788 protein-coding genes, 3 tRNA genes, 3 rRNA genes and 24 pseudogenes (1 of these 818 cut by a window edge) are annotated in these 910,720 nt (G+C 60.2%); 414 read left to right on the top strand and 404 right to left on the bottom strand.

The annotated features are described in order from the left end of the window. Positions 1–153 precede the first annotated feature (153 nt). Positions 154–1,062 (top strand): carbohydrate kinase family protein, encoded by a 909-nt coding sequence (locus AC3IT9_RS10745; RefSeq protein WP_489272976.1) that lies wholly within the window; start codon positions 154–156, stop codon positions 1,060–1,062. Between the two features lie 384 nt (positions 1,063–1,446). Here AC3IT9_RS10745 and AC3IT9_RS10750 read toward each other — a convergent pair whose 3' ends face one another. From AC3IT9_RS10750 to AC3IT9_RS10765, 4 genes are all read right to left on the bottom strand, one after another. Continuing rightward, positions 1,447–2,115 (bottom strand): MFS transporter, encoded by a 669-nt coding sequence (locus AC3IT9_RS10750; RefSeq protein ID WP_489272978.1) that lies wholly within the window; start codon positions 2,113–2,115, stop codon positions 1,447–1,449. Positions 2,116–2,213: 98 nt separating this feature from the next. Beyond that, positions 2,214–2,756: a histidine phosphatase family protein gene (locus AC3IT9_RS10755; RefSeq protein ID WP_489273501.1), complete on the bottom strand. Its 543-nt coding sequence runs from the start codon at positions 2,754–2,756 to the stop codon at positions 2,214–2,216. A 170-nt stretch (positions 2,757–2,926) separates the two neighbouring features. Next, positions 2,927–3,994 carry an SDR family oxidoreductase gene (locus tag AC3IT9_RS10760; protein WP_489272980.1) on the bottom strand — a complete coding sequence of 356 codons (1,068 nt, stop codon included), beginning with the start codon at positions 3,992–3,994 and terminating at the stop codon, positions 2,927–2,929. Between the two features lie 3 nt (positions 3,995–3,997). After that, positions 3,998–4,417, bottom strand: coding sequence for an ester cyclase (locus AC3IT9_RS10765; protein WP_489272981.1), 420 nt, complete (start codon positions 4,415–4,417; stop codon positions 3,998–4,000). A gap of 116 nt (positions 4,418–4,533) precedes the next feature. Between AC3IT9_RS10765 and AC3IT9_RS10770 the strand changes: the two genes are divergently transcribed. The 5 genes and pseudogenes from AC3IT9_RS10770 (at position 4,534) to AC3IT9_RS10790 (ending at position 7,962) form a co-directional block, all read left to right on the top strand. Next, a complete protein-coding gene (locus tag AC3IT9_RS10770; protein WP_151213064.1) occupies positions 4,534–5,421 on the top strand; it encodes a LysR family transcriptional regulator in 888 nt (295 codons plus the stop codon). Positions 5,422–5,484: 63 nt separating this feature from the next. Next, positions 5,485–5,819: pseudogene (locus tag AC3IT9_RS10775) on the top strand (metallophosphoesterase family protein); the annotation flags it as partial. An 83-nt stretch (positions 5,820–5,902) separates the two neighbouring features. Further along, complete coding sequence (locus AC3IT9_RS10780) at positions 5,903–6,103, top strand: hypothetical protein (RefSeq protein ID WP_223455710.1); 201 nt, start codon at positions 5,903–5,905, stop codon at positions 6,101–6,103. Between the two features lie 327 nt (positions 6,104–6,430). Next, positions 6,431–7,180: a hydroxypyruvate isomerase family protein gene (locus tag AC3IT9_RS10785; RefSeq protein WP_489272983.1), complete on the top strand. Its 750-nt coding sequence runs from the start codon at positions 6,431–6,433 to the stop codon at positions 7,178–7,180. A 239-nt stretch (positions 7,181–7,419) separates the two neighbouring features. Continuing rightward, positions 7,420–7,962 carry a DinB family protein gene (locus tag AC3IT9_RS10790; RefSeq protein WP_489272985.1) on the top strand — a complete coding sequence of 181 codons (543 nt, stop codon included), beginning with the start codon at positions 7,420–7,422 and terminating at the stop codon, positions 7,960–7,962. A gap of 209 nt (positions 7,963–8,171) precedes the next feature. Here AC3IT9_RS10790 and AC3IT9_RS10795 read toward each other — a convergent pair whose 3' ends face one another. From AC3IT9_RS10795 to AC3IT9_RS10810, 4 genes are all read right to left on the bottom strand, one after another. Continuing rightward, the gene (locus AC3IT9_RS10795) at positions 8,172–9,170 is read right to left on the bottom strand and encodes an NADP-dependent oxidoreductase (protein WP_489272986.1); all 999 of its coding nucleotides are present in this window, start codon (positions 9,168–9,170) and stop codon (positions 8,172–8,174) included. Between the two features lie 45 nt (positions 9,171–9,215). Continuing rightward, the gene (locus tag AC3IT9_RS10800) at positions 9,216–10,085 is read right to left on the bottom strand and encodes an alpha/beta fold hydrolase (RefSeq protein ID WP_489272988.1); all 870 of its coding nucleotides are present in this window, start codon (positions 10,083–10,085) and stop codon (positions 9,216–9,218) included. A gap of 85 nt (positions 10,086–10,170) precedes the next feature. Continuing rightward, positions 10,171–10,959 carry an SDR family NAD(P)-dependent oxidoreductase gene (locus AC3IT9_RS10805; RefSeq protein ID WP_489272990.1) on the bottom strand — a complete coding sequence of 263 codons (789 nt, stop codon included), beginning with the start codon at positions 10,957–10,959 and terminating at the stop codon, positions 10,171–10,173. Between the two features lie 74 nt (positions 10,960–11,033). Next, complete coding sequence (locus AC3IT9_RS10810) at positions 11,034–12,134, bottom strand: alkene reductase (protein ID WP_489272992.1); 1,101 nt, start codon at positions 12,132–12,134, stop codon at positions 11,034–11,036. Positions 12,135–12,301: 167 nt separating this feature from the next. Here AC3IT9_RS10810 and AC3IT9_RS10815 point away from each other — a divergent pair, with 167 nt between their 5' ends. Further along, the gene (locus tag AC3IT9_RS10815) at positions 12,302–12,892 is read left to right on the top strand and encodes a TetR/AcrR family transcriptional regulator (protein WP_489272994.1); all 591 of its coding nucleotides are present in this window, start codon (positions 12,302–12,304) and stop codon (positions 12,890–12,892) included. Positions 12,893–12,915: 23 nt separating this feature from the next. On the opposite strand, the gene AC3IT9_RS10820 is transcribed toward AC3IT9_RS10815, so the two are convergent. Then, positions 12,916–13,794 (bottom strand): LysR family transcriptional regulator, encoded by an 879-nt coding sequence (locus tag AC3IT9_RS10820; RefSeq protein WP_159389630.1) that lies wholly within the window; start codon positions 13,792–13,794, stop codon positions 12,916–12,918. A gap of 99 nt (positions 13,795–13,893) precedes the next feature. Between AC3IT9_RS10820 and AC3IT9_RS10825 the strand changes: the two genes are divergently transcribed. The 4 genes from AC3IT9_RS10825 to AC3IT9_RS10840 all read left to right on the top strand — a co-directional run bounded on the left by AC3IT9_RS10825 (position 13,894) and on the right by AC3IT9_RS10840 (position 18,475). Then, positions 13,894–15,063 (top strand): mandelate racemase/muconate lactonizing enzyme family protein, encoded by a 1,170-nt coding sequence (locus AC3IT9_RS10825; protein WP_159389631.1) that lies wholly within the window; start codon positions 13,894–13,896, stop codon positions 15,061–15,063. A gap of 102 nt (positions 15,064–15,165) precedes the next feature. Next, positions 15,166–16,473 (top strand): C4-dicarboxylate transporter DctA, encoded by a 1,308-nt coding sequence (gene dctA, locus AC3IT9_RS10830; RefSeq protein ID WP_150755461.1) that lies wholly within the window; start codon positions 15,166–15,168, stop codon positions 16,471–16,473. Between the two features lie 122 nt (positions 16,474–16,595). After that, the gene (locus AC3IT9_RS10835; protein ID WP_489272996.1) at positions 16,596–17,468 is read left to right on the top strand and encodes an isocitrate lyase/PEP mutase family protein; all 873 of its coding nucleotides are present in this window, start codon (positions 16,596–16,598) and stop codon (positions 17,466–17,468) included. Between the two features lie 26 nt (positions 17,469–17,494). Continuing rightward, positions 17,495–18,475: a 2-hydroxyacid dehydrogenase gene (locus tag AC3IT9_RS10840; protein ID WP_489272997.1), complete on the top strand. Its 981-nt coding sequence runs from the start codon at positions 17,495–17,497 to the stop codon at positions 18,473–18,475. Between the two features lie 176 nt (positions 18,476–18,651). On the opposite strand, the gene cuyB is transcribed toward AC3IT9_RS10840, so the two are convergent. Continuing rightward, positions 18,652–20,142 carry a cysteate racemase gene (gene cuyB, locus AC3IT9_RS10845; protein ID WP_489272998.1) on the bottom strand — a complete coding sequence of 497 codons (1,491 nt, stop codon included), beginning with the start codon at positions 20,140–20,142 and terminating at the stop codon, positions 18,652–18,654. 10 nt (positions 20,143–20,152) lie between these two features. After that, entirely contained in the window at positions 20,153–21,439 is a 1,287-nt protein-coding gene (locus AC3IT9_RS10850) for a dicarboxylate/amino acid:cation symporter (protein WP_489273000.1), read from the bottom strand. Between the two features lie 229 nt (positions 21,440–21,668). Here AC3IT9_RS10850 and AC3IT9_RS10855 point away from each other — a divergent pair, with 229 nt between their 5' ends. Together AC3IT9_RS10855 and AC3IT9_RS10860 are read left to right on the top strand one after the other, a co-directional pair. After that, the gene (locus AC3IT9_RS10855; protein WP_489273001.1) at positions 21,669–22,598 is read left to right on the top strand and encodes a LysR substrate-binding domain-containing protein; all 930 of its coding nucleotides are present in this window, start codon (positions 21,669–21,671) and stop codon (positions 22,596–22,598) included. Positions 22,599–22,764: 166 nt separating this feature from the next. Further along, positions 22,765–23,634 carry an isocitrate lyase/PEP mutase family protein gene (locus tag AC3IT9_RS10860; protein ID WP_489273003.1) on the top strand — a complete coding sequence of 290 codons (870 nt, stop codon included), beginning with the start codon at positions 22,765–22,767 and terminating at the stop codon, positions 23,632–23,634. 442 nt (positions 23,635–24,076) lie between these two features. Here AC3IT9_RS10860 and AC3IT9_RS10865 read toward each other — a convergent pair whose 3' ends face one another. Continuing rightward, positions 24,077–24,967, bottom strand: a complete 891-nt coding sequence (locus tag AC3IT9_RS10865) for a LysR family transcriptional regulator (protein ID WP_015095835.1) — start codon at positions 24,965–24,967, stop codon at positions 24,077–24,079. 166 nt (positions 24,968–25,133) lie between these two features. Between AC3IT9_RS10865 and AC3IT9_RS10870 the strand changes: the two genes are divergently transcribed. From AC3IT9_RS10870 to AC3IT9_RS10885, 4 genes are all read left to right on the top strand, one after another. Further along, the gene (locus AC3IT9_RS10870) at positions 25,134–26,216 is read left to right on the top strand and encodes a 4-oxalomesaconate tautomerase (RefSeq protein ID WP_102668720.1); all 1,083 of its coding nucleotides are present in this window, start codon (positions 25,134–25,136) and stop codon (positions 26,214–26,216) included. Between the two features lie 44 nt (positions 26,217–26,260). Then, on the top strand, positions 26,261–27,586 hold the full coding sequence (dctA, locus tag AC3IT9_RS10875; protein ID WP_429382069.1) for a C4-dicarboxylate transporter DctA: 1,326 nt from the start codon (positions 26,261–26,263) through the stop codon (positions 27,584–27,586). Between the two features lie 136 nt (positions 27,587–27,722). Then, entirely contained in the window at positions 27,723–29,027 is a 1,305-nt protein-coding gene (locus tag AC3IT9_RS10880; RefSeq protein ID WP_102668718.1) for a CitMHS family transporter, read from the top strand. A 92-nt stretch (positions 29,028–29,119) separates the two neighbouring features. Beyond that, entirely contained in the window at positions 29,120–30,373 is a 1,254-nt protein-coding gene (locus AC3IT9_RS10885) for an OprD family porin (RefSeq protein WP_489273006.1), read from the top strand. A gap of 169 nt (positions 30,374–30,542) precedes the next feature. On the opposite strand, the gene AC3IT9_RS10890 is transcribed toward AC3IT9_RS10885, so the two are convergent. The 3 genes from AC3IT9_RS10890 to AC3IT9_RS10900 all read right to left on the bottom strand — a co-directional run bounded on the left by AC3IT9_RS10890 (position 30,543) and on the right by AC3IT9_RS10900 (position 33,958). Next, positions 30,543–31,745 (bottom strand): MFS transporter, encoded by a 1,203-nt coding sequence (locus AC3IT9_RS10890; RefSeq protein WP_489273008.1) that lies wholly within the window; start codon positions 31,743–31,745, stop codon positions 30,543–30,545. A gap of 87 nt (positions 31,746–31,832) precedes the next feature. Next, positions 31,833–32,855 (bottom strand): alpha/beta hydrolase, encoded by a 1,023-nt coding sequence (locus AC3IT9_RS10895; RefSeq protein ID WP_489273010.1) that lies wholly within the window; start codon positions 32,853–32,855, stop codon positions 31,833–31,835. A gap of 53 nt (positions 32,856–32,908) precedes the next feature. Then, positions 32,909–33,958 carry an NAD(P)-dependent alcohol dehydrogenase gene (locus AC3IT9_RS10900; protein WP_489273011.1) on the bottom strand — a complete coding sequence of 350 codons (1,050 nt, stop codon included), beginning with the start codon at positions 33,956–33,958 and terminating at the stop codon, positions 32,909–32,911. Positions 33,959–34,123: 165 nt separating this feature from the next. Here AC3IT9_RS10900 and AC3IT9_RS10905 point away from each other — a divergent pair, with 165 nt between their 5' ends. Then, positions 34,124–35,041 carry an AraC family transcriptional regulator gene (locus AC3IT9_RS10905; protein ID WP_489273013.1) on the top strand — a complete coding sequence of 306 codons (918 nt, stop codon included), beginning with the start codon at positions 34,124–34,126 and terminating at the stop codon, positions 35,039–35,041. Positions 35,042–35,656: 615 nt separating this feature from the next. Here the strand turns inward: AC3IT9_RS10905 and AC3IT9_RS10910 are convergent. Beyond that, complete coding sequence (locus tag AC3IT9_RS10910; RefSeq protein ID WP_489273015.1) at positions 35,657–36,406, bottom strand: NADPH-dependent F420 reductase; 750 nt, start codon at positions 36,404–36,406, stop codon at positions 35,657–35,659. A 101-nt stretch (positions 36,407–36,507) separates the two neighbouring features. Here AC3IT9_RS10910 and AC3IT9_RS10915 point away from each other — a divergent pair, with 101 nt between their 5' ends. From AC3IT9_RS10915 to AC3IT9_RS10930, 4 genes and pseudogenes are all read left to right on the top strand, one after another. Next, positions 36,508–36,915, top strand: a complete 408-nt coding sequence (locus AC3IT9_RS10915; RefSeq protein ID WP_489273016.1) for a winged helix-turn-helix transcriptional regulator — start codon at positions 36,508–36,510, stop codon at positions 36,913–36,915. Positions 36,916–37,051: 136 nt separating this feature from the next. Then, positions 37,052–37,672 carry a TetR/AcrR family transcriptional regulator gene (locus tag AC3IT9_RS10920; RefSeq protein ID WP_489273018.1) on the top strand — a complete coding sequence of 207 codons (621 nt, stop codon included), beginning with the start codon at positions 37,052–37,054 and terminating at the stop codon, positions 37,670–37,672. Positions 37,673–37,872: 200 nt separating this feature from the next. Continuing rightward, positions 37,873–38,360 (top strand): annotated as a pseudogene (locus AC3IT9_RS10925) (OmpP1/FadL family transporter); the annotation flags it as partial. After that, positions 38,341–38,637 carry an outer membrane protein transport protein gene (locus AC3IT9_RS10930; RefSeq protein ID WP_489273502.1) on the top strand — a complete coding sequence of 99 codons (297 nt, stop codon included), beginning with the start codon at positions 38,341–38,343 and terminating at the stop codon, positions 38,635–38,637. The pseudogene AC3IT9_RS10925 and the gene AC3IT9_RS10930, both read left to right, overlap by 20 nt. 113 nt (positions 38,638–38,750) lie before the next feature. On the opposite strand, the gene AC3IT9_RS10935 is transcribed toward AC3IT9_RS10930, so the two are convergent. Beyond that, on the bottom strand, positions 38,751–39,536 hold the full coding sequence (locus AC3IT9_RS10935) for an SDR family NAD(P)-dependent oxidoreductase (RefSeq protein WP_489273020.1): 786 nt from the start codon (positions 39,534–39,536) through the stop codon (positions 38,751–38,753). 172 nt (positions 39,537–39,708) lie between these two features. Beyond that, positions 39,709–41,169 (bottom strand): efflux transporter outer membrane subunit, encoded by a 1,461-nt coding sequence (locus AC3IT9_RS10940; RefSeq protein WP_489273021.1) that lies wholly within the window; start codon positions 41,167–41,169, stop codon positions 39,709–39,711. A 214-nt stretch (positions 41,170–41,383) separates the two neighbouring features. On the opposite strand from AC3IT9_RS10940, the gene AC3IT9_RS10945 reads away from it, so the two are divergent. The 3 genes and pseudogenes from AC3IT9_RS10945 to AC3IT9_RS10955 form a co-directional block, all read left to right on the top strand. After that, complete coding sequence (locus AC3IT9_RS10945; RefSeq protein ID WP_489273022.1) at positions 41,384–42,493, top strand: efflux RND transporter periplasmic adaptor subunit; 1,110 nt, start codon at positions 41,384–41,386, stop codon at positions 42,491–42,493. Then, on the top strand, positions 42,490–45,639 hold the full coding sequence (locus AC3IT9_RS10950) for an efflux RND transporter permease subunit (protein WP_489273023.1): 3,150 nt from the start codon (positions 42,490–42,492) through the stop codon (positions 45,637–45,639). Before AC3IT9_RS10945 ends, AC3IT9_RS10950 begins: the two co-directional genes overlap by 4 nt. 58 nt (positions 45,640–45,697) lie before the next feature. Further along, a pseudogene (locus AC3IT9_RS10955) lies at positions 45,698–45,877 on the top strand (beta-ketoacyl synthase N-terminal-like domain-containing protein); the annotation flags it as partial. Here AC3IT9_RS10955 and AC3IT9_RS10960 read toward each other — a convergent pair. Further along, a pseudogene (locus AC3IT9_RS10960) lies at positions 45,875–46,390 on the bottom strand (DNA cytosine methyltransferase); the annotation flags it as partial. The pseudogenes AC3IT9_RS10955 and AC3IT9_RS10960 sit on opposite strands and share 3 nt — an antisense overlap. A gap of 55 nt (positions 46,391–46,445) precedes the next feature. Between AC3IT9_RS10960 and AC3IT9_RS10965 the strand changes: the two are divergent. Both AC3IT9_RS10965 and AC3IT9_RS10970 read left to right on the top strand, forming a co-directional pair. Then, the gene (locus AC3IT9_RS10965; protein ID WP_489273024.1) at positions 46,446–46,805 is read left to right on the top strand and encodes a hypothetical protein; all 360 of its coding nucleotides are present in this window, start codon (positions 46,446–46,448) and stop codon (positions 46,803–46,805) included. A gap of 87 nt (positions 46,806–46,892) precedes the next feature. After that, positions 46,893–47,471, top strand: a complete 579-nt coding sequence (locus AC3IT9_RS10970) for a hypothetical protein (RefSeq protein ID WP_489273025.1) — start codon at positions 46,893–46,895, stop codon at positions 47,469–47,471. 27 nt (positions 47,472–47,498) lie between these two features. Here the strand turns inward: AC3IT9_RS10970 and AC3IT9_RS10975 are convergent, their stop codons facing one another. Next, positions 47,499–47,729, bottom strand: a complete 231-nt coding sequence (locus AC3IT9_RS10975) for a hypothetical protein (protein WP_489273026.1) — start codon at positions 47,727–47,729, stop codon at positions 47,499–47,501. 166 nt (positions 47,730–47,895) lie between these two features. On the opposite strand from AC3IT9_RS10975, the gene AC3IT9_RS10980 reads away from it, so the two are divergent. Next, positions 47,896–48,024 (top strand): DUF2514 family protein, encoded by a 129-nt coding sequence (locus AC3IT9_RS10980; RefSeq protein ID WP_489273503.1) that lies wholly within the window; start codon positions 47,896–47,898, stop codon positions 48,022–48,024. 32 nt (positions 48,025–48,056) lie between these two features. Here AC3IT9_RS10980 and AC3IT9_RS10985 read toward each other — a convergent pair whose 3' ends face one another. Both AC3IT9_RS10985 and AC3IT9_RS10990 read right to left on the bottom strand, forming a co-directional pair. Further along, on the bottom strand, positions 48,057–50,114 hold the full coding sequence (locus AC3IT9_RS10985) for an acyltransferase family protein (protein ID WP_489273027.1): 2,058 nt from the start codon (positions 50,112–50,114) through the stop codon (positions 48,057–48,059). A gap of 19 nt (positions 50,115–50,133) precedes the next feature. After that, positions 50,134–50,313 carry a hypothetical protein gene (locus tag AC3IT9_RS10990; RefSeq protein WP_489273028.1) on the bottom strand — a complete coding sequence of 60 codons (180 nt, stop codon included), beginning with the start codon at positions 50,311–50,313 and terminating at the stop codon, positions 50,134–50,136. A 173-nt stretch (positions 50,314–50,486) separates the two neighbouring features. On the opposite strand from AC3IT9_RS10990, the gene AC3IT9_RS10995 reads away from it, so the two are divergent. Further along, positions 50,487–50,693, top strand: a complete 207-nt coding sequence (locus tag AC3IT9_RS10995; RefSeq protein ID WP_489273030.1) for an excalibur calcium-binding domain-containing protein — start codon at positions 50,487–50,489, stop codon at positions 50,691–50,693. A 209-nt stretch (positions 50,694–50,902) separates the two neighbouring features. Here AC3IT9_RS10995 and AC3IT9_RS11000 read toward each other — a convergent pair whose 3' ends face one another. The 3 genes from AC3IT9_RS11000 to AC3IT9_RS11010 all read right to left on the bottom strand — a co-directional run bounded on the left by AC3IT9_RS11000 (position 50,903) and on the right by AC3IT9_RS11010 (position 51,850). Next, on the bottom strand, positions 50,903–51,145 hold the full coding sequence (locus tag AC3IT9_RS11000; RefSeq protein WP_151213052.1) for a hypothetical protein: 243 nt from the start codon (positions 51,143–51,145) through the stop codon (positions 50,903–50,905). A 109-nt stretch (positions 51,146–51,254) separates the two neighbouring features. Further along, a complete protein-coding gene (locus AC3IT9_RS11005; protein ID WP_489273031.1) occupies positions 51,255–51,596 on the bottom strand; it encodes a hypothetical protein in 342 nt (113 codons plus the stop codon). 20 nt (positions 51,597–51,616) lie between these two features. Beyond that, a complete protein-coding gene (locus AC3IT9_RS11010) occupies positions 51,617–51,850 on the bottom strand; it encodes a hypothetical protein (RefSeq protein WP_489273033.1) in 234 nt (77 codons plus the stop codon). Between the two features lie 356 nt (positions 51,851–52,206). Between AC3IT9_RS11010 and nirB the strand changes: the two genes are divergently transcribed. The 3 genes from nirB (at position 52,207) to AC3IT9_RS11025 (ending at position 55,696) form a co-directional block, all read left to right on the top strand. After that, positions 52,207–54,768, top strand: coding sequence for a nitrite reductase large subunit NirB (gene nirB, locus AC3IT9_RS11015; protein ID WP_489273034.1), 2,562 nt, complete (start codon positions 52,207–52,209; stop codon positions 54,766–54,768). Next, on the top strand, positions 54,768–55,154 hold the full coding sequence (nirD, locus tag AC3IT9_RS11020; protein ID WP_489273035.1) for a nitrite reductase small subunit NirD: 387 nt from the start codon (positions 54,768–54,770) through the stop codon (positions 55,152–55,154). Before nirB ends, nirD begins: the two co-directional genes overlap by 1 nt. Positions 55,155–55,255: 101 nt before the next feature. Continuing rightward, complete coding sequence (locus tag AC3IT9_RS11025; RefSeq protein ID WP_150727255.1) at positions 55,256–55,696, top strand: CBS domain-containing protein; 441 nt, start codon at positions 55,256–55,258, stop codon at positions 55,694–55,696. A 331-nt stretch (positions 55,697–56,027) separates the two neighbouring features. Here the strand turns inward: AC3IT9_RS11025 and AC3IT9_RS11030 are convergent, their stop codons facing one another. Further along, on the bottom strand, positions 56,028–57,641 hold the full coding sequence (locus tag AC3IT9_RS11030) for a DUF1254 domain-containing protein (protein WP_489273037.1): 1,614 nt from the start codon (positions 57,639–57,641) through the stop codon (positions 56,028–56,030). A gap of 39 nt (positions 57,642–57,680) precedes the next feature. Next, positions 57,681–59,330: a DUF1254 domain-containing protein gene (locus tag AC3IT9_RS11035; RefSeq protein ID WP_489273038.1), complete on the bottom strand. Its 1,650-nt coding sequence runs from the start codon at positions 59,328–59,330 to the stop codon at positions 57,681–57,683. Positions 59,331–59,619: 289 nt separating this feature from the next. Here AC3IT9_RS11035 and AC3IT9_RS11040 point away from each other — a divergent pair, with 289 nt between their 5' ends. After that, a complete protein-coding gene (locus AC3IT9_RS11040) occupies positions 59,620–60,993 on the top strand; it encodes a transposase (protein WP_489271786.1) in 1,374 nt (457 codons plus the stop codon). 268 nt (positions 60,994–61,261) lie between these two features. On the opposite strand, the gene AC3IT9_RS11045 is transcribed toward AC3IT9_RS11040, so the two are convergent. From AC3IT9_RS11045 to treR, 3 genes are all read right to left on the bottom strand, one after another. Continuing rightward, positions 61,262–61,993, bottom strand: a complete 732-nt coding sequence (locus AC3IT9_RS11045; protein WP_489273039.1) for a CPBP family intramembrane glutamic endopeptidase — start codon at positions 61,991–61,993, stop codon at positions 61,262–61,264. Then, positions 61,990–62,178 carry a hypothetical protein gene (locus AC3IT9_RS11050; protein ID WP_150752352.1) on the bottom strand — a complete coding sequence of 63 codons (189 nt, stop codon included), beginning with the start codon at positions 62,176–62,178 and terminating at the stop codon, positions 61,990–61,992. Before AC3IT9_RS11050 ends, AC3IT9_RS11045 begins: the two co-directional genes overlap by 4 nt. 537 nt (positions 62,179–62,715) lie before the next feature. Further along, positions 62,716–63,420 (bottom strand): trehalose operon repressor, encoded by a 705-nt coding sequence (gene treR, locus AC3IT9_RS11055; RefSeq protein WP_151213045.1) that lies wholly within the window; start codon positions 63,418–63,420, stop codon positions 62,716–62,718. A gap of 228 nt (positions 63,421–63,648) precedes the next feature. Here treR and treP point away from each other — a divergent pair, with 228 nt between their 5' ends. The 5 genes from treP to AC3IT9_RS11080 all read left to right on the top strand — a co-directional run bounded on the left by treP (position 63,649) and on the right by AC3IT9_RS11080 (position 71,071). After that, positions 63,649–65,091: a PTS system trehalose-specific EIIBC component gene (gene treP / locus AC3IT9_RS11060; protein WP_489273040.1), complete on the top strand. Its 1,443-nt coding sequence runs from the start codon at positions 63,649–63,651 to the stop codon at positions 65,089–65,091. Between the two features lie 116 nt (positions 65,092–65,207). Continuing rightward, the gene (gene treC / locus AC3IT9_RS11065) at positions 65,208–66,857 is read left to right on the top strand and encodes an alpha,alpha-phosphotrehalase (protein WP_489273041.1); all 1,650 of its coding nucleotides are present in this window, start codon (positions 65,208–65,210) and stop codon (positions 66,855–66,857) included. 95 nt (positions 66,858–66,952) lie between these two features. Next, entirely contained in the window at positions 66,953–68,176 is a 1,224-nt protein-coding gene (locus AC3IT9_RS11070) for a maltoporin (RefSeq protein ID WP_489273043.1), read from the top strand. Positions 68,177–68,237: 61 nt separating this feature from the next. After that, entirely contained in the window at positions 68,238–70,772 is a 2,535-nt protein-coding gene (gene ptsP, locus AC3IT9_RS11075; RefSeq protein ID WP_489273045.1) for a phosphoenolpyruvate--protein phosphotransferase, read from the top strand. Between the two features lie 2 nt (positions 70,773–70,774). After that, on the top strand, positions 70,775–71,071 hold the full coding sequence (locus tag AC3IT9_RS11080; protein WP_489273047.1) for a PTS sugar transporter subunit IIB: 297 nt from the start codon (positions 70,775–70,777) through the stop codon (positions 71,069–71,071). 85 nt (positions 71,072–71,156) lie between these two features. Here AC3IT9_RS11080 and AC3IT9_RS11085 read toward each other — a convergent pair whose 3' ends face one another. The 8 genes from AC3IT9_RS11085 to argH form a co-directional block, all read right to left on the bottom strand. After that, positions 71,157–72,335, bottom strand: coding sequence for an MFS transporter (locus tag AC3IT9_RS11085; protein ID WP_150752348.1), 1,179 nt, complete (start codon positions 72,333–72,335; stop codon positions 71,157–71,159). A gap of 151 nt (positions 72,336–72,486) precedes the next feature. After that, a complete protein-coding gene (locus AC3IT9_RS11090; protein WP_489273048.1) occupies positions 72,487–73,836 on the bottom strand; it encodes an MmgE/PrpD family protein in 1,350 nt (449 codons plus the stop codon). Beyond that, complete coding sequence (locus tag AC3IT9_RS11095) at positions 73,833–74,720, bottom strand: polysaccharide deacetylase family protein (RefSeq protein ID WP_489273049.1); 888 nt, start codon at positions 74,718–74,720, stop codon at positions 73,833–73,835. Before AC3IT9_RS11095 ends, AC3IT9_RS11090 begins: the two co-directional genes overlap by 4 nt. Further along, a complete protein-coding gene (locus AC3IT9_RS11100; RefSeq protein ID WP_150727265.1) occupies positions 74,713–75,561 on the bottom strand; it encodes a polysaccharide deacetylase family protein in 849 nt (282 codons plus the stop codon). Before AC3IT9_RS11100 ends, AC3IT9_RS11095 begins: the two co-directional genes overlap by 8 nt. A gap of 152 nt (positions 75,562–75,713) precedes the next feature. Then, complete coding sequence (locus AC3IT9_RS11105) at positions 75,714–76,538, bottom strand: ABC transporter substrate-binding protein (RefSeq protein ID WP_150727266.1); 825 nt, start codon at positions 76,536–76,538, stop codon at positions 75,714–75,716. 53 nt (positions 76,539–76,591) lie between these two features. Then, entirely contained in the window at positions 76,592–77,356 is a 765-nt protein-coding gene (locus AC3IT9_RS11110) for an amino acid ABC transporter ATP-binding protein (protein ID WP_150727267.1), read from the bottom strand. A gap of 10 nt (positions 77,357–77,366) precedes the next feature. Further along, on the bottom strand, positions 77,367–78,245 hold the full coding sequence (locus tag AC3IT9_RS11115; RefSeq protein WP_150727268.1) for an amino acid ABC transporter permease: 879 nt from the start codon (positions 78,243–78,245) through the stop codon (positions 77,367–77,369). A gap of 140 nt (positions 78,246–78,385) precedes the next feature. Further along, positions 78,386–79,813, bottom strand: coding sequence for an argininosuccinate lyase (gene argH / locus AC3IT9_RS11120; RefSeq protein WP_489273051.1), 1,428 nt, complete (start codon positions 79,811–79,813; stop codon positions 78,386–78,388). Positions 79,814–80,108: 295 nt separating this feature from the next. Here argH and AC3IT9_RS11125 point away from each other — a divergent pair, with 295 nt between their 5' ends. Continuing rightward, positions 80,109–81,074 (top strand): LysR family transcriptional regulator, encoded by a 966-nt coding sequence (locus AC3IT9_RS11125; protein WP_150727270.1) that lies wholly within the window; start codon positions 80,109–80,111, stop codon positions 81,072–81,074. Positions 81,075–81,548: 474 nt separating this feature from the next. Here AC3IT9_RS11125 and AC3IT9_RS11130 read toward each other — a convergent pair whose 3' ends face one another. Further along, complete coding sequence (locus tag AC3IT9_RS11130) at positions 81,549–82,664, bottom strand: Gfo/Idh/MocA family protein (protein WP_489273053.1); 1,116 nt, start codon at positions 82,662–82,664, stop codon at positions 81,549–81,551. Positions 82,665–82,823: 159 nt separating this feature from the next. Beyond that, positions 82,824–83,744, bottom strand: a complete 921-nt coding sequence (locus AC3IT9_RS11135; protein ID WP_150727272.1) for a MurR/RpiR family transcriptional regulator — start codon at positions 83,742–83,744, stop codon at positions 82,824–82,826. 311 nt (positions 83,745–84,055) lie between these two features. On the opposite strand from AC3IT9_RS11135, the gene AC3IT9_RS11140 reads away from it, so the two are divergent. The 12 genes from AC3IT9_RS11140 (at position 84,056) to AC3IT9_RS11195 (ending at position 99,397) form a co-directional block, all read left to right on the top strand. Then, positions 84,056–85,993, top strand: a complete 1,938-nt coding sequence (locus AC3IT9_RS11140) for a bifunctional 5-dehydro-2-deoxygluconokinase/5-dehydro-2-deoxyphosphogluconate aldolase (RefSeq protein WP_489273055.1) — start codon at positions 84,056–84,058, stop codon at positions 85,991–85,993. 101 nt (positions 85,994–86,094) lie between these two features. Next, entirely contained in the window at positions 86,095–86,988 is an 894-nt protein-coding gene (gene iolE / locus AC3IT9_RS11145; protein WP_150727274.1) for a myo-inosose-2 dehydratase, read from the top strand. Continuing rightward, positions 86,985–87,827: a 5-deoxy-glucuronate isomerase gene (gene iolB / locus AC3IT9_RS11150; RefSeq protein ID WP_151213032.1), complete on the top strand. Its 843-nt coding sequence runs from the start codon at positions 86,985–86,987 to the stop codon at positions 87,825–87,827. Before iolE ends, iolB begins: the two co-directional genes overlap by 4 nt. A 58-nt stretch (positions 87,828–87,885) precedes the next feature. Then, complete coding sequence (locus AC3IT9_RS11155; RefSeq protein ID WP_489273057.1) at positions 87,886–89,388, top strand: CoA-acylating methylmalonate-semialdehyde dehydrogenase; 1,503 nt, start codon at positions 87,886–87,888, stop codon at positions 89,386–89,388. Between the two features lie 25 nt (positions 89,389–89,413). Next, complete coding sequence (locus AC3IT9_RS11160) at positions 89,414–90,235, top strand: TIM barrel protein (protein ID WP_150752339.1); 822 nt, start codon at positions 89,414–89,416, stop codon at positions 90,233–90,235. Between the two features lie 172 nt (positions 90,236–90,407). Then, positions 90,408–92,339: a 3D-(3,5/4)-trihydroxycyclohexane-1,2-dione acylhydrolase (decyclizing) gene (gene iolD, locus AC3IT9_RS11165; protein WP_489273058.1), complete on the top strand. Its 1,932-nt coding sequence runs from the start codon at positions 90,408–90,410 to the stop codon at positions 92,337–92,339. Positions 92,340–92,371: 32 nt separating this feature from the next. Beyond that, positions 92,372–93,397, top strand: coding sequence for a bifunctional inositol 2-dehydrogenase/D-chiro-inositol 1-dehydrogenase (gene iolG / locus AC3IT9_RS11170; RefSeq protein ID WP_150752337.1), 1,026 nt, complete (start codon positions 92,372–92,374; stop codon positions 93,395–93,397). A gap of 139 nt (positions 93,398–93,536) precedes the next feature. Further along, positions 93,537–94,397 (top strand): sugar phosphate isomerase/epimerase family protein, encoded by an 861-nt coding sequence (locus tag AC3IT9_RS11175; protein ID WP_150727280.1) that lies wholly within the window; start codon positions 93,537–93,539, stop codon positions 94,395–94,397. Between the two features lie 149 nt (positions 94,398–94,546). Then, positions 94,547–95,599, top strand: coding sequence for a Gfo/Idh/MocA family protein (locus AC3IT9_RS11180; protein WP_489273060.1), 1,053 nt, complete (start codon positions 94,547–94,549; stop codon positions 95,597–95,599). Between the two features lie 156 nt (positions 95,600–95,755). Further along, on the top strand, positions 95,756–96,682 hold the full coding sequence (locus AC3IT9_RS11185; RefSeq protein WP_423503601.1) for a sugar ABC transporter substrate-binding protein: 927 nt from the start codon (positions 95,756–95,758) through the stop codon (positions 96,680–96,682). Positions 96,683–96,752: 70 nt separating this feature from the next. Then, a complete protein-coding gene (locus AC3IT9_RS11190; RefSeq protein WP_489273062.1) occupies positions 96,753–98,318 on the top strand; it encodes a sugar ABC transporter ATP-binding protein in 1,566 nt (521 codons plus the stop codon). A gap of 56 nt (positions 98,319–98,374) precedes the next feature. Then, the gene (locus AC3IT9_RS11195; RefSeq protein ID WP_007986627.1) at positions 98,375–99,397 is read left to right on the top strand and encodes an ABC transporter permease; all 1,023 of its coding nucleotides are present in this window, start codon (positions 98,375–98,377) and stop codon (positions 99,395–99,397) included. A gap of 80 nt (positions 99,398–99,477) precedes the next feature. Here the strand turns inward: AC3IT9_RS11195 and AC3IT9_RS11200 are convergent. Further along, positions 99,478–100,094 (bottom strand): annotated as a pseudogene (locus tag AC3IT9_RS11200) (LysE family translocator). Between the two features lie 184 nt (positions 100,095–100,278). Here AC3IT9_RS11200 and AC3IT9_RS11205 point away from each other — a divergent pair. Then, complete coding sequence (locus tag AC3IT9_RS11205) at positions 100,279–100,731, top strand: Lrp/AsnC family transcriptional regulator (protein WP_151213024.1); 453 nt, start codon at positions 100,279–100,281, stop codon at positions 100,729–100,731. 114 nt (positions 100,732–100,845) lie between these two features. On the opposite strand, the gene AC3IT9_RS11210 is transcribed toward AC3IT9_RS11205, so the two are convergent. From AC3IT9_RS11210 to AC3IT9_RS11220, 3 genes are all read right to left on the bottom strand, one after another. Beyond that, positions 100,846–101,772: a sugar ABC transporter substrate-binding protein gene (locus AC3IT9_RS11210; protein ID WP_150727285.1), complete on the bottom strand. Its 927-nt coding sequence runs from the start codon at positions 101,770–101,772 to the stop codon at positions 100,846–100,848. A 100-nt stretch (positions 101,773–101,872) separates the two neighbouring features. Continuing rightward, positions 101,873–102,661 carry a TIM barrel protein gene (locus tag AC3IT9_RS11215; RefSeq protein WP_489273063.1) on the bottom strand — a complete coding sequence of 263 codons (789 nt, stop codon included), beginning with the start codon at positions 102,659–102,661 and terminating at the stop codon, positions 101,873–101,875. Further along, on the bottom strand, positions 102,658–103,680 hold the full coding sequence (locus AC3IT9_RS11220) for a Gfo/Idh/MocA family oxidoreductase (RefSeq protein ID WP_489273065.1): 1,023 nt from the start codon (positions 103,678–103,680) through the stop codon (positions 102,658–102,660). The genes AC3IT9_RS11215 and AC3IT9_RS11220 overlap by 4 nt, the downstream gene beginning before the upstream one ends. A gap of 211 nt (positions 103,681–103,891) precedes the next feature. On the opposite strand from AC3IT9_RS11220, the gene AC3IT9_RS11225 reads away from it, so the two are divergent. Continuing rightward, positions 103,892–105,895 (top strand): sigma-54 interaction domain-containing protein, encoded by a 2,004-nt coding sequence (locus AC3IT9_RS11225; protein ID WP_489273504.1) that lies wholly within the window; start codon positions 103,892–103,894, stop codon positions 105,893–105,895. A gap of 31 nt (positions 105,896–105,926) precedes the next feature. Here the strand turns inward: AC3IT9_RS11225 and AC3IT9_RS11230 are convergent, their stop codons facing one another. Continuing rightward, a complete protein-coding gene (locus AC3IT9_RS11230; RefSeq protein WP_150727289.1) occupies positions 105,927–106,976 on the bottom strand; it encodes a substrate-binding domain-containing protein in 1,050 nt (349 codons plus the stop codon). Positions 106,977–107,157: 181 nt separating this feature from the next. Between AC3IT9_RS11230 and AC3IT9_RS11235 the strand changes: the two genes are divergently transcribed. From AC3IT9_RS11235 to AC3IT9_RS11250, 4 genes are read left to right on the top strand one after another with little or no spacing between them, the layout of a single operon-like run. Then, positions 107,158–108,270, top strand: a complete 1,113-nt coding sequence (locus tag AC3IT9_RS11235; protein ID WP_489273067.1) for a fatty acid desaturase family protein — start codon at positions 107,158–107,160, stop codon at positions 108,268–108,270. Positions 108,271–108,306: 36 nt separating this feature from the next. After that, positions 108,307–108,627 (top strand): MocE family 2Fe-2S type ferredoxin, encoded by a 321-nt coding sequence (locus AC3IT9_RS11240; protein ID WP_007991153.1) that lies wholly within the window; start codon positions 108,307–108,309, stop codon positions 108,625–108,627. An 18-nt stretch (positions 108,628–108,645) separates the two neighbouring features. Further along, complete coding sequence (locus AC3IT9_RS11245) at positions 108,646–109,887, top strand: NAD(P)/FAD-dependent oxidoreductase (protein ID WP_489273069.1); 1,242 nt, start codon at positions 108,646–108,648, stop codon at positions 109,885–109,887. Between the two features lies 1 nt (position 109,888). Continuing rightward, on the top strand, positions 109,889–110,728 hold the full coding sequence (locus tag AC3IT9_RS11250) for a sugar phosphate isomerase/epimerase family protein (protein ID WP_489273070.1): 840 nt from the start codon (positions 109,889–109,891) through the stop codon (positions 110,726–110,728). On the opposite strand, the gene AC3IT9_RS11255 is transcribed toward AC3IT9_RS11250, so the two are convergent. The 10 genes from AC3IT9_RS11255 to AC3IT9_RS11300 all read right to left on the bottom strand — a co-directional run bounded on the left by AC3IT9_RS11255 (position 110,725) and on the right by AC3IT9_RS11300 (position 127,540). After that, complete coding sequence (locus AC3IT9_RS11255; RefSeq protein ID WP_489273072.1) at positions 110,725–111,879, bottom strand: alginate O-acetyltransferase AlgX-related protein; 1,155 nt, start codon at positions 111,877–111,879, stop codon at positions 110,725–110,727. The two genes, AC3IT9_RS11250 and AC3IT9_RS11255, sit on opposite strands and share 4 nt — an antisense overlap. Then, entirely contained in the window at positions 111,879–113,288 is a 1,410-nt protein-coding gene (locus tag AC3IT9_RS11260) for an MBOAT family O-acyltransferase (protein ID WP_151213014.1), read from the bottom strand. Before AC3IT9_RS11260 ends, AC3IT9_RS11255 begins: the two co-directional genes overlap by 1 nt. 18 nt (positions 113,289–113,306) lie before the next feature. Next, positions 113,307–113,981, bottom strand: a complete 675-nt coding sequence (locus tag AC3IT9_RS11265) for an alginate O-acetyltransferase AlgF (protein WP_150727296.1) — start codon at positions 113,979–113,981, stop codon at positions 113,307–113,309. After that, on the bottom strand, positions 113,978–114,646 hold the full coding sequence (locus AC3IT9_RS11270; RefSeq protein WP_150727297.1) for an SGNH/GDSL hydrolase family protein: 669 nt from the start codon (positions 114,644–114,646) through the stop codon (positions 113,978–113,980). The genes AC3IT9_RS11265 and AC3IT9_RS11270 overlap by 4 nt, the downstream gene beginning before the upstream one ends. 17 nt (positions 114,647–114,663) lie before the next feature. Further along, positions 114,664–118,527, bottom strand: a complete 3,864-nt coding sequence (locus AC3IT9_RS11275) for a cellulose synthase subunit BcsC-related outer membrane protein (RefSeq protein WP_489273073.1) — start codon at positions 118,525–118,527, stop codon at positions 114,664–114,666. Further along, positions 118,503–119,729, bottom strand: a complete 1,227-nt coding sequence (bcsZ, locus tag AC3IT9_RS11280) for a cellulose synthase complex periplasmic endoglucanase BcsZ (protein ID WP_489273075.1) — start codon at positions 119,727–119,729, stop codon at positions 118,503–118,505. The genes AC3IT9_RS11275 and bcsZ overlap by 25 nt, the downstream gene beginning before the upstream one ends. A gap of 22 nt (positions 119,730–119,751) precedes the next feature. Continuing rightward, on the bottom strand, positions 119,752–122,055 hold the full coding sequence (gene bcsB, locus AC3IT9_RS11285; RefSeq protein WP_489273076.1) for a cellulose biosynthesis cyclic di-GMP-binding regulatory protein BcsB: 2,304 nt from the start codon (positions 122,053–122,055) through the stop codon (positions 119,752–119,754). Then, positions 122,052–124,283, bottom strand: a complete 2,232-nt coding sequence (gene bcsA, locus AC3IT9_RS11290; RefSeq protein WP_489273078.1) for a UDP-forming cellulose synthase catalytic subunit — start codon at positions 124,281–124,283, stop codon at positions 122,052–122,054. Before bcsA ends, bcsB begins: the two co-directional genes overlap by 4 nt. Further along, positions 124,280–125,446: a cellulose biosynthesis protein BcsQ gene (bcsQ, locus tag AC3IT9_RS11295; RefSeq protein WP_489273080.1), complete on the bottom strand. Its 1,167-nt coding sequence runs from the start codon at positions 125,444–125,446 to the stop codon at positions 124,280–124,282. Before bcsQ ends, bcsA begins: the two co-directional genes overlap by 4 nt. 702 nt (positions 125,447–126,148) lie before the next feature. Next, positions 126,149–127,540: an aldehyde dehydrogenase family protein gene (locus AC3IT9_RS11300; RefSeq protein ID WP_489273081.1), complete on the bottom strand. Its 1,392-nt coding sequence runs from the start codon at positions 127,538–127,540 to the stop codon at positions 126,149–126,151. Between the two features lie 100 nt (positions 127,541–127,640). Here AC3IT9_RS11300 and ptrR point away from each other — a divergent pair, with 100 nt between their 5' ends. The 7 genes from ptrR (at position 127,641) to rrf (ending at position 136,712) form a co-directional block, all read left to right on the top strand. Then, entirely contained in the window at positions 127,641–128,519 is an 879-nt protein-coding gene (gene ptrR / locus AC3IT9_RS11305) for a putrescine utilization regulator PtrR (protein ID WP_489273083.1), read from the top strand. A 77-nt stretch (positions 128,520–128,596) separates the two neighbouring features. Further along, entirely contained in the window at positions 128,597–130,801 is a 2,205-nt protein-coding gene (locus AC3IT9_RS11310; RefSeq protein WP_489273084.1) for an OsmC domain/YcaO domain-containing protein, read from the top strand. 697 nt (positions 130,802–131,498) lie between these two features. After that, positions 131,499–133,035 (top strand): 16S ribosomal RNA (locus AC3IT9_RS11315). 81 nt (positions 133,036–133,116) lie between these two features. After that, positions 133,117–133,193 (top strand) — tRNA-Ile (locus tag AC3IT9_RS11320). A 30-nt stretch (positions 133,194–133,223) separates the two neighbouring features. After that, positions 133,224–133,299, top strand: a tRNA-Ala gene (locus AC3IT9_RS11325). 247 nt (positions 133,300–133,546) lie between these two features. Beyond that, positions 133,547–136,440, top strand: a 23S ribosomal RNA gene (locus tag AC3IT9_RS11330). Positions 136,441–136,596: 156 nt separating this feature from the next. Beyond that, a 5S ribosomal RNA gene (gene rrf / locus AC3IT9_RS11335) occupies positions 136,597–136,712 on the top strand. The 16S, 23S and 5S rRNA genes sit together here with 2 tRNA genes alongside, the layout of an rRNA operon. A gap of 65 nt (positions 136,713–136,777) precedes the next feature. On the opposite strand, the gene AC3IT9_RS11340 is transcribed toward rrf, so the two are convergent. The 5 genes from AC3IT9_RS11340 to AC3IT9_RS11360 all read right to left on the bottom strand — a co-directional run bounded on the left by AC3IT9_RS11340 (position 136,778) and on the right by AC3IT9_RS11360 (position 140,144). Beyond that, complete coding sequence (locus tag AC3IT9_RS11340) at positions 136,778–137,530, bottom strand: bestrophin-like domain (protein WP_224789658.1); 753 nt, start codon at positions 137,528–137,530, stop codon at positions 136,778–136,780. Positions 137,531–137,576: 46 nt separating this feature from the next. Continuing rightward, positions 137,577–138,005: a hypothetical protein gene (locus AC3IT9_RS11345; RefSeq protein WP_151215005.1), complete on the bottom strand. Its 429-nt coding sequence runs from the start codon at positions 138,003–138,005 to the stop codon at positions 137,577–137,579. Positions 138,006–138,143: 138 nt separating this feature from the next. Beyond that, positions 138,144–138,557, bottom strand: coding sequence for a VOC family protein (locus AC3IT9_RS11350; protein WP_150724289.1), 414 nt, complete (start codon positions 138,555–138,557; stop codon positions 138,144–138,146). An 89-nt stretch (positions 138,558–138,646) separates the two neighbouring features. Beyond that, positions 138,647–139,306 carry a TetR/AcrR family transcriptional regulator gene (locus AC3IT9_RS11355; RefSeq protein ID WP_489273086.1) on the bottom strand — a complete coding sequence of 220 codons (660 nt, stop codon included), beginning with the start codon at positions 139,304–139,306 and terminating at the stop codon, positions 138,647–138,649. Beyond that, positions 139,293–140,144: a 3-hydroxybutyryl-CoA dehydrogenase gene (locus AC3IT9_RS11360; protein ID WP_150756685.1), complete on the bottom strand. Its 852-nt coding sequence runs from the start codon at positions 140,142–140,144 to the stop codon at positions 139,293–139,295. The genes AC3IT9_RS11355 and AC3IT9_RS11360 overlap by 14 nt, the downstream gene beginning before the upstream one ends. 163 nt (positions 140,145–140,307) lie before the next feature. On the opposite strand from AC3IT9_RS11360, the gene AC3IT9_RS11365 reads away from it, so the two are divergent. Beyond that, positions 140,308–141,318, top strand: a complete 1,011-nt coding sequence (locus tag AC3IT9_RS11365; RefSeq protein ID WP_489273088.1) for an AraC family transcriptional regulator — start codon at positions 140,308–140,310, stop codon at positions 141,316–141,318. 212 nt (positions 141,319–141,530) lie between these two features. Here the strand turns inward: AC3IT9_RS11365 and AC3IT9_RS11370 are convergent, their stop codons facing one another. Continuing rightward, positions 141,531–142,253, bottom strand: a complete 723-nt coding sequence (locus tag AC3IT9_RS11370; RefSeq protein WP_489273089.1) for a pirin family protein — start codon at positions 142,251–142,253, stop codon at positions 141,531–141,533. A 318-nt stretch (positions 142,254–142,571) separates the two neighbouring features. Between AC3IT9_RS11370 and AC3IT9_RS11375 the strand changes: the two genes are divergently transcribed. Next, positions 142,572–143,522 carry a GlxA family transcriptional regulator gene (locus tag AC3IT9_RS11375; RefSeq protein ID WP_489273090.1) on the top strand — a complete coding sequence of 317 codons (951 nt, stop codon included), beginning with the start codon at positions 142,572–142,574 and terminating at the stop codon, positions 143,520–143,522. Positions 143,523–143,684: 162 nt separating this feature from the next. Beyond that, entirely contained in the window at positions 143,685–145,169 is a 1,485-nt protein-coding gene (locus AC3IT9_RS11380) for an ATP-binding protein (protein WP_489273092.1), read from the top strand. Here AC3IT9_RS11380 and AC3IT9_RS11385 read toward each other — a convergent pair. Next, entirely contained in the window at positions 145,134–147,938 is a 2,805-nt protein-coding gene (locus tag AC3IT9_RS11385) for an ATP-binding protein (RefSeq protein ID WP_489273093.1), read from the bottom strand. The genes AC3IT9_RS11380 and AC3IT9_RS11385 overlap by 36 nt on opposite strands. Before the next feature lie 307 nt (positions 147,939–148,245). Between AC3IT9_RS11385 and AC3IT9_RS11390 the strand changes: the two genes are divergently transcribed. Together AC3IT9_RS11390 and AC3IT9_RS11395 are read left to right on the top strand one after the other, a co-directional pair. Beyond that, entirely contained in the window at positions 148,246–148,821 is a 576-nt protein-coding gene (locus AC3IT9_RS11390) for a flavodoxin family protein (protein ID WP_489273095.1), read from the top strand. Between the two features lie 34 nt (positions 148,822–148,855). Beyond that, the gene (locus AC3IT9_RS11395) at positions 148,856–149,680 is read left to right on the top strand and encodes an alpha/beta fold hydrolase (RefSeq protein ID WP_150756491.1); all 825 of its coding nucleotides are present in this window, start codon (positions 148,856–148,858) and stop codon (positions 149,678–149,680) included. A 9-nt stretch (positions 149,681–149,689) separates the two neighbouring features. On the opposite strand, the gene AC3IT9_RS11400 is transcribed toward AC3IT9_RS11395, so the two are convergent. Next, a complete protein-coding gene (locus tag AC3IT9_RS11400; RefSeq protein WP_223448653.1) occupies positions 149,690–150,127 on the bottom strand; it encodes a helix-turn-helix domain-containing protein in 438 nt (145 codons plus the stop codon). A gap of 164 nt (positions 150,128–150,291) precedes the next feature. Between AC3IT9_RS11400 and AC3IT9_RS11405 the strand changes: the two genes are divergently transcribed. Continuing rightward, positions 150,292–151,212 carry a LysR family transcriptional regulator gene (locus AC3IT9_RS11405; RefSeq protein WP_489273096.1) on the top strand — a complete coding sequence of 307 codons (921 nt, stop codon included), beginning with the start codon at positions 150,292–150,294 and terminating at the stop codon, positions 151,210–151,212. 420 nt (positions 151,213–151,632) lie between these two features. Here the strand turns inward: AC3IT9_RS11405 and AC3IT9_RS11410 are convergent, their stop codons facing one another. Further along, complete coding sequence (locus AC3IT9_RS11410) at positions 151,633–152,469, bottom strand: IS3 family transposase (RefSeq protein ID WP_224789174.1); 837 nt, start codon at positions 152,467–152,469, stop codon at positions 151,633–151,635. Then, positions 152,466–152,771 (bottom strand): transposase, encoded by a 306-nt coding sequence (locus AC3IT9_RS11415; RefSeq protein ID WP_150753137.1) that lies wholly within the window; start codon positions 152,769–152,771, stop codon positions 152,466–152,468. The genes AC3IT9_RS11410 and AC3IT9_RS11415 overlap by 4 nt, the downstream gene beginning before the upstream one ends. Before the next feature lie 436 nt (positions 152,772–153,207). Between AC3IT9_RS11415 and AC3IT9_RS11420 the strand changes: the two genes are divergently transcribed. The 5 genes from AC3IT9_RS11420 (at position 153,208) to ycaC (ending at position 157,378) form a co-directional block, all read left to right on the top strand. Next, positions 153,208–153,567, top strand: a complete 360-nt coding sequence (locus AC3IT9_RS11420; protein ID WP_477784023.1) for a DUF6124 family protein — start codon at positions 153,208–153,210, stop codon at positions 153,565–153,567. A gap of 257 nt (positions 153,568–153,824) precedes the next feature. Then, positions 153,825–154,241 (top strand): DoxX family protein, encoded by a 417-nt coding sequence (locus tag AC3IT9_RS11425; RefSeq protein WP_150724276.1) that lies wholly within the window; start codon positions 153,825–153,827, stop codon positions 154,239–154,241. Next, the gene (locus tag AC3IT9_RS11430) at positions 154,234–154,842 is read left to right on the top strand and encodes an antibiotic biosynthesis monooxygenase (RefSeq protein ID WP_489273098.1); all 609 of its coding nucleotides are present in this window, start codon (positions 154,234–154,236) and stop codon (positions 154,840–154,842) included. Before AC3IT9_RS11425 ends, AC3IT9_RS11430 begins: the two co-directional genes overlap by 8 nt. Next, a complete protein-coding gene (locus AC3IT9_RS11435) occupies positions 154,842–156,680 on the top strand; it encodes an amidohydrolase (protein ID WP_489273100.1) in 1,839 nt (612 codons plus the stop codon). Before AC3IT9_RS11430 ends, AC3IT9_RS11435 begins: the two co-directional genes overlap by 1 nt. Positions 156,681–156,751: 71 nt before the next feature. Further along, positions 156,752–157,378 (top strand): isochorismate family cysteine hydrolase YcaC, encoded by a 627-nt coding sequence (gene ycaC, locus AC3IT9_RS11440; RefSeq protein ID WP_007977200.1) that lies wholly within the window; start codon positions 156,752–156,754, stop codon positions 157,376–157,378. A 121-nt stretch (positions 157,379–157,499) separates the two neighbouring features. On the opposite strand, the gene AC3IT9_RS11445 is transcribed toward ycaC, so the two are convergent. Next, on the bottom strand, positions 157,500–158,927 hold the full coding sequence (locus AC3IT9_RS11445) for a mechanosensitive ion channel domain-containing protein (protein WP_489273102.1): 1,428 nt from the start codon (positions 158,925–158,927) through the stop codon (positions 157,500–157,502). Between the two features lie 145 nt (positions 158,928–159,072). Between AC3IT9_RS11445 and AC3IT9_RS11450 the strand changes: the two genes are divergently transcribed. Further along, on the top strand, positions 159,073–159,969 hold the full coding sequence (locus AC3IT9_RS11450) for a LysR family transcriptional regulator (protein WP_489273103.1): 897 nt from the start codon (positions 159,073–159,075) through the stop codon (positions 159,967–159,969). 142 nt (positions 159,970–160,111) lie between these two features. Here AC3IT9_RS11450 and AC3IT9_RS11455 read toward each other — a convergent pair whose 3' ends face one another. From AC3IT9_RS11455 to gspG, 3 genes are all read right to left on the bottom strand, one after another. Then, the gene (locus AC3IT9_RS11455; protein WP_489273104.1) at positions 160,112–160,621 is read right to left on the bottom strand and encodes a hypothetical protein; all 510 of its coding nucleotides are present in this window, start codon (positions 160,619–160,621) and stop codon (positions 160,112–160,114) included. 187 nt (positions 160,622–160,808) lie between these two features. Further along, positions 160,809–161,996 (bottom strand): type II secretion system F family protein, encoded by a 1,188-nt coding sequence (locus AC3IT9_RS11460; protein ID WP_489273105.1) that lies wholly within the window; start codon positions 161,994–161,996, stop codon positions 160,809–160,811. 14 nt (positions 161,997–162,010) lie between these two features. Beyond that, positions 162,011–162,445 (bottom strand): type II secretion system major pseudopilin GspG, encoded by a 435-nt coding sequence (gene gspG, locus AC3IT9_RS11465; RefSeq protein ID WP_057715501.1) that lies wholly within the window; start codon positions 162,443–162,445, stop codon positions 162,011–162,013. 195 nt (positions 162,446–162,640) lie between these two features. On the opposite strand from gspG, the gene AC3IT9_RS11470 reads away from it, so the two are divergent. The 19 genes and pseudogenes from AC3IT9_RS11470 to AC3IT9_RS11560 all read left to right on the top strand — a co-directional run bounded on the left by AC3IT9_RS11470 (position 162,641) and on the right by AC3IT9_RS11560 (position 181,792). Then, positions 162,641–163,249 (top strand): lytic transglycosylase domain-containing protein, encoded by a 609-nt coding sequence (locus AC3IT9_RS11470; protein ID WP_150724270.1) that lies wholly within the window; start codon positions 162,641–162,643, stop codon positions 163,247–163,249. A gap of 313 nt (positions 163,250–163,562) precedes the next feature. Further along, positions 163,563–163,808: pseudogene (locus AC3IT9_RS11475) on the top strand (hypothetical protein); the annotation flags it as partial. A 27-nt stretch (positions 163,809–163,835) separates the two neighbouring features. After that, the gene (locus AC3IT9_RS11480; RefSeq protein ID WP_150724268.1) at positions 163,836–164,492 is read left to right on the top strand and encodes an SCO family protein; all 657 of its coding nucleotides are present in this window, start codon (positions 163,836–163,838) and stop codon (positions 164,490–164,492) included. An 8-nt stretch (positions 164,493–164,500) separates the two neighbouring features. Continuing rightward, positions 164,501–164,848, top strand: a pseudogene (locus AC3IT9_RS11485) (hypothetical protein); the annotation flags it as partial. A gap of 9 nt (positions 164,849–164,857) precedes the next feature. Further along, positions 164,858–166,408 (top strand): ABC transporter substrate-binding protein, encoded by a 1,551-nt coding sequence (locus tag AC3IT9_RS11490; protein WP_489273106.1) that lies wholly within the window; start codon positions 164,858–164,860, stop codon positions 166,406–166,408. Between the two features lie 364 nt (positions 166,409–166,772). After that, positions 166,773–167,306 (top strand): response regulator, encoded by a 534-nt coding sequence (locus AC3IT9_RS11495; RefSeq protein ID WP_151214989.1) that lies wholly within the window; start codon positions 166,773–166,775, stop codon positions 167,304–167,306. Between the two features lie 84 nt (positions 167,307–167,390). Beyond that, on the top strand, positions 167,391–169,097 hold the full coding sequence (locus tag AC3IT9_RS11500) for a GspE/PulE family protein (protein ID WP_489273107.1): 1,707 nt from the start codon (positions 167,391–167,393) through the stop codon (positions 169,095–169,097). Then, positions 169,078–169,881: a hypothetical protein gene (locus AC3IT9_RS11505; RefSeq protein ID WP_423505564.1), complete on the top strand. Its 804-nt coding sequence runs from the start codon at positions 169,078–169,080 to the stop codon at positions 169,879–169,881. The genes AC3IT9_RS11500 and AC3IT9_RS11505 overlap by 20 nt, the downstream gene beginning before the upstream one ends. 1 nt (position 169,882) lies before the next feature. After that, the gene (locus AC3IT9_RS11510) at positions 169,883–170,428 is read left to right on the top strand and encodes a PilN domain-containing protein (RefSeq protein WP_150724262.1); all 546 of its coding nucleotides are present in this window, start codon (positions 169,883–169,885) and stop codon (positions 170,426–170,428) included. After that, a complete protein-coding gene (locus AC3IT9_RS11515) occupies positions 170,415–170,963 on the top strand; it encodes a type IV pilus inner membrane component PilO (RefSeq protein ID WP_150724261.1) in 549 nt (182 codons plus the stop codon). Before AC3IT9_RS11510 ends, AC3IT9_RS11515 begins: the two co-directional genes overlap by 14 nt. Then, positions 170,963–171,481: a hypothetical protein gene (locus AC3IT9_RS11520; protein ID WP_150724260.1), complete on the top strand. Its 519-nt coding sequence runs from the start codon at positions 170,963–170,965 to the stop codon at positions 171,479–171,481. The genes AC3IT9_RS11515 and AC3IT9_RS11520 overlap by 1 nt, the downstream gene beginning before the upstream one ends. After that, positions 171,478–173,304, top strand: a complete 1,827-nt coding sequence (locus AC3IT9_RS11525; protein ID WP_489273110.1) for a secretin N-terminal domain-containing protein — start codon at positions 171,478–171,480, stop codon at positions 173,302–173,304. Before AC3IT9_RS11520 ends, AC3IT9_RS11525 begins: the two co-directional genes overlap by 4 nt. A gap of 2 nt (positions 173,305–173,306) precedes the next feature. Continuing rightward, positions 173,307–173,780: a type II secretion system protein gene (locus tag AC3IT9_RS11530; protein ID WP_489273111.1), complete on the top strand. Its 474-nt coding sequence runs from the start codon at positions 173,307–173,309 to the stop codon at positions 173,778–173,780. 4 nt (positions 173,781–173,784) lie between these two features. Beyond that, positions 173,785–174,159 carry a type II secretion system protein gene (locus tag AC3IT9_RS11535; protein ID WP_150724257.1) on the top strand — a complete coding sequence of 125 codons (375 nt, stop codon included), beginning with the start codon at positions 173,785–173,787 and terminating at the stop codon, positions 174,157–174,159. After that, positions 174,134–174,673 carry a type II secretion system protein gene (locus AC3IT9_RS11540; protein ID WP_150724256.1) on the top strand — a complete coding sequence of 180 codons (540 nt, stop codon included), beginning with the start codon at positions 174,134–174,136 and terminating at the stop codon, positions 174,671–174,673. Before AC3IT9_RS11535 ends, AC3IT9_RS11540 begins: the two co-directional genes overlap by 26 nt. A 1,065-nt stretch (positions 174,674–175,738) precedes the next feature. Further along, positions 175,739–177,565, top strand: a complete 1,827-nt coding sequence (locus AC3IT9_RS11545) for a DUF1302 domain-containing protein (protein WP_489273113.1) — start codon at positions 175,739–175,741, stop codon at positions 177,563–177,565. An 11-nt stretch (positions 177,566–177,576) separates the two neighbouring features. After that, positions 177,577–178,914: a DUF1329 domain-containing protein gene (locus AC3IT9_RS11550; RefSeq protein ID WP_489273114.1), complete on the top strand. Its 1,338-nt coding sequence runs from the start codon at positions 177,577–177,579 to the stop codon at positions 178,912–178,914. A gap of 146 nt (positions 178,915–179,060) precedes the next feature. Beyond that, positions 179,061–180,410 carry a DUF1254 domain-containing protein gene (locus AC3IT9_RS11555; protein ID WP_489273116.1) on the top strand — a complete coding sequence of 450 codons (1,350 nt, stop codon included), beginning with the start codon at positions 179,061–179,063 and terminating at the stop codon, positions 180,408–180,410. Then, a complete protein-coding gene (locus AC3IT9_RS11560) occupies positions 180,407–181,792 on the top strand; it encodes a DUF1254 domain-containing protein (protein WP_489273118.1) in 1,386 nt (461 codons plus the stop codon). The genes AC3IT9_RS11555 and AC3IT9_RS11560 overlap by 4 nt, the downstream gene beginning before the upstream one ends. Positions 181,793–182,776: 984 nt before the next feature. Here AC3IT9_RS11560 and AC3IT9_RS11565 read toward each other — a convergent pair. Continuing rightward, the gene (locus tag AC3IT9_RS11565) at positions 182,777–184,750 is read right to left on the bottom strand and encodes an alkyl/aryl-sulfatase (RefSeq protein ID WP_489273120.1); all 1,974 of its coding nucleotides are present in this window, start codon (positions 184,748–184,750) and stop codon (positions 182,777–182,779) included. Between the two features lie 137 nt (positions 184,751–184,887). Between AC3IT9_RS11565 and AC3IT9_RS11570 the strand changes: the two genes are divergently transcribed. The 4 genes from AC3IT9_RS11570 to AC3IT9_RS11585 all read left to right on the top strand — a co-directional run bounded on the left by AC3IT9_RS11570 (position 184,888) and on the right by AC3IT9_RS11585 (position 189,803). After that, on the top strand, positions 184,888–185,556 hold the full coding sequence (locus AC3IT9_RS11570) for an ABC transporter ATP-binding protein (RefSeq protein ID WP_150725234.1): 669 nt from the start codon (positions 184,888–184,890) through the stop codon (positions 185,554–185,556). A 1-nt stretch (position 185,557) separates the two neighbouring features. Continuing rightward, positions 185,558–188,029 carry an ABC transporter permease gene (locus AC3IT9_RS11575; RefSeq protein WP_489273122.1) on the top strand — a complete coding sequence of 824 codons (2,472 nt, stop codon included), beginning with the start codon at positions 185,558–185,560 and terminating at the stop codon, positions 188,027–188,029. After that, entirely contained in the window at positions 188,019–189,092 is a 1,074-nt protein-coding gene (locus AC3IT9_RS11580) for a lipocalin-like domain-containing protein (protein WP_489273123.1), read from the top strand. The genes AC3IT9_RS11575 and AC3IT9_RS11580 overlap by 11 nt, the downstream gene beginning before the upstream one ends. Before the next feature lie 132 nt (positions 189,093–189,224). Continuing rightward, positions 189,225–189,803, top strand: coding sequence for a hypothetical protein (locus AC3IT9_RS11585; RefSeq protein ID WP_150725237.1), 579 nt, complete (start codon positions 189,225–189,227; stop codon positions 189,801–189,803). Between the two features lie 350 nt (positions 189,804–190,153). Here AC3IT9_RS11585 and hglS read toward each other — a convergent pair whose 3' ends face one another. The 3 genes from hglS to AC3IT9_RS11600 form a co-directional block, all read right to left on the bottom strand. Next, a complete protein-coding gene (gene hglS, locus AC3IT9_RS11590) occupies positions 190,154–191,560 on the bottom strand; it encodes a 2-oxoadipate dioxygenase/decarboxylase HglS (protein ID WP_489273125.1) in 1,407 nt (468 codons plus the stop codon). A gap of 102 nt (positions 191,561–191,662) precedes the next feature. Next, the gene (locus AC3IT9_RS11595; protein WP_150725239.1) at positions 191,663–192,619 is read right to left on the bottom strand and encodes an alpha/beta fold hydrolase; all 957 of its coding nucleotides are present in this window, start codon (positions 192,617–192,619) and stop codon (positions 191,663–191,665) included. Between the two features lie 22 nt (positions 192,620–192,641). Beyond that, the gene (locus AC3IT9_RS11600) at positions 192,642–194,096 is read right to left on the bottom strand and encodes a flavin-containing monooxygenase (RefSeq protein WP_489273127.1); all 1,455 of its coding nucleotides are present in this window, start codon (positions 194,094–194,096) and stop codon (positions 192,642–192,644) included. A gap of 198 nt (positions 194,097–194,294) precedes the next feature. On the opposite strand from AC3IT9_RS11600, the gene AC3IT9_RS11605 reads away from it, so the two are divergent. After that, positions 194,295–195,368, top strand: coding sequence for a diguanylate cyclase (locus tag AC3IT9_RS11605; protein ID WP_150752949.1), 1,074 nt, complete (start codon positions 194,295–194,297; stop codon positions 195,366–195,368). Positions 195,369–195,579: 211 nt separating this feature from the next. Here AC3IT9_RS11605 and AC3IT9_RS11610 read toward each other — a convergent pair whose 3' ends face one another. The 3 genes from AC3IT9_RS11610 to AC3IT9_RS11620 all read right to left on the bottom strand — a co-directional run bounded on the left by AC3IT9_RS11610 (position 195,580) and on the right by AC3IT9_RS11620 (position 198,692). Beyond that, positions 195,580–196,449, bottom strand: a complete 870-nt coding sequence (locus AC3IT9_RS11610; RefSeq protein WP_223441718.1) for an isocitrate lyase/PEP mutase family protein — start codon at positions 196,447–196,449, stop codon at positions 195,580–195,582. A 142-nt stretch (positions 196,450–196,591) separates the two neighbouring features. Beyond that, positions 196,592–197,626, bottom strand: a complete 1,035-nt coding sequence (gene astA, locus AC3IT9_RS11615; RefSeq protein WP_489273130.1) for an arginine N-succinyltransferase — start codon at positions 197,624–197,626, stop codon at positions 196,592–196,594. 49 nt (positions 197,627–197,675) lie between these two features. Continuing rightward, on the bottom strand, positions 197,676–198,692 hold the full coding sequence (locus AC3IT9_RS11620; RefSeq protein WP_150725244.1) for an arginine N-succinyltransferase: 1,017 nt from the start codon (positions 198,690–198,692) through the stop codon (positions 197,676–197,678). Between the two features lie 562 nt (positions 198,693–199,254). On the opposite strand from AC3IT9_RS11620, the gene AC3IT9_RS11625 reads away from it, so the two are divergent. Then, the gene (locus tag AC3IT9_RS11625) at positions 199,255–199,827 is read left to right on the top strand and encodes a histidine phosphatase family protein (protein ID WP_489273131.1); all 573 of its coding nucleotides are present in this window, start codon (positions 199,255–199,257) and stop codon (positions 199,825–199,827) included. Further along, a complete protein-coding gene (gene cobF, locus AC3IT9_RS11630) occupies positions 199,827–200,582 on the top strand; it encodes a precorrin-6A synthase (deacetylating) (protein WP_150725246.1) in 756 nt (251 codons plus the stop codon). The genes AC3IT9_RS11625 and cobF overlap by 1 nt, the downstream gene beginning before the upstream one ends. Before the next feature lie 64 nt (positions 200,583–200,646). Here the strand turns inward: cobF and ftrA are convergent, their stop codons facing one another. Then, positions 200,647–201,675, bottom strand: coding sequence for a transcriptional regulator FtrA (gene ftrA / locus AC3IT9_RS11635; RefSeq protein WP_489273132.1), 1,029 nt, complete (start codon positions 201,673–201,675; stop codon positions 200,647–200,649). A gap of 101 nt (positions 201,676–201,776) precedes the next feature. Here ftrA and AC3IT9_RS11640 point away from each other — a divergent pair, with 101 nt between their 5' ends. Next, the gene (locus AC3IT9_RS11640) at positions 201,777–202,211 is read left to right on the top strand and encodes a rhodanese-like domain-containing protein (RefSeq protein ID WP_423505397.1); all 435 of its coding nucleotides are present in this window, start codon (positions 201,777–201,779) and stop codon (positions 202,209–202,211) included. 91 nt (positions 202,212–202,302) lie between these two features. On the opposite strand, the gene AC3IT9_RS11645 is transcribed toward AC3IT9_RS11640, so the two are convergent. Further along, complete coding sequence (locus AC3IT9_RS11645; RefSeq protein WP_489273133.1) at positions 202,303–202,941, bottom strand: type 1 glutamine amidotransferase; 639 nt, start codon at positions 202,939–202,941, stop codon at positions 202,303–202,305. Between the two features lie 330 nt (positions 202,942–203,271). Between AC3IT9_RS11645 and AC3IT9_RS11650 the strand changes: the two genes are divergently transcribed. The 3 genes from AC3IT9_RS11650 to AC3IT9_RS11660 all read left to right on the top strand — a co-directional run bounded on the left by AC3IT9_RS11650 (position 203,272) and on the right by AC3IT9_RS11660 (position 206,276). Continuing rightward, positions 203,272–204,051 carry an ABC transporter substrate-binding protein gene (locus tag AC3IT9_RS11650; RefSeq protein ID WP_150752940.1) on the top strand — a complete coding sequence of 260 codons (780 nt, stop codon included), beginning with the start codon at positions 203,272–203,274 and terminating at the stop codon, positions 204,049–204,051. A gap of 204 nt (positions 204,052–204,255) precedes the next feature. Beyond that, positions 204,256–205,368: a succinylglutamate desuccinylase/aspartoacylase family protein gene (locus tag AC3IT9_RS11655; RefSeq protein WP_489273134.1), complete on the top strand. Its 1,113-nt coding sequence runs from the start codon at positions 204,256–204,258 to the stop codon at positions 205,366–205,368. A gap of 191 nt (positions 205,369–205,559) precedes the next feature. Next, positions 205,560–206,276: an alpha/beta hydrolase gene (locus AC3IT9_RS11660; protein ID WP_489273136.1), complete on the top strand. Its 717-nt coding sequence runs from the start codon at positions 205,560–205,562 to the stop codon at positions 206,274–206,276. A 2-nt stretch (positions 206,277–206,278) separates the two neighbouring features. Here AC3IT9_RS11660 and AC3IT9_RS11665 read toward each other — a convergent pair whose 3' ends face one another. Continuing rightward, positions 206,279–206,845, bottom strand: coding sequence for a DcrB/PsbP domain-containing protein (locus AC3IT9_RS11665; protein WP_150725254.1), 567 nt, complete (start codon positions 206,843–206,845; stop codon positions 206,279–206,281). 83 nt (positions 206,846–206,928) lie between these two features. Then, positions 206,929–207,741: a hypothetical protein gene (locus tag AC3IT9_RS11670; protein WP_489273505.1), complete on the bottom strand. Its 813-nt coding sequence runs from the start codon at positions 207,739–207,741 to the stop codon at positions 206,929–206,931. Positions 207,742–207,910: 169 nt separating this feature from the next. Here AC3IT9_RS11670 and AC3IT9_RS11675 point away from each other — a divergent pair, with 169 nt between their 5' ends. Then, positions 207,911–208,441: a chalcone isomerase family protein gene (locus AC3IT9_RS11675; RefSeq protein WP_489273138.1), complete on the top strand. Its 531-nt coding sequence runs from the start codon at positions 207,911–207,913 to the stop codon at positions 208,439–208,441. A 304-nt stretch (positions 208,442–208,745) separates the two neighbouring features. Here AC3IT9_RS11675 and AC3IT9_RS11680 read toward each other — a convergent pair whose 3' ends face one another. From AC3IT9_RS11680 to AC3IT9_RS11690, 3 genes are read right to left on the bottom strand one after another with little or no spacing between them, the layout of a single operon-like run. Next, positions 208,746–209,927 (bottom strand): acetyl-CoA C-acetyltransferase, encoded by a 1,182-nt coding sequence (locus AC3IT9_RS11680; protein WP_223449164.1) that lies wholly within the window; start codon positions 209,925–209,927, stop codon positions 208,746–208,748. A gap of 11 nt (positions 209,928–209,938) precedes the next feature. Further along, positions 209,939–210,604, bottom strand: coding sequence for a CoA transferase subunit B (locus AC3IT9_RS11685; RefSeq protein ID WP_008026717.1), 666 nt, complete (start codon positions 210,602–210,604; stop codon positions 209,939–209,941). A 36-nt stretch (positions 210,605–210,640) separates the two neighbouring features. Continuing rightward, entirely contained in the window at positions 210,641–211,339 is a 699-nt protein-coding gene (locus AC3IT9_RS11690) for a CoA transferase subunit A (RefSeq protein ID WP_046043267.1), read from the bottom strand. A gap of 210 nt (positions 211,340–211,549) precedes the next feature. Between AC3IT9_RS11690 and AC3IT9_RS11695 the strand changes: the two genes are divergently transcribed. Then, complete coding sequence (locus tag AC3IT9_RS11695) at positions 211,550–212,452, top strand: LysR family transcriptional regulator (protein ID WP_489273139.1); 903 nt, start codon at positions 211,550–211,552, stop codon at positions 212,450–212,452. 27 nt (positions 212,453–212,479) lie between these two features. On the opposite strand, the gene AC3IT9_RS11700 is transcribed toward AC3IT9_RS11695, so the two are convergent. Further along, positions 212,480–213,322 carry an NAD-dependent protein deacetylase gene (locus AC3IT9_RS11700; protein WP_489273141.1) on the bottom strand — a complete coding sequence of 281 codons (843 nt, stop codon included), beginning with the start codon at positions 213,320–213,322 and terminating at the stop codon, positions 212,480–212,482. Positions 213,323–213,449: 127 nt separating this feature from the next. Next, positions 213,450–214,496: a class I SAM-dependent methyltransferase gene (locus tag AC3IT9_RS11705; protein ID WP_150725666.1), complete on the bottom strand. Its 1,047-nt coding sequence runs from the start codon at positions 214,494–214,496 to the stop codon at positions 213,450–213,452. Between the two features lie 352 nt (positions 214,497–214,848). On the opposite strand from AC3IT9_RS11705, the gene AC3IT9_RS11710 reads away from it, so the two are divergent. Further along, positions 214,849–215,679, top strand: a complete 831-nt coding sequence (locus AC3IT9_RS11710; RefSeq protein WP_489273142.1) for an HvfB family MNIO-type RiPP peptide maturase — start codon at positions 214,849–214,851, stop codon at positions 215,677–215,679. Between the two features lie 3 nt (positions 215,680–215,682). Further along, positions 215,683–216,438, top strand: coding sequence for an HvfC family RiPP maturation protein (locus tag AC3IT9_RS11715; RefSeq protein ID WP_489273143.1), 756 nt, complete (start codon positions 215,683–215,685; stop codon positions 216,436–216,438). 660 nt (positions 216,439–217,098) lie between these two features. On the opposite strand, the gene AC3IT9_RS11720 is transcribed toward AC3IT9_RS11715, so the two are convergent. Both AC3IT9_RS11720 and AC3IT9_RS11725 read right to left on the bottom strand, forming a co-directional pair. After that, a complete protein-coding gene (locus tag AC3IT9_RS11720; protein WP_151214802.1) occupies positions 217,099–218,409 on the bottom strand; it encodes an ATP-binding protein in 1,311 nt (436 codons plus the stop codon). After that, the gene (locus tag AC3IT9_RS11725; protein ID WP_095946382.1) at positions 218,406–219,146 is read right to left on the bottom strand and encodes a response regulator; all 741 of its coding nucleotides are present in this window, start codon (positions 219,144–219,146) and stop codon (positions 218,406–218,408) included. Before AC3IT9_RS11725 ends, AC3IT9_RS11720 begins: the two co-directional genes overlap by 4 nt. A gap of 297 nt (positions 219,147–219,443) precedes the next feature. On the opposite strand from AC3IT9_RS11725, the gene AC3IT9_RS11730 reads away from it, so the two are divergent. The 3 genes from AC3IT9_RS11730 (at position 219,444) to AC3IT9_RS11740 (ending at position 221,374) form a co-directional block, all read left to right on the top strand. Then, entirely contained in the window at positions 219,444–219,707 is a 264-nt protein-coding gene (locus tag AC3IT9_RS11730; protein WP_150759659.1) for a DUF2790 domain-containing protein, read from the top strand. 48 nt (positions 219,708–219,755) lie between these two features. Next, on the top strand, positions 219,756–220,010 hold the full coding sequence (locus AC3IT9_RS11735; RefSeq protein WP_489273145.1) for a hypothetical protein: 255 nt from the start codon (positions 219,756–219,758) through the stop codon (positions 220,008–220,010). Positions 220,011–220,156: 146 nt separating this feature from the next. After that, a complete protein-coding gene (locus AC3IT9_RS11740) occupies positions 220,157–221,374 on the top strand; it encodes a cytochrome c biogenesis protein DipZ (RefSeq protein WP_489273147.1) in 1,218 nt (405 codons plus the stop codon). Between the two features lie 9 nt (positions 221,375–221,383). Here the strand turns inward: AC3IT9_RS11740 and AC3IT9_RS11745 are convergent, their stop codons facing one another. Next, positions 221,384–222,376, bottom strand: coding sequence for an AraC family transcriptional regulator (locus AC3IT9_RS11745; protein WP_150725267.1), 993 nt, complete (start codon positions 222,374–222,376; stop codon positions 221,384–221,386). A 177-nt stretch (positions 222,377–222,553) separates the two neighbouring features. Between AC3IT9_RS11745 and AC3IT9_RS11750 the strand changes: the two genes are divergently transcribed. Continuing rightward, entirely contained in the window at positions 222,554–222,823 is a 270-nt protein-coding gene (locus tag AC3IT9_RS11750) for a DUF4242 domain-containing protein (RefSeq protein ID WP_489273148.1), read from the top strand. Positions 222,824–222,867: 44 nt separating this feature from the next. Then, positions 222,868–223,680 carry a class I SAM-dependent methyltransferase gene (locus AC3IT9_RS11755; protein WP_489273150.1) on the top strand — a complete coding sequence of 271 codons (813 nt, stop codon included), beginning with the start codon at positions 222,868–222,870 and terminating at the stop codon, positions 223,678–223,680. A 208-nt stretch (positions 223,681–223,888) separates the two neighbouring features. On the opposite strand, the gene AC3IT9_RS11760 is transcribed toward AC3IT9_RS11755, so the two are convergent. After that, positions 223,889–224,251, bottom strand: coding sequence for a DUF6124 family protein (locus tag AC3IT9_RS11760; RefSeq protein WP_489273151.1), 363 nt, complete (start codon positions 224,249–224,251; stop codon positions 223,889–223,891). Positions 224,252–224,671: 420 nt separating this feature from the next. Here AC3IT9_RS11760 and AC3IT9_RS11765 point away from each other — a divergent pair, with 420 nt between their 5' ends. The 4 genes from AC3IT9_RS11765 to AC3IT9_RS11780 all read left to right on the top strand — a co-directional run bounded on the left by AC3IT9_RS11765 (position 224,672) and on the right by AC3IT9_RS11780 (position 227,638). Then, positions 224,672–225,337: a hypothetical protein gene (locus AC3IT9_RS11765; protein WP_489273152.1), complete on the top strand. Its 666-nt coding sequence runs from the start codon at positions 224,672–224,674 to the stop codon at positions 225,335–225,337. After that, a complete protein-coding gene (locus AC3IT9_RS11770) occupies positions 225,334–226,746 on the top strand; it encodes a PAAR domain-containing protein (protein WP_489273153.1) in 1,413 nt (470 codons plus the stop codon). Before AC3IT9_RS11765 ends, AC3IT9_RS11770 begins: the two co-directional genes overlap by 4 nt. Next, positions 226,743–227,132, top strand: a complete 390-nt coding sequence (locus tag AC3IT9_RS11775; protein ID WP_489273154.1) for a hypothetical protein — start codon at positions 226,743–226,745, stop codon at positions 227,130–227,132. The genes AC3IT9_RS11770 and AC3IT9_RS11775 overlap by 4 nt, the downstream gene beginning before the upstream one ends. 269 nt (positions 227,133–227,401) lie before the next feature. Further along, positions 227,402–227,638, top strand: coding sequence for a hypothetical protein (locus AC3IT9_RS11780; protein WP_489273156.1), 237 nt, complete (start codon positions 227,402–227,404; stop codon positions 227,636–227,638). 6 nt (positions 227,639–227,644) lie between these two features. Here the strand turns inward: AC3IT9_RS11780 and AC3IT9_RS11785 are convergent, their stop codons facing one another. Together AC3IT9_RS11785 and pcsA are read right to left on the bottom strand one after the other, a co-directional pair. Beyond that, positions 227,645–228,031 (bottom strand): DUF488 domain-containing protein, encoded by a 387-nt coding sequence (locus AC3IT9_RS11785; RefSeq protein WP_489273506.1) that lies wholly within the window; start codon positions 228,029–228,031, stop codon positions 227,645–227,647. 2 nt (positions 228,032–228,033) lie between these two features. Then, a complete protein-coding gene (pcsA, locus tag AC3IT9_RS11790; protein WP_150725270.1) occupies positions 228,034–228,756 on the bottom strand; it encodes a phosphatidylcholine synthase in 723 nt (240 codons plus the stop codon). Positions 228,757–229,012: 256 nt separating this feature from the next. Here pcsA and AC3IT9_RS11795 point away from each other — a divergent pair, with 256 nt between their 5' ends. Continuing rightward, the gene (locus AC3IT9_RS11795) at positions 229,013–229,762 is read left to right on the top strand and encodes a DUF533 domain-containing protein (protein WP_489273158.1); all 750 of its coding nucleotides are present in this window, start codon (positions 229,013–229,015) and stop codon (positions 229,760–229,762) included. Between the two features lie 103 nt (positions 229,763–229,865). Here the strand turns inward: AC3IT9_RS11795 and AC3IT9_RS11800 are convergent, their stop codons facing one another. The 8 genes from AC3IT9_RS11800 to potE (AC3IT9_RS11835) all read right to left on the bottom strand — a co-directional run bounded on the left by AC3IT9_RS11800 (position 229,866) and on the right by potE (AC3IT9_RS11835) (position 239,054). Continuing rightward, positions 229,866–230,540 (bottom strand): DUF3313 domain-containing protein, encoded by a 675-nt coding sequence (locus AC3IT9_RS11800; protein WP_150752922.1) that lies wholly within the window; start codon positions 230,538–230,540, stop codon positions 229,866–229,868. A gap of 50 nt (positions 230,541–230,590) precedes the next feature. Further along, positions 230,591–231,859 (bottom strand): OmpP1/FadL family transporter, encoded by a 1,269-nt coding sequence (locus AC3IT9_RS11805; protein ID WP_489273160.1) that lies wholly within the window; start codon positions 231,857–231,859, stop codon positions 230,591–230,593. A gap of 68 nt (positions 231,860–231,927) precedes the next feature. Further along, positions 231,928–233,541 carry an arylsulfatase gene (locus tag AC3IT9_RS11810; protein ID WP_489273162.1) on the bottom strand — a complete coding sequence of 538 codons (1,614 nt, stop codon included), beginning with the start codon at positions 233,539–233,541 and terminating at the stop codon, positions 231,928–231,930. A gap of 218 nt (positions 233,542–233,759) precedes the next feature. After that, complete coding sequence (locus AC3IT9_RS11815) at positions 233,760–234,038, bottom strand: DUF3303 domain-containing protein (protein ID WP_057398488.1); 279 nt, start codon at positions 234,036–234,038, stop codon at positions 233,760–233,762. 203 nt (positions 234,039–234,241) lie between these two features. Continuing rightward, the gene (locus AC3IT9_RS11820; protein WP_489273163.1) at positions 234,242–234,781 is read right to left on the bottom strand and encodes an HD domain-containing protein; all 540 of its coding nucleotides are present in this window, start codon (positions 234,779–234,781) and stop codon (positions 234,242–234,244) included. Beyond that, positions 234,781–235,182, bottom strand: coding sequence for a hypothetical protein (locus tag AC3IT9_RS11825; RefSeq protein ID WP_008050481.1), 402 nt, complete (start codon positions 235,180–235,182; stop codon positions 234,781–234,783). The genes AC3IT9_RS11820 and AC3IT9_RS11825 overlap by 1 nt, the downstream gene beginning before the upstream one ends. A gap of 180 nt (positions 235,183–235,362) precedes the next feature. Then, positions 235,363–237,648, bottom strand: coding sequence for an Orn/Lys/Arg family decarboxylase (locus tag AC3IT9_RS11830; protein ID WP_489273165.1), 2,286 nt, complete (start codon positions 237,646–237,648; stop codon positions 235,363–235,365). Beyond that, positions 237,645–239,054 carry a putrescine-ornithine antiporter gene (gene potE / locus AC3IT9_RS11835; protein WP_150759653.1) on the bottom strand — a complete coding sequence of 470 codons (1,410 nt, stop codon included), beginning with the start codon at positions 239,052–239,054 and terminating at the stop codon, positions 237,645–237,647. The genes AC3IT9_RS11830 and potE (AC3IT9_RS11835) overlap by 4 nt, the downstream gene beginning before the upstream one ends. Before the next feature lie 184 nt (positions 239,055–239,238). On the opposite strand from potE (AC3IT9_RS11835), the gene AC3IT9_RS11840 reads away from it, so the two are divergent. Both AC3IT9_RS11840 and AC3IT9_RS11845 read left to right on the top strand, forming a co-directional pair. Continuing rightward, entirely contained in the window at positions 239,239–239,568 is a 330-nt protein-coding gene (locus AC3IT9_RS11840) for a hypothetical protein (protein ID WP_150725278.1), read from the top strand. A 124-nt stretch (positions 239,569–239,692) separates the two neighbouring features. After that, positions 239,693–240,109, top strand: coding sequence for an organic hydroperoxide resistance protein (locus AC3IT9_RS11845; RefSeq protein ID WP_151214795.1), 417 nt, complete (start codon positions 239,693–239,695; stop codon positions 240,107–240,109). Positions 240,110–240,306: 197 nt separating this feature from the next. Here AC3IT9_RS11845 and AC3IT9_RS11850 read toward each other — a convergent pair whose 3' ends face one another. From AC3IT9_RS11850 to AC3IT9_RS11870, 5 genes are all read right to left on the bottom strand, one after another. Beyond that, complete coding sequence (locus AC3IT9_RS11850) at positions 240,307–240,816, bottom strand: copper chaperone PCu(A)C (protein ID WP_150752915.1); 510 nt, start codon at positions 240,814–240,816, stop codon at positions 240,307–240,309. Position 240,817: 1 nt separating this feature from the next. Continuing rightward, positions 240,818–241,423 (bottom strand): SCO family protein, encoded by a 606-nt coding sequence (locus AC3IT9_RS11855; protein ID WP_150725281.1) that lies wholly within the window; start codon positions 241,421–241,423, stop codon positions 240,818–240,820. 154 nt (positions 241,424–241,577) lie between these two features. Beyond that, positions 241,578–242,462 (bottom strand): ChaN family lipoprotein, encoded by an 885-nt coding sequence (locus AC3IT9_RS11860; RefSeq protein WP_489273166.1) that lies wholly within the window; start codon positions 242,460–242,462, stop codon positions 241,578–241,580. A gap of 55 nt (positions 242,463–242,517) precedes the next feature. Continuing rightward, the gene (locus tag AC3IT9_RS11865) at positions 242,518–243,285 is read right to left on the bottom strand and encodes a heme ABC transporter ATP-binding protein (RefSeq protein ID WP_150752913.1); all 768 of its coding nucleotides are present in this window, start codon (positions 243,283–243,285) and stop codon (positions 242,518–242,520) included. Further along, a complete protein-coding gene (locus AC3IT9_RS11870; RefSeq protein ID WP_489273507.1) occupies positions 243,285–244,280 on the bottom strand; it encodes a FecCD family ABC transporter permease in 996 nt (331 codons plus the stop codon). The genes AC3IT9_RS11865 and AC3IT9_RS11870 overlap by 1 nt, the downstream gene beginning before the upstream one ends. A gap of 358 nt (positions 244,281–244,638) precedes the next feature. On the opposite strand from AC3IT9_RS11870, the gene metE reads away from it, so the two are divergent. Then, positions 244,639–246,927, top strand: a complete 2,289-nt coding sequence (metE, locus tag AC3IT9_RS11875) for a 5-methyltetrahydropteroyltriglutamate--homocysteine S-methyltransferase (RefSeq protein ID WP_489273167.1) — start codon at positions 244,639–244,641, stop codon at positions 246,925–246,927. 523 nt (positions 246,928–247,450) lie between these two features. On the opposite strand, the gene AC3IT9_RS11880 is transcribed toward metE, so the two are convergent. The 8 genes from AC3IT9_RS11880 to AC3IT9_RS11915 form a co-directional block, all read right to left on the bottom strand. Then, positions 247,451–248,122: a class I SAM-dependent methyltransferase gene (locus AC3IT9_RS11880; RefSeq protein ID WP_489273169.1), complete on the bottom strand. Its 672-nt coding sequence runs from the start codon at positions 248,120–248,122 to the stop codon at positions 247,451–247,453. 111 nt (positions 248,123–248,233) lie between these two features. Further along, positions 248,234–248,452 (bottom strand): DUF4287 domain-containing protein, encoded by a 219-nt coding sequence (locus AC3IT9_RS11885; protein WP_150725287.1) that lies wholly within the window; start codon positions 248,450–248,452, stop codon positions 248,234–248,236. Between the two features lie 111 nt (positions 248,453–248,563). After that, on the bottom strand, positions 248,564–249,085 hold the full coding sequence (locus tag AC3IT9_RS11890; RefSeq protein WP_489273170.1) for a cytochrome C: 522 nt from the start codon (positions 249,083–249,085) through the stop codon (positions 248,564–248,566). Positions 249,086–249,245: 160 nt separating this feature from the next. Then, complete coding sequence (locus AC3IT9_RS11895; protein WP_150725289.1) at positions 249,246–249,767, bottom strand: methylamine dehydrogenase light chain; 522 nt, start codon at positions 249,765–249,767, stop codon at positions 249,246–249,248. A gap of 18 nt (positions 249,768–249,785) precedes the next feature. Continuing rightward, positions 249,786–250,412 carry a methylamine dehydrogenase accessory protein MauD gene (gene mauD, locus AC3IT9_RS11900; RefSeq protein WP_150725290.1) on the bottom strand — a complete coding sequence of 209 codons (627 nt, stop codon included), beginning with the start codon at positions 250,410–250,412 and terminating at the stop codon, positions 249,786–249,788. A gap of 5 nt (positions 250,413–250,417) precedes the next feature. Next, positions 250,418–250,957 carry a MauE/DoxX family redox-associated membrane protein gene (locus AC3IT9_RS11905; RefSeq protein ID WP_489273172.1) on the bottom strand — a complete coding sequence of 180 codons (540 nt, stop codon included), beginning with the start codon at positions 250,955–250,957 and terminating at the stop codon, positions 250,418–250,420. Positions 250,958–250,968: 11 nt separating this feature from the next. Continuing rightward, the gene (locus AC3IT9_RS11910) at positions 250,969–252,117 is read right to left on the bottom strand and encodes an amine dehydrogenase large subunit (RefSeq protein WP_489273173.1); all 1,149 of its coding nucleotides are present in this window, start codon (positions 252,115–252,117) and stop codon (positions 250,969–250,971) included. Between the two features lie 223 nt (positions 252,118–252,340). Further along, positions 252,341–253,813, bottom strand: a complete 1,473-nt coding sequence (locus tag AC3IT9_RS11915) for a PAS domain-containing sensor histidine kinase (RefSeq protein ID WP_489273174.1) — start codon at positions 253,811–253,813, stop codon at positions 252,341–252,343. A 335-nt stretch (positions 253,814–254,148) separates the two neighbouring features. Between AC3IT9_RS11915 and AC3IT9_RS11920 the strand changes: the two genes are divergently transcribed. The 9 genes from AC3IT9_RS11920 to feaR all read left to right on the top strand — a co-directional run bounded on the left by AC3IT9_RS11920 (position 254,149) and on the right by feaR (position 262,101). Beyond that, positions 254,149–255,312 (top strand): acyl-CoA dehydrogenase family protein, encoded by a 1,164-nt coding sequence (locus tag AC3IT9_RS11920; protein WP_150759251.1) that lies wholly within the window; start codon positions 254,149–254,151, stop codon positions 255,310–255,312. 31 nt (positions 255,313–255,343) lie between these two features. Beyond that, positions 255,344–255,715 (top strand): hypothetical protein, encoded by a 372-nt coding sequence (locus AC3IT9_RS11925; protein ID WP_057715413.1) that lies wholly within the window; start codon positions 255,344–255,346, stop codon positions 255,713–255,715. 3 nt (positions 255,716–255,718) lie between these two features. Further along, the gene (locus AC3IT9_RS11930; RefSeq protein WP_489273176.1) at positions 255,719–256,204 is read left to right on the top strand and encodes a nuclear transport factor 2 family protein; all 486 of its coding nucleotides are present in this window, start codon (positions 255,719–255,721) and stop codon (positions 256,202–256,204) included. Next, positions 256,201–257,349, top strand: a complete 1,149-nt coding sequence (locus AC3IT9_RS11935; RefSeq protein WP_489273177.1) for an amidase — start codon at positions 256,201–256,203, stop codon at positions 257,347–257,349. The genes AC3IT9_RS11930 and AC3IT9_RS11935 overlap by 4 nt, the downstream gene beginning before the upstream one ends. Before the next feature lie 23 nt (positions 257,350–257,372). Further along, positions 257,373–258,656 carry an aromatic ring-hydroxylating oxygenase subunit alpha gene (locus AC3IT9_RS11940; protein WP_489273178.1) on the top strand — a complete coding sequence of 428 codons (1,284 nt, stop codon included), beginning with the start codon at positions 257,373–257,375 and terminating at the stop codon, positions 258,654–258,656. Further along, positions 258,653–259,153: an aromatic-ring-hydroxylating dioxygenase subunit beta gene (locus AC3IT9_RS11945; protein ID WP_150759248.1), complete on the top strand. Its 501-nt coding sequence runs from the start codon at positions 258,653–258,655 to the stop codon at positions 259,151–259,153. The genes AC3IT9_RS11940 and AC3IT9_RS11945 overlap by 4 nt, the downstream gene beginning before the upstream one ends. Before the next feature lie 10 nt (positions 259,154–259,163). Next, the gene (locus AC3IT9_RS11950; RefSeq protein ID WP_353741082.1) at positions 259,164–259,904 is read left to right on the top strand and encodes an SDR family NAD(P)-dependent oxidoreductase; all 741 of its coding nucleotides are present in this window, start codon (positions 259,164–259,166) and stop codon (positions 259,902–259,904) included. A gap of 173 nt (positions 259,905–260,077) precedes the next feature. Continuing rightward, positions 260,078–261,028: a PDR/VanB family oxidoreductase gene (locus AC3IT9_RS11955; protein WP_489273179.1), complete on the top strand. Its 951-nt coding sequence runs from the start codon at positions 260,078–260,080 to the stop codon at positions 261,026–261,028. Positions 261,029–261,180: 152 nt separating this feature from the next. Beyond that, complete coding sequence (feaR, locus tag AC3IT9_RS11960) at positions 261,181–262,101, top strand: transcriptional regulator FeaR (protein ID WP_489273180.1); 921 nt, start codon at positions 261,181–261,183, stop codon at positions 262,099–262,101. Between the two features lie 151 nt (positions 262,102–262,252). On the opposite strand, the gene AC3IT9_RS11965 is transcribed toward feaR, so the two are convergent. Then, positions 262,253–262,882: a response regulator transcription factor gene (locus AC3IT9_RS11965; RefSeq protein WP_007945336.1), complete on the bottom strand. Its 630-nt coding sequence runs from the start codon at positions 262,880–262,882 to the stop codon at positions 262,253–262,255. Between the two features lie 257 nt (positions 262,883–263,139). Here AC3IT9_RS11965 and hpaC point away from each other — a divergent pair, with 257 nt between their 5' ends. Beyond that, positions 263,140–263,649, top strand: a complete 510-nt coding sequence (hpaC, locus tag AC3IT9_RS11970; RefSeq protein ID WP_056723075.1) for a 4-hydroxyphenylacetate 3-monooxygenase, reductase component — start codon at positions 263,140–263,142, stop codon at positions 263,647–263,649. A gap of 474 nt (positions 263,650–264,123) precedes the next feature. Next, the gene (locus AC3IT9_RS11975; protein WP_489273182.1) at positions 264,124–264,420 is read left to right on the top strand and encodes a DUF6124 family protein; all 297 of its coding nucleotides are present in this window, start codon (positions 264,124–264,126) and stop codon (positions 264,418–264,420) included. 82 nt (positions 264,421–264,502) lie between these two features. Here the strand turns inward: AC3IT9_RS11975 and AC3IT9_RS11980 are convergent, their stop codons facing one another. The 7 genes from AC3IT9_RS11980 to AC3IT9_RS12010 form a co-directional block, all read right to left on the bottom strand. After that, positions 264,503–265,768, bottom strand: coding sequence for an NAD(P)/FAD-dependent oxidoreductase (locus tag AC3IT9_RS11980; protein ID WP_489273183.1), 1,266 nt, complete (start codon positions 265,766–265,768; stop codon positions 264,503–264,505). A 472-nt stretch (positions 265,769–266,240) separates the two neighbouring features. After that, entirely contained in the window at positions 266,241–267,599 is a 1,359-nt protein-coding gene (gene chrA / locus AC3IT9_RS11985; RefSeq protein WP_489273185.1) for a chromate efflux transporter, read from the bottom strand. A 43-nt stretch (positions 267,600–267,642) separates the two neighbouring features. Next, positions 267,643–268,131 carry a molybdopterin synthase catalytic subunit MoaE gene (moaE, locus tag AC3IT9_RS11990; protein ID WP_489273186.1) on the bottom strand — a complete coding sequence of 163 codons (489 nt, stop codon included), beginning with the start codon at positions 268,129–268,131 and terminating at the stop codon, positions 267,643–267,645. Positions 268,132–268,134: 3 nt separating this feature from the next. Further along, entirely contained in the window at positions 268,135–268,386 is a 252-nt protein-coding gene (gene moaD, locus AC3IT9_RS11995; RefSeq protein ID WP_489273188.1) for a molybdopterin converting factor subunit 1, read from the bottom strand. Then, positions 268,383–268,889, bottom strand: a complete 507-nt coding sequence (gene moaC, locus AC3IT9_RS12000) for a cyclic pyranopterin monophosphate synthase MoaC (RefSeq protein WP_150725310.1) — start codon at positions 268,887–268,889, stop codon at positions 268,383–268,385. The genes moaD and moaC overlap by 4 nt, the downstream gene beginning before the upstream one ends. 43 nt (positions 268,890–268,932) lie before the next feature. Further along, a complete protein-coding gene (gene fdhD, locus AC3IT9_RS12005; protein WP_489273189.1) occupies positions 268,933–269,760 on the bottom strand; it encodes a formate dehydrogenase accessory sulfurtransferase FdhD in 828 nt (275 codons plus the stop codon). A gap of 146 nt (positions 269,761–269,906) precedes the next feature. After that, complete coding sequence (locus AC3IT9_RS12010; RefSeq protein ID WP_489273190.1) at positions 269,907–270,797, bottom strand: LysR family transcriptional regulator; 891 nt, start codon at positions 270,795–270,797, stop codon at positions 269,907–269,909. Positions 270,798–271,082: 285 nt separating this feature from the next. Here AC3IT9_RS12010 and moaB point away from each other — a divergent pair, with 285 nt between their 5' ends. After that, entirely contained in the window at positions 271,083–271,622 is a 540-nt protein-coding gene (moaB, locus tag AC3IT9_RS12015) for a molybdenum cofactor biosynthesis protein B (protein WP_007976036.1), read from the top strand. After that, positions 271,619–272,824, top strand: coding sequence for a molybdopterin molybdotransferase MoeA (locus AC3IT9_RS12020; protein WP_489273192.1), 1,206 nt, complete (start codon positions 271,619–271,621; stop codon positions 272,822–272,824). The genes moaB and AC3IT9_RS12020 overlap by 4 nt, the downstream gene beginning before the upstream one ends. Before the next feature lie 293 nt (positions 272,825–273,117). Here AC3IT9_RS12020 and AC3IT9_RS12025 read toward each other — a convergent pair whose 3' ends face one another. The 10 genes from AC3IT9_RS12025 to AC3IT9_RS12070 form a co-directional block, all read right to left on the bottom strand. Continuing rightward, a complete protein-coding gene (locus tag AC3IT9_RS12025; RefSeq protein ID WP_150725314.1) occupies positions 273,118–273,681 on the bottom strand; it encodes an NUDIX hydrolase in 564 nt (187 codons plus the stop codon). A gap of 1 nt (position 273,682) precedes the next feature. Next, a complete protein-coding gene (locus tag AC3IT9_RS12030) occupies positions 273,683–274,435 on the bottom strand; it encodes a GntR family transcriptional regulator (protein ID WP_489273194.1) in 753 nt (250 codons plus the stop codon). An 88-nt stretch (positions 274,436–274,523) separates the two neighbouring features. Then, the gene (locus tag AC3IT9_RS12035; RefSeq protein ID WP_007991919.1) at positions 274,524–274,913 is read right to left on the bottom strand and encodes a carboxymuconolactone decarboxylase family protein; all 390 of its coding nucleotides are present in this window, start codon (positions 274,911–274,913) and stop codon (positions 274,524–274,526) included. 19 nt (positions 274,914–274,932) lie between these two features. Next, on the bottom strand, positions 274,933–276,384 hold the full coding sequence (locus AC3IT9_RS12040) for an NAD-dependent succinate-semialdehyde dehydrogenase (protein WP_489273196.1): 1,452 nt from the start codon (positions 276,382–276,384) through the stop codon (positions 274,933–274,935). Positions 276,385–276,555: 171 nt separating this feature from the next. After that, entirely contained in the window at positions 276,556–277,041 is a 486-nt protein-coding gene (locus tag AC3IT9_RS12045) for a flavin reductase family protein (RefSeq protein WP_423504384.1), read from the bottom strand. A 12-nt stretch (positions 277,042–277,053) separates the two neighbouring features. Next, the gene (locus AC3IT9_RS12050; protein ID WP_489273197.1) at positions 277,054–278,535 is read right to left on the bottom strand and encodes an aldehyde dehydrogenase; all 1,482 of its coding nucleotides are present in this window, start codon (positions 278,533–278,535) and stop codon (positions 277,054–277,056) included. Beyond that, a complete protein-coding gene (locus tag AC3IT9_RS12055) occupies positions 278,532–279,365 on the bottom strand; it encodes an alpha/beta fold hydrolase (RefSeq protein WP_150725316.1) in 834 nt (277 codons plus the stop codon). Before AC3IT9_RS12055 ends, AC3IT9_RS12050 begins: the two co-directional genes overlap by 4 nt. A gap of 44 nt (positions 279,366–279,409) precedes the next feature. Continuing rightward, positions 279,410–280,000 carry an amino acid synthesis family protein gene (locus AC3IT9_RS12060; protein WP_003225712.1) on the bottom strand — a complete coding sequence of 197 codons (591 nt, stop codon included), beginning with the start codon at positions 279,998–280,000 and terminating at the stop codon, positions 279,410–279,412. A gap of 266 nt (positions 280,001–280,266) precedes the next feature. After that, positions 280,267–280,899, bottom strand: a complete 633-nt coding sequence (locus tag AC3IT9_RS12065; RefSeq protein ID WP_046042521.1) for a response regulator — start codon at positions 280,897–280,899, stop codon at positions 280,267–280,269. Between the two features lie 33 nt (positions 280,900–280,932). Next, on the bottom strand, positions 280,933–282,297 hold the full coding sequence (locus tag AC3IT9_RS12070; protein ID WP_150725317.1) for a cache domain-containing protein: 1,365 nt from the start codon (positions 282,295–282,297) through the stop codon (positions 280,933–280,935). A 405-nt stretch (positions 282,298–282,702) separates the two neighbouring features. On the opposite strand from AC3IT9_RS12070, the gene AC3IT9_RS12075 reads away from it, so the two are divergent. Together AC3IT9_RS12075 and AC3IT9_RS12080 are read left to right on the top strand one after the other, a co-directional pair. Further along, complete coding sequence (locus AC3IT9_RS12075) at positions 282,703–284,760, top strand: carbon starvation CstA family protein (RefSeq protein WP_353741074.1); 2,058 nt, start codon at positions 282,703–282,705, stop codon at positions 284,758–284,760. A gap of 2 nt (positions 284,761–284,762) precedes the next feature. Then, the gene (locus tag AC3IT9_RS12080) at positions 284,763–284,960 is read left to right on the top strand and encodes a YbdD/YjiX family protein (RefSeq protein WP_007976534.1); all 198 of its coding nucleotides are present in this window, start codon (positions 284,763–284,765) and stop codon (positions 284,958–284,960) included. A 253-nt stretch (positions 284,961–285,213) separates the two neighbouring features. Here the strand turns inward: AC3IT9_RS12080 and AC3IT9_RS12085 are convergent, their stop codons facing one another. The 4 genes from AC3IT9_RS12085 to AC3IT9_RS12100 form a co-directional block, all read right to left on the bottom strand. Continuing rightward, positions 285,214–285,603 (bottom strand): hypothetical protein, encoded by a 390-nt coding sequence (locus AC3IT9_RS12085; RefSeq protein WP_150725320.1) that lies wholly within the window; start codon positions 285,601–285,603, stop codon positions 285,214–285,216. Then, a complete protein-coding gene (locus AC3IT9_RS12090) occupies positions 285,600–287,012 on the bottom strand; it encodes a PAAR domain-containing protein (protein WP_489273199.1) in 1,413 nt (470 codons plus the stop codon). The genes AC3IT9_RS12085 and AC3IT9_RS12090 overlap by 4 nt, the downstream gene beginning before the upstream one ends. Beyond that, positions 287,009–287,506 (bottom strand): hypothetical protein, encoded by a 498-nt coding sequence (locus AC3IT9_RS12095; RefSeq protein WP_489273200.1) that lies wholly within the window; start codon positions 287,504–287,506, stop codon positions 287,009–287,011. Before AC3IT9_RS12095 ends, AC3IT9_RS12090 begins: the two co-directional genes overlap by 4 nt. A gap of 251 nt (positions 287,507–287,757) precedes the next feature. Next, entirely contained in the window at positions 287,758–287,964 is a 207-nt protein-coding gene (locus AC3IT9_RS12100) for a hypothetical protein (protein ID WP_150725323.1), read from the bottom strand. 309 nt (positions 287,965–288,273) lie between these two features. Between AC3IT9_RS12100 and katG the strand changes: the two genes are divergently transcribed. Both katG and AC3IT9_RS12110 read left to right on the top strand, forming a co-directional pair. Continuing rightward, the gene (gene katG, locus AC3IT9_RS12105; RefSeq protein ID WP_489273201.1) at positions 288,274–290,469 is read left to right on the top strand and encodes a catalase/peroxidase HPI; all 2,196 of its coding nucleotides are present in this window, start codon (positions 288,274–288,276) and stop codon (positions 290,467–290,469) included. 264 nt (positions 290,470–290,733) lie between these two features. Then, complete coding sequence (locus AC3IT9_RS12110; RefSeq protein WP_489273202.1) at positions 290,734–291,186, top strand: cupin domain-containing protein; 453 nt, start codon at positions 290,734–290,736, stop codon at positions 291,184–291,186. A gap of 15 nt (positions 291,187–291,201) precedes the next feature. On the opposite strand, the gene AC3IT9_RS12115 is transcribed toward AC3IT9_RS12110, so the two are convergent. Further along, positions 291,202–292,089, bottom strand: coding sequence for a LysR family transcriptional regulator (locus AC3IT9_RS12115; RefSeq protein ID WP_489273203.1), 888 nt, complete (start codon positions 292,087–292,089; stop codon positions 291,202–291,204). A gap of 227 nt (positions 292,090–292,316) precedes the next feature. Here AC3IT9_RS12115 and AC3IT9_RS12120 point away from each other — a divergent pair, with 227 nt between their 5' ends. The 6 genes from AC3IT9_RS12120 to AC3IT9_RS12145 all read left to right on the top strand — a co-directional run bounded on the left by AC3IT9_RS12120 (position 292,317) and on the right by AC3IT9_RS12145 (position 299,274). Continuing rightward, positions 292,317–293,717 carry an MFS transporter gene (locus AC3IT9_RS12120; RefSeq protein WP_489273204.1) on the top strand — a complete coding sequence of 467 codons (1,401 nt, stop codon included), beginning with the start codon at positions 292,317–292,319 and terminating at the stop codon, positions 293,715–293,717. 157 nt (positions 293,718–293,874) lie between these two features. After that, a complete protein-coding gene (locus tag AC3IT9_RS12125; RefSeq protein WP_489273205.1) occupies positions 293,875–295,878 on the top strand; it encodes an aminotransferase class I/II-fold pyridoxal phosphate-dependent enzyme in 2,004 nt (667 codons plus the stop codon). 27 nt (positions 295,879–295,905) lie between these two features. Beyond that, a complete protein-coding gene (locus tag AC3IT9_RS12130; RefSeq protein WP_489273206.1) occupies positions 295,906–296,688 on the top strand; it encodes a transporter substrate-binding domain-containing protein in 783 nt (260 codons plus the stop codon). Between the two features lie 151 nt (positions 296,689–296,839). Then, entirely contained in the window at positions 296,840–297,553 is a 714-nt protein-coding gene (locus AC3IT9_RS12135; RefSeq protein WP_150674147.1) for an ABC transporter permease, read from the top strand. Between the two features lie 18 nt (positions 297,554–297,571). Then, positions 297,572–298,270: an ABC transporter permease gene (locus tag AC3IT9_RS12140; RefSeq protein ID WP_103397407.1), complete on the top strand. Its 699-nt coding sequence runs from the start codon at positions 297,572–297,574 to the stop codon at positions 298,268–298,270. Continuing rightward, the gene (locus AC3IT9_RS12145) at positions 298,270–299,274 is read left to right on the top strand and encodes a DMT family transporter (RefSeq protein ID WP_489273207.1); all 1,005 of its coding nucleotides are present in this window, start codon (positions 298,270–298,272) and stop codon (positions 299,272–299,274) included. Before AC3IT9_RS12140 ends, AC3IT9_RS12145 begins: the two co-directional genes overlap by 1 nt. Here AC3IT9_RS12145 and AC3IT9_RS12150 read toward each other — a convergent pair. Continuing rightward, positions 299,230–299,715, bottom strand: a pseudogene (locus AC3IT9_RS12150) (TetR family transcriptional regulator C-terminal domain-containing protein); the annotation flags it as partial. The gene AC3IT9_RS12145 and the pseudogene AC3IT9_RS12150 overlap by 45 nt on opposite strands. 171 nt (positions 299,716–299,886) lie before the next feature. Here AC3IT9_RS12150 and AC3IT9_RS12155 point away from each other — a divergent pair. After that, on the top strand, positions 299,887–300,903 hold the full coding sequence (locus AC3IT9_RS12155) for a M14 family zinc carboxypeptidase (RefSeq protein WP_489273209.1): 1,017 nt from the start codon (positions 299,887–299,889) through the stop codon (positions 300,901–300,903). A gap of 74 nt (positions 300,904–300,977) precedes the next feature. Here AC3IT9_RS12155 and AC3IT9_RS12160 read toward each other — a convergent pair whose 3' ends face one another. Then, the gene (locus AC3IT9_RS12160) at positions 300,978–301,337 is read right to left on the bottom strand and encodes a DUF6124 family protein (RefSeq protein ID WP_150725335.1); all 360 of its coding nucleotides are present in this window, start codon (positions 301,335–301,337) and stop codon (positions 300,978–300,980) included. Between the two features lie 612 nt (positions 301,338–301,949). Here AC3IT9_RS12160 and AC3IT9_RS12165 point away from each other — a divergent pair. Beyond that, positions 301,950–302,408, top strand: a complete 459-nt coding sequence (locus AC3IT9_RS12165) for an HvfA family oxazolone/thioamide-modified RiPP metallophore (protein WP_489273210.1) — start codon at positions 301,950–301,952, stop codon at positions 302,406–302,408. Positions 302,409–302,640: 232 nt separating this feature from the next. Here the strand turns inward: AC3IT9_RS12165 and AC3IT9_RS12170 are convergent. Then, a pseudogene (locus AC3IT9_RS12170) lies at positions 302,641–302,832 on the bottom strand (nucleotidyltransferase family protein); the annotation flags it as partial. A gap of 363 nt (positions 302,833–303,195) precedes the next feature. On the opposite strand from AC3IT9_RS12170, the gene AC3IT9_RS12175 reads away from it, so the two are divergent. Then, positions 303,196–303,855: a hypothetical protein gene (locus AC3IT9_RS12175; RefSeq protein ID WP_150725339.1), complete on the top strand. Its 660-nt coding sequence runs from the start codon at positions 303,196–303,198 to the stop codon at positions 303,853–303,855. A 460-nt stretch (positions 303,856–304,315) separates the two neighbouring features. On the opposite strand, the gene phnE is transcribed toward AC3IT9_RS12175, so the two are convergent. The 6 genes from phnE to AC3IT9_RS12205 form a co-directional block, all read right to left on the bottom strand. Further along, positions 304,316–305,083: a phosphonate ABC transporter, permease protein PhnE gene (gene phnE / locus AC3IT9_RS12180; RefSeq protein ID WP_489273211.1), complete on the bottom strand. Its 768-nt coding sequence runs from the start codon at positions 305,081–305,083 to the stop codon at positions 304,316–304,318. Next, complete coding sequence (locus tag AC3IT9_RS12185; RefSeq protein ID WP_150725341.1) at positions 305,080–305,907, bottom strand: PhnE/PtxC family ABC transporter permease; 828 nt, start codon at positions 305,905–305,907, stop codon at positions 305,080–305,082. The genes phnE and AC3IT9_RS12185 overlap by 4 nt, the downstream gene beginning before the upstream one ends. Then, the gene (locus tag AC3IT9_RS12190) at positions 305,901–306,698 is read right to left on the bottom strand and encodes a phosphonate ABC transporter ATP-binding protein (RefSeq protein ID WP_489273212.1); all 798 of its coding nucleotides are present in this window, start codon (positions 306,696–306,698) and stop codon (positions 305,901–305,903) included. The genes AC3IT9_RS12185 and AC3IT9_RS12190 overlap by 7 nt, the downstream gene beginning before the upstream one ends. Beyond that, positions 306,695–307,546, bottom strand: a complete 852-nt coding sequence (locus AC3IT9_RS12195; protein ID WP_150725343.1) for a putative selenate ABC transporter substrate-binding protein — start codon at positions 307,544–307,546, stop codon at positions 306,695–306,697. Before AC3IT9_RS12195 ends, AC3IT9_RS12190 begins: the two co-directional genes overlap by 4 nt. A 283-nt stretch (positions 307,547–307,829) precedes the next feature. Continuing rightward, positions 307,830–309,008: a trans-sulfuration enzyme family protein gene (locus AC3IT9_RS12200; RefSeq protein WP_150759222.1), complete on the bottom strand. Its 1,179-nt coding sequence runs from the start codon at positions 309,006–309,008 to the stop codon at positions 307,830–307,832. Next, entirely contained in the window at positions 309,005–310,381 is a 1,377-nt protein-coding gene (locus AC3IT9_RS12205) for a pyridoxal-phosphate dependent enzyme (protein WP_151214769.1), read from the bottom strand. Before AC3IT9_RS12205 ends, AC3IT9_RS12200 begins: the two co-directional genes overlap by 4 nt. Positions 310,382–310,655: 274 nt before the next feature. Here AC3IT9_RS12205 and AC3IT9_RS12210 point away from each other — a divergent pair, with 274 nt between their 5' ends. From AC3IT9_RS12210 to AC3IT9_RS12235, 6 genes are all read left to right on the top strand, one after another. Next, complete coding sequence (locus tag AC3IT9_RS12210; RefSeq protein WP_489273214.1) at positions 310,656–312,017, top strand: flavin-containing monooxygenase; 1,362 nt, start codon at positions 310,656–310,658, stop codon at positions 312,015–312,017. Beyond that, complete coding sequence (locus AC3IT9_RS12215; protein WP_003201555.1) at positions 312,017–312,427, top strand: RidA family protein; 411 nt, start codon at positions 312,017–312,019, stop codon at positions 312,425–312,427. Before AC3IT9_RS12210 ends, AC3IT9_RS12215 begins: the two co-directional genes overlap by 1 nt. A 10-nt stretch (positions 312,428–312,437) precedes the next feature. Further along, a complete protein-coding gene (locus AC3IT9_RS12220; protein ID WP_489273216.1) occupies positions 312,438–313,112 on the top strand; it encodes a DUF1028 domain-containing protein in 675 nt (224 codons plus the stop codon). Continuing rightward, positions 313,105–314,274, top strand: coding sequence for an acetylornithine deacetylase (gene argE / locus AC3IT9_RS12225; protein ID WP_489273218.1), 1,170 nt, complete (start codon positions 313,105–313,107; stop codon positions 314,272–314,274). Before AC3IT9_RS12220 ends, argE begins: the two co-directional genes overlap by 8 nt. A 35-nt stretch (positions 314,275–314,309) precedes the next feature. Next, positions 314,310–315,350, top strand: coding sequence for an ABC transporter substrate-binding protein (locus AC3IT9_RS12230; RefSeq protein ID WP_489273219.1), 1,041 nt, complete (start codon positions 314,310–314,312; stop codon positions 315,348–315,350). A gap of 581 nt (positions 315,351–315,931) precedes the next feature. Beyond that, positions 315,932–316,969, top strand: coding sequence for a GGDEF domain-containing protein (locus tag AC3IT9_RS12235; protein WP_489273220.1), 1,038 nt, complete (start codon positions 315,932–315,934; stop codon positions 316,967–316,969). Here the strand turns inward: AC3IT9_RS12235 and AC3IT9_RS12240 are convergent. From AC3IT9_RS12240 to AC3IT9_RS12255, 4 genes are all read right to left on the bottom strand, one after another. Then, complete coding sequence (locus tag AC3IT9_RS12240; protein ID WP_489273221.1) at positions 316,966–317,325, bottom strand: cupin domain-containing protein; 360 nt, start codon at positions 317,323–317,325, stop codon at positions 316,966–316,968. The genes AC3IT9_RS12235 and AC3IT9_RS12240 overlap by 4 nt on opposite strands. 13 nt (positions 317,326–317,338) lie before the next feature. Continuing rightward, positions 317,339–318,736, bottom strand: coding sequence for an NAD(P)/FAD-dependent oxidoreductase (locus tag AC3IT9_RS12245; protein ID WP_489273222.1), 1,398 nt, complete (start codon positions 318,734–318,736; stop codon positions 317,339–317,341). A 70-nt stretch (positions 318,737–318,806) separates the two neighbouring features. Next, positions 318,807–320,081: a nucleotide disphospho-sugar-binding domain-containing protein gene (locus AC3IT9_RS12250; RefSeq protein WP_489273223.1), complete on the bottom strand. Its 1,275-nt coding sequence runs from the start codon at positions 320,079–320,081 to the stop codon at positions 318,807–318,809. A gap of 100 nt (positions 320,082–320,181) precedes the next feature. Then, a complete protein-coding gene (locus AC3IT9_RS12255; RefSeq protein ID WP_489273224.1) occupies positions 320,182–321,114 on the bottom strand; it encodes a GntR family transcriptional regulator in 933 nt (310 codons plus the stop codon). Positions 321,115–321,313: 199 nt separating this feature from the next. Between AC3IT9_RS12255 and AC3IT9_RS12260 the strand changes: the two genes are divergently transcribed. The 10 genes and pseudogenes from AC3IT9_RS12260 to AC3IT9_RS12305 all read left to right on the top strand — a co-directional run bounded on the left by AC3IT9_RS12260 (position 321,314) and on the right by AC3IT9_RS12305 (position 332,759). Continuing rightward, complete coding sequence (locus tag AC3IT9_RS12260) at positions 321,314–322,369, top strand: polyamine ABC transporter substrate-binding protein (protein WP_489273225.1); 1,056 nt, start codon at positions 321,314–321,316, stop codon at positions 322,367–322,369. A gap of 82 nt (positions 322,370–322,451) precedes the next feature. Next, complete coding sequence (locus AC3IT9_RS12265) at positions 322,452–323,312, top strand: ABC transporter permease (protein WP_151214762.1); 861 nt, start codon at positions 322,452–322,454, stop codon at positions 323,310–323,312. Beyond that, the gene (locus AC3IT9_RS12270; RefSeq protein WP_489273226.1) at positions 323,309–324,115 is read left to right on the top strand and encodes an ABC transporter permease; all 807 of its coding nucleotides are present in this window, start codon (positions 323,309–323,311) and stop codon (positions 324,113–324,115) included. Before AC3IT9_RS12265 ends, AC3IT9_RS12270 begins: the two co-directional genes overlap by 4 nt. After that, positions 324,108–325,187: an ABC transporter ATP-binding protein gene (locus AC3IT9_RS12275; protein WP_150759212.1), complete on the top strand. Its 1,080-nt coding sequence runs from the start codon at positions 324,108–324,110 to the stop codon at positions 325,185–325,187. Before AC3IT9_RS12270 ends, AC3IT9_RS12275 begins: the two co-directional genes overlap by 8 nt. Positions 325,188–325,219: 32 nt before the next feature. Further along, positions 325,220–326,503 carry a nucleotide disphospho-sugar-binding domain-containing protein gene (locus AC3IT9_RS12280; protein ID WP_489273227.1) on the top strand — a complete coding sequence of 428 codons (1,284 nt, stop codon included), beginning with the start codon at positions 325,220–325,222 and terminating at the stop codon, positions 326,501–326,503. Next, positions 326,496–326,864 (top strand): cupin domain-containing protein, encoded by a 369-nt coding sequence (locus tag AC3IT9_RS12285; protein ID WP_489273228.1) that lies wholly within the window; start codon positions 326,496–326,498, stop codon positions 326,862–326,864. The genes AC3IT9_RS12280 and AC3IT9_RS12285 overlap by 8 nt, the downstream gene beginning before the upstream one ends. Before the next feature lie 175 nt (positions 326,865–327,039). Continuing rightward, positions 327,040–327,384, top strand: coding sequence for a cupin domain-containing protein (locus tag AC3IT9_RS12290; RefSeq protein WP_489273229.1), 345 nt, complete (start codon positions 327,040–327,042; stop codon positions 327,382–327,384). Positions 327,385–327,389: 5 nt separating this feature from the next. Continuing rightward, entirely contained in the window at positions 327,390–328,463 is a 1,074-nt protein-coding gene (locus tag AC3IT9_RS12295; protein WP_489273230.1) for an aminoglycoside phosphotransferase family protein, read from the top strand. Next, the gene (locus AC3IT9_RS12300; protein ID WP_489273231.1) at positions 328,444–329,952 is read left to right on the top strand and encodes an aldehyde dehydrogenase family protein; all 1,509 of its coding nucleotides are present in this window, start codon (positions 328,444–328,446) and stop codon (positions 329,950–329,952) included. Before AC3IT9_RS12295 ends, AC3IT9_RS12300 begins: the two co-directional genes overlap by 20 nt. A gap of 746 nt (positions 329,953–330,698) precedes the next feature. After that, positions 330,699–332,759 (top strand): annotated as a pseudogene (locus AC3IT9_RS12305) (TonB-dependent receptor). An 82-nt stretch (positions 332,760–332,841) separates the two neighbouring features. Here AC3IT9_RS12305 and AC3IT9_RS12310 read toward each other — a convergent pair. After that, positions 332,842–333,801 (bottom strand): HlyD family secretion protein, encoded by a 960-nt coding sequence (locus AC3IT9_RS12310; protein ID WP_150725364.1) that lies wholly within the window; start codon positions 333,799–333,801, stop codon positions 332,842–332,844. A 3-nt stretch (positions 333,802–333,804) separates the two neighbouring features. Then, on the bottom strand, positions 333,805–334,176 hold the full coding sequence (locus AC3IT9_RS12315) for a DUF3302 domain-containing protein (RefSeq protein ID WP_150725365.1): 372 nt from the start codon (positions 334,174–334,176) through the stop codon (positions 333,805–333,807). 151 nt (positions 334,177–334,327) lie between these two features. On the opposite strand from AC3IT9_RS12315, the gene AC3IT9_RS12320 reads away from it, so the two are divergent. The 3 genes and pseudogenes from AC3IT9_RS12320 (at position 334,328) to AC3IT9_RS12330 (ending at position 336,775) form a co-directional block, all read left to right on the top strand. Then, positions 334,328–334,990, top strand: coding sequence for a VIT1/CCC1 transporter family protein (locus tag AC3IT9_RS12320; RefSeq protein WP_150725366.1), 663 nt, complete (start codon positions 334,328–334,330; stop codon positions 334,988–334,990). 77 nt (positions 334,991–335,067) lie between these two features. Beyond that, the gene (locus AC3IT9_RS12325) at positions 335,068–336,150 is read left to right on the top strand and encodes a sterol desaturase family protein (protein WP_489273232.1); all 1,083 of its coding nucleotides are present in this window, start codon (positions 335,068–335,070) and stop codon (positions 336,148–336,150) included. A gap of 433 nt (positions 336,151–336,583) precedes the next feature. Beyond that, positions 336,584–336,775, top strand: a pseudogene (locus tag AC3IT9_RS12330) (response regulator transcription factor). 162 nt (positions 336,776–336,937) lie between these two features. Here AC3IT9_RS12330 and AC3IT9_RS12335 read toward each other — a convergent pair. Further along, on the bottom strand, positions 336,938–337,408 hold the full coding sequence (locus tag AC3IT9_RS12335; RefSeq protein ID WP_489273233.1) for a hypothetical protein: 471 nt from the start codon (positions 337,406–337,408) through the stop codon (positions 336,938–336,940). A 1,359-nt stretch (positions 337,409–338,767) separates the two neighbouring features. Here AC3IT9_RS12335 and AC3IT9_RS12340 point away from each other — a divergent pair. The 3 genes from AC3IT9_RS12340 to AC3IT9_RS12350 all read left to right on the top strand — a co-directional run bounded on the left by AC3IT9_RS12340 (position 338,768) and on the right by AC3IT9_RS12350 (position 341,075). Then, the gene (locus tag AC3IT9_RS12340; RefSeq protein ID WP_489273234.1) at positions 338,768–340,132 is read left to right on the top strand and encodes an OprD family porin; all 1,365 of its coding nucleotides are present in this window, start codon (positions 338,768–338,770) and stop codon (positions 340,130–340,132) included. Between the two features lie 79 nt (positions 340,133–340,211). Further along, entirely contained in the window at positions 340,212–340,745 is a 534-nt protein-coding gene (locus tag AC3IT9_RS12345; RefSeq protein ID WP_489273235.1) for a molybdopterin-dependent oxidoreductase, read from the top strand. 33 nt (positions 340,746–340,778) lie between these two features. Then, the gene (locus tag AC3IT9_RS12350; protein ID WP_489273236.1) at positions 340,779–341,075 is read left to right on the top strand and encodes a hypothetical protein; all 297 of its coding nucleotides are present in this window, start codon (positions 340,779–340,781) and stop codon (positions 341,073–341,075) included. A gap of 12 nt (positions 341,076–341,087) precedes the next feature. Here AC3IT9_RS12350 and AC3IT9_RS12355 read toward each other — a convergent pair whose 3' ends face one another. After that, the gene (locus AC3IT9_RS12355) at positions 341,088–341,846 is read right to left on the bottom strand and encodes a DUF899 domain-containing protein (RefSeq protein WP_489273237.1); all 759 of its coding nucleotides are present in this window, start codon (positions 341,844–341,846) and stop codon (positions 341,088–341,090) included. Between the two features lie 84 nt (positions 341,847–341,930). On the opposite strand from AC3IT9_RS12355, the gene AC3IT9_RS12360 reads away from it, so the two are divergent. Next, entirely contained in the window at positions 341,931–343,151 is a 1,221-nt protein-coding gene (locus AC3IT9_RS12360) for a helix-turn-helix domain-containing protein (RefSeq protein ID WP_489273238.1), read from the top strand. Between the two features lie 35 nt (positions 343,152–343,186). After that, positions 343,187–343,819, top strand: a complete 633-nt coding sequence (locus AC3IT9_RS12365) for a Vgb family protein (protein ID WP_150725390.1) — start codon at positions 343,187–343,189, stop codon at positions 343,817–343,819. A gap of 179 nt (positions 343,820–343,998) precedes the next feature. Here AC3IT9_RS12365 and AC3IT9_RS12370 read toward each other — a convergent pair whose 3' ends face one another. The 8 genes from AC3IT9_RS12370 to AC3IT9_RS12405 form a co-directional block, all read right to left on the bottom strand. Then, positions 343,999–344,400, bottom strand: coding sequence for a GFA family protein (locus AC3IT9_RS12370; protein WP_489273239.1), 402 nt, complete (start codon positions 344,398–344,400; stop codon positions 343,999–344,001). A gap of 388 nt (positions 344,401–344,788) precedes the next feature. Then, complete coding sequence (locus AC3IT9_RS12375; RefSeq protein WP_489273240.1) at positions 344,789–345,649, bottom strand: CAP domain-containing protein; 861 nt, start codon at positions 345,647–345,649, stop codon at positions 344,789–344,791. A gap of 279 nt (positions 345,650–345,928) precedes the next feature. Then, the gene (locus AC3IT9_RS12380; RefSeq protein ID WP_150752852.1) at positions 345,929–346,303 is read right to left on the bottom strand and encodes a RidA family protein; all 375 of its coding nucleotides are present in this window, start codon (positions 346,301–346,303) and stop codon (positions 345,929–345,931) included. A gap of 29 nt (positions 346,304–346,332) precedes the next feature. Further along, on the bottom strand, positions 346,333–347,055 hold the full coding sequence (locus tag AC3IT9_RS12385; RefSeq protein WP_489273241.1) for a DUF3726 domain-containing protein: 723 nt from the start codon (positions 347,053–347,055) through the stop codon (positions 346,333–346,335). A gap of 1 nt (position 347,056) precedes the next feature. After that, positions 347,057–348,772 (bottom strand): hypothetical protein, encoded by a 1,716-nt coding sequence (locus tag AC3IT9_RS12390; RefSeq protein WP_489273242.1) that lies wholly within the window; start codon positions 348,770–348,772, stop codon positions 347,057–347,059. A 23-nt stretch (positions 348,773–348,795) separates the two neighbouring features. Further along, entirely contained in the window at positions 348,796–350,349 is a 1,554-nt protein-coding gene (locus AC3IT9_RS12395; protein WP_489273243.1) for a BCCT family transporter, read from the bottom strand. A gap of 106 nt (positions 350,350–350,455) precedes the next feature. After that, on the bottom strand, positions 350,456–351,442 hold the full coding sequence (locus AC3IT9_RS12400; RefSeq protein ID WP_150759198.1) for a dipeptidase: 987 nt from the start codon (positions 351,440–351,442) through the stop codon (positions 350,456–350,458). 13 nt (positions 351,443–351,455) lie between these two features. Beyond that, positions 351,456–352,898: an aldehyde dehydrogenase family protein gene (locus AC3IT9_RS12405; RefSeq protein ID WP_489273244.1), complete on the bottom strand. Its 1,443-nt coding sequence runs from the start codon at positions 352,896–352,898 to the stop codon at positions 351,456–351,458. A gap of 91 nt (positions 352,899–352,989) precedes the next feature. Between AC3IT9_RS12405 and AC3IT9_RS12410 the strand changes: the two genes are divergently transcribed. Then, positions 352,990–353,877 (top strand): LysR family transcriptional regulator, encoded by an 888-nt coding sequence (locus AC3IT9_RS12410; protein WP_150759196.1) that lies wholly within the window; start codon positions 352,990–352,992, stop codon positions 353,875–353,877. 2 nt (positions 353,878–353,879) lie between these two features. On the opposite strand, the gene AC3IT9_RS12415 is transcribed toward AC3IT9_RS12410, so the two are convergent. The 3 genes from AC3IT9_RS12415 to AC3IT9_RS12425 all read right to left on the bottom strand — a co-directional run bounded on the left by AC3IT9_RS12415 (position 353,880) and on the right by AC3IT9_RS12425 (position 356,078). Continuing rightward, positions 353,880–354,518, bottom strand: a complete 639-nt coding sequence (locus tag AC3IT9_RS12415) for a helix-turn-helix transcriptional regulator (RefSeq protein WP_489273245.1) — start codon at positions 354,516–354,518, stop codon at positions 353,880–353,882. Between the two features lie 19 nt (positions 354,519–354,537). Further along, positions 354,538–355,167, bottom strand: a complete 630-nt coding sequence (locus AC3IT9_RS12420; protein ID WP_150759195.1) for a hypothetical protein — start codon at positions 355,165–355,167, stop codon at positions 354,538–354,540. A gap of 122 nt (positions 355,168–355,289) precedes the next feature. After that, positions 355,290–356,078: an alpha/beta hydrolase gene (locus AC3IT9_RS12425; RefSeq protein WP_489273246.1), complete on the bottom strand. Its 789-nt coding sequence runs from the start codon at positions 356,076–356,078 to the stop codon at positions 355,290–355,292. Positions 356,079–356,204: 126 nt separating this feature from the next. Between AC3IT9_RS12425 and AC3IT9_RS12430 the strand changes: the two genes are divergently transcribed. Together AC3IT9_RS12430 and AC3IT9_RS12435 are read left to right on the top strand one after the other, a co-directional pair. Beyond that, the gene (locus AC3IT9_RS12430; RefSeq protein ID WP_191624995.1) at positions 356,205–357,149 is read left to right on the top strand and encodes an aldo/keto reductase; all 945 of its coding nucleotides are present in this window, start codon (positions 356,205–356,207) and stop codon (positions 357,147–357,149) included. A 123-nt stretch (positions 357,150–357,272) separates the two neighbouring features. Beyond that, positions 357,273–357,926 carry a peroxiredoxin gene (locus tag AC3IT9_RS12435; RefSeq protein ID WP_489273247.1) on the top strand — a complete coding sequence of 218 codons (654 nt, stop codon included), beginning with the start codon at positions 357,273–357,275 and terminating at the stop codon, positions 357,924–357,926. Between the two features lie 143 nt (positions 357,927–358,069). Here AC3IT9_RS12435 and yghX read toward each other — a convergent pair whose 3' ends face one another. From yghX to AC3IT9_RS12465, 6 genes are all read right to left on the bottom strand, one after another. Next, a complete protein-coding gene (yghX, locus tag AC3IT9_RS12440) occupies positions 358,070–358,957 on the bottom strand; it encodes a YghX family hydrolase (RefSeq protein WP_489273248.1) in 888 nt (295 codons plus the stop codon). A gap of 184 nt (positions 358,958–359,141) precedes the next feature. Beyond that, positions 359,142–359,543: a heme-binding protein gene (locus AC3IT9_RS12445; RefSeq protein ID WP_489273249.1), complete on the bottom strand. Its 402-nt coding sequence runs from the start codon at positions 359,541–359,543 to the stop codon at positions 359,142–359,144. A 19-nt stretch (positions 359,544–359,562) separates the two neighbouring features. Continuing rightward, on the bottom strand, positions 359,563–360,780 hold the full coding sequence (glcF, locus tag AC3IT9_RS12450; RefSeq protein WP_489273250.1) for a glycolate oxidase subunit GlcF: 1,218 nt from the start codon (positions 360,778–360,780) through the stop codon (positions 359,563–359,565). Positions 360,781–360,783: 3 nt separating this feature from the next. Continuing rightward, entirely contained in the window at positions 360,784–361,848 is a 1,065-nt protein-coding gene (gene glcE / locus AC3IT9_RS12455; protein WP_489273251.1) for a glycolate oxidase subunit GlcE, read from the bottom strand. Next, the gene (gene glcD / locus AC3IT9_RS12460; protein ID WP_489273252.1) at positions 361,848–363,347 is read right to left on the bottom strand and encodes a glycolate oxidase subunit GlcD; all 1,500 of its coding nucleotides are present in this window, start codon (positions 363,345–363,347) and stop codon (positions 361,848–361,850) included. The genes glcE and glcD overlap by 1 nt, the downstream gene beginning before the upstream one ends. 259 nt (positions 363,348–363,606) lie before the next feature. Continuing rightward, entirely contained in the window at positions 363,607–365,370 is a 1,764-nt protein-coding gene (locus tag AC3IT9_RS12465) for an L-lactate permease (RefSeq protein ID WP_150725403.1), read from the bottom strand. 181 nt (positions 365,371–365,551) lie between these two features. On the opposite strand from AC3IT9_RS12465, the gene AC3IT9_RS12470 reads away from it, so the two are divergent. Continuing rightward, the gene (locus AC3IT9_RS12470; RefSeq protein ID WP_150725404.1) at positions 365,552–365,788 is read left to right on the top strand and encodes a hypothetical protein; all 237 of its coding nucleotides are present in this window, start codon (positions 365,552–365,554) and stop codon (positions 365,786–365,788) included. Positions 365,789–365,826: 38 nt separating this feature from the next. Here the strand turns inward: AC3IT9_RS12470 and AC3IT9_RS12475 are convergent, their stop codons facing one another. Further along, positions 365,827–366,087: a hypothetical protein gene (locus AC3IT9_RS12475; RefSeq protein WP_223448659.1), complete on the bottom strand. Its 261-nt coding sequence runs from the start codon at positions 366,085–366,087 to the stop codon at positions 365,827–365,829. A gap of 377 nt (positions 366,088–366,464) precedes the next feature. Here AC3IT9_RS12475 and AC3IT9_RS12480 point away from each other — a divergent pair, with 377 nt between their 5' ends. Both AC3IT9_RS12480 and AC3IT9_RS12485 read left to right on the top strand, forming a co-directional pair. Next, positions 366,465–367,529 carry a hypothetical protein gene (locus AC3IT9_RS12480; protein WP_489273253.1) on the top strand — a complete coding sequence of 355 codons (1,065 nt, stop codon included), beginning with the start codon at positions 366,465–366,467 and terminating at the stop codon, positions 367,527–367,529. A 17-nt stretch (positions 367,530–367,546) separates the two neighbouring features. Then, a complete protein-coding gene (locus AC3IT9_RS12485; protein WP_150725407.1) occupies positions 367,547–367,900 on the top strand; it encodes a DUF1428 domain-containing protein in 354 nt (117 codons plus the stop codon). Positions 367,901–367,914: 14 nt separating this feature from the next. Here the strand turns inward: AC3IT9_RS12485 and AC3IT9_RS12490 are convergent, their stop codons facing one another. Further along, positions 367,915–368,109, bottom strand: a complete 195-nt coding sequence (locus AC3IT9_RS12490; protein WP_056727280.1) for a hypothetical protein — start codon at positions 368,107–368,109, stop codon at positions 367,915–367,917. A gap of 122 nt (positions 368,110–368,231) precedes the next feature. Here AC3IT9_RS12490 and thpR point away from each other — a divergent pair, with 122 nt between their 5' ends. Further along, positions 368,232–368,780, top strand: a complete 549-nt coding sequence (gene thpR, locus AC3IT9_RS12495; RefSeq protein WP_489273254.1) for an RNA 2',3'-cyclic phosphodiesterase — start codon at positions 368,232–368,234, stop codon at positions 368,778–368,780. Between the two features lie 250 nt (positions 368,781–369,030). On the opposite strand, the gene AC3IT9_RS12500 is transcribed toward thpR, so the two are convergent. The 5 genes from AC3IT9_RS12500 to AC3IT9_RS12520 all read right to left on the bottom strand — a co-directional run bounded on the left by AC3IT9_RS12500 (position 369,031) and on the right by AC3IT9_RS12520 (position 374,375). Beyond that, positions 369,031–370,128, bottom strand: a complete 1,098-nt coding sequence (locus AC3IT9_RS12500; protein ID WP_489273255.1) for a polyamine ABC transporter substrate-binding protein — start codon at positions 370,126–370,128, stop codon at positions 369,031–369,033. Positions 370,129–370,312: 184 nt separating this feature from the next. Beyond that, a complete protein-coding gene (locus tag AC3IT9_RS12505; protein WP_150752832.1) occupies positions 370,313–371,197 on the bottom strand; it encodes an ABC transporter permease subunit in 885 nt (294 codons plus the stop codon). Then, entirely contained in the window at positions 371,194–372,108 is a 915-nt protein-coding gene (locus AC3IT9_RS12510) for an ABC transporter permease subunit (protein ID WP_150725411.1), read from the bottom strand. The genes AC3IT9_RS12505 and AC3IT9_RS12510 overlap by 4 nt, the downstream gene beginning before the upstream one ends. After that, complete coding sequence (gene potA / locus AC3IT9_RS12515; protein WP_150725412.1) at positions 372,105–373,247, bottom strand: polyamine ABC transporter ATP-binding protein; 1,143 nt, start codon at positions 373,245–373,247, stop codon at positions 372,105–372,107. Before potA ends, AC3IT9_RS12510 begins: the two co-directional genes overlap by 4 nt. A gap of 366 nt (positions 373,248–373,613) precedes the next feature. Further along, positions 373,614–374,375, bottom strand: a complete 762-nt coding sequence (locus AC3IT9_RS12520; protein WP_489273256.1) for a gamma-glutamyl-gamma-aminobutyrate hydrolase family protein — start codon at positions 374,373–374,375, stop codon at positions 373,614–373,616. A gap of 283 nt (positions 374,376–374,658) precedes the next feature. On the opposite strand from AC3IT9_RS12520, the gene AC3IT9_RS12525 reads away from it, so the two are divergent. The 4 genes from AC3IT9_RS12525 (at position 374,659) to AC3IT9_RS12540 (ending at position 380,053) form a co-directional block, all read left to right on the top strand. After that, positions 374,659–376,035 carry a glutamine synthetase family protein gene (locus AC3IT9_RS12525; protein WP_150725414.1) on the top strand — a complete coding sequence of 459 codons (1,377 nt, stop codon included), beginning with the start codon at positions 374,659–374,661 and terminating at the stop codon, positions 376,033–376,035. A 222-nt stretch (positions 376,036–376,257) separates the two neighbouring features. Then, entirely contained in the window at positions 376,258–377,748 is a 1,491-nt protein-coding gene (locus AC3IT9_RS12530; RefSeq protein WP_489273257.1) for an aldehyde dehydrogenase, read from the top strand. A gap of 53 nt (positions 377,749–377,801) precedes the next feature. Next, positions 377,802–379,100, top strand: coding sequence for an NAD(P)/FAD-dependent oxidoreductase (locus tag AC3IT9_RS12535; protein ID WP_150752829.1), 1,299 nt, complete (start codon positions 377,802–377,804; stop codon positions 379,098–379,100). 404 nt (positions 379,101–379,504) lie between these two features. Beyond that, positions 379,505–380,053: a cupin domain-containing protein gene (locus AC3IT9_RS12540; protein WP_046042404.1), complete on the top strand. Its 549-nt coding sequence runs from the start codon at positions 379,505–379,507 to the stop codon at positions 380,051–380,053. Positions 380,054–380,183: 130 nt separating this feature from the next. Here the strand turns inward: AC3IT9_RS12540 and AC3IT9_RS12545 are convergent, their stop codons facing one another. Further along, positions 380,184–380,891 carry a CatB-related O-acetyltransferase gene (locus tag AC3IT9_RS12545; protein ID WP_489273258.1) on the bottom strand — a complete coding sequence of 236 codons (708 nt, stop codon included), beginning with the start codon at positions 380,889–380,891 and terminating at the stop codon, positions 380,184–380,186. 335 nt (positions 380,892–381,226) lie between these two features. On the opposite strand from AC3IT9_RS12545, the gene AC3IT9_RS12550 reads away from it, so the two are divergent. The 3 genes from AC3IT9_RS12550 to AC3IT9_RS12560 all read left to right on the top strand — a co-directional run bounded on the left by AC3IT9_RS12550 (position 381,227) and on the right by AC3IT9_RS12560 (position 384,530). Next, positions 381,227–381,691: an anti-virulence regulator CigR family protein gene (locus tag AC3IT9_RS12550; protein ID WP_150725419.1), complete on the top strand. Its 465-nt coding sequence runs from the start codon at positions 381,227–381,229 to the stop codon at positions 381,689–381,691. A 120-nt stretch (positions 381,692–381,811) separates the two neighbouring features. Beyond that, entirely contained in the window at positions 381,812–382,327 is a 516-nt protein-coding gene (locus tag AC3IT9_RS12555) for a hypothetical protein (RefSeq protein ID WP_489273259.1), read from the top strand. 283 nt (positions 382,328–382,610) lie between these two features. Beyond that, positions 382,611–384,530: a tyrosine-protein phosphatase gene (locus AC3IT9_RS12560; RefSeq protein WP_489273260.1), complete on the top strand. Its 1,920-nt coding sequence runs from the start codon at positions 382,611–382,613 to the stop codon at positions 384,528–384,530. A 242-nt stretch (positions 384,531–384,772) separates the two neighbouring features. Here AC3IT9_RS12560 and AC3IT9_RS12565 read toward each other — a convergent pair whose 3' ends face one another. Continuing rightward, the gene (locus tag AC3IT9_RS12565; RefSeq protein ID WP_489273261.1) at positions 384,773–385,720 is read right to left on the bottom strand and encodes a helix-turn-helix transcriptional regulator; all 948 of its coding nucleotides are present in this window, start codon (positions 385,718–385,720) and stop codon (positions 384,773–384,775) included. Positions 385,721–386,000: 280 nt separating this feature from the next. Continuing rightward, positions 386,001–386,453 carry a hypothetical protein gene (locus AC3IT9_RS12570; RefSeq protein WP_489273262.1) on the bottom strand — a complete coding sequence of 151 codons (453 nt, stop codon included), beginning with the start codon at positions 386,451–386,453 and terminating at the stop codon, positions 386,001–386,003. Between the two features lie 322 nt (positions 386,454–386,775). Here AC3IT9_RS12570 and AC3IT9_RS12575 point away from each other — a divergent pair, with 322 nt between their 5' ends. Then, positions 386,776–388,497, top strand: a complete 1,722-nt coding sequence (locus AC3IT9_RS12575) for a SulP family inorganic anion transporter (protein WP_489273263.1) — start codon at positions 386,776–386,778, stop codon at positions 388,495–388,497. A gap of 58 nt (positions 388,498–388,555) precedes the next feature. Then, positions 388,556–389,374, top strand: coding sequence for a polyphosphate kinase 2 (gene ppk2, locus AC3IT9_RS12580; RefSeq protein WP_150752821.1), 819 nt, complete (start codon positions 388,556–388,558; stop codon positions 389,372–389,374). A gap of 48 nt (positions 389,375–389,422) precedes the next feature. On the opposite strand, the pseudogene speF (AC3IT9_RS12585) reads toward ppk2, so the two are convergent. Then, positions 389,423–391,606, bottom strand: a pseudogene (gene speF, locus AC3IT9_RS12585) (ornithine decarboxylase SpeF). Between the two features lie 427 nt (positions 391,607–392,033). On the opposite strand from speF (AC3IT9_RS12585), the gene AC3IT9_RS12590 reads away from it, so the two are divergent. Next, on the top strand, positions 392,034–392,816 hold the full coding sequence (locus tag AC3IT9_RS12590) for a DeoR/GlpR family DNA-binding transcription regulator (RefSeq protein ID WP_150756137.1): 783 nt from the start codon (positions 392,034–392,036) through the stop codon (positions 392,814–392,816). A 335-nt stretch (positions 392,817–393,151) separates the two neighbouring features. Here AC3IT9_RS12590 and AC3IT9_RS12595 read toward each other — a convergent pair whose 3' ends face one another. The 5 genes from AC3IT9_RS12595 to AC3IT9_RS12615 all read right to left on the bottom strand — a co-directional run bounded on the left by AC3IT9_RS12595 (position 393,152) and on the right by AC3IT9_RS12615 (position 399,376). Beyond that, positions 393,152–394,171 (bottom strand): branched-chain amino acid aminotransferase, encoded by a 1,020-nt coding sequence (locus tag AC3IT9_RS12595; protein ID WP_008052737.1) that lies wholly within the window; start codon positions 394,169–394,171, stop codon positions 393,152–393,154. A 248-nt stretch (positions 394,172–394,419) separates the two neighbouring features. Further along, on the bottom strand, positions 394,420–395,802 hold the full coding sequence (gene lpdA, locus AC3IT9_RS12600; protein WP_489273264.1) for a dihydrolipoyl dehydrogenase: 1,383 nt from the start codon (positions 395,800–395,802) through the stop codon (positions 394,420–394,422). A gap of 3 nt (positions 395,803–395,805) precedes the next feature. Then, positions 395,806–397,080 carry a dihydrolipoamide acetyltransferase family protein gene (locus AC3IT9_RS12605; protein WP_489273265.1) on the bottom strand — a complete coding sequence of 425 codons (1,275 nt, stop codon included), beginning with the start codon at positions 397,078–397,080 and terminating at the stop codon, positions 395,806–395,808. After that, the gene (locus AC3IT9_RS12610) at positions 397,081–398,139 is read right to left on the bottom strand and encodes an alpha-ketoacid dehydrogenase subunit beta (protein WP_015095444.1); all 1,059 of its coding nucleotides are present in this window, start codon (positions 398,137–398,139) and stop codon (positions 397,081–397,083) included. Position 398,140: 1 nt separating this feature from the next. Continuing rightward, on the bottom strand, positions 398,141–399,376 hold the full coding sequence (locus AC3IT9_RS12615) for a 3-methyl-2-oxobutanoate dehydrogenase (2-methylpropanoyl-transferring) subunit alpha (protein WP_489273266.1): 1,236 nt from the start codon (positions 399,374–399,376) through the stop codon (positions 398,141–398,143). 185 nt (positions 399,377–399,561) lie between these two features. On the opposite strand from AC3IT9_RS12615, the gene bkdR reads away from it, so the two are divergent. Continuing rightward, complete coding sequence (gene bkdR, locus AC3IT9_RS12620) at positions 399,562–400,050, top strand: Bkd operon transcriptional regulator BkdR (protein WP_007976593.1); 489 nt, start codon at positions 399,562–399,564, stop codon at positions 400,048–400,050. 9 nt (positions 400,051–400,059) lie between these two features. Here the strand turns inward: bkdR and AC3IT9_RS12625 are convergent, their stop codons facing one another. Then, positions 400,060–400,923, bottom strand: a complete 864-nt coding sequence (locus tag AC3IT9_RS12625) for an MBL fold metallo-hydrolase (protein WP_151214846.1) — start codon at positions 400,921–400,923, stop codon at positions 400,060–400,062. Positions 400,924–401,041: 118 nt separating this feature from the next. On the opposite strand from AC3IT9_RS12625, the gene AC3IT9_RS12630 reads away from it, so the two are divergent. The 6 genes from AC3IT9_RS12630 (at position 401,042) to nahK (ending at position 408,897) form a co-directional block, all read left to right on the top strand. Further along, positions 401,042–401,383 carry an ArsR/SmtB family transcription factor gene (locus tag AC3IT9_RS12630; protein WP_007976596.1) on the top strand — a complete coding sequence of 114 codons (342 nt, stop codon included), beginning with the start codon at positions 401,042–401,044 and terminating at the stop codon, positions 401,381–401,383. 184 nt (positions 401,384–401,567) lie between these two features. Then, complete coding sequence (locus AC3IT9_RS12635) at positions 401,568–402,812, top strand: NAD(P)/FAD-dependent oxidoreductase (protein ID WP_489273267.1); 1,245 nt, start codon at positions 401,568–401,570, stop codon at positions 402,810–402,812. Positions 402,813–402,821: 9 nt separating this feature from the next. After that, the gene (locus AC3IT9_RS12640; RefSeq protein WP_150754649.1) at positions 402,822–403,628 is read left to right on the top strand and encodes a sulfite exporter TauE/SafE family protein; all 807 of its coding nucleotides are present in this window, start codon (positions 402,822–402,824) and stop codon (positions 403,626–403,628) included. Positions 403,629–403,837: 209 nt separating this feature from the next. After that, positions 403,838–405,022 (top strand): porin, encoded by a 1,185-nt coding sequence (locus tag AC3IT9_RS12645; protein WP_489273268.1) that lies wholly within the window; start codon positions 403,838–403,840, stop codon positions 405,020–405,022. Positions 405,023–405,176: 154 nt separating this feature from the next. After that, the gene (gene nosP / locus AC3IT9_RS12650; RefSeq protein WP_150717691.1) at positions 405,177–406,334 is read left to right on the top strand and encodes a nitric oxide-sensing protein NosP; all 1,158 of its coding nucleotides are present in this window, start codon (positions 405,177–405,179) and stop codon (positions 406,332–406,334) included. Next, positions 406,264–408,897, top strand: a complete 2,634-nt coding sequence (gene nahK, locus AC3IT9_RS12655) for a hybrid sensor histidine kinase/response regulator NahK/ErcS' (protein ID WP_489273269.1) — start codon at positions 406,264–406,266, stop codon at positions 408,895–408,897. Before nosP ends, nahK begins: the two co-directional genes overlap by 71 nt. 108 nt (positions 408,898–409,005) lie before the next feature. Here the strand turns inward: nahK and AC3IT9_RS12660 are convergent, their stop codons facing one another. The 6 genes from AC3IT9_RS12660 to AC3IT9_RS12685 form a co-directional block, all read right to left on the bottom strand. Beyond that, a complete protein-coding gene (locus tag AC3IT9_RS12660; RefSeq protein ID WP_108215949.1) occupies positions 409,006–409,671 on the bottom strand; it encodes a response regulator transcription factor in 666 nt (221 codons plus the stop codon). Between the two features lie 56 nt (positions 409,672–409,727). After that, positions 409,728–410,285: a PQQ-dependent catabolism-associated CXXCW motif protein gene (locus AC3IT9_RS12665; RefSeq protein WP_489273270.1), complete on the bottom strand. Its 558-nt coding sequence runs from the start codon at positions 410,283–410,285 to the stop codon at positions 409,728–409,730. 224 nt (positions 410,286–410,509) lie between these two features. Then, positions 410,510–411,301: an ABC transporter permease gene (locus AC3IT9_RS12670; RefSeq protein WP_150754654.1), complete on the bottom strand. Its 792-nt coding sequence runs from the start codon at positions 411,299–411,301 to the stop codon at positions 410,510–410,512. Continuing rightward, positions 411,298–412,029 (bottom strand): ABC transporter ATP-binding protein, encoded by a 732-nt coding sequence (locus AC3IT9_RS12675; protein WP_489273271.1) that lies wholly within the window; start codon positions 412,027–412,029, stop codon positions 411,298–411,300. Before AC3IT9_RS12675 ends, AC3IT9_RS12670 begins: the two co-directional genes overlap by 4 nt. Further along, entirely contained in the window at positions 412,026–412,985 is a 960-nt protein-coding gene (locus tag AC3IT9_RS12680) for a YVTN family beta-propeller repeat protein (RefSeq protein WP_489273272.1), read from the bottom strand. The genes AC3IT9_RS12675 and AC3IT9_RS12680 overlap by 4 nt, the downstream gene beginning before the upstream one ends. 30 nt (positions 412,986–413,015) lie before the next feature. Continuing rightward, a complete protein-coding gene (locus tag AC3IT9_RS12685; RefSeq protein WP_489273273.1) occupies positions 413,016–414,200 on the bottom strand; it encodes an ABC transporter substrate-binding protein in 1,185 nt (394 codons plus the stop codon). 210 nt (positions 414,201–414,410) lie between these two features. Here AC3IT9_RS12685 and pedF point away from each other — a divergent pair, with 210 nt between their 5' ends. The 13 genes from pedF to AC3IT9_RS12750 all read left to right on the top strand — a co-directional run bounded on the left by pedF (position 414,411) and on the right by AC3IT9_RS12750 (position 428,034). Further along, complete coding sequence (pedF, locus tag AC3IT9_RS12690; RefSeq protein ID WP_015095433.1) at positions 414,411–414,872, top strand: cytochrome c-550 PedF; 462 nt, start codon at positions 414,411–414,413, stop codon at positions 414,870–414,872. Between the two features lie 3 nt (positions 414,873–414,875). Continuing rightward, positions 414,876–415,751, top strand: coding sequence for a substrate-binding periplasmic protein (locus AC3IT9_RS12695; RefSeq protein WP_489273274.1), 876 nt, complete (start codon positions 414,876–414,878; stop codon positions 415,749–415,751). 10 nt (positions 415,752–415,761) lie between these two features. After that, complete coding sequence (locus tag AC3IT9_RS12700; RefSeq protein ID WP_489273275.1) at positions 415,762–416,523, top strand: quinoprotein dehydrogenase-associated SoxYZ-like carrier; 762 nt, start codon at positions 415,762–415,764, stop codon at positions 416,521–416,523. Between the two features lie 46 nt (positions 416,524–416,569). Continuing rightward, entirely contained in the window at positions 416,570–417,505 is a 936-nt protein-coding gene (locus AC3IT9_RS12705) for a quinoprotein relay system zinc metallohydrolase 1 (RefSeq protein WP_489273276.1), read from the top strand. 271 nt (positions 417,506–417,776) lie between these two features. Then, a complete protein-coding gene (locus tag AC3IT9_RS12710) occupies positions 417,777–419,552 on the top strand; it encodes a PQQ-dependent methanol/ethanol family dehydrogenase (RefSeq protein ID WP_150724129.1) in 1,776 nt (591 codons plus the stop codon). 259 nt (positions 419,553–419,811) lie between these two features. Next, complete coding sequence (gene exaC / locus AC3IT9_RS12715; RefSeq protein WP_489273277.1) at positions 419,812–421,332, top strand: acetaldehyde dehydrogenase ExaC; 1,521 nt, start codon at positions 419,812–419,814, stop codon at positions 421,330–421,332. A gap of 258 nt (positions 421,333–421,590) precedes the next feature. Then, on the top strand, positions 421,591–421,662 hold the full coding sequence (gene pqqA, locus AC3IT9_RS12720; protein ID WP_003253598.1) for a pyrroloquinoline quinone precursor peptide PqqA: 72 nt from the start codon (positions 421,591–421,593) through the stop codon (positions 421,660–421,662). A gap of 55 nt (positions 421,663–421,717) precedes the next feature. Beyond that, positions 421,718–422,632, top strand: a complete 915-nt coding sequence (pqqB, locus tag AC3IT9_RS12725) for a pyrroloquinoline quinone biosynthesis protein PqqB (protein ID WP_489273278.1) — start codon at positions 421,718–421,720, stop codon at positions 422,630–422,632. A gap of 141 nt (positions 422,633–422,773) precedes the next feature. Next, positions 422,774–423,526, top strand: coding sequence for a pyrroloquinoline-quinone synthase PqqC (gene pqqC / locus AC3IT9_RS12730; RefSeq protein WP_489273279.1), 753 nt, complete (start codon positions 422,774–422,776; stop codon positions 423,524–423,526). Next, complete coding sequence (gene pqqD / locus AC3IT9_RS12735) at positions 423,523–423,795, top strand: pyrroloquinoline quinone biosynthesis peptide chaperone PqqD (RefSeq protein WP_007972043.1); 273 nt, start codon at positions 423,523–423,525, stop codon at positions 423,793–423,795. Before pqqC ends, pqqD begins: the two co-directional genes overlap by 4 nt. Next, positions 423,773–424,915: a pyrroloquinoline quinone biosynthesis protein PqqE gene (pqqE, locus tag AC3IT9_RS12740; protein WP_489273280.1), complete on the top strand. Its 1,143-nt coding sequence runs from the start codon at positions 423,773–423,775 to the stop codon at positions 424,913–424,915. Before pqqD ends, pqqE begins: the two co-directional genes overlap by 23 nt. Before the next feature lie 235 nt (positions 424,916–425,150). Continuing rightward, a complete protein-coding gene (gene ercA / locus AC3IT9_RS12745; protein ID WP_223441921.1) occupies positions 425,151–426,314 on the top strand; it encodes an alcohol dehydrogenase-like regulatory protein ErcA in 1,164 nt (387 codons plus the stop codon). Continuing rightward, a complete protein-coding gene (locus tag AC3IT9_RS12750) occupies positions 426,298–428,034 on the top strand; it encodes a PAS domain-containing hybrid sensor histidine kinase/response regulator (RefSeq protein WP_489273281.1) in 1,737 nt (578 codons plus the stop codon). The genes ercA and AC3IT9_RS12750 overlap by 17 nt, the downstream gene beginning before the upstream one ends. Here the strand turns inward: AC3IT9_RS12750 and AC3IT9_RS12755 are convergent. The 7 genes from AC3IT9_RS12755 to AC3IT9_RS12785 form a co-directional block, all read right to left on the bottom strand. Then, on the bottom strand, positions 428,010–428,900 hold the full coding sequence (locus tag AC3IT9_RS12755) for an aldose 1-epimerase (RefSeq protein ID WP_489273282.1): 891 nt from the start codon (positions 428,898–428,900) through the stop codon (positions 428,010–428,012). The two genes, AC3IT9_RS12750 and AC3IT9_RS12755, sit on opposite strands and share 25 nt — an antisense overlap. 59 nt (positions 428,901–428,959) lie before the next feature. Further along, positions 428,960–430,240, bottom strand: coding sequence for a TRAP transporter large permease (locus AC3IT9_RS12760; RefSeq protein WP_095944137.1), 1,281 nt, complete (start codon positions 430,238–430,240; stop codon positions 428,960–428,962). Continuing rightward, positions 430,241–430,768: a TRAP transporter small permease gene (locus tag AC3IT9_RS12765; protein WP_095944138.1), complete on the bottom strand. Its 528-nt coding sequence runs from the start codon at positions 430,766–430,768 to the stop codon at positions 430,241–430,243. Positions 430,769–430,846: 78 nt separating this feature from the next. Then, complete coding sequence (locus AC3IT9_RS12770) at positions 430,847–431,818, bottom strand: TRAP transporter substrate-binding protein (protein ID WP_489273283.1); 972 nt, start codon at positions 431,816–431,818, stop codon at positions 430,847–430,849. 76 nt (positions 431,819–431,894) lie between these two features. Further along, a complete protein-coding gene (locus AC3IT9_RS12775; RefSeq protein ID WP_489273284.1) occupies positions 431,895–432,782 on the bottom strand; it encodes an SMP-30/gluconolactonase/LRE family protein in 888 nt (295 codons plus the stop codon). Between the two features lie 52 nt (positions 432,783–432,834). After that, positions 432,835–433,659 carry an NAD-dependent epimerase/dehydratase family protein gene (locus AC3IT9_RS12780; RefSeq protein ID WP_489273285.1) on the bottom strand — a complete coding sequence of 275 codons (825 nt, stop codon included), beginning with the start codon at positions 433,657–433,659 and terminating at the stop codon, positions 432,835–432,837. 270 nt (positions 433,660–433,929) lie between these two features. Continuing rightward, positions 433,930–435,225 (bottom strand): OprD family porin, encoded by a 1,296-nt coding sequence (locus AC3IT9_RS12785; RefSeq protein ID WP_489273286.1) that lies wholly within the window; start codon positions 435,223–435,225, stop codon positions 433,930–433,932. Positions 435,226–435,437: 212 nt separating this feature from the next. Here AC3IT9_RS12785 and AC3IT9_RS12790 point away from each other — a divergent pair, with 212 nt between their 5' ends. After that, complete coding sequence (locus AC3IT9_RS12790) at positions 435,438–436,058, top strand: TetR/AcrR family transcriptional regulator (protein WP_223542598.1); 621 nt, start codon at positions 435,438–435,440, stop codon at positions 436,056–436,058. A 142-nt stretch (positions 436,059–436,200) separates the two neighbouring features. On the opposite strand, the gene preA is transcribed toward AC3IT9_RS12790, so the two are convergent. The 3 genes from preA to hydA all read right to left on the bottom strand — a co-directional run bounded on the left by preA (position 436,201) and on the right by hydA (position 440,447). Continuing rightward, entirely contained in the window at positions 436,201–437,475 is a 1,275-nt protein-coding gene (gene preA / locus AC3IT9_RS12795) for an NAD-dependent dihydropyrimidine dehydrogenase subunit PreA (protein WP_102672357.1), read from the bottom strand. Then, positions 437,476–438,843: an NAD(P)-dependent oxidoreductase gene (locus AC3IT9_RS12800; RefSeq protein ID WP_489273287.1), complete on the bottom strand. Its 1,368-nt coding sequence runs from the start codon at positions 438,841–438,843 to the stop codon at positions 437,476–437,478. 164 nt (positions 438,844–439,007) lie between these two features. After that, positions 439,008–440,447 carry a dihydropyrimidinase gene (gene hydA, locus AC3IT9_RS12805; protein ID WP_150759726.1) on the bottom strand — a complete coding sequence of 480 codons (1,440 nt, stop codon included), beginning with the start codon at positions 440,445–440,447 and terminating at the stop codon, positions 439,008–439,010. Between the two features lie 541 nt (positions 440,448–440,988). On the opposite strand from hydA, the gene AC3IT9_RS12810 reads away from it, so the two are divergent. From AC3IT9_RS12810 to AC3IT9_RS12825, 4 genes are all read left to right on the top strand, one after another. Next, positions 440,989–442,473 carry an NCS1 family nucleobase:cation symporter-1 gene (locus tag AC3IT9_RS12810; RefSeq protein ID WP_150759725.1) on the top strand — a complete coding sequence of 495 codons (1,485 nt, stop codon included), beginning with the start codon at positions 440,989–440,991 and terminating at the stop codon, positions 442,471–442,473. A gap of 148 nt (positions 442,474–442,621) precedes the next feature. After that, on the top strand, positions 442,622–443,905 hold the full coding sequence (locus AC3IT9_RS12815) for a Zn-dependent hydrolase (protein WP_489273288.1): 1,284 nt from the start codon (positions 442,622–442,624) through the stop codon (positions 443,903–443,905). A gap of 126 nt (positions 443,906–444,031) precedes the next feature. Continuing rightward, entirely contained in the window at positions 444,032–445,153 is a 1,122-nt protein-coding gene (locus AC3IT9_RS12820) for a helix-turn-helix transcriptional regulator (protein WP_489273289.1), read from the top strand. 618 nt (positions 445,154–445,771) lie between these two features. Continuing rightward, positions 445,772–446,824, top strand: a complete 1,053-nt coding sequence (locus AC3IT9_RS12825; protein ID WP_489273290.1) for a hypothetical protein — start codon at positions 445,772–445,774, stop codon at positions 446,822–446,824. 93 nt (positions 446,825–446,917) lie between these two features. Here AC3IT9_RS12825 and AC3IT9_RS12830 read toward each other — a convergent pair whose 3' ends face one another. From AC3IT9_RS12830 to AC3IT9_RS12850, 5 genes are all read right to left on the bottom strand, one after another. After that, positions 446,918–447,685 carry an SDR family oxidoreductase gene (locus tag AC3IT9_RS12830; RefSeq protein WP_008046696.1) on the bottom strand — a complete coding sequence of 256 codons (768 nt, stop codon included), beginning with the start codon at positions 447,683–447,685 and terminating at the stop codon, positions 446,918–446,920. A 24-nt stretch (positions 447,686–447,709) separates the two neighbouring features. Beyond that, positions 447,710–448,777, bottom strand: coding sequence for a phosphotransferase family protein (locus tag AC3IT9_RS12835; RefSeq protein WP_150754674.1), 1,068 nt, complete (start codon positions 448,775–448,777; stop codon positions 447,710–447,712). 144 nt (positions 448,778–448,921) lie between these two features. Beyond that, the gene (locus AC3IT9_RS12840; protein ID WP_489273291.1) at positions 448,922–449,887 is read right to left on the bottom strand and encodes a 2-hydroxyacid dehydrogenase; all 966 of its coding nucleotides are present in this window, start codon (positions 449,885–449,887) and stop codon (positions 448,922–448,924) included. A gap of 141 nt (positions 449,888–450,028) precedes the next feature. Further along, a complete protein-coding gene (locus tag AC3IT9_RS12845; RefSeq protein WP_489273292.1) occupies positions 450,029–450,616 on the bottom strand; it encodes a TetR/AcrR family transcriptional regulator in 588 nt (195 codons plus the stop codon). A 28-nt stretch (positions 450,617–450,644) separates the two neighbouring features. After that, a complete protein-coding gene (locus AC3IT9_RS12850) occupies positions 450,645–451,028 on the bottom strand; it encodes a tautomerase family protein (RefSeq protein WP_353742791.1) in 384 nt (127 codons plus the stop codon). Between the two features lie 365 nt (positions 451,029–451,393). On the opposite strand from AC3IT9_RS12850, the gene AC3IT9_RS12855 reads away from it, so the two are divergent. Both AC3IT9_RS12855 and ltrA read left to right on the top strand, forming a co-directional pair. Beyond that, positions 451,394–452,674 (top strand): serine/threonine transporter, encoded by a 1,281-nt coding sequence (locus AC3IT9_RS12855; protein ID WP_489273293.1) that lies wholly within the window; start codon positions 451,394–451,396, stop codon positions 452,672–452,674. 607 nt (positions 452,675–453,281) lie between these two features. Further along, positions 453,282–454,703, top strand: a complete 1,422-nt coding sequence (gene ltrA / locus AC3IT9_RS12860) for a group II intron reverse transcriptase/maturase (protein WP_489273294.1) — start codon at positions 453,282–453,284, stop codon at positions 454,701–454,703. 81 nt (positions 454,704–454,784) lie between these two features. Here the strand turns inward: ltrA and acnB are convergent, their stop codons facing one another. Beyond that, positions 454,785–457,385: a bifunctional aconitate hydratase 2/2-methylisocitrate dehydratase gene (acnB, locus tag AC3IT9_RS12865; RefSeq protein WP_046037240.1), complete on the bottom strand. Its 2,601-nt coding sequence runs from the start codon at positions 457,383–457,385 to the stop codon at positions 454,785–454,787. A 458-nt stretch (positions 457,386–457,843) separates the two neighbouring features. Between acnB and AC3IT9_RS12870 the strand changes: the two genes are divergently transcribed. Further along, positions 457,844–458,314 (top strand): DUF1289 domain-containing protein, encoded by a 471-nt coding sequence (locus tag AC3IT9_RS12870; RefSeq protein WP_007937731.1) that lies wholly within the window; start codon positions 457,844–457,846, stop codon positions 458,312–458,314. Between the two features lie 104 nt (positions 458,315–458,418). On the opposite strand, the gene AC3IT9_RS12875 is transcribed toward AC3IT9_RS12870, so the two are convergent. Continuing rightward, positions 458,419–459,282 carry a universal stress protein gene (locus AC3IT9_RS12875; RefSeq protein ID WP_150724111.1) on the bottom strand — a complete coding sequence of 288 codons (864 nt, stop codon included), beginning with the start codon at positions 459,280–459,282 and terminating at the stop codon, positions 458,419–458,421. Between the two features lie 162 nt (positions 459,283–459,444). On the opposite strand from AC3IT9_RS12875, the gene AC3IT9_RS12880 reads away from it, so the two are divergent. After that, on the top strand, positions 459,445–460,053 hold the full coding sequence (locus tag AC3IT9_RS12880; protein ID WP_150754679.1) for a MiaE family protein: 609 nt from the start codon (positions 459,445–459,447) through the stop codon (positions 460,051–460,053). A gap of 36 nt (positions 460,054–460,089) precedes the next feature. Here the strand turns inward: AC3IT9_RS12880 and AC3IT9_RS12885 are convergent, their stop codons facing one another. Beyond that, positions 460,090–460,578, bottom strand: a complete 489-nt coding sequence (locus tag AC3IT9_RS12885; protein WP_489273295.1) for a GFA family protein — start codon at positions 460,576–460,578, stop codon at positions 460,090–460,092. Positions 460,579–460,629: 51 nt separating this feature from the next. Then, the gene (locus AC3IT9_RS12890) at positions 460,630–461,028 is read right to left on the bottom strand and encodes a PaaI family thioesterase (protein ID WP_150724108.1); all 399 of its coding nucleotides are present in this window, start codon (positions 461,026–461,028) and stop codon (positions 460,630–460,632) included. Between the two features lie 266 nt (positions 461,029–461,294). Between AC3IT9_RS12890 and AC3IT9_RS12895 the strand changes: the two genes are divergently transcribed. The 3 genes from AC3IT9_RS12895 (at position 461,295) to AC3IT9_RS12905 (ending at position 464,504) form a co-directional block, all read left to right on the top strand. Continuing rightward, positions 461,295–462,179 (top strand): LysR substrate-binding domain-containing protein, encoded by an 885-nt coding sequence (locus AC3IT9_RS12895; RefSeq protein ID WP_008050806.1) that lies wholly within the window; start codon positions 461,295–461,297, stop codon positions 462,177–462,179. Positions 462,180–462,279: 100 nt separating this feature from the next. Further along, a complete protein-coding gene (aguA, locus tag AC3IT9_RS12900; protein ID WP_489273296.1) occupies positions 462,280–463,404 on the top strand; it encodes an agmatine deiminase in 1,125 nt (374 codons plus the stop codon). 2 nt (positions 463,405–463,406) lie between these two features. Continuing rightward, a complete protein-coding gene (locus AC3IT9_RS12905; RefSeq protein ID WP_489273297.1) occupies positions 463,407–464,504 on the top strand; it encodes an extracellular solute-binding protein in 1,098 nt (365 codons plus the stop codon). Between the two features lie 121 nt (positions 464,505–464,625). On the opposite strand, the gene AC3IT9_RS12910 is transcribed toward AC3IT9_RS12905, so the two are convergent. From AC3IT9_RS12910 to AC3IT9_RS12930, 5 genes are all read right to left on the bottom strand, one after another. Then, positions 464,626–465,243 (bottom strand): DNA-3-methyladenine glycosylase family protein, encoded by a 618-nt coding sequence (locus tag AC3IT9_RS12910; RefSeq protein ID WP_489273298.1) that lies wholly within the window; start codon positions 465,241–465,243, stop codon positions 464,626–464,628. 4 nt (positions 465,244–465,247) lie between these two features. Continuing rightward, the gene (locus tag AC3IT9_RS12915) at positions 465,248–466,060 is read right to left on the bottom strand and encodes an isocitrate lyase/PEP mutase family protein (protein ID WP_489273299.1); all 813 of its coding nucleotides are present in this window, start codon (positions 466,058–466,060) and stop codon (positions 465,248–465,250) included. A gap of 36 nt (positions 466,061–466,096) precedes the next feature. Further along, positions 466,097–467,179 (bottom strand): bifunctional transcriptional activator/DNA repair enzyme AdaA, encoded by a 1,083-nt coding sequence (locus AC3IT9_RS12920; RefSeq protein ID WP_489273300.1) that lies wholly within the window; start codon positions 467,177–467,179, stop codon positions 466,097–466,099. A gap of 182 nt (positions 467,180–467,361) precedes the next feature. Further along, positions 467,362–467,982: a LysE family translocator gene (locus AC3IT9_RS12925; RefSeq protein WP_489273301.1), complete on the bottom strand. Its 621-nt coding sequence runs from the start codon at positions 467,980–467,982 to the stop codon at positions 467,362–467,364. 91 nt (positions 467,983–468,073) lie between these two features. Next, on the bottom strand, positions 468,074–468,970 hold the full coding sequence (locus AC3IT9_RS12930) for a DMT family transporter (RefSeq protein ID WP_489273302.1): 897 nt from the start codon (positions 468,968–468,970) through the stop codon (positions 468,074–468,076). An 89-nt stretch (positions 468,971–469,059) separates the two neighbouring features. Between AC3IT9_RS12930 and AC3IT9_RS12935 the strand changes: the two genes are divergently transcribed. Then, positions 469,060–470,391: an aminotransferase-like domain-containing protein gene (locus tag AC3IT9_RS12935; RefSeq protein WP_489273303.1), complete on the top strand. Its 1,332-nt coding sequence runs from the start codon at positions 469,060–469,062 to the stop codon at positions 470,389–470,391. 86 nt (positions 470,392–470,477) lie between these two features. Then, positions 470,478–471,065, top strand: a complete 588-nt coding sequence (locus tag AC3IT9_RS12940) for a LysE family translocator (protein WP_489273304.1) — start codon at positions 470,478–470,480, stop codon at positions 471,063–471,065. A 219-nt stretch (positions 471,066–471,284) separates the two neighbouring features. On the opposite strand, the gene AC3IT9_RS12945 is transcribed toward AC3IT9_RS12940, so the two are convergent. Together AC3IT9_RS12945 and AC3IT9_RS12950 are read right to left on the bottom strand one after the other, a co-directional pair. Then, a complete protein-coding gene (locus AC3IT9_RS12945) occupies positions 471,285–472,118 on the bottom strand; it encodes an AraC family transcriptional regulator (protein ID WP_489273305.1) in 834 nt (277 codons plus the stop codon). 33 nt (positions 472,119–472,151) lie between these two features. Further along, a complete protein-coding gene (locus AC3IT9_RS12950) occupies positions 472,152–472,655 on the bottom strand; it encodes a VOC family protein (protein WP_489273306.1) in 504 nt (167 codons plus the stop codon). A 267-nt stretch (positions 472,656–472,922) separates the two neighbouring features. Here AC3IT9_RS12950 and AC3IT9_RS12955 point away from each other — a divergent pair, with 267 nt between their 5' ends. The 6 genes from AC3IT9_RS12955 to AC3IT9_RS12980 all read left to right on the top strand — a co-directional run bounded on the left by AC3IT9_RS12955 (position 472,923) and on the right by AC3IT9_RS12980 (position 478,367). Continuing rightward, on the top strand, positions 472,923–473,171 hold the full coding sequence (locus AC3IT9_RS12955; protein WP_489273307.1) for a transmembrane sensor/regulator PpyR: 249 nt from the start codon (positions 472,923–472,925) through the stop codon (positions 473,169–473,171). Continuing rightward, positions 473,171–474,325, top strand: a complete 1,155-nt coding sequence (locus AC3IT9_RS12960) for an NnrS family protein (RefSeq protein WP_489273308.1) — start codon at positions 473,171–473,173, stop codon at positions 474,323–474,325. Before AC3IT9_RS12955 ends, AC3IT9_RS12960 begins: the two co-directional genes overlap by 1 nt. Before the next feature lie 172 nt (positions 474,326–474,497). Further along, positions 474,498–474,953, top strand: a complete 456-nt coding sequence (locus tag AC3IT9_RS12965) for a (2Fe-2S)-binding protein (RefSeq protein WP_489273309.1) — start codon at positions 474,498–474,500, stop codon at positions 474,951–474,953. 7 nt (positions 474,954–474,960) lie between these two features. After that, positions 474,961–477,129 carry a xanthine dehydrogenase family protein molybdopterin-binding subunit gene (locus AC3IT9_RS12970; RefSeq protein WP_489273310.1) on the top strand — a complete coding sequence of 723 codons (2,169 nt, stop codon included), beginning with the start codon at positions 474,961–474,963 and terminating at the stop codon, positions 477,127–477,129. Between the two features lies 1 nt (position 477,130). Then, positions 477,131–477,712: a hypothetical protein gene (locus AC3IT9_RS12975; RefSeq protein ID WP_489273311.1), complete on the top strand. Its 582-nt coding sequence runs from the start codon at positions 477,131–477,133 to the stop codon at positions 477,710–477,712. 73 nt (positions 477,713–477,785) lie between these two features. Next, complete coding sequence (locus AC3IT9_RS12980; RefSeq protein WP_489273312.1) at positions 477,786–478,367, top strand: GGDEF domain-containing protein; 582 nt, start codon at positions 477,786–477,788, stop codon at positions 478,365–478,367. 131 nt (positions 478,368–478,498) lie between these two features. Here AC3IT9_RS12980 and AC3IT9_RS12985 read toward each other — a convergent pair whose 3' ends face one another. Next, on the bottom strand, positions 478,499–478,924 hold the full coding sequence (locus AC3IT9_RS12985; RefSeq protein WP_489273313.1) for a VOC family protein: 426 nt from the start codon (positions 478,922–478,924) through the stop codon (positions 478,499–478,501). A 112-nt stretch (positions 478,925–479,036) separates the two neighbouring features. On the opposite strand from AC3IT9_RS12985, the gene AC3IT9_RS12990 reads away from it, so the two are divergent. Beyond that, complete coding sequence (locus AC3IT9_RS12990; protein ID WP_489273314.1) at positions 479,037–479,897, top strand: LysR family transcriptional regulator; 861 nt, start codon at positions 479,037–479,039, stop codon at positions 479,895–479,897. An 82-nt stretch (positions 479,898–479,979) separates the two neighbouring features. On the opposite strand, the gene fabI is transcribed toward AC3IT9_RS12990, so the two are convergent. From fabI to gloB, 8 genes are all read right to left on the bottom strand, one after another. Continuing rightward, complete coding sequence (fabI, locus tag AC3IT9_RS12995) at positions 479,980–480,774, bottom strand: enoyl-ACP reductase FabI (protein WP_007988438.1); 795 nt, start codon at positions 480,772–480,774, stop codon at positions 479,980–479,982. 19 nt (positions 480,775–480,793) lie between these two features. Next, a complete protein-coding gene (locus AC3IT9_RS13000) occupies positions 480,794–482,404 on the bottom strand; it encodes an ABC transporter ATP-binding protein (protein WP_150754705.1) in 1,611 nt (536 codons plus the stop codon). A 1-nt stretch (position 482,405) separates the two neighbouring features. Next, a complete protein-coding gene (locus AC3IT9_RS13005; protein ID WP_007979115.1) occupies positions 482,406–483,425 on the bottom strand; it encodes an ABC transporter permease in 1,020 nt (339 codons plus the stop codon). 1 nt (position 483,426) lies between these two features. Continuing rightward, positions 483,427–484,500, bottom strand: a complete 1,074-nt coding sequence (locus tag AC3IT9_RS13010) for a microcin C ABC transporter permease YejB (protein WP_008051869.1) — start codon at positions 484,498–484,500, stop codon at positions 483,427–483,429. Between the two features lie 4 nt (positions 484,501–484,504). Continuing rightward, on the bottom strand, positions 484,505–486,346 hold the full coding sequence (locus AC3IT9_RS13015) for an extracellular solute-binding protein (RefSeq protein WP_489273315.1): 1,842 nt from the start codon (positions 486,344–486,346) through the stop codon (positions 484,505–484,507). Continuing rightward, positions 486,343–488,163 carry an extracellular solute-binding protein gene (locus AC3IT9_RS13020; RefSeq protein WP_489273508.1) on the bottom strand — a complete coding sequence of 607 codons (1,821 nt, stop codon included), beginning with the start codon at positions 488,161–488,163 and terminating at the stop codon, positions 486,343–486,345. The genes AC3IT9_RS13015 and AC3IT9_RS13020 overlap by 4 nt, the downstream gene beginning before the upstream one ends. 277 nt (positions 488,164–488,440) lie before the next feature. Continuing rightward, complete coding sequence (locus AC3IT9_RS13025; RefSeq protein ID WP_489273316.1) at positions 488,441–489,874, bottom strand: transglycosylase SLT domain-containing protein; 1,434 nt, start codon at positions 489,872–489,874, stop codon at positions 488,441–488,443. A 99-nt stretch (positions 489,875–489,973) separates the two neighbouring features. Further along, positions 489,974–490,741, bottom strand: coding sequence for a hydroxyacylglutathione hydrolase (gene gloB, locus AC3IT9_RS13030; protein ID WP_150724082.1), 768 nt, complete (start codon positions 490,739–490,741; stop codon positions 489,974–489,976). A 65-nt stretch (positions 490,742–490,806) separates the two neighbouring features. Here gloB and AC3IT9_RS13035 point away from each other — a divergent pair, with 65 nt between their 5' ends. From AC3IT9_RS13035 to AC3IT9_RS13055, 5 genes are all read left to right on the top strand, one after another. Next, complete coding sequence (locus AC3IT9_RS13035) at positions 490,807–491,565, top strand: class I SAM-dependent methyltransferase (RefSeq protein WP_007988453.1); 759 nt, start codon at positions 490,807–490,809, stop codon at positions 491,563–491,565. Between the two features lie 92 nt (positions 491,566–491,657). Beyond that, complete coding sequence (gene rnhA, locus AC3IT9_RS13040) at positions 491,658–492,110, top strand: ribonuclease HI (protein WP_007979123.1); 453 nt, start codon at positions 491,658–491,660, stop codon at positions 492,108–492,110. Positions 492,111–492,250: 140 nt separating this feature from the next. Further along, positions 492,251–493,009: a DNA polymerase III subunit epsilon gene (gene dnaQ, locus AC3IT9_RS13045; RefSeq protein WP_046037200.1), complete on the top strand. Its 759-nt coding sequence runs from the start codon at positions 492,251–492,253 to the stop codon at positions 493,007–493,009. A gap of 124 nt (positions 493,010–493,133) precedes the next feature. Continuing rightward, complete coding sequence (locus AC3IT9_RS13050; RefSeq protein ID WP_150724080.1) at positions 493,134–495,389, top strand: Orn/Lys/Arg family decarboxylase; 2,256 nt, start codon at positions 493,134–493,136, stop codon at positions 495,387–495,389. Positions 495,390–495,403: 14 nt separating this feature from the next. Then, positions 495,404–496,018: a GNAT family N-acetyltransferase gene (locus AC3IT9_RS13055; RefSeq protein ID WP_150724079.1), complete on the top strand. Its 615-nt coding sequence runs from the start codon at positions 495,404–495,406 to the stop codon at positions 496,016–496,018. Here the strand turns inward: AC3IT9_RS13055 and AC3IT9_RS13060 are convergent. Further along, positions 495,984–496,877: a LysR family transcriptional regulator gene (locus AC3IT9_RS13060; RefSeq protein ID WP_489273317.1), complete on the bottom strand. Its 894-nt coding sequence runs from the start codon at positions 496,875–496,877 to the stop codon at positions 495,984–495,986. The genes AC3IT9_RS13055 and AC3IT9_RS13060 overlap by 35 nt on opposite strands. Before the next feature lie 88 nt (positions 496,878–496,965). Continuing rightward, the gene (locus tag AC3IT9_RS13065; RefSeq protein WP_489273318.1) at positions 496,966–497,193 is read right to left on the bottom strand and encodes a hypothetical protein; all 228 of its coding nucleotides are present in this window, start codon (positions 497,191–497,193) and stop codon (positions 496,966–496,968) included. A 175-nt stretch (positions 497,194–497,368) separates the two neighbouring features. Here AC3IT9_RS13065 and AC3IT9_RS13070 point away from each other — a divergent pair, with 175 nt between their 5' ends. Then, on the top strand, positions 497,369–497,929 hold the full coding sequence (locus tag AC3IT9_RS13070) for an NADPH-dependent FMN reductase (RefSeq protein ID WP_150758175.1): 561 nt from the start codon (positions 497,369–497,371) through the stop codon (positions 497,927–497,929). A gap of 23 nt (positions 497,930–497,952) precedes the next feature. Here AC3IT9_RS13070 and AC3IT9_RS13075 read toward each other — a convergent pair whose 3' ends face one another. Continuing rightward, entirely contained in the window at positions 497,953–498,612 is a 660-nt protein-coding gene (locus AC3IT9_RS13075) for a TetR/AcrR family transcriptional regulator (RefSeq protein ID WP_489273319.1), read from the bottom strand. 54 nt (positions 498,613–498,666) lie between these two features. On the opposite strand from AC3IT9_RS13075, the gene AC3IT9_RS13080 reads away from it, so the two are divergent. Beyond that, complete coding sequence (locus tag AC3IT9_RS13080) at positions 498,667–499,770, top strand: DUF2855 family protein (protein ID WP_489273320.1); 1,104 nt, start codon at positions 498,667–498,669, stop codon at positions 499,768–499,770. A 158-nt stretch (positions 499,771–499,928) separates the two neighbouring features. On the opposite strand, the gene AC3IT9_RS13085 is transcribed toward AC3IT9_RS13080, so the two are convergent. Continuing rightward, positions 499,929–500,879 carry a DUF1853 family protein gene (locus tag AC3IT9_RS13085; protein ID WP_489273321.1) on the bottom strand — a complete coding sequence of 317 codons (951 nt, stop codon included), beginning with the start codon at positions 500,877–500,879 and terminating at the stop codon, positions 499,929–499,931. A 117-nt stretch (positions 500,880–500,996) separates the two neighbouring features. Between AC3IT9_RS13085 and AC3IT9_RS13090 the strand changes: the two genes are divergently transcribed. The 8 genes from AC3IT9_RS13090 (at position 500,997) to AC3IT9_RS13125 (ending at position 512,187) form a co-directional block, all read left to right on the top strand. After that, positions 500,997–501,887, top strand: a complete 891-nt coding sequence (locus AC3IT9_RS13090) for an NAD(+) kinase (RefSeq protein ID WP_008016128.1) — start codon at positions 500,997–500,999, stop codon at positions 501,885–501,887. Next, positions 501,887–502,858 (top strand): metallophosphoesterase, encoded by a 972-nt coding sequence (locus tag AC3IT9_RS13095; protein ID WP_150724073.1) that lies wholly within the window; start codon positions 501,887–501,889, stop codon positions 502,856–502,858. Before AC3IT9_RS13090 ends, AC3IT9_RS13095 begins: the two co-directional genes overlap by 1 nt. Beyond that, positions 502,855–503,724, top strand: a complete 870-nt coding sequence (locus AC3IT9_RS13100; RefSeq protein ID WP_489273322.1) for a rhomboid family intramembrane serine protease — start codon at positions 502,855–502,857, stop codon at positions 503,722–503,724. Before AC3IT9_RS13095 ends, AC3IT9_RS13100 begins: the two co-directional genes overlap by 4 nt. A gap of 32 nt (positions 503,725–503,756) precedes the next feature. Then, positions 503,757–504,017 carry a YeaC family protein gene (locus tag AC3IT9_RS13105; RefSeq protein ID WP_056727623.1) on the top strand — a complete coding sequence of 87 codons (261 nt, stop codon included), beginning with the start codon at positions 503,757–503,759 and terminating at the stop codon, positions 504,015–504,017. Next, on the top strand, positions 504,014–504,844 hold the full coding sequence (locus tag AC3IT9_RS13110; RefSeq protein ID WP_150724071.1) for a DUF2797 domain-containing protein: 831 nt from the start codon (positions 504,014–504,016) through the stop codon (positions 504,842–504,844). The genes AC3IT9_RS13105 and AC3IT9_RS13110 overlap by 4 nt, the downstream gene beginning before the upstream one ends. Positions 504,845–504,854: 10 nt before the next feature. Beyond that, positions 504,855–507,512, top strand: coding sequence for an aminopeptidase N (pepN, locus tag AC3IT9_RS13115; RefSeq protein WP_489273323.1), 2,658 nt, complete (start codon positions 504,855–504,857; stop codon positions 507,510–507,512). A gap of 1,209 nt (positions 507,513–508,721) precedes the next feature. Next, positions 508,722–509,774 carry a WD40/YVTN/BNR-like repeat-containing protein gene (locus AC3IT9_RS13120; protein WP_150758167.1) on the top strand — a complete coding sequence of 351 codons (1,053 nt, stop codon included), beginning with the start codon at positions 508,722–508,724 and terminating at the stop codon, positions 509,772–509,774. A 28-nt stretch (positions 509,775–509,802) separates the two neighbouring features. Beyond that, positions 509,803–512,187 (top strand): efflux RND transporter permease subunit, encoded by a 2,385-nt coding sequence (locus AC3IT9_RS13125; RefSeq protein WP_150756450.1) that lies wholly within the window; start codon positions 509,803–509,805, stop codon positions 512,185–512,187. Between the two features lie 66 nt (positions 512,188–512,253). Here the strand turns inward: AC3IT9_RS13125 and AC3IT9_RS13130 are convergent, their stop codons facing one another. Then, positions 512,254–517,134 carry a dermonecrotic toxin domain-containing protein gene (locus tag AC3IT9_RS13130; protein ID WP_489273324.1) on the bottom strand — a complete coding sequence of 1,627 codons (4,881 nt, stop codon included), beginning with the start codon at positions 517,132–517,134 and terminating at the stop codon, positions 512,254–512,256. A gap of 209 nt (positions 517,135–517,343) precedes the next feature. On the opposite strand from AC3IT9_RS13130, the pseudogene AC3IT9_RS13135 reads away from it, so the two are divergent. From AC3IT9_RS13135 to AC3IT9_RS13165, 7 genes and pseudogenes are all read left to right on the top strand, one after another. Continuing rightward, positions 517,344–517,454 (top strand): annotated as a pseudogene (locus tag AC3IT9_RS13135) (hypothetical protein); the annotation flags it as partial. Between the two features lie 164 nt (positions 517,455–517,618). Then, entirely contained in the window at positions 517,619–517,918 is a 300-nt protein-coding gene (locus AC3IT9_RS13140) for a DUF5629 family protein (protein ID WP_150756448.1), read from the top strand. Further along, positions 517,911–519,080: a lactonase family protein gene (locus AC3IT9_RS13145; RefSeq protein WP_489273509.1), complete on the top strand. Its 1,170-nt coding sequence runs from the start codon at positions 517,911–517,913 to the stop codon at positions 519,078–519,080. The genes AC3IT9_RS13140 and AC3IT9_RS13145 overlap by 8 nt, the downstream gene beginning before the upstream one ends. Before the next feature lie 156 nt (positions 519,081–519,236). Beyond that, complete coding sequence (locus AC3IT9_RS13150; RefSeq protein WP_007979950.1) at positions 519,237–519,416, top strand: hypothetical protein; 180 nt, start codon at positions 519,237–519,239, stop codon at positions 519,414–519,416. 217 nt (positions 519,417–519,633) lie between these two features. After that, positions 519,634–519,759, top strand: a complete 126-nt coding sequence (locus AC3IT9_RS13155) for a hypothetical protein (RefSeq protein ID WP_259674415.1) — start codon at positions 519,634–519,636, stop codon at positions 519,757–519,759. Between the two features lie 115 nt (positions 519,760–519,874). After that, positions 519,875–520,087 (top strand): hypothetical protein, encoded by a 213-nt coding sequence (locus AC3IT9_RS13160; RefSeq protein WP_150724058.1) that lies wholly within the window; start codon positions 519,875–519,877, stop codon positions 520,085–520,087. Further along, on the top strand, positions 520,084–520,341 hold the full coding sequence (locus AC3IT9_RS13165) for a hypothetical protein (RefSeq protein ID WP_007979945.1): 258 nt from the start codon (positions 520,084–520,086) through the stop codon (positions 520,339–520,341). Before AC3IT9_RS13160 ends, AC3IT9_RS13165 begins: the two co-directional genes overlap by 4 nt. Before the next feature lie 10 nt (positions 520,342–520,351). Here AC3IT9_RS13165 and AC3IT9_RS13170 read toward each other — a convergent pair whose 3' ends face one another. The 13 genes from AC3IT9_RS13170 to AC3IT9_RS13230 form a co-directional block, all read right to left on the bottom strand. Next, positions 520,352–520,948: a glutathione S-transferase gene (locus tag AC3IT9_RS13170; RefSeq protein WP_489273325.1), complete on the bottom strand. Its 597-nt coding sequence runs from the start codon at positions 520,946–520,948 to the stop codon at positions 520,352–520,354. Next, positions 520,945–524,586, bottom strand: coding sequence for an SbcC/MukB-like Walker B domain-containing protein (locus AC3IT9_RS13175; RefSeq protein ID WP_489273326.1), 3,642 nt, complete (start codon positions 524,584–524,586; stop codon positions 520,945–520,947). Before AC3IT9_RS13175 ends, AC3IT9_RS13170 begins: the two co-directional genes overlap by 4 nt. After that, a complete protein-coding gene (locus AC3IT9_RS13180) occupies positions 524,583–525,827 on the bottom strand; it encodes an exonuclease SbcCD subunit D C-terminal domain-containing protein (RefSeq protein ID WP_489273327.1) in 1,245 nt (414 codons plus the stop codon). The genes AC3IT9_RS13175 and AC3IT9_RS13180 overlap by 4 nt, the downstream gene beginning before the upstream one ends. A 198-nt stretch (positions 525,828–526,025) precedes the next feature. Next, positions 526,026–527,675: a BatD family protein gene (locus tag AC3IT9_RS13185; protein ID WP_489273328.1), complete on the bottom strand. Its 1,650-nt coding sequence runs from the start codon at positions 527,673–527,675 to the stop codon at positions 526,026–526,028. Further along, positions 527,672–529,411 carry a vWA domain-containing protein gene (locus AC3IT9_RS13190; RefSeq protein WP_489273329.1) on the bottom strand — a complete coding sequence of 580 codons (1,740 nt, stop codon included), beginning with the start codon at positions 529,409–529,411 and terminating at the stop codon, positions 527,672–527,674. Before AC3IT9_RS13190 ends, AC3IT9_RS13185 begins: the two co-directional genes overlap by 4 nt. Next, on the bottom strand, positions 529,408–530,490 hold the full coding sequence (locus tag AC3IT9_RS13195) for a vWA domain-containing protein (protein ID WP_150756440.1): 1,083 nt from the start codon (positions 530,488–530,490) through the stop codon (positions 529,408–529,410). Before AC3IT9_RS13195 ends, AC3IT9_RS13190 begins: the two co-directional genes overlap by 4 nt. Next, on the bottom strand, positions 530,483–530,977 hold the full coding sequence (locus AC3IT9_RS13200) for a DUF4381 domain-containing protein (protein WP_150724050.1): 495 nt from the start codon (positions 530,975–530,977) through the stop codon (positions 530,483–530,485). Before AC3IT9_RS13200 ends, AC3IT9_RS13195 begins: the two co-directional genes overlap by 8 nt. Then, a complete protein-coding gene (locus AC3IT9_RS13205; RefSeq protein WP_150724321.1) occupies positions 530,974–531,918 on the bottom strand; it encodes a DUF58 domain-containing protein in 945 nt (314 codons plus the stop codon). Before AC3IT9_RS13205 ends, AC3IT9_RS13200 begins: the two co-directional genes overlap by 4 nt. 5 nt (positions 531,919–531,923) lie before the next feature. Then, positions 531,924–532,883 carry an AAA family ATPase gene (locus AC3IT9_RS13210; protein WP_057715002.1) on the bottom strand — a complete coding sequence of 320 codons (960 nt, stop codon included), beginning with the start codon at positions 532,881–532,883 and terminating at the stop codon, positions 531,924–531,926. A gap of 293 nt (positions 532,884–533,176) precedes the next feature. Further along, positions 533,177–533,530, bottom strand: a complete 354-nt coding sequence (locus AC3IT9_RS13215; RefSeq protein WP_489273330.1) for a hypothetical protein — start codon at positions 533,528–533,530, stop codon at positions 533,177–533,179. A 179-nt stretch (positions 533,531–533,709) separates the two neighbouring features. Next, positions 533,710–534,096 (bottom strand): BrnT family toxin, encoded by a 387-nt coding sequence (locus tag AC3IT9_RS13220; RefSeq protein ID WP_489273331.1) that lies wholly within the window; start codon positions 534,094–534,096, stop codon positions 533,710–533,712. After that, positions 534,080–535,309, bottom strand: a complete 1,230-nt coding sequence (locus AC3IT9_RS13225; RefSeq protein ID WP_489273332.1) for an MFS transporter — start codon at positions 535,307–535,309, stop codon at positions 534,080–534,082. Before AC3IT9_RS13225 ends, AC3IT9_RS13220 begins: the two co-directional genes overlap by 17 nt. Continuing rightward, on the bottom strand, positions 535,306–535,743 hold the full coding sequence (locus AC3IT9_RS13230) for a condensation domain-containing protein (protein ID WP_489273333.1): 438 nt from the start codon (positions 535,741–535,743) through the stop codon (positions 535,306–535,308). Before AC3IT9_RS13230 ends, AC3IT9_RS13225 begins: the two co-directional genes overlap by 4 nt. 481 nt (positions 535,744–536,224) lie before the next feature. Here AC3IT9_RS13230 and AC3IT9_RS13235 point away from each other — a divergent pair, with 481 nt between their 5' ends. After that, positions 536,225–537,616, top strand: coding sequence for a hypothetical protein (locus tag AC3IT9_RS13235; protein ID WP_489273334.1), 1,392 nt, complete (start codon positions 536,225–536,227; stop codon positions 537,614–537,616). A gap of 490 nt (positions 537,617–538,106) precedes the next feature. Beyond that, on the top strand, positions 538,107–543,002 hold the full coding sequence (locus AC3IT9_RS13240; RefSeq protein WP_150756439.1) for an NAD-glutamate dehydrogenase: 4,896 nt from the start codon (positions 538,107–538,109) through the stop codon (positions 543,000–543,002). Positions 543,003–543,189: 187 nt separating this feature from the next. On the opposite strand, the gene AC3IT9_RS13245 is transcribed toward AC3IT9_RS13240, so the two are convergent. From AC3IT9_RS13245 to pdxR (AC3IT9_RS13260), 4 genes are all read right to left on the bottom strand, one after another. Next, positions 543,190–543,900 (bottom strand): ATPase, encoded by a 711-nt coding sequence (locus tag AC3IT9_RS13245; RefSeq protein ID WP_489273335.1) that lies wholly within the window; start codon positions 543,898–543,900, stop codon positions 543,190–543,192. A gap of 229 nt (positions 543,901–544,129) precedes the next feature. Then, positions 544,130–544,540, bottom strand: a complete 411-nt coding sequence (locus AC3IT9_RS13250) for a cupin domain-containing protein (RefSeq protein WP_150724046.1) — start codon at positions 544,538–544,540, stop codon at positions 544,130–544,132. 161 nt (positions 544,541–544,701) lie between these two features. Beyond that, a complete protein-coding gene (locus tag AC3IT9_RS13255; RefSeq protein ID WP_108215849.1) occupies positions 544,702–544,995 on the bottom strand; it encodes a putative quinol monooxygenase in 294 nt (97 codons plus the stop codon). Between the two features lie 123 nt (positions 544,996–545,118). After that, on the bottom strand, positions 545,119–546,552 hold the full coding sequence (gene pdxR, locus AC3IT9_RS13260) for a MocR-like pyridoxine biosynthesis transcription factor PdxR (protein ID WP_150724045.1): 1,434 nt from the start codon (positions 546,550–546,552) through the stop codon (positions 545,119–545,121). Between the two features lie 205 nt (positions 546,553–546,757). On the opposite strand from pdxR (AC3IT9_RS13260), the gene AC3IT9_RS13265 reads away from it, so the two are divergent. From AC3IT9_RS13265 to AC3IT9_RS13275, 3 genes are all read left to right on the top strand, one after another. Continuing rightward, a complete protein-coding gene (locus AC3IT9_RS13265; RefSeq protein WP_150724044.1) occupies positions 546,758–547,198 on the top strand; it encodes a carboxymuconolactone decarboxylase family protein in 441 nt (146 codons plus the stop codon). Positions 547,199–547,271: 73 nt separating this feature from the next. Then, a complete protein-coding gene (locus AC3IT9_RS13270) occupies positions 547,272–548,252 on the top strand; it encodes a LysR substrate-binding domain-containing protein (protein ID WP_489273336.1) in 981 nt (326 codons plus the stop codon). A 117-nt stretch (positions 548,253–548,369) separates the two neighbouring features. Continuing rightward, positions 548,370–548,891, top strand: coding sequence for a GNAT family N-acetyltransferase (locus tag AC3IT9_RS13275; protein ID WP_489273337.1), 522 nt, complete (start codon positions 548,370–548,372; stop codon positions 548,889–548,891). A 1-nt stretch (position 548,892) separates the two neighbouring features. On the opposite strand, the gene AC3IT9_RS13280 is transcribed toward AC3IT9_RS13275, so the two are convergent. Beyond that, entirely contained in the window at positions 548,893–549,585 is a 693-nt protein-coding gene (locus AC3IT9_RS13280) for an aspartate/glutamate racemase family protein (RefSeq protein WP_489273338.1), read from the bottom strand. Positions 549,586–549,735: 150 nt separating this feature from the next. On the opposite strand from AC3IT9_RS13280, the gene AC3IT9_RS13285 reads away from it, so the two are divergent. Further along, a complete protein-coding gene (locus AC3IT9_RS13285; RefSeq protein WP_150724040.1) occupies positions 549,736–550,230 on the top strand; it encodes a hypothetical protein in 495 nt (164 codons plus the stop codon). 116 nt (positions 550,231–550,346) lie between these two features. On the opposite strand, the gene AC3IT9_RS13290 is transcribed toward AC3IT9_RS13285, so the two are convergent. Further along, positions 550,347–550,568, bottom strand: a complete 222-nt coding sequence (locus tag AC3IT9_RS13290) for a cbb3-type cytochrome c oxidase subunit 3 (protein WP_150756432.1) — start codon at positions 550,566–550,568, stop codon at positions 550,347–550,349. Next, positions 550,568–551,995: a cytochrome-c oxidase, cbb3-type subunit I gene (ccoN, locus tag AC3IT9_RS13295; protein ID WP_489273339.1), complete on the bottom strand. Its 1,428-nt coding sequence runs from the start codon at positions 551,993–551,995 to the stop codon at positions 550,568–550,570. Before ccoN ends, AC3IT9_RS13290 begins: the two co-directional genes overlap by 1 nt. Before the next feature lie 239 nt (positions 551,996–552,234). On the opposite strand from ccoN, the gene AC3IT9_RS13300 reads away from it, so the two are divergent. Beyond that, positions 552,235–553,908 carry a nitrite/sulfite reductase gene (locus AC3IT9_RS13300; RefSeq protein ID WP_489273340.1) on the top strand — a complete coding sequence of 558 codons (1,674 nt, stop codon included), beginning with the start codon at positions 552,235–552,237 and terminating at the stop codon, positions 553,906–553,908. Further along, on the top strand, positions 553,905–554,387 hold the full coding sequence (locus AC3IT9_RS13305) for a DUF934 domain-containing protein (protein WP_489273341.1): 483 nt from the start codon (positions 553,905–553,907) through the stop codon (positions 554,385–554,387). The genes AC3IT9_RS13300 and AC3IT9_RS13305 overlap by 4 nt, the downstream gene beginning before the upstream one ends. Before the next feature lie 42 nt (positions 554,388–554,429). On the opposite strand, the gene AC3IT9_RS13310 is transcribed toward AC3IT9_RS13305, so the two are convergent. From AC3IT9_RS13310 to AC3IT9_RS13385, 16 genes and pseudogenes are all read right to left on the bottom strand, one after another. Further along, positions 554,430–554,930, bottom strand: a complete 501-nt coding sequence (locus AC3IT9_RS13310; protein ID WP_414928806.1) for a peptidase associated/transthyretin-like domain-containing protein — start codon at positions 554,928–554,930, stop codon at positions 554,430–554,432. A gap of 328 nt (positions 554,931–555,258) precedes the next feature. Beyond that, positions 555,259–557,619: a tetratricopeptide repeat protein gene (locus AC3IT9_RS13315; RefSeq protein ID WP_489273342.1), complete on the bottom strand. Its 2,361-nt coding sequence runs from the start codon at positions 557,617–557,619 to the stop codon at positions 555,259–555,261. 198 nt (positions 557,620–557,817) lie between these two features. Continuing rightward, complete coding sequence (locus AC3IT9_RS13320; protein WP_489273343.1) at positions 557,818–560,331, bottom strand: spermidine synthase; 2,514 nt, start codon at positions 560,329–560,331, stop codon at positions 557,818–557,820. Positions 560,332–560,514: 183 nt separating this feature from the next. Next, entirely contained in the window at positions 560,515–562,095 is a 1,581-nt protein-coding gene (locus AC3IT9_RS13325) for an arylsulfatase (RefSeq protein ID WP_151214659.1), read from the bottom strand. Between the two features lie 73 nt (positions 562,096–562,168). Beyond that, on the bottom strand, positions 562,169–563,197 hold the full coding sequence (locus AC3IT9_RS13330) for an HAD family hydrolase (protein WP_489273344.1): 1,029 nt from the start codon (positions 563,195–563,197) through the stop codon (positions 562,169–562,171). Further along, positions 563,194–564,621 carry a BatD family protein gene (locus tag AC3IT9_RS13335; protein ID WP_489273345.1) on the bottom strand — a complete coding sequence of 476 codons (1,428 nt, stop codon included), beginning with the start codon at positions 564,619–564,621 and terminating at the stop codon, positions 563,194–563,196. Before AC3IT9_RS13335 ends, AC3IT9_RS13330 begins: the two co-directional genes overlap by 4 nt. Then, positions 564,618–566,198, bottom strand: coding sequence for a VWA domain-containing protein (locus AC3IT9_RS13340; RefSeq protein WP_489273346.1), 1,581 nt, complete (start codon positions 566,196–566,198; stop codon positions 564,618–564,620). Before AC3IT9_RS13340 ends, AC3IT9_RS13335 begins: the two co-directional genes overlap by 4 nt. Position 566,199: 1 nt before the next feature. Next, entirely contained in the window at positions 566,200–567,192 is a 993-nt protein-coding gene (locus AC3IT9_RS13345; protein WP_489273347.1) for a vWA domain-containing protein, read from the bottom strand. Next, complete coding sequence (locus tag AC3IT9_RS13350) at positions 567,179–567,772, bottom strand: DUF4381 domain-containing protein (protein ID WP_489273348.1); 594 nt, start codon at positions 567,770–567,772, stop codon at positions 567,179–567,181. The genes AC3IT9_RS13345 and AC3IT9_RS13350 overlap by 14 nt, the downstream gene beginning before the upstream one ends. Then, entirely contained in the window at positions 567,769–568,713 is a 945-nt protein-coding gene (locus AC3IT9_RS13355; protein WP_489273349.1) for a DUF58 domain-containing protein, read from the bottom strand. Before AC3IT9_RS13355 ends, AC3IT9_RS13350 begins: the two co-directional genes overlap by 4 nt. Beyond that, positions 568,713–569,693 (bottom strand): AAA family ATPase, encoded by a 981-nt coding sequence (locus AC3IT9_RS13360; protein WP_489273350.1) that lies wholly within the window; start codon positions 569,691–569,693, stop codon positions 568,713–568,715. Before AC3IT9_RS13360 ends, AC3IT9_RS13355 begins: the two co-directional genes overlap by 1 nt. A gap of 8 nt (positions 569,694–569,701) precedes the next feature. Beyond that, on the bottom strand, positions 569,702–570,652 hold the full coding sequence (locus tag AC3IT9_RS13365; protein ID WP_489273351.1) for a SphA family protein: 951 nt from the start codon (positions 570,650–570,652) through the stop codon (positions 569,702–569,704). A gap of 12 nt (positions 570,653–570,664) precedes the next feature. Beyond that, positions 570,665–572,065 (bottom strand): DUF1254 domain-containing protein, encoded by a 1,401-nt coding sequence (locus AC3IT9_RS13370; RefSeq protein WP_489273352.1) that lies wholly within the window; start codon positions 572,063–572,065, stop codon positions 570,665–570,667. 26 nt (positions 572,066–572,091) lie between these two features. Continuing rightward, the gene (locus AC3IT9_RS13375) at positions 572,092–573,543 is read right to left on the bottom strand and encodes a DUF1254 domain-containing protein (RefSeq protein WP_353742896.1); all 1,452 of its coding nucleotides are present in this window, start codon (positions 573,541–573,543) and stop codon (positions 572,092–572,094) included. Between the two features lie 73 nt (positions 573,544–573,616). Then, a pseudogene (locus tag AC3IT9_RS13380) lies at positions 573,617–573,808 on the bottom strand (hypothetical protein); the annotation flags it as partial. Positions 573,809–574,270: 462 nt separating this feature from the next. After that, entirely contained in the window at positions 574,271–574,696 is a 426-nt protein-coding gene (locus tag AC3IT9_RS13385) for a YciI family protein (protein WP_095944775.1), read from the bottom strand. A gap of 410 nt (positions 574,697–575,106) precedes the next feature. Between AC3IT9_RS13385 and tpx the strand changes: the two genes are divergently transcribed. The 8 genes from tpx (at position 575,107) to AC3IT9_RS13425 (ending at position 590,862) form a co-directional block, all read left to right on the top strand. Continuing rightward, complete coding sequence (tpx, locus tag AC3IT9_RS13390; protein WP_103393591.1) at positions 575,107–575,607, top strand: thiol peroxidase; 501 nt, start codon at positions 575,107–575,109, stop codon at positions 575,605–575,607. A gap of 179 nt (positions 575,608–575,786) precedes the next feature. After that, positions 575,787–577,103 (top strand): MdtA/MuxA family multidrug efflux RND transporter periplasmic adaptor subunit, encoded by a 1,317-nt coding sequence (locus AC3IT9_RS13395; RefSeq protein ID WP_150724023.1) that lies wholly within the window; start codon positions 575,787–575,789, stop codon positions 577,101–577,103. Next, positions 577,100–580,204, top strand: coding sequence for an MdtB/MuxB family multidrug efflux RND transporter permease subunit (locus tag AC3IT9_RS13400; RefSeq protein ID WP_489273353.1), 3,105 nt, complete (start codon positions 577,100–577,102; stop codon positions 580,202–580,204). Before AC3IT9_RS13395 ends, AC3IT9_RS13400 begins: the two co-directional genes overlap by 4 nt. Continuing rightward, on the top strand, positions 580,201–583,308 hold the full coding sequence (locus AC3IT9_RS13405) for an efflux RND transporter permease subunit (protein WP_489273354.1): 3,108 nt from the start codon (positions 580,201–580,203) through the stop codon (positions 583,306–583,308). Before AC3IT9_RS13400 ends, AC3IT9_RS13405 begins: the two co-directional genes overlap by 4 nt. After that, positions 583,305–584,786 carry an efflux transporter outer membrane subunit gene (locus tag AC3IT9_RS13410; protein ID WP_353742900.1) on the top strand — a complete coding sequence of 494 codons (1,482 nt, stop codon included), beginning with the start codon at positions 583,305–583,307 and terminating at the stop codon, positions 584,784–584,786. The genes AC3IT9_RS13405 and AC3IT9_RS13410 overlap by 4 nt, the downstream gene beginning before the upstream one ends. A 280-nt stretch (positions 584,787–585,066) precedes the next feature. Then, positions 585,067–587,184 carry a putative bifunctional diguanylate cyclase/phosphodiesterase gene (locus AC3IT9_RS13415; RefSeq protein WP_489273355.1) on the top strand — a complete coding sequence of 706 codons (2,118 nt, stop codon included), beginning with the start codon at positions 585,067–585,069 and terminating at the stop codon, positions 587,182–587,184. A gap of 85 nt (positions 587,185–587,269) precedes the next feature. Next, positions 587,270–588,016: an SDR family oxidoreductase gene (locus AC3IT9_RS13420; protein ID WP_150756037.1), complete on the top strand. Its 747-nt coding sequence runs from the start codon at positions 587,270–587,272 to the stop codon at positions 588,014–588,016. A 95-nt stretch (positions 588,017–588,111) separates the two neighbouring features. Beyond that, positions 588,112–590,862: an RHS repeat domain-containing protein gene (locus AC3IT9_RS13425; protein WP_489273356.1), complete on the top strand. Its 2,751-nt coding sequence runs from the start codon at positions 588,112–588,114 to the stop codon at positions 590,860–590,862. A gap of 35 nt (positions 590,863–590,897) precedes the next feature. On the opposite strand, the gene mapR is transcribed toward AC3IT9_RS13425, so the two are convergent. The 3 genes from mapR to AC3IT9_RS13440 all read right to left on the bottom strand — a co-directional run bounded on the left by mapR (position 590,898) and on the right by AC3IT9_RS13440 (position 594,227). Beyond that, positions 590,898–592,307 (bottom strand): GntR family transcriptional regulator MpaR, encoded by a 1,410-nt coding sequence (gene mapR, locus AC3IT9_RS13430; RefSeq protein ID WP_489273357.1) that lies wholly within the window; start codon positions 592,305–592,307, stop codon positions 590,898–590,900. Positions 592,308–592,385: 78 nt separating this feature from the next. Next, positions 592,386–593,798: a cytochrome c oxidase accessory protein CcoG gene (gene ccoG / locus AC3IT9_RS13435; protein WP_489273358.1), complete on the bottom strand. Its 1,413-nt coding sequence runs from the start codon at positions 593,796–593,798 to the stop codon at positions 592,386–592,388. A gap of 195 nt (positions 593,799–593,993) precedes the next feature. Then, a complete protein-coding gene (locus AC3IT9_RS13440; RefSeq protein WP_223448758.1) occupies positions 593,994–594,227 on the bottom strand; it encodes a DUF3203 family protein in 234 nt (77 codons plus the stop codon). 122 nt (positions 594,228–594,349) lie between these two features. Here AC3IT9_RS13440 and AC3IT9_RS13445 point away from each other — a divergent pair, with 122 nt between their 5' ends. After that, positions 594,350–594,850, top strand: a complete 501-nt coding sequence (locus tag AC3IT9_RS13445) for an MgtC/SapB family protein (RefSeq protein ID WP_489273359.1) — start codon at positions 594,350–594,352, stop codon at positions 594,848–594,850. A 23-nt stretch (positions 594,851–594,873) separates the two neighbouring features. Here AC3IT9_RS13445 and AC3IT9_RS13450 read toward each other — a convergent pair whose 3' ends face one another. Further along, positions 594,874–595,110, bottom strand: coding sequence for a hypothetical protein (locus AC3IT9_RS13450; RefSeq protein ID WP_353742905.1), 237 nt, complete (start codon positions 595,108–595,110; stop codon positions 594,874–594,876). A 245-nt stretch (positions 595,111–595,355) separates the two neighbouring features. Next, positions 595,356–595,538 (bottom strand): hypothetical protein, encoded by a 183-nt coding sequence (locus AC3IT9_RS13455; RefSeq protein ID WP_150758127.1) that lies wholly within the window; start codon positions 595,536–595,538, stop codon positions 595,356–595,358. A 192-nt stretch (positions 595,539–595,730) separates the two neighbouring features. Here AC3IT9_RS13455 and AC3IT9_RS13460 point away from each other — a divergent pair, with 192 nt between their 5' ends. From AC3IT9_RS13460 to glgB, 3 genes are all read left to right on the top strand, one after another. Further along, a complete protein-coding gene (locus AC3IT9_RS13460; protein ID WP_489273360.1) occupies positions 595,731–597,725 on the top strand; it encodes an alpha-1,4-glucan--maltose-1-phosphate maltosyltransferase in 1,995 nt (664 codons plus the stop codon). 167 nt (positions 597,726–597,892) lie between these two features. Beyond that, on the top strand, positions 597,893–601,234 hold the full coding sequence (treS, locus tag AC3IT9_RS13465; protein ID WP_489273361.1) for a maltose alpha-D-glucosyltransferase: 3,342 nt from the start codon (positions 597,893–597,895) through the stop codon (positions 601,232–601,234). A gap of 2 nt (positions 601,235–601,236) precedes the next feature. Further along, the gene (gene glgB / locus AC3IT9_RS13470) at positions 601,237–603,468 is read left to right on the top strand and encodes a 1,4-alpha-glucan branching protein GlgB (protein ID WP_489273362.1); all 2,232 of its coding nucleotides are present in this window, start codon (positions 601,237–601,239) and stop codon (positions 603,466–603,468) included. Between the two features lie 139 nt (positions 603,469–603,607). Here the strand turns inward: glgB and AC3IT9_RS13475 are convergent, their stop codons facing one another. The 12 genes and pseudogenes from AC3IT9_RS13475 to glgA form a co-directional block, all read right to left on the bottom strand. After that, positions 603,608–606,481, bottom strand: coding sequence for an RHS repeat-associated core domain-containing protein (locus AC3IT9_RS13475; protein WP_489273363.1), 2,874 nt, complete (start codon positions 606,479–606,481; stop codon positions 603,608–603,610). An 82-nt stretch (positions 606,482–606,563) separates the two neighbouring features. Then, a pseudogene (locus tag AC3IT9_RS13480) lies at positions 606,564–606,680 on the bottom strand (autotransporter outer membrane beta-barrel domain-containing protein); the annotation flags it as partial. A gap of 48 nt (positions 606,681–606,728) precedes the next feature. After that, the gene (locus AC3IT9_RS13485; protein ID WP_412072380.1) at positions 606,729–606,917 is read right to left on the bottom strand and encodes a hypothetical protein; all 189 of its coding nucleotides are present in this window, start codon (positions 606,915–606,917) and stop codon (positions 606,729–606,731) included. 108 nt (positions 606,918–607,025) lie between these two features. Continuing rightward, positions 607,026–609,623, bottom strand: coding sequence for an autotransporter family protein (locus AC3IT9_RS13490; protein WP_489273364.1), 2,598 nt, complete (start codon positions 609,621–609,623; stop codon positions 607,026–607,028). A gap of 180 nt (positions 609,624–609,803) precedes the next feature. Next, positions 609,804–610,604: an endonuclease/exonuclease/phosphatase family protein gene (locus tag AC3IT9_RS13495; RefSeq protein WP_150724007.1), complete on the bottom strand. Its 801-nt coding sequence runs from the start codon at positions 610,602–610,604 to the stop codon at positions 609,804–609,806. Positions 610,605–610,700: 96 nt separating this feature from the next. Next, complete coding sequence (locus AC3IT9_RS13500; RefSeq protein WP_489273365.1) at positions 610,701–611,459, bottom strand: PIG-L deacetylase family protein; 759 nt, start codon at positions 611,457–611,459, stop codon at positions 610,701–610,703. Between the two features lie 215 nt (positions 611,460–611,674). Further along, entirely contained in the window at positions 611,675–613,837 is a 2,163-nt protein-coding gene (gene glgX, locus AC3IT9_RS13505; RefSeq protein ID WP_489273366.1) for a glycogen debranching protein GlgX, read from the bottom strand. Between the two features lie 190 nt (positions 613,838–614,027). After that, positions 614,028–614,348, bottom strand: coding sequence for a DUF2934 domain-containing protein (locus AC3IT9_RS13510; RefSeq protein ID WP_489273367.1), 321 nt, complete (start codon positions 614,346–614,348; stop codon positions 614,028–614,030). Between the two features lie 21 nt (positions 614,349–614,369). Beyond that, positions 614,370–617,165 (bottom strand): malto-oligosyltrehalose synthase, encoded by a 2,796-nt coding sequence (locus AC3IT9_RS13515; RefSeq protein WP_489273368.1) that lies wholly within the window; start codon positions 617,163–617,165, stop codon positions 614,370–614,372. Further along, positions 617,162–619,240, bottom strand: coding sequence for a 4-alpha-glucanotransferase (malQ, locus tag AC3IT9_RS13520; RefSeq protein ID WP_353742912.1), 2,079 nt, complete (start codon positions 619,238–619,240; stop codon positions 617,162–617,164). The genes AC3IT9_RS13515 and malQ overlap by 4 nt, the downstream gene beginning before the upstream one ends. Further along, positions 619,237–621,033, bottom strand: coding sequence for a malto-oligosyltrehalose trehalohydrolase (treZ, locus tag AC3IT9_RS13525; protein ID WP_489273369.1), 1,797 nt, complete (start codon positions 621,031–621,033; stop codon positions 619,237–619,239). Before treZ ends, malQ begins: the two co-directional genes overlap by 4 nt. 12 nt (positions 621,034–621,045) lie before the next feature. Further along, positions 621,046–622,629, bottom strand: coding sequence for a glycogen synthase GlgA (gene glgA / locus AC3IT9_RS13530; RefSeq protein ID WP_151214676.1), 1,584 nt, complete (start codon positions 622,627–622,629; stop codon positions 621,046–621,048). 558 nt (positions 622,630–623,187) lie between these two features. Between glgA and AC3IT9_RS13535 the strand changes: the two genes are divergently transcribed. Then, on the top strand, positions 623,188–624,000 hold the full coding sequence (locus tag AC3IT9_RS13535) for a crotonase/enoyl-CoA hydratase family protein (protein WP_150724000.1): 813 nt from the start codon (positions 623,188–623,190) through the stop codon (positions 623,998–624,000). A 6-nt stretch (positions 624,001–624,006) separates the two neighbouring features. Further along, complete coding sequence (gene nudC / locus AC3IT9_RS13540) at positions 624,007–624,837, top strand: NAD(+) diphosphatase (protein ID WP_150723999.1); 831 nt, start codon at positions 624,007–624,009, stop codon at positions 624,835–624,837. Here nudC and AC3IT9_RS13545 read toward each other — a convergent pair. The 3 genes from AC3IT9_RS13545 to AC3IT9_RS13555 form a co-directional block, all read right to left on the bottom strand. Then, entirely contained in the window at positions 624,805–625,584 is a 780-nt protein-coding gene (locus AC3IT9_RS13545; protein WP_150723998.1) for a TSUP family transporter, read from the bottom strand. The genes nudC and AC3IT9_RS13545 overlap by 33 nt on opposite strands. Before the next feature lie 190 nt (positions 625,585–625,774). Next, complete coding sequence (locus AC3IT9_RS13550; RefSeq protein WP_150756056.1) at positions 625,775–626,251, bottom strand: nuclear transport factor 2 family protein; 477 nt, start codon at positions 626,249–626,251, stop codon at positions 625,775–625,777. Positions 626,252–626,307: 56 nt separating this feature from the next. Next, positions 626,308–626,871 (bottom strand): TetR/AcrR family transcriptional regulator, encoded by a 564-nt coding sequence (locus AC3IT9_RS13555; RefSeq protein WP_353742916.1) that lies wholly within the window; start codon positions 626,869–626,871, stop codon positions 626,308–626,310. A gap of 215 nt (positions 626,872–627,086) precedes the next feature. Here AC3IT9_RS13555 and pssA point away from each other — a divergent pair, with 215 nt between their 5' ends. Further along, positions 627,087–628,430: a CDP-diacylglycerol--serine O-phosphatidyltransferase gene (pssA, locus tag AC3IT9_RS13560; protein ID WP_489273370.1), complete on the top strand. Its 1,344-nt coding sequence runs from the start codon at positions 627,087–627,089 to the stop codon at positions 628,428–628,430. A gap of 168 nt (positions 628,431–628,598) precedes the next feature. Continuing rightward, positions 628,599–629,615, top strand: coding sequence for an AraC family transcriptional regulator (locus AC3IT9_RS13565; RefSeq protein WP_150724318.1), 1,017 nt, complete (start codon positions 628,599–628,601; stop codon positions 629,613–629,615). A gap of 17 nt (positions 629,616–629,632) precedes the next feature. Here AC3IT9_RS13565 and AC3IT9_RS13570 read toward each other — a convergent pair whose 3' ends face one another. The 7 genes and pseudogenes from AC3IT9_RS13570 to AC3IT9_RS13600 form a co-directional block, all read right to left on the bottom strand. Further along, positions 629,633–630,121 (bottom strand): LEA/WHy family protein, encoded by a 489-nt coding sequence (locus AC3IT9_RS13570; RefSeq protein ID WP_489273371.1) that lies wholly within the window; start codon positions 630,119–630,121, stop codon positions 629,633–629,635. Between the two features lie 58 nt (positions 630,122–630,179). Next, entirely contained in the window at positions 630,180–631,652 is a 1,473-nt protein-coding gene (locus AC3IT9_RS13575; protein WP_353742919.1) for a nucleobase:cation symporter-2 family protein, read from the bottom strand. A gap of 97 nt (positions 631,653–631,749) precedes the next feature. Further along, a complete protein-coding gene (locus tag AC3IT9_RS13580; protein WP_150756059.1) occupies positions 631,750–632,457 on the bottom strand; it encodes an HPP family protein in 708 nt (235 codons plus the stop codon). A gap of 242 nt (positions 632,458–632,699) precedes the next feature. Further along, positions 632,700–632,870: pseudogene (locus tag AC3IT9_RS13585) on the bottom strand (MFS transporter); the annotation flags it as partial. Next, complete coding sequence (locus AC3IT9_RS13590) at positions 632,867–634,246, bottom strand: UDP-glucose dehydrogenase family protein (RefSeq protein WP_150758112.1); 1,380 nt, start codon at positions 634,244–634,246, stop codon at positions 632,867–632,869. The pseudogene AC3IT9_RS13585 and the gene AC3IT9_RS13590, both read right to left, overlap by 4 nt. Next, positions 634,243–634,332 (bottom strand): annotated as a pseudogene (locus AC3IT9_RS13595) (4-amino-4-deoxy-L-arabinose-phosphoundecaprenol flippase subunit ArnF); the annotation flags it as partial. The pseudogene AC3IT9_RS13595 and the gene AC3IT9_RS13590, both read right to left, overlap by 4 nt. Positions 634,333–634,399: 67 nt before the next feature. Then, positions 634,400–634,498 (bottom strand): annotated as a pseudogene (locus tag AC3IT9_RS13600) (hypothetical protein); the annotation flags it as partial. A gap of 205 nt (positions 634,499–634,703) precedes the next feature. On the opposite strand from AC3IT9_RS13600, the gene AC3IT9_RS13605 reads away from it, so the two are divergent. Beyond that, positions 634,704–635,642: a site-specific integrase gene (locus AC3IT9_RS13605; RefSeq protein ID WP_489273372.1), complete on the top strand. Its 939-nt coding sequence runs from the start codon at positions 634,704–634,706 to the stop codon at positions 635,640–635,642. Positions 635,643–635,646: 4 nt separating this feature from the next. Here AC3IT9_RS13605 and AC3IT9_RS13610 read toward each other — a convergent pair whose 3' ends face one another. The 7 genes from AC3IT9_RS13610 to AC3IT9_RS13640 all read right to left on the bottom strand — a co-directional run bounded on the left by AC3IT9_RS13610 (position 635,647) and on the right by AC3IT9_RS13640 (position 643,185). Continuing rightward, entirely contained in the window at positions 635,647–636,717 is a 1,071-nt protein-coding gene (locus AC3IT9_RS13610) for an ABC transporter ATP-binding protein (protein ID WP_150758111.1), read from the bottom strand. Continuing rightward, entirely contained in the window at positions 636,714–638,312 is a 1,599-nt protein-coding gene (locus AC3IT9_RS13615) for an ABC transporter permease (RefSeq protein ID WP_150758110.1), read from the bottom strand. Before AC3IT9_RS13615 ends, AC3IT9_RS13610 begins: the two co-directional genes overlap by 4 nt. A 4-nt stretch (positions 638,313–638,316) precedes the next feature. Then, a complete protein-coding gene (locus AC3IT9_RS13620; protein WP_489273373.1) occupies positions 638,317–639,330 on the bottom strand; it encodes an iron ABC transporter substrate-binding protein in 1,014 nt (337 codons plus the stop codon). Positions 639,331–639,703: 373 nt separating this feature from the next. Continuing rightward, the gene (locus AC3IT9_RS13625) at positions 639,704–640,261 is read right to left on the bottom strand and encodes a PqiC family protein (RefSeq protein ID WP_150756065.1); all 558 of its coding nucleotides are present in this window, start codon (positions 640,259–640,261) and stop codon (positions 639,704–639,706) included. A 17-nt stretch (positions 640,262–640,278) separates the two neighbouring features. Beyond that, on the bottom strand, positions 640,279–641,955 hold the full coding sequence (locus tag AC3IT9_RS13630; RefSeq protein WP_150756066.1) for a PqiB family protein: 1,677 nt from the start codon (positions 641,953–641,955) through the stop codon (positions 640,279–640,281). Next, positions 641,936–642,592, bottom strand: a complete 657-nt coding sequence (locus tag AC3IT9_RS13635) for a paraquat-inducible protein A (RefSeq protein ID WP_489273374.1) — start codon at positions 642,590–642,592, stop codon at positions 641,936–641,938. Before AC3IT9_RS13635 ends, AC3IT9_RS13630 begins: the two co-directional genes overlap by 20 nt. Further along, positions 642,589–643,185: a paraquat-inducible protein A gene (locus AC3IT9_RS13640; protein ID WP_150756068.1), complete on the bottom strand. Its 597-nt coding sequence runs from the start codon at positions 643,183–643,185 to the stop codon at positions 642,589–642,591. Before AC3IT9_RS13640 ends, AC3IT9_RS13635 begins: the two co-directional genes overlap by 4 nt. A gap of 157 nt (positions 643,186–643,342) precedes the next feature. Between AC3IT9_RS13640 and AC3IT9_RS13645 the strand changes: the two genes are divergently transcribed. Beyond that, positions 643,343–643,555, top strand: a complete 213-nt coding sequence (locus tag AC3IT9_RS13645; protein ID WP_489273375.1) for a hypothetical protein — start codon at positions 643,343–643,345, stop codon at positions 643,553–643,555. A gap of 92 nt (positions 643,556–643,647) precedes the next feature. Here the strand turns inward: AC3IT9_RS13645 and AC3IT9_RS13650 are convergent, their stop codons facing one another. The 3 genes from AC3IT9_RS13650 to AC3IT9_RS13660 all read right to left on the bottom strand — a co-directional run bounded on the left by AC3IT9_RS13650 (position 643,648) and on the right by AC3IT9_RS13660 (position 647,542). Next, a complete protein-coding gene (locus AC3IT9_RS13650) occupies positions 643,648–644,949 on the bottom strand; it encodes an NAD(P)/FAD-dependent oxidoreductase (protein WP_150723981.1) in 1,302 nt (433 codons plus the stop codon). Beyond that, a complete protein-coding gene (locus AC3IT9_RS13655) occupies positions 644,946–646,034 on the bottom strand; it encodes a polyamine ABC transporter substrate-binding protein (RefSeq protein ID WP_423502920.1) in 1,089 nt (362 codons plus the stop codon). The genes AC3IT9_RS13650 and AC3IT9_RS13655 overlap by 4 nt, the downstream gene beginning before the upstream one ends. 149 nt (positions 646,035–646,183) lie before the next feature. Then, the gene (locus AC3IT9_RS13660; RefSeq protein WP_090455086.1) at positions 646,184–647,542 is read right to left on the bottom strand and encodes a glutamine synthetase family protein; all 1,359 of its coding nucleotides are present in this window, start codon (positions 647,540–647,542) and stop codon (positions 646,184–646,186) included. A 162-nt stretch (positions 647,543–647,704) separates the two neighbouring features. On the opposite strand from AC3IT9_RS13660, the gene AC3IT9_RS13665 reads away from it, so the two are divergent. After that, positions 647,705–648,637, top strand: a complete 933-nt coding sequence (locus tag AC3IT9_RS13665) for a helix-turn-helix domain-containing protein (RefSeq protein WP_150723979.1) — start codon at positions 647,705–647,707, stop codon at positions 648,635–648,637. Here AC3IT9_RS13665 and AC3IT9_RS13670 read toward each other — a convergent pair. Next, on the bottom strand, positions 648,634–649,221 hold the full coding sequence (locus tag AC3IT9_RS13670) for a cupin domain-containing protein (RefSeq protein ID WP_353742924.1): 588 nt from the start codon (positions 649,219–649,221) through the stop codon (positions 648,634–648,636). The genes AC3IT9_RS13665 and AC3IT9_RS13670 overlap by 4 nt on opposite strands. A gap of 176 nt (positions 649,222–649,397) precedes the next feature. Next, entirely contained in the window at positions 649,398–651,359 is a 1,962-nt protein-coding gene (locus AC3IT9_RS13675; protein ID WP_150723977.1) for an oxidoreductase, read from the bottom strand. 313 nt (positions 651,360–651,672) lie between these two features. Here AC3IT9_RS13675 and AC3IT9_RS13680 point away from each other — a divergent pair, with 313 nt between their 5' ends. The 18 genes from AC3IT9_RS13680 to aspT all read left to right on the top strand — a co-directional run bounded on the left by AC3IT9_RS13680 (position 651,673) and on the right by aspT (position 674,603). Further along, complete coding sequence (locus AC3IT9_RS13680) at positions 651,673–652,722, top strand: ABC transporter substrate-binding protein (protein ID WP_150723976.1); 1,050 nt, start codon at positions 651,673–651,675, stop codon at positions 652,720–652,722. A gap of 75 nt (positions 652,723–652,797) precedes the next feature. Continuing rightward, positions 652,798–653,586, top strand: coding sequence for a class II aldolase/adducin family protein (locus tag AC3IT9_RS13685; RefSeq protein ID WP_489273376.1), 789 nt, complete (start codon positions 652,798–652,800; stop codon positions 653,584–653,586). 246 nt (positions 653,587–653,832) lie between these two features. After that, entirely contained in the window at positions 653,833–654,480 is a 648-nt protein-coding gene (locus tag AC3IT9_RS13690; protein WP_110659255.1) for a TetR family transcriptional regulator C-terminal domain-containing protein, read from the top strand. Between the two features lie 92 nt (positions 654,481–654,572). Next, positions 654,573–655,289 (top strand): response regulator, encoded by a 717-nt coding sequence (locus AC3IT9_RS13695; protein ID WP_353742928.1) that lies wholly within the window; start codon positions 654,573–654,575, stop codon positions 655,287–655,289. A gap of 5 nt (positions 655,290–655,294) precedes the next feature. Further along, positions 655,295–656,068 carry a substrate-binding periplasmic protein gene (locus tag AC3IT9_RS13700; RefSeq protein WP_150723972.1) on the top strand — a complete coding sequence of 258 codons (774 nt, stop codon included), beginning with the start codon at positions 655,295–655,297 and terminating at the stop codon, positions 656,066–656,068. After that, positions 656,065–658,320: an ATP-binding protein gene (locus tag AC3IT9_RS13705; protein ID WP_489273377.1), complete on the top strand. Its 2,256-nt coding sequence runs from the start codon at positions 656,065–656,067 to the stop codon at positions 658,318–658,320. The genes AC3IT9_RS13700 and AC3IT9_RS13705 overlap by 4 nt, the downstream gene beginning before the upstream one ends. Before the next feature lie 208 nt (positions 658,321–658,528). Next, positions 658,529–659,941: an amino acid permease gene (locus AC3IT9_RS13710; protein ID WP_150723970.1), complete on the top strand. Its 1,413-nt coding sequence runs from the start codon at positions 658,529–658,531 to the stop codon at positions 659,939–659,941. Positions 659,942–660,294: 353 nt separating this feature from the next. Further along, positions 660,295–661,086, top strand: a complete 792-nt coding sequence (locus AC3IT9_RS13715) for an enoyl-CoA hydratase/isomerase family protein (RefSeq protein WP_150723968.1) — start codon at positions 660,295–660,297, stop codon at positions 661,084–661,086. A gap of 40 nt (positions 661,087–661,126) precedes the next feature. Continuing rightward, positions 661,127–662,287 carry an acyl-CoA dehydrogenase family protein gene (locus tag AC3IT9_RS13720; RefSeq protein WP_007981552.1) on the top strand — a complete coding sequence of 387 codons (1,161 nt, stop codon included), beginning with the start codon at positions 661,127–661,129 and terminating at the stop codon, positions 662,285–662,287. An 18-nt stretch (positions 662,288–662,305) separates the two neighbouring features. After that, complete coding sequence (locus AC3IT9_RS13725; RefSeq protein ID WP_489273378.1) at positions 662,306–664,405, top strand: acetate--CoA ligase family protein; 2,100 nt, start codon at positions 662,306–662,308, stop codon at positions 664,403–664,405. 10 nt (positions 664,406–664,415) lie between these two features. Further along, the gene (locus AC3IT9_RS13730; RefSeq protein ID WP_489273510.1) at positions 664,416–666,023 is read left to right on the top strand and encodes a 5-guanidino-2-oxopentanoate decarboxylase; all 1,608 of its coding nucleotides are present in this window, start codon (positions 664,416–664,418) and stop codon (positions 666,021–666,023) included. A gap of 24 nt (positions 666,024–666,047) precedes the next feature. Beyond that, a complete protein-coding gene (locus AC3IT9_RS13735) occupies positions 666,048–667,238 on the top strand; it encodes a pyridoxal phosphate-dependent aminotransferase (RefSeq protein WP_489273379.1) in 1,191 nt (396 codons plus the stop codon). Continuing rightward, entirely contained in the window at positions 667,231–668,646 is a 1,416-nt protein-coding gene (locus AC3IT9_RS13740; protein ID WP_489273380.1) for an aldehyde dehydrogenase family protein, read from the top strand. Before AC3IT9_RS13735 ends, AC3IT9_RS13740 begins: the two co-directional genes overlap by 8 nt. A gap of 87 nt (positions 668,647–668,733) precedes the next feature. Next, complete coding sequence (locus AC3IT9_RS13745) at positions 668,734–669,444, top strand: NAD(P)H-dependent oxidoreductase (RefSeq protein ID WP_489273381.1); 711 nt, start codon at positions 668,734–668,736, stop codon at positions 669,442–669,444. Positions 669,445–669,930: 486 nt separating this feature from the next. After that, complete coding sequence (locus tag AC3IT9_RS13750; protein WP_489273382.1) at positions 669,931–670,293, top strand: DUF6124 family protein; 363 nt, start codon at positions 669,931–669,933, stop codon at positions 670,291–670,293. Positions 670,294–670,563: 270 nt separating this feature from the next. After that, positions 670,564–671,019, top strand: coding sequence for a hypothetical protein (locus AC3IT9_RS13755; protein ID WP_489273383.1), 456 nt, complete (start codon positions 670,564–670,566; stop codon positions 671,017–671,019). Positions 671,020–671,275: 256 nt separating this feature from the next. After that, positions 671,276–672,886, top strand: a complete 1,611-nt coding sequence (locus tag AC3IT9_RS13760) for a mechanosensitive ion channel family protein (RefSeq protein ID WP_489273384.1) — start codon at positions 671,276–671,278, stop codon at positions 672,884–672,886. Positions 672,887–672,911: 25 nt separating this feature from the next. Then, positions 672,912–674,603: an aspartate-alanine antiporter gene (aspT, locus tag AC3IT9_RS13765; RefSeq protein ID WP_150752789.1), complete on the top strand. Its 1,692-nt coding sequence runs from the start codon at positions 672,912–672,914 to the stop codon at positions 674,601–674,603. Positions 674,604–674,756: 153 nt separating this feature from the next. Here aspT and AC3IT9_RS13770 read toward each other — a convergent pair whose 3' ends face one another. The 10 genes from AC3IT9_RS13770 to AC3IT9_RS13815 form a co-directional block, all read right to left on the bottom strand. Next, entirely contained in the window at positions 674,757–675,257 is a 501-nt protein-coding gene (locus tag AC3IT9_RS13770; protein ID WP_150723942.1) for an outer membrane beta-barrel protein, read from the bottom strand. A 70-nt stretch (positions 675,258–675,327) separates the two neighbouring features. Continuing rightward, positions 675,328–676,923 carry an EAL domain-containing protein gene (locus AC3IT9_RS13775; RefSeq protein ID WP_489273385.1) on the bottom strand — a complete coding sequence of 532 codons (1,596 nt, stop codon included), beginning with the start codon at positions 676,921–676,923 and terminating at the stop codon, positions 675,328–675,330. A 263-nt stretch (positions 676,924–677,186) separates the two neighbouring features. Then, positions 677,187–678,200, bottom strand: coding sequence for a helix-turn-helix domain-containing protein (locus AC3IT9_RS13780; protein WP_489273386.1), 1,014 nt, complete (start codon positions 678,198–678,200; stop codon positions 677,187–677,189). A 127-nt stretch (positions 678,201–678,327) separates the two neighbouring features. Continuing rightward, positions 678,328–678,660 (bottom strand): hypothetical protein, encoded by a 333-nt coding sequence (locus tag AC3IT9_RS13785; protein ID WP_150723939.1) that lies wholly within the window; start codon positions 678,658–678,660, stop codon positions 678,328–678,330. A gap of 177 nt (positions 678,661–678,837) precedes the next feature. Beyond that, a complete protein-coding gene (locus AC3IT9_RS13790) occupies positions 678,838–679,137 on the bottom strand; it encodes a hypothetical protein (RefSeq protein WP_489273387.1) in 300 nt (99 codons plus the stop codon). Positions 679,138–679,320: 183 nt separating this feature from the next. Further along, positions 679,321–679,803 carry a hypothetical protein gene (locus tag AC3IT9_RS13795; protein ID WP_489273388.1) on the bottom strand — a complete coding sequence of 161 codons (483 nt, stop codon included), beginning with the start codon at positions 679,801–679,803 and terminating at the stop codon, positions 679,321–679,323. Continuing rightward, complete coding sequence (locus tag AC3IT9_RS13800) at positions 679,800–680,621, bottom strand: winged helix-turn-helix domain-containing protein (RefSeq protein ID WP_489273389.1); 822 nt, start codon at positions 680,619–680,621, stop codon at positions 679,800–679,802. Before AC3IT9_RS13800 ends, AC3IT9_RS13795 begins: the two co-directional genes overlap by 4 nt. Positions 680,622–681,285: 664 nt before the next feature. Continuing rightward, positions 681,286–681,627, bottom strand: coding sequence for a hypothetical protein (locus AC3IT9_RS13805; RefSeq protein ID WP_489273390.1), 342 nt, complete (start codon positions 681,625–681,627; stop codon positions 681,286–681,288). 85 nt (positions 681,628–681,712) lie between these two features. After that, positions 681,713–682,174: a hypothetical protein gene (locus AC3IT9_RS13810; protein ID WP_150724316.1), complete on the bottom strand. Its 462-nt coding sequence runs from the start codon at positions 682,172–682,174 to the stop codon at positions 681,713–681,715. 115 nt (positions 682,175–682,289) lie between these two features. Next, complete coding sequence (locus AC3IT9_RS13815) at positions 682,290–682,970, bottom strand: DUF3313 domain-containing protein (protein ID WP_150723934.1); 681 nt, start codon at positions 682,968–682,970, stop codon at positions 682,290–682,292. 307 nt (positions 682,971–683,277) lie between these two features. On the opposite strand from AC3IT9_RS13815, the pseudogene AC3IT9_RS13820 reads away from it, so the two are divergent. Both AC3IT9_RS13820 and AC3IT9_RS13825 read left to right on the top strand, forming a co-directional pair. Continuing rightward, positions 683,278–683,798, top strand: a pseudogene (locus AC3IT9_RS13820) (transporter); the annotation flags it as partial. Positions 683,799–683,880: 82 nt separating this feature from the next. Further along, positions 683,881–684,273 (top strand): GFA family protein, encoded by a 393-nt coding sequence (locus tag AC3IT9_RS13825; protein ID WP_489273391.1) that lies wholly within the window; start codon positions 683,881–683,883, stop codon positions 684,271–684,273. Between the two features lie 11 nt (positions 684,274–684,284). Here the strand turns inward: AC3IT9_RS13825 and AC3IT9_RS13830 are convergent, their stop codons facing one another. Further along, a complete protein-coding gene (locus AC3IT9_RS13830) occupies positions 684,285–684,707 on the bottom strand; it encodes an MAPEG family protein (protein ID WP_489273392.1) in 423 nt (140 codons plus the stop codon). A gap of 78 nt (positions 684,708–684,785) precedes the next feature. Continuing rightward, positions 684,786–685,739: a diiron oxygenase gene (locus AC3IT9_RS13835; RefSeq protein WP_489273393.1), complete on the bottom strand. Its 954-nt coding sequence runs from the start codon at positions 685,737–685,739 to the stop codon at positions 684,786–684,788. Between the two features lie 187 nt (positions 685,740–685,926). Between AC3IT9_RS13835 and AC3IT9_RS13840 the strand changes: the two genes are divergently transcribed. Beyond that, positions 685,927–686,883 (top strand): AraC family transcriptional regulator, encoded by a 957-nt coding sequence (locus tag AC3IT9_RS13840; protein WP_489273394.1) that lies wholly within the window; start codon positions 685,927–685,929, stop codon positions 686,881–686,883. 210 nt (positions 686,884–687,093) lie between these two features. After that, complete coding sequence (locus AC3IT9_RS13845; protein WP_489273395.1) at positions 687,094–689,217, top strand: TonB-dependent receptor; 2,124 nt, start codon at positions 687,094–687,096, stop codon at positions 689,215–689,217. Here the strand turns inward: AC3IT9_RS13845 and AC3IT9_RS13850 are convergent. The 6 genes from AC3IT9_RS13850 to AC3IT9_RS13875 all read right to left on the bottom strand — a co-directional run bounded on the left by AC3IT9_RS13850 (position 689,205) and on the right by AC3IT9_RS13875 (position 697,565). Further along, the gene (locus AC3IT9_RS13850) at positions 689,205–689,711 is read right to left on the bottom strand and encodes a thiol-disulfide oxidoreductase DCC family protein (protein ID WP_150723928.1); all 507 of its coding nucleotides are present in this window, start codon (positions 689,709–689,711) and stop codon (positions 689,205–689,207) included. The genes AC3IT9_RS13845 and AC3IT9_RS13850 overlap by 13 nt on opposite strands. A 51-nt stretch (positions 689,712–689,762) precedes the next feature. Next, on the bottom strand, positions 689,763–689,969 hold the full coding sequence (locus tag AC3IT9_RS13855; protein WP_150723927.1) for a co-regulatory protein PtrA N-terminal domain-containing protein: 207 nt from the start codon (positions 689,967–689,969) through the stop codon (positions 689,763–689,765). 83 nt (positions 689,970–690,052) lie between these two features. Further along, positions 690,053–690,706 (bottom strand): hypothetical protein, encoded by a 654-nt coding sequence (locus AC3IT9_RS13860; protein ID WP_150752799.1) that lies wholly within the window; start codon positions 690,704–690,706, stop codon positions 690,053–690,055. 277 nt (positions 690,707–690,983) lie between these two features. Next, the gene (locus AC3IT9_RS13865; protein WP_150752800.1) at positions 690,984–691,262 is read right to left on the bottom strand and encodes a DUF2790 domain-containing protein; all 279 of its coding nucleotides are present in this window, start codon (positions 691,260–691,262) and stop codon (positions 690,984–690,986) included. A 257-nt stretch (positions 691,263–691,519) separates the two neighbouring features. Continuing rightward, the gene (locus AC3IT9_RS13870; RefSeq protein ID WP_489273396.1) at positions 691,520–692,653 is read right to left on the bottom strand and encodes an ATP-binding response regulator; all 1,134 of its coding nucleotides are present in this window, start codon (positions 692,651–692,653) and stop codon (positions 691,520–691,522) included. 49 nt (positions 692,654–692,702) lie between these two features. Beyond that, positions 692,703–697,565, bottom strand: a complete 4,863-nt coding sequence (locus AC3IT9_RS13875; protein WP_489273397.1) for a HAMP domain-containing protein — start codon at positions 697,563–697,565, stop codon at positions 692,703–692,705. A gap of 297 nt (positions 697,566–697,862) precedes the next feature. On the opposite strand from AC3IT9_RS13875, the gene AC3IT9_RS13880 reads away from it, so the two are divergent. Both AC3IT9_RS13880 and AC3IT9_RS13885 read left to right on the top strand, forming a co-directional pair. Beyond that, on the top strand, positions 697,863–698,504 hold the full coding sequence (locus tag AC3IT9_RS13880) for a response regulator (RefSeq protein ID WP_150752802.1): 642 nt from the start codon (positions 697,863–697,865) through the stop codon (positions 698,502–698,504). A 329-nt stretch (positions 698,505–698,833) separates the two neighbouring features. Further along, the gene (locus AC3IT9_RS13885; protein ID WP_150723922.1) at positions 698,834–699,133 is read left to right on the top strand and encodes a hypothetical protein; all 300 of its coding nucleotides are present in this window, start codon (positions 698,834–698,836) and stop codon (positions 699,131–699,133) included. A 283-nt stretch (positions 699,134–699,416) separates the two neighbouring features. Here AC3IT9_RS13885 and AC3IT9_RS13890 read toward each other — a convergent pair whose 3' ends face one another. The 3 genes from AC3IT9_RS13890 to AC3IT9_RS13900 all read right to left on the bottom strand — a co-directional run bounded on the left by AC3IT9_RS13890 (position 699,417) and on the right by AC3IT9_RS13900 (position 701,323). Continuing rightward, entirely contained in the window at positions 699,417–699,623 is a 207-nt protein-coding gene (locus AC3IT9_RS13890) for a co-regulatory protein PtrA N-terminal domain-containing protein (protein ID WP_150723921.1), read from the bottom strand. A gap of 83 nt (positions 699,624–699,706) precedes the next feature. Next, complete coding sequence (locus tag AC3IT9_RS13895) at positions 699,707–700,360, bottom strand: hypothetical protein (RefSeq protein ID WP_150723920.1); 654 nt, start codon at positions 700,358–700,360, stop codon at positions 699,707–699,709. 624 nt (positions 700,361–700,984) lie between these two features. After that, positions 700,985–701,323 (bottom strand): hypothetical protein, encoded by a 339-nt coding sequence (locus AC3IT9_RS13900; RefSeq protein WP_489273398.1) that lies wholly within the window; start codon positions 701,321–701,323, stop codon positions 700,985–700,987. 315 nt (positions 701,324–701,638) lie between these two features. On the opposite strand from AC3IT9_RS13900, the gene AC3IT9_RS13905 reads away from it, so the two are divergent. Genes AC3IT9_RS13905 through AC3IT9_RS13925 form a run of 5 tightly spaced genes read left to right on the top strand, consistent with a single transcriptional unit; the run spans position 701,639 to position 706,673 of the window. Further along, positions 701,639–703,111 (top strand): c-type cytochrome, encoded by a 1,473-nt coding sequence (locus AC3IT9_RS13905; protein ID WP_489273399.1) that lies wholly within the window; start codon positions 701,639–701,641, stop codon positions 703,109–703,111. 49 nt (positions 703,112–703,160) lie between these two features. Beyond that, positions 703,161–704,933, top strand: a complete 1,773-nt coding sequence (gene ctaD / locus AC3IT9_RS13910) for a cytochrome c oxidase subunit I (RefSeq protein WP_489273511.1) — start codon at positions 703,161–703,163, stop codon at positions 704,931–704,933. Continuing rightward, positions 704,930–705,622, top strand: coding sequence for a cytochrome c oxidase subunit 3 (locus tag AC3IT9_RS13915; protein WP_489273400.1), 693 nt, complete (start codon positions 704,930–704,932; stop codon positions 705,620–705,622). Before ctaD ends, AC3IT9_RS13915 begins: the two co-directional genes overlap by 4 nt. A gap of 6 nt (positions 705,623–705,628) precedes the next feature. After that, positions 705,629–706,342 (top strand): heme-copper oxidase subunit III family protein, encoded by a 714-nt coding sequence (locus tag AC3IT9_RS13920; RefSeq protein WP_489273401.1) that lies wholly within the window; start codon positions 705,629–705,631, stop codon positions 706,340–706,342. A 13-nt stretch (positions 706,343–706,355) separates the two neighbouring features. Beyond that, positions 706,356–706,673: a cytochrome C oxidase subunit IV family protein gene (locus tag AC3IT9_RS13925; protein ID WP_489273402.1), complete on the top strand. Its 318-nt coding sequence runs from the start codon at positions 706,356–706,358 to the stop codon at positions 706,671–706,673. 32 nt (positions 706,674–706,705) lie between these two features. Here the strand turns inward: AC3IT9_RS13925 and AC3IT9_RS13930 are convergent, their stop codons facing one another. The 3 genes from AC3IT9_RS13930 to AC3IT9_RS13940 all read right to left on the bottom strand — a co-directional run bounded on the left by AC3IT9_RS13930 (position 706,706) and on the right by AC3IT9_RS13940 (position 708,723). Then, positions 706,706–707,266: a magnesium transporter gene (locus tag AC3IT9_RS13930; RefSeq protein ID WP_223448859.1), complete on the bottom strand. Its 561-nt coding sequence runs from the start codon at positions 707,264–707,266 to the stop codon at positions 706,706–706,708. Positions 707,267–707,398: 132 nt separating this feature from the next. Continuing rightward, positions 707,399–707,689: a hypothetical protein gene (locus AC3IT9_RS13935; RefSeq protein ID WP_489273403.1), complete on the bottom strand. Its 291-nt coding sequence runs from the start codon at positions 707,687–707,689 to the stop codon at positions 707,399–707,401. Positions 707,690–707,901: 212 nt separating this feature from the next. Beyond that, the gene (locus AC3IT9_RS13940; protein ID WP_489273512.1) at positions 707,902–708,723 is read right to left on the bottom strand and encodes an AraC family transcriptional regulator; all 822 of its coding nucleotides are present in this window, start codon (positions 708,721–708,723) and stop codon (positions 707,902–707,904) included. Between the two features lie 96 nt (positions 708,724–708,819). Between AC3IT9_RS13940 and AC3IT9_RS13945 the strand changes: the two genes are divergently transcribed. Next, positions 708,820–709,776 (top strand): threonine dehydratase, encoded by a 957-nt coding sequence (locus AC3IT9_RS13945; protein ID WP_150752807.1) that lies wholly within the window; start codon positions 708,820–708,822, stop codon positions 709,774–709,776. A gap of 73 nt (positions 709,777–709,849) precedes the next feature. Here AC3IT9_RS13945 and AC3IT9_RS13950 read toward each other — a convergent pair whose 3' ends face one another. Further along, positions 709,850–710,842, bottom strand: a complete 993-nt coding sequence (locus AC3IT9_RS13950) for a GlxA family transcriptional regulator (RefSeq protein WP_489273404.1) — start codon at positions 710,840–710,842, stop codon at positions 709,850–709,852. Between the two features lie 193 nt (positions 710,843–711,035). On the opposite strand from AC3IT9_RS13950, the gene AC3IT9_RS13955 reads away from it, so the two are divergent. After that, positions 711,036–711,827, top strand: coding sequence for a cysteine hydrolase family protein (locus tag AC3IT9_RS13955; protein ID WP_191633608.1), 792 nt, complete (start codon positions 711,036–711,038; stop codon positions 711,825–711,827). A 234-nt stretch (positions 711,828–712,061) separates the two neighbouring features. Beyond that, positions 712,062–712,898, top strand: a complete 837-nt coding sequence (locus tag AC3IT9_RS13960; RefSeq protein ID WP_150752997.1) for an alpha/beta fold hydrolase — start codon at positions 712,062–712,064, stop codon at positions 712,896–712,898. A gap of 54 nt (positions 712,899–712,952) precedes the next feature. Here AC3IT9_RS13960 and AC3IT9_RS13965 read toward each other — a convergent pair whose 3' ends face one another. Beyond that, entirely contained in the window at positions 712,953–713,159 is a 207-nt protein-coding gene (locus AC3IT9_RS13965; protein WP_423502894.1) for a hypothetical protein, read from the bottom strand. Positions 713,160–713,630: 471 nt separating this feature from the next. Here AC3IT9_RS13965 and AC3IT9_RS13970 point away from each other — a divergent pair, with 471 nt between their 5' ends. The 3 genes from AC3IT9_RS13970 (at position 713,631) to AC3IT9_RS13980 (ending at position 715,922) form a co-directional block, all read left to right on the top strand. Continuing rightward, the gene (locus AC3IT9_RS13970) at positions 713,631–714,281 is read left to right on the top strand and encodes a hypothetical protein (protein WP_150724312.1); all 651 of its coding nucleotides are present in this window, start codon (positions 713,631–713,633) and stop codon (positions 714,279–714,281) included. 602 nt (positions 714,282–714,883) lie between these two features. Continuing rightward, positions 714,884–715,336, top strand: a complete 453-nt coding sequence (locus AC3IT9_RS13975) for an Ohr family peroxiredoxin (RefSeq protein ID WP_057714894.1) — start codon at positions 714,884–714,886, stop codon at positions 715,334–715,336. A 127-nt stretch (positions 715,337–715,463) separates the two neighbouring features. Next, the gene (locus tag AC3IT9_RS13980) at positions 715,464–715,922 is read left to right on the top strand and encodes a MarR family winged helix-turn-helix transcriptional regulator (RefSeq protein WP_008051025.1); all 459 of its coding nucleotides are present in this window, start codon (positions 715,464–715,466) and stop codon (positions 715,920–715,922) included. A 132-nt stretch (positions 715,923–716,054) separates the two neighbouring features. Here AC3IT9_RS13980 and AC3IT9_RS13985 read toward each other — a convergent pair whose 3' ends face one another. Continuing rightward, complete coding sequence (locus AC3IT9_RS13985) at positions 716,055–716,222, bottom strand: hypothetical protein (protein WP_489273405.1); 168 nt, start codon at positions 716,220–716,222, stop codon at positions 716,055–716,057. A 238-nt stretch (positions 716,223–716,460) separates the two neighbouring features. Here AC3IT9_RS13985 and AC3IT9_RS13990 point away from each other — a divergent pair, with 238 nt between their 5' ends. Further along, the gene (locus AC3IT9_RS13990; protein WP_489273406.1) at positions 716,461–717,957 is read left to right on the top strand and encodes a multiheme c-type cytochrome; all 1,497 of its coding nucleotides are present in this window, start codon (positions 716,461–716,463) and stop codon (positions 717,955–717,957) included. Positions 717,958–718,115: 158 nt separating this feature from the next. Here AC3IT9_RS13990 and AC3IT9_RS13995 read toward each other — a convergent pair whose 3' ends face one another. Both AC3IT9_RS13995 and AC3IT9_RS14000 read right to left on the bottom strand, forming a co-directional pair. Further along, a complete protein-coding gene (locus AC3IT9_RS13995) occupies positions 718,116–720,992 on the bottom strand; it encodes a multicopper oxidase domain-containing protein (RefSeq protein ID WP_489273407.1) in 2,877 nt (958 codons plus the stop codon). Positions 720,993–721,368: 376 nt separating this feature from the next. Continuing rightward, a complete protein-coding gene (locus AC3IT9_RS14000) occupies positions 721,369–722,292 on the bottom strand; it encodes a LysR family transcriptional regulator (RefSeq protein WP_489273408.1) in 924 nt (307 codons plus the stop codon). Between the two features lie 136 nt (positions 722,293–722,428). Here AC3IT9_RS14000 and AC3IT9_RS14005 point away from each other — a divergent pair, with 136 nt between their 5' ends. The 3 genes from AC3IT9_RS14005 (at position 722,429) to AC3IT9_RS14015 (ending at position 727,304) form a co-directional block, all read left to right on the top strand. Then, positions 722,429–723,484, top strand: coding sequence for a tartrate dehydrogenase (locus AC3IT9_RS14005; RefSeq protein WP_150752810.1), 1,056 nt, complete (start codon positions 722,429–722,431; stop codon positions 723,482–723,484). Between the two features lie 106 nt (positions 723,485–723,590). Further along, positions 723,591–724,946, top strand: a complete 1,356-nt coding sequence (locus tag AC3IT9_RS14010) for a dicarboxylate/amino acid:cation symporter (RefSeq protein ID WP_489273409.1) — start codon at positions 723,591–723,593, stop codon at positions 724,944–724,946. A gap of 231 nt (positions 724,947–725,177) precedes the next feature. Further along, positions 725,178–727,304 carry a TonB-dependent siderophore receptor gene (locus tag AC3IT9_RS14015; RefSeq protein ID WP_489273410.1) on the top strand — a complete coding sequence of 709 codons (2,127 nt, stop codon included), beginning with the start codon at positions 725,178–725,180 and terminating at the stop codon, positions 727,302–727,304. A gap of 138 nt (positions 727,305–727,442) precedes the next feature. Here AC3IT9_RS14015 and AC3IT9_RS14020 read toward each other — a convergent pair whose 3' ends face one another. Then, positions 727,443–727,721 (bottom strand): DUF2790 domain-containing protein, encoded by a 279-nt coding sequence (locus AC3IT9_RS14020; protein WP_150752812.1) that lies wholly within the window; start codon positions 727,719–727,721, stop codon positions 727,443–727,445. 322 nt (positions 727,722–728,043) lie between these two features. On the opposite strand from AC3IT9_RS14020, the gene AC3IT9_RS14025 reads away from it, so the two are divergent. From AC3IT9_RS14025 to AC3IT9_RS14055, 7 genes are read left to right on the top strand one after another with little or no spacing between them, the layout of a single operon-like run. Then, on the top strand, positions 728,044–728,721 hold the full coding sequence (locus AC3IT9_RS14025) for a thermostable hemolysin (RefSeq protein ID WP_150723902.1): 678 nt from the start codon (positions 728,044–728,046) through the stop codon (positions 728,719–728,721). Continuing rightward, positions 728,711–730,192: an AMP-binding protein gene (locus tag AC3IT9_RS14030; RefSeq protein ID WP_489273411.1), complete on the top strand. Its 1,482-nt coding sequence runs from the start codon at positions 728,711–728,713 to the stop codon at positions 730,190–730,192. The genes AC3IT9_RS14025 and AC3IT9_RS14030 overlap by 11 nt, the downstream gene beginning before the upstream one ends. Continuing rightward, positions 730,189–730,863, top strand: coding sequence for an iron-containing redox enzyme family protein (locus tag AC3IT9_RS14035; RefSeq protein WP_150723900.1), 675 nt, complete (start codon positions 730,189–730,191; stop codon positions 730,861–730,863). The genes AC3IT9_RS14030 and AC3IT9_RS14035 overlap by 4 nt, the downstream gene beginning before the upstream one ends. Beyond that, positions 730,850–731,659, top strand: a complete 810-nt coding sequence (locus tag AC3IT9_RS14040; RefSeq protein WP_150723899.1) for an SDR family oxidoreductase — start codon at positions 730,850–730,852, stop codon at positions 731,657–731,659. The genes AC3IT9_RS14035 and AC3IT9_RS14040 overlap by 14 nt, the downstream gene beginning before the upstream one ends. Further along, complete coding sequence (locus AC3IT9_RS14045; RefSeq protein ID WP_489273412.1) at positions 731,656–732,300, top strand: tetratricopeptide repeat protein; 645 nt, start codon at positions 731,656–731,658, stop codon at positions 732,298–732,300. Before AC3IT9_RS14040 ends, AC3IT9_RS14045 begins: the two co-directional genes overlap by 4 nt. An 11-nt stretch (positions 732,301–732,311) precedes the next feature. Continuing rightward, positions 732,312–732,974: a response regulator gene (locus tag AC3IT9_RS14050; protein ID WP_150723897.1), complete on the top strand. Its 663-nt coding sequence runs from the start codon at positions 732,312–732,314 to the stop codon at positions 732,972–732,974. Next, a complete protein-coding gene (locus tag AC3IT9_RS14055; RefSeq protein ID WP_489273413.1) occupies positions 732,971–734,338 on the top strand; it encodes a sensor histidine kinase in 1,368 nt (455 codons plus the stop codon). Before AC3IT9_RS14050 ends, AC3IT9_RS14055 begins: the two co-directional genes overlap by 4 nt. Before the next feature lie 19 nt (positions 734,339–734,357). Here the strand turns inward: AC3IT9_RS14055 and AC3IT9_RS14060 are convergent, their stop codons facing one another. Further along, positions 734,358–735,275, bottom strand: a complete 918-nt coding sequence (locus AC3IT9_RS14060) for a LysR family transcriptional regulator (RefSeq protein WP_489273513.1) — start codon at positions 735,273–735,275, stop codon at positions 734,358–734,360. An 83-nt stretch (positions 735,276–735,358) separates the two neighbouring features. Here AC3IT9_RS14060 and AC3IT9_RS14065 point away from each other — a divergent pair, with 83 nt between their 5' ends. Continuing rightward, complete coding sequence (locus AC3IT9_RS14065; protein WP_489273414.1) at positions 735,359–737,149, top strand: acyl-CoA dehydrogenase C-terminal domain-containing protein; 1,791 nt, start codon at positions 735,359–735,361, stop codon at positions 737,147–737,149. Positions 737,150–737,215: 66 nt separating this feature from the next. On the opposite strand, the gene AC3IT9_RS14070 is transcribed toward AC3IT9_RS14065, so the two are convergent. The 3 genes from AC3IT9_RS14070 to pdxR (AC3IT9_RS14080) all read right to left on the bottom strand — a co-directional run bounded on the left by AC3IT9_RS14070 (position 737,216) and on the right by pdxR (AC3IT9_RS14080) (position 741,224). Beyond that, positions 737,216–738,481, bottom strand: coding sequence for an MFS transporter (locus tag AC3IT9_RS14070; RefSeq protein WP_150723895.1), 1,266 nt, complete (start codon positions 738,479–738,481; stop codon positions 737,216–737,218). A gap of 51 nt (positions 738,482–738,532) precedes the next feature. After that, positions 738,533–739,603, bottom strand: coding sequence for a sugar phosphate isomerase/epimerase family protein (locus AC3IT9_RS14075; RefSeq protein ID WP_150723894.1), 1,071 nt, complete (start codon positions 739,601–739,603; stop codon positions 738,533–738,535). A gap of 112 nt (positions 739,604–739,715) precedes the next feature. After that, positions 739,716–741,224 carry a MocR-like pyridoxine biosynthesis transcription factor PdxR gene (gene pdxR, locus AC3IT9_RS14080; protein WP_489273415.1) on the bottom strand — a complete coding sequence of 503 codons (1,509 nt, stop codon included), beginning with the start codon at positions 741,222–741,224 and terminating at the stop codon, positions 739,716–739,718. A gap of 280 nt (positions 741,225–741,504) precedes the next feature. Here pdxR (AC3IT9_RS14080) and AC3IT9_RS14085 point away from each other — a divergent pair, with 280 nt between their 5' ends. The 6 genes from AC3IT9_RS14085 (at position 741,505) to AC3IT9_RS14110 (ending at position 748,486) form a co-directional block, all read left to right on the top strand. Then, a complete protein-coding gene (locus AC3IT9_RS14085; RefSeq protein ID WP_489273514.1) occupies positions 741,505–741,939 on the top strand; it encodes a GFA family protein in 435 nt (144 codons plus the stop codon). A gap of 328 nt (positions 741,940–742,267) precedes the next feature. Next, on the top strand, positions 742,268–743,140 hold the full coding sequence (locus tag AC3IT9_RS14090; RefSeq protein WP_150723892.1) for a DNA/RNA non-specific endonuclease: 873 nt from the start codon (positions 742,268–742,270) through the stop codon (positions 743,138–743,140). 224 nt (positions 743,141–743,364) lie between these two features. Continuing rightward, a complete protein-coding gene (speF, locus tag AC3IT9_RS14095) occupies positions 743,365–745,548 on the top strand; it encodes an ornithine decarboxylase SpeF (RefSeq protein WP_489273416.1) in 2,184 nt (727 codons plus the stop codon). A gap of 132 nt (positions 745,549–745,680) precedes the next feature. Further along, on the top strand, positions 745,681–747,021 hold the full coding sequence (gene potE / locus AC3IT9_RS14100; protein WP_489273417.1) for a putrescine-ornithine antiporter: 1,341 nt from the start codon (positions 745,681–745,683) through the stop codon (positions 747,019–747,021). 48 nt (positions 747,022–747,069) lie between these two features. Beyond that, the gene (locus tag AC3IT9_RS14105) at positions 747,070–747,975 is read left to right on the top strand and encodes an amino acid ABC transporter substrate-binding protein (RefSeq protein WP_489273418.1); all 906 of its coding nucleotides are present in this window, start codon (positions 747,070–747,072) and stop codon (positions 747,973–747,975) included. Positions 747,976–748,198: 223 nt separating this feature from the next. After that, positions 748,199–748,486, top strand: coding sequence for a hypothetical protein (locus AC3IT9_RS14110; RefSeq protein WP_191629399.1), 288 nt, complete (start codon positions 748,199–748,201; stop codon positions 748,484–748,486). A 193-nt stretch (positions 748,487–748,679) separates the two neighbouring features. Here AC3IT9_RS14110 and AC3IT9_RS14115 read toward each other — a convergent pair whose 3' ends face one another. Continuing rightward, a complete protein-coding gene (locus tag AC3IT9_RS14115) occupies positions 748,680–749,705 on the bottom strand; it encodes an AraC family transcriptional regulator (RefSeq protein ID WP_489273419.1) in 1,026 nt (341 codons plus the stop codon). Between the two features lie 223 nt (positions 749,706–749,928). On the opposite strand from AC3IT9_RS14115, the gene AC3IT9_RS14120 reads away from it, so the two are divergent. The 3 genes from AC3IT9_RS14120 (at position 749,929) to AC3IT9_RS14130 (ending at position 755,004) form a co-directional block, all read left to right on the top strand. Further along, the gene (locus tag AC3IT9_RS14120) at positions 749,929–751,599 is read left to right on the top strand and encodes a GMC family oxidoreductase (protein ID WP_489273420.1); all 1,671 of its coding nucleotides are present in this window, start codon (positions 749,929–749,931) and stop codon (positions 751,597–751,599) included. Beyond that, positions 751,586–754,024 carry a flavin-containing monooxygenase gene (locus AC3IT9_RS14125; protein ID WP_489273421.1) on the top strand — a complete coding sequence of 813 codons (2,439 nt, stop codon included), beginning with the start codon at positions 751,586–751,588 and terminating at the stop codon, positions 754,022–754,024. The genes AC3IT9_RS14120 and AC3IT9_RS14125 overlap by 14 nt, the downstream gene beginning before the upstream one ends. 284 nt (positions 754,025–754,308) lie before the next feature. Then, positions 754,309–755,004: a tRNA (adenine(22)-N(1))-methyltransferase gene (locus AC3IT9_RS14130; RefSeq protein ID WP_489273422.1), complete on the top strand. Its 696-nt coding sequence runs from the start codon at positions 754,309–754,311 to the stop codon at positions 755,002–755,004. Positions 755,005–755,029: 25 nt separating this feature from the next. Here AC3IT9_RS14130 and AC3IT9_RS14135 read toward each other — a convergent pair whose 3' ends face one another. Next, positions 755,030–756,367, bottom strand: coding sequence for an MFS transporter (locus AC3IT9_RS14135; protein WP_489273423.1), 1,338 nt, complete (start codon positions 756,365–756,367; stop codon positions 755,030–755,032). Positions 756,368–756,665: 298 nt separating this feature from the next. On the opposite strand from AC3IT9_RS14135, the gene AC3IT9_RS14140 reads away from it, so the two are divergent. Continuing rightward, positions 756,666–757,214, top strand: a complete 549-nt coding sequence (locus AC3IT9_RS14140) for a nucleotidyltransferase family protein (RefSeq protein ID WP_150724311.1) — start codon at positions 756,666–756,668, stop codon at positions 757,212–757,214. 113 nt (positions 757,215–757,327) lie between these two features. On the opposite strand, the gene AC3IT9_RS14145 is transcribed toward AC3IT9_RS14140, so the two are convergent. Next, a complete protein-coding gene (locus AC3IT9_RS14145; RefSeq protein WP_150723882.1) occupies positions 757,328–758,131 on the bottom strand; it encodes a 2OG-Fe(II) oxygenase in 804 nt (267 codons plus the stop codon). An 83-nt stretch (positions 758,132–758,214) separates the two neighbouring features. Continuing rightward, the gene (locus AC3IT9_RS14150; protein WP_150758576.1) at positions 758,215–759,024 is read right to left on the bottom strand and encodes a glycosyltransferase; all 810 of its coding nucleotides are present in this window, start codon (positions 759,022–759,024) and stop codon (positions 758,215–758,217) included. A gap of 950 nt (positions 759,025–759,974) precedes the next feature. Here AC3IT9_RS14150 and AC3IT9_RS14155 point away from each other — a divergent pair. Next, a complete protein-coding gene (locus AC3IT9_RS14155) occupies positions 759,975–760,136 on the top strand; it encodes a DUF2986 domain-containing protein (RefSeq protein WP_150723880.1) in 162 nt (53 codons plus the stop codon). Between the two features lie 134 nt (positions 760,137–760,270). Here AC3IT9_RS14155 and AC3IT9_RS14160 read toward each other — a convergent pair whose 3' ends face one another. Further along, positions 760,271–761,593 carry a DUF1329 domain-containing protein gene (locus AC3IT9_RS14160; RefSeq protein WP_489273424.1) on the bottom strand — a complete coding sequence of 441 codons (1,323 nt, stop codon included), beginning with the start codon at positions 761,591–761,593 and terminating at the stop codon, positions 760,271–760,273. Positions 761,594–761,989: 396 nt separating this feature from the next. Here AC3IT9_RS14160 and AC3IT9_RS14165 point away from each other — a divergent pair, with 396 nt between their 5' ends. Further along, positions 761,990–762,568 (top strand): eCIS core domain-containing protein, encoded by a 579-nt coding sequence (locus AC3IT9_RS14165; protein ID WP_150724310.1) that lies wholly within the window; start codon positions 761,990–761,992, stop codon positions 762,566–762,568. A gap of 102 nt (positions 762,569–762,670) precedes the next feature. Here the strand turns inward: AC3IT9_RS14165 and AC3IT9_RS14170 are convergent. The 3 genes and pseudogenes from AC3IT9_RS14170 to AC3IT9_RS14180 form a co-directional block, all read right to left on the bottom strand. Beyond that, a pseudogene (locus tag AC3IT9_RS14170) lies at positions 762,671–763,540 on the bottom strand (MFS transporter); the annotation flags it as partial. Positions 763,541–763,566: 26 nt separating this feature from the next. After that, positions 763,567–764,025 (bottom strand): metallophosphoesterase family protein, encoded by a 459-nt coding sequence (locus AC3IT9_RS14175; RefSeq protein WP_489273515.1) that lies wholly within the window; start codon positions 764,023–764,025, stop codon positions 763,567–763,569. Positions 764,026–764,077: 52 nt separating this feature from the next. Then, entirely contained in the window at positions 764,078–764,995 is a 918-nt protein-coding gene (locus AC3IT9_RS14180) for a LysR family transcriptional regulator (protein ID WP_489273425.1), read from the bottom strand. A gap of 195 nt (positions 764,996–765,190) precedes the next feature. On the opposite strand from AC3IT9_RS14180, the gene AC3IT9_RS14185 reads away from it, so the two are divergent. From AC3IT9_RS14185 to AC3IT9_RS14200, 4 genes are all read left to right on the top strand, one after another. Beyond that, positions 765,191–765,631 carry a DoxX family protein gene (locus AC3IT9_RS14185; protein WP_489273426.1) on the top strand — a complete coding sequence of 147 codons (441 nt, stop codon included), beginning with the start codon at positions 765,191–765,193 and terminating at the stop codon, positions 765,629–765,631. A gap of 73 nt (positions 765,632–765,704) precedes the next feature. Then, entirely contained in the window at positions 765,705–766,628 is a 924-nt protein-coding gene (locus AC3IT9_RS14190; RefSeq protein ID WP_489273427.1) for an NADP-dependent oxidoreductase, read from the top strand. Between the two features lie 142 nt (positions 766,629–766,770). Next, positions 766,771–767,508, top strand: a complete 738-nt coding sequence (locus AC3IT9_RS14195) for an SDR family oxidoreductase (protein WP_489273428.1) — start codon at positions 766,771–766,773, stop codon at positions 767,506–767,508. Positions 767,509–767,523: 15 nt separating this feature from the next. Continuing rightward, positions 767,524–767,781, top strand: a complete 258-nt coding sequence (locus AC3IT9_RS14200; RefSeq protein ID WP_489273429.1) for an Atu4866 domain-containing protein — start codon at positions 767,524–767,526, stop codon at positions 767,779–767,781. Positions 767,782–767,848: 67 nt separating this feature from the next. Here AC3IT9_RS14200 and AC3IT9_RS14205 read toward each other — a convergent pair whose 3' ends face one another. Both AC3IT9_RS14205 and AC3IT9_RS14210 read right to left on the bottom strand, forming a co-directional pair. After that, entirely contained in the window at positions 767,849–768,925 is a 1,077-nt protein-coding gene (locus tag AC3IT9_RS14205; RefSeq protein WP_224789644.1) for a threonine aldolase family protein, read from the bottom strand. Between the two features lie 110 nt (positions 768,926–769,035). Continuing rightward, the gene (locus AC3IT9_RS14210) at positions 769,036–769,851 is read right to left on the bottom strand and encodes an AraC family transcriptional regulator (RefSeq protein WP_150723871.1); all 816 of its coding nucleotides are present in this window, start codon (positions 769,849–769,851) and stop codon (positions 769,036–769,038) included. Positions 769,852–770,098: 247 nt separating this feature from the next. Here AC3IT9_RS14210 and AC3IT9_RS14215 point away from each other — a divergent pair, with 247 nt between their 5' ends. Beyond that, positions 770,099–771,004, top strand: a complete 906-nt coding sequence (locus tag AC3IT9_RS14215) for an NmrA/HSCARG family protein (RefSeq protein WP_489273430.1) — start codon at positions 770,099–770,101, stop codon at positions 771,002–771,004. An 18-nt stretch (positions 771,005–771,022) separates the two neighbouring features. Here AC3IT9_RS14215 and AC3IT9_RS14220 read toward each other — a convergent pair whose 3' ends face one another. After that, positions 771,023–771,934, bottom strand: a complete 912-nt coding sequence (locus tag AC3IT9_RS14220; RefSeq protein ID WP_489273431.1) for a LysR family transcriptional regulator — start codon at positions 771,932–771,934, stop codon at positions 771,023–771,025. Positions 771,935–772,053: 119 nt separating this feature from the next. On the opposite strand from AC3IT9_RS14220, the gene AC3IT9_RS14225 reads away from it, so the two are divergent. Beyond that, positions 772,054–772,971, top strand: coding sequence for a pirin family protein (locus AC3IT9_RS14225; protein WP_412072384.1), 918 nt, complete (start codon positions 772,054–772,056; stop codon positions 772,969–772,971). 69 nt (positions 772,972–773,040) lie between these two features. Here AC3IT9_RS14225 and AC3IT9_RS14230 read toward each other — a convergent pair whose 3' ends face one another. The 5 genes from AC3IT9_RS14230 to AC3IT9_RS14250 form a co-directional block, all read right to left on the bottom strand. Then, positions 773,041–773,496 (bottom strand): glycine zipper 2TM domain-containing protein, encoded by a 456-nt coding sequence (locus tag AC3IT9_RS14230; RefSeq protein ID WP_150723868.1) that lies wholly within the window; start codon positions 773,494–773,496, stop codon positions 773,041–773,043. A 246-nt stretch (positions 773,497–773,742) separates the two neighbouring features. Continuing rightward, positions 773,743–774,915, bottom strand: a complete 1,173-nt coding sequence (locus AC3IT9_RS14235; RefSeq protein WP_151213461.1) for a helix-turn-helix transcriptional regulator — start codon at positions 774,913–774,915, stop codon at positions 773,743–773,745. A 398-nt stretch (positions 774,916–775,313) separates the two neighbouring features. Beyond that, on the bottom strand, positions 775,314–777,206 hold the full coding sequence (gene cysN / locus AC3IT9_RS14240) for a sulfate adenylyltransferase subunit CysN (RefSeq protein ID WP_489273432.1): 1,893 nt from the start codon (positions 777,204–777,206) through the stop codon (positions 775,314–775,316). After that, positions 777,206–778,147, bottom strand: a complete 942-nt coding sequence (gene cysD / locus AC3IT9_RS14245; protein ID WP_224789657.1) for a sulfate adenylyltransferase subunit CysD — start codon at positions 778,145–778,147, stop codon at positions 777,206–777,208. Before cysD ends, cysN begins: the two co-directional genes overlap by 1 nt. Positions 778,148–778,214: 67 nt before the next feature. Further along, positions 778,215–778,685, bottom strand: coding sequence for an SRPBCC domain-containing protein (locus tag AC3IT9_RS14250; RefSeq protein WP_150755262.1), 471 nt, complete (start codon positions 778,683–778,685; stop codon positions 778,215–778,217). 132 nt (positions 778,686–778,817) lie between these two features. Between AC3IT9_RS14250 and AC3IT9_RS14255 the strand changes: the two genes are divergently transcribed. From AC3IT9_RS14255 to AC3IT9_RS14285, 7 genes are all read left to right on the top strand, one after another. Further along, a complete protein-coding gene (locus AC3IT9_RS14255) occupies positions 778,818–780,011 on the top strand; it encodes a DUF1214 domain-containing protein (protein WP_489273433.1) in 1,194 nt (397 codons plus the stop codon). After that, positions 780,008–781,177 (top strand): sulfotransferase family protein, encoded by a 1,170-nt coding sequence (locus AC3IT9_RS14260; RefSeq protein ID WP_489273434.1) that lies wholly within the window; start codon positions 780,008–780,010, stop codon positions 781,175–781,177. The genes AC3IT9_RS14255 and AC3IT9_RS14260 overlap by 4 nt, the downstream gene beginning before the upstream one ends. 54 nt (positions 781,178–781,231) lie before the next feature. After that, the gene (locus AC3IT9_RS14265) at positions 781,232–782,020 is read left to right on the top strand and encodes an SDR family oxidoreductase (protein ID WP_150758562.1); all 789 of its coding nucleotides are present in this window, start codon (positions 781,232–781,234) and stop codon (positions 782,018–782,020) included. 14 nt (positions 782,021–782,034) lie between these two features. Then, positions 782,035–782,997: a DHH family phosphoesterase gene (locus AC3IT9_RS14270; RefSeq protein WP_489273435.1), complete on the top strand. Its 963-nt coding sequence runs from the start codon at positions 782,035–782,037 to the stop codon at positions 782,995–782,997. Between the two features lie 190 nt (positions 782,998–783,187). Beyond that, positions 783,188–784,009, top strand: coding sequence for an ABC transporter substrate-binding protein (locus AC3IT9_RS14275; RefSeq protein ID WP_150755351.1), 822 nt, complete (start codon positions 783,188–783,190; stop codon positions 784,007–784,009). Beyond that, on the top strand, positions 784,006–784,851 hold the full coding sequence (locus AC3IT9_RS14280) for an amino acid ABC transporter permease (RefSeq protein WP_150723859.1): 846 nt from the start codon (positions 784,006–784,008) through the stop codon (positions 784,849–784,851). Before AC3IT9_RS14275 ends, AC3IT9_RS14280 begins: the two co-directional genes overlap by 4 nt. 34 nt (positions 784,852–784,885) lie before the next feature. After that, on the top strand, positions 784,886–786,283 hold the full coding sequence (locus tag AC3IT9_RS14285; RefSeq protein ID WP_489273436.1) for an LLM class flavin-dependent oxidoreductase: 1,398 nt from the start codon (positions 784,886–784,888) through the stop codon (positions 786,281–786,283). Positions 786,284–786,494: 211 nt separating this feature from the next. Here AC3IT9_RS14285 and AC3IT9_RS14290 read toward each other — a convergent pair whose 3' ends face one another. The 3 genes from AC3IT9_RS14290 to AC3IT9_RS14300 all read right to left on the bottom strand — a co-directional run bounded on the left by AC3IT9_RS14290 (position 786,495) and on the right by AC3IT9_RS14300 (position 789,409). After that, positions 786,495–787,667, bottom strand: a complete 1,173-nt coding sequence (locus AC3IT9_RS14290; RefSeq protein WP_489273516.1) for an acetyltransferase domain-containing protein — start codon at positions 787,665–787,667, stop codon at positions 786,495–786,497. Positions 787,668–787,875: 208 nt separating this feature from the next. Beyond that, entirely contained in the window at positions 787,876–788,217 is a 342-nt protein-coding gene (locus AC3IT9_RS14295; RefSeq protein ID WP_489273517.1) for a nuclear transport factor 2 family protein, read from the bottom strand. Positions 788,218–788,308: 91 nt separating this feature from the next. Continuing rightward, on the bottom strand, positions 788,309–789,409 hold the full coding sequence (locus tag AC3IT9_RS14300) for an alkene reductase (protein WP_489273437.1): 1,101 nt from the start codon (positions 789,407–789,409) through the stop codon (positions 788,309–788,311). 147 nt (positions 789,410–789,556) lie between these two features. On the opposite strand from AC3IT9_RS14300, the gene AC3IT9_RS14305 reads away from it, so the two are divergent. Next, positions 789,557–790,441, top strand: coding sequence for a LysR family transcriptional regulator (locus tag AC3IT9_RS14305; RefSeq protein ID WP_489273438.1), 885 nt, complete (start codon positions 789,557–789,559; stop codon positions 790,439–790,441). A gap of 48 nt (positions 790,442–790,489) precedes the next feature. Here AC3IT9_RS14305 and AC3IT9_RS14310 read toward each other — a convergent pair whose 3' ends face one another. After that, positions 790,490–790,735 (bottom strand): hypothetical protein, encoded by a 246-nt coding sequence (locus tag AC3IT9_RS14310; protein ID WP_489273439.1) that lies wholly within the window; start codon positions 790,733–790,735, stop codon positions 790,490–790,492. Here AC3IT9_RS14310 and AC3IT9_RS14315 point away from each other — a divergent pair. From AC3IT9_RS14315 to otnI, 7 genes are all read left to right on the top strand, one after another. Further along, on the top strand, positions 790,734–790,907 hold the full coding sequence (locus AC3IT9_RS14315) for a hypothetical protein (RefSeq protein WP_191633649.1): 174 nt from the start codon (positions 790,734–790,736) through the stop codon (positions 790,905–790,907). The two genes, AC3IT9_RS14310 and AC3IT9_RS14315, sit on opposite strands and share 2 nt — an antisense overlap. A gap of 73 nt (positions 790,908–790,980) precedes the next feature. Continuing rightward, a complete protein-coding gene (locus AC3IT9_RS14320; protein ID WP_489273440.1) occupies positions 790,981–791,148 on the top strand; it encodes a hypothetical protein in 168 nt (55 codons plus the stop codon). Continuing rightward, positions 791,141–792,046 carry an L-threonate dehydrogenase gene (ltnD, locus tag AC3IT9_RS14325; RefSeq protein WP_489273441.1) on the top strand — a complete coding sequence of 302 codons (906 nt, stop codon included), beginning with the start codon at positions 791,141–791,143 and terminating at the stop codon, positions 792,044–792,046. Before AC3IT9_RS14320 ends, ltnD begins: the two co-directional genes overlap by 8 nt. 10 nt (positions 792,047–792,056) lie before the next feature. Continuing rightward, a complete protein-coding gene (gene otnK, locus AC3IT9_RS14330; RefSeq protein WP_489273442.1) occupies positions 792,057–793,355 on the top strand; it encodes a 3-oxo-tetronate kinase in 1,299 nt (432 codons plus the stop codon). Between the two features lie 8 nt (positions 793,356–793,363). Beyond that, a complete protein-coding gene (gene otnC / locus AC3IT9_RS14335; protein WP_423502866.1) occupies positions 793,364–794,002 on the top strand; it encodes a 3-oxo-tetronate 4-phosphate decarboxylase in 639 nt (212 codons plus the stop codon). Positions 794,003–794,195: 193 nt separating this feature from the next. Then, a complete protein-coding gene (locus tag AC3IT9_RS14340) occupies positions 794,196–795,656 on the top strand; it encodes a GntT/GntP/DsdX family permease (RefSeq protein ID WP_151213476.1) in 1,461 nt (486 codons plus the stop codon). Between the two features lie 21 nt (positions 795,657–795,677). Next, positions 795,678–796,460 (top strand): 2-oxo-tetronate isomerase, encoded by a 783-nt coding sequence (gene otnI / locus AC3IT9_RS14345; protein ID WP_423502865.1) that lies wholly within the window; start codon positions 795,678–795,680, stop codon positions 796,458–796,460. 53 nt (positions 796,461–796,513) lie between these two features. Here the strand turns inward: otnI and AC3IT9_RS14350 are convergent, their stop codons facing one another. After that, positions 796,514–797,335 carry a DeoR/GlpR family DNA-binding transcription regulator gene (locus AC3IT9_RS14350; RefSeq protein WP_150723844.1) on the bottom strand — a complete coding sequence of 274 codons (822 nt, stop codon included), beginning with the start codon at positions 797,333–797,335 and terminating at the stop codon, positions 796,514–796,516. Between the two features lie 307 nt (positions 797,336–797,642). On the opposite strand from AC3IT9_RS14350, the gene AC3IT9_RS14355 reads away from it, so the two are divergent. After that, complete coding sequence (locus tag AC3IT9_RS14355; protein ID WP_150724304.1) at positions 797,643–799,190, top strand: phospholipase D family protein; 1,548 nt, start codon at positions 797,643–797,645, stop codon at positions 799,188–799,190. Positions 799,191–799,289: 99 nt separating this feature from the next. Here AC3IT9_RS14355 and AC3IT9_RS14360 read toward each other — a convergent pair whose 3' ends face one another. The 3 genes and pseudogenes from AC3IT9_RS14360 to AC3IT9_RS14370 all read right to left on the bottom strand — a co-directional run. Next, positions 799,290–804,116: a M10 family metallopeptidase C-terminal domain-containing protein gene (locus AC3IT9_RS14360; protein WP_489273443.1), complete on the bottom strand. Its 4,827-nt coding sequence runs from the start codon at positions 804,114–804,116 to the stop codon at positions 799,290–799,292. A 328-nt stretch (positions 804,117–804,444) separates the two neighbouring features. Beyond that, positions 804,445–805,320, bottom strand: a pseudogene (gene ocd / locus AC3IT9_RS14365) (ornithine cyclodeaminase); the annotation flags it as partial. Continuing rightward, positions 805,307–805,855: pseudogene (locus tag AC3IT9_RS14370) on the bottom strand (LysR substrate-binding domain-containing protein); the annotation flags it as partial. The pseudogenes ocd and AC3IT9_RS14370, both read right to left, overlap by 14 nt. Between AC3IT9_RS14370 and AC3IT9_RS14375 the strand changes: the two are divergent. Beyond that, positions 805,856–806,206 (top strand): annotated as a pseudogene (locus AC3IT9_RS14375) (LysR substrate-binding domain-containing protein); the annotation flags it as partial. It abuts the pseudogene before it with no gap. A 184-nt stretch (positions 806,207–806,390) separates the two neighbouring features. After that, positions 806,391–807,008, top strand: coding sequence for a dTMP kinase (locus tag AC3IT9_RS14380; RefSeq protein ID WP_489273444.1), 618 nt, complete (start codon positions 806,391–806,393; stop codon positions 807,006–807,008). A gap of 194 nt (positions 807,009–807,202) precedes the next feature. Here the strand turns inward: AC3IT9_RS14380 and AC3IT9_RS14385 are convergent, their stop codons facing one another. Further along, entirely contained in the window at positions 807,203–807,712 is a 510-nt protein-coding gene (locus tag AC3IT9_RS14385) for a cupin domain-containing protein (RefSeq protein WP_489273445.1), read from the bottom strand. 302 nt (positions 807,713–808,014) lie between these two features. Between AC3IT9_RS14385 and AC3IT9_RS14390 the strand changes: the two genes are divergently transcribed. The 3 genes from AC3IT9_RS14390 (at position 808,015) to AC3IT9_RS14400 (ending at position 810,799) form a co-directional block, all read left to right on the top strand. Continuing rightward, positions 808,015–809,082 (top strand): alpha/beta fold hydrolase, encoded by a 1,068-nt coding sequence (locus tag AC3IT9_RS14390; RefSeq protein ID WP_489273446.1) that lies wholly within the window; start codon positions 808,015–808,017, stop codon positions 809,080–809,082. Positions 809,083–809,154: 72 nt separating this feature from the next. Then, positions 809,155–809,304, top strand: coding sequence for a hypothetical protein (locus AC3IT9_RS14395; protein ID WP_191624889.1), 150 nt, complete (start codon positions 809,155–809,157; stop codon positions 809,302–809,304). Positions 809,305–809,320: 16 nt separating this feature from the next. Further along, positions 809,321–810,799, top strand: a complete 1,479-nt coding sequence (locus AC3IT9_RS14400; protein WP_489273447.1) for a DUF1254 domain-containing protein — start codon at positions 809,321–809,323, stop codon at positions 810,797–810,799. Between the two features lie 313 nt (positions 810,800–811,112). Here AC3IT9_RS14400 and AC3IT9_RS14405 read toward each other — a convergent pair whose 3' ends face one another. Continuing rightward, the gene (locus AC3IT9_RS14405; RefSeq protein WP_489273448.1) at positions 811,113–811,844 is read right to left on the bottom strand and encodes a hypothetical protein; all 732 of its coding nucleotides are present in this window, start codon (positions 811,842–811,844) and stop codon (positions 811,113–811,115) included. A gap of 207 nt (positions 811,845–812,051) precedes the next feature. On the opposite strand from AC3IT9_RS14405, the gene AC3IT9_RS14410 reads away from it, so the two are divergent. Together AC3IT9_RS14410 and AC3IT9_RS14415 are read left to right on the top strand one after the other, a co-directional pair. Then, positions 812,052–812,705: a hydrolase gene (locus AC3IT9_RS14410; protein ID WP_046043338.1), complete on the top strand. Its 654-nt coding sequence runs from the start codon at positions 812,052–812,054 to the stop codon at positions 812,703–812,705. A gap of 100 nt (positions 812,706–812,805) precedes the next feature. Further along, positions 812,806–814,134: an OprD family porin gene (locus tag AC3IT9_RS14415; protein ID WP_489273449.1), complete on the top strand. Its 1,329-nt coding sequence runs from the start codon at positions 812,806–812,808 to the stop codon at positions 814,132–814,134. A gap of 8 nt (positions 814,135–814,142) precedes the next feature. On the opposite strand, the gene AC3IT9_RS14420 is transcribed toward AC3IT9_RS14415, so the two are convergent. The 7 genes from AC3IT9_RS14420 to fdnG form a co-directional block, all read right to left on the bottom strand. Further along, a tRNA-Sec gene (locus AC3IT9_RS14420) sits at positions 814,143–814,238 on the bottom strand. A gap of 32 nt (positions 814,239–814,270) precedes the next feature. Next, a complete protein-coding gene (gene selB / locus AC3IT9_RS14425; protein WP_489273450.1) occupies positions 814,271–816,178 on the bottom strand; it encodes a selenocysteine-specific translation elongation factor in 1,908 nt (635 codons plus the stop codon). After that, the gene (gene selA / locus AC3IT9_RS14430; protein ID WP_489273451.1) at positions 816,175–817,605 is read right to left on the bottom strand and encodes an L-seryl-tRNA(Sec) selenium transferase; all 1,431 of its coding nucleotides are present in this window, start codon (positions 817,603–817,605) and stop codon (positions 816,175–816,177) included. The genes selB and selA overlap by 4 nt, the downstream gene beginning before the upstream one ends. Positions 817,606–817,656: 51 nt before the next feature. Beyond that, positions 817,657–818,583 carry a formate dehydrogenase accessory protein FdhE gene (gene fdhE / locus AC3IT9_RS14435; protein ID WP_489273452.1) on the bottom strand — a complete coding sequence of 309 codons (927 nt, stop codon included), beginning with the start codon at positions 818,581–818,583 and terminating at the stop codon, positions 817,657–817,659. A 3-nt stretch (positions 818,584–818,586) separates the two neighbouring features. Next, the gene (locus AC3IT9_RS14440; RefSeq protein WP_150755505.1) at positions 818,587–819,252 is read right to left on the bottom strand and encodes a formate dehydrogenase subunit gamma; all 666 of its coding nucleotides are present in this window, start codon (positions 819,250–819,252) and stop codon (positions 818,587–818,589) included. Then, positions 819,249–820,184: a formate dehydrogenase subunit beta gene (gene fdxH / locus AC3IT9_RS14445; RefSeq protein ID WP_150723815.1), complete on the bottom strand. Its 936-nt coding sequence runs from the start codon at positions 820,182–820,184 to the stop codon at positions 819,249–819,251. Before fdxH ends, AC3IT9_RS14440 begins: the two co-directional genes overlap by 4 nt. After that, complete coding sequence (gene fdnG, locus AC3IT9_RS14450; protein ID WP_150723814.1) at positions 820,185–823,250, bottom strand: formate dehydrogenase-N subunit alpha; 3,066 nt, start codon at positions 823,248–823,250, stop codon at positions 820,185–820,187. It lies immediately after the preceding gene. Between the two features lie 298 nt (positions 823,251–823,548). Between fdnG and AC3IT9_RS14455 the strand changes: the two genes are divergently transcribed. After that, complete coding sequence (locus AC3IT9_RS14455) at positions 823,549–824,703, top strand: MalY/PatB family protein (RefSeq protein WP_489273453.1); 1,155 nt, start codon at positions 823,549–823,551, stop codon at positions 824,701–824,703. A 268-nt stretch (positions 824,704–824,971) separates the two neighbouring features. Here AC3IT9_RS14455 and AC3IT9_RS14460 read toward each other — a convergent pair whose 3' ends face one another. The 3 genes from AC3IT9_RS14460 to AC3IT9_RS14470 form a co-directional block, all read right to left on the bottom strand. Further along, complete coding sequence (locus AC3IT9_RS14460) at positions 824,972–825,874, bottom strand: zeta toxin family protein (protein WP_489273454.1); 903 nt, start codon at positions 825,872–825,874, stop codon at positions 824,972–824,974. A gap of 125 nt (positions 825,875–825,999) precedes the next feature. Then, positions 826,000–828,279 carry an ATP-dependent DNA helicase gene (locus tag AC3IT9_RS14465; protein WP_489273455.1) on the bottom strand — a complete coding sequence of 760 codons (2,280 nt, stop codon included), beginning with the start codon at positions 828,277–828,279 and terminating at the stop codon, positions 826,000–826,002. Further along, positions 828,276–829,943, bottom strand: a complete 1,668-nt coding sequence (locus AC3IT9_RS14470) for a VRR-NUC domain-containing protein (RefSeq protein ID WP_489273456.1) — start codon at positions 829,941–829,943, stop codon at positions 828,276–828,278. Before AC3IT9_RS14470 ends, AC3IT9_RS14465 begins: the two co-directional genes overlap by 4 nt. 195 nt (positions 829,944–830,138) lie before the next feature. On the opposite strand from AC3IT9_RS14470, the gene AC3IT9_RS14475 reads away from it, so the two are divergent. Next, the gene (locus AC3IT9_RS14475; protein WP_489273457.1) at positions 830,139–830,366 is read left to right on the top strand and encodes a YgdI/YgdR family lipoprotein; all 228 of its coding nucleotides are present in this window, start codon (positions 830,139–830,141) and stop codon (positions 830,364–830,366) included. Between the two features lie 137 nt (positions 830,367–830,503). Then, positions 830,504–831,181, top strand: coding sequence for an MliC family protein (locus tag AC3IT9_RS14480; protein WP_150724298.1), 678 nt, complete (start codon positions 830,504–830,506; stop codon positions 831,179–831,181). A 45-nt stretch (positions 831,182–831,226) separates the two neighbouring features. On the opposite strand, the gene AC3IT9_RS14485 is transcribed toward AC3IT9_RS14480, so the two are convergent. From AC3IT9_RS14485 to AC3IT9_RS14500, 4 genes are all read right to left on the bottom strand, one after another. After that, positions 831,227–832,312 (bottom strand): polyamine ABC transporter substrate-binding protein, encoded by a 1,086-nt coding sequence (locus AC3IT9_RS14485; protein WP_489273458.1) that lies wholly within the window; start codon positions 832,310–832,312, stop codon positions 831,227–831,229. A 76-nt stretch (positions 832,313–832,388) separates the two neighbouring features. After that, positions 832,389–832,730 (bottom strand): cupin domain-containing protein, encoded by a 342-nt coding sequence (locus AC3IT9_RS14490; protein WP_150757134.1) that lies wholly within the window; start codon positions 832,728–832,730, stop codon positions 832,389–832,391. Between the two features lie 28 nt (positions 832,731–832,758). Then, a complete protein-coding gene (locus tag AC3IT9_RS14495) occupies positions 832,759–834,165 on the bottom strand; it encodes an NAD(P)/FAD-dependent oxidoreductase (protein ID WP_489273459.1) in 1,407 nt (468 codons plus the stop codon). 50 nt (positions 834,166–834,215) lie between these two features. Further along, a complete protein-coding gene (locus AC3IT9_RS14500) occupies positions 834,216–835,031 on the bottom strand; it encodes a helix-turn-helix transcriptional regulator (RefSeq protein ID WP_150755515.1) in 816 nt (271 codons plus the stop codon). A gap of 265 nt (positions 835,032–835,296) precedes the next feature. On the opposite strand from AC3IT9_RS14500, the gene AC3IT9_RS14505 reads away from it, so the two are divergent. Further along, positions 835,297–835,569 (top strand): DUF1652 domain-containing protein, encoded by a 273-nt coding sequence (locus tag AC3IT9_RS14505; protein WP_095942234.1) that lies wholly within the window; start codon positions 835,297–835,299, stop codon positions 835,567–835,569. A 173-nt stretch (positions 835,570–835,742) separates the two neighbouring features. Here the strand turns inward: AC3IT9_RS14505 and AC3IT9_RS14510 are convergent, their stop codons facing one another. Next, entirely contained in the window at positions 835,743–838,217 is a 2,475-nt protein-coding gene (locus tag AC3IT9_RS14510) for a UvrD-helicase domain-containing protein (protein ID WP_489273460.1), read from the bottom strand. Between the two features lie 279 nt (positions 838,218–838,496). On the opposite strand from AC3IT9_RS14510, the gene AC3IT9_RS14515 reads away from it, so the two are divergent. Next, complete coding sequence (locus AC3IT9_RS14515; RefSeq protein ID WP_489273461.1) at positions 838,497–839,192, top strand: pirin family protein; 696 nt, start codon at positions 838,497–838,499, stop codon at positions 839,190–839,192. A gap of 187 nt (positions 839,193–839,379) precedes the next feature. Here AC3IT9_RS14515 and pgm read toward each other — a convergent pair whose 3' ends face one another. From pgm to AC3IT9_RS14535, 4 genes are all read right to left on the bottom strand, one after another. Continuing rightward, positions 839,380–841,026: a phosphoglucomutase (alpha-D-glucose-1,6-bisphosphate-dependent) gene (gene pgm / locus AC3IT9_RS14520; protein WP_489273462.1), complete on the bottom strand. Its 1,647-nt coding sequence runs from the start codon at positions 841,024–841,026 to the stop codon at positions 839,380–839,382. Positions 841,027–841,139: 113 nt separating this feature from the next. Continuing rightward, positions 841,140–842,540: an aminotransferase-like domain-containing protein gene (locus AC3IT9_RS14525; RefSeq protein WP_489273463.1), complete on the bottom strand. Its 1,401-nt coding sequence runs from the start codon at positions 842,538–842,540 to the stop codon at positions 841,140–841,142. 40 nt (positions 842,541–842,580) lie between these two features. Next, the gene (locus tag AC3IT9_RS14530) at positions 842,581–844,071 is read right to left on the bottom strand and encodes a hypothetical protein (protein ID WP_489273464.1); all 1,491 of its coding nucleotides are present in this window, start codon (positions 844,069–844,071) and stop codon (positions 842,581–842,583) included. Between the two features lie 562 nt (positions 844,072–844,633). After that, positions 844,634–845,656, bottom strand: coding sequence for a zinc-dependent alcohol dehydrogenase family protein (locus AC3IT9_RS14535; protein ID WP_150723799.1), 1,023 nt, complete (start codon positions 845,654–845,656; stop codon positions 844,634–844,636). Between the two features lie 269 nt (positions 845,657–845,925). On the opposite strand from AC3IT9_RS14535, the gene AC3IT9_RS14540 reads away from it, so the two are divergent. The 16 genes from AC3IT9_RS14540 to AC3IT9_RS14615 all read left to right on the top strand — a co-directional run bounded on the left by AC3IT9_RS14540 (position 845,926) and on the right by AC3IT9_RS14615 (position 862,424). Next, positions 845,926–846,840 carry a LysR family transcriptional regulator gene (locus AC3IT9_RS14540; protein WP_095942189.1) on the top strand — a complete coding sequence of 305 codons (915 nt, stop codon included), beginning with the start codon at positions 845,926–845,928 and terminating at the stop codon, positions 846,838–846,840. Between the two features lie 170 nt (positions 846,841–847,010). Then, entirely contained in the window at positions 847,011–847,694 is a 684-nt protein-coding gene (locus AC3IT9_RS14545; protein WP_489273465.1) for a GntR family transcriptional regulator, read from the top strand. Between the two features lie 114 nt (positions 847,695–847,808). After that, complete coding sequence (locus AC3IT9_RS14550; RefSeq protein ID WP_489273466.1) at positions 847,809–848,741, top strand: 4-hydroxyproline epimerase; 933 nt, start codon at positions 847,809–847,811, stop codon at positions 848,739–848,741. Then, positions 848,738–849,853, top strand: a complete 1,116-nt coding sequence (locus AC3IT9_RS14555) for an NAD(P)/FAD-dependent oxidoreductase (protein WP_489273467.1) — start codon at positions 848,738–848,740, stop codon at positions 849,851–849,853. Before AC3IT9_RS14550 ends, AC3IT9_RS14555 begins: the two co-directional genes overlap by 4 nt. Then, positions 849,846–850,082 (top strand): 2Fe-2S iron-sulfur cluster-binding protein, encoded by a 237-nt coding sequence (locus AC3IT9_RS14560; RefSeq protein ID WP_007994312.1) that lies wholly within the window; start codon positions 849,846–849,848, stop codon positions 850,080–850,082. Before AC3IT9_RS14555 ends, AC3IT9_RS14560 begins: the two co-directional genes overlap by 8 nt. Beyond that, entirely contained in the window at positions 850,079–851,335 is a 1,257-nt protein-coding gene (locus AC3IT9_RS14565; protein ID WP_489273468.1) for an FAD-dependent oxidoreductase, read from the top strand. The genes AC3IT9_RS14560 and AC3IT9_RS14565 overlap by 4 nt, the downstream gene beginning before the upstream one ends. Before the next feature lie 74 nt (positions 851,336–851,409). Further along, positions 851,410–852,159 (top strand): AraC family transcriptional regulator, encoded by a 750-nt coding sequence (locus AC3IT9_RS14570; protein ID WP_489273469.1) that lies wholly within the window; start codon positions 851,410–851,412, stop codon positions 852,157–852,159. Positions 852,160–852,459: 300 nt separating this feature from the next. Next, on the top strand, positions 852,460–853,278 hold the full coding sequence (locus AC3IT9_RS14575; RefSeq protein ID WP_046042020.1) for an ABC transporter substrate-binding protein: 819 nt from the start codon (positions 852,460–852,462) through the stop codon (positions 853,276–853,278). A gap of 10 nt (positions 853,279–853,288) precedes the next feature. Next, complete coding sequence (gene lhpI / locus AC3IT9_RS14580) at positions 853,289–855,067, top strand: cis-3-hydroxy-L-proline dehydratase (RefSeq protein ID WP_489273518.1); 1,779 nt, start codon at positions 853,289–853,291, stop codon at positions 855,065–855,067. Next, positions 855,060–855,725, top strand: a complete 666-nt coding sequence (locus tag AC3IT9_RS14585) for an amino acid ABC transporter permease (RefSeq protein ID WP_489273470.1) — start codon at positions 855,060–855,062, stop codon at positions 855,723–855,725. Before lhpI ends, AC3IT9_RS14585 begins: the two co-directional genes overlap by 8 nt. A 10-nt stretch (positions 855,726–855,735) precedes the next feature. After that, the gene (locus AC3IT9_RS14590) at positions 855,736–856,386 is read left to right on the top strand and encodes an amino acid ABC transporter permease (protein WP_150714424.1); all 651 of its coding nucleotides are present in this window, start codon (positions 855,736–855,738) and stop codon (positions 856,384–856,386) included. Next, positions 856,379–857,101 (top strand): amino acid ABC transporter ATP-binding protein, encoded by a 723-nt coding sequence (locus AC3IT9_RS14595; protein ID WP_047530195.1) that lies wholly within the window; start codon positions 856,379–856,381, stop codon positions 857,099–857,101. The genes AC3IT9_RS14590 and AC3IT9_RS14595 overlap by 8 nt, the downstream gene beginning before the upstream one ends. 135 nt (positions 857,102–857,236) lie before the next feature. Further along, the gene (locus tag AC3IT9_RS14600; RefSeq protein WP_489273471.1) at positions 857,237–858,265 is read left to right on the top strand and encodes a trans-3-hydroxy-L-proline dehydratase; all 1,029 of its coding nucleotides are present in this window, start codon (positions 857,237–857,239) and stop codon (positions 858,263–858,265) included. A gap of 126 nt (positions 858,266–858,391) precedes the next feature. Continuing rightward, positions 858,392–859,309: a dihydrodipicolinate synthase family protein gene (locus tag AC3IT9_RS14605; RefSeq protein ID WP_489273472.1), complete on the top strand. Its 918-nt coding sequence runs from the start codon at positions 858,392–858,394 to the stop codon at positions 859,307–859,309. A gap of 73 nt (positions 859,310–859,382) precedes the next feature. After that, complete coding sequence (abaF, locus tag AC3IT9_RS14610) at positions 859,383–860,780, top strand: fosfomycin efflux MFS transporter AbaF (RefSeq protein ID WP_489270194.1); 1,398 nt, start codon at positions 859,383–859,385, stop codon at positions 860,778–860,780. A gap of 63 nt (positions 860,781–860,843) precedes the next feature. Further along, positions 860,844–862,424: an aldehyde dehydrogenase (NADP(+)) gene (locus tag AC3IT9_RS14615; protein WP_489270195.1), complete on the top strand. Its 1,581-nt coding sequence runs from the start codon at positions 860,844–860,846 to the stop codon at positions 862,422–862,424. A gap of 124 nt (positions 862,425–862,548) precedes the next feature. Here the strand turns inward: AC3IT9_RS14615 and AC3IT9_RS14620 are convergent, their stop codons facing one another. Further along, positions 862,549–863,556 (bottom strand): Ldh family oxidoreductase, encoded by a 1,008-nt coding sequence (locus AC3IT9_RS14620; protein ID WP_489270196.1) that lies wholly within the window; start codon positions 863,554–863,556, stop codon positions 862,549–862,551. Between the two features lie 314 nt (positions 863,557–863,870). Here AC3IT9_RS14620 and mexE point away from each other — a divergent pair, with 314 nt between their 5' ends. Genes mexE through AC3IT9_RS14635 form a run of 3 tightly spaced genes read left to right on the top strand, consistent with a single transcriptional unit; the run spans position 863,871 to position 869,737 of the window. After that, positions 863,871–865,124: a multidrug efflux RND transporter periplasmic adaptor subunit MexE gene (gene mexE / locus AC3IT9_RS14625; protein ID WP_150723798.1), complete on the top strand. Its 1,254-nt coding sequence runs from the start codon at positions 863,871–863,873 to the stop codon at positions 865,122–865,124. Between the two features lie 12 nt (positions 865,125–865,136). Then, complete coding sequence (locus AC3IT9_RS14630) at positions 865,137–868,316, top strand: efflux RND transporter permease subunit (protein ID WP_150757094.1); 3,180 nt, start codon at positions 865,137–865,139, stop codon at positions 868,314–868,316. Next, entirely contained in the window at positions 868,316–869,737 is a 1,422-nt protein-coding gene (locus tag AC3IT9_RS14635) for an efflux transporter outer membrane subunit (protein ID WP_489270197.1), read from the top strand. Before AC3IT9_RS14630 ends, AC3IT9_RS14635 begins: the two co-directional genes overlap by 1 nt. Positions 869,738–869,948: 211 nt before the next feature. On the opposite strand, the gene AC3IT9_RS14640 is transcribed toward AC3IT9_RS14635, so the two are convergent. From AC3IT9_RS14640 to AC3IT9_RS14650, 3 genes are read right to left on the bottom strand one after another with little or no spacing between them, the layout of a single operon-like run. After that, positions 869,949–870,899: an HlyD family secretion protein gene (locus AC3IT9_RS14640; protein ID WP_150753616.1), complete on the bottom strand. Its 951-nt coding sequence runs from the start codon at positions 870,897–870,899 to the stop codon at positions 869,949–869,951. Positions 870,900–870,903: 4 nt separating this feature from the next. Beyond that, positions 870,904–871,104: a DUF1656 domain-containing protein gene (locus tag AC3IT9_RS14645; protein WP_032829912.1), complete on the bottom strand. Its 201-nt coding sequence runs from the start codon at positions 871,102–871,104 to the stop codon at positions 870,904–870,906. After that, positions 871,094–873,229, bottom strand: a complete 2,136-nt coding sequence (locus AC3IT9_RS14650) for an FUSC family protein (protein WP_489270198.1) — start codon at positions 873,227–873,229, stop codon at positions 871,094–871,096. The genes AC3IT9_RS14645 and AC3IT9_RS14650 overlap by 11 nt, the downstream gene beginning before the upstream one ends. 215 nt (positions 873,230–873,444) lie before the next feature. On the opposite strand from AC3IT9_RS14650, the gene AC3IT9_RS14655 reads away from it, so the two are divergent. After that, positions 873,445–874,500, top strand: a complete 1,056-nt coding sequence (locus AC3IT9_RS14655) for a tetratricopeptide repeat protein (protein WP_150753614.1) — start codon at positions 873,445–873,447, stop codon at positions 874,498–874,500. Positions 874,501–874,705: 205 nt separating this feature from the next. Continuing rightward, positions 874,706–876,397 (top strand): ATP-binding protein, encoded by a 1,692-nt coding sequence (locus AC3IT9_RS14660; protein WP_489270199.1) that lies wholly within the window; start codon positions 874,706–874,708, stop codon positions 876,395–876,397. Positions 876,398–876,401: 4 nt separating this feature from the next. Here the strand turns inward: AC3IT9_RS14660 and AC3IT9_RS14665 are convergent, their stop codons facing one another. From AC3IT9_RS14665 to AC3IT9_RS14685, 5 genes and pseudogenes are all read right to left on the bottom strand, one after another. Then, positions 876,402–876,779 carry a response regulator gene (locus tag AC3IT9_RS14665; RefSeq protein WP_007970583.1) on the bottom strand — a complete coding sequence of 126 codons (378 nt, stop codon included), beginning with the start codon at positions 876,777–876,779 and terminating at the stop codon, positions 876,402–876,404. 77 nt (positions 876,780–876,856) lie between these two features. Beyond that, positions 876,857–878,038, bottom strand: a complete 1,182-nt coding sequence (locus tag AC3IT9_RS14670) for a hybrid sensor histidine kinase/response regulator (protein ID WP_150753611.1) — start codon at positions 878,036–878,038, stop codon at positions 876,857–876,859. A 35-nt stretch (positions 878,039–878,073) separates the two neighbouring features. Then, a pseudogene (locus AC3IT9_RS14675) lies at positions 878,074–878,177 on the bottom strand (chemotaxis protein CheB); the annotation flags it as partial. Continuing rightward, positions 878,174–879,007 (bottom strand): CheR family methyltransferase, encoded by an 834-nt coding sequence (locus AC3IT9_RS14680; RefSeq protein WP_489270200.1) that lies wholly within the window; start codon positions 879,005–879,007, stop codon positions 878,174–878,176. The gene AC3IT9_RS14680 and the pseudogene AC3IT9_RS14675, both read right to left, overlap by 4 nt. Beyond that, positions 879,007–882,498: a response regulator gene (locus AC3IT9_RS14685; RefSeq protein ID WP_489270201.1), complete on the bottom strand. Its 3,492-nt coding sequence runs from the start codon at positions 882,496–882,498 to the stop codon at positions 879,007–879,009. The genes AC3IT9_RS14680 and AC3IT9_RS14685 overlap by 1 nt, the downstream gene beginning before the upstream one ends. 257 nt (positions 882,499–882,755) lie before the next feature. On the opposite strand from AC3IT9_RS14685, the gene AC3IT9_RS14690 reads away from it, so the two are divergent. The 13 genes from AC3IT9_RS14690 (at position 882,756) to AC3IT9_RS14750 (ending at position 896,475) form a co-directional block, all read left to right on the top strand. After that, the gene (locus AC3IT9_RS14690) at positions 882,756–883,118 is read left to right on the top strand and encodes a response regulator (protein WP_150723788.1); all 363 of its coding nucleotides are present in this window, start codon (positions 882,756–882,758) and stop codon (positions 883,116–883,118) included. Positions 883,119–883,192: 74 nt separating this feature from the next. Then, a complete protein-coding gene (locus AC3IT9_RS14695; protein ID WP_150723787.1) occupies positions 883,193–884,491 on the top strand; it encodes a glycosyltransferase in 1,299 nt (432 codons plus the stop codon). 105 nt (positions 884,492–884,596) lie between these two features. Beyond that, on the top strand, positions 884,597–885,487 hold the full coding sequence (locus AC3IT9_RS14700; RefSeq protein ID WP_489270202.1) for a phosphatidylinositol-specific phospholipase C domain-containing protein: 891 nt from the start codon (positions 884,597–884,599) through the stop codon (positions 885,485–885,487). A gap of 61 nt (positions 885,488–885,548) precedes the next feature. Further along, the gene (locus AC3IT9_RS14705) at positions 885,549–886,454 is read left to right on the top strand and encodes an AraC family transcriptional regulator (protein ID WP_150723785.1); all 906 of its coding nucleotides are present in this window, start codon (positions 885,549–885,551) and stop codon (positions 886,452–886,454) included. A gap of 352 nt (positions 886,455–886,806) precedes the next feature. Further along, positions 886,807–888,117, top strand: coding sequence for an ABC transporter substrate-binding protein (locus tag AC3IT9_RS14710; protein ID WP_150757084.1), 1,311 nt, complete (start codon positions 886,807–886,809; stop codon positions 888,115–888,117). Between the two features lie 151 nt (positions 888,118–888,268). Then, positions 888,269–889,195: a carbohydrate ABC transporter permease gene (locus AC3IT9_RS14715; RefSeq protein ID WP_489270203.1), complete on the top strand. Its 927-nt coding sequence runs from the start codon at positions 888,269–888,271 to the stop codon at positions 889,193–889,195. Positions 889,196–889,203: 8 nt separating this feature from the next. Then, positions 889,204–890,034: a carbohydrate ABC transporter permease gene (locus AC3IT9_RS14720; protein WP_150753604.1), complete on the top strand. Its 831-nt coding sequence runs from the start codon at positions 889,204–889,206 to the stop codon at positions 890,032–890,034. A gap of 164 nt (positions 890,035–890,198) precedes the next feature. Then, the gene (locus tag AC3IT9_RS14725; RefSeq protein WP_150723781.1) at positions 890,199–891,302 is read left to right on the top strand and encodes an ABC transporter ATP-binding protein; all 1,104 of its coding nucleotides are present in this window, start codon (positions 890,199–890,201) and stop codon (positions 891,300–891,302) included. Between the two features lie 16 nt (positions 891,303–891,318). After that, the gene (locus AC3IT9_RS14730; protein ID WP_489270204.1) at positions 891,319–892,791 is read left to right on the top strand and encodes a mannitol dehydrogenase family protein; all 1,473 of its coding nucleotides are present in this window, start codon (positions 891,319–891,321) and stop codon (positions 892,789–892,791) included. Positions 892,792–892,975: 184 nt separating this feature from the next. Further along, positions 892,976–894,481 carry a xylulokinase gene (xylB, locus tag AC3IT9_RS14735; protein WP_489270205.1) on the top strand — a complete coding sequence of 502 codons (1,506 nt, stop codon included), beginning with the start codon at positions 892,976–892,978 and terminating at the stop codon, positions 894,479–894,481. Positions 894,482–894,487: 6 nt separating this feature from the next. After that, positions 894,488–895,432 (top strand): carbohydrate kinase family protein, encoded by a 945-nt coding sequence (locus tag AC3IT9_RS14740; RefSeq protein ID WP_489270206.1) that lies wholly within the window; start codon positions 894,488–894,490, stop codon positions 895,430–895,432. Positions 895,433–895,722: 290 nt separating this feature from the next. Beyond that, positions 895,723–895,989, top strand: a complete 267-nt coding sequence (locus AC3IT9_RS14745) for a DUF2790 domain-containing protein (protein ID WP_150723777.1) — start codon at positions 895,723–895,725, stop codon at positions 895,987–895,989. 90 nt (positions 895,990–896,079) lie between these two features. Continuing rightward, positions 896,080–896,475 (top strand): hypothetical protein, encoded by a 396-nt coding sequence (locus tag AC3IT9_RS14750; RefSeq protein ID WP_150753599.1) that lies wholly within the window; start codon positions 896,080–896,082, stop codon positions 896,473–896,475. On the opposite strand, the gene AC3IT9_RS14755 is transcribed toward AC3IT9_RS14750, so the two are convergent. Continuing rightward, positions 896,472–896,738, bottom strand: coding sequence for a DUF1652 domain-containing protein (locus AC3IT9_RS14755; RefSeq protein WP_150723775.1), 267 nt, complete (start codon positions 896,736–896,738; stop codon positions 896,472–896,474). The genes AC3IT9_RS14750 and AC3IT9_RS14755 overlap by 4 nt on opposite strands. A gap of 279 nt (positions 896,739–897,017) precedes the next feature. On the opposite strand from AC3IT9_RS14755, the gene eco reads away from it, so the two are divergent. Then, positions 897,018–897,500: a serine protease inhibitor ecotin gene (eco, locus tag AC3IT9_RS14760; RefSeq protein WP_150723774.1), complete on the top strand. Its 483-nt coding sequence runs from the start codon at positions 897,018–897,020 to the stop codon at positions 897,498–897,500. Positions 897,501–897,564: 64 nt separating this feature from the next. On the opposite strand, the gene ilvA is transcribed toward eco, so the two are convergent. After that, positions 897,565–898,578 (bottom strand): threonine ammonia-lyase, biosynthetic, encoded by a 1,014-nt coding sequence (gene ilvA / locus AC3IT9_RS14765; protein WP_489270207.1) that lies wholly within the window; start codon positions 898,576–898,578, stop codon positions 897,565–897,567. Positions 898,579–898,825: 247 nt separating this feature from the next. Between ilvA and AC3IT9_RS14770 the strand changes: the two genes are divergently transcribed. Then, positions 898,826–899,161, top strand: coding sequence for a DUF2834 domain-containing protein (locus AC3IT9_RS14770; protein ID WP_150753595.1), 336 nt, complete (start codon positions 898,826–898,828; stop codon positions 899,159–899,161). Between the two features lie 137 nt (positions 899,162–899,298). Here the strand turns inward: AC3IT9_RS14770 and AC3IT9_RS14775 are convergent, their stop codons facing one another. From AC3IT9_RS14775 to lpxO, 3 genes are all read right to left on the bottom strand, one after another. Then, a complete protein-coding gene (locus AC3IT9_RS14775; protein WP_489270208.1) occupies positions 899,299–900,450 on the bottom strand; it encodes a PQQ-dependent sugar dehydrogenase in 1,152 nt (383 codons plus the stop codon). 67 nt (positions 900,451–900,517) lie between these two features. Next, positions 900,518–900,865 (bottom strand): hypothetical protein, encoded by a 348-nt coding sequence (locus AC3IT9_RS14780; RefSeq protein WP_150723770.1) that lies wholly within the window; start codon positions 900,863–900,865, stop codon positions 900,518–900,520. Positions 900,866–901,097: 232 nt separating this feature from the next. After that, on the bottom strand, positions 901,098–901,997 hold the full coding sequence (lpxO, locus tag AC3IT9_RS14785; RefSeq protein ID WP_150753593.1) for a lipid A hydroxylase LpxO: 900 nt from the start codon (positions 901,995–901,997) through the stop codon (positions 901,098–901,100). 472 nt (positions 901,998–902,469) lie between these two features. On the opposite strand from lpxO, the gene AC3IT9_RS14790 reads away from it, so the two are divergent. Together AC3IT9_RS14790 and AC3IT9_RS14795 are read left to right on the top strand one after the other, a co-directional pair. After that, positions 902,470–904,056 carry an ABC-F family ATPase gene (locus AC3IT9_RS14790; protein WP_150723768.1) on the top strand — a complete coding sequence of 529 codons (1,587 nt, stop codon included), beginning with the start codon at positions 902,470–902,472 and terminating at the stop codon, positions 904,054–904,056. A gap of 276 nt (positions 904,057–904,332) precedes the next feature. After that, positions 904,333–905,520: an MFS transporter gene (locus tag AC3IT9_RS14795; RefSeq protein ID WP_489270209.1), complete on the top strand. Its 1,188-nt coding sequence runs from the start codon at positions 904,333–904,335 to the stop codon at positions 905,518–905,520. Positions 905,521–905,640: 120 nt separating this feature from the next. Here AC3IT9_RS14795 and AC3IT9_RS14800 read toward each other — a convergent pair whose 3' ends face one another. Together AC3IT9_RS14800 and AC3IT9_RS14805 are read right to left on the bottom strand one after the other, a co-directional pair. Then, positions 905,641–906,678 carry an alpha/beta hydrolase family protein gene (locus AC3IT9_RS14800; RefSeq protein WP_489270210.1) on the bottom strand — a complete coding sequence of 346 codons (1,038 nt, stop codon included), beginning with the start codon at positions 906,676–906,678 and terminating at the stop codon, positions 905,641–905,643. 167 nt (positions 906,679–906,845) lie between these two features. Beyond that, complete coding sequence (locus tag AC3IT9_RS14805) at positions 906,846–907,457, bottom strand: FMN-dependent NADH-azoreductase (RefSeq protein ID WP_150723765.1); 612 nt, start codon at positions 907,455–907,457, stop codon at positions 906,846–906,848. A 131-nt stretch (positions 907,458–907,588) separates the two neighbouring features. Here AC3IT9_RS14805 and AC3IT9_RS14810 point away from each other — a divergent pair, with 131 nt between their 5' ends. Beyond that, positions 907,589–908,497 (top strand): LysR substrate-binding domain-containing protein, encoded by a 909-nt coding sequence (locus AC3IT9_RS14810; protein WP_150723764.1) that lies wholly within the window; start codon positions 907,589–907,591, stop codon positions 908,495–908,497. Then, positions 908,494–908,853 (top strand): MmcQ/YjbR family DNA-binding protein, encoded by a 360-nt coding sequence (locus tag AC3IT9_RS14815; protein ID WP_150723763.1) that lies wholly within the window; start codon positions 908,494–908,496, stop codon positions 908,851–908,853. Before AC3IT9_RS14810 ends, AC3IT9_RS14815 begins: the two co-directional genes overlap by 4 nt. A gap of 11 nt (positions 908,854–908,864) precedes the next feature. On the opposite strand, the gene AC3IT9_RS14820 is transcribed toward AC3IT9_RS14815, so the two are convergent. Together AC3IT9_RS14820 and AC3IT9_RS14825 are read right to left on the bottom strand one after the other, a co-directional pair. Beyond that, complete coding sequence (locus tag AC3IT9_RS14820) at positions 908,865–909,293, bottom strand: DUF1294 domain-containing protein (RefSeq protein ID WP_150753590.1); 429 nt, start codon at positions 909,291–909,293, stop codon at positions 908,865–908,867. Then, a complete protein-coding gene (locus tag AC3IT9_RS14825) occupies positions 909,290–910,120 on the bottom strand; it encodes an undecaprenyl-diphosphate phosphatase (RefSeq protein ID WP_489270211.1) in 831 nt (276 codons plus the stop codon). Before AC3IT9_RS14825 ends, AC3IT9_RS14820 begins: the two co-directional genes overlap by 4 nt. A gap of 295 nt (positions 910,121–910,415) precedes the next feature. Here AC3IT9_RS14825 and pnuC point away from each other — a divergent pair, with 295 nt between their 5' ends. After that, positions 910,416–910,720: the 5' portion of a nicotinamide riboside transporter PnuC gene (gene pnuC / locus AC3IT9_RS14830; protein ID WP_489270212.1), read on the top strand. It continues 259 nt past the right edge of the window; only the first 305 of its 564 coding nucleotides appear in the window; the start codon lies at positions 910,416–910,418; its stop codon lies beyond the right edge, outside the window.

The raw sequence follows: 910,720 nt of genomic DNA on the forward strand, positions 1-910,720 counted from the left end.
ACGTGTTCGGCCAACATCTGCTTGGAGGTTGGCTATGAGAACTTCTCTGACTTCAACAAACCCTGCCGTTCATCAAAGCGCATTGAGTAAGTGATTGCCGGTCGACGCTGATCAGCCAGCAGTTCCCTATGACAAAATATTGAGGAAATGACGATGGTATTGCCTCGCGCAATAGTGTTTGGCGAAGCCCTGACCGATCTTGTCCAAGGTACTCCTGGACAGTGGAAGGGCTACCCGGGTGGTGCTCCCTGGAACGTTGCACGAGCGCTAAGCCGCTTGGGTATCAGCAGCGCTTTTGCTGGATCGGTGAGCATGGATTCACTGGGTGACGAGATAGTTTCGCAGTCGGAAGCGGCAGGATTGGATATGAGGTTTATCCAACGGGTAGACCGAGATCCTTTGGTTGCCATCGTTCCATCGAGCCGTCCTCCAAGATATTTTTTTGCTGGAGAAGCCGATCTGTTTTTTGATCCCGACCTGATGCCAGAAGGATGGATCAACCATGCAGAGCTGTGTCATTTCAGCTGCATCAGTTTGGCTCGACAGCCACTCGCAGACAGGCTGGTTAAAATTGCTCGGCAGGCCAAAGAAGCCGGTAAACGGATTAGCTATGATCCGAACTGGCGCAATTTAATGGATAGCCATTATCGGGAGCAGACCTTCCCTACGATGACCACCCTTGCTGACATGATTAAGCTTTCCGATGAAGACCTTCGGCAAATTTATCCAGGGCTGACAGAACACCAGGCAATGGATGAGCTTCGCGCTCTTAATCCTCAGGCGCAGATCCTTTTTACCCGAGGAGAACACGGGATGATTCTCCACACCCCGGACAGCCAACTCGATCAGCCGGCGATTGCCGTGAAGGTGGAAGACACGGTTGGAGCAGGAGACGCTTGTATGGCTGGTTGGCTGGCTGCGCAGTTGCTGGGGATCGCGGACTTGAGAGAGCGCCTGCAATTTTCAGCGGCTTGCGCATCCATATCTTGCCGTCATGCCGGAGCCCATGCTCCAGCGTTAGCTGATGTGGAAGGTTTGCTGCAGCTGCTAAAACCTACTTGACCATGGTTGTCGGCGCCGAGGAGTTGTCTAAGTAAAAAGACGCGGCACCGACCCTGGCCACAAGCGTTGCTGAGCTCGCAAGCTCGCCAAAAAAACCAGGCAAGTTCAGGTAGCGATCAAGTCGGGGTTCTGGGGCTCAATGATTACGCACGAGCGAAAGTTGCTCGGTATGGGCGTTGAGATCATTGCGGAGGTTGGCGAGCATACACTCTATTGCACGATTGCTGTTGAGCTTGGAACAGGGGATGCATGCGCCTGATCACACCCTCACACAAAGGAGGCGTCAGCAAGTTGAACAAGGTGCGCTCGCCATCGCCACTGCGCAAAACCGGTTATCCAGCGTCATTCGAATCATGGCCTGGAGGCTAAGCCAGTCCCGCGGAACTAGCTTGTGCGTTCCTGAGTTGAATACCTGACGCGATGCTCGCTCAACATCAACGTCGCTATGGCAACCAGCACAGGTACAAAGGCAAGCGCACAGATAACGGTCCAACCGTATCGATTCAATATACCTCCCGATGCAAACGAGCCGAGCACCATGGCGCCAAAGACAATGAAATCATTGAGCGCCTGGACACTGTTTCTTTCTCTTGTTTTATGGCACTGAAGGACGAGCGCAGAGGCGCCGACAAAACCGAAATTCCAACCAATCCCTAGAAGCACCAAACATAGATAAAAGTGGTAGGACTGCACGCCGGCAAGCCCGACAGCAATAGAAACGCCGGTTAACATCAAGCCCATCAACACAACGCGGTTTGCCCCAAAACGGCGGATCAGATTTCCAGTGAAAAAGCTGGGTGCGTACATTGCAATGACGTGCCACTGCAATGCCAGGTTCGATGATTCCAGTGAAAGATCCTCATGCTTCATTGCCAGTGGGGCCGAAGTCATCAGGAAATTCATCAAGGTGTAAATTATGACACCACAGAGCATGGCGTTGATGAGTCGAGGCTGCCGAACAATCACCGCAAGCGGGCGACCTGGAATACGAACAGCCGCCTCATGGCGTGGCAAATCGACACCTGACAGCACCGCCGCCGAAACCACTGCCATTAATGCGGCTGCCGTTGCATCGCCAAGACGGTTTACCCGGATGACGATGAACGCAGTGCTGCATTTGGCAGGCCTCTCTGCCGACCCGTTGGCGCCTCTTAGACACCGCCGTACTGATACACGGTCGCACTCCAATACTGGCTGCCGTTACCTTTTTGGCGAGCCCATCCGTCGGCCACCAGTTGATTGGCGATCATTCGATTCATAAAGCCATGACCGAGCAGCAGAACCGGTCCATCGTTGGCAAGGGACTGCAATCGTTTGGCTGCCACACTGGCGCGCATCCTCGCAGTACCGGCGGATTCGACGTTGCGTGAGTAACCGCACAGCCATAAGACTCGAAGGATAAATGCCCAGGTAAACGGCGATAGCCTTGGCCGTTTCCAATGACCACAAGGCAGTTGTGCTTCGCAGAAAAGTGCGGCGACCAGTGCAGGCTTCAGGCCGAGCGCCTGGACGGAGGTCAGCGCACGAGGCGCGCTGCTTGAAACAATCACCGTGGCGGTGGCGGCGAGTTGCATGCTGGCAGGCGGGACCGGGTGGTGGGTAATTTCGGATCGGTTGTATTGTTCGATCCAGTCTTTCATCTCGAGCGCTGAGATTTTGTCGGTTGTGGCCAGTTTCGGCTGGCCGTGACGCATCAGGATTATTTCCCTGCTCACAAATTGACGTCCTTGTTCTGGTGTGTGGTAAATGACCAGCAAGTGCGGTTTCGGGAACTCAAGGTACGCCCCCCGTACCCGCACAAAACCGCACAATGAGGCTTGAGATTATCGGTTTTGGGACCAGGCGGTAATCCCGTTGGCGAAAGTCAGTTGTCGATCATGACCGATGAGCTTTTTTTCTTCGAGGCGCGCGCACTGTTGTTTTCAAACCAGCCGTGATCACGGTACCACGCCACGGTGTCAGTGATTGTCAGCTCCAGCGCCCGGAAGCTCAGGCCAAGCTCCTGCTCGCTCTTGCGGTGGTTGAAGCAGGTGCGGTACTCCTCTCGTATCATCAGACGCAACGTGGCCATGCTCAGCAGAATGGGCTTGCCGGTCAGGCGCGCATAGATCTCCTGCACAGCCGCCAAGGTGTATAGAAAGGGGAACGGTAGTTTTCGAGAGGGTGTCTTGACGCCCGCTATACGTCCTAGAACAGGGACCAGCTGACGCATCGTCATATGCCGGCCCGCCGCGAGATAGCGTTCACCTCTTCGGCCATGTTTGGCGGCCGCGATCAGCGCCCATGCCACATCACGGGCATCGACAACGGAGAAGCTGCCAGGGATCAGCCCGGGCAACTTGCCGTTCACGACATCGTTGACCAATTGTCCCGAGGAGGTCGGGCCAATGTCGGCAGGACCCCACATCCAACCGGGCAGGACCATGCAGGCATGCATCTCGGGATGTGCTTCCAGGAACGACAAGATGACGCGGTCGGCGAGGATCTTGCTGCGGTAATAGTCATCCGCGTCGGCGTCGGCCCGCAGACAGGTCTCATCGATGGACGAGCCAGGTGCGCCGTCGAGCACGGCAATGGAAGACGTATGGATGAACCGTCGTATACCGGCGCGGTAAGCCTGGTGAATCAGGTCCCGCGTACCGGCGACATTGATCTTTTCGAGTTCCGTCCAGTGCCTGCCACCCTTGTAGTTATCGCGAAAGAACGCCGCGGTGTGAAACACCGTATCGCAGCCTTGCAGCGATGCCGCGAATGCGTCGACATCGGCCATGTCACCAACGACCAGTTCCACACTCGGCAGATTGTCGAACTGCTGTTCACCTTTGGCTCTTGAGCGGACCAGGGCTTTGACCGCGTAGCCACGAGCGACCAATTCACGCACCAGGTTGTTGCCCAACAAACCGGTTGCGCCAGTAACGAATGCACTGTGCATGGCTCAACCCTCGGCCGGATAGGCGAACGGCATCAGCACCGCACTGTCGAAGAAGGCCTCTTCACGAATGGCCAGGCCGTTTTTGAAGGTGAAATGTGCGGCGTAGTGCGCGGTAATATGGCGTCCATGAGGTGGAATCACCCGGCCTGGCAACACCAAGGGTGCGGCGAAGGTACCGGTCAGGAAGGCCGTCAGCGCCAAACGATCGTTACTGACGGCGAATGGGCTGAAAATCACTTGGGCATCGGGGAGCGCTTCGAACAATGCGATCTCTCGTTTGCGCATGGCTTCGCGACCGGTTTGAATCCCAGTGCTATCGAGGTAGATGAAGTCTTCGCAAACCAACGCAAGCATCGCCTCCACATCACGGCGATTGAAGGCTCTTGAGGCGCGTTCCGCATAGTCGTTGGGTCCAGTAGTCATGCAGTCCATTCCATTCGTTTCGAGGGGCTGTAGATATACCTTTGAGGCATCTCCCGAAAAACAGCGACTACTGCATAATGGCTTTGCACATATGCAGACCAGGGAGGACAGGACGCATGGCGTTGCAAGCAAATTGGGACGATCTTCGTCTGCTGTTGGCAGTCTCGCGGCGTGGCAGCTTCCTTCAAGCTGGCCAGTTGCTGGGTATCGCGGCGTCTACCGTGTCCCGCCGCCTGACCCAACTTGAGGTCGCACTGGGCGAGCCACTCGTCGAGCGGGGCGTTGAAGGATGCTGGTTGACCTCGCGGGGCCAATCCCTCGTGGAAGTTGCCCTGGCTGCGGAAGCTGGCTTGAGGCGTCAAACCGCTGCTGGCATATCCGAGCTACACACAGAGCTATTTGGCAGTGTCCTGGTCAGTGCAGGAGAGGGGTTCTCGTCTTGTGTGCTGGAGGCCGCGAGTCGCTTCACTTCTCTGCACCCGCGTTGCTCGGTGGAGCTGATGGTAACAGCCGACTTTCACAAGATCGTCCGCGGCGTGGCAGACATTGCTGTGCGTACAGCTCATCTGGGTGAGCCGTCGCTGATTTATCGACCAATAGGCCGGCTCGCCTACGGTGTCTTCGCTGATGCAGGTTATCTGAAGCGGTTTCCAGGGGTGACCCCGGCCACGGCGGTCAATGTTGCCTTGCTTCCCCCGCTGGACATGTTGCCGCAAATGCGTGCGGCAAAGGCCGGTGGTCTGGACCGCGCGCAGATCAGCGTGAACTCTTTCGCGGTGCAGCTCGAATCGGTGAGGCGAGGTATGGGGGTGGCTGTACTGCCCCGTATATTGGCGAAGGATCTGATCGGGTTGTTCCCGGATCTCCACCTTCCAGATATGGAGGTCTATCTGGTGACCCGGCCACAGGCATTAAAGCAGGCTCACATCAAATGTTTTTTTGCCATCCTGGAGCAGGTGCTGCTCGAAGCTCTATCCATAGAAAATGTCGAAGGTTACCTCTGAGGGGGTGACCCGTGAGTATCGGAACAATAACGATCTCTACCGCGTATGGGCCACCGTGCTCGGGCATCTATAGCGCCATTACACGTGGTGCGTGGGAACAATGATCAAGACGCTCCGTGGGCAGCCAAAATTTCCCTGATCTTCTACGCTTCGACGTCAACGGATGGCAGGCGCTGTTGGTACATGACATTGCCGATGTCCCAGTCGAACTAGATACAGGCATAAAGCTGGTGATCACCGGCCACTCCCACAAGCCACGGATAGAATGGCGTGGGGAACAGCTATTTCTCAATCCGGGTAGCGCGGGACGGCGACGCTTTAAGTTGCCAGTGACCCTGGCTCTGCTTGAGATAACGCCAACCTCAATTGAACCTCTACTGATCCACTTATTGGAGTGAAGAGCGAGGGGCTACAATCGATCACTAGTTGGCGCAAACCCAGCGGGTACAGAAATGACTTTTGCTCACGATGTGGCTCGACCATGCCTAATGCTCTTCGCGAGACGCCTTACTTCTGGATACCGCTTGGACTTCTCGATGTCGAGCTGCGCATGGAGTGTGTTGGAGATTTCTGCACCGATGATTCCATGTCGTGGGATGAACAACGCTCGGGAAAAAGTTATCACGCCGCCCCAGAATCACTTGGATTTCTTCTGCATGAACTCCAGGTCAACAATGATTGACTCAGGAACCTGGGGTAAACGGACAAATTGATAGCCTGGCCAAAACTCGGCTCTTCGATAAAAACGAACTGCAGGCCATGGGCCGTGAAGTACAGCGATAAGCCCCCGTTTTCCACTGGCTGCCGGTGGGCACACGACGTTATACGGTAGCCAGTCAGTCGAAGCCTGCGATCTGATTTGTTTTGCCCAGTTTTCAATGATGAGCGCCGCAGGGTAAGCACAGGCTCGCTCTGGTCTGTCTGTATGGACCACTTCCGATAGTGTAGTGTTGGCGCTACAAAGGATGTTCCAGGCTTTTCGTTTCTTCCCAGGATGGATGTTTACCCAATGCTCAAGTTCAATGCTCATCTCGGTTTTCAATTCAATGAGTTGCCTTTTCTTCAACGCATCGAAGCCGCCGCTGCCGCTGGATTTCGGGCGGTGGAATTTCCGTCGCCCTATGAATTCGACGCCAGTCTCCTGGCCGACCACTTGGCTCAATACGCTCTTCCTCTGATTCAGTTCGCCGCACCGGCGGGTGTCACTAAAGGCATTGCTGCCCTGCAAGGCAAGGAAGAAGAGTTTCGCGCTGGCCTGGTCCAGGCCGCCAGTTATGCAAAGGTGCTGGCTTGTTCGGATGTCCACATCATGTCTGGAATTACGACGCAGGATGAGGCTGCGCTTATCTTCGGGAGCAACCTGGAGTATGCAGTCAAGTACTTCGAAGATCAGGGGTTGCGGCCCCTTATCGAAGTGATCAGTTCGAAGGAGATGCCGGGCTATTACATGTCTGACTTCAGCAGGGCGCAACAGGTGCTGGAGACCTTCCCGAGTGTTGGGCTGATTCTCGATCTTTACCATGCCCAGCTTTTGACCGGAGACGCAGCAGATGTTCTGGCTCGATTTTATGACCGAACCGTCCATGTGCAAATTGCTGACTGTCCGGGTCGTCACGAACCGGGAACGGGGAGCATCAACTTTGCTGCCTTGTTCGCGGTGTTGGAGCAGCGTGGCTACCCAGGATGGATCGGGTGTGAATACCGTCCTTCCGGCTCTACCGTTGCGAGCCTTGACTGGATTAAGCAGCTAAGGACTTAGCACTTGCGGGCACGAGTTACCCTGATGCACTCCTCAGGTGGAGAAGTTTGAAAGGCGCTTGATGGCCGATACCCATCGATCGTTGAGGCCCGCGATGCGATGGTCCGTACCGATGGCTATTGATCCAGTGCTAGTCGTGGCTCTGATTATGAGAAAACGCTTTTTGAATGCCCGGCAATAGACTGGGTTTTGCGATGAGCGTGGAGCGCTTATCAAATACCCACTCAAAGGATGAGCACATGAGCCGTACCGGCCATATCTGCCTGATGGCGACCTATAATAAATGGATGAACGTAAAGATCTATGGAGCGGCCAGGTGCTTGTCCGATGATGAGCTCTCAGCTGATAGAAAAGCGTTCTTCAGGTCGATTCTCGGGACGCTAAACCACGTGGCAGCCGGAGACACTGTGTGGTTAAAGCGATTCGCCAAACATCCAGCGAACCACTCGGCATTGGAGCCGGTGAGGCGAGTTCCTGATCCGAAAAACCTTGACCAAGCGTTGTTCTCTACTATTCGAGAACTCTCAGTATATCGAGAGAGACTTGATCAGATAATCGTCGAATGGGCTAACTCTATTACAGAGTCCGATCTAGACCACACCCTCCATTACGCCAGCTCGAAGGGTGTAGTGTCCGACAAGGATTTTTACGGCCTGATGATGCATTTCTTCAACCATCAGACTCATCACCGTGGTCAGGTTACTACGCTGCTTTCACAGGCTGGTGTCGACATAGGTGATACAGATTTAGTCGTCCTCATCCCATCCCGATCCGGCGTATGAAGAAAAGCTGGATACCAGTATTGAGAATTCACAGCCAAAGAGGGCAATTCGATTCGGATCGCACTGATTGCATCGCTATTGCCTTGGCTTAATCCATGACGAACACCTTCGCACTGAATCGCCCCGAGTTCGCCGCTGACATACATATCATCGGAATGCCAAGACATGCTCCTCAATCCGAAATCTGGTCATCGAGTGGTGGCGGGTAGTTATTTAATTTTAATGATGACCTTGCCTTTTGATCTTCCTTGTTCGACATAGCTCAACGCCTCGGCTGTTGACTCGAAAGGGAAGGTTCTGTCGACCACAGGTTTGATAATGCCGGACTCGATGAGAGCAGTGATTTCACTCAATTGAGCACCACTCGCACGCATAAAGACGAATGCATAGTTGATATTTTTTTTACGCGCTTTTCTGCGGATACCACTGCTCAACATACGCATGACCAGGCCCAATCCCCAAAACAGTTTTTGCTCTTCAGCGAACTGTGGCGTCGGCGGCCCCGAGATGGAAATGAGCTGCCCCCCAGGCTTCAGAATGTCGAGCGACTTTTCCAATTCATCAGCGCCCAAGCTGTTCAATACGACGTCGTAGTCCTGCAAAACGGTTTCGAAGTTGTGCTTCTTGTAGTCGATGACAACGTCCGCTCCCAGCCCCTTAACCCATTCAACATTATTTGTGCTGGTGGTCGTCGCAACGAAGGCGCCTAGATGCTTGGCGAGCTGGACGGCGATGGTACCGACACCACCCGAGCCGGCGTGGATAAAGACCTTCTGACCCTTTTTTAACTTGGCTGTTTCAACCAGCACCTGCCAAGCCGTCAGCGCAACCAGCGGGAGGGATGCGGCCTCTTCCATGCTGATGTTTTTAGGTTTCAACGCGAGTGCGTCTTCGTGCACCGCAATCAGCTCGGCGAATGTGCCTATGCGCTCCTGAGGAGGGCGCGCGTAGACTTCGTCACCTGGCTTGAAGCGCCGCACACCGGATCCAATGCTGACCACTACCCCAGCCAGGTCATTGCCCAGTATCAACGGGAATGAGTACGGCAAGATCAGTTTGAATTCGCCTGTACTGATCTTTGAATCAAGCAAGTTGACGCTTGTGGCATGCACTTTAACCAGGACGTCATGTGCACCCACTTCAGGTGCGGGCACCTCGGCAACACGGCCATTATTCTTGCCGTAACGATCGATTAAAAATGCCTTCATGTTGATTCAACTCTCATAGATTCAAATGGGAATTGCCGAACACGCTCAGGCATCCAGGAATACCGTTGCTTTGGCCACGAAGTCGGCATGATGTTGGAAAATTCCGCCGTGCCCTGCGTCTTCGTAAATGATCAGTTGTGAGTTCGGGATCCGGTTCGCCAAGTCAGTAGAGTTCACCGAGGGAACCATGATGTCGTGGTCACCGTTGGCGATAAGCGTCGGTATCTGTATGCGACTGAGGTTCTGCGGGGGCTGCCTCCCCCACGCGTTAATGGCTTTCAACTGCCGCAAAAAAGCGATTGGCGTCGGATGCTTGTCGCGATCTTTCCTGCGCTCCTTCAGACGCTTCACAAAATCCCTGGCAGCTCGCCGGCCATTGACCGTCGAGGTGAAGAATAGGTAGGTCTTTGGATCGCGCAACGTCAGCAAACCTTTAAGCATTAACGGCCAGCTCACTGACCAGACCTTGTCGATGCCGGTGCCGCCAGCAGGCCCGGTGCCGGTCAGAATCAGTCTGCGCACCAGGTCAGGGGCGCTCAGGGCAATTTCCTGGGCCACGAACCCTCCAAGTGAAAAACCCAGCAGGTCGACCTTGTCGAAACCCAGCGCACGAATCAAAGCGATGGCATCGCTTGCCATTTCACTGACCGTCGCAGGGGCCGTGCCACCTGATGCGCCGATGCCCCGATAGTTAGTGGTGATGATGCGCCTGGTGCTTGCGAGCCCATCGATGATCCGTGGGTCGAAGTTGTCCAGGACTGCGCCCCAATGATTCAACAAAACCAGCGGCAACCCGTCCTTGGGGCCTGTATCACGGTAAACGAACGCCGTTTCTTCAACCCTGATCCATTGGTTCGCTGCATTGACGAATCGAGTGGATGATCCGGTTTGAGGTTTCGTGTCATGGATGGTCATGTCGGCCCCGTGATGCGAGTCGAAAAGCTTCAAGTGAGATAGGACGTTGCAGGCGCTCTAGCACTAGCGCCTGCTTCACGATGTTTTACGCCTCGGCTTGATAGCGCTCGGCAACATCGGATTGCCGAATCTGCGACAGCAGGCCTTGACGTGCGGCCTGCAAGGCATCCCAACGCGCGGCGTCCTGCAAGGGTGGAATGGTCACGGGCTCGCGACGATCGAAACCGACCAGCGCCGCATCGACCAGATCACCCACTTCCATGATGTCACTGAGGGTATTGATATCGATGCCCGCTCGCTCCCAGATTTCGGTGCGAGTGGCTGCCGGCAGAACGGCTTGCACGTAGACGCCTTTGGGCGAAAGTTCCAGGCTCATACCTTGTGATAGAAACAGCACAAACGCCTTGGTCGCGCCGTAGACCGTCATGCCGAACTCCGGTGCCAGGCCAACAACCGAGCCTATGTTGATAATCGCGCCGTTTCCGGCTTGTGCCAGGCGTGGGGCGATGGCGCTGGCAAGCCGTACCAGTGCGGTAGTGTTGAGCGTGACCAACTGAGCAACGCTGTCGGTGGATTGTTCGATAAAGCTGCCGGATTGTGCGGCGCCTGCATTGTTCACCAGGATGCCAATACTGGCGTCGTCGCGCAGGCGAGCCTCGACCGTGGTCAAATCGCTGATTTGGGTCAGGTCAGCCTGGAGAACATCAATGATGATGTTGTGTTTCTCACGCAGCCGGGCTGCAAGAGCATCCAGCCGCCCTTTGTCGCGGGCAACCAGTACGAGGTCGTGCCCGCGCTGTGCAAAGCGCTCGGCATAGGTAGCGCCGATGCCAGTGGAGGCGCCGGTAATGAGAACGGTGGCAGGGATGCTCATGAATTGATCCTCAGTTTCGGATATCGATAGGCGAGTCATGCGTGGTGTCCGGAGGACGTGCGCAGACGTGATTTTTAGCCGTGCCGGGTACTGGATTCAGCAAGGGTTGGGTAGTCGATGTAGCCTTCTGCACCGCCGCCATACAGGGTCGCAGGATCGAATGCCGACAAAGAGGCAGCGGTTTTAAGGCGCTCCACCAAGTCCGGGTTACCTATGAAGGGACGTCCAAAGGCGATCAAGTCAGCCTTGTCATCGTTGAGTTGAGAGGTGGCCAAATTCACGTCGTAGCCATTGTTCGCGATGTAAGTGTTTTTGAAGCGTTGGCGCAAAGAACCAAAGTCGAAGTGCGCAATATCGCGTGGCCCGCCAGTCGCGCCTTCGACCACATGGAGGTACACAATGCCCAAGGCATCGAGTTGGTCGACAATGTAGTCAAACTGGGCCTGCGGTTCGCTGCTGGAGACACCATTGGCTGGCGAAACTGGCGATATACGGATGCCTGTGCGTTCTGCTCCGACCTCGTTTACTACCGCCGCCGTCACTTCCAGCAGTAGGCGAGCGCGGTTTTCAATCGAGCCACCGTAGGCATCGGTGCGGATATTGGCACCGTCCTTGACGAACTGATCCAGCAAATAGCCGTTTGCGCCGTGGATCTCCACGCCATCGAATCCCGCAGCGATGGCATTTGCCGCCGCTTGGCGAAAATCATTAACGATCCCGGGAAGCTCGCTGATATCAAGCGCTCGCGGCTCTGAAACGTCCACGAAGCTATTATTGACGAAGACCTTGGTTGCGGGACGGAGAGCGGAGGGTGCTACCGGAGCGGCACCGTTCTCCTGCAGGTCAACGTGCGATACGCGTCCGACATGCCACAGTTGCAGGAAAATTCGTCCGCCTTTTGCGTGGACGGCATCGGTGACCTTGCGCCAGCCATCAATCTGCTCCTGCGTGTAGATACCGGGCGTATCCTGGTAGCCCTGTCCCTGCTGCGAGATCTGCGAGGCTTCGGAGATCAACAGGCCTGTAGAGGCTCTCTGGCTGTAATAGGTTGCAGCGAACTCGCTCGGGACGAAGCCTTCTCCCGCACGGTTACGCGTCAGCGGAGCCATCACGATTCTGTTGGAAAGTGTCAGCGAGCCGAGCGTGTACGGCTCAAATAACGTCTTATCGTTCATATCGTTTCCATACTCGTTGATTAATGAGGGCGGCATGCGCCGTGCCAGGGAAGATTCGCGTTGGCGCATTTATGATGTCGATCACACTCAAAACTGTCAATGCTTTTGATTATGATCGACATCATAGTATGATGAGGGCATTGCTTTGAGATGCAGAGGCGCAGGAAATGAAGATCACCAAGGCGCAATCGCTCGCCAATAGAGCTCACATCGTTGAGACGGCTTCAGAGCTGTTTCGCGAGCGTGGCTACGATGGCGTGGGGGTGGCTGAACTCATGGCAGCAGCCGGATTTACGCAAGGCGGTTTCTACAAGCACTTCGGCTCCAAGGCTGATTTGATGGCTGAAGCGGCAGCGAACAGTCTTTCGCATTCGCTGACCAGTTCCGAAGGTCTCGAAGTTGCTGAGTTCATCGATTTGTATGTGTCGAGGGACCACCGAGACGGCAGGGGCAGCGGTTGCACCATGGCGGCCCTTTGTGGAGACGCTGCGCGTCAATCAGATGAGTTGAAAGCCACCTTTGCCAGCGGGGTAGAAAGCACGCTGGCAGCGCTCGAAGAAAAGTACAAGGCGAGGCAAGACGCGCCGCAGGATGGGGTACGGGCAAAAATGATCGACATGCTGGCGCATGCAATCGGTGCGGTCATGTTGTCGCGCGCCTGCCCAGATGATTCTTCTCTGGCTGATGAAATACTCGAGGTTTGCCACGCTGAGATAATTGCTTCATTGCCGTTGGCTCAGCATTGCCCCGGAAAGTAGGCACCATCTTCCGTGAACGATATTCAGCAGTCTCTCAACTTCGCCCAAAATTCTTCAGCGGATTGGCTGATAGGAGCCGTTGGACGCGTGAGGTGAATTTCCAAGGGGATATCCCAGCTTTCATCAAGAGCTCGTACAAGACGTCCGTCGGTGACTTCCTGTTCGGTTAGGCTCCTTGGTAGCCAGGCCACACCTTTGTTTTCCAGGGCCATGGACATCAGTACCGCAGCGAGGTGACTACTGAATAATGGCTTGAGGTGAAGGAAATCTTCCTTTCCATTAAGCCGGTGAGCCACGATGCGTCCCAACCCGGACTCTTGGGTATACGCCAAGTACGGCAACGATGCGGGCGAACTTTCAAAGTTGGCAGAAGCGCTCGCCAATGGAACGAGAACATCTTCGCCAACCTTTTTGCCTATGAACTGATCAGGGGTCAACAGCGGTGGAACATCCGGGTGACGATGACAAAGCAGGAACTGCACCTGGCCCTGAATCAGCATCTGCTCACAGACCGCCATGCTGTCGGAATGCAGCCGCACAGCCTCAATGGGAGCGCCGTTTTCCGTGCTTCTTAACCATCTCGGGAAGAAAGTGAACGACAGCGAATGGGTTGCAGCGAATTGCAGAGTCTTGGCAGCCATTCCCGCCACTTCCTGGGCTTCGCTGCGCATTCGGTACAAGCGCCTGGCAGTCTCCTGGGCACTTGGCAAAATCTGCTTCCCAGCCTCGGTCAGCGTTGCACCTTGTGGCGTGCGAACGAACAGTTCAACACCCATCCAATTTTCCAGTGAGCGGACTCTGCGACTGAATGCCGGCTGAGTAACGTGGCGCGCTTCAGCGGCACGAACAAAGCTGCCGTACTCTGCCAACGCTGAAAAATCTTCTAGCCAAACGAGTTCCAAGGGCCATGCCTCCTGTGCATAGGGCTCGGCATTAATAGCATTGGGCGGGTGTCATCGCAAAGCATAACGTGGGGCCACCAACAACAAGAGGAGCCCGTCATGCGTATCGTAGACATCCGTGAAAAAACTGTTTCTATTGCCTCCCCAATTGCCAACGCCTATATCGATTTTTCCAAAATGACCTGCTCGGTTGTCGCTGTCGTCACGGATGTGATTCGCGATGGTAAACCAGTAATCGGCTACGGCTTCAACTCCAACGGTCGCTACGGTCAAGGTGCACTGATGCGTGATCGCTTCCTGGCGCGTATCACGGAAGCTGATCCAGATACTCTCATCGACCACGAGAACAACAACCTGGATCCGTTTGCCATCTGGAAGACTCTGATGACTAACGAAAAGCCAGGTGGTCACGGTGAACGTTCAGTCGCAGTGGGTACCATTGACATGGCTGTATGGGATGCCGTTGCCAAGATTGAAGGCAAGCCTCTGTATCGCCTGCTGGCCGACCGTTATCGTGACGGCGTGGCAGATGACAAGGTGTGGGTCTACGCAGCGGGCGGCTACTACTACCCTGGCAAAGATCAAACCAAGCTCAAGGCAGAAATGCAGAGCTATCTGGATCGTGGCTACGACGTCGTCAAGATGAAGATTGGTGCAGTATCACTGGACGAAGATATCCGTCGTATCGAGGCGGTACTTGAAGTAGTAGGGGACGGTCGTCGACTGGCGGTCGATGCCAATGGCCGCTTCGATCTGAAGACAGGTATTGCATACGCGGAGGCCATCAAAAAGTACAACCTCTTTTGGTACGAAGAGATTGGCGATCCGCTGGACTACGCGCTGCAGGCTGAGCTTGCAAATCACTATGAACTGCCAATGGCTACCGGGGAAAACCTGTTCTCCCACCAGGATGCCCGTAACCTTCTGCGCCACGGCGGTATGCGCCCTGATCGCGACTACCTACAGTTCGACTGTGCTCTGTCCTACGGGCTCGTGGAGTACATGCGCACCCTGAAGGTGATGGAAGAAATGGGTTGGTCTTCCCGCCGTGTAGTTCCGCATGGTGGTCACCAGATGTCCCTGAACATCGCAGCGGGTCTGCACCTGGGCGGTAACGAGTCGTACCCAGACGTGTTCCAGCCTTTCGGCGGGTTCGCTGACGGGATTCGTGTGGAAAACGGCTATGTCGGTCTGCCGGATATTCCAGGTGTCGGCTTCGAAGCCAAGTCCGCTTTGTACGCAGTAATGCGCGAGCTGGGCGAAGGCTGATAGCCCTCGAACGGCGGCCTCTTGCAGGAGGCCGCCGTTATCAGGCGTCACTCACTGACGCCACGCCACACGCCCATCACAAAAATAAAATGAGGTGCTCCCGTGGAAATCTCCAAGTCCCGCTGGTACAGCCAGCTGTATGTGCAGGTGCTGATCGGTATCGTCATCGGTGCAGCAATTGGTCACTTTGAACCGCAATTCGGAGCCAAGCTCCAACCTTTTGCGGATGGCTTTATCAAACTCATCAAAATGCTGTTGGCGCCTATTATTTTCGGTACCGTCGTCGTTGGTATCGCTAAGATGGGCAGCATCAAGGAAGTCGGGCGGATCGGCGTCAAAGCGCTGCTCTACTTTGAAATCCTTTCAACCATTGCGCTGGTCATCGGCCTTATTGTGGTCAATATCGCAAAGCCAGGCGCTGGGATGAATATCAACGCTACCACGCTTGATGCCAGCGCTATCGCCAAGTACAGCCAAGCCGCCAGTGAGCAGGGCGGAACAATCGATTTCTTTCTCAACATAATCCCGAGTACCTTCATTGGCGCATTCTCGAATGGCGTCATGCTTCAGGTCATCTTGATTTCGGTTTTGATGGGCGTTGCCCTCGTTCAAATGGGCGAAACCAGCAAACCGCTGATCAATACCATCGACCTGTTTCTGCAAGGGCTGTTCAAGATCGTGGCAATGGTTATGCGTCTGGCTCCGATTGGTGCCGGCGCTGGGATGGCTTTCACTATAGGCAAGTACGGAATTGGTACCTTGCTGTCACTCGGCCAGTTGCTGGTCGCGCTCTACATCACGACCTTGATTTTCATCGTGGTAGTGCTGGGTACGGTTGCTAGATGGTCGGGCATGCCGCTTATGCAATTTCTTCGTTATTTCAAAGATGAAATTCTCATCACGCTTGGCACCTGCTCAACCGAAGCCGTACTTCCGCGAATGATGGTGAAACTTGAAAAGCTGGGCTGCAAGAAGTCAGTGGTGGGCATGGTGCTACCAACTGGATATGCCTTCAATGCAGATGGCACCTGCATTTACCTCACCATGGCGGCGATTTTTATCGCACAGGCAACCAATACGCCGCTGACGTTTATGGATCAGATGATTCTGTTGGGTGTCTTCCTGCTGACCTCGAAAGGCTCGGCTGGCGTGGCGGGTGCCGGGTTCATAACCCTTGCGGCAACGCTCACAACCATCCACTCCATTCCCCTGGTAGGCCTGGTGTTGCTGTTGGGCATCGACCGATTCCTCAATGAAGCACGGGCAGTGACCAATCTGATTGGCAACGGGATCGGCACCATCGCAATTGCCAAGTGGGACAACTCCTTTGACGTTGAAGCCTGCGAGCGTGAGATTGCCGCAATGAAACACGAAAAGGCAGCGCGAAAAGCATTGTTGGCGCAAAAGTAATCAGCAAAGTTTACCGGTCATTCCGCTTCAAACACGGCCATGACCGGTAGTGATTTCCAGGTCTCGTTCAACGCGAAACGATCCCAAAGCAGTCCTCGAATGAATTTGATGGAGCCGAAAAAATGATTGAGCGATCTCATCATGAATTGCGCAAGGCGTTTGGTGATTTACTTCATGGAGCAGTCTGTAAATTTGCTGCTTCCGTATTTGATCCCATCTCGGTTCGTATGGCATCCGACCTTGGTTTTGAGGTTGCAATCCAAGGTGGTTCCGTCGCCTCGCTTCAAGTGCTCGGAGCTCCGGACATTTCTCTGCTCACGCTTGATGAATATGTCGAGCAGGTTTCCCGAGTCGGGCGGGCCAGCCAAATCCCAATCATTGGGGACGCTGATCATGGGTTTGGTAACGCACTCAATGTAATGCGAACAGTGACCGAACTGCAGAAAGCCGGTGTTGCTGCCCTAACGCTGGAAGACACCCACCTACCGGCCAAATACGACGAGCAGTCGCACGTACTTATCGAAATGGAAGAAGCCGCAAGCAAGATTTACGCTGCGCGGTTTGCCCGTTCAGATGATGCCCTCAGCATCATCGCCCGTACGAATGTGGCCGTTACCACTTTAGAAGACTCCATTGCACGCACCACGGCCTATCAAAAGGCTGGGGCCGACGCGATTTGCCTTGTCGGAGTAAAGGACTTCCAACACTTGGAGGCACTCACCTCGCATCTTTCCGTGCCGATCATGCTGATCAATTATGGAAACCCTGCACTGAGCGATGTTGAGAAACTGAGTGCAGCCAATGTGCGGATCGTGGTCAATGGGCATGCCCCATTTTTGGCCGCGATCAAAGCGAGTTACGAGGCATTGCGTGAGCAGAGCGGATCGAAAGGAGCAGAGCTCTCCCTTCCAGGGCTGCTCTCAAAATACACGCTTTCGGATAATTACCGTGAGTGGGCAAAGACCTATTTGAAGTCAGAGCACGGTTCTAATTGAGCCTGAGACAGGTGAAATAAAGCGTCATGAAAAAAACGATTCTGGCCTTCAGTCGCGTCTCTCCAAGCCTGCTCGAGGCTTATAAAGATCAGTACAACATCATTATCCTCAGCCCAGAGAATGGTGATATGGACGCTCAGTTTAAAGCTGCTCTACCCGAGGCCCATGGATTGATCGGTGGAAATCGTCGTCTGGGCGAGGCCGAACTCGCATCGGCGAAAAACCTGGAGATTATTTCCAGTATCTCGGTTGGCTATGACAACTATGACCTCAGCTTTCTCAATAGCCGAGGGATCATGCTGACCAATACGCCGGATGTGCTGAACGAGACAACAGCTGATCTGGCTTTCGCTCTGATCCTCGCCACAGCACGGCGTATCCCTGAGCTGGATGCCTGGACGAAAGACGGAAATTGGACAAAGACCATCGATGCATCCCACTTCGGATGCGATGTGCATGGAAAGACCTTGGGCATTATCGGTTTAGGCAAAATTGGAGAGGCCATCGCCCGTAGAGGTAGGTTCGGTTTCGGTATGGATATTTTGTACAGCGGCAAAACCCGCAAGCCCAAACTGGAGCAAGAGCTGGGGGCAAGGTTTGTTACACAAGAAACGCTTTTGGGCGAATCCGATTTTGTGTGCCCGGTCGTTCCATTGACCTCCAATACCAGGAACCTCATCAGCCATTCCGAGTTGGCGCAGATGAAGCCTGAAGGCATTTTGATCAACGTGTCTCGGGGCCCAGTGGTTGATGAAGAGGCACTGATTCAAGCACTTGAAGCAAAGGCAATACGGGCAGCGGGATTGGATGTTTACGTGAAGGAGCCTTTGCCGGACTCCAGGCTCTTCAAGTTGAAAAACGTCGTCACTGTTCCCCATATTGGCTCAGCAACAAACGAGACGCGCATCGCAATGGCAAAGCGAGCCCTGGAAAATTTATTGATGGGACTTGAGGGCCAGTGGCCGCGAGACCTCGTAAATTCGCAAGCGTTACGCCAAAAGAGTTAACTCATTTTCCCCCTGTGTGCGCTAAGGCACACAGGTCCACTTGTACAAAAAAAGGCCCGAGAAAGGCCTTTGTTGTAGTTGGTCAGGGCATCTGGTTTGGTGTGAGTCAGTGTGCGCCTACAGACGTCTTTCTGACGAAGCTCCGCACCAATTAAAACCTATACACTGTTACTTGATTACTGACTGGAAGGCTTGTCCGTATTCTCACGGGCAAGCTCAATGCACTTCAATGCCAAAATGGTTGTCGGATCAACGAGTGCAACCTCATGATTTTTGATCATGTAGGATTCGCTATGCTCGAGCACCAGAGGTAGCTCTGTGCACCCCAGGATGAGCACATCTGCACCCAGTTCACACAAGTGCTCTGCTGCGATCAAGAGCTGGTCTTTACAAATGCCGTCAGTGAAACCCGCTTTGATTCCGTGGTATCCATAAATCGACTCCATCACCAAAGCTTGGTATTCCACGCCAGGGGTGATGATTTGAAGTCCTGCTCGCCGGGCTGCTTCGTGATAGACCTGACTTTTGATTGTGCCGGACGTTGCTAACAGCCCTACGGTTTTGCCAGCACCGTATCGCTGAACGATAGCCTCTACCGTCTCTGTCAGCATGTTCACAATAGGCACACGTAGGTGCGCCTGAATGCGCTCAACAAATGCATGAGCTGTATTGCACGGGATCGCTATGGCATTGGCGCCAGCGCTTTCCAGTCGCTTGCATGTTGCGTACATCGCCATCGTCGGGTCGGTTTCGTCATACAGCAGGTTCGCTGTGCGATCAGGGATCTGGGGGTTTTGTTCGACCACCATTTTGATGTGTTCTTGATCGCGACCTGCCGGTGTATGCGCAACGACCTTACCCATGAAGTCGACCGTTGCTGCCGGCCCAACTCCACCCACTATCCCAAGCTTGAATGGCGGACGGGTCGACTGACCTTTCTCCAAGGTGGCGAAAGTGGCATAAATCTCGTTGATATCCAGGACAGTGACGCCACGCCGTTGCAGATCACCGCAGACCAACGAGAGCTCAGTCATGCCAGGCAGGATGATTGTGGCCCCTTGATCCTGCAGCGAAAGGCACGCTTGATAAACACACTCCAGCGGCACCCCATCAAGGTACCCATCTTTGATGCCATTAACGCCATACATCGCGTCCATCAACCCGGATTGCTCGTTATCATTTGGATAAACGAGCTTGAAGTCAATGCCGAAATAGCGCTCAAACAGCCCTGAGTGCCGAACATAGTCAGACGCGATGATTCCCAACGTACTGCCGCCTTCAGCGACATGATCCACGTGCTTGCGTAACGCCGCCATCATATCCAGAACGGGTATGCCCATTTCCTCCTGGATCTCCTCACGAAAGGTGTGACTGGCAAAACAAGGCAGTAAAACTGCATTGACTTCGCTGGCCTCGAACGTCTGACAAACCTGGAAAACATAGAACTTTCTGGAGGTCATACTGGCGCCCCGGTCTAGGGGCATCAGGACGTCTTTGAAGGGGTGTTGCTCAAAGAGGAAGTGATAGCGACCTTGATCCTCCAGAACAGCTCTGGACTTCACTAACTTGTAGAAAAGATCGCCGCCGGCCAGTGAGCCAAGCCCGCCGACGATACCTAGTTTGCGAGCAAACGATGACCCGCTGGACGGCTTCGATTTACCTTTCATGTTTAGGTTCTCACACGGTGGCTGCAGTATGAATTGGGAGTGGAGACTGAGTGCCGGGCGCGTCTTCAGCTTCTTCATGTGGTTCTGATTTGGCAACCACAGCCGTTGCGATGCTATTGCCAACCACGTTGGTGGCAGTCCTGGCCATATCGAGGAACTGGTCAATGCCAAGGATCAGTAAAATGCCGGCTTCGGGAAGATTGAACATGGGTAACGTAGCCGCCACCACAACCACCGATGCTCGGGCCACACCCGCCATACCCTTGCTGGTGATCATCAGCGTCAGCAAGATGAGCAGTTGCTGTGTGAAGCTCAAGTCGACGTTGTAGGCCTGTGCAATGAACATGATGGCGAACGCTTGATACATCATCGAGCCATCAAGGTTGAATGAGTACCCCAACGGTAGAACGAAGCTTGATACGCGCTTCGGCGCACCAAACTTCTCCAGTGCCTCCATGGTTTTCGGGTATGCGGACTCGCTACTGGCAGTGGAAAATGCCAACAGAACAGGTTCGCGGATGAGCTTGCCCAAGGTAAACACTGAGCGCCCCAGGAACAGGTAGCCGGCAGCGAACAACACGCACCACAGAATCACAATGCCCAAGTAGAACTCGGCAATCAGCTTTCCGTAATCGACTATCAAGCCAAGACCTTGAGTGGTGATCGCCGATGCGATGGCTGCGAAAACGCCGATTGGCGCGAAGGCCATGACGAAGTCAGTGACCTTGAACATCACCTTGGCCAGCTCTTCGATGCCATCGACAATCGTTGTGTAACCCGCTCGCTTCACACCTGCGAGGGCAAACCCGAAGAACAACGAGAACACCACGATTTGCAGGATTTCGTTGTTGGCCATTGCTTCGGCAATGCTGCGGGGAAACACGTGACTGATGAAAACCTTGAGGCTGAAATCCCCGGTGTTCACCACGGGGCTCGCCGCATGCTGGACGACCTCCATGTTCAGTCCTGCGCCGGGTTGGAACAGGTTCACCAGGCCCATGCCGATTGACAGCGATATCACCGAAGCGGTGACGAACCAGGCCATGGCTCGCAGGCCTATGCGCCCAACGGAGCGGGAGTTTCCCATGCTGGCGATGCCGCCGACCAAGGTGGCGAACACCAGAGGCGCGATGATCATCTTGATCATGCGTAAAAATATGTCGGTGACCATCGAGAAGTACGACGCGATCTCTTTGGCGCTTTGTTCGCTCCCTGCGAAGTGGTGGCACGCCCAACCGACAAGCACGCCTAAGGCGATGCCAATTGCGATCCGACGCGGAAGTTTATTTTTCTTCACGGAGCTTTCCTCAAGTGGTTTTTTTGCTTTTTTTACTTGGCAGGAGACAAGTGTCATTAGGTCGAAGCTCTTCGGCCTCGCTTCTACGTTTTCGATTCTAGGGCTGGGGTTGAAGGGTCGTGATGAGTAATCCCGATAGCCTCATGCGCTTTTGGAATAGTTTTCGAAATCGCTGCTTCATCCCGACTGCGGCGCAGTAAACTGCTCATTCGGGGCATGAGGTGTCGGTATGCAAATCAAATGGCTGGATGATCTTCTGGCGGTCGCGGAGTGGAAGAATTTTTCTCGGGCTGCGGAGGTTCGCTGTGTGACCCAGTCGGCTTTGTCGAGGCGTATAAAGTCACTTGAAGAATGGGTAGGTGCGGAGTTGGTGGATCGTGGCACCTATCCTGTCCAACTGACCTCTGCTGGCCGCACATTTTGTGAAGAAAGTCGCGAGGCATTGGCGGGGCTAATGAGGCTGCGCTCAAGCCTTCGCGAGGTAGAGCGGATGCCTGGGCGATCCATCCAGGTCACTGCTGGCCACAGTCTGTCGATGACATTCCTGCCGAAATGGCTGAAGCAATTTCAGCAGCACAATGAGCAATTCAATGCGCGGGTCGTTGCCGCCAACATCCACGACGCGGTCATATCTCTGGAGGAGGGGAGTTGTGATCTGATGATTGTCTATCATCACCCCTTGGCACCCATTCTTCTCGATTCGGAAAAGTTCGGGAGTTTGACCTTGGGTCATGACGCGTTTATTCCTGTGTGCGCACCTGACAGCGATGGGAATCCGCTGTATCCCTTACCGGGCACCTCCAGCAAAACAGTTCCTCACCTCGCTTATACGGCTACGACTTTTCTAGGTCGTGTTGCCGACATCGTCATAAAGAATGGCCCGACTGCATGCATGTTGGAGCGGTGCTACGAGGCGGATATGACAATGCTACTGATGCGAATGGCAGTCGAAGGTTATGGGGTGGCATGGTTGCCACAAAGTGCTGTCATTGACGAGCTTCAGCGAGGTCAGTTGGTGAAAGCGGGTGGTGATGAATGGAGCACGCGACTGGAGATACGCTCCTACTGCTCCATCACGAATGAGAACCCTACGATGCGCAACTTATGGAAAACCCTCGAAGGAGCTTCCCGCGATCTCCATGGCAAAACAGCCAGTTGATCGAAGCTCCAAAGCTCGAAAAGCATCCCTCAAGTATGGGTAATGACATCTGTGCATCGGGTCATTCTGAAACGTCATCACCCGCTATTTTTTGCGTGATAGTCTCGCCGCACTTTTGAGTTGGCACTGATCGTTCACACGATGACGGCCACAGTGAGGAGCGATCATGCCCAGAGTTTCCCACCAAGCATTACGCCATTCGTTTCGCGAGCTGCTGGCATCCAGTAACTGTTTCCAGACCGCTTCAGTCTTTGATCCGATGTCAGCACGCATTGCCGCCGATCTCGGATTTGAAGTGGGTATTCTGGGGGGATCAGTTGCATCTCTGCAGGTTCTGGCTGCACCAGATTTCGCACTCATTACCCTGTCTGAATTTGTCGAACAAGCGGCCAGAATAGGCCGTGTGGCGCAGTTGCCTGTCATCGCTGATGCCGATCACGGTTACGGAAATGCACTCAACGTCATGCGAACTGTCCAGGAGTTGGAGCGCGCAGGAATAGCGGCACTCACGATTGAAGACACCCTCCTTCCGGCTCAATTCGGGTGTAAATCAACAGACCTCATCAGCACTGAAGAGGGCGTAGGCAAAGTACGGGCCGCACTGGAAGCACGCGTTGATCCGGAGCTTTCGATTATTGCTCGAACCAACGCCTCAGCTTTACCTGTGCATGAGGTCATTCACCGAACGCGCGCTTATCAACGGGCCGGCGCGGATGGCATTTGTATTGTTGGCGTACAAGATTTTGCGCACCTCGAACAGATCGCGGAGCACATCACGATTCCACTGATGTTGGTCACTTACGGAAACCCAGGACTCAACGACAACGAACGGCTAGCCAAGCTAGGAGTACGAATCATTGTTGCAGGTCATGGTGCTTATTTCGCCTCCATTAAAGCGACCTATGACTGCCTTCGTGAACAACGCCAGCTCACTCGCAGCACATCAGACTTAAGCGCTACCGAGCTGGCCTATACCTACACGTTGCCGGAAACATATTTGAACTGGGCCAGGGACTTCATGGATGTTCAGGAGTGATGGAAATTTCCTGATCAGCTCCCGTTGCTCTGCCTACAGGTTTCCTCCTGCTTGAATCCGCAAGCATGATTTGCGTGCCGAGAAGAGCACTTGCACTCATGCGGTTTGGTCACCCTCGGTTGCGTATTCAGCAGTTTGCTTCCGGAGCGATCTGGAAGCTTTTTTCTTCTCAACAAAGCGCTCGAAGCCCTAAGCACCGCTAGCGTCTTGTTGATGAACTCTTCGTTCTTGCTGATTGTCGCCAACGCGCCGCGCGCAGGTGGTCTCGATCACCTTGAATCTTGGCGGCATGGTGCGTTCCCTGCTAAAAAATGGTGCTCTACAGGTACCGGTAAGACTCTGTGATTTCAACCGCTGTGCAGGACTTGGCTGAGACAATTCATGACAGCGAAACGCGGTTTAAAAATTGTTATGTCAACTCAAAAAAGTAGGAGGCGTGAGGTTATTTCTCCCATTGTTCAAGCAGTATTGAGACGAATTTTTCCGCTGCCGGAGATAGTGAAGCGCCTCTCCGGTAAACCAGTCCCAACGATCGGTTAACTATGGGCTCTATCAAAGGGACGCTTACCAAGGTTGGATGATCCACAGCAGGCATTGCGAGGCTCGGCATGGCCGAGACTCCTAAGCCAGCTTCTACCAGGCCCAGCGATGTAGACAGGTGTTGCACCTCATAGAACCATTGTGGACGCCAGCTCAAGCCTGACAAAGCGTGGTCAAGCAACATGCGGTTGCCGCTTAGGCGACCGACCCCGATAAGGCGGTAATTGCTAAGTTCAGACCAGGTTACCGAGCTACGCTCAGCCAGCTCATGATCGCGTCGACAAGCTAAAACAAAAGGCTCGTTGACCAACGGTACGAACTCTATGTCTGGGTGCTGTCCGCTCATCATGTTGATGCCAAAGTCGGCTTCGCCACGCAGAACAGCCTCCAGCCCTTCGTTCGCACTGAGATCAAGCAAGCGAATGCGGATTTGTGGATAGCGCTCGTTGTAGAGGCGGATTACCGAAGGGAGGAAGTAGAAGGCTGCGGTTGGGATACAGGCAAGGGTTACACGGCCGCTCTGCCGCTCCGCCAACTCTCGGATGTTAAGTATCGAGTCGTCGAAGTCATCCAATAAGCGTCGTGCCTTGGGCAGGAAGTCTCGCCCAACGCTGGTGAGGCTTACCCTTCTTGTCGTGCGATCAAGAAGCGCTGTTCCCAATCCCTCTTCAAGCTTTTTCATTCTCCGACTCAGTGCGGGTTGAGAGAGATGCAATGCATCGGCAGCTTCGTGAAAGCTTCCAAGTTCGGCGATCTTCACGAAAGATCGGATGTCATTGAGCTCATAATTCACTTTTTTATCTCACTAGCCGAGAGTTGTTAAGCCCAGTCAGCCTAAATTCATCATTCGTAAAACGCAATAATCAGGCTGATATTTGCATTGGAAACAATTTTTAAAGCCTGCGACTCTTGCTTACAAGACATCAATTACCCCGATTGATCAACAAGAGTTAGTGTTCATGCAACGAATTCCCTGTGTGCTAATGCGCGGTGGTACTTCCAAGGGGCCAGTGTTCCTCGCCTGGGATCTACCTGTTGCGATCGAAGACCGTGATGAACTGCTGCTCAACCTCATGGGCTCTGGGCATGAGCTGGAAATTGACGGCATTGGTGGCGGTAGCCCACAAACCAGCAAGGTGGCGATAGTCAGCCCGTCGCTGCATCCTGAGGCGGATGTCGACTATCTGTTCGTTCAAGTCATGGTCTCCCAGCGTCGAGTCGACACCGCGCCTAATTGCGGCAACATGCTTTGCGCCGTTGGCCCGTTCGCCATCGAGCAGGGGCTGGTAAAAGCCTCCAAAGACCTGACACGTGTGCGTATTCGCAACCTCAACACGGGCACTTTTGTGAACGCCGAGGTACAGACGCCCGGTGGAAAGGTCAGCTATGAAGGTGACACCGCCATCGATGGTGTGCCGGGTACCGCCGCTCCTGTGCAACTCACCTTCCTGGATGCTGCGGGCAGCAAGACCGGCAAGCTTTTCCCGACTGGGCAAACGCAGGATTTGATCGACGGTATTCCAGTGACCTGCATCGACATGGCGATGCCGATGATGATCATCGAAGCTGGCCAACTGGGTAAGCGCGGCGATGAAAGTCCTGCTGAACTGGATGCCGACAAAGAGTTCCTGCGTCGCCTGGAGTCCTTGCGACTGCAAGCCGGCTTGGCAATGGGCCTGGGTGACGTCAGCGACAAAGTGATTCCCAAGCCTGTACTGGTGTCACCGGCCAAGGCTGGCGGCACAATTCAGGTGCGCTACTTCATGCCACACAACTGCCACCGGGCCTTGGCGATCACCGGCTCCATCGGCCTTGCCACCGCTTGTGTCACTGAAGGCAGTGTGGTCGCGCAATTGCTCGGCGGGGTTAGCGAGCCGCGGTTGAAGCAAGTACGCATTGAACATCCAAGTGGCGGGATAGATGTCGTATTGTCCTACACCGGCGATCAGGGTGAGACAATTCGTGCCTCAGTGGTGCGTACATCGCGCAGGCTGTTTTCCGGTTTTGTCTACGCCACGGCTTCCCAACGACTTGCCGGATAATTTCCCCTGGTCATTGCCGTTCTTGCATCAGCACAATTCTAAAAATGGGTGATGCCATGAAAGTTGTAAAATCGCTCTACTTCCAGATTCTCCTCGCCGTGCTGTTGGGTGTGCTGGTCGGACATTTTTGGTCGCAACAGGCCATCGCCTTGAAGCCGCTTGGTGATGCCTTCATCAAGTTGATCAAGATGATGATCGCTCCGGTGGTGTTCTGCACCATCGTCACCGGTATTGCCGGCATGAGCGACAAACGCTCCCTCGGGCGTCTGTTGAGCAAGACCATGCTGCTGTTCCTGGCACTGACCGTGATCAGCTTGATCATAGGCCTGGTGTCGGTCTACCTGTTCAAACCCGGTGTGGGCATGAACATTGACCCCGCCCAGTTGAGCACCAAGGGACTGTCGCAATACACCGATTCCGCCGCGAAGCTGGGAGTGGTCGAGTTTTTCATGCACATCATCCCGGACACTTTCATCGGCGCTTTCAATAAGGGTGAAGTGCTGCCGGTGTTGTTCATCGCGGTGCTTTGCGGTTTCGCACTGTCGGCCATCGGCGAGCGTGGCAAGCCGGTACTGGATGTACTGGAGTCCGCCTCGCACATGGTGTTCAAGATTTTCTCCTATCTGATGCGCTTCGCTCCGATCGGTGCTTTTGGCGCTTTGGCGTTCACCGTAGGCCAGTACGGCATTACATCGTTGGGCTCGTTGGCCAAGCTGATCATGACCTTGTACGTAGCCTGTGCCTTCTTCGTCTTTGTGGTGCTGGGGAGTATTTGCCGGGCAAATGGCTTCAGTCTCTGGAAGTTGCTGCGCTACTTCCGCGAAGAGTTCCTGGTGGTGCTCGGGACTTCCTCAACCGAGCCGGTGATGCCGCGGATGTTGGAAAAGCTGCAAGCCCTGGGTTGCAAAAAAGGCGTGGTGGGGTTGGTGCTGCCAACGGGGTACTCGTTTAACCTCGACGGTACGGCAATCTACCTATCGCTGGCAGCGGTATTCATTGCTCAAGCTTGCAACATCGATCTAAGCCTGACACAGACCGTGACCATGCTGGCCATCATGCTGTTGTCCTCGAAGGGTGCAGCAGGTGTGACCGGAGCCGGGTTTGTCGCGCTGGCGTCGACACTGACTGTGATCCATGACATTCCCTTGGCCGGCCTTGCACTGCTGATCGGTATCGACCGCTTCATGTCGGAAGCCCGGGCCTTGACCAGTCTGGCAAGCAACGCCGTGGCTACCGTGGTGATGTCCATCTCGGAGAACGCTTGTGATCGCGAGACACTGATGCGGACTCTTGACGGCGAACCGTCGCCCGCCCTGGCACAAACCCAGAGTGAAAACTGGGATGGTCGCAAGGTCACGGAACACGTCTGACCGGACACGCCTGAAACACCCAACAAACATTTCATTCAACTCCCCGCCAGGCACGGCTGATCGTACCGTCTGGCGGGTTCGAGGTCGTGCGCCTGCGCATCGGCCACGCTACTGATAAGAACAAGAGAACTGACCTATGCTCGCATTTCTTGGTTTGGCCATGGTGGTGGTTTTTACCTATCTGATAATGTCGAAACGCCTATCGCCGATTGTCGCCCTGACGGTGGTGCCGATTGTGTTTGCGGTGATTGGCGGTTTTGGCGGTACTACGGGCAAGATGATGCTCGACGGCCTGAAGATGGTTGCGCCTTCGGCTGCGCTTCTGCTGTTCGCCATCCTGTTCTTCGGCCTGATGATTGATGCCGGGTTGTTCGACCCGTTGATTCGTAAAATCCTCAAGCGTGTAAACGGCGATCCGATGAAAATCGCTATCGGCACCGCGCTGCTGTCACTGCTGGTCGCCCTCGACGGCGACGGCACAACCACCTACATGATCACCTGCGCGGCAATGCTGCCGTTGTACAAGCGTATCGGCATGAACCCGATGATTCTGGCGACCATCGCCATGTTGTCCTTGAGCATCATGAGCGGCATGACCCCATGGGGCGGGCCCGCTACAAGGGCGATCGCGGCACTGGGCCTGGATGCCGGCGAGTACTTCGTGCCCTTGCTGCCGACCATGATCGGCGGCGCGATGTGGGTGGTGTTCACCGCTTTCCTCCTGGGCCGTGCCGAGCGTAAGCGCATCGGTAATGTGCAGCTACAGAGCGGTGGCGGTAATTGCTACATCGACGCGATCCTGGGTGATACCCCGCACAAACGGCCTAAACTTGCATACGTGAACCTGTTGCTGGTGATCGCGGTCATGGTCGCGCTGGTAATGGGCATCATGCACTCGGCGATCCTGTTCCTGATCGGCTTTGTCCTGGCACTGATGATCAACTACCCGCAACTGGATATTCAGAAAGAGCGCATTCTCGCCCACTCCGGCAATGCGATGACGGTGGTGCTGCTGGTGTTTGCCGCCGGTATCTTTGCCGGGATCTTCTCGGGCACCAAGATGGTCGACTCTCTGGCGCAAACGCTAGTGGACTGGATTCCGCCATCCTGGGGTCACCTGTTCCCACTGGTGGTGGCGATCACCAGCATGCCGTTGACCTTTGTTCTGTCCAACGATGCTTACTACTTTGGTGTGGTACCGATCCTGGCCAACGCGGCCGCAGCCTATGGCATTGACCCGGTGGAAATCGCCCGCGCGTCGATTCTCGGTCAGCCAGTACACCTGATGAGTCCGTTGGTAGCCTCAACTCTGTTGTTGGTGGGTATGGTCGATCGTGATATCGGCGATTTCCAGAAAGCCACCGTCAAATGGGCGGTACTCACTTCATTAGTAGTCACCGCGCTAGCCCTGCTGACCGGGGCGATCAGTCTCTTCTCCTGATTCACCCCAAGCATCTGTTTTCTCCTGACGCGCCTCGCTTGCGAGGCGTGCGCTGTTCTGCACTCCAAATAACAACAATGAGTAGTTTGCCAATGACCACTTTGCATACCCAACGGGCGCTGTTTTCACTTCTTGGTTTGTTGCCGCTGGCCAGCGCCAGTGCAGAAGGCTTTATCGACGACAGCAAGCTCAAGCTGCAATTGCGCAACGTCTATTTCAATGAGAATTTCCGCGACGAGCATGGCATGAGTGCCAAATCAGCAAGGACGGCGAAGAGCGAACGAACCGAGTGGGCCCAGGGATTTCTGTTGGATTACCAGTCGGGATTTACACCTGGCACTATCGGGTTTGGTGTTGATGCCCTTGGCCTGCTCGGGGTCAAGCTGGACTCCGGCCGTGGCCGCAGCGGCACTGGCTTGTTGCCCGTGCATGATGACGGTCGTGCGGCTGACGAATTCGCAAGTCTGGGTATGACTGCCAAAGCCCAACTGGCCAAGACCACGGGCAAATACGGCACCTTGCTACCCAAGACTCCGGTGCTGATCTATAACGACGCGCGTCTGTTGCCGCAAACGTACCAAGGCACTCAGATCAGTAGCGTCGACATCGAGAATCTCACCCTCACCGGGGGTTACCTGGATCGATTCAAACTGCGTGACTCCAGTGACAACATGCCGATTGTGCCCGACGGTTATGGCGGAGATAAATCAGGCGACTTCAGCTATGCAGGGGCCGAATACAAGCTGGGGAAAAACGTTCGTTTGAGTTACTTCTACGGTGAACTGGAAAATTTTTACCGACAGAATTTCGCAGGTATCCAGCACGATCTACCCTTGGGCGGCGGTGTGCTGACCAGTGACTTGCGCTACTTCAACAGTGTCGATAACGGCTCAGCCTACGGTGGCAAGATCGACAACAACATGCTGAGCGGGCAATTGTCCTACGCCATTTCCGGCCATACCTTCGGTGGCGGATACCAGACCCTCAGTGGTGATGCCGGATTACCTTTTATCAGTGGCGCAACGGTTTATTCGTTCAGCAACGCCGGGATAGGCAAATTTGTCGAGGAGGATGAAAAAACCTGGATGCTTAATTACGGCTATAACTTTGCTGCCGTCGGCGTACCGGGCCTGACGTTTTCCGCCCGGTATCTGAGCGGCAACGACGGTAAGTCCGACACCTCGGTCAAGGAGTGGGAACGTGATGCCGAACTGGCTTACGTCGTGCAACAAGGCACCTTCAAGGGGCTGGGTGTGCGGTTGCGTAACTACGTTTACCGCTCTGATTATTCCCGTGGCCGAGATAGCAACCGAATCTACTTTACCTACGACATCGCCCTCTGGTGATCCCCTGATTGCGGCCTCGCGATTTTCGCAGGCCGCCTTTTCAGTGGCGGCTTCAAAGGATTGGACGGTGGCCAAATCATCGACAGCGCACGCTGACGGTTACGTCCAATTTCAGAGCGTATCCTCCACCGAAACCGCAAGACATGCCTTGGCGTGTCTTGCGGTTATTTCAAGCAATGCTTACCGATGCAACAGGCTCCCGCGATGCTGCGCGTGCAGCCAGGAAGGCAAGAACGGCCGCCACGCCTAGCAAAGTGGCGCTCAATTCGAAGGTCGCTTGATAGCCGCTCGAGTCGAAGACCAGCCCGCCAACGGTTGCGCCAGACGCAATAGCGAGTTGGATGATCGCCACCATTAAACCGCCTCCCGCTTCAGCAGCGTGTGGCAACGTTCTTGCCAGCCATGTCCACCATCCCACGGGCGCTGCAGTCGCAACCAGTCCCCATGCGCCAAGCAAGACGGTCGTGGTGGCCGTCGAGCTACCGAATGAAACAAGCGCCAGTGCAATCATCGCCATAAAGATCGGGATGACGATGAGGGTTCGATGCAGGCCATTTTTCAAGAACGCTTCAATCAGGAAGGTTCCGGCAAGTCCCGCCAGGCCCAGAACGAGCAACATAAAAGACAGCATGGAGACACTGACGTGCGTGACCGTTTCAAGGAATGGGCGCAAATAGGTAAACAGCATGAACTGGCCCATGAAAAACACACTGACCGCTACCATGCCTAGCGCGACCGGTACGCTTTTCATCAACCTGAAGACGTTTCCAGTGCCTGAGCCGCTTTGCGATTTCATCGGTGGAAGGCTTACAGACAGCCATACACAAGCGACTATCGCGACTGGGATGACGCACAAGAATGCACCGCGCCAGCCAATCAAGGCACCGAGAAAACTGCCCAATGGTGCTGCAATCACAGTCGCCAAAGCGTTGCCGCCGTTGACGATTGCCATGGCGCGTGTGACCTGGTCATCAGGCACAAGGCGCATGGCGGTTGCCGCCGACAGTGACCAGAAGCCACCAATCGCAACACCGATCAGCGCGCGCCCGATCATGAATACCCCGTAGTTCGGTGCGAACGCGACCACTGTTCCGGAAAGGATCATCAACAGCGTCAGTGAAAGAAGTAGCGGTTTACGGTCAACCCGCGCCGCCACCAGCGGGATAAGAAGGCTGGTGAATAAGGCAAACAGCCCCGAAACGGAAATGCCCTGACCGGCATGTCCTTCGGTGATATGCAGATCGGCGGCAATTGGTGTCAGCAGGCTGACGGGCATGAACTCCGATGCCACCAGCACGAAGGCGGCGAGCGACATGGCCAGGACAGCGCCCCATGAATGTTGAGCTTCATGGGAGGAGGGAAGATGGGGCATTGAAAAATCCTGTATTGCGTGAAGCGTCGCGGCTCCAGAAGCGAAGCCGCGAGAGAGGAACGGTTCCCGTGTGGGTCGCCGATCCGATTACTTCAGATGACTGTTGAAGAACGTGGCCAACTTGGCGAAGGGAATCAAATTGACCCGATCGTAAAGATCCACATGCCCGGCATCTGGAACGATCAGCAACTCTTTGGGTTCGGCCGCCCGTTTGTAGGCGTCCTCGCTGAACTCCCTTGAGTGCGCCGTGGCGCCCGTAATGAAAAGCAGTGGGCGCGGGGAGATGGTCTCGATGTCGTTGAATGGGTAGAAGTTCATGAACTTCACATTGCTGGTCAGCGTCGGCATGGTAGTGGTTTGCGGCGATGCGCTAGCGGGGGTGACCTCACCGCGCGGAGTGCGGTAGAAATCATAGAACTCGTCACCCACAGCGTTGCCGGTCAGCTTTAGTGGTGAGCCGCTGGTATAGCGAACTTCGCCGCCCCAGAATTCCGCGTTACGTTGCTGCGCCGCATCGCGAATGATTTGCTGGCGTTGTTCCAACGTGACTGAGTGCTTGAGACCGTTACGGTTGGCCGCCCCCATGTCATACATGCTGACCGTGGCGATGGCTTTCAGACGAGGGTCGATCTTGGCGGCGCTGATGGCGAAGCTGCCACTGCCGCAGATACCGATGACGCCGATACGCTCTCGATCAACAATCGGGCGAGTGCCGAGATAGTCCACGGCGGCACTAAAGTCCTCGGCGTAAATATCAGGCGAAACTGCTTGGCGAGGCGTACCTTCGCTCTCACCCCAGAACGACAAGTCCAGTGACAGCGTGATAAATCCCTGCTCGGCCATTTTAGTGGCGTAAAGATTCGCGCTCTGTTCCTTTACTGCACCCATAGGGTGTCCGACGATTATCGCTGCACTCTTTGATTGCGGTTCGAGTCCTTTGAGGGTGAACAAGTTACCTGTCACCTTCATGCCATATTGGTTTTTGAAGTTGACCTTTTCCACGATCACTTTATCGCTGGTGTAGAAGTTGTCTGCGCCGTTAGACATGTTGGCTCCCATTGAAGAAAAAGAGATAACAAGCAGCCCTAGGGCTAGCAAAATTCCTTTCACTGGATATTCCTTTCGATTGAATGGTTGTTCACTGGAGTTTTTGACTCAGGCGTTTAGTCAGCCAACGTGGCGTTGTCGACCACGAAGCGATACTTGACGTCACCCTTGAGCATTCGCTCGTAGGATTCATTTATCTGGTCTGCTCGAACCAGTTCGATGTCGGCGACGATGCTGTGCTCGGCACAGAAATCCAGCATTTCCTGTGTTTCCAGGATGCCTCCGATCATCGAGCCAGCAATCGTTCGGCGCTTCATGATCAGGTTGAATACGTTGGGCGATGGGTGTGGCGAGGCGGGCGCACCGACCAGTGTCAGAGCCCCATCACGCTTGAGCAGAACCAAAAAAGCATCAAGATCGTGGGGGGCTGCGACGGTGTTGAGAATGAAGTCGAAACTCTTGGTATGTGCAGCCATTTCTTCAGCGTTGCGCGATACGACGACCTCATCGGCGCCTAACGCCTTTGCCGCTTCGCGCTTGGATTCAGAGGTGGTGAACGCCACGACGTGGGCACCCATCGCGTGGGCCAACTTGATACCCATGTGGCCCAGGCCACCGATGCCGACCACACCTATTTTCTTGCCTGGGCCGGCGTTCCAGTGACGCAGAGGAGAGTAGGTGGTGATGCCCGCGCACATCAGCGGGGCGACGGCAGCTAGTTGCGCCTCGGGATGGCGGATGCGTAACACGTAGCGCTCATGCACCACGATGTTTTGCGAGTAGCCGCCCAGCGTCCAGCCAGGTGCATCCGGTGTCGGAAAGTTGTAGGTACCGACCATCTCATCGCAGTAGTTTTCCAGGCCTGTGTCACAGTCGTCACAGTGTTTGCAGCTGTCGACGACGCAGCCGACACCGACCAGATCGCCGACTTTGAAATCCGCTACATGTGTGCCCACCGCTGATACGCGACCGACAATTTCGTGCCCAGGTACACAAGGAAATTGCGTGCCTGCCCACTCGGCGCGCACTTGGTGCAAATCCGAATGGCAGATGCCACAGAAGGCGATATCGATCTGAACATCATGGGCTGACGGCTCGCGGCGATTGATCTGCATCGGCTCAAGGGGTTTGTCGCCAGCATGAGCGCCATAGGCTTGTACAAGCATGGGAGAGACCTCAAAGGATTTGTCGGATGGACATTTTCCCGGTCTGCCAAGGCTCTCTGTAGTGCATTCCGCTGGATTACTTGCCTGATTCTATGACTCTCTGTTTTTTTGCAGGACGGTCGTGAACTGGCGAGTTAGAGTTCAGTGAAGAGGTACAAGACGAATATGACGAACAACCCAGACACAGCTCCTCAACAGACATCGCCACAAGAAAGGCTTGCGCAGATCATCGGCGTGCAGATCTCGAAACCAGGTGATTACGGAACGGCCATTACAGGTCTCGGCTTCTTCAGGCGCGAACATCCAGCACCGCCCATCGTCTGCATGGTTGAGCCAAGTATCATCCTTGTCGCCCGGGGTGAGAAACAGCTCTGGGTAGGTGGCGAGGGCTACCCCTATGACATGTCGCGGTTTCTGATCACCTCATTGGATTTGCCTGCCAATTCAGAAGTGCTGACGGCAAGCCCGGAACAACCATGCTTGGGGCTGACGTTGAAACTCGATCTGCGCATGCTGGCTGAGCTGATAGCGCAAAGTGACCTGCCGCCAATCCGTGATCGATCAGTTGCGAAGGGGGTAGGAATTGGTTCAGTGACCCCTGCGATGCTGGCGTCATTCGAGCGTTTATTGGCACTGCTCGATGAGCCGGAGTCCATCCCTGTTCTGGCCCCCTTGATTCAGCGTGAGATTCACTACCGTCTCTTGCAGAGTGATCAGGCGAGCCGGCTTCGACAAATAACTTCTGTCGATGGCCAAGGTTATCGGATCGCGAAAGCCATCGATTGGCTGAAGTTGAATTACACCTCGGCGCTTCGCGTCGATGACCTTGCGGCCCGTGTGCAGATGAGCACTCCGACCTTTCACCACCACTTTCGCCAACTCACTGCAAAGAGCCCCTTGCAGTATCAAAAATGGCTGCGACTGAATGAAGCAAGACGGTTGATGCTCAATGAACACCAGGACGTATCCAGTGCGGCCTTCAAGGTCGGATATGAAAGCCCGTCTCAGTTCAGTCGCGAATACAGCCGTCTGTTTGGCGTCCCCCCCAAACGGGATATTTCGGTGTTGCGAGGGCAGGGGTAGGACCTTCAGTACGTACAAGGAGCTACATCGACCGGTTAAATCCACAACCAATAGCGGACACTCAGAATGATGAGGGGCTACGGTTGCCTACACGGATAGTCGCGGTGATGACTGGCGTCAGAGGCGGTGTAGAAATGATCTGACAATAGATTTCGTAGCATCGCTTGTGTCTTAGTCCTGAAATGTGTTCAGAGAATGCCAAATGCACGCGATGATCTCGTGTTGAGGCGCGGCATTTTCCGCATCTGGGACAGAGACTCCAAAAACATGGTGGTATGTGTTGCCTGCTTCCAAATAAAAAAATGTACAGGAACTGATCAAAACTTGGCCCGGTTTCCTCTTGGAGTTCTCGAGCAGCATCTAGCGATAGCTTCGCCAGTTTCTACCTTGCCCCCAAGTAGAGTACCTGCGCCGTAGAGTGCGATCGCCGCGAAGGTCAACCAGGGTGCCTGGGGCGATAGCTGCCTAGCGGATACATATGAGAAGGCGGCGGTATCGGCGAGCTAAAGCGACTGCACTCACCGCTGAAGGACTATCAAATAGTGTTGTCCAGTAAATCAGTAGCGTGTTGCGCTCCAACAACCGTAGCTTCCGAGTGGATCGGTGACGAGGAGTTCAACTGGCCGCGTTGAAGCTCCGATTAAATTCAACGACGTCATGATGAGACGGATTTTTGGCGAATAGTGCAGGGAGTTGCGCATTGAACGCCTCTCTTTTTTGCGCGGCGGCCCCCTTGACTGCGGCACTCAGCGCCGGGCGCATCTCATCAACGGTGTAATCGCAGCAGTACGCTGGTGTGCAGGGTTGTTGACGCCATGAGTCCTCCAAGCTGCCGCTGTCGACCGGCTCGAATCCAACTTCATCGACAAGTTGCATCACAAGACGCTTGTGATTTGCATCGTCACCGGCCACGGCGACTCCCAGACGGCCTTCGGCGCCTTTTGGCTTACCAAGATTCTCCAGCGAATAAGCCAGAATATTGTTGAAGGCCTTGATCACCGGTCGGCCAAGCTGCTCGCTAACCCACACGCTCTCTGTTTGACCATCTTCCAGCGCGGGGATGCGCTCGTCTCTCAGACCTGGGTAATAGTTACTGGTGTCGACCACTGGAACCGAGGAGGGTAGTGCGGCCAGCAGGTTCTTAGGAATAGCTGTCATAGCTGGTTGGGGAATTGAAATAATCACAGCATGGGCACTGTCGAAGACATCTTTCAAGTCACAAGGAACGGCACCTGCTTCCTTGGCAAAGGCGCTCACCGCCTCTTTTCCACGAGAGTTGGCCACACTGACTTCGTGGCCAGCAGTGACAAACTTGCGGGCAAGGGTTCCGCCGATAGATCCAATACCAACGATCGCAATTTTCATAATGCCTCCAGGGATTCAAAGTCCGGATACGTTATTATCGATACTGCAATATCCGCAAGAACCGACGTTTTTGTCTGTAACCCACCAAAAGGTAAGTATCGATGGAGCGCGAGTGGGAATGTGAGAACCCTTTACGACGGCAGGCCTGGTCTGCCGCTATAAACGCTACGCTTCGCGTTCTGGAGGGGAAGTGGAAAATTGTGATCATCAATGAGCTGATGGCCGCTAAAGGCCGGCCGCTTCGGTTCTCCGAACTGGAAAAGCTCATTCCCGATGTCACGCAGAAGATGCTCATTCAGCAGTTGAAAGGGCTTCAGCAGGATGACATCGTTCAACGCACCGTATACCCAGAGGTGCCGCCGCGGGTGGAGTACGCGCTGACGGTGCTGGGTCATGCACTCGGCCCGGCTATGACTGCCCTTATAGACTGGGCTGAGCTTCGTCACCAGCACGAGGCGAACGGGATGGAACTGTCTAGCGTTAGCGACAATGAACTTTTGGAACGCTAATCCGCCATGTGCGATTACTCAAAACGTCAGCCCGTTTCAAATCTGATCAACTGTGGTTTCCAAATGTTCGATTGGTGACTATATATATAATTGGTCACAATTTGTAAGTCCTCGATAGGGTGAGTAAGCTATTTCCATGAATCAGCCATCAATATCTTCGCCCAGCCCACGTGGCCCAGTTGATCACGACATTCGCGATCAGATTGTCGCGGCGGCCAACGAACACTTCAGTCAATACGGCTATGGCAAAACCACGGTTTCCGACCTGGCCAAGGCCATCGGGTTTTCAAAGGCCTACATCTACAAATTTTTTGATTCCAAGCAGGCGATAGGTGAAGCCATCTGCGCAAATTGTCTGGCAGAAATCGTCGTGGCTGTGGAGCAGGCTATCAACGTAGAAGACCTGTCGCCGACGGAGCGCTTTCGACGTCTGGTCAAAACGGTGATCGCCACAGGTGTGAATCTGTTCTTTAACGACCGAAAACTCTATGACATTGCAGCGTTCGCGGCGTCGGAAAGCTGGCCCAGTACGCGGGCTTATGAGGCACAGATCAAACGCTTCGTGTCGCAAATAGTGCGAGAGGGGCGAGAGATTGGCGAGTTTGAACGCAAGACTCCGCTGGACGAGACAGTAGAAGCGATACATCTCGCGTTGCGACCATTCGTCAACCCATTGCTGCTGCAATACAACCTCGATTTCGTCGAGGAGGCGCCCACGCTTACCTCCAATCTCATCTTGCGTAGCCTTATGCCTTGACCTTTGGCTAAAGGTTTACCGCATACCGGGGGGGGGCGCGACAGATCACCAAACGGCTTTTCACTTTGCCCTTCTTCCATCCGTCGAAGGGCATTTTATTTATCTGTAATGTGACTATTTACTGATTTGATCACATGAATAAATATGGTGGTCCATCGCTTCTAATGCTTCATCTCAGTGATACCCATAGAGTTCAAACAATGAAAAAAATAGTGCTCAAGACCCCATTTGGCCTTGCTGTCGTGCTCGCATCCTCAAACGTTTTTGCAAGCGGCTTCGCTCTCAATGAACAAAGCATCAGTGGGATGGGGTCCGGGTTTGCCGGTCGTTCTTCCGCCGCTGAAGATGCGAGCACAGTCTTCGGTAACCCTGCGGGCATGTCTCGCTTGAAAAGAGAGCAGGTCAGCTTGGGACGGCGACTCTTTTCGCCAAGTCCGACATAAGCCACACCCGCAGTACATTCGGCGGCCAGGAAGACGGCGACATGGTGCCAACCACCACCGTGCCTATGGGTTACTACGTCAAACCCATCGATGAGCATTGGGCGTTCGGTGTAGGTTTTTATGTACCTTTCGGTTTGATGACTGACTATGGCAGCGGTTTCGCCGGGCGCTACTACGCCAATAAAAGCGAAGTCACGACCCTTACGTTCCAGCCCACCATCAGCTATGACTTCTACGATAAAGTTTCGATCGGGTTCGGTCCGACCATCAACCGTATCAGCGGTGAGCTGTCTGGTATGGTGCCCAATCCGAGGACCGCGCATTCCTACGGGCGACAGGAAGGTGATCAGCTTCGGTGCTGGCTGGGCTCCGGCGGACAATGTCACGATCGATGTTGCCTATTCCTACCTGTGGGAGGAGAGCGTGCAGATCAACGACACCTCGCCGACCAGAGGTGCATACAGTGCCAAATATAAGAACAGTGCGAGCGGGCTCGGTACTTCTGTTAGTTACCGCTTCTAGTTGAGTGCCGTTACACGATTACTGTCCGGTCGGGAGCACGCGTTGCCTCCCGGCCTTTTTAGAATACATCTCTAGCTTTTTCCCTCAGGGAATAGGCATTTTTGTCGCTCGCCTCAGACTCCCATCACCTGTGCCATCAGGCTCTGATGAAACCGACGTGGTGTGGCCCACGTCAAGACAGTGATGGCCTTGTTGCCAAAACCTGGTACGACACTCATGCGTCCGGCTTGCAGTGCGCGGATTCCTGCACGCACGACGGGTTGAGGCTGCATCATCACCCTTTTTAAGGCCGGCGTAATCTTTTGCTTGGCGCTTTCTGCAAATCCGGTATCCGACATTCCTGGGCAAAGTGCGGTAACGACGACACCGTCATTTTTCAGTTCACGATGAAGCGCATCAGAGAAGCGAAGAGCATAGGCTTTCGCGGCAGAGTAAACGGCGAAATTCTTCACGCCCTGGAAGGACAGCAAGCTTGCGACCATCAGGATGTGGCCACGTTTGCGGGCTCGCATGTCGGCCGCGAAAAGGCGTGTCAGGGCTGTCAGGCTGGCGATATCCAAATCAATCATGGTCAGGGACTCATCCAGAGAATGATCCAGGAAAGGCCCCTGCAATCCATGACCCGCATTGTTGATGAGCACATCGATCACTATATTGCGTTCGCTGAGTCGCTCATGCAGTTCGATGATCGCCGGGATCGAGGACAGGTCTACTTGTTCGACGATCACATCGACGCCAAAACGTTCGCGCAATTGCGCCGATAGCGCTTCGAGCTTACTCAGCCTTCTTGCTACCAGGACGAGCGATTTTCCCTGTGCTGCATATTGTCGGGCAAACTCTTCGCCAAATCCGCTTGATGCGCCGGTGATGAGCACCCAGGAATTCTCGTTCGATTTCATTTCGCTGTACTCCGGTTGGTTTCTATTGAGCAATTGGTTGCTGAGCACGTCGCAACAGAACGGCCTGAGACCACTGGTCGTCAGTCGATGAGCGAATCCCGCTCTCGGGTTGGGTAGTAGCGAAGAGAGGACGTGGAGGTGCGTGCATCAAGGGCTACGTCACCTGGTTAAGTCATCGCGTCGCAACAGGTAGGACTTCAGGAGGTTGCCAGCCACCACCGAGTGACTTGAATACCGCAACCGCCGCTCGTGCCGATTCTGTTCGCGCTTGCGCCCGAGCATCGGAAGCCTGCAGCATCGTCTCGTCAGCGTGCAGGACATCGATCAGGCTGGCCGTGCCTTTCTCATAGGCAATGAACGACGATAGGCGAGCCTCAGTCAGAGACGCCTCTCCCCCGGTGAGGGTGGTTGCTTGAGCTTCCCGATTCACCAGTGAAGAGAGCGCGTTCTCGACATCTTCGGTAGCGCGCAGCACAGACTGACGGTAAGCGGCCAGGGTTTCGGCTTCCTGTCCCTTGGTTTGGTCGATTTTGGCGTTTATGCGACCGAAGTCGAAGAGCCTCCAGCGCAGTCCCAGCAGGCCCGCCGATTGGCTGGCGCCGCCGGTAAAAAGATTGCCTGCGGACACGGCCGTGGCACTGCCCAGCAATGCGCTCAGGGAGAACTTCGGGTAGTACTCAGCAATCGCCTCCCCGATGCGTGCGTTTGAGGCCGCAAGACGGCGCTCAGCCACAATGAGATCAGGCCTGCGGCGCAGCAAATCGGCCGGCGTTCCCATCGTCTTTAACTGCGGCGCTACAGGAATGCTCCCCGCACTTGCCAGTTGCGTGCGGTGAGTGCCTGGCGGCGTGCCGAGCATTACATCCAGCGCATTCATGGCAGCATCCAGACCGGTCTGCAGGACCGGCACTGTCGCTTGGACCTGCGATAGCGCCCCCTCGGTCTGGCGAACCTGATAGTTGGCGGCGAGCCCCTTGCTGTAGAGCAATTGGACTTTCTCTAGCAACGCCTGCTGCGTTTTGACTTGCCGATTCGCAATGTCCAGCCGGGTCTGCAGTCCGCGGATAGTGATGTAGATATCAGCGGTCTGCGCGGCGATGGCCAATCGTGTGGCAGCGACGCCTGCCTGGGAAGCCTGGTACTCGGCGAGAGCAGCCTCGCGTCCGCGGCGCAATCCGCCAAAGACATCTGCCTCCCAGCTGGCATCAAGGTTGGCCTCGTAGGAACTTCCGTACCGATCATAGCCAGGCGTTGAGTTCAACACCTGGCCGAGCGGCGTCTCGATTGACTGGTAGGAGCGCGCGGCCTGTCCACTGATGTTCCCTGAGGGGAGTAAAGCGGCATTTGCAGCACCTAGTCCGGCCCGCGCCTGTGTGACTCGCGCCGACGCCTGCGCCAGGTCCAGATTCTGCTCAAGTGCCTTGGAGATGAAGTCGGTTAGCACTGGATCACCAAAGCCTTCCCACCAAGCGCCAAGGCGGATCGGCGTCGCTCCAGGCCGCTGTTCGATAGAAGCCTGGCCCAAGTAACGATCCGAAAGCGGAGCGTCTGGACGATGGTAATCCGGACCGACCGCGCAACCTGCCATTAAGCCGGCGCTGAACAAAAGAGCAATTGGGCAGAGGGGAGGCATTGAGATTCCTTTAGTGCAGGATTTGTGACCATATTACGTAATGGTCACGCTCTGTCAATTGACGCTCTTTGAGTGGAGGTAGAGTTTATCCAGTTTTAATGCCGGTTTTCGCACTCGGTGTGTGAAGGAAAAGGTTTCACAGGCTGTGACCATTGACACTCGTAGTCACTAGATTGAGAATATGACGATCGTCCTATTTTAAGTAAGGGAACCTATGCGCCGGCTTCGACCTTTCCCCATTGCCGCTTGCTTGTTGCCTCTCGTCCTGACGGCATGTGGCGACTCATCCACCGTTGACGATCCACGCACGCATGCCCCTTTGGTGAGGTCCACTGTTGTTCAGACTTCGTCCGACGTCTCGCGTTCTTTCACGGGTGTCGTGGTTGCCCGCGTCCAGGGCGACCTGGGCTTTCGGGTGTCAGGCAAGATACTTGAGCGCTTGGTCGACACCGGTCAGACCGTTAAACGTGGTCAGCCACTCATGCGCCTCGACCCAATCGACCTAGGGTTGCAGGCGCGAGCACAGCAAGAGTCGGTAATAGCAGCTCGGGCCCGAGCCAAGCAGACAGCAGATGACGAGGCGCGATACCGCAGTCTGGTTGCCGCAGGCGCTATTTCTGCATCGGCCTACGACCAGATCAAAGCCGCAGCGGATACCGCAAAGGCGCAGCTTAGCGCCGCTGAAGCGCAGGCTGACGTTGCCCGTAATGCTTCTGGTTATGCGGTGCTGCTTGCGGATTCCGACGGCGTGGTGGTGGAGACGCTCGCCGAGCCCGGACAAGTTGTCAGCCCGGGACAGCCCGTGGTTCGACTGGCGCGGGCAGGGCAGCGTGAAGCCATCGTGCACCTGCCCGAGACGTTGCGCCCCGCAGCAGGATCCACTGCGCAGGCAACGCTTTATGGCAATACCACGGACGCTGTTACAGCGAAGCTGAGGCTGCTGTCTGACTCGGCCGACCGCATGACACGCACCTTCGAGGCGCGGTATGTGCTTGAGGGCGCGCTGGCCAATGCACCGATAGGTTCGACCGTCACGCTTCGGATCGCTGAAGGCACCACGCAAGGGCAGGGGCTGCAAGTACCGATCGCGGCCGTTTATGACCCAGGCCAAGGCACTGGCGTGTGGGTCATCGCCGGTACACCGGCGAAGGTGGCCTGGCGACCTGTACAAGTCCTGGGCTTGAGCGACGACACAGTGCGAGTCGCGGGCGACCTCAAAGTCGGCGAGCAGATCGTAGCGTTAGGCGCACATCTGTTGCGCGAAGGTGAAGAGGTGAGATTGCCTCAACAGGATGACGAAAAAATTGCCGGGGGGCGTCCATGAGCGAGGGTCGCTTCAATCTTTCCGCGATCGCCGTTCGTGAGCGATCTATTACGGTGTTTCTGATCTTCCTGATTGCCGTTGCAGGCACCCTGGCGTTCTTCCAGTTGGGGCGTGCGGAAGATCCTCCGTTTACGGTCAAGCAGTTGACGGTCATTACCGCGTGGCCGGGCGCCACGGCGCAGGAGATGCAGGATCAGGTAGCAGAGCCACTTGAAAAACGCCTGCAAGAACTGAAATGGTACGACCGCACGGAAACCTATACCCGTCCTGGCCTCGCTTTCACGATGGTGTCACTGCTCGATAGTACGCCGCCCTCGCAAGTGCAGGAGGAGTTCTATCAGGCGCGTAAAAAGCTTGACGACGAGGCCAGGAAGCTGCCGGCTGGTGTTATCGGGCCAATGGTCAACGACGAGTTTTCGGACGTGACATTTGCGCTTTTCGCCCTAAAAGCCAAAGGCGAGCCGCAGCGACTGTTGGTGCGTGATGCAGAGTCGTTGCGCCAACAACTGTTGCATGTGCCGGGCGTGAAGAAGGTCAACATTATTGGGGAGCAGCCCGAACGTATCTTTGTTTCCTTTTCGCATGATCGGTTGGCCACCTTGGGCGTATCTCCTCAGGACATCTTTGCCGCGCTGAATAATCAAAACGTGCTCACGCCCGCCGGTTCGATCGAAACCGATGGACCGCAGGTCTTCCTCCGGCTGGATGGCGCCTTCGATAAGGTGCAGAAGATTCGTGACACACCCATTTCGGTTCAGGGGCGCACGCTCAAACTCTCTGACGTGGCGACGATCGAACGTGGTTATGAAGATCCCGCAACCTTTCTCGTGCGCAATAACGGTGAAGAGGCCTTGTTGCTGGGGATCGTGATGCGTGAGGGCTGGAACGGTCTTGACCTCGGCAAGGCGTTGGACGCGGAGACGGTCAAGATAAATGAAGGCATGCCTTTGGGCATGACGCTCTCCAAGGTCACCGATCAATCTGTAAATATCAGTTCGGCCGTCGGCGAGTTCATGGTCAAATTTTTCGTCGCGCTGCTTGTGGTGATGCTTGTCTGCTTTCTCAGCATGGGCTGGCGTGTAGGCGTTGTGGTCGCTGCGGCTGTGCCGTTGACGTTGGCTGTGGTGTTTGTGGTGATGGCGGCCACTGGAAAGAACTTTGACCGTATCACCCTTGGCTCGTTGATTCTGGCGCTCGGACTGCTGGTGGACGACGCCATCATTGCTATCGAAATGATGGTGGTGAAAATGGAAGAGGGCTACGACCGCATCAAAGCTTCCGCGTACGCCTGGAGTCATACAGCCGCGCCGATGCTTTCCGGTACGCTGGTGACCGCTATCGGTTTTATGCCCAACGGCTTCGCGCAGTCGACAGCCGGCGAGTACACCAGCAACATGTTCTGGATCGTGGGCATTGCCCTGATTGCCTCCTGGGTGGTTGCGGTTGCTTTTACCCCGTACCTGGGTGTGAAGATGTTGCCGAACATCAAGAAGGTCGAGGGTGGTCACGCGGCCATCTACAACACCCCTAACTACAACCGCTTCCGCCAGGTTTTGACGCGAGTAATCGCTCGCAAATGGCTGGTGGCCGGCACTGTTATCGCTTCGTTTGTCGTGGCGATCCTCGGCATGAACCTGGTCAAGAAGCAGTTCTTCCCTACCTCGGACCGTCCAGAGGTATTGATTGAAGTGCAAATGCCTTATGGAGCCTCCATTGAGCAGACCAGCGCGACCACCGCCAAGATAGAGACCTGGCTGCAAAAGCAGGATGAGGCAAAGATCGTCACGGCCTATATCGGGCAAGGTGCGCCGCGCTTCTATCTAGCGATGGCGCCGGAACTCCCTGATCCGTCGTTCGCGAAAATTGTGGTGCTGACGGACAGCCAGGAGGAGCGCGAGACCCTCAAGTTCCGTATCCGCGAAGCGGCGGCTGAGGGACTTGCCCCAGAAGCGCGTGTCAGGGTGACTCAGCTTGTTTTTGGGCCGTACTCGCCATTCCCTGTTGCCTACCGGGTGATGGGACCTGATCCGTCAAAGTTGCGCGAGATTGCGGCTCAGGTACAGGACGTGTTGCAGTCGAGCCCGATGATGAGAACCGTCAACACCGATTGGGGACCGCTAACGCCGACGCTGCATTTCGCTCTGGATCAGGATCGCTTGGAGGCGGTGGGGTTGACGTCAAACTCAGTCGCGCAGCAACTGCAGTTCCTGCTGGCCGGAGTACCGATCACCGCGGTTCGTGAGGACATTCGCTCGGTGCAGGTGGTTGGTCGCGCAGCGGGTGATATCCGGCTCGATCCCGCCAAGATAGAAGGTTTTACGCTGGTAGGCACGGCGGGTCAGCGGATTCCGCTGTCTCAGGTGGGAGAGGTCGATGTTCGTATGGAGGATCCGATCCTCCGACGTCGTGACCGCACGCCGACCATTACCGTGCGCGGCGACATTGCCGAAGGCTTGCAGCCACCGGACGTCTCGAACGTGATCATGAAGGAGCTGCAGCCGGTCATAGGCAAGCTGCCTGGCGGGTACCGGATTGAGCAGGCGGGTGCAATCGAGGAGTCGGGCAAGGCCGGTAAAGCGATGTTGCCGTTATTCCCGATCATGATTGCCATGACGCTGCTGGTCATCATTCTGCAGGTCCGTTCGATCTCGGCGATGATCATGGTGTTCCTCACCTCGCCACTGGGGTTGATTGGTGTGGTGCCGACACTGCTTATCTTCCAGCAGCCGTTTGGTATCAACGCTCTGGTCGGTCTAATCGCCCTTTCGGGCATTCTGATGCGCAATACGCTGATTCTGATTGGGCAGATCCATCACAACGCGCAAGAAGGACTGGATCCGTTCCATGCGGTGATCGAAGCCACCGTACAACGTGCCCGCCCGGTGCTGCTGACAGCGCTGGCGGCAATCCTGGCGTTCATCCCCCTGACACACTCCGTCTTCTGGGGGACGCTGGCCTACACACTGATCGGAGGCACGTTCGTCGGAACCATCATGACGCTGGTGTTCCTGCCAGCGATGTACTCCATCTGGTTCAAGATCCGTCCTGACAATACGGGTCAAACTGAAACAGCGAATAAGCAAGCAAGCCTAGTGGATAGGACGCCACCCCGTCCTCTCGCCGTTCACCTCACCACAAAGCTTTAGCCATAGGCCATAGCTTGCTGCTTTTAGTGGGCGTCGGTTGAAAAATGAAGAGGGTTCAATGATTAATCTCGAAGGTCAAAAGCGAATCGTAGTCGCGGGCGTCGGAATTGTCGGGCCTCTGGGGTGCGGAGTAGAAGAAGTCTGGAAGAGACTGCTGGCTGGGCGTTCTGGCATTCGTAACCTGCCCGACGATATTACTGAGGGTACGGGCGTTGCAGTAGGCGGCCAGGTACCCACCAGGTGCAGCGACACCGCCACCCAGCTTCACGACACGGCCGGTGGACTTGCAACGCTTGGCGATCAATGCCCCCCACTGCAAGATCTGCTTCACGTTTTCCAGGCTGATGACGCGAGGTTTTTTCTTGCCGACCCACTTCACGCCGATCCACGACATATTGCGGATCTCGCGTTTGTGCGGCTGCCCGCTGGCGGCTTGGCTGTGGTGCGTGCAGTCAGGTGACATGTAGAACCAGCCAACGGTCTTGCCGCCACACTCGGTGTCCGGATCACCATCGAACACGTCGGTCGTGTAATGCACGGCGCCCGGGTGATTCACGGTGTGCATGTTGATCGCGCTGGCGCTGTGGTTCTTCGCGACATTCACCGCGCGACCCAGGCCCCTTTCTTGTCCGGTACCGGCACCGCCACCACCGCAGAAGAAATCGACTACGATTTCATCATCCTGAGTGCTTAAGCCAAGTCCGTATTGAGTTTTGAAATCGAAGGGGTGTTTCTTCTGTTGTGCGGACATAGACGTATCCTCGCCGTTGTATTGCAACGTGATTTTTTGAAAAGGAGATTCGTAAATGGGTGTATTCAGCGATGCACAGGCACAGCTTTCCGAATTGCTCGGAGTGGCTCAGCCACTGGATAGCGGAAATGGAGTTCGATTCAGGACAGGATCGACAAGGTTCGCCACCCTTTACTCTCGCAACCTCGCTTCAGGGAATTTGGCAGAGATTGCGTTCGAAGTTAAAAATCTAGCCGCAAAAGCTGAGCAGTCAGAAGACTCAATGGCTTCACTTGTTGAAAGGCTGCGTCTTGAAACCGGCCAACCGGTAAACATTGATCCTCAACACAAATGGCCGAGAGTCGGGCTATCGAAGAAAGAGCATGTGGATATCGTGATCTCTGCTATTTCTTCGATCCTCCACAAAGAACGCTAAAGGGCCAGGCGTTTCGCCGGCTAGCGTGGTTTGTTGAAGTGGGGTATTTGTGTTCGGCCCGGCATGGAGCCGGAAATGGAGGAGGCTATGAGTCTGTATCTGTACCTAAACGAGCATTGGCATGCAGAGACATGGATAAATGGGGGGGAAGTACCGATCAATCCGGCCAGTTTCTACAGGCGTATAGAAAGGGGCGGAATATTTACGCCAGACGAAAATCTCATTCATAAGTCTGAAGTTGATCTGACTACTCTCGGACCTTTTTTGAAGGTTGGGCCAGGCTCGATAATCAAAGATTTTACTTTCGTGGGGTGCGTGGTTGACGACGAGCCGTTTCCTGACATAACAAATGCAGATTATTACGAAAATGACGGCCTTATTCTTTCATTCAGCAGCAGGCTCACAGGTGTTCTTGCGCGAAAAATGAAGAAGAAAGCGTGCATTAAAATCGTAGACATGGACCTTTTGAAGAGACATCTAGACGATCAACTTGGAGTGGTTTCAGAGGCAGGCCCCTGCAAATACACATCCGGCCATCAGCGGAATCATTTTCTGAAATCAGATCTTGATGAGTGGCAAGCTGAGTATCGGCTCTTCTGGCCTGTAGACAAGAAAGCGGAGGTTTTTGTACCTGCAGGAACCGCACAGCTTATCTGTACCTGGTGATCGCTCAGCTCAATGGGTGAGAGTGGGTCAGGCGAAGATGTCGATCTGTGCGGCCTTGCACTCGCTTTCGCCGTGCGGCAGGCGCGCGAGCTCTTGTCTTGCGGCAACCACTTCACCGGTGTGGCGACCATGCTCGGTATCGATGCTTACCGTTGAACCGTCTGGTCGGCGAATCGTGCGTTCGCCGCGCGGGCCTCGCTCAATGGCGTAGCCCAGTCGCCGCCATAGCCCGTTGGGGCTTTCGAATTGAGGGGTCACAGCTCTCTCCAGTCAGGCGCCGCCCTCCGTGACCGGATGCGACAGTGGCAATTTGGGGTGTGCTGGGGTACTACGGGTGACCGGTATGGAGCCGGAAGCCAGCGGCAATTCCTGCACTGCCTCCGCAAGCAAGGCAGCTGCCAGCGCCGCCGCTGTGCTTGCCGACGTGTTCAAGCGCGCTGACAAGCGAGCGGGCGACCTGGCTGCAATTGCTGACCAGGCCAGAGCAAGGGGAATGACGTGTGAGCAAGCCTATGATGGCCTCGGGAGGCAGGAGCAACGCCGCGCAAGATAATGCGCGGCGTTGTAGGGGCTACGGATGGAGTGTTACGGATTGAAAATGTCAGGAGCGTTTGTTTTCGCCCAAGATGAAAACTCTTCGCTCATTTTCTCGCTGGCATATTCCGAGTAGTGGAAGAACTGGTCTCTAAAGATCGGCATGCCATCAAGAATCATCGAGCATTTCCCTGTTTTACAGAACAGTTCGTTTTGGTCGAAGAATTTCACTTGTGGATGCAGACGCAATATTTCATCCATCAGAGGCTTGAAGCTTTTATCAATCGCCTCTTTTTTCTCGATTCCGGTTGAGCACGAAGCGCTCAAGCCTGACGATATCGGACGAGTAAAGCACTTCTTGATGTCGTAATCGAATGTCATGTGAGGGATGAAAATAATTACTTTAATATTTTGCTTCAACAGGTAATCCACCCGCTTTTCAACACTGGTTATGTAGTCGCTGTACGGTGCTTTGATGAGCCCGCCGATAATGGCGTACTTGACAGTCCCCGCGTTTTTCACCACATCAAAAATAAACTTCTCTTGGCGGTCAGGCCGGTAGCCCGTGCATGGGTCCTTGCCACCAAGGATTGTTTTGTCAGAGTAATCTGGCGAACCAACGCCACAAGTTCCCAGGGAGAGGACTGTGTTTTTTTCAAAGTCCTTGTTGTGCGCCAGACCAGGGTAGAGATGGTTTACATAGCTGCTGCCGAACAACAGCAAGGTAGGATCGGCGTCTTTGTTAGTAGCGCAGAACCACCAGTCAAAGTCCTTCTTTTCCTCGTACGGATATTTTTGCAAGCACAGCTCATTGGTGGCGTATTTCCAGAGCGGGCCGGAGAACTGGGAAAGCGCCTTGTTCATGCTTTGAATGCTCGAACGATTGGGCAAACCTTGCAGTTTGTAGGTGACAAATCCCGTGAGCCCCACTGCTACCATGGCAACGGTCAGAATGGCGGTTGTGTACTTGTTGCGGTTGTTGCGGATTGGCTTCTCGATAACCTTAAAGGTGATCCACGCCAGGGCAAACGACAGGAGCACCATTGCAATTCGGATGTTGCGTGACGGCATATCGCCTTCAATGATTCGGGCGAAAGTCAGCAGCGGCCAGTGCCACAGGTACAGTGGGAAGCTGATCAGGCCGACCCACACCATCACTTTGTTGGAAAGTATCGAGCGATTGAGGTACGACCGCGTGCCGGCGGCGATGATCAACGAGGTACCGACCGTTGGGAGAATTGCGCGCCACCCGGGAAATTGGTCGTCCTTGGTGATGGTTGCCAGGCCGTAGGCAATGAGGCCAAACCCGATAAAGGACAGGACGTTTCTGATTGTTTGGCCGCTCTCTACCGGAACCGGCTTGTGAATGATCTTGGCTAAAAATTGGTCAACTGCCTCAAAGGCTTGATCAAATGCCGAGATTTTATAGAGCGACAGGTAGGCCAGCACGGAGCCGATCAACAGTTCCCAACAACGGGTCTGAGGCATATAGAAGGTGAACGTAGGGTTTTCCCTGATGTTCTCCATGTTCAGGGTGAACGACGCGCCGAGCAACAACACCGCGATGGTCAGCAGGTTTAACTGTTTTTTCCAAGCGGCCCACATGATCACCGGCCAGAAGATGTAGTACTGCTCTTCAATGCCCAATGACCATAGATGCAGGAACGGCTTTATCTCGGCCGACGTGTCGAAGTACCCGCTTTCGTTCCACAGAACCAGGTTGGATATAAAGGCGGAGCCGCCAGCAATGTGTTTGCCGAGCTGCTGGAACTCATCGGTGAACAGTGTCAGCCAACCGAATGCATAGCTGGCGATCATCACGGTCAGCAAGGCCGGGAATATGCGGTTGACGCGCCGAGCGTAGAAATCCGGAATGCTGAACGACCCGCGCGCCAAGCCTTCAAGCAGGATGGTGGTGATCAGGTACCCGGAAATCACGAAGAAAATATCCACGCCGATGAAGCCGCCAGTCACCCATGCCGGGAAGGCGTGAAAGCCGACCACGGACAGGACGGCGATTGCTCGCAGGCCATCAATGTCCGGCCGGTACTTCGTACTGTGAATATCTTGGGTCAATAGCGGGCTGGCCGGCTCGGCAAGAGACGTCATTGTCGGTTTTGCTCCATGTTTATTTAATTAACTCTTCGTTCTTGTCGATGGCTTCCAGGGCGCCGCGCACGTTGTCGGCAACATCGGCCGCACCGCGCTGCTCGACCCAGTTCGAAAGCTGCATGATGGCGGCTTCCAAGGCGAGCTGATTTTCATTGATCTTGAATAGCAGGGACGGGAGCAGATCAGAATTTGGCATCGTGAATCCTCCGTGGAGATTTCAGCGTAGCAGTCGTCAATGTAGGGGAGATTGGAAGTAGCTGTTCGGCAGGACGCCGAGGAGGGGGGGGTAATATGGCGAGCGTGACTTTTGCGTGACTTTCTCACGCACTTGTAAGCTCTTATGGGCATTCGATTGCGCAAAACTACCTTGTGATTTCGCTAATATTCAGGTCCGGAACCGCTTCGGTAGTGGCTGCGCCGAAGTCTGTTTCGGCTCCAGTCAAATGCGATGGGCGCAAATATTGCTCGCAGATGACCTCGTGCGCAGAGGCCAAAAACTTTCTGCGTAATTGCCCAGGAATGGAAATGGACGGCGACAACGACGGAGTACCCTGTGAGGCGCAGTGGTGCCAGTGACTATTCGCCGTTCACCGGCAAGCTAGTAGGTGGATTGTGGAATTCTGATGGAGGGCGTAAGGCACGTTTGAAGGTGAGGTACGTTTTATTGGTTCAACTCGCCAGTTGCGTTACACACACTCTCCCCAGAGGTGACTGTTGGTATGAAGAGGTTCGGGGGAACGCAGCGCCCATCGGACGACAGTTGCCACCATGGCGATGCTGAGAGCTCAGTCCTCGGGATCTTCCTCTTCTTCAGGCTCACACCTGGCAATCAGTTCGGCAATGGTTTCAGCTATGAAGTCCGCATTTGCGGTGATCACGGCCAGATGATCCTCAATACGGATGGACACTTCCGTGGATCCGCGTTGTTTGATCCAAATGCCTATTTCTTCAATGGCGCAACCCAAGGCCATGATGTTCTGATTGAGTCGGCTGAGTAGGGCGGGGGTAGGATCGTCTGGTAGGGGCATGGCCGCTTCTCCTGTGTCTAAGAAAAGCGTAGCAGGTGGCAAAAAGCCCGGCGCTGGGCCGGGTAAGCGCCACCTCTTCATGGTCCCTGGTGGTAGCGGTTGCGATGGTCTATGCCTGAATTCCGATCTCACCCTGTGCAGCTTGTAACGCTCGCTCCTCGGTCAGCGGCATTAAAGTTGGCTGTGTATTGCTGGCGTGCAAGTAAAGAAAGAAGTGCCCTGAATCGTCTAACAATACCCGGTACAGTTTTGATGGCCGAAAGTTGTTACCGATATAAATACTTTCCTTGAGGATCTCGAAAGACTTGATCCCATGCTGTTGCATTGTAGTTTCAAAGGCTTCGTAAAGAGTTTCTCTGCGACGTCGATTGTTTCGAGCATTCAGCTTGAAAAAAACCACCATCAGCACGGCATAGCTGATAAGGAGTATCACAAGGGCGCTAGTGCGCATGTGTGGAGCTCCATGTCCTCTCAATCGTTCTTCATTTCAGTGTAGGCGCGTTCCTGGTGTTTATCGCCGAATGACAAGTGTCGCGACATTGGAGTCAGCATGACGAACGCAACCCGCTTGCGCCACGCGCTCGGCATCACCGATGTACATGCACTTTTATAAAGCGCCATGCGTAACAACGCACCAGTCGGAAGCGTCGCAAAGCGCTTTCGCCTGCGGTTGCTCCAGCGTCTCGAACGGTTGCCCTTGACCATTCGCCTTCCCTGGAAGTCGGCTCACACTTGCCGAAACGCGCCTGGACAGCAGTCGCCGTGACAATCCCCCCTGGCTCAAGAGTCCGTGTTTCCAGATAGTTGAAGCCTCTCTGTGGCTGACTGGCACAAAGGCTGCAAGGCTGTCATCAGGTCCACCTGGAGAGCATTCGTGTGGACAGCCCCCTCGGTCAACGACGATCGATTGGCCGAACAGGTCGTGGGCAGCATCGGTGGATCAGGCATAGATGCCTGGTTTCAACACCGCAAAAGAACAGGCAAAGACGCCTGGAACCGAAAGGTTTCAGGCGTTTTTTTTTGCTTTTAAAACCGTGATTGGCTCGGGCTGGGTGCTTTCTATGAATTCCAATGTTGCCACGTTGAACAAGATGCAAACGCTGATCGTGATCGGTAATGGCATGGTCGGACATCATTGTGTCGAACAGCTGATCGAGCGGGGAGCGCTTGAGCATTACCGGCTGCACGTCTTCAGTGAGGAGCCGATGCGCGCCTATGACCGTGTGCATCTTTCCGAGTACTTCTCCGATCGTGATGCCGAGTCGCTGGCGCTGTCCGATGCGTCGCTTTACCAGACGCCCGGCGTTACGCTGCATCTGGGTGTGCCGGTATTGGAAATCGACCGCGTCCGTCGCCAGGTGGTCACCGAGCAAGGTTGCGTCACGTATGACAAATTGGTCCTGGCCACCGGTTCATATCCGTTTGTTCCGCCAATCGAAGGCGCCGAAGGTGAGTCGCGTCTGGTCTATCGCACCCTGGAAGACCTCGATGCCATTCGGGCTGCGGCGGCCAATGCCCGGCGCGGCGTGGTGGTCGGCGGTGGCTTGCTGGGGCTGGAAGCCGCGAACGCGTTGAAGAGCCTGGGCCTTGAAGCCCACGTGGTGGAATTCGCGCCGCGCTTGATGCCAGTACAGCTGGATGACCTCGGTGGCCAGGCGCTCAAGGCGCAGATCGAACGATTGGGCGTCGGTGTACACCTGTCCCGTGCCACTCAATCGATCAGTGCGGGCGAGCAGTACCGCTATCGCATGAATTTCGCCAACGACGAATTCCTCGAAACCGACCTGATCGTGTTTTCCGCCGGTATCCGCGCTCAAGACGCGCTGGCTCGTCAATGCGCGCTGGAGATCGGTCCGCGCGGTGGCGTGGTGATCGACGACACGTGCCTCAGTTGCGACTCGAACATCTACGCCATCGGTGAATGCGCTTCATGGAACGGCAGCCTGTTCGGCCTGGTCGCACCGGGCTACCAGATGGCGCGCAGCGTCGCGGCCCGTCTGTGCAACGAAGTCGCCGAGCCGTTCACCGGTGCCGACATGTCGACCAAGCTCAAGCTGCTGGGGGTGGATGTCGGTTCCATCGGCGACGCCCACGGCAACACCCCGGGCGCGCGCAGCTATCAATTCATCGACGAAACCAGCGCCAGCTATCGCCGCCTGGTGGTGGATGCCAGTGGCAAACACGTGCTCGGTGCAGTGCTGGTGGGTGACAACAGCTATTACGACACCCTGCTGCAATACATGCAGAACGGCATCGCCTTGCCAGCAGAACCCGCCAACCTGATTCTGCCGTCCTCCGAAGGCGCGCCGACCCTGGGCCCGGGTGCGCTGCCCGAGTCGGCCACGGTGTGCTCATGCCATAACGTCACCAAGGGCTCCATTTGTTCGGCCATCGACGGCGGCTGCACCGACCTGGGCCAGCTCAAGTCGCAGACCAAGGCCTGTACCGGCTGCGGCGGTTGCGCCGGGTTGCTCAAGCAAGTCTTCGAGCATGAACTGATTGCCCGTGGCGTCAGTGTCGACAAGAGCCTGTGCGAACACTTCGCCTACACCCGTCAGGAGCTTTATGCGCTGGTGCGGGTAGAAGGGGTGATCACCTTCGACGAACTGTTGGCCAAGCACGGCCGTGGCCATACCGGTTGCGACGTCTGCAAACCGGCGGTGGGTTCGATTCTCGCCTCGTGCTGGAACCAGCCGATCACGGACACGTCGCTGGTGCCGTTGCAGGACACCAACGACACCTTCATGGCCAACATGCAGAAAAACGGCACCTATTCGGTGGTGCCACGCATCGCCGGGGGTGAAATCACAGCCGACAAGCTGATCGCGATTGGTGTGGTAGCGAAGAAATATGACCTCTACACCAAAATCACCGGCGGGCAGCGCATCGACCTGTTCGGCGCTCAACTGCATCAGTTGCCGGACATCTGGTCCGAGTTGATCGAGGCCGGTTTCGAAACCGGGCACGCCTATGGCAAATCGACCCGCACGGTGAAGTCCTGCGTCGGCAGCACCTGGTGCCGTTATGGCGTACAGGACAGCGTGCAAATGGCCCTGACCCTCGAGGACCGCTACAAAGGCCTGCGTTCGCCGCACAAGCTCAAGTTCGCGGTTTCCGGTTGCACCCGTGAGTGCGCCGAGGCGCAGAGCAAGGACGTGGGCGTGATCGCCACCGAGAAAGGCTGGAACCTCTATGTGGCCGGTAACGGCGGCATGCGCCCGCGCCACGCCGAGTTGTTCGCCACCGACCTCGATGACGCCACCCTGATCCGTTACATCGACCGGTTCCTGATGTTCTACATCCGCACCGCCGACAAATTGCAGCGCACCTCGGTCTGGCGCGAGAGCCTGGAGGGTGGCCTGGATTACCTCAAGGACGTGGTCATCAACGACAGCCTGGGGCTTGGCCTTGAGCTCGAATCGCAGATGCAACTGGTGGTCAACCGCTACGAATGCGAATGGGCCAACGCCCTGAAAGACCCGGAAAAACTCAAGCGCTTCCGCACCTTCGTCAACGATCAACGCCCGGACCCGGACATCCATTTTGTCCAGGAGCGCGGCCAGCGCCGGCCGATCATGGCCGCTGAACTCCACCTTATCCCTGTCATCGAGGAGATTGTCTGATGAGCCAGTCCGATACCCAGCGAGCCTATTCCAGTCCCTCCCTGGTCAATCCCGATGCCTGGCAAGCGGTGTGCAGCCAGGAGGATCTGGTGAGTAACTCCGGCGTCGTCGTCTGGCTCGACGGTGCACAAGTGGCGCTGTTCTACCTGCCGGCTGCCGACGGCAAGACCCTCTATGCCATCGATAATCATGACCCGCAATCCGGGGCGAATGTCATCGGTCGCGGGCTGATCGGCAGCATCAAGGGCGATCTGGTGATTGCCTCGCCACTCTACAAACAGCATTTCCGCCTTGAGGACGGCAGTTGCCTGGAGTATCCGCAGCAGCGCCTGCGGGTCTGGCCGGTGCGGCTGAGCGGAGGCAAGGTGGAGGTCGCGGTGGCCTGACCACCTGGATTTCGCCGGGGTCTGAGCGCTCATTCTATTAATGATGTATGCCAGGCTCCGGCGGAGTCGATGATCAATGACAAACAGTATCGGAGGTTCGTATGAAAACAGCCGCACAACTGCTGAAGCTCAAGGCCGTGCAGAACCGGCGGGTGCATAGCATCGCGCCAGACCAGATGGTGCTTGAAGCGTTGAAGATGATGGCGGAAAAAAATGTCGGTGCTCTGCCCGTCATAGAGGAGGGGCAGGTGGTCGGCGTTATCAGCGAACGCGACTATGCGCGCAAGGTCGTTCTACAGGGGCGCTCTTCGGTCGGTACGCCGGTCCGGGCCATCATGAGCGCGCCCGTCGTGACAGCAGACAGTCAGCAGAGCATTGAACGTTGCATGGCGGTCATGACCGACAGTCATCTGCGCCATCTACCGGTGGTGGAGGGCGACCAACTGATTGGCCTGTTGTCGATTGGTGATCTGGTCAAAGAAGCCATCGTCGAGCAGGCCGAGCTGATCCGGCAACTGGAACACTACATTCGCGGGCATTGAAACGACCGGGGGCAGGGTGGATCGAAAGCTTATGAGTACAGGACCAGGGTAAACAACCCGTTATAAACATCCCTATCGTAACCGCACGGCTTACTGAAGTTTCCTTTATAGGTAATTGCACGGACTTGCCCACCCATTTGCATTCGACCTGACCAATCATTTGCATCGGATTTGACCATCACGCTGCGTGGCCATGACCGGCAGAGAACGACCCTAAGCTGCCCTTCAGACAGGCATCTATTTGCCGATTGATGTATGTCACAAAACAGCCACCAGTGAGCCTGCTCACAGGAAAGCTCCGTAGTTGCGCCTCCTGGGTGCGTTGAGGCGTTCACTTCACCTGTTCGATTTCGCTCGGCCGCCATTGCTTGGCAAAGAACGGTTCCGTGGGGCTATAAAGGCGCAGGATGACAAAAAAACCTTTCTTAGGATCGGTTTGAATCCAATTACCAGCGCTCACTCCACTGGGTTGTGTCGCAGCGAAATACACCGTGGTGGAGCCATCGCCACTTGCCTCGGCAGAGGGCGATGGATAGCTCTGGCTACCGGCGCGCGGATAGCGCTGTGGCGTGTCGAGCATCGAGCGTGTTTGGTTGTCGTAGAGCGTCAGCGACCAGAAATTCGACTCCGGAATCCCCTTGGGCAGCGATACTTTGTAGGTCTTGGCGCCGTCGAAGTAATCCTTGTCGGCATCGACCGTAGCGAAAAGGTATTGCGAGCCGATCCCTGGCACACGCATGGCCATAGCAGGTGTGATGCCGGTCACGCCATAGAAGTACCAACGGCGGGCGTCCATTTGGCGATAGCCTGTGGGTGGGAAGGGCTTGGCACCTTCGCGCGTAATCATTGGAATCGGCGTTTCGAATTGATAGCCGGAAACGAAAAGCGGGTTAAACCAAGTCGAGTTGGGGTAGTAGTACCAACTGGCATCACGCGGCTTCATGAACAGGCTGCGTGAGATGGCATTGGCAGTGGTGACTGCTTCGGTGAGGATTTTTTTCATCCGTGCATCGGGTGTAAAAGGCTTGCCCTTGATGATGCCGATGGCGGCGATCGGCCCCATCAACTCCGGGTCGAGGGAACTGGCCGGTTCCTGCTGGACGACCTCGTTGAGCAATTCGAAATAGCTGAAATCGTTTGGCGCAATGGTGTTCATCGCCATGCCGCTTGCTTCATGAAACACCGCTGGCGTCGACGGACTGATCCGCGCAAACGGCGCTTTTCCCGATAGAAATTCGGCGATGGCGGTGCCAGCGCCGCCCGGCTCGTAGGCATAGATCTTCGTGGCTTTGCGAATACCGTCAGCCACCGGCTTCGGGTCATTGTGGTCAGCTAGAAATGAACGGGCGAACCACATCACATGGTTGGTGGGCGAATGGGCAATGGTGAACCCACCTTCGGGAAGGGGGCCGTTGTAGCCCGGCGGCACGATCAGGTACTTGCCACCCTCGCCACGATCGGGTCCAGGCAAGCCAATATCGACAATCCAACCGAACCAGTAATCCTGGATCGCGCCGAGTATTCCCGGTGCCGTCTCCAGCACCATGGGGCCCTTTGTCAGATCGAGAGCACCCACTGCGTAGATCGTGTCGGCATTGGTGGTCAAAAAAAGTGACTTGGAATCCATCAACTCGGAGAAGATGATGGCTTCATTGTCTTTCACCCCGACACTCTGCAACCCCTTGCGGATCGCGTGGAGACTTACACCCTGATAGGTGTCCGCGAAAGCGCGCTGCGCGTAGGTGAAGTCAAGGTTGTCGTAGGCCTTGTCGAGTGTGGCCTGGTCCGGTGCGCCGTCCTTGAAGTCAAGCGCGCCGATACGCGTTTCGACCCTGTCAGGCGTTGAGATCGATGCTCGCGTTTGCTCGGACACTTGCTCCACTGCCGATATGGGTGTCACCAGCGCCACCCATAATCCGAAGCTTGCGTAATATGACTTGTTCAATGCTTTGCTCCTTTTAAGGTGCAATTAAATGTCGTTGAACTACTTCACTAATTCTATTTCGCTCGGACGCCAGGCCTTGGTAAAGAACGGTTCAAGCGGACTGTAGAGACGCAGCATCACGCTCCACCCCTTGCCGGCAGTGGTCTGAATCCAGTTACCACTGTTGACCCCTTCAGGCAGCGAGGGACTGAAGTAAACCGTCGTGGAACCATCTGTATTCGGTTGGGCGGCAGGCGTCGGATAGCTCTGGCTGCCTGCTCTCGGGTAGCGTTGCGGAGTATCGAGCATCGAGCGCGACTGGTTGTCGTAAACGGTCAGGGACCAAAACTTCTCGGCGGGGATATTGGGTGGTAGCGTCACTTTGTAGGTCTTGCCGCCGTCGAAGTATTCGCCATTGGAGTCCACGAAAGCGCCAATGTACTGCGAGCCAATGGCGGTCAATCGCATCATCATTGCCGGGGTGATGTAGGTGGCATAGAAGAAGAATGCCGTGCGAGCGTTGAGCGTTCGGGCACCGGTGGGAGGGTAAGGTGTGATGGCGCCTTCGGCGCTGACCTGTGGTGGCGGAGTTTCGAAGTTGTACCCACCGACCCAAAGCATCATCGACCAGGCAGAGTCGGAATAATAAGCGAACCCCTCGGCTGGTCGTGGTCGCCAATTGAGAGTTCGGGCTGACGCCGTTCCGATGGCCGCCGCCTCCGTCAGGATTTGCTTCATTCGCGTATCTGGCTCGAACGGCTTGCCTTTCACAATGCCGATTGCCGCTAGCGACCCCATGATTTCTGGATTGAGGGCCTCTGCCGGCTCCTTCTGCACCAGATCATTGATCTGCTCGAAATAGCTGAAATCGCTGGGTGGCACCGTGTTTATAATCTTGCCGCTACCTTCAGTGAACGTCACCGGCTCTACGGGGCGCAGAAAGGCCCAATCCAGTTTGTGGTCCGGCGTGTGCGCCAACGTCGCCTTCCCCTGCAGCGCAGAACCGATGCTAGTGCCGTATCCGCCGGGTAGGTAGGGATAGACCTTGAGCGTATTCTTGATCCGCGCGACCACCGGTTTCGGATCGTTCTTCTCTAGAAAGGAGCGCCCAAGTAGGGTGGCACGAGTCGTAGACAGTTTCTGAACGAAGTAGCCACTTTCTGGCAATTCCCCCGTGTAGCCAGGCGGCACAAATAGATACTTGCCCCCCGCCCCCCGGTCCGGACCCGGCAGACCGAAGTCGGTTACCCACCGGAACCACATGTCGTCGACAACACCGAGTGCCAGTGGTGGTGTCTCAATCACGATGGGGCCCTTGGAGGCGTCCAAATTGACGAAGAAATAGATAGTGTCCGCATTAGCGGTCAGAAAACGGGATTTGGCATCCATCAACTCTGAGAAGATCAGGGCGGTGTTGTTCGGTACCCCAGCCGCCTCAATACCTTTGAAGATCGATGCCACCGAAGCGCCCTGGTAGGCGTTCATGAATGCTTCGACGCCGTGCATCAGATCGAGGTAATCATAGACCTTCGCCACGGTCTCAGTGCTCGGCGCACCGTCCTTATACTCCAACGTACCAATTCGTGATTCGACTTTGTCAGGCGTGGCGATTGAGGGTGGTATCTGTGCGAGGGCGTATGACTGAAGAGTCCCGAACAGTGCAACGCTCAGCACAATTTGGTTGAGGAGATGCTTCATGTCAGAGTTCATGGGGAGTCCTCTGAGAGGATAAGGCGAAGGCAGCGGATTTCGACAGCAATGCATTGACAATGAACTGGATTTTCCGCCCTCTGTAGTTTAGTAGGCTGCTCCCTCAATGCCGGAAAGAAAATATAAGTTTTCAGAAGATACGATCGTCTGAATTGGCCTAATGAGACTCGGGTTGGCCATCTGCTGCCTTCGGCTGAAAGTCTGCTATTGGCCGATTCTGTTGAAAAAGTAGCTCCCCTGTCTGGCCTGCGGCAAAATCTCTACATTGGCCAGCAGGGAAGCACGCAGCATGATGGGACAGTTATCGAGTGGGCAGGAACGACTCTTTTACTCGTTCAACCTTGAAGATCACATCCCGGCCAATCACCTTCTGCGCAGCATTGATCAGTGTCTCGATCTGAGCGACCTGCGCCATTACCTCGCCGATTTCTATAGCCCGATTGGGCGTCCGTCGATTGATCCCGAACTGATGATCCGCATGCTGATCGTGGGCTATTGCTACGGCATTCGCTCAGAGCGGCGGTTGTGCGAAGAGGCGCATTTGAACCTGGCTTATCGCTGGTTCTGCCGGTTGAGCCTTGAAGATGAAGTCCCCAATCATTCGACCTTTTCCAAAAATCGACACGGCCGCTTTCGGGACAGCGATCTCTTTCGCTGGCTGTTCAATGAAGTGCTGCGTCGTTGCATGAACGCAGGCTTGGTAAAAGGTGAAGGCTTTGCCGTGGACGCCAGCATCATCAAAGCAGATGCCAGCCGGCAGCGCGGTGTACCAGGAGATGAACCGGTCAACTGGAGCGATCCAGCCCTGAGCACCCGCGCCGTGCGTGAGTACCTTGAAGCCCTCGATGAAGAGGCTCTGGCCGAAACGCTACCGAAGCGCCTATCGCTGACTGATCCTCAAGCCCGCTGGACCGCAGCTCCAGGTGGCCCAGCGTTTTACGCTTACTCCACGAATTATCTGATCGATACCGAGCACGGAGTCATCGTGGATGTGGAACCCACACCAGCTCATCGCACGGCCGAAGTCGAGAGCACCAAGACGATGATCGATCGCGTTGAAGCGCAGTTCGACATCAAGCCGGAACGCCTCATCGGCGATACCGCGTACGGTACAGCGCCGATGTTGGCCTGGATGGTGGAGGAAAAAAACATCGAACCACACGTGCCGGTGTGGGACAAAACCGAGCGCAAGAACGACAGTTTTTCGAGCAACGACTTCCACTGGAATGAAGCGGCTGAGGAATACCGCTGCCCGGCCGGCAACCCATTGCGCAGCGAATGGCGAGCCTTCAAGAACGAGCGTTCGCACGTCACCAAAGCCAACACCGTCATCTTCCGATCCAGGCAGATCGACTGCGTTGCCTGTCCGATGAAAGCCAAGTGCTGCCCGAATACTGCGTTCCGCAAGATCGCTCGCAACGTCCATGAAGCCGCCCGCGATGTGGCTCGGCGAATCGCAGCGACACCTGCGTACGTGCGCTCTCGCCACGAACGTAAAAAGGTCGAAATGTTGTTTGCCCACCTCAAGCGCATCCTGAAATTGGATCGCCTGCGACTACGTGGCATGAGTGGCGCGACTGATGAATTCACGCTGGCCGCTGCGGTGCAGAACCTACGACGGCTAGCCAAATTTACATCTCAAGGGCCACCTGCCACGGGATAGGTGCGCCTGCACGAAGCAAAAAACCTCAAACCAACCCAATAACCGAGCTACAAAGCTCAACGAAGGGCCGAGAAACCACTCAATGTGGTGAGTAGGTTCTCCGGTGGTGGTCGTGTCTGAGTTCAGGCGAGCTGAAAATCCGACTTTTTCAACAGAATCGGCCGTTATCTGCCTGTCACGGCTGACAGAAATCGACCCTGAACCGCCAGTCTTCTGAGGGGGAATAGCGCCCTGCGCAGTGGCGATGGCGCTACCCGCCTGTGATCAATCACATGGGCGTGGCAATGAGTAATATTGCAGTCCCGTGTGCGGCTGTGGCGGCGGTTACCCCGTAGCGCATGCGGACGAAAGAACAGACCAGACCCTCAATCAGAGTGAACAGTAAAATCGGCCAGCCAATCCGGGTGACGCTTAGCGCCAGGAACGAATGGCAGGCTGCGAAGGCGACAGCGCTGATCAGGGCTGCTCGTAGCGCAGAGGTGTGGTGTTCGAGGTGACCTTGCAGGAAGCCGCGAAACAGCACCTCTTCTAGCGCATTGCCGCCGAAAGCCAGCACGACCATACTCAGCAACCAAGGCCAATAACCCGCGATCTCGCCTATATCGATTCCTTGGTAAAGCCGCAGCGGAACGCCGATCGCATACCCGGCAGCGAAGCCCAGAGTGAGTCCGACAGCCCGATTGCCCTTACTCCAGGCGATGAGTCCCCATAGCTCTGGTGCGATCCTTGCCAGCGCGGCGACGATAGCCAAAGACAGGACGCCCAGTGCGGCCAAGACAAACGGATTTGAAGCAAAGCTGATCTGCACGTCACCACTCAGGGACCATAAGCGCAGCGGGGTCATCACATCGCGCATCAGTACGAAGCCAAGCAGCAGGATAACTATGCGCAAACCTGGCTGTGTCTTCGGTGTCAGACGGAACCAGAGGGCACAGAGGCTAAGACCAGGAAGCAGATAAAAGCCATAGTCGATGAGCAGCGAAAGTCCTTCTGCGATCATTTGGCTGTCCGTGAGAGTTGAAGCACATGCTGAGGCAGCTCGTTAAAAGCTGACAATGTGACCGGATCATTGGCTGCGGCATCGGGAAAAGTTGATGTCTCGCTTCCGCAGGCCGCTGATGTCATGAGAGAAACCAGCGAAGCAGTCTTGCCTGTGTAGATGCGTTTGAAGAGTGTGCCGAACATCCCTATTTCCCCAGTGCTATCCATTGCAATGTGTTTGAAAGAGGGAGAGTGAGGTACACGGGCCTACGCATGCAATAACCCTCAGGCGTCAAACCATGCTGATTTGGTTGATTCGGATTAGTGCTGCTTGAACCTTGCGCAAAAGATGGCCTGGCGACCTGCTTCGTCCGGGAAGGCTTTCCCTGTTTTGCATCCAGAAACAGGCCGCAACGACCCAAAGTGAATCCTGCGCAACACCAGCTCGGCGCAGGTACTGATAGTTAGTGCTGGCGCTGGGGAGCCTGGTTGACGTGCAAAGCGGTCTGATCCAGGGAGCGGAAGGCAGCTTTTGGCCGTTCTCTGCCGATCATGGTTACAAAGCGTGCTGGTCAAATCCGATGTAATCGGTGCTCAGAACGAATGAAAATGACTGGTCAGGTCGAATGCAAGCGGGTGGTCAAGTAGAGTGCAATTTCGCATCCTTTATCAACTTTTATGTCATAACCCACATCAAGGTAAGACTTGACCTTGTTCTGCAGCAGGCATGTTGATACCCCTTCATCGCCTGGCCACATCCGAAAAGTAAAACTTGTCCAGGGTATGCCGCGACTCGGTGTACTCGAACTGCCGGCCGTCCTGCAAAAAGGTCTGGTTGCTGACCACAATCACATGGCTCTGCCCCTCAAGATCAAGGTGCTGCTGGTCGTCCTTGCCTCGCGGTACGGCTTCGATGGTGCGCTGGGCATAGCTGATTTGCAGTTGCAGCGTCTGTTCGATGAAGGCATAGATCGAATGCTCGGCAATCTCGCAATTCAGCCCCGGAATAAGATCGGCGACGAAGTGGTTGATGTCGAGGATGACCCGTTTGCCATCGATTCGACGCACGCGTTTGATCCGCGTGATCAGGCTACCTTCTTCGGCTTTCAGGTGTTCACACAAGGCACCTTGCAGGGGGAACTGCTCGAACGCCACTACCTCGGTGCTGACGTCATTGCCCAGCCTTGGGTGGGTTTCCTGGAAACTGACGATACCGCCGAGCTGGAATTCGATCGGATTGGGCGACAGCACGAAGGTGCCTTTACCGTGAATTTTTTGCGCGAAACCGCGTTCCTGAAGCAGTTCTATGGCTTGGCGCACAGTACCGCGACTGGCCCGGTAACTCTCCATCAATTCGGTTTCGGAAGGCAGCCGGGCGCCGCGTTCCAGTCGTTCGGTGGTGATGCTGGTAAGCAGATCGCTGTAGATCTGGCTGTATTTGCTCATGGGAATGGCTGCGTTGTGCTCAAGGGAGGAACCTTAGGGAACGCGTGAGGGTTTGTCTATTGCACAAATGGCGGGGCGATCGTGGCTGTCACAAATATCGCCGCTGGGCGGGCCATCGATAAATAAATTCTAACTCGTCTGTACGAGTTGTTGCTTTAACTCGTACAGACGAGTATTTTTCGCTTCGGCATGCTGCCAAACAACAAAAAACACAGTGGATGAAAAAGCATGAGCCACGATTACGCGACTATCGCCAGCGAGCTGCTTCAGAGCCTCGGTGGCGCTGACAACCTTGAACAGGCCGCACATTGCGTCACGCGTCTGCGCCTGGCCCTCAAAGATCCACAGCGGGTCGACAGTACGACGCTGAATCAGATCGACCTGGTCAAAGGCTCGTTCTTCACCGGCGGCCTGTTTCAGATCGTCATCGGTCCCGGCGAAGTCGAGAAGGTTTACGCCGCGCTGCGCGAGCAGACAGGGCTTGCTGCGTCGACCATCGCCGACGTGAAACAAAAGGGCGTCGATAAAACCAATGCCATGCAGCGCCTAGTGCGGGTGTTCTCCGATGTGTTCATGCCGATTCTGCCGGCGTTGATCATTGCCGGCCTGCTGATGGGGGTGAACAACCTGATCGGCGCCAAAGGCATGTTCATTGCCGGCAAGACCCTGCTTGAGGCTTACCCGACGCTGGACGGTGTCTGGAGCTTGATCAATCTGATGGCCAACACCTCGTTCGTGTTCCTCCCGGCGCTGGTCGGCTGGTCGGCAGCCAAGCGTTTTGGCGGCAGTGAAATCCTTGGCATCGTGCTGGGTCTGATGCTGGTTCACCCGGACCTGCTCAACGCCTGGAACTACGGCAAGGCGGTGGCCGGGCTGGACGGCCAGAGCCTGCCGTATTTCGATATTTTTGGCTGGTTCAAGATCGAGAAGGTCGGCTACCAAGGTCAGATTCTGCCGATCCTGCTGGCCGCCTACGTCATGAGCGTCATTGAAAAATGGCTGCGGGCGCGGGTACCCAATGCCATTCAACTGCTGGTGGTGCCGATTACCACGATCGTCGTGACCGGGGTGTTGGCGCTGGCCGTGATCGGTCCGGTGACCCGTCACCTGGGGATTCTGATCACTGAAGGCTTGGTGACCTTGTTTGACCTGGCGCCGATGGTCGGTGGGGCCATTTTCGGTCTGCTGTATGCGCCGTTGGTGATTACCGGCATGCACCACATGTTTCTTGCGGTCGATTTGCAGCTTATTTCCACTCAGGGCGGCACCTTCATCTGGCCGATGATCGTCATGTCCAACCTCGCACAAGGCAGCGCGGCACTCGGAGTGTTCTACATGACCCGCAGTGCGCGGGATAAAAGCATGGCCTCGACCTCAGCGATTTCCGCCTATTTCGGCATCACCGAACCGGCGATGTTCGGCGTCAACCTGCGCTACAAGTTTCCGTTCTACGCAGCGTTGGTCGGCTCGGCGCTGGGCTGCATGTTCCTGTCGCTGAATAAGATTCAGGCCTCGGCGATCGGTGTCGGTGGCTTGCCCGGTTTCATCTCGATCATCCCGCAGTTCATTCCGATGTTCGTGGTCGGGATGGTCATCGCCATGGTCGTGCCGTTCGTTTTGACCTGTGGCTTGAGCATGAAGATTGTCCGGCCTGGATATCGAGTCGCCTGACAGATCGCTATCGCGAGCAGGCTCGCTCCCACATTGGGATGCGATCAACTGTGGGAGCGAGCTCGCTCGCGATGAGGCCCTCAGGGCCAGTACAAAACCAATTGAAGGAATACGCCATGCAAGACTGGCAACGTTCGGTGATCTACCAGATCTACCCGAAGAGTTTTCACAGCCACGCCGGCAACCCCACGGGCGATCTGCTCGGGGTGGTGGCCAAGCTCGATTACCTGCAATGGCTGGGTGTCGATTGTCTGTGGATCACCCCGTTCCTGCGTTCGCCCCAGCGCGACAATGGCTACGACATCAGCGACTACTACGCCATCGACCCGAGCTACGGGACCATGGCTGACTGCGAGTTGCTGATCGCCGAGGCTGGCAAACGCGGTATCAAGTTGATGCTCGATATCGTGGTCAATCACACCTCCATCGAACACCAGTGGTTCCAGCAGGCCCGCAGCAGTCTCGATAACCCGTACCGCGACTTCTACATCTGGCGCGATCAGCCGAACAACTGGGAATCCAAGTTCGGTGGTTCGGCCTGGGAGTTCGAGGCGCAAACCGGTCAGTACTACCTGCACCTGTTCGACCACACTCAGGCCGACCTGAACTGGGATAATCCGCAGGTGCGCGCTGAAGTCTTCAGGATGATGCGCTTCTGGCGTGACAAGGGCGTCGGCGGTTTCCGCCTGGACGTGATCAACCTGATCTCGAAACCGGCGGACTTTCCCGAGGACAACAGCGACGGTCGGCGTTTCTACACCGACGGCCCGAACGTGCACGACTACTTGCAGGAAATGCACCGCGAAGTCTTCGAAGGCCATGACCTGATCAACGTCGGCGAGATGTCTTCCACCAGCCTGGAACATTGCATTCGTTACTCGCGAGCGGACTCGAAAGAACTGTCGATGACCTTCAACTTTCATCACCTGAAGGTTGATTACCCGAACCTGCAGAAGTGGGTTCGCGCTGACTTCGACTTCCTCGAACTCAAGCGCATCCTTTCCGACTGGCAGACCGGCATGCAGGCCGGTGGCGGCTGGAATGCACTGTTCTGGTGTAACCACGATCAGCCGCGAGTGGTTTCGCGGTTTGGTGATGACGGCGAACACCGCGTGGTGTCGGCGAAGATGCTCGGCACCGCGCTGCATTTTCTTCAGGGCACGCCGTTCATCTATCAGGGTGAAGAGTTGGGCATGACCAACCCGGGCTTTGAGAGCATCGAGCAGTACCGCGATGTCGAGACGCTGAACATCTTCCGGCTCAAGCGTGATGCCGGGGAGTCCGAGGCGTCGAGCATGAGCGCGATCATGCAGAAATCCCGCGACAACAGTCGCACCCCGATGCACTGGAACATGCAACCCAATGCCGGTTTCAGCAGCGCCGAACCCTGGATCGGCGTGCCGGCCAACGCCATGCAGATCAACGTCGAAAACCAACTCGACGACACGACTTCGGTGCTGCACCACTATCGCCAGTTGATTGCCCTGCGCCACAGCGAACCGCTGATTCAGGACGGTGTGTTTCGCCAGCTCCTGCCCACGCACCCGCAGGTCTGGGTGTACCTGCGTGAGGGCGAAGGTGAGCGCCTGCTGGTGGTGAATAACTTCTATGGCACGGCGTGTGAAGTCGAATTGCCGGAGCGGGTAATCACCGACGGCATGTTGCAACGCCTGGTGATCAGCAACTTTCCGGATTGTGAGACTCGTAGTCGACAGCTGTTCCTGCGGCCATACGAGTCGTTCGTCTTGCACCTGACCGACCACTAAAAAACACGCTCTTCAAACAACGCGCAGAGCACTGCGTGGGGTTTCTTGCGCGCAGATTTTACCGGATGAGCACAATAAAAATAATGAGATGCCTCTTGATAACAACAACTAATCGCAACCTTGCAGCATCGTGCGCATGCCTGATGTTGCCGTTCTCGGCCCAGGCTTTGGAGTTCGCCGGTTACTTGCGTAGCGGCGTCGGGACCTCGGTCAACAGCGGTTCTCAGCAGTGTTTTCAACTGCAGGGTGCCCAGTCAAAATACCGCTTGGGCAACGAATGCGAGCAGTACGCCGAGCTGGAGTTGCGTCAGGACGTTTACACCCTGGACGACGGCTCGGTGCTGAGCGTCGACGGCATGGCTTCGTTGTACAACCAGTACGACAAAGACCTGACGTTCAACGGTGATAACGGCTCGGTGCGCATGCCGCAGATGTACGCACAATGGTCGAACTTGCCGAGTCTCAATGGTGGTTCGTTGTGGGCCGGGCGGCGTTACTACAAGCGAAACGACATCCATATTTCCGACTTCTACTACTGGAACCAGAGCGCCACGGGTGGTGGTATCGAGGATGTGAAGATCGGCGACCTGAAATACAGCTACGCCTTTTCGCGCAAGGACAACCTGTACCAGAAGGATTATGTCACCCGGCAGGATTTCAACGTCGCAGGTTTTCAGACCAACCCCGGCGGTGAACTGGAGTTTGGCCTCAGTTACATCGATAAACCTGACCGCAGCGATGCGCACGCAGGTTGGGCCATCACCGCCCAGCATGTGCAAAAAAACTTCCTCGGCGGTAAGAACAAACTGGCGCTGCAATACGGCGAAGGGCCTGGCACCGGGTTGGGTTACACCGGCGATGTGGGCCTGGACGACAGCAACAGGAGCTACCGGCTGGTGGAGTTCTTCGACTGGCAAGTGACACCGCGTTTTGGTGGTCAGGTCGAGGCGGTCTATCAGAAGGACATTCGCCCGGACGGTAACGACCAGAACTGGATTTCCCTGGGCGTTCGCCCGGCTTACGCGATCACCGACCAATTCAAGTTGGTGACTGAACTGGGACACGATCAGGTCGAGGCCCCAGGCGGTACGCGCAAGTTGAGTAAATTCTCCTTTGTCCCGACCTGGTCGCCAAAAGGCCCGGGGTTCTGGGAACGTCCCGAGGTGCGTGTGTACTACACCTATGCCACCTGGAACGAAGCGGCCAAACGTGCGGCCAATGAACTGGCACAAGGTTCAGCGTTGTCCGATACCGGTGCGTTCGGCACGGCGCTGCATGGTGCGAACGTCGGATTGCAAGTCGAGTACTGGTGGAAATAAGCGATGCTGTAGGAGCTCGCGCTCCATCGGCACTTCAAAGAACAAAACCGCAGGTGAAGTCATGACCATAACCCAACCATTGCAATTGCTGGCGCCGCTGTCCGGGGTGCTGGTGCCACTTGATCACGTGCCGGATCCGGTGTTCGCCAGCCGGGTGATCGGCGACGGCCTGTGCATCGATCCGACCTCGCAGACTCTTTGCGCGCCGTTGGCCGGCGTGGTCAGCAACCTTCAACACAGTGGCCATGCGATCAGCATCACCGATGACAGCGGCGTACAGGTGTTGCTGCACATTGGTCTGGACACCGTGAACCTGGCGGGTAAGGGGTTCCGCGCCTTGGTCGAGCAGGGCCAGCGTGTCGAGGCCGGACAGCCGTTGATCGAGTTCGATGCCGACTATGTAGCCCTGCATGCCCGCAGCCTGTTGACCTTGATGCTGTTGGTCAGTGGCGAGCCCTTCAGCCTGCTGACACCTGACAATGGACTGGTGGCGTGTGCCCAGCCCGTGTTGCGCCTGAGCCTCGGCGATCCGCGTTCCAGCGTTGCGCAGGAGGAGGGCGAAGCGTTGTTCTCCAAACCGGTCCCCCTGCCCAACGCCAATGGCCTGCACGCGCGGCCGGCGGCGATCTTTGCGCAGGCGGCGAAAGGTTTTGCGGCAAGCATTTGCCTGCACAAGCAGCAGGACAGCGCCAACGCCAAGTCCCTGGTGGCGATCATGGCGTTGCAGACGGTTCACGGCGATGCGCTGCAGGTCAGTGCGGTGGGCGAAGATGCCGAATTGGCAATCAGCACGTTGGCCCAACTACTGGCGGATGGCTGCGGTGAGGCCGTGACTGCGGTGGCGGTCGAAGCGCCGGTGGCTCAGGCGCAGGAGGTGTCGACGAAGCTGTTGCGCGGTGTCTGTGCTTCGGCGGGTTCGGCCTTTGGGCAGGTGGTGCAGGTGGCTGAGCGCACCCTGGAAGTCCCCGAGTTTGCTGCGGATCAACGCGTGGAGCGCGAGTCGCTGGAGCATGCGCTGACCCGCGCGACGCAGGCGCTGCAACACTTGCGTGACAACGCGAAAGGCAAGGCGCAGGAGGATATTTTCAAGGCACATCAGGAGTTACTGGAAGACCCGAGTCTGCTGGAGCAAGCCCAGGCCTTGATTGCCGAGGGCAAGAGTGCGGCGTTTGCCTGGAACAGTGCCACTCAAGCCACCGCTGCGCTGTTCAAGTCGCTGGGCAACACCTTGTTGGCCGAGCGGGCGTTGGACCTGATGGATGTCGGCCAGCGCGTGCTCAAGTTGATTCTCGGGGTACCGGACGGTATCTGGGAGTTGCCGGACCAGGCGATTTTGATTGCCGAACAACTGACACCGTCGCAAACCGCTGCCCTGGATACCGATAAGGTGTTGGGTTTCGCCACTGTGGGCGGCGGTGCCACCAGCCATGTGGCGATACTCGCCCAGGCCTTGGGTTTACCGGCGGTGTGTGGTTTGCCGGTGCAGGTGCTGTCGCTGGCCAGCGGAACCCGGGTGCTGCTCGATGCGGACAAGGGTGAGTTGCACCTGGACCCTGATCTGTCGGCTATCGAACAGCTGCACGGCAAACGTCAGCAGCAACGGCAACGACATCAGCGCGAACTCGAGCAGGCTTCGCTGGCGGCCTGTACCCGTGACGGCCATCACTTCGAGGTGACGGCCAACGTTGCCTCGCTGCTTGAGGTCGAGCAGGCGATGGCGCTAGGCGGCGAGGGTGTCGGTCTGCTGCGTTCGGAGTTTCTTTATCTGGAGCGCAACAACGCGCCCAGCCATGACGAGCAAGCGGTCACTTACAGCGCCATTGCCCGGGCCCTTGGGCCAGAGCGCAATCTGGTGGTGCGCACACTGGATGTGGGCGGCGACAAACCGCTGGCCTACGTGCCAATGGACAGCGAGGCCAATCCGTTTCTGGGCATGCGCGGAATTCGCTTGTGCCTGGAGCGTCCGCAGCTGTTGCGCGAGCAGTTCCGGGCAATTCTGAGCAGCGCCGGTCTGGCCCGTCTGCACATCATGCTGCCGATGGTCAGCCAGTTGTCGGAGTTGCGCCTGGCGCGGCAGATGCTGGAAGAAGAGGCGCTGGCGCTCGGGCTCAAGGCGCTGCCGAAACTGGGCATCATGATCGAAGTCCCGTCCGCGGCATTGATGGCGGACCTGTTTGCCCCCGAGGTGGACTTCTTCTCCATCGGCACCAACGACCTGACCCAATACACCCTGGCCATGGACCGCGATCACCCACGTCTGGCCAGCCAGGCCGACAGTTTTCACCCCTCGGTACTGCGTCTGATCGCCAGCACCGTGAAGGCCGCCCATGCCCATGGCAAGTGGGTCGGGGTGTGTGGCGCGCTGGCTTCGGAGACTCTGGCGGTGCCGCTGTTGCTGGGGCTTGGGGTGGATGAACTGTCGGTCAGCGTGCCGCTGATTCCGGCGATCAAGGCCGCGATTCGCGAGGTCGAGCTCAGCGACTGTCAGGCCGTCGCGCATCAGATACTCGGGCTGGAGAGCGCTGAGCAGGTCCGCGAGGCCTTGTCTTCGCAGCAGCAGGCGATGGTCGAAACTTCACAGGTGTTGGAGAACTGAACATGTTCGAGAAAATGCAACGGGCGTTCTGGAAGGCATTGACCCCGGATCTGCTGGTGGATGAGCCGAAAGTGGCTGCCAGGCTTTCTACGGACCTGCCGTCGAACGTGGTCGCCGCGCTGGGTGGGCTGGATAACCTGGCGTCGCAACAGCGCATTGCGATAACGCGAGTACGGGTCCAGTTGCGTGATGTAACCCGACTGGACGAACAGGCCTTGCGTGCGGCGGGTGTGCCGGGGGTGATGGTGCTGGCGGATGGCGTGGTGCATGTATTAACCCGGTGCCCAAAGTGGGAATGACGGCCTGCGCGTGACCCGCGCAGGGTTCGCTGTCGTTCACCCGCTCGTGCCGCTGAAAGGTTCATATCAATGCAGTTCCAGTGCATTATTTTTGCACCATAGCCACCCGACGACCGCTCATGAAGCACAGGAGCCCACCCATCGCGGTCAGTGCGCTCAAGGCATAGAACATCGTGGGCGCGGGGGTGTGCATCAATAGAAAGCCACAAATCACCGGGCTCAGGGCGCCACCGAGGGCCGCCAGGTTCTGGGCTCCGTAATAGCTGCCGCGCAGCTCCTCCGGGGCCAGGGTGTCAACGAAGAGGAACTCGGCCGGGTAGATGATCATTTCACCGAGGGTGAAGATGAACATCGCCACGCACCAACTCACCATGCTGTCGGCCAGGCTGAAGCCGATCAGGCCAAGGATGAACAGGCTGGTGCCCGCGGCAATCCAGTAGCGCAGCTTCTCGCGATTGAGGAACCGGCCGATCTGGTACTGCAGCAGGATCACGCTGATGGCGTTGCAGGCGAGCAGGGCGGCCATGATTTCCAGAGCACGTTTGGAATCGTGGGTCACCAGCAGGTATTGCGACAAGTAGAGGGTGAAACGCCCGTGCACCACGGTGCTGAGCAGGCAGCCGCAAGTGAACATGATCAGGGTGCGGTCGTTTTTCAGGGTGACCAGGGTTTTCAGGAAACTCTGGGGTTGCCCGATGGCGGGTGTCTGCGCCGAATCCCTGGGAATGCCGATCATCAGGAAGATGCTGAAGAACGCGATGCCACCGGCAATCAGGAAGGGTGCGATCGGATAGACCCCGGCAATCACCACGCCGAGCATGGGGCCTGTGGCATAGCCGATGTTGGTCAGCGTGTAGCGCAGGGAAAACGCCTTGGCCCGCTGGCCCATGGGCAGGTTTTCGCTGAGGATCGCTTTGGAGCCGATGAGGAACAGCGCTGACGCGGTCTCGGTGATCACCAGGGTGGCGGTGGTCAGGTAGAGGTTTTCGGCAAAGGTCAGCAGTACGAAGCCGATGGCGCTGGAGAGCATCGCCAGGATCAGCAGCCGGCGCTTTTCCAGGCGGTCGATGATATAGCCGCCGTAAAGAGCCAGCAGGGTGGCGATGAACACCGCGATACCGAGCAGCAAGCCAACGTCCTGTTGGTTGAGGCCCAGCTTGTTGCTCAGGAACAGCGTGAGCAAGGGGCTGGTGATGGCGCGGCTGACCACGATGGTCAGTGAAACGATCATCAAGCGGCGGATAACGAGCGAGTAAGTGGCCACGGTGGTGCAAATGTCCTTATTCAGATTCTGTAGTGTTCGCCGATGTACCGAGTCGCGGCCATTCGCGAGCAGGCTCGCTCCCACAGGGGAATGCATTTCAACTGTGGGAGCGAGCCTGCTCGCGAAGAGGTCTGCATAGATAGCGCGAGATTCAAGCCATCCACCGATCCAGCGAACGAACCGATTCAAGTGCGTCAAGCCGGCACAACTGCTCAAACAACGCCTGCGCCTGCTCCCGCGGCATCACCCGCGTCGCCAAACTGAAAAACTTCTCCGCAAGCAGCACATCACTCAGCGGATTACCCGGCGCGCCCAACGGCACTTCAACGCACAGGCTCGCTTGCCGACCGTCCAGGGTCCGCAGTGTCACCACGGGCTCGCCATCCTCGGACAGTAGCGGGTCCACTTCAAGGCGAATGCGTGACATCCACTGGACAATGCGTGGATCGTTGCGCGCTTCATCGTCATAGGCCTGCAATCGACAATGACCATGTACCAGCCGTGCCGCCAGTGCATACGTCAGGCTCATCTGCGCCGCGGCGAGGGTGCCGACATCCTGGCCGCCACACATGTCCTTGAGAAAACTGCACAGCGAAACCTGTATGTCTTCGACCTGATCGACTGGCACATTCAATTGGTCGAGCAAAAGCCCCAACGCATCGATGGCCGAATGCGTGCCGCGACACGAGGCGTAGGGCTTGATCGAGCAGCGGGCGAGTTTCCATACGGCACCGAGATCGGCATCCAGTGCTTCGGGGGTTGAGGTGGCGCTGGCAAGTGTCTGCAAAAAACCACCCCAGACATCCTCGAACAACCTTGTTGGACCACTGATGCCCTGCTGCGCAAACCGCGCCGCCAGCAAACCCCCTTCGGCGGCCCGGCCACTGTGCAGTTTTTTACTTTGCGAGCCGTCGTGGATGAAAGCCCACAAGCCACCGCTGAAGCTGCCGGCGATGCCCAGTGCCGACAAGGTTTGCCCGGCATTCAATCGAAAAATCCGTGCACTGGCGGCTGCCGCGCCGAACACCCCGCAGGTCGCCGTGGAGTGCCAGCCAGCGCCGTTATGGGCTGAGTAGCCGCCGCAGGCTTCGAGCACCCGGCGCCCGACTTCGTAACCGATCACCACGGCCGTGATGAACTCGCGGCCGCTCACCGGTTGCCCGGCCATCGACACCGCCGCCATGACCGCCGGCAGCACTACGGCGCCGGAGTGGTCGCAGCCACCGGTGTCGTCCAGTTCCAGGGCATGGGCGGCGATGCCGTTGAGCATGGCTGCCTGAGCGGCGCCGACCCGCTGGCGAGTGCTCCAGACCAAAGTGTCGCCCGTTTCGTCTTCGAATACCTGCCGTGCCGTTTTCGCGACTTCGCTGTCTGCCCCGGCGAGGGTCGCGCCGAAAGTATCGAGAATGTGGCGCTTGGCTTGTTCCACCAGTGCGGGCGGCAGGTCCTCGAACCGCGTATCCACGCAAAATTTCGCCAGTCGTTGCATGCGCTCTGTCATAGCACGTAGTCCCTATAATGCCGCTCATACACCGACGCCGGATGATCTTCAGTGATCGGCGCTGCGGATTGCGCCCACCACTGGGCGACATCAGCACCGGTAGCGATCCATACGTCATCGTGCTGCAAAATCCCTTCGAGCAACTCACGCAACACACCAATGCGTCCCGGCGTAGCGATGATTTCCGGATGCAGGCGCAACACGTAGCACAGGCCGAAGCGATGAAACCCGGCGAAGTCCATTTGCAGGTTGCCCAGGGTGTGGCTGTAGGATGCGATCCGCGATTGCGCCGGCGGCACCGCCGGGCTGAGATTGAAGGCGAAGTAGGGTTCGTCCTCCAGTTCGTAATGCAGGGGCAACTCGATCACGTCGGGCGCGGTCGGGTGAGCGAACGGCAAGTCATCACCACGCCAAGACGACGACCAGCGCATGCCTTGATCCCTCAACGCCTCGATGAAGCCCGGTGCACCGTTGCCGGCGGGGATGCGCAAACCGGTGGGACGCTGACCGGTCAGCGCCGTCAACGCCGTGCATCCTTTGGCGATGTCGGCGCTCTGCGCGGCGAGGTCGAGGCTGTCGTAGTTCTGGTGGTGATACCCGGCGCAGGCAATCTCATGCCCGCCCGCCTGGATCGCACGAATATGCTCGGGGTTTTCCTCGGCGACGATACCGGGTACGAACCAGCTGCTGGAAACACCGAGCTCCTTGAACAGAGCGAGCAAACGCTCCACGCCGCGTTGGGTGCCGTAGCGCCAGACCGACAGGGTCTTGTCGCGTCCGGCGACTTCCGGGGCCTGGGTGAGAATGCCGTGGACGTCGTTGTAGTCGACGGTCAGTACCACGGCGCAGCGGTAGCCCTTGGGCCAGACAGTGGAATCAACCATGGTGATGTTCCTTCAGCCACCACTGGGCGACGTCACGGCAGGTGGCGAACCAGACGTCGTCGCGTTGGCGCATGTGTTCGAAGAGTTTTTCCAGCAACAGGATGCGTCCTGGTTTGCCGGTGATCTTGGGGTGGAACAGGGTGGTCAGGCACAGCCCTTCATCCATGGCACCGTCGTATTCGCGGCACCAGTTGTCCAGGGTCAGGGCGTAGCTGGCGGTGCGGTCCAGCCCCGAAGGGAAGTCCGGCGCGCGGGTATAGGCGATGGAGGCGTAGTCGTCCATTTCCCAGCGACCGGGGATTTCCACCAGCGGCGTGGCGTGGCCCGGAACATTCACCAGGTACGGCCGGTCATCGCCGCGCATGCTGCTGGAGTAAGTCACGCCGGCCTCCACCAACATCGCCGGGGTTTCGGCCCGCCAGTCGCCGGACGGCGTGCGGAAACCTTCGGCGCGGATGTGCAGGTGCTTCCAGAACACCTCGCGGGACCGCTTCATCACGTCCTTTTGCTGTTCCAGCGTCAGGGCGTAGAAGGATTCGTGTTTGTAGCCGTGATAAGCCACCTCATGCCCGCGCTCGACAATCGCCTGACACTGTTTCGGCCAGTTCTCCACGACCCAGGCCGGGACAAAGAACGTCGTCGGCAGACGGAATTCGTCGAGCAGATCGAGAATCCGCGGCAGCGCCCGGTACGGGCCATAACCGCCGAAGCCGAAATACTCGGGCTTGCGCCAGATCGAGCCGTTGAGCATGGCATCGCCGGTGGGGCCGTCGAGGTCGAAGGCCAGGGCCAGGCAGGCTTTGTGCTGGTCAGGCCAGGTGGGTTGGGGGGAGGAGGACATCGTTAGTGCTCCGACGATCTATAAACAATCACAAGACCTTGTGGGAGCGAGCCTGCTCGCGATGAGGCCAGTACATTCAACATCTTCATTGACTGATACACCGCTATCGCGAGCAGGCTCGCTCCCACAATGGATTTGGGACGCCTTTGCAATTACTTCCCGGCGTTAACCGTCACCGTCTTGATCGCACCCAGTTCCAGATCCCACTTCTTCAGGATCGCCTGGTAACTGCCGTCATCGACCATGCTCTGCATCGCCACTTTCACCGCTTCACTCAGCTCAGGCTTTTTCTTGCTCACGCCCAGCCCGGTGAACTGCTTGGAAATCGGCAGGCCCACGGTTTTGTACATGTCCTTTTCCTGGGTCTTGAGGTACGGCAGGGTTTCGCTGCCCTGCATGGCCGCGTCGATACGGCTTTGACGCAGTTGCGCGCGGGCGTCTGCCGAGCCTTCAGTGCCGATCACGTTGATCGCAGGCTTGCCGGCGGCTTCGCAGTTGGCCTTGCTCCACTCGGCGATTTCCGCCGGGAAGGTGGTACGTCGGCTGGTGCCGACTTTCTTGCCGCACAGGTCGATGATCTCGTTGGTGTCCTTGTTTTTCTGCAAGGTGTAGAACTGCGGACCGCTGGTGAAGTAGTCGACGAAGGTCACACTGGCCTGACGCTCGGCGGTGTCGGTCATGCCCGACATCACCATGTCGACGCGGTCGGTGGTCAGCGCGTTGATCATTTGCTCGAAACCGGTTTCCTGCCATTTGATCTTCACGCCCAGGCGTTCGGCCAAGGCGTTGCCCAGGTCAACGTCGAGGCCGGTGAGGGTGTTGGTGGCCGGGTCCTTGAAGTCCATCGGCGGGTAGTTCGGCATGATCGCCACAACGACCTCGCCCTTGGCCTTGATGCTGGCCGGCAATTCGGCAGCGAAGGTGAAGCCGGATGCCATAACGCCTGCGAGTACAGCTGGAATAACGAAGTTCTTCATGGTCGTTCTCTTATGAGTGTTGTGAGGCAGCTCTTGATTTGCGAGCCAGGCCCTTAGGTTCGAACGGCAGAAATGAAGCTTTGGGTGCGTGGGTTTTGCGGACTTATTAGTATTTCTTCGGGGCTTCCAGCCTCCACGATTTGTCCTTCGTCCATGAACACCATGCGGTTGGAAACCTCGCGAGCGAAGCCCAGTTCATGGGTGACGACGATCATGGTCATGCCGGTCTGCGCCAGATCGCGCATCACCGACAGCACCTCACCGACCAGTTCCGGGTCGAGTGCCGAAGTGGGTTCATCGAACAGCATCAGCTTGGGGCGCATGGCCAATGCACGAGCAATGGCGACGCGTTGTTGCTGACCACCCGACAGTTCGATCGGGTAGCTGTTGCGTTTGTCGGCCAGGCCGACGCGGGCGAGCAATTCCAGGGCTTCTTCGTGCGCCTCTTTGGGCGAACGCTTGAGCACCTGGCACGGCCCTTCGATGATGTTTTGCAGCACAGTCATGTGCGGGAACAGGTTGAAGCGCTGGAACACCATGCCGGTCGCCAGGCGCTGACGGGCGATCTGCGACTCGTTGAGTTCGTGCAGTTTGTTGCCGGCGATGCGGTAACCCACCAGTTCGCCGTCGACCCACAGGCCGCCCTTGTCGATCTTTTCCAACTGGTTGACGCAGCGCAGCAAGGTGCTCTTGCCGGAGCCAGACGGGCCGATGATGCACAGCACTTCGCCTTGCTCGACTTCGATGTTGATGTCCTTGAGCGCGTGGAAATGGTCGTAGTACTTGTTCAGGCTCACGGCCTTGACGATGCTTCTCATGTGCGGCTCCTCAGGAACGCTTGCCGGCGCCGCGGGCGAAACGACGCTCCAGACGGCTTTGACCAAAGGACAGGACGGTGACGGTGGCCAGGTACCAGATACCGGCGACGATCAGCAGCTCCATCACGCGGGCGTTGGCGTAGTAGATGTTCTGCGCGTTGTAGAGCAGTTCCGAGTACTGGATGACGCTCGCCAGCGAGGTCATTTTCACCATGCCGATGAACTCGTTGCCCACCGGTGGAATGATGATGCGCATGGCCTGGGGCAAGATGATCCGGCGCAGTGCTTGCAGGCGCGGCATGCCGATCGACTTGGCGGCTTCATACTGCCCGGTGTCCACCGAGAGCAGGCCGGCTCGCACCACTTCGGCGGTGTAGGCACCCTGGTTGATGCTCAAGCCGAGCAGGGCCGCCACGAATGGGGTCATCAGGCTCACGGTGTCCATTTCGAACAGACCGGGGATGCCGATGGTGGGGAAGATCAGCGCCAGGTTGAACCACAACAGCAGTTGCAGAATCAGCGGCGTACCGCGAAACAGCCAGGTGTAGATCAGCGCCACATAGCGCAGGATCGGGTTGGCAGACATGCGCATGATCGCGGTGATCACGCCGAACACGATGCCCAGCGCCATTGCCAGTACCGCCATGACGATGGTGTTGAGCAAGCCCCACATGATCGCCTGGGAGGTGAGGAACTGGCCGATGTACGACCATTCGATCTTGCCTTCGGCGAAGGCGCGCACCAGGCCGATAATTGCGATGACGATCACCGTGGCGAAGAAAATCCGCCCGTAGTAACGCCGGGGCACATGATCGTACTGGGTGATGTCGAACTGGTTTTCCGCCAGTTTGCGCTCCGCCTGGAGTCGTTCTGCCTGTGTCTGGCTCATGTTGTTTCTCCGAACTCGGTTTCAACGCTATCCCTGTGGGAGCGAGCTTGCTCGCGATAGCGGTGGGTCAGTTCACATTGATGTTGAATGTGAAACCGCAATCGCGAGCAAGCTCGCTCCCACAGGTTTTGCATCACTGCTTAAAGGCGGAAGCCCTGATAGTCCTCGGTCCATTGCTGCTGGGCGGCGAGGGCGGTTTTCAGGCGGCCGATCTGTTCGCGCACCTGTTGTGGCGCGGTCCCGCCCCAGCCGCTGCGGGCGGCGATGGCGGCTTCGAGGGTCAGGCTTGCGCGTACTTCTGGTGTGAGGCGCGGGTCGATTTCCGCCAACAGCGCCGGAGAGGCTTCCCACAATTCGATGTCGTGTTTCTCGCAGGCCTGGACCAACGCACCGGTGATTTCGTGAGCTTCCTTGAACGGCACGCCGCGCACCGCCAGCCAGTCGGCGACTTCGGTGGCGAGGGTGAAGCCCAGCGGTGCCTGGCGACGCAGCTCTTCGACGTTGACCGTCATGGTCGCAACCATTCCGGCCATGGCCGGCAGCACCAGCAGCAGGGTGTCGACGCTGTCGAGCACACCGTTCTTGTCTTCGCTCAAGTCGCGGTTGTAGGACAGCGGCAGGGATTTGAGGGTGGACAACAGGCCGGTCAGGTTGCCGATCAGGCGACCCGCCTTGCCCCGCGCCAGTTCGGCGATGTCCGGGTTTTTCTTCTGCGGCATGATCGAACTGCCGGTGGCGTAGGCATCGTCCAGCGCGACCCAGCGGAATTGCCGCGACGACCACAGGCAGAACTCTTCGGCGAGGCGCGAGATGTTGATGCCGAGCATGCTGGCGATGAACAGGAACTCGGCGACGTGATCGCGGCTGGCCACGGCGTCGATGGAGTTTTCGCAAACGCCGCTGTAGCCCATTTCTTTTGCCGATTGCTGAGGTAAACGAGCAATAGCCGAGCCAGCCATGGCCGCCGCACCGAGTGGCGACAGCGAAGTGCGCGCGTCCCAGTCCACCAGGCGCTGCACGTCGCGCAACATCGACTGGGCGTGGGCCAGCAGGTGATGAGCAAACACGATCGGTTGTGCCTGCTGCAGGTGGGTGAAGCCGGGGCAGATGCTCTCGATGTGTTGCTCGGCCTGGTCCACCAGCGCCTGCTGTAAGCCCAGCACTTCAACGGCCAGGGTGCGCACGTGGTCCCGCAGGAACAGCCGCAGGTCGTTGGCGGTCTGGTCGTTGCGCGAACGACCGGCGCGCAGCTTGCCACCGAGGGTGCCAAGGCGTTCGGTCAGCAGGCGTTCGATGAAGGTGTGGACGTCTTCGTCGTCCAGGGTCGGGGCGATGCTGCCGGCGCGGAAGTCAGCGCCGATACGTTCCAGGGCGTCGAGCATGGTCTGGGTTTCTTGCTCGCTCAGCAGTCCGGCGCGCTGCAGTTCCCGGGCATGGGCCTTGGAGCCGGCGAGGTCGTACGGGGTGAGCCGGAAGTAGCGCTCAGGGCAACGGGACAGGGCCGCCAAGGCTTCGCTAGGGCCGCTTTTGAAGCGAGCACCCCAGAGACGGTCGGTGGTTTGAGACATTGTTGTTTTCCTCGTCGGTAACGCGAACTGAAATGGGTATGCCGGGCCGCAACGTCGCTAAAAAGTCAGCGAACGAAATCAGGCCAGATCAGTTTTCAAGAGGGCAGTTGCAAAGGGGCGAGAGCTGATCGAAGTGTCAGCTTTTAATGTTTTGAGATCAGTGGTTTGGCACTGATGTTCGGGATTTATTGGCGGTTGCCAAGCCTGGTTTTCTGTGCTCATTATTATTAGGCCAGCTATGTTTTTGTTGTTGGGCACAGATTGTTGAATAGGGCGCCAGAGGTAAATAAGCATTATGGAAACCCCACTTTCCAATTCCGGAAACCCGCCGCCGAAAACGCTGCAACGGGCACCGCTGGCCCTCAGCGGGCTGGACTTCAAACTGCTCAAAGTGTTCAAGGCCGTGGTCGAGGCAGGTGGCTTCAGTGCCGCGCAAAATGAGCTGAATGTGGGGCTGGCAGCCATCAGTAAACAGATTTCCGACCTGGAAATCCGTATCGGTATGCGCCTTTGCACGCGGGGGCGAGAGGGCTTTCACCTGACGGAAGAAGGGCGTCTGGTGTATCAGGCGTCGATAGACTTGTTTGCCTCGGTCGACAACTTTCGCGACCGCCTTAGTTCAGCGCAAAACGAACTTGTCGGTGATCTTGGCGTGGGGGTTATTGATAACACTATCTCTGACGCCAATTCGCCGTTAGTTGCCGCACTTAGACGTATAAACGAACAATCTCCCAAGGTTAGATTTCAACTTCAGGCCACGCAACTTGATGAGGTTGAAAGAGGTGTCGTCGAGGGGCGATTGGTGGCGGGAATTGTGCCGGTTTATCAAAAGCGCGAAGAGTTCGATTACTACGAACTATACGAAGAACGCTCGGAGGTTTATTGCGCGCTCGGCCACCCGCTGTTCTCCATGGCGGACGCGGACATGGGGGGGAATGTGCTCAAGGATTACGAGTGCATCAACCATCGCTACGCGATTCATCGCGACAAACTGAAATTTGCCCACTACGACAGCTTTTCCGCCTCGGCAACCCAGGTGGAGGCCGTTGCGCTGCTGATCAAGACTGGTCGTTTCCTGGGGTTCCTGCCCCAGCATTACGCCGCACCGATGGTGGCGCGGGGAGAGTTTCGCGCGGTGCGCCCGGACCTGATCAACATCGTCACGCCGTTCAGTCTGATCCTGCGCCATAACACTGTGCGCAGCCCCTTGGTGAAGGCATTTGCCCAGGCACTGGGCGTGGATTTAAAAGCCTCGGTTTGATTGTTCGCCGCGTTGAACACTAACTAACGAACACTGGCGGCCAATGGGGATGATGGTGCCAGGCTTAAGGCTTCAGCACTTGCAGCAACACGAAATCGTTTTTATCGAAACGTCCGCTCAATACTGCTTGTAGAGTTCCCAATGCCGTGCCGTGAAGAGCGCGATAATCGCTGAGATCCATCATCACACAAGCAGGCGCCGCAACACTTTCCAGTCCCAGGAACGATTGGCTGAAGACTGGTTGCAAGTCCTGCGATATTGACCATGAACTTGATCACCTTGGCGTCCTTATCCGGCCACGCTCTCCCGCGGTGAAGCGCAACGCGTGGCCCCGGCCAGTGATACCCCGGTGCTTGCGGCTGCCACCGACGGAATCGAATTTCGCAGGGATCAGCTGTGAACAGGTACAGGCTCCACAGACTTTCGCCCGGCGTCCGTCCTGCTACCGCCTATTGGCGGCAGCCTTATCGGCGATCAGACCTCGCTGATATTGACCCAGCGCTGTTCCCGCGCCGCCAATCGAATCGCCGTCGCCAGCCGTTCAACTTCCAGGGCTTGCTCGAAATCGGTGCCGGCTTGTCCGTGCCCGGCCAAGGCCATGATCAACTCATGCACTTCCAGCGTTTTCAACTCGTTGTAGCCCAGCTGATGCCCCGGCGCGGGACTGAACGCTGCATATCCGGGCAGGTTCGGCCCGGCCAGTAAACGCTGGAAACCGTCCTGGCCGACACGGCACAGGCGTAACTCATTCAAACGCTCCTGATCGAATGACAGGGTCCCTTGGGTGCCACTGATCTCGAAACTCAGGTGATTCTTGTAGCCGTGCTTGAGCCAACTGCTGCTGAAGGTGCCACGCGCTCCGCTGGCAAAGCGCAGTAACGCATGGGCCTGATCGTCGACGGCAATTGTGCGTTGTTCCTGGCTACCGGCTGTGGTCGGGCGCTGGCGGTGCACGGTCTGGGAATCGGCGCATACCGCTTCGACATCGCCGAGCAGATAGCGCGCCATGCCCAGCAAGTGGCTGCCCAGGTCCGCCAGCGCGCCACCGGCATGTTCAGCCTCACAGCGCCACGACCAGGGTGACGCTGGATCGGCCATGAAGTCTTCGCTGAATTCGCCTTGAAAGCTGATGATCTCACCGAGTTTGCCGCTCTGAATCAACTCCCGCGCCAGGCCGATGATCGGGTTGTGCTGGTAGTTGTAGCCGACACGGGTGACCACGCCCGCATCCTTGGCCGCCAGGTGCATGGCGTTGGCCTGTTCGAGGTTCACCGCCAGCGGTTTTTCGCAGTACACCGGTTTGCCAGCGGCAAGCGCGGCCATGGCCATCGGGTAGTGCAGGTGGTTGGGGGTGGTGATGGCGATCAGGTTGACCTTGGGGTCGTCGATCAATTGCTGCCAGTCGCCATAGGCCTGCTCAAAGCCCCAGGCAGTGGCGCATGCCTGGGCACGAACGGAATCGGCGTCGGCCAGGGCGGCGAGGCGAAGCGTGAAGGGCAGTTCGAATGCTGCGCTGACGTTGCGAAAGGCCAGGGCATGGGCACGCCCCATGAAACCCGTGCCGATAAGTCCGATTCCGAGTTCGCGCATGACAGGATCCTTTGGTTTTTGTTTTCAGGAAACCCGTTTATAGAATAAAAATTCCTTTTCATCAATTATGGAATAAATATTTACATGTGGCCGCTGAGCGCTCGCGTGCAAACGCGGGAGTTCTTCGCTGCGCGCGGCGCCGTAACGCCAGTGTCTCGGTCAGTCTTCGAACCCGACCTGCTCGTGAATCTCATCGACTTTCAATTCCAGTCGATAAGCCACGGCGATAAACAGCGCCTGACACAGGCACAAGGTCGCACTCAACGAGCGGAAGGCAAACGAGCTGCCTTCGTTGACCAGCAGCACGGTGTTGGCGCGCTTGGCCAAAGGTGAAAGGTTACTGTCGGTGATGATCAGGGTTTTCGCCTGATGATGCTGGGCGATGCGCAGGCAGTGCTGGGTTTCCTTGCCGTACGGCGTGAAGCTGATGGCGATCACCAGGTCATTGGCGCGCACGCTGCGCATCTGCTCGCGGTAACTGCCGCCGAGTCCCGATACCAGGTGGATGCGCTTGTTGGTGTGTTGCAGGTTGTAGACCAGGTAATCGGCCACCGCGAACGAGCGGCGCACGCCGACCACGTAGATGTTGTCAGCGTTGACCACCAGATCCACGGCCTTGTCGAAGGCCTGATCATCGAGTTCCAGCCCCAGCCGTTCGATGCCCGACAGGGTGGCGTCGATGCATTCGCGCGCCAGGTCGCCGCCGCTGGCCTTCTGTGACTTGTTGGCGATCATGCTGCGAATGCGCTGCTGGTAGTTCTGCACCGGCGTGGTCTTGTGGGTATACGCCTCGCGAAACAGCGCCTGCATTTCGCTGAAGCCGCTGAAGCCGAAACGCTGGGAAAACCGCACGATGGCCGACGGGTGCACTTCGCATTCGCGAGCGATGTCGCTGATGCGGTCGACCATGATCCGGTCGCTCTGCTGGCTCATGTAGCTGGCGATGCGTTTGAGCTGGCGCGGCAGGCTTTCGTATTCATCGGTGATCAGCTGCAGCAGACGCTCGGCATTGATCGGGGGACTGGTGAGATCGCTGTCGGGCGTGCTCTCGGTCGTAGCCGGCTGATCGGTGCGGGACATTGGGGAATCCTTCTGGCTTGTTCTTATAGGGACGATTTTTCAATTCGTCCCCTGACAATAGGTTGGCTGTGCGCAGTCTACAGGGTAGGCCCGAATAAAATCTTGAGCTTGCAGCAGTGTGAAGCTTGCTGAAACGATGCACTGCTTCTGGAACGCATGTGCCAAAGCTTATTGGAAAATATATTCCATGTAAAAAATATTTGGAATAATTATTGATTGTTCGGTCCCGGTCGTTTTAGTCTGCATCCACCAAGAGTGTTCGGTACGGCCATCGCCCCGAACGCAGGCTGATAAAAATAACAGGAGCCAGCATGGGCCAGACTCGTTTTGCCAGTGGGCGTCAATTGGATCTGATTTGCCTGGGGCGCCTAGGCGTCGACCTCTATGCGCAGCAAGTCGGGGCGCGGCTGGAGGATGTAAGCAGCTTTGCCAAGTACCTCGGCGGCTCGTCCGCCAACATCGCCTTCGGCACCGCGCGGTTGGGGCTGAAGTCGGCGATGCTGAGCCGGGTAGGGGACGACCATATGGGGCGCTTCCTCGTTGAGTCCCTGACCCGTGAAGGCTGCGATGTCAGTGGCATCAAGGTCGATCCGGAACGCCTGACCGCCATGGTCCTGCTGGGTCTCAAGGACCGCGAAACCTTTCCTTTGGTCTTCTACCGTGAAAACTGCGCCGACATGGCGCTGCGGGCCGAAGACATCAGCGAAGCCTTTATCGCTTCCAGTAAAGCCTTGCTGATCACCGGCACGCATTTCTCCACCGACGGTGTGTACAAGTCGAGCATCCAGGCCCTGGACTATGCACAGAAGCACAACGTCAAACGGGTGCTGGACATCGACTACCGCCCGGTGCTCTGGGGTCTGGCCGGCAAGGCGGACGGTGAGACCCGTTTCGTCGCCGACCAGAACGTCAGCCAGCATGTGCAGAAAATCCTTCCGCGTTTCGACCTGATCGTCGGCACTGAAGAAGAGTTCCTGATTGCCGGTGGTGCCGAGGATTTGCTCACTGCGCTGCGCAATGTCCGGCGCCTGAGCGCTGCGACCCTGTTGGTCAAGCTCGGTCCGCAAGGCTGCACGGTGATTCATGGAGAGATCCCGACCCGTCTTGAAGACGGTGCGATTTATCCCGGCGTGCGAGTGGAAGTGCTTAACGTGCTGGGGGCCGGTGATGCCTTCATGTCGGGCTTCCTAAGCGGTTGGCTGGAGGACGCCAGCGATGAGCGCTGCTGCCAGTTGGCCAACGCCTGTGGCGGCCTGGTGGTGTCGCGCCATGCCTGCGCCCCGGCGATGCCGACCCGCGCCGAACTGGATTACCTGTTCAACAGCCCGGTGCCGATTACCCGTCCGGACCAGGACGCGGTGTTGCAGCGCCTGCATCAGGTCAGCGTGCCGCGCAAACAGTGGAAGCAACTGTTCATCTTTGCCTTCGACCATCGCGGGCAACTGGTGGAACTGGCGCAAAAGGGCGGCCGTGACCTCAACGCCATCTGCGAACTCAAGCAACTTTTTATCCAGGCCGTGGAGCGGGTCGAAACCGATTTGCGCGAGCAAGGCATCGACGCCGATGTCGGGCTGCTGGCCGATCAACGTTTCGGCCAGGACTCACTGAACGCCGCCACCGGTCGCGGCTGGTGGGTGGCGCGGCCGGTGGAAGTCCAGGGTTCGCGGCCATTGGCCTTCGAACACGGTCGCTCTATCGGCAGCAACCTGATCGCCTGGCCGCAAGAGCAGATCATCAAGTGCCTGGTGCAATTTCATCCCGACGACGAACCGTTGCTGCGTCTGGAACAGGAAGCGCAGATCAAGGGTTTGTATCAGGCGTCCCAGGTCAGTGGTCATGAACTGCTGCTGGAAATCATCCCGCCCAAGGATCACCCCTCGGCTCACCCGGACGTGCTGTATCGCGCCCTCAAGCGCCTCTACAACCTGGGCATCTACCCGGCGTGGTGGAAGATCGAAGCGCAAAGCGCCGAGGAGTGGCAGCAACTCGACGAACTGATCCAGGAACGCGATCCGTACTGCCGAGGGGTGGTGCTGCTGGGCTTGAACGCCCCTGCATCAGCGTTGGCCGAAGGCTTTCAACAGGCCAGCCAGAGCCGGACCTGCCGCGGGTTCGCCGTGGGCCGGACGATTTTCCAGGAGCCGAGCCGTGCGTGGTTGGCCGGGGAAATCGACGATGAGGCGCTGATTCGCCAAGTGCAAGGCACCTTTGTCGAATTGATCGATGCCTGGCGTGCGGCGCGGAGCTGAACATTTTCAATGTATGAACACTGAACCTGTGGGAGCGAGCTCGCTCCCACAGGGTTCAGTGCCGTATTCAACGGTTAGGTACAACAATAAAAGGTGCAGCCATGCCCGCTATCCGTATTGGCATCAACCCGATCTCCTGGAGCAACGACGACCTGCCGTCCCTCGGTGGCGAGACGCCATTGAGCACCGCCCTCGGCGAAGGCAAGGAAATCGGTTACGAAGGTTTTGAACTCAACGGCAAATTCCCCAAGGACGCCAAAGGCGTCGGCGACGTGCTGCGGCCCTATGACCTGGCGTTGGTGTCCGGCTGGTATTCCAGCCGTCTGGCACGGCGTTCCGTGGCCGAGGAAATCGACGCCATCGGCAGTCATGTCGAGCTGCTGGCGAAGAACGGCGCCAAGGTGCTGGTCTATGGCGAGGTCGCGGACTCCATCCAGGGCCAGCGCATTCCTCTGGTCGAACGCCCGCGCTTGCACACCGAACAGGCCTGGCAGGAGTACGCCGACAAGCTCACCGAACTGGCGCGCTTCACCCTGTCCCAGGGCGTGCGCCTGGCCTATCACCACCACATGGGCGCCTACGTCGAATCCCCGGCGGACATCGACAAGTTGATGGCCCTGACCGGCAGCGAAGTCGGCCTGCTGTTCGATTCGGGCCATTGCTACATGGGCGGCGGCGAACCCTTGCAGGTGCTGCGCAAACACATCGAACGCATCTGCCACGTGCATTTCAAGGACGTGCGCAAACCGGTGGTGCAGCTGGCGCGCAACAACCTGTGGAGCTTCCCGGACTGCATCATCAACGGCACCTTCACCGTGCCCGGCGATGGTGATATCGACTTCGGCTCATTGCTCGATGTGCTGCTGGCCGCCGATTACCACGGCTGGCTGGTGGTCGAAGCCGAGCAGGACCCGGCGGTGGCGCCAAGTTATGTCTACGCGAAAAAAGGCTACGACACCTTGCGTGCGTTGCTCGACGAGAGGATCGCGTCATGAGCCTGCTGGTCAAAAGCAACGCCCGCGGCCGCACCATGGTCGAGTTGGGCAACGGCGAGCTGGAATACGTCGGCTTCGCCGCCTACCGCTTGAGCCTGGGCGAAACACTGCCGGTCTCGGCGGGTGATAAAGAACTGTGCCTGGTGCTGCTCAGCGGCCGGGTCAGCATCAAGGGCGAAGCGCCGGGGCAGGGCGCGTTCGACTGGGACAACATTGGCGATCGGCAGTCGGTGTTCGAAGACAAGTCTCCATTCGCCGCGTACTTGCCACCCGGCAGTCAAGCCCAGGTGGTCGCCCTGAGTGATGTGCAAATTGCCGTGTGTTCCGCGCCTGGCTTCACTACTGAAGCCAGTAGCGAAAAGATCGCAGCCTTCGGCAGCTCCTACAGCCCACGCCTGATCAAACCCGACACGATGAAGCGCAGCGTGCGCGGCAAGGGCGCCAACACCCGTTACGTCTGCGACATCCTGCCGGACACCGAGCCCGCCCATTCACTGCTGGTGGTCGAAGTGCGCACGCCGTCCGGACACTCCTCGAGCTATCCACCGCACAAGCACGACACCGACGACCTGCCGCACCAGAGCTTTCTCGAAGAAACCTATTACCACCAGATCAACCCGCCCCAGGGCTTCGTGTTCCAGCGGGTTTACACCGACGATCGCAGCATCGATCAGGCCATGGCCGTGGAAAACAGCGACCTGGTGGTCGTGCCCAAGGGTTATCACCCGGTCAGTGTGCCGTACGGCTACGAGTCGTATTACCTGAACGTGATGGCCGGCCCGAAACGCGTCTGGCAGTTCCATAACGATCCGCAGCACAGTTGGCTGCTTGATCTGTGAACTGAAAAGCCTGAATTCCAACGTCTGAATTCCACTATCTGCACGGAGAACAATAACGATGAGCGACGCTCAGGTTGTAGGCCATTACATAGACGGTCAGGTGCAAGACACCGGCAGTGAGCGGTTCAGCAATGTCTTCAACCCGGCCACCGGCAGCGTGCAGGCACGGGTCGGGCTGGCCAGCGAGAAGACTGTGGACGAGGCAGTCGCATCGGCCCTCAAGGCCTTTCCAGCCTGGTCCGAGCAATCATCCTTGCGCCGTTCGCGGGTGATGTTCAAGTTCAAGGAGTTGCTCGACCGCCATCACGATGAACTGGCAGAAATCATCAGCCGCGAACACGGCAAGGTGTTTTCCGACGCCAAGGGCGAAGTCACCCGTGGCATCGAAATCGTCGAATACGCCTGCGGTGCGCCAAACCTGTTGAAAACCGAATTCAGCGACAACATCGGCGGCGGCATCGACAACTGGAACCTGCGCCAGCCGCTGGGTGTTTGTGCCGGAGTTACGCCGTTCAACTTCCCGGTGATGGTGCCGCTGTGGATGATCCCGCTGGCGCTGGTTACCGGTAACTGCTTCATCCTCAAGCCGTCCGAACGCGACCCGTCCGCCAGTTTGCTGATGGCCCGTTTGCTCACCGAGGCCGGGTTGCCGGATGGTGTGTTCAACGTGGTCCAGGGCGACAAGGCTGCGGTCGATGCGCTGCTGCAACACCCGGACATCGAAGCAATTTCCTTTGTCGGTTCGACGCCGATTGCCGAGTACATCCATCAGCAAGCCACCTCCCGGGGCAAGCGCGTGCAGGCTCTGGGCGGGGCGAAGAACCACATGATCGTCATGCCCGATGCGGATCTGGATCAAGCGGCGGATGCCTTGATCGGCGCGGCGTACGGCTCGGCCGGTGAGCGCTGCATGGCGATTTCGATTGCCGTGGCGGTGGGCGATGTCGGCGACCGCTTGATTGCCAAGTTGCTGCCACGCATCGATCAGCTCAAGGTCGGCAACGGTCTGCAGGGCGACAGTGACATGGGACCTTTGGTGACGGCCGAGCACAAGGCCAAGGTCGAAGGCTTCATTGACCAGGGTGTGGCTCAAGGTGCGCAGTTGATTGTCGATGGTCGTCATTTCAAGGTGCCGGGCGCCGAGAATGGCTTCTTCGTTGGCGCGACGCTGTTCGACAAGGTCACGACCGAGATGAGCATTTACCAACAGGAAATCTTCGGTCCGGTGCTGGGCATCGTGCGTGTGCCGGACTTCGCCAGCGCGGTGGCGCTGATCAACGCCCACGAATTCGGCAATGGTGTGTCCTGCTTCACCAGCGACGGCGGCATTGCCCGAGCCTTCGCCCGCACCATCAAGGTCGGCATGGTCGGCATCAACGTGCCGATTCCGGTGCCCATGGCCTGGCACTCGTTCGGTGGCTGGAAACGCTCGCTGTTCGGCGACCACCATGCCTACGGCGAAGAAGGCATCCGCTTCTACAGTCGCTACAAAAGCGTGATGCAACGCTGGCCCGACAGCATCGCCAAGGGTCCTGAATTCAGTATGCCGACAGCCAAATAATTCACTTGTGCGGAGAACAACAATAATGAGCAAACCCCTGCGTTTCGCCCTGAACCGTATGGTCGCCCCACGTTTGTCCCTGCCCGCGTTCATCGAGTTGGCGGTGACCCTCAAGGCCGACGCCATCGAGATCCGCAATGACCTCAAAGGTGTCGAAATCGAAGACGGCACCGCGCCCGAGCGCGTGCGTGAGTTGTGCGCGGCCAAAGGCATCACCGTGCTCTCGATCAACGCGCTGTATCCGTTTGATGTGTGGAACGACGAGCGCCGGGAGCAGGCCTCGAAACTCGCTGCCTATGCCCGGGACTGCGGCGCGCAAGGGCTGGTCATGTGCCCGTTGAACGACCGTGCCGACCCGCGTACCGAAGCCGAGCGCGCTTCAGGCCTGCGCACGGCGTTGAGTCAGCTGGCGCCGATCCTGCGCGATCACGGGATTCTCGGGTTCATCGAACCGCTGGGTTTCGAAGAGTGCTCGCTGCGCCGTAAACGCACAGCGGTGGACGCGATCAAGGCCATCGGCGGGCTGGATGTGTTCCGGCTGGTGCATGACACCTTTCACCATCATCTGGCCGGCGAGCAGGAGTTCTTCCCTGAGCTGACCGGGCTGGTGCACATCTCCGGGGTCGAAGATGCCGAAGCCCCGCTGGCGACCATTCGCGATGGTCACCGGGTGCTGGTGGGCGAGGGCGACATCCTTGGCAATGCGGCGCAGATCGACACCTTGCTCGCTAGCGGCTACAGCGGCTACCTGTCGTTCGAACCGTTCGCTGACAGCGTGCATGGGCTGGCGGATATCGAGCGGGCGATCGGCGCGAGTATGGATCACTTGCAGAAATCCCTGGCCTGAGGCAGTTATCGAACTGATTGGAGAACCCTTGTGGGAGCGAGCTTGCTCGCGATGGGGCCTGCACATTCAACATTGACGCTGGCTGCCAGTCCGCCATCGCGAGCAAGCTCGCTCCCACAATGATCAGTGTTCACAGCACATACCGGATTTAGCTTCAAAGGAAGGTGCAAGCATGACCACAACAAGACTGACCATGGCCCAGGCCCTGGTGAAATTCCTCGATAACCAGTACATCGAGGTCGATGGGGTCCAGAGTAAATTCGTCGCCGGGATCTTTACCATTTTCGGCCACGGCAACGTGCTGGGCCTGGGCCAGGCCCTGGAGCAGGACAGCGGCGACCTGGTCGTTCATCAGGGCCGCAATGAGCAAGGCATGGCCCATGCCGCCATCGGGTTCGCCAAGCAGCATCTGCGACGCAAGATCTACGCCTGCACTTCGTCGGTGGGGCCTGGCGCGGCGAACATGCTGACCGCTGCCGCCACGGCGACGGCCAACCGTATTCCCTTGCTGCTGTTGCCCGGTGATGTCTATGCCTGCCGCCAGCCCGACCCGGTGTTGCAACAGATCGAGCAGTTCCACGACCTGAGCATCAGCACCAACGATGCGTTCAAGGCCGTGAGCAAATACTGGGACCGCATCAACCGTCCCGAGCAACTGATGACGGCGGCGATCCACGCCATGCGGGTGCTCACCGACCCTGCGGAAACCGGCGCTGTGACCCTGGCCTTGCCGCAAGACGTGCAGGCCGAGGCCTACGACTATCCCGATTATTTCCTGCAAAAACGCGTGCACCGCATCGAGCGTCGTCCGGCTACCGAAGCCATGCTCGGTGATGCACTGGCGTTATTCAAAGGCAAGCGCAAACCGTTGATCATTTGCGGTGGCGGGGTACGTTATTCCGGTGCCAACGCCGCATTGCAGGCGTTTGCCGAGCGCTTCGACATTCCTTTCGCCGAAACCCAGGCCGGCAAGAGCGCGGTAGTGTCCAGCCATCCGCTGAACGTCGGCGGGATTGGCGAAACCGGTTGCCTGGCGGCGAACCTGCTGGCCAGGGACGCTGATCTGATCATTGGCATTGGCACCCGTTACAGCGACTTCACCACCGCGTCGAAGTCCTTGTTTCGGCACCCGCAGGTGCAATTTCTCAACCTCAATATCAGCCCCTGCGACGCTCTGAAACTCGACGGCGTGCAGTTGCTGGCGGACGCCAGAACCGGTTTGTCGGCGCTGGCCGAAGCGCTGGGTGATTATCGCTCGAGCTGGGGCGATCAACCCCGTCAGGCCAAGGCGCAACTGGATGAGGAAGTCGATCGCATCTATCAGGTGGAATACCAGGCCAAGGATTTCGTCCCGGAAATCAACGACCACATGGACCCGGCGGTACTGCGCGAATTCATCGAGCTGACCGGCTCCTGCCTGACCCAGAGCCGCGTGCTCGGGGTGCTCAATGAAACCCTGGCGGACGACGCAGTGATCGTCGCCGCCGCCGGCAGCTTGCCTGGCGACTTGCAGCGCAGCTGGCGCAGCAAAGGCGTGAACACCTACCACGTCGAGTACGGCTATTCCTGCATGGGTTACGAGGTCAACGCTGCGTTGGGCGTGAAACTCGCCGAACCGGATCGTGAGGTTTATGCGCTGGTGGGCGACGGCTCCTACATGATGCTGCACTCGGAGCTGGCGACCTCGATTCAGGAGCGGCGCAAGATCAACGTGGTGCTCCTGGACAACATGACCTTTGGCTGCATCAACAACCTGCAGATGGAACACGGCATGGACAGCTTCGGCACCGAGTTCCGCTTCCGCAACCCGCAAACCGGCAAGCTCGATGGCGGCTTTGTGCCGGTGGATTTCGCCATGAGCGCGGCGGCCTATGGCTGCAAGACTTACAAAGTGAACACCATTGAAGAGCTGAAGGCTGCACTGGCGGATGCGCGCTTGCAGACGGTTTCGACGCTGATCGATATCAAGGTTTTGCCCAAGACCATGATTCACAAATACCTGTCGTGGTGGCGGGTCGGTGTGGCGCAGGTTTCCACCAGTGCCCGTACCGATGCGGTAGCCAAGACCCTGAACGAACGACTGGCCAAGGCCCGTCAATACTGATTGCCCTGAAACGAACCCACAGGAGTGTTTATATGTCTTTGCTTTCTAATTCGTTGCGCATTGGCGTCATCGGCACCGGGGCCATCGGCCAGGACCACATCCGTCGTTGCAGCCAGACCTTGCTCAACAGCCAGGTCGTGGCGGTGACCGACATCAATTTGCAGCAAGCGGCCAAGGTCGTTGCCGATCTCAAGCTGACCGCCGAGGTTTATCCCGACGGCCATGCGCTGATCAAGGCGCCGGAAGTCGAGGCGATCCTCGTTACCTCCTGGGGGCCGAGCCACGAAGCGTTCGTGCTGGCAGCGATTGCCGCCGGTAAGCCGGTGTTCTGCGAGAAACCGCTGGCCGTCACTGCCGAAGGCTGCCGCAAGATCGTCGAGGCTGAAGTGGCTCATGGCAAGCGGTTGGTACAGGTCGGTTTCATGCGCCCGTACGATGAAGGGTATCGGGCGCTGAAATCAGTGATCGGCAGTGGCCAGATCGGCGAGCCGTTGATGCTGCATTGCGCCCACCGCAACCCGACCGTGGGCGAGAACTACAAGACCGACATGGCGATCACCGACACCCTGATCCATGAGCTGGATGTGCTGCGCTGGTTGCTCGATGACGACTACGTGTCGGTACAGGTGGTGTTTCCGCGCAAGACCAGCAAGGCCCACGCCCATTTGAAAGACCCGCAGATCGTGCTGCTGGAAACCGCCAAGGGCACGCGCATCGATGTGGAAGTGTTCGTCAATTGCCAGTATGGCTACGACATCCAGTGCGAAGTGGTGGGGGAGACCGGTATCGCCAAACTGCCGGAACCGTCCCAGGTGCAGTTGCGCAGTGGCGCGAAGCTGTCCAATGCGATTCTGATGGACTGGAAGGACCGGTTCATCGCTGCGTATGACGTCGAATTGCAGGCGTTCATCGATGCTGTGCGCGCCGGGCAGGTCGGTGGGCCTTCGGCGTGGGATGGCTTCGCAGCGGCGGTGGCGGCGGATGCGTGCATCGAGGCGCAGAACAGCGGGGCGATTGTCAAAGTCGGCCTGCCAGAGCGCCCACACTTCTACGGTTAACGATGATCCCCTGTGGGAGCGAGCCTGCTCGCGATTGCGATCTGACAGTCACATAGATGTTGGATGTGCTGCCGCCATCGTCGGAGCGCCGCCCGGAGCAGGCTCGCTCCCACAAGGGGAGTGGTGAAGGAGAATAAAAATGCGCATCGCACTAGACCCCTACATGTACCGCAACCTGTCCCTGGGCAAGATGGTCGACAAGGTCGCCGAGCTCGGTTACGAACACATCGAGCTGTCGCCCCGGGAAGATTTCCTGCCGTTCTACAAAGCCCCACGGGTCGACAAGGCGCGGATCAAGGAATTTCGCAAAGCCCTGAGCGACACCGGGGTCAAACTCTCTTCTTTATTACCGATGTACCACTGGGCCGCTGCCGATGAAGGTTTGCGCGTGGCCGCGGTGCGCAACTGGAAGCGCGCGATCCAGATTGCCGTAGAGATGGACTGCGAACTGGTCAACACCGAGTTCACCGGCCAGTCGGACAACCCGCTGGTGTGCGAGAACCAGTTCATGCGCTCCATGGATGAGCTGATCCCGGAGTTCGAACGCGAAGGCATCAAGCTCGATATCCAGGCTCACCCGTATGATTTCTGCGAGCGCAATAACGAGTCGGTGGACATCATTCGTGGTCTGGATCGTGACTGGATCAACTACCTCTACGCTGCGCCGCACACGTTTTTCTATGACGATGGCGTCGGTGATATCGCCTCGATGCTCAAGTACGCCGGGTCGAAACTGAGTCATCTGATTATCGCTGACACCTACAACCACAAGGCGTCTTCGGGCTTGCGCTACATCGTCAACCCGCCGGGCGTCACCGCCACCGTGCACCAGCATCTGGACATCGGCCAGGGCGAGGTCGATTGGGACGCGTTCTTCGGCACCTTGCGCGAGATCAAGTTCGATGGCATTGCCACCGTCTCGGTGTTCGCCTGGGAGGACCGGCCGGACGAGTCCAACCGGATGATGCTCGAACGCGTCAAAAGCGAACTCTGCCGTTGAATACCTACGAAAATCCTGTGGGAGCGAGCTTGCTCCGGGCGGCGTTCCGACGATTGCGATCTGACAGTCACATAGATGTTGAATGTGCTGCCGTCATCGCGAGCAAGCTCGCTCCCACAGAGGTCGCGTTCTATAAGGAGAATACTTTCATGCGCATCGGACTTGTCGGATACGGCCATGGCGGCCGGTTTTTCCATGCTCCACTGATCAGCAGTTTGCCGGGTGCAACCTTCGTCGGTGTGGTTACCCGTTCAGCGGAGCGGCGCCAGTTGCTGGCGGCAGAACACCCCGGCGTGCCGGCCTTCGACAGCATCGGCCAACTGGTCGAAATCGGGGTCGATGTGCTGGTAGTGTCCACACCGCTCAAAGGTCGCCCGGCGCTGGTGCTCGACGCCATCGAACACAATGTGGCGGTGGTCAGCGACAAGCCGTTCGCCGCTGACGCGCAACAGGCGCAAACCCTGATCACCATGGCCGAGCGCCAGGGTGTGCAACTGAGCGTCTACCAGAACCGGCGCTGGGACTCGGACTTTCTCACCGTGCGCAAACTCATCGAGTCCGGTGCGCTGGGGCAGGTCACCCGTTTCGAATCGCGGATCGAACGCTATTTGCCACAGTCGGTGAACAACGGCAGTGGCGGTGGTTTCCTGCGTGATCTGGGCAGCCATCTGGTGGATCAGGCGTTGTTGCTGTTCGGTCCGGTGACACGGGTCTACGCCGAGCTGGATTATCTGGAGAAAGACCAGACGTTCGATAACGGCTTCTTTATGTCCCTGACCCACGCTAGCGGTGTGACCTCGCACCTGGGCGGCAGTTGCCTGCAAAACACCCCCGGCCCGCGCTTTCGCGTGACCGGCACTCAAGGCTGTTACAGCGTCGATGGTCTCGACGGGCAGGAGGCGTCGGCGCTCGCCGGGCTGACACCGAAATCCGAAGGTGAACGCTGGGGCGTGGAAGAGCATCGCCGCTGGGGCTGGTTCGAACAGGGCGAAGTGCGCGAAAGAGTTCCCTCCGAGCGTGGTTGCTGGAATCAGTTCTATTTACAGCTGCAAGGCGCATTGCAGAGCGGTGGCCCACTGCCTGTGGAGGCCCATGATGCACTGGCGACCACCCGCGTGCTAGACGCTGCGCGGCTGAGTTTCGAGCGCCATCAGGTGGTGCAATTGAGCGCCTTCGAGAGTCATGGAATAAAATCAGAATAAAATTCTAAAATGAGTTGATATGGAAAATATTTTCCAATAAAGTCATTTCCAGCGAGCTGCCTCGCACCCGGTTCCAACTCTTTTCCCGCTTGCCCGCTTACTGAAATCGTCACGCCTTATCCATAAAACCAACAAGAATGTGGAGAAAGACTTTTCATGAAGACCAAGATCCGTTTCGCCTCACTCGCCTTGTCCCTGATGTTCGCCAGCGGCGCTGCACTCGCTGACATGAAGATCGGCGTCAGCATGTCGCAGTTCGATGACACCTGGCTGACCTACCTGCGCGAATCCATGGACACAAAAGCCAAATCCTATCCCGATGGCGTCAAGTTGCAGTTCGAAGACGCGCGCAGCGACGTGGTCCGGCAGTTGAGCCAGGTAGAAAGCTTCATTAGTCAGAAGGTCGACGCCATCGTGGTCAACCCGGTGGATACCGCCGCGACCAAAAAAATCACTGAATCGGCGGTCAAGGCCGGCATTCCGCTGGTGTACGTCAACCGCCGTCCCGATGACCTGAACCTGCCCAAAGGCGTGGTCACTGTCGCCTCCAACGACCTGGAAGCCGGTCAGATGCAGATGCAATACCTGGCCGACAAAATGGGCGGCAAGGGTGACATCGTGATTCTGCTGGGCGACCTGGCGAACAACTCCACCACCAACCGTACCAAGGGCGTCAAAGAGGTGCTGGCCAAGTACCCGAACATCAAGATCGAGCAAGAGCAAACCGGTATCTGGTTGCGGGACAAGGGCATGACCCTGGTCAACGACTGGCTGACCCAGGGCCGCAAGTTCGACGCGGTCGTCTCCAACAACGACGAGATGGCCATTGGCGCCGCGATGGCCCTGCAACAGGCCGGGGTGGAAAAGGGCAGCATCCTGATCGCCGGTGTCGACGGTACGCCTGACGGTTTGAACGCAGTGAAGAAGGGCTCTCTGGTCGTCTCGGTGTTCCAGGACGCCAAGGGTCAGGCCGACGGTTCGATCGAGACGGCAGTGAAAATGGCCAAAAACGAACCGGTCGAGTCGGCCGTGTGGGTGCCGTATCGCTTGATCACGCTACAAAACGTTGACCAGTTCAAATAGTCCGTCCGTTCAATAACAACAATAAACACGCAAGGTAGCAACCGCGACCTTGCTGATGGAGTACCTGATCATGTTCGCTTCAGCGACTGCTTCGAGCACCCCATTGATGGGTGTCCAGCCAACTGTAACGCCTGTCGATGAGCCGTACCTGTTGGAGATCGTCAACGTCAGCAAGGGTTTCCCCGGGGTGGTGGCCTTGTCCGACGTGCAGCTGCGGGTACGCCCCGGCTCCGTGCTGGCCCTGATGGGCGAGAACGGCGCGGGCAAATCCACCTTGATGAAAATCATCGCCGGCATCTACCAGCCGGACGCCGGCGAACTGCGCCTGCGGGGCAAACCGGTGATCTTCGAAACGCCCCTGGCGGCGCTGCAGGCCGGGATCGCGATGATCCACCAGGAACTCAACCTGATGCCGCACATGAGCATCGCCGAGAACATCTGGATCGGCCGTGAGCAGCTCAACGGTTTCCACATGATCGACCACCGGGAAATGCACCGCTGCACGGCAAAGTTGTTGGAGCGTCTGCGCATCAACCTTGATCCGGAGGAGCATGTCGGCAACCTCAGCATCGCCGAACGGCAGATGGTCGAGATCGCCAAGGCGGTGTCTTACGATTCCGACATCCTGATCATGGACGAACCGACCTCGGCCATCACCGACAAGGAAGTCGCCCACCTGTTTTCGATCATTGCCGACCTGAAAAGCCAGGGCAAAGGCATCATCTACATCACCCACAAAATGAACGAAGTGTTCGCTATCGCCGATGAAGTGGCGGTGTTCCGCGATGGCGCTTACATAGGCCTGCAGCGGGCCGACAGCATGGATGGCGAAAGCCTGATTTCGATGATGGTCGGGCGTGAACTGAGCCAGTTGTTCCCGGTACGCGAGACGCCGATCGGCGATCTGCTGCTGTCGGTGCGCGACCTCAAGCTCGATGGCATTTTCAAGGACGTGTCCTTCGATCTGCATGCCGGTGAGATCCTCGGCATTGCCGGGTTGATGGGCTCGGGGCGGACCAACGTCGCCGAGGCGATCTTTGGCATCACCCCGAGCGACGGTGGCGAGATTCGCCTCGACGGCGAAGTGGTGCGCATTACCGATCCGCACATGGCCATCGAAAAGGGCTTCGCCCTGTTGACCGAGGATCGCAAGCTCAGCGGCTTGTTCCCGTGCCTGTCGGTGCTGGAGAACATGGAAATGGCAGTGCTGCCGCATTACGTCGGCAACGGCTTTATCCAGCAGAAAGCGTTGCGCGCCTTGTGCGAGGACATGTGCAAAAAGCTGCGGGTGAAAACACCGTCACTGGAGCAGTGCATCGACACCTTGTCTGGCGGCAATCAGCAGAAAGCCTTGCTGGCGCGCTGGCTGATGACCAATCCACGAATCCTGATTCTCGACGAGCCGACCCGTGGCATCGATGTCGGCGCCAAGGCCGAGATCTACCGGCTCATTTCCTATCTCGCCGGCGAAGGCATGGCGGTGATCATGATTTCCTCGGAGCTGCCGGAAGTGCTCGGCATGAGCGATCGGGTCATGGTCATGCACGAGGGCGACCTGATGGGCACCCTCGAGCGCAGCGAAGCGACTCAGGAACGAGTGATGCAACTGGCCTCGGGCATGTCCGTGGTTCACTAATGGATGCCGGCGCTGGCCCGGCCAGCGTCGACGACGCGATAGAAGGGTGAGTGGTTATGAACGCGATACTGGAAAACAAACCGGCAACGGCACCGGTCAAGAGTCGCCGGCGCTTTCCGACTGAACTGAGTATTTTCCTGGTGCTGATTGGCATCGGCCTGGTGTTCGAGGTATTCGGCTGGATCGTGCGCGACCAGAGCTTCCTGATGAACTCCCAACGCCTGGTGCTGATGATCCTGCAAGTGTCGATCATCGGCCTGCTGGCCATCGGCGTGACCCAGGTGATCATCACCACCGGCATTGACCTGTCCTCAGGCTCGGTGCTGGCGTTGTCGGCAATGATCGCCGCCAGCCTGGCGCAGACCTCGGATTTCGCACGGGCGGTATTCCCGTCGCTGACTGACTTGCCGGTATGGATTCCAGTGATTGTCGGGCTCGGCGTCGGGCTGCTGGCGGGGGCAATCAACGGCAGCATCATTGCCATTACCGGGATTCCACCGTTCATTGCCACCTTGGGCATGATGGTCTCAGCCCGTGGCCTGGCGCGTTACTACACCGAAGGCCAGCCGGTGAGCATGCTATCGGACTCCTACACGGCCATCGGTCACGGCGCGATGCCGGTGATCATTTTTCTGGTGGTGGCGGTGATCTTCCACATCGCGCTGCGCTACACCAAGTACGGTAAATACACCTACGCCATCGGCGGCAACATGCAGGCGGCGCGTACGTCCGGGATCAACGTCAAACGCCATCTGGTCATCGTCTACAGCATCGCCGGGTTGCTGGCGGGGCTGGCGGGCGTGGTGGCTTCGGCCCGTGCCGCCACCGGCCAGGCCGGGATGGGCATGTCCTATGAACTGGATGCGATTGCCGCAGCGGTCATCGGTGGTACCAGTTTGGCGGGCGGAGTAGGGCGCATCACCGGCACGGTCATCGGAGCACTGATCCTTGGGGTGATGGCCAGCGGATTCACTTTCGTCGGGGTCGATGCCTACATCCAGGACATCATCAAAGGCTTGATCATCGTGGTCGCGGTGGTCATTGACCAATACCGCAACAAGCGCAAACTCAAACGCTGAATTTGACTGCAAAAACAGCGAGGGCCAGTTCTGGCTCTCGCTTCGCAATACCCCCTCATGGTTGTCTCGCTGAAAATGAATCAGTCCGACATCTGCTCGGTGAGCAGAACGACCGCGATGATGATCATGGCCGCTCCGGAGAACCGACTGACCCACTGAGCGGCGGCGGGGCGTGCCTGGAAACGGCCTGTGAGCCAAATCCCACCAGCAGATAGATAACGCCACAACTGACGGTGTGGACGAGCCCCAGCGCAATCATCTGCATTGGGACAGACCAGGTAGCGGTTGCGTCGGTGAATTGTGGCAATAGCGCCAGGAACAGCAGGAACACTTTCGGGTTCAGCCCGCTGACGCAAAGCCCCTTGAGCGCCCAGCGCTTCCAGGAACCCGACACCTGGATGTCCTCAGCATGGGGTGTGGAGGGACGGGCAAGCATGTTGATGCCTAACCAGAACAGATAAGCCGCCCCGGCAACCGTAAGCACCGTCAAGACAACGGGGTGGTTGGCGACCAGCGCGCCAACACCGGCGGCAACAATCACGGTTGCAATCAAATGGCCGGACAAAAGCCCGCCCACAGCGGGCAGGACGACCCGGCCCTTCAAACCTGCCGAAATCGCGTATGCCCAATCTGCACCGGGCGTGATGACGAACAGAATCGACACCGCCCAGAAAGCAACAAAAATACTGAAGGTCATGGCGCCAGGCACTCCCGTTGATGACACACCGCTCTCTGCATCGTCCCGCTCCGCAATCACAGGCCGCCTCATCTTTGGTCAAGGGAGTGCGGCGTTAATGGTGAGAGGAAGAATAATGAAATGTTGTTAGAATTAAATTTCAAAAGTAATCGTTAATGTGCGATTTAAGGGGAGATATTTCTATATGGACAGGATTGATCGAAAGATTCTTTCTGAGCTGCAAAAGGATGGTCGCCTTTCGGTCACAGAACTCGCTGAGCGAGTGGGACTGAGCCTTTCCCCTTGTCATCGGCGAGTACGGGCACTGGAAGAGTCGGGTGTGTTGCTTGGCTACAGGGCACAGCTGGACCCAGGCGCACTCGGCCTGAATTTTTCAGCGATGGTGTTTGCCACGCTTCGTGAGGGCGACAGGCAAGCTGTCGAGGCTTTCGAGACGGCGCTCGTCGAGATCCCGCAAGTGGTTGATGCCCAGAGGTTATTCGGGGAGCCGGACTACCTGCTGCACGTCATCACACAGGATTTGCCAGCCTTCCAGCAGCTATACGATGAGAGCCTTTCGACCTTGCCCAACGTACAGCGGTTGACCTCGACCCTCGTTATGAAACGGGTCGTTCAGGATAGGCCGCTTCCTTTGTGATGGCGTGGCAAGCCCTGCGGTTTGGTCTTTCGATTTCGCAAAACGCTATTCACTCAACGAAAAACGCCGCTGATTCCCGACCGGGACAGCGGCGTTAACGGTTAGTGTCGGGCGCTATTTGTAATGTTTCTCATAGACGGCAACCTGCTCCGGCGTGATCAGTTGGAAGGGCACCCAGACATCCGTCTCGACCGGCTCACCCTTGATCATTTTGATGGCCGCTTGCAGCGCAGTGGCCGCTTGGGCCTTGGGGTCTTGAAAGACCGAGGCCACCAGCATCCCGCGCTTGATCGCCGCGAGGCCGTCGGGCAGGCCGTCGATGCCGACAATCGCAATTTCACCCTTGGCTTTGCCGGCCTGCTGCAGTGCCATGGCGGCGCCGATGGCCATCTCGTCATTGTTGGCGACAATGGCATCAAAACTCGTGCCGGCCAGCAGCCAGTTGCTGGTCAGGTCCATGCCTTTGTTGCGCTGCCATTCGGCGCTTTGCTGTTCGACAATCTTGATCCCGGGATAGTCCTTGAGCACCTGTTTGACGCCTTCGGTGCGGTCGTGCGTGGAGTTTTGCGCGAGGTCGCCCATGATGATCGCGAGAGTGCCTTTACCTCCCAGTTTTTCGGCCAGGTAGCGCATTTGCAGTTGCCCGGCCTCAATGTCGTTCGACGCCACGGTGACAACCCCTTTGGGCAAGACGCGTTCGTCCGGGTGGCGGTTGACGTAGACCAGTGGTGTCTGCGCTTCGACGGCGGCACGGGTCATGTTGGCGGTGGCGGCGGTGTCTACGGGCAAGACGATGACCGCATCGACTTTCTGGTTGAGAAAGCCCTGGACCTGATTGAGCTGGCGAACCACATCGCCTTGGGCGTCCTCGAACTGGATCTGGACGTTGTCCTTTTTGGCGGCTTCCTCCAGGCCGCTGCGCACATAGGTCATGAAGTTGTCGTCGACCCTGGCAATGCTGACACCGATGCGATAGCTGGCGGCGGCCCATTGGCTGAAGACGAGTAGCAGCGTGGCAAAAAGTAGTGTGCAGCGACGCATGATGGTTTTCCTTTTGTTGTTATAAGCCGACATTCATCAAGATCAGGGGGGAGGGTTGCTGGCGCGCGTAGAGTCAACGTCCGGGCGCGCCGCAGGTTCCTCAATCCAGCGTGAACGCTTGCCGGAAACGTTCGAGTGCCGCTTCGCTGTCGCCGCTGGCCCAGCCCTCAAGCCCGACGACACCGGTGTATCCCATGCCGAACAAGGCTTTGGCAATGGCCGGGTAATGGATTTCGCCGGTGCCCGGTTCCATGCGTCCAGGGACGTCAGCGACCTGGATTTCGCCGATGGCGCTGCCGGCGCGCTGGATCAGTTCGATCAGGTTCCCTTCGCCAATCTGCGCATGGTAAAGGTCCAGGTTCATCTTCAGGTGAGGGCTGCCCACGGCCTCGATCAGCGCCAGGGTATCGTCGGCGCGAGCGAACGGCGTGCCGGGGTGGTCCACTTCGGTATTGAGGTTCTCCAGCAGGAACACCCGGCCGGCGTCTTCGCCCAGGCGAGCGATTTTCTCCAGGGTCTTGCAGGCGCTCAACCACATGCGTCCGGTGGTGTGAGCCACGGGTTTGACTGGCAAACCTTGATCGCCCAGACCCGTGCCATGCAAGTTGAGGCTCGGGCAATTCAATTGGGCGGCAACGGCCAGCGATTCCCGTGCGCTGTCGAGCAGGTGCCGGATATCCTCGGGGTCGGTCAAATTGCCCGAGATGTAGCCGGTCATGGAGGTGAAGTCAGCGCCGGTGGCGACCAGGGCCGGAATGTCTTTGGTCGTCCAGCTCCAGATTTCGGCGCTGAAGCCCAGTGCATGAATGCGTTTGACCCGTTCGGTGAACGGCAGGTCGAGGAACACCATTTCGGCGCTGATCGACAGTTTGAACGGTATGAAACTCATGAGCGGGCTCCTTGCACGCGCACGGCTTTGCCTTGCTGGAACGACTCGATACACGCGCGGGCAATGGCCAGTGCCGCCCGGGCATCTTCGCCGCTAGCGAGTGGTTTTTCGCCGGTACGCAGGCAGTCGACAAAGTGGTTGAGCTCTGCCACATAGGCATCACGCAACAGGTCGGTGTCCAAACGCTGGGTGTCGGCCTGGATGCCATTGGCCAGGTAGCGAACCAGGTCAGAGTCATTGATGCTGCCCATGCTCAGCATGCCGGCGCTGCCGAACACTTCGCCCCGAACGTCGTAGCCATACACCGCCTGGAAATTCGCCTCGGCGGTGGCGATGGCGCCGTTGTCGAAACGGATCGTGACCACAGCGGTGTCGAGCAAACCCTTGTCCTTGAAGTCCGGAGCGATCAGGGCATCGGCCATGACAAACACCTCAACCGCTTCGGCGCCGGGATTGAGGTAGCGCAGGGTATCGAAGTCATGGATCAGGGTTTCGAGGAAAATCACCCACTGCGGCGAGGCGGCGGGATTGTTCAGGGCCGGATCGCGTGTCAGCGAGCGCAGCAGTTGCGGCGTACCGATACGTCCGGCGACCACGTCCAGGTGAGCCGTCCGGAAGCTTTTGGCAAAGCGGCGGTTGAAGCCGACCTGCAGCGTCACTCGCGCATCGGCAGCCGCAGCGATGGCGCGGTCGGCTTCGTCCAGGGTAATGGCCATGGGTTTTTCACAGAACACCCCTTTGCCGGCCCGTGCCGCACTAATCACCAATTCGGCATGGCTGCGGGCCGGGGCGGCGATCAACACGCCGTCGATTTCCGGGTCATCGAGCAATTGCTGTGGATCGGTGTAGACCCGCTGTACACCCAACTCAGCGGCGAGGCGCGCGGCCTGGCCAGGTGTCGGGTCGGCGATGGCGGCCAGGCAGGCACCGGGAATGTGCCGGGCCGCGGTCTGACCGTGGAAGCTGCCCATGCGGCCGGCGCCGATGAGGCCCAGGCGGATGACTTTGGATGCACTCATGAAATGACTCCCTTTTATTGTTGTTCAACGACTCGACAGCAGGAATGTCCTCGCTGCTACAAAGCAGGGAGCAAGCGCCATGCCAATTTTTAAGTGATTGATATTTAAGGGTTTAATAATATTAATTTGAATTAAGTGTTCAGTCAGATGACATGTCTATACTGACATGTCGAAAATATGAACATATGGACACAGAGTGAATCCACAGCCGATGGCCTTCAGCGCGCAAGACCTCGATTACATCGCCGCAATCGGACCGGCGTCGTTGAACGCAGGACCGATCGCAGAGCTGGAACAGGCCTGGCTGGCGTGTCTGAGGGGGGGCATCGATCGACCTGCCGGGGTCAGGCAGGTGATTTGGGACTCCTGGTTGCGCAGCGTCAGTGCTGGCCTCAACCCTGAGGATGGTGTGTACCGGTTTGTCGCCCCCGCCGACCTGGCCGCGACGCTGGCAGCCAATCGCGCGTTGATCGCAGCGGCAGCGGAGGTCATGCGCGGATTGCTGGCGTACAACCCCAGAGGTCATATCAATCTGACCGATGCCCAAGGAACGATGCTGTATTCCTGCGGCCTCGATCTCACGCCGGTGGGCAGCCAACTGCTGGAGTCGGTGCAGGGCACCAACTGCACGGGGCTGGCGCTTGCCGAAGACCGATTGGTGTATGTGCTGGCCGAGGAAAACTTCGGGGTCGACCTGCGTCGGCGGCGCATGCATTGTGCCGCCGCGCCGATCCGGGATGCCCAGGGCCGGACACTGGCCATGCTGACCCTGACCGCAGAGCCCGGCTGGTTTCATTTCCATACTCTGGGCACCGTCCAGGCCGCAGCCGAAGCGGTTTCGCGGCAGATGGCGCTACAGGCCTTGCTGGAAGAACAACAAGCCGTGCTTGAAGTGCTGAACGAGGGACTGGTGGTGCTGGATGAGCGCGGCTGCATCAAGGCGCTCAACCGTTATGCCCGGCAATTGTTTCGCGTGGGCCTGGATTTGCTGGGCAGTCCGTTCCAGCGTCTGGGCCGCAGCGAACTGACCAATGAGGTTCTGCTGCGCGGCGGGGAAGGGCAGCAGTCTGAAGGGATAAGAGATCTGGATTGCACCTTTGAATTGCATGATCGCAGCCAGCTGGCGTGCCTGGTGTCCGTGTGCTCACTGGAGCAAGGCGGGCGCATCGTTTCGTTGCGGGAGAACCGACGCATCCGGGAAATTACCCGGCGGATCATCGGCACTCAGGCCAGCTACACCTTCGAAACCATTCAGGGCAGTTCGCGAGCCATTCAGGACGCGTTGCACTTGGGACGGATCGCCAGTCGCAGTGACTCGACCACACTGATCCTGGGCGAAAGCGGCACCGGCAAGGAGTTGTTCGCCCAGGCGATTCATAATGGCAGTGACCGGTGCAGTGGTCCGTTTGTGGCGGTCAATTGCGGGGCCATTCCGCGAGATTTGGTGCAGAGCGAACTGTTCGGGCATGTCGAGGGCGCCTTCACCGGATCGGCCCGTGGCGGTTCGGCCGGTAAGTTCGAATTGGCCGATGGCGGAACGATCTTCCTCGACGAAATCGGTGACATGTCTTTTGATGCCCAGGTCAGCCTGCTGCGGGTCTTGCAAGAAGGCGAGGTGACGCGGGTGGGCGCAAAGAAATCCCGGCAGGTGAATGTCCGCATCATCGCGGCCACCCACCGCAACCTGAGTCAGGCAGTGGCCGATGGTGCGTTCCGTGAGGATCTTTACTACCGGCTCAACGTACTGAATCTGACGGTTCCACCCCTGAGGATGCGCCGCGAGGATGTGCCCTTGCTGGCGCAACATTTTCTTGGTCGTTGCGCACGCTCGCTGCGCAAATCGGTGCAGGGCATCTCGCCACAGGCGCTGGATATTCTTTGCGCCTACCACTGGCCAGGCAATGTTCGCGAGCTGGAAAACACCATTGAGCGGGCGACCAATCTGGCAGTGACCGAACTGATTCAACCCGAAGACCTACCGCTCGAAATCAAGCAAAGACTGCGGCCTTCGGCGCCGGGAAACGTGCCTGAGCCTCGGGCGGCCATGGACCTCGGCACTCATGAAATGAACGCGATCATCACGGCCCTCAGGGATACCCGCGGCAACATCCGCCTGGCCGCCAAACAGCTGAACGTTTCCCGTGGCGGGCTGTACAACAAGATGAATCGGTTCGGGCTGAGTGCCGATGCTTTTCGTTCGGAACCCGAGCGCTGAGGGGTTAACCAAAAATGCCCTCGCCACAGGTTCAGCCTCGAGCGTTCTCGCAAGTCATGATCTGCAATGGAATATGAATTCGATGCCGGACAGGATCGAAGTCCGGTGTGGTTTGCAGTTCGATCAGCAAGTCGACCAGCGCAGCCGCCAGCAATCGCGGCTGGGAGTCGATGACCAGGCTGATCAATCCCTGGGCCAGGGCTTGGCGCGAAAGCTCGGTCGATTCCTGAAGAATGCTGCACAGCGACGGCTGTTTTGGTAGCTGCGACAGGGCACTGATGATGCCGTCGCCGCCACCGCCGACCACGCACAAACCCCGCAAGTCGTCATGTCGCGCCAGCAGTTCCAGAGTGGCCTCTTCGGTGACGTCACAGTTATCCAGGTTGATCACCGCTTCGAGTAGCTGCAACCCCGGTGCATGCTCCGTCAGATAACTGCGCAACCCCTCCACCCGCGCCTGATGGCCGAGAAAACGGTGGCCGCCCAGCAGTACCCCGACGCTGCCTTTGTGGGCACCGCAGGTATGGGCCAGCAGCCAGCCCATGGTGCGTCCGACTACATGATTATCCTGACCGACGTAAGGCTCATTTGCCGCCTCGTGGATGTCGGACAGCAGTGCGATCACTGGCACGCCCGCGGCCCTGATCTGAGCGATGGCGGCATTGATCAGTGGGTGAGCGAAGCTGACCACCGCCAGGCCATCGCACTGCACTGCCAGTTGTTCGATCTGGGCAATGATGGCGCTGGGTGAGCGATCGAAGACGTACTCGAACTGGCAGCTGAGGTTGGCGCCGGCCTGACGCTGTGCCGCCTCGGTGATGGCGGCGGCAACGTTGGCATAGAACGCCTGGGCGGTGCCGAGCAACAGGATGCCGAAACGATAGCTGGGGCGCCGTTCGCGGATCCGCTGGCCGATCAGCCGGGCCGCGAAATAACCCACCGCCTCGGCGGCCTGGAACACCTGCTCGGCGGTAGCCGGGTTCACCGGAGCCCTGGCATTGAGCACCCGGTCCACGGTGGCGACACTCAAACCGGCACGCTCGGCGACCGTGGCGATGGTTGGGCGTTTAGTGTTGTTCATGGCGAGCCCCCGGGCGCTTTGATAGAAAACTATCAAGCTGCAATGGGCCTGGATGATAGCTTGATAGGGAATGTATTCAAGGGCTTGAGGGTAATCTTTGTGCTCTCTATCTTTTCTCAAGCGATGTGATCCCGCATCGAAGCAAGTGCCTTAAACCATCAAGCTTGCGGAGAACAATAAAATGCCTGAACAACACGCAGCATCTGAAAACTCCGGTAAACCCGTGCCTCGGGATTATCGGTTGACGGGTCCCGAAGCCGCTAAAGCAGCGCAAAAAGGCCTGGTCTCGGCTAACTGGTATCAATCACCCATTCCCCGTAAACGCATGAAGGAACTGATGCAGCGCCGCGATGGCCCGGCCTTGCGCGATACCGCGATCTGGCTGCTGGCGATGGCCATCACCGGGTTCGGTGGTTACTGGTTCTGGGGCTCCTGGGCCTGCATTCCGTTCTTCTTCGCCTATGGGCTGCTCTACGGCACGGCGTCCAATGCCCGATGGCACGAAACCGGTCACGGAACGGCATTCAAAACCCGCTGGATGAATGATGCGGTCTACCAGTTGTCGAGCTTCATGTTCATGTTCGAACCCCATGTCTGGCGCTGGAGCCACGCCCGGCACCACACCGACACCATCATCGTCGGGCGTGACCCGGAGATCGTCGAGCCGCGCCCGCCGAGCCTGATCATGATGGTGCTGAGCCTGTTCAGGATGCCTTATGCAATCAAGACGATGTGGTCGGTCTGCCGGCATGCGACGGGGCGAATGGCTGAAGAAGAGCAGACCTTCATCCCCGAGTCCGAGTGGCCCAAGGTCTTTACGGCGGCGCGCATCTGGCTGGTGATTTATGGGCTGACTCTGGCGGCTGCGCTGTATCTGCAGAGCTGGTTGCCGCTGATGTTTATCGGTTTGCCGACCCTGTACGGCGGCTGGCTGTCCTACCTGTTCGGCCTGACGCAGCATGTCGGCCTGGCCGAGGATGTGCTCGATCATCGCAGCAACTGCCGGACCATTTACATGAACCCGCTGCTGCGCTTTCTGTACCTCGACATGAATTATCACCTCGAACATCACATGTACCCGATGGTGCCGTTTCATGCGCTGGCGCAGCTTCACGAAGAGATCCGCCACGACTGCCCGCCGCCGTACACCAGCCTTTTCGAGGCCTTGCGGGAAATCCTCCCGACTATCTGGAAGCAGCGCAAAGACCCGACCCATTATGTCCGTCGCTCTTTGCCACAACGCGCAGCGCCGGCCGCCACCGCTCAGGTAGAGCCTGAAGCAACGCCGGTCTGACACCTTCCTGGCTGTACCACTACAAGAGAAAACGCCATGACCGATCAATGGATCGATGTCTGTGCCGTGGGCGAAATAAATGAAGAAGATGTCATTCGTTTCGACCATGGCCCGCACACCTATGCCGTCTACCGCTCCGCAGACGACGAGTTCTTTGCCACCGCGGGTCTGTGCACCCACGAGTCCATCCACCTCGCGGACGGCCTGGTGATGGAGCATGTCATCGAGTGCCCCAAGCACAACGGACGCTTCGACTACCGCTCCGGCAAAGCCCTGGGGGCGCCGGTGTGCGTCAACCTCAAGACCTATCCGGTCCGGGTCGAGGCGGGGCGTGTCTTGCTCGCTATTTCGGTTTAACTGCTCGGAGTCTGTGCCATGAATCCTGCCAATGCTCCACTGGTTATCGTTGGCGCCGGGCATGCCGGTGGCCGCGCGGCCCTGACCCTGCGGGCCGAAGGTTATCGCGGTCGGCTGATCCTGATCGGTGACGAATTCCACCCGCCCTACGAACGTCCGCCGCTGTCCAAAGGGTTGTTACAGGGCACGGTTGAACTGGCGGGTTGCAGTTTGTGCGATAGCGCTCAACTCGCTGCACTGGACATCGAACACCTGGCCGCTAACCCGGTGAAAAACCTCGATCCGCAGCAGCATCGATTGCAGTTGGCCGACGGCAGTTGGTTGCATTACGCCCGTCTGTTGCTCGCGACCGGGGGCAGGGCGCGGCTGTTGCCTTCGGTGCCCGGGCATCAGCCCAACGTACTTTATCTGCGAACCCATGACGAGGCGGTCGCACTGCGCGATTCGCTGCGGCCAGGCGCCCGATTGGTGATCATCGGCGGTGGCTTTATCGGCCTCGAAGTCGCCGCCACCGCCCGTGCCCTGGGTTGCACAGTGACCTTGCTCGAAGCCGGGCCGCGCCTGGCGGGTCGCGTCCTGCCGGAGCGATTGTCCAGTGTCCTGCTGGAATTGCATCGCCGTCAGGGCGTGGATGTCCGGCTGAACGTGGCGATTGAAACGGTGCAAGGCTCCACCCGCGCTGAAGCGGTGCAATTGGTCGACGGCCAGTTGTTGCCCTGCGACCTGGTCGTGGTGGGCATCGGCATGCAACCCAACACCGAGTTGGCCATGGCCGCCGGGTTGGAGGTTGGTCAGGGCATTCGCGTCGATGCGCAGCTGCGCACTAGTGCACCGGATATCTTTGCGGCAGGCGACGTCTGTGAGTTTCGTCTGCACCCGCAAGGGGTTTTCCAGCGTCAGGAAACCTGGCGCAACGCCGAAACCCAGGGCCGTCACGCCGCTCTGAACCTGCTGGGGAGCGAGCGGCCCTTCGACGTCATTCCCGGCTTTTGGTCCGATCAATACGACTGGGGGCTGCAAACCGTGGGCGTCATCGCCAACACCGAACCGACGGCGAGCCGGACAATTCCGGGGGGTGGTTTCCTGTTGTTCTACCTCGATGCCGAACAACGTCTGCTAGGGGCTTGCGGCTGGGGTCAGGGCAATAGCGTCGCCAAGGACATCAAGTTGTGCGAACGGCTGATCGCCAACCATAACCCCCTCTCGGTGGTCGCTTTAACCGATGCCGATGTATCGCTCAAACAATTGTTGAGGAACTGACATGCACGAATTCCTGGTGTTTCAGTCCTTGTGGGCCATGCAAGATCACCGTGGCCAATGTGACCTTTCCATTGAAGCGCAACTGGAGAAAATCGCCGCCGCCGGTTTCGACGGCATCACCGACCATTTCTGGGAGGCGCCACAGGCTGCACGCCTGAGCGCCGCCGCCAAGGCGCAAGGCCTGCAAATCGAAGGTCAACTGTTCCCCCGTACCGTGGATGATCTGGCGGCCGCGCTCGATGTCGTTTCCCGCTACGGCTGCCACCACCTCACGTTGCAGGCCGACGTCCGGCCGCGCACGCTGGCGCAAGCCATCGAACTGATCGAAGGCTGGCAGCGTCTGGCCGAGCAGGTGGACTTTCCGATCCTGCTGGAAACCCACCGTTATCGCCTCACCAGCGACCTGTTGTTCACCCTCGACATTCTCGCGCAAATGCCTGACCTCAAACTGTTGGCCGACTTGTCCCACTACGTCGTGGGCCGGGAATTGCCTGAGTCGGCTACCGCTGAAGATGACGAACAGATCCATACCATCCTGCGCCACAGTTGGGGCTTTCACGGTCGGGTCGCCAACGGCGAACAGGTCCAGGTGCCCTTGAGTTTTGCCCAGCATCGACCCTGGCTGGACCGATTCCTGGGCTGGTGGCGCTACGGGATCGAGGATTGGCTGGCCCGCCCGAAGACACCCGCCAGCCTGTCCTTCACCTGCGAACTCGGCCCGCCACCCTATGCGATCACGGGGGCTGATGGGCGTGACATCACGGATCGCTGGGAGGAGGCGTTGATGTTGAAGGCGCTGATCCGTGGGGTTTGGAGCGACTGCCGGATGCGATTGGCTTAGCGCAACGAGCGATAGGCAATGGGGTCGATGTCAGCCGACTGCAGGTCCCGCTCCGGGATCTCCCAGATGATTTGCCTTGGCGGCGTTTCCTTGAAGGCCGGGTTGTTGAGGTAGCTGTTTGCAGCGCCAGAGAACGCGCCGCCGTCTTTGGCGAAGTTACCTACGGGGGCGCCCAGTGCCTGCTGCAGAAACCCTGCGAAGTTGGAGTTGCGTGAGAATGAAGTGCCGATGAGCGCGGTGTCGGGGAGGTCGGCATCGCCGAAGAGGTCTGCCTCGGTGTCAGGGCTGGCGGCTGACGCAACGGGAAGTTCGTCGGTGCTGGTCTGGGCGACCACTTCGGCTGCGGGTTGCCATTTGAGCGGCAGCCAGTCGATGCCCGCCAGATGGACCAGATCGCCAGGTCGCACCGCGAGCGGGGCATGACTTTCGTTGAACGACCTGCGTGGCGTTGCGCTGATGCCCAGGCTCTTCAGTCGCTGCGCGATAGCCTCGGCCGCCGTCTTCGCGCCGGATTCGCTCCAGTGCGTATCGGTGCGCAACCAGGCACTGGCCCCCAGTGGCGTCAGCGCACCGGTGAGGTCCAGATTCGACACGCCACCCACATCCAGCTTCGAGGTCCAGGCCTGGATGCGTCCTTCGTGAGCGGCTGGGCGGTACAGTGCGCAAAGCTGCCCGGAAGCGATGCGGCTCTTGTCTGGAACGATGACCACCAGCAGGCTGATGTCACGTTGGGAGAGCTGCTGCTTCAGATCAATCACTGCCTGGACCTTGGCATCGGCATTACGCTGCGCCTGGTGATTGATCTTGAGTTCATCGGCCAAAAACAGCCAGTCAGGACAACCCGGGCGAACCCTCGGACCCGTGTCGCGCAGGAGCAGCCAACTGGCTCCGCGCTCCAGCTCGGCGAGCGTGGTGGGAAAGTGCGCGTTCGACAGTTCCTTGGCGATCCGATGGGTGATATCGCCGTCAAGAATCTGCGTGGCCAGCATTTTATCGGGTAGCAGCGAGATCTGCCCTGAAACGATCAGGCGGCCAGTGGACAGCAGCCCGACGACCAGGAATATCAGCAGCGCCACGCCTGCCAACCGACTGCTGCGTGTCGCCAGATCATCTGGCTGAGTGGGGGGCGGGGTGTGCTTTGGGATCGTCATCAGAATTGGAAGTACAGGAAGGGGACGGTTTCGCGACTGGCGATCAGTGCGAACGACAGCATGAAACCGGCGATGGGCCAAAGGGCGGCGGCGTAAAACGCAATGCCGCCCAGTTGTTTCTCACAGTAAGGGCGCAGCAGCGGTGCGACGACACCGAACACACCCAGCAAACCCGCAATGCCGTGCACCGGGCGCAGGGTCGTGGACAGTTCGTCACCGAGGGCGATGCCCTGCAGGCCGAACTGTCCGGCATACAGGCTCAGCGCGCTATGTAAGTCGGGGGCGCGGAACAGTGTCCAGGCCAGGCACACAAACAGCAGAGTCAGGCCATGGGACAGCACCGGCGGTACAGCGGGCAGGGTGGAGCGGTTCCAGGCACGATCAACGCATAACGCCAGGCCATGGGCGCAACCCCACAGCAGATAGTTCCAGCTATCGCCACCGTGCCAGAGGCCGGCAATGGCCATGGTCAGGAACAGGTTGCGGTAGGTTTTCCAGGTGCCGTTGCGATTGCCGCCCAGCGAAATATACAGATAGTCGCGTAACCAGCTGGACAGCGACAGATGCCAGCGTCGCCAGAAGTCCTGGATGCTGTTGGCCAGATAAGGACGGTCGAAGTTCTCGGGAAAGTGGAAGCCCAGCATCAGGCCCAGACCAATGGCCATGGCGCTGTAGCCGGCGAAGTCGAAGAACAGTTGCAAGGAATAGGCAAGGCAGCCGATCCAGGCATCAGAGAAGCTGGGGTTCTGTACATTGAACGCAACGTCGACCACCGGCGACAGGGTGTCGGCCACCAGGACCTTCATGCACATCCCGACCATGAACCGGCGTGCGCCCAGCGAGAAATTCTGCCGGTTGAAGTAACGCTGATTCAGCTCGCGCCGAACCCAGTCATAGCGAATGATGGGGCCGGCGACCGAATGGCCGAACATCGAAATATAGGTGGCGTAGTTAATGAAGCTGCGCTCAACCGGCACGGTACGGCGATGCACATCCACCAGATAAGAAATCGCCTGCAAGACGATAAACGACAGCCCGGCGGGCATGACGACCCGCTGCCAGTCCAGGGGCATGGCGCCGTACCCGGTGACGGCATCGATCAAGGTGCCGGCGACGATGTTGGCGTACTTGTACCAGCACAGTACCGAGGTGTTGAGCACGATCAGCGTCGCGAGTAGCCGCACGCGGCCCTTGCCTTCTTCCCGCAGGGCGTCAATCAGCAAGCCGCCGACCCACGCCATGATCGTCAGCACCACATGCACCGCGAGGAACCGTGGGCTCAGCCAGCCATAGAACAGCCAGCTGCCGATCAGTAGCGTGACGTTGCGCCAGGCCGCCGGGCACAGTGCATAGGCACACAGGAACAGCGGCAGGAACAACGTCAGAAACTCGAGAGAGGCAAAAACCATGGCGGTGGCGCGATCCGATCAGTGAGCCAGGACGTCAGTCGCGAGCAGCAGGTATGGGCCATTTGCGCCAGGTAGCAGCACAACGCTGTAGCGTTCGCCGGCCTTGAGCCGACCCAGGTCAAGCGGCGCACCGACGTTGGTTTGGGCGCAGACCAATTGCACCGACAGGCTGACCGGGTTGATCGCTCGGCGTTGTACGCTGCCGTCGGCCACCTCCTTGAACAGGTCGGCGTTCTTCCCCGCAGCGCGCAAACCGGCCTGGGTACATGCTGGATCGGCGCTGATAAACGCCAGCGACGCTCTCAGGCTATTGAAGTCGTCGGGTTGCTCACGGATGACGACCTGGCGGATACCTTGAGCGCTGTCTGGCAAAGCGATCACGCTGGCGAATTCGCCGGCTGCCACCTGGATGTCCAGCGGCTGGCTTTTGCCGTTGCGTTCCAGAGTGCCCTTGATCGGCTGGTTGGCGGGCACGGGCAGGTAGTCGGACACGGCATTCGAGCCTTCCAGTTTGAGGCTTGCCCGAGAGCCTTCGGCCAGCAGCTGCAAGGGGCGGTCGGCGGCGTTGATAAAGCGCAGGAAGGCCGAGTCCTGATCCGGGCCCGTCGGGTACAGGGCAATGTCGGCGGCCTGGGCGTGCAGGCTCAGCATCAAGGGCGCGAACAGCGCCCAGCCACAGGCGGATCGGATCATTTTCCGGCTCCTGTGCTGCTGACGGTGTCGGCGGGCAGTTTGGCCAACGCACCACCAATCGCATTGCCCCAGGATTGATAACCGGCGACGGTGAAGTGCTGCCCATCGGTGGTGATCCACTGTCCGGGTTTGGAGAGCGTCAGCGAATCGATGTAGGTGCAAGGCGCCACGTTCGCGGCCAGAAACTGCGACATCAATTGGGTGCGGGCATCATTCTTCTGGTACATGCCACCGGCTTTGCCCCAGGCCGGGCCCACCCAGGCGCAACGGGTCCCGGTGGCGGCGATGGCCTTGGCCAGGCTGGTGACGCTTTGCCATGCCCAGGCCTTTGGAAACACCGGCTTGTCGTAGGACGCCATGGTGTCGCCGATGACCAGTACCACCAGGTCGGGCTTGTCGGCGGCGATCAGGTCCTGGATCGGTGTGGTGGTTGCCTCGCGCCCCTTGATCACGATTTTGTCGTTGCCTTTGCGCTCGGCACCGCAGTCGACCTTCTTGCTGATCAGCCAGTCACCGGCGCTGGCGCCGCAGGCACCGATGGAGTGGACCTGGGCGCCTTGGCGAGTCAGGTTGTCGTGCAGCGGCTCCAGCAAATGGTCCGCGAGGCTCATATGGCTCTCCCCAAGGACAAGGAGAGTCAGACCGGCAATGGCAGAAGTGGGCATCGAAAGCTCCAGAATGATCAGTTGGAATAAGGCGAGGTGTACGGGCTGACCGGCAGGCTCATGGGGCCGCTGATCTCCTCGAACTGGTAGCGCAAGGACAGGGCACCGCTGAGTTGTTCGTAGTCGCGGGCGTTGTCCAGGCCCAGATTGGCGCCCAGCAGGAAGTTCGAAGCGACCTTGTATTCAGCCGCCGCGGCGACGCTGTAGCCGATCCCGGTTTTGTTTTGCCCTTCGTAGCGCAGGCCCGAGGCCGCTTGCATGGCTTTGTCGTTGGGGAAATAGTCGACGCTGTCTTGCTCGAAGTGCTGCACGCCGACCGAGCCCTTGACTTGATACGTCAAGCGCCCGGTGCGTTGTGCCCAGGTCACCGGCACACCCAGGGCGAAGAACGTCTGCGGGCTGAAATAGCCACCGTGACCGTAGGTGAAAAAGTCCTGGTTGTTGGCGTAGCTGATGCCGGTCATGCTCAAGCCGACGGTCAGTTTGCTGTCCGTTGCATTTTGCAGGTACCAGTACACACCGCTGCCCAGTTCACTGCGGCTGTTGGACTCGACATGGTTGCCCAATAGCTGGTGCCAGGAGGCATAGCCATAGGCGCCGACTTCGTTGTCGTCATAGCTCAACTGGCCGCGCCCGCCGTTGGCGGTCACACCACCCCAGGACTGCCCGCTGCGTTTGTCCGTGGTGCCGGCAAACGAGGTGACGCTGTCAGTCACCGGACGCCGGGAAACGCTCACGCCGTAACGGACATTAGAGGTGTCGCTCACGGGGCGATCAACGCTGATGCCGCCCGTGGCGGTGGTGTATTTGAAGCCGAGCGGGGTGCTGCCGAGATCGGCTTTGAGCCCATCGGCGGGCCGTTGAAGGCCGACGGAAAGGCCGACACCCTCGGTTTTTTGCGAACCGACGCTGCCGCTCTGCGCACCGTTGCCAAAGCGCGACAGCGCCTCGCTGTTGGCACTGCCGGCGTTCAGCGAGACCGGTGTCACGCGCAGGGCGATGCGGCTTTCATCCAGCGGAATATTGATTTCCAGAGGTGTTTCAATGTCGGTCATTTTGCTCAGTCCCGACTCACTGTTGTTGCTACGAATGCTCACGCCCTGGGTGACGTAGGCACTGCGCTCCTGAAGGATTTTATTCAGCGCCAGTTGCGCGGGGCTGATGTCCTCGCTCACCAGTGCTGCGCGCGGCAACTGCGACTCGAATGGATTGCTCGCCTGCTGCGGCCTTGGCGGGGCGTCGATGCCAAAAGGGGGGCGGGACGTCACGCTGCCCGGCATCTCCTGAACCGGTGGCGGGATGGCTGCCAGCAAGGTGTCGCGACTGACTTCGCTACGTGAACCCGACACCCCGGCAAAAGGGTTGGGCGCCACCGTCGAGCCGGCCAGTTGGCCGCCCTGGTTTCTGCGTTTCTCGCTCTGTTCGATGGCCACGGCTTTGCGCAGCAGATCGGTCGCCGTGCCGGTCTTGCCCATGTTCTGGTAGAGGCGTGCGGCCTCGGTCAGCGTTTGAGGGTTACCGGATTCGGTCTTGAGCAGCTGTTGCAGCGCCTGTTCGGCAAAGGCCGGGTCATGTGCCAGCACCGCCGCGTCGGCAGCACCCAACAGCAGTTGCGGGTCGTTTGGCTGACGCTGTAACAGCGGTTTGTAGAGTTCGAGGGCTTTTGCCGTGTCGCCGTTGGCCGAGTACATCCGCGCCAGGGCCGCGACGGCCGCGCTGTCACCGGGACGTTGCGCCAGTGCGGGCGCCAGCGTGTCATAGGCGTTGGCCAGATCGCCGCGCTCACGCAACTGGTCAGCCTGGCGGATGCGATAGAGATAGAGCAGGTCGTCGAAGCGCTTGCGAGCCGGCGCGTTCAAGGGCCTGTTCTGCAGGTCGCGCAGAATCTCGTTGACCTGCGCGTCTTCTCCGGTTTTCAGCAGGACCGCGGCGTATTGCAGGATGAAGTCCGCCGAGGGCGCTGTGGTCTGTTGCAACCGGCCGCGCATGAGGGCCAGTGCACGGGTCGGCTCGCCGAGGTCGACATAGGCCGAGGCCAGGCTGGCCGTGCGGTCTGGACTGTTGTTGGCCATCGGCTGAATACGCTCGAGCAAGGCCAGGGCTTCCTGGCGCTGTCCGCGCTTGCCGAGCTCGATCGCCTGGCTGAGTTGCAGGTTGAGGCTGACATCAGCGGCCAGCGCTTCCATGTCCGCAGTGCGCTGGTCGGGGCGCAAGCGTGCCAAGGTTGTCTGGGCGGCTTTCCACTCACCCATCTGGACCGACAGCAAGGCGCTGACGTAAAGCGCATCGGCATTGGCGGGATGGGCCTGGAGCATGGCGTTGATCAGGTCCCGAGCCTTTTGCGGTTCGCCCATCGCCAGGTTCAGGCGGGCCAGGGCGAAACGCGTCCAGATGTTGTCCGGTTCGTAGCGCAGCGCGTCTTGCAAGGCGTTGCGCGCAGCGGGCAGGTCGTTGCGTTGTTCGGCGAGGGCGGCCAGTTGCGTCGCACGCAAGGCTTGCAGGCGTGCGGACTGGCCGATCTTTGCCTGTCCGGTGGCTGGCAGGCTGTTGATCAGTTGCAGGGCTTCATCGTTCTTGCCGCTCTTGAGCAGCACGTTGACCAGCCCTTCCTGTGCTTGAGGGTCGTCGCGGCGCAGGCTCAGCACCTGGCGATAGTTGCCCTGAGCGTCATCGAACTGGCCCGCGCCGGCCTGAATGTCCGCCAGGGCGAGGCGAGCGTCCACCCCGTTTGGATTGAGCCGCAGCGCCTGGTTTACCAAGGCCACTGCCTGGGCTGTCTGGCCTTTGGCCTGGGCGTCGCGGGCCTGCTGCAACGCCGACCAGTAGCGCACTTCGTTCAGCGCAACTTGCCAGTGGCTGCCGTTGTGTTGTCGCGTGGCCTGACCCAGGAGCTTTTCCGCTTCGGCCAGGCGGTGTTGCTGCTGGCGAACAACTCCAAGGCCGCCCAGCGCGTCGGCATCGTCGGGCCGGGTTTTCAAGCGCGCTTGAAAGGCCTGTTCGGCGGTGGCCTGATCACCTTCCTTGAGCGCCTTCAGGCCGCGCGCGACTTCGGCGGGCGGCTGCCATTCCTTGTTGGCCGTCGTTGCTGCCTGTTGCTTGCCCTTGTTCATCTGCGCCCGGATTTCCACGTCATCCGGATGCGTCTTGAGGTACGCCTCGAACAACGGCACTTGTGCCGGATCGGGCGGGCCGATCCAGGTCAGCGCCAGGCGCCAGCTTTCGTCGGCATCACCGGCAATGTCGGTACGCTGGGTCAGCGCGGCCAGGGCGCGGATGCCCTCGGCACGGCTGTCTTCATGGCGCACCAGATGCTTGGCGTAAAACAGCGCGACGATCGAGTCGTTGGGCATCTCACGTTGCAGGCGCTGAAGTCCACTGCGTGCTTCAGTCCAGTCAGCCTGATTGAAGGCAAGGTTGTTGTAATACTCGCGGCCGATCGTACCTTGAGGTGGACGGCCATCGAACAGCGAGCGAAACACCACGGTCGCCTTGTCACGTTCACCGGCATCGACGAGGCGCCGAGCCTCTTCCAGACGCTGCTGGTTCTGCGGTTGCGCCAGGGCGATGTCCTGCGCCAATTGCAGTGCCTGCCGAGGCGCTGGCTGGATGGCCTGCAACCGGGCGAGGTATTGCTGCGCCTGTTGGGGCTTGCCCTGTTGCACGCCGATCAAGCCCAGGCCATACAGTGCGTCAACCTGGACCGGGTCCAGCAACAGGACTTTCAGCCAGACTTCCGCAGCGCGCTGGGGGTTGTTGTGCAACTGCCAGTACTGCCCTTGCTCGACGAGTAATGTCTGTGGCGTCGGACTTTGAGCGTGGGGAGCAGCGGCCGTCCATGCGCTCATGACGGCGATGGCTAGCGTGCGGTGGTGCGGGTGCATGCGGTCTCCCAGGAAAGTTTCAGCGTTCCGTCTTCCCGGAATCGATAATGTTTATCTGCCCAGCCGAGCGCGAAAAGGCTGAGCATGAAGTTGTAGTAACGCGGTGGACCGGCATCGGCATCGGGCCTGGCCAGCGCCTCGTGCAAGGCGAGTTCCACGCGGCGTCGTTGCTGATCGGCCAACTTGGGTTGCCCCTTGGCCTCAAGGTAGGGAACCAGTGCAGCCCAGAATCCGTAAGGGCTCTGACCCTGGACACTGCCGTGCAGAACCTGGACCGTTTCCGGGGGGGAACCCGTCGCGACAGTGCTGCGGGCCATACCGTCCAGCCGCTTGAGCAGCAGCGCTGCCAGCGGTTCGGAGGTATCACTCATGCCCAGCCAGAGGTACACGCGAATGGCGTCGTAGCTGCCCGTGTCGCCGTTGATCGGGTCGCTCACGAAGGCACCCGATTGTGCTGAAGTGCCTTGATAACCGACCCAGTCAGCGATGAAACCGTGGCGGCTGGATTGGGCAATCATCGTCGCGGTGTTGTTGGCAATCGCTTGCCAGGGCCCGGAGGGTGCTTCCTTGGCCAGGCGCCGTAACAGTGGCAGCGGCAGGTAGCTGGGGTTCAGGCGCCAGAGTGCGCCCGGCTGGACGAAACCTTGTGGTCCGGGCAAGACCATTGGGCCGAGCCCGGGCAGTTTGACCACCAATTGCGCTTCGATCGTCGCCATCAGCTGCAGGGCGTCCCGGTGATAGTCCGGCCGATGCCACAGGCGTGCGGCTTCGAGCAGGGCGTAGGCGATCCACAGGTCGGCGTCGGCGGCCGAATTGGCGTCTTGCAGGCGCCACTGACCGTCCTTGCCTTGCCCCCATAACCAGCCCGGCAGGCGTGTGGCGGTGGCGGAGCCTGCGAGGTTGGCCGAGGTCCAGCGCCAGAGTTTGTCAAAGCGTGGCTGATCGTTGCCGATCAGTGCGAAGAGCATGCCGTAGGACTGCCCTTCAGAGGTGCTGTGATTGTTCTCAAGGCTCGACTCCAGAACCCGGCCGTCGGCCTGGACGAAGCGTGTTGCATAGGTTTGCCACAGTGACCAGGCCGGCGGCTCGCAGGATTGTGCGGCCGCTATCGCCGGCGCCAGCAGGGCGAGCGCAAGCACAGCGCTCAACCTGCGCGCGTTACCGCGCAGGCCCTGGCGAAGTGAAATACCCCGGCTGCTCATGGACGACACAGGCCCGCGCGGCTCATTGGCCAAGACGACGTTTGGCCCGTAGGCGCAGGGCCAGGTAGGCCATGCAAGCAAGCAGCAGGACCCCGATGAGGGTGAACAGCATGAGCGCCATGACGTTCTGCGAGAGGTACCACTGCAGATAGCGCAACGGACCCAAGCGCCCGACGTAGTAATCCTGCTCGGCGACCAGCGATTCGACATGCTTGCCCCTGACCACCACCAGACTGCCTTGCAGTTCGTTGGCATTTTCTTCGCTGCTGAGCAGGGTGTTGGTCACGTCGGCCAGGCCGCCGGGCCTTGTGCCGGCGATAAACACCACGCTGCGCCCACTCTTGAGCGGCGATTCGAATCCGGTCAGATAAGCACTGCCGTCCTCGGCGCTAAACCTGAAGCTGCTGCGCGCTTCACGCAGATTGGTTTTCGTATCCGGGCTGATCCAGTTGCGCAGACGCAACGGCAGGTCAGACAGTTCAAAGTACTGCGCAGCGTCTTCGCCCCTGGCCGGCAGCAGGCTTTGCCATTGCTCCAGCAGCGGCTGATTGTTGCCCGAGGCGAGCACCAGCAAATCCCGGTCGCGTTGCTCAGCGACCTGGTCGGCGCGGACCACCTTCACGCCGGTAGCCGGATAACCGGTGGAGTCGCCGAAGCGACCCAGCAGGGTCAGATAGGCGCTCAGATCGGCCGGGCCTGGCTCGTTGGGCAGGATCACCGATGTTTCAGACAGGTCGGCCATGCGGGTGAACGGGAAGCCACTGTCCTTGAACACCCCGAGGTTGGGCATGGCCATGAAATGTTCGTATTGGCTGAGGTCCAGGGTCGAGTCCGGGTCGATCACACCGCGCATGTTGTCGATGATGATGTCGCGGCATTCGCCCTGTTTGATGTAGTCATACATGAAACGAAATTGCAGGCGCGATTGCAGCGCGACTGAGTTGAGCGGCAACAGCATGCGCGACGTGCGGGCCAGGCTGTCGTCGGTCTTGAGCATCGACAGCAGGCCGTCGCTGTTGCCGAGTTTCTCGATCGAAGGCAGGTCGATCGACTTGATGAAGGTGTCGTTGAAGCTGATCAGCAACGAAGAATTGGTGGAGACCGGTTGCGGCGTGTAGCGGTACTTCAGGTCAAGTTGCGCACCGGGCTCACGCCAGTTGAACAGGTCGGGTGGCAAGCGCAGGGCAACCGTCATTTGGCCCGGGTTATAACCCGACACATTGAGTTCTGCGGGTTTCGCCAACTCACCCAGGCGAACCGGGCGATCGGAGGGCAGCCAGTTTGGCGCGTCGTACGGTTGGCGTGGCTTGAGCGAGTCGATCCGGTCGATCACCACGCTCTGCCCGGAAAAGGCCGAGCCGCCAAGGGCCAGCGCTGTCGCGGCGACTTTGAGGTCGGCGCCATCGCGCCCGGAGACGATCAACAGTTTGCCCTGAGCATCATTCGGGTTGCTCACGAGGGTCAATGTCGGCCCGGTGGCCTCTTTGATCGGCAAACCACTCAAGGTCGTTGACTCGCTGCCGCTGACAAACACCACCGCGTTGCCTTTGGCCGGCAGGCTGGTGAGGCTGGCGGGAAAGGTTGCGCCGCGGTAGCTGGCCAGTGCGCCGAACCAGGAAGACAGGATGCCCGCGGCCTCAAGCTCCGGACCGCTTGGGCGCGTGGCGAACACGAAGGGCAGCTTCAGGGGCAAGGCATCTCGACGATCGAACAGGGGCAGCGGCAGCGCGGACAGATCGTTGGGCTGTCTGATCGACGACACCTGGAGGCTCAGCTGGCTCTCGTTGCCGATCCTGGCCCACAGGCTGGAGTGCAAAGGGTCTTCACATTGCATCGTGTAGTGACCGATGAACTGCAGGCTGAGCCGGTTGAATTCGGTGATGGTCTGCGGCGGTATCTGCACGGTCCGGGTCTGCAATTTACCGGCCTCTTCCTTCGGGAGGGGCAGGCTGGCGGCCACTTGATCGTTGATCAGCACGTTGATTTGCGAAAGATCGGCCAGCAGCGCCGGTGAGTAGCTGTACTGCAGCGTGACCTGCGCAGCCGTGACGACTTCATCGGCGCGCACATCGAAATTCACACTGTCGGTAGCCTCCACGCCTTTAAGGGTCATCGAATAGCTTTTGCCCAGCTCCTTGAGGGTGCGGGTATAGCTGTTGCCCGGGGCATCGGTCCCGGGCAACGAAACGACCGGCATCACCGCCGGGTCCGTGGCGCTGATTTGGTCGGCAGCACTCAAGGCACAGCCGCTCCAGCCCATTAGCGAGCAGGCAATCAGCATGAGTGAGCGACGAGGAAGAAAGGTCCGGCGAGTGGAAGGCTTCAAGATCGTTGCGTGTCCGCGGTGGAGTCGATAGGTGATGGAGCGACCGGGCGTTTGCGCAGCAGCGCGCGGCTGTCCTTCAGGGTTGCAACGAACAGGCGCAGGATGGCGCGTAAGCCAATGCTGCTGACCTCGCGCAACGCCGACATGGGCGCGTCGAGGCGGCCGTTACCCCAGGTGTTGGCCCAGGTGTCGGCCCGTGAAAAGGTCAGTCGCACCAGCTCACTTTGCTGGCGCAGGGTCAGAGACTCGAATTGCACGCCCGCCCCGTTTTCGTTGCTGAAGATCGTTGTGGCGGGAAAGAGGCTTGAGGGAGGCGTGCGCAGAATGCACAGCCGCAGCTTCTCATTGACGCTGAGCTGAACCTGCGGTGGCAGTGCCAGACCCACGCCGTTTTGCGAGAAGTCCTGGGTTTTGCAATCGAACCAGGTGCCGTCTTCGCGATAGATGCGCACGGGCAGATCTGCGGGCACCCTGGGTTCGTTGCGCACCTGAGAGGACTCAGTGGCCACCGCCACGGCAGCGCTGACGATGATGATGTTGTACAGGGTCCAGGCCAGGTTGATCAGCAGGGTTGTGACCTGGGCCGAATCACTCCCGATCAGTTTCACCACGCCGATCACCAGACCGATCATGTTCAAGGTCAGCAGGACGATGTAAGGCCGTGCGAGCTTCCAGTCGAAATAGTCCTTTTCGATGGTGCCGCCCTTGTCGGTCACGTTGAACTTGCCCAGCGAAGGGCTGATCAGGGCCAACAGTACCGGGCGCATGATGTACCAGGCCAACACCGACTCATACACTTCGTTCCAGAAGGAATGGCGGAAGCGCCCCTGGATGGCGGAGTTGGTCAGGCTGGAATGGAAAATATGCGGCAGCACATAGACCGTAACCATCAGCGCCGAGGCATGGAAAATCTGCGCGTCGAATATCAGGTAGGCCAAGGGTGCGGTCAAGAACACCAGGCGCGGCAGGCTGTAGAAAAAGTGCATCATGGCGTTGAGGTAGCAGATACGCTGCCCCAGGTTCAGTCCTTTGCCAAACAACGGATTGTCGGTGCGAAAAATCTGCGCCATGCCCCGTGCCCAGCGTATGCGCTGGCTGATGTGTCGAGAAAGGCTTTCGGTGGCCAGGCCCGCCGCTTGTGGAATGGCGAGGTAGGCGGTATTGAAACCACGGCGATTGAGCTTGAGTGCCGTGTGCGCATCCTCCGTCACGGTTTCGGTGGCGATGCCGCCGACTTCCAGCAAGTGAGTGCGCCGGATGACCGCGCAGGAGCCACAGAAGAATGCCGCGTTCCACAGGTCGTTGCCGTCCTGCACCAGGCCGTAGAACAGCTCACCCTCATTGGGCACCGAGCGAAAGGTATCGAGGTTCTTTTCGAACGGATCGGGTGAATAGAAGAAGTGCGGCGTTTGCAGCAACGCCAGGTTCGGGTCCTTTAAAAACCAGCCCATGGTGATCTGCAGGAAGGAGCGGGTGGGCACGTGGTCGGCGTCGAATATGGCGATGAACTCGCCATCGGTGACTTTGAGTGCCTCGTTGAGGTTGCCGGCCTTGGCATGTTGATTGTTGTCGCGGGTGATGTAGTTGACCCCGATCTGCTGACAGAAAACCTTGAATTCTTCCCGGCGTCCGTCGTCGAGCATGTGCACCCGCAGTTTGCCCTCGGGCCAGTCGATGGCCTGGGCGGCAAGCACCACCAGTTTGACGATGCCCAACGCTTCGTTATAGGTCGGAATGAAGACATCTACCGTCGGCCATTCAGCGGGCGGCTGTTGCAGAAACTGCGGTGTGCGGTGCAGCGGCCAGGCGGTCTGTACGTAACCGAAGACGAGGACCAGCAAGGCATACAGTTCGGCCAGCACCAGCCCGTAGCCAAATACGGCATCCTGCCAGTTGTCGAAGCCCAGGGTGTCGGTCAGGCGCCAGTACATGTAGCGCAGCGAAGCGATCAGCGAGAGGGTGATCAGGGTCAGGATCGCCAGACGCCCGGCTTGCTTGCGGATGATCAGGCTGGCGGCAAAACAGACGGCGGCAAACGCAGCCTGGGAATACAGGTTCAGCGGCGCAGTGAGGATGCCCAGCACCAACAATGCTGCGCTCAGCCCGGCCGAGATCTTCAGGCCCTGGCGGCAACGCAGGGGCCATCGACTGACGCGAGCCAGGAAAGTATCCACCAGCCCCTGCAACCACCACGTCTTTGCAGGTAGCTGATTCAGCTGGGCGGTCATGGTGTGCCCTGCTGGCTGCAAGCATCCGCGAAAAGCAGGGCATGAACCGCGCCTGCCAGCGAGAGGATGTCCTGACAGCCAATGCTCTCGGGTGCGAACTGCAACAGGTCCCGACCATAGGCCAGCGACTCGTTGAATTGATGATCGAGGCGAATCGTCCCGATCAGGTTAGCGCCCAGCCGCCGCAGAAACAGCACGCTCATGTCCCTGCTGAACGAACGCGAGTCATCCCGTTGGTTGAGCACATACCGGTGCCGCTGTGCGCGTCGTCGGCTGGTTTCGAGCCATTGGGTCATGGTGTCCAGTGCCAGGTAGGAGGCCGCGTCGGCCACTGTCATCACCAACACCAGATCGGCGGCATCGAGTGCCTGTTGCGAATACACGGTCGCACCCGAAGGCGTGTCCAGGATCACAGTATCGTTTTCGCTGAGGTTCATTGACGCCAGGTGCCGATTCAACCAGTCAGAATCTTCAAGCATCAACTGCTTGAGCAATCGACGATCGTTCACCTCGCCAGTACCGAAGGGCAGGCACTCGCTGTCGCCAAAGCCCGGCAGGCGAAAAGCGCCCCAGTCTGCTTTGTGCTCTTTGAGCTGGATCAGCCCGGGAGCCTGCCTGGTGATACCCAAGTGGCTGGACAGCGCGTTCTGAGGGTCCAGATCAATCGCGATGGTTCGCCCGCCAGAGCTGCGAAGTGTTTTTGCGAGGCCGGCGGCGATGGTGCTTTTACCCACTCCACCATTCGCCGAAACGATAGCGATGACCTTCGCCTTGGTCCGCTTGCGAGTCGTTTCCGGCAGACCGTCTCGACGAACCTGGTTGAGTTCACGCAACAGGTCGCTCAATCGCTGACGGTCACCCGTAGCAGGACTCGCAGCTGGCTTGGTCAGGGGAGGGGATATGGGCGAAGGTGGCGAGAGGACAGCATTCTTCACAGGCTCGACCGGCGCGCCAATCAACAAAGAAGGCTGTGGCTCGTCCAGTAGAAACACAGGGGGCGTTGGTGTTGGGGGAGGCAAGGCCACCGACGGTTCTGGCTCAGCCAGCGCAGGTGTAACCGGGTCGTCCTTGAAATCTTTATAGTTCGGTTGTATTTCCTGGTAGCTCTCCGCATTGGCGCCAAAACGTGTAAAGAGTTTCGCAATATCGTCTACATATTTCATGCGTTGTACCAGGAATGAAATAACTCAGAAACTCAGCATTCCATTAACTTGTAAAGTTGATGCGTAGTCTTGGCATTGGCAGAGTGCCACTAATGTAGGGTGTCTGCATCTTAGTGTCAACGAATGTTATAATTAGTCAGCGAGGGTTATTGATGTTGGTCTGAATGTTGTTGGGATGTTGTGTTATTCGTGGAAAGTATGAGTGTTAGAGTACGCCCAATATCGACTGTCCAATGAAGTGTAATATGATGATGGGTAATGTGTGTATATGTCGTGTCGAAATAACTTTCGGCACGATGGAGTGTGGGTGTTGATCGCCTTCGGTGGTTTGATGCCGGGTTATTTATTAAATAAGTTGACTGATGTATTTGAAGGCATAGTGGGGGGAAAATAATACCTTTTCGGTTAAGGTGATGGGTGTCGCGGGTGTGCCAAGTTATGGACGCTAGTTTGCAAGAGCAGCAAGGGAAGCTCTTGGCGTGCCTATTTCCAATCAGTACCGACAAGTTGTAAGTTGGTCGGTGCGCAGGAATCAAAAAAACCTAGACTTCAATGGGTCGAATGCCTGATGCGAGTCTCATTTCCCACGTCATACGCAACAACGCCGCTCATTGAGCCGCGTTGTTGTTTGTGGGTGATTTGTTGGGTTTGTTGAGGGCGAGATCAAGATCGTTTCTTTTACCCCGGAGCACTAAGCTGCCCTTAACGCCGATCCAGCCAAACCGTCTGTGCATTACAGAATTCGCGCACCCCGAAATGCGAGAGCTCTCGGCCAAAGCCACTCTTCTTCACGCCACCAAAACTGACTCGCGGATCGCTGGCGCTATAGCCGTTGATGAACACGCCGCCGGTTTCAAGTTCGCCTGCCATCTGCCGGGCAAGTTCGGCATTGCGCGTGTAGAGGGTGGCGGTGAGGCCGAACTCGCTGTCATTGGCCAGTTCCAGCGCATGGGCGGCGTCTCGGGCCGTGATGATTGAAGCCACAGGGCCAAACAATTCCTGTTTGAATGATGTCATCTGATCGGTCACGTCGCCGAGTACGGTGGGCTCATAGTAGTTGCCAGGGCCTTCCGCCTTGTTTCCACCCAGCAGCAAGGTCGCGCCTTCTTCCAGTGTGGCGCGCACCTGTTGATCCAGTTCGTCGCGCAGATCGAAGCGAGCCATCGGGCCGATATAGGTGGTGGTAGCCCGCGGATCACCGACGACCAGTTGTTGGGTGGCTTCGACGAACTTGCGGGTAAATTCCTCGACAACGCCTTGCTCGATAATCAGGCGTTTGGCAGCGGCGCAGACTTGCCCGGTGTTTTGATAACGCCCGATCACGGCGGCTTTCACTGCCTCATCGAGGTCTGCGTCGTCGAGCACGATAAATGGGTCGGAGCCACCCAGCTCCAATACACATTTCTTCAGTGCGGCTCCTGCCTGAGCACCGATGGCCATACCCGCACGCACGCTACCGGTGAGGGTGACGGCCGCGATGCGTGGATCGGCGATCGCCCTGGATACACCTTCCGGGGTGACGTTGATGACCTCGAAAACTCCTTCAGGGAAGTCCGCTTGCTTGAAAGCGTCCAGCAGCAGGTAGGCGCTGCCCATGACGTTTGGCGCGTGCTTGAGCACGTAGGTATTGCCGGCGAGCAGGGTGGGGGCCGCGCCGCGCAGGACTTGCCAGATGGGGAAGTTCCACGGCATCACGGCGAGAATCGGGCCGAGAGGGCGATATTCAATGCGTGCCTTGCCGCCTTCCACCAAGGTTGGTTCCGGGCTAAGCATGGCGGGGCCGTGTTCGGCGTACCACTCGCAGAGCTGTGCACATTTTTCAACTTCGCCGCGGGCCTGAGCAATCGGCTTGCCCATCTCCAGGGTGATCATGTTCGCCATGGCCTCGGCATTGTTGCGCAAGGCCTGGCCGAGGTTGATCAACAGCTGCGCGCGTTGTTCAACCGGTTTGCCGCGCCAGGCACGAAACCCGGTAGCGGCCCGCGTCAGCGCGGCCTGCAGTGCCAAATCGGATTCGAAAGGGTAATGGCCGATCTGCTCGCCAGTAGTGGGGTTGATCGAAATGGCATGGGTAAGGCTGGATACGTTGGTCATGGCACCGTCCTGCGAGGTAGGAATGTGCTCAGGGTATGGGGCTATATGTTTTCTGGAAACTGAATAATAATGATCATAACGTTCACGTTTGGAGAATGACTTGGATCTGGTTCAGCTCGAAATCTTCAAGGCTGTCGCCGAGCACGGCAGCATCAGCGTGGCCGCCCAGCATATCCACCGGGTGCCATCGAATCTCACGACCCGAATCAAGCAGCTTGAACTGGACCTGGGTGTGGACCTGTTTATCCGCGAGAAGAGTCGACTGCGCCTGTCGCCGGCCGGCTGGAGCTTTCTGGATTACGCTCGACGTATTCTCGACCTGGTTCAGGAAGCGCGCGCCACCGTGGCGGGTGAAGAACCCCAGGGAGCCTTCACCCTGGGTTCGCTGGAAAGTACTGCCGCGGTACGTATTCCAGAGCTATTGGCCGCCTATAACCAGAAGCACGCCAAGGTCGAACTGGACCTGTCCACCGGCCCCTCCGGGACCATGATCGATGGGGTGTTGTCGGGGCGGCTGGCCGCTGCATTCGTCGATGGGCCGGTGTTGCATCCGGCGCTGGAAGGCGTGCCTGCATTCGAGGAGGAAATGGTCCTGATCGCACCGCTCAACCATGAGCCGATTCATCGGGCCAAGGATGTGAATGGCGAAAACATCTATGCCTTCCGCTCCAACTGCTCCTATCGCCATCATTTCGAAAGCTGGTTCGCCAATGGCGCGGCGGTGCCCGGCAAGATTTTCGAAATGGAGTCCTATCACGGCATGCTGGCCTGCGTCAGCGCCGGTGCCGGCCTGGCGCTGATGCCCCGCAGCATGCTCGAAAGCATGCCTGGATGCACGACGGTCAGCGTCTGGCCGTTGTCGGAGTCGTTCCGCTATCTGCGCACCTGGCTGGTGTGGCGTAGGGGGACGGTGTCGCAGAGCCTGACGATGTTTGTGCGCTTGCTTGAGGAGCGCGGGGTGGTGTTGGTCGAAAAATAGTGGAAAGTTAACGGTCTGTGCTGAAAAACCGGATAATGGCGGCCAAATCGTTTAGCTCGTTATTCTGGTAATCGCACATGGAAATCAAGGTCAACTTTCTCGACAACCTTCGACTTGAAGCCAAGTTCGATGACTTCACGGTGATTGCCGATCAACCCATTCGCTACAAGGGCGATGGCTCGGCGCCGGGACCGTTCGATTACTTCCTGGCTTCGTCGGCGTTGTGTGCGGCGTACTTCGTGAAGTTGTATTGCGAAACTCGCAATATCCCCACCGAAAATATCCGCCTGTCGCAGAACAACATTGTTGATCCGGAAAACCGCTACAACCAGATTTTCAAAATTCAGGTTGAATTGCCGGCGGACATCTCCGCCAAGGATCGTCAGGGGATCTTGCGCTCCATCGACCGTTGCACTGTAAAGAAGGTGGTGCAAACCGGGCCTGAGTTCGTGATTGAAGAGGTCGAAAACCTCGACGCCGATGCCCAGGCGTTGCTGATGCCGCACTCGACTGGCGAAGCGGGCACCTACATCGTGGGCAAGGACCTGCCGCTGGAGCAAACCATCGCCAACATGTCGGGCATCCTGGCCGACCTGGGCATGAAGATTGAAATCGCTTCGTGGCGCAATATCGTTCCCAATGTGTGGTCGCTGCACATCCGCGATGCGCACTCGCCAATGTGTTTTACCAACGGCAAGGGCGCGACCAAAGAAGGCGCGCTGGCATCGGCACTGGGCGAGTTTATCGAGCGGCTCAACTGCAACTTCTTCTACAACGATCAGTTCTGGGGCGAGGACATCGCCAACGCGGCGTTTGTGCATTACCCGGACGAGCGCTGGTTCAAGCCTGGCCCGAAGGACGAACTGCCGACTGAAATCCTCGACGAGTACTGCCTGAAGGTCTACGACCGGGATGGCGAGTTGCGTGGCTCGCATCTGTACGACACCAACTCCGGCAATACCCAGCGCGGCATCTGTTCACTGCCGTTTGTGCGCCAGTCGGACAATGAGGTGGTGTACTTCCCGTCCAACCTGATCGAAAACCTGTTCCTGAGCAATGGCATGAGCGCCGGCAACACGCTGGCCGAGGCCCAGGTGCAGTGCCTGTCGGAGATCTTCGAACGCGCGGTCAAACGCGAAATCCTCGAAGGCGAAATGGCCCTGCCGGATGTGCCGCAGGAAGTGCTGGCGAAATACCCGGGCATCCTGGCCGGTATCCAGGCCCTGGAAGAGCAGGGCTTCCCGGTGCTGGTCAAGGATGCATCGCTGGGCGGGGAGTTCCCGGTGATGTGCGTGACCCTGATGAACCCGCGTACCGGTGGCGTGTTTGCCTCGTTCGGCGCGCATCCAAGCCTGGAAGTGGCGCTGGAGCGCAGCCTGACGGAGCTGCTGCAAGGCCGCAGTTTCGAAGGCCTGAACGACCTGCCTCAGCCGACCTTCGAAGGTCAGGCGGTGACTGAGCCGAACAATTTCGTCGAGCACTTTATCGATTCCAGCGGTGTGGTCTCGTGGCGTTTCTTCAGTGCCAAGGCGGATTTCGAATTCGTTGAGTGGGATTTCTCCGGTCAAGGCGAAAACTCCAATACCGAAGAGGCCACGACCTTGTTCGGCATTCTCGAAGACATGGGCAAAGAAGTGTACATGGCGGTCTATGAGCACATTGGCGCCAAGGCCTGCCGCATTCTGGTGCCGGATTACTCGGAAATTTATCCGGTAGAAGATTTGATCTGGGATAACACCAACAAAGCGCTGCAGTTCCGCGCTGACATCCTCAATCTGCACAGCCTGAGCAAAGTCGGCCTGAGATCGTTGGCCCAGGGTCTGGAAAACAGCGAGCTGGATGATTACACCGACATCACCACCTTGATCGGCATCGAGTTCGACGACAACACGCCTTGGGGCAAGTTGACGATCCTGGAGCTGAGGCTGCTGATTTATCTCGCCTTGCAGAAGTTTGACCAGGCCAAGGATCTGGTGGAAGCCTTCTTGCAATACAACGACAACACCGTCGAGCGCGGCTTGTTTTATCAAGCCGTGAACGTCGTGCTGGAAATGCAGCTGGACGATGATCTGGAACTGAGCGACTACGAGGTCAACTTCCGCCGGATGTTCGGCAACGAGCGGATGGACGCAGCGATAGGGTCCGTGGATGGCAGCGTACGTTTCTATGGTCTGACGCCGACGAGCATGAAACTGGAAGGGCTCGACAGGCACCTTCGTCTGATCGACAGCTATAAAAAGCTGCACATGGCGCGGGCGAGGGTGGCGGCCTTGTTCAGCTGATAGCGATAACAAAAAAGCACCTTGGGTGCTTTTTTGTTTTTTGGCGGCCGGCTAATCGTCCGTACGCGGTGGTCCCGCTTTTTGGCTATGACATGGGCTGTGGCTGCCTATGAGGAAGCTCTTCTATATAGAGGGGCGTTCTGGCTCTTCTATATAGGCGTCCTTTGGGGCGTTTTACTGCTTTCTGCAGGTTATTGATAGAAAACCCGAATCAGTGCTTGACGGCAGATTATAGATGTCTATAATTCGCCCCACTTCCGGCGCGGTCGAAACGGAAAACTCCTTGGTAAACAAAGAGTTACGCAGTTTTCGACAGCAGGTTGCTTCAGTTCATCGAAGCCGAAAGGGAGTTGAAAAAGAGGTGTTGACAGCAGCGTGTAACGCTGTAGAATTCGCCTCCCGCTGACGAGAGATCTGAAGCGCAAGTGGTTGAAGTTACAAAGGAAACTTTGAAAGCTTCTGAAAAATACCACTTGACAGCAAATGAGGCTGCTGTAGAATGCGCGCCTCGGTTGAGACGAAAGATCTTAACCAACCGCTCTTTAACAACTGAATCAAGCAATTCGTGTGGGTGCTTGTGGAGTCAGACTGCTAGTCAACAGATTATCAGCATCACAAGTTACTCCGCGAGAAATCAAAGATGTAACCAACGATTGCTGAGCCAAGTTTAGGGTTTTCTCAAAACCCAAAGATGTTTGAACTGAAGAGTTTGATCATGGCTCAGATTGAACGCTGGCGGCAGGCCTAACACATGCAAGTCGAGCGGATGACAGGAGCTTGCTCCTGAATTCAGCGGCGGACGGGTGAGTAATGCCTAGGAATCTGCCTGGTAGTGGGGGACAACGTTTCGAAAGGAACGCTAATACCGCATACGTCCTACGGGAGAAAGCAGGGGACCTTCGGGCCTTGCGCTATCAGATGAGCCTAGGTCGGATTAGCTAGTTGGTGAGGTAATGGCTCACCAAGGCGACGATCCGTAACTGGTCTGAGAGGATGATCAGTCACACTGGAACTGAGACACGGTCCAGACTCCTACGGGAGGCAGCAGTGGGGAATATTGGACAATGGGCGAAAGCCTGATCCAGCCATGCCGCGTGTGTGAAGAAGGTCTTCGGATTGTAAAGCACTTTAAGTTGGGAGGAAGGGCATTAACCTAATACGTTAGTGTTTTGACGTTACCGACAGAATAAGCACCGGCTAACTCTGTGCCAGCAGCCGCGGTAATACAGAGGGTGCAAGCGTTAATCGGAATTACTGGGCGTAAAGCGCGCGTAGGTGGTTTGTTAAGTTGGATGTGAAAGCCCCGGGCTCAACCTGGGAACTGCATTCAAAACTGACAAGCTAGAGTATGGTAGAGGGTGGTGGAATTTCCTGTGTAGCGGTGAAATGCGTAGATATAGGAAGGAACACCAGTGGCGAAGGCGACCACCTGGACTGATACTGACACTGAGGTGCGAAAGCGTGGGGAGCAAACAGGATTAGATACCCTGGTAGTCCACGCCGTAAACGATGTCAACTAGCCGTTGGGAGCCTTGAGCTCTTAGTGGCGCAGCTAACGCATTAAGTTGACCGCCTGGGGAGTACGGCCGCAAGGTTAAAACTCAAATGAATTGACGGGGGCCCGCACAAGCGGTGGAGCATGTGGTTTAATTCGAAGCAACGCGAAGAACCTTACCAGGCCTTGACATCCAATGAACTTTCCAGAGATGGATTGGTGCCTTCGGGAACATTGAGACAGGTGCTGCATGGCTGTCGTCAGCTCGTGTCGTGAGATGTTGGGTTAAGTCCCGTAACGAGCGCAACCCTTGTCCTTAGTTACCAGCACGTAATGGTGGGCACTCTAAGGAGACTGCCGGTGACAAACCGGAGGAAGGTGGGGATGACGTCAAGTCATCATGGCCCTTACGGCCTGGGCTACACACGTGCTACAATGGTCGGTACAGAGGGTTGCCAAGCCGCGAGGTGGAGCTAATCCCACAAAACCGATCGTAGTCCGGATCGCAGTCTGCAACTCGACTGCGTGAAGTCGGAATCGCTAGTAATCGCGAATCAGAATGTCGCGGTGAATACGTTCCCGGGCCTTGTACACACCGCCCGTCACACCATGGGAGTGGGTTGCACCAGAAGTAGCTAGTCTAACCTTCGGGAGGACGGTTACCACGGTGTGATTCATGACTGGGGTGAAGTCGTAACAAGGTAGCCGTAGGGGAACCTGCGGCTGGATCACCTCCTTAATCGACGACTCAGCTGCTCCATAAGTTCCCACACGAATTGCTTGATTCATTGAAGAAGACGATAAGAAGCAGCCCGAAATTGGGTCTGTAGCTCAGTTGGTTAGAGCGCACCCCTGATAAGGGTGAGGTCGGCAGTTCGAATCTGCCCAGACCCACCAATTTTGTGTGGGAAACGCCTGTAGAAATACGGGGCCATAGCTCAGCTGGGAGAGCGCCTGCCTTGCACGCAGGAGGTCAACGGTTCGATCCCGTTTGGCTCCACCACTACTGCTTCTGATTGTATAAAGCTTAGAAATGAGCATTCCATCGAGACGATGGTGAATGTTGATTTCTAGTCTTTGACTAGTTCGTTCTTTAAAAATTTGGGTATGTGATAGAAAGATAGACTGAACGTTACTTTCACTGGTAACGGATCAGGCTAAGGTAAAATTTGTGAGTTGCTCTTAGGAGCTCAATCGAATTTTCGGCGAATGTCGTCTTCATAGTATAACCAGATTGCTTGGGGTTATATGGTCAAGTGAAGAAGCGCATACGGTGGATGCCTTGGCAGTCAGAGGCGATGAAAGACGTGGTAGCCTGCGAAAAGCTTCGGGGAGTCGGCAAACAGACTTTGATCCGGAGATGTCTGAATGGGGGAACCCAGCCATCATAAGATGGTTATCTTGTACTGAATACATAGGTGCAAGAGGCGAACCAGGGGAACTGAAACATCTAAGTACCCTGAGGAAAAGAAATCAACCGAGATTCCCTTAGTAGTGGCGAGCGAACGGGGACTAGCCCTTAAGTGGCTTTGAGATTAGCGGAACGCTCTGGAAAGTGCGGCCATAGTGGGTGATAGCCCTGTACGCGAAAATCTCTTAGTCATGAAATCGAGTAGGACGGAGCACGAGAAACTTTGTCTGAATATGGGGGGACCATCCTCCAAGGCTAAATACTACTGACTGACCGATAGTGAACTAGTACCGTGAGGGAAAGGCGAAAAGAACCCCGGAGAGGGGAGTGAAATAGATCCTGAAACCGTATGCGTACAAGCAGTGGGAGCCCACTTTGTTGGGTGACTGCGTACCTTTTGTATAATGGGTCAGCGACTTATTTTCAGTGGCGAGCTTAACCGAATAGGGGAGGCGTAGCGAAAGCGAGTCTTAATAGGGCGTCTAGTCGCTGGGAATAGACCCGAAACCGGGCGATCTATCCATGGGCAGGTTGAAGGTTAGGTAACACTGACTGGAGGACCGAACCGACTACCGTTGAAAAGTTAGCGGATGACCTGTGGATCGGAGTGAAAGGCTAATCAAGCTCGGAGATAGCTGGTTCTCCTCGAAAGCTATTTAGGTAGCGCCTCATGTATCACTGTAGGGGGTAGAGCACTGTTTCGGCTAGGGGGTCATCCCGACTTACCAAACCGATGCAAACTCCGAATACCTACAAGTGCCGAGCATGGGAGACACACGGCGGGTGCTAACGTCCGTCGTGAAAAGGGAAACAACCCAGACCGTCAGCTAAGGTCCCAAAGTTATGGTTAAGTGGGAAACGATGTGGGAAGGCTTAGACAGCTAGGAGGTTGGCTTAGAAGCAGCCACCCTTTAAAGAAAGCGTAATAGCTCACTAGTCGAGTCGGCCTGCGCGGAAGATGTAACGGGGCTCAAACCATACACCGAAGCTACGGGTATCACCTTCGGGTGATGCGGTAGAGGAGCGTTCTGTAAGCCTGTGAAGGTGAGTTGAGAAGCTTGCTGGAGGTATCAGAAGTGCGAATGCTGACATGAGTAACGACAATGGGTGTGAAAAACACCCACGCCGAAAGACCAAGGTTTCCTGCGCAACGTTAATCGACGCAGGGTTAGTCGGTCCCTAAGGCGAGGCTGAAAAGCGTAGTCGATGGAAAACAGGTTAATATTCCTGTACTTCTGGTTATTGCGATGGAGGGACGGAGAAGGCTAGGCCAGCTTGGCGTTGGTTGTCCAAGTTTAAGGTGGTAGGCTGGAATCTTAGGTAAATCCGGGATTCTAAGGCCGAGAGCTGATGACGAGTGTTCCTTTGGAACACGAAGTGGTTGATGCCATGCTTCCAAGAAAAGCTTCTAAGCTTCAGGTAACCAGGAACCGTACCCCAAACCGACACAGGTGGTTGGGTAGAGAATACCAAGGCGCTTGAGAGAACTCGGGTGAAGGAACTAGGCAAAATGGCACCGTAACTTCGGGAGAAGGTGCGCCGGTGAGGGTGAAGGACTTGCTCCGTAAGCCCACGCCGGTCGAAGATACCAGGCCGCTGCGACTGTTTATTAAAAACACAGCACTCTGCAAACACGAAAGTGGACGTATAGGGTGTGACGCCTGCCCGGTGCCGGAAGGTTAATTGATGGGGTTAGCTAACGCGAAGCTCTTGATCGAAGCCCCGGTAAACGGCGGCCGTAACTATAACGGTCCTAAGGTAGCGAAATTCCTTGTCGGGTAAGTTCCGACCTGCACGAATGGCGTAACGATGGCGGCGCTGTCTCCACCCGAGACTCAGTGAAATTGAAATCGCTGTGAAGATGCAGTGTATCCGCGGCTAGACGGAAAGACCCCGTGAACCTTTACTATAGCTTTGCACTGGACTTTGAATTTGCTTGTGTAGGATAGGTGGGAGGCTTTGAAGCGTGGACGCCAGTTCGCGTGGAGCCAACCTTGAAATACCACCCTGGCAACTTTGAGGTTCTAACTCAGGTCCGTTATCCGGATCGAGGACAGTGTATGGTGGGTAGTTTGACTGGGGCGGTCTCCTCCTAAAGAGTAACGGAGGAGTACGAAGGTGCGCTCAGACCGGTCGGAAATCGGTCGTAGAGTATAAAGGCAAAAGCGCGCTTGACTGCGAGACAGACACGTCGAGCAGGTACGAAAGTAGGTCTTAGTGATCCGGTGGTTCTGTATGGAAGGGCCATCGCTCAACGGATAAAAGGTACTCCGGGGATAACAGGCTGATACCGCCCAAGAGTTCATATCGACGGCGGTGTTTGGCACCTCGATGTCGGCTCATCACATCCTGGGGCTGAAGCCGGTCCCAAGGGTATGGCTGTTCGCCATTTAAAGTGGTACGCGAGCTGGGTTTAGAACGTCGTGAGACAGTTCGGTCCCTATCTGCCGTGGACGTTTGAGATTTGAGAGGGGCTGCTCCTAGTACGAGAGGACCGGAGTGGACGAACCTCTGGTGTTCCGGTTGTCACGCCAGTGGCATTGCCGGGTAGCTATGTTCGGAAAAGATAACCGCTGAAAGCATCTAAGCGGGAAACTTGCCTCAAGATGAGATCTCACTGGGACCTTGAGTCCCCTGAAGGGCCGTCGAAGACTACGACGTTGATAGGTTGGGTGTGTAAGCGCTGTGAGGCGTTGAGCTAACCAATACTAATTGCCCGTGAGGCTTGACCATATAACACCCAAGCAATTTGACTACTCGAAAGAGCATCAGATTGCGGTGTGTGAAGACGAAAGAACCGAAAGTTCGAATCTTACAAAACACCGAAAGCTGTCACATACCCAATTTGCTGAAGCGCGGCCAACTGGCCACGACTCAGTACCCGAATTTCTTGACGACCATAGAGCGTTGGAACCACCTGATCCCATCCCGAACTCAGCAGTGAAACGATGCATCGCCGATGGTAGTGTGGGGTTTCCCCATGTGAGAGTAGGTCATCGTCAAGATTAAATTCCGAAACCCCAATTGCGAAAGCAGTTGGGGTTTTGTTTTTGTCCGCAGGAAATGGAAATTACTGCCCCAACCGCTCTAGCGTGTGCTCCAAGGGTTCCAGCGACACACATATAAAACCATCAAGTGGACGATTGAGCTCCTCTACCAGCAAGATGGTTGCCCCCGTCGACAGGGCACACATCAGCAATACGGCGACAATGGTGCCGTTGCAGGGTGCAAACAGGCCGAACGAACCGAAGATAATCCCCAGCCACGTCACCAGGATCACCAGCATCACCGGTGGAATCGATTGATTGGCCTGCAGCAGGGTCAGCCAGCGGGTGGCAAACACGGTGTCCATGTCTTGCAATGCCTTGGCCTTGAGCGAGCGCTGATCATCGTTGCCGGGCGTCAGTGATTCGACCTGGCGTTGCAGGCCTTCGGAGCGACGGATGACTTCGGGGCTATCGAGTTTTTCAATCTGCCCGTGATCGCGGGTCGCGAGCACTTGGGTGACTTCGGCGTAGTTGTGCTTGAGCTCGGTGCGGATGCCTTGGGTGTCGGGGCCGTAGCGGGCCAGCACGCGGTCGAATTGAACGACTTTCGCCGCCGCGCCCTCCAGTTCGGCATTGGCCGTATCGAAGGTACCTTTGGCAGAGGAAACCAGCAGGCCGAGGACCAGTGCCGACATCGTTGCGATGAGGCCGGTGGCCAGCTTCACCACCGCCACGGAGTCATCGCTCAGATGATGGCTCGGTAATCGCTCCCTCACGTACGAGCCCAGCAGTGCGCTGGCGGACAGGCAGGCGAAGACGATGAGGGCGATCACCACGTCATTCAAATTCAACCTCCGTTGACGCTGTCTTCCGGGGAGATATCTACTGGTACTTGATCACGATGCCTTTGAGTTTGCGTCCCTCGATGGTCGTCACGTCGCGAGCCCACAGCGGCCCGCTGGCGTAGGCACCCACCGCCTGAATGTGGTCATAGACCACTACCACCGCGTCGCCACCGAGTTTGGCGGACTCTTCCCGCAGCTTCTGTTCGACTTCGGTAATCGGTGGGGCAGGGTCGATGCTGGCGTCGATCAGCACTTCACCCAGACGCACATGTGGACGCAGAGGTTCCGAACGCAGCACGACTACCTGGTCCGGCGATGTCGGTGCCGGATGTTCTACGCCGACATAGGCGGTGGTCTGTGCATCGACAGTGGCGCAACCATTGAGGGCCAGCAAGCTGGTGATCACTCCACCGGCCAGTAGCAAGCATTTGAATCGGGTGGACCAGGACCGGTCGTGGGCTGGCATGGTGGGTTCGCTCCTCTGGTTCGCTGCTATCCATGTGGCTAGTTGACGGTAGCAGACAGGCCGGGAGTTGCCAGAACGCCCAACCTTTTCAGGTTGGGCTTTTTTGTGCCTTGAAGACTGTCGATCAACCAAGGCCTCTCACTGATCCTTTTCGCAGTTGACCATCCACGACACACCAAAACGGTCCACCAGCATGCCGAAGCGCGCCGCCCAGAACGTGGTCTCCAGTGGCATTTGCACAGTGCCACCGTCGGCCAGCGCATTGAAGACCCGCTCGGCCTCGGCAATGCTGTCGACGTTGAGTGAAATCGAGCAACCACTCATGCCCTGGACGGGGCGATCCGGTGTGGTGTCTGACCCCATGATCGCCTGATCGCCCACTATCAGGCGGGTATGGATGATCAGGTTGTGCAGATCCTTGGGGACATGCTCGGCGGCCGGCGTTTCGCCGAAGGTCAGCATGGCTTCGCTCTGGCCTTGCAGGCATTGGGCGTAGAACGTGAAGGCAGCTTTGCAGTTGCCGTTGAAGATAAGGTAGGGATTGATTTTCATGGTCGGCTCCAGGTGCTCGAGTACACACATCGGTTTGGACGCCGGGTTTGTCGGCGAATTCCGATTGTGTCGAGCCGACAAGCAAAGCGCTAAATCGTCGTCGGGGCCTGGGTTTCTTTAGATGTTTTTTCGATAGGACGCGCCAGGCTTATTGCCTCCGGCACACGCCGTGGCGCCAGCACACGTTCGATGGCGCCGCTGACCATGCTCTCCAGCAACTCATCACGCTCCTGCTCGTCCAGCAAATGTGGCGTCAGCCAGCTGGGAGCGCTGTTGAGCAGGGCGCCAATGGCATGCCCGGCCGCCAGCAGGCCTTGCTCGCTGAAGCGCGACTTCGCGCCCAGCATCCTCAGCAACGTGCGTTCGTATTGCTCGCGCAATTGCCGGACCCGAGCCTGTTGCTCTTCGTTCAGGCAGCCGCTGTCGCGCTCCACCAGGCGGAAATGCCAAGGCATCTCCCGATGCAGATTCAGATGGGCGCGGATCAGGCCGTTGAGTTTGTCGCGCTTGCCCGGGGCCTTTTGCTGGATACGTCCCAGGGTGGCCAGCAGCTCCTCGTAGAACTCCTCGATCAGGTCGAGCAGCAGATGCTGTTTGCTGGGGTAATGGTGATACAGCGAGCCTGGGGAGAGCCCCAGGCACGTCGCGAGCTCACGCATGCCGACCTGGCCGAACCCCTTGCAGGCAAACAGCTCCAGGACCTTGTCCCGGTACTCGGCAAAGCGCGAGCAACGCTCAGGCATAGGCATGGAAGCCGCGCCCCGTTTTGCGTCCCAGGTAACCGGCGGCGACCATTTCCTTGAGCAACGGCGCCGGGCGATATTTGCTGTCGTTGAAACCGTCATAGAAGGCTTCGAGGATCGACAACAGGGTGTCCAGGCCAATCAGGTCCGCCAGGGCCAATGGGCCGATGGGCTGATTGCAGCCCAGGCGCATGCCGGCGTCGATGTCTTCGGCGCTGGCCAGGCCTTCCTGGAACACCAGGATCGCTTCGTTGATCATCGGCACCAGGATCCGGTTGACCACGAACCCCGGACGGTTACCCGCGGTAATCGCGGTTTTGCCAAGGGTGGTCGCCATGTCCAGCGCCAGTTGGTGGGTCGCGTCACTGGTTTGCAGGCCGCGAATGACTTCGATCAGGCCCATCACCGGCACCGGGTTGAAGAAATGCAGGCCGATGAAGCGCTCAGGCTGGCTGACACTGGCGGCGAGTTGGGTGATCGACAGCGACGAGGTATTGGAGGCAATGACGCATTCGTTGCCGACCTGCGCGGCGATCTGTTGCAGCACACGCAATTTCAGGTCGAGATTTTCAGTGGCCGCTTCGATGACCAGTTGCGCGTTTTGCAGGCTGCTGTAATCGGTGCTGGTGCGGATTTTGTCGAGGGTCGCCTGTTTCTGCTCCGGCGTCAGGGTTTCCTTGGCGATCTGCCGGTCCAGGTTTTTACCGACCGTTGCGACGGCTTTTTGCAAAGCGCTTTCGGATATGTCGAGCAAGGTCACGTTGAAACCGGCCATGGCGCAGACTTGCGCGATGCCGTTGCCCATGGTGCCCGCACCGATCACCCCGATGTTTTGCAGATTCATCTTCCCATCCTTCGATCAAACCCTGCGATACCTTGGCCGCGATTGCGGCCGAAGGCGTACTATTGCCGCGAGTCTAGAGCCGGCAGGGCGGTTGTCCTATGCCAAAACTGTTCAACGGCACTGATGTTTTTTGCCATTCGGGTGATGAGAGAGAAGCGAACCAATGCGGGAAAAGGACTCGGTTGCCGCCTATTTCGTGCAGGCAATGATCCATGGGCTGAGGGATGATCCGCAGCGCGTGACGGCCGTGCTCGAACAGGCGGGCATTGATCCGGCGGTCATGCGCCAACCCACGGCGCGAGTGCCGGCCAACGCGTTTGCGGCGTTGTGGCTGATCCAGATCCGCGAGCTCGACGATGAGTTTTTCGGGCTCGACTCCCATGGCATGCCGCCGGGGAGTTTCGCCCTGATTTGCCGCGCCCTGATTCAGGAGCCCGATCTGCACAAGGCCATGCGTCAGTGCCTGGCCAACTTCGGGTTGTTCCTGCGCGACTTTCGCGGCTCGCTGGCGGTGCGTGGCAAGCGTGCGGTGATCAGCCTGGAAACCCGTTCGACGGACAACGATGCCAGCCGGTTTGGTGAAGAAACCTTCCTGGTGTTGATGATCAGTCTGCTGTGCTGGCTGGGCGGGCGGCGCATTCCCATTGACCGTGCGGACTTCCGCCATTCACGCTTGTCGCTGGGTGACGACCGCCTGCTTTGGGGCCCCAACCTGACCTTTGGTGCCGAGCGTACCGAAATCGAATTTGCCAGCCACTACTTGCGCCTGCCCGTGGTTCAGGACCTGGCGTCGTTGAAAGTGTTCCTGCGTACCGCGCCGCAATGGCTGGTGATCCGCTTCCGTAACCAGCACGGTTTGGCATCCCAGGTTCATCAGCGCTTGCGCGGCAGTCACTACAGTGAGTGGCCGACCTTGCAGGCCTTTGCCCTGGAACAGCACCTGAGCCCCAGCACCTTCCGCCGCAAACTGGAGCGTGAAGGCTGTTCCTATCAGGAGATCAAGGACGAAGTACGCCGTGGCGTGGCCTTTGAGCAATTGCGTCAGAGCGATGCGAGCATCAGCGATATCGCCGAGCGACTTGGATTCCAGGAACCCAGCGCCTTCCATCGGGCGTTCAAGAAGTGGACCGGGGAAAGCCCGGGGCGCTATCGGGCCCGTTATCAGGGGGAATAGAGCGTAGAGATCGCGAAACCTCAGGAGTCCTGCGAGCCAGCCAGGGTCCAGGCGGTGATCGATGAGATTGTCGCGGGGTTCGCCAGGACCGGCGAATAACCTGTAGGAGCGAGCCTGCTCCGGGCGGCGTTCCGACGATGGCGGACTGTCAGACGACATCACTGTTGAATGACACAACGCATCGCGAGCAGGCTCGCTCCTGCAGGGTTTTGTTACGGCATTTCCGGCAGTTCCTGTGGGCGCAGGTCGAACACCAGCACTTCAGCATCCACGCCGTGGTTCAAGGTTAGTGCCTGTTCTTCGCGGACCCGCACACCGTCGCCTTCCTGCAACAACACACCGTTGAGTTCGATGCTGCCCCGGGCCACATGCACATAGGCGTAACGGTTGGCGGCCAGCTCCAGGGTGGCGCTTTCCTTGCCGTCGATCAGGCCGGCATACACCCGCGCATCCTGACGTACCTTGAGCGAACCCTTGGCGCCGTCCGGCGAGATGATCAGTTGCAGGCGCCCGCGTTTCTTCTGGGTGCTGAAATGCTCTTGCTGATAACGCGGTTTGGCGCCGCTGACGTCGGGCACGATCCAGATCTGCAGAAAGTGCACCGCCCGGGTGCCGGAGTGGTTGAACTCACTGTGGGCCACGCCGCTGCCTGCGCTCATCAGTTGCACATCGCCGGGGCGGATCACCGAACCGGTGCCCAGGGTGTCCTTGTGTTCCAGGGCACCTTCAAGCACATAGGAGAAAATCTCCATGTCGCGGTGCGGGTGCTGGCCGAAGCCTTTGCCGGCGGCGACGCGGTCGTCGTTGATCACCAGCAGGTCGGAAAAACCCTGCTCTTTCGGGTTGCGATAGTTGGCGAAGGAAAAGGTATGGAACGATTTCAACCAGCCGTGATTGGCCAGGCCACGATCCGAGGCTTTGCGAAGAGTCAGCATGATGAAATCTCCTGTGGGGACGTGAATTCGTCCGAGTGAGGAGAAGGTTAATGGTTACTGGTTGGTGCAATAAGTAGATGGAAATTGAAATACTGTCTCTGTCAGGTTGACAATATTCGGGTGCGAATCAGCTATTCTTTTCCGACCTTTGCGTCGTACATGGCCATAATGCACAGCAAGAATCCTGTGGGAGCGGGCTTGCTCGCGAAGGCGTCGTGTCAGGCTACATATTTGTGAATGACACGACGCCTTCGCGAGCAAGCCCGCTCCCACAAGGATTGGTGTGCCGACCTTATTGATCCCAGTGAACTCCAATCCATGAAAACCGTCGCAATGGTGCTGTTTCCCGACTTTCTCCTGCTCGACATGGCCGGGCCCATGGAAGTGTTCTCCATCGCCAATCGATACCTGAAACCCGACGATCACTATGTGCTGTCGACCATCGGCACCGAGCACGGCGCACTGCGTGCGTCCAACGGGGTGAGCGTGCACGCTGACCGGCACATCGACCAGGCCTGCGAAGGTTTTGACTTGCTATTGATACCCGGTGGCCCCGGTGCCTACAACGAACGGCATCCGCCATTGCTCGACTGGCTCAGGCACAACGTCAGCCGGTCCGCCGCTTATGGCTCGATCTGCACCGGGGCGTTCGTGCTGGGGCACGCGGGTTTGCTCGACGGCTATCGCGTCACCACCCACTGGCACTACACCGAGCGACTGATCAAGGGCTTCCCGAAGGCGACCGTCGAGACCGATCAGATCTTTGTCCAGGACCGCAACCTGATCACCTCCGGTGGCGTCACCGCCGGGATCGATCTGGCCTTGTCGGTGGTGGCCCAGGACCACGGCAAAAAAGTCGCCCAGGACGTGGCCAAGGTGTTGCTGGTGGTGATGAAACGCCAGGGCGGGCAGGCGCAGTTCAGCCCGTTGATGGCGGCGGTGGCCCCTCACGAAACGGCGATTACCCGGGTGCAGAACCATATGCTTGAACATCTCGATGAAACCTACAGCATCGAGCGCATGGCCGGTCTGGCCAACATGAGCCCGCGGCATTTCGCCAGGGTGTTCGCCCGGGAAGTGAGCATGACGCCGATGGAGTTTCTGCAAAGCGCGCGGATCGATTGCGCCAGGAGCCTGCTGGAAACCACCGAGTTGCCGCTCAAGACCGTGGCCTTCAAAAGTGGCTTCGGCAGTGTGCGGCACATGCGTTTTCTGTTCAGTGAAAAGCTCGGACTGACCCCGACCCAATACCGCGAGCAGTTCAGCTAGCGCGCGTGTCCGTCATGCGCACCGCAATGGCCGTGACGCTCCCCCCGTGGCAGTTGTACCGTCACCGAGGCCTGCCAATATATCGCTGAACGCATTGCAAGGAAGGTGCGGAGCCTGGGATGGACTCACGTACCGAGCCAGGCTTCCAGCGGGTGACAGCGCATGAACAGCCTCAGAGATTTGAACAGCGAAGCGGTGTTGCAATTCGGGCCCTACGCTTTCCACCTCAGTCAGCGCCTGGTGCTACAAGGTGATCGACCGCTGCGCCTGGGCGGCCGCGCCCTTGATGTGTTGCAGGTGCTGGTCGAGCACGCAGGTTCGGTGGTCAGCAAGGAAGAGTTGATTGCGCAGGTCTGGCCGCGCTCCGTGGTCGAAGAGATCAACCTGCGGGTTCACATTGCCGCCCTGCGCCGAGCCTTGGGGGACGGCCAGAACGGCCAGTGCTACATCGTCAACATTCCCCAGCGCGGCTACAGTTTTGTCGCCCCGGTACAGCATTCGCCGCAGCCCGTAGCGTTCCCGAGCGAGACCTTAAAAAAGCCCCTGCACAACTTGCCGGCGCGTCTCACGCCGATCACCGGGCGCGATGCGATTGTCGGCAGCCTGGTGCGGCAGTTGCCGGTACGGCGATTCATGACCCTGGTCGGGCCTTGCGGGATCGGCAAGACCACCGTGGCGCTGCGCGTGGCCGAACTGTTGCTGCAGCACTATCGGCACGGCGTGTGGCTGGTGGACCTGGCGGCGATCGATGACCCGGCGCAAGTGACCGATCACCTCACACGAACCCTTGGGCTGGAGGTCGGCACCACGTTGGAGGCGCTGGCGCAGCGGCATGCCTTGTTGGTCCTGGACAATTGCGAACACCTGCTCGAACGCTGCCAGACGTTGATCGAAACGCTGCTGGCTGCGCTGCCGCGACTGTCGATCCTCGCCACCAGCCGCGAGCCGCTAAAGGCAGCGGGCGAAACCGTATTGCGTCTGCCACCGCTGGCGGTGCCGCCGGCGTCAGCGCTGCGCAGCGTTGCCGAGGTCATGGGCTATTCGGCGGTGCAGTTGTTCGTCAGCCGTGCCCGAACTCGTCAGCAAGGGTTCACCCTGCGCGAGCAAGACCTCAAGACCGTACGGGAAATCTGCCGGCGCCTCGACGGCCTGCCGCTGGCGATTGAATTGGCGGCGGCGCAAATCGATGCGCTGGCGCTGGTGGGGTTGCAGGCGCAACTCGACAACTGTTTTCAGCTGCTGTCCCAGGGCCGCCGCACGGCCGTGCCCCGGCACCAGACGCTCAAGGCTGCGCTGGACTGGAGCTACGAACGGTTGAGTCCGCTGGAGCAATCCGTATTGCAGCAGCTGGCGGTGTTCAAGATGGCCTTCACCCAGGACGCCGCGATCGGCGTGATCAGCTGCGACGCGTTGCCCGTCGCCGAGCTGATCGAGGTGCTGGACAACCTCACACTCAAGTCACTGCTGTCCCAGGAGCAGGGCGGCGGTGTGACCCGTTACCGTTTCCTCAACACCACCCGCACCTACGCCCTGGAAAAACTCGAACTCAGTGGAGACTTGCGCGCCCTCGAAATTCGCTATGCCGGTTACGTCAGTCAGACGCACCGGCCTTCAGGCGCGCAGGTGGCATTGCAACTCGTCGAGTAGCCGGCGAACGGTCATCAAGTCGGGCGTGGCGAAACCTTCGGTGTAGCGCTGGTAGATCGGGGCCAGCAATTGATGCGCCCGTTGGGGGTTGCCCTGACGTTGCCACAACTGCGCCAGCGAGGTGGCGCTGCGCAATTCCCAGGCCAGCGCACCCTGAGTCCTGGCCACGTTGAGTGCCTTCAGCAGTACGGTTTCTGCCGTCGCGGTTTTGACCGGGCAATCGGTTACCAGCAACGTCGTAGCCCTGGCCCGCAGAATCTCTGCCGTGCTCCAGTCTGAAACACCGCTTTGCGCACGTTCGAGCAGGTCATCGTCGACACAGGTTGAATCCAGCGTGACCATGATGTCCTTGATCAAACCGACACGTTGGCGGCTGGTTGGCCGAACGTCGGTGCCGCCGATCACCTGAGCGTAGTGTTGCGCCCAGTCATGGAACAGCAGCACCGAGTGTTTCTGCGTCTGTTGCAGCAGCAGGCGCAGGAGTTCGCGGGCGCTGCGGGTGTCGCCGTTGTAGTGGGCGATCAGGCAGCCGGCGAGCGCCAGGGTGTAACAGATCGACGTGCCGTGGTTGATCTGCAGCGCGATGTCCAGCGCCTGCCGGGCTGCGCGCCAGGCCTGTTCCGGTTGGCCTCGCAGCCAGAGGATGCGCGCGTGGATGGTCAGCGCCGCGACGCTCTGGTCGTATTGCACGCCGAAGCCATGGGTGAAACGGTTGAGATGACCGCTGTGGGCCATGCGTTGCAGCACCTGTTCGGCATGCTCCCCAGCCTGTCGCTGGTCGCCGCAGAAGTGCAGGGCGAGTACCCGCAATCGATGCATGCTCAGGGACATCAGGGCGTCGTCATGCAGCCCCAGTCGATCGAATTGCCGGCTCTGTTCCAGGGCCATCTGGTATTGGCCGCAGCTGAGGTTGACCGCCAGGTGCCCGGAAATCGCCCGCAACTGACCGGCCACATCCTTGAGTCGGCTGGCCAGGGCTCTGGCGCTGACGAAGGCGCCAACGGTTTCGGCGCAACCTCCTTGAACGTGGTAACAGGCACTGCCCAAAGCCAGCTTAAGGGCCATCTGCAAGCGCGGGCAAGGTTCGGCAGACTGCTCGAGCAAGGCCAGCGCCTTGCGCACATAACCGCCGTGCTCCTTGAGCAGTGACAACTCCTGCCACAGGGGCGTAGACGTCGCGGCCAGACGTATCGCCAGTGCCTGCGGCCCTTGCGCGTGCAAACCCCAATCGAGGGCAGCGCGGATGTCCTCCAGAGCCCGGCCATAGCGTTCGAGCCACAGGCCGGTCGAGGTTTTCTCCCAGTCGTCCTGCGCCTGTTGCATCAGCGCCAGGCAACGCTCGGCATGCCGCTCCCGAGTGCCGGGCAGGTCGCAGGTTTGCGCAAGTTTTTCCAGGGCATAGCTGCGGGTGGTATCGAGCAGGCGGTAGTAAACATCCTCGTCGCCTACCTCCACGTTCAACAGCGACTTGGCGACCAGTTGCGTGATCGAGCCGAACACTTCGCGAGGTTCGATGTGTTCGCCGACAATCACCGCCGCTGCCGACTCCAGGGTGAAGCTGCCGCGAAACACACTGAGTCGGCGCAGGCAGGTCTTTTCGCAGGCATTGAGCAGCTCGAAGCTCCAGTCCAACGTTGCGCGCAGGGTCTGGTGGCGTGCCAGGGGCATCTGACAGGGCTGGGTCAACACCCGGAAGCTGCTTTGCAACTGCGCCAGCAAGCCGGGCAATCCGAAGTTGCCCACTTGCGCCGCCGCCAGTTCGATGGCCAGTGGTATGCCGTCCAGTCGGTGGCAGATGTCGATCAACAGCGGCAGTTCATCGTCCGTCAGTTCAAAGCTGTCATGGCTGGCCATGGCCCGCTCGACAAACAGTTGCAAGGCGGAAAAGGTCATGGCCTGGGCCCGGTCGAGGACGGCGATGGGCGGCGGGCAGTCGAGTGATTCCAGGCGCTGGACGAATTCCCCTTCGGCCCGCAGGCTCTCGCGGCTGGTGGCGAGAATATGCACGTGCGGCGCACTGCGCAGAATGTTTTCGCAGAGCTGGGCGATGGCGTCGACCAGGTGTTCGCAGTTGTCGATGACCAACAGCATTTGCCTGTCGCGCAGACAGTCGGCAAGACCGCTCAGGGGGGCGTCGTCGTGCAGGGCCAGTTCGAGCAACGTCGCCAGGTGGCCGTCGATCATCAGTGGGCAGTTGATCGGGGCCAGGTCCAGCAGGCGAATGCCGTCCCGGTAGCGACCGATCATTCGTTCGGCGACCCGCAAGGCCACAGTGGTCTTGCCAATGCCGCCGGGGCCGACCAGGGTGATGAAGCGCTGGCGGGGCAGTTGCTCCATCAGGTTGTCGACCAGCGTCTGCCGGCCGATCATGCGTGTGCGACGCACCGGCAGGTTATGCTGGCTCGGCGCGCAGGCCACGGGCGCTGGCGGTTGCTCGGCCTGTTCCAGTGAGTGCGGTGCGACGAAGCTGTACCCGCGCTGGGCCACGGTGACGATGTAGCGCTGGCCGGCCTGGCCGTCGCCGAGCGCCTTGCGCAACGCGGCCATGTGCACCCGCAGGTTGATGTCTTCGACCACGCTGTTGGGCCAGACCCGGGCGATCAGTTGCTGCTTGCTCACCACGTTGCCAGCGTGCTCAAGCAGGATCAACAGGATGTCCATGGCGCGTCGCCCCAGGCGCAAGGGCTGGTCGGCCTCCATCACCAGGCGTTGTCCGGGGTAGACCCGGTAGGGGCCGAAATGCACAGCCTGTTCGGGGGAAAGGGTCAACGAGTCGCTCCTGCTGCATCCGTCTAGTACGCGGTTTTCGAGCATATTCCTCAGGTTTTTTACAGAGCGCAATGCGCCGCCCGGGTGACTGAAGGGGCAGGCATTGACTCTAGCGTATCGGCCAGCGGCTGTCGGCCCCGTGATCATTGGGCGCGACAGATGGATCTCGGTTGCCGGGGCTTTTTGCGCGCCATGGAAAATTAACAACGTTTAACTCGTCCTGAGTCCGGTCTGCGCCCAAAACTCTCTGCCTGTAGGAGCGAGCTTGCTCCTACAAAGGGATTCAATCCATCGCAAGGACAGAGCAATGAGCAACGTGGTGGTGGTCTATCACAGTGGCTACGGGCATACCCGGGTCATGGCCGAAGCCGTGGCCGCGGGCGTGGAACGGCACCTGGGCAGCACCTGCCAGTTGATTCCGGTCGAGGACGTGGACGAACACTGGGAGCGGCTGCACCGCGCCGATGCCATCATCTTTGGCGCGCCGACCTACATGGGCAGCGCCTCGGCGGCCTTCAAGGCGTTCATGGAGGCCACGGCGGCGTTCTACCTGACCCAGCCCTGGCGCGACAAACTCGCGGCAGGCTTCACCAATTCCGGCTGCCTGTGCGGCGACAAGCTCAACACCTTGCTGCAGATGGCGGTGTTCGCCGCGCAGCACTCGATGATCTGGGTCGGCCTCGACCTGCTGCCGGCACGCTCCAGCACTGGCGCGTTCAACGGCCAACTCAATCGCCTGGGCAGCTCCCTCGGCGCCATGGCCCAGTCGAATGTCGAGCAATCCCCCGACGATGCCCCACCGCTCGAGGATCGCTGCACCGCCGCGCACCTGGGCGAGCGAGTGGCGCGCCTGGCCGATCGCATGAACCTGATACCGGTTTGATTCACCCCCAACCCTCATCAAGGAGGCATCACCCATGAGCACCTTCACTACCCGCGACGGCGTCGAGATTTACTACAAGGACTGGGGTACCGGTCAGCCGGTTGTCTTCAGTCACGGCTGGCCGCTGAACGCCGACAGCTGGGAGTCGCAGATGATCTTCCTGGCCTCCAAGGGCTACCGGGTCATCGCCCACGACCGTCGCGGTCATGGGCGCTCCAGCCAGCCGTGGTCGGGCAATGACATGGACCATTACGCCGACGATCTGGCGCAGTTGATCGAGCGGCTCGATCTGCAAAACGCCGTGCTGTTCGGCTTCTCCACCGGCGGTGGCGAGGTGGCGCGTTACATCGGTCGCCACGGCACCGGACGCGTGGCCAAGGCCGGGCTGATTTCCGCGGTGCCGCCGCTGATGCTCAAGACCGAAGCCAACCCCGGCGGCCTGCCGCTGGAAGTGTTCGACGGCATCCGCCAGGCCTCGCTGGCCGACCGTTCGCAGCTGTACATTGACCTCGCCAGCGGCCCGTTCTTCGGCTTCAACAAGCCTGACGCGAAACCGTCCCAGGGCATGATCGACTGGTTCTGGATGCAGGGCATGATGGCCGGCCACAAGAACGCCTATGACTGCATCAAGGCATTCTCGGAAACCGACTTCACCGAAGACTTGAAGAAGTTCGACGTGCCGACCCTGGTGGTGCATGGCGACGCGGATCAGGTGGTGCCGTACGAAGCGGCGGGCGTCTCCTCCGCCAGACTGGTGAAGGGCTCGACCCTGAAGATTTACCCGGGCGCCCCTCACGGTTTGACGGACACCCACAAGGACCAGCTCAACGCTGACCTGTTGGCGTTCTTGAAAGGTTAAAAAGCCGGATCAAAAGATCGCTGGCGAAGGCTGCGATCTTTTGCTTTTAAGGCCATGCACCACCTGACAGCGCCAGGCAAACGGATTGATGCCTTCGCTGCGGGTGAAGATGTGGCAGAAATGCGCCTGATCGCAGAAGCCGCATTCGAGGCTGATCTGCGTAAGGCTCAGGTTGGTGTACTGGATCAATTGCTTGGCCAGGGCAATGCGCTGCTGGCGAATCCAGTCCTGTGGCGAGAGGCCGGTGCTGCACTTGAACGCGCGGGAGAAGTGACTGCGCGAGAGGGCGCAAGCCTGTGCCAGTTCAGTGACTTCAAGGCTGTCACCGAGGCGTTCGAGGATCAGTTGTTTAACCCGTTTTTCGCGTTGCGGGCTGAGGCCGCCGGTGCTTTTCTTTGGCACCGGCGTGAATGGCGCGGGGGCGGCATTTTGCTGAACGTGAGCCATGGCGAATGTCCGTGTCGGTAGGCTTCATTCTTGGACCCGAAGGCTCTGGCTTGCGAGTTAATCGTTGTTAATTCCTCGCTCACCGCGGGAAGTCTTGGGTAAAGTCAGACACACTTCTCATCCTCGCGCCTGGCCGAACACACACACACAAGGAACCCGTGCCAATGAACCGTAACGATCTGCGTCGCGTCGACATGAACCTGCTGGTGATTTTCGAAGCCCTGATGTTCGAAAAGAACCTGACCCGCGTCGCGGAAAAACTGTTCATGGGCCAACCGGCGGTGAGTGCCGCGCTGGGGCGTTTGCGCGATCTGTTCGACGACCCGTTGCTGCTGCGCAACGGTCGCGGCATGGAACCGACGGCGCGGGCGCTGGCGATTCTCAAGGAGTTGCAACCGGCGATGGACACCATTTCCGGCGCGGTCAGCCGGGCCAAGGAGTTCGCTCCGGCGACCAGTTGCGATGTGTTTCGCATCGGGCTGTCGGACGATGCCGAGTTCGGTTTGTTTCCGCCGTTGCTGCGTCAGTTGCAAGAGGAAGCGCCGGGCATTGTCGTGGTCGTGCGGCGGGCCAATTACCTGTTGATGCCGACACTGCTGGCGTCGGGGGAAATCTCGGTGGGCGTGAGTTACACCACGGATCTGCCGGCCAATGCCAAGCGCAAGAAACTGCGCGATATTCCCTGCAAAGTGCTGCGCGGCGACACCCGGCCAGGACCGCTGACCCTGGATGAGTACTGTGAGCGGCCCCATGCGATGGTGTCGTTCTCGGGGGACTTGAGCGGCAATATCGACCTGGATCTGGCGAAGGTCGGGCGTAGTCGTCGTGTGGTGCTTGGGGTGCCGCAGTTCAGTGGGTTGCGGGCGTTGCTCGCCGGGACCGAGATGATTGCCACCGTACCGGATTATGCGGCGTGTGCTTTGGTGGAGGGGTGTGGGTTGCGGGCTGAGGATCCGCCGTTCGAGATTGAGGCGGCGCAGTTGTCGATGGCCTGGAGCGGGGTGCATGACAATGATCCGGCGGAGCGGTGGTTGCGGTCGCGGATCAGTCAGTTCATGTCTGTGTCTTTGGATATTCCCTCCTGACTGAGTACATATCCGTTTCTGCGGTAACGGCGGCTGGCGGTTTCGCCCTTACGGCGAGTCCCTTTTGGCAAACGCCCCAAAAGGAACCAAAAGGTCTCGCCCCTTACGTACGGCCCCTCGCTGAGGCTCGGCGTTCCTTCGCTGCGGTATTCATCCGGGGGCATTGCCCTCCGGTCGGCTTCGCTTCGACCTACATGCAATGAGTTCGACTGCGTCGAACGGCGCTGCGCGCCAATCCCCGGATAAACACCTCCACTCAGCCTCCCGAGGGGGCGGGTGGATCAAGATCAAGAGCTGCAGGCGAGCTAACGCTCGGCCTGATGAGTGGTGAGAAGCGGCGCGGTGTACGCGCTCTGTCTTTGCTCTTCTGTAGGAGCGAGCTTGAACTGGTCAAGTAATCCCGGACACCGGTTACGGTGTTTATGCCGCTTTTTGCTCCATGGCTATTGGCGACAGGTAGTTGTTGTAGCTGTGGAGCCTGGTGCGGTTGTAGTACAGGAAGAAACGCACCATATCGGTTTTTGCTTCCTCGATCTTGCTGTAGCCACTACGAGGCACCCATTCTGATTTCAGCGTGCCGAAAAAACGCTCCGTTGGAGCATTGTCCCAGCACTGCCCGCGATGACTCATGCTTTGCAAAATGCCATGACGCTTCAGTTCTTCTTGAAACTTGCGACTGGTGTACTGACAGCCCTGATCTGAATGGAACATCAGTCCAGGAGGACACGCTCGCACCTCTGTCGCCATGCGTAGCGCCTTGCTGACCAAGTTGGCGTCATTGACCAGCGAAAACGCCCAGCCAATGACGCGGCGAGCAAACAAATCGATCACGATGGCCAGATGAACCCAGCGCTCGCCCACCATCAAGCTGGTAACGTCGCCACACCAGACCTGATCAACTGCAGTCGGCTTAAAATTGCGCTTGAGTCGATTGGGCGCGACAAATGCTTCAACGCCTTTGGATCTGAATGGGTGAGGCTGGCGTTGTTTACTGACAATGTTGGCCTCCCTCATTAGCGCCCTGACAAGGCCTCTTCCGATCGCGATGTTTTGGGACTTCAGGTTCTTGCTGATCATTCTGGAACCCATGGCTTCCCGGCTTTCGCTGTGCAGTTCAACCACTTTCAGCTTGAGGTCTTCGCGTCTGATCCGCGGTTTGGCTCGCCGCTGAAGCCACTCATAAAAGCTGCTGCGCTTCACATCGAAAACACGACACACAATGGCAGTCGGGAATGACTCTCTTAGTTCCGCAATCATCGAAAACGATCGGGATCCGACATCAAGAGAGCGGTAGCCTTTTTTAAGATCTCGGCTTCCATTTCCATGCGTTTGATCTTGGCCTTTAGTTCCTGGATCTGGCGCTGATCTTCGGTAATCGCCTTGGTGCCTTTGACTGGCTGTCCCTCGCGTTCCTTGCGAACCTGATCGACCCAACGCCGTAAAGCGGTAGGGCCGATATCCAGCGATGCACACACTTCTGGAACCGGGCAGTTATCATCAAGCACCATGCTGGCAGCATGCAGCTTGAACTCGCGGGTATAGACCTTTCTTTCGTTCATGGAACCTCCAAGTTGGCGAAATCATATCGCCCTTAAGAGGTGTCCGGAATTATTAGGCCAGTTCAGGCTCGCTCCCATAGGGAATACGCAGTGTTCCGACAGCGCTGTTTAAAAGCCGTCAGCCTCTATTCCTGAAAGCTACGCCGCCTTGCGTCGTTGCCTACAACTACGCCAGAATCCGCCGGCTTGTGAGTCTTGTACCCGGTCTTTATCGTTTCCCTGTCGCTGCAAATTCAGCGACCGGGTTTAGCGACCCGACCAGGTATAAGCGCAACAAGGCTCCAGTCTGCAATTTTCGACATGGTGGCTGTGCGCGGGAGGCCTTCGGGTCTGCCGGGTCTTATACCTCCCGGTTCGCTAACCTGCGTACAGCTGCCACCCTTACTTGTTTAGCGACGGGTTTTGGTGGTTTCACCAGGTATAAAGGAGCTCCGCCATGTTCAAACCAACCCCGAATCCCCCGCAATCCGACGACGTTTCCCCCTACGATTCGCTTGATTCCAGAAAGCTCCACGAGGCCGCCGACCGCGCGCTGGATCACTACCTGAACCCCGCAAAAGACCCGGCTCCATCGCACAAACCCAGCACGATGTTTGTCATCGCCCCCGACATCAATACCGAAACGCTACTGGCCCACGCCTGCGAATCCCTGGCCTCGGCCAGCATCATGGCCAGTGACCTTGCGGGGTTTCTGCAAAGCCCTCATCGCAATGCGCTGCTGGGCATTGCGCAGATCATCATGTTGGGCGAGTTGGCGGTGAATCGGGCGCTGGATAATCTCGATCCGCAGGAATAACCCGGTAGAAGCAACAACAAATAACCCTGTGGGAGCGAGCTTGCTCGCGATAGCGGTGTACCAGTCAACACCAATGCTGAATGTAATGCCGTAATCGCGAGCAAGCTCGCTCCCACAGGGTTCCATGCCGTTTGGCCGCTCTCGGTCTTCCCGCAAACAGAGCACGTACATTCAATTTTTTCTCCCCCCGTCACGGCACTATCGAATCCAGTCCCGGCGCATCGACGCCGGTGGTTTTTCATTTGTGCGGGTAGGCCATGGACGCTTCGCGACGCGATGATCGGGCGCAAGACTGGGGGCTGCTGTTCCTGCGGGTCAGCGGCGGGTTGTTGCTGTTGTGGGTGCACGGTTTGCCCAAGCTGCTGCACTACAGTGCCGAGTTGCAAAACATCGAAGACCCTTTCCATCTGGGCGCGAACCTGACGCTGCTGCTGGCGATTTTCGCCGAGGTGGTGTGCCCGCTGCTGATCGTCGCCGGGTTGCTGGCGCGTCTGGCATGTTTGCCTATTCTGTTTTTGCTGTGGGTGTCGATGTTGGTCGTGCATCCGCAGTGGACGCTCTTCGAAGGCCAGTTCGGCTGGCTGTTGCTGATCGTGTTCACCAGCATTTTCATCGCCGGGCCGGGACGGCTGGCGCTCAATGTCCGTTTCGCCGGAGCCTTGCGTTATGTCTGAATCCAATCACCGTGAGCCGGCAAGTCCCGGGCCTGATGAGGTGGTGACCCTGATCGTCAAGCACCGGGTCAAGGCCGGTTTCGAAGTGCCTTATGAAGCCTGGCTGCGCAACATCGTCAAGGTGGCCGCGCAGAACGTCGGGCACCTGGGCGTGGATGTGGTGCGTGGCAAGCACGCCGGTCTCGACACCTACACCAGTGTGCTGCGTTTTTGCTCGACCGAGGCGATGCAGCGCTGGCTCGATTCGCCGCAGCGCCAGGAACTGGTCAACGAAGCCGCGCCGATGCTGGCCGATGGCGACCAGACTGAAGTCAATCCGGTCAACGAATTCTGGTTCTCGCCCCAGGCCGAAGCCGGTACGCCACCGCCGCGCTGGAAGCAGGCCGTGGTGACGCTGCTGGTGATCCTGCCGCACACCTTGCTGGTGCCGCTGCTCTGGGGGCCGCTGCTACAGCTCAACGCCTTGCTCTCCAATTACGTGGTGGCCACCTTCCTGATCACCCTGACCATCGTGCTGTCGGTGGTTTACATCTTCATGCCCATGGCGACGCGTCTGTTCGCGCCCTGGCTGTCTCCCGCCACATTGCACGAGGAACCGTGATGAACGCCGATCTGATTCTGTTCAATGGTCAATTCCATACCGTTGACCGCGAAAAACCGCTCGCCAGCGCCGTGGCGATCAGCGACGGTCGTTTTGTCGCGGTCGGCAGCGATGCCCAGGCCATGGCCCTGCGTGGCTCGAACACCCAGGTGATCGACCTCAAGGGCCGCTGCGTGATCCCCGGGCTCAACGACTCGCACTTGCACCTGATCCGTGGCGGCTTGAACTACAACCTGGAACTGCGTTGGGAAGGTGTGCCGTCACTGGCCGATGCCTTGCGCATGCTCAAGGATCAGGCTGACCGCACGCCAACGCCGCAGTGGGTGCGGGTGGTCGGTGGCTGGAACGAATTCCAGTTCGCCGAGAAGCGCATGCCGACCCTGGCGGAGCTCAACCAGGCGGCGCCAGACACGCCGGTGTTCGTGTTGCACCTGTACGACCGCGCCTTGCTCAACCGCGCGGCGTTGCGCGTCGCCGGTTACACCCGCGACACGCCGAACCCGCCGGGTGGCGAGATCGTGCGTGACGCCAACGGCGAGCCGACCGGCATGCTGGTGGCGCGGCCCAACGCGATGATTCTGTATTCGACCCTGGCCAAGGGGCCGAAGCTGCCGCTGGAGTATCAGGTCAACTCGACCCGTCAGTTCATGCGCGAACTCAATCGCCTGGGCCTGACCAGCGCCATCGATGCCGGTGGCGGTTTCCAGAATTACCCGGACGATTACCAGGTGATCGAACAGTTGGCGAAGGACGAGCAACTGACCGTGCGCATCGCCTACAACCTGTTCACCCAGAAGCCCAAGGAAGAGTTGACCGACTTCAAGAACTGGACCGGCAGCGTGAAGCTGCACCAGGGTGACGATTTCCTGCGGCACAACGGCGCCGGGGAAATGCTGGTGTTCTCGGCGGCGGATTTCGAAGACTTCCTCGAACCGCGCCCGGACCTGCCGCAAACCATGGAAGCCGAACTGGAGTCGGTGGTGCGCCACCTCGTCGAGCAACGCTGGCCGTTCCGTTTGCACGCCACCTACAACGAATCCATCAGCCGCATGCTCGACGTATTCGAGAAGGTCAACCGCGACATTCCGTTCAACGGCTTGCCGTGGTTCTTCGACCACGCCGAAACCATCACCCCGCAGAACATCGAGCGGGTGAGGGCCCTGGGTGGCGGCATTGCGATTCAGGATCGCATGGCCTTCCAGGGGGAATATTTCGTCGAGCGTTACGGCGCGAAAGCGGCCGAAGCCACGCCGCCGATCAAACGCATGCTGGCCGAGGGCGTACCGGTGGGCGCCGGTACCGACGCGACGCGGGTGTCGAGTTACAACCCGTGGACCTCGCTGTACTGGATGGTCAGCGGTCGCACCGTCGGCGGCATGGAGCTGCACGCCGAAGGCCTTTCACGCCTGACGGCGCTGGAGCTGTTCACCCACGGCAGCGCCTGGTTCTCGTCGGAGCAAGGCAAGAAGGGCCAGATCAAGGTCGGGCAACTGGCCGACGTCGCCGCCCTCAGCGCGGATTTTTTCAGCGTCGATGAAGAGGCGATCAAGTGGATCGAGTCGGTGTTGACCGTGGTCGGCGGCAAGGTGGTGTACGGCGCCGGTGACTTCGAGAAGCTCGGGCCGGCCAGTGTGCCGGTGCTGCCTGACTGGTCGCCGGTGGTGAAGGTGCCCGGTCACTGGCGCCCGACGTCGCCGATGCAGGCCCAGGTTCACCATTGCAGCGGCCCGTGCGCGGTGCATTCCCACAGTCATGAACGGGCGCGCCTGTCGAACGCGCCGGTCAGCGATTTCGCCGGTTTCTGGGGCGCCTTTGGCTGCTCGTGTTTTGCCTTCTGACGAATTCAAAAAAAAGCGCCGACCCAACAGTTCGGCGCTGACTGCGACAACCATCCATCAAGGAGTTTCCAATGAGCAACGTTCCGTACAAACGCCTGAACAAAGACGATGCCGTGGTATTGCTGGTCGACCACCAGACCGGCCTGATCTCGCTGGTACAGGATTTCTCGCCCAACGAGTTCAAGAACAACGTGCTGGCGCTGGGCGACATCGCCAAGTTCTTCAAGCTGCCGACCATCCTTACCACCAGTTTCGACAGCGGTCCGAACGGCCCGATCGTGCCTGAGCTCAAGGCGCAGTTCCCGGACGCGCCGTTCATTGCACGCCCGGGCCAGATCAACGCCTGGGACAACGAAGACTTCGTCAAGGCGATCAAGGCCACCGGTCGCAAGCAACTGATCATCGCCGGTGTGGTGACCGACGTGTGCGTGGCGTTCCCGACCCTGTCGGCGATTGCCGAAGGCTTTGAGGTGTTTGTGGTGACCGACGCTTCCGGCACCTTCAACACCACCGTGCAACAAGCTGCGTGGGCGCGCATGTCGGCCGCCGGTGCGCACCTGCTGAACTGGTTCTCCGTGGCCTGCGAGCTGCAAGGCGACTGGCGCAACGACATGGAAGGCCTGGCCAACCTGCTGTCCGAACGCCTGCCGAACTATCGCAACCTGATCAACAGCTACATGAAGTTCACTGCGAAGTAAGACGTACACCTGTGGGAGCGAGCTTGCTCGCGATGGCGGCGTATCAGTCGACACACCTGTTGACTGACAGAAAGCTATCGCGAGCAAGCTCGCTCCCACAGTGTTTTGTGTGAGCCGTGGATCAGCGACTCTGCAACCAACTCAAAAATCCACCTTTCCTGACCACCACCGGCTTGGCCATCAACGCCATCCGGCTGTTCTGCTGGCGCACCGCTTGCAGCTTGTTCAGCGCCCGGTCGACTTCGCGACGTTGCTCCATGCAGCTGCGGGTCAGGGATTTGTCGAGGCGGTAAATGATGCTTGAGGTCATGGCGGTGAACCGTGCCTGGGACGGGGTGTCGGCGAGGATGCTCTGTTCGCCCATGACTTCACTCGGCCCCATGCGCCCGGCTTCGATCTGCGTGCTGCCGTCGAGGACGGTAGCGCTGACCACGCCGGTGGCGATGACGAACAGGCTGTCCGGTACTTCTTCCAGATCCAGCACCACCTCACCGGCCGCGTATTGCTGCGCCACCATGTTCTGGGCCAGGCGATCACGTTCCTCGGCGCTCAGGGAACGGAAGATCTTCACTTCATCGAGCAAGGCCCGAGCGCGGGTCGACGGCTCGATCACCCCATCGGGTTGCCGGGAAATACCAGCCGCTTCGAGGTGCCGATGGGCCAGGTCGAACAGTTGATTGCGCACTTCACCCTTTTTGCCGAGTTCCGCGATGAAGCCGCTGGCCACGTATTCGGACATGGTTTCGCCAGCTTCCTTGAGCACGGCTTTCGGCGCCGGATCGAGCAGCAGGCTGCTGCTGCCTTGCAGGGTGCGGTCCAGGGCATCGAGGACCCGACGCGGACGGATGTGGTTGGGCACCTGAATGCTGATCGACACGCCGTGCATATTGAACGGGCGGCTGAGGTTGACGATCTTTGCCTTGGCCGCCACCGAGTTCGGCACCACCGCGGTGCTGCCGGCGCTGGTCAGCAGGTGGGTGGCGCGCCAGTCGATGTCCAGCACCTTGCCTTCGATACCGTCGATGGAAACCCGGTCGTCGACCTGGTACGGCTTGGTGGTGTTGAGCACGATGCCGGAGAACACGTCGCTCAAGGTGCTCTGCAATGCCAGGCCCACCACGATGGCGACGACACCGGAGGTCGCCAGCAAACCTTTCACCGGCAGCTCCAGCACGTAGCCGGCAGCGGCCACCACGGCAATCAGGAACACCAGTGCGCCAATGACATCCTGCAGCAGCCGGCCGCTGTGGCCGATGCGCCGCATCAGTGCCAGTCCGATCACTTCGGTCAGCACCCGCGCGGCGTACAACCACCAGAGAATCCCCAGCGCCGTGGCCCCGAGCTGCGCCACGGGATCATCGGCAAACAATGGCGCCTGCAAAGGGCTGACGCCGGCGTTGATGAGCACCGCGCTGAACAGCACAAACAGCGCCAGGCGCACACCGACCCGGCTGACGCGATGCTTGAATGGCGCGAGGTGCCAGAGCAGGGCGTCGACTACCAACAGCAGTGCGCTCAGGGAAAGCAAATGCTCAAGGAACAAGGACATGGGGAAACTCCATTTAAATGCTTGCGGCAAACAGATCGCAGATCCTTCGGGGAAGGTGATTTCAGTGCGGTGAACGAAGATTAATGGTGTGCCCGGAAGGGAAAAAGCGGCTATAAAGTGTTTGACTGTCAACCTGGATGTGACAATGAACCCCTTCGAAGATATGCGTATTTTTTGTCAGGTGATGGATTCCGGCAGCTTCACGGCAGCCGCCGATCAACTGGGCCTGTCCAAGCAGTTTGTCAGCCGCCGCTTGATGCAACTCGAAGAGCGCCTGGGCGTGCGCTTGCTCAATCGCTCGACCCGGCGCCTGGATGTCACGCCGCTGGGGCAAAGCTATTACGAGTCAGCCTTGCGCCTGCTCAGCGAAGTCGAACAAGTGGAACAGGGCATCGCCGGCCAGACCACCGAGCCACGGGGGACCATTCGTGTGAGTGCGCCGCTGTCGTTCGCACTGGCGCATCTGGGCTGCCTGTTGCCGGTGTTTTTGCAGCGCTATCGCGACGTGACGGTAGAGATGGATTTGAGCGATCGTCCCGTGGATTTGCTCGGTGAGGGCTACGACCTGGCGCTGCGCATCGGTACGCTGGAAGACTCGACACTGATCGCCCGACGGATTGCCTCCATTGAACGGGTGTATTGCGCAAGCCCGACGTACCTGACCGAACGCGGCACACCGCTCAAGCCAGAGGATTTGCACGGTCACGACTGCCTGCCGTACGGCCATGGTCGACAGGTGCAATGGCGTTTTGCGGGGCAGGGCAAGCCATTGAGCGTCAATGTCAGCGGGCGGATGCGGGTCAACAACGGTGAATTGCTCAAGGACGCGGCGATTGCCGGGCTGGGGATCACGTATTTGCCGACGTTCATTGTCGGGTCGGCGTTGAAGGATGGACGGCTGGTGGAGGTGCTGGAGGATTTGCGGCCGGAGCCGCTGACGTTATCGGCGGTCTACCCGCAACACCGGCAGAGTTCGCGGCCGGTGCAGGCGCTGGTCGAGTTCCTGCGCGAAGAACTGGATCAGTCTGAGGGTGGGTTGTAATGAGATGGTTCACACAATCTATTGTGGGAGCGGGCTTGCTCGCGAAGGCGGTGTGTCATCGAACATTGAGTCGACTGACCCACCGCCTTCGCGAGCAAGCCCGCTCCCACAGGGTTTTGTGTTGTATGGGAATCAGCAGGGATCAGCTCCTTTTGTCATCACCGGGCTCGGCATGGACACCACGGTCATCGCCAGGCTCGCCATTGGCATGAACGCCGTGATCGTCGCCGACTTCACCGGACCGATGAACGCCATGGTCGTCCCCGGGTTCATCATGGGTGCCGCTGCGTCCTGAGGACGAGACCGATCCGGAGTGGCTCGAACCACTGTTGGCACTGCCATGGCCACTGTTGCTGCCATGGTCGCCACTATGGCCGCTGCCGCTGTTGCCACCACTGCCGCTTCCTCCGTGACTGCCACCGCCTCCACTGCCACCGCCGTGACTGCCGCCACCACCACCGCTGCCGCCACCGCCTCCACTGCCGCCGCCCCCACCACTTCCGCCACCACCGCCACCACCGCCACTACCGCCACTACCCCCATCCTTGGCCTGAGCAGTGGAAACTCCGGACAGGCTGTCCGGAATCAATACGGTAGACGCCGACAGAACCGCGCCAATAGCTACTGCCAGTAAAAGCTTATTGATGAGCATGTCGTTCTCCGTCTTTTTATTCAGATTGGAACGTAGATGAACTTTGCCATGTGCTGCTTTTTTCCCCGTGGGAACTTGATGAACAGTTCAACGCACCGGTTTATTCGGCTGCAACGTTGAAAAAGAATGCAACGTACAGCCGGACCCAGTTCTAAAGGGGCAGCTCCAAAGGCTCAGCTCCAAGGGGTCAGTGAATGCTTGAGGCCAGCTCGAAAATCGGGATGTACATCAGGATCACGATCACCCCGATCAACAGGCCGATGAAGGTCATGAGCAGAGGTTCGAACAGCCGCACGAACCATTCGATCCAGCGGCTGATTTCTTCGTCGTAGAAGTCGGCGCTGCGCTCCATCATCTGCCCGAGGTTGCCGGACTGTTCGCCGGCGCGCAGCAGGCGCAGGGACACGGGGGTTACCAGGTGATTGAGTTCCAGCGCGGCAGACAGTGATTGCCCCTCGCGCACCCGCTCGCAGGCCTGGTCCAGGCGTGCGCGGGAGGCGACGGTGAGCAAGCCACGGACCATGCCCATGGCGGTGACCAGGGGAATGCCGCCTTGCAGCAGAATCCCCAGTGAGCGGTAGAAGCGCGCCAGTTCATACATGAAGATGCGCTGGTGCACTGCGGGGAGTTTTTCGATCAGGTGGTCCAGCCCCCGACGAAACGCCGGTTGGCGCTGGAGCAGGGTGAGGGCGACGATGATGGCCAGCAAGCCCCCGAAGAATTCGCCCTGATGGGCATGCAGGAACATGCCGCTGCTCATCAGGATCTGCGACATCCATGGCAGGTTCGACCCCAGTCCTTCAAACACCAGGCTGAAGCGCGGTACGACATACCCCATCAGAAACAACACCACGCCACCGCCCACCACCAGCAACAACAAGGGGTAGATCGAAGCGCTGATGATCTTCTGGCGAACCTCGTCCATGCGCTGGCGATAGCTGACATAGCGGCCCAGGGCATCGCCCACGGCACCGGTCTTTTCGCTGGACTGCACCAGCGCAATGTACAGCGGGGGGAAAACCGCCGACAGCTGCCCCAGGGCCTGGGAAAACGATTTACCCTCGTAAAGCAGGCGCACCAGCTCGCTCAAGGTTTTGCGGGCCTGTGGCGCGGTTTCCTTTTCCGCCAGGCTTTCCAGCGCATCGATCAACGGCAGGCCGGCGTTGAGCAAAGTGGTCAGTTCCTGGCTGAACAACACCAGGTTGAACGTCTCGCGCTTGTGCAAGCGCAACGCGCGCCAATGTCGCTCGGCGTGCAGGCTGACCACCCGCAGGCCCTGGTCTTCGGCGATGCGCCTGGCTTCGCTGTGCCCCGGCGCCTCGACGGTCATCGAGACGACACCGGCCTTGCCGACGGCCTTGAGATGAAAGCGCATGGTCGCCATTCCCGTCAGTTCCAGTTGGTGACTTCGGCGTTCTCGCCTTCGCCACCGGGCTGCCCGTCCTTGCCCATGGACAACAGGTCGTACTCGCTGTTTTCACCGGGATAGCGATAGGCGTAGTTGCGGCCCCAGGGGTCTTGCGGGAGTTTTTTCTGCAGGTACGGGCCGGTCCAGCGCGGTTCGTCGGCGGGGGCTGTGACCAGTGCCTGCAAGCCTTGTTCGGTGGATGGGTAATGGCCAACCTCCAGACGGTAAAGGTCCAGGGCCTTGCTCAAGCCTTCTATCTGCGCCTTGGCCACTTTCACTTCGGAGCGGCCCAGTTGGGCGAAATACTTCGGCGCCACGATGCCGGCCAACAGCCCCAGTACCACCAGCACCACCAACAGTTCGAGCAAGGTGAACCCGCTTTGGGTTCGCCGGGCATAACACAGTCGCTGATTCATGATGATCTCCCTCAGTCGACAGCAGAGTCGCTATACAAGCGCATGCAATTGCCATGCTCATGACTGGACATCCTTTTGCACCCCCTGTGCTACGGGCCTTTTCACTTACGGCACAGTGCTTGCGTATGGCTGTTTTACTACCGGCCATTGGGGCAATACCCCCATTTTTCGGGGCCGGGCAGGGGAGGCGTACCAATGAAAGCCATCAACGCAGGATTGCTCGGATTACTCGCGCTCGCTGGCGCCGCACAGGCCGATGTATTCGTTTCCGTGGACGCGAAGGGCAACTATGTCCTGTCCAATGTCCACCGCCCCGGACGCCACTATGAACGGGTGATTCGTGAGCCTGATGCAGCGGTGGTCAGGCTCGATCAGCAACCGCAGATGATCGCCGCGCAACCCTACGCCGAGCTGGTTTCGGCGGCAGCCAGGGCCAACGAACTACCGGCGGCGCTGCTGCATGCAGTGATCAAGACCGAATCGCGCTACAACGCCCGCGCCACTTCACCCAAAGGCGCTCGCGGGCTGATGCAGTTGATGCCCGCCACCGCCCGCGAAATGGGTGTGACCAATGCCTACGACCCCAAAGCCAACATCCAGGGCGGCGCCCGCTATCTCAAGCGCCTGATGACGATGTTCGACAACGATATCCGCCTCGCCGTGGCCGCCTACAACGCCGGCCCGCAAGCGGTGCTCAGCCGGGGCAATGTAGTCCCGCCGTTCGCCGAAACCCAACGTTACGTGCCTAACGTGCTGAACCACTATCGGCGTTTACAGGGGTTGTCCGCGGATGCGCCGCTGTGATCGAAATCCCGGGGGAATTTTCCCCAATAGTGGGGAATGGTGGCCCCGACGAAAAAGTGGGGGGATTGGGTGGGGAATATCCCCCGACCGATCAAGTCGTGATTATAACAAGCTGATTAACAACGTATTTTTTTGTGGCATGCGGATTGCTCCGGTCGATTTGTCGAGAAGTGTTCCCCGATAACCCGTAGCGAGGCCCGAGTCCATGATCGGCATATCCCACCCTTCGTTCCTGATCAATTTGCTGTTGTTGGTGACATCGATGCTCGGCATCGAGATTGCCGGCTAGCAGATTCTGAAGGGGAGTTTTGACATGGACAGGACCATCACAGTCGCTGGCAGTGCGGTGATTCTCGGGATGGCCTTGATCGGGTTCGGGGTATGGCGGACCGCGCCCCCGACTGCACTCGACGAAGTCGCTTTGCCCGACACCTGGAGCGAGCAGACGCTGGAGCGTGACGAGGTTTCGGTGGCCCTTGCCGACGTGCAATTTCGTTTGACGGACAAAGCCTCGGGCCAGCCCTTGTCTGGCGTCGCGCCGGGTGTTCGGGCCGAACCCGGCGATACCCACTAAGAGGAAACTGACATGAACCGATTCGCGCATCGCGCACTGCTGACGTTCTGCCTGTTGGCCTTCGGTATCGGCCTGGCGCTGGCTCACTCGGCGGACGAGCACACCGGGCACGACATGGCGGCCAGCACCGCCAGCCCGGAGACCGCCCGGATCAGGTTTGCCGACGTGGCCCTGCTGGACCAGGACGGCAAGGTCGTCAGTCTGGAAAAGGACCTGGTGAGCAACAAGATCGTGGTCATGGGCTTCATCTACACCAGTTGCACCACGGTCTGCCCGGTGGTGTCCTCGATCATGGGCAAGGTGCAGAAACAATTGGGCGCGCGGGTCGGCACCGAGGTGCAACTGGTGTCGATCAGCATCGACCCGCAGCGTGATGATCCCCAACGCCTGAACGACTACGCCCGCAACTTCCAGAAGGGGCCGGGCTGGAGCTGGTTGACCGGTTCGCCACAGTCGGTCGAAGCCACCCTCAAGGGCCTGGGCGCCTACAGCGGTGGCTTCGAGAACCACTCGCCGCTGATTCTGGTGGGGGACGGCAACAACCGTTTCTGGACCCGCTACTACGGTCTCACCGAACCGACGGAGCTGGCCCGGGCCGTCGAGAAGCTCAGGGGTGAACGCAACGCCCACGCCAAGCACACCGCCATCGCCATGGAGCATCAGCCATGAGCGCCGTCGACAGGAAAACCTGCTTCCCCGACACACCCTTGCAGGACCAGAACGGCAGCACCTTAATCTCCCTTACCAGTGATCCGCTGCGGGACACCCCGGCGGTACTCAAGGCTTGCACCTTGAAACAGGGCATCGATGGGCCCCACTGGTTTTTTCTTACCGACGACAAGGTGCAAATGGACCTTGTATGGGGCCGTATAGGCCAGATCGTGCCGAATCCCGAGCAACACTCCAGCTTGTTGATCGTCGGTGACGCGGCGAACAGGCGCTGGAGCAAAAGCCGTCCCGACGCCCCGGCCGCGGCCATTGCCCAGCGCTTGCAGTTGCTGGCAATGCCCGTGGCCGGTCGCTGAGCCACGGCCATGAATGCTGCCCTCGTCCTTGGCCTGCTGCTCTTCGGCGGCATCGCGCTCAGTGCCCAGGCGCTGCCGCTGAACCCCAGTGAAAGTGCCGGCAAGCGGCTGTACCACGAAGGCGTGTCGGCCAACGGCGAACCGGTCATGGTCCGGGTCGGCGCGGCGGGCATGCTGCTGCCGGCCACCCGCCTGCCGTGCGCCAGTTGTCATGGCGAGGATGGCCTCGGGCGCCCGGAAGGCAAGGTGCGACCGCCGGACCTGCGCTGGTCGCGGCTGGCCAGCAGCCATGGCCAGCAGCACATCAACGGTCGCAGTTATCCGGCCTACAGCGAAATCACCCTGGCGCGGGCGGTGCAGGAGGGGCGCGACCCGGGCAACAATCGGCTCGATCCGACGATGCCACGGTTCGTGTTGTCGATGATCGATCAACGTAACCTCACGGCGTACCTCAAGCACCTGGCCGAAGACGGCGACCCGGGCCTGGCCCCCGACAGTCTGCACCTGGGCACGTTGTTGCCGGGTTCCGGACCCTTGGGCGAGGAGGGCATCACGGTGGCGGCGGTGCTCAAAGGCTGCGTGGCGCGCATCAACGAGGCTGGCGGAATTCATGGCCGGCAGTTGCGCCTGACCATCCTCGACCCCGGCGCCGACCGCGCCAGTGCCGAAAAGGCACTGGACCGGTTGATCGATGAAGAGCAGGTGTTTGCCCTGATCGCACCGATGGCGCCGGCATTGGACGTGAGCTTCGCCGTGCGTCTGGAACAGGCCGGCATTCCCCTGATCGGGCCGTTGTCCTTGCAGGGCACGCCCCACACCAGCCCGCAGATATTCGAACCGCTGCCGGGCCTTCGCGAGCAATTGATCGCCCTGGCCGACTACGCCAGGGCCAGCCTGCGGGTGCTTCAGGGGCCGACGCTGATCGCCTACCCGGACGAACCCGGCCAACGACTGGCGGCGCAGGAACTCAGCCAGTACTTGCAGCGACACGCCTGGCAAAAGGTGCGCCTGCAAGCCTACGACCCGGCCGGGGATGATTTTCCCTTGGGGTCGCGCTCGGTGTTTTACCTGGGCAGCAGCAGCGGCTTCAGTCGTCTGGCCGAGCGCTTGCAAACGGCGGGGCAGGTGCCTTACCTGTTCGCCGCCTCGAACCAGGTGGCGGGCAATCTGACGCAGATGCCCAGCGGATTTTCCCGGCGGGTGTTCCTGGCTTATCCGTTCGTGCCCAGCGACTGGACCCTGGCCGGGCGCCTGGCCTTGACCCAGCTGCGCGAACATCAGGGCCTCGGCGGCCAGCACGCGGTGCTGCAAGTGGGCGCGTTCAGTTCGATGATGCTGCTCAGCGAAGGGATGAAGCAGGCCGGGCGCAATGCCAGTCGCGAGAAGCTGGTCAGTGCCCTGGAAGGCCTGCGTGACTTCGATACCGGGCTGACGCCGCTGATGAGCTTTGGTCCGGGCCGGCGCCTGGGCCTGAGCGGTGCCCATATCGTCACGGTGGATCTGCCGGGCCAGCGTTTCTACCTGGTCGCCCCCTATAAACCCATTGCTGCCACACCCTGACCGGAGGTTGATGATGAAACTCGATACCACTCGGTGCAGTCGCTTCCACTGTCGAAACCGCAGGGCTACGCTTAACCGGGACGAGGGCGTCGGCGCCATTGCGCTCGCGCAATCGAATCGAACGGATTGACGATCAATAGGGGGTTTCCCCAACAGTGGGGGGAAAAATTCAGTGCCAATCCGGTCGCTTTCCCCGTTTTTGGGGGATGGAATTGCGCTACGAAAAGGCATTGTTTTTTAAATTCAAGGACATGAAGTCCTAAAATTACCGGCGCCCAGCCTGGCATGAAGTGTGCGTTAGTCCAGTCAGGGCGCGCACTCCGTCAGGTTCAAAACCCGGACCTGCGGTTTCAAGGAGTCCACCTTGTTAAACAAAGTACTGGTTGTTGATGACGAACAGTTGCTGGCGGAGAACCTCCAGGGTTACCTGCAGGCGCAAGCACTGGAAGTCCGGATTGCCCACGACGGTGCGCAAGGAATCGTTGAAGCTGACGATTTCGCGCCCGATGTGATGGTGTTCGATTACCGCTTGCCCGATATGGAAGGCTTTCAGGTGCTCGATGCCGTCCGCCAGAACAGGAAGTGTCATTTCGTGCTGATCACAGGGCATCCCACCGCGGAAGTTTGCGAGCGGGCCCGGCAACTGGGCGTCAGCCATATCCTGTTCAAACCGTTTCCATTGGCGGAACTGGCCCGTGCCGTGCTTGATCTTCTGGGCAGGCAACGCGAACCCAAAGCGGGGGTGGGCACTTGCGAAGGCTTTGTCGAACGACGCCAGAGCAGGACCGAGAGTTTCCCGCTGCAGTTGTACGACGGTAGTTGGGTGCTGGCAGATCGCCGAAAAAGTATATCGGCCGCCAAGGCGCCAGACGACGAACAATTGCTCACCGGGGAGTAGTGGCGCGACAAGACGTTCCGGCCCCCGCCGAAATGGCTCGCCGCGCCGACAGGGCCCAAAGCCCCGGGCGTTGGAGAGCAAGCCATGGACCGTCTATCCCTTGCCGTAGAACCGGCGCAACCGAAATGTGCACCGACTCGTTTTACCAGTGAACAACTGGCCCAGGCCCGAGCCCTGGCCACCAGTTCCGGCGAGCGGATGCTGGACGCCCTGAGGGGACTGTGCGAACTGGCTCCCATGCCTTTCATTCAATGCCTCGGTGTAACCCTGCACTACCCGGTGCTCGACACCGACAGCCTGTTCAATTCCACCCCGGTGTTCGACCGGGTGACCCTGGCCCAATGCCTCAAGCGCGAATTCATCCTGCTGTGTCATAACGATGCGGTCATCGGTGTGTTCGCCGACCCCTTCGACAGTGCACGCCTGGCCTGGATCGATGAATGCCTGCAAGGCGCGCCGCTGTACCTGGTGCATGCCGATGACCTGAAAGCCTATCTGGCGCGTCACGAAGAAAGCTTCCATGCGGTGGAGTCGCTCAACGCCCAAAGCGACGCCGGCGCCGAGATCGATAACCTGCAAAGTTTGTCCCTGACCAGCATCAGCGAAGATTCCAGCGTCGTGGTCAAGCTGGTCAACTCGACCCTGTACGACGCGCTGAAAATGCACGCCAGCGACATCCATCTCGGCACCACCGGCAGCGGTCTGGTGATCAAGTACCGCATCGACGGTGTGCTCAACAACATCAGCAAGATCCAGGGCAGCGAGTTCGCCGAGCAAGTGATTTCCCGGGTCAAGGTCATGGCCGAACTGGACATCGGCGAAAAGCGCGTGCCCCAGGATGGCCGCTTCAAGATCGGCATCAGCGGCCGGCAGATCGACTTCCGGGTGTCGATCATGCCGAGCATCTTCGGCGAGGACGCGGTGCTGCGGGTACTCGACAAGCAGGACCTCGCCGACAAAGTCTGCGGCGTGCAACTGCAGGCCCTGGGCTTTGAAGAAGAAACCCTGCGCCAGCTGCGCCGGCTGGCCGCCGAACCCTACGGCATGGTGCTGGTGACCGGGCCGACCGGTAGCGGCAAGACCACCACCCTGTACGCGATGATCACCGAGATCAACCACGGCGTGGACAAGATCATCACCATTGAAGACCCGGTGGAGTATCAACTGCCGGGCGTGCTGCAGATCCCCGTCAACGAGAAAAAAGGCCTGACCTTCGCCCGGGGCCTGCGCTCGATCCTGCGCCATGACCCGGACAAGATCATGGTCGGTGAAATCCGCGACCCGGACACTGCACAGATCGCCGTGCAATCGGCGCTCACCGGTCACCTGGTGTTCACCACCATTCACGCCAACAACGTGTTCGACGTGATCGGCCGATTTACCCAGATGGAAATCGATCCCTACAGTCTGGTCTCGGCACTCAATGCCGTGCTGGCCCAGCGTTTGATCCGCCTGGTCTGCACCAGCTGCAGCAGCCCTTACAGCCCGACAGAGGAGGAGCTGGAGGTCTCGGGGCTTGATCCGCAAAAGGTCGCTCACTACCAGTTCGTCCACGGCAAGGGCTGTGGGCATTGCCGGGGCACCGGTTATCGCGGGCGTAGCGCGATTGCCGAGCTGCTGCACCTGGACGACGAACTGCGGCAAATGATCGTCGAGCGCCAACCCATTTCGAAAATCAAGGCGCATGCCTGCAAGCGTGGCTTGCGCCTGTTGCGCGAGTCGGCGCTGGAGATGGTGGAGCAGGGCCGGACGACGCTCGAGGAGATCAATCGTGTCACTTTTATCTCGTGAGCAATTTGTAGCCGTGCTCGGCGCCAGCGGTGTTGGCCTGGGGCAACGGCAAGGCGCTGCAACCCGTTGGCTGGGCAGCGTCGGCTACATCGATGAAGGCTTCCAGGCCTGGACGGTGGCCCTCGACACCCTCGACCGGTTGCTCGCCGAACACAGCGTTGCCAGGGCGGAACTGACCGTGGTGATCTCCGGGCATTTCAGCCGCTATTGCCTGGTGCCCTGGAGCGAGCAGATCAGCAGCCCGGCCGAATTGCTCGGCTACGCCCACCTGTGTTTCGAAGACCTCTACGGTGCCCCGACGCAACCCTGGAGCCTGGTGCTCTCGGCCGAACCCGCCGGTTACGACCGTATCGCCACCGCGCTGCCACAGGACTTGCTTGAACGCCTGCGCGCCTTGGTCAGTGCTCGCGGTTTGCGCCTGCGTTCGGTGCAGCCGTACCTGATGGCGGCGTTCAACCATTTCGATAAGAGCTTTGATGCCGGGGACTTCCTGTTCGTCGTTGCCGAACCGGTACGCAGCGTGTTGCTGCTGGCCCGGGAAGGACGCTGGACCTCGGTGCGCTCGGTGGGCAGCAGCGACAGCGATGCCGCGCTGACCGCGCTGATCGGTCGTGAAAACCAGTTGCAGGCTTCCACCAGCGAACGGCCGTTGAATGTCTACCTGCATGCACCGGCGCGCATCGATTCGCATCCCGACGTGCCAGGTGTGCATCTGCGCACCCTCGAAGAAGACCGGACAGCCGTACGCGATTGCCTGTACCTCATGTCTCGGGCGGTGGCCTGACATGCGCCCCCTGATGCTCGACTTTCAGCCGCGCCGCCGTGCAGGCCCCTTGGGCTGGAGCCTGCTGGCCGGGGGCGTGGTGCTGACACTGACTTGTCTGCTGGTGCAACAGCACCTGAGTAACGAGGCCGAACAACAGCAGGGCCACCTGCAAACCACACAGCGGGTGCTCACCGGCGATACCGGCAGCAAGCTCAGCCTGACCCCGGCGCAAATTCGCGAGCAGGCGCATAACCTGGCGGAAATGCGCAAGGTCTCCCAGCAGTTGCGCCGCCCTTGGGAGCGCTTGTTCGCCACCCTTGAAGCCATGCCGCGGGACAACATTGCCCTGCTGACCCTGACCCCGGATGCCCGCAAAGGCCAGGTGCGGATCAGCGCCGAGGCGCAGGACCTGGACGCCATGCTCGATTTCCACCGCCGCCTCGAAGCCAGCGACGAGCTGTCCGACGTGTCGCTGCTGAGCCACGAAATTGTCGCCAACGTGCCGGAACACCCGGTGCAGTTCAACCTGTCGGCTACCTGGGAGATCGGCGATGCAAATCCATAAATTGATCGTCCACGAATACCTGCAAGGCCTGGGCGTTCCGGGGCTGGCAGGGATGACCATGCTGGTGCTGGCGCTGAGCTATGGCCTGGTCGGGTTGCTGCCGGACTGGGAATCGCTGCAAAGCCTCAACCAGCAGACTCGCGAAGCCACCGAGTACCTGGCCAAGGTCGAAGACGGCAGCGTGGCCGCGCCGGTGGTGCCGCAGCGCGAGCTCGACGATTTCCGCAGCAAGTTGCCGTCCCAGCCTCAGGCCACTGTGGCCATCGACAAGATCTACGCCCTGGCCGCCCAGGAACGCATCACCTTGTCCCGGGGTGAGTATTCCCTGGGCGTGGACCCCAAGACACACCTGGCCCGTTATCAGATTCTGCTGCCGGTACGTGGCAGCTATCCGCAACTGCGGCGTTTCCTGCACGCCTTGCTCGGCCAGTTGCCGGCGGTGGTGCTCGAGGATGTGGAGCTTTCGCGCAAGAATATCGCCGACACCGACCTGACCGGGCGGATTCGCATGACCCTTTACCTGTCGAGGTCATGATGAATACCAAACAAGTGGCGGGTTGGGTGGCGTTCTTCGGTGTAGCGGCAGCGCTCGCCTGGCTCCCCGCATTCTTCGATCAGACCGATGACAGCGACCCTGCGGTGACCACCGTGGCTACGCCAGCCAAGGGCAAGACCCCTGGCGCATCGGCGGCTGCATCGAACGCCGCTGCGCTGGCGCCGATCAAGGACCTGAGCCCGGCAGGCGACCTGTTCGCCGCCCGCAGCTGGAAAGCGGCGCCGGCCCTGGGCAGCGTCACTGAACAGCCGGTAGTCATTACTCCGGTGGTGCAAGTCCCCACTGCGCCACCGTTGCCCTTCCAGTTTGTCGGCAGGCTGCATGACCGTTCCGATCTGCAGGTGTTTTTGCAGAGCGGCGAAAAAATATACGTCGTACGCAAAGGGGATGTCATCGACGAAACCTGGCGGATCGAGCGGATTTCCGATAAGGAACTGCGCCTGGTCTACCTGCCTCTGCATTTATCGCAGACCTTGTCTGTGGGGAGTACGGAATGAACAAATCCCGTTTGCTGATGAGTCTGTGTCTTTGCGCAGGACTGGCCGCGTGCAGTTCGGCGCAGGTTGCCAGGGATGAAGCTTCCGCACTGATCGAGTCGGGCCAGTACGAAGCCGGTCTGGCGCGCATCGAAGAGGGGTTGCGTGAAAATCCTCGCGATACCGAACTGCACATGGCTCTCAACAACGGACGGGTCCTCGCCGTGAAGGCGCTGCTGGCCCAGGCCGACATGGACCGCACCCAGCGTAATTTCGCCGGGGCCCGCATGACTTACAGCCGGGTCTTGAACATCGAACCGAACAACCGTCGTGCCCAGGATTCCCTGCGCCAGCTCGACTACCTGCGCAGCATGGATGAGAAACTCGAAATGGCCCGTGGCGACCTGCGTCGCGGTGACATCTACGGTGCCGACCGCCAGGTCAAACAGATTCTCGAACTGGACCCGAAGAACGAAGGCGCCCTGGAACTGCAAGGTAGCATCCGCCTGGTGCAGAGCCGCAACGTGGTGCAGTACCCGCAACTGCGCACGCGCCTGGACCGGCCGGTGACCCTGGAGTTTCGCGACGCCAACCTCAAGACCATTTTCGAAGTGCTGTCCCAGGTCGCCGGCCTGAATTTCATCTTCGACAAGGACCTGCGCCCGGACATGAAAGCCACGATCTTCGTACGTGACGTGCGTATCGAAGACGCCGTGGAGCTGCTGCTGCAACAGAACCAGCTGCATCAGAAAGTGGTGAATGAAAACACCTTGCTGATCTACCCGGACTCGCCGCAGAAACTCAAGGATTACCAAGAGCTGGTGATGCGCACCTTCTACCTGACCAGCATCGATGCCAACACGGCGCTGAACATGATCAAGACCATGCTCAAGACCCGCGACGTGTTTGTCGATGAGCGCCTCAATACGCTGACCATGCGCGATACCGGTGACGCGGTGCGCATGGCGGAAAAACTCCTGCAATCGCAGGACCAGTCCAACCCGGAAGTGGTGCTGGAAGTGGAAGTGATGGAAGTCGCCCGTCAACGCATTCTCGACCTTGGACTGCAATGGCCCAACACCTTCGGCGTGGTCAACAGCGACGGCTCGGCGGTGACCCTTCTTGATCAACTCAAAGGCATCGACTCCAGCCGGATTACGATCTCGCCATCGCCCCAGGCCAAGATCAATGCTCAGGACAAGGACATCAATACCCTGGCCAGCCCCGTGATTCGGGTCAGCAACCGCGAACAGGCGCGCATCCACATCGGTCAGCGCGTGCCGATCATCAGCGCCACCTCGGTGCCTTCGACCCAGGGCCCGGTGATCACCGAAAGCGTGACCTACCTCGATGTCGGTCTGAAGCTTGAAGTGCAGCCCATCGTGCACCTGAACAACGAAGTGGCGATCAAGATCGCGCTGGAAGTCAGTAACGCCACGCCGCTGACGCCGACCGCTCAGGGCACCATTCCGGTCCAGGTCGATACCCGCAACGCCCAGACCACCTTGCGTCTGCATGACGGCGAAACCCAGATCCTCGCAGGGCTCGTGCGCAACGACCACGGCGCCACCGGCAACAAGATTCCCGGCCTTGGCGACATTCCCGGCCTGGGCCGCCTGTTCGGCAGCAACAGGGACGACGTCATCAAATCCGAACTGGTGCTGTCGATCACTCCGCGGATCGTGCGCAACCTGCCGTACCAGAGCCCGTCGGACATGGAATTCCCGACCGGTACCGAAACCAGCATGCACATCCAGGCACCGGACCGCTCGATGAGCACCACGGTTCAGACCAACCCCATGAACGCCCCGATCGCCACCACCGTTACCGTTGGGAAGCCTTGATCATGAACGCCTCGCAACGCGGTTTTACCCTGGTCGAAGTCGTGGTGACGCTCGCCCTGGTCGGCCTGCTGGCCGGCATGGCCGCACCGCTGACCGAGACCGTGGTGCGCCGGGGCAAAGAGCAGGATCTGCGGACCGCGTTGTACCAGATTCGCGATGCCATCGACGCCTACAAACACGCCGTTGACGCCGGCTACATCGAAAAGTCGCTCGACAGCAGCGGCTACCCGCCGAACCTGCAAGTACTGGTCGAGGGTGTGCGTGACACGCGCAGCCCCAAGGGCGCCAAGTTCTACTTCCTGCGGCGCATCCCCCGTGACCCGCTGGCAGTCGTCAAGCGTGACGACGAGGGCGGCTGGGGCCTGCGTTCCTATGACAGTTCGGCTGAGAACCCGCGAGAGGGCCAGGACGTCTTTGACGTTTACTCCAAGGCCCGCGGCAAGGGTCTCAATGGCATCACCTACCGAGAGTGGTGAGCATATGCGTCGGCAAAAGGGTTTCACCCTGATTGAACTGATGGTGGTCATGGCAATCATCGCGACCTTGATGACGATCGCCTTGCCACGTTACTTCAGCAGCCTGGAGGCCTCCAGGGAGACCACCTTGCACCAGAGCCTGTCGTCCATGCGCGAGGCACTGGATCACTATTACGGGGACACCGGGCGATATCCCGATTCCATCGAACAGCTGGTCGAACTGCGCTATTTGCGTAACCAGCCGCTGGACCCTATTTCCGAGCGCAAGGACACCTGGGTCATAGTCGCGCCACCGGATGGCGTGGCAGGCGGGGTGGCCGATATCAAGAGTGGGGCCAGCGGGAGGGCGCGAAATGGCAGCCTGTATTCCGAGTGGTAGACCTTCGAACCAGGGTGGCTTTACCTACCTGGGTGTGCTGTTTCTGGTCGTCGTGATAGGCATGGGCCTGGCCAGTGCCGGCGAGTTGTGGGCCACCGCTGCGCGCCGCGATCGCGAAAACCAGTTGCTCTGGGTCGGTACGCAATATGCCCAGGCGTTGCGCAGCTATTACCGCAGTTCGCCCGGTATGGCCCAGTACCCGAAAGAACTCGCGGACCTGGTGCAGGATGAGCGTTTTCCGTCGGCCAAGCACCATCTTCGGCAGTTGTACCCGGAGCCGATGACGGGTGGCGAGTGGGAGCTGATGCGTGATTTCGACGGGCGGATCAGCGGTGTGTACTGCCCGTCCGAGCAGAAGCCGCTCAAGCAAGAGAACTTTCCCAGTGAGTGGTCGGACTTCAAAGGCATGGCCAGCTACAAGGATTGGCAGTTCGTGGCCGAGAAAGTTGTCCTCGATGGCACCGAGGGACCGCCGAAAGAACAGTCCACCGGGCCCCAGGCATTGCAGCCTTGAACCTCGGGAGCGGATTTGACAGCCAACACATTTCCGCCAGATGTACCCGGTCCAATTGTGGGAGCGGGCTTGCTCCGGGCGGCGTTCCGACGAAGGCGGCCTGACAGCCGACCTGTCTTTTGTTGACTGTGTACATATCTGTTTTTTTGGTAACGGCCACTTATGGTTTCGCCCTGACGGCGAGTCACTTTTTTTACAAGCGCCTAAAAAAAGTAACCCAAAAAACGCTCGCCCCGAACGTACGGCCCCTCGCTAAGGCTCGGGGTTCCTTCGCTCCGGCATTCATCCGGGGGCATTGCCCTCCGGTCGGCTTCGCGTGACCTACATGCAATGAGTTCGACTGCGCCGAACGGCGCTGCGCGCCTACCCCCGGATGAACGCCTCCACTCAGCCTGCCGAGGGGCGGGTGGATCAAGATCAAGAGCTGCAGGCGAGCTAACGCTCGGCCTGTTGAGTGGTGAAGAGCGAAGGTGTACGCCGATCCGCCTTTGCTCTTCTGTGGGAGCGAGCTTGCTCGCGATGACGGCCTGTCAGCCAACTCAATTCTCACAGGCGAACGAACCCCGCGATCAGGCCGGCCGGTAGGCCGCCTCGCTTTGGCTTTGCCTTTGACTTTTGATCTTGATCTTCTTGCCACCTCGTGAAGCCGAGCGGAGGTTCTGCACAGTGGGCAACCCGGCATGGATGGCGGCGGGCCCACGGAGCAGGACCGGAGCGAGGGCATGCCGAGCCTTGGCGAGGCACCGAACGTAAGGGGCAAGAGCCCTTGGTTACTTGGGGCTCTTCCAAGTAACCCGCCGTAAGGGCGGAGCCGTAAGCGGCCGTGACCGCAGCAACGGATATGTACACCCTCAAAAATCCATATCGCCTGCCAAGCAGCCATCGCGAGCAGGCTCGCTCCCACAGGTAACCGCATCCGCAGTAACGGAGATGTACACCTTAAAAACAAATACCGCCTGCCCCGCAGATCCCCCGATGATTATTTTTTGTCGGCCATCGCTTGCGTGTCGCGCTCGATAGTTGGGCACCGTGTCCAGGCTGAGCAAACCTGACCGGAGCCCAATAATGATAAAAAAACGCTCGGCCACAGCCGGAGTCCGCCAACGGCTTCTCCGGCTTGGCCATACCCGCCCGCAACCCCATGCGCTGGCGATTCTTGCCGTACTGACGGGGCCAACGTACGCCACCACATTCGATCTCAACGAAGACTGGAGCCTGTCGACCAAGACCAGCCTGAGCCTGGGCAGCAGCTGGTCGACGCAAAACCCCGACAAAAGCCTGATGACCCGCGCCAACGCCTTGCAGGCCCAGGGCGTGAACGCCAATGGCACCAGCGTCAGCGCCGACGACAACCGGCTGAATTTCGAGAAGGGCGACTCCATCTCGCAACTCTTCAAGGGCCTCACCGATGTCAGTCTCGATGGCCAGGGCCAGGGCGCGTTCATTCGCTTCAAATACTGGTACGACCACGCCTATGAAACCGGCAATGGCCGCTTCAAGGATTTCGACGATTCGGGCTGGGACGACCTGTCAAAATTCAAGGGCTTCGAAGTGCTCGATGCCTACGTCTGGAAAGACTTACAGTTGGCCGGACATCCGCTGAACGTGAAGGTCGGTAACCAGGTGCTGTCCTGGGGCGAAGCGCTGCTGATCCAGAACGGTATCAATGTGATCAACCCGCTGGACATCTCGGCATTCAACCGTCCCGGCGTGGAAATCAAGGAAGGCCAGTTGCCGGTGGAGATGATCTCCTTCAGCTTCGGCTTGACCGACAGCACCAACCTCGAAGGTTTCTACCAGTACAACTGGCGCCCCAGCGTACTCGACGGTTGCGGCACTTTCTTCGCCAGCAGCGATGTGATCCAGCCGGGTTGCGGGCCGCTGTTCCTGAGTCAGGTACAGACCGATCAACAGATGCAGGCCGCCGGTTTGTTCGCCACGTCCCGGGGCAACGAGTCGCCGTCCGACAATGGCCAGTTCGGTTTCGCCCTGCGCCAGATGATCCCGGCGCTCAACGATGCGGAAGCGGCGATCTATTACATCAACTATCACTCGCGGTTGCCGTATTTCACCATTAACGCCAGGAACACCGCCTTGCCCGGCACCTTCCCCGGTGGCATCCAGGGGCCGAGCTATGCGGCGGCTTTCCCGGAAAACATTCACCTGTACGGCATCAGCCTCAACGGCGTCGAGCCTGTCACCGGGATTTCCCTGGCCGGTGAGTTGAGCTACCGGCCGAACATGCCGATCGGGATCAACGCGCCCGACGTCAACGTCGCCGTGATTTCAGGGCCAGGGGGCAGTTCCTGGGTGCAGTTGCCGCCCGGCTTCAGCACCACCAATGGCAGCCAGTTCGATGCGTGGGAACGCAAGGGCGTCTGGCAGCTGACCGGTTCGGCCACCCAGGCCATCGACAACGTGCTGGGCGCCACGCGCCTGAGCCTGTTCGGTGAAGTCGGGGTCGTGCACATCGACGATCTCGGCGACGAGCGCCTGGGCCGTAACGCCGCGTTCGGCCGCAGCGCCCCGCGCAACGGCACGCCGTGCAACACGGTGGCTTCCGGTGTGACCAACCAATACTGCACCGACAAGGGCTTTGCCACCGATTGGTCGTGGGGTTATCGCCTGCGCGCCAGCCTCGAATACAGCGATGTGTTGCCGGGCATCAACCTGATTCCGGCCGTCAACTGGCGGCATGACATCTCGGGCTATTCCTACGATCCGCAAGGGCCGTTCCAGGAAGGCCAGCAAGCGCTGGGCGTGAGCCTGACCGGCGTCTACATGAACGATTACAGCGTGGAACTGGCCTACAACGCGTTCTTCGGTACCAACGACTACAGCACCCTCGACGACCGCGATTTCGCATCCGTCAGCTTCAAGGCAGACTTCTAAGGAGAACCGTTATGCGTATGCAATTGTGCGTGCTGGCCCTGGCCTGCACCGTCGGCCTGGCCCAGGCCAAAGGCACCGATTCGGCGGCACTGGGCAAGACCCTGACCCCCATGGGCTCGGAAATGGCAGCCAATGCCGACGGCAGCATTCCGGCCTGGACCGGCGGCCTGGCGAGCAACGCCGGCACCGTCGACAGCAAAGGCGGCTACAGCGATCCGTATGCCGCCGAGAAACCCTTGTTCACTGTCACCGCGAAGAACGTGGCGCAGTACGAGAAGTTTCTCAGCCCGGGCCAAGTCGCGTTGTTCAAGCGCTTTCCCGACACCTACAAGATGAACATCTACCCGAGCCATCGCAGCGCCAACCTGCCCAAGGAGGTACTGGCGGCCAGTCGTGAGAACGTCGCCAAGACCAGCATGGCTGATGGCGGCAACGGCTTGCACGACTATACCCGGGGCATTCCGTTTCCGTTGCCCACCGAAGGCCTGGAGGTGATGTGGAACCACATGACCCGTTACCGCGGCGGCAGCTACGAGCGCATCAGCAGCGCCGCGCTGGTGCGTGAAAACGGCGGCACCAGCTACGTGCGCAACCAGTCGTTGATCAACTTCGCCGACACCGTGGGCGGGCTGGAGCCCAACTCGAACATCCTGTTCATGTTCAAGAGCCGGGTGCTGGAACCGGCGCGTCTGTCCGGCGAGGCGGTGCTGGTGCACGAGCCGATCGACCAGGTCGCCGAGCCGCGTTCGGCCTGGCAATACCTGCCGGGGCAACGTCGCGTGCGCCGTGCGCCGATGATCGCCTACGACAACAGCGCCCGTTACAGCAATGGCCTGATCACCGCCGATAACATCGACGGCTACAACGGCGCGCCGGACCGTTTCGACTGGAAACTGGTGGGCAAGCAAGAGCTGTTCATCCCTTACAACAGCTACAAGATCGGCAGCCGCGACCTCAAGTACGACGCCGTGATCAAGCCCAACCACGTCAATCAGGACCTGGCCCGCTACGAGAAGCACCGCGTGTGGGTGGTAGAGGCGACCCTCAAGCCTGATGCGCGGCATATCTACGCCAAGCGCCGTTTCTATGTGGATGAGGACAGTTGGCAGATCGCCCAGTCGGACCAGTACGACAGCCGCGGTGAACTGTGGCGCAGCGGTGAACTGCACGCGATCCAGCAGTACGACCACGGCTTCACCTACAACGTGCTGGAAACCTCCTATGACCTGATCTCCGGACGCTACTACGCCGGCGGCCTGGCCAACGAAGAGACCGAGCCGATGCGCGTGGGCTTCGCCGCCAAGACCGACGACTACACCCCGTCGGACCTGCGGCGCTGGGCCAAGTAACCATTCGCCAAACCACCGCATGACCCTGTGGGAGCGAGCTTGCTCGCGATAGCGGTATGTCAGTCACTCAAGCGTTGCCTGACACGCCGCCATCGCGAGCAAGCTCGCTCCCACAGGTGCTGATGTTTTGCTACAGGAGATCTGCCATGCGCTACTGGATATCCGCTCTCGCCCTGGGCGCGAGCCTGGGCACTGTTCACGCCGCAACCCTCGATCAACAGCAGGCGAAAGCCCTGGCGCAGGAGGCCTACGTGTTCGCCTACGCCACCGTCGAACACGACAAGGTGCTCAGCGCCATCGCCGCGAACCTGCCGTTCAACCGCCTCTACAGCGAGCCGCGCCTGCTCGGCCCGCAAGACAACAAAGTGGTGTCGCCCAACAACGACACCTTCTATTCCCGCGCCTTGCTCGATCTGCGCAGCGAACCGATGGTGCTGGACGTGCCGGCCGTGCAAGGTCGCTACTACAGCTTTCAACTGGTGGACATGCGCACCGACAACCTCGACTACATCGGCACCCGCGCCACGGGGGAGCAGGCGGGGCGTTACCTGATTGTCGGGCCGGACTGGAAGGGGCCAGTGCCATCGGGTTTCAGCGCGGTGATTCGCTCGCCGAGCCGGCTGGTCTTCCTGTTGGGACGGACCGAGGTCAAGGGCGAAGCGGATCAGAAAGACGCCGCGCAAGTGCTGAAGGGCTACGCCTTGCAACCGCTGTCCAAAGTCAATGGCAGCACGGCCCCTGAACCCTTGGCACCGCTGCAACTGCCAGCCTACACGGACACTAAACAAGGGCCGGCGCAGGCGCTGTTCAACACCTTCAACGCGCTGGCACCCTTGCACCAATGGACCGCCAGCGAACAAAAGAAACTGGCCCGTTTCGCCGCCATCGGCGTGAAGCCGAGGACCGATTTCCAGGCCCCTGAAAACTTGAGCGAAGCCGTCGCCCAAGGCGCCGAAGCCGGTCGCGAACAAGTACGCGCAGCCTCCAGCCAGCTGTCGGTGGAACAGCAGGGCTGGTTGCCGTCGCCGTCCAACGTCGGCAAATACGGCGACGATGACCTGACCCGTGCCGCAGTCGCCTGGCGCTACATCTACGCCAACGATGCGGTGGAAGCGTTGTACCCGATGGCGTTGCACGATGCCGAGGGGCAGGCGCTCACCGGCCAGCACGCTTATCGCCTGCATTTTTCCGCCGGGCAATTGCCACCAGTGAATGCGTTCTGGTCGCTGACCCTGTATGACGGTAAAACCCAGTTGCTGGTGGCCAACCCGATCCAGCGTTACGCCCTGGGCGATCGCAGCCCTGGTCTACAATACGATGCCGACGGCGGCTTGACCCTGATCCTGCAAGCCGATGCGCCCAAGGCTGCGCCGCAGGGCAACTGGCTGCCGACGCCGCAAGGTCCGTTCAACCTGCTATTGCGCCTGTACCTGCCCAAGGGCGGGGCATTGGACGGGAGTTATCAGTTGCCGACGATAACGAGGATCGAATCATGAACCTGATTTTCAGTCGCCGCCGGGTGCTGGGCAGCATGGGGGTATTGGGCGGCAGCCTGATGTTTCCACGCTGGTTGCTGGCCGCCGATTCCGATGACCTGCGGCAGATTGCCAAAGAAGCGTGGATTTACGCCTACCCCATGCTCATGCATTACCAGACCATGGAAAAACAGGCGCTCAACCCGGCCGCGCCAGAGTACGTTGGCGGCTTTAACCGCTTTCGTCATTACAGCGAGTTGTTCACCCCGAATAACCGCGACATCGTCACGCCGAACAACGACACGCCGTACTCCTGGGCCTGGCTCGACCTGCGCAGCGAACCCCAGGTGTTGAGCGTGCCGGCGGTCGATGACGAGCGCTATTACGTGCTTCAACTGGTCGACCAGTACACCCACAACTTTGCCTATGTCGGCGTGCTCAGCACCGGTCGCGATGCGGGGAATTACCTGATCGTCGGACCCGGCTGGCAAGGCCCGACACCGGACGGCGTCAAGGCCGTGCTGCGCAGTGAAACCGAAATCGTCATGGTGCTTGGAAGAACGGGCCTGAAAAACGCCGAGGACCTGTCGGCGGTGCGTGCCTTGCAGCAGCAATACGGTTTGCGTGCGTTGCATGAATACATCGGCAGTGCACCGCCCTTGGCTGCGCCAGCCATTGACTGGCAACCCTGGGACAGCAAGACCGGACTGGGACCGGAGTTCATCGCGACGCTGAACCAGATCCTCAGCCTGTGCCCCACGCAACCGTCCGAGCAAGCCTTGCGTGCACGCTTTGCCCGGATCGGCATCGTGCCCGGTCAGGGTTTCGACCCGGCGACGTTGCCGCAAGCAACACGTCAGGCACTGCTCGCCGGGATTCAAGACGCCCAGGCGCAACTGCAAACCGCGGTGAGCCAGGTACGCACCACCCTCGGCCTGTTCGGCACTCGCGAAGCGCTGAACGGCAATTACCTCAACCGCGCAGTCGCGGCGAATGTCGGCATCTACGGCAACAGCGTGGAAGAGGCCTTCTACACCGGCACTCGCCTGGATAATCAGGGACAACCCTTGCAGGGCGGGCGAAGCTATCGCCTGCGTTTCGCACCGGGTCAATTACCGCCGGCCAGCGAGTTCTGGTCGCTGACGCTGTATGACTTGCCGGACCGGCAACTGGTGGCCAACCCGATCAATCGCTACTGCCTGAGCAGCCGGGATCATTTGCAAAGCGATGCGGACGGTGGCGTGACACTAATCATGCAGAGCACAGCCCCGCAAGAGCAGAGCAACTGGTTGCCGACGCCGGCAAGCGGGGCGTTTACCCTGGTCCTGCGCCTGTATGGACCTGGGCAGCAGGTGGTCAATCAGCGCTGGCAAATGCCGGTGGTTGAAGTGGTGTCTGCCTGAACCGCACCGTCGCTCCTACATTGGATTTGTGTCGATCACAATCTTTGTGTACGACCGGGATCCTGTGGGAGCGGGCTTGCTCGCGAAAGCGGTGTGGCAGGCGGCGTGGATTTTTACGGGTGTACATATCCGTTTCTTCGGTAATGGCCGCTGGCGGTTTCGCCCTGACGGCGACTCACTTTTTTTACAAGCGCCTAAAAAAAGTAAGCAAAAAAACGCTCGCCCCGAACGTCCGGCCCCTCGCCAAGGCTCGGGGTTCCTTCGCTCCGGCATTCATCCGGGGGCATTGCCCTCCGGTCGGCTTCGCGCGACCTACATGCAATGGGTTCGACTGCGTCGAACGGCGCTGCGCGCCCATCCCCGGATGAACACCTCCACTCAGCCTGCCGAGGGGGCGGGTGGATCAAGATCAAGAGCTGCAGGCGAGCTAACGCTCGGCCTGTTGAGTGGTGAAGAGCGACGCGGTGGTGCGTGCTGCTGTGTTTTTGCTTTTCTGTGGGAGCGAGCTTGGTCCGGGCGGCGTTCCGACGATGACGGCCTGCCAGCCGACTCAATTCTCACAGGCGAACGAACCCCGCGATCAGGCCGGCCAGCAGGCCGCCTCGCTTTTGCTTTTGCTTTTGCTTTGGCTTTTGATCTTCTTGCCCCCTCGAGAGGCCGAGCGCAGGTTCTGCGCAGTGGGCAACCCGGCATGGATGCCGGGTTAGCCGCCCCCGGCCATGGATGGCCGATGGCGGCGGGCCCACGGAGCAGGACCGGAGCGAGGGAATGCCGAGCCTTGGCGAGGCACCGAACGTCAGGGGCAAGAGCCCTTGGTTACTTGGGGCTTTTCCAAGTAACCCGCTGTAAGAGCGGAACCGCCAGAGGCCGTTACCGCAGCAACGGATATGTACACCCACAAAATTATCATCGCCTGACACAAAGCCATCGCGAGCAGGCTCGCTCCCACAGAAATTGCAATGACCTGTGGCAGCGAGCCTGGTTTCACGGGGTAACGATATTGAACTGCGGCGCAAACGTATCGAGGCTGCCCATCAACTCCCCAAGCTTCTTGCCATTGCCCTGCAACTTGATCAGGCCTTTCTGCATCGCCGTCGGGATATCCAGTTGCTTGAGGCTGATCTGCTCCAGGGTGGCCTTGCTCATGGTCACGCTGGCATCCGCCTGAGCATTGAGCCCGGCACGGTGGGTCAGCACGCCATTGCGCAGGGTCAGGTTGAAGTCCTGGTTCAGGTCATCGAAGGTCCAGTTCAGGGTCAGGTCATGGCCTACGGCCTTTTCACTGTCCAGGCGCACCGCCAGGAAGTCGAAGAACATCTGCGGGCTCATCGCCCGCACCATGTCCACCGATACCGACGTGCCCGCATTGGGTGGCACACCGTTGCGCAGTTCCATGGCACCGGTCAGGTACATGTTGCGCCAGGTGGCGTTTTCACTTTGATAGCCCATTTGCTCCAGCGCCTGGGCCTGGACTTTGCGGGCGTCGCCGTTGTCCGGGTTGGCGAACAGCACCTGATTGCCCAGTTGCGCGGCCCAGCGGTATTCACCCTTGGCCATTGCCGCCTGCATTTTCCCCAGCACCGCCGCTTCGCCGCCCATGGCCTCGACCGAACGCTTGGCCGTTTCTACCGGCGGCAGCGGATTGAGGTTGGCCGGGTTACCGTCATAGAAACCCATGTAGCGCTGATACACCGCGCGGGTGTTGAAGCTCAGTGAGCCGTAGTAGCCGCGGGTGTACCACTTCTGGTCGAGGCTGCCGGGCAGTTTCTTGATCGAGTCGGCGATTTCCAGCGGCGTCAGGCCCTGGTTCAGCAGGTGCAGGGTGCGGTCGTTGAGGAAGGCGTACATGTCGCGCTGGTCGGCGAGGAAGGTGCGGATGCGTTCGCCGCCCCAGGTCGGCCAGTTGTGCTGGGCGAACAACACGTCGCTCTTGTCGCCGTAACGCGCCAGGCTGCCGTCCAGGTACTCGGCCCAGGCCTTGGCGTCACGCACTTGCGCGCCGCGCGGGGTGAGGATGTTGTGCATCATTTGCGTGGCGTTTTCCGCCATGCACAGCGCACGCAATTGCGGCAGGTACAGGTTCATCTCCGCCGGCGCTTCGGTGCCCGGGGTCAACTGGAATTCCACGTCGAGGCCGGCGATGGTGCGGGTTTCCAGTTCCTTGTCGATCAGGTCGGTGGGCGGGATCAGGGTAACGGTGCCGCCGCTCGGCGTGCTCTTGCCCAGGCCAGCATCGACCTGGCCTTTTTCGCCACGGGGCAGCAGGCTGCCGAACTGGAACTGCGCGCGGCGGCTCATGGCGTTGCCGGCGTAGACGTTCTCGCTCATCACGTGTTCCATGAACCCGGCGGGGGCGAATACCTTGACCTTGCCCGCCTTGACGTCGGCTTCGTCGATGACCCCGCGCACGCCGCCGAAGTGGTCGACGTGGGTGTGGCTGTAGATCACCGCCACCACCGGTTTGTGCGGACGGTTCTGGTAGTACAGGTCCAACGCCGCCTTGGCGGTTTCGGCCATGGTCAACGGGTCGATGATGATCAGCCCGTCGTCGCCTTCGATGATAGTCATGTTGGCGAGATCAAGGCCGCGCACCTGATACAACCGCGGGCTGACTTCGAACAATCCGGCATGGGCGCTGAGCTGGGCCAGGCGCCAGAGGCTCGGGTTGACCGACTCCGGGGCCTTATCCTTGGCGAGGAAGTCATAGGCCTGGATATCCCAGATGACCTTGCCCGAGGCGTCCTTGACCTGACCCTTGAACGGCGCGATCAGACCCTTGGTGACCGACTCGTAGTCGGTGCGGTCGGTGAAGGGCAGTTGTTGCAGCACGGCGGCGTTACTGGCCGTGGTTTGCGGGCTGGCCGCGACCGGTCCGTCGGCGGCGACCACCGATTGCGCAAGGCAGGCAGTGATCAGGCAAGCGAGCAGCCCACGAGGGCTCAAGGTGAAACGAGGCATGGCGTCTCCGGTTTTTATCGTTATGGTCAGACCAGCTTCGAGGGTAGGGTGGGACTCGGACAGGGCGATCATCAGCAACGGACAAAAAACATTCAGGGCCGCTATCCTTGGGCCATGCATATCCAGCAGGTTGACCCATGCTAGAAGTCCATGGCGTTTTCAAAAGCTACGCCACCCCGCAGGGACCACTGCCGGTGCTGCAAGGCGTCGACCTGACGCTCAGGCCCGGCAGCAGCCTGGCGCTGATGGGCGAGTCGGGCAGTGGCAAAAGCACTTTGCTGCACCTGATCGCGGGGCTGGACAAGGTCGATCGCGGCAGCATCCGCAGTGGCGAGCATCGTCTGGAGCAGATGAATGAAGGGCAACTGGCGAACTGGCGCCGTACGGAAATCGGCCTGGTGTTCCAGCAATTCAACCTGATCGGCAGCCTGCGGGTCGAAGACAACCTGGCGATTCAGGCGCGGCTGGCGGGGCGTCATGACCCACGCTGGCAGGCGCATCTGGTGCAACGCCTGGGCTTGGGCGAGCTGTTGCGGCGCTACCCGGAGCAATTGTCCGGCGGCCAGCAGCAACGGGTCGCACTGGGCCGGGCGCTAGCATCGCGCCCCCAATTGCTGCTGGCCGACGAGCCCACCGGCAGCCTCGATGAAACCACCGGCGCCGAGGTGTTGCAGTTGCTGCTGGAATTGCTCGACGACAGCCCCACCAGCCTGTTGATGGTCACCCACAGTCCCGGCGTGGCGGCACGGCTGGCAGAAAAAGCCCTGCTGTGCGGCGGTCGTCTGGCCGGTGTGGGCGAGCGCTGACATGCGCATTTTCAGCGAAACCCTGCGCGCGTTGCTCAGCCACTGGCGGCAGCACCCGGTGCAGTTTTTCAGTGTGCTGACCGGGTTGTGGCTGGCCACCGGTCTGTTGACCGGCGTCCAGGCACTCAACAGCCAGGCCCGCGACAGCTATGCCCGCGCCAGTCAGTTGATCGGCGGCGAACCTCAGGCCAGCCTCGGTGCGCCCGGCGGCGGCACGTTCCCTCAGCAATGGTTTATCGATCTGCGGCGCGCGGGGTGGCCGGTGTCACCGGTGTTGCAAGGCCGGGTCACGCTCAAGGGGCACGAAGGGCAGCGCTTGCAGTTGATGGGCATCGAGCCGGTGTCGCTGCCGGCGGGCGCGGCGGTGGCCGGGCAGGCCTTGGCGATTGAGCAGGTGGTTGGCTTTTTCAGTCCGCCGGGCAGTACCTGGATCTCGTCGCAGACCTTGCAGGCACTGGGTTTGCGCGAGGGTGACCGGCCACTGAACCTGGCAGGCACGGCACTGCCGCCGTTGCATGTGCAGGCCGATATGGCGCCCGGTGTGCTGCTGGTGGACATCGGTTTTGCCCAGCAGATTCTGGGGTTGCCGGATCAAGTGTCGCGGCTGCTGTTACCGAAGGATTTCACCGCACCGCTGCCGGAGCCGTTCAAGGGGCAACTGCAACTCAAGCGCGCCGGCGAAGAAAACAACCTGACGCGCCTGACCGAAAGCTTCCACCTGAACCTCGATGCCCTGGGGGTGCTGTCGTTCGTGGTCGGCCTGTTTATCGTGCACGCCGCCATCGGGCTGGCGCTGGAGCAACGGCGAAGCTTGCTGCGAACCCTGCGTGCCTGCGGTGTGAGTGCGCGGATGCTGATCGCTTGTCTCGCCGTCGAATTGGGTGGATTGGCCCTGATCGGCGGTGTGGCTGGGGTGGTCAGCGGCTACCTGCTGGCCGGCGTGCTGTTGCCCGATGTCGCCGCCAGCCTGCGTGGCTTGTATGGCGCTGAAGTGGCGGGGCAGTTGAGCCTCAGTCTGTTGTGGTGGTTCAGTGGTATCGGCTTGAGTCTGATCGGCGCGTTGCTGGCCGGGGCCAACAGCCTGTTGCGGGCGGCGCGTCTGCCATTGCTGGCGCTGGCCGACCCGCAGGCCTGGCATCAGGCCCATGCACGCTGGTTGCGACGCCAGGGTTGGGTGGCGGCAATGGCCGGGGTGATCGCGCTGCTGGCGTTGATTTTCGGCGACAGCCTTATCAGTGGCTTCGTGTTGATGGCTGCACTGTTGATTGGTGCCGCGCTGGCCTTGCCGGTGGTGCTCAGTTCTCTGCTCAATCTCGTTTCGCAGCGCAGTCGCTCGGTGCTCGGCCAGTGGTTTGTTGCCGATTGCCGCCAGCAACTGCCGGCCCTAAGCCTGGCGTTGATGGCGCTGCTGTTGGCCATGGCAGCGAATATCGGTGCCGGCAGCATGACTGCAGGCTTTCGCCAAACCTTCAGCGATTGGCTCGAGCAACGGCTGACGGCCGAGCTTTACCTCAATCCACAGAACCCGGCCCAGGCCCGGGAGCTGCACGACTGGCTCAACCAGCAGCCGCAACTGGCGGCGGTGCTGCCCAACTGGCAGGTTTCGATCCAGTTGCAGGGCTGGCCGACGGACCTCTCCGGGATCATCGACCACCCGACCTATCGCCAGCACTGGCCGCTGCTCGAGGCCTTGGGCGACAACCCTTGGGAGCGACTGGCCAAAGACGATGCGGTGATGCTCAGCGAACAACTGGCCCGGCGCCTGCACGTGCAACTGGGCGACCACCTGACGCTGTCGACGCCCACCGGCCCGTGGTCGCCGCGGATCGTCGGGATCTATGCCGACTATGGCAATCCCAAGGGCCACATTCTGGTGAACATCAACCACCTGTTGCGCGGCTGGCCGCAACTGACACCGAACCGCTTCAACCTGCGCATCGAACCGGCGTCGATCCCGGCGTTCGTCACGGCGCTGCAGGCGCGTTTTACCCTGGAGGACAGCCGCATCGTCGATCAGGCGCGGCTCAAGGGCTGGTCCACGCAAGTTTTCGAACGCACCTTCGCCGCCACCGCCGCGCTCAACAGCCTGACGCTGTGCGTGGCCGGGGTGGCGCTGTTCATCAGCCTGTTGACGCAAAGCCAGAGCCGTCTCGGGCAACTGGCGCCGCTGTGGGCGCTGGGCGTGACGCGTCGGCATTTGATGTTGCTCAACCTCGGGCAAACCTGGTTGCTGGCGATATTGACCCTGGTGCTGGCGTTGCCGTTGGGCATCGCCCTGGCGTGGTGCCTGGACACGGTGATCAATGTGCAGGCCTTTGGCTGGCGCCTGCCGTTGCGGGTGTTTCCATGGCAACTGGTGCAATTGATGGGGCTGGCGCTGGTGGCGACGTTACTGGCCTCGGCCTGGCCGTTGTACCGCTTGTACCGCACGCAACCGGCGGACCTGCTGCGGACGTTTGCCCATGAAGATTAAGGCCGGCGTGTTGCTCCTGGCGCTGCTGGCGAGCGGTTGCGATCAACCGGATCCAGTCGAAAAGGGCTTTGCCGGGCTGGGCAATCAGGCCGCTGCGTTCACCCCGGTGGTGCCCGGTCGGGTGTTCAGCTTCCCGGCGGATCACCGCCCCCACGACGGCTTTCGCATCGAATGGTGGTACGTCACGGCCAACCTGAAGGACGATCAGGGCAATGAGTTCGGCGCGCAATGGACCTTGTTTCGCAGCGCCCTGAAAGCCAGCCCCGAGGTGGCGGGTTGGCAGAATCAGACGATCTGGCTCGGTCACGCAGCGGTGACTTCGGCGACGGTGCATTACGCGGCCGAGCGCTATGCCCGTGGCGGCGTCGGTCAGGCCGGTGTCAGCGTCGCGCCGTTCAATGCGTGGATCGACGACTGGCAATTGCGCAGCCAGGCGACGGCCGACGACCCGTTGGCTGACGTGCTACTCAGTGCCCGCGACCGGCGTTTCAGCTACCGGCTGCGGTTGACCTCGACAGGTCCGCTGGTGCTTCAGGGGGATCGGGGCTTCAGCCAGAAATCCGAACAGGGTCAGGCCTCTTACTACTACAGCCAGCCGTTTTTCCAGGCCAGCGGCACCCTGGACATCGACGGCAAGACCTTTCAGGTCAGTGGCCCGGCCTGGCTCGACCGCGAATGGAGCAGCCAGCCCCTGACGAGCAACCAGACCGGTTGGGACTGGTTTTCCCTGCACCTGGACAGCGGCGAGCAGGTGATGCTGTATCGCATGCGGCACAAGGACGGCGAGCCTTACCTCACCGGCACTTGGGTCGACGCCCGGGGCCAGACACAATTGCTGCACGCCGGCGACATCAGCCTCACGCCGCAAGACACCGCCCGGGTTGCCGGGCGTGAGATGCCCATTCGCTGGGCGATCAAAATCCCCGCCAGACACCTCGATATCGCCATTACCGCGCTCAATCCCCAGTCCTGGATGGACTTGCGCATTCCCTACTGGGAAGGCCCGGTGCGCCTCAGCGGCAGCCATGCAGGGCAGGGCTATCTGGAAATGACCGGGTACTAGGCGCTCGCGTAAGGAAAATCACCGCCCCGGCGCGACCACTCGCAGAACAGCGTCTATGCTCACTCGCACACATGGCGTTGAGTCCGGTTTCAACGCCGTCTGTTGCCATCTATCACAGGGAATGTTCTGCCTATGAAACGCCATGCACTGACCAAAGCCATCACCCTCGCTACCTTGTTGTCTGCTGCCAGTTTTGGCGCGGTTGCCGCCGAAATTCCGTTGTCCGAAGTCGTGGTGGCTGATCAGGTCTCCACCAAAGTCGTTTCGGTTGATGCCGCGAACCATTCCGTGGTTCTAAAAGGCCCGCAGGGTAATGAGTTCCCGGTGCAATTGACCGACAAGGCGAAAAACCTCGATAACCTCAAGGTCGGTGATACGGTCGACATCACGGTCACCAGCGCCGTTGCCGCCTACCTCGACACCGATGTCGACAAAGGTTTGCCCGGCACTGCCGAAGCCATCGGCGAAATTCGCGCAGCGCCAGGCAGCGCCAACCCGGGCGGCGAAGCTTACCGCCAGGTGAAAGTGCAGTTGAAAATCACCCACATCGACCTGAAGAAAAACCAGGTGACCTTCGAAAACCCGGAAGGCAAGTCCAAGACCGTCGACGTCAAGCGACCTGAAGTCCAGGCCAAACTCAAGGACTTGAAAGTCGGACAAAGCGTCAACGTGGTTTATACCGACGTATTGACGGTGACCAGCAAGCACTGATATCGAGTAATGGTTCTATACGGGCTGATTGTTTTTGTGCAAGTTTTGTATAGGAATAATCAGCTCATAATGGTCGAACTGGTGAGTTTGAGACTCCGTGTTGCATAGTATTTAAATCGACATCTTGTTAAACATTGTGTCGATAAATTTCATCTTTGCGGCACGGACATATTAATTCGCTTCTACTAAAATACTTTCCGTTCGCCCAGTGTCAGGGCTCTTTACCAGTGCATGGATTGCCGAGGCCATTGCACTGGGCGAACACTTTGTTTGCTGCACTGAAAGTTTTGGATATAAAAAAGCGGGCGACCTGTAGGTCGCCCGTTTTTTATTGAGTTATGAGAAATCATTCAGTCATGTTTTTTATTGACTTGAACAACATCGGCCAACGCGGTGAAACACTGTTCGATCGAACGCCGCTGGCTCTCGGCGTACAGCTCCAGTTCATCGATCGTCGAACGCCCCAGGGCCTGTTCGAAAGCCTGCTGGTTGGCATGCGCCCCGTAACGGGTTTGCGCCGCATCCCCCAGGTTTGACTGAAAGATCCCCGCCGCGCTGACGGGCAGGAAGTCTTCGTACACCAGCGGTTCAACCCGCAGGCAAGCGCTGTTGATCAGGTCTTCCAGGGGCGCGTTTTTCAGGTCGCCCGCCGCCAGGCCCTTTTCCGTCACGAAGTAGCGGAAGTAAGCCAGACCCTGTTGGCGCATGCCTTCCCAGGTGTCAGGAAATTCGCTGAAATGCTGCACCATCAGGGCGTTGTAGCGCGCGGCGTTGGCTTCGTTGGGGAAGTCCTTGAGTTCGTCTCGTGCGGCATTGAGCAAGCGGTCGTAGAGTGCGCGGCCTTTGGGCGTGAGGGCGGCACCGCGCTGTTCGATCTCGCCGAAGCGGGCACTGTGGCTGCCGCGCGCCTCGCTTTGATCGGTAAAGGCAATCGGCTCGTCCAGGGCCTTGAAGCTGGTCTGGCGCAGCAGGATCGGGCACTGGCGGCGAGGCGGGCCTTCGATCACCGCTTTGGGGGTGATGCCATGGGCCGGCATCTGCGCCTGGACGATGTCGATGTCCAGGGTCCGCGGTGTCAGGTGGTTGATGTGCGGGCCCTTGAACGCTACCACGTCGGCGATCAGTCGATGCTGGGCGCTGAGCTGTCGATACTGTTCGGCGGTGACGGTGGCGCTGTGGTGCCAGCGAAACGTTTCCAGTGCCTGCTCGACGAACTCCAGGGCTTCCTGCTCCGTCAGGCCACCCCGGGATTCGGCACGTTCGATGAGCGTGAGGGCCGTGGGGGTGAAGATCGAGCGCTGGTCGAGCATCGACTGGGCGAACGCCCGCAGCTCCAGGTCTTCGATCAATTCCAGGCGCAACAGCGAGGTGAATACCCGGAACGGGCTGACCTGCAGCGACGCTTCATGCACCGCGCGAAAAGCCGTGGAGTGCACCGGCACGCCAGCCGGTGTCAGGTCGTAGTAACCCACCGGTTGCATGCCCATCACTGCGAACAGGCGGGCGAGGGTCGCCAGTTCATCGGCCGTACCGACGCGGATCGCCCCATGACGTTCCAGGTCCAGGCGCTCGATTTCGCCGGTGCTGGTGAGCTGCCGCAGGATTTGCCCATCGCTGTCCAGCACGTGACGGTTAGTCTGTTCCACCAGTTCCATCAATGCGCCGTACAACGGCACTTCCTCGCGGTACATGTCGGACATCGCTTTGGAAAAGCGTTGGCGGATCAGGTCAGGGCTGACGAAGTTCGGGTGGTTCATGAACAGGATTCCTGGCGCGGTGACGTAAAGGATGGACGAAAGATCGCAGCCTTCAGCGCCGGCGACAAACGAAGTTTCTGACGAACTTCATTCTGCAAAGGACTAATGCAGTCGTTGATCCTGAGGGCTCTCCGAACGCAGCGATGCCAAAAACTCGCGATACAGGCGCGCCGAACCGTATGGCGCTTCCACCATGGGCATGTGCCCGATGGCGTCCCAGATATGCACGCGCAGGTCGGCGATGCCCTTGCTCCAGACCGCCACGCTGCTGACATCGATCAGCCGGTCCTTGCGCCCCCACAGCAACAGCGCCGGGGCGGTGATGTCGGGCAGGTGCGGTTCCATCGGCGGGCTGGCGCGCAATTCGCGGAAAATTTCTTCCAGCTCTTCGCGGGACTGTTCATAGCGCTGGGCGACGGCATCGAGCACCAGCTTCGGTACCCAGGGTGGCGAAGCCATGGTCATGGCGTAGAAGCGCCGGAATTCTTCCCGTGAATGAATCAGAAACGGATTGTGGCCTTTGGCCAAATGCCGCTCAAGGTCACTGGGCTCGGGCGAGGTGACCCCGGCCGGGTCGACCAGGGCTACGGACGCAATGCGTTCCGGGTAAGTGGCCGCTAGCCACGCCGCCATGTAGCCGCCCATGGAGTTGCCGATGACATGGACTTTCTCCACCCCGCACACGTCCAGCAGCTGGATCATGCGCTTGGCCTGCAGCGGGATGTCGTAGCCGCCACCCGCCTTGAAGCCGGTTTCGCCATGGCCGGCGATGTCCGGGATGATCACCCGATGGCTGCCGACAAAGTGCCGGGCGAAACGCAGCCAGAGGTTCTTGTCGGCGCTGAAGCCATGGAGCATCAGCACATTGCTGGTGGCTTCGTATGGCCCGCCTTGCCAGGTCGAGACGGTCATCTCGGGGATGGGCACGACGATCTTGTGCAGCCGGTACAGCTTGGCTTCGGCCGCCATGTTCAAGTCATAGAGCCAGTAGCCGATGGCCGGGTAGGTCAGCCAGCTCCAGGTGACGAACACTGCGAGAACGACGAACAACAAAAGCATCACGCGTCTCCCTTGTATCTGCTCAGGACAAAATGTGATCGGCGGGTTTCAGCGTTCGGGTCAAGCGATGAAAGCTGAAGCTGAACCCCGGAAACATGGCAATCACATGACCGCTCTTGCTTTGATACCAGCTGTGGCAACCACCGGATTTCCACACGGTGCGCTCCATTTCCCGGTGGATCATTTCAGTGTAGGTACGTTCCGCCTCATGGCGAACTTCGATGCTGCGTAAACCTTGATTCTTCAAGGTGCGAATGCAATCGAGGATGTAGTTCATCTGGGATTCGATGATGAACAGCGCCGAGGTGTGGCCGATGCCGGTGTTCGGCCCGGTGACGATGAACAGGTTGGGAAAATCGGGCAGGGCGGTGCCGAGGTAGGCCCGCGGGTATTGCGCCCAGACCTCCTTGAGACGGGTGCCGTTTTTGCCCGTTGCCGGGTAGGAAATCACCCCGTCGGTGGCGTCGTAGCCGGTGGACCAGACGATCAGGTCCAGGTCAATGTGCTGGCCATTCCGGGTAACGATGCCGGTTTCGTCGATGGCCGCGATGCCTTGCTCGCGGCTGTGCAGCGTCACGTTGCGGCGGGCCAGGGCCGGGTACAGCGTGCTGGACAGAATCACCCGTTTGCAGCCGATGGTGTAGTCCGGCGTCAGTTTGCGCCGCAGTTCGGCGTCCGGCACCTGGCGTTTGAGGAAGTGCAGGGCCTGGCGCTGAACCATGTGCACGGCCGGCTTCGAATACTTGAAGCCAAACACCCGGGTTTCGAATTGCCAGTAGATCCCCCAGCGCAGCAGCTTGTAGGCCGGCTTGAACCCCAGCAGCCAGCGCTGGAAGCGGCCAAACCTGCGATCAGCCCGGGGCAACACCCAGTGGGGCGTGCGCTGGAACACATGCAAGTGCCCGACGTCCGGGGCAATGGCCGGAATGACCTGGGCCGCACTGGCGCCGCTGCCGACGATGGCCACGCGTTTTTGCCGATAGTCGTAGCTGTGATCCCAGTTGTTGGTATGAAACGTCTTGCCCTTAAAGCGTTCCTGTCCGTTGAAGTGTGGAACCACCGGTTGACTCAGCGGCCCGGTCGCGTTGATCAGGAACTGCGCGCAAAACGTTCCTTTGCCGGCGGTGTATACCGTCCAGCGCTTGTTGGCGTCGTCCCATTCGACACGCTCGACATTGGCGTCCAGTTCCACTTTGTCCCGCAGGCCGAAGTGTTCCACCACATGGCGGGTGTAGCGGTGCAGTTCGGCCTGTTCGGCGAACATTTGCGTCCAGCGATACGGGGCGAAAGACAGGGAGTAAAGCGGCGAGGGCACGTCGACTGCCGCGCCGGGGTAGGTGTTCTGGCACCAGGTGCCGCCGAAGAAATCCCGCCGCTCCAGCAGGCGAAAATCGTCGATGCCGGCCTTGAGCAAATTAATTGCGGCACACTGGCCACCAAACCCGCTGCCGATGATCAATACTTGAAAGGTCTGCATGGGCCTCCTCTTATGGTCATTGATCAACCCTTCTTTCATGTATAGCCGTTTCTGGAGACGAGGCTTTTGCTTTTATGCGAGCGTGATGTAGCGATATTCAGCCTGTCAGTCGGTGATGGCTATTTGATTTCACCCTGATAGACTCCAGCGCATAGGCACAGGCTGTTGTCGAATTCCGTCGAGTGGCACAGAGGCCCTATGGAAAAATCGGGAGGAACGGGATATTCATTGGCCAGGAGGCTCTATACATCGCGAATCCTGGGGGTGGCCCTGGGGTTGGTATGCGTGAGCGCGGCGATGTATCCACTCGAACCGGCGCCCTGGGTCTGGGGCTTCATGTGGTTCAATGGCCTGGTCTGGCCACACCTGGCCTACCATTGGGCGCGCCGGGCCAGAAAGCCTTATCACGCCGAACACCGCAATCTGCTGATCGATGCCTTTCTCGGCGGCTTCTGGATTGCCGCGATGCATTTCAATCCACTGCCCAGCGCGACCACCATTTCCATGATGGCCATGCACAACGTGGCCATCGGTGGCATTCGCTTCCTGCTGGCCGGGACGGCCGCGCAAGTATTGGGCGTGGGCGTTGGCCTGCTGATTTTCGCCCCGGCGTTCATTCCTGCCACCAGCCCGTTGCAGCTCTATGCCTGTTTGCCGTTGCTGTGCCTGTATCCGCTGGCACTGGGCTGGATCTGCTTCCGCCAGGCCCATACCCTCGGCCGTCAGAAGCGTGAACTGCTGGCACTGAGCCGCACCGACAGCCTGACGGGCCTGCTGAACCATGGCGCCTGGAAGGACCAGATGGAGGTCGAGTTCCAGCGTTGCAAACACCAGCAAAAAGGCGGGGCGATCGCGCTGATCGACATCGACCATTTCAAAGCCATCAACGACACCTACGGCCATGTTGCCGGCGACATCGTTCTGCGCCAGTTGAGCAAAATGCTCAAGCAGAGCCTGCGAACGGCCGATATGGCAGGGCGCTACGGCGGCGACGAGTTTTGCGTGATCCTTCCGGACCTGCCCCTGAACCGCGCCGCCGCCGTCATGGATGCCCTGCGCGATCGCTTCGCTACCTTGGGGTACAAGCAGAACCCGGCGCTGAAAGTCAGCCTGAGCATTGGTCTGGCGTCATTCAACCCGGCCCATGGCGACGCGACGCTTTGGCTCAACGACGCCGATCATGCGCTATACGAAGCCAAGACCACCGGGCGTAATCGTGTGATCTGTTGCGGTAATGGGAAACCTCATCGCGAACTGCTCGACTCGGTTTAACCGCCCACCGCAAGACCTGTGGGAGCGAGCCTGCTCGCGATGGCGGCGTGTCAGGCGGCATGGATTTTGGCTGTGATGGCCTCTTCGCGAGCAAGCCCGCTCCCACAGGGATTCGGAGTGAATACAAGACTTGTGTTCAACAAAAATCAACTGTGGGAGCGGGCTTGCTCCGGGCGGCGATCCGACGAAAGCGGCATGTCGGTTTAAACCGTCACTCCTTCACGCTCATGAACTCTTCCGCGAAGCGGATGTATTCCTCCGGTTGCGTGTAGGTGTGCGTCAGCTCGGTCGCGCTCAGGTCCGAGGTCTGGGTGAGGATCTGGCGTTGCTCGCGCAGGCTGTCGTAGGTCGCCTTGATCGCGGCGAAGTACGCGCCATGGCCGTCGATGGTCACGCGCACTCCCAGTTCGGCCAGGCGTTTGTCATCGCGTAGCAGCGGGTTGCCGTAGGTCACCAGCATCAGCGGCACGCTCAGGTGCTCGGCGATCTGCTCCAGATGGTCGAAGTCCTTTACTCCCACCATGCAGATCCCGTCGGCCCCGGCGCTCTGGTATTGCCGGGTGCGGCTGATGATTTCCTGCACCGGCAGAATCCCGGCGTGGGTGCGGGCGATGATCGCCATTTCCGTATCGCAGCGGGCTTCCAGTGCCGCGCGGATCTTGCCGACGCCTTCGGCGACCGTGATCAGGTCGGTGGATTTGCGGCCAAATTGCGCGGGCAGCAGGGTGTCTTCGATGGTCAGCGCAGCGACGCCGGCACGTTCGAGTTCGACGATGGTGCGCATGACGTTGAGCGCATTGCCGTAGCCGTGGTCGGCGTCGGCGATCACCGGCAACTGGGCGACACGGCCGATGCGGGTGGCCTGTTCAGCGAACTCGCTGAGGGTGATCAGGGCAAAGTCGGGGGCGCCCAGCACTTGCAACGAGGCGACCGAACCCCCGAGGATCCCGACTTCGAAGCCCAGGTCGGCGGCGATACGGGCCGACATCGGGTCGAACACCGAGGCTGTGTGGTAGCAGGTGTCGGAGGCGAACAATTGGCGAAAATTGCGGCGCAAATCTTGATGGGAAAGCCTGGACATATGAGTTCCACCAATGGAATGGAAGGGCTTGAGCAAAAGTGTCAACGCCGAAGAAGTAAAAGGCTATCACGCGTGCCGGGGGAGAATGATGACGAATTTGCTGGGTAAGGCCGATTGACGTCGCAACGATGGAACTGATAAGTCATGCCGCCTCGGCCTGTTGCCGTTGGTCAAGCAGTGGCACGGCGCGCACCGAGTCACCGGGTTGCAGCTGCAAGCGCTTGGCGGTCAGGCGATCAACCACCAGGCTGTTGCCCACCTGTCGGGCCGGGGCGCAGGTAATGCGACAGTTTTCCAGACGGCGGTTGTGAATCAGCCAGAGGGGCGCTTTATCGTCCGGCGAGTCGATGGCCAGTATCAGCGGTTGACTGTCGCGCACAGTGCGGATCCCGGAAACCGGGGCTTCAAGGACCGGTCCACCGTCGAAGATATCGATGTAGCCCTTGTGGGCAAACCCTTCGGCGCTGAGGATTTTCAGGGCCGGCTCGGTGTTCGGGTGGGCCTTGCCGATCACCGCCTGGGCCTGTTCGGTGAGCAGGCAGGTGTACAGCGGCTGGCGCGGCATCAGTTCGGCGATGAACGATTTGTTGCCCAGCCCGGACAAGTGATCGGCGTGGCTGAAATCCATCTTGAAAAAGTGCCGGCCGAGGCTGTCCCAGAACGGCGAGCCACCCCGTTCGTCGGCACTGCCGCGTAATTCGGCGATGAGCCGGTTGCCGAACAGCTGCGTAAACTCGGCCACAAACAACAAGCGCCCGAGGGAAAGCAAACGGCCGTTGCTGCCCTGGCGCTGATCGGGGCGCAGGTACAACGAGCTGACTTCCGATTGCCCGGTCAATTCATTGCTCAGGAACAGGGTCGGGATCTGGCGCTGGATACCCAGGTCCGCTGAAGCGCTGACCGTCAGCCCGACCCGGTAGTTGTACCAGGGCTCGCGCAGACCGACGGCACCTGTCAGGGCGCTGACGCCCACCACTTGCTGCTCGTCATCCTCGAGCACGAACAGGTAGTCGGCATCGGCCCGATCGACCTGCCCGGCGAAGGTGCGTTGGGCCCAGCGAATCCGGTGGGCCAGGCGTTCTTCGTCGGCCGGCAGGCTGGTAAGCCCCGGAACGGCCTGACGCACCAGCTTGAACAGGGCGGGCAGGTCGGTGATCTGCACCGGACGGACAATCATGCGGCTGCTCCTTGTGCGCGTGTGCTCGGGCGTTGAATCTGGCGGGTATTCACAGGGCGATCAGCCTGATCGGGCTGCCCTCGGTCACCTTCAGCGCCTCGCACATGGCGGCGTCCAGCGTCACGGGTTGCCCGGCGATGTAATCAAGATCGGCGACGATGGCCCGATAATCCGCCAAGGACTCGTTGCTCACCAGAAAGCTGCCACGGGCATCGATCACCGGGCCAGGCTGCGTTACGCCGCACTGGCTGTGGGCGATGGAACGAATGCCCGAGGTGCGCGCATAGAGCGTCGGGCCTCCATCGAACAGATCGATGTAACTGTTGGTTTCGAAGCCTTCACGTTCAAGGATATCGAAGGCTTCCTGGCCGTCGGGGTGGATGCTGCCGATGCAGTCCTGTGCCGCCTGGGGCAGCATGGGCACGTAAATCGGATACTGCGGCATCAGTTCGGCGAGAAAGGTGCGGCTCTGCAGGCCGCAAAGCCGTTCGGCCTCGACGTAGGGCAAGTCGAAGAAATGCTTGCCCACGGCGTCCCAAAATGGCGAGTGGCCTTCATCACTGCTGTAGCCGACGATCTCGGTGATCACCGTTTCGGAAAAACGCCGGGCGTGGGCGGCGATGAACAACAGGCGCGCCCGCGACAGCAGTTCGGAGTGCGCGCTGCGTACCCGCGCGGCATCGATATGGAAGCCCCGCAGCAAGGTGTGGCCACTGAGGTCGTGACACAACGACAAGGCCGGTACGCCGTGCTCGATGTTCAGTTCCCGCGAGGCACTGGTGAAGTGCCGGTTGCGCAAACTGTAGAACGGCTCGCTGAACCCCGCCGTGGCGAGGATTTCCGAGCAGCCGACCAGGTGCTGTGTCGTCAGGTCTTCGAGTACAAAGAAATAGTTTTCCGGGCCATGAGCCTCGACATCCTTCTCGAATGAGGCACAGGACTCGAGGATTTTTTCGCGCAACCGTTCGCTATCATCGGGCAGGGACGTTACGCCCACGAGGCTTTCACGAGCCAGCCTCTGCAATTGGGGCAGGTCGGCTAACTCGACTGGACGCAAGACCAGCATGGAGACGCTCCTGTATCAAACGATTCGGCGGGTTGAGCCGAACCTGACTATCACTGTCGGTTTTTTCACACATTAAATCGGTGGTCGTCTGAACGTTGTCAGGCGCCACTCTTTTTTTGTCGGATGTTTCTTGGGATGGACCGCATTAAACGAGGAACAGGCGGTTCGGCCGGAGGCGATGCCTGGCCAGACGCGTTGATCGGGTGTTCGAGAAAGGGCATCCGGGCTCCTGCTGGATGAGCGTGGTACGTGTTTTAACAGTCCGTTGAAAGGAGTATTTAATTATCGCGCACTGCCTGTCTAGTGAATTTTCGTGTGGTCTGGCCGTGCCCGAAAAAGGGGCGAAGTGCCTGTACCAAGGGGCTACGCCGATGTCGTAAAGTCTTGTAGGTGATTGCCTGCATTGCGGTCAGCCATGACAGAAAAGCTGGCAGGAAATGACTGAAGGATCCGTTTCAAACAGGAAAATTAAACACCACCCGGGGCTGCTTTGTTGCGGCACAATTGCACGATGGCGGTCACCTGACGCCGTCGTTCCTTTCCATCTTTAGAGTGATTGCTGGTGCAGGCGACCCGTTTAACCCTGATTTGTCATGCTCGAACCGTCGCACAGAAATTGGCGCGCTTTCCATTGGACGAGCCTCTGGAGATGGATTGGCAAGCGCTCAGGCTTTCCCGTTGCAATCAGTTCAAGGGCGCTCCACGCCTTGTCTGTGGCCCGGAGTTGCGCACCCGGCAAACCGCTGAACTGTTCGGCAGCTCGCCGCAAATTATTGACGCGCTGAGGGACTGCGACTTCGGGCGCTGGAGCGGTGTGCGCATCGGTGAGCTGCAAAAAACCGAAGCCCATGCGCTCCAGTATTGGTTGGTGGACCCGGCTTCGACACCCCACGGTGGTGAGTCGCTGGTGCAACTGGAGGAACGGGTGGACGGGTGGTTGACAACCTTGCAGTCGACGCCGGGGCACATCGTGGCCATTACCCATCCCTTCGTCATCCGCGCCGCGCTGACGCAGGTATTGCAGGGGGCAGCGTCCAGCCTGATCGACGTCGAACCCCTGTCGGCTGTCGAGTTGCGGTTCCATGGTTGCTGGCGGCTACGCTTACCGGGCACCGACCCTGAGGACCTGCTGTGATGAAAAAACTCCTGGTCATCGGGATCGGTGCCGGCAACCCCGACTACATCACGATGCAAGCGGTGAAGGCGCTGAATCAGGTCGATGTTTTTTTTCTCATGGACAAGGGTGAGAGCAAAGACAAACTCATCGAATTGCGGCGCGAAATCTGTGAACGCTACATCACCGGCCACGATTACCGTTTGGTCGAAGCCCACAGCCCTGAGCGTGAGCGCGGTGAGGTGGACTACAAGACCAGTGTTGACGACTTGAACCTGGCCAAACAACAGACCTTCGAACGGCTGATCAATGAAGAACTGTCCGACAGCCAGTGCGGTGGTTTTCTGGTGTGGGGCGACCCGGCGCTGTACGACAGCACCATCCGTATCCTTCTGGCGATCCAGGCCTCAGGAACCTGTGTGTTCGAGTTCGAAGTGATCCCCGGCATTACCAGCGTCCAGGCGTTGGCGGCACAGCACAAGGTGCCGCTCAACCAGATTGGCCGCTCCGTTGAAATCACCACCGGCCGGCGTTTGGCGGCGGGGCAGGTGAGCGATGCCGACAGCCTGGTGGTGATGCTCGATGCCCAGGATGCTTACCATCAGGTGGTGGATCAAGACACCGAGATTTACTGGGGGGCCTATTTGGGGACGCCGGATGAAATCCTGATCAGCGGCAGGCTCAAGGATGTGGCGGATGAAATCGAACGGGTGCGCAAGGCTGCGCGGCTGGCCAATGGCTGGATCATGGATACCTATCTGCTGCGAAAGCCTTGAGAGTTGAGGTGACCGGGCTCACGCCATCGCGAGCAGGCTCGCTCCCACAGTGAATCTCCAGTGTTCACGCCGTCCGTGTGGGAGCGAGCCTGCTCGCGATTGGGCCCTGAAGGCCAACCGAAGGTAATGTGTTGCCCCCACACCCAAACCGCTCCCGATACACCGAAGGCGGCACGCCAACCACCGTGCGGAACGCCACCCGAAAGCTTTCCACCGAGCGATAACCACAACGTTCGGCAATCTGCTCGGTGTTCTGGTCGCTGCTTTCCAGCAGTTCGCGGGCGCGGCCCAGACGTTCATGCTGCAACCAGGTTTTCGGTGACTGGCCGCTGGCTTCGGTGAAGCGACGCAGGAAGGTGCGTTCGCTCATGGCGGCTTCGCTGGCCAGGTCGCGTACCTCCAGCGGTTCGTGCAAACGCTCACGCGCCCACTGCATGACGCGGGAAAGATCGCTGCGCGGTGTGGGACTGACCGGTGTCGGAATGAATTGCGCCTGGCCACCGCTGCGTTGCGGCGACATGACCAGCCTCCGGGCCACGGAATTGGCCACCTGCGTACCGAAATCCCGCGCCACCAGATGCAGGCAGGCATCGATACCCGCCGCGCTGCCGGCGGAGGTGATCAACTGGCCGGAATCGACATACAGCACGTCCGGGTCCACCAGGATGCCGGGAAAGCGCTCGGCCAGTTCCGAGGTATAGCGCCAGTGCGTGGTCGCACCGTGACCGTCGAGCAACCCGGTGGCGGCGAGGACGAAAACACCAGAGCAGATCGACAGCAACCGCGCGCCCCGCGCATGGGCCTGACGCAGGGCGGCGATAAGCTCGGCGGGCACTGCGGCGCTGCGGTCGCGCCAGCCGGGAATGATGATGGTGCGGGCATCGGCGAGCAATTCCATGCCGCCATCGGCCAGGACCTGGATGCCGCCCATGGCACGCATCGGACCTTGATCGACCGCGACGATACGATGCTCGTACCACGGAAAATCGAATTCAGGTCGTGGCAGGCTGAAGATCTCCACGGCAATGCCGAACTCGAACGTGCACAGGCCGTCATAGGCCAGAATCGCGACCATTCCTGGGGTGGGGTGCATTTGGCGGAAAGTTCCCGGTGAGTGTCTTGTACGCCACTGTAGCCGCAAGCGGTTGGCGGATAAAGTCTTCCCACACCCACCGCTTCTTTGGAGTACCGCCCATGACCAGCCTGGTTCGCGAAATTCCCGCTGCCCCCTCGGCCATCGCCCTGATGCATTTCAGCAACCGTCTGACCTTCGAAACCGATTGTTCCGACGTCCACGGCAGCCAGCAGGCTGGCGAAGTCGATTTCATTCTGGTGGATGTTCGTGGCCCGCTGGCGTTCGAACGCGGGCATGTACCGGGAGCGATCAACATTCCCGGGCGCCTGCTGAGCGCCGAAGGTTTGGCGGGTTATCCGAAAAGCAGCCTGTTCGTGGTCTATTGCGCCGGGCCTCACTGCAACGGCGCCAACAAGGCTGCGGTGAAACTGGCGGCTTTGGGGTATCCGGTCAAGGAGATGATCGGCGGCGTGACCGGGTGGCTGGATGAAGGGTTTGAGTTGAGTGCCGGGGTGCAGCGGCAAACCAGCAGCGTGGTCGGTTGCGAGTGTTGATGTAACCGAAAAGATCGCAGGCTGCGCCAGCTCCTACATTGGATTGCGTTGCCTGTAGGAGCTGGCGCAGCCTGCGATTTTTTGATCTGTATTATTCATTTCCCGCCGCCCACCACTCATCCAGCGTTGCCTCTAACCACTTGGCCACTGCTGCGTAAGCCTCAGTCTCCAGCGAACCCCGTGGCAACGGCGAATCATCGCCAAAATGCGCATTGAGCAGGGCCACCGACTCCGCGTTCCACTCCGGATGAAACTGCAACCCCAGCCGCGTCGGCCCGGCGCGGTACATCTGCTGCGCACAGTGCGCGCTGCTGGCCAACAGCTGCGCGGCAGGCGGCAGGTCGATGGCGTCTTCGTGCCACTCCAGTACCTTCAGCGTTTGCCCATCGATAAAGTTCACGGTGGTCCATCCGGTTTCGGTCCGGTCCATCCGCCGTACATTCCCGCCCAGGCTCAGCGCCAGCAACTGTGCCCCCAGGCAAATGGCGAACACAGCCGCGTCCTGATCCAGACTGCCCCTGAGCCACTGCCGTTCGACTTCCAGCCAGGCCGGGCCGGCATTGGATTCATAAGGCCCGCCCAACAGGATCACCGGATCGGCGCTGACGGGCGGCAATTGGCCGAGGTCGGCGCGAAACACCTTCAGCGTCAGCCCTCGGGATTCGGCCCAGATGGCGATAGCGCCCGGACCTTCGGCGGGGTGGTGCTGGATCAGGTTCAACGTTGGCATCACGCTACTCTCGATGGGACGCAAAGGCGCTCAATGTGCCGCAAAACGCCGGGCATCGCCAGTCGTCCCATTCTGTCGGATGGAGCCGGAAAACCTGTAGGTCCGTTCTGAAAGCGCGGTATGTCTGACAGACTTTGCACTGTCATGGCGCGTTCACCTCGATGCCTCCCTCCGGACGCCACTTTTCTATAAATATTTGTCGCCTCGGCGTAATTTGCCCTCCTGTAGCCGCTCTAGACTGCCGGCCACTTCGGTTCCCGCTCACGAAGCGATGACCGAACGCTGCCAATCGAAGCTGCCAATAAAAGCCTCCGCACACAGGAGTTATAAATGAAGAAGCTAGTGATGTTCGGTGCCCTGGCACTGTCGATGTTGTCCCTGACCGCCGTGGCCGAAGACGCCAAGCCGATCCGCATCGGTATTGAAGCCGGCTACCCGCCATTCTCGATGAAAACCCCTGACGGCAAACTCACCGGTTTCGACGTGGATATCGGCGACGCGCTGTGTGAGCAGATGAAAGTCAAGTGCACCTGGGTCGAGCAAGAGTTCGACGGCCTGATCCCTGCGCTGAAGGTCAAGAAAATCGACGCTATCCTGTCGTCCATGACCATCACTGACGACCGCAAGAAGAACGTCGATTTCACCATCAAGTACTATCACACCCCGGCGCGCTTCGTGATGAAGGAAGGCAGCGACGTCAAGGATCCGCTGACCGAACTCAAGGGCAAGAAAGTCGGTGTGCTGCGCGCCAGTACCCACGACCGCTTTGCCACTGAAGTGCTGCAACCGGCGGGGATTGTCCTGGTGCGCTACGGCTCCCAGCAGGAAGCCAACCTGGACATGGTGTCCGGCCGCATTGACGCGCTGCTGGCCGACTCGGTCAACCTGGACGACGGTTTCCTGAAAACCGACGCCGGTAAAGGTTTTGCCTTCGTCGGCCCTGAGTACAACGATCCGAAATACTTCGGTGGCGGCGCCGGCATTGCCGTGCGCAAGGGCGATACCGCCCTGGCCGAGAAATTCAACACAGCGATCACTGAAATCCGCGCCAACGGCAAGTACAAGCAAGTGCAGGACAAGTACTTCAAGTTTGACGTTTACGGCGAGTAATCCAGCCGTTTGGAAAAGTGGCAACCGTTGGCGCGGTTGCCATTTTTTTTGTGCTTTCTTTCTATTGAAACGAGATACCTGTGGGAGCGAGCCTGCTCGCGAAAGCGTCGTGTCAGGCAACATGGATGTTGAATGTAGCGCCGCCTTCGCGAGCAGGCTCGCTCCCACAGGTGATCTCGCCGTTCTGACATCAGGAGTCCCCCCATGCAACGCATCGACCACCAACTACCCTGGAGCCACCTGGGCAGCGAGCGCACCCTCAGCGTGTTTCGTTATGGCGGGGGCACGCGCAAGGTCTACATCCAGGCCAGCCTGCACGCCGACGAATTGCCGGGCATGCGCACGGCCTGGGAGTTGAAGAAACGCCTGGCCGAACTTGAACAGCAGGGACAATTGAACGGTGTGATCGAACTGGTGCCAGTGGCCAATCCCATTGGCCTCGACCAACACTTGCAAGGCAGCCACTTGGGGCGTTTCGAGCTCGGCAGCGGCAAGAACTTCAACCGCTCGTTCGTCGAACTCAGTGCGCCGGTAGCCGCGTTGATCGGTGATCGCCTGGGCACCGACGCCCAGGCCAACATCGTGCTGATTCGCCAGGCCATGGGCCAGGTCCTCGACGGCTTGCCGGCAGCGGCATCGCAGCTGGAAGCCATGCACCGCCAGTTGCTGCGCCATGCCTGCGACGCCGACATCACCCTCGACCTGCATTGCGATTTCGACGCGGCCATCCACATCTACGCGTTGCCGCAGCACTGGCCGCAATGGCAATCCCTGGCGGCGCGCTTGAAAGCCGGCGTGGCGTTGTTGTGTGAAGACTCCGGCGGCAGCTCGTTCGATGAATCCTGTTCCTCGCCATGGTTGCGTCTGGCCAGGGCGTTCCCGGCGGCGGCGATTCCACCGGCCAACCTGGCGACCACCCTGGAGCTGGGCAGCATGGGCGACACCCGGGTCGACCAGGCCCAGGCCAATTGCGAGGCCATCCTAGGGTTCCTCGCCGAGCAGGGTTTCATCTCCGGCACCTGGCCGGCGGCACCGGCCGAATGCTGCGAAGGCATGCCATTCGAAGGCACCCAATACCTGTTCGCCCCGCATCACGGCGTGGTCAGCTTCCTGCGTGAGGCCGGGGAGTGGGTGGAGAAGGGCGATGCACTGTTCGAGGTGGTCGACCCATTGAACGACAAGGTCACCACCGTGCAGGCCGGCACCAGTGGCGTGCTGTTCGCTATCGACCGTGGGCGCTACACCCAGCCGGGCAGCTGGCAGGCGAAGGTCGCCGGGCGGGAGCCGATTCGGGTGGGCAAGTTGATCAACGACTGAGCCAGGGATTTTCGTTGTCTGTACCGGCCCCATCGCGAGCAAGCTCGCTCCCACAGGTTTTGTGAACGCCACAAATCCAGTGTGGGAGCGGGCTTGCTCGCGAAGGCGGCATCAGCCACACCTGAGATGTTCCTGCCCACTTCACAGTGTTAGGCTCTTCCCCGAATCCTGCATTCAGTGAAGGAAGACCCATGTTGAAGATGCTCGCGCTGCTCACGCTCCTGGTATCCACTGCCGTCCACGCCCAAACCCCGCTGCAAACCGACTTGCCGCTCAAGTACCTGGCGCAGGCCAGCTCCGATTCGAACCATCAACCCCTGGTGATTTTCCTCCACGGTTACGGCAGTAACGAGCAGGACCTGTTCGGCATCAAGGATGACTTGCCCGCGTCCTACACCTACCTGTCGGTGCGGGCACCGATGGTGATGGAGCCGGGCAGCTATCAGTGGTTTCGCAAGAAGGGCGAAGGGGCCTACAACGGCGAGACCGATGATCTGAAGTCCAGCGGCCAGTTGCTGCTGGATTTCGTCGCACAGGCCACGAAGAAATATCACACCGAACCCGAGAAGGTGCTCCTGGTCGGCTTCAGCCAGGGCGCGATCATGTCCTACGAAACAGGCCTGCGACATCCCGAGGCGCTCGGTGGGATCGCTGCGTTGAGCGGGCGGATTCTGCCAGTGCTCAAGTCCGAGCTTCAACCGGATGAAAAACGCCAGTCGCTGGCGATTTTCATCGGTCATGGCGAGCAGGACAAACGCCTTCCCTACAGCGACGGCACCGAAGCCAACAGCCTGTTGCAGAGCGTGTCACTCGAACCCGAGTTTCATGCCTACCCCGGTGTCGGTCACAGCATCAGCGCCGACGAGATACAGGACTTGAGCGCCTGGTTGCAGCGTCTGAACCCTTAGCCTTATTTCCCGCTGACGATCTGTTTGACCAGGGTTTCGTGGGCCGCCATGTCGCCTGGGCGGGAAATCACCTGGATCACCGCCATGCGAGTGCCGGATGCCGCCATCAGCGTGGTGGTGAGGGTCATGCCACCGCCCTGCGTGGCAGTGCCGTCGATCTGGCGCAGGCCCAGCCCGGTTGTCCGGGTCAGGGCTTTCTCGCTGAGCTTGTTGTAGTCGGGCAGGGATGTGTGTTGCGCCGCATCGAAATCGGCCACGGTGCCGTCGAGGAACCCGCCGTCGTTGTCCTTGACGCTGACACCGTTGGGCAGGGTGTTTTCTGCGGCGATCACCACGGTCTTGGTGGTTTCATTGCTGTACAGGGTGCCGCTGGCGCCGTCCGGGCTGGCCGGCAGCGGATTGGCGATGAAACCCTTGGGCAGGTTGAAGGTGAACTTGTCGCCGAGCATCGAGACTTTGTGGGCGGGCGCATCGCTGGAAGTGGCCTTGGCGGCCTGCGCATTCAAAGCCCCAAGGCCGGTAGCGGCGGCCAGCAGCAGGACAAGGGCTTTTTTACTCAACAATGACATCGGGATCTCCAGGGATGGACGCGCGGTGGGGCGCGATCATCCCATGGAGGTTGCGATGCGTTCCAGTGTGCTCTACCCAGCGGTTACTTGGGTGAGGTCGCTTTCCCGTGGCGAGGGGGCTTGCCACAAAGTTCAGCACAGTCAACCGGCCGCGCCAGCAGGCGTTTGGTCACGCCAAGCATGGCCACCGACACCGCGACGCCCAGCACAAAAGCGTTCATCCCCATCGTCGGCAGGGCCAGGGCCAACACCAGGCAGAAGGCCGCGAACGAGTACATGCCGGTGGCGGTAGCGCGCAGCAGCGCGGCGGTAAAGGCCGGGCCACGGGTTTGCTGAGAGAACACCGCCATCACGCTGCCCAATACCGGGAACACCGCCAGCAGGCCGCTCCAGCGGTCGCCGACGGTGCTGGCCAGCAGCGTGACGACCAGGGTGAGCAATGCACCGGCCACCATGCGCAACAGGAGCTTGTCGGATTTCGGCGCCGGGCCACTGAGTACCGGTTGCACGGTGGGAAACAGGTACGGTGCGGCGAGCAGCGCGGTGGCGGCGGCGCACACCGAAAACACCAGGGAGGCCGGGATCAGCGACAGGACAACCGCCACCAGTGCCCAGACCGACAGCGAGATCATCAACGCCAGCGGCCATCCGGCCCGTTGTGCGACCTGGGCGTAAGTCACGCAGAACGCAATCATCGCGAACATGGCCGACAGGGCGGCGGTGGCCGATTGCGCGGCGAACGCCTGGCCTTGTTCGAGGGCGAGGAACAACAGGATCGGCCCGACCACTACCGGCAACCCCGATAACCAACCGGCCACGCTCGGCCCCCAGCGTTTGCCAGCCAGGGAAATCAGTAGCAGGAAGCCTGGGATCACCAGCAACTTGAGGATCAACACGCGCACGTCTCCGACCTGTGTGAGGTGGCAACGGTAACATTGCATCGGATAGATTGCTTTATGTGTATATGCATTTTGTATACAAAAATAGAGCCATTATTGGAAATTGTACGAAAGGGTCTATTGCGTATACGTTTTTTTGGGCATCCCGCGATGAGGCCAATCTGCCATGAACCGCCAACGATCACCGCTGCGCCATGGTCTGTGGCTGCTTGTCTTGCTGAGCTGCCAGGCCCTGGCCAATTGGCAGGACTCGCTGCCCGGAGCGCAAATCCTCGGCAGCGGCGAGTTTCGCAAGTACGGCTTCGATGTCTACAGCGCACGGCTCTGGAGTACCTCGCGGCCCCTGGCGGGCGATCAGCCGTTCGCCCTGGAGCTGATCTACCAGCGCAGCATTTCCCGTGATGACCTGGTGAACGCCAGCGTCAGGGAAATCAAGCGACTCGCCGGCACCTCGGTCAGTGCCGGGCAACTGGCGTCCTGGCAGGCGCAGATGCAACAGTCGTTCGTCGACGTGCAGGCCGGCACGCGGCTGACCGGGGTCTATCTGCCGGGGCAGGGCGCACGGTTTTTTCTCGGTCAGCAGTTATTGCGTGATGTGCAGGACCTGCAATTCGCCAAGGCGTTTTTTGCCATCTGGCTCGATCCGCGTACCAACAACCCCGAGTTGCGCCAGCAGTTGCTGGGCGCGGTCCCGTAGACTTTGCGTTTTGCCGGGTCTGGCCCGAGGTTTGTGGTGATCAGTGGGGCGAACAGTTGGTTGATTCTGCAGTTTGTGGGGTGACAGATCTGGCCTCATCGCGAGCAGGCTCGCTCCCACAGTTGACTTTCTGTGCCCACAAATCCCCTGTGGGAGCGAGCCTGCTCGCGATGAACGATAACTCGGTCCACCTGAAAAAACACAGACAAAAAAGAACCCGGTGCGACTTGCATCGCACCGGGTGTTTTTCCAGGCGGTCACGGATCTTCGTGGGTCCCCGCGCCGTCTGTTGAACGCTGTTGGCTTACGCTCGCTCGAGCGCCAGTGCCACGCCCTGACCACCACCGATACACAGGGTGGCGAGGCCTTTTTTGGCATCGCGCTTGAGCATTTCATGCAGCAGGGTCACCAGCACGCGGCAACCCGAGGCACCGATCGGGTGACCCAGGGCAATGGCGCCGCCGTTGACGTTGACCTTGTTCAAGTCCCATTCCAGGTCCTTGGCCACCGCCAGCGATTGCGCGGCGAAGGCTTCGTTGGCTTCAACCAGCTCAAGCTGGTCGATGTTCCAGCCGGCCTTGTCCAGGCAGCGGCGAGTGGCCGACACCGGGCCAATGCCCATGATCGCCGGATCGACGCCTGCGTTGGCGTAGGCGGCGATTTTCGCCAGTACCGGCAGGCCGAGGGCCTTGGCCTTTTCGGCGCTCATCAGGATCACGGCCGCGGCACCGTCGTTCAGCGACGAAGCGTTGCCGGCGGTCACCGAACCGTCCTTCTTGAAGGCTGGCTTGAGCTTGCCCAGGGATTCGGCGGTGGTGCCGGCCCGTGGCTGTTCGTCGGTGGCGAAGGACAGCGGATCGCCCTTGCGCTGCGGGATCAGGATCGGGGTGATTTCATCGACGAAGCGCCCGGCTTCGATCGCGGCCACGGCTTTCTGCTGCGAGGCAGCGGCGAACGCGTCCTGTTGCTCGCGGCTCAGGCTGTACTTCTCGGCCAGGTTCTCGGCGGTGATGCCCATGTGGAAATCGTTGAACGCATCCCACAGGCCATCGCTGATCATGGTGTCGACGATTTGCCCGTTGCCCATGCGCAGGCCGGTACGAGCACCGGGCATGACGTAGTTGGCCAGGCTCATGTTTTCCTGGCCACCGGCGATGATCACCTCGGCGTCGCCGCAGCGAATCGCCTGGGCGCCCAGGTGCAGGGCCTTGAGACCGGAGCCGCAGACCTTGTTCAGGGTCATGGCCGGCACGGCGAAGGGCAGGCCGGCCTTGATCGCGGCCTGGCGCGCAGGGTTTTGCCCGGCGCCGGCGGTCAGCACCTGGCCCATGATCACTTCATCGACTTGCGCAGGGTCCAGGCCGGTTTGCGCCAGCAGCTGACGGATCACCGCAGCGCCCAGGTCAACCGCGGACACATTGGCCAGGGATCCCTGGAAGCTGCCGATCGCGGTGCGCGTGGCGGCAACAATGACGACTTCTTGCATGGAATGATTCCTCACTGGGCAGCGAACTGCATTTCCGGCACGTGGTCCGGCACGATCAGTTTACCGGCAGTCTTGGCAACGATCTCTTCGACGCTGACACCCGGTGCACGTTCTTTGAGAATGAACGCACCGTTTTCGATTTCCAGGTAGGCCAGGTCGGTCAGCACGCGCTTGATGCACCCGGCGCCGGTCAGCGGCAGGCTGCATTGGGACAACAGCTTGGACTCACCGTCCTTGGAGGCGTGGGTCATGATGACGATGATGTTGTCGGCGCCGGCAACCAGGTCCATCGCGCCGCCCATGCCCTTGACCAGTTTGCCGGGGATCATCCACGAGGCGATGTTGCCTTGCACGTCCACTTCAAAGGCGCCCAGCACGGTCAGGTCGACATGACCACCGCGGATCATCGCGAAGGACTCGGCGGAGGAGAAGATCGACGCGCCGGTACGTGCGGTCACGGTTTGCTTGCCGGCGTTGATCATGTCGGCATCGATGGTTTCTTCGGTAGGAAACGGACCCATGCCCAGCAGGCCGTTTTCCGACTGCAGCATGACTTCCATGCCTTCGGGGATGTAGTTGGCGACCAGGGTCGGAATGCCGATGCCCAGGTTCACGTAGAAGCCGTCCTGCATTTCGCGGGCGACGCGTTGAGCCATTTGTTCGCGGGAAAGTGCCATTGTCGTTATTCCTTCATTCGGTCCGGGGGCAGGGGATCACTTACGCACGGTGCGCTGTTCGATGCGCTTCTCGAACGTGCCGCAGATGATCCGGTCGACGTAGATGCCAGGGGTGTGGATCTGCGCCGGGTCCAGCTCGCCGGGTTCGACGATTTCTTCGACTTCGACCACGGTGATCTTGCCGGCGGTGGCCGCCAGCGGGTTGAAGTTCTGTGCGGTGTGGCGATAGATCACGTTACCGAAATGGTCGGCTTTCCAGCCTTTGACGATGGCGAAGTCGCCGGTGATGGATTCTTCCATCAGGTACTTGCGGCCATGGAATTCGCGCACTTCCTTGCCTTCGGCGACTGGCGTGCCAACCCCGGTGGCGGTGAAGAAGGCCGGGATGCCGGCGCCGCCTGCGCGCATTTTTTCAGCGAGGGTGCCTTGCGGGGTCAGGGTGACTTCGATTTCGCCCTTGAGCAGTTGCTCTTCGAACAGCTTGTTTTCGCCGACGTAGGAAGCCACCACTTTGCTGATCTGGCGGTCGGTCAGCAGTACGCCGAGGCCGAAACCGTCGACGCCGCAGTTGTTGGAAACCACAGTGAGATCGCGGGTGCCCTTGCGCTTGATCTCGTTGATCAGGTTTTCCGGGATCCCGCACAGGCCGAAGCCGCCGGCGATCACGGTCATGCCGTCTTCAAGACCTGCCAGAGCTTCCTCGTAGGAACTCACGCGCTTGTCGAAACCTGCCATATGCACCTCTTTTATTCTTTGTGGGCGGCTGGCTAGCCGAATGGGATGGAGTGTCTCGCTGGAGCATTCATTTGTTAAGTTGATTTTTAAGGTTAATTAATAGATAAAACTCAACAATATGTAGGGGCTGCCGAAGGCTGCGATCTTTTGGATCAAGATCAAAAGATCGCAGCCTTCGGCAGCCCCTACAATACCCGGGAGAAATCGAGTATGACCGTCAAGCAGATCCGCGCCTTTCTGGCCGTGGCCCAGAGCCTGAGCTTTGCCGTGGCCTGCGAGCGCCTGCACCTGTCGCAATCGGCCCTGAGCCTGACCATCAAGGCGCTGGAGGAGGGCCTGGGCGGGCGCTTGTTCACCCGCACCACGCGCAACGTGGCGCTCACCGCCGAAGGCGAATCCCTGCTGCCGCTGGCGCGCCGGTTGATCGCCGACTGGGACAATGTCGAGGATGAAATGCGCCAACGCTTCACCCTGCAGCGCGGTCGCGTGACCCTGGCGGCGATGCCGTCGTTCGCCGGCAACCTGCTGCCGCCGATCCTCAAGACCTTCCGCGCCCGTTATCCGAATGTCAACGTGACGGTCAATGACGTGATCAACGAGCAGGTGCTGGAAATGGTCCGTGACCGCCAGGTGGAGCTTGGGGTGGCGTTCGAGCCGACCCAGAGTTCGTCGCTGCAATTCACGCCGTTGTACATCGACCGTTTCGTCGCGGTGGTGCCCCTGGATTCGGCGCTGGCCGAACTCGACGACATCGACTGGCAGACCTTGCTCAAGGAGCCGTTCATTACCTTGCAGCGCCCGTCGACGGTGCGGGTGATGCTGGAAGAACACTTGCAGGCCCGCGGTATGAAGCTGCCGGTGGAGTTTGAAAGCCATCAACTGGCGACGGTCGGGCGCATGGTCGCCAGTGGCCTGGGCGTGAGCGCGGTGCCGGCCTTGTGCGCCGGGCAGATGCGTGAACTGGGGGCTCGTTGCATTACCTTGCGTGACCCGGTGGTGGAGCGGGCGCTGGGGGTGCTGACGTTGCCGGGGGGAGAGCTGTCGGCGGCGGCGCAGGCGTTGTTTGATGTGCTGAAAGAGGAAAACCTTGGGCAACGAGTAGCCATGCACTGAACACAATTCCTGTGGGATCGGGTTTCGTCAGTTGCCAAGTAGCTTCGCCAATATTGGCAACAACCGCTCGCACGACCCCTCTATCTTCAAATCCAGCATCTCATCCGCCCGGGTCTTGCCCAGGTTGATCGCAATCAACGGCTTGCCCTGATCCACCACCGCCTGGCACAAGCGAAACGCCGAATAGGCCATCAGCGACGAGCCGACCACCAACAGCCCGGTAGCCTGTTCGACGGCGGCCATTGCCTTGGCCGCGGTGGCTTGCGCAACGTTCTCACCAAAAAAAACCACATCCGGCTTCATCCGTTCCCCGGCGCAATGCGGGCAGCGCGGGACCTGGAAGCGCGCTTCGAAGGCCGGGTCGAGCAAGGTGTCGCCGTCCGGCGCCTGCACCGCATCGACGCCGGCCAGGTATGGGTTCTGTGTTTCCATCAGACGCTGGATCGAATCGCGCTCGCTGTGCCGGCCGCAATCCAGGCACAACACCCGGTGCAAACTGCCGTGGAGTTCGATCACGTCACGGCTGCCGGCCTGGTCGTGCAGGGTGTCGACGTTCTGGGTGATCAACCCGCTGATCTGCTGCGTGCCTTGCAAACGGGCCAGGGTGTCGTGGGCCACGTTCGGTTGTGCCAGTCGCACCCTCGGCCAGCCGAGCATCGCCCGCGCCCAATAGCGTCGCCGGGACTCCGGGGCCGAGAGAAACTCCTGGTACATCATCGGCTGCCGGCCCCGGCGCACGCCCTGGTTGTCGCGATAATCCGGGATGCCCGAGGGCGTGCTGATACCGGCACCGGTCAGCACGGCAAACGGCTGATCCGCCATCAGTTGATGGAGGCGATCGAGTTGGTCACGGGTCTGGCGGTCGAGCATGCCGGTAAACCTGTAGGAGCGAGCCTGCTCGCGATGGTCGTCAACGATAACACTGTTAGCCTGATACCCCGCGGCGTGATCGCGTTTATCGCGAGCTAGCTCGCTCCTACAGAGATGGCGGCGGGGATTATTTACGCGCCTCCAGGATCAGGTTGAACGGCGTTTCCGTGGCCCGGCGGAAACGGGTGAATCCGGCCTCGCTGAACACCTTGCGTAACCGCGTTTCACCGGCCTGGGCACCGAGGCCGAGGCCGACTTCCTGGGACAGCGAGTTCGGTGTGCAGATGAAAGTCGACGCCGCGTAGAACAGGCGTCCGACGGGGTTGACGTTGTCGTCGAGCAAATCGTTGGCGTAGGGCTCGACCAGCAGCACCGTGCCGTCGTCCTTCAATGACTCATAGGCATGTTTGGCCGCGCCCACCGGATCGCCCATGTCGTGCAGGCAGTCGAAGTAGCAGATCAGGTCGTAGTCGCTGCCGGGGTAGCTTTTGGCCGTGCCCTGGAAGAATCTGGCCCGGCTGGATACCCCCCCTTCTTCGGCCCGTTGGGTGGCAACGGTAACGGATGGCGCGTGGTAGTCGAAACCGACGAAGCGCGAATCCGGAAACGCTTGGGCCATGATCACCGTCGAGGCGCCATGGCCGCAGCCGATGTCCGCCACTTTGGCCCCGGCTTCCAGTTTGGCCACCACGTCGTCGAGGGCCGGCAACCATTCGGCGACCAAATGGGCTTTGTAGCCAGGGCGGAAGAAGCGTTCGGTGCCGCTGAACATGCACGGATGGTGATCGCCCCAGGGCAGGGCGCCGTCGCCGCGCATTGCTTTGACCAGTTTGTCCTTGTCATGGAAAAACGACGCGACCACACCGATTCCGCCCGCCACATAAACCGGTGAGTCTTCGATTGCCAAAGCCATGGCCTGCTCTTCGGGGAGGCGGAACTGGCCGTCACGGTGTTCCATGTAGCCCGAGGCGGCGTGGGCACTGAGCCATTCGCGCAGCAGGCGGGTGTTGCAGCCGGTTTTCTCGGCAAGGGTTTCGGGGGTGATCGGCTGACTGTCGGCCATCGCCCGGTACAGGCCGAGTTCTTCGCCGAGGATGACGTTGGCGAGCATCGCCGCGCCGCCCATGTCATTCACCAGTTTGCCCATGAAATCGTTGAGTCTGGCCTCGTCCATCATGTGTGCTCCTTCAGCAGGATCACGGTCCAGGGGCATTGTCTGGCGAGGTGCTCGCCGCTGGGCGGTGGTCGTGGGAATGTACAGGGCACCAAGCGGGTCCTGTGTGCAGTAAGTTTAGTCCGGGCCTTGTACTGCGCGGTCTGGCGCGACGAAAGCTACATGTTTCTGACGGACATCGCTCCCACAGGGGATTTGTGCTGTGTATTGCACTGTATCTCACCGGCCTTTCGATACAGTCCCGTGCAACTTCAGGCCCCAGCCGAACACAGTCCAGATACACCCCTTCGATTAACTCTGTCTCATGGCGGGCACCGGCTCGCGTCCTTGAACATCTTGTGAGATCGACACCATGCAGACATCCATTCCCCCCGTAGCCAAGGCCAGCGCAGGGCTTGGCCTGCGTCGCGGTTTACTCAACGACCTCCAGGCCGCACCGGCAGGCGATTTCGACTTTCTGGAAGTCGCGCCGGAAAACTGGATCGGCATCGGCGGTGCCCATGGTGCGGCATTGCGCGTCCTGGCTGAACGCTATCCGTTGTCCTGTCATGGCTTGTCTCTGTCCTTGGGCGGGCCGTCGCCGTTGGACGTCGATTTTCTGCATGAGGTTCGCAGCTTCCTCGATCACTACAACGTGCCGCTGTACAGCGAGCACCTCAGTTACTGCAGCGATGACGGCCACCTGTACGACCTGTTGCCGCTGCCGTTTACCGAAGAAACGGTGCACCACGTCGCCGCGCGCATTCGTCAGGCCCAGGACATTCTCGGGCGGCGTCTGGCGGTGGAAAACGTCTCCTATTACGCCGCGCCTCAACAGGACATGGACGAGGTGACATTCACCAATGCCGTGCTGCGCGAGGCCGATTGCGACCTGTTGCTGGACGTCAATAACGTCTACGTCAATTCGATCAACCACGGCTTCGATCCGCAGGCGTTTCTCGCCGGCATCGATTCGGGCCGGGTGGTGGCGATGCACATTGCCGGGCATTTCGACGAGTCCGACACCTTGAAGATCGACACCCATGGCGCTTCGGTCAAACCGGCGGTGTGGTCGTTGCTGGCCCAGGCTTATGCCCGGTTCGGTGCGCAACCGACCTTGCTGGAGCGGGATTTCAATTTTCCGGCATTCGCTGAACTGGTGGCGGAATTGCAGATCATTCGCCGCCTGCAGCAGGAGGTTTGAACCGTGGAGAAGTCGAGTCTTTTGCAGCAACAAACCGTCATGGGCCTGTACCTGCGCGACCCTGAACACAATGCGCCACCCACCGAGATGGACCCGGCGCGGGCACAGGTTTATCGCGATCTGGTGTTCGCCAACCTGTCTTCGCTGCTCAGTGGCACCTTTCCGGTGCTGGTGAGGATTGTGGGGGATGAGCGCTGGTGTTCGCTGGTGCGGATCTTTTTGCGGGACTACCGCGCTCGCACTCCGAAATTTGGTGAGATTGCTGAGGAGTTTGTCGGGTTTCTCGCAGCCGGGCCTCGGGCGTTGAGCGATGGGTTGTGGCCGCCGTTCATGGTCGAGCTGGCGCATTACGAGTGGGTGGAAATGGCGCTGCAGCAGTCTGATGCCGAGCCTTTGGTTGGTGGTGATGTCGCGTTGCTGCTGGATCGGCCGTTACAGGTGTCGCCGCTGGCCTGGCCGTTGGCGTATGCCTGGCCGGTTCAGCGGGTGGGGCCGGATTGTCAGCCGGATGTTTTACCTGCTCAGCCGACCTTGTTGCTGGTGCGTCGCGCCGAGGATTGGAGTGTGAGGTTTTCTGAATTGAGTCTGTTGGCGTGGCGGTTGTTGCTGCGTATTGGTGAGTTTCCGGAGTTGACCGGACGTGAGCAGTTGCACGGATTGGCGGTGGAGGCGGGGATGGTGGGGGCTTCTGAGTTTTTGGAGGGAGGGTTGGCGTTGTTGCGGCAGATGCATGGGGAGGGGGTTGTTGGGGCGGGGTGACCTGGCGGCCTCTTGGCCGACCAGGCTGCTTTTTTGATTGAGTACATATCCGTTTCTGCGGTAACGGCGACTTATGGTTTCGCCCTTACGGCGAGTCCCTTTGGCAAACGCCCCAAAGGAACCAAAGGTCTCGCCCCTTACGTACGGCCCCTCGCTAAGGCTCGGCGTTCCTTCGCTGCGGTATTCATCCGGGGGCATTGCCCTCCGGTCGGCTTCGCTTCGACCTACATGCAATGAGTTCGACTGCGTCGAGCGGCGCTGCGCGCCAGTCCCCGGATGAACACCTCCACTCAGCCTCCCGAGGGGGCGGGTGGATCAAGATCAAAAGCTGCAGGCGAGCTAACGCTCGGCCTGATGAGTGGTGAGAAGCGGCGCGGTGTGGGCTGCTCTGCCTTTGCTCTTCTGTGGGAGCGACGGTGCGGCGATCCGACTTGCTCGCGATGGCGGCCTGCCAGCCGATCGAAATCTTTCGGATGTACTGAGTACCTGTGGGAGCGACGGTGCGGCGATCCGACTTGCCCGCGAAGGCGTCCTGCCAGCCGAGCAATATCTCGCGGATGTACTGAGTACCTGTGGGAGCGAGCCTGCTCGCGATGACGGCCTGCCAGCCAACCATTCTTTACGGCAAGGCCGATATCCTCACCCTTAAGCCAAACCCTTCTACACCGGCAATCGCAACTCCGCACACAACCCGCCACCCTCGCGATTGCTCAAGGTCAACGACCCTCCAATCGCGACCGCCAGTTGCTGGGCGATCGCCAGCCCCAGCCCGGTGCCGCCGGTGCTGCGGTTGCGGGAGTTTTCCACGCGGTAGAACGGTTCCATCACTTGCTTGAGTTCTTCCTCGGCGATCCCCGGGCCACGGTCGAGGATCTTGATCGACAGGTTGCCATCGGCCTGCTTTTCCACCCGCAACTCGGCGGCACCGGCAAACTTCAATGCGTTGTCCGTCAGGTTGACCAGCACCCGGCGCAAGGCGTGTGGGCGGGTGTCGATGACGGCTGCACTCTTGCCCGTGAGCTGAACGTCCTTGCCCACGTCCTGGTAGTCGAACACCAGGCTGTCGAGGAATGAGTCGAGGTCGGTGCGGCGGCTTTCTTCGGTGGCGCCGTGGATGCTGCGGGCGTAGGCCACGCCTTCGCGCACCAGGTGTTCCATCTCGCCCAGGTCGTTCCACAGTTTGTCTTTCTCGCTGGAGTCGTCCATGAACTCGGCGCGCAGTTTCATGCGGGTGATCGGGGTTTGCAGGTCGTGGGAGATTGCCGCGAGCAATTGCATGCGTTCCTTCAGGTACGCCGCGATGCGTGCCTGCATCGAGTTGAAGGCCCTGGCGGCGTGGGCGACTTCGGTCGGGCCTTTTTCGTCCAGGAGCACGGGATGCGCGTTGGGGTCCAGGGTTTCGACGGCACCGGCGAGGCGGGTGAGGGGGCGGATGGCGATTCTCACCGCCAGCCAGGAACAGGCCAGCATCAGCGCCAGTTGCCCGAGCAACACGATGGGCAGCCAGGGCGACAACGGCACCATCGCCGGGCGGACGTCGATGGTCAGCGGGCTGCCATCCGCCAGGTTCAAGTGCACTTGAAAATGTTTTTTCGGCCCGGGAATGTCGGTAAAGGTCATCGGGTAATCGTGGCCGATGGCGTCCTTGATCGAGGCAATGGCAATGGGCGCATCGGGCATGTCGGTGCGGATGGGCGTGCCCGGCGAACCCTCATTGAGCATGTAGCTGTAATTGCGCCGCTCCAGTTGTTTGAGCCAAGCGGCTCGCTCGTCGGCGGGTAAGCGGTCGAGGATGGCAACGGACGTGGAAACGTCGGTTTCCAGGTTGCCGAGCATGGTGGTTTTCGAGGATTCGTAGCGTTCGTAGTACTGCGCGCCGAAGGACAGCGCCTGGGCGAGGATCAGGCCGATCAGGAATATCAGCGACAGCCGCGAGGCCAGGGTCCGCGGCCAATGCAGCGCCAGGGTCATGATTGATCGCCCAGGATTTCCACCGGCAGGGAAAACACATAGCCTTCGCTGCGCACGGTCTTGATGTAGGCCGGTTCGCGGGCGTCGTCGAGCAAGCGCTGGCGCAGGCGGCTGACCAAAAGATCGATGGAACGGTCGAACAGGTCGGCGTCGCGGCCCTGGGTCAGGTTGAGCAATTGATCGCGGTTGAGCACCCGTTGCGGATGGTCGAGAAACACCCGCAGCAATCGATATTCGGCACCGCTCAGGGCGACCATGGTGCCGTCTTCATCGAGCAGGTGACGGGCCGAAGTGTCCAGGCGCCAGCGGCCGAAGGCCAACAGCCGGCTGGCTTCGGTCACCACCAGGTTCGGCGGCAGCATGCGCGTGCGTCGCAGCACCGCGTTGATCCGCGCCAGCAGTTCACGGGCGGCGAACGGCTTGACCAGGTAGTCGTCGGCGCCCATTTCCAGGCCGAGGATGCGATCGGTTTCGTCGTTGCGGGCGGTGAGCATCAGCACTGGCGTGGCCTTGTGCTTGCCGGCGCGCAGTTCGCGGCAGAGCACCAGGCCATCGTCCCCCGGCATCATGATGTCCAGCACGATCAGGTCCACCGGGGTGGTTTCCAGAAAAGCGCGCATCTGTCGTCCATCCGCCACGACCGTAGTGCGCAGGCCGTTCTTCTTCAGGTAGTTGCCAACCAGTTCGCGGATTTCGCGGTCATCGTCAACGATGAGGATGTGATCAACGTGATCCATTGGGCCAAACCTCTGGTAAATGGGGAATGCCACACAGTCTATCGAGCCTCGGCGGGCTCGCCTGCCGCCCTTTGTATTGCAGTGTATCTGGCTTGCCTGCGGATACACACGAAGGCAAAAAAGCCGATTTCCAGCGGTTTTGTATGGCTGTGTATCCAGACGCCGTTCTGATACGCAGCGATTGATTCACGTCGATTCCCGACACAGACGAGATACCTCGCAGGCTTTTAATGGGTTCCATCGAGGCAAACCAGAGCGCCTCGGCCCAACGACCTGTCGAACCCTGAGGAATCCGCCATGAACACCAGAGCCATCTACGCCGCCTGCCTGTTTGCCGCCCTGAACATCTGCACCTTGTCGGCCCGTGCCGAAGCCGATGTCGCTCCCAAAACCTACACCTACGGCACCCAACTGGATATCAGGAAAGTCGTGTCGCTGACCGAGGACACTTCACCTTCCTGCGGCGTGGTGAATGCGCGGCTGACATACCTCGACTCCCAGTCAAAAACCCAGGTGCTGGGTTACAGCAAGTTGGCTGACAACTGCAACTCGGAAAACTGAGTGTCGCGATCAACCACCGCTCAATCCATTTGAAACAGGAAGGACATCATGAACAACATTTCCCGCTACTTGACCGCCATCGCCTTTTCCATCGCCGGTGCGGCGGCCCATGCCAACGCCGCGGTAGAGCAAAGTGCCTGCGCCAGCAATACCTGCTTCCAGCTGACGCCGGTGGCAGAGAAGGGCACCCAAGGCTTCCTGGCGCAGGACGGTTCCAGCCGCACGCCGCAGGGGCAGATGCTCGCCGAAAATGGTGCCAGTCGCACGCCCCAGGGGCGGTTGCTGGATGAGCAGACGGCTTGAGAGCCCCCCAATCCACTGTGGGAGCGGGCTTGCTCGCGAATGCGTCGGGTCAGATGACACATCGTTGACTGAACAATCGCTTTCGCGAGCAAGCCCGCTCCCACATTGGCCAATGTGTCGCCCTCTAATGTTTATCAGGTGATCCCATGTTACTCATCGCTTTCCTGGGCGGCATATTGACCGTCCTCAGCCCGTGCATCCTGCCGGTAGTGCCCTTCCTGTTTGCCGGGGCCGACCGTACACGCTCCTCGATCCTGCTGACCCTTGGCGGCATGGTCCTGACCTTCGCCCTGGTCTCCAGCCTGGCCGTGGTCAGCAGCGAGTGGGTGATCCAGGCCAGCAACACCGGCCGCCACGTAGCGCTGGTGGTGATGGTGCTGTTCGCCCTGTCGCTGATTTCCGCCCGGGTCGGCGACTGGTTGGCGCGCCCTTTCGTGTTGCTGGGCAATCGCATCGACCCGAACTCGCGCAAGAGGTCCGGGCCGCTGGCGTCGATCATGATCGGTGTCGCCACCGGGCTGCTCTGGGCACCCTGCGCGGGGCCGATCCTCGGGGTGATTCTCACCAGCGCCATGCTGCAAGGCGCGAACGCCGGCACCAGTCTGTTGCTGGTGGCCTATGGCGCGGGCAGTGCGCTGTCCCTGGGCACCTTGATCTTTGCCGGGCGTGGTCTGGTCAATCGCTTGAAACCGTCGATTCCGGTTACCGGCTGGTTGCGCCGTGGCGCCGGGGTTACGGTGCTCGCCGGTGCGGCGGCGATTGCAACGGGGGCCAATGACCTGTTGCTGGCCAACACCTCCTCGGAAGGTGTCAGCAGTGTCGAAAAAGGCGTGCTGGAAACCGTGCCGAAAGTCGTCGATTACCTGGTCAGCAAGGTCAAGGCTGACAGCACCATGGGCGATACCCAGGGCGCCATGCCGTCGCTGTCCGGCGCGGTGGAATGGCTCAACTCACCGGCACTGACCAACGAAGCCCTGAAAGGCAAAGTGGTGCTGGTGGACTTCTGGACCTTCGACTGCATCAACTGCAAGCACACCCTGCCGTACGTGAAGGACTGGGCGAAGAAGTATGAAAAGGACGGACTGGTGGTGATCGGCGTGCACACGCCCGAATACGGCTTTGAACGCATCATCGACAACGTCAAGGCCAAGGTGAAGGAATACGGCATCACCTACCCGGTGGCGATCGACAACAACTACGCGATCTGGCGCAACTTCGACAACCAGTACTGGCCGGCGCACTACCTGATCGATGCCAAGGGCCAGGTGCGTTACACCCACTTCGGTGAAGGCAGCTACGACACGCAGGAGAAGATGATTCAGCAGTTGCTGGAGGAGGCCAAGGCCAGCGCGCCAGCGGCTTAGTCCGCTCGATCAATGGCTCACGGGGCTTGCCTCGTGAGCCATGGTTTTTTTCTCCTGACCGCGCCGCCACGCCGCCGGTGGCGCACCGTACTCGCGACGGAAGGCGCGGCTGAAGGCGGTATCGGTCTGGTATCCCACTTCTTCGGCGATGCGCGTCAATGAGCTGTTGCTGCTGCGTAACAGGTTGGCGGCGAGCAACATGCGCCATTGCGTCAGGTACTGCATCGGCGACACCCCTACCAGTTGCTGGAAGCGTTCGGCCAACACCGATCTTGAGGTGCTGGCGGTGCGCGCCAGTTCCTCCAGCGTCCAGGCGTGGCAGGGTTTTTTGTGCAAGGCGTTGAGGGCGGCGCCGACGATGCGGTCGCGCACACCGGCCAGCCAGCCGGTGCGGCCTTCGCCCTGTTCGTTCATGTACAGGCGCAATACTTCGATGAACAGCACTTCGGCCAGTTTGGCCAATACCCCTTCGCCGCCAGGGCGGGGCGAGCGGGCTTCGGCGAGGGCATAGCGCACGGAGGACTCCAGCCAGATACCGGCATCCGAACCGCGCACATTAACCCGCACCACCGCCGGCAAGCCCTTGAGCAACATGCCCGCCAGGCGCGTGTCGCACGCCAGGTAACCGCATACCAATCGGGTGACCGCGCCACCCCCGCCATAGCTTAATTGCCGGGGGCGGCGCGCCAGCACCGCATCCAGTCGCGCACCCGTGGCCGGGGGCAATCCGGGATGTGAGCACATGCGATGGGCATCGCCCTGGGGGAAGATCACCACGTCACCCGCACTCAGCAGCAGCGGCGGGTCATCGCCCAGTTCGACGTAGCACTCGCCTTCGGTGATCAGGTGAAAGATCACTACCCGTTCCGCATCGGGCTCCAGAAACGGCGCGGCGGTGTCGGCGCTGGGCGACTGGTAGCACCAGGGTGCGGTGAACCGGGCGTTGATAAAGATCGCGCCAACCAGGTGCACGACGCGCAGGGTCTGTGACAGAGCGTCCATTGGGGTTTCCCCGTGGGAGGTTCCTGATTGTGAACGCGCCTGCGCGCAACGTGGAATCTCCGGACGATCGGGCAGGGTTGGGCGACGATCGGACAGGACGCCAGCGCCCGTCAGGACGATAGTTTGATCACAGGGTGAGTGCCGCCCTGCCATCCACAACAATAAAGAGAGGTTGCCATGCCTAAGTTCGTCATCGAACGTGAGATCCAGGGCGCCGGAGGTCTGTCGGAAAGGGATTTGAAAGCCGCTTCGCAAAAGTCCTGCCGGGCGTTGCGTGATTTGCCAGAGGTGCAGTGGCTGCAGAGCTATGTCACCGGTGACAAGCTCTACTGCGTGTACATCTCGCCAAACGAAGAGCAGATCAGGGAGCACGCCCGGGTGAGCGGGTTTCCCGCCAATCGCATTTCCCAGGTGATGAACATCATCGATCCGACAACGGCGGAGTGAATGTCGCCAGGCCCGATTCGTGTTTCAACCCAGAGACTATCTCCATGAGTACACCCATTGATCTGACTGCCTTGAAAAACCGCCAGATGGCCTCCTGGGCCAGCGGTGACTACGCCGTGATCGGCACCACCCTGCAGATCGTCGGCGAGCAACTGGCCGAAGCCTGCGACCTGTTGTGCGATGAACGCGTGCTCGACGTTGCCGCCGGCAACGGCAATGCGACCCTCGCCGCTGCGCGCCGTGGCTGCCAGGTGACGTCCACCGACTATGTCGCCGCCTTGCTCGAACGCGGCGAAGAACGGGCCCGGGCAGAACGCCTGAACGTCTCCTTCCAGGTCGCCGATGCCGAAGCCTTGCCCTTTGCCGACGGCAGTTTTGATGCCGTGCTGTCGACCTTCGGCGTGATGTTCACCCCGGACCAGCCCAAGGCCGCCGCGGAACTGGCGCGGGTTTGTCGCCCGGGCGGGCGGATCGGCCTGGCCAACTGGACGCCGGAAGGCTTCGTCGGCCAGATGTTCAAGACCCTGGGCCAGCACCTGCCACCCCCTCCAGGTGCGAATCCACCCTCACGCTGGGGCACCGAAGCCTGGCTGCACGAGCATTTTGACGAGCGTGAATTCCTGCTCCAGGTGACGCGCCGCACGTTCAATTTCCGTTATCGCTCGGCGGCGCATTTCATCGACACCTTCCGCGAGTGGTACGGACCGGTGCACAAGGCCTTCGCCGCGCTGCCCGAGGACGGGGCCAAGGCACTGGAGAGAGACTTGACCGAGCTGATCAACCGGATGAACCGGGCGGGCAACAAGTCGCTGGTGGTGCCGAGTGAATATCTGGAGGTGGTGATCACGCGGCGTTAAGCGATAACAATGCAAAACCCCCTGTAGGAGCGAGCTTGCTCGCGATGGTCGTCCAGTCGCAGTTGCTGTGACTGATTCACCGCTTTCGCGAGCAAGCTCGTTCCTACACGCAAAAACGGCGCCCGAAGGTGCCGTTTTTGTTCGTGCCTGTTCCTGTAAACGGAGATCAGAAAATCAGGTCAAGCGACTCGGTCAAAGGCAGCGGCGGTTACTCATGTGGGTCAAGTTGGTCCAGCGCGCGATTCACCGCCAGCTCGCCCAGCATGATGACTTGCGCAATGCCGAGCAGGGAGTTGCGCCTGGGGCCTTCCATATGATCCGCCAAATCCATGGTCATGACATTGGCCGAAGCCAGTGATTCGCATGCATGGGCCAGCAGGGTTTCTGCATCGAGCTCTGGGTTGACGAAGAACATCCTGCCGACTGAGCGCGGAATGTCCATGATGGGGACGTCTGGCTTCAGGTGATAGTCGAGGGTCTGCTCGGCGTCTACGTGAGATTTTTTTGAATCGGCGTTTTCGTACGGGAATGGCGGATCGGTCTCCGGCGGATTGGGTGTGACCTTGAACATAGATGGAACTCCGACGCTATTTAAAAGGAGCCATCACCGCCTCGCTACCAAACGAAGGGTGGCGACCATACGAAGGTTGGTAGACCGGGCATCGGAACCGGCGCCCCAGAAGGAGCCCTGCGCATGGTCACCATAAAAACACCGCCCAGACACTGGGCAGTAAAGGTGACGCTATGCGTCGATGCTACGGGCCTACCAAGCCCGATCACTGATTTTTCAATGACCGGCAAACGATAGAACCCAAGCCCACGACGCACAAGCCGGCGGATTCTGTCGCACCGGTAGGCAATGGCGCAAGGTGGTGTAGCTTTCAGGAAGTAATTTCCCAAGCGATTAAACAGGCGCGTTTAAATTTCTTTGAGTGGGCTTCCACTGCGCGAAAAATTAACTTTTAGAACTACCGCTGTAGGAAATGGGTTGTTGGTTATTGCGAAAATTCCTATTCGTTCATTTGGCTATGCCATTGGATTGCTTTCAGCACGCGCTCCACCGTCTTATTCATCGTCGCCCAATATTCTCTCTGCTCAGCGCTTCTGCCGAGATGAGAAGGAAAGGCAACTCAAACCGATGACGATAAGGACGTTGCAAATGAATGCACCTGTGCACCCCTTGTATACCAACGAAGTCTCCGCTGAATTTCTCTGCAGTCTTGACGCCCCCCATTTCACTGAAGACCGACTTGCGCACTTTTGCGACGAAGCTCTGGCAGTTGTTCGCCAAGGGCAGGCATATATGGAAGCTCATCCCGCTCACGCCATTTACCGAATCGCAACCGAGGGCAGTCAAACCCGCAATGGCGGGGTGATCAAGCAGGGAGTTGCTCCCTTGGAGTTCACATTAGAGAGCGGCCAGAAAGTACGTGCGGCACAGAAAGGCGACTACGTCGTGTACGCCGATGGGCGTACGGCGCAGATCGTGACGGGCGCGGGACAAGAAAATAGCGATGTGGCGCTGGTCGGCAGCCGCCTCTGCAATGGCGACGAGATCATCAACACCTTACAAGGTGGTTGTTTGTTGGTGGGGCGTGAAGGTGTGCCGATGGCCGAAGACTTTCTGCCTTCCATCAAGGAGGAAGAACATCAATGAACGAAGGATATTTCATTGGCCTGCATGACAAGACCACCTGCGGCGGCAAAGTCCTGGATGGCCATACCGGAGTCATGATGTACGGCATCGCCCATGCCCGCGAAGGTGATCGGGTCACCTGTGGCAAGGACGGCAAGACCTATAAGATCGTGGGTGGCATTTCCTACATGATCAGTCATGGCAAAGCCGTGGCGGGCACGCTGGACAGCCACAGCGATTGCCCCTGTAAAGCCCGGCTGATCCCTTCTGTGGTCACGGCGACCTATCGCAGCGCTAATTCTGCACCGCGAACGGGCAGGAGCGTTGTGCAACCCGTTTCCAGTGCTGCCACCAGTCAACCGGCAGCACCACGTCAGCCTGGTTTCGCCCCTTCGAACCCTCCAGCGCCTGCGATATTCGCTCGCGCGGAACCTCAAGAACCGGGATTCTATGTGGTGCCCAAAAGCATGACCCGCGAAGCCTTGGAGGCCACGCTGTTCGCCACGCCCGATGCCGTCGTGATGCGCAAGTTTCGGGCACTCAACCCAGCATCAGACAACATCAAAGCCGGCTCGTTGATCGTGCTGAGCGACCCGAACAATACCACCTGTACCTACCAGGAAGCGCAGCTGATGCAGGCCGCGCAGCAGGTCAAGTTGGCACTCGATCCCCTGACACCGGAAGAAGCCGAATTCATGTTCCGCCACGCGGCTGAAATCGCCAGTTTTACCGGGCAATCCTCGACTTGGCTTGGCGTGGGCGCGGTGGTGATGGAAAAACACCTGACCCGACTGCGCGACACCCTGCAAGCCATGGAACGCCTGCATCAGGACAGCTATCGTCAGCATGGCCACCTGCGATCGCCGCAGTTCTTCGCCGAACGCCAGCGGCTGCTCGCCCAGCTGGACGCCCACTTGCTGAACTCCACTCGCCTGCGTGGCCAGACCACCTTGGGCGATCACCCCAAGTTGAAGTCCGCCCTTGGCATTTCCAGTCGAAGCCTGGTGCACCATTGGGACAAGGCTGGGGCGCCGGGGCAGATACCGGGTTATGCGACTCATGTGAATGCGACCAGTCGGGCGGCCAAGTACATGAGCACCGGTGGTTACATCGGCATTGGGATTGGCGGTGTCTCTTCTCTGCTGGCTGTTCAGGAGGTCTGTGTTGGTGATTCTGGAGCTGCTTGTGAGAAGGTCAAGTTTACGGAGGGAGGAAAGTTTGTTGGGTCCACCTTTGGTGGCGTTGCGGGTGCAGAGATAGGTAGATATGTCAGTGGACCTATCTGTCTGGCGCTTGGAATCTCTACAGGAATTGGGGGAATTGTCTGCACCGCGACCTTGATAGGTGTTGGATCATTGGTGGGTACGACTTACATGGGTGACGGCGGTGAGTTAATGGGTGAAATCTTATATGAAAAATCCCAGCCATGATGGGAGAGGATTTTTGGAAGTCCTGGCTAGCTTTCTGGTTTCTAGCCGGTCCGATTTTGCTGGCAATTGCGAGTACTGCATTCAGTCTGTACCTCAGCCGGCATCATCTTGACGCCATGATGGAAGCCTTGAAGAACAGTCGTTATATCTACATATGGGGAGCAGGTTTGCGGAAGCAGGGGTGGTTTGGGCGCCTCTTGCTGATAGCAAAAATCGCCGGGATGGTGACCATGCCAAGGGCGTCAATCCGCATTGGTGAGTTGGACCCGGAGGATATTAAAAACTTCCCGCCTCATCTAAAGCGTCTTTTGAAAATCAAAGCAGTGATGCTGGTTGGCATTGCTTTTTGGGGATTGATTGCATATGGGTTGATGACGTTGGAGTGATTTTTGGGGTGATCGCCTCACGCTGAAGACCGCCCTTGGCATTTCCAGTCGTAGCCTGGTGCACCGCTGGGACAAAGCTGGTGCGCCGGGGCAGATTCCGGGTTATGCCATTCCTGTAAATGCGACTAGTCGGTCCTTTGATTAGTGGCACTATTTGCCTTGCACTTGGGGTTACCACGGGAATAGGTGGTGTTATCTGCGGTGGGGACAGAAGCAGGTAGCATGGGGGGCGAATTAATAGGCGAGAAAATATTTGAAGTAAAACAGCCATGACCAGCATCGACACTTGGTCTCCGTGGATTGCAATTATTGTTGCTGGCGGTCCAATTATGCTGGGCGCTGTGAACATCGCTTACTGCTTATACCTGAGTCGCCGCCATCTGGACGCCATGATGGAAGCCATTGAAGCACCAAACGCAAAAACGGCACCGAAAGGTGCCGTTTTTGTTTGGGCCTGTTCCAACGCCTTCGCGAGCAGGCTCGCTCCTACAAAGGGCCAGTGTTAATGCCAGCTAAACAACCTTCGCACCGCGCGCCTCCAGCAACTCGCGCAACACCGACCGATGACAATGCGCTTCATCCTCGCAATAACAGCCCACGGCCAGGGACGTCTGATGGGACAACGCGGCCAGCAGATCCAGCAACTGACTGGCAGCGGGCTGGCTCATCTCGGCCTTGAACTTGCGCCGGAACACCTCCCAGGCCTTGGCATCTTGCGCAGCCTTGGCCTCGGCCACCAACTGCGCACTGGGCGACAGCAGCGGCTGCCAGACATCATAAAAGTCCCGACGGGCGAATTCGGCTTTCGGTACGCCACGGGGAGGGCGGCGTACCGTGCCCAGGCGCAAGCCTTCGTCAGGTCGACGGGGTGATCCGAGTTGAACGATATGCACCACCATGGCTACTTGAGCCTCGATTCGTCGAGCCACTCCAGCGCCGTGCGCCACAAGCAGATGCCCAGGAAGTACGCCGACATCAGCAGCCACAGCCCCATCACCAACGGATTGATCAGCGGATGGTTGAGCACCAGCGACAAGCTGCACAGCAACCAGATGGCCGTCACCGCAATATTGATCGGCATGAACCGGCGTACGCGAAACGGGTGCAGGAATTTCATCCGGGACACGGTCAGCAGCGCCAGGCCGATTACCGTGACGAAGGTGATCCACGGCGACGGGGCGATGATGTACAGGCACAGGGCGACCACGTTCCAGGCGGCGGGGAAACCCTGGAAGTAGTTGTCTGTGCTCTTCATGTTGACGTTGCAGAAGCAGAACAGCGACGACACCAGAATCAGCGACACGCTCAGCAGCAAGGTGTAGTCCGGCAACGGGATGTAGCGATAGATGAACAGTGCCGGGATAAACACGTACGTCAGGTAGTCGATCACCAGGTCGAGGATCGAGCCATCGAAGCTCGGCAACACCGACTGCACGTTGACCTTGCGTGCCAGCGCACCGTCCAGTCCGTCGACGATCAGGGCGACACCCAGCCACAGCAGGCAATGGGTCGGCTGGTTATCCAGCAGGGAGAGGGTGGCGAGGAAAGCGGTGACCACGCCAGTGGCGGTAAAGCCATGGGCGCCCCATGCTTTGAGCCTGGCGATGTACAGGGTTGAAATCACGGGGGCGTTCTCCAGTGAATGAAGCAAGCCAGTTGTCACCCCGCGTACGGAGCGGTGGCAAACCGGGTCGGGTTGCAGGTATCGACCGGGTATCCGGGAATAAGGTTCACCACCTATGAATCTTAGCTGGCCCACAAAAAATACCCCGGAGCAATCCGCGGTAGCGCGGGCGGGTCAGCCCAACGGTGCTGGCACATTCGCCTGCGGGGGCTATCGTTGCCTGACTGGATAAACCCCCTTCAAGAGGACAACCGTCATGAACACCAGCGATCTGCTCGAACAATTACTGCGTGCCGGCCAGGGTTCGATGGCGCAACAGGGTGTCGGTGGCGCGTCGGCTCAGGGCGGGCTCGGCGACCTGGGTGGATTGCTCGGCGGCTTGTTGGGCGGTGGTGCTGGTGCAAGTGCTGGCGGCGGTGGCGCAGGGTTGGGCGGTTTGCTCGGTGGTTTGCTTGGCGGCGGTTCGCCGATGGGCGGTGCACCGCAAAGTCGTTCCGCTGGCGGCACCAATTATGCGGCGCTGGCGTCCCTGGGCATGATGGCGTTCCAGGCGTACCAGGCCTGGCAACGCAGTCAGGCGTCGGCACCGCAAGAAGCGCCACGGACTGTGGACTTGCTGGCCGGCCCGGAGGCCGAGGAGCACAGCCATGCGATCCTGCGGGCATTGATTGCCGCGGCCAAGGCCGATGGCCGCATCGATGTCGCCGAGAAGCAGATGATCAGCACTGAAATCGGCCGTCACACCGACGATCCGCAATTGCAGCAATTGCAGCAATTGCAGCAATGGCTGGACGACGAGGTCGCCAAGCCACTGGACGCCAATGACGTCGCGCAGTCGGCCACTGACCCAGCCATGGCCTTGGAGATGTACCTGGCCAGCGTGATGCTGGTGGACGACCAGCAGGACGCCGAGCGCAATTATCTGGATGAACTGGCCGCAGCGTTGCAGATCGCCCCGCAATTGCAAGTGCATCTGGAGCAGCAGGCCAAGGGCGGTGCGGCCTAAATCGCCCTGGGCAACAGAAACGTGGTGATGAAGGAGTGACCGCAAGAGTCAGGAAGGAACTCCATGTGGCGAGGGAGCAAGTTCCCTCGCCACATGGAGTGTGTTACTTGAGGAACGCTTGGAAGTCGGTACCCAGTTTGTCGATCGCCGCCTTGAAGTCCTTGGCGGTAATCTGCTGGCTTTCGTTTTTCAGTTCGGTGCCGAACACCTTGCGCACCACTTTGGCCACGGTCTGGTTGCTCTTGGCGTCAACGAACTCGGCTTCGATGAACAGGGTGGTGTCCTGGTCACGGTGACCGGTGGCAGCTTGAGTTGCCCCGACTACGGCCGCGATGGGAACCACTTCATACCACTTCATGCCTTCGTTCTCGGCGTTCACCCCGGTGATCGCCGCACGCATGATCAGAGGGCGGGAACCCGCCGGAGCGGATGAGGAAGTGGGTACTACGCGATACTTCTGACCCAGGGAGGCCTTGGCCTTGCTGGTCATGTAGTTCTGAATGTCGGTCAGGGTCTGCTGGTTGACTCGCTCATCGGGTTTTGGCGCTGGGTAGAGCTCCAGTTTGTTGAACACCACGGTGTCATAGGCATTGGGGTTCCACGAAGGGCTGACCCAACGCATCGCGGTACCGCCGCTCGGCGTTTCCACTTCCTGCAGGTTGTTGTAGTTGGACAGGAAGCCTGAGTATTGCTCCTTCTCCGTCACTTTCGAGGTGCAGCCGCCTAGCAGCAGACTGGCCAGCGTGGCGCCGACGAGCAGTTTTCGGGACAGATTCATAGTGGTGTTTACTCCTTGGAAGAAATCTTCGTTCTTTTGTTTACAAGACATCAAAATCGCCAGGTCATGTTCCCGCTCAAGGCTTGAATCCAGGCATTGTCGAATTGACCGGATACTCGATTGCCCGATACGGATTTGGTCTGCTCAACCGGCATGTCGCCGAGCCAGACCATGGCCCAACTGACGTTGACATCGGTGTCCTTGTTCAGAGCATAAGTGGCTCCTGTGGCAATACGCCAGGATTCGTTCATCGGCAGGATCACGCTACGGTTGCTGTCCGAGACGGCACTGCTGTCGTAGGCCACGCCGAAGTTCCACAGCCACTGCTCGGTCGCCTGGTATTGCGCGCCAAGGGAGAGGTGCCAGGTGTCCTTGAAACCAGCGTCGATCGTTTTCGATTGCGCTCCAAACGCGGTGGTGTCGACCTCTACGCCGATGTCGCCGAACTCCGACCAGTCCTGCCAGTTGGCCGTGGCCAGCAGTGCCCATTGCCGGTCCAGTTGCTGGAACAGGCTCAGGGTGACGGTTTGCGGCACCTTCGTGTCGAGTTCGGTGTTGGTGTTGTTGACTCGTTCGAGTAGCCGACCATCGCCCTTGACGTCGAGCTTGTCTTCGAAGTCCAGGTCGACCTGGCTGGTGTAGGTCAGGCCGATGCGCGTGCCGGGTTGCGGGGCGTAGATCACGCCGACGTTGGCGCCAAAGCCCCAGTCGTTGTCCCTGTATTTGAATTGGCCGTCTGAGCGGTCAGTGAAGCCGAAAGGGGAGCGGTCGATGGCGGTGTCCGCCTTCAACATGCCGTACATGGCCTTGATGCCAAGCCCGACCGACCACTGCTCGTTGAAGCGATACGCCACACTGGGCACCAGCGACAAGCCGAGCAGGCTGTCGTTCTGCACGAAGTAGCGGCCAGACCAGTCGTTGTCGTAATTGAGCGCCAGGCCGAAGTCACCGTACTGGCCGAAACCGACGCTCCAGTGCTCGTCCAGTTCATGACTGATGAAGAAGCTGCCACCGGGAATCGGATCGAGGGCGTTGCCACTGCCGCTGCCCGGGGTGTTGGTGCCGGAGTCGCGGTCGAAGCTCAGGTCGCCATACAGAACCTGCAAGCCGGCGGTGATTTGCGTGCCCGGCAGGTAACTCATGCCCGCGGGGTTGCTGGCGATGGTCGAGGGGCCTTGGGCACGGGCGGCGGCACCGGCGTTGGCCAGGCCGGCGTTATCGGTGCCGATTTCATAGAGCATGATGCCACCGGCCCAGGCTTGCTGGCAGCACAGGGCAAGTAGCGCGGAGGTGGGCAGGGCAGCTGTTTTTATTGGCATTGAAATCCCTCGGCAATTGTCCATTTCGAATACGGGTGGACTGCATCAGCCACCCGTGGATTCGGCTGTTACTTGGCCATCTCTGCCCGAGCCGCGGCGATCTTGGCTTTAACCGAGTCGAGGTTGAAGCTCGCGCCTTTTTGCATCGGCGGGAACTCGATCGCCGTTTCCGCCAGTTTGGCCACCTGTTGCTGGACGAACACGAAACGCCAGAACTGGAACTTGAACCAGTCGAAGTACTGTTGCGAACCCTGCGCGGCCTGGTTTTCCGGCCAGCCCATGCGCTCGAACGGGTCGAGTCGAAGATTGGTCAGGATCGGAACGTCCACAGCAACTTTAGCCCCCATCCAGCCCCCCGGTTGGTCAATGAAGCGATATTTGTAGTCGTCTATGCGCACTGCACCCAAGGAGCTCTCTCCAAAGTAGAAGATTTCATGCCGGTTCGACGGACCTTTTCCGGTGATCATTGGAGTTTGATCATAGCCGTCCAGATGAACTTTGTAGGTGGTGTCGCCCAATTGTTTGCCTTTGAGCAGTTCGGCGGTGATGTTCGGGTTGCCCGCGGCAGCGACCAGGGTCGGGAACCAGTCCATACCGGACATGATGCCGTTGGCGACCTGGTTGGCCGGCACTTTGCCCGGCCAGCGAATGATCGCCGGCACCCGGAAGCCACCTTCCATGACCGTGCCCTTGCCCATGGCGAACGGCGTCGTGCCGCCATCGGGCCAGGTGAAGTTTTCCGCTCCATTGTCGGTGGTGAAAATGACGATGGTGTTGTCGTCCATGCCGTCTTTCTTCAGCTTCGCCAGGACATCGCCGACGATGTCATCGAGCTGCGCCATGCCGGCTTCCTGTTCCGACCAGCCATTCTGCGAGTTGCGCATGGCCTGGTACTTGTCGGACAGGTGCGTGACGATGTGCATGCGGGTCGGGTTGAGCCAGACGAAGAACGGTTTGTTGTCCTGCTTGGCCTTGTCGATGAACGAGAAGGCCTTGTCGCGAATTTCATCGTCGACGGTTTTCATTCGCTCCGGATAGAGCGTGCCGGCGTCTTCGATTTTCTGCTTGCCCACCTTGCCCCAGCGCGGCATCACGGTCGTGTCATCGGTGGAGGAGGCCCAGCTGTGGACCATGTTGCGTGGGCCCACGGTCGCGAGCAGTTCCTGCGGATAATTGGGGTGTGCCGGATCTTCCATGGCGTCGAGGTGATAGAGGTAGCCGAAGAATTCATCGAAACCATGGACGGTGGGCAGGAACTGGTTGAGGTCGCCCAAGTGGTTCTTGCCAAACTGGCCGGTGGCATAACCCATGGCCTTGAGTGCGGTCGCGATGGTGACGGCTTCGGCGGGAATGCCTACGGGCGAGCCGGCCTGGCCGACGGTGGTCATGCCCGTGCGAATCGGCAGTTCGCCGGTGATGAAATTGGCGCGTCCGGCGGTGCAACTGGCTTCGGCGTAATAGTCGGTGAAACGCATGCCTTCATTCGCCAGTTGGTCGAGGTTGGGGGTTCTGCCAGCCATCATGCCTTGGTTGTAGACGCCGATATTCGACCAGCCGATATCGTCGCCCATGATCACCAGGATGTTGGGGGACTTGTCAGCGGCCAGGGTCAGGCCAGGAAGCGCCATGGCAGATAGCAACAGGGGGACAGCAAACATCGAGGATAAGGTTTTCCGGTTCATGTCGAGTTCCTGTGTACTAGCGTGAGTACATTGAGACGAGCCCCCAACCGCCGCTGAAATGTGTTATCCCCCCGCGATGAGCGTAGGTTTGAATTGCGAAATATCCAGTAATGAGTAGTCAGAAAATAAGTGTTGCAGGGGCGTTGCATCGAATTGGCCTTCCGGCGAAGCAGCCGCTCAAGTCGGGCGGCGAGCGATACCCGCCGCCCCCTTCGTCATTACCGGTCGGCAGTGGCGGCCAGCAATGGTGCGATTTGCTCATCGGTCAAAGCGGCATGCACGTCCATGCTCATCAGGTCGTTCCACTCCAGCACCCATTTCTGAATCGGCACCAAATCACTCGCCTCGGCAATGCCGAAGCCGGCCGAGCTCCCTACAGCGTGCCAGCGCCCGTGCATGGTGACGCCTGCGGGCGGTGCGCCACCGGTCTTGAGAAAACGTGCGATTGCGGCATCACGGTTGTCCGGGCTGATTGTCCAACTGACGATGAATAACATCGGCCATCTCCTGTTGTGCACTGGCACCTGTTGTTTGCGCGCACCTGGCTGGCGCCGGGGCCGTGGTCACGCTTGGATTTCCAGTTCCGTCCTCGCTGGCTTGCGGCAAAATCTCCCAAGGAAGGCATAGCAGTGCCCCGCGATTCATGTATGACCGCCGATCCTGTTCCGGTGCATTTTCGAGGGGGTAACAGACGCCTGTTTCACCAGCGCAACATGGGCAGCGGGCGCAGTGGCGAGCGGAGCAATTGGCGGGCTGAAAGCTTCATCAGCATCGAGTGGAAACCGTGATCGGGAAAGGTCGCCTGCACGGTTTTGATGAAGCTGCGGGGCAAACCGAAACGCACCAGACCCAGGGACACATCCACCAGATCGGCCTGGCGGAAAGGTTCGACGCTGTCGGCGTAGGCGCCGCGATACCTGCGCAGCTTGTGATGCTCAAGTATCAACGCGCTGACTTCATCCTTCAGTTCCGGTCGTTGCTGGTTGTCGAGGTATTCGGTGACCAGGGCAATGGACGGCGGCAGGTAGTCGAGCGTGTCATCGGTCCAGATACCCAGGTCATGAAACGCCGCCGCGATTTGAACGGCCTCCGAGGGCAGGCCTTCGGCACCGCACAGGGCGCCATGGAAATTCAGCACCCGGTAAATGTGGTTGCGGTAGCCCTGCAGGTCGGCACCGATGGCCAGGGCGAACGAGGTGAGAATCTCGTCGGTGATGGGGAATTCGAGAATGGGTTTCATCAGGCGTCACGCAACAGGTCGTTGGCATTGAGCAGCTCGTAGGCAATCTCCGGGCGCTTTTCCATGGCACGGCGAATGGCGGCGGGGATATTGGCGCGGGTCTTTCGGCACAGCCCCGGCAGTTCGCCAATCTGGATGCCGATGCCGCGCATGGTGCGCACTTCGTTGAAACCGGGGGCGATGTCTACGCGGATGCCCAACTGTTCGAGCATGCGCCGCTGCAGGTGTTCCAGATCGCTCAGGCTCTGCAGGTTCTCCAGGCGTTCGATCAGGCGTTTTTCTTCGTTGCGGGTCAGAAACAGAATGCGCAGGTCCGCCCCCGGTGTTTCCAGCAACGGGTCACGCCCGCAGTCGCAGGCGCCGGGCGGGCAGGGTGAGCGGATCGCAGCGGTGGTGGTCATGGGGATCAATCATAGAGCGCTGTGATCGAGTTTGCCCATAGGGATTTTTGGGGGGATGCAAAGCAATGTGGGAGCGAGCCTGCTCGCGATGGCGGAGTGTCAGTCGACAGTGATGTTGACTGAAAAAACGCTATCGCGAGCAGGCTCGCTCCCACAGGGGTTGCGGTGAATCTGCGTGACTTATTTCAGTACCAGCATCCGATAAACGCCATCTTCGACTTCGATCCCGTGGGTGTCATGGGTGAAGCCGGGGAAGGATTTGTCGAAGGCTTCCAGTGCCTTGAGATACGCCAGCAACGGTCCGTCCGCCGGACCTGCGTTCTCACCCGGCATGAGCAACGGGATGCCTGGCGGATACGGCACGATACCGGTCGCGGCGAGACGCCCGGCGGCTTCGTTGAGCGTCACCAGCTCGATGTCGTTGCGCACCAGTTTTTCGTAGGCCTCCACCGGGCTGAACTCGGCTTTTGGCAGGGTGCCGAAGGCCTGGGACATGTTGGCGGTGGTTTTGTGTTTCTTCATGGCGGCGAAGATTTCGTCGGCCAGATCCTTCAGGCCCATGCCGGCATAGCGATGCTGGTTGGCGTTGTACAGATCGGGCAGGCACAGCTCGAGCTCGGCGTTGTCGTCGTAGTCACGCTTGAAGTCGAGCAGGGCGTTGAGCAGGGTGCCCCACTTGCCTTTGGTGATGCCGATGGAGAACAGGAACAGGATGGTGAAGTCGGTGGTTTTCTCGACCACGATACCCTGGCGGCCCAGGTACGCGGTGACCACGCAGGCGGGGATGCCGTTGGCGAGCAGGTTGCCGTCGTCGCCCATGCCCGGGGCAAGTACCGAAACCTTGATCGGGTCGAGCATGCAGTAGCCGTCTTCGATGTCGCCGAAGCCGTGCCAGACCGCGTTCGGGTGCAGGACCCAGCAGTTCGGGTCGGTTTTCAGCGTGGCCGGGTCGACCTCATGGAACGGCACGGTCGCTGCGCCAACCTGTACGGTCGGCGGCTGCCAGCAGGTGAAGAACCAGTCATCCTTGCTCTGCATCTCGTTGTGCATGCGCGAGAGCACCTGGCGGAAGCTGATCGCTTCTTCAATCGACTCGTTGGTGAGGATCTGCCCGCTCGGTGCTTCCATCATCGCCGAGCTGACGTCGCAGGACGCCATGATCGCGTAGTTCGGCGAGGTCGAGGCGTGCATCATGTACGACTCGTTGAAGCGCGCGTGTTCAATCGGGTTACGCCCGTTACGCACATGGATCATCGAAGCCTGGGACAGGGCGGCCAGCAACTTGTGGGTCGACTGGGTGGCGAACACGGTCGGCTTGGACTTGTCGTGATCGGCCGGGTCGCCGTGCATGGCATGGCGTCCACTGTACAGCGGGTTGAAGCGCGCATAACCGTACCAGGCTTCGTCGAAGTGCAGGCGGTCCACGCTTTCGCCCAGCAGCTCTTCGACGCGGGTGACGTTGTAGGTCAGGCCGTCGTAGGTGGAGTTGGTGACAATGGCGTGCACCGGCGTCGGGTCGATGCCTGCCTTGACCAGCGGGTTGTTGGCGATGGCGGCTTTCACGCCTTCGGCGCTCAGGGTCTGCGGCAGGATCGGGCCGATGATGCCGTAGCGGTTGCGGGTCGGCACCAGGTAGGTCGGAATCGCCCCGGACAGGGTCATCGCGTGCTCGGCGGACTTGTGGCAATTGCGGTCGCAGAGGGCGATCTGGTTGCGCGTGACGCTGGCCATGAGGATGACGCGGTTGGACATCGACGAGCCGTTGGTCACGTAGTACGTGCGGTGGGCGCCGAAGACCTTGGCGGCGTAGCGCTCGCCCTGGCCGATGGGACCACTGTGATCGAGCAGGGAGCCCAGTTCGCCAACCGAGATCGACAGGTCGGAACGCAGCAGGTTCTCGCCGAAGAACTCGTAGAAGGCCCGGCCTGCGGTGCTCTTCAGGAATGCGGTGCCGCCGGCATGGCCGGGGGTGTGCCAGGAGTATTCATAGTTGCGGGCAAACTTCACCAGCGCGCCGAACATCGGCGGCAGGGCGGCCTGGCGATAGCGCTCGATGGCCGCCAGGATGCGCCCGCTGAGGAAACGCGAGGTGTCCTCGGGCAGCCAGATGAAGTCGTCGGCGTGTTGCATGACCAGCAACGGAATGCTCGAAGCGGTGGTGCGGTCGCTGATCAGGAACACCGGCACGCGGGTGTTGCGCTCACGCAGTTTGACCAGCAGTTTGGTGCAGTCGGCGTGGCCTTCGCTGGTGTCCATTTCCCAGCGGATGAGCACGCATTGAATGGCCGGGTCCGAGCGCAGGATCGAGGCGGCATCGGTGAGGCTTTCCGAGGCCAGTACACTGACACCACGGCCCTCTACGTCGTGGACCAGTTGATCCAGGGCGCGGCCAAACACCGTTCGCTTGTCCGGGGGGCTGCTGACCAGTAGCGCCAGCATGCCCAGCGAGTGTTTATATTCCGTCATGCTTGAACCTCCATAGTGGCTTTATTCAGATTGTTCACCGGCACTGGCTCGGCAGTGAGGTGCTGCGCGCTGACGGTTTGCGTCGGCACGCTGTTGTTGAGTGCTTCGAGGCGGATCAGGCGGTTGTTGACGAAGCCGAACAGTGTGTAACCAACGATCGTGGCCACGCCGCCCAGCATCAGGGCCTGTTCACCGGAACTGTACAGCGCCAGGTAGCTGTAGGCCGCTGCGATCAGGGCAATGACGTTGGTCGCCAGTGCCTTTCCTTCCGGCACGTTGGAGACTTTCTGCATGGTCATCAGGGCGGCCATGGACAGGATGTAAGGCACCAGGTTGGTCACCACCGCGAGGTTGACCAGGGTGTCGAACTGCTTGCTCAAGTCGGGGCTGATGGTGAGCAGGGCCAGCGCGGTTTGTGCCGCCAGCAGCACCAGCATGCCGACAATCGGCGTTCCCGCTTTGTTGCCCTTGGCAAAGATCGGCAGGAAGTAACCGGTGTCCGCCGAGCTTTTGTACACCTGGGCGATGGTGAACTGCCAACCCAGCAGTGAGCCGATGCAGGCGAGCACCATGGCCGCCATCACGATGTCGCCGACCATAGGGGTGAACATCTTGGCGAACACCAGGCCGAACGGCGCGGTGGACGCGACCAGTTCTTCGTTGCCGACGATACCGAAGATGACGTTGGTGGAGACGATGTAGATCACCGCCGCCCCCAGGGTGCCGCCCAGCACGGCAATCGGTACGTTGCGCTCAGGGTTTTCCACCGCGTCGGTGTTGGCGCAAGCCGATTCCAGACCGAGGAACGCCCACAGGGTAATGGCCACCGAGGCGCCTGCCGCTTCGAACCAGCCCTTGTCGTGGGGGTTCCAGCCAGCGGCGTATACGCTGCTGTCGAACCAGAACCAGCCCACCGTGGAGACCAGTACCACCGGTGCAATCACACCCCAGACCGTGACCGCGCCGATCCGGCCGGTAATGCTGGCACCGCCAAAGTTGGCGAAGGTGGTGATCCACAACAGGGCAATAGTGGCCAGGCCTACTTGCAGTGAATCGAGTGTTATCCCGAACAACACCTGGATATAGCCGACCGCGGTAATACTGATCGCCACGTTGGCAATCAACAGCGAGAGGCCATAGGTGTAGTTGGTGATGTAGTTACCTGCTTTACCGAAGGTGTATTCGGCGTAACCGCCCATGCCGCCGGTCTTGCGGCTGAGCATCCCGCATCGTGCAAAGGCGTAGGCCAGAGCGAGGGAGCCGGTGGCCGTTATCAGCCAGGAGAGGATCGAAATCGCACCGACTTCCGCGAGTTTCGTCGGTAGCAGGATAATGCCTGAGCCCAACATGTTGACGGCGGTCAACATTGTCAGTTGCCCCACACTCATTTTCTTTGCGACTGACATTCCGTTGCCTCACTTAGTTGGCGATTGAGAACCTTAGCTATAGCAAAGGTTTGAAAACTCGCAAGAAATTGACGAACCCCCATCCGGCTTTTTCATTTATTTGCAGAAAAGGCACGATGCTGGCCCCCAAGTTTCAAAGTTCTCTTCAAAATTACTTGGTTTTCAGTTGGTTAGATAGGTCGAGATGCGCAAGATATGGATCGCATTAATCCCGCTGGTAGTTGCGGGAATAGCCAATTCGGCTCAAGCAAAAGAACTGGCCGCCAAAGATCAGTACATGTGCAGTTGGGGCGCGGGAACCGCTGCAAGGGCACAGGAACTCAAGCTTTCAGGCGTTTCCTTGTATGCCGCCCGCCAGAAAATCCAGGTCTACAAGTTCGCCAAAAGCTGGATGCGCATGATGGCTCTTGGCATTACAGAGCAAACTTATGACAGTCCGTCGCGATTCAAACCGACTGCTGTACGCCAGAGCTTTTATGAGGACTGCGTCAGGTACAAGTTGGCGCGTAAATAAAGAAGAAGCGGGCACCGGTCGGATCGACCGCGGTGTGGGGCTGCGACGACTATATTGATTGACCATCCCAGCGACCCGATGGGGTGTTAAAACCGGTTTCTTACAACTCAATCAGGAGGTCACCATGAACCAGATCGATAAAGTGTTGTACACCGCCCAAACCCACACCACCGGCGGGCGTGACGGCGCGTCCCGCAGCTCCGACGGGATCCTCGACGTGAAGCTTTCGTCGCCTGGTGCGGGCGGTAGCGGTACTAACCCCGAGCAACTGTTCTCTGCCGGGTGGTCAGCCTGCTTCATCGGCGCCATGCAGGTTGCGGCCAGGGAAATGAAAGTGGCGCTGCCCAAGGATGTGGCCGTCGATGCCGAAGTCGACCTGGGCACCAATGAAGGCGGCTACCTGCTGCAGGCGCGGCTCAATGTCAGCCTGCCGGGGCTGGATCGTGAGACTGCACAAAAAATCGTCGACACCGGGCACCAGTACTGCCCGTACTCGAAAGCCACGCGCAATAACATCAACGTGGTGCTCAAGCTGGTTTAAGTTGAGGTGAAAAGGTCTTGGCGAACGACATGGGTTGTCGCCAAGACCTGAAAGGCTCGCCGCCCACAATTACCTGCCCCTGTGGGAGCGGGCTTGCTCGCGAAGAGGCCCACACATCCAGCAATTGTGGTGACTGACACAGCGCTTTCGCGAGCAGGCTCGCTCCCACAGGTTCTGTGTTTCAACTGATGGAGCAATCAATTCATCTTGCTGTGGTCATGCATCATCTTGCTGTGGTCCATGGTGCCAATCGCCTTGGCAACGGCTTCAACCTGAATCGACTCTTTCTCGCCCTTGGCGTCTTCCACGGTCAGGGTCAGTGGCACCTTGTCGCCTTCCTTGATCTGACCTGTGAGGTTCATCAGCATGATGTGGTAGCCGTGGGGATCGAAACTCACCGCTTTGCCGGCCGGCAGCGCAACGGACTGCACCTGCTGCATTTTCATCACGTCGTCTTTCATGCTCATTTCATGAATCTGTACCAGCCCGGCAACCGGCGTTTGCACGCTCAGCAGTTTGCTGTCGCTGCTCGCGGTGACGGTCATGAAGGCGCCGCTCGACGGTTGGCCGGCTACTGTGGCGCGAACCCAGGCGTCTTTCACCTCGGTTTGTGCCGATGCCTGAAAGGCCAGGCCAGCCAGGGACAGGCCCAGTGCCAGTTGTCTGCAATGTTGTGCGAAACGGTTTTTAGCCTGCGGGGCATTCATTTCAGCAAATCTCCATCACGGTGAGCAGGTCTTCTGCGCACTCTTTGGCCGTCAGGGACGCGGACAGCCCCAGGCGCAGATTGCCCCGGGAGTCGAAGACATAGCTGGTCGCGGTATGGGAGAGGGTATAGGTATCGCCGCTCGGGACCTTCTCAAAGAACACGCCGAATTCCTTGGCGGTGGCGGCGGTTTCTTCAAGCGTGCCGTACAGGGCTTCGAAACTCGGATCGAAAGCCTTGACGTACTTGTCGAGCAACTCTGGCGTGTCGCGTTCAGGGTCCAGGGTGATGAAGACCACCTGCAGCCTTTCGCCATCGCGACCCATCAGCTTCTTGGCTTGGGCGGCGCGGGCCAGGGTGGTCGGGCACACGGCCGGGCACTGGGTGAAACCGAAGAACACCATCGGCATCAGGCCGCGATAGCTGCCCAGCATCCGGGTTTCGCCCTCAGGGTTCTTGAGCTTGAAGTTACGTCCCATGATCTTGTCGCTGAGGTCCTTGCCGTAGTTGAACGACAGCTTGCTGCTGTCGTCACAACCGGCGAGCAGGCCCAGGCTCAACAGGCCCATGCCTTGCAGGACAGTCCGGCGGGTATACAAAGTACTCATGAAAAAAGCATCCTGTTGAACAGGCTGAAATGACAGCGTGATGACTGTACAGACGAAAAAATCGCGGGGATGTTAACAAACTGTGCCGGTGCCGGAGGTGCGGATACGACCATTGGACCGGCGCACAGGCGTGACATAGTGTCGCGCCGGAGGTTCAGCGACGCAGCTTCGCGCAATGATCCTGTTGCGGTTGCGCGGCGGTGTACCACACGTAATCGGCACTCTCGGCGGTCACGGTCTTGCCTGCCTCGGCCAGGATCAGCACCACATTCCCTTCACCGGCACCGAGATCCTTCAAGTGCAGCGGCACCCCCAGATCCTTGCGCACATGGAAGGCACCGGCCAGCAACAGCGCCGGTGTCGGCGCAGCCATCAGGCGTTCGGCCATGCGCCGGTCTCGCTGTTGTTGCACGGCGAGCATGGCTGGCATCTGCGCTTCGGGCAGCAGGCCGCAATGGGATTCGCGGATGTCGTCCAGCAAGGTCGCCTGCACCTGTGGGGTGGTGGACGCTTGCCCCGTGAGCACCGGGCGCTGTTTGTAGATCTGCATGATCTGTGCGCGGTCCAGGTTTGCCGCCAGCAGTGGATACGGTTGCCGCAGCGCGTAGGTGACAAGTGCGCCATAGACGCTCCAGTCCCAATTGGCCTGCCAGGCCAGTGCCTTGAACGCATCGGCCGGTGGCTGGCCCGCGCGGGTCGCGGCCTGCGCGGCATCGACCCTGGCCTGTTGATCGGGATTGAGCATTTCCATCAACAAACTGCCTTGCGAGCGTTGTGCCGCCAGTTCGCGCAGCAGCCACAATTGCAGGGCGTGGTGGTCCGGGTTGTCGTGCTGTTCACCGACCAGAACACGCGGCGCAGCGGCCAGTCGTTCGACCAGTTCTTGCGGCGTCAGCGTACGGCCCGTGGCGAGTTCGCGAATGACCCCAAGGTCGGTGTGATCACGCCCTTGCGGCGCGATCGGCGCCGGCAGTGGTGTGACCTGATGGGTTTGGCAGGCAGCCAACAGGCTGAATGCACAGAGCAACAGAAAGCGCATCGGTTTTCCTTAAATAGATAGAAACCCCCTCGATCAAGGAAGGAGGGGGGCAGTATCAGCGCGCGATGATCAACGGGTGGCCGCGTTCCGGGTGTTGGTGAATCAGCACCTCCAACCCATACACCGCTGCCAGCGCTTCGGCGGTCAGCACCTCTGCCGGTGGACCGTAGGCGTGGGGCAGGCCCTCTTGCAACAGCAGCAGTTGATCGCAGTAACGTGCGGCCAGGTTGAGGTCATGCAGGATCACCAGCACCGCGGCGCCACGCTCGGCGAAGTCACGCACGGCTTGCAAAATGGTGTGCTGGTGCAGCGGATCGAGCATCGACGTCGGTTCATCGAGCAGCAGGGTTTGCCCTTCGGCGCCCGGCCAGAGCTGCGCGAGCACCCGCGCCAGATGTACGCGCTGGCGTTCACCGCCGGACAGGGCCAGGTAGCTGCGTCCGGCTAGATGAAGCGCATCGGCGGCTTTGAGCGCCTCGGCGACGATTTCGGCATCACGCACGCGGCCGCTGGCGTGGGGCAAGCGACCCATGCTGACGACTTCGTTGACTGAGAACGCAAAGTTCAGGCTCGAACTCTGCGGCAGCACGGCCAGGCGTTTGGCCCGCTCCTGACCCGGCCAGTCGGCGAGTGGACGCTCGTCGAGGCTGACCCTGCCTTCACTGATCGCCAGCTCACCACACAAGGCAGCGAGCAGGGTGCTTTTGCCGGCACCATTGGGTCCCAGCACGCCCAGTACTTCACCGGGACGCAACTCGATATCGATGTTCGCCAGTACCGTGCGGTTGCCACGACGTACCAGCAAGTTGTTTGCCCGCAGCATCAGGAACGCCCTCGTACCAGCAGATATAGAAAGAACGGAGCGCCGATCAGCGCAGTCACGATGCCGATGGGCAATTCGGCTGGCGCCAACAACAAACGCGCCACCAGATCGGCCAGCAACAGCAGGCTCGCACCGGCCAGCAACGAGGCGGGCAGCAACACCCGGTGATCCGGACCCACCAGCAGGCGCATCAGATGCGGCACCACCAGACCGATAAAACCGATCAGGCCGGCCGCCGCGACGGCGGCGCCGACGCCGAGCGCCGTGCACAACACCAGCTCAAGCTTGATCCGCTCGATGTCGAAGCCCAGGTGACGCGCCTCCGATTCACCCAGCAGCATCGCATTGAGCGCCGCCGCGCGACGGGGCAACCACAACGCCACGCCCAGGGTGACGATCAGCAACGGCCACAAGCGCGGGTAACTGGCACCGTTGAGGCTGCCCAGGTTCCAGAACGTCAGGGTGCGCAAGGTCGCATCATCGGCCAGGTAGGTGAACAGCCCGACCCCGGCACCGGCCATCGCCGTCATCGCCACACCCGCCAAGAGCATGGTGGCAACGTCGGTTTGCCCGTTGCGACGACCAAATCGATACACCACTGCCGTGACGATCAAGCCACCGACGAAGGCGCTCACCGACAGCAGGTAGGGTTCGATCGCCGGCGGCAAGCCACCGAGCAGGCTGCCGCCGACGATGGCCAGGGCGGCACCGAGCGCCGCACCACCGGACACACCGACCAGGCCCGGATCGGCCAAGGGGTTGCGGAACAACCCCTGCATTGCCACGCCGGACAGCGCCAGTACCGAACCGACGGCGATACCGAGCAGACTGCGCGGCAGACGAATCTGACCGAGGATCAGCTGCGCCTGCTGCGTGTCGCCACCTCCCAACGGCAACCCGAACAGGCGCATCCCGGCCAGCAAGGTATCGCCCAAGGGCAGGCTGACCGGCCCGAGGGCCAGGGACAGCCAGAACACCAGGACCAGTAACAGCATTAGAACGATCAACGTCGGACGCGGCCGAAAAATGGCCGTCATGGGTTGGTCCCGGCGGTCTGCGCTATGGCGTCCGGGTAGAACGCCGTGGCACAGGCCGGCAGTGTCTTGATACGCATCGGGACTATTCCTTGGCCGATCAGAGGGGGTGGCGGGCATCGAAACCTTCGTAGCGGGTGATGATGCCATCGACGCCCGGCTAACGCACACGCCACGGTTCGGTCACGCCGGATCAGGTGTTCATGTACGGCATCATTGATCATGAGAAGAACTTGTGATCATCACGATTAAAATGAGTTTGTCTCACTCGCCTGCACTGTCGACAATGGCCCCATTGAACGCATTGGAGTTATTTGACATGGCTGTGGCCCATTCCCTTGGATTTCCGCGCATTGGTCGCGACCGCGAACTGAAAAAGGCTCAAGAGGCGTTCTGGAAGGGCGAACTCGACGAAGCCGGTCTGCGCACCGTCGGCCGCGACCTGCGCAAGACCCACTGGGATTTGCAGAAAAAAGCCGGCATCGAGCTGCTGCCGGTCGGCGACTTCGCCTGGTACGACCAGGTCCTGACCCATTCGTTGATGTTCGGTGTGATCCCGGAGCGTTTCCGCCCGCACGATGGCAAGGCCAGCCTGCAAACCCTGTTCGGCATGGCGCGCGGTGTGAGCGACAGCTGCTGCGGCGGCGCACACGCCCAGGAAATGACCAAGTGGTTCGACACCAACTATCACTACCTCGTCCCTGAATTCAGCGCCGATCAGCAATTCCAGCTCGGTTGGGACCAGTTGTTCGAAGAAGTTGAAGAAGCCCGCGCACTGGGCCATAACGTCAAGCCGGTGATCATCGGCCCGCTGACTTACCTGTGGCTGGGCAAGGCCAAGGGCGCCGAATTCGACAAGCTGGAGCTGCTGGATCGCCTTCTGCCGCTGTACGGCCAGATCTTCCAGCGCCTGGCGGCACAGGGCGTCGAGTGGGTGCAAATCGACGAACCGATCCTGGTTCTCGACCTGCCACAGGAATGGAAAAACGCGTTTGAACGTGCCTACAACCTGATTCAGCGTGACCCGTTGAAGAAGCTGGTCGCCACTTACTTCGGTGGCCTGGAAGAGAACCTGGGCCTGGCCGCCAACCTGCCGGTGGACGGCCTGCACATCGATCTGGTGCGCGCACCTGAGCAGTACCCGACCATCCTCGATCGCCTGCCGGCCTACAAAGTGCTGTCGCTGGGCGTGGTCAACGGCCGTAACGTCTGGCGCTGCGATCTGGAAAACGCTTTGGCCACACTGCAGCACGCTCAAGAACGTCTGGGTGAACGTCTGTGGGTCGCGCCATCCTGCTCGTTGCTGCACAGCCCGGTTGATCTGGGGCGTGAAGACAAGCTCGATGCCGAACTGAAAAGCTGGCTGGCGTTTGCCGTGCAGAAGTGTGAAGAAGTCGCGGTGCTGGCTCAGGCGGTGAATGAACCGGAAGCGCCGAAGGTGCTTGAAGCGCTGACTCACAGCCGCGCCGTGCAGGCCAGCCGTGCGGCATCGCCACGCATTCATAAGCCAGCCGTGCAGGCGCGTGTTGCCACCATCACCGCCCAGGACAGCCAGCGTCATTCGCCGTTTGCCCAGCGCATCGAGAAACAGCGCGCCGGCCTGAACCTGCCGCTGTTCCCGACCACCACCATCGGTTCGTTCCCGCAAACCGCGTCGATCCGTCTGGCTCGCCAGTCGTTCAAACAAGGCAAGCTGACCGAAGCCGAATACACCGAAGCGATGCACAGCGAGATCCGTCACGCCGTGCAAGTCCAGGAACACCTGGGCCTGGACGTGCTGGTGCACGGTGAAGCCGAGCGCAACGACATGGTCGAATACTTCGCCGAGCAACTCGACGGCTACGTGTTCACCCGTTTCGGCTGGGTCCAGAGCTACGGTTCGCGTTGCGTGAAACCGGCGGTGATCTACGGTGACCTGAGCCGTCCGAAAGCCATGACCGTTGAGTGGATCCTCTACGCCCAGGGCCTCACCGACAAGGTGATGAAGGGCATGCTGACCGGTCCCGTGACCATGTTGATGTGGTCGTTCCCGCGCGAAGACGTGAGCCGCGAAGTGCAGGCCCGTCAACTGGCGCTGGCGATCCGTGACGAAGTGGTGGACCTGGAAGCCGCCGGGATCAAGATCGTGCAGATCGACGAGGCCGCGTTTCGTGAAGGCCTGCCGTTGCGTCAGGCGCAGTGGCAGCACTACCTGGACTGGGCGACCGAAGTGTTCCGCCTGTGCGCCTGCGGCGTGCGGGACGAAACCCAGATCCACACCCACATGTGCTACAGCGAATTCAACGATGTGATCGAGTCCATCGCCGCCATGGATGCCGACGTGATCACCATCGAAACCTCGCGATCGGACATGGAACTGCTGGACGCGTTCGAAGCCTTTGCCTACCCGAACGAAATCGGCCCGGGCGTGTATGACATCCACTCGCCAAGGGTGCCGGACTCCTCGGAAATGGCCAACCTGCTGCGCAAAGCCGCCAAGCGTATTCCCGCCGACCGCCTGTGGGTCAACCCGGACTGCGGCCTGAAGACCCGCGGCTGGCCGGAAACCGAAGCAGCGCTGGTGCACATGGTCAATGCGGCACGTCAACTGCGTAAAGAATGGGCCTGACGCTATAGTGGGTGTACCACTGACCCTGTGGGAGCGGGCTTGCTCGCGAAGGTGGCATGACAGCCAGTAATGCAGCGACTGCCAGACCGCTATCGCGAGCAGGCTCGCTCCCACAGTGATTTGGTTAGTTCGCAGATTTTGCGTACAGCCGCTGAACCTGTGGGAGCGAGCCTGCTCGCGATGACGGAGTGTCAGGCGACATCGATGTCGAATGTACCGGCCTCTTCGCGGGCAAGCCCGCTCCCACAATGATTTGGGTGGTTCGCAGATTTTGCGTACAGCCGCTGAACCTGTGGGAGCGGGCTTGCCCGCGAAGGCGGAGTGTCAGGCGACATTGATCTTGAATGTACCGGCCTCTTCGCGAGCAAGCCCGCTCCCACAGTTGATTTGGGTGGTTCGCAGATTTTGCGTACAGCCACTGAACCTGTGGGAGCGAGCCTGCTCGCGATGACGACTCGACAGCCAGCTATGAAGTGATTGCCAGACCGCTATCGCGAGCAAGCCTCCAACGGATTTGCATCAATCAGCGCCGTGGCTCGGCCACCAACAGCAATGACTGTGGCACGGGGCTTTGCGGGTGCTGTGGCTCCTGCAGGCTGGCAAGAGTACATCCCGCCATGTCCAGCGCATTCAGCCAACTGGACAGGGTGCGGAAATACCATGGCATGGGCTGCCACTGCCCCTTGAACCCGGCGAAGGTCTCTTCCCGCCAGCCATCCTGATAATCGCCCGCCGCAGCCACCCACGGGTGCAGCGTCTGGATCACCAGCGCGCCACCCGGGGCGAGCAGGGTGTTCATGGCGGCGAGCAGGGGGATGATGTCCTGATGCAGCAGGGCGAAGTTGGCGCAGATCAGGTTGTAGTCGCGGCCGATGTCGACTTCGGCTTCTGCCAACTGTTCATAGCTCGCCAAATGCACTGGCGCAGCGCCCGCCGCCCGTGCTGCCTCCACCAGCGTCGCATCGCCATCCACGCCGACCGCCTCGATACCCCGGTCTGCCAGCGCCCGCAACAACCAGCCTTCACCGCAACCCAGGTCAAGCACACGTTCGGGCTGGCGACCCAGCACCGCCAGCAGGATGGCCTGGTCGGTGACCTTTTGGCGGCTTTCAATGGTGCCGCTGCGGATGGCGTCGATCCAGGCCCGGGCGTTGTGGTGCCAGCTGTCGAGGAGAGCGGTTTCGGGGGCTGACATGGTCGATGTCCGGCGTGATGGGTTGGATGAAAGGATAGGGCAACAGAAGCTTTACGGTGGAGCCGGTTTTACCCGGCACCACCGATAGCGCGGGGAAGGATGGACCCGTGACTAGGCGCTTTTGCTGGCTGCCAGATGATAGGCAACCAGCGCATTGGCGTGACCATGACCCATACCGTGTTCGGTTTTGAGCCAGGCCACCATCTCCATGTGTTTCTTGTCGCTGACGGTCTTGAGCAGGTCCAGCCAATGGCTGATCGGCTGCCCGTACTTTTTTTCAATGGACGGGAAGTACGAAGCCGGTCCTTTGGTTTTTGTCTCTTCGGTCACGATGCAAACTCCCTTTTCGATTTTCCAGGTTCGAAAACAGCACCGAATACGTTACTTATTTGCCGTCAACGCGTCCATCGTCCAGATAGTCGAACCTGACCCACGTCGCTCTCAGTAATTCATCCCGTCATCGATCGCGATGCCCTGGGCACGCATGGCCTTGATCAACTCGCTACGAGTGCCGGGCAAATTGAGCATGGTACTGGCGCGCAATGCCGTGACTTCTTCGGCGGTGTAGGGCTGATAGTCGGCCGGCAGGCTGTTGCCCGCCATGCCGTCTTCACGCATCAACCAGTTGAGCAAGTCCGCCAGTTGCGCGTTGTTCAGCGCCGATTGCGACATGCCCGGCACCCGCACGAGGAATTCGCGGCCACCGGGGACCTTCAGGAAGTTGCCGACAAAGCCTTTCATCCGTGGCGTGTCGTTGGCGGCGGAACCCGTGCCGTCGCCCAGGTGGCAACCGGCGCATTGCAGCTGGTAGTTCACGCCGACGCTGTAACCGGCCTGGGCAATCGGGGTTTGCAGCGATTCATTGCCCGGCGCGTGATGCTGGTTTGGGTCGGGAATGGCCCGGGCATAGGCGAGCGGGGCGCCAAGGGCGCAGACGAGACCGAGCAATATCAAACTACGCATGTAACCCAACTCCGCTGATGACCGGTTTGGCACCTGTAGGAGCGCCGCCCGGAGCAGGCTCGCTCCTACAGGTACTCACACAAAGCAGTAAAAAAATAGAAAAGCAGCCACAGAAAAAAAAGCGCCGGTTGCGCGAACAACCGGCGCAAAGCGCGTTTTTTTAAACGGCGACGCCGCGGATGACCGAAACGGTGCAGTGGTAGATGTGCGATTTGGCGGCCAGGCACCAGTTCACATCGTTGTTGTTGAACGGGCGGTAGGCCGGTTCTTCACTGTCGTTACGGGTGCAGGCGCACTGGGCGCAGCTCTGCTTACCGCAGCAGTCGTTGTACGAAATGATGTAGTCCTTGCCGTCGGCCGGGTTGCGGCAGGTGCCGATCCAGGTCACTTGCGAGGCTTCGGTGCCCGGTGGGCATGACGTTACCGACCCACCGCAGCAACTGCACAGAAAGCCGTCGACGGAGCAGTAGCGCCAGTAGTCGCAGCTGTTCGGATCACCCGGGTCGCCGGCCTGCGCAGGTTCCGCGGCCAGGGCCTTGCTGGTGCGATCCAGCGGCAGCAGCAGGGGCAGGGCGGCACCGGCCACCATCAGCGAACCCATGCGTGCCAGCAGTTTGCGGCGCGAAGTGGTGTCGGCGACACGGCGGGACGAACGCTCAAACAACAGATCCAGCAGTTTCATAAAGGTCTCCCTGCCTTATCAGTGGCTATGGCCGTGGCTGTGGTCGTGATCGTGGGTGTGCGGTTGGGCATTGAGGTACTGCTGCAGCGTGGCGTGCTTCAAATGCTCGACTTCGAACAGGCTGTCCAGGTGCTCGCGGGAGTTGACCAGGCCTTTGGCGCGCAGGGTGCCGGCCTTGTCGATCAGTGCGGCGTACGGCAGCTTGCCGATCTGGTAGGTCATGCCCACTTCCGGGCCGACCACGTAGGTGGCGTCTTCGAGTTTGTGTTCGCGGATCAGCGCTTGCTGGGCGTCCATGTCGCCATCGCTGACGAACACCACGTCCAGGCGGTCCGATTGCTCCCTGGCGATGGATTTGATTGCCGGCAGCAACGACTTGCAGATCGGGCAGGTCGGCGAGAGGAAGAACAGCAGTTGCGATTTCTCGCCGGCATAACCGAAGTTCACCGGACGACCGTGACGGTCGCTGGCGGTGACTTGCGGCGCAGGTTCATTGACCGCCACGCCTTTATCGACCATCAACGCGCCGGCCGGCGCCAGGCGACCGTGCAGCACGCCAATCTGCCGCACCAGGCCCATGACGACAAACGCCACGGCCACCAGCAGCACCCAGAGCAGAACGTTGGAAACAATCAAGCCTTCCATTTCGATTACCTACCAATCAATTTGAGCAGAAGAGGGGAATTCGCCAGCAAGCCATCGGCCGCGGCGTAGATGAGCAGCGCGACTGCGGCGGCGGCCAGGGTCACGAAGCCATCGAACAGGTTGAGGTCGCGGGCCACCGGCGCCACGCTGGCCACCAGCGCCAGTGCCACCAGCGCACTGTTGCGCAGCAGCAGTATCGGGCGCAGTGGCTGTGCCTGGTCGGGACCGGCGCAACCGCAATCGATGTCCGCACGTCCGCGCCACAGGTTGATGCCGATGGCGGCGGCGTACAGGGCCAACAGGCTGGCGGCGCTCAACGCGGCGTAACCACGGCTGACCGGCACCAGCAGGGCAAAGGCGATGGCCAGTTCCAGCAGCGGCACCAGCCGCGCCGTCGGGCGCACCAGCGCCTCGGGCAGCAGTTGATAGTCCGCCAGCTGCCGGGCGAAGCGGGCCGGCGCGCGCAACTTGTGGGTCGCGGCGCTGGCCAGCAACACCGCGATGGCGATGGCGCTGGTTATGATGAAGATCGGATCTGTGTGCATGGCCGAACCTCTTAGTAGCTCAGGACCTGAGTCGCGGTTTTGGCGACTTTCGGCATGCTGCCGGTGAGCTTGTTGGTCTTCAGATCGAAAATCTGCAAACCGCCTTCCACGTCGGTGCCGAGCAACAACGGTTTGTCGTCGCCGGTGGCCTGCATGCTCCACACCGGAACCGGGGCTTCCAGGGTCGCCACCTTCTTGTGGGTCTTGAGGTCAAAGGCCCAGATCAGCGGACTCGGGTCTTCCCACTTCATCGGTTCGTGGGCGTCGTGCATCAGCACGTACAGGCGGTCGAGCTTCGGCGCCACGGCCATCATCTGCCAGCCACCCGGCGCCCAACCGGCCTTCTTGTCTTCGTCGGAAACCAGTGACCAGGACGGCAGGACCTTCGGCGCGTCGCCGGCGAAATCCACCGGGCGTACGGTGCCGGTCGTGGTGGTGAAGTAGTAGGTGTCGCCGACGTTGACGGCGCGCTCTACCAGTTTTTCCGCGTTCGGATCAAAGAACGGCGTGCGGCTGCGCGCGGTTTCCTGACCCTGATCGTTGAGGGTCACCACCTGCAGGCTGCCGTCGCCGCACAGCGAGGCGAAGCGGCGGTTGCCGACCGGGTAGTTGAGCACGCAACCGGGGATGGCGATTTCCGTGGCAACGGCCTTGGCCTGGGTGTCGACCACGGTCACCGAAGTCGACGGGGTGAAGTTGTAGACGTAGACGAACTTGTCGTCGCCGCTTGGCTTGAGCGAGTAACGCTGGGTCAGCGACTCGGCGCGCTTGTTCGGAATCAGCACTTCCCAGGCTGGCGACAGGGTCGAGCTGTCCCACGCGGTGAGCACGTCGGTGCGGGTGCCGCGGGTGCCGCGGGAATACCAGATGTCCGCACTGTAGAGGGTTTTCTTGTCGTGGCTGAGGGTCGACGGCGCAGCGAAACCGGTCGGCACCATGCCGAGGATGCGCTTCTGGTCCGGGTCGACCACGGTCACGCGGCCAGCCACGAAGCTTTCGAACTCGACGTCGATGACGAACGCGCGGTGAGCTTCGGGTGGAAACGCCAGAACGGTCTGGCCAATCGTACCGGCGGGCAAGTCTGCGCGGGCACTGTTCAAACCGAGTACAAGCAGGCTCAGGCCTAGCGCTGACTGTACGGAGATCCTGTTTGTTCGCATAAGGGGAACTTCCTGAATTGTTGGTAACGCGGATCGCGGGTGCTTTGGCAGATTTTTACCCTTTGATTCTGCCGTGCCCCGCGATCGGGAGAATTGCCCTGCCTGCCAAGTGTTTGTGTGTCTGTGCCAGTCGTACGGAAGAGCGAAAAGATCGCAGCCTTCGCCAGCTCCTACAGGGCAATGAGGTCTCTGTAGGAGCTGCCGAAGGCTGCGATCTTGTGCTTTAAACGAGGGGAAGGGAGAAGCTGAACACCGCGCCGCACGGCTCCAGGTTTTGCGCCCAGATATCGCCACGGTGGCGGCCGATGATGTTCTTGCACAGCGCCAGGCCAATGCCGTTGCCGCTGACCTTGGACGAGAAGAACCCGTCGAACAGCTTCTCCTGCGCCTGGGCCTGGATGCCTCGGCCGCTGTCTTCGATGCGCACCAGGGCCACATCGTTCTCGCGGCTGGCATGGATACGCAACAGGCGTCGTTCGGCCGGCAAGTCGGCCATTTCTTCAATGGCGTTGAAGGCCAGGTTGAGGATCACCTGGCCGATCAGCACCTTCTCGCAACTCACCCGCAGCGGTTCGGACGCGGTGACGACTTCCACGCGCACCAGGCTCGGATCGGCCCGCAGGCTGATGAAGTAGCGGGTTTCGCGCAGCAGCTCATTAAGATCGACCAGTTCTTCGGTCTGTTCCAGCTTGACCACGTAATCGCGCACGCTCTTGATGATCACCGAGGCATGCTCGATTTGCCGCACCGCGTTCTGCAAACCCCAGGCGACGCCTTGATCGGTTTCGCCGGCGTTGCCCAGGCGAATCACCGCACCTTCAATAAAGTTGCGAGTCGCGGCCAATGGCTGACTCAGTTCATGAGCGATGGCCACGGCCATTTCACCCATGGCGTTGTAGCGCGCCAGGTACTCGAGTTTCTGCTCGCTGACCCGCCGCGCCTCTTCGGCCTGCACCTGCTCGGTCACGTCGCGGAACAGCAGCAGGTGGCCGACCAGATCGTCCTCTATCTCGATGTAGCGGCAGGTTGCGTCATGCCAGCGCCACTCGCCATCGCGGCGTTGCACCTTGTAATGCACGTTGAACGGCGCGTGCTTCGGTCTCTCATGGGCAAGCTGTTGCAGCAGGCGCTGGCCGGATGCGTCGTCGCACCAGGCCAGGAAGTTCTTGCCCATCAGTTTGTGCACTTCGCTGTTGAGCAGGTGCGCGCCGGAGTCGCTGATAAAGCCGATTTCGCCCTCGGGGCCGAGCACCGCCACGCCTTCGGCCAGGTCCTGCATGAAGGCCTTGAGCCGGCTCTCGAAACGCTTGAGGTCGCGCTTGACCTTGTCCTCCTTGGAAATGTCGCGGAACTGCACCATCAACACATCGCGACCGTCCAGGTGCACCAGGGTCGCCACCGCCTCGGAAAGAATCTCCACCCCTTGCTTGGAGCGATAGCACCACTCGATGGCCCGTTGCCCGGTGCGCGCGGCACCTTCCAGCCAGCGCAAGCCCACCGAGCGCCGGTACTTCGGTGCGTCGCGGGTCATGTCCGGGGCCTTGAGTGGTGTCAGTTCTTCCAGGGTAAAGCCCAGCGCCGTCAGGGCAGCGGCGTTGGCCCAGAGAATTTCCTTGGTGTGCGCGTCGTGAAGAATGATGCACAGCGGCATGGCTTCGATCAGCGCATAAAAGTCGTTCGGTTTTGGCTGGTACATCGCACGGCCCCTGGCGGCAGAGATTTGCATTATGGCGTTTTATACCTGCTCGCACAGCGGGATGCGCTCAGAGGTAAGGGGTGTCGGTCTAGGGGTTTTCTTTAGTCGGGGGGCTGCACGCACCAATAGTTGTGCCGGGACGCGGTTTTTACACTGGACCTCAATGCAAGGGCAACGACCCTTTCCCTGTAGGAGCGAGCTTGCTCGCGATGGACGTCAACGATAACGCGTCCTGTCTGAATGACTGTGTTGTTCAGACGTTTTTCGCGAGCGAGCTCGCTCCTACAAGTAATGGTGCCGCCCCACTAACAATAATCAAAACGGAGAACTAGCCCATGCTGCGTTCAGCTGTCGCGCAACAAGACCCTGTGTCCGAACCGGTCGTGCCAATGGTCGAGAGTCAGCTATTTCAGCAGGTGCTGGATGAGGTCCGCCAACGCCGCGAAGAATTCGACGCCGGCTCCCACGTGCCTCGGGACATGATCGAGCGCTTCAAGCAGGTGGGCATCTACCGCGCCGCCACGCCGAAATGCTTCGGCGGCGACGCCCTGGCACCTTCGCTGTTCCTGCAAATGATCGAGCGCATCTCCGAAGCCGACGGCTCGGCGGGTTGGGTGGCCAGCTTCGGCAGCGCCGGTGTCTACCTGGCAGCGTTGCCTCGCGAAACCCTGGCTGAACTCTACGCCGATAGCCCTGACCTGGTGTTCGCCGGTGGCTTGTTCCCGTTGCAACCAGCCGAGGCTGTAGAGGGCGGTTATCAGGTCAACGGCACCTGGAAATTCGCCAGCGGCTGCAAAGGCGCAGACCTGTTGGGCGTTGGCATTGGCGCCGCTGGCGGCAAGCCGCGCACCGCAGTATTTCGCCCGGAGCAGGTAGACATCGTCGAGAACTGGGAAGTGGTCGGCCTCAAGGGCACTGGCAGTCATGACCTGCGAGTGAGTGATAAACGCGTTGAGGAGCGCTGGACGTTCATCCGTGGCGGTGCTGCGACCATCGACGAACCGCTGTTCCGCTACCCGTCGATCGCCTACGCCGCGCAAGTGCTGGCAGTGGTCAACCTCGGCCTGGCCCGTGCGGCCCTCGACGAAATCAGCCGCATGGCTGGCGGCAGCGGCATCACCGGCGCACCGAAATTGTCCGACCGCGCTTACGTGCGCATCGAGATCGCCAAGGCTGAAGCCAAGCTCAGCGCCGCCCGCGGTTTTTTCTACAACGCCACCGAACAGGTGTGGAACTCGATCCTGGCCGGCAACCCGGTCACGCCGGAGCAAACCAGCCTGTTGCGCCTGTCGGCCATTCACGTGTCCCAGGCCGGTGCCGAGGTGGTGCAGAGCGCCTACAGCCTGGCCGGCACCACCGCTATTTACCTGCGCCATCCGCTTCAGCGCTATCTGCGCGATTCGATGGTGGTGACCCAGCACGCCTTCCTCAGCGAAGGCCTGTATGACGGCGCCGGCTCGGTGTTCCTCGGCGTCTCGCCGTTTCCGGGCTACATCTGAATCCCCATTACTTTTTCAAGGAATCGCACCCATGTCGCAAACCACCCAAGAGCCGTTGCGCGTCGTCTTCTGCATCGGCATCACCCAGAACTTTTTCGACCTGCCCACCGGCGAAGGCCTGAGCGTGTGGAAAGGCTTCAGCCAGATGATGGGCGATCTCGGTGCCATGCCCGGCATCACCGTGCTCGGTGCGATGGATGACGACCGCCTGATGGTCGGCCCGTCCACCACCTCGCCCTGGACCGTATACATCATGGCCGACGTCGACTGCCACCAGTCGGTGATCGACGCCTGCAACCTGTTCCGCACCACGCCGGTCGGCCAGTACAGTCTGTGGCGCTACGCGAAGATCGAAGCGCGCATCGGCCGCCCGCTGACCATTCCTGATGCGGCCAAGGTGTAAGCCATGAACGAGGCCTTGCTGCAGCGTCTGGCGACGCTCGAAGGGGAAAGTGCAGTTCGCCGTTTGATGGCGTCCTATATGGACCTGTGCGACGTGCCGCGGGCGGCGATTCATCTGAGCCAGTTGGCGCAACTGTTCACCGAAGATGCGATCTGGGAAGGCCTCGGCACCCAGACCGCACAGACCTTTGGTCAACACCAGGGGCGTGAAGCGGTGACGGCGTTTGTCGGCGGTTATCTGCCGCCGTCCGACCACTTCAAGCTGAACCTGCATTACCTCACCAGCGAGTCGATCATGGTCGACGGCAAGGCGGCGCAGGGGCAGTGGATCATGCAGCAGATCTCGACCTACGCCGATGGCCGCAACCAGTTGTTCGGCACGCGGCTGAACATCGATTTTCGCTGTGTCGACGGCGTCTGGCTGATCGCGCATTTCCGTACGCAACGGCTGTTCAATACGGAGCTATTCACCTTGGGAGCGGGCGCATGAGTACTTTCATCAGCGAATTCCTCCTCGGTGGCAACGGCAAACGGGTTGCGATCAAAGACTCCATCGACATCGCCGGCCATCCGACCCGTTCGGGCAGCCGTGCCTTCGCCGATGCACCGGCGGCGACGGAAAACGCCGAAGTGGTCGATGCGATCCTCGACGCCGGCTGGCAGATCGTCGGCAAGACCAACCTGCATGAACTGGCGTTCGGCGTGACCGGTATCAACGACTGGACCGGCACACCGATCAATCCGCAAGCGCCGGACCGTGTTCCTGGCGGTTCCTCCAGCGGTTCGGCTTCCGCGGTCGCGGCAGGCCTGGCGGACATCGCCATCGGCACCGATACCGGTGGTTCGGTGCGGGTGCCGGCAGCCTGCTGCGGCATTGCCGGGCTCAAGCCGACTTATGGTCGCGTCAGCCGTGTCGGCGCCCATCCGCTGGAGTCCAGCCTCGATTGTGTCGGGCCGTTCGCCAAAAGCATGGACGACCTGATTGCCGCGATGCAGGTGATTTGCCCGGGCTTTACCGCTCAAGGGCTGCCAGGTGACGGCGCCAGGGTCGGCTTTCTCGAGGTGGCCTGCGATTCGCACCTGCAAGCCAGCCTGGGTGCCGCCGCCGACCGCGCCGGATGGCGTCGCAGCAACCTGCACCTGAGCGAATTCGAAGCGGCGTTCGCCGCCGGCCTGACCGTGATCAATTTCGAAAACTGGGCGGCGTTCGGCCACCTGACCGGCAAGGGCCTGATCGGCGCCGATGTGGAAACACGTTTGCTGGCGGCCAGCCGCACCACGCGCCAAGACCTGGCCGAGGCCGAAGCCGTGCGCACAGCGTTCACCCAACAAGTGGACGCGGCGCTGGAAGACTTTGCGGTGTTACTCCTGCCGACGATGCCGACCCTGCCGCCGACCCTCAGCGAAGCCCGCGCCGGTAGCAAAGCCGTGGCCGGCATGACTCCGCTGGTTCGGCCTTTCAACCTCAGCGGCCACCCGGCCCTGACGGTTCCGGTGGAACTCGACTGCGGTGGGCTGAAGGTTGGCTTGCAAATCGTCGGGCGCAAAGGTCAGGACGAACTGGTCTGCGCCTTCGGCGCGCAACTGCAACAGAGCATGGCCGGTGAACGGCTTGGCTCTAAATCAAAATCATAAAAAGAAGCCATGAGGAGAACCGCATGAGCACTCATGAATATCAGCTGATCGCATCGTCGAAAAGCCCCGAAGACCTGGTCCAGCATGACCGCGTCGACGTCTCGCTGTACAACGACCCGGCGCTGTTCGAAGCCGAGCTGGACAAGATTTTCTACCGCACCTGGGTGTGGGTTGCCCACGAAAGCGAAGTGCGCAATAGCGGCGACTTCAAGACCGCCACCATCGGCCGTCGCCCGGTGATTGTCGTGCGCGACAAGAAGAACAACATCAACGTGCTGGAAAACCGTTGTCGGCACCGTGGCGCCACCGTGTGCGAGAAGCACAAGGGCAACGCCACCGGTTTCACCTGCCCGTACCACAGCTGGTCCTATGGCCTGGATGGCAAGCTGCGTGCGCTGCCGTATCCGGATGGCTACGAAGGCATCCTGGAGAAATCCGAACTGCCGCTGACCAGCCTGCGCGTCGAAAGCTACGCCGGCATGGTGTTCGCCAGCTACAACGACGAGATCGAACCGCTGGAATGCTTCCTCGGCGGCGCCAAACACTGGATGGACCTGTTCATGAAGCAGGGCGCCGGTTACCCGATCAAGACCCAGGGCGAACACAAGTTCAGCTTCAAGGGCAACTGGAAGATCCAGCTGGAAAACACCACCGACGGTTACCACTTCCCGATCGTGCACAAGTCGTTCATGTCGTCGGTGGATGAAGAAACCTCGGAAATGCTCTCGTTCATGACCGACGAACAAGCCGTCACCCACTCCCTGGGCAACGGCCACAGCGTGATGGTCATGGTGCCTGAGCACGTCGATCTCGATCATGACGACGGCACCGAACAGTTGCAGGAGCGCTTCGCCCATGTGACTGAAGAACTGTCGAAAACCCTGCCGGCCGATCAGGTCCGTCGCATCGTGCGCTCGCTGCACGGCGCCGGTTTCAACCTGAACCTGTTCCCCAACGTGGCGATGTCGATGTCGTTCTTCCGCGTGCTGCGCCCGGTGTCGGTCACCGAAACCGAGATCCGTCACGTGGCCCTCGGCATGGACGGCGGCCCGGAAATCGCCAACCGCGAACGCATGCGCATCCACGAACACTTCCAGGGCCCGTTCGGTTTCGGCAGCCCTGACGATGCCGAGGCCTGGGACCGCGTGCAGCGCGGCTCGTATGCCGGCGTCGATGCGCCGATCCTGGTCAACCGCGGCCTGAACCGCGAAATCACCGCTGAAAACGGCGACAAGGTCAGCCACGCCACCGATGAAGGCGGCATGCGCGGTGCCTACGACATGTGGAAAAGGATGATGAGCCAATGAGCAATCAAGACACCCTGAACGGTTTTTCCGGCCCGTTGGCCCAGGCCATCGAGTTCATCTGGCGCGAAGCCGAACTGCTCGACCACAAGCACTACGCCGAGTGGGCGACTTTGTGGAGCGAAAGCGGCAAGTACATCGTGCCGATCGACCCGGACACCGAAGATTTCGAAGCGACCCTGAACTACGCCTACGACGATGCGCGCATGCGTGACCTGCGCATCGAACGCCTGACCGCCGGCTACTCGCCGTCGGCGGTGGACGCGGCGAAAACCATCCGCACGATCTCGCGTTTCCGCCTGGTGGAAGCAGCGGGCGACATCGTCGAAGTCAACTCGGCGCAACTGCTGTACGCCTACAAGCGCGGCGTACACACGCCATTTGTGGCCGACCTGAACCACCGTATCCGCTTCACCGACGGCGTGCCGACCCTGGAGCGCAAAGTGGTGCGCCTGATCAACTCCACCGACAGCCTGAGCGCGCTCGGCTTCCTTTTGTGAGGGCAACATCATGAGTCGAGTAGCCCTCGTAACGGGTGCCTCGCGCGGACTGGGCGAGTGCATTGCCCGCCGTCTGCACGCGGCAGGTTATCGCGTCGGCCTGGCCGATGTGCGCCTCGATGGCGTGCAGCAACTGGCTTTGGAACTCGATGGCAGCGGCGCCAGCGCCATGGCCATCGAGCTGGATGTGCGTAGCAAGGCCGACTTCCAGCGTGCCCGCGATCTGCTCACTGAGCAGTGGGGTGGCACCGACATTCTGGTGAACAACGCCGGTGTGTCGAAAGTCGCGGCGCTGATGGACATCACGCCGGAAGAGTTCGACGAGTCGATGGCGATCAACCTGCGCGGCACCTTTGTCGCCTGCCAGGTGTTCGGCGCGCACTTCGCCGAGCGCGGCTTCGGTCGCATCGTCAACATCGCATCCCTGGCCGGACAGAACGGCGGCACCGCCACCGGCGCGCATTACGCGGCGGCCAAGGGTGGCGTGGCGACCCTGACCAAGGTCTTCGCCCGTGAACTGGCACCCCAAGGCGTGACGGTCAACAGCATTTCGCCAGGTCCGCTGGACTTGCCGGTGGTACGCGAAACCGTGGCTCCGGAACGTCTGGAGCAGATCCTGAAAATGATCCCGGCCGGCACTCTTGGTGATCCAGCGTTCATCGCCGACAGCGTGTTGCTGCTGATCGCCGATAACGCGACCTCCGTGACCGGCGCGTGCCTGGACGTCAACGGCGGCTTGTTCATGCGCTGAGCGCGCCAACCCAATGTTATGGCCGGGGAATGATCCTTGTAGGAGCGAGCCTGCTCGCGATGGTGTATCAGCTGAATCGATGTCGACTGACACTCCATCGCGAGCAGGCTCGCTCCTACAAGGTGTAACCAAGCCGTAGTGCTAAATCAAAACAAGTGTATTCAGGTGATGCAATGATGAAGGTGAAGATCGAAAGGATCGTCGACGAAGCGCTGGATATCCGTTCCTTTCGCCTCGTGCGCAGTGACGGCCAGCCGCTCGACACCTATGAACCGGGTGCCCACGTCGACCTCACCGGGCCGACCGGGGTGACCCGCCAGTATTCGCTGTGCAGCCCGCCACAGGATCGCCGGGCGTATCTGGTGGCGGTGAAGAAAGAAGCGCAGTCGCGCGGTGGCTCGCTCGCGCTGCACGAGCAAGTGGAAGAGGGCATGGAGCTGGAAATGGGGGCGCCGCGCAACCTGTTCCGTCTCGATGAAACGGCCAGTGAACACGTGCTGTTCGCCGCCGGTATCGGTGTCACGCCGCTGCTGAGCATGGCCTACAAATTGGCTGGAAGTGGCCAGCCGTATCGCTTGCACTACTTCGCCCGCTCGGCGCAATACGCTGCGTTTACCGAACTGTTGGCGACGAACTTTGCTGAATCAGTGGAGTTTCACTACGGCGTGGAACCCGCGGATCTCGACGCAGCGTTGAGCGAATGCCTGGAGCGTGCCGGCAGCGCCGCCCATGTCTACACCTGCGGCCCGGCGCCGTTCATGAACAAAGTGGTGGAAGTGGCGTCTCGCAGTCGCTCGGACGATGCCATTCACCTGGAGCACTTCGCCGCAGACCCGGCCGCCAACAGCGCCCCGGCGGGTACGTTCGAAGTCGAACTGGCCAGTTCCGGCGTGGTGCTGCAAGTGCCGGCCAACACCAGCCTGGTCGATGTGTTGCAGGCCCATGGTTGCGACATCGACACCGAGTGCCGCGAAGGCATCTGCGGCACCTGCATCGTCGAGGTCCTGGACGGTTTACCGGAGCACCGCGACAACTGTCTGTCGAACAAGGAAAAGGCGTCCAACAAGCAGATTTGCGCTTGTGTATCGCGGGCGCTTTCCGCTCGTCTGGTATTGGACATTTAACCCGTAGGTCGACTGGAAAGCTTGGGCCGGAGCCTGTTGAATGGGCGCCGGGCGGCCGTCGAAGGAGGAGATGGCTACAGAAATAACCGTTTTGACGAACCGCTCGATGAAGCGGTCGAAAAATAACAACAAAAACGTGAGGCTTTGCGGACATGATTACAGCATCGACGGTGCGCAACGAGGCGTTCGAAAGTTGGTTGAGCCAGGTGAACCAGGCCTGTGGGCGATTCGATGCCCGGGCGCTGGACACCGATTTCTATGGCGAACTGGCGGAATTTCGCAGCGGTGCGATCAACCTGAGTGTGGTCGACATGGCGCACGTGCATTTGTACCGCACCAGCAAGGACGTCAGCACCAGCAGCGACGGCCACTACTACGCGGTGTTCCAGATGCGCGGCAGCTCGCAGCTGGAGCAGGGCGACAACCGCGCGCAACTGGGCTGTGGCGACATCGCCCTGATCGACGCCAGCCGTCCGAGCGACATGATCTACAACGACGATTGCCGACAGCTGTCGCTGATTTTGCCGCGCCAGGTGGTCGAGCGCGGTTCGCACTTCAATGCCGTCAACTGCGCCACGCGCATCGCGGCCGGCAGCCCCCTGGCGACGATGGCCAACAAGCTGGTGCTGGACACTCGCCAGCAGGACGGGCTGGACATGCAGGAAAGCGAGGCCGTGCTCGATGCCCTGGCCAGCCTGTTGCTGCCGGGCATCAGCGCCCGCGACTGCGGTGCGGACGCCCATGAGCGGCAATTTCGCAAAATCATCGCCTTCATCGACGCGCACCTGAGCGACGAAGAACTGTGCCCCGAGCTGATTGCCCGTGAAGTCGGGATTTCCGTGCGCGGCCTGTACCGGATGTTCTCCAAGCGCGGCCTGGTGGTGGCGCAGTACATCAAGCACCGCCGCCTGGATTTTTGCGCCGAAAACCTGCGCCGCGCCGATGTCGAGCAGAAGCTTTCGGCGCTGTGTTATGCGTGGGGCTTCTCGGATTCGAGCTACTTCTCGTCGGCCTTCAAATCGCGCTTTGGTGTGTCACCGGGTGCTTATCGCAAGCGCTACAGTCAGAACTGACACCCGCTATTGATGTTGAGTCTGCTGGCCTCATCGCGAGCAGGCTCGCTCCTACAGTGGATCTCCAGCGAACACAAAATCTGTGTACGACGAGAGTCCCTGTAGGAGCTAGCCTGCTAGCGATGGCGGTCTCATGACCGCCACAAATCTCTCAGTGCCGCGCCGGCTCATCCACCGGCAAATGCAGCACCTCGCGCACCAGCATGGCGATGCTGCTCACGCCCATCTTTTCCTTGATCTTGGTGCGGTGCACATCAACGGTCTTCACGCTGATGTTCAGCTCCCGGGCAATCACCTTGCTGGCCTTGCCATCGATCACCAGCATCAACACTTCCCGTTCACGGCTGGTCAATAACGCCAGTTTGCCTTGCAGGTTCTGGCGCTGCTGCTGATCGGCCTGGGCGTGCACGGCGGTCTTCAGCGCGGCCTGGATGCGGTCGATCATCTGCTGCGGGTTGTAGGGCTTCTCGACGAAATCCAGCGCGCCGTTCTTCATCGCCGTGACCGACATCGGAATATCGCCATGGGCCGAGACGAAAATGGTCGGCAGGGTGCTGCCGCGCTGGTTGAGGATTTCCTGCAACTGGAAACCGCTGGTTTCCGGCATGCGCACATCGAGCACCAGGCAGGCGGGCTGCTTGGGGTCGTATTGGCTGAGGAACTCTTCGGCGCCGGCAAAGCACTGCGCCTGCACGCTGACCGACTCCAGCAACCAGGCCAGCGAAGTGCGCAGGTCCTTGTCGTCGTCAACGATATAAACAATCGGTTTACGGGTTTCCATCGGGGCTGCCACGAAGTTTTTAATTATTGTTTTCGCACGCGAACGCGCGGCGCGCATCGGCTCATCTTTGCGGAGCCAGTCTGCAGAATACCCACTGTGGCCGGCCCTTGCGATAAAGAAACCACCTAGTCGACTAGCGGAAAGCCAACCTCTCCATGGGGATCGTCAGAATGGTTGCGGCGCGCCCGCAGCCTTAGTCTTGTTTCATCACCTACGGGCCGCAAGATAGCGGTCCTCCTGAAGGAAGGGGCATCGACATGGCCGACCTGAGCCAGCAGCAAATCGACTTTCGCAACGCCATGGCGCAGCTGCCTGCCGCGGTGAACATCATCACCACCAACGGCCCCGGCGGACGTTGCGGCATCACCGCCAGCGCCGTGTGCTCGGTCACCGACTCGCCGCCCACCGTGCTGGTGTGCGTCAACCGCAACAGCGCCACCCACGACGTGTTCCGCACCAACGGCCACTTGTGCGTCAACGTGCTGTGTGGCGAGCAGGAAGAACTGGCCCGGCATTTCGCCGGCATGACCAAGGTGCCGATGGACGAACGCTTCGCCTGGGACCTGTGGGACGACGGCGCCGCCGACGTACCGGTGCTGCGCGATGCCCTGGTGCAGCTCGAAGGGCGGATCAGCGAGTGCAAGGAGGTGGGTTCGCATTCGGTGATGTTCGTGGAGCTGACGAAGGTTGGGGTGCGGGAGCCGCGCGACAGCCTGGTGTATTTCAACCGGTTGTTTCATCGCGTTGAGCATGCCAGCGCGGCTTGATATAGACCGCGTTATCGTTCTTCGCGAGCAAGCCCGCTCCCACAGGGGATCTTCGGTGAACACAAATACTGTGTACGACGAAGCCCCTCTGTGGGAGCGGGCTTGCTCGCGAAAGCGGTATCAATCTGGAATGCATGTTTAACGGCTGTAGGCGTCACTTCCTGCAAGCTACAACGCCTTGCGTCATTGCCTACAGGTACGCCAGAATCCGCCGGCTTGTGCGCCCTGGAGGCCATCGGTAACTTGGTCCGCGTCACTGATTTCCAGTGATCGGGTTTAGCAGCCCGTGGTGTTACGAAGCGCATCTGCATTCCAAACAGTCAGGTCTTTTCATGCCTGGACTTCATGGTAGCTGTGCGCAGGGCGTCTTCGGGCGCGCCGGTATCGTAACTCCCCGGTCTGCTAACCTGCGCACAGCTGCCACCCATCGTTTAGCAGCGATTCGGTGACGGCTCCATTTTCGGAGTTCGAAACATGTCAAAGCTTACGCCTGATCCACCTAATACCGATTCTTGCCCCAACCCGGCCCTGCACATCATGGCCACCCCGCACAAACCCTCCACACTGTTCACCATCAACCCCGACATCGACACCGAAACCCTGCTGGCCCACGCCTGCGAATCGCTGGCCTCGGCGAATGTCATGGCCCATGACCTGGCGGGTTTCCTGGAAGGCACGCACCGCAACACCCTGCTGGGCATCGCGCAAGTGATCATGCTGGGGGAGTTGGCGGTGAATCGGGCTTTGGATCAGGTCGACCGGCCCGGCTAACCACTAAACACTGTGGGAGCGAGCTTGCTCGCGAAGAGGCCAGCCCAGGCAGCATCCATGCTGAATGTGCTGGCCAGCAACCTCAGCGCAATCGCTCAAGCATCTGGTAGTACCACATGCCGGCGGCGAGCATCGGGTTGCCGAGCAGGTCGCCCATGGGCACGCGGATGTGCTGGCAGGTGGCGAAGGTGTCGAACTGTTCCAGCTGCCCGGTGATTGCCTGGCTCATGATTTCGCCCATGATGTGGGTGGTGGCGATGCCGTGGCCGGAGTAGCCCTGGCAATACCAGACGTTGTCCGACAGCTTGCCCAGTTGCGGGATACGGTTGATCACGATGCCCATCGCGCAGCTCCACTGGTAATCGATGGCCACGCCTTTGAGCGCCGGGAAGGTCTGCTCGATACACGGGCGCAGCTCGGCGGCGATGTCCCGCGAATCCTTGCCGCTGTAGTTGGCGCCGCCACCGAACAACAGGCGACCGTCGGCGGTGAGGCGGTAGTAGTCGAGCACGAAACGGCAGTCGTAGACCGCCAGGTCTTCGGGGTTGATCTGCCTGGCCAGATCACCCAGCGGCGCGGTGGTGACGATGCCGCCCATGGCCGGGAAAATCTTACCCTTGAGCTTGCCCGGTTCCAGCTTGTGGTAGACGTCGCCTGCCAGCAGCACCTGGTTGGCGTCGATCTGCCCGTGGGCGGTGCGTACGCCAGGGCTCTTGTGAAGGCCATCGCCGTGGATGATCTCCAGTACTTCACTGTTTTCGAAGATCAACGCACCGAGGCTTTCGGCTGCGCGGGCTTCGCCGATGCACAGGTTGAGCGGGTGCAGGTGCATATTGCGGGTGTTCTTGATCGCGCCGTGGTAGAGGTCGCTTTGCAGCAGGTCGCGCACCTGGCTGCGGTCGAGCAGGCTGACCTCGTCGCCCATGCCACGGTGCACCGCCTCGTCGTAATCCCTGCGCAAGCCGACCATGTGCGCAGGTTTGTACGCCGCGTGCAGGTGGCCGTGCTTGAGGTCGCAGGCGATGCCGTACTTTTCCACCCGCTGCCGGATGATCTGGTGCCCGCGCCAGCGCAGGTTCCAGATGAAATCGTCGACCTCATCACCGATGCTGCGGCGCATCTGTTTGCGCATGGCTTCGTCGCCCGACAGGCTGCCGGTGACCCAGCTTAGCCGACTCAGACAATGTTGACTTGCTGAATAGTCAACAGTGGCATCGACAGCGGTGGCCACGCCGGTGAACCCGCCGCCGATGATCACCACGTCAACCCGGTGCCGGCCTTGCAGCGTCGGGTAATCGGTGTCCTGGTTGAGGGTGGCGGTGTAATAGGAATTGCAACGTTGAGTCATGTCGGTGTCCACGCAAATTTGGGAGAACCCAATGCCAGCCAGTCGAAGTGCGCAACCTGTAGGAGCGAGCCTGCTCGCGAATACGGAGTGTCATTCACCGTTGATGTCGAATGACACTCCGCTATCGCGAGCAGGCTCGCTCCCACAGGGATTGCATACGCTGAGCAAACGCAGGGATAGCGAAGGAGGGGGCTCGCCGATCAGGCGAGCAGGGTGCTATCCGGCGGACGTGCGGAGTGACGCAGTTTGGAGCGGCGCAGGGCCATGGGCAGGTTGACGATGCGCTTCATGCAATGCCGTCCACGGCCAGCAGCGAGATGGCCAGGTTCGAGAGGTTCAGCAGGTGCTGTTCTGACGGCAAAGTACGCATGGCGCAGGTTTCCGGCGGCGGAAATCGTCGGTGGCGAGTGGAACAAGCCATCCGGGGATGGCTGGATACTAGGGAGGATTGCGGCGCGTGTAAATGTTTGATTCAGAACATCAGGTGCACGACAAGGCCGATCAACCCGCAGCCGATCAAAACCTCGATCACTCCACGCTTGAAACGAAGCAATGCAACGCCCGCCACCATCGCGATCAGCAGCGAAGGCCAGTCCAGTGCTCCTTCGAAGCCTTTGGGCCACAGCACGTGGTAGCCAAAGAAACAGGCCAGATTGAGGATCACGCCGACCACGGCGGCCGTAATGGCTGTCAGTGGAGCGGTGAACTTGAGTTCGTTGTGCGTCGATTCCACCAATGGCCCGCCGGCGAGGATAAACAGGAACGAGGGCAGGAAGGTGAACCAGGTCACCAGCGTGGCGGCCACGGCACCGGCGACAAACGCTTGATCCGGCCCGAAGACCTGAAGCACGTAGGCGCCGATGAACCCGACGAAGGCGACGACCATGATCAACGGGCCTGGCGTGGTTTCACCGAGCGCCAGGCCGTCGATCATCTGCGTCGGCGTCAGCCATGCGTAGTGACCGACCGCGCCCTGGTAGACATACGGCAGCACCGCGTAGGCGCCGCCGAATGTCAGCAGCGCGGCCTTGGTGAAGAACCAGGCCATCTGCGTCAGCGTGCCTTCCCAGCCGAACAGTGCGGTGAGCATGGCCATGGGCAACGTCCACAAGATCGCACCGATCACGGCCAGGCGTGCCAGTTTCCAGCCATTGAAGCGGGCGTGTTCAGGGGTTGGGGTGTCGTCGTCGATCACGGCTGGGCCGAAGGACTTTTTCGCCGCACTGTGGCCACCGGTCCTGAATTTTTCCGGCGCCAGGCGTCCACCGAAAAAACCGATGACCGCGGCGCCGAGCACGATCAGCGGAAACGGCATATTGAGCACGAAGATGGCCACGAAGGACGCGGCGGCGATGCCCCATAACCAGCCGTTCTTCAAGGCCCGCGAGCCGATCCGGTGAGCCGCCTGCACCACGATTGCCGTGACCGCGGGCTTGATCCCGTAGAACAATCCGGCGACCACGGGCACTTCGCCAAAGGCGATGTACACCCAGGACAGCGCAATCAGGATGAACAGCGACGGCAACACAAACAGCACGCCTGCGATCACGCCGCCCCAGGTCCGGTGCATCAGCCAGCCGATGTAGGTCGCCAGCTGCTGAGCCTCAGGCCCGGGCAGCAACATGCAATAGTTGAGGGCATGCAGAAAGCGTCGCTCGGAGATCCAGCGCCGGCGCTCGACCAGCTCCTGATGCATGATCGAAATCTGCCCCGCCGGCCCGCCGAAACTGATGAAGCCAAGCTTGAGCCAGAACAGGAAGGCTTCGCGCAGGCTGATGGACCGGGGCTGTGGCACATCCTGTTGGGTGATCGGGGAGGGTGTGGGGCTCAAGCGGAAATTCCTTGTGCAGAAAGCTTGGAGCCAATGACTGTAGCTACGCCGAGGCGCGTTGCATAGCCGCCTGATGCGGCGTATCTGCCCAGCGCTCGAGGGCTGAGCGGTCGCTGTCACGGGCATCGACCCAGCGCGCGCCACTCGCCACGTCTTCGCGTTTCCAGAACGGAGCGTCGGTTTTCAGGTAGTCCATGATGAACGCACAGGCTTCGAAAGCGGCTTGACGATGGGGGCTGCTGACGCCGACAAACACGATCGGTTCGCTGATCGACAACGGGCCGATCCGGTGCACGATCTCCACGGCCCGGAGTGGCCATCGGGCCCTGGCGTTGTCGATGATTGTTTGCAGCGAGCGTTCGGTCATGCCCGGGTAGTGTTCCAGAAACAACCCGGTGACCGCCTCGCCCTGATTGATGTCGCGCACGTAGCCGACGAAGTTGACCACGGCACCCACCCCCGGATCGTTCGCCTGCAGGCTGTCGATCAAGCGGCCGACGTCGAACACTTCACGCTGGATCCGAACCGTCATGTCTCAACCCCCGGTGACCGGTGGAAAAAAGGCGATCTCGTCGTAGTCCTCAATCACCCGGTCCGGATGACACAGCTCCTGGTTCAGCGCGCACATCAGGTTGTTTTCACCCAGCACAGTGCTCCACAGCTCACCGCGAGCCATCAGCAGTCGGCGCACGTCCTCGATGGTCTTGAGGCTGTCGGTCAGGGGCAGTTTTTCACCGCCCAGGTTGAGCTGTTCGCGGTAACGGGCGAAGTAATTGATCAGGATCATTGTGCGTCCTCGAACTTGAAATGACCGGAGCGGCCACCTTGTTTACTCAGCAGGCGGATGTCATCGATGACCATGCCGCGGTCCACCGCCTTGCACATGTCGTAGAGGGTCAACGCCGCCACACTGACGGCGGTCAGGGCTTCGAGTTCGACCCCGGTCTGGCCCTCGACGCGGCAGGTACCGACGATTTTCACGCTGTCCGGTGTGCAGGCCTTGAGTTCGACGTGGATCGAACTGAGCAGCAGGGTGTGGCACAGCGGGATCAGCTCATGGGTTTTCTTCGCCGCCATGATTCCGGCGATCCGCGCCACGGCAAATACATCGCCCTTGGGGTGGCCGTCGCTTTGAATCAGCTTCAAGGTTTCCGGGCGCATCCGCACCCAGGCCTGGGCCTGGGCTTCGCGCTGTGTCGGGGCTTTTTCACTGACATCGACCATGTTGGCGCGACCCTGGCGGTCGAGGTGGGTCAGGCCATCGGGTGATGCATCTGCAATGTCTGTCATGGGAGGTTCCTGCGCTTGCCAGCGCGGTGATCAGGTGAAGGCATCATGCCGGGCTGTAAATGCGTGGTGCGTTGCGGTGGGGGACGTGAATCAGGTTGAGGCGATGCTTGATTGCCCATTGCACGGTCAGGGCGGTGGGCGCCGATAGGCTGACCAGTGTGCCGAGCCTGGCCCTGACGGCCTTGTGGATCAGTTCCAGGCTGCAACGGCTGGTGACCACGGTGAAGCCGCAATGGCTGTCGATGCCGGCGTGTTGCAGGGCACCGATCAACTTGTCCAGCGCGTTGTGGCGGCCAATGTCTTCGCGGCAGATCAGCGCGTTGCCTTCGCTGTTGAAGTACAGCGCCGCGTGCAGCGCGCCGCTGCTGCGGGCCATTTGTTGGGCCTGTTCGATGCGGTTGCGGATGTCGATGAAATGCTCGGCGGGCGGCAGGGGCACCGGGTCGAGAATGTCCAGGTTTGGCAGGGCCTGCTCCAGCGCTTCCACACCACACAGTCCGCAGCCACTGGTGCCGGCCATTTGCCGACGATGGTTCTTCAGCGCCCAGAACGCGCGACTGGAGATCTGCACGTCTGCCTGGACGGCCTGGTCGAAGTGGGTGAGGCGCAAGTCGTAGATTTCGCTCTGGTCTGCAACGATGTCGTTGCTGACGCTGAAACCACGGATGAAATCTTCGAGGTTGCCCGGCGATACCATCATCACGGCCTGACTCAAACCGTTGTAGGTGATCGCCAGGGCAATCTCTGATGCCAACGCCGCCTGACAAACTGACGCGGCATTGTCGTACTCGCGAAAGTTCACATTCAACGGTTTGGGCGCGGGGGCGTTAGTGTCGCTTCGAACATCGGCTTGTTCAACTTGGCACAACATGAAAAGAACCTCGAAGCGCTGAATTAAGTTCAGGCTACGGGTAACTTTTCAGAGCGTCCAATCGCTTGTTCCGATGCGCCGATTGGTGATGTCTATCAAGCCGGGCAAACATGTCCGGTTCGGATTTATATAAAGCCGAAACTTGATCAGTGGGTCCGGCGGAGTAACGTTCGTGCTTCGGCGAAACACTTCTCGGCAATCGCCGAGCGCGGTTCGGTCTTGCGCATCACCAGGCCCAGGGGCGCGAGCACGCTGGCATCCGGCAATTCGATGAACGACAGGTGTTCGATGGGCTCTTCCAGGCCACTGTCCAGCGGCATGATCGCGCAGCAGAAACCCTCGTGAATTGCCTGCAGCAACTGGTAGGTCGAATCGCTTTCGAGGATCGGCTGTGGGTCCAGTCCGCGGCTGCGAAAGCTCAGGTCGATGGATTTGCGGTAGTGCATGCCGTTGCTGAGCATCCCCAGCGGCAGTTCGGCGGCGTCCTCCCAGCTCATTTGCGTGCCGTCGAAATGGAAGTGGCGGTTGTCGTACAGCAGGCCGACGCGGGTCTCGCCGATCTCGAAAAACTCGAAATAGCTCGGGTTGACGTGATCGAGGTAGCACACGCCCAGGTCCAGCTGATTGTTGCCAAGGCCCTCGATGATCTGGTCGGAACTCAAGGACGACAGGCTGTACTTGAGCTCGGGAAAGCTGCGAGACAGGCCCTGGATGTAGGTGACCGGATTGAAGCTGCTGAGGGGCACCAGCCCCAGGCGCAAGTTGCCGACGAGTTGGCCCCGGCACGCGGCGGCCTCGGCGAAGAGCCCGTCGTGGGCGGCCAGCAGGGTCCTGGCCCACGCCAGTACGCGTTCGCCGGCCTCGGTAAAACCCTCGAAGCGCTGACCCCGGGTGACCAGCACCAGGTCCAGCTCATCCTCCAGGTTGCGCAGGCGCATCGACAGCGTGGGCTGGGTGATGTGGCAGCGCGCGGCCGCCTGGCCGAAGTGGCGGGTCTGCTCCAGGGCGATCAGGAACTTGAGTTGTTTGATGTCCATGACGGCACCTGCTGACGGGGAAGTGAGGGGGTAAGTATTGACTCAGGTGCGCAAGACACAAGGCGAGGCAGAATCGTGAGGTGCGGACGATCTCATTGTCTTTGGTGTGCGTCCAATCACTGCTATCTAAGGGGTTATCGACGGGCTCTATCATTGATGTGGTTTCTGGACTTTTTATATTGATAGATCGGCTCGATAGTCTGGTTGGTTAGAGTGATTAGACACGGCTTTATTTATCGAATTAGTCTCTGAAAGTCATTTAACTGATATCTGCCGGAGAACCCCATGAGCGTCAAACCGGATGCATTGTTTATACCCCTGAATATTGCCGTGCTGACCGTTAGCGATACCCGTGAATATGCCAATGACACCTCCGGCCAATTACTCGTCAGTCGCTTGCTGGAAGCCGGCCATACCCTCAGCGAGCGCAATCTGCTCAAGGACGACCTGTACAAGATCCGCGCGCAGGTGGCGAACTGGATTGCCGACGACGGCATCCAGGTGGTGCTGATCACGGGCGGCACCGGGTTCACCGGCCGCGACAGCACACCCGAGGCCGTGGCCTGTTTGCTGGATAAGCAGATCGACGGTTTCGGTGAGCTGTTCCGGGCGATTTCGATCCTCGACATCGGCACCTCCACGGTGCAGAGCCGGGCCCTGGCCGGGCTGGCCAATGGCACGCTGGTCTGCTGCCTGCCGGGCTCCACGGGTGCCTGCCGCACCGCCTGGGAAGGCATCCTCGCCGAGCAACTCGACGCGCGCCACCGGCCGTGCAATTTCGTACCGCACCTCAAGCCGGTGCAAGCCTGCGGGACGCGGGGATGAGCACTTCACCGCTGATGTCGGTGGAGCAAGCCATCGACCGGCTGCTGGCAATGGCCGAGGCGCAGTGGATTGAAGACAGTGAGGCAGTACCCCTAAACGCCGCCAGGCAGCGGGTGTTGGCCACTGATCTGGTGGCGAGCCTCGATCTGCCGCCGTGGCCGAACAGTGCCATGGACGGCTATGCCCTGAATGTCGACGGTTGGGGCGGGGAGCCACTGACCGTGTCGCAGCAGGTATTTGCCGGTCACGCCCCCGAAGCCCTGGCACCGGGAACCTGCGCGCGCATCTTCACTGGCGCCCCGGTTCCGCCGGGTGCCAACTGTGTGGAGATGCAGGAGAACACCGAGGTACTGGATAACGGACGGATCCGCTTCAAGCAGCCCCAGAGCGCCGGCAGCAACATTCGCCCGCAAGGCCAGGAGAACCGCGTCGACGATGTGCTGCTGCGCGCCGGCAAGCGCCTCGGCCCGTTCGAACTGGCGATCGCGGCGGCACAGGGCTGCACCCATGTGCAGGTGGTGCGGCGACCACGGGTGGCGTTGCTGTCCACCGGCGATGAACTGGTCGATCCGGGCACACCGCTCAAACCCGGCAGCATCTACAACAGCAACCGCACCTTGTTGAGCCATTGGTTGAGTGCGTTGGGTTGCGAGGTCATCGATGCCGGCATTCTCCCCGACGAGCCACGCCAGACGCGGCTCAAGCTCGAACAGCTGCAACACACGGCGGACCTGATGCTCAGCACGGGCGGGGTGTCCGCCGGTGACGCCGACTGCCTCGGCCAGGTACTGCGCGAGTGCGGCAAGCCGTTGCTGTGGAAGCTCTCGATCAAACCCGGCAAGCCGTTGACCGTGGGCCACTTCGGCCGCGTGCCGGTGATTGGCCTGCCGGGCAATCCGACATCGGCGTTGGTGACTTTCGGCCTGTTGGCCCGGGTTTATCTGTTGCGGATTCAGGGCGCCGAAGACGTAGAGCCTTTGAGCTTTCCGGTGAGTGTCGGCTTTGCCTGGCCCAAACCCGGGAGCCGCCGCGAGTACCTGCGGGCGAAACTCGAAGCCGGTCGCGCGGTGCTCTATCCCAACCAGAGTTCCGGTGTGTTGCTGGGCGCATCCTGGGCCGATGGACTGGTGGAGGTGCCGGAAGGCTGCACGCTGGAAATGGGCGACACGGCGCGGTTCATACCCTTCAGCGAGTTGTTCTGAATACCGCAAACATCCTGTGGGAGCAGGCTTGCTCGCGAAGAGGCCGGCACATTCAACAGAGATATTGCCTGACCCACCGCTATCGCGAGCAGGCTCGCTCCTACAGTTTTGATCTTCAGTGAACGCCAACCTTGCGGCCGGCCACAATCCCTGTGGGAGCGGGCTTGCTCGCGAAGAGGCCGGCACATTCAACAGAGATGTCGGCTGACCCACCGCGAACGCGAGCAAGCCCGCTCCCACATTGTGGCCGTTACCAAAGAAACGGATATGTACACGATCAAAAGCAAAGACTATCAGCGAATAAAGTGAATCTTCCCACTGTCGTCATTACCCATGTAAATGCCATACACCCCAGCCTGACGCTCCTCGATATAGCGCTCAAGGATCTGCCGGATCGCGGGGTAGTAGATGCTGTCCCAAGGAATGTCCTCAGGCGCGAAGAATTGGTAGTCGAGGGTTTCCGGCCCGTACTGCCCGGTGATCTCCAGCGCGATGGCGCGGAAGATGATGTACACCTCGCTGATCTTGGGCACGCTGAAGATCGAATAGGGCGAGACGATTTCCGCACGCACGCCGCTTTCTTCCCAGACCTCGCGCAAGGCCGCCTGCTCGGTGGTCTCGCCGCTTTCCATGAAGCCTGCCGGCAGGGTCCAGGTGCCGGGGCGCGGCGGGATGGCGCGCTGGCACAGCAGGTACTTGCCGTCCTGCTCGATGATGCAGCCGGCAATGATCTTCGGATTGATGTAGTGGATGTAGCCGCAGCCGCGGCACATCAGGCGCTCGTGCGTATCGCCCGGCGGCAACTGTGACCTGAGGTCTGCGCTGCCGCACTTGGGGCAAAAGCTCGGGCTGAACATTTCAGCGACCTATGCGCGGTTCTTTCAGCGCGATGGGCAGGGTGATCGCCGGGATGTCGCCGGTTTCTTCCTGCTTGCGCTTGAGGTAGTCCAGGGCCACGGCCGCGGCCGCACGCACGTGGTCGACGCAAGCCTGGTGGGCGGCCAGCGGGTCACCGCCCTTGATCGCCTCGACCATGCGTTCCATTTCCTGGTTACTGGCGCCGCGCCGGTTTTCCTGGGACACCGAGGTCGCGCGCAGGTAGCTGATGCGTGCCTGCAACTGGCGCAGCTGAGTGGCCGCGATGTGGTTGCCCGAGCCTTCGAGCAGCACATCGTAGAAACCCTGCACCGAGTCGATGACCTGTTGCAGCTCGCCGTCTTTCAACGCTTTGCGGTTTTCTTCCAGGGCTTTTTCCAGGGCCTTGATGTCCTTGGCCTTGGCGCGCAGGGTGAACAGTTGCACGATCAGCCCTTCGAGTACGCAGCGCAGCTCGTAGATGTCCACGGCATCGGCCAGGGTGATGATCGCGACACGCGGGCCCTTGGCGTCGGCGAATTCCACCAGGCCTTCGGATTCGAGGTGACGCAAGGCTTCGCGCACGGAGGTACGGCTGACGCCCAGGCGATCGCACAGATCGCGTTCGACCAGACGGTCTCCCGGCAGGAGCTGGAAGTTCATGATGGCACTTCGCAGTTTATCCAGCACGATTTCGCGCAGGGTAACGGGGTTGCGATTGACCTTGAAGCTGTCGTCGAGTGGCAGGCGTTTCATGGGGTCCGCTCTGATTGTGGCTGTCCATGCAAAAAGAACACTTCGATTACGGGAATCTGGGTGCCCGGTCAGATCAAACAGCCAAGGGTTAACTGGAGGCCTCGGCATCGGCTTCGGCGAAGGCTTCACGGGCAAGCCGGAAACTGTCTACGGCAGCGGGGACACCGCAATAAATGCCGACCTGAAGCAGTATTTCGCGTATTTGCTCACGACTCAGGCCGTTACGCAAGGCGCCGCGCACATGCAGCTTGAGTTCATGGGGCCGGTTGAGGGCCGAGATCATCGCCAGGTTGATCATGCTGCGCTCCTTGAGCGACAAACCCTCACGGCCCCAGACATGACCCCAACAATATTCGGTGACCATTTCCTGCAACGGTCGGGTGAAGTCGTCGGCGTTTTCGATGGAGCGGTTGACGTAGGCTTCGCCCAGCACCTGGGTGCGGATCTTCAGGCCTTTTTCGTATTTTTCGTTGTTCATTTGCGTAGCTCCCGCGGGCTCAGAGGCCGCCCATCAAGGTGTATTTGAGTTCCAGGTAATCCTCGATGCCGTACTTCGACCCTTCACGGCCCAGCCCCGAGGACTTGATGCCGCCAAACGGCGCGACTTCGGTGGAAATCAGCCCTTCGTTGATCCCGACCATGCCGTACTCCAGCGCCTCGCTCATGCGCCAGGCACGGCCCAGGTCACGGGTGTAGCAGTAGGCGGCGAGGCCGAACTCGGTGTCGTTGGCCATCTCGACGGCCTGGGCCTCGGTGTCGAAACGGAACACGGCGGCCAGTGGGCCGAAAGTTTCTTCCTGGGCGACTTTCATTTGCGGGGTAACGCCTGCCAACACGGTTGGCTGGAAGAACCCATTGCCCAACGCATGACGTTCGCCGCCGCACAGCAATTGTGCGCCGTTTGCCAGTGCGTTTTGCACGTGGTCTTCGACCTTGGCCACGGCACGCTCGTTGATCAGCGGCCCTTGGGTGACGCCATCATCGAAACCGCTGCCGACCTTGAGTTGCGAAACCCGCTCAGCCAATCGCGCGACAAAGGCGTCGTGGATGCCGTCCTGCACCAGGAAGCGGTTGACGCAGACGCAGGTCTGCCCGGCGTTGCGGAATTTGGCGATCAGCGCGCCGTCAACGGCACGCTCCAGATCGGCGTCGTCGAAGACAATGAACGGCGCGTTGCCGCCCAGTTCCAGCGAGACTTTTTTCAGGGTCGGCGCGCACTGGGCCATCAGCAGCTTGCCGATGGCGGTGGAGCCGGTGAACGACAGTTTGCGCACCTTTGGGCTGGCGGTTATCTCCCCGCCGATGGCGATGGCGTCGCCAGTGATCACGTTGAAGATGCCCGCTGGAATGCCGGCCTGTTCCGCCAGTGCGGCCATGGCCAGTGCCGAGAACGGTGTTTCCGGGGCTGGTTTGACGATGCACGGGCAACCGGCCGCCAGCGCCGGACCGGCCTTGCGGGTGATCATCGCCGCCGGGAAGTTCCACGGCGTGATGGCCGCGACGACGCCAATCGGCTCCTTGGTGACCACGATGCGCGCATCGCCCTTGTGGCTGGGAATGGTGTCGCCGTAGATGCGCTTGGCCTCTTCGGCGAACCACTCGATGAAGCTCGCGGCGTAGAGGATTTCACCCTTGGCCTCAGTCAGTGGCTTGCCTTGTTCGAGGGTGAGGATGTGTGCCAGGGCGTCGGCGTTCTCCAGCATCAGGGCATGCCAACGCTTGAGCGTATTGCTGCGCTCTTTGGCGGTCAGTGCGCGCCAGGCCGGCCAGGCCTTATTGGCGGCCTCGATAGCCAGGCGCGCGTGTTCGGCGCCGAGGTTCGGCACCCGGCCGATGAGTTCACCGGTGGCCGGGTTGAAGATGTCCTGACAGGCGCCATCCGGCGCGTCCAGCCATTGGCCATTGATGTAGGCTTGCTGGCGGAACAGTTGCGAGGCTGCTGGGTTCATGCCGGCTCCTGGAGAGAATGAAGACTTATCTGTCTGGTGCAGTACCTGTGGGAGCGAGCTTGCTCGCGATGACGGACTGACATTCAACATGTATGTCGACTGAAACACCGCTATCGCGAGCAAGCTCGCTCCCACAGGGGATTGGCTCCCACAGGGGATTGTGTAGATCCATCAGGCCAAGGTGGGCAGCGGCCCCAGCTTGCCTTTGTGGTAGATCATCGGCGTCACCGGCTGCGCGGGCAGGATCAGGTTCTTCACCGCGCCGACGATGATCGCGTGATCACCGCCGTCGTATTCGCGCCACAGTTCGCACTCGATGATCGCCGTGGCCTTGGCCAGGATCGGGTTACCCAGTTCGCTCAAGTGCCACTCGATGCCTTTGGCCTTGTCCTTGCCTTTACCGGCGAAGGCATAGGCTTCGGTGGTCTGCTCGGCGGACAGCAGGTGAATCGCGAACTGCTTGCTGTCGCGCAGCACCGGATAGGTGTCGGAGCCGTAATTGGGGCAGAACAGCACCAGTGCCGGGTCGATCGACAGCGCACTAAAGGCGCTGGCGGTGATGCCGACGATGCCGCCTTCCGGGTCCAGGGTGGTGACCACCGTGACCCCGGACGGGAACGAGCTCATCACGTCTTTGTAAATGCCGGGTTCGATCATTTTCCAGGACTCCTAGCGCATCACGAAGGGATCAGGCATCGGCGCCTGGGACAGGTTGATCCACACCGTTTTCAGCTCGGTGTAGGCCAGCACCGAATCGATGCCGCTTTCGCGTCCATAGCCGCTGTTCTTGAAGCCGCCGATCGGCGCCATGGCCGAGACCGCGCGGTAGGTGTTGACCCAGATGATCCCCGAACGCACGTCCCGGGCCAGGCGATGGGCGCGGCCGAGGTCGCGGGTCCAGATGCCGGCGGCGAGGCCGAACTGCGAGTCGTTGGCAATCGCCAGCGCTTCGGCTTCGTCCTTGAAGCGGATGACCGAGGCCACCGGGCCAAAGACTTCTTCCTGCATGATCTTCATCGAATTGCGGTCGCACTCGAACAGCGTCGGCTCGTAGAACCAGCCGTCGCCAAGATTCTCTGGACGCTTGCCGCCCAGGCGCAGACGCGCGCCTTCGGCGATGGCATCAGCCACCAGGCCTTCGACCACGGCCAGTTGCTGCGCCGTGGCCATCGGGCCCATCTCGCTGCTGTCGTCCTGCGGGTTGCCGATGCGGATGCGCTGGGCGCGTTCCACCAGACGGCCGACGAACTCGTCGTAGATCTCGTCCTGCACCAGCAAGCGCGAACCGGACACGCAGCTCTGCCCGGAGGCGGCGTAGATCCCGGCGATGGCGCCGTTGATCGCGCTGTCGAGGTCGGCGTCGGCGAAGATGATGTTCGGCGATTTGCCCCCCAGTTCCAGCGACAGCTTGGCGAAGTTCTCCGCGCTGCTGCGCACCACATGCCGCGCCGTGGCCGCGCCGCCGGTGAAGGCGATCTTGCGGATCAGCGGATGGCGGGTGAGGGCGGCGCCGGTGCTCGGGCCATAGCCGGTGACGACGTTGACGACTCCCGGTGGAATCCCGGCTTCCAGGGCCAGGCGCGCCAGTTCGAGGATGGTCGCCGAGGCGTGTTCCGACGGCTTGATCACGATGGTGTTGCCCGCCGCGAGGGCCGGGGCGAGTTTGATCGCGGTCAGGTACAGCGGGCTGTTCCACGGAATGATCGCGGCAACCACGCCCATGGCTTCGTGCACGGTGTAGGCAAACAGGTCCGGCTTGTCCAGCGGCAGGGTGCTGCCTTCGAGCTTGTCCGCCAGGCCTGCGGTGTAGTGGAAGAACTCCGGCAGATAACCGACCTGACCACGGGTTTCGCGGATCAGCTTGCCGTTGTCGCGGCTTTCCAGCTGCGCCAGTTGTTCTTTGTTCTCGGCGATCAGGTCGCCCAGGCGTCGCAGCAATTTGCCGCGAGCGGTGGCGGTCAGACCGCGCCATGCCGGGCTGTCGAAAGCCGTCTGCGCAGCCTGCACGGCGCGCTCGACATCGGCTTCGTCGGCATCGGGCAATTCAGCCCAAGGCTCGGCCAGCGCCGGATTGAGGCTTTCGAAGGTCTTGCCGGACAGGGCATCGACCCATTCACCGCCGATGCACATCTGGAAGCGTGCGAGTGTCATGCAACGATCCCCTTGATCTGGTTTTGTTGGGAATGCGCGGTCTGCAGAAACTCCAGCAACAGCTGGTTGACCAGGCGCGGAGACTCTACGGGCATCATATGCCGTTGCTCGGCGAGCACGGCAACGGTCGCACCGGGAATGCGTTCGGCCAGTTGTTTGGCCATTTCCGGGGTCGAGCCGGGGTCCAGCTCGCCGGTGGCGATCAGCGTCGGCACCTGGATGCTGGCCAGGTCGTCGGCGCGGTACATGTCCTGGGTGGCGAACAGTTCGTAAGTGGTCAGGTAGCCCTGGGGGTCATTGCCGGCCAGGGTCTGGCGAATCGCGGCGATCTGCGCCGGGTTCGCCGCCTGGTATTCGCGGCTGAACCAGCGTGATAGCGCCGCTTCGGCATTGGCGTCCGGCCCGTGTTCGGCAGCCTGGCTGGTGCGGGCGATGACCCCCGCGCGCTGTTCGGCGCTGCGGTTGAACACGCTATTGAGCACCACCAGGCCTTCCAGGCGTTGCGGGTAGTGCAGGGCAAAGGCCCGCGCCACCAGCCCGCCCATGGAAAAACCGATCACCGTTGCCTTGGGCAATTGCAGGTGGTCGAGCAGCTCCAGCAACTGGTCGGCATAACCGAGCAGCGGCGTGCCGATCGTAGGGCGCGGGCTGGCGCCATGGCCGAGCATGTCGTAGGCGATGACGCGGTACTGCGTGGCCAGGCCAACGATCTGGCCGCCCCACATTTCTTTGTTCAGGCCCACGCCGTGGATCAAGACCACGGGCTGGCCTTGGCCGGTCGCCAGGTAACTGGTGCCAGCCGGGGTGAGTTCAGCGGTGAGCCGAATCATGGAGCGCTCCTGCAATGCCTTCTTGTTGTCGTTCTGCTGGCCGGTTACTGGGCTTTTTCGGCGGCCAGTTCTTCCAGGTCGATGTAGCGGTTGCCGATGCGCGGGTGCAGGCGGCCGCCGTCGGCGCAACCCAGGACCACGACGATTTCGTCGGCACGCGGTGCGTCTTCGATCTGCATTTCCAGGGTGATGTAGTGCGAACGCAGGCCTTCGTCGTCCTTGTGCATCATCGGGATCTGGATCGAGGTGCCCGGGCCACCGCGCTTGTTGGTGAAGCTCAGGTAGCTCTTGGCCTTGACCGCTTCGCGGTAATGGTTGCCGAAGCGCAGGGTGTGGATCACCGCCGAAGCGTGTTCGATTTCGCCATCGGCGCCGACCACCGCAGCCTTGCCGTAAGCCTCGATTTTCTCGGCACCGCCAATGATGCCCACCAGGCGCTCGACCATCAGTGCGCCGAGGTCGGAGCAGTTGGCGCGGATCTGTGGTTTCAGGTCTTCGACGAAACCGTTGCCCACCCAGGGGTTTTTCATCACCACGGCCAGACCGACCATGGTCACGGGCTTATCGGTGGCTTTGCCGCCTTCAATAAAGGTTTCTTCGACATAGCTGACGATCTTGCGGATTTCGAAACTCATGAGCTGCTCCGTGGAGGTTTGGGTGTCTGTGCGTCTGATGGTATACCATAATACCGATAGCACAAGACCCTGAACGGAGTTTCTGCTCGGGTGGTAGGCGATAGGGGGGAGAAAACCGTTTTTGGCAGCCACAGCGAAACTGTGGGAGCGAGCCTGCTCGCGAAAGCGGTGGATCAGTCAACATCAATGCTGGCTGTACCGCCGCTATCGCGAGCAGGCTCGCTCCCACAGGTTTTGTGAATGGCTCAGAAGTTTTGAAAAGGCGATCAGCGGGAAATGAGGCCGTGATCCAGGGCGTACTTGACCAGTGCCGCCGGCTTGTCGATGTTGAGCTTGCGCCGAATGCTCAAACGGTGTGTCTCCACCGTGCGCACGCTGATGTCCAGTTCCCGGGCCATTTCCTTGTTGTTCAAGCCTTGCGCCATCTTCGACAGCACCTGGCTTTCCCTCGGGGTCAGTTCGTTGTCGGTGTTCCTGTCGGCGATCAGCCGTTGGGCGATTTCCGCGCTGTAGAAGGTTCCGCCGCTGCTGATGGCTTCGATGGCGGCGATGATTTCCCGTGACGGGGCGTTCTTCAGCACGTAGCCGCTGGCGCCGGAGCGCACCGACTCACTGACGTATTCGTAATTGTCGTACATGCTCAGCACCAGCACCTTGAGCGACGGGTACTGGCTGCGCAGCACGCGGGTCAGTTCCAGGCCGTTCATGTCCGGCAGGCTGATGTCGACCAGCAGCAGGTCGGGCTGGCAGCGTCCGACCATCTCGATGGCCTCGGCGCCGTTTTCCGCTTCGCCGACCATTTCCAGGGGTGACATCACGGCCAGCAGCGCCTTGATGCCGTCGCGGACCAGGGAGTGATCGTCGACCAGGGCGACGCGGATCGGGGAGGGCAGGTTCATCGCAGCTATTCACTCTTGTAGTTTTGGGCCGGCTCAGGGTTTTACGCCAGGTATCATTGGCAGCCGTACGTCCAGCTCACTTCTGCCCGGCATCGAGATCAAATCGAAGCGCCCGCCAAAATGTTCGACGCGTTCGCGGATGTTACGCAAGCCAATGCCGGCCTGACGACGTTCGACCTGGGCGACGTTGAAACCGATGCCGTCATCGACCACCGTCAGCCGCACGGACTCGTCGCAGCCGCGCAGTGTAATGGACACGTTCTTCGCCTGCGCATGGCGTTCGATATTGGTCAGTCCTTCCTGGACGATGCGGAACAGCGAAACAGCCGCGCCGTCGACCAGTTGGCAGTCGAATTCATTTTCGTCATAGGTCACGGTCAGCCCACTGCGCTGCTCGAATTCCGCAGCCAATTGGCCGATGGCCGCCGGCAGGCCGAGGGTATCGAGCAAGGATGAGCGCAGGTCATGGGAGAGACTGCGGACTTCACCGATGGCATCGCCCAGGCGCTCGGTGGCTTCTTTTAACGTGCTCAAGCCCTTGTCGTGGGCTTGTCCGCGTTCCAGCAGATGGCTGGCCAGTTCGAACTGAAACTTGATCGAGACTAATACCTGGCTGATGCCGTCGTGCAACTCGCGGGACACCCGTGATCGTTCTTCTTCCTGCAGGCTGACGATGCGCTGGGTCAGGCGCTGCAGTTTCTTGTCCGCCAGGCGATGTTCGCTGACGTTGAGGGTCATGCCGGTGGCGAAGACAAACAGCACCGCGACGAGGGCGACCACGGCAATCGCCATCATGGTCTTGCGAATGCCCATGGCCACTTCGGCACGGGCCTGCTGGGTGGCGCGCTCGACGTCTTCGAGGTAGATGCCGGTGCCGAGCATCCAGCCCCAGCGATCGAGCATCACCACGTAGGCGAGCTTGTCGGTCACCTGACCGGAGGAGGGTTTGTTCCAGGCGTAGCGTTGAAAACCTTCGCCCGATTGCGCGCTTTTCAGCAGCGCCTGAATCACCGGCAGGCCGTGGGGGTCTTTCATGTCCCACAGGTATTGGCCCACCAGTTCCGACTGGCGCGCATGCATCAGGCTGCGGCCTTCGTGGTCGTAGACGAAGAAGTAGCCGTTGATGCCGAAGCTGAGCTTGCGCAGTTCTTCCAGCACTCGTTGCTGGGCCTGGGCATCGCCGTGGCCGTCGTCGTACAGCGGCTCGATCAGGCTCTGGGCCATTTCCACGTAGTTTTTCAGCTCCGCGCGCTTGCTCGCCAGAATGCTGTCTTCGATCAGTTGCGCCTGTTGATCGCCCAGTTGGCGGTTGAGGGAAATCACCAGCGCGCAGATGACGGCAATGGCCAGCACCAGCGGCAGAATCCCGAGGGCGACGATCTTGTGTTTGAGCTGCATGTTGACTCCTGCCCGCGCGAAGGCTCGGGATCATATGCCAAAGAGGCGTTCGGCCAGTAGCGTTGCTGGACGGAATGACCGGTGGCCGGGATGAAATGCAAAACCAGTGTGGGAGCAGGGATGGTCCCGGATCTAGTGTTCAACACACATCCCCTGTGGGAGCGGGCTTGCTCGCGAAAGCGGTGGGTCAGCTGACATCAATATTGACTGATCCACCGCCTTCGCGAGCAAGCCCGCTCCCACAGGGAGATCGGCGTGTTCTACGTAGAACTACGTAGACACCACGTACGTAGTAACGCGGATTTATTTGTGGACGGCATGCGCAGATATTGGGCCAGCTCCGCACCGCGGACACAATTATAAAAATTATCGCCGCAGTCACTGGCTGTCGGCAGGAGACACGCTATGCCCCGTCTGGCTAAACACCTCGCCTGGTTTGCCGTGGCTGTCCTGGGAGCGATTGCGCTGAGTGTCGTGGCCTTGCGCCGCGGCGAAGCGATCAACGCCCTGTGGATCGTAGTCGCAGCCGTCGCCATCTACCTTGTTGCCTACCGCTACTACAGCCTGTTCATCGCCAATAAAGTGATGCAGCTCGATCCCAATCGGGCCACTCCGGCTGTGCTCAATAACGATGGTCTGGACTACGTGCCGACCAACAAACACGTGCTGTTCGGTCACCACTTCGCCGCCATTGCCGGCGCGGGTCCGCTGGTCGGCCCGGTATTGGCGGCGCAGATGGGCTACCTGCCCGGCACGCTGTGGCTGATCGCCGGCGTGGTGCTGGCTGGTGCCGTTCAGGACTTCATGGTCCTGTTCATGTCCACCCGCCGCAACGGTCGTTCCCTGGGCGACATGGTCCGTGAAGAAATGGGCCGTATTCCCGGGACCATCGCGCTGTTCGGCTGCTTCCTGATCATGATCATCATCCTCGCGGTGCTGGCGCTGATCGTGGTCAAGGCCCTGGCCGAGAGCCCTTGGGGCATATTCACGGTAATGGCGACCATCCCGATCGCGATGTTCATGGGCATCTACATGCGTTACATCCGCCCGGGTCGCATCGGTGAAATCTCGGTGATCGGCGTGCTGTTGCTGCTGGGGTCGATCTGGCTCGGCGGGCAGGTTGCCGCGGATCCGGTGTGGGCCAAGGCCTTTACCTTTACCGGTATCCAGATCACCTGGATGCTGATCGGCTACGGTTTTGTCGCGGCGGTACTGCCGGTGTGGCTGATCCTGGCGCCGCGTGACTACCTCTCCACCTTCCTCAAAATCGGCACCATCGTCGCCCTGGCCATCGGCATTCTGGTGACCATGCCCGAGCTGAGAATGCCGGCCCTGACCCAGTTCGTCGACGGCACCGGCCCGGTGTGGAAGGGCGGTCTGTTCCCGTTCCTGTTCATCACCATCGCCTGTGGCGCGGTCTCCGGTTTCCACGCGCTGATCGCTTCCGGGACCACGCCGAAGCTGCTCGCCAGTGAGGGGCATGCCCGTTACATCGGTTACGGCGGCATGCTGATGGAATCGTTCGTAGCGATCATGGCGATGGTCGCTGCATCGGTCATCGATCCGGGCGTGTATTTCGCGATGAACAGCCCGGCGGCCGTGGTTGGCGCCGATGCGGTTACCGTTGCACAAACCGTCAGCAGTTGGGGCTTCGCCATTACCCCGGAAGCCCTGCAAGCGGTGGCTCACGACATCGGTGAAACCACCATCCTCGCCCGTGCCGGCGGCGCGCCGACCCTGGCGGTGGGGATCGCGCAGATCCTGCACCACTTGTTGCCAGGTGAAAACACCATGGCGTTCTGGTACCACTTCGCGATCCTGTTTGAAGCGCTGTTCATTCTGACCGCGGTCGACGCCGGCACCCGTGCCGGGCGTTTCATGCTGCAGGACTTGCTCGGCTCCTTCGTCCCGGCGCTCAAGCGCACCGAATCCTGGACCGCCAACCTGATCGCCACCGCCGGTTGCGTGGCCATGTGGGGGTATCTGCTGTACCAGGGCGTGATCGATCCGCTGGGCGGCATCAACACCTTGTGGCCGCTGTTCGGCATCTCCAACCAGATGCTGGCCGGTATCGCCCTGATGCTCGGCACCGTGGTGCTGATCAAGATGAAACGCCAGCGTTATGTGTGGGTGACCTTGCTGCCAGCGGTCTGGTTGCTGATCTGCACCACCACCGCAGGCTTCATCAAGCTGTTCGATGCCAACCCCGCGATCGGCTTCCTCGCCCTGGCGAAGAAATACAGCGATGCCCTGGCCAACGGTCAGGTGCTGGCCCCGGCCAAGAGCATCGACCAGATGCAACACGTGATCTTCAACGCCTACACCAACGCGACGCTGACTGCGCTGTTCCTGTTCGTGGTGTTCAGCATCCTGTTCTTCGCGCTCAAGGTCGGCATCGCTGCCTGGGGCACCAAGGAACGCACGGATAAAGAAGCGCCATATCAAGCGCTGCCGGATGCCTGATCATGTTCAATGACCTGAGTCGCCTCGGTAAATACCTCGGTCAGGCTGCACGCCTGATGGTCGGCATGCCCGACTACGACAACTACGTCGAGCATATGCAGACCAAACACCCGGACAAACCGGTGATGGACTACGAGGCGTTCTTCCGCGAACGCCAGGAGGCCCGTTACGGCAGTAAAGCCGGACCGAAGTGTTGTTGAGCGACATAAAAAAACCGGCTGAACAGACTGTGTGAAAATGCACTGAAGGCCAACCCAACAAACGCCCCGACAAGTCGGGGCGTTTGTTTTTGATCTTGCCAGACCACGTTTTCACACGGTCTGTTCCGGTGCCGTTTGCATTTCGCAGTCCTGCTACTTATCTTTCCTGGTGCACCAGCCTTTTATCAGTGGTGCACCAGGCTTCGACTGGAAATGCCGAGGGCCGTCTTCAATCTGGAATCGATGCACATAATTACTTGAATTTCACCAGCGCGAATGCAAGCGCTCCCCAAATCAAAATGACACACGTCAGGATGGCCTTAACCTTTAGCAAGCGTTTCAGGTCCACAGGAAAGTTGCGGATATCATCAACATCAAGATCTCCTGCACGAAGTCCTGGACCAGGCCACATCACCATGAACGTGATCTTTGCGACTAACAAAAGCCGACTTAACCATCCGCTCTGCGCTAGTCCTGTGGCGCTAATCACGATTTGGCGACTACCGTTCAAGGCTTGCAGAAAGCGATCCAGGTGACGGCGGCTGAGGTACAGACTGTAAAAGAAACTCACATAACACAGCAGGATTGGGCCACCAACAACAATGATCGCAGCCCAGGGAGACCAAGTTTCGATACTGATCATGGCTGTGTGGCTTCGAAAATTTTGTCAGCTGTGAATTCGCCCCCCATACCACCGACTTTCGTTCCCACCAGCGCGCCAATCCCAACTACGGCCGCGACACAGACAACACCACCTATAGCTGTAGTCACGCCAAGCGCGGCGCAGATGGTGGGACTGGCAACATGTGCCAATTCTCCTCCCAAATACCCTAAACCTGTCGATCCAATGAACTTGCCACCCTCAGTGAACCTGACCTTCTCGCACGCAGTTCCAGAGTCACCAACACAAACCTCCTGAATAGCCAGCAGCGAAGAAACCCCGCCAATACCAATGCCGATGTAACCACCGGTGCTCATGTACTTGGCAGCTCGACTGGTTGTCTCCACATGGGTTGCATACCCCGGTATCTGCCCCGGTGCCCCAGCCTTATTCCAGTGGTGCACCAAGCTACGACTGGAAATGCCGAGCGCCGTCTTCAGCTTGGGATGATCGCCCAAGGTCGTCTGGCCACGCAGGCGAGTGGAGTTCAGCAGGTGGGCGTCCAGCTGGGCGAGCAGACGCTGGCGTTCGGCGAAAAACTGCGGTGATTTGAGATGGCCGTGCTGACGATAGCTGTCCTGATGCAGGCGTTCCATGGCTTGCAGGGTGTCGCGCAGTCGGGCCAGGTGTTTTTCCATCACCACCGCGCTCACGCCAAGCCAAGTCGAGGATTGGCCGGAAAAACTGGCGATTTCAGCCGCGTGGCGGTGCATGAACTCGGCTTCTTCCGGCGTCAGGGGATCGAGTGCCAATTTGACCTGTTGAGCGGCCTGCATCAGTTGCGCTTCCTGATAGGTGCAGGAGGTGTTGTTCGGATCGCTCAGTACGATCAGCGAACCGGCCTTGATATCGCCTCGCGCAGGATTGAGCGCTCGAAACTTGCGCATCACGGCGGCATCGGGCGTGGCGAACAGCGTGGCCTCCAGGGCTTCGCGGGTCATGCTTTTGGGCACCACATAGAAGCCCGGTTCTTGAGGTTCCGCGCGGGCGAATATCGCAGGCGCCGGTGGGTTCGAAGGGGCGAAACCAGGCTGACGTGGCGCGGCCGGTTGACTGGTGGCAGCACTGGAAACGGGTTGCGCGGCGCCCCTGACCGTTCGCGGTGCAGAATTGGCGCTGCGATAGGTCGCCGTGACCACCGAGGGGATCAGCCGGGCCTTGCAGGGGCAATCGCTGTGGCTGTCCAGCGTGCCCGCCACGGCTTTGCCATGACTGATCATGTAGGAAATGCCACCGACGATCTTGTAAGTCTTGCCGTCCTTGCCACAGGTGACCCGATCACCTTCGCGGGCATGGGCGATGCCGTACATCATGACTCCGGTATGACCATCCAGGACTTTGCCGCCACAGGTGGTCTTGTCATGCAGGCCAATGAAATATCCTTCGTTCATTGATGTTCTTCCTGCTGGATGGAGGGCAGAAAATCCTCGGCCATCGCTACACCTTCACGCCCCACTAACAAAAAACCGCCTTGTAAGGTGTTGATGACCTCGTCGCCATTGCAGAGGCGGCTGCCGACCAGCGCCACATCGCTATTTTCTTGTCCCGCGCCCGTCACGATCTGTGCCGTACGCCCATCGGCGTACACGACGTAATCGTCTTTCTGTGCTGCACGTACTTTCTGGCCGCTCTCTAATGTGAACTCCAAGGGAGCAACTCCCTGCTTGATCACCCCGCCATTGCGGGTTTGACTGCCCTCGGTTGCGATTCGGTAAATGGCGTGAGCGGGATGAACTTCCATGTATGCCTGCCCCTGGCGAACAACTGCCAGAGCTTCGTCACAAAAGTGCGCAAGCCGCTCTTCTGTGAAATGGGGGGCGTCAAGACTGCAGAGAAACTCAGGAGAAACTTCGTTGGTATACAAGGGGTGCACAGGTGCATTCATTTGCAACGTCCTTATCGTCATCGGTTTGAGTTGCCTTTCCTTCTCATCTCGGCAAATGCGCTGAGCAGAGAGAATATTGGGCGACGACGAATAAGACGGTGGGACGCTTGCTGAACGCAATCCAATGGCATAGCCAAAATGAACGAATAGGAATTTTCGCAATAACAAACAACCCATTTCCTACAAGGGTAGTTACACAGACTGTGTGAATAGCCGGTTTTTTTATTGAGTACGGGAACGCCCTGAATGGCTCAGGCCGGGTGGCAATCCGAATCGTCGCCGCCACTTTTGTCCGGGGTCATGGAAGTATTGCCAACATTTCGTTCATGAGGCTGATGATCCGGCTTGGCGATCTTGAGCGCCCGGTCGGCGACCTTGGCGTTATGCATCAGGCGACAGAACACGGCGGCGATGATGATCGACAGCAGTGACCAGATGACAATGGCTTTGAGGAGCATGGCGAAACCTCTCGCGGCAAACAATTCTTACGATCACCAGCGTCCTTGCAGCAAAGGCTACCCATCCATTGTGGCAGGTGTTCATGATCTTGCATTTCCTTGCTGATTTGAACTGTTTATCAGCTATCTCCCCAGATGGAGCGACAGTTTCCCGGACCGGTACTTTAATGGATGTTCTGGAGCGACTGATCACTGGGCCGTCATAGCCTTAAGGCTATGGATCCCATACCGAAAAGCTATTTCTTCAATCGGTGATCCGGATCCACGCTTAAGGATGGTTAGCTGAAAACAAAATCAAGAGGAGATGCCATGTCAACTGAATCGAAATGCCCGTTCAATAACGCCGCTGGCGGTGGCACGACGAACCGCGACTGGTGGCCGAACCAACTGAACCTGAAGATCTTGAGTCAACACTCGCCCAAGTCTGACCCGTTGGGGGGCGACTTCAACTACGCCGAAGCCTTCAAGAGCCTGGACTTCCAGGCGCTGAAAAAAGACCTGACTGCGCTGATGACCGATTCCCAGGACTGGTGGCCGGCGGACTTCGGTCACTATGGGCCTTTTTTTATCCGCATGTCCTGGCACGCCGCAGGCACCTATCGCACCGGTGACGGCCGGGGCGGCGCCGGTTCCGGCCAGCAACGCTTTGCACCGCTCAACAGCTGGCCGGACAACGTCAGCCTCGACAAGGCCCGTCGGCTGCTTTGGCCGATCAAGCAAAAGTACGGCAATAAAGTCTCCTGGGCCGACCTGATCGTCCTCGCCGGCAACGTTGCACTGGAGTCCATGGGCTTCAAGACCTTTGGTTTTTCCGCTGGCCGCCCGGATGTCTGGGAGCCGGACGAAGACGTGTACTGGGGCTCGGAAAGCACGTGGCTGGGTGGCGACGTGCGTTATGGCAAAGATGCCGGGCAAGCTCCCGTAGAGCGCAATCTGGAAACCCCACTCGCGGCCGTGCAGATGGGCCTGATCTACGTAAACCCCGAAGGCCCTGAAGGCAACTCCGATCCGGTCGCCGCCGGCAAGGACATCCGTGAAACCTTTGCGCGCATGGCCATGAACGACGAGGAAACCGTCGCGCTGATCGCGGGCGGTCACGCCTTCGGCAAAACCCACGGTGCCGGTACTGTCGACCATGTCGGACCTGAGCCCGAAGCCGCCGGCCTCGAACTGCAGGGCTTGGGCTGGAAGAGCACGTTCGGTACCGGTAAAGGTGGCGACACCATCTCCAGCGGCCTGGAAGTGACCTGGACGACCACGCCAACCCAGTGGAGCAACAACTACCTGGAGAACCTGTTCGGTTACGAATGGGAACTGACCAAGAGCCCGGCGGGGGCAAACCAGTGGAAGCCGAAAAACGGCGCTGGCGCCGGCACCATTCCGGATGCCCATGATCCGTCCAGACGGCGCGATCCGACCATGCTGACCACGGACCTGTCGCTACGCTTCGACCCGATCTATGAGCCGATTTCGCGGCGCTTCCTGGCCAATCCAGACCAGTTGGCCGACGCCTTTGCCCGCGCCTGGTACAAGCTGATCCACCGTGACATGGGGCCGCTCTCACGCTACCTCGGCCCGGAAATGCCGAACGAAGAGCTGCTGTGGCAGGACCCGATCCCGGCCGTCGACCATCCACTGGTCAACGACAGCGATGTCGCCGCGCTCAAGGGCAAAATTGCGGCCTCGGGGCTGTCAGTCTCGCAGCTTGTGTCTACAGCTTGGGCGGCGGCTTCCTCTTTCCGTGGCTCTGACAAACGCGGCGGCGCCAACGGCGGGCGTCTGCGCCTGGCACCGCAGAAGTCCTGGGAGGCCAACCAGCCGGAGCAATTGGCCCGCGTGCTGGCAAAACTCGAAAGCATCCAGGGCGAGTTCAACAGTGGCGGCAAGAAAATCTCCCTGGCCGACCTGATCGTGCTCGCCGGTGGCGTGGGCGTGGAACAGGCCGCGAAAAATGCCGGTCATAGCGTGACGGTGCCTTTCACGCCAGGGCGCATGGACGCCAGCCAGGAACAGACCGATGTCGACTCCTTCGGTTACCTTGAACCGATTGCCGACGGCTTCCGCAATTACCTGAAGCAACAGTACCGTGTGCCGGCCGAAAAATTGCTGATCGACAAGGCGCAACTGCTGACGCTCAGCGCGCCGGAAATGACGGTGTTGCTGGGCGGCTTGCGTGTGTTGAACACCAATGTCGGCCAGAGCAGACACGGTGTGTTCACCTCACGGCCGGAAGCGTTGACCAATGACTTCTTCACCAACCTGCTGGATATGGGGGTGGAGTGGAAGCCCGTGTCGGATGCCCAACAAGAGTATGAAGGGCGCGATCGCAAAACCGGTGCAGTGAAGTGGACGGGTACCCGGGTTGACCTGGTCTTCGGTTCCAATGCGCAGTTGCGCGCCTTGGCCGAATTCTATGCCACCGCCGATGCGCAGCAGAAGTTCGTCAAGGACTTCGTTTCTGCGTGGACAAAAGTGATGAATCTGGATCGCTTCGATCTGGCGTGATCAAAAAGCCTGAACTTGCCGCGACCCGGGTGGAATCGGGTCGCGGTCACTTCATCTTCGCCATTGACCACGATGCCGGTGGTCAGATGGCGTACCCGCTGATACGGGTTTGTATCCGCAGGTATCTGCAATGCGCGCCGTTACCCCAGCATACAAAACTGCCGTTTCCCGACACCCGGGCGATACACGGCCGCCTTCAAATGGAACCACCGGCATCGCGCCACTTTCGGCGCGGCCTGGCGTGGTTCAACTGGAGGAAAGACAATGTTGCGTATCCACCCCCGTCACACCATCGGCAAGCTTGGTCTGGTTCTGGCCGCCGCCGGGCTCGCCACCCTCTCGAACTTCTCTCAAGCCCAGGAAACACAGCCAGCCCCGGCGATGAAAAGCTGGCAGCAGGGCCTGCATCGCACCGACCTGGTACGTGAAGACCTGGGCGCCGCCAACCGCGAAGTCCTGCAGGTGCTCGTGGACTTCGAACCGGGCGTGACGTCGCCTAGACATGCTCACCCCGGTGTCGAGGTGGCGCACGTGATCAGCGGCACTTTTGAGTATCAACTGGAAGGGCGCGCACCGGTAACGCTCAAGGCCGGTGACTCGTTGTACATCCCCGAAGGCGTCGCCCATGTGGCGAAGAACGTGGGCCAGGGCAAGGCCTCAGAACTGGCGACCTACATCGTGAAAAAAGGCGAGCCGCTGCTGATCCTGAAGGAGTAGGCGGGGGCCACCGGGTCATTGCGCACTGCACACCTCCCACACACAACCGCGCAGCCAGCGATGCGCCGGGTCGGCGTCCATGCGCGGGTGCCACAGCATCGAAACCGTGATGGGCGGCGTGGGGAACGGCAGGGCAAAGCAGTGCATCCCCTGGCACAGGTTGCCGACGTGCCGCTGCGGTACGCTGGCGACCAGGTCTGAAGCCCGTGCCAATGCAATCGCCGAAGAGAAACCGGCGACAATGGTGGCGATGTCCCGCTTCAGTCCCAGCTCATTCAAGGCGTCGTCCATGACGCCTTTTTCGTGGCCCCGGCGCGAGACCAGAATGTGCCGGGCGGCGGCATAACGAACCGCTGTCATCTCGCCGCGAGCCAGTGGATGGCCCTTGCGCACGACGCCCACGAACCGGTCGCGAAACAGCATCCGGGTCCGCACTTCCGGGCTGGTCGATTCGCCGATCACACCGGTTTCCAGATCCACCGAGCCCTCGCGCAGCAGGGTGCTGTCCTTGTTCAGCTTCTGCACGAAATTCAGGCGGACACCGGGTGCGTCCTGATGGATGCGGGCGATCAGTGGCGGTCCGAAATTTTCCACGAAGCCATCGCTGGTGCGCAGGGTGAAGGTGCGTGCCAGTTGATTGAGGTCGAGTGCCTCGGCGGGGCGCAGGACGGCTTCGGCGTCCTGCACCAGCGCGCCGACCCGTTCACGCAGTTCCAGTGCCCGGGGCGTGGGAACCAGTCCGCGACCGGCCCGCACCAGCAGCGGATCGCCCGTGGTTTCGCGCAACCGCGCCAGCGCCCGGCTCATGGCCGAGGGGCTCAGGCGCAAACGCTGCGCGGCGCGGGCCACGCTGCCTTCTTCGAGCAACACGTTCAGGGTGATCAGCAAGTTCAGGTCGGGCATGGAATCAATTCCTGTGGGGGCGACGGTGCGGCGATCCGACCTGCTCGCGAAGGTGGCACATTAAAAATGATGTTGTCTGACACACCGCTTTCGCGAGCAGGCTCGCTCCCACATGGGGTTTCTGTTATGTGGCGTCTAGTGCATGAATAAAGTGCAAATGCTGCGTCTTCCGCCATGTTATGGCCGGGCTTAGGCTTCGGACAACCTGTTTGCGGAGTCGCGAGAAAATGAAGTCCATATCGATTCGGGGCGCCATGGCCAGCCTGTCGTTATCCATGTTGCTGTCGTCCCTGGGCACCAGCATTGCCAACGTGGGTTTACCGACACTGGCCGAGGCGTTTTCAGCGTCGTTCCAGGCCGTGCAGTGGGTGGTGCTCGCCTACTTGCTGAGCATCACCGCGCTGATCGTCAGCGTCGGCCGGCTCGGCGACCTCCTGGGGCGGCGGCGATTGCTGCTGATCGGCATTGCGCTGTTCACCGTCGCCTCGCTCCTGTGCGCCCTGGCGCCCAATCTGTGGCTGCTGATTGCCGCTCGTGCCTTACAGGGCGTCGGCGCGGCGACCATGATGGCGCTGACCATGGCGCTGGTGAGCGGGGCGGTGCCCAAGGAAAAAATGGGCAGCGCGATGGGCGTGCTCGGCACGATGTCGGCAATTGGCACCTCACTGGGGCCGACGCTTGGCGGCGTGTTGATTGCCCAGGTGGGCTGGCAGGGGATTTTTCTATTGAACCTACCCTTGGGTGTTTTGGCGATGGGACTGGCGTGGCGCTTCTTGCCGGTGGATCGCCACGAGATGACCTCCACTCGACCCGATTTTGACGCACTTGGCACCCTGGTATTGGTCCTGACCCTGTTGGCTTACGCGCTGGCAATGACCTTTAGGCGCGGTAGCTTCGGCCCGCTCAATACGGCGCTGCTGCTGGTCGCGGTGATCGGCTTGATGGTGTTCGTGCTCGTCGAGCAGACCGCCGCGTCGCCGCTGGTCAAACTGGCGATGTTGCGTAATCCGCGGCTGAGCGCTGGGTTCGCCATGAGTAGCCTGGTGACTACGGTGGTCATGGCCACCCTGGTGGTCGGGCCGTTCTATCTGTCGGGTGCACTGGGGTTGAGTGCGGCGAGTGTCGGCCTGGTGATGTCGGCCGGCCCGTTGGTGGCGGCATTGGCCGGTGTGCCCTCCGGACGGCTGGTCGACCGATCGGGCGCGCAGCGTTCGAGCACGGTCGGGCTGATTGCCATGTTGACCGGCGCTTGCATCCTTCCCGTCGTGCCGATGAGCGTCGGCGTGCTCGGCTACGTCGTGCCGCTGGTGCTCCTCACGGCCGGTTATGCGCTGTTCCAGGCGGCGAACAATACCGCCGTGATGGCAGATATTGAGGCGCAGCAGCGTGGTGTGGTTTCCGGTTTGCTCGGCCTGTCGCGCAATCTCGGGCTGATCACCGGCGCCTCGGTGATGGGCGCAGTGTTCGCCTTCGGCACAGCCAGCGACGATATTTTGCAGGCGCAACCTGAGGCCATCGCGCAGGGGATGCAGTTGACGTTTGCGGTTGCTGCGGGGCTGATTCTCGTGGCTCTGGTGCTGGGAGCGGTCAGCAAAATCGTTTCACGTCGCTTAGTCGCGCCGTGCTGAAAAACGGCGCGACTGTCGTGAAAACGACCTGTTTGCGCTGAACGCGAAGCCTCGCGAGTTTTCTGTTGAACGAGTGTTCAGTCTGGACTATGTTGGGGGCCACCTTCCCCCGGCTGGTTGCGGGCTTGCGTTTCTTCAATTCGAACGAGGCACTGGCATGCGGTTTTCACCCTTTGTTGAACGGATCAGTGGCCAAGGCGTTGCCGCTTGGGATATCCACTACGCAGCCAGTGCGGCGCAGCGCAAAGGCGAGGACGTGATCATCCTCAGCGTCGGCGACCCGGATTTCCCCACCCCCGATTTCATTACCGATGCCGCCATCCACGCCCTGCGTGAAGGGGATACCCACTACACCGAAATCGCCGGCCGCCAGGCCTTGCGCGAGGCCATTGCCGGCCGCTACAGTCAACTGATCGACCGCGAACTGCAGGCGTCCAACGTCATTCTCACGGCCGGTGCGCAGAACGCCTTGTTCGCCACCTCGATGTGCCTGCTCGGTGCCGGCGACGAAGTGATTGCCTTCGATCCGATGTACGTCACCTACGAAGCGACGCTCAAGGCGTCCGGCGCCACGCTGGTGCGGGTGCCCTGCGCGGCGGACTCGGGTTTCCGCCTTGATGCCGCCGTGTTGGCCAAGGCCATCACCCCGCGCACCCGGGCGATTTTCTTCTCCAACCCGAACAACCCCACCGGCGTGGTACTGGGTCGCGAAGAGCTGCAAGCCATCGCCGAACTCGCCATCGCCCATGACCTGTGGGTGGTGGTGGACGAGGTCTACGAGAGCCTCGCCTACGAGCGTGAACACCTGAGCCTGGCGGCATTGCCGGGCATGGCTGAGCGCTGCGTGGTGATCGGCAGCCTGTCCAAATCCCATGCCATGACCGGTTGGCGCATCGGCTGGGTCGTGGCCAATGAAGCCCTGGTCAATCATGTCGAAACCCTGGTGCTGAGCATGCTGTACGGCCTGCCCGGGTTTGTCATGGAAGCGGCGCTCAAGGCCGTGCAGTCCCATGATGAAGTCACCCACGGCATGCGCGAGATCTATCGTCGGCGCCGCGACCTGGTGGTGTCCGGCCTGGCGGATTGCCCGGGCATCAGTGTGCTCAACCCCGATGCCGGCATGTTCGTGCTGGTGGACGTGCGCGGCACCGGTCTGACCTCACTGGAGTTCGCCTGGCGCCTGCTGCGCGAGGCCGGTGTCTCGGTGCTCGATGCGGCGGCATTCGGTGAGCCAGCCCAAGGGTTTGTGCGGCTGTCGTTCACCCTCAGTGACGAGCGCCTGGCCCAGGCCTGCCAGCGTATTCGCGGCTTTGTCCAGGTACTCAATGGTGAAGCGCCGAGGCCGGTGATTGGCACGGTGACCAGCACCGCGACCGTCGAACCGGTCGCGGTCAAGACCATGATCGAGGTCGATGGCCTGCACAAACGCTTCGGCAATATCGAAGTGCTCAAGGGCGTTTCCCTGACCGCCCGCGAGGGCGACGTGATCTCCCTGATCGGTGCCAGCGGCTCGGGCAAGAGCACCTTGCTGCGCTGCATCAACATGCTCGAAGTGCCGGACCAAGGGCGCATCCTGGTCGATGGCGAAAGCATTCACCTTAACCAGAATCGCCCCGGCGCACCGCTGGTGTCGGACGCCAAGCAGCTTGTGCGCATAAGGTCGAGCCTGGGCATGGTGTTCCAGAACTTCAACCTCTGGCCCCATCGCACGGTGCTGGAAAACCTCATCGAAGCGCCGACCCAGGTCTTGCGTGAAAGCCGTGCGGAGGCCACTGAACGGGCCGAAGCGCTGCTCGAACGCGTCGGGCTGGCGGCCAAGCGCAACGAGTACCCGGCGTTTCTCTCCGGGGGACAGCAACAACGGGTGGCCATCGCCCGGGCCCTAGCCATGCGGCCCAAGGTCATGCTGTTCGATGAACCCACCTCGGCACTCGACCCGGAACTGGTCGGGGAAGTGCTGCGGGTGATCCGCTCCCTCGCCGAAGAAGGCCGGACCATGATCCTGGTGACCCATGAAATGGCTTTCGCACGCGATGTCTCTTCCAAAGTCGCCTTTTTGCATCAAGGGCTGATCGAGGAAACCGGTTCGCCGGACGAAGTGTTCGTACACCCACGCAGCGAGCGTTGCCGACAATTCGTCAACGCTCATCAGACTCGCTAACTCATCATAAAAAGACGGGAAAACAACATGGGAAATCGACGTTTTGCAAACTGGTTGACCGGTGCGGCCTGCGTAATGCTGGCCGGCATGAGCGCTGCTCAGGCACAGCCGATCAGGTTCGCAGTGGCAGCGGAACCCTATCCGCCGTACACCGAAAAGCAGGCCAACGGCGTGTGGAAAGGTTTTGAAGTCGACCTGATTCACAAGCTGTGCAGCGAAATGAAAGCCGAATGCGAGATCAAGGAAGTGGCGTGGGACGGCATCATTCCGTCGCTGCTGGCGAAGAAGATCGACGTGATCTTTTCCTCGATGTCGGTGACCGAAGAACGGGAAAAACAGATCGCCTTCAGCAAGGCCTACTACGACTCGGTGATTGCCGTCGTCGGCCCGAAAGAAGCATCGGTGAAGAAATACCCGGATGATCTCAAGGGCAAGATCATCGGCGTACAGAACTCGACCGTGAGCGCCAGCTACCTGAAGACCTACTACGAAAAAATCGCCGACGTTAAGTACTACGACACCCAGGACTCGGCCAACGCCGACCTGATCGCCGGGCGCATTGACCTGATGATGGCCGACGGCACGGCCATGGCCGCGTTTGTCAAAACCCCGGATGCCAAGGACCTGGCCTACCTCGGCGCCGTGCCGTATGACCCGATCTTCGGCAAAGGCGTGGGCGCCGGCATGCGCAAGGACGACACCGAACTCAAGGCCAAGCTCGACAAGGCCATCCAGGAATTGCTGGCGAGCAAAGACTATGACGAGCTGTCCCAGAGCTACTTCGGCACCAGCGTGAAGCCTGCGTTCTGACCCCAGGCACACAAAAAACCCTGTAGGAGCGAGCCTGCTCGCGATGGACGCAAAAGCGCCGCGGGTCATCTGAATGACCGCGTCATCGTTAACGTTTTTCGCGAGCAGGCTCGCTCCTACAGGGGACCGTGTCCGCCAACTGGAGACTGATATGCCGGCAATGTTCGATCTGATCAATTTCACTGAGCAGGGATGGGGCAGTGCGCTGTTGAAGGGGCTCTGGATGACCCTGCAGATTTCCGCCGGGGCCTTTGTGCTCGGGCTGGCCATCGGGCTGGTGGTGGCGTGCCTCAAGCTGGGCGCGCCAAAGCCGATTGCAGCGCTGATGCGCGGCTACACCACCTTGTTCCGCGCGGTTCCGGAATTGCTACTGATTCTGTTGCTGTACTACGTCGGCTCCATGCTCCTCAATTCGTTGATGACCCATCTCGGCTACGGCGTGGTTAATGTCAGCGGTCCGCTGGCGGCCATCGTGGTGCTGGGGCTGGTGCAGGGCGCCTACGCCTCGGAGATTTTCCGCGCGGCGATCCAGGCGATTCCCTTCGGCCAGATCGAAGCGGCCAAGGCGTTCGGCCTCAACGGCTTCGGTCTGTTCCGCCGGGTCACGCTGCCGATCATGGCGCCTTACGCCATGGCCGGGATGGCCAACCTGTGGATCAACCTGATCAAGGACAGTGCGCTGATCAGCGTGGTCGGCACCAACGAGCTGCTGTACACCGCCAAGCAAGGCGCGGGATCGACGCGCCACTATCTGTTGTTCTACCTCACGGCCGCGGCGCTGTATTACGCGGTGACGCTGGTGTCCAACTACCTTTCGGGACGGTTGGAGCGACGCATTCGTCGCTGGATGCCTCTTGTTGACTGAACCGGCAGAGAGAATGAAATGATTCCAGCGTGGATAGTTGAATACGCGGCACTGTTGGGCCGGGGGCTGCAAACCACCCTCACGATTCTATTGATCGCCAGTGTGTTCGGGTTTGTCCTGGCGGTGCTGGTGGCGCTGGCGCGGATCTCGAAAAACAGGGTGATCGCCAAGGTCAGTCTGTTCTACACCAGCGTGACCCGCGGGACGCCGTTGCTGATCCAGATCTACATTTTCTACTACGGCCTGGGCAGCCTGTTTGCCCAGTTCCCTCTGATTCGCGGCAGTTTCCTCTGGCCGTACCTGCGCGACGGTTACTGGTACATCGTGTTCGCCCTGGTGGTGTCGGTGGGGGCTTATGTCGGCGAAGTGATTCGCGGTGGCCTGCTGGCGGTGCCCAAGGGTGAAATGGAAGCGGCCTCGGCCTTCGGCATGACGGCGCGCCAGTCCTTGCTGCGGGTACGCTTGCCCCGGGCGATGCGCTTGCTGCTGCCGACCCTGGCCGGGGAAACCGTGATGCTGCTCAAGTCCACGGCGCTGGCCTCGACCATCGCCGTGATCGATCTGCTCGGCGCCGCCAACGTGGTCCGCGCGCAGACCCTGCAGGTGTACGAACCCTTGTTGCTGGTGGCCGGTGTCTACGTCTGCCTGACGTTCCTGATCGAAGCGCTGTTTGCCTTTGCCGAACGGCGCGGGACGCCCGTGCGCAGGTCGGCCTGATGAGTTCGCCACGGGTTGACCGGTCGTTGCAGGGCATTGGCCTGTGCACATTGGGCTACGCATTCCTGTCGTTGCAGGATGCGGTCATCAAGTGGCTGGTGGCCGATTATTCGGTGGTCACCATTCTGTTCTGGCGCGCCGCCGTGGTGGTCGTGGCAGTGTTGCTGGTGGGGCGCCTGCGCCTGATCCAGCGGGCCTGGCGCTCGCCGAGCCGGTACCTGCTGGTGGTGCGCGGCTTGCTGTCGATTGTCGCCTGGGTGCTGTACTACACGGCGGCCCGGGACCTGACCCTGGCCGAGATGACCACCCTGTATTTTTCCGCGCCGATCATGGTCACGGTGCTGGCGGCGGTGATTCTCAAGGAGCGCGCCAGCGGCTGGCAGTGGTTCAGCCTGATCATCGGTTTTGTCGGGGTGGTCATCGCCTGTCGCCCCGACAACATGACCGATCCGTTGCCGATCATCCTGACCCTGCTGGCGGCGATGTGCTGGGCGTTCACTTATATCCAACTGCGCCAGGTGGATGAGCAGACCTCAGTGCTGGAGCAGATGCTGATCACCAACGTGGTGTTCGTGATTTGCATGGCGGTTGCCCTGCCGTGGACCCACACACCATCACCGACGCCCGCCTGGCTGGGCATGCTCGGCGCCGGCCTGGTGGGTGGCATTGGCCAGTTCCTGTTGTTCGCCAGTTTCCGCCGCGCCACCGCGACCTTGCTCGCGCCGTTCGAATACACCGGACTGATCTGGGCGTTTGCGCTGTCGAGCCTGGTCTGGGGCACGCTGATGGACATGTCGCTGATGATCGGCGCGGGGCTGATCGCGGTCAGCGGCACCCTGGCAATGATCTTCGGCCGGCACGCATCACAAGACGTCGTCGGTGCTGAATGCTCCGTGACGCAACCCCTTTATCCAGCAACGGCAGATATGCAGTCCGTTGGCGGCGCTGAAGGTCTCGGGGTTCAGGCACCACTCGAGCCAGAGACCGTCGAGCATCGCCGATAAGCCGATGGCGGCCAGGCGCGTGTCGTGAATCACGAAGCCTTCGCTGGCGGCCAGCCCGTCGAGCAACTGGCGGATCAGGTCGAGGTAGGCGCGGTAGCTTTTTTCGTGGGACTGGCTGACGTGTTCGGAGTGACGGATCAGGCTCCAGAACACCACCCACACGCCGAGCAGTTTCGGGTCCATGACCCTGGGCGAGAACGAGCCTTCCAGGAAGGCATCGATTTTCTGCGCGGGTGTCTGGGCCTGTTCGATTTCCTGGAGCAGGGCCGTGGTCAGTTCGCTCGCGAGCCGCTGGTAGGTGTCGGCGATCAGTACCTCGATGCTGCCGAAGTGGTGGTTGAGCAACCCCACGGACACCCCGGCTTCGGTGGCGATGCGTCGCACGGAAATCCCGGCGTGACCGTCGCGACCCAGGCAGCGCAGGGTGGCGGCCACCAGCATTTCGCGACGGTCTTCGGGTTCGGCGCGGCGGTTTTTCGGGGCATCGGTTGTCACAAGGCTGTCCTTGGGTGAGATTCCACGATGCCGAGCTTAGTTGAACGTCTGTTCAATCACCAGCCTCGGCAGCAGCGATACAACGTTTTTCAAGGTTCATGACGGGAGGGAAAGCCAATGCCGCAGGATATTTCGTTCAGTGTTCGCAACAACAACGGTGACGCCGTGCGGGTCGGTGCCTGGCGTTATACAGGCGACGGCAGCGGGCCAAACGTGCACCTGCAAGCCGGCGTTCATGCCGATGAAATCGCCGGAATGCTGGTCTTGCACCTGCTGATGCAACGACTGCAAATCGCTGAATCCCAGGGCCGGCTCAAAGGCAACATTACCGTGGTGCCGCAGGCCAATCCGCTGGGCATCGGGCAGTTTCGCCAGGGGCGGATCCTCGGTCGTTATCACGACGCTACCGGACATAACTTCAATCGCGCGTTCGACCAGTCGGCGGCCATGGAACGACCTTCGACCTGCGTTCAGCAATGGCAAAAACAACTGGTGCAACTGGCCGCCCCGGCCGATGTGATGCTCGACCTGCATACCGATGACGAGGCCTTGTCGTACCTCTACGTGCACCGCAGTTTCTGGCCCCGTGGCCGCGAACTGGCGGCCGCGATGAAGATGGACGTGGCGATCATCTGGGATGACGGCGGCGATGGCTCCTTCGAGGAAACCATCATTGCCCCGTGGATACGCGACGGAGTCACAGCGGGGCGCATGGCCGCCACCCTGGAGCTGCGCGGGCAGGGCGATGTCAGCGATCGTTTCGCCGAACAGGATGCAGAAGGGCTGTACAACTGGCTGTGCGGTTGCGGTGTCATCGATGAGTCAGTGGCGCCCGCGGACTGGCCCGTCGAAGCCGTGGAAATGGGCCATATGGAAACCATCATCGCCCCGCAACCCGGGGTGTTGATCTTCGAAAAAGAGTTGGGGGATTTCGTCGAGGAAGGCCAGCGCTTTGCACGGATTCTCGGGCGGCCGGGCGACCCGTCTTCCGAAGTGGTGCTGCACGCCGAACAAGCGGGGCGCCTGGTGACGCGCTATCGCGATCGACTGATACCCCAGGGCATGGGGGTGGCGAAATTCACCGGTAGCCGGGTGTCGCGCAACTGGAGTGGCGGGTTGCTGGACCCGAACTAGTGATAGCCCAGCCAACATCAAAAACACAGGAACTGAGGTGAGGGCGCGAACTCCCTCGCCTCAGGTAACCGTATTTATGCGGGCGGGTCGATTTGGTCCAGCACCCGATTCGCCGTGATCTCCGCCAGCATCACACTGTTGGAAATCCCTAGCAGGGCATTGCGCGATCCACCGTCCAGATGATCCACCAACTGATGCACCATCACATCGACCGAGGCCAGGGTCTCGACCAGATACACCATCAGGGTTTCGGTATCGATCTTGGGGTCGACGGTAAACAGAGAGCCAGGCGTGCGCGGCGTGGCTTTGATGTCGGCAGTCGAAGGGAAGTGGAAGGCGAGCGCGCGTTCGGCGGCCTCGTTGAGCGTTTTTGAATCGGGTTCGTACGGGGATGTCGGATCGGTGTCCGGCGGGTTGGGTGTGACCTTGAACATAAGCTAGATCCTTGTATGGAGCGCCACCCCTCTTGCGACTAAACGAAAGGGGAGGCAGCTGTACGCAGGTTAGTCGACCGGGGATCTAGCAAACCGGCGCGCCCGAAGGCGCCCTGCGCACAGCTACCATCAAGTGCAAGCATGGGAATGCCTGACTGACAGAGCTTGTGCACTTCACTAGAAAACCACGGGCGACTAAACCCGATCACTGATGGGCAGTGACGCGAACCAAGTTACCGAGCAGCTCCTGAACGCACAAGCCGGCGGATTCTGGCGTAACCGTAGGCAACGACGCAAGGTCTTGTAGCCCTCAGGAAATAACCTACAACCCTTTTAAACAAATGCTCTTGGGCGATGTCGAGCGATCGCCCCTGCGGACACAAACACCTCTGATCTACTGACTACCGGCTTTCGTGTATCGCTGTGTATCAGGGCGCGACATCCGCATACAGCCATACAAAACCAGCGCTTTACGGATACAGCCGGGATACACCACTGGGGCCAAATAGACCTGCCAAAGCGAGATGCATCCCGCAGCTCGCAACCAGGTTTATCAACCCTTGCGGTACGACCAATAGAGGTCCCGCCGCGCCATTGATCCGGAGTATCAACATGTCTCGTATCCAGTCGAACAAAACCCGTATTGGCCTGATCGCTGTTGCACTGGTCGGCGGTATCAACTTCGCGTCCTCGGCGTTTTCGGCCGAAGCCTTGCCTCAGGGCTATCAGCTGGCTTCCGCGGAGAAGACCAGCGAAGGCAAGTGTGGTGAAGGCAAATGCGGTGCCGAAACCGGCGCGCAAAAGACCCAGGCCGAGGGCAAGTGCGGTGAAGGCAAGTGCGGCGATGCTTCTTTCGCGCGCACCGACACCGATGATGACGGCCGCGTATCACTCAAGGAATTGCTGGCCGTGGCGCCCAAGGGCACTGAGGAATTCAAGGCGATGGACACCAACGGCGACGGTTTCCTGTCCGAGGGAGAGGTGTACAAGTTCCGCACCAACCAGTTCACCTCCAACGGCAAGAAAGTACCGACCGAGCTGTTCACCAAGTTGAGCCAGGCTAAAGACTGATCGGCCGCAAACAAAAAACCCTTCCTGTGTTGAAACGCAGGAAGGGTTTTTTTGCGCGGGCAGTACTGGTTTGGTCGTCAGGCGCGAAATGGCACTCCACTTGACTACCGATTGCATCGGATTTGACCAGCAGGGTTTGTAATCATGACTGGCAGAGAACGGCCAGAAGCGGACGTTCGGGAATGGCAGCTAACGATCCGAAACGGGCATGAAACTTGGAAGCTGAAACGCTTCATCCTATCGGGAGAACCTTCAGATCCGGCCAGGTTGCGAGCCAGTTTTTTGAGCGAAGGCGGTTCAGATAGACCTGCCGTTTATCTGCCCGGAACTTCACCGTAGGTCGGACGACAAGGTTAAAGAGATCGTCTAGGCCGAGTGGTGCCGCGACCTCGACCACACCCTCTACTCCAAGCCGTACAGCTACCTTGAAACCTCAGGGGCAGGTCTTGTCTTTTGCCATCGCTATTATGCAAAAGGCAAGACCTGACCCCGCATTGCTTTGAGAAATACGAAAACCCTTGATTTCGAGAGAGATCGGGGGGTTTTGCTTTCTGGCTCCCCGGGGCCGTGTCGAAAAAGTGTCGAAGCCCCTAGAACGCCCCAAGCGGATTGAGCCTTACCGCATCCTGCATCCAACGCCCGCTCGCCATGCTGCGAGCCGCGCACCCAAGCAATACATGAGGACGGAAGGTTGAACCGCGGCTGTGTGTCGGTAACCGGCGTCGTCTAGGCTTAATTTCTCGGTCACATTCCATCTTGGAGGCCGTTTCCCGCAGGAGGACTGTACATGCACATCACGACTTTCACTCTCGCCTTACCGACTGCCCTGCTGGCATTAGCCTGCAGTTTCGCCAGTCAGGCCCAGCAAACGGACATGACCTTCTTTGTCACTAGCCTCGGCATGGGCAAGGGCGCCGATCTAGGTGGTCTGAGCGGCGCCGATAGGCACTGCCAGACGCTGGCCTCCGCCGTCGGGGCGGGCCAGCACACCTGGCGTGCTTACCTCAGCACCAGTGCCGTCGGCGGCGCGGGAGCGGTCAATGCCCGTGATCGCATCGGCCAAGGTCCTTGGCAAAACGCCAAGGGGGTCGTCATCGCCCGCGACGTCGCGCAACTGCACGGCGACAACCAACTGACCAAGGAAATGGCCCTGGACGAACACGGGGCGCTGGTTAAGGGGCGCGGCGACACGCCGAACATGCACGACATCCTCACCGGCTCGCAGGCGGACGGAACTGCGTTCGCCGGTAGCGATGACCATACCTGCAGCAACTGGACCAGCAGCGGCGAAGGGACGGCCCAGGTCGGTCATCATGACCGAATAGGACTGCGTGACGATGCGGCGGCACGCTCGTGGAACTCCTCGCACCCCTCGCGTGGCTGCAGCAGCGAAGCCCTGGCCGGCTCGGGCGGGGCGGGGCTGCTGTACTGCTTTGCCGCAGAATGACGGGCGATGCCGCTGCGGGGTCGCAAGTTGCAGGCGGGCCAAGCCGAGTAGAGCGGCCGGGTTCGCCGCATTCCTAGGCACGGCGGATCAGTGCAGAAAGTCTGTGAAACCTCAGGGTCAGGTCTTGTCTTTTGCCATCGCTATTATGCAAAAGGCAAGACCTGACCCCGTATTGCTATCCTTGCACCAGACGGAGTATCCGCCAACGTACCGGATCGGCAGCGATGATGGTCTGCACCTGCGAGAGCTGGATCATGGGCGCTGGCCTAGATGTTAAAAGTCGGAGCGAGAGACTACCAACCCAGCTGCGTTAATGTCTGCTTCTGGCCGTTTTCTGCCTATCGCGAATAACCGGTTTGGGTTTTCTGCCAGTCATAACCATAAAACGCGGTAGTCAACTCCATCCAAATGGTTGCTCAGCTCGAATGCAATCAGCTGAGCAAATCCATCCAATCTCCCATCAAGCCTTAACCCACCGCTGGCGACTCCAGCTGCTCAACCCATCAACGGCAAACACCAGCACCAACATCGCCAAAATCACCGTACTGGCCTGGGCTTCCTGGAACAGGCTGAGGCTGACATAGAGCATCTGCCCCAAACCGCCGGCACCGACAAAGCCGAGCACGCTGGCCATGCGGATGTTGTTTTCCCAGCGGTACAGGATGTACGCCAACAACTGCGGAAACAGGTTGGGCAGGGTGCCGTAGCAGAAAGCCCAGACGACGTTGCCGCCTTGCAAGCGGATGGCTTCGGCCGGTTGCGGCGGGGTGTTTTCCAGTGCTTCGGCGAACAGTCGGCCCAGCACCCCGGTGGTGTGCATGGCCAGTGCCAGGGTCCCGGCGTTGGGGCCGAGTCCGGCTGCCAGCACCATCAGCGCGGCCCACACCAGTTCGGGAATGGCGCGCAGGGCGTTAAGCACGAGACGCGACGCACTCTGCAACGGCCAGCCGAAACGCCCGGCCGCCGGCAGTGCCAGTACCAGGCCCAATACCGCCGCGAGCAGGGTGCCGAGGGCCGACATGGCCATGGTTTCCACGGCGCCACGGCCGATGGCTTGCAGATGGCCGGCGCTCAGGTCCGGACTGAGAAAACGCAGCACGTAGGCGCCCATCTGCTTCAGGTTACCGCTGCCACCCAGTTCGCCGAGGTCGATGCCCAGATAGCGGAACGAAGCGACGACCGCTGCGCCAATGCACAGGATCAGCAGCAGGTTGATCAGGCGATTCATGCGAACCTCCAGCGCAGCAGGCGGCTGATCTGATCGGCGAACAGCACCAGGACGAAAAAGGTCAGCAACATGCTCGCCACTTCACCGCCGGCGAACATGCGCAACGACAAATCAATCTGCTGGCCCAGCCCGCCGGCGCCGACGAAGCCCATCACCACCGACGCGCGGATCGCGCATTCCCAGCGATACACGGTGTACGACAGCAACTCCGCGCCGACATTGGGCAGGATGCCGTAGCAGAACGCCGCCAACCGGCTGCTGCCGGCTTGCAGCAATGAGTGGGCGGGACGCTGGTCGACCGACTCGAAGATTTCCGCGTAGACCTTGCCCAGCATGCCGCTGTAGGTGATGGCAATCGCCAGCACCCCGGCCGTCGGGCCAAGGCCGACGGCGCGCACGAACAGTAAGGCCCAGACGATTTCCGGTACGCTGCGCAGGAAGATCAGCAGCCCGCGCACCGGCCAGCGCAACAGCCGCCCGAGTGCGCTCGGACGACCACTGCGCGAGGCTGCGGACAGCGACAGCGCTCGACTGGCCAACAAGCTGGCGGGCACGGCCAACATCAAGGCCAGGGCCATGCCGGCGGTGGCGATGGCCAGGGTTTGCAACGTGGCTTGCCACAGTAGCTGAAGGAACTCTTCACCATGGGCAGGCGGCCAGAAGGCGGAGACAAACCGGCCCATCTCACTCTGGCTGTCGGCCTTGAGCAGTACACCCAAATCCAGTTCGCTGAAATGAATACCAGGCCACAGCAGAGCAAGTGCCAACAGACTGAGCAGCAGGCGGGGCAGGGTGGCCGGGTCTCGTGTATCGCGCGTCAGCATCGTGGAATCTGCAGGCTCAAGGGCGCCACCGGAACGGGTGGCGACAGCAGTTGTTCGTTGGCGTAGAGCTTGTCGAGCAAATCGTGGTCGACGTCGCTGGCGGGAAGGTCGAAAAGGACCTGACCGTCGCGTAAGCCGATGATGCGTGAGAAGTGCGTCAGGGCCAGCTCCACCGCATGCAGGCTGGCGACCAGGGTCACCTTGTGTTCCCGGGCGTGGCGGCAGAGGATCGACAGGGTGTGCCCGGCCAGTACCGGGTCCATTGCCGACACCGGCTCATCGGCCAGCAGCACTTCGGGCGCCTGGTACAGCACGCGGGCAATGCCCACGCGCTGCAGTTGGCCGCCAGACAATTGCTGGCACTGGGCGAACAGCTTGTCACCCAGGTCCAGCTTGGCCAGTGCCGCCCGCGCCCCCGGAACATCCACCGGGTGCAGCAGACTCAGCAGGCTTTTGGCAAAACCCCACTGGCCGAGCTTTCCGGCCAGCACCGCCGTGACCACCCGTTGCCGCGGTGGCAGTGGCGGCGCTTGGTGAACCAGGCCGATGCGCGCCCGCAGCTGCTGACGTCGATGGGCGCCAAGCTGCCAGGCGTGCTCGCCGAGCACCTCAACCGCGCCGTTGTCCGGGCGCAGGGCGGTGGCCAGCACGTTGAGCAGGCTCGACTTGCCGGCACCGGACGGACCGATGATTGCGACCTGCTCACCGGCAGCGATGTGCAGGTCGATCTCATGCAGCGCACGCACGCCATTGCCGTGGGTGAGGCTGATCCGGTTCAGATGCAAGGTCATTTCAGCAGGTCGGCAGCGCGCGCGGCTTCCTCGATGCCCTTGTAGTTCTCAGGCTTGGTCTCGATGAAGCGGCTGGCGGCTTGCAGGTCGAGAATGGCCTTGTCTTCGGGTTTTGCCGGGTCGAGCGCGAGGAAGGCCGCCTTGATCTTCTCGGCGAGGGCCGGGTCGAGGGTGCCGCGCACGGTCCAGTTGTAGTCGAAGTAGGCCGGCGTGGTGGCGAAGACCTTGACCTTGTCGGTGTCGACCTTGCCGGCCTTGACCAGTTTTTCCCAGACGCTGGCATTGAGTACGCCGGCGTCCACTTTGCCAGCCTGAACCCAGGCGACGGTGGCGTCGTGGGCGCCGGAGTAACCGACACGGCTGAAGTAAGTTTCAGGTTTGATGCCGTCCTGCAGCATGAAATAGCGCGGCATCAAACTGCCCGACGTCGACGAGACCGAGCCGAAGGCGAACGACTTGCCCTTGAGGTCGGCCAGCGACTTGACGGCCGGGTCGGCGGTGATGAATTTGCTGGTGAACTGCGCATCCTGCTCACGCTGTACCAATGGAATGGCATTGCCGGTTTTCAGTCGCGCCTGCACGAAGGTGAAGCCGCCCAGCCAGGCCATGTCGATACGGTCTGTGGCCAGGGCCTCGACCACCGCCGGGTAGTCGGATACCGGCACGAACTCGACCTTCATGCCCAGTTGCTTCTCCAGGTATTCACCCAGGGGCTTGAACTTGCGCAGCAATTCGGTGGGTGCTTCATCAGGAATGGCGCTGACCTTGAGGGTCTCGGCGGCCTGTGCCAGCAGGGTGGAAAGGGACAGGGTCAGGCCGACGGCCATAGCCAGGGTACGTTTGAGCATGGAAGTTCTCCGGTTCAATAGCGGAAAAATGTCGATGCGCCCCGCACAAGCTGATTGCTGCACGACGCTTCGTGAGGGTAGACGAAAACGCCGCGATTATAGGGAGTCTTGCGTGCTTGACCAGCCTGAAACATGAGTGAAGGCGCAAAACCTGTGGGAGCGAGCCTGCTCGCGAATGCGGTGTGTCATTCAACATTGGTGTTGACTGAACTGACGCTTTCGCGAGCAGGCTCGCTCCCACAGGGGTTACGGTACTCAGGACTTGACTGATGTTTTGGACAACTCACATCCGCGTAAACGCCTGCGCCAGATCCGCCCGCAAATCCTCCACATCCTCAACCCCCACCGACAACCGCACCAAGCCATCGCCAATCCCCAGTTCCGCGCGGGTATCGGGCGGAATGGTGGCGTGGGTCATGATCGCCGGGTGTTCGATCAGGCTTTCCACGCCGCCGAGGCTTTCGGCCAGGGCGAAGATCTGCACGCTCTCAAGGAAACGTTTGGTGCCGGCCAGGTCGCTGTTGAGGTCAAGGGAGATCATCCCGCCGAAACCGCGCATTTGCCGTTGGGCCAGTTCGTGTTGCGGGTGCGACGGCAGGCCGGGGTAGTAGACCCGTGAGACTTGCGGTTGGCGCTCCAGCCACTGCGCCAGCTCCAGCGCGTTGCTGCAATGCCGCTCCATGCGCAGGGCCAGGGTCTTCACGCCGCGCAGGGTGAGGAAGGCATCGAACGGGCCGGCGATGGCGCCGACGGCGTTTTGCAGGAAGCCCAGGCGTTCGGCCAGTTCGGCGTTCTGCCCGACCACGGCGATGCCGCCGATCACGTCAGAGTGACCGTTGAGGTACTTGGTGGTCGAGTGCAGCACGATGTCGAAGCCCAGTTCCAGCGGGCGCTGGATCCACGGGCTGGCGAAGGTGTTGTCGGCCACGCAGATGATGCCGCGGGCGCGGCAGGTGCGGGCGATGGCGGCCAGGTCGGTGAGGCGCAGCAGCGGATTGCTTGGTGTCTCGACCATGACCATGCGGGTGTCGTCTTGCAGGGAGGCCTCGAACGCCGCCAGGTCGGTCAGGTCGACGAAGCTGAAGCGGTGCCCGGCGCTGCGCTGGCGCACCTTGTCGAACAGGCGGAAGGTGCCGCCGTACAAATCGTTGCCCGAGACGATGTGCGAGCCGGCGTCGAGCAGTTCCAGCACCGTGGAAATGGTCGCCAGCCCCGAGGCGAAGGCAAAGCCCCGGGTGCCGCCTTCGAGGTCGGCCACGCAGCGCTCCAGGGCCCAGCGCGTCGGGTTGTGCGAACGCCCGTAGTCCAGGCCTTTGTGCACCCCGGGGCTCTGTTGCAGGTAGGTGGAGTTGGCGTAGATCGGCGGCATCAGCGCCCCGGTCGAAGGGTCCGGCACTTGCCCGGCGTGGATCACGCGGGTGGCGAAGCCCTGTGGCGAGGCGTTTTTATCCTGTTGACTCATGGCAGGGATCTCCGCAAATGGTTGAGCATGTCGGTTCGGGTAATCAGGCCGTGGAAGCCCGAGGCATCCTGGATGATCGCCACCAGCCCACGGCCCAGTTCTGCCTCCAGATCCGCCAGCGAGGCATCGGGGGACAGGGTTTGCAGTTTGTCGGTCATGGCGCTGGATACGGCCTTGCGGAAGTGCGCAACGTCTTCATGCACGCCCAGCAGGATGTCGGACTCGTCGATCACGCCGACCAGTTGTTTGCCGTTCACCAGCACCGGTAGCTGCGAGACATCCGCCAGGCGCATGCGTTGAAAAGCCGTCAGTAGCGTGTCATCCGGGCCGACGCTGATCACCCGGCCATCCTCGAAACGCCGCGCGATCAGGTCGCGCAGGTCGCCGTAGTGCTTGCGTTGCAGCAGGCCCTGATCGTTCATCCACTGGTCGTTGTAGACCTTCGACAGGTAACGCGTACCGGTGTCGCAGACGAAGCTCACCACCCGCTTCGGCTGGGTCTGTTCGCGGCAGTAACGCAACGCCGCCGCCAGCAAGGTGCCGGTCGACGAGCCGCCAAGAATCCCTTCGGCGCGCAGCAGCTGGCGGGCGTGATCAAAGCTTTCTTCGTCGCTGATCGAATAGGCGTGACGCACGCTGGACAGGTCGGCAATCGACGGAATGAAGTCTTCGCCAATGCCTTCCACCGCCCAGGAACCGGGGGTGGGGAGGGTGCCGCCGCGGCTGTATTCGGCCATCACCGAACCGACCGGGTCGGCCAGGACCATTTCCAGGTCCGGCTGCACCCGTTTGAAGAAGCGGGTCAGCCCGGTGAGGGTGCCGGCCGAACCAACACCGACGACGATGGCGTCCACATCATGCTGGGTTTGCGCCCAGATCTCCGGCGCGGTGCTGCATTCGTGGGCCAGCGGGTTGGCCGGGTTGTTGAACTGGTCGGCGAAGAACGCATCGGGAATTTCCGCCGCCAGCCGCGCGGCGACATCCTGGTAATACTCAGGATGGCCTTTGCCGACGTCGGAGCGGGTGATGTGCACCTCGGCGCCCATGGCCTTGAGGTGCAAGACCTTCTCGGTGGACATCTTGTCCGGCACCACCAGCACCACGCGGTAGCCCTTGGCGCGGCCGACCAGGGCCAGGCCGAGGCCGGTATTGCCGGCGGTGGCTTCGACGATGGTGCCGCCGGGCCTGAGGCGGCCATCGCGTTCGGCGGTGTCGATCATCGCCAGACCGATGCGGTCCTTGATCGAACCGCCGGGGTTCTGGGATTCGAGTTTGAGAAACAGCGTACACGGGCCGGTATCGAATCGGCTGACGCGTACCAATGGGGTGTTGCCGATCAGTTCGAGCACGGCAGGACGGGAATTGTCGAGCATGTCATCACTCCTTGCGTGAATCCGCACTGGATGGACAGCAATCCGCGCCGGGTCTTTGCGCCGGTCGCGGGCAATGCATCGCTTGGACCATAGGCCGGGATCGGGTCGGCCGCAACCTTGCACAGCCAACCGGTCACCTCGACGCTTTTTCCTCGCCAGCGACCACAAAAAACATAATTTCGCTATTTCCCGGCTCCGAACAGAATGCGGCCAACACCCTGACACCGATAGCCGCAGCAGAAGAACAACAGTGATCAGAATCGAGGCGGCAGCCATGACCGACCTGAATCAAACCACCTTTCAGAAGTGCACAGCCATGACAGTTGATAAGACCGAAATTGATACGCTTGTTGTTGGCGCCGGCCAGGCCGGCGTGGCCATGAGTGAACACCTGAGCAAGCTCGGTGTGCCTCACCTCGTTGTGGAGCGCAATCGTATCGCCGAAGCCTGGCGCACCGGTCGCTGGGATTCGCTGGTAGCCAACGGTCCGGCCTGGCACGACCGTTTCCCGGGGCTGGAATTCGACGGTCTGGACCCGGATGCCTTCGCCGGGAAAGAGCAGGTGGCTGAGTACTTCGAAGCCTATGCCCGCAAGTTCAATGCGCCGATCCGCACCGGCGTGGACGTGAAGAAAGTCGAACGTAACACCGACCGTCCAGGCTTCACTGTCGAAACTTCCGATGGCGTGATCGAGGCCCGGCATGTGGTGGTCGCCACCGGTCCGTTCCAGCGTCCGGCCATTCCACCGATTGCCCCCGAAATCGCCGGCATCACCCAGATTCACTCCGCCCAATACTACAACCCGCAGCAACTGGCCGAAGGCGCGGTGCTGGTGGTGGGCGCCGGTTCCTCGGGCGTGCAGATCGCCGATGAACTGCAACGTTCCGGCAAACAGGTCTACCTGTCGGTGGGCGCCCACGATCGTCCGCCCCGTGCCTATCGCAACCGTGATTTCTGCTGGTGGCTGGGGGTGCTCGGCGAGTGGGATGCCGAGGCCATGCAACCGGGCAAGGAACACGTGACCATCGCCGTGAGCGGCGCCCGTGGCGGCCACACCGTGGACTTCCGCCGGCTGGCTCACCAGGGCATGACCCTGGTCGGCCTGACCCAGGCGTTCAACGGCGCTGTGGTGAGTTTCGAAAACAACCTCGCCGATAACATCCAGCGTGGCGATGAAAACTACCTGGCGCTGCTCGACAAGGCCGACGCCTATATCGAACGCAACGGCCTGGACCTGCCGCTGGAACCCGAAGCCCGGGCCATGTTGGCGGACCCAGACTGCGTGACCAATCCAATCCTTGAACTGGACCTGCTCAAGGCCGGCGTCACCACGATCATCTGGGCCACCGGTTACTCCACCGATTACAGCTGGCTGAAGGTCGATGCCTTCAAGGAAAACGGCAAGCCACAGCACCAGCGCGGCGTGTCGGCCGAGCCGGGGGTGTATTTCGTCGGGTTACCTTGGCAGTCCCGCCGCGGCTCCGCGTTTATCTGGGGCGTTTGGCACGATGCCAAGCACATCGCCGACCACATCGTTAAACAGCACACCTATCTCAACTATCGGGATGCGACCCAGCGTCAAGCCGAAGCCGCCCGTGCACCTCTTCAGAAAGCCAGCCTCATGGGAGTTCGTTAATGCCTACTCATACCCGCATCCGCATGTTCAACACCAAGGACACCTACCCGAACCAGACGCTGGACAACGATTTGTGCCAGGCCGTGCGCGCCGGCAACACCGTGTATGTGCGTGGTCAGGTCGGCACCGATTTCAACGGCCAACTGGTGGGCCTCGGTGATCCGCGTGCCCAGGCCGAACAGGCCATGCGCAACGTCAAGCAATTGCTGGAAGAGGCGGGCAGCGACCTGAGCCACATCGTCAAGACCACCACCTACCTGATCGACCCGCGCTACCGCGAGCCGGTGTACCAGGAGGTCGGCAAGTGGCTCAAGGGCGTGTTCCCGATTTCCACTGGCCTGGTGGTCAGCGCCCTCGGCCAGCCGCAGTGGCTGATGGAAATCGACGTGATCGCCGTCATCCCTGAATAAGGAATTCGCCATGACTTTTTCCATCGTGGGTCGCTGCGCCGAGACCGGCCAGCTGGGCATTGCCATCAGCTCCTCGAGCATTGCTGTCGGCGCGCGCTGCCCGTGGCTGCGGGCCGGTGTCGGCGCGGTGTCGAGCCAGAACATCACGCTGCCGGCCCTCGGCCCGCAGATCCTCGATGAACTGGCCAACGGCTCGGCGCCGCCCCAGGCGCTGGACCACTCATTGACCCGCAACGGCTACAGCCAATACCGCCAGGTCGCGGTGGTCGATGCCCACGGGCGCACGGCGGTGTTCAGCGGCAACCATGCCCTGGGTATCAACAACGCGGTGGCCGGTGAGCAATGCGTGGCGGCCGGCAACCTGCTGGCCAACAGCGGGGTGATCGAGGCGATGGTCGCGGCGTTCGAAAACAGCGAAGGCTGCCTCGCCACCCGGCTGATGAACGCCTTGCAGGCCGGCCAGGATGCCGGTGGCGAAGCCGGCGCGGTGCACTCGGCGGCGCTGTCGGTGGTCGGTGACCTGACCTGGCCGATGGTCGACCTGCGGGTGGATTGGGCCGATGAAAACCCGATTGGCGAATTGGGCAAACTGTGGGCCGCCTACGAACCGCAATTGCAGGACTACCTGACCCGCGCCCTCAATCCGACCCTGGCCCCCGCGTATGGAGTGCCCGGTGATGAGTGAGTTGCGCAGCCGCGCCATGCTCGCGCGGTTGATCGGGTTCGCCACGGTCAGCCGCGATTCGAATCTGGAGCTGATCGAGTTCGTGCGCGACTACCTGCACGGACTGGGCGTGGATTGCGAACTGATCTACAACGCCGAGCGGACCAAGGCCAATCTGTTGGCCACGGTCGGCCCGCGCGTGGCTGGCGGCATCGTGCTGTCCGGGCACACCGACGTGGTGCCGGTGGACGGCCAGGCGTGGACGGTCGAACCGTTCTGCCTGAGCGAGGCGGGCGGTAGGCTTTACGGCCGCGGCACGGCGGACATGAAGGGCTATCTGGCTTCTGTGCTGGCGGCGGTGCCGATGTTCCTCGCCAGCCCTTTGCGGCGCCCGGTGCATTTGGCGTTTTCCTATGACGAGGAAGTCGGTTGCCTCGGCGTGCGCGGCTTGCTCGACGTACTGCCGCAACGCATCCCGGCACCGGCCTTGTGCCTCATCGGCGAGCCGACCGAACTCAAGCCGGTGCTCGGTCACAAGGGCAAGCTGGCGATGCGTTGCCACGTGCGCGGCGCCGCCTGTCATTCCGCCTACGCGCCTTATGGGGTGAATGCCATCGAGCAGGCCGCGCGCCTGATCGGTCGGCTGGGCGACATCGGCGCCACCCTGGCCCGGCCGCAACTGCATGACAAGCGCTTCGACCCGGCGTTCTCGACCGTGCAGGTCGGAGTGATCCAGGGCGGTACGGCGCTGAACATCGTTCCAGCGGACTGCCGTTTCGATTTCGAGATCCGCGCCTTGCCGGACTTCGCCCCGCAAGTGGTCGTCGATGAGCTGCAGGACTACGCCGAACAGACGTTGCTGCCGGCCATGCAGGCCGTGGACACCGATACCGGCATCCGCTTTGAAAAAATCTCGGCCTATCCCGGCCTGGCGACACCCGCCAACAGCGCGGCGGCCCGCCTGATTGCCCGGCTGTGCGGCAGCGACGAGTTCAGCACCGTGGCCTTTGGCACCGAAGGCGGGCTGTTCGATCAGGCCGGCATTCCTTCGGTGGTCTGCGGTCCCGGCAGCATGGACCAGGGACACAAGCCCGATGAATTTGTCAGCGTTGATCAGATGGCGGCCTGCGACCGCTTGATGGATCGCCTGGCCGCGTACTTGAGTGAATCCGAACACCCATAACAACAACGGGCCGACAAGCCCCGAGGAAGCGATCCATGTCCAGATCCTTGCGTTGCAGTGTTCCGTTTGCCCTGGCGTTGTTGAGTGCCAGTGTGTGGGCGGCCCCCCAGGACCTCACCGTGATTTCCTTCGGTGGTGCTACCAAACAGGCCCAGGATAAGGCCTATTTCCAGCCCTTCAACGCCAGCGGCGCGGGCAACATCATCGCCGGTGAATACAACGGCGAGCTGTCGAAGATCAAGGCCATGGTCTCCGCCGGTCACATCAGTTGGGACGTGGTGGAAGTCGAAAGCCCCGAGCTGTTGCGCGGCTGCGAGGAGGGTCTGTTCGAGAAGCTCGATCAGGGACGCTTCGGTGATTCGGCGAACTTCGTGCCGGGTGCACTGACCGAGTGCGGTGTCGCAACCTATGTCTGGTCGATGGTCATGGCCTACGACCAGAGCAAACAGGCCAAGGCGCCGCAGTCCTGGGCCGACTTCTGGAATGTCGCCGACTTCCCGGGCAAGCGCGGCCTGCGCAAGAGCGCCAAGTACACCCTGGAAATCGCTTTGCTGGCGGACGGCGTCAAGGCGGACGACGTGTACAAGGTCTTGAAAACCCCGCAAGGTGTGACGCGGGCCTTTGCCAAGCTCGACCAGATCAAGCCGAACATCCAGTGGTGGGAGGCGGGCGCACAGCCGGCGCAATGGCTGGTGGCCGGGGACGTGGTGATGAGCGCCGCCTACAACGGGCGGATTGCCTCGGCGCAAAAGGAAGGCATGAAGCTGAGCATCGTCTGGCCGCAGAGCCTGTACGACCCGGAATACTGGGCGGTGGTCAAAGGCACGCCGAACAAGGCGCTGGCGGAAAACTTCATCGCATTTGCCAGCCAGCCGCAGACACAAAAGGTTTTCTCGGAAACCATCCCCTACGGGCCGGTGCATCGCCAGACCCTGCCATTGCTGCCCAAGGACGTGCAGGACCAACTGCCGACCGCCGAGGCCAACCTGGCCGGCGCCCGGGCCGTGGACGCGGAGTTCTGGGTCGACCATGGCGAGGAGCTTGAACAACGCTTCAATGCCTGGGCTGCGCGGTAACACAGGCTCCGCAGGCCCCCTGTGGGAGCGAGCCTGCTCGCGAAAGCGGTATTTCAGCCACATCGATGTTGGATGTGCCGCCGCCTTCGCGAGCAGGCTCGCTCCCACAAAAGCCTGGTGCCATACCTCGGGTTCAAGCTTTGCCGCCTTCGCGCAGTGGTGATGGTAGTCACTTAAAACACAGGACCCTGTGGGAGCGGGCTTGCTCGCGAAAGCGGTATGTCAGTCACATCGATGCTGGATGTGCAACCGTCTTCGCGAGCAAGCCCGCTCCCACAAAAAAGCCTGGTGCAATAACTCGGGTTCAAGCTTTGCGGCTTTCGCGCAGTGGTGATGGTAGTCAGTTAAAACGCAGGACCCTGTGGGAGCGAGCCTGCTCGCGATGAGGCCATCAGATCCAACATCGTCGTTGGTTGATACACCGCCATCGCGAGCAGGCTCGCTCCTACAGAAAACTGGGTGCAATACCTCGGGCGTGCCGGGTTGAAATGATTGTGTAATTCGGGATGGTCGTTTGTCGGGCGTATGGCTATGCTCAGCGAGTTTGCCAATCGCCAAATAATAACAACCACAGTGAAACCATGAGCCAATCAGACACGCGTGCGACTGTTCTAGCGCAGTATCCGGAAGACTCCCGCGAGGCCGCGGCGTTGCTCAAGCAGGCAGTGCCGCTGATGGTTCGTCACAACATTGCGCCCAACCCGGTGCACTACGCGCTCTGGTACACCTACAGCAAAGGCCAGGAGCCGGAGCTTAATCGGCACCTGGACCGGTTGGTCAACGACTTCGACTATTTCCCGCCGGAGTCGGCCACCAAACTGTTTCGCGAGTACATCATCCGCGATGAGCTGGCGGATGCCCGTTCCGGGCAACAGGACGCAATCAACCTGGTCGACGACATGGAGCGCGATGTTTCGCGCAGCGTGAAAGGTAACCAGAGCTTCCAGGCCAGCCTCGGCCAATACCTGCAGATGCTCGAAGAACCCGCCAGCGAGCGCTTGCCGAGCATCCTGATCCAGCTGCAACAGAGCACCCGGCTGATGCAGGGCCAGCAGGAACACTTCCTCGCTCAGTTGCAGTCGGCGCAGCATGAAATCAAAAGCCTGCGGGACAAACTGGAGCGCGCCCAACTGGCGGCGACTCTCGATGGCCTGACCGAATTGCTCAACCGCACCACCTTCAACCGCCAGCTTGAGCAGGCCATGGGCAACGTGGCGACGGGCGTGGCGCTGGTGATGCTGGATATCGACCACTTCAAGCAATTCAACGACCAGTACGGCCATCCCTTGGGCGACCGCGTGCTGCAGCATGTCGCCCGGGTGTTGCGCGATTCGCTGCCCGGCGAAGCGTTCGCGGCGCGTTATGGCGGCGAGGAGTTTTGCGTGGTGCTCAAGGACTGCCCGGACCTGGCCGCCGCAGGCGCTTTTGCCGAGCGCCTGCGCCTGAAAGTCCAGGCGCTGCGGGTCAAGGCCCGGGGCACCGACACCGTGCTGGACACCATCACCGCGTCGTTCGGCGTGGCCCACGCACACCCCGGCGACACGCCGGAAAGCCTGCTGACCCGTGCCGACGATGCGCTGTATCAGGCCAAGCGCAACGGACGTAATCAGGTACGTTAGCCGAGGATGAAATAGACCTTGCGCACCGTCGTGAGGTTTTCCCAGGTGCCGTTGAATCCGCTGGCGACCACGAAGGAGTCACCGGGGCCGAACGTGCGCGCGACGCCCTCGGCATCGGTCAGGCGTACGCTGCCTTCGAGGATGTGACACAGCTCGTCGTAATCGCACTGGCATCGCTCCCGGTGCGGTCCCGCCTCCCAGATGCCGGCCACGGCGTTTTTCCCGGACTGTACAAAGTGCCGCCAACTCTTGCTGCGATAAGGCGCGTCGACCACGGCCGGGTCGTTGATTTCCGTTTCACGGGGGGCAAGGTCGCTGGCGAAGTCGATGACGTGCCGGGGCAGGGCTGTGGACATGGTGGTCTCCGGATCAGGAATCGAAACCGATGCCAAAGGCATCGAAGGTCTTGAGCAGCAGGTCGCGGTGACCGTCGCGGTCTTCGCGCGCCAGTGAACGCTGGGCCAGTTTCACGCCGACATAACGCAAGGGTTCGGGCGGAAAGCGGAACGGCGCCTTGGAAGTCATCAGCAGCTCGGTGCGTTCGGTGCGCTCGCCGGCCAGCAGGTCGAGCATGTTCAGCGCGGCGAAGCGGCTGGCGGACACCCCTTGCCCGGTGAAGCCCAGGGCATAGGCGACGCGGCCCTGGTGCTCGCAGCCGGTGAACATCGTGGTGCGCGCGGAGGTGTCGATGATGCCGCCCCAGGCATGGCTGAAACGCACGTCGCCCAATGCCCGGAAGGTCTGTTGAAACTGCTCGGCCAGGCGCTGGAAGCTTTGCGGGCGCTGGGTCAGGGCTTCGTCGCGGCGCCCGCCAAAATGGTAGATGGCATCAAAGCCGGCCCAGAGAATGCGGTTGTCGGCGGTCTTGCGCAGGTAGTGGAACTGGTTGCCGGCGTCGGCGATGCCGTAGCGGCCGGTCCAGCCGATGGCTTGCAGCTGCGCATCGCTCAAGGGTTCGCTGACCAGGCTGTAGTCGTAGACCGGGATCACGCTCGATGCCAGATGGCCGAGCAGCGGCGGGGCGATGTTGGTGGCGAGGGCGATTTTTCCAGCGGTCACTTCGCCGTGAGCGGTTCGCAAGTGAAGATTGTCGTTGTTGGCTTGCAGTTGCAGGACCGGGCTGTTTTCGAACAGTTGAATGCCTTGCTCAAGGCAAACGCGGCGCAATTCAGCGGCCATTTTCGCCGGGTTGAGCAGGGCGTAGTTGGGCTCGAACAGGCCGGCCACATACGCCGGTGAATCAAGCTTGCGTGCCAGGTCGCCGCCTTCCAGCCACTGGCAGTCGATGCCGAATCGCGCATAGTTACGCTGCATCGAGCGCAGCCCGTCGACCTGCCACGGCCGGCTGGCGACGTTGAGTTTGCCCTGGCGTTCGAACTCGACGTGCATGCCAAAGCGTTGCAGGTCGGCGGCCAGTGCATCGAGGTTCTGCCGGCCGAGTCGGATCAGTTGCTCCGCTTCATCCGGCCAACGCTTGAGGGCGTTGGAGACCCCATGGGAAATGCTCGGCGCGCAGAAACCGCCATTTCGCCCGCTGGCTTCACCGCCGCAGCGTCGCGCCTCGATGATCGCGATGCTCAGCCCGGGGTCGCGCTGGCGTGCCAGCAACGCCGTCCACAATCCGGTAAATCCACCGCCGACCACCGCCAGGTCGCACTGCACCGTGCCGGTGATGGAAGGTGCGGCGGGCGGCGGGGTGACGGTGTCCTGCCAGAAGGGATGGGGCAGGACGTGGTCGAGGGCATCGAGACGCGGTGGGGCATTCATGCTGAAACTCCGGCAGTGTGTCGGGCAGCGACGATTGCGTTCGGTTGCCCGACGGTTTTTGTTGTTTTGGCTAGAGGTCAAGAATGGCGCGGGCGGCAATGTCGGTGCCGCGGGTCGCCTGCATGCGCTCGCTGAACGTTTTGAGGCGTTGTTTCATCGCTTGGTCGGCCAGCAGCTGTTCGAGAGCGGCGGGCAGGGCGGCCAGGGGATCGGCAAAGCGCGGCAGGTAGCGGCCGACGCCGACTTCCTCGGCGCGGGCGGCGTTGTCGTGGCCGTCCCAGCAGTACGGAATGATCAGCGATGGCAGGCCGAAGTACAGCGCTTCGCAGAAGCTGTTGTTGCCACCGTGGTGGATGAACAACTGGCATTCCTTGAGTACCGCCGGCTGGGCAAACCAGCTGTCGAGGTACACGTTGTCCGGCACGGTGGTGTACATGTCGCGGTAGGCGCCGACGTTGACCAGGAAGCGGTACGGCAAGGTTTCGATTGTGCTGATCAGGCGCTTCATCATCCCGGTGTCGGCGGCACCGAGGCTGCCGAAACTGAGGTAGATCAGCGGCGCGTCGTTGTGCCGTGGAAAGTCCGGGACGATGTACGGCGCTTCGCGGCGCACGCAGCCGTCGAGGTACACGTAGCGTTGCGGATCGAGCGGTTGCTGGCGCTCATAGCGCACTGGCGTCGGTGACAACAGCAAATTGAGCCACGGCGAGTCGGTGAGGAACTGCCCCGCAGGGCACGGCGCCGTATTGTTGCCGAGGAGAAATTGCGAAAAGCGTTCATGGGCCGGTGCGACGGCCCTGAGGTACTGCTCGGTGTAGCGCTCGCAGGCCTGGGTGTCGCTGGCCAGGCATCCGGACAGGTAGGGTGGAACGGCCGCATCCGGCAGTTCGGTTTCGGCGCAGGACACCACCCGCACCCAGGGGCAACCGGCGTTGGCGATGGCCGGGAACATCACCACGTTGTCGAGCACGATCACGTCGGGCTTGAGGCGGCCAAGCAACTGCTGCAAGGGTTTTTCCGCTTCGATGGCGGTGTCGATGATGGCTTCCCAGGCCGGCGCCACGTAGCTGTCGATCTGCGCCAGCGGGGTCTGGTCGAAGTAGGGAATGCTGCGCTCGATGAAGCGCTCCCAGTAGTGCTGGTGTTCCGCCGCCGACAGCGGACTCACTTGCGGAATCGGGTACTCGTCGAAACCGTATTCGGCAAACAACCCCTGGAAATGTTCATGGCAGATGAACACCGGCCTGGCACCCAGTTCACGCAGCGACTGAGCGATACCAATGCAGTTCAAGGCCGCGCCGAAACTGGCTTCCGGAAACAGGGCGATCAGTTTTTGTTTTTGCATGGCGAGGGACTGTCCATGGCGGGTCAGACCCGCCGCTCCTGAAGGTGTTTTTGATGCTGTCTTATTTTCAAAAAAAAATCATCATGTTTTTGCGAGCCGGTTAGCGACGCCCGAACAGATGGCTTTGCGGGATGCCACGGTTGGCGGTTTGCGGGCGTTGCGCGGCGCTCAGGCGCAGGTGCAGGCGCAGCAGGTCGGCGGCGATCTCCATCTGCCCGCGTTCGATCTGCGCGATGATTTGCAGGTGTTCGCGCAGCGCTTCCTGCAGGCGGTGCACGCTCACCGAGGGCAGCAGGTTCGGCAGGCGCCGCAGGCCTTGATGCTGGAGCAGGGCGTCGCTGATGAAACGGTTGCCGCAGCTCTGGGCCAGCAGTTCGTGGAAGCTGATGTCCAGTTCGCGAAACTGTTGGATATCGAAATCTTCCACGGGGCGGGCGAGCAGGCTTTGCGTGGCGCTGCGCAGCAACGCAAGGCGTTGCGGGTCGGCGTTGAAGCTCGGGCTGAGCAAGGCCTCGGGTTCGAGAATCAGGCGGAATTTCAGGCTTTCTTCAAGGGCGGCGAGGCTGTTCAGCGACGGACGAAACAGCCAGGACTGGCCGGGGCCGCGCTCGATGGCCTGGCTCTCGCTCAATTGCTGCAGGGCTTTTTGTGCCGCCGGCCGGCCGATGTCGTAGCGGCGCATCAGTTCACTGATGCTGATGCTGTCGCCCAGGCGCCCGGCCATGCGGTCGCGCAGCACCGAGGCGGCCAGTTCTTCTTCCTCGGCTTGCGGCAGAGCGGCGTTGAAGGCCTGACCCGCCGGTGAGGCCAGCAAGCGGTAGCCCTTGCCGGCTTCGTGGCTCAGCAGGTTTTCTTCGAGTAGCACTTTCAGCGCGCCGCGAATGAGCGTGCGCGAGACCTGGAAGGTCCGGGCCAGGGCCTGTTCGGCCACCGGGTCGCCGGCCATCAGGCCACTTTCCTGGGTGTGCTCGAGGATGCGGCGGGCCAGTTCCAGGTGATTGGTGCGCGGTTTTTTTTCGGCTGTCGTGCTCAAGCGTCTTTTCTCGTTGTGATCCGCTGTCGGGCTCGGTTGCTCATCTTAAGTCATGCGCCGGCGAAGCGTCAGGCCGGAAAAAATGCGTTGACATCTTTTGATACTGGTCCTAATTTCTAAAAAAAAACACCAGTAATCGTTTCTCGTTTTGCCGTACTGCCTTCGAACACAACAATAAACAATCGTCGGGTGAGTATTTATGAGCAAGCTGAATGATCTTCTGTGCGTGGGATTGGCCGTTTCCCTGGCGATCGCTTCACAGGCTGCAAGTGCGAAAGACATGGTGATTTCCATCTGGGACGGCTACATGGCCCCGGATGCGCTGGAGAAGTTCAAGGCTGCCAGCGGTGTGGACGTCGACAAGGCGCTGCACGCCACCAACGAAGAAATCATGGGCAAGCTGATGGCCTCCGGTGGTGAAGGGTACGACGTGGTGTTCGTCTCCTCGCCTTTCGCCGAAGTCCTGCACAAACAGGGGCTGCTGGCGGACATCGATCCGGTCAAGGTCCCCAACCTGAAAAACCTCTACCCCGAAGCCACGCACCTGGAATATGACCAGGGCAATCGGTTCTCCGTGCCTTACACCTGGGGCACCACCGGTATCTGTTATCGCTCCGACAAGGTGACGCCGGCGCCACAGAGCTGGAACGAGCTGCTCAATCCGAGCGATGCCCTCAAGGGCAAGGTGACGATGCTCGCCACCGACCGCTGGATGCTCGGTGCCGGTTTCCTCGCCAAGGGTTGGTCGGTCAACGACAGCGACCCCGCGCAAATCGCCGCGGTTCGCGACCAACTGATCGCCACCAAGAAACGCATTCTCTCCTTCGACGACACTACCTTCTATTCCAAGCTGGCCTCCGGCGAATCGCTGATGGCCCACGCCTGGGACGGCTGGTGCAACTACGGCACCCAGGCCAACGCGGCGATCAAGTTCGTGGTGCCCAAGGAAGGCTCCGACCTGTGGGTGGACACCATGGTGGTGCTCAAGAGTTCGAAGCACCAGGACGAAGCCTTCAAGTTCATCAACTTCATGCTGGCCAGGGAAAACCACGCTTGGGTCGCTGAAAACATCCTCTACAAAGTCCCCAACCAGGCGGCCATGACCGGGTTGTCCGCGGACCTGCTCAAGCAATACCCCAATTTGACCATGACGCCGAGCGAGCTGGTGAAGATGGAGCAATTGCGTGACTTGGGCGGCACCACGCAAAAGGCCTACACCCGCGCCGTCACCGAAATCATGGCGGCGCAGAACTAACGCCACGTCGATCCGAGGCATGCCCGGCATGCCTCGCCACGCTCGCAAGCCGCCTCTGTCCTGAGGCGGGAGGATATGGGTAATGAGTGCTTTGCATGCTGACAGGCGTCTGTCGGCCTGGCTTCTTGCGCCCGGCTTTGGCTGGCTGCTGATGTTCCTGGTGATTCCGTGCCTGCTGGTGCTGGTCTACAGCTTCGTCGAACGCGGCGCGTATGGCGGCATCGACTGGTTGTTCACCTGGGAAAACTACCAGCGTGCGTTCGATCCGCTGTACCTGGGCATCCTGCTCAAGTCGGCCAAGATTGCCGGATTGGCCACACTGTTTGCTGTGCTCATTGGCTACCCGGCAGCTTATGCGATTGCTCGTGCGCCACGGCGGCGTCAGGCGGTGTACCTGTTTCTGGTGATGCTGCCGTTCTGGAGCAATTACCTGATCCGCACTTACGCCTGGATCGTCCTGCTCAACCGCGAAGGCCTGATCAACCGCCTGCTGCAAATGCTCGGCTACAGCGGCGAACCCATCAGCCTGCTGTACACCGAGTCGTCCGTGGTGCTGGGGCTGGTCTACAACTACATCCCCTTTGTGATCCTGGCGATTTTCTCGTCGCTGTCGCGGATCAACAACGAATTGTGGGACGCCTCGAAAGACCTCGGTGCCTCGGGCTGGATGACCTTCCGCCGGATCATCCTGCCGCTGAGCGTGCCGGGTATCGCGGCGGGCGCAGTGTTTGTCTTCGTGCTGAGCATCGGCAACTTCATCACTGCCGACCTGCTGGGCGGCAAGCAGGTGCAGATGGTCGGCAACCTGATCTATTCGCAGTTCCTCACGGCGCGGGACTGGCCGTTCGGTGCGGCGCTGAGCTTCTTCCTGATCGCGATCATGCTGATCCTGTTGTTCATCCAGGCACTGGTGGCCCGTCGTGCAGAAGGGGCGCGCTCATGAGTCAGCCACGTTCTGTCAGCGGCACTTTGCTGGGGTCACACCTGGGGCTGGTGTACGCCTTCCTTTATATACCGATCCTGGTGTTGATCCTGCTGTCGTTCAACAAGTCCGGCTTGCCCACCGCATGGGGTGGCGTATCGCTGAAGTGGTACGCGGCACTGGCGCACAACACGGCGATTCTGTCGGCGGCGCTCAACACCCTGGTCGTTGCCTTGTCGGCGACCTTCATTGCCTGCGTGCTCGGCACATTCCTGGCGCTGGGCATCGAGTTGCGCCGCAAGGGCAACGACAAAGGCCAGGTGGTCGACACCTTGCTGATGGCGCCGATGATCATTCCCGACATCGTGCTGGCGATTGCGCTGCTGAGCTTTTTCAACCTGCTCAAGGTCGGCCTGGGGCTGCACTCGATCATCATCAGCCACGCCGTGTTCAATATCGCCTTCGTCTGTGCGGTGGTGCGCACGCGGCTCAAGCACTTCGACTATTCGATCCTCGAAGCCTCGATCGACTTGGGGGCGAGCTGGCTCACCACGTTCCGCCGGGTGCTGCTGCCGGTGATTTTTCCCGGTGTGCTGGCCGGTGGATTGCTCTCGTTCACCCTGTCGGTGGACGAATTCATCATCGCCTTTTTCAACTCCGGCTCCGGCCAGGCCTCGACCACGTTGCCCATGCAGATCTACGCCATGATCCGCTTCGGCGTCACCCCGGAAATCAACGCTCTGGCGACGCTGGTGATGCTGGTCAGCATCACCGCGCTGCTGGCTTCGCAGCGTCTCAACAAGGCTCCTCGCACCCATGAATAATTCATCTGCGGTACTGATCCTGGATAAGGTCAGCAAGTCTTATGGCAACGGCCTGGCGGTCAACGAGGTGTCGCTGAGCATCCGCGAGAACGAGTTCTTCGCTCTGCTCGGGCCGTCCGGCTGTGGCAAGACCACGCTGCTGCGCATGCTCGCCGGTTTCGAGACCCCCAGCGGTGGCTGCATCTACCTGGACGGCAATGACATCTCGCCGCTGCCGGCCAACAAGCGTCCGCTGAACCTGATGTTCCAGTCCTACGCGCTGTTTCCCAACATGACCGTGCGCAAGAACATCGCCTACGGCCTGGAAATGGAGCGCCTGCCGGAAAGCGAAATCCGGCGCCGGGTCGATGAAGTGCTGAGCACCGCGCAACTGGGTGAGCTGGCCGAACGCAAACCCGATCAGCTTTCCGGCGGCCAGCGCCAGCGAGTGGCGCTGGCACGGGCATTGGTCAAACGCCCGCGAGTGTTGCTGCTCGACGAGCCCTTGGGCGCCCTCGACAAGAAACTCCGGGAAAAGATGCAGCTGGAACTCAAGCGCCTGCAACACGAGAGCGGCATCACGTTCATCATCGTCACCCACGACCAGGAAGAAGCCCTGGTGATGTCCGACCGCATGGCGGTGCTCGACGGCGGCAAGGTGTGCCAGTGCGGCAGCCCGACCGAACTCTACGAAAACCCAAACAGCCGTTTTGTCGCCAACTTCATCGGCGTCAGCAACCTGCTCGAAGGCGTGCGCTCGGGCCGGCACTCGGTACGGGTCAACGGCCAGGAGCTGAGCGTCGAAACCGACGCGCCGCTGGTGACCGGCCAAGCCGTCGCCGTGGTGGTGCGCCCCGAACGCCTGCAAGTGCTGACGGAGCAGGGCGGCGATTGCGCCAACCAGGTCAGCGGCAAGATCGTCGAAGTCGCCTACCACGGCCTCGACACCAACCTGCACGTGCAGACCCCCCTCAGCGATAAACCGCTGATCGTGCGCGTGCCGTCCTCACAGTTCGAATTCGCCCATTTTGCAATCGACACGACCATCCGGCTGGGCTGGCAGGCCCGGCATGCCCGCGTATTGACGCGCTGAACAATAAAAAGACCAGGCAGGAGCAGCACTCGATGAAACAGAAAGTGATCGCATTCTTCCCCGAAGCCGCCTACGGCCCGGCGCTGAACTCAGTGGGTATCGCCCAGGCCTGTGAAGCCCTGGGGCACAAAGCGGTGTTCCTCACCGACCCGGGCATGAGCGGTGTCTACGCCGGTTATGGTTTTGAAGAGCACATGGTCAACATGTCGGCGCCGATGCCGGCCGAAGAAATGGCCCGCTATTGGGTGGATTTCATCAACGGCCACATTCCGAATTTCCGCAAGTCGCCGCTGGAACAGATCGACAACTACGTCAAGGAATGCTGGGCGGCCATCGTCGAAACCGCCAAGTGGGCGCAAAAGGACCTGCCGGCGGTGCTGGACAAGGTCAGGCCCGACCTGATTTGCGTCGACAACGTGATCCTGTTCCCGGCGATCAAGCAATACGGCAAGCCGTGGGTGCGGATCATTTCCTGCTCGGAAAACGAGATCGAAGACCCGGATATCCCGCCGCACCTGTCGGGCATGAGCATCGACGACAAGGCCGGCCACGTGCAATTCCGCCAGCGTTTCGAGGAAGTGGTCGGGCCGATCCACGACGACTTCAACCAGTTCCTCCAGGCCCATGGCGAGCAGCCCTATCCGCTGGGCACATTCTTTGAAGCCTCGCCGTTCATGAACCTGTTGTTGTACCCGGATGCGGTCAAGTTCGACCGCCGCCATCCGCTGCCCGCCGAGCGTTTCCATTACCTGCAAGGTTGCGTGCGCCACGACACGCCGTACGAGATCCCTCAGTTCCGCGCCCACAACGACAAGCCGCTGCTGTACGCCAGTTTCGGCAGCCTCGGTTCCGGCGATGTCGAGCTGCTCAAACGCCTGATCGATGCAGTGGGCAAGCTGCCTTACCGGGCGCTGTTCAACGTCGGCGAACACCTCGACGAATACCCGGACCTGCCGGACAACGTGCAGATTTCCAACTGGTTCCCGCAGCCGTCGGTGATCGCCCAGGTCGACGCGGTGATCCACCACGGCGGCAACAACAGCTTCACCGAGTGCCTGTTCTTCGGCAAACCGGCGATCGTCATGTCCTACGTCTGGGACGGCCACGACAACGCCATGCGCGCCGAAGAAAGCGGCCACGGCTTCAAGCTCGATCGCTACGAATGGAGCGAAGAACAGCTCGCGGAAAAACTCCACGCGTGCCTCAACGATGAGGCGATGCGCCAACGCCTGCAGCGCACCAGCGCGCAAATGCAATCCCGCAAGGGGCCGCAAGACGCGGCCGCGATTCTTGACAAGGTGCTTAACGATGCCTGATTCATCCACCACGGCGGGTATCACGCCGTACCTCGAAGCCGTCAGCAGCCGCACCGACCTGGTGGACTGGGGCGTGCAGAGCGACGCCGTCGAAGGTGTCTCGCATTCCAGCGGCCGCTTGCTGTTCAAGGGCCCGAACAACAGTCCGGAAACCGGGTTGTGGGTGTGCACCCCCGGGCGCTGGCGGCTGTCGATTCCCCGGGACGAGCTGTGCCACTTCATCGCGGGGCACGCCACGTACCGTCATGACAACGGCGAAGTGATCGAGGTGCGCCCCAACACCCTGGTGCTGTTCCCGGCCGGCTGGACGGGCGAATGCAACGTCCGCGAAACCCTGCGCAACGTGTACATGCTGGCTTGAACCTGATGCTGAACGGTTAAAAGGCGAAACCTGTGGGAGCGAGCTTGCTCGCGATGGCGGCGGGTCAGTCAACGTTGATGTTGAATGTTATTGCGCCATCGCGAGCAAGCTCGCTCCCACAAGGATCGCGGTGTCTGATCGGCATTGGGCCAACGGACTTTTTTGGAGAAAAACAATGACTACCCCGTTTCTGTACGACCCGCTGAGCATCACTGACGTCAAGGATTGGGGCGTGATCCCGACCATGCTTGAAGGTGAGTCCCGTGTATCCGGCGTAGTGCTGCACAAAGGCCCCGAAGGCCAGTCCGAATGCGGTATCTGGATCTGCACCCCGGGCAAGTGGTTCTGCCATGTCACCAGCGACGAGTTCTGCCACTTTCTCGAAGGTCACTGCACTTACGTCCACGAGTCCGGCGAAGTGATCGAGATCAAGCCGGACACCGCCGCCTTCTTCGGCAAGGACTGGAAGGGTGTGTGCACCGTCCACGAGACCATCAAAAAGGTCTACATGATCCGGTGATCGCCATGACAGATGCACGGGCTTCATTGCCAACCCGTGAAGACCAGCGCGCCGCCTTTCTGGCCCGTGCCGGTTTCGCCGGGACCTTGTTGGTTGCCTTGCCGGCGGATGCTTCGACCCGGCGGTATTTCCGCCTGGACGGCGCCGGCCTGTTGCTGATGGATTCGCCGCCACACAGCGAGCCGATCGGCCCGTTCGTGCGGATCGCCCGGCAGTTGCAGGGGCTGGGCCTGTCCGCGCCGGCCTTGCTGGAAGTAGACGAGGCGGCGGGGCTGGCGTTGATCGAGGATTTCGGTCACGACACCTATACCCGGCTGCTGCTGGCCGGGCATTCGGAGTCGGCGTTGTATCACCTGGCGGTCGATACGCTGGTGGCGTTGCATCGCGCAGCGCCAGCCACGGAACTGGCGCCTTACGACGGGCAGCGACTGGCGGACGAGTACGCGCTGTTTATCGACTGGTACGTGCCGCTGCTGATCGGCAAGGACGCGGCGCAAGACCTGCGCGAGTCGTATCTGGCGTTGTTCGCCGACGCCTGCCGCGACGTCGCAAAACGCCGCGAAGCCCTGGTGCTGCGCGACTTTCACGTCGACAACCTGATGCTGCTGCAAGGCCGTGAAGGCGTGGCGGCCTGCGGCTTGCTGGATTTCCAGGACGCTCTGGTCGGGGCGGCGGCCTATGACCTGATGTCGCTGCTCGAAGACGCCCGGCGCGATGTGCCCGAAGCGCTGCGGGAAGCACTGATCAGCCATTACCTGTTGCAGCGCCCGGAACTGGATGCTCCGGTTTTTCTCGAAGATTACCGGCGCCTGGCCGTCCAGCGTCATGCCAAGGTGCTGGGGATTTTCGTGCGCCTGGCTGGTCGTGACGGCAAGCACGGTTACCTCGCGCACCTGCCGCGCACCCTGGGTTTGTTTGTCCGCGCCCTGGACGCCGAGGCCTTTGCGCCGCTGCGCCAATGGCTCGACCGGCACGTGCCGGGCTGGCGCGATCAACTGCCCGCCGAGACCCTGGCGACGTTGCGCGAAACCCCTTATCGATTGGTTCAAGGATCATCCCATGGCCACGTTCAACACTGACACCGCATTGCGTTTCATCAATTCTGAATTCCTGCCGCTGACCGATGGCCGTGTGCGCGAAGTGCTCGACCCGGCGACCCTGCAACCGGTCGGGCAAGTCGGCGTGTGTGGCGCAGCCGATGTGCAAGCCGCCACCGATGCCGCCACCGCCGCGCAACGCCAATGGCGCTTGATCGACGCGAAAAGCCGCGCCGCGCGCCTGCATCAACTGGCCAATGCCATCGAACAGAGCGTGACCTGCAACCGTGAAGTCGCACGCCTGATGACCCTGGAGATGGGCAAGCCGTTTCCAGAAGCCATGGGCGAGCTGGCCAACTGCGCGCCGATCTTTCGCTACTACGCGGAGATGGCCCGGGACGATGCCGGCAAGGTCGCCGGCACCACGCAGATCGGTTCGTTCCAGCATGTGCGTTACGAGCCGTACGGCGTCAGCGTGCACATCATGCCGTTCAACTTTCCGATCCTGCTGATGTGCTGGACGGTCGCCGCGTCTTTGGCGGCGGGCAATGCCTGCATCATCAAGCCGGCGGAAGCCACGACCCTGTGCACCCTCAAGTTCATGGAACACTTCACTGCGTTGCTGCCTGGGCTGGTGTCTTGTGTGCCGGGCGATGCGCTCACCGCGCAATTGCTGGTGCAGTCGGCGCAGACCCACGCGGTGGCGTTCACCGGCAGCGTGGCGGCAGGCAAGGCGGTGGCCGTGGCCTGCGCCGAACGGATGAAACCGTGCGTGATCGAGGCCGGTGGCAGCGATCCGCTGATCATCTCCAGGCATGCGCCGCTGGACGTGGCGGCGGCGGGGGCGGTGACGGCGGCGTTCCATTTGAGCGGGCAAATCTGCACCTCGGCGGAACGCTTCTACGTCGTCGATGAAATCCATGACGAGTTTGTCGCCAGGTTCGCCGAGCGTAGCCGCGCATTGCGCATTGGCCATGGCCTGGAACGTTCTGAGATCGGGCCGATGGTCAGCGAGGCGGCACGCAACAAGGTCATGCGCCTGGTCGATGACGCCGTGGCCAAGGGCGCGACAGTGGTGTGTGGCGGACGGATTCCGCCCGAGCACAGCGTCGGCTGGTTCTATGAGCCGACCATCCTCACCGGCGTGACCGGCGACATGGCGATTCTGCAGGAAGAGTGCTTCGGCCCGGTGGCGGCGATCTGCCGGGTCAGCGATTTCGATGAGGCGGTGCGGTTGGCCAACGACTCGCCGTTCGGCCTCGGTGCCTCGCTGTTTTCCACGGACCTGGCCGAAGCCATGGAAGCCGCCGAGCGTCTGGAGGCGGGGATGGTCTGGGTCAACAATCCGCTGATCGACAACGATGCGCTGCCGTTCGGTGGCTGGAAGATGTCCGGCCTTGGGCGCGAGCTCGGGCGTCAGGGGCTGGAAGCGTTCCGCCGCTCGAAAATGGTCATCATCGACCACCAGCCGAAGATTCAGGACTGGTGGTATCCGTATGCCGACGACGTGTTCTATCGCGATCCGGCCTGAAGCCGGGATGCACACAGGAGGATCGCGATGAGCGACAACATGGGTTGGCCGACGCTGGCGGTGATTCTCGCGGCAGGGCAGGGCAGGGCACGCGCATGCGTTCGCCGCTGCCCAAGGTTTTTTCCCGATTTGTGCGCCTATGGAACTGGAAACCATTCTGGCAATCGAAGCCTACACGGGCGAGACGGGACGTCGTAACGGTTACGCGTTGGCATTGAACGCCCTGTTTGGCTGTAAAGCCGGGAGGGTTGCATGGAAAGGGAGGCGATGTTCAAGTTCCTTGCGGGCTACCTGTTGATGTGTGCCCTGCTGGCATGGGGAGTGGTCCAGGCGTCTCACTGGATTGCTTCTCGCCTGCTGCTGTATTGGATTATTTAGCGCCGACCCTCGCTGCCTCGCTCGACGTTTCCCGATATCTCCTTGCCGATAATTCAAGCACCGCAATGGTGCGTGCCACTGTCTGGGCCTACTCCCGCCGACCCTTCGCCTGCATGCGTCTCCTTGCGTGATGCGCCACAACCTGCCGTTGAACACCTGAAATCCATAAAAACAGCGTTGCCTGAGGCGGCACAAATCGAATTCAAATGTATTCGATTTGATACATGTCGGTTGCTCAAATACAAATGAGAGGAGTTATCAATAGTATTTGTTTCTGCATTGCTTTCGATTAGACTCCCGCCCGCTGTAGGAAAACAGCTTTCTGGATGTAAGAAAAAAACAAAATATCTGTCGCAGGGGAGCGGGGCGTGAATTTCAAAAAAAATACAATTGCGTTGGCTGTGGGGTCGGCGGCTTGCCTGATGAACAGCGCATGGGCGGCCGAGCAGTCGAACACAATGGAAATCGCCCCGATCACGGTGACGGGTGAAAAAATCAACCGCACCCTGGAACAGACCCAGTCGAGCGTAGTGGTCGTCACCGACAAATAGCTGCGGGAAAAGGCCGACCATGACCTGGTCGACGTATTCGCCCGTACGCCGGGCGTGTACAACCAGGCCGGTAACGAAAACTGGGGCATTCGTGGTGTACCGGTGTCCGGTTTCGATGACCAGGGACCGGCCACGCTCAACGGCGCGGTCTCGGTGTTCGTCGACGGCGCCGTGCAGCCGAACCGCGCACTGACCCTCAGCCCGATGCCGCTGTGGGACGTCGAGCAGGTTGAAGTCTTCCTTGGCCCGCAGTCCACCACCCAGGGCCGTAACTCGCTGGCCGGTGCCGTTGTCATCCAGACCAAAAACCCAACCTTCGAACCGAGTTTTTCCGCGCAGACCAACGCCGGGAACTACAACGAGCGCGGAGCGGCAGTGGCCGGCGGCGGTTCGATCGTCGACGACAAGATAGCCGGCCGTATCGCCGTGGATTATCAGGAAGGCGACGGCTATATAGACAATATCGCACTGGGTAACGACGCCAACCCGACCCGTACCAGCAATGCCCGCGGCAAGCTGTTGATCCTGCCCAACGACGATCTCGATGTGCTGCTGACCTACGCCCACGGTGAAAGCCGCAAGGGCGACAACTCGGTCATGCGTGAAAACGACAAGGTCCGCTACTACAAGATTTCATCCAATACCGATGCGTACGACAAACTCAGCCAGGACACCGTCAGCGCCAAGGTCGATTACCGCCTGGACGATCACTGGTCCCTGACCAGCCTCACGGCCAATACCAGCTCGGACTACGACGCCCGCCTGGACTTCGACCAGACGGCCGTGGACAACCAGGTGGTTCTGCGCAAGCAGGACGGCGACCTGTTCAGTCAGGAACTGCGTCTGAATTACGCCTCGGACACCGTGAAGAGCTTCGTCGGCGCCTATTACGGCCGCAGTACCAACAACTTCCACGACAAATTGCTGTTCGACGACGAACTGTTCGGCACCGCCAAGGGCGACACGACGATTGAAAACCAGGCAGTGTTCGGTGAAATCAACTGGACGTTCGCCCCGCGCTGGACCTTGATCACCGGTCTGCGCTACGACCACGAGACCAACGACACCGATATCGACCAGGACGACTTCTCCAGCCCTGGCAATGTCAGCAAATCGTTTGATGCGCTGTTGCCGAAACTGGGTATCGACCATGAACTGGCCGCCAATCAGTACCTGGGCTTCATGGTGCAGAAAGGCTATCGCGGCGGTGGCGTCAACGTCCGTGCCGGTGGCGGTCACGAACCGTACGATCCGGAATACACCACCAACTACGAGTTGTCCTACCGGGGATCGTTCTTCGACCAGACCCTGCGGACCCGCGCCAACCTGTACTACACCGACTGGAAGGACCAGCAGGTCAGCGTGCTGGACCCGGACACACAGTTCGCTCACATCTTCAACGCCGGCAGCAGCGACATCAAGGGCCTGGAAGTCTTCGTCGAAAAAGACCTTACCGAGCAACTGACCCTGACCGCCGGTGGTGCCATCACCGATGGCAAGTACAAGGACTTCGTCACAGGTGATGGCCGCGACATGAGCGGCGAATCGTTCCTGTATGCGCCCAAGTACAAGATGTCGGTCGGCGGCACCTATCGTTGGGACGACCGCCTGACGTTCAACACCGATGTCACCTACCAGAGCACCACTCCGTCGGAATACGAGTTCGACGACGCAGGGCAGGTCACCGGCGAGCGTCAGAGCGACAACTATTGGCTGGCCAACTTCAACACCGAATACAAGGTCACCAAAAACGTTGCCGTGTCCGGTTTCGTGAAGAACGCCTTCGACAAGGAATACATCACCAACAACCGCAGTGGCGACATCGTCGATGCCGGCGCACCTCGCACGGTGGGGTTGATTCTGCGCTACGACATGTAAAGCGACGGATGCCAGGCGTCTGGCACAACCGGCCGGCAACTGACCCAATTCAAGGATTGAGCCAGTTGCCGTCGATGCCGGGTTAGTGGAACGGAAAGATGTAGTTCATCCAGGCGGCCATGCGCAGGAGGATTTTGCGCATCATCGCGATGTGATGGAAATGCTGGCTGTACAACGCCGCCTGGCCGTAGGCACCGCCGGGCATCTGGCCGGCGTACTGGGCATAGTCGGGATCGGTGATTTCAATGATCACCGGAACCCGGCCGGCCGGTGGTGATCCAGTGAAGCCGATCAGCGTGCCCGACGGTTGAACCTGGCCTTCGGCGATGACCGAAACCACGGTTTTGACCTTGCCTTCGAAAACCTTTCCGGGAATGCCGTCAAAAGCGACTTCGGCCTCGTCGCCCTCGGTCAGGCGCAACAGGCTGTTCTGCCGCATCCACGCCGCGAAGTAATGCCCTTCGGCGGGAATGAAGACCATCGAAGGGCGCAGCGGCAACTTGGTCGCCATCATGCCCGGACGCAACGAAACGTGGGTGACGAAGCCTTTGCTCGGCGCGCGGACGGTGGTGTTGTCGAGTTCGTACTGCACGTTGTCCAGTTGTGCCTTCAGGTCATCACTGCGCGCGACCACAATGTCCAGTTCCCGTTGGGTACTGAAATTACGCTTGATCAGCTCGGTGATCCGCGCGCGATCGGCCTGGGCGGCAATCAGTTGTGCCTTGAGGGATTTCAGTCGGTACTCGAACGGCGCGGGATCGATGCGAAACAGCACATCGCCTTTTTCCAGGGGCTGGTTGGTCTTCACCGGTACATCGATCACCTGGCCACTGACCACGGGTATCACCGGAACCGATACGAAATAGGAACGCGCCACCTCGGAATAGGGGTGGTTGTAGTTCATCGTGAAAATCAGCGCGCCGATAATCACGACTCCGCCCAGCACCGCCGTGGGCACCGTCCATTTGTTCAGGGGGATGCGGAAGATCTTGAAGATGGCTACGCAGAGAGCGGCATACGTCAGAATGAGTAAGAGATCCATGGCTCAAATGCCCTCGCCGAGATTGTCCGTTGGTACCCGGTTCTGCGTCGTGCCCGTCGCCGCCTCGAGGCGCTCGATCCGGCCTTGCAGTTCGGCGACCTGTTGTTCGAGGTGAACCACATGACTTTTTGCTGAATGTCCGTCACTGAAACCCCAGCCCCGGTCCTCTCGATAGGCCATCGCCCAGATCCACAGGAACGGCCACAGCGCGTGCAAGGTGAACAGGCTGACCCAGCCGGTGGCGTGGATTGCATCCTGGTGAGGGTGGTTGCGGTGGACGGCAATTTCATAGGGGATGTCGTGGAGCAGAATGATCCCGTAAAACAGGACAAGCCCGACAAAGACCAGCAGGCCCAGGGCGAAGTAATCAAGCATGAACCACTCCTCTTGAAGCGGATAACGTGTGCGCATGAGTGTAGCCGTTCAATCTACACTTGACGGGGATGCGGATATCCAGCCGGAACAACCGGTGCCTGGCCGAAGCGTTGACCGATATCGTGCAAGCACACTCCGACGAGGTGAATTCATGCCAACCAATGGTCGATTCGAGAGGGCGCCTGTACTGGACCCTGTCGAGCGCATTACCGAGGTGATCTTCGGCCTGCTGATGGCCATGACGTTCACCGGCACCATCAGCGTGGCCACGGCAGACCAGGCAGCCGAACGCACGATGATGATTGCCGCGCTCGGCTGCAATCTCGCCTGGGGACTGGCGGATGCGGTTATGTACCTGTTGCGCGCACTGGTCGAGCGCACGCGCAGGATCAAGCTGTACATGGCCCTGCGCAATGGCGCGGACGCCGCGGCCGGTCAGGCGCTCGTTGCGCAGGTGTTGCCGTTGCAGTTCGCGACGGCGGCCGGCAGCGAAGGCCTGGAGTTGTTGCGCCGTCGGTTGATTGAGCAGCCCCCCTTGCCGATCAGGGCAGGCCTGGGCTGGAACGACTTCAGGGGCGCCCTCGGTGTTTTTCTGTTGGTCGTGGGCTCGACATTTCCGTTGGTGGTGCCGTTCATACTGCTCGATCAGACGGCACTCGCCATCCGCCTGTCCAACCTGATCGGCCTCGTGGTGCTGTTCATCGCAGGCTGGATGCTCGCCAGATACGCTGGCGCCACGCAATGGCAGGGTGGGGTGATCATGGCCGCCACGGGGGGCGTGCTGATCCTTGCAATCATTGCGCTGGGTGGCTGACAACCGGTCATAATTCAACACACTAAAGACTCATTCTCATTTACTATTGCCCTTCCATTTACGTCGGGCAGCCCGGTATGGATGTTCTCGCCGCAATCCATCTTTATTTATCCCAATGGGTGATCGAGCCGGTCACCCGGCAGTTCCTGGGCATTTTCGACTTCAACGGCAGACTCGGTCTAGCCTTTCTCTGCATGTCTTACGGCGTCGCCTACTGCCTGTTCCGCTACCGGAAATCCCGGGGCCTGACCGACGCGCGCTCATTCTGGCAGTTCATCGGCGGCCGCCGGGTGTACCTGCATCGCTCGGCGCTGCTCGACTACCGCTACTACTTCGTACTCGCCATCCTCAAGGTTGCCCTGGTGCTGCCTATCGTCGGTCTGGTGGATCCGTACGTCTTGCGTTCAGCGGACTACATCGCGTTCTTCACCCAACTGTGGGGCGCGCGTACGCAAGTGGAGGAGCACCTGGCGCTGACCCTGCTCTATGGGCTGGGCGTATTTCTGGTCAAGGACTTCAGCCATTACTGGGGCCATCGCGCTTTTCATTCGCGGTATCTGTGGGCCTTTCACAAAGTCCATCATTCGGCGCCCGTGCTGGTGCCGGCGACGGCCAGCCGCGTGCACTTTCTGGAAGAGGTGGTCGAAAAGCTCACGGACATCATCTGCGTCGGCGCGTTTGCCGGTGTCTTCTGGTACGTCTGTGGCGGTGAGATCAGCCGCTACACCTTGTTTGGCGTGACCTACATGGTGTTCATCTTCAATGCCCTGGCGGCCAACCTGCGTCACAGCCATGTCTGGTTTTCCTTCGGGCCGGTGCTGGAGCGGGTGCTGAGCAGCCCGGCGCAACACCAGATTCATCACAGCGATGCACCGCGACACTTCAACAAGAACTTCGGCATCAATCTGTCACTGTGGGACTGGATGTTCGGCACGCTCTACGTCACCCGGTCCACACCCGAGTCCATCCAGTTTGGCACCGGTGAGCAGGATCACGAGCGTTACCTGACGCTGCAGGGGCTGATCGTCACGCCTTTCGTCGACATCGCGCGCAAACTCTTTCCTGGAAAAACCCCGAAAGCACAGCCTGAAAGCGGATCTGATCCGTATTTTTCAGCGCAATCTGCCTCTGTAACGGATACAGCCGCCAGCCCACAATAAATCTCCGGTACGGCAGCACACGCCGCCCCTGTACCGCCAATTCATAGTGTGGGAGGCCCCATGGCCAAGATGACGATTTTTCTCGGCGGTTTTCTGCTGTTGACCATCCTGATCGGTATGCTGGCGACGATTCCGCCGGCGTGATCAGGTGCGGCGTTGACCTTGGGAAGATTCATGGTGTCCAGCGCTTGCAATGCTCAATCGGCATCGACTTTCTCACGCACTGAATTTACCCAGAAGTTTATCGAGAGAGACGAGGTCAACGACCTTACCTGGTGGAACCAGCCTGTTACAAATTCACGGTAAATTTTTAATTCTTCCGCTCGTCTCGTTCGTAGCTATTTGGCTTCAAAACAATAGCAGTAGCAGCGTGCCTGTTTTTGAAACTTGAAGTTGCAAGGCGCGATTTGAATGAGTTTGTACGGAGTAATAAATGAAAATAACAAGAAGAGAACGTGATGTGATGCGCTTATTAGTCAATGGTTTGACCAATAAATAAATCGGCCAGCAACTGAGGGTCAGTAACTATCCTGTCAGGGGTCACATATCTTCAGCATTCAAAAAACTTAATGTAACAAGTCGTGTTGAACTCGCGGTAATAGCCGCAGAGATGAAAAGCGAATAATAGCTTTAGCTCTCAGAGATTTATTGTTTTTACTTGTGCGCGGTGCCGCACCTATAGTCACAGCTATAGATGCAGGGTCGTCTTTTGGTCGTTGACAGGTTAACGTAATTAGTAGGTGTGGCTCGTGTCGTGTCTTGTATAGAGTACTCAGTTATATGTATCTCATGCGATTAAATTTGAAAGCCTTAGTAGCCTGTTGTGTGGTCCCGTAAAGATAGCCGTTTCATCGTTAGTTTTGTAAGTGATAATCTCGGATTTACAGAAGTAAAAAATGCTAAGCGTTTTTTTATTGGGGTAGTAAACGCCGTCTTTCTTTTCTGAATAATCGATTGCGAGCATCGCGATCTTCAGTTTGTCTGGATCTATATTGGCATGGGTTCTTAACTCGGAAAGCGCTTCGTCATGATAGATTAGTTTGGTAGCTATGACTAAATAACCTATGGTTCCGCATGCAATGCTGCTGCCCAAGCTTGCTTCTATTAGACCTGTTTTTCTCATGATAATAAAAACCAAACCTATCAGTATATAAGCTAGTACAGATTTTTCAATTAATGAAAAGAGTTTAAGAGGGTCTGCTGATGGTTGGTCTGTTAGCTTAAGTCTTTTCAATGTGTCCCTATTCATGCGCTTCATCTAATTACCATGTTTTATTATGGTTTTAATTCTGTCGGGTGTATTCGTACTGAGCTAAAATACGTCCAGTAGAGCCCTGAGTTGTTTAACTATCAGAGCCAGATTGCGTCTGAGGGGAAAAAGAAGTTCCCTGAAAGCCACCTGGAAGTGCGCTTGGTTTTCAAGCGTTAGCGGCATCTCTTTCTGCATTATAAATCTCTTCTCCTACCATGGCCCCGAACCCACTCCGCTCACTGTCTTGTTGTTCATTAGGAATTAGTCGTCAAGGTTGATAACCTAGAAAAATCGTCAATTTTGGAGCGTAGTAAATTATAATGGAGATGATAATTGGATTGACGAATACATGAAGGTGTTCGCTTCGAATGTTGCCGCCGAATTTCGCATTTATAAGTAATGCGCAACCCTTTGCTGCGAGTCCCAAGAATAAAGCCATTGCGAGCGAAATAGTTATTAACACGATATCATCTATTTTCAAAACATCTGTCCGGTGTGGAGTTGGATTTCTGTCGTATTATTAAAAATACAGCTTCATGCTCTGCTTTTGATTCTTCTGCTTTAGGCACCGAACCGTTCCACGCTTCCTGTTACGACGCCAGTGCCGAAAACCGGTAGCTGACTCGCCCATAGCCTGACCGATCCGAGACTTCCATTGTAAGCCCAAGTAGAAACCGGCCAGACTTATATTGCGCTAATAAGCCATAAGAACCGATGACAAGGCAATATGAAGATCAAAGATTTATTTATACTGCCGCGCAGCAAGCTAAGTACCATCCTGCAGGTATAGGGGGTAGGTGAACAGTTATCCGAAGTTGATGTGAGCCCGTCTACACAGGTCAGGCTCTGTACGAAAGAATTTTAAAGTACGTAGATCGTTTGTTAAGTCAGCTTAGTCCTACATTTTAAGTAAATTTTCTTTTTTTCAAGAGAGATGATTCCTACAGAATGCTTTCCCGATTTAACTTTCCAGACTGGAAATTGCGCGAGTTCCACATTCCCTATTGTTGAATCTGTATTTGACCGTAGCCTGGAAAACTAAAGTTGGTTGTTTTTCAAATTCTCACATGCAAAAAAAACGCTCGCGTGTACCTCAGAAACCATGCCGGCAGTAGTTTTTGGTTCTGACACCTCGGTAGAGCTCAGTGACTCGGCCACCTCCTTGAGCGGCTGCATGTCTTGTGGAAAATAAATTGACTTAAAAGTCAGGATATTGAAAGATGCCGCCCGACCAGACGGTTTCCAGGCTCTCGCTGCGCCTATCGCTGTATACAAAAATATATAGCGAAATCCGCCCGCCAGAGCTCAGACAAACCCGGTCCCTGGACACCAAAAAAACAAGAGCCCCGCACCGGAGTAAACACAATGAAGCTGCAACCCCTGGCCCTGGCCATCACCCTGGGTGGCTTGACCCACCAGGCCATCGCCGCCGGTTTTATCGAAGACAGCAAGGCCTCGCTGAGCCTGCGCAATTTCTATTTCAATTCGGACAACCGGGAAAGCCAGGGCAAGGTGGGCAATGCCGCCTACACCAACCAGGCCAAGGAATGGGGGCAAGGGCTGCAACTCAACGTGATCTCCGGATTTACCCAGGGCACCGTCGGTTTTGGCCTGGACGCTATCGGCATGACAGGGCTGAAGCTGGACAGCGGCGGTCGCGTGGGCAAGGCCGGTATCGACCGCACGCCGGGGGCGCTGTTTCCCACGGACAGCGACGGCCATGCGGTCGATGAGTATTCCAAGGGCGGCGTGACCGGCAAAGTGCGGATTTCCAAGACCGAAGCACGCTTGGGTACCCTGCAGCCCAAGTTGCCGGTGATCAACTTCAACGACGGTCGGCTGCTGCCGCAAACCTTCGAAGGCGGGCAGATCACCTCAAGCGAAATCGACGGCCTGACACTCACCGCCGGCCAGCTGCAAAGCACCAAGACCCGCAGTTCCACCGACGATATCGATCTGCGCATCGGCGGCGCGACACGTCCCGCCGGTACCCCGGCCAGCACCGCGCTGGCCGATTCGGACAGCTTCGTCTTCGCCGGCGGCGACTACAAGATCACCAAGGACCTGACCGCCCAGTACTACTACGGCAGCCTCGAAGATTTCTACCAACAGCACTTCCTCGGCCTGATCCACACAATGGCCATCGGTCCCGGCGCGCTGAAGACTGATCTGCGCTATTTCAACAGCAGCGCCGATGGCAAGAACGGCAACGCGGCCGGACGTGCCCAGGGCTACAAAAGCAGCGGTTTCTGGAAAGCGGGCGACACCCACGCCGGTGAGGTGGACAACAACACCTGGAGTGCCCTGTTCACCTATAGCCTGAGTGGTCATGCCTTCAGCGCCGGTTACCAGCAAGTCTCCGGCGACAGCGCGTTCCCGTTCGTCAACCAGGGTGACGGCGCCACCGCGTACCTGATCACCGACCGGCAGATCGGCAAGTTCCTCAGCGCCGGCGAGCGCACCTGGCTGGCCGAGTACGGGTATGACTTCGTCGCGCTTGGCGTGCCGGGGCTCAAGACCGTGGTCACTTATCTCAGCGGCGACAATATCGACTCCGCCGCCGGTGATCGTAAAGAGTGGGAGCGCGACCTGCGGATCGACTACGCGCTGCAAAGCGGCCCACTCAAGGGGGTGGGCATTTCCTGGCGTAACGCCAGCTTGCGTGGCAATGCCAGCAGCGACCTGGATGAAAACCGCCTGATCCTCAGCTACAGCCTGCCGTTGCTTTAAGCACGGGACCGGTCCTGGCCTGCCGGTGGGCAGCCCAGGACCGCCAGGTGATTGGTCAACCCCCGAGAGGAGCATCGCCATGCGTTCCATTTTTTCGACTGTGCAAAGCCTTGTTCGCCCCAGCGCCAAACCCGTGTTGTTGTCACGCCCGATCATCAATGTGGCTGAGCAGACACTGGAGGTGGTCGGGCAAGTGCAGAACCCGCTGTGCCTGAGCGTGGCCGACCTGCAAGCCATGCCGGGTTACGACTGGGTGAGACTGACCAGCAATACCTGCGAGGGCAATGCGCAAAAAGCACAGAAAAAGGGCTATCGCGGGGTGTTGCTGCGGGAAATTGTCCTCAAGGCCGGGTTGAAGAGTGATGACCCCAAAGGCTGGAAACGCGCCTATGTGGTGGCGCGTGCCAGTGACGGCTATGTCGCGCTGTTCAGTTGGAACGAACTGATCAATACCGACGTGGGCGATGCGGTGCTGGTGGTGTACCGACAACATTCGCACGGGCAGACGGAGCTCGGCGAACACCTTTCATTGGTCTCGGGAAGCGATCGTCATTCCGGGACTCGTCAAGTGAAGTGGTTGCGCAGCATTGAGCTGTGCAGCATCTTTGGTTGACTCATCCACAACGCCGTACCGGGGGAAATGCCAATGCCAGTGTGCAATTCGCTTGGCCTTGATCGACATTCTACGGTCGAGCAGGTGTTGGCCGGCGAACAGTGGCCACCGGAATTCGAAGTGGCCCTGAGGGATTTGCTGGAGCAGATGGCCAACGCCGGCCATGACGTCACGCTGCACAACCTCGGTCGGTTCCTCGGCGACTTTGTGCCGCGATACACCCTGGACAGTGCCGGGGGATGGCAGGAATGGGCGACCCGGCGCTGGGTCTCCCAGACCAAGCCGGCGCTGGTGGACAAACTGGCGGACGTCTTCATCGGCGGACAGTGATACCGCTGGCGCTCACTGGTACTCATCATGCCGGCGCCACCAGGGCCCCGTCTCATTGCGGCCCTTGGGCGCGCGGTCGAGCCATTGGTACATGCCCCACAATCCGTCCAGGCCCCGTGCGTAGGTGGAATAGGTGTGATAGATCTCGCCGTCTTCCAGCACAAACGTACTCAACCCCGGCCGGTCGCGGGTGTAGGTCGGCGCATCGGTGCCACAGGTCGCGGCGAACTGTTTCACCGGTTCCGGTATTTCACTGGCGTCCATGGCATGACCGCCGCGCTGGTAGTTGTATTCGACCAGCCCTTCACGCTGCTGGGCTTCGGTGAAGTAGACATTGAAGTCGGCAGTGAAGTCGCTGTCGGCGGCCGAGGCCCAGGGGAAGGTCCAGCCCATTCGGCGCTTGTAGGCCTGTAGTTTCGCCAAGGGCGCGCGGGATATCGCCATCAGGGTCACGTCGTGGTTCGCCAGGTGGACGACGATGGGGTCGAAGCCATCGGCGATGGCAGAGCAGGACGGGCAGCCGGCCGTGTAGTCGGGGCCGAACATGAAGTGGTAGACCAGCAGTTGCGAGCGCCCTTGAAAGAGCTCGGCCAGGGTGGCGCTGCCGTTGTCGGTATCGAAGCGGTACGCCTTGTCGAGGCGAACCCAAGGCAATGCCTGGCGTTGTCTGGCCACTTCATCGCTGCGTCGGGTCAGGGCCTTTTCCGCTTCGAGCAGTTGCAGGCGTGCCGCCAGCCATTGGTCCCGGGACGCGGTTTTGTGAGTGTTCATCGTTCTGCGCTCCTGGTGAAAGGTGGTGATTTAGACTAAACCCGAGTGTCAAATGATGGGAGTGACAAGCGTGGCGGGATTTCCATGGACTCGATGATCACGGCAGCCGCACAGGCGCTGGCGGCGGGCAATCCGCTGGGCGCACTGGACCGCGTGGCCTTGCGCGACGATGCGCCGGCGCTGGCCCTGCGCGGTATCGCCATGGCGCAACTGGGCGAACTGGTGCGGGCCAGGGCGCTGGTCAAGCGCGCGCAACGGGCCTTTGCGCCCAGGGAAGTGCTGGCCCGGGCGCGCTGTGTGGTGGCCGAGGCGGAAATCGCCCTGGCTTCGCGGGAGCTCGGGTGGCCGGTCAAGGCGCTCGAAACGGCGCGGGTCACCCTTGAACACCACGGTGACCGGGTCAATGCCGCCCATGCGCGTTATCTGCAAATCCGTCGTTTGCTGCTGATTGGTCAGCTCGATGAGGCGCAGCAGTTATTGGCCGAACTCGACCCCGACCCGTTGCCGCCAGCCTTGCGGGCAACCCATGAACTGCTGCTGGCGGGGATCTCCATTCGCCGCCTGCAATCGCATGCAGCGCGGGAGGCGTTGAACAGGGCCGGGCAGGCTGCCGGTCAAACCGGGATTGCCGCGCTGATCGCTGAGGTCCAGCACGCTGCGTATCTGCTGGATGCCCCCGCCGCACGCCTGATTGCCCAGGGTGAAGTACGGCCGCTGTTGCTCGATGACGTTGAGGCGTTGTTCTGTTCAACGTCACTGGTGGTGGATGCCTGCCGGTACGTTGTGCACGGCTGTGGCATGTCGGTGCCGCTGGCGACGCGGCCGATCCTGTTCGTGCTCGCCCGTGCGTTGGCCGAAGCATGGCCCGCCGACGTTACGCGGGAAGTGCTGATCGCCCGGGCATTTCGTCTGAAACTCTCGGATGAATCCCATCGCGCGCGGCTTCGGGTGGAAATCGGCAGGCTGCGTAAAGCACTCAAGCCGTTGGCCGACGTCATCGCAACGGCACGCGGTTATGCCCTGCAATCGCCGGTGTGTACGGAGGTGGTGACACTGGCGCGACCGGTCGAGGAAAAATTTGCCGGGGTTTTGGCTTGCCTCGCCGATGGCGAGTCGTGGTCGAGCTCCGCCCTGGCCCTGGCGCTGGGTACCAGCCAGCGTACAGTGCAACGGGCGCTCGATACGCTGGCGGAGCAGGGCAAGGTGCAGTGGTTTGGCCGTGGTCGCGCGCGGCGCTGGATGATGCCGCCCGTGCCGGGATTCGCGACGACCTTGTTACTCCCGGCGCCGCTGCCCGGTGGCTAGGATGAACGCCACCAACCCCTATCGAGGAATGCCAGATGGAACACGCAACTGCTGAAATCATTCGTGAATATGGCCCGTTTGCCGATGTCGATCATGTGTGCGGCGTCACCTGGGACGGCGAAAAGGTCTGGTTCGCCAGCAACAGCAAAATCAACGCCCTGGACCCGGAAAGCGGCAAGGTGCTGAGCTCGATCGATGTCGCTGCCCATGCCGGCACCGCGTTTGACGGGGAGCACCTGTTCCAGATCGCCGAAGACCGCATCCACAAGATCGACCCCCGCACCGGCCGTATCCTCTCGACGATTCCTGCCCCCGGCGCAGGCACCGATTCGGGTCTGACCTGGGCTGAAGGGACGCTGTGGGTGGGCCAGTACCGCGAACGCAAGATCCACCAGATCGACCCCGAGACCGGCAAGATCCTGCGCACCATCGAATCCAACCGTTTCGTCACCGGCGTGACCTGGGTGGACGGCGCGCTGTGGCACGGGACGTGGGAGGGCGATGAAAGTGAACTGCGCCGGATCGATCCGCAATCAGGCGAAGTGCTGCAGAGCCTGACAATGCCCGAAGGCGTGGGCGTGTCGGGGCTCGAGTCCGATGGTGGCGAGCGGTTGTTCTGCGGTGGCGGCGATAGCGGCAAGGTGAGGGTAGTGCGTAGGCCTTCGTGAGGCTCTCCAGCAAGGTCACCGGGTACAACCATTGTGGGAGCGAGCCTGCTCGCGATTGCAGAGTGTCAGGCAACATCAATGTTGACTGATTTGACGCTATCGCGAGCAGGCTCGCTCCCACAATGGATCTTCAGTGACCACAAAAATTCAGCCCACCCTGTGGGGCTCACTCACACCACTCAGTCCGTTTGTGGATGCTGATCGTTGATGTCGTACCAATCCGCTTTCGAGCTGACAAAAACATGTTTTTGCTTGTTTGGTCGTAGCGGCGTATCCAGCGTGCCGAGGGCAATCGAAATCCACTCGGAAAACGGTCCTGTCGAGTCAGTCCAGAACATCGAAGATCCGCAGCGGGAACAGAACTGCCGTGTGACACCCCTGGACGATTCAAAGGCCTGCAGCGAGTTTGCGCCGGTCATGATGGTCAGCGCCAGGGCAGGGGCGCTGGCATAGGTTGCAAACGCAGCCCCATGGCCCTTTCGGCATTGGCTGCAATGGCAATGGGTGACGGCTTTCAGCTCGGTCGACAAGCGATATTTGACGGCGCCGCAGAGGCAACTGCCTCGGTGAAACTCATCCATGTAAAGTCATCCCTGGATCGATAGTATTTTTCCGTCCAGCCATGTTTTCTGCTGGTCGAAATCGGTCTAAAAGCCCGGTTGGCAATCGTGCCTGTTTTGCTATCCTCAACCTTGTAGGTGAAGACGCAGACTGATGCGCAAAAGGATAGCAAGGAGACGTGGGGCGCGTTCCGAAGGGTACACGGTTAGAAAGATCCCCGCGCTGGGATCCAGCCCTTATGCCGTGTGAAGCAGAAGAGTTCCATTACAGTTTCACGACTCTTTTGTGGGAGGCCTGATAAACCTTGTAAGCCGGAGACCAGCACCGGCCACCTACTTATTACATTCACCCACAAAGCCCGCTCAGTGCGGGCTTTTTAATGCCCGCAAGGTGGGTCCGGTCAGCGGCTCAAGGCGCGCCAAACAGCATCGTCCAGTAAACACCGTTGTCGCTGCGCGCGTTGGCGGCGTAAGCGGCACCGACCTGGGTGAACATCGGGTTCATCAGGTTGGCGCAGTGCCCGGGGCTGGCGAGCCAGCCGGCCATGGCCTTGCTGGGTGAACCTTGCCCGGCGGCGATGTTTTCACCGATCTGCCGGCCACGGTAGCCGGCGGCCCTGGCGCGGTCGGAGGGCATGTCACCGTCGGGGTCCTGGTGGGCGAAATAGTTGCCGTAGGCCATATCCTTGCTGTGGCTTTGTGCTGCGGAGCCCAAGGCTGCACTCCAGGACAGCGGCCGTGCGGCGGCGAACCGCTGGCGACCGCACAGGCGCGGCTTGGCCCGGGCTGCGTTGACCTGCGCCAGCAACGCCTGTGCGGCGCTGCGTGGATCGCCGGTTTTCCCGTCGAGCACCGGCCGTGCCAGCACCACTTGCCACTCGCTCCCGGCGCGGCTGACACCGATGTCGGCGTATTGGTTGTCGAGCAGCGCGGCGCAGTGCTCGTCCTGGAACAGATCGAAGGCTTCTTCGGCATCCCGTGCACCCACCACACGGATGGACCGCACCATGGTTGCCTGATAGCCGGAAGCCTTTAACCGGTCCCGCAACCCACCGCCATAACCAACGGGCAGGGCCAGGTTCGACTTGAGCGTCAGGGGTGATAAACGTTGCGTCGGCCGCCGGTCGCAGCGTTGCGGATGGGCGCGATAGTCGTTGATGGCGTCTACCAGTTGCCGTTGCCCATCGGCGTGGGCGGGGCTTGCAAAAACGGGGAGCAGGGAAAACAGGCACAGCGAAGAAAAGCGCAAGGCAACGGCGGTTTGGCGCATGGACGGACAACTCGGATGAGATGACGACGAAAGGAGAGGAAAAACGCTGGGGTATGACTGGCTTCCTGGAACAAGGTTCACGGCGGGCGTGAACCTGTTTACTGCCGGAGCCAAATGTCCGACGAAGGGTATTGAAACGTGTGGGCAACGCTGCCCCCTGTAGGAGCGAGCCTGCTCGCGATGGACGTCAACGATAACGCGTGCTTCCTGATTCAACGCGTTGTAATTGAGTCCTTCGCGAGCAGGCTCGCTCCTACAGAAAAGCGGAATCGAGGTCCATCAATCCATACAGGCGTACACCACCAGCTCCACCAGCATTTCTTCCCGGGCCAGGCCCGCCACGACCATGGCGGCGCGGTTAGGGTAGGGCGCCTGGAAGTACTCGGCGTAGACCGCATTCACGGTTGCCAGGTAGCTGCGGTCAGTGACGTAGATCAGCACCTGGGTGACCGCGTCCAGCGAGCTGCCGGCGGCTTGCAGGGTATGGCGCAGGTTGTCCAGGGTCTGCCGGGTTTGTGCTTCGATGCCGCCGCTCACCACCTGGCCCTGGCGGTCGATGGGGATTTGCGCGGTGTACAGCGTGCCGTTGCCGACAACAGCCCATTCCAATGGCGCGCGCGAAGCAAAGAGGTCGGTCTTGATCGCCTGTTTCATTGATGATTCCTGATGCGGGTTTGAGGGTTTTACCGGGCGTCGCTGCCTTCACCGGCGCCATGGCGACGGGATTCTTCGGTGCTTTCCACCAGCACCCGCTCACCCAGTTTTTTCAACTGGGCCCAGACTTCATCATTGACCTGCAGCCCGCCCGCAGGTGCTGGCTGACTGAATTCAAGCGTCGGGGCCGCGTCTTCGGCACTCAGGCGCGGCAGTAGCGCGAAGTGTCTGGAAATCAGCACGTTGATGCTTTGCTCGTCGCCCTGCGCCGGTTGCGGCAGGTCATACACCCGCAAGACCGGGCCGGTGGTCCCGGCGCTGAAGGTGGCCACCAGTTCCTGCCGGGCATCGCGCCAGTACACACAAAAATTCAGACCCTCTCCGGCACAGCGCGCCAGGTAGCCCAGCAGCAGGATGCGGTTGTGGCAATGGCGGACGCGGATCAGCGCACTGCCACCGCGCAAGGCCTTGCCTACCCCCAGTTCGATTGCCTGGGCGGCGCAGCGCAACACGCTCTGACCATGGGCATCGAGGGTCAGTTGCGTGGCGTCTTCGTAGCAGGTTTCGATGGGGCGATCGACTTCATCGTGAAGGAAGTCCAACGCTTTTTTCAATGCGCCGATACCGTCGAGGCCTTGCTGTTGCAGCCTGGTAATCATCTCGGCGGCGTCGTCGCAATCACCGGGTGCAAAGCCGATGCCTTCGAAGGCCTTGCGGCAGATCACCTGGATTTCATTGAGCGATACACGCATTTCAGAGTGCTCCGGTAACGTTGGTCAATTCAGGCATGACGGCAAAATTCCAGTCGTCGGGGAACGGCTGGCCGATCTCGCTGACCAGCGGTGCCCCCTGAAACAAGGTGATGCGCACCCAGCGGCTGGACTTGGGGTCGAACTTGCCGGCGCCGAAGAACGCCAGCTTGCAGCGCAGCAAGTGGATCGGCAGCATGCCGCGGTCCATCAGGTTGGCGCGGATCTCCCCGAAGGCGCAGCGGGCCATGCCTTGCAGGCGGCAGACCGTGCCTTTGAACTGCGGCAGCGCCAGCAGAAAGTGCGCGGTCAATTGCCGTGGGTGTTGCTCGCGGTAGGCAAGCAGGGCGCGATGACAACGTTGAATGTTGTGCGCGATCCCCAACTGCATTTCCTTCTCGGCGCCTGGCTCCATGGCCCGTTCGCCCAAGCGTGGTTCTTCCTTTTCCGCCGAGCGATACCAGAAAAAGTGGTTGGCCTCGGCGTCGCTCAAGTCGTAGTCGAGCGCCCAGCGGTACTTGGTCTCGATGAGATCGCATAGCTCATCCAATGGCATCTCGGCGTTCAGGCGAAACCCCTCGTTGACCGACATCTGCTCGGCCAGCGGATCGACCTGTTCGGGGTACAACTCCAGCAGCAGGCTGACCAGCAGTTCCTGGCAACTGGGGCCGACGTTCACTTCGGCCCAGGCTTGCAGGCGCGACCACAAACCCGCGTTGACCGACTGGCCCGCGAACCACTCGGCCAGTTGTTCGAGATCGGCCAGCGTCTGCTGGTCGATGCCGCTTTGCCGTTGGTCCTCGGTGCTGGTTTGCTGCAAGTGCCGGCGGGCCCGTAGCAGCAACGCCTGAAAGCGCTGGGCATGAGGCAAGTCAGCCGCTTGCACCACAACCTGCGCCAGTGCGGTCTCCCTGGCCCACAGCCATTGGTTGACCAGTTGCGGGTGATTGATCAGGAACGGCGCCATGCCCAGCCCCGTGGAATTGCCGACCCCAAGGTAACGCTGCAGGGCAGGGTCCAGGCCCACCGCCCGCTGCGGGTTGCGCGCCCGGGCCATGTGTTCGATCTGCTCGATGCTGAAATGCCGCAGTAGATACACGGTAAACATCTGGGCGCTGAAGGGTTGCGTGAAGTCCGCAGTGCCTTGCAGGCAACTGAAGTCGGCGATGCCGAACTTGCCGTTGCCGTACACCGCGGTGGTGCGATACAGGTAGCCGACCTCGGCCAGTTGTCTCGGGTCTGGCTGACAGCCTTCGGCCAGCGCTTCGAGGAAACGCTCGAAGTTGCGCAGGCTGCGGTTGGCCCGCGACAGCACCAGTACTCGCGAATCAAAACGCCCGGCTTCCTGCAACGGCACATTGCGCCGCAGGTCAGCCAATTGCTGCTCATCGACATCGCCGGCGACCAGGACAAAAGTGACATCCCACTGATCTGCGATGACCCGGTCGCTGCGTTTTTCCGGTGGCAGGTACGTGGAGAAAATCACGCAGTGATAGTGGGCACTGGCGGTGTCGATGCGGTAGATCGCCGTACCGAAGCCCTCGGCATCCAGGTCGAAACAGGTGCGCTGGATGCGCCACTGCCCGTTCATCATCCGCCGCATGCTGCTGCGCACGAAACTCAAGCGGCTTTGAAAGTGGCTGCCCAGCCGCTCCAGGTCCATGACCCGAGCGGCGGGCCGCAAGGCCGAAGAGGTGTCTGTGTCGGTGTGCGACATCATTGCGATTCCTGAACTGTTCATCATCAGACTGCCTGCTCGCGTGCCATCTGCCGGGCGATGCGCAGAGCATCCCAGAGCGACGGCAGGATCAGCAGTGAAACCGGTACGGCAGTAATTACGATAAAGGACTGCAGCGCCGTGACCCCGCCCGAACCAATGGTGATCAACACCACAGCGGCCAGGCCCATGCCGATGGCCCAGAAGGCACGCAGCCATGGTTTCGGCTTGTCATTGCTGGACATGGCCATCGCCACGGTGAACGCCATCGCATCGCCGTTGGTGGCCACTGAAATGAAGCTCAGGAACAGGAACAGCGCCGAGATCAGTCCTCCCAGGGGCAGGTTCTGGGCCACACCCAGCAGCAAATCTTCGGGCTGCGCGCCGTGGGCGGTGACGATGCCTGGCGTCTGCAATTCCATGCCGATGCCAGCGCCGCCGACCACGGTGAACCAGAACATGGTCACCAGCGGGGCGATGATCGACAGGGTCATGATCACTTCGCGGATGGTCCGGCCACGGGAAATCTTCGCCACATACAGGGCGACCATCGGCGCGTAGCCAATGAACCAGCCCCAGTAGAACACCGTCCACCAGTCGAGCCATTTCGGATCGGCGCGGAACAGGGTCATCGGCATGAACTGCTCCAGGTGCAAGGCGAACGCGGTGGGAAAACCGCCGAGAATGAAAGCGGTGGGCCCCAGCAGCACCATGAACACCGCCAGGCCGATCATCAGCCAGACGTTGATTTCACTGACGAAACGGATGCCCTTGAGCCCGACCAGGCAGGACGTGGTGTACATCACGGTGACCAGAACGATGGTGATGGACTGCACCATCAGGTCATTGGGAATGCCCCAGACCGAGTGCAACGCACTGCTGATTTGCAGGCCGAGGAAACCGATCGGGCCGATGGTGCCGGCGACGACGGCGATGATCGAGGTGGCGTCCGCCAGCGTGCCGATCGGTCCCTTGAGCGCACGCTCACCGAACAACGGATAGAGCAGGGTGCGCGGTGCCAGTGGCAAGCCTTTGTCGTAGTGCAAATGCATCAGCACGATGGCCAGCAGACTGCCCAGCACTGCCCAGGCCAGGAAGCCCCAGTGCACGAACGATTGCGCGAGCGCAGCGTGTGCGGCGGCTTCGGTGTGAGGCTGCACCCCCGCGAACAACGGTGGTGGGCTGGCGAAGTGCATCATCGGTTCCGCCGCCGCCCAGAATGCGCCGCCCCCGGCGAGCAGGGCGCACATGATCACGGCGATCCAGTTGAAGGTGCTGGAGTCGGGCCGCTGATCGACGCCGCCCAGCCTGACGCGCCCGCACTTGCTGAAGCAGATGATCAGGCTCATGGCAAAGGTCGCCAGCATCAGGATCTGCCAGTACAACCCGAAGAACTTGGTCGACCAGGCGAACAGCGTGTTCACCAACAGCGATACGCCATCGATGTCGATCAGTGCCGCGATCAGGAAGGCGCCGAGGAAGCCGCCACTGATTAAAAACAGCGGCCAGTCGATGTCTTTTTTCGGCGGTGCAAGGTCCAGTGGCTGGACGTCGGCTTGCAGGGAGTCGGATGTTTTCATGATGCCTCCAAAATACGCGCCTGGGGCTGTGCATCGCCGGTCGGGGAGATGAACGGGAGGCTATTGTTGTTATTTTTCATGCTGTCCTCACGGTGTCGATCAAGAGTCAGTCTTGCGCCGTCGAAGCGTTTTCCAGCAGGCGCAACCAGTTGAGTCCCATGATGTTGCGTACCTCGTCCTCGGCGAAGCCACGGTCGCGCAGGCCCTGGGCGATGACCGGGAAATCCCGGCTGTCGCGGAACCATTGCAGCGGTGCCGGCCAGTTGGCGTTGTCCTTTGATCCTTCGCCGTAATCCTTGTCTTTGCTCCAGCGCCCGTTGCGCATCCATTCGAGCACTTGCAGGGGTTGTTGCTGGCACAGGTCGGTGCCGATGCCGATGTGTTCGACGCCCATCAGTTCCGCCGTGCTGGCGACCATGTCGCAGAACGATTCCAGGGTGCAGCCCGACGCACCCTTGAGGTGGAACGGGTAAGTGCTGAAACCCAGCAGGCCGCCGGACTCGGCGATGCCGCGCAACACTGCATTGGACTTGTTGCGTTTGGCCGCATGGAAACTCGATGGGTTGGCGTGGGAGACGATCACCGGCCGGCTCGACAACTCGATGGCTTCCAGGGTGCTGCGCTCGGCGCTGTGGGACATGTCGATCAGCATGCCGACGCGGTTCATCTCGCGGATCACCTGGCGGCCGAAACGGCTGATGCCATTGTCTTCGGTCTCGTAGCAACCGCTGGCCAGCAGGCTCTGGTTGTTGTAGGTGAGCTGCATGATCAGCACGCCGAGCTGGCGGAAAACCTCCACCAGGCTGATGTCGTCTTCGATCGGCGAGCAGTTCTGGAAACCGAAGAAAATCCCGACGCGGCCTTCCTGATGCGCCAGACGAATGTCCGACGCCTGGCGCACCGGACGAATCAGCTCGGGCCAGGTTTCGAAGCGCCGGTTCCATTCGCCGATGCGCGACAGGGTTTCCCGGGCGTTCTCGTGGTAGGCGATAGTGGCGTGCACCGCGCTCAGGCCACCGGCCTGCATCTGGCGAAAGATCTCTTCGTTCCAGTGGGAATATTGCAGGCCGTCGATCATCAATAAATCGTGCATGGTGATCTCCTGTTCAAGGACGCACGTAGGTGGTCTTGACCACGGTGTAGAACTCGCGGGCGTACTGCCCTTGCTCGCGCGGCCCGAAGCTGGAGGCTTTGCGGCCGCCGAACGGCACGTGGTAATCGGTGCCGGCGGTGGGCAGGTTGACCATGACGCAACCGGTGCGGGCACGGCGCTTGAAGTCGCTGGCATAACGCAGCGATTGGGTGATGATCCCGGCGGTGAGGCCGTATTCGGTGTCGTTCAACACGGCGAGGGCTTCTTCGTAATCGCTGACCCGGATCACACAGGCAATCGGCCCGAAAACCTCTTCGCGATTGATGCGCATGCTGTTGTGGGTGTTGGTGAACAGGGCAGGGCGCATGTAGTGCCCGTCCGGTTGCAGGTTCAGCAATTGGCCGCCCTCGACCAGGGTTGCGCCTTCGTCTTCGGCCAGTTGCAGATACTGAAGGTTCTGTTCCAGTTGCCGGGCTTCAGCCACCGGGCCGATCTGCACCCCTTGTCCGAGCGCATGACCAACCTTAAGTTGACGCATGCGTGCCACCAGCGCCTCGACGAAGCGGTCATGGATGCCGTCGCAGACGATCAATCGCGAAGAGGCCGTACACTTTTGCCCGGTACCGAAGAAGGCGCCGTTCAACGCGCATTCCACGGCGATTTCGAGGTCGGCGTCATCGAGCACCACCAAGGCGTTCTTGCTGCCCATTTCCAGTTGGCAACGCACCAGATTGCCGGCGGTGGCGACCGCGACGCGGCGACCGGTCTGCAGGGAACCGGTGAAGGTCAACGCATCGATGTCGGCGGACTGGATCAGGCTTTCGCCGACCACAGCGCCGCTGCCCATGACCAGGTTGAAGGTGCCGGCGGGCAAGGCCTGACGGCTGATGATTTCAGTCAGGGCCCAGGCGCTGGCCGGTACCAGGTTTGCCGGTTTGAACACCACGGCGTTGCCGAAGGCCAGGGCCGGGGCAATCTTCCACGCGGCGGTGGCCATCGGGAAATTCCACGGCGTGATGATGCCGATCACGCCAACCGGTTCACGCTGGACTTCGATCTCGATGCCAGGGCGTACCGAGGCGGCTGTCTCGCCCATCTGACGCAGCACTTCAGCCGCGTAGTAGTGGAAGAACTGCGCGGAGCGATTGACCTCGCCGACGCCCTCGGCCAGCGGCTTGCCTTCTTCCCGGGAGAGCAGTTCGCCGAGTTCTTCCTCGCGCGCCATCAACTCGTTGCCGATGGCCATCAATACTTGCTGGCGCTGTTCCAGGCCGCTGATCGCCCACTGCGGCTGGGCAACGCGGGCGGCGGCGATGGCATCCAGTGTCTGTTCGGCGCTGGCCTGGTGGTAATGGCCAATGAGGTCTTGAACATCCGAAGGGCTGTGGTTGGCGATGACGCCTTGGCCTTCGCACCAGTTGCCGCCGATGTAGTTTTTGTAGGGTTGCAGTGCCATGGGAACCTCCGATTGCGTTGGCCCCATCTTGAGAGTATTAGTCTGCAAATAAAAATTAATAATAAATATGAAATGATAAGGAAAACTTACCGTGCTTCCCGAGCTGAAGATTACCCAACTGCGCTATTTCGTCCTGGTTGCCCAGCTGAAAAGCTTCCACGGCGCAGCAAGACAGGCCTATCGCACGCAACCGGCGCTGTCCCTGGCTGTGCGCGAGTTGGAGCAGAAGCTCGGCCAGCCATTATTCGAAAAGGGCGGCAAAACCGAACTGACGCCATTTGGCGAGCATTGTTTGCCGCTGTTCCAGGATTTGCTGGCGCATCACGACCGCATCGCCCGCGAAGTCAGTTTGTTGGCGCGGCATGAAATCGGTCAGGTGAGCATCGCTACGGTGCCGTCGGTGGCCAGTCGGTTGTTGCCGCATCTGCTTGCACGGTTTGTCAGCGAGCACCCGAAAATGCAGATCAGCATGCAGGACGGCAATGCCGACAGCGTGCAGCAGTTGTTGGTCCAGGGGCAGGTGGATTTTGCGATCAGTAGCGTGTGGGCGGCGGACGAAAACATTGAGTTCGTGCCGATCCTGAGTGATCGGGTGGGGGTGGTCTGTCGCCACGATCATCCGTTGGTGGCCAAAGGCGAGGCATTGCATTGGTCGAGCCTGCAAGCCTATCCGTTGGTGCGCAATGGCACCTCGCGCTTGCTTGCGGGCACGGAAGCGGCGGGGTTGCTGGACAGCAGCCTGCTGTTCGTCTCCAACATGATTTCGCTGATCGCGATGCTTGAAGAGGGCATTGGCATCACGACGCTGCCGTCCCTGGCGTTCCCACAGGGCAATGAGAAACTGATGTTCCTGCCGCTTTCAGAACCGCGGCTGGAACGCCAGATTGGCATTCTGTGCCGCAAGGGGCACAGCCTGTCGCCAGCGGCAGCCGAGTTGATGGGCTTTCTCAAAGCGAACATGCAGATGGTCGATCTGTAAGGTCAGTGTTCGAGTGGTGGCTCCGGGCTTTCTGTCGGTCGCAGCCTGAAGCGACAGACATGCCCGCCACGCACCATGCATTCGCTGTGCTCGACTTCACCGCCGCCCAACGCGCCGATCAAGGCCAGGTCCAGTTCGCAGACCACCGGGTGCTCGGCGGCCAGGCGATGGAACACGCAGTTATACGCGACGATTTCCGGGGTGCCGCCTGAACGAAAAAACACCTCGGCTTCGTAGCCCGTCTGGTTCATGTGCTGCACGATCCTGGCTTCATCCACGACCTGTTGTTCCAGATCCGAAGCCAGCTTGCGACCCATGCTGCGCATCAGCGAAGCCATGGCTTCAGGACCGATGATGGCGGCGACTTCATCAATCAATACGCTGGCCAGTAGCTGATAGTGGCGAGGGAACTGCTCCCGCGCGTGGTCGGTGAGCCGATACAACTGCTCTGGACGACGACCCGTCGGACGGGTGTCGCCGCGCAGCACCAGACCGTCACGCTCCAGCGCCGCCAGGTGTTGGCGGATCGCCGTGCGCGTGACGGCCAGATGTTCAGCCAACTCGTCAATGCTCATGCCGCCCGCGTGGTGCAGCAGTGCATTGAGCAGGTCCTGCTGTGTTCGGCCCAGTCCTTCCAGCATGGTGTGCCCTCGCGCGATATCAGAACTTGTCCGGGAATTGCTTGACCAGCGCGCCGGTCAACGCGTCGGCCAGGGCCAGGATGTGCGTGCGCATCATCGCCCAGGTACGGGCTTCGCCGGCGTAATCGTGTGCGGCGAATTCATCGATCTGGGTGATGTGGTGACCGCCATGGGCTGACAACATCGTCACCAGTGTCGCCTCAGGCAGATTGGGGTTGGCGGTGGCCAGGAAAGCCGCAATCGCCTTGGCATTGCTGGTCAACTCGGTGACGGCGGCCTGTTTGCCTTTCGCGTCTTTGGCGACTGTGGCGTCACTGTAGTGTTTCACCGCGCCCCAATGGCCGGCAAGCAGCTTGAGCAGTTGATCCGCGGCCGGTTGGCCGTAAAGCGGGGCGATGCTGTTGGCGATTTTGGTGGCGTTGTCGACCACCTGGTCCGCCGCGACTTTGGCTTGCTTTTTGTCGGCGGATTGATTGGCCAGCGCGTAGTTTCTGATCCAGAAAATGTGTTCGACCCAAAGGTCACGCTCGGCCAGGCGCGTGGTCAGCGCGGGGCTGTCGGCAGCGGCGGGAGAGGCGGCAGGCGTTTGGCTCCAGACCGGTTGCGCACACAAAGCCAGCAGGAGCAAAGCCAGGGTTTTGATATTCATGACGGCACCCTCTGAGAGTGGGAACGTTCGACAATATCAATATAGGCATAAAAATATGTTTTTATTGGATGAAGACATAATCTCGGACCAATGGTCGTCACAGGTATGTTCTACCTTGCTTGCTACAACCCATCCCCCAGCGCCTTTAAGTATTCAGGGCTTTCGCCGATCGAGTTATGCCCCGTCCCCGGTATCACCTGCAGTGACGCCACGCCTTTGGCGAAGTGTGTGTACAAACGTTCAGTACTCGGGCGCGGAATCACCTCGTCATGCTCGGCCGCGATCAACAATGTCGGTACCGTGATGCGGGCGGCGTACTGCCAGGACGGGTATTTGTCCTTCAACAACCAGCGCACCGGAAACCAGCGGAACTGACGGGCGGCCAGCCCTTCGAGGCTGTTATAGGGCGTGATCAGCACCAGTCGTGCGGCCGGGCGCTCGCTGGCAAGGCGCACGGCCACCCCGGAACCCAGGCTGCGTCCGACCAGCGCCACATGCGGATGGCTGGCATACACCTGGTCGAACAAGGTGATGGCATCGCGGGCAATGGCCTCTTCGGAAGGCGAGCCGGAACTCCCGCCATAACCACGGTAATGCAGCAGGTACAGCGCGTAGTCCGGGAACGCTTGGGAGAACTCGGGCAGGTTGCGTGAGACGTCTTCGGCATTGCCGCCAAAATAGATCAGCGCGTTGGGACCCTCGTGCGGTCGGACGGACACCAGCACCTGCGCGTCGGCGACCGGCAGGGTGAGCAGCGTCCCGGCGGTACCGATGGCGCGCGGTTGCGGGTAGTAAATCAGCGCCCGCTGGAACACGAACAGCGCCACGCACAACGCCAGGTACGACGCAGCGACGATGACGACGAGTAACACCAGGGTGCGTGACATTCGACTAACGTTAGTGGGCGGCATTGACGGCTCGGGGTTTGAAAGTGGCTAGCGCAAGGCTTCTTGAGTGTAGTCAATCGACCCTTGGCGCGGGGTATCCGGGTTGTCGGCGCAACAGCTCGGACCCCTGCGACTGGTGAGAAACGTTTTATGAGCCATCCTGAGGGTTACACCCGTAGAAAAGTACTCACGCTGGCTGCCGGTGCTTCGGCGGTCTTCACGTTCGGTCCGGTGGGTGCACAACCCGAGCCGTCGACGGGAACAGGAGGCAAGACTATGCAGACCCGCGCCATTCCTTCCAGCAACGAGTCCTTGCCGATCGTAGGGTTGGGCACTTACCGCGGATTCGATGTCGAGCCTTCGCAACCGGCTTACAAAGACTTGCCCGCGGTGCTGGATGCCTTGTTCGACAAGGGTGGCAAGCTGATCGACAGCTCGCCGATGTACGGTCGCGCCGAACAGACCCTCGGCGAACTGCTGTCGATCCATGAGCCGCGCTCGCCGGCCTTCCTGGCCACCAAGGTGTGGACCCGGGGCCGCGAAGAAGGCATCGCGCAGATGGAACAATCCTTCGCCCTGTTGCAGACCGACCGGATCGACCTGATGCAGATCCACAACCTGCTGGACTGGCAGACGCACCTGCCGACCCTGCGCCACTGGAAGGAAGCAGGGCGCATCCGCTACATCGGCATCACCCATTACACGGCGTCGGCCTATGAAGAAGTGGAAGCGGTACTCAAGGCCGAGCCACTGGATTTCTTGCAGATCAACTACGCCCTGGATGATCGCGGCGTCGAGAAACGCCTGCTGCCGTTGTGCCGTGAGCGGGGTGTGGCGGTGATCTGCAATCGGCCGTTTGGCGGGGGCGGCTTGCTGGCCAAACTCAAGGATAAGCCGCTGCCAGGCTGGGCGGCGCAAGTCGGGGTCAAGAGCTGGCCGCAACTGGCGCTGAAGTTCCTGCTGTCGCATTCGGCGGTGACTTGCGTGATTCCCGGCACCGGCAACCCGCGCTACATGGCGGAAAATGCCAGGGCCGGTTTCGGCCCAATGCTCACCGATGCCCAGCGTCAGCAACTGATTGCGCTGGTGGGCTAACGACTTGTTCCAAGCGTTGCGGTGAGTCGTCGAACCTCTCCTATACTGTCTCGCGTCCATGCCGTTTAAAGCGCATTCGTTGCCCTGACGGCGTCCCTGTCCATCACTGCAAGGAGATCGAACATGGCTATCCGCATTGGCGACGAAGCACCGGATTTCACCGCCGACACCACCGAAGGCACCCTCAACTTTCACCAATGGATCGGCGATGGCTGGGCCATCCTGTTTTCCCATCCCAAGGATTTTACCCCGGTGTGCACCACCGAACTGGGTTACCTGGCCAAACTCAAGCCGGAATTCGACAAGCGCAACACCAAGGTCATCGGCCTCAGCGTCGACCCGGTCAGCGACCATAACCGCTGGGTCGGCGACATCGCCGAGACCCAGGGCACGGCGGTCAACTATCCGCTGATCGGCGACGAAAACCTGGTGGTGGCCAAGCTCTACGACATGATCCACCCCAATGCCAGCGGCGGCGCGCGCACGGCAGTGGACAACGCCACGGTGCGTTCGGTGTTCATCGTCGGCCCGGACAAGAAGGTCAAGGCCATGCTGATCTACCCGATGAGCGCCGGGCGCAACTTCGATGAAGTGCTGCGCCTGCTCGATTCCCTGCAACTGAACGCCAAACACACCGTCGCCACGCCGGTGAACTGGCGGCCGGGTGAAGACGTGATCATCCCGACCTCGGTGTCTGACGAAGACGCGAAGAAGAAATATCCGGATGGCTTCACGACCCTGAAGCCGTATCTGCGGACGGTGGCTCAGCCGAAGTAGTCATCAGCCGTGAGACCGCCATCGCGAGCAGGCTCGCTCCTACAGGGATCTTCGGTCAACACAAAATCTGTGTACGACTGAAGCCCAATGTAGGAGCGAGCCTGCTCGCGATGGGGCCAGTCCTGCTGGCCTAGGACTTTTATTCAAACCAGATACTTTTTAAACCACCCCAACGTCCGCTCCCACGCCAGTTTCGCCGCCGCCTCGTCATAACGCGGCGTCGAATCATTGTGAAAACCATGATTACAGCCAGGGTAGATATAGGCCTCATAGGTCTTGCCCCCGGCCTTCAACGCTTTCTCATAGGCGGGCCAGCCTTCGTTGATCCGCGTATCCAGTTCGCCGAAGTGCAGCATCACCGGGGCCTTGATCCGGGGCACTTCTTCGGCTGTCGGCTGGCGGCCATAAAACGACACGGCGGCCCCCAGTTCCGGATAGGCCACGGCGGCGGCGTTGGTCACGCCACCGCCGTAGCAGAACCCGGTGATGCCGACTTTTCCAGTGGCGGCAGGGTGTTTCATCATCCACTCTACGGCGGCGAAAAAGTCGTTCATGAGCTTTTCCGGGTCGACCTTCGCCTGAAGCTCGCGGCCCTTGTCGTCATTGCCGGGATAACCGCCGACCGAACTCAGGCCGTCCGGGGCCAGGGCGATGAAACCGGCCTTGGCCAGACGGCGGGCCACGTCTTCGATGTACGGGTTGAGCCCACGGTTTTCGTGCACGACCACCACTGCCGGCACCTTGCCGGTGGCCTTGGCCGGACGCACCAGATAACCGCGAACCTGGCCGTGGCCCTTGGGCGAGGGGTAGGTGATGTATTCGGCAATGATGTCCGGATCGGTGAACTCGACCTGTTCGGCCAGCGCATAGTTGGGGCTTAGCGCGGCGAGCAGGGCGCCTGCGGTCAAGCCGCCGAAGGTAAACAACGCCGCGCGGTCGAGAAACTCTCGGCGGTTGATCTTGCCGTGGGCGTAGTAGTCGTACAGTTCCAGCAGTTCAGGGGCGAAGTCTTTGGCAGTTAGACGGGTCATTGCTGCAACTCCTCTCGGCTGGTTTAACACGGATCAATCTTGTTGGCGAAACGCCGTCCCTGTGGGAGCGAGCCTGCTCGCGATAGCGGAGTGTCATTCAGCATGGATGTCGACTGATCTGCCGCCATCGCGAGCAGGCTCGCTCCCACAGGGATCTATGGTGGATGTTTGAAGTGCATTCTGTTCATTTCACGCACTGCGCCCCGGCCTTGGCCACTTGCGCATCCTGCCCGGGCTTGACGCCCGACACGCCGATGGCACCAATCACCTGGCCATCGAAAACAATCGGCACGCCACCCTCAAGCGAAGTCAGCAGGGGGGCTGAGAGGAAAGCGTAGCGCCCGGCGTTGACCATGTCCTCATAGCTTTTCGATTCGCGCCGCCCGAGGGCTGAGGTACGCGCCTTTTCGGTGGCGATATACGCGCTGCCGGGCGCGCAGCCGTCGAGGCGTTCGAGGGCCAGCGGGTGGCCGCCGTCATCGACCACCACTATGGTCACGGCCCATTGATTGGCCTGTGCTTCGGCGCGGGCAGCGGCAAGGATCTGGCCGACTTCGGCCTGGCTCAGGACGGCTTTGCTGTTCATGGGCATCTCCAGGGTTCGGTTAAGGCAGGGCGTCTTCGACCAGTTCGATCCAGTGCCGCACCGGGGTTCGGCCCGCGCCGTCGAGGTGCGACTGGCAGCCGATGTTGGCCGTGACAATGACCTCGGGATGGCCGCTTTCCAGGGCGTTGAGCTTGTTGTCGCGCAGTTGTCGCGACAGTTCGGGCTGGGTCAGCGAATAGGTGCCCGCCGAACCGCAGCACAGGTGTCCGTCGGGAACGGACGTCAGGTTGAAACCGAGTCCGGTCAGCAGCGCTTCCACGGCACCGCCGAGTTTCTGCCCGTGCTGCAAGGTGCAGGGGCAATGGAAGGCCAGGCGTTGCGAGGCGTGGATGCCAAGTTTTTCCAGTGGTTCGTCGCGCAACACTTCCACCAGGTCCCGGGCCAGCGCACTGACCTTTTTCGCCTTGTCGGCATAGGCCGGGTCGCTGGCGAGCAGATGGCCGTAATCCTTGATGAAGGCGCCGCAACCGCTGGCCGTCTGCACAATCGCTTCGGCGCCTTTTTCCAGGCTCGGCCACCATGCGTCGATATTGCGCCGGGCACGGTCGAGGCCGGCGGCCTGGGCGTCCAGGTGGTAGTCCACGGCGCCGCAGCAACCGGCCTCGCGGGTCGCGATGACACTGATCCCCAACCGGTCCAGCACCCGCGCCGCCGCGGCATTGGTATTGGGTGACAGGCTGGGCTGCACGCAACCTTCGAGCATCAGCACCTGACGCTCACGCAGGGTCGTGGGTCGCGGTTTGGCTGGGTAGACATTGCGCGGCAATTTGCTTTGCAGGGTGCCGGGCAGCAGCGCGCGGAACACCTGACCGCTATTGACCAGGCTTTTAAACAAATCCGGATGCGGCACAGTCTGCCGCAACCCTTCGCGCAACAGGCGCTGACCGAGCGGGCGTGGCACCGCCGCATCGACCACCGCCCGCCCGATGTCCAGCAGGTTGTGGTAGTCGACGCCCGACGGGCAGGTGGTTTCGCAGTTGCGGCACGACAGGCAGCGGTCCAGGTGCTGTTGGGTCTTTTGCGTGACGTCGTTGCCTTCCAGCACTTGCTTGATCAGGTAGATGCGGCCCCGCGGTCCGTCCAGTTCATCGCCGAGCAATTGATAGGTCGGGCACGTGGCATTGCAGAACCCGCAGTGCACGCAGGTGCGCAGGATGCTTTCGGCTTCTGCGGCGCGGGGCAGATGGCTGGCGCTTTCACTCAAGGTCGTCTGCATGATTCAAAGCTCCGCGTACAGGCGTCCGGGGTTGAAGATGCCCCGTGGATCGAGTTGTTGTTTCAGGTTGCGGTGATAACGCATCAGGGCCGGGGGCAGCGGATGGAACGGGCTGTCGGTCAGGCCGTGGCTGAAACAGGTGGCATGGCCGCCGATCTCGTCGACGACCTGGCGGATGAACGCCGCGTCGGCATCGGATTTCAGCCAACGCTGGGCGCCGCCCCAGTCGATCAACTGACGCCCAGGCAGCGACAGGAGCGGCGTGTTGTGTGGCAGTGACAGGCGCCAAAGCGGCTGGTCTTCATCGAAGAAACTCAAGCGCTGCTCGTTGAGATCGTCCCACCAGCAAGCCTCCAGCCGCTCGCCCCCGAGGCGCTCATGGGCCGCCGCCACCGAACCTTCACCGCCCTCCAGTCGCAGGTGCAGGCGTGAACCGTCGTGACAGGCCGCGCTGATCGGCAACGGCTGCTGGCCCCATTCCGCCAGGCGCAACAAGGCCCGTTCGGCGTCCATTTCCAGGCTGATGCTTAAGGCTTGCCGGGGTTTTGGCAGCACTTTGAGGGAAACTTCGGTGATCAGCCCGAGGCTGCCGTAACTGCCGGCCATCAGGCGCGACATGTCGTAGCCGGCGACGTTTTTCATCACCTCGCCACCGAAGCGCAGCAGCTTACCTTGCCCTGTGATGACCCGCGTGCCGAGGACGAAATCCCGCACCGAACCGACCCATGGCCGCCGAGGCCCGGACAGCCCGCAGGCGAGCATGCCGCCGACGGTGGCGCCGTCGCCGAAGGAGGGTGGCTCGCAGGGCAACATCTGGCGCGCGGCGTCCAGCACCTGCGCCAGCTGCGACAACGGCGTGCCGCAGCGGGCGGTGATCACCAGTTCAGTCGGGTCGTAACTGACGATGCCCCGGTGCGAGCGGGTGTCGAGAATTTCCCCGGCCGTGGTGCGGCCGAGAAAGGCTTTGCTGTTGGAACCCTGGATGCGCAACGGCGTGGCGTTTTCCAGCGCCTGATTGACCTGTTCCAGCAGTGACTGGCTGTCATCGAAATCTTCAGGGCCGTGCATCAGAAGCGCTCCAGCTCAGGGAAGGGCAATTGACCGCCATGTATGTGCATGGCACCGAATTCGGCGCAGCGGTGCAGGGTCGGAATGTTCTTGCCGGGGTTGAGCAGGCCGCCGGGGTCGAAGGCGGCCTTGATGGCATGGAACAGGGTCAGCTCATCGCTGTTGAACTGCGCACACATCTGGTTGATCTTCTCGCGGCCCACGCCGTGTTCACCGGTGATGCTGCCGCCGACTTTCACGCACAACTCAAGGATCTTGCCGCCCAGGGCTTCGGCTCGGTCAAGTTCACCGGGTTGATTGGCATCGAACAGGATCAGCGGATGCATGTTGCCGTCGCCGGCATGGAACACGTTGGCCACCCGCAGGCCGTATTCGTTCGAGAGCTCGGCGATGGCCTTCAGCACGCCGGGCAGTTCGCGGCGGGGAATGGTGCCGTCCATGCAGTAGTAGTCCGGCGAAAGGCGGCCCACCGCCGGGAACGCATTCTTGCGCCCGGCCCAGAAACGCACGCGCTCGGCTTCGTCCCTGGCCTGGCGTAACTCGATGGCGCCGGCCTGTTGCAGCACTTGGCGCACCCGGTCGCAGTCATCTGAGACATCGGCTTCAACGCCGTCGAGTTCGCACAGCAAAATCGCCTGGGCATCCACCGGATAACCGGCGTGGATGAAGTCCTCGGCGGCGCGGATGGCCAGGTTGTCCATCATTTCCAGGCCACCGGGGATGATGCCGGCGGCAATGATGTCGCCGACCGCGCGCCCGGCTTTTTCCACGGAATCGAACGCCGCCAGCAGCACTTTGGCGGTCTGCGGCTTGGGCAGCAGCTTGACCGTGACCTCGGTGATCACCCCGAGCAGGCCTTCGGACCCGGTGAACAGCGCCAGCAGGTCGAAACCGGGGGCGTCGAGGGCGTTGGAGCCAAGGCTGAGGTGCTCGCCATCGACGGTGAGGATGTCGACCTTGAGCACGTTGTGCACGGTCAGGCCGTACTTCAGGCAGTGCACGCCCCCGGCATTTTCCGCGACGTTGCCGCCGATGGAGCAGGCGATTTGCGAGGATGGATCCGGCGCGTAATACAGGCCGAAGGGTGCCGCCGCCTGGGAAATCGCCAGATTGCGTACGCCGGGCTGAACCCGTGCAGTGCGGGCGGCGGGATCGATGTGCAGGATGTTGTTGAAGCGCGCCATCACCAGCAGCACGCCTTTCTCCAGGGGTAGCGCGCCGCCGGACAAACCGGTGCCGGCGCCACGGGCCACGACGGGGACGTGCAGTTCATGGCAGACCCGCAACACCCCTTGGACTTCGTCGATGTATCGGGGCAGCACCACCAGCATCGGCGTGGTGCGATAGGCCGACAGTCCGTCGCATTCGTAGGGCTTGAGTTCCTCCCGCTGATGCAGGACTTCCAGATTCGGCAAGCGGGTTTGCAGGGCCTGCAGCAGCGCCTGTTTGTCGACGTCGGGCAGGGCGCCGTCAACGCGTTCATCGTAGAGAATGTTCATGGGATCACGATTCTCGCTGGAGGCCACTGACCTTCATCATTGGCCTGATACCGCCGACTGTCCATGGGATGTTTGTCAGCACGGCGGACCATTCATTCAATAAAAACCACTCTCCACTGTGGGAGCGGGCTTGCTCGCGAAGGCGGCGTATCAGTCGATAAAAATATTGCCTGACAGGACGCTTTCGCGAGCAAGTCGGATCGCCGCACCGCCGCTCCCACAGGGATCAGGCTTAAGCAGAATTACGCTGGTGTTTGATTTAATGCCCGCCCACCACCATATGGCTGAACGGCGCGACGTAGGCCTGCAGCGTCACCAGGCCGCCGACCAGGATCGCCAGCACAATCGAGTGGAAGAACACGTAGCGCAGGATTTCCCCTTCATGGCCGTACCAGCGGGTGGCAGTGGAGGCGACCACGATCGACTGGGCGTCGACCATCTTGCCCATGACCCCGCCGGAACTGTTGGCGGCGGCCATCAACACCGGGCTGATGCCCAACTGCTCGGACGTCACCCGTTGCAAGCCACCGAACAGCACGTTGGACGCGGTGTCCGAGCCGGTCAGCGCCACGCCGAGCCAGCCGAGCAGGGTGCCGAACATCGGGTAGAAAATGCCCGTGGCAGCGAAGGCCAGGCCCATGGTCGCGTCCAGGCCCGAGTAGCGCGTGAGGAAGCCCAGCGCGAGCATCGCCGCAATGGTGATCAGCGAGTAACGCACCACCCACAGGGTACGCAGGTACTGGTGAATCAATTGCGGGATCGAATACCCCATCAGCAAGCCGCCGACAATCGCCGCCAGCAGAATGCCGCTGCCGGTGGCGGTGAACCAGGTGAACTTGTACACCGCTTCTTCAGTTTTCGGCGCGGCGACCACGGGTGGGACTTTCTCAACCTGCAAGTGCAGGGTGGTAAAGGTCACGACCGGCGCGAACACAGGGTTCGCCTCGCGCATCGGCTTGCCCTGGGGATCAAGCTTGGCGGCACTGGTTTGCGGGTCGATGGCGGGGCGGGTGTCGAAGGTGTTCTTGAAGCCCTGGGTGCCCCAGATGAACACGAAGACCGTCAGGATCAGCCACGGCATCCACGCCCGCATCACCGCCGGTTTTGCCTCGTTGGAAAAGGTTGCAGTGGGTACAGGCTTTTCGTCGTGCTCGGCGTCGATCTTCGAGTCGTCGACCCGGCCGGACAGGGCGGCGGACGTGTGTACGGTGGCCGGTTTCCACACCTTGAGGAAGCCGGTCAGGCAGGCCATGGAAATCAGCGCGGCGATCACATCCACCAGCATTGGCCCGTGATAGTTGGATACCAGGAACTGCGGCACGGCAAAGCTGACCCCGGCCACCAGGATCGCCGGCCAGATTTCCACCATCTTGCGCCAGCCGGCAAAGGCCCAGATCAGCCAGAACGGCACCAGCACCGAGAAGAAGGGCAACTGCCGGCCGACCATCATCGACAGTTCCATTTCATCCAGCCCGGTGACCTTGGCCAGGGTGATGATCGGCGTGCCGAGGGCGCCGAACGCCACGGGAGCGGTGTTGGCGATCAGCGCCAGCCCTGAAGCGGCGAGCGGCGAAAACCCCAGCCCGATCAGGATCGCCCCGGTCACCGCCACCGGCGTACCGAAACCGGCCGCGCCTTCGAAAAACGCCCCGAAGCAGAAGGCGATCAGCAGCAATTGCAGGCGCCGGTCATCGGTGATGCGCGCCAGGGAGTCTTGCAACACCTTGAACGAGCCGTTCTCGGTGGTCAGGCGGTGCAGGAAGATGATGTTCAACACGATCCAGCCAATCGGCAGCAGGCCGTTGGCCGCACCGAACAGTGCTGCCGAACCGGCCATGCCCGCCGGCATGCCGAAGGCGAAGATCGCGATCAGCAAGGCCGAGACCAGGGCGAGCAACGCCGCCAGGTGCGCCTTGATATGAAAGAACGCCAGGGACGCCAGCATCACCACCACCGGCACAGCCGCCATGAGCGTTGAAAGCAACGGGTTACCGAACGGATCGTAGACTTGCTGCCAGACCATGTTCCACCTCTGCTTTTTATTGTTGGGCGTGCAGATCCCCCTGGGGGGGAGGTGGTCTTCAGTATAGGTGGCATTGCGCCGCTGTCAGGGCTGGCCTCCGGTCCTGCCAATCGGCGCACTTCCGAGGGCTGAGCTAGCATGGCCAGTAGGGTTTGAATTCAGTCAGGGGAGCAATGCAGTCATGACCGAGCGCCATATGGAGCACAAGGAAACGCTATCGAACGGATGCAGCATCAAAGTCACAGCCGAGATATTGAAAGACGGTTCGTTGGGCATGTTCATCGGCATCTATCGGCCGGACGGCACGGCCATCGATGAAAACCACGACCCACGGCCGCACATGCTGGACATGGAAGCGGCGATGGATTGGGGGATCGATATTGCCAAGGGGATCGGCAATAGCCAGCGAACGTTGTGAGCGGTTGCCGCCCGTGCCCGGGCGACCGTTGGTCGCTGTCAGAACCCGAACGAACGGGCCGAGCCTTTTGCCAGTTCGACATCCAGCAAATGCTCGACCAGCACGTCATTCAAAAACCGGAACTGATCATTGAGCCCGACCACTTCGTTGCTGAAGTGATGATCGGCTGCCGGGATCAGCAACGCCTCGAAATTTTTGTCGAACATCAGAGTCAACTCTTTACGTGACTCGAATTCCTGCGCGTAGAAATTGTTGCCGAACACCGGAAAACCCACGGCGAGGGTGACGGTGTGAATCATGATGTTTGCTCCTCGCTCAGGACGTACCAGGCAAACACACTCAATGTGAACGCCGTCAGGGCCAGGCAGGTCAGCAGATGGATCAGCATGATGTTCCCCTCCGATTCGGGGTTTCGTGTTGGCTTGGGATTGATCCTACGCTGACGGCGTTCAAGCGGAAGGCAATCGCGGCGATGGTGAATATCGACGCCAGTGATGGTGCAATTTGCGCTGTCTGCTCTGGCCCCATCGCGAGCAGGCTCGCTCCCACAAACCGCTTCACTGTGGGAGCGGGCTTGCTCGCGAAGGCGGCCTCAAGGGCGCCGCCACCTATACTTGAATCATGGGTTTTGGGTGTCGGGCATTTCGCCCGGTACACACTGCAGGAAGTCGCGATCTTGAGCCTGCGTTCGCTGGTCATTGCCGTACTGGTGGTGTTGGCAGGGTGCGCCACACCGCCGCGTGCGCCGGTGGAAGTGGCGCCGGTCATCGTTTCAGAGAGCACCTGGCAACAAGTGGACCGGGAGATCGTCGCCGCGTCGCAGTCGGCCACCGAGCAGACCCGAATCTACGCCCGCGGCGCCATGGATTACTGGCGCACACGGGTCTATGAATTGACCGAACAGAATTTCATTCCGTGGTTCAGCAATTACTGGACCCAGGAATGGCTGTCGGTGAAGGTCAGCTGGTACAACCTCAACGCCAAGGGCGAGCAGGACGCATCGGAAAAACGTCTGGCGGCGTACCTGCTCGAAGCCTATCAGGAGAAGGTTCTGGCCCCGGTGGCACGGGAAGTCGATCCCGATTCGATTCTCAGCCTGGCAGCGGCGTTCTACGTCGACATCCTCAAGGAAGAACTGCAGAAGATCTCCACCCGCCACGGCGTGCCGATGGCCCAGCTCAACGGGCGCATCCAGAAAATCCCGGCCATCGCCCTCGGGCCGCCGCCAGCGCGGAACGCCTCGTTGTACCAGATCGTGCACACCGAACAGCTGAACACCTTGCCGGCCTACGCCGCGCTGGTCGACAAAATCCACAAGGCCGGCGGCGACAGGGGCGTGGGTTCGACCGACACCGCGATGGCGCCGGTGGCCAGGCGCGCCAGCCGGCGGATGGAAGCCGAAATGGCCCCGCGCGGGGCCGCCAGCGCCGTGGCCGCGGCAGTCGGGAAACTCGCCGGTAGCTTGATCACGGTCGGGGTGGCGGGCATTCGCGCACTGATTCAGGCCAATGACCGGCCCGACAGCGAGGCGCTGATTCGCAGCAGCCTGGGCAATACCTTCGACAAGGCCTGGCTCAAACTGATGCAGAACCCGACCACCGGTGTCATGGCCGGCACGCTTTACATGGCGGGGCAGATCGAAGGCAGCCTGGCGGGCCGCACTGCACCGCCGGTCGGTTTGAGCGCCGGGACTGTCGATTGGACGCCAGCGCAATCGACTACCCAGCAGAACACCCCATGACCCAAGGAGAAATACTCATGTCTTACGTCGATGGTTTTATCGCTGCCGTACCCTCCGCCAACCGCGGGCAATACATCAAGCACGCCGAAATCGCCGCCTCGATCTTCAAGGAAAACGGTGCCTTGAGCGTGGTCGAATGCTGGGGCGAGGATGTCCCGGAAGGCAAGGTCACCTCGTTTCCAATGTCGGTGAAGCTCAAGGAAGGCGAAACCGTGGCCTTCGGCTGGATCGTCTGGCCGGACAAGGCCACCCGCAATGCCGGGATGGACAGGATGATGCAGGACCCGCGCATGAAGCCGGACGTCAATCCGATGCCCTTCGACGGCCAGCGCATGGTGTACGGCGGGTTCGAAGTACTCCTCAAGGCCTGACGCCGCACGCGGGATCACTCCGGCGTCGGGGTGATCCTGCAACTCTTGCGCTGGCGGATTTCGTCGTCCGTCGGCCGCTCGCGGATGAACTCGAAGCGCGGTTCACCTTCGCTGTAATGCACCAGCCAGCCCCATTCCAGCTTGAGCTCATCCTGGCCGGGCTCGGGCGGTCTGGCCCACCATGGTTCCTTGCTGATGATTTGTCGCATGGCCCCCTCCGGTTTTTCGGGATGCTGAAACTATAACCTGCATGACCCTCGGCGCCACAAATGCGCTGGTCGGCAAGCGGGTGTTGAGTACACTCAGGCAGTCTTCCCAGGAGGTGCCCGGCATGAACGACGAATCCCGCGAGCCGTTCAAGCGTCTGTTCTTTGCGCTGAACTGCGCCCCGGCCCAGCGCCGGGAGATCGCGCGGTGGCGCAGTGCGCTGCAACTGCGCAACGGACGGCCGGTGCCGACGGAAAACTTTCACCTGACGCTGAAGTTTTTGGGGGCGGTGGGCGTGGCGCAGATTGCCGAGATTTGCACCGCTGCGGCGTCGATCCGTACACCGGGCGAGCGCTTGACGGTGGTGCTGGATCGGCTGGACGTGTGGCGCCGGGCAGGGGCGCTGGTGCTCGCGCCGGAGCAGGCGTCCCCGGCATTGCTGCGCCTGGTGTATGCCCTGGAGCAGGCGATGTTGCCGTTCGGCCTGGAGCAGGCCCCAAGGGAATACCGTCCGCACCTGACCCTGGCGCGGGACTATCGGGCGCCGGTGCCGGAGTCCGCGACACCCCCCGAATTCTTCCTGCGGGCTGATCGATTCACCCTGTTCGAATCCCACAAGGGACGTTATCGGGCGCTGGCCGAATGGCCGCTGCTTGATTTTGACCGCTCATAAAAAAGGCGCCCGAGGGCGCCAAAATTCACCTGAACCGAGGGAGCCAGGTGAGGCCGTTCTACTTGCAGGAGAGGCAGCGGTGGTAAAGCGCTGCGTGAACGGAAATTGGTAAAGCTGAAATGTGTGCTGGATGTTCTGGCCTCATCGCGAGCAGGCTCGCTCCCACAGGGGGGAGCGTCGTTCACATATCACTGGTTCAACACGGACCAATGTGGGAGCGAGCCTGCTCGCGATGGCATTTGCGAGTGAATTACTGCCCGAGTTTCACCTTGGTCCAGCCACGTGTCATGACCCGCTGAACGGCAATCGGCTGGTCCGGCACGGCATAGAGCGTCGCCATAACCGCTTCTGGCGGGTAGGAGCCCGGATCGTTGCGGATCGCTTCATCGACCAGTGGCGTGGCCGCCGCGTTCGCGTTGCTGTAGCCGATGTTGTTGGTGATGTCGGCAATCACGTCGGGGCGCATCAGGAAGTTCATGAACAGGTAAGCGTTCTCGACGTTGGCGGCATCGCGGGGGATGGCGAGCATGTCGTAGAAACTGGCAGCGCCTTCTTTCGGGATGCTGTAGTCGATCTTCACCTTGTCCCCGGCTTCCTGGGCGCGGGCCTTGGCCTGCAGCACGTCGCCGGAGTAACCGACGGCCACGCAGATGTTGCCGTTGGCCAGGTCCGAGATGTATTTCGACGAGTGGAAGTACGCCACGTTCGGGCGAATCTTCATGAACAGCGCCTCGGCTTGGGCGATGTGCTGTTTGTCCTGATCGTTCACCGGGTAGCCCAGGTAGTGCAGGGCGGTCGGGATCATTTCAGTCGGCGAATCGAGGAAACTGATGCCGCAGGCTTTGAGCTTCTCGGCGTTTTCCGGTTCGAACAGCAGGTCCCAGGAGTTGGTCGGGGCGTTGGCGCCGAGCACTTCCTTGACCTTCTGCGGGTTGAAGCCGATGCCGATCGAGCCCCACATGTACGGGATGGCGTGGGCGTTTTCGGGATCGCTCGCGGAGGCGTTTTTCAGCAGCACCGGGTTGAGGTTTTTCCAGTTCGACAGCTTCGACTTGTCCAGTTCCTGATAGACACCGGCCTTGATCTGCTTGGCCAGGAAGCTGTTGGACGGCACGACGATGTCGTAGCCGGATTTGCCTGCCAGCAGGCGTGCCTCAAGGGTTTCGTTGCTGTCGAAGACATCGTAGGTCACCTGGATGCCGGTTTCGTCTTCGAATTTCTTGACGGTGTCCGGGCCAATGTAATCCGACCAGTTGTAGACGCGCAGAACCTTGTCATTGGCCTGGGCGCCAGTGGCGATTGCGCCCAATAAGGACAGTGTCAGCAGAGTCCTGCCAAACATTTTCATCGGTACAACTCCATTTCTTTTTTATTCAAAAACACAAAACCTGTGGCGAGAGCGCTCATTTGTAGGAGCGAGCCTGCTCGCGAAAAACACAAGGACGCCGCGTTAATTCAGACAGCCCACGTCATCGTTTACGTCCATCGTCGGATCGCCGCCCGGAGCAAGCTCGCTCCTACAGGAGGCGGCACTAGGCCGTCGCTCCTGCCATTTTCTTTTCAGGCTGCTGCCAGGATTCGCTGGTGGTCTGGTCCATGGCTTCCTGGATCGCGCGCTTACGGCTGGCTTCGGCGCGGCGGCTGAAGTACCAGACCATGAAGGTCACGATCGACACGGCCAACAGGATCAGGCTGGCCACGGCGTTGATTTCGGGCTTGACCCCCAGGCGCACCGCCGAGAACACTTCCATCGGCAGGGTCGTGGAACCCGGGCCGGACACGAAGCTCGCCAGCACCAGGTCATCCAGCGACAGGGCGAACGACATCATGCCGCCCGCCGCCAGTGACGGCGCGATCATCGGAATGGTGATCAGGAAAAATACCTTGAACGGCTTCGCACCCAGGTCCATGGCCGCTTCCTCGATGGACAGGTCCAGTTCGCGAAGGCGGGCGGAGACTACCACCGCCACATAGGCGGCACAAAACGTGGTGTGGGCGATCCAGATGGTGACGATGCCACGCTCCATCGGCCAGCCGATCAACTGCGCCATGGCCACGAACAGCAGCAACAGCGACAGACCGGTGATCACTTCAGGCATCACCAGCGGCGCGGTGACCAGGCCGCCGAACAGCGTGCGACCCTTGAAACGCGTAACGCGCGTCAGGACGAACGCGGCTAACGTCCCTAGTGCGACTGCCGCAATCGCGGTGTAGCAGGCGATTTCCAGCGAGCGTCCCACCGAGCCCATCAGCTGGCTGTTGTCGAGCAAACCGGCGTACCACTTGATCGACCAGCCACCCCACACCGTCACCAGCTTCGAGGCGTTGAACGAGTAGATCACCAGAATCAGCATCGGCAGGTAGATAAACGACAGGCCGAAAATCAGCATGAACTTTGAAAATCCGAAGCGTTTCATCCCCGTGCCTCCATCTCTTTGGCCTGGCTGCGGTTGAACAGCAGAATCGGCACAATCAGGATCAACAGCATCACCACCGCCAGGGCGGACGCCACCGGCCAGTCGCGGTTGTTGAAGAACTCTTGCCACAACACACGGCCGATCATCAGGGTTTCCGGGCCGCCCAGCAGTTCCGGAATCACGAACTCACCGACCACCGGAATGAACACCAGCATGCAACCGGCGATGATGCCGTTCTTGGCCAAAGGCACGGTGATTTTCCAGAAGCTGTTGAAGGTGCTCGAACCCAGGTCCGATGCGGCTTCCAGCAGGCTTTGGTCATGCTTGACCAGGTTGGCGTACAGCGGCAGCACCATGAACGGCAGATACGCATACACCACGCCGATATAGACGGCGATATTGGTGTTGAGGATCTCGATCGGGTGCGACGTCAGCCCGGTCCACATCAGGAACCCATTGAGCAGGCCGTTGTTGCTGAGGATGCCCATCCACGCGTAAACGCGGATCAGGATAGCGGTCCAGGTCGGCATCATGATCAGCAGCATCAGCACGTTCTGCGCTTCCTTGCTGGCCTTGGTGATGGCGTAGGCCATCGGGAAGCCGATCACCAGGCACATCACGGTGCTGAAAAACGCCACCTTCAACGAACCCAGGTAGGCGGACAGGTACAGCTCATCCTGGCCCAGCAGGGTGTAGTTGCCGATGTTGAGCAACAGCTGGAACTTCTGCTCGGCGTAGGTGTAGATCTCCGAGTAGGGCGGAATGGCCAGGGCCGCTTCCGAGAAGCTGATCTTCATCACCAAAAAGAACGGCAGCATGAAGAACAGGAACAGCCAGATGAACGGAATCCCGATGACGAACTTGCGCCCGCTGGGGACCCACTTCAGGAATTGCTGATTGAAGGTTTTCATGCGCGCAGTACCACGCCGCTGTCGTCTTCCCACCACACGTAGACCTGATCGTCCCAGGTCGGACGCGCACCACGGCGTTCGGCGTTGGCCATGAACGACTGGACGATCTTGCCCCCAGGCAGCTCGACGTAGAACACCGAGTGGCCGCCGAGGTAGGCGATGTCATGCACTTTGCCGGCGGACCAGTTGTAGCGGTTTTCGGGCTTGACGGTGCTGACCAGCAGTTTTTCCGGGCGGATCGCGTAGGTGATCGACTTGTCCTGTACCGAAGTGCTGACGCCGTGACCGACGTAGATCTTCTGCGCAAGATCCGGGCTGTGGATGATCGCGTGACCTTCCAGGTCCTCGACCACGGTGCCGTCGAAGGCGTTCACGTTGCCGATGAATTCGCAGACCATGCGGCTGACCGGTGCTTCATAAATGTCCACCGGGCTGCCGATCTGGGCGATCCAGCCCAGGTGCATGATCGCGATGCGCTGGGCCATGGTCATGGCCTCTTCCTGGTCGTGGGTCACCATCACGCAGGTCACGCCGACGCGCTCGATGATCTCGACAAGTTCAAGCTGCATCTGCGAACGCAGCTTTTTATCCAGTGCGCCCATCGGTTCGTCGAGCAACAGCAGCTTCGGACGCTTGGCCAGGGAACGGGCCAGGGCCACGCGCTGACGCTGGCCGCCGGACAGTTGGTGCGGCTTGCGCTTGGCGTACTGGGTCATGTGCACCAGGCGCAGCATCTCCTGCACCCGGGCGTCGATTTCGGCCGCTGGCAAACGGTCCTGCTTGAGGCCGAAGGCGATGTTCTGCGCCACCGTCATGTGCGGGAACAGCGCGTAGGACTGGAACATCATGTTGATCGGTCGTTCGTACGGCGGCATGTCGGTGATGTCGACGCCGTCGAGCAGAATCCGGCCTTCGGTCGGACGCTCGAAACCAGCGAGCATGCGCAGCAGGGTCGATTTGCCGGAACCGGAACCACCGAGCAGGGCGAAGATTTCACCCTGATGGATTTCCAGGGACACATCGTCCACGGCGGTGGTTTCGTCGAACTTCTTGGTGACGCGATCGATTTTCACCAACACCTTTTTCGGTGCCTGGTGACCCTCAAGAGCCTTCCTGTAGATGCTGGAGGCGTTTGCCATGTGAAACTCCCAACAGGTTTCAGTCGCCCGGCCAACACGGCCCGGCTTAATAGTGGATTGCAAACCCGTATCGGGGACTTCGGTCATAACGCAGATCCTGTGGGAGCGAGCTTGCTCGCGATGAGGCCGGCACAATCGACATTGATGTCGCCTGACACACCGCTATCGCGAGCAAGCTCGCTCCCACAGGGTTTTGCGTTTGCTGATCGAACTCACCCATACCGCTCGGGTTTATTCGGCGCCGCCATCCTGGCTGCCTGGTCGTGCTTGTTGTTATTGCAGTGTGTTGTTTTCGCGAGCGGGGCACGCAAAAGCGCCTGCCCGCTCGCGTTGGGCAGTCAATCGTTGAATGTGGGTATCAGTTCGTCAGCTCGAGTGACGCAGTGCCGCCCGTTGCCGGCAGGCTTCGCCGAACGCCTGGAAAATACTCAGATAAGGAGGGTTGTTCAGCACTTGCCATTCCGGGTGCCATTGCACGCCGAGGGCAAACGCCTGGCTGTGTTCGACCGAGATCGCCTCGATCAGGCCATCGGGTGCGACGGCTTCGGCGCGCAGGCCGGGCGCGAGGCAGTCGATGCCCTGGCTGTGAATCGAATTGACCTGGAACACCGCAGGCAGGTCCAGCGCTTCGAACACACCACCGGGCTGCACATTCACCCCGTGAGCGGGAGCGTATTGCACGGCCAGGTCCGGATGGTCGGCCTCGCGATGGTCGAGGAAGCCAGGCAGTTCATGGACCTTCTGATGCAGGCTGCCACCGAACGCCACGTTCATCTCCTGGAAGCCACGGCAGATGCCGAGCACCGGCACGCCCGCTGCAATAGCGGCGCGGATCAGGGGAAGGGTGGTGGCATCCCGCGCCGGATCATGATCCGTGCCGGGGGCGCTGTCGGGGCCTTGATAGTGGAAGGGTTCCACGTTCGAAGGCGAGCCGGTCAGCAACAGACCGTCGAGCTGCGGCAGCAGGTCATCGATGTCGGTCAGGTCGCCTAAGGAAGGAATAACGACAGGCAGCCCCAGTGCGGCAACGCTGACAGCACGCAAGTACTTGTCACCGCTGATGTGGTAGGGGTGCAGGCCAATCTGTTTGACGCATGCAGTAACGCCGATCAATGGCTTGAATGCCATTTTTATCACCTCGAAGTTTCACACTTGAACGAGCTTTTCTGGAGCTTAGCCTTGTTGATTTTAATTAACAACTCTCATGTAAAAAATTCTAAACGCCGCACGTCCGATCTTCAGGATTTACGCGTGTTTGAGGGCGTATCTGGCACGCTCGTCCCCCTGATAGGCCCGAAAATAAACGTTGAAAGGCCAAGTGTTCGCTATTGACTTCACTTTGCCTTTCGGATTGACTGGGCTCGTGAAAGGGCGGTGAACATAATAATTAACAGTAAAAAATAGGTGCATCATGTCGGTCCCTCTGCGTACCGTTCAACTCAACGAAGCAAACGCATTCCTTAAGAAATATCCTGAGGTTTTGTACGTCGACCTTCTGATTGCGGATATGAACGGTGTGGTGCGCGGTAAGCGCATCGAACGCACCAGTCTTCATAAGGTTTACGAGAAAGGCATCAACCTGCCGGCGTCCCTGTTTGCTCTGGACATCAATGGTTCCACGGTGGAAAGCACCGGCCTGGGTCTGGACATCGGCGATGCCGACCGGATCTGCTACCCGATCCCCGGCACCCTCAGCATCGAGCCTTGGCAGAAGCGCCCAACCGCGCAACTGCTGATGACCATGCACGAAATCGAAGGTCAGCCGTTCTTCGCCGACCCGCGTGAAGTACTGGCCAATATCGTGCGCAAGTTCGACGACCTTGGCCTGACCATCTGCGCCGCGTTCGAGCTGGAGTTCTACCTGATCGACCAGGACAACGTGAACGGTCGTCCGCAATCGCCACGTTCACCGGTATCCGGCAAGCGTCCGATGTCGACCCAGGTGTATCTGATCGACGACCTCGACGAATATGTCGACTGCCTGCAAGACATCCTCGAAGGCGCGAAAGAGCAGGGCATCCCGGCTGACGCCATCGTCAAGGAAAGCGCCCCGGCGCAATTCGAAGTCAACCTGCATCACGTGGCTGACCCGATCAAGGCGTGCGACTACGCCGTCCTGCTCAAGCGTCTGGTGAAGAACATCGCCTACGACCACGAGATGGACACCACCTTCATGGCCAAGCCGTATCCGGGCCAGGCGGGCAACGGTCTGCACGTGCACATTTCGATTCTCGACAAAGAAGGCAACAACATCTTTGCCAGCGAGGATCCCGAGCAGAACGCCGCGCTGCGACACGCGATCGGCGGTGTGCTCGAGACCCTGCCGGCGCAGATGGCGTTCCTTTGCCCGAACGTTAACTCCTACCGTCGTTTCGGCGCGCAGTTCTATGTACCGAACTCGCCGAGCTGGGGCATCGACAACCGCACCGTGGCCGTGCGTGTACCGACCGGTTCGCCGGACGCCGTGCGCATCGAACACCGCGTGGCTGGTGCCGACGCCAACCCATACCTGTTGATGGCTTCGGTATTGGCAGGCGTGCATCACGGCCTGACCAACCAGATCGAACCGGGCGCCCCGGTGGAAGGCAACAGCTACGAGCAGAACGAGCAGAGCCTGCCGAACAACCTGCGCGACGCACTGCGCGAGCTGGACGACAGCGAAGTCATGGCGCGCTACATCGACCCGATGTACATCGACGTGTTCGTGGCGTGCAAGGAAAGCGAGCTGGCCGAGTTCGAGAACTCCATCTCGGACCTTGAGTACAACTGGTACTTGCATACCGTTTGATGGCCCCGTGGATGGGTGGTGTACACAGAGCCTGTGACACCACCAGTCCCCTGTGGGAGCGAGCTTGCTCCGGGCGGCGTTCCGACGATGAGGCCGTCACATTCAACGTTAATAGTGACTGTTCCACCGCTATCGCGAGCAAGCTCGCTCCCACAGGTACTGAGGCAATCTGATCCATGACCGAATGGCATCAGTCCGACGATCACTTATCGAGTCACAACCATGACAAACACTCGCAGCGACTGGGAGCAACGCTTCCAGTCCCTCTCTATCGAAGGTCGCGCATTCATTGACGGCCAGTACTGCGCAGCCGCCAGCGGCGCGACATTCGAATGCATCAGCCCCGTGGACGGTCGTTTCCTGGCGAACGTCGCCAGCACCGACGAAGCCGACGCCAATGCAGCAGTCGCCGTCGCGCGCCGCACGTTCGAATCCGGCGTCTGGGCCAACCTGGCCCCGGCCGAGCGCAAGCGCATCCTGATCCGTTTCGCCGATCTCATTCTGGCGAACCAGGAAGAACTGGCCCTGCTCGAAACCCTCGACATGGGCAAGCCGATCAGCGACTCCATGAGCATCGACATTCCGGCGACCGCCAACGCGATCCGCTGGACCGCCGAAGCCATCGACAAGATCTATGACGAAGTCGCCGCCACGCCCCAGGATCAGCTTGGCCTGGTGACCCGCGAAGCGGTCGGCGTGGTCGCGGCCATCGTGCCGTGGAACTTCCCGCTGATCATGGCCAGCTGGAAATTCGCCCCGGCCCTGGCGATGGGCAACTCGTTCATCCTCAAGCCTTCGGAAAAATCCCCGCTGACCGCGATCCGCATCGCACAGCTGGCGCTGGATGCCGGTATCCCCAAAGGCGTGTTCAACGTCCTGCCGGGCTACGGCCACACCGTGGGCAAGGCGCTGGCGTTGCACATGGATGTCGACGTGCTGGCCTTCACCGGCTCCACGGCGATTGCCAAGCAGCTGATGATCTATGCCGGGCAGAGCAACATGAAACGGGTCTGGGCCGAAGCTGGGGGCAAGAGCGCCAACGTGGTATTCGCCGATGCACCGGACCTGCGCGTCGCCGCACAAGCCGCGGCCGGTGCCATTGCTTTCAACCAGGGCGAAGTCTGCACCGCCGGTTCTCGTTTGCTGGTGGAGCGTTCGATCCGCGAGCAGTTCATTCCACTGTTGGTGGAAGCCCTGCAGGCCTGGAAGCCAGGCCACGCGCTCGATCCTGCGACCACCGTTGGTGCGGTGGTCGACCAGCGTCAACTGGACAACGTGCTGCGCTACATCGGCATCGGCAAAGAGCAGGGCGCCGAACTGATCGCCGGCGGCAGCCGCACCCTCGAAGACACCGGTGGCCAGTACGTGGAACCGACGATTTTCGACGGCGTGACCAACGCCATGACCATCGCCCAGGAAGAAATCTTCGGCCCGGTGCTGTCGGTCATCACCTTCGATACCTTCGATGAAGCCCTGGCGATTGCCAATGACAGCATCTTCGGCCTGGCCGCCGGCGTATGGACCAGCAACCTGAGCAAGGCCCACACCTTCGCCCGTGGCCTGCGTGCCGGCAGCGTCTGGGTCAACCAGTACGACGGCGGCGACATGACCGCGCCGTTCGGCGGGTTCAAGCAGTCGGGTAACGGTCGGGACAAATCGCTGCACGCGTTCGACAAGTACACCGAACTCAAGGCGACCTGGATCAAGCTCTAACACCTTTACAGCGACGGCCGCCGACACACTGTCGGCGACCTTCGGAGAAACGTATGAAACAGAACTCTTCAACACAACAGCATGTAAACAGCTACTACGCCGCCACCCGCAACTTCACCGGCGATTTCCCGGTGCTGGAAGGGGCGGTGGACTGCGACGTCTGCGTGATCGGCGCCGGCTACACCGGCCTGTCCTCGGCCCTGTTCCTCGCTGAAGCGGGTTACAGCGTGACCGTGCTCGAAGCGGCCAAGGTCGGTTTCGGCGCCAGCGGTCGCAACGGCGGCCAACTGGTCAACTCCTACAGCCGCGACGTCGATGTCATCGAAGAGCGCTACGGCGACAAGACTGCCGAAATCCTCGGCAGCATGATTTTCGAAGGCGCCGACATCATCCGTCAGCGCATACAGCACTACGACATCCAGTGCGACTACCGCCCCGGCGGCATCTTCGCGGCGATGAACAAGAAGCAACTCAAGGGCCTGGCCGAGCAGAAGAAGAGCTGGGAACGCTACGGCAACAAGAACCTGAAAATGCTCGACGCGGCCGACATCAAGCGCGAAGTCGGTTCCGATGCCTACGTCGGCGGCCTGCTGGACATGCAGGGCGGCCACATTCACCCGCTGAACCTGGCCCTCGGTGAGGCTTCGGCCATCATCGGCCTGGGCGGCAAGATCTACGAGCAATCGGCGGCGGTGGAAATCACCTACGGCGAACCGATCACTGTGCGCACTGCAAAAGGCGTGGTGAAGGCCAAGTACCTGCTGATCGCCGGTAATGCCTACCTGCCGCAGGGCCTGGACAACCGCGTGACCAGCAAGAGCATGCCGTGCGGTTCGCAGATCGTCGTCACCGAGCCGTTGTCGGAAAAGCAGGCCCGCAGCCTGATCAAGAACAACTACTGCGTCGAAGACTGCAACTACCTGCTCGACTACTACCGCCTGACCGCCGACAACCGCCTGCTGTACGGCGGTGGCGTGGTTTACGGTGCGCGCGAGCCGGACGACATCGAACAACTGATCCGCCCGAAAATCCTCAAGACCTTCCCGCAATTGAAGGACGTGAAGATCGACTACCGCTGGACCGGCAACTTCCTGCTGACCATGTCGCGCATGCCGCAATTCGGCCGTATCGAGAAAAACGCCTACTACATGCAGGGCTACAGCGGCCACGGCGTCACCTGTTCGCACCTGGCCGGCAAACTGATCTCGGAAATGATCCGTGGCGACGCCGAGCGCTTCGATGCGTTTGCCTCGCTGCCGCACATGCCAATGATCGGCGGGCGCACCTTCTCGGCCCCGTTGACCGCCCTCGGCGCCGTGTACTACTCGCTGCGCGACCGTTTTGGCATCTAAGCTTTACCTCGCCGGCGGCATCTCCCCAAAAGGTGCCGTCGGCTTTTTTAATACCAGAAACACCGCGGTCCCCTGTGGGAGCGAGCCTGCTCGCGAAGAGGCCATATCGGCCAAAAAGGATGTCGCCTGACACACCGCTTTCGCGAGCAGGCTCGCCCCCACAGATCGTTTTCTTCTGCCGTTTATCGAACCTGCTGAGCATTACGAACAAACGTGATTTAATAGCCGCCTTTCACGTTTCCGGGACCGGAAAACGGCGTGATTCGCGCCTGCACTCCACCCATCCATTATCCCTGTAGGAGCGAGCTTGCTCGCGAAGGCGTTGGTTCAGTCGACATCAATGTTGAAGGTCATATCGCAATCGCGAGCAAGCTCGCTCCTACGGGTTGGCACATAAGGCTGTCATGGACACGGGCTCACGACTCAAATTAGTACGCGAAAGCTACAAAATGTCCCAGCGCGAGCTGGCCCGGCGTAGCGGCGTCACCAATGCAACCATCTCCCTGATCGAACAGAATCGGGTCAGTCCTTCCGTCAGCTCCCTGAAGAAATTGCTGGAGGGCATCCCCATGTCCCTGGCCGATTTCTTCACCTTCGATCAGCCACCGCGCGAACACCAGTACGTCTTTCGCGCCAACGAACAGCCCGACCTCGGCCGCCACGGCCTGCGCCTGCTGCTGATCGGCGCGTCCGTGCCAAGCCGGCAGATGCGCTTGCTGCGCGAGCAATACGCACCGGGCGCCAGCTCGGGCGAAGAGCCGATCGTGCATTCCGAGGGCGAGGAGTGTGGGTTGGTGACCCGGGGTACCGTGGAATTGACCGTGGATGGCCAGGTGAGTGTGCTCAATGCCGGGGATGGCTATTACTTCCCGACGACCTTGCCGCACCGGTTTCGCAATATCGGGGCAGATGAGGCGGAAATCATCAGCGCCAACACACCGGCGAACTTCTGATAACCGCTTTGCGGGCAGGGTTCATCAGGAACCAGTCGTTAAAAACTCGCAGCTGATGCGGGTTTTTTTATCATTCGAATCTGGTGACTGCCAGGCATCTTGAATGTGCAGTGTTGGTCATTCCCGCTGCTCAAGACGTAATACTGCACCCTTTGCGGGTTATTTCGATCTGTTGGTAGTCGGCGCGCGTTTCTTTGTGCAGGGTGGCCAACAGAGACAAAGTGGCTTGCGGATCATTGAGCGGTAATGTCTTGAGTACCTCGACATCAACATCCCACCACTTGCTGTTGATCAGCGCCTCAATCAACTCGGGTGTGTGCCGATACTTGACGACTTTTGCCGGGGTGCCGGCAACAATGGCGTACGGTGGCACGTCATGGGCAACCAGGGCGCGGGTTGCGATGACAGCGCCGGTGCCAATAGTCACGCCTTCCAGGATCATCGCGCTATGGCCGATCCAGACGTCATGCCCAATCGTGATGTCCGCAACCTCCGGGTCGTAAACCAGCGCGGTGTCGGTATATTGAAAGGGATGTGAACTGAGCCAGTCCAAAGGATGCGAGCTCTTTTGTTGGCCGATAAAACAGCTGCTACTAATGGAACAAAACCTGCCAATGGAGGAGACCGCCGAAAGGAAGCAGTCACTGCGGATATAGGTATGGGCACCGATTTCCAGCTTTTTTGACTCTATGACCACATGCCCAAGCGTCACACCTTCTTCTATGGTCAGTGTCGTTCTTTTGTGCAGTGACAATACACCGCCAGCCACTTTGCATTTGTGTTTGCGAATCCATCTTTTCCAGTAACTATTTCGCAAATAACTGATTATTTTTTTCATGAAAGGCTGTCTTGGATATCCGATACAGGGCAGGGCCTGGCCCTATGAGCCAACAGTCGAGTCTAAATGAATCGGCCGGGGAGATGAATTTTTTAGATGTTTTTCAAAAACCGCTTTTGTGTCTCTCAGCCGCTGATCAGTGCAGGTGTCAGGGATGTGCGATGAGGAGGCGCAGTGAGATGCCTATAATCGACAAGCCCCATCCTCCGGCAAACGCCTGCAAGGCTTCGATCGGATGAGCGTAGACGGTTTGGTGGTTGGTGACTTGATGGAACCAACTTCGTCTATAACGTCTAAATATTCAGGGGATATTCCCCACTACGAAGGAATGAATCATGTTCAGGACTCGATCATTGATTGCAGCTGTTACCTGTTTGACTCTGGTCTGCGGCTCGGTGACGGCGCTGGCCGATCCCGGTAACGGCCAGGGTGGCGGGAAGGTCACCCATGGCAACCAGGGCCAGGGCAACCAGGGTGGTCATGGCAACAAGAACAAGAGTTCCGGCGGCGGTGGGGACTGGAGCAATGGCCCGAGCATCAACCGGAGCAGCGTGCTCGAGATCATTGGCGTGAATACCGGCTACTGGAGCCCCGGACCCGACTTGCCACCGGGTATTCAAAAGAATCTTGCCCGAGGCAAACCACTTCCACCTGGCATCGCCAAAAAGCTGGATGGCCGACTGGTCGGCAGGCTGCCCCACTATGATGGCTACGAATGGCAGCAAGTCGGCACGGACCTGATCCTGGTTGCGCTGGCCACCGGGCTTGTCTATGAAATTCTCAACGGTGCGTTTGATTAACGTGTGGAAGGTAGTCTTCCCGTTGTTTCAAGGTGCTCCAGCCGTTTGTCGTGGTACTTGAACTGTTGGAGGGATATCGCGTCATACGTCACGCGATATCAACCTCCTACGGAAGCAATCATGCTTTTTAAAAACAAGAGTCTCGTTGCTGTAATGTCATGCGCCATGATGCTTGCAGCCGCCCCGTTACTCCCTGATGGCTTGTCGATCATGGGTTCCGCATACGCGAAAGACGGCGGTGGCGGCGGTGGTGGTGGCGGAAACGGCGGCGGCGGTGGCGGCGGTGGAAACGGCGGCGGTGGTGGCGGCGGAAACGGTGGCGGAAATGGCGCAGGCCACGGCGGCGGTATGGGTGGCGGACACGCCGGCTCAGGCCACTCCGGCAGTAACGGCCGCGGCAACGGGCTGGATAGCGACCATGCCGGCAAGTCCGTGCGCGACCGTGGCCTCAGTGGGAACCACTACGGTAGTGAGCGCAATGATGATAACGGTCATGGCACCACGACCTCAGGCCTCGCCCACTCCGATACCCGTGGCGTTGCCAAGGCCAGGGCGATTTCGGCCTCTACGCCGGGTGAGCACAACACCAAAGGCTTGAGTAAAGCCGGGCTGTCGACCTCGAAAAAGTCCCATTGAGTTCGCGGTTGTAGAAATCAGTTTCTGAAAAGCCAAAAACCCGCTGAAAGGCGGGTTTTTTGCAACTGGAATTTGATCACCGGACATTGTGCAGCTCGCTTCCCACCCGGCATATCATCATTTCCGGCACCAAAGTTGGCCGCACAACGGGCATTACACGGACAGAAAACGAGCCACCCGGACACATCGCGCAGTGATTTGCGTTTGCCGGCGATTTGTCATGTTCAGCGCCATTTCAATGTAGATATTAGTCAGCCCAACGCGATTTCAATGAGGCTGCACTGTGTTCCAACGACTTGTGTGTTCGCTGTCTGTTTTGAGCCTGTCTATCTCTGCCGCCCAGGCCGCCGAGACTGTCCCCCTCAACACCCCACGCCTGAAGAGCATCGATAACTTGCGCGATGTCGCCGGTCTCACCACCGCGTATTCCACCGCCAATGACGGCACGATGCGAGGCGGGGTGTTTTACCGCTCCAACGCGCTGACGCCATCGGCGGCGGATCTGGCGACCCTCAACGGCCTGGGCATCAAGGCGGTCTACGACCTGCGCACGCCCAGCGAGATCGCCGCCACGCCCGACACGATGCCCACGGGTGCGACGTACACCAACATCGACATCATCGGCGGTTCCACGTCTGGCGCGAACATCACCAACATCGCGTTCCACAGTGCCGCCGAAGCCACTGCCATGATGCAGGACACCAACCGTGATTTCGTCCGGAACGCGGGGATGCGCAGCGAGTTCAACCAGCTGTTCAATGAGCTGGCCACGGTCGATGGCGCCGCGCTGTTTCATTGCACCGCCGGCAAGGACCGCACGGGCTGGACCGCCGCTGTGCTGCAAAGCATCGCCGGGGTCGACGATGCCACCATCATGAGCAACTACCTGGCGACCAACGACTACACCGCCGCGCGCATCAAGGCGACCATGGCGGCCTTGCCACCGAGCCTGGCGACCATCTATGGGCCGCTGATCGGTGTGGAGGCCAGTTACCTGCAAGCCGGCCTGGACCAGGTGACCGCGCAGTACGGCACAATGGATAACTACCTAAAGGAAGGCCTCGGCCTGTCCCAGGAAACCATCTACGTGCTGCGCGGCAAGATGGTGTTCTACAACAGCCTGCCTGGCGCCGCGGACCTGGCGGGCAACGCCGCGGCCGGCGCGCAGTTGTTGCAACAACTGCAGAACAGCAACCTGTCGGGCACCTACAGCGCCTATAACTACTACCTGCAGTCGGCCATCGATGCCCGCAGCCTCGGGGGCGTGGAGTCCACCGTCGGCGGTCAGGTGCATGCCGACGCTGCGAGCTACCTGCTGCGCCAGGGCGCGATGATCGAGCAGGCCGCCGCGCCGTTCACCAGCGGCATCGGCCTCAAGTCCGGGCAATATCGCCTGTGGAGCACCGCCCTGGCGGGGTATCTGGGCACCGACGGTTCGTCCCAGGCCTCCAGCAGCAACGAGCATAGCCAGGGCATGATGATTGGCCTGACCCAGCGCTTTTCCGAACAGCTCAGCGCCCATGCCGGTTTCGGCTACAGCAGCGGCAATGTCGGTGGCGCAGGTGGCGAGGCCGATACCGACCTGACCTTCTTCAGTGTCGGCGCACGCTTCGCACCGAACGGTCTGGAGCGCGGCCTGTTTGTGGATGCCGATGCCAGCGCCGGCTATCTCGATTACGAGAGCAAGCGCGAACTCGGCGGCGGTCTGGGCACGGCCAAGGGCAACAGCCATGGCAACCTCACCGGCGCGACCTTGGCGCTCGGTTACCGTGTGCCGGTGAACGGCGTGACCCTCGAGCCGAGCCTCGGCGTGCGGATCAGCCACATCAACCTGTCGGGCTTCCAGGAAAAAGGCAGCGAACTGGCCCTGGACGTCGACGGCATCCACCAGACCCGCAAGAGCGCGGTGGCCAACCTCAACGCATCCTTTGCACCTGTCGACCTCGGTGCCTGGCAAGTGGTGCCGGGCGTGCAAGTGGGCTACGAGCATGTGTTGGGCGACGATGAGGTCGACAGCGAAGGGCAACTGCTGGGCCTGGATATCGAACAGCAAGCCGCCTTCGACAACCGTGACCAGTTCAGCGGTGGCGTCAACGTCATGGCCAACCTTGGTCCGTGGAGCGTGGGGGCAGAAATCGGCGCCAGCGGTGGCGGCGACAGCCATGGCTTCAATGGTGGGCTGAAGGCCAGTTATCTGTTCTGACGGTTAGTTAAAGCAATTTGTGGGAGCGAGCCTGCTCGCGAAGAGGCCGTGTCAGTCGACGTAGATGTTGAATGTCACTACGCCTTCGCGAGCAGGCTCGCTCCCACAGTGTTTTTTTTCGTTCGCGGAATTGTGTGCGACACCGATCAAAGTGTGGGAGCGGGCTTGCTCGCGAAGACGGACTCACAGCCAACGAAGAGGGCGGCTGACATTCCGCTTTCGCGAGTGCTCCCGCTAACCCCTCAATTGATCGCCATCGGCCGCGTTCGCAGGCCCTTTCTCACGTCTGCGGGACTGATGCCGTAGGCGCTCTGGAAATACTGGCAAAACCGGCCGACATTGCTGAAGCCGTGTTGCAAGGCCACGTCTGTCACCGACGGCGATACCCCCTGGGACAGCGCGGCAAAGGCGCGCTCCAGGCGTACCTGGCGCTGATAGGCAACGATCGAAGTGCCCATGAAACGTTGAAAACCTTCCTGCAATGCACGCAGGCTGACGTTGGTCAATTGAGCCAGCTCCGTGCCGCTGGCCAGGTGCTCGGGGTGCTCCTGAATGTACTCGACGGCCAGCTTCACATGCCGTGGCGCTAACAGTGGGGAAGGGCGTTGAAGGGCTTCGGTGAAGTTGTGCGGCCAGGCTTCCAGCACCGCATCGACCAGCATTTCGCGAAGGCGCGAAGGCATCAGCGAACCTGTGTTGATCAGTAGGTCGAACTCGGTTCCGGTGGCCATGTCCACCAGCGCCTTGATGCCCTGCAAGGCTGGTACGCTCAGATCCACCACGGGCTCAAAACAGATTTTTTGCAGGATCGGCTTGCCCAGCAACATCGACAGTCGTTCGGTGATCAGCGCCCGGCTGATCGAAATCCCGTGCTGCGCATGATTGTCGACAAAGCGCGCCGAGCGGACCTCGGCCTTGTCGATCGCCAGGCCGATCCGGGCGAAACCGACCGACTCGGTGAGGTGGTTGAAAATGATCTTGCCGGCGGTGGGAATGACAAAGGTGATTTCATCAAGGGGGGCGGGAAAAGCCACCGTGAAGTCACCGCGATAGTGCATGCGACGAAAACTGACACCTTCGTGCCGGCCGTAGACCCCGCCGATGATGATGTTTTTTGGCGGCGGCGCAGAGTCGGAATAGAGGTTGCCGAACAGGTTCGAGAACAACGCGCCAAAGTCGTCGCAGCTCATGTCGTTGGACCTGATGATGATTTGCTTGCGCGTCGTGCTTGCGTACACCTGAAGTGGCACCTTGAGCGGATGGGCAAAGCCCTGGTACAGGGAACTGGGCGATCGGAGATCGAGCGGATGCGGTTCGGGAAAGCGCTTGGACGTTATCAGTGAGTAATGACAGGTTTGTTACTGGTTGTTGCCGCTGGCCCCCTTTCCGTTCACCCGACGCCACCGCTCGCACCGGACAACCGGTGGCGCGAGCGGTACTCGGGCGTGGGCCGACCTGAAACGGCCGGGGTTATTTCACTGGTTCTGTTGCCTTGATATCCCCGCAAAAGATATCGACGTTGCCATCGGTGGAAGCCGTTCGCACGACCACCGAATACTTGCCGTCCAGCAGGGTTTGCAGCTGCACAGGCGCGGTTCTGGTAAAGGACCAGCCGCGTACGGGTTGGGCTTCGGTGTTGACGGTGTCGTTCATCGCGTAGGCGACTGACCCGGGTTGCTGGCAGGTGCCGTTATTGATGAACGAGTAAAGGCGCAGGGGCAGGGTAACCCCCATTGGAGCACCGCTGATGAAGAAACTGAGCCCGGTTTTCTTGTCCCAGTCAGTCAAGGTGACGGTGCCGATCTGACCGGCGTTTTGCCGAGTGGCGACCAGGTTGACGTTCACGCCGTGGGTCGATGAAGTGGTGCAGCCGAAAAGGCTTGCCGCAACCATGAGTGCTGCCAGTGAGGTTTTGAGCTTCATTGCCAAACTCCTGAGTTGAAGAACTGCAATGGGGAGAACTAGCGGGTATAGCTCATTTATCGCGTTCATGACGTCGTCCATATAAGGCTTTCCATTTTTTAGTGGTGATGGTGGGGCGTCTGTCTCCTTCGCCAGCCATGTGGCGGCGTAGCCGTGCAAACCGGCTACATTTGTAACTGGTCGAGTCTGCGTGTATTGCCTGCTGACACACGCGCTTCGATGCCAATGAAGGTTTGCAATGGTTGCGCGTGCAGTTAAAGGATTGTGCGGTCAGTTGAGCCCACTCATCATCCGCATGGAAGATTTGCCACCGGAGTGACTGATGAATCAACAAGGCAGCCATCCGCAAGAGCGGATTCCAGGCACTCCACAGCGGGGAACCTTGCGCAGCCTGTTGATCCCGGAATGGCTCGGCAGCTATCGGCCAGACTGGCTGCGCAGCGATGTGGTCGCCGGGCTGACGGCAGCGGCCGTGGTCATTCCCAAGGCGCTGGCGTACACCACCATTGCCGGCCTGCCGGTGCAGGTCGGGCTGTACACGGTGCTGGTGCCGATGGTGATCTATGCCGTGCTCGGCACATCGCGCCCGCTTAGCGTCAGCACCACGACCACCCTGGCCATTCTTGCCGGCTCCGCGTTGGGCCAGCTCAGCCCCGATGGCGATGCGGCGACCTTGCTCGCCGGTTCCGCCACGCTGGCCCTGATGGTGGGCGCGATCCTGATTGTCGCGGGGCTGCTGCGCCTGGGTTTCGTCGCCAATTTCATTTCCGAACCGGTGCTGGTGGGTTTCAAGGCCGGCATCGGCGTGGTCATCGTGCTCGACCAGTTGCCCAAGCTGCTGGGCACTCACATCGACAAAGGCGGCTTCCTGCACAACCTGGTGGCCACGGTCCAGAGCGTCGGCCATGCCTCGCTGCCGACCGTGGCGGTCGGTGTGTTCATGGTCCTGCTGCTGGTGGGCATGAAGCGTTTTACGCCCCGGCTGCCCGCCCCCTTGATTGCAGTGGCGCTTGGCATCATCGGCATGAGCCTGTTTGGCCTGGAGCGCTTTGGTGTGTCCGCCGTCGGCGTGGTGCCGATCGGGTTGCCCACGCCGACCCTGCCGGTATGGTCGATGGTCGAGACCCTGTGGTCCTCGGCGATGGGTATCGCGCTGATGAGTTTCACCGAAACCATCGCGGCGGGGCGCGCTTTCGCCCGCAGTGACGAGCCCGCGCCACAACCGAACCGGGAGCTGCTGGCCACAGGCGTTGCCAACATCGGCGGTGCGTTTCTCGGGGCCATGGTCGCCGGAGGCGGGACCACCCAGACGGCGGTGAACCGCCTGGCCGGCGCCCGTTCGCAACTGGCCGCACTGGTCACCGCCGCACTGGCATTGGGCACGTGCCTGCTGCTGGCACCGCTCATTGGCCTGATGCCCAACGCCACGCTCGCCGCCGTGGTGATCGTGTATTCGGTGGGCCTGATCGAGCCGGCGGAATTTCGCGAGATCCTGTCGGTTCGTCGTACCGAATTTGCCTGGGCCGTGGTGGCCATGATCGGCGTGATACTGCTGGGCACGCTGCAAGGGATCGTCGTGGCGATCATCGTCTCGTTGCTGGCCCTGGCCTATCAGGTCTCGGACCCGCCCGTGCATGTCCTGGGACGCAAGCCCGGCACCAATGTCTATCGCCCGCAGGCCACCGACCACGCAGACGACGAACACTTTGACGGGCTGCTGTTGCTCAGGCCTGAAGGGCGGGTGTTCTTCGCCAATGCCGAGCGCATCGCCGACAAGATCCGGCCGCTGATTGACGTGGCGAACCCCAAGGTCGTGGTCCTGGACCTGCGCAGCGTGTTCGACCTGGAGTACACCGCGCTGAAAATGCTCACCGGGGCGGAACAGCAACTGCAGGAAAAAGGCATTTCATTGTGGCTGGTGGGCATGAGCCCGAGCGTATGGGAAATGGTCATCAAGGCACCCCTGGGCCATACGCTGGGCGAGGCGCGCATGTTCCTGAACCTGGAACTGGCGGTTGAACATTATCAGCGCAGTCGACGCTGAATGAACGCGGCCGGGGGCACTCCGGACGCTATGTGACGCATTGAAGGAGGTAACGGGCATGGCGAAGAAGAAGGCCGCAACCAAAAGCAAACCGGTTGAAAGCGGCAAGCTCAAGAACAAGGTATATCTCGAGGAGCTGGCGCAGCTGCATGTCGAGATGGTCAAGCTGCAGGAGTGGGTGCAGCACACGGGCGCCAAGGTCTGCATCATCTTCGAGGGTCGTGACGGCGCCGGCAAGGGCGGGACCATCAAGGCGCTCACCGAGCGGGTCAGTCCGCGGGTGTTCCGGGTAATGGCGCTGCCGGCGCCGACCGAGCGGGAAAAAAGCCAGATGTATGTGCAGCGTTATCTGCCGCACCTGCCAGCGGCCGGCGAAGTGGTGATCTTCGATCGCAGCTGGTACAACCGCGCCGGAGTTGAGCGGGTCATGGGCTTTTGCACCGATGAGCAGGTGCGCAATTTTCTCACCGTGGTGCCGCGCGTCGAGCAGGCACTGGTGGAATCGGGAATCATCCTGATCAAATACTGGCTTGAAGTGAGCCAGGAAGAACAGACCCGACGCCTCAAGGAGCGTATCACCGACGGGCGCAAGATCTGGAAGCTGTCGCCCATGGACCTCAAGTCTTATAACCGCTGGTACGACTACTCCCGTGCCCGGGACGACATGTTCGAGGCCACCGACACCGAATTCGCCCCGTGGCGGGTCGCCAACTCGAATGACAAGCGACGGGCGCGACTGAACATCATCAACGATGTGTTGAGCAGCATTCCCTACGAGGAAGTACCGCGGGCGAAAGTGAAACTGCCCAAGCGCCAAAGTCCCGGCAACTATCGGGATCCGAACTATCCGTTCAAGTTCATTGCGGAAAAGTTCTAGAACGATGCATTGGGCAGGAGCCGGCCCACGCCGGCTCCTGCTGCAGCATCAGGCCTTGATCACGTACCCGTACGCCCGGGTACGACCGCCTTCCTGCTTCAGGTACACCCCTTGCAACTCCGGCGTGAAACCGGGCAAGCGGTTGATGCCTTCTTCCAGGGCCAGGAAGTACTTGAGCACCGCGCCGCCCCAGATCTCTCCCGGCACCACGCACAAGACGCCCGGCGGATAAGGCAGCGCGCCCTCGGCGGCGATACGCCCGTCGGCCTGCGCCAGCGCCACCAGTTCGACGTTGCCGCGGATGTACTCGATTTGCGCTTGCTGCGGGTTCATGGCCTTTTTCGGGAAGTGTTCCTTGCGGAACATGTCCTTCTGCAACTGCTGCACGTTGTGATGGCGATACAGATCGTGCATTTCCTGGCAGAGCTGGCGAATGGTGTAGTTGCGATAGCGCTCCTGATGCTGCGCGTAGATGGCCGGCAGCACCCGGCTCATCGGCGCGTCATCGCTGATGAAGCGTTCGAAACGGGCGATTTGCGCCGCCAGGTGGGTCATCTTCGCCCAGTCTTCAGCCGGGGTGAGCAGGAACAGGATCGAGTTGAGGTCGCACTTTTCCGGGACGATGCCGTTCTCGCGCAGGAAGTTGGCCAGGATGCCGGCGTGAATGCCGAAGTCGGTGTAGCTGCCGTCCACCGGGTCGATGCCCGGCGTGGTGAACAGCAACTTGCACGGGTCGATGAAGTACTGCTTCTCGGCGTAGCCGGCAAAGGCGTGCCAGCGATCCTTGGGATGGAACTCGAAGAAGCGGATGTCGTTGGCGATTTCTTCCGTTGGATAGTCTTCCTAGGCGCGCCCTTCAATGCTGTGCGGTACGAACGGGCGGACCATGGTGCAGGCTTCGAGGATCAACTTGCGCGCTTCGATGCCGAACTTCACGCAGTCTTCCCACAGGCGCAGGCCGCTGCGGCCGGAGTGAATGCGCGCATTCACATCCAGCGAGGCGAACAGCGGGTAGAACGGGCTGGTGGAGGCCTGGGCCATGAACGCGTTGTTGAGCCGGTGATGGTTGCAATAGCGTGCCTGGCCTTTGATGTGGCGGTCCTTCTTGTGCACCTGGGAGGCCTGGGAAAAACCGGCCTGCTGCTTGTGCACCGACTGGGTGACGAAGATGCCCGGGTCGTTCTCATTGAGATCCAGCAACAGCGGCGAGCAGTCCTTCATCATCGGGATGAACTGCTCGTAGCCGACCCACGCCGAGTCGAACAGGATGTAGTCACACAGCTTGCCAATGCGGTCGACCACTTGCCGGGCGTTGTAGATGGTGCCGTCATAGGTGCCCAGTTGAATGATCGCCAGGCGGAACGGCCGCGGCAACTGCGCCTTGTCCGGGGCGACCTCGGCGATCAGTTCGCGCAGGTAGTCCTCGTCGAAACAGTGGGCGTCGATGCCGCCGATGAAGCCGTAGGGGTTGCGTGCGGTTTCCAGGTACACCGGCGTGGCACCGGCCTGCAGCAACGCGCCCTGGTGATTGGATTTGTGGTTGTTGCGGTCGAACAGCACCAGGTCGCCGGGGGTCAACAGCGCGTTGGTCACCACCTTGTTCGAGGCCGAGGTGCCGTTGAGCACGAAGTAGGTCTTGTCCGCATTGAACACTTGCGCGGCGTGTTTCTGCGCCAGCAGTGCCGGGCCTTCGTGGATCAGCAGGTCGCCGAGCTTGACGTCGGCGTTGCACATGTCGGCGCGAAACAGCGTCTCGCCGAAGAAGTCGAAAAACTGCCGACCGGCCGGGTGCTTGCGAAAGAACTGGCCGCCCTGGTGACCGGGGCAGGCAAAGGTCGCGTTGGCCGCCTCGGTGTAGTGTTTGAGCGCATCGAAGAACGGCGGCAGCAGGCTTGCTTCGTAGGCCTTGGCGGCGGTCTCCAGTTGGTTGCCGTGGTATTCGACGTTGCTGGGGGACAGGTCGAAGATGCCGTTCACTTGCAGCAGCACGTCATTGAGGTGTTTGTAGACTTCCCGGGGGTGGGTGCTGGTGCCGGGGGACGCCACCAGGAAAATCGGGATATCAAAACCGGTGCGCTGAATGGTGTCGAGGGATCCGGCCAACACGTCATTGACCGACACCACGGCCACGGCGACGTCGGTGAAGTCGGTGTGACCGAGCGGGACCACCTCCCGGGCGTTCAGGAAACAGGCGGATGCGCCTTCACTGGCGGCGATTTTCAGGGCTTTCATCAGTGGCGTCTCCTGGCGGGCACTCAATTGTCCGCAGCTTTTTTAGAGATCAACTTCCGGGGGAGCCTTCCAGTTCCCCTGATCGGAAATCGTGTCACCACTGGTTATAGAGCATATTCCTGATCTGTCAGGCTTTTACCGCGACCTTGCACATCTTGACGCCCCGCGACCTGTCGGTCAGGCGTGAACCAGCGCAATCGTGAACGAGACCACGATCATGCACGCAAAAGCAAAATTGATATTCATGAAGTTTCCATTCCGAAACATGAGTGACGGCGCCATCTTGAACAGGTCACGGGAAAATAAAAAATTCGGCGTAATGATTTGAAAGATCGAAAAAAATGATACTTGGCCGGTTCGTTGTTTTTGCTCCGGGTTGCGGATACTCTCGTGTAACGCGCAGTTTCACGCAAAAACGAGCAAAAACATGCACGACAACCATTCCGCTGCCGAACTTCCATCAGTACGCCGGCAAAAAATCCTGTTGATCCTCGAACGTGACGGCAAGGTCATGGCCTCGGAGTTGAGCCTGCATTTCGCGGTGTCCGAAGACACCATCCGCCGGGATCTGGCGGAGCTGGCCAGTGCCGGCCTGGTGCAGCGGGTGCACGGCGGGGCGTTGCCGCGGCCCAAAGACACCGGCAAGGACTATTTCACCCGGATCAGTGAAACCGATGAAGTGAAAACCCATCTGGCGCAACTGGCCGCGCAACGGGTGCTGGACGGTCAGATCGTGGTGTTCGATTCCGGCACCACCACCTTGCAGATCGCGCGTTCGCTGCCGGTGGAGATCGCCATTACCGCGATCACCGCGTCGCCGATGACGGCCATTACCTTGTCCGAATACAAAGGCATCAAGGTGATTCTGGCGGGCGGCCAGCTCAACCCGGCGACGATGTCGGCCAGCGGCCACGAAACCCTGCGGCTGCTGGCGGGCATCAAGGCCGATCTGCTGTTTACCGGGGTCTGCGCGATTCACCCGCAGGTGGGCTTGAGCTCACTGCATTTCGATGAAGTGCCGGTGAAACAGGCGATGCTCGACTGTGCTTCCCATGTGATTGCCGTCACCACGGCGGACAAACTCGGCGCGGTGGAACCCTTTGTCGTCGCGCCTTGCAACCGCGTGCACACGCTGATCACCGAACGGCATGTGGCGTCAGGCAATGTCGAGGACTACCGGGCGCTGGGGATCGAGGTGGTGCAGGCTTGAGTGGCTCTTTGTGGGAGCGAGCCTGCTCGCGATGGCGGAGTGTCAGGCGACAGCGATGTTGAATGTGATGGCCTCATCGCGAGCAAGCTCGCTCCCACAATGATTTGGGTAGTTCGCAGATTCTGCGTACAGCCGCTGAACCTGTGGGAGCGGCGGTGCGGCGATCCGTCTTGCCCGCGATGGCGGAGTGTCAGGCGACAGCGATGTTGAATGTGATGGCCTCATCGCGAGCAAGCTCGCTCCCACAGTTGGCGTGGTGGGTTCGTCAGTACAATGCAAACAAAAAGCCCCCCATCGGTCTCCCGATGGGGGGCTTTTGTGTGTCTGGCGTCAGGTCAAACCTTGACGATCCAGCCCGCTGGCGCTTCGATGTCGCCGGTTTGCACGCCGGTCAGCTCTTTGTAGAGCTTCTGGGTGACCGGTCCGACTTCGGTTTCGCTGTGGAACACGTGCAGGTGGTCGTTGTAGTCGATGCCGCCGATCGGCGTGATCACCGCCGCAGTACCGCAAGCACCGGCTTCCTTGAAGTCGGAGAGCTTGTCGATGAACACGTCGCCTTCGATCACTTCCAGGCCCAGACGGGTCTTGGCCAGCTCGATCAGCGACAGACGGGTGATGCCCGGCAGTACCGATGGCGAGTTCGGGGTCACGAACTTGTTGTCGTGGGTGATCCCGAAGAAGTTGGCCGAACCGACTTCCTCGATCTTGGTGTGGGTCATCGGATCCAGGTAGATGGCGTCGGCGAAGTGGGCTTTCTTGGCCTTGGAGCCCGGCATCAAGCTGGCGGCGTAGTTGCCACCGACCTTGGCGGCACCGGTGCCTTGTGGCGCGGCGCGGTCGTAGCTGGAAATCTGGAAGTTGTGCGGGGTCAGGCCGCCCTTGAAGTAGGCGCCGACCGGAATGCAGAAGATCGAGAAGATGAACTCGGGGGCGGTACGCACGCCGATGTTGTCACCCACGCCGATCACGAACGGACGCAGGTACAGCGCGCCGCCGGTGCCGTACGGCGGAATGAAACGCTCGTTGGCACGGACCACTGCCTTGCAGGCTTCGATGAACTGCTCGGTTTCCACCTGCGGCATCAGCAGGCGGGCGCAGCTGCGCTGCATGCGCAGGGCGTTCTGGTCCGGGCGGAACAGGTTGATCGAGCCGTCCTTGCAACGATAGGCCTTCATGCCTTCGAAGCATTGCTGGCCATAGTGAAGGGCAGTGGAGCCTTCGCTGATGTGCAGCACGTTATCTTCGGTCAGGGTGCCTTTGTCCCACTCGCCATTGCGAAAGTACGACAGATAGCGCTTGTCGGTCTTGATGTAGTCAAAACCCAGCTTGTCCCAATTAATGCTTTCGTTACCCATGACACCCTCTATCACTGAACAACCGCCGAAACGGTTCAAGGCTTCTGACGTTTTTTGGATGGGGACAACAATACTTCATTCTTGGGCTAAATCGCAGCCCAGACTATCGGGTGATCGGCAGAAATTGCGTCGCTCTTGAGAAATCGCGAGCAGGCTCGCTCCTACAATGGTTCTGTGGTGTTCACAAAACCTGTGGGAGCGAGCTTGCTCGCGATGGGGCCATCACAGCCGCCATCAATCGCCCTGAATCACATATGCAACGCATGCCCCAACGCCCGCAACGCTGCTTCCTGCACCGCCTCACCCAGTGTCGGGTGCGCATGGATCGTGCCGCCGATGTCTTCCAGCCGCGCGCCCATTTCCAGGCTTTGCGCGAACGCCGTGGACAACTCCGACACCCCTACGCCCACCGCCTGCCAGCCGACAATCACATGATTGTCCCGACGGGCGACCACCCGCACGAAGCCGCTTTTCGACTCCAGGGTCATCGCCCGGCCATTGGCGGCGAACGGGAAGCTCGACACGATGCAGTCCAGACCTGCGGCGTTGGCCTCGTCCGGGGTCTTGCCGACCACCACCAGTTCCGGGTCGGTGAAGCACACGGCGGCGATGGCGGTCGGGTTGAACTCGCGGGATTTACCGCTGATCAGCTCGGCGACCATCTCGCCCTGGGCCATGGCCCGGTGCGCGAGCATCGGTTCGCCGCTCAGGTCACCGATGGCATACACGTTGCGCATGCTGGTCTGGCAGCGGTGGTCGATCTTGATCGACGAACCGTTCATGTCCAGGTTCAGCGCTTCGAGGTTCCAGCCCTGGGTGTTCGGCTTGCGACCGACGGCCACCAGTACCTGATCGGTTTCCAGGTTCAGGGTCGCGCCGTTCGGGGCCAGTACTTGCAAGGTATTTTCTTTTGAATCAAAGCCTTGCACGCTGTGTTTCAAGTAAAGCTTCACGCCGAGTTTTCTCAGTTCGTCGTGCACAGGCTGGGTCAGTTCGGCGTCGTAGGCCGGCAGGATGCGTTCCTGCGCTTCCACCACGCTGACCTCGGCGCCGAGCTTTCGATAGGCAATGCCCAGCTCCAGACCGATGTAGCCACCGCCAACCACGATCAAGCGCTTGGGCACGGATGTCGGCGCCAGGGCTTCGGTGGACGAGATGATCGGCCCGCCAATCGGCAACATCGGCAGGTTCACGCTTTTCGAACCGGTGGCCAGCACCAGGTGCTCGCACTGGATGCGCGTGTCGCCGACATCCACGGTTTTTCCGTCAACCACTTTGGCCCAGCCTTGAACGACCTGGACCTTGTTCTTTTTCAGCAACGCGGCAACGCCGGTGGTCAGGCGATCGACGATGCCGTCCTTCCACTCAACGCTCTTGGTGATGTCGAGGGTCGGCGCCGAAACGCTGATGCCCAGGGCCGAAAGCTGATGGTGGTGCTGCGTCTGATGAAACTGCTCGGCGACGTGAATCAGTGCCTTGGACGGAATGCAGCCAATGTTCAGGCAGGTGCCGCCCAGGGATTGGCCTTCCACCAGGATGGTCGGGATGCCCAGCTGGCCGGCACGGATCGCCGTGACATAACCGCCAGGGCCGCCGCCGATGATCAGCAGCTTGGTGTTCAAAGTTTGCATTCGTTACTCCACAAACAGGGTAGCGGGTTGTTCGAGCAAGCCACGAATGGCCTGGATGAATAGCGCCGCGTCCATGCCGTCGACCACGCGGTGATCGAAGGAGCTGGAGAGGTTCATCATCTTGCGGATCACGATCTGGCCTTTGATCACCATTGGCCGTTCGACGATCTTGTTGACGCCGACGATTGCCACTTCCGGCAGGTTCAGCACCGGCGTGCTGACGATGCCGCCCAAGGCGCCGAGGCTGGTCAGGGTGATGCTCGAGCCGGACAACTCGTCGCGGCTGGCCTTGCCATTGCGTGCGGCAGTGGCCAAACGGGAGATTTCGGCCGCGTTGTCCCACAGGCTGCGGGCTTCGGCGTGACGCACCACCGGCACCATCAAACCGATGTCGGCCTGGGTGGCGATACCGACATGCACCGCGCCAAGGCGGGTGATGAGCTGGGCTTCGTCGTCGTAGCGGGCGTTCATCTGCGGGAAGTCGCGCAGGGCGACGACCATGGCGCGGACCAGGAACGGCAGCAAAGTCAGCTTGCCGCGGGTCGCGCCGTGTTTTTCATTGAGGTGCGCGCGCAGCTCTTCCACGGCGGTGACGTCGATTTCTTCGACATAACTGAAGTGGGCGGCACGCTGGGTGGCGTCCTGCATGCGCTGGGCGATCTTGCGGCGCATGCCGATCACCGGGATCTGCTGTTCATCGGTACGTTGGGCGTAAGCAGCCGCCACCGGTGCCGAAGCGTTCGATTGACCCTGGGCCAGGTAGGCGTCGAGGTCTTCATGCAGCACGCGACCGGCCGGGCCGCTGCCACGCACCAGGCGCAATTGAATGCCCAGGTCCAGCGCATGTTTGCGCACGGCCGGGGAGGCCAGTGGGCGTTCATCGGCTGCGCGAGCCACCATCGGGCCCTGGCATACGGCAGCTTTCGGCGCCGGGGCAGCGACCGGTTTGCTTTCCACCACGGCTTCAACTTTAGGTGCGGCCACAGGCGCTTCTTTAACAGGTGCCGGTTGCGCCGACTCCTTAACGTTGCCCGCGCCTTCGACTTCAATGCTGATCAGCACACTGCCAACCGCCATGACTTCGCCCGGCTGGCCACCCAGGGCAATGACCTTGCCATGCACCGGCGACGGGATATCGACCATCGCCTTGTCGGTCATGACATCGGCCAGTACCTGATCTTCGACGACCATGTCGCCGACCTTGACGTGCCATACCGACAATTCAACTTCTGCAATGCCTTCACCAATGTCCGGCATTTTAATGACGTGCGTGCCCATTCAGACCTCCATGACCCGTTTCAACGCCGCGCCCACTCGGGACGGGCCTGGGAAATACGCCCACTCTTGCGCGTGCGGGTAAGGGGTGTCCCAACCTGTGACGCGTTCGATCGGCGCTTCCAGGTGGTGGAAGCAATGCTCTTGCACCAGTGACACCAGTTCGGCACCGAAACCGCAGGTACGTGTGGCTTCGTGCACCACCACGCAACGGCCGGTCTTTTTCACCGACTTGACGATGGTTTCCAGGTCCAGCGGCCACAGGCTGCGCAGGTCGATGACTTCGGCGTCGACGCCGCTTTCTTCAGCAGCGACTTGCGACACGTACACGGTGGTGCCGTAGGTCAGCACGGTGACGTCCTTGCCCGGACGGGTGATCGCAGCGACATCCAGCGGCACGGTGTAGTACCCGTCCGGCACTTGCGCGGCGGGGTGCTTCGACCACGGGGTTACCGGGCGGTCGTGGTGGCCGTCGAACGGGCCGTTGTACAGGCGTTTTGGCTCGAGGAAGATTACCGGGTCATCGTTTTCGATGGAAGCGATCAGCAAGCCCTTGGCGTCGTACGGGTTGGACGGCATCACCGTGCGCAAACCGCAGACCTGGGTGAACATCGCCTCGATGCTCTGGCTGTGGGTCTGGCCGCCGTAGATGCCGCCGCCGCAAGGCATGCGCAGGGTCATCGGCGCGGTGAACTCGCCAGCCGAGCGATAACGCAGGCGGGCGGCTTCGGAAATGATCTGGTCCGAGGCCGGGTACACGTAGTCGGCGAACTGGATCTCGGCCACCGGACGCAGACCGTAGGCACCCATGCCCACGGCGACACCGACGATGCCGCTTTCGGAGATCGGCGCGTCGAACACCCGGGAGGTGCCGTACTTGTTCTGCAGGCCTTCGGTGCAGCGGAACACGCCACCGAAATAGCCCACGTCCTGGCCGAAGACCACGACGTTGTCATCACGCTCAAGCATCACATCCATGGCCGAGCGCAGGGCCTGGATCATGGTCATGGTGGTCGTGGTCATGGCGGTTTCCAGCTCGATATTGTTGTTGTGATCGTTCATGTCAGATCCCCAACTCTTGACGCTGGCGCTTCAAGTGCTCCGGCATCTCTTTGTAGACGTCTTCGAACATGGTCGCGGCGCTCGGAATCTGGCCACCGGCGAGGGTGCCGTATTGCTCGGCTTCTTTCTGTGCGGCGATTACTTCGGCTTCCAGCTCGGCGCTGACCGCGGTGTGCTCCTCTTCGGACCAGTGACCGGTCTTGATCAGGTGCTGCTTGAGGCGCGCAATCGGATCACCCAGCGGGAAGTGGCTCCAGTCATCGGCCGGACGGTATTTCGACGGATCATCGGAGGTCGAGTGCGGGCCGGCGCGATAAGTGACCCATTCGATCATGGTCGGGCCGAGGCCGCGGCGGGCGCGTTCGGCGGCCCAGGCAGAGGCGGCGTAGACCGCGTAGAAATCGTTGCCATCGACCCGCAGGGAGGCGATGCCGCAACCGACGCCGCGACCGGCGAAGGTGGTGGCTTCACCACCGGCAATCGCCTGGAAGGTGGAGATCGCCCACTGGTTGTTGACCACGTTGAGGATCACCGGCGCACGGTACACGTGGGCGAAGGTCAGGGCGGTGTGGAAGTCCGACTCGGCGGTGGCGCCGTCGCCGATCCAGGCCGAGGCGATTTTGGTGTCGCCCTTGATCGCCGAGGCCATGCCCCAGCCCACACCCTGGATGAACTGGGTGGCGAGGTTGCCGGAGATGGTGAAGAAACCGGACTCCTTGACCGAGTACATGATCGGCAACTGACGGCCCTTGAGCGGATCGCGCTCGTTGGACAGCAACTGGCAGATCAGGCCGACCAGCGGCACGTCGCGGGCCATCAGGATGCTTTGCTGACGGTAGGTCGGGAAACACATGTCGTCGATGTTCAGGGCCAGGGCCTGGGCGCTGCCGATGGCTTCTTCGCCAAGGCTCTGCATGTAGAACGACATCTTTTTCTGACGCTGGGCGACCACCATGCGGTTGTCGTAGATGCGGGTCTTGAGCATGGCACGCATGCCCTTGCGCAGGATCTCGCTAGCGACGCCTTCGGCCCAGGGACCGAGGGCATTGCCCTGGTCGTCGAGCACGCGAATCAGGCCACGGGCCAGGTCAGCCGTGTCAGCCGGTTCAACGTCGATTTGGGGTTTGCGCACCGTGCCGGCATCGGTCAGGTGCAGGTAGGAGAAGTCGGTTTTACAGCCGGGACGGCCCGAGGGTTCGGGGACGTGCAGGCGCAGCGGTTCATACGCTTGGGTCATGGCTTCTACGCTCGATCTTGTGAATTTCTTGTAGTGAGCTGACAGATTTCGTTCGGTAGAAGAAATCTTGTCCTACAACAATCATAGGCCCGCCCAAGAAGAATATTTCTCTCTGTTTCGTTGCGCTGAAGATCATTTGCAGATAAAAAACCTGCATAAACATAAAAAACAGGTGGTTTTATCTCATGCGCAAACTGGACCGTACCGACATCGGCATTCTCAACAGCCTTCAGGAGAACGCGCGCATCACCAACGCCGACCTGGCGCGTTCGGTGAACCTGTCGCCGACGCCGTGTTTCAACCGGGTCAAGGCCATGGAAGAACTGGGGGTGATTCGCGAGCAGGTGACGCTGCTGGATGCCGACCTGCTGGGGCTGCATGTCAACGTGTTCATTCATGTCAGCCTGGAGAAGCAGGTGGAGGAGGCGTTGCAGCATTTCGAAGAGGCGATTTCCGATCGCCCCGAAGTGATGGAGTGCTACCTGATGGCCGGCGACCCGGACTATCTGATCCGGGTGCTGGTGCCGACCATCCAGTCGCTGGAGCGCTTCATGATGGACTTTCTGACCAAGGTGCCGGGGGTGGCGAATATCCGTTCGAGCTTTGCGCTCAAGCAGGTGCGGTACAAGACTGCGCTGCCGTTGCCGGCGAATGGGCTGACCCTGGGGAATTAAACGTCGATCTTAAAATTTGTTAAGCGGAATCTTCAGGTAAGTCACGCCATTGTCCTCTGCCGGCGGCAGTTCCCCCGCCCGCACATTCACCTGAATCGCCGGCAATAGCAGCGTCGGCATGCCCAGCCCGGCATCACGCCGGGTGCGCATGTCGACGAAGGCGGCTTCGTCGATGCCGTCGCGCACGTGGATGTTGCTTTTGCGCTGTTCGCCCACCGTGGTCATGCATTGGGGCGCGCGGCCCTCGGGCGGATAATCGTGGCAGATGTAAAGACGCACGTCGGCGGGGAAGGCCAACAGCTTGTGGATCGAGGCGTACATCTGGTTGGCATTGCCGCCGGGAAAGTCGCAGCGCGCGGTGCCCACGTCCGGCATGAACAGTGTATCGCCGACCAGGATCACATCGTTGCCGATCAGGTAGGCCATGTCCGCCGGGGTATGGCCGGGCACGTGCAGGGCGGTCGCCTTGAGGTTGCCGATCATGAACGATTCGTTGGGGGCGAACAGGTGGTCGAACTGGGAACCGTCGATGCGAAAGGATGGCTCCAGATTGAACAGCGCCTTGAACACGTCCTGGACCTTGCTGATCGACTCGCCAATGGCGATCTTGCCGCCCAACTCCCCGCGCAGATACGGCGCGGCGGACAGGTGATCGGCGTGGGCGTGGGTTTCCAGCAGCCATTGCACTTGCAAGTGATGGGCGCGGACGAAGGCGATGATTTTGTCGGCCTGGGTAGTCGCGGTGCGCCCGGCGGCACCGTCGTAGTCGAGCACGGGGTCGACAATCGCACACTGTCCGCCATCAGCCTCGTAGACCACGTAGCTGTAGGTCGAGGAGGCGGGGTCGAGGAAAGCTTCAATCAGCGCGGGCATGGACACGAACCTGTGCAGGGGTAGAAAAGTCGGACGACGGAAAGTCAGCCATGGGTTGCAACACTTTATGTAAAGACATAATGTTCGCAGCTTAAGTGACGTTGAAGGCATCCTGCAAATGCAATCCAGTCTGACCGAATGTGAAGTCGCTCAACTGCGCGCCTCGGCCTCCAAGGCGTGTGCGCTGCTCAAGGCTCTGGCCAATGAGGATCGCCTGTTGATCCTGTGCCAGCTGACCCAGGGCGAACGCAACGTAGGAGAGCTGGAAAAAATGACCGGCGTGCGCCAACCGACCCTGTCCCAGCAATTGGGGATCCTGCGCGATGAAGGACTGGTCGCCACCCGTCGTGAAGGCAAGTACATTTTTTACGGTCTCGCCAGTCATGAAGTGATCCAGGTGATGAAAACCCTCTCCGGGCTTTATTGCGGGGCGGTGCTTAAAAGCTGGGTTCAACCCTGAATGCCGACCAGCACAACTCAATAATGTGGGAGCGGGCTTGCTCGCGAAGACATAGTGTCAGTCGACACCTTCATTGGCTGACCCACCGCTTTCGCGAGCAAGTCGAATCGTCGCACCGCCGCTCCCACATTGGGATTTGCGTCTCGACTGACAATCTCCTTGCGTGCAGCAAAAGGAACAAGCAATGAACGATCAACACTGGGGCCCATCCATCAGTGCAGATATCGTGGTCATCGGCGGCGGCACCGCAGGCATTGGCCTTGTCGCCGGCCTGCTCAAGCGTAGCCCGCATCTGAACATCACCGTGATCGAACCCGACTCCCGGCACTACTATCAACCGGCCTGGACGCTGGTCGGCGGCGGTGCCTACAACGTGGAAAACACCGTGCGGCCGATGGCGTCGGTGATGCCGCGCGGGGCCCATTGGCTGCAGGCTGCCGTGACGGGCATCGATCCCGACAAGCGCCAACTTACCCTCGGTGACGCGCGCACGGTCAGCTATCAAAACCTGGTGGTCTGCCCCGGCCTGCGCCTGGCCTGGGAGAAAATCGAAGGCCTGGAGGACACCCTCGGCCAGCACGGCGTGACCTCCAATTACAGCTATCGGCACGCGACCTACACCTGGGATCAGGTGCAGAAATTGCGCGGCGGCAAGGTGCTGTTCACCCAGCCGGGCATGCCGATCAAATGTGCCGGAGCGCCACAAAAGGCGCTGTACCTGTCCTGCGATCACTGGCGCAAGGCCGGTGTGCTGAACAACCTCGACGTCGAATTCAATCTGGCGGGCGCGGCGCTGTTCGGAGTGGCGACCTTTGTTCCGCCGCTGATGAAATACATCGAGAAGTACAAAGCCCGGTTGGCCTTCAACTCGAACCTGGTCAAGGTCGACGGCCCGGCGAAAATCGCTTGGTTCGACGTCAGGGATGCCGATGGCAATGTCACCCGCCAGGCAAAGACCTTTGACCTGCTGCATGTCGTTCCGCCTCAGGTGGCCCCGGATTTCGTCGCACGCAGCCCGCTGGCCGACAGCGCTGGCTGGTGCGAGGTCGATTCCCACAGCTTGCAGCATCCGCGTTATCCCGGCGTCTTTGCGTTGGGTGATATCTGCGGCACCACCAATGCAAAAACCGCCGCGGCGGTGCGCAAGCAAATCGTGGTGGTGGCGGAAAACCTGCTGGCCTTGCGCAAGCAACAGCCGCTGCCGCTGAAGTACGACGGTTATGGCTCCTGTCCGCTGACGGTGGAGAAGGGCAAGGTGATCCTTGCCGAGTTCGGTTATGCGGGCAAGTTGCTGCCGACCTTTCCCCTTGACCCGACGACCCCGCGCCGCTCGGCGTGGTGGCTGAAGGCGACACTGCTACCGTGGTTCTACTGGAACGGCATGCTCAAGGGCCGCGAGTGGCTGACACGTGTGTCCAGGGTCGACTGAGAACTCCCTATGTTGCTGGCAAGTCTGTTTGGTGTAGTGATGGGGTTGGTGCTCGGCTTGACTGGCGCCGGCGGCGGTATCCTTGCGGTCCCGGCCCTGGTGTTGGGGTTGGGCTGGAGCATGACCCAGGCCGCTCCGGTGGCGTTGTTCGCAGTGGGCAGTGCGGCGGCGGTCGGTGCCATCGATGGCTTGCGCCATGGCCTGGTGCGTTATCGCGCGGCGCTGCTGATCGCGGCGTTGGGCGCGGTGTTTTCGCCGGTGGGCATCTACTTTGCCCATCAGTTGCCGGAAAAGATCCTGATGATCCTGTTCAGCCTGCTGATGGTCGTGGTGGCCGGGCGGATGTTGCGTCGCGAACGCAAGGATGAGGGCCCCAGCGATCACGGTCAGGCCAACTGGGGCCAGAAGAACTGCATGCTTGATCAACAGACCGGGCGCTTTTCCTGGACCGCCAAATGCACCGCGACCCTCGCCGCGCTCGGGGCAGTGACCGGCGTGGTCTCTGGATTGCTGGGGGTGGGCGGCGGCTTTCTGATCGTCCCGGCCTTCAAGCAACTGACCGACGTGCAGATGCGCGGGATCGTTGCCACGTCGCTGATGGTGATCAGCCTGATTTCGGCGATCGGCGTGATCGGCGCCTTCCATGCCGGGGTGCGCATCGACGATTCGGGCATAGCCTTCATCGTTTCCAGCATCGTCGGCATGATCATCGGCCGCAAGCTCTGTGCCCGGGTGCCGGCGCGGGCGTTGCAGGTCGGGTTTGCCAGCATCTGCGTCGTGGTCGCCGCCTACATGCTGTTCAGGGCCAACGCCTAGCCGGTACCGGTTCCTGTGGACGCCACTCGGGTCCACAGACCTACACCCTAAGTGGCGAGCCTCGCCGACCAGCGGTCTTACGCCATAGTGGTCACGCACCGCCGGCCCATCCAAAGCACCTGAAAACCACCCCCAAGGCAGCGTATGGCGCCGCCGGTCAGGTTTCGATAATCGCCTCCGACACTTAGTCCCCCGTTTCGGAGCGCGCCATGCACAACAATAAGAACGTCACGCATCGTTTTCTGCCGGCCTTCATCGCCAGCCTGTCTGCCCTTGGCCTGAGCCCGGTGGCCGAGGCGGATATCATGCTGTACGACAAGGACCAGACCACGTTCTCCACCGACGGCTACATCAACGCCTTCTACGTGAACAGCGATGTCGACCGCGCCGGCGAGCAGTTCGACCGTCGGCAGTCGCGGGTCAAGATGGGGTTCCTGCCCAACTACCTGGGGTTCAACATGGGCAAGCAGGTAGACGACCTCAAGCTCGGTGCCCGCGCCTCGTTCTGGGTCACCATCAACGACAGCGAAACCAACGGCACCGCCACCGCCATCGATGTGCGGCAGTTCTTCGGCACCGTGGCCAACCCGGAATGGGGCGAAGTGCTGATCGGCAAAGACTTCGGATTGTTCGCCCGTTCCAACATCCTGCTCGACGAAATGCTCGCCGGTTACGGTCAGGTCAGCGATACGTTGGGGCTGGTGGATGGCGGCGGGGTGTCGTTCGGCAACATCGGCACCGGTTACCCGTATCCGTTCCCGACCTCGCAGATCACCTATCGCACCCCGGTGATGGACGGTCTGCGCGTGGCGGTCGGCATCATGGACCCGGTGGACACCAACGACAGCAGCCCGACGGGCAAGGCCTATCAGGAAAACCCGCGTACCGAGAGCGAAGTCACCTATCAGTTCGACCTGGCCGGGGCAAAGATCTACAGCTGGGTCAACGGCAGCTACCAGACCTCGGACAACACCGATTCCACGGTCGAGACCGTCACCTCCAAGGGCGTCGGCTATGGCGTGCAGGCGAAGATGGGCGGCTTGTCCCTCACCGGGTCCGGTTTCCAGGCCAAGGGCATCAATCCGTTTTTCACCAACAATGCCGGCGAGCCGACCCTGCGCAACGTCGACAGCGACGGCTACCTGATGCAGGGCTCCTACAAACTGGGCAAGAACCGCCTGGCCTTGTCCTATGGCAAGACCAATGACGATGGCAATGGCGTGGTCGGCAGCGGCGCGGACTACGAGACCCGCGGCATTGCGCTGTTCCATGACGTGAACGACAACCTCAAGCTGGTGGCCGAGTACAACCAGTTCGAAATCAACGGCCACGACACCGATGAGCAGAACGAAGACACCGACACCTTCGCCGTGGGCGCGGTGCTGACCTGGTAACCCCGGGAGGTGGCCCTGGCCGTGCGCATCGCGGCGAGGGTCGCCACCCGTCTCATCCCATCGAAGCGGCTACCCGCTACCCAAGTAGCATTCGTCGCCCCCCACAGACTTCGTACACTCGTGCCTCATACACACGCACCTGCGGGAGGTAAGGATGCAGCAGAGCGAAGGCGTCGTCAGTGCAATGTCCCAGGCCACCGATGCCCGGCAGGTCGCGCAGGAACTGGCACGACAGTTGTTGCATCCGCACCTGGGGTTCGTGCTGTTCTTCTGTTCCGCCGAGTACGACTTGCGGGCGCTGGGCCAGGCTTTGCAGCAAAGCTTCGGCGGCATTCGCCTGGTGGGCTGCACCAGCGCCGGGGAAATCACCCCGCTGGGCTACGGACGCAATTGCGTGACAGCGGTGGGCTTCGATCATCGGCACTTTTCCATCGCGATCGAGCTGATCGACCAGATGGAACACTTCAGCCTGATCGACGCCCAGCAAATGGTCGAGCGCCTGGTCAGTGGCTGTCGCAGCAACACCCTGGCGCCGATCAAGGGCAACAGCTTTGCCCTGACCCTGCTCGATGGCCTGTCCAGCCGCGAAGAAATGGTCCTGACGGCCTTGAGCGCGGCATTGGGCGACATTCCGCATTTCGGCGGCTCGGCCGGCGACGACAACTACCTGACCCATACCCATGTGTACTTCGATGGCGAGTTCCACAGCGGCGCGGCGGTGGTGGTGCTGGTCAATACCTGGCTGGATTTCGAAGTGTTCACCACCCACCACGTGCTACCCCGCGCCGAGAAGCTGGTGGTCACCGGGGCCGACAGCACCTTGCGCCGGGTCTTCGAACTCAATGCCGAGCCGGCCGCCGCCGAGTACGCCCGGCACATCGGCGTGCCGGTGGCGCAGCTCGATCACCGGATCTTCGCCGCGCACCCGTTGGCGGTGCGGATCAACCAGCAGTACTACGTGCGGGCCATCCAGCAGGTGCATCCGGACCTGAGCCTGAGTTTCTACTGCGCCGTGGAAAACGGCATCGTCCTCACCGCCATGACCCCGGGGCCGATGCTGCCGAACCTGCAGTGCCTGTTCGAGGGGTTGCAGGAGCGCCTGGGCGATTTGCTGCTGACCATCGGTTGCGACTGTTTCCTGCGGCGTCTGGAACTCGAAGACGACGGCAGTCTTGATCAGATCGGCTCGTTTTTGCGTGAGCAACGGGTGATGGGTTTCAACACCTATGGAGAACAGTTCAATGGCATGCACATCAACCAGACCTTCACCGGCGTTGCCATTGCCCGTGGCCGTGCCCCAGGACATCGCTGAGCTGCAGGCCGAACTGGCCAGGCTGCGCCTGGAAAACCATAAACTGCAGCGCATCAATGGCGCGCTGATCGAACGGGTCGAGTCCGGGGGGACCCGCGGCAACGATCCGTACGCGGCATTCCAGCATTCGGTGGTGCTGGCCGAACAAGTGCGCGAACGCACCGATGCCCTGAACCAGGCCATGGCCGAACTCAAGGCCGGTAATCATCTGCTCAGCGAAGCCCGCCTGCGCGCGGAAACGGCGCATCAACACCTGATCGATGCCATCGAAAGCATTTCCGACGCCTTCGTGCTGTTCGACGCCGAACAGCGCATCGTGCTGTTCAACAGTCGTTTCAAGGCGTTCTGGAGCAACAGCCGGGTGCGGATCAACGCCGGCATGCGCCTGACCGAGGTCAAGCGGCTGATGCTGAACAACGCCCTGTTCACCGAAGAGCCTCGCGGGCATGCCGACGAAAACCTGCTGTACCGCCTGCAGAACGGGCGCTGGCTGCAGGTCAGCGAGCGGCCGACCCAGGAGGGTGGGCGGGTGATTCTGTTCACCGATATTACCGACGTCAAACTCAGCGAAACCATGCGCCGTGAGCAGGCGGTGGCGCAGAAGTCGCACCTGTTGCAGCGGGCGGTCGACAACCTGTCCCAAGGGGTGGCGATGGTCAGCGCCGAGGGCATCCTGGAATTGTGGAACCGGCGCTTTCTGGAATTGAGCGGCCTGGCGCCGGTGGCGGCCCATCGCCCCTTTGCCGAAGTGATCGCCGACAGCGAGTTGAACCTGTTGACCCCGGCCAGTCGCGATGGCAACGGACGACCGGTAAGGGAATGCGAGCAGCGCCTGTACGATGGCCGGGTCCTGGAAATCCGCACCCATCCGTTGCCCACCGGCGGTTTCGTCAACACCTTCACCGACATCACCGAACGCTACCAGCACGCCGAGGCGCTGAGTGAAAGCGAACACTGGATTCGCCTGATCACCGATCACGTACCGGCATTGATTGCCTACCTCAATGCCGACCTGGTCTACGAGTTCACCAACAAGGTCTACGAAGAATGGTACTGCTGGCCCCGGGGCGTGATGCTCGGCCAGAGCCTGCGCGAAGTGCACAGCGAACAGCATTACCAGCGGCTGGAGTCCTACGTGGCCAGGGCGCTGGCCGGCGAGAGCGTGACCTTCGAGTTCGCCGAAACCAACGTCAACAACCAGGAGCGCTACATGCTGCGTTCCTATGTGCCCAACCGTCTGGCCAGTGGCGAGGTGGTGGGGATATTCGTGCTGATCCGCGACATCACCGAACGCCGCCGCACCGCCGAGGCGCTGCATCAGGCTTATCAGAACCTGGAGCTGCGGGTACGCGAGCGCACGGCGGAATTGACCACCCTCAACGACCAGCTGCTGCGCGAGATCGATGAGCGTCGCCTGGTCGAGTCACGCTTGCGCGAGGCCAAGCAGGAAGCCGAGCAGGCCAACCTGTCGAAAACCAAGTTCCTCGCCGCCGTCAGCCACGACCTGCTGCAACCGTTGAATGCCGCGCGCCTGTTTACCAGTGCCTTGCTGGAACGGCGCGAGCCGATGTCCAGCGAGATTCTGGTGCGCAACGTGAGCAATTCCCTGGAAGACGTGGAGAACCTGCTCGGCACCCTGGTGGATATTTCCAAGCTCGATGCGGGGGTGATCAAGGCCGATATTGCGCCGTTCGCCCTCAGTGAACTGCTGGACACCCTGGCCGCCGAATACACCCAGGTGGCGCGCAGTGAAGGCCTGCAATTGCACTTCATCGGCTGTTCGGCGCTGGTGCGCAGTGATATCCAGTTGCTGGCGCGGATTCTGCGCAACCTGCTGAGCAATGCGATTCGCTATACCTACAGTGGCCGCGTGGTGCTCGGTTGCCGGCGGCATCATCAGTGCCTGACGATCGAAGTCTGGGACAGCGGCATGGGCATTGCCGAGCATCGCCTGGAGGAAATTTTCCAGGAGTTCAAGCGCGGTGATGTGCAGCGACCCGATCAGGATCGCGGTTTGGGCCTGGGCCTGGCGATTGTCGAGAAGATTGCCGGCATCCTCGGGCATCGCATTCATGTGCGCTCATGGCCGGGCCGGGGCTCGATGTTCTCGGTCGAAGTGCCATTGAGCGCCACCGCGCCGAAACCGCAGCCCGCGTTGCAGATGAGCGAGCCGATGCTTGAGCGCCTGCGTGGTGCCCGGATATGGGTGCTGGACAACGACGCGACCATCTGTGCCGGCATGCGCACCTTGCTCGAGGGGTGGGGGTGTCGGGTGGTGACGGCGCTGTCGGAGGAGGACCTGGCGCGGCAAGTGGACAACGACCATGCCGAGGTGGATCTACTGATTGCCGACTATCACCTGGATAACGATTGCAATGGTGTCGATGCAGTGGCCCGGATCAATGCCCGGCGCGCGTCACCGATCCCGGCGATGATGATCACGGCCAACTACAGCAATGAACTCAAGCAGCAGATCCGCGAACTGGGCCATACCCTGATGCACAAGCCGGTGCGGCCGATGAAGCTGAAGACGGCGATGAGTCATTTGCTTGGCAGGCCTTGAGATCTCGGCGTTTTCACTACCGCTATCGCGAGCAGGCTCACTCCTACAGGTACATCGCTGTCCCTGTAGGAGTGAGCCTGCTCGCGATGGAGGCGCCGCGGTCTTGAATCAACGCCGCAGATATGACCCGAAATCAATATCCCCGGCACTCAGGATCGCCTGCACCCGGTTGTGCACGTTGAGCTTGCGCAGGATCGCCGAGACGTGGGCCTTGACCGTGGTCTCGGCGATTTCCAGGGTGTAGGCGATCTGCTTGTTCGATTCGCCCTTGGTCATGCGTTCCAGCACCTGCAGTTGCTTGCGGGTCAGGGCCTGGAGCAGTTCGGGCGGGAAGCTCGGGGTGTCGTTCATGCGCCGGTGGGTGCTGCTTTTGGCGGTGCGGATGATGTCCGGGGGCAGGTAGACATTGCCATTGAGAATCTGCTGGATCGCATCGGTCATCTGGGTGCGGGGTGACGACTTGGTGATGAAGCCCACTGCACCGTAGGTGATGGCTTGCAGCACGATCTGTTTGTCCTGCTCGGCGGAGACAATCACTACCGGAATGGTCGGCGCTTCGTTACGCAGGTTGATCAGGCCATTGAGCCCGTGCATGCCGGGCATGTTCAGGTCGAGCAGGATCAGGTCCAGGTCGTCGTGTTCCTGGGTCAGGGCCAGGGCACTGTCCAGGTCGGCGGTTTCCATCACTTCGCTGCCGGCAAAACCATCGCTGATGACGTTGTGGATGGCTTCACGAAACAGTGGGTGATCGTCGGCAATCAGGATTTTGTACATGGCCTTTCACCTCATTATTTTGATTATGGTGTGGCAACAACACGCACGCGTAAAGCTCAGGGAAAGGGTTCGGGCCGGGCTGGCGAAACCGGCAGGTTGGCCGCTTGCCAAGCGTCCAGGCCATCGCGATACCAATACAGAGTCTTATAGCCCATGGTGGCTGCGCGCTTGACCGCATTCCAGCTCAACCAGCAGTCGGAGCGGCAGTAGAAGACCAGCGGTTGCGTCGGGTCGCCGGCGGTCAGTTTTTTCAGGTTGGCAGAGAAGTAGTCCTGCCATTGCGGCGTCAGGTCGCCATCCCCGGTATTGGCCAGCCAATGGCTGCCGGGCAGGTTTTCATGGGGCTGGTCTTCGATGAATTGCCCTTGCAGCCACTGACGGCGGTAGACGTCGATCAGCACCGGTCGCGGGGTTTGGCCGAGCAGGGTTTGCAGGGCAGGGGTGTCGATGATGGTTGCGCCTTGCAGCTGGCCGGGCGTCGGGCTGCGGTACAGGCCGATGCGATAACCCTCGGCGGAGAACAGCGCTGTGTCGGCCTGCGCGGTGCTCAGCAGCAGGCCCAGGGACAGGGCGGCGAGAGCAGGGCGCAACAGGCAACGTCGGGCACGTGGCATGGGGTCGGTCCTTATAGTTATGGACCTATTACATGCCAGTCGGGGGGCGTTGGGAATGCGACGATAGACAGGGAAACCAGTACTAAAGTAGTAATTTCACCCTGTTCAATGGAGATCCCCTGTGGGAGCGGGCTTGCTCGCGAAGGCGTTGTGTCAGTCAATTCATTTATTGAAGGTAACGCCGCCTTCGCGAGCAAGCCCGCTCCCACAGTTGACCGGCGTTGTCAGTTGGCTTTGCGCAAGGCCGCATGCTGTGGGTTGAAGCTCAGTACGGCGAGCAATGCGAACAACAATGTCAGCCCCGTGCACACCGCCAGCGCCAACGGATTGAAGCGTTCATACAGGGCGAAACGCACCAGTTCCACCGCGTGGGTAAACGGATTCACCGCGCACAGCCAGTACAGCCACTCGCTGGCCTCGCGCATCTTCCACAGCGGATACAGCGCCGATGACAGGAAAAACAGCGGGAAGATCACGAAGTTCATCACCCCGGCAAAGTTCTCCAGCTGGCGGATCGCGTTCGACAGCAACAGGCCCAGGGCGCTGAGCATCAACGCCACCAGCAGCAGGGCCGGCAACGCCAACAACAAGCCCATCGCCGGTGGCCGCACGCCGTAGACCCAGGCAATCGCCAGGAACGCATACACTTGCAACAGCGAAATCAGTGAGGTGGCCAACAGTTTGCTGCACAGCAAGAAGGTGCGGGGCAGGGGGCTGGTCAGCAGCACGCGCATGCTGCCCATTTCGCGGTCGTAGACCATCGACAATGACCCCTGCATGCCGTTGAACAGCAGGATCATGCAGGCCAGCCCGGGAATGATGTAGACCTCATAGGGAATGTAGGTGTCGTAGGGCTCGATGATCGCGATCCCCAGCGCTGCGCGAAAACCCGCGGCGAACACCAGCAGCCACAGCAGCGGCCGCACCAGGGCGCTGAGAAACCGCGTGCGTTGCAGCACAAAGCGCAGCCATTCGCGCAGCACGATACCGCTAAAGCATTGCCAGTAAGCGTTCATTGGGCAGCTCCTGATGTTGTCAGGCGGGTGAAGGCCGAACCGAGATCACCGCCGTGTTCCAGGCTCAGGGCATCGGCCTGTCCGCTGGCCACCAGCCGGCCTTGATGCAGGATCAGCAAGTCATCGCTGGGCTGCACTTCGTCGAGCAGGTGGGTGGTCCAGAGCACGCTGATGCGCTCCTCGCGACACAGGCTGCGGATGTGCTGGTTGAGCGCCAGGCGACTCGCCGGGTCGAGGCCGACACTGGCTTCATCGAGCAGCAACAGGCGCGGCTCATGCAACAGGGCGCGGGCAATTTCCACCCGGCGACGATGGCCGCCATTGAGTTCACGCACCCGTTCGCGGCGGCGGTCGGTCAGGGCCTGGCGGGCCAGTTCGGCGTCGACCCGAAGGTCGGTCTGACGCCGGGACAGGCCATGCAATGCAGCGTGATAACGCAGGTTCTGCTCGACGCTGAGGTCCAGGTCCAGGGTGCTTTGCTGGAACACCACGCCCAACTGCTTGAGAGCCGGGCGTGCCGCGCTGCGCAATGAGCAGCCCCCGACGCGGATCTCGCCGTGCTGCAGATCATAGAGCCGGGTCAGCAGGGCAATCAGGGTCGACTTGCCCGCGCCGTTGGGGCCCAGCAGCGCGGCGAAACGCCCGGGCTCCAGGCTGAAACTCACCTTGCGCAAGGCCTCTCGGGAACCGTAGGCGAAACTCAGGTCGCTGACTTCAAGTGCGTTCATGGCGTCACCACCACGCCCCACGGATAGCGCCCGACCTTCACCGACTTGCTGACCTTGAGGCTGTCGACATCGATCACCGAGACATCGCCGCTGACGCCATTGGTGGCCAGCAACTGCTTCTGATCCGGGGTGAACGCCATCTGCCAGACCCGACGACCCACCAGCAGGTAATCGAGAATCTCGAAGGTCTTGGCATCGATCACCGCCACATGGTTGGCCGGGCCGAGTGCGACGAAGCCGTACTTGCCATCGGCGCTGAGCTTGATGCCGACCGGCTGGACCTTGTCCGGGTGCACACCCTTGATCTGGAAGTTCAGGGTCTTGAGCACGGTGCGGCTGGCCACATCGAGAATGGTCACGGTGCCGCCGATTTCCGCCGAGGCCCAGAGCTGAGCGCCATCGGGGGAGAACTCGACGAAGCGCGGGCGCTGGTCGACCAGGGTGCTGTCGGCCAGGGTCTGGGTGCCGGTGTCGATCCAGTGCAGCATGTTGGTGGTTTCGCTGGTGTTGACCGCCCACTTGCCGTCAGGGCTGACGGCCATGCCTTCGGGTTCGACACCGACGTTGATCTGGCCGAGTACCTTGGAGGTCTCGGTGTCGATCACCGTGACCAGCGCATCGTCTTCGTTGGAGACGTACAACCAGCGATTGTTGGGGTGCAGGGCGAATTGCTCGGGGTCCTTGCCCGAGGGCAGTTCCTTGATGATCTTGCGGGTGGCCACGTCCATCACCTGGACCCGGTCCGAGTCACTGGCGCAGATGTACAGCAGCTTGTTGTCATGGGACAGCAGCAGGCCGCGGGGGCGCTGGCCGACGGGCAGGGTGTCGGTGACTTGCAGGGTCTGCAGGTCGATCAGGCTCAGGCTGTTGTCCTTTTCGTTGGAGACCCAGGCAGTGCTGGCAACGGCATGGCCAGCGGCGAGCAGCAAGGTGCAAGAGAGCAGGGTGCGGCGCATGGCGGATTCCTTGTTGTTGTGGTTATCGGATCAGGGAAAACGGCAGCTGACCTCGGGCTTGTCGTAACCCAGGCTGTCCATCTCGTTGAACGGGTGCAGAAAGCCGTCCTGGGGTGAGGTGCTGACCAGCGCCCGGGGCTGGACGATGGGAATCGGCTGGCGCAACTGACCGTTCCAAGGCCGATAGCTGAGCTTGCGGCCCTTGAAGCCGTCGAGGGGTAACTGGTCGCTGATTTCCAGCGTACGGATCGCCATCGGCTCGGCCTGGCGCAGTTTGCTCACGGCGCTGGCGATGCTGCGCACGGCCATCCAGGCGGCGAAATCGCGGTCATTCATCCAGCGCCCGGTCAGGGCTTCGAAGCGTTTTTGCAGCTGCGCGGCGCCATAGGTTTCCACGGTCTTGTGCCAGCCCACCGGGGTCAGGCCCTGGGTGCCGGCAACCGGGCGCGGGTACCAGGTCTGGTAGGGCACGTATTCACCGAAGTCGCCGCGTTCATCGGCCACCAGTACCACGTCGTACTCGGCGGTCTGGGTGAACAGCGGCATGTCGGCCTGTGCGCTGCGGCGTTGGTCGTTATCGAAGCTCCAGGGTTTTTCCGCCACCAGATGCAAGCCGAAGCGCTTGGCTGCGCGGCGCAGGGCGGCGGCATAGGCTTGATCGTCGGGCGTCGGGCCGACAATCAGCAACGCCCGCTGCCATTTGCGCAGCACCAGAAACTGCGCCAGTGCATCGGCGAGCATCGCCCGGCTCGGCAAGGTGTGCAGCACGTTCGGCAGGCAATCGGTGGTGCGCAGGTTGTCGTCCGGGCTGCCAGCGTTGAACAGCAGGCTGTCGGGCAGGACGGCACTCAATAGGTGCAGGCTGGTCGCGGGGGCATTCACTACAAACAGGCGCAGGCCTTGTTCGTGCTGAGCCTTCGCCGCTTCGAGCAAGGCCTCGGGGCTGTCGACACTGGCGTTGACCAGGCTGTAGCCGTGGTTGAGAAAACGCCCGGTGCTGTTGCTGTCGGTGATCGCCAGTTCGGCGCCGCGCAGCCCGGCATCGGTGGGCTCGGGGATGACGTTGGACAGCAGCGGGCCGGGGTCGGGGCGATAACCCAGGTAGCCGATCCGCACCTGCAAGGGCGCATCGGCGGCCTGGCTCTGGGTGGCCAGGCCGGCGGCGCAGGCAATCGCCAGCAGGTAGGTCAAAACGTAAGGGATGAGCTGGCGCATGGGGCACTCCATTACTGGTAGCGCCAGCTTAGGTAGCCCGTGAAGCTGAGGAAATATGCAGAAAGTACCAGTGGTGTCCATCCAGCGCCTTACTACCAAGGGACTAGGTAGCGACCACCAAAGCAGCATGGGGTGAGTGCGATGCCGTTTCTAAGATGGCTGCCATAGCCTCTGCCAAGAGGTTTTGCGTGCAATCCAGAGGGCATAACAATGACAACAAAACGCAACGCCTTGCTCGTGACCGGGCTATTGGCCAGTTTGATCAGCGCAGGTTCCGTCTGGGCCCACGGCAATGTGGTGCCACAGGCTGTCGCCACCCAGGGCCTGACCCCGATAAAGGATGCCGGGGTGCAGCTCGATGCCGATGGCTGGGCCGCGGTAAACCCGTATCGAACCGCCCCGGAACATGACAAAGCGGTTGAGATCGGAGCTTCGGCCTATACCCAGAACTGCGCGGCCTGCCATGGCCTGGAAGCCAAGTCCGGCGGTATCGCCCCTGACTTGCGCATGCTCGATGTCGGCGAGGCGGGCGATGAGTGGTTCGCCGAGCGGGTACGCCATGGCGCGGTGCGCGACGGTCGGGTGTACATGCCGAAGATGGCCGACTATCTGAGCCAGGAAGCCCTGTGGGCGGTGCGCACTTATCTGGACACTGTGCACGTCGAGGAGTGACCCATGCGCCTGCTCGCGGTGTTGATCAGCGCTCTGTGGCTGTGCTGCCAGGCGGCGCAGGCGCAGGTTCGCAACTACGACGAAATGATCGCCGCCGGGGAACTGAAGGTGGCGGTCTACAAGGACTTCGCCCCTTACAGTTTTGAGCGCGCCGGAAAGCCCCAGGGTGTCGATGTCGAACTCGCGGAAGCCTTGGCCAAGGCGCTCGGCGTGCGCCTGACGCTGATCTGGGCGCCGGCGGGAGAAAAGCTCGATGACGACCTGCGCGATTACATCTGGCGTACCAGTGCCTTGCACAACCAGCAGCTGGCCGACCTGATGATGCGCGTGCCCTATGACCGTGACTACGCGCAGAAGCGTAACGAGTTCGGCGAACTGGTCAACGGCCAAGTAGTGATGTTCGGTCCGTACCAGAACGAACAATGGCAGGTGGCCTATGACCGTCGGCGACTGGACAAGGTCGCCAGCGTCGCGGTGTTCGAGCATCACCCGATTGGTGTCGAAGTCGACAGCGTGCCGTCGTTCTACCTGACCTCAGTGTTCAACGGCATGCTCGCCGGCAAGACCCATCACTATCCCGGCGTGCCCCAGGCGTTTGCCGCGATGAAGGCCGGTGAGGTCGACGCGGTGATGGCCATGCGCGGTGAAATCGACTGGCAGGTCCATGAAGCGGCCGACCCGCAAGTGGCACTGGCGCAGAACGCCTACCCGAACATGGGCAAGCAGCTCTGGGAAATCGGCATGGCGGTGCACGAAAGCAACCGGCAACTGGCCTATGCCGTGGAAGAGGCGCTGGAAAGCCTGATCCGCGAGGGTTCGGTGAAGACCATCTACGGCCATTACGGCCTGCAGTACGACGTGCCCGAGATGTATCAATAAGGAGCAGGCGATGAAATGGCGAGGGAGTTGTCTGTTGGCCTGCTGGTTGAGCCTGGCGGCACAGGCTGGCGCTATCGATCCCGGCAAAGACCCGGTGCCATCGGTGATGTGGGCCTTCTATCAGCAGCAGTTTCTGGGCAATGCGCCGTTCGTTTTCGATGATCGGGTCAAGCTGCTGGCGCCGCCGTTTGCAGAAGATGCCCGGCAGGTGCCGCTGGAAATCGACGCCCGGGTGTTCAAGGGCGAGGTGGTGAAAATCCTCGCCTGGGCAGAGCTGAACCCGTTGCCGAAAATCGTCGACTTCCAGCCGCTGAATTCGGTTTTGCCGTGGCTGTCGTTGCGCATTCGCATCGAACAGGCCACGCCCTTGCGCGCAGCGGTGTTGACCCGCGACGGCGTGTGGCATGTCGGTTCGACCCTGATCGACGCAGCGGGTGGTGGTTGCACCGCGCCTAGCGTGGTGCGGACTCAACCGGGCTGGGAGGAGCGCATCGGCGAAGTGCTCGGCGGGCGCTATCCCCGGGGCGAGTTCAGCCGTTTGCGTATGCAGGTGGCCCATCCCATGGACAACGGCATGGTCAGCGGCATTCCGGAATTCTTCATCAACCATGCCGAACTGCGCGACCACAACGAGCAAGTGCTGGCCCGGCTGGAGCTGTTTCCCGCGGTCAGCGAAAACCCCAACCTGGCCTTCGACATCGAGGGGGCAGGGCAAACGCGCCTGTTACTACGGGACAACAGCGGCAATGAATTCGATGCGTCGATTCTCTGATCCCAAGAAGCGTGACCCCAAGAAGCGTGACCCCAAGGAGCGTGGCATGCGCTGGATCCTGTTGATGGTGCTGAGCGTCAGTCTGCCGGCCCTGGCCGATCTCGAGTACTCACTCAAGCCCCGGCAGATCGCCCAGGACACCTGGCTGCTGGAAGGCAGCACGGATAATTTCGCCAAGGGCAACGGCGGCAACATCGTCAACACCGCGTTTATCGTCACCGAACGCGGTGTGGTGGTGATCGACACCGGGCCGTCCCGGCGTTACGGCGAAGCGATGCGCAAGGCCATTGCCGCCACGACCGACAAGCCGGTGATCGAGGTGTTGCTGACCCATCACCACCCGGACCATGTGCTGGGCAATCAGGCCTTCAGCGACGTGCCGATCGGCGCGTTGGCTGGCACCACCGAGCTGCTGCACCAGCAAGGCGATGCGATGGCCGAGAATATGTACCGGATGGTCGGCGACTGGATGCGTGGCACTGAAGTGGTGTTGCCGACCCAGGTGCTGACACCCGGCGTGAAAAGTTTTGGGAATCACGATCTGCGACTGCTGAGCCTGGGTGGGCATACGGGCGCGGATCTGGCTATTCTCGACCAGCAAACTGGCGTGCTGTTTGCCGGGGACCTGGTGTTTTATCAGCGGGCGCTGACCACGCCCAACAGCCCTGGCCTGTCAGTGTGGCTGGCGGACATCGCGACCCTGCAAGGCTTGCCCTGGACGCTGATTGTACCGGGCCATGGGCCGGTGGCCAGTGACCCGCAGCCCTTCGAGCAGATGCGCGATTACCTGACCTGGCTCGATCAGCTCATGGGCGACGGCGCCGCCAATGGCAGCGACATGGCCGAGATGATCCGCAGCCCCATCCCTGAACGTTTCGCCGGGATCAGCCTGAGCCGCTACGAATTGATCCGCAGCGTCAGTCATTTGTACCCGCGCTACGAGCGCGAGCGGATGACGCGGGTGGATTCCCCCAGAAAATAGTCGACCACAGATCCCTTGTAGGAGCGAGCCTGCTCGCGAAGGGGCCGGCACATCCAACATCATTGTTGCCTGACATGCCGCCATCGCGAGCAGGCTCGCTCCCACAGGATTGAGGGTGGTTCACAATCCTGCGTTTTCCCTCCGAACCTGTACCAAGGAACTAGCAATCTCCTCATTGCGGGCAATTGTTGCCAGGGCGGCGGCGCTCAAGAATCTGCACCACACCGGGAAAATTTTCCGGAAATAACAAAAATCCGCAGAGGAAGCCGTCATGACCCAACCCGCACGTCGCCAGCCCTTCGTCTTGAGCCTGCTGCTCAGTGCCATGCTGTTGTCCGGCCAGGCATTGGCCGGGGTTTCCGACCAGGACATTCTCCAGGACCCGAAGAACCCGGAACAGGTCGTGACCAACGGCCTCGGCGTTCAGGGTCAGCGCTACAGCCCGCTGGATATTCTCAACGTCGACAACGTCAAGGAGCTGCGCCCGGCCTGGGCGTTTTCCTTCGGCGGTGAAAAACAGCGTGGCCAGCAGGCGCAGCCGATGGTCAAGGACGGCGTGATGTACATGACCGGTTCCTACTCCCGGGTGTTCGCCGTGGATGCACGCACCGGCAAGAAGCTCTGGCAATACGATGCACGCCTGCCCGATGACATCCGCCCTTGCTGCGACGTGATCAACCGTGGCGTCGCGCTGTATGGCGACCTGGTGATTTTCGGTACCCTCGACGCCAAGCTCGTGGCGCTGAACAAGGACACCGGCAAGGTGGTGTGGAGCAAGAAAGTCGCCGACCACAAGGAAGGCTACTCGATCAGCGCCGCACCGCTGGTGATCAATGGCAAGCTGATTACCGGCGTGGCGGGTGGCGAGTTCGGCGTGGTGGGCAAGATCGAAGCCTACGACCCGAAAAACGGTGATCTGCTGTGGACCCGGCCGACGGTCGAAGGTCATATGGGCTACGTCTACAAGGACGGCAAAGCGGTGGAGAACGGCATCTCCGGCGGCGAGGCGGGCAAGACCTGGCCGGGCGATCTCTGGAAAACCGGCGGCGCGGCCCCTTGGCTTGGCGGCTATTACGACCCGGAAACCAACCTGCTGCTGTTCGGTACTGGCAACCCGGCGCCGTGGAACTCGCACCTGCGCCCTGGCGACAACCTCTACTCTTCATCGCGCCTGGCGCTCAATCCGGACGACGGCACCATCAAGTGGCATTTTCAGAGCACGCCCCATGACGGTTGGGACTATGACGGCGTGAACGAGTTGGTGTCGTTCAACTACAGCGAAGGCGGCAAGGAAATCAAGGCGGCAGCCACTGCCGACCGTAACGGTTTCTTCTACGTACTGGACCGCACCAACGGCAAATTCATCCGTGGCTTCCCGTTCGTGGACAAGATCACCTGGGCCACCGGCCTGGACAAGAACGGCCGGCCGATCTACAACGAAGCCAGCCGTCCCGGTGCCCCGGGTTCCGAAGCCAAAGGCAGTTCGGTCTTCGTAGCACCGGCGTTCCTCGGCGCGAAAAACTGGATGCCGATGGCTTACAACCAGGACACCGGGCTGTTCTATGTGCCGTCCAACGAATGGGGCATGGACATCTGGAACGAAGGCATCGCCTACAAGAAAGGCGCGGCGTTCCTCGGCGCCGGCTTCACCATCAAGCCATTGAACGAAGACTACATCGGCGTGCTGCGGGCCATCGATCCGAAAACCGGCAAGGAAGTCTGGCGTCACAAGAACTACGCGCCGCTGTGGGGCGGGGTGCTGACCACCAAGGGCAACCTGGTGTTCACCGGTACGCCTGAAGGCTTCCTGCAGGCGTTCAACGCCAAGACCGGCGAAAAGGTCTGGGAATTCCAGACCGGCTCCGGCGTACTCGGCTCGCCCGTGACCTGGGAAATGGACGGCGAACAGTACGTCTCGGTGCTCTCCGGCTGGGGCGGCGCGGTACCGCTGTGGGGCGGCGAAGTGGCCAAGCGGGTGAAGGACTTCAACCAGGGCGGCATGCTCTGGACCTTCAAGCTGCCCAAGGACCTTGTCGCCAAGCACTGATCCCGAATCCACCGCATAACCCCTGTAGGAGCGAGCCTGCTCGCGATGGTCGTCAACGATAACGCTTGAAACCTGATACCCCGCGGCGTTCTCGGGTTCATCGCGAGCAGGCTCGCTCCTACAGTGATCTGTGTGAAATCTACGACCAAATAACGAGAGCCCCTCCTGCCAACGATGCATTCGTCTGGCACGCGGGGCTCTCTAGTATCGGCTCATCGCCTGTCAGTACGACAGGCATCGACCCAGACAGAGGCCCACCATGATCTACGCACAACCCGGAACCCCAGGCGCCGTCATTACCTTCAAGCCGCGCTACGGCAACTTCATCGGCGGCGAGTTTGTCGCTCCGATCAATGGCGAGTACTTCACCAACACCTCGCCGGTCAACGGTGAAGTGATCGCCGAATTCCCGCGCTCCAGCGCCGCCGACATTGACAAGGCCCTCGACGCCGCGCATGCCGCAGCGGATGCCTGGGGCAAGACCTCGGCCCAGGACCGCTCCCTGGTGCTGCTGAAAATCGCCGACCGCATCGAGCAGAATCTGGAAGTGCTCGCTGTCACCGAAACCTGGGACAACGGCAAGGCCGTGCGCGAAACCCTGAACGCCGACGTGCCGCTGGCTGCCGACCACTTCCGTTACTTCGCCGGCTGCATCCGCGCCCAGGAAGGCGGGGCTGCCGAGATCAACGAACTGACCACGGCCTATCACTTCCACGAACCGCTGGGCGTGGTCGGGCAGATCATTCCGTGGAACTTCCCGCTGCTGATGGCCGCCTGGAAACTCGCCCCGGCACTGGCCGCCGGCAACTGCATCGTGCTCAAGCCGGCCGAGCAAACGCCGCTGTCGATCATGGTCTTCGCCGAGCTGATCGCCGACCTGCTGCCGGCGGGCGTGCTGAACATCGTCCAGGGCTTCGGTCGCGAAGCTGGCGAGGCCTTGGCCACCAGCAAGCGCATCGCCAAGATCGCCTTCACCGGTTCGACCCCGGTGGGCGCGCACATCATGCATTGCGCCGCCGAGAACATCATCCCGAGCACCGTCGAGCTGGGCGGCAAGTCGCCGAACATCTTCTTCGAAGACATCATGAACGCGGAACCTGCGTTCATCGAAAAAGCCGCCGAAGGTCTGGTGCTGGCGTTCTTCAACCAGGGCGAAGTCTGCACCTGCCCGTCCCGGGCGCTGGTGCAGGAGGCGATCTACGAGCCGTTCATGGCCGAGGTGATGAAGAAGATCGTCAAGATCAAGCGCGGCAACCCGCTGGACACCGAGACCATGGTTGGCGCCCAAGCGTCCGAGCAGCAATACGACAAGATCCTCTCGTACCTGACCATTGCCCAGGAGGAGGGCGCCGAGCTGCTCACCGGCGGCGCGGCCGAACGCCTGGAAGGCGACCTGTCCAGCGGTTACTACATCCAGCCGACCCTGCTCAAGGGCCACAACAAGATGCGTGTGTTCCAGGAAGAAATCTTCGGCCCGGTGGTGGGGATCACCACCTTCAAGGACGAAGCCGAGGCCCTGGCGATTGCCAACGACAGCGAGTTCGGCCTCGGCGCCGGCCTGTGGACCCGCGACATCAACCGCGCCTACCGCATGGGCCGGGCGATCAAGGCCGGGCGCGTGTGGACCAACTGTTACCACCTGTACCCGGCGCACGCGGCGTTCGGAGGCTACAAGAAGTCCGGCGTCGGTCGGGAGAATCACAAGATGATGCTTGATCATTACCAGCAGACCAAAAACCTGCTGGTGAGCTACGACATCAATCCGCTGGGGTTCTTCTGATAACTCAAGAACACTGAAAAACCTGTGGGAGCGAGCCTGCTCGCGAAGAGGTCAGCACATTCGCCATTGATGTCGACTGTCAGACCGCCTTCGCGAGCAGGCTCGCTCCCACATGGGTATGTGGGGTTCTGGAAAATTGCGCAACACCCCCTACCAAATCACCCCGCCAACTCCTTCGAAAGTAGCATTCGGGCGCTCATTGCCCCGTGCATTAATGGCTCTACCGGAATCACCCGGGCACAAGAAGAGGAATGACCCATGTGGACTAAACCCGCGTTTACCGATCTGCGCATTGGCTTCGAAGTGACGATGTATTTCGCCAACCGTTGATTGATCACCCGGCCAGCCGATGCGTTGGCCGGGCCTGCCTTCTGGAGCATCCGCCATGCACATCCGCGTTCTCGGTTCCGCCGCTGGCGGTGGTTTCCCACAGTGGAATTGCAACTGCCGCCAGTGCGCCGGTGTGCGCAATGGCAGCCTGCGGGCCCAGCGCCGTACGCAGTCGTCGATTGCCCTGAGTGACGACGGCGTGGAGTGGGTGCTGTGCAACGCGTCACCGGACATTCGCGCGCAACTCGAGAGTTTTACGCCATTGCAACCGGCGCGGCGCCTGCGTGACAGCGCCATCGCCGGCATCGTGCTGCTGGACAGCCAGATCGACCATTGCACCGGTTTGCTCAGCCTGCGTGAAGGTTGCCCGCATGCTGTGTGGTGTACCGAGCGCGTGCACCAGGACCTGAGCAGCGGTTTCCCGTTGTTCAATATGCTCGGACACTGGAACGGCGGATTGCACTGGCAACCGGTCGGTCTCGATCGCCAGCCATTCAGCATCCCGGCCTGCGGGCATTTGCAATTTCGCGCGATCCCCCTGGTGAGCAACGCACCGCCGTATTCGCCCAATCGCGGCAATCCGCAACCGGGCGACACCGTTGGCCTGTTCATTGAGGACCTGCGCAACGGTGCCTCGCTGTTCTATGCCCCGGGCCTTGGTCGAATCGACGATGAAGTTCTGGGCTGGATGCGGCGTGCCGATTGCCTGCTGCTGGATGGCACCCTGTGGCGCGACGACGAGATGCGTATCTGCGAAGTCGGCCAGAGCCTGGGCAGCGAAATGGGGCACCTCCCACAAAGCGGCCCCGGCGGGATGCTTGAAGTGCTGGAGGGTTTCAACCGCCAGCGCAAGGTGCTGATCCACATCAACAACACCAATCCGATCCTCGATGAAGACTCGGCCGAGCGGGCGCTGCTGGAGCGGCGGGGGATTGAAGTGGCTTATGACGGCATGAGTATTGAGCTGTAGCGAAGGACGTCTTCGCGGGCAAGCCCGCTCCCACAGATGGTTGCTGTAAACACAAATTTTATGTTCACCAGAAATCCAGTGTGGGAGCGGGCTTGCTCGCGAAGGCGCCAGACCAGACCCCGCGAATTCCGGAGAGTCACAATGACGAAAATACCGCTAACCCCCACAGAATTCGAAGCCGCCCTGCGCGCCAAGGGCGCCTACTACCACATCCACCACCCCTTCCACCAAGCCATGTACGCCGGCCGCGCCAGCCGCGAACAGATCCAGGGCTGGGTCGCCAATCGCTTCTACTATCAGGTCAACATCCCCCTGAAGGACGCCGCGATTCTCGCCAACTGCCCGGACCGCGACGTACGCCGGGAATGGCTGCAACGGATTATCGACCACGACGGCGTCCCCGGCAGCGAGGGCGGTATCGAAGCCTGGCTGCGCCTGGGCGAAGCCGTGGGGCTGGATCGCGAGCAGATTCTGTCCCAGGAACTGGTGCTACCCGGTGTGCGTTTCGCCGTGGACGCCTACGTCAATTTCGCCCGTCGCGCCTGCTGGCAGGAAGCGGCCAGCAGTTCGCTGACCGAGTTGTTCGCGCCGCAGATCCATCAGTCGCGACTCGACGCCTGGCCGACCCATTACCCGTGGATCGACGCTGCTGGCTACGACTACTTCCGCACGCGCCTGAGCCAGGCGCGGCGCGATGTCGAGCATGGCTTGCGCATCACCCTGGCGCACTACGTGACCGCCGAGGGGCAGCAACGCATGCTGGAGATCCTGCAGTTCAAGCTCGACGTGCTGTGGAGCATGCTCGATGCCATGAGCATGGCCTACGAGCTTGGGCGCCAGCCGTATCACACGGTCACCGGCGACAACGTCTGGCACCGGGGGATCGCCCTGTGAGCCTGATCGATCGCCAGCAGTCACCGGCCTTGCGTCGCGGTTTTCGGCTGCAATGGGAGCCCCGTCAGGACTGCCATGTGCTGCTGTACCCCGAAGGCATGATCAAGCTCAACGCCAGTGCCGGACAGATTCTAGACCTGGTGGATGGCCAGCGCAGCGTGGCGGCGATCATTGAGCGATTGAGCGCGAATTTCCCCGGGGTACCCGGGATCGACGAAGACGTGCTGGCGTTTCTGGAGGTGGCCCATGCGCAATTCTGGATCGAGTGAGACGCTGCCGGGGCCGCCCTTGTGGCTGCTCGCCGAGCTGACCTACCGCTGTCCGCTGCAATGCCCCTATTGCTCCAATCCATTGGATTTTGCCCGGCACGGCGAGGAACTGAGCACGCAAGAATGGATTCGCGTATTCCGCGAAGCGCGGGACATGGGCGCCGCGCAATTGGGCTTTTCCGGCGGCGAGCCTTTGGTTCGCCAGGACCTCGCCGAACTGATCAAGGCCGCCCGGGACATGGGCTACTACACCAACCTGATCACCTCCGGCATCGGCCTGACCGAGCAGAAGGTGCGCGACTTCAAGGTGTCCGGACTGGACCATATCCAGATCAGCTTCCAGGCCGCCGACGAGGCGGTGAACAACATGCTCGCCGGCTCGCGCAAGGCCTTCGCCCAGAAACTCGCCATGGCCCGTGCGGTGAAAGCCCAGGGCTATCCGATGGTGCTGAACTTCGTCACCCATCGGCACAACATCGACCGGATCGCGCAAATCATCGAGCTTTGTCTGGAACTGGAAGCGGACTTCGTCGAATTGGCCACCTGCCAGTTCTATGGCTGGGCCGAACTGAATCGCGTCGGCCTGTTGCCCACCCGTGAGCAGTTGCAGCGTGCCGAACGCATCACCAACGAGTACCGCCAACGCCTTGAAGCCCAGGGCCACCCGTGCAAGCTGATCTTCGTCACCCCGGACTACTACGAGGAGCGTCCCAAGACCTGCATGAACGGCTGGGCCAACCTGTTTCTCGACATCACCCCCGACGGCACGGCCTTGCCTTGCCACAGCGCCCGGCAGTTGCCGGTGCAGTTTCCCAACGTGCGCGAGCACAGCCTCTCGCACATCTGGAACGACTCGTTCGGCTTCAATCGTTTTCGTGGCGATGACTGGATGAAGGAGCCGTGCCGCTCCTGCGATGAAAAGCACAAGGACCTGGGCGGGTGCCGCTGCCAGGCTTTCATGCTGACGGGCGATGCGAGCAATGCCGACCCGGTGTGCAGCAAGTCCCCGCACCACGGGGTGATCCTCAAGGCTCGCGAGGAAGCGGAGGCGCCGGGGTTGGAGATCGAACACCTGACGTTGCGCAATGCCAAAGCTTCGCAGCTGATCTATCGCGGCTAGTCCAGCGACACAGATCTCCTGTGGGAGCGGGCTTGCTCGCGAAGGCGGTGTGCCAGGCAACATAAATGTTGAATGTTAAGGCCTCTTCGCGAGCAAGCCCGCTCCCACAGGGGACTTCGGTGAATACAGAATGTGAGTACACCCCAGGCAGTGCTACCCATTGGTCTGATTGCATTCACAGCTGGATGGTTTAGTGTGGTTTCTACCTTCCAAAACAATAAAAACAGGCTTTCCAATGAGCCAGAGTCTCAACCAGCTGCGCAAATTCGTTTCCCCTGAAATCATCTTCGGTGCCGGTAGCCGGCACAGTGTCGGCAATTACGCCAAGACCTTTGGCGCGCGCAAGGTCCTGGTGGTCAGTGACCCCGGTGTGATTGCCGCCGGCTGGGTCGCCGATGTCGAGGCCAGCCTGCAGGCGCTGGGCATCCAGTATTGCCTGTACTCCGATGTCTCGCCCAACCCTCGGGTCGAAGAGGTGATGCTCGGCGCCGAGCTGTACCGGGAAAACCACTGCGACGTGATCGTCGCCGTCGGTGGCGGCAGCCCGATGGACTGCGGCAAAGGCATCGGCATCGTCGTCGCCCATGGCCGCAGCATTCTCGATTTCGAGGGCGTGGACACTATCCGCGTGCCCAGCCCGCCGCTGATCCTGATTCCGACCACTGCCGGCACCTCGGCCGACGTCTCGCAATTCGTGATCATTTCCAACCAGCAGGAACGCATGAAGTTCTCCATCGTCAGCAAGGCCGTGGTGCCGGACGTTTCGCTGATCGACCCGGAAACCACCCTGAGCATGGACCCGTTCCTGTCGGCCTGTACCGGCATCGACGCCTTGGTGCATGCCATCGAAGCCTTCGTGTCCACCGGCCACGGGCCGCTGACCGACCCCCACGCGCTGGAGGCGATGCGCCTGATCAATGGCAACCTGGTGCAAATGATCGCCAACCCGACCGACATCGCCCTGCGCGAAAAGATCATGCTCGGCAGCATGCAGGCCGGGCTGGCGTTTTCCAACGCCATCCTCGGTGCGGTGCATGCCATGTCCCACAGCCTCGGCGGCTTTCTCGATCTGCCCCACGGCCTGTGCAACGCGGTGCTGGTCGAGCACGTGGTGGCGTTCAACTACAACTCGGCGCCAGATCGCTTCAAGGTGATCGCCGAGACCTTCGGCATCGACTGCCGAGGCCTGAATCACCGGCAGATCTGCGGGCGCCTGGTCGAACACCTGATCGCCCTCAAGCACGCCATCGGCTTTCACGAAACCCTCGGTTTGCATGGCGTCAGGACCTCGGACATTCCGTTCCTGTCGCAGCATGCGATGCACGACCCGTGCATCCTGACCAACCCGCGTGAATCCAGCCAGCGTGATGTCGAGGTCGTCTATGGCGAAGCCCTCTGACGAGCAGCAACGGGCCCTGGCCGGGCTGCTGGGGCTGGGCAGCCATTCGGCGCGCAAGAGTCATTACCCGGAGCTGGCTGCGCGCCTGGATGATCTGGAAGCCGAGCGTAACCGCTACAAGTGGCTGTTCGAAAACGCGGTGCACGGGATCTTCCAGGCCAGCCTGCACGACGGCATGCGCGCCGCCAATCCGGCGCTGGCACGCATGCTGGGCTACCAGGACCCGCAGGAGGTGCTGTTTTCCCTGACCGATCTGGGCAGCACTCTGTTCGTCGACGGCGCGCAGGAGCTGGAAAACATCGGCGAAATCCTCAGGCACCAGCGCAGCCTGCACGGCTATGAAACCCGCTTGCGGCGCAAGGACGGCAGTTACCTCGATGTGTTGATGAACTTGCTGCTCAAACCTGGCCAGGAAGGCCTGGTGGAAGGGTTCGTCTCCGATATCACCGAGCGCAAGCTGGCTCAGCGACGCCTGCAGCAACTCAATGACGAACTGGAGCAGCGCGTGGTCGCGCGCACCGATGAGTTGCTCGAAGCCAACCGTAACCTTCAGCAGCAGATCACCCAGCGTAAACAGATCGCCAAGGCCTTGCGCGACGCCCGCGATGCCGCCGAGGCCGCCAATCACAGCAAGGACAAATACCTCGCCGCCGCCAGCCACGACCTGCTGCAACCGCTGAATGCCGCGCGGTTGCTGATTTCGACCTTGCGCGAACGCAAGTTGCCGGAAGCCGAACAGGTGCTGGTGGAGCGCACTCACCAGGCGCTGGAAGGGGCCGAAGACCTGCTGACGGATCTGCTCGACATTTCCCGGCTCGATCAGGCTGCGGTCAAGCCGGACGTTGCCTCGTACCGCCTCGACGAACTGCTCGGGCCGCTGGTGTCGGAGTTCCAGTCCGTCGCCCAGGCGGCCGGCTTGAACCTGCGGGTGCGCATGGCCGATTGTGCCATCAGCACCGACTTGCGCCTGATGACGCGGATCCTGCGCAACTTCCTCAGCAATGCCTGCCGCTACACCGATGAAGGCAGCATCCTGCTGGCGGCAAGGCGTCGGGGCGAGATGTTGCGCCTGGAGGTCTGGGACACCGGGCGTGGCATCGCCGCCGACCGGCTCGACTCGATCTTCCTCGAGTTCAACCAGCTGGACGTCGGCCGCGCCGCCGACCGCAAGGGCGTGGGCCTGGGGCTGGCGATTGTCGAGCGCATCGCCAAGATCCTTGGCTACAGGATCGGCGTGTACTCGTTGCCGGGGCGGGGTTCGATGTTCAGCATCGAGGTGCCGATATCCGATGAGGTTCCGCTGCCCGTGAGCCAGGCGGTGCCACAACCGGGCACCGGCAACCCGCTGCCGGGCCGCCGTTTACTGGTGATCGACAACGAAGTGAGCATTCTCGACAGCATGAGCGCGTTGCTCGGGCAGTGGGGCTGCGACGTTCTGGTCGCCACCGATGAAGAGGCTGCGCTGGCGGCGCTGCGCGGGCAGGCGCCGGAACTGATTCTCGCGGACTATCACCTCGATCACGGGGTGGTCGGCTGTGATGTGGTGCGACATTTGCGCGAGCATTTCCACCAGGACATTCCCGCGGTGATCATTACCGCCGACCGCACCGACCATTGTCGGCGTGCGTTGCAGCGGCTCAACGCACCCTTGCTGAACAAACCGGTGAAGCCCGGCAAGTTGCGAGCGGTGTTGAGTCAATTGTTGGGGGCATCTGCCTGAAGCGGCCGATATTGCAGGGTGAAGCCCAGTTCGGTGGATTGGCCTTGTTCCAGCAAACGCAACCCCGGCCGACCAGGCAGGTGGTGCGCGTTGAGCGGGTGGCTCACCGGTTCGATGCAGAAAAACCCCAGGCCCACGGGGCAGTAGAGCAGGTAGTAATCGCTGCCGGTGGCCTGGCAGTCGAGTTCATAGCCGAGGTCGGGCTGGCGGATCAGGCAGTGACCGTCCCATTCACAGAAACCGTTGTCCACCAGCGCTTCGGGCAATGACTTGAGTTGCTGAAAATCCCACTCGACCGGCAATGCGCTGAGTTCTGTCGGCAGTTTTGCCCCGTCGCACAACCACACGTGCCGGGCCGGTGCCTGTAGTCGGGTGTTCGCGGTGCGCGGCAGGTACGGATGCAGTCCCAGACCATGCCACGCAGCGTGTTCAGCCAGGTGCGTGACGTGCAGTTCGATACTCAGCTTGCCCGCGCTCAAATGGAAGCGTTGCCGGGCGCGATAAGCGAAGGGGGTTGTGCTGTCGAGTTGCAGGACCACTTCATTTTCCGATTGTGAAACCACCTCCCAAGGCTGCTGCCAGGCGCTGCCGTGAATCGGCAGGGGATCAGTGCGACTGTTGGGCGCCAATGCCAGCCAGCCATCGGGGCAATCGAAACCGCCATTGGCGATGCGGTTGGACCAGGGAACCAAGGGAAAGCAGCCGAGCTTGCCGGGCAGGCCGGTGTTCAAGGCGTCTCCATCGGTGTGTCGCAACAAGGGCTGGCCGGTGCTGTGCACGGTCCAGTTGACGATGCTCGCCCCGAGTTCCGGGGCGAGGGTGAGGTGGGTGAGTTCGTCTTCGAGTTCGATCAGTGTTAGCGACATGTTGACCTGCTTCAAAAAGGGTGGTGGCAAGGGAGGATGCGCCTCCCTTGCCTTGAACTTCACAACACCAGATGCGGCAACCACAGTGAGATTGCCGGAATGTAGGTCACGGCCAACAGCACCAGGAACAGCACGCCATAGAACGGCAGCAGGGCCTTCACGGTGGATTCGATACTGACCTTGCCCACCGCCGACCCCACGAACAGTACCGCACCCACGGGTGGTGTGATCAGGCCGATGCCCAGGTTCACCAGCATGATCATGCCGAACTGCACCGGGTCCACGCCAATGCCGAGGATCACCGGCATCAGGATCGGCGTGAGGATCAGGATCAGCGGCGCCATGTCCATCACGGTGCCGAGCAACAGCAGCATGACGTTGATGCACATCAGGATCACGTAGCGGTTGTCCGACAGGGTCAGGAACAGCGTGGTGATCTTCGCCGGGATCTGCATCAGGGTCATGATGTAGCCGAAGCTGGCGGCGAAACCGATCAGGATCATCACGATCGAGATCGTGCGCACGGTGCGGTGCATCAGTTTTGGCAGTTCGCTCCATTTGTAGTCGCGGTAGATGAACATGGTCACGAAGAACGACCACAGCACCGCAATCGCCGCCGACTCGGTCGCGGTGAAAATACCCGACAGGATGCCGCCGAGGATGATCACCATCGCCATCAGGCCCCACAGCGCTTCGCCGCAGATTTTCAGCGCCTCGCGCATCGGGATGACTTCACCCTTGGGGTAGTCACGCTTTTTCGCGAAGATCAGGCACAGCACCATCAGGCACGCGCTCATCAACAGGCCCGGCACCACGCCGGCCATGAACAGCGAGGCAATCGACACCGTGCCACCGGCGGCCAGGGAGTAGAGCACCGAGTTGTGGCTGGGCGGTGTCAGCAGCGCTTGCACCGAACCGCTGACGGTCACCGCCGTGGCGAATTCCCGGGGATAGCCACGGCGTTCCATTTCCGGGATCAGCACCGAACCGACCGAGGCGGTGTCCGCCACCGAGGAGCCGGAGATCGCGCCAAAGAAGGTCGAGGCCATGATGTTGACGAGCGACAAACCACCACGCACGAAGCCTACCAGCACCCCGGCGAACGCCACCAGGCGACGGGACATGCCGCCCTCGGCCATGATCGCGCCGGCCAGGACGAAGAACGGGATGGCCAACAGGGAGAACTTGTTCACGCCCCCGGCCACCTGAATCATCAGGGCCTGGAACGGGATGTCGATCCACCACGCGCCGATCAGTGCGGCAAACCCCAGGGCGTAGGCGACCGGCATGCCGATCAGGATCAACGCGATAAAACTGCCCAACAGAATAAAAGCGTCCATTCAGGCAGCCCCTTCGTTTTCTTCAACGAGGTCGAAACGCACGACCCGACGGTTGCTCTGGTCACCGAGCAAGAGTTTTTCCAGAACAAACACCAGCGTCAGCACGCCGCCCACCGGAATCGGCATGTACGTGATGCCCACCCGCAGGGTCGGCAGGGCGCTCATGAACTGGTTCCAGGTGGACAGGCACAGCTTGCTGCCCCAGATGGCCATGAACAGGCAGATCGTTGCCATCAGCAATTGCGAAAGCACACTCATGGTTTTGCGCAAATGCGCCGGCATGCGGTCGGTGAGCATCGCCACCGCCATGTGCGAGCCCGAGCGATAGCTGGCGGCGGCGCCGATGAAGGTGAACACCATCATCAGCAGGATTGCCGTGGGCTCCGGCCAACTGGAACCGGTGCCGAGGACGTAGCGGGCGAACACGCCCCAGGGAATGATTAACGCAATGGCCAGAACGGAGAGCCCGGCGACCCAGATACAGGTCATGTAGAGCTTGTCATTGATGCCTAGCAGCAGATTCTTCATCGGGTTCCACCGTAACCGGGCGCGCGCTGACGTACACCAACTTCAGCGGCGCCGGGCCTTTCTTGAATGCAGGGAGGGTTACTGAACGGCTTCGATGCGTTTGATCAGGTCGGCGTAGGGCGCGCCGTATTTTTCGCGGATCGAGGCGGTCGCTTCGTAGAAAGGTTTCTTGTCGACGGTGATGAACTCGACGCCGGCGGCCTTGAGTTTTTCCTCGCTGCTGGCCGATTTCGCGTCCCACAGGGTGCGTTCCTGGGCCTGGGCCGCCTTGGCGGCTTTCTTCACCAGGGCTTGCTGCTCGGGGGTGAGTTTTTTCCAGGTGATTTTCGACATCACGATCGGCTCTGGCAGGATCAGGTGGCCGGTCAGGCTGTAGAACCTGGCGTTCTGGTAGTGGTTGTGTTCGAGCAGGGTCGGCGGGTTGTTTTCCGCGCCGTCGATCACGCCGGTCTGCAGGGCGCTGAAGATTTCGCCGGTGTCCATCGCGATGCCATTGCCGCCCATGGCATTGATGGTTTCGATGAACATCGGGTTGCCTTGCACGCGGATCTTCATGCCCTTGAGGTCTTCCAGGCTGCGCACCGGTTTCTTGGTGTAGAGGTTGCGCGTGCCGCCGTCCATCCAGGCCAGGGCGACCAGGTTGAATTCGGAGTGGGTGATCTTGTCGAGGATTTCGTCGCCGACCGCGCCGTCGATGACTTTGCGCATATGGGCCTGGTCACGGAACACGAAGGGCATGTTGAACACGTTCACGTCCGGCACCACCGGCCCGACGATGCCGAGACTGACCCGGGCCATCTGCACGGCGCCGACCTGGGCCTGTTCGACCACTTCCTTTTCCGAGCCGAGCACGCCACCGGCGAACATCTTGAAGGTCAGCGCGCCGTTGCTGTCGGCCACCAGGGTTTTGCCCAGTTGCTCTTCAGCCACCACGGTCGGGTAACCGGCGGGGTGGATGTCGGCGAATTTTATTTCCAGTGCCTGGGCGGCACTGCTGAGGGAGAAGGCTAATGGAAGTGCAGCGGCGAGCAAGGTGCGTTTGAAGTCCATGGGGGTGTCTCCAGTTTTGTTGTTGTTTTTATTCAAGGCACAGCGATCCGGCAGGAGCGCTTTTCTTTCGAGAAAGTCAGTCGTTGAACAGGGTTTCGGGTAAACCTTTGACGCCGGGGTCGAGGGCGAACACGCCACCGGCCAGTGATTGCGGGTCATGGTCGTCGCCAGGGCGGATCGAGGTCACGAACAGCGTGTCCAGTCGAGGGCCACCGAAGGCGCACATGGTGGGTTTTTTCACAGGTACCGCGAGGGAACGGTCGAGTCGGCCGTCGGGGGTAAAGCGGTGGATGAGCCCGGCGTCGTTGGCGCAAATCCAGTAGCAGCCATCGGCGTCGACCGCCGCGCCGTCGGGGCGACCTTCGTATTGGTTCATATCCACGAACACGCGGCGATTCGAAGGCGTGCCGGTGTCGATGTCGTAGTCGAAGGCCCAGATCTGCTGGACCTGCGGGTGGGAGTCGGACAGGTACATCGTGCGCCCGTCCGGACTGAAGCCCAGGCCGTTGGGCACGATGAAGCCGCTCAGTCGGGCCTCGAGCGACCCGCTATGACCGGCGCTGTAGCGATACAAGGTTCCGTTGGCGGCGTTGGCGCCCATGTTCAACACCATGCTGCCGGCCCAGAAACGCCCCTGACGGTCGCAACGGCCGTCGTTCAGGCGCATGTCGTCGCGGGCGTGATCGACGTGGGCCAACAGATTTGTATCGAGGCTGCCGTCATTGCGCGGATGCAGGCGGAAAAACCCGCTTTCCATTCCCGCGACCCAGCCACCGTCACGGTGACGGGCGATGCAAGCGAGCATCTGCGGGGTTGTCCAGGCATCCACTTGCCCGGTGTCGGCACTCCAGCGCTGTAAACCGCCGACGGGAATATCCACCCAGTACAGGGCGTTTTCCTCAGGCACCCAGACCGGGCATTCACCGACCGCGTTGCGGGCGTCGACAATCAATTCGGCTTGCATGGCAACTCATTCCCATGGTTTTTGTCGGGGGGATCAAGCGAGACGCGAAGGCTCAGTCGCCGAACGGGCCGGCTGCGCAGAAGGCGCCGCCCTGATAGAGCCGCGCCGGATCATCGGCGGCCGGCATCGGCTGGGCTTCGATTTTTTCGCGGAACACTTCGGAGCTGTCCTGCGGGACAAAGCCGAGGGCCGTGGCATAGCGGTTGTCCCACCAGATGTCCTTGTTGTCGGACATGCCGTAGACCACGGTGTGGCCGACGTTCGGGGTGTACAAGGCACGCTCGAGCAGTTGGGTCAGGTCGCCGAAGCTCAGCCAGGTACTCATCATCCGGCGGTTATGCGGCTCCGGGAACGACGAGCCGATGCGCACGCTGACGGTCTCGATGCCATAGCGGTCGAAGTAGAAGGTGGCCATGTCTTCGCCGTAGGACTTGGACAAACCGTAGTAACTGTCCGGGCGGCGAGGGGAGTGGGCGTCGATCACCTCGTCCTGGCTGTAGAAGCCGATCACATGGTTGGAGCTGGCGAAGATCACTCGCTTCACACCGTGGCGGCGCGCGGCTTCGTAGATGTGGAACACGCCGCAGATGTTGGCGCCGAGGATCTCTTCGAATGAGCGCTCGGTCGACACGCCACCGAAGTGCAGGATCGCGTCCACGCCTTCGACCAGTTGATGCACCGCCTGCTTGTCGGCCAGGTCGCAGGGCACGACTTCTTCGCGATCATCGATGGCAGGTGCGATATCGGCGATGTCCGACAGGCGAATCACATTGGCGTAAGGGCGCAGGCTTTCGCGCAGGACTTTCCCGAGGCCACCGGCGGCGCCGGTCAGCAGCAGGCGATTGAAAGGGGTGCGGGCGGTTGCAGTGGTCGTCATGGGAATCCTGGGCGCTTGGTTATTATTTTTAGATTCGTTGTCGGTTGTCGTACGACTGTGGCGAAGTATCGTTAGGGTTTCCGGCTCTTGTCAACGCGACTTTGGTGGAAATTGACGGAGGGTCGTTTCCTGGAAGTCTGATGCAATTCTTAAAGTTCCCGCGCACCTTGTGGGAGTGAGCCTGCTCGCGATAGCGGTCTAACTTTCAACATCGAAGTCGACTGACAATCCGTCATCGCGAGCAGGCTCGCTCCTACAGTGGTTCTGTGTTTACAGCAGGCTGATCGGATAGCTGATGAAAATCCGGTTCTCATCAAACTCGTTGGTGCTGAAGCTCTTGCGAATAGTTGCATTACGCCATTTCACGTTGAGGTTTTTCAGCGCACCACTCTGCACGGTGTAGGCCAGCTCCGATTCGCGACCCCATTCTTCACCGTCGGTAATTTTCCCGGTGTGCACATTGTCGCCGCTGATGTAGCGGTTCATCAGGGTCAGGCCCGGAACACCCAGGGCGGCGAAGTTGTAGTCGTGGCGCACCTGCCAGGATTTCTCCCGGGCGTTGTCATAGCTGGAGTTGTAGCTGTCGTTGGCCAGGGTGCCGCCGCTGGTGCCGTTGACCCGCATCCAGACGTCGTCGCCGGTGAGTTTTTGCAGGCCGACGTAGAAGGTGTTGCCGCCATATTTGGCCGAGAGCAGGGCGAACGCGGTCTTGTTGTCGAGGTCACCGGCCTTGGCGCTGCCGTCTTCCTTGCCGATGAAGTAGCCGAGGTTGGCGCCCAGGGTCCAGTCGCCGAGGGGCTGGCTGTGGGTCAGGTTGAAGTATTGCTGCTGATAGATGTCACGGAGTTCCGAGTACCAAACGCCGACCTGCGTGCGTTTTTCGTTGAAGGCATATTCACCGCCGCCGAAGTTGAAACGGTCCGAGGTGAACGCCGCTTTGCCGTTCATGAACATGTCTTCCATGCTCGCGTCGTTACGCGGGCTGTTTTTCTGGAATTGACCGCCATAGAGCGTCAGGCCACTGATTTCGGTGGAGGTCACCTGAGCGCCCTGGAAGGTCTGCGGCAGCGAGCGGCCATCGTCGGAACGCAGGATCGGCAGCACCGGCATCCATTCACCGACCTTCAATTCGGTTTTCGAGATCTTGCCTTTGAGCGCCACGCCGAGCCGGCCGAAATTGTCGGCGGGGCGGCCGTCGTCGTGGATCGGCAACAGCTGCGTGCCACCAGTGCCTTTGCCGCCGTCGAGCTTCTGCGAATACAGGCCCAGTACATCGACACCGAAGCCCACGGGACCCTGGGTGAAACCGGAGCGGGCATCGAGAATGAAGTTCTGCGTCCACTCTTCAGCCTTGCCCTGGGGGTAGGCCGGGTTGGTGTAGTTGCGGTTGATGTAGGCGTTGCGCAGATTCAGCGTGGCCTTGGCGTCGTCGGTGAAACCTTCGGCCTGGCAGGTGACGGGCAGGACGAGGGCCAGGCCGCTGCAGCCGATCAGGCTCAGTGAATGGCGACGGGTGAGGATAGGCCGTGAACGACGGATGGACGAATTGCGGGCGAGCTTGCTCACTGTGACGCTCCCTTTCTTTTTTGTTTTTATTGTTTGTCATACGTCGTCGTACAACATTGGCGGCGATTATTTACAGGCCGTTTCAGTGTTGTCAATCGGAAGTTATACGATGACCTGTCCGGGAGGCGGGGGAGTGAAATGTTTGGTTTGACCCTGTCGCCGCGAGCTAGAGCGGATGCTAGTCTTGCTCAACGTTGTTGTCGGGGATCCGCATGGGCAATCACAAGATCGAGATTCGTCGCAGTAACGTCGAAAAAATCCTGCTGGGGGCGGAAAAGGTCTTCGCTGAAAAGGGCTTCGGCAGCACCGCCATGGCCGACATCGCCGCCGAGGTGCAACTGCCGCGTTCCAACCTGCACTATTACTTCAGCACCAAGACCGAGTTGTACAGTGCCGTGCTGTTCGACTTGCTGGAAGTCTGGAAGCAGGACGCGCTGTGCTTCGAGATGTTCGACGACCCGCGCGTGGTGCTCAGCAGCTACATCCGCGCCAAGATGAACCATTCCCGCAGCCGGCCGTATGGCTCGAAAGTCTGGGCCAACGAAATCATCCATGGCGCGCCGACCCTCGGCGAGGCGCTGGATGCGAGCCTGTACGACTGGGCCAAGATGAAGGAAGCGAAAATCCGCCAGTGGGTGGAGGACAAACGCATCCTGCCGGTGGAGCCGTCGAGCCTGCTGTACATGATCTGGGCCTCGACCCAGCACTACGCCGACTTCGATCACCAGGTGAATATTCTCAATGATCATCAGCCGCTGTCGGACATGCAGTTCGAAAAGGCGGTGCAGACGGTGACCAGTGTGATTTTGCGGGGGATCGGGTTGGAGCCTTGAGATTTGTGTTGCAGTGGCCGGCCTCATCGCGAGCAAGCTCGCTCCCACAGGGATCATTGGTGTACTCAGGATTGACGTACGACACAAATCTACTGTGGGAGCGAGCTTGCTCGCGATGGCGTCAGCTCAGGCGCCGCTGACCTCAAGGGCTGACGTGATACGGATTCCTCGGATCATGATTCCAGTCCAGGAACGGCTTGCCAGTCTCCACCGGCACCATCTCGATGCAGTCCTGCACCGGGCAGGTGATCTGGCACAGGTTGCAGCCCACGCACTCCTCATCGATCACTTGATACTTGTGAGTACCATCCGCTTGCTTGAGGCTGGCCACGGCCTGGTGCGAGGTGTCCTCACAAGCTATGTGGCAGCGACCGCAACCGATACAAGCCTCCTGATCAATCTTCGCGATCACTTGGTAGTTGATGTCCAGATACTTCCAGTCCGTGGTGTTGCCCACCGCGCGCCCGGAAAATTCCGAAATGCTGGCGTAGCCCTGACTGTCCATCCAGCGTGACAATCCGTCCTTCATGTCTTCGACAATCCGGAAGCCATGCAGCATCGCTGCCGTGCACACCTGCACCGAGCCACTGCCGAGCGCGATGAATTCCGCAGCATCGCGCCAGTTGCCAATGCCGCCGATGCCGCTGATCGGCAGGCCCTGGGTCTGCGGGTCGCGAGCGATTTCGGCGACCATGTTCAAGGCAATCGGCTTGACGGCCGAGCCGCAGTAACCGCCGTGGGTGCTTTGGCTGCCGACCATGGGGTTGGCGACCATGCGTTCGAGGTTGACGCTGGTGATCGAGTTGATGGTGTTGATCAACGACACCGCATCGGCACCGCCACGGTGGGCGGCGCGGGCGGCGACACGGATGTCGGTGATGTTCGGCGTGAGCTTGACGATCACCGGCAGCGAGCAATACGTCTTGCACCAGCGGGTGACCTGTTCCACGTACTCCGGCACCTGGCCGACCGCTGCGCCCATGCCCCGTTCCGGCATGCCGTGGGGGCAACCGAAGTTCAGTTCGATGCCGTCGGCGCCGGTGGCTTCCACCAACGGCAGGATGTGTTTCCAGGATTCTTCGACGCAGGGCACCATCAAGGACACGATCAGCGCGCGGTCCGGCCAGTCCTTCTTGACCTGGGTGATTTCCCGCAGGTTGATCTCCAGCGAGCGGTCGGTGATCAACTCGATGTTGTTAAAACCCAGTACCTCCCGGTTAGCCCCGAAGTGCGCCGAGTAGCGCGACGACACGTTCACTGCCGCCGGGTCTTCCCCCAGGGTTTTCCAGACCACGCCACCCCAGCCGGCCTCGAAGGCGCGGACCACGTTGTAGGCCTTGTCGGTCGGCGGCGCGGAGGCCAGCCAGAACGGGTTGGGTGCTTTGATGCCGGCGAAGACAATCGACAGATCGGCCATTTACGCAGCCTCCACGTTGAGCATCAGTTGAGCATTGATTGCCTCGGCGGCGCGCTTGCCATGCTGCACGGCTTGCACGGTGAGGTCTTGATCGAGGCTGGTGCAGTCGCCGCCGGCATACACGCCGGGGATGCTGGTGCACAGGTTTTCATCGACTTCGATGCGCTCGCCCTGACGCTTGAGTTCACGGGCCAGCGGATCGCTGAGGGCGCTGCCATCGAAGGCCTGGCCGATCGCCTTGAAGATCGCATCGGCGGCCAGTTCGAAGGCTTCACCGGTGGTTTGCAGGCGACCTTCTACCAGATGTGTACGGGCGAAACGCATGCCGCGCACGCGGCCTTGGTCATCGAGCAGCACTTCTTCGGGTTGTGCCCAAGTCATCAGCCGCACCTGATTGGCCTTGGCAATCTCCTGTTCGTGATGGGTGGCCCCCATGTCCTCGACGCCACGGCGGTACACCAGATTCACATCGTGGGCGCCGAGGCGGGCCATTTGCACCGCCATGTCGATGGCGGTGTTGCCCGCGCCGAGGACAATGCAGTGGTCGGCCAGGGGCAGTTGGCTCAGGTCATCGGCCTGGCGCAGTTCGCGGATGTAGTCGGTGGCGGCGAGCAGGCCGGGCGCGTCTTCGTGGGCCAGGCCCAGTTGTTTGCTGGCATTGAGCCCGAGGCCGAGGAACACCGCATCGAACTGTTGATGCAGTTCGCTGAGGGTCAGGTTCTCCCCGAGCTTCTGCCCGTGGCGGATTTCGATGCCGCCAATTTCCAAGAGGAACTCAAGCTCCTTTTGCGCGTAGTCATCCACCAGTTTGTATTTGGCGATCCCGTATTCGTTGAGGCCGCCAGCCTTCTCCCGCGCCTCGAAGATCACCACGTCATGCCCGTGCATGGCACTGCGGTGGGCGCAGGATAAACCGGCCGGACCGGCACCGACCACGGCGATGCGTTTGCCGGTGGCGGTAGCACGCTGGAAGGGGTGCGTGCTGAAGTGGGCGTTGTCCACGGCGTAGCGTTGCAACAGGCCGATCATGACCGGTGCACATTCGTGAGCGTTGTTGCGCACGCAGGCTTGCTGGCAAAGAATTTCCGTCGGACACACCCGAGCGCAACTGCCGCCGAGGATGTTGGCCGAGAGGATTTTCTGCGCGGCGCCTTGCACGTTGTCCTGCGCAATGTTGCGGATGAACGAAGGAATGTCGATCTCGCTCGGACAGGCATTCACGCAGGGCGCGTCGTAGCAATACAGGCAGCGCGAGGCTTCCAGGTGCGCCTGGCGCTCGTTGAGCGGCGGCGCCAGATCGGTGAAGTGGCCGGCGAGGGCGGCCGCATTCTCATGGGGATGCGGGAGGTGGTCCAGGGACTTGATCACGGTTTTGGCCTCACGGTTATTTGAGGTGCTGCCTCTGAATGGGCATTGTTTTTTGTGTTGTCTGTACTGGCCCCATCGCGAGCAAGCTCGCTCCCACAGGGATTTGTGAACACTGAAGATCCACTGTGGGAGCGAGCTTGCTCGCGATAGGCCGCAGGCCGCTCTCAGCGTTTCACAGCAACCGGCTTGTGCAACTCAGCCCGCTTGCTCAGCAAATCAAACACCGCCGGATACGCCGGCCGTTCGATATAGCGCCCGGCCCCGCGTTCGGCCCGCAGGTCGCCGTCGGCCCAGACCACGCGGCCCTGGCTGATGGTGTGGCTGGGCACGCCGCGCACGGTCTTGCCTTCGAAGATGTTGAAGTCCACCTGCTGATGGTGGGTCGTGGCGGAAATGGTCCGCGTGCCTTGCGGGTCCCACAGCACCAGGTCGGCATCGGCGCCCACACGAATCGCGCCTTTGCGTGGGTAGAGGTTGAAGATCTTCGCCGTGTTGGTGGACGTCAGCGCGACGAATTGCTGCATCGAAAAGCGTCCGCTGTTCACGCCTTCATCCCACAACACCGCCATGCGGTCTTCGATGCCAGCGGTGCCGTTGGGGATCTTGCTGAAGTCGTCGCGGCCAGCGGCTTTTTGCTCGGCGCAGAAGCAGCAGTGGTCGGTGGCGGTAGTGTGCAGGTTGCCCGATTGCAGGCCATGCCAGAGTGCCTCTTGATGGCCGCGAGGACGGAATGGCGGGCTCATCACGTAACCGGCGGCGGTTTGCCAGTCCGGATCGCGGTAGACGCTGTCGTCCAGCAGCAGGTGCCCGGCCAGCACTTCGCCGTAGACCGGCTGGCCCTTGCCCCGCGCGTAGGTGATTTCGTCCAGCGCTTCCTTGGTCGAGACGTGCACCAGGTACAGCGGCGTACCCAGGGTTTCGGCAATGCGGATCGCCCGGCTCGCGGCTTCGCCTTCAACCTGTGAAGGGCGCGACAGGGGATGCGCTTCCGGCCCGGTGATGCCCTGGGCCATCAGCTTGCGTTGCAGGTGATAAACCAATTCACCGTTTTCCGCGTGAACGGTCGGCACCGCGCCCAGTTCCAGACAGCGTTCGAAACTCGCCACCAGGGTGTCATCGGCGGCCATGATCGCGTTCTTGTAGGCCATGAAATGCTTGAAGCTGTTGACGCCGTGCTGGCTGACCAGCTCGGCCATTTCCTCGCGGACCTGTTCGCTCCACCAGGTGATGGCGACATGAAAACCGTAGTCCGACGCCGACTTCTCGGCCCAGCCGCGCCACTGATGGAAGGCTTCGAGCAAGGATTGCTGCGGATTGGGAATCACGAAGTCGATGATCGAGGTGGTGCCGCCGGCCAGTCCCGCCGCCGTACCGCTGTAGAAGTCTTCGCTGGCCACCGTGCCCATGAAGGGCAGTTGCATGTGGGTGTGCGGGTCGATGCCGCCGGGCATCAGGTATTGGCCGCTGCCGTCGAGCACTTCGGCGCCAGCAGGAACATCGAGTTTTTCGCCGATGGCCTTGATCACGCCGTCTGCGCAATACACATCGGCGCGATAACTTTCATCATGGGTAATTACGGTGGCGCCACGGATCAACAGAGACATTCCGAGTTCCTCGCAGGCAATGACCGGCTTATGCCGGTTCTAGATGTTCTATATAAAAACAGCCCGGACAGATTTATTCCTGTCATCGCTGTCAGGATTAAACGCTAGCTGCAGTTATCCGAATCGGCAAGAATATTTTTTATAAGCTTATGCTGTTATTAACTAATTGATATTTAACGATTAAATGCAAGAGTCACCAAAATGGTGAGGCTGCTCACCATTTTGACGCACTTGACAGGATCGAAAAATAGTCAAGATTTCTTATGTGAAATCAGCTGTTTGAGTATGGTCTATGGTTGATGCGCGGCCATTGAAAAAAAGATCAACGCACCAGTTTGAGTCCTGACTGTCCGGACAACTTGCCTGGCATTCGGCCTGAGTGCCCTGACAATTAGTCGAGTCAGCGAATAAAACTGATAAACATCAGTTGGTTGCAATGTGTTTATGGAACTGCCCGATGCGTAATCGGGGTACACGGCACGCTTATTGATGCCGCCAGCCCCTGATGAGCAACAATAATCAAAAGAACAGTGGAGCGGCCATGCAACAGATCAGATCGCAAGTGACCGAGCGCGACGGCTTGTTCGAGCTCGAAGCCGGCAGCGATGTCCTCGACAGTCCCCGTTACAACCACGACATTGCACCGACCAGGGTGCACGAACGCACCTGGAACAAATGGCACATCACCGCGCTGTGGGTGGGCATGGCGATCTGCGTGCCGACCTACACCCTCGGTGGCGTGCTCACCGCGTACTTTGGCTTGAGCGTCGGTGAAGCGCTGCTGGCGATTCTGTTCGCCAACATCATCGTGCTGATTCCCCTGACCCTGAACGCCTTTCCCGGCACCAAGTACGGCATTCCCTTTCCGGTGCTACTGCGCTCGTCCTTCGGCGTGCTCGGTTCCAACATTCCGTGCCTGATTCGCGCCCTGGTGGCGTGTGGCTGGTTCGGCATCCAGACCATGTTCGGCGGGCTGGCGATTCACCTGTTCCTCGGCTCGGTGTTCGAGGGCTGGAAATCTTTGGGCGGTACCGGCGAGGTCATCGGCTTCATGGTGTTCTGGGCACTTAACCTGTGGGTGGTGATTCGCGGCGCCGAGTCGATCAAATGGCTGGAAACCCTGTCGGCGCCGCTGCTGGTGCTGGTGGGCGCAGGCCTGCTGGTCTGGGCCATGCCCAACGTGTCGATGAGCGAATTGCTGGCAATCCCGGCCAAGCGTCCCGAAGGCGCCGGCGTGGCCAGCTACTTCGCCGCCGGGCTGACGGCGATGGTCGGCTTCTGGGCCACGTTGTCACTGAACATTCCGGACTTCAGTCGCTACGCAAAAAGCCAGAAGGACCAGATTGTCGGGCAGATCATCGGTTTGCCGCTGACCATGTTCCTGTTCGCGTCCCTCGGCGTGGTGATGACCGCGGCCTCGGTGAAACTGGTGGGGGTGACGGTTTCTGATCCAGTGACGCTGATCGGCCATATCCAGAGCCCGGTTTGGGTCGCACTGGCGATGGCGCTGATCATCATCGCCACGCTGTCGACCAATACCGCAGCCAACATCGTGTCGCCGACCAATGACTTCCAGAACATCGCGCCCAAGGCGATCAACCGCACCAAGGCAGTATTGCTCACCGGGTTTGTCGGGTTGGCATTGATGGCCCATGAGCTGCTGAAAAAACTGGGCCTGATTGTCTCGGACGTCAGTCTCGAAACCGTCTATTCCAACTGGTTGCTGGGTTATTCCAGCCTGCTGGGGCCAATCGCCGGGATCATGGTGGTGGATTATTTCCTGATCAAGAAGCAGCAACTCGACCTTGCCGGGCTCTACAGGGACGACGTGTATCCGGCGTGGAACTGGAGCGGGTTCATCGCGTTTGGTGTGCCGGTGGTGCTGACGCTGCTGTCCCTGGGCAGCGATGCGTTCAGCTGGTTCTACAGCTATGGCTGGTTTACCGGCTCGGCGCTGGGTGGGGTTATTTATTATGGGTTGAGTGTGATGCGGCCTAGCCCATCTGTCGCTAAATCTACGGTGTAAGGGAGGGCCTCATCGCGAGCAAGCTCGCTCCCACAGGTTTTGTGAACACCCGAGAACCCTGTGGGAGCGAGCTTGCTCGCGATGGCGGCCTCAAGTTCACCGACGAAATACCTGAAGAAACACACAAGAACAGCCTGAGGAGATCATCATGAACGCGGCCGTAGACGTTCTGCAGTCCAGCCATCAGCACATCAACCGCGACCGCCTGTGGCAATCGCTCATGGAACTGGCCAGGCTCGGCGCCACGGTCAAGGGCGGCGTGTGTCGCCTGGCCCTGACCGACCTCGACCGCCAGGCCCGGGACACCTTCGTCAAATGGTGTATCGATGCCGGCTGCAACGTCAGCATCGACGCCGTCGGCAACATCTTCGCCCGTCGCCCCGGGCGCAATCCCGACCTGCCACCGGTGATGACCGGTAGCCACATCGACACCCAGCCCACCGGCGGCAAGTTCGATGGCTGCTTCGGTGTGCTGGCGGGCGTCGAAGTGTTGCGCACCCTCAACGACCTCGACATCGAAACCGAAGCACCGCTGGAAGTGGTGGTCTGGACCAACGAAGAAGGCTCGCGCTTCGCCCCGTGCATGATGGGTTCCGGCGTGTTCGCGGAAAAATTCACCCTCGAGGAAACCCTGGCCAAGGTCGATGCCGAGGGCGTGACGGTCGGTGAAGCACTGAATGCCATTGGCTACGCCGGCCCACGCAAAGTCAGCGGCCACAAAGTCGGCGCTTATTTTGAAGCCCACATCGAGCAAGGCCCGATCCTGGAAGACGAACGCAAGACCATTGGCGTGGTCATGGGCGCCCTCGGGCAGAAATGGTTTGACCTCAAGCTGCGCGGCGTCGAAGCCCACGCCGGCCCGACTCCGATGCACCTGCGCAAGGACGCCCTGGTCGGCGCCGCGGTGATCGTCGGTGCGCTCAATCGCGCCGCCCTCAGCCATCAACCCCATGCCTGCGGCACCGTCGGTTGCCTGCAAGCCTATCCCGGCTCGCGCAACGTTATCCCCGGCGAAGTGCGCATGACCCTGGACTTCCGCCATCTGGAACCGGCGCGCCTGGACTCGATGATCGCCGAAGTGCGCGAAGTCATCGAAACCACCTGCGACGAACACGGCCTGACCTTCGAACTCACGCCAACGGCCGACTTCCCGCCGCTGTACTTCGACAAAGGCTGCGTCGAAGCCGTGCGCGGCGCCGCCCAAGCCCTGGGCCTGTCGCACATGGACATTGTCAGCGGCGCAGGCCATGACGCGATCTTCCTCGCCGAACTCGGCCCGGCCGGGATGATCTTCGTGCCCTGCGAAGGCGGCATCAGCCACAACGAAATCGAAAACGCCGCGCCGGATGACCTGGCGGCCGGGTGTGCGGTGCTGTTGCGGGCGATGCTGGCGGCTTCGGCGGCGGTGGCGAAGGGCGAGTTGGCGGCCTGAGCCTAAAAAGATCGCAGCCTGCGGCAGCTCCTACGTCGGTTGCCTGGCCAGACTGCACGATCATCAACCGCTGCGGTCGTACTCTTCACAGGGGCCAAAATGGCCCGTCGCGTGTGTGGAGAGCCCATGAGCCAGGACGTCCTGAGCACCGATACCAATCGCCGCCAGTTGCAGCAAATCATCGCCGGCGTGTCCGACGGGGTGATTCTGCTCGATCCCGACCAGAGCATCCTGTGGGCCAACGAGGCGGCGCTGGCCATGCACGGTGCCTCGCAGATCAGCGACCTGGGTACCAACGCCAAGGCGTATGCCAAACGCTTTGCCCTGCGTGATCGCAACAATCAGGTCGTACCTGCCGACAGCTACCCGATCAACCGGGTGGCCCGTGGCGAGACGTTCAGCGATGTGCTGGTGAAGGTGACTTCGGTGGCGGACGAAGCGCGGTCCTGGGTCCATCGCGTGCACAGCCTGGTACTGGCCGACAACCACGGCGAGCCGGAATCGCTGGTGTTGATCATGGACGATGTCACTGACCGGGCCAGCGCCGAGCAACGTTTCGCCACAGCGTTTCGCCTGTCGCCGGTGCCGATTCTGCTGTGCGGCGCGGCTGATCAACGGGTGCTGGACGTTAACGAAGCGTTCCTCGATACCTTGGGTTATCCCGGGGAGGACGTGCTTGGGAGCAGCATTGCGCAGATCGATTTCATCTATGACAAAAACGCGCGCATCTGGCTGTTCGCCGCGCTGGAGAAAACCGGCCGCCTGGACCGCATCGATATGCGCTTGCGCCGAAAAGACGCCGGGCTGATCGATTGCACCGTGTCGGCGAACACCGTGAACATTCAAGGCAACCCCTGCTATCTGCTGGTGCTGATGGACATCACCGAGCGCAGGCGCATCGAGCTGGAACTGGTGTCGGCCATCGAGGAAACGATGAAGGACGCCTCATGGTTCAGCCGCACGCTGATCGAAAAACTGGCCAATGTGAAGAACGTCAATTCACCGAAGTTGCCCAGTGTGTCCTTCACCGACCTGACCGCCCGTGAGCGCGATGTGCTGGGCCTGATATGCGAAGGCCGGGCCGACAAGGAAATCGCCGCGCGCCTGAAACTCGCGCCGAACACCGTGCGCAACCATCTGGCGGCAGTGTATTCCAAGCTCGAAGTGCACAGCCGCAGTGAAGCGATTGTCTGGGCGCGGGAGCGGGGACTGTTCTCCAGTGAATGGCGGCCCAAGGGGCAGCGCTAAAGGTGCAAATGCCACCGGCCGGGCTATAAGTGATTCGCAGATTTTTATTTTTGTGGCAGGTGTGTGGATTTTGCGCGCCGGTTCTGTTGTCACAAAAAATGTGTCTATCACTTATCGCGGGTCAACCTATGAAAACTCTTGGGAAACGCGTTATCTCACCTTTGTCGCTGGCATTGTGCGTAGCGATCCTCGGCGGCTGTGCGAGTCCGCCACCCCCTCCAGCAGTCACTCCGCCACCTCCTGAACGCACCTGCCAGGCCATGGATAAAACCGATGTCCTCGGTGATGTACGGGCCGAAGACGGGCAAGTGACCCGAGTCACCACCACGACTCGTTGCGTCACGCAGTAAACCCGAGCTGCTCGGGGTGATGGTGATTTCCTTCATAGTCGTCTTGGGCGGCGGGGTACCCGGGACTTGCTGATTGGCGCCACGTCTCCTAGGGCTGTGGCCGACTGGCGTTCCTGGCGAGGTACAGCACTGCCCCCCGTCATCTCAAAAAACCTGAATGATTTGTAGGTCATGAGTGGTTTTTATCGCAACTTGTTCTAGTTGACCTGTCAGTTATGACAGTTTCCGGTGTGGCGATTTTTCCTGATAGTTAACGGACTGTTTTTTCATGAACACCGTTGAAAAGGGAAACGCCGCCATGACCGCCAATCTAAAAGCTGCAACCGCTGCAACAAGCCCTTGGGAAGATGCCACGTTGTTGATCAACGGCAAGAAAGTGGAATGGGGCGCGAAACCTGTTTTTATCCGTGGGCAGGTGAACGATGTGACGGTGGAGGCTCCACCCGCGCTCGCCAGGGAGCTCAATTTGGGGCTGGCTGAGGACGGCGGCTTGAGCATCGTTGCGTCGCCGGATTTTGGCAACTGGGTGGTTCCCGTCGATGGCAAGTTCAGTTGGAAAATTACGCCGGGCGCTGGCAAGAGCGGTCGTATGAAGCTGGTTTTTTTCAGCAGGGAAGAGGTGCAGTCGTGGGACCACCGAAGCCCGGTGATTTCGATCAATCTCGCCGATGAAGCTGAGGTTTTACTGGACGGTATTCCAATATCAGAAAGCGGTGTGGATCTTATCAGCGGCGAAACAAAAAAAATCACCTTGGCTTACAAAAATGGCAATCATTTGCAAGGTATTCCATTAGCGCTCGATTGGATTCCCAACCGCTGGCTTAAATATGAAGATCTTCAAAGTAAGCCACCTCTTAAAGAACTGTCCAGTAGGCATGAGTGGAGCATTACTGGCGCTGAAAAGGAGGGAACGTTCAAATTTAAAATTTTCAATGATGGAGCGCAGGCGACACTGCTTACACCGACTAACAGATTGGTGCCTGCTTATAGGTTAAGGTACTTGGCGCTGATGGGGGGTGAGTATATAGAGCTACCCGGTCCTCCGATTGAAATAAACGTGGTGACAGGTACCTACTACATGCTTATCCGAGTTAGAAGACCCGACAATTCTCCGGTAGTGGGAGTCTCTGTTACATTTAATGTTTATGGTTATACCCCTACAACGAAAACTACCAATTCTGACGGGGTCGCGTCTCAGCTATATATATTGCTTTCGGGTAAACGAGAATGTTCTACGGTAATGACAATGGATGGCAAGGAATATGTGGGGAAGTTGCTTTTGAATGTTACATCGCCGAGTGAGAATGAGATAAATAAATAATCGCCTCGTCAGATGATTGAAAAAGAGTGAACGTTCATCGTCGAAAGTAAAAAGGCAGCCAATCGGCTGCCTTTCTTTCATTCGGAAATCGAATCAGGACAAGAACCCACCATCCACATTCAACGAAACCCCAGTGGTATAGCTCGAAGCATCACTGGCGAGGTAAAGCACCGCACCCGCCATCTCACTCGGATCCGCCACGCGCTTGAGCGGGATCTGCTGCAAAGCGGTGTTCAGGATGGCTTCGTTTTTCACCAGTGCCGAGGCAAACTTGGTGTCGGTCAGACCCGGCAGCAAGGCATTGCAACGAATCCCGAACTGCGCGCACTCCTTGGCAAACACCTTGGTCATGTTGATCACCGCTGCTTTGGTCACCGAGTAGATGCCCTGGAAGATCCCCGGCGAAACGCCGTTGATCGAGGCGACGTTGATGATGCTGCCGCCGCCGTTTTCGCGCATCAGCTTGCCGGCTTCGACCGACATGAAGAAGTAGCCGCGGATGTTCACGTCGACGGTTTTCTGGAAGGCGCTGAGGTCGGTGTCCAGCACGTTGCAGAACTGCGGGTTGGTCGCGGCGTTGTTGACCAGGATGTCCAGGCGGCCAAACTGTTCCTTGATGCCGGCGAAGACCTGGCTGATCTGTTCCATTTCGCCGATGTGGCAGGCAACGGCGGTGGCCTTGCCACCGGCGGCGATGATCGCGTCGGCGACGTGCTGGCAGCCTTCGAGTTTGCGGCTGGAGACGATCACGTGGGCGCCTTGCTGGGCCAGCAGTTTGGCGATGGCTTCACCGATGCCACGGCTGGCACCGGAGACGAAAGCGATCTTGCCGTCGAGGTCGAACAACTGAGTCTTGGACATGGAATTCCCTTGTAATGAAGCCGATCAGAGGCTGGATTTCGAAATGACCTGCAAGCTCATCTGCTCCAGCAACTTGTTCATGTGAATGAACTGCGCGAAGCGTTTGTCCTGGGTCTGGCCGTGGTAGAAGCGGTAGTAGATCTGCTGCACGATGCCGGCCAGACGGAACAGGCCGTAGGTGTAGTAGAAGTCGAAATTGTCGATGCGAATGCCCGAGCGTTCGGCGTAGTAGTCGACGAACTCGCGGCGGGTCAACATGCCCGGCGCGTGGCTTGGCTGGCGGCGCATCATCTGCACCGGCGCCGGATCATCGGCTTCGATCCAGTAGGCGAGGGTGTTGCCCAGGTCCATCAGCGGGTCGCCGAGGGTGGTCAGTTCCCAGTCGAGCACGCCGATGATCTGCATCGGGTTGTTCGGGTCGAGGATCACGTTGTCGAAGCGGTAGTCGTTGTGCACGATGCTGGAGGTCGGATGGTCGGCCGGCATCTTGTCGTTGAGCCAGGCCTTGACCACATCCCATTGTGGCGCATCGGGGGTCAGGGCCTTTTCGTAGCGATCGCTCCAGCCTTTGATCTGCCGCGCCACGTAGCCTTCGGGTTTGCCGAGGTCACCCAGGCCGTAGGCGTTGTAGTCGACGCGGTGCAGTTCCACGAACTTGTCGATGAAACTCTTGCACAGGGCTTCGGTTTTCGCCGAATCCAGGCCCAGCTCCGGTGGCAGGTCCGAGCGCAGGATGATGCCGTTGACCCGTTCCATGACATAGAACTCGGCACCGATCACCGATTCGTCGGTGCAGTGCACGTAGGCTTTCGGGCAGTACGGAAAACCGTCGCGCAATTGATTGAGGATGCGGAATTCACGGCCCATGTCGTGGGCCGACTTGGCCTTGTGGCCGAAGGGCGGGCGACGCAGGACAAATTCCTGTTCGGGGTATTCCAGCAAGTAGGTGAGGTTTGAAGCGCCGCCCGGAAACTGGCTGATCTGCGGCAAACCGCTGAGCCCCGGAATATGGGCCTTGAGGTACGGATCGATCAGGCTGGCATCGAGCTCTTCGCCGGTGCGGATACGGGTGGACTGGTCGTTAAGCGCCATGCTTATCCCTTCTGCTTATTCTGGAGGCCTGAAACTATTGGCTAATCTAATGCGCACATTGCGCACCTACAACCGCGAACGGCTCTTATAGGTGAGCGTGTTGCCGGCCAATCATTGCTTTTGATACAGCTGTTTGAATCGCCATCAAAGGGCGACCCGGCTCTTGGCGGGCGGTAAGTCGATCGGCGTCAACACCGGTTGGCCGGAGAAAAACGCCACGAGGTTCTTGCCCACCAGTTCCACGGTGCCTTGGGTGGCTTCCGGGGACAGCCCGGCGACATGGGGCGTGAGGATTACGTTGTTCAGGGTCTTGAGCACATCCGGCACCTTCGGTTCGGCGTCGAACACATCCAGCGCGGCGCCGGCGATCCGGCGTTGCTCCAGGGCGGCGATCAGGTCAGCGGTGGCAATCACGCTGGCCCGGGCGATGTTGACGATAAACCCCTTGGGGCCCAACGCGTCCAGTACCTGGCGATTGATCAGGTGCCTGGTACCCTGGCCGCCGGGCGTGGCGACGATCAGGAAGTCCGAGGCGTGCGCCAGTTCGGCCGGCGTCGAGCAGAACGTGTAGGACACATCGTGGCGATGCTGGCGATTGTGGTAGCTGATGCTCATGTCGAAACCGGCGCTGGCGCGTTTGGCGATGGCCATGCCGACCGCGCCGAGGCCCAGGATGCCCAGGCGTTTGCCGGCCAGGGAAGGGCGCATGATCTTCGGCCACTCACCGCGCCGTACGGCGGCATCACAGCGGGGTATGTCGCGCACCAGCGACAGCAGCAGCGCCATGGCATGGTCGGCGACGGACGAGGCGTTGACCCCGGCGCCATTGGTGGCGGTGATGCCCCGGTCGGCGGCGGCCTGCAGGTCGACGTGTTCATAGCCGGCACCGATCACGCAGATGATCTTGAGGTTGGGCAGGGCGGCGATTTCATCGGCATACAGCCCCAACGGGCCACGGGTGAGGACGGCGTCGATCTGCCCGGCGTGGCGGGCGATGGCTTCGGCGCGCTCGGCGGGCGTCGGGGCCAGAATCAGGTGAAAGCCCTGATGTTCGAGGATGGGCAGGTAATCATTGATGGTTTCAACCAGTACCAGGACGGTTACAGGCATGCTTGGCTCCCTGTGGCATCGTAAATCGGCTCGAATGTCACTTGAGATTGCTGATTTCAGGGTGGCTTGGCAACCACCAGCGATCGCAGTGCAGGAGCTGGCGAAGCCTGCGAGCTTTTTATTGCGTGGGGGGGAGTCGCTTCACTTCGACTGCGTGAGAGCGGCCCGGGCGGCCTCGAGAAACTCATCCGACAACGGATCGCCTCGGGTGGCTCGGGACAGCATCAGCGCACCGAACATCAGCGAATACTGCACCAGCGCCTGCTGCCGCTTGCTGGCTTCGTCCTCTGCGTCCAGCAGCGAGCCGAGGGAGTCGAGCAGGTTGTTCAGGCCCTGCAGATAGGTTTGGCGCAAGCCGCTCTCGGCGGCCTCATGGCACATGTCCCCGGCGAAGGCCACCACCGGGCAGCTGTCGCCCGGATTGTCCCGGCTTTCGTTGGACAGGTAGGTTTCGACCACGGCGCGGCGGGAGGCGTCCTTGCTGTCATGCTCGGCCACCCGCCCTAGCCAGCGTTGCGCCGCTTGCTCGAAAGCCCGGCCGCTGGCCTCTTGCGCCAGGGCTTCCCTGGATTCGAAGTGCCCGTAGAAACCGCCGTGGGTCAGGCCCGCGGCGGCCATCACATCGACCACGCTGATCCCGTGCAAGCCGCGTTCGCGAAACAGCCGGGTGGCGGCTTCGACGATGGTCTCGCGGTTGAGGTCGGCTTGTTTGCGGGAAACTCGGGGCATGGGTCATTCTCGGTTTGCATGTTGAACATCAGAGGGCGTACTGGGCAATTCCGTTGCCAAACGACCAGTTCTCTTTTTTCACTTCCACCAGATTAATGAAAACGTCCTCCAGGCGCACCGCCAGCTCTGCATTAAGGCTTTCGGCGATGGTTTTGTAGAGGCGTTTTTTCTGCTCGACGGTTCGTCCTTCGCTCATGGTGATCTGGATCACCACCAACTGGTCCGAGCGGTTGATGCCCAGATAACCGGGGTCAAAGATGAAATGCTGCTCGTCATGTTCGGCGAGGATCTGGAAATTGTCGTGTTCCGGTACGCCAATGGTCTGGCGCATGGCGGCATAGATCAATTGGCCGATGCGTTTGGCGTGGGTGGGGTCCTGATGTTTTTTGATATCGACGCGAACCAGTGGCATGGGAAGACTCCAGGAGGAATGCAGGTCGGTTAAAAATACATGACGCTTGACCTTTATCAAGTGGTGAATGCTGTCTGGCGATGAAACGTAGCCTCAAAAACACTGCAATTCCTTGTGGGAGCGAGCTTGCTCGCGATGGCGGTGTGTCTGGCAAGTAGATGTTGGATGTGCCAAAGCCATCGCGAGCAAGCTCGCTCCCACAGGGGATTTTCGTCTATCTGGTACCACCGTTCCTCACCTAAGTCTTTGCTTCTGCTCACTAATCCTCCAGAATCGCGCCCCTGTTTCGGCCGGGCGCTGCCTGTCGGGTATTCCGACGCGTCCTGGCCGGGTGGCAAGTGACCGGAATGTGGAGATCCCACCGGATGAATGATCAGGCCAATAGCGTTAACGAACGCTATGTAGACGCGACACCCGCGACGCTTTCGAGCTGGAATCGCCAGGACACCACCTGGATGCTGGGCCTGTTTGGCACGGCGATTGGTGCGGGAACCCTGTTTTTGCCGATCAACGCAGGCCTGGGCGGTTTCTGGCCGCTGCTGGTCCTGGCGTTGCTGGCGTTCCCGATGACGTTCTACGCACACCGCGGGCTGACCCGTTTCGTGCTGTCCGGTCGCGAAGGCGCCGACATTACTGAAGTGGTGGAAGAGCATTTCGGCATCAAGGCCGGCGCGCTGATCACCTTGCTGTACTTCTTCGCGATTTTCCCGATCCTGCTGATCTATAGCGTGGCCCTGACCAACACGGTCGGCAGCTTCATGGAACATCAACTGCACATCATGCCGCCCCCGCGCGCCGTGCTGTCGCTGGTGCTGATCCTCGGCCTGCTGGCGGTGGTGCGTTGCGGTGAGCAATTGATCGTCAAGGCCATGAGCCTGATGGTCTATCCGTTCATCGTCGCGCTGCTGTTCCTGGCGGTGTACCTGGTTCCGCACTGGAACGGCGGCATCCTCACCACCGCGAGCAGCGTGCCGGCGCCATCGGCGTTGCTGCACACCTTGTGGCTGGCGATTCCGGTGATGGTGTTCTCGTTCAACCACTCGCCGATCATCTCGGCGTTCGCCGTGGACCAGAAGCGTCGCTACGGGGAGCACGCCGAGGAGCGCAGCTCGCAGATCCTGTCCCGCGCCCACCTACTGATGGTGGTGATGGTGCTGTTCTTCGTCTTCAGTTGCGTGCTGACCCTGTCGCCAGCGCAACTGGCTGAAGCCAAGGCGCAAAACCTGTCGATCCTGTCGTACCTGGCCAACCACTTCAGCAATCCGACCATCGCCTTCGCGGCGCCGTTGATTGCCTTCGTGGCCATCTCCAAGTCGTTCCTGGGGCACTACATCGGCGCCAGCGAAGGCCTCAAGGGCCTGATCGTCAAGAGCGGCAAGCGTCCGTCCGCCAAGGCCCTGGACCGCATGACCGCCGCGTTCATGCTGGTGGTGTGCTGGATCGTCGCCACGCTGAACCCGAGCATTCTCGGCATGATCGAAACCCTCGGTGGCCCGGTGATCGCGGCGATCCTGTTCCTGATGCCGATGTACGCCATCCGCAAGGTACCGGCGATGGCACGCTATCGCGGTCAGGCATCCAACGTCTTCGTGACGGCGGTGGGCCTGGTGGCGATTACGGCGTTGATCTATTCGTTGAGTGCCTGACTCTACTACCTGTGGGAGCGGGCTTGCTCGCGAAAGCGGTGGGTCAGTCGCCATTGATTTCGACTGACACGACGCTTTCGCGAGCAAGCCCGCTCCCACATTTAATCCGGTTCAGGCATTCAATAATTTTCAAGGCATAAAAAAACGCCGCTCATCTCACGATGGGCGGCGTTTTTCATTGGTGCGCCAGGCATGGCGCGTTGCGCGAAGCGCAACCAGCTTGGCTGTGGTGGCCTCGCTGGTGACTTGGAGGTGTAAGTCCTCTACACACCCGGCAAGGGGAAGTGTTAGCCAGAGGCAAGGGTGTCGCGGGCGACTGCGAATCTGAAGGAAGCCCGAGGCAAAATGCTGGCCTGACGAACAGGAAGCGGATAGAGGCGGCGCAGCGGGGTAAGAAGGCCAATATCTTCAAAGCCCAATACTTGCACGGAACGCTGTGACGTAGATCCGACAGGCATAAGCAGGAAGGTCGCGCGAATTACCCTGGGAGATCTGTGGGTTTGCCACTGTGCTACCGAGCGTCGAGAGGCGACGGGATGAGCCCACAGAAGTCAGCTGAGGCCGTAGTAAGTGGCGGATTACCGCGTCACCAAGGGCCGAACAGGTTATGCCGCCAGTAGGCGTCAGAGTCTCGTCGAATGTTGAAACGCAGAATATTCTCCAAGAGAAAACTGTTACCCCAGGTCCTGGACGGTATCCGAGGATGAAGGCTGACAGGGCGCAAACATCGACGGCGTCTGTGGCGTGGACGAACGCGGAGCCGGACACGCTGATGGTGCGGGTGCTTGCACCCGCCAACCTCAAGCGTGCGTATCAACGCGTGGTCAGCAACAAGGGCGCACCGGGTGCCGATGGCATGACGGTCGACCAGCTGGCGGGCTACGTGAAACAGTATTGGCCGATCCTCAAGACTCGGCTGCTGGCCGGCGAATACCACCCGCAAGGTGTACGCGCCGTCGATATCCCCAAACCCAAAGGCGGTACAAGACAGCTGGGTATCCCCAGCGTCGTGGATCGCCTGATCCAGCAGGCGCTGCTGCAACAGCTCACGCCAATCTTCGATCCGCTGTTTTCGGACTACAGCTACGGCTTTCGTCCGGGCAGAAGCGCTCATCAAGCCATCGAAACCGCCCGCGCCCATGTGGCGGCGGGCCACCGCTGGTGCGTGGAACTCGATCTGGAGAAGTTCTTTGATCGGGTCAACCACGATGTATTGATGGCTTACATCGAGCGTCAAATCGAAGATAAACGTGTGCTTATGCTGATCCGTCGTTATCTCGAAGCGGGAATGATGTCGGGCGGGATCGCCAGCCGACGGCAGGAAGGGACGCCGCAAGGCGGCCCGCTCTCACCGTTGTTGTCGAACATCCTGCTCAATGAACTCGACCGCGAGCTGGAACGGCGGGGCCATCGCTTTGTACGCTATGCCGACGACGCCAACATTTATGTGCGCAGTCGTCGTGCTGGCGAGCGAGTGCTGGTCAGGGTTGAGCGCTTCCTGAATCAACGCCTGAAACTGACGTTGAATCAGGAAAAGAGCCGAGTAGCACGGCCGTGGGCGTGTGATTATTTGGGTTACGGGATGAGCCTGCATAAACAGCCGAAGCTGAAAGTAGCTACGATGAGCCTGAATCGCTTGCGCGATCGGCTCAGAGAACTGCTGCGCGGAGCGCGGGGCCACAAGATGGCAAGCGTCATTGAGCGGATTAACCCGGTGCTACGTGGTTGGGCGGGTTACTTCAAGCTCAGCCAGAGCAACCGCCCCCTTGAGGCGTTGGATGGCTGGATGCGCCGTAAACTTCGCTGTGTCATTTGGCGTCAATGGAAGCAGCGCCCAACGAGGGCGCGCAACCTGATACGTCTGGGGATCAGCGAAGCACGCGCCTGCAAATCAGCGTTCAACGGGCGCGGGCCATGGTGGAATTCGGGAGCGTCACATATGAATCACGCGCTGCCGAAGAAGCTGTGGGACAGCCTGGGGCTGGTCCCAATACTGGATACGATAAAACGGCTTAACCGCATAACCTGAACCGCCGTATACGGACCCGTACGTACGGTGGTGTGAGAGGACGGCGGCTGTGAAGCCGCCTCCTACTCGATCGTTGCAACGTTAGGCTTGAACGACCGGGATGTTGGCGTTCGCAGCAGCTTCACGGAACTCGGCGATCTGGTCGAAGGACAGGTAGCGGTAGACATCGGCCGCCATGCTGTCGATCTTGCCAGCGTATTCCATGTACTCCTCGACGGTCGGCAGGCGACCCAGGATGGACGCCACGGACGCCAGCTCGGCCGAAGCCAGGTAGACGTTCGCGCCGTCACCCAGACGGTTCGGGAAGTTACGGGTCGAAGTCGACACAACGGTCGAGTTCGGCTCTACACGTGCCTGGTTACCCATGCACAGCGAGCAGCCCGGCATTTCCATGCGCGCGCCGGCCTTGCCGTAGATGCCGTAGTAGCCTTCTTCGGTCAGCTGGTGAGCGTCCATCTTGGTCGGCGGCGACAGCCACAGACGGGTTGGCAGCTGACCCTTGACCTGCTCCAGCAACTTGCCGGCAGCGCGGAAGTGACCGATGTTGGTCATGCACGAACCGATGAACACTTCGTCGATCTTCTCGCCAGCAACGCTGGAGAGCAGGCGAGCGTCGTCCGGGTCGTTTGGCGCGCAGAGCACAGGCTCCTTGATGTCGGCCAGGTCGATCTCGATGATTTCAGCGTATTCAGCGTCTTTGTCCGCTTGCAGCAGCTCAGGGTTGGCCAGCCAGGCTTCCATTGCTTGAGCGCGACGTTCCAGAGTGCGTGCATCGCCGTAGCCTTCGCCGATCATCCAGCGCAGCAGGGTGATGTTGGACTGCAGGTATTCGGCAATCGACTCTTTGGACAGCTGGATGGTGCAACCGGCAGCCGAACGTTCAGCCGAGGCGTCAGACAGTTCGAACGCTTGCTCGACGGTCAGTTTAGGCAGACCTTCGATCTCCAGGATGCGACCGGAGAAGGCGTTCTTCTTGCCTTTCTTCTCTACGGTCAGCAGGCCAGCCTGGATCGCGTAGTAAGGAATGGCGTGAACCAGGTCACGCAGGGTGACGCCTGGCTGCAGTTCGCCTTTGAAGCGAACCAGGATCGACTCAGGCATGTCCAGCGGCATGACGCCGGTGGCAGCGGCGAACGCAACCAGACCGGAACCGGCCGGGAACGAGATGCCGATCGGGAAACGGGTGTGGGAGTCACCACCGGTACCGACGGTGTCTGGCAGCAGCATGCGGTTCAGCCACGAGTGGATGATGCCGTCGCCCGGACGCAGGGAAACGCCGCCGCGGGTCATGATGAAGTCAGGCAGGGTGTGGTGGGTGGTCACGTCGATCGGCTTTGGATAAGCCGCGGTGTGGCAGAAGGACTGCATCACCAGGTCGGTCGAGAAGCCCAGGCACGCCAGGTCTTTGAGTTCGTCACGGGTCATGGGACCGGTGGTGTCCTGGGAGCCCACAGTGGTCATCTTCGGTTCGCAGTAGGTGCCCGGACGAACGCCGGTCACGCCGCAAGCCTTGCCGACCATTTTCTGCGCCAGGGTGAAGCCCTTGGTGCTTTCAGCCGGTGCTTCAGGCTTCTTGAACAGGGTCGAAGGTGGCAGACCCAGCTCGGTGCGAGCCTTTTCGGTCAGGCCACGGCCGATGATCAGCGGAATACGGCCGCCAGCGCGAACTTCGTCCAACAGGACCGGGGTCTTCATTTCGAAGGTGGTCAGGACTTCGTCGGTGCCGTGCTTGCAGACTTTGCCAGCATGCGGGTACAGGTCGATCACGTCGCCCATGTGCATGTTGGAAACGTCGAACTCGATTGGCAGTGCGCCGGCATCTTCCATGGTGTTGTAGAAGATCGGAGCGATCTTGCTGCCGAAGCAGAAACCGCCGGCACGCTTGTTCGGTACATAAGGAACGTCGTCGCCGAAGAACCACAGTACGGAGTTGGTTGCCGATTTACGCGAAGAACCGGTACCGACCACGTCACCGACGTAGGCGATAGGGAAGCCGGCGTTGCGCATTTCTTCGATCTGCTTCATCGGGCCGGTGACGCCTTGTGCGTCAGGCACGATGCCGTCGCGAGCCATTTTCAGCATGGCCAGGGCGTGCAGCGGGATGTCTGGACGGGACCAGGCATCAGGGGCAGGGGACAGGTCGTCGGTGTTGGTTTCGCCGGTGACCTTGAACACGCGCAGGCTGATCTTGTCGGCCAGGGTCGGGCGCTTCACGAACCACTCGCCGTCAGCCCAGGATTGCAGCACGCCTTGGGCGTGAACGTTACCGTTCTTGGCTTTTTCAGCGACGTCGTGGAAGGCGTCGAACATCAGCAGGGTGTGCTTGAGTTCTTTGGCAGCTACTGGAGCCAGTTCGGCGTCGTCCAGCAGGTTAACCAGGGTCACGATGTTGTAGCCGCCCTGCATGGTGCCGAGCAGTTCAACAGCGCGCTTCTTGTCGATCAGGGGGGATTTGGCTTCGCCTTTGGCGATGGCGGACAGGAAGCCGGCCTTTACATAGGCTGCTTCGTCCACGCCTGGTGGAACGCGATTGGTGATCAGGTCAACGAGGAATGCTTCTTCGCCAGCCGGGGGATTTTTCAGCAGCTCGACCAGGCCTGCAGTTTGTTCGGCGTTTAGCGGCTGGGGAACGATACCCAGTGCTGCGCGCTCTTCGATATGTTTGCGGTAGGCTTCAAGCACAGTTATTACCCTCATCAGTGGTCCCAAATGGGTGTCCGGGACGCTCATCCCGAAATTGCCGTACTCATGCGCTGCATGGCGTTGTGAGCCACTTAGCCAGAATTACCGACAATTCCTTACAGAAGCTGCTTTCAAAGTTTTACGCCTGCAGAACGGGAGCTGATGAGGGTTGGCGTTGGGCTTTTCCCCGCTGGAAAAACCCCTCGCCAACACCGCTCTGAAGGAACGACTGTGCTCGTGACGCTTTGAAAACAGCTTCTAACGGACATTGGCGCCTAAAAAGGCAGGCTGATTCTACGGCAAAAAAAAATTAAAGGTAAGTCAGTGTTTATTGGACTTTGGTGGAGGCAGTCACCAGAGCCCGATTCTCCATGGGCCCTGAACTATGAGGGGTGATCAATGGCCGACAAAGGGCTAACATGCCGGCCTGTCCTGCTTTTTCGCGTTTTTGCCTATCTATGCCCAATCAGACCATCAAGACACCCTGCGTCGGCCTCTGCTCCACTGTTTACGGTGACCTGGTGTGCCGTGGCTGCAAGCGTTTCCACCACGAAGTGATCCACTGGAACGGTTACAACGAGGAAGAAAAGCGCGCGGTATGGCTGCGTCTTGAGCAGTTGCTGTCGCAGGTGATGGCCGCCAAGGTGGAAATTTTCGATCCGGCACTGCTGAGAATGCAGCTGGAGCAACGCAAGATCCGCTTCGTGCCCCATCAGTCGGAATATTGCTGGGCCTACCAGTTGATCGCCCGGGGCGCGCGGGTGATCAACAACCTGGAAGCCTACGGGATGGTGTTGCTGCCGGAATTTCGCGACTGGAACCTGCCGGAATTGCGCGACGCCATTGATCGGGAATTTTTCCTGCTCTCCGAGGCTCATTACCAGCGCTACATTGCGCCGGGGTTTCTCAAGGATGCGTTTGGCGGCTAAGAGCATCGCGAGCAGGCTCGCTCCCACAGGGGATTTGTGAGCGACACAGATCCAGTGTGGGAGCGAGCTTGCTCGCGATGGCGTCCGGCCGAACACCACAAATCTCAATGTTTGTCGGCAATCTCCTCAAGGTGATCCGCCACTTCCGTCGGCTTGAGCACCAGCACGTCGCTCTCCACCGCATCGAGCACCACTTCCGCCGTATTACCGATCAAGGTCCCGGACAATCCGCTACGGGCCACGGTACCGATCACCGTCACCGCCGCCTGCAGCTTGTGCACCATGAACGGAATCAGCACATCCGCCGGGCCTTCCTCGATGTGCAGGTGATCATCGTCGATGTCGAATTCCGCCTGGAACGACTTGCATTGCTCGCGGTAGCGCGCCTGGATGGTTTCGCTGAGTTGAAACGTCGGGTCGGCCGACGACAGCATCGGCGACGGGTGGGCGCTGATCACATGCAAGTGGGCCTTGGCCAGGGTGGCGATGTCATAGCCATGATCAATGATGGTGTCGTGCAGGTGGCGGTGTTCGAGGTCGGTGTTGCCAACGTCGACAGCTGCCAGGATCACTTTGTCTTTCCATGAACCAGCGGTTTTCACCAACAGTACAGGGGAAGGGCATTGGCGCAGCAATTTCCAGTCCTCGGGTGTCAGCAGGGCCTTTTTCAGTGCGCTGTCGGGAAAGTGTTGCTTCACCACAAGACCGCAGCCTTCGGCTTGCTGCACATCGATGATGGTTTGATGCAGGCTCTGATTCCAGGCTTGCTCAGTGGTGATGTTGTAACCGTCTTCCAGTAAAGCGGCCTTGAGCACACCCAACATGCCACTGTGATCGTGCTTGGGGTCGCACACCAGCAGATGCAACTGTGCCTGGGTCACACCGGCGATCAACTTCGCCCGTTTGAGCGCCAGGCTTTCGGAATGCTCGGGGTCGATGACCACCAGAATGCTGCGAACGGCTTGCATGTGCGCGATCTCCTGAAAATAAAAAAGCACGGCGTTGCACAACTATAGTTGCTGTCTGCGATTCGGGGACTTGATGCATATCAACGGTTGGCGACTGGTGGTCTGCGGGCAGGCCGGTATAATCGGCGCCCTTCGTTTTGAACCTATTTTTCCGTGAGCCCCATGATCCTTCCCGAAATTCACGAGTTCCTTGGCTGCCGCACCCCCGACGGCTGGATCGAGGCCGCGCTGGCCGATCAGGAAACCCTGCTGATCGACCACAAGAACTGCGAATTCAAGGCCGCCAGCACCGCGTTGAGCCTGATCGCCAAGTATCACTCCCACGTCGATCTGATCAACATGATGTCGCGCCTGGCCCGGGAAGAGCTGGTGCACCACGAACAGGTCATGCGCCTGATGAAGCGACGCAAGATCGAACTGCGCCAGCTGTCCGCCGGGCGTTACGCGTCGGGGCTGCGCAAGGTGGTACGCAGTCACGAGCCGGTGAAACTGGTGGACACCCTGGTGGTCGGCGCCTTCATCGAGGCCCGCAGTTGCGAGCGTTTCGAAGCACTGGTGCCGCACCTGGACGAAGAACTGGGCAAGTTCTATTTCGGTCTACTCAAGAGCGAGGCCCGGCATTTCCAGGGCTACCTGAAACTGGCCTACCAGTACGGCGACGCCAGGGACATTGCGCATGTGATCGACAAGGTCCGCGCCGCCGAGCAGGAACTGATCGAATCGCCGGACGTGGAATTTCGTTTCCACAGTGGCGTACCAGCCGCAGCGTGAGATTCGAATAGCGCTCAAGACCTCGTCGCGCTGGACCTAGCGACCCAACCCCAAGCGTTCATGCCATTGCGCAATGGACTCTTCGGGGTACACATCGAACTGCTGATCCCCGGGCAGCGCCTGGACCTCCACCCATGGCGCCTTTGAGCCGAGCATCAGGTGCGTGTGCTCCGGCGGCACCGGCAGCGGGGTGTCGATGGCCGAGGCGAACGGGTGAATCAACTCCGGCCACTGCGGACTGAACAACCACAGACCCGAACCGCAAACCGAGCAGAAATGCCGCTCGGCGGTGCTGCTGTGGGCGCGTTTGTCGCCGTCTTCCTTGAGCCGCGCATGGTAAATCGCGATGTGTTTGCGTCCACGAACCTTGAGGCTGGCGGCATCGCCACCGAGGTTGATCGTATAGCCGCCACCGCCCTGGGTCTTGCGGCAGATCGAGCAGTAGCAGCGCTGGTAAGGGTAGGGGTGGGCGCTGGTCAAACTGAACGACACCGCGCCGCAATGGCAGGAACCTTCGAGTTGCATGGGAACCTCCTGCTGTCTGGAACGTACCCCGAACAGCCTAGACCGTCAGGGCTACTCGACCGGCACCAGAATCGCGTCGCCGGTCGCCACCAGTTTCAGTTGATCACCGGTCTGCGCGAACAGCTCGGCGCGGGCAAATACCTGTTTCTTGCCAGCCTTCACCACCCGGCCCCGGGCGATGAACACTTCACCGATGGCAGGCGCCAGGCAGTTGACTGAAAAGTGTGACGCCAGCACGTTGCCCGCCACGGTGCCAGCCGCGAAGCCACAGGCTGTGTCGAGCATCGCGCCAATCAGGCCGGCATGCAGGAAACCGGCATATTGCGCCATGTCGTTTTCGCGAAAGGCCATGGTGAGCTCGGCCTCGCCAGTTTCGGCGCGGGTGACTTCGAAGCCGGCCCAGCGGTTGAAGGCTGATGTCGAGTTGATGTGCTTGAGTGTGTTGAGCATGGCGAATCCCTCCGGTTGAGGGTTCAACATGCGCCGGGTTTGGGGGGAGTGTCATCGTTGATCAGCCAGCGTGATAGCCCGTTGGATGGGTGGTGAATGGGTTGGCCCCTTCGCGAGCAAGCCCGCCCCCACAGGGGGATTGCGTTCCAAATGTGGGAGCGGGCTTGCTCCGGGCGGCGTTCCGACGAAGAACGATAACGCGGTCCCACTGGACACCCACCGTCTGTCAATTCAGCATGTCCGCCTCGAAACCGGGACATGACCTGATGCGACGATTACCTTCCCTGGCAGCCCTGCGAACCTTCGAATGCGCCGCCCGCCACGCCCATTTCGGTCGGGCGGCCGCCGAGTTGTGTGTCACCGACAGCGCGGTCAGCCACCAGATTCGCCAGCTTGAAGAGCAATTGGGCGTGCCGCTGTTCGTGCGCGAGGGCCGGCAGATTCGCCCGACCCTGGCCGCCGGGCGCCTGATGCAGAGCTTGCAGCAGGCGTTCGAGCTGATTGGCGATGCCTGCGATGAACTGCGCGACCCTTCATCCCTGGCGGTATTGCGTCTGGCGGTCACCGCCGAACTGGCGCAAAAGTGGCTGATGAGCCGGCTCACGGATTTCTATGCGCGCTACCCGCACATCACCTTGCATCTGTACGAACAGCCGATCGATGCCACGGCGCCCGGGGAAGACATCGACCTGGCGATCACCTACGGCACCGGTCCGGTGGACAGCTCAGCGTATTTCGTCCGGCCGCTGCCGGCGTTGCAGTTCTTCCCGGTGTGCAGCCCCGGCCTGTTCAACCAGGGCACACTGAAAACCCCGAAGGACCTGGCCCGCCACTGTCTGCTGCACGACGACCAGGACGGCAAGACCTGGACTGCGTGGCTCACCAGCCATGCCGGCGACCAACGCCCGGACCGTCAACTGTATTTCGCCCATGCCGGGCTGGCACTGGAGGCCGCGGCCCAAGGGCAGGGCGTGGCCATGGGCGACAACCTGACGGCCCAGGAAGATTTGCTCAGCGGGCGTCTGGTGCGGCCGTTCACCTCGAGCATGACCGCGTTGGGCCAATATGCGCTGGTGTGCGAGCGGGTGCGGCTGGAGCGTCCGGCGGTGGCGCAGATGCTGGAATGGTTCAACGATCAATTGCTCGATTGATGAGTTAGATTCAAGTATTCCGAAATAATCATCGTTGGCGAGCCAGTCGCCAACGCCCTTAGCCTGTGGTCATTCCAATCCCTGCTGAAGAGGTTTGACCATGGCCCGTTTGCTCGACACCACTCCCAAACTGGACGGTTTCCGTCTGCCCGGCGAATTCGAAGCCAAGTCCGGTTGCTGGCTCGGCTGGCCGGAGCGCACCGACGTCTGGCGCAACGGTGCCAAACCGGCGCAGAAAGTCTGGGTGCAGATCGTCACCGCCATTTCCATGAGCGAACCGGTGACCGTGTGCGCCTCGGCGGCACAGTTCGCCACCGCGCGCCGACAGTTGCCGCCGCAAGTGCGCGTGGTGGAAATGACCTGCAACGACACCTGGTTTCGTGACAGCGGCCCGTGCTTTGTGGTCAACGATCAGAGCGGCGAAGTGCGCGGCGTCGACTTCGAGTTCAACGCCTATGGCGGGCTCGACGGTGGCCTGTACTACCCGTGGGACAAGGACGACCAGATCGCCAGCAAGATTCTCGAAATCGAACGCTTCGACCGCTATCGAGCGCCGTTGATCGCCGAACTGGGCGGCATCCAGAGCGACGGCCAGGGCAGCATCCTGACCACCGAACAATGCCTGCTCAACCGTAATCGCAACCAGCATCTGGGCAAGGCCGAAGTCACCCGTCGCCTGACCGATTACCTGGGTGCCGAGCAGGTGATCTGGCTGCCACGGGGCTGCAAGTTCGACGAAACCGATGGCCACGTCGACGACCTCGCGTGTTTCGTGCGCCCCGGTGAAGTGGTGCTGCAATGGACCGACAACCGCGACGACCCGCAGTGGGAAATCTATCAGGAGGCCTACGACATCCTGCGCAGCACCCGCGACAGTCGCGGCCGCGAGTTGATCGTGCACAAGCTGCCGCAGCCGGATGTGCTGGAGTGGACCGCCGAAGAAGCCGAAGGCCTGGACCAGCAGGACAGCACCCATACCCGTCAGGCCGGGACGAAGATCTGCGCGTCGTACATCAACTACTACGCCGGCAACAGTTCGATCGTGGTGCCGCTGTTCGGTGATCGCAACGACAAGGTGGCGCTGGCGACCCTGGCCGAGCTGTTCCCGAAACACAGCATCGTCGGCATCGAAAACTCCCGGGAAATCCTCCTCGGTGGCGGCAACGTCGCGTGCATCACCATGCCGCAGTACGCAGCCACCCACTCCAACAAGAAAGGAGTGTGATCATGGGCCTGCACAAACTGACTCAAGCAATACTGCTGGTGCTTGCACCCCTGTGTGTGCAGGCCGCCGAAACCACCAAACCGGTGGTCAATCTGTACATCTGGGGCGAGTACCTGGCCCCGGACACCTTGAAGAATTTTGAAGCGAAAACCGGCATCCATGTGGTGGTCGACCACTTCGACTCCCTGGAAACCGTCGAGACCAAGCTGCTCACCGGCCGCAGTGGCTACGATCTGGTGCTGACGGCGGGGCAGCATCTGTCCCGCGCCATCGAGAGTGGCGCGGTGCAGACGGTCGACAAGCAGCAACTGCCGCATTTGGCCGGGGTCGGCGAGGAGTTTCGCCAGCACATGGCGGTGTTCGATCCGGGCAACCGCTACGCCGGGATCTACGCCTGGGGCACCACGGGCGTGGGTTATCAGGAGCAGGCGGTGAAACAGCGCCTGCCAGACGCGCCGACCGACAGTTGGGCGATGCTGTTCGACCCGGCCGTGGTGTCGAAATTCGCCGATTGCGGGGTCAGCCTGCTCAACGATCCCAACGAAGTGTTTGCGGCGGTCATGAAATACATGGGCCTGGACATCAACCGCCAGAACCTCGATGACCTGAAGCTGGCCGAGCAGCAACTGGCGAAGATTCGGCCGTACATTCGCTACTTCGATAACGACCTGAACATCAGCGACCTGGCCAACGGCAACACCTGCGTGGCGATGTCGTGGAACGGCAACGTGGCCATCGCGGCGGGCCAGGCCGAGGCTGCGGGCAAGCCGTATTCGCTCAAGTACCGGATTCCGCAGGAGGGCACGTTGATCTGGTTCGATGCCATGGTCATTCCCAAGGACGCGCCGCACCCGAAGGCCGGCCTGGCATTGATGGACTACCTGATGACCCCGGAGGTGATTGCGCCGATCACCGACAGCATCCATTACGCCAATGCGATCACGGCGGCGGACGGCTTGATCGATCCCGCGATTCGCAACGATCCGGGGACCTATCCGACGGCTGCGGTCAGGGCTTCGCTGTACAGCAAGAATGACAATGGCAAGGCGTTCAACCGGGCGCTGATCCGGGCGTTCAGTCGGTTGAAGTCGGGGTTGTGATTGGCGCCGAATAATGTGCTGAATGTGCTGACGCCATCGCGGGCAAGCCCGCTCCCACAGGTTTTGTGTTCGACATAAGACCTGTGGGAGCTGGCTTGCCTGCGATGAACGATAACGCGGTCTACCGGTTGGGCACCCGCCACAAATACCACGCCGCCACCGTCCGATAAGGGCTCCACGCCAACCCGATCTCGATCATCTGCTTGCGCGTCGGCTGCACCTCCAGCCCCTTGAGCCGTCGATAACCCTCGCGCACGCCAAAGTCGTCGGCCGGCAGGATATCCGGCCGCTCCAGGCTGTAGATCAGCAGCATCTCCACGGTCCAGCGACCCACGCCGCGCAGGGTGATCAAGCGCTCGATCAGCGCTTCATCGTCCATGGCCAACGCCGTGGCGTAATCCGGCACCACGCCGTCCAGCGACGCTTGGGCGATGCCCTGAATGGTCGTGATCTTGCTCGCGGAAAACCCGCAACTGCGCAATCGGTCGAAATCCGTGGCGACGATCTGTTCAGGCCGGGGAAACGAATCCGAACCGAACAGCGCCAGCAGCCGGCCGACAATCGCATCGCCGGCCTTGGTATGCAGTTGCTGATAGGCAATCGCCCGCACCAGCGACTCATACGGGTCACGCGCCGCATGCGGCTGGTGCAGGCACGGGCCGATGGCGTCGATGTGGCGGCGCCAGTCGTCATCGATGGCGGCCAGGAAGGCACTGGCCGCCTGATAGCCGTCGGCCATGGGCTCAGGCTTTCCCGGACGGTTTCAACAAGGCGTTTACTTCGCCATAGGTCAAAGCCTTCAGGTCGTGGCTATCGAACTTGCCGGTTTGCAGAAAGCTTTTGGCGATGCCGGCCATGGCGCCGTAGAGGAACTCGGCGATGCCCGAACCTGCAGTCAGGCGGCGTACGCCGAGTGCTTCAAGAGCTTCGGGCGACGGCAGGCCCGGGAACCCCAGCACATTCAGCGGCAGGGAGGTGCCCTGGCACAGCGCCTTGATCTCGTACTCCGCGGTAACGCCTGCGGCAAACAGACCATTGGCACCGGCCGCCTGATACAGCGCGGCGCGCCTGAGGGTTTCGGCGACGCGGTCTTCGGCAGGCACCAGGCCCCGCAGGTAGACATCGGTGCGCGCATTGATAAACAGGTTCACGTTGCGCCGGTCAGCCACCTGGCGCGCGATCTCAATCTTGCGTACCAGCAACTCCGGCGGCGAGGAGCCGTCTTCGATATTGATCCCGACAGCGCCGGCGGCGATTACTGCATCAATGACCCGGGCCACCCGTTCCAGGTCATCGGAATAGCCGGCTTCGATGTCCACGGTCAGCGGCACCGAAATGACCCGGGCAATTGATTCGACGGTCGAGACCAGGCGCTCAAGGGGCAGGGTGTTGCCGTCCGGGTAGCCATGCACCCAGGCCACCGCCGCGCTGCTGGTGGCCACGGCCTTGTTGCCCAGTTGCTCCACCAGCCGCGCCCCGGCGGCATCGGCGACGTTGGTGAGGATCAGCAAACCTTCTTGATGCAGTTGGTGCAGTTGATTGTCGAGCCTGTCCATCGAGTTTCCTTCCTTATGAAAAATCTGTGGGGGGGATCAGAGCGCCAATTGCTCCGTGAGCTGAACCGCTGCGTTTTCCAGCCTGAGCAGAAACGCCTTGCGCGGCTGGCCTCCAGCGTAGCCGGTCAACGAGCCGTCGGCGCCGATCACTCGGTGGCAGGGCACGACAATCGATAAGCGGTTATGCCCGTTGGCCAGGCCCACGGCCCGGCTGGCACCGGGCTTACCCAGGCTCGCCGCGATGGCACCGTAGGTGGTGGTCCGGCCGTAGGGGATCTTCGCCAGTTCAGCCCAGACCCGGCGGGAGAACTCGCTGCCGGGCATGTGCAAGGCCACGCTGAACTCAGTGAGCGTGCCGGCGAAATACGCAGACAATTGTGCTTCGATCTGCTGCAAATGCGCGTTGTGCCCCGGCGCCACGGCATAACCGAAACGGTTTTGCAGCGCCTCGACCGCCGGATTCAGCGAGGCCTGGTCGAGAAACTCCAGCAGCACCAGCCCACGCCGTTCGGCCATGGCGATCATCGGCCCCAGCGGCGTGGTCAGGCGCGTGAACAGCAGCGGCTCGCTGTTGGCCGCGCGGCCTGGGGTGATGTGAAAGGATTTCTGGAAGGCATCGCGAAAACCGCTGAGGGACTCGTAGCCGGAATCGAAGGCGACGTCATCGATGGAGTCGCCCTGTCTGATTCCGCCCAACGCCATGCCCAGGCGTCGGGCGCGCAGCCAGGCGTGGAAGGTCATGCCGAAATGCTGCTTGAACCAGCGGCGCAGTTTCAGTGGTTCGATGCCTTGGGCCAGTAGCTGGGCGTCGGTCCAGCGCTGCTCCGGGTCGGCGTCTACCGATCGGAACAGTGTCTGCACCCAGTCCGGCGCGCTGGCGGCGGTGTCCAGCGGTTTGCAGCGCAGGCAGGCGCGATAGCCCGCCGCCAGGCATTGTTCGGCGTTGGCGAAGAACTCGACATTCTCGGGCTTCGGGCTGCGGGCAGTGCAACCGGGGCGGCAGAAGATGCCTGTGGTCTTGACCGCCGTAAAGAACACCCCCTCGTAGGAAGTGTCTCGCTCGAGCATGGCGCGCACCATCTCGGCACGGGGCGGAAGCAGCGTTTTTTGTAGGTTCATGGGCGCAGCATAGATCGCGACATGGGCGACCTCCACCGGAAAATCGACAGCGAATTTCGTTCATTACAGACAGTACCCTGTGGGAGCGAGCCTGCTCGCGAAGGCGGCGTGCCAGTCACCTCGATATTGGATGACACTACGCATTCGCGAGCAGGCTCGCTCCCACACGGATAACCAACATTTCAGACGCGTCTGGCCATCAGAAGTACCGAAGCCGCCGCCGACAACAACCCGGCGCAGCAACGATTGAACATCCGCTTGCCCGACGGCCTGGCGAACCAGCGGCGCATGTGCAGGCCCATGTAGGCGTAAGCGCCGATGGCGATCCATTCCAGCACCAGAAACAGCGCGCCCAACACCACGAACTGCGGCCCGATGGCGTGGGTCGAGTCGACGAATTGCGGCAGGAACGCGGTGAAGATCAGGATCGCCTTGGGGTTGCCGGCCGCGACCAGGAATTCCTGCCGGGCCAGCGCCAGCGTGCCCACAGGCGCTGTGGTGAGCACATTTTCCACACCCGGATCGGCACGCCACAATTGCCAGGCGAGGTAGAACAGGTAGGCCGCGCCGAGGATCTTGATCGCGTAGAACAGCAGCTCGGAGGTTTGCAGCACCACCGCCAACCCCGCCGAGGCCAGGGCAATCATCCCGGCGAACGCCAGCAACCGGCCGATGCCGGCCACGCACGCGGTGCGGTAGCCATAGCGAGTCGAGTTGCTGACCGACAGCAGGTTGTTGGGGCCGGGTGCCATGTTGAGGGCGAAGCAGGCCGGCAGGAACAGGGTGAGGGTGGCGAGGTCCATGGTGGGCTCCTGTAGCAAGAGCGCTATTTTTATCACGGCTCACCCGCGACCAGACCCATACAGTCATGGGCGCAAACCACCGTACACGGGGCTATCTGGCGAACTTTTTCGCCGCGGCGACGCAGAGGATCACGGCGACGGTGACACCCAGCATGCCTACGCTGACCTGTTCATGCAGCAGGGTGGCGGCCAGGGTCAGCCCGAAAAACGGCTGAAGCAGCTGCAATTGCCCAACGGCGGCGATGCCCCCTTGGGCCAGGCCGCGATACCAGAACACGAAACCGATCAGCATGCTGAACAGCGAGACGTAAGCCAGGCTGAACCAGGCCGGCGTGCTGATGCCGGTGAACGAAGCCGGCATGCGCATCCAGCTGAGCGCCGCCACGACCGGCAGCGACAGCACCAGCGCCCAGCTGATCACCTGCCAGCCACCGAGGGTGCGCGACAGCTTCGCGCCTTCGGCATAACCCAGGCCGCAGGCGAGGATGGCCAGCAGCATCAGGATGTCGCCCTGAGGGGAGGCGGTCAGCCCTTGGGACAGGGCATACCCGACCACCAGCAGGCTGCCCAGCACCGAGAAAATCCAGAACGCCGCCCGAGGCCGCTCGCCGCCGCGCAGGACGCCGAACACCGCCGTCGCCAGGGGCAACAGGCCGACGAAGACGATGGAGTGTGCGGACGTCACGTATTGCAGCGCCAGCGCGGTCAGCAAAGGAAAGCCGATGACCACGCCCAAGGCAACGATGATCAGCGGTATCAGTTGCTGGCGCGTCGGGCGTTTTTCCTTGAATAACCACAGCAGGCACAGCGCCAGGAGCGCCGCGATCGTCGCGCGAGCGACCGTCAGGAACACCGGGTCAAACTCCAGCACCGCCACCCGTGTCGCCGGTAGCGAGCCGCTGAAGATCACCACGCCGATCAGGCCGTTGATCCAGCCGCTGGTGCTGTTTTCCAGCGTCCGGTGTTGCAGGTTCGAGGTCCGTTCCATTTGGCTCACGCTCATTGTCTGATTGCACGAAACTCATCCTATGAGCGACTATCGATACAATCAAAAAATTGTCATGGATACATCTCGACATGCCTCGATCCCGCTACAAGACCCTGGTGGATGCTTTTGCCGCCGACATCCGTTCCGGGCGTTTGCCGCCCGGCACGCGCCTGCCGACCCACCGGCAACTGGCCACGGAGCACGGTTTGGCACTGGTCACCGCCAGCCGGGTGTATGCCGAGCTGGAGGGCATGGGCCTGGTCAGCGGCGAAACCGGACGCGGGACCTTTGTCAGGGAAACCTCGCTGCCGCCGGGGCAGGGCATCTCGCAGCATGTGGTGGCGGCGGGGATGATCGACCTGAATTTCAACTACCCGTCTTTGCCCGGTCAGGCCGACCTGTTGCGCACGGCCTTGCGGCAACTGGCGTTGTCCGGTGACCTGGAATCCCTCCTGCGCTACCAGCCTCACGCGGGACGCCTGCACGAGCGCGCCTCGGTCGCGCGTCATCTGCTTGACCGCGGGCTGAACGTGCCGGCCGAACAGGTGTTGATCGTCAGCGGCGCCCAGCATGGCCTGGCGGTGACGATGATGACGCTGCTCAAGCCCGGCGATGTGATCGCCGCCGATGCGCTGACCTATCCCGGTTTCAAGACGCTGGCCGAAACCCTGCATCTGGAAGCCTTGCCGATTCCGGTCACGGATACCGGGCCTGATCTGCCGGCCCTGGAAAAGCTCTGCCGCAGCCGATCGGTACGGGCCCTGTATTCGATGCCGACCCTGCACAACCCTTTGGGCTGGGTGATGGACCTCAATCAGCGCGAGCAGTTGGTGGCGATTGCGCGCCAGCATGACCTGACGATCATCGAGGATGCGGCCTACGCGTTTCTGGCCGAAAACGTACCGCCACCGCTGGCCGAGCTGGCGCCGGAGAGGACGGTGTACGTATCCGGCCTGTCGAAGAATGTCGCCACCGGGCTGCGCGTCGGTTTCATCGCCGCACCCGCGCAATGGGTCGCCGCCTTCGAGCGCACCATCATGGCGACCACCTGGAACACCCCGGGCGTGATGACCGCCATCGTCACGGCCTGGCTCGACGACGGCACCGTCAGCCAACTGGAGGCGCAAAAACGCGCGGACGCCCGGGCCCGGCAAGCCCTGGCCCGCGAGGTGCTGGCGGGGCTCAGGACCATCAGTCACCCGAACTCCTACTTCATCTGGCTGCCGTTGGCGGAAGACGCCCGGGCCGACCAGATCGCCATGGCACTGATGCGCGAGCAGGTGTCGGTGTCGCCGGCCGAACCCTTTGCGATTTCGACCCAGGTGCCGCATGCGATACGCCTGGCGTTGGGCTCCGTGGACATGGATTCGCTGCGGGTTGCCCTGGGCAAGGTTAAAAACGTCGTTGGCTATTACTCGTAGCGGTGCAGGGCAGTTTTCTTCAATACGCGAGCCGCTCGGCTCTTTACCGTGAGGGCCTTGTTCAACTCGATGGAAGAAGGTGTGCAATGAGTCTGATGATGTCCATGGCGGCGTTTGCGCTGGTCGCTTCCATCACGCCGGGGCCGGTCAACATTGTGGCGTTGAGCTCCGGCGCACGGTTTGGTTTCCGGGCCAGCCAGCGTCACGTGGCCGGGGCCACCCTGGGGTTTGTCTTGTTGTTGGTGTTGATGGGGCTGGGCCTGCATAAGTTGTTGCAACGGTGGCCGGCGCTGACCCAGGTGGTGCAATGGGCGGGCGTGGCGTTTCTGTTGTACATGGCCTACAAGCTGGCGGCCGACAATGGGCAGGTGCAGGCCAGTGAGTCGGCCCAGGCGCCGTCGATGCTGTATGGCGCCATCATGCAATGGCTCAACCCGAAGGCCTGGCTGGCCTGCGTGGCCGGCATGGGCGCGTTTGTCGCCGATGGCGAGGCGCGGCTGGTCTGGCAGTTCGCGGCGATTTATCTGGTGATCTGCTATGTGTCGGTCGGTTGTTGGGCGTATGCCGGGACGTTTTTGCGCGGGTTCCTGAACAACCCGGCGGGTATGCGCCTGTTCAATCGCGCCATGGCGTTGCTGCTGGTGGTGAGTGCGGTGTATCTGTTGTTGCCTTAACGGCCGGATGCTGTGGCGAGAATGCTTGCAGCACAGTTTTTTTGGCGAGGGAGCTTGCTCCCGCTGGGCTGCGAAGCGGCCCCCGGGTTCCTTCAGCGAAATCTTGCATGCAGGTTTTGCGGCGGCTTCGCCGCCGAGCGGGAGCAAGCTCCCTCGCCACAGGTTCAGCGCCAAAGCCACAGATTCAACGAAGCCACAGATTCAGCCAAAGCCACAGGCTCACCCCCGATACTGCCCCGGTGTCGCCGCCAAATGCTGTTTAAACGCCCGTTGAAAATGCGCCTGATCGGCGAACCCCGCTTCCAGTGCCACGTCCGCGATCAGTTTGCCGCTGCGCAATTGATCCTGGGCGAACTGGATGCGCCGGTTCACCAGGAACGCGTGGGGTGTCATGCCGTAATGCTGTTTGAAGGCGCGGATCAGGTAGGACGGTGACAGTTGCGCCGCTTCGCAAATGTCTTCGAGCCTGAGGGTTTGCGTGCAGTGTTCGCGGATGTAGTCAGCAGCACGCTCCAGCTTGAAATTGGGTTCGCGCAGCGGCTGATCGACCGGGTTGAGTCGCAGCTGGACTTCAGTAAAAAACTCCACGGCCACGCTGTGTTTGCGCAGCACGTCCTGCCGCGGATCGACCAACACCTCATACAAGCCCGCAAGGCCGGCAAACAGGCTGGCGTCCTGCGTATGGGTCAGCGAAAAACGGCGAAGCGCCGCGTCATCGCTGAAGCCGAGCTGATGCTGCAAATCGGTCAGCCACGGCGTATCGACGTACAGCATCAGGTATGACCAGGGTTGGTTTTCGATCGGGTTGCAGGCGTGGACGTCGCCGGGGTTCATCAGCACCACCGTGCCGACGCTGACCTCGAACGCCGACTGCTCATGCAGATAAGTGCTGCGCCCGGCGGTGATCGCCCCGATGGAAAAGTGCTCGTGGGCGTGCCGGGTGTAGCAGACTTCGCGCCCGTCGGCGATGGAGCGGGCTTCAATGAAGGGCAGGGCATCATCGCGCCAGAAGCGCGGGGCCTTGTCGGCGTTCTTGGCAACGGCGTGCTTCATGCTCACTCCTCGGCAGGTCAGCGCCCGAGTGTATTAGCTCTCGCCGTCAAAGGCGCGCTGCAACGTCGCAATATCGAGTTTTTTCATCTGCATCATCGCCTGCATGGCCCGTTGGGATTTCTTCGTGTCGGGGTCTTTGATCATGTCCATCATCGCCACGGGGACGATTTGCCACGACAGCCCGAACTTGTCCTTGAGCCAACCGCATTGCTGGGCCTCGGGCACGCCACCGGCCGACAGGTTGCCCCAGTAATGATCGACTTCTTCCTGGCTCAGGCAATTGACCTGAAACGAAACCGCCTCACTGAATGTAAACAGCGGTCCGCCGTTGAGGCCGGTGAAGCTCTGCCCGTCGAGCTCGAAGCTGACGGTCATGACCGAACCCTCGGGTCGGCCGTGGAACTCGAATCCGGCGTGGCCGTAATGGGTGATGGCAGTGATTTTCGAGTGGTCGAAGATCGAACAATAGAATTTCGCCGCCTCTTCGGCCTGATCGTCGAACCACAAGCAGGGCGTGAGTTTTTGTACGCGTAGCATGGTGCCAGCTCCTCTGCAGGTAACGCATGTTCCGGACTTTCAGCGTAGTCAGCCTCTGGTCGTCTGGCCGTACCGTAGATCGAGAAAATTGCTGCAGGGTAGCGTCGCCGGTAGTCAAAATGACTTTAAAGAGAGTCAAACAGACTATTTTTCTGATGAGTCTTTATGACTCGTATGTGCGCAAGTGCCTGGATCTGAAGGGGTAAAAACCTGGCACGGGACTTGATGAGGTAAACGTACAACTGAATGCCTTCAGGAGTACGCAAAATGTTCAACTTCTTCTGCAACCCTCGGAACGTTCTTCAATTGTCGAGCCGTGTGCTCGGCGCGGGTCTGGCAATGCTGCTGGCCGGGATTTACGGCGTCTATCTTTACGGCGGCCATCTTTCGATCGTCGTGCTGGTAACCATGCACGCCATGACCATCGTCGGCCCGACCCTGTTGAAAATCGGCTACGTCATGCGCCTGCTTTCCCAGTATCACCTGGGCCAAGTCCCGGTCCGGGTGGTGGCTTGATGCGCCGGCTATCCGCTGCACCGGTCTTCAGCCTGGGCTTTCGACCCTTCTTTCTGGCCGGGGCCGGGTTCGCGGCCCTTTCCATCGCGATCTGGGTCTTGTGGCTGTACGGCCGTTTACCCGGTGCGCAACCGGAGGGCGGCATGCTTGCCTGGCATCGACATGAAATGCCTTTCGGATTTGCCACGGCCATCATTGCTGGGTTCCTGCTCACGGCAGTGCCCAACTGGACCGGTCGGCCGGGGCTCAAGGGCTGGCCGCTGATCGGCCTGGTGCTGGTGTGGCTACTGGCACGGCTGGCCTGGTGCCTGCCGATACCTGTGCCCTTGCTGCTGGCCCTGCAGGTTCCGTTTCTGCCGTTGCTGGCGTGGGTGTTGGGGCGTGATCTGCTGGCCGCGGGCAAGCGCGAGAATTATCCGATTCTGTTGATGGTGATGCTGCTGGCCGGGTGTCAGGCGTTGACGTTGCTGGGGCTCGCCGTTGATGACGCCAATCTGCAGCGTCATGGCGTGCTGGCCGCCTTGTGGCTGGTGGGCGCGTTGATGAGCGTGATCGGCGGGCGGGTGATTCCGTTCTTTATCCAGCGCGGCTTGAACCGTCCCGCAACGCCTGCGGCCCATCCGTTGCCGGGCAAGGTGTTGCTGATCAGCGCCATGCTGGCGGCGGTGTCTTTTGCCGCCGGTTTGAATGACGTCCCACGGGTGTGGCTGGCGCTGATGTTTGCGTTGATCAGCGGTTTGCATCTGCTGCGATTGTGGCGCTGGCATGATCGCGGCCTGTGGCGCGTGCCGCTGCTGTGGTCGCTGTACCTGGCTTACGCCTGGCTGGCGGTGGCGACGCTGGCCATGGCGCTGTGGCACCTGGGCTGGATGCCGCAGCAAAGCCTGGCCACCCATTCGCTGGCCGTCGGCGGTATCGGCGGGTTGGTTCTGGCGATGATCGCGCGGGTCAGCCTGGGGCATACCGGGCGCTTGTTGCAGCCGTCAAAGGCGATCGTTGCGGGGTTTGCCCTGTTGTTGCTGGCGGGGGCGTTTCGAGTGTGGCTGGTGCCGTTTTTCGGTCAGGGTCTGGCGCTGTCGGCGTTGCTGTGGTGTAGCGCTTTCGGTGTTTTTGTCTGGCGCTACACCGGTATTTTATTGGGGCCGAGGCTCTAGCCAAGACCTTCAGGGCCGCCCTTAGAGGCGGCTTTTTCATGACCGGTGGTCGATGCGCCACGGCCTGCCGGCAAATTTGCGCTTAGCTGAAGGGGTAACCCGAGGCGCGCGCAGGTTTTACAAGGCCGCAGCGACGCCCCTTCAGATCACCCTGAGTCTGAGGAACCGCGCCATGCTGACCCTGAACATCAATGGCCAGGATCAGGAGCTGGATGTCCCCGCCGACATGCCGCTGCTCTGGGTCTTGCGTGATGTCGCCCACCTCACCGGCACCAAGTTCGGCTGTGGCATGGCCCAATGCGGGGCCTGCACCGTGCACGTCGATGGCGCACCGCTGCGCTCCTGCATCACGCCGGCCACGGCCGTGGCCCACGGGCAAAAGATTCTTACCATCGAGGGCCTGTCTGCGGATGGTTCGCACCCGGTGCAACAGGCCTGGGCGGAACTTGACGTGGTCCAGTGTGGTTACTGCCAATCCGGGCAGATCATGTCGGCCGCAGCATTGCTGGCGAAAATTCCGCAACCGACCGACAGCGACATCGATCAGGCGCTGTCCGGCAACATCTGCCGTTGCGGCACTTACCCGCGGATCCGTGCGGCGGTCAAACGCGCCGCCGAGCTGGGTTGAGGTGAGCATGAACAGCATCAACGCGTTATCGCGTCGTGGTTTTCTCAAGGGCAGTGCCGTGCTGGGCGGTGGACTGGTGGTGGCGTTTGCCATGCCCGGCGCCCACCGTTTCGCCATGGGCGCGGAGAACCAGGGCAACGTGTTTGCACCCAACGCCTTCCTGCGTATTGGCAACGACAACAGCGTCACCGTGTTGCTCGGCCACTCGGAAATGGGCCAGGGCATCTGGACCGGGCTGACCATGCTGATTGCCGAAGAACTGGACGCCGACTGGTCGAAGATCCGCGTCGAGCATTCCCCGGCCTCGGCCGCCGATTACGGCCTGCCTGGTTTTGGCGGGATGCAAATCACCGGGGGGTCTACCTCGACCTGGATGGAGTTCGACCGCTATCGCCAGGCCGGCGCGGCGGCGCGCTTGATGTTGATCGACGCGGCGGCCAAGCGTTTCAACGTCGCGCCGTCCGGGATTCATACCGAATCCGGCGTGGTCATTGCCGGTGAACACCGTGCCACCTACGGCGAACTGGCCGATGACGCCGGGCAAATGCCACGGCCAGATCCAGCCTCGATCAAACTCAAGGACGCGAAGGACTGGCGGCTGATCGGCAAACCCACCAGGCGCCTGGACACCCCGGAGAAAATCACCGGCCGGGCGAAGTTCGGCATGGACGTGCAGTTTGACGGGCTGATGACCGCGATGGTCGCCCGTTCGCCCACCTTCGGTGGCAGCGTCAAATCCTTTGAAGGCGCCGAAGCGCTGGCGATTCCGGGGGTGCACAAAGTGGTGCAGGTGCCGACGGGCATCGCGGTGATTGCCGATCATTTTTGGGCGGCGAAGCTGGGGCGCGATGCGCTGAAAATCGAGTGGAATCCGGGGCCGAACGCCGGGCTCGACAGCCAGGCGTTGCTGGAGAGTTTCCGCAAACTCGCCACCACCCCCGGCATCAACGCCGGTCAGGCGGGGGATACCCAGGCTGCGCTGGCGAAAGCGACCAGGAGGATCGACGTTGAATACAGCGTGCCTTACCTGGCCCACGCGCCGATGGAGCCGCTGAACTGCACGGTGAGCATCACCCAGGACAAATGCGAAATCTGGACCGGCACCCAGTTCCAGACCCTGGACCAGATGGTCGCCGGGAAAATCACCGGGCTCAAACCGGAACAGGTGGTGATCCATACCGAATTTCTCGGCGGCGGCTTCGGGCGCCGGGCCAATCCGACTTCGGACTTCGTCAGCGAAGCGGTGTATGTCGCCAAGGCCGCCGGTGCACCGGTGAAAACCGTGTGGGCGCGGGAAGACGACATCCGCGGCGGCTATTACCGCTCGGCGTTCCTGCACCATGCGCGTATCGGGCTGGGCGCCGACGGCCTGCCACTGGCCTGGAAACATGTGATGGTCGGGCAGTCGATCATGGCCGGAACCTCGCTCGAAGCGAGCATGGTCAAGGACGGGATCGACAAGACCTCCGTCGAAGGCGTGGCCGACAGCCCTTACCTCGAAGGACTGGCCAATCACCAGATCGAACTGCACTCACCGAAAACCGGCATCAGCGTGTTGTGGCTGCGTTCGGTGGGGCACACCCACACCGCGTTTGTCATGGAGTCGCTGATCGATGAGTTGGCCACGGCGGCCGGCAAGGATCCGGTGGAATATCGGCGCACCTTGCTCAAGGATCATCCGCGCCACCTCGGTGTGCTGAACCTCGCGGTGGAGAAGGCCAACTGGAAGGCGCCGCTGCCGGATGGCCATGCCTTGGGTGTGGCGGTGCATGAGTCGTTTGGCAGTTACGTGGCCCAGGTGGCCGAGGTGTCCCAGGACAACCTCGCCATCCGCGTGCACCGGGTGGTGTGTGCGGTGGACTGCGGCATTGCGGTCAACCCGCAGAGCATCGCCGCGCAGATGGAGTCGTGCATCACCTTTGGCCTGAGCTTCGCCTTGCACAGCAAGCTGACGCTCAAGGACGGGCAGGTGGTGCAATCCAACTATCACGACTATCAGGTGCTGCGGCTCAACGAAATGCCGCTGGTCGAAGTGCATATCGTGCCCAGCAGCGACAAACCCGGCGGTATCGGCGAAGCCGGTGTGCCACCCATGGCGCCGGCGGTGGCCAATGCGGTGTTTGCCTTGACCGGGCAGCGCCTGCGGGAGCTGCCCTTGCAGCTGTCGGGGGTGTGAGATGAAACGACATCACTGGTTGCTTGGGGCGTTGATCCTGATCTTTCTCGTCGCCTACGCATCCCACGTGTTCGCCGATGACCGCGAGGCCTTGCAGGCGTTCGACACGGTGCAGAAGGTCTTCCAGAGCCCCCGTTGCCAGAACTGCCACATTCCCGGGGATTCACCGCTGCAATTCGATGCCGGCGTGCCCCACGCCATGAATGTCGTGCGGGGTATGGACGGCAAGGGCTCGGCCGGGTTGCCCTGTGCAACCTGCCATGGCCAAAGCAATCCGCCGGCCAGTTACGGCCCGCACGCGCCACCCGGGGCGCCGCACTGGAGCCTGCCGCCGGCAGCGCAGCGGATGGCCTGGATCGGCCTGCCAGCCGACCGGCTGTGCGCGATGATCAAGAATCGCTCCAGCAATGGCGATCGGGATTTCACGGCGCTGATCAAACACGTCAGCGACGACAAGCTGGTGCTGTGGGGCTGGAACCCCGGCGGCAATCGCGCGCCGGTGCCGGTGCCGCACGATATCTTCGTCACCCGGTTCAAACGCTGGGCCGATGCAGGAGGGCCGTGCCCGGTGGCGGGTAGCTGACCAGCGGCACGCTTACAGGGAGTCAATGCGGGTACGGGCGACTCTAACGTACATACCCGCCAAGGAGTGAACGATGTTGATCTCAGGCAAAACGGGCAAAACGGGCCGATCCGCAAACCCGTTGCTTACGCCACAGCAAGAACGTGAACGGCTGCGCAACCTGGCTCGCCAGGCCGAGCAAGAACTGGCAGGCGTGCAGATGGCGAGCATGGATGAGCTGACGCTGCTGTCCAATCGCCACGGCTTCACCGAACTGGCCCGGCTCGGGCTGGAGGCTTGCCGGGAGCTGGAGACGTCGGCAACGCTGCTGTACTTCAGCCTCGATGAATTCAAACACATCTGCTATCTGTATGGCCGGGCCAAAGGTGACGATGCGCTCAAGACGTTCGCCGATGTCCTGCGTATCGGCTTTCGTGAAAACGATGTGGTCGGCCGGCTCGAAGGCGACCGGTTCGTGGCGCTGCTGACCGGTTCCACTGCCGTGGAGATTGCGGCGATCAAGGCACGGCTCAATGAGATACTCGACGAGCGCAACGCCACGGCGCATCGCAGTTATGACATTCGGTTCAGTGTTACCCAGGTCGAATATGACCCCATTGTGCATGACTCAATCGAGGAACTGCTGGGTGAGGTCGAGCGGGTGATGAGCCGTTAGAACAGTGGTGAATTGGCGGGCCTCATCGCGAGCAGGCTCGCTCCCACAGGTTTTGTGAACGCCACAAATCCAATGTGGGAGCGAGCCTGCTCCGGGCGGCGATCCGACGAAAGCGTCCTGACAGACAACACCTATTTGGCAAACAACTGCCCAATGTCCTTGAACGCCTTGAACTCCAGCGCATTCCCGCAAGGATCAAACAGAAACATCGTCGCCTGTTCACCCGCCAGCCCCTGAAAACGAATTCCCGGTTCGATCACGAAGCGAGTCCCCAGTGACTTCAACCGCTCGGCCAGCGCCTCCCACTCGGCCATTCCGAGCACCACGCCAAAATGCGGCACCGGCACATCGTGACCATCGACGGCATTGGTGTGCGCGGCTTCCTGCGAAGGGTTTTTCGGTGCCAGGTGAATCACCAGTTGATGGCCGAAGAAATTGAAATCCACCCAATGGTCGCTGGAGCGGCCTTCTTCCAGGCCAAACACTGAACCATAGAAATGTCGGGCGGCCGGCAAGTCGTAGACCGGGATGGCCAAGTGAAAAGGGGACAGTTGCATCAGGCGAACCTCGGTGTGGGTGGGGATGTGTCGAGTTTAGTCCTGTGATTTTTGATTGAAAGACGATAATTTTTGCATCGAGCTCAAATTATTTCGATCAATCGAGGCCGCCATGCTGCGAGAACTGAAAACCTTTATCGCCGTGGCGCGTTACGGCACCTTCGCCGCGGCCGGCATGCACATCGGCCTGACGCAATCGGCAGTCAGCGCGCAGATTCGCAATCTGGAACAGGCCCTTGGCATCCGTCTGTTCGACCGCACCGGGCGCCAGGCGCTGCTCAATGCGGCGGGGCAACGAGCGTTGCCGATGGCCAGGGAAATGCTCGAGACCTTCAGCCGCATGGCCGTCAGTGACGATGTCAGTGAGTACCGTGGCGAATTGAAAATCGGCGCGGTGGCGACGGTGCAGACCGGCCTGCTGCCCCAGGCATTGTTGAAATTGCGCCAACAGGCACCCTTGCTGGAACCCAAGCTGGTGCCCGGGGTGTCACTGAACCTGCTGAGCCAGGTGGACACGGGAGAAGTGGACCTGGCGATCCTGATCAAGCCGCCTTTTGACTTGCCCAAGGAGTTGTTCGCGCAGGTGATTCGCCGGGAGCCCTTCGTGCTGATCGTACCGGCGGACCTCGACGGCGATGATCCGCTACAACTGCTCGCCGAGCACCCTCATGTGCGCTACGACCGCAATTCGTTCGGCGGACGACTGGTGACGCGGTTTCTGCGCGAACGGCAGATCGAGGTGCGCGTGGCGCTGGAGCTGGATGAACTGGAGGCTATCGTCAAAATGGTCGAGTGTGGCTTGGGGATTTCGCTATTGCCCGAAGCCGGGTTGTGGCTTGAGCACGGGGCCAGGGTGCGAGTCATCCCCTTGGGCGAGTTGACGTTCTATCGGGAGATTGTGTTGTTGCAGCGGTACAGCCAGCGAATGCAGCCGATTCAGCAGTTGTTTGCGCAATGCCTGACACAACACTAACCCTGTGGGATTGTGTTTGTCCGTGAAATCGCAGGCCTAAAAAACCCGCCAAAAGAGGCGGGTTTTTTAGGCTGACCGAAGATTACTCTTCGAGGCTGCCCATGGCCGTGGTGTTGAAACCACCGTCCACGTACATGATTTCACCGCTGATGCCGGACGCCAGGTCCGAGCACAGGAAGGCGCCGGCATTGCCGACTTCTTCGATGGTGACGTTGCGGCGCAGTGGGGTTTGCGCTTCGTTGGCGGCCAGCATCTTGCGGAAGTTCTTGATGCCGGAAGCGGCGAGGGTGCGGATGGGACCTGCCGATACACAGTTGACGCGAGTACCGTCCGGGCCCAGGGAGCCGGCCAGGTAACGTACGCCGGCTTCCAGGGAAGCCTTGGCCATGCCCATCACGTTGTAGTTCGGCATGGTGCGCTCGGCGCCCAGGTACGACAGGGTCAGCAGGCTGCCGTTGCGGCCTTTCATCATTTCGCGGCCGGCCTTGGCCAGGGCCACGAAGCTGTAGGCGCTGATGTCGTGAGCGATGCGGAAACCTTCACGGGTGGTGGCTTCGGTGAAGTCGCCGTCCAGTTGGTCGCCCGGGGCGAAGCCGACGGAGTGCACGATGCAGTCCAGGCCGTCCCACTTCTTGCTCAGTTCTTCGAAGACCTTGGCGATTTCTTCATCGCTGGCCACGTCGCACGGGAAGCACAGCTCAGGGCTCGAGCCCCAGCCTTGTGCGAACTCTTCGACACGACCCTTGAGTTTGTCGTTCTGATAAGTGAAGGCAAGCTCAGCGCCCTCGCGATGCATGGCGGCAGCGATGCCGGATGCGATGGACAGCTTGCTGGCGACACCGACGATCAGTACGCGCTTACCGGCGAGAAAACCCATGTGTTGCTCCTCTTTCAGGTTATTGCGCAGTGGCCGGAGCCAGAAAAGCGGCTTCCAGCAACTGCTGTGTATACGGATGTTGGGGGGCGGCAAAAATGCTTTGCGCGTCTCCCTGTTCGACCACTTGGCCATGCTTGACCACCATCAGCTGGTGGCTCAGCGCTTTCACCACAGCCAGGTCATGGCTGATAAACAGATACGTCAGGTTGTACTTGGTTTGCAGTGAACGCAAAAGCTCCACTACCTGGCGTTGTACCGTGCGGTCGAGGGCCGAAGTCGGCTCGTCCAGCAAAATCAACGCCGGTTTTAACACCAATGCCCGGGCAATGGCGATTCTCTGCCTTTGCCCACCGGAAAATTCGTGGGGGTAGCGGTGCCGGGTTTCCGGATCCAGACCTACCTCCTTGAGTGCCGCAATGATCGCTTGTTCCTGTTCCGCTGCGGTGCCCATCTTGTGGATCCGCAGGCCCTCGCCAACGATCTGGCTCACGCACATCCGCGGGCTCAGGCTGCCGAACGGGTCCTGAAACACCACTTGCATCTCCCGCCGCAGCGGCCGTACCTGTTGCTGCGTCAGGCAGTCTAGCTGCTGGCCTTCAAAACGGATCGCACCTTTGCTGGCGATCAACCGCAAAATCGCCAGGCCCAGGGTCGATTTGCCAGAACCGCTTTCACCCACGATCCCCAGGGTCTGGCCCTGGGGCAGGCTGAAATTGATGCCGTCGACCGCCTTGACGTAATCCACCGTGCGCTTGAGCAGGCCTTTCTTGATCGGAAACCAGACTTTCAGGTCTTCGACCGCCAGCAAGGGCGGGCCGATCACGTTGCTTGCAGGCTTGCCGCCGGGCTCCGCTGCCAGCAGTTCCCGAGTGTACGGATGCTGCGGCGCGCGGAACAATTCTTCGCACGATGCCTGTTCGACGATGCAACCTTGCTGCATGACACATACGCGATGCGCAATTCTTCGCACAAGGTTCAAATCATGGCTGATCAGCAGCAGCGCCATGCCCAATCGGGCCTGCAATTCCTTGAGCAACTCGAGGATTTTCAGCTGGACGGTCACGTCCAGCGCGGTGGTCGGCTCGTCGGCGATCAGCAGTTCCGGCTCGTTGGCCAGGGCCATGGCGATCATCACCCGCTGGCGCTGGCCGCCGGACAATTCGTGGGGCAGGGCTTTGAGGCGTCTGTGCGGCTCGGGGATGCCGACCATCTCCAGCAGCTCCAGGGTGCGCTTGGTCGCGACCTTGCCGGTCAGGCCCTTGTGGATCCCCAGCACTTCGTTGATCTGCTTCTCGATCGAGTGCAGGGGATTGAGCGAGGTCATCGGCTCCTGGAAGATCATCGCAATCCGGTTGCCGCGAATGTGGCGAATGGTTTTTTCTTTCAGGTCCAACAGGTTTTGCCCGGAATATTCGATGGTGCCGGACGGATGCCGGGCGAGGGGGTAGGGCAGCAGGCGCAGGATCGAGTGTGCGGTGACCGATTTACCGGAACCGCTCTCGCCGACCAACGCGAGGGTTTCACCGCGCTTGATGTCGAAGCTGACGCCTTCGACCGCCCGCTGGCAGCGATTGCCGACGACAAAATCGACGGCCAGGTCGCGCACTTCGATCAGATTGTGCTGATTCATTTCACTTCCTCGGGTCGAAGGCATCGCGAGCGGACTCGCCGATGAACACCAGCAAACTCAGCATCAAGGCCAGCACCGCAAAGGCGCTGATGCCCAGCCACGGCGCCTGCAGGTTGGATTTGCCCTGGGCCACCAATTCACCCAGGGAGGGACTGCCCGCCGGCAGGCCGAAACCGAGGAAGTCCAGGGCGGTCAGCGTACCGATGGCGCCGGTGAGGATGAACGGCATGAAGGTCATCGTCGAGACCATCGCGTTGGGCAGGATATGGCGGAACATGATCGCACCGTTCTGCATGCCCAAGGCGCGGGCTGCGCGCACGTATTCCAGATTGCGTCCGCGCAGGAACTCGGCGCGCACCACGTCCACCAGGCTCATCCACGAGAACAGCAGCATGATCCCCAGCAGCCACCAGAAGTTGGGCTGCACGAAACTGGCAAGGATGATCAGCAGGTACAGCACCGGCAGTCCGGACCAGATCTCCAGGAACCGCTGCCCGGCCAGGTCCACCCAGCCCCCGTAGAACCCCTGCAAGGCGCCGGCGATCACGCCGATAATCGAGCTCAGTACGGTCAGGGTCAGGGCGAACAGTACCGAAATGCGGAAGCCGTAGATCACCCGGGCCAGCACGTCGCGGCCCTGATCGTCGGTGCCCAGCAGGTTGTCCGTCGAGGGCGGGGCCGGGGCCGGGACTTTCAGGTCGTAGTTGATGCTCTGGTAGCTGTAGGGAATCGGCGCCCACAGCACCCAGGCGTCCTTGGCCTTGAGCAGTTCGCGGATGTACGGACTCTTGTAGTTCGCCTCCAGGGGAAATTCGCCGCCGAAGGTGGTTTCCGGGTAGCGCTTGAGCGCCGGGAAGTACCAGTTGTTGTCGTAATGCACCGCCAGCGGCTTGTCGTTGGCGATCAGTTCGGCGCCCAGGCTGGCGCCGAACAGGATCAGGAACAGCCACAGCGACCACCAGCCGCGCTTGTTGGCCTTGAACAGTTCGAAGCGGCGGCGATTGAGAGGGGACAGGTTCATCTCAATGCTCCCGGCTTTCGAAGTCGATGCGCGGATCGACAAAGGTGTAGGTCAGGTCGCCGATCAGTTTCACCACCAGTCCGAGCAGGGTGAAGATGAACAGCGTGCCGAACACCACCGGGTAATCGCGGTTGATCGCCGCTTCGAAACTCATCAGGCCAAGGCCGTCGAGGGAGAAGATCACCTCCACCAGCAACGAGCCGGTGAAGAAAATGCCGATGAGGGCCGAGGGGAAACCGGCGATCACCAGCAGCATGGCGTTGCGGAACACATGGCCGTACAGCACGCGGTGGTTGGTCAGGCCTTTGGCCCTGGCGGTGATCACGTACTGCTTGTTGATCTCGTCGAGGAAGCTGTTTTTGGTCAGCAGGGTCATGGTCGCGAAGTTGCCGATCACCAGTGCGGTCACCGGCAGCGCCAGGTGCCAGAAGTAGTCGAGGATCTTGCCGCCCATGCTCAGTTCATCGAAGTTGTTCGAGGTCAGGCCGCGCAAGGGGAACCAGTCCAGGTAACTGCCGCCGGCGAACACCACGATCAACAGGATGGCGAACAGGAACGCCGGGATCGCGTAGCCGACGATGATCGCCGAACTGGTCCAGACGTCGAAGTGGCTGCCGTGCCGCTTGGCCTTGGCGATCCCCAGCGGGATCGACACCAGGTACATGATCAGCGTGCTCCACAGCCCGAGGGAGATCGACACCGGCATCTTTTCCTTGATCAGGTCGATGACCTTGGCGTCGCGGAAGAAGCTGTCGCCGAAATCCAGGGACGCATAGTTCTTGACCATGATCCACAGGCGTTCCGGCGCCGATTTGTCGAAGCCGTACATGTGCTCGATTTCCTTGATCAGCGCCGGGTCCAGGCCCTGGGCGCCGCGATAGGCGGAGCCTGCCACCGAGACTTCGGCACCGCCGCCGGCGATGCGGCTGGTGGCACCTTCGAAGCCTTCGAGCTTGGCGATCATCTGCTCCACCGGCCCGCCCGGGGCGGCCTGGATGATCACGAAGTTGATCAGCAAGATGCCGAACAGGGTCGGAATGATCAGCAACAGTCGCCGAAAAATGTACGCCAGCATCTGATTACTCCGTGCCCGCAGGATCGGCCTGCAGTGTGGTTTCGACTTCTATCGCCGGCTTGATGTCGGGCTTGACCCACCAGGTGGCCGTGCCGATGTCGTACTTGGGCGAGACCTTGGGATGGCCGATGTGGTTCCAGTACGCCACGCGCCAGGTCTTGATGTGCCAGTTGGGTATTACGTAATAGCCCCATTGCAGAACGCGGTCCAGCGCGCGGGCGTGGGCCACCAGGCTGTTGCGCGAATCGGCGTTGATCAGTTGCTCGACCAGTTGGTCGACCACCGGATCCTTCAGGCCCATGGAGTTGCGGCTGCCGGGCTTGTCGGCGGCGTCCGACATCCAGAATTCCCGCTGTTCGTTCCCCGGCGAGTTGGACTGCGGGAAGCTGCCGACGATCATGTCGAAGTCCCGGGAACGCACACGGTTGATGTATTGCGAGACGTCGACCCGGCGAATCACCAGGTCGATACCCAGGTCGCTCAGGTTGCGCTTGAACGGCAGCAGCACCCGCTCGAATTCGGTCTGGGCCAACAGGAACTCGATGACCACCGGTTTGCCGGTGGCGTCGACCATTTTGTCATCGACGATGCGCCAGCCGGCCTCCTGCAACAATTGATAGGCTTGCCGTTGCTGGGCGCGGATCATGCCGCTGCCATCGGTGGTCGGGTTCTGGAAGGCTTCGTTGAACACCTGCGGTGGCAGCGTGGCGCGGAACGGTTCGAGGATCGCCACCTGATCGGCGTCGGGCAGGCCGGTGGCGGCCATTTCCGAGTTCTCGAAGTAACTGCGGGTACGCGCGTAGGCGCCGTTGAACAGTTGCTTGTTGGTCCATTCGAAATCCAGCAACAGCGACAAGGCCTGACGCACGCGCACATCCTGGAACACCGGGCGGCGCAGGTTGTAGACGAATCCCTGCATGCCGGTCGGATTGCCGTTGGGAATCTGTTCCTTGACCAGTCGACCTTCGGTGACCGCCGGAGTGTTGTAGGCGTTGGCCCAGTTTTTCGCGGTCATTTCCAGCCAGTAGTCGAACTGCCCGGCCTTGAGCGCTTCCAGGGCCACGGTGTTGTCGCGGTAGTAATCGGTGGTCATCACGTCGAAGTTGTAGAAACCCCGATTGACCGGCAGGTCCTTGCCCCAGTAATCCTTGACCCGCTCGTAACGCACCGAGCGTCCGGCCTTCACTTCGCTGACCTTGTACGGACCGCTGCCCAGCGGGATCTCCAGGTTGCCCTTGTTGAAGTCGCGGTCGGCCCACCAATGCTTGGGCAGCACCGGCAACTGGCCGAGGATCAGCGGCAGCTCGCGGTTGTTGGTGTGCTTGAACTTGAACAGCACGGTCAGCGGGTCTTCGGCGATCACTTCAGCCACGTCGCTGTAGTAGCCGCGGTACATCGGCGCGCCGTCCTTGGTCAGCATCTGGAAGCTGAACGCCACGTCCTCGGCGCGTACCGGATGGCCATCATGGAAGCGTGCTTCGGGGCGCAGGTAAAAACGCACCCAGGCGTTGTCCGGGGCTTTCTCGATCAGCCGGGCGATCAAGCCGTACTCGGTGAACGGCTCGTCCAGCCCTTGCTTGGCCAGGGTGTCGTAGATGTTGCCGATATCGTCCGCCGGCACGCCTTTGCTGATGAACGGGTTGAGGCTGTCGAAGCCGCCGAAACCGGCCTGACGGAAAATCCCGCCCTTGGGTGCGTCGGGATTCACGTAGTCGAAGTGTTTGAAATCGGCCGGGTATTTCGGCGGCTCGTTATACAGGGTCACGGCATGTTGCGGGGCGGCGCAGGCCAGCCCGGCGAACAGCAGACCGCTGGCCTGCAGGAGCAGGGCACGGATGGGTTTCATTGATCTTTCTCCGAAGATTTCAGCCACCACGCGTTCAGGCCCAGAGTGTAGGGCGGCGTGGTGACGAAGGCGAGCCGGTTGCGGTACGCCAGACGGTGATAATTGAGGTACCAGTTGGGAACGATGTAGTGCTGCCACAGCAGCACGCGGTCGAGGGCCTTGCCGGCGGCGACTTGTTCATCGCGGGTCTGGGCGGCCAGAAGCTGCTCGAGCAAGTGGTCGACCACCGGGTTGGCAATGCCGGCGAAGTTCTTGCTGCCCTTGACCCCGGCCTGGCTGGAGTGAAAGTACTGCCATTGTTCCAGGCCCGGGCTGAGCGTCTGGTTGAGGGTCATCAGAATCATGTCGAAATCGAACTGGTCGAGGCGCTGCTTGTATTGCGCGCGATCGACCGTGCGCAGCCGCGCATCGATGCCGATGCTGGCCAGGGTCTCGACGTAAGGCTGGAGGATGCGCTCCAGATTCGGATTGACCAGCAGCAGTTCAAGGCGCAACGGCTGTCCGGCGGCGTTTTGCAGGCGCTGGCCATTGAGCTTCCAGCCGGCTTCGGCGAGCAGGCCGAGGGCTTTGCGCAGAGTCTCCCGGGGGATGCCGCGGCCGTCGGTCTGCGGCAGGCTGAACGGCTCGGTAAAGACCTTGGCCGGCAGTTGCTCGCGATAGGGCTTGAGCAACAACCATTCATGCCCGATCGGTAAACCGCTGGCCGAAAACTCGCTGTTGGGGTAGTAGCTCATGGCGCGTTGGTAGGCGCCGCCGAACAGCGTGCGGTTGGTCCATTCAAAGTTGAACATCAGCCCCAGCGCTTCACGGACCCTGGCGTCCGAGAAAGCCGGACGGCGGCTGTTCATGAACAGGCCCTGGGTCTGGGTCGGGATCTGATGGGGAATCTGTGCCTTGATCACGTCACCGCGGCGTATGGCGGGGAAATTGTAGCCGCTGTCCCAGTTCTTCGCCTGATGCTCGATATAGATATCGAATTCATCGGCCTTGAACGCCTCGAAAGCTACGTCGCTGTCGCGGTAGAACTCGACCTCCATGCGGTCGAAGTTGTACTTGCCGCGATTGACCGGCAGGTCCTTGCCCCAGTAGTCCTTGACCCGCTCAAAGACAATTTGCCGTCCTGGCGTGACCGAGGTGACGCGGTACGGCCCGCTGCCCAGCGGCGGCTCGAAGGTGGTGGCCTTGAAGTCGCGGCCTTTCCAGTAGTGCTGCGCCAGCACCGGCATTTCGCCCAGGCGCAGGATCAGCAACGGATTGCCGGCACGCTTGAACACGAAGCGAATCCGCTGCGGGTTGAGGATGTCGACCCGCGACACCTCCTGAAGGCTGGTGCGATACAGCGGATGGCCTTCCTTGAGCAGCAGGCGATAGGAGAACGCGACGTCGTAGGCGGTGATCGGCGTGCCGTCATGGAAGCGTGCTTCGGGACGCAGGTTGAACACCACCCAGCTGCGGTTCTCGTTGTACTCCACCGACTGGGCGATCAGGCCATAACTGGACGCGGGTTCGTCACCCGAAGGTGCGTACTGTCCCGTGCCGACCATGAGCGGCTCGTTGAGTTCGTTGATGCCGTATTGCAGGAAACTCGGCGTGGTGACCGGGCTGGTGCCCTTGAAGGTGTAGGGGTTGAGCGTATCGAAGGTGCCAAACGCCATGACCCGCAACGTACCGCCCTTGGGCGCTTGCGGGTTGACCCAGTCGAAGTGGGTAAATCGGGCCGGATACTTGAGCGTGCCGAACTGCGCATAACCATGGCTTTCGCTGATCGTCGCGCTTGCGGTGGAGCTCAAGGCCAGGCTGATCAGGAGCAGGGGCAGGGGACGCTTCAAATAGGGGATCCGATCCAGGCGGCTTGGGCTTTGTGGACCGTACAGTAACAGCTTGTATGGGCAGGAAAAAGACGGGGGGTTAATGCGCAATATCGGCCGGGCCCATATCCTTGTGGGAGCGAGCTTGCTCGCGATGAGGGCGTGTCAGTCACCATCAATGCAAACTGATACGCCTTCATCGCGAGCAAGCTCGCTCCCACAGGTTTTTGTGCTGCCCACAAAAACTGCGCAGGCACAATAAAGCCCCTGAATTCAGGGGCTTTTTTTAATGCGGATTGGCCACCGTCAACATCTGGCCAGGCTTGAGCGCCTGGCCGATACGCGGGTTCCAGCGCTTGAGGTGCTGCATTTCAACGTTGAAGCGCTTGGCCACGATATACAGCGAGTCGCCTTGCTGGACCTTGTACGTGGTCTGCTGCTTCTTGGTGTTCGCCGCAATCACGGTGTTGACGCGTCCGGAACTGCGTTTGCTGGTGTCCTGCATGACCAGTGTCTGGCCGGCTTTGAGGTTCTTGCCGGTCAGTTTGTTCCAGCGTTGCAGGTCCTTTACGTCAACGTTGTTGGCCTTGGCGATGGAGCCGAGGTTGTCACCCCGCTTGACCCGGTAGGAACGCTTGACGCTGGCGACCTGGGTGTCGTCGGCACCTTCGAAGACTGGCTTGAGCGATTTCTTGCTGATCAGTTCTTCAGGCCGCATGGTCTGCAGGCTGCTGGTCAGCAGTTGTGCCTTGGAAGTCGGCACCAGCAGATGTTGCGGGCCATCAAGGGTGGTGGTGCGCTGCTTGAAGGCCGGGTTGAGCTGGAACAGTTCGTCTTCGTCGATGTTGGCGACTTCAGCAACCTTGGACAGGTCCATGCGCTGGTTGATTTCGACGACCTGGAAGTAGGGTTCGTTGGCGATCGGGTTGAGGTTCACGCCGTAGGCTTCCGGCGCCATCACCACTTGCGACAGTGCCAGCAACTTCGGCACGTAGGCCTGGGTTTCGGAGGGCAGCGGCAGGTTCCAGTAGTCGGTTGGCAGGCCGAGGCGTTCGTTGCGTTCGATGGCCCGGCTGACGGTGCCTTCGCCAGCGTTGTAGGCCGCCAGGGCCAGCATCCAGTCGCCGTTGAACATGTCGTGCAGGCGGGTCAGGTAATCCAGCGCGGCGGTGGTCGACGCGGTGATATCGCGGCGGCCATCATAGAAACGGGTTTGACGCAGGTTGAAGTAACGCCCGGTGGACGGGATGAACTGCCAAAGACCCACCGCGTTGGCCCGGGAATAGGCCATCGGGTTGTAGGCACTTTCAATCACTGGCAGCAGCGCCAGTTCCAGCGGCATGTTGCGTTCTTCAAGGCGCTCGACGATGTAGTGAATGTAGAGGCTGCCACGCTCGCCGGCGTTTTCGAGGAAAGATGGATTGCTGGCGAACCACAGGCGCTGTTGCTCGATGCGCGGGTTGACGCCCAGCCCGTCCTGCAACTGGAAGCCCTGGCGCATGCGCTCCCAGACGTCCTGGGGAATTTGCGGGCTGGGTTTTTCGCTGAGCCAGATCGGCTTCTGCTTGGCGCGCGCGGCGATGTTCTGCGCGTGCGCCGCATCGGTCTGCGGCGCATGGCTGGAACAGCCCGCCAGGGTGGCGGACACAGCCACCGCAATGGCTTGAGCCAAGCGGGTCAATGCGTCTGAACTGATGGCTTTGCGAATAGGTGACGACATTGGCTGGAAGTAAGTTCCGGGCAAAAATGTCGGGCGATTCTAGAAAGCGCACCCTGCGCGGTCAACCTTTCAGAATTGTTGCAATCTTGAGAAGCCGCTTTAGAACCTGTCTTTCCACGCTCGAAGCGCAGCAAAAACCATATCGGGCGCCGAGTTATCGGTGCCGGTCCGTTCGTCCGCTTTTTCTTTAACGGATGTTTCACCGGAGCGCAAAAACGGGTTTGTGAGCTTTTCCAGCGCCAGTGTCGAGGGCAGCGTCATGATCCCGGATTCCCGTTGGCGGGCGACTTTGGCCAGGCGCTCGGCGGTGTCCGGATTGTTCGGTTCGACGGCCGCGGCAAACTTCAGGTTGCCGAGGGTGTACTCGTGGGTGCAGTACACCAGCGTGTCATCCGGCAACCCGGCGAGGCGTGTCAGCGAGCTGTACATTTGCTGTGGCGTGCCTTCGAACAAGCGTCCGCAGCCAGCGGCAAACAGTGTGTCGCCGCAGAACAGCAAACCGTGATGGTAATAGGCTATATGCCCCAGGGTGTGACCAGGGACCGCGAGGACGTCGAAGTCGCAGCCGAGCACACTGACTTTGTCGTTGTCCTTGAGCGCAACGTCCCGCGCCGGGATCGTTTCGCTGGCCGGACCATAGACTTTCGCGTCCGTCGCTTTTTTCAGCTGTTCGACGCCGCCGACGTGGTCATGATGGTGATGAGTGATCAGAATATCACTCAGTACCCAGCCCGGATTGGCCGCGAGCCAGGCTTGTACGGGGCCGGCATCACCCGGGTCGACGACCGCGCAGCGCTTGCTGCCGTGGTCTTGTAACAACCAGATGTAGTTGTCGGTGAAGGCGGGCAGGGCAGTGATCTGTATCATCGTCGGATTCGCCAAGCGGAAAACATTGGCGCATCTTAGAACTTCCTGGCGCGTTGGAGAATGCAATGACTGATAAAGCGTTCGCACAAGCCGATCCTGACTGGCTGGCGTTGATCAGCGCCGCCCGCGAGTGGCTGGCCGGTCCCCTCGGGCAATTTCTGCTGGACGAAGAGCGGCGCATGCTCGAAGACGAGCTCGGGCGGTTCTTTGGTGGCTATCTGGTGCATTACGGTCCCTCGGCCCAGACCCCGCCGTCGGCTCCCCAGGTGCAGCGCAATGTGCGCCTTGGCGCGCCGTTGCCGGGGGTCGAGATCGTTTGTGAGGAACAGGCCTGGCCGTTGAGCGAACATGCCGCCGATGTGGTGGTGCTGCAGCATGGCCTGGATTTCTGCCTGTCGCCTCACGGTCTGCTCCGCGAGGCGGCAAGCAGCGTACGCCCCGGCGGGCATCTGCTGATCATCGGCATCAACCCCTGGAGCAGTTGGGGCCTGCGGCATGTGTTTGCCCAGGATGCGCTGCGCAAGGCGCGCTGCATTTCGCCGTCACGGGTCGCGGACTGGCTGAACCTGCTGGGCTTCGCGCTGGAGAAACGCCGCTTCGGGTGCTATCGTCCGCCGCTTGCGTCGCCGGCGTGGCAGACCCGCCTGGCCGGTTGGGAGCGCAAGGCCGGTGACTGGCAATTGTCGGGCGGCGGCTTCTATTTATTGGTGGCGCGCAAGATCGTGGTGGGCCTGCGACCGGTCCGTCAGGAGCGGCGCGAGCCAATGGGCAAGCTGATCCCGTTGCCGATGGCCAAGGTCAACCGGCGCAACATCGAACCGTAATACACACTTTTCATTTGCGGCCGGGCATGTCCCGGCTTCGGGCGTCGTCGGTCAGCGATCGGCGGGCCAGCGCATTTTCTGGATAGATTGGCATGAGCGATAGCGTAGAACTGTTCACCGACGGCGCCTGCAAAGGCAACCCTGGCCCTGGCGGCTGGGGCGCACTGCTGGTGTGCAAAGGCGTCGAAAAGGAACTGTGGGGCGGCGAGGCCAATACCACCAACAACCGCATGGAGCTGATGGGCGCGATCCGTGGCCTGGAAGAGCTCAAGCGTCCTTGCGAGGTGCTGCTGGTGACCGACTCCCAGTACGTGATGAAAGGCATCAACGAGTGGATGGACAACTGGAAGAAGCGCGGCTGGAAAACCGCGGCGAAGGAACCGGTGAAAAACGCTGACCTGTGGAAGTTGCTCGACGAGCAGGTCAACCGTCACAAGGTCACCTGGAAATGGGTGCGCGGGCACATTGGCCATCACGGCAACGAACGGGCCGATCAGTTGGCCAACCGTGGCGTCGATGAAGTGCGTGGGTACAAGCAGGGCTGATTCGGTTCAACCGATACACCGTGTTGCGGCCCTTCGCGAGCAGGCTCGCGAAGGGCGCAACACGGTCCACCTGAAAGACCCCGGCGAGCGTGTTAACATCGCCGCTTTTGCACGATTGACCGATTGAGAGCTGAGCACTGATGGCCACCAGATCCGTTGTACTCGACACCGAAACCACCGGCATGCCGGTGACCGACGGCCACCGGATTATCGAAATCGGTTGTGTCGAGTTGATCGGCCGACGCCTGACGGGCCGGCACTTTCACGTGTACCTGCAACCCGATCGCGAAAGTGACGAGGGCGCCATTGGCGTCCACGGCATTACCAACGAATTCCTCGTGGGCAAGCCGCGTTTTGCCGAAGTGGCCGAAGAGTTCTTCGAGTTCATCAAGGGCGCGCAGCTGATCATCCATAACGCGGCGTTCGACGTTGGCTTCATCAACAACGAATTCGCCCTGATGGGCCAGCAGGACCGCGCGGACATCACGCAGCACTGCTCGATCCTCGATACCCTGATGATGGCCCGGGAACGTCACCCGGGGCAGCGCAACAGCCTCGACGCCTTGTGCAAACGCTATGGCGTCGACAACTCCGGTCGTGAACTGCACGGCGCCTTGCTCGACTCCGAGATTCTCGCCGACGTCTACCTGACCATGACCGGGGGGCAGACCAGTCTGTCCCTGGCCGGCAACGCCTCCGATGGCAATGGCTCCGGTGAAGGGGCGGACAATTCGGCCACCGAGATTCGTCGTTTGCCGGCGGACCGCCAGCCGACGCGCATCATCCGCGCCAGCGAAGACGACCTGGCCCGCCACGCGGCGCGCCTGGAAATCATCGGCAAATCCGCGGGTGCCCCGGCGTTGTGGGTGCAACTGGCCGAGGCTGAAGCGCAGGCTTGACCCTTTCAAAAAAAGGGACACCTTGTGACCCATTTCAGGGCATCCCGCTCGCCACATCCTCTGCAACACTCTACCCTGAGGTGATTGGCAGGCTCTGGTCTGCCGCCTCAGGACACTGAGCCTCATGTATAAAGACTTGAAATTCCCGGTCCTGATTGTCCATCGCGACATCAAGGCTGACAGCGTCGCCGGCGACCGTGTGCGGGGGATTGCCCGGGAGCTGGAGCAGGAAGGGTTCAGCGTCGTTTCGGCGGTGGACTACACCGAAGGCCGGCTGGTGGCATCGACTTACCATGGCCTGTCCTGCATGTTGATTGCCTCTGAAGACGCCAGCACCCACTCCCATCTGTTACAAAACATGGCCGAGCTGATCGGGCTGGCGCGGGTGCGTGCACCGGATCTGCCGATCTTCGCCCTGGGCGAAAAAGTGACCCTGGAAAACGCGCCCGCCGACGCCATGGCCGAGCTCAATCAGTTGCGCGGCATTCTTTACCTGTTTGAGGACACCGTGCCCTTTCTCGCCCGGCAGGTGGCCCGCGCCGCGCGCAAATACCTCGATGGCCTGCTGCCACCGTTTTTCAAGGCGTTGGTGCAACACACGGCGGACTCCAACTACTCCTGGCACACCCCCGGGCACGGCGGTGGCGTGGCGTATCACAAAAGTCCGGTCGGGCAGGCGTTTCACCAGTTTTTCGGGGAAAACACCCTGCGTTCGGATCTTTCGGTGTCGGTGCCCGAACTCGGCTCCTTGCTCGATCACACTGGCCCCCTGGCTGAAGCCGAGGCCCGCGCGGCACGCAATTTCGGCGCCGATCACACCTTTTTCGTGATCAATGGCACCTCCACGGCCAACAAGATTGTCTGGCACTCGGTGGTCGCCCGCGATGACCTGGTGCTGGTGGATCGCAATTGCCACAAGTCGGTGCTGCACTCGATCATCATGACCGGCGCGATCCCGCTGTACTTGTGTCCGGAGCGTAATGAACTGGGGATCATCGGCCCGATTCCCCTGAGTGAGTTCAGCCGCGAATCGATTCAGGCCAAGATCGACGCCAGTCCGCTGACCAAGGGCCGTTCACCGAAGGTCAAGCTCGCGGTGGTGACCAATTCGACCTATGACGGCCTCTGCTACAACGCCGAGCTGATCAGGCAGCAACTGGGCAATAGCGTTGAGGTATTGCACTTCGACGAGGCCTGGTACGCCTATGCGGCGTTTCATGAGTTCTTTGCCGGGCGCTACGGCATGGGCACGTCCCGTGATGCAGACAGCCCGTTGGTGTTCACTACCCATTCGACCCACAAGTTGCTGGCGGCCTTCAGTCAGGCATCGATGATTCACGTGCGCGATGGCGGTGCGCGGCAACTGGACCGGGATCGCTTCAACGAAGCCTTCATGATGCACATCTCGACCTCGCCGCAGTACGGCATCATCGCCTCGCTGGATGTGGCGTCGGCGATGATGGAAGGGCCGGCCGGGCGTTCGCTGTTGCAAGAAATGTTCGACGAAGCCCTGAGTTTTCGCCGGGCGCTGGCTAATTTGCGCCAGCACATTGCCGCCGATGACTGGTGGTTTTCGATCTGGCAGCCGCCGTCGGCACAAGGCATCGAGCGGGTCGTCACCGAGGACTGGTTGCTGCAGCCCGATGCCGACTGGCACGGCTTTGGCGGCGTGACCGACGATTATGTGTTGCTCGACCCGATCAAGGTCACGCTGGTGATGCCGGGATTGACGGCCGGTGGCGCCCTCAGCGCGTGCGGGATTCCGGCGGCAGTGGTCAGCAAGTTCCTTTGGGAGCGTGGCCTGGTGGTCGAGAAGACCGGGCTGTATTCGTTCCTGGTGTTGTTCTCCATGGGCATCACCAAGGGCAAGTGGAGCACGCTGCTCACCGAACTGCTGGAGTTCAAGCGCAGCTATGACGCCAACGTCAGTCTGGCCAGTTGCCTGCCCTGTGTGGCGCAAGAGAATGTCGCGCGCTATCAGGGCATGGGCCTGCGTGATCTGTGCGATCAGTTACATGCCTGTTATCGCAGCAACGCCACCGCCAGGCACCTCAAGCGCATGTACACCGTACTGCCGGAAGTCGCGATGAAGCCGGCGGACGCCTATGATCAATTGGTGCGCGGTGAAGTCGAAGCCGTGTCGATCGATGCGCTGGACGGGCGGATCGCGGCGGTGATGCTGGTGCCGTATCCGCCCGGCATTCCGCTGATCATGCCGGGTGAGCGCTTTACCGAATCAACCCGCTCGATCATCGATTACCTGGCATTTGCCCGCACGTTCGATAGCAGTTTTCCGGGGTTCGTTGCTGATGTGCACGGATTGCAACATGAAGATCAGGGCAGTGGACGGTGCTACACCGTCGATTGCATCAAGGAATGAGGACCTTTCCCAGTATGCAGCCGGTTATAAATCCGAATTATCCAGGGTTGTCGGTACGGGTTGCCGACGAGGGTTTTGCCGCCTATATCTGGGGCAGTGATTTCAGTTTTGAAGTCGCGGCCTACGGTGCGGCCGAAATAGGCAAGCCGGTGGCACAGTGGCCGGTCACCTCGATCACGCCTTATCGCAAGTGCTACGGCATCGACCCCGAGGAATTCAGCAGCTTTCGCGATGGCGCCGACAGCGCGATTTTCATGGCGTATCTGGATGACCAGCCCGTGGGACACCTGGTGGTCAGTATCAACTGGAACGGCTTTGCCCATATCGATGAATTGGCGGTGCACGCACCGGCCCGACGGCATGGTGTGGCCAAGGCCCTGCTGGATGTGGCGCAATTCTGGAGCCGCAAGAAAAAGCTCCCGGGCATCATGCTCGAAACCCAGAACAACAACCTGGGGGCCTGCAGGCTCTATGAACGCTGTGGTTACTTGATTGGCGGGATCGATCATCTGCGCTATCGCGGCATCGATCCGAACACCGCCGAAGTGGCGCTGTTCTGGTATCGACTGTTCGAAAATCCGCTGGAAAACCCGTTCAGTTCGTCAGCATCGCCGCGGCTTGTTCCGTGACGATGGCCAACAGTGCCTGAACCGCCGGAGAGGGTTCGGCGTTTTTCAGGGTCATGGCGTAAAGACTGATCGGGACCGCTGGCGCGAGCGGGCAGACGTCCAGTCCCGAGGCTTTGGCGCCGAGGGCGGTGAAGGGGTCGACGATGGCCAGGCCTTCGCCGGCCTCGACCATGCTGCGCATCATCTGATGCGTCTGGACCCGGGTCTGAATCACCGGGGCAGGGCGCAAGCCGTGCAGTTTGTTTTCCAGCGCCGGGCTCAACGGGTCGTGCCCTTCCAGGCCGATCATTGATTGACCGGCCAGATCCTGCAGTGAAATGTATTTCTGTTTCGGTTGCAGCCAGCCATGGGGAGCGAGCAACTGAAGTTTGCCCTGGGCAATCACCTGGCAATCGAGGTCGGCGTGATCGGGGTCATGCAGGCTCAGGCCTAGATCGCTGTCACGCAGCAGCAGGCTTCTGACGATGTCGCGGGTCGGCTGGCTCAGCAGTGTGCAAGGCGCATCGGGCAGGCGTCGGCGCAGGGCCGCGATGCTGTGTGGCAACAATTGGTTGGCCAGAGGCGGGGTGCAGATGATGCGCAGCGGCGGCGCCAGGTATTGCCTGAGGCTGTTGGCCAGGCGCTGCACCGGTTCAAGCGCATCGTAGACCCGGGCAATTTCCACCTGCAATTCCCGCGCTTCGCGGGTGGCCTGCAATCGTCCGCGAACGCTGGCGAACAGCATGAAACCCAACTGATCCTCGGCGTCGCGCAGCAAGCGCTCGACTTCGGCCACCGGCAACTGCAGCCATTCGGCGGCGGTGCCCAGGTGACCGGTCTGCAAGAGCGCCTGGATCACTTCGATATGGCGTAAGCGCATGCGTGAAGTCCATGTTCAGCAGGTGGAGGAGTCAGTGGCTGAATCCTACCCCAAGTCCGCGCATATGACTTCTGCTCATAACGACGGGTTATGAAACGCTGACGGTTTGCGGTTCGCGGGTAATGGTCACGCCGGTTTGCACCAGCATGAATTCATTGTCGTCGACCTTGTTGACACGGTCGCCAATGGCCAGCTTGTAGGTGGTGACAGGCCCTGAACCGTCTGCCGCCGGGGTGGAGTCCTGGAACTCGTGCACCGAATAAATACGGCCCTCCGCGTCTCTTGCATGGAACTGACCGACGAGTACTGCTGCCATCTGCTTAGAACCTCTGGAGATAAATCACTCAATTTGCGGCACTGTAGACCGTACTTGGGCGAGGTAAGTTTTCCTATGGGAAAAAAATAGTCAGGGACGGTGTTTTCGGTCGCCCGCTGCTTGAATCGTCATCTATAACTACAAGCTCTTCCTATCGGACAGTCGAGAAACTCTTATGAGCAACGTCTATACGATCGCCGTCGTGGTCGGCAGCTTGAGAAAGGAATCGATCAACCGCAAGGTCGCACGGGCCCTGATAGAGCTGGCGCCGGCCAATCTCAAGCTCAACATCGTCGAAATTGGCGATCTGCCGCTCTATAACGAAGACATCGATGGCGCTTCACCGCCGGCAGCCTACAGCACTTTCCGACAACAGGTGAGCTCATCCGACGCGGTGTTGTTCGTGACCCCGGAATACAACCGTTCGGTGCCGGCGCCGCTGAAGAATGCGATTGACGTCGGCTCGCGTCCATACGGCAAAAGTGCCTGGAACGGTAAACCGGGGGCTGTTATCAGTGCTTCGCCGGGGGCCGTCGGCGGGTTTGGTGCCAATCACAACCTGCGTCAATCCATGGTGTTTCTGAATGTGCCGATGATGCAGCAACCGGAGGCCTATCTGGGGAACGCCGGTTCGGCGTTCGACGAGGCGGGCAGGTTGTCCGAGTCGGTCAAGCCGTTCCTGCAAAAATTCATCAATGCCTATGGGCAATGGGTTGAACAGCACAAGAAAGCTTGATGTTCATTGGCCAGCGCTTTGTCCTACGAAGCGCTGGATAACCGGCTACAAATCATCGTTTCCATTTCCGACAGCCAAGCGGCAGTTTGCTCCGCTGCCGGTTGCGCTGTGACGCAATAGCGGCGACCGCCCCAGGCCATGATCACCCAGGCTTCAATAGTCGGTGCTGATGGCTGCATCGGCAAATCGCGGCAAGCAGCAAAGGCTTCGCGCCATTTTTGCGAAAGTTCCTCGTACACCCTTCGATGATGCTTGGGTTCGGCGATCTGATGCTCGATGAGCGACACGGCATGGTTGAACAGGGGTTGTCGGGCATCGTCAGGGTCGCAGGTCAGGCACACAAGACGCTTGATGCGAGTTTGCCAGTCCAGGTCGGTTGGCTGGATGACGTCTTGATCCATTTGCGCCAGCAATACATCCAGGCGATGCCGGATGTAACCCGACAGCAGGGCTTCCTTGCTCGGGAAATAGTCATACAGCGTGCCAATCGCCACGCCGGCTTCCAATGCCACTTCCCGGGTGGTCAGCCCTGACCAGCCATCACGCTGCCAAATCCGAACAAAAGCCTCGTAAATCGCCTCGACGGTGAAAATCGCCCGGGCCTGACTCGGCCGTTTCAGCGGCTTGGCGCGGGAATTGAGGGTGGGCGAGCTGCCCTTGGTGTTTCCGAACCCACTCTTCATCGGCTGTGATTACTCTTGAGTGACCCGCCACTGTGTCGCAGCAGGAGACCGAACATGCAGGATTTCACCACGGTAACACGGCTGATTACCCGTAAAAACGCCCTGGACCAGAGCCGGATAGAGCGGGAGCAACGTAGCCTGATCCCGGCAGCCGGCGAGGTGATCTTGAAGATTGATCGTTGCGCATTGACCACCAACAACATTACGTACGCGGCTTATGGCGATTCAATGAACTACTGGGGTTTCTTTCCTACAGGCCTGGCGGATTGGGGTCACGTTCCGGCCTGGGGGTTTGCCGACGTCATTGCATCAATGGTGGATGGCATCGAGGTGGGCGAACGTTTCTACGGTTACTTTCCGCTGGCCAGCCACCTGTGGATGCGCCCGGAACGGGTCACCGAACGCGGCTTTTACGATGGCGCCGAACACCGGTCGGGGTTGACCTCGGCGTACAACCAATACACGCGCTGCAGTTGGGATTTGTACTACAGGCCAGAAACCGAAAATCTGCAGATATTGCTCAAGCCGTTGTTTCTGACCTCATCGATGCTGGCGGACTTCCTGCAGGACAATCGGTTTTTCGATGCGACCCGCCTGGTGTTCTCCAGCGCTTCCAGCAAAACCGCCTACGGCACGGCCGTGTGTCTGGAAAATCATCCGCAACTGGAGCGTGTGGCGCTGACGTCCGCCGCCAACAAAGCCTTTGTCGAAACCCTCGGTTGTTACGAACACGTGCTGCCCTATGCCGAGTTGGCCAACCTCACCGGTGACCGTCCTACGCTGTACGTGGATTTTTCCGGCGACCTCAATCTACGTGATCAGGTCCACCAGCACTTTGCCGGGCACCTGCTCTACAGTTGTTTCGCAGGCTCTGCGCAAAGTACCGATGAGCCACGGTTGACGGCTATCGAAGGGCCGCAACCGGTGTTCTTTTTTGCGCCGATCCAGATCCGCAAGCGCAATGCCGAATGGGGGCTGGAAGGGGTCAGCCAGCATATCGGCGAAGGGTTGGTGCGGTTTTTCCAGCGAGTGACCGGGAGCGAAAAGCCTTTGCTGGAAGTCATTGAAAGTCAGGGTTACGAGGCGGCGCAAAGGGTCATTTCCCGCTTGGTCCATGGCCAGGTCCCACCCGTGGAGGGGCATGTGATTCGCTTGTGATGTGATTCGGCGCGGTTGTCCGTTTAGACCGGGTTGGCCCCATCGCGAGCAGGCTCGCTCCCACATTGGATCTCAGTCATACGCAAGTTTTGTATCCACTGAAGTTCCCTGTGGGAGCGAGCCTGCTCGCGATGGGGCCAGCTCATACACGGCAAAACTCAGGCATTACCCGGCACATTCGGCCAAAGATCCGCCACCAGAAACAGCCGTTCGGCCTCTTCCCAGTCGCCGCTGGCATTTTCCGTCAGGCGCACCAGCAGTTGTGCCGGCGCCAACGGGTCCAGGTCATCCAGCCACGCCTGCATCTGTCCCGGGTTCCAGGTGTGTTCGGCCGAATAATGCGCCGGCGCCAGCCAGGCGTGGCGCGGCAGGGGTTGCCAGCGACCGGGCGGGCTCTGGGCCAATAACGCCGGCCAATCCTTCTGATGCAACCAGCGACCGCGCAAATGCTGCGGATGGGCACCCGATGGCGGGGCGGCCTGTCCGGGCCAGGGGTACAGCAAGTAACCCCCCAGCCACAAATGCGCGCTGAACGCCTGGATATCCAGCGCCGCCAGCACTTCACGGCTCTCGGGGCGTGCGGAAATCGGCAATTGATGCTGGCTCAGGTGCGCCAGCTTGCGGTCGAGCCGGTCGTGGCAGCCCGGGCCCAACCATTGGGCGGTGTCGTGTCCGTCGCCGGATTGCGGGCCGAGGTAGAGCTTGATCGCCAGTTCCAGGTGATGCACGCCGTCGCGGTCGCGCAGCAGCATGTCCAGTTCACCCAGGGTGTGCCCCTCGCGGCGAATCGGCAGGTTGGCGGCAATCAGTTCTATGCTCGGCGCATGCTGCACGGCGAATTGCCAGAGGCGTTCGTAATACAGGCCCAGGCGCCGGGTCCGGGCCTGGGCGAGCCAGTGCAGCAAGCCATAACTGTCCCGATCCAGCTGCCGCAGCCAATGCTCCAGCCGATCCGGTGCCTGCACCCAGTCGCTGCCGGCCAGCGGGTGGCGCTGCGGCCACGGGGTATCGTCCAGCATGGGCGGCGCGAGGATGACCCACGCCAGGTCACGCACTTCGGGATGGCGTAACTGATGGGGCAGGTGGAGCAAATCCGGAAATAGCATCATCTTGCGAGCATAGCCCGAAACCCGGGCACACCCTTGAAGCTGAAAGGATTTTGTCTACGGACGGCTTTCGCCCATAATCGTGGTTTTCGCCGCCACGCAGATCCCCGCAGGAGCCCCATGGAGCAATTTCGCAATATCGGCATCATCGGTCGCCTGGGCAGTTCCCAGGTGCTGGATACCGTCCGCCGACTGAAACGGTTTCTGCTCGATCGTCACCTGCACGTGATCCTCGAAGACACCATCGCCGAAGTGCTGCCAGGGCACGGCTTGCAAACCTCGTCGCGCAAGATGCTCGGCGAAGTCTGCGACATGGTCATCGTGGTCGGTGGTGATGGCAGCCTGCTTGGCGCCGCCCGGGCGCTGGCCAAGCACAATATTCCGGTGCTCGGCATCAACCGTGGCAGCCTGGGTTTCCTCACCGACATCCGTCCCGATGAGCTGGAAACCAAGGTCGCCGAAGTGCTGGACGGCCACTATCTGGTGGAAAACCGCTTCCTGTTGCAGGCCGAAGTCCGTCGTCACGGCGAGGCCATCGGCCAGGGTGACGCACTGAACGATGTGGTGCTGCACCCTGGCAAATCCACGCGAATGATCGAATTCGAGCTGTACATCGACGGCCAGTTCGTCTGCAGCCAGAAGGCCGACGGCCTGATCGTCGCGACGCCGACCGGATCTACCGCCTACGCGTTGTCCGCCGGCGGGCCGATCATGCATCCCAAGCTCGACGCTATTGTGATTGTGCCGATGTACCCCCATACCTTGTCAGGTAGACCCATCGTGGTCGATGGCAACAGTGAGCTGAAAATCGTCGTGTCCAAGGATATGCAGATTTACCCGCAAGTTTCGTGCGACGGGCAGAACCACTTCACCTGCGCGCCGGGCGACACCATTACCGTCAGTAAGAAAGCCCAGAAACTGCGGCTGATTCACCCGCTGGACCACAACTACTATGAAGTCTGCCGGACCAAGCTCGGCTGGGGCAGCAAGTTGGGGGGTGGAGGCGACTGATGCTCGATCCCGCGCGTAGCTACGACCTGATCGGTGACGTGCACGGTTGCGCTCTGACCCTGGAGCACTTGCTCGACCGACTCGGTTATCACAAGCAGGGTGGCGTCTGGCGGCATGCCTCGCGCATGGCGGTGTTCGTCGGCGATATCATCGACCGCGGCCCGCGTATTCGCGAGGCGCTGCATATCGTCCACGACATGGTCGAGGCCGGTCAGGCGCTGTGCATCATGGGCAACCACGAGTTCAATGCGCTGGGCTGGAGCACGCCGGCGCTGCCCGGCAGCGGCAAGCAGTTCGTGCGCGAGCACACGCCGCGCCATGCCCGCCTGCTGCACGAAACCCTGACCCAGTTCGAACACCATCCGGGTGACTGGCATGACTTCCAGCAATGGTTCTATAAGCTGCCATTGTTCGTCGATGCCGGGCGTTTTCGCGTGGTCCACGCCTGTTGGGACGCCGGGCTGATCGAGCCGCTGCGGGCGTTGTTCCCCAACGGTTGCGTCGATGAGCATTTTCTCCAGGCGTCGGCGGAGTCGGGCTCTTTTGCCTGCACCGTATTCGACCGGCTGCTGCGCGGCACGGATATGCGCTTGCCCCATGGCCTGACCATGACCAGCGGCGACGGCCTGGTGCGTTCGTTCTTCCGGACCAAGTTCTGGGAAGACGATCCGAAAACCTACGGCGACATCGTGTTCCAGCCGGATGCACTGCCGGAACCCGTGGCCCGGACGCCGCTGACGTCCACCGAAAAGAACAGTTTGCTGCGCTACGGCATCGATGAGCCGCTGTTGTTCGTTGGCCATTACTGGCGCAGCGGCAAGCCGGCACCGATCCGGCCGAACCTGGCCTGCCTGGATTACAGCGCGGTGCTGTACGGCAAACTGGTTGCCTACCGACTGGATCAGGAAACCCGCCTGGATCCGCAAAAATTCGTCTGGGTCGATGTCGAGCGGCCGGAGGTGCTGCAATGAGTGCTGTAGCGGTATTGCGTCTGCCCCTGGCGGTGGACTTGAGCGGGTTCGTCACCCTGCTCAAGCGCATGCAAGTGCCCCACCGGGTCAGCGAGGAAGCTGGCGAGCAGGTGTTATGGGTACCGGACAACATCAGCGAAGACGTGCGTGCGCTGTACGAACGTTTTCCGGCGGGCGATCCCGATCAGCAACTGGACATTCCGCTGGCGCAAACCGTCAACCGTCCGGGGTTCGTCGAGCAGTTGAAATACGCCAGGGCCACCGCGCTGGTATTGCTGCTGAGCATGATCGTCGGCGCGATCACCTTGCTGGGTGACAACCTTGAAACGATGCGCTGGCTGACCTTCCTCGAATTCCGCGTGGTCGGCGAGTACCTCCACTTCACGCCACTGGCCGACAGCCTGGCGGCGGGGCAGTGGTGGCGCCTGGTCACGCCGATGCTAATCCACTTCGGTATCCTGCACCTGGCGATGAACGGTATGTGGTACTGGGAACTGGGGCGGCGTATCGAGTCGCGCCAGGGCAGTATCAACCTGATCGGCCTGACCCTGCTGTTCAGCCTGGTGTCCAACTTCGCCCAGTATTTGTTCAGCGGCCCGACCTTGTTCGGCGGTTTGTCCGGCGTACTGTACGGCCTGCTCGGGCATTGCTGGATCTTCCAGTTGCTGGCACCGAACCCGGCTTATCGCCTGCCGCGCGGCGTGCTGGTGATGATGCTGGTGTGGTTGCTGCTGTGCCTGTCCGGGCTGGTGTCGATGATCGGCTTCGGCGAAATCGCCAACGCGGCCCACGTCAGCGGGTTACTCATCGGATGCTTTACCGGTTTGTTGGGCGGTTTGTATAACCGCCGTAAACTGACCGCCTAATTTAGAACACGCAACAAAGAGACGGAGACCCAATGTCCTCTTTTAACGAAATGATCAACAACATCACCCCTGATATCTACGAGAGCCTGAAACTGGCCGTGGAAATCGGCAAATGGTCCGACGGTGGCAAGCTCACCGCCGAACAACGCGAGCTGTCGCTGCAGGCGATGATCGCCTGGGAAATCCAGAACCTGCCCGAGGACCAGCGCACCGGCTACATGGGCCCGCAGGAATGCAGCTCGAAGTCGATTCAAGTGCCGAATATCCTGTTCAAGTCGGATGCCATCCATTGATCGAGATTGGCCGCGGTGCAATCAGCAAAATGTCGGCGCGCCTGGACGGGCCTAACGTGCAATACGCTTTCCGTCTGGGCGAAACCGAGGTCCCGGTCAATCCGTTGATCGGCACCACGGTGCGCCTGGAATACCTGGGTGCGATCCACTGCGTCCATTGCGGACGCAAGACCAAAACCAGTTTCAGCCAGGGTTACTGCTACCCGTGCATGACCAAGCTGGCCCAGTGTGACGTGTGCATCATGAGCCCGGAGCGTTGCCACTTCGATGCCGGCACCTGCCGGGAACCTGAGTGGGGCGAGAAGTTCTGCATGACCGACCACGTGGTGTACCTGGCCAACTCGTCGGGGGTCAAAGTCGGGATTACCCGTGCTACCCAGCTGCCGACCCGCTGGCTCGACCAGGGTGCGAGTCAGGCCTTGCCGATCATGCGCGTATCGACCCGCCAGCAGTCCGGTTTCGTCGAGGATCTGTTCCGCAGCCAGGTGGCCGACAAGACCAACTGGCGTGCTTTGCTCAAGGGCGATGCGGCGGCGGTGAACCTGGCCGAGGTCCGCGATCGACTGTTCGACAGCTGCGCTGAAGGCTTGCTCGGGTTGCAGCAGCGATTTGGCTTGCAGGCGATCCAGCCGGTGACCGATGTCGAACCGCTGGAAATCCGCTACCCGGTCGAGCAGTACCCGGCGAAGATCGTCAGCTTCAACCTGGACAAGAACCCGATTGCCGAAGGCACGCTGATGGGGGTCAAGGGCCAATACCTGATCTTCGATACCGGCGTGATCAATATTCGTAAATACACGGCTTACCAGCTCGCCGTGCATCAGTAAGGACTCCAGCATGCGCACCGAACAACCGAAGATGATCTACCTCAAGGACTATCAGGCACCCGAGTACCTGATCGACGAAACGCACCTGACCTTCGAGTTGTATGAGGACCACAGCCTGGTCCATGCGCAACTGGTGATGCGCCGCAACCCCGAGCGTGGCCCGGGCCTGCCGCCGCTGGTGCTCGACGGCCAGCAGCTGGAACTGCTGTCGGTCACTCTGGCTGACCAGGAGCTTTCCGAGGCGCAGTATCAGCTGACCGAGAATCACCTGACCCTGCACCCGACCAGCACCACCTTCACGGTCGATACCAGCGTCCGGATCCACCCGGAAACCAACACCGCGCTGGAAGGCCTGTACAAGTCCGGCACGATGTTCTGCACCCAATGCGAGGCCGAAGGATTTCGCAAGATCACCTATTACCTCGACCGCCCGGACGTGATGAGCACCTTCACCACCACGGTCGTCGCCGAACAACACAGCTATCCGGTGCTGCTGTCCAACGGCAACCCGATCGCTTCCGGTCCCGGTGAAGAAGGCCGGCACTGGGCGACCTGGGAAGACCCGTTCAAGAAGCCGGCGTACCTGTTTGCGCTGGTGGCCGGTGATCTGTGGTGCGTCGAAGACAGCTTCACCACCATGAGCGAGCGCAACGTGGCGCTGCGCATTTACGTCGAGCCGGAAAACATCGACAAGTGCCAGCACGCGATGAACAGCCTGAAGAAATCCATGCGCTGGGACGAAGAGGTCTACGGTCGCGAGTACGATCTGGACATCTTCATGATCGTCGCCGTGAATGACTTCAACATGGGTGCCATGGAGAACAAGGGCCTCAACATCTTCAACTCCAGCGCCGTGCTGGCCAAGGCCGAAACCGCCACCGACGCCGCGCATCAACGGGTCGAAGCGATCGTCGCCCACGAATACTTCCACAACTGGTCGGGCAACCGCGTGACCTGCCGTGACTGGTTCCAGCTGTCGCTCAAGGAAGGCTTCACGGTATTCCGCGATGCCGGTTTCTCCTCGGACATGAACTCGGCCACGGTCAAGCGTATCCAGGACGTGGCATACCTGCGCACCCACCAGTTCGCCGAAGACGCGGGCCCCATGGCCCACGCCGTGCGCCCGGACAGCTTCATCGAGATTTCCAACTTCTACACCTTGACTGTGTACGAGAAAGGCTCGGAAGTGGTCGGCATGATCCACACCTTGCTCGGTGCCGAAGGCTTCCGCAAAGGCAGCGACCTGTACTTCGAACGCCACGACGGCCAGGCCGTGACCTGCGATGACTTCATCAAGGCCATGGAAGATGCCAATGGCGTTGACCTGACCCAGTTCAAGCGCTGGTACAGCCAGGCCGGTACACCGCGTCTGGCGGTGAGCGAGTCCTTTGATGCGGCGGCGAAAACCTACAGCCTGACCTTCCGCCAGAGCTGCCCGGAAACCCCGGACAAGGTTGAAAAACTGCCGTTCGTGATCCCGGTCGAACTGGGCCTGCTGGATTCCAAAGGCGCGGCGATTGCCCTGCGTTTGTCCGGTGAAGCCGCCGCGCAAGGCACCTCGCGGGTCATTTCGGTGACCGAAGCCGAGCAGACTTTCACCTTCGTCGACATCGCCGAACAACCGTTGCCTTCGTTGTTGCGCGGCTTCTCGGCGCCGGTGAAGCTGAGCTTCCCGTACAACCGTGACCAGTTGATGTTCCTGATGCAGCACGACAGCGACGGCTTCAACCGCTGGGATGCCGGCCAGCAATTGTCGGTGCAGGTGCTGCAAGAGTTGATCGCCCAGCAGCAGAAGGGTGAAGCGCTGGTACTCGATCAGCGTCTGGTGTCGGCGCTGCGCACGGTGCTTTCGGATGAGTCGCTGGATCAGGCCATGGTCGCAGAAATGCTCTCGCTGCCAAGCGAGGCGTACCTGACCGAGATCAGCGAAGTGGCGGATGTCGAAGCGATTCATACGGCTCGCGAGTTTGCCCGCAAGCAACTGGCCGATGCGTTGTTCGAAGGCCTGTGGCTGCGTTACCAGGCCAACCGCGAGTTGTCGAAGCAGACGCCGTACGTGGCCGAAGCTGAGCACTTCGCTCGCCGCGCGTTGCAGAACATTGCGCTGTCGTACCTGATGCTCAGCGGCAAGCCGGAAGTTGTGGCGGCGACTCTGGAGCAGTTCGATTCGTGCGACAACATGACCGAGCGTCTGACCGCACTTGCCGTGTTGGTCAATTCATCGTTCGAAGCCGAGAAGGCCAAGGCGCTGACCAGCTTCGCCGAACACTTCAAGGACAATCCGCTGGTGATGGACCAGTGGTTCAGCGTGCAGGCCGGCAGCGTGTTGCCCGGTGGTCTGGCACGGACCAAGGCGTTGATGCAGCACCCGGCGTTCAACATCAAGAACCCGAACAAGGTGCGGGCACTGATCGGTGCGTTTGCCGGGCAGAACTTGATCAACTTCCATGCCGCTGATGGTTCCGGGTATCGCTTCCTGGCAGATCTGGTGATTGAGTTGAATGGTTTTAATCCGCAGATTGCTTCTCGTCAGTTGGCGCCTTTGACTCGCTGGCGCAAGTACGACAGTGCTCGTCAGGTTTTGATGAAGGGGGAGCTGGAGCGGATTCGGGCTTCGGGGCAGTTGTCCAGTGATGTGTTTGAAGTGGTCAGCAAGAGTTTGGCTTGATCTTGGCTTTTGAACTTGGCGGCCTTCGGGCCGACCAGGTTCTTGGTTGATTGAGTACATATCCATTCCTGCGGTAACGGCGGCTGGCGGTTTCGCCCTTACGGCGACTTACTTTTTTTACAAGCGCCTAAAAAAAGTAAGCAAAAAAACGCTCGCCCCGAACGTACGGCCCCTCGCTTGGGCTCGGGGTTCCTTCGCTCCGGCATTCATCCGGGGGCATCGCCTCCGGTCGGCTTCGCTCGACCTCCTCTCGATGTGTTCGGCTGCGCCGAACGGCGCTGCGCGCCTACCCCCGGATGAACGCCTCCGCTCAGCCTGCCGAGGGGGCGGGTGGATCAAGATCAAAAGCTGCAGGCGAGCTAACGCTCGGCCTGATGAGTGGTGAGGAGCGTGGGTGTACGCCACTTTGCCTTTGCTCTTCTGTAGGAGCGAGCCTGCTCGCGATGGCGGCCTGCCAGCCGATCGAAATCTTTCAGATGTACTGAGTACCTGTGGGAGCGAGCCTGCTCGCGAAAGCGGCCTGCCAGCCGACCGAAATCTTGCAGATGTACTCGATACCTGTGGGAGCGAGCTTGCTCGCGATGACGGCCTATCAGCCTACTCAATTCTCACAGACGAACGAACCCAGCAAACAGGCCGGCCGGTAGGCCGCCTCGCTTTTGCTTTGGCTTTTGATCTTCTTGCCCCCTCGTGAGGCCGAGTGGAGGTTCTGCGCAGTGGGCAACCCGGCATGGATGCCGGGTTAGCCGCCCCCGGCCATGGATGGCCGATGGCGGCGGGCCCACGGAGCAGGACCGGAGCGAGGGCATGCCGAGCCTAGGCGAGGCACCGAACGTCAGGGGCAAGAGCCCTTGGTTACTTGGGGCTTTTCCAAGTAACCCGCCGTAAGGGCGGAACCAATAGCGGCCGTAACCGCAGCAACGGATATGTACACCAAACACCAAACACCAAACCCCAAAACCCAAAACCCCAATCACCCCACCTGATACCCAACCATTCAGAACAACCCCCCATCCCCCCCCCGGTTAACAAAACATAACGTGGCGTCGATTGTCAGACATGAAAAAACACCGATAGGATAAGCCAGCTTCCGAAGGGGCTCTGGATTGCGGGTTTCAGGATTATGCTCTGAAACAGCCAGTCCAGACACGCACCCTTGCGGCGCCCAGAAAGGTTGAACGACCTAACAATAATAATGGGAGAAGGTCTATGAGTGAGCCTGTCATGGGTGTGGGTATCTGCCGCCCGCCGGCATTACGCAAATTCGCGTTGCTGGCCACAGCGCTCTCGCTGTTGGGCTCTGCCATGCTGTCGGCGCCTGCGCTGGCCGCGGCGGCGCCAGCATCCGATGTTGTTTATTCCATTGAATCGGCCAAGGCTGCCAAAAGCCTGATGCTCGATGTCGTCCACGCCGGCAAGCGCCTGGTGGCGGTCGGGGATCGTGGGCATATCCTGTATTCCGATGACCAGGGCGCTACCTGGACCCAGGCCAAGGTCCCGACCCGGGCCCTGCTGACGTCGGTGTTTTTCATCGATGACAAGCACGGCTGGGCCGTCGGCCATGACGCGCAGATCCTCGCCAGTGACGACGGCGGCGCGACCTGGACCAAGCAATTCGAAGATCTGACACGCGAATCGCCGCTGCTCGATGTCTGGTTCAAGGACGTCGACAGCGGCTTTGCCGTGGGCGCTTATGGCTCGCTGATGGAAACCACCGACGGTGGCAAGCATTGGGAAGACGCCAGCGACCGCCTGGACAACGAAGACCAGTACCACCTGAATTCGATCGCTGCGGTCAAGGACGCCGGGTTGTTCATCGTCGGCGAGCAGGGCAGCATGTTCCGTTCCGCGGACTGGGGCCAGACCTGGGAGAAACTCGAAGGTCCGTACGAAGGCTCGCTGTTTGGCGTGATCGGCACCGCGCAGCCCAATACGCTGCTGGCCTACGGACTGCGTGGCAACCTTTACCGTTCCACGGATTTCGGCAGCAACTGGGAGCAAGTCGAGCTCAAGGCTGAACGTGGCGACCTGGAGTTCGGGCTGTCCGGTGGCACGCTGCTCGACGATGGTTCCATCGTGATCGTCGGCAACGGCGGCTCGGTGATTCGCAGCAGCGACAATGGAGAAACCTTCAAGGTGGTCAACCGTCCGGACCGTATTTCGGTCTCGGCAGTGACGGCGGCAGGCAATGGCAATCTGGTTCTGGCCGGGCAGGGTGGCGTTCGCGTCACCTCGCCAAACGGCACCGAGTCGGGTAAATGAGCCGGGTTAATAATAAGAAGGCGGAGCTATGACTTCCTTGAGTACTCATCATCAGGACAAGGCGACGTTCCTCGAGCGCCTGATCTTCAACAACCGCCCGGCAGTGATCACGATCTGTCTGCTGGTCAGTATTTTCCTGTTCTGGCAGGCGACGCTGATTCGTCCGTCCACCAGTTTCGAAAAAATGATCCCGCTGGAGCATCCCTTCATCCAGAAGATGATGGAGCACCGCAACGATCTGGCGAACCTGGGTAACACGGTGCGGATTTCGGTGGAAGCCACCGATGGCGACATCTTCTCCAAGGAGTACATGGAGACCCTGCGTCAGATCAACGACGAGGTGTTCTACATCTCCGGTGTCGACCGTTCCGGCCTCAAGTCGCTGTGGAGTCCGAGCGTTCGCTGGACCGAAGTGACCGAAGAGGGCTTCGCCGGCGGTGAAGTGATTCCGCAGAGCTACAACGGCTCCCAGGCCAGCCTCGACTTGCTGCGCAACAACGTGCTCAAGTCCGGCCAGGTCGGGCGGCTGGTGTCCAACGACTTCAAGTCGAGCATCGTCGACATTCCTTTGCTGGAGTCCTACCCGGACCCGCAGGACCAGGGCAAGCTGCTGGCGCTGGACTATCGCCAGTTCTCCCACGAGCTTGAAGACAAGATCCGCACCAAGTTCGAAGCGCAGAACCCGAACGTGAAGATCCACATCGTCGGTTTCGCCAAGAAAGTCGGTGACCTGATCGACGGCCTGGTGATGGTGGTGATGTTCTTCGGCGTCGCCTTCGTCATCACCCTGATCCTCCTGTTGTGGTTCACCAACTGCCTGCGCAGTACTGTCGCCGTGTTGAGCACGACGCTGGTGGCAGTGGTCTGGCAGCTAGGCTTGATGCACTTCTTCGGCTTCGGGCTCGACCCGTATTCGATGCTGGTGCCGTTCCTGATCTTCGCCATCGGTATTTCCCACGGCGTGCAGAAGATCAACGGGATCGCCCTGCAATCGAGCGAGGCGGACAACGCCCTGACGGCGGCGCGCCGTACGTTCCGTCAATTGTTCCTGCCGGGGATGATCGCGATCCTCGCCGATGCCGTGGGTTTCATCACGCTGCTGATCATCGATATCGGTGTGATCCGTGAACTGGCCATCGGCGCATCCATCGGTGTGGCGGTGATCGTGTTCACCAACCTGATCCTGCTGCCGGTGGCGATTTCCTATGTCGGCATCAGCAAGCGTGCCGTCGACCGCAGCAAGAAAGACGCGACTCGCGAGCATCCGTTCTGGCGCCTGCTGTCGAACTTTGCCAGCGCGAAAGTGGCCCCGGTTTCCATTCTGCTGGCACTGATCGCCTTTGGCGGTGGCCTGTGGTACAGCCAGAACCTGAAAATCGGCGACCTCGACCAGGGTGCCCCGGAGCTGCGTCCGGACTCGCGCTACAACAAGGACAACAACTTCATCATCAACAACTACTCCACCAGCTCCGACGTGTTGGTGGTGATGGTCAAGACCAAGTCCGAAGGCTGCTCGCGCTACGAAGCCATGGGGCCGATCGACGAGCTGATGTGGAAGATGCAGAACACCGAGGGCGTGCAGTCGGCGATTTCCCTGGTGACCGTGTCCAAGCAAATGATCAAGGGCATGAACGAGGGCAACCTGAAATGGGAGACCCTGTCGCGTAACCCTGACGTGCTGAACAACTCCATTGCCCGCGCTGACGGCCTGTACAACAACAGCTGTTCCCTGGCGCCGGTGCTGGTGTTCCTCAACGATCACAAGGCCGAGACCCTGGATCGTGCGGTGCATGCGGTGCAGGAGTTCGCCAAGGAAAACAACAAGGATGGCCTGGAGTTCATCCTCGCTGCCGGTAACGCCGGGATCGAGGCGGCCACCAACGAGGTGATCAAGAAGTCCGAGCTGACCATCCTGATCCTTGTGTACATCTGTGTGGCGGTCATGTGCATGATCACCTTCCGTTCGTGGGCGGCGACCTTGTGCATCGTGCTGCCGCTGGTGCTGACCTCGGTACTCGGCAACGCCCTGATGGCCTTCATGGGCATCGGCGTGAAAGTGGCGACCCTGCCGGTCGTGGCGCTCGGGGTGGGGATTGGCGTGGACTACGGCATCTACATCTACAGCCGCCTGGAAAGCTTTCTGCGTGCCGGCCTGCCGCTGCAAGAGGCGTACTACCAGACGCTGAAGTCCACCGGTAAGGCGGTGCTGTTCACCGGTCTGTGCCTGGCCATCGGCGTGTGCACCTGGATCTTCTCGGCCATCAAGTTCCAGGCCGACATGGGGCTGATGCTGACCTTCATGCTGCTGTGGAACATGTTCGGTGCGCTGTGGCTGTTGCCGGCACTGGCGCGGTTCCTGATCAAGCCGGAGAAACTGGCGGGGCAGAAGGGCAATTCGTTGTTCGCCCACTGATTGCGTGGTTGCGCCGACACCGAAAGCCGCTGCCTCGAAAAGGCGCGGCTTTCGGCGTTTTAGACGTTATTGATCAGGCACCAGATCCAGAAACAGCCGTTGATCCCGTGGCGGGGTAATGGGGCTGTAGAGGTCACGGATGATCAATTTGTTGTCAGGCCCGGCCTGGGCGATCAGATCCTTGAGGGTCACGAAGCGATGTTCGGGACGCTTGAGGTGGGCAATCGTGTAAGTCGAAGGCGCGCTGTTCGCCTGGGCGTAGTGGAAATGGGCGTACCACAGCACCTTCACCGAGTTCTTCTCCCGAATGGCGAACTCCGTCAGGTAGTCCTTGGCTGCCGTGCGTTTGAGCGCCTGCACAAGGCCGATGTCCACCGCCTGTCGGTCGCGAAGGTACTCGATGCTTTCCTGCCGGGGGCGCTGCGCCTTGTATCCCTCGATGCAATGCTGCTGGCCTTTGAGCTGGGTGGCGGTGGCCGTACTTCGTAATGATTCAAGCACGTTGTTGATTTGCGGGTTGTCTGGATGGGCGTGCTCCAATTCGCTGGCCAACGTTTCGATCCGTTTGGCCTGGTGTTCCAGCATATCGCTCCAGTCGCGGGGGTTGAGCTCATCCCGCCGTTGCGGATCACTGAGCTTTCTTTTCTGAAATTCTATCGAGCGTTCAATGGCCGGGATTTCATCGATCAGCCGCTGCCCCTCCGTGCGCAGCGCGGCAAACGAACGCGGTTGCGGTGTCGGGGTCGGCCGCACAGGCGCGGCGTCGACAATCTCGACCCATCCCTCATTGGGGTGCTCCATGAACCGACCACTGACCTGAAGGGTGACCGGGTTTCGGGTGACGATTGTCGCAAACGGCATGCCGGTGGTCGCCGGTTCCAGCTCTCCGACCAGGTCGCCGTTATCCCGCGACTTGAACACCCGCTTGGTCTTCGACGGTGCTTTGATGGGTTTGAAGGCGACGGGCAATACCGGCAGAAATTCGTCCTCGCGCAACAGATCGGCCAGTTCGGACTCGGCACTGTCCCGTGTGATTTCCAGACGCTCCATCAGCAGCGACATATAGCGGGGGCGGATCAACGGGGACTCAAGCTCCAGCAGTGAGGTGTTGATTTGCAGGCGCCTTTTGTAGTGTTTGATCAGGTTGATCAGGACGTCCTTGCGCTCCTGAGCGGTAAAGCCATCCGTGCTCAGCAGGTCCAGGTGGGAGTCTTCGAGCGCTGACATGGCGCCCAGACGGTCTTCATGAACGTTGAGAAAGTACTGTTCCTGCGGCGTTTTCGCCTCGACGGTGGTGTCAATGCTCAAGGTGTTGAGTACGTCGAGCGATTCGAGGAGGGCGGCCACTCGGTTGGAGAACCTGCGGTCAGGGTGGCCTTTGAGGTATTTCAGGCGTTGCGCCGGTCCGGTCTTGAAGTTCTGTGCAAGCTCCGTCAGCACGCCATCCAGCGTGATGATTGCCTGCGCATGTCGCTCGGAGGCGGCGAAGTTGGTTTCCAGAAGGTCGTACATGCGCTGGGCGCCTTCGATGTCACTGATGTTGTATTGCAACTCAATCAGCGACTCGCCCTGTTCGGAAATGAAGCTGGCCAGGTAAAGGGACGCCAGTCGGCGAATCCTCAGTTCATGAGCCGTCAGGATCGCGGTGTACTCGTCGGTGGCTTTCTGCTCGTAGTCGAAGCGCACGTCAACGTCCTTGAGTTGTCGATAGGCCTGGATCAAATCGCGACGGGCCTGGATCATCTGATCGACAATGACCTGATCGCTTTCCTGCAATACCTGGAAATCCAGCCGGCTGCGGGAGCGCGCAATGACCTTGAGCCGATGGTCGCCCTGGAGGGCCTGGTCCTCGGGCGATGCGCGAAGACGCACACGAGCGGCTCCCAGTTCGTTGTGGGCGCTTTCGTACGCGACCTTGGCGGCTTCCAGTTGCCGGTCCATATCCTTTGCCTGTGTTGCCAGCGTCGATACGGTCCCACCGATTCGGTTGACCTCAACGGTGGCTTGCTCACGTTTCTTGTCTATTTCCGCGAGTTTGGCTTTGAGTCGATTCTTGGGGCCTGCGCCCTGCAGCTTCAGACCCGTGTCCAGCGACCATCTGCCTTGTCCGTCGGTCTTGAGCTTGAAGCCGGGATGGAGCGGCTTTTCGGGGTGAATGATGTAAACGTCGCCGAACCCTGGAACGATACTGACCTTGAACAGCAATCCTCCCAGTGAGGCATGCCATTGATGGTCGATACGGTACAGCCCCTTGAATATGCCGATTTCAACGGGGGCGGGAGCCGGGACGGGCCAGGCGACCTTGAGTTCGAGCAATGCATTCAACAGGCGCTGGCTTGACGAATCCCTGGCGGTGGAGTGAATGAAATCGATCTGCGTTTTATCGCCGGCCGGAGGTTCTGCGGGCAAGCCGACCACGCCTTGCTCTATGACGGCGGTCGGAGGAGCGACATCCTGGGGTGGACGACGCAGGCGGGCGAGGCGCGGTGGCTGCTGGGGTGCGGGTGTCGAAAGCTCGGGCGGATGGGGCCGGGACGACACATGCAGCAGTATCAACCCGACATTGAGCAGCAAATCGACCCAGGCCAGTTCCCGGGCCGTCGGGTCATTGCTGTGCAGCGCCGTCACATCGCTTTTCAGGGCGACGGCCAGCTGCAGCATCCAGCCGGCCAGCATCGCCGGGCCACGAAGCACTGGCAGGAGCAAGGCGTTGAACAGCAACCAGCCGCCCTCGCGCACGATGGCCCAGCGGCTTTCGGCGTTGGAAACCGACTCTCTGTCAGCCAGGTCAATGAGCGCCCGTGCGTTGCTGGCGTAGAGGTGCTGAGTGAGATTCCCGGTGGCCAGCGCCTGTGCCAGGGAACCAGGTATTTCTTCGGTGCTGGAGTCCTGAGCCAATTGCGCCGGCTCCGGTTTTTCCCAACGGACGGTGTCGTCGCCCAGGCCGAAACGAAGGATGTGGGGGCTGTTGAACCCGTCATTGCTGTAGATCGGCCGGGCCCTGTCCGGCAGCCAGCTCAGTACGCTGTCTTGCAGGGGGCCGGCTTGTGCAATGGCATTGAACAATGCTTCACGACTGGAGAATTGCTGCAAGGCGTCCTGGTATACGGGCCGATACAGGATATGCGGGCCGATGCCGGTGTCCCGCGGCTCAATGATGAACATGTTGTCGACGACATCGGCGGCCGCGCCGGCCTTGCGGGTAAAGGCAAGCGCGCGGACGACGATGCCCTGGCCGTCGACGACGCGCTCGGGGGCTTGGGTGTGCAAGACGGCCTTGATAAATCGGTAGCCCTGGAAGCTCAGTCCGTGCTCGCCGCGGATCGTGTGTTCCAGCGCCTGAAGTGGCAGCTGTACCTTGAGCGCCTGGCCAAACCGGATTTCCCGACGTTGCGATTCGCTGTTGTCATCGAGCAGCAGGGTTTTGAGGGTGTGCGGGTAACGTTCGCCGATGTTCACCCGACTGACCAGCCCTTCGGTGCTGCTGAACAGACCTTTTTCACCCAGGATGTAGTCGGCGGTCAGCCACGACGGGACGGCTTTACCGGTCTTGTCTGTGATGGTCATGCTGCCCGAGGGCGTGGCGCTGAGGTTCTGGATGGCCAGTTCGGTCAGCGTCATGGGGACGCGGGTGATGAAGCCGCTGCCCAGATCACCGGCCGCCACCCGGAAATTGAGCAGCAGATCGCCAGGTTCGCAATCGGAATCGGGATGGTCCAGGCGCATCTGATCACGCAAGGCATTGTTGGTGAAATCATGCAGGTTTTCGATGCCGTCGAGGAAGGACTTGCCGCCTGTCAGTCGTTGCCATTGCGCCTGCTCGACCAGCCATTGACGATATTCGGCACGCTCGCTGTCGCTGGCGTCCTTGAGCCATTGGGGCAGGGTCGCGCGTATCTTTTCGACAGGTTGCTGGTCAGGCGCCGGGGCATGGCTGAAGTAAGGGGCCGGGTCGGTACTGGCCGCGAAGCGTTCTTCCAGTGCGCGAACACCCTGGTCGGCGGGAAGCCGGATGGCGTCCAGGTTCTCCAACTGGCGCTCCAGCAGCAATGCGGCCTGAGTGTCGAAGATGTTTCCATCGGGCTCGGAACGCTTGATCACGACTTTGTCGGCGATGAACTGGCGCTCCACCTCACGCCCCCAGGCCTGATTGAACGCTTCCATGCTCGGGTACGACTCCAGACGGCCTGAAACACGGTACAAAAAAGTCCGGCTTCCTTGCACCACGAGCAGGTCCGGCGTGGTGAAGGACGTGCTTTCGCCGTTGCGGACCAAGCAGGTTTCCAGGCAATAGGCATGCACAAAACCGTCAGGGTGGGGGATGGTCAGGCGCTCACGACGGTCGGGATATCGAGCCAGTTCGTAGAGTGTGGCCCTGTCATCTTTTTGAGCGGCGGGAAGAAGGCTCGCCGCACTGTTCAGACCGCTTGCCAACAGGTCACCCAACCATTGCCAGTGGCTGACCCTGGTGTCGTGCGCCTGGTTCCAGTAGGCCGTCAGGGCATCCTGAAACCGGGTGCCCAGGGTCAATGCCAATGACTGGATTTTTTCCTGGATAACGCCCATGTCGGGACGCTTTGGCCCTTGCGCTTCGTAGGTCAGACGCGAAGGCGTGCGGTTGGTGAGGAAGTGTACGCGTCCGTCAATTTCTGCCGTTAGATTCAGCGATGTGTTGTTGCCCAGATAGTCCAGGGCCACGTCGATCAATAGCTTGAGGTCCCATCCTCCCGTCCGGTTGGGTATGGCCAGCCGGGTGACATCCAGATCCAGGGCCAGAGGCGGGTAGTGCTCCAGGATACTGTCGTGAAGTAGTTGTCCGGCGACCTGGCGCAACGTCGGTCGGCTGGCGAATCGGCGGGCGACCGCTTGAGAGGGAGCGTCGCTGGTAGCGGGGCGTGTGGGTTGTCCCTGACTCTCGTCTGGCGGGACGGCGGATTGATTCTGCATATCGGATACCGTTCTGTAGCGAAAGAAGTGTGGTTTCGCTGCCAGAATGGCGAGTTCGTCGCAGGCAAGTGCGGTATCCCGCTACCACCTGAGCGCTCGAAAAGTGTGTCAGATCGTGCCTGGTGACCAGCCGGTGTGTCGCTCAGGACAGCTCGGAGCCGAGTACTACATTCAGCGCGCTACGGGCATCGTCCAGTTGCACCAGCGTCGTGTGCTTCCAGAACTACCCGGACAGCTTGCTGCCGGACGCGCTGAAGAACGGCCATCCGCTGCGCATCCAGCGTCTGGTGGATGTGCAATCGTCCCGCGAGGCACTCTAGCGGTTGACCACAATCCCTGTGGGAGCGAGCCTGCTCGCGATAGCGGACTACCCGTCAACATCTACATCGACTGGAATACCGCTATCGCGAGCAGGCTCGCTCCCACATTGGATCGGGACACAATGAGCTATCATTGGCGCTTTCCCATTCAAAGATTGACTGCCATGACTTCCGCAACCGACACCCTGCTCAACGTCCTCGAACACTGCGATATGGTGGAAATCGACGGCTTGCACGCTTTCGAATTCTCCCTCGATGAAATCGACAACCTGCATATCGAATGCATGGATGGCCGCGCGGCCAAACACTGGGAGTTCACGCCGGCGCAGATCCAGGCGGCGACGTTCGATCCAACCCTGCAAAGCTGGCTGATCACCGGCGATTCCGGCGAGCACCGACTGGTGTGCATGACGGCATTTCGCGGTGACAACGATGACGGTGAAGACGCGAATGGCGATGCGTAACCTCTGGCCACTGTTGATGGCCGGCAGCATCGGCGCCATGGGCGTGCAAACGGCGATGGCCGAAAGTGTCCAATTGCTGGTGGGCTCCTACACCGCCGGTCAAAGCCAGGGCATCTACCGCCTGGCTTTCGACAGCCGCACCGGGCAGATCGATGCCAAGCCCCTGCAAGTGATCAAGAGCGAAAACCCGTCGTGGCTGACCCTGTCGAAGGATCAGCGACACCTGTTCGTGGTCAACGAAAACGGCCCGGGCCAGACCGATCCGGTAGGGCGCGTCAGCAGTTTCGCGATCGATCCCAAGACCCATGCTCTGAGCCTGATCAGCCAGGTACAAAGCCTGGGCAACGAGCCGACCCATTCCAGCCTCAGCACCGATGGCAGCCATTTGTTCGTCAGCAATTACTCGGTGGCCGAAGACCCGGGCGGGACCCTGGCGGTATTGCCGGTGGCGGCCGATGGCAAGCTCAAACCGGTGGTGCAGATGAGCAGTCACCCGGCGAGCCGGGTCAATCCCGAGCGCCAGGCCTCGGCCCACGTGCATTCGACCATCCCCTCACCGGACGGCCAATACGTGTTCGCCAATGACCTGGGCGCTGACAGGGTGTTTGCCTACCGCTTCGACCCCAAGGCCAACCCGGAACTGCCGTTGACCCCGGCCACTCCGGCATTCGTGCAACTGCCGCCGGGCAGCGGGCCGCGCCACTTGCTGTTCAGCGCCGATGGCAAACATGCCTGGCTGACCATGGAAATGAGCGCGCAAGTGGCGGTGTTCGATTACCACGACGGCCAACTCAAACAGACGCAGATGGTCGATCTGGCTGCCGGGCAACCGGTCTCGGACAAGGCTGCGGCAGCGTTGCATGCCTCGGCTGATGGCAAGTTCCTCTATGTCAGCAACCGTGGCACCGCCAATCAACTGCTGGTGTTTGCCATCGATCCTGCGACCGGCCACCTCAGTGAGCTGCAACGGCGGGCGGTGGAGGGCGATCATCCGCGGGAATTCAGCCTCGATCCGAGCGGCAAATTCCTGTTGATCGCCAATCAGAAGAGCAACCAGATTGTCGTCGTCGAACGCGACGCCAAGACCGGTTTGCTGGGCAAAACCGTGCAAAAACTGCCGATGGACGCCCCGAGCGACCTCAGGTTTCTGCTGCGTCAATAAGCCGCAGGCCCCGGTTGATGGGGCCTGCCTGCTTTTATCAATGACGCTGATATCTGGTACTGCTACAAAGCATTTCAAGGCACGAACCCTCGAGGGTTAAGTTTGCTTCACGGCCCCACCGGGCAAGCAAGCCAACTGAATCCGAGGAATACCGCCATGAACTTCAACATCTTCTCTGTCATCGCCGCTTCCGCCATTTCTGCCACCGTTGCGCTGCCAGCCAGTGCCAACGTTGAAATCAGCGACAAAAAAGCCCACACCCAGAGCTACACCCAGAAGTACCTGCAACAGAGCGCCAACTTCTACGCCGCGCTGGATCACAAAACCCAAGCCTGAACGCTCACCCCTGCCTTTATGCAGGAGCGAAGTCACTGATGATCGAAGACCCTGATGTTGAAACACGGGTGTTGAAAACGATCAGAGTGATGTCGCTCCTGCATAACGCATTTGCGACAGTATCAGTTTGCCATCAATGTCGCGCTTGATATCACATAGCCATACGTTTAAATTGACGCTGATTTTTTGACTCCTCCTCACGGCAAGGATCGGCAGCATGGTGACGCGTCTGGCATTGGTTCTTCTGTTTCTCTATTCCACCCCCATTCTGTCGGCAGCCGACCCTGTTCCGGGCGAGCCGGAGGCTGCGCGCGAGCGCTTGATAAGTTTTATTGAAGACTGAAATAGTCTGGCTTAATGATCAACGAGGCTGATGGTCACTATGGATAACCCTGAGTGGTTACCCAGGCTTTTTTGATCGATTCTGTGGGTATTGAAACATGCCTGCGGAGAACATCATGGCCAGCGCAATTCTCACTTCTGCCAAACACGGCGCCTATGTGGCGATCGGTCTTTACCTTGCCATGGTGCTGCTGGTCAGCCTTTCAGCGCAGTCGCAATCCACCTTCGAAGCACCGATCCAGGTCGCTCATCCCGGCATCCAGTTTGAACACCGTGCGCAAAACGCGGGCGTTGATCAGGCTGAACTCGCGGGAGTCATCGGCGCATGAAAGGGCACAGGCTCTGGGTCATCGCCTTCCTGGCGTTCATGACCAACGGATCCTCCCTGTTGGGGATTGGCCAGGGCTCGGCGGGCTCGGTGGCACGGGCCATCGAAGCCAATCACAACATTGCCCGCAACATCGAAAACGCCAATGCCCAAGGCATGCTGGCCGGTAATCCGCCGATCAGGAATGAAGGCGTGGTTTTCGGGCCGTTCCAGGTGGATTGCTCGGCGATCGGGATGTGTGGGGTGTTGGCGTAAAGTGCCTGGCCTATTTCTTCATGATTGAAGTAAAGAGTTCCGACTCCAGAAACCGCTGCAACCAGTCCTGCAACCGCCGATATGGTGTCTGCGCGAACCAGTCGCGGTCTACGTGGGCGAACTGGCGCACGAAGGGCATCAACGCCACATCGGCCAGGCATGGATGGCTGGCCAGCAAGTAGTCGCGTCCCTCCAGCAACGTCTCCAGCCTTTGCAGAAACACCTCGCCTTCGCCGCGATAAACCTCCATCGGCTGCTCGGGATAACGTTCGGCGTACTTGTAGCGATTCAAGTGCACCTTGAACTCCTGATCGTTCTGTTCGATCAGGGGGGCGATTTGCGCCGCTGCCACAGGATCATCCTTGAGCAGCCAGTCCTGCGGATCGTTCTGTGCCAGGGCCCAGCGCATGATGTCGAGGCTTTCGTCGATCACCCGGCCATCGGCGCTCAGCACCGGCACCGTGCCTTTGCCCGACAGTGCGAGCATTTCGGCGGGCTTGGCCTTCAGGCTGACTTCGACAATGTCCACGGCCACGCCCGAGTAGCGCAGGGCCATGCGTGCGCGCATGGCGTAAGGGCAGCGGCGGAAGGAATACAGGGTGTTCATTTCACCTCCAGGGTACTCAGGCCGTTGCCCTGGCGCTGGACCTGGATCTGCACCGGAATCCGCTCATGCATTTCCTGTACGTGGGAAATCACCGCGACCTTGCGGCCCTGGGCCTGCAAGCCGTCGAGGGCGTCCATGGCCAGTTGCAGGGATTCCGGATCGAGGCTGCCGAAGCCTTCGTCGATGAACAGCGACTCGATTTTCAACGTGCTCGACGCCATCGATGCCAGGCCGAGGGCGAGCGCCAGCGACACCAGGAAGGTCTCGCCACCGGACAGCGAATGCACCGAGCGCAGTTCGTCGCCCATTTCGGTGTCCATCACCAGCAAGCCGAGCATGCTGCCGCCGCGCTTTAGGCGATAGCGGCGCACCAGTTGGCGCAATTGCACGTTGGCGTGGTGCACCAGCAGGTCGAGGTTGTAGGCCTGGGCGATCTTGCGGAAGGTGTCGCCGGTGGCGGAGCCGATCAACGCATTCAGGCGCGCCCAGCGTTGATACTCGTTGTAGGCGTCGGCAATCTGCTGCGCCAGGGCCTGATTGGCGTTCTGCCGGCGCTGGTCCTCGGCCTGCTCGGCGCGCAGTTCGGCGCAGTGTTGCTCGCTGGTGGCGGCGAGGTTTTGCAGGTCGATCAGCGCACTGGCCAACTGCTCGGCATCAAGGTTGCCGTTGTGTTGTGCCTGGTGATCTAGCAAGCGCTTGTCGCGTTCCTGCACCAGGACGCTGGCCTGTTCGATGGCTTTTTCACTGTGCTGCAAGCGCTGGCGCAGTTCGCTGACCTGGGTGTCGTCGACGCGCAGCAAGTCTTCGAGGCCGCCGTCATCCAGCTCGGGATGACGGGCACGCCAGTCGCCGATCTTGCCGGCGAGCTCACGTTCTTCGCCTTCCAGTGCATGCAAGCGCTCCTGCTGGGCCTTGAGCTCGGCGGCGATTTGCACTGACTGCGTGACGACGCTTTGCAACGTCTGCGCGGTGCTGGCTTCGGCGCTGCGCGCCTGTTCCACGGCCTGTTCCAGTTGCTGCTGCCAATGCTCGGCGCTGCTGTGTCCGCCGAGTAATTGCCCGAGCGTGTGCTGACTCGCCTGTTGCTGCTCGGCCAGCCCGCTGAACTGCTGTTCGGCGGCCTGCAATTGCTGCACGCGGCTGTGCTGGCGATCCTGTTCCTTCTCCAGGTTTTGCTGGCGCTGTTGCTGCTCGGCCAGTTCTTCCTTTTGTTGCTCGAGTTGCGTCAGGCGCTCGGCGATCTGCCGGTCGAGCTGCATGAAGGTCGCGGCCGGTTCGACGCGCAGTGCTTGCAGGGTTTCGGCCGGCAGCAGGCTGGCGAATGCGCTGAGTTCTTCGTCCAGGCGCTGGCGGTCGTTGCCCAGTTCGCGCTGTTGATTGCTCAGGTGCTGAGCCGCTTGCTGGTGCGCGGTTTCGGCATGGCGCAGTTGCTGGGTCAGGCGCGCGGCATCCTGTTGCAGGGTGAGCAGTGCACTCTGCCGTTGCTCGTCCTGGCTGATGCTCTGGTTGAGCTGACTGTTTTGCTGGATGAGCCAGGCGTCGCGTTTGGCGGCATCCTGATTCAGCAGTTGGGTCGCCAGCGGATGGGCTTCCAGACTTGGGGCGAGGGCTTTCTGCTGGGTCGCCAGTTGCTCCTGCTGTTGCAGCAGTTCCTTTTGCTGGGCGATCAACCCACCGACTTCGGCGCGCAAGTCAGTGAGTCTTTCTTTGAGCAGGTCGACGGCCTTCTGCGCGTTGGCCTGTTCGCTTTCATCAAAGCGGCCGAGGCTCTGCAGCAGGGCTTCCGGCTGATGATACGGATGCTCGTTGCTGCCGCAGACCGGGCACGGCTGGTCATCCTGCAATTGCGCGCGCAGCTCTTCGACACTGGCACTGCGCGCCAGACGCTGACGCTCCAGCAGTTCGCGGGTGACGTTGAGGGTCTGTTCGGCAACGCTCAGATCAGCCTTGGCCTTGACCCCGTCCTGGGTCAGGCGTTCACGTTCCTGCTGCGCGGTGAGCTGGCGCTGTTGCAGCTCGGCGCCGCGCTTGTCCAGGTCCTGCTGGCTGGCCCACAGGCGCGCCAGGTCTTCGACGGCGCGCAGTTGCTTGCGGTTGTCCTGCAACAGGCTGCCCAGAATGCCGATCTGCTCGGCGACGGCATCCGGTTCGGCACCGGCCTCCTTGAACAGCACCTCCAGTTGCTGCTTCTGCGCGGTGAGTGCCTGGTCGGTGCTCGCGGCGTTTTGTTCCAGGCTGGCCAATTCGGCCTGACCCTGATTCAACCGGTTGCCGACCAACATCAACTGTTGCAGCCGGTCGCGGTAGGCATTCCAGGCATCGCTCAACGGTGCCAGATGCGTACTTTGCTCCAGCCCGCTGGCGATGCGCTGCAAGTCCGCGGCGCCGCGGGCTTGCTGATCGAGCAAGGTCTGAATCGTGCCCTGGCCCTGGGTGCAGGCTTGTTGCGCCTGTTGCCTGGCTTCGGCGCTGAGGGCGGTGTCCTTGGCCAGGCGGGCGAGGGTGCTTTGCGCTTCGAAGGCCTGACGCAGCAACGGCGTGCTGTCGGCTTGTCGCTGTTGGGTTTCGCTCAAGGCGATTCGGGCGGCGCTGAGCTGTTGCTCAAGCTGCGTCTGACGCTCGCCGAGCTCGCCATGCTGCTGCGTGTGCAAGGCAATTTGCGCCGCCAAGGGTGTCAGCAGCGCATCGACCTCGGCTTTACGGGCGAACTGGTGCCGTTGCGGGGCCAGCTGTTCGAGGCGGGTTAACCTCAAGCGTTCACTGGCCAGGGCTTCCCAGTGGGTCTGCGCCGATTGCAGTTGTTCGCTGGCGGCCAGATGTTCGTCCTGCAAGCGACGCAGGTCCTTGAGCCAGGTGTCCTGCAGTTCAAGTTGTTTGAGCTGCGCCTGCTGGGCCTTGTGTTGTTGCTGCGCCTGGTTGAAGCGCCCGTCCAGTTCCGCGCGGGCTTCGGGTGACAACGGCGTCACACCGCTGGCCTGATCCTGCAGCAGCTTGTGCGTCTCGCGAGCCTCTTTGGTCTTGTCGAAGGCGCGACGACCGAGGCGGGTGTAGAGCGCCGTGTCGGTGAGCTTTTCCAGCAGTTCGCTGCGGTCGTTGTCGTCGGCCTTGAGGAATGCGCTGAACTCGCTTTGCGCCAACATCACCGCGCGGGTGAACTGTTCGAAATTCAGCCCCAGTGCGGCTTCAAGTTGAGTCTTGTATTCGCCTTTCTGGCTGGCGAGCAATTGATCCTGATCGATGTCACGCAAGCTCTGGCGACTGGCCTGCAGCTTGCCAGCGGCCTTGTCCCGGGCGCGATTGGCTTCCCAGCGGGCGCGGTAGCGGCGACCGTCGACACCGACGAAATCCACTTCCGCATAGCCTTCACCCGTGCCGCGACGCAGCAGGGTGCGCGGGTCGCCGGTAGCGATTTCGCCATCGGCGTCCGGCACCTTGGCGTCGCGGCCGGTGTTGTTCAGGCGTGGCACGGCGCCAAACAGCGCCAGGCACAGGGCATCGAGCAGGGTGCTTTTGCCGGCGCCGGTGGGACCGGTGATGGCGAACAGTCCGGCACTGGCCAGGGGTTCAGCGGTGAAGTCGATTTCAAATGGCCCGGCCAGGGAGGCGAGGTTTTTCAGGCGGATCGCGAGGATTTTCATGGCTGTTCGCTCTCCATCTGCACGTCCTGCAACAGCTCGGCGAAGTCCTTGAGGGTCTGCTCGTCGACCTCGCTGCCGTAGTTGTCCTGCCAGGCGCGGCTGAACAGTTCCTGAGGCGTGAGCTGGTCCAGCTCGATCAGCGTGCTGCCTTCGTCGGCACCGTCACGGCCGCCGTTGCCGGCGTACTCGGCGGCGATGCGCACCAGGCGCACGGCCTTGCCTTGCAGGGCGGTTTCCACTTGATTGCGCAGGTCGGGTTGCGGTTCGTCGAGGCGCACCCGCACCTCCAGCCACGGCTGGCGCTGGATCTCGGCCAACAGGTCGATGTTCGGCAGGTCCGCCAGTTGCAGCAGGATCTCGCTCAATGGCGCCGGGCCGATGCGTTGCAGGTTGACCGCGCGGGGGATCAGTTTCGGCTCGACGCTGAGCAGGGTCTCGCCATCGAGCTTGATGTCGAGAATCTGGTGCTGATAGCTGATCTCGGAAAACGACAGCGGAATCGGCGAGCCGCTGTAGCGGATGCGCTCCTCGCCGTTGACCTTCTGCGGTTTGTGCAAGTGGCCGAGGGCAACGTAGCTGATGCTCGGCCCGAACAGGCTGGCGGGCAGGGCTTCGGCATTGCCAATGATCAGGCTGCGCTCGGAGTCTTCCGACACCGAGCCGCCGGCCATGTGCGCGTGGCTGATGGCAATCAGTGCCTGGCCCGGCTGGCGCTTGGCGTTGGCCGCTTCGATCAGCCATTCGTGCACCTGGCCGATCCCGCGCAGGTAGTTGTCACCCAAGTGCGCACCGGTGACTTCCGCGGGACGCAGGAATGGCAGCGCCAGGCACCAGCCGGCGATTTCACCGCTGGCATCGGGCAAGGGCAGCAACAGGCGTTCGGCATCCAGTTGCCCGTCATCCAGCCACAACACACGACCGAGGGCATGGGTGCGCAAGCGCCGCATCAAAGGCGCGGGCAGTTCGATCCGCGAGCCGGAATCGTGGTTGCCGGCGATCATCACGACGGTCAGCAACGGCTGCTGTTCGTGGGCGCTGACGATGAAGTCGTAGAGACGTTCCTGGGCTTTGACCGGTGGATTGACCGTGTCGAAGATATCGCCGGCGATCAACAGCACATCCGGTTGATCCAGTTTCAGCTGGCGCAACAGCCAGTCGAGAAAACAGCCGTGCTCGAAATCGCGATCCTGGCCGTGCAGGTTCTGCCCCAGGTGCCAGTCGGAGGTGTGAAACAAGCGCAAGGCGGACTCCGCTACAAAATTGGTAATGGCCGCGTGAAAAATGAAGGCGGCGAAAGGGGGGAGAGTTTACTGGTTTAAATGCCCGGTCGCGCAATGGAATGCTCTGTGGCGAGGGAGATTGCCTGTGGCGAGGGGGCAAGCCCCCTCGCCACAGGCAAGCCCTTCACCACAAATGCATCTTTGCTTCTAGGTTGGTGTTTACTTGGGGTAAAGCGGCGGCAACCCACTGTCACCGACCGGGTCCTGCACCCGTTCGGCAATCGGGATCGCCTTGATCGCCCGCCACAACTCGTCACCTTGCCAGTACTGGCCGGTTTCGCTGTACAGCGCGCCGTTCAGGCCGTCGAGGGCGTTGGACAGTGGCACGAAGCGGGCGGCCATGTCGGCCAGGGTTTCCGGTTGTTGGCGGGCCCAGGCGTCGAGGGCCTGGCGGGTGGCGTGGGAATCGTTGGCCTGGCAGGCGCGCTTGAGGTCGTCGAGCACGGTGCGCGGGCTCGGGCCGGTTTGAGCGGCACGCGCCACCGCCGGTTGCCAGCGGCCACGCCACCAGAGGCCGAAGCCGAGCAGGGTGGTGCAGGCCAGGATCAAGGTGCTGAGTTTCCAGCGCCACAGTGCTTCGCTGTCGGCGCTGGCATCGGTCGGTGAGGTGCCGGACGGGGTGTCGACCACCAGGCTCGGGTTGGCCGCCACGTGCAGCGTGCGGGCAGGCAGGCTGCTGTGTTCCAGATGGTCTTCGAAGGTGTTCCACCAGACCACGTCGACGGTGGGCAACTCGATGGCGCCGGTCCGCGTCGGCACCAGGGCCTCGCGGTCTTCACGGCTGCCGACCAGGCCACGTTCGCTGATTTGGTTGCCGAGCACCGGTTGATCCGGGTAGCGGCGCAGGCCACCGACATCGGTGCCGGGCAGCGGTGGCAGTTGGGTGCTGGACAAACCTTCGGCCTTCACCGTCAGGCTGCGGGTCAGCGAATCGCCGACCTGAGTGTGATCCGGCTCCGGGTTCCAGCTTTCGCTCAGGGTCAGGCTTCGGGCAGGCAGCCAGGGGGCATCGGCCGGATAAGTGATGGGCTTGGCCTTGACCGTCAACAGCAGTTCGGTCGAGGTGACGCGCATCAGCTTGCCGGCTTTGGGCCCCTGGGCTGTGTCCTGTACCGGTTGTGGGTCGACCAGCGCGGCGTTGAAGACCTGTGCCGGAATGATCAGTTCGCCACTGTGTTGCGGGTAGATCGCGTAGCGCATTTCGATCACGCCGTGGCGCAAGCCGTCGATGTCCTTTTCGTAGGTGCGTGATTCGCCCAATTGTTCGATGCGTGCGTCAGGTACCTGCAAGGGTGGCAGGCTGCTGTCGTCGTACAGCGACACCGAATGGTAGATGCGCAGGGTCAGGACAGCCTGGGCCTGTACGTAGACGCTGGTTTGATCGAGGTTGGCATCAATGAACACCACGGCGCGCTTGTCCGGGTTGTCCGGTGTTTCACTCTCGACCACTTGCAGGGTGATCGGCTGGCTCTGCAGTTCGCCCAGTTGCAGTGACGGAATCACCACACTGCCGTTTTGCCGGGGCAGGAGGGTGACGATCCAGCGGGTGGTGGCCTGGTTTTCACCGCTCAGGGTGTTCAGTTGGTTGACCTGGCGTGTGCCGCGCACTTCGAACAACGGCTCCAGCGCTGCCAGGTCAGGTTTGCCGAATTGAGTGACATCGCTGGATTCCAGGGTCAGTTCGACCGTCTCGCCCGAGCTCAGGCGACTGCGATCAACACTGGCGACCAGTTCTGCTGCCTGTGCCTGAACGGTGCAGAACAACAGGCCATGCAGCAGCGCGAGCAATAAAACGGTGAAGCGGGTCATCGAGTTTCTTCCTGATCCTGATGTTGTTGCTGTTCGTACCAGAATTTGCGTCTGAGCAGTTCACCGGGGTCATCCGGGATCTGCCGCAGCCACTGCTCCAGTGCCTGGCGCTGTTCACCTTCGATGCTGTCGGTGGCCGGGCGCAAGGGTGGTGTGGTGTGTTGTTCGTCACCCAGTTCGCTGCCCGGTACCTCGTTGGTCCCCGGTTTCGGCGGTCTGGTGGGCGATTGTTCCTCACCCGGGCGGGGCGGTTGCCCCTCGGTTTTCGGTTCGCCGCTGCTCGAGGGTTGGGCGGCGGCACCGGGCGGTGGCTCCGCCGATTCGGTTTCGGGCCGGGCGTTGCTGGTTGCATCTGGCTCCGGAGCGGGTGGCGTGTTTTTCTCCTTGAGCAGGCGTTCGACCAGCGCCTTGTTGGTCAGTGCCGGACGCAAATCCGGTTGACGTTCCAGTGCCTGTTCGTAAGCGTCCAGGGCTGCCTCCAGTTCACCGCTTTTGGCCAGGGCATTGCCTCGATTGTAGTGGGCGTGGGCATCGTCGCCTTCGGCAAACCGCTGGGCGGCGCCTGCGTAGTCGCCGGCCTCATAGAGCGCGACGCCTTGCCACTGATGGTTTTCGAAGCGTCGGGAGGCTTCGGCAGGGCGCTTCTGCTTGAGTAAATGCAGGCCTTGTTGATCAGGGCGAAGCCAAAGGTCTGCAAGGTCGAAGGCGTAGCTCGGTTGAGGCAGCGCCAATAGCAGCGGCAGGCACAGCAGCCAACCGCGACGTCCCGCGCAGGCCGCGAGCAGCAACAGTGGCAGCAGCAGCCAGTAACCCTGATCGGCCCAGGTGTCCAGGCGCAAGGTCTGACCGTCGTTGCGCAAGTTGCGTGGGCCGTCGAGCAGGCCAAGGGCGTGCAGGTCGCTATCGTCCAGGCGCGCCTGGCGATAGCGGCCATCCAGGTCGTTGGCAAAACTTTTCAAGCCAGGCTCGTCGAGGCGCGGCACGAGAATGGCGCCTTGTTCATCCTTGAGGAAGCTGCCGTCTTCCTGGGTGATCGGCGAGCCTTCGGCGGTGCCAATGCCGAGCATCAGGAATTGAGTCGATTTGCCGCTCAGCGCGCGACGGATGCCCAGTCGCTCCTGGTCGGTCAGGGACGAACCGATCAGCAGGATCCGTCCGTCGCCCAAAGCAGCCTGATCGAGCAGCGCCAGGGCCTTGAGCACCGCCAGATCGGCGCGATGACCGGCCTCTGGCATCAACGACGGCTTCAGCACATCCAACAGGTTGCGGCTGGTGGCAAGATCATCTGACAGCGGTACCAGTGTGTGGGCACTGCCGGCGTAGACGACGATGGCGGTTTGCGCGTCGCTGCGGATCTGCAGCAGGTCAAGCAGCTTGCGTCGTGCCTGTTCGAGTCGGTTGGGCGTGACGTCGGTGGCGAGCATTTCCGGGGTCAGCTCGAGAATCACCACCAGCGGATCGGCGGGCTTTTGACTGGTCTGCTCGACACGTTGCCAACCCGGACCCAACAGGGCGAGCACGGTCAATAGCCAGGCGAGACCGAGGGCGATCCAGGGCAATTTACTGTCGCGACCACTGCCACCGCTGAGCAGTGCTGCGTGAAAGGCCGCTGGCAGGATCATCTGCCAGCGCCCGGCGCGCTTCTTGCGGTGCCAGAGTTGCCAGAGCAACCAGCCAAGCAGCGGCAGCAACAGTAGCCACCAAGGCCGGAACCAGTAGGGCCACAGCGCACTCATCGGCGCCTCCGCAGGCGCAGGCGTTTAAGACGCTGGCGCCAGTCGGGCAGCAATTGCGTTTGCAAATACAGATCCTTGGTAAACAGGCGTTGCAACGGGTTGTCCGGCCAGAGTACGGGGGCCACCAGCAGCATGCTCAACCACAGCGCCAGGGCCAGTGGCCAGTGATACAAGGCTTGGGCCGGGCGGGCCTGGGTCGGTTGCTGGGCCACGGGCTCCAGTTGATCGAGGGTTTTCTTGATCGCCTGCAGTTCCTTGCCGTCGCGAGCACGGAAGTACTGGCCACCCGTGACCTCGGCGATTGCCTTGAGGGAAGGCTCGTCAAGGTCCAGGCTCGGATTGACGCCGAGAAAGCCGACCGTGCCACTTTGCTCCGGATCGGCGCCGATGCCGATCGGGTAGATTTTCACGCCTTCTTTGGCCGCCAGCCGCGCAGCGGTGAGCGGGTCGATTTCACCGCCATTGTTGGCGCCGTCGGTGACCAGAACCAGCACGCGGCTTGTTGCCGGGCGCGAGCGCAGGCGCTTGAGGGCCAGGCCGATGGCATCGCCGATGGCGGTGTTTTTGCCGGCAATGCCGATGCGTGCCTCATCGAGCCAGACGCGTACGGTGTGGCGGTCGAAGGTCAGCGGTGCCTGCAGGTAGGCCTGGCTACCGAACAGGATCAGGCCGACCCGGTCACCTTCGCGGCTTTCGAGGAAATCACCGAGCAGGTGCTGGACCAGCGCCAGTCGGCTCACATCTTCGTCCTGCCACTGCATGTCAGGGAAGTCCATGGAACCGGAAACGTCCACTGCCACCAGCAGATCGCGGCCACTGGCGGCAATCGGCAAGGGTTCGCCGAGCCACTGCGGGCGCGCCGCCGCGACCAGCAGCAACATCCACAGCAGTATGAACGGTGCCTGCTGGCGCCATGCAGGCAGGTTGGCCCGGGCGCGACGCCCGGCGAGGCCTTCCAGGTCGCTGAGGAAGCTGACCTTGAGCGCCGGTTCGCCACTGTCGGCCACCGGCAATACGATGCGCATCAGCCACGGCAGCGGCAACAGGGCAAAAATCCACGGCCAGGCGAACTCAAACATGCTTGCGAATCCATGTGTCGACGGCCTGGGTCAGGCCGGCGATGGCCTTGTCGTCGAGTTTGCATTCGGGTTTGTAGGCGCCTTCCACAAGCACCATCCAGCGGGTCAGGCCGGCGGCCGGGCAGCGGTTGTCGAGGAACGCCAGCCATTTGCGGCCGTTGAGGGTATGGCTCTGACTGTAGGGGTAGTGGTTGCGGCACAGGCGCTTGAGCAAGCCGTTGAGTTGCTGCAGCCAGGCTCCGGCTGGCGCACCGTCGTAGGGTTTGGGCATCAAGGCCAGCTCCGCCAGGGCGGCCAGGCGCACCGGGTCAAGCGGCTGTTCAGCACGTACCACGGGGCGCTTGTCCGGAATAAAGCGACGCAGCTGCCACAGGCCCAAACCGATCAGTGGCACCAATAGAAGCAGCAACCACCAACCCGGTGCCGGAGGCCAGAATTCCACCGGTGGCGGGGATATCAGTGGTTGCAGTTGATCAAGGCTGCTCATCGACCTTTCCCCGGTTTCTGTGGGTTCAGGTATTCGCGTAATTGCTCGACCATCTCGCTCTGGGTACTCAGGGGCATCAGCAAGACCCGCAGTTTCTGCGCGAGCAGCTCCCAGCGGGCGATGCGTGCTTCGGCCTGGGCCCGGTAAGTCTGGCGCAGATCGAAATTCAGCGTATCGAGTTCCAATTGCGCGCCACGCTCGGCGAAACGTAAAAGGCCAGCGGCGGGCAGGGCATGATCCAGCGGATCGGACACCGGCAGCAGCAGCAGGTCGCAATGACGCGATAACAGGCTCAGCTGTTGCTCGGCGCTTTCCGATAGCGCGCGTTCATCGCAAATCACAATCACAAGGCTGCCCGGACGTGACACCTCCCGCGCTCGGCGCAAGGCAATGCCAAAGGCGTCGCGGTCCGGCTCGCCTTCGGTGGTCAGCGACTGATTGACCCGCACCAGCCGGTTGAGCAACTGCAGCAGGCTTTGCTTGCTGCGCCGAGGCTTGATTTCGTAGTGCACATTGTCGCCATACACCAGGCCGCCGACCCGGTCGTTGTGCCCCAGGGCAGCCCAACCGATCAGGCTCGCGGCCTGGGCGGCGAGCACCGACTTGAACATCAGGCCCGAGCCGAAAAACAGCCGGCGGCTTTGTTCGACCATGATGAAAATCGGCCGCTCACGTTCTTCGTGGAACAGCTTGGTGTGAGGCTCCTGGGTGCGCGCAGTCACGCGCCAGTCAATGGTGCGCACATCGTCGCCGGCCTGATAGACCCGCACCTGATCGAAGTCGACGCCACGGCCGCGCAATTTGGAATGGTGCAGGCCGATCAGCGGACTGCGTTGGCTCGGCGTGGAAAACAGCTGTACTTCGCGCACGCGATGACGCATTTCGATCAGGTCGGCGAGGCTGACACGGATGCCCGGCTCGGGCGGCAGGCTGGCGTTCATCAGGGTCAAGCGACGGCTACGACGTCGAGAATCCGCTGGACCACCCGGTCCTGATCGATGCCAGCGGCTTCGGCTTCAAAGGACAGAATGATGCGATGGCGCAGCACGTCGAACAGCACGGCCTGGATGTCTTCCGGGCTGACGAAATCACGTCCGGCCAGCCAGGCGTGGGCGCGGGCGCAGCGGTCCAGGGCAATCGAACCGCGCGGGCTGGCGCCGTAGGCGATCCACTCGGCCATCTCCGGATCGAACTTGGCCGGGGTGCGGGTGGCCATGACCAGTTGCACCAGGTATTCCTCCACGGCGTCGGCCATGTACAAGCCGAGGATTTCCTTGCGTGCGACAAAAATCGTCTGTTGAGTGACCCGACGCTCAGGCTTCGCTTCGCCGTTCAGGGCTTCTCCACGGGCTTGCTGCAGAATCCGGCGCTCGACAGTGGCATCGGGAAAGCCGATTTTCACGTGCATCAGGAACCGGTCAAGTTGGGCTTCTGGCAGCGGATAGGTACCTTCCTGCTCGATGGGGTTTTGCGTGGCCATCACCAGGAACAGCGGCGACAGCTCATAGGTGCTGCGCCCGACACTGACTTGCCGCTCGCCCATGGCTTCGAGCAGCGCCGACTGGACCTTGGCCGGGGCGCGGTTGATTTCGTCCGCCAATACCAGGTTGTGGAAGATCGGGCCTTGCTGGAACACGAAACTGCCGGTTTCCGGGCGGTAGATTTCCGTACCGGTAATGTCGGCCGGCAACAGGTCAGGGGTGAACTGGATGCGATGGAACTGGGCTTCGATGCCTTCGGCGAGTTCTTTGATGGCCTTGGTCTTGGCCAGGCCAGGAGCGCCTTCGACCAGCATGTGGCCGTCGGCGAGCAGGGCGATGAGCAAGCGCTCGATGAGTTTTTCCTGGCCGAGAATCTGCGTTGAAAGAAAGGTTCGCAGCGCTAATAGCGCTTCACGATGTTCCATCGATGACTGTTCCTGCAAAAGGGTGGCCGAGGACGTTCGAAGTACGCCAGGGCTGGGGGCGTTACTTTAATCCATCGCGGGGGGCGGCGACTAACGGCATTTTGCGCAAAGTGCGGGAATTGGTTGGCAAAGTTGTTTGAATTTTATGGGGCGGGAGAGAGGTGGTGTTCTTTCGGTTGCTTTCGCGAGCAGGCTCGCTCCCACATTGGGACAGTGCCGGATGCAAGTTTCGCGTCCGCTGGAGATCCCCTGTGGGAGCGAGCCTGCTCGCGATGAGGCCAGCCCAGGCGCTATCAGAGCTCGCTGATGTAAGTCCCGGTACCTTTAAGAATGTTCTGCAAAGTCTCTTCCACTTCAGCCAGATCCACCATGTCGGCATCAAAGGTAATCTCCAGCACATCATCCCCATTCAACGCATCAGCATCCGCAGCAGCAATTTCAATCTTCAGCAGGGAAGGGCTGAGGGTGATTTTCACGCCATCCAGGGTCGAAGGTTCGCCGTCGAGGGTGATTTCCAGCTCGTCTTCATCCGGGTAGCGGCTCATCAGGAACATTTCGCCCTGGTCGCTGTGGCAGCAGAGCATGGCCATGTTGTCTTCTTCGTCGTCGCAAGGGTTGACGATCAAGAGGGCGGTGGTCATTTGCATGGGAGGGGTCCTTGTTCTGGAATCGCTGTGAAGGCAAACAAAGTTCAATTCTGCCAGCCCGAAGGATTTTCTGCTGGTTTGTGTGGAAGATAGTTATGCGTAGTGGATTGCCTTTACTCCATTTTTCATGGGGGCAAACTGAACACGAGCCCAACCTGTTAAGTATAGAATATGGACGTTTAACCTTGGTTGCCGTTGCGACGCGCGCGATATCCTCGTGGCCCGAACCAACCCCGATCATTTGGGCTCGCTGCATGCCCAAGTACTTGTGTCTGGCGCTGGCTGTAGAGTGATTCAAACTGCCGTCGCTCAGAATTCGTTATGTGTCGCGCAGAGATGATGCGGAAAACCTCCATCCCGTCGGGATTGTCTTCGATCACGTGTACGACGAGTAGTGCTATTGCACCGTCGACCGTGCCGAGGGTTTGCCAGCGAGGCTCACCTTTCTCGCAGGAGACGAGTGATGTGATATTCAGCGGGTCGTCGATCACTCGGGCGGCGGTCTCGAAAGTCACGCCATGTTTTGTTCGGTTACTCTCGTTCTTCTGTTCATCCCACACGAACATGGTTTTCTCCTCCGCTCTCGGCCCGTCGGCAACCAACGTAATAGAACAACAAACCAATTAACGTCATGCTGATCAAGGCGTAGAACATTGCACCGGGCATTGCGTACTTCAATGCTATTCCGCACACAATTGGTCCAATGGCGACTCCCATATAAACGAGGTTTTGCATGCCAAAGTAGATCCCGCGCAAGTGGTTAGGGGCAATCTTGTCGATAAACATATATTCGGCTGGGACGATGATAATCTCTCCGATAGTGAAGATAATAATTGCGAACACCCAAATCCAAAGTTCCTGCGATAGGGAAAGGCCGATCAGTCCTACTACGAAGGCTGCCGATCCTAGCGACACCCAAGCCAGGAGTTTCTCCTCCTTGATCCAGCTGCCAAATAGATACTGCAATGATATGACGACGACGGCGTTCGCGGCGGAGAGGTAGGCCACCGTTTCGTAAGCGACACTGGCCGTTTCCACCACGATGAGATATTGCGACAGGTAGGTCAGCAATGGTCCGTAGACGGCCATGCTGAAAATGCCGCCAAGGGTGAATAATAAAAGGCGTTGGTCCCCCCGTAACACTGCAAGGGTTCCTGCGAACTTCATTCGTTCGGCATCGGCGGGGGGTGCGGCCGTGACGGGAGTGAAGGCGCTACGAAAGAACAGAAGGAGTAGCAGAATCAGCAGGGTGAAAGCTGCCGCTATCCAAAAGGGTGCATTGAATACGTAGCGTACCGCCCAAGCGCCCAAAAAGGGTCCAATCGCAGCACCAATGTTTTGGAGCGCGTAACGCAAGGAGTAGGCCTTGGCGCGAATCTCTTGGGGCAGTTGCTCCGACAGTAAAGCGTTCCCTACTACGGTGATCGTGGCCGAGGCCGTGTTGAGGAGAACGAGCAAGACAAGAAATACAATCGTATTCTGAGTTGGCGGGAGTACCAGATACAGCAACAACAGACCCAGGTCCAATGCGATCAAGAGTTTAACCTTGTCGATCTTATCCGCGAGATAGCCACCATAAACGCTGGAAATCGTGCCGACCAATAAGCAGAGTCCGAGCACATAGCCAATTTGCTCTATGTCGAATCCAAGCACCTCATGAAGATAAATCGGCAGGAACGGCAGCAGTGCAAAAAAGCTCACGGACCGTGCCAGTGAGAGAGTGAGCAAGATCTTGACCGACAAGGGGAACTCGTCGATGGTCTCTAGCAGTGATTTCATGAAACCATTCCTCTGGTAGAGACACGTTGGCTTACGTCTGTGGCAATAGCCTCAAGAATTCCGATTAATGAGGTCTTGATCCTCTCGATTTGTATGGGTTCGAACAGTTTGCTGTGATACCCGATCAGTAACCTCATGCACTTGTCGGGCAAGACAGTCAGCCCGAGCGGATAATGGGACACGCCCGCAGCTCCATTGGTCATCTCCGTGATGTGCAGATCGACTGAATCGCCAAGCGTTACGGTCTGCTCTGGATAGTTCTGGAAGACGAAAGCTAAATGTTTTCGTCGGCATCGTGGACACTCGAGGAAATGAAAAAACTTGAAAGAAATAATGTCTCGAAACGCTTTAAAAAAGCGATCAAAAATTGAGTAGGTATTTTCATAAAAAAATGTAGGACATTTCGCTGGCTTGTTGGGGGTGGATAACAACACTCAGCAATGGGTTGTATCAGGGACAAGCTATTTATTCGCGGATTATCCCTGTCATCCCAACAATGTGAGGAATCAGATTCCGAGCGATCAAGTGCAGTTTGGTTACACGAAAGTCCGCCTCCGAGCCTTGGTGAAAAACACCGCGCAGCGGGCCACGTAACAAAAAAGCAATTCTCCCAGCCCACAGAAAATTTCTGTGCCTTATGGTGCGGGATCTGTGGGAAGAAACCGATTTTTATTATCAGTTTGATGAATGGAAAAACGTTAAAAATTCGATTTTTTGAATTGTGAGAGGTGTTTCTCTCGGACTATTCCTAACTTGCCCTAGGAAATTTCAGGTCCTGTTGCAGGAAGTTTGCGAGCGGTGAAAAAAACGCCCGTCCGCAGGTTTTTTACTTGTATTGGCGCAATTCAATCCCTTAGCGTGATCGCCCAGACGCAAAGGATTGCGCAGTCAATCATGAAAAAAGGACCTCTTTCGATGAGTCAGTATTTCGAATGGGCGGATGAGATCAAGCACCTGTCCGAGGAGCAGATCGAGCAACTGTACCAGCGCTATCTGAATGGTGAAAAAAGTGCCGATCTGAAAATCGAGTTCAACATTGCGCCTGAAGTCCGCAGTTTGTTGAAGGTTTTGCCCCCGATTATCAGCAAGGACCTGACCTGTCCCTACTGCGACCTGCCCATGTGGGTGCGTCGGCACGCCAAGTGCACGCCTGTCTCACTGCGCAACCACTTCAAGTGTGTACGTTGCGAGCACTATCACTTTGAACCCGGCCACTGGCGACGCAAACTCTGTACTTGCAACGAGTGCTACAAGCTGCGCCAGGAGGAAATTGCCGCACAAGCGCGGCGCGATCGTCTCGAGCTGGAGAAACGCTACGCCACGCCACGTCCGGCGGTGCCTTATGCCTCGCTGGGCTTCGTCCAGAAACTGGCACTGCTGGCCTTGCTGGACGACGGCCAGGTAGGCGGTGCCGAGCGCATTGCCTCGCTTATCGCCGGATCCCGCAGCGAACACCTGGCGCCTACTGACGAGGCCAGTGAAGCGCTGGTTTGGGATTTGCACGAGACCGGTGCATTGGACGTCGATCTGGATGGCGATATCAAGGCTTTCGATCGAGCGTCCGATTACCGGATCAATGACTTTTCCTCCGTGCGCTGGATACCCAATGTCGCGTTGGAACCCGATGTACGAAGCACTCGCGACGCGCTGTATCGAGCTTTGTATCAAGAGTTGTCCGAGACTGTTCAGCCCGCCTGGAAAAGCGAGCTGTCCGCCTTGATGTTTAGCCTGGCGCGGGACGAGTCGATTCAGTACATCCAGGTATTGGCCAGTGAAGTGAGCTTTGTATTCAGTGCCCAAGGGCGTGCGAAAAAAGTTGTCGACCAGCTCCTGCAGGACTTCTCGGTGAGTCATATCTACTACTTTGCGCGGTTGGCGGTGAAGAATGCCGCACACTTTTATGCCACCGGCAACTCCAGGGGCCGCCCCCATGCTTGCAACACCATCCCGGGCAGCATGTTGGGCACGGCGCAGGATGCATTGGCGCGAAACTGGCGCAAAACCGCCTATCGCGATTCGCGAGTGCCGCAGTCGGCTTTGCACCGAATCTTGTATGACGTGGTGCTCAAGGACAGCGGCGCAGGTTTTTCCAGATCGCCGGGGGGCTACTGGCGTGACGAGCTGGTGCCACGGTTTTTCTCCGGCGATACTGGCGGGGCGGACCTGGCCGGACATCTGCAGCTGTTCTGCCGCGAATGTGATTCGCGCAACGTCGACGCCAGCATGGACAAAGTCACGGTTCGAATGATGTGTTACGACTGCGCGACAGTCAGTAAATTTCAAGCAATCGAAGACTTGATCGACTGAATCGGTCGAGGTTCCTTCAATGAGCCCCAATAGCGTCCATGGTCGGTTCGGCGATCATGGATGTTGTCAATTTCTGGTTGAAGCGGGGCGGGCGCGTCCCGACCGGTCGTTCTGGCACGAATGTCCCGCAAAAACCGTCCAGTTAGCCCCCGAAATCGCCTGTGGCTGCTAGTGTTGTTCGATGCGCATGCCTTGAGCTGCGTACCGATGACCGAATATGTCGCAGCACCGCAAGCATGGGCCTTGCCGCACTGGTTAAGCTGCGCAACGGATGAGCACCCGTAAAGACATTGCGCTGCACCTGGCCCAGTCGTTTTTGCAGATGCCCATTCACGGAAGGTGAATGTGACCTGAGTGTCTCGTCCAGCTTCACCCACCTGTCACCCTGTTTCCTCTGCCCGAGAATCAGGAACAGGGTGACGGGTAGCCCCGAACAGGGGTTTTGCACGCGACGCTTCCATCAATAACAAGCCCAAGCGGAGTACCACAGATGGCGTTCTTCACCGCAGCCAGCAAAGCCGACTTCCAGCACCAACTGCAAGCGGCACTGGCGCAGCACATCAGTGAACAGGCACTGCCACAAGTGGCGCTGTTCGCTGAACAATTCTTCGGCATCATTTCTCTTGACGAGCTGACCCAGCGTCGGTTGTCCGACCTTGCTGGCTGCACCCTTTCTGCGTGGCGCATGCTTGAGCGCTTCGATCACGCGCAGCCGCAAGTGCGCGTCTACAACCCCGATTACGAACGCCACGGCTGGCAGTCGACCCACACCGCGGTCGAAGTGCTGCACCACGACCTGCCATTCCTGGTGGACTCGGTGCGTACCGAGCTGAACCGCCGCGGCTACAGCATCCATACCCTGCAAACCACCGTGCTGAGCGTGCGTCGTGGCAGCAAGGGCGAGTTGCTGGAAATCCTGCCTAAAGGCACCCAGGGCGACGACATTCAGCAAGAATCGCTGATGTACCTGGAAATCGACCGCTGCGCCAACACCGCCGAGCTCAATGTACTGAGCAAAGAGCTGGAGCAGGTGCTCGGTGAAGTCCGCGTGGCCGTCGGCGATTTCGAGCCGATGAAGGCCAAGGTCCAGGAAATCCTGACCATGCTGGACAACAGCCAGTTCGCCGTCGATGGCGACGAGAAGAACGAAATCAAGAGCTTCCTGGAATGGCTGGTGGGCAACCACTTCACCTTCCTCGGTTATGAGGAGTTCGTGGTCAGCGATGAAGCCGATGGCGGCCATATCGTCTACGACAAGGACTCCTTCCTCGGCCTGACCAAACTGCTGCGTGCCGGCCTGACCTACGATGACTTGCGCATCGAAGACTACGCCGTGAACTACCTGCGCGAACCGACCCTGCTGTCGTTCGCCAAGGCTTCGCACCCAAGCCGTGTCCACCGTCCGGCGTACCCGGATTTCGTGTCGATCCGTGAAGTTGACGCCAACGGCAAGGTCATCAAGGAATGCCGTTTCATGGGCCTGTACACCTCGTCGGTGTATGGCGAGAGCGTGCGGGTGATCCCGTACATCCGCCGCAAGGTCGAGGAAATCGAACACCGTTCCGGCTTCCAGGCCAAGGCTCACCTGGGCAAGGAACTGGCGCAGGTGCTCGAAGTGCTACCGCGCGACGATCTGTTCCAGACCCCGGTGGACGAGCTGTTCAGCACCGTGATGTCGATCGTGCAGATCCAGGAACGCAACAAGATTCGCGTGTTCCTGCGCAAAGACCCGTACGGCCGTTTCTGCTACTGCCTGGCCTACGTGCCGCGCGACATCTACTCCACCGAAGTGCGCCAGAAGATCCAGCAAGTGCTGATGGATCGCCTGAAAGCGACCGATTGCGAGTTCTGGACCTTCTTCTCCGAGTCCGTGCTAGCTCGTGTGCAGCTGATCCTGCGCGTCGATCCGAAAAACCGCCTCGATATCGACCCGCTGCTGCTGGAAAAAGAAGTGGTGCAGGCCTGCCGCAGCTGGCAGGACGACTACGCCGCCCTGACCATTGAAAGCTTCGGTGAAGCCCACGGCACCAACGTGCTGGCCGACTTCCCGAAAGGCTTCCCGGCCGGTTACCGCGAGCGCTTCGCAGCCCACTCGGCTGTGGTCGACATGCAGCACCTGCTGAGCCTCAACGAAAAAAATCCGCTGGTGATGAGCTTCTACCAGCCGTTGGGCCAGGTTTCCGGCCAGCGTATGCTGCACTGCAAGCTGTATCACGCCGATACCCCGCTGGCGCTGTCCGACGTCCTGCCGATCCTGGAAAACCTCGGCCTGCGCGTGCTGGGTGAGTTCCCGTATCGCCTGCGCCACAACAGTGGCCGCGAGTTCTGGATTCACGATTTCGCGTTCACCGCCGCCGAAGGCCTGGAACTCGACATCCAGCAGCTCAACGACACGCTGCAGGATGCATTCGTCCACATCGTGCGTGGCGATGCCGAGAACGACGCGTTCAACCGTCTGGTACTGACCGCCGGCCTGCCATGGCGCGACGTGGCGCTGCTGCGTGCCTACGCCCGCTACATGAAGCAGATTCGTCTGGGCTTCGACCTGGGTTACATCGCCAGCACCCTGAACAACCACACGGACATCGCTCGCGAGTTGACCCGGTTGTTCAAGACCCGTTTCTACCTGGCGCGCAAGCTGACCGGCGACGATCTGGACGACAAGCAGCAACGCCTGGAACACGCGATTCACAGCGCCCTGGACGACGTCCAGGTACTGAACGAAGACCGCATCCTGCGTCGCTACCTGGACCTGATCAAGGCCACCCTGCGCACCAACTTCTACCAGACCGATGCCAACGGCCATAACAAGTCGTACTTCAGCTTCAAGTTCAACCCGCACTTGATTCCCGAGCTGCCAAAGCCGGTACCGAAGTTCGAAATCTTCGTTTACTCGCCGCGCGTCGAAGGCGTGCATCTGCGCTTCGGCAACGTGGCTCGTGGTGGCCTGCGCTGGTCCGACCGTGAAGAAGACTTCCGTACCGAAGTCCTGGGCCTGGTAAAAGCCCAGCAAGTGAAGAACTCGGTGATCGTGCCGGTGGGTGCGAAGGGCGGCTTCCTGCCGCGTCGCCTGCCACTGGGCGGCAGCCGTGACGAGATCGCGGCCGAGGGCATCGCCTGCTACCGCATCTTCATTTCGGGCCTGCTGGACATCACCGACAACCTGAAAGACGGCGCCCTGGTGCCACCGGCCAACGTCGTGCGTCATGACCACGATGACCCGTACCTGGTAGTGGCGGCGGACAAGGGCACTGCGACCTTCTCCGACATCGCCAACGGCATCGCCATCGACTACGGCTTCTGGCTGGGTGACGCGTTTGCGTCCGGTGGTTCGGCCGGTTACGACCACAAGAAGATGGGCATCACCGCCAAGGGCGCGTGGGTCGGCGTACAACGCCACTTCCGCGAGCGCGGCATCAATGTCCAGGAAGACAACATCACTGTGGTGGGCGTCGGCGACATGGCCGGTGACGTGTTCGGTAACGGCTTGCTGATGTCCGACAAGCTGCAACTGGTCGCAGCGTTCAACCACCTGCACATCTTCATCGACCCGAACCCTGAACCAGCCAGCAGCTTCGCCGAGCGTCAGCGCCTGTTCGACCTGCCACGTTCGGCCTGGTCGGACTACGACACCAGCCTGATGTCCGAAGGTGGCGGCATCTTCTCCCGTAGCGCGAAGAGCATTGCGATTTCCCCGCAAATGCAGGAACGCTTCGACATCTCGGCCGACAAGCTGACCCCGACCGAACTGCTCAATGCCTTGCTCAAGGCACCGGTGGATCTGCTGTGGAACGGCGGTATCGGTACTTACGTCAAGGCAAGCAGCGAAACCCACGCCGATGTCGGCGACAAGGCCAACGATGCACTGCGCGTGAACGGCAACGAACTGCGCTGCAAAGTCGTGGGCGAGGGCGGTAACCTGGGCATGACCCAACTGGGTCGCGTCGAGTTCGGCCTCAATGGTGGCGGTTCCAACACCGACTTCATCGACAACGCCGGTGGTGTGGACTGCTCCGACCACGAAGTGAACATCAAGATCCTGCTGAACGAAGTGGTTCAGGCCGGCGACATGACCGACAAGCAACGTAACCAGTTGCTGGCGAGCATGACCGACGAAGTCGGTGGTCTGGTGCTGGGCAACAACTACAAGCAGACTCAGGCCCTGTCGCTGGCAGCCCGTCGCGCCTTGCCGCGGATTGCCGAATACAAGCGCCTGATGAACGACCTGGAAGGCCGTGGCAAGCTGGATCGCGCCATCGAGTTCCTGCCGGCCGAAGATGCAATCAACGAGCGCATTGCGGCAGGCCATGGCCTGACCCGTGCCGAGCTGTCGGTGCTGATCTCGTACAGCAAGATCGACCTCAAGGAGCAGCTGCTGGGTTCCCTGGTGCCGGACGACGACTACCTGACCCGTGACATGGAAACCGCTTTCCCGCCAACCCTGGTGAGCAAGTTCTCCGCGGCCATGCGTCGTCACCGTCTGAAGCGCGAAATCGTCAGCACCCAGATCGCCAACGATCTGGTCAACCACATGGGCATCACCTTCGTTCAACGACTCAAAGAGTCGACCGGCATGAGCCCGGCGAACGTGGCCGGCGCCTACGTGATCGTGCGCGACATTTTCCATCTCCCGCACTGGTTCCGTCAGATCGAAGCCCTGGACTACCAGGTCTCCGCCGACGTGCAACTGGAGCTGATGGACGAGCTGATGCGTCTGGGCCGTCGCGCTACGCGCTGGTTCCTGCGTGCCCGTCGCAACGAGCAGAACGCTGCCCGTGACGTCGCTCACTTCGGTCCGCACCTGAAAGAGTTGGGTCTCAAACTCGACGAGCTGCTCAGTGGCGAGATCCGCGAAACCTGGCAGACCCGTTATCAGGCGTACGTCGAAGCCGGTGTGCCGGAGTTGCTGGCGCGCATGGTGGCTGGTACTTCGCACCTGTACACCCTGCTGCCGATCATCGAGGCTTCCGACGTGACTGGCCAGGATCCGGCCGAAGTGGCCAAGGCCTACTTCGCCGTAGGCAGTGCGCTGGACATCACCTGGTACATACAACAGATCAGCGCTCTGCCGGTTGAAAACAACTGGCAGGCCCTGGCCCGTGAAGCGTTCCGGGATGATGTGGACTGGCAGCAACGTGCGATCACCATCTCGGTCCTGCAACAGGGCGACGGCACCCAGGACGTGGAAACACGGCTTTCCCTGTGGATGGCGCAGCACGAGAGCATGATCGAGCGCTGGCGCGTCATGCTGGTGGAAATCCGTGCCGCCAGCGGCACCGACTACGCCATGTACGCAGTGGCCAACCGCGAACTGCTGGACCTGGCGTTGAGCGGTCAAGCGGTAGTGCCTGCCGCTGTCGCCGCCGAGCTGGAACCGGCTGCCTGATCAGGCGCTGAATGAAAAAGCCCCGCATCGAAAGATGCGGGGTTTTTTTTCGCCTGGGAATCTTGTGGTGTTTGTACCGGCGCCATCGCGAGCAAGCTCGCTCCCACAGTAATCGGGGTGTACATGAGTGGTGTGTAAGGCACCAATTACTGTGGGAGCAGGCTTGCTCGCGAAGAGGGCTGTGAAATCAATACAACTTCTGGCCTGGTTCATTACCAAGCATCGACACATTACTTGTCGGGCTGGTTAGTAAATTATTGAGCGACTGGTCAAACTTTTGCAGCGCCCTGACTTGTACATTCTGTTGTTCATTAATGTCCGCAACTATCTCTTCACTGCGTTTGTAGTCGGCCCAAACCGGACTGAGTGCTTTGGCGTCATGCCCTTTTGCAGTGCCAATGTAATTGAAGTTTTTATCATAAAAGTCTGCACTGACATGAGACTCGATGTCTGAACTGCGCGACGTCATGAGTTGACTGCGGGTGTCGACGATCGCCACGACATCCGGTCTCGCGGCCCTGAGGCTTTGCATGTCCGGGTACACCGTGACCGAGCCAAACCGACGCTGCAAGGAGGTCTTGATGCCTTCTATGGCGAAGTCAGGATTGGATGTGGCTACATAGGCGTCATGGATCGGCTGCACCAGCAAGCTCTGCCCGAAGCCGGTGCCGGCGTTGGCCTGATAGTCCCGAAGGTATGCACGATTGGTCTGGGTATTGCGGCTGTAGACAACGCCCAGCGAGACATCGCTGCCATTGGGGATATGCGCGGCACCGCTGCGGCCAACCGGTTCAGTGAAGATGCCGTCCAGGGCAGAGACAGCTGTCGGTGCGGTGGGAACGGAGCAACCGGCTAATAGGGCAGTTATCGTTAATGTACTGGCGAGCGCAAGTTTCATGGTGTTTCTCCAGTGAAACAACTTCAGTCGAAAGTTAAAGTTGCCGGTGTTGTACCGGCGGTAACTCAAGACTAAACCCAGGTTGATTTATTTAAATAGCCAATATCCACACTTGTCAGGCGACCAATAGTTTTGTTTGGTTTAAACGTCATCGGTTAATTGCGTGAGGAAATAAAAAGGCCCGAATCCGCGATTCGAGCCTTTTTATTTATAGCTGTACGTTCAGCCATCAGTGTTCCAGTGGGATCAACACTTTCTCGTCCGTGGCCAAAACCATGAATGCCAGCAACCTGGCCGGCTGGGTTGCGCTGGCGTTTTTCGACACCATGTGTTCCGAACCCGCCGGCTCATACCAGAACTCACCAGCCTTGTAGGTTTTCGCTGGCTGGCCCTTCACCTGGGAGGTGATTTCTCCGGAAATGACATAGGCCATGGTGGTGCCATCGTGTTTGTGAGCGATGGACGACTGGCCGGGTTGATAATCGACTTCGATCATCAGCGCTTTTTTACCAGGCACGTTTTTCAGCATTTCGTCCTGCAAAACGGTGACCTTTTCCGAAGGGTCATGGGCAAAGGCCGATGCGCAAAATATCAGGGCCAGGGCGGCAAGGGGGGCAGCACAGAAGCGCGACATGTTCATGGTTCTTTACCTGCGGTGGGTTAGTTGTCGAAAACAACAGTAGTCCGCAAGCAGTAGAGGTTAAACAGCCAATATTCTGGAAGGCGAGGGGACCAATTGCAGAAGGGCCAACGGAGAAAAAATGATGGTGAGGGAGCAAGCTCCCTCACCACAGGAAATGGTTAAACGATCGGAAAACTGTTGAAGTCCACGGCATTGGCCAGCTGGCTATCGATCAGGCTGATAAAACCCTGGACCTGCGGACAGTTGAAATGCGATCGCATGGCCGCTTCCGATTGCCAGTGGGCGCTGACGGTCCAGCGATTGGTGTCCTCGGGGCAGCGGTCGACCATATAGGATTCGCAACCGGGAAGTTCACGCAGGGTTTCGACAATCTTCTGCAGTTGCTTGCCCAGTTCATCCGAGCGGCCGGCGGCGGCCTGCACCTGTACGGTATTGATCACTTCATGGGACATTGCTCACACTCCTGAATCAGGCCGGACGAATCCTGCTCACTGAGGGATAACGCCTATGCAGGATAGGCCCGGCCCCCGGGACCGCCAATAGCCAATCACCGGATAAAGTCGCAGGCCAATCCGTCAGGCCACCTGCTGCAGGATGTCGCGCAAACGGTCCAAGGCGATGTCGATGTCGAGGGTTTCAATGGCGCCAAAACCGAAGAAAAGCCCGGCCCTGGGCGTTTCCTGATAAAAAAAGCTGTCTATGGCATAGAGCCCGACTTCGACTTTTTTCGCCAGTTCGATCACCAATGCAATATCCATCGGCGCTTTGCACATCACCACCATGTGGAAACCGGCGGTGGACGGCACCGCCTCCAGCCAGGGCGAAAGATCGCCGGCCATGCGCGTCAGGATCCGCTCGCGGCGCCCGGCATAGATCGTATGGCAGCGCCGGATGTGCTTGAGCAGGCAGCCTTCGGCGATGAATTTGGCCAGTGCCCATTGCGGCAGGGTCGAGGTGTGCAGGTCGGTGAGCTGTTTGGCGCGCACCACGGCCTCGAGGATCGCCGGCGGCAGGATCGCATAGCCGAGCCGCAGTTCCGGCAACAGGGTTTTGGAGAACGTCCCGACGTACGCGACGATCCCCCGTTCATCCATGCTCTGCAGGGAATCGGTGGGGCGGCCTTCATAGCGGAATTCGCTGTCGTAGTCGTCCTCGATGATGATCGCGCCCAACTCATAGGCCTTGGCCAGCAGTGCTTCCCGGCGCGCCTGGCTCATCGGCATGCCCAGCGGGAACTGGTGCGACGGGGTGACGTAGATCAGGCGCGTGCCGCGAGGAATCCGGTCCACCACAATGCCTTCGGCGTCCACCGGCACACCTATCACCGTGGCGCCATGGGTGCCGAACAGCAGACGCGCTGGCGGGTAGCCGGGGTCCTCCATGGCGACCAGGCTGCCCGGACTGATCAGCACCCGGGCGATCAGGTCCAGCGCCTGTTGCGCGCCGTTGCACACCACCACATCCTCATCCTGACAATTGACCCCGCGGGAGAACGCGATGTGCTGCGCAATGGCGTTGCGCAAGGCGGGCAAGCCCTCGGGCAGGCTGTAGAGACCCTTGGAACCGGCCATCTGGCGCAGCGCATGAGAGGTGCAGCGCCGCCAGTCATCCTGGGGGAACTGGCCCTTGCTGGTGGCGCCACCAATGAAGTCGTAGCGCAGCGAGCCTTCCAGGGTCGGATGACGCAGAAACACCGGCAGGTTGCGCCAGGACTCGATCACCTCGAAGCCGCCAAGCTCGGTGTGGCTCTGTTTGCGCTGCACCTTCGACGCGCGCGCGTTGACGTAAGTGCCTTTGCCGACCACCCCGGTGAGGAAGTTTTCGTAGGTCAGCTGGGCGTAGGTATCGGAAATGGTCTTGCGCGAAATACCCAATTGTTCGGCCAGCAAACGGCTGGGCGGCAGTTGCGTCCCGGCGGTCAGGCGTCCGGACTCGATGGCGCTGCGCAGTTGGTTGTACAGCTGGCCGGCCAGGTCCTTGCGGCCGTTGATGACAACATGTAGTTCCATACCGGCGAGGCTCCGGGGCTGTTGAGGCGCGTGTGCGTCGCGCAAGATTACCCTTATCCGCTTGTGGTACAGAAGTTGTGCAGTGGAAAAACCGTCCATTGGTCTGGTGGCGGTGGTCCCCGGGGAATTCGCCTGATTGGATCTGTCATGCCCCCGCGCCAGCGACTACCGTGAAGATCACCTCACGCCTGCACGAGATCGCTCCATGAACCCCCGTCTGGATTACTACAGCGCGTCCCCCAAGGCGATGAAAGCCATGATCGCCATGGAGGCCCTGACCAGCAGCCTGAGCATCGAGCAGGGCCTGCTGCACCTGATCAAGATTCGCGCATCGCAGCTCAATGGCTGTGCCTTTTGCACCGACATGCACTCGGTGGATGCACGGCGCCTGGGCGAAAGCGACCGGCGTCTGTATTCCATTGTGGTCTGGCGCGACAGCAACTTTTTCAATCCGCGGGAAAGAGCCGCGCTGGCTTGGACCGAGGCGGTCACCTTGATCTCCGAAAGCCACGTGCCGGACGATGTCTACGCGCAAACCCGGGAGCAGTTCAGTGAAAGCGAAATGGTCGACCTGACCATCGCCGTCACCACCATCAACAGCTGGAATCGCCTGGCGGTGAGCTTTCGGCAGACACCCAGCGCCTGAGTCATTGTCACAGCAGGTTCATGAACGTTCTGCAGGATGCAACTGTCAGTGTCAGGTCGACAGGGAGTCTTCGATGTCAGTCATGGAAATCTGCGCCCAACAGGGTGCTGCCGAGTATCGTGTAGCCATCGATAAAAACGCGTCCTGGCGCCAGTTGGCGGCGGCAATCGACCCCGAACTGGCGCTGTGTTTCACCGTCAGCGCCCGTTGCGGTTGTTTCATGCAGGCCGCCCGCAGTCTCAACATCAAGGCCACCCGCCTGCGCAGGCAACTGGTGCTGCTGGAAACGCAGCTCCAGTGTTCACTGTTCAACCCTTCCGACAATGGCTTCAGCCTCAGCCGCGATGGCTTGCGCTTGCATGCACAATTGATCGCCCTGGCCCATGAGCGCAATTTGCCAGTGATCGAGCAGCCGTTGATTCGCCTGGCCGTGGCGGATTCGATCCTGCATGACATTCTCGGACGTGACCTGGTTGCACTGCTGCGGCGCAACGCCAGCGTGCGCCTGGACATCATCACGCTCGACAGCGAATTGGCCTTGCAGTCGGTCAGCGCCGACGTGGTGGTGTGGCTGGGTGAAACCGAGTCGCCGTTACCGGGGCCAAGCTTTGCCACCACCGAAGCCCGGCGTCTGGTGCAACTGGAATACCTGCCGCACATTGCCAAGCGCTATTCGCGGGTCGCTTCCAGGCCGGAAAGCCTGGATGAGTTGGCCGATTTTCTCTTGGTGCAATGGCGACAGGACTGTCAGGTTGAATGCTTCCGGCCTTGGAGTGCACTGGTGGATCAACGCCTGGCGGGGGCGGTGCAACTGCAATCCTACGGGCTGATGCTGGAGATGATCCGATGCAGCGCCTGCATCGGCCTGTTGCCGCATTACATGAGCCACTTCGACCGCGGGCTGATTGCCTTGCCGGGCTTGTTTGACCAGCCGATGCGGCGTCAGGTGTGGATGGCGGTCAACGCCCATTCCGGGGACGACGCGCAGGTGCGGATGATCGTCGAGTTGATTGAAAACACCTTCACAGAGCGTCGCGAATGGTTCGAAAACTGAATGCGATCAAAATGTGGGAGCGGGCTTGGTCCGGGCGGCTCCCACATTGGTTCTCGCCACACCCGCAGGTAGCGTTATAGAGTGAACGGCCATGTCTGCTTCAAGGATGATTCACCCATGCCAACCACCGAACCCGTTATCACCCTCGAACGCTTCAACGAATCCCATATCGAAGGCATTGCGGCGCTGTACAACGATCCGGCAATCGCCCGTCAAACCCTGCAAATGCCGTTTCAGTCCACCGAACTCTGGCGCAGTCGCCTGGCGCTGGATAACGAACGCTTGGTGAAAGTGGTGGCCCTGCATCAAGGTACGGTCGTCGGCAACATTGGCCTGGAGCAGTTCTCACGCATTCGTCGCAGCCATGCCGGCAGTTTCGGCATGGGCGTTGCGGTGGCGTGGCAGGGCAAGGGCGTAGGGTCGAAGTTGCTCGCAACGGCATTGGATATTGCCGATAACTGGATGAATCTGCAGCGCATCGAGCTTTCGGTATATGCCGACAACGAAGCGGCCATTGCCCTGTACCGCAAGTACGGCTTCGAAACCGAGGGTCTGTTCCGTGATTACGCCGTGCGCGACGGCGTACTGGTGGACACCTTGAGCATGGCGCGCCTGCGCCGCACGCCCAAGGCCGGTTGAGTCAGTCGCCCAGGGCGAACGCCACCGCAGCCTGCGCATGCAGCTCGGTGGTGTCAAGCAAGGGCAGGGCGCTGTGTTCGGGCTTGATCAGCAAGCCAATTTCCGTGCAACCAAGGATGATCGCCTGGGCGCCGCGCTGTGCCAGTGATGCAATGACCTGCTGATACACCCGGCGCGAGGTTTCGCTGATGACGCCGACGCACAACTCGTCGTAGATGATTTGGTGCACGGCCTGGCGCTCCCCGGCCTCCGGCACCAGCACGGTCAAGCCCCGGGCGGCGAGGCGTTCCTTGAGGAAGTCCTGTTCCATGGTGAACGCGGTACCCAGCAGTCCCACCTTCAATGCACCGGCCTCGACCGCAGCCTGAGCGGCCGGATCGGCGATGTGCAGGAAGGGAATGTCGATGGCCGCCTGAATCTGCCCGGCGACCTTGTGCATGGTGTTGGTGCATAACACCACGCAATCGGCGCCGCCCGCCTGCAAGCGCTGCGCGGCATCCACCAGGATCAGCGCCGCATCGTCCCAGCGACCGGCGTGCTGGGCCTGTTCGACTGGACCGAAGTCGACGCTGTACATGAGCAATTTCGCCGAACGCAACGGTCCGAGGCGCTCGCGTACCTGCTGGTTGATCAGGCGGTAATACTCGGCGCTGGACTCCCAGCTCATGCCGCCGATCAGGCCGATGGTGCGCATATCGTGCTCCGTTTGTCAGGTGAAGTGCGCACCTACAGTGCCCGCGATTACGCGACGGTGCAAACTGTCGTCAGGTTTTAGTCGTACGCAGCGTTCGGGCATCTGCCATGCTCCAGGTCCGCAACACCGGTCTATTCAGGGAACACCGCTATGGACGATGTACAGCAACTGGGCGAAATGCTTCGCCACTATGCCGAAAGCGAAGCGCACAAAAAGCAAGTGTTCGAGTCGCAATCGGCCGAGTGGGCGAAGCGCATTGGTGCGCTGTTCGATCAGATCCAGCAGTGGCTGGAACCGGTCAAGGCACCTGACCTGCTCGAAGTGAACCGCGAAGTGTATGTCGCGTCGGGGCCGAGTGTTCCGGTGGAGACCTCTCCATTCAAGACCGAAAAGCTGAGCATCCTGATCGCTGGCAAACCGGTGGAATTCGTGCCGGAGGTGATGGGTGTCGGCGGGCAGATTTCCGTGGCGGTGATGGGCTTTACAGCAGCACGTTATGGCAGCGTGTCACTGGTGTGCCTGCCGCCATCCACTAGCTGGCAGTGGCGCAAGACCAATGGCTTGAAAGACCCGGACACTTTTGAGTTCGATGCAAACTTCCTGGCGCAACAACTGCAAAGCCTGATTCCCCGGGAGCGTACCTGAGACAAATAACCCTGTAGGAGTGAGCCTGCTCGCGATGGCGTTTCAGCATTCAACATGTATGTTGCTGACAGTCTGCCATCGCGAGCAGGCTCACTCCTACTGTGGTCGGCGGTGCCTCAGATTTCGAGGTTGCCCCACCCCGGTTTCGGCACTTCAGGCACCACTGCATTCACTGTCTTGCCCGTCGCCAATTCCACCCGCCGCGCCACTTCCGGGTCATCCGCAAACGGGATCAGGCTCGCATCGTCCAGGCTCTCAGCGGTCTGGTGGTGCAGACAATACTCGATGGCGAACCACAAAAATGCCACACCCAGAATGTTCAATATGACTTCAATCATCAGGCTAACCGCGCCTCGCGTTCGGCCATCGCCACGTCCGTTACCCGCACCGTGCGCCACACGTTGTAGGCCATCAGCAGCATTCCGCTGAGGAAGAACACCCCGCCGGCAAAGCGCACGACGAATCCCGGATGGCTGGCCTGCAAGGCTTCGACGAAGGAGTAGGTCAGCGTGCCGTCATCGTTGATCGCGCGCCACATCAGGCCCTGGGTGATGCCGTTGACCCACATCGAGGCGATGTACAGCACGGTGCCGATGGTCGCCAGCCAAAAGTGCAGGTTGATCAGCGGCGTGCTGTGCATCTGATCGCGTCCGAATACCTTTGGCACCATGTGATAGGTCGCACCGAAGGTAATCATCGCCACCCAGCCCAGCGCCCCGGCGTGCACGTGGCCGATGGTCCAGTCGGTATAGTGGGAGAGGGCGTTGACGGTCTTGATCGCCATCATCGGCCCTTCGAAGGTCGACATGCCGTAGAAGGCCAGGGACAGCACCAGGAAACGCAGGATCGGGTCGGTGCGCAACTTATGCCAGGCACCGGACAGGGTCATCATACCGTTGATCATCCCGCCCCAACTCGGCGCCAGCAGGATCAGCGACATGGCCATGCCCAGCGACTGCGCCCAGTCCGGCAGCGCGGTGTAGTGCAAGTGGTGCGGGCCGGCCCAGATGTACAGGGTGATCAGCGCCCAGAAGTGCACAATCGACAGGCGATAGGAATACACCGGCCGGCCCACCTGTTTCGGCACGAAGTAATACATCATTCCCAGGAAACCGGTGGTCAGGAAAAAACCCACGGCGTTGTGCCCGTACCACCATTGCACCATGGCGTCGGTGGCCCCGGAATACACCGGATAGGACTTGAACCAGTCGACTGGAATCGACAGGTGATTGACCACGTGGAGCATGGCGATGACCACGATGAATGCACCGAAGAACCAGTTGCCGACGTAGATGTGTCTGGTCTTGCGTTGCACTACGGTAGTGAAGAACACCACGGCGTATGCAATCCAGACCACGGTCATCCACACCGCGCCGGAGAATTCGATTTCGGCGTATTCCTTGGTGGTGGTGTAGCCCAGCGGCAGGGTGATCAGCATCACCACAATCACCGACTGCCAGCCCCAGAACGTGAAGGCGGCGAGTATGTCCGAGAACAGCCGCACCTGGCAGGTACGCTGCACCGCGTAATAGCTGGCGGCGAATTGCGCGCTGCCGGCGAAACCGAAAATCACCAGGCTGGTGTGCAGCGGGCGCAAGCGGCCGAAGGTGGTCCACGGCAGGTCCAGGTTCATCTGCGGCCACACCAGTTGCGAGGCGATCCACACGCCCATCGCCATCCCCACGACGCCCCAGATCACGGTCGCCACGATGAATTGGCGGACGACCTTGTAGTTATAGGCCTGTCCGATAGTTGTTGTGCTCATGATCGATGCTTCCACGGTTGCAATGACGTGCACTGTAAAAACCGTGACGAAAACAAAACAGGCTCAGGAATATTTCATTTGTGCGGATCAGATAAGTTGCGCTGCTGCGGCGATCTTGCGCGCTCTGATACGGTTTTTAACGATTCAGGTGAATCTGTAACGTGCTGCACCGCTGGCGCATAGTCGCTCTTATGAACGAGCCACAGAGCCCGATGCCCCGCAATCCTGATGAGGTAGCTATGTATCAATACGATGATTACGATCGGGCACTGGTGTTCGAACGGGTTGCGCAGTTTCGCGATCAGGTCGAGCGCTTCATGGCCGGTGAGCTGAACGAAGAAGAGTTCCTGCCGTTGCGCCTGCAGAACGGCCTGTACATGCAAAAGCACGCCTACATGCTGCGGGTGGCGATTCCCTACGGCACGCTGAGTGCCCGGCAGATGCGTACGTTGGCGAGCATCGCCCGGGATTACGATCGCGGCTACGGCCATTTCACCACCCGGCAGAACATGCAGTTCAACTGGATCGAACTGGCTCAGGCGCCGGACATCCTCGAACGCCTGGCCGAGGTGGAGATGCATGCGATCCAGACCTCCGGCAACTGCGTGCGCAACATCACCACCGAAGCCTTTGCCGGGGTTGCGGCCGACGAAATGATTGACCCGCGACCGCTGGCGGAAATTCTGCGGCAGTGGTCGACCATCAACCCGGAATTCCTGTTCCTGCCGCGCAAGTTCAAGATCGCCATCTGCTCGGCCGAGCAAGACCGCGCGGCGATCATGATGCATGACATCGGCCTTTATCTTTACCCAGGTTGCGAAGGACACATGCTCCTGCGCGTCATGGTGGGCGGCGGCCTGGGGCGCACGCCGATCCTCGGCTTGCAGATCCGCGAAGGCTTGCCGTGGCAGCACCTGCTGTCTTACGTAGAGGCGGTGCTGCGGGTGTATAACCGCCATGGCCGGCGGGACAACAAGTACAAGGCGCGAATCAAGATACTGGTCAAAGCCTTGGGCATCGAGGCCTTCGCCCGGGAAGTGGAGGAAGAGTGGCAGTACCTCAAGGACGGCCCGGCGCAACTGACCCTTGACGAGTTCGAGCGTGTGGCCAGTGCGTTCGTCGCACCGCCATATCGTGATCTGGCCGACACCCATCTCGATTTCGGCACGCACCTGGCCGAAAACCCGGTGTTCGCTCGTTGGGTGCAGCGTAACGTGCAGCCGCACAAAATATCGGGCTATGCCAGCGTGGTGTTGTCGACCAAGCCCGGCGGCGCTGCGCCACCGGGCGATGTCACTACCGGACAGATGGAGGCGGTGGCCGAGTGGTCCGAACGCTTCGGCTTCGGTGAAATCCGCATTGCCCATGAGCAGAATATCGTCCTTCCTGACGTGTCCAAGGCCGATCTGTTCACCCTGTGGCGCCTGGCCTGCGGACACAATCTGGGCAGTGCCAACGCCGGATTGCTCACCGACATCATCGCCTGCCCCGGTGGCGACTTCTGCGCGCTGGCCAACGCCAAGTCGATCCCCATCGCCAAGGCTATTGCCGCACGCTTCGAAGATCTCGACTACCTGCACGACCTGGGCGACATCAGCCTCAATATCTCCGGCTGCATGAATGCCTGCGGTCACCATCACATCGGCAACATCGGCATTCTGGGAGTCGATAAGAACGGCACCGAGTGGTACCAGATCACCCTCGGCGGTGCCCAGGGCAAGCACAGCGCGTTGGGCAAGGTCATTGGCCCGTCCTTCAGCGCCGCCGAAGTGCCCGAGGTGATCGAGCGCATCATCGACACCTTCGTGCGCTATCGCGAGAGCGAAGAACTGTTCGTCGACGCCTTCCAGCGGATCGGGCTAGAGCCGTTCAAGGAGGCGGTATATGCGAAAGTGCTGGAGGTGTCGGCATGAACAATCTGTTGCGGCTGGAAGAGGGCATGGCGCGGATTGTCGCGGATGATCCGTGGAAGCTCGTGCGCGACCCGCAAGCACCGCTGCCCGTGGGTGCCGCGATTCTGCCGCTGCGCCGTTGGCTGGAAAACCCGTCGCAAAGCGGCGTGTGGCTGGGGCCGGACGATGAAGTGGAAAGCCTTCAGCCATGGTTTGCCCAACTGCCCTTGATCGCCCTGGATTTCCCGAGCTTTCGCGATGGCCGCGGGTACAGCCAGGCGTATCTGCTGCGCACGCGATTAGGCTGGGCCGGCGAGTTGCGCGCCATCGGCGATGTCTTGCGCGATCAACTCAGCCACATGCGCCAATGCGGTTTCGACAGCTTTGCCGTGCGTGAAGACAAATCCGCAGAAGATGCATTGAAGGGATTGGCGGGGATGAGCGTGTTGTACGGGCGTTCGGTGATTGAGCCGCGGCCGTTGTTTCGTCGCAGGGGCTAGACAAAAGGGCGCATCCCGAACGGCGGAATGCGCCGGGTGCTGTCAGTTGATGCGAACCAGTGTCGCGCGCTCGATTGGCGACAGCTGATCGATTTCCAGCAGTGTCAGGTTTTTTGGTGTTTCGCCGGCCACCGGACTGCCGAGGTTACCTGCGGCGTCTTCGGGAAGTTTGTACATGGCGCCAGTCAGTGGATCGACTACCAGCATGCCGATCAACCCGCCAATCAGGATGTTGCCCCAGTACCAGCCGCTCATGCTGGTATCCAGAGTGGTACTGGCATCGGCATAACCCTCTTTCTTGAAGGTGATGGTGTAGGCCTCACCCTTGAAGTAGCCACGACCGGAAGGAAGCGTCACGGTGTTGGGCGTGGAGCCGTTATGTACGACGACACCGGCTTTGTTGGTAATGGTGAAGTTGGCGCCGCTAGGCGTGCTCGATACGTTCACCGGGTATTTGCTGTCACCGACGATGCTTGCACAGCCCGAAGTCAGGAGTGCTGTGGTCAGGGCTGTAACGGTGAACAGCTTGCGGAGAGCTTCCATGGTTGATCCTTGCGAACGGTCATTGCCGTCATTGGCCGAGGCGTGCTTCATGTCGCCTCGAAATGTAATGGGGGGAGGTTTTTCAAGCGCCGCGAACCTTATCACTAGTGGCGTAGTGATATCACTAAGAATCTAAGGGGGGCGCGTTGTTTGCTGACCGATTCAGGGCAAACGGGGAGGGGACATGCCTGGGATGGGCGTTGCTCGCACGGCCGTCTTCGCGGGCACGCCTGCACCCACAGGGTTATCGTCGTATGCAGATTCTGTCGACGACGCTAACCCTGTGGGCGCAGGATTGCCCGTGAAGGGGCGTCCGGTTCAGCCCCGATCATTTCAACGCCGGATCCCCCATGTTCATTTTCTTCCAGCCCTGCAACAGCACCTGCGCCTTGGGCTCTTGGCCGTTGTCCAGGTAGTACTGGATCAACGACAAGCGGGCATTGCGGTTGGACGGTTGTTCTTTCAACAGCCGTTCCAGCTCTGCGCACGCCTGGTCAATCTTGCCGCTGTCATGCAGGGCCACCGCCAGCACATAGCCGAACTGTCCGCTCTGTGGCTCCAGTTGCGCGGCCTTGCGCAGGTACGGCATGGCTTGGGCGGCCTGGCCCGCACGAATCAGCGCCAGGCCCTGGGTGTGTTGCAGCAGACCTGAGTCGGGGTGGTCCTTGAGGCTTTGCGCCAGCAGGGCATGGGCTTCCTGACGGCGACCGTTGGCCTCCAGCCATTGCACCAGGGTGACCAGTGCCGGGTAGAAGTCCGGATCGCGCTGCAGGGCGGTACGCAGCAAAGCTTCGACTTCTGCGCTGCGGCCATCGGCCTGATAGAGCATGGCCAGGTTCAGGTTGGCCTCGGCACGCTCGGCCAGGCTCTTTTGCACCGCCTCGTATTCGGCGATGGCGGCATTCCAGCTGTCCTGAGCGTTGCCCAAGCCACTGCGTGCCACGCTGAGCAGGTCCCGGGCGACGGCAATGCGCACGGCCCGCACCGGGTCGCTCAGCAACGGCGTCAGTAATGGCGCACGCTCCGCTGGCGGCAGGAAGGCGCTGACCGCTCGCACCGCGCTCTCGCGGACTTGCGGCGCCGGGTTGCCCAGGTCCTTGGTGGCCAGTTTTAACGCCTGTTCGCTCGGGTACGCCGGCAGTTCCGCCAGCAGCGTCGCCCGCTGAATCGCCGGCAGGTTGCTGCGTTGCAATTGCTCGAACAATGCCTGCGCGGCGCCGGTCTGACCGTTGCGAATCAGCCACAGGCTTTCGTCGTAGCGCGGGGCTTGTACCGCGCTGGCGTTGGCGGTGTTCCACAGCTTGAACTGCTCGGTGACCTTGTCGCCGGCCTTGCCTTGGTGGCAGGTCAGGCAGGCGTCAGGCGTCCCCAGTTTTTTCGCCCGCTCGGGGTTGGGGATGCTGAAGCTGTGGTCATGCCGAAAGTCGTTGCCCATGTAGAACTTGCCGGGCATGTGGCAATCCACGCACTGCGAACCCGGCTGGCCCATGGTGTGGCGAGTGTGTTCGACGGAATCGTAGTTTTTCGCTTGCAGGCCCTTGCCGTCGACGCCTTCCACAGTGGTTTTGCCGGCGATGTTGTGACATTGCAGGCACACGCCATTGCCTTGCGCTTTCAACTGCGTGCTGTGGGGGTTGTGGCAGTTGCTGCAACGCACGCCCTTGTCGAACATTTTGCTCTGGGCAAAGGAGCCGTGTTCGAACACTTCGTCCTTGATCTTGCCGTCCAGCGCGTACAGCTCGCGGGTCAGGACGCTCGGCAGGTAGTCATCCATCAGCCGCTTGCCGACGGTGTAGCCATCGTCCAGGGGCGCGCGGCGCGAGTGGCAGCGGGCGCAGGTTTCGATTTCGACAGTGGCGTTCTTGTCCTTGAGATCGACGGCAAACCCGGCATGGGTCAGGTCGGTTTTCTTCGAGGTCCATTCCAGGTGATTGGACGCCGGGCCATGGCAGGCCTGACAGCCGACGCCGAGGCTGTTCCAGTGACTGTCGAAGGTGTTTTTCACCGCATCGAAATTGCGCTTGTAGCCGGTGGTGTGGCACTCGACGCACATGAAATTGGCGTTCTGGCTCGGCTTGCTCCAGTGCAGCGGGTTCTTGAAGGTCACGCCCTGACCCGGATAGAGGTGAAACCAGCGGTGCTTCTCGGTATCCCAGGCCACGGCGAGGGCCTGGAGCCGGCCTTCGCCGACTTCGATCAGGTATTGCTGCAAAGGGGCGATGCCAAAGGTGTAGGCCACCTTGAAATCGGCATTCTTGCCATCGATACCCGGCGTGTTGACCCAGAGTTCGTCGCCTTTGCGCGAGAACACCGTGGTCTCCTTTTCGGCCTTGAAGGTGACGTTGTTGAAGTCGCCGAGCATGGCATCAGCGTTGGCTTGCTGCATCGCCAGTTGGTGATGGGAGCCTTGCCAGTCCTTGACCTGTTCGCCGTGGCAGCCCTGGCATTGTTGCTCATCGACCATTTTCGCCGGCGCGACAGCGACCGGTTGCGGTTTGGCCGGTTCGACTACGGGGGCGCTGACAGGGACTGGCTTGGGCGGCGTCGGTGTACTGCTCAGCAAAAACCAGCCGATGCCTGCCACGGCCAAGAGCAGGATGCCGATGGTGACGGGGAACAGATAACGGTTGATCAGGGTCGGTTGCGAATCAGGGTTTGGGGTTGCGGCTTTATTTTTATGGTTCGGCATTGCGACTTCCATGGTCCAGGTGCGTTTGCCTTGCGGCGCGCGATGAAGCTTGATGCAGCTTTGTCGGATGGTCGGCGTCTGTCAAATAGCAGATGCTGTGAAGCTGATGGCCCTTTCGCGAGCAGGCTCGCTCCCACAAGGTACACATTCATCTGTGGGAGCGAGCCTGCTCGCGATGACGGCCGCCAAGGCGCTACATCACTCCCCGACAAACCACCGGTAATACGGATTCCCCGAATCCCCACGCATCACCTCGCGCATATCCCTGGCCCAAGCGTCACGGTTTCCGTCGTAGGCATGCAGGCTCGCCCGATAGAACTGCATCAGGCGTTGTTGCTGGGTATTCATGCGCTCGATGAACCCGGCGTCGGCATTCAATACGGCTGGCGGTTGGTGCAAGTCGAGCAGGGCCGGCAGCACGCGGCTGATCTCTTTTGAACGAACCCAGGGCGCGTATTCGATCCTGGGCTGATCGTCCGTCACCGGTTGCGCATCGCCAGCGAAGCGTTCGAGCCCCGCACGGTCAGTCACCCAGGTGGCGAGCAATGCCGCGGCCGAACCGACGCCGACATCCTGCAAGGTGCTGCGAACGCTGTCCTGCTGGAAGCGTGCGTTGATCTTCGCCGCATCCAGTTCAATCGGCTCCATCGAACCCACCAGCAGCATTTCGTGGAATTCGCTGGTCCACAGGGTCGCGTACGGGAACACGTCGAGGAAACTGCGCACCAATGAGCGCGAGTCGTCGATGTTCTGCGTCGGCAGCGGCAGCCATTGCGCGACCAGGCCTTGTTTGTGCAAACGGCTGGCGGCCAGTTGGTAGAAGTCCCGGGAATACAGGTTGACCACGCCGGCGGCGGAGGGCGGTGGTGGTTCGAGGGTGATCAGGTCGTAGCGCTGCGGATTGCGCAGCAGTTCCTGGCGACCGTCACGCAAGCGCACATCGACCCCCGGATCGGCCGCGGCATTGAAGTTGCCCTTGAACAAGGGGGCTGCCTTGACCACCGAAGGCAGCAGTTCGGCGACCACGCGATGTTCCAGGCCGGGGTAGCGGGTCAGGGCGCCCGCGGTGATGCCGGTACCGAAACCGATCACCAGTGCCGAGCGTGGCTCGCCGTTGTGGATCAACAGCGGCAGCAGCGCCTGGATCCGCATGTAGCGCAGGGACGGCATGGCGTCGCCGGTATTGGACACGCCCTGAATGTACAAACGCTGGAACGCTCTTTCGCCCTTGCCCTGGGTGACCACGGCGACGGTCCCGCCACGGCCTTCTTCGTAGAACGTCAGCGTGCCGTTGCGCGCTCCCGGCAGCAGGCTGGCGAGCTTGTTCACCGGCGTGAACACGGCAAGTGCCAGGGACACCAGGCCGATGGCAACCACCGCCTGGCGTCGGCCTTTCTTCACGCCATGGCCCTTGCGCACGGCAAGGTACGCGATAGCGGCGGCGATCATTGCCAGCAGGCCAAGGGTCCGCACCAGACCCAGCATCGGGATCAGGACAAAGCCGCAGAGCATCACGCCGACAATCCCGCCAAGGGTATTGAACGCGACGACTTCGCCGACGTTGCGCCCCACCTGCTCGCCACCGACGCTCAAGCGCAGGGCCAACGGGAACGCAGCCCCCAGCAACAGGGTCGGTACAAACACGATGCTCAAGGCGGCCACCGCAAAGCGCGTGCTCATGCCCGCCAGTTCACTGCCGCCCAGTGACAATACCCAGGATTCGGCCAGGGTTTGTGCAAGCACCAGCCAGCGTCCGAGCAACGCCACTTCCAGCAAGGCAATTGCACCGGCTGCGGCAATCAGCAAACCGAACACCCCCCAGGGATCGCGCAGGCGATCGACCCGACGGGTCAGCAGCATGCTGCCCAGGAACAACCCGGTGAGGTAAGTCGCCAGCACCACGGCAAAGGCGTAGGTGCGGGTGCTCATGAATTGCACGATCGATTGCGACCACACCACTTCGTAGCCCAGGGCTACGCCACCGGCAATGGAGTACAGCCACAGGGCCAGGCGGTCGGGGGCTTTTTCAGTGTGATGTTTCACCGGGGCATCGACGGGTGCCACGCGCTGGCGCTGGAACCACAAGGCCCCTGCGGCGGCCAGCAGGTTCAGCATGGCGGCGACCAGCGCGCTGCCGCGCACGCCGAGGGTGGCAATCAACAAGAACGCAGCGAGCAGGGTGCCAGCGATGGCCCCGGCGGTGTTCGCCGCATACAGCTGCCCGCCGGCCTTGCCCAGGTGTTGCGGGTCAGTGGCCAGGGAGCGAACCAGCACCGGCAGGGTGCCGCCCATCAACAGCGCGGGAATGCCCACCAGCGCGAACGGCAGTACCCAGGCCAGCAAACCCACGTGTTCTTCCAGCCAGGCAAACGGGCTGGCCGCCAGGCTCATGGCAAAGGTCGCACCGACTCCGAGCACCGCCACCAGCACTTCCAGCCCGGCGTAGAGCACAACCGGTTGTTGCATCCGGTCCGCCCAGCGCCCGAACAGCAAGCCGCCCAAGGCCAGCCCGGCGAAAAACGCGCTGATCCCGGTGGTGATGGCATAGACCTCGACGCCCACCACCAGGGACAGCTGCTTGATCCACAGCACCTGATACACCAGCGCGGCGGCGCCGGAGACAAACAGCAACAGGGCGGGGATCAACAGCGCCGGGGAGGCGACTTGAGGGGCAGGTATGGCCGACGACTTGCTGGCGACACGTGAGGTCATTGCGGATTGCCTTGTTCCAATTCGAAATAGCCTGTGACCGCACCGGCCCTTCGCGAGCAGGCTCGCTCCCACATTTGCAATGCTGCCCCTGTGGGAGCGAGCCTGCTCGCGAAAGAAGTCGATGCGGTCCCAGATCGAAAATAAGTCCACTCGCCGGTGAGGGCGAGCGGTGGTCCAGCGGTCTTACTGTGCAGCTTTCATTTTTTCAGCGATTTTGGCGTCTACCGCAGCACGGATCTGGTCAATGCTGAAGCTGGCCGGTCTCTGGCTAGGTGGATACTCGATGAAGGTCTGCAGGAACGTCGCCGATTTTTCGACGGCTACAGCCGCCAGGTAGACGTTCTTGGTCTGCCAGTCGTAATACTGGTCGGAAACCACGTCGGCACGTTCATACGGGTCCATGCGCAGGTTGAAGATCTTCGGTACGCGCAGGCATACGAAGGGTTCGCTCCAGACCTTGAAGCCGCCGGGTGCGCGCTGTTCGCAGAACACGGCTTTCCAGTTGTCGAAACGCATCGACACCAGCACGCCGTCATCGTTGAAGTAGTAAAACTCCTTGCGCTCACCCTTTGGCGCCTGGCCGGTCAGGTAGGGCAGTTGGTTGTAACCGTCCAGATGCACCTTGAAGTTGGTGCCGCCGGACGTCGGTGCCCAACCCTTGAGCAGCTTGGTTTTCACGTCGGCATCGCCAGCGGCGGCCAGTAAGGTCGGGAACCAGTCCATGCCCGAGAACATCTCGTTGGACACTTCGCCCGGCTTGATCTTGCCTGGCCAGCGGACCATCGCCGGAACGCGGTAGGCACCTTCCCAGTTGGAGTTCTTCTCGTTACGGAACGGCGTGGTTGCCGCGTCCGGCCAGGAGAACTGGTTCGGGCCGTTGTCGGTGGTGTAGACGACGATGGTGTTGTCGGTGATTTTCAGGTCATCGAGGGTTTTCAGCAGCTTGCCGACATCGCCGTCGTGCTCGATCATGCCATCGGCGTAATCGTTGCCGGGCATGCCGCTCTGGCCCTTCATCGATTCACGCACGTGGGTGAACAAGTGCATGCGGGTGGTGTTCATCCAGACGAAGAACGGCTTGTCCGCCTTTGCCTGTTTCTCGATGAACGCTTGCGCCGCGGCGGTGGTTTCGTCGTCGATGGTTTCCATGCGCTTGGTGTTCAGCGGGCCGGTGTCTTCGATTTTGCCATCGGCAAAGCTGTGGATCACGCCGCGCGGGGAGTAGGCCTTGACGAACGCGGGGTCGTCCTTGGGCCAGTACGGACGCTCAGGCTCTTCTTCGGCGTTGAGGTGGTACAGGTTGCCGAAGAATTCGTCGAAACCGTGGTTGGTCGGCAGGTATTCATCTTTGTCGCCCAGGTGGTTCTTGCCGAACTGGCCGGTCGCGTAGCCCTGGGACTTGAGTGCCTGGGCGATGGTGATGTCGCGTTTTTGCAGGCCCACCGGTGCACCCGGCATCCCGACTTTCGACAGCCCGGTACGTAGCGCCGACTGTCCGGTGATGAATGTCGATCGGCCGGCGGTGCAACTGTTCTCCGCATAGTAGTCGGTGAACATCATGCCTTCTTTGGCGATGCGGTCGATGTTCGGAGTCTTGTAGCCGACCACGCCCATGGAATAGGCGCTGATGTTGGTCTGGCCGATATCGTCGCCGAAGATCACGAGAATGTTGGGTTTTTCGGCGGCCCCGGCAGTTGCCGAAATTGCCATGACCGACGCTGCCACAAAGGCGAGCTTCGGTATCCACTTACGTATGCGAGTCATCTGACTGGCTCCTTATGCTCACTTGCGTCGCGTACTGCGACAAACGTTTATTGCGGTCCTGCATTACGTCTTTTTATTGCACTTGCTCAGGTGTGGCGGCATCGAACGGGTAGATTCGACGCCATTCGGATGCCATGTCGACGACCGTCCAGCCACGTTTGTTTGCTTCGTCCAGGGCCTTGTCCAGGCGACCGATCTGTGACTGTCGGTCGTAAGCCCATTCGCGTTTGGCGTCGGTGTGATGCACCAGGCCCATGAAGCGTTTGCCGGGACCGGCGGCGGTCCACTGGAGCATTTGCAGGTCGCCGTCGGAGTTGCCGAAGGCGAGGATTGGCCGACGACCGATCACCGCGTCGATGCTGACCGGTTTGCCCGGGCCATCATCGTTGTGGGCCAGTTTCGGCGTGCGCAGGATCGACGCCTTGCCATCCTTGTAATCAAAGGTGGTAACGAAGGTCGTGCCGATAACCTGCTCGGGCGGAACGCCATAGACCTTCTCGGCGAAGGCGCGCATGAACCCGGTGTCGCCACCGGAGACGATGTAGGTCTTGAAGTCCTTGCCGCGCAGGTAGTCGAGCATTTCCAGCATCGGCTGGAAGATCATCTCGGTGTACGGCTTGCCGGTTTTCGGATGGCGGGCCTGGGTCAGCCAGGTCTTGGCGTAGTCGTCGAAGGCTTCGGTGGTCATCCCGGTGTGGGTGGCACCGAAAATTTTCATCATGCCCTCAAGGCCGCTGGCAGCCAGGGCCTTGTGATCGTTTTCCAGCACCGCCTGGAACGGCTGGGTGGTTTTCCATTCCGGGTGCTGCGATGCGGTGCGCTTGACTTCTTCCAGGGCGAACAGCAACTCGAAGTACATCGGCTGCTCGCTCCACAAGGTGCCGTCGTTATCGAACACGGCAATGCGCTCCTCGGGTTTTACAAAGTCCTTGCTGTTTTGATCGGTGACTGTCTGCACGAATTCGATGATCTGCTTTTTCGACGGCCCGTCGTTCCAGGAGGGCAGCGGCTCGGCGGCCTGCACCAGCAGCGGCAGGCTCAAGGCCAGGGTCAGCAGGAAACTGAATGCGCGATGATGGCGTAGCGATATCGAGTTCGTCATGGCAAGTCCTTCTCGTGAACGGGGTTGAGCGGATGAAGAGCAGAGACGACTGATTCTCTATTGCGCCCGGCCTGACTATGCAGCGTAGACAAGGATTCCCCGATTTGGCGCAGCGCCTGTTCTTTGTCCGGTTCGCGGCCATAGCAGGCCCGCAGGAAGGTTTGCAGGCGCGGGCCGAGGCCGGTCAGTTTCAGGTCGTGGCGGCTGCGTCGGGTCCACAGGTACAGGGCGCTGAGTTGCGCCGGTTTGCCTTCGATTTGTGCCGGGATCTGCCGCCACGCATAGTCGGCGGACTCGAGCCAGGCGGCGTGTCGGGCGTGGCGTCGGGCTTGCCACATGAGGTGCGCGCGGCGTACGAGCGGGCGACTGAACCAGCCGAGTGCCACCACCGCCAACACCAGTGCCAATAGCCCGAACCAGTGCCCGGAAAGGTGCAGGCGATTGTGCTGGCCGAGTTTTTTCAGGTCTTCGGTGATTGAAAACACCGGCTTGTAAGCGCTGTTGGCCGCCGCGTCGAAGGTCACGGCAGGCACCGTGGCCGTGCGGGTTTGCTGACTGCCGGCATCCCACCATTTCAGTTCGACGGAGGGCAGGCTGTAGTGACCTTCGGTGTCGATTCGATAAGTCACGCTGTCGATGCGCTGGCCGCCATTTAAGTTGCCGCGACCGTCGTCCAGGTTGTGGATTTGTGGCGCCTTCGGGTAGCGGCTCAGCCCCTTGATGTCGTCCAGCGTTGGTGTCGGCAGTGCCATGGCCAGGGCACCGTCGGCCTGCAAGGTCAGTTCCCGGGTGATGCTGTCGCCGACCTTCAGCGGTGTGGCCGAGTTGACGGTCTTCTGGGTAAACCGCAGGCCTTGGGCCACCAGTACCGCCTCACCAGGCTGAAACCCCGGTGGTTGCGCGGCGTTGAAATGCAAAGGCTGGCTTTGGGCGCTGAGTGCGTGGCTGGCCTGACCCGGTGTGGCTTGTATCGTCAGTGCCGGAATGTCGAAGCCCTGGGCCAGGTTCGGGGTGATCAGGTAGCTGTAGCGCATGCCGCTGAAGGATTGGCCATCGAAGGTCTGGTTGATGTGCTGGGCATGGCCGTCCGGTGGCATCACCAATGCGCCGGGCAGTTTCAGGTCGGGCAGGGTGGGGGCGCTGGTGAACCAGGAGTCGGTGAAGACATCGAGTTGCAACTCGACCAGGCTGCCGACCATGACCTGGGTGGCGGGTTGCAGGCTGGCCTGGACTTTCAGCTGAGGGTCGGCGGCGAATGTGTTGAGGCTGATCAGGCCAATGAGCAGGGCGCCGAGTGTTGTGGTGAGTGGTCGGGCCCTTTCGCGAGCAGGCTCGCTCCCACAAGGGATTTGTGGTGCGCCTGGATCAAATGTGGGAGCGAGCCTGCTCGCGAAGGCCACGACTCGGACTTTCAGGCCGATCATGGCTTGGCCCCCGCCTGATCCTGCAGACTGAATTTCTGCTTGAGGAATTTCGCCGGCGATGTGGTGAGGTTCTGCAGCCATTGCTCATCCGAGGTCGCTTGCTGGGTCTCGACCTTTTTGCTTTGGCCTTTACCCGGTGCCTTGTCCATCTTGATTTCGTCGGGTTTGACCTCTGGCGTGTTTTTCTCGGCGCTTTCGGTGTCTTTTTGCAAGGCAATGGCCAGGGCCAGGTTCGCCGTGGCTTGCGGGAATTGCGGCTGCAATTTCAGCGCCTGGGTATAGGACGCGATGGCTTGATCGAACTTGAAGCGCCGCACGTAGATGTTGCCCAGGTAGAAGTACGCCTGCGGTGTATCGAGCCGCGCGAAGCTGGCCAGTGCCAGGTCGAAATCGGCCGCGTTGTAGGCGGCCACGCCTTTCCAGTACGGATCGACAAACAGTGCCGCCGCCTGAGGGTAGTGCTCATGCTCGAAGGCCCAGCGACCTTGCTGGTCGCGGGTGAAAAAGGCATCGGTCAGCGCGTTGGCCTGTGCCGGCGCCGGTTGCAGGCCCAGTCCCACCGCCAGCAGCAGTACGGCCATCCAGTTCAGGCTCCAGCCCCTGCGCACGCTGAAGAAGGCGATCAGCAGCAGCGGCCAGCACAGCCAGTAACCGGCGTCTTTCCAGTGCAGTTCGCGCTGTTCGTCACTGGCTGACTGGAAGTGCTGCTCGGCGTGCAGTTCGATCCAGTCCAGGTCGTCATCGTTGAGGGTCAGGCTGCCCAGCGGCGCATCCATCGACGAGGCAAGTTGCTTGAGGGCGTCCTGATCGAAGCTGCCCATTTGCGGGCGACCGTTGCTGTCGGTGCGCGGCTGGCCGCTGGCATCGCGGATGATCCCGCCGTCGCTGCTGCCAGCCGCCAGTATCAGCACTTGCAGTGCACTGTCCGCCAGTTGCTTGTCCAGCCCGGCCAGTGCCGAGGTGTCGGCGCCATCGGTGATCAGCAGCAGGGTGCCAGGCGTTTTCTCGGCGGCGAGCAGGCGCTTGGCCTGATCGATGACCGCGCTGACATTTTTCCCCGGTTTGTTGATCAGGTCGGTGCTCAGGGCCTGAATGAACGTATCGAGCAGCGCCGGGTCGTCGGTGGCGGGTAACACCAGGTGCGCGCTGCCGGCGTAGGCAATCAGGGCGTTGCGCGAACCGGCGCGGCGTTGGATCAAGTCGTGGAGCTTGTGCTTGACCGCTTCGAGGCGACTGGGGGGAACATCGCTGGCGTCCATGGAGGGCGACAGATCGACGGCGATGATCAGCGGCGCACGGTTTTCCAGAAAGTCCGGCCGATCCTGTTCCCAGGTCGGCCCGGCGGCGGCGATGGCGCCCAGCACCAGCAGTGCAGACACCAGATGCACCGGACGCAGGCGTTGCCGGTCCTGCGGGGTGATCAGCAGATGCGGCAGCAGGTGCGCGGCGATGTTGCTGCGCAAGCGCCGTTGCAGGTCCTGGTTGCGCCGCCACAGCAATGGCTGCAATGCGCCGAACACTGCGAGCAGCAGCCACAGGGGGCGCAGGAAATGGAAGTCGCTGAGGTTGATGTCCATGTCAGGCCTCCTGCCGTTGACGGGCGAGCATCAGCCGTGGAAGCAGCAGGGCGCCCAGGTGATAAAGCGCGAGCAGGGCGATGGCAGCGCCCAGCGGCCACCAGAACAGATCGCGTTTGGGCTGGTGGCTGAGGGTTTTCACCTGATGCGGGGTGAGCTTGTCGAGGGTGCTGTAGACCTGATCCAGGGCGTTGCGGTCTTCGGCGCGGAAGAAGCGTCCGCCCGTGGCGTGGGCAATCTCCTGCAAGCCTTGCAGGTTGACCTTGGCTTCGCCCTCGGCATTCGGGTCGCCGATGCCGATGGTGTGAATCACCACGCCTTTGGCCGCGGCCATGGCGGCCGCGTGATCCGGGGTGATGGCGCTGCTGGTGTCGTTGCCGTCGGTGAGCAGGATCAGCACTTTTTCCTGCTCATGGGCCTGGTCCAGCAGTTTCAGGCTCAACCCGATGGCATCGCCGATGGCGGTGTTGGGGCCAGCCATGCCGATGCCGGTGTCGTCCAGCAGCAGTGACAGGCTGGCGTGGTCGAGGGTCAACGGCGCCTGCGGATAGGCGCCGGTGCCGAACACCATCAGTCCGATTCGATCGTCTTTACGTTTGTCGATGAACCCGTGCACCACTTCCTTGACCGCGGCCAGGCGATTGATCTTCTGGCCGTTGGCGTCGGTGAAATCGGTGGTTTCCATCGACTGGGAAATGTCGATGGCCAGCATCAGGTCGCGCACCGGCTGCTGGCGCTCGATGGGTTTTTCCACCAACACCGGCCGACTCGCCGCCACCAGCAGCAACGTCCAGACCAGCAGGTTCAGGAGCAACTGCCAGCGGTTGTTGCGGGTGCCGGCCTGGCTCGGTGCCTGGCCGACAGCACGGCTCATCGCCGCGAAAAACGGTACACGCACGGCACTGCGCGCCTCACGGTAATCGGGCAGGTAGCGATAGCCGATCCACGGCAGCGGCAACAGGATAAGCAACCAGGGGTAATCAAACTGCCACATGATGACGCTCCACCCAGGCTTTGCAGGTGCTGAACAGCTGTTGGCGCTGTTCGGTGGGCATGGCCTGCAGTGTTGCGTCGGGGGCGTAGGCCAGCAGCGACAGTTGTTGGCTGAAGTCAGTAGGCAAGGGTTGTTCAATGTGCCGCTGCAAAAACGCCTGCCAGTCCTCTTTCCCCAACGCCGCAGGAGACCCCTGTGGGAGCGAGCTTGCTCGCGATGAGGCCATGACATTCAAAGGTGGTGTCGACTGACCTGACGCTATCGCGAGCAGGCTCGCTCCCACAGGTTTTGTGTTCCAACCGGAGGGCATTGAAAGGGCCACGCGCTTGAGCAATTCGGGAAGCTCACGCAACGCGCTCAGGTCATTACTGCGCTGCTGCAATTCCTCCAGCCGCACCAACGCCTCGCGCCGATAACGATCGCGCCGCCATTGCCAGTAGCGCCGCGCACCAAGCACTACCAGCGTAACGATCAACAGCGCCAGCAACGCCCACCAACCCCAGGTTTGCGGTGCATAACTGACCGGCGCCGGCAGTGCCATTTCCTTGAGTTGGTCGATGCTCGGGATAGCGGGGTTCATCGGCGTCCTCCGGCAAACTTGCCCAGTTCGGCACGCAGTTGTTCGTGGGCTTCTGTAGCGGTGCTGAACATCATCAACGGCACCTGACTGCGGCGCAGCAAGGTCGCGACGTCCTTGAGCCGCCCGCTGAGAAAATCCCCGAGCGGCTGATGCACCTGTTGCCGATCCACCGCCAGCTCCACCTGCAATTGCCCTTGGGTGACCAGCACGCGGCCATTTTTCGGCAGGTTAAGCGCCAGCGGGTCGTAGACCTGCATGGCAATCACATCGTTGTGCGCCGCCAGTTGCCGCATCAGTTGCAAGGTGCGTTCGCCGGCCCCGGCGAAGTCGCTGACGATGCAGATCAAGTGATCGTGACCGGCCACGGCCAGGCAGTGCTGCAGGACCTTGTCGAGCTGGTCTTCGCCTTCGGCGTCCGGGTTGGCGGCATTGAGTGCCTGGTTCTGCTCGGCGATGCGGCTGCACAGCGCTTCGATCCGTTTGCGACTGCGAAGCGGGGCGATGCTGTCGATGCGTTGATCGTTGAAGACCAGTCCACCGACGCGGTCGCCGGCGTTGAACACCATCCACGCCGCCAGGGCGCCGAGTTCGGCGGCGACGGCGGATTTGAAGCTGCGTTGCGAGCCAAAGAACATCGACATGCGCTGGTCTACGAGGATCAGGGCCGGGCGGTCGCGCTCTTCGGTGAATGTCCGTACCACCGGTTTGCCGGTGCGCAGGGACGCGCGCCAGTCGAGGTGACGCAAATCGTCCCCCGGCTGATAGCGCCGCAGTTCATCGAAGTTCAGGCCCCGGCCACGCAAACGCGAAGCGTGGTTGCCGGCCAGGATGCTGCCTTGGGGCTGACGCGCCAGAAAACTCAGGTCGCGAGCCTTGAACTCCAGGGCCATCAGTTGCGCTAGAGAGACATACACCAGGCCATCGACGCTGTTCATGGACATCAGGCAGGAATCGCCACTTTATCGAGCAGACGGTCGAGCACCTGATCGGCGCTGACGCCATCGGCCACCGCGTCGTAGCTCAGTTGCAGGCGATGGCGCAGCACCGGGTGCACCACGGCGCGCACGTTGTCTGGAGAAACGAAATCCTGGCCCTGCAACCAGGCGTCGGCCCGGGCACAACGGTCCAGGCCGATGCCGCCGCGGGGGCTGGCGCCGATGCTGATCCAGCGCCCGAGGTCGGCGTCGTAATCGGCCGGGTGGCGAGTGGCATTGATCAGGTCGATCAGGTAGCGGTCGATGGCCGGAGAAACGTGCACGGCGCTGACTTCACGGCGCGCGGCGAACACCACATCCTGAGACAGGGAGAAGCCCTGCACGGCAGCGATTTTGGCGCCGAGGGCCTGTTCTTCTTCGCGCAGCAGGCGCAGCACCTGGCTTTCGTTTTCCGCGCTCGGGTAATCGAGCAGCACTTTCATCAGGAAGCGGTCCATCTGCGCTTCCGGCAGCGGGTACGTGCCTTCCTGTTCGATCGGGTTCTGGGTGGCGACCACGATGAACAGGTCCGGCAGCGCATGGCTGTTGCCGGCCACGGTGATCTGGCGTTCTTCCATGGCTTCGAGCAACGCCGCCTGGACCTTGGCCGGCGCACGGTTGATTTCGTCGGCGAGGATCAGGTTGCCGAACAGGGGGCCTGGCTGGAAGCGGATTTCGTTCTTGCCTTCGACCTGATGCAGCACCTCGGCGCCGGTGATGTCCGACGGCAGCAAGTCCGGGGTGAACTGGATGCGGCTCATCTTCGCGTCCAGGTGTCTGGCCAGTGACTTGACCGTGCGGGTCTTGGCCAGACCGGGCAGGCTTTCGAGGAGCAAATGCCCGTTGGCGAGCAAACCGACAAGCATCTGCCGGATCACCTGGTCCTGACCGAGCACCGCTTCGGCGATGCTGGCTTGCAGGGCGTTGAGGTCGTTGAGTGCGCTCATGCGGTCTCCTAGAAAAACGCCAGGGTCATGTTGACGCTGAATCCATTGCCTTCAGGGCGGTTCTTGGTGTCGAACTCCGGCACCCAGCGCGCATTGAAGTTGGCCTGGGCGTCGGCGAACTTGCCGGTCCAGCCCACTGTCGGGCCGGCACCCACGGAGCGCCCACGGAAGCCGCTGTCGGCGCCGGACCCCGAGTCATCGGTGATCTGCTGGATGTAACCGGCGGCGATGCCGGCGTTCCAGCCGTTGCCAAAGCCGTGGGTCCACAGCGCATCGAGGGTGTAGATGTTGCCGTTGCGATAATCGGTGGCGTCGTTCTCGGTGTAGAACTCCAGGCCGCTCGACAGCGTGAATTCGCCGCCCTTGCCGTCCAGATGAGTGAACGCCACGGTCGGCATGAAGGTGTAGTTGTTCTGCCCGGGGTTGGCCAGGCGATCGTCGTTGTAGGCGCCGGTGGGCACGTAGATCGGTAGCGAGAACGCGATGTGGTTGAGTTCGTCGAAGTGATAACCGGCGGCAATCGGTGTCACCAGCATGTCGGCGAACTGGGTGCCGGTGTCCGAAGAACCGAGGGTTCTGCCGCGAGGGCCGTTGATACTCGCGGTGATGTCGGTGTACTGCACCGGAACGCCAATGGCCGAGGCGTAATTCCAGCGACCCTTGCCGGTGTCCCAGACATGGGTGAAGTTGGCCATGGTGTAGGACACTTTCATGTCCAGCCCGGTACTCAGGGCACCGACGATCGGCACCTGGGCGTTGCCCTTGAGATCACCGTCGTACCAGATGCTGGTCAGGGACATGACCCAACCCGGCTCCGGGGGCACGATCCCGGCATTGGAGAACACTTGCTGGCCGGTAATCGGCCGTCCGACACCACCTTCAGCCGCCAGTACCAACGGGCTGCCGCTGACCATGCACAGCGCCAACAACAGGGGGCGCACTACGAAAGGCCTGATCATGACTGACTCCACTTATTGTTTTTCATTGACGGGGTTCAACAGCGGCATTTTCCATTCGCCGTTGCTGACTTCCGGTTTTGGCAAATACAGGCGCATTATCCCGTAGAACGGTCCGTTCGGTGCCGGCAGCCAATTGCTTTGCAGGTCTTTGGCCGGCGCCTTGTGCTGCACATAAAGAGTCAGGCCGCCATCGGCATCGAGCTTGAGGTCAGGCAGCATGCGCGAGTTGATCAGGTAGCGATTGAGCGGGTTGGCCACCAGCAGCTTGTTCTTGCCGTCGTACATGGTCAGGGACCAGAACGCATCGGCCGGGGGCAGGGCGCCCTTGTCGAAATGCAGGGTGTAGTCGTTTTCCGAGGCGTCGACCGGTTTGCCGTCCTTGTCGACGAAATAACCGATGTAGTTCGCCTCTTCGGCGGAGTTGCCGAAAATCCCCATGTTGGCGCCGGCATAGCGGTACAGGTAATTGCCCTTGAGGTGATCACGGGTGCCGAAGAAATCACCACTGGTGACCTCGTGGGTATCGACTTTGGTTTTCTTGAACTCGGCAAACCCGGCCTTGGCATCGCTGATGCCGTCTTCCAGGGCCTTGCGCTGCTCGGCGCTGAGTGTGTTGACGTTGAAAGGCTTGCCGGCCTCGATACCGATCCTGGCGAAGCGCGCCAACAGGCCCTTTTCCACGTCCTGGGCCGGGGCGAACGCCAGCATGAAGTTCAGGTAGCGGAACAGGTCCGGGGTTTCGCTCATGGTCGGTGTGGGTTTTGGCCAGTCGATCTTCGGTGCGGCCACCGGCGCTTTGTGTTTGTCGTAATGGCTCAGGGTTTCAACCTTGTAGCCCTTCTGGATCTGCTTGACCTTGGCCAGGTCCTTCTCATCGAACAGTTGTGTGCGGTACAGCGCATAGGCGATGTTGCTTTCACTGCGCAGCAAACGGTCGATGTTCAGCGGTTGCTGGCCCTGCCAGTTGGGCCCGGCGATCATGAAATGCCCGCCATTGTTGCCGGTGCTGCGGGTGCCCAGGTACGCAAAGTTCTGCGTATAGGCGTCGATCAGTTGCACCGAGTAGTAACGATGCTCTTCGATGGGCGGGAGGGTCAGTACCAGTGGCTCGGCGCGCAAATCCATCCAGACAAAGGAGTAGGGCGTGTCGGCGTTCGGCGTGACAAACGCGGTGTCCCTGGCAGTGAAGGCCTTGGCGGTGTTGCCGATCTGGTTGAACGGCGCCTTGAAGTTCGGGCTCTTCTTGTCCACGGCCTGGGTGTAGAGCGTCTTGTACATCTCCACCACCGGAAAGCCGTACAGGTAGGCCTCCCTGGCAATGGCCCGGGCTTCGTCCGGGGTGGCGGTGAAGTCGGCCCAGGCGCTGGTGCTGAGGGTCAGCGCAAGGCCGGTGAACAAAATGCGGTGATTCATATACATCCCTTATTGAACGTTCGGCGTCATTGCACAGCCGTGATGTCATCGAGTTTCCAGCTCTTGTCGAAATAGGTTTCTGTCGGCGCATACAGACGGAAGTAGCTGAACCAGTGTTTGCCCGGCAGGGTTTGCACCCAGTTGTCCTCAAAGCCTTTTGGCGCGGTCGGGCCGAAGTACAGGTCCACCGAGCCGTCGGCGTTTTTCTTCAAGTCCTGACGGGACGACAGGTCGGCCTTGCGCTGCGGGTTGTCGATCAGGCAGCGGCTGTCGATGTCGTATACGGTCATCGACCAGAACTGCCTGGCCGGCGGGTTGGCGCCGACGTGCAGGCGATAGCTTTTGCCGCCGTCGAGCCAGTTGCCCTTGCTGTCGGTGTAGGCGCCGAGGTAGGTCTGGCCCAGCCCCGGGGTTTTCGAGACCATGCCTTTGGTGTTGGTCACCGCCTCGTAGAACCAGGCGCTGCGCTCCCACAACTGGTCGTAATAGGCCACGCGCTGGGACGGATCGGTGATGTTCAGCACGCTGTCCCATTGCCGGTCCGGCCAGAATCGGGCATTGGGGAAACGCTTGGCGAAGGTGTTGGCCTTGGCGATCAGTTCACCGACCTGTGCACCCTGTTCCAGGGCCGCGCGTTGCTTGTCATTGGGGTTGAACAGCTTGTCCTTCTCGATACCCAGGCTGGCCAGCATGGCCATGTAGAAACGGTCGCGCTCGTTGACAGGTTCCTTCTGGATGATCTGGTGCAAGCGCTGCCAGTACGCCAGGCCACGAGGCTGGGTGCCGGACCAGGCTTTACCACCGGGAGACAGCAGTCTGGTTCTGGCAGGCTCCGCTCGCTTGGCATACGGGTACATCTTGAATTGCTCGACCAGCGCCTTGCCCTTGGCCGGGTCTGGATCAAGCACACGAAAGCCCACCAGCACATTCATGGTTTCGGATTTGGCCAGGTAGTATTTATGGGCATCCGCTGGCGGCTCGGCACCCGGTGGCAATACCAGGTACTTGCCGCCCTTGCCTTTGTCCGGGCCGGTCTGGCCCATGTCGATGATCGCCCGCTGCCAGAAATCGCCCACGCCACCGGCAGTCGGGCCTGGCGGTAGTTCAATCACCAGCGGCCCGGTTTCGTTGAGATCGACAAACCCGAGGATATACGGCGTGGTGGCGTTGGCCGTGATCACCCCGAGCTTGTCTTCGTAACTGTTGAGCACCATCAGGTCGCCGTTATGGGCACCCAGTTTGTCGCGGAATTCTTCCTGCCACTGGGCGTAGGACACCAGTGGCAAAGCCCACAGATAACTCTGGGTGGCCTGCTGGAAATCCAGTTCGGCGTAGAGCCTGGCGATCGACTCGTGGGCTGGCAGTTCGCCTTCCATGGCAATTTTGCCGATGCGAGTATCAAGTTCCTGGGCGCCCACGCCGCAGCTGGCGAACAGGGCCATCAGGCTGAAACCGGCTGTGCGAATTGCACCGTGCATATAAAAGTCCTTATTTACCGAAGGTGACGTTGATCCCGGTGTACAGCGTGAACTGTGGCAAGCCGTCGCCTTTGCGGTCGGCGGTCGGCGCGGTAATTTGCGGGCCGACGCCCAACTGCACGCCTTCAGTCTTGAGCAGGAAAATATCGAACAGGTTCAGGTCGCCGATGCCGGTGCTGTAACCGTTATGCGGATCGGGACGGGTGCTTACGGGGAGGGTGACGCGCAGTAATTGCGGGACACCGATAAAGTCATTCGGGGCCATCGTTGGCCGTCTCGGCGTTATCCGCGTGAGCACAAAAAGCAGGTGCGAGCGAAGTCACCCGGACAAAGGCGTACTTCCCCAATTTCTTAGACATTATTCCCCCGGTTCCCTGGTGGCTGATTGGGCATACGGCCGTTATCTTTGGCCGTGACTGCGTAATCCCTTTCCGATCAAGCCTGTAGGACTCGTCGGATGAAGTTAGCAGCTAACCACGGGTTATCCAGTTGAATGGCTTAATTCTTTCGTTTTGTGTGTAGTTTTTTGTTAATTTCGCGTACTAGAAAATTGAAACAAATCAAAGGCTTACCAGAACAAGTTAAACCGTTATCTAGTCAGTGTGGGAGCGAGCCTGCTCGCGAAGTCGGCCTGTCAGTCAACATAAGTGTTGAATGTGACGACCTCTTCGCGAGCAGACTCGCTCCCACAGGAAACTGAAGAAACAGCCGGTTCAGTCAGTGCATCTCAATTCTTCTTTGCTTGCTCCCAAACCCGCTCTTCCTGCTCGCGCAGTTCAGGTGTGAACTCGGCACCAAAATCTTCGGCTTCAAACACCTGGCGAATCTCGATCTCGGCCTCGGTACCCGGCATCGGGTTGGGGCAGCGCTTGACCCATTCGATGGCTTCTTCTTTGGACTTCACTTTCCACAACCAGAAACCGGCAATCAGTTCCTTGGTTTCGATGAAGGGACCGTCAATCACCGTGTGTTTGTCTCCTGAAAACTTTACACGAGCGCCTTTGCTGCTCGGGTGCAGGCCTTCGCCCGCGAGCATGATGCCGGCCTTGACCAGTTCTTCGTTGTAGTTACCCATGGCAGTCAGCAGTTCCTGGCTGGGCATGACACCGGCTTCGGAATCCTGGCTGGCCTTGATGATGATCATGAATCGCATGGTCTTGTCTCCGTTGCAGTTGAGTGGCTCGATTTGTAGTCGAACGACGGTGGAGCAATTCGACAGAGTATTAACAAAAGTTTTCGTCGATGACGTGTCCCGTGCCTTTCGTCATGAACATCGGGTAGCGGCGAGTGAGGGCGTACTCTGTACTTTTACCGACTTGTTCGGCTGACACACGAACCCTGTGGGAGCGAGCTTGCTCGCGATGGCGTCAGATCAGTCACCAGTGATGTTGAATGACATTGAGCTTTCGCGAGCGGGCCCGCTCCCACAGATTTGTGGGTTGTATCCAGTTTTGTGCCCTGTTACATGACAATTTATGTTTGGCCATAGGTCGTAGGACAATTTCATGGTTAACTTCGGCCTCGTCAAAATTCTCCACCACAACGTTCAGAAGGACTCCGTTCATGGCTCAAGTCACTCTTAAAGGCAACCCGGTTCAAGTCAACGGCCAACTGCCACAAGCCGGTTCCAAGGCGCCAGCCTTTTCCCTGGTTGCCGGCAATCTGTCCGACGTCACCCTGAAAGACTTTGCCGGCAAGCGCAAAGTGCTGAACATCTTCCCAAGCGTTGATACCCCGACCTGCGCCACTTCCGTGCGCCAGTTCAATGCCAAGGCCAGCGACGTGGCGAACACTGTCGTACTGTGCATCTCCGCTGACCTGCCATTCGCCCAGGCCCGCTTCTGTGGCGCCGAAGGCCTGGAAAACGTTCAGAACCTGTCGACCCTGCGCGGTGCCGAGTTCATCCAGAACTACGGTGTTGCAATCGCCGACGGCCCGCTCAAAGGCCTGACCGCCCGTGCCGTGGTGGTTCTGGACGAAAACGACAACGTGCTGCACAGCGAACTGGTTGGTGAAATCGCTGATGAGCCGAACTACGAAGCGGCACTTGCTGTTCTCAAGTAAGTTAGCTCCATTACAATTGTTAACGGCCTGGCTCTGTCCAGGCCGTTTTCATTTGTGCTTCAGTGTCTTACACAAAACTCCTGTTACGTAAGCCAAAGGTAAATTGCCGGTAAAGGCGCTTTGCTTAAAACCCGCCAGTGCTTATCGTTCAGCCTCATGTAAAAAAGCCCACGCGCCCAATGGTTGATCACTCAATGCAATCCTCCGCTTCCCGTAGTCCCCGTCGCTGGCTGTTCGGCCTGCTTGTCCTGTTGGTCATCGCTGGCTTGTGCTGGAAGTTCTGGCCCGGCAGCGCTGCACCCAAAGAGGCTGCGGGGCAGAAAGCCGTCGCCGGGCAAACCGGCAGGTCAGGCGGAATGCGACCTGGATTCGGTGGCGCGTCCGGACCGGTACCGGTGCGAGTGGCGCCGGCAGTCAAGGGTGATTTCCCACTGTATTTCAAGGCGCTGGGCACGGTCACGGCGCTGAATACCATCAATGTCCGCAGCCGCGTCGGCGGTGAGCTGGTCAAGATCTATTTCGAAGAAGGGCAGATGGTCAAGGCCGGCGACCTGCTCGCCGAAATCGACCCGCGCCCTTACCAGAATGCCTTGCTCCAGGCCGAGGGCACCTTGCTGCAGAATCAGGCGCAGCTGAAAAACGCCCAGGTCGACGTCGAGCGCTATCGCGGCCTGTACCGCGAAGACAGTATTGCCAAGCAGACCCTGGACACCGCCGAGGCGCTGGTCGGTCAGTTCCAGGGCACGGTCAAGACCAATCAGGCAGCGGTCAACGACGCCAAGCTCAATCTCGAATTCACCCGGATCCGCGCACCGATCACCGGTCGCGTCGGCCTGCGTCAACTGGACGTCGGCAACCTGGTCGCGGCCAACGACACCACCGCATTGGCGATCATCACCCAGACCCAACCGATCAGCGTGGCCTTCACCCTCCCGGAAAACAGCCTCGACACCGTGCTGGCCCGTTATCGCAGCGGCGCTAAACTTCCGGCTGAAGCCTGGGATCGCGGTGATACCAAATTGCAAGCCACTGGCGTGCTGCAGAGCCTGGACAACCAGATCGACATCACCACCGGCACCCTGAAATTCAAGGCCCGTTACGAGAACCGCGATCAGTCGCTGTTCCCCAACCAGTTTGTCAACGTGCGCCTGCTGGCCGACACCCTCAAAGACGTAGTACTGGCGCCTTCCGCCGCGATCCAGTTTGGCACCAACGGCACGTTCGCCTATGCCCTGGACGGTGACAAGAAGGTCAAGATCCGTCAGTTGAAAGTCGGCGCCAGTGACGGCGTGAACACCGTGGTCACCGAAGGCCTGTCCGCGGGCGACCGGGTCGTGTTGGAAGGCACCGACCGCCTGAAGGACGGCAGCGACGTGGAGGTGGTCAACGACAGCCAGGACGTGCCGACCACGCCAACCGAACACCTGCAAGGCGGGTCGGCGGTCAACGCGGCTGAGCCTGCGACCACTGACAAGGCGAAAAAGGGCGGCGCATGAATCTCTCGCGGCTGTTCATCCTTCGCCCGGTAGCCACCACGCTGAGCATGCTGGCCATTATCCTGGCCGGCGTCATCGCCTATCGGCTGCTGCCAGTGTCGGCATTGCCCCAGGTCGATTACCCGACCATTCGCGTCATGACCCTGTACCCCGGCGCCAGCCCGGATGTCATGACCAGTGCGGTGACCGCGCCGCTTGAGCGGCAGTTCGGGCAGATGCCCGGCCTGACGCAAATGACCTCCACCAGTTCCGGCGGGGCGTCGGTGCTGACCCTGCGGTTCAGCCTCGACATCAACATGGACGTGGCCGAGCAACAAGTGCAGGCAGCGATCAACGCCGCGACCAACCTGTTGCCCAAGGACCTGCCGGCACCGCCGGTATACAACAAGGTCAACCCGGCCGATACGCCGGTGCTGACCCTGGCCATCACCTCCAAGACCATGCTGTTACCCAAGCTCAACGATCTGGTCGATACCCGCATGGCGCAGAAGATTGCCCAGATCAGCGGCGTCGGCATGGTCAGCATTGCCGGCGGTCAACGCCAGGCCGTGCGCATCAAGGTCAATCCGGAAGCCCTGGCGGCCAACGGCCTGAACCTGTCGGACGTGCGCACGCTGATCGGCGCCTCCAACGTCAACCAGCCCAAGGGCAACTTCGACGGCCCGACCCGGGTCTCGATGCTCGATGCAAACGATCAACTGACCTCACCCAAGGACTACGCCAACCTGATCCTGGCCTACGCCAATGGCGCACCGTTGCGCCTCAAGGACGTGGCGGAAATCGTCGACGGCGCCGAGAACGAGCGGCTCGCTGCGTGGGCCAACGAGAATCAGGCCGTGCTGCTGAACATCCAGCGTCAGCCCGGCGCCAACGTGATCGAGGTGGTGGACCGGATCAAGGCCCTGCTGCCGAGCATCACCGACAACCTGCCGGCCGGCCTCGACGTGGTGGTGCTGACCGACCGCACCCAGACCATCCGCGCCTCGGTCAAGGACGTGCAGCATGAATTGCTGATCGCCATCGCCCTGGTGGTCATGGTCACCTTCCTGTTCCTGCGTCGCGCCAGCGCCACGATCATTCCGTCGGTGGCCGTGCCACTGTCGCTGATCGGTACGTTCGGCGTGATGTATCTGGCGGGGTTCTCGGTCAACAACCTGACCCTGATGGCCCTGACCATCGCCACCGGTTTCGTGGTGGACGACGCGATCGTCATGCTGGAGAACATTTCCCGATACATCGAAGAAGGCGACAGCCCTCTGAACGCGGCGCTCAAGGGCGCCAAGCAGATCGGCTTCACCCTGATCTCCCTGACGTTGTCGCTGATCGCCGTGCTGATCCCGCTGCTGTTCATGGCGGACGTGGTCGGGCGGCTATTCCGCGAGTTCGCGATCACCTTGGCGGTGGCGATCCTGATTTCCCTGGTGGTTTCCCTGACCCTGACGCCGATGATGTGTGCGCGCTTGCTCAAGCGTGAACCCAAGGAAGCAGAGCAGGGTCGCTTCTATCGTGCCAGCGGTGCGTTCATCGACTGGATGATCGCCGCCTACGGACGCAAGTTGCAGTGGGTGCTCAAGCACCAGCCACTGACCCTGATGGTGGCCATTGGCACTTTGGCGCTGACAGTATTCCTGTACATGGTGGTGCCCAAGGGCTTCTTCCCGGTGCAGGACACCGGCGTCATCCAGGGCATATCCGAAGCGCCGCAATCGATTTCCTTCACCGCCATGAGCGAGCGCCAGCAGGAACTGGCCAAGGTCATCCTGGCCGACCCGGCTGTCGAGAGTCTGTCCTCCTACATTGGCGTGGATGGCGACAACTCGACCCTCAACAGCGGTCGGTTGCTGATCAACCTCAAGTCGCACCGCGACCGCGACCTGAGCGCCACGCAAGTGATTGCCCGGCTGCAACCGGAACTGGACAAACTGGTCGGCATCCGCCTGTTCATGCAGCCGGTGCAGGACCTGACCATCGAAGACCGGGTCAGCCGCACGCAGTACCAGTTCAGCATGTCGTCGCCGGATTCGGAGTTGCTGAGCCTGTGGAGCGGGCGTCTGGTCGAGGCCTTGGTCGACCGGCCGGAATTGACCGACGTCGCCAGCGATTTGCAGGACAAGGGCTTGCAGGTCTACCTGGTGATCGACCGCGATGCGGCATCGCGGGTCGGTGTGTCGGTGTCGAACATCACTGATGCGCTGTACGACGCCTTCGGTCAGCGGCAGATTTCCACGATCTACACCCAGGCCAGTCAGTACCGCGTGGTGCTGCAATCGCAGTCCGGCGAGAAAATCGGCCCGGATGCGTTGAACCAGATTCACGTCAAGACCACCGGTGGCGGTCAGGTGCGTCTGTCCAGCCTGGCGCATATCGAAGAGCGCCAGGCGCAACTGGCGATCACCCACATCGGCCAGTTCCCGGCGGTGATGATGTCCTTCAACCTGGCGCCCGGCGTGGCGCTGGGGCATGCGGTCGAGATCATCGAGCAGGTGCAGAAGGACATCGGCATGCCGATTGGCGTGCAGACCCAGTTCCAGGGCGCGGCGCAGGCGTTCCAGGCTTCGTTGTCGAGCACCTTGCTGCTGATCCTGGCGGCGGTGGTGACCATGTACATCGTGCTGGGCGTGCTCTACGAGAGCTACATCCACCCGATCACCATTCTTTCGACCCTGCCGTCGGCGGCGGTGGGCGCCTTGCTGGCGTTGATCCTCAGCGGCAACGACCTGGGCATGATCGCAATCATCGGCATCATTCTGCTGATCGGCATCGTGAAGAAGAACGCGATCATGATGATCGACTTCGCCCTCGACGCCGAGCGCAACCAGGGCATGGACCCGCAGACGGCGATCTATCAGGCGGCTTTACTACGTTTCCGGCCGATCCTGATGACCACCCTGGCGGCATTGTTCGGTGCCGTGCCGTTGATGCTGGCCACCGGTTCCGGCGCGGAACTGCGCCAGCCGCTGGGTCTGGTGATGGTCGGCGGCCTGTTGCTGAGCCAGATTCTGACGCTGTTCACTACGCCTGTGATTTACCTGTATTTCGATCGTCTCGGTCGGCGCTGGGGCCGCAAGCCTGAGTCCGTGGAAGCGGTAGAGCAGCCATGAATCTTTCGGGACCTTTCATCAAGCGCCCGGTCGCGACCATGTTGCTGAGCCTGGCGATCATGCTGCTGGGCGGCGTGAGCTTCGGTTTGCTGCCCGTGTCGCCGCTGCCGCAAATGGACTTTCCGGTGATCGTGGTCCAGGCCAGCCTGCCCGGGGCCAGCCCCGAGGTGATGGCGTCGACCGTGGCCACACCGTTGGAACGCTCCTTCGGCAGCATTGCCGGGATCAACACCATGAGCAGCCGCTCAAGCCAGGGTTCGACCCGGGTGATCCTGCAATTCGACCTGGACCGCGACATCAATGGCGCGGCGCGGGAAGTGCAGGCGGCCATCAATGCCTCGCGCACCCTGTTGCCGAGCGGGATGCGCAGCATGCCGACCTACAAGAAGGTCAACCCGTCCCAGGCGCCGATCATGGTGCTGTCGCTGACGTCCGATGTACTGGAAAAAGGTCAGCTCTATGACCTGGCCTCGACGATTCTGTCCCAGAGCCTGTCCCAGGTGCAGGGCGTTGGCGAGGTGCAGATCGGTGGCAGTTCGTTGCCGGCAGTGCGTATCGAACTCGAACCACAGTCGCTGAACCAGTACGGCGTGGCCCTGGACGATGTGCGCAATACCATCGCCAATGCCAACGTGCGCCGGCCCAAGGGCTCGGTGGAAGACGATCAGCGGCTGTGGCAGGTCCAGGCCAACGACCAATTGGAAAAAGCCAAGGACTACGAGTCGCTGATCATTCACTACAACGGTGGCGCGGCCCTGCGCCTGAAGGATGTGGCCAAGGTCAGCGATGGCGTCGAGGACCGCTACAACAGCGGTTTCTTCAACGATGACGCGGCGGTGCTGCTGGTGATCAACCGGCAGGCCGGCGCCAACATCATCGAGACGGTCAACGAGATCAAGGCGCAGTTGCCGGCGTTGCAGGCGGTGCTGCCGGCCAGCGTCAAGCTGAACCTGGCCATGGACCGCTCGCCGGTGATCAAGGCGACGCTGCACGAAGCGGAAATGACCCTGCTGATCGCCGTGGCGCTGGTGATTCTGGTGGTGTTCCTGTTCCTCGGTAACTTCCGCGCTTCGCTGATCCCGACCCTGGCAGTGCCGGTGTCGCTGGTCGGCACCTTTGCCGTGATGTACCTCTACGGCTTTTCGCTGAACAACCTGTCGCTGATGGCGCTGATCCTGGCCACCGGGCTGGTGGTGGACGATGCCATCGTGGTGCTGGAGAACATTTCCCGGCACATCGACGAGGGCGTGCGGCCGATGCGCGCGGCGTACCTCGGTGCCCAGGAAGTCGGTTTTACCTTGCTGTCGATGAACGTGTCGCTGGTGGCGGTGTTCCTGTCGATCCTGTTCATGGGCGGGATCATTGAAAGCCTGTTCCGCGAATTCTCCATCACCCTGGCGGCGGCCATCGTGGTCTCGCTGGTAGTGTCGTTGACCCTGACCCCGATGCTCTGCGCCCGCTGGCTCAAGCCGCATACGCCGGGGCAGGAGAACCGCCTGCAACGCTGGAGTCGGCGGACCAACGACTGGATGGTCGGCAAATACGCCACCAGCCTCGACTGGGTGCTGCGCCACAAGCGTCTGACTTTGCTCAGTCTGTTCGTGACAATTGGTGTGAACATTGCGCTGTATGTGGTTGTTCCTAAAACGTTTTTACCTCAGCAGGATACCGGCCAGCTGATCGGTTTCGTGCGCGGCGACGACGGCCTGTCGTTCAGTGTGATGCAGCCGAAGATGGAGATTTTCCGCCGCGCGGTGTTGAAGGACGAGGCGGTAGAAAGCGTCGCCGGGTTCATTGGCGGCAACAACGGCACCAACAACGCCTTCATGCTGGTGCGCCTGAAGCCGATCAAGGAACGCAACATTTCCGCGCAGAAAGTCATCGAACGCCTGCGCAAGGAAATGCCCAAGGTTCCCGGCGCACAACTGATGCTCATGGCGGACCAGGACCTGCAATTCGGTGGCGGCCGTGAGCAGACCACCTCGCAATACTCGTACATCCTGCAGAGCGGGGATCTGGGGGCCTTGCGGGAGTGGTATCCGAAAGTCGTCACCGCGCTCAGGGCCTTGCCGGAGCTGACGGCGATCGATGCGCGGGAAGGCCGGGGCGCCCGGCAAGTGACCCTGATCGTCGACCGTGACCAGGCCAAGCGCCTGGGTGTCGACATGGACATGGTCACGGCGGTGCTGAACAACGCCTACAGCCAGCGGCAGATATCGACCATCTACGACAGCCTCAACCAGTATCAGGTGGTGATGGAGGTCAATCCGAAGTACGCCCAGGACCCGATCACCCTGAAGCAGGTCCAGGTGATCACCGCTGACGGCGCACGGATCCCGCTGTCGACCATCGCCCATTACGAAAACAGCCTGGAAAACGACCGGGTCAGCCACGAAGGCCAGTTTGCTTCGGAAAGCATTGCCTTCGACATGGCCGAAGGCGTGACGGTGGAGCAGGGCAGTGCCGCCATTGAACGAGCGATTGCCAAGGTCGGCCTGCCGGAAGACGTGATCGCGAAAATGGCCGGCACAGCCAACGCTTTCGCGGCGACTCAAAAAAGTCAGCCGTGGATGATTCTGGGGGCACTGGTGGCGGTTTATCTGGTATTGGGTGTGTTGTATGAAAGCTACATTCACCCGCTGACGATCCTTTCGACCTTGCCGTCAGCCGGGGTTGGTGCGTTGCTGTCGATCTATGTGCTGGGTGGCGAATTCAGCCTGATCTCGTTGCTCGGGTTGTTCCTGCTGATTGGGGTAGTGAAGAAAAACGCCATCCTGATGATCGACCTGGCGTTGCAACTGGAACGTCACCAGGGCATGGCACCGCTGGAATCGATTCGCAGCGCCTGCCTGCAACGTTTGCGACCTATTCTGATGACCACCCTGGCGGCGATCCTCGGTGCCTTGCCGTTGCTGCTGAGCCGCGCCGAAGGGGCGGAAATGCGCCAGCCGCTGGGCCTGACCATCATCGGCGGGCTGATCTTCAGCCAGGTGCTGACGCTTTACACCACCCCGGTGGTTTACCTCTATCTCGACAAACTGCGCCATCGTTTCAATAAATGGCGTGGGGTGCGTACCGATGCTGCTCTGGAAACTCCGCTATGACTGAACGTTCGCTTTTCAACCTGGCTGCACCACTGATCACGGCTCGAGGCTCGCGTGTGTTGAGCCTGTCACTGTGCGTGGCGATGCTCAGTGCCTGCGCCGTCGGCCCGGATTACCAGCGCCCGCAAACCGCCGAGCCGGTGCAGTACAAGGCCGCAGAGGGCTGGCGTCAGGCCAACCCCAGCGATGCCCTGGCGCGTGGTGCGTGGTGGGAGTTGTATGGCGACCGGCAACTCAACGACCTGATCGAAAAACTCAACAGCGCCAACCAGACCGTCGCCCAGTCCGAAGCGCAGTACCGCCAGGCCCAGGCCTTGGTGCGCAGCGCACGCGGGGCGTTTTTCCCGACGGTGGACCTGAACGTCAGCAAGAACCGTTCAAGCCAGGGCACTGGCAGCAGCAGCTCCAGCCTGAGCAGTTCGTCCAGCGGTATTCGCGACACGTACTCGGCCCAGGCGGGCGTCAGTTGGGAAGCGGATGTGTGGGGCAAGCTGCGCCGTGGCCTCGAAGCCGACACCGCGAATGCTCAGGCAAGCTTTGCCGATCTGGCCGCGATGCGCCTGAGTCAACAGTCGGAGCTGGTGCAGAATTACCTGCAACTGCGCGTGATCGATGGCCAGAAACGCTTGCTCGAGGACACGGTCGAGGCTTATCAGCGTTCGTTGAAGATGACCGAGAACCAGTACCGCGCAGGCGTATCGGGCAAGGACGCGGTGGCCCAGGCCCAGACACAGCTCAAAGGCACCGAAGCCGATATGATCGACCTGATCTGGCAACGCGCCCAGTTCGAGAACGCCATTGCCGTGCTGATCGGCTTGCCGCCGGCAGAATTCAGCCTGGCGGAAAGCCAGGACATTCCGCAGTTGCCGCAAGTACCGCAGGCACTGCCTTCGCAGTTGCTGGAGCGTCGCCCGGACATCGCTTCGGCCGAGCGCTCGGTGATGGCCGCCAACGCCAACATCGGCGTGGCCAAGGCCGCCTATTACCCAGACCTGACCCTGAACATGAACGGCGGCTACAGTAGCAGCACCTATTCCAACTGGATCAGCCTGCCGAACCGCTTCTGGTCGGTCGGACCGCAATTGGCCATGACCCTGTTCGACGGCGGCCAGCGCTCGGCGGAAGTCGACCGCAGTGAAGCGGCCTATGACGAAACGGTGGCCAAGTATCGCCAGACCGTGCTGGACGGATTCCGCGAAGTGGAAAACTTCCTGGTGCAGCTCAAGGTGCTTCAGGACGAAGCCGTCGTGCGCCAACAGGCACTGGACGCCGCCCGTGAATCGCTGCGCCTGACCCAGAACCAATACAAGGCCGGTTTGATTGCCTACATCGATGTGGTGGTGACCCAGGCCGCGGCGCTGAGCAATGAGCGCAGTAACCTGGACCTGTTGCAAAGCCGCTTGATAGCCAGCGTGCAGTTGATTGCCGCGTTGGGCGGTGGCTGGGATGGGCAGCTAGAGGTGAGCGATAGCCGATAGCGCAATCCCTGTGGGAGCGAGCTTGCTCGCGATGGCTGCGTCACATTCAGCATGGATGTTGCCTGACCCACCGCTATCGCGAGCAAGCTCGCTCCCACAGGTTTTGTGGTGCCAGCAGCTTTAAGCGAGTTAATGTAAAACCTTAAAACAAGCGTTTCATCGGACTGATGGCCCTTTGCTCATTTTGTGAGTGCGTTCTCATTTGGAATCAGTACAATCGCCGCATTTTCCCCCCAGCGAGAATCAATACCAATAAGGGGGGCATTCGCGAGAAGTCTCCATGCTCATCGGCAGCTATTCCCCCACCCTGGTCATCATTTCGCTCTGTGTCGCAATTCTCGCCTCCTACACCGCACTCGACCTGACCGGACGCATTGCCACCGCCAAAGGTCGCGCCGTGCATTTGTGGACCGCGGGCGGGGCCATTGCCATGGGCGTCGGCATCTGGTCGATGCACTTTATCGGCATGCTCGCGTTCAAGTTGCCGATCGACCTGGGGTACGACGGCACGATCACCCTGCTGTCGCTGCTGATCGGCGTGCTCTCCAGCGGTTTTGCGCTGTGGCTGGTCAGCCAGCCGCAATTGCCGGCCTGGCAACTGGCCTTTGGTGCGTTGGTCATGGGCGCCGGCATCAGCGCGATGCACTACACCGGCATGGCCGCGATGCGCATGCAACCGGGCATCGACTATGACCCGACGCTGTTCGGCGCCTCGCTGCTGATCGCTGTCGGTGCTTCGGGCGCGGCATTGTCGATCGCTTTCCATCTGCGCCAGCACACGCCTTATGTCCGTCTTATCCGTGGCGGTGCCGCCGTGATCATGGGCATCGCCATCGTCGGCATGCACTACACCGGGATGGCCGCCGCGCGCTTTGCCGACGGCAGTTTTTGTGGCGCAGCGGCCAATGGATTGAGCGGCAATGGCCTGGACAACCTGGTGCTGATCACCACGTTGGCGGTGCTGAGCATTGCCTTGCTGACCTCGATCCTCGATGCACGCCTGGAGGCGCGCACCGCGAGCCTGGCCCATTCGCTGACCGAGGCCAACCGTGAACTGACCCAACTGGCCCTGCACGACACCCTCACCGGGTTGCCGAACCGGACGCTGCTCGCCGATCGAATCGATCAGGCCATGTCCCGGGTCCGGGAGGAAGGGGGGTGCTTTGCCCTGATGTTCATCGATCTGGACGGCTTCAAACCGGTCAACGATGCCTTTGGCCACCACATGGGTGATCTGCTGTTGCGCGAAGTCGCCGTGCGCCTGCGCGAAGACTTGCGCAGCCCGGACACCCTGGCGCGGATCGGCGGCGATGAGTTCGTGTTGCTGGTGCAATTGAGCGAACAGATCGATGCCTTGAACCTCGCGGCCCAACAGGTTGGGTTGATCGCGCGAGCGTTCCGGGTTGCCGAACATGATTTACACATTTCCGCCAGCGTCGGCATCGCGCTCTACCCGGGTAACGGGCAGTCCGCCCATGAATTGCTGATGAACGCCGACGCGGCGATGTATCACGCCAAGGGCGCGGGTAAAAACGGCTACAGCTTTTTCGATGTCTCGATGAACAGTAACGCCCGCAAACAGCTGCAATTGCTGCAGGACCTGCGCAATGCCGTGGAACATCAGGAATTCAGCCTGCATTACCAGCCCAAGTTCGACGCCACCAATGGCCGGCCAGTGGGCGCCGAGGCCTTGTTGCGCTGGGAGCACCCGACGCAAGGGATGCTGTTGCCGGACAAATTCATCGAAATGGCGGAAAAGACCGGGCTGATCATTCCAATCGGCGAGTGGGTGCTCAACGAAGCCTGCCGCCAGATGCGCGAGTGGTACGTGCTCGGCTACACCGATTGGCGCATCGCGGTGAACCTGTCGGCCATTCAGTTTTGCCATGCCGGGCTGGTCCAGAGCGTCGCCAAGGCCCTGGCGACGCACCATCTGCCGGCCAACAGCCTGACCCTGGAGATCACTGAAACCACTGCGATGAGCGATGCCGATGCGAGCATGACGGTGCTGCAGGAACTGTCGGAAATGGGCGTCGACCTGTCCATCGACGATTTTGGTACGGGTTATTCGAGCTTGATGTACCTCAAGCGCCTGCCGGCCAACGAGCTGAAGATCGACCGCGGTTTTGTCCGGGACCTGGAGCACGACAGCGATGATGCCGCCATCGTTTCGGCCATCGTCGCCCTTGGCCAGGCGCTGGGGTTGCGCATCGTCGCCGAAGGTGTGGAAACGGGTGTGCAGCAGGACTTCCTGACGCAGCTCGGTTGCGATTCATTGCAGGGGTACCTGCTGGGGCATCCGTTGCCGGCCGCAGGTTTCATGGTGGAAATCCATCGCGGGGAGCAGTTGGTCGAGCAGTTGAAAGCCAGTGCCGGGCGCGAGATGTCGATGACATGACAGCTGATGTGAAGCCATGCAAAAACCGCCAATGGCGGTTATTCTAGCCCCCGACCGCTTAAGCTTTGATTGGGGGAAAGCTCGCATGGACAAAGTCATCGTCATCACCGGCGGTAGCCGCGGCATTGGTGCCGCCACCGCGCTGTTGGCCGCCGCGCAGGGTTATCGGATCTGCATCAACTACCAGGCGGACGAAAAGGCTGCACTCGGCGTACTGGAACAAGTCCGCGCCCTCGGTGCGCAAGCCATTGCAGTACGGGCCGACGTCAGCATCGAAGACGAAGTCATCGCACTGTTCCACCGGGTAGACACTGAACTGGGTCGGGTCACCGCGCTGGTGAACAACGCCGGCACAGTCGGGCAAAAGTCCCGGGTCGACGAGATGTCCGAGTTCCGCATTCTCAAGATCATGAAAACCAACGTCCTGGCGCCGATCCTCTGTGCCAAGCACGCGATCCTGCGCATGTCGCCCAGGCACGGCGGGCAGGGCGGCAGCATCGTCAACGTGTCCTCGGTGGCCGCACGTTTGGGCTCGCCCAACGAGTACGTCGACTACGCGGCCTCCAAAGGCGCGCTGGACACCTTCACAATCGGCCTGTCCAAGGAAGTGGCGGGCGAGGGGATTCGGGTCAACGCCGTGCGCCCCGGCTTCATCTATACCGATTTCCATGCCTTGAGCGGCGATCCGGATCGGGTCAGCAAGCTGGAATCGGCGATTCCGATGGCCCGGGGCGGGCGTCCGGATGAAGTGGCGGAGGCGATTGTCTGGTTGTTGTCGGACAAGGCTTCGTATGCGACGGGGACCTTTGTTGATCTCGGTGGTGGGCGCTAAGCAGAATTTGCGCGGTGTCTACTGTCATTCCTGACAGTAGACACCAGTCATGGATGTGCCTAGATTCGCGGTAGTCTTTAAAGGGGCGCCTCGACTTGAACGCGCATACGCCATCCATCAGTGTCGTTGACCCACGCGGTTTACCCGTTCGTGCGCTGGCGTACTTTCGACAAGCAGCGGACGAGCCGGTTACGGCGCGAGTGACGCATCAGGTTTTCGATCCGCTGGGACGGCTCATCCAACAGCGCGATCCACGGTTGTTTGCCTTGAGCCAGAACGATGCCTCGGTTCCGGCAAACCTGACCACGATTCATAGTCTGACGGAGCAAGCGCTGTGCAGCGACAGCGTCGATGCCGGTTGGCAACTCGGGTTGCCGGGTGCAGCGGGGCAGGCGCTTGAAGCATGGGACCAACGTGGCTGGCATCGTCGCACCGAGCATGATCCACTGTTGCGGCCTGTCGCAGTGCACGAACAGGGTTCGGGGGAACCCGAACGCTGCGTCGAACGAATGACATTTGGGGGAGTGTCGGACGATCATGCCCGGCACAACCTCTGTGGCCAACCCATCCGGCAGGACGACCCGGCGGGCAGCCGGTTGATGGCCGACTATGGGCTGTCGGCGACGGTGCTGCGCGAGCGGCGGTTTTTCCTGAACAGCTTCGACCCGGTCGATTGGCCGGCGCTGGACGCTGACCGCGACAGCTTGCTGGAGCCGGGCGCCGGCGCGCAGTCGTCGTGGACCTACGCACCGTCCGGCGAACTGATGACCCAAACTGACGCCAAATGCCATACCCAGCACTTTGCGCATGATCGCGCCGGTCAGTTGTGCTCGGCAGGGCTGCAACGCTCCGGGCAAATCAGCGTCGACACGCTGGTCAGTGGCATCCACTACAGCGCATCCGGCCAGGTGGAACAGGAACTCGCCGGCAATGGTATGCGCACCACCAGCGCGTATGACCCAGCCAATGGGCATTTGATGCTGCTGGCCACACAAGGCCCGAACCAGAGCTTCTTGCAGAAGCTTACTTACCGGTATGACCCCTTCGGCAACATCACCGAAATCGCCGACGCCGCCTTGCCCATCCAGCATTTTGCCAACCAGCGCATCGAGCCGGTGCGACGATTCACCTATGACACGCTATACCAATTGATCAGCGCGACTGGTTGGGAGAGTGCCAAGCCTTCCTTAGGTCCAGCTTTGCCGGAGTGGCAGGCGTTTGGCCCGCCGGATGGCAGCCGCTGGTGCAACTACAGCGAAACCTACCAGTACGATGAAGCGGGCAATCTATTGCAGCGCATCCACCATGGCGCGGTGGGCGATACCTTGACCATGCGAGTGGCTCCGCTGAGTAATCGCAGCGTTAAGGTTCACCCAACTCAATCTGCCATTGATGAGTCGTTCGATGCCCGGGGCAATCTGCTGGAGCTCCAACCCGGACAGAGGTTGCTGTGGAATGGGCGAAATGAGTTGGCACAGGTCACACAGATCGCTCGAGTCGATGGCGCTGACGATCTGGAGCGTTATGTCTACGACGGTGAAGGCACGCGCTTGCGCAAATCCCGCACGACTGCAGCGAAATCCATCGCCCACGCCGCCGAGGTACGTTATCTGCCGGGCATCGAACTGCACAGCAACAGCGCTACGGGGGAGCAGCTGCAAGTAGTCAGCATTCAGGCCGGCCGCTGCACCGTGCGCCTGCTGCATTGGGACAGCCCGCCGCCGGCCGAACTGGACAATGACCAATTGCGTTTTTGCTTCGACGACCACTTGGGTTCGAGTGCCTTTGAAGTGGATGCCCAAGCGCAGGTGATCAGTCAGGAGGTGTATTACCCCTTCGGCGGCACAGCGTGGCTGGCCGGACGGCATGAGGTGGAGACCGGTTACAAGACCATTCGTTATTCAGGCAAGGAACGGGATGCGACGGGGCTTTATTACTATGGGGCGCGGTATTACGCACCGTGGTTGCAGCGCTGGTTGAATCCGGATCCGGCGGGGGATGTGGATGGGTTGGGTTTTTACCGATTTGTCAGGAACAGTCCGATGAGCCTTGTTGATTTGCAAGGTCGATTTCCAACTCCAGCAACTATTTTTGAGTATTGGTATGGATTAGTGGAGCGTCTCGTTGATTGGTATGAGGGTGACAGTTTCAAGGTTGAACAGAAAGGGCTGGACAATATTGTAAGTAATTATCCAGTGATTGCGGGTAATCTAAATAAGGCATTCTTATCGACAAAGCAAACGCTGGAAAACGCGGTTGCTGAGCTGCAAGGTGGCGATATTAATGGGCTTTCTAAAGTACACTTCGGGGATATTTCGTTACAGGATGTTGAATATCTGAGAAGTGGGTTTCAGGGAATGCTCTCAGATATCGAGCATATCTTTAGAAACCAAGAGAGAGTGGTACTGGTTTCAAATACTCGCTCTAAGGCATTTGTCATTTTAGGAGAAGTGGAGAGGAAGCTGTATTTTGATGTCGATAATTATAACAAACACTCGCCAGAGGATTTACTCCATAATGTGGGTCACGAATTGACGCATTTGAGTGATATATTTGAGTCTAGGGATTTTTGGTATCTTTCACTTGAGCTCCCTTGGGTGATGAACAAGGATAAGCTAGATTACTGGTCAAAGTATATGGTGTGTGGAGAGAATGTTCCTGAAAAAAACTTTAACCCTGGAGGGCGGGGAAAATTAATTTCGAAGGCAGGTATGAGCAACATAAATGATGCCATACAAAGGTTCAACGAAAGCAAAGATTTTCGCACTCGCCTGGCACTTCGTAATGCTGATACTTTAATGAACTTCGCCAGGTCATTAAGTGATGCCCGTAGTGCGAGGCGCTAATTTATTGATATTAACCACATTCTTAGCATGCTCCCTCAAAACGACCGTACAATCCGCCCCAACGTCTCCATCGCCTTCTCCGCAACCTCATCCCAGGGGCTGCCATAATTCAACCGAATACAATTCCTGAACCGCTGCGCCGGCGAAAAGATCGGCCCCGGTGCAATGCTGATGCCTTGCGCCAGTGCCATCTGAAACAACTTCAACGAATCCATCTGCTCCGGCAATTCCAGCCACAAAAAGTAGCCCCCCGCCGGTTGGCTGACCCGCGTTTGTGCCGGGAAATAGCGGGCAATCGCAGCGAGCATGGCGCTTTGCTGGTCTTCCAGCGCGTGGCGCAATTTACGCAGGTGGCGGTCGTAACCTCCGTGTTGCAGGTAATCGGCGATGGCGGCCTGGGCTGGCATCGAGGCGCACAGCGAGGTCATGAGTTTCAGCCGTTCGATTTTCTGCGCATAGCGCCCGGCGGCGACCCAGCCGATGCGGTAGCCGGGGGCCAGGCTCTTGGCGAACGAGCCGCAGTGCATCACCAGACCTTCGGTATCGAATGCCTTGGCCGGTTTCGGTGCTTGTTGGCCGTAATACAGTTCGGCGTAGACATCGTCTTCGATCAGCGGCACCTGGTGGCGGCGCAACAACTCCACAAGCTGCTGTTTCTTGGCCTCGGGCACGGTCGCACCCATGGGGTTCTGGAAGCTGGTCATGCACCAGCAGGCTTTGATCGGATAGCGCTCCAGGGTTTGCTCGAGCACACCGAGGTCGATGCCATCGCGCGGGTGCACGGGGATTTCCACGGCCTTGAGTTTCAAGCGTTCGAGCACTTGCAGGCAGGCGTAGAACGCCGGGGCTTCGATGGCCACCAGGTCGCCGGGTTGGGTCACCGCTTGCAGGCACAGGTTCAGGGCTTCAAGCGCGCCGTTGGTGATCAGCAACTCTTCCATGGGCAACATCAGCCCGCCAACCATGTAGCGCAGGGCGATTTGCCGACGCAGTTGCGGGTTACCCGGCGACATGTCGGTGACCACCATGCGCGGGTCCATCTCGCGGCTGGCGCTGGCCAGCGAGCGGGACAAGCGTTGCAGGGGAAACAGCGTCGGGCTGGGGAACGCCGAGCCGAAGGGCACGGTGTTCGGGTCCTTGATCGAGTCGAGCACAGAGAACACCAGTTCACTGACGTCGACTTCGGTGGACTCGTTGACCTGATTGCTGATCACCGGCTCGGAAAACGGCCGGGGTGCGTGGGCGTTGACGAAATAGCCGGAACGCGGACGGGCGCGGATCAGGCCGCGACGTTCCAGCAGGTAATAGGCCTGGAACACCGTCGACGGGCTGACGCCGTAGGTCTGGCTGGCGTAACGCACCGACGGCACCCGCTGGCCGGGACCGAGGACGCCGGAGCGGATCAGTTCTGCGATGTCGTCGGCGAATTTTTCGTAGCGTTTCATCGGTATCCCGTCATGGAGTCGATTCGATTAATTGTGGCGAGGGGGACCACAACTCACAAAGGTCAGCATCTTAAAGGCTCAGCGATTCATCGGTGCAACAAACCGGCTTTTCGCCACGCTGTAGACGCCAGGCTCATCGCTGTCGACCACCTTGAAGCCGATGCTCTGCGAACTGCTCGCCGGACGCTCAGTGAGCATCGCCACCGACACCGGCACATCGACAATCTCCCCCGGCGCCAGGCTGAATTCGGTCCTGCCCTGCAACTCGAAACCATCGGCATCGACCAGGCGCAATTGATAGTCCTGACGCTGCTGGGTTTTGTTGATCACCTTCAGACTGTAGATGTTTTCGATCTGCCCCTGGCTGTTCTCGCGGAACAGGCCCCGGTCCTTGCTGACGTCGAGGGACACCATCGGCCGTTCCACCAGCGCCACCACCAGGGCTGCGATCATCACCAGCAGCACGGCGGTGTAGCCGATCAGGCGCGGACGTAGCAGGTGTGTCTTGCCACCCTGCAATTGATGCTCGGACGTGTAGCTGATCAAGCCTGGGGCGTAGCCCATTTTGTCCATGATTGAGTCGCAGGCGTCGATGCACGCGGCGCAACCGATGCATTCCATCTGCAGGCCGTCGCGAATGTCGATGCCGGTCGGGCAGACCTGTACGCAGAGCTGGCAATCGATGCAATCGCCCAGGCCGGCGTCGGCGGGCATGACCTCGCGTTTGCGCGGGCCACGGTTTTCGCCTCGGGCCACGTCGTAGGAAATGGTCAGGGTGTCCTTGTCGAACATCACGCTCTGGAACCGCGCATAGGGGCACATGTGCATGCACACCGCTTCACGCAGCCAACCGGCATTGATGTACGTGGCGCCGGTGAAAAACAGCACCCAGAACAGGCTGACGCCACTCATCTGGAAGGTCAGCAGCTCTTCGGCCAGTGGCCGGATCGGCGTGAAGTAGCCGACGAATGTCAGGCCGGTCAGCAGGCTGATGGCCAGCCACAAGGTGTGCTTGGCCGAGCGACGCATCAGCTTGTTCAGGCCCCACGGCGCGGCTTGCAACTTGATCCGTTGGTTGCGTTCGCCTTCGGTGATCTTCTCGCACCACATGAAGATCCAGGTCCATGAACTTTGCGGGCAGGTGTAGCCGCACCAGACCCGGCCCGCGAACACGGTGATCGCAAACAGGCCGAACGCGGCGATGATCAACAGCGCCGAGAGCAGAATGAAATCCTGCGGCCAGAAGGTCGCGCCGAAGATATGGAATTTGCTTTCCGAAAGGTCCCAGAGCACCGCCTGGCGGCCGCCCCAGTTCAGCCACACCGTGCCGAAAAACAGTACAAACAGAAAACCGGCGCCGCTGATGCGCAGGTTGCGGAACAGCCCGGTGAAGCTGCGGGTGTGGATCAGGTTGTCGCTGGATTTGGCCTTCGTCTTCAGACGCGAAGGCTCGAATGTTTCTACGGTTCGGACGGGGATTCTCTCGCTCATGGTCTTTCGCTCATCAGCCTCCATCAGGCATGAGCACTATGAGCGGCGATCTGTTTGCATAACAGACTCAGGTATTGCATTAAAAAGCGGATCAGATGGCCGTTCCTGCATGGCCTGCGACAACTTGAAGCAGCCGTCGCTGCCGGCCCCGGGGGCCTTTGCAAAACAGCGGCGGCAGGTGCGGATCAATCCCGGTCAAATCACCGAACCACTGTCGGTGGCTTTCAAGTGCCGGCGCCCATCCACCGCGCCTGCGACGGTCAAGGCGTCGGCCTCGGCTTCCGTGATGTAGATGCGCTCGCCTTCGATGTCCACTGCCGACATGGCTTTGGCACCGTCGGTGATGATGGTCACGTCGGGACACAGACGAATGAGTTCGCCATTTTCGGTGGTGAAAAAGCAGGTCTGGTTCTCGATGCGCACGGTCACGGCGGAATCCTTTTTTCAGTGGAATCTAACGTTTCAGGCCGCAACCGCCGGTCATCGTTCTGTGCAACCGATTAATGGTCGCTGCGGTCCACCTTCCATGGCCCCCTCACAAGGACAACCGCATGAACGCCTGGTGGCACGAAGTCTGGGTGACCCTGCAAGCCGAGTTCGCCGACATCGCCGATGCCTCGCAACTGACACGGGTGACCGTGCGCCTGTTGATGGCCGCTGTGCTGGGCGGGATTCTCGGGTTCGAGCGCGAACACCAGGGCAAGGCCGCCGGCGTGCGCACCCACATGCTGGTGGCGATGGGGGCGGCGCTGTTCGTGTTGGTGCCGCAGATGTCCGGCTCGCAGGCCGATGCCATGAGCCGGGTAGTGCAGGGCGTGATTGCCGGGGTCGGCTTCCTGGGGGCTGGCACTATCCTGAAGAACCACGAGGGCGATGAAGGCCACGTCAAAGGCCTGACCACCGCCGCCGGCCTGTGGATGACCGCAGCCATCGGCGTCGCGGCCGGGCTGGGCCGCGAGGCGACGGCGGTGTTCAGTACGTTGCTGGCGCTGGGGGTGTTTAGTGTGATGCCGGGGATTGTGAAGCTGATCGACAAGGATCACGCTCCGTAGGAGCCTTCGGTAGCTCCTGCTGATCAGGGATTCACCTTGTCCGCGTAAGTTGTTTCACAACCTGATTCCTGCTCGTTGCTCTGGGTTTCTGAGAGTTCGTGTTGGCTGTAGTCAATATTACCCTGCAGCAAATGATTCTCCAGATCCTTGATTATTGAGCTTTTGGTAGTTTGTTCTGCCGTGTTGCGCTCGGCTTCGAAGCAAAGAAATTCGTAGTTGAATATTTTCAAAGGAAGGCCAGCCGTCGATTGGTCGTTCACGGTTGAGCGCGTGGTGCTGTGCGCTCGCTCTGTTTGTGAATTCGTAGAGGCTGGGGAAAAAAATGTTCATGGCTGGCCACACGCAAGGCTAATGGAGTAATGGCCATATAAGGCGAGGGATGTGAGTTTCGTAAAGTGTCGGACGGGCAGAATTGCCGCTTCAGGACCGGTACTACGCGTTCTTGGGAAATGTCATTCATTTTTATGATCGTCCCTGGTTTCGACGCAGGAACGATCAATTGTCGTCATTCAGGATTCACAATCTCCGGCGGCATCGTCGTTGGTGGTTCTTTCCTTGGCGGCGGGTTGGTGCCGGGTGGATCCTGTTCGGGTACCGGTTGCGGTTCGGTGGGCGGTATCACCGGGCTGTCGATGTCGGGATCGGGGGTTTCAGCCGGGAACGGATTGTTCAGCCTGCGGTGGCACATGGCGTGAGTCGTGCTTAAGTAGGTGGACTGGTTGGTTGACAGCGGCGCGAAGGACTTGATTCCGGAAATTGTCGATGAAACTTTCCCGGCGGCTGTCGCTCGGAACCTAAGTGAGTGCATCCCGGGGCGGATCGCCCGGCGGGGTGGCGACCAGACACAAGCGCGTCCATGGGGCGTAAGGAGAGAGGCTCGATGACGGCTGAAAAACCGACTGAGTTGAGCTACAACCCGCACATGCCGCTGTCGCAGGCGTTGTTGCTGCCGCGTATCGTCATTGAAAACATCATGCCGACCCTTGAAGGCGGACAATTCGCGGTCAAGGCCGTGGTGGGGCAGGACGTGGTGGTGACGGCCAAGGTCTTCGCCGACGGGCATGACAAGCTGGCGGTTCGCGTGCGCTGGCGGGCCGAAGACGAGGACGTCTGGCAAAGCGCGGCCATGCACGACTTGGGCAACAACGGCTGGCAAGGGCAGTTCCGTGCCGACAGCCAGGGCCGCTATCTGTTCTGTATCGAAGCCTGGATCGATCAGTTCGCCAGTTTTTGCTATGAGCTGGAAAAGAAGCATGCGGCGGCGGTGCCCGTCAGCCTGGAATTGCAGGAAGGGCGGATTCATGTCCAGCAAGCCGCCGAGCGCAGCGAAGGGCAACTCAGCGAGCAATTGGCGGCGTTGCACCATGAACTGTCAGGGCTGCTTGAAACCGAGCAGATTGCACTGTTTTTGCACCCGCGTAGCGCCGACCTCATGGCCCGCGTCAATCATCGCGCCTACCTGAGCCTGAGCCCGGAGTACCCGGTGGATGTGGAGCGCGAACTGGCGCAGTTCGCCAGTTGGTATGAATTGTTTCCACGTTCGATCACCGACAGCCCGGCGCGCCATGGCACCTTCGATGACGTGCATTCGCGGCTGGCGATGATCCAGGACATGGGCTTCGACGTGTTGTATTTCCCGCCGATCCACCCGATCGGGCGCAGCTACCGCAAAGGCCCGAACAATTCGCTGACGGCGGGCCCCGATGATCCGGGCAGCCCCTATGCGATTGGCAGCGAGGAGGGTGGGCACGAGGCGATTCACGCGCAATTGGGCAGCCGCGAAGACTTCCGCCGACTGGTGGCGGCCGCTGCTGCCCATGGCCTGGAAATCGCCCTGGATTTTGCCATCCAGTGCTCCCAGGACCATCCTTGGCTCAAGCAACACCCCGGCTGGTTCAACTGGCGGCCGGACGGCACGATCAAATACGCGGAGAACCCGCCGAAGAAATACCAGGACATCGTCAACGTCGACTTCTATACCCCGGAGGCAATTCCGAGCCTGTGGGTGGAACTGCGCGACATCGTAGTGGGCTGGGTCGAGGAGGGCGTGAAGATCTTCCGCGTCGATAATCCGCACACCAAGCCGTTGCCGTTCTGGCAGTGGCTGATCGCCGATGTACGGGCGCTGTACCCCGAGGTGATCTTCCTCGCCGAAGCCTTTACCACCCCGGCAATGATGGCGCGCCTGGGCAAGGTCGGATATTCCCAGAGTTACACCTATTTCACCTGGCGCAACACCAAGGCCGAACTGGCGACCTACTTCACTGAACTCAACGAATCGCCTTGGCGCGAATGCTTTCGGCCGAATTTTTTCGTCAATACACCGGACATCAACCCGGCGTTCCTCCATGATTCAGGGCGCCCCGGGTTTCTCATCCGCGCCGTGCTGGCGACCATGGGCTCGGGCCTGTGGGGCATGTACTCGGGTTTCGAGTTGTGCGAATCGGCGCCGGTGCCGGGCAAGGAGGAATACCTCGATTCCGAGAAGTACGAAATCCGCCCCAGGGACTTCAATGCGCCGGGCAACATCATTGCCGAGATTGCCCAGCTCAACCGCATCCGCCGGCAGAACCCGGCGTTGCACACGCATCTGGGCCTGAAGGTCTATAACGCGTGGAACGACAACATCCTGTACTTCGGCAAACGTAGCGCCGATGGAGGCAATTTCATACTGGTGGCGGTCAGCCTCGATCCGCACAACGTGCAGGAAGCGAACTTCGAGTTGCCGTTGTGGGAAATGGGCTTGCCGGACTACGCCAGCACCCAGGGCGAAGACTTGATGAATGGCCATCGCTGGACCTGGCATGGCAAGCAGCAATTCATGCGGATCGACCCGGCGTATCAGCCGTTCGGGATTTGGAGGATAACTGTTTAAACGCAAAACCTGTGGGAGCGAGCTTGCTCGCGATAGCAATTTTGTGGGCAACTTCTTTGTTGAATGTTCAATTGTCATCGCGAGCAAGCTCGCTCCCACAGGTAAGTCATCGCGTTCGAGGCAGGCGAACGGTCCAGCGGCTTTATCGAATTCACCAGGAGTTTCACATGGCGAAGAAACCCAAGGCAGCCACGTTCATCAAGGACCCGCTCTGGTACAAGGATGCGGTGATCTATCAAGTTCACGTCAAATCGTATTTCGACTCCAACAACGACGGGATTGGCGACTTTCCCGGTCTCATCGCCAAGCTCGACTACATCGCCGACCTGGGCGTCAACACCATCTGGCTGTTGCCGTTCTATCCCTCGCCACGGCGCGACGACGGTTATGACATCGCCGAGTACCGCGGCGTACACAGCGACTACGGCACCATGGCCGATGCCAGGCGTTTCATCGCCGAGGCGCACAAACGCGGCCTGCGGGTGATCACCGAACTGGTCATCAACCACACCTCCGACCAGCACGCCTGGTTCCAGCGGGCGCGCAAGGCCAAACCCGGATCGGCGGCGCGGGACTTCTACGTGTGGTCCGATGACGATCATAAATACGATGGCACCCGCATCATTTTCCTCGACACCGAAAAGTCCAACTGGACCTGGGACCCGGTCGCCGGCCAATACTTCTGGCACCGTTTCTACTCCCACCAGCCGGACCTGAACTTCGATAACCCGCAAGTCATGAAAGCGGTGCTGTCGGTGATGCGTTACTGGCTCGACATGGGCATCGACGGCTTGCGCCTGGACGCGATTCCCTACCTGATCGAGCGCGACGGCACCAATAACGAGAACCTGCCGGAAACCCACGACGTCCTGAAAAAGATCCGCGCGGAAATCGACGCCAACTACCCCGACCGCATGCTGCTGGCCGAGGCCAATCAGTGGCCGGAAGACACCCAGTTGTACTTCGGCGACACCGACAAGAAAGGCCTGAACGGCGACGAATGCCACATGGCCTTTCACTTCCCGTTGATGCCGCGCATGTACATGGCGCTGGCCCAGGAAGATCGCTTCCCGATTACCGACATTCTGCGCCAGACCCCGGATATCCCCGCCAACTGCCAATGGGCAATCTTCCTGCGCAACCACGATGAGTTGACCCTGGAGATGGTCACCGACAAGGAACGTGACTACCTGTGGAATTACTACGCCGCCGACCGTCGGGCGCGGATCAACCTGGGGATTCGCCGGCGCCTGGCGCCGCTAATGGAGCGCGACCGCCGCCGGGTCGAGCTGCTCAACAGCCTGCTGCTGTCCATGCCCGGCACGCCGACCCTGTATTACGGTGATGAAATCGGCATGGGCGACAACATCTACCTCGGCGACCGCGACGGTGTGCGTACGCCTATGCAATGGTCCATCGACCGCAACGGCGGTTTCTCCCGCGCCGACCCGGCGAGCCTGGTGCTGCCGCCGATCATGGACCCGCAATATGGCTACCTGTCGGTCAACGTCGAAACCCAGGCTGGCGATCCGCATTCGCTGCTCAACTGGACCCGGCGCCTGCTCGCCGTGCGCAAGCAATCCAAGGCCTTTGGCCGCGGTACGTTGAAGATGCTGTCGCCGAGCAATCGGCGGATTCTGGCCTACACCCGTGAATACACCGGGGTGGACGGTAAACACGAGGTCATTCTGTGCGTGGCCAACGTGTCGCGCAGCGCCCAGGCCGCCGAGTTGGACCTGTCGGCCTACGTCGGCATGGTGCCGGTGGAAATGCTCGGGGGTAACGCGTTCCCGCCCATCGGCCAGCTGAATTTCCTCCTGACGCTGGCGCCATACGGCTTCTACTGGTTCGGCCTCGCCGCGGAAAACCAGATGCCGAGCTGGCACGTGGAGCCCGCACAAAGCCTGCCGGACTTCACCACGCTGGTGCTGAAAAAGCGCATGGAGGAACTGCTCGAAGCGCCGTCACGCACCACAATGGAGCAAAGCATCCTGCCGAGCTGGTTGCAGAATCGCCGCTGGTTCGCCGGCAAGGACGCGGCCATTGAGCAGGTCGATCTGGCCTATGGCGTGCGGTTCGGCGACCCGCAGCATCCGGTGCTGTTCAGTGAGATCAATGTCACCAGCGCTGGCCAGAGCAGTCGCTACCAGTTGCCGTTCGGCTTTATCTCGGAAGATCAGGTTGGTACGCCGTTGCCGCAGCAATTGGCATTGTCGCGGGTACGGCGCGGACGCCAGGTCGGCCTGATCACCGATGCCTTCAGCCTGGACACCTTTGTGCATGCCGTATTGCAGGGCATTCAGGCTGGCACCGTATTGGCTTCCAGCGATGGCGACATTCGCTTCGAGTCCACCGCGGAGCTGGAAAAACTCGGCCTCAATGCCGAGTCGCCGGTACGTTACCTGTCCGCCGAACAGTCCAACAGCTCGGTGGTGATCGGCAACAGCCTGGTGCTGAAGCTGATCCGCAAGGTTGCCTGCGGTGTGCACCCGGAACTGGAAATGAGCGCGTACCTGACCGAAGCCGGGTTCAGCAATATTTCGCCATTGCTGGGGGCCGTGGTGCGCCGGGACGGGGCGGGTGAAGACAATTTGCTGATGATCGCCCAAGGCTATTTGAGTAACCAGGGCGACGCTTGGGAATGGACGCAGAACAACCTCGAACGAGCGCTTCGCGATGAACTGGCCGACGCCGTGTCCGAGCAGGAACAACATTACAACGCGCTCGGCGAATTGAAAGATTTCGCCGCTATGCTCGGTCAGCGCCTGGGGGAAATGCATCAGGTGCTGGCGGCGCCGAGTGCCAACCCGGACTTCTTGCCCCAGGTCACCACGCAGAAAGAGGCGCTGGCCTCGGCCAGGGATGTCGCGGCGCAAATCGAGCACGCGCTGAACTTGCTCAAGCAGCATAAAAATCAACTGAACCCGGCGAACCAAACCCTGGTCGGCCGTTTACTGGACAACAGGAAAGCCATCCTCGGCCATGTACAAGCATTGGGCAAAAAGACCGCGGGCGGCTTGCGCATTCGTGTACACGGCGACCTGCATCTGGGGCAGGTGCTGGTGATCAAGGGTGATGCCTACCTGATCGACTTTGAAGGCGAACCGGCCCGGCCATTGCATGAACGACGGGGCAAACACAGCCCGTACAAGGATGTCAGCGGCGTGCTGCGCTCTTTCGATTACGCGGCGGCGATGGCGATCAATGTGCAGAGCGTCGACAACACCGCGACGGCCGATGCCGCGCGCTTGCGGGTCACCGATCGCTACTTGAGCGAGGCGCGGCAAGCATTTGTCGACGCTTATCGGCTGGCGGCAGCTAGTCTTGCCCATGCATGGCAAGATCCCGAAGGCGAGGATGCCGCACTGGCGTTGTTCGGCCTGGAGAAGGCGGCGTATGAAGTGGCTTATGAGGCGGAAAATCGCCCCGCCTGGTTGCCCGTGCCGTTGCACGGTTTATATGGATTATTGAGTGGGCTTAAACCCTTTTCCGATCTTGGTGGAGAGTAGTCATGAGTGTCTCGAACAAGGAACAGGGTCATCACAAAGAAGCGCTGCTGCCCAGGGCGCGGGATATCGATGCATTGGTGCGTGCCGAGCATATCGATCCTTTCGCCATTCTCGGCCCTCACGCCGATGGCGCTGGCGGGCAATTCATTCGCGCGTATCTGCCGGGCGCCCTGAGTGTGCAGGTGCTGGCCAGGGACTCCGGCGAAGAGCTTGGTTACCTTGAAGTCACGCAGACGCCGGGGTTGTTCGTCGGGCATTTCCAGCATGCGCAAGCGTATCTGCTGCGCACCCGTTGGGCCGGCGGCGAGCAAACCGCAGAAGATCCTTACAGCTTCGGCCCGTTGTTGGGCGAAATGGATTTGTACCTGTTTGCCGAAGGCAATCACCGCGACCTCAGCGCGTGCCTGGGGGCGCAACTGAAAACCGTGGACGGCGTCGACGGCGTGCGTTTCGCCGTGTGGGCACCGAATGCCAGGCGGGTGTCGGTGGTCGGCGATTTCAACGTCTGGGACGGGCGCCGGCATCCGATGCGCCTGCGTCATCCCACCGGCGTCTGGGAGTTGTTCATCCCGCGCCTGCAGGCCGGGGACACCTACAAATACGAAATCCTCGGCGCCCACGGCATCCTGCCGTTGAAGGCCGATCCCGTGGCGCTGGCCACCAGCCTGCCACCGGACACCGCCTCGAAAGTCGCCTCACCCTTGAACATCGACTGGCAGGACCAGGACTGGATGTTGTCCCGGGGTGACCGCCAGCGGGTGACCGCGCCGTTGTCGATCTACGAATTGCACGCCGGCTCGTGGCAATGCGAGCTGGACGACCTGGGTGAAGTGGCCCGCCAGTACACTTGGCCGGAATTGACCGAGCGGCTGATTCCCTATGTCAAAGACCTCGGTTTCACCCACATCGAACTGATGCCGATCATGGAGCACCCGTTCGGCGGTTCGTGGGGCTATCAGTTGCTGTCGCAATTCGCACCGAGTGCGCGCTATGGCACGCCGGACGAGTTCGCCGCGTTCATCAACGCCTGCCACCAGGCCGAACTCGGGGTGATTCTCGATTGGGTGCCGGCGCATTTCCCCACCGATATCCACGGCCTGGCCCAGTTCGACGGCACGGCGCTGTACGAGTATGGCAACCCGCAGGAAGGGTTCCACCAGGACTGGGACACGCTGATCTACAACCTGGGTCGCACCGAAGTGCACGGCTACATGCTGGCGTCGGCGCTGCACTGGCTCAAGCATTTCCATGTCGACGGCCTGCGGGTCGATGCGGTGGCCTCGATGCTCTACCGCGACTACTCGCGCAAGGCCGGCGAGTGGGTGCCGAACCGCCACGGCGGGCGGGAGAACCTGGAAGCCATCGACTTCCTGCGCCACCTCAATGACGTGGTCGCCCTCGAAGCGCCCGGTGCGCTGGTGATCGCCGAAGAATCCACCGCATGGCCGGGTGTCAGCCAGGGCACGCAACAGGGCGGCCTGGGCTTTGCCTACAAATGGAACATGGGCTGGATGCACGATTCGCTGCATTACATCCAGCAGGACCCGGTGTACCGCGCCCACCACCACAATGAACTGAGTTTCGGCCTGGTGTATGCGTGGTCCGAGCGCTTCATCCTGCCGATCTCCCATGATGAAGTGGTGCATGGCAAACACTCGCTGATCGACAAAATGCCCGGCGACCGCTGGCAGAAATTCGCCAACCTGCGGGCCTACCTGAGTTTCATGTGGGCGCATCCGGGCAAGAAGCTGTTGTTCATGGGCTGCGAGTTCGGCCAGTGGCGCGAGTGGAACCATGACCAGCAACTGGACTGGTACCTGTTGCAATACCCCGAGCACAAGGGGGTGCAGAAACTGGTGTCTGACCTCAACCGCTTGTACCGCGAAGCGCCGGCGCTGCATGAGCAGGACGATGTGCCGCAGGGTTTCCAATGGCTGATCGGCGATGACGCGATCAACAGCGTTTATGCGTGGTTGCGCTGGAGCAAGGACGGCGAACCGCTGCTGGTGGTGGCTAACTTTACCCCGGTGCCGCGTGAGGCTTATCGCGTTGGGGTGCCGTTTGCCGGGCAGTGGAACGAGGTGCTCAACAGCGATTCGTCGATTTATGCCGGTTCCAATTATGGCAATAGCGGGGGGGCGGTGGCCGAGGAAACGCCGAGCCATGGGCAGGCGTTGTCGTTGGTGTTGAATTTGCCGCCGTTGGCGGTGTTGATGTTAAGGCCGCAGGGGTGATCCGAAACCGCTTCGCGGGCAAAGTTCGCTCCTACGTATTGTAGGTGCGAGCCTTGCCCACCGAGGTCTCAGTCCAAGCAACGCTAGTAATTGTTAATCAGAGCGTCTTAATGGGAGAGGGTTAAGTTACAGGCGTCTACTACCTGTAACTTACATGGGAATTTTTCATTTTTTTTCCAGGTCTCCCGTTCTCATCCCGCAGCGCCCAGTTCCTAAAAGTTAATGTCTCCAATCGCGATAGCCCCTCCTTACCTTTACGCGGGAGGTAGACATAAGGGGCGGAATCTTCGAGAGTCGTTGTCTTTGGGTCGGCACCTTCTGGAAGAGTTTTGGGACGTAGACCTGTATCCATATGCCAATTGTAAAGGTCTGCCGCGTTGTAGAGGTGACGTTTGAAAAAATCTTCAGTCTCTTGGTAATATATATCGGGTTTGTCTTTATAATCGTCCGGGATTAGCTCTGAAACAAAGACATCTCTCAAGTCGATTCCACCTTTTTTCAGAAAGTTCAAAGTGTGAAGCTTTTGCTCCAGCCTGGGTCGATAGTGGCCGCTTTTGTTTTCAATGAATGCGATATTTCCGTTTGTTATAATCATCATGCCGGCGTCTAAAACTGGTCGTCCGGAAAATGGAGATGAGTGAAATCGCACATAGTCTTTATGAACAAATACGGCGAGTTCTGGCTGGTTTTGCTCGTTAAAGCCTAATGCGTACCCCAAATAACCATTGGATTGAAACCAGTTGGAAGAGTCGGTTGTTGGGCTCCTGTTATAATCCAGGAGATGTCCTGCGTTGTTGAATACAATTCCATCCTTGATCTGCAGGATCATTGAATTTTCCGCTCGTTGTTGCTGATTAAAGTATTGGATGCCCCTGAATGCGGCTTTGTTTCTTACTCGCCTGTCTTTGTCTTTTATTTGCTCGGCTATATAGTTTAAGTGGTGTCCTTTCAATACGTGTCCGTGGCTGGTCAACAGATGCTTGTGGATAAGGTTTTGCCAGCGATTTTTTTCAAGTCCCTTGGTGTCGACGTTGTTGACAGGGTCGGAGCCTACAAATCGATATAAATTAGGTCCATCCACATACCCCGCCGGATCCGGATTAATCCACCTCTGCAACCACGGTGCGTAATACCTGAATCCATAGTAATAAAGTCCCGTCGCATCCCGCTCCTTGCCCGAATACCGCACGGTCTTGTACTTGGCTTCTGTGGCCGAACGGGCCGCGAAACAAGCCGTACCGCCAAACGGGTAATACCATTCCTGGCTGATCAGGTCGGCGTTTTGGTCCAGTTCCAGTGTGCTGGAATGCAGGTGGTCATAGAGGCTGTAGCGCACCTGGTCGTTGGTGATGTTCTCCGGTGGTTTGGCCACCCAGTGCAGCACTTGCACGCTATTGCTACCGGCGCTGGCATTGATGACGTGAAGGACTTCACCGGTGCCGCTGTGGCTGCGAATTTCCACGCCGGGCAGGTAACGTACTTCGCTGATCAGCGTCCGTGCGTTTGTCTGGTTTGCACGGAGCTTGCGCATCCGCTGGCCGCCACCGTCGTAGATGTAACGTTCGTAATCATCATTGTCATCTTCGCGGACGACCGGGCGCACGGTGGACAGCTGATTGCGCAGGTCCCAGGCGAGCGATTGACCCGCTTGCAACTCACGCAGGTTGCCATTGGCATCGAAACCGGCGGCCAGTTCTGCTTCGGTCGGTGGACGGCCGTTACGTTCGGGCAGGCAGCGGTTGCTGTATTGGGCGCGGGTGAGGGTGCGACCATGGGCTTGGGCACCGACATGCGTCAGGTCCAACAGGTTGCCGCCAGTGTCGTAGTGATAGGTCTGGGTGTAGTGGGCGATCTGGTTGGGATCGAGGGGCAGGGGCTGCAGGTCGGGCAGGGCAGGACAGCCATGGCCGGTCTTGGCCTCCCAACCTTTGGCTTCGATCAGTTGATCGAGGGTGTTGTAGTAGTAGGTCTTGATCGGTTCGATACGCTGGTTGTTGAAGTAGCGGATCGGTTGGGCGGCGTCTTCGAGGCTCAGCACGTTGCCGGCTGCGTTGTAACTGTATTTCAGGTCTTGCAGTGGCGTGCCGTTGGCTTTGTGTGCGCTCAGCCCAATGAGGCGGCCATCCGCTGGATCGTAGCGGTGGTGGGTGACGACGCCGTTACCGGCGGCTTCCGCTTCGATCTGGCCGGAGGCGTTGTAGCTGAGATCGCTGACCAGCGTTCGTTCTGTCTGGTCGGGGCCGGCCAAGATCAGTCGCGTGTCGTTCAATTCGCCGGCGACGGTGTAGGTAAAACGCCGATGATTACCCAAGGCATCGATTTGCTGGAGCAGTTCCGTGGTGGGCGCGTAGGTGTGGGAAGTGGTCGCACCCTTGCCGGGTTCGAGCAAGGCATCGCGCGCGGCCACGCTGTCGGGCCAGTTCACCGTGTCGGTATCCAGCAAAAAATGCCGCGTCTGTTGCAGCACCGCACCACTGATGCCGAGATCGTTCAGGTGCAACGTCCCGGCCGGGTCGTCATGGCGAATCAACTGGCCGCACAGATTGTGCGATGCGGCGTCGGCATCGACTCTCGCATAGCTGAAGCGCTCAAGGACGTGCTCAGCGACCTCTTTACCACGCTCCTGTATGGTCACCGGCCGCAGCAGTACATCGAACCCGGTCAGGGAGTAGCTGCCACGGCCGTCCCAAGCCTCGATGCGTTGCCCGGCCGCACCGGGCAACGCCACCCGCCACCCCGCATCCACACTGTCACTCGACAACGGCACGCCAGACAGGTTGAACACCTGGCTCAAATTGGCCGGCACCAACGCATCGTTCTGCGCCAGGGCAAACAGATACGGATCACGGCTGGCCACCGGCCTGCCTGCGGCATCGAACCGTTGATGCGTGACCCGTGCCTCAAGCGGATCGGCCGCCTGCCGCCGATGAAACTGCACCGTTCTGACTGTCAGCCCACGCGCGTCCGAAACCGCAAGGGTTGGCGTGCCGTGATGCGCATGGTCCACAGACATCCGTGACGGCCTCGATCAGGGTGAGTTGCCCATCACAATGCATCACCATCAATGCTGTGGATACTGTAAGAAATACCAGTTTTCACCAGCGTATCCGCACACCCAGGTTGCCGATCAACCCGTTCAGGTCATTGTCGTCCACGTCGCTGCTGTAGTCGGCGCTGATGTACAGGCTCACCGGTTTGTGCCTGGCGAGAAGGCTGGCCATAGAGTTGGTCCCAGGTCGTGGGCGCGGCGTCTGCGGTGCTCAGGTTGGACCGGGATAGGTTTCTGCGAGGGTAGGCAGACTGAGTGTCGGGATGTCCTGGCGATACCACGGGGCTGTTTCTTGCTCGTCAGTGGCGGCTTGTACTTGCATGGTGAAACACAGCAGGAGTGAACTCGATACAGTGCAAAAAGTGACTTTGATCTCTTGTGGGGTGAGTGGGATTTTCATGGCGGTCTACCTTGCAGTCGCAGGCGGTATCTCGCGATGGCGTCTCTCCTACCCCGAATGAGGGGCGACCGAATGGAAAAAACCTCGGGACGGCGCAGATGTCCTCTATTACCACTTCACCCGGACCCCCACGTTACCGAACGTTCCCCGTTGTTGGTTGCTGTCGATATTGCTGGTGTAGTCGAGTCCGGCGTACACGCTGACCGAGGCCGCAACGCTCAGCACCATGCCGATACCGAGGTCGGCGGACGAGGTTCGTTGTTGGGTTTCGACCTGATCGAGATGGTCAAAGGTGACCGTATCGGTACCGGTGAAGGTGTGCCAGATGTTGGCCCGCAGATAGGGTTCCAGCGGCCGGCCGCCGACCTCGTAGCGACCCTTGAGGCGTGCGCCGACGCGGCCAGTCCAGGCACTGTCGGAATCGAACGAGACATGGGAGATGCCGTCGTCCTGGCTGTCGAGTTTGACCTTCTGGTAAATCGCCTGGGCCTGGGGTTCGACCACCCAGTTTCCGGTCACCGCGATCGGGTATCCGACTTCTGCCGATAACGTCGTTACGTGCCCGTCATTGTCGATCTTCAGTCCACCTTCGGAACGGTTGTCGCCGTTGAGCCAGGTGTACATGGCCACGGTATCGAGATACGCGCCGGCGCGATCGGTCAGGGTCCAGTAAACGCCAAGGCTGTCGCCTTGCAACTCGACGTTGCCGGAGCGCTTGCCTGCGAAGCCCTGATTGAAACCGTCGACATCGCCTTGCAGGCGGCTGTGGCCGATGAAGAAACCGCTGCGCTGGGTTTGCCCACCCGCCAACTCTGAGCTGAACAGATCATTGCCGACCTGAAAGCCATTGAGCGAGCCGTCCAGTCTTGGCGTGACGGTGCCGGCCCAGGTCTGTTCGAGGTTCTTGCCGTAGACCCGGCCCCAACCGGCACTGAGCGCACCGGTTTGCGTCAGCAGGCGCTGATCTCCCTGACGGTCATGAAAAGTGCCCAGTGCTGTCAGGCTCAATTGTGCTGCTGCCGGCGGCACCACCGACCAGGTGGGCACCGACTCGCGATACAGGGGGATTGGTGCTGCGCCGGGTACGGCGGCCGGCAACACCGGGGCTTCGACCGTCACGACGCCTTCAACTCCTTGAACCCCGGTGGCCACAACCACTGGCGCGGCCACCGGCACTGCGACGATGGGCACCAGCGTCGGTGGCAAGGCGGGATCAGGGTTGGCGACGGCTACCACTGGCGGTGCCACCACCGAGGAGCGTAAATACCAACTGTTTTCGCTGCCCGGTGTGATACCGCCTTTGAACAGGCGGTAATCGAAGGCGCCAACCGACACCGGGGCTTTGAGGGCGAACGCGGTGTTGTCGCTGACCGCCGTGCCTTGGGCCTGAACCAGCTGGATACCGTTTTGCCCGGTCAGGGCACCCGCGCCGCCAACGTTGGTGACGCTGATCAGGGTGCTGCCGGTCAGCGTCCCGTTGTTGACCACCAGTTTGTCGCTGGGAGAGCTGTCATCGCCCACGGCGCTTTGCAAGAGCAACTGGCCGCCGTTACCCACGTAATTGCCTTCAACCGTCAGGCTGTCATTGGTGCGCAAGTTGCTATGGGTGAGATCGATGACCCCGCTGTTGTTCAAGGTCGCGAGCCGGCCCGCGGTCAATGGCGTGATGCTGCCCTGCACCGACGTCAACGTACTGCTGCCGTCGACATTGAACACGCCGGTGCCCGTGGCGCTGTCCCCCAGTTGAAAAACGCCATCGAGATCAAAACGTGAGCTGTTGCCGAGGTTGACCGTTTCCCAGTTGATGAAGCGGCCGGCGCCTGACGAGGTGGTGTGATCGAAGGTCAGCAGGTCATTGCCGACGCCGCCATTGATGCTCGGGGTGAGGGCTAGGGTGCTTTCGGTCAGGTTGCGCAAGGTGGCGCGATCATTGCCTGCTTCCAGCAGGATTTGCGAGCGGATGATCCCGCCGCCGTCCCATATCAGGGTGTCATCGCCGTTGCCGGCGCGGATCTCGCCGACGATTTCCCCGCCGGTGACCGCGATGCTGTCGTTGCCATTGCTGACACTGATGTTGCCACCGATACTCCCCCCGGAAACGATGATGGTATCGGTGCCCAAACCGGTCACCAGGTTGCGAAGTATCTGCCCACCCGACATTTCGAAGAGATTGTTATCGAGCTTCATGTCAACCCGGCCGATGGAGCCACTGGTCATCCTGGCAACGTCGCCGTCCTCGAAAGCGCCGACGATGGTGCCGCCGGTCATCAGGAAGGTATCGCGACCGTCGCCTTGGGCCAGGGACTGAAGGTTCCCGCCAGACATGACGAAGTTATCGATGCCATTACCCTGGCTGACCGCCCCGGTGACTTGCCCGGCGCTGATCGTGAAACTATCCGCCCCGTCGCCCTGGTTCAAAGTGCCGGCCACGGTGCCGGACGCCATGTTCACCGTGTCGGCGCCGGCGCCGAAGGTCAGGTTGCCGTTGATCCTGCCGGTGCCAGTGGCAGTGAAGGTCAGGGTGTTATTGCCCGACAAATCGCTCAACGGCCCACTGGTGCCGCTGTCGCAGACGAAGTTGTCGTTACCGGCGGTGGGGGTGAGTGTGCAGGCGGCGTAGGCTGCCTGGGGCCAATTTGCACATAACCAGATTGAGAACAGGCAGGCGCCGAAACGGTATTTGGACAGCTCTGTCGAAAACTCCATGCTTGCCTCCGCGATGGGATCAACCTCCGTTCCTTTGGCCGCCAGGAATGGCCAGGACCGACTGCGCCTGCCAGCATCGGCAGGGCACATCAACGTAGCAGGCACTGCTTCGATGTGGCTACTGTCAGAAATAACAGGTGGGGGATGGTTTCACAGCACCAGACGCTTGATGACCGTGATTCACAGATGCACTTCCACCGCCAACGGCAAATGGTCAGAAAGGTGCGTCCACGGCTTGTGCCCGAGTATTTGCGGCTCATGGCTGCTGGCGTTGCGCAGGTAGACGCGGTCCAGGCGCAGCAAGGGAAACCGCGCGGGGTAGGTTTTGGCCGGACGACCATGGTGGCGTTCGAAGGCTTCGTGCAAGTAATCGCGGCGGGCCAGGGCGGCATTGCCCTGCATCTGCCAGTCATTGAAGTCGCCGGCAATGATCACCGGAGCATCATCCGGCAGGGACTCAAGGAGCTGACAGAGCAATTGCAACTGCAGCTGACGATGGCTTTCCAGCAGGCTGAGGTGAACGCAGATCGCATGCACTTCGCGATGCCCCGGCACGTCCAGCACGCAATGCAGCAAGCCACGGCGTTCGGGGCCGGTAATGGAAACATCCAGGTTTCGATACTCGCGGATCGGGTATTTCGACAGCAGGGCATTGCCATGATGACCGTCGGGATAGACGGCATTGCGCCCATAGGCGAAGTCGCTCCACATGCTGTCGGCAAGGAATTCATATTGCGAGGTTTGTGGCCAATCGTTGTAGCGGGAGGAGTGGCGGTCGTGCTCGCCGACGACTTCTTGCAGAAACACCAGGTCTGCCGACGTACTGCGCACCGCTTCACGCAACTCGGGGAGGACGAAACGCCGGTTGAGTGCGGTAAACCCCTTATGGGTGTTTACCGTCAGCACGCGAAGCCGATGAATCGCCGGGGGTGTGTTCAACGGCGTTGATTCGGCTGCCTGCCGTTTTGGATGACTGGCCACATGCACTCCTCTGATTCAGGGCTGCCTATGTATGCGACTGATGTGACGGCAGGCAGTTCAGTCTGCCTGGCAGCGCCACACCTATCACCGATGGTTTCATACCAGCACAATTTCATAAGGCAAACGGATACGCTCCAGCAGCGTCCGGGGCAGCAACGGCGCGATGCCGATGGCCGGTTCGCCGTCGAGTTGGCTGGCGTAGGCGTGGGTGGCGTGGCTCTTGCGGGCGACGGTCCAGGTATCGAGGCGCACCTTGCGGGCACGGTGCCAGGGAATCAGCTCCCGGTCCCGTGCCGGCCAGTGCCAGGCCCAGAACGGTACGTCGTTGTAGGTTGCCCCGATATTGGCTGCCGCCCTGGCGCTGGCGCGGCCAACGGTGTCGTGATCGACGTTGCCATCCTCGCGCCAGGTGCTGAACACCACATCACCGGGGCGCAGGTAGCGCATGATGAATTGGACGATCTGATCTTCGTGCTCCACCAGCGCGTTGTCCGCAAACCCGCCACGAATCCACTTCAGGCTGTGCATCGGCAACCCGAGTCGGCGGATGGCTTCCACGCTTTCCTGGGGACGAAATACGCTGAGGCGTTTTTCCGACCACTGCCGAGAGCCCGGATGGCTGGCGCTGCCGTCGGTGATCGAGATCAATTGCAGCGGGTGGCCGAGGTTACTGAGCAATTGCAGCAGGCCGCCGCAGGTCACGACTTCATCGCCGGGGTGCGGGGCAATGAGCACCGCGCGTGCGCCGGCGGGCACCAGGGATTGGGTGCTGATGACCGGGATGCTGTCCAGTTGCGGGGCGCTGTTCCAGATTTGTGATGGCAGGCTGGCTTCGCTTAGGGAAACGGGTTTCATGCTGGATACGTCCTTGTTCTGCGTCGCCTTCAGTCGTGCATGGGACAAGCCCGGCAGACCCGTGAGGGCTCGTTGATAGCGATAGGCGACAAGCCAAGCCCTGGATTGCCGCGAATCGAGTATTGCTCATGTAACGCTATTCGTCGCGTCGCGAGCTTATCCAGAATGATTTTTCCGCTCTGCGGTGTTGCGGCCATGAATGCCTGGAGTCTCCTTTACTCTTCTTCCTCATGTTGCAGCTCGAACAGCAGCAACGAGCGTCCGGTGACCGAGTACTCGTGGCCAAACTCGAAGCGTTCCTGGCCGCGGATCGACGGCTGGTTGGTGTCGATCATGCACGTCCAGAAACCGCCGTCTGGCACTTCCGGCAGGCGGAAATTGACGATGTCGTGATGCGCGTTGACCACCAGCATCAACGTCGCGTCGATGCCTTTGCGGCGAATGCCGGTTTCCTGGGCGCGGCCATCGAGCAGCATGCCCAGGCAACGATTGTGCGCATCGTGCCAATGCCTGGTGGTCATTTGCGTGCCGTCCGGCGCCAGCCAGGTCACGTCCTTGACGCCGGTGTCCTCGTTGTAATTACCCACCAGGAAACGCCCGCGCCGCAGGATCGGGTAGGTCAGGCGCAACTTGATCAGGCGTTTGACGAACTTGAGCAGGGCCTTGCCGTCTTCGCTCAGATCCCAGTTGACCCAGCCGATCTCGCTGTCCTGGCAGTAGGCATTGTTGTTGCCGTCCTGGGTGCGGGCGAACTCGTCGCCGGCCACCAGCATCGGCGTGCCCTGGGCCAGCAGCAGGGTGGCGAAGAAATTGCGCATTTGCCGATGGCGCAGCGCGATGATATCGGGATCGTCGGTGGGGCCTTCGACGCCGTGGTTCCACGACAGGTTGTTGTTGCTGCCGTCCTGATTGTCTTCGTCGTTGGCCTCGTTGTGTTTGTCGTTGTACGACACCAGGTCATTGAGGGTGAAGCCGTCATGGGCGGTGACGAAGTTCACCGATGAGTAGGGCCGCCGACCACGTTGATTGAACATTTCGCCCGAAGCGGTCAGGCGGCTGGCGAAATCCGCCAGTTGCCCATCGTCGCCTTTCCAGAAGGCGCGCACGGTGTCGCGGAATTTGTCGTTCCACTCGACCCAGCCCGGCGGGAAATTGCCGACCTGATAACCGCCGGGGCCGCAGTCCCAGGGTTCGGCGATCAGTTTGACCTGGCGCAGCACCGGGTCCTGGCGGCAGGCCACGAGGAAACTGTGGCGTTCGTCGAAACCGTCGTGGTAACGCCCGAGGATGGTCGCCAGGTCGAAGCGGAAACCGTCCACGTGCATTTCCGAGGCCCAGTAGCGCAAGGAGTCGGTGACCATTTGCAGTACGCATGGGTGGCTCAGGTCCAGGGTGTTGCCGGTGCCGGAATCGTTGATATAGAAGCGCTTGTCATCGGGTTTGAGGCGGTAGTAGGACGCGTTGTCGATACCGCGCATGGACAGGGTCGGGCCTTGTTCGTTGCCCTCGGCGGTGTGGTTGTAGACCACGTCGAGGATCACCTCCAGATTGGCTTCGTGCAGGTGCGCGACCATTTCCTTGAACTCTGCAATCTTGCCACTGGCCAGGTAGCGCGGGTCGGGGGCGAAGAACGCAATGCTGTTGTAGCCCCAGTAATTGGTCATGCCCTTGTGCAGCAGGTGCTGGTCATTGACGAAAGCGTGGATCGGCAGCAACTCCACGGTCGACACGCCGAGCTTGCGGATGTGCTCCACCACATCATCGACCATCAACCCGGCAAAGGTGCCGCGCAGGTTTTCGGGGACGGCGGGGTGACGCATGCTGAAGCCGCGCACATGGGTTTCATAGATGATCGTCCTGTCCCACGGCACGCTGACACGATGATCGTGGCCCCAGGTGTGCGCCGGGTCGATGACCTTGCATTTGGGCACGAAGGGCGCGCTGTCCCGTTCATCGAAACTGAGGTCGGCGTCGGGGTGGCCGATGGTGTAGCCGAACAGCGCTTCGGACCATTTCAGCTTGCCCACCAGTTGTTTGGCGTAGGGGTCGATCAACAGTTTGTTGGGGTTGAAGCGATGGCCGTTGGCCGGGTCGTAGGGGCCGTAGACGCGATAGCCGTAGATCAGCCCCGGATGGGCGTCGGGCAAGTAGCCGTGGTAGATCTCGTCGGTGTACTCGGGCAGTTCGATGCGTTCGAGTTCCACCTCGCCGGCGTCGTCGAACAGGCACAGTTCAACCTTGGTGGCGTGGGCGGAAAACAGCGCGAAGTTGACGCCCAGGCCATCCCAGGTGGCGCCCAGCGGAAAGGGCAGGCCTTCGCGGATTCGTGTGGTTTCGGCACGAGGGGCAGGCGCGGCGGCTTTCTTCGGACTGGTCATAGGTACTCCTGTCAGTACTGCAACCTGTGGGAGCGAGCCTGCTCGCGATAGCGGTGTGTCAGTCCACACAGGTATTGAATGGTGGACCGTTATCGCGAGCAGGCTCGCTCCCACAGTGTTTCAGGGCGAGCATTACCCAAAGTGGCAAGCGGACTCGGCACCTCTTCAATCAGGTCAAACGCCGTGCGCCTCAAACCGCCGGCGGTTTTCGCGCAGCCCGGGGCTTTTTCTCGAGGGCCTTTTCCCCCGGCGGGATTACCTTCGAAGCCGCCGCCGGTTTGGCCTTGGTTTTTGGCGCGGCGACCTTGGCATCGCCAGCCTTGCCATTGGCCCTTTTGCTCACCGGGGTTTTGCTCGCGGCTGCCTTGGCCGGTTGTTTCGGGGCCAGGGCTTCGGCTTCTGCCAGTTTGCACGCCATCTCCCAGTGGCGGGCTTCCTGACCTTCGGGTTTTCCTTCGGATTCCCAGATCTGATAGGCAAATTCGCGGATGCGTTTATCGTCGGTACTCATTGCAATGCTCCTGAACTGAACTCAAGTGTGGGCAGTTTGAAAAATGAGATTGACCGGGAAATCCCCCAGCGCGGCGCTGATCGGCAGCTCCCTGTGTTTTGTGACTGTGATGCGGGAAAAAAGTCCCTGCAGATGTTCGTCAGGGACGGTGAACGGCAATTTGACCCGGGTATCGCCCCAGAGCGGCGCGTGGACCTGTGGTTCGGCACCGTTTTCCAGCAGTTCGGCACAACGTATCGGCACAATCACGATGGCGCGTTTTCCCTCCTGTTCACGGACAAAACACAGCACTCGATGGGCCTCGCTGCCCACCACTTCCAGAGCCTGGTAGGTGCCACGCCGAAACAGCTCGGCATGCTCGGCGCGCAGGCTCAAGGTGCGCGCAATCAAGGCTTGCTTGATGCGCCCGTCACGCCAGTTCTGCAACAAGTCCGGCAGGTCCACCGCTTGCTGCAGTGCCTGCTGGCGGCTGGCGTAATCGACGGGGCGACGGTTGTCCGGGTCGACCAGGCTGAAGTCCCAGAAATCGTTGCCCTGATACAAATCCGGCACCCCGGGCACAGTCATGCGCAGCAAGGTTTGCGCCAAACCATTGAGTGCACCGGGGGCGGCAATCGAGCGGGCAACTTTGACCAGGGCGGCACGCAGCAGCTCGCCTTCGGAGCTGAGCAACAGGCGCTGGATGAAGTCCTCGCTCGCTTGCTCGTAAATGTCATTGGGCGCGCTCCAGCTGCTTTGCAACTTGGCTTCGCGCAGGGCCTTGCGTTGCCACTGACAGAGGCGTTTTGCGTAGTTCTCGAGTGCCGGCGGATGATCGATAGCCAACTCCAGCGGCCAACTGCCGAGGATCGTCTGGTACAGAATCAACTCATCGCCCGCCGATGGCATTTGATCGTCGTTGCGCAAGGGCCGGGCGAGGGCGCGCCACAGGCCGATCTGGTCGGCGTACCAGCCGCTGCGCTCGCTCAGTACCGCCAGCCGCGCCCGTGAATCTTCGCCGCGTTTGTGGTCGTGGGTGGCGCTGGCCAGCAGGTTGTCCGGGAAGGTGTCGAGGCGCTCGATGCAGGCCTGATGAAAATCGGCGAGCGGTGCGCTGAACTGTTCGGTGTTGAAGCCAACGTCATTGCGCGAGAGCAGGACGGCCGAACGATAGAACGCGGTGTCTTCCACCGCTTTCGCCGCTGCTGGCGAGGTCAGTTGCTGGAAACGTACGCAGGCGTGCTTGAGGCGTTTGCGTTTGCGACCGGCCGGACGCTGCCGCCAGGGTTCGCCGCCGAGCCAGCCGGCCAGGCAGTCGAGCACCGGCCAGTCCGCTTCTCCGAGGGTTTGGCGGGCACCGTCCAAGGCCTGTCGGAAAAACATATCGTCCTGGGCCGACCGGCCAAGGGGGCTGATGTAGGTGCGGTACACCGGGAAGTGCACGATCAGCGCCTGCAAGGCCCGGCGAATGGCGCCCAGGGTCAGGTCGCGGGTCATGAGATTGTCCCGGGCCACTTGCAGCAAGGCCTGGGCAACGCTTTCGAAATCTCCGGCCAGGGAACCGCTGAGGATTTGCTGGCGGGCCAGTTGTGCTTCCCGGGAGAAGTCGGCGGGCCGCTCGCTGTGACGCTGCCAGCGTTCGGCCAGTGTCTGCGCGCCCCGTGGATCGTGTTGCAGCAGTGACAACTGGTTCATGAACTCGTAACCGGTGGTGCCATCCACCGACCAGTCGCGATGCAGGGTTTCACCTTCGCCGAGGATCTTTTCGACATAGATGGGCAGGTGGCGGCCCGCCGAAAGGCTGTCGACTCGGCGGCGCAGCTTGCGGCAGTAGCCCCGCGGGTCGGCGAGGCCGTCGATGTGGTCGATGCGCAACCCGTCGATCAGCCCTTCAGCCACCAGTTGGAAGATCTTCGCGTGGGTGGCTTCGAACACGGCGGGACGCTCGACGCGCAGTCCGCCGAGTTCATTGATATCAAAGAAGCGCCGCCAGTTGATGTCATCGGCGGCGGTGCGCCAACTGGCCAGGCGATAGCTCTGGCGCTCCAGCAGGTTGTGCAGGCGCTGGAAGCCTTCGCCGGTCAATGAGTCGTAGTTGTTCAGGTGCTGCTCGATGGCTTGGGCAAGGGCCGGATCGTTGACCAGATCGCGAAGTTCCGCTTTCAGCGGCAGGGCCAGGCTGTGGGCGTCGGTCTGATAGCTCAGGGTGCTGAAGCGATCAGCCAGGTTTTTCAGTTGTTCGGCCTGCTGTGTATCGAGCGGCGCATCGGTCCTGAGCAGTTCCCCGTAATCGCTGGGGCAAATCGGAAAGCGGTGTTCGTAGTGCTCGACATAAAAGGTGCCGTGCCAGGCATCGAACCGCAGGGGCAGGCTGCCGTCCTGCAACGCAACGCCGTAGTCGCTGCCCAGAAACGGCAGGAGCAACTGGCCTTCCATCAACGGATCGGGTGAGTGCCACTGGATATCGAAAAACTCGCCGTAGGGGCTCAGGCGTCCCCACTCCAGCAAATCCAGCCACCAGGGATTGTCACTGCCGCCGACCGCCATGTGGTTGGAGACGACGTCGAGGATCAACCCCATGTTGTGTCCGTGCAGGGCAGTGACCAGGCTGCGCAGCGCCGCCTCTCCGCCCAGTTCCGGGTTGACCCGGGTCGGGTCCACCACGTCGTAGCCATGCATCGACCCGGCGCGGGCACGCAACAGTGGGGAGGCGTAGACATGGCTGATGCCGAGGCGGGCGAAGTACGGCACCAGTGGCACCGCATCTTCCAGCGTGAAGCCTTTGTGAAATTGCAGGCGCAAGGTGGCGCGCAGTGGACGGGTCGGCACCTGGGTCATCGATCACGCTCGGCCGCCTGAAGTCGCGCACAGGCGAGCAATTCCAGGCGTCGTGCGGCATCCGCTCCATCGAGCAGGGCTTCGCTGTAACCGGGCAAGCGCCGCGACCAATTGGGGTGTGTGTCGATGGTGCCAGGCAGGTTGGCTTGCTGTTCGACGCCAAGGGCATCTTCCAGCGGCAGCAGCACCAACGGCGAGCGGGTATGACCGAGGAAACGCACGCTGGCATCGAGCACTTGGTCGGTTTCGTGGGACTCTTCGCGAAAGTTTTGCGGGTCCTGGCTCAACGCCCGGCGCAGGCCTTCACGCTCGCGCTCGCGGTGCTGACGCCATTCGATTTCTGCGCTGGCATCGACCAGGCCGAGCCGGGCGTTCCAGTCGATATCGCGACCATGCCACCAACCGTTGAGGGTCGGCAGGTCATGGGTGCTGGTGGTGGCCAGGGCGTTGTCCGGCCAGTCGAGGATCGGCTTGAAGTGCGTGTTGTCCTGTTCGAACAGCAACACCCGCATGCCGAGCATCGAGCGTGCGATGAGTTTTTCCCGCAGGCCGTCCGGCACGGTGCCGAGGTCTTCGCCGAGGACGATGGCCTGGTGACGATGGGACTCCAGGGTCAGCAGGCGCAGCAGGTCGTCCACCGGGTAGTACAGGTAAGCGCCGTCGGCCGGCGGCGAGCCATTGGGGATTACCCACAAACGCTGCAAGCCCATGACGTGATCGATGCGCAAGCCACCGGAGTGGGCGAAGTTGGCCCGCAGCATTTCGATGAAGGCCCGGAAACCATTGCGCACCAGGCCTTCAGGGGAGAACGCGGAAATCCCCCAGCCCTGGCCAGTGCGGTTGAGAATGTCCGGCGGCGCACCAACGGTGAGGGAGGCGAGCAGTTCGTCCTGACGGCTCCAGGCCTGGCTGCCGCCGCCGTCGGCGCCAACGGCCAGATCGGCAATCAGGCCGATACTCATGCCGCTGGCGCGGGCGGCGGTTTGCGCGCGCTCCAGGCAACGAGTGATCAACCACTGACAGAAGGCGAAGAAGCCGATGCGCCCGGCATTCTCTTCGGCGAATGCCGCCAGTTCGGCGCTGCGCGGGTTGCGCCAGGGTTCGGGCCACTGCCGCCAGTCGAGGTGTTCACCGCGGGCGGCGCGCGCCTCCTGGATGGCTTCGAAGCGGCAGTGGTTCTCCAGCGCTTCGCCGGCAGCGTGACGAAAACTGCTGAAGTCTTCGTGCAACGGGTGTTCACCCTGGACGAAACCTTCGTACAGCGACTGCAGCAACCGATGCTTGGCTTCAGCGGCGGCCGGCCAGTCAATCAGCGGACGCTCTTCCAGCGTCTTGAGCTCAATGGCCAGCCCGGTTGCATCGATGGCGGTACGCAGCGCGCGTTCACCGAGAATGGTGCCGGGGGCGCAGTAAAGGCTGTTGAGAAACAAACGGCTGGATGGCGAATAGGGGCTGTAGCGTTGGGTGTCACTGGAAAACATCGCATGCAAGGGGCTGATCGCCAGCGCCTCGGCGCCACGCTCGCCGGCCACCCGGGCAAGGTCCTCCAGTGCCTGGGTGTCACCAAACCCGCCATCGCCGGGGCGGCGCAATCCATACAACTGCACGCTCAGGCCCCAGGCACGGGGGATCGGGTTGTCCACGGCATCGGCCACGCTGTAGCAACGGGCCGGGGCCACGGCCAGGGTGAAGCTTTGTCCGTCGATGCTGACCTGTTGATAGCCGACTGGTACCAGCCCCGGCAGCACCGCGTTGGCGTCGAGTTTCAGGTTGAGCCGCGAACCGTCCTCGAGGTGGATTTCGCAAGGGGTCCCGGGCTCGAAGAAACGCGCCAGGTCCAGGCCCGCCCCGACATCGGCGGTGATCAATGGCGGCAAGTGATGGGTCTGTTGCACCGCTTGCAGTTCCAGCAGGCTGGCGTCGATTTCCTGGGCACTGCCGGCCGGGTGGCCAAGGCCGGTCAGCACGTTGCGCAACACGGACGGCGCGACTTTTTGCGGGCGACCGTTGGCGTCGAGCCAGTCGACGGCCAGGCCGGCACGGCTGGCCAGGATTTCCAGTTGCGCATCACTCATGGACGCTCTCCAAACGAGGTAGCAAAGGGGGTTGCGGCGGCGAGGCTGACGAGCGCGCAATACGGGGCAAGGGTGTTTGGGGCCGGCAGGTCGGAGTTCTGTGGCGGGTATTCGAACAAGCACATGGCATCGGTCTGTGAGGTGTGGACTACGGGGCTGGCGCTGAGGTTCAGGTCAATGCGCAGTTGGCTGCCATCGCCCAAACGCCAGGATGCACTGACCGCGCCTTCGCCTAGTACGTAGCTGCCCAGTGCCTGGGCGCCCGGCAGGCGCGGGATGATGTGCCGGTGACGGATTTGCAACAGTCGGCAATACAGGTCGTGCATCTCGCAATGGCCGGTCGATGGCAGGACCGGACGGGATGCTGCAAACGTCTGCGGATCGTTCGGGTCCGGAATGTGTTCGCGCAGGTTTGGGTCGGCAAATGCGCTGAACGCCGCGAACTCGTTGCGCCGGCCGTCGCGAACCTGCTTGGCCAATTCACCGTGATGGCTGGTGAAAAACAGGAAGGGTTGCTCGACGGCAAACTCGTCGCCCATGAACAGCAGCGGAATCATCGGCGACAACAGCAGCAACACCGTGGCGGCCCGCAGCGCTTGCGGGTGGGCGAGTTGATGCAGGCGCTCGCCGAAGGCCCGGTTGCCGATCTGGTCGTGGTTCTGCAAAAACAGGATGAAGGCACTGGGCGGCAGATGCCCGCTGGGTTCACCGCGCGCCACACCATGGCGGTTGAGATGGCCCTGGAACACGAAACCCTGGCTCAGGCAGCGCGCCAATTGTTCGGTGGGGTTTTGCGCGTAGTCGGCGTAATAGGCGTCGGTTTCGCCGGTCAGCAATACATGCAGGGCATTGTGGCCGTCATCGTTCCATTGCGCGTCGTAACCCTGTTCGAGCAGGCTGGCCTGGTTGTGTTCGTTCTCCACCATCAGCCACACATGCCGCGCCGGTCCCGTCTGCTGGCGCACCCGTCGCGCCAGCTCCTGAAGGAAATCCGGGTCTTCGATGGCGTGCACCGCGTCCAGGCGCAAACCGTCGAAACGGTATTCCAGCAGCCACATCAAGGCGTTTTCGATGAAGAAGTCCCGCACTTCGCGACGGCGCAAGTCGATGGCTGCGCCCCACGGCGTGTGTTTGTCTTCGCGAAAAAAGCCCTTGGCATAACGATGCAGGTAATTGCCGTCCGGGCCGAAGTGGTTGTAGACCACGTCGAGAATCACCGCCAGGCCGTGGCCGTGGGCGGTGTCGATCAAGTGCTTGAGCTGCTCGGGGGAACCGTATGACGCCTGGGGCGCGTAGGGCAGCACGCCGTCATATCCCCAATTACGTTCACCGGGAAACTGCGCGACGGGCATCAGTTCGATCGCTGTGACACCCAGTTCGACCAGGCGTGCCAGATGCTGCTCGACGGCGCTGAAGCCGCCGAGCGCACCGACATGCAGTTCGTAGATCACCGCCTCGTTCCAAGGCCGCCCCAACCAGGCGCTGTGTTGCCAGGCATAGGCCAGCGGATCGACCACCACACTGTGCCGGTCGATATCGCCGGCCTGAGCGCGGGAGGCCGGGTCGGGCACTTCCAGTTCGCCGTCGATGCTGTAGCGGTAACGCGTACCCGCCGCGCATCGGGTGTTGCTCACGAACCAGCCGTCGGCCTGGGGTAGCAACGGCAAGGACTGTCCATTTTCCAGTTCGACACTGACGTAGAACGCATCTGGCGCCCACAACGCGAATCGCGTGTGCTCTGCGTCCAGCATGATTGCGCCGTGGGGCCAGGTCTCAAGGGTCCGTAACGGCATCTTGAAAGCCTCTTACTGTTTGTTCGATTTCCCCAATGCTTTAGCCACAAGCTGTTCGTAGAGCTCGGCGTAGGGTTCGACCGCCTTGCACCAGTTGAACGGCGCCGCCATGGCCCGGCAGCGCATGGCGTGCAGCAGGTCGGGAAAGGCGAACACCTTGAACGCGCGGCTCAGGGCTTCCTGGTAGCTCTGCACCGTGGATTCATCGAACAGGAAACCGGTCACGCCGTTTTCGATGGTGTCGGCCAGGCCACCGGTGTTGCGTGCCACCGGCAACGAGCCGAAGCGCTGGGCGTACATCTGGCTCAGGCCGCATGGCTCGTAACGCGAAGGCATCAGCAGGAAGTCGCTGCCGGCGAACATGCGCCGGGCGTCGGTTTCGTTGAAGCCGATGCGCACGCCGATCTGCCCGGGGAAACGCAGGGCCAGTTCGCGCATCGACTGTTCTTCTTCCGGCTCGCCACGGCCGATGATTGCAATCTGCCCGCCGTTTTTGACGATGTACTCGGACACCGCTTCGGTCAGGTCCAGGCCTTTCTGGTAGACCAGCCGCGAAACCACGGCGAACAGCGGCCCTTCGGAATCTTCCAGGCCGAACAGCTCGCGGACATGGGCGGCGTTTACGGCCTTGCCATCCCAGTCGCCGATGTTGAACGGGCAGAACAGGTGCGGATCGGTCGCCGCATCCCAGCTTTCATCGATGCCGTTGGGAATGCCGCTGAGCAGGCCTTGCTGGGTCTTGGCGGCGAGGAACCCGTCGAGACCGCAGCCGAAGTCCGGGGTGGTGATTTCCTGGGCGTAGGTCGCGCTGACCGTGGTGATGTGGCTCGAATAGGCCATGCCGGCCTTGAGGAACGACATCTTGCCGTAGAACTCCATGCCTTCCTGTTGCAGCGCGTGATGGGGAATGCCCAGTTCGGGGCACGAGCCCAGGCTGGTCACGCCTTGATAAGCCAGGTTGTGGATGGTGAACAGCGTTGGCGTGCGCTGCCCACGCCAGTGCATGTAGGCCGGAGCCAGGCCAGCAGGCCAGTCGTGGGCGTGCACCAGGTCCGGGCACCAGTGGATCTGCGCGAGGTTGGCGGCAATATCGGCAGCCGCCAGGCCCAGGCGGGCGAAACGGATATGGTTGTCCGGCCAGTCGCGGCCGTTGTTGGCGCCGTAAGGTGAACCTTCGCGCTCGTAGAGCTCGGGGCAGATCAGTACGTAAATGACCAGGCCATCGGGCATGTCCATGCGCCCGATCTTGCACGGTGGCAGCGCAGCATGACCGCCAAGCTCACCGATGATATGGATGGGGTTTTCGCTGTGCAGCACCTGCGGATAACCGGGGATCAACACCCGTACATCGTGCAGATGGGCCATGGCCCGTGGCAGGGCCGCGGAAACGTCGCCCAGGCCACCGGTTTTCACCAGGTCGGCAATTTCCGAGGTGACGAACAGGACTTTTTTACGGTTCGGATTCTGCTTGGCTGCCGGGGTCAGCGTCCTGGTGCCTGGAACGCTGACGGGTTGGGTGTTTGCGGCAGTTACGGCGCTCGATTCGCCGACCTGATGAGCACGCTCTCCCTGTATTTCCAAAGCCGTACTGATCATATGAATCTCCCGTGTTGTTGATCTAATTCTTAGGTCTGGCAAACGGTGTTCCATGGCCAATTCCCGTGGCCGGCGCAAACGCGCTACGCATCAGTGAGCAAGCGCTGCCCAATGCGTCTAGGCAAAAGGGTTGAATCAGCCGTTGCAAAGATTGCACCAGTCGCAACGCACCTTCTTGTCAGAGGACCGATCGGGATTGGAAAAAGTTTCGACTATTTTTCCATTTTGTGACCGACCGGTTTTGCTTTGAGAAAATGAGTCTAGGCCAGAACTTAGAGCGGTAAAGGGCAGATGGCAAAATTGTTCGACAATCGGTTTGTAGCGGTACGTACGTGCCTGATCGAGGTGCAAATGCCCCGACGAAGTGCATGTTTTTTTGCGTTTCGGCCTCAAAAAGTCACTGGGCAGTCACATAAATGTGCGACGTGAATCAGCGGATGTGCACCATTATGGTGCGTGTTTTTGAGTCCTGCATTTGGCCGAACCACTGCCTTACTGCCCACCTTGGTGCCTTGTTATAGTTCGGGCCTCATTTTTGCCCGCAAAAGGATCATTGGCATGTCTCAGTACACTGCGTTCAACGTCGAACTGGTCGATAAAATCGCCCATGTGCAGATCAACCGTCCGGAGAAGATCAACTCGATGAACGCCGCGTTCTGGAGCGAGATCGTCGAGATCTTCCAATGGATCGACGACACCGATGAAGTGCGTGTGGTGGTCCTGAGCGGGGCAGGCAAGCATTTCTCCTCGGGGATCGACCTGATGATGCTGGCCGGTGTGGCCAATGAACTGGGCAAGGACGTGGGCCGCAATGCGCGCCTGTTGCGGCGCAAGATCCTCACCCTGCAAGCGTCGTTCAATGCGGTCGATAACTGCCGCAAACCGGTGCTTGCGGCCATTCAGGGTTACTGCCTGGGTGGCGCCATCGACCTGATTGCCGCGTGCGACATGCGTTATGCCGCCGAGGATGCACAGTTCTCGATCAAGGAAATCGACATCGGCATGGCCGCCGACGTCGGCACGTTGCAACGCTTGCCGCGGATCATCGGTGACGGCATGCTGCGCGAACTGGCTTACACTGGTCGCACGTTTGGCGCCGACGAAGCGCGGAGCATGGGCCTGGTCAATCGTGTCTACAGCGACAACGCCAGCCTGCTCGACGGCGTCATGGGCATTGCCTGCACAATCGCCAGCAAGTCGCCGATTGCCGTCACCGGCACCAAGGAGATGATCAGCTACATGCGTGACCATCGCATCGATGACGGCCTCGAATACATCGCCACCTGGAACGCCGCCATGCTGCAATCCACCGATCTGCGCGTGGCCATGGCCGCCCATATGAGCAAACAGAAACCCGAATTTCTGGATTGATTAACCATGATTCCTCGCTGGACCACCGCAGTACTGGACACCGATCAACCCGGCGGCTGGGCCATCGCGCGCAGCCCCGAAGGCTTTCTGTTCGATGACAATGGCGCACTGTTCGCTCGCGAATGGCTGAAGCGTCAGGACCTGCCGATTCTTGCCGAACATGGCATCGGTCATCTCGATGGCGAGCCGGTCTATCTGCTGGAACTGCGCAGTCATAGCGAAGTGCCGGGTTGCAACTGGAAAGGCCTGCGGGCGTTCATGCTCGAAGGCGATCACACGCTCTACAAGGTGCTCGGTTACGCCGCACAGATCGGTACCTGGGCTCGTGAACACCGTTTTTGCGGTAACTGCGGTCAGGCCATGGCCCAGGTGCCGCGCGAACGGGCGATGTATTGCCAACCGTGCGATCTGCGCAGCTACCCACGGATTTCGCCGAGCATGATCGTACTGGTGACTCGAGGCGATGAAGTGCTGTTGGCACGCTCGCCGCGTTTTGTCAGCGGTGTCTACAGCACATTGGCGGGGTTTGCCGAGCCGGGTGAATCAGCCGAGGACTGCCTGATTCGCGAGGTTCGTGAAGAGGTGAGCATCGAGGTCAGGAATATCCAGTACATGGGCAGCCAGTGCTGGCCGTTCCCGCACTCGATGATGCTCGGCTTTCACGCCGAATATGCCGGTGGCGAGATCGTCTGCCAGGAAGACGAGATCGAGGACGCCCAGTGGTTCAACGTGCACGAGCTGCCGCCGTTGCCGGCGTCACGCTCGATTGCCCGTTACCTGATCGACGTCTACGTGGCCCGGCGTTTAGGCCACGCTGAACCAGTGCTGCCAGGCTAGGCGCACGGTCAGGCCCAGCACCACGGTGATGAACACCGGACGAATGAATTTCGCGCCGCCACTGATGGCGGTGCGGGCGCCGAAGAAAGCGCCGACCATCAATGACGAGCCCATGCACAGGCCGATGACCCAGTCCACCTGACCGGAAAAGATGAAGATCGACAGCGCAGCCGCGTTGCTGACGAAGTTCATGCTGCGCGCTACGCCGCTGGCTTTCACCAGGTCGACGGGGTAGAGCAGCAGGCTGCTCACGGTCCAGAACGCGCCCGTGCCGGGACCGGCCACGCCGTCATAGAAGCCGAGACTGAAGCCTTGGGTCGACTGCCACTTTTTCTTGATCGGTGCGTTGCTGTCCAGCGGCGCTTTCGGCGTGCCGCCAAACAATAGATAAACGCCACAGGCGAAGACGATCACCGGCAGCATTTTGTTCAGCCATTCCGCTGGCAGGTAATGCGCGACCACGGCACCGGTCAGCGCGCCGACCAGGGTACCGACGATCGCGTGTACCCATTGCGCGGGGTGGAACAGCTTGCGCCGGTAGAAGGTGAAACTGGCAATCGCCGAGCCGAAGGTCGAACTGAGTTTATTGGTGCCCAGCACCAGGTGCGGCGGCAGGCCGGCGGTCAACAGGGCCGGGGTGGTCAACAGCCCACCGCCACCGGCGATGGCGTCGATGAAACCGGCAACAAAAGCGACAAGGGCCAGGATGGCCAGGGTAGAGAGGTCAACGCTGAGTTCGAAAGGCATGGGATCGGCTTATTCGGCGGGTGCAGAAGAGGCTGCGGGGAAGGGGCGACATCTTACTCATCTGTACAACACAAAACCAATGTGGGAGCGGGCTTGCTCGCGAAGAGGCCGTCAGATCCAGCATAAATGTTGGCTGACACACCGCTTTCGCGAGCAAGCCCGCTCCCACAGGGTTTAGCGTGAAGCTGAATTACAAGCCAAGATCCGACAGCCCCGGATGATCATCAGGCCGACGCCCCAGCGGCCAGTGGAACTTGCGCTCGCTTTCCTTGATCGGCATGTCGTTGATGCAGGCGAAGCGACGGGCCATCAGGCCGTCTTCGTTGAACTCCCAGTTTTCGTTGCCGTAGGAGCGGAACCAGTTACCCGAGTCGTCGTGCCATTCATAGGCATAGCGCACGGCAATGCGATTGTCGGTAAATGCCCAGAGTTCCTTGATCAGCCGGTAATTCAGCTCCTTGGCCCATTTGCGGGTCAGGAAGCCCTTGGCTTCTTCGCGGTTGTGGGCGAACTCGGCGCGGTTGCGCCATTGGGTGTCCAGGGTGTAGGCCAGGGACACGCGCTCCGGGTCGCGAGAGTTCCAGCCGTCTTCGGCCAGGCGAACTTTTTCAATGGCCGATTCACGGGTGAAAGGGGGTAATGGCGGACGAATTTCGGCATTAGACATTTCAAGTCTCCGTATCAAGTTAAAGTTCAAACATTGTGTCGAGCTTGATTGAGTTGCTACAGGTCCAATAACTTTCGCGCCATGCATTGCGCATTATCGGCGGCACTGTGATCACCCATTACAAGCGCCACGGTAATGGCACCGTCGATCAGGATCAGCAGCTGTCTGGCCAGCAGCTGCGGATCCTCGGCGCCATGTTCGGTACACAGCTCGCACAGGTAGTCGAGCAGCTTCTGTTTATGCTCTTTGGCGACCAGGCGTACCGGGTCCTGCGGGTCGCCGGTTTCACCGCTGGTGTTGATGAAAGCGCAGCCGCGGAAACCTTCGGAGGCGAACCACGACTTGAGCACGGTAAACAGGTTGAGCAGTCGCTCGGCCGGGGTTTGTGCCTGGCCGACTGCGCCTCTGTACCAGTGCATCCAGCGCTGGTCGCGGCGTTGCAGGGCGGCCACCACCAGTTCGTCCTTGTTGGCGAAGTAGCGGTAGATGCTTTTTCTGGAGACGCCGGCGGTTTTCACCAGAAGATCCATGCCAGTGGCGGCTATGCCACTTTTGTAGATCAACTTTTCGGTGACATCCAGAATGATGTCGCGTGTGTCATTGCTAGTGATTTCGTTCATGCGGCAAACAGTAGAACGATCGTTCTCCTTGGTCAATCGGTTTTTTGTGGTGTCTGACAAATTGTCTTCGCGAGCAGGCTCGCTCCCACATTGAAATGCATTCTCCTGTGGGAGCGAGCCTGCTCGCGAAGGGGACATTACAGACAGTAACAAGACCCGAACCTTTGCATGGTGTAAGCTCACGGGTTCTTCGGATTCGACCCACTGCGAGCCCTATGCCGTCGTTTTTCAAACGCTCCCTGCTGCCCAAGTTGCGCAGTTTTCCGCTGACGGCCGATGCCGTTAACGTCCTCTCCGGCGCTGCCGAATTCCGTCGTTGCCTGCTGGAGAAAATCGCCAGCGCGACCCGGCGCATCTACATCGTTGCGCTGTACCTGCAACAGGATGAAGCCGGCCAGGAAATTCTCGATGCCTTGCACGCGGCCAAACTGGCGCGTCCGGAACTGGACGTGGTGGTCGTCGTCGACTGGCTGCGCGCCCAGCGCGGCCTGATCGGTGCCGGCAAGCAACCGGGCAACTCCGCCTGGTATCAGGAAATGACCCGCACCCATGCCAGCGAAGTGCCGATCTACGGCGTCCCGGTACAAACCCGCGAATTGTTCGGTGTGTTGCACCTTAAAGGCTTCGTGATCGATGACTGCGTGATCTACAGCGGCGCGAGCCTGAACAACGTCTATCTGCACAAGTTCGACAAGTACCGCTACGACCGCTATCACCTGCTGCACAATCGTGAACTGGCCGATTCGATGGAGCACCTGGTGCAGCACGGCCTGGTGGCGTCCAAGGCGGTGCACCGCCTCGACCTGCCGAACCTGCCGACCACCCGCAGCCTGCGCAATGACATCGGTGACCTGCGCAGCCGCCTCAAGCACGCGGCGTACGACACCACGCAGGGCACCACCGACAGGACCGGTTTGTCCGTCAGCCCGCTGCTCGGCGTCGGCAAGAACAATCCGCTGAACCGGGTGATCTGCGAACTGATCGCCAGCGCCCAGCAGCAACTGATCATTTGCACCCCGTACTTCAACCTGCCGCTGGCGATCATCCGCGAGATCAACCGCGCGCTGGCCCGTGGGGTGAAGATCGACATTGTGGTCGGCGACAAGACGGCCAACGACTTCTACATTCCGCCGAGCGAACCGTTCCGGGTCATTTCGGCGCTGCCGTACCTGTACGAAATCAGCTTGCGCCGGTTCGCCAAGCGTCATCAGCGCAACATCGACAGCGGCCAGTTGAACCTGCACCTGTGGCGTGATGGCGACAACACCTATCACCTCAAGGGCATGTGGATCGACCGGCGCTATACCTTGCTGACCGGCAACAACCTCAACCCGCGGGCGTTTCGACTCGATCTGGAAAACGCCTTGTTGATCGATGATCCCCATGGCGAACTGCTGGAGCCGCGTCGCAAAGAGCTGGCAGAGATCTTCCAGCACACCCGTCGCATCGAGCACTTCCAGAACCTGGAAACCCTGGCCGAATACCCGACGGGCGTGGCCAAGTTCCTCAAGCGCGTGAGTCGCGTGCGGATCGAGCGGTTGCTTTACCGCATTCTGTAAAGCCGGTGGATCTCAGAAAAGCAATCGCGAGCAAGCTCGCTCCCACAGGGGATCCGGGCTGTTCACAGCATTTGTGAGCGACGCAGATCCAGTGTGGGGGCGGCGGTGCGGTAGCGGTTTCAGCTAATATGCCCCCCACTCGAACAAGAACAGGGCTTGCCGCGATCCATGTCGGAAAAAGACACCATCTCCATTCAACTGGTGCGTGAAGCACTGTTGCAAAGCTGCGCGCCAGGAATCGCCACGGATGAGGTGTTGAGCAAGGTCGGCATCGACCCGCAGCTGCTGGGCAGCACCGACGCCCGTGTTCCGGCCACGGCTTATGCGCGCCTGTGGCGGTTGCTGGCCCGGCGCGGGGATGATGAGTTCTTTGGCATGGACCCACGCAAACTCAAATCCGGCAGCTTTGCGTTCCTGTGTCGCAGCGCCATGCTCCAGCCCAACGTGGCGGCGGGAGTGGCCAGCGGCCTGGGGTTTTTGTCGTTGATCCTCGAACACCTGCCAGCGCAATTGGTGCGTCAGCAAAGCCTGGCGGAAATCGTCCTGCTGGAGGACGACAAGGACCCGCGCCGGGCCTTCACCTATTTCACCTACTGGATGATCGTGCACGGTGTTGCCTGCTGGCTGGCAGGGCGGCGGATTCCGATCCTGGCCATTGAACTGCGCTGTTCGAAGCCGGATTTCTGCGATGACTATCAGGTGATGTTTTCCGAGAACCTGCGCTTCGACCGCCCACGGACGCGGATGATTTTCTCCGCCGATTGCCTGGACCTGCCCATCAAGCGCAGCCCTGAAGAACTCGAGCGATTCCTGGCCCGTGCGCCGGCGAACATTCTGGTGAAGTACCGCGATCCGCAGAGCCTGGCCAGCCGCATCAAACACGATCTGCGCCACCTGCCGGCCGAACACTGGCCGGAAACCGAAGCCCTGGCGCAACGCCTGTGCATGTCGGCTTCAACCCTGCGCCGTCGACTGGCCGAAGAGGGGCAAACCTACCAAGGCCTCAAGGACGGCGTGCGCAAGGAGCTGGCGATTGTCTGGCTGGCCGAACCGGCGATCAGCTTCAGTGAAATCGCCACGCGGCTGGGGTTCGCTGACGTCAGTTCGTTCTACAAGGCGTTTCGCAAGTGGTCGGGGTCAAATCCCGGGCATTACCGCAGCCTGATACTCAATGACACCGAGTAAGTTCAGCGGCGCAACGGTCATTTCTTCGCAGGCTTATAACGGCTGCCCGTAGTCGATCCCGGCAGATTGAGCGTGCCACTGTCCACGAAGCGCATGGTGTTGAACAGGCCACCCGAAAGCTTGCCGTGCAGGACGTAGGGCATGTTATCGAGCGTTTTCATCTGGCTGATGCCATAGGTCTGGCGGATCACCGAAAACGCCGAAACGCTGACCGGCACGCTGACGACGGTGTCGGAAAAACGCCCGATCGTACCCCGCTCATCGGTGACGCCAGAGGCGAAGGGCTGGCCGTTGATGTCCAGGTCCAGGGCGACACCGCTGTAGGTGAGGGTGGTGTCATTGGGGTTCTGCACGCGGATTCTCACGGCAAAGCGCACTTCCATGCCCTCGCCTTGCAGGGGCTCGACACCCACGACGTTGATTCTCAACGGGTCTCGATTGGGCAGCGAAGAGCAGGCGCTCAGGCAGAGCAGGAGGGAAATCAGGACTGCGTGGGCGCTGCGCATGGACGTGCTCTCATCTGAAAAAGGGCTGAACCGCCAGCGGCTCAGCCCTTGAGTCCGTCTAGTGGTTCGACTGTGCGACCATCGCAGGCTTTGCGGGTTCATCCCTGGCGGTCACATCGGGGTTCTGCATCACCTGAAGCACGGAGGCTTCCGGATCGAATTCGTCCTCTTCCAGTTCGATGAATTCCTCGGGCAGGAAGATATTAAGAACGATAGCGCACAGCGCGCCGACGGTGATGGGCGATTCGAAAATGTTGTGCAGGGCCTTGGGCAGTTCCCGCAGGACTTCCGGCACGGCGGCCACGCCCAGACCCATGCCGACGGAAATCGCCACGATCAGCATGTTGCGCCGATGCAGGCCGGCCTCGGCGAGAATCTTGATCCCGGCCACCGCGACGGTGCCGAACATCACCAGTTCCGCGCCACCCAGCACCGGTTTCGGCATCAGTTGCAGTACCGCGCCGATCATCGGGAACAGGCCAAGCACCACCAGTAATCCGGCAATGAAAAACGCCACGTAGCGGCTGGCCACGCCGGTGAGCTGGATCACCCCGTTGTTCTGGGCGAAGGTCACCATCGGCATGCTGTTGAACACCGCGGCCATGGCCGAGTTGAGGCCATCGGCGAGCAGGCCGGACTTGATCCGGCGAATGTACACCGGGCCTTTGACCGGTTGCCGGGAGATCATCGAGTTGGCCGTGAGGTCACCGGCGGCCTCCAGCGGCGACACCAGGAAGATCACCGCCACCGGGATGAACGCCACCCAATCGAAGGAGAACCCGTACTTGAAGGGTACCGGCACGCTCATCAACGGCACTTCGGGCAGGCTGTTGAAATCGACCTGGCCCATAAGCCATGCCACCCCGTAGCCCAGGGTCAGGCCGATGACAATCGCCCCCAGGCGCAGAAACGGCACGTCCACCCGGTTCAACACCACGATGGTTCCCAACACCAGTGCCGCCAGGGCCAAGTGACTGGCAGCACCCAGGTCCGGGGCGCCGAAGCCGCCGGCGATGTCGGTCATGGCGACCTTGATCAGCGACAAGCCCATCAGCGTGATGATCGTGCCGGTCACCACCGGGGTGATCAGCATGCGCAATTTGCCGATGAACTGGCTCAACACCACCTCGATGAACGCGGCAAAAAAGCACACGCCGAAAATGGTCGAGAGAATCTCATCGGTACCGCCGCCCCGGGCCTTGACCATGAAGCCGGCGCTGAGAATCACACTGATGAACGAGAAACTGGTGCCTTGCAGGCACAACAGGCCAGAGCCCACCGGACCGAAGCGCCGCGCCTGCACGAAGGTGCCCAGACCAGAGACGAACAGCGCCATGCTGATCAGGTAGGGGATTTCGCTTTGCAGGCCCAGGGCGCTGCCCATGATCAGCGTCGGGGTGATGATGCCGACGAAGCTCGCCAGCACGTGTTGCAGGGCGGCGAAGACGGTGGCGGTCAGATGCGGGCGGTCATCGAGGCCGTAGATCAGGTCGCTGTGGCGTGGAGCGGGGGCTTTTTCGGAGGCGGTCATGGTGGTTTGCGTGCCAGAAGGCGGGCCGGGTCAGAAAATGGAGGCGCAGGATGCCAGAACCGCCCGGCCACGGCAAAAGAACCTCCAAAACAGTGACTTACAGCCGTGGGGCGAGCACCTCGCCCACGCTGCGGCGTTTGGCGTGCAGTTGGCTGGCCTGGATCAACTGTTCGAGGTCTTCGGGCGTGACGTCATAGAACGCTTCCATGTCGGCCAACGCCAGTTTCAGGTCTTCGGCGGTGATGGCCTGACGGTCGACCGGCAGGTGATCGGCAGGAATCCTGGCCACCGGTTCGCTGGCACTCTTGGGGTAACGAACGCGGGTCAGGTTGTTGTAGGCCAGGGCACAGAGCAGCATCGTCGCCGCGCTGAGCATCACCGGTCCGATGGCTCTCCAGTCCATGGCAATGGTCGCCGGATCGGCCAGCACCAGGGTCAGGGCCAATGCACCGGCCGGTGGATGCACGCAGCGCAGCCAGCACATCAGGATCAACGCCATGCCCGCCGCCAGGCAAGCGCTACCCAGGGTTCGGCCCAACACATGGGCCACCAGCAAGGCAATCACCCCGGCGGATAAGTAGCCGCCGAGAATCGACCAGGGTTGGGCGAGCGCGCCCGACGACACGGCAAACAACAGCACCGCCGAAGCCCCCAGCGGGCCGATCAGGTGCTGGGCCACCTCGATGCCGAACACCTGGCTACAGAGCCACACGCTCATCAGTGTCCCCAAGGCCATGCCGATGGCGGCGCGGCTCCATTCGGTGGGGCGGGTGTTGATGGCGGCAGGCAACCAGCGAGCAAGCATTCCGAGAAAACTCCGGCAGAAAAAATCCATGCAAAAAAAAGGCTTAGCTGGGGAACCCAGAAAGCCCTTGAAGTTGTTCCAACTGTTGGGGGAGGAACGCGCACAGTGTGCCGTTCAATCCAGCTACTGACAAATTCATATTAATGAGCTTTCAGTGCATTAATATTGCTTAAAAACGCCCCGTCGGCCGCTTGTGTAGCACAGCAAACCACCCAGGGCAGCGAGTGCACTCAAGGCATAATGCAGGCGAGCAGGGCGGCCATGATTTCCATGGTGTGCCGGGGATTGCTGGTCACCAGCAGGTACTGCGACAGGTAAAAGGTAAATCGTCCGTGCACCACGGTGCTGAGCAGGCAGCCGGCGGTGAACAGGATCAGAGTGCGGTCGTTTTTCAGGGGGATCAGGGTGTTCAGGCAACCACTGACTCGGCAAACCATTGCTGGTACGGAATCGGCAATTTGCTCGACTCGCCCCGGCCGATCGGGAAGTAGGTGAAGCCGATGCGTGCCAGACGGTCTGAGTCATACAGGTTGCGGCCGTCGAAGATCACCGGTGCATTGAGCCGCTGCTGGATCAGCTGGAAGTCCGGCGCCTTGAACTGTTGCCATTCGGTGCAGATGATCAGCGCATCGGCACCGGACAGGACCGACTCGGGCGTACCCATGAGCATCAGCTTCGATTCATCGGGATACAGCTTCTGGGTTTCCTGCATGGCTTCCGGATCGAACGCACGGACATTCGCCCCGGCGGCCCACAAGGATTCGAGCAACACCCGGCTCGGTGCATCGCGCATGTCGTCGGTGTTTGGCTTGAACGCCAGGCCCCACAAGGCAAAGGTCCTGCCACGCAAGTTGCCCTTGTAGAACGCGTTGATGCGCTCGAACAGCTTGAATTTCTGTCGCTCGTTGATGGCTTCCACCGCTTGCAGCAGGTCACTGGAGCAATGGGCCTGTTCGGCGCTGTGGATCAGGGCGCGCATGTCCTTGGGGAAACATGAGCCACCGTAGCCGCAACCGGGGTAGATGAAGTGATAGCCGATACGCGAGTCGGCGCCGATGCCCAGGCGCACCGATTCGATGTCGGCGCCCAGGTGCTCGGCCAGTTCGGCGATCTGGTTGATGAAGCTGATCTTGGTCGCCAGCATGCAGTTGGCCGCGTACTTGGTCAGCTCGGCGCTGCGCAGGTCCATGAACATGATGCGCTCATGGTTGCGGTTGAAGGGCGAGTACAGGTCACGCATCACCTCGCGTACTTCTTCGCGTTCACAGCCGATGACGATACGGTCCGGGCGTCGGCAGTCGGCCACGGCCGAACCTTCTTTCAAGAACTCCGGGTTGGAGACGATATCGAACTGCAATACGCGCCCGGCGCTGAGCAGGCATTTGTCGATGTGTGCACGCAAGGCATCCCCGGTGCCGACCGGGACGGTGGATTTCTCCACCAGGATCGCCGGTTGCTCGCGATGACGGGCCACGGCGTCGCCCACCGACATCACATAGCGCAAGTCCGCCGAGCCGTCATCCCGGGACGGCGTACCGACTGCGATGAACAGCACCTGTCCGTGCTGGACGGCGAATTTTTCGTCGCTGGTGAATTGCAACCGTCTGGCGTCAAGACCTTCGCGTACCAGGCTGGCAAGCCCGGGTTCGAAAATACTCACGTGGCCCTGTTGGAGCAGTTCGACCTTATTCTCGTCAACGTCCATGCAGACCACGTCGTGGCCGACTTCCGCCAATACCGCTGCCTGCACCAGGCCGACATATCCGCTACCAAATACACTGATTCTCATGGGGCATTCCTTGATTCAGGCGCACGAGCTGGTCGAGAATTGATGGTTATGACGCCGAGGGTGAGCAGTGCCACGCCAAGGCTTTCCAGGCAGGTCGCAGACAGGCGACCAGCAGCAATAGCGGGCTCATGGTGCCACCTGAGGAATAATCAAAATCGAGTCAGGATAGGCAAGGCCATATTTCAATTCGCCTATCGTGTTGAAAAAAGCCACTTCCGGCCGTTTCAACCCCCAGGACAATGCCCAGGCTGCCCAGCACTGCAGCGGGCGCAAGGCCTGAAGAACAGCGGCATGCTCTACGGCAGTGATTTCCTCGTCGCCGATACAGGGCCGGGAAAAGGGAGAAATGCCTGTCTCCTGGGCAACTCTGGGGCTGTAAACGCAATTAGGCTTTACATCATTGTTTTTTTACTTCTTAGTTGTTTCATTGAACTGTTTTAATTCAAGGCCGTTTCGTTTGATTGACTTACCTGTAACTGATTCCCGCACCCCCATCACCAATCCACTGACCTTGTATCTGGCGCGACTGGCGTCGTCCAGCCAACTGACCATGCGTTATGTGCTGCAGGATGCCGCCGACCGCCTGGGCTTCGAAGACCACGATATCGAGGAAATTCCCTGGCACAATCTGCAGCCAGAGGACGTCATTGCGTTGGTGGCCACCTTGCGTTCGGACGGCTATGCGCCGAACACGTCTTCGCTGTATGTCAACGCAGTGCGCGGGGTGATGAACGAAGCGTGGCGCATGAGCCTGATCTCTCAGGAGCACCTGTTGAAGATGCGTACCGTGAAGGGCATGGCCGGGACACGGCTGTCCCAGGGGCGCAATCTCAGGCGCACGCTGATCCGGGAGCTGATGGCGGTCTGCGCTGCCGATCCGCGGCCACAAGGCCTGCGGGATGCGGCGATCATCGGGATTTTGTACGGTTCCGGGATGCGCAAATCCGAATCGGTGAACCTGGAACTGAACCAGGTCGACTTCACCGAGCGCAGCCTGCGGGTGACCGCCAAGGGCAACAAACAGTTGATCAAGTACGCCCCGGCCTGGGCCTTCGCCAAGCTTGAAGCCTGGCTTGAGCTGCGTCGGTCGCTGCTCAAGGACGGTGAGACGGACGATCCGTTCCTGTTCAACCGCATCCGCCGTGGCAGCCATATCACCCGTGAACGCATCACCAAACACGCGATTTACTACATCGCCCGGCAACGGGGCGCGCAGGTCGGGGTGAAAATCATGCCCCACGACTTCCGGCGTTCATTCATCACCCGGGTGATCGAAGAGCATGACTTGTCGATTGCACAGAAGCTGGCGCACCACAGCAATATCCAGACCACGGCCAACTACGATGTGCGCGATGACAACGAGCGACGCCGGGCGGTGGATCGATTCGATCTGTGAACGATCACACCTCGCTCAGTACATGGGCATGGCCAATGGTCGAGACCTGAACCGAGCTGCCGGCGGGTGGTGCATACATGCCGGAACTGCGCACCAGCAGTGATCGGCCCGGTTGCTCGCTACGAGTCAATGACTGGAGTTCCACCGTCAGCGTGCAGGTGTTGCCGCTGAAGTCCCGATCGGTGACCACCGCCCGGCACCCGCTGGCTTCCAGGTCACTGGGGAGGATGCTGGCCAGTTGCAGCTGTTCGGGTCGCAGCATGATCTGCGCCGAGCTGTTGTTGCGGTGGTTGTTGACCGGGATCCGCCCCAGGTCGCAATGGGCCCAACCGGCCTCGATGCGCGCGGGCATCACCACGGCATCCCCCAGGAACAAGGCGGTCTGTTCGTCTTCGGGATAACGGTAAAGGTCCAGCGGATGCCCTGACTGCACCAGTCGGCCATGACGCATCACCGCCAACTGGTCAGCGAACGACAGGGCTTCACTCTGGTCATGGGTGACCAGGATGGTGGTGACGCCCGCGTCCTCCAGCAGCCGCGCAACCATCTTGCGCATGGCGGCGCGCAATCCGGTATCGAGCGCCGAGAACGGCTCGTCCAGCAGCATCAGCCGTGGCTGTTGCGCCAGGGCTCGGGCCAGGGCCACGCGCTGTTGCTGGCCACCGGACAATTCATGGGGCCAGCGCTCGGCCATCTTCGCCTCCAGGGCCACGCTGTCCATCAGTTCGGCGACGCGCTGCTGTTTTTCAGTGCCCTTGGTCGCCAGGCCGAAGCCGATGTTCGCCGCCACGGTCATGTGCGGGAACAGTGCGCCGTCCTGTGGCACATAGCCAATCAGACGTTGATGGGCCGGCACTTCGTGGGTGCCGTCGACCAGGGTCTGGCCGTTGAGCGACAGGCGTCCGGAATCGGGGAACTCGAAGCCGGCAATCATCCGCAGCAACGTGGTCTTGCCTGAGCCTGAAGGGCCGACGATGACCGTGCGACTGCCGCTCGGCACCGACAGGCTGACGTTGTCCAGGGCGCAATGGGCGCCATAGGACTTGTAGAGGGCATTCAATTCAAGAGTGTTCATCGGCCAGCCGTTTTTTTCGATTGGTGATAAAGGAGTCCGGTCAACGGAAGCGACAGCACAACCATCAATAAGGCGTAAGGCGCAGCGGCTGCGTAATCGATTTCGCTGGTCAAGGCCCAGAACCCGGTCGCCAGGGTCCGCGTGCCGTTCGGGGCCAGCAGCAGGGTGGCGGTCAATTCGTTGGTGATCGCCAGGAACACCAGCGCCGCGCCGGCGGCAGCCCCCGGTGCGGCCAGGCGCAGGGTGATCAGCCACAGTGCCCGGGCCGGCGAGCGGCCAAGGCTGCGGGCCATGTTTTCCAGTTCCACCGGGGCCTGGGCAATGCCTGCACGCAGGCTCACCAGGGCACGGGGCAAGAACATCAACAGGTAAGCCAGCAGCACGGTGAAGGTGGTCTGGTAGATCGGCCGGGCAAAATGGATCGTGACGGTCACCAGCGCCAGGGCAACGATAATGCCAGGCAAGGAACTGGTGATGTAGTTGCAGCTCTCCAGCACCCGTTGCATTCGACCGGGGTAGCGGATCGACAGCCAGGCAATCGGGATCGCCGCGCAGGTGGTCAGCGCCGCGCCCGCGATGCCGAGCAGCAGGGTTTGCTCCAGTGCGGGCAACAATTCGGCCATGTCCCAGACTTCCACACCGCCGGCGATGAGCCATTTACCCAGGGTAATCAAGGGCACGCCCAGGGCCAGGGCGCAGGTCACGATTTGCAGCGTCAGCGAGAGCAGGGTGGAGGTCGGGTTCAGGCGCACGACCCGTTGCTCCCGGGCGCTTCCCGAACCGACGCGAGCGTAACGCGCGGAACCCCGGGCGGCGGATTCGGCCGTCAACATCGCCAGGCAACACAGCGCCAGGACACTGGCCAGCATGTGCGCAGCCGCACCGTTGAAGGTCGATTTGAACTGATCGAAGATCGCGGTGGTAAAGGTGTCGAAGCGGATCATGGCGTACAGGCCATATTCGGCCAGCAGATGCAGGCCGACCAGCAAGGCGCCGCCGCAGATCGCCAGGCGCAATTGCGGCAACACCACGCGGAAAAACACTTTCCAGGGTTTGAGCCCCATGGATTCGGCGACGTCTTCGATGGCCGGATCGAGCCGGCGCAAGGTGGCCGCCACCGGCAAATACAGGAACGGGAAGTAGGCGATGACCGAGACCAGGACACCGGCAAACAAGCCGTGAATCGGTGGCACCAGGCTGACCCAGGCGTAGCTGTGAACGAACGCAGGCACCGCCAGCGGCGCGGTGGCCAGCAACGACCACCAGCGCCGCCCCGGCAGATTCGTGCGTTCTGTGAGCCAGGCCAGCGTCACCCCCAGGGCGACGCACAAGGGAATCGTCAGCAGCACCAGCAACACGGTGTTGACCAGCAGTTCACCGACCCGAGGTCGGAACACCAGGGCCACAACGGTTGACCAGCCGGTCTGCAGGGACACGCCAATAACGTAGGCTATCGGTAGCAGTGCCAGTAATGAAACCAGCACCGACAAACCGATCACCCATACACCGCCACGTCCCGCAAAGACTCCACGGGAACGTCGACGCAAATGTGCGGGTGTCGCCTCAGCGACCCCCGCTGGCAGGGTTTCTGGCATCAATTTAGAGCAGTCCGGCCTGTGTCATCAGCTCCACGGCTTTTTTACTGTCGAGTTTCGAAGCATCGACAGTCGGCGCATCGAGTTGATTCAGAGGCACCAGTTTAGGGTTGGATGCAGCGCCTTTGCCCACGGCGTATTCAAACGACTTGCCGTTCTTCAGGACAGCCTGGCCATCCTTGCCGGTAATGTATTTGAGGAACGCCTGGGCCTGTTCCTGGTGTTTGCTGGAAGCGAGGACGCCGCCGCCGGAGATGCTGACAAAAGCGCCCGGGTCTTTGTGCTTGAAATAGTGCAGGGCGGTGTTCTTGCTGTTTTCGCCCGTCTTGGACTGATCCACCAGGCTGTAATAGTGGTAGATCACGCCGCTGTCGATCTGTCCGGCATTCACCGCCTTGAGGACCGAACTGTTGCCGCGGTAGTTGGCGTAGTTGGTTTTCATCGCCCTGAGCCAATCCAGCGTGGCGGCTTCACCCTTTTGTTCGAGCATTGCTGCGACGATGGCCTGGAAGTCAGCACCACCGGGCGATGCACCCCAGCGACCCTTCCAGCTCGGCGAAGACAGGTCCATGATCGATTTCGGCAGGTCGGCTTCCGGCAGTTTGCTCGGGTTGTAGACGAACACCGTGGAGCGTGCGGCGATCCCTACCCATTTGCCATGGGCCGGACGGTAGGCGGAGTCAACCTGCTCCAGCGTGGTTTTATCGACAGGCGCAAACAGCCCGGCGTTGTCGACCAGGACCATGGCCGGGGAGTTTTCGGTCAGGAATACGTCCGCCGGCGAAGCCGCGCCTTCCTGCACGATCTGGTTGCCCATCTCGGTGTCATCACCGTTGCGCAGGGTGACGGGAATACCGGTTTCCTGGGTAAATCCCTCGACCCAGGCCTTGGTCAGGCTTGCGTGTTGCGCGTTGTACACCACGATGCCGACGGAGTCAGCGGCATAGACCTGGCCAGCGCTCAGCAAAGCGGTGGCCAGCAGGGCTTTTTTCAAGAACGAAGGGATTTTTGGAATCATTCTGCGGGCTGCTCCTGGTGCATTTTTTGAAAGTCATGCGCATTCAAACGCCAGTTAACCAATGCGAATCATTTGCATGTTTTTGAAGTGCGGGAAATGTAGAGATCCAAATGAGAAAATAACGTCAAAAAAACCGTTAATACATGTAATTTTCATTCAGATTAGCAGCACTGTATCCACTGTGGTTCGACTCGTCGATCAAACGATACCGTCGATCAGAATATCGTGCTGCCCCCGGCCGCCTTTTGTCGTGCGCCTCGGCGCACTTGACGGTGCCAGTTGCTGCTGGCCGCCTGTCGCGGGGAATGACAGCAGGAAACAGTCGGGACGGATTAACGGCGAACTTGTCGCCGTTAATCCGGGGGGAAGGCGTTCAGGGCGAAGGGCAACTCGCCTGTGGCCTGGCGGCAGCCTGGCTGATCAGCGCGGCCAGGCGTTTGACGTTGTTTTGCTGGGCAAGCACCAGGTCATCGACGCTCGCGCCCGAAGGCGTTTGCAAGGCGCTGCGGCAAATCACCCGTGCCGTGTCGCCGGTGCTGGCACTGCGCAGGCGCCATTCCACGTCCATCAAGGCGTACTGGCCGGGGACCGAGTCAAAACGCTGCACATCGACCCGCACCGAATGTCGGCCTTGTACAGGACTGTTGCTCAGTTGGTCGGCCAGCGCACTGCGCAATTCGTCCACGAGGGTCGAGCCCCACCATTGGGTTTCCAGGATCGCCAGGCCGCTGTTGCCCTCGCGAATGACGATCTGCGCTCGATCGACCTGGGGCGGCACGCTGATCGTCTCGATCTGGATCACCCCAACGGTGGTCCTTGAATGATCGCCCTGCTGCGCCGGGGTCAGGGTGTGGAATTGAATCGGGTCACTGCGGCAGGCGGCGAGCAGCAACATCGCAGTGACCAATGTGAACTTCAGCGGAAAAGCCATGGGTGTTGCTCCTGTGTTCAATTGCGCGGTGGCCCTTGCAGATCCATGGGTGCGGCATTGTTCGGACGGCCGCGAAGCAGCGATTCCGGATGCCGTCCCAGGTAATCCGAAAGATCACGCAAGGATCTCGACGTGCGTCCCAGTTCATCCAGGGTCTGCCCCAGTTTTTCCCGTTGTGGCGAGTCATCGGCCAAGGTCGAACTGGCGGATTGCAGGGTCGTATTGGCCGTTTCCAGCGTCTTGCTGACGTCCGACAAGGTGGTTTGCACACCAGGCAAGATCTTGCCGTTGAATTGCATCATGCCTTTGCGCAGTTCAACGAGATTGCCATCGAGATTGCCGGCGATACGCTCGATCGGCAGTTTGTTGATCTTGTCGACCATGGATTCGAGTTTTTCCTGCAATTGCTCAAGGCTGCCGGGAAGGGTCGGAATCATGACCGGGCGCGCGTTTGCATCGAAGGCGACTTTGTCGGCCTTGGGGTAGAAATCCAGGGCAATGTACAACTGGCCGGTCAGGAAGTTGCCGGTGCGGGCCTGGGCACGCAGGCCGTTTTCGATGAAGGTGCCGATCAGCCGCACGCCAGCGGCTTCGTCATTGGGATCATGCTTGAGCGCCTTGAGCATTTTGATGTGGGCCTGGCCCAGGCGCTGCGGGTAGATCACGATACCGACGTTGATTGGAAAGGAACGCTTTGTCTCGTCGTAATCCAGATTGACCGCCACCACCTTGCCGATTTCCACGCCGAGGAATTCCACCGGGGCATCGACCTTGAGCCCGCGCAGTGCCTGGTCGAAGCGCATGGCCAGGTACTGCGGCTTGCCGTTAGGCGGGGCGAGGGCGGTTTGTTGGTCTTCGAACAGTTCGTAGGCGTACTCTGCGGCAGCAGGTTTATCGCCGGGGCTGTAGTCGGGCGCGCGAAAGGCAATGCCGCCCACCAGCAAGGAAGACAACGATTCGGTCTTGACCGCAAAACCATTGGCGCCGACGTTCACATCAATGCCGCTGGCGTTCCAGAAACGGGTGTTTTCGGTAACGTACTTGTCATGGGGTGCATGGATGAACAGTTCTATGTTCACGCCCTTGCCATCCGGGTCCAGCGCGTAGGCCACCACCTGACCCACCGGGATCTTGCGGTAGTAGACCGGAGAGCCGATATCCAGTGACCCGAGGTCCTGGGTGAACAGGGTGAAACGCTTGCCCGGCTCGCCGTAGGTGATGGGTGGCGGGTTTTCCAGCCCCTTGAAGTTTTTTGCCCGGCCGTTGGCCTGGCCGATATCGGCACCGATGTAATCGCCCGACAGCAGCGTATCGATGCCGGACACACCGCCCGCGCCAATGCGCGGCCGCACGACCCAGAACTGCGAATCTTCTCGGGTAAAGCTTTCGGCTTGCTTTTCCAGTTTGATGGTGGCGTTGACACTCTTCTGGTCACCGCTGAGCTCCACATCGGAGACATGACCAATCACGACATTGCGGTATTTGACCTCGGTTTTATTCGCGGTCAGGCCGTCCCCGGTCTTGAACGTGACAACGATGGTCGGTCCTTGTTGCAAAATGCTGTGAACCACCAGCGAAATACCCACCAGCACCGCGACGATCGGGACGATCCAGACCAGCGAAACGCTGAAACGGCGGGTCTTGATCGGCGCGAGCCCGGGGGCTTGCGGCCCGTCAGTGGCTTGTGACTTCATCCGTGACCTCCTCATTGTGTGGGTTTTCCCGTTCTTTATCCCAAATCAAGCGTGGATCGAAACTCATTGCCGACAGCATGGTAAATACCACCACCAGACCAAAAAACAGAATGCCCGGGCGCGGTTCGATATCGGCCAGGGCCTGGAACTTGACCAGCGAGGCCACCAGGGCGACCACGATCACATCGAGCATCGACCAGTAACCGATGACCTCGACGAAGCGGTACAGCGTCGAGCGCTCTTTACGTGCCCACTCGCTGTCGCGCTGCACGGTGACCAGCAGCAATGTGATGGCGACGAACTTGATGCCCGGCACCGCGATACTGGCAATGAAAATGATCAGGGCGATGTCCCAGGCTCCGGCCTCCCAGAACTCCAGCACGCCGCTCATGATCGTGCTGTCGGCGCCATTGCCGACCATTTGGGTGTTCATCACCGGTAGCAAGTTGGCGGGGATGTAGAACACCAGGGCCGCGATCATGAAGGCCCAGGTGCGTGTCAGCGAATTGTTTTTGCGCCGGTGCAGCGGTGCACCGCAACGCTCGCATTCGTGGGGCTCGAAGGTCATGTCGCAGGCGAGCCCGCAGGTGTGGCACAGGCACAGGTTGAGCTCGTCGGCGTAAGGAGGCGTGCTCATACAATGTCCCATAGTTCGCGAATATCGCGCCCGGCGATGCGGATCATCATCAGGCTCAACGCAGCCAAGGCAAACAAGCCGATGCCGGGCAACACATCGAGCAGTCCGGCGAGCTTGATCACCGCGACCATGGCACCCAGCAGACAGACTTCGAGCATGCTCCAGGGCCTCAGGGTTTCCAGCCAGCGCATGCAGAATTTGAATCCGGGCGAGCGTTGCCGGGCGAGGGCGAAGCCCAGCACCCAGATCAGCAGCAACAGCTGGAAAATCGGCGCGATGATCATGGCGATTGCCGCCACCATGGCGATGAACGTGATAGGCCCCAGGCTCAGGGCCAGCACCGAGTCCCAGAGCGTTGCGCTGTTCTTCACGCCTTTGAGGTTGATGCTCATCACCGGATAGAAATTGGCGAATATCCAGAGCATCAACGCGGTGAAGGTCAACGCAAGACGCTGTTCCACCGTGAGGCCGTTATAGCGCTGAAGCACGCCGCCACAGCGCGTACACAGGGTTTTTTGATGTTTGGCGAGCGTTACTTTTTGGTAAACGCTGTCGCAGTGCTCGCAGATGATCAGCTGATCAGTAGTCGCCATGGGTCAAGCTCAACAGAAGGCAGGAAAGTCAGAGCACCCCCTCAATATAGAGGTGACTTGCAATTGAGCAAATCGAAAGTCGCAACGTGAACACTATCCGCCGCAGGGGGGATGAATCGAGCGACGTAAAGAGTGGTTCTACTTCACCGAAAACGAGTTGTCGCCGAGTAACATCACCGAGCGTACCTGGACAATGGTGCCGATCAGTCAGGCGATCAACAAACTGATGCAGACCTACATCAAATACCCGCCACGCAAGATGCAAAGCATGACCTACGACAGGCCGATCGAGTTGTCCAAGTACCAGAAATTCCAGTCGGTACGGGAAGAAATGCAGAAGGAGGGCATTAACATCCAGATGCCTCAATGAATGTGCGCGGCGATCTCTAGAGGTCGCCGCAGCCCCACCTGACCTGCCGGGACGCCTGAAGCGAGGGACAACTCGCATCAGGCGCCCGGTGGTCAACCCAGCACTTCCCGCATCCGATACCAGAACATGCCAAGGGCCAGCAAGGGTGAACGCAGAGCGCGTCCGCCGGGGAAGGTCATGTGCGGCACGGCGCTGAACACGTCGAAGCCTTTGCTGTGGCCGGCATGGATCGCTTCGCCCAACAACTTCGCGCACCAGTGGGTCACGTTCAGGCCATGGCCGGAGTAACCCTGGGCGTAGAACACGTTCGGGTGCTGGCTCAGGCGCCCAACCTGGGGGAAGCGGTTGGCCGAGATGCCGATCTTGCCGCCCCACTGATAATCGATGCGCACATCGGCCAGTTGCGGGAACACCTTGAGCATCTGCGGGCGCATGTAGGCGCTGATGTCCGAAGGATCGCGCCCGGAGTAATGGCAGGCACCGCCGAACAGCAAACGCCGGCCAGCCGAGAGCCGGTAGTAGTCCAGGCCGACCTTCTGGTCGCACAGCGCGAGGTTGTGCGGGATCAGTTTTGCAGCGGCGTCTTCCGACAACGGCTCGGTGGCGATGATGTAGCTGCCTGCCGGGAGTACTTTGCCGCTGAGCTTCGGTTCCAACTCTTCGAGGTGCGCGTTGCAGGCCAGCACCAAGGTGTCCGCGCGCACCGTGCCACCGGCGCAACGGACCTGCACCGTGCTGCCATGGATCAACTCCAGCACCGGGCTCTGCTCGAAAATTTGCACCCCAAGGGACTCGGCAACTTGCGCTTCGCCAAGGACCAGGTTCAGCGGATGCAAATGCCCCGAGCCCATGTCCACCAGGCCGCCGGCGTACACACCGGAGTTCACCACCTGTTCACGGATCTGCTGCGGCGCGACCAGTCGGGTTTCAAAGGCATAACCGGACTCGATCAGTTCCACCTGCTCGGCCTTGAGCGCTTTGAACTGGGCAGGGGTATTGGCCAGTTCGCAGAAGCCCCAGCTCAGGTCGCAATCGATGCCGTGCTCGCGGATGCGCTTGGCCACGACTTGCACCGACTCGGTCCCGGCGTGTTCCAGGTATTGCACGCCATCGGCGCCGATGTGCTTGGCGAAACCGCTGACGTCATGGCCGATACCACGAATCAACTGGCCACCGTTGCGCCCGCTGGCGCCCCAGCCGACTCTCCGGGCCTCCAACAGGACCACCGAGAGCCCGCGCTGGGCCAGTTCGATGGCGGTGTTGATGCCGGTGAAACCCGCGCCGACCACGCAGACATCGGCCGTAAGGTCCGAGGCCAGCGCGGGACGCTGCTTCATGCCTTTGGCAGACGCTGCGTAATAGGAGTGGGTGTGTTCCTTGGTGTACTGATTCATTTGTTGGACTTCACTTTGCTCCACGAGCGGGTCATCAGGCGCATGATCGACTGCGACGGCGTGGTGGAGATGTAGAGTTTGTCGAGGACTTCCTGGGACGGATAAACCTCGGGGTTGCTGACCAGCTCAGGGTCCATGTACTGCTTGGCGGCCGGGTTCGGGTTGGCGTAGCCGACCGACTCGCTGACCTTGGCAATCACTTGCGGGTCCAGCAGGTAGTTGATGAAGGTGTGAGCTTCTTTTGGGTTGCTGGCGTCGGCGGGGATGGCCAGCAGGTCGAACCACAGGTTGGCGCCTTCCTTGGGAATGGCGTAGGCAATGTTCACGCCGTTCTTGGCTTCCTTGGCACGGTTGGCTGCCTGGAACACGTCACCCGAGTAACCGAACGCCACGCAGATGTCGCCGTTGGCCAGGTCCGAGACGTACTTGGAGGAGTGGAAGTAGGTGATGTAAGGGCGGATCTGCAGCAGCTTGGCTTCGGCCTTTTTGTAGTCCTCGACACTTTCGCTGCGCGGGTCCATGCCCATGTAGTTGAGCATCGCCGGGAACACTTCGTCCGCCGAGTCCATCATCGACACGCCGCAGGCGCTGAGCTTCTTGATGTTTTCCGGTTCGAACAGCACGGCCCAGGAATCGATCTTGTCGATGCCTAGCACTTGCTTGACCTTGTCGACGTTATAGCCGATGCCGTTGGTGCCCCACAGGTACGGCACCGAGTGCGAGTTGCCCGGATCGTTCTTCTCCAGCAGCGCCAGCAATTTCGGGTCGAGGTTCTTGAAATTCGGCAGTTGCTCGCGATCGAGCTTAAGGAACGCGCCGGCCTTTACCTGGCGGGCGAGGAAGTGGTTGGACGGCACCACCACGTCATACCCGGTACGACCGGCAAGCAGTTTGCCTTCCAGGGTTTCGTTGGAATCGAATACGTCGTAGATCACCTTGATCCCGGTCTTGGCCTGGAAGTCGGCGAGGGTGGTTTCGCCGATGTAGTCGGTCCAGTTGTAGACGCTGACCTGGGGTTGGGCCTGGGCAACGGCGCTGAACAGAACCGCCAGCGCGGCCGGGACCACGGATTTCAAAAGACGCATGTCGATACCTTCTTGGAATTATTGGGTTATACCGAAGTTTCTTTGGTGTTCTGGCGGCCGTCTTCGCGAGCAGGCTCGCTCCCACATTTGGAATGCGTTCCCCTGTGGGAGCGAGCCTGCTCGCGAAGGTCTTAAGGAAAGCGCAGATCTCAGACGCTAAGCATCAGGAACTCGCGCTCCCACGAACTGATCACCCGCTTGAAGTTCTCGTGCTCGGCGCGTTTGACCGCGACATAGCCCCGCACGAACTTGCTGCCCAGGTAGCGGCTGATGGTGTCGCACTCTTCCATCTGGGTCAGGGCGTCCTCGATGGTGATCGGCAGGCGCAGGTTGCGACGCTCATAGGCGCGGCCCTGCACCGCAGCGCTCGGCTCGATGCGCTCGACCATGCCCAGGTAACCACACAGCAGGCTGGCGGCGATGGCCAGGTACGGGTTGGCATCGGCACCCGGCAGACGGTTCTCGACGCGCATGGCGTCAGGGCTGGAGGTTGGCACGCGCAGGCCGACGGTGCGGTTTTCTTCGCCCCATTCGACGTTCACCGGTGCCGAGGTGTCCGGCAGGAAGCGGCGGAACGAGTTCACGTTCGGTGCGAACATCGGCAGCACTTTCGGGATGTACTTCTGCAGGCCGCCAATGTGATGCAGGAACAGCTCGCTCATGTTGCCATCGGCATCGGCGAAGATCGGTTGGCCGGTGGCAATGTCCACCACGCTCTGGTGAAGGTGCATGGCGCTGCCCGGCTCGTCGCCGACCGGCTTGGCCATGAAGGTGGCGGCCACGTTGTGCTTGAGCGCCGCTTCACGCATGGTGCGCTTGAACACGGTGATCTGGTCCGCCAGGTCCAGGGCGTTGCCATGACGGAAGTTGATTTCCATCTGCGCCGGGCCGTCTTCGTGGATCAGCGTGTCGAGGTCCAGACCTTGCAGTTCGCACCAATCGTAGACGTCTTCGAACAGCGGGTCGAATTCGTTGGCCGCGTCGATGGAGAACGATTGACGACCGCTTTCGGCACGGCCCGAACGGCCCATCGGCGCCTTGAGCGGCAGGTCCGGGTCTTCGCAGCGCTGGGTCAGGTAGAACTCCATTTCCGGCGCGACGATCGGCCGCCAGCCTTTGTCGGTGTACAACTGCAGGACTTTCTTCAGCACGTTGCGCGGCGACAGTTCGATCGGGTTGCCGAACTTGTCGAAGGTGTCGTGGATCACGATGGCGGTCGGCTCGATGGCCCATGGCACCACGTAGACGGCGTCGGCGTCCGGCTTGCAGACCATGTCGATATCGGCCGGGTCGAGCAGGTCGTAGTAGATGTCGTCGTCGACAAAGTCCCCGGTTACCGTTTGCAGAAGGACACTTTCCGGCAGGCGCATGCCTCGCTCATGCAGGAACTTGTTGGTCGGTGCAATTTTGCCGCGCGCAATGCCGGTCAGATCGCTGACGACGCACTCGACTTCGGTAATCTTGTGATCTTTCAGCCAAGTGAACAGCTGATCGAAAGGGACATTCATAAAGACCTCGTTATTGGTTTTATTAACGCCAGGAGAGACCGGTTTCATCCGCCGGACACTTCCCCTGTAGCGCGTTGACGACTATCTTGTGCGAGCCTTGCGGTTCCATCTATCCACTTTAAGCAGCACAAAGCGCACCAAAAGAGTGCGTAAGGTCGCCCCATGACAGGTTCCACTTCCCTTCAGGTCCAAGCGTTCAACACCGCCGATGTCGCCGAGCAAATCCGTGCCACGCCGGGCTGGGTGCAGCAATACCAGCAGATGTCGCCGGGGCATTTCGCAGGCCTGGTGCGTTATCTGGACCTGCAGGGCGTGGAGATTTACGAAGAGTCGATGAACACCCGGGTCGAGCAGAATTTCAGCGCGCCCCAGGGTTCGTTGTCGTTCTGTTTCGATCGCGGCGACAACGCGCTGTACCTGTTGAATGGCGAGAGCCGCAACATCTGGATCACTCCGGAGAACTACCAGGAAATCGCCGTGGTGTTCGGGCCGGAGTTTGTAAAGCGCCACAGTCTCGACATCGCCAGGCTTGAAGGGCTGTTCATGGCACCGCTCAACTCCCAGCAGAACGCGCTGTTCTGCCGTTGGCTCAGCGGGACCTTGACGCGGCTGTCGCAGACCTTCGATCCACCGAGCCGCGAAGCGCTGACCCAGCAACTGCTGGAGGACTGCCTGTTCATCCTCGACAACGCCTGTGTCGGCCTCGACCAAGGGGCCTTGCAGCGTCGGGCCGGGGAGCGGGCGATTATGAAGCGGGTAGGGGAATGGGCCGCGGACACCCCGGAAGAACACCTCAACCTGCTGGAGTTGTCCCAGGTTGCCGGGGTTTCATTGCGCCAGTTGCAGCATGCGTTCAAGACCTACACCGGCATGGCGCCGACCCAATGGCTGCGCCTGCGCCGACTCAACAGCGCCCGCCGCGAACTGCTCAGCCGCACGCCGACGCAAACCACCGTGGCCGAGGTGGCGATGCATTGGTCGTTCTGGCATCTGGGGCGGTTTTCCAGCAGCTACCGCGCGTTGTTCAACGAGCTGCCGAGCGACACCCTCAAGCGTGCGAGTACCACTCAGGCAAGCGGTCGCAGCCGACGTTAGAACGTCGGTGGCGTAATTACCCAGATCACCACTGCATCGACATCGCCGGGGTTGCCATAGCGGTGCGGTTCCTGGCTGGAAAAGCTGAAGCTGTCGCCTTCATTGAGCTGGAAATGGCGCTCGCCGACCCACAACTCGAAACTCCCCGAGAGCAAGTAGCCGGCCTCTTCACCGTCGTGGCTGTAGCTTTGCTGGCTGTAGGTGCCGGGCGGGAAACGCGAGTGGAGCATTTCCAGTTGGCGGTTGGCTTGCGGGGTCAGTAACTGGTCGACGATGCCGTCTTCGTAATGCACGTTCAGGCGGCTGTTCTTGCGCACCACGACGCCATCGTCTTCGGGCGCGGTGACCGCTTCACTGGCGAAGAACCATTGGATGGTGACGCCGAGACTGCGGGCAATGTTGAACAGTGCCGGAATCGACGGGTAGGCGAGGTTGCGTTCCAGCTGGCTGATGTAGCCGGCGGTGAGTTCGCTCTGTTGTGCCAGTTCCGCCAGGGTCATGCCCCGGCGCTTGCGCAGGCCGCGAATGCGCGTGCCGAGAAAATGCGGTTCGGCGGCGGGCTGGGACTTGCTATTGTTGCTCATGGAAAATTCCGAACCGGGAAGGGGCCACATCCCCCTGTAGGAGCGAGCCTGCTCGCGATGGTCGTTAACGATAACGCTGGAAGCCTGACACCCAGCGGTGTTCTCGGGTTCATCGCGAGCAGGCTCGCTCCTACAGGGGCGGTGTTAGCCGTTAAAGCCCCGGAGTATAAACAGCCTTAAAGCTCCCACGCGACTTTCAGTCCTTCATAAATCGCTTCTTCGGCGGTACGCGGCGCCAGGCAGTCGCCGATGCGGCGAAACTCCACCAGCCCTTGCAACTCAGCGCCCAGGGTATCCACCGGTTGATGCCCTTGGCACAGCACCAGCGTATCGATGTTCTCCATCAGCATCGGTTCGCCACTGGCGGTGTGTTGCAGGTACACCGTGTTGTCATCGCAGCCATACAGCCGCGCGTAGGGCGTGATCGGCACGCCCAGCTTATGCAGCTCGCCGGCCAGTTGATCGCGCACGTACAGCGGCAGGTTTTCCCCGCAATGGGTGCCGTTGACCGCCAGTTGCACCTGGTGCCCGGCTCGAACCAGACGTTCGGCGATGCCGGGGCCGATCCAGTCGCAACGCCAGTCGACCACCACCACCGAACGGCCGATCCGTACTTCATCGCGCAGCACTTGCCAGGCGTCCACCACCTGCAATTCACCGCCGCGCTCGAAGGGCGGCCAGTACGGCTCGGCGCCGGTGGCGACAATCACCACGTGCGGTTTTTCCTGCTCCACCAGTGCCCGGTCGACTCGGGTATTGCGTACCACGCGCACGCCGGCCAGTTCCATTTCCCGTTGCAGGTTGGTGCTGGCACCGCCGAATTCGCTGCGCCGTGGCAGCAACTGCGCGAGCAACACCTGGCCGCCCAGTTGCGAGCTGGCTTCGTACAACGTCACCTCATGGCCGCGTTGGGCCGCGACGGTGGCGGCTTTCATCCCGGCCGGACCACCGCCGGCAATCATGATGCGTTTGCGCCGTGGCGCTTGTCGGCGTTCGCCGAAGATCAGTTCGCGCCCGGTTTCCGGGTGCTGAATGCAGGAAATCGGCAAGCCCTTGTGGAAGTGGCCGATGCACGCCTGATTGCAGGCAATGCACGCCCGCACGTCTTCGACGCGGCCGGTGTCGGTCTTGTTGGGCATTTGCGGATCGCAGATCAGCGCCCGGGTCATGCCGCACACATCGGCCTGGCCGCGAGCCAGAATCAGCTCGGCTTCCTGGGGCTGGTTGATGCGCCCGGTGACGAACAGCGGAATGTTCAAACCGGCCTTGAACGTCCCGGCTTCTTTAGCCAGGTACGCCGCTTCGATCGCCATCGGCGGCACGATGTGCACCGCGCCGCCGAGCGACGCCGAAGTGCCGGCGACGATGTGCACGTAATCGAGCTGCGCTTGCAGTGACTGCACGGCGGCCAGGGATTCGTCCTCGGTCAGGCCTTCCGGGTCGCGCTCGTCGGCGGAGATGCGCAGGCCGACGATGAACTGCTCGTCGGTCGCCTCGCGCACAGCGGCTATGACCTCGCGCAGAAAACGCAAACGCTGTTCCAGCTCACCGTTGTAACCATCGGTACGCCGGTTGACCCGCGGATTGATGAACTGCGCCGGCAGGTAACCGTGGCTGGCCACGACCTCGACGCCATCGATGCCTGCCTGGTGCAGGCGGCGGGCGGCAGCAGCGTAACCGGCGACGATCTCGTCGATCATCGCCTGGTCCAGCGCGCGGGGCATCACCCGGAAGCGTTCGTTGGGCACCGACGAGGCGGAGTAGGCCACCGCCAGCAGGCCATCGCTGGACTCCATGATCTCCCGCCCCGGATGGAACACCTGGGACAACACCACAGTGCCGTGCGCATGGCAGGTTTGCGCCAGTTTGCGGTAGCCCTCGATGCACGCATCGTCGGTGGCCATCAGCACGTGGGAGGTGTAGCGCGCACTGTCATGCACGCCGGCCACTTGCAGCACGATCAACCCGGCACCGCCTTCGGCACGCGCCCGGTGATAGGCGATCAATTGTTCATTGACCAGGTTGTCGGTGGGCATCGAGGTGTCGTGCCCGCTGGACATGATGCGGTTCTTCAGGCGCTTGCCACGGATCTCCAGGGGTTCGAACAGGTGCGCGAAAGCGGGTGCAGAGGTCGTCATGGTACCGGTACTCCAGGCAGGCTGACCTGTGTAGGAGCGAGCCTGCTCGCGATGGTCGTCAACGATAACGCTGGGTATCTGACACCCCGCGGCGTTCTCAGGTCCATCGCGAGCAGGCTCGCTCCTACAGAGGCATCAGGTTTCGTTGTAATTATTGCGCTATAGAAATTTACCTTCAGTAAAAAATCAACTTGTTTTTTTACTGCGCCTTGCAGTAGTTTCGTCTCGAGCCCGCTGCTGGGCCGAACCTCACAACAATAAAAAAGGGCTGCGCGGGCCTTGGGTCCCGTGGCACCTGCAAGAGGAACCACTGATGAAATCGCACACGCTCAAGCACGGTTTTTATCCCTTGGTGTTGTCCGTGGCCATGGGCCTGGGCAGCGCTCAGGCAGCATCGGACATGGTGGTGGTCGGATACGGCGGAGCCGGACAAAAAGCCCAGGACGTGGCGTTCTTTCAACCCTTCGCCGCCGTGGATCAAAGCAAGGTGATCCAGAGCGAATACAACGGCGAGATGGCGAAAATCAAAGTGATGGTCGACACCGGCAATGTCGACTGGGACGTGGTGCAGATCGAAGGCCCGGACCTGATGCGCGGCTGCGAGGAAGGCATGTACGAGCGTCTGGACTGGACACGTCTGGGCCACGCCGAGCAGTTGATCCCCGAGGCGGCGCAGGAGTGCGGTTCCGCCGCGCTGGTGTGGAGCGTGGCGATTGCCTACGACACCGACAAACTGGCTCAGGCCCCGACCTCGTGGGCAGACTTCTGGGACGTGAAGAAAACCCCCGGCAAGCGTGGGCTGCGCAAACGCGCGGTGTACAACCTGGAGTTCGCCTTGCTGGCCGACGGGGTCAAGACCGAAGACGTCTACAAGGTGCTCGGCACCCCGCAGGGTGTGGAACGGGCATTCGCCAAACTGACTGAACTCAAGCCTTACATCCAGTGGTGGGAGGCTGGCGCACAACCGCCGCAATGGCTGACCGCCGGCGATGTGGTGATGACCTCGACCTACAGCGGACGCATCGCCGACGCCGCACAGAAAGGCAGCCACCTCGCTCTGGTCTGGCCCGGCAGCCTGTACGGTATGGACTACTGGGCGATCATCAAAGGCTCCCGGCATGTGGATCAGGCCAAGCGCTTTATCGCCTTCGCCAACCAGCCGGACGCCCAGGTCAACTACGTGCAGCAGATTCCCTACGGCCCGACCAACACCCAGGCCGCCGCACGGCTGGACGACAAACTGGCGCAATGGGTGCCAACAGCGCCGCAGAACCTCAAGGGCGCACTGTCGATGAACGTCGGTTTCTGGGTCGATCATGGCGAAGAACTCGAAGAGCGCTTCAACGCCTGGGCCAGCAAATAAACACGGACGGCTGGACGTGTCCAAGCGTCCAGCCTTACTGTCTGCCCCAGCCGATCAGCCTGGAGAACCACAAGAATGAACAACATCGCCACCCACCTGGCCCCTGAACGCAGCGCTACCGAGCAGCGCCTGCGTGAGGAGCTGGCGGCCTGTTACCGCTTGATTGCGCACTTTCGCATGACCGATCTGATCTTCACCCACATCTCGGTGCGCATTCCGGGGCCGGAGCATCACTTTCTGATCAACCCTTACGGGCTGATGTTCGATGAAATCACCGCGTCGAATCTGGTGAAGATCGACCTCGATGGTCACGCCGTGGAGCCGTCGCCGTACCCGGTGAATCCGGCCGGCTTCGTGATCCACAGCGCCATCCACGGCGCCCGTGAAGATGCGCAATGCGTGCTGCACACCCATACCAAATCCGGGTGCGCGGTGGCGGCATTGAAGTGCGGATTGTTGCCGGTGAACCAGATTTCCATGGAGTTCTATGGCCGCGTTGCCTACCACGACTATGAAGGCGTGGCGCTGGACCTGAGCGAGCAACAACGGCTGGTGGCGGACTTGGGCGACAAGTCGGTACTGATGCTGCGCAACCATGGTTTGCTGACGGTGGGCGAGACGGTGAGCCAAGCGTTCCTGCGCATGTACTACCTGGAAAAGGCCTGTGAGATTCAGTTGGCCGCCCAAGCCGCCGGTGAAGTTGTACTGCCGTCGCACGAGGTCTGTGCGCATACCGAACGGCAGTTCAATGATCCGGGGCGACCGTTGGAGGAGGGTGAGCTTGCTGACCCAGATGCCATGCAGCTGGCCTGGGCGGCGTTGTTGAGAATGCTGGATCGAGTGGCGCCGGGGTATCGGGACTGATCCGGGTTCTGTGTTGTTTGAGCTGGCCCCTTCGCGAGCAGGCTCGCTCCCACAGGTTTAACGGGTGTACGCAAAATCTGCGAACAACCGAAATCTACTGTGGGAGCGAGCCTGCTCGCGATGGGCGCACCACGGTCTACCAGACTGGCAACTGACTGGAGAAGAGGCCCGCTCTTGCTGTACAGTCGTTCAGCCCGCCGCTTACCCGCACAGGCCTAAACGATTGAACCAAGGAGCGTGTCGCCGATGAATCAGGAAGCCCGTTTTTCCCGCATGGAACCGGAGTTGCGCAAAGCCAACCTGATTGAGGCGACGCTGGTGTGCCTCAAGCGTCATGGCTTCCAGGGCGCGTCGATCCGCAAGATATCCGCCGAGGCCGGGGTCTCGGTGGGGCTGATCAGCCATCACTATTCCGGCAAGGATGAACTGGTGGCCGAGGCCTACATGGCGATTACCGGGCGGGTCATGACCTTGCTGCGCGACGCCATGGAGCAAGCCGCGCCGAATGCCCGGGAACGCTTGTCGGCGTTTTTCCGCGGTTCGTTTTCCGCCGAGCTGCTCGATCCGCAACTGATCGATGCGTGGCTGGCGTTCTGGGGCGCGGTGAAAACCGCCGAGGCCATCAACCAGGCCCACGATCATTCCTATGGCGAGTATCGCGGCATCCTGCGCAAGGTGCTGGCGGAACTGGCCCGGGAGGAGGGTTGGGAAAACTTCGACGCCGACCTCGCCGCCATCAGCCTCAGCGCCTTGCTCGACGGCTTGTGGCTGGAGTCCGGGCTGAACCCCGGTACCTTCACCCCGGAGCAAGGCATCCAGATTTGCGAGGCCTGGGTCGATGGTTTACAGGCCGGCGGACGCCAGCGTTTTTGCGTGCAGACGAGCGACTGTTGATCAGTCGTTCAGTACTGGATACTCTCTGGCGCCGATGCAGGAAAACACTCTAATAAGAAACTGGCCTTCGGGCCTGAGCCGGACACCAAGCGATGACTCCTCGGGTATTGATCGTCGATGACGATCCGCTGATTCGCGATCTGCTGCACGCCTACCTGTCCCAGGAAGGCTACGAAGTCCATTGCGCCGCCACGGCGGAACTGGCGGAAACCTTCCTCGCCAGCCAGACCGTCGACCTGGTGATGCTCGACATCCGCCTGCCGGGCAAGGACGGCCTGACCCTGACCCGCGAGCTGCGGGTGCGTTCGGAAGTCGGGATCATCCTGATCACCGGGCGCAACGATGAAATCGACCGCATCGTCGGCCTCGAATGCGGCGCCGATGACTACGTGATCAAACCCCTCAATCCAAGGGAACTGGTGTCCCGGGCGAAAAACCTGATTCGCCGGGTCCGTCATGCGCAAACCCCAGCGCCGGCCGTCGTGGCGGCCAAGCCGGTCAAGCAGTTCGCCGACTGGGCGTTGGACACCGACCGCCGTCGCCTGATCGACCCGTCCGGCAGCGAAACCCTGCTGACCCACGGCGAATACCAGTTGCTCAGCGTGTTCCTGCGCAACAGCGGCCACACCCTCAGCCGCGACCAGTTGATGGACCAGATCCGCAACCGCGAATGGGTGCCCAACGACCGCTCCATCGACGTGCTGGTCGGGCGCCTGCGCCGCAAGTTGCACGACGATCCGGCCGAACCCCAGTTGATCATCACCATTCACGGCGCCGGTTACCTGTTCACCGCCAGCGTGGCGGCCTGAAGCTGATGGCGCGATGGTTTTGCTTGCTGGCGCTGCTGGTGGCCGGCCATGCCGTCGCGGCGGACAAGGTTCGCTATTGCGATTACCCGGTGTACCCGCCGATCTCCTGGAGTGATGGCAAGCAGGTGCGCGGCCTGGCACCGAACGTGGTGAAAAACCTGTTCGGCCAGTTGGGTTACGAGGTCGAGATCGTGGTGCTGGGCAACTGGAAACGCTGCCTGCTGGACGCCGCCGAAGGCCGGGTCGATGTGGTGCTGGCCTACAGCACCGCGCAACGGGAGCAAAGCATGCTGTTCTCGACAGTACCGGTATTGCGTGAAGAAGTGGCGTTGTTCATCAACCGCCAGCACCCGGTGAAATTCGAACAACTGGACGACCTGGCCCATTACCGTGGCGGCCTGTTGTTTGGCGAGAGCTACGGTGTGGAGTTCGATCGTATGGTCGCGCGCAACAACAATATCGAATGGGTTTCCGACAGCCACCAGAACTTCGGCAAGCTGATTCGCGGGCGCATCGATTTCATCACCCAGGAGCGACGCACCGGCCAGCTGTACGTGGAAAACCTGCCCGGTGGCCAGGACATCATTGCCTTGCCCAAGGCATTGAACGTGGACTATCTGCGGGTTGCCGTGTCGCGGCGCTCGCCCTTGGCCGCTCGCATGCCCGAGATCAATGCGCAGTTGCAACGCATGGTCGATGCCGGTGACATCGAGCGCTGGCTCAACGAGAGCGAAGTGACCTACCGCGACATGATCAACCTGCCGGCGGATGCGCAATGATTCGCGCCCGTCCCGGTGGACTGTTGCGGCGCCTGTTGCTGTTCATTCTGTTGTTCAGCCTGTGCTTCACCGTGCTGGCCAGCAGCGTGCAGCTGTACATCGAGTATCGACGGGAAATGCGCGACATCGATTCGCGTATGGAGCTGATCCGCGCCGGCTACCTGGCCAGCCTGGAACGCAGTCTCTGGGACTTGAACCAGGAGCAGTTGAACGTGCAGTTGCGCGGGCTGGTGGACTTCTCCGACGTCGCCCGGGTGCACTTGACCAGCGCCGATTTCGACCTGGTTCAGGGCAACCCGGACCCCACGGGACCGCTGCGTATCGAGCGCTTTGTCCTGGACTATCAGCCGCCGTCCGGCCCTTTGCGCAACCTTGGCGAGCTGGAGGTCAGTACGGATCTGGGGGCGGTGTACCAGCGTCTCTACGCCACCGGTTTGACCAGTCTGTTGTGGATGGCGGTGTTCCTCTGCGGTCTGGCCGTGGCGTTGTCGGGCTTGTTTTATCGACTGGTGACCCGGCACCTGAAAGTCATGGCCGAGTTTGCCAGGCGCATCGCCGCCGGTGAGTGGCACGAGCCCCTGCACCTGGACAAGCGTCGTGGCAGCGACGAAATCGACACCGTGGCCCATGCGCTGGACGATATGCGCCGGGCGATCCTGCGGGACATCGAGCGCCGGGAAACCGATCGCCTGGCCTTGCAGGACAACCGTGACGAGCTGCTGAAAATGGTCGAGCGCCGCACCGCCAGCCTGATGCGCGCCAAAGACGAGGCGGAAGCGGCCAACCTTGCCAAGTCGCGGTTCCTGGCGACCATGAGCCACGAACTGCGCACGCCCCTCAATGGCATTCTCGGCATGGCCGAGCTGCTGCGCGGCGCGCGTCTGGATGCCCAGGACGGCAAACGCCTGGATGCCTTGCACAAGGCCGGCGAAGGCTTGCTGACGATCCTCAATGAGGTGCTGTATTTCGCCAAGCTGGAGGAGGGCGTCAGCCATCCCGAACCGGTGGATTTCTCGCTGCGCCAGTTGCTCGACGAGGTACTCACGCTGTTGGAACCGAGAGCGCTGAACAACGACACGATCCTCAGTTTCCGCATCGATCAACGGATTGCCGAGTATCACCACGGTGCCGAGCAGTTCCTGCGTCAAGTGCTGAGCAACCTGCTGGCCAACGCGATCAAGTTCACCGAAGGCGGCGAAGTCAGCGTCGAGGTAGCGCTGCTCAGCGAAACCGGTGAACAGGCGGGGCAGCGGCTGAGGGTCAGTGTCACGGACGACGGCATCGGCATTGCCCCGGCGATGCAGGCGAAGATTTTCGAGCGCTTCACCCAGGCCAGCGAAGAAGTCGCGCAACGTTTTGGTGGCACCGGGTTGGGGTTGGCGATCTGCAAACATCTGGTGGAGCAGATGGGCGGCTGCATCGGCGTGGACAGTGAAGAGGGGCGCGGCAGTTGCTTCTGGTTCGAACTGTCCCTGCAACCGGCCAGCGGCGTGGCTGAGGTTGCGCCGGTGCGGGCGGCGGGGCCGGCACTGAACATCCTGGTGGTCGAAGACGTGGCGCTCAATCGCGAAGTGGTCAAGGGCTTGCTGCAACGGGACGGCCACCGGGTGTGGCTCGCCGAAGAAGCGGATCAGGCACTGGAACACTGCGCGGCGCGGGTGTTCGATCTGATGCTGCTGGACGTGCACCTGCCGGGCATCAGCGGTGTCGAGCTATGCCGGCAGATCCGCAACGGTGACGGGCCGAACCGCCATACGCGCATTTTCGCCTTGACCGCCAGCGTGCAACCGGCACTGGTGCGCGGTTATCTGGAGGCCGGCATGGACGGTGTCCTGGCCAAGCCGCTGAAGCTGGAAAACCTGCGCCAGGTGCTGCAAGGGCATGCACCTGTGGCCGAGTCGCTGCCGAGCGATGAGGCAATGGACTGGCCGCTGTTGCAGACCCATCGCAGCCTGCTCGGTGCGCAAAAGGTCCAGGGGCTGCTGGCGGTATTGCGTGACTCGATCGTTCAACACCGCGATGCGCTGAATGAAGCCATGGCCGCCGACGACTGCACAGAGGTCGCGCAACTGGCTCACCGCCTGGCCGGTAGCTGCGATTCCCTGGGTTTTCGGGCCTTGGCCAGCACCTTGAGGGCGCTGGAGACCTTGGCGCTGGCAAACGATGAATCGGCGATCCAGCGCATGAGCCCCGCGCTCGATGAGCAATTGCAGCACTCGCTCGATACCCTCAAAGGCCTGTTGCAGAGCTGACGTACAAGTTTGTTACGACTTTGTACAACTTCGATCCTTACGGTCAACGCGAACTTACATGGCTTTCCAATAATCGACGCAACCGCCGCAGCGCGGTCTTCGAAGCTTATTGGAGATAATAATAATGAATTGCCGTAAAGCTGATCCCTCCCTGCGCCGTGACGAGCTGTCGCGCGCTGCAAACCTCACTGACTGCTGAGGTGCCGACATGAACGAAAATACTGATCATAAAGGCATCCAGCTGACCCGCGCCCTCAAGAGCCGGCACATCTTCATGCTGTCGTTGGGCGGCGTCATCGGCACCGGGTTGTTCATGGGCTCCGGCGTGACCATCAATCAGGGCGGCCCGGTGGGGGCGATCCTGGCTTACCTGGTCGCGGGTTTCCTGATGTACCTGGTGATGGTCTGCCTGGGTGAACTGTCGGTGCAGATGCCGGTGTCCGGTTCGTTCCAGACCCACGCCACCAAATACATCGGCCCGGCCACCGGGTTCATGATCGGCTGGGTGTACTGGATGAGCTGGGCCACCACCGTGGGCCTGGAGTTCACCGCCGCCGGCATGCTGATGACCCGCTGGTTCCCGGAGGTGCCGATCTGGTACTGGTCGGCGCTGTTCGTGGTGGTGCTGTTCGGTATCAATGCCATGGCGACCCGCGCCTTTGGTGAAGCCGAATACTGGTTCTCGGGGATCAAGGTCGCGGCGATTCTCGGTTTCATCGTGGTCGGCGTGCTGGTGATCTTCGGCGTGATGCCCCTGAGCAGCGGCGCACCGGCACCGATGGCGAGCAACCTGATCGGCGATTCGTTGTTCCCCAACGGCCTGTCGGCGGTGTTCGCGGTGATGATGACCGTGGTCTACGCGTTCCAGGGTTGCGAGATCATGGGCGTGGCCGCCGGTGAAACCGATCAGCCGGAAAAAAGCATTCCCCGGGCAGTACGCAACGTGGTGTTCCGCGTGCTGATCTTCTACGTGCTGGCGATCATCGTGCTGTCGGCCATCGTGCCGTGGCAGCAGGCGGGCCTGATGGAAAGCCCGTTCGTGCAGGTGTTCGACATGGTCGGCATTCCTTATGCGGCCGACCTGATGAACTTCGTGATCCTCACCGCGATCCTGTCGGTGGGCAACTCCGGCCTGTATGCCTCGACGCGCATCCTGTGGGCGATGTCGAAAACCGGCATGGCGCCGAAAAGCCTGTCGCATCTGAGCAAACGCGGTGTGCCATTGCGCGCCTTGAGCATCACCCTGTGCTTCGCACTGGTGTCGCTGATGACCAGCTTCGTCGCCGCCGACACCTTGTTCATGGTGCTGATGGCGGTGAGCGGCATGTCCGGCACCGTGACCTGGATTGTCATCGCGCTGGCGCAGTACAAGTTCCGCAAGGCGTATCTGCGTGATGGCGGCAAACTCAGCGACCTGAAATACCGCGCACCTTGGTTCCCGGTATTGCCGCTGATGTGCATCACGCTGTGCTGCTCGCTGTTCGTGTTCCTGGCCCTGGATGAAACCCAGCGTCCGTCGCTGTACTGGGGCTTCGGATTCATTGCGCTGTGCTATGGCGCGTACTTCCTGATCCATCGCAAGCGCCAGGGCGTGTTGGCGCCGAGCTTGCCGACTGTGTAATTCCTTCAATCCAGCACATTCCCTGTGGGAGCGAGCTTGCTCGCGATGGCGGCATCAGGTTCAACATCACTGTTGACTGGTCTACCGCTATCGCGAGCAAGCTCGCTCCCACAGGGGTTTGCGGTGTTCGGTAAATTTGCGACCGGCCTCCTGTCACCAGTTGTTCGAAGTTGTAACAGCGCTAACGGCTTACGCTCGCCCATCTATAAATAATTCAATAAAACCAATGTGTTACATGATTATTGAGCTTGTTACAGCCCATTCCTCCGCCGATTGCCGCCTTACTGAACACTCGTTTAGTATGGCCTCAAGTCGCATCACCTCAGACCAATCACAATAATTCGAGGATTCCCATGACCACTCAATCGTCGCTGCTCAGCCAGGTCGAAGCAGGCGTTGCCTGGATCACCCTCAATCGCACTGCCCAGCGCAATGCGCTGGACATTCCGACGCTGAAAAACCTGCACACCTTGCTCGACGGTTTCAACGCCGATCCAGCGGTGCGCGTGGTGGTGCTCACCGGCAGCGGCCGCAGTTTCTGTGCCGGCGCTGACCTCGATGAATGGGCCGATGCTGAAGCTCGGGGCGCGCTGGAAACCTACGGCTGGACCGAAACCGCCCACGCCTTGATGACCCGCCTGCACAGCCTGGAAAAACCCACCATCGCCGCCATCAATGGCACCGCCGTCGGCGCCGGGATGGACTTGACCCTGTGCTGCGACCTGCGCATCGCCGGGCAATCGGCACGCTTCAAGGCCGGCTACACCAGCATGGCGTACTCGCCGGACGCCGGCGCCAGTTGGCACCTGCCGCGTTTGATCGGCAGCGAACAGGCCAAGCGCCTGCTGTTCCTCGACGAATTGTGGGGCGCCGACCGTGCCCTAGACGCCGGTCTGGTTAGCGATGTCTGTGCCGACGATCAACTGCTGACGGTCACCAGCGAACTCGCCGCACGCCTGGCTGCCGGTCCGACCTTCGCCTTCGCCCAGACCAAAAAACTCATGCGTGAAGGCGCCGAACGCAGCCTGCCGGAACAACTGCAAGCCGAGCTTGCCGCCGGTTTGCTCTGCGGTCGCAGCGAAGACGGCAACGAAGCCCTGCGCGCCGCCATGGAAAAACGCCCGGCACGTTTCATCGGTCGTTGATTCCTCTCCATCTCCCAGAACACGAACAACAGGTAGCAGCATGAATTTCCAACTGACCCAAGAACAAGAAATGTTGGTGGACTCGGTACGCAGCTTCGTCGAGAAGGAACTGCTGCCCTATGAAGAGCAAGTCGACCGCGCCGACGAGGTCTCCCCGGAGCTGGCGGCACAGATTCGCGGCAAGGCGATCGCGGCAGGTTTCTACGCCTTCAACATGCCCGAAGAAGTGGGTGGTGGCGGCCTGGATTACCTGTCCCAGGCGCTGATCGAACGTGAGCTGTCCAAGGTGTCCTGGGCGCTGCATGTGTTCGTCGCGCGGCCGTCGAAAATCCTCATGGCCTGCACCGGCGACCAGATCAACGACTACCTGTTGCCGTGCATCCAGGGTGAAAAGATCGACTGCTTTGCCCTGACCGAGCCGGGTGCCGGTTCCGATGCCAATGCAATCAAGACCCGCGCCGTGCGTGAAGGCGACGACTTCATTCTCAACGGCAGCAAGCACTTCATCAGCCACGCCGGCCATGCCGATTTTGCCATTGTCTTCGCCGTGACCGACACCTACGAACACAACGGCAAAAAGCGTAACGCCGTGACCTCGTTCCTGGTCGACCGCAACACCCCAGGCATGACCATCCGCCGTGGGCCGAAGTGCGTGAGCAACCGGGGTTATCACACCTTCGAAATGTTCTTCGACGACTGCCGCGTGCCGGCCAGCAAAGTGCTGGGCGAAGTCGGCAAGGGTTGGGACGTGGCCAACGCCTGGCTGACCGCCGGGCGCGTGATGGTCGCGGCCAACTGCGTCGGTCAGGCCCAGCGCGCACTGGACGTGTCCTTGCAATGGGCGGCGGACCGCAAGCAATTCGGCCAGCCCATCGGCACTTACCAGGGCGTGTCGTTCAAATTGGCCGACATGGCCACGCAAATCCGCGCCGCCGAACTGTTGACCCTGCACACCGCCTGGAAAATGGACCAAGGCACCATGACCGATGGCGAGGCCGGCATGGCCAAGCTGTTCGCCAGTGAAGTGCTCGGGCGTACCGCCGATGAAGCGGTGCAGATTTTCGGCGGCATGGGGCTGATGGACGAAGGTCCGGTGGAGCGCATCTGGCGCAACGCGCGGATCGAACGGATCTGGGAAGGCACTTCGGAAATCCAGCGCCACATCATTTCCCGCGAGTTGCTGCGGCCGCTGCTGCGCTGATCGGCCCGGAGAATTCCCATGTCCCAAACCATTCGTGACAACCTCAAACGCATGCTCGCGCCGCAACACGTGGCGTTCGTCGGCGGCCGCAGTATGGCCCGCGCCCTCAAGCGCTGTGCCGAAGGCGGCTACCAAGGGCAAATGTGGCTGGTCAACCCGCAACACGACAGCCTTGAAGGGGTGCCGTGCGTGCGCAGCGTTGCCGAGTTGCCCTGCGGCCCGGACGCGGTATTCATTGCCACCAACCGCGAACTGACCCTGACCTGCGTGGCCGAGCTGGCCGCCATCAACGCGGGCGGGGCGATCTGCTACGCCTCCGGCTTCGCCGAAACCGGCGCCGAAGGCCAGGCCCTGCAACAGCAATTGCTCAAGGCCGCTGGCGACATGGCCTTGCTCGGCCCCAACTGCTACGGCCTGCTCGACTACCTGCACAGTTCCGCGTTGTGGCCGGTGGCCCATGGCGGCAAAGCGGTTGAGAAGGGCGTGGCGGTACTGACCCAGAGCGGCAACTTCGCCTACAACCTGTCCATGAGCGACCGCTCGCTGCCGGTGGCCTACATGGCCTCGGTGGGCAATCAGGCGCAACTGGGCGTGGCCGAATTGATGGATGTGTTGCTCGACGAGCCGCGCGTCACCGCCATCGGCCTGCACCTGGAAGGCCTGAAGAATGTGCCGGGTTTTGCCCGCGCCGCGCACAAGGCGCTGGAGAAGGGCATCCCGATCATCGCGCTGAAAACCGGCGTGTCGCAGATTGGCGCCGAACTGGCGTTGAGTCACACCAGTTCTTTGTCGGGTTCCGATGCGCTGTACGACGCACTGTTCGACCGCCTCGGGGTGATTCGCGTCAGCGGTCCGGTGAGTTTTGTCGAAACCTTGAAAGCCGCTGCTTGTGGCAATCTGCCGGCGGGCAACAGCCTGATCGCGCTGGCATGCTCCGGCGGCGACGCCGGGCTGATTGCCGACTACGCCGAACGCAACGACCTGGGCCTGCCGAAACTCGATCAAGGGCAGGTCGGCGAACTCGCGCAAGTGCTGCCGACCTACGCTAACCTGGTCAACCCGCTGGACTTCACTACGGCGATCTGGGGCGATGGCGAAGCCTTGAACCGCATGCTCGACAGTGCGCTGCGCACCGAAGCCGACGCTGCGATGCTGGTGCTCGACTACCCGTCGGAGTTCACCGGCGAGCGCAAGGAATGCGACCTGCTGCTGGAGTTGTACTGCGCGGCACTGCAACGTCACGGCAAGACCGGTTTTGTCACCTCGGCCTTCCCCGAGTTGCTGCCGGCCCATGCCCGTGAGCGTCTGCACGCCCAAGGCGTCGCGGCCTTGCAGGGCGTTGAGGACGGGTTGGCCGCGTGGGGTCGCATCGCCGGTTATCAACGCAATCGTCAGGCGTTGCTGGCGCTGGGCGAATCGGCGTTGGTGCCGCTGTGCCCGCACGCGCTGGAAGGCGAGGGGCGTTTGCTCAATGAATGGGATTCCAAACAGGTATTAAAAGCCTTTGGCCTGCCGACGCCCAACGGCGTTTTGAGCACCCCGGACAAAGCCCTGAAGGACGCCGAAACCCTGGGCTATCCGCTGGTACTCAAAGCGGTCAGCGCTCAACTGCCACACAAGACCGAGGCCGGTGCCGTGGCGCTGAACCTCAAGGACGGCGCGGCATTGAGCGCTGCACTGGAGAAGATGCGCAGCAGCATTGCCGCTTACGCCCCGGGCGTAGCCTTCGATCAACTGTTACTCGAACCCATGGCCAAGCCGCCACTGGCTGAACTGATTGTCGGCATCAAGCGCGAAAACGATTTCGGCCTCGCGCTGGTGATCGGTGCCGGCGGCATTCTGGTGGAGTTGCTCAAGGACAGTCGCAGCCTGTTGCTGCCGACCACCGACGGCGCGATCCGCAACGCCTTGCTCAGCCTGCGCAGCGCACCGTTGCTGCAAGGTTTCCGTGGTCGCGAGTCTGCGGACCTGGATGCCTTGGTGACCGCCATCCGCGCCGTGGCGGACTACGCCTGCGAAAACGCCGGACACCTGCTGGAACTCGATGTGAACCCATTGTTGGTCGGTGCCCAGGGCACGACTGCGGTCGATGCGTTGATTCGCTTCGGCCAGGAGTGAGGACATGAAAATGCAAAGCAAAACCTTGACCGGTGGCCAGGCCCTGGTGCGTCTGTTGGCCAACTACGGCGTCGATACCGTGTTCGGCATCCCCGGCGTACATACTCTGGAGCTGTATCGCGGCTTGCCCGGCAGCGGCATCCGCCACGTGCTGACCCGCCATGAGCAGGGCGCCAGTTTCATGGCCGACGGTTATGCCCGGGTCAGCGGCAAACCCGGCGTGTGCTTCGTCATCACCGGCCCCGGCGTGACCAACGCCGCCACCGGCATCGGCCAGGCCTACGCCGACTCGATTCCGATGCTGGTGATTTCCAGCGTCAACCACAGCGCCAGCCTGGGCAAGGGCTGGGGCAGCCTGCACGAGTGTCAGGATCAACGGGCGATGACCGCGCCGATTACTGCGTTCTCTGCAGTGGCACTGACCGCCGAAGACCTGCCGGAACTGATCGCCCGTGCCTACGCGGTGTTCGACAGCGAACGCCCGCGCCCGGTGCACATCTCGGTGCCGCTGGACGTGCTGTCAGCGCCGATTGCCCGTGACTGGAGCAATGAGGTGGTGCGTCGCCCGGGTCGTGGCCCGGCGTCGGCCACCGCGATCGATCAAGCCGTGGAAAAGCTGAAGGCTGCCAAGCGCCCGATGATTATCGCCGGTGGTGGTGCGCTCAATGCCGCTTCGCAACTGCAAGACATCAGCACCCGACTCGCCGCGCCGCTGTTCACCAGCGTTGCCGGCAAGGGCCTGCTGCCACCGGATGCGCCGCTCAATGCCGGTTCATCCCTGTGCGTAGAACCGGGCTGGAACCTGATCGCCGAGGCCGACGTGGTGCTGGCGGTCGGCACCGAAATGGCCGATACCGACTACTGGCGTGAACGCCTGCCGCTCAACGCCGAACTGCTGCGCGTCGACATCGACCCGCGCAAATTCAACGACTTTTATCCGTGCGCGGTTGCCTTGCACGGCGATGCACAACAAACCCTCAGTGGATTGCTTGAGCGTTTGCCGTCTGATGTGCGCGATGCCAGCGCTGCGACTGCCTCGGTCACCACTCTGCGCGAAGCGGTCAAGGCCAGCCATGGCCCGTTGCAGTCGATTCATCAATCGATTCTCGACCGTATCGCTGCAGCGCTGCCGGACAACGCATTCATCAGCACCGACATGACCCAGCTTGCGTATACGGGTAACTACGCCTTTGACAGCCAGGCCATTCGCAGCTGGTTGCACCCCACCGGCTACGGCACCTTGGGCTACGGCCTGCCGGCCGGTATCGGCGCCAAGTTCGGCGCGCCGCAGCGGCCTGGCCTGGTGCTGGTGGGCGACGGTGGTTTCCTCTACACCGCCCAGGAACTGGCCACGGCTGTCGAGGAACTGGACAGCCCGCTGGTGGTGCTGCTGTGGAACAACGACGCCCTGGGACAGATTCGCGACGACATGCTCGGCCTCGACATCGAGCCCATCGGCGTGCTGCCGCGCAACCCGGATTTCGCCGCCCTCGCTCGTGCCTTCGGCTGCACCGTGACTCAGCCGCAAAGCCTGGCCGAGTTGCAGACCGACTTGCGCCAAGGCTTCAAGCGTAATGGCGTGACCCTGATCGAACTCAAGCATGTCTGTGCGCATTGATCTGTATTTTAAGGGGATGAAGCCATGCGCTTTTCCGATCTGACTCAACGTATCGCCGGCGACGGCGCCGCCGCGTGGGACATTCACTACCGCGCCTTGGCACTGCGCGAGCAAGGCGAAGACATTCTGCTGTTGTCCGTGGGTGATCCGGATTTCGACACGCCACAGCCTATCGTGCAGGGCGCCATCGACAGCCTGTTGAGCGGCAACACTCACTACGCCGAGGTGCGCGGCAAGCGTGCCCTGCGTGAAGCCATTGCCAAGCGTCATCAGCAGCGCAGCGGCCAGTCGGTTTCGGCGGATCAGGTCACCGTGCTGGCCGGGGCGCAATGTGCGCTGTTCAGCGTGGCCCAATGCGTGCTCAATCCGGGTGACGAAGTGATCGTCGCCGAACCGATGTACGTCACCTACGAAGCGGTGTTCGGTGCTTGCGGTGCCGTGGTGGTGCCGGTGCCGGTGCGCTCGGAAAACGGTTTCCGCGTGCTGCCCGAAGATGTCGCCGCGCGCATCACTCCGCGCACCCGGGCGCTGGCACTGAACAGCCCGCACAACCCGTCCGGCGCGAGTCTGCCGCGCAGCACCTGGGCTGCCTTGGCTGAACTGTGCATCGGCCACGACCTGTGGCTGATTTCCGATGAGGTCTACAGCGAATTGCTGTTCGAAGGCGAACATGTCAGCCCGGCGAGCCTGCCGGGCATGGCCGAACGCACCGCGACCCTCAACAGCCTGTCGAAATCCCACGCCATGACTGGCTGGCGCGTCGGCTGGGTGGTGGCGCCGCCGTCCCTGGCCGCGCACCTGGAAAACCTCGCGTTGTGCATGCTCTACGGCTCGCCGGATTTCATTCAGGACGCCGCCGTGGTGGCCCTGGAAAGCAACCTGCCGGAACTCGAAGCCATGCGCGAAGCCTATCGCCAGCGTCGCGACCTGGTGTGCGACAGCCTGGCCGATTGCCCCGGCGTGCGGGCGTTGAAACCCGATGGCGGGATGTTCGTGATGCTCGATATCCGTCAGACCGGGCTCAGCGCCCAGGCGTTTGCCGACCGTCTGCTGGATCGCCACGGCGTGTCAGTCTTGGCGGGCGAGGCCTTTGGTCCGAGCGCGGCGGGGCATATTCGCCTCGGTCTGGTGGTCAGCGCCGAACCGCTGCGCGATGCCTGCCAGCGCATTGCCCGTTGTGCTCACGAATTGATGGAGGCCCAGAATCATGCTTAATCACAAGTCACTGTTTATTGACGGTCGCTGGCAAACTCCGTCGGGGCAGGGCATCGCCGAGGTGATCAACCCGGCCACCGAAGAAGTGTGCGGCAGCGTTCCACTGGGTGATGAACTCGATGTCGAAAACGCCGTGGCGGCTGCACGCCGGGCGTTCGACTCATGGTCGCGTACACCGTCCAGCGTGCGTGCCGGTTACATCCGCGCCCTGGCCGATCAACTGCGCAATCGTGCCGATGAGATGGCCTCGGTCATCACCACTGAACTGGGCATGCCGGTGCAATGGTGCCGTTCGGTGCAGGTCGACGGGCCGATCACTGGCCTTGAGCAGTACGTCGAACTGGCTCATCTCATGGACGAAGTGCGCGAAGTCGGCAATTCGCTGGTGATCCGCGAGGCCGTGGGTGTCTGCGCGTTCATCAACCCGTGGAATTACCCGCTGCACCAGCTGATCGGCAAACTCGCCCCGGCACTGGCCGCCGGTTGCACGGTGGTGGTCAAGCCGAGCCAGGAAACCCCGCTGCATGCCTTCCTGTTGGCGCAAATGATCGAGGACATCGGCCTGCCGGCCGGGGTGTTCAACCTGGTCAGTGGTCCGGGCTCGAAAGTCGGCGAAGCGTTGGCCAAACACCCGGATGTGGACATGGTGTCGTTTACCGGCTCCACCGGCGCCGGCGTTCGCGTTGCGCAAGCGGCGGCGCCTTCAGTCAAACGGGTGTGCCTGGAACTGGGCGGCAAGTCGCCGCTGCTGATCGCCGAGGATGCCGATCTCGCAGCGGCGGTGCGCTACGGCGTGCAGGACGTGATGATCAACTCCGGCCAGACCTGCACCGCGCTGACCCGCATGCTGCTGCCGGCCAGCCGTTACGCCGAGGCCGTGGAACTGGCGTTGGCGGAAACCCTGAGCCTGCGCATGGGCGATCCCCTCGACCCACAAAGCTTTCTCGGCCCGATGTGTTCGGTCGGGCAAAAACGCACCGTGCTCGACTACATCAAGGTTGGCCAACAGGAAGGCGCACGGCTGCTGTGCGGCGGTGACACGCCATCAACGTTCGAGCGTGGCTTCTATGTCAGCCCGACGCTGTTCGCCGATGTCGACAACCGCATGCGCATCGCCCAGGAAGAAATCTTCGGCCCGGTGCTGTGCCTGATTCCCTACACCGATGAGGCGCAAGCGATCCAGATCGCCAACGACTCGCCATTCGGCCTGTCCAGCGGCGTCTGGGCCGGCAGTGCCGAGCGCGCCTTGCACCTGGGGCGGCAGATGCGCGCCGGTCAGTGCTTCCTCAACGGCGCGGCGTTCAATTATCAGGCGCCATTCGGTGGCTACAAACAGTCGGGTAACGGTCGCGAATGGGGTGAGGAGGGGTTGAACGAGTTCGTCGAAGTGAAGGCGATCCAGGTGTGACGGTTGGCGACGCAAACTGTTCATCACCCACGATGTTGCTACTCCACACCTTCAACCGATTCGCTGGAACAAGTCTAAGGAACCACCATGAAAGTACTGATCGTCCACGCCCACCCGGAGCCGCAATCCTTTACCGCCGCCCTGCGTGACCAGGCCGTCGCCACCCTCGAAGCCCAGGGCCACGAAGTGCAGGTCAGCGACCTGTACAAAATGAACTGGAATCCGGTGGCCAGCGATGCGGACTTTTCCTCCCGGGAAAACCCTGAGTACCTGGTTTATGCCCTGGAACAACGCCTGGGCGTGAAGAGCCAGTCACTGGCGCCGGACATCCAGGCTGAGTTGGACAAACTGCTGTGGGCCGATCTGCTGATCCTCAACTTTCCGATCTTCTGGTTCTCCACCCCGGCCATGCTCAAGGGCTGGATCGACCGGGTGCTGGTGTCCGGCATCTGCTATGGCGGCAAGCGCTTCTACGATCAGGGTGGTTTGGCCGGCAAGAAAGCGCTGGTGACAGTGACCCTGGGTGGTCGTGAACACATGTTTGGCGAGGGCGCGATTCATGGACCGTTGGAGGACATGCTGCGGCCGATTTTGCGTGGCACGTTGGCGTATGTCGGTTTTGACGTGCTGGAACCGTTCGTGGCCTGGCATGTGCCGTACATCAGTGAAGAGGCGCGCCAGCAATTTCTGGTTGATTACAGCCAGCGGTTGCAGTACTTGAGCGACGACCAACCACTGGTATTTCCGAAGCTGTCGCAGTTCGATGACAAGCTCTATCCGCTGACCACCAATGCCTGACTGACACCTCATACCCTGTAGGAGCGAGCCTGCTCGCGATAGCGGTGGGTCAGTAAGCAAGATGTTGACTGACACGCCCTCATCGCGAGCAGGCTCGCTCCTACAGTTCTTTGTGTTGGCTGTCCTATTTGGGGGTGTTTAAGAGGTTGTTTAGCGGGTGTCAGCGTTACGTCTGGCAAGCTACAACGGCTTGCGTCATTGCCTACAGCTACGCCAGAATCCGCCGGCTTGTGCGCCTTGGAGCCGGGTTCTATCGTTTGCCGGTCGCTGCAAAACAGCAGCGATCGGGTTTGGTAGCCCGGTGTTACAAGGTGCTATGCGTCGCTATCAGCAGCGTTTTTCTGCTCTGCTACATGGTGGCCATGCACAGGGCGCCTTCGGGCGCGCCGGTCCTTGTACCCGGTCTACCAACCTGCGTATGGCCACCACCCAACGTTTGGTAGCGTGAGAGTGATGGCTCCTTTTTACGGTACAAGGAGTTTCACTATGTTCAAAGTCACACCCAATCCCCCGGACACCGATCCTACATCCCCGTACGAAACCCTCGACTCCCAAAAACTCCACGAAGCCGCTGAGCGCGCCCTCGATCACTACCTCAACCCCGGCCCCGGCATCATGGCCACGCCGCGTAAACCCAGCACCATGTTCATCGTCAATCCCGAACTCAATGTCGAGACCTTACTGGTGCATGCCTGTGAATCGCTGGCATCGGCCAATGTCATGGCCACCGATCTGGTGGATCATCTGGAAGGAACCAGCCGCAATGCGCTGCTGGGCATTGCGCAGGTGATCATGCTCGGAGAGCTGGCAGTGAACCGGGCGCTGGATCAGCTCGATCCGCCTGAATAACCGCCCATTCGCTGATCACCTGTAGTCCTGTGGGAGCGGGCTTGCTCGCGAAAGCGGTTTCACATTCAACGAAGAATTTGGCAGAAACACCGCCTTCGCGAGCAGGATCCCACACAACTCCAACCACTTGTTCGGAAGTCCTTCTCTGCGGGGCCGTTGAACTACACTTTTCAGTTGCTCCACCCGATCGGCAGGGCGACGCATGACGTCGCTTGCCATCCGCCAGTCGCCCCAAGGCTTGCCCGTGTAGCAAGCCTGTCGGAGGTCATCATGAGAAGGTTTTCATCGCTTAGCCTGTGCCTTGCCTTGTCGGTTTTAAGTGCCCCGGGATGGGCGCAATCGGTGGTGCCGATGAAAGGGCAAAGTTCGCAACAAACGCAGGCGGATATGTCCGAATGCCAGAGCATCGCCAACAGTCAGGCTGCATCGACGTCTTCGACACCATCGGGCGGGCGGGTCAAAGGGGCGGCAGTGGGGGCTGCTGCCGGCGCCGTGGCGTCTGGTGTGCGCAGTAATCAGCACGATGCGTATGATGATCGTGTCGACAGTGATGTGAAACAGAACGTCCGCCAGGACCGCGCCAAGGAAACCGCCGCGGCCGGTATGGTTGTCGGTGGTTCGCGCCAGCGTCAGGAGCGTCGAGCGGATGCGAAGACCACGGAAACGAACACTGCGTCGGCCTACAGCAGCTGTCTGCAGGGCAAGGGTTATCAGGTCAATCCTTGAGTCAGGTATGGAACACACTGTAGGAGCGAGCTTGCTCGCGATGGTCGTCAACGATAACGCTGGTTGGCAGGTGCCCCGTGGTGCTCTCCGGTTTATCGCGAGCATGCTCGCTCCTACAGGATCCTCGAGTTCGCTGTTTCAAGGAGACAGACGGGTAAGAAAACTGCCTGTAGCGCAAATCTGACAACCGTTCATCGGTGAACTACGCTGCGATACGTACCCTCGATCTGAATTTCGTGACGTAAGGATCCGACACATGCGGAGCAGGCTGCTCGCTGTAATGTTTACTGTTTTCGGGATGTTCTGGTCGGTGCAATTGTGGGCTGGAGACGCACCGAAAGCGGTTGATGCTCCCGTTGAATTGAAAGTGGCCAACCGCAGCATCATGGTGTTTCGCGCGACCCTCCTCGGAGAAGCCCCGGCGTCGCGGGTCAAACGGGCGAAAGCGGTGATCGGTGAGGCACTGGACGACGCCGATGATCTCAATGTCTCCATCGATCCGATCATGAAAAGCTACATGGTGCTGCTGGGAAGCCGGCGCGCCTTTATCGTTTCGCCCAATGATTTCGACGAGACCGAATACGACTCGGTACAGCAGGCCGCCGAAGCCGCGGCCGGCAAGCTGCGCCAGGTCGTGGCCGAAACCCGGGAGGCGCGCAGCCTGCGGTTGATCCTGCGCTCCGTGGTCGCCGCGTTGATCGCCACCGGCGTTTACATCGCGCTGCTGTTCGGCATGTCGTACCTGCGGCGCAGAGTGCTGAAGAAACTGCCCGAACTGATGCATCGGCACACCCAGGCCCTGAAAGTCGGACGGGTTCCGCTGATCGACGCCAATTACCTGTATCCGTTGGCGAGCCGCCTGCTGGAGCTGGTGCGCTGGATCATCGTGTTGCTGCTGACGTACGAATGGCTGGGCTTTGTCCTGTCGCGCTTTCCCTATACCCGTCCGTGGGGCGAAAGCCTCAACAACTATCTGCTGGAGCTCGGCGGCTATCTGCTGCAAGGGATCGTTGGCGCCATACCCGGGCTGGGCGTGGCGCTGGCAATCTTCTTCATCGCCCGCGGCGCAACCGCGTTCATGCGGCGGATACTGCGGCGCATGGCGGCACCCGGAACCCTCAGTTGGCTCAACCATGAAACCCTGCAACCGACCCAACGCCTGACGTCCCTGGCGATCTGGCTGTTTGCCCTGGCCATGGCCTACCCGTACCTGCCGGGTGCCGGTACCGATGCATTCAAAGGCTTGTCGGTGTTGATCGGCCTGATGATTTCCCTGGGCGCCACCAGCGTGGTGGGCCAGGCGGCGGCGGGGTTGATCCTGACCTACACCCGAACCTTGCGCCCCGGCGAATTTGTGCGCATTGGCGACTACGAAGGCACGGTGACCGAACTGGGCATGTTCACCACCAGCATTCGCACCGGCCTGGGCGAGGTGCTGACCCTGCCCAACTCGATGATCACCGGCACCGTCACCAAGAACTACTCGCGGGTGGTACAAGGCCCCGGCTACGTGGTCGACACCGTCGTGACCATTGGCTACGACACGCCGTGGCGGCAGGTGGAGGCGATGTTGCTGGAGGCCGCAAAGCGTACACCGGGGATTCTCGAAGTACCGCCGGCCCAGGTATTCCAGACGGCGTTGTCGGACTTCTACCCGGAATACCGGCTGGTGGCCCAGGCCATTCCCAGTCAGCCCCGGCCGCGCGCAGTGCTGCTGAGCATGCTGCACGCCAACATCCAGGATGTGTTCAACGAGTACGGCGTGCAGATCATGTCGCCGCACTACCTGGGTGATCCGCAACAAGAGAAATGGGTGCCCAGGGACAAGTGGTACCCGGCCCCCGCGCAAGAAACGAAGGAATCCTGATGTCGCCTGAAAGGGAGTTCGCACCATGATCGAGTTTGTGCTCCATGCCTTGCGGACCGACCCGGAAATCGCGGTGTTCCTGGCCATTGCCCTGGGCGTCTTCGTCGGCCGTATCCACATCGGCAGTTTTCACCTCGGTTCCGTGGCCGGTGCACTGCTGATGGGGCTGCTGATCGGCCAGATCGGGTTGGAAGTGCCGACCGGATTGAAATCGGTATTTTTCGTGATGTTCATCTACGCGGTCGGCTTCAAGAGCGGGCCGGAGTTTTTCGGCAGCCTCAATCGCGGCACGCTGAAACTGGTGGTGTTGAGTGTGGTGCTGTGCGGGACCGCGCTGGCGGCCATCTTGCTGATGAATGCGGTCTTCGATTTCGACGCCGGTTTCACCGCCGGGCTCGGCGCCGGGGCACTGACCGATACGGCGATCATGGGCACCGCCACCAGCGCCATCAATCAACTGTCGATCGACACCGCGGCCAGGGCCCAACTCAACAGCCATATGGCGATTGCCTACGCGATCACGTACCTGTTCGGCACCATCGGCCTGATCGTGTTCGTCGGCAGCATTGCCCCGAAGCTGCTGGGCGTGGACCTCAAGGCGTCGGCACGGGAGTTGGAACTGGAGCTGGGCATCGCCAAGGAAGAAGACGCGATTACTGTGCCGTACACCCGCATTGTCGTGCGCGCCCATCAGGTGGCGGACAACGGTTCGGCGAATGGGCAGCGCATTGCCGATGTGGAGAAACAGTACGAATCGCTGACCGTCGAGCGCGTGGTGCGTGCAGGAACAGTTATCGAGCGTGACGAGGCTTTCACGCTGATGGCCGGGGATATCGTCGGGGTCTACGCCTTGCGCGAAGCCGTGGGCACGCTCACCCAGTGGATCGGACCGGAAATCGACCATGCCGAATCCTTGTCTTTCCCCACCCGCGAAGTGGACATCGTGGTGACCTCACCGGAGTTCGCCGGCAAGACCATCCATCAGGCGAAAAGCCGCCTGGAAAGCGCCAGGCGCCTGGGCTGCTTCATCAATACCATCACCCGCCAGGGCTACGAGTTGCCGTTGCTGCCCAACACGGTGCTGCGTCGGGGCGACGTGATTACCCTGACAGGCCGTACTGCCAGCGTCGAAGCGGTGGCCAAGCGCCTGGGGCGGATTCGCGAGCACAACTACAAGAGCGACATCGCCATGCACACCCTGGGCATGGTGCTGGGCTCGTTGCTGGGGCTGTTGTCGACCCATATCGGGATGATCCCCGTGGAACTGGGCATCGGTGGCGGGGTGTTGGTCGCCGCGCTGGTGATCGGTTGGTACAACTCGCGCCACCCGGAAATCGGCGCCTTGCCGCCGGCTGCGCAATGGGCGTTTTCCGAGTTCGGCTTGACCGCGTTCGGCGCGGTGGTCGGCCTGCTGGCCGGCCCCGCGGCTTTTGCCGCGATGAAGGAGCAAGGCCTGGCATTGCTGCTGTCCGGCGCCGTGGTCACCATCGTGCCGCCGTTGGTGGCGCTGTACTTCGGCCGCTATGTGCTGCGCCTGCACCCGATGATCCTGTTCGGTGCACTGGCCGGTGCACAGACCGAAGCGGCGTCGATGAACAAGATTATCGAACAGTCCGGCAGCAACACCCCGGTGATCGGTTTTACCGTGTGTTATGCGATTTCCAATGTGTTGCTCGCGGTGTGTGGGCCGATCATTGTGTTTGTGGTGGCCGGCTAGCGATTTTGCAACCGTAGTGACTTCTGTGGCGAGGGAGTGCGTATTGCGGGAGCAAAGGCAAACTCGAGCACCGGTTATCGGGCCCGGTGCCAGGCGGGGGACGTTGCGCAGAGTGCGTTGAGCGACCGGCAAGGCCGCTCAGTTGTAGCGGTGTTAAAAAAGCATATAGGCGGATGCGGTCGTCTGGTTCAGGTCGATCTCTCCGACTTCCAGAACTTCGTATTCCGCGCGCAGGCCAATGTTGCGGAAGACATCGACCTCGACGCCGACACCGTAGGTCAGGTCAACCCCGGTATCGTCGTCGGTGGCATTGCCGTCGGCGTCCCAGGCGTGAGCACCGACACTGCCGAATACCCGCACCCGATCGCCCAGCGGAAAGCCGACATGGGCGGCAGCCTGGGCCGATTTGCCGTCGAAATCGACATTCTTGTCCTTGAATTGACCGAGATCGACATAGGCACCCTCGAAGGCCAGGTAGCTATTGACGCGATACCCGGCATAAACCTTGTAGCTGGTGTCGTCGTCGTCCAGTCTGGATTCGTCGGTCTGTATGCTGCTTACGCCAGCTCCAAGATATAAGCCTTTGTCATCAGCGAGCGCTTGAAAAGACAGCAACGATAGCAGTGAAGCGAAGCCAAGGTTTCGAAGTCGCATGTGTGGTGGAGTCCTTGTACAGGTTTGTCTGGTGTTAGGGTTCGGCGAGCATTTGAGGGGCCGTGAGGGGTTAATAGAAGTCATTGATTGATATTTTTGCGTCGTACGGCGGGATGTTTGCCGGGCATTGAAAGTAGCGTCTTGCCAACGCTTGAACAGGCAGCGCTTTGCAGAACAACCCGCCTTGCGCCAATACAACCCCTTCCGAAACCAGATGCGGCAGTTGCTGCTGACTCTCGACACCTTCGGCCACGACCTTGAGTCTTAGCGACTTGGCCAACCGGGCAATGTGTCGCCACAAGGCATCCTCGGCAGCGATCTTGTCGTCTGCGATGAATGAGCGATCTATTTTCAGAATGTCGAAAGGCACCGAATCCAGAAGCGAGAGGTTGGAATAGCCGATACCGAAGTCGTCCACGGCAATGCGATGTCCACACGCACGAAGCCGTCGCAATTGCAGGGCGGCAGGCTTCTGATCGAGCAGGGTCCTTTCGGTGATTTCAAACGTCATGGCGGACGCGGGCATGTTGTAGGTTGCCAGCAGGTCGGCCACATAGTCTGGAAGGGTTGGGTCCTGAATATCCTGGGCGCAAAGATTGACCGTAATGTAGAAGTCCTTGCACGCCCAAAGGTAGGTGCTGTAATCCTCCGCCACTTGTCGAATCACCGAGCGCGTAAGTTTGCGGATCAAGTCAGACTTCTCCGCCACCGGAATGAAAACATCCGCAGGCACCTGGGTGCCGTTGTCGCTCCAGTGAGAAAGTGATTCGGCGCCAACCAGATAACCCGTCGTCAAGTTAACGATAGGCTGGTAGTGAACACCCAGCGTGTTGGCTTTCAGGGCATTGCGAAGCCGTACGGCGATAGAGGTGTAATACCGTTGGGCACACCTTGCGAGCAAGAGCAGCGCTGCGAACACGCACACAAGGCCAATGAATAGTTTGAATTTGAGACCTGTCAGGTAACTCAACGGAAGAGAAATGACGGCGATCAGTTCATTTCGGTTGCCCGCAAAGGCGATCAGGACCTTGTCCGCCGAGGTAACCAGTTCTTCCAGGTGGAACGGCTTCTGCATCGTCAGCGGCTTGGGGCCCGTGGAGGCAATGGGTACTGCGCCGCCGGGACCGATGAGGTCCAGTTGCAGGTCCTCGGGAAACTTCAAGTTGTCGAGCAGGATCTTCTTGTTTACCCAAACGTAGGTTGACTGTTCCGACACAATGATAAAGTCGGTGTCCGCAGATACTGCGTGACCGGAATCGATCCAATAGCTTCGTTTTCCAACGGAGAACTTGCGCTTCTCGTTACCGGCCAGTATCGACTGGAGTTCTTGTCCGTAGGAGGAACAGATCTTGCCGTCGGGCAACTGGATTGCCGCTTGATCAACAAATCGCAGGTTCTTGACCAGATCAGCCAGTAGTGAGTATTGCTCGACGGAGCATTCCTGACCCGAACGATCAAGATCGCCGAGGGTTTCCAGTACTTTGTCGATCTGCGTATTGGGCTCCACTTGAGCAGCACGCAGATCGGCATAAACGTTATTCAACTTCCGTGCGATGAATTGCTCAGCCAGTCCTCCAGCACAGAACCATGCGGCCCAGCCCGTCGCAGCAATCAGGCATACAGTGACTGCTTGCCTTCCAAGTAACGCTTTATATGCGGCAATCATCGAAAAACCCCGAGGTATCAATATTTCACTGTGCACCTTGTAGTCGCGGATTAAACGTCTTCAGTACCAGTCAATGACCCAGGCCAATAAGATGCCGCTTGTATAGATGGCAATGCACAGGGCGATTTTCTGCTTGAGTGGCAGTGTGTTTATTCGATGTTGCATGCTTATCTCCTTGAGTGGGCAAATAAGCAATGGTGGGTACCTGTGTTCAAGCAAAGGAAATTATTAATCATCATTTGCAGGGCATTTATAAACATCTGTTAACGATAACTCTTATCGCCAGCAACCTGGATGTAAACGGATGAGGACGTGTTCCTGGGCTTGGCTGAGTTGCGCCTGGCCGTTTCTGACGGAGTCTCTCCGTAAGCAATCTGATACGCCCTGGAAAACCGACCCAGATGGTGAAAGTTCCAGAACATCGCGGTTTCTGTCACGGTGGGCCACGTTTTATTGATCAGGTCGCGACGGGCACTGGCGAGTCTCAGGTTTCTGATATAGGCGATTGGCGACATCCCGAACGTTTCAATAAAGCCAAAATGCAGGGTGCGAGTGGTGGTTTCAAGTTGCCTTACGAGCGTTTTTATAGAGAGCGTTTTTTTTGTGTTTTCATGAATGTACTGTATGGCTTCTATCGCCACCTTTCTTCTTGTCGGGACTTTGCGGCTGAAGCCACCAGCGGGCGTCAATGACTGCAATAGAGAAGCAAGTACCGCACTTTCAATCGCTGAACTCTCTGCTGCGCTGCGTTGTGCTGAAGCAGCGTCGTTGATGTCGACACAGCAAGCGCTGATGGCTTGAATGGCAGATTGTATGAATTGAAAGTTTTCAGCCTGGAAGCTGTGTTGTGTTCTGTTTGCAAGTACATCTATGACAGAGTGATGTTGGCGGCACCGGTCATAGTTTTCCAGTGTTGTGGTGATGGTGAAAAGTGTTTCATTCGGTTCGCAGGTGTAATGCACCGATTCATCGCTGTGCAGTACGATGATTTCGTCAGGCCGTAGTTGGTGATTGTTTACGACGGGGCGTCCAATCGGGGGCTGCGAGATGGCGAATGTCACGAACCCGGCAGGGACAGAACTGACCAGGGTGACGGATGAGTCGAACTCAAGACGGCTGCACTGCAGTTCCGGACTGTGAAAGAGCTTGTGTTGCCGAATGCGCGCCTCTTGCTCGGTCGGAATAAGGCTCATTTGCCATTTGCCTATTGTTCTATTCAGTTGACTCGGCAAGGCAGAGGACAAATGAAAGATCTCGTCGGGCGGTGCGATACTCATGAAGTTGAAGGCTCATCTGTTAAATGATTAGGGTCAAGCCTGACGGGCAGTCATGGAGAAGGTACGCGATTCGGCGTCCTGTCGGTCGGTGAGATCGACCCCATTGCCATTGGCTTTGAACGGGTTGTCAGAGTCCCCGGATCAGTTCCAGCTCCGCCGAAAATGCGTACTTGTTGTCCAACGGTGAATCGTCCATGTGTTGAACGTTGCGCGGGTCAATTTTCGAACTGAAGATCTGCGATTGGGGTTTCATCGGGTCAATGGCTGCAGCTGTAAAGGCGTAAAAGTCGTCAATACGATAACCGGATTTTACCTGATAGCTGGTTTTCACTGCACTTGGGACCTTCTTGTTGGTTTCGACACTCGTCAATTTAGCACTGTAGACACCCTTGTCGTCGGCCATGGCCTTGAGAGAAAGCAATAAACCAAACGACACGGTGACGAAGTTTTTCAGTAGCATCGAGGCGATTCCTTATTAACAGTTTATTCAGGCAGAGCAGAATGTCAGCTGCATCTCTGCCACGACTTGGGCTGCAAATAATCTCACTTCGATAGTGCCTGCCACAGTCAATAACTCATATTTACGAGGTCGTCACGATGTTAAAAATACCGTTTGCCCCTGCTTGCACCATACGCGTCAGAGTAATATGAGCGGGCTGGCGTAACTCGTGCCGGTATCACCTTGTGGTGGGGTGGAGAGAGGGAAATCACTGTCCTGCTCGTCCGCATGATACTCATTCTCGCTTTGGATTTTCAGATGCGATAGTTTCTGGCGGTCATCCGGGCTTGTTTCAATTTCATAATATTCAATGGTCGTGCTTTCGACGGAGTGCTCGTCGTGCGCCAGCGAATAAAGTGGCATGGCAGAAAAAAATAAAACCGCGAGGAATCCGAAAGTCGTCGATTTGTGGGTTCGCAGGAAATGTAGGGCTTTCACTTGATTCTCCTGTAAGGGCATTGTCCCGGACGAGAATCAAGCAGGCTCGATTCCAAAGATTATCGGCGAGGGATTTTTGACAGGAGAGGCGTTTGATTCAAATCAATAAGTGTTATTTTTGTTTGAAAAACTCTTTGAGATGAACCTGTGCCAAGCGGGTGTTGAGTCAGTTCGGGAGGCCGATTAATGGTTCATGCAGCGCAAGCGGCCAAGTTCATGTACATAAAAACACACGGCGTTTTTATCCGACGTTGGAATCAATTCGTAGTTTAGAATGGCGCCTTCTTGCAAAACGTATTGACGTCTGAAGAACAGGTCAGGGGTCTTTTCAATGGCAAAAAGTTCATTGTCCTGGCTGAGCTTGATGTTGCTGACTTTTATTTCGACGTGGGTTTTGCTTTCGCCGATTATGTTCGCTGAAATAGTCGCATTGCGGATTTTTCCATTCAGGCTTTCCAGCGTGGTTCCAGTGAGTCGGCCATGCCCGATAGTGAGGTACTCTTCGGTGTTCAGTTGATCAAGATCTTCCAGCCATTGTCGGGCTTTTGTTTGATAACTGGTGTTTTCCATGTAGTGCGAAGGAGAGTAAACAAGGGAGAAAATGCAGACTGCATTGATCAAGGCGATGATCGGCCAGTGAACGGCTTGCGGAATTTCAAACTTCATAGGGTGACTTCCAAACATTGACGGATCATCAAGGCGAGGTCTCTTTCGCTGCTGTTCAATTGTAGATTTGCAGTGCTTAGATCCGGGCGAATGCACGATACGGAATAATTGGCTTTATACAGGTTGATCCAGACCTGGCCCTTCAGGTTTGGCGGTAGTTGTTCAGTTTGTTTGGCCGACAGATCCATCAGCGCTTGAGCCTCGGCAAGATCGCCGCCCACGGCGTGTATGACCAGTCCATTCTTGTCGACGCTGGAAATTTCAATTTTTGGCGCGTCGAAGTCGAATTGAAAAATGGTAAAGACAACGACTGCCAGCGTAACCATATAAGCGATCAGCTGGGGTTTTGTAATGCGCGTGGATTTATTGGTTTTACCTGAGGGTGCAAACAGCCCATCACTACCAGGTGGCGGTAGTTGTCCAGGGATGGGGGCGGGTGGCTGCGCTGTTTCCTCTCCGGGGGCTGGGACATCTGCTTGTGCATCGACGACACATTGCCGGTTGAAGCAATATCCGCGTCGAGGAACAGTCATCAGGATCTCGTGATCCCGACTGTCATTGAGAATATTGCGTAGTGAGAAAACCGTTTGGTTCAAACTGCCGGAGGCAACCACGCGGTCATTCCAGGTGTAGTCGATGATTTCATCGCGGCTTTTAGTGACACCTGGCTCCATGAGCAGCAGGTCCAACAGACGCGACTCAGCTCTCCCTAGCGTGGAATTCTGTACATCTCCATGGGGTGTTGTAATGGAAAGCATGGCGCTGTCCGGGTCGAATACCGCCACGGCGCCATTTTTCAACTTGAAGGTGTAGCTCATAGAAATCTTCCGTTCAGGCGGTACTGGCCTGAGTATAGGGGCCGGATTTGGCTCGGTACATTCTGGTCTGGGAGGTGAACGAAGATGAGGGCCAGGCGGAAGGTGCACTGTGTGTCGCATTTACAATGCCGGACTGGCTCGTTTCAGAGGCGTGCCGTGCGGCAAACAGCCCGGCCTGTCAGAGGTATCAGTTGAATCAAACAAGGGAAAAGCATTGCTGGATGACCCACGGTTTTTGATTTGGACTCCGTGAATAATGCTTGGAATGGATTTTCTGCGCTATCCGAAAACTGCAAGCTCGGGCAGGTGGGTTTGCGCGCCGCCACGCCTGAATGAACTAACTTCGCTGTTGCGACAGGCTTCAGTTGCAGCCTGAACTATCAGGATACAAATCAATGATTGTGTTTTTGTGCGCCTGGCTTGTTGAAGATTATTTTTGATTCTTATTAGCTTTGAACCAGGGGCGTTAGCGATTTAAATGGATATCGAGGAGCGTTGACGCACATCGCGTACATGGTTTGTTTGTCGCGGCGTAAACGATCCTCACCTCTCGTTCTACGGCTTTGCCCCGAGTCCTTTCATGAAGGGCTCGGGGCTTTTTTTGTTTTGGAGGGGGGCAGGCGATGTCTGGAGGGGAGGAGGGCAGGCAAGTCGCTGTCTGGCGCTACAGGCATTCCTGCGCGGTACGCTCGAAGCTCGATGGCTTGAAGGTCGAGGCCAGCAATTGGCGCTCGTAAAGGTACACATTGCCTCCATCCTGTGCCCTATGGGTTTCCAGCACAGTGTCTACGGCAACTTTGCTCGAAACGACAACCCGGTAGCTGCGTGCGCTCCCTGACACGACAGGGCTCATCTCTTTGTCCTTTAACTTCGGTACGAGGCAGTCGACATACTGCTCGGGCGATTTGTCCGTTAGCAAAGTTAAAGTCGGGTCGTTCGCGGAGGAGACACAGCCGGCCAGAAGCCAGGAGGCGAGCATCACGGCAGGAACACACACGCGGCGCATCGGTGGAACCCTCAAGTTCGATTCGGTTTGGTTCGTTGAGTCATGGCCAGGAAGGTCAATAGACGCTGCAGGTCGTCGCCGCCAATCAAGGCAAGACATCGTAGCCACGTTGTTGCAGGCAACTGCTGTAGACGGAGTTGTTGGCGGTAACGCTTTGTTCGCTCGCACTCAGATTCTGCCGGCGCTCCTGGCGTTGCCTGGAGCCCCCCACGATGGCGCCGGCAGCCGCGGCACTGCGTGCGTTGTTCTGGCGATAGTCTTGCCTGGTATCGTCGTCGATCTGGTCATAGAGGTTTTCATGTTGGCGGCCCCGAACTTCTGCCGCCGCTGCACCTGCGACCGCGGCGGTCGCAGCGCCCTTTACCCGGCCACCGGATGGCACGGTGCTTTGTACCGGATGTTGCGCGTTGGCTTGGGACTGACAGGCACTGGTGTCCTGCTGGATGGTCTGGGAAGTCTGACCTTTTTGGGGAACCACCGTCACCGCCAGGGCGCTGGTGCTCAGCAACATCGTAACGACCGCTAGGGTATGGGCCAGTATTTTCATCATTGAGTCTCACGTCAGGCGTCGGCACGGCTAACGGTTTGTCAGAAGGAAAACGCGGCGTGGCGCCACTTTGAAACCCCATGCCAGTCTGCTTGCGATGGGGTTTACCTGAGCATCAACGCTTGAGGAGGAGGGCCTGCATATCGTCTGACATGCCTTTGAGTGCAACCTTGAAGTCATTGGCAACAATCGGCTGTTCGGCATTCTTGACGGTCTCGCCGAATACCTTGCGCACGATCTTCGCGACCGGCATACCGGTTTTGGCGTCGATCAGGTTGGCTTCGATGTACATCTCGGCGGTCTGATCCCGATGCCCGGTGGCGGCTTGTGTCGCCCCGACAATGGCCCCGATTGGAACCGCCTCATACCAGTGCATGCCTTCGTTGTTGGCGCTGACGTGAGTGATCGCCGCTTGCAGGATCAGCGACCGCGAATCGGTCGGTGCCAACTGTGGATAAGGGACGATCGTATAGCGGCGGGCAAAGGCGGTCTTGACGCTGTTGCTGGCCATCAATTGCAGGTCTTGCAGGGTCTTCAGGCTGACGCGTGCGGTCGGCTGCGGCGATGGATACAGTTCCATCTGCCTGAACACCACAGTGGAATACGCGCGAGGATCGAACCCTGGCGATACCCAGCGCAATACTTTCTGCTCACTCGGCGTAGTTTGCTCCTCCAGGCCCTGGTAATTGCCCAGGAAGCCCGAGTATTGCTCTTGCTGCGCGACTTTCGAGACACAGCCGACCTGAAATACACAGCTCAAAGCAATACCCGCAATCCATTTATTCGACATGCCCATGTGTTTGGTTCTCAAGTGATGAAAGTTGTCATTCGGGGTCCGACCTGGCCCCGGGCATTGGTCCGGGCGCCTTGTATTCAGGCACTGGTACTTGCCGGTCGGTTACGCAAAGCAGGTGCTTGCACGCCGGTCAATGCGGGCCGAATGCTGCCCGTAGCGGCGGGATAATCCGAATCAATAACTCTCAAAAACTGTTAAACACGCGGTGAGGAAAATTGCACATCGATCACAGTTGCCTACGCTAACCCTTTGCAACGCCGGTTTTGGCGTCTACAGGTGAGTGAGCATGGATTGGAAAGAACGATGGATGGGTACCGCGTCGACACTCGTCGTTGTGTTGGGCTGCATCCCGATGGCCCAGGCCGACGATTCGGCAGAGTTGGCGAAGAAAGCCCTCAACCCGGTCGCCGCGATGTACAGCCTGCCGGTTCAGTACAACTGGGACCAGAAGATAGGGCCGACCGGGGAGGGCATGCACAGCTTCACCAATATCCAGCCTGTGCTGCCGTTTGCCTTGAACGAAGACTGAAACCTCATTTCCCGGACCATTCTGCCGATCATCGACCAGCACGGCCTGGCCCCAATGGCGCGGCGGACAAATCCGGCACCGGCGATATCACCCAGAGTTTTTTCTTCTCGCCGACCAAGCCCACGGACAGTGGCTGGATACTCGGCGGCGGCCCGGCGTTGTTGATACCGACCGGCAGTGATGAGTTGCTCGGCAGCGAGCAATGGGGCCTCGGCCCGACGGCGGTGGCATTGAAACAGTCCAATGGCTGGACCCGAGGCATTCTGGCCAACCATATCTGGGGCCTGGACGACGGCCCGCAAGGCTGGGGCTTTCGCGCCGCCGTGATGTTCCTTTTTCCACGCTGATACGCCGTTTCGGACGGCTTGGAGGAGATACCGCATGGACCGATTCACCGGTGGTTGTTTGTGCGGCAAGGTGCGCCTTGTCGCATCGGGGCGCCCGTTCCGGGTTGGCGTTTGTCACTGTCTCGACTGCCGCAAGCATCATGGCGCGCTGTTCCACGCGTCCGCGATTTTTCATCAGGATGCCGTGACAATCGAGGGCGAAACCCGTGACTACGCCGGGCGGCATTTCTGTCCGCACTGCGGTTCGTCGGTGTTCTCACGCAGCGCAGACGAAGTCGAGGTGAACCTTGGATCCCTGGATGCCCCAGACCAGCTGACGCCAACCTACGAGAGCTGGACTGTGCGACGTGAGGCCTGGTTGCCGGCGTTTGCGTTCACCCGACACTACGAGCGCGATCGAGACAGCACGGTGCGTTTTGAGGACTAACGGGTACATATTCATATGCCATGACCAGCGGCTATGACAATAAGCGCGAGAAAACACACCAACTGAACGCTAAAGAAAGTAAACCGAACCGCCACGAACCCATTGGTTTGTTCGTGGGATACGTGAGCCAGAGACTGGCACACGCGAGCGATCAGGACGAGCGTGGACAAGTAGTTCACTGCAGCGCCGTTGACATCAAGGGCTGTAATCACGAACACGATGACACCAAAGACAGGCAGGTTTTCCACACAGTTGGCGTGTGCCCTTGTCCCGCGTCGATACCAATCCTCGCCTTCGAGCCGATCGCTGCGGAAAGAGGCGATCGGAACACTGGAGAACAGGATTCCAACCCAGCGATAAACCCCGACGGTTGCCATCAACAACAGCAAAGTCCAGGTCGCGAACCCAAGCAGCATCCACATCGGTATCGTCATGGCCGCCATCCTCGATAGATCATTATCAGCACGTCATCCCGCAGCGCGACCGGCGAGCAGTCGGTCGCGCGCTGTCGGTCAATTGCTCATGATGGGCGCCAGTGCGGTCTGAATCCGGGACATCTGTGCGGGCGTTGTCATGTGCGTCAGCAGCCGGCCAAAGTGTGGATGCTGCACGCCCGAGATAATGTATTGCCAGCGGTAGGCGCTCAGCACGCCGGCCTTGATTTGCTCCGTCTCATCGACACTGAACGATCGTGAAGCATTACCAATGAAGTAGTCGGCATCGGCTGCCGATTGTGCCTGCAGGATTGCGTCGACTGCCGCCACCAGCGCAATCAGGTCATTCACTGCCTGGTCGCGCTCGGCGGGCGAGAGTTTCGCGTGCTCGTCCCGCCACTCCAGTTCATCGAGTACGACGTGCCGGCTTTCATCCTTCCAGTGGAATTTGAAGACATCCTTGAACAACGGGCACAGCTCCTCGCGCGGGGCGATGCTTTGCACGTAGTGCGCCTGAACAAACAGCTCGATATGGCAGGTCAGCGCCAGCACCGACCAGGTGCTGGCCGCGAGTACCGCGCGCGCCACCTCGTTCGGATCGGCAACTTGACGATATCCCGCTGGCAATTTCGAACTCATCATCGTTTCCATGCGCCGGAACAGTTCCTGGTGCTTGATCTCGTCGTTGGAAAAACGCACCAGCGCTTCGAGCGCCAGTTGATCGTCAAATACATGGGCCCGACCCTGATCGAGCATCTTGGCACTGATAAAACGCTCGACCAGGCCAAAGATAAACGCATAGGTTCGGCCCTGGATCTGACTGAGCAGGCGCGCCTCGGCCCCATCGAGAAAGGTCAGGCGGTCGACCTGCGAGAGTCCGTCGGGGAGGAATTTGCGCGAGAAGTCGAAACTGCGGTCCTGGAGCAGATCGCGATCGATCTGCCATTCGGTCTTCTTCGATGATCTGACCATTTGTGCATAACGGGCGGTGTTGCCTGACGCTGAGCGGGGTAGGGTAACGACGCTGTTCATATGGATCTCCTGCTGCCCTGGTTGAGTTGGAATGGGGCAATTCGGTTGACGTCGGAGCCAATGAACCTCTGGGGACAATCCCGATCGTTGAGTCCGCGTTGGTGCTAATCTAGGCGTCGCAGTTCAGGCGGAGAATGACCGGTGCGCCTGAATACCTGCTCCGGACTCCGGAAAGGAGGGCGGTCAAGTGTTGGATGCGCTTTCTGATGTCTTGCGTGTGATTCGGCTGTCTGGAGGGGTTTTCCTCGAGGCGGAACTCACTGCGCCCTGGTGCATCAGCGGCAGAATCTCGGCGGATGATTGCAAGCCGTTCCTGGCGGCACCTCGACACATCATTGCGTCGCACTTTGTCGCCTCTGGGCGCATGCAAATTCAGATCGACGGAGGTGCCGCCATCGAAGTGAAGGCAGGCGAACTCGTTCTGCTTCCCCGCAACGACGCGCATTCCTTTGGCAGCGACCTGAGCCTTGCGCCCATGCCGGCCAGAGAAGTCATTCAGCCGCCAGATGTCGGCGGCATTTCACGGATCAAGTACGGCGGGGGCGGCGAGGCCACACAGTTGTTGTGCGGGTTCCTCGGATCGGAAACACCCTTCAGTCCGTTGCTTTCGTCGTTGCCTTCCTTATTGAAACTGGACCTGCGGGCGACGGCATCGGGCACCTGGATCGAAAGCTCATTCCGTTTCGCTGTCAGTGAGATCGCGGCGGGACGCGTCGGCTCGACAACGGTCATCGCCAAGCTATCGGAACTGCTATTCGTCGAGGCTGTCGGCCAGTATGTCGCCAGCCTTCCCGCTGAGCGGCGCGGGTGGCTGGCGGGTTTGCGGGATGCGCATATCGGGCGCGCACTGGCGCTACTGCATGCTCGTCCAACCGAGGGCTGGACGGCAGAAGCACTGGCGCTTGAGGTGGGCATGTCACGCTCGGTGTTCGCCGAGCGATTCACGGCATTGGTCGGACAGCCACCGATGCAATACCTGACGCTGTGGCGCATGCACGTGGCGGCTCAACAATTGCGCGAAGGTCGCGGCAATGTGGCGCAAATAGGCTTTGCCGTTGGCTACGACTCCGAAGCCGCGTTCAGTCGCGCATTCAAACGCCAGTTCGGCACATCCCCCGGCATCTGGCGCAGACAATCGGCATGAGAGGGGGGAGCTTTAGCCGCCTACCCCGAGCGTCAGGTATTGAACAGTAGCGGCCCGAGGCTTGACGTCCGGACGGAGCGCTTCTGTCGCCCATCAATCAAATTGAGACGATCGTTCTGAGTAACGTCAATGAATTGAATAGGAATGATATGTATTTACTTACAAAAGATAATCGTTATTATTCGCGCGATAATTCATACAAAGGTGTCCATGGTGGCTCGATCGCGCATTTACCCAGCCTCTCTGTCGTTGCTGGGCGTTCTGGTTGTACCTGATCTACAGGCAGAAACGGAGTCTGCTCTAACCCTACCGGCAACCGCTGTGAACAGTGAGTACAACGAGCAGAGCTACATGTCGACCGAGAGCAGGAGCGCGCTGAAGATCGACGCCCCGCTACGGGATATCCCACAAACCGTCAACGTGGTTCCCCAGAGCGTCATCAAGGATCAGGGGGCTCAGTCGATGGAAGACGTGCTGAAGAATGTCCCCGGTATCGGCCTGTCCAATGGTGACGGCCAGCGCGACCAGGTGACCATCCGTGGTTTCAGTGCCATTGGCGACATGTACATCGACGGCATTCGCGACGATGCGCTGTACTTCCGGGATCTGTCCAACGTCGAGCGGGTGGAAGTGATCAAGGGGCCGGCCGCGGTGCTCTATGGCCGAGGCTCTTCGGGGGGGCTGATCAACAGCATCAGCAAGACACCCAACTTCGCACCCAAGCAAGAGGTCGGCGTCAGTGTCGACAGCGAGGGCAAAAAACGCACTCAGTTCGATGCCGGTTGGGCCGATCAGCAACAAGGCGATAAAGCCTTTCGTGTGACCGGTGCGCTGGAGAACAGCGACACTTTCCGGGATGACGGCTACATCGACCGCAAGGCCATCGCGCCTTCGGCCTACTTCAAACTCTCGGATGATCTGGAACTGAACCTGGGCGCCAGCTATCTGTATGACAAGCGCCTGATCGACTTCGGCATCCCGGCACGAGGCGACCGTCCGGTCGATGTGGACCGCGACAAGCGCTTCGGTGCCGCTGATCCGGATGACGACTACACCCGCAGCGAAGTGTTCTCGTTCACGGCGGGTGTCGACTACCGGATCAACGACGACTTCAGCCTGAGCAATACCAGTCGCTACTACCACTACGACCTGGATCGCAACAACACACTCGCTGACTCCAGCCCGACACGTTTCGTCACTGCTCCCAATGGTGAACTGCTGGTGAAACTCAACCGCGGCAACGTGCAGCGCAAGGAAGACGGCTGGTTCAACCAGACCGAACTCAACCAGCGCGCCGTGCTCGCCGGGATGAACCATAACCTGCTCTATGGTGTGGAACTGGGGCGCCAGGTGAAGGACCAGTCCGTGTTCAGCCAATCCAATGTGGCCAGGGTGCCGGTGTACCGCGATGCCCTGGTCGACGTGCCGTTCCAGGCCAACCGGCAAACCGCCAAGGGTACCAATACCCAGGACACCGCCGGCTTCTATGTACAGGACCTGATCGAACTGGCGCCAAAGTGGAAGGCCCTGGTGGGTGTGCGTTACGACGTGTTCGACCAGGAATACGCCGACAACCTGACGAACAGCGAACTGTCCCGCACCGATACGACCTGGAGCCCGCGAGTCGGTCTGGTCTACCAGCCTGATCAAGTGCAGTCCTATTACGTCTCGGTGAGCCGTTCCTACCAACCCTCCGCCGAGATGTTCGCCCTGAGTACGACGAACCAGGACCTGGAACCAGAGGAGACCACCAACTTCGAGATCGGCGGCAAGTGGGACCTGCTCGACAATCGCCTGGCGTTGACGGCGGCGCTGTTCCGCCTGGAACGCACCAATATGAAAACCAGCGATCCGGCGAACCCGACCAAACTGGTGCTCGCGGGTGAGCAGCGCACCGATGGCCTTGAGCTGACCGCCAGCGGGCAGTTGAGTGACAAATGGCAGGTCTATGCCGGATACGCCTTTCTGGATGCCGAGATCACCAAATCCAACAGCTTCACCAACGGTGTCGCCAACGAAGGCCAGGTACCCACCTTGACGCCGCGCCACAGTGCCAACCTGTGGTTGGTGCGTTCGCTGACGCAAACCTGGCGCGTGGGCATGGGGGCCAACTATGTCGATGATCGCTATACCGCGCTGGATAACAATGTGGTCATGCCGGCATACACGACCGTGGACGCCGCGCTGCTGTACAACGAGCCGAAATGGGACATGGCCCTGCGTCTGCGCAATGTCTTCGACAAGGACTACTACGCTTCGGCGCATGGTTCGGTGGATCTGATCACGCCCGGTGCCCCACGGACGCTGGAGCTGAGCACCAACTATCGCTTCTGAGTACAGACCTGAAGAACAGGCGTCCGGCATTGCCGGGCGTTTGTTTGGGGCGCTTTCAAAAAGCGCTGTTCATGATCAGGATCCGGCAACAGGCAGGTGTCGTATTTCCCGAAGAGCCGATAACGATTAAGCGCAATGCGGTCGTATGCCCAATCTCGAAGCTTGCGAGGGAAGATGCGTAACAGGTTCACGGGGCGCCAGCGTGCGGGAAACCGGGCGATGATTTCGAAAAATGCCTCCGAACGCGCCCAGTAGTGCCGGTCGCGGATCACCACCATGGTGTCGAATTGATCCATGGGCAAACCTGCCCACGCGAGCAGAGCCTGCCCCTCGGGTGACTGAACTGCCGCCAACCGCAGGCGCCGCTGGCGGTCATGGCGAATCAAGAACCTCACCCAGACATTGCATAGCTTGCAGACACCGTCGAACAGGACCACCGTCTCGCCTGGTTCGAGCAGGGGCGCGGGTGAGGGGCGGATTTGCGAGGCTGGCATTTGAGGTTCGAGGTCGCACATTTCAGTTAGCCGGGGGGCGCGCTACACAGATCAGCTTTTGGCGCGATCGGTCGCCTTGGCTTTGCTTTGAGCTACAGCGGCTTCAGTCTTCTGTTTCTGCGCAACCTGGTAGGTTTCCATCGAGACTTTCCGGGCCGACTCCATGCGTGCGAAGGTCTTATCACCACCACCTGTGGCCATCGCCAGGGAAGAGGCGGTCAGAGCGGCGACTACGAAGAGGGCTTTCATGGATTTCATTTGGGTATCCTCAAGTGAGATTTAGTTAATAGCTATCAGCAGGACTTATTCGCAAAACTGGAACTTCCTTGTTCCACCTGGCTTCACCATCCAGCCAGGGCGGCGTTTCCTGGTGACCAGGTGCCTCGCTCCATGCGCGCTTCGGTGTCTTTGTTTTTTGCCCAGGCAGTGAGCAGTACCATCATCGCGAATCCACCGACGATGAGAACCGGATAGGCTGCCAGCAACTCCACCAGCGAGTACTTCCAGGCCAACGGACGACCAACACCGAGCATGGCGGCATAGAACCACGACACGCCAGAGAGGGCGCCGGAGAACAGCGCCAGCATGCGCAGGCTGAAGGAAAGTTTGAGTAACGAACCGGCTTTTTTCAGCGCCGGCAATACAGCGCTATGCAACAGGAAGCCGTTAAAGGTCAATAGCACAACGATGCCGATCTTGGCTTGCAGTTTTGGATTGAGGAAATACTCCATCCCCTTGCCGGCATAATCGATCCCGATAATACCAATGCCCGTAACCCAGAGAGCTACAAGTGCAAGCGATACGGTTTTTTGAAGGCTTTGCATGTGCGCGTCATCGTGGTGACCTGACGCATCCCCCTTCAGGAGTTGCTTGACCATTGCAATGTCACTGGTCAAGACCAGCCCGATTGCAACGCAGCAGGCGATAAGATGAAAATATACAACGCCCAAACGCACATATTCCACGGTGGACGAAGAAAACATACTAAGTTCCATGGTGACCTCCTGGCCTCAATAGTGAATCAACTTGGCTCTCGGCACGGCTTGATTGGAATTTACCGTTGCTGACTGCCATTTAGATCCAGCAATTGTTATCAGTTAATCTTGCGACATTACGCCACCAAGATAATAGTGAGTTTCGCGAATGAACTTTTAGTCATTCGAACATGTCCATTTTCAGGTAACAAAAAACCTCAATCACACTGGGTGCATAGGAGGTTTAACTTCCGCTTCTGGGGGCCGGCGAGGCCCGGAACCCGATCGACGAGACGGATCAGGCAATGCTGGTGGGGTCGGCGGGGCTTCCACCCCATTCGAGGAAACGGATCTTGTGAACCTCGCCCTGGCTGTCCAGGTAGACCACAGTCACCGGTACCACGCCGGTCTTGTCGGATGTATCGGTGCGCTGCAGCACCTGTTTCACATCGATGTCCATCCCGTAGTGGTATTCGACGGCTGAGACATGCGCGCCGGGTTCTTGCAGGCTGTTCTGGTCGAAGACACTGGGTGCGAGACTGGAAATCACCGCACTTACAATTGTGGCCATGCTCATAAGGCTGTACCTCTTCTGTAGTTCGCTTGACAAGGACCTAATGTGACACGTTGAGGAAGTGAAGTTCACTTTACAGCGACGAACGTGCCCGTTTGAAAAGCCTGTAGTGGCTGCAAACTCCCGGCAATTCCCCGCGCTTGACGCCTCTTGACCATTCGTCCTTTAAACCCCGTATTTGTTGGCCAAAGTCCGTTTTTTGAAGGAGGTCATGACATGTCATGACGGATTTTCACGCAGGTGAATCAGTGCCATCCGGGTCAGTCGAGTGGCAGCGATATCGTTAATCTCGTTCCTTTGTCCGGTGCGCTGTCGATCGTGAATTCCCCGCCCAGCATGCTGATGCGTTCCTTCATTCCCACCAACCCGAACGAGTTCAATTTTTTGCGATCCGTCATGCCTACGCCATTGTCCTTGATCCGCAGGTAGAGCCGGCGACCCTCCCTGGAGAGTTGGATATGCACCTGTGTCGCTTGCGCGTGCCGGGCAATATTCGACAGCGATTCCTGCACGATGCGGAACAGCGTCGTGGCGGATTTTTCATTCAGATCGCAACGGAAATTTTCGTCTTTCGCCGACATCGTGCAATCGATCGCGCTGCGCTGGCGGAACTCTTCAAGTTGCCACTCGATCGCTGCCTGCAGTCCCAGATCGAGTACGGGTGGCCGAAGATCATTGATGATACTGCGCACACTGCGGATGGCTGTATCGAGTTGATTCAGAGCATCGCTGGCCTTTTCGTTGAGCTTGGGGTGCAGGGTACTGGTGCGCGCCTGCAACATGGAGACATCGATCCGCAACGCCAGCAGACTCTGTCCCAGCTCGTCATGGATGTCGCGTGCGATCCGCTTTCGCTCTTCTTCCTTGATGTGCTCCTGATAGGAGGCCAGTTCACGCAACTGCAGCTTCGATTGCAGCAATTCTTCGGCCTGCATCGTCAGTTTGCGCTGCAGGTAGAACAGGTCGACAAACACCCGGATCTTGGCGCGAAGAACCTCGGCCACAATCGGCGAGAAGATGTAATCCACTGCGCCGGACGTATAACCGCGGAAACGCTCGGAATCCGTTTCGGCCTCAGCTGTGACGAAGATAATGGGCGTGTGGGCCGACTTCGGGCGGCCGTGAATCAGTGCAGCGGTTTCAAAACCGTCCATCACTGGCATTTTCACGTCGAGCAGAATGACGGCGAAGTCGCGCTGCAATAGCAGGCGCAGCGCCTCGCGCCCGGAAGTCGCCGTGGCAATATCGAGGCCCATGTCGGCAATCACCGCGGCGAGCGCCGTAAGCTTGGCGGGATTGTCATCCACCAGCAACACGGATGCTGGTACGCCATCAGGCGGGAGCGGGTGCCGTACCTGGGGTTTCTCATTGAATACCGGAGGATCCTGTTGCATGTTTATGCCACTTCTGTTTGCGCTAGCGCGCAATGAGCGCGGTACACAGTCATCGATAGAGCCATTTGCGCATCAGTGACAGCAGCTGGTCGGTATCCACTGGCTTGCTGACATAGTCCGATGCTCCTGCCTCGAGGCACTTTTCACGGTCACCCATCATCGCTTTGGCCGTCAGCGCAATCATGGGCAGGGTTTCAAATCTCTTGAATGTGCGGATCTGGCGCATGGTTTCAAAGCCATCCATCTCGGGCATCATGATGTCCATCAGCACAATGTCGGTATCGGGATGCTGCTGCAGCAGTTCTATGGCGGTTCGACCGTTTTCGGCCGTGGCCACCAGCATTTTGTTGCACTCGAGCACGCTGGTCAGGGCAAAAATATTGCGCACGTCATCGTCGACCACCAGGGCCTTTTTACCCTCGAGACTGTCCGAACCCGCATAGAGTTTTTCCAGCATCCTGCGCTGGGTCTGCGGCAGCCTGGCGACGACGCGGTGTAGAAACAGCGCGGTTTCGTCGAGTATGCGCTCGGGGGACTGAACGGCCTTGATGACGCCCTTGCCGAGCAGTGTCCTGAAACGCTCGTGTTCCGGCTTGGTCAGTGTCTCTGCACCATAGACGACGATCGGCAATTCACGCATGGCGTGGTCTTCCTGCAACGCCTCGAGAAACCTGATGCCGGATGCGTCGGGCAGTTTGAGATTGATTGCCATGCAGTCGTAGCGTTTCTTCGCCAGTTTCTTCAAGGCTTCAGCGCCGCTGGCGGTCGTTTCGATCTTCACGTCGGTGTTGCCGAGTAGATCGAGGATGCGGGCGCGGCTCCCTTCGTTGCCGTCGATGAGCAGCAGATTCCTGGTCTTGCGCCGAGCGAATGCGACGATGCCGACCAGCGCATTTTGAATCTCGTCGGCTGTGACCGGCTTGAGCAGATAGTCGAAAGCGCCATAGCGCAGCCCGCGTGTGTGGTCGTCAGCGATCGAGATGATCTGGACCGGGATATGACGCGTGGCGAAATTGCGCTTCAACTGCTCGAGCAGCGACCAGCCATCGATGTCCGTCAGGCCCGGGTCTAGCGTGATCGCGGCGGGTTTGAAGCGCTCGACAAGCTCCAGTGCATCCGCGCCACGGGTCGTGACGATAGCCCTGAACCCCTTCTGGTGCGCGGCCTCGAGCAGAATGCTGGCGAATCGGGCGTCGCCCTCGAGCATCAGCAGCACTTGGTCCCCGGGTTGGACAGACTCGCGGTCGTCCGGTATCTGTGCAGACGGGCTTGGCATGAGGTCGCGCTTGACCTGGCCAGGTACTGCCTCTGTCGTTGATTCGTCCAGGGTCTGATGCTGGGCATCCGGTGTACGCAAGGGCACGTACAGCGCGAAAGTACTGCCCTTGCCGATCTCACCGGGGATCAGCCGCAGCTCACCGCCCAGCCGGTGTGCGAGCTCACGGCTGATCGACAGGCCGAGGCCGGTGCCGCCGTATTTTCGTGAGGTTCCGGTATCTGCTTGCTGGAACGCTTCGAAGATGAGCTTCTGCTTGCCGGCAGATACGCCAATGCCGGTGTCGGTGACCACGAAGGCGACCACCGCATCGGCACGATTGAGTTCGCTGTTGTCGACGCTCCACCCGGACACAGCAGGCGCGATGCTGATCTTGACGCTGCCTTGCTCAGTGAACTTGAAGGCGTTGGACAGCAGGTTCTTGACCACCTGCAGCAGGCGCTTTTCGTCGGTCCAGATGACGGGGGGCAGGGCAGGCGCCAGTTCAATCGTGAAGGTGAGGCCCCGGCTTTCGGCGACCGGCCGGAAGGTGCGTTCGATCTGGTCGTGCAGATCGGCGAACAGCGCTTCATTCAGATCCAGTGTGACCGTACCCGACTCGATCTTGGAGAGATAGAGAATCTCGTCGATCAGCTCCAGCAGGTCTTTGCCCGCGCTACGGATGGTCTTGGCATATTCGACCTGTCTGGGCGTGAGATTGTGTTCCGCGTTGTCGCTGAGCTGCCGGGCCAGGATCAGCAAGCTGTTCAATGGCGTTCTGAGCTCATGGGACATACTGGAGAGGAATTCGGACTTGTACTTGGAGGTCAGCATCAACTGCTCCGCCTTCTCCTCCAGCGACAGTTTGGTGATTTCGACTTCGCGGTTCTTGCGCTCGACTTCGGCTTTCTGCTCCGCCAGCAGTCCAGCCTTGTCCCCCAGTTCCTCGTTGGTCTGTCTCAATTCCTCTTGTTGCTTTTGCAGCTCCTGCGCCAGCGATTGCGACTGCTTGAGCAGTTCTTCGGTACGCATATTGGCTTCGATCGTGTTGAGCACGATACCAATCGATTCAGCAAGCTGATCAAGGAAGGTTTGATGAATGATGCTGTAGCGCGTGAACGAAGCCATTTCGACGACGGCCTTGACCTTGTTCTCGAACAGGATCGGCAACACGATGATATTCAGCGGGGCGGCCGCACCCAGTCCCGATGAAATCGCGACATAATTGGCGGGTACATCGGTCAACAGGATGCGCCGCTTCTCGTAAGCGCATTGCCCGACCAGGCCCTCGCCGAGCCGCCACTCATCGTTCACATTGATGTTGCCCTTGTACGCATAAGCGGACAGCAGTTTGAGTTTCGCAGGATCGGGCGGGCTCTCGTTCATCATGTAGAACACACCGTGCTGGGCGTTGATCAGCGGAGCCAGTTCAGACAGCACCATCTTGGAGACTGCCGCCAGATCGCGCTGGCCCTGCAGCAGGCGGTTGAATTTCGCGAGATTGCTCTTGAGCCAGTCCTGCTCCGCGTTTTGCCGCGTGGTTTCCCGCAGGTTGCGGATCATCTCGTTGACGTTGTCCTTCAATTCCGCCACTTCACCCTTTGCTTCCACCTCCACGTAACGAGTCAGATCGCCCTTGGTCACGGCAGTCGCCACGTCGGCAATTGCGCGCACCTGATTGGTCAGGTTGGCCGCCAGACCGTTCACGTTGTCGGTCAGATCGCGCCAGGTGCCGGCAGCACCCGGCACGTTGGCCTGGCCCCCCAGTTTGCCCTCGACCCCCACTTCACGCGCCACCGAGGTGACCTGATCGGAGAACAGCGCCAGCGTATCGGTCATACCGTTGATGGTGTCGGCCAGTTCGGCGATCTCGCCCTTGGCTTCCAGTGTCAGTTTCTTCTTCATGTCGCCGTTGGCGACTGCGGTCACCACTTTGGCGATGCCTCGCACCTGGCTGGTCAGGTTGGCCGCCATGAAGTTCACGTTTTCGGTCAAATCCCTCCAGGTGCCGGACACGCCTTGCACCTGTGCCTGTCCCCCGAGCTTTCCCTCGGTGCCGACTTCGCGCGCCACCCGCGTCACTTCGGCGGCAAAGCTATTGAGCTGGTCCACCATGGTGTTGATGGTGTTCTTCAGCTCCATGATTTCGCCCTTGGCTTCCACGGTAATCTTGCGCCCCAGGTCGCCTTTGGCTACCGCCGTCGTCACATCGGCGATGTTGCGGACCTGATTGGTCAGGTTGGCCGCCATGCTGTTGACCGAGTCGGTCAAGTCTTTCCAGGTTCCACCGACGCCCGTCACCCTGGCCTGGCCACCGAGCTTGCCGTCAGTCCCCACTTCGCGAGCCATGCGCGTCACTTCGTCGGCAAAGGTCGAGAGCTGGTCCACCATTGTGTTGATGGTTTCCTTGAGTTGGAGAATTTCACCTTTCGCTTCGGCTGTGATCTTGCGTGACAGGTCGCCGTTGGCCACCGCCGTCGTCACGTCGGCAATGTTGCGCACCTGGGTGGTCAGGTTGGCCGCCATGCCGTTGACCGAATTGGTCAAGTCCTTCCAGGTACCGGACACGCCGGTCACTTCGGCCTGTCCGCCCAACTTGCCTTCGGTACCGACTTCCAGCGCGACGCGGGTCACCTCCGAGGCGAAGCTGGAGAGCTGGTCGACCATCGTGTTGATGGTGTTTTTCAGTTCGAGAATCTCGCCCTTGGCTTCAACGGTAATTTTCTTGCCGAGGTCGCCGCGCGCCACCGCCGTCGTCACCTGTGCGAGGTTGCGCACCTGGGTGGTCAGGTTCGCCGCCATGCCGTTGACCGATTCGGTCAGGTCGCGCCAGGTGCCTGATACACCGCGCACTTCCGCCTGACCGCCCAACTTGCCTTCGGTACCGACTTCCAGCGCCACGCGGGTCACCTCCGCAGCGAAGCTCGAGAGCTGGCCGACCATCGTGTTGATGGTGTTTTTCAGCTCGAGAATCTCCCCCCTGACTTCGACGGTAATCGTCTTGCCCAGATCGCCTTTGGCCACCGCGGTCGTCACGTAAGCGATGTTGCGCATCTGGGTGGTCAGATTGGCGGCCATGTCGTTGACGGAGTCGGTCAGGTCTTTCCAGGTGCCGGACACCCCTTTGACATTGGCCTGCCCACCGAGAATCCCTTCAGTGCCGACTTCGCGCGCCACGCGGGTCACCTCGGAAGCGAAGGAGCCCAGTCGCGTCACCATGGTGTTCACGATCTTGGCGGATTTGAGGAACTGGCCCCGCAGTTTCAGGCCGTCGAGTACCGGTGGTACCTGCTGGCTCAGATTACCCTCGGCAACTGAACCGATAACGCGAATCATCTCGCTCATCGGGCTGATGAGGTCGCTGGTCAGCGCATTGCTCGAGTTGACGATCTTTTGCCATGAGCCTTTCATCATCGGCAATTCGATACGCTCATCGACCTTGCCCTGCTTGCCGATCAGTCGCGCCACGCGTTCGAATTCGGTGGCGGTGTCGGCCGCCATGTCGATGATCTCGTTGAGCGTGTCGGCGATCTTGCCCGGCATGCCGGTCCAGTCTTCCGGCATACGCGTGGTGAAGTCACCATTGCGCAACGCCTTCAGCGCTGTCAGCAACGTCTTCATGTCGAAAACTTCGATCGGTGTCGTCACTGTGGCCATGTCTATGTCCAGTCAAGATGGATGCCACGCGCAAGGCGTCATGCAGGAGCCGGCATTGCAGTATTGACCATGCTGAAAGCTGAGCGTTGGCTTGTGAAATATTAGCAAGGTTGACGCAATGCCCCGGATCCTGGGGAAATTGCCCGGGAACAGGCCGTTCCAACCGACTGCACCCGCAGTCCGGAGAAGTGGGCACTAACGCCTGAGGCAAAAGTGCAAGTGTGCTCTGCGCCTGCTAACGTCAAGCTCTGCAGCAGATTCCATGGCTTGCTGGCTACTGCCGAATGGAAAATACAGATGATTGACCACAAAATCAGAGTCTTGCTGGTGGATGATCACAGCATCGTGCGTAATGGCGTGCGACGCATGTTGGAGACTGCCGGCGAGATCGACGTAACGGGCGAAGCCGCGACGGCACAAGATGCAATGCTCCTGGTCCGGGAGCAGGATTTCGACGTGGCGCTGGTCGATATTCAGCTGCCCGACAAGACCGGCCTGCAACTCCTCAAGCTCATGCGTGCAGAGAAGCCCAAGCTCGCCGTTCTGATGCTGAGCATGCATTCGGTCGAGGCCTATGCGTTACGCGCAATCAAGCACGGCGCAGCGGGATACCTCACCAAGGATATTTCCGCAGCCACCCTGGTTACGGCAGTTCGCAAGGTGGCCTCAGGCGGCAAGCACGTCAGCCCTGAGCTGGCAGAAAAACTGGTCAACGCTATCGGCAGAGGCGACGGGGCACCCCACGAAGCGCTATCCGACCGGGAGCTTGAAGTACTAAAGCTCCTCGCTTCAGGCGAGAGAATTGTCCGCATCGCTGAGATATTGCACTTGAGCCCGAGTACCGTCACGACGTACCGGGCACGCATCCTGGAAAAAACAGGAATGGACAGCAACGCGAAACTGGCCCGCTATGCCATCGAAAACGGCCTGTTAACTTAGAACACCCTGCCATCCGACGCAGCCGAGCCACTCAATCGTTCTCGTCATCCGCCACTCTCTGCGGTAAACGGCCGGGCATCATTGAATCGTCCTGATTGAACTTCAGGTGCGGTTTAACGAACTGTGCAGCAATGATGCGCAGCACATGCCCGGCTTCGCCGGATCCAGCCTGCTTGTAGTGGAATCACTACAAGCGTTTGGCCGATATCGCCACAAAGAAGTCCTGCTAACGTCGATAGTGGTGGCCGTTCCAATCAAGCATATTTACCTCTCGACAAATTTTCGTCCGCTGCATTCATGTTGAATCAATGTTCAAACTGGAGGGCATCATGATGATAGGTTATTGGTTGTGTGCGTTGCTGTGGGGTGTGGTGCTGCTGGAAGAGATCCAACTCATGCCCCTTCAAGAATGGAAAGACGAGGGTCTGAAAAAGGTTCTGTTGCTGCGCCGGACCCGGACCCGGACCGGCTACTTTATTGCGTTGATCGCGGGCGCGTTGTGCCTTTATAGCGAAATCCTGGTGGCACCGGTCGATCAGAACATTTTCAATCCGGAGCTGATACTTGCCCTGTGTGGTGTTCTTTGGGGTGCTTATCTTTCCGTAGTCTGCATGAAGGGGAAGCGATAGATGCCTATCTCCATGACTACTGCGGGTATTTGATATTTCACTATCGTCGGCCGGCAGGGAAACTCCGCCGGTCAGGCGCTCCTCAAGAGTCTTGATTTAGGTTGACTGACTTCCTCAGGGCGTGAAGCAGCCCTTCGCGAAAGGCTGCTTACGACTGTGGATTCAACACACTGGATTTTGTGTAAACGGGATTTCGGTTAAAACGGCAAATGCAGCACCTTGAGTGCTGCATTCGAGACTTGAGACCGCACATTGCTGTCGGCCGGGGGACGCGCTACACAGATCAGCTTTTGGCGCGATCGGTCGCCTTGGCTTTGCTTTCAGCGACAGCGGCTTCAGTCTTCTGTTTCTGTGCAACCTGGTAGGTTTCCACCGAGACTTTCCGGGCCGACTCCATGCGTGCGAAGGTCTTGTCACCACCACCGGTGGCCATGGCCAGAGAAGAGGCGGTCAGGGTGGCGACTACGAAGAGAACTTTCATGGATTTCATTTGGGTATCCTCAAGTGAGATTCTGTTAACAGCTAAAAGCGGAATTCATTTACTGAAGCTGAACTTCCTTGTTCAACCTGGCTTCACCATCCAGCCAGGGCGGCGTTTCCTGGTGACCAGGTGCCTCGCTCCATGCGCGCTTCGGTGTCTTTGTTTTTTGCCCAGGCAGTGAGCAGTACCATCATCGCGAATCCACCGACGATGAGAACCGGATAGGCTGCCAGCAACTCCACCAGCGAGTACTTCCAGGCCAGCGGACGACCAACACCGAGCATGGCGGCATAGAACCACGACACACCAGAGAGGGCGCCCGAGAACAGCGCCAGCATGCGCAGGTTGAAGGAGAGTTTCAGTAACGAACCGGCTTTTTTCAGCGCCGGCAATACAGCGCTATGCAACAGGAAGCCGTTAAAGGTCAACAGCACAACGATGCCGATCTTGGCTTGCAGTTTTGGATTGAGGAAATACTCCATCCCCTTGCCGGCATAATCGATCCCGATAATACCAATGCCTGTAATCCAAAGCGCTACAAGTGCAAGCGATACGGTTTTTTGAAGGCTTTCCAGATGCGCGTCATCATGGTGACCTGACGCATCCCCCTTCAGGAGTTGCTTGACCATTGCAATGTCACTGGTCAAAACCAGCCCGATTGCCACACAGCAGGCGATAAGATGGAAATATACAACGCCCAAACGCACATATTCCACGGTGGACGAAGAAAACATACTAAGTTCCATGGTGACCTCTTGGTTATGATATTGAATCAACATGGCTCTCAGTACGGCTTGGTTGGAATTTGCCGTTGCTGATTGCCATGAAGATCCAGGAATTTGTATTAATTAATCTTGCGGCGTTACGCTGCCAAGACAATAGCGGGTTCCGCGAATGAACTTTTTAGTCATTCGATCATGTCCATTTTCAGGTAACAAAAAACCTCAATCGCACTTTGTGCATAGGAGGTTTTACTTCCGCTTCTGGGGTCAGGTGAGGGGCCGAGCCCGTGTCACCTGTGGCGTATTCTGAACGAAAAACCCCGGATCCGTTCGTTTTTTGATCAATTGTTCTGACCAACGGCAGTGAAATGGCTAGTCGCTTATTGCCTGCCTGGATAGCGCAGCCAGCACCATTACTGGCTTTGCGGCGAGTTGGGAGGCAGATGAGGGCCGCGCCGATTTTTTCGTCTTTTTTTCCAGATCCCATGGAAAAATCGGGGGGGATACGAGCTAGTCGGCCATAAAAAAGCACTTGGCCGGGTTTACAAACCAGGTCAAGGCACTGCCATTTTCCCCCAAAAAAAGTGAGGTTCCCCGCATGTGGGGGCACCCCACGGAGAAAGACCGATACCGGCAATCGCGTAGTTGCTACTCAAGCAACTGATCAATCAACACCGCATTGGTGTAGATCAAGCTGCCGTCACTCGCTCGGTGTCCGACCAGATGGAACTGTCCGCGTTCGTGCTGCAGATAGACACGCATCTGGCAGTCGGACAAGGGCGCGTATCCCTCGGGCATGATCAGATCCATCGAGTCAATATCGACATCGACCATGGCTTCAGGCTCGTGAGTCTTCTGCAAGCGCTCTTCGGCCTCCTCCAGACGGACATGGAGAGGTCCGTCGACGTAGAAATGGACTTCCCCCATCGGGGTGGACTTTTGGGCGCCGCTGGTTTTGCACCAGCCTTCGATCGTCAGGGCACTCATGACGAAACCTCCCATGTGGGTTGTTGGACTCTGTAACTATCGTTCCTGCTCAATGCCATCACTTATGTTTGATGACTGCACAAGGGCAGGGTTCGACTATTGGGGCAGTTTTTGGCCGATCTCTGCCGTCCGTCATCAGAAATTCAGTATAGCTGGGCGCCGGGCCTCGCTTGCCGACCTCGCGGTACAAGCCGATGGCTCTATACTTCTTACTGACTTTGCCGCCCGGATGGGTGGTATTTGTCGGCCCTGCTTGGACGTCAGTGGCGATGCTTTTGCATAACCAATGAACAACAGGAATAGGATGAAGAGGAAATGGCAATAGCAATTATCCTGATACTAATCGTTATTGCATCCGTGCTATTCCACATACTAGCGCCTTGGCAGGCGACACCGGCAGCATCCAACTGGGGGTCCATAGACACCACCCTGTTCATCACCCTGATCATTAGCGGAATATTTTTCATCGCCATCACGGTATTCATGGCGGTAGCGGTGATGCGCTATCGTCACAAGGAAGGTTCCAGGGCGGCCTACCAGCCAGAAAATAAAAAGCTGGAATTATGGTTGATTATCATTACTTCGGTAGGTATTGCCGGAATGTTGGCGCCAGGCCTGGTTGTCTACAACGATTTCATCCGGGTGCCGAAAGATGCCTACGAACTTGAAGTGGTCGCCCAGCAGTGGCAGTGGGCCTTTCGTTTTCCCGGCCAGGACGGGAAGTTGGGCAAGTCGGATATCAAGCTTGTAGATTCCGCCAATCCCCTCGGTGTTGATCCCAAGGATCCTGCCGGGCAGGACGATGTGCTTGTAATGAATAATGAAGTTCGCCTTCCGCTCGATCGGCCGGTGAAAGTCTTGTTGCGCGCTAAAGATGTTCTGCACGATTTCTATGTACCGCAAATTCGCAGCAAGATGGATATGGTGCCAGGGATGGTGTCGTACTTTTGGTTTACACCGACTAAAACCGGAAAATACGAAGTCCTTTGCGCTGAATTCTGTGGTGTAGGTCATTACAACATGCGCGGCCATATGATCGTGGAAGAGCAGAGCGTCTTCGATCAATGGCTAAAAGGCCAGCCTACTTTTGCGCAGACACTGACCACAGCTGCCAAACCCGGTCGAGACAACGTGCTGGAAAAAGGCCGCCAGTTGGTCGAACAGTACGGCTGCAAGGCCTGCCATAGCCAGGATGGCAGTGCCAGTCTCGGCCCGGGATGGAAGGATTTGTACGGCCGCACTGAACAGCTTGCCGATGGCACCAGTGTGCTGGTCGATGAGGCCTACCTGAAAGAGTCGATCCTCGATCCGAAGGCCCGACTGGTACAGGGCTATCCGCCGGTCATGGTGGCCTATACTCTCAAGGACGATGAACTGGGTGCCGTCATCGCCCTGATCAAATCACTGGGTGCTGCGCAGCAAGACGACGAACCTTCGACCGGCGAAGCGTCGAGCCCGGGTGAAGACCTGGTGGCGCAGGGACAGCGACTGGCCGGATCGCTTGGTTGTCTGGCCTGCCACAGTGTCGATGGCAACAAGGGCGTCGGCCCCAGCTGGCAGGGCCTGTATGGCAAGACGCAAACCCTTGCCGACGATACGAGCGTAAAGGTCGATGAGGGCTATATCAAAGAATCGGTTCTTCATCCCAATGCCAAAATCGTCAAGGGCTATGCAGCCGTCATGCCGGCCTTGGCTCCGAGTGACGAGGAGCTGAATGCACTGATCGCTTTTATCAAATCCAAAGCGAATGCTGACGCTGATGCGAACAAGGCGGAGCCAGGGAAGTAGCCGTAAAACAGCCAGGAATACACTGAAACTTCGGCAGGAGGATGACGTGATGGCCTATGCGGAGCAAGCCGAAACAGAGGCACTGCACGAGCCTAAAAGCTTCCTGACCAAATATATCTGGAGTCAGGACCACAAGGTCATAGCCATTCAATATTCCTTGACGGCTTTATTCGTGGGTCTTATCGCCGTGGTGTTGTCCGGCTTGATGCGCATGCAGATAGGCTTCCCCGGTAGTTTGGCGTTCATGGACGCCAGTGCTTACTATCAGGCGATGACCATGCACGGCATGATCATGGTCATTTACTTGCTGACGGCCTTGTTTCTGGGGGGCTTCGGCAACTATCTGATCCCGTTGATGGTGGGCGCCCGCGACATGGTCTTCCCCTACGTCAACATGCTCAGCTACTGGTTTTACCTGGTGGCGGTACTGGTGTTGCTCAGCAGTTTTTTTGTCCCTGGCGGCCCCACAGGTTCCGGCTGGACGCTCTATCCGCCACAGTCCATTACTCAGGGAACACCGGGGGTCGAGTGGGGCATTGTCTTGATGCTCGTCTCACTGGCGATTTTTATTGTCGCGGCCACCATGGGCGGGTTGAACTACGTCACCACGGTGTTGCAGGCGCGCACGCACGGCATGACCTTGTTTCGCATGCCGCTCTCGGTATGGGGCATCTTCATGGCCTCGATCATGGCCTTGCTGGCCTTCCCGGCGTTGTTTGTCAGTGCGGTCATGATGCTGTTCGACAAGCTGTTGGGCACCAGCTTCTTCATGCCGGCGATGATCTCGCTGGGGCAGCAGCTCGATCACCAGGGTGGCAGCCCGATATTGTTCCAGCACCTGTTCTGGTTCTTCGGCCACCCGGAGGTCTACATCGTTGCTCTCCCTGCGTTTGGTCTGGTCTCTGACTTGATCAGTACGCATGCGCGTAAAAATATCTTCGGCTACCGAATGATGGTGTGGGCCATTATTGCGATTGGCGTACTCAGCTTCGTGGTCTGGGCGCACCATATGTATGTCAGCGGAATGAACCCGTACTTTGGCTTTTTCTTCGCCGTCACCACCTTGGTCATCGCAGTGCCGACCGCGCTGAAAGTCTACAACTGGGTGCTGACCCTGTGGCGGGGCGACATCCATCTGACCGTGCCGATGCTGTTTGCCCTGGCCTTTATCGTCACCTTCCTGGTCGGCGGTCTGACCGGGTTGTTTCTCGGCAATGTGATCGTGGATATACCGCTCTCGGACACCTATTTCGTCGTGGCCCATTTTCATATGGTCATGGGGGTCGCTCCGGTACTGGTGGTGTTCGGCGGCATTTATCACTGGTTCCCGAAAGTCACCGGGCGCATGTTGAACGACACCCTGGGCAAGCTGCATTTCTGGATTACCTTTCTGGGCACCTACGCCATCTTCTTTCCCATGCACTACCTGGGTTTCCAGGGCATGCCACGCCGCTACTACGCCTATGAAAACTACGCGTTCATCCCGCAGTCGGCGCAAGACTTGAATGCCTTCATTACGGTGATCGCATTGACCGTCGGCGTTTCCCAATTGCTGTTCGTGTTCAACCTGGCCTGGAGTACATTCAAGGGCAAACCCGCAGGCAGTAATCCCTGGGGCGCGGCCAGCCTGGAATGGCAAACGCCGGACACCCCGCCGAAACACGGTAACTGGGGAGAGAGGTTGCCGGTCGTGCATCGCTGGGCCTATGACTACAGTGTGCCGGGGATAGAGCAGGATTTCGTGCCGCAAACGGTCTCCGCCGAGGAGCTGGAGCACATGCGGCAACTCAGTGCCGGAACTAAGGCGGACATCAAGACATGAACAGGCTGCTATTGAGAAACGCCGACGGCGCTGATCCCGGTGGCAGCTGGAGTCGCGACCCTGAGGGTATTCACGCCGCCGAGGATGCCGATAGAAGGCAAACTGCAAGGGTAGGCCTGCGCTTGTTTCTGGTGGTGGTGAGTTCGTTATTCTTCCTCTTCCTGATCGCCTTTATTGCCCGTTCTCAAATGGTCGACTGGCTACCCCTGACAGAGCCTTTGGCGCCGTTAGGCAATCTCCGGCCGCTATGGCTGAATTCGGCTTTCCTGGTGTTGAGTTGCATCGCACTGCAGTGCTCGCGTATGGCCGCCCGAAAGGCTCGCCCGGGCGCAACTGTCATTGGTTTTGCATTGGGGGGGGGCTTTGCCATTGCCTTTCTGGCGGGGCAACTCTGGGTCTGGCAGCAGTTTGTCGCCTGGGGCTACTTTGTCGCCAGCAATCCGGCCAACAGTTTCTTCTACCTGTTGACCGGCCTGCATGGGTTCCACCTGCTGGGCGGGCTGATCGCCTGGTGCTGGATCGTCGCCAGATTTCTGCGTCATGTGCCACTGGCGCAACTTGGCGCCAGCGTAGAGCTCTGTGCCATCTATTGGCATTACTTGCTGGGCCTTTGGTTCGTGCTATTCGCGCTGCTGGCCAGCACGCCGCAAACCTATGAAGCCATCGCCAGATTCTGCGGCCTGAGGTGAACAGCCATGGCATTGCACTCACAAGCCCAAGTCGAATCCAGTACATCCAATCCACCAGGTTCGCCGCCTGCACCGGGATGGCAGGGCATCGCCAGCGACTGGTCTTCGGATAAAGACGCCTTCAAGCAGGTGCCCTGGGGCAAGGCGATGATGTGGATATTCCTGCTCAGCGATACGTTTATATTCACCTGTTTCCTGACCGGCTACATGTCGGTACGCATGACCATCACCAGCGCCTGGCCGAACCCCAGTGAAGTGTTCGCATTGACGATCGGCGGCAGGGAAATCCCGCTTATTCTGATCGCCATCATGACCTTTGTGCTGATCAGTAGCAGCGGCACCATGGCCATGGCCGTCAATTTCGCCTATCGCCGTAATCGCGCGAAAACCACGGCCCTGATGCTGGCCACCGCTGCCTTGGGTGTGACATTCGTCGGCATGCAGGCATTTGAATGGACCAAGCTCATCGCAGAAGGGGTGCGTCCCTGGGGGAACCCCATGGGGGCGGCGCAATTTGGTGCCAGCTTTTTCATGATTACCGGTTTTCACGGACTGCATGTGTCAATCGGCGCCCTTTACCTCAGCATTGTGGCGCTGAAAGTATGGCGCGGAGATTATGAGCGCTCCGGAAACTATCAGAACGTCGAGATAGCCGGGCTTTACTGGCACTTCGTGGATTTGGTGTGGGTATTTATTTTTGCTTTCTTCTATTTATGGTAGAGGAGCACGGGTGATGGCACATGTTCAGGGTCAGCAACATCCAATCAGTTTGTATCTTAAAATCTGGGGGCTGTTATTCGTCCTCAGCACGCTGTCGTACCTTGTCGACTATTTCCACTTCCATGGCTACCTTCGGTGGTCCCTGATTATAACTTTCATGTTGTTGAAGGCAGGTTTGATTGTCTCCATCTTCATGCATATGGCCTGGGAGCGCCTGGCTTTGGTCTACGCCATACTGGTCCCGCCTTTGTGTTTACTGGTGCTCATCGGGCTGATGGCCACCGAGGCAGACTATATCTTCCTCAGCAGGGGCATTTTCTTTGGCCAGTAAGCAGCTTTCGGATGGCCTTGAGTCTCCAGGCACTAACCCGATATCACTCGCTTGAACTGATGCCATTTGTGCTGCCAAGCCACTGTCCAGTGGGGAGCTGCCGCTCCCGTGCCAGCGATCTTCAGCTTTGGATGCTGTTTGATTACCTGGTCCAGTACCGATTCTTGATCCGGTTCAACATCCACGAAGAAGATATGTTTGCCTTCTTTTACCACCTGCTTGAAATTGCGGAAGTGAGTGTTCGGCACCTGGAACCCAAAAAAGCCGCCTTCCCAGATGCAGAAGCCCAATACAACAATGGCAAGGAAGATAAAAGGCATCCAGCCTGCGGCGGACTCGGTCCAACCCATCCAATAGGCGCCACCCAGCACCAGCGCCGCGAGTGGCACACCAACCACCGCACCAATCTCACCAGAGTGAACAGCATCCTGTTCCATTAACGAGTTGACCTCGTGGAGGTGATGTTCTTCTACATCAGCAACGTTTTCACTGAGTACATGAATCTGTTCGGAATTGATGCCGCTGGCTTCCAATTCATATTCAACGTTTTCAAGATCGTTGAGATTGTCACTGATGTAATAGTGCCGGTTCATGCAACACCTCCCATCTCGGGTTGCTGCAGACCTCCTCTGTCCGGCAGCAGTCGGTAGCTGTACTGTGGGGAACGTTGCACACCCCGTGCAATCTGAAAAAAGTATAGCACTCACTACCTTGCTGATCGGTCGCTAGCTGATCTGCACAATGACCGGACCTTCCGTCACGATCGGCGGGTTCGCGTGGATATTCGATGCATTTTTCTGAATCCATTCACGCGCGACTTTCAGGCTCGCATCGCTGCCGGCCTTATCCGTGCAAACAGTCACCGCCGTGCCACCATCACCCGTATTCAACAGTGTGTAGCTAACGAGGCCAGGCACGGTCCGCAAGGTAGCTTCGACGTCGGCATTGCGCTGTTCCAACCGCTCGAAAAGCTCCTTTGCTCCAGTACCCAGGTAGGTTCTTATCACCGCATACATAGTCGTCTCCTTTGGGAGTACCGTCTTGATGCCAATCCAGATCCGTTGATGGATGCAATCACCCAGGTTTCAGTTCGCCCTGATTTATTAAGCTTAGCCAAACGCCGGCGACAATCGAAATGCAACGACCACCGGCCACTCTCGGCCGATTTCTGCCTGTCGGCAAAGGCAGGCAGCAATCAGCCCATTGCAAACATCAAAATAACCTGGCGCTAACTGAACCTCGCACGCTGGCGCAACTGCGCCGGACTCACTCCAAGGCGTTGCTTGAAGGTGGTCGCCATGTGCGCCTGTGAATTGAAACCGCAGGCGTAGGCGATCTCCGTCAGCGTGGCAGTCGAATCGCGCATCAAGGCACGGGCCTTGGCGAGGCGTCGGTCGATCAGGTAACTGTGCGGACTTTTGCCGGTAGCGTTTTTGAATGCCCGCATGAAATATCCTTCGGACAATCCAAGCAACCCCGCCATCGCCGGTACGCTCAAGGGGCCATCGAGGCCTTCATCAATGAACTCATCGAGCAAGCGCATCCGGTTGCCGGTTATCGAGCCATGGGGTGCTGTCGACACGGCTTCGCTACCCGTCGCCCGCTCGGACAATGCGAGTGCCCAGGCTTCCCAATCGTCCTCCACAGAGGCCAGCAACAGCGCGGCGCGCATTCGCTGTGCGAGGGCAGTGGCCTGCCGATCGATACGATTGTTGAAGGCTCGATCCCCCACCAATGCCATACCGTCGGTGCGCATCACCCGCAGGTATTCACCGCCCTGGGGTGATTCGGACAGCACGTCACAGCCGGCGGGGACGAACGCCAGGCCGTTGGGCACGGCATCGAAGGGGCGTATTCGGTCACTGCCGATGGCGTGCAGGCCTCGCTGGCTGTCGAAAGCGAAGCCGATTCCCGCCTGGGTCGCGACATATCGGGTCGCGTAGGCGCAGCCGGGGAGTAATTCGATTGCCCAAGGCCCGGCCTCGATACGGCGGACCGGTTCGGACAGGAGTGGTGGCGGCAGGCGATTTCGATGACTCATGGACACCATAGTAGTGAAGAGTGGGGGCAAAAGTCAGGTCAGTTTTCTGAAAGCCGGAACACTGCGCCCGTGTTCAGACTGGGCAAAATCTCAGGGGGACCACTCATGCACAGACTGACTCGCGACGATATCGAACAGGCCGCTCGCAGCGTTTACCAGGTCATGCCGGCCACCGCCCAGTACCCTTGGCCCTTGCTGGCTCAGCGGTTGGGTTGCACGGTGTGGGTCAAGCACGAAAATCACACGCCTACCGGTGCCTTCAAGGTACGTGGTGGTATCACCTTCATGCACTGGCTCAAACGCGAGCACCCGGGCGCGAAGGGCATCGTCAGCGCTACCCGCGGCAACCATGGCCAGAGCCTGGCGCTGGCGGCTGGCGCATTGGGTTTGCGGGCGTTGATCGTCGTGCCGCAAGGTAACTCGGTAGAAAAGAACAACGCCATGCGTGGCTTTGGCGCTGAAGTGGTCGAGTATGGCCGCGATTTCGATGATGCCCGTGAAGAGGCTGCCCGCCTTGCGCGCGTGCATGACCTGTTCCTGGTTCCGCCGTTTCACACCGAGCTGGTCAAAGGCGTCGCCACTTATGCGCTGGAGCTGTTCAACGCAGCGCCAGACCTGGATACCGTTTATGTGCCGATTGGCTGTGGATCGGGGATTTGCGGGGTGATCGCCGCTCGCGATGCGCTGGGTCTGGAAACACAGGTGGTTGGCGTGGTTTCCAGTGAGGCCCTGGCCGCTAAGTTATCGTTTGATGCTGGAGCAATACGCGAAACCGCCTCGGCCAACACCTTTGCCGACGGCCTTGCCGTGCGTAAGCCAATTCCTGAAGCCTTTGCTGTCTACGCGGCAGGTGCCGCGCGGATCGTATCGGTCAGCGATGACCAGATCGCCGAGGCCATGCGTGTGTATTACACCGATACCCACAACCTCGTCGAAGGGGCCGGTGCGGCGGCGCTGGCCGCGCTCATCGAGGAGCGTGAAGCCATGTCGGGAAGAAGGGTAGGGGTGATTCTATCCGGTGGGAACGTCGACAGATCGGTGTATGCGCGTGTAATAGCGTGAAGGGGTGCCGTGAGAGCGACTGCTGATCGGGCGAAACAGCAGCTCCTGGCCCGCTGGATCACCGAGTCTTCGATTACGTGGACGATTGATCCGTTTTTTTTCCGGACCCACCATTGCCTTTGGCCTGACGGGCGCTGCGACGCAGTTCCTGTGGCGTGCGCCCCACGACTCGCACGAAGCTGCGAAGCATGTGATCGGCATCGCCGAATCCGAAGCACCTGGCGATCTCTTCGAAAGTCTGGTGTCCGTCCTCGACCATTGGCCGCGCCGACTCGATACGCAGGCGCTCGATAGCTTTCGCCGGTGTCACCCCGACCGACGCCGCGAACACGCGACCAAACTGGCGTACGCTCATATGTGCAACATCTGCCAGACGCTCAACTGACAGATCATCCCGCAGGTGATCGCGCACATGGCTCAGCACCGTGCGGATCCGATCCGAGCCAGGGTCGAAATCCAGCAGCGAAGAGAACTGATACTGGCCACCGGGTCGCCGATAGTAGACAACCAGCATGCGCGCGACGGAGCGTGACACCTCCTTGCCCAGGTCCTGCTCGATCATCGCCAGGGCCATGTCGATGCCAGCCGACATACCGGCGGACGTCCAGACATTCCCGTCTTCGGTCCAGATTCGATCTCCGTCCACGCGCAGTGCCGGATAGCGTGCCTGCAATTGCGGCGCGTAGTTCCAGTGCGTGGTCGCGACACGACCGTCAAGCAGGCCGCTCTCGGCCAGCAGGAAGGCGCCGGTGCAGACGCTGGCAGTGCGGCGAGAGCGCGGGGACATCTGTCGTATCGCCGCTGCCATCGGCAGCATCCTGTCATCGATTGGAGCGGTGGGTGCACCGACGATGATCAGCGTGTCGAGTTGGTCGACAACCTGCAAGGCTTCGGTCGCGACTTGCAGTCCGCTCGAAGCGCCGATCAATCCGCCTTCAAGCGAAGCGACTGTGAATCGATAGCCAGAAGGGCGCGCACGATTGGCGTTGGAGAAGGCTTCGAGCGGGCCACTCAGATCGAGCAATACGAAGCCCGGATAGACCAGGAAACATATGTGACGCTGCATGCACGGAACATCCACAGTCTGAATGGGGCCATGGTACGCGCTTGCTGTCTGGAAGGTCACGGGTGGCATTGAGCCCACCCGTCTCATGCAAGGTGAGTGAGCTTGTCGGCCGAAATCCAGGGATATATGTCCATTTCGTGCCGCCTTCTCGCCGTACCGTGAATGCACCACCCCCACACTGCGGACGTGCAACATGACCTTCAACCGAATTCATCCCGCCAGACTCATCTCCTGCGCCACCTTGCTGGGGGCCATCCTGATGGCGCCCGGCATCGGCTACGCCGCCGAGAACCCCTACGTCGATCCAGCCAAACCGGCACTCCCGGCCTCCACCTTTCAATGGGATTCCAGTCGAACCGCACTGGTCGTGATCGACCCGCAGATAGACTTCATGAGCCCGGAGGGGGCGGGCTGGTCAATCTTCGGCCAGAGCGTTACCGAGCAAAATCTGGTGCCGAATCTGACCCGGCTTTTCACGGCGTTCAAGCAGACCGGAGCGACCGTAGCGATCTCGCCGCACTACTACTACCCCCACGATCATCAGTGGGAGTTTGAAGCGCCAGCGGAGACCGTCCAACACAAGCTGGGTATGTTCGACCGCAAGGGCGCCCTGACGCTGGATGGATTCCGCAATTCGGGTGCCGATTTCATGAAGGAGTTCAAACCCTTCATCGAAGACGGCAAGACCCTCGTCGCCTCACCGCACAAGTTGTATGGCCCGCAAAGCAACGACCTGATGCTGCAGCTGCGCAAGCAGCGGGTCGACAAAATCATCCTGGCCGGCATGGCGTCCAACCTGTGCGTCGAATCGCACCTTCGCGAGTTTCTGGAGCGCGGTTTCGAGGTGGTTGTCGTACGTGACGCCGTCGCCGGCCCGAAGCTGCCTGATGGCGACGGGTACGGTAGCGCGCTGGTCAACTTCCGCTACATCGCCAACGGTGTGATGACGACCGATGAGGTCGTGAAAAAGCTGGAAGGGCGCTGACCTTGGGCATGGCCCATTTCCTGACCAGACAGGGGAGTCCTTGCGGCTCCCGTGTCACTGACTGACGCGGAGTCACCCATGAGCGATAGCGAAAATTCAGGGCTTGTCAGCCCGGACCGACGGGATTTTCTGGTGCTCGGCCTGAGTGCCACGGCCCTCGTTGCCTTGTCCACGGCACCCGGCCTTGCACTCGCGTCCTTCAACTCTCCTGACACCCATAGCGGAAACATGACCATGAGCAAAGTGACAACCCAAGATGGTGTTGAAATCTTCTACAAGGACTGGGGCCCGAAGAACGCCCAGCCCATCGTGTTCCACCATGGGTGGCCGCTCAGCGGTGACGATTGGGACAGCCAGGCGCTGTTCTTCGTTGGCCAGGGCTATCGCGTCATTGCACACGATCGGCGCGGCCACGGCCGCTCGTCTCAGGTAAGCGATGGCCACGACATGGACCACTACGCGGCGGACGTCGCCGCGTTGGTACAGCAACTGAACCTGCGCAACGCCGTGCATATCGGCCACTCGACCGGCGGCGGGGAGGCGACGCGCTATGTCGCCCGGCATGGTCAATTGCACAAGCGCGTGGCCAAGCTGATTTTGATTGGTGCGGTACCGCCGGTCATGGTCAAGAGCCCGGCAAACCCGGGCGGTCTTCCAATCGAGGTGTTCGATGACATGCGCAAGCAACTGGCGGCCAACCGGTCTCAGTTTTATCTGGATGTTGCCAGTGGCCCGTTCTACGGCTTCAACCGCCCGGGTGCCGCTGTTTCGCCGGGCATGATCCAGAACTGGTGGCGGCAAGGCATGGCCGGCGCGGCAAATGCCCACTATGAGTGCATCAAGGCCTTCTCTGAAACCGACTTCACGGATGACCTGCGGGCGATCACCGTACCTGCTTTGGTCATGCACGGTGATGACGACCAGATCGTTCCCATTGCCGACTCTGCGCTGCTGTCGAGCAAGTTGCTGAAAAATGGATCCCTGAAGGTGTACGAGAAGTACCCGCACGGGATGTGCACGACGCACGCCGATGTGGTCAATCAGGATCTGCTGAAGTTCATTCGCGGCTGATCCGTTCGAGCCATGGCTCTGCTGCTCGCAGGGCCATGGAGGGGTTCATTACTCTTATTCCCTGAGTGCATTGATCCGTCCTGATTTTTCCGCAGCTATCAGCGCGGCATGATCTTTCGCATTTTGATTGGCATAGGCGATGGAGAACTTGCCGACAGCCTGGTCGAAAGAGTCCAGCGGGCCCATTTTCGAAATTTTTCGCAGGCCTTCGTGGTAAGCAATTTTCGCCGTTGGTCGGGTCTGGCGACGAAAGTTCAGCACAAAAGCGGTTTTTTTTCGGCAGGGAACAAGAAACGATTCAGCGTCGTGGCGACGCGGGTTTCAGCCAATGGGGCAGGGATCCCCAGGTGCTGGAAACAGTACCGTTTGTCGATGTTTTTGCTCAAAAAATGAACGATCGGGATATGCTGGGCTCTGATTTTCCAGCAGGCGGATCCTTAGAGACCCGCTGCACTCACTAGAAAAATGGACGTATACCTCATCTGCATTGAATGGAATGCGCATGGGGATTTTTTTTACCTGAGACCTGGAGTGATAGTATGCCGTCATCACTGACTCGCTGGGCGAGTCGCTCTCTCTTGTAATACCCAATTATTTAGTTGCTTCAATCAATGCGAATTTAATCGTGCAGGCGCAATTAATTAATTAATTAATTAATTAATTCGCATGCCTGGGGCATGGTCAATTTGCACTGCCGCAATAAGTGGAGATGTAGTCTTGGATATTAATACAATGATCGGCCTGATCGGCCAGAAAGAATCCATGGAGTTTTTGCGTTTAGGCGTTGTGTACGTTCACCTGTTGGCTTGCTGCGTAGCTATCGGCCTGGTGTTTGCCAGCGATGCCGCCATGGTCAAGGATTTGTTGAAAGGTCGTGTGTCGTCGGGGCACGATAATGAACATATGGCCAGTCTTCAGAAGTCTGTTGCCAATGCGTTGATATTCTTGTGGGTCACCGGAGCTGCGATTATAGGTATTGATTACCTTGAAAAAGGCATGACCTATTTTGCCAATCCGAAACTTCAAGCCAAAGTTATTATTGTATTGCTGCTGACGTTCAACGGCATGTTGTTGCACCGCTATGTATTGCCGGCAATGCTGAAGGCCGGTTCGCTGCTTGATCTCCAGATCAATGTGCGAATGTTTGCCCTGTTCTCTGGTGCACTGTCGGGCGTGTCCTGGCTGTATGCCGCCATGCTCGGTGTCGGTCGACCGCTGGCCTGGAAGTATTCGCTCACCGAGTTGCTGATGGCCTATCCGGTGTTGATCGTGCTCGGTTTTGCGATGATGGTGGCGCTGACCCAGTGGGCGCGTAAACGCAACGAAGCAACTCCGGTTCAAGAGACTTCGTGGCTGTTTGCGGGTATTCCTGCGCTGCGCTGAGCTGACGAAAGTCCGGGAAAAGACGGGTGAAACCGTCTGAACCGTTCAAACATCAGACCCCCTCCTTGTGAGGGGGTTTTTTGTGGGTGCGGGTATCAGCAAGTCAAAGAAAACCGGCTCGATTGGCCGGTTTTTTTTCGAGTGAAATACGTCCATTTCATTTCAGCGCCAACGAGTTGATCGTCATGCGTGAGAGCGATCCGAAGCGCTTAACCAGAGGTCCCCGCAGGGCCGGACGGTGAGAAGCCCATCATCCTTTTCGACAAGGGGGAGGGTAGCGAGGTTGATCTCGCGTCTACCGCTCATCGCCAAGGCATAAAATAGGCTTTGACATCATTGGGGGTTTGGTTGAGTATTTACATATCGCATGCGATCTAATCGAAAGCGATAAGAAGCAACGACAACCCTTGCCGTTTGGAGACTCAGCCATGAACACCGGAAGCCGCCGCACAATCTTTATCTCGACCGCTCACGCTTCCCATGGCCAAAACGGCAACAACTGGATCATTGCACACGCCAATTGATGAACGTTGTCTTTTTAAATGTTACAAATATCGTATGCGATATAATCGCACGAAATATTAAATCCTGAGGAAGTCCCCATGAGCAAGATCGAAAAAGTACTGGCCAGCGGCAAAACCCACACCACTCATAACAGCGCAGGCAATACATCGCGCGGCCATAACGGCAACCTCGACATCGTGCTGTCGTCCCCCGGCAGCGACACACCGGCACACGTGCTCACCGCCGTCCAGCCACACCCGAAAGCCGAGCAACTGTTCGCCGGAGCGTGGTCGGCCTGCTACATCGCAGCGGTGGGGCTGGCCGCCCAACAGATGAAGGTGACACTGCCGACAGATACGGCCGTCGACATCGAAGTGGACCTGGGCCAGACCGGCGCGGCCTACTTCCTCCAGGCCCGACTGACCTTGCGGGTGCCAGGGCTGGACCAAGGGGTGGCGACTGAGTTGGCGCACAACGCCGATGCAATCTGCCCGTACTCCAAGGCCACACGCGGCAACATTGATGTCGACATCAACGTCCTGACCGCATAACCCACTGCACGGCCGACTCACCAGGGATCTTCCCGGTGAGCCGGCCGTCGGTGTTTATACGCACTTCCGATACCATCGCGTACGACGTATAGTTTCAGCCTCGCCAGATTGACCCAAGAGAACGTCCATGAAAAACACCGACAAGACATCCGCCCTGGATCTCAAACTCTCCGAGTTCCTGTGTTTTGCGGTCTATTCCACCAACCTGGCCTTCGGCAAGGCCTACAAACCGATGCTTGAACGGCTCGGCCTGACCTACACGCAATACATCACCCTGGTTGCGCTGTGGGAGGAAGACAACCAGACCGTTGGCAGCCTCGGCGAAAAGCTGTTTCTCGAATCCAATACCCTCACGCCGATCCTGAAGAAGCTGGAAGCGATGGGATATCTGCTGCGCCAGCGCGACCCGGAAGACGAACGCCAGGTGCGGATCAGTCTCACCAAAGAGGGGCGAAAACTGCGCGAAGGCCTCACCGAAGACGGCTTTCCGCAAACCGGTCTTGACCCTGACGACTTCGTGCAAATGCAGAAGGCCATTGTGAAGTTACGGGGCAGTCTCATCCGGTCGACGAAAGACCGGGAGTAAGTTCTATCGAGTAAAGTGAGTGGCCCCGGATTGGCGAGGTGCACTGCGCGGAGAAACGCTTTCCTATTCCGCAATCAGGTGCATAAGTGCAGCAGGTTGCAGCGATAGAGAGTCGGCGGGCCAAGTAACGGATCAGAGCGGCTCATTAACCCCGGAGGGTAATGCAGCTATCGGATGTTGTGCGGCGGTTGTATCGCAGGACTGGCCCTTGATCTGAATCCCCCCCGATTTCGGCGTGAATTCACCCCGCCAATGGGCGCGAATCCCCAGCAGGGTTCGCATCTCCATCAACTCAGACATTTCAAATTCCGAGCAATGTTTGCGGGGCGTTCAGGTATGCCGACAAGTATTGTTACATCGATGGCAGGGTAATTGCTGAGCGAGGGTATCCCGTTCATGAAAGGTGTCGGGACGCCGTGGAGCTGTAAGTACCCCCATTGAGTGATTGATGTAACCATCGGGTTGCATCACGAAATACCCTTGGTTACTCAATGGAAGTGCTGCAGTCATCCTCTGCAACTGTCCAGGGGAAGTCGTTATGAACCACTCCAAGGTAGCGCCGCTGCGTCGTCTGTTGTGCTTACTGGTTTGCCTGCTCACGGCCACGCTGGTGGCGGCCGACGAACCTCAGGGCAATGACAGTCAAGGCAATGAGAAGTGGCTGGAGCCGGCACGCTCCAGGCTCATGCATGTGATTGGCGGGATGCCGTTCTTTCCCCATCGGGCCAATACCACCGGCAACCTGGTCTTGAATGTGAAGGACTTCGACAATGCCCAGGTCTGTGGCGCTTGTCATACGGAGATCTACAGGCAGTGGCGTTCATCGATGATGTCCCAGGCCTGGGATGAACCCATCTATCGGGCCTTGCTCAAGCGCGCGAGTGCGGCCACCGAGGGCAAGGTCGATAACTTCTGCACCGGCTGCCATACCCCGATCGGTCTCACGACCGGGCAGATCACTTCGCAAGTCAACCGCTCCTCGATTGAAGACAGCGAGAAGAATCATCCGATGCCAGGGGTCGATTGCGAGACCTGCCACAACATCAGTGCCCGCACAGGCCTCGATAACGGTGCCTATGTCCTGAGCCCTCGGGCAAACGGCAAACCGACCAAGTTCGGCCCGCGCAAGGATGCCGTTTCGCCTTATCACGACACCGTGTATTCCGCTCTGCACACGCGCTCGGACTTTTGCGGCACCTGTCACAACGTCACGCATCCCTTCAGCAGCGTGGCGGTCGAGCGCACCTATGACGAATGGCAGGAGAGCACCTACAGCCTTAACAATGTGACCTGCCAGAGCTGTCACATGCCGGGCTTTGCGGGTAAGGCCGCGATCATGGGGCCAGACCGCGAGGAGGTCGCCTCGCATTGGTTCAGCGGAGCCAACGCGACGATGCTCAAGCATCTCGGTCAGGAGGAGGGCGCGCAACGCGCACGCGACATGCTCGCGCGTGCCGGGGACATAAAGTTCCAGCAAGTACCGGCAGCCATGACGCCCGGGCAATACACCTCGGTGGCCGTCAAAGTGACCAATGTCGGCGCCGGGCACAAGCTGCCGACCGGCTTTCCCGAGGGTCGGGAGATGTGGATCGATTTCCGGGTGCAGGATGCCAATGGTCGCGAGATCTATCGCCTGGGCTCGATCAAGGACGGCAAGACCGAGGTCAACACGCGAAATTTCAAGGTGCATATAGGCGACAAGGACGGCAATCCGTTGGATGTCGAGGTCTGGAATGCCACGCAGATTCTCTCGGACAACCGCATTCTGCCCAAGGGCTACGATATCGGGGAGTTCTCCTTCCTGGTGCCGGCCGACGCCGTCGGGCCGCTGACCCTGACTGCCGATCTGAACTACTGGCCGTTTTCCCAGAAACTGGCCGATTACCTGCTCGGCAAGGACAAGTTGCAGGTGGAAATCACCCGGATGGCCAACGTCACGCAGAGCGTACCCCTGTCGACCGGATCCGAGACGGCGAAGCGGGCGGTACCCGCGAAGTTGAAACTCGACGACGTCAGCGCCTACTACAAAGAATGAACATGTCATTGCCATCGTCGAACAGGTAACGCGTCTCGGACAGAGAGCGCATCCGACCCAAAGCCGACAGTGATGACAGGCGGCTTTGGGATTGAAACGATCATGCAGCCGGTTCTTTGCGTTTGCTGACGCCATGACCAGTCGTTTGATAGACGACGCTAGCCTCCGCTGCCACTGCCACTGCCACTGCCACTACCGCTGCTATCTTCCTGGTCATTGTCGACCTCGACCTGTGGCCCGACACCATCTCCTGTACGGAATGTCGGTAACGCAACCGAGGCCACGAATTTCACGCCGTCCCAGCTGGGCAATGGCGTGGGCATCAATTGAATCTGGCCCGGGTGTTCAGAGTCCCAGCGCAGCAGCATCGCCGTGTCCTCATGCTGTGTGTTGTGGCAGTGCTCCATGTAGGTACCGGCAAACTCACGGATGCGTATGGCCATTTCGACATTGTCGAGGCTCTCAGGATGGCGGCCTACATTGTAGATATCCTTGCGCGCGCCTTTTTCCCATTCTGGTGGCGGTTTGCCGCCTCGAGTGAGAATGATCCCTTCCTCGAAATGCACATGCACCGGGTGACTCCAGCCATTGCCGCCGTTCTCGATCTTCCAGACTTCCAGCGTGCCTTCACCCTTGAACCCTGCCGGTGTCGGGCCAGTGGCCAGTTGTGGCGCGGCTGAAATCCGGCGCGGGTCCATGCCGAAGCCTTCGCCGCCATCGGTCTTGATCGTCCAGGGCTTGAAATCCGTGCCGTTGGAGCGGCCAAAGATAAAGGTGCGGTGCCGCGCCTGGGCAAGCCGGGCGATATCGGCAGGGTCATCACGGTTCAAGGGCAGGGGGATCATGACCTTGCCCTCGGGCTTGCCAGGCTTGGCGGGCTCGAAGTCGACCGGATTCATGCTGACATCCTGGCCGGTGTAAGGCTGGACGTTCAGTTGCAGGAACAGGCCCACGCCCGGGTCACCGTTGACCCACTGTGGCCCGTGGCTGGTTTGCCGGACAACGGGCAGGTACTTCCCGGAGAGTACATCCGCCAATGGAATGTCACGTTCGGGACGCTTGCCGTTTTCATGCTCCTCGATGTTGACGAAGAAAATCTTGTCGCCCGGGTTGATGCCGTTTTTCGCGAAGTCGATGACGATGTCATGGCGTTCGGAAACGCCAAGCAGTGGCAGAATGCCATTGTGGTTCTGTGTGTCGCCGTCACTATCGAGGTCCAGGCTGCCATCGAACGGCACCGCGTGCTCCATGATATTGCCGTCGTTGGCAATCAAGTGGAACGGCACCCGGTTATAGGAAACCCCGGAGTTGTTCGGGCCAGGAAACTCGCCACCATTACCATTGACCTGACGCACCACCGCCAGCTTGAAGTAGCGAGAAACCGATCCGTTGAGAATGCGCAAACGGTAGCGGCGGGCACGTACGTCCAGGAAGGGTTTGTACTCCCAGTTGGTCAGCACCTGGTCACCGAGAAAACCGTCGGTGTTGAAGGGGTTGAACCACAACTGGCCGGCCTGGTCCCAGGCCTTGTCGGCGATCGTCAGGTTGACGTCATAGTCACGGTTACCCCACCCCAGCCCCGAACCGCTGGCCAAGCGCAGGTTGACCCCGTCGTCGACCGCCTCGTTGCCACGGTCCACGGCGCTGTAGTAGTTCATCATCGTCGCATTGCCCTTGTAGACATTCTGCGCGGTGAAATCGAGCATGTGATCGTGGAACCAGTGACTGCTCATGGTTTCGCGCCAGTCGCCACGGATCTTGATGGTGCCGTTGTCGCAGGTCTTGAAGCCGGGGGTGGCGTCGTTGACGAACAGGGTTTCACCGGGGTCGCAGGGGAATGCCGCACGCGGATCCTGAGCACTGGTATTGATGCTGTCGTAACCGGCCAACTGGATCGGCCAGCGATAGTCGTAGTACTGGCCCGGGAAGAAGAACGCGTTGGCGAAGCCATCGCTTTCCGCAGGCGAGTGGCCGTTATGTTCATGGGTGGTGATGGTGTGCAGGCCAAAGCCCCGGTTGGCCGATGGGTCAATGGGCAAGGCATCGTAATGACGCATCAGCATCGCTTGGCCATAGCGGACTTGAAGCAGTTTGGGCGGAAAGGTGCCGTCGAATGTCCACAACGCGTTATGGTCCTGGACAGGAAAGTTGGGGTGAAACTGCACTTGAATGCCCTTGGTGGTGCCCTCGTTGGCCGGGTTGCCATTGGGATTGTGATAGAGCCCGCCTGGCGAAAACTCCCCCACGGCGTAGTTATGCCGTTGCATACGATCACGCAAGCCGCTGTTGACGTGCGCGCCGGCTTGCACAGTCTTGAAGGCGTCGCGCGGGAAAAACTCATTGAAACGCTGGTGTGACCAGCCTTTTCCCGGTGGCCGGCCTTCTGCGGGCGAATCGACTCGGCGATTGAGGAAAAGCTCGATCTGCGCCTTCCAGGGGTTGCGGTCCAGGACATTGGAGAACTCTGTCGGGAAGGGCGTCAAGGCTGGCTCCCTGAGAAAGGCGTCCAGCGCAGCCGGCGACGGGCCGCTACGCGCCACGTTCAATGGATCTTGCGCCGGTGCGGGGCCCAGTGTCGGAACCGGAAACGGAACGGGTGATGGCGGGTCGGTCGCATCCAGTTTGTTCGAGCCGAACTCCTCGAACAGTTCAAGCTTCTGGGAGAACGGTTGAACCCCGAACACCGGGCTGGCATTACCGTTAGTGGGGATGTTGAAGCTGGGTTGCAGATCGGGTGGCAGCACATTGTCGACCAAGGGGGTCTGGCGGTTACCGATCACTCCATTGGGTAAATCAAAAGCGCCAACGTTTGCGGGAGGCAGTTTGAGCAAGTCCCGCAATGCGGCATCGGGGTCGGCGGGCGGATTGGTGAACGCCGATGGGTCGGTAGGAGGCGGTGGATCGGTGTTGTCGAGGGGCACTGCCCGGGCCTGGGACAAGCCCAGCCCCAACATGATCACGGCAGCAGAGATACTCAGCGCCAGCCTGGTTTTGAACAATGGACTAGGTTTCAGCCTTCCGGCATCCAGTTTCATCGCAAACACCTCTGACGGGTTCCTCGGAGCGCGTGGCAATGCATGGGCAACAAGCCACTGCTCCTGGCCCGGCTGGCAAAACGTTTGATTTCGAGCCGGGATGGGAACGATGCATATTTCCCGCCGAAAGTGACAGGAGGTGACTGATGGCTCTACGCCGCGTTCCCCTTGTCTGCTGGCTTCAAGCAGGCGTATGAGAAGCCAGGATGAAAGCCCCGATGACGGGGAATATCCCCCAATACCGGGTGCGATTGTGCGGGGTGTCCGGGCTAAGAGAAGTGGCCACTTTCTGAATGAATCGATGGCTGACTGCTGTCATTCGCACCGACTTCATCGGTGCCCGCTGTTGGCCGAAGCGGCTGCGGGCCCAGGCTGTTCAGTCGTGCAGGCCTGCCGTTTCATCCAGGTGGTCAATGTGCCTGAAACGTTCAACCAGGAAATCGATCAGGCTGCGCACACGGGCTGACAGGTGTAGCTGTTGCGGGTACACCGCATAAACATCAGCGCGTGTCGGGGTCTGGTCTTCCAGCACTAATCGCAAGCGGCCGCTGCGCACGTATCGGGCAATGTCCCATTCGGCCCGCAACAGGATGCCGTAGCCTTCAAGCGCCCAATTCAGGGCCACTTCGCCGTCGTTGCAGCCCAGTGCGCCACGGACCTTGATGTTTTGCGTGCGCCCCCCGTTGGTGAAACTCCACACACCGTAGGGCGTTTCGTTTTGCCTGAGAAAGATGCAGTTGTGTTGCTGCAGCTCCGACAGGCGTTGCGGCACACCATGCTTTTCCAGGTACAGCGGCGAAGCGCAAAGAAGACGGCGATTGGACGCGATCTTGCGTGCATGGAAGGCGGCGTCCGGCAGGGTACCGAAGCGTATGCCCAGGTCAAACCCATGGGTCGTCAGGTCCAGGGGGTGATCGCTGATTTCCAGCTGCACCTCCACCTCTGGGTACTGGGCGAAGAATGCACCCAGGGCCGGGCCGATGTATCGGCGACCGAAACCCAGCGACGCGTTGACCCGAATCAGGCCCTTGGGTGTAGCCCGACTGCTGTGGATCAACTGCTCGACCTCATCGATCTGCGTCAGGATACGGGCGGCGTGGGAAAACAACAGTTCACCTTCCGAGGTCAGGCTCATGGAGCGCGTGGTGCGATTGACCAGGCGGATGCCCAGTCGAGCCTCCAGCGCGGTGAGACGCTTGCTGACCGCCGGCGGCGTGATACCCAGTTCCCGCGCGGTTGCGGCAAGACTGCCTTTATTGGCCAAGAGGTAGAAAAACGACAAATCCAAGGTCTGGCTCATTCGTAACTCAAAGTTATTTATGTAGTGATTATGAGTAACTCACACCTATTTGTTCACTACATATACTCCGCTCACACCCTGATTGAACAGCCCGTTCGACAGGCACAACAAGAAACTTACGAGAGTGGAGTTGACCATGAGTGCATACAAGATTGCAGCGGTTCCAGGTGATGGCATCGGTGTCGAAGTGATTGCCGCTGGCGTCGAGGTGCTGCAAGCCCTGTCGAAAAAGTCCGGCTTCCAGCTGGATTTCAAACACTTCGACTGGAACTCGGATAACTACCTGAAAAACGGCTACTACATTCCCGAAGGTGGCCTGGAAGAACTGAAAACCTTCGATGCGATCTTCTTCGGTGCAGTGGGCGCGCTCAACGTGCCGGATCACATTTCACTCTGGGGTTTGCGCCTGCCGATTTGCCAGGGCTTCGACCAATACGCCAACGTGCGTCCTGCCCGGGTACTGCCTGGGGTGAAGAGCCCGCTGCACAACGGCGATCAAATTGACTGGGTGGTGGTGCGGGAAAACTCCGAAGGTGAGTACTCCGGCAACGGTGGTCGGGTACACCGTGGCCTGCCGGAAGAGGTCGCCACCGAGGTCTCGGTATTCACCCGTGCCGGCGTCGAGCGCATTCACCGTTTCGCTTTCGAACTGGCACGCAGTCGTCCGCGCAAGCACCTGACCATGGTCACCAAGTCCAACGCCCAGCGTCATGGCATGGTGTTGTGGGACGAGATTTTCTATGAAGTCGCCAAGGATTTCCCGGACGTCAGGATCGACAAGGAACTGGTCGATGCGGTGACTACGCGCATGGTGCTCAAGCCGTCGACGCTTGATGTGATCGTCGCCACCAACCTGCACGCCGACATCCTGTCTGACCTGGCCGCGGCACTGTCCGGCAGCCTGGGTATCGCACCGACCGCCAACCTCAACCCGTCACGCCAATTCCCGTCGATGTTCGAACCGATCCACGGCTCGGCGTTCGACATCACCGGCAAAGGTGTGGCCAACCCGATCGCGACGTTCTGGACGGCTGCAATGATGCTCGAGCATCTCGGCGAACACGCCAGCGCCAAGCAGTTGATGTCAGCGATCGAAGCGGTGACCGAAAGTGGTGTGCATACCCCGGATCTTGGCGGCAACGCCACCACCCGCCAGATCACGGATGCGGTCATCGCGTTGATCAACCGCTGATTTTTCCAGCGCTTCCAGGCAGTACTGCGGCACAACGCCGAGGGGCAGGTCAGTTGATCTGACTCCTTGGCATTTCCTGACAACAATAAAAAATCAGGGTCCTGTCATGAAAAGAATATTCGGCAAACTCTATGTGCAAGTGCTGATCGCCGTGATCCTCGGCGCCATCGTCGGCGTGTTCGTTCCCGAAACCGGCGCTGCGCTCAAACCCTTGGGCGATGCCTTCATCAAATTGATCAAGATGCTCCTCGCTCCGGTGATCTTCCTGACCGTGGTCACAGGGATTGCCCGCATGGAAAACATGAAGGAACTGGGGCGTGTGGGCTTTCGGGCCTTGCTCTATTTCGAAGTGGTCTCGACCCTGGCGCTGGTGGTCGGCCTGGTGGTGGTCGATGTGTTCAAACCCGGTGCCGGCATGAACATCGATGTCGCCACCCTCGACACCACCAGCCTGGCCACCTACACCACGGCCGTGAAACATGCATCGTTCATGGACTTCGTCATGAACATCATCCCCGACACCATCGTGGATGCCTTCGCCAAAGGCAATGTGCTGCAGATCCTGCTGTTTTCCATTCTGTTGGGCATCGCCCTGGCGCATGTAGGGCCACGGGGCAAAGCATTCGTCGATACGCTCGATAGCCTGATGCAGGGTATGTTCCGCATCGTCAACATGGTCATGCGCCTGGCACCGATTGGCGCATTTGGTGCCATCGCCTTCACGATCGGCAAGTATGGCTTCGGCTCGCTGTTCTCTCTGGGCAAGTTGATGGCTTGCGTCTATCTCACCTGTGCCGTGTTCGTGATCTTCGTCCTCGGCCCGATCTGCCGCTACAGCGGATTCAGCCTGTGGAAGTTCTTGAAGTTCATCAAGGAAGAGTTGTTCACCGTGCTGGGTACCAGTTCTTCGGAGTCGGTGCTGCCACAGATGATTTCCAAAATGGAGAAGGCCGGGGTGTCCAAACCCGTCGCCGGGATGATCATTCCCTCCGGCCTCACCTTCAACCCGGACGGGCAAGCGATCTACTACACCATTGCCGCGATATTCATTGCCCAGGCTACCAACACGCCGCTGACCCTGACCGATCAACTGATCGTGCTGGCGGTACTGATGTTCACCTCCAAAGGCTCGGCAGGTGTCACCGGTTCCGGGTTCATCATTCTGGCCGCCACCTTGTCTTCCCTGGGCACCATACCGGTGGCGGGCATGGTGTTGCTGCTGGGCGTCGACCGGTTCATGTCGGAGGCGCGGGCAATCACCAATACAATCGGCAATGGCGTGGGCACCATGGCGATCGCCAAATGGGTCGGGGCGCTGGACACCGTCAAAATGCACAAGGCACTCAATGGTGAGGTCGAAGTGCAGAAGCCCGAGGCTGTGCGGGCGGAGGTTGTTCATGTCCATTCATCGACAAAGAACAGTCCCTTGTTGCCCGGCCTTGACCAAGCTTCACGAGTGTAGATATCCGGGGGCTTACGTCCTGAGTGCAAAGGGCCCTTCGGGGCCCTTTATTGTTATGCCGGCGGCTTCGACAGGGGGGGTTTGAACCAGCGGCGATTTGAAATGAACCAGGTCGCGTTCAGAAAATTCAAATGAGAATACGTATCAAGACGTGGTGACATGGTATACCATGCGCCGCGATTTATTGGCATGTATGCCGTCCCATTTGGCTATTTTCACAAGGTTTCCTAGATGCGTCGTACTCTGGTGTCTATCTGCGTGCTTCAGGCGCTCTCCGCTTCCTCTTGGGCGGAGCAGGCAACTACCGATAAATCCAGTCTGGAGTTGCAAGCGACTGACATCGTTGGCACATCGGACTTTGAAACCGCCCTGGGGCCGGTTGACGGGTATCGCGCGACGCGTTCGGCCAGCGCCACGCGCACCGACACATCGATCCACGAAACCCCACAGTCCATCAGCGTGGTCACCAGGGATGTCGTCGAGGACATCAGTGCCACCCGACTGCAGGACGCCCTCGATTACGCCGGTGGTGTGGGGCGGGCCAACAATTTCGGTGGCCAGGGCCTGACCACCTTTACCGTGCGTGGCTTTACCACCGGGGAGTTCTATCGCAACGGGTTCCCGATCAACCGTGGCTATCCGAACATGCCCGATGCCAACACCATCGAGCGACTGGAAGTGCTGCGAGGACCGGCGACCATGCTCTATGGCCGAGGCGATCCGGGCGGCACCTTCAACGTCATCTCCAAACAACCCCTGGCCGTGCCCACTGTGACCCTGGGTAGCCAACTCGATGATCAGGGAATGAAGCGTGGCACGCTGGACGCTTCCGGCCCGTTGGACGAAGAGGGCCGCCTGGCCTATCGCCTGAACGTGGTGGGTGAGGGCGGTGATACCTTCCGCGATCATGTCGAAACCGAACGCTACGGCGTGACGCCGGTGCTGTCCTGGCAGGTCACCGACGACACCAAGGTGATTTTCGAAGGCGACTTCATGCGCAACAATCACCCGCTCGATCGCGGCGTGACGCGCTATCCGAATCAGATTGGCACCGCGTCCCGCGATACCTTCTTCGGCGAAAAAGACGTTGGCAAATTGCACAATGACAACAACATGGCGCAGCTGCGGTTCGAGCATCTGCTGAGCGATAACTGGACGCTGGGCGGCGGATTCCAATGGCTCGACGGCACCCTCGAGGGCAATGCGGTCGAAGCCAACGGTGTGGCCGCGGACGGGCGCACCCTGGGCCGTAACTTCAACTACCGCAAGCTGGAGTGGACGGACAAGGACACCCAGCTCAACCTCACCGGACATTTCACCGCAGGCGGTTTCGATCACACCCTGCTGACCGGCGTCGAGTACGAGGATTACGACTACAAGTCGATCATCCAGCGCTCAAGCGGCGCCGTGAGTGCCTACCCGATCGATATCTTCAACCCGGTGTATGGCCAGCCGCGTCCAGCCTTGACCCGCACCCCGACCAATGACAAGGAAAACCTCAAGACCTACGCGGCATTCGTCCAGGATCAGGTGGCCTTGACCGAGCGTTTGAGAGTATTGGCCGGGGCCCGTTTCGAGCGCTTCGAGCATGATTACCAAACCTTTGTGCCGGGCGGCAAAAGCTGGGAGGCCAGCGACAATGCGGTGACCCCGCGCGTTGGCGTGACCTATGACCTCACTGACACCGTGGCGATCTATGCCGATACGGCCCGCTCGTTCAAGCCCAATACCGGTGCCAGTCGCCAGGGCGGTGGTTTCGAACCGGAAAAGGGCAAGTCCTATGAGCTGGGTATCAAGTGGGAAGCGCTGGACAGTCAATTGAGTGTCGACGCGGCGATCTACCAGATCGAAAAGCGCAACGTACTCACCACCGATCCCGTGGACTCGACGTTCAGCGTGGCGGCAGGCGAGGTGCGCAGCCGTGGTTTCGACCTGAACATCGCCGGCAACCTGACCCCGCAATGGCGGGTGATCGGCGGCTACGCCTATGTCGATGCCGAAGTGACCAAGGACAACGTCATCAAGTCCGGCACCCGGCTGATGAACATCCCGCAGAACAGCTTCAGCCTGCTCAACGTCTACGAGTTCCAGGATGGCGCGCTCAAGGGACTGGGGCTTGGCACCGGGCTCAAGTACGTCGATGAGCGTGCAGGGCAGACGGCCAACACGGCGTTTTCGATGGGCAGCTACACCGTTGTCGACCTGCTGAGCTACTACAAGGTGAACGACAGGATCAGGCTCAACCTGGATGTTAAGAACCTGACGGACGAAGATTATGAGGAGGGCGCATTCGGCAACGTTTACGCCTATCCAGGGGCACCAAGAACGGTGCAGGTCGGTGTTTCCTACACGTTGTAGTCCGGATGAATGCCGCGCGTTGCGGCGCCTTCAGGCTTGCTCCCGGACCATCCGCGCCACGAGTATCTCGTGGCCAACCAGTCGGGGGTTCCGGCCTGCAGCGCGCAGGCTTGGCCTGGAACCCATTCGGCGAGCGGATCAGGCAATGCTGGTGGGGTCGGCGGCACTTCCACCCCATTCGAGAAAACGGATCTTGTGAACCTCGCCCTCGCTGTCCAGGTAGACCACAGTCACCGGTACCACGCCGGTCTTGTCGGATGTATCGGTGCGCTGCAGCACCTGTTTCACATCGATTTCCATTCCGTAGTGGTAATCGACGGCTGAGACATGCGCGCCGGGTTCTTGCAGGCTGTTCTGGTCGAAGACACTGGGTGCGAGACTGGAAATCACGGCACTGACAATTGTGGCCATGCTCATAAGGCTTTACCTCTACTGGATTTCACTTGACAGGGACCTAATGTGACACGTTGAGAAAGTGAAGTTCACTTCACCGCGACGAACGCGCCTGCCTGAAAAGCCTGTAGTGGCTACAAACTCCCGGCAATTCCCCGCGCTTGACGCCTCTCGACCATTCGTCCTTTAAACGCCGTATTTGTTGGGCAAAGTCCGTTTCTGAAGGAGGTCATGACATGTCATGACGGACTGACACGCAAGGCGACAATCTGTTTTGTCACCTTCAGACTTCGTTAAGAAATGCCTTTGATACTTCTCCCCAATTGATCCGGGGAGATGTTTTTCAATGTCCGATTTCAACTGGAACGTTCAGTTGCCGCTGCACTTTGGCCTGGCCGAAACACAGCAGATGTATCTCGTCAGGGCCTTGCCGGACGCTCCGCAACGGAGCGCCTTCGAAGCCTTTATCCAGCAACGTTTTCGTAAGGCCCACGGTGCCGATATTCGCCATTTCATGCCGGAGCTGTTTGGCATGAGCGATGCGTCCGGCGCGCTTTGTGCGGTGGTCGGGGTACGTCTGGCGAGCGCCGGGCCGCTGTTCCTGGAAGGTTACCTGGACGAGGCGATCGATCCGCTGATCAGTGCCGCGGCCGACCACACCGTAGGCCGCTCAGCCATCGTCGAGGTAGGCAACCTGGCTGCCAGCGACACCGGCAGCGCACGGATGAGCATCATCGCGATGACCTACTTGCTCGCCATGGGGGGGTTGGAATGGGTTGCCTTCACCGGGAACCTGGGGCTGGTCAATAGCTTTCATCGCCTTGGCTTGAAGCCCGTGACGCTGTGTGCTGCCGACCCGGCGCGTCTGGGCGAGGACCGCCACGCCTGGGGCAGTTACTACGAAAGCAAGCCGTGGGTTCATGTTGGCAATATCCGCTCCGGATTCATTCATTTGCGCAACATTGGCCTGTTCAGCCGCCTGGGCTTGCCAACCTCTATTGAAGGGGCCTGCCATGTCGCCTGAAATGGAGCGTTTCAAACAGACCCTGCGTCATCATGCGGAGCAAAAAAACAACACCATTGCCTTGTGGGGCGATCATCTGAAGCTGGACTACGCCACGCTGTATGCCGAGGTCATTTATCGCCAGCAGCGCCTGCGCGATGAGCGGGTCAGGGTGGTCGCCCTGGCACTGGACAATGGCGTCGAAGCCATGCTCTGGGACCTGGCCGCGTTGTTCGAGGGCTTGACCTGCGTGGCCTTGCCGCCTTTTTTCAGTCCGGCGCAACGCAAGCATTGCCTGGAGCAGAGCCAGGCCGAACACGTCATTGCCGAACAGCAACTGCACAACGAACTGCAAGTGGCTGGATATCAGACGTGTGGCGAGTTCTGGCACTGCACATTCAGTGGCCCGAACCGGATGCCTGAAGGCACCGCCAAGTTGACCTTCACTTCGGGCACCACAGGCACACCCAAGGGCGTGTGCTTGAGTGCCGAGAGCATTCTGCGAGTCGCTCGCGAGCTGGACCTGGCCAGCCAGCCCACCGCCCCGCAACACCACCTGGCGCTGCTGCCGCTGGCCATTTTGCTGGAGAACATCGGTTGTTACGCCGCACTGTATGCCGGCGCTACCTTGAGCCTGCCCAGCCAGAAAACCCTGGGGATTCAAGGCGCCAGCGGTGTGGATGTGCCCCAGCTATTGGGATGCCTGGCCAGCCGTTCGCCCCAGAGCCTGATTCTGGTGCCGCAGTTGTTGCTGATGCTGGTCAGTGCGGCCGAGCAGCAGGCTTTCGACCCACAGCATCTGCGTTTTACCGCCGTGGGCGGTGCCCGGGTCAGCGAAGATCTACTGCATCGCGCTCAACGGGTGCGCATGCCCGTCTATGAAGGTTACGGGCTGTCCGAGTGCGCGTCGGTAGTGTGCCTCAATCGCCCACAAGCACGGCGCACCGGCAGTGTCGGACGGCCATTGTCCCATGTGGAGATCCGCCTGGCGGACGACGGCGAAGTGCTGATCAAGGGGGCAACCTTGCTGGGCTATCTGGGAGAAGCGCCGCACACCGCCCAGTGGTGGCCCAGCGGCGATCTCGGCGAGTTCGACGCCGAGGGTTTTCTCTACCTCAAGGGACGCAAGAAATATCAGTTCGTCACCAGTTTCGGACGCAACGTAAACCCCGAGTGGGTGGAAGCCGAATTGACCCAGCGCGGGCCTGTCGCCCAGGCCTTCGTCTATGGCGAGGCCATGCCTCACAACCATGCGCTGCTCTGGCCCCATCGCGCGGACTGTACCGACGAACAACTGGCCGCTGCCGTGGCCCAGGCCAACGAGTCTTTGCCCGAGTACGCCCAGGTCCATCACTGGAGCCGGCTCGACCAACCCTTCACTGCCACCAACGGCTTGCTCACCGCCAATGGCCGACCCCGCCGTGACGCCATCGTCGAACGCTACCGAGGGCAATTGAGCGAATCTGCATTCTCCGAGGAATCCGCACCATGAGTTTTTTTGACAGGCTGCAACAAGCCACCGAGCAAGAACGCAATGAGCTGTTCAACCTGCCGATCATCCGTGATGCGCTGCAGGGCGACGTCAGCCTGGAAAGTTACCGGGGCTTTCTGGCACAGGCCTATTACCACGTGCGCCATACCGTGCCATTGATGATGGCCTGCGGTGCGCGCCTGCCATTGCGCCTGGAATGGCTGCGCGAAGCGGTATGTGAATACATCGAGGACGAATACGGCCACGAACAATGGGTACTCGATGACATTCAAGCCTGCGGCGGCGACAGGGACGCTGTACGGGACGGGCGCCCGTCATTGCCTATCGAGTTGATGGTCAGCTTCCTCTACGACCTGATCGCCAGGGACAATCCGGTGGGACTTTTTGGCATGGTCAACGTACTCGAAGGCACGAGCATCGCCTTGGCCACCCACGCCGCTGGCAGTATTCGCCAGCGCCTGGACTTGCCGGAAAGCGCCTTCAGCTACCTCAGTTCCCACGGCTCACTGGATATCGAACATATGCAGACCTACCGTCGACTGATGAACAGCCTTGAAGACCCGGGCGACCAGGCCGCCGTCATTCATGCCTCCAAAGTGGTGTACCGGCTCTACGCCGATATGTTTCGTGGCTTGCCGCGTAACGGGGAGAACCTGCATGCGCCTGTCTGAAGCTCGCGTCGTGTTGACCGGTGCCAGTGGCGGCATCGGCCTGGCCATCGCCACCGCACTGTGCGCCAGTGGTGCCCAGGTGCTGGCCGTGGCTCGGCATCGGGAACCCTTGGTACCGCTGCTGGAGCTTTATCCCCGCAATCTGTGTTGGGTCCGTGCAGACCTGACGTTGCTCACCGACCGCCGCGAGGTGCTGGCGCGGGCCCAAGGCATCGGCGGCATCAACCTGCTGATCAATGCCGCCGGGGTCAACCATTTCGCCATGCTCGAACAATTGGACGACAGCGAGATCAATTCGATGCTCGCGGTGAACATCAGTGCGCCGATGTGCCTGACAAAACTGATGTTGCCTCTGCTCAAGCAAGCCGACAGTGCCATGGTGGTGAACGTCGGTTCGACCTATGGCTCCATTGGCTACCCCGGCTACGCCAGTTACTGCGCCACCAAGTTCGCCCTGCGCGGGTTCTCTGAAGCCTTGCGCCGGGAGCTGGCGGACACCCGGGTCAGCGTGCTTTACGTTGCCCCGCGAGCGACCCGTACCGGCATGAACAGCCCGGCAGCCCAGGCGCTGAACGATGCGCTCAAAGCCAATGTCGACGATCCGCAAACCGTGGCGGCTGCGGTAATTCACGCCATTGCCGGTGAACGTCGCGACTTGTACCTGGGCTGGCCTGAACGTTTTTTTGTACGCCTGAACAGCCTCCTGCCCCATCTGGTGGACCGTGGTTTGCGCAAACAATTGCCACTGATCCGCCGCCTGAGCCAGAAACCCGACCAGGAGAATCTCGAACCATGAACAAGATCATCGCTTGCCTGCTGCTTGGCGCATTGAGCCAGAGTGTCTGGGCGCTGGATGCCGCCGACCAGCAGCGTCTCAACGGTATCCAGCAAAGCTGGGCGCACATTCAGTACGAGTTGCCCGAGGGACAACGAACCGCGGCTTTTGAAAAACTGGCCGCTCAGGCTTCGAGCTTCAAGCAGGAACGCCAAACGGTGGCTGAGGCCTGGATCTGGTCTGGCATTGTCACCAGTAGCTGGGCAGGCGCCCAGGGAGGGCTGGGTGCGCTGAGCAAGGTCAAGGACGCCAAGGCTGACCTGGAAAAAGCCCTTACGCTGGACCCCAAGGCCCTGCAAGGTTCAGCCTATACCAGCCTGGGGGCACTCTATGACCGCGTACCGGGTTGGCCCATCGGTTTCGGCGATTCGGACAAGGCCGAACAGTTGCTCAAGCTGGCATTGCAAATGAACCCCAACGGCATCGACAGCCTGTACTTCTGGGGCGATCACCTCTACCGTCAGAAGCGTTATGTCGAAGCCAGGGCAGCGCTGCAAAAAGCCTTGCTGGCTGCGCCTCGACCTGGCCGCGAGAGCGCTGATGCCGGGCGCCGCAAGGAGATCGAGACGCTGTTGGTGGACGTGAACAAGCAACTCGGCTGACAGGAGACCCTGTGCGTTTATTACTCATAGAGGATGACGTGGCACTCGGCGAGGGCATTCATCAGGCCCTCGGCCGTGAAGGTTATACCGTCGACTGGTTGCAGGACGGCACCAGCGCCTTGCACTCGCTGCTCAGTGAAATCTTCGATCTGGCGGTGCTCGACCTTGGCCTGCCACGCATGGACGGCCTCGAAGTGCTGAGGCGCTTGCGCGACAGCGGTTCCAACCTGCCGGTGTTGATCCTGACCGCGCGCGATGCCACCGAAGACCGCATCGCCGGCCTGGATGCTGGCGCCGATGACTACCTGATCAAGCCTTTCGACCTGGCAGAATTGAAGGCGCGCATACGTGCGTTGCTGCGGCGCAGCGCCGGGCGTGGGCAATCGCTGATCGAGCACGCCGGTATCAGCCTGAACCCCGGCACCCAGCAAGTCAGCTACAAAGGCGAGCCGGTGGCCCTGACACCCAAGGAGTACCAGTTGCTCCACGAACTGCTCTCGCCACCCGGCCGGGTAATGACTCGCGATCATCTGATGCAGTTGCTGTACGGCTGGAACGAGGAGGCCGAAAGCAACACCCTGGAAGTGCACATCCATCACCTGCGCAAGAAGTTCTCCACCGATCTGATCCGCACCGTCCGTGGTATCGGTTACCTGGTGGAGGAGCGTCGATGAGCTCGATCCGGCGTCGCACCCTGATCCTGATCATCGGCCTGATGCTCGCCGGGCTGGCCGTGATCAGTGTGTTCAATCTGCACGACAGCAACCACGAAATCGCCGAAGTCTATGATGCCCATCTGGCCCAGAACGCTCGCCTGCTGCAAGGCGTCATGCGTATGCCCATGGTGAGCAAGGACCATGCGGATCTGTACAAGGCTTTCAACCAGGCCCTGAACGAGGCGACGCCCAGGGCCGAGGGGCATCCGTATGAAACGAAGATTGCGTTTCAGGTGTGGAACGCCAGGAACGAAGTGCTGGTACATACGGCCAGTTCTCCGTCCTTCAGCACACCGGCGGTCACACCAGGCTTCAGCGATGTAGTCGACCTGAACAATCGGCATTGGCGCGCCTTCCTGCTTGAAGACAAGCAGAACAACCTGCGCATCTGGGTCGGCGAACGGGACGATGTGCGAATGGACCTGGTGGACCGGATCGTACGCCACACGCTGTGGCCCAATATCCTGGGGAGTCTGTTGCTGGCCGCCATGATCTGGCTGGCCATCGGCTGGGGATTGAAGCCGCTGGTCAATATGGCTGCAACGCTGCGGGCCCGCAAGCCCGGCTCACTCGAACCCTTGCAATTGACGCCGCTACCCACTGAGCTTGAGCCCATGCAGGCCGCCCTCAATCGCATGCTCGCGCAAATTCAGGAAGTCATGGGGCGCGAGCGACGCTTTATCGCCGACGCCGCCCACGAAATGCGTACACCCCTGGCCGTGCTCAGGATCCACGCGGAAAACCTGATGGAGGCGGGGAGTGAAGAGGACCGTCGCGCATCGCTCGAATTCCTGATTGCCGGCGTGGACCGTACCAGCCGACTGGTCAATCAATTGCTGACGATGGCTCGTATTGAGCCTGGAGCAGGGACTGAACCGCCTGCACCTGTTGATCTGGCCAGCACCGTTCGCGACAGCCTGGTTCAGTTGACGCCCTGGTTGCTGAGCAAGGGGCTTGAACTGGTTTTTGATGTGAGCGACGACATCAGCCTTGCGAGAGTCGACCCAACCTCGATTGATATTGCCTTGAACAACCTGGTGACCAATGCGGCGAATTTCTCCCCCCGGAACGGAGTCATCACTGTAAGGCTGGTCGAAAAGGAAACCAGCTACGAGCTGTCTGTCGAGGATGAGGGGCCGGGCATCAATGAGCAGGATCGCGATCGGCTTTTCGAGCGTTTCTACAGCCGCGGAAATGACCAGGGTGCAGGGTTGGGGCTGACCATCGTCAAGGCCATTGCCGATCGCTTTGGTGGGCGGATCAAACTGGAGAACCGTACCCATGGAGGATTACGCGCTACGTTAGAAATCCGCCGCTTTTGAGGTTATGCCGGGCGTCCGTTCAAGCCGGCCGTACCGCCAGGATTTGTTCGATCAGCCACGCCAGTGCCGGCTCATGTTGGCGTTGTGCCAGATACACCAGTTCGAGGTGGAACGAGCCGACGTCGAAGGGTAATTCGAACACCTGCAGCGGTAGCAACTGCGCGAATTGATTGGCCAACTGGGTCGGCAGGACGACGCTCAAATCTGAATGGGCGACCAGGTGCGCCGCTTGCAGGTAGTTGGGTGTGGTGTAGACGATTTTCCTCGACAGGCCTTGCTTGCCCAGCCATTGATCGACCATGCCACGCGACTGGCCGCCACTGACCCAGAGATGGCGCAGCCCCAGGAAGTTATCCAGTGTGAGTGGGTCGTGTGCCAGCGGATGCTGCTTGCGCACCGCCAGTCGCAGGGTTTCGCTGTGCCAGGCCCGGCGGGTGAAGCGCGCCGGCACTTCTTCGAAGCGTCCCAGAACCATGTCCAGTTCACCCCGGTCCAGTAGCTCGGCAGGAAGGCTGGGGGCGAGGTGAGCAACGTCGATACGCAGGTTTGGCGCCAGTTCTCCCAGGCGCGCCAGCAAGGGCGGCATGCACAGCTGTTCGACAAAGTCGGTCAGGGCGATGCGCACCTGCTGCTGGCTCAGGCGTGGGTCGAAGGTTTCCCCGGCATTGAGTGTCTGTTCGATCTGTTGCAAGGCCGCGCGAATCGGTCCCTCCAGCGCCAGCGCCCGGGAGGTGGGTTGCATGTGACGGCCAACGCGCACCAGCAAGGGGTCGTCGAACAGTGAACGCAGGCGGGCGAGGGCATTGCTGACGGTGGGCTGGCTGAGGGCCAGGCGCTCGGCCGCTCGCGACACGTTCTGTTCGCGCAGCAGCATATCGAGCACCCGGAGCAAATTCAGATCGAAGCTTTTTAAATTCAAATTGCAAATACCAGGCATATGAAAATGAAATTTCAAAAATAGTAGGCGCCTGCTTAGGGTGACGGCAATCTTTTCCACTGCGCCAACCCATGAGGCCCGCCATGAAGTATCAAGCTCCCCTGCGCGACATGCGTTTTGTGCTGCACGAAGTGTTCGATGTCAGCGGCCATTGTGAACGGTTGGACAAGGGGCTGGACCGGGAAACCATCGACGGTGTCCTCGAAGAAGCCGCCCGCTTCGCCACCGAAGTGGTCGCACCGCTGAACCGCAACAGTGACGAGCAGGGCTGTCAGCTGATCGACGGACGCGTCACCACGCCCCAGGGCTTTCGCGACGCCTACCGGCAGTACGTCGATAACGGCTGGGCGAGCATGACCGGACCGCAGGAGTTCGCCGGCCAGGGTTTTCCGCAGCTGATTTCGGCCAGTTTCCACGAAATGCTGATGGCCGCCTCATTGTCCTTTCGCATTTATTCCGGCCTCACCGAAGGCGCGGTGCTGGCTCTGCATCGGCATGGCAGCGAGGCGCTCAAACAGGCTTATCTGGAAAAAATGGTCAGTGGTGAATGGTCCGGCACCATGTGCCTCACCGAGCCCCAGGCCGGTACCGACCTTGCCCTGCTGCGCACCCGTGCCCAGCCTCAAGCCGACGGCAGTTATCAGGTCAGCGGCAGCAAGATCTTCATCAGCGGCGGCGAGCAAGACCTGACCGCCAACATCATTCACCTGGTGCTTGCCCGTTTGCCGGATGCGCCGGCCGGGGTGAAGGGCATCAGCCTGTTCCTGGTTCCCAAGTTCATTGCCGCTGGCAATGGAACACCGGGGCCGTGCAATTCTCTGAGCTGTGGCGCACTGGAACACAAGATGGGCATCAAGGGCGCTTCAACCTGCGTGATGAACTTCGACGGCGCACAAGGCTGGTTGCTTGGTGAACCGAATCAGGGGCTGGCGTGCATGTTCACCATGATGAACGATGCACGCTTCCAGGTTGGCTTGCAGGGACTGGGCATCGCCGAGGCCGCCTTCCAGGGTGGTCTCGCTTATGCCCGCGAGCGCCTGCAGTCGCGGGCCATCAGCGGTCCGGTGGCGGCAGACAAGAGCGCCGACCCGATCATCGTGCACCCCGATGTCCGGCGCATGCTGCTGACGCAAAAAACCTTGAGCGAAGGCTGCCGCTTGCTCGCGGCCTACACCGCCCTGCAACTGGACCTCGAACACGGCGACCCGCAACCCGAGGTTCGCCAGAACGCGAGTCGTCGGGCGGCGCTGCTGATTCCGATCGTCAAGGCCTTCTTTACCGACGTCGGGCAGGAAGTCGCCAGCCTGGGCGTTCAGCTGTACGGCGGCCACGGTTACATCCGCGAGTGGGGCATGGAGCAGTTGATGCGCGACAGCCGTATCACCCAGCTATACGAGGGGACCAACGGTATCCAGGCGCTGGATCTGCTTCGGCGCAAGGTGCTGGGCGATGGCGCCACGGAACTGGGTGCCCTGATCGATGAACTGGCCGTGCATGTCGATGCGGCTGGCTCGCAAGCCGCGCTTAGGGAAATGGCCGAGGCCATGCAGTGGCGTCTCGCCGAGTGGCGTGAACTGGGTGTCGAGGTGGTCGAGGCGTGCCGGCGTGATGTGCAGGAAATCGGCGCCATGTCGGTGGACTTCCTGGCGTACAGCGCTTACGTGCTGGTGGGCGGGCTGTGGTTGCAGGCGGCTGTGCGTGCCCAAGCCGCGCTGGACGCAGGTACTGACGACCCCGGGTTCTATCGGGCCAAGCTGCAAGCCGCGGATTTTTACTGGCGTCGGGTGCTGCCCCGTGCCAGTGGCCATCGTGAAAGCCTTCGGGGCGGAGCCCATTGCCTGATGGCCATGGACGAGGCCGATTTCGCATTTTGATGGCAGCAGCGTGCGGCGGTAACCGAGAGACTCCGGTTACCGCCGCGCTGCATACACCGTCTATGTTCAGGCTTGCGCGGCGCTGACCTTGCCAGTGATCGTGGCATTCTTGCGGACCGCTTGATACAGCAGGCTGGACACCATGAACCCGACAATGGCCAATACGCTCATCAACGAGAACACGTAGTTGTAGCCCTGTTGACCCGGGAAGTGGTCAAGGATTGCGCCATAGATGACGTAGGCGAACATGCCCGGCGCATAGCCGATCAGGCAACCGATCCCAAAGGCTGAACCGGTGATGTGTTGGGGAATGCCGACTTCACCCATGGGTGCCCAGAACACGCCGCGCATGGAAAACACAATCAGCGCGAAGGAGAGGGTGGCCGCCATGCCTGCGTAGATGTAATCCGGGCTTTTCGGGATGAGCATGATGACGCCCATCATCGGCAACAACGCCAGGAATGCCCACTTCAGATAGCGGCTGGAACTCTTGAACTGCTTGTCGGCAATGAAGCCGCCAGCAGGGCCGCCCAGGATCTTGAGGAAGTACTGGTTGATGATGCCGTAGGCGCCAACCAGGGCCACGGGCAGTTCGTACATCTCCTTGAGGTAGGGAATGAAATAGGTCAGGCCGCAGTAGACGATATAGACCATGAACACGTTGAGGCTGACCAGCCAGATGCCCGGCACCTTGATGGCCTCGAGCAGGTTGGACAACCCGTTCTTCGGCTTGACGGTCGACTGGGTTTTGCCGCTCTTGAGCAGCAGCCAGGTCAGGGTACCGGCAAGAATGTCGATGACCGAGTAGAACAGGATCGCCGACTTCAGGCCGTTTTCACCGGAGCCCATGGCGACGAAGACGCCCAGCGCAGAGAAGGCGACCAGGGTATCGATGACGCCACGCCCGCCTTCGAGCAAGCCGAACAGGCGCCCCTGTTCCTTATCGTCGCCCAGGTTGCGGATGGCTTTGAGCAGCGAAGGCCAAAAGAGGCAGTCGGCACACACGGCCAGCAGGCAGAACACCACCAGCAGATTGCTGAAGGGCGGAAAGGTCGCCAGGTAGAGTCCGAGGCCGCCGGTACCGATCAGGCCGAGGGGGATCAGCTTGCGCGTGTCGTACCGGTCGGCGAGCATGCCGCCCACCACGAACAGTGCGGTGGCGATGATGGCGTTGGCGCTCAGCAGCACGCCGATTTCAGTGTGGGACAGCCCCATGAATTCTTGCATGGGGATATAAAAGGCGTCTTTGAGATTCGCCAGCTTGTAGATGGTGCCGCCACCGAGGATGAGAATCAGGAATCTGAGCCATTTGGCCTTGTCTTGGGATGTCATTATTGTTCTCCAGGCGTTTTTGGGTAGGCAGTGCCGGTCGGCACGTCAGGTTCAGGCGTTAGCGCAATGGGCCAGGGTCAACTCGGCCAGGGTTCGGAACTCGGCCAGCAGACCTCGTACGTAGGCGACCTGGTTGTTTGCCCAACGGTGCTCATCGGCCAGCATTCGCTCCAGCGAGAAGCCTTCGGGCAACGCTGTTTCACTCATTTCCCGGTACGCAATGAACGGGTCGGCGGCTTCGTCGAACTGGCGGAAGGCCGGGGCGACGTAGTGGTTTTCCTGCTCAAGAATGAAGGCGATCACTTGCGGGGTTGATTCGCCGAGCATCAGCAGTTCGAACAACATGCGTGCGCTGGGCAGGTCGTCTTCGGCACAGCCTTGCAGCACGCCGTAATGCCCGAAGCCGTTTTGCTCAGGCACGATGCGCACACCCTTGAGGTGGGTCTGGCGTATGTGCGGCGCCAGGTTGCGCAGTGCAGCAAGGGGCTGCTCGCAGGCATTGATCATGTTGCCGAAGTCGAACAGGGCGTGCAGGCGAGGGTGGTTCAGACGGCTCAGCAGTTGCGCGATCTCGCCGCTCTTGAGTTCTTCATGCTGCTCGAAGTCGAAGAACAGGTCGTGCTCGTCTGCCTGTTGCGCGAGGTAGTGCAGGTCTGACTCGATCACGTCCATGACCCGGGACAGCGCCCCTTCGTAGCGTGAGTAGACACGGATATTGCGGGTGCCCAGCGCCTTGGCGATGGCGATCACTTGATCGACATCCTTTTTCAGGGTGCTGCTGATTTCCAGATGCACGTCCAGCCCGAGAGCATTGGCCTTGGCAGCGAACGCCTGAAGCTGCGCGGCGGTCATTTGACTCAGGCTGTTTTCCTCACCATCAAGCAAGTGCAGGCTCAGGCCCTGCAGTTCATGGCGATAGGCGAAGTCCAGCAGGTCGCCCGGTGTGACGCGGCCGTGGGTCAGGTTGGTCAGCAAGGGGTAGGCATGGGCAAACAGGCGCAGTTGCGCCAGTCGGTCGAGCAACTGGCGGGCCAGTGCCTCGGTCAGTAGGGGGGGAGCCTCGGCCTCGACAGCCTTATGGCTGAGCAAGGCGTTGAATCGTTCCTGGATCTTATTGTTCATTCGAGTCGTTCCTGGTTCAGACACCGGGTCTACCGGCGCAGCCTTTATCGCGCCAGTCAGGAACTCTCGATAGATCCATTATCAGTTAATTCATAAGACCACTTGCCTTGGGTCAAGTGGTCGGCTGCAGGTAGCCCATTTTGTCCAGGGCCTGGGCCAGCGCTTCGACGCGCGCTGCGGCCTGATCCTCAGGGGTGCTGGCAAAGCCGATCAACAGCGCCGGCGGCAAGACATGCGCAACGCAGTAGTCGCTCAGGGCATAGGTATGAATGTCATGCTGGCTGAGTTCACTGGCCAGGGTGTCGTCATCAAGATGGGCTGGTAACCAGGCAATCAGGTGCATGCCGGCTTCTACAGGCGTGATCCTGAAAAAACTGCCGAGCTGTAGCTGCAGTTGTTCGACCAGTGCCTGCTGGCGAGCCTGGTACAGCGCACGCATTCGACGAATATGGCCGAGAAAGTGGCCTTCGCGCATGAAGTCAGCGGTGACGGCCTGCAGCAGTGTCGGCGGGCTGCGATCCATGACCGCTCGCAGGGTACAGAAGGGTTCGATCAAGGCGTTGGGCAGTATCACGTAACCCAGTCGTAGCGAGGGGAACAGCACTTTGCTGAAGGTGCCGGCGTAGATGACCCGAGCCCATTGGTCCATGGCATAGAGTGCCGGCAGGGGGCGCCCGTTGTAGCGAAACTCGCTGTCGCAGTCGTCCTCGATGATCCAGCTTTGATTCTGGGCGGCCCAGTCGATGAGTTCCTGACGTCGCGCATAACTCATGGTGACGCCCAAGGGATGCTGACGAGAAGGTGTGGTAAACACCAGGCGGGCGTCAGGACATTGAGCCAGGCCTTGCTGGACATCGATCCCCTGTTCGTCGATACGCAACGGCACGACCAGACCCCCTTGGGCCTGGAGCGCAATTCGTGCCGCGATATGCCCCGGATCCTCCATCCAGAAGCTGTCCTGCGGATTGAGCAACAGCATGCCCAGCAGGTTGAAGGCTTGCTGGGCGCCGGAAACGATGACCACCTGCTCGGCAGTGCAGTCGATGCCACGGGCATCGAAGACGTATTCAGCGATCGCCTCGCGCAGGGCCAGCAACCCTTGCAGTTCGCCATAGCCGAGCATGGCCTTGGTTGGCTTATGCAGGTGGCGATTCATCAGCCGCTTCCAGACCGATTGCGGGAACGCATCGTAAGCACTGTGACTGGGCAGGAACGAGGTCGGGCTCCCGGTGGACCAGCCCGAATAGGAAACGCCACGGAAATGATCGCTACGCAACGACAGCATGGACTGGCTCAGGTCGGACAGGCGAGGGGGCTGGCGCTTGTGCTCATCGTCATCGATACCGCGGCTTTCCCACTCATGGCCGACATAGGTCCCGGCCCCGGTCCGCGACGTCAGAAAACCTTCGGCAATCAGTTGATCGAACGCATTGAGAATGCTGATTCGCGACAGCTGCAGTTCCTTGCTCAGGGTCCGGGTGGACGGCAGGCGCACGCCTCCCTGAATCCTGCCACTGAGAATCTGTTTGCGAATCTGCAAGTAGAGTTGGCGGTACAAGGGGATGGAACTGGCACGGTCCAGTTCGATACCTGACAACAGCAAACCTGCGGAGGATTTCATTTTTGGTTCGTCTGGATGAAGTGTGGTTTGGCCTGAATTGCCGTCAGGCACCCGGGTGCGAAAGGGTATCGAGCGGTACTGGATAAGTCATCCACCACAGGCATTGATAGCCCTGCGATGGCAACGCCGGCCGCTATGAACCGCGTCACAATAATATGGCTGCTGAGCACGGCATTATCCATGGCAATGAAAGGCCAGTACCATGACGGCCATCGCTTTTTCGATACCTGCACTCGAGCCGGTACATAAACCGGTGAATCGTTCTTCAATGGAGAGGCACATGACATCAGGACAATGTCTTTGCGGGGCTGTACGTTTTTCCCTGGAGGTTGAACCACGATTCTTTTATCGCTGCCATTGCACCCTATGCCGCAAGCAAACCGGGGTTGGTCATAATCTCGCCACGCTGGTCAAGGCTTGCGATTTTCGCTGGGAAGAAGGGCAGGATGCGATCACGAGTTGGCGCAAACCCAGCGGGTACAGAAATGACTTTTGCTCACGATGTGGCTCGACCGTGCCTAATCTTCTTCGCGAGACGCCTTACTTCTGGATTCCGCTTGGGCTTCTCGATGTCGAGTTGAGCATGGAGTGTGTTGGAGATTTCTGCACCGATGACGCTATGCCATGGGATGAACAACGCTCGCAAAGAAGTCATCGCGCAGCCCCGGAGTCACTTGGGTTTATTTTGCATGAACTCCAGGTCAATAACGATTGACTCAGGAGCCTGGTCGGCATGCAGACGAATTGGCAGCCTGGCCCAAACCGAACAGCGTGACCAAACGCTGCCGACCGCTTCTTCGACGAACACCGGCCAATAGAATCTGAACGCTGCCCAGCACTAACGGGGCTTGTCATGGTCCATAACCCCCGCACGACCCTCAGCGGTCGAACGGCCCGTAACCGACCGGCCCCCTCATCGGTAACTTGATCAAGGACAGTGAAAGCATGATCGCCGCCACATAATCAGCAACGCCCTGCACCCGGTTCCGAGAGTCGGGCCTCGCCGTACGTTTATCCCTCAATCCCATTCGAAGATTTAACCCATGTACCTACGCAAAATTGCAGTTGGGCTGTCGGCCCTTGTTTTGCTTTCGACCGGGGCGCAAGCCCGCAACCTGCTGGATCTCCTCAAGCCTCCTACCGCGCAACATGAACAAACGTCCCGTTCGGGCTCGATCAGCCAGAATGCGGCCCTGGACCTCTATTCAAGCAAACAGAAACAGGCTTCGTTTGACGGCTGCGCTGACCTGTTCCCGGCAGCGAAACCGATCAACACGGCCACAGTGCCCGCATCGATGAAACCCCTGGCGCTGTGTTCCGACAACTTCGCGGTGCTGTACTCGCAAACCAGCAAGACCCCGCTGGTGGTGGTCGAACGCCTGAATGCGGCCCTGTTGCAGGATGCCAAAGGGGAAGAGCGCACCAACCAGTTCTACCCGGATCCACGCATTCCCAAGAGTGGGCGCGCCGAGTTGAGCGACTACCGCAGCCAGCACCCGGCCGTGGACCGTGGCCATCAATCCCCGGCAGCCGATGCACCGAACCCCAAGGCAATGGCCCAATCCTTTGCGCTGTCGAACATGGTGCCGCAAGACCCGACCAACAACCGGAAGATCTGGAGCAAGGTCGAGTCTGATGTCCGCAAGTTTGCCAAGCGCGCCGATGGCAATGTGTTTGTCTTTACCGGCCCGCTGTTCGACCCGGGCCACTCGACCATCGGCGACAACCAGGTCTGGGTGCCGACCCGACTGTTCAAGCTGGTGTACGACGCATCGTCCAAACGTGCCTGGGCCTACGTGCTGCCTAACGCAGAAACCCGCATCGAAAAGCCGATGGACTATGAGACGTTCGTGAAGAGCACCGGGCTCAAGCTGCTTGGGAACCTGCCCGTTACAGGTTCCGCAGGGCGCACCTGATGGCTGGTTGAACAGCACCCCAAAGGTTGCAGGCAACCGATGGGGTGTTTCATTGCCATGAACCACGCAAAAACAAGGTCAAGGAAATAAATTCAACAAGAAGTAACAAATAGTAAAAATGAACTATACCCAATAGGGCAATCGCTCCTGCCCCCGGGACATGATGCCTCCACAAATACTCGTCCCAGGAACTTCAACGTCAAGCAGACCGAGAGATTCTGGTTATGAACGCTTTGAAAATCGCTGCCAGCGATGCGGTTCGAGCTTGCTTTCGTAGTTCCCGTGAAATCGTCCGGCTCGACCAGACTGACTTTACCGATGTCGCTGTCGCCGTACTCTCGAAAGATGATTTGGCAGCAGGGGCGCTGGATGCCATCAAGCGCACCGGCTTCGATATCCCGATCTTCCTGGTGGCCTCTCAGGGCCGCAGCAATCGCTCCCTGGCGATCTACAAGCAACTGCAGGATGTCATCTTGCAGGTCAATGGTGTCTTCGACCTATCCAGCAATAATGCCGAATACCACGGCAACCAACTGGAAACCGCCGCCAAGGCCTATGAAGCAAGCCTGCTGCCACCGTTCTTCGATGCGCTCAAACACTACACCGAGGCGGCCAACGCGACCTTTGCCTGCCCTGGCCACCAGGGCGGCCAGTTCTTTCGCAAGCACCCGGCGGGTCGGCAGTTTTTCGACTTCTTCGGCGAGACGCTGTTTCGCGCCGACATGTGCAACGCCGACGTCAAGCTCGGCGACCTGCTGATCCACGAAGGCCCGGCACTGCTGGCGCAGAAACACGCCGCGCAAGTGTTCAATGCGGACAAGACCTACTTCGTGCTCAACGGCACCTCGGCCTCGAACAAGGTGGTGACCAACGCGCTGTTGACCCCCGGCGACCTGGTGCTGTTCGACCGCAACAACCACAAATCCAATCACCAGGGCGCGTTGCTGCAGGCCGGTGCCACGCCGGTGTACCTGGAAACCGCACGCAACCCCTACGGCTTCATCGGCGGCATCGACGCCCACTGTTTCGACGAGGACTACCTGCGCGAACTGATCGCCGAGGTCGCCCCGGACAAGGCGCAGCTGCCGCGGCCGTTCCGCCTGGCGATCATTCAACTGGGCACTTATGACGGCACCATCTACAACGCCCGGCAAGTGGTCGACCGCATTGGCAAGCTGTGCGACTACATCCTGTTCGACTCGGCGTGGGTCGGCTACGAGCAGTTCATCCCGATGATGAAGGACTGCTCGCCGCTGTTGCTGGATCTCAATGAGGACGACCCGGGCATCTTCGTCACCCAGTCGGTGCACAAGCAGCAGGCCGGTTTTTCCCAGGCCTCCCAGGTGCACAAGAAGGACCGCCACATCAAAGGCCAGGCACGCTATTGCAACCATCACCGGCTCAACAACGCGTTCATGGCCCAGGCCTCCACCAGCCCGTTCTACCCGCTGTTCGCCTCGCTGGATGTGAATGCGCGCATTCACTCCGGCCGCAGCGGCCTGCGCCTGTGGGAAGACTGCGTGAAGTTCGGCATCGAAGCGCGCAAGTTGATCCTCGAAGCCTGCACCATGGTCCGCCCGTTCGTACCGCACAGCATTGAAGGGCGCGCCTGGGAAGACTATCCAACGGAAGAAATCGCCAACGACATCCGCTTCTTCGAGTTCCATCCCAAGGATCGCTGGCACGCCTTTGCCGGCTACGCCGAGAAGCAGTACTTCATCGACCCGTGCAAGTTGCTGTTCACCACGCCGGGCATCGACCCGGTGGACGGCAGCTACACCGACTTCGGCATTCACGCCGGCATCCTGGCCAACTTCCTGCGCGAGAATGGCATCGTCCCGGAAAAGTGCGACCTCAACTCGATCCTGTTCCTGCTCACCCCGGCCGAAGACTGGGCGAAGATGACCCACCTGGCCGCGCAAATCGCCCGTTTCGAACGCTTCATCAGCGATGACGCGCCGATGAGCCGGGTGCTGCCGGCGATCTACGCGCAGCATCAGGAGCGCTATCGCAACTACACCATTCGCCAGCTCTGCCAGGAAATGCACGATCTGTATCGCCATCACAACGTGCAGCAGTTGCAGAAGGACATGTTCCGCAAGGAACACTTCCCGAAAAAGGCCATGAACCCGCAGCAAGCGCAAATCGAGTACATCCGCGGCAACGTCGAACTGGTGGCGCTGGCGCAGGCCGACGGGCGCATTGCCGCCGAGGGCGCGCTGCCTTATCCGCCGGGCGTCTTGTGCGTGGTGCCGGGGGAGATCTGGGGCGGCGCGGTACTCAAGTACTTCCTGGCCCTGGAAGAAGGCATCAACCGCTTGCCCGGTTTCACGCCGGAGTTGCAAGGGGTGTACCTGAAGCAGGAAGGCGGTCGTACCCGGGCGTATGGGTACGTGATCAAGGCCTGATGCTGCACGGGTCAGAAGCGCCCAACCTACAAGGTTCATGTGGTCAAGCAGTAAGCATTAGCCCCTGTCCGGCCGCGTGCTGCACGTCGCCAGACCCAGGTTCAAAACTCTGCATAAGGCAAGGAGTTTGCGATGGCTGATTCAAGCAAGAAAATGGGCCTGATGGGGCTCACGACGCTGGTAACGGTCAACATGATGGGCTCGGGTATCATCATGTTGCCTACCAACATGGCTCAATTGGGTGCCGTCTCGCTGCTGTCATGGATCTTCACCGCGATCGGTTCGATGGCCATCGCCTACTGCTTTGCCCAGTGCGGGGTCTTCTGTCCGCGCTCCGGCGGCTTGTCTGCCTACACCGAAGAAGCTCACTCAAAGTCGGGGTTTTTCCTCTGCTCGTACCTGTACTTCCTGTCACTGGCCATCGCCAACGTGGCCGTGGCCATTTCGGCGGTGGGCTACATGACGGCCTTCGTGCCCTGGCTGGGCACCGGTGCCATTCCATTGTGCGTCGGCACGATCTCACTGATCTGGCTGACCACCTTCGCCAACTTCGGTGGCCCGGGCATCACCGGCAAGATCGGCGCGTTCACGGTGTGGGGCGTGATCATTCCGGTCGCGGGCCTGAGCATCATCGGCTGGTTCTGGTTCAAGCCCGATGTGCTGGCCGCCGCCTGGAACCCCAACAGCCTGCCGATTTCCGAAGCCATCGGTAAAGCCATACCCCTGACCCTGTGGGCCTTCCTGGGCATGGAGTCGGCGGCCCAGGCCACTGACGCCGTGGAAAACCCCAAGCGCAATGTGCCGCTGGCCTGCCTGTTCGGCACTCTCGGTGCCGCCGTGGTCTATGTGCTGTCGACCACCGTCATCCAGGGCATCATTCCCAATGACGAACTGGCCAAATCCTCGGCGCCCTTCGCGTTGGTCTACGCCACGATGTTCAGCCCGATGGTGGGCAATATCGTCATGGCGCTGGCGGTCATGGCCTGTGTCGGCTCGCTGCTGGGCTGGCAATTCACCCTGGCGCAAACGGCCAAGATGACGGCTGACCAGAACCTGTTCCTCAAGCTGTTCAGCAAGGTCAACTCGATGAATGCGCCCGTCGTCGGCATGATTGTCTGCGGTGTGCTGCAGACCCTCATGGCCCTGTCGACCATCTCGCCCGATGCCGCCGCCCAGTTCAGCAAACTGGTCAGCCTGGCGGCGGTCACCAACCTGATCCCCTATATAACGGCGATGACCGGCCTGCTGGTGATCATGCACAAGGCCGGGGTCTCGTCGGCCATTTACTCGCGTAACCTGGTGGTCTTGCTGATTGCCATAACGTACTCCTTGTACGCCCTGTATGCCTGCGGCAAGGATGCAGTGATGGGCGGCACCCTGGTGCTCGCTGTCGGCTACCTGCTCTATGGATTCCTCGCCAAGCGCTTCACCGAAGCGCCAGCGGCCAACCAGGCCAGGGCCGCAAACCCTTAGGCGTGGCCAACAGGACTGCACAGACATCTGCATACGGGGAAACCGGACATGAACGTACCATTTGCCACAACCACCAGACTGCTGCTTGCCTTCGCACTCTCGACGCTGCCGCTAGTGGCCGGCGCCAACACCCTTGAACGCGTACGCAGCAGCCACACCTTTACCCTGGGCTACCTGCCTGACCTGGCCCCTTTCAGCCAGCAGGACGGCGACAAGGCCAGCGGTTATGCCATCGACCTGTGCCTGAAAGTCGCCGACAAGCTCAAGAGCGAGCTGGGTCTGCCCGACCTGCAAGTGCACTACCAGCCTGTCAAGATTTCGGACGAGGTCAACGCCGTGAGTCAGGGTAAAGTCGATATTCTCTGCACGCCGACACCGCCCACCCTGGAACGGCGCAAGATGATCAGTTACTCCATACCGATCTACACCGCCGGCCTCTCGGTCGTGGTGCGCACCGATGCTGGCGAACCGCTGCTCAATGTGCTCAATGGCAAGGTCGCCAATACCGGCCCGACCTGGCGTGCCAGCATCAACAACGGTCTGGCCAACCAAACCTACGCGACCCTGGAGGGGGGCGTGACCGAAGACTGGATTCGTGAACAGATGCGCCTGCTCAACGTGATTGCCTCGCTGGTGACCGTGGCCAACAACGACGAGGGCATCAAACTGGTCGCCGAGGGCAAGGCCGATGCCTTCTTCTCCGAACGCATGCTGCTGCGCAACGAAGTCGCCAAGGAGGGCGCGGCCAAGAACCTGATGCTCCTGGACCGCATCTTCGAGTACTCGCCGGTGGCGATGATCGTGGAGCGCAACGACGAAGACTTCCGCTTGCTGGTCGATATGGCCCTGAGTGAAGCCTATTTCTCGGGCTACATAGAAAAGGCCTACGACCAGTACCTGGGCGGGACCAACGCTACCGTGAAAAAACTGTTCAGGGTCTATGCATTGCCCTGATGAGTTTTGTAGGAGCGAGCTTGCTCGCGATGGTCGTTAACGAAAGCGCGTGTTCATTGACTGAACGCAGCGCCCTTGAGTCCATCGCGAGCAAGCTCGCTCCGACAGATGAGCAGCATCACGTCTGTGGACGGCCACTGGCTTGCTGGTCAGCACCAATTCGCCAGTGTTTGTTCAAGGCCATTACTTGCAGGCAAGTAGCAATCCACTCAGGAGCTCTATCATGCGAATCGTCGCAGCCGCTGTGTGCACACTCCTATTCTCCCTGGCTTTGCCATCAATCACGTTTGCCGGTTCCAATTGCGATGATGCGGGCAGTGCAAGTGATATCAGAAACTGCTTGAAAAACAGCAATGATCAAAAAGGGCAAGGCAATTGCAATGACAATGGCAATTGCGGCAAGGCCAAGGACAAGGCCAAAAATAATGATGATGACGATTACTCGGTCAGTTGCATGGAGATCAATAACCTTGTCCTGCGTCGTCAGTGTCTTGATAAGCGCAGAGATTGAATGTCGGGATCGCACCAGCTGATCAGCCAGGAATGACTGTCGGCACTGCATCAGCATCACCCCGAAGTGACCCAGGAAGCGGTTCGATCAGGATGAATCAGCCTCACCCTGCTCGCGACTGTGTGAGCGACCACATCCAGACGCTCAATACCACGAGCAATACGAAGGCGAGCACATCACTCCAGTTCGTTATCTAGCACTCGCCACCGCTACTGTTTCGCAGCGAGAAATTACTCGGAGCTACCCCATACCAGCGCTTGAATGCCTGGGAAAAACTCGACAGGTCGCTGAAACCCAGTCGCTCGGCAATCTCGCTGAGGCTCAAGCGTTTGTCGTTGAGCATCTCGATGGCGCTGCGGCTGCGGGCCTCGGCCAGCAAGGCACGGAAGGTGGTGCCTTCATCGTGCAGGCGACGCTTGAGGGTGCGTGTGCTGACGTGGATCAGGCGGGCCATGGCGCAAAGGTCCGGTGGCGTGGTGTCGGTACTGGTCAGGTAGTGCTGGACCAGCGCCGTCATGCCGGAACGGGCGATTCGCCGTTGCATCAACTGTGTGCACATCTGCTCGCACATGCTCACTGTGACGGCGTTGGCTTGTGGCAAGGGGCGCGTCAGGAATGAGCGATCAAAGGCCAGGCTGTTGCTGCTGGCTGCGTAGGCAGGCGCCAGCCCCAATAAACGGTCGTTATCGCACTCGTGAGCTGGGCCGGCACGTAACGTGAAGCGCGACAGCGAAAAGTCATCGCCCCCCAGTTCCTTGAGCAACAGCGCCCCCGCTGCCATGTCCCGGGCCAACAGAAAATCGCGCAGGTCGGGTGCCAGCCCGGGCGTGGCGAAAGTCAGCACACCTTCACTGCCTTGCTCTTCATAGGTCACCACGGTGAATGCGTAGGTCAGCGGCAAAAAGCTCAGTGCCAGGGCTAGTGCATCCCCGGTGGTCGCGCTGCTGATCAGGCCGTAACCAAACAGGCCATAGGTCGAGAAGTGATAGCGCGCACCGACTTCGAAGCCAAGCCCCGGAGGATGACCGAGCAACTGCAACAGATTGCCGGTCACCCGCAGTTCCTGATCGGCAGTCAGCTCCAGATTCGGGTCGGCCAGTTGCGCTGCCGTCAGCCCCGAGCCGGCCAGTATCGCGCTGGCCGCCAAGCCTTTTTCGACGCCGAACTGCACCAGCAACAAAGCGCTGGCCGGGCCACGCAGAAAATCCCGAAAGCTCATACCCATGTGCCTGTGGCGAAAAGGTTGGCCCGAATAATAAAGCAATTGTCCCATTACAGCATTCGGTTCTTTATCAATGGCCGTCACCATCCTTTACGCACGGTTCGTCGTTTAACCAACCATAAAAGGCCGTTGCGGTACCTGGCGAAAACCAGGAGGCGCAATTGTGTGTTTTCGGGTAACCCCGCAAATCTCGCACTGCCTTGCACAAGGGAGAACAACAATGAAAAAGACCTTCGATTACATCGTAGTGGGCGGCGGTTCCGGTGGTTGTGTGGTGGCCGGTCGGCTGAGCGAAGATCCGGACGTCAGTGTTTGCTTGCTGGAGGCCGGTGGTGACGGGCAGTCCAGCCTGGTCAATATCCCCGCAGCGATGGTGGCAATGGTGCCGACTTCGGTGAATAACTGGGCCTTCGACACCGTCCCGCAGATGGCGCTGGAAGGGCGCAAGGGCTACCAGCCACGGGGCAAGGCACTGGGTGGTTCCTCAGCGATCAACGCCATGATCTACGTGCGGGGTCATCAATGGGACTACGACCATTGGGCCGCCCTGGGCAATAGCGGTTGGGCATTCAAGGATGTCTTGCCGTACTTCCGTCGCAGTGAGCACAACGAGCGCATCGACAGTGTCTTGCACGGGCGGGGCGGGCCGTTATGGGTCAGCGATTTACGTTCGGACAATCCATTCCAGCAACGCTTTCTGCAGGCGGCCCGCGAGACCGGTTTGCCGCTCAACGACGACTTCAACGGTGAAGAACAGGAAGGCGTTGGCATCTATCAAGTCACGCAAAAGCACGGTGAGCGTTGCAGTGCGGCGCGCGCATATCTGTTGCCGTATGTGGGGGTGCGCAACAACCTGACCGTCGAAACCCGGGCCCAGGTGCAACGGATCCTGTTCGAAGGCACTCGCGCCGTGGCTGTCGAGGTGCTGCAAAACGGTCAGGTTCGCACCCTGCGTGCCAGGCGGGAAGTCATCCTCGCCGCCGGGGCCTTCCAGACCCCGCAACTGTTGATGTTGTCGGGAGTGGGGCCGAAAGAGGAACTGCAACGCCATGGCATCCCGCTCTTGCAGGACCTGCCTGGTGTCGGGCAGAACCTGCAAGACCATCCGGATTTCGTTTTCGTCTACAAGACCTCAAGCCTGGATGCCATGGGCGTTTCATTCGCTGGCAGTACCAGAATGCTCAAGGAAGCCGGCCGTTTTCGTCGGGAACGTCGAGGCATGCTGACCTCGAATTTTGCCGAGGGCGGAGCGTTTCTCAAGACGCGCGAAGGGCTGGATAAACCGGATATTCAATTGCATTTTGTCGTTGCTCCGGTCGAGGACCATGCGCGCAAGTTGCGCCTGGGTCATGGGTTGTCGTGCCACGTTTGCCTGTTGCGTCCGCGCAGTCGCGGAACCGTATCTCTGGCCAGCAAAGACCCGCAAGCGGCACCGTTGATTGATCCGGTGTTTCTTCAGGACCCGCAGGACCTGGAAGACATGGTCGCGGCATTCAGACTGACACGCCGATTGATGCAGGCACCGGCGCTGGCCAACTGGATCACCCGCGACCTGTACACCGAAGGGGTCGACACCGACGAGCAGATCCGCACCGTACTGCGTCGTCGTACCGACAGTGTTTATCACCCGGTGGGCACTTGCCGCATGGGCGATGACCCACTGGCCGTGGTCGACGCGCAATTACGTGTACATGGTCTGCAAGGACTGCGAATCGTCGACGCATCGGTGATGCCGACCCTGATCGGCGGCAACACCAACGCACCGACCATCATGATCGCCGAGAAAGCCGTTGACCTTATTCGCGGCATTCAGCGGGTGTGTTCGTCCGCCTGGTCTGAAACCCCAGCCACCACTAAAAACAACAACGGGGCACCTTATGTCGTTGCATGAAGTTGAAACCGGTCGTCAGTCGGCAACAGCCTTGAGCGCCATCATCATCGGCAGCGGTTTTGCCGGTATCGGCATGGCCGTTGCCTTGCAAAAGGCCGGTGTGAAGGACTTTGTGATCCTGGAGAAGAAACAGGACGTCGGCGGTGTCTGGCGGGACAACAGTTACCCCGGCGCCGCGTGCGACGTACCTTCGCACCTGTATTCGTTTTCGTTTGAGCCGAACCCGGACTGGAGCAAGGTGTTCGCGCCCCAGGCCGAGATTCACGCCTATCTGCGGCATTGCGCCGACAAGTACGGACTGGACAAGCACATTCGTTTCGGCGCCGAAGTGGTGTGCGCCGAGTTCGATGAACGCACGTCGCTGTGGCACGTGACTCAGCAGGATGGCAGTGTCCTGAGTGCATCGCTGTTGATCAGTGGCACCGGTCAGTTGAGTCGCCCGGCGTTCCCGAAACTGGCAGATATGCAAACCTTCAAGGGGCACGTGTTCCACTCGGCGACCTGGGACCACAGCTATTCGCTGGCAGGCAAACGCGTGGCGGTGGTCGGCACCGGTGCATCGGCCATTCAGTTCGTGCCGGCGATTGCCGGGACTGTCGGGCACCTGAAAGTGTTCCAGCGCTCGCCCGCGTACCTGATGCCTCGACCTGATCGGGCTTACTCCGAGCGGATAAAATCATTGCTGCGCAACATGCCTTGGACGATGACTGCGTACCGCGCTTCGATATACATGCGCTACGAATCCCGGGCGCTGGCGTTCACCCGATTCAAGGGCTTGATGAAGTGGGCAGTGGGCGTTCCGTTCCGTCGACTGCTGTCAGAGCAAGTGCCGGACCCGGTACTGCGCAGCAAACTGACCCCGGATTATCCGTACGGCTGCAAGCGTATCCTGCTGTCCAGCGAATACCTCAAGACCATGGGCCGGTCCAACGTGGAGTTGGTGACCGACGGCATTGCGCGAGTCACTGAAAGCGGCATTGAAACCGTTGATGGCCAGTTGCATGAAGTCGATGCGATCATCTACGGCACCGGGTTCGCGGCCACCGAATTTCTGTCGCCGATGCGTATCGTCGGGCGCAATGGCGTGGACCTTAACCATGCCTGGCGCAATGGCACCCGCGCGTATCTGGGGCTGACGGTTCCGTTATTCCCAAATTTCTTCATGTTGTATGGGCCCAACACCAACCTGGGTCACAACTCGATTGTCTACATGCTGGAAAGTCAGATCGCCCACGTCATGCGCTGTTGGCGCACGATGAAGGGCACCGGTGCCAACACCGTGGAAGTCGACTCAAGCGTGTATGAGCGCTTCCATGGGCAGGTCCAGCAACGCCTGGCCAACACGGTGTGGAACGGCTGCAAGAGCTGGTATGTGGATGACGCTGGCAACAACAGCACCAACTGGCCGGGTTTCACCTTGAGCTATCGCTGGTTGACGCGGTTTTCCGGGTTGCATGCATACCGCTTCACACGCGAGTTTGAAGGCGGCACGACCGTTGGCGAATCCCGCGACTGGCCGGAAAAATTGAGCGCCGGATTCCTGAGATTTTTTTTGCGCACCACGTTCCGCTCGCTGATCGGGCCGGGGTTGGCTGCGCCAGCGCAGAGAAAGGTCGTGAGCCTATTGTCCACGTTGATGCCAGGTACTGGCGGCGTGATTCGTTATCGTCAACAGGCCAACGGCGTACCGGTGCAAGTGGTCGCACCGAAGCAGGGTGAAAACGGCGGGGTCATTCTGTACCTGCATGGCGGGGCGTTCTGCCTTGGCTCGCCGGGTACGCATTGGAGCATCACCAGCCGCTTGGCCAAGGCCTCGGGGATGTCGGTGTGGGTAGCTGATTATCGCCTGGCGCCAGAACATCCTTGCCCGGCGGCATTGGACGATGCGCTGGCCTGCTATCAGGCACTCCGGGCTCAGGGGTATGCCGCTGACCGAATCTTCCTCGCCGGTGATTCGGCGGGCGCCGCGCTGGTGTTGGCTCTGGCGCTCAAGCTGCGTGATCTTCACCCGCATTTCGCCGCCGGCATGCTCCTGATGTCGCCAGTGGCTGACGAAAGCCTGAGCGGTGCTTCCATGACCTCGCGGGTCGAACAGGATCCGATGATCCGTCGCAGCTGGCTGGAGCAAGGGCTGGGCTGGTATGCCGGTACGCAGGTGATGGACAATCCGCTTGAGGTGGACCTGCATGGGCTGCCGCCGATGTTGATCCAGGTCGGTGACCATGAGCTGTTGTTGTCTGACGCCACCCGATTGGCCGAGCATGCGCTTGGCAGCGGGGTGAATTGCCGCCTGGAGGTGTACGCCGCACGCTGGCACGTGTTCCAGTTGCAAGCCTTCTACCTGCGTTCGGCGGCCAAGGCGTTGAAGACCCTCGGCGCATTTGCCCGGGAGCAACTGGCACGCACGAAGCCTGATATGGCGTAAAGCCGGGCGCTGTGATCACACAGTTGGGCAATTCGCGTGATCTGTTATGCCGTGGACCTGTTCAGTGGAGGTGCGGGTGCGTTGTCACTAAAGGTGAGCGCGACCAACGGATCGGAAAATGCTTTCGGATGCACGGCGCAGGGTGCGCTCAATGGCTCTGCGATGTCGGGACTCGATCAGGTACCAGCCAGTCAAATAAATTTGAAATGCACGGCGATGCTCGACAGAATCGCGCCCCTGTCTGGCCAAAGGTGTCGGACGTTCGTGGTGAAAAGGGGCAGCAGTTGAACGAGCAGACTATGTCCATGCGCCTGGAGCGCGTGGCGGCGCATGTGCCAGCCGGTGCGCGCCTGGCCGATATCGGCTCGGATCACGGCTACCTGCCGGTGGCGTTGATGCGCCGTGGCGCCATCGTCGCGGCGGTGGCCGGCGAGGTGGCCTTGACGCCGTTCCACTCGGCCGAACGCACCGTACGCGAAAACGGCCTGGACCGGCAGATCACCGTGCGCCTGGCCAACGGCCTGGCGGCGATCGAGCCGGGAGACGGGATCACGGCGATCAGCATCTGCGGGATGGGCGGCGAAACGATCCGCGACATCCTCGACAGCGGCAAGGCATGCCTGAGCGGTCAGGAACGCCTGATCCTGCAGCCCAACGGCGGCGAGCAGCCACTGCGTCAATGGCTGATGGAAAATGGCTACCGCATCCTCTGTGAGGACGTGCTGCGGGAAAACCGCTTCGACTACGAAATCATCGTCGCCGAGCGCGCCGGGCCGGTGGAGTACACCGCCGAGGAGCTGTACTTCGGCCCGTTGCAGATGCAGGCCCGCAGCCCGGCGTTCCTGGTCAAATGGCAGCGCAAGCTGCGCCAGAAGCAGAAGACCCTGGCCCAATTAGCCCGGGCGCAGCAAGCCGTGCCCGAGGAGAAAGTGCAGGACATCGCGCGCCAGGCCCGGTGGATCAGCGAACTGCTGGCCTGAGCACCGTCCCGGCTCGTTTGGTGTTTCAGGCCGCAGCGCTCACTGCTACGCCTTTTTCCCCCGACGCAACGTCATGCAGGGAAATCCTTGAAGTTTCCGGCAATGCCAGCCCGCCCGCCAGCGCGAGCAATGCAATCGCGATCAGATAGAACGCCGGCGACAAGTTGCTGCCGGTCGTGCTGATCAACCACGTCGCCACCAGCGGTGCGGTGCCGCCGAAAAGGGTATACGCCATGTTGTAGGTGATAGCCGAGGCGGTGTATCGAGTACGGGTAGGGAAGGTTTCCGAGAGCAAGGCCGCGGTGACCACGCCACACAACACCGCGCCAATCGCCAGGAGCATGACGCCGATGATGGATGCGGCGAACGAGCCGGAGCTGGCCATCAGGAACGATGGATACACGACCACAATCAACAGCGCGCAAGCCGTCATCACCGTGATTCGACGTCCGACCCGGTCCGAATACAGTCCGGCCAGCGGGCAGATCGCTGCAGCGAATAGCAATGCAATCAGTGACACCAGCAACGCTGTTGCGCGACTCAGGCCACCAGCGACTTGCAAGTAGGTCGCGAAATAGGTGGTGAACATATAAAACGAGAGTGCCGTGAGTGACACAAAAGCACCCAGGCAACAGATCGCTGCACCATGATTGCGCAAAGTTTCCTTGAGTGGGGAATGGGCGACTGCGTGTTCCTCGGTCACCGCCTGGAATGCCGGTGTCTCATCGAGCTTCCAGCGCAAGTAAAGACCCACCAGGCCCAGTGGTGCGGCAATCAGGAACGGCAGGCGCCACCCCCAGCTACCCATTGCTTCGGCGGACAATGACGCCTCGAGTGCGTAGGCCACCACGGCTGCCGCGGCGAAGGCGGAAAATGTCGACACCGGAATGAAGCTGCCGTACCAGGCGCGTTTGTCACGCGGTGCATGCTCCATCAGGTAGGCACAGGCACCTGCGTATTCTCCGCCGGCGGAAAAGCCTTGGGCGCAACGGATCAGGGACAGAAGAATCGGCGCCATGACCCCGATTGCCGCATAAGTGGGCAGCAGACCGATCAAAGTCGTTGCACCGGCCATCAGCAGAATCGTCATCGCAAGGGTTCGCTTGCGGCCGATCCTGTCCCCCAGCATGCCGAAGAAAATCCCGCCAAGGGGCCGAAACGCGAAGGCCACGGCGAATACCGCAAAGGTCTTGAGCAGCGCGGCACTGGCATCGCCGCTGGGGAAAATTTGCTGGGCGATGGTCGTGGCCAAAAAGCCGTAGACGGCGAAGTCGAACCACTCGACGAAATTGCCGATGCCGGCGGCCACAATCACTTTTCTCAGCGTTGCTGGGCTGACTTGTTCTGTCGTTGCGCTTGTCATGCTTGACCTCGGCAGTTCGTGAGTATGCTATCGATTATCGGGGCAGGCACAGCGGCGGCTCACTTCAAAAGTGTCATCCACATAGTCAGTACCGACTTCATGCCGTTGAATTACGCATGATTCGCGCCAGATTGGACGGTAGTCGCGGGTTGCCAAGGGCGCTATTGACCCAGGGTGAAGAAAGGGCGGTGTTGTTCTCGAATTTGTAAGGCGCTGACGGTATTGTCGATTGCCGGGATCAGATCGATTTAAAGGGAAGAAGATGACATTGACAGTCGAAAGCCTGGTCAGGATCGCAATGGCCAATCCAGTAAACGCAGAAATTTCCACTCGCCTGCCTGAGCTCGGTTTGAACCAATGCCTGCTCACGGCCGGTTGCTTGTTCCAGGCCGTGTGGAATCAGCAGTCACAGCTACCGCCAGAGTGGGGAGTGAAGGACTACGACGTCTTTTACTTCGATGAGGACCTGTCCTGGGATGCAGAGAATGAGGTCATCCATTGCGCTCAGCATCTGTTCCAGGACCTCGACGTGAACGTCGAAATGAAGAATCAGGCTCGCGTTCACCTGTGGTACAGGCAGCGGTTTGGCGGGGATTATCCTCAGCTTCAGTCGGCTAAAGACGGGGTTGATCGCTACCTGATTGCCGGTACCTGCATTGGATTGGATGTTGAAACTGGCGAGGTCTATGCGCCCAACGGCCTGGCCGACACAGAGCACGGGCTACTTCGAATCAATCCAAAGAATCCCAGGCCAGACCTGTTCGATCAGAAGGCGAAAAGTTATCAGGCTCGCTGGCCCTGGCTCAGGATTGTAGAGCCCCCACTGTCGGTAGTGCCACGACTCTGAGAAGAGTGAAGAGATCAAAAAACATGACATGGCTGTAACCGGGCGTGGGGGCATATCCGGATTTGCAAGCTAACGCTCAAAAAAGCACGAACTTGATCGTCTGGCGATACCGGTCAGTTTTTCTTCTTGATCAGTTTATTAATGTAGTACTTCAGGCTTAAACGATCTTTGGGCCTTGGTTTGTAGTGGGTTTTGTTTCTTTGTGCCGGATCGATCGCCATGGTTCCCGCGGTGTAGTAATAAAGCGCGATAGACCGGCGGGTGATGTGCTCCGGAGTCGTTAAAGGCTCCGGGTGCCCATGATTGCTGTCTTTGTCTGTGTTGAAAATGACGCAGCGATTGTAAATGGGCAGGACTTTTTTAAGGCAGGTCTTCATGCCGACATCCCAAAGTTCCAGGTTGCCGCCGTATTCCTCTTGCCAGTCTTCATTCAGATAAATGATGATATTCAGTCTGCGCTCAACATTAAGTTTTTTGTTGAGCCTGAAGTCCGAGTGCACCCCCAGGAAACCACCGCTTTTCGTTTCATGCAGGCCGCCACCGGTAAAGTAGGGGTCGGGTATCAAACCTTCGATGCCCGTGAGCTTTTCAAGAAACTGCAACATGGGGGCCGAGTTAAAGGCGTTGAAAACAGTTTTCAGATAAGGGGGGCATTCGTTGGGACTGATTTGACGTTTTCGTTGACCTTTATAGCCGCGCTCGTAGAGCATTTCATTGTTGGTTGGCTCGACCGGGAAGTGCGAGCAGATGCTCGCAATCAGGTCTTCGTGCAAGAAGTTGTCGATGACTATGTGCGGAAATGGCGTAGCCTGAACATAGCGACTGGCCAACGAGGCACCAAGGGCGCTGGCGGCATTCTGGTCGAAATCAAGCTCCGGGGACAGGGTGATAGGTAGTGCTTGAGTGATGGGTGCCATTACCGCTCCAATAACTTGATATAAAGACTTGTGGGTGACTTCAAGCAGAGTTTAACTGGCTGCTCGTTGCGCCTGTTCGTAGCTTAATTTTTACTGTCGTCCTTGTTCAGACGCTTAAGGATATTGTTGTACATTTTGGTTCGTCTATGATTTTTATCATAGCCACCAGCCGCTGCGACAGTGCCAGCCTGAATGTGATCCAGATAACTGAAGATTTTACGCGGTGATAACATTTCAACGGTATAGCCAAGCTCGGTCATGCGATCCTGAAGAGTATAGCCGGGCACGCGATCGTCCATCGAAAAATGCATGTTGTGCTGTTTGATAAGTTTGCAGTTCCACAATGTACAGAAGCTTTTCAAGTACACTTCTTTGTACGGTTTTGGTTCTCTGGAACGCAATCCCATGGAGATTTTCAGGCGTCTGAAATGATGTTTGAATAGTCGTGAGCTAAAGCGCCAAAGCGTTCTCGCGGTGCCACGGTTTATTTGCTCGACACAACCGACGGCCACGACTTTTGGGTTCTTCAAGCATTTATTCAGCATCATCGGAAAAACGTTTTTATCGAAAACAAATGTATCAGTGTGCATCAGGAATAAATAATCGGTATCAATTCGCTGCAGAACCAGGTCAAGTGCTTTGCCATGCGCGATATGGCCTGCTTCTGGCTCGGAAACAGAGCGCTCGATTAGATTGATCCAGTCAAGCGTTCGTAAATACTCAGTGCTTTCATCGGCGGAATAGTTGTCAACTACCCATACCGGGACGCTGTTGCTGCCAAAATGCTGGTGCAATAAGTCCAGGCATATCTTGGTAATTTCTGGTGTTTTGTAATTTACTATAACTATGCTGAAGGATTTGGAGCCTTCGGCCAGTAAATCAGGGTTGTTCATTGTTCATGTGCCCAATGTTGTTATACTTAATTGTGGAAATAATTTAACCTGTATACAGCTTTTGCTTGTTTTTCGCGCAAAATTTTGCGTGACTATAGAGCACAATTCGTTAAGTCGCTTTGTCATGCATTATAACCATGGCTTACTCAGACCTGATGGAGAGCAGTAGAAGCGGACTTCATCGTATAAGGATCTGCTCTATAGGTAAACATTTTGACTTGATTCGTTACATCCAGAGGCTGGTCAGGCGAGCGTCTTGGGACGGTGTGAACCGAGCTTGCGTAAGGCATTCAGGTGATTTGTTACGTCATACGGTGTGCTGGTACCTACAGAGCCTTCCCTTACAGGGAGTCACGCGCTGCGTACATGTGCCGGTTGAGCGTGTGTGAGTGCGTGGCTGGGCCAAAAAGCTGAAACGGGGGCGAGTAAGGTTGTCGTCTGGTTTTGTGATGGGTTGCAGGGACACTTTCTCCATTGGTTCAAAGCAAATACAGGACAGCAGTGGACCACAACCAGCCGATGCCGAGGGTGAAAAGCAGGTAGAAAACCAAAAACATCAAAGGGTGATGCCACATGGCACTAACCTCCCAAAACCCGCTGGTTTTACATTGTTGCCTGGTAAATTGGGTACCGAGAAACCCATGGAGTGGAATCAGCAATAATCAAGCCATTTGAGTAAATGACGCCTGGCTACCAGCTCCGGGCCCCTAGCGCTACGAACTGCCTCCTTCAGACGAAAACCGACACTGAATCCCCCCCAAAAAAGTGAGATTCCCCCACATGTGGGGGCGTGCGTTCGGGTGCCACCCAGAGGGAGCCTGAGTCCCAAGCCAGTGCCAGGGGCGATCAACGCCTGTTCGCAGCGTTATGCACTGAGTGTGCACCAGAGGAATCTGGTTCAATGTTCCAAGCTGATATCATTCAAGAACGTACAAACCGAGTAGAAAAACATGAATCGTCGTAAAAAATTAAATCAGATACTAAAGGCTAACGCCAAGAAGGCTAGTGCCAAATTGGCACCGAAAAGCAAGTCAAAATACATTAGTAAGGCTGACCGATTGAAGCTGGCTGCTGAATCAAGTGACGACTCAATCATGTCCTCTGAAAGCTGAGTTATTCAGCTTCAGCACCACCGGAATCTACGGTTTGACAGGGCTATACATTCCGATGGCACTTACCGCGAAGACGCGGCCTGAGACTACATTCAAGCCGAAGCCGCCTGGCGGCGCTGAATCGAACCCGGGGCCTAGCGAATGCCGGTGCCCGCCATGGTCTCTGGCACCCACTGCGCCGTCGATAGCGGCTCGATGTAGCGGATGCCGCCATGAGGGCCTACCACGCCATTGATGTTGTAGGTGCCTTTCGACAGGTCGTACGTCATGAAAGGGGTGGCGTCCGGGACCTGCTGGTCATAGCTCTGGCTGAAGAACGCGAAGGAACCACGGTATAGCTGGCCACTGGTGTCGTACTGATCGGAGGCCACCGCTGCCCAGGTGTCTTCATCCAGGTAAAAGCGGCGCTTCTGGTAGATGTGTTTTGCACCGGGCTTGAGGTTGCCCTCCACGACGTAGACCCGGTGTTTTTCCCAGCGTACGAAGTCCGGGGCGATGAAATTGGGGGTGGTCAGCGATTTGGCGTCGCGCGCGTAGGTCAGTTTGTAAGTGTTGTAGGGCACGATCATTTCCTGCTTGCCCACCAGCGTCCAGTCGTACAGCTCGAGTGCACGGGCGGTACCGGGATTGGGTGTGTCGTAGGCCAGGATCGAAATCTGTTTGACGCGGCGTTGGGCAGGCATGTACTGCCAGGCGCGGCCAGGGAACTGCGTCGGGTTGGTGGCGTTCTTGAGCATGATCGACTCGCCGGCTCGACGCGCAGGTCCGGTATAGGACAGTTTCAACTGATAGTAGATGTCGGAGCTGTTGAAGGGCTTGGACATGTTCTCGTAAATCGGGAAGGAGACGAATGCCTCGCCGGTGACCGCCAGGCTCGGTATGCCCGCCGTGTCGACGCTCCAGGAGTCGTACTTGGAATGGATGTTGACACCCTGGTAGCGCAGAAGGAAGTTCCACATCGCTTCGGCGCCGGATTGCGGGATCGGGAACGGCACCCCGGGCATCACATTGTCGATGGCGATCCCGCCGTTGAGGGAGCGGGCAGCGGTGGCATTCCTGCGGCTGTTGTCCAGTACCGCCTGCGGGAGCGATGCCGTGCGGTGGGTCGGATACACGTCGATGCGAAAGCCGGGGTAACGCCTGGCCAACGCTACAGTGGTGGCCGTCAGCATGCCTTTGTACGAATCGACGTTCTTGCCGTTGATCACCAGCAGCGGTTTTTCGTGGGCAAAGGGGTCCGGACGCATGCTGTCGCCAGCCTTGAAGCTGGACGGTGCAGTGGTCAGGCCACCGCTGTAGGGCGGAATGGAACCATCGGCATTACCGGCCTTTTCGGCACCCACCCACGTCAGGCTGGTGCCCAGCCGGGCGGCTTCCTGACTCGATACATAGGCTTGTGCATCGATGGCCAGCGCCATGAGGGGTACGGCAGCCAGAAGACTTTTCACGAATTTCATATTGTTATTCTCCTGCCTGGCGTACCAGGCAACTCGTGACTCAGGCGGAGCAGTCGCTTACGTCAGCTCGATCGCCAGAGACTTTTTCAGTGCTGCCATTAAATAGCCCCAGAATCAGGGGCGCTTTTCATTTGACGACAGTCCCTTGGCTATTCATGACAGGCCCAGGCGCGCTTGGGGGGCGACGAGTTTTCAGTGCTGGCTCCCGAGGCGTCGCTGGACGTGATGATCGAAATTGCCGAACGGATCCTGCTGGCGCTTGACCTGCTGCGCGAAATGGTGGCAGGGCAGGCCCAGGGTTATCATTTCGCCAAGCCAATGGGGTTGGAGGCGCTATTGGCGAGTTCACTGCTCGATCGCCAGGGGTTCACCACTGTCCGCTACCTGGAGAGTCCAATGTCGCCCATCATCACGCGCCTGCTAGCGCTGCTGATTCTTTGCCTGACGCTTGAAGTGCCAGCCCAGACCAACGGCTGCCCGGCTGGCGAGAAACAAGTGTGCCTGGACGACTGCATCTGCCTGCCAGACGTGGTGCCTGATGACATCTACCAGATCGCGGCGCCTGGGCTGGCGCTGTGGCTGACCCAAGCTCGTGCTGAAGCAGCCAACGCCGGCATCCAACCCATTCCACCGCACATCCGCGAGCAGCTACTGCACTGGTACGCCCCCAGCGTCCTCGATACCGCGCGCTACAAAATCAGCGACAACGGCCAATTCAACGCCGCCACCGCCATGCTGCAAAACCCCGATGTCGGTGCCGTGACGCTGATCGACATCATCCTGTTCCGGGACGCGCAATCCGCAGAACAGGACATTGCGCTCTGGGCTCACGAACTCAAACATGTGCAGCAGTATCAGGAGTGGGGGGTGCTGGGATTTGCCCAACGGTATACACAGGATTTCAATGCCGTGGAGGCGCCGGCTTATGCCATACAGGCTGAGGTCAGGCGCTCGCTGCGGGCAGGGACTTACTGAAGGGCGGAGTACTTCCCCTTCATTTTCATGTACGACCCCTGCACGCAGGACGCGCTGTCCATATGGCCGTAATCGAAATGGCGAGGAAGAAGTGCCGGGTTTTCATACGGATCTTCCTTGATGGATCGTTGAGAAATGCAACGTGAGAAACCACAGCACCAGGGCAGTCGCACTGATCAAGGCGCCCAGCAGGCTGACTGCAATCCAGCCCCATAGTGCATAAACCTGCGTCGCGGCTGCGGCTCCCAGTGCACTGCCCACCGAGTAAATGCACATGTAGGCGCCGACCATGCGACTTTGGGCGTCGGGGCGTGCCGCAAAAACCAGGCTCCGGTTGGTGACGTGTACGGCTTGTACGGCGAAGTCGAGCAAGATCACTCCGCATACCAGCGCGATCAGTGATGTCTGCGCAAACGCGATGGGCCGCCAGGACAGCGTCAGGATCACCAGCGAAATGCCGGTTACGCGTTGTCCCAAACCCTGGTCGGCCCAGCGACCGGATCTTCTTGCGGCAAGGGCACCGGCGACGCCGGCCAGCCCAAACATACCGATGGCCGTGTGTGAAAGCGACAGCGCAGGAGCGCTCAACGGCAGCACCATGGATGTCCAGAGCACGGAAAAAGCGGCAAAGATCAGTAAGGCCAGCAGGCCCCTGATCCGCAAGACCGGTTCGGTCATGAACAGCGTGAAGAGTGACCGGATGAGTGCCGGGTAGGTGTATCGACTGCGTAGAGTCTCTGCGGGAGGAAGCACTTTCCAGAACACCGCCGCGAGGGCCAGCATCAATCCCGAGGAAACGAAGTACACGGCGCGCCAGCCCGCCAGATCTGCGATCAGCCCAGAGGTAAACCGCGCCAGAAGTATGCCCAGGACAATGCCGCTGGTTACGGTTCCCACGGCCTGGCCACGTTGTGACGGCGTTGCCAGCGCGGCGGTGTAGGCCACCAGCACTTGAACCATCACTGCGACGAGTCGTGAATCGATCGGTTGCAGGCGAATCAGTCGAGCAGTGACACCAGCCGTGGTTCGATTGACTGAGTCTGCACGTCGAGCAACGCCAGCGTGACAGGCAGCTTGAAGCGTCGACGTCCGGCACTACCGGGATTCAGGAACAGCCGTTCTCCACGCCAGTCGATGCACGGTTTGTGCGAGTGCCCGGTGATCACCAGCTTGATACGGCTATCAAGATTGGCCGCCACATCGGCGATGTCATGCACCAGAAAAACCGTCCAGCCGTTGATATCCAGGCGCAGGCAATCGGGTAACTCCCGCGCCCAAGGCGCGTCCAGGTCATTGTTGCCACGCACTGCATCCACCGGCGCGATTGCGGCCAATTGGTCGAGGATCTGCGCGCTACCGATGTCGCCCGCGTGAAGGATGCGATCACAGCCTTGCAGGGCGGCAATCGCTTCAGGGCGGAGCAAACCGTGGGTGTCGGAGATGATGCCGATTTTCATCGCGGGCGGCTCGAGCAGCATTCAGGTTCCAGAAAATCGGCAAGTAACGCGTTCAAACGGATGTCTCCTGCGCTGAGCTTTGTTGAACGAAGCGGTCGATCAACCACCTCGCAGCCGGCCCCGGTGGCAGATCCGTGCGGTAAATGACGTCGAAGGCGTAAATGCCGCTCTTGTATTCCGGAATGTTCAGTTGCACGAGTCGGCCGCTCTCCAGGTCTTCCTGGACCATCGGGGCTGGCATGTTCCCCCAACCGATGCCTTCACGCAGTAGCATGTGCTTGGCGCCCAGGTCCGCCAGCCGCCAGGTGCGGTTACTGAGTACGGCGAAATCCTTGTCTTTGGTCAGGACCGAGCGATCGGACAGCACCAGTTGAGTGAACTCGCGCCCGGCGCCCGGAACATTCGAGTCGCTTGAGGCCAGAGGATGATTCGGCGCTGCCACTGGAATCAACTCGACACAGCCGACCCCCATTCTTTCGATACCGTCGATGCCCTCGTTCATGGGGCCACTGACGCCGATGATTGCGCCGCGGTTGATCACCCGTTCAGTGACCGCACCGAGGGCTTCCATATGCAAGTGCAGGGCAACGGTCGGGAACTCTTCGCGAAAGGATTTGAGTGCATCCACCACGCGCTCGGGGGGCAGCATGACATCGAGCACCACATGAACTTCGGCTTCGAGCCCCTGAAGCAGGCCTTTGACCTTGGCGCGTAAGCCATGAACACCGTTGGCAATGGTCCTGGCTTCGGCCAGTACGGTGCGGCCGACATCGGTGAGTTGGGGTTTGCGGGTTGTCTGGCGGTCGAACAGCGACACACCGAGCTGCATTTCAAGATTGGCGATCGAGTAGCTGACGACCGAAGTGGCGCGATGAAGTTTTCTGGCGGCGGCTGCAAAACTGCCGACTTCCACGACCGTCAGGAACACCCGCAGTTGGTCCAGAGTCGGTGTTCCCGGGTCAGAGATCATGCCTGTTTCCTTGAATCAGACGTCGCTTGGCAAATTGCACGATTGAACTCCTTTACCGGTTATGCAGGTTTGCTTTTCTAGTTTATCGAATCTAATGATCTAAATTAGTCAGCTATTCAGGTTAGCTGACGAAGAGCAACATTTCCTCACCAGGGCGGTTTCTGTCGAATCGCACCCAATTGAAGGAAATACCTCATGACGACTTCCGCAAACATCGCTCAAACAACCACCTCTGAACAGAGCCGTTCCGACGTGACCCAAGCCTCGGCCGCGTTGATCGGCCGCGTACTGCTCAGCGCAATCTTCATCCTTTCCGGTTTTTCGAAACTCGCCGCTCCGGCCATGATGGTCGGCTACATCAGCTCTGTCGGGCTTCCGCTTCCACAATTGGCACTGGCGGTGGCAATCATTGTAGAGATCGGCGGCGGCCTGGCATTGATCGCCGGTTACCGCACCCGCACCGTTGCCGCGGTACTGGCAGTGTTCAGTGTGTTCACCGCACTGGCGTTCCATAACGCACTGGGCGGTCAGAACCAGTTCATCCACTTCTTCAAGAACATCGCGATGGCCGGCGGCCTGTTGCAGCTCGTCGCCTTCGGTGCCGGTCGCTTCAGCCTCGATGCTCGCCGTCGTTGATACCCCCGCGGTGCGCTGGGCCCATTCCCTCGCAGCGCAATGCGTTCTCCCTTTTTGAATAGTCGAGACCTCCATGAAAGCCATACGTGTGTACGAATACGGCAGCCCTGAAGTTTTACGTCTGGAAGAGATCGCAGACCCAGTCGCCGGTGTTGGTGAAGTGCTGATCGATGTGGCCGGGGCCGGCGTGAACCCGATTGACTGGAAGATCCTGTCCGGCGCCATGAAGGCGTTCATCCCTTTGCCGCTGCCTTTTACCCCGGGCGTTGAAGTGGCCGGCACCGTCGTCGCACTGGGCAAGGGCGTCACTGAATTCAACATCGGTGATGAAGTGTTCGGCTTCATCAACATCGTCGGCGGTTATGCAACCAAAGCGGTTGCCCAGGTTTCCAAACTGGCGATGAAACCAACATCCCTCAGCATCGTGCAGGCCGGCGCGGTCCCCGCAACAGCCCTGACGGCCTGGCAGGCGCTGACCGAGCACGCTGGCGTGCAACGTCGCCAGAAGGTGTTGATCCATGCCGCGGCCGGTGGCGTGGGCAGCATGGCCGTGCAGATAGCCAAGTACCTGGGCGCTGAAGTCTACGCAACGGCCTCGGCACACCATCATGCCTACCTGAAGGAAATCGGAGCGGACTACATCATCGACTACACGACTCAGGCCTTCGAGGAACTGGTGTCCGGCCTCGATGTGGTACTGGATCTGGTGGGTGGCGAAACACAAACCCGTTCGTTTGCGGTACTGAAAAGAAACGGTGTGCTGGTGTCGCCGGTAAGCGCTCCAAACATATCGCTGGCCAACGACTACGGCGTGACGCCCGCCAACTTTGCTACCCGCTCGGATGGCCGGCAGCTCTCGCTCATCGCCGAGCTGTTTGACAAGGGACACCTCACGGTCGATGTAGAGACTTACCCCTTGAGCGAGGCGAAAGTCGCGATCGAGAAAAGCATGGGCCGTCACTTACGGGGCAGGCTTGTCCTCGATCCAGCGAAGTAAGTTGTCGCCAGTCATCCCCGACAGGATCAGGCAAGTTGTCAGAAGGATCTGACTAACTGGCCGACCGGCGTTATCCCTACTCTGGACTGGCAGCGAGACACCGCTCTCGCGTCACCAGGCACTCAAGTGAGGGATTAAGGTCATGTCGAACATCTCGAAAAAAGTCATTCTGATCACGGGCGCGAGCAGCGGTATAGGCGAGGCGACAGCGCGCCTTCTAGCCAGCAAGGGCGCGCATGTCGTGCTCGGCGCACGCCGTACGGAGCGCCTCGAAATACTCTGCGCCGAGATCAACGCCAGCGGTGGAAGTGCTCACTTCCATGCATTGGATGTCACCCGTCTAGCCGATGTACAAGGGTTTGTCGATTTTGCTTCGGACCTGTATGGCCGGGTCGATGTGATCGTCAATAACGCCGGGGTGATGCCGCTGTCGAAACTCGAGGCACTGAAAGTCGCCGAATGGGATCAGATGATCGACGTCAATATTCGCGGTGTCTTGCATGGTATCGCGGCCGGTTTGCCGCTGATGCAAAAACAGCAATCAGGCCAGTTCATCAATATCGCGTCGATTGGCGCCTACACCGTCAGCCCCACGGCGTCGGTCTACTGCGCGACCAAGTTTGCGGTGCGCGCCATCTCGGAAGGATTGCGTCAGGAGGTCGGCGGGGACATTCGTGTCACGGTGATTTCGCCCGGCGTGACCGAGTCTGAATTGGCCGAGAGCATTTCCGATGAAGGCGGGCGGGCCGAGATGCGTGAGTTCCGCAAGATCGCCATCCCTGCAATGGCCGTCGCGCGCGCTATCGCTTACGCCATCGAACAGCCTGCCGATGTGGACGTCAGTGAACTGATTGTCCGCCCAACGGCCAGTCCGTTCTGAATCGAGGGTTTGAACATGACGGTTAAAAAATCTGCTGAACAAGACAAGTACATCGGTATGTGGGTCACGGCTGACGGGCTCATTCGCCATGAGCTTTTACCGGGTGGTCGATACGATGAAGCCCGGGGCCGGAAGGCGAGTGCCTACCTGGGGCAGTATTGGCTGGAAGGTGACCACATCGAGTACGTGGATGACACCGGCTTCACGGCGGATGGGGAGTTTCGCGACGGGATCCTGTATCACGCTGGCATGATTCTTTTTCGCGAGATGTAGAAGCCGAGCATTGTAGTGGCGGCTGCTCATTGGAACCAGAGTGAGCACAGCCGCCACCCGCCATCGACTATCGTTCTTGTACCCGATCTACAGCTCGCCTCACCTGGCTCAACAGGTGATCGACATCCTCGGCAGTGGTGGCGAACGAGGTGACGAAGCGAACGACATTCGGTCCCCAGCGATCATGGTAGAACCCGAAGCCGGCCTTTAGCAGCGCTTCGATTATTGCCGAGTCCAGCCGACAGAACAGGATGTTCGCCTCGGTGCCCCCGAGCACGTCAACGCCGCTCAAGCCTTCAAGTCCCTGGGCCAGACGCTGGGCGGCAGCGTTGGCCTTGCGTGCATTGCGCAGCCAGAGATCGTCGGTCAGGTACGCATCGATCTGCGCCGAAAGGAAACGCATCTTGGAAAAGAGATGACCTGCGCGCTTGCGCCGGTAACTCATCTCGGTGGCGAGCGAGGTGTTGAACAGGACGATGGCTTCCGCCGCCAGCACGCCGTTCTTGGTGGCTCCGAACGACAGGGCATCCACGCCGGCCTTCCACGTCATCTCGGCCGGTGAGCATCCAAGCGACACCAGGGCGTTGGCAAAGCGCGATCCATCCATATGCAATCCCAGGGAAGAGGACTTGCAGACGTCGCCAATGGCTGCGATTTCATCCAGGGTGTAGATGCTGCCGACTTCAGTGGCCTGGGTGATGCTGACGCAGGCGGGCTGGGTCGTGTGCACGTCGCCGACTTTGTCGCGAGTCCGCTCGCGCAGACGAACGATATCCAGCTTGGCCGCGGGGCCGTCGACGGTCATCAGCTTCGCACCGTTGGAAAAGAACTCCGGCGCGCCGCATTCATCGTTGTTGATATGACTGGCCGGATGACAGTAGATATTGCCCCAGGGTGGCGTCATCGCGCTCAGGCACAGGGCGTTGGCGGCGGTGCCGGTGGGCACGAGAAAAACCTCCACGTCACGCTCGAAGATCTCGCAGAACTTGCGCTGGACCTGCACCGTCAACTCGTCGGTGCCATAGGGACTCGCCTGACCCGTGCTGTGTTTGACGAGGGCTTGTGCCACCTCCGGCGATGCACCGGCGATGTTGTCACTTGAAAAACCCAGAGCGGGCGGTCTGTTTGTTTCACCGTTCATCATCCAGTTCTCGGCTGCGCAGGCGAAGGTGTTTCGCCCGGATTGGCGCATCCTATGGAGAGGGAAGGTTGTTGCGCTTGTAAAAAATTGACGGTTGCCTGGTAGTCGACGGCCTAAGTCCTGTAGCGCGATGGCGCGACGCCGAATGCCTGTCGAAAGGCGCGGTTGAAATGGCTTTGATCGTAAAAGCCGACGGCGTGGGCGACCTCGACGATCGGTTGTCCGCTGCGTGATAGCAGGCCACAGGCCCGTTCGAGACGCAGGCGAAGCAGCCATGCGTGCGGCGTCATGCCAATGGTCCGCTTGAACTGCTTGAGGAACGGGAAGCGGCCCAGCCCGCACAGGCCAGCGAGATCATCGAGGGTGATTCGCTGATCGATGTGGCTGAAACAATAGTCCCTGACGCGAGACCATTGCAGGGGCGATAGCGTGCCGGTAATCGTTTCGGGCCTGGTCGCCCGTGACTGGCTCAACAGGTGTTCAAGGAGGGTGATCCATTGCGTCTGCAGCGCCAGGCTGCCTGGCCCAACGGCCTGCTGCATCGCGTCGTGCAACCCGCGCAGGTTGCCGGCAAGCCCCGCGTCTTCCAGCAACACACCGGTCAACTCAAGCTCTCTCGGTTGACCGCTGATCTCCTCGGTCAGGCTCGCGACCAGCGCCTGGGACAGACGGAATGTCTTGAGCGTATAAGCGTCGCCGCCCTCGGGCACACCATCGTGGATTTCACCCGGCGGCATCAGGGCAATCCGTCCCGGACCTAAAAGAAACGACTCGCCTTTGGATCGATGACGCTGGATGCCCTCGGTGACCAAACCAACGTGGAAATCGAGGTGGTAATGGCGATCGAAACCGGTGTCTACAAAACGTGCGGACCCCAGCACCAAGCCTGGTACTTCGGACACGTGATGGTACTTGGCATGCTCAGTCATGAAACCCGTTCAACAATCGGCGAGGAGGGCGAGGCACCCAAAGTTTAGGTCCGCAAGCGCTATAGATCCATGGGTTTCCAGCAATTGGCCTGAGGTTGGATATGTTTGCTCATTCCTCGTACAGCTGGATGAGTGCAATCCAATTCTGCCGACTACTCAATCAATCGGACCCCCCCTACTGTTTCAGGTGTCGGGCCGTGAGGCTCGTCGACTTTTCCACCCAGTCACCCTTCATAGGTAAACGACCATGTCAGACACCCGAAAAATCATTGCCGTCGTCGGCGCAACAGGTCATCAGGGCGGCGCCGTTGTGCGTGCGTTGCAGGCAAACGGTCAATTCAAGGTCCGTGCGTTGACGCGTAATCCGGCCGAACATCCGCAGTTGGCGGACGAGGTCGCGCTGGCGGATCTGGCTCGTCCGCAAACACTGAAAGCCGCGTTTGCCGGCGCACACGGAGTTTTTCTGGTCACCAATTTCTGGGAGCCGGGTACGGACGAGCACACCCAGGCGCTCGCGGCCGTTCACGCGGCGAAAGTGTCCGGCGTTCAGCACTTCATCTGGTCGACGCTACCGAACGTGGAGGCGATCAGCCAAGGCAAGCTCGATGTCCCGCATTTCACCGACAAGGCAAAGATCGACCGAATCGTGAGCGAGGCCGGATTTGCGCACCACACCTTCGTGATCGCACCGTTCTTCTATCAGAATCTGCTGGGTGTAATGGCGCCGCAGCAGCAAGCAGACGGGACGGTGGGATGGGCGCTGCCGCTCGACCCGCGGCAGCGTGTCATTCACATGGGTGACATCACCGAACTCGGCCCCGTCGTGGCAGGTGCATTCGCGCAGCCTGAACTGGCCGGGAACGGCGAATACTTGCCGATGGTGGGCGACTTCCTGAGCTTCAACGAGGTTATCGCCGAGTTGAATCGACTGGGACACAAGGTCTCGTTCAAGCACATTGCGCAAGACATTTTTGCCGGCTGGTTCCCGGGGGCCCAGGAGATAGCGCAGATGCTCGCCTACTTTGAGGCCCACACTTATCTGGGGGCCGATTCGCGCGAGGCCATTGCGCTGGCCAACAAGGTCGCCAGCGTAGAACCGACGAAGTTCGCGGCGTGGGCTCGGGAAAACTTTGCGATCCCGGCCATCGCCTGATGCATCGACTGCCGCTCGCTACGGGTGCACCTCTGGTGCGTCCGACGCATTCAACTTCTCGATCACCAGGTCGATGAAGGCCGATACCGCGAGTGGCAGCTGCCGGCGGCTCGGATACAGCGCGTTCAGGCCGTAGCCTTTGGGCTGGTATTGCGGCAATACCGGAACGAGCACGCCGGCCTGAACGTCGAGCCTGGCCATCACCGGTGGCAGAAGCGCGATGCCGAGGCCGGCCACGGCGGCCCTGCGCAGTGCCTGTGCGGTATTGCCACTGAAGCGCCCGCTGACTTGCACTTCCTCCTCACCCTGCGGACCGATCAAGCGCCATGTGGCGTGGCCGCCGGGTTGCGCTGAGATCACACAATCGTGGTTTACCAGGTCCTGCAACGTGCGGGGTGAGCCGTGCGCGGCAATGTAGGCGGGGCTTGCGACCATTCCGACGCTACGCGGGTCAAGGATCTGACGGCCGACAAAACCGGAATCGCGCAAGGCGCCGCCGCGAAACGCGACGTCGATCTGCTCTGCGATCAAGTCGGCCTTCGCATCGCTGAGTATGAAGTCGAGCCTCACGCGTGGATACGCGGCGAGAAACCCGGTCACCCAGTCCATCTGGAAGAAGTCGAAGAAGTCGGCTGGTGCCGCCACACGCACCAGGCCATTGGGCTCGTTACTACCCGTTATCAACGCCTGTCCGGCTTCGAGCAAGCCGTCGACTGCGCCTGCACAACGCTCATGGAAGTCCTGGCCTGCACTGGTGAGTGTGAGCTTGCGGGTGGAGCGTTGCAGCAGCCGAGTGCCGAGGTGTGCTTCGAGCTGCTGGATGCGGCGACTCACGGTATTGGGCGGCATGCCCAGGCGTCGTGCCGCCTCGGCAAAGCTGCCGCAGCGGACTACCTGCACAAACATCGCGATGTCATTGAGGTCGAGCATGGCCGGTAATTCCTGGCGTTGGTGGACGAGTGCAATCCAATTGTATCGACTAATCAAGTAATCGGTCCCGCTCTATTGTTTGAGGTATCGGGCCGCGAGGCTTCCCACTTCGAGTGATCATGATGAACCTTCAACAACCACCTCACATCGCGATGGACCCTGGCTCTGCACGCGAAACCGGAACTCACCGCGCAATCAGCTATCGCACCACAGGCAGCGGGCATGGCGCGATTGTCCGGTTGATGAGTCCTTCGGACCTTGGCCACCTGATCAAGCCGTTCGTTTTCCTGGATCTGTTTGAAAGTGAGAGCTCATTCATCAACGGCATGCCCATGCACCCGCACTCGGGCATCGCCACCGTCACGGTGATTACCGAAGGCAATTTGCGTTTCGAGGATGCTGGTTCGGGTACCGGGATGATTGACTACGGCGGTGTTGAATGGATGCGCGCGGGAGGCGGAGTCTGGCACGGCAAGGAAATGTCGGTCGGTACATCGAAGCGGATTCAGGGTTTTCAACTGTGGGTTGCACTACCACCGGCGTTGGAAAACGCCAGTGTCGATAGCCAATACCTGGAGTCAAGCGTGATGCCTGAAGTGGGGCCGGCGCGGTTGATTCTCGGCTCGTACCAGGGTGTCCATAGCCCGGTCCGTGCTCCCGCTGGGATGAATTACCTGCTGGTCACGCTACGTGCCGGGGAATCCTGGACCTATGTTCCACCCAATGGGCACGAGTCGTTGTGGTTGAGTGTCAGCCGTGGCGCTTTGTCCGCACCTGGCCTGATCAACGCAGGAGAAATGGCCATCTTCGAACCAGGCAATGGCGCCGTCTCGCTCAAAGCCCTGCACAAAGATACGGTCTTCGTGATCGGTTCAGCCGCACCGCATCCCTATGATCTGGCACTGGGAAATTACTCGGTGCACACCAACCCGCAAGCCTTGCGTGCGGGAGAGACGAAAATTGCCGAGATTGGCATTCGCTTGCGGGAGTACCTGAAAAAGCCCAACGGGTCAGTCAGCGTACCGGTTTTCAAATAACCCATGGACCATGGTGGCGCGCCTTCCGGGTCAGGATTGCGCGCCTGTGCCACTTCGCAGTCGCCGCCCCTAGCTTTGTGGCACCACCCGCGCTTCGTTGCCCGCACCCTCGACATACACGTTCATGCCTTTTCTCAGCGCCGGGTTGATCGGCTGGGTCACTTGAACCAGTACGCCGCTCTGGGTGCGAACGATGATCTGCTGTGCGTCCACGGGCTGATCATATTTTTTCTTTTCGACGTAGTTGCCGCCTGCCGCACCCGCGAGGGCACCGGCGACCATGGCCACATCCCGGCCGGTACCCTGGCCGATCAGGCTTCCCAGGGCCAGACCGCCAATACCCCCCATTATGGCGCCGACACCGCTATCGTGATTGGTCTGCATCTGGGTCTGTGTAATTTGCTCGATTTTCCCCGAGCGAATTTCCATCTCGCCAGCGCCTCCGCTCCCGGCGCCCACCGCGGCACAGCCGCCAAGCACCAGACCCAAAAGCGTAATCGTCAGCCAGGAAGCGATTGTTTTCATCGTCGAACTCCATTTTCAGAGGAAGTGGATCATGCAAACGCATCCATTGACGTTAGACGAAAAAGTCCGGTGCATGCGCTTGTTTGGCTGCGCACAGCGCTTGAGGTTGGTGAATCAGAATGCCAGGCGCGGATAAGCGGGCTTCACGCGCTGTTGACACAGCGTTTCAGTAAACAGGATTCTCTGGAGTTCGGGTTCATCCCTCTGGGCCGACCAGGTGCAGTCATGGGCATCAGGGGCAGACGGCTAGCCCAAAGACGCCACGCTATTAAGCAAGGTCTTGACCAGTTGCGCCTGGCGCGTGGCGCCAGTCTTGGCGAACACACCGCGCAAGTGGGCGCGCACGGTGTTGCGCGAAACCCCGAGCGCTTCGGCCGTCTCATCAAGGGTCTGGCCGTCCATGACCAGCATGGCCACTTCGGTTTCCGTGCGGGTCAGTTGGAACAGGCTACGCAGCAGGTCGCGTGAGGCTTGGGGCGAGTCGGCGGGATCGCGGATGAACACCACCACTGCCGGGCGTCGGGCGCTGTTGTGGGTCTGGTAGTTCATGGCAATCGGGCGCAGCAGCAGGTTCAGAGGCATCTCACCGCTGGGCCGCGACAGGGTCAGGACTTGCAGGTCGTCGAGGCCGCGCGGGCGCTGTTTCAACACCGCCTGGATGGCTTGCTGCAGTGTGCGGTTTTCATGGCCGGCGAAGGCACAGAGCTTGTCGTGCCTGCATTCCAGGCCGTCATGGCTGTCGAACAGGCGCTGGGCGGCTCGGTTGCAGCGCATCATCCGGCCGTTCTCGTCGAGGATGGCCGTGCCCACCATCAGGCGGTCGATGGTGGCCGCGTAGAGCTGGCGTTCGGCATCCAGTTGGTCCACCGCCGAGTGCAGGTCCACTGCCTGTTGCAGGTGCGGCAACAACAGGCGGATCAGGTTGATCTGCGCCGGGGTGAACGCTTCGCTGGCGTGGTCGCGGCAGGCGAACAGCGCGCAGTGCATGCCGGCGGTGGTGCGCATGTTGGCCACCAGCACATCGCGCAGGTCCAGTGGCTGCAGGTAGTTGCGGTAGAAATCATGGGCCAGCCACGCCTCTGTGCCCAGCACCTGGTCGGCACTGGCCACTTGGTCTGCGGGCCAGTCGAGGAACGGGCAGATCGAATAGAAGTGCTCGCTGTAAGAGGGCTCGCCGGGCAACAGCGCGCCATGCACCGAGGCATTGACGATCAGCCCGGGGCGTTCATGGTCGGGGTGGCGCAGCACCAGGGTGAAGAAGCTGGCGGCGAAGCGCTGGCGCAAGGCTTCCAGCAAGCTGGCCCAGGGCGTGGGTTCCAGCGTGCCGTGGTAGACCAGCCCGAGCAGGCTGCTGAGCTCGGCAGAGGGGATGTCGATGCTGGCGTGCAGGTCCGGGCAGGTGGAAAAGGGCAGGGTCATGCGCACCTCTTTGGCTGCGTGTTGTCATGGGCGAGTATCGACCGGGGTCACGGCGGCAAAATCGTCCGTTTGGCCTAGGGGGCGTTCTCAATTAGTTTCCCTACCGCGTTGTCGCCTTAAAGCTGGCCAGGCAAGGCGTAGGCCGCCGGGAATGGTTGTTCCCTTTCCAAGGCCTGCAACGCAGCATGGCCAGCTTTAAGGCACAACCCGAAGGGCCGGGCCTGCTGTTGTGCAGGGCTGTGTTGCTCGAAGCTGATTTGGAATGACCAAACTGCGCTTCTCGCGCCTTGCCCTGCACAACAGCAGACCCGGCGCGGTAGGGAAACTAATTGAGAACGCCCCCTAGGCACTGACGGGCGCAGCGCATACCCAAGGGGCAAGGCTGCGCCCGGTAGCCGTTACAGCGCCAGCAGGGCCTGGACGATGCGTTCGGCGGCGGCCTCGGCAGACTCGTGCTGGGTGTCGATATGGATGTCCGACGCCACCGGCGGCTCGTAGGGCGAGTCGATGCCGGTGAAGTTCTTCAGCTCACCGCGCCGGGCTTTGAGGTACAGGCCCTTGGGGTCGCGCTGCTCGGCCAGGGCCAGCGGCGCATCGATGAAGATCTCGAGGAAGTTGCCGTCGCCGGCCAGGCTGCGGGCCATGTCACGCTCGGCACGGAACGGCGAGATGAACGAGACCAGGGTGATCAGCCCGGCATCGAGCATCAGCCTGGCCACCTCCGAGACCCGACGGATGTTTTCCACCCGGTCGGCTTCGGTGAAGCCCAGGTCGCGGTTCAGGCCGTGGCGCACGTTGTCGCCATCGAGCAGATAAGTGTGCCGGCCCAGGGCATGCAGCTTGCGCTCGACCAGGTTGGCGATGGTCGATTTGCCCGCGCCGGACAAACCGGTAAACCACAGCACCCGCGGCGACTGGCCCTTGAGCGCGGCGTGGGCCTCGCGGTTGACGTCGATGGCCTGCCAGTGCACGTTCTGCGCACGGCGCAAGGCGAAGTGCAGCATGCCGGCACCGACCGTGCGATTGCTTAAACGGTCGATGACGATAAAACCCCCGGTATCGCGGTTGTCGGCATAGGCATCGAAGGCGATCGGACGGTCCAGATGCAGGTTGCATACGCCAATGCCATTCAGTTCCAGGGTCTTGGCCGCCAGGTGCTCGAGGCTATTCACATCGACCCGGTGCTTGAGGTTGGCGCAACTCATGCCGACGGTGCGGCAACCGATCTTCATCAAGTAAGGACGCCCGGGCAACATCGGCTCCTCGTCCATCCACACCAGAGTCGCCTCGAACTGGTCGGCCACTGCCGGTGGTGCGTCGGCCAGAGCAATCAAGTCGCCACGGCTGATATCGATGTCATCCTTGAGAACGAGGGTGACAGCCTGGTTGCACAGGGCTTGTTGCTGTTCCCCGGCACTACCGAAGATCGCGGTGACCTTACTCTGTTGCCCTGATGGCAGCACCCGAATGCGGTCACCCACGTTGACGCTGCCTGCGACAACGTTGCCGCAGTAGCCACGAAAATCCAGATTGGGACGGTTTACCCACTGTACGGGCAGGCGGAACGCTGCCTCGACTTGTCGAGCCTGCTCCAGAGGGACGTTCTCCAGATGCTGGAGCAGGGTCGGCCCCTGATACCAGGGAGTGTTCGCACTGGCTTCGAGCATGTTGTCGCCACGTAGCGCTGAGAGTGGAATGCACTGGATATCCTGCAGGCCGATCTGCGCGGCGAACGCGCGATAGTCGGTTTCAATGCGTTCGAACACCGCTTGTGAAAAGCCCACCAGGTCCAGCTTGTTGATGGCGACAACGACCTTGCGAATGCCCAGCAGCGACACCAGGTAACTGTGCCGACGGGTCTGCGTCAACAGGCCCTGGCGAGCATCGATGAGGATCACCGCGAGGTCCGCGGTCGAGGCGCCAGTGACCATGTTGCGGGTGTACTGTTCGTGGCCGGGGGTGTCGGCGACGATGAACTTGCGCTTGTCGGTGGCAAAGAAGCGGTAAGCCACATCGATGGTGATGCCTTGCTCGCGCTCGGCGCTCAGGCCGTCGACCAGCAGGGCGAAATCCAGTTCGTCACCCTGGGTGCCGAGTTTTTTCGAGTCGGCTTCGAGCTGTCCAAGCTGGTCCTCGAACAGCGCCTTGGACTCATACAGCAGGCGGCCGATCAGGGTGCTTTTGCCGTCGTCGACACTGCCACAGGTGATGAAGCGCAGCAGCTGCTTGTTCTGCTGTTGTTGCAGGTAGGGCGTCAGGTCGTCATTGCGTGCATCGGTGATCGCGTTCATCAGAAATACCCCTCTTGTTTCTTCTTCTCCATGGAGCCCGCCGAGTCGCTGTCGATCAGGCGGCCCTGGCGTTCCGAGGTGCGGCTGACCAGCATCTCGCTGATGATCGCCGGCAGATTGTCGGCGTCACTGTCGATGGCGCCGGTCAGCGGGTAGCAGCCCAGGGTGCGGAAGCGCACCTTGCGCAGTTCCGGGGTTTCTCCGGGCCGCAACGGCAAGCGCTCGTCATCGACCATGATCAGCGTGCCGTCACGGCGCACCACCGGGCGCTCCTTGGCGAAGTACAAGGGCACGATGGGGATCTGTTCCAGGTAGATGTATTGCCAGATATCCAGCTCGGTCCAGTTCGACAGCGGGAACACCCGCAGGCTTTCACCCTTGCGCTTGCGGGTGTTGTACAGGCGCCAGAGCTCCGGGCGCTGCTGCTTGGGGTCCCAGCGGTGCTGCTCGGAGCGCAGCGAAAACACCCGCTCCTTGGCCCGAGACTTTTCTTCGTCGCGCCGGGCGCCGCCGAATGCGGCATCGAAACCGTAGTGGTCCAGGGCCTGCTTAAGGCCCTGGGTCTTCCACACATCGGTGTGCAAGGCCGAGCCGTGGATGAAGGGGTCGATGGCCTTTTCCACGCCTTCGGGGTTGATGTGCACCAGCAGCTCCAGGCCCAGGCGTTCGGCGGTCTGGTCGCGAAAGGCGATCATTTCGCGAAACTTCCAGGTGGTGTCCACGTGCAGCAGGGGGAAGGGCGGCTTGCCCGGGGCGAAGGCTTTCATCGCCAGGTGCAGCATGACCGCGCTGTCCTTGCCGATGGAGTAGAGCATCACCGGGTTTTCACACTCGGCCACCACTTCGCGGATGATCTGGATGCTTTCCGCTTCCAGCCATTGCAGATGAGTCAACATCGGATACCTCCTCGTGTTCTGCCGGGATTGGCGCCGGCTGAACACCACGGTAGGTAAAGCACCGCCGGCGCTTCTTCGTCTGCTCGGACGAAGAGGCGCCGGCAGTTGAAGGTCACGCGACGGACGCGTACAGCGTCTCGGCACGGATCTTCAGGGCGTGGGCAACGGCATCGAACCCTTGTTTGACCCAGGCGCCATGATCGGTCATGACCTGGTCGGCGGTGGCGCCGAGGAACTGGTCGGTGGTGTGGTAGCAGCAACGGGCCGCGCCGGTGTGCTCGATGTGCTGCTCGCGACGGGCAGCGTCGGGATTGTCGGCGTTGGCATACATCTCCCAGGCGAGCAGCCGGTGGGGTTCGAAGTCCGCCAGGTACTCGATCACGTGCAGCAATTCACCTGGCCGCCCCGGATTGGGCAGAAACAGATTGACCGGTTCGCCCAATCGCAAGCTGGACTCGATCTTGACGGTGTAGGGGTTCCACTGCGGATAACGCACCAGGTCGATCAGTACCGACCAGACAAATTCGGCCGGTGCGGCGATGTCCACGGTCACTGAACGGACCAGGTTTTTCTCTGCGGTCATGGGTAACTCCTCTGAGGATGACTCCGCGCCACGAAACTGCGGTGGGGAGTAAGCCAAGGGCTCAGGCGCGATCCTCGCCGCTCACGGTGGGCGGCTCCTCGTCCGTGCGGACTAACCGGCGATTTAGTCCGCTTGGACGAAGAATCGGCAAGCGGGTCCTCCCTAAGGTCACTGGCAGCGGCGGACTTTCCGCCAACAGAGGAGACCGACATGGTTACAGACAGGATCGATCAGGAGGTACTCAGCGGCGAAAGCTGGAACCTCTTCTGCGAGCAACTGCGACGTAGCGGCGAGCAAATATTGCGCGCCGAGGCTCCGGCCGATGTGCAGACCCGCGCCGAAGGTTTTCGCTATCTCACGCGGTTGCTGCGCATTGCGCTGGAAATGCACCTGGAATTTGCTGATCCGGACTTCCCGGGCTTCATCACCCCCTCCCATGAAACGGCGAAAATTGGCGCTGACAACCCCGATAATTTGTATAGCTATGCGCGCCTCAACGGCGCGCACGAGTATCGGGTCAGCGGCCAGCGCGGCAGTGTTGCCTACCTCAGTTTCGGCTCCCAGAAGGGGGGCTATGAGACAGATGGCAAGATGATCCAGACCGGCTTTCTCGATGCCGGAATGTTGCAGTCGGATGCCGAAGGCAACTTCGAAATCATCCTCAGCCAGCAGCCGCCTGGCATCGGTAACTGGCTGCGGCTTGAACCGCAGAGCAATGCCCTGATTGTCCGCCAAACCTTTCTGGATCGTAGCAGCGAGCAGCCGGCGCAACTGCGTATTGAACGTCTGAATGCCCGCCAGACACCCGAACCGCTGGATGCGCCGCGCTTGCAACAAAGCCTGCAGCGGGTGGGCAGTTTCGTCGAGAACACCGCCCGGTTATTCGCCGACTGGGCTCAGGGTTACCAGGAACACACCAATCAACTGCCCGCCGCCGACCAGGCACTGTGCCAGTCGGTGGGGGGCGACCCGAACATTTTCTATTACCACTCTTTCTGGGCGCTGGCGGATGACGAGGCATTGCTGATCGAGGTCGATCAGGTGCCCGACTGCGATTTCTGGAATGTGCAGATCAACAACTACTGGATGGAGTCGCTCGACTACCGCTACCACCGCATCTGTCTGAACAAACAGTCGGCGCAGCTGGAGGCGGATGGCCGCTTGCGCATGATCCTCTGCGCCGTTGACCCCGGTCTGGCGAACTGGCTGGAAACCGCCAGCCATCCGCATGGCACCCTGTGCCTGCGATGGGTGGGAGCAAAGCAGCCGGTGCAGCCGACGACGCGGGTGGTCAAACTCAATGATCTGAAGGAGCTCGTGCGATGAGTGCCAATGACTTTGCCCTGGATGCCTTGCTGGCTGAAGCCTGCGCACGTGCGGGCGGCCTCGACGATTTCGGCCCGGGCGATTTTCGCCAGGGCCTGGTAGTACTGGCTGACGCCCTGGAGAAAGAAGCGCGGCTATCACCGTCGGGGCGCGGACTCTTGCGTGAAAAGCTGCTGGCGCAACTGGTCAACCGTCTGATCATCGAGGATCACTGTCGGCGTTACCCGCAAATCCTCGAACAGGTAATCGATGACCCACTGGTGATCGTCGGTCTGCCACGCACCGGCACCACGCTGCTGCAACGCACCCTGGCGGTGGACCCGCAGTTCAGCAAGGCGCAATGGTGGGAGACCCGTTACCCCGCGCCATTGCCGGGTGAAACCCTGGAACAGCCACTGCTGCGTATTGCCCGGGCACGTGCCGAAGTGGCGGGGATGATCGAGTTCCTCCCGCAGTTACTCGCCATTCACCCCCTTGATGCAGAGCAGCCCGACGAAGAATTCATGCTCATGGAGCACTCGTTCCTGTGCGCCATGGACTCCTATGTCAACGTGCCGAGCTATACCTCGTGGCTTGATCGCCAGGACCAGACCCAGGTTTATCAGTACCTCAAGCGAACCCTGCAATTCCTGCAATGGCAGCAAGCACGTCGTGGCATCGAGCCTGGCCGTCGCTGGTTGCTCAAGAGTCCCCAGCACTTGCATACCCTGGAACTGCTGTTCGAGGTTTTCCCGAAAGCGCAGGTGATCCTCACTCACCGTGAACCGGCCAAGACCATTCCGTCCCTGGCCAGTTTTATCCATACCCTCTGGATGCTCTACAGCGACGAGGCCGATGCCGAAGCCGTTGGCGAACAGTGGAACCGGCGTATGGCACGTGCTCTGCGCCACACCATGGCGGTCCGCGAACGCATGCCTTCCGAACGCTTCCTCGATGTGCACTTCGAGGACACGCTGGCCGCACCGCAAGCCGTAGTCGAGCGTATCTATCGTTTTGCCGGCCTCGAGCAGACACCGCAGGTCGAGATCGCCATGGGGCGTTGGCTGGCGGAAAACGGCCGTGAAAAACGTGCTGTTCATCACTACAACCCGGGCCAGTTCGGCCTCAGCGAAGAGATGTTGCAACGCGACTACGCGCAATATCGAGCCCGGCATATTCCAGCCTGACACCTGTGCTGGTCAGGCGCTGCAAATCGCCCATAACAATAAAAGGATTCACTCATGCTATTGAAAGATAAAGTCGTGATGGTATCGGGCATCGGCCCCGGGCTGGGTATCAAACTGGCCCTGGAGGCCGCGCGCGAAGGGGCGCGGGCCGTGGCCATCGGTGCCCGCGACATGGGCCGCCTGCTTGAGGCGCAACAGCGCATCAAGGCCGTCGCCGGGCATTGCCAAGTGCTGTGCGTGGCCACCGACATCACCGATGTGCAGGCCTGCAAGCGTTTCGCCGAAGCCACCCTCGAGCAATTCGGCCGTATCGATGCGCTGATCAACAGCGCCTTTTCCCATGGCGGTTTCCAGGCGGTGGACGAGGCGGACAACGACCTGCTGCGCGAGGCGCTGGAGGTCAACCTGCTGGGCTCGCTGAACATGAGCCGCGCGGTGCTGGCGCCAATGCGCGCGCAGGGCGCGGGGGCGATCGTCATGATCAACACCCTGGGCGTGCGCAAGCCGTATCAGGGTGGGGCGGCCTATGCCGCGTCGAAAAGCGCCCTGGCGGCCAGCGTGCGCTACCTGGCCAGCGAGCAGGCGGCCCACGGTCTGCGGGTCAACGCTCTGGCCTGTGGCTGGATGTGGGGCGAGCCGGTGCAGGCCCTGGTACGCCAGACGGCTGCCGCCCGGGGTGTCAGCGAAGAACAGGTGCGTGCCGAGTTCAGTGCCGGCATCCCCGGCGGGCGCATGCGCAGCGACGAGGAGTGCGCCCGCGCTGCGTTGTTTCTGGCTTCGGACTACGCCAGTGCGATCAATGGCGCGCAACTCGATGCCAACGGCGGCGAAGTGATGCACTGACAGTGGAGATAAAAATGATTGATCACTGTGCCTTCAATGGCGATGCAGACGGCCTCTGTGCCCTGCAGCAGTTGCGCCTGGCTGGTGAACTGGATTCGCAGGTGCGTCTGGTCAGCGGGGTCAAGCGCGACATCGAGCTGTTGTGCCGGGTCCACGCCGGGCCCGGCGAGCGGGTCACGGTGCTGGACGTGGCCCACGAGCAGAACCGCGAGGCCACCCGGCGCCTGCTCGACGGCGGCGCCCGGGTACGCTACTTCGACCACCACTTTGCCGGCGAACTGCCGCGGCACCCGGCATTCGAGTCCTTCATCGACACTGGCGCCCAGGTGTGCACGAGCCTGCTGGTCAACACCTACCTGGACGGGCGTCATCACCGCTGGGCGGTGGCCGCCGCCTTTGGTGACGGCCTGACCGGCCCGGCACGGGCGCTGGCGACGCAGCATGGCCTGGCCAACGATGAGGTGCAGGCCCTGGAGGAGCTGGGCCTGCTGCTCAACTACAACGCCTATGGTGACAGCCTGTCGGACTTGCACTTCGAGCCGCTGGCGCTGGCCGCCGAGCTGCTGCCTTACCACGACCCGCTGGACTTCATCCGCCACAGCACAAGCTTCACCACCCTGCGCATCGGCCACGCCGCCGACATGGCCGCTGCCGCCGGCCTTGAACCCTGGCACGAGGGCCGGGGCGCGCGGCTGTACCGCCTGCCCGCGCAACCCTGGGCGCGGCGGGTCAGCGGCGTGCTGGCCAACCAGCTGGCGGCCGGTGCGCCGCGCAAGGCGATCGGCTTGCTCAGCGCCAGGGCGGACGGTGACTGGGCGTTCAGCCTGCGGGTACCGGAGGAGGCCGGGCTGGCGGCGGATGCCTTCTGCCGGCAGTTTCCCACGGGGGGCGGGCGCAAGCGTGCTGCCGGGATCAACCGTCTGGCCGACACGCAGTTGAAGGAAGTCGCCGCACGCCTGCTCGATTGCTATCGCTGAGCAAAGAGCAACGCCCCCGAACGGATCGGTCGGGGTGTTGCTTGCCACCAAGGGTCAGCGGTGCAAGCGCCTGGACCGCTGGATCCAATATAGCTTGAATGCAGTCTTATATTCCATAAAGGAAGTACAAAGTATTTTTATAGTGCGTTTTAATCTATTCAGTATTTTGAATCGATTGGAGCACTTATCTGTGAACACTAAGGCGCTTTTACCTTTTGGCTTGGCATTACTGGCTACCTGCTCGACGGCTTTCGCGGGCGCCACTCTGGATCGCGTAACCAGGAGCGGGGAGCTGACCGGCGTTCTGATGGAAAGCTATCCGCCATTCTCCTTTCTCAATGAACAGAACCAACTGGACGGGTTTGACGTCGATGTCGCCAAGGCTGTTGCGCAACGGCTAGGGGTGAAGCTGAAGCTGCAAACACCGTCCTGGGATGTCATCGCTGCCGGACACTGGAACGGACGATATGACATCTGCGTCTGCTCGATGACCCCGAGCAAGGCACGCGCCGAAGTGTTCGACTTCCCGGTGGAGTATTACCAGTCACCTGCCGTGATCGTGGTGAATGCCAAAGACCAGGACATTGTCACGGGCAAGGATCTGTCAGGTAAAAAAGTCGGTGTGATCAGTGCGTCGACCTATGAAGCCTATCTGAACAAGGATCTGGTGATCGAGGGCGCCGAGGACAAGCCGTTGAGCTATCCATTCGAAAGCGTCCAGGTCGCGCCATACGACAACGAAACGGTAGCCTTCCAGGATCTGGCCTTGGGCACAGGCGTGCGTCTGGATGCCATGGTCACCAACCTCATCACCGCTCGCGAACGCATCGCCCAGGATCCTCGCTTCAAAATTGCCGGCGACACGCTGTATGCAGAGCCCAACGTGGTCGCGATTGAAAAGGGCGATCCGCAATGGAACGCCAAAGTCACTGAGGTCGTCACCCAACTCAAGGCCGACGGCACATTAAGCAAGATTTCACAGAAGTGGATCGGTGCCGATATCAGCCAATGACAGCCCTCAATCCACACCCGGCCAAGGCGGCTGTCGCCTCCGAGACCGAGACGCGTCGTTTCAGCCAGCTACTTGGTTTTCGCTCTCGCCTGTATTTGACCTGGACCGTGCTGTTCGGCCTGTGCGTCATGTTTTTCATGAGCTTCGATCTGAAGTTCTCAATCATTCTGCAGAAGCTGCCCAACCTGGTCGGCCTGCATTTGGGGCCTGACGGTTTCTTGCAAGGCGCCGCGCTGACGCTGTTCTTGTGCTTCTGCTCGATCTGGCTTTCGTTGCTCCTTGGCTTCGTGACGGCACTGGCACGCCTGTCTCGCAGTGCGGTGGCTTTCGGCATTGCCAGTTTCTATGCGTCCTTTTTTCGAGGTACTCCGCTGCTGATCCAGATCCTGCTGATCTACCTGGGTCTACCGCAGTTGGGTGTTGTTCCTGGCGCCATCAGTGCGGGGATCATTGCGCTCTCGCTCAACTATGGTGCCTACCTCAGCGAGATTTTTCGTGCCGGCATCATGGCTGTTGCACCCGGGCAGCGCGAAGCGGCGATGGCCCTGGGTCTGAGGCCTGCGGCAACGTTTCTGCACATCATCTTGCCGCAAGCCATGCGCACGATCATTCCCCCGACAACCAGTCAGTTCATTTCAATGCTCAAGGACTCCTCGTTGATATCGGTGATGGGCGTTTGGGAAGTGATGTTCCTGGCGCAGTCGTACGGTCGCTCGTCCTACCGCTACATCGAAATGCTCACCACCGCAGCCGTTATCTATTGGCTCCTGTCCATTGGATTGGAGTTGATACAGAACCGTCTTGAACGCCACTACGGCAAAGGTTTCAAGCATCAGCGCTGACCCTCCCGTTTAATGACTTTTTACAGGTACTACGATGTCCGATCCAAAACCTCTGTTGTTTGCGTTATACGAGCAAGCCAGTGTTGGCTGTGGCGGCGCGCCGAGCCTCTGGACGCACCCGGCTGACGAGCGACTGACCATCAACTCGCTGGGCTACTGGTCGAACCTGGCACGCATCGCCGACCAGGCTCATCTCGACATGCTGTTTTTTGGTGATGTGCTGGGCTTCTACGATGTGTTTGGCGGTAATGCCGACGCGGCCATGAAGTGGGCGGTGGAAGCACCGGCCAACGATCCGTTGATGATCATTCCGGCATTGGCCGCCGTGACGGAAAACCTCGCCTTCGGCGTCACTGTGACCACCAGTTACGAGCATCCTTTCACCCATGCCCGGCGCTTCAGCACGCTGGACCACCTGACCAATGGCCGGGTCGGCTGGAACATCGTCACCTCCTACCTGACCAGTGCCGCCCGCAACTTCGGCCTGGAGCAGATGATCAAGCACGATGATCGCTATGAACGCGCAGAGGAGTTTCTCGATGTGGTTTACAAACTCTGGGAAGGCAGCTGGGCAAACGATGCCGTGATGGCCGACAAGTCTCGCCAGGTCTATGCCAAGGGCGATCGCGTGCGACCGATCAATCATGTTGGCGAGCACTACCGGGTGGCCGGGCCGCATTTGACGTCCCCGTCACCGCAACGCACACCCTTGCTGATCCAGGCCGGTTGGTCAGGCCGTGGTCGCGAGTTTGCGGCCAAGCACGCCGAACTGATTTTCATCGCCAAGTCCAACCCGCTGGAGATTCGCCAGGGACTGGAAGATATATGGACGCAGGCCAGGGCACGGGGGCGTCACGCTGAAGATGTTAAATCACTGACGGTACTGCGCATCGTCACGGCCAGGACCGAGATCGAAGCTCAACGCAAATATGACGAGCTGCAAAGCAACTATCACTTACAGGCGCAATTGGTGAGTTATGCCGGTGATACCGGTATCGACATCAGCCGCTATGCGGACAGCGACGCGTTGTCCACTCACACCGAAGGAATGACCTCCTACGTGATGCGTCCCGATGGCAGTGGCAAGCCCTTGACCGCCGGCGATGTCAAACAGCGCTTTACCAACGTCACCCGGGGCAGTGATCTGATTCTGGTGGGAACACCGCAACAAGTGGCCGATCGGATCGAAGAGCACGCCCGTATTTCCGGCACCAGCGGCTACATGCTCAACCCGTTGATCAGCCCAGGCAGCCTTGAGGACTTCGTTGAACTGGTCATTCCTGAACTGCAAAAACGTGGTTTGTATCGCACCCAGCCACAGAGCGGTACTTTCCGTTCGCGGTTACGGGACGATGGCGCTAACCATTTACCGGATTCGGCCTACGGCGCTTCATTCCGCTTTGATAAAGGTTTTCAGGACGGGGCAGTCTAAAAAAAGGGGCTCTCCAGAGGCTAATGCCAGTCAGTTAAGCCCGGGACACTGTGGGAGCGAGCTTGCTCGCGATTGCGGACTGTCAGATACATTGATTTTGAATGTGCGACTGTCATCGCGAGCAAGCTCGCTCCCACAAGGTTTGCGGTGTTCAAACACTTAACTGACGGGCATTCTCTCCAGAGGCCCCTTTTGTGGGCAAATGTCCTGATCAGAAGTATTTGAGCCATCCGATATCGCGACGGCGTGACTTCAATGCCGCGAACCAGCGCACGGGTAAATACAGGGATAAAGCCAAGAGCACCGCCGTCAGCCACACAGCCCAAATGCCGTCGAAACCGAAAAAAATTCCCTGGTTCAATCCGAACAACGCCACGCTGACCAGATACAGCGCCTTGAGTACGTAAAGGTGGAGCAAGTAGAAGAACATCGGCGCCGCACCAAAGACTGCCAATGCATTGACCCACTTGCGTTGTTGAGCCCGTTCCAGGGCACGAAGCAGTAACAGGCCCATGCCCAAGGTCAGCGAAAGGAACAGCAGGGAGGGTGGGTATTTTGTAATGTTGAAGAAGCTCATGAGGGTTTGCGTGATGCCTTCATGGGCGACCCAATGCGCCTCGCCATAACCATTGACGGCTCGCAGTGCGACAAATCCGATCAATGTCCCGGCCCCTGCAAGCAGCAGGGTACGTTGACGCTCTGCGGCCAAAACCTGGCCAGCAAACCAGGGGCCGATACTGTATCCAAGGGCGATCACACCGATCCACGGCAGTACAGGATACGAGGTGCGCAGACGCAAGCTGTCGGAGAAGTCGATCCAGCCGCGATCATGCAGAATCGCCCAAGGTATATGCATCGGCGAGCCTGCCGCGAAGTGAACATTATCCAGCAGGTTGTGCCCGGCCACGATCACCAGGCCCAGGCAGCACAGCATGGACCTGGGTAACCAGACCAGTCCGGCCAGGGCAATCATGCAGATGCCAATGGCCCAGATCACTTGCATGTAAATCGCCGTAGGCGGGAACTGAAAGGTCCAGGCGAAATTCACCAGGGTGAACTCCAGCAGTACCAGGAACAGACCGCGCTTGAATAAAAAGGCTGACACATCGCCCTTGCCCTGGTGCTTTTGGCCATACAGGCAAGCGGAAAGTCCAGTGAGCAGTATGAAAACCGGCGCACACAAATGGGCAAGTGTGCGGCTGAAAAATAGCGCCGGCTCAGTGGAGCCGATGTCCATCGGGTCTGTTACCTGACGGTGCAAAAAGAACGTTTCGCGCACGTGATCCAGCAGCATCAGGAGGATTACCAGTCCCCTCAGGGCATCAATGGACAGCAGGCGTTGGTTCAAGCGTGTGATGGGTGGGATGTGAGTAGAAGTTGTCATCGAATGTCGCAAGCAAGGAATGGATGGCTCTGCCAGTGGCGACTGACAGTATATATATGTATAAGGTATAACATAACATATCCGCCAAGAACGACCGCCTGATTGCGTTGATAGCTGTCTACCGAGACGCCTTCAACTCAAGGAATGCGTCCCGCAATCGAGCGTCGCCTGAGTTCGGCCTGAACTCCTTGAACTGTTTAATGGAGCATCAGCCTGGGAACTGATCCCCAAACATCGGGTACCCGCCGGCGGAACCTTCGCGCGTCACCTCGTCCTGAATCATAAACATGACGAAGTCGTCTTCAGCGACTGCCAGTTGGCATTCGTAACGCAAATCGGGCGCTCCTGCGGCGACCAGCTCGAACAGACCCTCGCGACCCGGGGGTACATGGGCACTGTGCTGAATATAGGAGGGCGACCAGAAGCGTTCGGCCGCAGCCAGATCCTTGCGATTGGTCGCGTCACCCTTGTGAAAAGCCTGTAGGAGAAAAGATCCTTCATGGGTTAGCGCCTTGAGTCCGCTGGCAGAAGCTACGGTGAAACAGGGCAGTCAGCTGGCGCAATCGGTGCTTGGGTGAGTGTTTTTTTTGAAGGGGTAGTAGCCGGGGCACTATGACCCCAGCTACCAGTGGTGCAAATGATCACGCAACTTCGGTATGGAAAGGATAGTCCGTGTAACCCACTTCCGTGCCACCGAAGAACGACTCGCGGTCGTACGGGTTCAGCGGCCAGCCATTGCGCAGGCGCTCCGGCAAGTCAGGGTTGGCGATGAAGTGGCGGCCGAACGCGACCAGGTCTGCATCGCCGGCCTCGAGGATCGCGTTGGCCGATTCACCAGAGAAACCGCCCGCCGCGATCAGGGTGCCCTTGTAGTGCTGGCGGATGAGTTGGGACGCCACCGGATTCTGGTCCCGGCGCTCGTCTTCGGCGACACCCAGGATGCGTGGCTCGATCAGGTGCAGATAGGCGAGGTCCAGCTTGTTCAGCTCGCGTGCGACATAGGTGAACAGGCCAATGGGGTCGCTGTCGGACATGTCGCCGAAATTGCCGCTCGGCCCCAGACGCACCGCCACCCGATTGCTGCCCCAGACGGAGATCACCGCTTCTACTGCTTCGAGCAGGAACCGGCTGCGGTTCTCGAACGAGCCACCGTAGATATCCGTACGTTTGTTGCTGCCGTCCTGGAGGAATTGATCGAACAGGTAGCCGTTGGCTGAGTGCAACTCCACACCGTCGAATCCGGCAGCGATACCGCGTTCGGCTGCGGCGCGAAAGCTCTCCACCAGGTCGCGGATTTCAGCCATGGTCAGTTCGCGCGCCGGGGAGCCGGGGGTCCAGCCGGTCTCGGTGAAAGCGAGGCCGCCGTGGTCCACGACGGAAGGGGCCACCGGTTGGGCGCCGCCTGGCTGCAGGAGGCTATTGGACTGGCGCCCCGCATGATAGAGCTGCAGAAAGATTTTGCCGCCTTTGGCATGAACCGCATCGGTCACGAGCTTCCAGCCAGCGATCTGGCTGTCGTCATACAGACCGGGAGCACCGAGGTAGCCATTACCATTGGCGGCGGCGATAGTCGCTTCACCAATCAGCAGGCCACCGGCGGTGGTACGCTGGGCGTAGTACTCGGCCATCAACTGGCCAGGGATGGCGCCCGGCTCGGCACGCATACGGGTAAGTGGCGCCAGAACGACGCGATGGGAAATCCGGTATGGGCCTATCTGGATGTTCGTATGCAGTTTGGACATGACAACGATACCTGTCAGTGGTGGGATGGGCGCAATGTAGGCGTAAAATTCGCGGAGAAAAATATCCCGCGATGCCGAACATTTCGGATGTTTTTTCCGTAATCCCGCCTTGTTGGTGGGGTTCTATCGGAGCAGGCAGGAAAAGTGATGGAAAGTCTGAATGGCATCTCGATGTTCGTGCAGGTTGCCGAAACGCGCAGCTTTACCGAGTCCGCCCGCCAGTTGGGGGTGTCATCCTCGACCGTGGGCAAAACCATTGCGCGGATGGAGGAGCGCTTGCATGTGCGACTGTTTCATCGCAGTACACGCAGCATCACGCTGACGGCCGAGGGGACCCTGTTCCTTGAGCGCTGCCGCCGCATCCTCAGCGAGGTCACGGCTGCCGAGTCCGAGCTGTCAGGCCTGGCTGGCAGTCCACGGGGGCGACTTCGCGTGGGCACTCCGCTACTGGGCGACCTGATGATGCCGGCCTTTGACGGCTTCATGGAGCAGTATCCGGAAGTCGAACTGGATATCGATTTTTGCGACCGCATGGTCGATGTGATCGAGGAGGGGTTCGACGCGGTGATTCGCACCGGCGAGCAAACCGATTCTCGCTTGACTGCGCGCCGCCTGGGTTCCTGCGCACATGTGCTGGTGGCGTCGCCGACGTATCTCAAGCGGCATGGCGTACCCGCGTATCCGCGTGAACTGGAACGCCATGCATGCCTGCAGCACAAGTTCCCCGCAACCGGAAAGCTGGAGCGTTGGCCGCTGCGGCTCGAAGCTTCCGAGGCTGAACTGGTGCTGCCCGCCACGATGACGTCGAACACCATCGAGCCTCTTGCCTACGCCGCAATCCAGGGCAGGGGCATTGCCTTTCTGCCGACTTTCCTGGTGCGCGAAGCGCTGGAACGCGGCCAGCTGGTCACCGTGCTGGACGACTACATTGACCGCCAAGTCGTCTTCTGGATGCTGTGGCCAGCCAGCCGGTATGCCTCGCCCAAGTTGCGCGTTTTCATTGACTACATGAGTGCGCATTTGCGCATCTGATCGCTTACGCCTGCAGCTTCAGGCGCACACCGGATTAGGTGTAATGCTTCAGCCATTGAAACTGATATCGCTTACTCCCTTTCGAGCAAGTGCTCCAGGAACAATCCCGCCGCGACCGACAACGCCTCTCGCGACCTCACGCACACGCTGAGTTCGCCGCAGGCCCATGGCTCTCCAGCCTGATCGCCTTCGCACCTCCATTCTGTAAATCGCCGCGCTCCCCTCGGGCGTGATGCCAATGCCCAGGCCGGCCTGAACCATCAGGCATAGCGCGTCGTAGCTGGAGACTTCCATGCGGATTTTCAGCGAACGCCCCAAGGGGGATAAGCCAGCGCCAACGTTGGCCGATCCAGGGCTTCAACGGGCTCGTGATTCGGTGGTGTCCCGCCGGGAGAGCAGCATCTCTTCTTTCGGCGCGGCGAAAGGCGTGTTAAAAAATGTTATTAGTAAAAAATACTTCACATAATCTGATCACTGGTAGATGATCTTCATCAGCCGGTATGACAACCTGATAACACGACAAAAACAGGATTGCCTTGATGTTCGATGAGATCCCGACTCAAGTCCTGAATCACAGCGCCCCTCAGTTGGTTTATCCGCGTGGTGCTGATTCTGTCTATCGCTGCCTTATTCACAACGCGGCCAACGTCTGCGCCTTGCAGGCGCGGCAGCAGTCGCTGCTTTTCTCTGGAGTACCCCATGAATAACAAGAATGTCGGTGTGGTCGGTCTGGGCGCGATGGGGCTGGGCATTGCCCGCTCGTTGTTGCGCAGCGGTTTTAATGTGCATGCCTGTGATGTGCGCACTGCCGTAACAGAGCAGTTCGCCGGGGAGGGCGGCGTGGCTTGCCTGTCACCGTCGCACATGGCCGCTGAGTGTGACGTGATCATTACTGTGGTGGTCAACGCCGAGCAGACCGAGACCGTATTGTTTGGTGAGGGTGGTGCCGTGGCCTCTCTGCGGCCGGGCAGCCTGGTGATCGGCTGCGCCACAGTCGCTCCGACCTACGCCGTGGACCTGGGCCAGCGCCTGGCCGAGCTGGGCTTGCTGTATCTGGATGCACCGATTTCCGGTGGCGCGGCCAAGGCTGCCGCTGGCGAGATGACCATGATGACCTCGGGCCCGGCCGACGCCTACGCCAAGGCTGAGTCGATCCTCGCTGGCATGGCCGGCAAGGTGTATCGCCTGGGCGACGTCCATGGCCTGGGTTCGAAGGTCAAGATCATCAATCAACTGCTGGCAGGGGTACATATTGCTGCCTCTGCCGAAGCCATGGCGCTGGGCCTGCGTGAAGGGGTCGATGCCGATGCGCTGTATGAGGTGATCACCCACAGCGCCGGTAACTCCTGGATGTTCGAAAACCGCGTGCCGCACATTCTCAAGGCTGACTACACGCCGTTGTCCGCGGTGGATATTTTTGTCAAGGATCTGGGCCTGGTGCTGGATACCGCCCGGGCCAGCAAATTCCCGTTGCCGCTGTCGGCCACCGCTCACCAGATGTTCATGCAGGCATCCAGTGCCGGCTTCGGCCGTGAGGACGACTCGGCGGTGATCAAGATTTTCCCGGGCATCGAATTGCCGACTGCCAAGCCTGAGCCTGTTTGAGGAACACCCCATGACTACCTCCACCGCACGCCCGCTGCTGGGCTGCATCGCCGACGATTTCACCGGCGCCACGGACCTTGCCAACATGCTGGTACGCGGCGGTATGCGCACCGTGCAAAGCATTGGCATCCCGAGCGCGGAAGTGGCTGCCGGGCTTGATGCCGATGCGATCGTCATTGCCCTGAAGTCGCGTACCACGCCGGTCGCCGAAGCAGTCGAGCAGTCCCTCGCCGCGCTGGCCTGGCTGCGCGAGCAAGGCTGTGAGCAGATTTTTTTCAAGTATTGCTCGACGTTCGACTCCACCGCGGCCGGCAACATCGGCCAGGTCAGCGAAGCGCTGCTGGCCGCACTGGGTAGCGACTTTACCCTTGCGTGCCCGGCGTTCCCGGAAAATGGCCGGACGATCTTTCGCGGCCACCTGTTTGTGCAAGATCAACTGCTCAGCGAGTCGGGCATGCAGAACCACCCGTTGACGCCGATGACCGATGCCAACCTGGTTCGCGTGCTGCAATCGCAGACCCGTCTGAATGTCGGTCTGTTGCGCTACGACACGATTGCCCGTGGCGCTGAGCAGGTACGGGCGCGCATCGCCGAGCTGAAGGCTCAAGGTGTCGGCATGGCCATCGCCGATGCCTTGTCGGACAGCGATCTGTACACACTCGGTACGGCCTGCGCCGATCTGCCGCTGTTGACGGGTGGTTCGGGGCTGGCCCTGGGCCTGCCGGAAAATTTCCGTCGTGCCGGCAAACTGCGCGATCTCGACGCCTCGAAACTTCCGGTGGTGTGCGGCGGGGAAGTGGTGTTGGCCGGTAGCGCTTCGATCGCCACCAATGGACAAGTGGCCGCCTGGCTCGAAGCCGGTCGGCCGGCTTTGCGGATTGATCCGTTGGCCTTGGCGGCGGGGGAACCGGTGGTGGCGCAAGCCTTGGCCTTCGCCCGTGATAACGAGCAAACCGTATTGATCTACGCCACCAGCTCACCGGAAGAGGTCAAGTTGGTGCAACAGCAACTGGGCGTCGAGCAGGCCGGTAGCCTGGTGGAAAACGCCTTTGGCGAAATTGCACAGGGCCTGCGCCAGAGCGGCGTGCGCCGCTTCGTGATCGCCGGCGGAGAAACCTCGGGTGCTGTGGTCCAGGCGTTGGGTGTGCAGTTGCTACAGATCGGCGCGCAGATTGATCCGGGTGTACCGGCGACCGTCAGCAGTACCGAGGAACCTTTGGCGCTGGCACTCAAATCGGGCAACTTCGGTGGCCGGGATTTCTTCAGTAAAGCCTTGAACCAACTCGCCCAGGCCGGGGGTGCACAATGAGCTGCGCAATGAGTAACGAGAACGCCCTGCGCGAAGAAATCTGTGAGGTTGGCCACAGCCTTTATGAGCGCGGTTATACCGTCGGCAGCGCCGGCAATATCAGCGCGCGACTGGATGATGGCTGGTTGATCACGCCGACGGATGTGTGCCTCGGACGTCTTGATCCGGCGACCATCGCCAAGGTCAACCTGGCCGGTGAATGGGTGTCCGGTGACAAGCCTTCAAAGACCCTGGCGTTGCATCGCCAGGTCTACGACCGCAACCCGAATGTTGGTGGTGTGGTGCATACCCACTCCACCCATCTGGTGGCGTTGACGCTCGCAGGTGTCTGGCAGGCGAACGACATTCTGCCGCCGCTGACGCCGTATCAGGTCATGAAAGTCGGGCATATCCCGTTGATCGCCTACCAGCGACCCGGCTCACCGAAGGTGGCCGAACAGGTCGCGCTGCTGGCCAATAGCGTTCGCGGCGTGATGCTCGAACGGCTGGGCCCGGTGGTCTGGGAGAGTTCGGTCTCCAGGGCCAGCTATGCCCTGGAAGAGCTCGAGGAAACCGCACGGCTCTGGCTGATGAGCAATCCCAAGCCCGAACCGCTGGATCAGGTGGCGCTCGACGAACTGCGAGAGACATTCGGTGCGCACTGGTAGAGCGCTGATTTTTTAACACGATAGAACATGACAGATAGATAACGCAGGCCCTGTCCGGGAGACGCTCAGCGACTCTCGATGGCCCCGGCTTGCCTAAAAATACAATAACAAGAGGAACTCCAGGCATGACTCGCCTTCACTGTGGCATTTTCAGAAGAATCCTTTCGTTCACCCGGTGTGGAGGGCTTCTGAAATGAGCCCGTTAATCCTGATGATTACCGCTGGGGCAGGCATCGCGCTGTTGTTGTTCCTGGTGCTCAAGTACAAGTTCCAGCCCTTCGTGGCCTTGATGCTGGTGAGCATTCTGGTGGCGCTGGTGGCCGGGGTGAAACCGGCCGATCTGGTCGCGACCATCGAAGGCGGCATGGGCAAGACCCTGGGCCATATCGCAATCATCATTGCCCTGGGCGCGATGATCGGGCGGATCATCGAGCTCTCCGGCGGTGCCGAGGCGCTGGCCAAGACGCTGATCACCCGTTTCGGCAACCGGCGTACGCCCCTGGCGTTGACGATTGCCGGCTTCATGGTCGGGGTGCCGGTATTCTTCGAAGTCGGCGTGATCATCCTCATGCCGCTGGCCTATGGTATTGCCCGGCGTGCGCGCAAGCCGCTGTTGGTGTTCGCGTTGCCGATGTGTGCTGCGTTGTTGACCGTACACGCCTTTCTGCCGCCACACCCGGGTGCAGTCGCCGCTGCCAGCCAATTGGGCGCGGACCTGGGCCGCGTGCTGATGTTCGGGTTGCCGATCACCGCGTTCCTTTGCTATGTCGGTTACCGCGTGGCCGGGCGCATGACCCGTCGGGCGTACCCGATGACCGATGATATTCGTGCCGAGGTCTATGGTCCGCATGTCACCAACGAGGATCTGGCCGCCTGGTCCAATGGCAACGACATCAGCGCTGAGCGAGCGGCTGAAGCCGTATCACACATGGGCCTGGAAGAGTCGACCAGCAGCATCGTTTCCAAATTGCCGTCGGCCCCCGCACCAGGTTTTGGCCTGATCGTCAGCCTGATCCTGCTGCCGATCATTCTGATTCTGCTGGGGACTCTGTCTACCTCGTTGCTGCCTGCCGACTCAATTCTGCGCGGCATCATGACCGTGCTCGGTGCGCCGCTGGTGGCGCTGCTGATCGATACCTTGCTGTGTGCCTGGCTGCTGGGTTCGCGCCGGGGCTGGAGCCGCACTCAGGTGTCCGACGTGATCGGTTCGGCCTTGCCCGGTGTCGCCATGGTGATCCTGATTGCCGGTGCCGGCGGTGTGTTCGGCAAGGTGCTGGTGGATACCGGAATCGGCGCCGTGGTCTCCGACATGCTGCGCACCACCGGTCTGCCGGTTCTGGCCCTGGGCTTTCTGCTGACCATGCTGTTGCGCGCGGTGCAGGGTTCGACCACGGTGGCGCTGGTGACCACTGCCGGCATCATCAGCCCGCTGATTGCGACCCTCGATCTCACCCCGAACCACATGGCCCTGCTGTGTCTGGCCATGGGCGGTGGCGGGTTGGCCATGTCCCATATCAATGACGCCGGTTACTGGATCTTCACCAAGCTGTCAGGCCTGAACGTGGCCGACGGTCTGCGCACCTGGACGGTGATGACCACCTTGCTCGGCACCTTGGGTTTCTGTATTACCCTGCTGATCTGGCCCTTTGTCTAACCCTTTATCTCAGGAGCTACCATGCCTCGTTTTGCAGCCAACCTCAGCATGCTCTACCCGGAACATGAGTTTCTGGATCGCTTCGCCGCCGCTGCCTCTGACGGTTTCGAAGCGGTGGAGTATCTGTTCCCCTACGACTACAGCGCTGAAGAACTCAAGCAACGCTTGAGCGACAACGGCCTGGTGCAGGCACTGTTCAACGCGCCGCCCGGTGATTGGGCAGCGGGGGAGCGGGGCACAGTGTCGTTGCCGGGCCGGGAGAGTGAATTTCGTAGCGGTTTTGATCGCGCCCTGGATTACGCCGGTGTGCTGGGCAATTCGCGCATCCATGTGATGGCCGGGCTGTTGCCGTCGGAAAGCGATCGCCCACGGCATCACGGCGTATACCTGGAAAACCTCGCCTACGCCACCGCCCAGGCGGCCAAGGCAGGCGTCACCGTATTGCTCGAACCGATCAATACACGAGACATGCCAGGTTTTTTCCTCAACCGCCAGGATCAGGCCCAGGCCATCTGCAAGGAAGTGGGCGCCAGTAACCTGAAGGTTCAGTTCGACTGCTACCACTGCCAAATCGTCGAGGGTGACCTGGCGACTAAACTGCGTCGCGACTTCGATGGTATCGGCCATATCCAGATCGCCGGCGTGCCTGACCGACATGAACCGGACCTGGGGGAAGTCAATTATCCCTATCTGTTCGAACTGATCGACCAATTGGGTTATGACGGCTGGGTAGGGTGCGAATATCGGCCACGAGGCAATACGTCTGCCGGCTTGCAGTGGTTGCGCGACTGGAAAGCGCGTTAAGCATTATAGAGGAGGGCGGCGACGGATTCCGCAGGATGCAGGAGTCCGTTGTTTCACGCCGGTGTACTGTCAGCCGGCAGCAACAGTTCGACACCCTGCTTGCGGATGCCATCGGCCGCTGCAGCGGTCAACGCGTCATCGCTGAGAATAATGTCGAACTGCTCGAGCCCGGCAATCCTGTACATGCTGAAGGTGCCGTATTTTGAACTGCTGGCCACCAGCACCACTTGCGAAGCCGATTGCATCGCGGCTTGTTTGACCTCAACCTTCAGCGCCGAAGGGGTGGTGAGGCCGCGACGCAAATCCCATGAACTGGTCGATATGAACGCGATATCGGTGACCACCTGACGCAAGGTGGCAACCGCCAGACCGCCCACGCACGATTGATTGGAGTGATCCAGCTGCCCACCGGTATGAATCACCGTGACATGGGGGGCTTCGATCAGTGCCTGGACAATGCCGAAGTCATTGGTCACCACGGTCATGCCGGACAGCGCCTTGATGTAGGGGACGATTTCCAGCGTGCTGGTCCCCGCATCCAGGTAAATCGTCATGTCGGCATGCAATAGCCGGGCGGCGAGCCTGGCCATGGCCTGCTTCTGCGGCAACTCGACCACCGCCTTGATCTGATGGCTGGGCTCACTGTGCAGCTGGCTGGCGATCCGCACCCCACCCGTTACCGAGTAAGCACGACCTTCCTGCTCCAGCAACGCAATATCGCGGCGTATGGTCATGTGCGAACAGTCGAACATTTCCATCAATTGATGAACGCTCAGCACCTGATGCTTGCGCAACTGTCGCAGCATCAATTCACGGCGCTGTTCAGGGATCATCGGTGCGCCGCTTTCGGCGGCGATGTCCTTTTGACTAGGCATTCGGGCTCCAGAATGAAGAAATCCGCAGACAAGGAAGGCGGGCAACCATAGTAGCGAATCTGCCGCCGGATCAGTAGCGTGATGAGGCATCGGGTCCGATCCGCGTCGTGTTGCCTGCACCTGGCCCCAGGGCGATTTCGTGCTCTGGATGGAACTGCTGAAAACTTCGACACGCTGCTTGAACCGGGCTTTACTGGAATAAGTCGTGCTGATTGCCGCGGGCTGGATGCTCACTGCAGCCAACAAGTACCGGCTGGCTCCCCAGGCTGAAACCACACCCGTCGAGGTTGAGGACAATTCCTTGCCCATGTCCCGGTTCATCCCTGTCATGTTGCTCGCGCTGCTGCTCGCCGGCTGTGCCACCACGCGCTTGCCCCACGAGTTCAGCGAGGCGATAGCCGCCAGCGATTCGGCTTTCGGGCGCTCGATCCAGGCTCAAGCCACCACGCATGAGGGGCGTTCGGGTTTTCGCTTGCTGCCCAACAGCAGTGAAGCGTTCCGGGCGCGCGCCGAGTTAATCCGCAATGCGCAGAAAAGCGTCGATCTGCAGTACTACATCGTGCATAACGGTCTCAGCACCCGGGCACTGGTGCGTGAAATGCTGCTGGCAGCCGATCGCGGCGTACGTATCCGCATCTTGCTCGATGACACTGCCAGCGACGGCCAGGTAGAAGTCATCGCTACCCTGGCCGTGCACCCGAACATCCATATCCGTGTGTTCAACCCTTTGCATCTGGGGCGCAGCACCATGGTCACTCGAACCATGGGGCGTCTGCTCGATCTTTCTCAACAACACCGCCGCATGCACAACAAACTGTGGCTGGCCGACAACAGCGCAGCCATCGTTGGCGGACGCAACCTGGGGGATGAGTATTTCGACGCCAAGCCCGATCTCAACTTCACCGACATGGACCTGCTGTGCATCGGCCCGGTCGCCGAGCAGTTGGGCCACAGCTTCGATCAGTACTGGAACAGCGCCCTGAGCCAGCCGATCAGTGATTTCGTGCTCGACAAGCCAACCGCCGAAGACTTGCTCCAGAGCCGCCAGCGCCTGGAACAATCGCTGCAGAGCGCACGTATCGAGAGCAAGGCCTTGTACGACCACCTCATGACCTACCGGAGCCAACCGCAGCTCGAGACCTGGCGCAAGCAACTGATCTGGGCCCATAACAAGGCCATGTGGGATGCCCCGAGCAAGGTCCTGGCCGACGGCGAACCGGCACGCGCGCTATTGATGGCCACACAGCTGCGGCCTGAACTCGATAGCGTCAATAACGAGCTGATCATGATCTCGGCCTATTTCGTCCCGCAAAAGCCGGGCATGGACTATCTGCTGGGTCGTGCCGATGCCGGCGTTGATGTGCGCCTGCTGACCAACTCACTGGAAGCCACCGATGTGCCTGCGGTGCATGGCGGCTATGCACCGTATCGCAAGACTCTGCTCGAACATGGCGTGAAACTCTATGAGCTGCGGCGCCAGCCGGACGATCCCGGTCGCAGTTCTTCGTTTGGTTTCAGTGGTGGCTCGGACTCCAGCCTGCACACCAAGGCCATGATCCTGGACAAGCAGAAAGTGTTCATCGGTTCGTTCAATTTCGACCCGCGTTCAGTGTTCTGGAACACTGAAGTCGGGGTGCTGGTCGATAGTCCCGAACTGGCCGGCCAAGTGCGCCAGCTGGCACTTGAGGGCATGGCGCCGGCCATGAGTTACCAGGCCCGACTGGAAAACGGCGAAGTCGTCTGGCTCACCGAGGACGACGACCGCCTGCATACCTTGCATGAGGAGCCCGGCGGCAAATGGCGCAGCTTCAAGGCCTGGCTCAGCGACAAGATCGGCCTGGAGAAAATGCTCTAGAGCGAAATCGCCTTACCCTGCGACAGCCGTCTCCCTCGCATTCATTGCATGTGTTGGTCTTTGATCTTTCGGGCACTGCAAATCCCCTGTGGGCTTGACTCAAGGTGTGAAATCGCTGGCGTGCAGCTCCTGGACGCCCACCAGTTGGATTTCGAACTCGGGGGTGGCGTCGGCGTTGACACTGCCCTGGAGAATGCCATCGGCAAAGCGCAGTTGACCGGTGGCGTTGGCAGGGTCGAAGGCATTGCTGCCGATCAAGGTGAAAGCGTCGACAGCGGCGGACAGTGGGTTGGCGTCCAGGCCGGTGAAATCCAGATGATCGCCCTCGGTGCTCTTGAAACCGTTGATCACGTCGCGCAAAGCCCCGACGCCCATGTCCGACAGCGCACTGAACGCGAAGGTGTCTGCGCCAGTGCCACCGGTGAGGTTGTCGGTGCCTGCACCGCCAATCAGCCGGTCATCGCCCGAACCGCCCACCAGCGTATCGTTGCCCGCACCACCGTTCAACACGTTCGCGGCGCTGTTGCCCGACAGACTGTCGGCGTAGGCGCTTCCCGTCAGGTTTTCAAAGAATTTCAAGGTGTCGAGCCCGGAGCCGGTGGTGTTTTGTTGGGCCGAGGTCGAGAGGTTTACGGTAACGCCGGACAGGGCGCGCTCGAAGGACACCGTGTCAATGCCATCGCGCCCGTCCAGCACGTTGTTGCCGGTTCCGGCGAACAGCGTGTTGTCCAGCGCGTTGCCCGTGCCATTGGCGGCGCCAGTGCTGTCGATATACAGATGCTCGACGTTGTTGCCGAGGGTATAGGCCGCCAGGCTGCTGTGCACACGGTCAACCCCTCCAGACGCCGCATTGCTGTTGATCTCGATCACGGTGTCATCGGCGTTGTCGACATAGTAGGTGTCGTTGCCATCGCCGCCGCTCATGCTGTCGACCCCTGCGGCACCCTCGAGCACGTTATTGGCGGCATTGCCGGTGATGAAGTTGTCCCGCTCATTGCCGGTGCCGTTGATGTCCGACACGCCGGTGAGCACCAGGTTCTCGAGATTGGCGCCCAGGGTCCAGCTGACGGAGGCCTGCACCGTATCGATCTGCGAGGTCGAGGTGTTGGTTTCCACCACGCGGTCGAACGCGTTATCGACCACATAGATGTCGTTGCCATTGCCACCGGTCATGGTGTCGGCTCCCAGGTCGCCATCCAGTGTGTCGTTACCCGAACTGCCCACCAGGGTATCCGCCTGGTCGGTACCGGAAATCATGTTCCGGGCGTTGTCGAAAATGTCCTGCACGCTGTTGTTGTCGTTGGGGTTGCCCTGGAAGCCAAGGTCATCGGCAATGTAGTCGGCCAAACGCTGGCCGACGATCTCCGCCGACTCCTCGTGCAGGTGCCAGACGTCGTCGGGATACGCCAGCGGATCGACTTCGTGGCGCAGGGGGAGGTCGGTGTAGTCCACCGCCAGCTTGACATCGGCGCGCTCGGCGGCGATGGCTTCCTGGGCGGCGCGGACATAGCCAACCCCCTCGACGATGGAGGCAATCTTGTCTTGTGAGTAACCACGGGCACGCGCCGCGTCCTGTTCGTAGTGACCGGTTTCCATCAGGTACACGCTGAAGTTGCCGAACTGGGCATGGAGGTAATCAAGCACCTTCAGGGTCGCGGCCTTGTACGCCGCTGCTGCCGCTGCTTTGTCCGTGGCGCGGGCGATCTCCTGGGCGGCTTCCTCGCCCTGGCCCCAAATGATGCCCATGGTGACGTTATTGATCGATTGCAGTTCGGTGAGCTGGTCCCGCAGCAGCGTCACGGCGCGCAACAGCGCAGGCCCGGGTTGGTTGGTGTCGGTCAGCCACCAGCACAACTCGAGTTCCTCGGCGCTGAGCGTCGACAGGCCGGTGACCGTGCTGCCGCCCACCGCGATGTCGATGCCGTTGCCATCGGCATCGGTGAACTGGCTGCGCACGTCGTAGGTGGTGTAGCGATCAAGATCGTTGACCAGCATCGAGGTGCCGGACTGACCGTCGTCCTCGGTCATGCGCAGCAGGCGCGCATTGGATTGGCCGAGTGTGGGCAGGTAGAGGATGTCTTGCTGGGCTAGCTCGCCGAACACGAAGTCGCTGGCGGTCAGAGTGTTGAAGTAGTTGCCGCTGAGGGCGATTTCGAAGCGATTGCCATCGGCGTCGGCCTCCGCGGACTTGATGTAGGTCTTATCGCCGGCCGCGTTGAGGGTGATGTAAAGCGTGTCATTGCTGCCATCGCCCAAGCCGAGAAAGCCCAGGCCCGAAACATCGATCTTGTCGACGCCCGCGGTGAAGTCATAAATCGTGTCGGTGGCCGAGACACCGCCGGTGTCGTAGTCGCGGTAGCTGTCGAGTACGTTGCTGTAGCGGAAGGTGTCGGCACCGTCGCCGCCGTACAGCGAATCGCGTCCGGCACCGCCGTCGACGATGTCCGCGCCGGTGCCGGCCTTGATTGTGTCGTTGCCACCGAGGCCGAGGATCAGGTCTGCAGCCGCCGTACCGTTGAGGGTTTCGGCATTGTTAGTGCCGGTGATGGTGTTGGCGGGCGCATCGGCCACTACCAGGGCAAAGCTATCACTGACCGATGCACCGACCGGGTCCGTGGCTATAACCAGCACGTTGTAATTGCCTGACGCGGTGTCGTTGGGTGTACCGCTGAACGTACGGGTGGCTGCATCGAAGGTCAGCCAGCCAGGCAGGGCGCTGCCATTAGCCAATTTGGCGGTGTAGCTGAGGCTGTCATTATCCGGATCGGTGAAGCTGGTGGCCGGCACCACGTAGCTGAACAGGGTGTTCTCGGTCGCGTTCTGATCCAGTAGTGGCGTGGCTGACACCGGCGCCTGGTTGCTCGGTGATGACGTGGCGAAGACGAAGTTGGCGCTGGTCAGCTTGTCGAGGTAGTTGCCGTTCAGTGCGACTTCGAAACGGTTGCCATCGGCGTCGGCGGTCAGGGACTTGATGTACGTCTTGGTGCCGGCACTGTTGAGCACCAGGTATACGGTGTTGTTCTTGCCATCCCCCAGGCCGGTGAAACCCATGGCCGAGAGATCGATCTTGTCAGCGGTGATATCGAAATCGGTGATCAGGTCGCCAAGGTTGGCACCGCCGGTGTTGTAGTTGCGGTAACTGTCCAGGCGATTGGAGAACACAAAGACGTCCGCACCAAAGCCACCGGTGAGGGTGTCCATGCCGGCACCGCCGTCGAGCTTGTCGTCGCCCGCGCCGCCACTGAGGCTGTCGTTACCCGCCAGGCCGAGCAGGGTGTCGGCCGAATCGCTACCCAGCAGCGAGTCGCTGGCGCTGGTGCCAGTGACCACGCGATTGAAGATGAAATGGCTGGCGGTCAGGGTGCTGGCGAAGTTGCCCGAGAGAATCAACTCGAAGCGATTGCCGCTGGCATCGGCATCGAAGTCCTTGATGTAGGTGCGGTCGCTGCTGGCGCTGTAGCTGACCTGCAGGGTGCCGCCACGGCCATTGCCTATGCCTGTGAAACCGAGGCCGGCGAGGTCGATCTTGTCCTGGGTGACGTCGAAGTCGGTGATGGTGTCATCGAAGCTTGTGGTTGCGTTGCGGTAAGTGTCGGACTGAGCGACGAAACGGAACGTATCGGCGCCGGTACCGCCGGTGAGTTTGTCGATGCCTGCACCCCCCACCAGAATGTCGCCCCCGGCCCCGCCATTGATAGTGTCGTTGCCGGCACCGCCGTAGAAAATCTCGCTGGCGGCGCTGCCCAGCAGGGTGTCGTTGCCGGCCGTACCATGCACGGTGGTCATCGGCACCGTGGCGCTGACGTAGCTGCCGTCGCCGTAGATCAGCGTGGCGCCCTTGCTGGTGTGACTGATGGTGTTGCCGATAATGGCGTTGCGATCAGTGCCGTCTTCGTTGCGCTCGGCGACGCCGTAGGTCGACAGGTCGCTGCCGATGATGATGTTGCCCTGGATCGTGTTATCGCTGCCGTTGAAGTACTTGCCGGACACGCCGAGGGTATCGTCGTAGGACTGGATGATGATTTCCGGTACGGGGTTGCCCAGGGAATTGTTGTTGAGCGTGTTGTCGATGATCTCGACGTGGTTGCTGCCGTAGATGCGGATCCCGGCGCTGGCGTTGTCGTGAATGTCGACGCCGCTGACGGTCACCTCGCTGGACAGTTTGATCAGCACCCCTTCGGCGCCGTTGCCGTACACCTCGCCACCGGTGATGGTGATGTTGCTGGGGGAGGGGATGTCCTCGCTGCCGCGCTGCACGACGATGCCATTGCCGCCGTTGTTGTAGGCAACGTTATTGGTGAGTGTGAAGTCGTGGGTGCTGGTAACGACGTTGAAACCGTGCCGGTCGTTGTCGTAGGCCACGTTGTTTTCGAAAGTGCTGTCGCTGAGGAAGTCGGCAACGAAACCGTCCAGGCCGTTGCCGTGGGACACGCTGTTCTTGATGACCATGTTGACGGTCTGCTCGTGGGGGTCGAAACCGTACCCGGAGCAATCCTTGATCTCGACGCTGTCGAGGGTGACGTTGGAGTCGTAGCCCGCTTCGCCGGGAATGTAGCCGTTGAACCAACCGTCGATCTTGCCCGTGGTGTTGTCACGGTTGCCGTCGATGGTGAGGTTGCTGACGCCGAAGTCGTGGGTTTGCTCGCCATAGGCGGAGCGGATGACTCCGGTGATCTTGGTGTCGGAGCCGTCAGTCACCTTGACGGTGGTTGCGCCCATGCCGTCGCCGTACAGGTAGACGTTGCTCTTGAGCATCAGGCAGCCGTCTGAGGGTTCCTCACCTCCCGAAACGATATAAGTTCCGGTCGGCATGTACACCTGCCCCCCACCTGCAGCCGCCGCCGCATTAATTGCATTTTGTATCGCCGCCGTGTCGTCAGTGATGCCATCTCCTTTGGCGCCAAAATTTTGTACATTGAAAATCATGAGTTTATCTCCGTATCAGGCGAGAACCTCGGTAGATGCCAATATTCCATCGGCAGCTACCGTGTTATGACCCAACGGAGCGCAAAAGTTGTGACCGCATATCGGGGGAGTGTCAAGAAAACAGAACCAACTGATTAGCGGTTATGAAATGTTTCGAAAAAATAACGGTTATTTGACGCTCGCTCAGGTAGCGAGGCCGCAGTGGAACCGAGTGGCTCGCGCAGCGGATGGCGCTGTAAAAAAGGCTCAAACGACCGAGGGATTGTTCGGGGTTGCGCCTGGCAGCCGAAGGGGCCGCCAGGTGAACGCTTTGAAGTGTCGAGTGGAGTTAAGCCCGAAGCCTTGCATCGGCTGTTACTGAAGGCAGCAGCAGCGAGAACAGGTTCTTGGGATCTTGCAGCTCTGGCACCAGCTGAATGTCGCTGCCAATGTTGAGCGTTCGTGCAACATCCAGCACATAGCGCAAGGCGGAGTAGTCCTCGATGGCGAAGCCGACCGAGTCGAACAAGGTGACTTCCTCGGCATGCTGGCGACCCTGGGTCTGACCGTTGACGACTTTCCAGAACTCGATAACCGGTGAGTCGGCGGGCATCTGCTGGATTTCGCCTTCAATGCGGCTTTGCGGCTCGTACTCAACCATGACCCGCGCACGCTCGACGATGTCCCGGTGCAGTTCGGTCTTGCCGGGGCAGTCGCCGCCCACGGCGTTGAGGTGCATCCCGGGCTCGATCATCTCAGGCGTCAAAATCGTTGCGTAGGCCTTGTCGGCCGTGACCGTGGTCACGATATCGGCACCACGCACCGCTTGCGCGACGGATTTGGCAATGGTCACCTGAATGGCGGGGTAGGCCCGCAGGTTGGCTACCAGCTTCGCTGTCGCGGCCGGTTCGATGTCGTAGAGACTGATTTCAGTAATGCCGAGCAGTGTATGAAATGCCAGGGCCTGGAATTCGCTCTGTGAGCCGTTGCCGATGAGCGCCATTCGGCGACTGTCCGGTCGGGCGAGGTAGCGGGCCGCGAGTGCAGAAGTGGCAGCGGTACGAATGGCGGTCGTCAGCGTCATTTCACTCAGCAAAACCGGCTTGCCGGTATCGACGTCTCCCAACGCACCAAACGCCATGACCGTCAGCATGCCATTGTGGGTGTTCTTCGGATGTCCGTTGACATACTTGAAAGCGTAGAGCGATGCGTCAGACACGGGCATTCAGTTGGCGAAGCCAACGATTGGCTGGGTCCTTGTTATAGCGTGCATGCCAGAACAGGTTTATCTCGATATTAGGCAGCTCCACTGGCGTCGGTAGAACCACGAGCCCAAAGGGTTGTTCGCAACTGCTGGCGAATCGTTCAGGCACTGTTGCCATTAAGTCGGTGCGCTGAAGTATGTGGCCGACTGCGACGAAATGGGGAACCTCGAGGCGTATGTTGCGCTCGATGCCGGCCCGCGCCAGAAAGGTATCGACTTCGCCGTGCCCCGTGTTTGCCGCTACGACGCGAACGTGGTCATAACTGCAAAAACGCTCAAGCGTTAACGGTTCCCTGGTAGCGGGGTGGTCCTTGCGGCATATGCAGACATAGCGATGGTGAAACAGGCGCTGCTGAAAAAATCCGGCTTGCAGGTGCGGCAGTAATCCAACGGCGAGGTCGATCGCACCGTTCTGCAACCCTTCGGCCAAGGTATCGGAGGTGTTGCGCAGCGTACTGATCGAGCAGCCCGGAGCGCGTTCAGCCAGCGCGTCCAACTGGAAGAACTGAGCCATCACCGTTGCATCGTCGGGCACCGGCTCGGCCAGCCGTTGGCGTGGCGGGTCATGCAAACAGGGCAGACCATCCGTTACGCGCCACCCTCAGCCCATCAGATTGGCGACGGCGAAGCCATGATTCTTGCGGCAGTCGCCGGCACAGGCTTGTGCCAGATGCCACGCAGCCTGTTCCAGGACGATATCGAAGCGGGCAGGCTGGTGGAGGTTCTGCAAGTGTATGGGCCGGAACCTGTCGATGTGCATGCCGTCTGGCCAAAGGTGTCCCATCTGTGGCCGAAGGTCAGGTATGTGGTCGATGAGCTGGTTAAGCTATGTGAGCATTGGCAGTGATGCAGACTGATGCCGGGTCAACTCCAATTGATTGCTCTTTTGAGACCCGTTAGGCAGAAACCAAGTTAGAGTGTTCATTAATGTCTGTTCATGAGGTCCCTACACTCGATTCGCGTAGTCGCGCCAAGCGTTTCCAGCGAACGAACCGGGCAAAAAAAATCGTATCTCAATCGTTATGTGAAGAATGAATCGTCCGCTGTTTGTTTCTCTAGATGGGCCCAAGGGAGCCGGCAAAACCACACTGTTGGAAGCCGTGACGAAATTACTGAGGGCAGACAACAAAAAGGTGATCCGACTTTGCGAGAAAAAAAGCGATCCCTATAGGGGTGAAACAATGACCCTCGTTAACAAGCTCGTCAGAAATCCCACCCGGGATTTGGAGTTGAGGGTTTGTGAGCGCTTTGCTGATAGCCGTACCTGGATTTCCCGGAACGTGCTGACTAAACAGCCACCAGACAGCATTATCTTGATCGATCGCTGGTACCCGTCTGATGCCGCGTTTCGCCGGATAGTCCCGTTTGCAGAGATTCTACAATTGAACATTGATCGAAACGTGCGAGTGCCAGACCTGCATGTCGGGGTTGTCACCGCCCCTGATATTTCGTGGGCAAGGGCTGCGGCACGAGGACGTGGGTTGGGCAGTACTGTGATCCATAAGCTGGAAGAACATGTCGCTTGTACAAAGGCGTTCGAGCAAGCAATTGCAGATCACAGCTGGGTTTTATGCCGTAACGAAGGAACGATCGAAGACGCAACGATGCAGGTGATTTCTGAGATCTATAGAGTCCTTCGGTACCCGTAGGCGAAGCTCGCTGCGCCGGCCTTGACGTCGATTGCTGGAGATGCATGCCAAGAGGAAAGCGGACGGCAGGGAAACGGACAGGACACTATGCGCATCTATAGAGTAATACTTGATTTAACATAATATACATTATGCGTAATTCGATATTGCCAGATTGACCCTGACACACACAGATCTTGAAGCAAGCAACCACCTCATCCTCGCGTCAGATTTTCGATCAATGCCCAATGCTCAGGAAACTGCTGTCCGAGCTTTTGCCGGTCACCCATTTCCATATCCGCGAAATCAAAGCCTGGCGAAACCGCCTCACTGATCAAGCCGAATCCTGCCGCGCCGTGCATTACCTGCGAAGCTTTCCAGATGCCACCGGGCACGTGCAGCTGCAAGCATTGTCCAGCGAGAATGTCGTGACCCATCACGATGGTTTTCAATGCGCCGTCCGGAAAAATCAGTGTGTACTGAATCGGATCGCCCAGATGATAGTAATGAACGATGTCTGACTGGTTGAGATGGAAATGACCTATTGGAGAGTCCTGGGTCAACAGATAGTAAATCGAGGTCATGCAATGCCGTTGGCCACCCGACGTCAGGATCATGTTCTGGTCGTCAGATTGGTAGGTTCTGCGAAAGAAACCACCTTCGACATGGGGCTCAAGGCCCAGGGCTCTGATAATTTCGCCAATTCGCAGGGTGCTTTGTGTCATTTGCCGTCTGCCCCATCATTCGTGACTTTAACGCCGCATTCGCAGCATTTATCGACATAACTCGACTAAATAGTGCTTTAGTCGAGTTAGCTTTTATCCCGGCCACACGCCCTGCTCCAAGGAACCGGGCGAACAGCTTTTTCATGTGTATCACAGTATGTCTGCATGACATCTCGATACACAGACTTTCATCCGACCGACGACTCGACACAGGCCAGATACGTTGTCGCGTTTCAATGCAAGCAAGGTTTGAAGGGGCTCGGACCGGCCCCCTGACCCATGGCTAGTAATGGAGACCCCTCATGAAGATGGCACTGCCTAACAGCAACACCGGCAACATTCGCCGCCACCTGGTCGGCCCTTCGATCCTCGCGCTGACTCTGTTCGGCGTGCTCGGCACGGCCCACGCGCAAACGACCGCCACCGCGCAGCCAGCGATGCCCCCTGCCGGCACCACCCAGGCGGCGCTCTCGCCTTTCGGCCCGCTCAAGCACATCAACGCCGGGCTGCTGGACGTGGCGTACGCCGAAACAGGCCCGGCCGGCGGGCCGGTGGTGATCCTGCTGCACGGCTGGCCGTATGACATTCACAGCTATGACGAGGTCGCGCCGTTGCTGGCCGCCAAGGGTTATCGGGTGCTGATGCCCTATGCGCGCGGCTATGGCGATACGCATTTCCTGTCCGACAAAACCCTGCGCAATGGCCAACCAGCCGCGCTGGCCAGTGATGTCATCGACTTCATGGATGCCCTGAAGATCAAGCAAGCGGTGCTCGGTGGCTATGACTGGGGTGCGCGTTCGGCCGACATTGTCTCGGCGTTGTGGCCGGAGCGGGTCAAGGCGCTGGTCTCGGTCAGCGGCTATCTGATCGGCAACCAGGCGGCCGGCAAGAACCCGCTGCCACCCAAGGCGGAATTGCAGTGGTGGTATCAGTTCTACTTCGCCACTGACCGTGGTCGCGCCGGTTACGAGAAAAATACCCACGACTTCGCCAAGTTGATCTGGCAATTGGCTTCGCCGAAATGGGCGTTCGATGATGCCACCTTCGACCGCAGCGCCAAGGCGCTGGACAACCCCGACCATGTCGAGATCACCGTGTTCAACTACCGCTGGCGCCTGGGCCTGGTCCAGGGTGAAAGCCGATACGAAGCACTGGAGCAGAAACTGGCCACGGCGCCGTCCATCAGCGTGCCGACCATCACCCTTGAAGGTGATGCCAACGGCGCACCGCACCCTGCCCCCGAGGATTACGCCAAGCGCTTCACCGGCAAGTACGAGTTCCGGCTGATCAACGGCGGCATCGGCCACAACCTGCCACAGGAAGCTCCGCAGGCGTTTGCCAAGGCGGTGATCGATGCGGATCATCTTTAAGGGCGGATCCGGCATTCGCTTGCTGTTCCCGAATAACCACCTTCGTGGGCACGGTCCCTTGTAGGAGCCAGCTTGCTGGCGATGGTCGTAAACGATAACGCGTGTGAACTGGATAAACGCGGTGCACTTGAGTCCATCGCTGGCAAGCCGGCTCCTACAGGTATTGCTGCGGCAAACATGAGCTATCTTTTCAGCAACTCACCTGCATCAGGTGACCGCTGACAAGTCAGGACGCTTTATGATTCGTTTGCCCCGACGCCACGCTCTCTTTGCCTTGACCATTGCCAGTACGCTCGCCGCCACTCCTCTGCCGGGGGCACAGAACCGCGCTGTCGAAGCCACCGCCGCCAGCGCGGTCGCGGGCCCTGTCGCCGGCACCAAAGTAACTGAACCGTACGTGCGCATGATGGCGCGCGAGGCGTATTTCTGGGCCTGGCCGATGGCCAACATCTTCAATCGCCGCCAGGCGTTCAAAGACCTTCGCGAACCCGGCTTGATGGGCGGCATCGTACCCGTGGCCCCGATCAATCGGCTGTCGATGCTCAGCGACTACATCGACCCGGCCGAGCGGCTGGTGGCCTGCCCGAACCAGGACGTGGTGTACGGCGCCGGCAGCATCGCCCTGGACCTTGAGCCGGTGGTGCTGCAAGTGCCGGACTTCGACGGCCGCTTCTGGGTGTATCAGGTGGTCGACCTGCGTTCCGACAGCTTCGCCGAACTGGGCAAAATGTATAACACCCAGCCAGGTTTCTACCTGTTGGTCGGCCCGGACTGGAATGGCAAGGTGCCGCCCGGCATTAAACGGGTGTACCGCTCGCACACGAACACCGGGTTCGTGATCCCCCGGGTGTTCCAGGACGACACCGCCGCCGACCGCCAGGCCGTGCAGCCGGCATTGTCGGGCATCGACATGTACCCGCTGTCGCAATACGACGGCAAGATGAAGAAGCGCAACTGGGCCAGGCTGCCGAAATTCCCGGCCCAGGCTTCTGATGGCAACGCCGAAACCAAATGGGTGGTATCGGAGAAGTTCTTCGACGAACTGCCGGCCCTGCTCAAGGACGCCAAGCCATTGCCGGGCGAAGAAGCCCACTACGGGCAAATGGCCGCCCTGGCTGCCATCGCCAAGGCCGACCCGCAACTTCGCGCTGCGATGATCGACGAGGCGAAAAAGGCCGACAAAGAAGTGATCGACCCGCTGTTGCAGTTCCGCAACTACGGCCTGCAATTGCCCAATCACTGGAGCACCGTGAGCAACGGCGCAGCGTTCGGTACCGACTATTTCACCCGTACCGCCGTCGCGCGCTCGAACATATTCGTCAATCAGCAGAAAGAGACCAAATACTTCTACCAGGACCTGGATGAGAATGGCCTGCGCCTCAACGGTCAGTACGGTTACAGCGTCACGTTCGCCAAAGGCAAGCTGCCGCCGGTCAAGGGGTTCTGGTCGCTGACGTTGTACAACGAACAGCACTTCTTCTCGCCGAACGAGCTCAAGCGTTATTCCATCGGCACCAAGAACAAATCCCTGCAAACCAACCCTGACGGCTCGCTGACTATCTACGTGCAAAGCGAATCACCGGGCAAGGACAAGGAAAGCAACTGGCTGCCCTCGCCTAAAGGCGCCGAATTCTCGCTGTACATCCGCGCCTACTGGCCGCAAGCCGATGCCCTCGACGGCGACTGGACCCCGCCGGCGGTGGTGAAAACCAATTGAACAGGATCTGAAAAAAATGAGCGCCCAGGTGGCGCTCATTTCATTTTGGTGGCATGGAAACCCCCAAAACCCTGTGGGAGCGAGCTTGCTCCGGGCGGCGTTCCGACGATGGCTGAGTGTCAGCCGACATCAATGCTGGATGCGCCGGCTTCATCGCGAGCAAGCTCGCTCCCACAGGTTTCAGTGGCGCCCACAAAGGCTCGCTACACCGCCAAACAAAGGTGGGAGCCTGAACAGTCATCCAGCGTTCAGCGGCCCTGTCAGCATTTGGAATTGGATAATCAAATCTGGTTACACCAAAACACAACTTTTGCTACGAGTAATGGATCTCACTCAAGTCGATCGACACCAGCAACGCCTCCTTGTTGATGTGCCCATCGGCCTTGCGCCGATAGGCTCGCCGCTTGCCCGGCATGCGCAATCCGTCGGCCTGGACGTAGTCATAAACCAGTTGGGCAGCGGGCATGCCGCCGCTCACATCGACGTTGTAGTCGTGGCGGCGCAGCAGAAAGTCATCGCCGAAGTAGAAGTCCTGGATGGCGCTGTGGGTTGCGATGCTGTCGGGGAAGTGAACCCGCAAATGCCGCCAGAGCTCGGCGCCCTCTTGCAAGGGCTCGATTTCCTCACTGGTTACGCCCGGCAAGGTGAACAGGAAGGGCATGGTCAGGTAGGACCACATCGCATAGCCGTTGAAGTAGGCCCGGTGCAACGGGTCCCAGGCCGTGTGTTCCCCATGGCCCTTGAAGGATGCCCGGGGTGCCTGGCGCTCGGCAATCACCTTGCCCGCGGTATTCTCGATGGCGATTCGATTCGGCGTATAGGCCGTGAATTGCTCCGGTGAGCCGAAGGGTGTCACCGAGGCTCTTTGTTCATGCAGCCACACGCTCATCTGGCGTGGCGCGCTGTCCTGGGTCAACCCTTTCATGCCCCAGAGCGAGCCGCCGGTGACGATCGTGGCGCAGACCTTATTGAAACTGTTCCAGCGCACCAGGCCGCCATGAGCGCTCAGTACCTGGTCCAGCAGTTCGCGATCCTGTGCAGACATGATTGCGTCCCCTCCTCGTCCGTTAGCTCTTGCATCATTACCAGAATAATGGATAGCCGGCCGCGTGCAGGACCGGGCCGATGGACAACCGGGTTGAGGTTCAAACCACTGTGCGCACCAGGCATCAAAGACAGCACACCGATTCAATATTCCCGACTCGATCTACGTAACCATGACCACCTCACTCACCCCCGTAAGGACAGTGTCATGGCCATTGCAAAGGCAGTACCTGGCAAAACCCTGCTGACCCCGACCGACCACACCCTGATCATGATCGACCACCAGTCGCAGATGTCCTTCGCGACCAAGTCGATCGACGCTGTCACCCTGCGCAACAACGCCGCACTGGTGGCCAAGGCAGCGCGTGGCTTCAAGGTCTCGACCATTCTCACCACCGTCGCCGAAAAGAGCTTTTCCGGGCCGATCTTCGACGAAATCAAGGCTGTGTTCCCGGAACACAACGTGATCGACCGCACCAGCATGAACACCTGGGAAGACGAGCGCATTGCCGTGGAAGTCAACGCCATCGGCAAGCAGAAGATTGTCCTCGCCGGTCTGTGGACGTCCGTGTGCATCGTTGGCCCGGCGTTGTCGGCGATTGACCAGGGGTTCGAGGTGTATGTAATTGCCGACGCCTGCGGCGACGTCAGCACCGAAGCCCATGAAATGGCCATGCAGCGCATGATCCAGATCGGTGCCCGGCCGATGACCTCGCTGCAATACCTGCTGGAACTGCAACGCGACTGGGCCCGCAGCGAGACCTACGACGAAACGGTGAAAACCTCGATTGCCAACGGCGGTGCCTACGGTCTGGGCCTGATCTACGCCAAGACCATGTTTGGCGCATCCGAAGGCCATTAAGGTCCGTTGAAAAAACCGGCGACTGCGGACGAACCCTGTAGGAGCGAGCTTGCTCCTACAGTGAATCATCGCAGTCGCTACCCCCTGTGGTGAGCCATTGATGACCCTCTTCCCGCAAGACTTCAGGGCGGCCATTGCCCTGTTTTTCTGCCTGCTGGCCACCCACGCACTGGCGGAGGAATCGGCGAAAGGCACCGTAGGATTTTTCGAGGGCGCGACGCTTGGCGTGCTCAACCGAAACTTTTATCTGAACAGCGACTATCGATCGCCCTCGCCGACCGGCAAGAGCTACCAGGCCGAATGGGCTCAAGGTTTTATCAGCGCTTTTGAATCCGGCTTTACACCGGGCACGGTCGGCTTCGGCCTCGATGCCCATGCTTTTGTGGGATTGAAGCTTGATGGCGGCAAGGGCCATTCCGGAACCGGTCTGTTGCCAGTGGGCAGTGACGGCCGCAGCGCAAGCGACTACTCCAGCGGTGGCGGCGCGATCAAGCTCAAGGCATCGAATACCACCTTGGCGTTTGGCGAAATGGAGGTCGAATCCCCGGTGTTCGACACCGCGGACAAACGCCTGCAGCCGGAGTACGCCACAGGTTTTCTGCTCAACAGCCGCGAAATCGATGGCATGAACCTGCAGGCCGGCCACTTCACGGCGTTCAAGAATCAGGACAGTGCTTCAGGCAAGGGCAACTTTTTCGGTTATGGCGCCAACACCGAGGCCGGTGGCATTTCGTTTGTCGGCACCAATCTGTTTACCCAAAGTCCTATCGGCGGTGCCCTGTATGCCTCGGAGCTGACCGATACCTGGAATCAGTACTACGGCAACCTGCACTTCAAGCAGTCCGAGGTGTTCCTAGACGCCAACCTCTATCACACCCGGGACACCGGTCAGGCGCTGGCCGGTGCCATCGACAACACGGCGTACAGCCTGTCCGGCAGATACACGCTGGACGCCCATGGGTTCACCCTGGCTTATCAAAAGGTCGACGGTGATACGCCATTCGATTTCGTCGGTGGCGATTCCATCTACCTGGCCAACTCGATCAAGTACGCCGACTTCAACGGCGCCGGCGAACGATCCTGGCAGGTTCGTTACGACCTGGACCTGGCCAACTTCGGGATACCCGGCCTGAAGTTCATGACCCGTTACGTCACCGGCGACCAGATCGAGGGCACCCATGCACCGCAAGGCGGCGCCTATAACCCGTTCGACCCGGCGACCGGCACCTTCGCGCCGCAACAAGGTGATGGGGGCAAGCACTGGGAGCGGGACATTGACCTGCACTACGTCGTGCAGTCCGGGGCGGCCAAGGGTTTGTCGTTGCAACTGTCCCATGTGTCGCACCGGGCGAATGCGGCCCAGGCCGGCGATGACATCGACCGGGTGTACGTGGTCATCCAGTACCCGCTGGGCTTCGGGCCGTTCTGAGCGGAAAGTGGCGGAAGGCAGCCGGAGTCGAACCTGCCCGGGAACGGATGCCGTCCCCAACCGGGTTTGAAGCCCGGCCGCGCCACCGGGCGCGATTGCCTTCCTTGAAACCATGCCTTTGAATCATGCCCCTGAATCAGTGCTCTGTGCGCTGGGCCAACGCACTGTCCAGGCGAATCTGCCGTCGATCTCCAAAGCGTCGAGTCAGGCCAATACGGTCGAAGTACTCCAGTATCTGGATGCTGCGCTTGCGCCCCAGGCCCACCGCATCACGAAACGCCGCCACCTGGATCACCGGGTTGGCGTCCGCCAGCTGCAACAGCATAGCCGCCAATCGGCGAATCATGCTGTCGGTGTAAAACAGATCGCGCACCACTTGATGCATCAAGCCCAGGCGCGCCATTTTGCGTAGCAATGCGCGGACGGTTGCTTCGTCATGCCCCAGGTTGCGCACCCAGGGCGGATTGATCTGCGCCGCGTCGAACAGTGGCTGCAATTGTAGCCACAGGGCTTCGTCCTCTTCGCTCAAGCGCACCTGATGCCCGGGCAGATGCAACCACGGACCGCTGCTGGCGATGTCGCCGCTGGCCAGTAATTCATCGAGCAGGCTGATGAATGTCGGGCGTTCCAGCGTGCTGCCGGTGAATCGACGCAGGCGGTCCCGGTCCGGGCCCATTTGATCCGGTTCGAGTTGATGGAAACGCGCGAGTTGATCCACTAAAGGCGCTTTCAAGGCTTCCCAGCGACTTGCACTGAACAGCAACGCGCCTTGGCGGGTGTCGATCAGGCGCACGTCAGCGGGCAACACCCAACTGCTGCGCGGTCGGTTGAACTGCCGTTCCAGGCGCTGCGGATCGAGCCCGCTGTCGCTATGGGCCAGCAATGCCGGCAGCACATCTTCCAGCGTTGCGCTGTTCGCCAGCGCGTCCAGTTGCGCCAACCTTTCGGGGCTTCGGCGTTGCCGGGTGGGTGCAAACGGATCGAGCACCCGGCCGCCACCCAGCGTACGTTGGGCACTCTGGTCACGCAGGATCAGCGGATCACCCTTCACTGCATGCACCGCTGAATTGAGCAGCAGTTGCGCAAACATCCGTCCACCGGGCGCCAGGCTGGTGCCTTCCAGCAAGGCGACGCGCCCGGTCACGTCCTGGGTGCCGAGGTGCACGTGCACCGGTTGAAAGTGCTCGAAGGCCCGGGGTTCGCCGGCCAGCAGTTGCATGTCGATGTCCAGGCGCTGGGTGGGCGCATACAGGCCTTCGGCGAGTAACCAGTGGCCGCGATGGATATGTTCGAGGGCCAGTCGCTCGGCACTCAGGTTCAACGCCACGCGCTGGCCGGCAAAGGCATGCTCGGCGGCCTGGTTTTGCGCGTGCAGGCCACGGATGCGCACCGGTTTGCCTTGTGGCCCCAACAGCAGGGTATCGCCCACCGCGACCTGGCCGGACAGCGCTGTGCCGGTCACCACGATACCGGCCCCGGCCACGCTGAAGGCCCGGTCGATCGCCAGGCGAAAACCACCTTCAGTGCTGCGTTGCTGTACTTCACGCTGGGCTTGCAGCAATTGTTGGCGCAGGGTTTCGATGCCCTCGCCGGTCACGCTCGACAGCGCAATCAGCGGTGCATCGGCATAGGGTCCGGGCGCCAGCAAGGTACGGACCTGCTCGCGCACGTCCTGCACCCGGGCGCTGTCGACCCGGTCGCACTTGCTTATCGCTACCAGTGCCCGAGGGATGCCCAGCAACTGGACAATCGCCAGGTGCTCGCGGGTCTGCGGCATCACCCCGTCATCGGCGGCCACCACCAGCAACACCAGATCGATGCCCTGCGCCCCGGCCAGCATGTTGTGGGTGAAGCGTTCATGGCCGGGAACGTCGATGAAACCGGTCAGCGGCGCATCCGCCTCCAGCGCGGCATACAGGTAGCCGAGGTCGATGGTCATGCCGCGCTCACGCTCTTCGCGGCGTCGGTCACCCGCCTGCCCGGTCAGCGCCTGGAGCAGCGCCGTTTTGCCATGGTCGATGTGCCCTGCAGTGCCGACAATCACCCTGCCCGGCCCTCCACCTGTAATTGATCGAGTTGCGCCAGCCATGCCGGCTCGTCGTCCAATTGCCGCAAATCCAGCCACAGGGCGTCATCGTCGATGCGCCCGAGGACCGCAATCGGCAAGGCGCGAAAGGCTTCCTCCAGCGTCAACAGCGAGCGCCCGCGCAAGCGCTTGGAAGTCAGCGGCCGCAGACACAGCGCTGCGCTGGCCAGCCTCGCCACCGGTTGGCTGCCACTGCCGATCATGCCCAGTGCTGGCATCGCGCTGACGCTCCAGCCATCACCCAGCACTTGGGCCAGCGCCGGCCGCAAACGCTCGGCTTGGGCGAGGATATCGGCCTGTGGCCGGGTCAACAGGCGCAGGCTCGGCAAGCGCTCGGCCAGTCGGTCCGGGTTGCGGTACAAACTCAGTACCGCTTCCAGGGCGGCCAGGGTCATCTTGTCGACCCGCAGCGCACGCTTGAGCGGATTTTTCTTGATCCTGGCAATCAGTTCCTTGCGGCCGACAATCACCCCGGCCTGTGGCCCACCCAGCAGTTTGTCGCCACTGAAGGTAACGATGTCCGCGCCATCCAGCAGCGCCTGACGCACAGTCGGCTCTGCCGGCAAACCCCAGCGGGTCAAGTCGAGCAGGCTGCCGCTGCCGAGGTCTTCGAGCAGCGGCAAGCCGTGCTGGTGGGCCAGTTGCGCCAGTTCGGCGGTCGGCACGCTCGTGGTGAAGCCTTGAATGCTGTAGTTGCTCGCATGCACGCGCATGATCAAACCGCTGCGCGGGCCGATCGCGGCCTCGTAGTCGCGGCCATGGGTGCGGTTGGTGGTGCCGACCTCAACCAGCTTCACCCCGGCGCGGGCCATGATGTCGGGCATGCGGAAGGCGCCGCCGATTTCAATCAGTTCGCCCCGGGAAATAATCCCTTCCTTGCGCGCGCCCAGGCTGTTGAGGGTCAGCAGTACCGCAGCGGCATTGTTGTTGACCACGGTCACCGCTTCGGCGCCGGTCAGTTCGCGGATCAAGTCATCGATCAGGTCGTCGCGGTCTCCGCGCTTGCCGCTGCGCAGGTCGAATTCGAGGTTGAGTGGATAGCGTGCGGCCATTTGCACCGCCTCGATCGCTTCCTCGGGCAACAGCGCCCGGCCGAGGTTGGTGTGCAAGACCGTGCCGGTGAGGTTGAACACCCTGCGTACATGGCTGCGATGCTGGATGGCCAAGCGCTCGCCAACCCTGCCCGCCAGCACGTCAGCGCTGACTTCCACAGGTTCGAGCAAACCCTGCAGCACCCCTTCGCGCAATTCATCCAGCAATTGCCGCAAGGCGCCCAGCAAGGCGTCGCGTCCATAGCGCTCGGCCAACGGCTGGCACGCCGGGTGACGTAACAGACTGTCGATGGAAGGTAGACGCAGGGGTTGGCTGGCACTGCGTGCAGACATCTGGCGCTCCTGAAAACGAATGACCCTCGCGCCAGAGTGTAGACGCTGCGGTTACTCGTCTCCCGGCGCCAGCAACAGATTGGGTGCCAGACGCTGATAACCGTCCTGGGTCAGGCGCATGTCGAGCATCAGGCTGGACAGATCTGCCGACAATGCTTCGGCGTCCGCATCGTTCTCCAGATAGAGCAACTTCAGATAGCTGTTACAACCGGGGCAGACTTCGGCGCGCAACGGCGCCTGGTTGGCGGCATGGCGATCAACTTCAAGGCTGAGGTATTCCAGGCCCTTGCTCTGCTCGCAATACACGCACTTGACCCGCACCACATGCCACTCGCAGGCGCACAGCGAACAGACCAGATAACGCAAGCCATTGTGCTTGCCGCGATGGCGGATCACCCCGGCCATGGCCGGCGAGCCACAGGCCGGGCACTGGCTAAGGCTGTCGCCGGCGGTCAGTGCCAGGTTCGGCGTACTCAACAGCCAGTGGCTCCAGGCCGTTTGCAGCGCCGTACCGAGAAACGGCACCAGCGCGGCCGGTACCAGTGAATACTGGCCGCTGACCAGTGCCACCGCCCACGCGCGGCGTTGCCCGGCGCCGGCCAGGCGCAAGGTGTCCACGGCATCGGCCACGGCGGATTGCGGCGGTGCGCTATAGCGCTGTAACAAGGCATCGAGGTAAAGCTGCCAATCGTCTTCGCGCGCCAGGCTGTCGGCCGCGAACGGCGGCAAGCCGTGTTGCTGGCACAATTCGATGCGTTGTCGGTCGAGGGGTTCACTTTGCGGCGGATCGTCCAGCACCTGTTGCTGCACCCGGCACAACCCGGCGATCAGGCGCAGGTAGTCGGCCAGCGGGTGCCCTTCGGCCAGGGTTTCCAGGCGCTGCGCGCGCAGGCTGAACAGGTTAGGCGGCGGCATGTACAGAAACGGCGGCGAACTGGCCGCCGCTTCGATTTCTCCAGGTTCCAGGATGGTTGGCAAATGTCAGCCCTTTTTAGTGATCGGTCGCGAGGGAGCTTCGTCGCGGGTCTCATCTTGAGTCACTTGGCGATACCAGAGTTCGTGGTGTTTCCTGGCCCAGTCGCGGCTGACCCTGCCGTGCAACATGGCGCTGACCGAGCCCTTGATCCAGATGCCGGCATAGATGTGCACGATGATGCTCAGGATCAGCACGAAACCGGCCAGCGCATGCAGCAACATCGCCCAGCGTATCGTGGTGATGCCGAAATACTCGCTGAAGTACGCACGCCAGATCACCAGACCGCTGAACAACAGCACCAGCATGCACAGCAGTAAAGTCCAGAACAGCAGCTTCTGCCCGGGGTTGTATTTGCCGATGGGCGGCACGCCCTCCTCTTCATTTTTCATCACCCGGTCGATGCGCTTGAGCCACAGGCGGTCATTGGCGATGAAGTAGTTGGCGCGCCAGAAGCGAAACACCAGGCCGAGGAACAGCACGAACATCAGCACGCCCATGAACGGGTGCAGGATACGTGTCCATGGCCCGCCGCCGAACAGGTTGCTCAGCCAGAACAGCGCCGGGTGGAACAGCGCCAGCCCGGACAACCCGGCCATCAGGAACAGAATCGCCACCAGCCAGTGATTGGTGCGCTGGTTGCTGGTGTAGCGCAGGATCGTCTTGTCGCTCATGGCCTGCCCTCCCCACGGGGATCGAAGGTGTGCACCGACGGATCGACTTCATGCACGGCGGTGTCCGGCGGCTGCGGATGTTCATCCTCTTCGACGATTTGCGGGCCGACGCGCACGTAGTGGAAGAACCCGGCCAGCACCGCCGCGCCCATCGCCAGCAGCGCCAAGGGTTTGCTGATGCCTTTCCACAACCCCACCAACGGACTGATCGCCGGGTGATCGGGCAAGCCGGCGTACAGTCTTGGCGTATCGGCGTGGTGCAACACGTACATCACGTGGGTGCCGCCGACGCCTTCGGGGTCGTACAGGCCGGCGTTTTCAAAGCCCCGGCTCTTGAGGTCGACGATACGCTCGGCGGCATGTTCCTTCATGTCGTCCTTGGAGCCGAACACGATGGCACCGGTCGGGCAGGTTTTCACGCAGGCCGGTTCCAGGCCTACCGCCACCCGGTCCGAGCACAAGGTGCATTTGTAGGCCTTGTGATCCTTTTGCGAGATGCGCGGGATGTTGAACGGGCACCCGGTGATGCAGTAGCCGCAACCGATGCAATGATCCTGATCGAAATCGACGATGCCATTGGCGTGCTTGATGATCGCCCCCGGACTGGGGCATGCCGCCAGGCAACCGGGCTCGGCGCAGTGCATGCAGCCGTCCTTGCGAATCAGCCACTCCAGGTTGCCGGCGTCGGTTTCATGCTCGGTGAAGCGCATCAGCGTCCAGGTTTCTGCGGTGAGATCCTGAGGATTGTCGTAGGTGCCATGGTTATGGCCGACCTCGTCACGCAACTCGTTCCATTCCGAACAGGCGACCTGGCAGGCCTTGCAGCCGATGCATTTGGTGGTGTCGATCAGCTTGGCGACTTCCTCCATGCCGCGCACCGAGGGCGCAGGTGTGGTGGTGGCCGAGCGGGCAATGATGTCTTGGCTGGCCATTTAGACTTTCTCCACGTTGACCAGGAATGACTTGGATTCCGGGGTCTGGGTGTTGCCATCGCCGAGGAACGGCACCAGGGTGTTGGTCAGATAACCGTGACGGGTGGCGCCGGTGAAGCCCCAGTGCAAGGGGATACCGATCTGGTGAACTACCTGATTGTTGACCTGCAGCGGACGAATCCGCTTGGTCACCACCGCCACCGCTTCGATATGCCCGCGCTTGGAGCTGACCCTTACTCGGTCACCGGCAGCAATGCCCTTCTCCTTGGCCAGCACCTCGCCGATTTCGACGAATTGTTCGGGTTGGGTAACGGCGTTGATCGGGCAATGCTTGGTCCAGAAGTGGAAGTGTTCGGTCAGCCGGTAGCTGGTCGCCGCATACGGGAAGTCCTTGGCCTGCCCGAGGGTTTCCCAGACTGAATCGAAGATCCGACCGGCCGGATTGCTGGTCGCCTGCTTGTTGTTGGGGTGCATCGGGTTGATACCGATGGGCGTCTCGAACGGCTCATAGTGTTCCGGGAACGGCCCTTCGTTCATCTTGTCGAGGGCGAAGAAACGCGCCACCCCTTCGGGGTTCATGATGAACGGGTTCATTCCGGCTTCCGGCGGTGCATCGGCTTTGTAGTCGGGCACGTCGGTGCCGGTCCAGACCTTGCCGTTCCACCACACCAGCCGTTTGTTCGCGTCCCACGGTTTGCCTTGGGGGTCACAAGAGGCGCGGTTGTAGAGAATCCGTCGGTTCATCGGCCAGGCCCAGGCCCAACCCAGGTTCTGCTTCATGCCGAAAGGATCGCTGTTGTCACGCCGGGCCATCAGGTTGCCCTGCTCGGTCCAGCTGCCGCAGAAGATCCAGCAACCGGACGCCGTGCTGCCATCGTCCTTGAGCTGAGCGAAGCCGGACAGCTGCTGACCGGCCTTGACCACCGCGCCCGAGGCGTCGGTGACATCGGCGATGGCGTAGCCGTTGAATTCCCGGGCCAGCTCTTCCGGCGTGGGATCATCAGGTATTTTGTAGGACCAGTTGAGCTTGAGGATCGGCTCGGCCCAGGCACCGCCGTTGGCCTGATAACGCTTGCGCAGGCGCAAGAACAGCTCGCTCATGATCTTCACGTCAGTGCGCGCCTGCCCCGGGCCGTCGGCACCTTTCCAGTGCCATTGCAACCAGCGGCCGCTGTTGACCAGTGAGCCGTTCTCTTCGGCGAAACAGGTGGTGGGCAGGCGGATGACCTCGGTCTGGATGTTGGCCGTTTCCACGTCGTTGTAAGGCCCGACGTTGCGCCAGAACTCCGAGGTTTCGGTAGCCAGTGGGTCCATCACCACCAGCCACTTGAGTTTGGCCAGCGCCTTCATCACCCGGTTTTTGTCCGGCAAGGCGGCGATCGGGTTGAAGCCCTGGCATACGTAGCCATTGACCTCGCCCTTGCCCATCATGTCGAACATTTTCAGGATGTCGTAGCCGGGAATGTCCAGCTTGGGCAGCCAGTCGTAACCCCAGTGATTCTCGGCGGTGGCATTGGCGCCGTACCAGGCCTTCATCAGGCTGACGTGGAACTTGCCGTAGTTCTGCCAGTAGGACATTTGCCCGGGACGCAGCGGCTTGAGTGCACGTTTGGCAATGTAGGCGTTGTAATCCTGTTCGGCCTCGGCCGGCAAGGTCAGGTAACCGGGCAACAGGTTGGACAGCAAGCCGAGGTCGGTCAGGCCCTGGATGTTGGAGTGCCCGCGCAGGGCATTGACACCCCCGCCCGGCATGCCGACGTTGCCCAGCAGCAATTGCACCATGGCCGCGCTACGGATCATCTGCGAGCCGGTTGAGTGCTGGGTCCAGCCCAACGCGTAGAGAATCGTCATGGTTTTGCCCGGTTGCGAGCAGGTGGCGATCTCTTCCCAGATTTTCTGCATCGCGTCCACGGGCATGCCGCAGACCTGACTGGCCAGCTCCAGGGTGTAGCGGCTGTAGTGCTGCTTCATCAATTGGTAGACGCAACGAGGGTCTTGCAAGGTCGGGTCGACTTTGGCGAAACCGTCTTCGCCTATTTCGTAGCCCCAGCCGGACTTGTCGGTGTAGGTGCGCTTGCTCGCGTCGTAACCGCTGAACAACCCGTCCTCGAAACCGTAGCTGGCCTTGACGATGAACGACACGTCCGTATAGGCCCGCACGTACTCGTGCTGGATCTTGTCTTCGGTCAGCAGGTAATTGATCAGCCCGCCCATGAAGGCGATGTCGGTGCCGGTGCGGATCGGCGCGTAATAGTCGGCCACCGAGGCCGTACGGGTGAAACGCGGATCGACCACGATCAGCCGCGCCTTGTTGTGGGCTTTGGCTTCGGTCACCCATTTGAAACCGCAAGGGTGCGCTTCGGCGGCATTGCCACCCATTACCAGAACCAGATTCGCGTTGGCGATATCGGTCCAGTGGTTGGTCATGGCACCACGGCCATACGTCGGGGCAAGACTTGCCACCGTCGGGCCATGTCAGACACGTGCCTGGTTATCGAACCCCAGCATGCCGAGACTGCGAATCACCTTATGGGTGATATAACCCGATTCGTTGGACGAGGCCGACGCCGCGAGAAAACCGGTGGTCAGCCAGCGGTTCACCGTTTGCCCCTGGGCGTTCTTCTCGATGAAGTTGGCGTCGCGGTCGGCCTTCATCAAGTCGGCGATGCGATCGAGCGCTTCATCCCAAGAGATTCGTATCCACTCCTTGGTGCCAGGCTTGCGCACCTGCGGATACTGGAGACGACTGGGACTGTGAATGAAGTCCAGCAGGCCTGCGCCTTTGGGGCAAAGGGTACCGCGGTTGACCGGGTGGTCGGCGTCACCTTCGATGTGGATGATGTTTTGCGCGACATTCTTCGCGTCATCGCCCTGGCTGTACATGATCAAGCCGCAACCGACCGAGCAATACGGGCAGGTGTTGCGGGTTTCATGGGTGCGGGCGAGCTTGAAATGACGCACCTGTTCGGCAAAGGCAAGCGTCGGGGCCATGCCCAACGCGCCCAGGCTAGAGCCTGCAAGGCCGATACCGGCGACCTTGAAGAACTGACGACGGCTGAGATCCATCGTGCACTCCTGATCAGGTGGAGCCCGGTACATGGCCGGGCTTTTTTGAACAACCACGGTCGGGGCAGTCTGGCTGCCGACATTACAAACTGTAGTCAATGCTGTCGAATTCACCATGACAGCCGACCGTCGGACAAATTCAGCTTGCCGCGAAGATCCTTGTAGGAGCGAGCCTGCTCGCGAAGGTGTGTCAGATACGGTGATGTCAACTGACACACCTTCGCGAGCAGGCTCGCTCCTACAGTAGGTTGGCGTTTATCATGGTCAGCATTCCAACCCAGCTTTCATGAGACTGCGCATGACTTTCGATTTTGATCAGGTGTTCGACCGCCACCACACCGGCAGTACCAAGTGGAGCCGCTACCCGGCCGACGTGTTGCCGATGTGGGTCGCCGACATGGACTTCGCCGCGCCGCCGGTGATCATCCAGGCCCTGCAAAAGCGACTGGAACACCCGATGGTCGGTTACAGCGTGGCCCAGGATGACCTGCGCGAGGCGATCGTTGCCGACCTCTGGAGCAAGTACGCCTGGCGCGTCGAGCCCCAGGAGCTGATTTTCCTGCCGGGCGTCGAGTCCGGTTTCAACATGGCGCTGAAGGCACTGGTGCAGGCGCCACAGAATGTCGTTGTGCAGGTTCCGAACTACCCGCCGCTGCGCCATGCGCCCGGGCATTGGGGCCTCAACAAGGTCGAACTGAATTTCGATGCACAAGCCGACGGCACCTATACCACGCCGCTGGATACCCTGAGCCAGTCGCTGCAAGGTGGCGGCGCCTTGCTGCTGAGCAACCCGCATAACCCGCTGGGCAAGGCCTTCCCCCGCGCAGAGCTGCAAGCCATTGCCGACATCTGCCTTGAGCACGGTGCCTGGATCATTTCCGACGAGATCCACGCCGAGCTGTGCTTCGACGGTCGCCAGCACATTCCGATGGCGACCCTGAGCCCGCAAGTCGCCCAGCGCACCATCACGCTGATGTCGGCGAGCAAGGCCTACAACATCGCCGGCCTGAAGACCTCGTTCATGATCATCCAGGACCGCCACCTGCGCGAGAAGGTCAACCACGCCCGTTGCGGCATGGTCGACAGCGTCAATCCGCTGGGCATGGAAGCCACCCGGGTCGCCTACAGCGAAGCCGCGCCATGGCTGGCCGAGCTGAAGGCCTACCTGCAAGGCAACCGCGACTTCCTCGCCGAGGCCGTGCGCACCCGCCTGCCGGGCATCACCATGAACCTGCCGCAAAGCACTTACCTGGCATGGCTCGACTGCACGGCACTGGGGCTGGACGACCCGCAGCAGTTCTTCCTGGAGCAGGCCAAAGTCGGTTTGAGCGCCGGCCTGGACTTCGGCGATGACTGCAAGCAGTTCGTACGCCTGAACTTCGGCTGCCCACGGTCACTGCTGGAAGAAGGCATTGCGCGGATAGAGCGCAGCTTGCGCCATCTCAAGGCCTGATACCCCCCTTCAGCGACAACGAAGATCCCTGTGGGAGCGGCGGTGCGGTGATCCGGCTTGCCCGCGATGGCGTCGGCACAGTCTACTTTAATGGTGACTGACACTACGCCATCGCGAGCAGGCTCGCTCCTACAGTGACGCCACCGAAAAGTTGAACCCGTGACGACCTCCAGCGCTCCACACCGGAGTGGTCATCGGGCCGACAGTGCCGGGATTGCTCAGGCTGGATATCAAGGACGCGGCTGCATCGATTAATCGTTACGCCAGCTCAGCGATACACGTACTTGGTGATATAGGAGTACAGGTCGTTGTACACAAAATCAGGGACATGCTTTGCATGTGCACTGGTTCTCATCAGTTGCAAATGGCATTCCTTGACCATTTCATCGCGCTCCTCCATCGAATAGACAGTATTCCTGAGAATTTTGTCATAGGCGCTATAGGCATATGCCTGCAACTGCGAAACTTCGGACAGTTTGCCCGTGGCGTCCAGAGTGTAGGTACTGTGAGCGCGCAGCACTCGGTCGTTCAGTTTGCCCAGACCGCGCTCATACAAGAAGATTTGTGAACCACTCACTTCCTTTGCCAGGAACTCGAACGCGACCAGAACCGCCGGAGCGTTACTGATGCTCGATTCAACCCTCGAATAGCTGACAAAACGCTCAAGTTCCTGCTTTTCCAAACTGGAGAACGCTCTTTTGATGCTGGAAATATGGGCAAACGCGTGATTACAACCCACGACATGGACTTCGAGTTGGTAGCCGGGAACAAATTTTGCCAATCCGGCAAAACCGATGTCATCGAACGCGCACTCCATGATGATGTTGTATTTGTGAGTCAGCGCATTGGCGAAGATTTTCGAACCGAGCTCCCTGGTAAACGCTTCTGAATGTTCGTAGGCGTGCAAGACACCGAGCTTGATCATATCGGCGTAATGCGGGTGTTTTTTTCGATATTCGGGCAGGTACAGTCGAATGTAGTTCCCGTAATTCCCGGATGGCAGCAAGCTCTTTTCCAGCAGGTAAGTCTTGCCCGAGCCCTCCACTCCGGCGGTGATCAGCAACTTGGGTATGGTTTCGGCAGTTATGCCGGCGAAGAGCGTGGGGAAGATCTCGTCGAACGCCTTGGTCACGTCGTCTGCGGAATAGCCGTATTTCGGTGCTTCTGACATACCTTGATTTCCTTATCAAAGAATTGGGTTGTGATATCCAGCCCTTTCAATAAAACGTGCTTGCGCTGATTGTTCAAGCCGTTCTTTCAATCAAGGTATGTATCTGTTTTTTAAGGTAAAAATACCTACGAGGCGGAGCGAAAAAACGACGTCGTAATCGACCACCAACGCGGCAGCAACTGCCTGACCTTGCTCTCGCCAAAACGGTCGTCGATCAACATCACCACCCCTTGATCCTGTTGCGTACGGATGACCCGTCCGGCGGCCTGTACCACTTTCTGCACGCCGGGATAAAGGTAGGTGTAGTCATAACCGGCACCGAAAATCGCGGCCATGCGCCGTTTCAGTTGCTCGTTCACCGGATTGAGCTGCGCCAGCCCCAACGTAGCGATAAACGCGCCGATCAACCTGGCGCCGGGCAAATCGATGCCTTCCCCAAAGGCCCCGCCCAGCACCGCAAAGCCGACGCCCTGGCCGTCGGCGTGAAACTGGTCGAGAAACTGCTGACGCTGCGCTTCGCACATGCCTCGGGATTGCGACCAGAGAGTGATGTGCGGATGTTTCTCGGCCAGCAACTGCGCCACCTGCTGCAAATAATCGAAACTGCTGAAAAACGCCAGGTAATTGCCGGGGCGCTCGCAGAACTGTCTGGCGATCAAGTCCACGATCGGCTCCAGAGACGCCTGGCGATGCACGAACCGCGTGGATATCTGGTCGATGATGTGCACTTGCAGTTGATCGGCGTGAAACGGCGACTCGACGTCGATGCACACGGTGTCCGCCGGTGTTCCCAATAAATCGGCGTAATAGTGCCGCGGGCTGAGGGTCGCGGAAAACAGCACCGTGCTACGCGCGGCGGTCAGGCGTGGGCGGATGAACCCGGCGGGGACCACATTGCGCAGGCACAGATGCGAAAGGTTGCGCTTGCGCTCCAGGTCGCGCTTGCTGATGTCGAACAGGAACTGCTCATCGAACAGTTCGGCGACCCGGCAAAAGTGCAGCATGTCGAAGTAAAACCCCTGCAGTGCACTGTCCAGCCCTTGAGGGTGATCGTTGAGGTAGTCACCGATGCTGGCGCTGCACGATGACAGTGCCTGAAGGAGCTTTTCCGGCGCCTTGTCATAGGCCTGATAGGCGCCGGTTTGCCCGTTATGCAGGGCATTCCACTCGCGATTGACCCGCTGCATCGGTTTTTTCAGCACGTCGGGCGCGGTTTTGCGCACGCCGTTGAAGGTCGCCTGATCGAGGCTGGCGCTGCACATCTGCCGGCCACGCTCCACCAGGTTATGGGCTTCGTCGACCAGCACCGCGACCTTCCAGTTGTTGACCTGAGCCAAGCCGAACAGCAACGCGCTGAAATCGAAGTAATAGTTGTAGTCGGCAACCACCACGTCGGCCCAACGCGCCATTTCCTGGCTCAGGTAATACGGGCAAACATCGTACGCCAGGGCAACCTCGCGCAAGGCGCTCTGGCTCAACAGGCTCAGTTGGCTGGCCGCCTGCCGTGCGGCGGGCAGGCGATCGTAGAAACCCCGGGCCAGCGGACAGGACTCGCCGTGGCAGGCTTTGTCCGGGTGTTCGCAGGCCTTGTCCCGGGCGATCATCTCCAGCACCCGCAACGGTGGCGCACCGGCGCTGGCAAGAATCACTTGCGCGGCGTCCAGGGCCAGTTGACGTCCCGGGGTTTTCGCGGTTAGGAAGAACACCTTGTCCAGTTGCTGCGGCGCCAGGGCCTTGAGCATGGGGAACAAGGTGCCCAGGGTCTTGCCGATGCCCGTAGGCGCCTGGGCCATCAGGCAGCGCCCCGTGCTGACGGCCTTGAACACCGACTCGGCCAGATGGCGCTGCCCCGGTCGAAAACCGGCATGGGGAAAGGCCAGGCCCTGGGCGGCCAGATTGCGCCCTTCTCGATGGGCGACTTCCTGTTCGGCCCATTGCAGGAACCGCGCGCAATGTCGTTCGAAGAATTGTTGCAGCTCGGTGGCGTCGAAAGGCTCGACCAGGCAGGTTTCCTTTTCGCTGACGATGTCGAAGTACACCAGTGCCAGATTGATCTGCGGCAGATCCAGTTTCCGGCATATCAACCAGCCGTAGACTTTCACCTGGGCCCAATGCAATTGACGGTGGTTGGCCGGTTGTTTGCTCAAGTCGCCGCGGTAGGTCTTGACCTCTTCCAGGCAGTTTTGCCCGGGGTCATAGCCATCCGCCCTGCCCTTGACCGTCAAGGTCTGATACTGGCCCTCGAGGGCGACTTCGCTTTGGTAACCCTCACTGCGCCGCGAGGCCACCGTACGGTGACCGACGATGCCTTCCAGCGCGCTAGGCGACGGCGTGAAGCGCAGATCGAGGTCGCCGACCTTGGCGGTGAACTCGCACAGCGCCCGCACCGCAATGCTATAGCTCAATCGCCCTGCTCCGCCCATTGCACGTAACAGACGGCAATGGGCATCTGGTGTTCATGGCAGAACTCCAGCCAGCGCAGCTGGTTGTCCTGCAGGCGATCGCCCGGGCCTTTGACTTCGATCATGCGGTAGGTCTTTTGCTGCGGCCAGAACTGGATCAGGTCCGGCATGCCGGCGCGATTGGCCTTGATGTCCAGCAAGAGGCGATTGAACCAGTGCTTGAGGTGCTCGGCCGGGAGGCAATCGAGGGCTTGCTCCAGCAACTCTTCGCTGAGCACGCTCCAGAACACGAACGGCGACTGCACGCCCCACTTGGCGGCATAACGTTCGCGGATGGTCTGCCGGTAGCGCCCGTCGTCGAGTTCGGCCAGGCACGCCTGAAACAGTTCGGCCCGGCGGACCTGGAAGTCTTCGCTGAGCAGGTCCACCGGCCCGCGCTGGAACGGGTGAAAAAACGCCCCCGGCAAAGGCGCGAAAATCGCCGGCCAGCACAGCAGGCCAAACAGTGAATTGACCAGGCTGTTTTCCACGTAGTGCACTGGCGCAGAATCTTGCGCCAGATGTGCCTGAACGTAGAACTCCACCGATAACGCCGGGTCTGTCCTGGGCAACTGCAGGTCAAGGCGCTGCATTTTCCGCGGCGCTGCCCGCTTGATGGGCGGCCCGCCGAGCTTGCGCCGCAGGCGTGGCAGCACGCGGAGCAACTGCTGGTATTCGGCGGCGCTTTCCGGTGCCTGCTCGGCCTGCTCAGCCAGGTCCAAGGCCTGCTCGAACTGGCCGCTGCGTTCCAGCACGCGAATGAGCCGCGCCCGCGCACCCGGATAAGCGCATTCGCGGTACAGGTTCAGGGCCATGGAGAAATCCGCGGTGCGTTCGCAATACTGGGCCATCTGGAACAGCAGCTTGCCGCGCCGGCGTTGCAACCACGGATTGTCCAGCGCCAGCTCCTTGATCCGTTCCGCCACCTCCTCCAGCGATTCACCGGCCTCGAATTGTTGCTGGTATCCGTGCAGAAGGATGCAGGCATCCACGTCTTCGCGGCTGCGCAAGCCACGGGACTCGGCGCAGAATTCGACTTTTTCGTAGGTGTAGATACCGAGGTCAGCCAACACGAATTCCGACCAGTCCTGATACAGGTTGCCGAAAAACATCAGGCGCAGGCGATCGCACAATTGCATGATGGTCAGGCTGAACAGACGCTCGTCCAGGGCCGGGCACCAGTCGTTGAAGTTTTGCGCCTGGGGAAACTGCTCGCACAGCGCTGACAACCAATCGGCTTTCTTGCCTTTGGGCTGATCGACTGCCGGGCCAAAGACCTGGAGGATTTCACCCTTGAGCAGCACCTCGAACAGCGCTTGGACCGTCAACGGCATTCGCTCATCGACCCAACCGAGCGCTAACAGCGGCCCGACGGCGCTGCCGGTATCGCCGATTTCCTCGTAGTGCAGTTTGCTCGCCCTGAAATGAACGCCCTTGCGCATGACCATTCTGACCAGCAGTGCCTGCGATTCACGGGGCAACCGCTTAAACTCATTAATGAAACGCTGCTCGTCGACGCTCAGCACATCGGCAAAGCGCTGCTCAAGCCAATCAAGCACTTGCATGAAGTTGTTCAAGTAATAGAACGGATCGTCGAGGGGATTTGCGGTCACTGGAAAATGGGCCATGGCGAGAGGTACTGGTTATGCATACAGATACCAGTTCCACGCCGCGTGGCGCAATCGGAAAAGGATAAATGGCGGCGCTGTACGGAATTTTCTCCGGGCAGTAGAACTTTCTGCCCCCTGGCGGCACCAACCGCCATACAGGTGCAGTGACAGCCTCGGGCTGATGGCGCTGCTTTAAACGAACGGGAGGTGATCATGGACATCAAGACATTGGGCTTGCCCCTGGCTGTAGCGGCCCTGCTGGCGCTGGCCGGTTGCTCGACGCCAACGGTGGTGACGCTGCAGAACGGCACTCAATACCTGACCAAAGACATACCGAAGACCAAAACCAAGGACGGGTTCTTTGAGTTTGAGGACATTTCCGGTGCGATGGTGAAAGTCAGGGCCGATGAAGTGGCGACGATTCGCGAAGAAGAAGACTGACGTTTCTCCTGGCACGATGTGGCAGGTTTCGAGCACTGCTTTACACTCGATAGACCCCGTGCGACCGAATGACTGTGCAACGCTTCGACACAGGCGTTGCAATACGGGCATCACGCAAAGACTCAGGTGACGCCGAAATGAAAATGGTCATGCCACTTCTGGCCTCTGTGCTCGCCGTCAGCGCATGCGTGACGGCGAGCCTGTGTGACGCCGCCACAAAGGCAAAACCAAAGCCAAAGCCTTTGCCAACGTACAAAACCAGTTTCGATTGCGCCACGCCCCAGGCATCCGCCGAAAAGCTTATCTGTCACGACCCTCAACTGGCGCGCATGGACCTGGAACTCAATCGCCTTTATCTCCTGGCGCTCAGCGACGACCATTCAGTGCCGCGCCCGAATAAAGTCGAGATCGATCAGCGGTTCTGGATTGAGTCCCGTAACCAGTGTGGTGGCGGGACTCAAGCCAAGGCATGCGTCGTGCGAAGTTATGCCGAGCGTGCGTTCCAACTGCGCCAGGGTTCGGCCATTGCCAGAACCAAGGACCCAAGCAGGCTCACTGAAGGCCCGTTGGCTTATCGTTGTGCAGGTTTTAATGCATTGGTCGCCGCGACCTTCTTTACCGTCGAGCCGGGCGTGGTGTTCCTGAAATGGGCCAATACCTCGGTGACGCTGAACCAGGTGCCCGACAATTCCGGAACCCGGTATACGGGCAAGGACTACAAAGGCAGCTACAGCTTCTGGCAACTGGGCGATGACGTGTTTTTCCAGATACCCGGCTCAGGTCAGATGAGTTGCGCAGCCGAGCCGGTCGGCTGATGAAGATGTCATCGGGACGTCCTGTCCCGATGGCCGCTCCCCGCTTTAACTGCCGGTGCGAATCTTGTTCCACACCCGGGTACGCACCCGGTCAATGTTCAGCGGCATGGCTTCCAGGGCAAACAGCTTGCCCATCATTTCCGGGCTTGGGTAAACCTTGGTGTCGTTCTTGATCGCCGGGTCGATCAGGCTGTCGGCCGTCTCGTTGCCATTGGCGTAATGCACGTAGTTGCTGACGCTGGCCATGACGTCCGGGCGCAGCAGGTAGTCCATGAAGGCGTAGCCGGCTTTTTCGTCCGGAGCGTCGGCCGGCATCGCGACCATATCGAACCAGATCGCGGCGCCTTCCTTGGGAATCGAATAGCCGATGTCGATGCCGTTGTTGGCTTCCCTGGCGCGGTTTTCCGCTTGCAGGATGTCGCCGGAGAAACCGACCGCGACGCAGATATCGCCGTTGGCCAGGTCGCTGGTGTACTTGGACGAGTGGAAATAGCTGACATACGGCCGCACTTTCAGCAACAGGGCTTCGGCCTTCTTGTAGTCTTGCGGGTTCTTGCTGTGTGGCGGCAACCCAAGGTAGTTCAACGCGGCCGGCAGTAGTTCGGGACCGTTGTCGAGGATGGCCACCCCGCACTTCTGCAACTTCTGCATGTTCTCCGGCTTGAAGATCAGGTCCCACGAATCCACCGGTGCGTTGTCCCCCAGCACCGCCTTGACCTTGGCAATGTTGTAGCCGATGCCGGTGCTGCCCCACAGGTACGGAAAACCGTGCTCGTTGCCCGGATCGTTGGTCTGCAACGCCTTGAGCAACACCGGGTTGAGGTTCTTCCAGTTCGGCAGCTGACTCTTGTCGAGTTTCTTCAGCGCGCCGCCTTCAATCTGCCGGGCCATGAAGTGATTGGACGGGAACACCACGTCGTAGCCGGATTTGCCGGTCATCAGCTTGCCATCGAGGGTCTCGTTGCTGTCATAGACGTCGTAGGTGAAGCCGATGCCGGTTTCTTTCTGGAAGTTTTTCGTGGTGTCTGGCGCGATGTAATCCGACCAGTTGTAGATCTTGACGGTTTCGGCGGCCTGGTTGATCGATGCCACGAGCATCAGCAGTGCCAGAGTCAGTGTCTTTCGGATCATGAGTCGATTCCTGTAGGGTTTTTTTTGTTGGCAGGCAATCAAAGGATCAGCTTTCAAATTTCAAAGAATTGAAAATTCAAAAAATCAGTACGTAGGTCTTGCGCACGGTTTCCTCGATGTCCCAGATGCCGAGGCTGTTGGCCGGCAACATCAGTGCGTCACCGGCTTCTATGTGCAGGGGCTCGCCGCCGTCCGGGGTGAAGGTGCAGCGGCCCTGGATGAAGTGACAGAATTCCTGGGCGACGATCTGCCGCCGCCAGCGCCCCGGGGTGCATTCCCAGACGCCAGTCTCGACGCCGTCGTCGCGTTCGACGCTGGTGGTCGAAGCCACGGCCACTGGGGTACCCAGGGGCACGGCGACCGGATTGGATTCGTCCAGTTTCAGGGTTGCGGTGTTCTTGAATTGCGTGATGCTCATGGGAATACCTGTCGATGTAGAAGCGCGTTTAGTGCATGAAACCTTCCATGAAACCGGCGACCCCGCTGGCCAGCTTGCGCCGCCACGGCGCAGTGGCCGGGTTGGCCAGGGTCTGGTCCTCATGGACAAAGCTGCGGATGATCGCGTTGTAGCCGAGCCAGCGGATCGGCTCCGGCTCCCAGGCCCGCAGTGCGTCGAGACCGCGCTGGGGGATAACCCACGGCTGGCGCACCAGTTCGGTGTCGCGCCCCAGGATCAGGTCGGCCAGCGTGCGGCCTCCCAGATTGCTGGCGCCAACGCCCTCCCCGCCATAGCCGCCAGACAGGGCGATGCCGTTGGCCCGGTCGCAAAGCATGTGCGGCTGGAAATGCCGGGACATGCCCAGGTTGCCGCCCCAGGAATGGGTGATCTGCACGTTCTTCAACTGCGGGAACAGTTCGCCGAACAGATAGCGCCGCAGCTGTATTTCGTCAGCGGTCAGGTCGAAGTCGTGACGCAGTTTGCCGGCGAACTGGTACCCGCCACGGGCGCCAAAGATCAATCGGTTGTCAGCGGTGCGCTGACCGTAGGTGACCTGGCGACTGGCCTCGCTGAACGCCTGGCCGTGACTCAGGCCGATTTCGTCCCAGGTGGCCGCAGGTAATGGCTCGGTCGCGACGATCAGGCTCTGCACCGGCATTTGGTAACGCCCCAATGGCGGCAGCGTGACGGAATAGCCTTCCACCGCTGGCACCACCCAGCGACTGCGCACCGACGCTTTCGCCGTGCGCAGGCTGCCGGACTGCCAATGGGTGACCGGGCTGTTTTCGTAGATTCTGACACCCAGGCGCTCCACCGCCCGGGCCAGCCCCCGTACCAGCCTGGCCGGGTGGATGGTCGCCACGTGCGGCGCGTAGATGCCGCCGTAGGGTTTGGCGACGCGGATCTGTTGCGCCAGTTGTTGCGGGGTCAGCCAGCGATAGTGGCTGTCGTTGAGGCCCTGGCGATGGAGATCGTCCAGATAGTGACGCAGGCTGGCCTCCTGCTCGGGATAGCGAGCGGCGCAATACAGCACCCCGCCTTTACGGTAATCACAGTCGATCCCCTCGCGTTCGAGGACAATCTCCACTTCATCCGGAATGCTGTGCAACAAATCGTAGGAGGCACAGCGTTCTTCGGCCGGCAGGTTGGCCAGCAGGCGATCTTCCCCCAGCAAATTGCCCATCAGCCAGCCACCATTGCGCCCCGATGCACCGAAACCGGCGGTTTGCGCTTCGACAATGGCGATGTTCAGGTCTGGTTTGTGTTGCTTGAGGTAGTACGCGGTCCAGAGCCCGGTGTAGCCCGCGCCGATGATCGCCACGTCGACATCCAGATCCCGCTCCAGCGCCGGACGCGCCAATAGCGGCTCGTCGAGCTGGTCCATCCACAAACTGATAGTGCGCCACGCCGGCATGCAAGACTCCGCCACTCAAACTTCGATGGCGTCGATCCTAGTGCGTGGGCTCATGCGCTGTCTTGCGCGCGTGCACGCAAAGAAATCTGTTTGACGTAGGCCTTGGGGGACTGGCCGGTGTGCTGGCGGAAACAGCTGTAGAACGCCGACAGCGAATTGAATCCGGCAGCGAAGGCCAGTTCATCGATACGCAGTGGCGGTGTGGCGGCATCCAGCGCTGCAAGCAAATGTCGCAGGCGTGCCTGGTTGACGTAGCGGTAGAAGCTCTGGCCCAGCACCTGGTTCAACAGGTATGAAATCTGGTTGCGGCTGTAGCCACACTCCTTCGCCACCCGTTGCAGATCGAGCTCCGGGTCCAGATAAGGCTGTTGACCCTGGAAATACTGCTGCAGGTCATCGGCCATGAAGCTCAACTGGCGCGGCGACAGGCCGAGTCGGCTGACCGCCGGGCGCTGGTTGCCGGACGTTTTGCTGCCGGGTTGCTCGTGCACCAATGACGCATATTCATTGACCCGCCAGATCAGCCCGTCCTTGACGGTGATCGCTTCGCTGGCGCGGAACGACACCAGTCCTTCACCGCCGCGCAGGGTGATGCGGTACTGAATGAACGCCGTGTTGCCGTCCAGTCGAATGCGGTCGGAATGCTCCAGCGCCTCATCCGGATCCCGGGGCATGCTGTTGCGTACGTACTCGCGCAATTCGGCCAGGCCCATGATTTTGTTCTGGAAGAAATCGTTGTACTGGACTTCAGGGTGATAGAGCGCCATGACGCCGTCCAGATCCCGGTGCTTCCAGCGCAAGTGATAGCGCATGACCGTCTCGCCCGTGGCCTGGGTTTGCAGCGGGCCATCATCATCGGCGTGCATTGAACATCTCGACGGAAAAACACCGAGCTTGCCCAACTTCGGCTTTGTCTTCAACGACTAAACCGATGAAGGCTAGTGCGCGCAAGTTGCCGATAAGCGTGAGCTGAATCAAAAAAATCGCGTCAATCGCCAAACGGCCTGAAAACTCCACATTATTTTCACATCCGGCTGCTACTTTTAAACACTGTCACTGGTTGAACCAATGAAGGTTCTTCCCTCCTACCATGAGCTAACGGACGCGCTCGATAATGAAGGCGGGCAACACATGAATAAAGGGTTCAGTAAGGTTACGTTTCCAAACGCCTGCCAGCTGATGCGCTGGCATTTTCATCCCATGGGTTTCGAGGCGAGCATGGACGCCCCGGGCAGCATGATTGCCCGTCTTTTTGATCGTGCCACTGGCGAGACCATGATCGCCATTGCCGGTATTCCGTGCGCCACCGTCATGAATGCTGCGGATGTAGAACTGATAATCGAAGCGGTGGAGGATGAACTTGAAGCCTTCGTACCACCACAAGCCCTCCGGAGTTATGCCTGAAGGCTCAGATGTTAAAAAAGCCCACTTCAAGTGGGCTTTTTGTTGAGCGCTGTTCCCTGTACCTGTAGGAGCGAGCTTGCTCGCGATGAATTTGAGGGCGCCGCGTTCAATCAGACCACCCGCATTATCGTTAACGAGCATCGCGAGCAAGCTCGCTCCTACAGGGTCTCGATTCAGACGGTGGTTTGGCTTTTACGATGATCGACAAAGAACGCCTTGCCCTTGCCGATCCGGTCGGAGGCCTTGGGCATGTTTGCGGCCTGGTTGTCTTGGGCATCGACGTACCAGTAGCAATGGCTGACGGCGCGGGTAATACCCACGTAGGCCAGCCGCAGGATTTCGTCCTTCTGGGCGTTGTCGTAGGGTTCGCTGTCACCGGCCTTGCCCAGGCCTGCCATCCGGTAGACCTGATTCTTGTAAGGTGAGCTGGTCAGGTGCTGGCAGTCGCCCAGCAGAAACACCGCATCGGCCTGGAGGCCTTTGGCGCTGTGATACGTCAGTTGTTTGAGCCTGCGAGCTTCATGCGGCAAGCTAGAATCAACATTAACTACCGACTGAATATGCTCCTCTATCAATAACTTATCGCTGCTTTTACGATAAAGCATCAAGATCGAATCGCCCTTTCGGTAATGCTCCATCAGGCGTTGGGCCATGCCCTGGTCATCACGATCGAGGACGTTCACTGGCAGCAACGCCTTGGGTTCGCCGCTGGCCTTGGCTTTCTTCCCGGCAATCGCCGGTGCTGCGCGCACGATGTGCTCGGCGGCATCGATGATGTGCTGGTGGCTGCGGTAGTTGTCGCTGAGCATGACCTTGGTGGTGCTCGGCGACGGGAACTCCTTGTTGAACTCCATGAAGTAGGTCGGCGAACTGCCGCGCCACCCATAGATGGACTGCCAGTCATCGCCCACACACAGCAGCGAGGAGCGCTGGGCCCCGCGCCCGACGTGCATGGCCGGCCCGCGACTGCGGATCTCTGCCAGGCTGGCCCTGATCCAGGAGACGATCTGCGGCGAGACATCCTGGAATTCGTCGATCATCAGGTGTGACAGCGGCCGCAGCAACTCATCGCTGAGCAGCTTGAGGTTCTCCGGCGAATGCTCGCTGAACAGGGCGAACATTCGATTGTAGGTCATGATCGGCGGCTTCTGGTCCAGCAAATGATCTTCCAGCGCCCGCCAGTACAGACTCAAGGCCTCGAAGAAGAACCGGTCGGGATCGTCCTTGGCGAAACTCATCTGACCTACCGCGCCCGGCACGTCCAGCCCGAGGTTTTCGATGAACCCGGCGGCGGCGACAAAGCAATCGAGCAGTGGCGCTGAAGCGAGCTCGCCCTTGACCTTGTAATCGAAGCCCGGCCCGGCGCTGGCATCGCCGGCGAGCGAGGCCAAAACACGTTTCGATGATTCGTAACTATCCAGCCATATCAAAGGCTTACGACAGAAAGCTTGAAACAGGGTGCGCTTTACGGCCCACTCTGCGCGCACCGTCAGCTTGGCGTTTGGTCGCGTGACCTGCGGGTTTTCCCGGGGATCGAACCCCAACACCACCCAGGCATCCAGGGACGGGATGTAGCCGTGGCAATAGAATGTCGAGCCGTTGATATCGAACGACTGGCGATTCGGTTCGATGCCCTTGATGGGCCAGGCACCGGCGCGAAACCACAGGTCCTCGATGGCGTCGCACAGTTCTTCATCGCGCTTGGCCGCGAGCTCGGTTACGCCCATGCGTTTCTGCACATCCGGGTGATCGCGCTCCAGTTCCTTGAGTTGCAGGGCATGCCGGGACAATGGCTTGATCAGCTCGCGAAAACGCTCATTGTCACTGTGCAGCCGGTGATAACAGGCGTTGAGCTGTTGGCGTTGAGCGTCGTTGATGCGCAGGTCGAACGGATTGCTGTCGACCTCCTCATCACCCTGTGCAGCCCGCAGGCTGAGGTTCTCGAAAGCCTGCAAACGCTCGAAACCCGGAAGGCTGCGCACCATCGGCAGGATCCGCGAGTGAAAGGTGCGCACCAGGTCCCGCGCCTCCTTGAAACTGATCGCGCGGCCCCAGAGCGCAAACAGTTCGATCAGCTTGTTGATGAAGTCCTTGCGCGACTCACGGGTGAAGGTCACCACCGTCATCGAACTCAGTTCAAAGCCCAGGTAATGGGTCAACAGCAAGATTCGCAGCACCAGCGTGGTCGATTTGCCTGCACCGGCACCCGCGATCACCGAGGTGGACGGTGTATCGCTGAAGATCATTTTCCACTGTGCGGCGCTGGGTTGGGCATGGGCCGGTAACAAGCGGGCGACATCGGCCTTCATACGTTTCTTCAATTCGGCGCTCAAAGGCAGGCGCCAATCGTCGAACAGCAAGTCATCGACATTCGGCGGTCGGTGCTCAGTGCTGCGCGAGTCACGGATCAGCAGGACCTGTCGACCCTCCTCCAACCCCTCGAGCTTGCCTTCCCTGTAGCCGTAATCGACCCCGGCGCTGTGACCGCTGCGAAAACCGTCGGCCTGGCCATGCAACCAAGACGCACGATGCTGTGCGTGCAGGCGGGTCAGGCTGTAGCCGAAGAATCGGGCGAGCAATCGCTTGATCAGCGGCATCTCGGCCAGGGGGCGAAGTTCAGGCGGAAGATCGGGGGTGTGTTGCGGCACGCGGACTGACTCCAGGGTGTGAGGCTGTTGAGCGCTATGGTGTCTGCATTTGCCCTTGAGTTCTAGTGAATTGCTTATGACTCATTGGCTTATGCGATGAAGTGAAAGCTGGATGAGAAACTTTCGAGTTCGTTTTATATCAATCCATTCGATGGGAATGCTGCATTTTTTACGCTTTTTATCGATTGTTGCCTGTTGGATGATGGCCGTCATCACTCACCGGTCTCGCTTCGTGGCTCAGGCACCTGGCCCCATGACGAACCTTTTCTGGAGACGATCATGCTTGAACTCAGACCTTTCAACTCGCTCGGCGGCGCTCACCACGGCTGGTTGGATGCTCACCACCATTTTTCGTTCGCCGAGTACTACGATCCCAAGCGCATGAACTGGGGCAACCTGCGGGTCTGGAACGACGACGTGATCGCTCCCGGCACCGGTTTCCCGCAACACCCGCACCGCGACATGGAAATCATCACCTATGTCCGCGAAGGCGCCATTACCCACCAGGACAACCTTGGCAACAAGGGCCGCACCGAAGCCGGTGACGTCCAGGTCATGAGTGCCGGCACAGGGATCGCCCACAGCGAGTACAACCTGGAAGCGACGCCGACGAGGATTTTCCAGATCTGGATCATCCCGAACGAGTCCGGCCTGGCCCCATCCTGGGGCGCCAAGCCGTTCCCGAAAGGCAACCGCGAAGGTTTTGTCACCCTGGCCAGCGGCAAGGAAGGCGACGATCAGAGCCTGCGCATCCGCGCCGATGCCCGGCTGGTAGCGGCCAACCTGAAGGCCGGCGAGTCTGCCGAATACGCGTTGGACAAGGGGCGTCGTGCGTACCTGGTGCCGGCCACCGGGGTCATTGAAGTCAATGGCTTGCGTGCACAAGCTCGAGATGGTGTCGCGGTTGCCGATGAGCAAGTGTTGCGGGTGACGGCCATCGAGGACAGCGAGATTGTTCTGGTGGATCTGGCCTAACCCGCTGAGCAAATCGCAAAAAAGGGGCGACCGTGTTGGTCGCCCCTTTTTTAGTTGCTGCAGCGAACCCTTTGTGGGAGCGGGCTTGCTCGCGAAAGCGATGTTTCAGTCAACATTGATGTTGAAGCTGATACCGCCTTCGTCGGAACGCCGCCCGGACCAAGCCCGCTCCCACAGGGTTGTGTGTTTATTTTGCGGAAATGGCACCATCGACCAGCGTTTGCGCCTCGGCCACCAGTTGCTTGAGGTGGTCGTCGCTGACAAAGCTTTCGGCGTAGATCTTGTAGATGTCTTCCGTGCCCGACGGACGCGCCGCGAACCAGCCGTTCTCGGTCATGACCTTGAGGCCGCCAATGGCCTGGTCATTGCCCGGTGCGTGGCTGAGGATGCTCTGGATCGGCTCGCCCGCCAGTTGGGTCGAGGTGACCTGTTGCGGCGACAGCTTGCTCAACAGTGCTTTCTGCTCCGGATTGGCCTTGGCGTCGACCCGCACCGAGAACGGCTCACCCAGTTCGTCGGTCAAGGCGCGATACGCCTGGCTCGGGTCGCGACCGGTCCGGGCAGTCATCTCGGCGGCCAGCAAGGCCGGAATCAAACCGTCCTTGTCGGTGCTCCAGACACCGCCGTCCTTGCGCAGGAACGAGGCACCGGCGCTTTCTTCGCCGCCGAAACCGAGGGATCCATCGAACAGGCCGTCGGCAAACCATTTGAAACCGACCGGCACTTCGTACAGGCGACGCCCCAGGCGCTTGGCCACGCGATCGATCAGGCCACTGCTGACCACGGTTTTACCCACGGCAGCATCGACGCGCCATTGCGGACGGTTCTGGAACAGGTAGTCGATGGCCACGGCGAGGTAGTTGTTCGGCGCCAGCAAACCACCGGACGGCGTGACGATGCCATGGCGGTCGTGGTCCGGATCGCAGGCAAACGCCACGTCGAAGCGTTGTTTCAGGCCGATCAGGCCTTGCATGGCGTGGCTGGACGATGGATCCATGCGGATCTGGCCGTCCCAGTCGACGGTCATGAAGCGGAAGGTCGGGTCGACCTCTTTGTTCACCACGTCCAGGTCCAGGCGGTAATGCTCGGCAATCGCCGACCAGTAACGCACCCCTGCTCCACCCAGCGGATCGACACCCAGGCGCAGCCTGGCATCGCGGATGGCGTCGAAGTCGATCACGCTGATCAGGTCGGCGACATAGGTGTTGAGGTAATCGTGTCGATGGGTGGTGCTGGCCTTCAGTGCCTGCTCGTAGCTGATGCGCTTGACGCCAGCGAGCTTGTTGGCCAGCAGTTCGTTGGCCTTGGCTTCGATCCACTTGGTGATGTGGGTATCGGCCGGACCACCGTTGGTTGGGTTGTACTTGTAGCCACCGCTTTGCGGCGGGTTGTGGGACGGCGTGATGACAATGCCGTCGGCCAGGCCGGTGGTGCGACCGCGGTTGTAGCAGAGGATCGCATGGGAAATGGCCGGCGTCGGCGTGTATTCGTCGCCAGCGGCAATCATCACGGTCACGCCGTTGGCCGCCAGCACTTCGAGGGCGCTGGCGCCGGCTGGCGTGGACAGCGCGTGGGTGTCGATACCGACAAACAGCGGGCCATCGATACCTTGAGCTTCGCGGTACAGGCAGATCGCCTGGCTGATCGCCAGCACGTGCCATTCGTTGAAACTCAAGTCGAACGAGCTGCCCCGGTGCCCGGACGTGCCGAAGGCAACGCGCTGGGTCGAAATTGCGGCATCCGGCTGGCCGGTGTAATAGGCCGTTACCAGTCGCGGGATGTCGACCAACAATTCTGCCGGTGCCGGTTTACCCGCAAAAGGACTGAGTGTCATGCAAAACCTCTGGAATAGAGTGGTTCAGGAATTGGGTCGCAGTTTACTGGCAGTTTGACCGCAAGGCGACGGGATCGATCCAACACACCGGAGGTTGTTATTTTTTGTCTCGCTCACTCGACTGATTCCAGACGCAGCGCATCCCCCAGCAGTCCCAGTGCGGCCGCCAGGTTGTGATCGCCGCCGAAGGTATGACTCAAGCGCAGATGCTGTCCGTGCAGACCGTGAAGGCTGAACAGTTCGCCCGGCGCGATGACCACTTGATGGGCCAGAAGGCGCTGGAACACACGACGCACATTGACCCGACGCAACGAACGCACCCAAATCGTTGCACCACCTTCTGGCTCGACGAAATGCAAGGCATCCCCCAATCGCTCCTGCAACAACAGGGTCATTTGACTCTTGCGCTCCTTGAGCAGCCGGCGCAACACCAGCAGGTGTTGATCGATGCGACCGCTGCTGTACAAACGGGCGATGGCTTTCTGGCGAATCGGTGAAAGACGGAAGGAACGCAGCAGGAAGTGCCGTTGCAGTTCAGCGCTCAAATGCCTTGAAAGCAGGTAACCGTAGGGCGCTTCAGGCCCGATGATTTTCTCGAACGTGGAAAACACCAACAGCCGTTCAGGGTCCAGCAAGTCGCGAAAGCGCACGCCGCCCAGGTCGAATCCGAGTTCGCCATAACAGTCGTTCTCCAACACCCAACTGTCATGCGCGGCCAACAGCCGGGCAATGGCCTGCCTGTTTTCGTCAGGCGCCAGGCTGCCACGGGGCATGTTCAGGGCCGAGGACAGCATCACCAGCCTTACCGGTTCGGTATCCAGCAGCATGTTGAGCCGTTCCGGATCCAGGCAGCCATCGGCCTGCACGGGCAATTCAATCACCCGCACGCAGGCGGCTTGAAACAAACGCAGGATCGTCCAGTCGCACGGCGATTCGACCACCACGGTGGCGTCTTTCAAACCCAGCACGGCGATCAGGATTTCCAGTACACCGCGAAGGTCGGCGCCTATGTAGACATCATCGGCGTGCCAGTAACGCATCGGAGACGTGGTGTAGCGGGCTGCCAGGGCGGTGCGCAATTCGAGCTCGCCGCAGGGTTGCGAAGGCGACTGCGGCTGTCGGGGATACTGGCGCAGCAACTCCCGCTCCAGCAGCAACAAAGGACTGTCGAGCGGCTGCAGCAACGCCGGTTCATCGGCGCTCAAGACCAGCATCCCCGGACGCCTGGCATTGACGTAGACCGCTTCCAGCAGATCGCTGCCGCTGTCCTGCAGGTTGATTGAGGACACTGGCAATGCGTAGTAACCGGACTTGGCCACCGAATAGACGCGCCCTTCTTTCTCCAGCAACGAATAGGCGTACTGAATGGTCGAGATCGACACATTGAGACGCTCCGCCAGATGCCGCAGCGACGGCAGGCGGATGCGCGAATCCCCTTCAGACTCGTTGATCAGGCTGACCAGGTACCGATAAACCGCCTGATAGGCGAAATCCGTTTCTCGTGGACCTTTCATGGGCGAAGGCCAACCGCACTGGCTGAAAATCCGCCCACGCTCAGTGACCCGCTGACCATTCATCCGCCAACGTGCTGTCAGCATCAGGATCGCCCGGCGTATGTTGCGACGCGGCCCTCTGGATGTTTGCTTCAGCCGCCCCGCCAGCGCCTGCGGGCGTCCACTCCATGCGGTAAAGCTGGCCAATCAGGCTGACGGGCAATCCGCTGACATCAATCATCCATTGCATGATCTGTTCGGCGACCGGATGCCCCTGCATGGCCCGGTGCAACTCGGGCATGGCCACCAGCATGCCCGGATGGCACTGACGCAGGAAACGCTCAAGCCACGCACCTTTTTCGATGAAAGGAGAAAAAAGCAGGCACACCAGTTGTGCTTCGCTCAGGCCCAGATTCTTTTGCGCTTCGGCCGCCGCACGGGCGCGCTGCTCGGTCAGTGTCGCCGGGTTACCGAAGACCTCGATGGCCTGCTCGCACAAACGCTCGGGCAAGCGCTTGCGGCGCATCATCACCAAGGCGCGTTGCAGGTATTGCGCAATGCCGGACTCGTAATTGCGGCCCTGCACGTAGCACGCCTGCAACCCCCTGACGTGCGCCGAGATCGACGGGCTGACGAATTCGTTGTCGCTGATCTGCGCGGACAGTTCGTCCGGCTGGAACCGGAGAAACTCTGTCAGCAATGGCCAGCGCTCTTCCAGGTTGCTGACCAGCAGGTCGTGGATGTCGATGCAGGCCGTACGACGACAGGTCTCAAAGCGCTCTTGCGGACGCCACCGGGCCTGGCCGTAATCGGCGTAGAACGCGTGATAACAGTCGCTGCCCAGTTCATCGAGCAATGCAAACAACCCCGCATAACCGGCCTCGCCTGCGGGCGAAGGCTTGAGCCCTGCCTTGGTGGCGGCCCGCTTCAAACCCTCGATGAACTGCTTCTGTTGACGCGGCGTGTCACTGCTGAGCAAGGCGTCGACACCACCGTCCCAGCGGGCGATTTGTCCGTAGAACTCTCCCGTGGCCAGATAACCGTCATCCCACAGGTCGAACCCGCCACGCCACTCCCGTCGATGGCCGATCAGCAGCAGGTTCAGGCGACCGGACTCGCGACCGGCGTCGGAGATCGGCGCCAGGTGGTTGAACGGCAAGACTTCCCGATCATCGACCGTCAACACCTCGACCCGGGGATCGTCATAGACAAACAATGCGCTGTTGGTCCGGTGCATGTTTTCCACGGCCGCGCAGTTTGCCCCGTTCAACCGCAACGAGGCGATGCGCAACTGGAATGTCGCCGGCGACCGAGTGGCAATGGTCAACTGCGCAGCACGCAACAGTGCCAGGGTGTAGCAGTTGTCACGGGCCCCGGACTGGATCGCCAACACCTTGTAATCGCCAATGTGCTCCATGCCCCCCGCCGCCACCGCCAGACGCTGAATCAACAATTGCAATGCAGTGCGTTCGGCACGGGAGAAAAAACCCAGCAATCGCTGCAGCACTTGTTGATAGACATGGTTCATCGCTTGGTCATGGATGCTGGTCATCTTTATTTACCTGATACTCGTAAGTTCAACATCGCGCAGACAGCAAATCCCGTTGGACTGTCTGTGCGAATGGAGTCATGGACTTTATTGCCAAATGCTAACACTTGAATTTTCTTGAAATCATTTGAAACGATCGCAGCGCCGCCTCGGTTTAACGACGAAGGTGAGGCCGGAGCGCCCGGCTGGCAAGGGTTTGTTCGTTTGAAACCGGCGTCCTAGGAAATGTCCGACAAAGTCCCACAGACACTTAATACAAGAAATAAAGAAGGAAGTTGTCGCTGTGTTTTTGGCAACTAAACAACAACAAACTAATTTGGAGATTTGCACCGACGGCGCACATTGAAAAGTTTCAGCCTGACACCCAGCCATGACTCATTCCTTGAGATGAAAGTAATCATTCAATTATCAGGGCTTAGTGGCTGATTAGAAGCTACAGATTACGAGCAAAAACCAGTTCAGTTGCTGGACCGGCCTGCGGGTCGACGGCTTTTTTTGGGAAGGGGGGGCTGAAACGAAAGAGTCCGTGCGGGCACGGACTCTTGGGAGGGCTGTTGGGTGAGTGTCAGGCCGGTTCGACCTGCAGCGCGACCCTCTCGTGACACGGGCATTCGTCCATGTAGCGGTGTGCCTCGACAAACTCGGCAAACGGGAAGACCCGAGTCTTGAGCGGCAGCAGAACGCGGTCGGCGGTCAGCTGATTGATGTCGCGCAAGGCACGTTGCAGTGCGGCCTGGTCCTGGGTGATGCCCAGTTCCGGCTTGCCAGTGAAGTTGCCGATGCAGTGCACGAAGAACTGAATGTTCTTCTGGAACGCTGCGCAGGCCGGGAAAGGCGTCTGGTTGCCACCTTGCAGGCCGTACAGCACCAGGCTGCCGCGAGGTGCCAGCACATCGCCAAGCAACGACATCTGCGGACCGCCCAAACCATCGAACACCACGTCCACGCCACGGTTATCGGTGATCTTGTTGATCCGCATCAGCAGATCTTCTTCCTCGGTAACGATCACTTTTTCGGCACCCAGCGACAGCAGGTATTCACGTTCCTCCGCAGTCTTGGTCGCGGCGATCACTCGAACACCCAAGGCCTTGCCCAGTTGTACGAACGAAGGTCCGGCGCAATGACTCGCGTCAGTCACCAGGGCGAATTGCCCGGGCTTGACCCGTGCCAGATCGGCATAGGCGAAATAGGCGATCAACAACGGCGTGTAGTGCACGCTGGCTTCAATCGGGCTGAGCACATCCGGATAACGGGTGACTGCCGAGCGTGGCAGAACGATCAGCTCACCGTAGACCGGGTAGTCGTTCGGGCTTTGGGCCGGAAAGCTGGCGACCTTGTCACCGACTTCCAGGTCATCGACGCCATCACCGACAGCAGTGATGATACCGGCCATCTCCTGGCCAAGGCCTGAAGGCAGACGAGCATGGGACGGGGCCAGGTTCTGGCGCCAGAGAGTGTCATACCAACTGATGCCTATCGCCTCGACGCGCACCTGCACTTCGCCCGGTGCAGGCAAAGACGCCGCATGCTCTTCGCATTTGAGCACCTCGGCAGGACCAAACTTGTGAAAACGGATCGTGCGGGACATCGCAAACCTCGCCAAATGAACCTCTAATGCCTTGAACTCTAGCTGGGCTTTCAACCCAACACTATCTGTGGCTATTAATAGTCGACATGCCTGTCATTGATTCCGCAGCGGCGGCGACATCGTCAAATGCCGTGAGAAACCGAAGCCGCCTTTACAGGAAATCTGAATTACCCGGTGCAGAGTACCAGCCTTTCCCCGTAATATTCCTGCTGGCCATTGTTCTCATATGGCCGCCCACGTCAAGTTTGCTGACTCTGCCAGGACTCCAGATGAATCGTAATGACCTGCGTCGTGTCGACCTGAACCTGTTGATCGTTTTCGAAACATTGATGCACGAACGCAGCGTGACCCGTGCTGCGGAAAAACTGTTCCTCGGCCAGCCAGCCATCAGTGCGGCGCTCTCGCGCCTGCGCGGCTTGTTCGATGATCCTTTGTTTGTGCGTACCGGCCGCAGCATGGAGCCTTCCGCCAGGGCGGTCGAGATCTTCGCCCTGCTATCGCCGGCGCTGGATTCGATTTCCACTGCCGTCAGCCGCGCGGCCGAGTTCGATCCTGCCACAAGTACCGCCGTGTTCCGCATCGGCCTTTCGGACGACGTCGAGTTCGCCTTGCTGCCAATGCTGCTCAAGCGCCTGCGTGCCGAATCGCCGGGGATTGTGCTGGTGGTGCGCCGGGTCAACTACATCCTGATGCCGGGGTTGCTGGCATCCGGCGAGATTTCCATCGGTGTCAGCTACACCACCGACCTGCCGGCCAACGCCAAGCGCAAGGTACTGCGCCGCAGCCAGCCGAAGCTGTTGCGCGCCGACACCGTGCCGGGGCCGTTGAGCCTGGATGATTACTGCGCTCGCCCCCATGCACTGGTGTCGTTCGCCGGCGACCTCAGCGGTTTCATCGATGAAGAACTGGAGAAGCTCGGGCGCAAGCGGCATGTGGTGCTCGCCGTGCCGCAGTTCAACGGACTCAGCACCCTGCTCGCCGGCACGGATATCGTGGCTACGGTGCCCGACTACACCGCCGATGCACTGACCGCTGCCGGCGGTGTACGGGCCGAAGATCCGCCGTTGCCGGTGCGCAGCTTCGAACTGCACATGGCCTGGCGCGGGTCCCAGGATAACGATCCGGGGGAGCGCTGGTTGCGGTCGCGGATTCAGATGTTTTTCGGGGATCCGGATAGCCTCTGAGAAGGATTGGCCGCCTGATCGGCTATGCAGGGGGCAATCCGTCCAGCGTAAAACCATGGCAAACGGTGAAGTGGGCGCGGCGCAGGCCTGAATGAAAACGGGTGCACCGACGTCGAACCGGGGAAGATCAGCAAAAGAATTTCGTATACCCTAGCGCTATCTCACTCCAAATGACCGCCGCCGTGAACCTGACCAAACTCAACGCACCCGACCTTGGTAACTCGCCTTCGACTTCGGAAATCATCACCCGCCATCTGCGGGATGCGATTGTCGCCGGGCATTTTGCCGAGGATGAGCCGATCCGCCAGGACGACATCGCCCGCCAGTTCAATGTCAGCAAGATCCCGGTGCGCGAAGCCCTCAAGCGGCTGGAGGCCGAAGGGTTGGTGATGTTCCAGCGCAATCGCGGGGCGATGGTCACGCGGGTTTCCGATGCGGAACTGGCGCAGATGTTCGAAGTGCGGATGTTGCTGGAAGACAAGATTCTGCGCCTGGCCATTCCGAACATGACCGAAGAGACCTTCGCCCGTGCCGAGCGCATCTGTCAGGAGTTCATCGGCGAGGACGACGTGGGGCGCTGGGCCGAGCTCAACTGGGAGCTGCATTCCTGCCTGTACGAGCCAGCGCAGCGACCGTTTCTGGTGAGTCTGATCCGTTCGGTCAACGACAAGCTGGAGCGTTATCTACGCATGCAGATGAGCTTGTCGGCCGGTAAGGAACGGGCCGATCACGAACACCGCGAGATCCTGGCGGCCTGCCGCGCCGGGGATGTGGACCTGGCGGTGAAGCTTCTGGACGAGCACATTGCCGGCGTCTGCACGACCCTGTTCGAGCACCTGCCCCACACCCACTGACAGCTGCGGATGCTGTGCCGATTTCGTCATCGACACAGACTAAATCCCTCAAGCCGACACCCCGCCGCACGGGCCACTCTTGCGTTCACTCAACCGAATGGACGTGGCCCTCCCATGAAACGCATCTCAGTGATCGACTCCCACACCGGCGGCGAACCGACCCGCCTGGTGACCGCCGGCTTTCCTGACCTGGGCACTGGCAGCATGGCCGAACGGCGCAAGGTATTAGCCGAACAGCATGACCAATGGCGCGCCGCCTGTGTGCTGGAACCACGGGGCAGTGACGTACTGGTGGGCGCGCTGCTCTGCACGCCGGTGGACCCTGGCGCCTGTGCCGGGGTGATTTTCTTCAACAACACCGGTTATCTGGGCATGTGCGGCCACGGCACCATCGGCCTGGTGGCGTCGTTGGCGCACCTGGGCAAGATCGGCCCCGGCGTGCACAGCATCGAAACGCCGGTGGGCACGGTGCAGGCAACCCTGCACGAAGACCATTCGGTGAGCGTGCGCAACGTGCCGGCCTACCGTTATCGCAAGGCGCTGGCGGTGCAGGTGCCGGGCATTGGCCAAGTGGTCGGTGATATCGCTTGGGGCGGCAACTGGTTTTTCCTGATCGCCGAGCATGGCCTGCGGGTGGCCGGCGACAACCTCGAAGCGCTGACCGCTTACACCTTCGCCGTACAGCAAGCACTGCAAGCCCAAGGCATTCGCGGTGAAGACGGCGGCTTGATCGATCACGTCGAGTTGTTCGCCGATGACGATCACGCCGACAGCCGCAACTTCGTGCTCTGCCCCGGCAAAGCCTATGACCGTTCGCCCTGCGGCACCGGCACCAGTGCCAAACTGGCATGCCTGGCGGCCGACGACAAGTTGCAACCGGGGCAGATCTGGCGCCAGGCCAGCGTCATCGGCAGCGAGTTCGAGGGTTCCTACGAACTGCAGGGTGAGCGCATCGTGCCGACCATTCGTGGTCGCGCGTTCATCAGTGCCGAGGCGAGCCTGATCATCGAACAGGACGACCCGTTCGCCTGGGGCATTCGTCCATGAACGAGGGCCAGGTGGCCGATGTGATCGTGATCGGCGCCGGCATTATCGGCGCCGCCTGTGCCCAGGCGCTGGCCCGTCGCGGCTTGCAGGTGCTGGTGCTGGACGCCGGCCTGCACGGCGCCACGGCCGCCGGCATGGGCCACTTGCTGGTACTCGACGACAACCCCGCCGAACTGGCCCTGAGCCAATATTCGTTGCAGCGCTGGCGCGAACTGGGCGCGGACCTGCCCGACAGCTGTGCCTACCGCTGCAACGGCACGCTGTGGCTGGCGGCGAATGCCGAAGAAATGGCGGTGGCCCACAGCAAATTCCTGAACCTGCAAGCCCAGGGCGTGGCTTGCGAACTGATCGGCGCCAGTGCCCTGCGCCAGCGCGAACCGGAACTGAGCGAAGGACTGGAAGGCGGCTTGCTGATCAATGGCGACGGCATTCTATACGCCCCGGCGACGGCCAGATGGATGCTCGAAACACCGAACATCCGCCAGCGCCGGGCACGGGTCAGTGCGGTCGATGGCAACCGCGTCTGCCTCGATGATGGTCACTGGTTGAGTGCCGATGCCGTAGTGTTGGCCAACGGTATTCAAGCCAACGAGCTGTGCCCGGAACTGCCCATCGAGCCGAAAAAAGGCCACTTGCTGATCACTGACCGCTACCCCGGCAGCGTCACCCATACGCTGGTGGAACTGGGTTACGTCACCAGTGCCCACAACGCCACGGGGCCGTCGACCGCCTGCAATATCCAGCCGCGCCCCACCGGGCAACTGTTCATCGGCGCCTCGCGGCAATTCGGCACCACCGACCCGCAGGTCGAAGGCTGGATGCTCGCGAAAATGCTCAAGCGTGCCGCCGAGTACATGCCGGGGCTGGCCCGGCTCAATGGCATCCGTGCCTGGACCGGTTTTCGCGCCGCCAGCCCCGACGGCTTGCCGCTGGTGGGCCAACATCCACAACGTCAAGGCTTGTGGCTGGCAGTCGGTCACGAAGGACTGGGCGTAACCACCGCCCCCGGCACCGCCGATTTACTGGTGGCGCAACTGTTCAACGAAACCCCGCCACTGGCCGCACAACCCTATCTGCCCCAGCGTTTTCTCGGAGAACCGGTCTATGCCTGAATTGTTGCTGGACGGCCACGCCCTGAAAGTCGCCGAAGGCACCAGCGTCGCCGCTGCCCTGGCGTTGGCCAGCGACGGCTGCACGCGCACCTCAGTCAGCGGTCAGCGCCGTGCGCCGCTGTGCGGCATGGGCATTTGTCAGGAATGCCGGGTGACCATCGATGGCCGGCGTCGCCTGGCTTGCCAGACCTTGTGCCGTGACGGCATGCAGGTGGAGACTCGCCCATGAATGAATACGCTGATCTGTTGATCATTGGTGCTGGCCCTGCCGGGATGAGCGCCGCCCTTGCCGCCGCCGCCAGCGGCGCTCGCATTGTCATGCTCGACGACAACCCGCTGCCGGGCGGGCAAATCTGGCGCGACGGACCTCAAGCCAACGTACCCGGTCAGGCCCGGCGCCTGCGCGAGCGTCTGGCGTCGTGCAACAACATCCGCCATCACGCCGGTACTCGGGTGATCGCCGCCCCCGGCGCGAAACAACTGCTGGTGGAAGATGACGACCATGGCTGGTTGATCAGCTACGACAAACTGATTCTGTGCACCGGCGCCCGTGAATTGCTGCTGCCCTTCCCCGGCTGGACCCTGCCGGGTGTCACCGGTGCGGGTGGTTTGCAGGCGCTGATCAAGGCCGGTTTGCCGGTGCAGAACGAGCGCGTGGTGATCGCCGGCAGCGGCCCGCTGTTACTGGCCAGTGCCGCCACCGCCAAACAGCATGGCGCGCAAGTGCAACGCATCGCTGAACAAGCCAGCCGCAGCGCCGTCGCCGGTTTCGCCGCGCAACTGCCGCGCTGGCCCGGCAAATGGCTGCAATCGTTCAGCCTGTTCGACCACCACTACCGCACCGCCACTCACGTATTGGCGGCGTTTGGCACCGACCGAGTGGAAGGCGTGCGCCTGCAACAACAAGGCAACATCGTTGAGTTGGAATGTGATCGGCTGGCCTGTGGTTTCGGGTTGATTCCGAATATCCAGTTGGGTCAGGCACTGGGTTGCGCCATCGAAGATCAAGCCATCGCGGTGGATGCCTGGCAGGCCAGCAACCGCGCCGATCATTATGCGGCGGGCGAATGCACAGGGTTCGGCGGCAGTGAGCTGGCCTTGGTGGAAGGTGCGATTGCCGGCCACGCTGCGGTCGGCAATCTGGAAGCCGCCAGGCAATTGTGGCCGCGTCGGGCGCGTTGGCAGGGTTTCGCCAAGGCGCTGAACGGCGCGTTCGCCCTTGATCCGCGACTCAAGTCCCTGGCCCAACCCGACACCCTGGTTTGCCGCTGCGAGGACGTGCCCTACGCGGCATTGACCGGTCACTCTGACTGGCGCGAAGCCAAACTCGCCAGTCGCTGCGGCATGGGTGCCTGCCAGGGCCGGGTGTGTGGCGGCGCAGTGCAGCATATGTTTGGTTGGCAGCCCTCAGCACCGCGCCCACCCTTCAGCCCGGCGCGGATCGAAACCTTGATGTCCCTGGACGATACCCCGCCAGCGTGATGACCACGCCAGGGGTTTCGGCCACGCTGCCGAGTCTCTATGATCCCGGGGGTCACCCTCAGACCCCCAGCGCCATGTATCCCTCGCTCACCACCTTTAAACCTTGCGATCTGCCGACGCTGCTGAGCAGCCTTCAGCCCATCGCGCCGTTGCTCGATACCCTGTCGGACGTGGTGTTTTTCATCAAGGACTGCGAGGCCCGTTACGCCTTCGTCAACCAGACCCTGGCCCGACGTTGTGGTTTCAAACACAGGGACGAACTGCTGGGGCGCACCGCCGAAATGGTCTTCCCGGAACGCTTCGGTCCGCTGTACACCGAGCAGGATCGGCGAGTGCTGTCCAGCGGTCGCGAACTGGCCGATCAGCTGGAGCTGCATTTGTATTATGGCAATCAGCCGATCTGGTGCCTGACCCACAAACTCGCCTTGAAGGATGAACAGGGTCGAATCGTCGGCCTGGCCGGTATCTCCCGCGACCTGCAATCGCCGCAGTCGAACCATCCGGCGTTCCAGAAACTCGCCGCAGTGGATGCCCATATCCGCCGCCACTTCGCCCGCTCCATCAGCCTCGCCGAACTGACCGCCATCGCTGGCTATTCCGTGGCGCAATTGGAGCGGCACTGCAAACGGGTGTTCCAGCTCACCCCACGGCAAATGATTCACAAGGCGCGCCTGGAAGAAGGTTCGCGGTTGTTACTGCACACCGAGTTGCCGATTACCGAGATTGCCTTGCGCTGTGGTTACACCGACCACAGTGCCTTCAGCCGGCAGTTTCGGGCGCTGACCAGTTTGTCGCCGAGTCAGTATCGCGATAATCAGCGCTGAAGATCAAAAGATCGCAGGCTGCGCCAGCTCCTGCGCCGACCGCGTACACCCGCGATTAAAACGCCTGCCAGTGTTCCTTAAAGAGGCGCCCACGCTACCGCTGCTCCCATATGTAACACCTGTCCTCACTGCCTTGGCGTCACCTCGCTACGGGTTGCACCGCTACAAAACCTCTACGCCAAGGCCTGACAACTAATTCACCCCTCGGACTGGAAATAGGCACGTTGATTGCTATTGTTAATATCGTATACGAAATCCCCAATACGATATTCAACAGCACTTCACATCAACGAGGCCTCTATGAAAAACCCCGCATTTGCCGTAGCCCTCAGCGCTGTTCTCAGTACCTCCTTTATCGCCACTGCCCAGGCCGACAAGCTCGACGACATCATCGGTTCGGGCAAACTGCGCTGCGCCGTGACCCTGGACTTCCCGCCCATGGGCTTTCGCGATGCCAGCAACTCGCCGGCCGGCTTCGATGTGGACTATTGCCGCGACCTGGCGAAGATCCTCGGGGTCGAGGCCGAAGTGGTGGAAACGCCGTTCCCGGATCGCATTCCGGCACTGGTCTCCGGGCGGGCTGACGTGATCGTCGCGTCCACCTCCGACACCCTCGAACGCGCCAAGACCGTTGGCCTCACCGTGCCCTACTTTGCCTTCCAGATGGTGGTGCTGACCCGCGACGACACCGGCATCAACGGCTTCGACGACCTCAAGGGCAAAGCAGTGGGCAACACCAGCGGCACCTATGAGGCCATCGCCCTGGAGAAAGACGTGAAGAACTGGGGCTCGGGCAGTTTCCGAGCCTACCAGTCGCAGAGCGATACCCTGCTAGCCGTCGCCCAAGGCCACATCGATGCCACTGTGGTCACCAACACCGTGGCCGCCGCCACCCTCAAGTCGGGCAAATACAAAAACCTGAAAGTCGCCGGTAACGCCCCGTACGTCATCGACTACGTGTCCCTGGGTGCCAAGCGCAGCGAGTTCGGCCTGCTCAACTACCTCAACCTGTTCGTCAACCAACAGGTGCGCACCGGTCGCTACAAGGAGCTGTTCGTTAAATGGGTCGGCACCGAGATCCCGCCGACCAACCTGACCGTGCCTCAGGTCTACTACTGATATGTCCGGCATGCCTGGGCCAATTTCTCTGACCGGGCGCAGCCTGGTGGCGGGTGCCGCGCAAGGCGCCCTGCTGTTGGCCGATGTCGGCTTGAGTTTCTGGGGCGGAGTCGATCCCTGCACGGGTGAAGTCATCGACCGCCATCACCCGCTCAGCGGCCAACACCTGGCCGGCCGCGTGCTGGCGATTCCCAGTGGTCGCGGCTCGTGCACCGGCAGCAGTGTGTTGATGGAACTGATCAGCAACGGCCATGCACCGGCGGCATTGGTGCTGGCCGAAGCCGACGAGATCCTGACCTTGGGCGTGCTGGTGGCGCAGACCATTTTTGCCCGTTCCCTGCCGGTGCTGTGCATCGGTCGGGAGGCCTTCGCCGCCTTGCGCGGCCAGGCCTTCGCCCGGGTTGAAAATACAACGCTGAGCCTGTTCGATCACCTGCCGGGCGACGCCTGGCAGGCGCTCGACAGCCCATTACCAGACACTGACAGCACCGCCTCGATCAGGCTCACCGAGCACGATCGGGCGCTGCTCGATGTCCGGCATGGCAAGGCCGCGCAAATGGCCATGCAGATCGTCCTGCGTATGGCCGAACTGCAGGGTGCCGACCACTTGGTGGATGTCACTCAAGCACACATCGACGGCTGCATTTACACAGGACCTGCGAGCCTGCGCTTTGCCGAGCAACTGGTGCAATGGGGAGCAAAAGTGCGAGTGCCCACCACCCTCAATTCAATTTCCGTCGACCAGCGCCGTTGGCGCGAACTGGGTATCGACCCGGCATTGGGTGAACCGGCCAGTGCCTTGGGCGATGCCTATATGGCGATGGGCGCACAGCTCAGTTTCACCTGCGCGCCGTACCTGCTCGACACTGCACCGAAGGCTGGCGAGCAAATCGTCTGGGCGGAATCCAACGCAGTGGTCTACGCCAACAGCGTGCTCGGTGCACGCACCCTGAAATACCCGGATTACCTGGACATCTGCATCGCCCTCACCGGTCGCGCCCCGCTGATCGGCTGCCACCTGGACGCGCAACGCAAGGCCCGGTTGCAGATCGAATTGCCTGCCCTCGGTGAACTGGACGATGCCTTCTACCCGCTGCTGGGTTACCACATTGGTGCCCTGGCCGGCAGTCGCGTGCCACTGGTGCTGGGACTGGAAAAACGCAAGCCGAGCCTGGACGATCTCAAAGCCTTTGGCGCGGCCTTCGCCACCACCTCTGCGGCGCCACTGTTCCACATCGCCGGGGTCACCCCGGAGGCCATTGACCCGGCGCAGGTGCTGGATGCGGACACTTGCATTCCCGTGGAAAAGATCCGCCTGAAGGACCTGCTGTCGAGTTGGCGCGAACTCAACAGTGCTCGCGATAACCGGGTGGATGTGGTGTCGCTGGGTAACCCGCACTTTTCCCTCAGCGAGTTCGCTCACCTGGCGCGACTGTGCCAGGGACGACAAAGACACCCGGATGTGGTGCTTGCCATCACCTGCGGCCGTGCCGTGTTGGAGCAGGCCCGCGAGGCCGGGCACATCGCTGTGATCGAAGCGTTTGGCGCGACCCTGGTCACCGACACCTGCTGGTGCATGCTCGGCGAACCCGTAATCCCCTTGGCGGCTAAAACCCTGATGACCAACTCGGGCAAATACGCCCATTACGCACCGGGCCTGGTCGGCCGCAAGGTGCACTTCGCCAGCCTTGCCGAATGCGTCGACGCGGCCTGCACCGCAACGGCCAGCGGACGTTTGCCGGCCTGGTTACAACCTGCTGCCCTACTGGAGAGCCCTGCGCATGTTTGACTACAGTTTCCAATGGCGCTCCACCCTGCGCGCCCTGCCGGACATGCTTGCCGGTGCCATCGTCACCTTCGAAACCGCCGCGCTGTCGATGATCTTCGGCGTGCTGATCGCCCTGGCCCTGACGGTGATGCGCGAGGCCAAACACCCATTGCTACGCGGGTTCGGCAACGGTTGGGTATCGATTGCCCGCAACACCCCGTCGCTGTTCCAGATCTACATCCTCTACTTCGGCCTCGGCTCGCTGAACCTGCACGTCAGTTCCTGGTTCGCCCTGCTGGCCGGGATCACCTTCAACAATGCCGGGTATCTGGCGGAGAACTTTCGCGGCGGCCTCAAGGCCGTGCCTGACACGCAGGTGCGTGCGGCGCGTTCCCTCGGCATGAGTGCCTTCCAGGCCTACCGCATGATCATCGTCCCGCAATTGCTGCGGATCGTGTTCTACCCGCTGACCAATCAGATGGTCTGGGCGGTGTTGATGACGTCGCTGGGGGTGATCGTCGGGCTAAACAATGACCTGACCGGTGTGACCCAGGAATACAACGTCAAAACCTTCCGCACCTTCGAGTATTTCACCATCGCAGCGGTGCTGTATTACTTGATTGCCAAGGCGATCGTCGCGGCAGCCCGGCTGATGGCCTGGCGGTTGTTCCGTTACTGAGGAGCTGTCCATGTTTTCCACCGATTTTTCCTCGAATGACCTGATGTTCCTGCTCAACGGTGCGTGGGTCACGATGCAACTGACGTTCTGGTCGATCATTCTCGGCTCCTTGGCCGGGTTGTTCTTCGGCCTGCTGCGGGCCTTGTTGCCACGGGCCAGCCTGCCGCTGGCGTGGGTGCTGGACGTGTTTCGCAGCGTGCCGTTGCTGATCCAGTTCGTGCTGTTCAACTCACTCAAAAGCATCGTCGGTTTGAACATCAGCGCCTTTAGCGTCGGCTGCATTGTGTTGGGGGTTTACGCTGCGGCGTACTTCACCGAGATCGTGCGTGCCGGCGTGCTGGCGGTGCCGTTCACCGTGCGCCGGGCCAGCCGTTCGTTGGGGTTGAGCTTCTTGCAGGACTTGCGCTGGATCGTCCTGCCGATGGCCACCCGAGTAGCGTTCCCCGGCTGGCTGAATCTGGTGCTCGGTGTCATGAAAGACACTGCGCTGGTGATGTGGATCGGCATCGTCGAACTGCTGCGCGCCTCGCAAACCATCGTCACCCGCATCCAGGAACCGTTGCTGGTGCTGTGCATCGCGGGCCTTATCTACTACGTCATGAGCCTGGTGGTCGCACGCCTGGGCGCTCGTCTGGAAAGAAGGTGGCAAGAAAATGATTGAGATCGACAACGTACATAAATCCTTCGGCAACCTCGAAGTGGTCAAGGGCGTCAACCTGACGGTGAACAAGGGCGAAGTGGTGTCGATCATCGGCGGCTCCGGCTCCGGCAAATCGACCTTGCTGATGTGCATCAACGGCCTGGAACCGATCCAGAAAGGCAACATCCGCGTTGACGGCGTCGAGGTCCATCACAGCGCCACCGACCTCAATCGCCTGCGGCAGAAAATCGGCATTGTGTTCCAGCAATGGAATGCCTTCCCGCACCTGACGGTGCTGGAAAACGTCATGCTCGCACCGCGCAAAGTGCTGGGCAAAAGCAAGGCTGAAGCTGAAGAGCTAGCGGTCAAGCAACTGACCCACGTCGGTCTGGGCGACAAGCTCAAGACCTTCCCTGGCAAGTTGTCCGGTGGACAGCAACAACGCATGGCCATCGCCCGCGCCCTGGCCATGTCACCGGACTACATGCTGTTTGACGAAGCCACCTCGGCCCTTGACCCGCAGTTGGTCGGTGAAGTGCTGGACACCATGCGCATGCTCGCCGAAGACGGCATGACCATGGTGTTGGTGACCCACGAAATCCGCTTTGCCCGGGACGTGTCCGACCGTGTGGCGTTCTTCCGCAATGGCCTGGTGCATGAGATTGGTTCGCCGGATCAGGTGATTGGCAATCCGGTGCATGCGGAGACTGCAGCGTTTCTCAAGTCAGTGAAATAACCCAAGGCCTCATCGCGGGCAAGCCCGCTCCCACAGGTATTGCTGGTGTACACAAAATTGGTGGCCGACACAGATCACTGTGGGAGCGGGCTTGCCCGCGATGAGGCCCGCACAAACAAAACAAGGAGTCCCCTCATGCGTTCATCAAAAGTCATTCATGTCGTCAGCTGCCACGCCGAAGGTGAAGTCGGCGACGTGATCGTCGGCGGTGTCGCCCCGCCGCCCGGGGCCACCGTGTGGGAACAGTCGCGCTGGATCGCCCGGGACGAAACCCTGCGCAACTTCGTCCTCAACGAACCCCGCGGCGGCGTGTTCCGCCACGTCAATTTGCTGGTGCCGGCCAAAGACCCACGGGCGCAAATGGCCTGGATCATCATGGAACCGGCCGATACCCCGCCGATGTCCGGTTCCAACTCGTTGTGCGTCGCCACCGTATTGCTCGACAGCGGCATCCTGCCCATGACCGAGCCGCAAACCCGCCTGGTGCTGGAAGCGCCCGGCGGCCTGATCGAAGCCGTGGCCGATTGCCGCGATGGCAAGGTGCAACGGGTGGAAGTGAAAAACGTGCCGTCCTTCGCTGATCGACTGGATGCGTGGATTGAAGTCGAAGGCATCGGCTCGCTGAAGGTTGACACCGCTTATGGTGGCGACAGTTTTGTGATTGCCGACGCCAAAGGCCTGGGCTTTTCCATCAGCCCGGATGAAGCCGCCGATCTGGTGGCGGTCGGGCTGAAAATCACCCGCGCCGCCAATGAGCAACTGGGGTTCGTGCATTCACTGAATCCTGAGTGGTCGCACATTTCCTTCTGCCAGATCGCCGCGCCCCTCGTCTATGAGAACGGCATCGCCACCGGTGCCAATGCGGTGGTCATCCAACCAGGCAAAATCGACCGTTCCCCCACCGGCACCGGCTGTTCGGCGCGCATGGCGGTGTTGCAGGCCAAGGGTTTGATGCAGGTGGGCGAGCGCTTTGTCGGGCGCTCGATTATCGGTTCCGAGTTCCACTGCCGCATTGATTCGTTGACCGAAGTCGCCGGCCGCGCCGCGATTTACCCGTGCATTTCCGGCCGGGCGTGGATCACCGGCACCCATCAATTACTGCTCGACCCAAGCGATCCGTGGCCACAAGGCTATCGCCTGTCCGACACTTGGCCCGGCGCCTGATCACGCAATCCCTGAATCCCCAGACCAACGGCCAGTAAAAACCCCTGAAAACCAAAAAAAGCACTAGCCGAGCGTTGTCATTATAAATATCGTATACGAAATACTATTAGCGAACCGGAGGCAACAATGAGCAAGCGCATTAACTGGAGTGGCGTCTTCCCTGCAGTGACCACTCAATTCAACGATGACTTCACGATCAACCTGGATAAGACACACCAGGTGATTTCCAATGTGATCCGCGATGGCGTGTCAGGCTTGGTGGTCTGCGGCTCGGTGGGTGAAAACACCTCGCTGAGCGCCGAAGAGAAAATCGCCGTGACTGAGGTCGCTGTCGATGCCGCCCGTGGTCGCGTACCGGTGATTTGCGGCGTGGCCGAGTTCACCAGCATACAAGCGGCCAAGGTCGCCAATGCCGTACGCCGGGTCGGCGTCGATGGCGTGATGCTGATGCCGGCGCTGGTCTACGGTTCCAAGCCGTTCGAGACTGCCGAGCATTACCGCTACGTGGCGAAAAACGCAGACGTGCCGCTGATGGTCTACAACAACCCGCCTATCTATAAGAACGACGTCACCCCGGACATCCTGATTTCCCTGGCCGACTGCGACAACGTGGTGTGCTTCAAGGATTCTTCCGGCGACACCCGCCGCTTCATCGACGTGCGCAACGAAGTCGGTGACCGTTTCGTGCTGTTCGCCGGCCTCGACGACGTGGTGCTGGAAAGCATCGCCGTGGGTGCCGAAGGTTGGGTCTCGGGCATGTCCAACGTGTTCCCGAAAGAAGGCGAAACCATCTTCCGCCTGGCCAAGGCCGGTCGTTTCGCCGAAGCCATGCCGATCTACGAATGGCTGATGCCGATCCTGCACCTCGATGCCCGTGCCGACCTGGTGCAGTGCATCAAACTGTGTGAAGCCATCGCCGGTCGCGGCAGCGCCTTGACCCGTCCGCCACGCCTGGCCCTGCCGGAAGCCGACCGCGTATTCGTCGAGCAGATCATGGCCAAGGCGTTGGCCAACCGCCCGGAACTGCCGGACGTCGGTCTCTGAGTGATTGCCGGGCGGGCCTTTACCGGCCCGGCCCGGCTGCCCGCTTTTTTGCGCCTTAACAAGGTACGTCAGCATGTCGAATCCTCAACACACGCAAAGCGCAACCTCACCCTCTGGACTCAAACGCGTAGTGGCCGCCGCCATGGCTGGCACCGTCGCCGAATGGTATGAATTCTTTCTCTACGGCACCGCCTCGGCATTAATTTTCGGCAAGCTGTTCTTCCGCCAGACCGACAGCCCCATCGACGGCATCATCGCCGCCTTCGCCTTGTACGCGGTCGGCTTTCTCGCCCGGCCGTTGGGCGGTTTGGTATTCGGTCACTACGGTGACAAATTCGGCCGCAAACGCCTGCTGCAACTGAGCCTGGTTGTGGTCGGCATCACCACCTTCCTGATGGGTTGCCTGCCTGGCTTCGACCAGATCGGTTACGCAGCGCCGGTGCTACTGGTGCTGTTGCGGTTGATCCAGGGCTTCGCTTTCGGTGGCGAATGGGGCGGCGCGATTCTGCTGGTGTCCGAACACTGCCCGGACAATCGTCGGGGCTTCTGGGCCAGTTGGCCGCAAGCCGGGGTGCCGGCCGGCAACCTGGTGGCCACGGTCGCCCTGTTGCTGTTGTCGTCGAACCTGTCAGAGCAACAGTTCCTTGCCTGGGGCTGGCGCGTGGCGTTCTGGTTCTCGGCGGTAGTGGTGTTGATCGGTTACTGGATTCGCACCAGCGTCGATGACGCGCCGATCTTCAAGGAAGCCCAAGCCCTTCAGGCACAGACCAAACAGCAACAGCTCGGTGTGGTAGAAGTGCTGCGTCATCACTGGCGCTCGGTGCTGGTGGGAATCGGCGCACGCTTTGCCGAGAACATCCTCTACTACACCGTGGTGACGTTCTCGATTACCTATCTGAAACTGGTGGTGCACAAGGACACTTCGCAAATTCTGCTGCTGATGTTCGGCGCGCACCTGGTGCACTTTTTCCTGATCCCGCTGATGGGCTATCTGTCGGACATCGTCGGGCGCAAGCCGGTGTACCTGACCGGCGCGGTGCTCACAGCGTTCTGGGGTTTCATCGGTTTCCCGATGATGGACACCGGCAACAACTGGCTGATCATGGCCGCCATCACCCTGGGCCTGGCCATCGAGTCGATGACTTATGCGCCTTACTCGGCGCTGATGGCTGAACTGTTCCCGACCCACGTACGCTACACCGCCCTGTCCCTGTGCTACCAGGTGGCGCCGATCTTCGCCGGTTCCCTGGCACCGCTGATCGCCATCACCTTGCTCAACAAGTTCCACAGCTCGACTCCAATCGCCTGGTATCTGGTGGGCGCCGCGCTGATTTCCGTGGTGGCTGTCAGCCTGACCCGCGAGACCCGTGGCAAGTCATTGCGCCAGGTGGATGCCGAGTCGGCGGCCCGGGTTGCTGCCGTGGACGCAGCCGCGCCAGCCACCCCGCGCCGGGGTGACTCTTTGGCTTGATGGCCCTGAAAGATCGCAGGCTGCGATCTTTTGCCCTTACCCTTTCCAGACCGGAGATTTTCAATGCTCGAAATCCTTGGCCACAACTACATCGGCGGAGCGCGCAGCGCCGTCGGCGGCATCATCCTGAACAGCCATGACGCCAGCACCGGCGAAGCACTGCCCTACTCTTTCGTGCAAGCCACCGCGCAAGAAGTCGACGCGGCCGCCCAGGCCGCTGCGGCCGCCTATCCAGCCTTTCGTAATTTGCCGGCGACGCGCCGGGCGCAATTCCTTGAAGCCATCGCCGCGCAACTGGATGCCATGGATGACGAGTTCGTTGCCCTGGTGACCCGTGAGACCGCCCTGCCCAGCGCCCGGATTCAGGGCGAGCGCGGCCGCACCAGCGGCCAGATGCGTCTGTTCGCACAGGTCCTGCGTCGGGGCGATTTCTACAGCGCGCGCATCGACCGTGCCCTGCCGGAGCGTCAGCCGCTGCCACGGGTTGACCTGCGCCAGTACCGGATCGGCGTCGGCCCGGTGGCCGTGTTCGGCGCCAGCAATTTTCCGTTGGCCTTTTCGACTGCTGGCGGCGATACCGCAGCGGCCCTGGCCGCTGGTTGCCCGGTGGTGTTCAAGGCCCACAGCGGGCACATGGCAACCGCCGAATGCGTGGCCAATGCGATCCTGCGCGCCGCCGAGCAGACCGACATGCCCAAGGGTGTGTTCAACATGATCTACGGCGCTGGTGTCGGTGAAGCGCTGGTCAAGCACCCGGCGATTCAGGCCGTCGGTTTCACCGGCTCGCTCAAAGGTGGCCGTGCCCTTTGCGACATGGCCGCCGCACGGCAACAACCCATCCCGGTGTTTGCCGAGATGAGCAGCATCAATCCAGTGTTGGTATTGCCCGAAGCCTTGCGTGCGCGCGGCGAGAAAATCGCCGGTGAACTGGTGGCATCGGTGGTCCAGGGTTGCGGGCAGTTCTGCACCAATCCGGGGTTGGTAATCGGTATTCGCGCCCCTGAATGGACGGCGTTCACTGCGCGACTAAGCAACCTGATGACCGAACAACCGGCGCAGACCATGCTCAATGCGGGCACCCTCGGCAGCTATGAAAAAGGGCTGCGGGCCTTGCTCGAGCATCCGGCCGTGACGCACCTGGCGGGCCACGACCAGCAGGGCAATCAGGCTCGGCCGCAACTGTTCAAGGCCGACGTCAGCCTGCTGCTCAATGGGGATCCGCTGCTACAGGAAGAAGTGTTCGGGCCGACCACCATTGTCGTTGAAGTGGCGGACAAGGTTGAGCTGCGGCAGGCGTTGAACAGCTTGCACGGGCAACTGACTGCGACATTGATTGGCGAAGCATCGGATCTTCAGACCCATGCGGACCTGCTGATACTGCTGGAACAAAAAGTCGGCCGGGTACTGTTCAACGGTTACCCCACCGGGGTCGAAGTCTGCGATGCCATGGTCCATGGCGGGCCTTATCCTGCAACCTCCGACCCCCGTGGCACGTCGGTTGGCAGCCTGGCCATCGAGCGATTCCTGCGTCCGGTGTGCTACCAGAACTGCCCGGACGCCTTGCTACCCGACGCCTTGAAAAACGCCAACCCGCTGGGGATTGCACGGCTGGTGGATGGCAGCAGCCAACGCGAGCCGGTTTAACAACACGACCTCCTGTGGGAGCGAGCCTGCTCGCGATAGTGGTGTGTCAGTCGACGAAAATGTTGAACCTGATGCCCTCATCGCGAGCAAGCCCGCTCCCACAGGATTGAGCACTTTGATTCAATCAGGCGAGCAAGGCCTTGAGGTCGTTGTACAGCGCCTCGGGAATTTGCACGCCTTCCACCAGGCTGCGTACCCGCGCCGCGTAACGTCGTTGCGACGGTAAGCGTGCGCCCTGCCCTTCAATGCCCTGGAACAACGTTTCGGCCCGGGCCAAATGTTCTTCAGTGGCGTCCCCCAGAAAGCGCCGAGGGTCCAGGGCGATGATCAACTCGCCATGGTACGGCGACGACTTGCTGCCCCCGTCGTAAGCCAACGACTCGGCACTGGTCAGGTCACCAATCAGCGGCCCGGCAATCAACTCCACCATCGCCGCCAGCGCCGAACCCTTGTGCCCGCCGAACGTCAGCATCGCGCCGCTGTCGAGCACCACGTTGGCGTCGGTGCTCGGCCGGCCTTGGGCGTCGACGCCCCAACCTTCGGGAATCGCCTTGCCGGCACGCCGGTGCAGTTCGATATCACCACGGGCAATCGCGCTGGTGGCGAAGTCGAACACAAACGGATCTTGCCCCGCACGCGGCCAACCGAAGGCGATGGGATTGGTGCCGAACACCGGCAGTCGTCCTCCAGCCGGCGCCACCCAGGCGTGGCTCGGATTACACGCCAGTGCCACCAGACCGGCAGCGGTCAGCTGCTCGATCTCCACCCACAGCGCCGAGAAATGTACACAGCGGTTGATTGCCAACGCCGCAATGCCGTTGGCCCGGGTTTTCTGCGTCAACAACGGCAACCCCGCCTGAAACGCCAACTGCGAAAACCCACCGCCAGCATCCACCCGCACAATCGACGGCGCCTGGTCGATCACCTGTGGCTCGGCATCGGCTGACACCTTGCCGGCCCGCAGGGAATTCACACACCCCAGAATCCGGTACAAACCGTGGGAGGCACAGCCATCACGTTCGCCAACAAGCACCGTCGCCGCCACCGCTTGTGCATGGGCCAGATTAAAACCGTTGTGCAACAAGATCGATTCGGCCAACTCACGGGCTTCGATCAGGGTCAGTCGGATCATGGTCATCTCCTTGGACAGACCGGTCAGAGTGGTCTATCCGAGGCGTTATGGCTTGATGGGTTTGGACATTAGCGGTGACGAAATTGGCACAGCGCAGGCAGTTGAGGCCTGTTAAACCAACTGACTTTTGCATCCAATGCAACACACAATTGCCATCAATCCAGTTGATGAAGACCGAACGCAAGGCGCAGGCTAGAGGGCTGGCTGGGGTCTTATATCATTCCGGATGATAGTTACCTTCGCCCCATTCGATTCGTGAGATACAAACCCGCCGCGCATCATTCGCCAATCTCAACACATTGGCGGATGCATCCATGGAACAGTCACTCAAACATTTGCGCTTCCCGTTGGCTTTGTTGGCCGTAGTGGTGATCAGCGCTTGCGGCAAGGCCCCGGAAACCGCCGCCAGCATGCCAGCGGCCAAGGTCAGCGTGGCCAAGGTGCTGGAACAACCGGTCAACGAATGGGACGAATTCACCGGCCGCCTCGAAGCGCCGGAAACCGTCGAGATTCGTCCACGGGTCTCCGGCCAGATCGATGAAGTGGCGTTCACTGAAGGCGCCCTGGTCAAGAAAGGCGACCTGCTGTTCCAGATCGACCCGCGTCCGTTCCAGGCTGAGGTCCGCCGCCTCGAAGCCCTGGTTGCACAATCGCGCGCCAATGCCACCCGCAGCGAAAACGAAGCCCAGCGCGGTGAGCGCCTGCGCACCAGCAACGCCATTTCCGCCGAACTGGCCGATTCGCGTACCAGCGCTGCTCAAGAAGCCCGCGCCGCCGTCGGTGCCCTGCAAGCGCAGCTGGACCTGGCCAAACTGAATCTGAGCTTCACTCGCGTGACTGCTCCAATCAGCGGCCGCGTCAGCCGTGCGGAAATCACCGCCGGCAACCTGGTGACCGCCGACACCACCCCGCTGACCAGTGTGGTCTCCACCGACAAGGTGTACGCCTACTTCGACGCGGACGAGCGTGTGTTCCTCAAGTACACCGAGCTCGCTCGCCAGGGCAAGCGCGGCGCCACCACCCCGGTCTACATGGGCCTGTCCAACGAGGACGGCAACCCGCACCAGGGCGTGATGAACTTCGTCGACAACCAGGTCAACCCGAAGACCGGCACCATCCGTGGTCGCGCCGTGTTCGACAACAGCGATGGCAGCTACACCCCGGGCCTGTATGCACGCCTGAAACTGGTGGGCAGCGGCACCTACAGCGCCATGTTGATCAACGATGAAGCCGTCGGCACCGACCTGGGCAAGAAATTCGTGCTGGTGATGGATGCCGACAACAAGACCGCCTACCGCGCGGTGGAACTGGGTCCGAAGATCGAAGGCCTGCGCATCGTGCGCAACGGCCTGAACAAGGACGACACCATCATCGTCAAGGGTCTGCAGCGGGTACGCCCTGGTTCACCGGTCACCCCTGAAGTGATTCCGATGGCCAGCGAACAAACTCTTGCAGCACTCGCACAACAACGCCAAGCGCTGGAAGCCAGCAACCTGCCCCAAGTCGCGCCTGCCAAGGTTGCACCGGGTACGGCTGTGAAACTGGCTGCCACGACCCCACGCGGTTAAGGGATTTTTACGATGAATTTTTCCCAATTCTTCATTTCACGGCCGATCTTCGCAGCAGTGCTGTCGCTGCTGATCCTGATCGCCGGTGCGATCTCGCTGTTCCAGTTGCCGATCAGCGAATACCCGGAAGTGGTGCCGCCGACCGTGGTGGTCCGCGCCAACTTCCCGGGTGCCAACCCCAAGGTCATCGGCGAAACCGTGGCCGCGCCGCTGGAGCAAGCCATCACCGGCGTCGAGAACATGCTGTACATGTCCTCGCAGTCGACCGCCGACGGCAAGATCACCCTGACCATCACCTTTGCCCTGGGCACTGACCTGGACAACGCCCAGGTGCAGGTGCAGAACCGTGTGACCCGCACCGAGCCAAAACTTCCCGAGGAAGTGACGCGCATCGGTATCACCGTGGACAAGGCGTCGCCCGACCTGACGATGGTGGTGCACTTGACCTCGCCGGACAAACGCTACGACATGCTCTATCTGTCCAACTACGCGATCCTGAACATCAAGGATGAGCTGGCGCGGCTGGGCGGTGTCGGTGACGTGCAACTGTTCGGTATGGGCGATTACTCGCTTCGTGTCTGGCTCGATCCGAACAAGACCGCTTCGCGCAACCTGACCGCCACCGATGTGGTCACCGCGATTCGTGAACAGAACCGCCAGGTGGCGGCCGGTGCCTTGGGTGCGCCCCCTGCCCCGAATGCCCAAAGCTTCCAGTTGTCGGTCAACACTCAGGGCCGCCTGGTTTCCGAGGAAGAGTTCGAGAACATCATCATTCGCTCTGGAGATAATGGTGAGATCACTCGCCTGAAAGACATCGCCCGAGTTGAACTGGGTTCCAGTCAGTACGCCCTGCGTTCCCTGCTGAATAACCAGCCGGCGGTGGCGATCCCGATCTTCCAGCGTCCGGGTTCCAACGCCATCGAAATCTCCAACGAAGTCCGGGCGAAAATGGCCGAGCTGAAGAAGACCTTCCCCGAAGGCATGGACTTCAGCATTGTCTATGACCCGACGATCTTCGTGCGCGGTTCCATCGAGGCGGTGGTTCACACCCTCTTCGAAGCGCTGATCCTCGTGGTGCTGGTGGTGATCCTGTTCCTGCAAACCTGGCGTGCCTCGATCATTCCGCTGGTCGCTGTGCCGGTATCGCTGATCGGTACCTTTGCCGTGATGCATCTGTTTGGCTTCTCGCTCAACGCCTTGTCGCTGTTCGGCCTGGTATTGGCGATCGGTATCGTGGTGGACGATGCCATCGTGGTGGTGGAGAACGTCGAGCGGAACATCGAACTCGGATTGACCCCGGTCGAAGCGACCAAAAAAGCCATGGGCGAGGTAACAGGCCCGATCATTGCGACGGCGCTGGTGCTGTGTGCGGTATTCGTTCCGGCGGCGTTCATCTCCGGTCTGACCGGCCAGTTCTACAAGCAGTTCGCCCTGACCATTGCGATTTCGACAGTGATTTCGGCCTTCAACTCCCTGACCCTGTCGCCGGCTCTGGCCGCGGTATTGCTCAAGGGTCACGACGCGCCGAAAGACCGCTTCTCCAAGGTGCTGGACAAGATTTTCGGCGGCTGGTTGTTCCGTCCGTTCAACCGCTTCTTCGAGAAGGCCAGCCATGGTTATGTCGGCACCGTTGCCCGTGTGATCCGCTCAAGCGGCATCGCCCTGCTGCTGTACGCCGGCCTGATGGTCCTGACCTTCTTCGGTTTCTCCAGCACCCCGACCGGTTTCGTACCCGGCCAGGACAAGCAATACCTGGTGGCCTTCGCGCAACTGCCGGATGCCTCGAGCCTGGACCGTACCGAAGACGTGATCAAGCGCATGTCCGACCTCGCCCTTAAACAACCGGGCGTGGAAAGTGCAGTGGCGTTCCCTGGTCTGTCGATCAACGGCTTCACCAACAGCCCAAATGCCGGCATCGTGTTCGTGACCCTGAAACCGTTCGACGAGCGTAAAGACCCGAGCATGTCCGCCGGTGCGATCGCCGGAGCCTTGAACGGCCAGTACGCGAACATCCAGGAAGCCTACATGGCGATCTTCCCGCCACCGCCGGTACAAGGCCTGGGCACCATCGGTGGTTTCCGCCTGCAGATCGAAGACCGGGGCAACCTGGGCTACGAAGAGCTGTACAAGGAAACCATGAACATCATCAACAAGAGCCACAACGTGCCGGAACTGGCCGGCCTGTTCACCAGCTACACGGTCAATGTGCCCCAGGTCGATGCCGCCATCGACCGGGAAAAAGCCAAGACCCACGGCGTGGCCGTCAGTGACATCTTCGACACCCTGCAGATCTACCTGGGTTCGCTGTATGCCAACGACTTCAACCGCTTTGGCCGTACCTATCAGGTCAACGTTCAGGCCGAGCAACAGTTCCGTCTCGAATCCGACCAGATCGGCCAGCTGAAAGTGCGTAACAACAAAGGCGAGATGATCCCGCTGGCGACCTTCATCAAGGTCAGCGACACCTCAGGTCCCGACCGCGTGATGCACTACAACGGCTTCATCACCGCTGAAATCAACGGTGCGGCAGCCCCCGGCTACAGCTCCGGCCAGGCCGAAAAAGCCATCGAAAAACTGCTCAAGGAAGAACTGCCCAACGGCATGACGTACGAATGGACCGACCTGACCTACCAGCAGATTCTGTCCGGCAACACCGCGTTGTTCGTGTTCCCGCTCTGCGTACTGCTGGCGTTCCTGGTGCTCGCCGCTCAATACGAAAGCTGGAGCCTGCCACTGGCGGTGATCCTGATCGTGCCGATGACCCTGCTGTCGGCCATTACCGGTGTAATTGCTTCCGGTGGCGACAACAACATCTTTACCCAGATCGGTTTGATCGTGCTGGTGGGGCTTGCCTGTAAGAACGCGATTCTGATCGTCGAGTTTGCCAAGGACAAACAGGAGGAAGGCTTGAGCCCGCTGGCGGCGGTACTCGAAGCGTGCCGTCTGCGTCTGCGGCCGATCCTGATGACCTCCTTCGCGTTCATCATGGGTGTTGTGCCGCTGGTGTTCTCCAGCGGTGCCGGTGCCGAAATGCGTCATGCCATGGGTGTGGCAGTGTTCTCCGGGATGCTCGGGGTGACCTTCTTCGGTCTGTTGCTGACGCCAGTGTTCTACGTACTGATTCGTAACTTTGTCGAGCGCGGCCAAGCGCGCAAAGCCGCCAAGGCCGCCCTGAAGCTGGAGTCGCACTGATGAGTTTGAAAGCCTTCCTGCCGAGCCTGCTGGTACTGGCCCTGAGTGCCTGTACCGTGGGCCCGGACTACAAGACGCCAACCACCGAGGCGGCCAACATCACGGCCGCCACCGATGGCGCCGCCGGCCAGAAGAATTTTGACCGTTCGCGTTTCGAAGGCATCTGGTGGCAGCAGTTCGACGACCCGACCCTCAACCAGCTGGTGACGCAATCCCTACAAGGCAACCGCGATTTGCGCGTCGCCTTCGCCCGCTGGAAAGCCGCACGGGCGATCCGCGATGACGTCAGCAACGACGCCATGCCAACCATCACCAGCCGCGTCAGCAGTGACCTGGGCAAAGGCCAGATTCCGGGCCAGACCACCGACCGGGTCAACAGCGAACGCTATGACCTGGGCCTGGACATGGCCTGGGAAATTGACTTGTTTGGTCGCATCCAGCGCAACCTGGAGTCGGCCAACGCCGAGCAACAGGCGTTCGAGGCCGACCTGTACCAACTGCAAGTCACCATGATTGCCGAACTGGTGGATTCCTACGGGCAACTGCGCGGCGCGCAGCTGCGGGAGAAAATTGCCCTGGCCAACCTGCAGAACCAGCAGGAGTCGCGCAAGATCACGGTCAGCCTGCGTGATGCCGGCGTCGGCGATCAGCTCGATGTGGAGCGCGCCGATGCGCGACTGGCGTCGGTTGAAGCCAGCGTGCCACAACTGCAGGCCGAACAGATCCGACAGAAAAACCGCATCGCCACCCTGCTGGGTGAACGCCCGGACAAGCTGACCGTGGACCTGAGCCCGAAAGACCTGCCGGCGATCGCCAAGGCATTGCCGATCGGCGATCCGGGTGAACTGCTGCAACGCCGTCCGGACATTCGCAGTGCCGAGCGCCAACTGGCTTCGGCCACGGCACGTATCGGCGTGGCCAAGGCGGATCTGTTCCCGCGGGTCAGCCTCAGCGGCTTCCTTGGCTTTACGGCCGGGCGCGGTTCGCAGATCGGCTCCTCGGCGGCCAACGCCTGGGCGCTGGGCCCGAGCATCACCTGGGCGGCGTTTGACCTGGGCAGCGTCAAGGCCCGTTTGCGTGGCGCCGACGCCGATGCCGAAGGCGCCCTGGCGACCTATGAGCAACAAGTGTTGCTAGCCCTGGAAGAATCGGAAAACGCCTTCAGCGATTACGGCAAACGTCAGCAGCGCCTGATCTCGTTGATTCGCCAGAGCGAGTCCAGTCGCTCGGCCGCCGACCTGGCGGAGATCCGCTACCGCGAAGGCACGGCCGATTTCCTCGTGCTGCTCGACGCCCAGCGTGAACGCCTGGCGGCCGAAGACACCCAGGCCCAGGCTGAAGTCGACCTGTATCGCGGCATCGTCGCGATCTACAAGGCCCTCGGTGGCGGCTGGCAGCCGGAGACGGTCGCGAGCAAGTAATACGGTTTTAAAGCGCTCCTTTGGTTGGCCGCAACCAACCAATTTCTTAGCCCTGCGTCTCATTCGGTCGCGGGGCTTTTTTTGCTCTCAAAAACACCTCACACCCCTGTAGGAGCGAGCCTGCTCGCGAAAAACTCCAGGGCGCCGCGTTTTTTCAGGCCTCCCGCGTCATCGTTGTCGACCATCGCGAGCAGGCTCGCTCCTACAGGGGTTAGCGATGGTTTTCCTGGACGGTCACAGTGGCCGTGGTCCCGGCCCTCAGATTGTTTTTACCGGCATAGTCGGCATCGATCTCGATCCGCACCGGCACCCGTTGCGCCAGCTTGATCCAGGTGTAACTGGGGTTGATATTCGCCAGCAGGCGGCCACCGGGCAGGTTTTCCCGGTCGGCAATGGCGAAGGCAATGCTCTGCACTTTGCCGCCGAACGTTTCGCCACTCATCAACTCGATCTTGACCCGGTCGCCCTCCCCGATCCGCGGCAACTTGGTTTCTTCAAAGTAACCGCTGACATAGAAGCTGTCGCTGTCCACCAGCGCCAGCAATGGACCGCCGGCTGAGGCGTAGTCGCCCTCCCGGGTCAGCAGATTGGTGACAAAGCCGGTCACCGGGGAGACGACGTGGGTACGCTGCAAATTGAGCTCGGACTGGGTCAAGGCCGCGATGGCCAGTTGCACGTTGGCCTGGGCCAACACCAGATTGGCCTGATTACGCATCAAGTCGGCCTGGGCCACCGACACATCGGTGTTGGCTTTCTCCCACTCTTCGCCGGAAATCGCCGAACGATCCTTGAGCGTGCGCCGCCGTTGCTCTTCGCTCTGACGTTGTTTGAGCAAGGCTTCGCTGGCAATAATGGCCGCCTGGGCTTGCCCAAGTGAGGCTTTCGCCACCTCCACCGCGCGCTTGGCATGCTCCACCGCCAGGGTGTAACGCGCCGGATCGATCTCCAGCAGCGCCTGGCCTTTGTTCACATGCTGGTTGTCCTGCACGGCCAGGCTGACGATTCGCCCCGAGACGTCGGCGGACAAGGTCACCACATCGGCGCGCACCCGGGCATCCCGGGTCCAGGGCGCGCGGGTGTAATGCTCCCAGGCGAACCAGCCCAGGATCAAGGCCAGCAGTACCACTGCCACCGTCGAGAGTCGGGAAAGGATGTTCTTCAAGGCATCAGGCTCCCATGACCAGAATCAGCGTGGCGCAGACGCAGGCGTACAGCGCTCCTTCGAACAACGCCTCGTGCCAGACAAACTGCAGCACACCGAGGCGCCGCAACGTCCAGTCCAGCAGCAGGAAAATCGGCAAGCCCAGCAGCAGCGCCTGGGCAATCGGGGGCAGATAGGCGCCACCCACTTCCAGATCAATGGGCAAGGACAGGGTCTCCTTCAGGGCCTGAGGGTTGAAAGTAGCCGCGATAACGCTCGACGAACGACACCACGATCAACAGCGCCACACGCATCCGGAATACCGACCACAAGTGCGCATGAACATCGGTATGCAGGGCATCCAGGTCGTCGCCCAGTGTGTGGAGACTATCAAGCACCTGCGCCACTTCGACCCCGGGCCGGCCGGCGACCAGCCTGCCCGTTTCCCGGACTGTCGAAAACAGGCGACTTTGCAGATCCGCACTCAGCAGTGCGTTGTTCTGCCCCTGCTGCCTGAGCTGATTCAAGGCAATACCCAGTGCCATGCAGGCCAGGCTGACCTGGAACCGCTCACGCGATTGTGGCTCCCGGGTCGCCGGCAGCAGCCCCAGCATCATGGTCAGGCGATCAACCATGCGGCTCTCGAACGCAAACTGCTGTTCATCGCTCGCCGAGGTTTTCAGCAAGGCGTACACCTGCTCGCAGTTCTCTTTGTGGAGCCGGCGCATGCGCAAGTCCGGCATGAACGGAAAGATCAGCGCGTAGACACTCAAGGCCAGCACGGTCGCGCAGGTATAAGCCCCGGCAAACTCAAACCACTGGATGGCGGTGTTCTGGCCAATCCCCACGTTCAACGGGCCAAGCAACAGAAAGGTCGTGAGCCCCAGACCAATCCCGGTACCTGTCGTGGGTGGACTGGCCAGCCCCACCGCTACGGCGTAGAGCAAGGGGGCCAGCAGCAGGGCAAGCATCTCGAAATTGCTGATCATCGGCACAAACATGAACTGAAGGAGCGCCGAGGCCACCAGTGCCAGCCCGAATCCCCTGGCGTAGCTTTGCACCGCCAGCAGCGGCCGGGGAAACGTCGACATCAGCGAGCACAGGATGCCCACCAGCACCATCCCGCCTCGCGCACCGTCCCAGCCGGTTTCGATCCAGATCAGGCCGGCGATCAACAGCGCGGAAAAGGCCCGGACAGCGTTCATGGTCGCCAGGGTGAAGTCCAGGTGCAGCGGGTTTTCCCGCCCGCGAAACACGCTGCTGGCTGGGCGCCCGCTCTGGATGGCATCGCTCAATTCCAGAATCTGCTCCAGTTGCTGCAGCAGGCGCGCCTGCTCCCAGCGCAGTGACCAGGCCAGCGAGCGCAAGGTGGCCGGCAGCGGTTCGGTCAATTGTTCGGCCCTGTAGGCCAGCTCATCAAAGCGTTGTTGCAGCGACGTGAAATGGTGGCGCTTGTCACTGGACAGCGAACGCCCCTCCCGCGCCAGCTCATCGAGAAAGGCCAGTTCTTCGGCACGCAGCCGTTGGATTTCTTTTGGCAACTCGCCCTCCCAGCGCTCGGTCAGCAGCAGCCGCTGGTGGCGCAAGGCGGTCAGCCGTGCGGTCAATAACACCAATTGGTTGCCCAGCAGTTGCACCAGACCGTTGGCACTGCGCAACCGTGGCGCATCGTAGTACATGTGCCGGCGCACGCCCTCCAGGCCGCTGATCTGGCCCAACAGCTGCATTTGCCGCTGCAGGAAATCGGCTTCGCTCTCTTCGGTGCGAATGACGGCGCTGGCATGGGTGGCCAGCAACCGGGTGATTTGATCGATCCTGGCGAAGTAATCCCGGGCCACGGCTTCGGGCCTGGCGGTAAGCAGGCTGACCACGCACACACAGGCAACCGCCAGCAACGTCTCGGTGACGCGGGTCACCGCCAGCAAAAACATGCCGTCCTGGTCCGGCACCGCCAGCAAGGCCACCACCACGGCGGTGTAGCCGCTGAGGACAAACGCCCCGGAACTGGTATAGCGCAACAAAGTGCCACCGGCGGTGCACAACGCCAGCCACAACGCCAGAGTGGTGATGAACGGCAACGGCGCCTGGGGAAAGATCGCCATGATCAGCACCGCCACGGCCGCGCCCGTCGTGGTGCCGATCACTTGGCCAAAGCTGCGGGCCAGCACCATGCCGCCCAGTGGCTGGCTGATGATGACCACGGCCATGATCGACCACTTGGGCTGGTCCAGGTCGAACAAAAACGCCAGGTACAGGGTCAACAACCCGGCCGCCATGGTTCGCAAGGCAAACAGCAACACCCCGGGCCCGGGGTGGAGCATGGCCTTGAAGTACTGCAACAACGCTTGCATGGGAACACTCGTCGAAACACCTCCAGCAAGCGTAGTCACTGCTGCGGGGCCTCGAGAGGTTTTGCTGTCGACGCAGCTTGCAGGCCCGTTGATTATCGAGTGGAGGGCTGTTCAACCGTTCGAATCGAGCGTGAGCGTCGTCAAGGTTTGACTCAAGGCCTGGCCTGACCGAAGCTGGCGCCTTTGCCTAAGCTCGCCAGTTTCCGGATTCCTGCATGCCCAAGTCCCGCCGCTTTCTGTTTATCAGCCTCTTCGCCCTGCTCGTCATCGGCCTTGTGTGGTTTTCCCTGCGCGATACCACCCCGGTGGTTCCCGAGGCTATCCAGCATGGCTACAGCGAAGCGCTGGCGGCAGCCCGGGGTGGCAAACCAGGTGCCGCGCGGGTGCTCTATCAGCAATTGGCCCGTCCGGACCTGTCCCCCAAGCGTCGTGTCTGGCTGCATGCCGAGCTGCCTAACTACCCAAGCTCGGTGGCCCTGAAACTGGCGGATGCCGACTTGCAGAACGAGTCGCCCGAAGTGCGTATCGCGGCGATCAGGAGCATCAGTGGCCTGGTGCCGAGCGGCCAACGCAGTCTGCTGCTGGGGCCCTTGCTCGATGACAGTGAACAAAGCGTGCGGCTGGCAGCCATCAACGCGCTGCTGGGGTTGTCCCCGGATGATCTGGGTTTGTATTTCGGGCCGCTGGAGCAAGCCATCGATGCCTGGGAGCAAGTGCTCAAGAGCGCCCCCCAAAGCGCCGAAAATCAATACCAACTGGCCCGGCTGCACCTGCACAATGCCGAGCTCAAGCAAGCGCAACAGGCGCTGGACAACACCCTGCGCCTGGCGCCGGACAACCTGCCGGCGCTGGTGCTGCAAATCGAGGTGCTGGATAAACAGGGCCAAAACGACGCCGCCCGGCAACTGTTGGCCAGGCAGCTGCAGGCGCAGCCCAACTCGGCCTACCTGCAACACGCCCTGGGGCTCTGGCTGCTGCATCACGAGCAAAGCGAATTCGCCCTGCTCGGCCTGTCCAAGGCCGTTGAACTTGAGCCCAATAACCGCGATTACCGCTACGACCTGGCCACCACGTTGCACGGTGAGCAGGAGCTCGAAGCGGCGCAGAAACAGTTGCAGGAAATCGTTCAGCGCCACCCGAACGATCGCAAGGCACGGGTGCTGCTGATCAATTACTGGAAGGAAAGCGGGCAGCTGCAAAACGTGCAGATCCTGCTGGCCCAACTCGAGCAGATGAACCCCGATGATCCGTCGTTGCAACAAGGGCTTTGACCCGGCCTGAAATTTCGTTGAACCGTCGTCCCGGCCCAGGGTCAAGTGAAAAGGCAGCCCGTTGCAGCACTTCGCAGCGGCTGTCTCGTTGACCCTGGCCATGTGAGGACGCTGGTTTGTCTCTATCCAACGATTTGAACCGAGCCAAGGCCGCCAACGGTATCGAAGGTCTGGACGCTATCCTCGACGGCGCCTTGTCCCATGAATGGCAGATGGACGATATCCCGTGAAGGCCGTGCAAGCGACACCCGAACGCGCCATCATCCTTGCACCGCGGGGGCGCGACGGCCAGATGACCTTGACGATGCTCAAAAAGGCAGGGCTCCAAGGAGTGATCAGTCGCGACCTGCCGGGATTGTGCGCCGAACTGGAACAGGGTGCCGGCCTGCTGCTGATCTCTTCCGAGGCGCTGCTGGGTGCTGATCTCGAACCGCTGACCCGCCTGATTGAACAGCAGCCTGCGTGGTCGGACCTGCCGATCGTGTTGATGACACACCATGGTGGCCCGCAGCAGAATCCGGCATCACGCTTCGGCGCGCAATTGGGCAACGTCACTTTCCTCGAACGGCCTTTTCACCCGGTCACACTGATCAGTCTGGTCACCACCGCCTTGCGCGGGCGTCGACGACAGTACGAAGCCAGGGATCGCCTGATTGACCTGAGCCAGAGCGAGTTGCGCCTGCAAAACACTCTCGAGACCCTTGAGCAGCAGGTGGAAGAGCGGACCGAGCAATTGCGCCACAACGAAGAAGCATTGCGCCAGTTGCAGAAAATGGAAGCCGTCGGCCAGCTCACCGGCGGCATCGCCCATGATTTCAACAACATGCTGACCGGCATCATCGGCAGCCTGGAATTGTTGCGTCGACGCCTGGCCCGGGGGCGAACCGAAGACCTGGACAGCCTGATCGACCTGGGGGTGACTTCGGCCAACCGCGCGGCGGGCCTGACTCACCGCCTGCTGGCGTTTTCCCGCCGTCAGTCGCTGGACTCCAAACCCGTGGAGATGAACAGCCTGGTGATCTCCATGGATGAACTGCTGCAGCGCAGCATCAACGAAAGCATTCGCCTGGACATGCAACTGGACGAGCAACTGTGGGTGGCCGAAGCCGACCCCAATCAACTGGAAAGCGCCCTGCTCAACCTGGTGATCAATGCCCGCGATGCCATGCCCAATGGCGGCAGGCTGGTGGTCTCTACCTCGAACCAGCACTTTGATGAGGACTTCACCCAAGGCCAGAGCAATCTCGATGCGGGTGACTACGTGGTGCTCAGCGTCACCGACACCGGCTGTGGCATGCCGCAAAGCACCATCAACCGCGCCTTCGACCCGTTCTTCACCACCAAGCCCATCGGCCAGGGCACCGGCCTCGGGCTATCGATGATCTACGGTTTCAGCAAACAGTCGGGTGGCCACGTCGCCATCCACAGCGAAGTGGGCAAAGGCACCACGGTGAGTCTGTTTCTGCCGCGCTTTGGCGGTGACCTGCCCCGGGACCATCCACTGGACGTCGAACATTCACCGCTCGCCAATAATGGCGAGACGGTGTTGATTGTCGAGGACGATCCGGCGGTGCGGGTCCTGGTCAGTACGGTGTTGAGCGATCTGGGTTATGCCTTCGTCGAGGCCTGTGATGGTGATAGCGCCGTGCCGATACTCGATTCGCCCCAGCGCATCGACCTGCTGATCAGCGATGTCGGCCTGCCCGGCATGAATGGCCGGCAACTGGCGGAAATCGGCCGGCAACTGCGGCCCGACCTCAGGGTGCTGTTCATCACCGGCTACGCCGAGCACGCCGCGGTGCGCGGCGGCTTCCTCGATCCGGGCATGCAGTTGATCACCAAGCCGTTTACCTTTGATCTGTTGACGGCGAAGGTAAGGGAGATGATCCGCGCCTGAATGCTTACGAAAGCATGTCCTGCATCAATTCCTGCAACTTATCCAGATCGAAGGGCTTGTCCAGGATCGGCGCCTTGCGCGTGATCGGGCTGTCGGTCTCACGGATTTCCTGGGCATAGCCGCTGATGAAAATCACCTTGAGTTCGGGTCGCAGCTTCACGGCGGGCTCGGCGATCTGCACGCCGGAGATTCCACCGGGCAAGCGGAAGTCGGTGATCATCATGTCCAGGTGCGGTTTGCTCGCCAGGATTTCAAAGGCCTGTTCGCCGTTTTCGGCCTGCAATACGCGGTAACCCTCGCCCGACAGATAAGCGGACAGCACCATCAGAATCGAGGGATCGTCCTCGACGACGAGTACTACATCTTGTGCATCTTCGCTCATGGGAAGCCTTTGTTCGGTCAATTGCTGCTGATACGACCGTGGGGTCGATCAGAGGTTGCGTTTACCTGTCTGTTTTCCTACAGCGGCAGACAAACGCGAAACAAGGCGCCTTCGCCAATCCTGCTCTGGACGGTAATAGTACCGCCATGGGCGGCCACAATCTGCTCTGAAATAAACAATCCCAAGCCCAGTCCGGCGACGGCGTGCTTGGCCGATACGCGTTCGAACTGCTGGAAAATCCGTTTCTGGTTTTCTTCGCTGATGCCAATCCCTTGATCCTGCACGTCCACCAACGCCTGGCCACCTTCACTGTAGACCTTCACCGAGATCGGGCTCTTGGCCCCGTAGCGCAAGGCGTTGGTCAACAGGTTGGAAATGACCTGCTCAATACGAAATTCGTCCCAGTTTCCGATCACCGGTTGCGCGGCATCGAGTGTGACCGACGCCTCGGCGGCGTCGATCTGCTGGGAAAAGTTGTGCAACAGGTGGCGAACCAGCGTCGAAAGATCGATGCGCGTCGGCCGGATCGACAAATTTCCGGTGCGAATGCGCGAGACATCGAGCATGTCTTCAATCAAGCGAATGAGGTTTTTGATCTGCCGCTCATCGCGGTCGACCATGGCGTGCATCTTGTCCAGGGTGAAGGCGGCGGCGTTATCCCGGGCCAGGTGCATCTTGCGCAACTGGGTTTCAAGGATCAGACCGTTGAGCGGCGTGCGCACTTCGTGGGCGACGATGGACATGAAGTCATCGCGCATGCGCACCGCCTGTTCCAGTTCCAGCTGGGTGTTTTGCAACTGCTTGAGCAGGGTCTCCTGTTCGCGGCGACTTTGCTCAAGGGCCAGCACTTGTTCCTTCATCGCCTTGCTTTGGCGATACAGATCGACGAACACATTGACCTTGCTCTTGACCGCCTGGATGTCCAGCGGTTTGTGCAGGAAATCCACGGCACCGCTTTCATAGCCCTTGAAGGCATAGTTCAATTCACGCCCGGCGGCGCTGACAAAAACGATCGGAATGTTCCTGGTCTTTTCCGTGCCACGCATCAACTCGGCCAGCTCGAAGCCATTCATGTCGGGCATCTGCACATCGAGGATGGCCAAGGCGAATTCGTGTTGCAACAGCAGGGACAAGGCTTCGTCGGCGGACAGCGCCTTGTAGACGATGCGGTCCTCACGCTTGATCAGCGCTTCGAGCGCCAGCAGATTCTCTGGCAGATCGTCCACGATCAGCAGTTTGGCCTGGATATTACTTAGCATGCGGTTCGTTCCAGCTCGACAAGCAAACGGCCGATGCCTTCGCGCAGCGGGCGAGGATGTGCAACAGCGCCTCGACGCCACCGGCGGAGGCACCGATCACGATCGCTTCGATAGCCGGCAAGTTCGTTGCATTGTTCATGATTTTCGATAGATCCGTTCTAGTTTGACCAGCGGCTCGAACTGATCACCGAAGGCTGAGAAATCCGGGGTTTCCTTACTGCCCAGCACCAGGAAACCGCGATGGCAGAGGGACTCATGAAACAGTCCGAATGCCCGACTCTGAAGATTTTTATTAAAATAAATCAATACGTTACGACATGAAATTAATTGAGTTTCGGAAAATACGCTGTCCGTCGCCAGGCTGTGATCGGCGAAGGTCACGTTCTCGCGCAGGGTCTTGTCGAAAATCGCGTACCCATAGGCCGCCGTATAATAGTCGGCAAACGAACACTGGCCACCGGCCTGCTGGTAATTAGCAGTGTAGGCGCGGACATTCTCCATTGAGAAAATCCCTTGCTTGGCCTTTTCCAGCGAGCGCGGATTGATGTCGGTGGCGTAGATGATGGTGCGGTCGAGCAGGCCCTCTTCGCGCAGCACAATGGCCATCGAATACACCTCTTCACCGGTGCTGCATCCGGCGATCCAGACCTTGATCGAAGGGTAGGTTCGCAGCAACGGCACCACTTCCTTGCGGATGGTCAGGAAGTGCGAGGGGTCGCGAAACATCTCGCTGACCGGAATGGTCAGCAATTGCAGCAATTGCATGAAGGCAGTGGGGTCGTGCAGGACCTTTTCCTGCAACGCCGAGATGGTATTGCACTCGAACTGACTCAACGCATGGTTGACCCGGCGCTTGATCGAAGCGCCGGAGTAATCGCGAAAATCGTAGCTGTACTTGAGGTAGATCGCCTCGATCAACAACCGCAATTCGATTTCGCTGTTTCGCTCCACTGAGGAATTGCGCTCCACTAGATCCGTTCCATCTTCGGTAACCACACACGAATCAGCGAAAACAGGCGATCGAGGTCGATGGGCTTGGCCAGGTAATCGTTGGCGCCGGCCTGCAGGCAGCGCTCTTGATCGTCCTTCATGGCCTTGGCCGTCACCGCGATGATCGGCAGCTTGCGCCAGCGCGGGTCCTTGCGGATTTCAACGGTGGCTTCAAAACCATCCATTTCCGGCATCATCACGTCCATCAACACCAGATCGATGTCTTGCACCTCATTCAATCGTTCAATCGCTTCGCGGCCGTTGCGGCCAATGACCACGACCGCGCCCTTTTGCTCCAGCGCGCTGGTGAGGGCGAAAATGTTGCGCACATCGTCATCCACCAGCAGCACCTTGCGGCCCTCGAAGACCTTGTCGCGACTGCGGGCGACCTTGAGCATCTTCTGCCGTTCATGGGACAACCGTGATTCGACTTTGTGCAGAAAAAGCGTCACCTCATCCAGCAACCGCTCCGGCGAGCGTGCGCCCTTGATGATGATCGAACGCGAATACTTGCGCAGTTCGGCCTCTTCATCCCGGGTCAGGTTGCGCCCGGTATAGACGATGACGGGCACAAAGGAGCAGATGTCTTCGGTGGACATGCGCTTGAGCAGGTCATTGCCGAGCATGTCCGGCAGCTTGAGGTCGATGATCATGCAATCGAAGACCGACGTGCGCAGCAGATCCAGCGCCTCCTGCGCCAGGCCAACGGCAGTGATCTCGATGTCATCGTCGCCGATCAGGCGGGCAATACTGTCGCGCTGCAAGTCGTCGTCCTCGACCAGCAGCACGCGCTTGACCTTCTGGGTCAGCTTGGCCTCGAGGCGTGCAAACACATCCTTGAGTTCCTCGCGGGTGGTCGGTTTGACCGCATAGCCAATGGCGCCCATGTGCATCGCCGCCTCGACCCGGTCTTCGACCGAAATCACATGCACCGGGATGTGCCGGGTCTCGGCGTGTTCCTTCAGGCGTTGCAGCACGGTCAGGCCGGAATGATCCGGCAGGCGCATGTCCAGCAGGATCGCATCGGGGATGAACGCCTTGGCCAGGTCGTAGCCTTCGTCGGCACCGTGGGCCACCAGGCACTGATAACCCAGTTCATGGGCCAGGTCGTAGAGGATGTGCGCAAAGTTCGGCTCATCCTCCACCACCAGCATGCAGCGGCTGGTGAACGGCCCCTTGTTGCGATCGTCGTCGAAACGCGGAATGTCGACTTCGGCCACCCGTGGCGACAATGTGGGCGGCAATCCACTCGGCGCGGCCGCCACAGGAACGGCTCGCATCGGTTCGACAGGCACTTCGCCCGGTTCCACGTACTGTTGCGGCAAGACCAGGGTAAACACACTGCCCTGCCCCGGCGTGCTGCTCACGCTGATGGAGCCGCCGAGCAAGGCCGCCAGGTCACGGGAGATCGACAACCCCAGCCCGGTGCCGCCGTAACGCCGATTGGTGGTGCCATCGGCCTGACGGAACGCTTCGAAGATGCTTTCGTGCTGATCCACCTCGATGCCGATCCCGGAATCGCCGATGCTGAACGCGATGCCGTCATTCGGCGCCTTGGCGACAGACAGGCTGACGCTGCCGCTTTCAGTAAACTTCACGGCGTTGGACAGCAGATTCTTGAGGACCTGCTCCAGGCGCTGCCGGTCGGTGTACAGCATCAACGGCGCACCGTCTTGCATATCCACCTGGAAATCCAGCTGCTTGTCGGTGGCCAACGGCTGGAACAGGCCGCGCAGGCCATCCACCAGACGCACCACGCTGGTGTTCTCCGGACGGATTTCCAGCTTGCCGGCCTCGACTTTGGAAATATCCAGAATGTCGTTGATCAGGTGGAGCAAATCATTGCCGGCGGAGTAGATCGACTCGGCGAACTTGACTTGCTCGGCACTGAGGTTTTGCTCGGGGTTTTCCGCCAGCAGCTTGGCCAGGATCAACGAGCTGTTCAGCGGCGTGCGCAGCTCATGGGACATGTTGGCGAGGAATTCGGACTTGTACTTGCTCGATCGCTGCAATTCTACTGCGCGTTCTTCGAGCTGGATCTGGGCCTGATTGAGCTCGGTATTCTTCAAGTCCATGGCGTCGCGTTGCTCGGCCAGTGCCTCTGCCTGCTCGGCGAGTTGTTCGTTGGTCTGCTCCAGCTCCACCTGCTGGGTTTCCATGTGCGCCTGGGACTCCTTGAGAATCCGCGATTGTTCTTCGAGCTCTTCGTTGGCGGTCTTGAGTTCTTCCTGCTGAACCTGCAATTCTTCGTTGAGTTGCTGGGTTTCGGCCAACACCTCCTGTAAACGCTGGCGATAGCGTGCCGCCTCGATCGAGGTCCCGATGTTGCCGGCAATCAGCTCAAGCAATTCAACGTCACGGTCCGTCAGTGGACGCAGAAAGCCCAACTCGATCACGCCATTGACCCGCTCGTCATCGCTGGTTGGCACCACCAGCACACTGCGCGGCAAACCGTCACCGAGGCCGGAGCTGACCTTGAAATAATCTCCCGGCACCTCGTCCAGGCGAATCAGCCGTGCCTGCTGCGCTACTTGGCCGACAATGCCTTCGTCGCTGTAGATCTGCTGTTCACGGTCTTGCTGTTCGCGGGAAAAACCGTAGGTGGCGATGCGCTTGAGGCCGCCGTGGTCTTCGCGCACATAAATAGCCGCTACGGCGGTGCCCAGGTACTGCGCGCAGAACTGCAGGATGTTGCGACCCAGCATGTTCAGGCTCAATTGCCCCAACACCTGCTCGGCCAGTTCGGTCTGGCCGTTGCGCAGCCAGGCCTGTTGCTCCAGACGATGAGCGCTGGCCTGCTGGCCGGCAAGGTTGACGCTGTAGTTCTGCGACAGGGTCATCAAATCGCGACGCCCGACATACGCCAGCAACCCACTGACCCCGGCAATGAACAACAGGTAGAGACTGATGCTCATGACCGTGGTACGTCGCACTTCATCATTGCGCGATGCACGCAACTGTTGCTCGGTGTCGATCACCGCCTCGAACTGCTTGCGAATTTCATCGGTCAGGCGTTTGCCGCGTCCGGCCTTGACCACGGCGCGATAGTCCCCGCTGCTGCGCTGCAAATCGATCATCGATTGTGCATAGTCGGACCACTCCTGCTGCAAGGCCTGCAACCGCAATAAGCGGTCGGTCTGCACCGGGTTGTCGGCGGTCAGTTCGAGCATGGTGTTGAGCGCCACGGCGATGCGCGGCTTGGCGGTTTCGTAGGGGTCGAGGAAATGTTCGTCGCCACTGAGCAGGAAACCGCGCATCCCGGTTTCCAGGTCCACGGTCAGCTTGACCGCTTCATTGGCGTTATTGATCACCCGATCGGTGTGCTCCACCCACTGGATCGTCGACAGTAAATAGCTGATCAGCGACACGAAGAACACGGCGCTGATGAGACCCAGACCCAATGGCAGGCTGATGTTGCGGCTCAGGAGTTTACGAAATCGTTGTTCATCAACCGAGGACGCGGAGGGCATGGGGCGGGCCTTGTCGAACTGTCAGATTGCAAGGAGTTTGCCCCAAAACTGGCACATTGATCCAATTTTCTGACATGTTTGCGCGCAAGGTCCTACATTGCGCTGCACCCGTTCCCGGGCCACGGGTTATCCTCGCGTGGCCTGCACTGCAATTCTTTTTTACAACGTAGGGAACTTGTCGGGATCCGCCACTTACTCATGCAAGAGGCCGACGATTTCCAGCGACCGGCAATACCAATCTTTTCGGGAACTTGACTATGTCATCCGCCAACGCCTCCACCATCCTTGTCGTCGAAGACGATGCCATCGTGCGCATGCTGATCGTCGACGTACTGGAAGAACTGGAATTCAAGGTGCTGGAAGCCGATGGCAGTGAACAGGCGCTGGAGACACTCAAGGACGTGAACCAACACATTGACCTGATGATGACTGATGTTGGCCTGCCGGTCATGGACGGCCGCGAACTGGCCAATCAAGCCCGTGCGTTACGTCCAGCCCTTCCAATACTGTTTGCCAGCGGGTATGCCGAAAACATCGAAGTGCCTCAAGGCATGCACTTGATCGGCAAACCGTTCTCCATTGATCAGTTGCGTGACAAGGTCAAAGGCATTCTCGGGTGACACTGCGCTGCGCTGTGGTTTAATGCGCGCCTTTTTCGTCCCTGCCCTGTCTTCGTTTCAAGGAATTCCCGTCCATGATTGAGCCCCGCGCAACCAAAGTCCTGGTCATTGGTTACGTCTGGCCCGAGCCCCGCTCTTCGGCGGCCAGCGGGCATGTCATGCAAATTCTCGATGTTTTCCTGGAACAAGGCTGGGACATCACGTTCAGCAGCCCGGCGGGCTTCGGCGAGCAACGTGCAGACCTGACGGCGCTGGGTATTCGCGAGGTCCCCATCGAGCTGAACAACAGCAGTTTCGATGCATTCATCAGCGAACTGGCGCCAGACATCGTGTTGTTCGATCAATTCATGATGGAGGAACAGTTCGGCTGGCGGGTCGAGAAGCATTGCCCCGATGCCTTGCGCGTGCTCGAAAGTTGCGACCTGCAAAGCCTCAGGCAGGGTCGGCATCAGCGCCTCAAGGAACGCTTGAAGGCCAGTGACGACAACGATGACTTCAGCGACCTGTTCGCCCCTGCAGCGCGCGAAGAATTCGAACACATGGCCCATACCGATATGGCGAAGCGCGAGATCGCCTCATTTTATCGTTGTGATTTGACGCTGATGGTTTCCGAAGTGGAAATCGAATTGCTGGTCGAGCAATTCAGGTTTGCGCGCAACCTGTTGCACTGGTGCCCATTGATGGTCGATGTTCCGACCAGTGCGTCGGTACCGTTTGAAGACCGCGCACACTTTCTTCATATCGGTAACTTTCGCCATGCACCCAACTGGGATGCAGTGCTCTGGTTGAAAACCGCTATCTGGCCGCTGATTCGCGAGCAAATACCCGGCGCTCAATTGCATATCTATGGTGCCTACACGCCACCCAAGGCGACTGCCCTGCATAACCCGGCCCAGGGTTTTCATGTCATGAACTGGGCAGAAGACGCCCTGCAAGTCATGTCGTCGGCGCGGGTCTGTATGGCGCCTCTGCGTTTTGGCGCGGGAATCAAAGGCAAGATTGTCGATGCGATGCTCTGTGGCACACCGAATGTGACAACGCCAGTAGGTGCCGAGGCGATGCATGGCGAAGAGGCATGGCCCGGTGCAGTGACCCGTTCGGCACGCGAATTCGCCGATCATGCCGTGCAACTGCACAACGACAAGACCCGCTGGCTGGGCGCCCAGGCGCACGGGCAAACCCTGCTTGCCGGCCGCTACCAGAAATCCGTTCATGGCCCGGCGTTGATCCAGCGACTGGTCGATTGCCAGCGGGATCTGGCCAACATCAGACGAGATAACTTTACCGGCAGCATGCTGCGTCATCACCAGCACAAGAGCACTCAATACATGGCGCAATGGATCGAGGCGAAGAACCGCCTTAATCAGGAGTAGCCCACCCTCCTTGCGCGATACATAGATACCGCCCTTGCTGTACCCGACCGGTTAACCTGAGCGCTTCACACCCCATGGATGGGGTGTTTCGCACAAGGAATGGCCATGACCGGCAACACGCGTGGTTTGCTCGACAAGCAAACCTGGATGAGCAACACCCTCGAGATCAATCAACTCAAACTCACCGATATCGTCTGGCCTGGCGTGCATAACGCCGGCATGGACAAACAAGCGCCGAACTACGACGTCGTGACCGGCAACTGGACCGCCTGTCAGAACGACACGTTCTCCTGGCAACTGGCCAACGGCGCCCGCGCCTTCGACATCCGCCTGGGCTACTCGGTCGGTGCGGCTCGATCGGGCTTCTACTTTCACCATAACGGCTTTCGCTCGCATCGAGTCCTGGACGATCTGATCGACGCGGTGCTGCTGTTCCTTGATCGAAACCCGGACGAATTCATCGTGCTGGACTTCCATCAACTGGCCGATGGCAAAAAACCTTTCGATCATAAAAGGCTCAGTGACTGGCTCGTGCGTCGTCTAGGGCTGCGGGCCGTCCTGCCTGGCGACGGTTTCAAAACGATTGGAGAACTGAAAAGCGCCAGCCAGCATCGCCGGCTGATCATGGCAGCACCCGCCTTGGCGGAACTCGATGGCGAGTCCTTCTGGCCACGCATCCCGCACAAGTGGCGCGACAATACGTTCTCCGACCCCGCCGAGCTGCAACGCTACATCGCGCAAACCCTGGAAGATGCGCCCTACGAAACCTTCCTCTGGTCACTGTCCGCAACCACCTACTCGCTACTGGGTGGCCCCGGGCATATCAAGCGGCAGATCAACGACTGGTTCAACACCACGGGACACTGGGTGACGCGTTGCAGCATCATCAGCACCGATTTTTTCGACGAGTCCGACATCGTCCGTTATTGCTGGAGTGCGACCAGCATGAAAGCGGTTTACGGCCGTGCCTTGCATGAACAGACGCACCGACGGTAGTAGCATTAGCCCTGCGGCAAGAGGCATGATCCGGGCGGGATAACTACAAAAGCGCCCTGACATGACCCGCACCGCCAGAGTCACCGATCCTTCCTATGAGTTGATGGACGACCACAACGGCTTGTCCATCATCTACCGCCAGCACGGTTTCCCCTGCCCGCTGGTGCGCTGGCATTTCCACAAGGAATACGAGCTGCACCTGATCGTCGCCAGTTCCGGCAAGGTGTTCATCGGCGACTACATCGGCAACTTCTATCCCCAGACGCTGTTTCTCACCGGCCCCAACCTGCCCCACAACTGGATCAGTCAGGTGGCCGAGGACGAAGTGGTGCCCAAGCGCGACATGCTGGTCAACTTCACCGACGAGTTGTTCGACAGCGGCTATCCGGTGTTCGCCGAACTCAAGGCCCTGGCACCGCTGCTCGAGCGCGCGCAGTACGGCATCGAGTTTCGCTGCAAACACACCATCGGCAAGGCCATGGATTTGATGCAGCGCATTGCCGATACCACCGGCATCACCCGGCTCGGGCACTTTTTCATTCTGCTGGAATTGCTCGCGGCCACCGACGACTACCAATTGCTATCCGGTGCCACGACCCCGCAACTGGCCGACGAACACAACATCGACCGCACCAACCGCGCGGTGGATTACATCTTCGCCCATTACGCCCGGGACTTGACGCTGGAGGAAGTCGCCGAGCACCTGGGCATGAAACCGACTTATTTCAGCCGGGTATTCAAGCAGGCCACCGGGCGCAATTTCGTCGAGTTCGTCAATCGCCTGCGCATCAGCAAGTCCTGCGAGTTGCTGGCCGATGGCGACAAGCCGGTGACCGATGTTTGCTTCGAATCGGGCTTCAACAATATTTCCAACTTCAACCGGCGCTTCCAGCAGCTCAAGGGCATGACGCCTTCGCATTACCGGCGGCTGGTGGTGCAGCGGTTGACCGAGCAAAACCTCGGCTGAAGGCACACCTCAAATCCCTGTGGGAGCGGGCTTGCTCGCGAAGAGGGTGTGTCAGCCGATAGAGATGTTGACTGACACACTGCCTTCGCGAGCAGGCTCGCTCCCACAGGTTACGACCTGTTTTCGAGCTTAAAACCTGTACGGATTCAATACCGCCTCATCGCTGAAAAGCCCTTCCCTGCGTCTACCCCCCTAAACCTCAGTGCAAAAAAGTATCGATCAAGGTGCGATGGATGATTTGTCTCGCCTGCCATTGAAGGATGTAATCAGCACAGATTCTTCCCTCCGCAGGAAGACACAAAAACAATAACTGTCCTTCTGTATCCCGCCGGGTGCAGAAAAGGAGTGCACGATGCAACCTTCGGTAAAAGCTCTGCTTGCCCTCACCTGCATGACCCTCAGCAGCGTCAGCCTTGGCGCACAGACCCTGACCATCGCCACCGTCAACAACAGCGACATGATCCGCATGCAAAAGCTCTCGAAAACCTTCGAGGCCGAGCATCCGCAGATCAAGCTCAATTGGGTGGTCCTCGAAGAAAACGTCCTGCGCCAGCGCCTGACCACTGACATCGCCACCCAGGGCGGACAGTTCGATGTGCTGACCATTGGCATGTACGAAGCCGCACTCTGGGGCGCCAAGGGCTGGCTGGAGCCGATGAATAATCTGCCGACCAGCTATGCCCTTGACGACGTGTTCCCGTCGGTGCGCGAAGGCCTGTCGGTCAAAGGCTCGCTGTACGCCCTGCCGTTCTACGCCGAAAGCTCGATCACCTACTACCGCACCGACCTGTTCAAGGACGCCGGCCTGACCATGCCCGAGCGCCCGACCTGGGAACAGATCGGTGAATTCGCCGCCAAATTGAACAAACCCGAGCAGGAACAATACGGTATCTGCCTGCGGGGCAAGGCTGGCTGGGGCGAGAACATGGCACTGGTCACCACTGTGGCCAATGCCTATGGCGCGCGCTGGTTCGATGAAAAGTGGCAGCCGGAATTCAACGGTCCCGAATGGAAAAACGCGCTGAACTTCTATGTCGGCACCATGCAGAAATCCGGCCCGCCGGGCGCGTCGAGCAACGGTTTCAATGAAAACCTGGCGCTGTTCAACAGCGGCAAATGCGCGATCTGGGTCGATGCCAGCGTCGCCGGCTCGTTCGTCACCGACAAGTCCCAGAGCAAGGTCACCGATCACGTCGGCTTCACCTATGCGCCCCATCAGGTCACTGACAAAGGCTCGGCCTGGTTGTACTCCTGGGCGCTGGCCATTCCGACCAGTTCCAAGGCCAAGGACGCGGCGAAAACCTTTAGTGCCTGGGCCACGTCCAAAGAATACGGCGCACTGGTCGCGGAAAAAGACGGCATCGCCAACGTGCCGCCGGGCACGCGGGCCTCGACCTACAGCGAGGCGTACTTGAGCGCCGCACCGTTTGCCAAGGTCACGCTGGAATCGCTCAAGGCCGCGGACCCGAGCAAGCCGGGCGCCAGGCCTGTGCCCTACATCGGCATCCAGTTGGTGACCATTCCCGAGTTCCAGGGCATTGGTACGCAGGTCGGCAAATCCTTCTCGGCGGCGCTGATCGGCCAGACCACGGTCGACCAGGCGTTGGCGGCGGCCCAGCAAACCACCGAGCGCGAGATGAAGCGCGCGGGTTATCCCAAGTAAGCCAGACCCCGCTCTCGCCTTCTGTGGGAGCGAGCCTGCTCGCGATGAGGTCGGTACAACCGACGCATTTTCGTGACTGAAACATCGCTTTCGCGAGCAGGCTCGCTCCCACAGTTGATCTTCATTGCCTGTACCCAATCGGTTCAACACCATGAATACATCAACTGCAAAAGCTCACATGGACATTGCCCAACCACAGCGCAAGAGCCGCGTGGCCAATCCCGGCTGGTTCCTGGTCAGCCCTTCGTTGGCCTTGCTGCTGTTGTGGATGATCGTACCGCTGGGTATGACCGTCTACTTCTCGACGATTCGCTACAACTTGCTCAACCCCGGAGAGAACGAGTTCGTCGGGCTGGAAAACTTCACCTACTTCCTCACCGACTCGGGCTTCCTGCCCGGCGCCAGCAACACGCTGTTGCTGGTGGGCAGCGTGCTGCTGATCAGTGTGGTGTTCGGTGTGCTGATCAGTGCTTTGCTTGAGGCCAGTGAGTTTTTCGGTCGCGGCGTCGTGCGGGTGCTGCTGATCTCGCCGTTTTTCATCATGCCCACGGTGGGCGCACTGATCTGGAAGAACCTGATTTTCCATCCGGTCTCGGGGATTCTCGCCTACGTCTGGAAGCTGTTCGGCGCGCAACCGGTGGACTGGCTGGCGCACTACCCGCTGCTGTCGATCATCATCATTGTCTCGTGGCAATGGCTGCCCTTCGCGATCCTGATCCTGATGACCGCCATGCAGTCCCTCGACCAGGAACAGAAAGAAGCCGCGCGCCTCGATGGTGCCGGGCCCATCGCGATTTTCTGGCACCTGACCCTGCCACACCTGGCGCGACCGATTGCGGTGGTGGTGATGATCGAAACCATCTTCCTGCTCTCGGTGTTCGCCGAAATCTTCACCACCACCAACGGCGGCCCCGGCTATGCCTCGACCAACCTCGCCTACCTGATCTACAACCAGGCGCTGGTGCAGTTCGACGTCGGCATGGCCTCGGCGGGCGGCTTGATCGCCGTGGTCATCGCCAACATCGCCGCGATCATCCTGGTGCGGATGATCGGCAAAAACCTGACCGACAAAGCCTGAGGCCTGCCATGACTCTTCAACAATCCCGTCGCCTGCAAAGCCTGCTGCTCGGTACGTTGGCCTGGGCCATCGCGATCCTGATCTTCTTTCCGATCTTCTGGATGGTGTTGACCAGTTTCAAAACCGAAATCGATGCCTTCGCCACGCCGCCGCAGTTCATCTTCATGCCGACGCTGGAGAACTACCTGCACATCAACGAGCGCAGCGACTATTTCAGTTTCGCCTGGAACTCAGTGGTGATTTCCTTCAGCGCCACAGCCCTGTGCCTGTTGATCGCGGTGCCGGCGGCCTACTCCATGGCGTTCTACGAAACCCAGCGCACCAGGGGCACGCTGCTGTGGATGCTCTCGACCAAGATGCTGCCGCCGGTGGGCGTGCTGATGCCGATTTACCTGCTGGCCAAGAGTTTCGGCCTGCTCGACACGCGCATTGCGCTGATCGTGATCTACACGCTGATCAACCTGCCGATCGTGGTCTGGATGATTTACACCTACTTCAAGGACATCCCCAAGGACATCCTCGAAGCCGCGAGGCTGGACGGCGCGACGCTGGCGCAGGAAATGCTCCGGGTGTTGCTGCCCATCGCCAAGGGCGGCCTGGCGTCCACGGTGCTGCTGTCGCTGATCCTGTGCTGGAACGAAGCCTTCTGGTCGCTGAACCTGACCTCGTCGAAAGCCGCGCCATTGACTGCCTTGATCGCCTCGTACTCAAGCCCCGAAGGGCTGTTCTGGGCCAAGTTGTCGGCCGTCTCGACCCTGGCCTGTGCGCCGATCCTGATCTTCGGCTGGATCAGCCAGAAACAACTGGTACGCGGCCTGTCGTTCGGCGCCGTGAAATGAAGATCGCTGCCCGAATGCGATTCCTGTGGGAGCGAGCTTGCTCGCGATAGCTGTGGGTCAGTCAGCATCAATGCCGACTGATACACCCTCATCGCGAGCAAGCTCGCTCCCACAAAAAAGCCAACCCGGTTCAATCGAATAACAACAAGCGGAGGCCCATCATCATGGCCAACCTGAAAATCAAGAATCTGCAAAAAGGCTTCGAAGGCTTTTCCATCATCAAGGGCATTGACCTTGAAGTGAACGACAAGGAGTTCGTGGTCTTCGTCGGCCCGTCGGGCTGCGGTAAATCCACGCTGCTGCGGCTGATCGCCGGGCTGGAGGAAGTCAGCGGCGGCACCATCGAACTCGATGGCCGCGACATCACCGAAGTGAGCCCGGCCAAGCGCGACCTGGCGATGGTGTTCCAGACCTACGCCCTGTACCCGCACATGAGCGTACGCAAGAACATGTCGTTTGCCCTCGACCTGGCCGGCGTGGCGAAAGCCGAAGTGGAGAAAAAGGTCGGCGAAGCCGCGCGCATCCTCGAACTGGGGCCGATGCTGGAGCGCAAGCCCAAGCAACTGTCCGGCGGCCAGCGCCAGCGCGTGGCGATTGGCCGGGCCATCGTGCGCAACCCGAAAATCTTCCTGTTCGACGAACCGCTGTCCAACCTCGATGCCGCCCTGCGGGTGCAGATGCGCCTGGAACTGTTGCGCCTGCACAAAGAACTGCAAGCCACGATGATCTACGTAACTCACGATCAAGTCGAAGCGATGACCATGGCCGACAAAGTGGTCGTACTCAATGGCGGCAAGATCGAGCAAGTCGGCTCGCCGCTGGATCTCTATCACCAGCCGGCCAACCTGTTCGTCGCCGGTTTCCTGGGCACGCCGAAAATGGGCTTCCTCAAGGGCAAGGTCACCCGCGTCGACAACCAGGGCTGTGAAGTGCAGCTGGACGCCGGAACCCGCATCAACCTGCCCTTGAGCGGCAGGCACCTGAGCGTCGGGAGTGCGGTGACGCTGGGCATTCGCCCGGAGCATCTGGAGCTGGCCAAAACCGGCGATTGCACCTTGCAGGTCACCGCCGATGTCAGCGAACGCCTGGGCAGCGACACCTTCTGCCACGTCCGGACGGCATCCGGCGAAGCCCTGACCATGCGCGTTCGCGGCGATCTGGCCAGCCGCTACGGTGAAACCCTGAGCCTGCATCTGGATGCGCAACACTGCCATTTATTCGATGCCGACGGCGTGGCGTTGACCCGCCCGCTGCGCGTTGCTGCCTGATTTCAGAGAGCCTGCGATGAAACTGAATAAACACAACCTCAGCCGCCTCGCCCCTGAAGTGGTCCTTCCCGCCTACGCCTTGGGCGAGACTCGCCAAGGCATCGCGCACATCGGCGTCGGCGGTTTCCACCGTGCCCATCAGGCGTACTACACCGACGCCTTGATGAATACCGGCGAAGGCCTGGACTGGGCCATCTGCGGTGTCGGCCTGCGCGCTGAAGACTGCCGCGCCCGTGACGACCTCAAGGATCAGGATTATCTGTTCACCCTGTTCGAACTCGGCGATAGCGACGACACCGAAGTGCGGGTGATCGGCGCCATCCGTGACATGCTGCTGGCCGAAGACGGTGCCCAGGCATTGATCGACAAACTGGCCAGCCCCGAGATCCGCATCGTCTCGCTGACCATCACCGAAGGCGGTTACTGCATCGACGACAGTACCGGCGAGTTCATGGCGCACTTGCCGCAGATCCAGCATGACCTGGCGCACCCGGATGCCCCGAAAACCGTGTTCGGTTTCCTCTGTGCCGCACTGGCCAGGCGTCGCGCCGCTGGCACAGCGGCCTTCACCCTGATGTCCTGCGATAACCTGCCGCACAACGGCGCCGTCACCCGCAAGGCCCTGCTGGCCTTCGCCGCCTTGCACGACCGCCAATTGCGCGACTGGATCGACGCCAACGTCAGTTTCCCCAACGCCATGGTCGACCGCATCACGCCGATGACCAGCACCCGGCACCGTTTGCAACTGGCCGACAAGCATGGCCTGGACGATGCCTGGCCGGTGGTCTGCGAACCCTTCGCGCAATGGGTACTGGAGGACAGGTTCGTCAACGGTCGCCCGGCCTGGGAAAAGGTCGGCGTGCAATTCACCGACGATGTCACGCCCTACGAAGAAATGAAGATCAAACTGCTCAACGGCAGTCATCTGGCGCTGACGTACCTGGGGTTTCTGAAGGGTTACCGCTTCGTCCACGAGACCATGAACGACCCGCTGTTCGTGCGCTACATGCGCGCCTACATGGACCTGGACGTGACGCCACAGCTGCCGGCGGTACCGGGAATCGACCTGACCGAGTACAAGAACACCCTGGTGGCACGTTTCTCCAATCAGGCGATTGCCGACCAACTGGAGCGTGTCTGTTCGGACGGCTCGTCGAAGTTTCCGAAATTCACCGTACCGACTATCAACCGCCTGATCGCCGATGGCCGCGAGACCAAGCGTGCGGCGTTGGTGGTGGCGGCGTGGGCGCTTTACCTCAAAGGCGTGGATGAGCATGGCGAGACCTACACGATTGCGGATCCGCGGGCGGCGTTCTGCCAGGCGCTGGTGGCCGATGATGTGCTGATTACCCAGCACTTGCTGGCGGTCGAGGAGATTTTTGGTACGGCCATTGCGCGTTCGCCGGAGTTTGTCGCGGCGTTCGAGTGGTGCTGCAACAGTTTGCGTGAGGTGGGTGTATCGCGGACATTGGAGCGGGTGCTGGCTTGAGTCTTGAGGTGAAGGTGCTGCCGTCATCGCGGGCAAGCCCGCTCCCACAGGAGTCTTCAGCGGACGCGAGTTTTGTGTTTAACAACAAACCCTGTGGGAGCGAGCTTGCTCGCGATGGCGGCCTGACAGTCAGTAGAGATGCTTAATGCTCAACGATATCGATCTGACGATCCAAGGATCTTGCATGACAACCCGACAACTATTCCTCGGCATCGACTGCGGCACCCAGGGCACTAAAGCCATCATCCTCGACGCGGACAATGGTGAAGTGCTGGGCCAGGGCGCAGCCACCCACACGATGATCAGCGCTGCCAATGGCCGCCGCGAACAGGACACCCAGCAGTGGCTGGAAGCCTTCGCCACCGCCACCCGCCGCGCATTGCTCGCGGCCAAAGTCGATGGTCTGTCGATTCAAGGCATTGGCGTGTCCGGCCAGCAACACGGCCTGGTGCTGCTCGACGATCAGGGCAAGGTGCTGCGACCGGCGAAACTCTGGTGCGACACCGAAACCACTCCGGAAAATGACCGACTGCTGGCCCATCTGGGTGGCGAAAAGGGTTCGTTGGAACGCCTCGGCGTAGTCATCGCACCGGGCTACACCCTGTCCAAACTGTTATGGACCAAAGAGCAGCATCCCGAGGTGTTCTCCCGTGTCGCCCACATTTTGCTGCCCCACGATTACCTCAATCATTGGCTCACCGGCCGCAGTTGCACCGAATACGGAGATGCCTCGGGCACCGGTTACTTCAATGTGCGTACGCGCCAGTGGGATCTGCAATTGTTGCGTGACATCGACCCCAGCGGACGCCTGCAAGCCGCGCTGCCGGAGCTGATCGACGCCCACCAGGCGGTCGGCAGCATTCTCCCGGGCATTGCCGAACATCTGGGCATCAACCCGAAGGCGCTGGTCTCCAGTGGCGGTGGCGACAACATGATGGGCGCCATCGGCACCGGCAACATCCAGCCCGGTGCAATCACCATGAGCCTCGGCTCGTCGGGCACTGTGTACGCCTATGCCGATCAGCCGAACGTCGCCGTGGATTCCGCGGTTGCCACCTTCTGTTCGTCGAGCGGCGGCTGGCTGCCTTTGGTCTGCACCATGAACCTGACCAATGCCACCGGTCTGATTCGTGACCTGCTGGACCTCGACATCGATCAATTCAACGAACTGGTTGCCCAGGCGCCAATCGGTGCCGAAGGCGTTTGCATGCTGCCGTTCTTCAACGGTGAGCGGGTACCCGCCCTGCCCCATGCCACCGCCAGCCTTTCGGGTTTGACCATGACCAACCTGACCCGGGCCAACCTGTGCCGTGCGGTGGTCGAAGGCACGACGTTCGGTTTGCGTTACGGACTGGACCTGCTACGCCGCAATGGCTTACAAAGCCGCAGCATTCGGCTGATCGGCGGCGGGTCAAAAAGTGCGGTCTGGCGGCAAATCGTCGCCGACACCATGAATACAGCGGTGATCTGCACCGAACAAAGCGAGGCCGCAGCCTTGGGTGCAGCGATTCAGGCGGCCTGGTGCGTATCCTGGGCGAACGGGCGTGAAGACAACCTGGTGGATTTGTGCGAGCGCTGCGTAAAACTCGACCCGGCCAGTGAAACCCAGCCGGTCGCCGACAATGTACAAGCGTGTCAGCAGGCGTATGAACGCTATCAACAGCAAGTCGTGACCCTAATTAAAGAGTGAACAACTATGTACCTGGTGTGTGGCGAAGCGCTGTTCGATTTTTTCAGTGAAAACGACGCCAGCGGTCTGGCGTCCAAAGTGAATTTCAAGGCCATTGCCGGTGGCTCACCGTTCAACGTGGCGGTGGGCTTACGCCGGTTGGGCGTGGACGCGGCGCTGTTGGCCGGGTTGTCCACCGACTACCTGGGCCGGCGCCTGCTGCAGGTACTGCAAGATGAAGGCGTGTGCCAGGACTACCTGCGGGATTTTGCCGCGCCGACCACCCTGGCGATGGTCGCGGTCGGGGCCAATGGCTCGCCGCAGTACAGCTTCCGTGGCGAAGGCTGTGCGGATCGACAGTTGCAACCGGAGCACCTGCCGACACTCGGGCCTGAGGTACGTGGCCTGCATATCGGCTCGTTCTCCCTGGTGGTGCAGCCGATTGCCGACACGCTATTGGCATTGGTGCGCCGGGAAAGCGGCAAGCGCCTGATCAGCCTCGACCCGAACGTGCGCCTGAATCCAGAGCCGGACATTGAGCTCTGGCGCGCGCGGATCGCGACGCTGGTGGCGCTGGCCGACCTGATCAAGGTCAGCGACGAGGACCTGCATCTGCTGTACCCCGGCCAGGACCCGGCGCAGGTGATCGAAGGTTGGTTGCAGCACCGCTGTCAGCTGGTATTCCTGACCCGGGGTGGCGAAGGCGCGAGCGTGTTCAGCCGGACTCACGGTTCGTGGTCGGCTCCTGCCTGTGGGATAAAAATCGCCGACACCGTGGGCGCGGGCGATACCTTTCAGGCGGCGCTGATTACCTGGTTGACCGAACAGCAGCTGGACTCGGTAGAAGGCGTGAAGCAACTTGGCCGCGAGCAGATCGACCGCATGCTGAAGTTCGCGGTGCAGGCGGCGGCATTGACGTGCAGCAAGACCGGGCCGGATTTGCCTTATCGGCAGCAACTGGATTTGCACTGAGTTCGAGCGCCCCATCGCGAGCAGGCTCGCTCCCACAGGGTTGCGGGTCGTTCACAGCATTTGTGTCCACCCTTGTTCGCGATGACTTTCCATCAGGCGCCCGATGGTCTTAACTGATACACAGGATCGCGCATCCGCGACAGGCGGTGTTCAGCCGGGTTAACCCTCGTTTAACCGTGCGGTCCAACACTTCACTGGACCGCACGCCCTCAGACTGTTCTGACGCCCAGTGCGGCAAGTTCGACAAGCGACACATCGAACTGACATTCCGTCCGCACCGGAGATCGCTGATGAACACTCGCACCCTGCTGGTTACCGCCGCCCTCGCCTGCACCGCATTTGCCGGCCTGGCTCAGGCCAATGACACCACGACCTCTCAAGCCGTGCCCTATCACTACGGCATGCCATTGCATGTCAGCAAAGTGATTTCACTGACCGAGCCGGACACCCTGGAGTGCAAAGTGGTGAAGGCCGAGATGAAGTACATCGATGACACGGGAAAACCCGCAGAAATTTCCTACCGTAAACTTTCCGACGCTTGCGAGAACCAGGGCTGACCGAAAAGTCTGATTTGGCACTCGGCGGTATTCCTTTGAGGGTTGCGGCGCTATGCTCTAGCGCCTCCCTCTCTGCCGCAAGGATTCGCCATGCAGTTGTCGTTTCGCACGCTGTCGACGTTTACCGCCGCCTTATGTCTTTTGCTCAGCCTGGTCTGGGGCCTGACACCGCAATGGCTATTGTCGTTCTGGGACATCGAGTTTTCATTCGCGGTGGGATTGGTCGCGCGACGCACCGCCGTGCTGTTTGGGGCGTTGAGCGTGATCTCTTTTCTGGTTCGCAACGAACCCCCTTGTGCAACCCGCAATGCGCTGAGCCTAGGCTTCGTCGTCGGCTGTTGGGGATTGGCCGTGCTCGGTTTTGCCGAATGGCTCAACGGTCACGTCGGTCCGGGCATTTTGCTGGCAGTAGGGTTTGAACTGGCGCTGGGCCTGGCGTTCTTCCAGACCCGGCGCGTGTCCGTGGAACTCGAAACGGCAAGCTAGAGCGCTTTGCCCAGCATAGAGTGCGGCTCGACCTCGACGTGATGCTGTCTGGAACGCAGTTGGGCAATCAACTCGTTGATTTCCCGACAACCATTGAGCCCGGAGGCATCGATACCGGTGACCAATAGATCGAGCTGATCGGTTTGCCCGTCTGCATAGATTTTGACGGTCATCGACAGATCCGGTGACAGCGTGCACTGGCAGCGCTTGGGCAGAAAACTGCTTTCGATGATATTGCGAATTTCCAAGGCAGAAAGAAACATGGCGACTCCCTCCTTTGTAAGACTGCTTGACGATCAATGCTCGCTCATTTGAAATCCCGGCAAGCTTCAAGGACAGCTACAGCATAAAACATACCCTGAATTTCGCGGTGCAGTTCATCGGCAATTCAAGGGTTCGGACGGGTTACCTGCAAAGCCTGTCATGCAACTTTCAATTATAGACCTTGGCGGCCCTGCAATTTGCACACTGCGCATCCCGGGTTTGCATTCACTGCACACGACAGTGAAAATGCCGCCCTTCACTTCAAGCAAGGAGGCATCATGAATTCGTTGACCGTTAACGCTTGCACAGCGCTAGTCGCACTGGGGCTTGTCGGCGTGGCGCATGCCGCCAAACTCGAAGACACCGCACCCTATCCGAAGGCCGAAAGCGGGTTTACCCGCCAGGTGATCCACCTCGCGCCACAGACCCGGGAAAACGACTTCCAGGTCGAGATCCTGGCCGGCAAGACGATGACCGTCGACTGCAATAACCCGCGACTGGGCGGCATTCTCGAGGAGAAGAACCTCGAGGGTTGGGGCTATCCGTTCTACCGCCTGGAAAAAGTCATTGGCCCGATGAGCACGCTGATGGCCTGCCCGGCCGGCACGAGCAAACAAGGATTTGTACCGGTGGTCGGTGACGGCTTCCTGCTGCGTTACAACAGTAAGCTGCCGCTCGTGCTGTACGTGCCCAAGGACATCGAAGTGCGCTACCGGATCTGGTCGGCGTCGACGAAGGTCGAGAAAGCCATTCAGGAATAACCCGGCCATCCGGCGGACCCTCGCGGCACCTGCTTGCGGCGTCCGCTGTAGACCGGCCCAAGCGTCATGCCGGGGCGCCACTCAACGCGGCGCGCTCGGCCACGTACCCCAGGCTGTCGAAGTTGATATTGGCACCCGAGTCTATCGCCACCAGTGTCTGCCCCAAAGCACCGGTCTGTGCGACGTATTTCTTGATCCCGGCCACGGCCAGCGCACCAGAAGGTTCGGTGATCGAGCGGGTATCGTCGTAGATATTCTTGATTGCGGCGCAAAGCTCATCGTTGCTGACCGTCACCACGTCATCAACGCAGAACCGGCAGACCTCAAAACCGTAAGCGCCGATCTGCGCCACCGCCACCCCATCGGCGAAGGTGCCGACGCTCGGCAGCACGACCCGTTCGCCGGCATGCATCGCCGCTTGCAGACACGCGGAATGTTCCGACTCGACGCCAATGATGCGCACCTCCGGCCGCAGGTATTTGACGTAGGCGGCGATACCCGCGATCAGCCCGCCGCCGCCCACCGGCACGAAGATCGCCTCCAGCGGCCCTTGGTGCTGGCGCAGGATTTCCATGGCCACCGTGCCTTGCCCCGCGATCACCTCCGGGTCGTCGAACGGCGATACAAAGGTGCGACCGGTCTCCAAGGCCAGGTCCAGTGCATAGGCCAGTGCAAACGGAAAGCTTTCGCCGTGCAACACCGCATCGGCGCCGCGACTGCGCACCCCGATGACCTTCAGTTGCGGCGTCGTGCAGGGCATGACGATGGTGGCGTTGATCCCCAGTTCCCGCGCGGCCAACGCCACGCCCTGCGCATGATTGCCGGCAGAAGCCGTGACCACGCCGATAGCCTTTTGCGCTTCGCTCAGTTGCACCAGCTTGTTGTAGGCGCCGCGGATCTTGAAGGAAAAGGTCGGTTGCAGGTCTTCGCGCTTGAGCAGGATCTGGTTGCCCAAGGCTTCGGACAAGGCCGGAGCCGGTTGCAACGGCGTGCGCACGGCCAGTTCATACACCGGCGCGGCGAGGATTTTTTTGACGTAGCGTTCCAGCAGGGCCTGTTGATTAGCGGTAAAACTCATGGTCGTCTCCTGACATTGATCGGGGCCCGGGAGACAGAAAGTAAAAACCCGCCTCGAGGGCGGGTTGGGTGCTGCAGTCGTGAGCTAGCCCGCCAAATGAGGAATGGCGGTAATAATGCTTGGCTGGCAGCGCAATACAGTGGAAGTCATGACCGGAAATTAGCCGGGCGTTGATGGCAAGTCAATGGCAAGTTTGCGGTGGTCGCTATAGGCTACTGATTCTATTCATTGCCCACGGAAGGAAAACATGAAGGCCATCGCCCTGCCCCTTATCGCCTTGATCGCTTTTGCCGGCTACACGGTTTCGGTGATGCTCCAGGCCGAACAATCGCTGATCGACTTCGGCATCAGCCTGATGTCACGCCCGGATACTGCGCAGGTGGTGATCGATCTTTACCTGCTGGCGACGCTGGCGGGGTTCTGGATGTACCAGGATGCGCGAAAGCGCGGGCAGTCGACGCTTTCGGTGGTGCCTTATCTATTGATCACCGCTGTGTTCGTGTCGATTGGGCCATTGTTGTATCTGGTGGTTCGCGGGTTTCAGGATCGAAAGAGACCAGTTGCCGCGACTCGGCAGATCTGACCGGCCTCCTGTGGTGAGGTTGAAATTGCAATCGCGAGCAGGCTCACTCCTACACTGGATATGCAAGACTGGAAATACAGATTCCCTGAAATCTGCGGCCGCTCACTATCGCGGCTGCAGAACTCGCCAACGGTTGGTTACTTCAAACCCACCTTGTACAACCCGCCGTTCTCCTCATCGGTCAAAACATACAAGTAACCATCCGGCCCCTGCCGTACATCGCGAATGCGTTTTTTCAACTCCCCGAGCATGCGCTCCTCATGGATCACCTTGTCGCCTTCGAACTCCAGGCGGATCAGTTCCTGGCTGACCAGCGCGCCGATAAACACGTTGCGCTGCCAGGCCTTGAAACGATCGGCATCGTAGAACGCCATGCCACTCAGGCCCGGGGATTTTTCCCAGACGTGGTTCGGGGCGATGGTGCCTTCGGCGGTCTCACCCTTGGCTTCGGGAATCGGTTGACCGGAGTAGTTGATGCCATGGGTCGCCAGCGGCCAGCCGTAATTCTTGCCGCGCTCGATGATGTTGACTTCATCGCCGCCCAGGGGGCCGTGTTCGTTTTCCCACAGCGTGCCGTTCCACGGGTTGAGCGCCGCGCCTTGCGGATTGCGCTGCCCGTAGGACCAGATCTCCGGGCGCACGTTGGCCTGACCGACAAAGGGGTTGTCCTTGGGCACCGTGCCATCCGGGTAGATGCGCACCACTTTGCCTTGCAGCTTGTCGAGGTCCTGGGCGGTCGGGCGGTCGTTGTTTTCCCCCAGGGTCACAAACAGATAGCCGTCGCGATCGAACACCAGCCGCGAGCCGAAATGATTGCCAACCGAGAGTTTGGGTTCCTGACGCAGGATCACCTGGAAATCCTTGAGCGCCGTCATATCGTCGGAGAGCCGACCGCGGCCCACCGCTGTACCGGCCTTGTCGCCCTGATCGTCCCCCTCGGCATAGGACAGATAGACCATCCGGTCCTGCTTGAAATCGGGCGACAGCGCTACATCCAGCAAACCGCCCTGCCCCTTGACCCAGACCTTGGGTACGCCATTGAGCGGTGCCGACAGTTTGCCGTCGGCGGTCACCAGTCGCAGGTTGCCGGGCCGCTCGGTCACCAGCATGTCTTTACGATCCGGTAAAAATGCCAGGGCCCAAGGGTGCTCCAGTCCCGTCACGATGGGAGTGACCTCCAGGGTGCCTTCTTCGCTTTTCATCGTCCGGATGGGCGCGGCAAGCACCGGGACAGTGGCGCTGATCAATACGCTGGCACAGAAGGTTGCCAATAAATTCTTACGCAACATGCAGGATTCCTTTTCTGATGAAAGTGAGATCTGGTGAAAAATAGCGGCCAGACGCCATGCTTGCCACTCAACGGTTGCTGGTGCCGGTGTCTCGCGGGGGTGGATTGGGAATGAATTTCGGTGGGCTGGCGGGCGCTGTCCGGTCGGGATAGCGATTGCCGATGCCACCGTTGTCCAGCGTCGGTGGGCGCGGGACCGGCACGGTATTGGGTCCGCGTATGGCCGGGGCACTGGGTTGAGTACCTTGCATGCTGTTTGGATTGGCCCGCCGAATCGGACTGTTGTAAGGGTTGTTGTTGGTGCTGCCCGGCAGGTTCTGGGCCAACTGCAGCGAAGCAGAGACGTCGGTCTGAGCCAGTGGGCCCAATACGGTACTCAAGGCCAGCGCAATGGCGCCAAACACGTATCGGTTCATGGGGTGCCTCTCTGCGTCCGCGTGGATAAGGACTTCGATACCACGCTACGCCCGAGGTTCGGATTTGTTAACCAAAAACTCGCCGGCACGATGCAATACGGCGTTGATCCGGCCTCTTCGCGAGCAGGCTCGTTCCCACAATGGACGGTGGGCATTCATGACATTTGTGGTTGGCTCAAACCTGTGGGAGCGTGGCTTGCCCGCGATGAGGCCTGCCGCCCGAACACCCGGCTCAGATCAGAATGAAGACCGCCAGCAACCCGGCAAAGATCGACCACTTTTGGAGGTAGTAAAGCTTGCGGTTGCGCTTTTTCAGTTCCTTGGCGCGCAGGCGAACCTTGTAGACCTTGCTGAACAATCGATTGAGCCCACCGGTCCGGTCTCCGTCCTCGTTCGGTGCACCGGCCGCCGACATGACATTGCGGCTGAACCAGCGATTGAATGCCGCTGCCCACCGATATTTCATCGGCCGCTCGACATCGCAGAACAAAATGATGCGATTGTGCGGCGTGGTGTTCTCTGCGTAATGAATGTAGGTCTCATCGAACATCACCGCTTCGCCATCGCGCCAATGGTAGTTCTGGCCATCGACATTGATGTAGCAACCTTCGGCGTTGGGTGTGTCCAGCCCGAGGTGATAACGGTACGAACCGGCATACGGGTCGCGGTGGCGCACCAGTCTGGAGCCCGGTGGCAATTCGGCGAACATCGCCGCCTTGATCGAGCCAATGCCTTGTACCAGTTCGGTGGTGCGCGGGCAGAGCTTCATGGCCGACGGGTGGCTATCGCCATACCACTTGAGATAGAAGCGCTTCCAGCCGGTCTTGAAGAACGAGTTGAAACCGACGTCATCGTATTGGTTCGAACGCTTGATCTCGCCGGCGTGAAGCAAGTTCTGGCCTTCGGCACGAATTTCTTCCCAATGCGCCTGCAGCGGGCTCAGGTCGGGAAAATCAGCCGGATCGAGATACGGTTTGTTGGGGATTTTCGAAAACAGATAAAGAAAGCAATTGATCGGCGCCAGGAACGTCGAGTGATCACTCAACTGGCGGCCCAGCTTATGGCGCACTCGGCCCCGCAGGTGGACGTACGCAATAGAGACAATGTAGATAACGGCTATGATCAGTTTCACGGAAATCGTCACAAGTCGGAAGTATACAAACTGCGCCCTCACGGGTCTTGTGCAGCGGCTGAATACGAAACAGCTGCACCCTTGGTGCCATCGAGCCACGCCGATGGTCGCCGTTCAGCTGTTAGATGGCATTTTAGCCACAGTTTGTAACCAATAGTTAACCTGCAACTGTGAAAATGTGTCCGCAAAAACCGCCAAAGCGTTGCAGAGGCCTCATCGCCCTATCGTTTAAAGAGCCAGACCAGTACAATCGCCGCCAAACTTTACGCGCCCCCAGGTTGAAAGCGGGAAAATCCCCTTTCAGCGCACGTTCACTCGGGCCAAGCGCACCACATGCTGCTGTCCACTTAATGCCAGATGGATCTTCCACTGCCGATCGGGATGAATGTCCCGGGGACCGAACAGTGGAAACGGGTACTGAACCGGTACTGCCGCAACCCTAGCTACTCTGAATGCTTCGCAGGAAAAACCTTTGATTTCTACAGCTAACATCACGATGCAGTTCGGCGCCAAGCCGCTCTTCGAAAACGTTTCGGTCAAGTTCAACGGTGGCAACCGTTACGGTCTGATCGGCGCCAACGGTTGCGGCAAGTCGACCTTCATGAAGATTCTCGGCGACGACCTCGAGCCGTCCGGCGGCCAAGTCATGCTGGAGCCGAACGTGCGCCTGGGTAAATTGCGCCAGGACCAGTTCGCCTACGAAGAATTCACCGTGATCGACACCGTGATCATGGGTCACGAAGAGCTGTGGAAGGTCAAGGCCGAGCGCGACCGCATCTATTCGCTGCCGGAAATGAGCGAAGCAGACGGCATGGCCGTGGCCGAGCTGGAAACCGAATTTGCCGAAATGGACGGCTACACCGCCGAATCCCGCGCCGGCGAACTGCTGCTGGGCCTGGGTATTCCCCTGGAACAGCATTTCGGCCCGATGTCCGAAGTGGCTCCAGGCTGGAAACTGCGGGTATTGCTGGCCCAGGCGCTGTTCTCCGATCCTGAAGTGCTGTTGCTCGACGAACCGACCAACCACCTGGACATCAACACCATTCGCTGGCTGGAAACGATTCTCAAGGCGCGTAATAGCACCATGATCATCATTTCCCACGACCGTCACTTCCTCAACAGCGTGTGCACCCACATGGCTGACCTGGACTACGGCGAGCTGCGTCTGTTCCCGGGCAACTACGACGAGTACATGACGGCGGCTACCCAGTCCCGTGAGCAATTGCTGTCGGACAACGCCAAGAAGAAAGCCCAGATCTCCGAACTGCAAACGTTCGTCAGCCGCTTCTCGGCCAACGCCTCGAAAGCCAAGCAGGCCACTTCCCGCGCCAAGCAGATCGACAAGATCCAGCTGGCCGAGGTCAAGCCTTCGAGCCGCGTGAGCCCGTTCATCCGTTTCGAACAGACCAAGAAGCTGCACCGCCAGGCCGTGACCATCGAGCAGATGTCCAAGGGCTTCGACGGCAAGACCCTGTTCAAGAACTTCAGCTTCACCGTCGAAGCCGGCGAGCGCCTGGCGATCATCGGCCCGAACGGTATCGGCAAGACCACCCTGCTGCGTACCCTGATGGGCGAGCTGACCCCGGACGCCGGTTCCGTGAAGTGGACCGAAAGCGCGGAACTGGGCTACTACGCCCAGGACCACGCCCATGACTTCGAAGACGACGTCAGCCTGTTCGACTGGATGGGCCAGTGGACTCAGGGCGAGCAGATCATCCGTGGCACCCTGGGCCGCATGCTGTTCTCCAACGACGAAATCCTCAAGTCGGTCAAGGTCATCTCCGGTGGTGAGCAAGGCCGCATGCTGTTCGGCAAGCTGATCCTGCAAAAGCCGAACGTACTGGTGATGGACGAACCGACCAACCACCTGGACATGGAATCGATCGAAGCGCTGAACCTGGCGCTGGAAAACTACCCGGGCACGCTGATCTTCGTCAGCCACGACCGTGAGTTCGTATCGTCCCTGGCCACCCGCATCATCGAGTTGAGCCCGAATGGCGTGACCGACTTCAGCGGCACCTATGACGACTACCTGCGTAGCCAGGGTGTGGTGTTCTAAGAGCAGCTACCAAGCCTTTAGCTGCAAGCTTCAAGTGAAAAGCCCTGTCCATGTGACGGGGCTTTTTGCATTCCGGGCCAAGGTTTCTTGTTGGTGCATAAATCATCGCGAGCAGGCTCGCTCCCACAGGGGAATGCATTTCAAAATGTGGGAGCGAGCCTGCTCGCGATGGCTGACTCAAGGGCACTGACGAGCAAAAACCGTTAGCCTGCTTTCTTTTATCCCAACGCCGCGCCATGATGCAGTTCTCCCACCGCCGCCCGCGAACGAGCCCTCATGTCTGTGCAGCAAGTGCCTCCGCAAAGCTCCATGGCGATCACCCTGCAGATCGTCTCCATCGTTTTCTATACCTTTATTGCCTTCCTCTGCATCGGTTTGCCGATTGCGGTATTGCCGGGTTATGTCCACGAACAACTCGGGTTCAGCGCCATCGTGGCCGGGCTGACCATCGGCTCGCAATACCTCGCCACCCTGCTCAGCCGGCCCATGGCCGGGCGGATGTCGGACAGCGTTGGCACCAAGCGCGCAATCATCTATGGCTTGTCGGGGATTGTGCTCAGCGGCGTGCTGACCTGGCTGTCGACCCTGTTGCAAGGCCTTCCCTTGCTCAGCCTGCTGATCCTGATCGCCGGGCGCCTGTTGCTGGGGATCGCCCAAGGATTGATCGGCGTCGGCACCATCAGTTGGTGCATGGGCCAGGTGGGCGCCGAGCATACCGCGCGGTCGATTTCCTGGAACGGCATCGCGTCCTATGGGGCGATTGCCATTGGTGCGCCGCTGGGCGTGGTCATGGTGCAACAACTGGGTTTCGCCAGCCTGGGCATTGCCCTGTCGCTGCTGGCCCTGGTCGCACTGTTGCTGATTCGCAACAAGCCTTCGGTGCCGGTGGTGCGCGGTGAACGTTTGCCGTTCTGGGCGGTGTTCGGGCGCATTGCGCCGTTTGGCGCGAGCCTGAGCCTGGCGTCCATTGGCTACGGCACCCTAACGACCTTTATCACCTTGTATTACGTCAATCGCGGCTGGACCGGCGCGGCCTACTGCCTGACCGTGTTTGGCGTGTGTTTCATTCTGTCGCGGCTGCTGTTCATATCCGCCATCAGCCGTTTCGGCGGGTTCACGTCGGCCATTGCCTGCATGTGCATTGAGACGGTTGGCCTGGTGCTCTTGTGGCTGGCCCCTTCGACCGGGTATGCGCTCATTGGCGCCGGCCTGACCGGATTCGGTCTGTCCCTGGTGTACCCGGCGCTGGGTGTCGAGGCTATCAAACAGGTGCCCAACTCCAGCCGGGGCGCGGGCCTGAGTGCTTATGCGGTGTTTTTCGACCTGGCACTGGCCATTGCCGGCCCGTTGATGGGCGCAGTGGCGTTGAACCTGGGTTATGCGTGGATTTTCTTCAGTGCGGCATTGTTGTCGGTGACGGGGTTGGGGCTGACCCTGCTACTCAAGCGCCGCGCGATTGCATAAGGCTTGGTGCAGTCACCTGTGGGAGCGAGCCTGCTCGCGAAGAGGCCTTTCCATCCAGCATTGCAATTGCCTGACACACCGCTATCGCGAGCAGGCTCGCTCCCACAAGAGGTGACGCGGCTATTGATCAGCCGTCTGCATACCCGCCCGAGTCGCCCTGCCCAGGGTGCGCGAGAAGAACCTTCCGGCTTCAGAGATCAGATTGCGGTGAATGTCTTGCCGGTCGACGCCATCGGCATCGGTGCACAGCGCGGGCATGATCACGATCTGCTCGTCATTGCACGGCGCCATGAAGACGAAGTGCCCTGCCCCGGCCAGCAGCTTGAAGTCAGGCGCCGTCGGCAGCTTGCGCGCCAGTGCCGCGGCGTTCTTGTCGACAGCCACCAGTTTGTCGCCATCGCCGCTGTAAAGCAGCACCGGCACATGCACGTCGGCCAGGGTGTGGCGACCGAACTTCAGGCTCAACGGCGCCATCAGCATCAAGGCGTGGACGCGAGAATCGGCCACCGGTTGCAAGTCGTCGCGGTCGACAATCAATTCGCCCTGGGTGTTGCAGGCATCGTGGTCATCCGGGCGCTCCTGGCAGTAACGGCGCAGGCGGTCCAGGTCCGGGGTCGCGCCGGACAGTATCAATGCGGTCTCGCCACCGGCCGAGTAACCGATGACCCCCACCTGGTCGGCATTGACGAACGGCGACAGCATAGGGTCGCCCAAGGTCGCGGTAATGGCTTCGGAAATCTGGATCGGCCGGCCGTACAGGTTACTCAAAGTACCGAGTCGGCTGTGGTCTTTGGAGTTGTCACCGGGGTGAATCACCGCCACCACGACAAAACCTTTGCGCGCCAGTGACGTGGCAAGGTCGTGCAGGGCCAGCGGGGTACCGGTGTTTCCGTGGGACAGCATCAGCATCGGGAACCGGCCGATGGCGACCTTGGTGTCCTCCCCCGCTTCGACGGTATAACCCTCGAGCTTGCTGGTGTGCTCCCGATCACTGGAAGGATAGAAGGCGATGGCGCGCATCGGCTGCAGGTCCAGCGGGTCGAGGAAAGTCATCTCATGGAAGCCGGCGCTCCAGTGAGGATGCGGTGCAGGCGCGGCGTGCACTATATTCAGGCTGCAGAGCAGGCAAATCAGTAAAGTTGCACAACGACGCACCATGGGATGCCCCACCTTGTTACCGGACTTGTGACGTGAACCCTGACAGCATAAGTCAGGCCACAATCTGAAACGACCAGAAACAAAAAACTCCGTAGCTGGTACTTGCGTAACCAGACTACAGAGTTTTTTGGGGTTTTACCTGTACGGTGCCAACTTTTACGCAAGCCTTACGCAGCGGCGAACAACTGCTCACTGATTTGCGCGTGGGCAGCGCTCATGGCCTTGTTGCGAACGTCGTCACCGTAAGCCAGGCCTTCGGCGCGGACGATTTCGATGTCGGTGATGCCGATGAAACCGAACAGCAACTTCAAATACTCCTCGTGGGCAACACCGGTTGCCTGACCGGCGTGCATGCCACCGGAGGTCGAAACGATCACGACTTTCTTGCCACCGCACAGGCCTTCAGGGCCGGCTTCGGTGTAACGGAAGGTCTGACCGGCCACCGCGATGCGGTCGATCCAGGCCTTCAGTTGAGTCGGGATGGTGAAGTTGTACATCGGTGCGGCAATCACCACGGCATCGGCAGCCAGGAATTCGGCCAGGGTCGAGGCGCTCAGTTCGGCTTCGTGCTGTTGTGCGGCGTTGCGCAGTTCAGCGGTGGTGCCGGCGGCGACCAGGGTGGTGGCGGAGAAGTGGCTGATGGCGTCGGCGGCCAGGTCGCGGTAAGTCACCACGGCGGTTGGCTCGGCGGTTTGCCAGGCCTTGACGACTTCACCGCTCAGCTGACGGGAAGCCGAGTTGTCGCCCAGGATGCTCGAATCGATATGCAGCAGTTTCATGTGGGATCTCCAAGTGAGGATCGCCCACAAGGGCGATCTGATGGGACTAATCCTACAGGCGAAACCAATAGCTGATTAGACGGCAACAATGCGATAGTTCGTCCCACAGATAGAACAATCGGATTTACATCATGCAAGACCTCAACGACCTGTATTACTTCGCCAAAGTCGTGGAAGCCGGGGGGTTCGCCGCAGCCGGGCGTTTGCTGGGCATCCCCAAGTCCCGATTGTCACGGCGCATCGCCGAGCTGGAAGAGCGCCTCGGCGCACGATTGCTGCAACGCACCACCCGACAACTGAAGCTGACTGCCGTCGGTGAGCGTTACCTCCGGCACTGCCAGGCGATGCTGTTGGAGGCGGAAATGGCCGACGAGGCCGTGGCCAGCATGTCCAGCGAGCCACGCGGGCGCTTGCGGGTGTCCTGCCCGGTTGGGCTGGCCCATGAAATATTGCCGGGGGTGATCAGCGACTTTCTGGAGCGGTTTCCGCAAGTCCAGCTGGAGGTGATGTTGCTCAACCGACGGGTCGACCTGGTGAACGAAGGCATTGACGTGGCCCTGCGCGTACGGGAACTGGGCGACGAAGACCCGCTGCTGGTCACCCGCCGCCTGCGTCAGGCGCAGATGCTGATGGTCGCCAGTCCCGGCTTCCTTGTTGGCCGTGAGATCAACCATCCCGAAGATCTGAAGAGCCTGCCGGTGCTCGGTGCCCTGGAAGCCGACCGCATGGTGCACATCCGCCTGCTGGATCAAAAAGGCAAAAGTCATGAACTCGCGCTCGAGGCCCGGCTGGGCATCGATGACTTTATCGTGCGCAAGGCCAGCACCCTCTCCGGCCTGGGCTTTACGATGCTGCCCATGATGTATTGCGAGCAGGAACTGGACAACGGCTCGCTGGTGCAGTTGTTGCCCGAGTGGTCGCTACCCGGTGGCTGGCTGCAAGCGGTCTATCCTCATCGGCGCGGGGTCATGCCGGCGGTACGCGCCTGGATTGACCATTTGGTCGAGTCATTCAATGCCTGTGGGGAACGCTTGTTATGAAAGCCGGACGGATGAGCGAAGAGGATGTCGCAAAATTCTGCCTTAGCCTGCCAGGAGCGCGGGAAGACTATAAATGGGGAGGCGTGCGGGTGTTTTCGATTGCCGGGAACAAGATGTTCGCCTTGCAGGGCCTGCGGGGTGATTCCCTGGCCTTCAAGGTCGACAAGGATCTGTTTCTCGGTCATTGCGACCGTCCGGGAATTCATCCTGCGCCTTATCTGGCGCGCGCCCAGTGGATCATCATGGAAACGCCCTACCCGCTCGGCAGCGAAGAACTACAGGGTTTGCTGCAGCGTTCGCACCAGTTGGTGGTGAGCAAACTGCCAAAGCGCACTCAAGTCGGCCTGTTGCTATAGCGCCTTGTTTATCAGAACAAGGCGAACAAGTGCGCGCCGAGGAACAGGTGATCGATCCAGAACACCTGGTGCATGAGCACGATGATCCAGAACACCAACTGGTACGAGACCTTGCGGGTTTTGTGCCGAAACGCTTGCTGGGCCAGCAAGGCACCGGGCCAGCCACCGGCGAGCTCCAGCGCATGCAGGACATTCTCCGGCGTACGCCATTGCTCGGCGCGGGCCTTGCGCTTGTCGCTCCAGTACAGAAAAAACGTCACCACGCTGACGATGCCGTAGGCCGCCAGGGGAATCAGCGACACCCCGTGCAGCCATGACGACACTGAACCCGACAGCGGCAACGCGCACAGGATTGCAAACACCAGCCACTTCAGCCGTGGCTGGCGGATCTGTCCCCCGGGCTGGCGCCCGGGGTTATTGCGCGAGCTTGAGTCACTCACGGCTTGACCGCGCTCCAGTCGACCCAGCCGAATTGCCAGGTCGCCAGGATGATCAGGCCGAACACAATGCGATACCAGGCAAACGCCGCATAGCTGTGGTTGGCGATGAACTTGAGCAGCCCACGGACCGCGATCATCGCGAAGACGAATGCCGTGACGAAACCAACCGCGAACACCGGGAAATCAGACGGGACAAACAGGTCACGGTATTTGTAACCCGAGTACACCGCTGCGCCGACCATGGTCGGCATCGCCAGGAAGAACGAAAACTCGGTAGCAGTCTTGCGCGACAGGCCGAACAGTAACCCGCCGATGATCGTCGAGCCCGAACGCGAAGTGCCCGGAATCATGGCCAGGCATTGGGCGAAGCCGACTTTCAGGGCATCTTTCCAGGTCATGTCATCCACCGTTTCGGCGTGGACTTCATGCTGGCGGCGCTCGGCCCACAACATGACGACCCCGCCCACGACCAGCGCCGCTGCCACGGTGATCGGATTGAACAGGTACTCGTGGATCAGGTCGGCGAACATCACACCCAACACCACGGCCGGCAAGAACGCGATCAACAGGTTCGCGGTAAACCGCCGAGCGCCCGGCTGGGTCGGCAGGCCGATGACCACGTCGAAGATCTTGCGTCGAAACTCCCATACCACCGCCAGGATGGCACCCAACTGGATAATGATGTTGAACGCCATCGCCCGCTCGCCCCCGAAGCCGAGCATGTCGGCCACGATGATCTGGTGGCCGGTACTGGAAATGGGCAAAAACTCGGTCAGCCCTTCTACAACCCCAAGAATCAATGCCTGAAAGGCGGTCCAAAGATCCATCAATCCCCCAAAAGGCTATGCACATCGGCATGCCCCGTTAGTATTTTTCAAAAGCTTGAATTGCGATCAGCGATGCTGAAGCCCCGCGTATCAAGGATCACCACAGAACCGTAAAAATCCTGTGAAAAAACAACCCTGTTCCGGGTTAACCCGTGCGGGGCCGAAATCCTATCAGACAAGTCCGATTGGCGCTGCCGTGTTATCGCGTACCAATGAAGCACACCTTGCGCCACGGGATTCCCGACGCCAATCCGGTTACAATTCGCCCCCTCTTCGATTTCACCAAGGAACCTCCATGTCCGGGCTTGAACTGTTTGCCGCCGCCCTCGGTGTCATTGCCGTCTGGCTGACGGTCAAACAGAACCCCTGGTGCTGGCCCATCGGCCTGGTCATGGTGCTGCTATACAGCTGGATCTTTTTTGAGGTGAAGCTGTATTCGGACATGTTGCTGCAAGTCGTTTATGCCGCCTTGCAGCTTTACGGCTGGTGGCAGTGGACACGGGGGGGTGAAACGACCCATGGCCGCGAAGTCAGTTGGCTCGATTCCCGTTCCGTGGCGTTGAGCCTGGCCATCGGCGCACTCGGCAGCCTGTTGCTGGG

The organism is Pseudomonas sp. KH_046_1, assembly GCF_057839025.1.

What these genes read in the sequence shown, in the direction of transcription:
- AC3IT9_RS11605 (WP_150752949.1), top strand. Translation starts at nt 194,295, where the DNA reads ATGGAAAAATCGGGAGGAACGGGATATTCATTGGCCAGGAGGCTCTAT.
- AC3IT9_RS10910 (WP_489273015.1), bottom strand. Translation starts at nt 36,406, where the DNA reads ATGAAAATTGCGATCGTTGGTATTGGATCTATCGGCGGAACCCTTGCC.
- AC3IT9_RS14340 (WP_151213476.1), top strand. Translation starts at nt 794,196, where the DNA reads ATGAGCCCGTTAATCCTGATGATTACCGCTGGGGCAGGCATCGCGCTG.
- AC3IT9_RS11185 (WP_423503601.1), top strand. Translation starts at nt 95,756, where the DNA reads ATGAAGACCAAGATCCGTTTCGCCTCACTCGCCTTGTCCCTGATGTTC.
- AC3IT9_RS12525 (WP_150725414.1), top strand. Translation starts at nt 374,659, where the DNA reads ATGTCGGTCCCTCTGCGTACCGTTCAACTCAACGAAGCAAACGCATTC.
- AC3IT9_RS12675 (WP_489273271.1), bottom strand. Translation starts at nt 412,029, where the DNA reads ATGAACGCACTTGAAGTCAGCGACCTGAGTTTCGCCTACGGTTCCCGA.
- AC3IT9_RS11545 (WP_489273113.1), top strand. Translation starts at nt 175,739, where the DNA reads ATGATAAAAAAACGCTCGGCCACAGCCGGAGTCCGCCAACGGCTTCTC.
- AC3IT9_RS14635 (WP_489270197.1), top strand. Translation starts at nt 868,316, where the DNA reads ATGAGTTTGAAAGCCTTCCTGCCGAGCCTGCTGGTACTGGCCCTGAGT.
- AC3IT9_RS13995 (WP_489273407.1), bottom strand. Translation starts at nt 720,992, where the DNA reads ATGAAACTGGATGCCGGAAGGCTGAAACCTAGTCCATTGTTCAAAACC.
- AC3IT9_RS14485 (WP_489273458.1), bottom strand. Translation starts at nt 832,312, where the DNA reads ATGATCCGAAAGACACTGACTCTGGCACTGCTGATGCTCGTGGCATCG.
- AC3IT9_RS13125 (WP_150756450.1), top strand. Translation starts at nt 509,803, where the DNA reads ATGACTTCCTTGAGTACTCATCATCAGGACAAGGCGACGTTCCTCGAG.
- AC3IT9_RS12595 (WP_008052737.1), bottom strand. Translation starts at nt 394,171, where the DNA reads ATGGGTAACGAAAGCATTAATTGGGACAAGCTGGGTTTTGACTACATC.
- AC3IT9_RS12700 (WP_489273275.1), top strand. Translation starts at nt 415,762, where the DNA reads ATGAAATGGCGAGGGAGTTGTCTGTTGGCCTGCTGGTTGAGCCTGGCG.
- AC3IT9_RS13545 (WP_150723998.1), bottom strand. Translation starts at nt 625,584, where the DNA reads ATGCCTTTCGAACTCAGCGTTGACCTCTCTACCCTGGCCATCCTGGCC.
- AC3IT9_RS14570 (WP_489273469.1), top strand. Translation starts at nt 851,410, where the DNA reads ATGTATCCCTCGCTCACCACCTTTAAACCTTGCGATCTGCCGACGCTG.
- AC3IT9_RS14650 (WP_489270198.1), bottom strand. Translation starts at nt 873,229, where the DNA reads ATGCAAGCGTTGTTGCAGTACTTCAAGGCCATGCTCCACCCCGGGCCC.
- AC3IT9_RS14400 (WP_489273447.1), top strand. Translation starts at nt 809,321, where the DNA reads ATGATTCGTTTGCCCCGACGCCACGCTCTCTTTGCCTTGACCATTGCC.
- AC3IT9_RS13700 (WP_150723972.1), top strand. Translation starts at nt 655,295, where the DNA reads ATGGCGCGATGGTTTTGCTTGCTGGCGCTGCTGGTGGCCGGCCATGCC.
- AC3IT9_RS13905 (WP_489273399.1), top strand. Translation starts at nt 701,639, where the DNA reads ATGGCAATAGCAATTATCCTGATACTAATCGTTATTGCATCCGTGCTA.
- AC3IT9_RS11610 (WP_223441718.1), bottom strand. Translation starts at nt 196,449, where the DNA reads ATGTCCAGGCTTTCCCATCAAGATTTGCGCCGCAATTTTCGCCAATTG.
- AC3IT9_RS10920 (WP_489273018.1), top strand. Translation starts at nt 37,052, where the DNA reads ATGAATCAGCCATCAATATCTTCGCCCAGCCCACGTGGCCCAGTTGAT.
- AC3IT9_RS13070 (WP_150758175.1), top strand. Translation starts at nt 497,369, where the DNA reads ATGAGCAACGTCTATACGATCGCCGTCGTGGTCGGCAGCTTGAGAAAG.
- AC3IT9_RS12875 (WP_150724111.1), bottom strand. Translation starts at nt 459,282, where the DNA reads ATGCAAGCCGTTCGCAGCATTCTGGTGGTCATCGACCCCGAGCATTCC.
- AC3IT9_RS13695 (WP_353742928.1), top strand. Translation starts at nt 654,573, where the DNA reads ATGACTCCTCGGGTATTGATCGTCGATGACGATCCGCTGATTCGCGAT.
- AC3IT9_RS11265 (WP_150727296.1), bottom strand. Translation starts at nt 113,981, where the DNA reads ATGATCCGATCCGCCTGTGGCTGGGCGCTGTTCGCGCCCTTGATGCTG.
- AC3IT9_RS11685 (WP_008026717.1), bottom strand. Translation starts at nt 210,604, where the DNA reads ATGGCACTTTCCCGCGAACAAATGGCTCAACGCGTCGCCCGCGAAATG.
- AC3IT9_RS11160 (WP_150752339.1), top strand. Translation starts at nt 89,414, where the DNA reads ATGAGCAAACCCCTGCGTTTCGCCCTGAACCGTATGGTCGCCCCACGT.
- AC3IT9_RS13270 (WP_489273336.1), top strand. Translation starts at nt 547,272, where the DNA reads ATGTCAGTCATGGAAATCTGCGCCCAACAGGGTGCTGCCGAGTATCGT.
- AC3IT9_RS13170 (WP_489273325.1), bottom strand. Translation starts at nt 520,948, where the DNA reads ATGAACACCCTGTATTCCTTCCGCCGCTGCCCTTACGCCATGCGCGCA.
- AC3IT9_RS11710 (WP_489273142.1), top strand. Translation starts at nt 214,849, where the DNA reads ATGCAGACATCCATTCCCCCCGTAGCCAAGGCCAGCGCAGGGCTTGGC.
- AC3IT9_RS14380 (WP_489273444.1), top strand. Translation starts at nt 806,391, where the DNA reads ATGAATCGTCCGCTGTTTGTTTCTCTAGATGGGCCCAAGGGAGCCGGC.
- AC3IT9_RS13655 (WP_423502920.1), bottom strand. Translation starts at nt 646,034, where the DNA reads ATGCGTCTTTTGAAATCCGTGGTCCCGGCCGCGCTGGCGGTTCTGTTC.
- AC3IT9_RS14085 (WP_489273514.1), top strand. Translation starts at nt 741,505, where the DNA reads ATGACATCAGGACAATGTCTTTGCGGGGCTGTACGTTTTTCCCTGGAG.
- AC3IT9_RS12220 (WP_489273216.1), top strand. Translation starts at nt 312,438, where the DNA reads ATGACTTTTTCCATCGTGGGTCGCTGCGCCGAGACCGGCCAGCTGGGC.
- AC3IT9_RS12240 (WP_489273221.1), bottom strand. Translation starts at nt 317,325, where the DNA reads ATGTCCACAGCCCTGCCCCGGCACGTCATCGACTTCGCCAGCGACCTT.
- AC3IT9_RS14795 (WP_489270209.1), top strand. Translation starts at nt 904,333, where the DNA reads ATGTCTGTGCAGCAAGTGCCTCCGCAAAGCTCCATGGCGATCACCCTG.
- AC3IT9_RS12895 (WP_008050806.1), top strand. Translation starts at nt 461,295, where the DNA reads ATGCGACGATTACCTTCCCTGGCAGCCCTGCGAACCTTCGAATGCGCC.
- AC3IT9_RS11720 (WP_151214802.1), bottom strand. Translation starts at nt 218,409, where the DNA reads ATGACCCTGGCGCTGCATTGGCCGCGGACCCTGGCCTCGCGGCTGTCG.
- AC3IT9_RS12880 (WP_150754679.1), top strand. Translation starts at nt 459,445, where the DNA reads ATGATCCTTCCCGAAATTCACGAGTTCCTTGGCTGCCGCACCCCCGAC.
- AC3IT9_RS11680 (WP_223449164.1), bottom strand. Translation starts at nt 209,927, where the DNA reads ATGCAAGAAGTCGTCATTGTTGCCGCCACGCGCACCGCGATCGGCAGC.
- AC3IT9_RS13240 (WP_150756439.1), top strand. Translation starts at nt 538,107, where the DNA reads ATGGCGTTCTTCACCGCAGCCAGCAAAGCCGACTTCCAGCACCAACTG.
- AC3IT9_RS11575 (WP_489273122.1), top strand. Translation starts at nt 185,558, where the DNA reads ATGCGCATTTTCAGCGAAACCCTGCGCGCGTTGCTCAGCCACTGGCGG.
- AC3IT9_RS13880 (WP_150752802.1), top strand. Translation starts at nt 697,863, where the DNA reads ATGATTGACCACAAAATCAGAGTCTTGCTGGTGGATGATCACAGCATC.
- AC3IT9_RS12615 (WP_489273266.1), bottom strand. Translation starts at nt 399,376, where the DNA reads ATGACCCAAGCGTATGAACCGCTGCGCCTGCACGTCCCCGAACCCTCG.
- AC3IT9_RS13140 (WP_150756448.1), top strand. Translation starts at nt 517,619, where the DNA reads ATGACTTCCGCAACCGACACCCTGCTCAACGTCCTCGAACACTGCGAT.
- rnhA (WP_007979123.1), top strand. Translation starts at nt 491,658, where the DNA reads ATGAGCGATAGCGTAGAACTGTTCACCGACGGCGCCTGCAAAGGCAAC.
- AC3IT9_RS14020 (WP_150752812.1), bottom strand. Translation starts at nt 727,721, where the DNA reads ATGAGCATGGCCACAATTGTCAGTGCCGTGATTTCCAGTCTCGCACCC.
- AC3IT9_RS13200 (WP_150724050.1), bottom strand. Translation starts at nt 530,977, where the DNA reads ATGAGCAGCCTTGATCAACTGCAACCACTGATATCCCCGCCACCGGTG.
- AC3IT9_RS11210 (WP_150727285.1), bottom strand. Translation starts at nt 101,772, where the DNA reads ATGCGTCGCTGCACACTACTTTTTGCCACGCTGCTACTCGTCTTCAGC.
- AC3IT9_RS13395 (WP_150724023.1), top strand. Translation starts at nt 575,787, where the DNA reads ATGGTTGATCACTCAATGCAATCCTCCGCTTCCCGTAGTCCCCGTCGC.
- AC3IT9_RS13845 (WP_489273395.1), top strand. Translation starts at nt 687,094, where the DNA reads ATGGTGGCTCGATCGCGCATTTACCCAGCCTCTCTGTCGTTGCTGGGC.
- AC3IT9_RS12060 (WP_003225712.1), bottom strand. Translation starts at nt 280,000, where the DNA reads ATGAGTTTCGAAATCCGCAAGATCGTCAGCTATGTCGAAGAAACCTTT.
- pedF (WP_015095433.1), top strand. Translation starts at nt 414,411, where the DNA reads ATGACAACAAAACGCAACGCCTTGCTCGTGACCGGGCTATTGGCCAGT.
- AC3IT9_RS11735 (WP_489273145.1), top strand. Translation starts at nt 219,756, where the DNA reads ATGAACAACATTTCCCGCTACTTGACCGCCATCGCCTTTTCCATCGCC.
- AC3IT9_RS12465 (WP_150725403.1), bottom strand. Translation starts at nt 365,370, where the DNA reads ATGGTCTGGCAGCAAGTCTACGATCCGTTCGGTAACCCGTTGCTTTCA.
- cysN (WP_489273432.1), bottom strand. Translation starts at nt 777,206, where the DNA reads ATGAACGCGATCACCGATGCACGCAATGACGACCTGACGCCCTACCTG.
- AC3IT9_RS14310 (WP_489273439.1), bottom strand. Translation starts at nt 790,735, where the DNA reads ATGGAAGTCTCCAGCTACGACGCGCTATGCCTGATGGTTCAGGCCGGC.
- AC3IT9_RS12310 (WP_150725364.1), bottom strand. Translation starts at nt 333,801, where the DNA reads ATGGATCTCTTACTCATTCTGACGTATGCCGCTCTCTGCGTAGCCATC.
- AC3IT9_RS11620 (WP_150725244.1), bottom strand. Translation starts at nt 198,692, where the DNA reads ATGCTGGTCTTGCGTCCAGTCGAGTTAGCCGACCTGCCCCAATTGCAG.
- AC3IT9_RS12695 (WP_489273274.1), top strand. Translation starts at nt 414,876, where the DNA reads ATGCGCCTGCTCGCGGTGTTGATCAGCGCTCTGTGGCTGTGCTGCCAG.
- AC3IT9_RS14685 (WP_489270201.1), bottom strand. Translation starts at nt 882,498, where the DNA reads ATGCCCTCCGCGTCCTCGGTTGATGAACAACGATTTCGTAAACTCCTG.
- AC3IT9_RS13555 (WP_353742916.1), bottom strand. Translation starts at nt 626,871, where the DNA reads ATGAACGAAATCACTAGCAATGACACACGCGACATCATTCTGGATGTC.
- AC3IT9_RS12985 (WP_489273313.1), bottom strand. Translation starts at nt 478,924, where the DNA reads ATGCAACTGTCCCCTTTTCACTTGGCCATCCCGGTCTACGACTTGCCG.
- AC3IT9_RS11770 (WP_489273153.1), top strand. Translation starts at nt 225,334, where the DNA reads ATGAACGAAGGATATTTCATTGGCCTGCATGACAAGACCACCTGCGGC.
- AC3IT9_RS14285 (WP_489273436.1), top strand. Translation starts at nt 784,886, where the DNA reads ATGTCCGATCCAAAACCTCTGTTGTTTGCGTTATACGAGCAAGCCAGT.
- AC3IT9_RS11130 (WP_489273053.1), bottom strand. Translation starts at nt 82,664, where the DNA reads ATGCGCGAACTCGGAATCGGACTTATCGGCACGGGTTTCATGGGGCGT.
- AC3IT9_RS14005 (WP_150752810.1), top strand. Translation starts at nt 722,429, where the DNA reads ATGAGTGCATACAAGATTGCAGCGGTTCCAGGTGATGGCATCGGTGTC.
- bkdR (WP_007976593.1), top strand. Translation starts at nt 399,562, where the DNA reads ATGCGCAAACTGGACCGTACCGACATCGGCATTCTCAACAGCCTTCAG.
- ycaC (WP_007977200.1), top strand. Translation starts at nt 156,752, where the DNA reads ATGAGCAACGTTCCGTACAAACGCCTGAACAAAGACGATGCCGTGGTA.
- AC3IT9_RS13190 (WP_489273329.1), bottom strand. Translation starts at nt 529,411, where the DNA reads ATGAGTGCGCTGTGGCCCTACTGGTTCCGGCCTTGGTGGCTACTGTTG.
- gloB (WP_150724082.1), bottom strand. Translation starts at nt 490,741, where the DNA reads ATGATACAGATCACTGCCCTGCCCGCCTTCACCGACAACTACATCTGG.
- AC3IT9_RS11515 (WP_150724261.1), top strand. Translation starts at nt 170,415, where the DNA reads ATGCAAATCCATAAATTGATCGTCCACGAATACCTGCAAGGCCTGGGC.
- AC3IT9_RS13280 (WP_489273338.1), bottom strand. Translation starts at nt 549,585, where the DNA reads ATGCGCACCATCGGCCTGATCGGCGGCATGAGCTGGGAGTCCAGCGCC.
- AC3IT9_RS14470 (WP_489273456.1), bottom strand. Translation starts at nt 829,943, where the DNA reads ATGGCCCATTTTCCAGTGACCGCAAATCCCCTCGACGATCCGTTCTAT.
- AC3IT9_RS13255 (WP_108215849.1), bottom strand. Translation starts at nt 544,995, where the DNA reads ATGTCCCATGAAGTGATCAATACCGTACAGGTGCAGGCCGCCGCCGGC.
- AC3IT9_RS14560 (WP_007994312.1), top strand. Translation starts at nt 849,846, where the DNA reads ATGCCTGAATTGTTGCTGGACGGCCACGCCCTGAAAGTCGCCGAAGGC.
- AC3IT9_RS12840 (WP_489273291.1), bottom strand. Translation starts at nt 449,887, where the DNA reads ATGCCTGTAACCGTCCTGGTACTGGTTGAAACCATCAATGATTACCTG.
- AC3IT9_RS14060 (WP_489273513.1), bottom strand. Translation starts at nt 735,275, where the DNA reads ATGCCTGGTATTTGCAATTTGAATTTAAAAAGCTTCGATCTGAATTTG.
- AC3IT9_RS11380 (WP_489273092.1), top strand. Translation starts at nt 143,685, where the DNA reads ATGAACAGCCTCAGAGATTTGAACAGCGAAGCGGTGTTGCAATTCGGG.
- ltnD (WP_489273441.1), top strand. Translation starts at nt 791,141, where the DNA reads ATGAATAACAAGAATGTCGGTGTGGTCGGTCTGGGCGCGATGGGGCTG.
- AC3IT9_RS13760 (WP_489273384.1), top strand. Translation starts at nt 671,276, where the DNA reads ATGCGGAGCAGGCTGCTCGCTGTAATGTTTACTGTTTTCGGGATGTTC.
- cobF (WP_150725246.1), top strand. Translation starts at nt 199,827, where the DNA reads ATGAAAAAACTCCTGGTCATCGGGATCGGTGCCGGCAACCCCGACTAC.
- AC3IT9_RS13155 (WP_259674415.1), top strand. Translation starts at nt 519,634, where the DNA reads ATGGTGACGCGTCTGGCATTGGTTCTTCTGTTTCTCTATTCCACCCCC.
- AC3IT9_RS13285 (WP_150724040.1), top strand. Translation starts at nt 549,736, where the DNA reads ATGGACGATGTACAGCAACTGGGCGAAATGCTTCGCCACTATGCCGAA.
- AC3IT9_RS14290 (WP_489273516.1), bottom strand. Translation starts at nt 787,667, where the DNA reads ATGACAACTTCTACTCACATCCCACCCATCACACGCTTGAACCAACGC.
- AC3IT9_RS10855 (WP_489273001.1), top strand. Translation starts at nt 21,669, where the DNA reads ATGCAAATCAAATGGCTGGATGATCTTCTGGCGGTCGCGGAGTGGAAG.
- AC3IT9_RS12370 (WP_489273239.1), bottom strand. Translation starts at nt 344,400, where the DNA reads ATGGATGAGTTTCACCGAGGCAGTTGCCTCTGCGGCGCCGTCAAATAT.
- AC3IT9_RS11955 (WP_489273179.1), top strand. Translation starts at nt 260,078, where the DNA reads ATGATGAAGGTGAAGATCGAAAGGATCGTCGACGAAGCGCTGGATATC.
- ctaD (WP_489273511.1), top strand. Translation starts at nt 703,161, where the DNA reads ATGGCCTATGCGGAGCAAGCCGAAACAGAGGCACTGCACGAGCCTAAA.
- AC3IT9_RS14535 (WP_150723799.1), bottom strand. Translation starts at nt 845,656, where the DNA reads ATGTCCCGCACGATCCGTTTTCACAAGTTTGGTCCTGCCGAGGTGCTC.
- AC3IT9_RS12625 (WP_151214846.1), bottom strand. Translation starts at nt 400,923, where the DNA reads ATGCCCGCGCTGATTGAAGCTTTCCTCGACCCCGCCTCCTCGACCTAC.
- AC3IT9_RS13220 (WP_489273331.1), bottom strand. Translation starts at nt 534,096, where the DNA reads ATGTTCGTGTGGGATGAACAGAAGAACGAGAGTAACCGAACAAAACAT.
- AC3IT9_RS11840 (WP_150725278.1), top strand. Translation starts at nt 239,239, where the DNA reads ATGCGCAAGATATGGATCGCATTAATCCCGCTGGTAGTTGCGGGAATA.
- AC3IT9_RS14605 (WP_489273472.1), top strand. Translation starts at nt 858,392, where the DNA reads ATGAGCAAGCGCATTAACTGGAGTGGCGTCTTCCCTGCAGTGACCACT.
- AC3IT9_RS13065 (WP_489273318.1), bottom strand. Translation starts at nt 497,193, where the DNA reads ATGGCAGCAGTACTCGTCGGTCAGTTCCATGCAAGAGACGCGGAGGGC.
- ercA (WP_223441921.1), top strand. Translation starts at nt 425,151, where the DNA reads ATGAGCCAGAGTCTCAACCAGCTGCGCAAATTCGTTTCCCCTGAAATC.
- AC3IT9_RS10770 (WP_151213064.1), top strand. Translation starts at nt 4,534, where the DNA reads ATGGCGTTGCAAGCAAATTGGGACGATCTTCGTCTGCTGTTGGCAGTC.
- AC3IT9_RS12055 (WP_150725316.1), bottom strand. Translation starts at nt 279,365, where the DNA reads ATGATTCGGCTCACCGCTGAACTCACCCCGGCTGGCACCAGTTACCTG.
- pqqC (WP_489273279.1), top strand. Translation starts at nt 422,774, where the DNA reads ATGACGAAAATACCGCTAACCCCCACAGAATTCGAAGCCGCCCTGCGC.
- mexE (WP_150723798.1), top strand. Translation starts at nt 863,871, where the DNA reads ATGGAACAGTCACTCAAACATTTGCGCTTCCCGTTGGCTTTGTTGGCC.
- AC3IT9_RS12110 (WP_489273202.1), top strand. Translation starts at nt 290,734, where the DNA reads ATGTTGCGTATCCACCCCCGTCACACCATCGGCAAGCTTGGTCTGGTT.
- AC3IT9_RS12505 (WP_150752832.1), bottom strand. Translation starts at nt 371,197, where the DNA reads ATGAAACGCTTCGGATTTTCAAAGTTCATGCTGATTTTCGGCCTGTCG.
- AC3IT9_RS11355 (WP_489273086.1), bottom strand. Translation starts at nt 139,306, where the DNA reads ATGCCTATGCCTGAGCGTTGCTCGCGCTTTGCCGAGTACCGGGACAAG.
- AC3IT9_RS14660 (WP_489270199.1), top strand. Translation starts at nt 874,706, where the DNA reads ATGGCAGATGGACGATATCCCGTGAAGGCCGTGCAAGCGACACCCGAA.
- AC3IT9_RS12025 (WP_150725314.1), bottom strand. Translation starts at nt 273,681, where the DNA reads ATGTTCAGCCCGAGCTTTTGCCCCAAGTGCGGCAGCGCAGACCTCAGG.
- cuyB (WP_489272998.1), bottom strand. Translation starts at nt 20,142, where the DNA reads ATGAAAGGTAAATCGAAGCCGTCCAGCGGGTCATCGTTTGCTCGCAAA.
- AC3IT9_RS13805 (WP_489273390.1), bottom strand. Translation starts at nt 681,627, where the DNA reads ATGCGCCGCGTGTGTGTTCCTGCCGTGATGCTCGCCTCCTGGCTTCTG.
- AC3IT9_RS12190 (WP_489273212.1), bottom strand. Translation starts at nt 306,698, where the DNA reads ATGACCTTGCATCTGAACCGGATCAGCCTCACCCACGGCAATGGCGTG.
- AC3IT9_RS12250 (WP_489273223.1), bottom strand. Translation starts at nt 320,081, where the DNA reads ATGCAAAAACAAAAACTGATCGCCCTGTTTCCGGAAGCCAGTTTCGGC.
- AC3IT9_RS13050 (WP_150724080.1), top strand. Translation starts at nt 493,134, where the DNA reads ATGTATAAAGACTTGAAATTCCCGGTCCTGATTGTCCATCGCGACATC.
- AC3IT9_RS12970 (WP_489273310.1), top strand. Translation starts at nt 474,961, where the DNA reads ATGAACAGCATCAACGCGTTATCGCGTCGTGGTTTTCTCAAGGGCAGT.
- feaR (WP_489273180.1), top strand. Translation starts at nt 261,181, where the DNA reads ATGATTACAGCATCGACGGTGCGCAACGAGGCGTTCGAAAGTTGGTTG.
- AC3IT9_RS12245 (WP_489273222.1), bottom strand. Translation starts at nt 318,736, where the DNA reads ATGAATGCCCCACCGCGTCTCGATGCCCTCGACCACGTCCTGCCCCAT.
- AC3IT9_RS13145 (WP_489273509.1), top strand. Translation starts at nt 517,911, where the DNA reads ATGCGTAACCTCTGGCCACTGTTGATGGCCGGCAGCATCGGCGCCATG.
- AC3IT9_RS11535 (WP_150724257.1), top strand. Translation starts at nt 173,785, where the DNA reads ATGCGTCGGCAAAAGGGTTTCACCCTGATTGAACTGATGGTGGTCATG.
- AC3IT9_RS13870 (WP_489273396.1), bottom strand. Translation starts at nt 692,653, where the DNA reads ATGCAACAGGATCCTCCGGTATTCAATGAGAAACCCCAGGTACGGCAC.
- AC3IT9_RS12475 (WP_223448659.1), bottom strand. Translation starts at nt 366,087, where the DNA reads ATGATTCACACCGTCACCCTCGCCGTGGGTTTTCCGGTGTTCGGCAAC.
- AC3IT9_RS13485 (WP_412072380.1), bottom strand. Translation starts at nt 606,917, where the DNA reads ATGAAAATCCCACTCACCCCACAAGAGATCAAAGTCACTTTTTGCACT.
- AC3IT9_RS13675 (WP_150723977.1), bottom strand. Translation starts at nt 651,359, where the DNA reads ATGACGACCTCTGCACCCGCTTTCGCGCACCTGTTCGAACCCCTGGAG.
- AC3IT9_RS11365 (WP_489273088.1), top strand. Translation starts at nt 140,308, where the DNA reads ATGCGGGAAAAGGACTCGGTTGCCGCCTATTTCGTGCAGGCAATGATC.
- AC3IT9_RS13100 (WP_489273322.1), top strand. Translation starts at nt 502,855, where the DNA reads ATGAGTGCTGTAGCGGTATTGCGTCTGCCCCTGGCGGTGGACTTGAGC.
- AC3IT9_RS11245 (WP_489273069.1), top strand. Translation starts at nt 108,646, where the DNA reads ATGAATCCTGCCAATGCTCCACTGGTTATCGTTGGCGCCGGGCATGCC.
- AC3IT9_RS10880 (WP_102668718.1), top strand. Translation starts at nt 27,723, where the DNA reads ATGCTCGCATTTCTTGGTTTGGCCATGGTGGTGGTTTTTACCTATCTG.
- AC3IT9_RS11110 (WP_150727267.1), bottom strand. Translation starts at nt 77,356, where the DNA reads ATGAGAAGCATCGTCAAGGCCGTGAGCCTGAACAAGTACTACGACCAT.
- AC3IT9_RS11455 (WP_489273104.1), bottom strand. Translation starts at nt 160,621, where the DNA reads ATGCTCATCAATAAGCTTTTACTGGCAGTAGCTATTGGCGCGGTTCTG.
- AC3IT9_RS14665 (WP_007970583.1), bottom strand. Translation starts at nt 876,779, where the DNA reads ATGAGCGAAGATGCACAAGATGTAGTACTCGTCGTCGAGGACGATCCC.
- AC3IT9_RS13415 (WP_489273355.1), top strand. Translation starts at nt 585,067, where the DNA reads ATGCTCATCGGCAGCTATTCCCCCACCCTGGTCATCATTTCGCTCTGT.
- nahK (WP_489273269.1), top strand. Translation starts at nt 406,264, where the DNA reads ATGGCATGCACATCAACCAGACCTTCACCGGCGTTGCCATTGCCCGTG.
- AC3IT9_RS10870 (WP_102668720.1), top strand. Translation starts at nt 25,134, where the DNA reads ATGCAACGAATTCCCTGTGTGCTAATGCGCGGTGGTACTTCCAAGGGG.
- AC3IT9_RS12570 (WP_489273262.1), bottom strand. Translation starts at nt 386,453, where the DNA reads ATGAAGCTCAAAACCTCACTGGCAGCACTCATGGTTGCGGCAAGCCTT.
- AC3IT9_RS12360 (WP_489273238.1), top strand. Translation starts at nt 341,931, where the DNA reads ATGGACTCGATGATCACGGCAGCCGCACAGGCGCTGGCGGCGGGCAAT.
- lhpI (WP_489273518.1), top strand. Translation starts at nt 853,289, where the DNA reads ATGCCTGGGCCAATTTCTCTGACCGGGCGCAGCCTGGTGGCGGGTGCC.
- AC3IT9_RS12990 (WP_489273314.1), top strand. Translation starts at nt 479,037, where the DNA reads ATGCTGCGAGAACTGAAAACCTTTATCGCCGTGGCGCGTTACGGCACC.
- AC3IT9_RS12820 (WP_489273289.1), top strand. Translation starts at nt 444,032, where the DNA reads ATGAGCCAGGACGTCCTGAGCACCGATACCAATCGCCGCCAGTTGCAG.
- AC3IT9_RS12435 (WP_489273247.1), top strand. Translation starts at nt 357,273, where the DNA reads ATGGCTATCCGCATTGGCGACGAAGCACCGGATTTCACCGCCGACACC.
- AC3IT9_RS11775 (WP_489273154.1), top strand. Translation starts at nt 226,743, where the DNA reads ATGATGGGAGAGGATTTTTGGAAGTCCTGGCTAGCTTTCTGGTTTCTA.
- AC3IT9_RS13160 (WP_150724058.1), top strand. Translation starts at nt 519,875, where the DNA reads ATGGCCAGCGCAATTCTCACTTCTGCCAAACACGGCGCCTATGTGGCG.
- AC3IT9_RS13210 (WP_057715002.1), bottom strand. Translation starts at nt 532,883, where the DNA reads ATGGAACATCGTGAAGCGCTATTAGCGCTGCGAACCTTTCTTTCAACG.
- AC3IT9_RS11690 (WP_046043267.1), bottom strand. Translation starts at nt 211,339, where the DNA reads ATGGCAGGTTTCGACAAGCGCGTGAGTTCCTACGAGGAAGCTCTGGCA.
- AC3IT9_RS10985 (WP_489273027.1), bottom strand. Translation starts at nt 50,114, where the DNA reads ATGACGTCTCTTGCCGAGCCGGCCAGCCCGCTATTGACCCAAGATATT.
- potE (WP_150759653.1), bottom strand. Translation starts at nt 239,054, where the DNA reads ATGTCAGTCGCAAAGAAAATGAGTGTGGGGCAACTGACAATGTTGACC.
- AC3IT9_RS11815 (WP_057398488.1), bottom strand. Translation starts at nt 234,038, where the DNA reads ATGTTATTCATCGTCAGTTGGACAATCAGCCCGGACAACCGTGATGCC.
- AC3IT9_RS13610 (WP_150758111.1), bottom strand. Translation starts at nt 636,717, where the DNA reads ATGAACACTCTTGAATTGAATGCCCTCTACAAGTCCTATGGCGCCCAT.
- AC3IT9_RS11205 (WP_151213024.1), top strand. Translation starts at nt 100,279, where the DNA reads ATGGACAGGATTGATCGAAAGATTCTTTCTGAGCTGCAAAAGGATGGT.
- AC3IT9_RS12395 (WP_489273243.1), bottom strand. Translation starts at nt 350,349, where the DNA reads ATGAAAACATCCGACTCCCTGCAAGCCGACGTCCAGCCACTGGACCTT.
- AC3IT9_RS14780 (WP_150723770.1), bottom strand. Translation starts at nt 900,865, where the DNA reads ATGAACCGATACGTGTTTGGCGCCATTGCGCTGGCCTTGAGTACCGTA.
- AC3IT9_RS14160 (WP_489273424.1), bottom strand. Translation starts at nt 761,593, where the DNA reads ATGAAATTCGTGAAAAGTCTTCTGGCTGCCGTACCCCTCATGGCGCTG.
- AC3IT9_RS14015 (WP_489273410.1), top strand. Translation starts at nt 725,178, where the DNA reads ATGCGTCGTACTCTGGTGTCTATCTGCGTGCTTCAGGCGCTCTCCGCT.
- AC3IT9_RS12545 (WP_489273258.1), bottom strand. Translation starts at nt 380,891, where the DNA reads ATGAAAAAAATAATCAGTTATTTGCGAAATAGTTACTGGAAAAGATGG.
- AC3IT9_RS13730 (WP_489273510.1), top strand. Translation starts at nt 664,416, where the DNA reads ATGCAAAGCAAAACCTTGACCGGTGGCCAGGCCCTGGTGCGTCTGTTG.
- AC3IT9_RS14745 (WP_150723777.1), top strand. Translation starts at nt 895,723, where the DNA reads ATGAACACTCGCACCCTGCTGGTTACCGCCGCCCTCGCCTGCACCGCA.
- AC3IT9_RS12200 (WP_150759222.1), bottom strand. Translation starts at nt 309,008, where the DNA reads ATGAGTCAACAGGATAAAAACGCCTCGCCACAGGGCTTCGCCACCCGC.
- iolB (WP_151213032.1), top strand. Translation starts at nt 86,985, where the DNA reads ATGAGCCTGCTGGTCAAAAGCAACGCCCGCGGCCGCACCATGGTCGAG.
- AC3IT9_RS13690 (WP_110659255.1), top strand. Translation starts at nt 653,833, where the DNA reads ATGAATCAGGAAGCCCGTTTTTCCCGCATGGAACCGGAGTTGCGCAAA.
- AC3IT9_RS12140 (WP_103397407.1), top strand. Translation starts at nt 297,572, where the DNA reads ATGATTCCAGCGTGGATAGTTGAATACGCGGCACTGTTGGGCCGGGGG.
- AC3IT9_RS12290 (WP_489273229.1), top strand. Translation starts at nt 327,040, where the DNA reads ATGACTACCCCGTTTCTGTACGACCCGCTGAGCATCACTGACGTCAAG.
- katG (WP_489273201.1), top strand. Translation starts at nt 288,274, where the DNA reads ATGTCAACTGAATCGAAATGCCCGTTCAATAACGCCGCTGGCGGTGGC.
- AC3IT9_RS13900 (WP_489273398.1), bottom strand. Translation starts at nt 701,323, where the DNA reads ATGAGTGCCCTGACGATCGAAGGCTGGTGCAAAACCAGCGGCGCCCAA.
- AC3IT9_RS11655 (WP_489273134.1), top strand. Translation starts at nt 204,256, where the DNA reads ATGCAACGCATCGACCACCAACTACCCTGGAGCCACCTGGGCAGCGAG.
- AC3IT9_RS12550 (WP_150725419.1), top strand. Translation starts at nt 381,227, where the DNA reads ATGTTCAGGACTCGATCATTGATTGCAGCTGTTACCTGTTTGACTCTG.
- AC3IT9_RS13780 (WP_489273386.1), bottom strand. Translation starts at nt 678,200, where the DNA reads ATGAGTATCGCACCGCCCGACGAGATCTTTCATTTGTCCTCTGCCTTG.
- AC3IT9_RS12070 (WP_150725317.1), bottom strand. Translation starts at nt 282,297, where the DNA reads ATGCAGCTCAAACACAAGATCGTCGCCCTCGGGATTCTGCCGCTGGTG.
- AC3IT9_RS11890 (WP_489273170.1), bottom strand. Translation starts at nt 249,085, where the DNA reads ATGCGTAGTTTGATATTGCTCGGTCTCGTCTGCGCCCTTGGCGCCCCG.
- AC3IT9_RS11225 (WP_489273504.1), top strand. Translation starts at nt 103,892, where the DNA reads ATGGCCTTCAGCGCGCAAGACCTCGATTACATCGCCGCAATCGGACCG.
- AC3IT9_RS11460 (WP_489273105.1), bottom strand. Translation starts at nt 161,996, where the DNA reads ATGCGCTTTCATCTCAAGGCCGTCGGCAAGGCCGGTGTCGTCTCGATG.
- AC3IT9_RS12095 (WP_489273200.1), bottom strand. Translation starts at nt 287,506, where the DNA reads ATGAATGCACCTGTGCACCCCTTGTATACCAACGAAGTTTCTCCTGAG.
- AC3IT9_RS13340 (WP_489273346.1), bottom strand. Translation starts at nt 566,198, where the DNA reads ATGGACATCAACCTCAGCGACTTCCATTTCCTGCGCCCCCTGTGGCTG.
- AC3IT9_RS12040 (WP_489273196.1), bottom strand. Translation starts at nt 276,384, where the DNA reads ATGAACCCAGCAGCCTCGCAACTGTTCCGCCAGCAAGCCTACATCAAT.
- AC3IT9_RS10935 (WP_489273020.1), bottom strand. Translation starts at nt 39,536, where the DNA reads ATGAAATCGAACGAGAATTCCTGGGTGCTCATCACCGGCGCATCAAGC.
- AC3IT9_RS13510 (WP_489273367.1), bottom strand. Translation starts at nt 614,348, where the DNA reads ATGAGTACCGACGATAAACGCATCCGCGAATTTGCCTATCAGATCTGG.
- selA (WP_489273451.1), bottom strand. Translation starts at nt 817,605, where the DNA reads ATGTCTGCACGCAGTGCCAGCCAACCCCTGCGTCTACCTTCCATCGAC.
- AC3IT9_RS13620 (WP_489273373.1), bottom strand. Translation starts at nt 639,330, where the DNA reads ATGATTCCAAAAATCCCTTCGTTCTTGAAAAAAGCCCTGCTGGCCACC.
- AC3IT9_RS14440 (WP_150755505.1), bottom strand. Translation starts at nt 819,252, where the DNA reads ATGAGCGACAAGACGATCCTGCGCTACACCAGCAACCAGCGCACCAAT.
- ftrA (WP_489273132.1), bottom strand. Translation starts at nt 201,675, where the DNA reads ATGCACCCCACCCCAGGAATGGTCGCGATTCTGGCCTATGACGGCCTG.
- AC3IT9_RS12280 (WP_489273227.1), top strand. Translation starts at nt 325,220, where the DNA reads ATGAAACAGAAAGTGATCGCATTCTTCCCCGAAGCCGCCTACGGCCCG.
- AC3IT9_RS11695 (WP_489273139.1), top strand. Translation starts at nt 211,550, where the DNA reads ATGACCGTCAAGCAGATCCGCGCCTTTCTGGCCGTGGCCCAGAGCCTG.
- AC3IT9_RS13455 (WP_150758127.1), bottom strand. Translation starts at nt 595,538, where the DNA reads ATGTGCCACCGCAGGCTGAACAATCCGTTCCCGGCTGAAACCCCCGAT.
- AC3IT9_RS13945 (WP_150752807.1), top strand. Translation starts at nt 708,820, where the DNA reads ATGCACAGACTGACTCGCGACGATATCGAACAGGCCGCTCGCAGCGTT.
- AC3IT9_RS12380 (WP_150752852.1), bottom strand. Translation starts at nt 346,303, where the DNA reads ATGAAACAGGCGATCAAGACCGACCTCTTTGCTTCGCGCGCGCCATTG.
- gspG (WP_057715501.1), bottom strand. Translation starts at nt 162,445, where the DNA reads ATGAATCAGCGACTGTGTTATGCCCGGCGAACCCAAAGCGGGTTCACC.
- AC3IT9_RS13165 (WP_007979945.1), top strand. Translation starts at nt 520,084, where the DNA reads ATGAAAGGGCACAGGCTCTGGGTCATCGCCTTCCTGGCGTTCATGACC.
- AC3IT9_RS12165 (WP_489273210.1), top strand. Translation starts at nt 301,950, where the DNA reads ATGTCTCGTATCCAGTCGAACAAAACCCGTATTGGCCTGATCGCTGTT.
- AC3IT9_RS13570 (WP_489273371.1), bottom strand. Translation starts at nt 630,121, where the DNA reads ATGCGCAGCGCCCACGCAGTCCTGATTTCCCTCCTGCTCTGCCTGAGC.
- AC3IT9_RS12315 (WP_150725365.1), bottom strand. Translation starts at nt 334,176, where the DNA reads ATGCTTGATTACTTCGCCCTGGGCCTGCTGGTCTTTGTCGGGCTTGTC.
- AC3IT9_RS11035 (WP_489273038.1), bottom strand. Translation starts at nt 59,330, where the DNA reads ATGAACTCTGACATGAAGCATCTCCTCAACCAAATTGTGCTGAGCGTT.
- AC3IT9_RS13575 (WP_353742919.1), bottom strand. Translation starts at nt 631,652, where the DNA reads ATGACCGCCTCCGAAAAAGCCCCCGCTCCACGCCACAGCGACCTGATC.
- AC3IT9_RS11935 (WP_489273177.1), top strand. Translation starts at nt 256,201, where the DNA reads ATGAGTACTTTCATCAGCGAATTCCTCCTCGGTGGCAACGGCAAACGG.
- AC3IT9_RS13685 (WP_489273376.1), top strand. Translation starts at nt 652,798, where the DNA reads ATGAACAACATCGCCACCCACCTGGCCCCTGAACGCAGCGCTACCGAG.
- pqqE (WP_489273280.1), top strand. Translation starts at nt 423,773, where the DNA reads ATGCGCAATTCTGGATCGAGTGAGACGCTGCCGGGGCCGCCCTTGTGG.
- AC3IT9_RS14065 (WP_489273414.1), top strand. Translation starts at nt 735,359, where the DNA reads ATGAAGTATCAAGCTCCCCTGCGCGACATGCGTTTTGTGCTGCACGAA.
- AC3IT9_RS14030 (WP_489273411.1), top strand. Translation starts at nt 728,711, where the DNA reads ATGTCGCCTGAAATGGAGCGTTTCAAACAGACCCTGCGTCATCATGCG.
- AC3IT9_RS12710 (WP_150724129.1), top strand. Translation starts at nt 417,777, where the DNA reads ATGACCCAACCCGCACGTCGCCAGCCCTTCGTCTTGAGCCTGCTGCTC.
- AC3IT9_RS13950 (WP_489273404.1), bottom strand. Translation starts at nt 710,842, where the DNA reads ATGCAGCGTCACATATGTTTCCTGGTCTATCCGGGCTTCGTATTGCTC.
- AC3IT9_RS11230 (WP_150727289.1), bottom strand. Translation starts at nt 106,976, where the DNA reads ATGAACAACACTAAACGCCCAACCATCGCCACGGTCGCCGAGCGTGCC.
- AC3IT9_RS14455 (WP_489273453.1), top strand. Translation starts at nt 823,549, where the DNA reads ATGACTTTCGATTTTGATCAGGTGTTCGACCGCCACCACACCGGCAGT.
- AC3IT9_RS11780 (WP_489273156.1), top strand. Translation starts at nt 227,402, where the DNA reads ATGACCAGCATCGACACTTGGTCTCCGTGGATTGCAATTATTGTTGCT.
- iolD (WP_489273058.1), top strand. Translation starts at nt 90,408, where the DNA reads ATGACCACAACAAGACTGACCATGGCCCAGGCCCTGGTGAAATTCCTC.
- AC3IT9_RS14825 (WP_489270211.1), bottom strand. Translation starts at nt 910,120, where the DNA reads ATGGATCTTTGGACCGCCTTTCAGGCATTGATTCTTGGGGTTGTAGAA.
- AC3IT9_RS14525 (WP_489273463.1), bottom strand. Translation starts at nt 842,540, where the DNA reads ATGAAAGGTCCACGAGAAACGGATTTCGCCTATCAGGCGGTTTATCGG.
- AC3IT9_RS11760 (WP_489273151.1), bottom strand. Translation starts at nt 224,251, where the DNA reads ATGTTCAAGGTCACACCCAATCCGCCGGAGACCGATCCGCCATTCCCG.
- pepN (WP_489273323.1), top strand. Translation starts at nt 504,855, where the DNA reads ATGCGCACCGAACAACCGAAGATGATCTACCTCAAGGACTATCAGGCA.
- AC3IT9_RS13250 (WP_150724046.1), bottom strand. Translation starts at nt 544,540, where the DNA reads ATGAACATGTCGCGCTTCTGTGCTGCCCCCCTTGCCGCCCTGGCCCTG.
- AC3IT9_RS11390 (WP_489273095.1), top strand. Translation starts at nt 148,246, where the DNA reads ATGAGCAACGTGGTGGTGGTCTATCACAGTGGCTACGGGCATACCCGG.
- AC3IT9_RS14120 (WP_489273420.1), top strand. Translation starts at nt 749,929, where the DNA reads ATGAAAAAGACCTTCGATTACATCGTAGTGGGCGGCGGTTCCGGTGGT.
- AC3IT9_RS13855 (WP_150723927.1), bottom strand. Translation starts at nt 689,969, where the DNA reads ATGAAATCCATGAAAGCCCTCTTCGTAGTCGCCGCTCTGACCGCCTCT.
- argH (WP_489273051.1), bottom strand. Translation starts at nt 79,813, where the DNA reads ATGTCTCAAACCACCGACCGTCTCTGGGGTGCTCGCTTCAAAAGCGGC.
- AC3IT9_RS14500 (WP_150755515.1), bottom strand. Translation starts at nt 835,031, where the DNA reads ATGCACGCCGATGATGATGGCCCGCTGCAAACCCAGGCCACGGGCGAG.
- AC3IT9_RS12775 (WP_489273284.1), bottom strand. Translation starts at nt 432,782, where the DNA reads ATGCAAGCCGAATTGATTGTCGACGCCCGCAACGCGGTCGGTGAATGC.
- AC3IT9_RS14810 (WP_150723764.1), top strand. Translation starts at nt 907,589, where the DNA reads ATGCAAGACCTCAACGACCTGTATTACTTCGCCAAAGTCGTGGAAGCC.
- AC3IT9_RS14205 (WP_224789644.1), bottom strand. Translation starts at nt 768,925, where the DNA reads ATGATGAACGGTGAAACAAACAGACCGCCCGCTCTGGGTTTTTCAAGT.
- AC3IT9_RS12920 (WP_489273300.1), bottom strand. Translation starts at nt 467,179, where the DNA reads ATGAACCTACAAAAAACGCTGCTTCCGCCCCGTGCCGAGATGGTGCGC.
- moaC (WP_150725310.1), bottom strand. Translation starts at nt 268,889, where the DNA reads ATGACAGACATTGCAGATGCATCACCCGATGGCCTGACCCACCTCGAC.
- AC3IT9_RS12050 (WP_489273197.1), bottom strand. Translation starts at nt 278,535, where the DNA reads ATGACACTCGCACGCTTCCAGATGTGCATCGGCGGTGAATGGGTCGAT.
- AC3IT9_RS13205 (WP_150724321.1), bottom strand. Translation starts at nt 531,918, where the DNA reads ATGAACGCCAGCCTGCCGCCCGAGCCGGGCATCCGTGTCAGCCTCGCC.
- AC3IT9_RS10765 (WP_489272981.1), bottom strand. Translation starts at nt 4,417, where the DNA reads ATGACTACTGGACCCAACGACTATGCGGAACGCGCCTCAAGAGCCTTC.
- dnaQ (WP_046037200.1), top strand. Translation starts at nt 492,251, where the DNA reads ATGGCCACCAGATCCGTTGTACTCGACACCGAAACCACCGGCATGCCG.
- AC3IT9_RS13345 (WP_489273347.1), bottom strand. Translation starts at nt 567,192, where the DNA reads ATGTGGCAGTTTGATTACCCCTGGTTGCTTATCCTGTTGCCGCTGCCG.
- AC3IT9_RS12135 (WP_150674147.1), top strand. Translation starts at nt 296,840, where the DNA reads ATGCCGGCAATGTTCGATCTGATCAATTTCACTGAGCAGGGATGGGGC.
- moaD (WP_489273188.1), bottom strand. Translation starts at nt 268,386, where the DNA reads ATGATCCTGATCAATTACTTCGCCCGTTACCGCGAACAGCTCAACCTG.
- AC3IT9_RS12100 (WP_150725323.1), bottom strand. Translation starts at nt 287,964, where the DNA reads ATGCTCCTCAAAGCCATTGTCATCTGGTCACTGCTGTCGATCATCATC.
- aspT (WP_150752789.1), top strand. Translation starts at nt 672,912, where the DNA reads ATGATCGAGTTTGTGCTCCATGCCTTGCGGACCGACCCGGAAATCGCG.
- AC3IT9_RS13770 (WP_150723942.1), bottom strand. Translation starts at nt 675,257, where the DNA reads ATGCGACTTCGAAACCTTGGCTTCGCTTCACTGCTATCGTTGCTGTCT.
- AC3IT9_RS14475 (WP_489273457.1), top strand. Translation starts at nt 830,139, where the DNA reads ATGGACATCAAGACATTGGGCTTGCCCCTGGCTGTAGCGGCCCTGCTG.
- bcsA (WP_489273078.1), bottom strand. Translation starts at nt 124,283, where the DNA reads ATGACCGCCCAGCTGAATCAGCTACCTGCAAAGACGTGGTGGTTGCAG.
- AC3IT9_RS12830 (WP_008046696.1), bottom strand. Translation starts at nt 447,685, where the DNA reads ATGTCCAAGACTCAGTTGTTCGACCTCGACGGCAAGATCGCTTTCGTC.
- AC3IT9_RS11190 (WP_489273062.1), top strand. Translation starts at nt 96,753, where the DNA reads ATGTTCGCTTCAGCGACTGCTTCGAGCACCCCATTGATGGGTGTCCAG.
- AC3IT9_RS10750 (WP_489272978.1), bottom strand. Translation starts at nt 2,115, where the DNA reads ATGGCAGTGGTTTCGGCGGCGGTGCTGTCAGGTGTCGATTTGCCACGC.
- AC3IT9_RS10940 (WP_489273021.1), bottom strand. Translation starts at nt 41,169, where the DNA reads ATGCCTCCCCTCTGCCCAATTGCTCTTTTGTTCAGCGCCGGCTTAATG.
- AC3IT9_RS12375 (WP_489273240.1), bottom strand. Translation starts at nt 345,649, where the DNA reads ATGCGCCAAACCGCCGTTGCCTTGCGCTTTTCTTCGCTGTGCCTGTTT.
- AC3IT9_RS14715 (WP_489270203.1), top strand. Translation starts at nt 888,269, where the DNA reads ATGAATACATCAACTGCAAAAGCTCACATGGACATTGCCCAACCACAG.
- AC3IT9_RS12065 (WP_046042521.1), bottom strand. Translation starts at nt 280,899, where the DNA reads ATGAACCTGCCCTCCCCGATCCGCGTCGCCCTGGTCGACGATCACTCC.
- AC3IT9_RS12535 (WP_150752829.1), top strand. Translation starts at nt 377,802, where the DNA reads ATGAAACAGAACTCTTCAACACAACAGCATGTAAACAGCTACTACGCC.
- AC3IT9_RS11755 (WP_489273150.1), top strand. Translation starts at nt 222,868, where the DNA reads ATGAGTACACCCATTGATCTGACTGCCTTGAAAAACCGCCAGATGGCC.
- AC3IT9_RS11745 (WP_150725267.1), bottom strand. Translation starts at nt 222,376, where the DNA reads ATGGACGCTCTGTCACAGACCCTGCGCGTCGTGCACCTGGTTGGCGCG.
- AC3IT9_RS11665 (WP_150725254.1), bottom strand. Translation starts at nt 206,845, where the DNA reads ATGTCATTGTTGAGTAAAAAAGCCCTTGTCCTGCTGCTGGCCGCCGCT.
- AC3IT9_RS13960 (WP_150752997.1), top strand. Translation starts at nt 712,062, where the DNA reads ATGAGCAAAGTGACAACCCAAGATGGTGTTGAAATCTTCTACAAGGAC.
- AC3IT9_RS12935 (WP_489273303.1), top strand. Translation starts at nt 469,060, where the DNA reads ATGCCTCGATCCCGCTACAAGACCCTGGTGGATGCTTTTGCCGCCGAC.
- malQ (WP_353742912.1), bottom strand. Translation starts at nt 619,240, where the DNA reads ATGAGTGATGCGCAACTGGAAATCCTGGCCAGCCGTGCCGGCCTGGCC.
- AC3IT9_RS10945 (WP_489273022.1), top strand. Translation starts at nt 41,384, where the DNA reads ATGCGCCGGCTTCGACCTTTCCCCATTGCCGCTTGCTTGTTGCCTCTC.
- treR (WP_151213045.1), bottom strand. Translation starts at nt 63,420, where the DNA reads ATGAGCAAATACAGCCAGATCTACAGCGATCTGCTTACCAGCATCACC.
- AC3IT9_RS11490 (WP_489273106.1), top strand. Translation starts at nt 164,858, where the DNA reads ATGAATGCTGCCCTCGTCCTTGGCCTGCTGCTCTTCGGCGGCATCGCG.
- AC3IT9_RS14480 (WP_150724298.1), top strand. Translation starts at nt 830,504, where the DNA reads ATGAAAATGGTCATGCCACTTCTGGCCTCTGTGCTCGCCGTCAGCGCA.
- AC3IT9_RS12125 (WP_489273205.1), top strand. Translation starts at nt 293,875, where the DNA reads ATGCGGTTTTCACCCTTTGTTGAACGGATCAGTGGCCAAGGCGTTGCC.
- potE (WP_489273417.1), top strand. Translation starts at nt 745,681, where the DNA reads ATGGCTGATTCAAGCAAGAAAATGGGCCTGATGGGGCTCACGACGCTG.
- AC3IT9_RS10800 (WP_489272988.1), bottom strand. Translation starts at nt 10,085, where the DNA reads ATGACCATCCATGACACGAAACCTCAAACCGGATCATCCACTCGATTC.
- AC3IT9_RS14775 (WP_489270208.1), bottom strand. Translation starts at nt 900,450, where the DNA reads ATGTTGCGTAAGAATTTATTGGCAACCTTCTGTGCCAGCGTATTGATC.
- AC3IT9_RS13920 (WP_489273401.1), top strand. Translation starts at nt 705,629, where the DNA reads ATGGCATTGCACTCACAAGCCCAAGTCGAATCCAGTACATCCAATCCA.
- AC3IT9_RS13710 (WP_150723970.1), top strand. Translation starts at nt 658,529, where the DNA reads ATGAACGAAAATACTGATCATAAAGGCATCCAGCTGACCCGCGCCCTC.
- AC3IT9_RS12610 (WP_015095444.1), bottom strand. Translation starts at nt 398,139, where the DNA reads ATGAACGATCACAACAACAATATCGAGCTGGAAACCGCCATGACCACG.
- AC3IT9_RS12685 (WP_489273273.1), bottom strand. Translation starts at nt 414,200, where the DNA reads ATGCGCCAGCTCATCCCTTACGTTTTGACCTACCTGCTGGCGATTGCC.
- nudC (WP_150723999.1), top strand. Translation starts at nt 624,007, where the DNA reads ATGATTCCTCGCTGGACCACCGCAGTACTGGACACCGATCAACCCGGC.
- AC3IT9_RS14035 (WP_150723900.1), top strand. Translation starts at nt 730,189, where the DNA reads ATGAGTTTTTTTGACAGGCTGCAACAAGCCACCGAGCAAGAACGCAAT.
- AC3IT9_RS13670 (WP_353742924.1), bottom strand. Translation starts at nt 649,221, where the DNA reads ATGAGCAACAATAGCAAGTCCCAGCCCGCCGCCGAACCGCATTTTCTC.
- AC3IT9_RS13095 (WP_150724073.1), top strand. Translation starts at nt 501,887, where the DNA reads ATGCTCGATCCCGCGCGTAGCTACGACCTGATCGGTGACGTGCACGGT.
- AC3IT9_RS13795 (WP_489273388.1), bottom strand. Translation starts at nt 679,803, where the DNA reads ATGAAGTTTGAAATTCCGCAAGCCGTTCACTGGCCGATCATCGCCTTG.
- AC3IT9_RS10900 (WP_489273011.1), bottom strand. Translation starts at nt 33,958, where the DNA reads ATGCTTGTACAAGCCTATGGCGCTCATGCTGGCGACAAACCCCTTGAG.
- AC3IT9_RS14720 (WP_150753604.1), top strand. Translation starts at nt 889,204, where the DNA reads ATGACTCTTCAACAATCCCGTCGCCTGCAAAGCCTGCTGCTCGGTACG.
- AC3IT9_RS13615 (WP_150758110.1), bottom strand. Translation starts at nt 638,312, where the DNA reads ATGCCAGAAACCCTGCCAGCGGGGGTCGCTGAGGCGACACCCGCACAT.
- AC3IT9_RS13490 (WP_489273364.1), bottom strand. Translation starts at nt 609,623, where the DNA reads ATGGAGTTTTCGACAGAGCTGTCCAAATACCGTTTCGGCGCCTGCCTG.
- AC3IT9_RS12930 (WP_489273302.1), bottom strand. Translation starts at nt 468,970, where the DNA reads ATGGAACGGACCTCGAACCTGCAACACCGGACGCTGGAAAACAGCACC.
- AC3IT9_RS12540 (WP_046042404.1), top strand. Translation starts at nt 379,505, where the DNA reads ATGGACACGGGCTCACGACTCAAATTAGTACGCGAAAGCTACAAAATG.
- AC3IT9_RS14280 (WP_150723859.1), top strand. Translation starts at nt 784,006, where the DNA reads ATGACAGCCCTCAATCCACACCCGGCCAAGGCGGCTGTCGCCTCCGAG.
- AC3IT9_RS13590 (WP_150758112.1), bottom strand. Translation starts at nt 634,246, where the DNA reads ATGAGAATCAGTGTATTTGGTAGCGGATATGTCGGCCTGGTGCAGGCA.
- AC3IT9_RS13625 (WP_150756065.1), bottom strand. Translation starts at nt 640,261, where the DNA reads ATGGCTTTTCCGCTGAAGTTCACATTGGTCACTGCGATGTTGCTGCTC.
- AC3IT9_RS12265 (WP_151214762.1), top strand. Translation starts at nt 322,452, where the DNA reads ATGAGTGCTTTGCATGCTGACAGGCGTCTGTCGGCCTGGCTTCTTGCG.
- AC3IT9_RS11300 (WP_489273081.1), bottom strand. Translation starts at nt 127,540, where the DNA reads ATGACCAACGTATCCAGCCTTACCCATGCCATTTCGATCAACCCCACT.
- AC3IT9_RS12260 (WP_489273225.1), top strand. Translation starts at nt 321,314, where the DNA reads ATGAGCAAGCTGAATGATCTTCTGTGCGTGGGATTGGCCGTTTCCCTG.
- AC3IT9_RS12705 (WP_489273276.1), top strand. Translation starts at nt 416,570, where the DNA reads ATGCGCTGGATCCTGTTGATGGTGCTGAGCGTCAGTCTGCCGGCCCTG.
- glgB (WP_489273362.1), top strand. Translation starts at nt 601,237, where the DNA reads ATGAGTGTCTCGAACAAGGAACAGGGTCATCACAAAGAAGCGCTGCTG.
- AC3IT9_RS12955 (WP_489273307.1), top strand. Translation starts at nt 472,923, where the DNA reads ATGTTCAACTTCTTCTGCAACCCTCGGAACGTTCTTCAATTGTCGAGC.
- AC3IT9_RS11600 (WP_489273127.1), bottom strand. Translation starts at nt 194,096, where the DNA reads ATGCAGACCTTTCAAGTATTGATCATCGGCAGCGGGTTTGGTGGCCAG.
- otnC (WP_423502866.1), top strand. Translation starts at nt 793,364, where the DNA reads ATGAGTAACGAGAACGCCCTGCGCGAAGAAATCTGTGAGGTTGGCCAC.
- AC3IT9_RS14740 (WP_489270206.1), top strand. Translation starts at nt 894,488, where the DNA reads ATGTACCTGGTGTGTGGCGAAGCGCTGTTCGATTTTTTCAGTGAAAAC.
- AC3IT9_RS14270 (WP_489273435.1), top strand. Translation starts at nt 782,035, where the DNA reads ATGATTGATCACTGTGCCTTCAATGGCGATGCAGACGGCCTCTGTGCC.
- AC3IT9_RS10795 (WP_489272986.1), bottom strand. Translation starts at nt 9,170, where the DNA reads ATGAAGGCATTTTTAATCGATCGTTACGGCAAGAATAATGGCCGTGTT.
- AC3IT9_RS11350 (WP_150724289.1), bottom strand. Translation starts at nt 138,557, where the DNA reads ATGAAAATCAATCCCTACCTTATCTTCAACGGCAACTGCAAAGCTGCC.
- hydA (WP_150759726.1), bottom strand. Translation starts at nt 440,447, where the DNA reads ATGTCTCTGTTGATCCGTGGCGCCACCGTAATTACCCATGATGAAAGT.
- AC3IT9_RS10785 (WP_489272983.1), top strand. Translation starts at nt 6,431, where the DNA reads ATGCTCAAGTTCAATGCTCATCTCGGTTTTCAATTCAATGAGTTGCCT.
- AC3IT9_RS11880 (WP_489273169.1), bottom strand. Translation starts at nt 248,122, where the DNA reads ATGTCAGCCCCCGAAACCGCTCTCCTCGACAGCTGGCACCACAACGCC.
- AC3IT9_RS13105 (WP_056727623.1), top strand. Translation starts at nt 503,757, where the DNA reads ATGTCCTCTTTTAACGAAATGATCAACAACATCACCCCTGATATCTAC.
- AC3IT9_RS11080 (WP_489273047.1), top strand. Translation starts at nt 70,775, where the DNA reads ATGTTCGAGAAAATGCAACGGGCGTTCTGGAAGGCATTGACCCCGGAT.
- AC3IT9_RS12090 (WP_489273199.1), bottom strand. Translation starts at nt 287,012, where the DNA reads ATGAACGAAGGATATTTCATTGGCCTGCATGACAAGACCACCTGTGGC.
- AC3IT9_RS12020 (WP_489273192.1), top strand. Translation starts at nt 271,619, where the DNA reads ATGAGCACTTCACCGCTGATGTCGGTGGAGCAAGCCATCGACCGGCTG.
- AC3IT9_RS13305 (WP_489273341.1), top strand. Translation starts at nt 553,905, where the DNA reads ATGAACAATCTGTTGCGGCTGGAAGAGGGCATGGCGCGGATTGTCGCG.
- AC3IT9_RS12175 (WP_150725339.1), top strand. Translation starts at nt 303,196, where the DNA reads ATGCACATCACGACTTTCACTCTCGCCTTACCGACTGCCCTGCTGGCA.
- AC3IT9_RS10990 (WP_489273028.1), bottom strand. Translation starts at nt 50,313, where the DNA reads ATGCCAAATTCTGATCTGCTCCCGTCCCTGCTATTCAAGATCAATGAA.
- AC3IT9_RS11810 (WP_489273162.1), bottom strand. Translation starts at nt 233,541, where the DNA reads ATGAACCGGAAAACCTTATCCTCGATGTTTGCTGTCCCCCTGTTGCTA.
- AC3IT9_RS10755 (WP_489273501.1), bottom strand. Translation starts at nt 2,756, where the DNA reads ATGCGTCACGGCCAGCCGAAACTGGCCACAACCGACAAAATCTCAGCG.
- AC3IT9_RS13405 (WP_489273354.1), top strand. Translation starts at nt 580,201, where the DNA reads ATGAATCTTTCGGGACCTTTCATCAAGCGCCCGGTCGCGACCATGTTG.
- AC3IT9_RS12390 (WP_489273242.1), bottom strand. Translation starts at nt 348,772, where the DNA reads ATGATGTCGCACACCGACACAGACACCTCTTCGGCCTTGCGGCCCGCC.
- AC3IT9_RS11830 (WP_489273165.1), bottom strand. Translation starts at nt 237,648, where the DNA reads ATGACGGAATATAAACACTCGCTGGGCATGCTGGCGCTACTGGTCAGC.
- AC3IT9_RS13565 (WP_150724318.1), top strand. Translation starts at nt 628,599, where the DNA reads ATGTCGGAAAAAGACACCATCTCCATTCAACTGGTGCGTGAAGCACTG.
- AC3IT9_RS13935 (WP_489273403.1), bottom strand. Translation starts at nt 707,689, where the DNA reads ATGTATGCGGTGATAAGAACCTACCTGGGTACTGGAGCAAAGGAGCTT.
- AC3IT9_RS12195 (WP_150725343.1), bottom strand. Translation starts at nt 307,546, where the DNA reads ATGCTCAAACGTACCCTGGCTATGGCCGTCGGCCTGACCCTGTCCCTT.
- AC3IT9_RS10835 (WP_489272996.1), top strand. Translation starts at nt 16,596, where the DNA reads ATGATTGAGCGATCTCATCATGAATTGCGCAAGGCGTTTGGTGATTTA.
- potA (WP_150725412.1), bottom strand. Translation starts at nt 373,247, where the DNA reads ATGGCAAACGCCTCCAGCATCTACAGGAAGGCTCTTGAGGGTCACCAG.
- AC3IT9_RS11930 (WP_489273176.1), top strand. Translation starts at nt 255,719, where the DNA reads ATGAACGAGGCCTTGCTGCAGCGTCTGGCGACGCTCGAAGGGGAAAGT.
- AC3IT9_RS11275 (WP_489273073.1), bottom strand. Translation starts at nt 118,527, where the DNA reads ATGCACCCGCACCACCGCACGCTAGCCATCGCCGTCATGAGCGCATGG.
- AC3IT9_RS13825 (WP_489273391.1), top strand. Translation starts at nt 683,881, where the DNA reads ATGGACCGATTCACCGGTGGTTGTTTGTGCGGCAAGGTGCGCCTTGTC.
- AC3IT9_RS12975 (WP_489273311.1), top strand. Translation starts at nt 477,131, where the DNA reads ATGAAACGACATCACTGGTTGCTTGGGGCGTTGATCCTGATCTTTCTC.
- AC3IT9_RS13925 (WP_489273402.1), top strand. Translation starts at nt 706,356, where the DNA reads ATGGCACATGTTCAGGGTCAGCAACATCCAATCAGTTTGTATCTTAAA.
- AC3IT9_RS11095 (WP_489273049.1), bottom strand. Translation starts at nt 74,720, where the DNA reads ATGGTTGATTCCACTGTCTGGCCCAAGGGCTACCGCTGCGCCGTGGTA.
- AC3IT9_RS10805 (WP_489272990.1), bottom strand. Translation starts at nt 10,959, where the DNA reads ATGAGCATCCCTGCCACCGTTCTCATTACCGGCGCCTCCACTGGCATC.
- AC3IT9_RS12430 (WP_191624995.1), top strand. Translation starts at nt 356,205, where the DNA reads ATGAGCCATCCTGAGGGTTACACCCGTAGAAAAGTACTCACGCTGGCT.
- AC3IT9_RS14115 (WP_489273419.1), bottom strand. Translation starts at nt 749,705, where the DNA reads ATGAGCTTTCGGGATTTTCTGCGTGGCCCGGCCAGCGCTTTGTTGCTG.
- AC3IT9_RS14655 (WP_150753614.1), top strand. Translation starts at nt 873,445, where the DNA reads ATGCCCAAGTCCCGCCGCTTTCTGTTTATCAGCCTCTTCGCCCTGCTC.
- AC3IT9_RS13725 (WP_489273378.1), top strand. Translation starts at nt 662,306, where the DNA reads ATGTCCCAAACCATTCGTGACAACCTCAAACGCATGCTCGCGCCGCAA.
- AC3IT9_RS12815 (WP_489273288.1), top strand. Translation starts at nt 442,622, where the DNA reads ATGAACGCGGCCGTAGACGTTCTGCAGTCCAGCCATCAGCACATCAAC.
- AC3IT9_RS12145 (WP_489273207.1), top strand. Translation starts at nt 298,270, where the DNA reads ATGAGTTCGCCACGGGTTGACCGGTCGTTGCAGGGCATTGGCCTGTGC.
- AC3IT9_RS14585 (WP_489273470.1), top strand. Translation starts at nt 855,060, where the DNA reads ATGTTTGACTACAGTTTCCAATGGCGCTCCACCCTGCGCGCCCTGCCG.
- AC3IT9_RS10930 (WP_489273502.1), top strand. Translation starts at nt 38,341, where the DNA reads ATGACTTCTACGATAAAGTTTCGATCGGGTTCGGTCCGACCATCAACC.
- AC3IT9_RS11470 (WP_150724270.1), top strand. Translation starts at nt 162,641, where the DNA reads ATGAAAGCCATCAACGCAGGATTGCTCGGATTACTCGCGCTCGCTGGC.
- AC3IT9_RS14540 (WP_095942189.1), top strand. Translation starts at nt 845,926, where the DNA reads ATGAATCGTAATGACCTGCGTCGTGTCGACCTGAACCTGTTGATCGTT.
- AC3IT9_RS11650 (WP_150752940.1), top strand. Translation starts at nt 203,272, where the DNA reads ATGAAGAAGCTAGTGATGTTCGGTGCCCTGGCACTGTCGATGTTGTCC.
- AC3IT9_RS11560 (WP_489273118.1), top strand. Translation starts at nt 180,407, where the DNA reads ATGAACCTGATTTTCAGTCGCCGCCGGGTGCTGGGCAGCATGGGGGTA.
- AC3IT9_RS13815 (WP_150723934.1), bottom strand. Translation starts at nt 682,970, where the DNA reads ATGGGCATGTCGAATAAATGGATTGCGGGTATTGCTTTGAGCTGTGTA.
- AC3IT9_RS13400 (WP_489273353.1), top strand. Translation starts at nt 577,100, where the DNA reads ATGAATCTCTCGCGGCTGTTCATCCTTCGCCCGGTAGCCACCACGCTG.
- AC3IT9_RS13090 (WP_008016128.1), top strand. Translation starts at nt 500,997, where the DNA reads ATGGAGCAATTTCGCAATATCGGCATCATCGGTCGCCTGGGCAGTTCC.
- fabI (WP_007988438.1), bottom strand. Translation starts at nt 480,774, where the DNA reads ATGGGTTTTCTCGCCGGTAAGCGCGTACTGATCGTCGGTGTCGCCAGC.
- AC3IT9_RS13890 (WP_150723921.1), bottom strand. Translation starts at nt 699,623, where the DNA reads ATGAAATCCATGAAAGTTCTCTTCGTAGTCGCCACCCTGACCGCCTCT.
- AC3IT9_RS14350 (WP_150723844.1), bottom strand. Translation starts at nt 797,335, where the DNA reads ATGCCTAGTCAAAAGGACATCGCCGCCGAAAGCGGCGCACCGATGATC.
- AC3IT9_RS11975 (WP_489273182.1), top strand. Translation starts at nt 264,124, where the DNA reads ATGTCAAAGCTTACGCCTGATCCACCTAATACCGATTCTTGCCCCAAC.
- AC3IT9_RS14415 (WP_489273449.1), top strand. Translation starts at nt 812,806, where the DNA reads ATGACCCTCTTCCCGCAAGACTTCAGGGCGGCCATTGCCCTGTTTTTC.
- AC3IT9_RS12885 (WP_489273295.1), bottom strand. Translation starts at nt 460,578, where the DNA reads ATGCAACTCGAAGGTTCCTGCCATTGCGGCGCGGTGTCGTTCAGTTTG.
- AC3IT9_RS12285 (WP_489273228.1), top strand. Translation starts at nt 326,496, where the DNA reads ATGCCTGATTCATCCACCACGGCGGGTATCACGCCGTACCTCGAAGCC.
- AC3IT9_RS12295 (WP_489273230.1), top strand. Translation starts at nt 327,390, where the DNA reads ATGACAGATGCACGGGCTTCATTGCCAACCCGTGAAGACCAGCGCGCC.
- AC3IT9_RS12870 (WP_007937731.1), top strand. Translation starts at nt 457,844, where the DNA reads ATGCCCAATCAGACCATCAAGACACCCTGCGTCGGCCTCTGCTCCACT.
- AC3IT9_RS11860 (WP_489273166.1), bottom strand. Translation starts at nt 242,462, where the DNA reads ATGCGCTTTCTGTTGCTCTGTGCATTCAGCCTGTTGGCTGCCTGCCAA.
- AC3IT9_RS11530 (WP_489273111.1), top strand. Translation starts at nt 173,307, where the DNA reads ATGAACGCCTCGCAACGCGGTTTTACCCTGGTCGAAGTCGTGGTGACG.
- AC3IT9_RS11925 (WP_057715413.1), top strand. Translation starts at nt 255,344, where the DNA reads ATGTCGCAAACCACCCAAGAGCCGTTGCGCGTCGTCTTCTGCATCGGC.
- AC3IT9_RS11140 (WP_489273055.1), top strand. Translation starts at nt 84,056, where the DNA reads ATGGGCCAGACTCGTTTTGCCAGTGGGCGTCAATTGGATCTGATTTGC.
- AC3IT9_RS11895 (WP_150725289.1), bottom strand. Translation starts at nt 249,767, where the DNA reads ATGAAACTGCTGGATCTGTTGTTTGAGCGTTCGTCCCGCCGTGTCGCC.
- yghX (WP_489273248.1), bottom strand. Translation starts at nt 358,957, where the DNA reads ATGACCCGTCTAACTGCCAAAGACTTCGCCCCTGAACTGCTGGAACTG.
- AC3IT9_RS11180 (WP_489273060.1), top strand. Translation starts at nt 94,547, where the DNA reads ATGCGCATCGGACTTGTCGGATACGGCCATGGCGGCCGGTTTTTCCAT.
- AC3IT9_RS11945 (WP_150759248.1), top strand. Translation starts at nt 258,653, where the DNA reads ATGAGCAATCAAGACACCCTGAACGGTTTTTCCGGCCCGTTGGCCCAG.
- AC3IT9_RS10840 (WP_489272997.1), top strand. Translation starts at nt 17,495, where the DNA reads ATGAAAAAAACGATTCTGGCCTTCAGTCGCGTCTCTCCAAGCCTGCTC.
- AC3IT9_RS13955 (WP_191633608.1), top strand. Translation starts at nt 711,036, where the DNA reads ATGACCTTCAACCGAATTCATCCCGCCAGACTCATCTCCTGCGCCACC.
- AC3IT9_RS13630 (WP_150756066.1), bottom strand. Translation starts at nt 641,955, where the DNA reads ATGAAGTCACAAGCCACTGACGGGCCGCAAGCCCCCGGGCTCGCGCCG.
- AC3IT9_RS14000 (WP_489273408.1), bottom strand. Translation starts at nt 722,292, where the DNA reads ATGAGCCAGACCTTGGATTTGTCGTTTTTCTACCTCTTGGCCAATAAA.
- AC3IT9_RS12530 (WP_489273257.1), top strand. Translation starts at nt 376,258, where the DNA reads ATGACAAACACTCGCAGCGACTGGGAGCAACGCTTCCAGTCCCTCTCT.
- AC3IT9_RS11005 (WP_489273031.1), bottom strand. Translation starts at nt 51,596, where the DNA reads ATGCGCACTAGCGCCCTTGTGATACTCCTTATCAGCTATGCCGTGCTG.
- AC3IT9_RS11645 (WP_489273133.1), bottom strand. Translation starts at nt 202,941, where the DNA reads ATGCCAACGTTGAACCTGATCCAGCACCACCCCGCCGAAGGTCCGGGC.
- exaC (WP_489273277.1), top strand. Translation starts at nt 419,812, where the DNA reads ATGATCTACGCACAACCCGGAACCCCAGGCGCCGTCATTACCTTCAAG.
- iolG (WP_150752337.1), top strand. Translation starts at nt 92,372, where the DNA reads ATGTCTTTGCTTTCTAATTCGTTGCGCATTGGCGTCATCGGCACCGGG.
- AC3IT9_RS13375 (WP_353742896.1), bottom strand. Translation starts at nt 573,543, where the DNA reads ATGCACGGTGCAATTCGCACAGCCGGTTTCAGCCTGATGGCCCTGTTC.
- AC3IT9_RS11415 (WP_150753137.1), bottom strand. Translation starts at nt 152,771, where the DNA reads ATGAACGAAAGAAAGGTCTATACCCGCGAGTTCAAGCTGCATGCTGCC.
- AC3IT9_RS13245 (WP_489273335.1), bottom strand. Translation starts at nt 543,900, where the DNA reads ATGAAACTTGCGCTCGCCAGTACATTAACGATAACTGCCCTATTAGCC.
- AC3IT9_RS12510 (WP_150725411.1), bottom strand. Translation starts at nt 372,108, where the DNA reads ATGAAAACCTTCAATCAGCAATTCCTGAAGTGGGTCCCCAGCGGGCGC.
- AC3IT9_RS13850 (WP_150723928.1), bottom strand. Translation starts at nt 689,711, where the DNA reads ATGCCAGCCTCGCAAATCCGCCCCTCACCCGCGCCCCTGCTCGAACCA.
- hglS (WP_489273125.1), bottom strand. Translation starts at nt 191,560, where the DNA reads ATGAACCACCCGAACTTCGTCAGCCCTGACCTGATCCGCCAACGCTTT.
- AC3IT9_RS14460 (WP_489273454.1), bottom strand. Translation starts at nt 825,874, where the DNA reads ATGTCAGAAGCACCGAAATACGGCTATTCCGCAGACGACGTGACCAAG.
- AC3IT9_RS11500 (WP_489273107.1), top strand. Translation starts at nt 167,391, where the DNA reads ATGGACCGTCTATCCCTTGCCGTAGAACCGGCGCAACCGAAATGTGCA.
- AC3IT9_RS13895 (WP_150723920.1), bottom strand. Translation starts at nt 700,360, where the DNA reads ATGGAACTTAGTATGTTTTCTTCGTCCACCGTGGAATATGTGCGTTTG.
- AC3IT9_RS11510 (WP_150724262.1), top strand. Translation starts at nt 169,883, where the DNA reads ATGCGCCCCCTGATGCTCGACTTTCAGCCGCGCCGCCGTGCAGGCCCC.
- AC3IT9_RS13360 (WP_489273350.1), bottom strand. Translation starts at nt 569,693, where the DNA reads ATGAGCGCACTCAACGACCTCAACGCCCTGCAAGCCAGCATCGCCGAA.
- AC3IT9_RS14145 (WP_150723882.1), bottom strand. Translation starts at nt 758,131, where the DNA reads ATGGCACCCATCACTCAAGCACTACCTATCACCCTGTCCCCGGAGCTT.
- AC3IT9_RS12910 (WP_489273298.1), bottom strand. Translation starts at nt 465,243, where the DNA reads ATGGCCGACGGCTATCAGGCGGCCAGTGCCTTCCTGGCCGCCATCGAT.
- AC3IT9_RS11100 (WP_150727265.1), bottom strand. Translation starts at nt 75,561, where the DNA reads ATGTCCTCCTCCCCCCAACCCACCTGGCCTGACCAGCACAAAGCCTGC.
- AC3IT9_RS12770 (WP_489273283.1), bottom strand. Translation starts at nt 431,818, where the DNA reads ATGGACTTCAAACGCACCTTGCTCGCCGCTGCACTTCCATTAGCCTTC.
- AC3IT9_RS14815 (WP_150723763.1), top strand. Translation starts at nt 908,494, where the DNA reads ATGAAAGCCGGACGGATGAGCGAAGAGGATGTCGCAAAATTCTGCCTT.
- AC3IT9_RS12115 (WP_489273203.1), bottom strand. Translation starts at nt 292,089, where the DNA reads ATGCCCGACCTGAACTTGCTGATCACCCTGAACGTGTTGCTCGAAGAA.
- AC3IT9_RS12670 (WP_150754654.1), bottom strand. Translation starts at nt 411,301, where the DNA reads ATGAACGCTTACTGGCAATGCTTTAGCGGTATCGTGCTGCGCGAATGG.
- AC3IT9_RS13150 (WP_007979950.1), top strand. Translation starts at nt 519,237, where the DNA reads ATGAACTTCAACATCTTCTCTGTCATCGCCGCTTCCGCCATTTCTGCC.
- AC3IT9_RS14215 (WP_489273430.1), top strand. Translation starts at nt 770,099, where the DNA reads ATGTCAGACACCCGAAAAATCATTGCCGTCGTCGGCGCAACAGGTCAT.
- AC3IT9_RS11850 (WP_150752915.1), bottom strand. Translation starts at nt 240,816, where the DNA reads ATGAATGCCCCGCAGGCTAAAAACCGTTTCGCACAACATTGCAGACAA.
- AC3IT9_RS12590 (WP_150756137.1), top strand. Translation starts at nt 392,034, where the DNA reads ATGCACGACAACCATTCCGCTGCCGAACTTCCATCAGTACGCCGGCAA.
- AC3IT9_RS14530 (WP_489273464.1), bottom strand. Translation starts at nt 844,071, where the DNA reads ATGACCAGCATCCATGACCAAGCGATGAACCATGTCTATCAACAAGTG.
- AC3IT9_RS11235 (WP_489273067.1), top strand. Translation starts at nt 107,158, where the DNA reads ATGCCTGAACAACACGCAGCATCTGAAAACTCCGGTAAACCCGTGCCT.
- AC3IT9_RS14200 (WP_489273429.1), top strand. Translation starts at nt 767,524, where the DNA reads ATGACGGTTAAAAAATCTGCTGAACAAGACAAGTACATCGGTATGTGG.
- AC3IT9_RS14700 (WP_489270202.1), top strand. Translation starts at nt 884,597, where the DNA reads ATGACCGGCAACACGCGTGGTTTGCTCGACAAGCAAACCTGGATGAGC.
- AC3IT9_RS13755 (WP_489273383.1), top strand. Translation starts at nt 670,564, where the DNA reads ATGAGAAGGTTTTCATCGCTTAGCCTGTGCCTTGCCTTGTCGGTTTTA.
- AC3IT9_RS13315 (WP_489273342.1), bottom strand. Translation starts at nt 557,619, where the DNA reads ATGCCGAACCATAAAAATAAAGCCGCAACCCCAAACCCTGATTCGCAA.
- AC3IT9_RS14090 (WP_150723892.1), top strand. Translation starts at nt 742,268, where the DNA reads ATGTACCTACGCAAAATTGCAGTTGGGCTGTCGGCCCTTGTTTTGCTT.
- AC3IT9_RS14410 (WP_046043338.1), top strand. Translation starts at nt 812,052, where the DNA reads ATGGCCATTGCAAAGGCAGTACCTGGCAAAACCCTGCTGACCCCGACC.
- AC3IT9_RS14495 (WP_489273459.1), bottom strand. Translation starts at nt 834,165, where the DNA reads ATGCCGGCGTGGCGCACTATCAGTTTGTGGATGGACCAGCTCGACGAG.
- AC3IT9_RS13335 (WP_489273345.1), bottom strand. Translation starts at nt 564,621, where the DNA reads ATGATCGGCCTGAAAGTCCGAGTCGTGGCCTTCGCGAGCAGGCTCGCT.
- AC3IT9_RS12275 (WP_150759212.1), top strand. Translation starts at nt 324,108, where the DNA reads ATGAATAATTCATCTGCGGTACTGATCCTGGATAAGGTCAGCAAGTCT.
- AC3IT9_RS11375 (WP_489273090.1), top strand. Translation starts at nt 142,572, where the DNA reads ATGAAAACCGTCGCAATGGTGCTGTTTCCCGACTTTCTCCTGCTCGAC.
- AC3IT9_RS14515 (WP_489273461.1), top strand. Translation starts at nt 838,497, where the DNA reads ATGCTTGAACTCAGACCTTTCAACTCGCTCGGCGGCGCTCACCACGGC.
- treS (WP_489273361.1), top strand. Translation starts at nt 597,893, where the DNA reads ATGGCGAAGAAACCCAAGGCAGCCACGTTCATCAAGGACCCGCTCTGG.
- AC3IT9_RS11010 (WP_489273033.1), bottom strand. Translation starts at nt 51,850, where the DNA reads ATGGTCAAGGGCAACCGTTCGAGACGCTGGAGCAACCGCAGGCGAAAG.
- AC3IT9_RS10825 (WP_159389631.1), top strand. Translation starts at nt 13,894, where the DNA reads ATGCGTATCGTAGACATCCGTGAAAAAACTGTTTCTATTGCCTCCCCA.
- AC3IT9_RS11090 (WP_489273048.1), bottom strand. Translation starts at nt 73,836, where the DNA reads ATGACAGAGCGCATGCAACGACTGGCGAAATTTTGCGTGGATACGCGG.
- AC3IT9_RS14225 (WP_412072384.1), top strand. Translation starts at nt 772,054, where the DNA reads ATGATGAACCTTCAACAACCACCTCACATCGCGATGGACCCTGGCTCT.
- AC3IT9_RS12630 (WP_007976596.1), top strand. Translation starts at nt 401,042, where the DNA reads ATGCAATCCAGTCTGACCGAATGTGAAGTCGCTCAACTGCGCGCCTCG.
- AC3IT9_RS13300 (WP_489273340.1), top strand. Translation starts at nt 552,235, where the DNA reads ATGTATCAATACGATGATTACGATCGGGCACTGGTGTTCGAACGGGTT.
- AC3IT9_RS10780 (WP_223455710.1), top strand. Translation starts at nt 5,903, where the DNA reads ATGCCTAATGCTCTTCGCGAGACGCCTTACTTCTGGATACCGCTTGGA.
- AC3IT9_RS12030 (WP_489273194.1), bottom strand. Translation starts at nt 274,435, where the DNA reads ATGAAACGCCTGCCACTCGACGACAGCTTCAAGGTCAATCGCAACCCC.
- AC3IT9_RS14235 (WP_151213461.1), bottom strand. Translation starts at nt 774,915, where the DNA reads ATGACCCTGCCCTTTTCCACCTGCCCGGACCTGCACGCCAGCATCGAC.
- AC3IT9_RS12855 (WP_489273293.1), top strand. Translation starts at nt 451,394, where the DNA reads ATGAATGATCAGGCCAATAGCGTTAACGAACGCTATGTAGACGCGACA.
- bcsZ (WP_489273075.1), bottom strand. Translation starts at nt 119,729, where the DNA reads ATGAGCAGCCGGGGTATTTCACTTCGCCAGGGCCTGCGCGGTAACGCG.
- AC3IT9_RS11260 (WP_151213014.1), bottom strand. Translation starts at nt 113,288, where the DNA reads ATGGTTTTTGCCTCTCTCGAGTTTCTGACGTTGTTCCTGCCGCTGTTC.
- AC3IT9_RS13370 (WP_489273352.1), bottom strand. Translation starts at nt 572,065, where the DNA reads ATGAATCACCGCATTTTGTTCACCGGCCTTGCGCTGACCCTCAGCACC.
- nirB (WP_489273034.1), top strand. Translation starts at nt 52,207, where the DNA reads ATGAATTCCAATGTTGCCACGTTGAACAAGATGCAAACGCTGATCGTG.
- AC3IT9_RS14620 (WP_489270196.1), bottom strand. Translation starts at nt 863,556, where the DNA reads ATGATCCGACTGACCCTGATCGAAGCCCGTGAGTTGGCCGAATCGATC.
- AC3IT9_RS14220 (WP_489273431.1), bottom strand. Translation starts at nt 771,934, where the DNA reads ATGCTCGACCTCAATGACATCGCGATGTTTGTGCAGGTAGTCCGCTGC.
- AC3IT9_RS11135 (WP_150727272.1), bottom strand. Translation starts at nt 83,744, where the DNA reads ATGTCCCGCACCGATCAGCCGGCTACGACCGAGAGCACGCCCGACAGC.
- AC3IT9_RS13745 (WP_489273381.1), top strand. Translation starts at nt 668,734, where the DNA reads ATGAAAGTACTGATCGTCCACGCCCACCCGGAGCCGCAATCCTTTACC.
- AC3IT9_RS13000 (WP_150754705.1), bottom strand. Translation starts at nt 482,404, where the DNA reads ATGAATCAGCACAATCTGATCGAAGTGCGCGACCTGGCCGTCGATTTT.
- AC3IT9_RS11675 (WP_489273138.1), top strand. Translation starts at nt 207,911, where the DNA reads ATGAACCGCCAACGATCACCGCTGCGCCATGGTCTGTGGCTGCTTGTC.
- AC3IT9_RS14670 (WP_150753611.1), bottom strand. Translation starts at nt 878,038, where the DNA reads ATGCTAAGTAATATCCAGGCCAAACTGCTGATCGTGGACGATCTGCCA.
- AC3IT9_RS12565 (WP_489273261.1), bottom strand. Translation starts at nt 385,720, where the DNA reads ATGAGCTGCGACGACTTTGGCGCGTTGTTCTCGAACCTGTTCGGCAAC.
- AC3IT9_RS14175 (WP_489273515.1), bottom strand. Translation starts at nt 764,025, where the DNA reads ATGAAAATCGGCATCATCTCCGACACCCACGGTTTGCTCCGCCCTGAA.
- AC3IT9_RS14565 (WP_489273468.1), top strand. Translation starts at nt 850,079, where the DNA reads ATGAATGAATACGCTGATCTGTTGATCATTGGTGCTGGCCCTGCCGGG.
- AC3IT9_RS14040 (WP_150723899.1), top strand. Translation starts at nt 730,850, where the DNA reads ATGCGCCTGTCTGAAGCTCGCGTCGTGTTGACCGGTGCCAGTGGCGGC.
- AC3IT9_RS13275 (WP_489273337.1), top strand. Translation starts at nt 548,370, where the DNA reads ATGCCAACCACCGAACCCGTTATCACCCTCGAACGCTTCAACGAATCC.
- AC3IT9_RS10890 (WP_489273008.1), bottom strand. Translation starts at nt 31,745, where the DNA reads ATGCCCCATCTTCCCTCCTCCCATGAAGCTCAACATTCATGGGGCGCT.
- AC3IT9_RS14385 (WP_489273445.1), bottom strand. Translation starts at nt 807,712, where the DNA reads ATGACACAAAGCACCCTGCGAATTGGCGAAATTATCAGAGCCCTGGGC.
- ccoN (WP_489273339.1), bottom strand. Translation starts at nt 551,995, where the DNA reads ATGAGCACAACAACTATCGGACAGGCCTATAACTACAAGGTCGTCCGC.
- AC3IT9_RS10815 (WP_489272994.1), top strand. Translation starts at nt 12,302, where the DNA reads ATGAAGATCACCAAGGCGCAATCGCTCGCCAATAGAGCTCACATCGTT.
- nosP (WP_150717691.1), top strand. Translation starts at nt 405,177, where the DNA reads ATGCAGCAGAGCGAAGGCGTCGTCAGTGCAATGTCCCAGGCCACCGAT.
- AC3IT9_RS12210 (WP_489273214.1), top strand. Translation starts at nt 310,656, where the DNA reads ATGACCGACCTGAATCAAACCACCTTTCAGAAGTGCACAGCCATGACA.
- AC3IT9_RS11000 (WP_151213052.1), bottom strand. Translation starts at nt 51,145, where the DNA reads ATGCCCCTACCAGACGATCCTACCCCCGCCCTACTCAGCCGACTCAAT.
- AC3IT9_RS13075 (WP_489273319.1), bottom strand. Translation starts at nt 498,612, where the DNA reads ATGAAGAGTGGGTTCGGAAACACCAAGGGCAGCTCGCCCACCCTCAAT.
- AC3IT9_RS11950 (WP_353741082.1), top strand. Translation starts at nt 259,164, where the DNA reads ATGAGTCGAGTAGCCCTCGTAACGGGTGCCTCGCGCGGACTGGGCGAG.
- AC3IT9_RS13420 (WP_150756037.1), top strand. Translation starts at nt 587,270, where the DNA reads ATGGACAAAGTCATCGTCATCACCGGCGGTAGCCGCGGCATTGGTGCC.
- eco (WP_150723774.1), top strand. Translation starts at nt 897,018, where the DNA reads ATGAATTCGTTGACCGTTAACGCTTGCACAGCGCTAGTCGCACTGGGG.
- AC3IT9_RS12400 (WP_150759198.1), bottom strand. Translation starts at nt 351,442, where the DNA reads ATGCACGATTTATTGATGATCGACGGCCTGCAATATTCCCACTGGAAC.
- argE (WP_489273218.1), top strand. Translation starts at nt 313,105, where the DNA reads ATGAGTGAGTTGCGCAGCCGCGCCATGCTCGCGCGGTTGATCGGGTTC.
- AC3IT9_RS11255 (WP_489273072.1), bottom strand. Translation starts at nt 111,879, where the DNA reads ATGACGATCCCAAAGCACACCCCGCCCCCCACTCAGCCAGATGATCTG.
- AC3IT9_RS12335 (WP_489273233.1), bottom strand. Translation starts at nt 337,408, where the DNA reads ATGAAGCGCATGAATAGGGACACATTGAAAAGACTTAAGCTAACAGAC.
- AC3IT9_RS12750 (WP_489273281.1), top strand. Translation starts at nt 426,298, where the DNA reads ATGGCGAAGCCCTCTGACGAGCAGCAACGGGCCCTGGCCGGGCTGCTG.
- AC3IT9_RS12350 (WP_489273236.1), top strand. Translation starts at nt 340,779, where the DNA reads ATGCCAGTGTGCAATTCGCTTGGCCTTGATCGACATTCTACGGTCGAG.
- AC3IT9_RS11595 (WP_150725239.1), bottom strand. Translation starts at nt 192,619, where the DNA reads ATGCTTTTGTTGTTCGTCGTTCTCGCAGTGTTCGTCACCTGGAGCTGG.
- mauD (WP_150725290.1), bottom strand. Translation starts at nt 250,412, where the DNA reads ATGGAAGGCTTGATTGTTTCCAACGTTCTGCTCTGGGTGCTGCTGGTG.
- AC3IT9_RS10885 (WP_489273006.1), top strand. Translation starts at nt 29,120, where the DNA reads ATGACCACTTTGCATACCCAACGGGCGCTGTTTTCACTTCTTGGTTTG.
- pdxR (WP_489273415.1), bottom strand. Translation starts at nt 741,224, where the DNA reads ATGAAATCCTCCGCAGGTTTGCTGTTGTCAGGTATCGAACTGGACCGT.
- moaB (WP_007976036.1), top strand. Translation starts at nt 271,083, where the DNA reads ATGAGCGTCAAACCGGATGCATTGTTTATACCCCTGAATATTGCCGTG.
- AC3IT9_RS13310 (WP_414928806.1), bottom strand. Translation starts at nt 554,930, where the DNA reads ATGGAAGCTCTCCGCAAGCTGTTCACCGTTACAGCCCTGACCACAGCA.
- AC3IT9_RS12215 (WP_003201555.1), top strand. Translation starts at nt 312,017, where the DNA reads ATGCCTACTCATACCCGCATCCGCATGTTCAACACCAAGGACACCTAC.
- AC3IT9_RS14590 (WP_150714424.1), top strand. Translation starts at nt 855,736, where the DNA reads ATGTTTTCCACCGATTTTTCCTCGAATGACCTGATGTTCCTGCTCAAC.
- AC3IT9_RS14125 (WP_489273421.1), top strand. Translation starts at nt 751,586, where the DNA reads ATGTCGTTGCATGAAGTTGAAACCGGTCGTCAGTCGGCAACAGCCTTG.
- AC3IT9_RS11450 (WP_489273103.1), top strand. Translation starts at nt 159,073, where the DNA reads ATGAACCCCTTCGAAGATATGCGTATTTTTTGTCAGGTGATGGATTCC.
- AC3IT9_RS12965 (WP_489273309.1), top strand. Translation starts at nt 474,498, where the DNA reads ATGCTGACCCTGAACATCAATGGCCAGGATCAGGAGCTGGATGTCCCC.
- AC3IT9_RS11825 (WP_008050481.1), bottom strand. Translation starts at nt 235,182, where the DNA reads ATGACCACCACCGCTGCGATCCGCTCACCCTGCCCGCCCGGCGCCTGC.
- AC3IT9_RS14010 (WP_489273409.1), top strand. Translation starts at nt 723,591, where the DNA reads ATGAAAAGAATATTCGGCAAACTCTATGTGCAAGTGCTGATCGCCGTG.
- AC3IT9_RS14110 (WP_191629399.1), top strand. Translation starts at nt 748,199, where the DNA reads ATGCGAATCGTCGCAGCCGCTGTGTGCACACTCCTATTCTCCCTGGCT.
- AC3IT9_RS14770 (WP_150753595.1), top strand. Translation starts at nt 898,826, where the DNA reads ATGAAGGCCATCGCCCTGCCCCTTATCGCCTTGATCGCTTTTGCCGGC.
- glcD (WP_489273252.1), bottom strand. Translation starts at nt 363,347, where the DNA reads ATGAACATTCTCTACGATGAACGCGTTGACGGCGCCCTGCCCGACGTC.
- AC3IT9_RS13185 (WP_489273328.1), bottom strand. Translation starts at nt 527,675, where the DNA reads ATGACCCGCTTCACCGTTTTATTGCTCGCGCTGCTGCATGGCCTGTTG.
- AC3IT9_RS13860 (WP_150752799.1), bottom strand. Translation starts at nt 690,706, where the DNA reads ATGGAACTTAGTATGTTTTCTTCGTCCACCGTGGAATATGTGCGTTTG.
- AC3IT9_RS13830 (WP_489273392.1), bottom strand. Translation starts at nt 684,707, where the DNA reads ATGACGATACCGATGTGGATGCTGCTTGGGTTCGCGACCTGGACTTTG.
- AC3IT9_RS14195 (WP_489273428.1), top strand. Translation starts at nt 766,771, where the DNA reads ATGTCGAACATCTCGAAAAAAGTCATTCTGATCACGGGCGCGAGCAGC.
- AC3IT9_RS13325 (WP_151214659.1), bottom strand. Translation starts at nt 562,095, where the DNA reads ATGACTCGCATACGTAAGTGGATACCGAAGCTCGCCTTTGTGGCAGCG.
- AC3IT9_RS11640 (WP_423505397.1), top strand. Translation starts at nt 201,777, where the DNA reads ATGACCAGCCTGGTTCGCGAAATTCCCGCTGCCCCCTCGGCCATCGCC.
- tpx (WP_103393591.1), top strand. Translation starts at nt 575,107, where the DNA reads ATGGCTCAAGTCACTCTTAAAGGCAACCCGGTTCAAGTCAACGGCCAA.
- AC3IT9_RS12835 (WP_150754674.1), bottom strand. Translation starts at nt 448,777, where the DNA reads ATGGCGCTTAACGACCAGTCCACCCGTATCCGCACCGGCGAAGAGCTC.
- AC3IT9_RS13885 (WP_150723922.1), top strand. Translation starts at nt 698,834, where the DNA reads ATGATGATAGGTTATTGGTTGTGTGCGTTGCTGTGGGGTGTGGTGCTG.
- AC3IT9_RS11345 (WP_151215005.1), bottom strand. Translation starts at nt 138,005, where the DNA reads ATGCCAGCCCACGACCGGTCCTGGTCCACCCGATTCAAATGCTTGCTA.
- AC3IT9_RS13740 (WP_489273380.1), top strand. Translation starts at nt 667,231, where the DNA reads ATGCTTAATCACAAGTCACTGTTTATTGACGGTCGCTGGCAAACTCCG.
- glcF (WP_489273250.1), bottom strand. Translation starts at nt 360,780, where the DNA reads ATGCAGACGACCTTGAGTGAAAGCGCCAGCCATCTGCCCCGCGCCGCA.
- AC3IT9_RS11660 (WP_489273136.1), top strand. Translation starts at nt 205,560, where the DNA reads ATGTTGAAGATGCTCGCGCTGCTCACGCTCCTGGTATCCACTGCCGTC.
- AC3IT9_RS12950 (WP_489273306.1), bottom strand. Translation starts at nt 472,655, where the DNA reads ATGCTACGCGTACAAAAACTCACGCCCTGCTTGTGGTTCGACGATCAG.
- ilvA (WP_489270207.1), bottom strand. Translation starts at nt 898,578, where the DNA reads ATGAGTTTTACCGCTAATCAACAGGCCCTGCTGGAACGCTACGTCAAA.
- AC3IT9_RS13410 (WP_353742900.1), top strand. Translation starts at nt 583,305, where the DNA reads ATGACTGAACGTTCGCTTTTCAACCTGGCTGCACCACTGATCACGGCT.
- AC3IT9_RS14055 (WP_489273413.1), top strand. Translation starts at nt 732,971, where the DNA reads ATGAGCTCGATCCGGCGTCGCACCCTGATCCTGATCATCGGCCTGATG.
- AC3IT9_RS14390 (WP_489273446.1), top strand. Translation starts at nt 808,015, where the DNA reads ATGAAGATGGCACTGCCTAACAGCAACACCGGCAACATTCGCCGCCAC.
- otnI (WP_423502865.1), top strand. Translation starts at nt 795,678, where the DNA reads ATGCCTCGTTTTGCAGCCAACCTCAGCATGCTCTACCCGGAACATGAG.
- AC3IT9_RS11220 (WP_489273065.1), bottom strand. Translation starts at nt 103,680, where the DNA reads ATGAGTGCATCCAAAGTCATCCGCCTGGGCCTCATCGGCGCCGGCCGC.
- AC3IT9_RS14250 (WP_150755262.1), bottom strand. Translation starts at nt 778,685, where the DNA reads ATGACCGCAGAGAAAAACCTGGTCCGTTCAGTGACCGTGGACATCGCC.
- AC3IT9_RS14750 (WP_150753599.1), top strand. Translation starts at nt 896,080, where the DNA reads ATGCAGTTGTCGTTTCGCACGCTGTCGACGTTTACCGCCGCCTTATGT.
- AC3IT9_RS12845 (WP_489273292.1), bottom strand. Translation starts at nt 450,616, where the DNA reads ATGCCCCGAGTTTCCCGCAAACAAGCCGACCTCAACCGCGAGACCATC.
- AC3IT9_RS12660 (WP_108215949.1), bottom strand. Translation starts at nt 409,671, where the DNA reads ATGTACAAAATCCTGATTGCCGACGATCACCCACTGTTTCGTGAAGCC.
- AC3IT9_RS12345 (WP_489273235.1), top strand. Translation starts at nt 340,212, where the DNA reads ATGCGTTCCATTTTTTCGACTGTGCAAAGCCTTGTTCGCCCCAGCGCC.
- AC3IT9_RS13975 (WP_057714894.1), top strand. Translation starts at nt 714,884, where the DNA reads ATGAGCAAGATCGAAAAAGTACTGGCCAGCGGCAAAACCCACACCACT.
- AC3IT9_RS14575 (WP_046042020.1), top strand. Translation starts at nt 852,460, where the DNA reads ATGAAAAACCCCGCATTTGCCGTAGCCCTCAGCGCTGTTCTCAGTACC.
- AC3IT9_RS12355 (WP_489273237.1), bottom strand. Translation starts at nt 341,846, where the DNA reads ATGAACACTCACAAAACCGCGTCCCGGGACCAATGGCTGGCGGCACGC.
- AC3IT9_RS14360 (WP_489273443.1), bottom strand. Translation starts at nt 804,116, where the DNA reads ATGATTTTCAATGTACAAAATTTTGGCGCCAAAGGAGATGGCATCACT.
- AC3IT9_RS13985 (WP_489273405.1), bottom strand. Translation starts at nt 716,222, where the DNA reads ATGTCTGAGTTGATGGAGATGCGAACCCTGCTGGGGATTCGCGCCCAT.
- AC3IT9_RS10745 (WP_489272976.1), top strand. Translation starts at nt 154, where the DNA reads ATGGTATTGCCTCGCGCAATAGTGTTTGGCGAAGCCCTGACCGATCTT.
- AC3IT9_RS10950 (WP_489273023.1), top strand. Translation starts at nt 42,490, where the DNA reads ATGAGCGAGGGTCGCTTCAATCTTTCCGCGATCGCCGTTCGTGAGCGA.
- AC3IT9_RS11395 (WP_150756491.1), top strand. Translation starts at nt 148,856, where the DNA reads ATGAGCACCTTCACTACCCGCGACGGCGTCGAGATTTACTACAAGGAC.
- AC3IT9_RS13930 (WP_223448859.1), bottom strand. Translation starts at nt 707,266, where the DNA reads ATGAACCGGCACTATTACATCAGTGACAATCTCAACGATCTTGAAAAC.
- AC3IT9_RS12415 (WP_489273245.1), bottom strand. Translation starts at nt 354,518, where the DNA reads ATGCTGGAAGGACTGGGCCGAACACAGCAGGACCTGCTCAATGCACTG.
- moaE (WP_489273186.1), bottom strand. Translation starts at nt 268,131, where the DNA reads ATGACGGTTCGGATCCAGCGTGAAGTGTTCGACGTCGGCCGCTTGATC.
- AC3IT9_RS11040 (WP_489271786.1), top strand. Translation starts at nt 59,620, where the DNA reads ATGATGGGACAGTTATCGAGTGGGCAGGAACGACTCTTTTACTCGTTC.
- AC3IT9_RS10915 (WP_489273016.1), top strand. Translation starts at nt 36,508, where the DNA reads ATGGAGCGCGAGTGGGAATGTGAGAACCCTTTACGACGGCAGGCCTGG.
- AC3IT9_RS13735 (WP_489273379.1), top strand. Translation starts at nt 666,048, where the DNA reads ATGCGCTTTTCCGATCTGACTCAACGTATCGCCGGCGACGGCGCCGCC.
- AC3IT9_RS13130 (WP_489273324.1), bottom strand. Translation starts at nt 517,134, where the DNA reads ATGCAGAATCAATCCGCCGTCCCGCCAGACGAGAGTCAGGGACAACCC.
- AC3IT9_RS11580 (WP_489273123.1), top strand. Translation starts at nt 188,019, where the DNA reads ATGAAGATTAAGGCCGGCGTGTTGCTCCTGGCGCTGCTGGCGAGCGGT.
- phnE (WP_489273211.1), bottom strand. Translation starts at nt 305,083, where the DNA reads ATGAATCGCCTGATCAACCTGCTGCTGATCCTGTGCATTGGCGCAGCG.
- pssA (WP_489273370.1), top strand. Translation starts at nt 627,087, where the DNA reads ATGCCGTCGTTTTTCAAACGCTCCCTGCTGCCCAAGTTGCGCAGTTTT.
- AC3IT9_RS11910 (WP_489273173.1), bottom strand. Translation starts at nt 252,117, where the DNA reads ATGCGAACAAACAGGATCTCCGTACAGTCAGCGCTAGGCCTGAGCCTG.
- AC3IT9_RS14800 (WP_489270210.1), bottom strand. Translation starts at nt 906,678, where the DNA reads ATGGTGCGTCGTTGTGCAACTTTACTGATTTGCCTGCTCTGCAGCCTG.
- AC3IT9_RS12780 (WP_489273285.1), bottom strand. Translation starts at nt 433,659, where the DNA reads ATGACGACCACTGCAACCGCCCGCACCCCTTTCAATCGCCTGCTGCTG.
- AC3IT9_RS11795 (WP_489273158.1), top strand. Translation starts at nt 229,013, where the DNA reads ATGAACACCAGCGATCTGCTCGAACAATTACTGCGTGCCGGCCAGGGT.
- AC3IT9_RS11585 (WP_150725237.1), top strand. Translation starts at nt 189,225, where the DNA reads ATGAAACGCCATGCACTGACCAAAGCCATCACCCTCGCTACCTTGTTG.
- AC3IT9_RS12810 (WP_150759725.1), top strand. Translation starts at nt 440,989, where the DNA reads ATGCAACAGATCAGATCGCAAGTGACCGAGCGCGACGGCTTGTTCGAG.
- AC3IT9_RS12665 (WP_489273270.1), bottom strand. Translation starts at nt 410,285, where the DNA reads ATGCCACGTGCCCGACGTTGCCTGTTGCGCCCTGCTCTCGCCGCCCTG.
- AC3IT9_RS12850 (WP_353742791.1), bottom strand. Translation starts at nt 451,028, where the DNA reads ATGCCACTGGTTCGCGTCGATATCAAAAAACATCAGGACCCCACCCAC.
- AC3IT9_RS11730 (WP_150759659.1), top strand. Translation starts at nt 219,444, where the DNA reads ATGAACACCAGAGCCATCTACGCCGCCTGCCTGTTTGCCGCCCTGAAC.
- treP (WP_489273040.1), top strand. Translation starts at nt 63,649, where the DNA reads ATGAGCCACGATTACGCGACTATCGCCAGCGAGCTGCTTCAGAGCCTC.
- AC3IT9_RS12980 (WP_489273312.1), top strand. Translation starts at nt 477,786, where the DNA reads ATGTTGATCTCAGGCAAAACGGGCAAAACGGGCCGATCCGCAAACCCG.
- AC3IT9_RS13775 (WP_489273385.1), bottom strand. Translation starts at nt 676,923, where the DNA reads ATGATTGCCGCATATAAAGCGTTACTTGGAAGGCAAGCAGTCACTGTA.
- AC3IT9_RS12160 (WP_150725335.1), bottom strand. Translation starts at nt 301,337, where the DNA reads ATGTTCAAGGTCACACCCAACCCGCCGGACACCGATCCGACATCCCCG.
- AC3IT9_RS13715 (WP_150723968.1), top strand. Translation starts at nt 660,295, where the DNA reads ATGACCACTCAATCGTCGCTGCTCAGCCAGGTCGAAGCAGGCGTTGCC.
- ccoG (WP_489273358.1), bottom strand. Translation starts at nt 593,798, where the DNA reads ATGAGCGAGAGAATCCCCGTCCGAACCGTAGAAACATTCGAGCCTTCG.
- AC3IT9_RS14595 (WP_047530195.1), top strand. Translation starts at nt 856,379, where the DNA reads ATGATTGAGATCGACAACGTACATAAATCCTTCGGCAACCTCGAAGTG.
- AC3IT9_RS11360 (WP_150756685.1), bottom strand. Translation starts at nt 140,144, where the DNA reads ATGAATCTGCAAAACATCGGGGTGATCGGTGCGGGCACCATGGGCAAC.
- AC3IT9_RS14490 (WP_150757134.1), bottom strand. Translation starts at nt 832,730, where the DNA reads ATGAGCATCACGCAATTCAAGAACACCGCAACCCTGAAACTGGACGAA.
- AC3IT9_RS14185 (WP_489273426.1), top strand. Translation starts at nt 765,191, where the DNA reads ATGACGACTTCCGCAAACATCGCTCAAACAACCACCTCTGAACAGAGC.
- AC3IT9_RS11310 (WP_489273084.1), top strand. Translation starts at nt 128,597, where the DNA reads ATGGAAATCAAGGTCAACTTTCTCGACAACCTTCGACTTGAAGCCAAG.
- AC3IT9_RS11025 (WP_150727255.1), top strand. Translation starts at nt 55,256, where the DNA reads ATGAAAACAGCCGCACAACTGCTGAAGCTCAAGGCCGTGCAGAACCGG.
- AC3IT9_RS12640 (WP_150754649.1), top strand. Translation starts at nt 402,822, where the DNA reads ATGTTGCTGGCAAGTCTGTTTGGTGTAGTGATGGGGTTGGTGCTCGGC.
- AC3IT9_RS12500 (WP_489273255.1), bottom strand. Translation starts at nt 370,128, where the DNA reads ATGAAAATGTTTGGCAGGACTCTGCTGACACTGTCCTTATTGGGCGCA.
- AC3IT9_RS13320 (WP_489273343.1), bottom strand. Translation starts at nt 560,331, where the DNA reads ATGACCTCACGTGTCGCCAGCAAGTCGTCGGCCATACCTGCCCCTCAA.
- abaF (WP_489270194.1), top strand. Translation starts at nt 859,383, where the DNA reads ATGTCGAATCCTCAACACACGCAAAGCGCAACCTCACCCTCTGGACTC.
- AC3IT9_RS11700 (WP_489273141.1), bottom strand. Translation starts at nt 213,322, where the DNA reads ATGCTCGACCGCCAGACCCGTGACCAACTCGATCGCCTCCATCAACTG.
- AC3IT9_RS13660 (WP_090455086.1), bottom strand. Translation starts at nt 647,542, where the DNA reads ATGAATGTCCCTTTCGATCAGCTGTTCACTTGGCTGAAAGATCACAAG.
- AC3IT9_RS12945 (WP_489273305.1), bottom strand. Translation starts at nt 472,118, where the DNA reads ATGAAGCACGCCGTTGCCAAGAACGCCGACAAGGCCCCGCGCTTCTGG.
- AC3IT9_RS13225 (WP_489273332.1), bottom strand. Translation starts at nt 535,309, where the DNA reads ATGAAATCACTGCTAGAGACCATCGACGAGTTCCCCTTGTCGGTCAAG.
- hpaC (WP_056723075.1), top strand. Translation starts at nt 263,140, where the DNA reads ATGGCCGACCTGAGCCAGCAGCAAATCGACTTTCGCAACGCCATGGCG.
- mapR (WP_489273357.1), bottom strand. Translation starts at nt 592,307, where the DNA reads ATGAAACGCTACGAAAAATTCGCCGACGACATCGCAGAACTGATCCGC.
- AC3IT9_RS12765 (WP_095944138.1), bottom strand. Translation starts at nt 430,768, where the DNA reads ATGAAGAATCTGCTGCTAGGCATCAATGACAAGCTCTACATGACCTGT.
- AC3IT9_RS12185 (WP_150725341.1), bottom strand. Translation starts at nt 305,907, where the DNA reads ATGCTGACGCGCGATACACGAGACCCGGCCACCCTGCCCCGCCTGCTG.
- bcsQ (WP_489273080.1), bottom strand. Translation starts at nt 125,446, where the DNA reads ATGAAATATGTAGACGATATTGCGAAACTCTTTACACGTTTTGGCGCC.
- AC3IT9_RS13005 (WP_007979115.1), bottom strand. Translation starts at nt 483,425, where the DNA reads ATGAACCTGTCCCCTCTCAATCGCCGCCGCTTCGAACTGTTCAAGGCC.
- AC3IT9_RS11565 (WP_489273120.1), bottom strand. Translation starts at nt 184,750, where the DNA reads ATGCCTCGTTTCACCTTGAGCCCTCGTGGGCTGCTCGCTTGCCTGATC.
- AC3IT9_RS11445 (WP_489273102.1), bottom strand. Translation starts at nt 158,927, where the DNA reads ATGTCCTTGTTCCTTGAGCATTTGCTTTCCCTGAGCGCACTGCTGTTG.
- AC3IT9_RS13025 (WP_489273316.1), bottom strand. Translation starts at nt 489,874, where the DNA reads ATGTCGTCACCTATTCGCAAAGCCATCAGTTCAGACGCATTGACCCGC.
- AC3IT9_RS14260 (WP_489273434.1), top strand. Translation starts at nt 780,008, where the DNA reads ATGAGTGCCAATGACTTTGCCCTGGATGCCTTGCTGGCTGAAGCCTGC.
- AC3IT9_RS14615 (WP_489270195.1), top strand. Translation starts at nt 860,844, where the DNA reads ATGCTCGAAATCCTTGGCCACAACTACATCGGCGGAGCGCGCAGCGCC.
- AC3IT9_RS12230 (WP_489273219.1), top strand. Translation starts at nt 314,310, where the DNA reads ATGTCCAGATCCTTGCGTTGCAGTGTTCCGTTTGCCCTGGCGTTGTTG.
- AC3IT9_RS13060 (WP_489273317.1), bottom strand. Translation starts at nt 496,877, where the DNA reads ATGCGCTTACGCCATATCGAAGTGATCCAGGCGCTCTTGCAGACCGGT.
- AC3IT9_RS13750 (WP_489273382.1), top strand. Translation starts at nt 669,931, where the DNA reads ATGTTCAAAGTCACACCCAATCCCCCGGACACCGATCCTACATCCCCG.
- AC3IT9_RS12320 (WP_150725366.1), top strand. Translation starts at nt 334,328, where the DNA reads ATGCCAACCAATGGTCGATTCGAGAGGGCGCCTGTACTGGACCCTGTC.
- AC3IT9_RS12420 (WP_150759195.1), bottom strand. Translation starts at nt 355,167, where the DNA reads ATGAATATCAAAACCCTGGCTTTGCTCCTGCTGGCTTTGTGTGCGCAA.
- AC3IT9_RS14755 (WP_150723775.1), bottom strand. Translation starts at nt 896,738, where the DNA reads ATGTTTCTTTCTGCCTTGGAAATTCGCAATATCATCGAAAGCAGTTTT.
- AC3IT9_RS11980 (WP_489273183.1), bottom strand. Translation starts at nt 265,768, where the DNA reads ATGACTCAACGTTGCAATTCCTATTACACCGCCACCCTCAACCAGGAC.
- AC3IT9_RS11705 (WP_150725666.1), bottom strand. Translation starts at nt 214,496, where the DNA reads ATGGACGAGGCCAGACTCAACGATTTCATGGGCAAACTGGTGAATGAC.
- AC3IT9_RS14505 (WP_095942234.1), top strand. Translation starts at nt 835,297, where the DNA reads ATGAATAAAGGGTTCAGTAAGGTTACGTTTCCAAACGCCTGCCAGCTG.
- AC3IT9_RS11405 (WP_489273096.1), top strand. Translation starts at nt 150,292, where the DNA reads ATGAACCGTAACGATCTGCGTCGCGTCGACATGAACCTGCTGGTGATT.
- otnK (WP_489273442.1), top strand. Translation starts at nt 792,057, where the DNA reads ATGACTACCTCCACCGCACGCCCGCTGCTGGGCTGCATCGCCGACGAT.
- AC3IT9_RS11805 (WP_489273160.1), bottom strand. Translation starts at nt 231,859, where the DNA reads ATGCCAATAAAAACAGCTGCCCTGCCCACCTCCGCGCTACTTGCCCTG.
- AC3IT9_RS12905 (WP_489273297.1), top strand. Translation starts at nt 463,407, where the DNA reads ATGGGCCTGCACAAACTGACTCAAGCAATACTGCTGGTGCTTGCACCC.
- AC3IT9_RS12485 (WP_150725407.1), top strand. Translation starts at nt 367,547, where the DNA reads ATGTCTTACGTCGATGGTTTTATCGCTGCCGTACCCTCCGCCAACCGC.
- AC3IT9_RS12755 (WP_489273282.1), bottom strand. Translation starts at nt 428,900, where the DNA reads ATGTCGCTAACACTGATCGAACTCGAAGACGAACTCACCCACCTCACC.
- AC3IT9_RS11725 (WP_095946382.1), bottom strand. Translation starts at nt 219,146, where the DNA reads ATGGATCACGTTGATCACATCCTCATCGTTGACGATGACCGCGAAATC.
- AC3IT9_RS14165 (WP_150724310.1), top strand. Translation starts at nt 761,990, where the DNA reads ATGTCGCCCATCATCACGCGCCTGCTAGCGCTGCTGATTCTTTGCCTG.
- AC3IT9_RS12270 (WP_489273226.1), top strand. Translation starts at nt 323,309, where the DNA reads ATGAGTCAGCCACGTTCTGTCAGCGGCACTTTGCTGGGGTCACACCTG.
- AC3IT9_RS13460 (WP_489273360.1), top strand. Translation starts at nt 595,731, where the DNA reads ATGACGGCTGAAAAACCGACTGAGTTGAGCTACAACCCGCACATGCCG.
- aguA (WP_489273296.1), top strand. Translation starts at nt 462,280, where the DNA reads ATGGCCCGTTTGCTCGACACCACTCCCAAACTGGACGGTTTCCGTCTG.
- AC3IT9_RS13500 (WP_489273365.1), bottom strand. Translation starts at nt 611,459, where the DNA reads ATGAAACCCGTTTCCCTAAGCGAAGCCAGCCTGCCATCACAAATCTGG.
- AC3IT9_RS12915 (WP_489273299.1), bottom strand. Translation starts at nt 466,060, where the DNA reads ATGGACAGGCTCGACAATCAACTGCACCAACTGCATCAAGAAGGTTTG.
- AC3IT9_RS11115 (WP_150727268.1), bottom strand. Translation starts at nt 78,245, where the DNA reads ATGAGCCAGACACAGGCAGAACGACTCCAGGCGGAGCGCAAACTGGCG.
- AC3IT9_RS12760 (WP_095944137.1), bottom strand. Translation starts at nt 430,240, where the DNA reads ATGGACGCTTTTATTCTGTTGGGCAGTTTTATCGCGTTGATCCTGATC.
- AC3IT9_RS12575 (WP_489273263.1), top strand. Translation starts at nt 386,776, where the DNA reads ATGAATCAACAAGGCAGCCATCCGCAAGAGCGGATTCCAGGCACTCCA.
- AC3IT9_RS12075 (WP_353741074.1), top strand. Translation starts at nt 282,703, where the DNA reads ATGCCCCGTCTGGCTAAACACCTCGCCTGGTTTGCCGTGGCTGTCCTG.
- AC3IT9_RS12385 (WP_489273241.1), bottom strand. Translation starts at nt 347,055, where the DNA reads ATGCGTGTATCGCTCAATGAAATCCAGGTGATCTGCCGCAAGGCCTTC.
- AC3IT9_RS12365 (WP_150725390.1), top strand. Translation starts at nt 343,187, where the DNA reads ATGGAACACGCAACTGCTGAAATCATTCGTGAATATGGCCCGTTTGCC.
- AC3IT9_RS11920 (WP_150759251.1), top strand. Translation starts at nt 254,149, where the DNA reads ATGCTGCGTTCAGCTGTCGCGCAACAAGACCCTGTGTCCGAACCGGTC.
- AC3IT9_RS13355 (WP_489273349.1), bottom strand. Translation starts at nt 568,713, where the DNA reads ATGTCCATGAACAGCGTCGATGGCCTGGTGTATGTCTCTCTAGCGCAA.
- AC3IT9_RS13705 (WP_489273377.1), top strand. Translation starts at nt 656,065, where the DNA reads ATGATTCGCGCCCGTCCCGGTGGACTGTTGCGGCGCCTGTTGCTGTTC.
- AC3IT9_RS14705 (WP_150723785.1), top strand. Translation starts at nt 885,549, where the DNA reads ATGACCCGCACCGCCAGAGTCACCGATCCTTCCTATGAGTTGATGGAC.
- iolE (WP_150727274.1), top strand. Translation starts at nt 86,095, where the DNA reads ATGCCCGCTATCCGTATTGGCATCAACCCGATCTCCTGGAGCAACGAC.
- AC3IT9_RS12490 (WP_056727280.1), bottom strand. Translation starts at nt 368,109, where the DNA reads ATGCGACAAATCATCAGCAAGGAACCATGGTGGGCCAGACCGCCCGAG.
- AC3IT9_RS12925 (WP_489273301.1), bottom strand. Translation starts at nt 467,982, where the DNA reads ATGGACCTCGCCACCCTCACCCTGTTCCTGCCGGCCTGCTTCGCCCTC.
- AC3IT9_RS12035 (WP_007991919.1), bottom strand. Translation starts at nt 274,913, where the DNA reads ATGAACAACGAAAAATACGAAAAAGGCCTGAAGATCCGCACCCAGGTG.
- AC3IT9_RS11940 (WP_489273178.1), top strand. Translation starts at nt 257,373, where the DNA reads ATGAGCACTCATGAATATCAGCTGATCGCATCGTCGAAAAGCCCCGAA.
- AC3IT9_RS11175 (WP_150727280.1), top strand. Translation starts at nt 93,537, where the DNA reads ATGCGCATCGCACTAGACCCCTACATGTACCGCAACCTGTCCCTGGGC.
- preA (WP_102672357.1), bottom strand. Translation starts at nt 437,475, where the DNA reads ATGGCCGATCTGTCGATTGTCTTCGCCGGCATCAAAGCACCCAACCCG.
- AC3IT9_RS12890 (WP_150724108.1), bottom strand. Translation starts at nt 461,028, where the DNA reads ATGCTCAACACACTCAAGCACATCAACTCGACATCAGCCTTCAACCGC.
- AC3IT9_RS11410 (WP_224789174.1), bottom strand. Translation starts at nt 152,469, where the DNA reads ATGATTGCGGAACTAAGAGAGTCATTCCCGACTGCCATTGTGTGTCGT.
- AC3IT9_RS11525 (WP_489273110.1), top strand. Translation starts at nt 171,478, where the DNA reads ATGAACAAATCCCGTTTGCTGATGAGTCTGTGTCTTTGCGCAGGACTG.
- glgX (WP_489273366.1), bottom strand. Translation starts at nt 613,837, where the DNA reads ATGACCAGTCCGAAGAAAGCCGCCGCGCCTGCCCCTCGTGCCGAAACC.
- fdxH (WP_150723815.1), bottom strand. Translation starts at nt 820,184, where the DNA reads ATGGCCAGCCAAGACATCATTGCCCGCTCGGCCACCACCACACCTGCG.
- AC3IT9_RS12555 (WP_489273259.1), top strand. Translation starts at nt 381,812, where the DNA reads ATGCTTTTTAAAAACAAGAGTCTCGTTGCTGTAATGTCATGCGCCATG.
- AC3IT9_RS14300 (WP_489273437.1), bottom strand. Translation starts at nt 789,409, where the DNA reads ATGTCCAAACTGCATACGAACATCCAGATAGGCCCATACCGGATTTCC.
- AC3IT9_RS12960 (WP_489273308.1), top strand. Translation starts at nt 473,171, where the DNA reads ATGCGCCGGCTATCCGCTGCACCGGTCTTCAGCCTGGGCTTTCGACCC.
- AC3IT9_RS12155 (WP_489273209.1), top strand. Translation starts at nt 299,887, where the DNA reads ATGCCGCAGGATATTTCGTTCAGTGTTCGCAACAACAACGGTGACGCC.
- AC3IT9_RS12300 (WP_489273231.1), top strand. Translation starts at nt 328,444, where the DNA reads ATGGCCACGTTCAACACTGACACCGCATTGCGTTTCATCAATTCTGAA.
- AC3IT9_RS13640 (WP_150756068.1), bottom strand. Translation starts at nt 643,185, where the DNA reads ATGGCGACTACTGATCAGCTGATCATCTGCGAGCACTGCGACAGCGTT.
- AC3IT9_RS11865 (WP_150752913.1), bottom strand. Translation starts at nt 243,285, where the DNA reads ATGCTGCGGGCAAACAACTTGCTGGTACGTCGTGGCAACCGCACGGTA.
- pdxR (WP_150724045.1), bottom strand. Translation starts at nt 546,552, where the DNA reads ATGGAACTACATGTTGTCATCAACGGCCGCAAGGACCTGGCCGGCCAG.
- AC3IT9_RS14265 (WP_150758562.1), top strand. Translation starts at nt 781,232, where the DNA reads ATGCTATTGAAAGATAAAGTCGTGATGGTATCGGGCATCGGCCCCGGG.
- AC3IT9_RS11800 (WP_150752922.1), bottom strand. Translation starts at nt 230,540, where the DNA reads ATGAATCTGTCCCGAAAACTGCTCGTCGGCGCCACGCTGGCCAGTCTG.
- AC3IT9_RS13875 (WP_489273397.1), bottom strand. Translation starts at nt 697,565, where the DNA reads ATGGCCACAGTGACGACACCGATCGAAGTTTTCGACATGAAGACGTTG.
- AC3IT9_RS13015 (WP_489273315.1), bottom strand. Translation starts at nt 486,346, where the DNA reads ATGAAACCCATCCGTGCCCTGCTCCTGCAGGCCAGCGGTCTGCTGTTC.
- AC3IT9_RS14135 (WP_489273423.1), bottom strand. Translation starts at nt 756,367, where the DNA reads ATGACAAGCGCAACGACAGAACAAGTCAGCCCAGCAACGCTGAGAAAA.
- AC3IT9_RS11750 (WP_489273148.1), top strand. Translation starts at nt 222,554, where the DNA reads ATGCCTAAGTTCGTCATCGAACGTGAGATCCAGGGCGCCGGAGGTCTG.
- dctA (WP_429382069.1), top strand. Translation starts at nt 26,261, where the DNA reads ATGGGTGATGCCATGAAAGTTGTAAAATCGCTCTACTTCCAGATTCTC.
- AC3IT9_RS13195 (WP_150756440.1), bottom strand. Translation starts at nt 530,490, where the DNA reads ATGTTTGAGTTCGCCTGGCCGTGGATTTTTGCCCTGTTGCCGCTGCCG.
- AC3IT9_RS12605 (WP_489273265.1), bottom strand. Translation starts at nt 397,080, where the DNA reads ATGGGCACGCACGTCATTAAAATGCCGGACATTGGTGAAGGCATTGCA.
- AC3IT9_RS14355 (WP_150724304.1), top strand. Translation starts at nt 797,643, where the DNA reads ATGTCCCGGTTCATCCCTGTCATGTTGCTCGCGCTGCTGCTCGCCGGC.
- AC3IT9_RS10905 (WP_489273013.1), top strand. Translation starts at nt 34,124, where the DNA reads ATGACGAACAACCCAGACACAGCTCCTCAACAGACATCGCCACAAGAA.
- AC3IT9_RS12645 (WP_489273268.1), top strand. Translation starts at nt 403,838, where the DNA reads ATGCACAACAATAAGAACGTCACGCATCGTTTTCTGCCGGCCTTCATC.
- AC3IT9_RS13810 (WP_150724316.1), bottom strand. Translation starts at nt 682,174, where the DNA reads ATGAAAATACTGGCCCATACCCTAGCGGTCGTTACGATGTTGCTGAGC.
- AC3IT9_RS14405 (WP_489273448.1), bottom strand. Translation starts at nt 811,844, where the DNA reads ATGTCTGCACAGGATCGCGAACTGCTGGACCAGGTACTGAGCGCTCAT.
- AC3IT9_RS13980 (WP_008051025.1), top strand. Translation starts at nt 715,464, where the DNA reads ATGAAAAACACCGACAAGACATCCGCCCTGGATCTCAAACTCTCCGAG.
- AC3IT9_RS12340 (WP_489273234.1), top strand. Translation starts at nt 338,768, where the DNA reads ATGAAGCTGCAACCCCTGGCCCTGGCCATCACCCTGGGTGGCTTGACC.
- AC3IT9_RS14305 (WP_489273438.1), top strand. Translation starts at nt 789,557, where the DNA reads ATGGAAAGTCTGAATGGCATCTCGATGTTCGTGCAGGTTGCCGAAACG.
- AC3IT9_RS11550 (WP_489273114.1), top strand. Translation starts at nt 177,577, where the DNA reads ATGCGTATGCAATTGTGCGTGCTGGCCCTGGCCTGCACCGTCGGCCTG.
- AC3IT9_RS12940 (WP_489273304.1), top strand. Translation starts at nt 470,478, where the DNA reads ATGAGTCTGATGATGTCCATGGCGGCGTTTGCGCTGGTCGCTTCCATC.
- AC3IT9_RS11820 (WP_489273163.1), bottom strand. Translation starts at nt 234,781, where the DNA reads ATGAAACCCATTCTCGAATTCCCCATCACCGACGAGATTCTCACCTCG.
- glcE (WP_489273251.1), bottom strand. Translation starts at nt 361,848, where the DNA reads ATGCACGGCCCTGAAGATTTCGATGACAGCCAGTCACTGCTGGAACAG.
- AC3IT9_RS12085 (WP_150725320.1), bottom strand. Translation starts at nt 285,603, where the DNA reads ATGATCAGTATCGAAACTTGGTCTCCCTGGGCTGCGATCATTGTTGTT.
- AC3IT9_RS13085 (WP_489273321.1), bottom strand. Translation starts at nt 500,879, where the DNA reads ATGATGCTATTTCCGGATTTGCTCCACCTGCCCCATCAGTTACGCCAT.
- AC3IT9_RS13720 (WP_007981552.1), top strand. Translation starts at nt 661,127, where the DNA reads ATGAATTTCCAACTGACCCAAGAACAAGAAATGTTGGTGGACTCGGTA.
- metE (WP_489273167.1), top strand. Translation starts at nt 244,639, where the DNA reads ATGGCTGTGGCCCATTCCCTTGGATTTCCGCGCATTGGTCGCGACCGC.
- AC3IT9_RS11570 (WP_150725234.1), top strand. Translation starts at nt 184,888, where the DNA reads ATGCTAGAAGTCCATGGCGTTTTCAAAAGCTACGCCACCCCGCAGGGA.
- AC3IT9_RS14025 (WP_150723902.1), top strand. Translation starts at nt 728,044, where the DNA reads ATGTCCGATTTCAACTGGAACGTTCAGTTGCCGCTGCACTTTGGCCTG.
- AC3IT9_RS11195 (WP_007986627.1), top strand. Translation starts at nt 98,375, where the DNA reads ATGAACGCGATACTGGAAAACAAACCGGCAACGGCACCGGTCAAGAGT.
- AC3IT9_RS13635 (WP_489273374.1), bottom strand. Translation starts at nt 642,592, where the DNA reads ATGAGCACGCCTCCTTACGCCGACGAGCTCAACCTGTGCCTGTGCCAC.
- pgm (WP_489273462.1), bottom strand. Translation starts at nt 841,026, where the DNA reads ATGACACTCAGTCCTTTTGCGGGTAAACCGGCACCGGCAGAATTGTTG.
- AC3IT9_RS12205 (WP_151214769.1), bottom strand. Translation starts at nt 310,381, where the DNA reads ATGCTCGACAATTCCCGTCCTGCCGTGCTCGAACTGATCGGCAACACC.
- astA (WP_489273130.1), bottom strand. Translation starts at nt 197,626, where the DNA reads ATGATTGTCCGTCCGGTGCAGATCACCGACCTGCCCGCCCTGTTCAAG.
- AC3IT9_RS13010 (WP_008051869.1), bottom strand. Translation starts at nt 484,500, where the DNA reads ATGCTGGCGTACATTTTTCGGCGACTGTTGCTGATCATTCCGACCCTG.
- AC3IT9_RS11425 (WP_150724276.1), top strand. Translation starts at nt 153,825, where the DNA reads ATGGACGCTTCGCGACGCGATGATCGGGCGCAAGACTGGGGGCTGCTG.
- AC3IT9_RS11965 (WP_007945336.1), bottom strand. Translation starts at nt 262,882, where the DNA reads ATGGAAACCCGTAAACCGATTGTTTATATCGTTGACGACGACAAGGAC.
- AC3IT9_RS13990 (WP_489273406.1), top strand. Translation starts at nt 716,461, where the DNA reads ATGAACCACTCCAAGGTAGCGCCGCTGCGTCGTCTGTTGTGCTTACTG.
- AC3IT9_RS13915 (WP_489273400.1), top strand. Translation starts at nt 704,930, where the DNA reads ATGAACAGGCTGCTATTGAGAAACGCCGACGGCGCTGATCCCGGTGGC.
- ltrA (WP_489273294.1), top strand. Translation starts at nt 453,282, where the DNA reads ATGCCGCCAGTAGGCGTCAGAGTCTCGTCGAATGTTGAAACGCAGAAT.
- AC3IT9_RS14070 (WP_150723895.1), bottom strand. Translation starts at nt 738,481, where the DNA reads ATGACATCCCAAGACAAGGCCAAATGGCTCAGATTCCTGATTCTCATC.
- AC3IT9_RS12635 (WP_489273267.1), top strand. Translation starts at nt 401,568, where the DNA reads ATGAACGATCAACACTGGGGCCCATCCATCAGTGCAGATATCGTGGTC.
- AC3IT9_RS14545 (WP_489273465.1), top strand. Translation starts at nt 847,011, where the DNA reads ATGACCGCCGCCGTGAACCTGACCAAACTCAACGCACCCGACCTTGGT.
- AC3IT9_RS13080 (WP_489273320.1), top strand. Translation starts at nt 498,667, where the DNA reads ATGCAGGATTTCACCACGGTAACACGGCTGATTACCCGTAAAAACGCC.
- AC3IT9_RS14550 (WP_489273466.1), top strand. Translation starts at nt 847,809, where the DNA reads ATGAAACGCATCTCAGTGATCGACTCCCACACCGGCGGCGAACCGACC.
- AC3IT9_RS12825 (WP_489273290.1), top strand. Translation starts at nt 445,772, where the DNA reads ATGAACACCGTTGAAAAGGGAAACGCCGCCATGACCGCCAATCTAAAA.
- AC3IT9_RS12080 (WP_007976534.1), top strand. Translation starts at nt 284,763, where the DNA reads ATGTTCAATGACCTGAGTCGCCTCGGTAAATACCTCGGTCAGGCTGCA.
- ptsP (WP_489273045.1), top strand. Translation starts at nt 68,238, where the DNA reads ATGACCATAACCCAACCATTGCAATTGCTGGCGCCGCTGTCCGGGGTG.
- AC3IT9_RS14695 (WP_150723787.1), top strand. Translation starts at nt 883,193, where the DNA reads ATGATTGAGCCCCGCGCAACCAAAGTCCTGGTCATTGGTTACGTCTGG.
- AC3IT9_RS12010 (WP_489273190.1), bottom strand. Translation starts at nt 270,797, where the DNA reads ATGGACATCAAACAACTCAAGTTCCTGATCGCCCTGGAGCAGACCCGC.
- thpR (WP_489273254.1), top strand. Translation starts at nt 368,232, where the DNA reads ATGAACGACGAATCCCGCGAGCCGTTCAAGCGTCTGTTCTTTGCGCTG.
- AC3IT9_RS11370 (WP_489273089.1), bottom strand. Translation starts at nt 142,253, where the DNA reads ATGCTGACTCTTCGCAAAGCCTCGGATCGTGGCCTGGCCAATCACGGC.
- AC3IT9_RS13445 (WP_489273359.1), top strand. Translation starts at nt 594,350, where the DNA reads ATGAACGCCTGGTGGCACGAAGTCTGGGTGACCCTGCAAGCCGAGTTC.
- fdhD (WP_489273189.1), bottom strand. Translation starts at nt 269,760, where the DNA reads ATGTTGTGCCAAGTTGAACAAGCCGATGTTCGAAGCGACACTAACGCC.
- AC3IT9_RS12520 (WP_489273256.1), bottom strand. Translation starts at nt 374,375, where the DNA reads ATGGCATTCAAGCCATTGATCGGCGTTACTGCATGCGTCAAACAGATT.
- AC3IT9_RS13055 (WP_150724079.1), top strand. Translation starts at nt 495,404, where the DNA reads ATGCAGCCGGTTATAAATCCGAATTATCCAGGGTTGTCGGTACGGGTT.
- AC3IT9_RS11155 (WP_489273057.1), top strand. Translation starts at nt 87,886, where the DNA reads ATGAGCGACGCTCAGGTTGTAGGCCATTACATAGACGGTCAGGTGCAA.
- AC3IT9_RS10965 (WP_489273024.1), top strand. Translation starts at nt 46,446, where the DNA reads ATGGGTGTATTCAGCGATGCACAGGCACAGCTTTCCGAATTGCTCGGA.
- AC3IT9_RS11480 (WP_150724268.1), top strand. Translation starts at nt 163,836, where the DNA reads ATGAACCGATTCGCGCATCGCGCACTGCTGACGTTCTGCCTGTTGGCC.
- AC3IT9_RS11870 (WP_489273507.1), bottom strand. Translation starts at nt 244,280, where the DNA reads ATGCTGTTACTGGTCCTGGTGTTCTGGCTGTCCCTGGCCCTCGGGCCG.
- AC3IT9_RS11045 (WP_489273039.1), bottom strand. Translation starts at nt 61,993, where the DNA reads ATGATCGCAGAAGGACTTTCGCTGCTCATCGACTATGGCTTTTATCTG.
- AC3IT9_RS13865 (WP_150752800.1), bottom strand. Translation starts at nt 691,262, where the DNA reads ATGAGCATGGCCACAATTGTAAGTGCGGTGATTTCCAGTCTCGCACCC.
- AC3IT9_RS13350 (WP_489273348.1), bottom strand. Translation starts at nt 567,772, where the DNA reads ATGAACCCCGCTATCCCGAGCATCGACCAACTCAAGGAAATGGCACTG.
- AC3IT9_RS14075 (WP_150723894.1), bottom strand. Translation starts at nt 739,603, where the DNA reads ATGAACAATAAGATCCAGGAACGATTCAACGCCTTGCTCAGCCATAAG.
- AC3IT9_RS13650 (WP_150723981.1), bottom strand. Translation starts at nt 644,949, where the DNA reads ATGAATCAGTACACCAAGGAACACACCCACTCCTATTACGCAGCGTCT.
- AC3IT9_RS13120 (WP_150758167.1), top strand. Translation starts at nt 508,722, where the DNA reads ATGAGTGAGCCTGTCATGGGTGTGGGTATCTGCCGCCCGCCGGCATTA.
- AC3IT9_RS12120 (WP_489273204.1), top strand. Translation starts at nt 292,317, where the DNA reads ATGAAGTCCATATCGATTCGGGGCGCCATGGCCAGCCTGTCGTTATCC.
- AC3IT9_RS11435 (WP_489273100.1), top strand. Translation starts at nt 154,842, where the DNA reads ATGAACGCCGATCTGATTCTGTTCAATGGTCAATTCCATACCGTTGAC.
- AC3IT9_RS12405 (WP_489273244.1), bottom strand. Translation starts at nt 352,898, where the DNA reads ATGGCACTGCAACCCTACAAAAACTACATCGGCGGCAACTGGTGCGAA.
- AC3IT9_RS12680 (WP_489273272.1), bottom strand. Translation starts at nt 412,985, where the DNA reads ATGCGCCGCACCCTGCTCTCTTGCACCTTGCTGCTCGCCGCTGGCCAT.
- AC3IT9_RS14805 (WP_150723765.1), bottom strand. Translation starts at nt 907,457, where the DNA reads ATGAAACTGCTGCATATCGATTCGAGCATCCTGGGCGACAACTCGGCT.
- AC3IT9_RS14630 (WP_150757094.1), top strand. Translation starts at nt 865,137, where the DNA reads ATGAATTTTTCCCAATTCTTCATTTCACGGCCGATCTTCGCAGCAGTG.
- AC3IT9_RS13365 (WP_489273351.1), bottom strand. Translation starts at nt 570,652, where the DNA reads ATGATCAGGCCTTTCGTAGTGCGCCCCCTGTTGTTGGCGCTGTGCATG.
- AC3IT9_RS14710 (WP_150757084.1), top strand. Translation starts at nt 886,807, where the DNA reads ATGCAACCTTCGGTAAAAGCTCTGCTTGCCCTCACCTGCATGACCCTC.
- AC3IT9_RS13835 (WP_489273393.1), bottom strand. Translation starts at nt 685,739, where the DNA reads ATGAACAGCGTCGTTACCCTACCCCGCTCAGCGTCAGGCAACACCGCC.
- AC3IT9_RS12235 (WP_489273220.1), top strand. Translation starts at nt 315,932, where the DNA reads ATGAGCCAATCAGACACGCGTGCGACTGTTCTAGCGCAGTATCCGGAA.
- AC3IT9_RS11915 (WP_489273174.1), bottom strand. Translation starts at nt 253,813, where the DNA reads ATGTACCAGCCAAAACCGAACGACTTTTATGCGCTGATCGAAGCCATG.
- AC3IT9_RS13330 (WP_489273344.1), bottom strand. Translation starts at nt 563,197, where the DNA reads ATGACGAACTCGATATCGCTACGCCATCATCGCGCATTCAGTTTCCTG.
- AC3IT9_RS12325 (WP_489273232.1), top strand. Translation starts at nt 335,068, where the DNA reads ATGGATGTTCTCGCCGCAATCCATCTTTATTTATCCCAATGGGTGATC.
- AC3IT9_RS13785 (WP_150723939.1), bottom strand. Translation starts at nt 678,660, where the DNA reads ATGCTACTGAAAAACTTCGTCACCGTGTCGTTTGGTTTATTGCTTTCT.
- AC3IT9_RS14150 (WP_150758576.1), bottom strand. Translation starts at nt 759,024, where the DNA reads ATGAACAACCCTGATTTACTGGCCGAAGGCTCCAAATCCTTCAGCATA.
- AC3IT9_RS11430 (WP_489273098.1), top strand. Translation starts at nt 154,234, where the DNA reads ATGTCTGAATCCAATCACCGTGAGCCGGCAAGTCCCGGGCCTGATGAG.
- AC3IT9_RS11555 (WP_489273116.1), top strand. Translation starts at nt 179,061, where the DNA reads ATGCGCTACTGGATATCCGCTCTCGCCCTGGGCGCGAGCCTGGGCACT.
- AC3IT9_RS14555 (WP_489273467.1), top strand. Translation starts at nt 848,738, where the DNA reads ATGAACGAGGGCCAGGTGGCCGATGTGATCGTGATCGGCGCCGGCATT.
- AC3IT9_RS14190 (WP_489273427.1), top strand. Translation starts at nt 765,705, where the DNA reads ATGAAAGCCATACGTGTGTACGAATACGGCAGCCCTGAAGTTTTACGT.
- AC3IT9_RS14155 (WP_150723880.1), top strand. Translation starts at nt 759,975, where the DNA reads ATGAATCGTCGTAAAAAATTAAATCAGATACTAAAGGCTAACGCCAAG.
- AC3IT9_RS11240 (WP_007991153.1), top strand. Translation starts at nt 108,307, where the DNA reads ATGACCGATCAATGGATCGATGTCTGTGCCGTGGGCGAAATAAATGAA.
- AC3IT9_RS13680 (WP_150723976.1), top strand. Translation starts at nt 651,673, where the DNA reads ATGAAATCGCACACGCTCAAGCACGGTTTTTATCCCTTGGTGTTGTCC.
- AC3IT9_RS12045 (WP_423504384.1), bottom strand. Translation starts at nt 277,041, where the DNA reads ATGATCGAACCCGGCATTTACAAAGACGTGATGAGCTCGTTCCCGTCC.
- AC3IT9_RS11250 (WP_489273070.1), top strand. Translation starts at nt 109,889, where the DNA reads ATGCACGAATTCCTGGTGTTTCAGTCCTTGTGGGCCATGCAAGATCAC.
- AC3IT9_RS11420 (WP_477784023.1), top strand. Translation starts at nt 153,208, where the DNA reads ATGTTCAAACCAACCCCGAATCCCCCGCAATCCGACGACGTTTCCCCC.
- AC3IT9_RS11740 (WP_489273147.1), top strand. Translation starts at nt 220,157, where the DNA reads ATGTTACTCATCGCTTTCCTGGGCGGCATATTGACCGTCCTCAGCCCG.
- AC3IT9_RS11540 (WP_150724256.1), top strand. Translation starts at nt 174,134, where the DNA reads ATGGCAGCCTGTATTCCGAGTGGTAGACCTTCGAACCAGGGTGGCTTT.
- AC3IT9_RS12470 (WP_150725404.1), top strand. Translation starts at nt 365,552, where the DNA reads ATGACCGAGCGCCATATGGAGCACAAGGAAACGCTATCGAACGGATGC.
- AC3IT9_RS12425 (WP_489273246.1), bottom strand. Translation starts at nt 356,078, where the DNA reads ATGCCGCCCACTAACGTTAGTCGAATGTCACGCACCCTGGTGTTACTC.
- AC3IT9_RS12445 (WP_489273249.1), bottom strand. Translation starts at nt 359,543, where the DNA reads ATGAACAGCAAAGCCGTCCTGAGCCAGGCCGAAGTCGGCCAGATCCTT.
- AC3IT9_RS13235 (WP_489273334.1), top strand. Translation starts at nt 536,225, where the DNA reads ATGAGTCAGTATTTCGAATGGGCGGATGAGATCAAGCACCTGTCCGAG.
- AC3IT9_RS11215 (WP_489273063.1), bottom strand. Translation starts at nt 102,661, where the DNA reads ATGAGTTTCATACCGTTCAAACTGTCGATCAGCGCCGAAATGGTGTTC.
- AC3IT9_RS13035 (WP_007988453.1), top strand. Translation starts at nt 490,807, where the DNA reads ATGACTGATAAAGCGTTCGCACAAGCCGATCCTGACTGGCTGGCGTTG.
- speF (WP_489273416.1), top strand. Translation starts at nt 743,365, where the DNA reads ATGAACGCTTTGAAAATCGCTGCCAGCGATGCGGTTCGAGCTTGCTTT.
- AC3IT9_RS13665 (WP_150723979.1), top strand. Translation starts at nt 647,705, where the DNA reads ATGACAGGTTCCACTTCCCTTCAGGTCCAAGCGTTCAACACCGCCGAT.
- AC3IT9_RS14315 (WP_191633649.1), top strand. Translation starts at nt 790,734, where the DNA reads ATGCGGATTTTCAGCGAACGCCCCAAGGGGGATAAGCCAGCGCCAACG.
- AC3IT9_RS10860 (WP_489273003.1), top strand. Translation starts at nt 22,765, where the DNA reads ATGCCCAGAGTTTCCCACCAAGCATTACGCCATTCGTTTCGCGAGCTG.
- AC3IT9_RS14725 (WP_150723781.1), top strand. Translation starts at nt 890,199, where the DNA reads ATGGCCAACCTGAAAATCAAGAATCTGCAAAAAGGCTTCGAAGGCTTT.
- AC3IT9_RS13265 (WP_150724044.1), top strand. Translation starts at nt 546,758, where the DNA reads ATGAACCCCCGTCTGGATTACTACAGCGCGTCCCCCAAGGCGATGAAA.
- AC3IT9_RS14210 (WP_150723871.1), bottom strand. Translation starts at nt 769,851, where the DNA reads ATGACTGAGCATGCCAAGTACCATCACGTGTCCGAAGTACCAGGCTTG.
- AC3IT9_RS11270 (WP_150727297.1), bottom strand. Translation starts at nt 114,646, where the DNA reads ATGCCCACTTCTGCCATTGCCGGTCTGACTCTCCTTGTCCTTGGGGAG.
- lpdA (WP_489273264.1), bottom strand. Translation starts at nt 395,802, where the DNA reads ATGCAAACTTTGAACACCAAGCTGCTGATCATCGGCGGCGGCCCTGGC.
- xylB (WP_489270205.1), top strand. Translation starts at nt 892,976, where the DNA reads ATGACAACCCGACAACTATTCCTCGGCATCGACTGCGGCACCCAGGGC.
- AC3IT9_RS11905 (WP_489273172.1), bottom strand. Translation starts at nt 250,957, where the DNA reads ATGCACACAGATCCGATCTTCATCATAACCAGCGCCATCGCCATCGCG.
- AC3IT9_RS13535 (WP_150724000.1), top strand. Translation starts at nt 623,188, where the DNA reads ATGTCTCAGTACACTGCGTTCAACGTCGAACTGGTCGATAAAATCGCC.
- AC3IT9_RS10790 (WP_489272985.1), top strand. Translation starts at nt 7,420, where the DNA reads ATGAGCCGTACCGGCCATATCTGCCTGATGGCGACCTATAATAAATGG.
- AC3IT9_RS14230 (WP_150723868.1), bottom strand. Translation starts at nt 773,496, where the DNA reads ATGAAAACAATCGCTTCCTGGCTGACGATTACGCTTTTGGGTCTGGTG.
- AC3IT9_RS13940 (WP_489273512.1), bottom strand. Translation starts at nt 708,723, where the DNA reads ATGGTGTCCATGAGTCATCGAAATCGCCTGCCGCCACCACTCCTGTCC.
- nirD (WP_489273035.1), top strand. Translation starts at nt 54,768, where the DNA reads ATGAGCCAGTCCGATACCCAGCGAGCCTATTCCAGTCCCTCCCTGGTC.
- AC3IT9_RS12130 (WP_489273206.1), top strand. Translation starts at nt 295,906, where the DNA reads ATGGGAAATCGACGTTTTGCAAACTGGTTGACCGGTGCGGCCTGCGTA.
- AC3IT9_RS13970 (WP_150724312.1), top strand. Translation starts at nt 713,631, where the DNA reads ATGATCGGCCTGATCGGCCAGAAAGAATCCATGGAGTTTTTGCGTTTA.
- AC3IT9_RS13550 (WP_150756056.1), bottom strand. Translation starts at nt 626,251, where the DNA reads ATGTCTAATGCCGAAATTCGTCCGCCATTACCCCCTTTCACCCGTGAA.
- AC3IT9_RS13290 (WP_150756432.1), bottom strand. Translation starts at nt 550,568, where the DNA reads ATGATTGAAGTCATATTGAACATTCTGGGTGTGGCATTTTTGTGGTTC.
- AC3IT9_RS13580 (WP_150756059.1), bottom strand. Translation starts at nt 632,457, where the DNA reads ATGCTTGCTCGCTGGTTGCCTGCCGCCATCAACACCCGCCCCACCGAA.
- AC3IT9_RS14600 (WP_489273471.1), top strand. Translation starts at nt 857,237, where the DNA reads ATGCGTTCATCAAAAGTCATTCATGTCGTCAGCTGCCACGCCGAAGGT.
- AC3IT9_RS11785 (WP_489273506.1), bottom strand. Translation starts at nt 228,031, where the DNA reads ATGGTGGTGCATATCGTTCAACTCGGATCACCCCGTCGACCTGACGAA.
- AC3IT9_RS13175 (WP_489273326.1), bottom strand. Translation starts at nt 524,586, where the DNA reads ATGAAAATCCTCGCGATCCGCCTGAAAAACCTCGCCTCCCTGGCCGGG.
- AC3IT9_RS13215 (WP_489273330.1), bottom strand. Translation starts at nt 533,530, where the DNA reads ATGCAAATGACCACCGCCCTCTTGATCGTCAACCCTTGCGACGACGAA.
- AC3IT9_RS14320 (WP_489273440.1), top strand. Translation starts at nt 790,981, where the DNA reads ATGTTCGATGAGATCCCGACTCAAGTCCTGAATCACAGCGCCCCTCAG.
- treZ (WP_489273369.1), bottom strand. Translation starts at nt 621,033, where the DNA reads ATGCCGTTACGGACCCTTGAGACCTGGCCCCACGGCGCAATCATGCTG.
- AC3IT9_RS14045 (WP_489273412.1), top strand. Translation starts at nt 731,656, where the DNA reads ATGAACAAGATCATCGCTTGCCTGCTGCTTGGCGCATTGAGCCAGAGT.
- AC3IT9_RS10810 (WP_489272992.1), bottom strand. Translation starts at nt 12,134, where the DNA reads ATGAACGATAAGACGTTATTTGAGCCGTACACGCTCGGCTCGCTGACA.
- ppk2 (WP_150752821.1), top strand. Translation starts at nt 388,556, where the DNA reads ATGGCGAAGAAGAAGGCCGCAACCAAAAGCAAACCGGTTGAAAGCGGC.
- AC3IT9_RS10970 (WP_489273025.1), top strand. Translation starts at nt 46,893, where the DNA reads ATGAGTCTGTATCTGTACCTAAACGAGCATTGGCATGCAGAGACATGG.
- AC3IT9_RS11105 (WP_150727266.1), bottom strand. Translation starts at nt 76,538, where the DNA reads ATGAAGAACTTCGTTATTCCAGCTGTACTCGCAGGCGTTATGGCATCC.
- AC3IT9_RS13385 (WP_095944775.1), bottom strand. Translation starts at nt 574,696, where the DNA reads ATGCGATTCATGATCATCATCAAGGCCAGCCAGGATTCCGAAGCCGGT.
- AC3IT9_RS14140 (WP_150724311.1), top strand. Translation starts at nt 756,666, where the DNA reads ATGGCCAATCCAGTAAACGCAGAAATTTCCACTCGCCTGCCTGAGCTC.
- AC3IT9_RS13800 (WP_489273389.1), bottom strand. Translation starts at nt 680,621, where the DNA reads ATGAGCTACACCTTCAAGTTGAAAAATGGCGCCGTGGCGGTATTCGAC.
- AC3IT9_RS11845 (WP_151214795.1), top strand. Translation starts at nt 239,693, where the DNA reads ATGAACCAGATCGATAAAGTGTTGTACACCGCCCAAACCCACACCACC.
- AC3IT9_RS13475 (WP_489273363.1), bottom strand. Translation starts at nt 606,481, where the DNA reads ATGTCTGTGGACCATGCGCATCACGGCACGCCAACCCTTGCGGTTTCG.
- AC3IT9_RS10760 (WP_489272980.1), bottom strand. Translation starts at nt 3,994, where the DNA reads ATGCACAGTGCATTCGTTACTGGCGCAACCGGTTTGTTGGGCAACAAC.
- AC3IT9_RS11855 (WP_150725281.1), bottom strand. Translation starts at nt 241,423, where the DNA reads ATGAGTACTTTGTATACCCGCCGGACTGTCCTGCAAGGCATGGGCCTG.
- AC3IT9_RS11125 (WP_150727270.1), top strand. Translation starts at nt 80,109, where the DNA reads ATGGAAACCCCACTTTCCAATTCCGGAAACCCGCCGCCGAAAACGCTG.
- pqqB (WP_489273278.1), top strand. Translation starts at nt 421,718, where the DNA reads ATGCACATCCGCGTTCTCGGTTCCGCCGCTGGCGGTGGTTTCCCACAG.
- glgA (WP_151214676.1), bottom strand. Translation starts at nt 622,629, where the DNA reads ATGATCAGTACGGCTTTGGAAATACAGGGAGAGCGTGCTCATCAGGTC.
- AC3IT9_RS14180 (WP_489273425.1), bottom strand. Translation starts at nt 764,995, where the DNA reads ATGATCTCTGACCCGGGAACACCGACTCTGGACCAACTGCGGGTGTTC.
- AC3IT9_RS13515 (WP_489273368.1), bottom strand. Translation starts at nt 617,165, where the DNA reads ATGACCCAGGTGCCGACCCGTCCACTGCGCGCCACCTTGCGCCTGCAA.
- treC (WP_489273041.1), top strand. Translation starts at nt 65,208, where the DNA reads ATGCAAGACTGGCAACGTTCGGTGATCTACCAGATCTACCCGAAGAGT.
- AC3IT9_RS11520 (WP_150724260.1), top strand. Translation starts at nt 170,963, where the DNA reads ATGAATACCAAACAAGTGGCGGGTTGGGTGGCGTTCTTCGGTGTAGCG.
- AC3IT9_RS14690 (WP_150723788.1), top strand. Translation starts at nt 882,756, where the DNA reads ATGTCATCCGCCAACGCCTCCACCATCCTTGTCGTCGAAGACGATGCC.
- AC3IT9_RS11400 (WP_223448653.1), bottom strand. Translation starts at nt 150,127, where the DNA reads ATGGCTCACGTTCAGCAAAATGCCGCCCCCGCGCCATTCACGCCGGTG.
- AC3IT9_RS12790 (WP_223542598.1), top strand. Translation starts at nt 435,438, where the DNA reads ATGGGCAATCACAAGATCGAGATTCGTCGCAGTAACGTCGAAAAAATC.
- AC3IT9_RS11050 (WP_150752352.1), bottom strand. Translation starts at nt 62,178, where the DNA reads ATGTTCGGCACACTCTTCAAACGCATCTACACAGGCAAGACTGCTTCG.
- AC3IT9_RS14105 (WP_489273418.1), top strand. Translation starts at nt 747,070, where the DNA reads ATGAACGTACCATTTGCCACAACCACCAGACTGCTGCTTGCCTTCGCA.
- AC3IT9_RS14730 (WP_489270204.1), top strand. Translation starts at nt 891,319, where the DNA reads ATGAAACTGAATAAACACAACCTCAGCCGCCTCGCCCCTGAAGTGGTC.